Consider the following 902,992-nt stretch of genomic DNA (forward strand, 5'->3'; position numbering starts at 1 on the left):
GAGGGCTCCAGCGGCGATGCCGTCAACGGGGCCGAGTATCATCGCGAGCTCTATACCCTCACCGACCCGCATTACACCGGCCGGGTGACGGTGCCGGCCCTGTGGGACAAGCAGCAGGGACGCATCGTCAACAACGAGTCGGCCGACCTGATGCGCATCCTCGACGGGGCCTTCGATGACCTGACTGGCAACCGGCTGGACCTCTACCCGCCGGACCTGCGCGAGACCATCGATGCCGTCAACGCCGAGGTGTACGACCACGTCAACAACGGCGTCTACAAGACGGGCTTCGCCACCGACCAGGCCGTCTACGAGAAGCACGTCGAGGCGCTGTTCGCGTCCCTGGATCGCCTGGAGTCGCGGCTCGCCGAGTGGCGCTACCTGGCTGGCGAATGGCTCACCGAGGCCGACTTCCGCCTGTTCACCACCCTGGTGCGCTTCGATGCCGTCTATCACGGCCACTTCAAGTGCAACCTGCAGCGCATCGAGGACTACCCGAACCTCTCGAACTACCTGCGCGAGCTTTACCAGTGGCCGGGCATCAAGGAGACGGTGGACTTCGACCAAATCAAGCGCCACTACTACTACAGCCACGAGCACATCAACCCGACCCGCATCGTGCCGGCCGGCCCGCGCCTGAGCCTGGAGCGGCCCCACGATCGCGAGCGCCTGCCGGGCCAAGGGATCCGCGAGAAGGCATAAGCGACCCGTTCGGACCAGGTCCGCTCGTGAGGCGGGCCTGAGCGTTACGAGGGAGTGGCGCTGGGGACAGGACGAAACGGAGGTCTTTTTCCAGGGATGGAAAAAGTAGCGCCCAGGGAGGGGTTTACAGCGCCTCCGCGCGGCCTGTCGCCAGAACGCCGTTCCTCTGCCTTTTACCCCTACCTTTGCCGCGCCAGCCAGCGATCAAGGGCGTTGGCGAATTCCCGGCGGTCGGTGTCGGAGTAGCCAGAAGGGCCACCGGTGTGTTCGCCGCTGGCGCGCAGGGTCTCCATGCAGGTTCGGTATCAGTCGAATCTGCATCCTGGCGCGGATGCGGCATCGTCAGGCGTTCTTCGCCAGCCAGCGATCAAGGGCGTTGGCGAATTCCCGGCGGTCGGTGTCGGAGTAGCCAGAAGGGCCACCGGTGTGCTCGCCGCTGGCGCGCAGGGTCTCCATGAAGTCCCTCATCTGTACCCTGGCGCGGATGTTGTTGGCGTCCAGCGCCTCGCCGCGGGTGGTCATCACCCGTGCGCCGTGCTCGATGGCCTCCAGGGCCAATGGCAGGTCCGAGGTGATCAGCAGGTCGCCTTGGGTGAGGCGCTCCACGATCTCGTTGTCGGCGGCATCGAAGCCCTGGCTCACCGAGAGGCCCTTGACCCACTTCGAGGGCGGCAGGGGCACGGCATGGTTGGCCACGAACCAGGTCGGCGTGGCGGTGCGTTCGGCGGCACGGACGATGATCTCGCGCGCCGCCCGAGGGCAGGCGTCGGCATCGACCCAGAGGCTCGGCATGGAGGGCTCCTGAAGGGGAAGGGGAATAAGGCTGGCCAGATCCTCTAGACGATGGTAGCATGCGCGCTCCTCGCATGTGTTGACCCCACCATCATGACGACGCGACCTCCCCCCGACGGGCGAGGCAAGCGCCGAAACGCGAGGCCCAGCGACAAGTGCTGTGCCTTGAGCGTTCGATTTGTGTAGATGGAGCGCCGCCAAGATCTCCGCCACCCGGGCGAGATCGGCGCCAACGGTCGCCACAGTGGCTCATGCGACCATCGACTTCGATGGCATGGGCCGAATGCCAGGTGCGACCGGCGTCCCCGACTCCGATGTTCCGCTCTGTCCCGCAGCCTCAGGGCTGACTGGTTGGCAGGGTGCCTGATGCTTCACCGCGTCAGGGGCGCCACTGATGTTACTTGCCGGCGATGCCGGCCTACCAAGGTGTGATTCATGACCTCGACTTCTGTCGTCTCGCCGACCTTCGGCGATCTGGCCCTGCTGCCTGCCGTTCTTTCTGCCGTGGAATCCCAGGGCTACGAGACCCCGTCACCGATCCAGGCGCAGACCATTCCGGCGCTGCTGGAAGGCCGCGACATGCTGGGCCAGGCCCAGACCGGTACCGGCAAGACCGCTGCCTTCGCCCTGCCGCTGCTGTCCCGCCTCGACCTGGCTCGCCGTGAGCCTCAGGTGCTGGTGATGGCGCCGACCCGTGAGCTGGCCCAGCAGGTGGCCGTGTCCTTCAGCAAGTACGGACAGAACCTCAAGGGCCTGGAAGTCGCCACCCTGTGTGGTGGTCAGGAATACCGTGAGCAGCTCTCCGCCCTGCGTCGTGGCGCCCATGTGGTGGTCGGCACCCCCGGCCGTATCATCGATCACCTGGATCGCGGCAGCCTCAAGCTCGACGGTCTGAGCGCCCTGGTGCTCGACGAGGCCGACGAGATGCTGCGCATGGGCTTCATCGATGACGTCAAGCGCGTGGTTGCGGATACCCCCAAGAATGCCCAGCGGGTCTTCTTCTCCGCTACCCTGCCGGCCGAGATCGAGCGCATCGTCAATCGCTACCTGGTGGATCCGGTCAAGGTGGCCATCGAGTCCAAGACCGGCACCGCGGCCAGCATCGAGCAGCGCATGGTGCGGGTCGACGGCGGTGCCAAGCAGGAGGCGCTGGCGCGCATCCTCGAGGTCGAGCCCGTCGATGGCGCCATCGTCTTCGTGCGTACCCGCGCCGCCTGCACCACCCTGATGGAGCAGCTCTCCGCTCGCGGCATGAGCGTCGCCAGCCTGTCGGGTGACCTGGACCAGAGCCTGCGCGAGCGCACCATCCAGCGCCTCAAGCGCGGCAAGGTCGACGTGCTGATCGCCACCGACGTGGCCGCCCGCGGCCTCGACGTGCCGCGCATCACCCACATCATCAACTACGACCTGCCGCAGGACGGCGAGGCCTATACCCACCGCATCGGCCGTACCGGCCGTGCCGGGCGCACCGGTATCGCGATCACCTTCGTCGGCTTCCGCGAGGGCCGCAAGGTGGGCTGGCTCGAGCAGGCCACCGGTCAGAAGATGACCGAGATGGCCGTGCCCGACGAGGCGGCCATTCGTGGCCATCGCGACGAGATGTTCCACCAGCGCGTGGTCGCCGCCCTGACCGCCGGTGCCGACGAGCAGCGTGCCCTGGTCGAGCGGATGGTCGAGGAGGGGCATGACCCCGTCGAGCTGGCCTGTGCCTTCGCGCGCATGGCCCGGGCCGACGAGCCGCCCATCGGTCGCCTGCAGGCGCCCCGTGCCGAGCGCAACACGGCTGACAGCAAGCCGAAGCGTCGTGACAGCGCCCCGCGCGAGGGCATGACCCGCTACCGCGTCGCCGTGGGTCACCAGGATGGCGTCAAGCCGGGCCAGCTGGTCGGGGCCCTGGCCAACGAGGGCGGCATCGAGGGCAACCGGATCGGTCGCATCGACATCCGTACCGCCTTCTCGGTGGTCGAGCTGCCGAGCTCGCTGCCGGAGAGCATCCTGGCCAAGATGGCCCGGGCTCGCGTCGCCGGCCGCCCCCTGGAGATCAGCGAGGATCGCGGTGCTCCCGAGCGCGCGCCCCGTCGCCGCCAGGACAGTGACGCGCCGATTCGCCGTCGCACCAGCGCCTGAGTCAGCGCTTGCCGCCCCTCGGGCGGCACCCCCGCCTCATCGACAGGCCGGAGCCTTGCTCCGGCCTGTTGTTGTTGGCAACCCCGGCATCTTCACCCGCGAGGAGGACCCTCTGATGTGGAAGCGTCTGCCGTTCCGGCTGAGAGGCTACCTGATCACCATGGCCGGCGTGCTGCTGCTCTCGCCGGATGCGCTGCTGATCAAGGACACCACGGTGGACGTGGCCACCTTCATGTTCTGGCGCGGGCTGCTGCTTGGCCTGGTGCTGCTGCTGATTGCCGTTGCGCGCTACCGCGAGCGCCTGGGCCAGGCGGTACGCGCTTGCGGCCCGGCCGCGCTGTGGTGCCCGCTGGCCTTCGCCGCCAGTGCCTGGGCCTTCGTCGGTGCCACCCGTCTTACCTCGGCGGGCAACGTGCTGGTGATGATCAACCTTGCACCGCTGGTGGCAGGGCTGATCGGGATGCTGTTCTTCGGCCAGCGGCTGCGGCGTCAGACCTGGGTCGTCATTGCCGTGTGCGTCACCGGCGCCTGCCTGATGGCCGCCGGCGAGGTGGGGCAGGGGAGCCTGACGGGCCTGGCCGTGGCGCTGATCATTCCGATATGCATCGCGGTCAACACGACGGTGGCCAGTGCCCAGCGCGGCAGTCGTCAGCGTGGTGTCGACACCACGGTGATCCTGCCGCTGGGCTGTTTGGCGATGCTGCTGCCCGCCGCCCTGATGGGCGGTGTCCAGTTGCCGGGGAGCGAGGACATGCAGCGCCTGGCGCTGATGGGACTGCTTCTGCCGCTCGCCTACTTCCTGATCCAGACCGGCGCCCGCTACCTGCCCGGCGCCGAGGTCAGCCTGGTCATGTTGGTCGAGACCCTGGCGGGCACCCTGCTGGTGTGGTGGTGGGTCGGCGAGGTGCCGGCGCTGCTGGCCTTCCTCGGCGGCGGCCTGATCGTCGCCGCCATGCTGATCAGCAGTCTGCGCGACCTGAGTCGCCAGCGTCGCAAGGCCGCCGAGGGGGCGCCGGATGCCCGTCGCCTGCGCGATTCCGCTGCCGAGCAGAGTATCGAGCGCGGCGATCCCGCCCCGCCGGTGGCCGAGCGCCACTGACCCGCGCCCGACACCATCAGCGCCTGGCACCATGAACGACAGCGCCCCGCCTCGTTTCGAGGCGGGGCGCTGTCGCGTCCGGGAGGGGACTCTTGGCCGGAAGGCGTCGGTCAGGCGGGCGCGAGGCTCGCGGCGGCCAGCACGTGCTCGGCGAAACGGGCAAGCAGCTCACCGGCTCCGCGGGTATCGGACACCGCGGCGAGCAGCGCCTCGGGATCCTCGCCCTGCGCCTCGAGGGCATCCCGCTGGTGGGCGAGATAGGCCCGCATCACCGGGGCGCTGAACTCCGGGTGGAACTGCACGCTCCACTGCCGCGGGCCGTAGCGTAGGGCCTGGAAGGGGTCATGGTCGTTGTCGGCCAGCACCTCGGCGCCCGGCGGGGCTGCGAGGACCGACTGGGCATGGGTGAGCTGGGCAGGGAAGGGCGTCGCCAGGCGGCCGAGCAGGGGGTCCCCCCGGCCGGCCTCGGTGAGGCGCAGCCGGCGAGTGCCGACCTCGCGGCCCCTCGGGTGATAGCCGCTGTCGCCGCCGAAGGCCGTGGCCATCAGCTGGTGGCCGTAGCAGACCCCCAGCATGGCCACCTGGCGCTCCCGGGCCTCGACGAGCCAGGGCTTGAGCGCCTCGCTCCAGGGCTCGGCCTCGCTGACCATAGCGTGGGAGCCGGTGATCAGGATGCCGTCGTCGGCCGAAGGCATCGGCGGGACGCCCTCGGTGCGGGCATCGTGGACAGACACGCCGAGGCCTGGACTGGCCTCGGCCACCGGCGTGATGGCGGCCAGGAAGAGGTCCTCGAAGTCGCCGTGGTCGCGGACCACGTCGGCGAAGCTGTCTCCGGTCTTGACGATCAGCAGGCGGGGCATGGGGGCTCCAGGCGAGGGGTCAGGGAGCCGGCATTCTACTTACGTCGCAGCCGCTCGCCCAGTGCCGTCATGAACCGTGTCCCCGCCTCGAGCTCCGCGATGTCGATGTACTCGTCGGGCTGGTGGGCCTGGCCGATGCTGCCCGGGCCGCAGATCACCGTCGGCAGCCCCTCGCGCTGGAACTGGCCGGCCTCGGTGGCATAGGCCACGGCACCGGCGGGGCGCTCATCGAGCAGGTCGCGGCAGAGCGCCAATACCTCGGCGTTGTTGTCGTCGGCCAGCGCCGGCACCGTGGTGTTGAGCGCCTCGGTCACGATGCCGGCCTCCGGCGCGCGACGACGCATCTCGGCCTCGAGGGCGGCGGCGGTCTCGTTCACGCGCCCCAGCAGTTCCTCGAAGCGGTCGCCGGGCAGGTGGCGGATCTCCCACTCGAAGCTGCACTCCCGGGCCATGATGTTGATCGCCGTGCCGCCCTGGATCTTGCCCACGTGCAGGCTGGAATGGACGACGTTGAAGGCCTCGTCGATGCGCCCCTCGGCTTTGAGCTCGGCCATCACGTCCTCGATGCGGGTCACCAGGCGCGCGGCCACGTGAATGGCCGAGACCCCCTGGTTGACCTGGCTGGAGTGGGAGGCGCGCCCGGTCACGGTGGTGCGCAGGTTGGTGGCGCCCTTGTGGGCCACCACCGGGTGCATCATCGTCGGCTCGCCGACGATCACCGCGGCCGGCCGCGGATAGTCGGCCACCAGGGACTCGATCATGCGCGGGGCGCCGATGCAGCCCACCTCCTCGTCGTAGGAGAAGGCCAGCCAGATCGGCCGCGCCAGGTCCAGGTTCACCCAGCGCGGCACCTCGGCCAGCGCGCAGGCGAGAAAGCCCTTCATGTCGCAGGTGCCGCGGCCGTAGAGGCGGCCGTCGCCCTTGTCGACCAGGGTGAACGGGTCCGTCGACCACGGCTGGCCGTCTACCGGCACCACGTCGGTATGGCCCGAGAGCACCACGCCGCCCTCGACGGCCGGCCCGATGCGTGCCAGCAGGTTGGCCTTGCGGCCATCGTCGCTCTCGATCCGCCAGTGCTCCACGCCATGCTCGTCCAGATAGCCCTCCACGAAGGCGATCAGGTCCAGGTTCGAGTCACGGGAAACGGTGGGAAAGCCCACCAGGCGTTCCAGTAGCGTGGCGGCGGTCATGGCGCGCTCCTCACAGTGTCAGTGGCACAGAGCCTATCACGACCGCCGAATGGGTCGCAGCCGGCGACGGAGGCGCGCCATCGTTCATGCAGAGGCATGGGGCACACCGGCCAGCTCAGCGGATCATCATGAATCCGCCGGCGTTCAGGAACCCGCCAGGCGGTATCCCCTGGCGGTCAAGCGCTCGGCCAGGGCGGCGATATGCGCCGGGCTGACCTCGCAGCAGCCGCCCACGATGGTCGCGCCCTTCTCGACCCACCGACAGGCGTGATCGGCGTAGCCCTCGGGGCCGAGGTCCTGGCGCGTCTCCAGCGCTTCCACCGTGCCGCCGGGCGGCAGCGACGCCGCCGCCGTGAAGCCGTTGGCGTAGCCGCCGAACGGCACGCCGAGGTCGGCCAGGGACGCCATGGCGGTCGTGACCGCCTCGGGCACCGAGCAGTTGACCAGCACCGCCTCGGCGCCGGCCTCCACCACCGCCTGGGCGGCCTCGGCCAGTGGCTCGCCGGAGCGCAGGCGCGTGCCATCCTGGTCGTCTACCGAGAAGGCGACCCACACCGGCACGCCATGCTCCACCGCCGCACGGGTCGCGGCCAGCGCCTCGCGGGTCAGGGTCATGGTCTCGCAGAGGAAGAGATCGACGCCCTCGGCCTGGACCTGCACCAGGCGGCGATAGTCGCGCAGGCAGGTGGCGTCGTCCGGCACGACCTCAGGGTGATAGCTCGCGACCAAGGGGGGCAGGCAGCCCGCGATGCGCACTGCCTGGCCGCTCTCCTCGTGCGCCTGGCGGGCGGCGTTCAACGCGGCGGCGTGGAGCGGCGCGAACAGGTCGGGATCGCCGTCCCGCGCGAGCCGCTGCGGCGTCGCGCTGTAGTTGTTGGTGGTGATGATCCGGGCACCGGCGTCGATGAAGTCGCGGTGGATGGCGGTGACCAGATCCGGTTCGTCCAGCATCACCTGGGCGGACCACAGCGGAGTGGCGGGTCGCTCGCTGCGCCGCCTGAGCTCCTGCCCCATTCCCCCGTCCAGTAGCACTACCGGGTGTTCGTCAGCGCGCATCGGGTCACCATCCTTCGTTGAAATGCCTGTCGCCTCGCCAGTCGTGGCTCGGCATGTGGACCCTAGCCGTTCATGTCGATCCGCTCAAGGAGGCGCCGGGGCGCCGTCATGCCCTGCGTTGGTGCAGGCGGCGGCTGACTTGCGCCAGTGGCGAGCGCTCGCCGCGCAGCCAGGGGCCCAGCAGGCGCATGGAGAGGGGGATGAACACGAACACCATCACCGGCGTGAGCATCAGGGTGGTGACCAGCATCCGGGGCAGCAGCGGCAGGGCGCTGAGCGCCTCGCCGAACAGCGCCTGGAACAGCAGCGAGACCGGGAAGAAGGCCAGCCAGATGGCGATGGCCTGCTTCCAGCGCGGCGGCGCCTGGCCGGTGGCGTCCTGGAACCAGCCTTCCAGCCCGGTGGCGCGATGCTCCTGGGGCGCCTCGAAGAGCCCCTCGCCGCGGGCCAGCCAGGCCCGGCGCGAGGCGGAGTGCTCCCAGATCGCCAGGGTATCGGCGTCGCGGAAGCGGAAGATGATCTGGTATTCGTCGTCGCCGGGGGGCGGGGCCAGCACCCCGGAGCCCAGGTAGCCGGCGAAGTCGCTGGCGAGCTCGCGGCCCTCTTCCAGCCAGGCGGAGAAGTCGCGGTAACGGCCGCGGGCCACGCGGCGTGCCACCATCAGGGTGACGGGTTCGGATGACATCGTGGGTCTCCTCGTTCGTTCGGTGCCCGGGTAGGGCGCCGTGATCACTCGGGCCGGGTAGGCCCTCATGATGTAATAGGCAAGAAGTATACCAGACGGTCGCTTCTGTATGGTGGCATGGCCTGCATGTTCGGCCTTCAGGCAGCGTTTTACTCTGCCAAGATGGTGTCGCATGGCGAGCCTGGCGTGTGCTGCGTCTCGGGCGGGCGTGCCGAGGCACCCGCCAGCAAGGCTTGCGCGCCGTCGTCGGCGCCGATATGCGATCCGGGCGACGCTGCCCGGCGCGCCGCCAAAATTGCAATCCTGGTGCCGCAATGCATGATGGGGCCAAGCCCCTCCCTTATCCTTGTCAGGTCACGATCCGATGACATCAGCGCTTCAGCACCGCCATGGGCGACTCATCGAGCCGGATAGCCACGTGCAGGGCTTCCGCAAGGCGCGCGATGCGCGGCGCACCGAGCTGGCGGAAGACTACGTCGAGCTGATCTCGGACCTGATCGCCGATAGCGGCGAGGCCCGCCAGATCGATATCGCGCGTCGCCTCGGCGTCGCCCAGCCCACCGTGGCCAAGATGCTCAAGCGTCTCGACGAGGAGGGGCTGATCGTCAAGCGGCCCTACCGGGGGATCTCCATGACCGAGGCCGGGGAGCGCCTCGCCGCCGACAGTCGGCGGCGCCACCGCCTCGTCGAGGCCTGCCTGCGCAAGCTGGGGGTGAGCGCCGAGACCGCGCGCCTCGATGCCGAGGGCATCGAGCACCACGTCAGCGGCGAGACCCTGGCGGCCTTCGAGCGCTTTCTCGACGAGGGCTGAACGACCTCGACGCCGCGTCGGGCGGGACGCCGCCGCCGAGCCACACCGATCGACCCACGATGGGACGCCATCACCAGAGACCTTCGAGAACGCAGTATGCGCGGGAGCACTCCCGCGTTACCCTGTCGTATAGCAAAGGCTATACTTGATCGATTACCGCACTCTGGCCACGTTGATGGGGAAGGGCATATGACACGCTGGAAGAGCACACTTGGCCTGCTGGCGCCGCTGGCGCCGCTGGCGCCGCTGGCGCTGAGCGGCCAGACGATGGCGGCCGAGCCGCCGATGACCACCGTGACCACCATCGGCATGATCGCCGACGTGGCAAGCGAGGTGGGCGGCGAGTGCGCCGACGTCTCGGCGATCATGGGCCCCGGGGTCGATCCACATCTCTACCAGGCGAGCGCCCGGGACGTGGCGACCCTGCAGCAGGCCGAGCAGATCTTCTACTCCGGCTACTCCCTGGAGGGCCAGCTCGGCAACGTGCTGGAACGCTTTGCCGAGACCACGCCGACCGTGGCGGTGGCGCCGTCGTCCATCGATACGGCAAGCCTGATCACCGTGCAGGACGTCTACGGCATCGACCCGCACCTGTGGATGGACGTCTCGCTGTGGGCGCAGATCATTCCCACCCTGGCCGACGCCTTCGTCGAGGCGCGCCCCGCCTGCGAGGCTGACATCCGCGCCAACGCCGACGCCTATGCCACCCAGCTCGAGGCCCTGCACGGCTGGATCGAGGCGAGCATCGCGACGATTCCCGAGGCGCAGCGCATCCTGGTCACCGCCCACGACGCCTTCAACTACTACGGCCGCGCCTACGGCATCGAGGTCGCCGGCATCCAGGGCATCAGCACCGAGACCGAGACCGGCGTGGCGGACATCCGCCGCATGACCCAGGTGGTGATCGATCGCGAGGTGCCCGCCGTGTTCATCGAGAGCACCATCAACCCACGCACCGTGCAGGCGGTGATCGATGCCGCCCGCGAGCAGGGCCACGAGGTCGAGATCGGCGGCCAGCTCTACTCCGATGCCATGGGTGAGGCGGGCACCGCCGGCGGTACCTACATCGGCATGCTCCACGCCAACACCGGGCACATCGTCGAGGCGCTCGGCGGCGAACTGGCCCCGCTGCCCGCCCCCCTCGAGGGCTGGGCCGAGCGCTGGGAGATCCCCGCCGGCTGATCGCCCGGGCCGTGTCCCCGTACCGACGCCTCGCCACACCTACTGACCGCCACCCCTGGAACCGCCATCTCGCGGGAGAGCTCATGTCGACGACGCTTCACGAACCGGATCTGGCCCTGCACGTCGAGGACCTGACCGTCAGCTATCACAGCAAGCCGGTGCTGTGGGACATCGACTTCGACGTGCCGCCTGGGGTGATGGCGGCCATCGTCGGCCCCAACGGTGCCGGCAAGAGCACCCTGATCAAGAGCGTGCTGGGGCTGGTGCCCACGGTGGCGGGGCACGTCACCCTGCACGGCCGGCCGTACAAGGCGCAGCGCCGCCGGGTCGGCTACGTGCCGCAGCGCTCCAGCGTCGACTGGGACTTCCCCACCACCGCGCTGGACGTGGTCACCATGGGGCTCTACGGCCGGCTGGGCTGGCTGCGACGCCCCGGTCGGCGCGAGCGCGACGAGGCGATGGCGGCGCTGGAGCTGGTCGGCATGGCCGACTTCGCCCGCCGCCAGATCAGCCAGCTCTCCGGCGGCCAGCAGCAGCGGGTGTTCCTGGCCCGGGCGCTGGTGCAGAAGGCCGACGTCTACTTCCTCGACGAGCCCATGGCCGGAGTCGACGCCACCACCGAGCGCGCCATCGTCGACATCCTTCGCCGCCTGCGCGACGAGGGCAAGACGGTGATCGTGGTGCACCACGACCTGCAGACCGTGCGCAGCTACTTCGACTGGCTGCTGATCCTCAATGTGCGGGTCATCGCCCAGGGGCCGGTCGCCGAGGTCTACACCGCCGAGCATCTGCGCCAGGCCTACGGCGGGCAGATCGCCCTGCTCGACCAGGATACCTTCCTCTCCGAGGAGGCGGCCGCCGAGGCCGCGGAGCGGGCCGGATGAGCGTCGTCGAGCTGCTCTCCGACTACACCATCCAGAACGTCGTCGCCGGGGCGGCCCTGCTGGGGCTCGTCAGCGGGGTGCTGGGCAGTTTCGCGGTGCTGCGCCAGCAAAGCCTGCTCGGCGACACCATGTCCCACGCCGCACTGCCCGGGGTCTGCCTGGGCTTCATCATCGCCGGCACCCGGGATATCGGCAGCATCCTGCTCGGGGCGCTGGCCACCGGCGCGCTGGCCGCCCTGGTGATGCTGCTGCTGACGCGCATGAGCCGGCTCAAGACCGACGCCGGCCTCGGCATCACCCTGAGCGTCTTCTTCGCCATGGGCGTGGTGCTGCTGACCCATATCCAGGGCATGAACAACGCCTCCCAGGGCGGCCTCGATGCCTTCCTGTTCGGGCAGGCGGCGGCGACCCTGCGCTCCGACCTGTGGATCATGGGCGGCATCACCGCCGTGGCCCTGCTGCTGGTCGCGGCGCTGTGGAAGGAGTTCAAGCTGGTCTCCTTCGACCCCGAGTTCGCCACCTCCCTGGGCATGCCGGTGGCCTGGCTCGAGGTGCTGCTCACGGTGATGGTGGCGCTGGCCGTGGTGGTCGGGTTGCAGATGGTCGGGGTGGTGCTGATGGCGGCGATGATCATCGCACCGGCGGTGGCCGCCCGCCAGTGGAGCCGTCGCCTCGAGGACATGGTGCTGCTGGCCGCGCTGATCGGCGTGGCCGGCGGCATCTTCGGCGCGCTGTTAAGCGCGCTCTCCCGCGGGCTCGCCACCGGGCCGCTGATCATCCTGAGCGTCTCCAGCGTGGTGCTGGTGTCGATGACCGTGGCGCCGGAGCGCGGCTTCCTCTGGGAGGCGCTGCGCCGGGTTCGCGCGCGGCGCCGGCTACGCTACCAGCAGGTGCTGACCACCCTCTACCGTCTCGCCGTGCACCACGACGACCCGGTCTACCCCTCGGAGCAGGGCATGCTCGACACCTACCACGGCCTGCGCACCCGCGCCGTGCTGAGCCAGCTCGAGCGACGGGGCCTCGCCGAATGGCAGGCCTCGCCGCACGGTGAGCCGGGCCCGGCCCGGCGCTGGGTGCTGACCCCGGCGGGCATCGCCGAGGCCGAGCGGGTGCTGGATGCCCTCGGCCGGGAGGACGCCTGATGCTCACCGCCCTGCTCGACAACGTGGCCCTGCAGATCATGCTGGTGGGCGCCCTGGTGGGCATCGCCTCCACCCTGGTGGGCACCTTCCTGGTACTGCGCGGCACCAGCATGCTCTCCGACGCCATCGGCCACTCCATCGTCTTCGGCATCGTCATCGTCTGGCTGATCACCCACCAGCAGAGCGGCCCGGTCCAGATCCTCGGCGCCGCCCTGGCCGGCGTGCTCACGGTGTTTCTCACCGAGCTTCTGGTCAGCACCCGGCGGGTCAAGAAGGACGCCGCCATCGGCCTGGTCTTCCCGGTGCTGTTCTCGATCGGCGTGCTGCTGCTCAACCTCTATGCCCGGGACGTGCACATCGACACCCACACCGTGCTGCTCGGCGAGATCGGCTTCGTGTGGCTCGATACCGTGACCCTCGGCGACTACCGGGTGCCGCGCTCGCTGCTCTCCATGGGCGCCATGACGCTGCTCAACGCCGCCTTCGTGGTGCTGTTCTTCAAGGAGCTCAAGCTCGCCACCTTCGACGAGGCGCTGGCCAAGGCCCTCGGCCTGGCGCCGGGGCTGCTGTTCTACGCTCTGCTGCTGCTGACCAGCGGCACCGCCGTGGCGGCCTTCGACGCGGTGGGGGCGGTGCTCTTCGTCGCCTTCGTGATCGTGCCGCCCTCGACGGCCTACCTGCTCACCGACCGGCTGTGGCTGATGTTCCTCTACGGCATCGCCGTCTCCATCGCCTCCAGCGTCAGCGGCTACGCCCTGGCGGTGGCCTGGGACGTCTCGATCGGCGGCATGATGGCGGTGATGACCGGCGTCTTCCTGATGCTGGCCTTCCTCGCCGGGCCGCGCTACGGCGTGGTCGCCCAGCTGCTTCGCCGCCGCGGCCAGCGCCGCCACAACGAGATCCGCACCCTCGCCGTGCACCTCTACAACCACGAAGGCGGACCTGAGCAGGGCGAGGAGAACGTCATCCGCGCCTTGCGCGACCACCTGCGCTGGGACGCCGCCAAGGCCGTCGGGGTCGTGCAGCGCGGCAGCGACCAGCGGCTGATCGTGCGCGAGGGCGAGGCCCTGCGCCTCACCTCGCGGGGCCGCGAGATGGCCCGGGAGATCCTCGACCCCAGCGGCCGCCGATCCGCCTGACGCCTTTCTGCGGGGGCTGACCTCACCGGGAAGCCCGCCCTTTTGGGAGCGCCCCTCACTTACCCCTGCGACCTTTGCATGCCTGGCCCTAAGGCCGCGCTGGCGTCAGCCCATTTTCGCGGAACGTTTCATACTGAGGCGAGATAGCCGGCGGCGTGCGGTTCAACGGGGCCTTCGAGCGTGACGTCCAGCGCCGGCCATGTGGTTCCCCCTTGTTAACAACCTGAGGAGTTGGCGATGGAAACATTCGAAGGAAAAGGGTCCTGTCTCTGCGGCGCAGTGACATTCACCGCAAATAACGCCAGTGAGGGCATCGAGGCCTGCCATTGCGGGATGTGCAGGACATGGGGAGGCGGGCCGCTGATGGCCAGCCGCTGCGGGAGTGACGTCGCTTTCGACGGCGAGGAAAACATTTCGGTTTACGCATCTTCAGAATGGGCAGAGCGCGGTTTCTGTAACGTATGTGGTAGTCATCTGTTTTTCCGCCTGAAGGATACCCATACCCATTTCATTCCCGTGGGGCTCTTCGAGCATCAGGGGGCTTTCACCTTCAGGCAGCAATCCTGTGTCGATAGGAAGCCATCGTTCTATGCCTTCGCGAACAGGACAACAAACCTGACCGAGGCACAGCTGATGGGCAAGTGATGCCCCTCAGTAAAAACCAGATAGCAATCGCATGCGGTTGGTGAACTCGGTCGCTACCCTCCCAATTCTGCTGCGGGTGTGAGGCGTGACATCAGCGCCGACGTCATGGCCGGCGGCTCCCACGATCATCTCTTCGTGGAGGCAGAGAGCGAGCAGGCTCTGACGGTCCTGAAGGAGCGTCGAGTCCCGGTGTCTCGCCCCTTCGCGACTTTCGCATGGCTGGCCCTCAGGCCGCTTTGGTGTCAGGCTGACGGGTAACGAAATGTTGCAAAGCGTCAGCGATGGCCCGGCAACCGGGCCGACATGCAGGGATAAGCCCATGATCCTTAAGGAAAAGGACGCCTACCCAAGCGGCGACGGCCATGGCGGTGACGAGCGCGCCTTCTACGGCCACAAGCAGGAGCAGGACGTCGCCTTCCAGCTGCGCCGCGAGTTCGGCGAGCACAAGCAGATCCACGTCATCAACGACCTGCGCCTCGAACACCGCGGCGAGCGGGCGCAGATCGATCACCTGATCCTCCACCCCTACGGCTTCATCATCGTCGAATCCAAGAGCATCGTCGGCGAGGTCACGGTCAACGCTGCCGGCGAGTGGTCGCGCAGCTACCAGGGAAACTGGATGGGGATCCCGTCACCGATTCGCCAGGGGGAGTTACAGAAGCAGCTCTTGTATCATTTGATCAGAGATAACGTAGAGAAGATGCTTGGCAAGGTGCTGGGCATACAGACCAAGGTAGGAGGACGCGATTGGCAGGTGCTCTGTGCCGTCTCCAGCACCGCCATCCTGCATCGGGACAAGATGCCCAAGGATGTTGCCGATAGGGTGGTCAAGACGGAGTTTCTGGCAAAGAAGATTCGAGAGGTGGTGGGCAGTATCCTCACGGAGTATCTGAAGGCCAAGCCCAAGTTTTCGAAACAAGAGCTCTCCAATATCGCCAGCTTCCTGCTCGAGCATACTGCCCAGGTGAGCACCGCCTCGGCGAGCAGCGATAGCCAAACCGCCATACCAGAACCGGCCGCCCCCGTTGCCGAGCCTGCACCACACTACTCGGCTTCATCGGCGCCGGAAAACGTTTCCTTCCAGACCGAGCCTACCGTTCAGGCCCAGAATTTGGTGACCTGCAAGCAGTGTGGAGAGGCCCATCATCTCGCCGGCATGTACGGCCAGTACGGTTACTACGTGAAGTGCGGCCGTTGCAGCACCAACACCTCGATGAAGCAGCCATGTCCTGCTTGTGGCTGGAAGAGCGTGCGTGTGTCCAAGGATGGCCAGGAGTACACCGGCAGTTGTCGGAAATGCGCGCAGCAATTTCTGATTTTTCGGCAGGTATAGGGAATGGCGATGACATGACAGCTATCGACCCTTTTCAGACGTTCGGAATCCGCCTAGGATCTGTCGATCCGCTACACTGAGTGCCTGACCGAGGCAGTCAGGTGATGGCTGCCTGACTCGTAGAAATGAGTCTCCAGATTACCCGGGGCGCTTCATCTACCTGCAGCTACATGTCGGAGTCCGCAGTATGACCAAAGCGCCATCGCTTCGCACCGCAGGTGTGTTCAGTGTGCTCGCGCTCACGCTGCTGCTTCTGGGTTCGGCCGTCATCATCGCTTCATCAGGTGCGGCGGCACAGGACCCGCTAGAGACCTTCTCGGACCCAGCAACCTTCACCGCCTTCCTGCAGGCTGCCGACCCGGCATTGCGAACGGCGCTGTTCCTCGACGGATTGTTCGCACTCTCCTATGCCGGGGCAGTTGGTTTCGCCGTGATCGCTTTTCGTGATCGTTGCCCGCCTGCTGCGTGGGCTGGCGGGCTTGGGATCCTCGTCACCATGGTGCTGGATGTATCCGAGAACCTGCTGATGATGGGTTCGCTCGGACTCGCCGGCGCGGGGCAGGTAATCACCGGCGAGCGGATCTCGCTGCATGTTTTCGTTTCGGGAATGAAACTGCACCTGGCGGCCTTTTCGCTGGTTGCATTTACGTTCACGCTGCCCGATCGAGGGCTTATAACATGGCTGATGCGCTGGGGCGGCCGGACGATCATGCCCATCGCCGCGATCCTGTTCGTCACCGACGCTTTCGGCATGGGCGCGAACGCCTCGCTCGGCGTGTTCGTCGCGATGACCGGTGGGTTTGTGCTGCAGGCGATCCTGATGTGCCGAGAAGCCCAGGATCAGCCGCAGGTGGATTGAGAAGGACTGGCCTGGGCCTCTAGATCGACCACCGTCCGCTCGTGGCCGATAGCTGCCAGTTCGATGTAACAGGAATCGGCTTGCTGGAGATGTTTTAAACCTCGTCAACGAGCCGTTTGTCTCCTTACTGACTGACCAACTTCGCTCGGCTGGTGCCGTTCCCCAGTGGCTCCACCTGGATCTGCACCGGGATCCGCTCGTGCATCTCCTGCACGTGGGAGATCACGCCCACCCGGCGCCCCAGCGCCTGCAATCCGTCCAGCGCCTCCATGGCGAGCGCCAGGGATTGCGGGTCGAGGCTGCCGAAGCCCTCGTCGATGAACAGCGACTCGATGTTGAGCTCGCCGGAGGCCATGGAGGCGAGCCCCAGGGCGAGGGCCAGCGAGACCAGGAAGGTCTCGCCGCCGGAGAGCGAGTGTACCGAGCGGCGCTCGTCGCCCATGTCGACGTCCACCACCAGCAGGCCCAGGGGACTGCCGCCGCGCACCAACCGATAGCGGCGGGAGAGGCCACTCAGGTGCGCGTTGGCGTGCTCCAGCAGCTGCTCGAGGTTGTAGGCCTGGGCGATGCGTCGGAAGGCCTTGCCGTCGGCGGAGCCGATCAGCTCGTTGATCTGGCCCCAGCGGCGGAACTCGGCTTGGGCGGCCTCCAGCTCGGTCTGGCCGGCCTTGCGCCGCTCGCGGCGGCGATCGTCATCGCTCAGGGCGAAGGCGGCCTCGTCGCGAGCCCGCTGGGCCTCCTCCAGGCGCGGCGTCAGGTCGGCCTCGGCTTTTTCCAGCGCCTGCCGGCGGCGGCGCAGTTCCTCGGCCACGGCGTCACCAAGTAGCGCCTCGTCGTGCTCCTCTTCCCGACTCGCTTCCTCGGTCTCCTCGATCAGGCCCTGGTCGCGGCGATGGCGCAGCAGGGCGTCGCGCCGCTCGGTGAGGGTGGCGGCGGCGCGCTGGCGGGCCTGGTCGGCGGCCTCGATCTGCCGCTCCTCGTCGCGGGCCGCTTCTTCTGTCTGGGCGAGCAGCCGGGTGAGGGTGGCGTCGGTCAGCTCGGGGTGCGCCGCGCGCCAGTCGGCGAGCTCGTGGGCGAGGGTGTCGCGCTCCCGGCGCAGCCTCTCGAGCCGCTCGGCCTCGTGCTCGACCCGCTGGGCGAGGCGCTGTTGCTCCTGCTGGGCCGCGTGCCAGCGCGCCTGAGCGGCGTCGCGGGCCTGGCGGGCCTGCTCCTGGCGGGCGTCGAGGTGCTGCTGCCAGGCATCCGGCGAGGCGTGCTCGCCGAGCCGGGCGGCGAGCCCACGGGAAAGCCGCTCGCGCTCCTCCCGCAGCGGCGGCAGCCGCTCGTCCAGCTCGGCCAGCGCCGTGTCGGCGTGCTGCTTCTCGGCCTCAAGGCGCGCCAGGGCGACATGGCCCTCCTGCAGCGCCTGCTCCAGCGGGGCCAGCTCGGCCTCGGCCCGGGCCAGCTCGTCCAGCCGCTGCCGCGCCTGCCGGCGGCGGGTCTCGCTCGCTTCGCGCTGGGCCTCGAGCCAGGCGTCGCGCTCGTTTGCCTCGATGGCGGCGAGCTCTCGCTGCAGGGGATGCGCCTCCAGGGCCTCGCGGGCGGCGTCGCGCTGCCGCTCGGCTGCCTCGCGATCCTGCCTATGGCGGGCGAGGGCGGCCTCCACGGCGCGGTACTCGCCGAAAAGCTCGTCGCGTTGCCGCTGGGCCGTGTCGCGCGCCTCGCGGGCTGTGTCGAGCTGGCGGGCTTCCTCCGCCTCCTGGGCCTCGAGCTGGGCGGCCTCCGGCGTGGCCGGCGGGTGCTGCCGCCATGGGTGGTCGTGGCCGCCGCACACCGGGCAGGGCTCGCCCTCGACGAGGGCCTCGCGCAGCCTCGCCACGCTCTCGCTACGCACGGCGCGGCTGCGATCGATCAGCGCGCTGACGCTGTCGAGGTGGGCCTGGGCGCGGTCCAGGGCCTGGCGGGCGTTCTGGCCCTCGGTCAGCAAGCTGTTCTTGCGGGTCTCGTCGTCGCCGAGCCGGCGGGTGAGCTGGCTAAGGGCCTGCTCCGCGCGACCGAGCTCCTGCCAGCGGCTGGCGAGCTCGCCCAGCGCCAGGTGGCGATGGGCCGCCTGGTCGTGGATCTGCTGAGCGGCCTGGCGAGCGGCATCGAGGCGAGGGTGAGTGCCCACCAACCGCTCGAGGGTCGCCTGCCAGTCGTCGCGCTGTCGCTGTCGTGTCTGCTGGGCCTCGCTGGCCGTGCGGTGCTCCCGGGCCAGCCGCTCGGCCTCGGCCTGCTGCCTGGTGCGGGCCGCCTCCAGGTCGGCGAGCTGCTTCTCGTGGGTGGCGAGGCGCTGGGCCTCGTCTCTGGCCTCGCGCAGGGCGGGCTCGGCCTCGCGTCGCGCCGCGGAGGCCTCGGCCAGGGCGCTCTCGCGGGCCTCGGTGGCCTCGCGGGCCTGTGCCTGGTCGCGTTCGGCGTCGGTGAGCGCTTGCCTCGTCTCGACGTGGCTCGCCTCCAGGGTGGCGATCTCGTCGGGCAGGGCGGCGCGGCGGGCGAGGGCGTGGCGCTGAGACGCGATCAGCCGGCGCCACTCGCGGTCGGCGCGCGCTTCGGCAAGCGCCTGCCAGTCGGCCTCGGCGTCCTGCTGCCGGGCCAGGCCCTGGCGATAGGCCTCGTGCAGCCGGGCATCGTCGTCGTGCCAGCGGCGCCGGGCCTGGAGCGATGCCGCCTGGTTCTGCAGGTCAGTGAGCGCTCGCCGGGTGGCCTCGGCCGCCTGCTTCAGTTCGGCGCGGGCCTCGGGCTCGGCGGGCCGGCCGTCGGCGAGCCTGGCCTCCAGGGCCTCGACGGCCTTCCTGGCCCGGCTGGCGCGCTGGTAGGCGGCCATGGAGATCGACGAGTACTCGGCGGTGCCGGTGAGGCGCTCGAGCAGGTCGCTGCGCTCGTTGTCGTCGGCCTGGAGGAAGGCGGCGAACTCGCTCTGGGCGAGCAGCACGGCGCGGGTGAACTGGTCGAAGGTGAGCCCCAGGCGCTCCGGCAGCAGGCGGTCGAACTCGCGCTTCTGGGTGGTGAGCAGGCGGTCGTCGTCGAGGTCGCGCAGCGACTGCTCGGCCTTCTGCAGCTTGCCGTCGACCTTCTCCCGGGCGCGGCGCACCGCCCAGCGGGCGCGGTAGCGGCGCCCGTCGCGGCCCACGAAGTCCACCTCGGCGAAGCCGGCGGCGGTACCGCGGCGCAGCAGGGTGCGCGGGTCGCTGGTGGTCAGGGTGGAGTCCGGGGTGTCGTCGATCTGGCTGTCGCGGGCCGGCGCCTGGCGCAGCCGCGGCGTGCCGCCGTAGAGCGCCAGACACAGGGCGTCGAGCAGGGTGCTCTTGCCGGCCCCGGTGGGACCGGTGATGGCGAACAGGCCCGCATCCCGCAGCGGAGCGGTGGTGAAGTCGAGCTCGAGCGGGCCGGGCAGCGAGGCCAGGTTTTCCAGTCGCAGGGCGAGGATCCTCATGACGTCACCTCCTGGTCACCCGCCGCGCCGGCGTCGTCGCCCTCGGCGTCGAGGACGTCCTGGCAGAGCCGGTCGAAGTCGGCGAGCACGTCCGCCTCGGGCGGCTCGCCCCAGCGGTCGGCCCAGGTGCGCTCGAAGAGCTTGCGCGGGCCGAGGCTCTCCAGGTCGACCCGCGCCGGGCCTTCCTCGCCCTCGACCCGGGGCAGGCGACGCTCGAGGCGCAGCAGGCGCAGCGCCTTGCCCTCGAGGGCCACCTCCACCCGGGCGCGCAGGTCGGGGACCGGGGCCTCGAGCGCGACGCGTACCTCCAGCCAGGGCCAGCGGTCTCTTGGCAGCTCGAGATCGTCCTCCAGGGCCTCGAGCTCGGCCAGCACCTGCTCGAGCGGCGCGGGGCCGACGCGGTGCATGGCCACCGGGCGGGGCACGGGGATCGCCTCGGTGGCGGCCAGCGCCTCGCCCTCGAGCACTACCTCCACCACCTGGTGGGGATAGGTCACCTCGCTGAAGTCCAGGGGCAGGGGGCTGCCGCTGTAGCGGATGCGCTCCTCGCCGACCTGTTGCGCGCGGTGCAGGTGGCCGAGCGCCACGTAGGCGATGTCGTCGGGGAAGAGGGCGGCGGAGATCGACTCCTCGCCGCCGATCACGATGGGCCGCTCGCTGGCCTCGGAGACGGCGGCGCCGTGCAGGTGGGCGTGGCTCATCGCCACCAGCGCCTGGCCGGGCTCGCGGCGGGCGCGGGCGGCCTCGATCAGCCGGGTGTGCACGCGGTTGATGCCGGCGACGTAGTCGTTGGGCGCGCCGTCGGCGTCCTCGTCGGCGCGCACGCCGGCGCCGGTCACCTCGGCGGGGCGCAGGAAGGGCAGCGCCAGGCACCAGGCACGGGTCGCGCCCTCGGCGTCGGTGAGCGGCACCAGCAGCCGCTCGGCGTCGAGGTCGCCGTCGTCCTGCCAGTAGACCCGGCCCAGGGCGTGGGTGTTGAGCCTTCGCATCAGCGGGGCGGGCAGCTCGATGCGGTTGCCGCTGTCGTGGTTGCCGGCGATCAGCACGATCTGAAGGCCCGGCAGGCGCTGGTGGGCGTCGACGATGAAGTCGTAGAGCAGCGCCTGGGCGGCCAGCGACGGGTTGACCACGTCGAAGATGTCGCCGGCCACCAGCAGGGCGTCGGTACGACGCGCCACCAGGTTGTCGAGCAGCCAGGTAAGGAAGGCGCGATGCTCGACGTGGCGCTCCTGGCCGTGGAAGCTCTGGCCCAGGTGCCAGTCGGCGGTGTGGATCAGTCTCAAGGTCGGCTCCCCGGTGGTCCGTCACGCGGCAAAAGCCGTAGTCTAACCCGAGCGACGCCGACACTTCAGGGAGCCCCGATGCCCGATACCGCCTTGCACGACTGGAACCTCGCCCCGAAGGAGGCCATCGCCCTGCAGAAGCGCCTGGCCGGTCGCGTGGAGCGCGCCGACCGCCTGGACCCGGTGCGCCACCTCGCCGGTGTGGACATCGGCTTCGAGGAGGACGGGGCGATCACCCGGGCGGCGGTGGTGGTGCTGGCCTGGCCGCCGGTTGCGTCAGGCGAGTTCGAACCGGCAACCTTTGAGATAGTGGAGCAGGTGGTGCATCGCGAGCCGACCCGCATGCCCTACGTGCCGGGGCTGCTCTCGTTTCGCGAGGTGCCGGCGGCGCTCGGCGCCTTCGAGAAGCTCACCACCCGGCCGCAGCTCGCCATGGTCGACGGCCAGGGCATCGCCCATCCGCGACGGATCGGGGTCGCCAGCCACCTGGGGCTGTGGCTTGACCTGCCGACCATCGGCGTGGCCAAGACGCGGCTCTGCGGCCGCCACGAGGAGCCCGGCCCCGCGCGGGGCGACTGGACGCCGCTGGTGGACGGCCCGGACGACGAGACGATCGGCGCGGTGCTGCGCTCGCGCGCGAAGGTGAAGCCGATCTTCGTCTCGCCGGGGCATCGGGTGTCGCTTGCTACAGCGGTCGACTGGGTGATCCGCTGCCTCGGGCGCACCAAGCTGCCGGAGCCGACGCGGCTGGCCGATCGGCTCGCCTCGCGGCGTGATCCGAGGTGCTAAGCCTCGGAGTGTGAGGGCTATCGCAGAGAGTTCGACAACTCGGTAGCTCGGGGCTGACCTGGCGACAAGCCTACGAGGAGGCGCTGTAAACCCATCCATGGGCGCTACCGATGCCATCCCTGGCGTAGGACCTCCTCTTCGGCTTGCCCCCAGCGCCCCTTGATTCCGGTGACTGTGATAGCCCTGGCGTCTGTCACCGCGGCTTGCCAACCGCGGCCGGGCGGCGGACCATGGCGGCCCCTTTCCCTGGCTGGATGAGCGCCCATGACCACCTCTCGCCCCGATCCCCTCGCGGCTACCCGCGCCTGGGTGGAGACCTTCGTGGTCGCCCGCGACGTCTGCCCCTTCGCCGGGCGCGAGGTGGCTCGCGGCAGCATCCGCACCGTGGCGGTGCCGGCCCTTGACCGCGAGGCGGCGCTGCTGGCGCTGTTCGACGAGTGTCGCCACCTGGAGGCGACGCCCGAGGTGGAGACCACCCTGCTGGTGCTCACCGAGGGGCTCGAGGACTTCGACGACTACCTGGACCTGCTGGAGATCGCCGAGGCGCTGCTGGCCGAGCAGGGCTATGAAGGCACCTTCCAGCTGGCGAGCTTCCACCCGGACTACGTCTTCGCGGATGCCGAGCCGGATGATCCCGCCAACTTCACCAACCGTTCGCCCTTCCCGATGTGGCACCTGCTTCGCGAGGCGGGGCTGGAGCGGGCCCTGGCCCACCACCCGAACCCCGAGGGCATCCCCGAGCGCAACATCGCGGCGATGCGCGAACTGGGCCACGCCACCCTGGCCCGCGTGCTCGCGGCTCTGAGGGGCACCGACTAGCCGGTCGCCCGTCTCGGCGTGCCGTTTTTGCGCGATACGCGGGCCCTCGCCGGGCCCCACCTTGTGCCCGAAGGGCTCCGTCTCCATGGTGTATGGTGTAGGAGCAGTGGTTCACCCCTGACAACGAGAAGGAGTCGACATGAGCATCAAGAAATCCGGCAGTGCGGTCTGGCAGGGCGGTCTTCAGGACGGCAAGGGGACTGTGTCCACCCAGAGCGGCGTGCTCAAGGACATTCCCTACAGCTTCGCCAAGCGCTTCGAGGGCGAGGCCGGTTCCAACCCCGAGGAGCTGATCGGCGCCGCCCACGCGAGCTGCTACTCCATGGCCCTGTCGATGATCCTGGGCGAGGCCGGCCTCAAGGCCGACCGCATCGCCACGGAGGCGAAGGTCGTCCTGGAGCAGGTCGAGGGCGGTTTCGCCATCACCTCGGTCCACCTCGACACCGTGGCGGCGATCCCGGGCGCCGACGAGGCGGCCTTCCAGGATGCCGCCAACAAGGCCAAGGAGGGCTGTCCCGTCTCCAAGCTGTTTAACGCCGAGATCAGCCTCTCGGCCAAGCTGGAAGGCTGACGCCAGCGCCGGTGTGACCGGCCACATCGTCTGACCCGTGCGCCGGGGCCCCCTGGGGTCCCGGCGCCTTGCGTCGGGGGCTATGGCGGCGCCGTGGTGCCCCGCCGGGCGGCGTCCACCAGGGCGCGGATCAGGCGCTGCTGGGGGCGGTTGAAGATCAGCCACTCGGGGTGCCACTGCACGCCGATCAGGAAGTCGTGCTCGCGGGACTCGATGCCCTGCACCAGGCCGTCGCGATCCCGGGCGACGATCTCGATGCCCTTGCCCGTCTTCTGCACGGCCTGGTGGTGCAGGCTGTTGATGCGACACCAGGTGACCTCGAGGATCCGGTAGAGCTGGCTGTCGGCGACGATGTCCACGGTCTTGCGCGGCAGCACGGTGCGGCGGCGCTTGAGCCCCTCGTGGGTGGTGTAGATGTCCGGATCCAGGGTGCCGCCCAGGTAGACGTTGATCAGCTGGGCGCCCCGGCAGATCCCCAGCACCGGCTTGCCCAGCGGGATGAAGCACTCCAGCAGCTCCAGCTCCAGCTCGTCGCGCTGGGGATCCACGCGCACGTCCAGGCGCACCTCGTCATCGTAGAGGTGGGCCTGGATGTCGTCGCCGCCGCCGATGATCAGGCCATCCAGATGTTCGGGAAAGGGGCGCGAGGGCGACAGGCGCATCGGCCGGCCGCCATGGCGCCAGACGGCGAACCAGTCGAACCACCAGGCGATCCGGCTCTTGGTATCCGAGGTGGTAATGCCGATCAGCGGGCGCGTCTCCCGACTCATTGTCTGGACACCCAGCGGCGCAGGCGGATCAGCCACCGGCGGGGGGCCGACGGGCGGTGGCGGGCGAGGTACTGGGCGCCGCGCTCGGCCAGGGTCTCCGGGGTGCAGGCCAGTCGCTCGACCTCGAGCCAGCGGTTCCACTCCGTCACGGCCCCCCAGCCCGACTCGGAGAGCTGGGCATTGGGCAGGCGGTAGTGGAAGGTCGGTCGCGCCTTGACCAGGCGGTTGTGGAAGAGCTCGTGGGGAAAGTCCGGCCTCAGGTGGGCGAACAGGGGCAACATGTCCAGCTCCCGATTGCGGGTCGGGTTGTCCTCCAGGTAGTCGCCGATCAGCGTGTCGAGGTCCGGCGCATAGCCCGGATCCAGCACCTTGAGGGCGTAGGCCCGGGGGAAGGGGTTGGCGTGGGGCAGCACCTCCCGGGTGATGTCCACGTGGATCTGCTCGCGCAGCCAGGCGGCGTTGAGCAGGTAGGCGCGCAGGTAGGCCAGCAGGCTATCGACCTCGAGGCTCGGGGCCTCGGGGTTGAGGTGCAGGCCGAAGCCGTAGAGCAGGCTGGCCTCGGTCCCCTTGGCGCCGTGACGGCGCAGGGCCTCGAAGAGGGCGTCCAGGTCGTCCAGCTCGTCCCAGGGCACCGGGGGGCAGACGATCTCGGTGGGCACCAGGCCCGTGACCATGTCGCCGATCAGCTCGCGGGTGCGGGAGTGGAAGTCCCGGCGCATGCGCTCCCACTCGCTGTCCACGGCCTCCTCGGCATCCACCATGTCCTGGTCGGGATGGGCGTACTGGGTGTCCAGCTCGATGCCGAAGTCGCCCCAGCGAGTCCCGGTGACCTTGAGGCGGTGGGGGCTCAGGACCTTCACCTCGCCGCCGAACAGCTCCTGCACCAGCTCGGCCGTCCGCTGCGGCGGCAGGCCGGCGAACTCGATCTCGACCCCGACCCGACGCGTCTCGCCGTCGGCGTTGCGGGGTTCGGGTGGCGGTTGCGGCGTCATGTCGGCATCCTGTAGAGCATGGTGACGGCAGCCTAACATACTGCCTCGAGAATCACGGACGCGGCCCGCACCGTGTCGACAAGGGAGAGGGAACATTGCCTGTAGCGAACCGGACGTTCGTTGTCTTTCGCCGCCTGCTGGTCTGGCTGCTGCTGTCGGTGCTGCTGCTCCCGGCGGTCTCGTCGGCCCAGACCCTGCCGCTCTCCGGCCTGGCCCCCGGCGGCGAGAAGACGGCGACCCATGATCCCCAGGCCTTCCAGGCCTCCCTGGACGAGGTGATCGCCACCCTGGAGAACACCGACCAGCGCCAGGCGCTGATCGAGAGCCTGCGCCAGATCCAGCAGGCCAACGGTCCGGCCGCCGAGGAGGCCGGCCTGACCCGGCCCCAGGGGCTGCTCGGCGCCCTGGCGGAGACCATCACCCAGCTCGGCGAGCAGGCCGATTCCGGCCAATCGCCGGTGGATGAGTGGCGCCGCCAGCTGCGGCAGGGCTGGACCGACCTGGTCGACCTGGTGGTGCAGACCGGCAACGCCGAGCTGCTGCGCTTCGTCATCGAGTTCGCCGTGCTGCTGGCGATCTGGGCTGGCCTGCTGGTGATCCTGATCGCCCTGGGCCGACAGCTGGCCAAGCGCCGGGGCTGGCCCCTGGACCTGCCCCGCGAGCCCCGCGGCGGCCTGCTGGTGGTCCACTTCCTGCGCCGGATGCTGCCCTGGGCCCTGGCCTTCCTGATGGTGCTGGGCATCGCCCAGCTGGTGCCGCCGAGCGCCGGCCGCACCGCCACCCTGGTGATCGCCTATGTGGCGCTGTGCGGGCGCACCCTCTCGGTGGTGGTGGAGACGGTGATCTCGGTGTTCACCAGCGGCCACCGCTTCACGGCCGTGCAGATCCTGCAGCACCAGAGCCTGCGCGCCCTGTTCATCATCGGGGCCCTGATCGCCCTGGGGGATGCCTTCAACTCCTCCAGGCTCTCCGGCATCATCGGCGCCGACCTGGCCGGCCTCATGTCGATCCTGTCCAACATGCTCGCGGCGATGATCAGCGGGCGTTTCATCATCCGCTTCAAGCGCCCCATCAAGCACCTGATCCGCAACCGGCCCTATGCCCTGCGCCGCGAGCGAGGCAGCGCCTCCGAGGTGGTCCGGCTGGTCGGCGGGCTGTGGCACGTGCCGGCCCTGCTGCTGGTGGGCGGCTCCCTGTTGGCGATCTTCGTCACCGTGGGCGACGTGGGCACCGCCCTGGCCCGCTCGATCATCTCGGCCTCGCTGCTGGTGCTGACCCTGGTCGTGACCGGACTGATCCGTCGCCACGGGCAGCGCCGCTCCCAGCAGCGCCGGGTGAGCGACTACCGCAAGCGCCTGGAGCGCTTCGGCTATGCCCTGTCCCACGTGCTCGCCTGGATCGCCTTCGCCGAGCTCTCCCTGCAGGTGTGGGGCGCCTCGCTGATCGGTATCGGCCAGCAGGGGGTGGCCAGCGTGCGCATCGGGCAGGCCCTTCTGGCCATCGGCTTCACCGTGCTGCTGGCCTGGCTGATCTGGATCTTCGCCGACACGGCCATCCAGCGCGCGCTGACCAGCCCGGCCCGCGCCCGGGGGCGTCGCGTCAACCTGGCCCGGGCCCAGACGATCACGCCGATGATCCGCAACATCATCTTCGCCACCATCGTGATCATCGCGTCCATCGTCGGCCTGGCCAACATCGGGGTGAACGTCACGCCGCTGCTGGCCGGTGCCGGGGTGATCGGCCTGGCCATCGGCTTCGGCGCCCAGACCCTGGTGCAGGACCTGATCACCGGCATCTTCATCCTCATCGAGGACTCGCTGGCGGTGGACGACTTCGTCACGATCAACGGCCACATGGGCACCGTCGAGGGGCTGACCCTGCGCACCGTGCGCCTGCGCGACCTGGACGGCATCGTGCACATCATCACCTTCAGCCGCATCGACTCCATCCACAACATGTCGCGCCAGTTCGGTATCGCCCTGATGCGGATCCGCATCCCCTTCGACATGAAGATCGACGACGCCACCACGCTGATCCAGGAGACCGCCCAGCAGCTGCGCCACGACCCGATGATGCGCCACCACATCTGGTCGCCGCTGGAGATGCAGGGCATCGACAGCTTCCAGGACGGCTGCGCCATCCTGCGGATGCGCTTCCGTACCGCGCCGGAGATGCAGTGGGACGTGGCGCGGGCCTTCAACCTGCTGCTCAAGCAGCGCATGGAGGCCCAGTCCGTCGACCTCGGCGTGCCGCGGCTCAGCGTCTTCATGGAGGGGCAGGGCGGCGGTCGCCTGGACGGCACCGGCGAGGGGGCCGAGGCCCGGGATGCCAGCGGTCGTCGACCCGGCGAGGCGGGGGTCGCCGACCCGGAGGGGGACACCAACGCCCGGGGCGCCGCCCCGGACCCCGGGTAATCGGGCGTGGCGACTCACCAGGTCACGGTCGAACGCCGGGACAGCCTGCACCTCAAGATTTCCCGGGTGCTGCGGGAGGAGAGCTCCCACCGGCTGGATGTCTACCTCTTCGTGCCAGCCGAGTTCGGCCTCAACGCCCATGTGCTGTCGGAGGAGGCGTTCTACCACCGCGCCATCCACGTCAAGCGCACCTACTACAGCGACCGCCACCGCCTGCCGCTGGTGATGAGCCGCCTGGCGGGCAAGCGGCTCGATGCCGACCAGTACCGCCTGGGGTTGAGCCTCTACGCCTACCAGTACGTGGTGGCCCTGGAGCGCTCCACCCAGGCGCTGCTCGAGCAGGCGCGGCTGGCGCGCAAGACAGAGAAGCGCGGCGACGACAGGGCCGAGACGCCGGAGGAGCCCCCCGGGGAGGGCCGGCCGGAGGACGAGAAGGCGCCGGCCGTCGGGCTGCGCGACCAGCTCGAGGAGACCATCGACCTCTCCCGCGGCATCCTGCGCCGGTTGCGCCGACAGGAGCCCAGCGACGAGGGCCTGCACCGCTACTACGCCAACATCGACAACTACCTCTCCTGGTTCACCGAGCAGCGGCTGCTGGAGCTGATCGCCCACCTGCCCCGGGGCAACGACTACCGGCAGATCCGCACGCGACTGCTGGGGATCTGCCGCGAGGAGGACGAGCATCGCCGGAGCCGGGAGTACAACTCCGAGCGGGTCACCCGGGATCCCACCCGGATGTCCAACAAGATGCGCCTGCTGCGCCGGCTGATCGAGCATCCGGTGACCCTCAAGCAGCGCACCCAGGAGCTCGGCGGCGGCGAGGAGAAGGCCGTCAAGGGCCTGGCCACGGCGGTGGTGATGGTCTTCGTCTCGCTGGGCCTGCTGGAGGCCCGGGCGGTGCTGGGGGACATCACCGCGCTCTTCGTGCTGAGCCTCGCGGTGCTCTATGCCCTGCGCGAGGTGTTCAAGGACGACCTGCGCATTACCCTGTGGCGCTGGCTGCGCCGGGGACGCCCCAAGTGGCGGCGCCAGTATCTGGACGCCCACAGCAATGCCGTGCTGGGGCGACAGCTGGAGTGGTTCGACTACCAGCGCTATTCCGGCCTCGACGAGCAGATCCGCCGGGTGCGCAAGCGGCACATGGCCCAGCGCGAGGAGGTGGTGTTGCACTACCGCTCGAGCTCGCGGATGTCGCCCACCCGCTTCCTCAGCGGCTACGACCGCACCCGCGAGACCCTGACCCTGGACCTGTCACCGCTGGCGCGATTGATGGACAAGGGCAGCCACCATGTCTATCGGCTCGAGGAGAAGGGGCAGGTAGTGCGCGAGCCGGTGGAGAAGCGCCACCTGATCAACCTGGTGATCCGCGAGGTGGAGGGCGACGGGACGCCGCTGCTGCAGCGCTGGAAGATCGTCATGAGCCGCTCGAAGATCGTCGACGTGGAGCTGGTGCACGAGGAGCCGCCCGACTGAGCCGGGCCTCGTGCCCGGCTCAGTCGAGGGGAGGTCGAGGGAAGAGCGCGTCAGCCCTTCAGGCCCGGGTTGTCGGGGCCAAGGTTCTCGGGAACAAGGCTCTAGGGACCAAGGTTCTCGGGGCTGAGGTTCTCGGGGCCGAAGGAGTCCGGCAGCAGCGCTTCCATGTCGTAGTCGCGCAGCAGCCGGCCGTGGGCATCGACCACCCGGATGCGCGTCTCGGGGGTGGCGAACTCGCGGATGCGCTGTCGGCAGTCGCCGCAGGGCGTGCAGAGGTGCTCGCCCGGACCGATCACGTAGACCTCGCGCAGTTCCCGCTCGCCGGCGCTGGTCATGGCGGCGATGGCCGAGGCCTCGGCGCAGAGCCCCTTGTAGTGGGCCACCTCGACGTTGGCCCCGCCGTAGCGTGTCCCGCTCTCGCTGACCACCATCGCCCCGACCGGGTGGTGCGAGTAGGGGGCATAGGCGTTGTCGCGCACCGCGATCAGGGCGGCCACGATGGCGGGGTCGAGGGGCGGCTGGTCGGGGCGGCTCATCGCTGGGCCTCCCGGCTCTCGTCATCGCGCAGCACGCTGTCCAGGGCGATCTCCATCATCTCGTCGAAGGTGCTCTGCCGCTCGTCGCTGGAGAGGGAATCCCCCTTGAGGATGTGGTCCGACACCGTGCAGATGGTGGCGGCCCGGGCGCCGAACTCCGCCGCCACGCCATACAGGCCTGCTGCCTCCATCTCCACGCCGACGATGCCATAGCGCTTGAGCAGCTCGGCCGTCTCGGGGCGCGGGTCGTAGAACAGGTCCGCCGAGAAGAGGTTGCCCACCTTCACCGGTACGCTCAGCGCCGCGGCGGCGTCCACCGCATGCCGGGTCAGGGCGAAGTCGGCGGTGGCGGCGAAGTCCATGCCGGCGAACCGCGTCCGGTTGACCCCGGAGTCGGTGCAGGCGCCCATGCCGATCACCACGTCGCGCACCGCCACGTCGTCACGCACCGCGCCGCAGGAGCCGACGCGGATCAGCCGCTCGACCCCGTAGTCGGTGATCAGCTCCTTGGCATAGATGGACGCCGACGGGATGCCCATGCCGTGGCCCATCACCGAGATCGGCCGGCCCTTGTAGCGGCCGGTGTAGCCGGACATGCTGCGCACCGTGTTCACCTGGCGGACCTCCTCGAGGAAGGTCTCGGCGATGTAGGTGGCGCGCAGCGGGTCGCCGGGCATTAGCACGGTATCGGCGAAGTCGCCGCGCTCGGCATTGATATGGGGGGTGGCCATCAGGACTCTCCTGTGTCGGCGGGGCGAAGGAAGCTGTCGCCATCGTCCATGGGGGGCAGGCCGAGGTGGGCCGCCAGGCTCTGGCCGATGTCGGCGAAGGTGGCGCGCGCGCCCAGCGAGCCGGCAGAAAGCCCGGCGCCGAGCGCCAGCACCGGGATGTGCTCGCGGGTGTGGTCGGTGCCCGGCCAGGTGGGGTCGCAGCCGTGGTCGGCGGTGAGGATCAGCAGGTCGTCGTCGCGCAGCCTTTCGAGCAGCTCGGGCAGGCGGGCGTCGAAGTGCTCCAGGGCGGCCGCGTAGCCCGGCACGTCGCGGCGATGGCCATGGACCATGTCGAAGTCGACGAAGTTGGTCATGATCAGGCGGCGATCGCCGGCATCCATCATGGCCGCCAGGGTGGCGTCCATCAGGGCGTCATGGCCGCTCGCCTTGACTGTGCGGGAGATCCCGCAGTGGGCATAGATGTCGGCGATCTTGCCGATGGCCACCACCGTGCCGCCGTCGTCATGCAGCTTCTGCAGCACCGTGGGGGCGGGCGGCTCGACGCTGTAGTCGCGGCGGTTGGCGGTGCGGGCGAAGGTGCTTGCGTCCTCGCCGGTGAACGGGCGCGCGATCACCCGCCCGATGTTGTAGGGCTCGAGCAGCCTTCTCGCGATCTCGCAGAGGCGGTAGAGGCGCTCCAGGCCGAAGGCCTCCTCGTGGGCGGCGATCTGGAACACCGAATCCGCCGAGGTGTAGACGATGGGCTTGCCGCTCTCGACATGCGTTTCGCCGAGCCGGGCGATGATCTCGGTGCCCGAGGCGTGGCAGTTGCCGATCACACCGGGCAGCCCGGCCTCCTGCATCAGGGCGTCGAGGAGTTCGTCGGGGAAGCTGTGTTCCCGGTCCGGGAAATAGCCCCAGTCGAAGCGCACCGGCACGCCGGCGATCTCCCAGTGGCCGGACGGGGTGTCCTTCCCGGAGGAGAGCTCCCGGGCATGGCCGTAGGCGCCGACCACCTCGGCCGGCACCTCGACGCCCTCGGCCCAGTGGCCTGTGCTCTCGTGGTGGGCATGGAAGAGCCCCAGCCGGGCGAGGTTCGGCAGCGAAAGCGGCCCCTGGCGACCCAGGCCCGTGTCGGGGCCCGGCGGCACATCGGCCTCCCCGCGGGCGCAGGCGGCGGCGATGTGGCCCAGGGTATCGGCGCCGGCATCGCCGAAGCGCTCGGCGTCCGGGGTCGCGCCGATGCCGAAGGAGTCGAGGACCAGCACGATGGCGCGGCTCATGGGACCTCCCGACGGATCACGTCGTGAATCAGTGTAGGGGATGCGGCGGGCGCGTCGCCCACCCGGATGGCCGCGCGCAGCCGGCGCTCGGCCCAGTCGGCGTCGCCCTCGCTCGCGGCATGCACGAGTGCCAGGGGACGGTCGCCGTCGACGGTCTCGTCCAGCGAGGCGATACGCGAGAGCCCGACGGCGGGATCGATGGCCGTGCCCGGGGAAGAGCGTCCCCCGCCGAGGGCCACCACGGCCAGGCCCAGCTCGCGCGTGTCCATGGCCTGCACGCGCCCGGGGCGTTCGGCATGGACGGCGCGGACGACCGGGGCCTCCGCCAGGTGGTCGGCGGGCCGCTCGAGCAGGTCGGTCGGGCCGCCCAGCCCCGCCACCATGCGGGCGAAGCGCTCGGCGGCCGCCCCCGAGGCCAGCGTCTCGTCGAGCCGGGCCAGGGCGGCCTCGCGCGACCCGGCCAGACGGCCGGCCATGAGCAGCTCGGCGGCCAGGCCCCGGGTCACCTCGAGCAGCCGACCGTGGCGCTTCTCGCCGGTCAGCAGGCGGATCGCCTCGTGCACCTCTAGGGCGTTTCCGGCGCAGGGGGCCAGGGGCTGGCTCATGTCGGTGACGAGTGCCGTGGTCGGGGTGCCGGCGCGGCTAGCCACCTCGGCAATGACGGTGGCGAGCTCCCGGGAGGCCTCCTCGGTGGGCATGAAGGCCCCGCTGCCGGTCTTGACGTCCATCACCAGGGCGTCGAGACCGCAGGCGAGCTTCTTGCCGAGGATCGAGCTGACGATCAGCGGCAGCGACTCCACCGTGGCGGTGACGTCGCGCACCGCATAGAGGCGACGGTCGGCCGGGGCGAGGTCGGCGGTCTGGCCGATGATCGCCACGCCGACCTCGCGGACCAGGCGGCGGAAGGTGGCGGTATCGGGGGTCACCGAGTAGCCGGGGATCGCCTCCAGCTTGTCCAGGGTGCCGCCGGTGTGGCCGAGGCCCCGCCCGGAGACCATCGGCACATGGCCGCCGCAGGCGGCGATCCACGGGCCGAGCACCAGCGAGACGAGGTCGCCGACGCCGCCGGTGGAGTGCTTGTCGAGCACCGGCCCCGGGAGGTCGAGACCGGACCAGTCGAGCACCTCGCCGGAATCGCGGATGGCCTCGGTCAGCGCCACGGTCTCGTCGGCGTCCATGCCCTTGAGGAACACGGCCATGGCGAGCGCCCCCACCTGGGCATCGGACAGGCTGCCGTCAGCGATGCCGGCGACCAGCTCGCCGATCGCCTCGCGGCCGAGCGCCTGGCCGTCGCGCTTCGCCCGGATCAGCTCCTGGGGGAGGGCGGCGGCACGCATCAGTAGCCTCCGGCCTTGCCGGCGGCGCGGGTATCGACCTCCAGGGTCTGGAGCAGGTTGTCGAGCAGCCCCGAAGCGCCGAAGCGGAAGTGGTCCGGGGTGATCCAGGCCACGCCCATCAGGCGCTCGGCGAGCTGCAGGTAGGCCAGGGCGTCCTCGACGGTGCGCACGCCGCCGGCCGCCTTGAAGCCCGCGTCCCGGCCGCTGTCGCGGATCGCGATCAGCAGGATCTCGGCGGCTTCCAGGGTGGCGTTGACCGCCACCTTGCCGGTGGAGGTCTTGAGGAAGTCGGCGCCGCCCTCCAGGGCCAGCTCGCTGGCCCGGCGGATCAGGGCCGGGTCCTTCAGCTCGCCGGTCTCCAGGATGACCTTGAGAACGGCGTCCCCGGCGGCCTGCTTGCAGGCGGCGACCAGCTCGCGACCGGTCTCCTCGTCGCCGGCCATCAGGGCACGCCAGGGGAAGACCACGTCCACCTCGTCGGCGCCCGCGGCCGCGGCGCTGCGGGTCGCCCGGGCGGCGGCCATGACGTCGTCGCCGCCCTGGGGAAAGTTGGTGACCGTGGCCACCTTGACGATGCCCTCGAGGCCGTGGGCCTTCAGGGCGCGTCGCGCGGTGACGACGAAGTCCGGGTAGACGCAGACGGCCGCCGGGGTGCCGGCGGGGGTCTTCGCCCGCTGGCAGAGGGCCTCGATGGTGGCGTCGGTGTCGTCGTCGTTGAGGCTGGTGAGGTCCATCAGCGCCAGGGCCTGGCGTGCGGCCTGTTGCAGTTCGGTCATGGGGTGAACTCCGGTGAAAGCGTGTGGCGAGGCGGCCGACCTCCCGCCGGGCGGGAGGTCGGCGTCGGTGTCATGACGAGGCCAGGGCCAGGAAGAAGCCGGCGAGGGAGGCCGACATCAGGTTCGAGAGGGTGCCGGCCAGTACGGCCTTGAGGCCGAAGCGGGCGATCTCGTGGCGGCGGCTGGGCGCGATGCTGCCCAGGCCCCCGAGCAGGATGGCGATGGAGGAGAGGTTGGCGAAACCGCACAGGGCGAAGGAGAGGACCGCCATGGTGTGCGGCGTCATCATCTGGCCGGTGGCGGCCACCACCTGCTCGCCATCGAGGTAGGGCGCCAGGTTGATGTAGGCGACGAACTCGTTGACCACCAGCTTCTGGCCGATGAAGGAGCCGGCGAGGGTCGCCTCCTCCCAGGGCACGCCGAGCAGGAAGGCCAGCGGCGAGAAGAGCCAGCCGAGGATCATTTCCAGGCTCAGCGACTCCATGCCGATCCAGCCGCCGATGCCGCCGAGCATGCCGTTGATCAGGGCGATCAGGCCGATGAAGGCGAGCAGCATGGCGCCCACGTTGGCGGCGAGCTTGAGGCCCGCAGTGGCGCCGGCCGCGGCGGCATCCAGCACGTTGCTCGGGTGGTCCTCCTCCTCGTCGAGGCGTTCCTCTGCCTCCGCGACGCTGTCCTCGGGCTCCCGGGTCTCGGGCATGATCAGCTTGGCGAACAGCAGCCCGCCGGGCGCCGCCATGAAGGAGGCCGCCACCAGGTATTCCATGGGTATGCCCAGCGCGGCATAGCCGGCCAGTACGGAGCCCGCCACCGAGGCCAGGCCGCCGCACATCACCGCGAAGAGCTGCGACGGGGTCATACGGGCGATGAAGGGCCTCACCACCAGTGGCGCTTCGGTCTGGCCGACGAAGATGTTGGCGGTGGCGGAGAGCGACTCGGTGCGCGAGGTACCCAGCGCCTTCTGCAGGGCGCCGCCGAGCAGGCGGATCACCCACTGCATGATGCCCAGGTAGTAGAGCACGGCGATCAGCGACGAGAAGAAGATGATCACCGGCAGCACCTTGATGGCGAATACGAAGCCGACGGCCTCCGCGTCGGCCAGGCCGCCGAACAGGAAGTCGATGCCGTCGTTGGCGTAGAGGACCACCTGGCTGACGCCGTCGGAGATGGTCTGCAGCACCGCTTGGCCGACGGGCACGTAGAGCACGAAGGCGCCGATGCCGGCCTGGATGGCGAAGGCACCCAGCACGGTGCGAAGGCGGATCGCGCGGCGGTCATAGGAGAACAGGAGGGCAATGGCGATCAGCGTCACCATGCCGACCAGGCTCATGAAGAGGGTCATGGGGCACCTATCTGACGGGGCGGCCTGGAGGGGCAGGCATCCGGGTGAGTGTGGGGCGTTGGTGTGAAGTGAAAACTATCACATTCAGTGTTATTTTTTTAACATCTTTCGGTCACGCGATTTCAGGAGCACGGCAGGAGATGAACGAACGCAGCGCCCGGCGCCTGGCCCGGCTGAGTGATGTCCTGTCTCGCGGCGGGAGCCTGCGCCTGCATGATGCCGCGGAGCTGTGCGGCGTCTCGGAGATGACCATCCGCCGCGACCTGGCCGGCGCCGAGAGCGGGCTGCAGCTGATGGGGGGCCACCTGGTGCGCGGCGACGACCCCCGCTATGCGCCGGTCTACGATCTGGCCGCCCAGCAGGACCGCCATGCCGAGGCCAAGCGCCGGCTCTGCGAGGTGGCGGCCGGCCACATCGAGCCCGGCGACACCCTGTTCATCGACTGTGGCACGACCCTCATGCCTCTCGCCGTCGGGCTCCCCCGTCACCAGTCCCTCACCGTGGTGACCTATGCCCTCAACGTGGCCGATGCGGTGAGCGCCATCCCCGGGGTGCGCCTGATCCTGCTGGGCGGGCTCTACCACGGCTCGTCGCGCTCCTTCTCGGACGAGGAGGTGGGCGTGGCCGTCCGGCGCCTCGGCATCAACAAGGCCTTCCTGTCCGCCGCGGGCGTGGACCAACGCCACGGCCTGACCTGCTTCCACTTCCACGAGGTGGCGCCCAAGCAGGCGGCCATCGCCACCGCGGCCCGGCGCCTGCTGGTGGTGGACGCGAGCAAGCTGGGGGTCATCCGCCCGGTACGCTTCGCCGGGATCGAGGAGGTCGACGAGATCATCACCGACGGGGAAGGCGTGCCCGACAGGCCTCGTGCGGGCCATGGGCGTCCGGCGTGAGGAGGCGCTGAAACCTGTCCGATATCAAGGCAGGTCGCGGAAAGGGTTGCTAACTTGAAAGTCGTGAGACAGCGAACAACGACTGCCTAATCCTCTGGAGAGTACATCCCATGCAAGCCGCCGATGTCATGACCCCCAACGTGATCACCGTCACCCCCGACAGCGAAGTGAGCGAGATCGCCAGCCTGTTGCTGGAGCATGGCATCAGCGCCGTCCCGGTGGTGGATTCCGACGGCCATGTCCTCGGCATCGTCAGCGAGGGAGACCTGATGGCCCGGGTCGAGCCGGATGACGAGTCCGACCAGCGCGAGTCCTGGTGGCTGAAGCTCTTCAGCGGCGGCGACGCCGTGGACTACGTGAAGACCCACGGACGCAAGGCCGGCCAGATCATGACGGCCAATCCCCTCACCGTCGGCGAGGAGGAGCCCCTGCACAGCATCGCCTCGCTGCTCGAGAAGCGCCGCATCAAGCGGGTGCCGGTGGTGCGCGACGGCAAGTTGGTGGGTATCGTCAGCCGTTCCAACCTGCTGCGCGGCTTCTCGGTAGGCCGCCAGCCGGCCGGCGGAGAGGACGATCGGGCGATCCGCGATGCCATCATCAAGGAGGTGGACAAGAACACCGGGGTGCTGGTCGACCGCCTCAACGTCATCGTGGCCGACGGCAAGGTGCAGCTGTGGGGCCTGGTGGAAAGCAAGGAGCAGCGCTGGGCCGTTCAGGTCGCCGCCGAGAACATCGAGGGCGTCAAGGAGATCGAGAACAACCTGGGCTTCGTGCCCCGGGGCATGGGCAGCTTCTGAACCCCTCGGTCGCGGCGAGCGCGATACCAACGACAGCGGGGCGGCCATTCGGCCGCCCCGCTGTCGTTGTGACACCCGGCGCCACGGTCTCTACCGGGCGCTTTCCACCTTGGCGAGGGCCGACTCCAGGCTCTCCAGGGTGCGCTCCGGGTGATGCAGCTTGTCCAGGCCGAACAGGCCGATACGGAAGGCGCGGAAGTCCTCGCCCTCGTCGCACATCAGCGGCACGCCGGCCGCCACCTGCACCCCCGCCTGGAGGAACTTGCCGACGATGTCCGCGTCCTCGGTGTAGCAGACCACCACGCCCGGGGCCTCGAAGCCCGGCGCCGCGACACTCCGGTAGCCGTGCTCGGCGAGCATCTCGCGGACCCGGCGACCCACCTCGCGCTGTTCGTCACGCACCTTGTCGAAGCCGTACTGCTCGGTCTCGCGCATCACGTCGCGCAGCTGGCGCAGGCCGTCGGTGGGCAGGGTGGCATGGTAGGCGTGCCCCCCGGCCTCGTAGGCCTCCATGATCGACAGCCACTTCTTCAGGTCGCAGGCGAAGCTGGTGCTGGTGGTCTCCTCAATGATTTCCCGGGCCTGGCGAGAGAGCATCACCATGCCGCAGCAGGGACTGGCACTCCAGCCCTTCTGCGGGGCGCTGACCAGCACGTCGACCCCGATGTCCTGCATGTCGACCCAGAGGGTACCGGAGGCGATGCAGTCCAGCACGAAGAGCCCGCCCTCCTCGTGGATGGCGTCGGCGACCTTCTGCAGGTAGTCGTCCGGCAGCAGCATGCCCGAGGAGGTCTCCACGTGGGGCGCGAAGACGATATCGGGCTGCTGGGCACGGATCGCGTCGACCACGTCCTCGATGGGGGGCGGGGCGAAGGGCGAGGTCGGGTCATCCTCGTCGAGGCGACGCGCCTTGAGCACGTTGACCTCGGAGGGAATCTTGCCCATCTCCAGAATCTGGCTCCAGCGATAGCTGAACCAGCCGTTGCGGATCACCAGGCAGCGCCGCTCCTTGGCGAACTGGCGCGCCACGGCCTCCATGCCGAAGGTGCCGCTGCCCGGGACGATCACCGTCGAGTGGGCGTGGTAAACCTCCTTCAGCGTGGTGGACACGTCTCGCATCACGCCCTGGAAGCTCTTGGACATGTGGTTGAGTGCGCGGTCGGTGTAGACCACCGAGTACTCGAGCAGTCCATCGGGGTCGACATCGGGTAGCAGTCCGGCCATTGCGTTCTCCCTGTTATGGTGCGGGCCATTGCGTATGGACCAGAGCATATTCGCAATCCGGCGTTCAGGCCAGCCGACGCGGCGTCGCACCCGGCCCTGTCCCGCCGCGGTGATCCGGGCCCTGATCGTCTGGGCCTGTTGCGTTGGCTTGGCGTATTCCTGTGGCGGGTTCCTGTTTCCCTCCGGATGCCGCCCCGCGGGGCCTCGGGGGGGCATGGCGCCGGCGAGCGTTGAAAGTGATGCCGGAAGGGCACCCGGGGGGTCTTGACGCTCTTCGGATAGTCGCTAGTCTGAAATGCAGACATTTTTCATGAACGTCTGAAATTTTGATTAGGAGCCACGATGCCGGATCCCACCTCCACCCCCCAGGCCCCCCTGATCCGGTTCGAGTCCGTTCAGAAGACCTTCGATGGCGAGACCCTAGTGGTCAAGGATCTCCACCTGAGCATCAACCAGGGCGAATTCGTCACCCTGCTAGGGCCGTCCGGCTCGGGCAAGACCACCTGCCTGATGATGCTGGCCGGGTTCGAGAATCCCACCGGGGGCGACATCTTCCTCGGCGAGCAGCGGCTCAACAGCGTGCCGCCCCATAAGCGCAACTTCGGCATGGTCTTCCAGAACTATGCGCTCTTTCCCCACATGACCGTGGAAGAGAACATCCGCTACCCGCTCAAGACCCGGGGGATGCCGGCGGCCGAGGCCGACCGCAAGGTGGCCGGCATCCTCGACATGATACAGCTGACCCCGTTCGCCAAGCGGCGCCCCGGCCAGCTGTCGGGCGGCCAGCAGCAGCGCGTGGCGCTGGCCCGCTCACTGGTGTTCGAGCCTCGGCTGGTGCTCATGGACGAGCCGCTGGGGGCGCTGGACAAGCAGCTGCGCGAGCAGATGCAGCTGGAGATCAAGCACCTCCATGAGGACCTGGGCCTGACCGTGGTGTTCGTGACCCATGACCAGGGCGAGGCGCTGACGATGTCGGACCGGGTGGCGGTCTTCAACGACGGCGTCATCCAGCAGATCGATACGCCGAGCAACCTCTACGAGTACCCGGCCAACGCCTTCGTGGCCCAGTTCATCGGCGAGAACAATACCCTCATGGGGCGCATCGAATCGGCCCATGACCGCCAGTGCCGGGTCGCCTTCGGGGAGGGCATGACCACCGGGGCGCTGCTGGGACCGGGGCTCTCGGCGGGGGACGACACCCGCCTCTCCATCCGTCCCGAGCGCGTCAAGCTCGACGGGGCGGCCCGCGACCTGCCCAACCGGCTGCAGGCGAAGGTGCGCGAGTTCATCTACCTGGGTGACCACCTGCGGGTGCGCTGCGAGCTGGCCGGCAACGATGACTTCGTCGCCCGGGTCCCGGTCGATGACTTCTCCCATAGCATGCAGCCGGGCGATATGGTCGAGCTCGGCTGGCGGGACGAGGACGTTCGCGCGCTGAACGCCTCCTGATCCCGCCCCTGCACCATCGACCATCCGACGATCGACAACAATCAACGACAACGGGGCCCCAGGGGCCAGGAGATCATCATGAACAACAAGACCTTCCCGCTTTCCCGTCTCTCCCGCGGCGTGGCCACCGCCAGCCTGCTGACGGCCGGCCTTGCCGCGTCGGCCAGTGCCCAGGCGCTCACCGTCATCTCCTTCGGTGGCGCCTCCGGCGATGCCATGGAGGCCGCCTACTACGGGCCGTTCCAGGAGAGCACCGGCGTCGACCTGACCCCGGGGGACTACAACGGCGAGCTCGCCCGCATCCGTGCCATGGTCGAGACCGGCAACGTCAGCTGGGACCTGGTGGAGATGGAGTCGCCCGAGCTGGTCCGGGGCTGCTTCGAGGGACTCTTCGAGCCCATCGACTGGGAGCGCTTGGGCCTCAGGGACCAGCTGATCGACTCGGCGGTCACCGATTGTGGCGTCGGGACCTTCGTCTGGTCCACGGTGCTGGCCTACAACGCCGATGAGCTGGACGCGGCACCGAGCTCCTGGGAAGACTTCTGGAACGTCGAGGACTTCCCGGGCAAGCGGGGGCTGCGCCGCGGGGCCAAGTACACCCTGGAATTCGCGCTGATGGCCGACGGCGTGCCCGCGGGCGAGGTCTACGATGTGCTGGCCACGGACGAGGGGGTCGATCGTGCCTTCGCCAAGCTGGACGAGATCAAGGACGACATCCAGTGGTGGGAGGCGGGGGCCCAGCCGCCCCAGTGGCTCGTGGCGGGTGACGTGGTCATGACCTCCTCCTACAACGGCCGTATCGCCGCCGCCCAGGAGGAGGGCAACGACCTGGAGATTGTCTGGAACGGCAGCCTCTACGACCTCGACTACTGGGCCATCGTCTCGGGCAGCGACTACGTGGATGAGGCCTATGACTTCATCGAGTTCGCCAGCCAGCCCGAGAACCAGGCCGTCTACTCCAGCGAGATCCCCTACGGCCCGGTCCACCCCGATGCCATCGGTCAGCTGGAGGACGCACAGGCACGGCGCATGCCGACCCATGACGAGAACATGGCGGGTGCGCTTGCCATCGACACGGCGTTCTGGGTCAGCTACGGCGAGGAACTCGAGCAGCGCTTCAACGCCTGGGCGGCGCAGTAAGCCGCCGGCCGGGGGGCGGTCGCGCGATCGCCCCCCGGCGGCCATCTTCCGGGGCCGAGCGCTCGCCGGTTCCGTCGCATCCCGAGGGGGAAGCCCATGTCCAGTACCTCAGCCGATGGCGGCGCCGCCTCGCCGCCGGAGGCTAGCCTGAAGTCCCGGCTGCGCCGGGCCGAACGTCTACGCAAGGTCAAGGCCATCGGTCTGGTGGCGCCCCTTGCCCTCTTCCTGATCGTGGTCTTCGTGGTGCCCATCGGCAACATGCTGACCAGCAGCATCGACAACGGCAGCCTGCCAGAGGTCATGCCCGAGACCGCCGCGACCCTGAAGCAATGGGACGGGGAGGGGCTGCCCGACGAGGCGGCGTTCGCGAGCTTCGCTGAGGAGTTGCGCGGCTCCCGACGGGGGGGCGGCCTCGGCAGCGTCGGTCGGCGCCTCAACTACGAGGACCCGGAATACCGCGGGCTCCTGATGCGCACCATGATGGGGCTGCCGCAGGCCAGCGACGACTGGCAGCAGGCCCTGATCGAGATCGACCCGGCCTGGGGCGAGACCGAGACCTGGCGCGGCATCCAGAACGCGGCGCCGCCCTACACGGGGCGCTACCTGCTCGCCTCGCTGGACCTCGAGCGGGGCGCGGACGGCGATGTCCAGCGCGTCGACCAGCAGGATCGCCTCTACCAGGCGGTGTTCCAGCGCACCATGGTGATCGCCGGCGGGGTGACCCTGATCTGCCTGGCGCTCGGCTTCCCGCTGGCCTACCTGCTCGCCACCCTGCCGGCGAAGACCAGCAACCTGCTGATGATCCTGGTGCTCCTGCCGTTCTGGACCTCGCTGCTGGTGCGCACGGCCGCCTGGATCATCCTGCTGCAATCCAACGGCCTCGCCAACCAGTCGCTGATGGCGCTGGGGATCATCGAGTCGCCCCTGCAGCTGGTGTTCAATCGCATCGGCGTCTTCTTCGCCATGGTGCACATCCTGCTGCCCTTCATGGTGCTGCCCCTCTACAGCGTGATGAAGGGGATCTCGCCCAGCTATCAGCGCGCCGCGGTGTCGCTGGGGGCCCACCCCTTCGCGGCCTTCTGGCAGGTCTATGTCCCGCAGACCGTCTCCGGCGTGGCGGCGGGCACCATCCTCGTCTTCATCATGGCGCTGGGCTACTACATCACCCCGGCCCTGGTCGGCGGTCCGGCGGACCAGATGGTCAGCTACTACGTGGCCTACTACACCAACACCACCAACAACTGGGGCATGGCGGCCTCGCTGGGCAGTATCCTGCTGGTGGTGACCCTGTTGCTCTACCTGGTTTACCACCGCCTGGTGAACCGCAAGCAGATGATCAGGAGTTGATCCATGGCCTTGCCTCCCTATGCCTCGACGGTGGAAAGGATCTGGTTCTGGGCGTTCCGCGTGCTGTGCGGGCTCGTCCTGCTGTTCCTGATCATTCCGGTGCTGGTGATCGTGCCGTTGTCGTTCAGCAGCGGCTCCTTCCTGACCTACCCGTTGCCCGGGTTCTCGATGCGCTGGTACGAGGAGATCTTCAGCGCCGGCCCGTGGCTCGATGCCCTGAAGAACAGCCTCATCGTGGCGCCGCTGGCGACCCTGCTGGCGATGACCTTCGGCACCCTGGCGGCCGTGGGCCTCAACCGGGCCGACTTCCCCGGCAAGGGGCTGATCATCGCGCTGCTGATCTCGCCCATGGTGGTCCCGCTGGTCATCGTGGCGGTGGGCATGTACTTCTTCTTCGCCCGGGTGGGGTTGCTCAATTCCTACGCGGGCCTGGTACTGGCGCACACGGTGCTCGGCGTGCCCTTCGTGGTGATCACCGTGAACGCCACCCTCCAGGGCTTCGACTTCAACCAGATCCGCGCCGGCGCCAGCCTCGGGGCCAACCCGATGCGGGTGTTCTTCACCGTCGTGCTGCCGCAGATCCTGCCCGGCGTGGTGTCCGGGGGGCTCTTCGCCTTCGCGACCTCCTTCGACGAGGTGGTGGTGGCGCTGTTCATCGCGAGTCCCACCGAGCGCACCCTGCCCATCCAGATGTTCTCCGGTATCCGCGAGAACATCAGTCCGGCGATCGCCGCCATGGCGACCATCCTGATCCTGATCTCGACCCTGTTGCTGCTGACCATGGAAATGCTGCGTCGACGCAGCGAGCGCCTGAAGGGGGAGGGCTGACGACCGCGACCGACGCAAGAATGCAGCACCCGGCGCCCCGCTCGATGGCTCGAGCGGGGCGCCGTCGTCAGGGCGCTCGTTCCGCCTGGATGGCGGTCAGGGCGATGGTGTATACGATGTCGTCGACCAGCGCCCCCCGGGAGAGGTCGTTCACCGGCTTGTTGAGCCCCTGCAGCATGGGGCCGACGCTGACCACCCCGGCACTGCGCTGGACCGCCTTGTAGGTGGTGTTGCCGGTGTTGAGGTCGGGGAACACGAAGACCGTGGCCCGCCCCGCCACCGGCGAGTCGGGGGCCTTCTGGCGGCCCACGCTCTCGATGGCCGCGGCGTCGTACTGCAGTGGCCCGTCGATGCAGAGCCCGGGCTCGCGCTCCCGGGCGATGCGGGTGGCCTCGCGCACCTTCTCCACGTCGGCCCCGCTGCCGGACTCCCCGGTGGAGTAGCTGATCATCGCCACCCGGGGCTCGATGCCGAAGGCCGCGGCGGAGCGGGCGCTCTGGATGGCGATCTCGGCCAGGGCCTCGGCGTCCGGGTCGGGGATCACCGCGCAGTCGCCGTAGACCACCACCTGCTCGGGCAGCAGCATGAAGAAGATCGATGATACCTGCCGGTAGCCCGGCGCCGTCTTGATCAGCTGGAATGCGGGCCGAATGGTGTTGGCGGTGGTGTGGATCGCCCCCGACACCAGGCCGTCCACCTCGCCCTCGGCCAGCATCATGGTGCCGAGCACCACGCTGTCCTGGAGCTGGTCCGCGGCGGTCAGGGCGTTGAGCCGGTCCGGGCGGCGCTCGACCATCGGCGCCACGTAGTCCCGGCGGATGGTGGCCGGGTCGATGATCTCCAGCTCCTCGGGCAGCTCGATGCCGCGCTGGCGGGCCACCGCCTCGACCTCCTGGCGCCTGGCCAGCAGCACGCAGCGGGCGATGCCGCGCTGCTGGCAGATCACCGCGGCCTCCACGGTGCGCGGCTCGCTTCCCTCGGGCAGCACGATGCGCCGCCTGGCCTGCTGGGCCAGCCTGACCAGCCGGTGGCGGAAGGCGGCCGGGGAGAGCCGGCTCGGATAGCCACGGCTGAGGTTCTCCTTGAGCCATGCCAGGTCCAGGTGACCGGCCACGAAGCGGGTCACCTGCTCGGCCCGCTCCGGGTCGTCGACGGGGATGTCGTTGGCCATGCGGTCCAGCTGCTGGGCGGTGGCGTAGCTGTCGGTATCCACCGCCAGCACCGGCAGGCCGCTCGCCAGCGCCGGGCGGCAGAAATCGATCATCGCCTCGTCCGGCAGCTCGCCGTGCGTCAGCAGCACCCCCGCCAGTCGGACGCCGTTCATGGTCGCAAGGCCCGCGGCGAGCAGGATGTCGTCGCGATCCCCGGGGGTGACCAGCAGCCGGCCGGGGCGGAACATGTGCAGGGCATGGGAGGCGCTGCGGGCGCACAGGCTGGTGCCCAGCACCCGGCGACTGTCGGCCTCCCCCGGGTGCAGGAGACGCGCGTCCAGGGCCCGGGCGACGTCCAGCACCCGCGGCGCGGAGAGGGTGGGGTGCCAGGGCACGGCACCGATCAGGTGGAAGCGGTCGCCGTCCAGGGCCGGCAGGTGGCGGCGCAGGCTCTCGAGCCTCGGGTCCTCGCGCCGGGTCGTTAGCTCGGGTGCTGCCAGCGGCGTGGGGCCCTCATCGTCCGGCAGGGGGCGCAGGCGCATCAGGATGCAGCCGAGGGTGCGCGGGGAGTCGACCCCCTCGAAGGCCTGGGCCTGCATGTCCAGGCGCTCCGCCAGGTCGCGGGGGTCGCTCAGGTCTCCGTCGGCCACGAGGATGGTGCGCGCATTGAGCGCATGGGCCAGTGCCACGTTGAGCCGGGTCGCGTAGCTGCTGTGCGGGCTGGGCGCGAGCCCCTCGATCACCACCAGCTCCGGGACGTCACCGGCCTCCGGCAGGACGACCCGGGCATGTCGCTCTACCGCCTCCTCCATCAGCTCGTCGGTGCGCTCCTCGCGCAGCAGGTGCTCGAGCCGCGCCTGGGGCAGCGGCGCGGGCGGAGACAGACCCAGGGTGCTGGCGGCCAGGGCGCAGGAGCGGTCGGGCCCCTGGCCGTTGAGCTCGTCCTGGCGGAACGGCTTCAGGAAGCCGGCCTTGAGCCCCAGGGTGTCCAGTGCGCGGATCAGCCCCAGGCAGGCGGAGGTCAGACCCACGCCGCTGTCGGTGGGGACCAGCAGCAGGTTGCGGGCTTCGGGACGTCGGTCAGTCGGGCGTTCACTGGGGGTCATGGGCGGCCTCTTCTTGCAGCAGCTGGCGGGTTTCCTCGGCGATACGCCCCTCCTCGTCGGTGGGGATGACCCACAGCTCGGGCGCTCGGCCGCCCTCGTCGAGGTCGATGCGCCCCTCGCGGCCGCCCACGGTGCGGGCATTGGCCTCGGCGGCCAGGCGCAGGACGAAGTGGGGCAGCTGCTCGATCACCCGGGCGCGCACCTCGCTGTCATTCTCGCCGATGCCGCCGGTGAAGACGATGCCGTCCAGGCGAGGCAGGGCGCAGGAGAGGGCCGCCAGCGACTTGGCCAGGCGGTAGCAGAACACCTCGATGGCCAGCTCCGCGCCCGCGTGGTGTTCGGCGGCGGCCTGGTGCAGGCGGCGCATGTCGTTGGAGAGCCCGGACAGGCCCAGCAGGCCGCTCTCCTTGTTGAGCAGGGTGTCGATGCGCTCGATCGACCAGCCCAGCTGGCGCGCCAGGTGGGCGTGCAGGCCGGGATCCACGTCGCCGCTGCGGGTGCCCATCACCAGCCCCTCCAGGGGCGTCAGGCCCATGCTGGTGTCGACGCTCTCTCCCTGCCAGACCGCACAGGTGGAGCAGCCGTTGCCCAGGTGGGCGACGAGCCAGCCGCCATGGCGGCGCTCGCTCAGGGCGTCGACTCGCGCACTCACGTAGGCGTGGCTGCTGCCGTGGAAGCCGTAGCGGCGAATGCCGTGACGGCGATAGAGCGATTCCGGCAGGGCGTAGCGGTAGGCCCGGGGGGGCAGGGTCTGGTGGAAGGCGGTATCGAAGACCGCCACCTGGGGCAGGTCGGGAAAGAGCTCACGGGTGGCTGCCAGGCCCGCCAGGTTGGACGGGTTGTGCAGCGGCGCCAGGGCCACGGTAGCCTCGATGGCGCGCTTCACGGGGGCATCGATGCGGGTCGCCCGGGTGAAGCGCTCGCCGCCGTGGACGATTCGATGCCCCACCGCCACGGGATGCTGCCCCTCCAGGCGCTCCAGGATGGTCGCCATGGCCTCGGCATGGTCGGCGCCGTGCAGCGGCTGCGAGAAGTCGCGACCGCCGCTGTCCACGCCCTTGAGGCGCGCGTCCACGTCACCGAGGCGCTCGGCCAGGCCGGCGATGCGGGGCTGGTCGGGCGAGGCGGGCACCAGGGCATACTTGATCGACGAGGAGCCGCAGTTGATGACGAGTACCGGGTCGTTCATGGCGCCTCCTGTCGGTCGGCGTGCTCGGGGTGGGCGGCGAGATCGCGCTCGAGAGGCACGGGGTCGCCTGAGCATGCCGAATCTATCATGTTGCGCTGCGGGATTCAGTGCCCCGTCATCAGGGAGCACTCCACGAGGCGTCTATGGCGTCCCGCGACCAGGGAAGCGCGGGAATGTCTTGCACCTTGGTCGAAGCTGTACCAGAATGAAGTGGTGTAAGGAAACAGTGTTTTCTAATTGGAGGACCGTCATGAAGACCCTCACGATCTCTGCCGTATCCGCCGCCCTGCTGCTGGCCGGTGCCACCGCCCATGCCCAGGGCAGCATGATGAACTACGACCCGAGCCCCTACCTCGGCGCCGATGCCATGTTCTGGGAGCTTGATCCGGATCGCGGTCGCGGCAGTGCCGACAGCACCGGCCTGCGCCTGCGCGGTGGCGTGGCCTTCAACGACTACTTCGCCCTGGAGGGGCATCTCGGCACCGGCGGCTCCGACGATAACGTCGAGCTGGACTCCCTGGCCGGCGCCTACGCCAAGGGCATCCTGCCCATCGCGCCGACCTTCCGCCTCTACGGCCTGGCCGGCTTCACCGAGGTGGATGTCAAGGTCGACGAGGAGAGCGGCTTCTCCTACGGCGGCGGTGCCGAGTTCGACGTGGCCCCGAACCTCGCCGTGGGCGCTGACTACATGCGCTACCTGGACGAGTCGAACTATGACTTCGACGCCGCCAGCATCGGGATGACGTTCCGCTTCTGATCCCGCCGACGTCAACGACGTCACCAGGAAAGACGAGCGCCCCCGCCGGGAGACCGGCGGGGGCGCTTCTCGATGGGCCGGCCGCGGGCGATCAGACCTCCTTGTAGAGCTCGGCACCCTCCTGGCGGAACTTCTCTGCCTGTTCCTCCATGCCCTTCATCACCGCGTCCTGGTCGCCGTCGAGGCCCTTTTCCTTCGCGTAGTCGCGGACCTCCTGGCTGATCTTCATCGAGCAGAACTTCGGCCCGCACATGGAGCAGAAGTGGGCCACCTTGGCGGCGTCCTTGGGCAGGGTCTCGTCGTGGTACTCACGCGCCGTGTCCGGGTCCAGCCCCAGGTTGAACTGGTCCTCCCAGCGGAACTCGAAGCGCGCCTTGGAGAGCGCGTTGTCGCGGCGCTGGGCGGCCGGATGGCCCTTGGCGAGATCGGCGGCGTGCGCGGCGATCTTGTAGGTGATGATGCCGGTCTTGACGTCGTCCTTGTCGGGCAGGCCCAGGTGCTCCTTGGGGGTCACGTAGCAGAGCATGGCACAGCCGTACCAGCCGATCATCGCCGCGCCGATGCCGGAGGTGATGTGGTCGTAGCCGGGCGCGATGTCGGTGGTCAGCGGCCCGAGTGTGTAGAAGGGAGCCTCGTCGCACGCCTCGATCTGCTTGTCCATGTTCTCCTTGATCAGGTGCATGGGCACATGGCCCGGGCCCTCGATCATCACCTGGACGTCGTGCTGCCAGGCGATGCGGGTCAGCTCGCCCAGGGTCTCGAGCTCGGCGAACTGGGCCTCGTCGTTGGCGTCGGCCACCGAGCCCGGACGCAGGCCGTCGCCCAGCGAGAAGGCCACGTCGTACTGCTTGCAGATCTCGCAGATCTCCTCGAAGTGGGTGTAGAGGAAGCTCTCCCGGTGGTGGTAGAGGCACCACTTGGCCATGATCGACCCGCCTCGGGAGACGATGCCGGTGACGCGATGGGCGGTCAGCGGCACGTAGCGCAGCAGCACGCCGGCATGGATGGTGAAGTAGTCCACGCCCTGCTCGGCCTGTTCGATCAGGGTGTCGCGGAACACCTCCCAGGTGAGGTCCTCGGCCACGCCGTTCACCTTTTCCAAGGCCTGGTAGATGGGCACGGTGCCGATCGGCACCGGGGCGTTGCGGATGATCCACTCCCGCGTCTCATGGATGTTGGCCCCGGTGGAGAGGTCCATGATGGTGTCCGAGCCCCAGCGGATGCCCCAGGTCATCTTGTCGACCTCGTCCTCGATGGAGGAGGTGACCGCCGAATTGCCGAGGTTGCCGTTGATCTTCACCAGGAAGTTGCGGCCGATGATCATCGGCTCGGATTCCGGGTGGTTGATGTTGCAGGGGATGATGGCCCGACCCGCCGCGACCTCGTCGCGCACGAACTCGGGGGTGATCTCCTCGGGGAGCCTGGCCCCGAAGCCCTGGCCGGCGTGCTGGTGGCCGAGGATGCGCTCGACCTCCTCCATGCCGGAGTACTTTGCAGAAAGCGCCTGGCGGCGCTGGTTCTCGCGGATGGCGATGAACTCCATCTCCGGGGTGACGATGCCCTGGCGGGCATAGTGCAGCTGGGTGACGTTGCCGGCCTTGCCATCCTCCGAGGGTCGTGCGCGACGGGGCGTGCGGGTCAGGTCGAAGCGCAGGTTGGCGAGCATCGGGTCGTTGGCGCGGCGGCGGCCATACTCGGAGGTCGGGCCGTCGAGGAACTCGGTGTCGCCGCGCTCGTCTATCCAGCCCCGGCGCAGCTCGGACAGGCCGCGGCGCAGGTCGATCTCGGCGTCCGGGTCGGTGTAGGGGCCGGAGGTGTCGTAGACCAGCAGCGGCGGGTTGGCCTCATCCAGGCCGGAGGTGCGGGTCGGCGAGAGGGCGATCTCGCGGAAGGGCACCCGGATGTCGGGCCGCGAGCCCACGACGTAGATCTTGCGCGAGCCGGGCAGGGGCTGGATGGCGGCCTCGTCGACGCGAGCGGTCTCGGCGAGGAAGTGGGTGGTCTTGCTCATGGTGTTCTCCCTTGGGGGTCATGGTCATGTCAGGGAGGACACAGGCGGGAGGGACAGGGGCCGCCGGGCGTGGGGCGCCAGGGCGGCGTGTCGCTTGATCCCTACGCTGGTCCTAGCCAGTTCAGGTTCAACGGGATCCATGCTGGCAAGCGCATGGTCTCAGCCGTCATCAACGGCGCCCCGTCAAGCGTGGTGGTGCCCGCCGACAGCGGCGGGCGGTTCTTTCGTCTAGATACTGGTGCCGGGCCCTCATGGCTTGTCCGGGGACAGGCCTAGGAGGAGGCGTTTTGAATACATCCTCCATGGCCGGGAGGCAGTGGCATCAGTCGGCGCGATCCAGTCCCATCTGCCAGAAGTCGATCTCGAGCCGCGTGGCGTCGCGAAACACTGCGCAGAGCTCGTCGAGGCGGCGCGGCGTCACCTCCGCCAGGCGCGCATCCAGCCAGGCGCGCTCGTCGGCCATGGCCTGCTGGAACGCCTCGCTCTCGTACATGGCGATCCAGGCGTCATAGGGGTTGGCCTCGCCGCGCACGGTGGCACCTCGGCCATTGAGCCAGCCCGCGATCTCGCCGTAGCCGATCAGGCAGGGGGCGAGCGCCACGTGGAGGTCGAGCAGGTCGCCGCGCTGGCCGGTATCGAGCACGTAGCGGGTGTAGGCGAGCGTCGCGCGGGCCTCGGGCAGGCGAGCCAGGTCCGCCTCCGAGATGCCCCAGTCGCGGCAGTAGTCCAGGTGCAGCCCCAGCTCCACGTCGAGGATGGTCTTCAGGCCCGCGAAGGCGTGGCGCAGCTCGTCGAGGTCACGGCTCTTGTAGGCGGCCAGGGCATAGGCCCGGGCGAAGTGGATCAGGAAGAGGTAGTCCTGCTGCAGGTAGTGGCGAAAGGCGCCTTTCTCGAGGGTGGCGTCGCCCAGCCGGCGGACGAACTCGTGCTCGATGTAGGCGCGCCAGTCGTCCTGGCAGGCGGCGGTGAGGTCGCTGAAGCGGTAGCCCATGGTGTCTCCGGTCGGGGGGCGATCCGGAGTCGGGGCGAGGGGAAGCGGGTGGCCACGGAGCGACGGGAGGGCGCGGGCTCACCGCTTGATTCCTACGCCGGTACGAGCCGGATCAGGTTCCACGGGACCCGCACTCGGTGTCTCGAGCCTGTTTCGACAGTGTCTCGACACCCTGCGCGATCTCAGCCGGATTCACCGGCACCCCGTCAAGCGATGCGGCCAGTCTAGCAGGCTGGCCGTCCCTTGCCAGCCCGCCTGCGGTCGGGGCCGGTTACTGCCGGATGGCTTCCAGCTCGAGGACCAGCTCGACCTCGTCGCCGACCAGGCCGTTGTCGACCCCGTAGGTCATCCCCCAGTCGCTGCGCTGGATGGTGGTGCGTGCCGACAGCCCCAGGGTGTGCTGCTCGTGGCCGAAGGGATAGGCCGCGGCCTTGTTGAGCGTGACCTCCAGGGTCACCGGGCGGGTCTCGCCGAGCAGGGTCAGATCGCCCTTGAGGGTGCCCTCGCGGTCGCTGTGGGCCTCGAGGCCGGTGGCCTCGAAGACGATGGTGGGGTAGCGCCCCGCGTCGAGGAAGTCATCGCTGCGCAGGTGGTCGTCGCGATCGTCGTGATTGGTGAAGGCGCTGTCGGCCATGATCTCGACCCTGCCGGAGTGCAGCTGACGGGCCTGCTTGTCGTAGACGAATTCGCCGCGTCCTTCCAGGAACATGCCGAGCGTATCCGCGTAGCCGATGTGTTCTGTCAGGAAGCCGATGGAGAAGTGGTCGGGGTCGATCTCGTAGGTGCGTGGCTCGGCACTGGCCATCGGCGTCGAGAGGACGCCCAGCGCCAGCACCAGTCCGGTGGCGATCGGCAGGGGAAAGCGGGGTGTCGGGTGGCGAGGCGTGGACATGAGGGCATCCTCCGGGTGGGTAGGGGGCACGGGGCGTGGCCGTCACGCCGAGGCGTGGCGATGCAGCCAGCGGATATCGATGAAGAACGACCAGGTGAGGGCGGCCAGCGCGCTGCCCGCAAGCCAGCCCACCGCCGTGGTGCCGGTGACGGGCAGCAGGGCGATCATCAGGGCGGCCACCTGCCAGACGCAGACCGCCTTGCGGCGGCGACTCTCCGGCAGCGGTCTTGTCAGCCAGGTCAGCCGGAGCCCGGCAACAACGAAAGCGTAGCGCATGGCACCGATGGCCAGCACCCAGGGGCCTGCCTTGTCGAGCAGCAGCAGCGCCAGGCACAGCACGAGGATGAAGAAGGCATCGAGCTCCATGTCGAACCGCGCGCCGAAGTCGCTCTGGGTGGAGGTGCGCCGGGCGACCCAGCCATCCACGCCGTCCAGCAGCAGGGCCAGCAGGGCCAGGATGGCGAGGGGGACCGCGGCGCGGGCCAGCAGGTCCGGGTCGGCCAGGGTGCCGGCCAGCAGGGCGACGATCGCGCCCCGCCCCAGGGTGACGCGATTGGCCCAGCCCAGTTCACGCCAGTGCTCCGGCAGGTTCGTCAGGACCAGGCCGGTCATGGCGAGGTAGCAGACCATCGCCAGCAGCGGGACCGGCAGGCTTGCCTCCAGCCAGCTGGAGAGCAGGGCAGCCGGGATCACCAGGCCCAGGGCACCTGTTCCAAGGTCACGAGCGATCGAAATGAGCGTCTCCTCCCGGCATGATGCGGTCTTTAAACGACGATACTTCATTGTGCATAGCCGTGCTAGTGTATCATTATTGTAGAAGTTTAGGGCGTGTCGCCACGCGCGACCCAGGTCGGGTCCGGTGGCCAGCACGGCGCGCACCTTGGGGTCATGTCCCGTCTCGACCGCTGAATACTGCCAAAGGGATCTTGCCATGCCACATGAGATCGCTACCGCCTTCTGGACCCTGGCCCCCGGCCAGGGGGCCCTGCGACAGGAGCCGCTGGCCCGGCCCGGCCCCGGCGAGGTGGCCGTTCGCACCCTCTACAGCGGCATCAGCCGAGGCACCGAGGCGCTGGTCTTCGAGGGGCGGGTTCCGGAAAGCGAGTGGCAGCGCATGCGTGCCCCCTTCCAGGCGGGTGACTTCCCCGGGCCGGTCAAGTACGGCTACATCAGCGTGGGCGTCGTCGAGGCCGGTGAGCCATCGCTGCTCGGACGCGAGGTGTTCTGTCTCTATCCCCATCAGGATCGCTACGTGGTGCCGGCGGACGCCGTGACGCCGCTGCCGGAAGGCCTGCCGGCGGCGCGGGCCGTGCTCTCGGCCAACATGGAGACGGCCATCAATGCGGTCTGGGATGCCGCCCCCGGGGTGGGAGACCGGATCGCCGTGGTCGGCGCCGGCGTGGTCGGCGCCCTGGCGGCCTGGATGTGCGCCGCGATGCCGGGTACCCGGGTAGAGCTGGTGGATGTGATGCCGGGCCGTTCCGCCCTGGCCGAGGCCCTGGGGCTCGACTTCTCCCTCCCGGACTCGGCCCGGCGCGAGAATGACCTGGTGATCCATGCCAGCGGTCAGGCCGAGGGGCTGCGCCTGGCCCTTTCCCTGTCCGGTTCCCAGGCGAAGGTGGTGGAGATGAGCTGGTTCGGCAGCGCCGAGGTCGTGCTGCCGCTGGGCGAGGCCTTCCACTCGCGGCGCCTGACGCTGCAGGCGAGCCAGGTCGGGCACCTGCCCCCCGAGCGCGCGACCCGCTGGGATTATCGTCGTCGCCTGGCCCTGGCCCTGGACCTGTTGCGCGACCCCCGTCTCGACGCCCTGATCAGCGGTGAGAGCGACTTCAACGAGCTGCCGGCGCTGATGCCACGCCTGGCCGCCGGCGGGGGCGACGTGCTCTGCCATCGCCTGCGCTATCCGAACCCTTCCTGACGCGAGGAGCCTGCCTCATGTACCGCCTCAACGTTCGCGACCATTTCATGATCGCCCACAGCTTTCGCGGCGAGGTCTTCGGCCCCGCCCAGCGCCTGCATGGTGCCACCTACGTGGTCGACGTGACCTTCCAGCGCCGCGAGCTCGACGACAACGGCCTGGTCGTGGACATCGGCCTGGCCGGCGAGGCCCTCAAGCGCGTGCTGGCCGAATTCAACTTCCAGAATCTCGACGAGGTGGAGGAGTTCCAGGGGCGCAACACCACCACCGAGTTCATGGCGCGGGTGCTCTTCGAACGCCTCGCCACGGCCATCCAGCTCGGCCACCTCGGCGAGGCCGCCCTGGGGCTCGACTCCCTCTGCGTGACCCTGCATGAATCGCATGTCGCCTGGGCCAGCTACGAGGGCGCGCTTTGATGCCACAGGAGTCGAGGCCCGACCTGGTCCTGATCGTCGCTGGTGACCCCGACCAGAAGACCGGCGGGTATCTCTACGATGCCCGCATGGTGGCGGAACTGCGCCGGCAGGCGTGGCGGGTCGAGGTGGTGGGGCTCCAGGGGCGGTTCCCGCTGCCCGACCGTGAGGCTCGCTACAGCCTGGCGACGACCCTGGCGGGCCTGCCCGATGATGCCCTGGTGGTCATCGACGGCCTGGCCATGGGCGGATTGCCCGATGAGGTCGAGCGGCATGCCGAGCGTCTGCGGATCGTCGCCCTCGTCCATCACCCCCTGGCCGACGAGACCGGCCTCGACGTCGCCCGGCAGAGGTGGTTTCGCGAGAGCGAGGCCCGGGCGCTGGCGGCGGCTCGTCGGGTGATCGTCACCAGCCATCACACCGCCCGGGGCCTGTCGGACTTCGGCGTTTCCGACCATCGCATCCGGGTCGCCGAACCCGGCGTCGACAGGGCCCCCCTGGCCGACGCAGCCCTGGACTCCGAGGCCCCGGCGCATGCCTGCCGGCTGCTCTGCGTGGCGACCCTGACGCCGCGCAAGGGCCTCGGCCTGCTGGTCGAGGCGCTGGCCTCGCTCACCGACCGCGCCTGGACCTGCGAGGTCATCGGCAGCCACCGGCGTGACCCCGGGCATGCGGCCGCCCTGCTGGCCGAGGCGCAGCGTCTTGGCCTTTCCGACCGGCTGCGCTTCCTGGGAGAGCGCGATGACCGCGAGCTGGAGGCGGCCTACCGCCAGGCGGATCTCTTCGTGCTGCCCTCCTGGTACGAGGGCTACGGCATGGTGGTGACCGAGGCGCTGGCCCGTGGACTGCCGGTGATCACCACCACCGGCGGGGCGCTGGCCGACACCCTGCCCCCCGGGGCGGGTATCGCCGTGCCGCCCGGTGATGTCGGCGCCCTTCGAGAGGCGCTGTCCCGCTGGCTGGACGACCCCGACCTCAGGCGCCGGCTTCGCCGCGGCGCCCGTGAGGCCAGGAACGGGCTGGCCGATTGGCAAGAGGCGGGGCGGGGCTTCATGGCCGCCCTGGACGGCATTCCCGAGGCGCCGATCCGCGATGCGGCGCGTCCCGAGGCGAGGTGCTCGTCATGACGGCGTCCCACGACCACGACGTGTTCTCCGCTGAGTGGCTGTCGCTTCGCGAGGGCCTGGATGCCCGGTCGCGCAGCCATCGCCTGACCGGCCTGGCCGCCGATTGGCTGAGCGAGCGCGACGCCCCCCACGGCATCGTCGACCTGGGCAGCGGCAGCGGCAGCAACCTTCGCTTCCTGTCCGCTCGGCTGCCGGGCCCCCAGCGCTGGCGACTGGTCGATCACGATGCCGAGCTGCTGGCCCATGCCCGCCGGCGAGGCGCGCCACTGCGCGACGGGGCAGGGCGCGCGCTCGGCCTTGAGACCGCCTGCCGCAGCCTGTTCCCGGTCGATCGCGAGCTGCTGGCCGATGTCGACCTGGTGGTCGCCTCGGCCCTGTTCGACCTGATGCCGCGGTCCTGGGTGGCGTCGCTGGTGGGCGCCTGCGCGTCTCGCGGCCAGGCCCTGCTGCTCACCCTCAGCGTGGACGGCGACTGTGCCTTCCTCGACCGCCGGGGCGAGCGCGTCGAGGACGGTGAGGACATCGCCGTGCGCACCCTCTTCCAGGCCCACCAGCTCCGCGACAAGGGCCTCGGGCCCGCGCTGGGCGGCGAGGCCCCCGCGGTGCTGGCTAGCCTGCTGACGACCGCCGGCTTCCGGGTGGAGAGCGCCGCCACGCCCTGGCACCTGGCGCCGGGCGACACCTCGCAGTGCTCCCTGGCCGAGGCGCTGATCACGGGCTGGCACGACGCCGCCCTGGAGGAGGCGCCGACCCAGGCGACGCGCCTCGGTGACTGGCGAGACCGACGCCTGGGGGGCCTTCACGCCGGCGAGCTGGGCGTGACGGTGGGGCATCGTGACCTCTTCGCCTGGCCGGCGTCCTCGGCGGGTCCAGCGTGAACATGGGTGTCCGTCGAGCCCCTCGCCTGTGGCGGCCCTTGGCCAGCCTCCTCCTGCTCGGCGGCCTGTGGGTGTGGCTCGAGCCGGGGGAGGTGGTCGACGCGGTCGGTCCGTTGGCGCCGGGCTGGATGCTGCTGGCCCTGGCCCTGACGCTGCCGCAGGTGCTGCTCTCCGCCTGGCGCTGGCGGCTCACCTCGTCGCGTCTTGGCCTGCCCCTTGGCTGGGGGCGCGCCTTGCGGGAGTACTACCTGGCCCTGTTCCTCAACCAGGTGCTGCCCGGCGGGGTGGCGGGGGATGCCGCCAGGGCCTGGCGGCACTCCCGGGACAGCGGTCGGCGGGGCAGTGCCTGGCGGGCGGTGATCATCGAACGCGCCTCCGGCCAGCTGGCCCTGCTGCTGCTGACCCTGCTGGTCGTGGCGCTGTCACCGCTGTGGCAGGGCCTGCTGGGCGAGGCGCTGGCGAGCCTGTCATCACCGCTGGTGCTGGGCGTGGCATCGCTGCTGGTGCTGCTCGGCGTGCCCGTGACGCGACGTCTGCTGCGCCGGCCGCCGGTGGCACTGGCCGGGCTGGGGGGCGACCTGCGCCGCAGCCTGCTGGCCTCCTCGGTCTGGCCGCGGCAGCTCGCCGGCTCCCTGCTGGTGGTCCTGAGCTACGCGCTGGTGTTCGTCTGCGCGGCCCGGACGATCGGCGTCACCCTGCCCCTGGGCACCCTGCTGGCGCTGGTGCCGCCGGTCCTGATGGCGATGGTGATTCCGCTCTCCTTCGCCGGCTGGGGGCTGCGGGAAGGGGCGGCGGCGCTGGTCTGGGGGCTGGCCGGCCTGGCACCGGCCGAGGGGGTGGCGGTGTCGATGGCTTATGGGCTGCTGGTGCTGGTGGCCAGCCTGCCTGGTGCGCTGTGCCTGCCGGGCCCGTCGCGCCGCGCTGCCGCTGGGCCGTCCGGCGATGGGTCAGGGCCGGGTGAGGTCCAGGTCGAAGACGGTGTCGTCGCCGCAGCGGAATGATCGCGCGACGGGTCGACGCGCCTGATCCAGGGTGGCGATGGGCGTCATGGCCAGCCCCGGGCGACCGGAGCCGATCAGCAGGGGGGCCACCAGCAGGTGCAGGCGGTCGAGCACGCCGGCCTCCAGGAACCTCGACACCGTGATGCCGCCGCCCTCGACCAGCACGCGCTCGAGCCCCCGCGCGGCCAGCGCATCGAGCACGGCCGCGGGGTCGAAGCCGTCGGTGCCCACCGGCAGCCGCAGGCGGGTGACATGGTCGGACGCCGGCGGCGCGATATCGACCTGCTCGCCGACCAGGTGGAGGGTCGGCGCCTCGGCTTCGCTGAGCAGGCGCAGGCTCGCCGGCACCCGGCCCCGGGGGTCGAGGATCACGCGCACCGGCTGGCGTCCGCTCACGTGGCGCACCGTCAGCAGCGGGTCGTCCTCGCAGGCGGTGCCGGCGCCGACCACCACGGCGTCCACCAGCGCCCGCAGCCGATGCAGGTGCGTCCTGCTCTCGAGGCCATTGATGTAGTACGAGTGGCCGCTCTCGGTGGCGATGCGGCCATCCAGGCTCTGGCCCAGCTGGGCGAGGGCAAGGCGGCCGGCATGCCCCGCCAGCGGCGCCAGGTTGTCGAGCAGTGCCCGGGCGTCGTCGCTCACCGGCACGTCAGACGTCCATCCGTGGGCCGTCAGGCGAAGCGGGCCGTCCTCATGCCCCGCCGCGTCGCGGCCGGTCGGGCCCTGACGGCCCTGGCAGAGGACTCGGCAGAGGGCCTGCCAGGCCGTCTCCTGGTCCAGGGGCGCTGAAGGGGAGGGGGTCATGAGGGCTCCGGGTCAGGGGAAAGCATTCATCATGCGCAGTCCGACACGGCGGGACAAGGTCTGCAAGGAGGGCATCATGCATCAGGTTGAACGGGCCATCTTCGATCTTCGACGCGGCATGACGGTGGTCGTCATCGACGGCGACACTCGCGTGCTGGTCCAGGCCATCGAGGGAGCCGGCGAGGAGGCCGTGTCACGCCTGGCCGGGCTGGCGGGCGACACGCCCTCGCTGGTCCTGAGTCGCCACCGGCTGGCGGTGCTGGGCGAGCCGGACGCCCGTCGGCTGGCCCGCCTGCCCTTGGCGGAGGGCACCGATCGGCAGCGGCTGGTCGACCTGGCCTTCGGCCTGGCGCCGGAGGCGAGGATCGGTCGCGAGGCGCTGGCCCGCTGGCGTCGGGCCCTGGAGCCGGCGCAGGCGGCGGACCGGGCGGCGCTGGCGCTGATGCGCCGGTCGCTGCTGATCCCGGCGGCGCTGGTGGCCCGGGTCAGCGAGGCCGAGTGGTCCGCCGTGCAGGCCCGGCTGGACGACGGCACCTGGCTCGCGGTCCGGGCGGACGAGGCCGAGCAGTGCCTGGAGGGGGGCGTCGGCATGCTCAAGCGCGTCAGCGAGGCGCAGATTCCCCTGGAGGATGCCTTCGACTGTCGCTTCATCCTGTTTCGCGAACCCGACGGCCTGCGCGAGCACGTGGCGGTGGTGATCAACGAGCCCGGCCAGGGGGACGAGGCGGTGCCGCTGCGCCTGCATTCGGCCTGCCTGACCGGCGATCTCTTCGGCAGCCTGCGCTGCGACTGCGGTGAGCAGCTGCGCAATGCCGTGGCCGACATCCAGGCGCTGGGCGGCGGCGTGCTGCTCTACCTGGCCCAGGAGGGGCGCGGCATCGGGCTGGCCAACAAGCTGCGGGCCTATACGCTCCAGGACGGCGGCCTGGACACCCTGGATGCCGACCAGGTCCTGGGGTTCGGCGACGACGAGCGTCGCTATGGTGTCGCGGTGGACATGCTGGATGCCCTGGGCATCCGCCGCGTCCAGTTGCTCACCAACAATCCCGGCAAGATGGCGGCGCTAGCCGAGGGCGGTATCGAGGTGGTCGAGCGCCAGGCGCTCTTCGGCAGCCTCAACGATCACAACCGGCGCTACCTCAGCGCCAAGTCGGAACGCGCCGGCCACCTGCTCGATGCCGTGTTCACCGGCGACCGGGACTCGACCGGCTGACCGTGACGGGCACGCCCGGGGCGATACGGGGCGCGCTATCGCTCCCGGGTGTGCCCGGTGTCCAGGCTCTGGGTCTCGCGAAGGATGCGGGCGATGCGCTTGCCGTAGTGGGCCACCAGGCGGGCGCCGAGCTCCGCCGTGCCTAGTCGCGCATTGCCGACCACCCCGGCGGGATGCAGGTCCTCGGCCAGCCAGGCGAAGGCGGCCTCTCCCTCCGGGCCCAGCAGCCATCCCTTCTCTGCCATGGCCTCTCCCCGTGAGGGTGGGTGATCCAGGTGGTCGAGGCGCACCTTGTCCGGGGCCAGGTGACGCATCATGGCGGTCTCCAGCGCGCCTCCATGGAGCCCGTGGCGCAGTTCCTCGGCGGGCAGCCCGCCGGCGGGCAGCATGCCCGGCGGGGGCATCCGGGTGTAGTTGACCTTGACCACCATCATGCCGTGACGGCGGCGCAGGCGCAGGGCGGCCAGGTCCATCACCGCCTTGTTGCCGCCGTGGCTGTTGATCAGCACCAGACGCTTCAGGCCAGCGCGGGCCACGGCGTCGCCATGGGCCTCCAGGGTGGCAATGGCCAGCTCCGGCGGCAGGCTGAGGGTCCCTGGGAAGCTCAGGTGCTCGTCGCTGGCCCCCACCGCCATGGGCGGCAGGATCACCAGGGGGAAGCGCTCGGGCAGGTGGGTCAGTGCCTCCTCCAGCAGCCCCTCCCCGATATCGAGGTCGGTGGAGAGCGGCAGGTGGGCGCCATGCTGCTCGATGGCGCCCATCACCATCACCGCCACCGCACTGCGCTGCAGGAACGATAGCTCGTGACTGGTGAGGTCCAGCCAACGGGGACAGGGGGGGTGATCACTCATGGGGCGGTGCGCTCCGTGCCGTGTGGTTCATCACAATGATGGGCGTGGCGCTCGCCGGAGGCCAGGCCTTCTGCCCCATCGCCCAGCCAGTCACGCCTGACCGCCGGGGGCGCGGTGGATCTCGGGGAGGCCGGGGCGCCGGCTCCCGGGCCTGGCCCTTTCACCGGTGGCCAGGCGACGAACGACTGCAGCGGCATCTCCCCGGGCGATTGCGGCGGCGGGGGCGTCGGGTGGGCCCCAGGCGGGCTTGGCGGGGCCGTGGCCCATCGCCGCAGCACCGCGGTGGGCATCACCTCCGCCGGCACCCTCAGCAGGCCGGCGCGGGCGAGCCAGCGGCCGAGGGTCGGGCTGCTGGTCACCCTGACCAGCGGCGCCGCCAGCAGCAGGCCCCCCCAGACCGGGGAGAGCCACCAGAAGAACATCGGGGCAAGCAGGTAGGTCGACGCGGCCCATCCCGCGCCGATCAGGCTCGCGAGCCAGGTGTGGCGAAACGCTTCCCCCCAGGGCACCGATCGTCCCTCACGGTCCTGGGCGTCCCAGCGCACTTCGTGGCCACCGAGCACGCTCAGGATGAACCCGCTGTGCAGCAGCATCATGAGGGGCGCGATCAGGATGGCGAAGGCAATCTCCAGCAGGGTGCTCGCCAGCAGCCTGGCGTGACCTCCGAAGGCGCCGGGTCGCTGGATGAGGGCCAGCAGGAAACCCAGCACCTTCGGCAGCAGCAGGATCACGCCCGTGCTGAGCAGCAGGGGCATGATCAGGTCGGACGTGGCGATGGGCCAGTCGGGGAAGAGCTGGTAGCCGGAGCGGAAGAAGTCATGGCGCCCCTGGGCCCGGCCGATGGCATCCACGGTGCTGACCACCAGCATCAGCCCCCACAGCAGGGAGCTCAGGTAGGCCAGCGCCCCGGACAGGAAGTGGAGTCGGTTCATGGGGTGCAGGCCGCGGGCGGTCAGCAGCCGCAGGTGCTGCAGGTTGCCCTGGATCCAGCGCCGGTCGCGCTTGGCGAACGCGAGCAGGTGGCTCGGCACTTCCTCGTGGCTCTCGCCGAGACGGACCTCCAGATGGACCCGCCAGCCGGCCCGGCGCATCAGCGCCGCCTCGACGAAGTCGTGGCTGAGTATCTCGCCGCCCAGCGGCGGTGTGCCGGGAAGCATCGGCAGGCCGCAACAGGCCATGTAGGCGCGGGTGCGCAGGATGGCGTTGTGTCCCCAGAAGTTCGCGGCATCCCCCTGCCAGAAGCAGTGCCCGGTGGCGAGCAGGGGGCTGTGAAGCGCGGCCGCGAACTGTGTGAAGCGCCCGAACACGCTGGAGGCGCCCACCGGGATCGGCACCGTCTGGATCAGCCCGATCCCGGGATGGGCCTGCATCATGCCCACCAGCGACACCAGGGTCTCGCCCCCCATGAGGCTGTCCGCGTCCAGCACGACCAGGTAGTCATAGCGATGGCCCCAGCGGCGGCAGAAGTCGGCCAGGTTCCCGGCCTTGCGACCCCGGTTGTCCTCGCGACGACGATAGTGCACCGCCAGGTCAGGGGCCAGGCGCCGCTGCAGCCGGGCGATGGCGGCCTGCTCCCGGCGGGCGATCGCATCGTCCCGGGTATCGCTCAGCACGAAGACCTCGAAGCCCTGGGCGTGGGGGTGGTCGAGCAGCGACCGACAGGTGCTCTCCAGCCCCCCCGCGACGCGCTCGGGGTCTTCATTATGGATGGGCATCACCAGTGCCGTGCGGTGCTCGCCCGGATCGGTCGCCGTCGCCGGGGGATCGAGGCGGGCCAGGGTCAGCGGATCCCGGCGGGTCAGCTGCAGCAGGAAGCCGATGATGGCGGTCCAGAAGGCCACGGTGATCCAGCCGAAGATGATCACGAACAGGCCCAGCACGATGCCCTGCAGGGCCGTGATGCCGTCGACGTTCAGGATGTCGAACATGGCCCAGCCGCCCAGGGCGGTGGTGGCGAGCACCAGCAGGGCGACGAGCGCCTGGCGGGCGGCCAGCCACGGCACCCGGAGCGCCCCGTCAGCGGAGCTCATCGGGGTTCCAGACATAGTTCCAGGTTTCGCTCATGAGCCTGTCGCGCAGCGTCAGGGCGAGCCGCATGTCCGCGGGGGTCGCCCCCTCGGGCTGCAGCCGGAAGGAGGCGCGCCAGGTCTCGCCGTCGGGAAGGCGCTGCACCCGGACCTGGCGGGCCTCGCCGCTCGAGACCTCGAGCCTGGCCTCGACCGGATGGCTGGCGTCCAGGCTCGAGAGCTCACCGCCCCGGAAGTCGACCATGAACTGGCGAAGGCTGCGCGGCGGTGGGTCGCTCTGCCCCGGGACGGCCCCCCAGCCCTGCCGGGTGCGCACGGCGCTGGCCAGGGTCTGCTCGGGACGCCGCGCATCGAAGGTGGAGAGCCGGTAGCGATAGGTGCGCGACTCATTAGCCGCGAGAGGTTCCTCGGGGACCCAGTAGGCCACGATGTTGTCGTTGGTCTCCGTGTCGCTGGGGATCTCGACCAGCTCCACGCTGCCCGGCCCCCAGTCATGGAGCGGTGCGATCCAGTGGCTGGGGCGCCGCTCGTAGCGTGACTCCATGTCCAGGTAGTGGTCGAAGTCCCGGTCGCGCTGGGCCAGACCGAAGCCCGCCGGGTTCTCGTCCCGCTGGCGGGTGATGCGCAGCTCGCGCGGGTTGCTCAGGGGGCGCCAGATCCACTCCCCGGCATGGGTCTGCACCAGCAGGCCCTCCGAGTCGTGCACCTGGGGCCGGAAGTCGTCGGCATTGGAGGGGCTGACGTCGCCGTGCATGAACATGCTGGTCAGCGGGGCGATGCCCAGCTTCTGCACCTCGCGGCGGGCGAACAGCCGCGCCTCGACCTCCACCTCGACGTGCTCGCCGGGATGCACCCGGAAGTGGTAGGCCCCGGCGAGCGAGGGGCTGTCGAGCAGCGCGACGAGGTCGAGGCGGGTCGCCGTCGGCTCGGGCTTGAACAGCCAGAACTCCCGGAAGGCCGGGAACTCCTCGCCCCCGGCGGTGGCGGTATCGATGGCCAGGCCCCGAGCCGAGAGGCCATAGCCCTGGTCGCGTCCCACCAGGCGGAAGTAGCTGGCGCCCTGGAAGACCAGGAACTCGTCGTGGTAATCCTCGCGGTTGAGGGGGTAGTGCAGGCGAAAGCCCGCGTAGCCCGCGCCACTCAAATCCGCCTCTGCCAGGGAGGCGGCGGCGCCATCGTAGCGGAACCAGGATGACCGGAAGGGCACCGGGTGCCGCTCTCCGTCCTCGATCAGGTGCAGGCGGACCGGCCGCTCGAACAGGAACCCGGGGTGGAAGAGCTGCACCGAGAATAGCCCCTCGTCCCGCCATCGGGCCGCCTCCGGGCGAAAGCGGATGGAGCGGTAGACATCGTAGTCGATGTCCCGCAACGCCTCGCTCCGATGGCCGGCCGGCGCCTCGTAGGAGGACGCCGCGAGCCGGCGAGCGCGATCGGTGACATTCGCGAAGGTGTCGATGACAGTCTCGGGCAGGGTGGTGTCGGCCCACGTCGACGGGACCTTGCCCGCCACAAGCAGGCCCGCCACGAGCAGGCTGGTGGCCAGCCAGCGCAATGGGGTCATGGGATGATCCTCCTTGGCGGGCGTCTCCCGGTGAGGGGGCTAGGGGGCGGCGGCAGGTTGTCGGGATATTTCTCTACAAAGATTATACACTGAGGTCTTATTGGTCCATCTTGTCCGGATGATTGCTGCCATGCCGTTACGTTCCCGAGGCCGTTGGCTCCTGGGCCTGGCGTTGCTCAACGTCATGCTGCTGGCACCCGTGTGGCTGTTGTACGGCGACCCGACCTCCCGCTGGCTGGCCCTGGAGGCCTGCCTGCTGGCGGGGCTGCTGGCGCTGCTGCCATCCTCGGGACTCTATGCCGGGCTGCGCTGGCCGGTGGTGGCCCTGGTCATGGCCTTCCTGCTGGTCGGCCTGGGTGACCTGGCGACCCACCTGGCCTTCGGGCGCTCTCTGAACCTCTACCTCGACCTTCCCCTGCTGCCGTCCGTCTTCAACCTGCTCGAGGGTAACCTGGGGGCCCCGGTGGCCTGCCTGGTCGTGCTGGGCGCCGCGGCGCTGCTGGCCCTGGCGGCCTGGCTGCTGGCGAGGCTGGTCGGCAACCTGCAGGGTACCGCCCGCGGTGGCCCGGCCGTGGCCGGCGCCCTGGTGATGATGGTGGCAAGCGGTGCGCTGATCGCCGCCGAGCTCCAGCAGGTCCGGCCGCTACCCGGGGCCCGGACGCCGCTGGTGGACACCCTGCGGTTCCAGGGGCTGCAGCTGGTCGAGACGCGCCATGCCCATCGTGACTTCGCCGCGCGGATGGCCGCCGAGCCCGACCGTGTCACCACCATGCCGGGGCTGGCGGGACGCGACGTGCTGCTGGTCTTCGTGGAGTCCTATGGCATCTCGGCGCTGTTCGATGAGCGCTACGCCCGGGTGCTGGACCCGCGCCTCGACGACATGGCCGAGCGGTTTGACGCCGCCGGCCTGTCGGTGGCGTCCGGCATCCTCGACGCGCCGATCCGCGGCGGCCAGTCATGGCTGGCGCACGCCACGGCGCTGAGCGGCCTGCGGATCGACAATTCGCTCTGGTACCGGTTGATGCTGGACAGCGAGCGCACGACCCTGGTGGACGACTTTCGCGCCACGGGGCACCGCACCCTCGCGGTGATGCCGGCCATCACCATGGCCTGGCCGGAGGGTCGCGCCTACGACTTCGACGAGATCCACGCCGCCGCGGACATCGACTATGAAGGCCCGCCCCTCAACTGGGTGACCATGCCCGACCAGTACACCCTGCACCATTTCCAGACGCGGATCCGCCCGGAGGCCGGCGCGTCGCCGCTGTTCGCCCAGATCGCGCTGATCAGCAGCCATGCGCCCTGGACCCCGATCCTGCCGGTGCTCGATGACTGGGACACGGTCGGCGACGGCAGCGTCTTCGCGCGATGGGAGGACGCCGGCGAGCCTCCCGACGAGCTCTGGCAGGACCTGGAGCGCGTGCGCGATCACTACGCCAGGTCGCTCGACTATGCTCTGGGGGCCGGCGCCCGCTGGGCCGCGGACTTTGTGGACGCCGGGACCCTGGTCATCCTGCTGGGGGACCACCAGGCGGCCCCCCTGATCACCGGCGACAACGCCCGCGGCGGCGTGCCGGTGCATGTGATCAGCGGCGATGCCCGCCTGCTCGAGCCCTTCCTGGCGCGGGGCTTCGTCCCCGGCACCCATCCGCCCGGGCCCGAGCGCTATGCCGAGGGCGAGGTCGCCGGCCAGGAGGACCTGCGCGGCTGGCTGCATGAGGCATTCGGTGCCGACGGTGCGCTGGACGCGCCCACCACTTCCCTGACCGCGGACCGAAGGGTCCGGGAGGCAAGATGACACGACGCATTCCGAGGAGGGCGAGGGCCCTGTCCGTCGCCCTGCTGATCGGCCTTCTCGGCCTGACGGGGCCGTCCGGGGCCCAGGCCTGGGAACTGGATCGGGACGCCAGCCGTATCGAGCTGATCGCCACGGCCGAGGGCCGCGAGGCGGTGACCCGCGTCGAGGACTTCGACCTCGACCTGGCGGGCGAGCTCGACCGGCCCGCCGAGGCCGAGCTGGTGCTGACGATGGAGTCGGAGAGCATCACCGGCGGCAACGGTATCGTCGATGGCCTGCTGCACGGCCGTCACTGGTTCGACGTGGAGGCCTATCCCGAGATCGTCTTTCGCAGCACCGATATCCAGGCGCCGGCCCCGGGCGAGTGGCGCGTCGAGGGGGAGCTCTCGCTGCGGGGCGACACCTACCCGCTGACGGTGCCGGTGGGCTGGACTCGGCAGGGCGAGCGGGTCCGCGTGACCGGCCGCCTGGCCCTGGATCGCACCGACTTCGACATGGGCCGCGGCGCCTGGCGCTCCGACGGCACGGTGAAGCACGAGGTCCATGTCGACTTCGCCCTCGAGCTCCTGGCGCCGTCGCGTTCTTGATCTTTACGTTCCTGGCCTTCAAGGAGACTTGCCCGTGTTCACCCCCGTGATCCTGGCCGGCGGCAATGGCGTGCGGCTCTGGCCGCTGTCGCGCCGGCAGCGGCCCAAGCAGTTCCTCTCCCTGGACGGCGAGGGCAGCCTGCTGGCCAACACCCTGGCCCGGCTCGAGGGGCTCGGCACGGCCCCGCCCATCGTCATCTGCCAGGAGGAGCACCGGTTCCTCGCCGCCGAGCAGCTGCGTCAGGCGGGCGCCTCGGAGGCGAGGCTGCTGCTCGAGCCCGAGGGGCGCGGCACGGCCCCGGCCATCGCGCTGGCGGCCCTGCTGGCTCGCCGCGAGGGGCGCCGGGAGCCGCTGCTGGTGCTGCCGTCGGACCATCACCTGGCCGACGACCAGGCCTTCCGCTCGGCGCTGGAGAGTGCCGAACGGCTGGCCGGCGCGGGCCACCTGGTGGCCTTCGGCGTGGTGCCGACCCGTGCCGAGACCGGCTATGGTTATCTCCAGGCCGGCGAGGCGCTGGGCGAGGCGGGCTTTGCAGTGGCGCGCTTCGTGGAGAAGCCCGACCCGGCCACCGCCGAGCGCTTCCTGGCCGACGGCGACCATTTCTGGAACAGCGGCATGTTCGTGCTGCGCCCCGAGGACTACCTCGATTCCCTGGAGGCCCTGGCGCCGGCCATGCTGGCCGCCTGCCGGGGTGCCATGGACGGGGCCGTGGTCGACCTCGATTTCCTGCGGCCTGATGCGCGGGCCTTCCTGGAGAGTCCCGCCGACTCCATCGACGTGGCGGTGATGGAGCGCACCGACCGGGCGGCCATGGTGCCGCTGGCCGCCGGCTGGAGCGACATCGGCTCCTGGCAGGCGCTGTGGGAGACGCTGCCCCGGGATGCCGACGCCAATGTCCTGCGCGGCGACGTGGTCTGCGAGGAGAGCCGCGGGCTGATGGTGCACGCGGAGTCGCGGCTGGTGGCCGCCCTGGGGGTGCAGGACCTGGTGATCGTGGAGACCGACGATGCCGTGCTGGTGGCGGACCGCGCCCGCAGCCAGCAGCTGCGGGGCCTGGTCGAGCGACTGGAGGCCGGGGGCCGGGGAGAGACTCGCTTCACGACCACCGTGCATCGCCCCTGGGGCCACTACCGGACCGTGGACGCCGGGCCGCGATACCAGGTCAAGCGCATCACCGTGCGCCCCGGGGCGCGGCTCTCCCTGCAGCTCCACCACCACCGGGCCGAGCACTGGGTGGTGGTCCGCGGCACCGCCCGGGTCACCCTGGACGAGGAGGTCTTCCTGGTCGGCGAGAATGCCTCGACCTTCATCCCGGTGGGGCGCGTGCACTGCCTGGAGAACCCCGGCCTGATCCCGCTGGAACTCATCGAGGTGCAGTCCGGCTCCTACCTGAGCGAAGACGACATCGTGCGCCTGGACGACTGCTACGGGCGGGAGTAGGTCATCCCGCCCCGTGGGCGCTGGCGGGGAGGAAGCGCGTCATTCCGGCACGGCGTCCAGCAGGTCGACCCACTCCGTCCGGTCGGGCAGGGTCAGCTCGCTGGCGGGCCGACCGCTGGCATACCACTCGCGGACGTTGCGCAGCTGCCATCGACGGCGTTCGCCGTCCAGCTCGATGCCCAGCCGGAAGGGCCCGTAGCGGGCGAGGGCGCGGCCCGCCAGATGTGAGTCGCGCAGCGCGACGTTGGCCAGCAGCTCCAGGCGACTGCCGCCCTGCACGGCGAGGTCCTCCAGGCGCAGGGTCTCGTCGTCGAACATCACCCGCACCTGGCCGCGCACCTCGCCGAGCGTCAGCCTGTCGCGCAGCCAGCTCCGCTCCCGGGCCGAGTCGACGAACAGGTTGACCAGCAGGCCGCTGTCGCGCATGGCCAGGTCGAGCCGGGCGTCGAGGGCCAGCGGTGCCACCCAGCGCACCTCTCCCTCGGGGACCTCGAGGCGCGCCCACCAGCCGCGGGTCTGGTCGCCGGCGGCGTTCTCCAGGCGCACGTCGCTCATGCTCAGCTTGGAGCCTGCGACGTCGAAGCGCAGCGTCTCCAGGTCGCCATCGGAAAGGCGAGCCTCCAGCGCCAGCGTGCCCTCCAGGATCTGCTCATCGAAGGCGAGGCGGGCGTCGGAGGCGTTCAGCGCGAGGCTGCCCTCGGCCCCCAGGCCCTCGAGCCGCAGGTGGGTGGCCATCGTCGCCTGGCCCGACAGGAAGGCGATGCCGGCATCCCTGGGCAGGTATTCATTGAAGGCGGCGAGGTCCGGTATCGCCACATCGGGCATGTCGATGCGCGTGCTGAGTGCCTCCAGTCCCTCGCTCGGGTCCAGGTGCTGCGCCCGGCTGCGGATCTCCAGCAGGCGGCCGTCGATCAGCGAGTCGCTTCCCTCCTGGCGGCGCAGGCCGAAGCGGGGCAGGGAGAGGTGCAGCTGGGCGCCGGGGTTGGTGGTCTCCAGCACCAGCGAGCCGTCGCCGAAGGCCTCGTAGTGCAGGAAGCGCACGGCGAGCCTGTCGGAGTGCACGCGAAGCTGGCTGTCGGGCATCACCTCGGCGTTCGCCAGGCCGAGGTCGAGGGTCAGGCGTCCGCCCCCCTGGACGGCCAGGCCATGCTCGTCGGGCAGGAAGGCATTGAGGAAGCCGAGACGGTCGAGCTGGCCATCCAGCCGCAGGGTGCCGGCCAGAGGGCGGCGTGGCGCCTCCCGGCCGGGCCAGTCGAAGCCGCCCTCGAGGCTCGCCCTCGGCAGCACCAGCAGGGTGTGAAGCGGCTCCCCGCGACTCGACGAGGCGGTCAGTTCCAGCCGGCTGCCGGAGAGATCGACCCGCTGGCGGTCGGGAACGATCTCGCGCAGCTCGAGGGTCACGTCCAGTTCGCCCTGGAACTCCTCCTCCAGCAGGCGGCCCCTGATCGCGTCGCCTGCCAGGGTGATGCGCCCTCGGCCTCGGTCGTCCTCCAGCAGGATGCGCCCGCGGCTGTCGGCCCATCCGGCCTCCAGCCGCAGCGGCGCCGCCTCCGGCAGGTAGGCGTTGAGCACCGCCACATCGGGAATACGCGCGCCGTGCCACTCCACCGCCAGTGAGCGGGAGCGCGGGAGCGTCGGTCCTGCACTCGCCGTGCCGGTGAGGGACAGCTGCTCGGCCTGGAAGAGCCGACGGCCATCCGCGAGGCGGGTGAGGGCCACGTCGTCGAAGACGAGCTCGACGTCGGCCTGCGGATCGGGGCCGTCGGGACGCAGGGCGAGGTGCGCCCGACCATCGCCGCGGGCCTGGACACCGAGGAAGCGCGCACCCAGCGCCTCGGAACGCACCTCCAGCTGGCTGCCCTCCAGCGGCTGCCCGTCCCGGACGTGCAGGGTCCCGTCGAGCCGGCCGCCGCCTTCAAGGGCCAGTCCGACGCCGCCGAACCGTTCGGCGAGCAGGGGGGCGAGCAAGGGGGGGAGCATGCCGAGATGGGCCACCCGGCCATGCAGTTCCACGTCCGCCGACCAGGGGATGGCGCCGTCGGGCGGGGGGGCGTCATCCCGCGTTCGCCAGGCCAGCGGCGACTGGAACCGGGCCTTGGGCAGTTGCAGCTCGGTGGTGAGCGTCTGCTCCTCGCCCGGGGCGGCGGCGTCGAGGTCGAGTCGTGTGCCGGAGATGTCCACCAGGCCGCGTTCGATGTCGAGCTCGGCAATCGGCAGGTGCAGGCCGAGTCGTCCCCTCACCGGCTGTTCGCCGAGGCGCAGGGCCAGGGCCTCGCCGGAAAGGTCGAACCCCCCGCTCAGGCGCTCGCCGTCGTAGGCCAGCTCGCCCTCGAGCCCTGCCACGCCGCCCTCCAGGGTCAATGGCAGCTCGGCAGGGAGATAGTGGTCGAGGGTGGCAATGTCGCCCACCTCGGTGTTCCGCCAGTTCAGCCGAGCCCGGACATCACGCGCCTCGTGACGCTGGTCGGGGGGCGCTTCCAGGCGCAGGGCGGGCGCGGTGAGGTCGAGCTGGAAGCCGTCGCCGCGCAGCAGGGGCGCAGCCCCGGGGGAAGCGGCGACATCGGCCATCTCGATGCCGTCGAGCTCGACGGCGAGCCGGGCGCGCTCTGTCATCTCGGCCTCCACCGACCCGGCGCCATCGACATGGTAGCGCGTCCCCCCCTCCAGCCAGTGGCTCTCGTCGAGACGCACGCTCAGCCGTGGGGAGTCGAGGCGCAGGCTGCTGCCTGGTTGTACCTCGCCGTTCTCGATCACGACCTCGCCTTTCAGGTCGCCGTGGCCACCGATCTCCAGCCAGCCGAGCGAGGCGAGGTAGGGGTTGAAGACGGTATAGGCATCGCTGCGCCCGGCCAGGGCGACGGTGCCCGAGACGGCGCGTCCCGCCGCGCTGCCGGTGGCCTCGGCCAGCGCCAGCGGGGCGAGGGCCAGGTCGGCCTCCAGGGTGACGCCCTCCACCAGCCGCGTGTCGTCCTTCAGCACGGCGCCGTCGTCCAGCGTCAGCTGCACCGCCTTCGCGGCCAGCGTGCCGGCGCCCCAGTGGAGGCCGGCGAGATGCAGGCTGCCACTGCCCTGCAGGCGGTACGCATCCAGGCCGACGTGGCGGATGCCCTCGGCAGCGAGGCGGCGAAGCCGGACCTCGCGGCCGAGCAGCGGGGCCAGGGCGACGCCCAGCGTGGCGCTCTCCGCCTCCAGCGCGACGTGGTGCCCGGCGGCCGTGCCGGCAAGGCGCAGCCCGGACACCCGCAGGTGCCCGGGATAGGCCGTCCAGGCCCGCTCCCAGTCCAGCGTGACCTGCGGCGCGCGGTCGAGCTGGCGGCGTCCCCAGTCGCTGTTGAGCAGGGGGTTGGCGGTGACGAGGTAGAGGGGATAGAGGGCCGCCAGGAGGAGGGCGAGCCGGGCCAGCATCCTGAGCGGCATGGAGCGAATCATGGAAGGTGCGTGCGTGCCGGGTGCATGGGGCCACCTTCAAGTCGAGCGGCTAGGGCCGCGCTCAATAGAGCCGGAAGCGCCGGTAGTCGGGGTGCGCCTCGGCCTCCTGGGGGGTCTTGCGGTAGCGCTTGTACTCCCACTGGTACTGGGCCGGGTCCAGGGCGATGGCGGACTCCACGCTGGCGTTGACGCCGGTGGCCGAGGTGGCCTCGTCGGTCGCGTAGACCCGCTCGTCGGCGGCCAGGAAGTGGAGGGCGAAGCCCCGGCCGGGCAGGCGCAGGGCCACGCCGGTGACGACCCGGGCCTCGGTGCGGGCCACCAGCTTGGGGAGCAGGGTGGCGGTGTAGGCGAGCCGTCCGAAGAAGGGCGCGAAGACGCCGCTGCCCCAGTCCGGCTCCTGGTCGGGGAGGATGCCCACGGCCTCGGAGCGCTTGAGCGCCTTGAGCAGGGCGGCCACGCCGCGGGGATTGGTCGGCACCAGCGTCGCGCCGCGGCGTTCCCGGCCCTGGCGGATGATCGGGTCCAGCGGGGGAAGCTTGGGGGGCTCGTACATGGCGGTGAAGGGGAAGTGGCCGGAGAGCCAGAAGTTGAGCACCTCCCAGTTGCCGAAGTGCGGCGCCAGCACGATCACGCCGCGTCCCTCGGCCCGGGCGCCGTCGAGCAGCTCGCGGCCGTGCACCTCGACGATCGACGCCTCGACCCGCTCGGGGTCGCCCATCCAGGCGAAGCCCAGTTCCAGCATGGTGGCGGTGGAGTGCGTCAGGCTCTGCCGGGCCAGCTGGCGACGATCGGCGTCGCCTCGCGCGGGGTAGACCTCGGCCAGGTTGGTCCGGGTGACGAGGCGCTCACGTCGACTGAAGCGCTCCACCAGGGGGCCGACCAGTCGGGCCAGGCCCCACAGGGTGGCCAGGCGGCGGCCGGCGAGGCATCGCCACAGGGTGGCGATCGCCCGGGCCTGCACGGCACGCAAGCGGCGTTCAGCCTCGCTCACGGCTCAGACCCACCAGGTGGCCACGTTGTCCGGCGCGCGCTTCTCGTTCAGCGCCTTGAGCCCCTTCACGCAGCGGATCACCAGCCAGATCACGGCGGCCAGCCAGGTGAGGAAGCCGATGAGCACCAGGGTGAGCAGGCCGGACACGCCGAAGTAAAGCAGGGCCATCCAGAAGGTGCGGATCTGGAAGCGGTAGTGCTCGTCGAGCCAGGCCGGCCCGTTGCCGCGGTAGACGTAGGCGATCACCACCGCCACCAGCGAGGTCAGGCCGCCCGTGACCAGGCCCGCCAGATGCAGCACGTAGACCACGATGGGCAGGGTCGTGTCGGGGGCGTCCTGGGTGGCGACGATCCGGTCGTCATCTCGATGCGGGTTGTCGTTCATGGCTCGTCCCTGAAGGTCGGTTGGCTGGCGCCCATGATACCGCCCGAGGCCGACAATGCCACCGGGGCGTCAATGGGCCTGGGGCTTCACCGGGCGGCTGATCTCGATGAGGTTGCCGTCGGGGTCGCGCAGGTAGAGCGACTCGAGCTCGCCCACGGCGCCCTGGCGGAGCACCGGGCCGAGCTCCACCTCCACGTCCAGCGCCTCCAGGTGGCGCTGCACCTCGTCCAGCGGCAGCAGGCTGCGCACGCACAGGTCCAGGCTGCCGGGGGTGGGCGTGGCGGCCCGGGGAGTGACATCGGTGGCGGTCCAGTGCAGGCGCAGGGCCATGTCGGCCAGCATCAGGTCGACGCGCTCCCGGTCGCGGTAGCGGACCTCGAGCCCCAGGACGCGGGAGTAGAAGTCCACGGCGCGGGAAATGTCGGTCACGGTGATGACCAGGTGGTCCAGACCTGACAGCATGCAGATCTCCTCGGTAATGATGGCCTGGCAAGAGAATACGATGATGCTGTCCTGTCCGCTATGCACGTCGACCGACACCGCGCCCTTCCACCGCGACGCCCGGCGCGACTACCTCCGGTGCCGGGTCTGTGCGCTGGTCTTCGTGCCGCCGGCGCAGCGCCTCGACCCCGCGGCGGAGCGCGCGGTCTACGACCAGCACGAGAACTCCCCCGACGACCCCGGCTACCGACGCTTCCTGTCGCGGCTCTATGATCCGCTGCGCCGCCGCCTCGCCCCGGGTGCGCGCGGCCTCGACTTCGGGTCGGGCCCGGGGCCGACCCTCTCGGTGATGTTCGAGGAGGCGGGCCACCCGATGGCCATCTACGACCCCTGCTATGCGCCGGACGCCTCCGTGCTCGAGGACCGCTATGCCTTCATCACGGCCTCCGAGGTGGTGGAGCACCTCTTCGCCCCGGGCCGGGAGCTCGCCCGACTGGCCGCCCGCCTCGAGCCGGGCGGCTGGCTCGGGCTGATGACCAAGCGGGTGACCTCCGCCGAGGCCTTCGCCGGCTGGCACTACATCCTCGACCCCACCCACGTCTGCTTCTTCAGCGAGGCAAGCTTCGAATGGCTGGCCCGGCACCTGGACATGCGAGTCGAGTTTCCCGCGGCCGACGTGGCCCTGCTGCAGCGGCGCTAGACGGCCTCCCTGCGGGGCCCTCCCGCGGGGATTCCGGGCCTGCCGAGCGGGCGTCCCGCCGTGGCCAGGAGGGGTCGGGAAATCGATTGACTCCCGTCTCGCCGGGGGTATCATTCCCGCCAGGAATCGCTCTACGGCCCACCGCGCAGGCGTTCTCCGGCACCTTCTGCCACCCTTCCCGTTCCACCTGCTGCTGTGAGGCCCTTCATGTCGCGGCAACTTCTGGCCATGGCCCTCGCGCCCCTGCTGGGGCTCTTCATCCTGGGGATCGGCAACGGTTTCCTGGCCACCGTGATCACCCTGCGCCTGGATGCCGCCGGCGAGTCGCCGGTGGTGATCGGCTGGGTCTCCTCCGCCTACTTCATCGGTCTGGCGATGGGCGCCATGCTCAACGACCGGCTGCTGCTGCGCATCGGCCATATCCGCGCCTACGGCAGTTTCGCCTCGCTGGTGGCGGTCACCGTGCTGCTGCAGGGCCTGGTGGCCGAGCCCTGGGCCTGGTTCACCCTGCGCCTCATCGGCGGCTGGGCCACGGTGGGGGTCTATCTCGTGATAGAGAGCTGGCTGCTGGCCTCCGGCGATGCCCGGGTGCGCGGTCGCCTGCTGGCCCTCTACATGATCTCGCTCTATGCCGCCGGGGTGCTCGGCCAGCTGCTGCTGGGCGTCACCGAGGCCATGGGCGGGCAGTCCTCCTTCATGGTGATCGGCCTGCTGGCCTCGCTCTCGGTGCTGCCCATGGCGATGATCCCGCGGGTCTCGCCGCTGATCGAGAAGGCCGAGCCGCTCTCGCCGCTGCGCCTGGTCACCCTGACCCCCACCGGGGTGATGGGCAGCTTCGGCTCGGGGCTGATGGTGGCGGCGGTCTACTCCCTGCTGCCGCTCTACCTGCAGCGCACCGGCCTGCCGGTGGATCGGATCGGCCAGATGATGGCGGTGGTGGTGCTCGGCGCCATGCTGCTGCAGTACCCCGTGGGCCGCTGGTCGGATCGCCACGACCGCCAGCTGGTGCTGATCCTGATCGGGGCCTTCTGCACCCTGATCTCGGCGGCCGTCCTGTGGCTGCCGCTCCACCAGGGGGTCCTGGCCGGCCTGCTGTTCCTCCTCGGCGGCGGCGTCTTCTCGCTCTACCCGGTGGCGGTGGGCCATGCCGCCGACCGGGCGCCGGCCGGCGCCCTGGTGCGCATGAGCCAGGGTCTGCTGCTGATCAATGCCATCGGCTCGGCCATCAGTCCGCCGCTGATCTCCCCGGTGATGGGCCTGCTGGGCGATGCCGGCCTGTTCTGGGCCTTCGGCGCCGTCGGCGTCTTCCTGGTGGCCTTCTTCGGCTGGCGGCGCAGCGTGCGTCCGGCGCCGATACCGGTGGCGCCCTTCTCGGCCTCCACGCCGATGTCCTCGGCGGGCGCCGAGCTCGCCGTGACCGAGGAGTGGGTGCAGGGGGCCCTGGAGCACGAGCACGTGGAGGACCTCTCCGGCGCCTTCCCCGAGGTGGAGGTGGCCGAGCCGCTGGTCGGCCCGCCGCCGCAAGACCAGCCGCATATCGCCTACTACGACGAGGCGCCGGACGAGGAAGCGGCGACGGAGGAGGCGCCGCCGGCCGACGAGGCGGCCCTGACGGATGCCGCGCGGCCCTGACGGCCTCTCGATCATCGGCCCGTCCACCCCGAGCCCGCGACCCCGTCGCGGGCTCGGGGGTTTCCGGGATCGACCTTGGGATAATGGTTAACGAAAAGTAGGGAATCTACTATCGGCGCTATTATTTTTCCCCGAGGTGACCCATGACCCCCTACGCCGCCCCCGTCCGCGACTTCCGCTTCGTGCTGGAGGAACTGCTGGAGCACGGCTCCCTGGCCCTGCCCGGATTCGAGGAGGCCAGCCCCGAACTGGTCGAGGCGGTGCTGGAGGAGGCGGCGAAACTCGCGGGGGACGTCTGGGCCCCCCTCAACGCCAGCGGTGACCGCCAGGGCTGCACGCGCGGCCAGGACGGCTCGGTGAGCGTGCCCGATGGCTTCATCGAGGCCTATCGCGCCTACGCCGAGGGCGGCTGGAACGGCATCGGCGTCTCCGAGGCGCTGGGCGGCCAGGGCCTGCCCGAGGTGGTGGCGAGCGCGGTGCAGGAGATGCTCCACGGCGCCAACATGGCCCTCGGGCTATGCCCGATGCTCACGGCCGGGGCGATCGAGGCGCTGGCCCACCACGGCAGCGACGAGCAGAAGGCCACCTACCTGCCGAAGCTGGTCGAGGGGACCTGGACCGGCACCATGAACCTCACCGAGCCCCAGGCCGGCTCCGACCTCTCCAAGGTGCGCACCCGCGCCGTGCCCCAGGAGGACGGCAGCTATCGGCTCTTCGGCCAGAAGATCTACATCACCTGGGGCGAGCACGAGGCCGCCGAGAACATCCTCCACCTGGTGCTGGCGCGCAAGCCCGGTGCCCCCGAGGGCAACAAGGGGATCTCGCTGTTCCTGGTGCCGAAGTACCTGGTGATTGATGCCGACGGCTCGCTGGGCGAGCGCAACTACGTCACCTGCGCCTCCATCGAGCACAAGCTGGGCATCCACGGCTCGCCCACCTGCACCCTGAGCTTCGGCGAGAACGAGGGCGCCATCGGCTACCTGGTGGGCGAGGAGGGACGTGGCCTCAACCACATGTTCACCATGATGAACGAGGCACGCCACAAGGTGGGCGTGCAGGGCATCGGCGTGGCCGAGCGGGCCTGCCAGCAGGCCTTCGCCTATGCCCTGGACCGGGTGCAGGGCCGGCGGGGCGGCAGCGAGTGCACCATCAGCGACCACCTGGACGTGCGGCGCATGCTGCTCTCCATGCGCGCCCGCACCGATGCCCTGCGCGCGCTGGCCCTCTACTGCGCCGCCCAGCTCGACGTGGCCCGCCACGCCGAGGACGAGGGCGACCGCCGGGCCGCCCAGGCCAAGGTCGACGTGCTGATCCCGGTGGTCAAGGCCTTCTCCACCGACCAGGCCGTGGAGATCGCCTCGCTCGGCGTGCAGGTGCACGGCGGCATGGGCTTCATCGAGGAGACCGGCGCTGCCCAGCTGCTGCGTGACGCCCGCATCGCCCCCATCTACGAGGGCACCAACGGCATCCAGGCCCTGGACCTGGCCGGTCGCAAGCTGCAGCGCGACGGCGGGGCGGCCCTGGCGGGCCTGATCGACGAGGTGGAGAGCACCGCGCGGGCGCTGCGCGCGACCCCGGAATTGGCGGCCCTCGGGGAGGGGCTCGCCGCCGGCGCCGCCGACCTCACCGCGGCCCTGGCCAGCGTGCTGGAGCAGGGCAGCGACCCGGAGCGCGGCGCCGATGCCGTCCAGGCCTACGCCACGCCCTTCCTGACCCTGGCCGGCCACGTGCTCTGCGCCTGGCAGATGGGGCGCGCGGCGCTGGCGGCCACCGCCGCCCGGCAGGCCGGCAGCGGCGACCCCTTCTATGCTGCCAAGGTGCAGAGCGCCGATTTCGCCATCCGCCAGTGGCTGCCCGTGGGGCGGGCCCAGCGGGCGGTGATCGAGGCCGGCATGGCCAGCCTCGCCGGCTTCGAGCCCCGCTCTTCGTGAGCAGTGACCGGTGAGCAGTGACCAGTGAGCTTGCCCGTCGCCGGCCCTAGCGCCGGCGATTCCCTTCCAGGACATCCGTGGAGCCCATCATGACCCAGAGCATCTTCGAGCAGGGCCTGCCCCAGACGCCGGCCAACCATGTGGCCCTCTCGCCGCTGACCTTCATCGAGCGCAGCGCCTCCGTCTACCCGGACTACCCGGCGGTGGTGCACGGCGAGATCCGCCGCACCTGGTCCGAGACCTGGCAGCGCTGCCGGCGCCTCGCCTCGGCGCTGGCGGGCCGCGGCATCCAGCCCGGCCAGACCGTGGCGGCCATGCTGCCCAACGTGCCGGCCATGTTCGAGGCCCACTTCGGCGTGCCGCTGGCGGGCTGCGTGCTCAACACCCTGAACATCCGCCTGGACGCCGAGGCCATCGCCTACATGCTCGAGCACGGCGAGGCGAAGGCGGTGCTGGTCGACCCCGAGTTCGCGGAGGTGATCGAGGCTGCGGTGGAGAAGCTCGACCACAAGCCGCTGCTGATCGACGTGGACGATGTCCTCTTCGAGGGGGAGGCGCGACGCATCGGCGAGCTGGAGTACGAGGCCCTGCTGGCCGAGGGGGACCCGGCGTACCCCTACACGCTACCGGAGGACGAGTGGCAGGCGATCTCGCTGAACTACACCTCCGGGACCACCGGCAAGCCCAAGGGCGTGGTCTACCACCACCGCGGCGCCTACCTGAATGCGGTGAGCAACATCCTCGAGTGGGCCATGCCCCACCATCCCGTCTACCTGTGGACCCTGCCGATGTTCCACTGCAACGGCTGGTGCTTCCCCTGGACCATCGCCGCCCGGGCCGGCGTCAGCGTCTGCCTGCGCCGGGTCGATCCGAAGCGGATCACGGACCTGATCGCCGAGGAGGGGGTGACCCACTTCAGCGGCGCGCCCATCGTGCTCAACGGCCTGGTCAACCTGCCCGACGAGCAGAAGCGCGACTTCGACCATCCGGTGAAGGTCACCACCGCCGGCGCCGCGCCGCCCGCGTCGGTGATCGCCGGGGTCGAGCAGCTCGGCATCGAGGTGACCCATGTCTACGGCCTGACCGAGGTCTACGGCCCGGTGACCGTGTGCGCCTGGCGCGAGGCCTGGGACGAGCTGCCCCTGGAGCAGCGGGCCAGGATCAAGGCCCGCCAGGGCGTGCGCTACCACATGCTCGAGGCGCTCTGCGTGGCCGACCCGACCACCATGGAGCCGGTGCCCAAGGACGGCCAGACCATCGGCGAGATCCTGATGCGCGGCAACAACGTCATGAAGGGCTACCTCAAGAACGAGGCGGCCACCGAGCAGGCCCTGGAAGGCGGCTGGTACCATACCGGCGACCTGGCGGTCTGGCATCCCGACGGCTACCTGGAGATCAAGGACCGCTCCAAGGACATCATCATCTCCGGCGGCGAGAACATCTCCACCATCGAGGTGGAGGACGCCATCTATTCGCATCCGGCGGTGGAGGAGGCCGCGGTGGTGGCCAAGCCAGACGAGAAGTGGGGCGAGACGCCCTGCGCCTTCGTCAAGCTGAAGGTGGGCTACGGGGAGGTCTCCGAGCAGGAGATCATCGAGCATTGCCGCGAGCACCTGGCCCGCTTCAAGGTGCCCAAGACGGTGATCTTCACCGAGCTGCCCAAGACCTCCACCGGCAAGATCCAGAAATTCGTTCTGCGTGACGAGGCGCGCAAGCAGTAAGTCCTTCGACGCCGGGGAGACCCTTTGGGGTCAGACCCCGGCGGCGGGCAACCCTGCCAGAGAAATGCACGGTGATAGTCCTGGTGGCCTGGCCGGGGTTGACCCCAAAGGCCTGGTCCACCAGTGCATCACCCATAAGAAGAGACCAGGAGAGTGTAAATGAGCCAACAACCGATCGGCGTGGTCGGCGCCGGCACCATGGGCCAGGGCATCGCCCAGGTGCTGGTGACCAGCGGTTTCGACGTCAAGCTCTATGACGTGTCGGACGATCAGCTGGGCCGTGCCAGGGCAGCCATCGACAAGGGGCTCGCCAAGCTGGTGGCCAAGGACAAGATGGGCGAGGGCGACCGCGAGGCGGCCCTTTCGCGCCTGGACACCACCACCGCGCTGGACGCGCTTCGCGACTGCGAGGTGATCATCGAGGCCGCCCCCGAGCAGCCGGCGCTCAAGGAGAAGCTGTTCGGGGACCTGAGTCGCCTGACCCACGAGGCGATACTCGCCTCCAACACCTCCTCGCTGTCGCTGACGCGTCTGGCCGCCGTCTGCGAGCGCCCCGAGCGGGTGGTGGGCATGCACTTCTTCAACCCGGTGCCGGTGTTGAAGCTCGTCGAGGTGATCCGCGCCGAGCAGACCAGTGACGCCACCGTGGCGCGCATCGAGGCCCTGGCCGAGTCGCTCGGCAAGACCGCCGTGCCGGTGGGCGACTCCCCGGGCTTCGCGGTGAATCGCCTGTTGGTGCCGATGATCAACGAGGCGGCCTTCCTGGTGCAGGAGGGCGCGGCCACCCCCGAGGCCATCGACCAGGCCATGAAGCTGGGGGCCGCCCATCCCCTGGGGCCGCTGGCGCTCGCCGACCTGATCGGCCTGGACGTCTGCCTGGCGATCATGGAGGTGCTGCAGGAGGGCTTCGGCGATCCCAAGTACCGGCCCTGCCCGCTGCTCAAGCGCATGGTCGCCGCCGGCTACCTGGGAAGGAAGAGTGGGCGCGGGTTCCACGTCTACGAATGACGGGCGCGGGGCTTTCCCGGTGACAGGCTCCGGAACGCCAGGCCGTCGAGGAGGCGCTATGGATACTTCCCTGTACGCTACCTCGGCCATCCCTGGTCCTCGGAGCTCCTCTTCGAACTGTCCCCGGCGCCCCTTTCGTCACGGGTGACCAGCCCCGACAAAAGAGGGGATTGCCGCCCAACCAAGCGTTCGCTAGGGTTGGGCGGTCTTTATTGAATAACAACGCCAGGAGTTACCCCATGAGCGATACACTGATCGAGGTCGCCGACACTGCCGGCGTCGTGCGCCTGACCATCAGCCGCCCCAAGGCGCTGAATGCCCTGAACAGCGCCGTGCTGACCGAGCTGGACGGCGTGCTTTCCGACCTGGAGCAGCGCGACGACCTGCGCGCCGTGCTGATCACCGGGGCCGGCGAGAAGTCCTTCGTCGCCGGCGCCGACATCGCCGAGATGCGCGACAAGACTCCGGAGCAGGCCCGCGCCTTCGCCGGCCAGGCGCTGAAGACCATCAAGCGCCTCGAGACCCTGCCGGTCCCGGTGGTCGCCCTGGTCAACGGCTTCTGCCTCGGCGGCGGCTGCGAGCTGGCCCTGGCCTGCGACTGGGCGGTGGCGAGCGACAACGCCATCTTCGGCCAGCCCGAGGTGCTGCTCGGCGTGATTCCCGGCTTCGGCGGCACCCAGCGCCTGCCGCGACGCGTCGGTCCGGCCATGGCCATCGACCTGGTGACCACCGGGCGCAAGATCGATGCCCATGAGGCCCTGCGCATCGGCCTGGTCAACCGCGTGATGCCCCAGGCCGATCTCGAGGCCTACGTCGAGGAGCTCACCAAGCAGCTCCGCGGCAACGGCCCCGAGGCGGTGCGTGGCGCCAAGCAGGCGGTGCACGACGGCATGGACCAGGACCTGGACAGCGCCCTGGCGCTGGAGACCAGCCTGTTCGCGCTGTGCTTCGCCGGCGAGGAGCAGACCGAGGGCATGAGCGCCTTCGTCGAGAAGCGCAAGCCGAACTTCTGAACGCCCCGGCCGCCGTTCCCCTGCGGCGGTCATGCGGTGGCCGCAGGGTCTGCGTCTCACCGAGGGTCCTCACCTGGACCCTCGGACCTCGCGGGCAGCTTGGTGGGTGACGGGCTATGGTGATGGTTCGGGACCGCAGTTAAACCACGCCCGGGAGTCAATCGCCATGAGATCCTTGTTGCTGTCCGCCCTTCTACTTGCCACGCCGCTCTGGGCCCAGGCCGCCTGGCAACTGAGCGAAGATCAGTCCTCCGTCAACTACGTATCCACCAAGAACAACGCCGTCGGTGAGATCAACACCTTCGGCAAGGTGTCCGGCGCTATCGATGCGCAGGAGAGCCGAGTGGTCATCGACCTCTCGAGCGTCGATACCGGCATCGATATCCGCAACGAGCGCATGCAGAAGATGCTGTTCGAGACCGAGGCCTTCGGCGAGGCGGTGGTGACCGTTCCGCTGGGCGAGGAGGCCCTGTCGGACCTGGCGGTGGGCGAGCTTCGCCGCGACACCACCACCCTGAGCCTGACGCTTCACGGCGAGACTCTCGAGCTGCCGGCCGACATGCAGGTGGTGCGCCTCGACGAGTCGACCCTGTTGATCCACTCGGTGTCCCCCGTGATCGTCTCGGCCGGGGATTTCGGCCTGGGCGAGGGCGTCGAGGCCCTGCGCGAGGTGGCCGGGCTCTCTTCCATCAGCTCGGCGGTGCCGGTGACCTTCAGCCTCGTGTTCACGCAGTGAGCTCGCGTCGACAGGCATCGCCACCGAGTTTTTCTCCTTTCTGACCCTCGCGTCGACGACAGGAACAGGACGGCCGTGGCCCATGCGCCACGGCCGTCTTGCGCTCGGGATAGACTTATGGATAATCGCGTCCGCAAACGTTTGCGTCCTACGCTGAAGCTCATTATCGCGATAACTCGCCTGGATGTGCCATGAAACGCCAAGGCCTGCTCAATGCCCCCCTCGCCAAGCTCATCGCCGAACTTGGCCACACCGACACCCTCGTGATCGCCGATGCCGGGCTGCCGATCCCGCCGGGCGTGCCCCGCGTCGACCTGGCGCTGCGTCCCGGCCTGCCCGGCTTCCTCGAGGTGTTCGACGCCCTGTCCGACGAGCTCTGCGTGGAGGGGGCGACCCTGGCCAGCGAGATCCTCGAGGCGAGCCCCGAGCTGCACGGGCAGATCGAGGCGCGCCTCGCTGCCCTGGAGGCGCGGGACGGTGTCACGCTGGAGCGCACCCTGGTCGCCCATGAGGAGTTCAAGCGCCTGATCCCCTCGGCGCGGGCCGTGGTCCGCACCGGCGAGTGCACGCCCTTCGCCAACGTCGTGTTGCGCAGCGGGGTGCCGTTTTGAGCCCCGTGAAGCAGCCGATCGAGGCCGCGCAGCCGCGCATGGCGCTGCAGGGGATCGGCAAGTCGTTCGGCACGGTCACCGTGCTGGAGGACGTCGACCTGGATCTCCATGCCGGCCACGTGCTGGCGCTGGCCGGCGAGAACGGGGCCGGCAAGTCGACTCTGATGAAGGTGCTGAGCGGCGTCCACCAGGCCGACGCTGGGGTGATCCGCCTGCACGGCCGCGAGGTTCGCTTCGCCACCCCGCGCCAGGCCATGGACGCGGGCATCGCCATCATCCACCAGGAGCTCAACCTGGTGCCGACCCTGTCGGCGGGCGAGAACATCTTCCTGGGGCGCGAGCCCCTGACCGCCCTGGGGCGCATCGACTGGCGCCGCCTGTTCCGCGAGGCGGCCGCGCTGCTCGAGGAGCTGGAGCAGCCTATCGATCCGCGCACGCCGGTCTCGCGGCTGAGCATCGGCCAGCAGCAGATGGTGGAGATCGCCCGGGCGCTCTCCCTGGATGCCGAGATCATCGTCATGGACGAGCCCACGGACGCGCTGACGGACGTCGAGACCGCCGTGCTCGAGCGGGTGGTGAGCAGCCTGCGGGCCGCCGGCAAGTCGCTGGTGCTGATCACCCACCGGCTAGCCGAGATCTTTCGCATGTGCGACGACGTGGCCGTGCTGCGCGACGGCCGCCTGGTGCACCAGGGCCCCACGGCCGAGTCCAACGAGGACCGGCTGATCCAGCAGATGGTGGGGCGGGAGCTGGCCGACCGCTACCCCTACGAGGCCCCCCGGGCGGGCGAGGTGGTGCTCGAGGTCGAGAACCTCGTGGCGCCGGGGGTCCAGGACATCTCCTTCTCGGCACGAGCCGGCGAGGTGCTGGGCTTCGGCGGCCTGATGGGCGCCGGGCGCACCGAGATGTGCCGGGCCCTGTGCGGCGACGTGCCCCGTCAGGCCGGCCGGGTGAGGGTCCACGGCCGGGAGGTGCAGTTCACCTCGCCCCAGCAGAGCCTGAAGGCCGGCCTGGTCTATGTCCCCGAGGACCGCAAGCAGTCGGGCCTGGTACTCGACCACTCGGTGGCCGACAACATGTCCCTCACCGCGCTGCCGGCCTTCTGCGGCCCGCTCGGCATCATCCGCCATGCCCGCGAGCGGTCGGCCATCGCCCACTATATCGACGCCTTCCGCATCAAGCTGAGCGACCCCGACCAGCCCGCCCAGACCCTCTCCGGCGGCAACCAGCAGAAGGTCTCGCTGGCCAAGGCGCTGATGCCCGAGCCGGAGATCGTCATCCTCGACGAGCCCACCCGCGGCGTCGATGTCGGCGCCAAGCGCGAGATCTACCTGCTGATCAACCGGCTCAAGCGCGAGGGCAAGTGCGTCCTGCTGATCTCCTCCGAGATGCCGGAGCTGATCGGCCTGTCCGACCGCATCCTCGTGCTGGCCAACGGGCACGTCAGCGGCGAGTTCCAGCGTGACGACGCTACCCAGGAAAAGATCATGACCGCGGCGGCCCACGTCGCCACGCCGATGGAGACCTGACACCATGCCTGCTACCACCATGAACCGATCGGCGATGCGACTGCTGATCGACAACAAGGCCTTCCTGGCCCTCGTGCTCCTGGTCGCGGTCAGTGCCGCCATGAGCGACAACTTCCTGACCCCGGACAACCTGCTCAACGTCCTTCGGCAGACCAGCATCAACGCCATCATCGCCATGGGCGTGACCTTCGTGATCCTGACCGCCGGCATCGACCTGTCGGTGGGCGCCGTGCTGGCCCTGACCGGAGCCTTCGCCGCCTCGATGACCGCCTCGGGGCTGGCGCCCTGGCTCAGCGTGCCCGGTGCCCTCGTCGCCGGGGCGGCGCTGGGCATGGTGTCGGGGATGTTCGTGGCCTTCGGCCGGATCCAGGCGTTCGTGGTCACCCTGGTCGCCATGACCGTCGTCAGGGGCGCCGCCCTGGTCTACACCGATGGCCGGCCGATCTCGATCGGCGGCGGGGACGTCGCCGACACCTTCTGGCAGCTCGGCGGCGGCTACTGGATGGGGATCCCCATTCCCATCTACCTGATGTTCTTCGTGTTCGTGCTGTGCTGGAGCGTGCTGCACCACACCCGCTTCGGCCGTCACGTCTATGCCGTCGGGGGCAATGAGCAGGTCGCCCGGCTGTCGGGCATCAACGTCAACCGCATCAAGGTCAGCGTCTACGCCATCGCCGGGGCCTGCGCCGCCCTGGCCGGCGTGGTGCTGACGGCCCGCCTCGGCTCGGCCCAGCCCAATGCCGGCATGACCTACGAGCTGGACGCCATCGCCGCCGTGGTCATCGGCGGCACCAGCCTGATGGGCGGGCGAGGCCGCATCTTCGGGACCCTGGTGGGGGCGCTGGTCATCGGCGTGCTCAACAATGCCCTGAACATCCTCGGCGTCTCGTCCTATTTCCAGATGATCGCCAAGGGGGCGGTCATCCTGCTGGCGGTGCTGATCGACAGCCGCTCGCAGTCCTCGTCCTGAGCTCGCCCCGAGCCCGGACATCCACAACAAGACCTCAGGAGCCTTGCCACATGAAAAAGCTGATCCTGGCCACCGCCGTGGCTGCCGGAGTGGGCCTCGGAACGGCCCAGAGCGCCATGGCCGACCGTATCGCCCTGGTCATCTCGACGCTCAACAACCCCTTCTTCGTGACCCTCCAGGAAGGGGCCCAGTCCCAGGCGGAGGAGCTCGGCCACGAGCTGATCGTCCTCGATTCGGGCAACGACGCCGCGCGCGAGCTCTCCAACGTCGAGGATGCCTTGGCGCGTGACATCGACGTGCTGCTGATCAACCCCACCGACTCCGATGCCGTCGCCTCGAGCGTTCGCACCGCCAACGCCCAGGACGTGCCGGTCATCACCCTGGATCGCAGCGCCAACGGCGGCAGCGTGGTCTCCCACATCGCCTCCGACAACGTCGCGGGCGGCCAGCTGGCCGGCGAGTTCATCATCGAGCGGCTCGGCGGCGAGGGCCAGGTCGTGCAGCTCGAGGGCGTGCCCGGGGCCTCGGCCACGCGCAACCGCGGGGAAGGCTTCATGACCGCCATCGAGGCCGCCGACGGCATCGAGCTGGTGGCCACCCAGCCGGCCAACTTCAACCGCAGCGAGGGCCTCAACGTCATGGAGAACCTGCTGCAGGCCCACCAGGGCATCGACGCGGTGTTCGCCCAGAACGACGAGATGGCCCTCGGCGCCCAGCGCGCGCTGCAGGCGAGCGGCCTGGAGGATGTCGTCCTGGTCGGCTTCGACGGCACCGATGACGGCATCCAGGCCGTCAACGACGGCAAGATGGCCGCCACCATCGCCCAGCAGCCGGCGCGCATCGGCGAGCTCGGCGTGATCACCGCCGACCGCGTGATCAAGGGCGAGAGCGTGGACGAGAACGTCCCGGTTCCCCTCCAGCTGGTGACTCAGGAGTAATCCCCACAGGGCCATGATTCGCCTCAAGGACGTCGCCAGGCAATCGGGCGTCTCGGTCACCACCGTGTCGCACGTGGTCAACGGCACGCGGCGCGTTGCCCCCGATACCGAGGATCGGGTGCGGCGCGCCATCGCCGAGCTGGGCTACCGCCCCGACAGCATCGCCCGGGCCCTGAAGTCGAACCGCAGCCGCACGATCGGGATGATCGTGACGGCCGCCAACAACCCCTTCTTCGCCGAGGTCATCCGCGGTGTCGAGGACAACTGCTTCGCCCAGGGCTACAGCCTGATGCTGTGCAACACCGGCGATACGGACACCCGGCAGCTGACCTACCTGCAGGCCCTGCGCGACAAGCGCGTCGACGGCCTGATCGTGATGACCGCCCACAGCGGTCCCGACTTCCTTCAGGCGCTGGCCCGCCAGCCCCTGCCGACCGTGCTGATGGATGCCGCCCCGCCCGGCGGCGACGACATCGCCGTGGTCAACGACGATTCGTGCCTGGGCGCCCGCCTGGCCATCGACCACCTGCTGGAACGCGGGCTCGAGGACATCGCCCTGCTGACCGGGCCGGTGTCCCACCCCCGGTCGGCGGAGCGCCTGGCCGGCGCCCTGGCCGCGCTCGAGGCCGCCGGCCTCCGGCCGCCCGCGTCGCGCATCGTCGCCACCAACCTGCTCGCCGACGGCGGCTACGACGCCATGCGGCAGCTGCTCGAGCGGCGTCCCACCCCGCAGGCGATTTTCGCCTTCAACGACCTGGTCGCCATCGGCGCCATGCGCGCGGCCCGCGAACAGGGCCTCACGCTGCCCGATGACCTCTCCGTGGTGGGCTACGACGATATCGAGCTGGGCCGCTATCTCAGCCCGGCCCTGACCACCGTGCAGCAGCCCATCTACGAGATCGGCGCCATGGCGAGCGCCCAGCTCATCGAGCGCCTGGAGCATCGCCGGCCCCTGCAGCGGCTCCTGGAGCTTGCCCCCCGCCTGGTGGTGCGAGAGTCGGTGCGAGAGTCGGTGAGAGATCCGGTGCGCGCGTCCGTCAGGGGCGCTGCCGACTGAGGCCCCGCCGCCGCAGGCGCTCCACCAGCGCGTCCATCCGCGAGACATGGCTGCCGTGCCAGAACAGCTGGCCGCAGTCCTGGCACTCGAGGAACGCCTCCACGTAGCGCCGCGTCAGCGGCTCGAGGCGGTGGGCCACAGCCGCCTTCTCGACCCTCGCCAGCCGGCCGTTGCAGCGCGTACAGCGGGTGAAGGGGGCAAAGGCCGGGTAGAGGTCGAACTCGTCGCAGACCTCCTCGACCTGCCGCCAGGGATCCTCGTGTCGCACGAGGTGGGCGAGTTGGATGCGCTTTCGCTTCAGCAGGGGGCGGTCGCGGGTCAGCACCACGCGATCCTCCTGCTCGGCGATGGCGGCCAGCTCGGCATCGCCGATGTCGTTGCGGTAGCGGCAGTCGAAGCCGAGCAGGCGCAGGTAGCGGGCCAGCCGGCCCAGGTGGGCATCCAGCACGAAGCGCGGGCACGCCGGGGGAACAGGGCGCAGGTGACGCGCCTCCCGGGGGGCGATGGGCCAGGGGTAGACGTCGACTCGCTCGCCGCCGGCCAGGATGTGCTCGAAGCCCACCGAGAGGCCATCGACCAGGATGGCGTCGACTTCGGTGTGGGGCACGCCCAGCGACTCGATCACGTCCTTGATGGCGGCCCGTCGCGACACCTCATGGGCGAGCGCCCTGCCGCGCCGGGGCGGCGGCAGGAGGTCGTTCAACCGGTCATGGAAACGGATCTCGGCGGCGGCCATGGCGTCTCCTGACCGCGGGGCCTGTCCCTGCTCATTCTAGGCTACACGTCTGAGCTACACGTCCGGGCCACCTGCCGGCGGCTCAGCCGGATCATGCGGGTGGCGATGGCGGTGCCCGCCAGGGTGATCGCCATGCCGGCCAGGATCTGCAGGCTGAGCCGCTCGTCGAGCAGCAGGTGGCCCCACAGCAGGGCGCTGACCGGCACCAGGAAGGTGACGGTGGAGGTCGCCGTGGCGCCGGCGCTGGCGATCAGGCCGAAGTAGAGCAGGAAGGCCAGCGCGGTGCTGAGCACCGCCAGCGCCAGGCCGTTGCCCCAGGCCAGGCCGCTGATCGGCGCCTCGGGCCACAGCACCAGGCCCGGCACCAGCAGGATCAGCGCCGAGGCGGCAGTGCTGCCCGCGGCCAGCACCCGCACTGGCAGGTGCGAGAGGTGCCTCCTGGTGTAGTTGCCGGCCACGCCGTAGCAGAAGGTCGCCCCCAGCACGGCGAGGATGAACCAGCCGTCGCCGCCCAGCGCGAAGTCCAGCCGGTCGGCCGAGAGCACGTAGACCCCGAACAGCGCCATGGCCAGTCCCAGGTACTGCCGGCGCTGCACCGGGGTGGCGAAGAACAGCGCCCCGAGCAGCGCCGTGAAGATCGGCGTGGAGGCGTTGATCAGGGAGGTGAAGCCCGCCTCCAGGCGGGTGGTGGCCAGCGCCAGCAGCGAGAAGGGCAGCACATGGTTGATCAGTCCCAGCAGCAGCAGCCGGCCCGCGTGCTCCCGCACCAGGCGGAGGTAGCGCACGCTGAGCAGCAGCGGCACCAGCAGCAGGGCCCCGACGCCCATGCGCAGCAGGATCAGCGGCACGGGCCCGAACTCGGGCACTGCCACCCGCATGAAGATGAACGACATCCCCCACAGGGTGGAGAGCAGGATCAGGCGCAGGGTGTCGGCCGCTGACATTCGATATCCTTGAAGTGAAGGGCAATGGGCGCAAACAAGATCATGAAAACAGAAGGTTACGGTGATTGCAGGCAAAGAGGAAGTGGCCCTGGCCGAGGCCGCTCATCGACCGCCCGGGCGAGGGACCCGCGCCAGGAGTTCCTCGGTACACCGTGGGGCAGGCGTGACACCTGCGTCATCGCACCCCGTGTTCAGGACCCTGGCCGGGGCGTAACATGGCCCGCCTCATGGAACCGATTTTCGGAACATCCCCTCGCCGGGTCGATGCCGGGTGCGCACCAGGCGGTGCTCGCGCGATGACACCGCGCGGCCCGATGAGCCGGTACACCCCCTCTCGGCGACCGGAGCGGGAAGAGTGATCGACCTTATTCAACAATTTGATCCTGTCACCCAGGCGTTGATCGCCACACTCTTCACCTGGGGTGTCACTGCGGCAGGCGCGGCGCTGGTGTTTTTCACGAGTACCGTGAATCAAAGGTTCATGGATTCAATGCTTGGCTTTGCCGCGGGTGTGATGATTGCCGCCAGTTTCTGGTCGCTTCTCGCCCCCGGTATTCAAATGGCTGAACGGTTGGGGCAAATCCCCTGGCTGACCGCCGTCATAGGCTTCATGGGAGGCGGGATCTTCATGCGGGTGACGGACAGGTTCCTGCCACACCTTCATCCCGGGCTCAGCATGGATAAACGTGAAGGGGTAAAGACGAGATGGCAACGCAGCACCCTGCTGGTACTGGCCATTACCCTGCACAATATTCCTGAGGGTCTCGCCGTAGGTGTTGCCTTCGGAGCGGTGGCGGCGGATCTTCCCTCCGCCACGATCGGGGGGGCCATGGCGTTGGCCATCGGTATCGGGATTCAGAACTTCCCCGAAGGCACGGCGGTGGCCATGCCCTTGAGAAGAGAAGGCATGAGCAAGCGGAAAAGTTTCTTCATGGGGCAGGCGTCCGGCATCGTCGAGCCGATCGCTGGGGTTATCGGAGCCCTGTTTGTATTGAAGATGCAGGGTATCCTGCCCTATGCACTGTGTTTTGCCGCCGGCGCCATGATCTTCGTCGTGGTGGAAGAACTCATCCCGGAATCCCAGGGCAGATATGAGAATATCGATCTGGTAACCATGGCTACCATGGCCGGTTTCTCGGTCATGATGATACTGGATGTGTCCTTGGGATAATGTGTATTGCGGTGACGAACCCTTCAGCCAGCGGGTAGTCTTAAAGAGAGTGGAATCCAGCCGGCAAGGCTTTAGCCAACTCCCTTATATCTACAAGTATTCTTAGTCATCTGACTACTGCCCGGTTCAATGCGGACCGGGTCGATGGATGTTGTACCCCTTGCTGGTAAACTTGCCTCACGCGTGAGGCTTACGGAGAGACGATGGAAACAGAGCTGAGTGAATTCGAACAGGTGATGCGCCGCGAGATCGAGGACTTCATGGGCCCCGACAAGGGTGGCGCGACGCGCAGCCCCAAGCGCAGTTCTCCGAGGGCCGCCGCCCCCTCCGCCGCACCGGCCCCCAGGGCGGAGCGCAGCAAGGCCGCCGGCGCGCCGAAGGCCGGCCTTCGGGTCAGGCTGGCGGTTCGCACCAAGCCGCTGGAGATGGATTCCGTGTTCGAGCACGTTTCCTCCAGCATCTCGAAGGTCGAGGCCCAGCTCGAGGCCGAGAAGGCCGCCAGGGAAGCGGGCTACCCGATCATCGGCTACGTGATCGACACCGAGCGACTGTAAGGCCCCCCGCCAAGCGCAAGACGATCCGACCAACGCGGCATGGTGGATGCAGGCCCGTGTGCCGCTATCCTGTGGGCTCCCGCCTCCAACCCCTGCGAGGAACATGGCGATGACGGAGATCGTGAAGGAATCGACCCTGACCTGCCCGGCATGCGGCCATCGCAAGACCGAGACGATGCCCACCGATGCCTGCCAGTATTTCTACGAGTGCGAGCAGTGCCACCGCCTGCTGAAGCCCCAGCCGGGCGACTGCTGCGTCTTCTGCTCCTACGGCGACGTCCCCTGTCCGCCGATCCAGCAGGGGTCGGGCTGCTGCTGAGGTGGCCAGGTCCTGAGCGGAACGTCGCGTTGACGCGTGCACCCGCCGGCACTGTCCCCGGTGGCGGCGAGGCGGCATGATGCGGGAATCCACCCGCGCGAGGAGTGCCCCGTGAAGATCACCCAGCTTGCCATCTACCCCGTGAAGTCGCTGCGCGGCATTTCCCTCGACCGCGCCGAGGTGACCGAGCGTGGCCTGGCCCACGACCGCCAGTGGATGGTGGTCGACGACATCGGCCGTTTCGTCACCCAGCGCCAGCTACCCCGCATGGCGCGGATCGCCGTGCGCCTCAGCGACGAGTCACTGGTGCTGGAGCACCCCGAGGCCTCGCCGCTGCATGTCCCGCTCGGCCGCGAGGACCAGCCCCGGCTGCCGGTCCACGTCTGGGACGACCAGTGCCAGGCCCTGGACGAGGGCGCCGAGGCGGCCGAGTGGCTCGGCGCCGTGCTGGGAGACTTCAAGGGCAGCGGGCTGCGGCTGGTGCGCTTCGCCCCCGACCAGCGTCGCGGCGTCGAGACCCAGTTCCTGGCGCCCGGCGAGCAGGCCCACACGGCCTTCGCCGATGGCTACCCCTTCCTGGTGGTCTCCGAGGCCTCGCTCGCCGAGGTCAACCGGGTGCTTCAGGCCAAGGGGCTCGCCCCGGTGCCCATGACGCGCTTCCGGCCCAGCATCGTGGTGGACGCCGCCGAGCCCTTCGCCGAGAACGGCTGGGGCGAGCTGGTCCTCCAGGAGGGCGCGGTCCGGCTGGGCCTGCGCAAGCCCTGCCAGCGCTGCAAGATCACCACCGTCGACCAGGCGACCGGCCAGATCGCCGTGCCCGGCGAGCCGCTGGGCACCCTGGTGCAGATGAACACCCGCCTGGCCCCCGGCGGCTACTTCGGCCAGAACGCCATCCTTCTGGCGGGCGCGGGCAGGACGATCGCCGTCGGCGAGCCGGCGGCGTCTACCCCGCGCTGACCCGCCGGCGTTTACCCTGCGCTGACCCGCCGGGCCGCGGCACGTTTCCTGGATCGGGGTCGGACTATACTTCGGAAAAGGGCGGGGGAGCGGGGCGCTGCCCGACGCCGCCCGACGTGCCCCCTCACACTCGTACCGGCCCCGGCCCGTTCCTTACCGTGCTCCCGGGTGATCCTCTTCCCTCATGCGCCGTCGCTCCTGTCGTCGTCGTGCCGCAGGGGGCACCAGAGGATGGTCGACGGCAGAGGAGGTGCGTGATGAACGACGATCAGATGACTCAGGAGATCGAGGCGGCTCGTGCCTACGAGGCGCTCTTCGTGTCCTCGCTGTTCCGGCAGTGGCCCTCGCGGCTGCTCGACAAGGCGCGGGTCGCGAGCGGGGACCGTGTCCTCGACGTGGCCTGCGGCACGGGGGTGCTCGCCCGCGAGGCGTTGACCCGGGTCGCGCCCTCCGGCCTGGTGGTCGGCCTGGACGCGATGGCGGGCATGCTCGAGGTGGCGCGCGAGCTCGCGCCGGGGGTCGTCTGGCGCCAGGGCGACGCGCAGCGGCTGCCCTTCGAGGCAGAGGCGTTCGATGCGGTGCTGAGCCAGTTCGGCCTCATGTTCTTCCCGGACAAGCCGGCGGCGCTGCGCGAGATGCATCGCGTGTTGGTGCCGTCGGGGCGACTGGCGGTGGCCGTGTTCGACGGCCTGGACCGCAACGCCACCTTCGCTCGCGAAGTGGCCTTGCTGGAGCGGATCGCAGGGGAGGCCGCGGCCGAGGCGCTGCGGGCCCCCTTCGTCCTCGGCGACGCGGAAGCGTTGGCGCGCATGGCCCGCGAGGCGGGCATGGAAGCGGTCGAGGTGACTACCCTGACGGGGACGGCCGACTTCCCTGGCATCGGCGACCTGCTCGAGGCGGACCTGCGCGTCTGGCTGCCGTTCATGGGGGTGAGCCTCGATGAGGCCACCATCCAGGAAGTGCTCGCCCGGGCCCAGGAGGAACTGGCCGATGTCATCGACCCGCGCGGCCGCGCGGTGTTCGAGGTATCGGTTCACCTGCTGATCGGCCGCCGCGGCTGAGGGCCGGCGTCTGCACGACGCGTCCCCGCTGGAGACTCGAGGAACCGCACGACGGAGGTGACACATGCTGGGAGCCATCGCCGGCGACATCATCGGCTCGGTCCACGAGGGGGCGGGCACCAAGACCCGCGACTTTCCCCTGTTCACGCCCGAGAGCACCTTCACCGACGACACCGTGCTGAGCGTGGCGGTGGCGGAGGTGCTGCTCGAGGGCGGCGACTTCGCCGAGGCCTTCCACGACTACTACCACCGCTACCCGGAGGCCGGCTTCGGCGGGCATTTCCGCCAGTGGGCGATGAGCGACGACCGTCGCCCCTACCACAGCCTCGCCAACGGCTCGGCCATGCGGGTCAGCCCCGTGGGGTTCGCCGCCGCCTCCCTGGACGAGGCGCTGACGCTTGCCCGACGCAGCGCCGAGGTCACCCATGACCACCCCGAGGGCATCCGCGGTGCCCAGGCCGTGGCCGCCGTCATCTTCCTGGCTCGTCAGGGCGCCTCGCGGCTCGAGATCCTCACCGAGATCGAGGAGCTCTTCGATTACGACCTCTCGCCGTGCCTGGAAGACATCCGCCCCGGCTACCGCTTCGACGTGACCTGCCGGGGCTCGGTGCCCCAGGCCATCATCGCCTTCCTGGAGGCGGACGGCGTCGAGGAGGCCATCCGCAACGCCGTCTCGCTGGGCGGGGATGCCGACACCCTGGCCTGCATGGCGGGCGGCATGGCGGAAGCCTTCCATGGCGGCGTGCCGGCCCCGATCGCCGAGGAGACCCTGGCGAGGCTCGACCCCGACCTGCGGGCGGTCGTCGAGGCCTTCCGAGCGCGCCACCGCCTCGACTGAGCCCTTACCCGACCCCGATGCCGGTTGATTCGCACGGCCTGCTTCAAGCAGGCCACCTCCCCATGCCCGCTTCGGCTTTGCATCGAGGCCCTGCGAGCGGCTGAGGTCGGTCAATCTTTTGAACCAGAGCTCTACGATCTTTTTATTAGTCGCCGTTGATACAACCCGAAGCCATCTTTGCTAACGTAGAGTGATTCGATTTTCGCAGGGATGGCGACGGATATCCCGCAACGGCCAGGATGGCAGCCCCTTGTGCGCCTTCCTGGCGGTAGCGTGCCCCGGAATCTGGAGTGGCGGCCCAGGCTCGTCAGTTCACGGCCTATAAGGCGAAGGGCTGATTACGACCCAAAGCAGCCATTCCGGCAAAGGCAGCATGCTCGTTCATCCTTGTTATGCGGCATGCGCGGTGACTGGTGTTATGTAGCCGAGATGTTCTTAATATTTATGAATTTTAATGGGTTAGGAGGAGGGTGACGTGCAGTACAACATTGTTGAACTTGCATGCGCGTTCATCCGATATCAGACTGTACGCTCTAATACCTGTTAGAGCTAACAAGAGTCTCGCCTGATGCAATCAGTTATTAAGCACACAATTTATGTTTTTCTGGTTGTTTTTGCGCTTACGGCATTAGCTAGCTTGGGAGCACTGATTTACCTTTGGTATTCGGGAGCAAATGGATCTGGAGTAGCCGATCTTCCCTATCTCAAGTGGTTACTTGGGATAGTTATTGCTGAAGTTGTTGGGGTTGTGGTTCTGATTGCCAAGAAAGGGATTAAATATTTGCCTGAAGTAGAAGTGAACAAAACAGAGGTAGAAACCCTAGAGTTTATGAAGAGATTCATAGATTCAGGGAGTTCTGTGGCAATTGTTAGCAATCGCGTAGCTTGGCTTCGGAAGTCAGAACCCATAAAAGACGCTATTACACAAATGGCACGAAATGGAACCTCATTGGAGATCATCACTCCGAATGAAGTGTCCCTGGGTATTCGTGAACCATTAAGCGAAGCTGGCGTTGTTTTCTATATAACGGGCGAAGAGATACCTCCGGAAGCTCGCTTTACCCTCGTCGATGGGCATCGAAGCGGAGCGGAAAAGCTGGCCATTGCCCGTGGCGGTCATCCCGATCACGAAATTACTATCTTTGATAACAGCTCAGGCCCACAAATTATTGCAATGGCAAAAGACATCGTTCGGAAATCTAAGGCACTTTCTAATGCCTCGTAGATGGTGTGAGGCTGCTGAACTTAGGCGAAAACAGATCGAATCCAACATCGATCTAACTTTCGTGGAAGTCTTCAAACCGCTTTTTGTGGAGTGGGTTTGTGGCCTCAAACCAAATCGAGTCATCGAAATTGGAGCGGGTACCGGGCATTTGTCCAAGGCATTGTCGAATCAGTCGTTCTCGGTGACTGCGATAGAGCCGTCGCCGGGAATGCATAAAGTGGCTAGTGAGGTGTTGGCTGGGGAAAACGTAGAACTTTTGAACTGCTCGTCGTTTGACTTATCCTCTAGTCGGTCATATGACGTAGCTTTTTCACATTTGGTTGCACATGTAGTTGAGGATCTTTTCGGATACTTAGAGTCAGTTTTTGTCTGTCTCTCTAAAGGTGGGCATTTTGTTTTCTCGATTCCTCACCCCTGTTTCTATAACTCATATAAAAACCTCTTTGGCGGTGACTACAATTACATGACTCCGATGAGCAAAGAGATTTCGTTCTCAATTACAAAAGATCCAAATAACAAAGTATCTGGTGTTCCATATCACCACAGACCATTATCTACATATATCAACGGGATTTTGGAAGCAGGCTTCGCTATCGACAGTTTCCACGAAACCTACCCACAGTGGGAAGTTCAATTGAAATATGGAAAGCCTTGGGATAACCCTCGGTACTGTGCATTTTTCTGTAAAAAACTCTAACAAGGTGGTCAACGGGACGCCCACTATACTACGCTGCGCTTCGTTGTCGCCCATTACCACTGGCGTTAGCGGGGAAAAGATGAATACCCTCTATCACTACACAAGCCTTAGCGGCATCCTTGGGATACTGCGAAGCCGTAGTATCTGGGCGACGCATGCCTCGTATCTGAATGATTCGAGCGAGTTCTTCCACGGTCTTGATTTTGCGAAAAACTTGGCCGGTGGCATTTATATGGAGGACGACTACTTGGCGGCGTTTGGGTGGGCAGTACGCCATGGTTTGGAGGCGGTCTCCGCTGACGATATCTACATTGCATCTTTCAGTCAAAAGGCGGATCTCCTCAGTCAGTGGCGAGGCTATTGCCCAGCTGGCGCAGGGCTTTGTTTAGGGTTCGAGTTTGACCAACTTAAGGAGTTCTGCAGAGCCAGAGGGTACCGGTTGGAGCAGTGCATCTACGAGCACGGTCATCAGGTTCAACACGTTGAGAAGATCGTGACCCAATGCCTAGAGCGGTTTCCTAAGCCTGCCCTGTCCCGGAGCGAATATGAAAAGCTAGACTCCAAAGGTAAGGTAAATGCAGAAATCGACTATAGCCTTAGTACGTCTGAAGGACCAGACAAGCCGAAGGCTGATGCCGCGCTCGACTGGCTTTTCGCCGAGATCACTGAGCTTGCGCCACTCTTCAAGAATGAAGGATTTCATGAGGAGTCAGAGTGGCGCATTGTAGCAAAGGAGCCACGGGAGCCCGTGCAGTTTCGGGCAAGTCCGTCTTATCTGGCTCCGTACGTAGAACTCGGGGTGCTCTCCGGCGCTGGAGTGTCCGCGCTGCGTGAAGTTATAGTAGGTCCCAATCCCAATCAGCCTCGTTGTGAATCGTCAATCAGGATGCTATTGGATTCGTTAGGACTCGAAGACGTCGAGGTAAAAACGTCTCCTTTGCCATTTAATAGTTGGTGATGCCGCTAACAAGGCCAGGCACGGCGACGGCTTTTTCGTTGCGGCTTCGCCTCCACTATAGAGCCGCGCGTGCTGGCGGCGTTTAGAGGGCAAGACACATGCAGCTAATCCGCGCCACTGTCGATCTTCTTGAGATCACTGCCGTGTTCCTGCTCGCAGTCGAGGCCATAAAGATCCATAACCTCTCGTGGGTGCGAACTCGAGCTCTCAAGCCACTTCTCGCCTACATAAACCCAACTGTCGAGTTCGTCGAAGACTATCCACCAGGTGCAACCTTCGTCGAGCGACATGCTGGCAATCTGTTCTTTCTCGGAATCTACCTGTTTGGGTGGCCGGTACTTATTATCGGAGTCGGGGCCTTCGATGTTTCGCTGTCGTCGTTGGTCACACACACCGTTGCGGGCTGGCTCCTCAGCATTCTTGGAGTGGTCTTTGCACCACTGTTGGCAGGTGGGATCATATACACGGCACTTGTAAGCATTGTCGACCAGTGCATCCGTGGGCTTAGTTGGGTAGAAGCACATACGCATTCTGGCGTCGTCGGCCTACTTGGGTTTGTGCTCTACCTGATTCAGTTTGCAACTCGCCGTGCACTTGCCCTCTAACCAGCGCTTGCAGCCGACGGTCCTCGCGGCGTGCGCTCGTCCCGTGGCTGAAGCGCGACGTTAGGCACTGGGGAGTCATGGCCTGGTCGAATCGTAATGTCCGAGTCTAGTAGGACCTTGCTCACCAAAATCTCTATCCTGCTAATTCAGGCAATCGGACCACGGTAGGAGGCGCTAGTTGAATTCCTCAGGCAAGAAGGGCTATGTAAAGCCACCAGTAAATCCTCACCAAGAGCCTTACGTGGATGAGCTCAATAGCCTGTTTGAATCACTCCACGAACACGATGACCGAGGCCTGGTCCTGACCATAGCAGCTTTCGCCGAGGATACATTGGAGCTTCTATTACTTAACTACCTTCGTGAGCCAAAACAAGCTAAAGAGCTGGTCAACTGCTTCAATGCGCCACTCGGGACATTCTCCGCGAGAATCAAAGCCGCCTATGTGCTTGGTTTGGTACGAAAGGATGGCTATCAGACATTGGAAATACTTAGGAAGATTCGGAATAGGTTCGCCCATAATTGGGATGGCGTATCGCTCGATAGGCAGGATATCGAAAGTCTTATTAATCAGTTTTCACCCTCTCGATGGGAAGAGTACGGGGCGGGAGAAAGAGAGACTGGCAAGGCCTCAGGCCGGGGACGACTGATAGAAAAAGTCTCTGACGTTTTGATTGACCTGCGCATGCTCGCCAAAACTCTGAACAAGGACGGGATAAAGGCACCGCTGGTAATGGGAGAGATGAAGCCAGTTAGCGTAGAGTTCGTGGAGGTTGAGCAATTTCCAGATGAGTCATCGTAGGGCTCTTCATGGACGATTCATTCCAGCGTGGTCAGCAAACAAGCCGCCGCTGGGCATGCTTAACAAGTGCAGGTTGCCGGACAGGTACTACGCTGCGCTTCGCACCTGCTGCAAATGCAAGCGTTATATCAGCATGATCGCAACGTCTGCTTCTGTCCGGTTGCTGTCCTCCCCACGCCGACATCCACGTTCCTTCGATAAAGACATGTTGGCACGTTGCCCGACGATCAGGAGGCTAGCCGCCACCCCATCGCGTCGACGAACCCGCCACCCCAACAAAAGGGCCCGCGATAATCGCGGGCCCTTTTCGTTGGGGTGGCGTGGGCGTCCTATTCGGCGCCGGCCGCCGTCTGGAAGTTCGCCCAGGCGTGGTGATAGAGCACACCCGCGTAGCCGTTGCGCTGCATGACCTTGAGGATCTTCGCCGGATTGTTCTCTTCCAGGGCCTTGTGCAATTTCGCCCGCTGCTCGTCATCGAGGTCTTCGTACCAGTGGAAGGGTGCGCCCTGCGCGTTGCCGTCCTCGGCCCTGCGTAGCAGGTCGATCTCGATGCGCCCGCCATGGCGATACAGGATGTCGTACCCCTCCTGCAGCTCGTTAGACGGCACATCGCTGGGTCGCTCGAGGCCTTCCAGCACGTTGTAGTAGTAATAGCTCAGCGGTTGCATGTGGCTCCTCCTCCGGGGGGTTGGCCATGGATCCATCCCTGGCGTGCTCTCCTGGTTTCATCCTGCCTCAGCCATGGCGAGAAGCTCAATGGAAAAATGCACGGTGTCGGTGCGCCTGCGACCCCCGGTCGCGGTAGTGTGCCGACGGCCCGATGGCCCCCAGGCGCAGGAGCGCCATCGGGCGGGATCACTTCTCGAAGATATCCGGCCAGTGGGCGTCGGCGGCCTCGATGAAGCCGGGAATGTCGCGCTCCCAGCGCCACTGGATGAAGCGGCTGTAGTTCAGGTAGAGCTTGTCGTCGACGATCTTCCACGCCTCGGGCACCGTCGAGGCGGCCTCCCCACGGGCCGCGGCCCAGGCGCACCAGCCGCCATACTGCGGGGCATAGGCCTCGGGGTCGGCCGCGAAGCGGTCGCGATGCTCGGCCGAGGCGAACTGCCAGGTGGCATCACCCCACTCCAGCTGATAGTCGGGCGAGCCTTCCACCGGCCGGCCCTCGGTGAAGTAGGCCACCGGGTCCGTGCCGCCGATGGCAAGGCCCTCGCGCGTGAAGATGCGCCCGTCGGCCATGGCCCCCAGCGACCAGGCCAGCCCGGCCACCAGGACGGCGGCCCTCCACCAATTCATACGTTTCATGATCTGCCTCCTCTCGACCCTGCGGTCACAGGGCTCTGTCGGGCCATGGCCTCCGGCCTTACAGGCGCCATGGCCCGTCCGCGAGGGGCGCGAGAGGGTGCTTCCAGGAAATGGAATGCATTTCCAGATGTTGCCGTTCTGGGCTATCATAGGGGCCCGATTCCCTGTCCTGGAGCCTTTCCATGAGCTTTACCGTCTACCTCTCCGGCGAGATCCACACCGACTGGCGCGACGAGATCAAGCGCGGCGCCGAGGCCGCCGGACTCGACGTCGTCTTCACCGCCCCGGTCACCGATCACGACGCCAGCGATGCCGCCGGCGACCACCTGGGCGAGACCCCCAGCCAGTTCTGGCGCGACCACCAGTCGTCCAAGGTGAACGCCATCCGCACCAAGACCCTGATCGAGCAGAGCGATCTCGTGGTGGTGCGCTTCGGCGACCAGTACAAGCAGTGGAATGCCGCCTTCGATGCCGGCTACTGCGCCGCGCTGGGCAAGCCCTACGTCACCCTGCACGGCGAGTCGATCATCCACCCGCTGAAGGAGGTCGATGCGGCGGCCATGGCCTGGGCCACCACCACCGATCAGGTGGTCGAGATCCTGCGCTACGTCCTCAAGGCCTGAGGCCGGGACACCAGCGCCCGCGGTCGGCGGCAGGCTCCCTGGCCGACCGCGGGCGCTGTGCTAGCTTGAAGGGAACCGGCAGCCTCCCTGCCGCTCGCCCCGCGAGGTGATCCTTCATGCTGTTCATTACCAACCGTTTTCCCACCCAGAGCATCCGCACCCGGGTGGATCGCCCCTTCAACTTCGATCTCAAGAACAACGCGGCCAGCAACTCCGTCTACTACTGCGAGGAGGTCGGGGAGGGGCAGTACGAGGAGGTCGGCAGCAAGGCCTTCCTGCGGCGCCTCAAGGAGGCCAATGCCCGCCAGGTGCTGATCTACATCCACGGCTTCGCCAACATGCCCGATGACGTGCTCCGCGCGACCCGCGAGTTCCAGGCCCTCTGCGATGCCAGCGAGCCCGGCGAGGTGTTGGTGGTGCCGCTGATCTGGCCGTGCGACAACGACCTGGGCATCGTGAAGGACTACTGGGACGACCAGGAGTCGGCCGACCTGAGCGCCTTCTCCTTCGCCCGGGTGCTGCAGCGCTTCCTGGACTGGCGGGAGGGCGACCAGTACGAGGCGGCCCCCACCCCCTGCCTCAAGCGCATCAACGTGCTGGCCCACTCCATGGGCAACCGGGTGCTGAGGGAGACGCTGCGGCTGTGGCGCAAGTACTACCTGCCGGGCGGCGTGCCGCTGCTGTTTCGCAACACCTTCCTGATCGCCGCGGATATCGTCAACGAATCCCTGGAGGAGGGGCACTCCGGCGAGCCCATCACCCACGCCTCGCGCAACGTCACCGTCTACTTCGCCTCCGACGACCTGGCCCTGCGCGCCAGCAAGGCCTCGAACCTGCGCAATCGCATTGCTTCCCGTCGCCTCGGCCACTCCGGACCGGAGGACATGTCGAAGGTGGCGCGCAACGTCTTCGCCGTGGACTGCGACGACGTCAACACCCGCTACGACTTCCCCAAGGGGCACTCCTACTTCCGCTCGGGCGAGGTCTACGGCGAGCCCGGGGTGGTGTTCCTGCACCTGTTCGGCGCGCTGCGCAGCGGCCGCGTCTTCCCCGAGGACGAGACGCGTCGCATGACCATCCTGCGTGACTGAGCCCTGTTTTGAGACCTGTTTTGAGCCCGGGGCCTAGCCCCGGGTCGAGTCCCGGGGCGGGGTTCGGTTGCTGAGAGTTCTGCCGCTCAGAGCTTGGCCGCCTGCACGTGCATCCAGTCGAAGTTGCGCGTGCGGCCGAGGCTGACCCAGCCCTCTTCCTCCCAGATCTTCCACCAGGTGTCGTATTCCGGCTGGGCCAGACGGGCGCGGTCGCGCCCCCACTTGAGCCTGTTGTGAGAGGGATCCCAGTCGATGGCGATGCCCCAGGCATGGGTCGACCAGGAGGTGCCGCCCCGCTTGCGCCGCTTGTTGTAGCAGCCGCCGTAGCGGTGAAGCCCCATCTCCCTGAGCTGCTCGGGGCCGTAGTGATCGTTCACTCGCGTGAGGATGCGCGACAGGCTGTCGGCCACCATCTCGTGACAGCCGATCCCGCTCGGGTGGGTGCCGAGGTCCCAGGCGAGGCAGAGCTGCCAGGGGCAGGGGACCACCACCATCGGCGGCTTGCGGGTCGGTGAACCCAGCGCCTCCTTGAGCTCCGCTTCCCGGTACCAGCCGTTGGGATTGGCATCCAGCGGCTCCTGGTCGCGCCAGGGGGCGGGCGGCTTGCCGGTCTCCTGGATGGTGGCCAGTACCTCGGTGGCATGGTCGGTCTGGGGGCCCCACAGGCCGTCGATGGGGCCGACCTCGATCTTGCGCAGCCGGCAGGCGACCTGCAGGCAGGCGACGGCGCGCCGCTTGTCGCTCCAGGCGTCGGCCCCCGCCGGCAGCAGGTCGGCATGGGCCTTGAGGGTGGTCTTCATCGCGGCGAGGGTCTTCGGGCCGCGAAGGCCGTCGATCTTGCCCTGGTAGCTGCCGCTCTCCTTGAGGAACCGCTGAAGGGTCCGGACGTCTGTCCTGTTCATGTCGTCATACCCCCGACGCAGGCATCGTCGCTGCAGCCCCCGTGGCCGCGGCGTTCCCTTGCAGTCTAGAGGCTTGGCAGGACACCGCCAGGCACCCGGTGACGGTACACCTCCGGCGGACGAGGCGATCAGGGCGAGGGGCGATCAGGGGAGGGGCAATCAGGGATAGTAGCGATCAGGGATAGGACTGATCAGGAAGAGGAGGGCTCGTCCGGCAGGGGATCGACCAGCCCCAGCGCCACGCAGAGCCGCACCAGCTCGGCCAGGTTGGCGGCGCCCAGGGCCTTCATGGCGCGCAGGCGATAGACCTCCACCGTCTTGGCGCTGATGGCCAGGTGGGCGGCGATCTCGCGGCTGGTCATGCCCTCGGCCACGTGCACCAGGATCTGCTGTTCCTTCGGCCGCAGGCCCGCGTAGCGCTCGCGCAGCGCCTCGAGCCGCGCCTGGGACTGGCGACGCTGGCGGTGCCGGGCGAGGGCCTGCTGGACCGTGTCGATCAGCTGCTGGTGGTTGAAGGGCTTCTCGATGAAGTCGAAGGCGCCGGCCTTGAGCGCCTGCACGGCCATGGGCACATCGCCGTGGCCGGTCATGAAGATCACCGGCAGGTCAGGGTCGCACTCGAGCAGGCGCTGCTGCACCTGCAGGCCGGAGAGGCCGGGCATGCGCACGTCGAGCAGCACGGCGTCGAGGCGCGAGGGGGAGGCGGCGAGGAAGGCCTCGCCGTCGCCGAACGCGACGGTGGCCAGGCCCACCGAGTCCAGCAGCCAGGTCAGGGAGTCGCGCAGGGCCTGGTCGTCGTCGACCACGGCGATACATGGCTTGTCGGGCACGCGCCCCTCCGGAGGGAATTGACGATGGCTCTCACCGGGCCGGCGGCAGCGGCCCGGGCTCGGCGAGCAGTGTACCGGCAAAGGTGGCGCCGCCGGAACCGCCGGCCGGCGCCAGTACCAGGCGGCCGCCCATGGCCTCCATCAGCGAATGGCTGATGGCGAGCCCCATGCCGAGCCCCTCCGGGCGTCCGGAGTGGAAGGGGGCAAAGACCTGCGCGCGCTGTGCCTCCGGTACGCCGGGGCCCCGGTCGCTGACGGTGAAGCGGACCTCCCGAGGGCCCGTGCGCCGGGCGCGGATCAGCACCCGGTCGGCGCCGGGGTGATCGCGGCTCGCCTCCAGGGCGTTGAGCAGCAGGTTGACCAGCACCTGCTCCAGGGCCACCGGGTCGGCCTGCACCCGGGGCAGCGCCTCGGGCAGCTCGTGCTCGAGCGCCACCCCGGCCTGCTGGAACTGCCATTCGCACAGGCGGCAGGCGGCGTCCACCACCTCGAGCAGCGCCACCGGCCGCGGCCGGGTCTGGCCCTTGCGCACGAAGGTGCGGATATGGCGAAGCCGGTCGGCGAGGCGCTGGACCTGCTCGCTGATCCGCTCCAGCGGCAGGGCCAGGTCGCCGGCCGGGCGGGTCGGGTCGTCGGCCAGCTGCATCAGCGCGCCGCTGGCGTAGTTGGCGATGGCGCCCAGCGGCTGGTTGAGCTCGTGGGCGATGTTGGAGGCGAGCTCCCCGGTGGTCGCCAGGCGGTTGGCGTGGGCGATCTGCTCCTGGTGGCGGCGTTCCTGGGCCTCGGTGGCCTTGCGCAGGCCGATGTCGCGGTTGATCAGCGAGAGGTGGTCGGGCTCGGCGGCGGGGCCGTGGTGGGCCATCACCACGCTGAGCACCGGCACGGGCCCGCGGGGGCCCTGCATCGCCAGCTCGCCGCTCCAGGAGCCGTAGCGGGCCACGGCGGGCAGCACGATCTCGCGCAGCACGGCAAGGGACTCGCGGGTGTAGGCCTGCTCGAGGGAGAGGTGGTCGTCGTCCCGAGAGCCCTGGCGGGGGCGGGCCAGCAGTCGGCGGGCGGCCTCGTTGGAGGTGAAGATGCGCTCGTCGCCGTCGATGAACAGCACGTAGTCGGTGGTCGACTCCACCACCCGGGCCAGGCGTTCGCGGTTGGCCTCGGCGTGGATGCGCCGTCCCACGTCCCGGGAGACGCAGAGGATGTCGAGCAGCTCGCCGGTGGCGGGGTCTCGGCGGGTGCGGCTGGTGGTCTCGAACCAGACGTAGTGCCCGTCCCTGGCCCGGAAGCGGTAGGTCTGCTGGTAGAAGCCGTCGTGGTAGTAGACCCGCGGCGACTTGTTGAGCAGGTCATCGAGGTCCGCGGGATGGAAGAGCTCGTAGGCACAGACGCCGACCAGTTCCTCGGGCTCGTAGCCGAGCAGCGACCGGCATGCCGTCGAGGCGTAGAGGAAGGTGCCATCCCGGGCGTGGCGGGAGATCAGGTCGGTGGTGCTGTCGGCCAGCCACCGGTAGTGGCGCTTCTCCTCCTCCAGGGTCGCGTTGCGCTCGACGAGCGCGGCGTTGTCGGCCTCCAGCTCGGCATTTTTCGCTTCCAGCGCCAAGCAGCGCGCCCTGAGCCGCTCGTCCTCTGGTTTCCCGGCGTCGCCCGCCATCAGCGCGCCGGGTCCACGAGGCCTCCCAGCGAGGCATTGCGCCGGAACCAGCCGGCGATGCTGGCCCGCGGCAGGCGGGTGGGCAGCACCTCGTGGGGCACGCTGTCGGAGAGGAAGCAGGCGAAGGTGCCGGCCTGCGGTCGCACCCGCGCCACCTCACGCTCCGGGTCCTCGGCGTCGAAGATCACCATCTCGCCGCCGCCGTCGTCGGGCCAGTCGGGGTTCAGGTAGCCCACGGTGGAGACCACCCGGTTGGCGCGGCCGCGGAAGCTGTCGAGGTGGCGCCGGTAGAAGGCGCCGGGCGGGTAGTGGGCGAAGTGCGCCTCGTACTCGAAGAGGCCCAGGAAGAGCGCCTGGTTGAGCTCCTGCTGCAGCTCGCCCATGGCCTCGAGGTAGCGGCGCCTGGCCTGGCTCTCGCGGTCCAGCCAGCGAATGGCGTCGCCGCGGATGTCCCGGCGCAGGGCATGCTCCTGGCCACGGCCGATGCCGGCGGCGTCCAGGGCCTCCTGGTCGGCCATGGCGCCGAGCTCCTGGTACAGCTCGGCGCACAGCTCGGCGGGGATGAAGTCCTCGCCGACGTACCAGCCGTTCTCCACCAGGGCATCGACCAGCTCGGCCAGACGCTCGCGGGGCAGGGCGGTGGCGAAGGCGTCACTCTGCATCATGGACGGGTGACTCCGCGTTCGGGGAGGTAGAGCAGTTCCCCCGGCGGGCGCTTGAAGAGGCTGATCGGCATCTCGAACCCCTCGGCGAGAAGCTCCACCAGCATCATGGCCGAGAGCCCCCAGATCACGTGGCCGTCGGTGCTGTAGCTGGGCACGTAGTAGTCACGGCCGTCCACCCGGATCACGTCGGTATGGGTGCGCTGGTCCTCCAGGAAGTGTGACAGCGGCACCTCGAAGATGGCATCGAGCTCGCTGGGGTCGGGGGTCAGCGGCAGGTCGGGCGGGATAACGCCCACCCAGGGCGTGACCCGCAGGCCGTGCAGCGAGATCACGTCCGACAGCCGGCCGAGCAGCTCCACGCGCTCCGGGGGCAGGGCGATCTCCTCCCGGGACTCGCGCAGGGCCGTGGCCAGCAGGTCGGCGTCCTGGGGTTCGCGCTTGCCGCCGGGGAAGGCCACCTGGCCGCTGTGGGTGTTGAGGTGATCGGCGCGCCGGGTGAACAGCAGGGTCGGTTCGGGCCGGTCGACGATGGGCAGCAGCACCGCCGCCTCGGGCAGGCGCAGCCCGACCCGGCGCGGCCGGTGTGCTTGCAGGCGTTCGCGAAGGTTATCTAACATGGGGTTTCCATCGGGTTTGACTCCTTCTACTCGGCCGCCATTAGCGGCGTCAAGCCTTGACCGGGCGGCCGTCATGCCGCCCTCCGGCCTGCCAGGGAGCGCCATGAACTTCTGCAGCCACTGTGGCCATACCGTGCGCTTCGCGATCCCTTCCGGGGACGATCGCCCCCGCTACTGCTGCGACGAGTGCGGGACCATCCACTACCAGAATCCGCGCATCGTCGCCGGCACCCTGCCGGTGAGCGGCAGCCGGGTGCTGCTCTGTCGCCGGGCCATCTCCCCTCGCAAGGGGTACTGGACCCTGCCGGCGGGCTACATGGAGAACGCCGAGACCACCGTCGAGGCGGCGGCCCGGGAGACCCGCGAGGAGGCCTGCGCGGAGGTCGAGATCCACGGCCTCTACACCCTCATCAACCTGCCGCACATCAACCAGGTCTACATGATCTTCCGCGCCGACCTCGACGGCGGCTTCGACGCCGGCCCCGAGAGCCTGGAGGTGGCGCTGTTCGAGGAGCACGAGATTCCCTGGGGCGAACTCGCCTTCCCGACCATCGAGCGCACCCTGCGCCACTTCTACGACGATCGGCGGGAGGATGCCTTCCCCCTGCACGTCAGCGACATCACCCCCGAGGACCGCGAGCGCTACTTTGGCAGCGCCTGAACGAGGGGCAGCGCCTGACCCCCTCAATCCCGATCGATGGTGAAGGGCGACCAGGTCTGGCGCGTCGGCATCACCTCCATGCGGTTGATGTTGATGTGGGGGGGCAGCGTCGCCACGTGGAAGATCTGTTCGGCGATGTCCTCGGCCTGTAGCGGCGTGGTGCCGCGGTACAGCTCATCCGAGGCGCCCTGGTCGCCCTTGGTGCGCACCAGGGTGAACTCGGTCTCGGCCATCCCCGGCGAGATGTCGGTGACCCTCACGCCGGTGCCCTTCAGGTCGCAGCGCAGGTTGTAGCCGAACTGCTCGACGAACGCCTTGGTGGCGCCGTAGACGTGGCCGCCGGGATAGGGCCAGCTGCCGGCGACCGAGCCGATGTTGACGATGCTCGCCCCGCGGCCCGTCTCGATCAGCAGCGGCAGCATGGCATGGGTGACGTTGACCAGGCCGGTGACGTTGGTGTCGATCATGGTGTGCCAGTCGGCCAGCTCGACCTCCTGGGCGGGCTTGGGCGCCAGCGCCAGGCCGGCGTTGTTGACCAGGCAGGTGACCCCGCGGAAGGCTTCGGGCAGCTCGTCGACGGCGCGGGCCACCGCCTGGGCATCCCGCACGTCCAGGGTGAGGGCCAGCACCTCGACGCTGTCGCCGAGCTCCTTTTTCAGCGCCTCCAGCCGCTCGGTGCGGCGGCCGGTGAGGATCAGCGACCAGCCATCGGCGGCGAAGCGGCGGGCGGCGGCGCGACCGAAGCCCGAGGTCGCGCCGGTGATCATGGCGATGGGCATGGGGGGATTCCTCCTGAGCGGAAATGGCATGTCGGACCCCGCATCATAGGCCGAGCCGCGGCCCGTCTCCAGCCGTGCGGCGTTGTGCGCGGCGTGTCCCCGCCCGTTCCGGCGCTCACCAGGTCTCCAGCTTCCAGACGTCGTAGGCCGGCTCCTCGTAGGGGTGGGCCGCCTTTAGGGCCGCCACCGCCTCGCGGATCAGCCCATCCTCGCAGACCAGCTCCACCTTGAGCTCCTCGACCCGCGCCAGGTCGCCGACCCGGCCGATATGCGGGTCGGCGCCCGACAGCGGGCGGAATTGCCCGGTGCCCGGGGTCTGGAAACAGCACGCCTCGTAGTCGCCGATGCGTCCCGCCCCGGAGGCGAACACGGCCTCCTTGACGGCCTCGGCGTCCTCCACGGGCACGAAGAAGGCCAACTTGTACATGGGGTGTACTCCTCTGTTCCGGTGGTCCCGCCTGCCGTTGTGCCATATCGAGGCCCTCGCGTCAGCCATCCCCGCCACGGAGCGCCTCCCGACAGGGCGCATCTCCCGACAGGGCGCTACGGGCGGCCGCGTCGCGTGGAGGAAAATAATACTTGTCCAATATCTGTACACTGTCTAAGTTGTGTACAGGTTGAGGCGCAGAGCCTACCGACCCGTCAGTGAACTGACCCACCGGGCATGTGCCCGAGTAAGCCACCAAGAGGAATGCCTGACCATGAAGACCTTCACCAATCCCGTGACTCATTTCTTTGCCGCCGGTGCGGTAGCTCTGTTCGTCGCCGGCTGCGCCCAGGCCGATCACCATGGCATGAAGCAGAAGGACATCGTCGACACCGCCGTCGAGGCGGGGCAGTTCGAGACCCTGGTGGCTGCGGTGCAGGCGGCCGACCTGGTCGATACGCTGAAGAGCGAAGGGCCCTTCACCGTCTTCGCCCCCACCGACGAGGCCTTCGCCGCCCTGCCGGAAGGCACCGTCGAGGATCTCCTCAAGCCGGAGAACAAGGAGACCCTGCAGGCCGTGCTGACCTATCACGTCGTGCCCGGCAAGATCATGGCCGCCGATGCCATGGCGGCCGACAGCGCCACCACCGTGCAGGGCCAGGACATCACCATCACCACCATGGATGGTAGCGTCATGATCGACGACGCCACCGTGATCTCGGCCGACATCGGTGCCAGCAACGGCGTCATCCACGTGATCGACAGCGTGCTGATGCCCGAGTGATCCCGGGGGCTCTCGGCCCCAGCCTTGCCCCTATATCCCCTGAATGTCCCTTCTGGCCGCCCCCTCGGGCGGTCTTTTTTTGGTCCCATGAGTGGAGCGAGCGGCTTTGACAGCGCCGCGGGTTCTGGCGACCCTCGGGGGATCGTCAACGGGGGAGGGGGTGACATCCATGGAACGGTCTCTGCAGCGCCTGCTGGCCTCGGCCGGCCTCACGCCACGGGGGGAGCCTCGGCCCCTGGGCGGCGGCGACATCGCCGAGGTCCATCGCCTGGCGACCGACCAGGGGGCGGTGGTGATCAAGCGCGACGACCCCGAGCGGCTCTCTGGTGAGGCCGATGGCCTGAGGGCGCTGCGCGATGCCGGCACCCGGCTGGTCGTGCCCGAGGTGCTGGCCGAGGGCGATGGCTGGCTGGTGATGGAGGCGCTGGAGACGGGGGGCTCACGCCGGGACGAGGCGAGCCTGGGGGAGGGGCTGCGAGACCTTCACGCCTGCGTCGGCGACGCCCATGGCTGGCCGCGCGACAACGCCTGCGGCCACACCCCACAGCCCAATGCGCCGATGGCCGACGGTCGCGCCTTCCAGCGCGAGCGTCGCCTGCTGCCCCTCGCCGAGGCCTGCCAGGCGCGGGGGCGGATGGGCGGCGACCTGCGCCATCGCCTCGAGGCCGTCGCCCACGGGCTCGAGGCCTGGCTGCCGGACGCCCCGGCGAGCCTCGTCCATGGCGATCTGTGGTCGGGCAACGTGCTCTTCACGACCCGGGGGCCGGCGATCATCGACCCGGCGGTCTATCGCCACTATCCCGAGGTGGACCTGGCCATGCTGACGCTGTTCGGCTCGCCGGGTGAGGCGTTCTTCGAGGCCTACTGGAACGGAAACCGCCCCGGCGATTGGCCGAGGCGGGAAGTCCTGTTCCAGTTGTATCCGCTGCTGAATCACCTGCTGATGTTCGGCAGCGGCTACCGGGGCGCCGTGGAGCGCACGCTGGGAAGGCTCGAGGCGGAAGCCGGCTGACTCACCAGGCCTTGTAGGGCAGGAACTTGCCGTTGAGGGTCAGCAGGACGCGATCGCCCTTCGGGTCCTCGACCTTGTCCACCTCCATGGAGAAGTCGATGGCGCTCATGATGCCGTCGCCGAACTTCTCCTGGATCACGTCCTTGAGGGTCTCGCCGTAGACGCCCACCACCTCGTAGAGGCGGTAGATCAGCGGGTCCTGGGGGATGGCCTCGTCCCAGGCCTTGGTGGGGAAGGCCTCCAGGGCGGCGGCGACGTCCGGCTCGGCATCCAGCACCTGGCAGATCTTCTTGGCGGCGTCCGGGGTGGCGCTGTTCATGCCGTAGCAGGCCGACGCCACCCAGACCGGCGACATGCCGATGCTCTTTCCGATCTCTTCCCAGGTCAGTTGCTTGCGGGCCTTGGCGGCGAGCAGGGTGTGGCGCATCTCGAGCTTATCCATGATGGGTCTCCTTGGGAGTGAAGTTCACCAGTTTGGGGTTGGCAGGGTCGCCCTCGTCGGGCGTCGAGGAGTCGGCGTCCGCCCTGGCGGGGTTGATGGACTGGGGATAGGACAGCCCACGCCCGTCGATGTCGGCGGTACGCAGCGTGCTTGACCGATTCACCAGGAAGTCGATCAGGTAGTTGCGGATCTTGTAGTAGTTGGGGTGCTTGACGACCTCGGCGCGGCTGCGCGGCCGGGGCAGTTCGATCTCCACCGCCTCGGCGATGCGGGCCTCGGGCCCGTTGGTCATCAGCAGGATGCGGTCGGCCAGCAGGATGGCCTCGTCGACGTCATGGGTGATCATGAACACCGTCTGGCGGTCGCGGCCCCAGATCTTGATCAGCTCGTCCTGGATCACCCCGCGGGTCAGGGCGTCCAGCGCCCCGAAGGGCTCGTCGAGCAGCAGCAGCTTGGGCTTGGTGGCGAAGGTCCGCGCGATGCTGACGCGCTGGCGCATGCCGCCCGAGAGTTGCGAGGGCTTGCGGTCGATGACGTCGTCGAGGCCGACCATGCTCAGGTAGTCCCGGCTGTGCTCGTCCACCTGGGCATTGGTCCACTCCTTCCAGCGCGCGCGCACGCCGAACTTGACGTTCTCCAGGGCGGTGAGCCAGGGCAGCAGGCTGTAGTTCTGGAACACCACCCCGCGCTCGAGCCCGGGACCCGTGACCTCATGGCCCTCCATGATCAGTCCGCCATCGGTGAACTGGTCGAGGCCGGCCAGGGCATTGAGGATGGTCGACTTGCCGCACCCCGAGTGGCCGATGATGCACACGAACTCGCCCTTCTCGAGGTTGAAGTTGACGTTCTCGAAGACGGTCAGGTCTTCCTGGCCACGTTGGGGGAAGCGCTTGCTGGCCTGCTGGACTTGCACGAAATGTTGGCTCATGGGGTTACTCCTCATAGGTCACCAGGCGCGAGACCGAGGCCAGGCACATGTCGAGCAGCATGCCGACCACCCCGATCATCAGGATCGAGAAGATCACGCTCGTCAGGTCCAGGTTGTTCCACTCGTTCCAGACGTAGTAGCCGATGCCGGTGCCGCCCACGAGCATCTCGGCGGCGACGATGACCAGCCAGGCGATGCCGATCGAGATGCGCATGCCGGTGAGGATGGTCGGGGCCGCGGCGGGCAGGATGACCTGGAAGGCGGTCTTCAGCGGCGAGAGCTCATGGGTGCGGGCGACATTGACCCAGTCCTCACGCACCCCGGCCACGCCGAAGGCGGTATTGATCAGCATCGGCCAGATCGAGCAGATGAAGATCACGAAGATCGCCGATGCCTCGGAGTCGCGGATGATGAAGAGCGCCAGGGGCATCCAGGCCAGGGGCGAGATCGGTTTCAGCACCTGGATGAAGGGGTTCAGCGCCCGATACATCAGCGGCGACATGCCGATCAGGAACCCGACCGGGATGGCGACGGCGGCCGCCAGCAGGTAGCCGGCGAGCACCCGGTAGAGGGAGTACCCCAGCTGGATGCCAATGCCCTTGTCGTTGGGGCCGGCGTCGTAGAAGGGGTTGGACAGCTCCTCCCAGGCGCGCTCGATGACGTCCGAGGGCGGGGGCACCCGGGCGGTGTCCTCGACGCCGCCCATCAGCTTCTCGTACTCGGTCATCTCGGCGGTGTTGCCCGCGGTGGGGACCTGGTTGAGTCCCTCCCAGAGCCCCAGCCCGACGACCAGCAACACCAGGGCGACCAGCGCCGCCCTCATGTTGAGACTGATGTTCCACTCGGTGGTCGTGCGGTCCATGTCACCCCCTCCCGATGGCGAAGCTCTTCACGTAGGCTTCGGGCTGGGTGTAGTCGAAGGTCTTGCCCATGATCTCGTAGTTGCGGCTGGCCGCCTCGGGGGCGTCGTAGCCCAGCTCCTTCATGACCTTCCGGGCATCGCTTGCCAGGTAGACCTGCTCGGCGATCTGCTGGTAGTTGACGTCGCCCTCGATGTAGCCCCAGCGCTTCATCTGGGTGAGGATCCACACCGCCATCGAGTGCCAGGGGAAAGGGTCGAAGTCGATGCGGTCCGGCACCTGCTGGACCCCGCCCAGCCCGTCGGCGTAGGTGCCGGTCAACACCTGCTCGATCACCGTCACCGGCTGGTTCAGGTAGTTGGTCGGGGCGATCGCGGCGGCGATCTCCTTGCGGTTCTCCTGCTTCGACGAGTACTGGGTCGCGTCGATGATGGAGCGCAGCAGGGCCCCGTAGGTGTTGGGGTTCTCGGTGGCGAACGCCTGGCTGGTGGCGAAGGCGCAGCACGGGTGGCCCTCCCAGATCTCCTTGGTCAGCAGGTGGATGAAGCCGATGCGCTCGTAGACGGCGCGCTGGTTGAAGGGATCGGGCGACAGGAAGCCGTCGATGTTGCCGGCGCGCAGGTTGGCGACCATCTCGGGGGGCGGAATCACCCGGATCTGGATGTCCTGGTCGGGATCGAGGCCGTGCTCGGCGACGTAGTAGCGCAGCAGGAAGTTGTGCATCGAGTACTCGAACGGCACGCCGAAGATGAAGCCCTTCCACTGCTTGGGATCGCGCTTGTCCTTGTGGTCGTTGTGCAGCACGATCGCCTGGCCGTTGATGTTCTCGACGGCCGGCATGATGTAGGGCTCCGGGGTCGAGCCGGCGCCCATGGTCATGGCCAGGGGCATCGGGGTCAGCATGTGGGCCGCGTCGTACTCGCGGTTCAGCGACTTGTCGCGGGCCACGGCCCAGCCGGCGGTCTTGATCACCGAGACATCCAGGCCATAGCGCTCATAGAAGCCCATGGGGTGCGCCATGATGATCGGTGTCGCACAGGTGATCGGCACGAAGCCGACATTGAGCTTGGACTTCTCCAGGGGCCCCATGTCCTCCTTGACCGCCGCCTTGATGGCGTCCATGGGCAGGAAGCTCGCCAGCGCCGCGGCCGCGGTGCCGCCGCCGACCAGCTTCATGAACTGACGACGATGCATGTCGCTGTGGCCGAAGATGCCGCGCACCAGGGCGCTCTCCACGGCGCGATCGAGCATCGATTCGCTGTCCGGCAGGGCTTCCTGCTCGGTCTTCGCTTGGGCCGTGTGGGCATGGGCATGGGCATGGCCCTCGGCCGAGGCGGCGTCGTGGCCCGAGGTGGCCTTGCAGTCATGGCAGTCGCAGGCGCTGCCATGGATCAGGGATTGGCGATGGTCGAAGGGGTTACCCAGGCTGTTGTGATCTTTCATCTTGTTGTTCACCTCACGGGATCATGCGGGATGGGAGCGGATCCGCTCATCGGCGTTCTGATGACTGTCCAGCGTGTCCACTGGACCTGGCATATAGCTGCGAGCGCCGTGCCAAACTCCCTGAATCTCGAAAAAGGGTTTGTCCTTTAAAGGGTTGGCGGTGGTCGTGGGCCCCGCGCTGCACCGGGCGATGTTCACGAGATGTCGTAACTCCCGAAATATCGTGAGTGAATTGACGAAATCTCGGGTCGGGGATGAGGCCCTGTGGTACACAGGGGAATCCTCCTGCGAGTCGCCGCCATGCCCCTGTCCGATCAGGCCTTCCAGGTCGTTCCCTACGCCATGCTGATCGTCGATCCCTTCACGGACCGGGTCGTGAAGGTCAACCCGGCCGCCGAGGCGCTGATGGGGGGCGGCGCGGACGGGCTCAACGCCCGCCCGTTCAGCCACTGCCTGAGCGCCTCCCTCCCGCTCTGGGTGAGCTTCACCGATGAGGCCCTGTCGTCCCCGCCGGCCTGGTCGAATGACCTGGTGCTGCTCGACCTCGGCCGCCAGCCGCACAAGGTCGAGGTCTCCGCGGTGCCGCTGCCGGGGGGGCGCGAGCTGCTGCTGACCCTGATCGAGCACGACACGGTCGAGCGGCGACGCGCCCAGGCCGAGCTGGGCCGCCAGCATCGCAGCGGGAAGGTCGGCTGGCAGCGCATCGAGCAGGTCTTCGAGCGCATCGAACGCCAGAACCAGCTCATCCTGGGGGCGGCGGGGGAGGGCATCTACGGGCTCGACGCCAAGGGCCAGACCACCTTCGTCAACCCGGCCGCCGAGCGCATGCTCGGCTGGGGCAGTGCCGACATGGTGGGACACGACGCCCATCGGCTGTTCCATCACACGCGCACCGACGGCAGCGAATATCCGGTGCAGCAGTGCCCGATCCATGCCGCCTTCAGCGACGGCCAGGTCCATCGCGTGGACGACGAGGTGTTCTGGCACAAGAACGGCCAGCCGGTCCCGGTCGAGTACACCAGCACGCCGATCTTCGAGATGGGGCGACTGGTCGGCGCCGTGGTGCTGTTTCGCGACATCAGCGAGCGCAAGCTGAACGAGCAGCGGCTGCATGAGGCCCTTGAGGAGGTGCGTTCGCTGAAGCGTCGCCTGGAGCTCGAGAACCAGTACCTGCAGGAGGAGATCACCGCCGAGCTCAACCACAGCGAGATCGTCGGCGAGAGCCCGGCGGTGGCCCAGCTGATCCACCAGATCGCCCTGGTGGCGCCCACCGATGCCAACGTGCTGATCCACGGCGAGTCCGGCACCGGCAAGGAGCTGATCGCCCGCGCCATCCATGCCGACAGCGCCCGAAGCGATCGCCCGCTGATCCGGGTCAACTGCGCGGCGATTCCCCGGGATTTGTTCGAGAGCGAGTTCTTCGGTCACGTGAAGGGCGCCTTCACCGGGGCGACCAGCGATCGCCTGGGCCGCTTCGAGCTGGCCGACGGCGGTACCCTGTTCCTGGACGAGGTCGGAGAGATCCCCCTGGAGCTGCAGGGCAAGCTGCTGAGGGTGCTGCAGGACCAGGAGTTCGAGCGGGTTGGCGAGAACCGCACCCGCGAGGTCAATGTGCGCATGATCGCCGCGACCAACCGCGACCTGCAGGAGATGGTGGCCGCCGGCACCTTCCGCGAGGACCTCTTCTTCCGCCTCAACGTCTTTCCGATCGCCTCGGTGCCGCTGCGCCAGCGGATCGAGGACGTGCCTCTGCTGGCCCAGCACTTCCTGAAGCGCGCCTGCCAGAAGTTCAACAAGCCCGGCGAGCGCATCCCGCTGGCGCAGCTGGAGATCCTCAAGAGCTACGCCTGGCCCGGCAACATCCGCGAGCTGGAGAACGTCATCGAGCGCCAGGTCATCGTCTCCCAGGACCGCCGACTGGTCTTCGATGACCTGCTGTCGGCCTCCTCGACGCCCGCCTTGCCCGCCTCGCAGCCCGAGGCACCGGAATCGGGGCCCCTGTCCGAGCAGGAGCTGGCCCGCCGCCAGCGCGACAACGCCATCGCTGCCCTGATGCAGAGCGCCGGCAAGGTGTCCGGCGCCGGCGGGGCCGCGGAACTGCTGGGCATCAAGCCGACGACGCTGTTCTCGCGACTGCGCAGGTGGGGCGTCGAGCCCGCCGACTACAAGGCGAATGGCGAGGCGGGGTGACGCCCGGCGGGCCTGAACGAGGACGCCCCGGCCGACTGGCCGGGGCGTGGGATGCGCGCCGCGTGCATCGGGAGACGGCCGGGCGCTGCCGGCCGTCGTGGAAACCGTTCTGGAAACCCTGGTCTACCGACTCCCCTCGAGGCGTCGGCGAAGGTCCGGCGGCTGGGTGCCCATTCCGCGGGAGCTGGCGACAGGCTTGGGATAGCGCAGCCGCCGGCCGCCCTTGCGCGGATGCAGCTCGACCTGCTCGATGAACGACATGTCGTTCCAGTCCTGTCGGTCGAGCCCGCGTGCCTTCCGGTCGCGTCGGCGTGCCCGGCCGGCGAAGGGCTTGCCCCTTGCGTTGTCCTTCGGGACCATGACCTCGGCGCGCAGGGGACTCACGAGCACCACGGTCGTGGCGGTGATGAGGAGCAGGCCACCCGCCAGCCTGATGAATCGTCGTCGTTCCATGTCCGGCAGCAGCGGCTGGTCGTCCCGGTGGCTCATGGTGGTCGGGTCGATGGCGTGCTCTGTGCGGGCGTGATGGTCCATGTTGTGTTCCCCCTCTCGCTGGGTATGCGACGCCGCCCCGGGTGCAGGAAGCCCCGGCTACGGGTGGCGTGCTTCCAGAGGCGTGCCATGGCTATGCCAACCATCAGGCTTTCCGGGTAAAGCGATAGTGAAACAGGGGGCTGAAGCGTTCGCTCGGTCGTTCGTTTTTGCGCCGGAAGACCCGAAAATGCCCCGAGAATGCACGCTTTTTACGCCGTTTGTCGCCTCCTTGCGACATTGAGGTGCATCCGGCCCCCGCGGGAGCGCCGGACCCTCGCCCCGGACGGGGCTTGCTCAGGACGAGGGGCCGGCCACCCGTGCGAGTGTCCAGTCGACCACCTCGACGGCCAGCCGGTCGGCGGCGCGTCCGAAGGCCGCGACCACGGCCTCGAGGCCGTCGCCCCCGCTTTCCTCCACCGTCTCGAAGCGCCGGCTGGCCCGCACCTCGCGGCTGGCCTCGTCGAGCAGCTGGACCTCGAGGCGCACCACCACCTCGGGCACGCCCTCGCGGTAGCGGACGTGGAAGGCCCCCAGGTAGCTGGTCAGCGACGCGGCGCTCTGCGCCCGGCTGGTATCGTCCACCACGGCGGCCAGGCGGCCATCGAGGCGGAACGCCTCGATCAGGTGGTCGCGCAGCAGCCGAGGGGCATCGTCGCGCCAGCGTGCCCCGGCATAGGCCTGGAGCTCCCCGGGGGAGGGCATGACCAGCAGGCGCCGGCCGTCCAGCGGCGCGCCGGCACCGGGCGTGTCGACCCGCAGGGTCAGCGCGCGGGGAGCCTCGGTGGAGGCCGGCAGCGTCGGCACGGGCAGCGTGAAGAGCCGCACCGGCTCGCCCTCCGGGATCACGCTGCATCCGGTGAGCAGACCGGCCATCAGCGGGGCCAGCATCAGGGCCATCAGGCTTGGGCGGCATCGTGGCCGGACGCGTGCGGAGCGGCGGGGGAGGACGCCTGGTGAAAGACGGAGCTGGCTCATGGGCGGAACTCCTGGATCTCGTCGCGGCCCAGCAGGGCATCGGCCGGATTTTCCTCCAGGCGCCGGACCAGGCGATTGAGCGAGCGCAGCGCGGCGTGCAGTTCGCGCATGGCCGGGTCGAGCTCACCCACGCCCCGCAAGCCCCTCGCCAGGGAGTCCTCGTGGCGTGCGGTCAGGCGGTTCAGCCGGGCGGTGGTGGCCTCCAGGGATTGCATCGCTCGTTGCGCGCTTTCCAGGGTCTCGCGCCCCTCCTCGTCCATCAGCTCGTTGGCCTTCTCACCCAGGCGACTGAAGCTCTGCAGCGACGCCTCGACCTGGTCGCTGGTCCGCTCGAAACGCGCCATGGCCTCGCCGAGGACATCGCGCTGGTCGACCAGTGTCCGCGAGACGACCTCCAGGTTGCCCAGGGTGCGCGTCAGGCTCTCGGCGTTCTCCTCGGAGAGCAGCCGATTGGCATTGGTCAGCAACCGGTCCACCTCGGCGAAGAGCTCCTCGCTGTTGGAGAGCAGCGAGCTCAGCGGCGAGGGCTCGGCCTGGATCAGCGGAGGCTGGTCGCGGTCGCCCTCCAGGCGGGGGCTTTGCGGGCTGCCGCCAAGCAGTTGGATGTTCATGGTGCCGGTGATGTTGGCCAGCGCGAGGCTCGCGCGGGTGTCCTGCTTGACCGGTACGTCGCTGTAGACGCGGACCAGGGCCCTCACCTGGCGTGGGTCCCGGGGGTCGAGGCGCAGGGTGACCACATCACCGACCTCGATGCCGCTGTAGAGGACCGCATTGCCCTCGGACAATCCGCTGACGGCCCGGTTGAAGCCGATCTCGTACCAGGCATAGTCGCGGTCGACGCTGGACTTGCCGAGCCACAGGGCGAACAGCAGCGCGCTGCCCAGGGTGATCACCGTGAACAGCCCGATCAGCACATGGTGGGCGCGGGGTTCCATCGTCAGGGCTCCTCCACCGGGTGGGCCGCCTCATGGGCGGCACGGCCTCGGGGTCCATGGAAATAGTCGTGGATCCACTCATCGTCGGTGGCCGCGACGATGTCGAGGCGATCGGCGACCAGCACGCGGCCTTGCGACAGCACGGCCACCCGGTCGCAGGCGGTATAGAGGGTATCCAGGTCGTGGGTGACCAGGAAGACGCTCAGGCCCAGGGCGTCGCGCAGGGTCAGAATCAGGTGGTCGAAGGCCGCCGCGCCGATCGGGTCCAGGCCCGCCGTCGGCTCGTCCAGGAACAGCACCTCCGGGTCGAGCGCCAGGGCGCGGGCCAGCGCGGCTCGCTTGATCATGCCACCGGAGAGCTCGGCGGGATACTGGATCGCCGCCTCCCCGGGCAGGCCGGCCAGGGCCAGCTTGACCCGGGCCAGGGCCTCGGCATCGGGGCGGGAGAGTCCGATGTGCTCGATCAGCGGCAGGGCGACGTTCTCCTGCAGGGTCAGCGAGGTGAACAGTGCCCCGCGCTGGAAGAGCACCCCGAAGCGGCGCTCCACCCGGGAGCGCTCCCGGGCCGAGAGGCCCAGGAGGTCCTCCCCGAACACCTCGATCTGCCCGGCGCTGGGGCGCAGCAGGCCGACGATGCTGCGCAGCAGCACCGACTTGCCGGTGCCCGAGCCGCCGACCACGCCGAGGATCTCGCCCGGATAGAGGTCGAGGTCGAGGTCCTCGTGGACGCTGTTCTGGCCGAAGCGGTTGGCCAGCCCGCGGACCCGGATCAGGGGCGAGTCGCTCATCGGCAACTGTGCCACGCTCACCAGCCCATCTCCATGAAGAACAGCGCCGCCACCGCATCCAGCAGGATCACCACGAAGATCGACTGCACCACGCTCGAGGTGGTGTGCTCGCCCACCGACTGGGCGCTGCCGCTGACCTTGAAGCCCTCCAGGCAGCCGATCACCGCGACCAGGAAGGCGAACAGCGGCGCCTTGGAGAGGCCCACCAGGAAGTGCTCGAGCGGGATGTCGCGCTGCAGGATGGCCAGGAACTGGGTGAGCGAGATGTCCAGGGCCAGCAGGCAGACCAGGGCCCCGCCGAGGATGCCGCTGAGCATGCCGACGAAGGTGAGGATCGGCAGCGTCAGCATCATCGCCAGCACCCGCGGCAGCACCAGCAGCTCCACGGGGTCCAGGCCGAGGGTGCGGACGGCGTCGAGTTCCTCGTTGGCCTTCATGGCCCCGAGCTGGGCCGTGAAGGCGCTGGCGGTGCGACCGGCGAGCAGGATGGCGGCGAGCAGCACGCCGAACTCACGCAGGAAGGCGAAGGCGACCAGGTCGACCGTGTAGATGGTGGCGCCGAAGTCGCTCAGCACCGTGGCGCCGAGGAAGGCCACCACGGCACCCACCAGGAAGGTCAGCAGGGCGACGATGGGCAGGGCGTTGAGGCCCGTCTGATGCAGCTGGGCCACCACCGAGGTGAGGCGCCAGCGGCCCGGCCGCCAGGCGGTGACGGCGAGGGTGGCGAGCACCTGGCCGATGAAGCCGAGCAGCTGGCGCTGCTGCTGCCAGAGCCCCTCGACGAGCTGGCCGGTCCGCGCCAGGGTATCCCTCAGCGGCCGGGCGGGGCGCACCGGGGGCGGCCGGTTGTCGGCCATGGCCTGGCCCAGGGTGCGCAGCAGGGCACGGCGCGTCGCCGGCAGCTCAGGCGCCCAGTCGTCGATCGCGGCGAGCCGCTCGGCGCCGGTCAGCTCCATCAGCAGCACCGCGCCGGCGGTGTCCAGGGCGGCCAGCGGCGACAGGTCGATACCCCAGGCGGACGGCTCGCGGCCCCTGGCCAGGCGCTCGACCTGGCGCTTGAGGCTCGCGTGGTGCTCAAGCGTCCAGTCTCCCCGGATGGCCAGACGCTCGCCCTGCGGGTCGATCCGGCCGGGCTCGTTCACGGCCTTCGTCGCAGGCGCGGTCAAGGGTTCGTGCATGGCAGCGGGGCGTTGGGACGAGTCATGGTCTTCGATGGTATCAGGCCCTAGGATATTATATTAGCTTACCCTGTATTTTGCTCGGTCGCCGGCGCTCCTCCAAGTGACGACGGCGCGGCGAGCGGGTCCATGAGGCGTCGATCAACTACCATTATGGCCGCTCGCATGATTTTTACCGGCTGACAGGATCAACACGATGACCTCATCACCCTCCCTGGCCCGCGTCCTCCTGTGGCTGGGCCTGCTGGCGCTGCTTGGCGGGTGTTCCCTGCCGGATCTGGAAGGACGGCTCGAATCCTCGGCGCTGGATGAGGCGCAGAGTCGCGACACCTCGCTGGGCGAGGCCCTGGCGCCGGCGGTTGACGCCCACCCCGGCCTGAGCGGGATCTATCCGCTGGACAAGCCCGTCGACGCCTTCGCGGCGCGCATAGTGATGAGCCACGCCGCCGAGCGCACCTTGGACGTCCAATACTACATCTGGCATCCCGATACCACCGGGCTGCTACTCTTCGAGGCTCTGCTCGAGGCCGCGAATCGCGGCGTGCGGGTGCGCCTGCTGCTCGACGACAGCGGCACTGGGGGGATCGACGAGGAACTCGCCGCCCTCGCCAGCCACCCCAACATCCAGGTGCGGCTGTTCAACCCCTTCGTGGTGCGCGCGCCCAAGTGGATCGGCTTCCTGACCGACTTCTCCCGAGCCAACCGGCGGATGCACAACAAGTCCTTCACCGCCGACAATCAGGTCGCGGTAATCGGCGGGCGCAACATCGGCGACGAGTACTTTGGCGCCACGGGGGGGGTGACCTTCTCGGACCTGGACGTGCTGGCTGTCGGGGCGGTGGTCGACGACGTCTCGCGCGATTTCGATCGCTACTGGCAAAGCGGGTCCTCCTATCCCGCGCAGCGCATCCTCCCGGCCCTTGGACCGGAGGGACGGGTCCGGTTCACGCAGGCGGTGGCCGAGGCGATGCGCGATCCCGAGGCGGGTACCTATCTCAAGGCCGTGAGCCAGACGGAGCTCGTGCAGAGGCTGCTGGCCAACGACCTCGGCCTGACTTGGGCGCCAGTGCGCATGCTCAGCGACGACCCGGCCAAGGGGCTCGGCGAGGCGAGCGGGCAGGGACTGCTGAGCCATGACCTCACGCTGATCTTCGACGACGCCGAGCGTACCGTCGCCCTCGTCTCGCCCTACTTCGTGCCGGCTAAGGCCGGCACCCAGGCCTTCCGCGACCTGGAGCGCGACGGGGTCGAGGTCGAGGTGCTGACCAATGCCCTGGAGGCCACCGACGTGGCCGCCGTGCACGCCGGCTACGCCAAGCGGCGCAAGGCGCTGCTCGAGGCGGGGGTCGAACTCTGGGAGCTACGACGCAGCGCCCAGCACCAGGGGGACGACCTGAGTGCGGGGCCGTTCGGCAGCTCGGGCGCGAGCCTGCATGCCAAGACCTTCTCCGTGGACGGCGAGCGCGTCTTCGTGGGGTCGTTCAATTTCGACCCGCGCTCGGCCAACCTGAACACCGAGCTGGGGTTCATCATCGAAGATCCCTCGCTGGCCCAGCGCATCGATGCCGTCTTCGACAACGGGGTGCCGCAGAACGCCTACGAGGTGCGCCTGGACGCCGAGGGCGACCTCTATTGGCTCGAGCGTCGCGACGGCCAGGTGATTCGCCACGACGTGGAACCCAATTCGGGGCCGCTGCGGCGCTTCGTGGTCTCGCTGATCTCGCTGCTGCCCGTCGACTGGCTGCTCTAGCGGCGTGGGGGGCGGCGCCGCGAGGCTAGCGCCCCAGGCGCGCGAGTAGGCGCTGCCACCAGGGCGCGCCCGCCGCCTCGCCGCGAGGCGATGCGCTGGCGGCGGGCGAGACGGCCAGGAAGGCGGCGATGGGCGCGACCTGGTCGCGTCGGTCGAGCATCGGGGCGTGGCCGCAGCCCGGCACCTCGTGGCTGACGAGCCCGGGCTGCGCCTCGGCCATGCGGGTCACGCTCTCGGCCTTGAGCAGCGGCGAGTGCCGGCCGCGAACGACCATCAGCGGGCAGCGGATCGCGGCCCAGTCGGCCCAGGTGTCCCGGGGGGTGTCATGGACGAATTGCTCGCCGATGCGGGGATCGTAGTGGTAGGTCCAGCTGCCGTCGGGCAGGCGACGGGCACTGCCCAGGGCGAGGCGACGCCAGGCGTCGTCGCCCTCGATGCCGAAGCCGGTGTAGTGGCGCCTGAGCTCGGCCTCCAGGTCGCTGAAGCGGCTGAAGCGATGGGGCGCGCCGAAGTACTTGGCCAGGTCCGCCAGGCCCTCGGGGGCGAGTTCCGGGCCCACGTCGTTGAGCACCAGCCGCTCGATTCGCGCCGCGCTCTCCGGCTCGGCGGCCAGGAGCATGCCGATCAACCCGCCCATGGAGGTGCCCACCCAGGGGACTCGCTCGAGGCCGAAGTGGTCGAGCAGCGCCACTGCTACGCTCATGTAGTGCGCGTAGAGGTAGTCGTGGGCGGGGTAGAGCGACCAGCTCGACAAGCCGCGCCCCGGGGTGTCAGGGGCAAGCACCCGCCACTCGGGTCCCAGCTCGCGGGCGAAGTCGGCGAAGTCGCCGCCGTGGCGGGCCAGGCCATGCCAGGCGATGACGGTGCGCGGTGCCTCGGGGTGCCAGATCCGTACGGCGACCTCCAGCTCCCGTACCTTGACGAGTTCCAGAGCATCCATGGGCGTTCTCCCTCAGTGGGCTTTGCGGCAACGGGCCATGTGGTCAAGGGCCAGGTGGTCAAGGGCCATGCTGTAGCGGACGACGCCGCGATGGACCATGCTGCAAGGCAGCATAGCGGACTTTCCCGAACAGGGGCCAGGTTCCACCATGTCATGACAGGTTAGCGGTGGACTAAAGCAGTACACATGCGACAATGTATGTAAATTTATTCGTCCAGACACCGAGGATCTCCCGATGATGCGTCCCCGTCACCTTCGCTGCACCGGACTGCAGTTCGCCCGCTGCGCCCTGCTGCCGGCCCTGGTCGCGGCGGCCGCCGCCACGCCCGTGCAGGCGGCGGATCTGTTGACCATCGCCCGCGATGCCATCGAGAACAACGCCGAGCTGGCCGCGGCCCGCTCCCAGACCAGCAGCGTCGAGGCGGGACGGGACGTGCAGCAGGGTGACCTGCTGCCTCAGGTCGATGTCTCGGGCAACGTGACCCACAACCGCCAGTACGAGAGCCAGACGGGCGCGTTCCAGACCGGCGGGGACGACAGCTACAACGGCGCCAGCCTGAGCCTGGAGGCCACCCAGGCCCTCTTCGACGCCCGGAACTCGCGCGAGGTGGAGCAGGCCGAGCGCGAGGTCGACCAGCAGCTCTACCGGCTGGCCGCCACCGAGCAGCAGGTGCTGATCGATGTCTCCTCGGCCTATTTCGAGATCCTGCGTGCCTTCGAGGTGCTCGAGGCCCGTCGCGCCCAGGAGCGGGCCATCGGCCGCCAGCTGGAGCAGGCCCGGGAACAGTTCGAGGTGGGGCTGATCGCCATCACCGAGGTCGAGGAGGCCCAGGCGGCCTTCGACCAGGCGCGGGCCGAGGGCATCACGGCCCAGAGCAACCTGCAGGTCAGCTTCGAGGCCCTGGAGCGCCTGACCGGCCAGCGCTACGCCAGCATCGATTCGCTGGGCGACGAGATCCCCATCGCGCCGCCCACCCCGGCGGATCGCGACCACTGGGTGGAGCTCGCCATGGAGAACAATCCCCAGGTGCTGGCCAGCCAGGCCGGGGTCGAGGTCTCGCGCGGCAGCGTCGACATCGCCCGAGCCGGCCGCCTGCCCACGGTGAATGCCTTCGCCAACTACAACTATGCCGACGATGACCGCGACGCGATCCAGGGCCACACCTCCGCCAGCCAGGTGGGCGTCGGCGTGAACCTGCCGCTCTTCACCGGCGGGCGCACCTCGGCCAGCATCCGCCAGAACACCTACCTGCTGGAGGCCAGCCAGTATGACTTCGAGGCCCAGCGCCGCGACACCGTCCAGCAGGTCCGCTCCTTCTATACCCAGGTCAGCAACGACGTCTCCACGGTGGAGGCCCGCGCCCAGGCCATCGTGTCCAACCAGAGCGCGCTGGATGCCACCCGCGCCGGCTACGAGGTGGGCACCCGCAACATCGTCGACGTGCTCAACGCCGAGCAGAATCTCTACTCCGCCATCGCCGAGCACGCCAGCGCCCGCTACGACTACGTGATCAACCTGCTCACCCTGCGCCAGCAGTCCGGGGTTCTGGATGTCCCGGCGGTGGAGGAGATCAATGCGTGGCTGGATGGCAGCAGCGTCTCCTTCACCCTGCCCGAGGACGCCGCGTCTGCTGACGCGGCCATGGAGATCGGCGAGCCCCCGCGTCCCCGCTAGAATTTAGCGTCCTAACGTTTACATCCATACACGAGTGAATGTAAGATTCGCCGCTCCTCTGACGCGCCCAACGGAAAGTGACCCATGACAACCATCATCGAACGAGGCCGGGGCGGCCTGCTCGCCCTGGCCGCGGGGCTGTTGCTCGTCGCCTGCGGACAGCAAGACGCTCCCCAGCAGCAGTCGTCCGGCCAGGGGGAGGCGCCTCCCCAGCCCAAGCAGGTCATGGAGATGGCCCGCCAGGACCTGCCGCTGGACAAGTCCTACCCCGCCAAGCTGCGCAGCGACGACGAGGTCACCCTGGTGGCCCGGGTGACCGGCTTCCTCGAGGAGCGCCACTTCGAGCCGGGCGAGATGGTGGAGAAGGGCGAGAGCCTCTATTCCATCGAGCCGGACCTCTACGAGTCCGTGGTGGCCCAGCGCGAGGCCGACCTGGAGAGCGCCCGCGCCGAGCTCGCCCGTGCCCAGCGCGATGCCAACCGCTTCCAGCAGCTGCTCAGCCAGAACTCGGTCAGCCGGCAGCAGGTCGACCAGGCCCAGGCAGAGCTGAACGTGGCCCGGGCCGCAGTCTCCCAGGCCGAGGCGGCGCTGGCCAATGCCCGCATCGACCTCGGCTATGCCGACGTCACCGCGCCGGTGGCCGGCATGATCGGCCTCAGCGCGGTCAACCTGGGCAACCTGGTGCAGCCGGGGACGCAGCTGGCCACCATCACGCCCCTGGACCCGCTGGAGGTCCGCTTCCAGTTGCCCCAGCAGGATGCCTTCGCGCTGCGTCGCCAGCTGCGTGACCAGCCCATCGACGCGATCACCGCCTGGCTCGAGCTGCCGGGCGGCGTCGGAGGCGAGGATGGCCGCCTCGAGGGCCACCTGGAGTTCCTCGGCTCGCGGGTCGACGAGGCCACCAGCACCGTCCAGGCCACCGCGGCCTTCGAAAATCCCGAGGCCGCCGTGCTGCCCGGCCAGTTCGTGCGCGTGCACCTCGAGGGCATGAAGCGCTTCGACGTGATGGCGGTGCCCGAGATCGCCCTGACCCAGGGGCTGATGGGTCCCCAGGTCTTCGTGCTCGACGAGGACGACAAGGCCAGGGCGCGCACCGTGGAGCTCGGCGAGATCGCCGGCCCCTGGCAGATCCTGCGCGACGGGATCGAACGCGGCGACCGCGTCGTGGTGGGGGACCCCGCCGGCCTGCAGCCCGGCACGGCCATCGAGCCCAAACCCTTCGAGGGCATCGAGCAGGACGCCGGTGATGAGAAGAGCGACGCGCCCGCGGTCGAGGGAGACGCCGGGCCATGACCTTCTCCAACTTCTTCATCAAGCGGCCGATCTTCGCGACGGTGCTGGCCATCATCCTGACCCTGATCGGGCTGATGAGCCTGCGGGTGCTGCCCATCGAGCAGTACCCGAGCGTGGTGCCGCCCACGGTCTCGGTCAACGCCAGCTTCCCGGGGGCCGACGCCGAGACCGTGGCCCAGACCGTGGCCGCGCCACTGGCCGAGGCCATCAATGGCGTCGAGGACATGCTCTACATGAGCTCGACCAGCGCCGACAACGGCTCGATGCAGCTGAAGGTGGCCTTCGACATCGGCACCGATGGTGACATCAACACCATCAACGTCAACAACCGGGTGCAGGGGGCGCTTTCGCAGCTGCCCGAGGCGGTGCAGTCCCAGGGGGTGACGGTGGAGCTCAGCTCCAGCTCGATCCTGATGCTGGTCTCGCTGATCTCCCCCGACGGTGACTACGACCGCACCTACATGCAGAACTACGCCACCCTCAACATCCTGGACGCGCTGCGCCAGGTGTCCGGGGTGGGCGACGCCGAGGTGCTCGGCGGCGGCGAGTTCGCCATGCGGGTGTGGATGGACCCGGACCGGCTGGCCCAGTACGACCTGACGCCCAGCGAGGTGGCCCAGGCCATCCGCGCCCAGAACACCGAGGTGCCGGCGGGCAACCTGGCGGCCACGCCCCAGTCCGAGCCGCGGGCCTTCACCTACACCATCACCGCCGGCGGCCGGCTGTCGAGCACCGACGACTTCCGCGACATCTTCCTGCGCACCAACCCGGACGGCTCGGCCCTGCGCCTGGACGACGTGGCGCGCATCGAGCTGGGGGCCTCCTTCTACGGGATCGAGGCGCGGCTCAACGGCGGTACCATGACGCCGATCATCATCAACCAGCAGCCTGGCGCCAATGCCCTGGAGACCGCCGCCGCGGTCGAGGCCACCATGGATGAGCTCGCGGGGCGTTTTCCCCCGGGGCTGGAGTACGTGGTGCCCTATGACACCACCCAGTTCATCGATGCCTCCGTGGAGACGGTCTTCCACACCTTCATCGAGGCCTTCCTGATCGTCGGCGTCATCCTGTTCATCTTCCTGCAGAACTGGCGCTTCACGGTGATCGCCATGTCGGTGGTGCCGGTCTCGGTGCTGGCGACCTTCGCCGGCTTCTTCGCCTTCGGCTTCACCATCAACCTGCTGACGCTGTTCGCCCTGGTGCTCTCCATCGGCATCGTGGTGGACGACGCCATCCTGGTGGTGGAGAACGTCGAGCGGGTGCTCGGCGAGGACGAGGAGATCACGGTCCGCCAGGCGACGATCCAGGCCATGCGCGAGGTGGGCGGGCCGATCATCGCCACCTCGCTGATCATGGCGGCGGTGTTCGTGCCGGTGGCCTTCCTGGGCGGCTTCACCGGCCAGATCTACCAGCAGTTCGCGCTGACCATCGCCATCTCGGTGTCCTTCTCGGCGCTGATGGCATTGACCTTCACCCCGGCGCTCTCGGCGATCTTCATCAAGCTCAAGTGGCACCAGTCCACCACCGTCGTGGGCCGCGCGATGCGCACGCCCCTGCGCCTCTTCGACCGGCTGTTCGCCGGCATCACGGCCGCCTACATGTGGGGAGTCAGGCAGCTGGTGCGTTTCTGGGGGCTGGCGCTGTTGCTCACCGCCCTGGTGGGCGGCGGCTCCTGGTGGCTCTACCAGAACACCCCCGCGACCCTGGTCCCGGAGACCGACCAGGGCATCGTGCTCGCCGCCGTGCAGCTGCCGGATTCCGCCTCGCTGTCGCGCACCCGGGACTACATGGGCAAGCTGAGCGCGGCCATCGAGGAGGTGCCGGGGGTGCGCTACTCCTCGGCGGTGGCCGGCTACGACATCCTGTCGAGCTCCGTGAACACGGCCCGCGGGATCATCTTCGTCACCCTGGACCCCTGGGCGGAGCGCGAGATCACGGCCAGTGGCCTGGTCGGGCGCATCATGCAGCTCGGCGCCCGCATCGAGGGCGGCTCGGCCATGGCCTTCAACATGCCGCCCATCGTGGGGCTCTCCACCACCGGCGGCTTCACCGGCTACCTGCAGTCCTACGAGGGGGCCTCGCCCCAGGAGCTCTACCAGGCCTCGCTGAAGGTGATGCAGGCCGCCGGCGAGCACCCGGCCCTGAAGCGGGTGTTCACCACCTTCAACGTCAACGTGCCCTCCTTCCGGGCCGAGATCGACCAGCAGAAGGCGCTGAGCTACGGGGTCTCCCTGCAGGACCTGAACTCGACCCTGTCGAACACCTTCGGCAACGGCTTCGTCAACTTCTTCAGCTACCAGAACCGCAACTTCCAGGTCTACCTGCAGAACGAGGACGAGTTCCGCAAGACGCCCTCGGACGTGGACAACGTCTTCGTCCGCGCCGGCAACGGCGAGCGCATCCCGCTCTCCGAGTTCGTGACCCTCGAGCGCCAGGCCGCCCCGGCGGTGGTTACCCGCTTCGGCGTCTACACCGGCGCCCAGTTCCAGGGCGGCCCGGCCCCCGGCTACAGCTCCGGGCAGGCGATCGCCGCCATGGAGGAGATCGTCTCGGAGAAGCTCGGCGACGGCTGGGGCATGGGCTGGACCGGCACCGCCTACCAGGAGAGCCAGGCGGGCAGTGCGGCGACCCTGGCCATCGTCTTCGGCCTGCTGATGGTGTTCCTGATCCTGGCGGCCCAGTACGAGAGCTGGTCGCTGCCGTTGGCGGTACTGACCGCCACGCCCTTCGCCTTCCTGGGCGGGGTCGGCGGCATCTTCCTGCGCGGACTGGACACCAGCGTCTACGTGCAGATCGGCATGCTGGTGGTGGTGGGCCTGGCGGCCAAGAACGCCATCCTGATCGTCGAGTTCGCCGAGCTGCAGCGCCGCGAGATGGGCCGCTCGATCCGCGAGGCGGCGGTGACGGCGGCGGAGCTGCGCTTCCGGCCGATCGTCATGACGTCCCTGGCGTTCATCTTCGGGACCCTGCCGCTGGCGCTCGCCACCGGGGCGAGCGACACCAGCAGCCACCACATCGGCACCACGGTGGCGGTGGGCATGGCCTCGGTGGCGGTGCTCGGCAGCCTCTTCGTGCCGACCTTCTACGCCATGATCGCCTCGGTCACCGCCTGGCTTCGCCGCAAGGCCGGCATGGCGACCGGCGAGGAGGGCACGCCTGCGCTGGAGCAGGACGCGCGCTGAGTGAGCCGCGATCCGCGACGGCGGGCACCGCACCCTGGTGGGCGGTGCCCGCCGTCGTTTGGGGGGCGTGAACGGAGGGACGATGGCCTCGTCTATGCTGAGGGCAGGAAGCCCCGCTGAACCGCCCCCTGGCTGGAGACGCCCCATGAACGCCGCCATCGACCTCGCCACCCGCTTTCCGCTCGTCGTCTTCACGGTGCTGCTGGCGCTGCTGGCGGTCTACTGGCTGCTGGTGGCCCTGCGCCTGGCGCCCGTCGAGCTCTTCGAGCACGACAGCCTCAAGGATGATCACCTGGCCAGCGCCCTGGTGTCGCTGGGCTTCGCCGGGGTGCCGGCCTCGCTGGCGTTGACCCTGCTGGTGGTGCTGGCGGGCGCGCTGACCCTGGCACTCGAGCTGGCGGTGCTGCGCTGGCTGCCGCTGGGCTTCTTCCGCATCCCGCTGGGCGTGGGGGTGATCTGGGGGGCCTTCGCGCTGGCCTCGCCGCCGGCATCATGGCTCTGCCTGCGGCTGCTCCATCGGCTGCACCAACGCTCGCCCCATGCGCCTGAGCGCCTGCCGCGCTGCCTGCTCGGCGAGCGGGTGCGCGTCACGGCGACGGCCGAGGGCGACGAGCCCGTCGTCACGGCGGTGCTGGAGGACGACCCGACCCACGAGGTGCGCCTCGCCACCAAGTCCGGCGACGTGCCGCACCCGGGAGAGCATCGGGTCCTGGTGAAGTACCTGACGGTGGATGGCCGCTATCGCGCCGTGCCCGAGCGTGACTACCTGGATGCCCGCACGCGGCTGCGGCGGCTGCACCTGCTCCGTCGGCTTCAGCGGCGTGACGGCACGTCAGCCTGAGGCGTCGGCCTCCTGGCGAGCCAGCAGGGCCAGCTGGGCGTCGACCAGGCTCATGCCGTGCTCGTGCAGGGAGAAGGCCTCGGTATCGCGAAGCCAGTCGTGGAAGAGGCCGCTCAGCACCGACTGCAGCAGGCGGGTGGCGATTTCCGGGCCAATGTCGTCGCGCAGCAGGCCCTGCTCGCGGGCGTCGGTGATGTAGCCGAGCAGGGCGTCCAGGCATTCGCTGGCCATCTCGGTCTGCATGGCCTGTGGGTCGATGTCGCTGAAGAACTCGCAGCGGTGGAGGAGGATGGCGTGGACGCGGCGGTAGCGGGGCTGCTCCAGTCGCAAAAAGCCGAGCTGGCAGCCGAGCCGGATGGCCTCCAGCGGCGAGTCGTCGGGGCCGCTGGTCTCGTCGACCAGTTCCTGGAACGGCATGCGCACTCGGTCGAGCATGGCCCGGAAGAGGTCGGCCTTGTTGCGGAAGTGCCAGTAGACGGCGCCGCGGGTCAGGTCGGCATGGCGGGCAATCTGTTCCAGCGAGGTGCGGGCGACGCCCCTCTCGAAGAACACCTCCTCGGCGGCGTCGAGCAGGGCCTCGCGCGTGGCTTGGGCTTCGGCCTTGGTGCGTCTGGCCATGGCGGGGGGCTCCAGCATTCTCGGGATGGCGCCATTCTACCCGAGTGTCCCGGTTTTTACATTCATGCATGTATGGATATGTCATCGCCGGCCGCGCGGCCGGCGGGCTCGTCTTCCACGGGCCAGGGGCGTATAAGGAACCCACGGAAAAACATCGTATCGTGACGCAAGGAGCGCACCATGGCCCGTTCCCACTTCGAACTCGCCGGCACCCGCGTCGCGCCCGGCGGGCGCATCCAGATCGACGTGCCCGTGGCGCGCCTCTACACTCATGCGCCGCTCTATATTCCCCTGGAGGTGGTCCACGGCCGGCAGTCGGGCCCGGTGCTGCTGGTCTGCGGCGGCATCCACGGCGACGAGATCAACGGCGTAGAGATCGTGCGCCGCCTGCTGCGCTCCAAGCAGCTCCAGGGGCTGCGCGGGACCCTGATCGGGGTGCCCATCGTCAACGTCTTCGGCTTCGTGCAGCACAGCCGCTACCTGCCGGACCGGCGCGACCTCAACCGCTGCTTCCCGGGCAGCGAGTCGGGCTCCCTGGGGGGCCGTGTGGCGGCGCTGTTCCGCGAGCAGATCGTCGACCAGGCCAGCCACATCATCGACCTGCATACCGGGGCGATCCACCGCACCAACCTGCCGCAGATCCGCGCCCAGATCACGCCCGGCGGCGAGACCGAGCGCATGGCCAATGCCTTCGGGGCGCCGGTGATCCTCAACGCCGACCTGCGCGAGGGCAGCCTGCGCCACTATGCCCAGACCCACGGCATCCCGGTGCTCACCTACGAGGCGGGGGAGGCGCTGCGCTTCGACCAGTGGGCGATCACCCCGGGGGTGCGGGGCGTTCTTAGGGTGATGCGCCGGCTCGGCATGCTGACCGGCGAGCATCGCCGACGCCCGGCCCCGTCGGCGGAGATCGCCAACGGCTCGAGCTGGGCGCGGGCGCCCATCGACGGCATCCTCCGGCCCAAGGTGCGGCTCGGCGCCCGGGTGGCCAAGGGCGAGCTGCTGGGGCGGGTGGCGGACCCCTTCGGCAACGCCGAGGGGGAGGTGCGCGCCGTGGCCGACGGCATCGTCATCGGCATGAGCCGGCTGCCGCTGGCCAACGAGGGCGAGGCGCTCTTCCACATCGCCCGCTTCGATGCCATCGAGGAGGCCGAGAGCGCCATCGAGGACTTCCAGTCGAGCCTCGAGCCGCCGCCCGACTCGCTCTACTGACACGCGATCCTGTCGTGCAGGGCAGATACACCCAGGCAATACGACAACGGCGCCGATCGCTCGGCGCCGTTTCGCGTTCTGGAGGGTGTCGCGCGACGTGGAGCGCCGCCGGGCCTGCATGCCGAGGCTATGCCACGGCGGCGGGCTCGCGCTCGGCCACCAGGCCCAGGGCGTCGTCGAAGACCTGCAGGCCCGCACCCTCGCGGTGGGCGTTCTCGGAGAGGTGGCGGCGGAACTTGCGACCGCCCGGCTGGCCCTGGAAGAGGCCCAGCAGGTGGCGGGTGAGGTGGTTGAGCTTCGCGCCCTCGTCGAGGCGACGGGCGATATAGGGGCGCAGGGCGCGGGCCGCCGCGTGGCGGCTCTCGGCCGGGCCCGTCTCGCCGTAGAGCGCGGCGTCCACGCCGGCCAGCAGCCAGGGGTTCTGGTAGGCCTCGCGGCCGACCATCACGCTGTCGACGCGCTCGAGCTGCTCGCGGCACTCGTCCAGGGTCTTGATGCCGCCGTTGATGCCGACATGAAGCTCCGGGCGGCCCGCCTTGAGGCGATGCACCCGCGGGTAGTTGAGCGGCGGCACGTCGCGGTTCTCCTTGGGGGAGAGCCCCTCGAGCCACGCCTTGCGGGCGTGCACGATGAAGGTGTCGCAGCCGGCGTCGGCCACCGTGGCGATGAAGCGCTCCAGATCGGCGTCCTCGTCCTGGTCGTCGATGCCGATGCGGCACTTCACGGTGACCGGGATCGACACCGCCTCCCGCATGGCGCGCACGGCGGCGGCGACCTTTTCCGGATGGCCCATCAGGCAGGCGCCGATCAGGTTGTTCTGCACACGGTCGCTCGGGCAGCCGACGTTGAGGTTCACCTCGTCGTAGCCCCATTCCTCGGCGATGGCCGCGCACTCGGCGAGCTCAAAGGCGTCGCTGCCGCCGAGCTGAAGGGCGAGGGGGTGCTCGACCTCGTCATAGCCGAGGAAGCGCGAGCGCGGGCTGCCGTGCAGGATGGCGCCGGTGGTCACCATCTCCGTGTAGAGCAGCGCGCGGCGGGTCAGGGTCCGGGCGAACGCGCGGTAGTCGCGGGTCGTCCAGTCCATCATGGGGGCCACGGAAAATGTGCGGTCGAGCGGTTGCATCGGCATCACGGGGTGTCGGTCGGGAAGGCGCACATTCTACCAGCCCTGGTCACTTTCTGCCCAACTCACAAGCACGTCATACAAGCTCTTCCTCTGCCGTCAATCGGGCGGTGATGGCATGCCCCGTTCTTCGTGGATGCCTGCAGGTCTACAGTGATGGTGTGTACCTGCTTCTGGTGATCTATGTGCGGACGATTTGCGCTCTATAGCCCCACTCCCAAGGTCTCCGAGGCCCTGCGCCTGCCGCTGGAGGAGGCCGGGGAAATAGCGCCGCGCTACAACGTGGCGCCGGGCACCTGGATCACGGTGTTGCGTCATCCTGGCGATGACGCGCCGCTGGTGATGGACGAGGCGTGGTGGGGCTATCGGCCGCACTGGGCCAGGGAGAAAGCGCCGGAGCCGATCAATGCCACCGTCGAGAAGGTGGCCACCTCGAACTACTTCCGCGGGGCCTTCGCCCATCACCGCTGCCTGGTGCCGGCGGACGGCTGGTACGAGTGGCTGCCGGTGGACGGCAGGAAGCAGCCGCACTTCCTGTGTCGGGAGGATCGAGAACCGCTCTGGCTGGCGGGCATCTGGAGCGAGCGGCCGGACGGCAGGCCCGGCTGCGCCATCCTCACCGAGCCGGCCCGGGGCGTGGCGAGCGAGATCCACGACCGCATGCCGTTGGTGCTGGACGAGACGAGCCTGGAACCCTGGCTCGACCCGCACCTGACCGACCGCGAGACGATTCGCGGCGCGGTGCATCACCTGGCGGCGGGGCGGCTCACCCACTGGCCGGTGAGCACAAGGGTGAACCGCACCGGCAACGAGGGCGCCGACCTGATCGAGCCGGTGCCGTCATGAGACGACGGGGGCGATCTCTTCGGTGAGCGAGGAAAACCGGACACGCAGAAACACCAAGGCCCGCATCGGCGGGCCTTGGTGCTCATAGCCTTGCGGCTAGATAGGGTCTGTCTGATCGACGATCAGATGGCTTCGATGTTGGAAGCCTGCAGGCCTTTCTTGCCCTGAACCACGTCGAAAGAGACCTGCTGGCCGTCCTGGAGGGACTTGAAGCCATCAGCCTTGATTTCGGAGAAGTGGGCAAAGAGGTCATCGCCGCCGTCGGTCGGGGTGATGAAGCCAAAGCCTTTTGCGTCGTTGAACCACTTAACTGTGCCAGTAGCCATGTCATGACTCCTTTCTTTCATTGGCGCAATGCGCCGTATACGAAGTTACCGGGTGTAGCCCCGACTGCTAGTGGGTAAAACAAGGGGATATAACCAGACAACCGAAAGGATTCGACTACTACTGACAATATGCATCTTGCTAACCAACTGAGACACACGATGTCACGGATATGCGGTGGCGTCAACACTATTCTGGGTCGGCAACTCACCGCCGCCATTCACGACCGGCTCGGGAACCCATTCCAGGGCCGCTCGTCCATAGTGGTGGCAACCGACACGATCCATGACATAAGGAGCAATGCATGAGCCATGATCTCACCAGCCACCAGTGGGAACTGCTGGCCGGGGTGCTGCAGCACGGCGGGGTGCTGGCCGCGCCCTTCGGCCACCTCGGCGTGGACAGCCTGCTGGCGGGGGTGCTGTCGGACATCGATGCCCTGGAGGAACGGGGCCTGATCGCCGTGGAGCGCTCGGGCGATGGCGATGAGCCCGCGCGGCTCACCCTGACGGAGGCGGGCTATGCGGCCCTGGGCATGGCCTAGGGCGAGCTCCCGGGGCGGGCGACTCCGTCCCGGGCCCCGGAAAGGCCGCGCGGGTTGACCGCCATCACCATGCGGCGGGGGGCGGTGTGCTATGAAGGAAGGAGCAAGCACGGCCGTGCCGCCCCGGCAGGGCGGCCGGATCACCACGACAGGAGAAGTGCCATGGCGGATCGGAAGCAGGAACTGGAGGGGCTGCGCGACGAGCTGATCGAACGGTTCGATCGCTACAAGGCCCACAAGGAGCAGAGGAATGGTCCGCTGGACAAGGACGTGGAGGATCAGTCCATCGAGGTGGTGAACGACGAGGTCATCGAGGCCCTGCAGCAGGAAGCTGAGGACGAGCTTTGCCAGGTGATGCATGCGCTGAAGCGCATCGAGGCGGGGGAGGGTGACGACTGCGAGCGCTGTGGCGAGCCCATCGACGGCCGTCGCCTGGCGGCGTTGCCCTACACCACGGTCTGCCGCGACTGCGCGGACCTGTGAGGAACGGACCCGGGAGGACCGGGAGTGATAGTGTGGTCGCTCATCGACAGGGCGGGAGGCGTGCATGACGGCATGGGTTCGAGCGATCGGGGCGGGCATGGTGCTGGTGTGGCTGGCGGGCTGCGGCGGCAGCGAGGAGCCGACCAGCGACCCGACCCCGGTGGCCGAGATGGCGGCGGAGTCGCCCGAGCCGGCGACGGAGGCGGCGCCGGAGGTGCCGCCCTTCACGGAGCCGGTGACGATCGATGTCGCGTCGCGCCTGGGCCAGGACCGTCGCCTGACGGTGCAAGGCGAGACCAACCTGCCCCATGACACCCGGCTGCAGGTGCTGGTGGAGCGGGAGCTCAGCGGGGTGCGCTGGCGGGAGCGCGTGTCGGTGGCCCAGGGCGGCTTCGTGGCCGGCCCCTTCGGACCGGGCAGCGGCCTGCCCGATGGCGGCTATCGCGTCACGGTCGAGGTGCAGGAGGGCAGCGTCCAGCCGGCCTCGGTGCGTGCCCGGCTGGGCGAGGACAACGAGCAGCTGCAGGGGCCCCTGGTGGAGCAGTCACGGCATGGGCTGGGGCAGGTGGCCCGATTCACCAAGCGCTTCCTGGTGGGCAGCGAGACGCGCCACACCCAGGATCGCGTCGAGGTGATGGAGGTGGAGTAGCGGCTCAGAGCGGCTGGGCGCGCCAGTGGGCCACCAGCTTGCCCACCAGTCGGCAGCAGGGGGTGTAGGGAATGAGCTCGTCGCTGTCCTGGCGCTGGAACATCAGTTCCCCGGTGGGGCCCTGGGTGACCCGGCGGATGGCCAGGATGCCGTCATCCTCGATGAGGTAGAGGCCTGGCTGGCGGAAGATGTCGCTGGGCGCGATGGCCACCAGGTCGCCTTCCTTGAGGAAGTCGAAGTGCTCGCCCGGGGCCGGGGTCACCAGGTGGCAGTCGCCGTCCCAGCGCTGGCCGGGCACCAGCTCGATGGGCAGCTCGATGACCCGCTGCTTGCCGTCCTGCCAGGGCAGCGGCGGGTGGCGACGCAGGTACAGCGGCGAGGCGTGGGATCCCTCGTCCTCGAGCAGCCGCGACAGCGGGCAGTTGAGCGCCTGGGCCAGGGCGACCAGCCGCTCGTGGCCGATCTGCTTGATGGCGCCCGACTCCCAGTAGGAGATGGTGACGTCCGACACCCCGACCCTCCTTGCCAGGGCCGCCTTGTTGAGCTTGGCCTCCAGCCGAAGTTCCTTGATACGAGGGCCGAGTGTTTCCATTACGTCATCATCCTGCGGTCGAAATTGAGTGGAGTGATCTTCCGTGCTGGCTCGAGGCCGCGCAACATCAGGGGATCAACGATAATTCTGCCTTAATCTCGGCGCGTGTGAGGCGTATCGATATAACGCTTTTGACGCCTCACCACGCCACCTCCTCGCCGGCCCAGTCCAGGAAGATGCCGCTCCGCTCCGGGGTGCATTGCTCCAGCACGTCCAGCAGCCGCTCGGCCACGAAGGCCGGGGTGAACAGCTTGCCCTCGGGGATGCGCGCCTGGAAGGGTGCCGAGAGGGGCGTGTCCGTGGTGCCGGGGTGCAGGCAGGCGATGGCGGCCTGGCGGTTGAGGCGGCGAAGCTCCACGGCGGCGGTCTTCATCAGCATGTTGTGGGCGGCCTTGCTGGCCCGGTAGGCGTACCAGCCGCCCAGCCGGTTGTCGCCGATCGAGCCGACCCGGGCCGAGAGGCTGGCGAAGAGGGCCGGGTGGTGTCCCTTGAGGCTCGGCTGCAGCGCCTTGAGCAGCAGGGCCGGGGTGATGGCGTTGACGTGGTAGAGCCGGGCCATGGCCTCGGCGTCCAGGTCGTCGAGCTTCTTCTCCGGTTCGATGCCCAGGGCCTCGTCGTGGAGCATGCCGATGGCGTTGAAGACCAGGTGCACGGGCGTGCCGTCCAGGGCCCTGGCGAGCGCCTCGGCGCCGTCCGGCGTACCCAGGTCCAGGGCGAGGGACTCGATGCGGGGATCCGGGTGCGGGGGCGCGGAGCGGCTCACGGCGATCACCCGGCCGGGGCGGTCGCTTGCGAGCAGGGCCTCCACCACCGCGGTTCCGATGCCGCCGGAGGCGCCGGTGACCACGGCGGTGAAGTCGTCGGGGAGTCTCGGGAGCATGACGGTCCTTCTTCTCGGGAATTAAGGTGCAGCATGGACCGCGGGACAGGGGAATGATTCCCGGTCACGGCTGCCCGGCGCTGGCCAGGTGCGTATAATGCCGGCATTCGCCCGCCACCTCGGGGCGGCCCCATTCCATCGACAGGACCCAAGGACGACATGACCGTACGCACTCGTATCGCGCCGTCACCCACCGGCGACCCCCATGTGGGCACCGCCTATATCGCCCTGTTCAACCTCTGCTTCGCGCGCCAGCACGGCGGCCAGTTCATCCTGCGGATCGAGGACACCGACCGGGTGCGCTCGACGGCCGAGTCCGAGCAGATGATCCTCGACTCGCTGCGCTGGCTGGGGCTGGAGTGGGACGAGGGCCCCGACGTGGGCGGTCCCCATGGCCCCTACCGCCAGAGCGAGCGCGGCGACATCTACGGCGAGTATGCCCGGCAGCTGGTCGAGGCCGGCCATGCCTTCAGGTGCTACCGCACCAGCGAGGAGCTCGACGAGCTGCGCGAGGCGCGCAAGGCGGCCGGCATGCACCTGGCCCTGAAGCCCACCGACCTGGCCCTGCCCGACGAGGAGGTCGCCCGCCGCGAAAGGGAGGGCTGGCCCCATGTGGTGCGCATGAAGGTGCCCGCCACCGGGACCTGCGTGGTCGACGACATGCTGCGCGGCGTCATCGAGGTGGACTGGGCCCAGGTGGATGCCCAGGTGCTGCTCAAGTCGGACGGCATGCCCACCTATCACCTGGCCAACGTGGTCGATGACCACCTGATGGGCATCACCCACGTGCTGCGGGGCGAGGAGTGGATCAACTCGGCGCCCAAGCACCAGCTGCTCTACGACTACTTCGGGTGGGAGATGCCGGTGCTCTGCCACATGCCGCTGCTTCGCAATCCCGACAAGTCGAAGCTGTCCAAGCGCAAGAACCCGACCTCCATCAACTACTATCGGCGCATGGGCTTCCTGCCCCAGGCGGTGACCAACTACCTGGGTCGCATGGGCTGGTCGATGCCCGACGAGCGGGAGAAGTTCAGCCTCGACGAGATGATGGCGCACTTCGACGTCCAGCGAGTCTCGCTGGGCGGGCCGGTCTTCGACCTCGACAAGCTGACCTGGCTCAACGGCGTCTATATCCGCGAGGACCTCGACGACGCGGCCTTCCTCAAGGCGCTCATGGAGTGGGCCTTCAACGAGGAATACGTTGGCCAGATCCTCCCCCAGGTGCGCCCCCGGGTCGAGACGCTCTCCCAGGTGGCGCCCCTGGCCGGGCACTTCTTCTCGGGCCTGCCGGCCATCGAGGAAGCCAGCTTCGACGAGGTGAAGCTCTCCCGCGAGGATCTGCTGAAGCTGCTGCAGTTCCTGGTATGGCGCTTCGAGGTCGTGCCCGCCTGGCACAAGGATGCGCTGCTCGGCGAGGTCAAGGCGCTGGCGGGGCACTTCGAACTGAAGATGAAGGCCTTCCTGGCTCCCGTTTTCATCGCCATCACCGGCTCCTCGTCGAGCACCTCGGTGATGGACGCCATGGCGATCCTCGGCTCCGACATGACCCGGGCGCGCCTGCGCCACGCCATCGAGGTGCTGGGCGGGGTCTCCAAGAAACAGGCCAAGCGCTTCGAGAAGGAATTTCGCGAACTCGCGTGATTGCCTGTTGACGAAGATGGGGCTTATCAGTAACATACGCCCCGTCTTCAAGAGATTGGGGCCTTAGCTCAGCTGGGAGAGCGCAACACTGGCAGTGTTGAGGTCAGCGGTTCGATCCCGCTAGGCTCCACCAAATCGTCTCGATCGAAGATGCTGCGTCCCATTCGTCTAGTGGTCCAGGACACCGCCCTTTCACGGCGGTAACAGGGGTTCGAACCCCCTATGGGACGCCACCTCCTATTCTTCATATCCTAATGCTTTTTCCTGACCAGCCGGTTTATCCGCTTGCCTGGCCCGTTTTCGCGTCTTCCCCCTCCCGTTCCCCGAGGGCGACATTTTCTTGCCATATCGGCCTGAAATCCCCTTGACTTGTCCACGTTCCCTGCCTAGGGCTGGCGGCCTGTGCATAGTATCGGCACAAACCCCCGTGGTTGCTGGGTTTCTTATATATATCTTCCATTTCAAAGACTTACGATAGGTCAAAAAATGACCAATCTAAGAGCGTCCCCCTGTTCATGGCGATTCGGCGACCTTTTCGAGAGGTTTTGAACAGGGTTATCCACAGAATGTGTGGAAAACGGGCGACACCTTTCCAGAAGCTCATGTAGGTGATTAAGTCAACCTGATTAGATGAGATTTCTAGTGTTCTGGTATCAGGCCCGGTGAACGCGACGAGCGGCCCCTGAGGCCACCCTGTTGCCTGCGTCGGTAGGCTTCCCAGAAAGTAGGGCGTCATGGCCTGGCAGGGCGCTCAGTCGCCGCGATAGGGGGAGCCAGCGGGCAGGGGAGATGAGGGCAGAGAGAAAGGGTGAGATGGCAAGGAGAAGGATGTAGAGGCGAGGGAGGTAGAGGAGAGGGATGGAAGGCGATGGCGGGGAGAGCGACCCGGTCGGAGCGAGTCGGTGAGAGGGGCCAAGAGAGCGGGGCGAAGAGAGAGGACAGTAGAGGGGGTATAGACATAGAGAGGGCAGAGAGGGGATAGAGAAGGGGCGAAGAGGGGGTCGGAAGCGCCGTGTGGGCCGGCGAGGCAACGTCACCCTGTGCCCAACGCGAAAGGCCGCCCCTCGGGGCGGCCTTTCTGTCGCTGCGGTGGTGCCGCGGCGGGTCGACTCAGCTGGTGGGGTAGTCGCGCTGCGGGTGGCCGGTGTAGAGCTGGCGTGGGCGACCGATCTTGTAGCTGTCGCTGAGCATCTCGTTCCAGTGGGAGATCCAGCCGATGGTGCGGGACACAGCGAAGATCACGGTGAACATGTTCTTCGGGATGCCCATGGCCTTGAGGATGATGCCCGAGTAGAAGTCGACGTTCGGGTAGAGCTTGCGCTCGATGAAGTACTCGTCCTCCAGGGCGATCTGCTCCAGGCGCTTGGCGATCTTGAGCTGCGGGTCGTCGGCGAGGCCCAGCTCGGCCAGCACCTCGTCGCAGGTCTCCTTCATGACCTTGGCGCGCGGGTCGAAGTTGCGATAGACCCGGTGGCCGAAGCCCATCAGCTTGAAGGGGTCCTTCTTGTCCTTGGCCTTGTCGACGAAGCGCTGGATGTTCTCCTCGGAGTCATCGCCGATCTCGTCGAGCATGTTCAGCACGGCCTCGTTGGCGCCGCCGTGGGCCGGGCCCCAGAGGGCCGCGATGCCGGCGCTGATGCAGGCGAAGGGGTTTGCCCCGGTGGAGCCGGCCAGGCGCACGGTGGAGGTGGAGGCGTTCTGCTCGTGGTCGGCATGGAGCATGAAGATGCGGTCCATGGCCTTGGCGTAGACCGGATTGATCCGGTACTCCTCGCACGGGTTGCTGAACATCATGTAGAGGAAGTTCTCTGCATAGTTCAGGTCATTGCGCGGGTAGTTGAAGGGCTGGCCGATGTTGTACTTGTAGGACATCGCCGCGAGGGTCGGCATCTTGGCGATCAGGCGAATGGCGCTGATCTCGCGGTCTTCCTGCTTGGAGGTGTCCATGTGGTCGTGATAGAAGGCGGCCAGGCCGCCGACCACGCCGCACAGGATCGACATCGGGTGGGCGTCGCGGCGGAAGCCCTTGAAGAAGTTGATGATCTGGTCGTGGACCATGGTGTGGTTGGTCACGCGCCACTTGAAATCCTGGTACTGGGCATCGTCGGGCAGCTCGCCGAACAGCAGCAGGTAGCAGGTCTCGACGAAGTCGGAGTGCTTGGCCAGCTGGTCGATCGGATAGCCCCGGTGCAGCAGCACGCCCTTGCCGCCGTCGATGTAGGTGATCGCCGACTTGCAGGAGGAGGTGGCCATGAAGCCGGGGTCGTAGGTGAAGAGGCCTTGGGCACCGAGACCGCGAACGTCGATGACGTCCGGGCCCAGGGAGCCTGAGTAGACCGGCAGGTCAATCGGGTTGTCCAGGCCGTCTACCGTCAATGTCGCTTTCCTGTCAGCCATAACTGGCCTCCTCTCGGGTTCATGGGGGGGACGATAATGGGGGTTTTCGCTGCAGGTGCCGGCGAAAAAGGTCCGCCCACTATAGAAGCGTCCCCGAGATTGTCAATTCCACCAATGTGTCCTATCGTCTGTACATTAACAAGCTAAGTAGAAAGGTATTGTATAAAAAATGGTGCTTCGCACCATTGCCGTGCACGCTCGCTCGGGTCACGCTTTCGGATGGCGGACCAGTTGGCGCCAGCGCCGAGAAATCGGCCTTCCACCATGGTCGAGTAGGTCGGGTGTCCATTTGTCATGACAGGGTGATGACCCTATAATCTCAGCGCGCGACTGGCAGGAACCGGTGGTCGTGTCCAACTCGGCCACGATCGTGTCCCTTCCCGAAACCACCGCCCGCTCGGGCCTTGTCGGACGATGTAGAGCGGGCCAAGAGAGTGTGTAGAGCCGTGAATAGCAAACGACCCGTAAATCTGGATCTGTCCACGATACAGTTTCCCCTTCCCGCCCTGACGTCGATCGCTCACCGCATCACTGGCGTCATCCTCTTCATCGGCCTGATCTTCGCCTTCTGGGCGCTGGACACGTCGCTGTCCTCGCCGGTCGGCTTCGCCGCCGTGAGTGACGCCCTGGCCCACAACTTCCTGGCCAAGCTGATCGCCTGGGGACTGCTGTCCGCCCTGGCGTTCCACTTCGTGGCCGGCATCAAGCACCTGCTGATGGACATGGATATCGGCGTGACCCTCGAGGGTGGCGTCAAGAAGGCGCAGATCACCGTGGTGGTGAGCGCGGTCCTGATCATTCTGGCTGGAGTCTGGGTATGGTAACCAACATCACGAACTTCGGGCGCAGCGGCCTCTCCGACTGGCTGCTGCAGCGCGTCTCCGCCGTCATCCTGGCGCTCTACACTCTCTTCATCGTCGGTTTCCTGCTGTTCAACTCCGGCCTCGACTATGCGGCATGGAGCGGGCTGTTCGCCCAGACCTGGATGCGCATCTTCTCGCTGCTGGCCTTCATCTCGCTGGCCGCCCACGCCTGGGTCGGGCTGTGGACCGTGACCACCGACTATCTCAAGCCGACCGGTATTCGCATCGGTGTGCAGCTCATCATCATCCTGGCCATCTTCGTGTTCCTGGTCTGGGGCATCACCGTTCTTTGGGGAGCCTGATTCATGTCCAACATGCGTAGCCTGTCTTTCGACGCCATCATCATCGGTGGGGGCGGTGCCGGCCTGAGGGCCGCCCTGGAACTGGCCAAGTCCGGCAAGAAGACCGCCGTGCTGTCCAAGGTCTTCCCGACCCGTTCTCACACCGTGTCCGCCCAGGGCGGCATCACCTGTGCCATCGCCTCCGCCGACCCCAACGACGACTGGCGCTGGCACATGTACGACACCGTCAAGGGCGGCGACTACATCGCCGACCAGGACGCCTCCGAGTACATGTGCTCCGAGGGCCCCAAGGCGGTGTTCGAGCTCGAGCACATGGGCCTGCCGTTCTCCCGCTTCGACAACGGCCGCATCTACCAGCGCCCGTTCGGCGGCCAGTCCAAGGACTTCGGCAAGGGCGGCCAGGCGGCCCGTACCTGCGCCGCCGCAGATCGTACCGGCCACGCCCTGCTGCACACGCTCTATCAGAACAACCTGAAGAACAACACCACCTTCCTCAATGAGTGGTACGCCGTCGACCTGGTCAAGAACGCCAACGGCGACGTGGTGGGCTGCATCGCCATGGATATCGAGACCGGCGAAGTGGTACACGTGAAGTCCAAGGCCACCGTCATGGCCACCGGCGGGGCGGGGCGCATCTTCGCCTCCACCACCAATGCCCTGATCAACACCGGTGACGGCATCGGCATGGCGCTGCGCGCCGGCTTCCCGATGCAGGACATGGAGATGTGGCAGTTCCACCCCACCGGCATCTACGGCGCGGGTACCCTGGTGACCGAGGGCTGCCGCGGCGAGGGTGGCTACCTGATCAACAAGGACGGCGAGCGCTTCATGGAGCGTTACGCACCCAACGCCAAGGACCTGGCCGGCCGCGACGTGGTCGCGCGCTCCATGGTCATGGAGATCCTCGAGGGCCGCGGCTGCGGCGAGAAGGGCGACCACGTCTTCCTCAAGCTGGATCACCTGGGCGAGGACGTCCTCGGCAAGCGCCTGCCGGGCATCGTCGAGCTGTCCAAGACCTTCGCCCACGTCGATCCGGCCAAGGAGCCGATCCCGGTGGTGCCGACCTGCCACTACATGATGGGCGGGATCCCGACCAACGTGCACGGCCAGGCGATCATGCAGGACGCCGAGGGCAACGATCAGATCGTCAACGGCCTGTTCGCCTGCGGCGAGGCGGCCTGCGTGTCGGTCCACGGCGCCAACCGCCTGGGCGGCAACTCGCTGCTCGACCTGGTGGTCTTCGGCCGTGCGGCGGGCATGTTCATCGAGGGCGCGCTCAACGAGGGCATCGAGTACCTCGACGCCTCGGAGTCCGACGTCGAGTCGGCCATGAAGCGCATCAACCGCTGGAACGAGTCCGAGGGCGGCGAGACCGTGCCCGAACTCAAGCGCGAGCTCCAGGACATCATGCAGACCTCCTTCGGCGTGTTCCGCGAGGAGAAGAACATGGTCGAGGGCGTCAAGCGTCTGGAAGAGCTGCGCGGCCGTATCGACAATGCCTACCTGCCGGACAAGTCCAACACCTTCAACACCGCGCGTGTCGAGGCGCTGGAGCTGGACAACCTGATGGAAGTGGCCGAGGCCACCGCCATCGCGGCCCTCGAGCGCAAGGAGAGCCGTGGCGCGCATTCCCGCTACGACTACCCCGATCGCGACGACGTCAACTGGCTGAAGCACTCGCTCTACTTCCCGACCGAGAAGCGCCTGGGCCAGCGCGATGTGAACTTCGCACCCAAGACCGTCGACATGTTCGAGCCGAAAGTCCGCACCTACTAAGGGGGAGTCACGATGTCCAAGCTTCAGGTATCCCTGTACCGCTACAATCCGGAAACCGACTCCGCGCCCTTCATGCAGGAGTTCCAGGTCGACACCCAGGGTCGCGACCTGATGGTGCTCGACGTGCTGCACCTGGCCAAGGAGCAGGACAACGGCCTGGCCTATCGCCGCAGCTGCCGCGAGGGCGTGTGCGGTTCCGACGGCATGAACATGAACGGCAAGAACGGCCTGGCCTGCATCACCCCGCTCTCCGAGGTGGTCAAGGGCAACAAGCTGGTGCTGCGCCCGCTGCCCGGCCTGCCGGTCATCCGTGACCTGGTGGTCGACATGGGGCTGTTCTACAAGCAGTACGAGCGCATCCAGCCGTACCTGCAGAACGACGAGCCGGCCCCGGCCATCGAGCGCCTCCAGTCGCCGGAGGAGCGCGACAAGCTCGACGGCCTCTACGAGTGCATCCTGTGCGCCTGCTGCTCGACCTCCTGCCCGTCGTTCTGGTGGAACCCGGACAAGTTCGTCGGCCCGGCCGGCCTGCTGCAGGCCTACCGGTTCCTCGCGGACTCCCGCGACACCGCCACCCGTGATCGCCTGTCCGAACTGGAGGATCCGTTCTCCGTGTTCCGCTGCCGCGGCATCATGAACTGCGTCGCGGTCTGCCCCAAGGGGCTGAACCCGACGCGGGCGATCGGCAAGATCCGCGAGATGCTGCTGGCCGATGCCACTTAAATCGTGGCGGCCAGCTTGTTATCATGTGCTTCGCTCTCGGGCTGCGGCGAGCTGCCGCAGCCGAGTCCGGTGCGGAGCGTGATGTGAAGAGCCGGTGCCCTGTGCACCGGCTCTTGACCATGGAATTCTTGATGCTCTCCCTCCGGCAGGGCATCAGCGATGTCGATACGGTCGAGTCGTGTCGGCGCCGATACCACCCCATCAGTGCAGGGTGACCAAGAGATGCAAGAAGGCATAATGGAGTTGATGTGGCGCTCCTCCCACGTCAGTGGTGGCAATGCCCACTATGTGGAAGCGCTCTACGAACAGTACCTCGATGATCCCTCCGCCGTTCCCGACGAATGGCGCCAGTACTTCGACCAGCTACCGCGACCCGAGGGCGGTGCCTCCCACGATGTTCCCCTCTCACCGGTCCGCGACCAGTTCTACCAGCTGGGACAGCAGCGTCGTACCGCGCATGCCGCCGCCGACAGCGGAGAGGGCAAGAAGCAGGTCAAGGTACTCCAGCTGATCAACGCCTACCGCTTCCGCGGGCACCAGAAGGCCGACATCGATCCCCTCGGCCTGCGCAGTCCCACCCCGGTTCCCGACCTCGACCTCTCCTTCCACCAGCTCTCGAAGGCCGACCTGGACACCGAGTTCCAGACCGGCTCCTTCTTCATGGGCCAGGACAAGGCGAGCCTGAAGGAGATCGTCAGTGCGCTGGAGCAGACCTACTGTCGCTCCATCGGCTGCGAGGTCATGCATATCGTCGACACCGAGGAGAAACGCTGGCTGCAGCAGCGCTTCGAGTCGGTGCGCAGTGCGCCGAAGTTCAGCCCCGCCGTGCGCAAGCACGTGCTCGAGCGCCTCACGGCCGCCGAGGGCCTGGAGAGCTACCTGGCCTCCAAGTACCCGGGCACCAAGCGCTTCGGCCTCGAGGGTGGCGAGTGCTTCATCCCGATGATGGATGAGCTGATCCAGCGCGCCGGCAGCTATGGCACCAAGGAAGTGGTGATCGGCATGGCCCACCGCGGGCGCCTCAACATGCTGGTCAACATCCTCGGCAAGAACCCCTCCGAGCTGATCGACGAGTTCGACGGCAAGAAGGTCATCGAGCGGGGCTCCGGTGACGTGAAGTACCACCAGGGCTTCAGCTCCAACGTCATGTCGCCGGGCGGCGAGGTCCACCTGGCGCTGTCGTTCAACCCCTCCCACCTGGAGATCGTGGCCCCGGTGGTCGAGGGCTCGGTGCGCGCCCGTCAGGATCGCCGCAACGACCCGGTTGGTGACAAGGTGCTGCCGATCAACGTCCATGGCGACGCGGCCTTCGCCGGCCAGGGCGTGGTCATGGAGACCTTCCAGATGTCCCAGACCCGCGCCTATCGCACCGGCGGCACCCTGCACATCGTCATCAACAACCAGGTGGGCTTCACCACCTCGCACCCGGAAGACTCGCGCTCCACCGAGTACTGCACCGACATCGCCAAGATGGTCCAGGCGCCGATCTTCCACGTCAACGGCGATGACCCCGATGCCGTGCTGCATGCCACCCAGGTGGCGCTGGACTACCGCCAGCAGTTCAAGCGCGACGTGGTCATCGACCTGGTGTGCTACCGCCGCCGCGGCCACAACGAGGCGGACGAGCCTTCCGGCACCCAGCCGATGATGTACAACAAGATCAAGGACCATCCGTCCTCGCGGACCCGCTACGTCGAGCGCCTGGTCAAGGAGGGCCTGCTCTCCGACGACGACGCCAAGGCGATGATGGAGAAGTACCGGGACGACCTGCAGGCCGGCAACCACGTGGCCAACGCCCTGGTGCAGAAGCCCAACAAGTCGCTGTTCGTTGACTGGACCCCCTACCTGGGCCACGAGTGGACCGGCCATGCCGACACCCGGGTCGAGATGAAGCGCCTGCAGCGCCTCGCCGGCAAGATGTGCGAGATTCCCGACGGCATCACCGTGCAGCGCCAGGTGGCCAAGATCTACGAGGACCGCCGCAAGATGCAGGCCGGCGGCATGGCCATCAACTGGGGCTTCGCCGAGACCCTGGCCTACGCCACGCTGCTCGACCAGGGCCATCCGGTGCGCCTCACCGGCCAGGACGTGGGCCGCGGCACCTTCTCCCACCGCCACGCGGTGGTGCACAACCAGAAGGACGGCAACGCCTATGTGCCGCTGCAGCACATGGCCGACGGCCAGCCGCGCTTCACCATCCACGACTCCTTCCTCTCCGAGGAGGCGGTGCTGGCGTTCGAGTACGGCTATTCCACCACGGCGCCCAACGACCTGGTGATCTGGGAAGCCCAGTTCGGCGACTTCTTCAACGGCGCCCAGGTGGTGGTGGACCAGTTCATCTCCTCCGGCGAGACCAAGTGGGAGCGCCTCTGTGGCCTGACCATGCTGCTGCCCCACGGCTACGAGGGGCAGGGGCCCGAGCACTCCTCGGCGCGTCTGGAGCGCTTCCTGCAGATGTGTGCCGAGCACAACATGCAGGTCTGCGTGCCGACCACGCCGGCGCAGATCTTCCATCTGCTGCGGCGCCAGGTGATCCGCCCGCTGCGCAAGCCGCTGGTGGTCATGTCGCCCAAGAGCCTGCTGCGTCACAAGTCGGCGACCTCGAGGCTCGAGGAGCTGGCCGAAGGCAACTTCCAGATGGTCCTCCCCGACCAGGGCAAGCTCGAGGCGAAGAAGGTCGAGCGCATCGTGCTGTGTGCCGGCAAGGTCTACTACGACCTGGAGAACTGGCGCGAGGAGAACGCCCGCGACGATGTGGCCATCCTGCGCATCGAGCAGCTCTATCCCTTCCCCAAGGAGGAGCTCTTCGAGGCCATCAAGGACTACACCAACGTCGAGGACGTGGTGTGGTGCCAGGAGGAGCCGCTCAACCAGGGCGCCTGGTACTCGAGCCAGCACCACATGCGGGCCGTGGCCGACATGCTGCGCGATGGCCTGGGCGGCAAGCTCAAGTTCGCCGGACGCCCGGCATCGGCCGCCCCCGCGGCGGGCTACATGTCCGTGCACACCGAACAGCAGCGCCAGCTGGTGGAAGACGCCTTCAACCTGTGAGGCGTCCCACCGGGACGAGAGAGAACATACAAGGGATACGACATGGCTACCGATATCAAGGCACCCACCTTTCCGGAATCCGTTGCCGAGGGCAGCGTGGCGGCCTGGCACAAGAAGCCGGGTGACAGCGTCGAGCGTGACGAGCTGATCGTCGAGATCGAGACCGACAAGGTGGTGCTCGAGGTCGTGGCCCCCGAGGCGGGCACCCTCAGCGAGGTGCTGGCGGAAGAGGGCGACACCGTGGAGTCCGAGCAGCTCCTGGGCCGCATCGGCGCAGGCGAGGCCAAGGGCGGCGGCCAGAAGGCGGAGGCCAAGGCGGAGGAGCCGGCCAAGAAGCAGGCCGAGGCCAAGCCGGCCGCCGGCGGCAAGACCCATGAGGTCAAGGCCCCGACCTTCCCCGAGTCCATCCAGGAAGGCACCGTGGCCAGCTGGAACAAGCAGGTCGGCGAGGCCGTCAAGCGCGACGAGGTGCTGGCCGAGATCGAGACCGACAAGGTGGTCCTCGAGGTCGTCGCCCCGGCCGACGGTGCGCTCACCGAGATCAAGGCCGAGGAGGGCAGCCAGGTGACCTCCGAGCAGGTGCTGGCGACCTTCACCGAGGGCGCCGGCGGCGAGTCCGCCCCGGCGACCGGCGCCGACGAGAAGCCGGCGGCCTCCGCCGACGACGGCGCGAGCGACGAGAAGGTCGGCGACAAGATCCTCGCGCCGGCCGCCCGCAAGCTGGTCGCCGAGCATGACCTCGACGTCAGCAAGATCGAGGGCACCGGCAAGGGTGGCCGGGTCCTCAAGGAGGACGTGCAGCGGGCCGTGAAGGAGGGCAGCGCCAAGAAGGGGGCCAAGCCCGCCGGTGGCGCCCAGGCCGCCGCGGCGGCTCCGGCCGTGGAAGGCGAGCGTCCCGAGAAGCGCGTGCCGATGAGCCGCCTGCGCCAGACCATCGCCAAGCGCCTGGTCCAGGCCCAGCAGACCGCCGCCATGCTGACCACCTACAACGAGGTGGACATGGGCGCGGTGATGGACCTGCGCTCCCAGTACAAGGACTCCTTCCTCAAGGCGCACGACGTCAAGCTCGGCTTCATGGGCTTCTTCGTCAAGGCCGCCTCCGAGGCGCTCAAGCGCTTCCCGGACGTCAACGCCTCCATCGACGGCACCGACATCGTCTACCACGGCTACCAGGACATCGGCGTGGCGGTCTCCACCGACCGTGGCCTGGTGGTTCCGGTGCTGCGTGACACCGACAGCATGAAGATCGCCGACGTCGAGAAGGGCATCGTCGACTTCGGCAAGCGGGCCCGTGACGGCAAGCTCGGCATCGACGAGATGCAGGGCGGCACCTTCACCATCACCAACGGCGGCATCTTCGGTTCGCTGATGTCCACGCCGATCCTCAACCCGCCGCAGACCGCGATCCTGGGCATGCACAAGATCCAGGAGCGTCCCATGGCGGTGAACGGCAAGGTCGAGATCCGTCCGATGATGTACCTGGCGGTCTCCTACGACCACCGCATGATCGACGGCAAGGATGCGGTGCAGTTCCTGGTGACCATCAAGGAGCTGCTCGAGGATCCGTCGCGTCTGCTGCTGGACATCTGATCCGCGGGACCCACAACGTACGCCAGCGACAATCCAAAAAGGAGCCAACATGGCTGACAAGTTTGATGTGATCGTGATCGGTGCGGGCCCCGGCGGCTACGTCGCCGCCATTCGTGCTGCCCAGATGGGCCTGAAGACCGCCTGTGTCGAGAAGTGGATCGGCAAGGAAGGCAAGGTCGTGCACGGCGGCACCTGCCTCAACGTGGGCTGCATCCCGTCCAAGGCACTGCTCGAGGCCTCGCACAAGTTCGTCGAGGCCAAGCACGACTTCGATGACATGGGTATCCAGGCCGGCGACGTCACCATGGACGTCAAGAAGATGATGGCCCGCAAGGACAAGATCGTGAAGAACCTGACCGGCGGCATCTCCGGTCTGTTCAAGGCCAACGGCGTCACCGCCATCGAGGGCACTGGCAAGGTGACCTCCGCCAAGCAGGTCGAGGTCACCGACCACGACGGCAAGGCAACCACCTACGACGCCGACAGCATCGTCGTCGCCGCCGGTTCCGTGCCGGTGGAGATCCCGCCGACCCCGCTGAAGGACGACCTGGTGGTCGATTCCACCGGCGCCCTGGAATTCCAGGAGACGCCGAAGCGCCTGGGCGTGATCGGGGCCGGCGTCATCGGCCTGGAGCTCGGCAGCGTGTGGAACCGCCTGGGCTCCGAGGTGACCGTGCTCGAGGCCATGGAGGGCTTCCTGCCGATGGTCGACGGGGCCGTCGCCAAGGAGACCCAGAAGCTGCTCAAGAAGCAGGGCCTGGACATCAAGCTCAATGCGCGGGTCACCGGCTCCGAGGTCAAGGGCAAGGAAGTCGTCGTCAAGTACACCGATGCCGACGGCGAGCAGGAGATCACCTTCGACAAGCTGATCGTCTGCGTCGGTCGCAAGCCCTACACCAAGGGCGTGATCGCCGATGGTGTGGGCATCGACACCGACGAGCGTGGCTTCATCCATGTCGACGACCAGTGCCGCACCAGCGTGCCGGGCGTCTATGCCATCGGCGACTGCGTGCGCGGGCCGATGCTGGCGCACAAGGCCTCCGAGGAAGGCATCATGGTCGCGGACATCATCGCCGGCCATAAGGCCGAGATGAACTACGACGCCATCCCCAACGTCATTTACACCTTCCCGGAAGTGGCCTGGGTGGGCATGACCGAGCAGGACGCCAAGGCGGCCGGCATCGAGGTCAAGGTCGGCGCCTTCCCGTTCGCCGCCAGCGGCCGGGCCATGGCCAACAACGCGACCGAAGGCATGGCGCGCATCATCGCCGACGCCGAGACCGACCGGGTGCTGGGCATGCACATCGTTGGCCAGCATGCCGGCGAGATGATCGCCCAGGGCGTGATCGCGCTGGAGTTCGGCTCCAGCGCGGAGGACCTGGCCCTGACCTGCTACGCGCACCCGACCATGTCGGAAGCGGTGCACGAGGCGGCACTCGCCGTCGAGGGCCATGCCATCCACATGGCCAATCGCAAGAAGAAGAAGTAAGGACAACAAGCGCCACCGGCAGGTGGCGCATCGCTTCCGGCCAAGTATCGGAAGCGAACGGTGGTGACGCGAACCACGCCTCCCGAGGGCGGCGGGCCGTGTCATCGTTCGAGTCACATGCAACCAATGGCATGAATCGATGAACCTTCACGAGTATCAGAGCAAGCAGCTGTTTGCCGATTACGGGCTGCCGGTATCCAAGGGCTTCGCCGTCGACACCCCCGAGGAGGCCGCCGAGGCCTGCAAGAAGATCGGTGGCGACATGTGGGTCGTCAAGGCCCAGGTCCACGCGGGCGGCCGCGGCAAGGCCGGTGGCGTCAAGCTGATCAAGGACCCGGAGGAGGCCAAGACCTTCGCCGAGTCCTGGCTGGGCAAGAACCTGGTGACCTTCCAGACCGACGAGAAGGGTCAGCCGGTCACCAAGATCCTGGTCGAGACCTGCACCGACATCGCCAACGAGCTCTACCTGGGCGCCGTGGTCGACCGTGGCACCCGCCGCGTGGTCTTCATGGCCTCCACCGAGGGCGGCGTGGAGATCGAGAAGGTCGCGGAAGAGACCCCCGAGAAGATCCTCAAGGCCGAGATCGACCCGCTGGTCGGCGCCCAGCCGTACCAGGCGCGTGAGCTGGCCTTCGCCCTGGGCCTCACCGGCAACCAGGTGAAGCAGTTCACCAAGATCTTCCTGGGCCTGTCCAAGCTGTTCCACGACAAGGACCTGGCGCTGCTCGAGATCAACCCGCTGGTGGTGACCGACGAGGGCAACCTCCACTGCCTCGACGCCAAGATCGGCCTGGACGGCAACGCCCTCTATCGCCACCCGGACCTGCAGGCGATGCGCGACCCGTCCCAGGAGGACGAGCGCGAGGCCGAGGCGGCCGCCTGGGAACTGAACTACGTGGCCCTGGAAGGCAACATCGGCTGCATGGTCAACGGAGCGGGCCTGGCCATGGGCACCATGGACATCATCAAGCTTAACGGCGGCCAGCCGGCCAACTTCCTGGACGTGGGCGGCGGTGCCACCAAGGAACGCGTGGCCGAGGCCTTCAAGCTCATCCTCTCCGACGATTCCGTGAAGGCCGTGCTGGTCAACATCTTCGGCGGCATCGTGCGTTGCGACATGATCGCCGAGGGCATCATCGGTGCCGTCGAGCAGGTCGGCGTCAACGTGCCGGTGGTGGTGCGCCTGGAAGGTAACAACGCCGAGCTGGGGGCCGAGAAGCTGGCGTCCAGTGGTCTGAACATCATCGCTGCTACCAGCCTGACCGATGCGGCTCAGCAGGTCGTCAAGGCAGCGGAGGGCAAGTAATGAGCATCCTGATCGACAAGAACACCAAGGTCATCTGCCAGGGCTTCACCGGCGGACAGGGGACCTTCCATTCCGAGCAGGCGATCGCCTACGGCACCAAGATGGTCGGCGGCGTGACCCCGGGCAAGGGCGGCCAGGAGCACCTGGGCCTGCCGGTGTTCAACACCGTCAAGGAAGCCGTGGCTGCCACCGGCGCCGAGGCCAGCGTGATCTACGTGCCGGCCCCGTTCTGCAAGGATTCCATCCTGGAAGCCGCCAATGCCGGCATCAAGCTGATCGTCTGCATCACCGAGGGCATCCCGACGCTGGACATGCTCGACGTCAAGGTGAAGTGCGACGAGCTGGGCGTGCGCCTGATCGGCCCGAACTGCCCCGGCGTGATCACCCCGGGCGAGTGCAAGATCGGCATCATGCCGGGCCACATCCACAAGCCCGGCAAGGTCGGCATCGTGTCGCGCTCCGGCACCCTGACCTACGAAGCCGTCAAGCAGACCACCGATCACGGCTTCGGCCAGTCCACCTGCGTGGGCATCGGCGGTGACCCGATCCCGGGCTCCAACTTCATCGACATCCTCGAGCAGTTCGAGAAGGATCCGGTGACCGAGGCGATCGTGATGATCGGCGAGATCGGCGGTACCGCCGAGGAAGAGGCCGCCGCCTACATCAAGGCCAACGTCTCCAAGCCGGTGGTCTCCTACATCGCCGGCGTGACCGCCCCTCCGGGCAAGCGCATGGGCCACGCCGGTGCGATCATCGCCGGCGGCAAGGGCACCGCAGACGAGAAGTTCGCCGCCCTGGAGGCCGCGGGCGTCAAGACCGTGCGCTCCCTGGCCGAGATCGGCGATGCCCTGAAGGCCGCGACCGGCTGGTAAGAAAGCTGCGCTGTCTCAGGCATGACCTTCTTCAAGGGCACCTTCGGGTGCCCTTGTTGTTTGTGGCGTTCGATTTCCTGCTATCCCGCTCTCAACTTTCGTGTGGCGACCCGCCTGTCGGTGGGTCGTTTTTGATTGTCCGAGTCTTGACTATTGTCCCGGTTGGCCCATCATGACATCCATATGCCATCCATGTGGATGGCATATGGATGTCATGGGGATGGTGAATAACGTCAGGAGTGTTCCGCTCTTGGGACAACGAGGCATAACGCATGAGCTTACATGAACTGCGCCGCAAGACCGGCGAGTCCAGCGAGAAGGTCACCATCAATCTGGGCGTCGTCGACCTGGGGCAGATCGATCTGCTGGTCCAGGAAGGGTTCTATTCCAATCGCACCGATCTGATCCGCACGGCCATCCGTAACCAGTTGGCGACCCATGCCGAGGTGGTCAGGGATACCGTGACCCGCAAGGCCTTCGTGTTGGGGCTCGAGCATTACAGCCGCACGGATCTGGAAACCCTGAAGTCGGCGGGAGAGACGTTACAGATTCAGGTCCTGGGCCTGGCCAGCATTGCCGACGACGTATCACCGGAGCTTGCGCGCGCCACCATCGAGTCTGTGGTCGTGTTGGGCGCCCTGCATGCCAGCGCGGCGGTCAAGGCTGCCCTGGCGGATCGAATCCACTGAATCATTGAATAGGGCCATTGACCATGATCGACGCCACCATGACGCGACGAATGGAAGAAGCGACGCGGCTCACGCGCGCCGGCAAGTTAAAAGAGGCCATGGCCATCATCCAGGGCGCCGTGCCCGAGGCGAGGGGCGGGGAAACGCCGGACGAACCGGACCGTGGGGGCAATATCTTCGAGGGGACCTGCCAGATCATCGACGAGGATATGACGGTGTCGAGGCCAGCGTCCGCTGAGCCGGCAACTGATCGGACCAGTGAACCGTCAGCAGGAGCGGCGTCATCTTCCGCGTTTGGCCACTTTCGACAGACGACCACTGGGCCATTCCCGAGCGGCGATATCGGTCTGCCTGCTGCATGGCGCGACAAGTGGCGTCAGTTCCGTGAGCGCGCGGCACAGCCCGAGCAGGCGCGCGGAGCCACCGAGGTAGCGGGGCCTGGCATGTTCACCGTCGGGTGCTTTACCAATCATGTCGGCACGCGCGATTACAAGCTGTATCTCCCCAGCGGCTATCATGGGCAGGCACTACCGCTGGTGGTCATGCTGCATGGCTGCACGCAGGATCCCGATGACTTTGCTGCCGGGACCAACATGAACCGGCTGGCCGAAGACCAGCTGTGTTGCGTGCTCTATCCGGCCCAGCCGATGACCGCCAACAGTTCGAAGTGCTGGAACTGGTTCAGGGCCGAAGATCAACAGCGCGAGGGCGGTGAGCCAGCGATCATTGCCGGCATGACCCGCCAGGTAATCGACACGCACGGGCTCGATGCGAGGCGAGTCTATGTGGCCGGACTCTCGGCGGGTGCGGCCATGGCAACGACACTGGCGATGACCTATCCGGACCTCTTTGCGGCGGTGGGCGTCCATTCCGGGCTGCCCCACGGCGTGGCGCAGAGTCTCCCCGATGCTCTGGGGGCGATGCAGGGAGGCACGGGCCCCCTGGGTGGCAGCGTGGCGCGTGAATCCGGGTGGGCGTCGGAGGTGCCGGCTATCATCTTTCATGGTGACCGTGACACGACCGTGCACCCCGGCAATGCGGATCGCGTTGCCGCCCAGTATGCCGCGTCGCGTCATGCTGGTGAGACGGCAAGTCACAGTAAGGGCAACGCCAGGGTAACGGTGGAGCAGGGGCAGGTTGCCAACGGCCATGCCTATACGCGTACCACGCATCATGATGCGAAGGGCGAGCCGCGCCTGGAGCAGTGGCGAGTGCAGGGCGCGGGTCACGCCTGGTCGGGAGGGAGTGCGCATGGAAGCTATGCCGACCCCAAGGGCCCCGATGCCGCGAAGGAAATGCTTCGCTTCTTCTATCGCCATCGGCAGGACGAACGTGGCGGGAGCTGAGGCGCCACTCGGTGGGCGTTGAGAGTCCTCTGGCAAAGTCCGCTAGCATGGTTTAACGCTCGATGCACCAAGGAGACAGGGCAATGGCAAAGGTTCCCGCCGCCTACCAAGCCACCCGGGGCTCGATCCTCGACGTCGATCGAGACTTCTACGCGCGGCTGACCGACCCGGCCGCCCGCACCCGGGTCGAGGCGCTCACCGTGCCGATCCGGGAGGGCCTGGCCTGGCGGGTCCCGGCCGGCCACGTGCTGCGGCTGTCGACGCTGGAAGGCCCTCAGGTCGGCGACCTGAACCTGTGGAGCCTGCACAACCCCCGTGAGCGCTTCTGGGCCTCGCGTACCCGCCAGCTGCAGCGGGCCCATGTCTCGACCTTCGATCGCCTGTGGTCGACGCTACCCTACCTGCGGCCCATGGCGACGATCATCGACGATACCCTGGCCGGCTATGGCGTCGATGGCAGTGGCGTGGACGAGGAGGGCGGGCGTGTGCATGACCTCCTGGGCACCCGCTGCGACCCCTACGTCAACCGCCTGCTCACCGGCGAGGATTTCGACCACCACTGCCATTCCAACCTGGTGCGGGCGGTGGCGCCCTTCGGGCTCACCGAGTTCGATGTCCACGATGTCCTCAATGTCTTCCAGTGCACGGGCCTCAACGACGATGACCAGTATTTCATGAAGGCCTGCCCGGCCCGGGAGGGCGATCACCTGGAGCTGTTCGCCGAGATCGATCTGCTGTGTGCGCTCTCCTGCTGTCCCGGGGGCGATCTCTCGGTGGACCTGTGGGGTCCGAATGCCCGGGATCCCCTGGCGACCTGCCACCCCATCGGCGTGGAGGTGTACCGCCTCGATCCGTCGCGGCTCGAGGGCTGGCAGCCGCCGGGGTATGCGCCCTATCGGGGCGGGCATGGGCTGCACGGCCCCGCCATCGACTGGGCGGCGGAGAAGCGTCGGCGGTTCGGGGTGGAGTGAGGCCCCGAATGACAACGCCCCGGCACGGGGCCGGGGCGCGGAGGGGGCGGGCGTGAGCCAGCGGCCTCAGTCGGCGGGGCGACCCACCAGCGAGCGGGTCTCCTCGCGGGCCTCGGTCAGCACCACGCGGATGACGTCGCCGAGCTTGAAGCGTTCCTCATCCTCGATGTGGATACGCCCGTCCTTGTCGTCGATCGCCACCTTCTTGCGGTCGCTGTGCATCATCGGGGCGGGGATGAAGGCGGTGGCGCCGTTGGCGGTCAGGCGCACCCGCATGCCGCCGCGGTTGACGGCGATGATCTCGGCCTCGAAGGTCTCCTGGGCCTCGGCGGCCGGGCTCAGGTAGCGCACATAGAGCCAGTCCTTGACGTCGCGCTCGGCCATGCGGTTCAGCCGGCGGCGTTCGGTGAGCTGCTCGGTCAGCGCCTGGCTGGCCTCGGCCGGGGCCTGCTCGCCCTTGAGCACCCGCTTGATCAGGCGGTGGTTGACCATGTCGCCGTACTTGCGGATCGGCGAGGTCCAGGTGGCGTAGGCGGCGAGGCCCAGGCCGAAGTGCGGGCCGGGCTGGGCCGACATGCTGGTGAAGCCCTGGAAGCGGCGCAGGCGGGCGTCCAGCCAGGCGTCGTCGCGGCCCTCGAGCTCGCGCTTGAGCTCCGTGTAGCGCGACAGCTCGGTGAGCTGCTCGCGCTCCACCTGGATGTCCTGGTCGGCCAGGAACTCCTGGGCGGCCTCGGCCTTCTCGGGCTCGAAGGCGCGATGCACGTTGAAGATGCCGTGGCCGACGTGCTCGGCGAGCAGGTGCGCGCAGCAGGCGTTGGCCGCGATCATCGACTCCTCGATCATGCGGTTGGCGATGCGCCGATGCTCGGTGCGGATGTCCAGCACGTTGCCGGCGTCGTCCAGGTCGAAGACGAAGTCGGGACGGTCCTTGAAAACCAGGGCGTGGGCGGCGCGCCAGGCGCTGCGGGCCTCGGTCATGGCCTGAAGGGACTTGAGCTGCTCGGCGATCGCCTCGTCCGGCGTCCAGTCGCCCTGGCCCTCGCACCAGTCGGAGACCCGGTCGTAGGCGAGCTTGGCATGGGAGCGCGCGGTGGCGGCGAAGAATCGGTAGTCGCCCAGGCTGCCGTCGGCGCCGACCTCCAGGGTGCAGGCCAGCACCGGCCGGTCCTGGTCCTGCCACAGCGAACAGAGGTCGTCGGCCAGCTGCTCGGGCAGCATGGTGACGTTCTGGCCCGGCAGGTAGACGGTGAAGGCGCGGGTCCGTGCCTCCAGGTCCGCGGCATGGCCCTCCTCCACGTAGGCGGTGGGATCGGCGATGGCCACGGTCAGCGACCAGCCGCCGTCCTCGCGGGGGCGGATGCGCAGGGCATCGTCCATGTCGCGGGTCTTCTCGCCGTCGATGGTGAAGAAGGGCTCGGCGGTCAGGTCCTCGCGCTCGAGGCCCTCGTCGCGCAGCGGCCAGTCGTCGCCGGCATCCGGGCACTCCTGCTCGAGTGCATGGCGGGCCAGGGTCACGCGCCACGGCACGGCGGGGTCGTCGGTCTTGGCCACCAGCTCGTCGATCTGGGTGAAGAAGGCGCGGTCGTCGGGCTTGAGGGGGTGGCGCACCAGGCGGGCCACCACCCAGTCGCCGTCGGCGATGCTCGCCTCGTCGAGGCTGCGCTTGATGCGTGCCTTCAGCGCGTTGTTCATCGAGGGGTGGTCGGGGACCACCGCCAGGCGCCCGTCGCGCTTCTGCACGCGGGCGATGAAGCGCTCCATGCCGGTCTCGATCAGGGTGTCCGGCTCGACTGACTTCTTGTCACCCTCCTCATGGAGGATGGCCGAGACCCGATCACCATGCAGGACCTGCTTCATGGCGGGGGGCGGCACGAAATAGGAGTCTCCGTCGTCGGTCTCGAGGAAACCGAAGCCCCGGTCGGTGGCCTTGATCACACCCTCTACGCGAGGGGTGTTGTCACGCATCTGTTGCTTGAGCTGAGCAAGCGCCGAGTTGTTCTGCAGCATGGTCTCGATCGGTTGGCGAGTAGGGGGGCCACTATACGGATTCGCGACCCCTCCGCCAAACGCCGAAGGAAGCCCCGACGGGGAATCAGTCGCTTGCGTCGGCGCCGGGGGGGAAGACAGGGGCAGGGGGGTTCGGTAGCCTTGAGCTCTCTGACATGCGGATGGCTCCATGACCCCTCGACTGATCGTCTCCGACCTCGACGGCACCCTGCTCGGGGCCGACCATGACCTTCACCCGGCCACCGTCGAGACGCTGCGCGCCCTGGCGGGGCGGGGCCACCACCTGGCCTTCGCCTCGGGGCGCCACTTCCGGGACATGCAGCGCTTCCGGGAGCGGCTCGGGGTGCCGGTGCACGTGATCAGCACCAACGGGGCCTACCTCCACGACCCCGAGGACCGCCTGGTCGCCGCCCGCCACCTGGACGCCTCCCTGGCCCGGGAGCTGATCGCCCTGCCGCGCCATCCCGAGGTGCGCCTCAACCTCTACCATGACGACGAGTGGCTGATCGATGCGGAGGCCCCCGGGCTGCTGGCGCTGCACGCCCACACCGGCTTCGGCTACCGGGTCGCCGACCCCGCCGAGCGGCTTGGGGAGGGCGTCGGCAAGGTGCTCTACATCGGCGACCCGGGCGAGGTGAGGCGGCTGGAGGCGACGATCCGTGCCCGCCACGGCGATCGCCTGCACCTGACCTACTCGATGGACACCTCGCTGGAGATCATGGCCGGCGGGGTCAACAAGGGCACCGCGCTCGCCACGCTGCTCGACACCCTGGGGCTCGGCCGCGAGGACTGCCTGGCCTTCGGCGACAACCTCAACGACACCGAGATGCTGACCCTGGCCGGGGAGGCCCACGTGATGGCCAATGCCCACCCGGCGCTGGCCGACCGTGTGCCCGAGGCCGCGGGCATCGGCCATCACGACCGCCAGGGCGTGGCCGAGCGGCTGCGCGAGCGCTTCGACCTGAGGCCGCTGCCATGACCACCATACCTGCCACCCTGATCGTGGTCGACGACGACCCCGAGATCCGTGAGCTGCTGGCCGACTACCTCGGCCGCCACGGCATGCGAGCCCTGATGGCCGAGGACGCCGAGGCGCTGCGTCGGCTGCTGGCGGTCGAGACCCCGGACCTGCTGATCGTGGACCTGATGATGCCCGGCGACGACGGCTTCACCATCTGCCGGGACCTGCGTCGCCACAGCGACGTGCCGATCATCATGCTGACCGCCAGCGCCGACGAGACCGACCGCATCCTGGGCCTGGAACTGGGCGCCGACGACTACCTGGGCAAGCCCTTCAACCCCCGCGAGCTGCTGGCGAGGATCAAGGCCGTGCTGCGTCGCGCCCGGGGCCAGCAGGAGGCGACGGATCCCGCCCAGGCGCGGCTGGTGGCCTTCGGCGACTGGCGACTGGATCGCCTGACCCGCGAGCTGGTCGACGCCGAGGGGCAGCACATCCCGCTGTCCGGCGCGGACTTCCAGCTGCTGCAGGTGTTCCTCGAGCATCCCGAGCAGGTGCTGTCGCGGGACGCGCTCTTCGAGCTGACCCGCGGGCGACCGGCGCCGCCCCTGGATCGTTCCATCGACGTGCACGTGTGTCGCCTGCGACAGCGTCTCGGCGAGGATGCCCAGCACTCCCAGCTGATCCGCACGGTGCGCGGGGCGGGCTACGTGCTCACCGCCCGGGTCGAGGTCCTGCCGTGACCACCGACGGCCGGTGGCGACGGCTGCGACGCCGGCTGGCGCGCGGCCTGCCGGGCACCCTGCGCGGACGCTTCGTGCTGATCATGGTGGTCGGGGTGCTGGCCGCCCAGCTCGCCAGCTACGTGATCTGGACCTCCCAGGTGCGCGATAGCCGCCTGGCCCAGCTCGACGAGCTGTCGAGCAATGTCGCCTTCAGCGTGGCGTCCACCATGCGCTTCTTCCGCTCGCTCCCGAGGGAATACCGGCACATCGTCCTGGACCAGCTGCGCGAGATGGGCGGGTCCCGCTTCTTCGTCAGCGTCAACGAGAAGCGCCTCGACGTGGCCGACATCGGCGACGGGCCCGAGAAGGCCCTGGTGGTGGAGACCTTCCGCCGCATCCTCACCGAGCAGCTCGACATCGACGCGGTGAGGGTGGAGTTCTCCCGCCCCGAGACCCTGCGCGTCTTCAACAACGAGGTGCTGCTCAAGGACCTGCCGCCGCGCTGGGGGCAGCACAGCCTGCTGATGGAGCCCCTCTCGCCGCCGATCCTGGTCGTGCAGCTCGAGCTCGAGCCCGGGACCTGGCTCTACCTGGCCACCATCCTGCCGATCGCCGAGGTGTTCGAGGAGCGCGCCTGGCTCTCCGGGGAGCGCCTGCTGGCCGGGCTGATGGTGCTGCTCACCGTGCTGGGGCTCTCGCTGCTGGGCATCCGCAGCATGACGCGACCGCTGTCGCGGCTCTCCCGGGCCGCCCGCCAGCTCGGCGACGACCTCGATGCGCCGCCCCTGCGCGAGACCGGGCCCCGCGAGGTGGTGTCCACGGCCGTGGCCTTCAACCGCATGCAGCGACGTATCCGCGAACAGGTGGAGGAGCGCGAGCGGCTCTTCGCGGCGATCTCCCACGACCTGAAGACGCCGATCACCCGGATGCGCCTGCGCGCCGAGATGCTCGACGACCCCGGCCAGCGGGAGCGCTTCTGCGCCTCCCTCGACGAGCTGGATGCGCTGGTCAGGGGGGCGCTGGCCTCGGTCAAGGGGCTGGACCTCCAGGAGCAGGTCGTCATGGTCGAGCCCGACACCCTGCTGCACGACCTGGCGGCCGAGCTGCGGCTGCACGGCGGCGAGGTGGTCATCGAGGGGCGCGCGGCGCCCATCGCCGCCAAGCCGCTGGCCCTCAGGCGCTGCCTGGCCAACCTGCTGGAGAACGCGCTGTTCTACGGGCGACACGCCGAGGTGCGGCTCGAGGATGCCCCGGACCGACTGGTCATCACCCTCCGCGACCACGGCCCCGGCATTCCCGAGGGGCAGCGCGAGCGGGTCTTCTCGCCCTTCGTGCGCCTGGAGCCCTCGCGCAGTCGGCATACCGGCGGCAGCGGGCTGGGGCTCGGCATCGCCCGGCATATCGTGCGGGCCCACGGCGGCGACATCGGCCTCGCCGATGCGCCCGGCGGCGGGCTGTTGGTGACCCTGATCCTGCGTCGCCAGGCCAATGTTACCGACCTGCAATAAAGGGCGAACACTTTGCAGGACTCGGTAACGACCCTTCGCGCGACGACTGGCGTAGCGTGTCGGTATCCCGGTGCGCCGGGGACCATAACAATACGACACGAGGAAGCCACGTCATGCACGTATCCAAGCGACTCCCATCCCTCCGCAAGACCGCGCTCGCCCTGGCCACTGGCCTGGCGGCGTCCCTGACCCTCTCCAGCGCCCAGGCCGGCGATGTCGAGGTCCTGCACTGGTGGACCTCCGGCGGTGAGGCCCGGGCGGCCAACGTGCTCAAGGAGCTGATGGAGGCCGAGGGCCACAACTGGGAGGACTTCGCGGTGGCCGGCGGCGGCGGCGAGACCGCCATGACCGTGCTGAAGTCCCGCGCCATGTCCGGCAATCCGCCCTCCGCGGCCCAGATCAAGGGGCCCGAGATCCAGGAGTGGGGCGAGCTCGGCCTGCTGGGCAACCTCGACGGCGTGGCCGAGGCCCAGCAGTGGGAAACGCTGCTGCCCGAGACCGTGGCCGAGGTCATGCGGCATGACGGCCATTACGTGGCGGTGCCGGTCAACGTCCACCGCGTCAACTGGCTGTGGGCCAATCCCGAGGTGCTCGACGATGCCGGGGTCGAGATGCCCACCACCCTCGACGAGCTCTTCGCGGCCGCCGAGCCTCTGCGCGAGGCGGGCTACATCCCGCTGGCCCATGGCGGCCAGGCCTGGCAGGACGCCACCATCTTCGAGGACATCGTGCTGGCCACCGCCGGCACCGACTACTACCGTCGTGCCCTGGTCGACCTTGACCCCGAGGCCCTGGGCGGCGAGCCGATGATCGAGGCGCTCTCGACCTTCAAGCGCCTGCGCACGCTGATGGACGACGACATGTCCGGCCGCGACTGGAACATCGCCACCTCCATGGTCATCGAGGGCGACGCGGCCATGCAGCTGATGGGCGACTGGGCCAAGGGCGAGTTCACCGCCGCGGGCCTGACCGCCGGCGAGGACTACCTCTGTGCGCCGGCCCCCGGCACCCAGGACGCCTTCACCTTCAACATCGACAGCCTGGCGATGTTCCGGGTCAGCGACGAGGGCGAGCGCGAGGCCCAGGAGGACCTGGCGCGACTGGTGCTGGAGCCCACCTTCCAGAAGGCCTTCAATATGGCCAAGGGGTCGATCCCGGCGCGTCCTGACCTCGACATGAGCGAGTTCGACAGCTGCGCCCAGCAGTCGCTGGCCGACTTCCAGCGGACCGCCGACGAGGGCGGGCTGATGCCCAGCATGGCCCATGGCATGGCCGTGCGGGCCGCCGTCCAGGGCGCCATCTTCGACGTCGTCACCAACTACTTCAACGACACTGACATGGAGGCCGAGGAGGCCGCCCGGCGCATGGTCAACACGGCCCAGGCCGCCTACTAGGACCCGCCGCGGGCCCGGGGCGCCGCTGCGGCGGCGCCCGTGATCATCCACGAGGACTCCTCCCATGACACTCTCGACTTCCCTCCGGCAGGAGGGGCGGGCGGCGAGCCGGCGCTCGTCGTCCGGCCGCCTCCAGGACTGGCTGCCACGCCTGGTGCTGGCCCCCTCCGTCGCCATCTCGCTGTTCTTCGTCTACGGCTTCATGCTGTGGACCTTCGTCCTCTCGCTGACCAGCTCGCGCATGCTGCCGAGCTACGACTTCATCGGCTTCGCCCAGTACGGCCGGCTGATGGAGAACGAGCGCTGGTGGGTCGCCTCCACCAACCTGGTGATCTTCGGCGGCCTCTTCGTGGTGATCTGCCTGGTGCTGGGGGCCTTCCTGGCCATCCTGCTCGACCAGCGCATCCGCCGCGAGGGGACCCTGCGCACGATCTACCTCTACCCCATGGCGCTCTCCTTCATCGTCACCGGGGTGGTCTGGAAGTGGCTGCTCAACCCCGGACTCGGCCTCCAGGCCATGGTGCGCAGCTGGGGCTTCGAGTCCTTCACCTTCGACTGGCTGATCGACCCGGACATGGCGGTCTACACCCTGGTGATCGCCGCCGTCTGGCAGGCCTCCGGGTTCGTCATGGCGCTGTTCCTGGCGGGACTGCGCGGCATCGACGACAGCATCATCAAGGCCGCCCAGCTCGACGGGGGCAGCCTGCCGCGCATCTACTGGCGGGTGGTGATCCCCTGCCTGAGGCCGGTGATGTTCAGTGCGGTGATGATCCTCGCCCACATCGCCATCAAGAGCTTCGACCTGGTGGTGGCCCTGACCGGCGGTGGCCCCGGCTATGCCTCCGACCTGCCGGCCACCTTCATGTACACCCACGCCTTCACCCGGGCGCAGGTCGGCCTGGGCTCGGCGAGCGCCATGCTGATGCTGGGAGGCGTGCTGGCGATCCTGATTCCCTATCTCTACTCGGAGCTGAGGAGCCGCAAGCATGGATAACGTGATTCGACGCCGCACACCCGGCGCCCGGCTGGCGCGCCTGGCCCTCTATGCCGTGCTGCTGCTGGCCGCGCTCTTCTACCTGCTGCCGCTGGCGGTGATGCTGATCACCTCGGTGAAGCCCCTGGACGAAATCAGCGCCGGCAGCCTGCTGGCGCTGCCTCAGGCGCCGACCCTGGCTCCCTGGGCCAAGGCCTGGGGCGAGGCCTGCACCGGCATGCGCTGCGAGGGCGTGGGCGGCTACTTCTGGAACTCCTTCGCCATCGTGATCCCGGCGGTGGCGATCTCCACCGTGATCGGCGCGCTCAACGGCTATGCGCTGACCAAGTGGCGCTTCCGGGGCTCGGAGCTGCTGTTCGCGCTGATGCTGTTCGGCTGCTTCATTCCCTTCCAGGTGGTGCTGCTGCCCATGGCCCAGACGCTGGGCTGGCTGGGGCTCTCCAGCTCCCGGGCGGGGCTGATCCTGGTCCATGTGATCTTCGGCATCGCCTTCACCACCCTGTTCTTCCGCAACTTCTACGTCGCGGTCCCCACCGAACTGGTGTCGGCGGCCAAGCTGGATGGCGCGGGCTTCTTCCGCATCTTCTGGCGCATCCTGCTGCCGGTCTCGGCGCCGATCATCGTGGTCTCGGTGATCTGGCAGTTCACCCAGATCTGGAACGACTTCCTGTTCGGGGTGGCCTTCTCGGCCCATGACACCCAGCCGGTGACGGTGGCCCTGAACAACCTGGTCAACACCTCGACAGGGGTGCGCGAGTACAACGTCGACATGGCCGCCGCCATGATCGCGGCGCTGCCGACCCTGGTGGTCTACGTGCTGGCCGGCAAGTACTTCGTGCGCGGGCTCACCGCGGGGTCCGTCAAGGGGTGAGCCGGGCCGCCGCCCCGCCCGACGGTCGATGAACAACAAAGGTAAGCAGTCATGTCAGCTCTCGAGATTCACGAGGTCCGCAAGGACTTCGGCAACGAACGCGTCCTCAAGGACGTCAGCCTGGCCATCGAGTCCGGCGAATTCCTGATCCTGGTCGGCCCCTCGGGGTGCGGCAAGTCGACCCTGATGAACGCCATCGCCGGCCTGGAGCCGGTCACCGACGGCCGGATCCGCATCGCCGACCGGGACGTCACCTGGCTCACCCCGGCGGAACGCGACATCGCCATGGTCTTCCAGTCCTATGCGCTCTACCCGAGCATGACGGTGCGCCAGAACATCAGCTTCGGCCTGGAGATGCGCAAGGTACCCAGGGACGAACGCGAGGCGGCGGTTGAGCGGGTGGCCGACCTTTTGCAGATCACGGCCCTGCTCGACCGCAAGCCCTCCCAGCTCTCCGGGGGCCAGCGCCAGCGGGTGGCCATGGGCCGGGCCCTGGCCCGGGAGCCCGCGGTCTATCTCTTCGACGAGCCGCTCTCCAACCTGGACGCCAAGCTGCGCGTGGACATGCGCACCGAGATCAAGAAGCTCCACCAGCGCCTGGGCACCACCATTGTCTATGTCACCCACGACCAGATCGAGGCCATGACCCTGGCCGACCGCATCGCCGTGATGCGCGACGGCCACATCCTGCAGCTGGGCACGCCGGACGAGGTCTACAACGACCCCGTCGACATCTTCGTGGCCGGCTTCATGGGCTCCCCCTCGATGAACTTCGTCACCACCACCCTGGAGGGGCAGTCGGGCGACTATCGCCTGCGGATCGCCACCCCCGGCGAGGCAGACCTGGTGCTGCCCTGGCCGGCCTCTCGCGAGACGCCGGCCATGGCCGGGCAGGTGGGCCAGCCGGTGATCCTGGGGCTGCGACCCGAGCACTTCAGCGAGGAGGACCTGCGGTTGAGCGAACAGGCCGAGGGCACCCTGCTGGAGGCGCGGGTCAGTGTGGTCGAGCCCACCGGCGCCGACATCCTGCTGCGTCTTCCCCTGGGCGAGGGCGAGGTCACGGCGCGGGTCGGGCCGAAGTGCCAGGTGGCCGCCGGCGAGCGGCTCTCATTGCGCGTCGACATGGGGCGCGCCGTGCTCTTCCACCAGGAGAGCCAGCGGCGGCTCGCCTGACCCTGTCGTCGCGCCAGGGGGCCGGGCCGCGTTCAGTGCACGGTGATCACGGTGCAGTCGGCGGCGTGACTGACCTTGTGGGAGACGCTGCCGACCACCATCCCCTTGAGGTCGCCCAGGCCCCGGCTGCCCATCACGATGGCATCGACGCCGCGACGTTTCGCCTCGTCGAGGATCACGCGCGTCGGGTCGCCCTGGGCGACCATGGCCTCGACGTGTTCCACGCCCGCATCGCGGGCGGCCTCGGCGGCCCGGTCCCTGACCTGTCGCCCGGCGGACTCGAGCTCCGCCTGGGTGGCCGTCATCTCGACGGCGCCGATGCCCCAGACCAGCAGGGTGTCGTGGGCGAGTTGCTCGGGAATGTGCAGCAGGATCAGCGCGGACTGCGCCTGCCGGGCCAGCTGGCAGGCCACGTCCAGGGCCTTCTGGGCGTGTACGGAACCGTCGACGGGCACCAGGATGGAACGGAACATGACGAGACCCTCCATGCAATGACGGGAATGGCGACCTACCGAGGAGCCTAGTTTCCCTTGCGGGGGCCGTCATGATCCGGGTCAAGGATGTCGATGCTTCTCCTGTTTCTCCCTCTGCTCCCGCTCCTCGCGGGCCTCCAGGCGTCGCAGCTGTCGCCAGAGGTCACGGCGCAGGTCGGCCATGCGCGGCGCCTGATCGGCGCTGAAGGCGAGCGGCCGGGCCAGGCGCTGGGTGCGCAGCCCCAGGCGCGCCCCCAGTAGCCCGATGCCGAGCCCCTGGGCGGCCCGGGTCGAGAGCTTGCCGGCCAGGTCCATGGACAGCATCTCCATGCTCGCCTCCCCGGCGATCTCGCTGGCGCCGGCGAAGGCCATCTGGTAGAGCACGCTGCGCAGCAGCCGCAGGCGCGCCGCATAGCCCAGCTCCAGCCCGTAGAGCCGACACAGCCGGTCGACCATCGCCAGGTGGCGCCAGGCCACCAGGCCCATGTCCACCAGCGTCAGCGGGCTGACCGCCACCATCACCGCGGTCTCGCCGGACATCCGCGAGATCAGCCGGCTGGCCTCCCGATCCCGCGGGGCGAGCAGGTGGTGGTCGAGCAGGGCCCTAACGTCCTGCCCGTCATGGTGGGGCTCCCGGGCGGCCAGGAAGGCCTGCCAGTGGGGGTCGTCGTCATCCAGGGCGAGGTCGCGCCGGAGCTGAGCCGCCAGGGACCGCGCCTGGGCCGGGGTCGCCTCGGGCAGGGCGGCGAGGCGATCGCGCAGCCGCGCGTGGCGGGTCAGGCGTCGCAGGCGCCAGAGCTCGCGCAGCAGCGCCGAGCCGCCGAGGCCGAGTGCCATCAGCAACAGCAGGCTCCAGGCGCCGGCCAGCCAGTCGCCGCCGAGGCCGGCGGCGTACAGGGTGCGGCCGGCTTCCAGCGCGCCGAGGCCGAGGCTGCCGCCGAGCAGCGCGAGCAGCCCCCAGCGGCGCTTGCGGGGGCGCATCAGGTTCTCGCCCAGGGCCTGCTCCCCGCGGGCCGCCTCGGGGTCCGGGGCGGCCGGGGGCTGGCTCGGCAGTCCGGCATCGAAGTGTCGGCCCGGACGGGGATCCCCGGGGGCGGTGTCGACGTCGGGCCCGTCTTCGAGGGTGAAGTGCTCGCCCGGGCGCGGGTCCTGCTCGCGGTGAGGGGTCATGACAGCTTGTCTCCGATCAGCCAGTCCAGGGCGGCGTCCATGCGGATGTGCGGCAGGGGCGCGCCGGTATCCCGGGGCAGCGGACGGAAGGCGGTGAAGGCGAACCCCTGGCGGGACCAGAAGTCGGCCCGGGGCAGGCGGTCCGGTACCTCGCCGGGAAACAGCAGCAGTGACTCGCCGGCTAGGGTCGTGCCGCGCAGGGCCGGCGAGCGGCGCCCCTGCTGGTTCACCTCGCGGCTCTCGGTGGCGCGGATCGCCGCCAGCGACAGGGCCCGGACCGGCACGTCGGCGAAGCGCAGGTCCTTGAGCGGGTCGGCGAGCAGGGCCTCGAGCAGGGCGACCAGGCGGCCGTGCTGCTCGGGGGTGACGTGGTCGGCCTTGGTGGCGGCGATGGCCAGGCGGTCGATGCGCGGCGCGAAGAGCCGCGTCAGCAGGCTGCGCTTGCCGTACTGGAAGCTCTGCATCAGGCGGGACAGCGCCCGGGAGAGGTCCTCGAAGCGCTCCGGTCCCGCGTTGAGGGCGCCGAGCACGTCGACCAGCACGATCTGGCGATCGAAGCGACGGAAGTGCTCCCGGTAGAAGGGGCGGACGATGTGCTGCTGGTAGTGGCGAAAGCGTCGCGCCAGGGTGGCGTAGAGGCTCTCGGCCGGCAGGGCGGCGAGGGCGTCGCGGTCGGCCTCGGCGATGCCGGGCAGGGGGAAGAACTGCAGCACCGGGGCGCCCTCGAGCTCTCCGGGCAGCAGGAAGCGTCCCGGCTGCAGGTCGGCGAAGCCGGCCTCCCGGGCGGCCCGGAGCCCGGTCGCATAGCGCTCGGCGATCTCGGCCAGGCGCGCCTCGTCGACCTCCTCGGCGGGGTCGAGGTCCTTCACCATCGCCTGCCAGTCGGCAAACAGGGCGGCGCGCTCGCTGCCCCCGTCGTGGCGCTGGGTCTGGCTCCAGCTCAGGTAGTCGTGGTCCAGCAGCGGCAGGTCGAGCAGCCACTCGCCGGGATAGTCGAAGAGGTCCAGGGTCAGCTGACGGGTCTCGCCCCCGAGCAGGCCGCTGCGTGTGGGCCGGTAGCGGATCGCCAGGCGCAGCTCGCTGATGCCACGGGTCGGGTCGGGCCAGCGCGGCGGCTGGTCGTCCAGGGCCGCCATGGCCTGGTCGTAGGGGAAGCGCGGCACGCCCAGGTCCTGCTGCTGGACCCGGCGGGCCCCGAGCAGCCGTCCCTCCCGGGAGGCGGGCAGCAGGTCGAGGCGCGCCTCGAGGCCGGCATGGCGCAGCTGGTTGACCAGCGAGGTGAGAAAGGCCGTCTTGCCCGAGCGCGACAGGCCGGTCACCGCCAGGCGCAGCTGTCGGTCCCGGCCGCGCTCGAGCAGGTCGTGGAGGTCACGGGTCAGGGGAGGGCGCATGGGGCTTCCTGGCTGTCGGCGGTGGCCGCCCTAATGTGCGGGTCCCGCTCGCGCCTGACAAGGGATGGTGCGACGAAACGCCGCTGCCCCGCGCGGGGCGGGGCAGCGGCGGGCGGGAGGGCAGTCACCGTCAGCCGGCGAAGGCCGCGTAGATGGCGATCACCAGGATCACCAGCACGATGCCGGTGGGCACCGCGCCCCGCCAGGGCGTCAGGTCGACGGCGCCGCTGTCCTCCTGCACCCAGTCGGTGGCGCGCGGGCACAGCTTGCCGATGACCAGCATCACCGCCACCAGCAGGACGAAGACCGCGGCCACGAAGTGGAATTCGTGCATGAGGGTCGGCAGCCTGCTGAACGGCGGCACGAAGTAGCCGGCGAAGATCAGCAGGCAGCCGCCGATCAGCGCCACCTTGGCGGCCAGCGGCGGCACGCGCTTGGTCAGCAGGCCGACGACCACCACGGCGAGGATCGGGATGAAATAGATGGCGTTCATCTTCTGCAGGTAGCCGAACAGGCTGTCCTGGCCGGCCAGCAGCGGGGCGATGGTCATCGACACGACGGCCATGATCCAGCCGAACACCTTGCCGGAGTTGACCACCTGCTCCTCGCTGGCGTCCTGCTTGAACACCCCCTTGTAGATGCCGAGGCTGAAGATGGTGGTGGTGCTGTTCAGCGCCGAGTTGAAGGAGGACAGGATGGCGCCGACCATCACCGCGGCGAAGAAGCCGGTGAGGGAGGGCGGCAGCACGTCGAACACCAGGTGGCCGTAGGCCTCGTCGGCGGCCACGCCCTGATCGGCGTAGAGGTGATAGGCGATGATGCCGGGCAGCACCAGGTACAGCGGGCCCAGCAGCTTGAAGAAGCCGGTCAGCAGCACGCCCTTCTGGCCCTCGGCCAGGCTCCTGGCGGCGAAGGTGCGCTGGATGATCTGCTGGTTGGTGGTCCAGTAGAAGAGGTGCAGCAGCAGCACGCCGGTGAAGACGGTGGCGAAGGGCACCTGCTGCTCGGGACCGCCAATCGAGTCGAGCTTGTCCGGGTTGGTCGCCTTGAGGATCTCCCAGCCTTCGAACACGCCGCCGTCGGCGCTGACCGCCTGCAGGCCGAAGTAGACGATCACGAAGCCGCCGACCAGCAGGCCGATGCCGTTGAGGGTGTCGGAGACGGCGACGGTGCGCAGGCCGCCGAACAGGGCGTAGACCGAGCCGATCAGGCCGACTACCCACACCGTGAGCCACAGCAGGGCGGTATCCGAGCCGATGCCGGTGAGCCCTGAGAGGTCGAGCATCCCCTGCAGCCCCATGGCCCCGGAGTAGAGGATGATCGGCAGCAGGATCACCGCGTAGGCGATGAGGAAGATCACGTTGGTGATCAGCTGGGTGCCGGCATCGAAGCGGATCGACAGCAGCTGGGGCAGGGTGGCGATGCCGCTCTTCAGGAAGCGCGGCAGGAAGAACAGCGCCAGGGCCACCAGGGCGATGACCGCGATCACCTCCCAGGCCATGACGGAGAGGCCGTCGCTGAAGGCCGCCCCGTTGAGACCCACCATCTGCTCGGTGGAGAGGTTGGTCATCAGCAGCGAGCCGGCGATCAGCGGGAAGGTCAGGCTGCGACCGGCCAGGAAGTAGCCGTTGGAGGTCTCATGGTCATCGCGGCGGGTGAGGCGCCAGGTGATGAAGGCGACCAGTCCCGTGAAGAACACGAAGGACGCCAGTGTGAGGGCATGCATGTTGGAAACATCCTTGTTTGGTACGAATTCCATCGCCCATCGAGGCATTGATGGGTCAAGATGTCGGTAAACTTACGAGAATGGCGGACGAGTCTGGTCCGTTGACTTGCATCCGCCATTCGACCTTGGTCTTAATTTTCTCTCAACGGGGCGTGCATGTCGATGGTGCGGTCAGTTCGGTGGCAGGGCGCCCGCCGGCATCGGCTCCACCAGCCCGAACAGCTGCAGCAGCACGGGGGTCGCGGCGATCACGAATCCGAGCACCGCGAGGCTCCGCCCGAGCAGGCGCCGCTCGGGGCGCCGGGCCAGGGTGAGCCCCCCGATGCAGACCAGCAGGCCGAGGATGTTGAAGACGTAACCGAGCATCTGCATCAGTTCGAAGGTGGTCATGAGGTTCCCTTGTGGTGAGCGGGGTGGGAGACGGCTAACCTCTGATGGTACCAGCTCCGCCCCGGGGCAAAGAGGAGGACATCATGGAGGAACGCCGCCCGGAGGAGGTGATCGACTTCTGGTTCGGGGAGCTCAAGCCCGCCCAGTGGTTCCGCAAGGACCCGGCCCTGGATGCCGAGATCGGCAGGCGCTTCGATACGCTGCTGACGGCGGCCGGCCGGGGAGAGCTGTGGCAATGGCGGGCCTCGGCCCGGGGTCGTCTGGCCGAGGTGATCGTGCTCGACCAGTTTCCGCGCAACATACATCGCGGGTCGTCCCTGGCCTTCGCCTGGGATCCGCTGGCCCTGGTGCTCGCCCAGGAGGCCGTCGCCCAGCGCGCGGACCGCCTGCTGGACGTGCCCTGGCGGGCCTTCCTGTTCATGCCCTACATGCACAGCGAGTCGCTGGCGATCCACGACGAGGCGCTGCGCCTGTTCGCCCAGCCGGGCCTCGAGGAGAACCTGCGCCACGAGCACCGTCACCGGGACGTCCTGTCGCGCTTCGGACGCTACCCTCACCGCAACGCCCAGCTGGGCCGGGCCTCGACGCTCGAGGAGCGGGCCTTCCTCGACCAGCCTGGCTCCTCGTTCTAGGCGTGCCCTCCGGCACGTCGGGCTTTTCTCCCGCCCGCCGGCGAGGCACCATCGACCCTGTTCACCAAGGATAAAGGAGCGTACCCCATGGGAATCATTGCCTGGCTGATCATCGGTGGCCTGGCCGGCTGGATCGCCGGCCACATCATGCGCGGGGGCGGCTTCGGGCTGCTCGGCAACATCGGGGTCGGCGTGGTGGGCGCCGTGGTCGGCGGGGGGCTGTTCGGCCTGCTGGGCCTGCAGGCCGGGGGCTTCATCGGCTCGCTGGTCACCGCCGTCGTCGGCGCCGTGGTGCTGCTGTGGGTGATCGCCAAGGTCAGGAAGGCCTGACGCGCGGCATCCACCGGACGCGCCCTCGCCCCGGCGTTCCGCCGGGGCCTGACGACTCGCCGGGCGCCCCGCGCCCGGCCGCCTCAAGGGACCCGCATGTACGTACTGAAACGCCTCGGCGCGGTGCTGATCCGCGGCGTCGCCGACATGGGCTGGGGGGTGCTGGGCCTGCTGCTGCTCGCCTACCTGCTGCTCGCCTGGCTCGGCCTCGCGCTGACCGGCGAGACGGCCCTGGTCGACTCGCCGACCACCTTCCTCTACTACATGATCGTCACCACCTCCACCGTCGGCTACGGGGACGCCTCCCCCGTGACGCGGGGCGGTCAGCTGATGGTCGTGTTCTTCATCATTCCGGTGGGGATCGGGCTCTTCGCCACCCTGCTGGGCAAGGCCTCCGCCCTGGTGATCTCGCAGTTCACCCGGCGCCTCAACGGGGAGCAAGCGATCGTGCAGAAGGACCATATCGTCATCGTCGGCTTCAATGCCTACACCGAGTCCCTGGTGGGGCAGGTCCGCGAGGAGGCGCGGCCCGGCCAGGTGGTGGCGCTCTGCGTGGACGCCGACGCCCCGGCCCGCAACCCCTTCCTCGAGCAGGGGGTGGAATACTTCCGGGCCGCCGCCCTGTCGGACGAGTCGCTCTATGAGCGGGCCTCGGTGAAGGACGCCTCCCTGGTGGTGGTCGACGTCGAGGACGACAGCGAGACGAACCTCGTCTGCATGCACCTCTCCGCCCTGGTCGGCGAGCGCTGCCGGATCACCGCCTACGTGAAGAACCAGATGGTGGGGCGTCTGCTCGAGACCCATTGCCCCAAGGTCAACGTGATTCCCTCCCTGCACCAGAAGATGCTGGTCAAGGCCGCCCTGGACCCCGGCAGCGAGGAGGTCATGCGCCTGCTGGTCGGTGCCGACCAGGGGCAGACCCAGTACTCGACCCGCCTGGCGGGCTTGTCGGTGGCGCTTCCGGTGGCGCAGGTGGCGAGCCGGCTGCGCGCCGGGTGCCGGGCCTCGCTGATCGCGATCCGCCAGGCCGCGGAGCTCCATCCGGTGCTCAACCCCGACGACGACCTGCTGCTGGCGGCGGGGGACGAGGTCTTCTACATCGCCGAGCGCCGGATCCCCTCCGACGAGCTGGCCGGCCACCTGGCCGGCGAGGCCGCGGGCACGGCCTAGCGGCGTCCCGCCCGGGGCGTCACCCGGCCGGCGTGGGCAGGATGCGCCGGTAGCGATCCAGGCAGCGGTCCAGCCAGTCGCCGTTCAGCGAGACCTCGCGGGGCGAGGCGGGAAGCCTGACCTCGAGCAGGAAGAGACCGTGACGCTCGCTGCCGGCCTCGGCCAGGCGCCGGCCGAGCTGCCTGGCGAGGTCGGGCGGCAGGGCCTCGGCGCGCCGCCAGGTGAGCCGCAGGGCCTGCTGTTCGACCAGGTACTGGAAGCGCGCCGCGTCCTTGAGCACCGCCATGCCGCCCTCGGCCAGTCCCCGGGAGAGGCTCTCCAGCTTGCGGTAGCCCGGGGCCCCGGCGGCCCGGCAGGCGTGGGCGCCCTCCACGAAGCAGGCCTCCCGTTCGTCGGGGTCGTCCGGCCATCGGCCACCGCGACGCCGTTCCGGGCTGGCCACGAAGGGCAGCACCACCGAGACGGCCGGTGTGCCGTCGCCGAGCCTCGCCTCGCGGGCGCCGACCATCCCGTGGGTCAGCTGGCCCCTGAGCCAGCGGTAGTCGCAGGCCTGCTGGATCCTGGCCTGGGCATCGTTGACCGTGTGATGGGCCCCCTGCAGGGAGCGCAGCAGGGAGAGGGTGCGAAAGATCATGGCGCGGTCCCGGTGCGAAAGAGCGAAGGTGTCATGGCATGTCCGACCATAGCAGGCTCGACGGCTGAGGGCGTCAACGGCGGCAGTCCCCCAACGCAAACCGCCCGGCTGTCTCCAGCCGGGCGGTGTCGTTTGCTGCCGTGGTCGGAGTATCCCGTGTCAGGCGGTGGCGGCGCTCTTGCTGCCGACCAGCTCCTTGAGGGACTCCTCGACGATGGCCAGGCCTTCCTCGAGGATCTCGTCCTCGATGGTGACCGGCATCAGGAAGCGGATGGTGTTGCCGTACAGGCCGCAGGAGAGCAGGATCAGCCCCTTCTCGCGGGCCTTCTTGCACAGCGCGCCGGCCAGGTCGGCGTCCGGGGTGTGGTTGGCCTTGTCGGACACCAGGTCGATGGCCGCCATGGCGCCCATGTTGCGACCGTTGTCGACGCAGTCGAAGTCCTGCTGCCACTTTGCGAAGCGCTTGGCCAGCTTGTCACCGAGCGCCTGGCTCTTGCCGAGGATGTCCTCTTCCTCGAACACCTCGAGCACTGCCAGAGTCGCCGCGCAGGAGACCGGGCTGCCGGTGTAGGTGCCGCCCAGCGAGTTGGCGCCGGAGGCATCCATGACCTTGTCGGTGCCGACCACGGCGGAGATCGGCATGCCGTCGGCCATGCTCTTGGCCATGGTGATGATGTCCGGCTCGACGCCGCTGTGCTCGATGGCGAACAGCTTGCCGGTACGACCGAAGCCGGACTGCACCTCGTCGATGATCATCAGGATGCCGTGCTCGTCGCAGATCTCGCGGATCGCCTTGAGGAAGCTGGTCGACGCCGGGTAGAAGCCGCCCTCACCGAGCACCGGCTCCAGCACGATGGCGGCGGTGTCCTTGGGGTTGGCATCGGTCTTGAGGGTCATCTTCAGGCCGCGCAGGGCCTCGTCCTCGCTGACGCCGTGGTAGGGCACGGGGTAGGGAGCGCGGAAGACGTTGCCCGGCATGCTGCCGAAGTCGGTGGCGTAGGGCGCGACCTTGCCGTTCATGGCCATGGTCATGAAGGTACGGCCGTGGTAGCCGCCGTCGAAGCAGATGACGTTGTTCTTGCCGGTGGCCGCGCGGGCGACCTTGACCGCGTTCTCCAGGGCCTCGGCGCCGGAGTTGGCCAGCATCACCTTGGCATGGCCGCGGACCGGGGTGACCTGGCTGAGCTTCTCGGCGACCTTCACGTAGCCCTCATAGGGCATCACGGTCTGGCAGGTGTGCATGACCTTGTCGAGCTGGTCCTTGACCGCCTGGACCACCTTGGGGTGGCGATGGCCGATGTTGAGCACGCCGATGCCGCCGGCAAAGTCGACGATGCGGTTGCCGTCGGCGTCCCAGATCAGGGCGTTCTCGGCGCGGTCGGCGAACTGGGTGGCCGGGCTCGCGGCCCCATTGGCCACATAGCGCTGCTTGAGTTCGTTGAGCTGTGCGTTGTTCATGGATCCTGCCTCCTTGGTAAGACGTTGCGGGCGATCAGAGGCCGCCGACACAGACGTATTTTAGTTCAGTGTACTCGTCCAGGCCGTGGCGCGACCCCTCGCGTCCCAGGCCCGATTCCTTCACGCCACCGAAGGGCGCCAGCTCGGTGGAGAGGATGCCCTCGTTGACTGCCACCATGCCATACTCGAGCCCTTCCATGACATGCCAGATGCGGCGATAGTCGCGGGCATAGAAGTAGGCGGCGAGGCCGAATTCGGTGGCGTTGGCCATGGCGATGGCCTCTTCCTCGGTCTCGAAGCGGAACACCGGGGCCAGCGGGCCGAAGGTCTCCTCCCGGGCCACGCGCATCTCGTCGGTGACGTCGGCGACGATGGTGGGCTGGAAGAAGGTGCCGCCTAGGGCGTGCGGCTCGCCGCCGCAGACCAGGCGCCCGCCCTTCTCGAGGGCATCGGCGATGTGGGACTGCACCTTGTCGACGGCGGCGGCGTTGATCAGCGGGCCCTGTACCACGCCCTCGTCGAGGCCGTTGCCGACCTGGAGCTGGGCCACCCGGGCGGCGAGCTTCTCGAGGAAAGCGTCATAGACGCCGGCCTGGACCAGCAGGCGGTTGGTGCACACGCAGGTCTGGCCGGAGTTGCGGTACTTGGAGGCCACGGCGCCCTCGACGGCGGCATCCAGGTCGGCGTCGTCGAAGACGATGAAGGGCGCGTTGCCGCCCAGCTCCATGGAGGCCTTCTTGACCGTGCCGGCACACTGGGCGAGCAGCATCTTGCCGACCGGGGTGGAGCCGGTGAAGGAGATCTTGCGCACGCGAGGATCGGTGGTCAGGACGTCGCCGATCTCGGCCGGGCGGGAGGCGGTGACCACGTTGATAACGCCCGCGGGGAAGCCGACGTCCTCGGCGAGCTTCGCCAGGGCCAGGGCGGTGAGCGGCGTGGCCTCGGCCGGCTTGATCACCACCGGGCAGCCGGCGGCCAGCGCCGGGGCGCACTTGCGGGTGATCATGGCCAGCGGGAAGTTCCAGGGGGTGATGGCCGCCACCACCCCGATGGGCTCTCGGAACACCAGGATGCGCTTGTCCGTGCCGTGGCTCGGCAGGGTCTCGCCGGCCACGCGCTTGGCCTCCTCGGCGTAGTACTCCACGAAGGCGGCGCCATAGGCCACCTCGCCGCGGGACTCGGCCAGCGGCTTGCCCTGCTCGAGGGTCATCAGCCGCGCCAGGGCCTCCTGGTGGTCCATGATGCTGTCGAACCAGCGACGCAGCAGGGTCGCACGCTCCTTGGCGGTCTTGCCACGCCAGGCGGGCCAGGCCTCTGCGGCGGCGGAGACGGCCTCACGGGCATCCTCGCCGGTCAGGTCGGGGACCTCGGCCAGGCACTCGCCGGTGGCGGGGTTGGTCACGGCGAAGCGGCGCTCGCCATCGCGCCACTGGCCGGCCACATAGGCCTTGTCGATCAGCAGCTCGGGTTGCGTGGACATCGGGGTTCCTCGTGGCTTGATCATCTTGTTGGACGAGTGTGCATTATTTAAAACAAGTCGCCAAGCCTTCATCATCCTCGTTTTTCACGCTCTGCCCCCACTCGACCATCGGCGCTGGCATGGCTTTCCGTTACACTATGCCGCCGACTTGTCGCACGACGCGGCACTGCACGTTTCTGTTCCGGTCTTTGTCGAGGTGAGCCTTGGTCGATCCCCTTAATGCCTGGTGGGCCCAGCAGCTGGTGCTGTGTGACTGGGCCTTCGCCCCCGATCCCCTGACGGTGGACGCGGAGTCGGCCGTCGAGCGGTTGGCGGCTCTGGGAGTTGTCGACCGCGGCGAGCTGGGATGGTGCCTGCTGGAAACCCTGGGGACCGGCGTTCAGGTCGACCCGGCCAGGCTGCTGGCCGGCCTGGAGCTGGTGGCCCTGGGCGGGGGAGCAGGCTGGCTCGGCGAGACGCGGGCCCGCGACTGGGCCCAGCGGCTGGCGGAGGAGGTCAGTGCCCGGCACACCAGCCTCGACGCCTGGCTGGCGGCGCTGCTGCATGCCCGCAGCGCGGAGGGCTGGGTCCGCGGTGACGACGGCTTCTTCGATGCCTGCGAGGCGCTGGCGGCCCTCGAGCACGACGGCGACGGCGTGACCTGGGAAATGCTGCAGGAGTGGCTTGCGAGCCACCCTCGTGAGGCCGAGCTCTGGCCCACGGCCCCCGAGCACCAGGTGTGGCGGCTGCGCGCCGCCTTCTCGCCGGTCCTCGAGCTGCCGGCCGGCGCACGGGACTGGCAGGACCTCGAGGCCTGGCTGGTAGAGGCGTGGCAGATCCACCACCGCGATGACCTGGTGCGCAGCCTGCTGTGGCTGGCCGCCCAGGGCGACCGTCAGGGCTGGGACCTCGACGCCTCGCGGCTGCTCGAGGCCGATGACGCGACGCGCCAGCAGTGGCGGGAGGCCCTAGACGGCGGCGAGCGGAACTATGGCCGGGTGCTGCTGGGCTTCCTGGAGCGGGGCGAACCCCTGGAATGGGCGGCCTGGGACTGGCTGCGACTGGTCGACCTGGCCTGGGCCGGTGCCTGCCTGGGCTGGCTCGACGAGCAGGAGGCCCGCGACTTCGCGCACCACGGGGCGGATCTGCTGCTGCGTCGCTACAGCGACTGGGCGGCCCTGGCGCGCGCCTACCAGCGCGGCCGCAGCCTGTTCGAGGGGCGCAACCTCTTGCCGTCCCTGGAGGCTGACTGGTCGCTGCTGCTGCAGTCGCCGGTGAGTCCCTGGCGTCCGGCCCTGCAGGGGCTGATCGACGATGCGCTGATCGAGGAGTCGCGGGTCGCCATGCGGGCCTGGCGCCGGGATCCCCGCCACTGGGTGCTGGCGCTGGCGGCGGTGCGCGAGCCCGAGTTCGCGGCCCGCCAGGGACCGCCGCCGGAGCTGCCGGCGGTGCGGCGCGCGGAGGCACGCCGCTACCTCGTCGAGACCCTCGACCTGCATGCCGACGAGGGGGTCGAGGCCCTCTCCCGCTACTGGCTGCCGGCCCAGGCCCACCACCTCAACCAGCTGGCGGCGGATGCCGCCCACGGGGCCCTGCCGCCGGCCGAGACCCCCTTCGGCCATCCGGTCCCCGCGGAACTCGCCAGCCGCGACGTGCTCAAGCAGGCCAGTCGCCATGCCGCCACGATCCACATGGCCGAGAAGTTCGCCTTCCACCTGCAGATGGCCATGGACAGCGGCGACTTCGATGCCCGCCGCCTGGACGGGCTGGCGGAGGCCCTGCAGGGCTCGCTGTGCCGCTTCTATCCCGATGCGCGACGCCTGCTGCAGGCCTGGGCCCACTGGGAGAGCCTGCTGCCCGAGCCCGAACAGCCCCCGATGGTCGCCGAGATCCGCTGGCACCTGGAGGACCCCGGCAGCCTCTTCCAGTGGCTCGACTGGCGAGGCGGGGCCTGGCGCGAACCCGGCACGAGGCCGACGCTTGCCCACTTCACGGCCATGGCCCTGGTCGGCCCGCTCAACAGCCCGGCCTGGAGCCTGCCCCAGCCGGAGAGCGAGCGCGAATGCGCCGCCATCCGCGACTGGGTCGATGGCCACTATGCCCTGCACGGGGAGGCCGAGCTGGCCGAGTTCCTCGAGTACCTGATCGAGGCGGGCGACCGTCAGGAGTACCAGATCAACTACGCCCCCTACACCCTCAACCGGGGGCGCCTGGCCTCGGAGATCGCCACCCTGGAGAGCGGCGAGTGCAGCGAGGAGGAGGGCGCCCACCTGCTTCGCCTGAAGAGGGTCAGGGACGACGAGGACGGCTGCAACGACATCGACCTGGCGGCCTGGGACATCGCCCAGGCCGTGGACCTGGCCATTGCCGGCCGCCAGCTCGGCTGGCTGGGCGAGGCGGCCTTCCTGCGCCTGCTCGAGCGGGCCCATGCCCTGGCCAGCGAGCACTATGCGGGCTGGGAGGAGTACGCCCGCGGGCTGCATGCCGGGTTCTCCTTCTTCATGGGCGAGACGCCCGAGCGCGAGAGCTTCCTGGCCGGCTTCCGGCAGGCCCTGGTGGCCTGGCTCTCCGGGGCGCCTCCCCTGGCCGGCGCCTGGGCCAGCCTGGACTTTCCCGGGGCGCGGCCGCGTCACTGGGCGCCGCTGCACATCGATACCCTGCCGGGCGACCGGCGCACCCTCCACTAAGGTCTCGCCCTGTCGATCGCATTTGGTTTATAGTCGCCCCGAAAGAGGTCACGGCTCCCCCGCGGGGGGAGTCTCCGTCAGTCAGCGAGCAGCCGAGAGGGCGTTGTGGCAGTGATCCCGGAGCCGTTCCGGCAGCACGCCCACAGCGACACTCCGCAGGACCCGAGGACCCCATCGTGTCGATGGGGCGGGTGAGGCTCCGTGAACGAGGTCGTTGCAGGATGCTGGACACACGCGCGTGTCGTGTCGGAGTCATGGGGGCCGCCCTGGCGCTGCTGGCGGGCTGTGCCTCGCCGGGAGGCAGCGAGGAGGAGGAGGCCGTGGGAGCCTACTTCGCCCGGGACCTGCCCGGCATGCCCGCCGATCCCCTGATGTCGCCGGTGGACAACCCCATCCTCGAGGTCCGCGGCCTGCGTCATCCGCCCCCGCGGCTGATCCGTCGGGCCCTGCTGGCGCAGCACGAGCGCTGGGTCGGGACCCCCTACCGGCTGGGTGGCGCCTCCTCCCGTGGCATCGACTGCTCGGCCCTGGTCCAGACCATCTTCAGCGACACCTTCCGCTTCGACCTGCCGCGGACCACCGAGCAGCAGGTGCAGGAGGGCCTCGAGATCGAGCGTGACGCCCTGCGTCCCGGCGACCTGGTGTTCTTCCGTCCCCCCGGCGCTTACCGCCACGTGGGCATCTATGTCGGCGAGGGCCGCTTCCTGCACGCATCCACCTCCCGCGGCGTGATGATCTCCGATCTCGACAACCGCTACTGGCAGCGCTACTACTGGCAGGCCCGCCGCACCCTGGAGCCGGTGCTGCTGGCCCGGCGCCTCGCCACCACCGGTGAGGGCTGAGCGGGCGACATGATCGCCGCGCACACTCGCACCTGGTGGCGTGCCACCCTGGCCCTCTGCCTGGGCTCCTTCCTGGTCTTCATCAACCTCTACGCTCCCCAGCCGCTGCTGCCTGCGCTGCGCGAGAGCTTCGGCGTCTCGACGCTGGGCATCAGCCTGGTCATGTCGGTCTCCACCCTGGCCCTGGCCGCCTCGCTGCTGGTGTTCGGTCCGCTGTCGGATGCCATCGGCCGGGGCGCCATCATGCGCGTCTCCCTGCTGGTGTCCGGCCTGCTCTCCCTGGCGCTGGCGCTGGCACCGACCTTCGAGTCCCTGCTGGCGCTGAGGGCGCTGCAGGGGTTCGTGCTGGGCGGTTTGCCGGCGGTGGCCATCGCCTGGATGGGGGACGAGTTCGAACGACCGGCCCTGCTCTCGGCGGTGGGCCTCTACATCGGCGCCAATACCCTCGGCGGCATCAGCGGTCGCGTGGTCGGCGGTGCCGTGGCCGAGATCGGTGGGGCGTCGGCGAGCTTCCTCGCGGTGGGGGCCATGACGATGGCCGGGCTGGTGGTTTTCTGGAAGCTGCTGCCCCCGGCCCGCGCCTTCACCCCGCGACGCTTCGAGCTGCGGGGCGCCCTGGCCGACCTCCGGGCCCACCTCGCCACGCCGCCGCTGATCGGGGCCTATCTGCTCGGCGGGATCAACTTCATGATCTTCATCAACCAGTACAGCTACATCACCTTCCGCCTGGCGGAGGCGCCCTTCGGGCTGGGCACCCGGCTGCTGGGGCTGATCTTCCTGACCTACCTGGGCGGCACCCTGGGCTCGTCCCTCTCCGGGCGGCTGGCCGCCCGCTGGTCGCAGCCCGCCTGCATGATGCTGGGGATCCTGATCCTCATGGGCGGCACCGCGGTGACCCTGGCCGGATCGCTCGCCTGGATCATCGCCGGGCTGACGATCAATGCCTTCGGCTTCTTCCTGGCCCACTCCATGGCCTCGAGCTGGGTGGGGCGCCACGCCCGCCGGGCGCGGGGCAGCGCCTCGGCCCTCTACCTGGTGTTCTACTACAGCGGCGCCAGCCTGGGCGGCTTCTGGCTGGAGCCGTTCTGGCGCGCCGCCGGCTGGCACGGCGTGACGCTGGCGTCCTGGCTGATGCTGGGGGTGACGCTGGCGCTCGCCGCCTGGCTCTGGCGGGGCGAGCGCCGCCAGGCTCAGGGGGCCGAGCTGGCGCTGGCCTCCTCGCCCCAGACATCCTCGAGCCGGTCGACGCGGCCGCAGGACGACTTGTAGAAGCGGTAGCGCACCGGGTTCTCGGCGTAGTAGTTCTGGTGGTAGTCCTCGGCCGGATAGAAGGCATCGAAGTCGCTGATCTCGGTGGCGATCTCCCGATCGAAGCGGTCGGCCACGGCCTCTCGGCTGGCCTCGGCCTGCGCGCGCTGCTCGTCGTTCATGGGGAAGATGGCACTCCGGTAGGAGTCGCCCTGGTCGCAGAACTGGCGGTTCACGGCGAAGGGGTCGATGTTGCGCCAGAAGACGTACAGCAGGGTGCCGTAGTCGACCTGGTCGGGGTCGTAGTCGACCTTGACCACCTCGGCATGGCCGGTCCCGCCGGCCACCACCTGACGGTAGGTAGGATTTTCCGTATGGCCGCCGGAGAAGCCCGAGGTGGTGGCCAGCACGCCGTCGACCTTGTCGTAGGCCTCTTCCATGCACCAGAAGCAGCCGCCGGCGAACACCGCGCTGGCCGGCGCCTCGCTGGCCTGGGCGGGGCCGCCGAGGAGGAGGGCGGCCGGCAGGGCGAGCAGCGCGAGGTGGCGCAGGGAAGGGGAGGGCAGCAGGTTCATGGGTGGCTCCATCGATGAGGGGTGTTAGATTGGAGGCTATCGACCGCCAGGGGTTCCGTACAAACCCTGTTCAATAATATGTCCACTGTAAGGGGAGGCGCCCCGCCCCGACAGAGGGGCGTTCCTTCCTGTGGCAGATGCCATGTCCACTCCCTCGCTCACGACCAGGAGCTCCCCCTTGACCCGACGACGCCTGATACTCGCGGCCGCGATTGCCCTGCTGGTGGCGGCCTACTTCCTCAGCGGGGCCAACGAGGCCCTGACGCTGGCCAACCTCCAGGCCGAGCAGGACCGCTTCCAGGCCTGGCTGGCTGCAGACCCCCTGACCGTTGCCGGCGGCTTCTTCCTGATCTACGTGGCTATCACCGCGGTCTCGCTGCCGGGTGCCACCCTGCTGACGCTGCTGGGCGGGGCGCTGTTCGGCTTCGGCTGGGGACTGCTGCTCATCTCCTTCGCCAGCAGCCTGGGGGCGACGCTCGCCGCGCTGATCGCCCGCACCCTGGCGCGCGAGCCGCTGGAGCGGCGCTTCGCCGCCCAGCTGGAGCGCATCAACGCCGGCATCGAGCGGGAAGGCGCCTTCTACCTGTTCACCCTGAGGCTGATCCCGCTCTTCCCCTTCTTCGTCATCAACCTGGTGATGGGCCTGACCCGCATGCGGCTCACGACCTTCTACTGGGTCAGCCAGGTGGGCATGCTGGCCGGCACCGCGGTCTACGTGAATGCCGGCCGTGAGCTGGGCCAGCTGGAGTCGCTGGCCGGCATCCTCTCCCCGGGGCTGATCGGTTCCTTCGTGCTGATCGGGCTCTTTCCCTGGCTGGCGCGTGGCCTGGTGGCCGTCGGCAAGCGCCGGCAGCTGGCCCGTCGCTTCCAGCGTCCCCGGCGGTTCGACCAGGACATCGTGGTGATCGGGGGCGGTTCGGCGGGGCTGGTGGCGAGCTACATCGCCTCCGCCGTCAAGGCGCGGGTGGCGCTGGTCGAGCGCGACCGCATGGGCGGCGACTGCCTCAACACCGGCTGCGTTCCCTCCAAGGCCCTCATCCGTGCCGCGCGGATCGCCAGCGAGATCCGCGAGGCGCCGCGCTATGGCGTCAAGGCCGGCGAGCCCGAGGTGGATTTCGCCGCGGTGATGGGACACGTCCATCGCGCCATCCGCGAGGTGGCGCCCCACGACAGTCGCGAGCGCTACGAGGGCCTGGGCGTGGAGGTCGTCGCCGGGGATGCTTGCCTCGAGGATCCCTGGCGGGTCAGGGTCCGGGACGGCGAGGGCGAACGGGTGATCACGACCCGCCATGTGATCATCGCCAGCGGGGCACGTCCCCGGGTGCCGCCCCTGCCGGGCCTGGAGGGCATCGAGGTGCTCACCTCGGACAACCTCTGGCAGCTCGAGCGCCTGCCCGAGCGCCTGGTGGTGCTGGGCGGCGGCCCCATCGGCTGCGAGCTGGGACAGAGCTTCGCCCGGCTGGGCAGCCAGGTGTCGCTGGTGGAGATGGGGGAGCAGCTGCTGCCCCGGGAGGACCGCGATGTGGCCGGCGAGGTCGAGACCCGGCTGGACGAGGAGGGCGTGTCGGTGCGCCTCGCCACCCGCGCGCTGCGCGTGCTGCCCGACGATCGCGGCGGCCAGGTGCTGGAGGTCGAGCGGCGCGGCGATGACGGCGAGCCACGCCTCGAGCGCCTGCCCTTCAGCCACCTGCTGGTCGCGGTGGGGCGCCAGGCCAACGTCGAGGGGCTGGGCCTCGAGGCCCTGGGGGTCGAGACCCGGCCCGATGGCACCCTGGCGGTGGATGAGGCGCTGCAGAGCGTGCTGCCCAATGTCTGGGCCTGCGGTGACGTGGCCGGCCCCTACCAGCTGACCCACGCGAGCGCCCACCAGGCCTGGCATGCCACGGTGAACGCGCTGTTCGGCGAGCTCAGGCGGTTCCGCGTGAGCTACCGGGCCCTGCCGGCGGTCACCTTCACCGATCCCGAGGTGGCCCGGGTCGGCCTCAACGAGCGCGAGGCGGAGCGCCAGGAGGTGGCGGTCGAGGTCACGCACTACGCCCTGAGCGAGCTGGATCGCGCCATCGCCGAGGGCAGCACCCGCGGGTTCGTGAAGGTGTTGACCGTGCCCGGCCGTGACCGTCTCCTCGGGGCGACCATCGTGGGCCCCGGCGCGGGGGAGATGCTGGCCGAGTTCACCCTGGCGATGACCCACGGCATCGGGCTCAACAAGCTGCTGGGTACCATTCACCCTTATCCGACCCACAGCGAGGCGGTGAAGGCGACGGCGGGGGTATGGAAGAACGCCCACAAGCCGGAACGCCTGCTGGGCTGGCTGGCGCGCTACTTCGCCTGGCGGCGCGGCAGCAGCGAGGCCGTGAAGGAGGGCCGCTGATGCTCGATCGCTGGACGATGCCCATGACCCAGGCACCGCTGTCGATGCTGGCCCGGGGCCTCGCCGCGCAGCGGGTCCACCCCGACCAGGTGACGGTGGTGGCCTTCCTGGTCGGCCTGCTGGCGCTGCCGCTGCTGGCCCTGGAGTGGTACCTGCCGGCGCTGGTGGCGATCCTGCTCAATCGCCTGGGCGATGGGCTGGACGGGGCCCTGGCCCGGCTGTCCGGTCGCGGCAGCGATGCCGGCGGCTTTCTCGATATCGGCCTCGATTTCGTCTTCTACGGGGCGGTGGTGCTCGGCTTCGCCCTGGCCGACCCGGCCGCCAATGCCCTGGCGGCCGCCTTCCTGCTGTTCGCCTTCATCGGCACGGGCACCTCCTTCCTGGCCTTCGCCATCATGGCCACGCGCCACGGCCTGGAGCGGCCCCGCTTCCAGCAGAAGGCGTTCTACTACCTGCACGGCCTGACGGAGGGCACGGAGACCGTGATGGCCTTCGTGGTCTTCTGCCTGTTCCCCGACCATTTCCCGCTACTCGCGCTCCTCTTCGCTGGGGCCTGCCTGGTGACCACCGCCACCCGGCTGTGGGGCGGCCATCGGACCCTCAGGGCCTTCGAGGACGAGGCGTAGGCGGGGCGGCGGTTTCCCCCATACACGACAAAGGGGCAGCCAGTGGCTGCCCCTTTGCGTCCTGCCATGCCGGATTCGCCGTCAGGCGGTGGGCATGGTCTCGGCGATGCGATCAGTGCTCGTGACCGCCTTCACCGTGCACGTGGCCGTGCTCGACCTCTTCCTCGCTGGCCTCGCGAACCTCGGCGATCTCCACGTCGAAGTTCAGGGACTGGCCGGCGAGCGGATGGTTGCCGTCGACGGTGACGGTATCGCCGTCCACCTGGGTCACGGTGACCATCAGCGGGCCGCCCTGAGTCTGGGCCTGGAACTGCATGCCGGGCTCGACGTTGTCGACGCCCTGGAAGGCATCACGCGGCACTTCCTGGACCAGCTGGGCCTGGACCTCGCCATAGCCTTCCTCCGGGGCAACCTGCGCCTGGAGCTTGTCGCCTGCAGCGCGACCTTCCAGTTGCTTCTCGAGGCCCGGAATGATGTTGCCGGCGCCGTGGAGGTAGGTCAGCGGCTCGCGGCCTTCCGAGCTGTCCAGCACTTCACCTGCATCGTTGGTCAGGGTGTAGTGGAACGCGACAACGGAATTCTGCGCAATCTGCATTGATGAACCTTTCGGTGAGTGCATGTGGCCAGCTATGGTAACGCGGCAGTCAAGGGGCTGTCAGGGCCATGGAGGAAATTCAGGATGCCGGAGGCGAGCCTGAGCGGCATTCACGCCTGCCGATCCGGGGGGCGATCCCGTGGGAGCGGGACCTTCGGACTGTTGCGTGGCCTATCGGGCAGGGATACCCTTGAAGGCCACGAATTCACCCCTTCCTTCGTTCGACCCCTCCATGGAGAGTGCCATGACCCCGATCCTGATCTGGCTGATCGCCTTTGCCGTGCTCCTGTTCCTGTTCCTGAAGCGCTGGGATGCCTCCGTCAGTGGCGCCCTCGACAAGTTGCTGCCCGCTGTGCTGCGCAGTGAGGATGACCGCTGGATCTGGAGCCCGGCACTCGCGGTGCTGGTCGCCACCTTCATGGTGCAGCCGGTGGACCTGCTGTTCACGCTGATCATCATCGGTCTGCTGGCGCTGATCGGCACCAAGCTGGCCGGCTGGGCCATGAACAAGGTCGATATGCACTGAGGGGCCGACCAGGGCGGGCTGCCTCGACCCGCCCGTCTGCACCACGCTAAAGGCCCGCGGATCACTCCGCGGGCCTTTCTCATGCCGGGCTCGCCTCGGGCGGGCCGCCGTCGGCCTCGCCGGCCTCAGTAGGGTGCGACGCTGGCGCTTGCGCCGCTGCCGATGATGCGCACGCGCTGGCCGACCTGATAGGCCTGGTCCGCCTTCTGGACGATGACCACGTTCTGGCCGTTGTCCTGACGGATCTCGATCTCCCAGGCCGGGATCAGGTTGGCGGACTCCTCGATCCGGGAGCCGGCGACGCTGCCGGCGATCACCCCGGCCGCGGTGGCGAGGGTCTTCCCCGAGCCGCCGCCGACCTGGTTGCCCAGCAGGCCGCCGATCACCGCGCCGCCGCCGGTGCCGATGAGGCCCCCGGCCCGGCTGTCGGCCTGGATCTGCACCCGCCGCAGGGCGGTGATGGTGCCGAAGGTGACGGACTGGGCCGCCTTGGCCTGGTTGCCGGTATAGACGTTGCCGGAGTAGGGCGCGGTATTGGCGCAGCCGGCCAGCGTCAGGGCGCCGAGGGCGAGAACGGGAAGAAGGCGCTTCATGAAGGATCTCCTTGGTGTCCTTGATGAACACTCGGCCACGGGATGATGGCCCAGGGTTGGTGAACGGTGTTCGCTAATGAGTCTACTCACAGCCAACCGGCTTGGCCAGAGGTAGGCCGTCCTTGTCTCGAGTGTAGCGCCGAGCCGGTGCAAACAATATGAAAAAAGGGAGGCCAAGAAGGCCTCCCCGGGGTCCAGCGACCAGGCCAGCGGCCTCAGCCGAACTGGTTCATGGTGTTGTCCTTGCCGCCGGCCTTCAGCGCCGCCTCGCCGTGGAAGAACTCCTTGTGGTCGTCGCCGATGTTCGAGCCGGCCATGTCCTGGTGCTTGACGGTGGCGATGCCCTCGCGGATCTCCTTGCGCTGCACGCCCGCCACGTAGGCCAGCATGCCCTCGTCGCCGAAATAGCCCTTGGCCAGGTTGTCGGTGGACAGGGCCGCGGTGTGGTAGGTCGGCAGGGTGATCAGGTGGTGGAAGATGCCGGCCTCGCGGGCGCCGTCACGCTGGAAGTTGCGCGTCCACTCGTCGGCAAGCCTGCCGAGTTCGGTCTCGTCGTACCTGGCGTTCATCAGGTCGGCGCGGTCGTAGGCAGAGACGTCCTTGCCTTCCTTCTCCCAGGCGTCGAAGACCTGCTGGCGGAAGTTCAGGGTCCAGTTGAAGGACGGCGAGTTGTTGTAGACCAGCTTGGCGTCCGGGCAGACCTCGCGGATGCGATTGACCATGCCGGCGATCTGGCCGACGTGGGGCTTCTCGGTCTCGATCCACAGCAGGTCGGCGCCGTTCTGCAGGCTGGTGATGCAGTCCAGCACCACCCGGTCCTCGCCGGTGCCCGGCTTGAACTGGAAGAGGCCGGAGGCCAGGCGCTTGACCTTGACCAGCTTGCCGTTCTGCTTGATGACCACGTCGCCGTTGTTGATGTCGGAGGCGCTGTCGATCTCGTCGCCGTCCAGGTAGCTGTTGTACTGGTCGCCCAGGTCGCCGGGTTCGTTGGTCACGGCGATCTTCTGGGTCAGGCCGGCGCCCAGGGAGTCGGTGCGGGCGACGATCACGCCGTCCTCGACGCCGAGCTCCAGGAAGGCGTAGCGCACGGCGTTGATCTTGGCGATGAAGTCCTCGTGGGGCACGGTGACCTTGCCGTCCTGGTGGCCGCACTGCTTCTCGTCGGAGACCTGGTTCTCGAGCTGGATGCAGCAGGCACCCGCCTCGATCATCTTCTTGGCCAGCAGGTAGGTGGCCTCGGCGTTCCCGAATCCGGCATCGATGTCGGCGATGATCGGCACGACGTGGGTCTCGTGCGCGTCGATCTTCTCGATCAGCGCATTGGCCTTGGCCTGGTCGCCGGCCTTCTTCGCCTCCTCCAGGTCGCGGAACAGGTGGTTCAGCTCCCAGGCGTCCGCCTGGCGCAGGAAGGTGTAGAGCTCCTCGATCAGCGACGGCACGGTGGTTTTCTCGTGCATGGACTGGTCGGGCAGCGGACCGAACTCGGAGCGCAGCGCGGCGACCATCCAGCCGGAGAGGTAGAGGTAGGAGCGCTTGGTGGTGCCGAAGTGCTTCTTGATGGAGATCAGCTTCTGCTGCCCGATGAAGCCGTGCCAGCAGCCCAGCGACTGGGTGTACTGGGAGCTGTCGGCATCATAGGCCGCCATGTCCTCGCGCATGATCTTAGCGGTGTAGCGGGCGATGTCCAGGCCGGTCTGGAAACGGTTCTGCACCCGCATGCGGGCGGCGTGCTCCGGATTGACGTTGTCCCACTTGCCTTGCTGGGCCTCGCGCAGTTGAGCCAGCGCCTTGAGTTCTTCTTTGAATGTTGCCATGGGGCCATCCTTCGGGTCAGGAGTGGAATCTCGCGAGCGCGTGCCTCTCTCGGGCCGCGTCGTCGGCGTCGCCTGCTGCATCATTCGGCCAAGCCTGCTGATCTGGAAAAGCCTTATGCTGCACTTGCGAAGTATCATCAGGTTCAACCAGTTGTCCGGGGTTGTCTCTACGGCCTTGGTCGAACCTCGGAGAGGGGCAGGGCGGTCGGTCCTCGGCGCCTGTGCGACCGGTGACAAACGACCGTTTTTCCCTCTCCATGGCATCCACTATGGCCCGTGATGGCGGGATCCAACAATTGACACTTGGGCGCAGGGGGCGTTGTAACTCGACTACAAGAGGGCACCGGGACACGCTCCTCCTGTAGTCGAATGCCGGGAATGGGATCGGGGTCAGTCGCCCAGGGCGAGATGCATGCTGCGATGCGCAATTCCGGCATCGAGGAACTCGCCGCCGACGGCCTGGAAGCCCAGCCGCTCGTAGAAGACGAGGGCATGGGTCTGGGCGGCGAGCTCCACCCGGGGGTGGCCGTCGCGACGGGCGGCCTCGATGGCGGCACGCATCAGGGCCACGCCGATACCCCGGCCCCGGGCCTCGGCGAGGACCGCCACCCGGCCGATATGGGCGTCGGGCAGCAGTCTCGCGGTGCCCACCGGGGTACCGTCCTGCACGGCCAGGAAGTGACGACAGGCGTCGTCCCGCCCGTCCCACTCCTCCTCGACCGGGACGCGCTGCTCCTCGATGAAGACGACCCGGCGGATCTCGCTGGCCTCGTCGCCGAGCTCGTCCCAGCGGCCCTCGCGGATCTCCATCACGGCGACTCCTCGAAGTCGTCGGCCCAGGCGAGGCTGCCGGCATCGTGCAGGGCGGCGAGCAGGGAGGGAGCCTCCGGGAAGGCCAGCAGCGCTGCCTCCAGGGGGGCGTCGGAGGCCAGGGTGCGGGCCAGGGGCAGGGCGCACTCGACCCCGTCGCCGTCGGCGAACAGGGTCGCCCGCTCGTCGTCCAGGGCCCGCCAGGCGAAGCGCGAACCGGGGCTTCTCACCAGGGTCTCGCCATCCTGTAGTGCGGCAACAAGGTCGTCGGGCTCGGTCGGTCTCTCGGTGGGTACCAGCTGGTCGACATACTTCGGCTGGGTCATCACCCGCCCGAACCACTGGGCCAGCTGGGCCGGGTCGTCGAGGGTCTCGAGGATCAGCCGGCGCATGCGGGCCACGGCGGCATCGTCGAGCTCGGCGGGGTCCACGGGGGGCGCCATGCCGGCGTCGGCATAGCGGATCGAGGCCGGCAGCTGTTCGCCGAGGTAGTCGGCGTAGGAGGTGATGGCCTCGTCCGCCGAGGGCGCCCGGAAGCCCACCGAGAGGGTCAGGCAGTCATCGGACTGGCTGACGCCGTGGTGGGCCCAGGCGGGCGGCAGGTAGAGCATGTCGCCGGGCTCCAGGACCCAGTCGTCGCCGTCGTCGACCTCGAAGCGCTCGAGGATGCGCAGGTCGATGCCCTGGAGGATCGGCGCCTCGTCGGACACCTTGCCGCCCAGCTGCCAGCGGCGGGTGCCGCGGCCCTGGAGCAGGAAGACATCGTACTGGTCGACGTGGGGGCCGACGCTGCCCCCCGGCGGGGCATAGCTGACCATGACGTCGTCGAGGCGCCAGCGGGGCAGGAAGTCGAAGTGCTCGAGCAGCGCGGCGACCTCGGGCACGTAGTGGTCCACGGCCTGTACCAGCAGGGTCCAGTCGCGTTCCGGCAGGCGAGCGAAGGTGGCCTCGTCGAAGGGGCCATGGCTGACCTGCCAGGGGCGCTCATTCCCCTCAGCATCGCGGCCGTGCTCCTCCACCAGGCGTGCCTCGATGTTCTCCTCGCAGGCGAGGCCGGCGAGCTCATCGGGCTCGAGGGGGCACTGGAAGTCGGGGAAGGCGCCGCGGATCAGCAGCGGCCTGCGCTGCCAGTGGTCGCGAAGGAAGTCGGCGGCCGTCAGGCCGCCCAGCAGGGCGAGAGGCTCGTCTCGTGACATCGTGTCGACTCTTGCAGGGAAAACGACGACAGGCGCCGGTGGCGCCTGTCGGGATACTAGCATGTCGGTAGCGGGTCGGCCGGAACGCGGCTGTTCCGGTGACAGGCCCCGGGGTGCCGGACCATAGCGAGGGCGCTGTGAACCCTTCCCTGGGCGCTACCTTTGCTATCCATGGCAAAGGACCCTCTTCAGGCCTGCCACCGGCGCCGCTCACTCTGGACGCCGGCTTCTGGCTTACAGCCTGCGTGCCTGGGCCTCGGCGTTGCCGATGTAGGTGGCTGGGCTGAGCGCCTTGAGCTCCACCTTGACCTCCTCGGGCAGCTCGAGGGTATCGATGAAGGCCGCGAAGCCGGTCTGGTCGATGCGCTTGCCGCGGGTCAGCTCCTTGAGCTTCTCGTAGGGCTTCTCGATGCCGTAGCGGCGCATCACCGTCTGGATCGGCTCGGCGAGCACCTCCCAGCTGTTGTCGAGGTCCTCGGCCAGGCGCACCGGATTGGCCTCGAGCTTGGAGATGCCCTTGAGCGAGGCCTGGTAGGCGATCATGCCGTAGGCCAGCCCCACGCCCAGGTTGCGCAGCACCGTCGAGTCGGTGAGGTCACGCTGCCAGCGGGAGATCGGCAGCTTCTGGGCCAGGTGGCCGAGCACCGCGTTGGAAAGCCCCAGGTTGCCCTCGGAGTTCTCGAAGTCGATGGGGTTGACCTTGTGGGGCATGGTCGAGGAGCCGATCTCGCCGGCCACGGTGCGCTGCTTGAAGTAGCCCAGGGAGATGTAGCCCCAGACGTCCCGGTCGAAGTCGATCAGGATGGTGTTGAAGCGGCACACGGCATCGAACAGCTCGGCGATGTAGTCGTGGGGCTCGATCTGGGTGGTGTAGGGGTTGAAGGTCAGGCCCAGGCCCTCGACGAAGCTGCGGGCGTTGGCCTCCCAGTCCACCTCGGGGTAGGTCGCGAGGTGCGCGTTGTAGTTGCCCACCGCCCCGTTGATCTTGCCGAGGATCTCGACGGCCTCGATCTGCTTCAGCTGGCGGCGCAGGCGATAGGCGACGTTGGCCATCTCCTTGCCGAGGGTGGTGGGGGTCGCGGTCTGGCCATGGGTGCGCGAGAGCATCGGCTGGGCGGCGTGCTCCTCGGCCAGGCGGGCGATCTCGTCGGCGACCTGTTGCATCATCGGCAGCAGCGCCCTCAGCCCGTCGGTCAGCATCACGCCATGGGAGAGGTTGTTGATGTCCTCGCTGGTGCAGGCGAAGTGCACGAATTCGGTGACCGCATGCAGCTCCGGCTGATCGGCGATCTTCTCCTTGATGAAGTACTCCACCGCCTTGACGTCGTGGTTGGTGGTGCGCTCGATGGTCTTGATGCGCTCGGCGTCCGCCAGGGAGAAGTCGCGCAGCAGGCTCTCGAGGTGCGCCGTGGCCTCGGCGGAGAGCCTGGGCACCTCGGTGATCTGCGGGTGTTCGGCGAGGCGCTGCAGCCAGCGGATCTCGACGATGACCCGGGCGCGGATCAGGCCGAACTCGCTGAAATGCTCGCGCAGGGCGGCGGCCTTGGACTCGTAGCGGCCATCCACGGGGGAGAGGGCGGTGAGGGCGGAGAGGGGCAGGGAAGCGGCTTGCATGGGTCGGGTTCCGGTCAAGGGAGGTGAAAAGGGGTCAGCCCAGCTGGTCCAGGGACTTCTTCAGGGCGCCGCGCTGGAAGACCAGCTTCCAGCGCCGGCCCCCCTGCTGGTGCCAGAGCAGGGCGAAGCGGATGCCGGCGAGCAGGATGGCGCGGACACGCTCGGGCATCATGCGGCTCTGCAGCAGCGAGGGGTCGCCCTGGACGACGATGCGCGTCTTGAGCGTCGAGAGCGTCTCCTGGTAGGCCTCGCCGAGACTGGCGATGACGTTCTCGTGGGTCTCGCCGAAGTGCTCGGCCTGGCCCTGGATGCGGGTCAGGCGCGTCCCCAGGTCATCCATCATGGCGTCGTTGGTGCGCAGCTTGCTCATCAGCATCAGCAGCGAGAAGCCGTAGCGCAGCACCACCGGGTTGACCTGCTTGCGGCCGACGACGCCCTCGAGCACCTCGAGGCCCCGGCGCAGGTTGTTGGGATGACCGCCGTAGATCGCCTCGAAGCTCTCCGGACTGGTGTCCAGGGTGGCGCGGATCAGGGTCTCCCAGGCCCGCTGGTCGGTCTGTCCGGTGCGGGCGAGCTCGTCGACCAGGCTGGCGGCCTGGAAGACGCCGGCCAGGGCCAGGGCCTGGCGGGCCGACGGGGTATCCGGGGCGCGATGGATCGGGGTCGAGGCAGTCATTCGGCAGGCTCCGTGGCATTCCAGGTCTCGCGGATCACGCCGCCGCCGAGGCAGATCTCGCCGTCGTAGAGCACCAGCGACTGGCCCGGGGTCACGGCACGCTGGGGCTCATCGAAGCGCACCTCGACGCCGCCATCCTCACGCACGCGCATGGTGCAGGGCACGTCGGCCTGGCGGTAGCGGGTCTTGGCGGTGTAGCGACCCTCGGCGGCGGGCGCCTCGCCGGCCACCCAGTCCATGGCCTCGGTGGCCAGGCTGTCGGTATAGAGCAGCGGATGGTGCTTGCCCTGCACGGCCACGAGCACGTTGCGCTCGAGGTCCTTGGCGGCCACGTACCAGGGGGCGTCCGTGTGGTCGGCGAGCCCGCCGATGCCGAGCCCCTGGCGCTGGCCCAGGGTGTAGTACATCAGCCCCATGTGCTCGCCGATCACCTCGCCCTCGGGCGTCTCGATCACGCCAGGCTGGGCGGGCAGGTACTGCTTGAGGAAGTCGCTGAAGCGCCGCTCGCCGATGAAGCAGATCCCGGTCGAGTCCTTCTTGCGGGCGGTGACCAGGTCATGGCGTTCGGCGATGGCGCGTACCTCGGGCTTCTCGAGCTCGCCCACCGGGAAGAGGGTGCGCGCGATGGCGGCCTCCGGGACGGCATGCAGGAAGTAGCTCTGGTCCTTGTTGGCATCGAGCCCCTTGAGCAGGCGCGGGCGGCCGTCGCGGATGCCCTGGCGGACATAGTGGCCGGTGGCGATCTTCTCGGCGCCGAGCATCTCGGCATACTCGAGGAACACCTTGAACTTGATCTCGCGGTTGCAGAGGATATCCGGATTGGGCGTGCGGCCCGCCTGGTACTCGGCCAGGAAGTGCTCGAAGACGTTGTCCCAGTATTCGGCGGCGAAGTTGGCGGTATGCAGCCGGATGCCGAGCTTCCGGCAGACGGCCTCGGCGTCCGCCAGGTCCTCCTTGGCGGTGCAGTACTCCGTGCCGTCGTCCTCGTCCCAGTTCTTCATGAACAGGCCTTCGACCTCGTAGCCCTGCTCGAGCAGCAGCAGGGCGGATACGGAGGAGTCGACGCCGCCGGACATGCCGACGATCACCTTGCCTGTGGTGGCGGTCATGGGCGTTCTCGGATTGGGTGTGTCGCAAATGGGCGGGGATTATACCCGAAACCCGACCGAAGCTCTAAGCATGACGGGGGCGACCGACGCGAGGGTCGGTCATGGTGCGCGGCCCGCGGGAGGCTAGCGTTCGTGGATCACGTCCATGGGATAGAAGCGGCTCGCCAGGGCATCGCGGATTCGCCGCATCACCAGAGGGCTGCGCAGGCGGCGTTCACGCTCCAGCTCCTCGAGTTCCTCCAGGGTCAGCCAGTGCACCGCGTGGATGGCCGGATCCAGGTCGTTGCCCAGGTGGGCCAGCGCCATGCCGAAGAAGCCGTGGCTGTGGAAGGTCGAGCCGTCCGGGGTCCGGTAGACGTACATGCCGAGGTAGTCCGTGATGCCGATCTGCCAGGCGGTCTCCTCGCGCAGCTCCCGCAGCGCGGCCTCCTGGATGCGCTCCCCGGGTTCCAGGTGGCCGGCAGGCTGGTTGAAGAGGGTCTCGGGACCGCCGCGGTCCTCCTCCACCATGAGGAAACGGCCGGCGCGCTCCACCACGGTGGCCACGCTGATGTAGGGTTGCCAGCGGCTCATCGTCGGCCTCCTTTTCCTTGGTTCCGGCGACGCCCCGTCGCGGGCTTGCGCGGGGCATGCAGGGTCTCGCGGCGCCACTCGCCGGGGGCCAGGCCCTCCAGCGTCCAGGGGCCGATGGCCACGCGGACCAGCCTCAGGGTGGGGTGGCCGACATGGGCGGTCATGCGCCGTACCTGACGGTTGCGCCCCTCGGTAATGGTCAGCTCCAGCCAGGTGGTGACCGGATGGCGCCGAGGGTCCAGGGGCGGCTCGCGCTCCGCCAGGTCGCTCGACGCCAGCTGACGGACCTTCGCCGGGCGCGTCCTGCCGTCCTTGAGTTCCACCCCCTCGCGCAGAGCCTGCAGGGCGGCATCGCTCGGCTCTCCCTCCACCTGGACGCGGTACGTCTTGGGCTGCTTGTGACGGGGGTCGCTGATCCGGTGGATCAGCTCACCGTCGTCGCTGAGCAGCAGCAGACCCTCGGAGTCGAAGTCCAGCCGCCCGGCGGCATAGATCCCCGGCACCGGGATCACATCGGCCAGGGTGGCGCGGCGCTCCGACGCGTCGACACGACGGTCGGTGAACTGCGAGAGCATGCGATAGGGCTTGTGCAGCAGGTAAAGGTTCATCGTGTCCTTCCACTATACCGGGCGCCCGATGGCAATCAACGCCCGATGCCATAACGCAACGGCTCCCCTCCGCCAAGGGGCGGACGGGAGCCGGGAGGGCCGCCCGCAGCGGGCGGCAGGTCGCCTCGGGCGATACGTCAGTCCTGGGCGACCAGCGCCAGGGCGTCGTTCAGGGTCTTGCTGGGACGCATGACGGCACGCGCCAGCTCAGGGTCTGCATGGTAGTACCCCCCGATCTCCACCGGGTGCCCCTGCACACCGTTCAGCTCTTCGAGAATGGTCGCCTCGTTGGCCGTCAACGTCTCGGCCAGGCGCGTGAAGAGTTTCTTGAGCTCGGCATCCTCGTCCTGGGCGGCCAGGGCCTGGGCCCAGTAGAGGGCGAGGTAGAAGTGGCTGCCGCGGTTGTCCAGCTCCCCCGCCTTGCGGGAGGGCGACTTGTTGTGCTCGAGGAACTCACCGGTGGCCTTGTCCAGCGCCTCGGCCAGCAGGGTCGCGCGGGCGTTGCCGAACTGCTTGGCGAGATGCTCCAGGGAGGCCCCCATGGCGAGGAACTCGCCGAGGCTGTCCCAGCGCAAGTGGTTTTCCTCGAGGAGCTGCTGGACGTGCTTGGGCGCCGAACCGCCGGCCCCGGTCTCGAACATGCCGCCACCGGCCATCAGGGGCACGATGGAGAGCATCTTGGCGCTGGTGCCCAGCTCCAGGATCGGGAACAGGTCGGTGAGGTAGTCGCGCAGGATGTTGCCGGTCACCGAGATGGTGTCGAGGCCGCGGACCACGCGCTCGAGGGTGTAGCGCATGGCCCGGACCTGGGACATGATCTGGATGTCGAGCCCCTCGGTGTCATGCTCCTCGAGGTAGGCCCTGACCTTCTTGATCAGTTCATTCTCGTGCGGGCGGTAGGGGTCGAGCCAGAACACGGCCGGCATGCCGGAGTCGCGGCAGCGGTCCACCGCCAGCTTCACCCAGTCGCGGATCGGCGCATCCTTGACCTGGCACATCCGCCAGATATCGCCTTCCTCGACGGTCTGGGAGAGCAGCACCTCGCCGGTCTCCAGGTCGGTGATGTTGGCGACGCCGTCCTCCGGGGCCTCGAAGGTCTTGTCGTGGGAGCCATACTCCTCGGCCTTCTGGGCCATCAGGCCGACGTTGGGCACGGTGCCCATGGTGGCCGGGTCGAAGGCGCCATTCCATTTGCAGAAGTTGATCATCTCCTGGTAGATGCGCGCGAAGGTCGACTCCGGCATCACCGCCTTGACGTCCTTGAGGCGGCCGTCGGCGCCGTACATCTTGCCGCCGGCACGAATCATGGCGGGCATCGAGGCGTCCACGATCACATCGCTGGGCGAGTGGAAGTTGGTGATGCCGCGTGCCGAGTCCACCATGGCCAGTTCCGGCCGCTGGTCGTGGCACGCGTGCAGGTCGCGGATGACCTCCTCGCGCTGGGTCTCGGGCAGGGTGTCGATCTTCTCGTACAGGTTCGCCATGCCGTTGTTGACGTCGACGCCCAGCTCATCGAACAGCGCGCCGTGCTTCTCGAAGGCTTCCTTGTAGAAGATCTTCACGCAGTGGCCGAACACGATGGGGTGCGAGACCTTCATCATCGTCGCCTTGACGTGCAGGGAGAACATCACGCCGGTCTTGCGCGCATCCTCGATTTCCCGCTCGTAGAACTCGAGCAGCGCCTTCTTGCTCATGAACATGCTGTCGATGACCTCGCCTTCCTGCAGGGAGATCTCGGGCTTGAGCACGCGTGTCTGGCCGCTGTTGGTGATCAGCTCCATCTTCACCTTGCGGGGGCGATCCAGGGTCATCGACTTCTCGCCGTGGTAGAAGTCGCCGCCGTGCATGTGAGAGACGTGGCTCCGTGAGGCCTGGCTCCACTCTCCCATGTGATGCGGGTACTTGCGGGCGTAGGCCTTGACGGCCTTGGGCGCACGGCGGTCGGAGTTGCCTTCACGCAGCACCGGGTTGACGGCGCTCCCCTTGACCTTGTTGTAGCGCGCCTGGATGTCTTTCTCTTCGTCGCTCTTCGGCTCGTACGGGTAGTCCGGCAGGGGATAGCCCTGTCCCTGCAGCTCCTTGATGGCCTCATGAAGCTGCGGCATGGACGCGCTGATGTTGGGCAGCTTGATGATGTTGGCTTCCGGCGTCTTGGCCAGGGCGCCCAGTTCGGCCAGATGATCCTCGACACGCTGGTCTTCTGCCAGATAGTCGGGAAACAGCGAGAGAATCCGTGCCGCCAGGGAGATGTCGCGGGTTTCCACGTCGATACCGGCAGCGTCGGTGAAGGCGTCGATGATCGGTAGCAGCGAGTGGGTCGCCAGCGCAGGCGCTTCGTCGGTAAAGGTGTAGATAATCTTCGGCGTGTGGGGCATGGGGCGTGGATCTCCCTGGTCACTGCGGTGGCATGGAATTGGGGTGCCATGCGCGGGCGCCCCGGCGGAGGTGGACAAGCCTACCAAGATTGTCGACAAGTGTCCCGCGCAGCTTACTCCCGCCGGGGGTGAGTGGTACACTCCGGGCTCCACTCAATAGACCAAAAGGGGAGTTCGCCATGGGGTTCAACAAGATCGTCGTTCCTGAGAGTGGCCAGAAGATCACCGCCAACGCCGACAATACCCTTAACGTGCCGAACAATCCGATCATCCCGTACATCGAGGGTGACGGCATCGGCGTCGACGTGACGCCGGCGATGATGATCGCCATCGATGCCGCCGTGCAGAAGGCCTACAACGGCGAGCGCAAGATCCACTGGATGGAAGTCTACGCCGGCGAGAAGGCCACTCACGTCTACGATGCCGACACCTGGATGCCGGAAGAGACACTCGAGGCGGTCAAGGACTACGTGGTGTCCATCAAGGGCCCGCTGACCACGCCGGTGGGTGGTGGCATTCGTTCCCTGAACGTCGCCCTGCGCCAGAAGCTCGATCTCTACGTCTGCCAGCGCCCGGTGCGCTGGTTCGAGGGCGTGCCGAGCCCGGTCAAGAAGCCGGGTGACGTCGACATGGTGATCTTCCGCGAGAACTCCGAGGACATCTACGCCGGCATCGAGTGGAAGGCCGGCACCCCGGAGGCCGACAAGGTCATCAAGTTCCTGCGCGAGGAGATGGGTGTCCAGAACATCCGCTTCCCCGAGAACTGCGGCATCGGCGTCAAGCCGGTCTCCGTCGAGGGCACCAAGCGTCTGGTGCGCCAGGCCCTGCAGTACACCATCGACAACGACCGCGAGTCGCTGACCCTGGTGCACAAGGGCAACATCATGAAGTTCACCGAGGGGGCCTTCAAGGACTGGGGCTACGAGCTCGCCAAGGAGGAGTTCGGTGCCGAGCTGCTCGACGGCGGCCCCTGGATGACCATGAAGAACCCGAAGACCGGCAAGGAGATCGTCATCAAGGACGTCATCGCCGACGCGATGCTGCAGCAGATCCTGCTGCGTCCGGCCGAGTATGACGTCATCGCCACCCTGAACCTGAACGGCGACTACCTCTCCGACGCCCTGGCGGCGGAAGTGGGCGGCATCGGCATCGCGCCGGGCGCCAACATTTCCGACACGACCGCCATGTTCGAGGCCACCCACGGCACCGCGCCCAAGTACGCCGGCCAGGACAAGGTCAACCCGGGCTCGCTGATCCTCTCCGCCGAGATGATGCTGCGCCACATGGGCTGGGTCGAGGCCGCGGATCTCGTGCTCAAGGGCATGGAGAAGGCCATCTCCAAGGGCGAGGTCACCTATGACTTCCATCGCCAGATGGAGAATGCCAAGCTTCTGAAATGCTCCGAGTTCGGCCAGGCCGTCGCCGATAACATGTAAGTCGCGACGCTGGCCCCGGGGCCCCCGTCCGCCGCAGGGTGGATGGGGGCCCTTTGCGTTGAGGCACAGCGGTGCCGACAACTGACGGTGAACCCTGCCGGCGCGGCGGCGTCCAATCAAGGTTGAGATGATCGGCGGCGTGCGGCTTGTCGAGATGGATAGTGGCTCTTATGTTCTGTAGAGACAAAGTGGCGTGGCGATCGTGGCAGGCCTCCCCGACGGGAGGCATGACGCGTCCCCCCGGTCCCGAGGATGGCTCCGAGGGAGAGGACGGCGACCTGGCGGTGCAGAATGCCGACCCGGAAGTCGCGCGTCCCTCCATGTACAAGGTGGTGCTGCACAACGATGACTTCACTCCCATGGAGTTCGTCGTCGAGGTGTTGCAGACCTTCTTTCATATGGACAGCGAGACCGCGGTGCAGGTCATGCTGACCGTGCACACGCGTGGCAAGGCGACCTGCGGTGTCTTCACCCACGACATCGCGGAAACCAAAAGCCATCAGGTCAATCAATATGCAAGAGAGTGTCAGCATCCGCTGCTGTGCGACATCGAGGCGGCGGACTGAGCGGCATGGTCCAGAAGGGCGTGCGGTGGTTCAGCGTTGAAGGGAGACTTGCAACGGCGCCGTTTGTACCCGATGTTGATGATGCCGGACCATGAATGATCCGACGCGACGCCCTGAGCGGCGAGAAGGGGACTGCCATGCTGAGTAAAGAACTTGAACTGACCCTGAACACGGCATTCACCGTGGCCCGCTCCAAGCGCCACGAGTTCATGACCGTGGAGCACCTGCTGCTGGCACTGCTCGACAACGCCTCGGCGGCGGACGTGCTGCGTGCCTGCGGGGCCAACCTCGACAAGCTGCGGTCCGACCTGCAGGATTTCATCAACTCCACCACCCCGCTGATTCCCGAGGACCAGTCCGACCGGGAGACCCAACCGACCCTGGGCTTCCAGCGCGTGCTGCAGCGGGCGGTCTTCCACGTCCAGTCCTCGGGCAAGAGCGAAGTCACCGGGGCCAACGTGCTGGTGGCGATCTTCTCCGAACAGGAGAGCCAGGCGGTCTACTTCCTCAAGCAGCAGAACGTTGCTCGGGTCGATGCCGTCAACTACATCGCCCATGGCATCTCCAAGGTGGCAGGCCATGGCCAGAGCCAGTCCTCCCCCTCGCCCGAGGCCGAGGAGGCCGAGGAGGGCGGTACCGAGACGGGTTCCAATCCCCTGACCAGCTATGCCACCAACCTCAACGAGCAGGCGCGGCTGGGCAAGATCGATCCGCTGATCGGTCGCGAGCACGAGCTGGAGCGCGTGGTACAGATCCTGGCGCGCCGCCGCAAGAACAACCCCCTGCTGGTGGGCGAGGCCGGTGTCGGCAAGACCGCCATCGCCGAGGGGCTGGCCAAGCGCGTCGTCGAGGAGGACGTGCCCGAGGTGATCAGCGATGCCGTGGTCTACTCGCTGGACATGGGCGCGCTGCTGGCCGGCACCAAGTACCGGGGTGACTTCGAGAAGCGCCTGAAGAACCTGCTGGCCGAGCTGCGCAAGCAGCCCAACGCCATCCTGTTCATCGACGAGATCCATACGGTGATCGGCGCGGGTGCTGCCTCCGGCGGGGTCATGGATGCCTCCAACCTGCTCAAGCCGCTGCTCTCCTCGGGGAGCTGCGCTGCATCGGCTCCACCACCTTCCAGGAGTACCGCGGGATCTTCGAGAAGGACCGTGCCCTGGCCCGCCGCTTCCAGAAGGTCGACGTCCTGGCGCCTTCGGTGGAGGACACCACCCGGATCCTCAAGGGGCTGCGTTCGCGCTTCGAGGAACACCACCAGCTCAAGTACACCGATGCGGCGCTGGAGAGTGCGGCGCGGCTGTCGGATCGCTACATCAACGACCGTCACCTGCCGGACAAGGCCATCGACGTGATCGACGAGGCCGGGGCCCATCAGCGGCTGCTGCCGCCGGAGGTGCGCGTCGATACCATCGACGTGGACCAGGTCGAGGCCGTGGTGGCGTCCATCGCGCGGATTCCGCCGAAGAGCGTCTCCAGCTCCGACCGCAAGCTGCTGGCCAACATCGACCGCGACCTCAAGATGCTGGTGTTCGGCCAGGACGAGGCCATCGACAGCCTCGCCGCGGCGATCAAGCTGTCGCGGGCCGGCCTCAAGTCGCCGGACAAGCCGGTCGGCAGCTTCCTGTTCGCCGGTCCCACCGGGGTGGGCAAGACCGAGGTGGCCCGCCAGCTCTCCCACATCATGGGCATCGAGCTGGTGCGCTTCGACATGTCCGAGTACATGGAGCGCCACACCGTGTCGCGTCTGATCGGCGCGCCTCCCGGCTATGTCGGCTACGACCAGGGCGGGCTGCTCACCGAGGCAATCACTAAGCAGCCCCACTGCGTGCTGCTGCTCGACGAGATCGAGAAGGCCCATCCCGAGGTCTTCAACCTGCTGTTGCAGGTCATGGACCACGGTCGCCTGACCGACAACAACGGCCGCGAGGCGGACTTCCGCCACGTGATCCTGATCATGACCTCCAATGCCGGGGTCGAGCAGGCCACCCGGCGTTCCATCGGCTTCCAGAGCCAGGACCACTCCACCGATGCCATGGAGGTGATCCGCAAGACCTTCTCGCCGGAGTTCCGCAACCGCCTGGACGGCATCATCCAGTTCCATGCCCTGCCCACCTCGGTGGTGCGCAACGTGGTGGACAAGTTCCTGGTGGAGCTGCAGGCGCAGCTCGACGAGAAGCGGGTTCAGCTCGACGTGGACGATGCGGCGCGGGAATGGCTGGCCGAGAAGGGCTACGACCCCGACATGGGGGCACGCCCGATGGCCCGCCTGATCCAGGAGAAGCTCAAGAAGCCGCTGGCCGAGCTGATCCTGTTCGGCGAGCTCGCCGAGCACGGTGGCGTGGTGCACGTCAGCGTGGAAGCAGGCGAGCTGCATCTGGCCACGGAGTCGGAGCTGGCCGACGCGCCCTGACGGGACGCGGTCGACCGACGGCACACAGCGCCCTGTCTACGGACGGGGCGTTGTTCGTTCAGGCAGGACAGCGGGGGAGAGGGCGGTCGCGGATCGCGGCCGGCACTCGAACGACGGTCCGGGCCCTGATGGCCCGACCGACGCTCAGCGGGCGCGGTAGACGATGCGGCCCTTGGACAGGTCGTAGGGGGTCAGCTCGACCTTGACCTTGTCGCCGGTGAGGATGCGGATGTAGTGCTTGCGCATCTTGCCGGAGATGTGCGCGGTGACCACGTGGCCGTTCTCGAGCTCGACGCGGAACATGGTGTTGGGAAGGGTATCGACGACGACGCCTTCCATTTCGATATGGTCTTCACGTGCCATATAGGCGGTTCCTCGCGGATGATGACAGAAACAGGCGGCACGTAGTCACGGTCGGGCCGTCCGTGCCGACAGGATAGCGCGATATTGTGCCGCATGCCGCTCGTCAAGGCAAAGGAACCCTGGTGTCGCGTGTGGCTACCGGGACGGGATCATGCGCCGCCAGTGGCGACCGTCGAGCATTTCCAGCGGCTGGAAGGACTGCTTGTAGTTCATCTTGCGGCACTCGCGGATCCAGTAACCGAGATAGACGTGGGGCAGGCCCAGGTCGAGGGCGCGCTGGACCAGGCTGAGCACGGCCAGGGTGCCCAGCGAGCGGCGTTCCATCTCGGGGACGGGGTCGAAGAAGGTATAGATGGCCGAGAGGCCGTGCTCGAGCTGGTCGAAGGCCGAGACGGCCACCAGGCGGCCATCGAGGCGGAACTCCAGCAGGCGCGCATAGGCCTGGTCGAGGGTCAGGAAGGTGCGATACTGCTCGTGGCTTGGCGGATACATGTCGCCATCGGCGTGACGCGTCCGGACGTAGTGTGCGTAGAGGGCATAGTGCTCGGCATCGAAGAGGGCCGGGCGCACGTGCAGGGTGAGGTCGGCATTGCGGTTCATCAGCTTGCGCTGGGTGCGGTTCGGTGAGAATGCGTCCACCGGGATGCGCACCGAGATGCAGGCGTTGCAGGCGTCACAGTGTGGCCGATAGAGATGGCGGCCGCTGCGCCGGAAGCCGAGCAGTGCCAGGGCATCGTACACGCCCTGGCCCGGCGACTCCTGGGGATCGAGGAACAGGGTGGTCGCCTCATGGCCTTCCAGGTAGCTGCAGGCATGGGGCACGGTCAGGAAGAAGCGCAGGTCCCTGACGGGCTGCCGGGGGGCATTGCTGCTCAAGGCTGCCATCTCCTCTGAATCAGTAGCCCGGTCATGTGGTGGCGCCGATCATGGCGAAGGACCAGGTCGGAGACATGACGCCCGTGGTCGTCTCCCGGCGGTCATGTCCTGGCTCACCCAGCCACTGATCAAGATAGCCGATGAACTCGTTCCGGGCGATATCCCTGGCGCCCAGGCTGGCCAGGTGTGCGGTGTGCATCTGGCAGTCGATCAGCCGGCCATCGCCGGCGGCCATGGCCCTGGCGAGCTGGACCAGGGCGACCTTCGAGGCATCGGGTCGCCGCGAGAACATCGACTCGCCGAAGAACACCGGCCCCATGGCCACGCCATAGAGGCCGCCCACCAGCTGATCGGCCTGCCATACCTCCACCGAGTGCGCCGCGCCGAGCCGGTGCAGCCGCGTGTAGGCGGCGCGCATCTCGCGGGTGATCCAGGTGCCGGGCTGGCCGTCACGGGGAGCCGCGCAGGCCGCCATCACTGCCTCGAAGGCGCGGTCGGCGGTGATGGTGAACCCGGCGTTGCGCAGCCGCTTGGCGAGGCTTCGCCGCACGCGGATCTCGCCGGGAACCAGCACCATGCGGGGGTCCGGGGTCCACCACAGGATCGGCTGGTTACCGCTGAACCAGGGGAAGATGCCATGGCGGTAGGCGGCCAGCAACCAGTCCGGGGTCAGGGCGCCGCCTGCGGCCAGCAGGCCGTCGGGGTCGCGCAGGGCGGACTCGACGGGCGGGAAGCAGACGGGGTGATCGGGTAGCCAGGGCAGCATGGGGCCTCTTCCGTGGGGGCGGCTCGTCCAGTCTGCCCCGCCGCGGGATAGGGCTCAAGGCATGCCGGCCCCTGTGATGGTGAGCGCTTGCTCGGTATGATTGAAGGCCATTAGATCCACAAGACGCCATGTTGGCGCAAGGGAGGTGGCCGCTTGAGTGTCAATAAGAGGACCGCGTCGCGTCGGGTGACGGCGGCGAATGCCAGGGAAAAGGCGAAACGCGTCGGCCTGCGGCTGCAGGGGGCGACCCGCGAGGGCGTGGTGATCCTGCTGCTGGCCGCCTGTGTCTTCCTGCTGCTGGCACTCTACAGCTTTCGCGCCGAAGACCCCGGCTGGTCGAGCAGCGGTCCGGAAACCGAGGTCGCCAACTGGATGGGGCCCATCGGGGCCTGGCTCGCCGACGTGCTCTATTCGCTGTTCGGCGTGAGCGCCCTCTGGTGGCCCGGCATGCTGGGGTTCGCGGCCTGGTGGCTGATCCGTTCGCGCCAGGTGCGCTTCGAATGGGACCCCACCGCTCTGGCGGTTCGCTGCGGGGGCCTGGTGCTGCTGTTGCTGGGGACCACCACCTTGGGAGCGCTGCACTTCTACCGTCCCGACGGCCCCTTGCCCTACTCGACGGGCGGCATCCTCGGTGAGGGCCTGGTCGGTGCCCTCATGCCCCTGGTGGGGGCGGGCGGTACCGGCCTGCTGTCGGTGGCTGCCATGCTCTGTGGCTTCCCCCTGTTCACCGGCCTCTCCTGGCTGACGGTCATGGACGAATTGGGTCACCGCAGCCTGGCGGCATGGCGCTGGGTGGTCGACCGGTTCGGCCTGGTGCGTGAACGGCGCGCCGAGCGGCGCGACCTCGACCGGGAGGTGCCCGAGCCCCCGACCACCGAGCCGGTGCCAGAGGAGGCGGTCAGCGAGGCCGAGGAACGGCCAAGCTGGTGGCAGCGGCTGGGCGGCGGTCGGCGTCGCGAGGGCGACCGTGGCACGGCGGCCGAGCAGGCCTCGCGACGCGAGCCCGACTTCGGCAACGACGGGGAGACCGATATTCCCTGGGAAGTGCCCGCGCATACGCCGTCGGCCAAGCGTCCCGAGGCCGCCTACACGGCTCGTCTCGCGAGGGGCGCGGGAGAGCCGGGGGGAGGTGCCGGCAGGTCGTCTGCGGCCGCGGATAGCCCGGCCCCGTCGCGGCCCGAGGCGACGGTGGCCGACGCCCCGAGCCCCCGGGAGCCGCGGGTGTTCTCGTCCGCCGACCCGAAGCGGTCGGGCCCCGAGCCCGGCATGCCACGGGAGGAGGCTACCGGCCTCCGGCGCCAGGACGCCGATGCCTCCGGCGCACGACGCGTGCCGGAGACGGTGCCCGAGCCGGTGTTGCCCGATGACGATGAGGTGATCCCCGCCTGGCAGGGGCCTGCCCTGCGGGCCCGCCGTGACGATGATCCCCTCGGCAGCCCCCTCGAGGCGCCTGGCGACGACGCGAAACGTTCCGCCCAGGAAGACGCTCCGCCTCCTGCCCGCGCCTCCTCGGGTGCCTCGCCGCACTCGCCCGCCCGGGAGGACCGGCGACACGAGCCGCGACTGGCCGACTGGCAGGCCGCCGATCACGACGTGGACGACGCCTCCGAGCCGTTCCTGTCCCCCCAGGCCGCAAGCGAACAGGCGGACAGTCATGCCGCGGTGCCCGTCAGGCGAGACCCCGGCTTCTCTCCTCCCGAGCCCGAGGCAGACGAGCACGAGGCCGAGGCAGACGAGCACGAGGCCGGGGAGAACGCGCCCCGGGTGGCGAGCGCCGAACAGGCCCGCCAGGCCGAGGATGAGCCCGATGGACCGGCGCTCTGGACCGTGGAGCACCTCCAGAACCAGAGGCCGATGTTCGACCACCTGCCGGAGCCCGATGGTGAACTGCCGAGCATGCGGCTGCTGACGCCTCCCGAGCCCCAGCAGCGCAACTATTCCCAACAGCAGCTCGCCGAGATGGCCGAGCTCCTCGAGACGCGACTTCGTGAGTATGGGGTCAGGGCCGAGGTGGTCGAGACCTGGCCGGGGCCGGTGATCACGCGTTTCGAGATCAAGCCGGCGGCCGGCGTGAAGGTCTCGAAGATCAGCAACCTGGCCAAGGACCTGGCCCGGTCGCTGATGGTCAAGAGCGTGCGGGTGGTCGAGGTGATCCCCGGCCGGCCTACGGTGGGCATCGAGATCCCCAACCCGCACCGCGCCATGATCCGTCTGCGCGAGGTGATCGATTCCGACCGCTACCAGCACGAGGCGTCGGCGCTGACCCTGGCGCTGGGCCAGGACATCGGCGGTGGCCCGGTGGTCGCCAACCTGGGCAAGATGCCCCACCTGCTGGTAGCCGGCACCACCGGCTCGGGCAAGTCGGTGGGCGTCAACGCCATGCTGATCTCCATGCTGCTGAAGGCGACACCCGATGAGGTGCGCATGATCATGGTCGATCCCAAGATGCTGGAGCTGTCGGTCTATGACGGCATCCCGCACCTGCTCGCGCCGGTGGTCACCGACATGAAGGAGGCGGCCAACGCGCTGCGCTGGTGCGTGGCCGAGATGGAGCGTCGCTACAAGCTGATGGCCTCCATGGGCGTGCGCAACATCGCCGGCTTCAACAGCAAGCTCGACGAGGCCGAACGGGCCGGTGCCCAGGTGGCCGACCCGCTCTGGGAGCCCCAGCCGTGGGAGATGCACCAGTCCCCGCCGGTGCTCGAGAAGCTGCCCTACATCGTGGTGGTGATCGACGAGTTCGCCGACATGTTCATGATCGTCGGCAAGAAGGTCGAGGAGCTGATCGCGCGCCTGGCCCAGAAGGCCCGTGCGGCCGGCATCCACCTGATCCTGGCCACCCAGCGTCCCTCCGTGGACGTGGTGACTGGTCTGATCAAGGCCAACATACCCACCCGCATGGCGTTCCAGGTCTCCTCGAGGGTCGACTCGCGCACCATCCTCGATCAGGGCGGTGCCGAGAACCTGCTGGGCCACGGTGACATGCTCTACCTGCCGGCCGGCTCCGGCATGCCGACCCGCGTGCACGGCGCCTTCGTCGACGACGACGAGGTCCACCGGGTGGTCGAGGACTGGAAGCGTCGCGGCGAGCCGGAGTACATCGACGAGATCCTCTCCGGCGGCGTCTCCGCCGAGGCCCTCACCGGGCTGGAGGCCGAAGGTGGAGGAGGCGCCGACGATGCCGAGCAGGATGCGCTCTACGACGAGGCGGTGGCATTCGTCACCGAGAGTCGCCGCGCCTCCATCTCGGCCGTGCAGCGACGCTTCAAGATCGGCTACAACCGCGCGGCGCGACTGGTCGAGTCGATGGAGATGGCCGGGGTGGTCTCCACCATGGGCACCAACGGCGCCCGCGAGGTGCTGGCGCCGCCCCCGGTGGGCGACTGATCCACCGCAACCTTGCAGCAATGATGGAAGCCTCGGCGGGCATGCAACCCGCCGGAGTTCGCCCGGTCCGAGTGACAGGATGCCATGATGGACCCGTCCAGGGAGACAGAGACGATGACCATGAAGAAACAACTCGCTGCCTTTGCCATGACCCTCGCCGTGCCGATGTCGGCAATGGCCAGCGAGGGGGCCGAGCGCCTGGCGGCGATCCTCGAGCCGCTGCAGACCTATGTGGCGGACTTCGAGCAGCAGATCCTCGACGGGAGCGGCCAGCGCCTGCAGGAGGCACGCGGGCGGATGTGGTTGTCTCGCCCCGGGAAGTTCCGCTGGGAGGTGGATGCCCCCTACGAGCAGCTCGTGGTCTCCGGCGGCGAGGACGTCATCCTCTATGACCCGGACCTGGAGCAGGCCACGGTGCAGCCGCTCGATCAGCGCGTGACCCATACCCCGGCCCTGCTGCTCTCCGGCAGTGCCGACGAGCTGACCGACAGCTACGAGGTCACTCGTCAGCAGCAGGGGGCCAGCGAGACCTTCCTCCTGGTGCCTAAGGACCCCGATACCCTCTTCGAGGAGCTGAAGATGACCTTCCGCGGCGAGGCGCTGGACATGCTGCAGATGACCGACAGCACCGGGCAGCGCACCGCCATCGGCTTTGACAACGTGCGCATGAATGAGCCGCTGGACGACAGCCACTTCAGCTTCGACATCCCCGAGGGCACCGACGTGATCCGCGAGACGCAGTGACGCGCTAAGCACTGAGCTGGAAGTACCAACCTGCCTGGTGACTGGCGGCAGGTATTGCGGCAATGAATGAATACCCCCGTCGGATTTGAGGTTCGGCGGGGATTTTTCTTGGGGCTACGCTATCCAGCTTGGCAGCTTGGCAGCTTGGCAGCTTGGCAGCTTGGCCGCTTGGCGCACTCTCCTATTTCCCCCCGCCGTCCACCTCGGCATCCCGCTGGGCTCGCCAGGCCATGATCTGGGCGTAGCGCTTCTCCTGGCCGTAGGCGGTGGGTTGGTAGAAGCGGCGGTGAGGCACCTCGTCCGGCCAACAGTCGTGGGCGCTGCCGGCTGGGTAGCCGTCGGGCTCGTCATGGGCGTAGCGGTAGCCCTGTCCGTGGCCCAGGGACTCCATCAGCTTCGTCGGCGCATTGCGCAGGTAGGTCGGCACCTCGAGGCGCGGCTGCGCGGCTGCGAAGTCCTTGGCCCGTTTCCAGGCCCTGTCGATGGCGTTGCTCTTCGGCGCCACCGCCAGGTGAATGGCGGCATGGGCGATGGCGCGCTGGCCCTCGTAGTCGCCCAGGCGCAGGTAGGCGTCCCAGGCCGCCATGACCAGCGGCAGGGCACGCGGGTCGGCGTTGCCCACATCTTCCGAGGCGATGGCGGTGAGGCGGCGTATCACATCCAGCGGATCACCGCCGCCCTGCATGAATCGCGCGATGTAGAGGAGGGCGGCATCGGGGCGCGAGGAGCGGACCGACTTGTGGATCGCCGAGAGCAGGTCGTAGTAGTGGTCGCCTTGCTTGTCGAAGGCACTGGCCTGGTGGCCGATCACGTCCTCCAGCGCCTCCCGGGGCAGGCGTTCACCGTCGCCCTCGGCCACCACCGTGAATTCGCAGGCGGTCTCCAGCAGGCCCAGTGCCCGGCGGGCATCGCCGGCGGCGGCCCGGGCCAGCAGGGTCAGCACCTCGTCGTCCACCTGGATGCGTCGGGCGCCTAGGCCGCGCTCGTCGTCGGCCAGGGCCCGCTGCATGACCTCCACGAGTTCCGCCTCGGTCAGCGACTTGAGGACGTGGACGCGTGCCCGGGAGAGCAGCGCCGAGTTGACCTCGAAGGAGGGGTTCTCCGTGGTGGCGCCGATCAGCGTGAGCAGACCCGACTCCACATGGGGCAGCAGGGCGTCCTGCTGGCTCTTGTTGAGACGATGGATCTCGTCGAGGAACAGCAGGGTGGGACGCTCCCTGGCCTGCATGTCGCGGGCGCGATCGACCGCGGCGCGGATCTCCTTGACCCCCGCCATCACCGCCGAGAGGTGCTCCAGGTGAGCGCCGGAGACCTCGGCGAGGATCTCGGCCAGGGTGGTCTTGCCCGTGCCGGGCGGCCCCCAGAGGATCATTGAGCGCACCACGCCGCTCTCGGCCATGCGGGCCAGTGGCTTGCCGGGTCCCACCAGCGCCTGCTGGCCCACGTAGTCCTCGAGCCGTCGCGGGCGCATGCGGAAGGCCAGCGGGGCCGCATCGTCTGGCGCATGGCGCTGGAAGAGATCCATGTCTGACTCCTTGGCAGGTGGCTGCTAGAGTGGTTGTGTCGTCGCAGGCAATACGACCTTGGGTGACAGGCAAGATTCGCCGGTGAGGGCTAGCTTGAGTCAGGTTGCCCTTGCCAGGGGCAGTCCCTCTCGGTGAACCTGACGTGCCGAGGCGAATCCAATCTTGATAGCCTTCTGTCCCATATCACCATGCAGGAGACCGATGCCATGCCCATGCTCAAACAGTTGCGTCAGGATCATGCCAACATGGCGCGCATGTTGCACGTCCTGCAGCTCAAGCAGAAGACCCTGGCCGAAGGAGCGCGCCCCAACTTCCAGCTGGTCAGGGAGGTCGTGGACTACATCCTCGACTACCAGGAAGGCTTTACCCAGCCTCTCGAGAAGGTCTGCACCGAGCGCCTCAAGGAACTGGACCCGTCGAGCGTCGAGGTGACCGAGCGACTGGCAAAGGACTATCGTTCCCTGAAGGCCCGGCTCAAGCGGCTCTCCAACGACCTCGACATGATCCTCATGGACTCGGTCGTGCCCATGGACAAGTTCTCCGACGATCTCAATTCCTACCTGGAGAGCCACCGCGCCTACCTGACAGATGAACGTGAGCTGCTGTTCCCGCTGATCCGCGAGAACTTCAGCGACGAGGACTTCAAGGCGCTGCAAGATGCCCTGCCGGAAGGCGCCCAGGATCAAATCGCCCGCCTTCAGGAGGCCTACCCCGAGCTCTATCACGAGCTGCGGGACGCCCCCGTGCCGGAGACCTGATCCCGGCGCATTCTCGGGGCAACGGCATTTCGGCTCGGCCCCGACTCTGGGGTAGAATGGCCGCCTTCGTCCGCGGCCGACCCCCAGCCATGTTCCTGACGTTCGTTCCATCCCCGCCGTTGAACCGTCCCGCGCTCCCGGCCCCCCTGCAGGGGGAAGGCGCCTGATGGCGGGTCCGATCCTGGTCTTCGATTCCGGTGTGGGCGGGCTGTCGGTGGTGCAGGCCCTGCGTCGACGGCTGCCCGAGGCGGCCCTGTCCTATGCCTGCGACAATGCCATGCTGCCCTATGGTCGACGCGAGGATGCCTGGCTGGTGCAGCGGATCCAGGCCGTCTGCCAGGCCGCGGTCGCGGCCAGCAACTGCCGCGCGCTGGTGGTGGCCTGCAACACGGCCAGCACCCTGGCCCTCGATGCCCTGCGCGAGTGCCTGACCATTCCCGTGATCGGTACCGTGCCGGCCATCAAGCCCGCCGCGGCCGCGAGCAGGACGCGTCATATCGGTCTCCTGGCCACCAGCGCCACCGTGTCGCGCCCCTATACCCTGCAGCTGATCCATGACTTCGCGGCCGACTGTCGCGTCACCCGGGTGGCCGCCGATGACCTGGTGGGTGAGGCGGAGCGCCTGGTGACCGGAGAGTCCCCGGACCGCGAGGTGATCCGCCGCGCCCTGGCGCCCCTCTGGGCCGGCTCGACAGCGGATCTCCCCGACCTGGATACCGTCGTGCTGGGCTGCACCCATTTTCCGTTGTTGCGCCGCTGGCTCGCCGAGGCGGCCCCTCGCGAGGTGGCCTGGATCGATTCCGGCGAGGCCATCGCCCGTCGGGTGGCCCAGGTGGTGGCAGTGCCCGCCACCCGGCAGGGACCAGAACCGAGCTTCATCACGGCACCCGACGAGCGCCTAGGCAGGGGGCTTTCCGCCTTCGGCTTCGCCGCCCCGCGGCACCTGCAGCCGGCCTGAGCCGCCCGCGTACCGCGTTGCTCTTTTTTCCCTGTTCACTATTCACCTTCACCTCAATACCCACCTTCACCACAGGAGCCGCCGTGGCCATTCCCGTCGTCGACCCCGCCCGCTATGACCAGCAGCTCGAGGCCAAGCGCGAGCGTATCACCCGCGACTTCGAGCGCTTCGCGCCGCCCCCGCTGGAGGTCTTCCCCTCGCCGCCGAGCCACTACCGCCAGCGCTGCGAGTTCCGCCTGTGGCACGAGGGGGACGACCTCTTCTATGCCATGTTCGAGGTGGATCCCGAGGATCCGAAGAAGAAGACCGTGGTCCGGCTGGATGACTACCCGGTGGCCAGCCGACAGATCAACGACCTCATGCCACGCCTGCTCGAGGCGATCCGCGACAACGACCTGCTGCGCCGCCGCCTCTTCCAGGTCGAGTTCCTCACCACCCTCTCCGGCGAGGCCCTGGTGACGCTGATCTACCATCGCCGTCTCGATGAGGCCTGGGAAGCCGAGGCCCGTGCCCTGCAGCAGGCGCTGGGCATCATGATCATCGGCCGCGCCCGCAAGCAGCGCCTGGTGCTGGAGCGGGACCACGTCTGGGAGCGCCTGGCGGTGGACGGTGAGGCCCTGGTCTACCAGCAAGTGGAGAACAGCTTCACCCAGCCCAATGCCGAGATCTGCCGCTCGATGCTCTCCTGGGCGCGGGACGTCACCCGGGACAGCCAGGACGGCGACCTGGTTGAGCTCTACTGCGGCAACGGCAACTTCACAGTGGCGCTGGCCGGGAACTTCCGCCGGGTGCTGGCCACCGAGATCTCGCGCACCTCGGTGGCCAGTGCGCGGGTCAACCTGGAGGCCAACGGCATCGAGAATGCCGAGGTAGGGCGCATGTCCGCCGAGGAGTTCTCCCAGGCCCTGAGGGGAGAGAAGGGCGGCCGCCGCGTGGCCGAGATGGCCCTCGACGACTACGCCTTCTCCACGGTGCTGGTGGACCCGCCGCGGGCGGGGCTCGACGACGAGAGTTGTCATCAACTCAGCGACTATGCGCGCATCGTCTATATTTCATGCAACCCCGAGACCCTGGCCGGAAATCTCGAGACGCTGACCCGTACCCACGAGATCCGGCGTCTTGCGCTCTTCGACCAGTTTCCCTGGACCCACCACTGCGAATGTGGGGTCCTGCTGGTGCGACGTGCCTGATGCGACCTTGGATGAGACGGCGTGCCGGTTGTCAAGCGGGGATGCGCAACCGACATGCTCCATGAGCGAAAAGGCATGCAGTTGGGGGCGGCTCGGGAAGTGACGTAAGCTGGATGGCGATGCGGCCAGGAGGCCGCCACGTCAAGTTCTCCCGGCCGCTTCAGGCGGCCGCAGGCAGCCGAGGTGATGGATGCAACATGTCGCACACGAGGAGACCCGCCAGGATCTGCTCAAGCAACTCGATGAGCGGCTGAAAGGCCGTCTGGACGAGGACAAGGCCGCCGAGGTGTATGCCTTCGCCCGCCACTTCTATGCCACGATACCGCTCGACGACCTGGCCGATCGCCGTCTCGACGACATCTATGGCGCCACCCTCTCCGTGTGGCACTTCCTCCAGCAGTTCGATTCCGAAGACCCCAAGGTGCGGGTCTTCAATCCCGACTTCGAACAGCACGGCTGGCAGTCCACCCATACCTTCATCGCCGTGCTGCACGAGGACATGCCCTTTCTGGTCGACTCGGTGCGCATCGAGTTGAACCGTCGCGGCATGACCGTGCATGCCATCCACAACGCCGTGCTGGCCACGCAGCGCGATGACCAGCATCGCCTGCAGCGGGTCACCCCGACCCAGCAGGCCGATGCCCCGGAGAATCGCGAGTCGTTGATCGCCATCGAGGTGGATCGCCACTCCGACCCGGCGGTGCTGGAGGACATCGAGACCAGCCTGCAGGAAGTGCTGCGTGACGTGCGCACCGCGGTGGCCGACTTCGAGCCGATGCGCGACCAGGCCCGTGCGGCCCTGGCCGAGCTCAAGGCCTCCCGACCCGAGCAGGTCGGCGCCGAGGACCATGAGGAAGCCATGGCCTTCGTCGAGTGGCTGCTCCACGACAACTTCACCTTCCTCGGCTATGACGAATACGCCGTCCATGAGGACCAGGGGCGTCAGCGCCTGGACCGCGTCAAGCAGAGCGAGCTGGGGGTCTTCCGCCTCGACCAGCCCCGCTACCAGGAGCGCATCCGCACCGACCAGGGCGTCGAAGGCGACCGCTTCGTGCTGGTGCCCCAGCTGCTGTCGTTCGCCAAGAGCGCCCATCACGCCAGGATCCACCGTCCCACCTATCCCGACTACATCTCCATCGACCGCTACGACGATCAGGGACGGGTGGTCGGCGAGCGTCGCTTCCTGGGCCTGTTCACGGCGACGGTCTACAACGAGTCGCCGCGCAACGTGCCGATCCTGCGCCGCAAGCTCAAGACGGTGATGGCCAGTTCTGGCTTCAATCCCAAGGGCCACAACGGCAAGCACCTGCTGCACATCCTCGAGGTCTATCCCCGCGACGACCTGTTCCAGATCGACCCCGACGAGCTGACCCAGACGGCGCTGGGCATCCTCGACATGCGCGAGCGGCGTCGGGTGCGGCTGTTCATCCGCGAGGACCGCTCCGGCCGGTTCTACTCCTGCCTGGCCTTCGTGCCGCGCGATGTCTTCTCCACCGAGCTGCGCCTGCGCGTCCAGGACATGCTGTGCGAGGAGCTCGACGCCACCTTCGGCGACTTCAATACCTACCTCTCCGAGTCGGTGCTGGCGCGCATCCAGTTCATCCTGCGCTTCAAGGGCGACCGGCCGGTGGAGTATGACCTTCGCCGCCTGGAGGCCAAGCTGGCGACCTTGGCCCGCAACTGGCGCGATGACCTCCAGGGAGCGGCCATCGAGGGGTTCGGCGAGGAGCAGGCCAACCTGCTGATGGATCGCTTCCGCGATGCCTTCCCGGCCAGCTACCGGGACGACTTCTCGGCGCGCACCGCCGTCTACGACCTGCAGCACATCAGCGAGCTGGACGGCGGTGACCCGCTGGCCATCTCCCTCTACCGCCTGGTGGAGGAGGAGGGGAGCGGCGTCAACCTCAAGCTCTTCCACCGTGACCGCCCCATCCCGCTCTCCGACGTGCTGCCGATGATGGAGAACCTGGGGCTGCGCGTGATCGGCGAGCGTCCCTACGAGGTGCTGGCCCGTGATGGCAGCTACTGGATCCACGACTTCGACCTCGAGCACCACACCAGCACCGAGGTCAACCTCCAGGAGATGCGCGACACCTTCGTCGAGGCCTTCCAGCGCATCTGGGGCGGCAAGGCGGACAACGATGCCTTCAACCGCCTGATCATCGGCGCCAACCTGGACTGGCGCGAGGTGGCCATGCTCAGGGGGTATGCCCGCTACCTGAAACAGATCCGCTTCGGCGTCTCCCAGGACTACATGGCCGCCACCCTGGTCAACCATCCGGAGATCACCCGCGAGCTGGTGACGCTGTTCGAGCTGCGCTTCGATCCGAGCGAGCGACCGCCGGAGGGGGAGGCCGAGGCCTGCTCGGCGCGCATCCTGCAACTGCTCGACAATGTCGCCAGCCTCAACGATGACCAGCTGCTGCGCCGCTACATGGAGATGATCCAGGCGACCCAGCGCACCAACTACTACCAGAAGGGGCCCGATGGCCATCACAAGGACTACATGTCCTTCAAGATGGAGCCCTCCCGGATCACCGGCATTCCCAAGCCGCGGCCGGCCCATGAGATCTTCGTCTGCTCGCCGCAGGTCGAGGGCGTTCACCTGCGCGGTGGCAAGGTGGCGCGCGGCGGACTGCGCTGGTCCGACCGTTTCGAGGACTACCGCACCGAGGTCCTGGGGCTGGTCAAGGCCCAGCAGGTCAAGAACGCGGTGATCGTGCCGGTGGGCGCCAAGGGCGGCTTCGTCTGCAAGCGGCTGCCCGAGGGCGGCGACCGCGATGCCATCCAGCAGGAGGGCATCGCCTGCTACAAGACCTTCATCCGTGCCCTGCTCGACGTCACCGATAACCGGGTGGGCGGCGAGATCGTGCCCCCCCCGGACCTGGTGCGCCACGACGATGACGACGCCTACCTGGTGGTGGCCGCGGACAAGGGCACCGCGACCTTCTCCGACATCGCCAACGAGATCTCGGCCGAGTATGGCCACTGGCTGGGGGATGCCTTCGCCTCGGGCGGCGCCAACGGCTACGACCACAAGAAGATGGGCATCACCGCCAAGGGGGCCTGGGAGTCGGTCAAGCGCCATTTCCGCGGCCTGGGCCTGAACACCCAGGAGGACGAGTTCACGGTGGTCGGCATCGGCGACATGGCGGGCGATGTCTTCGGCAACGGCATGCTGCTCTCCGACAAGATTCGCCTGGTGGGGGCCTTCAACCACCTGCATATCTTCATCGACCCGACCCCGGACGTGGCGGCGAGCTTCGCCGAGCGCCAGCGCCTGTTCGACCTGCCGCGCTCCAGCTGGCAGGACTACAATGCCGAGCTGATCTCCGAGGGGGGCGGCATCTTCAGTCGTGCCGCCAAGACCATTCCCATCTCCCGTCAGATGAAGACGCTGTTCGGCATAAGGGAGGACAAGCTCTCGCCCAACGAGCTGATCCGCGCCATGCTCAAGTCGCACTTCGACCTGCTGTGGAACGGCGGTATCGGCACCTACGTGAAGTGCAGCGAGGAGACCGATGCCCAGGTGGGCGACAAGGCCAACGATGGCCTGCGCATCGATGGCCGCGAGCTGCAGTGCCGGGTCGTCGGCGAGGGCGGCAACCTGGGGCTCACCCAGCGCGGGCGCATGGAAGCGGCCGCCCGCGGCGTCCGGGTCAACACCGACTTCATCGACAATGCCGGCGGGGTCAACTGCTCCGACCATGAGGTCAATATCAAGATCCTCATCGACGAAGTGGTCAAGCGCGGCGACATGACCGAGAAGCAGCGCAACAAGCTGCTGGCCGACATGACCGGCGAGGTCTCGGACCTGGTGCTGCTCGACAACTACCGCCAGACCCAGGCGCTGGACCTCGCCGAGCGCCTGTCCCGGCAAGGCATCGGCCCCTTCCGGCGCTTCATCAGCGAGCTCGAGGCGGCCGGCCAGATCGACCGCGAACTTGAGTTCCTGCCCGATGACGAGCTGCTCCAGGAGCGGGCCGCCAACGAGCAGGGGATGCTGCTGCCGGAGCTCTCGGTGCTGATCTCCTACGCCAAGAGCGTGCTCAAGGGCGACCTGATCCACTCGGATGTCCCGGACGACCCGACCATCGTCAAGTTCGTCGAGCGGATCTTCCCGAAGGTGCTGGTCGAACGCTACAAGGACGAGATGTACGACCACCGGCTGAAGCGCGAGATCGTGGCCACCCAGGTGGCCAACGACCTGGTCGATCACATGGGGATCGTGTTCGTGCGCCGGCTGATCGATTCCACCGGAGCCGACCGATCCTCGATCGCCCGCGCGTACGTGGTGGCCCGCGACAGCTTCCAGCTGCCGCGCCTGTGGGAGCAGATCGAGGCGCTGGACAACAAGGTGCCGAGTGCCGTGCAGTACGACATGATGCTCGACCTGATGCGCATGCTGCGGCGTGCCACCCGCTGGTTCCTGCGCAACCGCACCGGCATGAGCACCCAGGAGGCCATCGACTTCTTCTCGCCGCGCCTGACGCAGCTGCAGGAGAACATCGGCAAGCGCCTGCGAGGCGAGGAGCAGGAGGCCTGGGCGGCCCGCCGTCAGTCGCTGGTGGAGGCGGGGGTGCCCGAGTCCCTGGCCTCTACCGTAGCGGCCGCCAACAGCCTCTATGCGGCCCTGGGCATCATCCAGGCGGCGCGCCAGACCAACGAGAAGCCCCAGCGCGTGGCCGAGATCTTCTACGAGATCGGCGATCGGCTCGAGCTGCCGTGGATGGCCCAGCGGATCACCGAGCTCAAGGTGCGCGACAGCTGGCAGGCCCAGGCCCGGGAGACCTTCCGTGACGACATCGATCGCCAGCAGCTGGCGCTGACCATCAGCGTGCTGGGCATGGATGAAGGCTCCAGGGATTCCACCGAGCGGGTCGAGCAGTGGCTCTCGCTGCACCAGGGCATGCACCGGCGCTGGTGTCGCCTGCTCGAGGAGGTGAGCAGCGGCGCCCACGGGGGCTTCCCCCTCTTCGCGGTGGCGGTGCGTGAACTGGTCGATCTGGCCGAGAGCAACCGCGGGGCCGCCTGACGGTTCCAGCCCCAGGGTTTCCGCCCCCGAAGAGACGAAACCCCGCCAGCGGCGGGGTTTCGTGCGTCAGGAGGTCCTGTCTCAGGCCCTTTTGTCAGGCCCTTTTTTCAGGCCCTTTTGTCAGGCCCTTTTTTCAGGCCCTTTTGTCAGGCCCTTTTGTCAGGCCCTGTTTTCAGGCCCGGTCATCAGGGCATGTCCTCCGGTCATGTCACAGCAGGAACACCGTCGCCAGGCCCAGGAAGGACATGAAGCCCACCACGTCGGTCACGGTGGTCAGGATCACCGAGCCCGACAGGGCGGGGTCGATGCCCGAACGCTTGAGCATCAACGGGATGACGATGCCGGCGACGCCCGCCGCCAGCATGTTGATCACCAGGGCGGCGGCGATGATGGCGCCGATGGCCACACTGCCGAACCACAGCACCGCGAGCACGGCCACCACCAGCGACCACAGCACGCCGTTGAGGGCGGCGATGCCGATCTCCTTGCGCAGCAGCCAGTGGCTGTTGGTGCGGCTGATCTGTCCCAGCGCCAGGCCACGGATCGCCAGGGTCAGGGTCTGGCTGCCGGCGATCCCCCCCATGCTGGCCACGATGGGCATCAGCACCGCCAGGGCGACGATCTTGTCCAGGGCATCCTCGAATCGCCCGATCACCCAGGCGGCCAGGAAGGCCGTCAGCAGGTTGATGCCGAGCCAGACGGCCCGGCGCTTGGCGCTGGGCATCACCGGTGCGAAGAGGTCCTCCTCCTCGTCCAGGCCCGCCATGTTCATCAGCGCCTGCTCGGAATTCTCGCGGATCACGTCGACGATGTCGTCGATGATGATGCGCCCGAGCAGCAGGCCGTCCTCGTCGACCACCGGGGCGGAGGACAGGTCGTGGGTCTGGAAGAGGGTGGCCACGTCGCGGGACTTCATGGTCACCTGGATGCTGTCCACCTCGCGGTCCATCAGGTCGGCCACGGCCATGTCGGGGTCGTTCGACACCAGCCGGGCCAGGGGGAGCACACCGGCGAAACGGCCGTCGCGGTCCACCACCATCAGCACGTGGGTATTGTCGGGCACGGCCTCCTTCCAGCGCAGGAAGCGCCGTACGGTCTCCAGGCTGACGTCGGCGCGCACGGCGATGGTGTCGGTGCGCATCAGTCGGCCGGCACTGTCCTCCTCGAAGGAGAGGGTCTCCTGCAGTCGCGAGCGCTGCAGCTCGTCCATGGAGCGCAGCATGTCCTCGGCGACCTGCTGGGGCAGGTCCTCGAAGATCTCCGCCAGGTCGGTGGTGTCGAGTCCGGTGGTGGCGGCGACGATCTCGGCATGGTCCATGTCGTCGATCAGGGTGCTGCGCACCTCGTCGTGCACGTGCAGCAGCACCTCGCCGTCGATCTCGCCCGGCACGCGCTCCCACAGCCGGATGCGCGCCGCCGGTGGCAGCGACTCCAGCAGCAGGGCCACTTCCGCCGGCTCCAGGTCGGAGAGGACATCGTCGACCTGCTCCAGTTGCTCCTTCTCCAGCGCCAGGTGAATCCGCGACAGGCGGTGCTCGAGTGTCTCGGTGGTATCGGTCATGGGCGCTTCCTGGCAAGGGTTCATCGTGGCGTGGCGTCCGCCTCGCCGTGTCCTGGGATGGGGCTCGTCGAAGGCCCCAGTAGAGCATAAATGGAGCGGATGATGGAGCCGTCGGCGAGCGGGTGCATCCCCTCAACCCGCCGACCTGGGCGCGTCGTCTCGCGACGAGGGGGCTGGTATACTCTCGCCCGCTTGCCGCCGTGCGACTTGCCATCGCCTCGGGGCCTCACCACCAGGAGCCGCCATGTACTCGCTTGCCCGTTCGCTGCTGTTCCGTCTCGACGCAGAGACCGCCCACGGCGTGGCGCTCTCCGGCCTGGACCTGGCCGGCCGCCTTGGGCTGGCGCCGCGGCTGGGTGGTGGCCGGGTCGAGGACCCGGTGGAGCTGATGGGGCTGCGCTTTCCCAATCGGGTCGGCCTGGCCGCCGGGCTCGACAAGAACGCCGATCATCTCGACGCCCTGGGGGCGCTGGGGTTCGGCTTCGTGGAGGTGGGCACCGTGACGCCCAGGCCCCAGGACGGCAATCCGAGGCCTCGGCTGTTCCGGCTGCCGGAGCAGGGCGCCATCATCAACCGGATGGGCTTCAACAACGCCGGGGTGGATCACCTCGTGGCGCGGGTCCGGGCGAGCCGTTACGACGGCGTGATCGGCATCAACATCGGCAAGAACCTCACCACCCCGGTGGAGCAGGCGGTGGACGACTACCTGACCTGCCTGGGCAAGGTGCACGCCCACGCGCACTACATCACGGTGAACATCTCCTCGCCCAACACGCCGGGGCTGCGCAACCTGCAGTTCGGCGAGCATCTCGATGCGCTGCTCGGGGCCCTGCGCGAGGAGGGGCGACGGCTCGATCGCCAGGCCGGTCGCCGCGTGCCCCTGGCGGTGAAGATCGCGCCGGACATGACCGCCGACGAGGTCGGGCTGGTGGCCCGCACCCTCGAGGCCAATGCCATCGACGCGGTGATCGCCACCAACACCACGGTCTCCCGGGAGGCGGTGGCAGGGCTCGAGCATGCCGACGAGCAGGGCGGGCTCTCCGGGCGACCGGTCTTCGAGCCCTCGAACAGGGTGGTCCGCGAGCTGCGCCGTCGCCTGCCCGACATGCCGATCATCGGCGTGGGCGGCATCGACAGCGGGGAGGCGGCGGTGGCCAAGGTGGCGGCCGGGGCCGACCTGGTGCAGCTCTATTCGGGCTTCATCTATCGCGGGCCCGGCCTGGTGGGAGAGTGCGCCCGGGCGCTGCGCGCCCATGCGGCCGATGCCTGATGGTCCGGCAGCAAAAAGCCCACGGCGGTGCCATGGGCTTGATAGGTTCGTCATCACCTCTGACGATGGGTTACCTGACCCGGTAGATGCGGGGTCACATCACCATGGGGTTCTTGTGAATGCCGGAGACACCCGTCATGCCGGACCATTGATCCCCACGACCTTCACGCCAACCGCTCATCCAGTACTCGCGTAGATTGATATCCTGACTGGGACACTCATCGCGGGAACGACCTGAGAGACCCGCCTTGTACCCATGAACATAGGCACGCTGGAAGCGATCACGTTTCTGTCGTTTCATTGGACTACCTCTTGATGAAGGTACCGATGTGAACCCGGTCTTGCGACCGGATTCGTGTTGCCCGGGCAACATCGGTCTTTGCGGCAACTCCTTGCGGCACAAAGACGAGAAACCCGCTGACAGGAACGCATGCGTCATTCAGTAGCTACTCAGACATTGATAGCCCAAGACGACGACGATTGTCGACTGATGAATTGTAACAAGGCGTTCACCTGACCGTGACGCCACCACCCCGGCCAGGCGCCGCGCCGACGGATATTCCATGACTGAACTGCAATCCCCTGACTCACGACACTTCCTGGCTACCTGCCCCAAGGGTATCGAGCTGCTGCTGGCCGACGAGCTGGCCGCCCATGGCGCCACGCCCGGCAAGACCACGGTGGCCGGGGTGTACTTCCGGGCCAGCCTCGAGACCGCCTACCGGGCCTGTCTCTGGTCGCGCCTGGCCAACCGGGTGGTGCTCTGCCTGGCCCAGCAGGAGGGTATCGAGACCCCCGAGGCGCTGCGCGCGGCCTCCGCGGCCATCGACTGGCGAGACCATCTCGCGCCCGGCGCGACCCTGGCCGTGGACTTCCACGGTCGCTCCGAGGCGATCCGCCACACCCGCTTCGGCGCCCAGACCGTCAAGGACGGGGTGGTGGACCGCCTCCACGCCGAGGGACGACCGCGGCCCGACATCGACACCCGACACCCGGACCTGCGCCTCTACGCCAACCTGCACCGTGGCCGGCTGACGCTGGGGGTGGACCTCTCCGGCGACAGCCTGCATCGCCGAGGCTACCGACGCGACGTCGGCCATGCCCCGCTCAAGGAGAACCTGGCCGCCGCCCTGCTGGTGCGCGCCGGCTGGCCGGCGCTGGCGAAGGAAGGAGCGCCGCTGGTCGACCCGCTGTGCGGTGCCGGCACCCTGCTGATCGAGGCCGCCCTGATGGCCGCCGACATTGCGCCGGGACTGGCCCGCGAGCGCTTCGGCTTCCATGGCTGGGCCGGCCACGACGAGCGCTGCTGGCGCGAGCTCAGGCGCGAGGCCGAGGCGCGAGCCAGCATCGGGCGAAAGCGCTGCCGCTCACGGCTGTTCGGCTTCGACGAGAGCCCTCCGGCGCTGGCGGCGGCGAAGGCCAACGCCATGCGCGCCGGGGTGCCGGCGCTGATCGAGCTGACGGGGGCCTCCCTCACCGGTCTCAGGCGCCCCGAAGGCTTGCCCGAGTCGCCCCGGGGACTGGTGATGACCAACCCTCCCTATGGCGAGCGTCTGGGGGAGCTGCCGGAGCTGGTGCAGCTCTATGGTCAGCTCGGGGACCGGGTCAGGGTGGCCTTCCCGGGCTGGCAACTGGCGGTCTTCACCGCCAACCCGGACCTCGGGCACCGCATCGGGCTGCGGGCCCACAAGCACTATTCGCTGAAGAACGGTCCCCTGGATGCCCGGTTGCTGCTGATGGCGATTCCCGAGGCGGGCGAGGCCCCGGCGAGCGGTGACGAAACCGCCGGAGAGGCGCCCCCCGCGCGCTCCGAGGGGGCGCAGATGTTCGCCAATCGCCTGGAGAAGAACCGCAAGCGGTTGAAGAAGTGGCTCAAGAAGAGCGGCGAGAGCTGCTACCGGCTCTACGATGCCGACATGCCCGAATACGCCCTGGCCATCGACCTCTACGGCGCCCGGGTGCATGTCCAGGAGTATGCGCCGCCCCGCTCCGTGGATGCCGCCCAGGCCCAGAAGCGGCTTCATGAGGCGCTGGGTGTGATTCCCGAGGTGCTCGGCGTCGACCCCAGGCACGTGGTGGTCAAGCGCCGTGAGCGACAGAGCGGCAAGGAGCAGTATCGCAAGCAGGCGGCCAGCGGCGAGCGTTTCGAGGTGCGCGAGGGGCGGGCCCGGCTGTGGGTCAACCTGCGCGACTACCTGGACACCGGCCTCTTCCTCGACCATCGACCGGTGCGTCGCATGCTCGGCGAGATGGCTGCCGGCAAGCGTTTCCTCAACCTCTTCTGCTACACCGGCGCCGCCACGGTGCAGGCGGCCCTGGGGTCACAGAAAGAGGGCACGGCGACGGCCGGCGGCGCCAGCGAGAGCGTGAGCGTCGATCTGTCCAATACCTACCTGGAGTGGGCGCGGGACAACTTCGCCCTCAACCGCCTCGACCCGAGCCGCCACCGGGTGGTGCGCGACGACTGCCTGCGCTGGCTGGAGACCGCCGGCGGCGAGTTCGACCTGATCTTCCTGGACCCGCCGACCTTCTCCAACTCGAAGAAGATGGCCGATACCCTGGATGTGCAGCGCGACCACGGTCGGCTGGTGCGCCTCACCATGGCGCGCCTGGCGCCGGGCGGGACCCTGGTATTCTCCAACAACCAGCGGCGCTTCAAGATGGATGCGGATCTGGCCGAGCAGTATGCGGTCGAGGATATCTCGTCGCGCACCTTCGACCCCGATTTCTCGAGGAACCCTGACCTGCACCATGTGTTCCTGATCCGCCATCGGGAGGGCGCATGACCCGACTGAGGCTCTACACCACCCTGGGCTGCCATCTCTGCGAGCAGCTCGAAGCGTTGCTGGTGACCCTCTGTGCCACCCCGTACCGGCTGGACAGGGTCGAGATCAGCGACGATGACGCCCTGGTCGAGCGCTACGGGGTGCGCATCCCGGTCCTGGTGGATGAAGCGGGCGTGGAACTGGACCGCGGCATGGAACCCGATCGCCTGGCCGCCTGGCTGGCGGAGCGGGGCTGGCTCGACGAGGCCGCCTGGCAGCGGCTGCAGCAGCAGCGGAGTAGTGAAACGCCGCCCGAGGCGGTGAAGGGGGCGACCCTGCGCGGGGGGCGGCGCTATCTGGGCTGACGGTCTTCGGCCGGCCCTCGGCCCCTAGAGCGAGTCCAGCAGCGACAGCTGGCTGACGGCGTCACGCCCCTCGGCGCTCTCGTCCTCCACCTCCAGCACCTTGCGGAAGCCGCGCGAGGACAGGATGGTGGTCTCGTCGGCCAGCCACATCATCGTCTGGGCATGGTCGTCGGCCAGGCGATGCTTCAGGCCGCCGAACTGGGTGCCGATCTGCCCCCAGGCGCGGCTGAAGATCCAGTCGCCGAACATGTCCTGATGGACATGCACCAGCACATAGTCATGGTCGGTTTCCCAGCGGACGATCACGGCAGCTCCCGAGGTGGAGGGCGGCGTCGGCGCCGCCCGGTGTGGCCTGTGGCGGTATTGTAAGGGCTTGGGCACACTGAACAAGTCACATCATCCCGGAAGTCAGGAGACCGCCATGAAAATCGTCGTCGATGCCAATGTCCCCGCCGCCGAGGCCTGCCTCGGGGAACTGGGCGAGGTGGTCCGCGTGCCGGGGCGAGAGATCGAGGCGGCCACGGTGCGCGATGCCGATGCCCTGGTGGTGCGCTCCATCACCCAAGTCGATGCGTCCCTGATCGCCGAGGCCAGGGCGATTGGCTCGCCCCTGCGCTTCGTCGGCACCTGCACCATCGGCACCGACCACGTGGACGAACAGGCCCTCGCCGACCACGGCATCGGTTTTTCCAGCGCTCCCGGCTGCAACGCCGAGGCGGTGGTCGACTACGTGCTGGCGAGCCTCTCGACCCTGGCCGAGCGCCAGGGGTGGCGACTCGCCGAGCGGCGGGTCGGCATCGTCGGCGTGGGCAATGTGGGCGGGCGGCTGCTGGGGCGACTCACCGCCATGAGCATCGACTGCCTGGCCTGCGACCCGCCCAGGGTTGAAGCAGAGAGCATCGAGGCGGAAGGCCCCGAGGGGCTGCCCGGCTTCCATGACCTGGACACCCTGATCGACGAGTGCGACGTGCTGTGCCTGCATACGCCGCTGGTGAGAGAGGGTCCCCATGCCACGCACCACCTGCTCGATGCCCAGCGCATCGCGGCCCTGGCGCCGGGCACGGTGCTGCTCAATGCCGGTCGCGGCGACTGCGTGGATGGCCGGGCCCTGCGCCAGCGCCTGGCGGGGCAGGGCGACCTCACGGCGGTGCTCGACGTCTGGGAGCACGAACCCGCCATCGACGCCGCCCTGGCGGATCTCGCCGAGATCGCCACGCCGCACGTCGCCGGTTACAGCCTGGACGGCAAGCTGCGGGGCACCCACCAGATCTATCGCGCCCTGGCCCACCATGTCGGCCTGCCGGCTCGCCTGACGATGGATGACCTGGCGCCGCCGCCTCCCGTGGCGCGTCTCGTCCTGGACAGTGGCCTCTCACCCGAGGAGGCGCTGCGCCTGTGCATGCGCGTCGTCCATGACACGCGACGCGACCATGACAGCCTGCATCGCGAGGCACGCCGCCAGGGCATGGCGAAGGGCTTCGACGACTGCCGGGCCCGCTATCCGCTGCGCCGGGAGTTCGCCACCCTCGAGATCGGGCTGCGCGAGGGGGCCCGGGAGTGGGCGGCCCTGCTGGCCGGCGCCGGGTTCCGGGTCGACATGGCCTGAGGGCCTCGGGGCCCTCAACGCAGCAGGCCCGCCGTATGGCGGGCCTGCTGATTTTCAGGACGATCGCTCCAGGGCGGTCGTTACAGGGCGTTCTTTTCAGGGCGATCGATGCCGGGCTTTCGATCCGGGACTCTCTTTTCGCAACCCTCCGAAGGCCGGGGTTACTGGCGGTAGGCCGCCTCCTTCAGCGCGCGGATGCGGTCATCCAGCGGGGGGTGGCTGGCGAAGAGCCGCTCCATCAGGGAGCGCGTCTGGCCCTTGGTGATGGCCATGGCGCGAAGGGTGTCCGGCATCTGGTCCGGCATCTCGGTCTCGGCCTTGAGGCGGGCCAGGGCGTTGATCATGGCGCCGCTGCCTGCGAGGTGCGCGCCGGCACTGTCCGCACGATACTCCCGGAAGCGCGAGAACCAGGCGACGATGGCCGAGGCGATCACCCCGAAGACGATCTCGGCGACGATCACCACCGCGAAGTAGCCCATGAAACCGAGCCCCCCCTCGCCGTCGCTGCGGCTCTTCAGGAAGCCATCCACCAGGTGAGCGACCACCCGGGCGAAGAACATCACGAAGGTATTGAGCACCCCCTGGATCAGCGCCAGGGTGACCATGTCGCCGTTGGCCACGTGGCCGATCTCGTGGGCCAGCACCGCGCGCACCTCCTCCGGGCGCATGCGGTTGAGCAGGCCGGCGGAGACCGCCACCAGGGCATCGTCCTTGTTCCAGCCGGTGGCAAAGGCGTTGGACTGCTGGGCCGGGAAGATGCCCACCTCGGGGGTCTTGATGCCGGCGTCGCGGGCCAGTTCCGCCACGGTATCGACCAGCCACTTCTCGGTGCTGTTGGACGGGGATTCGATGATCACGGTGCCGGTGCTGCGCTTGGCCATCCACTTGGAGATGAACAGCGAGACCATCGAGCCTGCCATGCCGAAGATGAAGCAGAAGATCAGCAGGGCATTGAAGTTCATGCCCTGCTCGGTCAGGTAGCCCTCCACCCCCAGCAGTCGCAGGGTGATGCTGGCCACCACGATCACCGCCAGGTTCGTGCCCAGGAACAGCAGGATTCTCATCATTGCCGGAACTCTCCAGTCGTCAGGAAGGGGCGCCGCAATGCGCGGCTTGGACAAGCAGTTGCTTAGATACGGGCTGGCCCGCCGGGTTTCAATCGGCGAGCCAACGCTCTCGCCGGGCTACTGGCGATAGCGCGACAGGAAGCGGGCGAAGCGGTCCAGGGCATCCTCGAGCTGGTCGGCCCAGGGCAGGGTGACGATGCGCACGTGGTCGGGGTCGGGCCAGTTGAAGGCGGTGCCCTGCACCAGCAGGATCTTCTCCTGCAGCAGCAGGTCGAGCACCAGCTGCTGGTCGTCGCGGATGTTGAAGACCTTGGGGTCGAGCCGCGGGAAGGCGTATAGCGCCCCCTTGGGTCGGGTGCAGCTCACGCCGGGAATGGCATTGAGCTTCTCGACGGTGATGTCGCGCTGTGCGAGCAGGCGTCCCCCGGGCAGGATGAGGTCGTTGATCGACTGGTAGCCCCCCAACGCTGTCTGGATGGCGTGCTGGGCCGGGACATTGGCGCACAGGCGCATCGAGGCCAGCATGGTCAGCCCCTGGATGAAGTCGGCGGCGCGCTGCTTGGCGATGTTCCCGGAGAGGATCATCCAGCCGGAACGGAAGCCGGCGCAGCGGTAGCTCTTGGAGAGCCCGTTCATGGTCACCACGAGCTGGTCCTCGCCGGCCAGCGCCCCGGTGGAGACGTGCTCGACGCCATCGTAGAGGATCTTGTCGTAGATCTCGTCGGAGAACACCACCAGGTCGTGCTCCCGGGCGATCTCCAGCAGCTCGCGCACCACCGCCGGCGGGTAGACGGCGCCGGTGGGGTTGTTGGGGTTGATGATCACGATGGCGCGGGTATGGGCGGTGACCTTGGCGCGGATGTCGCTCAGGTCCGGGGCCCAGTCGGCCTGCTCGTCGCACAGGTAGTGCACGGCGTGGCCGCCCGAGAGATTGGCCGCGGCGGTCCACAGTGGGTAGTCCGGCGCCGGGATCAGCACCTCGTCGCCGTCGTTGAGCAGGGCCTGCAGCGACATCGTGATCAGCTCCGACACGCCGTTGCCGATGTAGATGTCCTCGATGCCGACGCCGGGGATCTCCTTGCGCTGGCACTCCTGCATGATCGCCTTGCGCGCCGAGTAGAGCCCCTTGGAGTCGCAGTATCCCTGGGCGGTGGGCAGGTTGCGCATCACGTCCTGGAGGATCTCCTCCGGTGCCTCGAAGCCGAACGGCGCGGGATTGCCGATGTTGAGCTTGAGGATGCGCTGGCCTTCCTCCTCCAGCCGCTTGGCGTGCTCGAGCACCGGGCCGCGGATGTCGTAGCAGACGTTTTCGAGCTTGTGCGATTTCCTGATCGGGGAGGTGTCCATGGGCGCTGAATCCAGTAATGTCCGTGTGCCGCCTCTGCCGTGGCGGGCGTCGTCTCGTCGACGACGATTATGCGGGTTCGGCGTCGTCGCCACCATCCTCGGCCGGTGCCGGTTCGATCGGGATGTCCGCCGGGGTCTCCAGGGTGAGCCGGCCGAGCTTGCCGTCGCGCAGCTCATGGAGAAGCACCTCGGCGCCGCGGTGCAGGTCGACCTCGCCCCCGGGGCGCAGGCCGCCCCGCTTGCCGGCGATCTCGGCGAGGATGGCATGGCCGTCGAAGCCGGACAGGGCGAGCAGGTCGACCCGGGACGGACCATCGGCCTCGACCTGCTCGGCCTCGGGATGGGGCGTATAGGCCGGCAGCGCCTTGAGCTTGTAGCGCGCCTTGAGCGCCTCAGGGTAGCGCCGCGCCAGCTCGGCGGCGGCGACCACGGCCACGTCGACATAGTCGATGGCGGTGTCGCGGATGGCGCCGCTGGCGGCCAGGCGGTGGGCACTGGCCTGGTCCTCGATCTTCGGCCATAGCACCCCGGGGGTGTCGATCAGCGCCACGCGTCCCCCGATGCGCACCTTCTGCTGGCGCTTGGTCACCGCGGGCTCGTTGCCGGTCTTGGCGATCGTGCGCCCGGCCAGGCCATTGATCAGGGTCGACTTGCCCACGTTGGGAATGCCCATGACCATCACCCGGACGTCGCGATCGGCGCGCACCTGGCCGGCCAGCTCATGGCACAGCTTCGGGATACGCTTCAGCTCCCGCGCCTGGGTGGTCGTCACCGCCAGGGCCCGGGTATCGTCCTGGGCATCGAAGAAGGCCGTCCACTCCCGGGTCCGCTCGGGGTCGGCGAGGTCGGCCCGCGAGAGGATCTTGAGCACCGGCTTGTGGCGGGTCAGCTCGGCGAGCATGGGGTTGGCGCTGGAGTAGGGCAGCCGGGCATCGAGGACCTCGATCACCACGTCGATCTCCGGCAGCGCCTCGAGGATCTGGCGGCGCGCCTTGTTCATGTGTCCCGGAAACCAGCCGAGCATCGAGCCTCTCCTGCATGCGCATGAATGAAAACGGCCGCCCATCATAGCAGATGGGCAGCCGTGTCAGGGGAGGGCGTTGACGGGCCGAACAGCTACTCGCCGGCGTGGAAGTCGATCGCCACCGAGTTGATGCAGTAGCGAAGCCCGGTGGTCTCCGGCGGGCCGTCGGGGAAGACGTGGCCGAGGTGGGCATCGCAGCGCGCGCAGGTCACCTCGGTGCGCCGCATGCCGTGGCTGGTGTCGGTCTGCTCCGCGACGCACTGTGGCGTGAAGGGGCGATCGAAGCTCGGCCAGCCGCAGCCGGCCTCGTACTTGTGCTCGTTCTCGAACAGCGGGGCATTGCAGCAGACGCAATGATAGATGCCGTGCTCGTCACTCACGTGGTACTTCCCGCTGAAGGCGGGTTCCGTGCCTTTCTCGCGGGTGACCCGGTACTGCTCGGGCGTCAGCTTCTCTCTCCACTCGGCGTCGCTCTTCTGGATCTTGCTGCGCATGGCCTCTCTCCTCGTCGCGTCCTGGAGCCGGTTCGGACCCGGCGCCTGTCTCCCATTCTGACACCAAGCAGGGCGGGTATTTCCAGTGGTCAGGAGCGAAAGGTCACGCGATATCAACGACCGGCGAGACGCGCTTGACAGCTTTCGGGGCGGTGGGTAATATTCGCCGCACCTCGACGAGGCGAGACATTGCGTCCCATTCGTCTAGTGGTCCAGGACACCGCCCTTTCACGGCGGTAACAGGGGTTCGAACCCCCTATGGGACGCCACTCGACTCATCAGGTACCGGAGTGCGGGAATAGCTCAGTGGTAGAGCATCGCCTTGCCAAGGCGAGGGTCGCGAGTTCGAATCTCGTTTCCCGCTCCAGCTTCCTTGCGGGGGAGTTGGGTAGGAGCTAACGGTCAGCGAGGGTCGCGAGCTGGTTTGCCAGCCCAGTCGAATCTCGTTTCCCGCTCCAGGCTTGAGGGCTCATGCGTCCCATTCGTCTAGTGGTCCAGGACACCGCCCTTTCACGGCGGTAACAGGGGTTCGAACCCCCTATGGGACGCCACCTCCAGGCAACCGGTTGTCAGACAGTGCGAGAAGACCAGGCGGGAATAGCTCAGTGGTAGAGCATCGCCTTGCCAAGGCGAGGGTCGCGAGTTCGAATCTCGTTTCCCGCTCCATTCTTCCTTCGGGTAGAGTGGATACGAGTAGGGCCTGCGAGGGTCGCGAGCTGGAACGCCAGCCCGGTCGAATCTCGTTTCCCGCTCCATGCGTCCCATTCGTCTAGTGGCCTAGGACACCGCCCTTTCACGGCGGTAACAGGGGTTCGAACCCCCTATGGGACGCCACTTCTTCAGCACGCCCTCCAGATCAGCGGGAATAGCTCAGTGGTAGAGCATCGCCTTGCCAAGGCGAGGGTCGCGAGTTCGAATCTCGTTTCCCGCTCCAAATGATTTACGCATCTCCCCGGTCAGGCCAAGGCTCGTGTCACGAGCTGGTGCGCCAGCCCGGCTGACGGCAGCCCCGTCGATCTCGTTTCCCGCTCCAGCAGTTTCCAGTCTTATCTGTCCACCCGATCCTGTCCGGGCGGGCCAATCAGTATGCCCAGACCACGGCCATCAGCACGCCCCAGGCCAGCACGCCGGTGGCCATGATGGTGTAGGTCGCCGAGAGGGCCACCACGTCGTCTTCATCGCGACTGCACAGCCCCTGCAGGCCGTGGTAGATCAGGCTGCACGAGAGGCCCAGCGCCGCCAGCACCACCAGGGCGTTGAGCAGCAGGCTTGGGATGACCAGCACCAGGGAGGCCATCCACAGCGGCAACGGGGCCATGGCGGCCAGCAGGTAGGCGTCGTGGTAGTCGATCGACAGCTCCTCCTGGCCATTGACCACCGCATGGATCAGCCAGCCCATGACGAAGAACGTCAGCAGCTCGGCCAGGAAGAGGATGGTGGTGATGAAGCGCCAGGGGCGCTCGGCGAAGCCGGTGGCGAAGTCGTTCCCGTAATGGGTGCCGGCGTAGTAGAGCATCAGCGGCGGCAGCAGCGACATCGGCAGGACCACCAGCCAGGCGAGCGACGGGATCGGGAATTGGCGCTTCTGCAGCTCCTTCCAGCCGGTGGTGCCCGAGAAGGGCAGGCGCAAGAAGGTCATGGCATTCATCGTTCTCTCCTCGTCGAATCCGAACTTTTATATCATGTTATGATATTTATTAGTCTCCCCCTCATCGTGCGTCAAGGAGTCGCCATGTCCCGTTGTCCCGGTTCCAGCCCCGAGGCACTGAGCAAGCAGGATTTCGAACGACTCTCGCATTTCCGCTACCGGCTTCGCTGCTTCCTTCGCCAGAGCGAGGATCTCTGCCGCGAGCATGGCCTCACCCCGCTCCAGTACCAGCTGCTGCTGCACCTCAAGGGCTTCGCGGGACGCGAGTGGGCCACGGTGGGCGAGCTGGCCGAGCGGCTGCAGGCCAAGCACCACGGCACCGTGGCGCTGGTCGGGCGCTGCGAGGAGGCCAGGCTGGTGGAGCGCCGCCCCGGTCGACATGACAAGCGGCGCATGGAGGTCCACCTGCTGCCCAGGGGCGCGCTCCTGGCCGAGCGGATCGCCCTGCTGCACCAGCCCGAGCTGCGCCACCTGCAGGAGGAGTTCTCCCTGCCGGGCTGGGGTCATGAGCCTTGAAGTTTGCCGGGGTGCCCCCACCTCATGCGGTTCTTTCGAGCCTTCATTTCACGCATTCACCACTCTCTCTGACGGGATCGCACATGGCCGAACCGGCACTGTCCATCCGTGGCCTGACCAAGGTCTTCGGCAATGGCTTCCAGGCCCTCAAGGGCATCGACCTCGACGTCGCCCAGGGCGACTTCTACGCCCTGCTGGGGCCCAACGGCGCGGGGAAGTCGACCACTCTGGGCGTGGTCTGCTCGCTGGTGCAGAAGACCGCGGGCCGCGTCTCGATCTTCGGCATCGACATCGACACCGACTTCCCCCGGGCCAAGTACCACCTCGGTGTGGTGCCCCAGGAGTTCAACTTCAATCAGTTCGAGAAGGTCATCGACATCGTGCTGGCCCAGGCGGGCTACTACGGAATGTCGCGTCGCGAGGCGCTGCCGCGGGCCGAGCAGCTGCTGCGCGACCTCAGCCTGTGGGACAAGCGCAACGGCAGCGCCCGCATGCTCTCCGGCGGCATGAAGCGCCGGCTGATGATCGCCCGGGCCCTGATGCACCGGCCTAAGCTTCTGATCCTCGACGAGCCCACCGCCGGCGTGGACATCGAGCTGCGCCGCAGCATGTGGGAGTACATGCGTCGCATCAACCGCGAGGAGGGCACCACCATCATCCTCACCACCCACTATCTCGAGGAGGCCGAGAGCCTCTGTCGCAACGTGGGGATCATCAACCACGGCGAGATCATCCGTAACACCAGCGTGCGGGACCTGCTGGCCGAGCTGGATACCGAGACCTTCCTGCTGGACCTGGCGCATCCCGTTGACGCGGCGCCGGAGGTCGAGGGCTTCGAGGTCACTCGGGTGGACACCGCCCAGTTGGCCGTGGTGGTGCACCGCGGACAGCGGCTCAATGACGTCTTCGAGGCACTGAGCGAGCAGGGCATGCAGGTGACGTCAATGCGCAACCGTGCCAATCGGCTGGAGGAGATGTTCGTCTCCATGGTGGAGGAGGGCAACCGCTCGATCGAAGAGCCTCAGAAGTCACGCAGGGAGGTGCGCACATGAACCCGATGCAGATCGCCATCGCCCTCTGGACCCTGTTGCACAAGGAGGTCAAGCGGTTCACGCGGATCTGGCCACAGACCCTGCTGCCGCCGTCGATCACCATGACCATGTACTTCATCATCTTCGGCAACCTGATCGGCTCGCGGATCGGCGAGATGGATGGGTATACCTACATGGACTTCATCGTCCCGGGGCTGATCATGATGGCGGTGATCACCAACAGCTACTCCAACGTGGCATCAAGCTTCTTCTCCAACAAGTTCCAGCGTTCCATCGAGGAGATGATGGTCTCGCCGATGCCCAACTGGGTGATCCTGTCCGGCTTCATACTGGGGGGCATGGCCCGGGGCCTCGGCGTGGGCCTGATCGTGACCGGGGTGTCTCTCTTCTTCACGCGGATCGAGGTGGCCCATCCGCTGCTGACGGTCTTCGTGGTGGTGCTGACCGCGGCGCTGTTTGCCATCGGCGGCTTCATCAACGCCCTGCTGGGCAAGAAGTTCGACGACATCTCCATCGTGCCGACCTTCGTGCTGACGCCGCTGACCTACCTGGGCGGGGTCTTCTACTCGATCTCGCTGCTGCCGGACTTCTGGCAGGGCGTCTCGATGCTCAACCCCATCCTCTACATGGTCAACGTCTTCCGTTACGGCTTCCTCGGGGTCTCCGACATTCCGGTCGGCTGGGCACTGGCCGCGATACTTGCCTTCATCACCGTGCTCTACGGCGTCGCGCTGTGGATGCTGGAGAACGGCAAGGGCATCAGGAGCTGACATGACCCCGACGCGACCCGACACCCTCGAGCATGCCCCCCTGGGGCGTGACGCCGCCTACCCGGAGCAGTACGACGCCGGGCTGCTCTACGCCATCCCCCGGGCCGCCAACCGCGTCCCGCTGGGCATCGAGGAAGGCGCCTTGCCCTTCGTCGGCGAGGACGAGTGGCACGCCTTCGAGGTCTCCTGGCTCAATGCCCGCGGCAAGCCCATCGTCGCGGTGGCCCGCTTCCGGCTGCCGGCGGATTCACCTTTCCTGATCGAGTCGAAGTCCTGGAAGCTCTACCTCAACGGCTTCAACCAGACCCGCTTCGAGAGCCGTCAGGCGGTCATCGACACGCTGGAACGCGACCTGGCCGAGGCGGCCGGGTCGGCGGTCTCCGTCGAGCTGTTCGACGTCGATCACGAGGCCCTCTTGCCGCGCCGCCTGCCCGGTCAGGGCCTGGACGACCTGGACATCGAGGTCACGGACTACACCCCCAGTGCGGAGCACCTGACGGTGGGGGAGGAGGTCGTCGAGGAGACCCTGTATTCACACCTGCTCAAGTCCAACTGCCCCGTCACCGGCCAGCCCGACTGGGGCAGCGTAATGATCCGCTACCGCGGGCCGAGGCTCGACCGCGAGGGGCTGCTTCGCTACCTGATCGGGTACCGCCAGCACCAGGACTTCCACGAGCACTGCGTGGAGCAAATCTTCATGGACCTGATGGCCCGGGCCAGGCCGGAGCGGTTGCTGGTGCTGGCGCGCTACGTGCGTCGTGGAGGGCTGGACATCAGCCCCTGGCGCGCCACCCCCGGCGAGCGCCCGCCGTCCCCCCTGCGTTTGTCGAGACAGTGAGGCGAGACAGTGATCGGCGAGGCCGCCGCCCCGGCACGACAGTAGGGCGGTCAGCTGGTAGAGTTTCGAGAAATATTCTCGTCTGATCGTAGCCAAGGGAGGCACTCAATGGACGCGCTGACGCTGCTGCACGAACGCAGCTCCATGGGCAAGCTGATGGGCCCGCCGCCGAGTCCCGAACAGCTCGAGGCGATCTACCGGGCGGCCCTTCGCGCGCCGGACCACAAGGAGCTTCGCCCCTGGCGCTTCATCGAGTTCTCCGGCGAGGGCCTCTCGCGCCTCGGCGAGCTGTTCGCCGAGGCGGAGTTCCGAGAGGACCCCCACGCGGGCGACGCGGCCCTAGACGCGGCCCGCAAGAAGCCGCGGCGGGCCCCCATGATCATTGCGGTGATCGCCAGGGTCTCGCCCGACGTCCCCAAGGTGCCGAAGATCGAGCAGGTGATCTCGGCCGGCTGCGCCGCCCACGGCATCCTGCTCGCCGCCCACGCCCAGGGGCTCGGTGCCATGTGGCGCAGCGGCAAGTATGCCTTCGACCCCACGGTGCGCAAGGGCCTGGGGCTTGCCGAGGACGACGAGGTGGTGGCCTTCCTCTACCTGGGCACCCCGGGCGGGCGCCACAAGCCGCTGCCCGAGCACGACATCGAGGCCTTCGTGGAACGCTGGGACTGACCATGCGCCAGATCGGCATTCCCCACCCGCGCCTGCCACTGCCCTCCCCCGGGGGGAGGACGACCTGGCCGAGTTCCTCGCCTGGCTCGGCGATGCCATCCCCATGGTGGCCGCCCTCGGCATTCGCGAGATGCGCCGGGACGGCGATCGCCTCAGCTGGCAGCTGGCCCTCGCGCCCAGCCTCAACGACAAGGGCACCGGCTTCGGCGGCGCGCTCACCGCCCAGACCACGCTGCTGGGCTGGTGCTGGACCACCCTATGGCTGCGTCGTCACGGGATCGACCGGGACGTGGTGGTCGCCGAGGCCACCCAGCGCTTCCTGGCGCCGGTGACCGGCGACTACCGCCTGGTCTGCGAGCCCGAGGCAGAGACCGGCCCCGAGTCCCTGGCCGGTCGACTCGAGCAGCGTGGTAAGGGGCGCATCGCTCTCGTCCAGCGGCTCTGGTGCGGCGACACCCTCTGCCTGGAGGCGCGGGGCGACTATGCCGTGCTGCCCGCCGGCTGAGCGGGCGATCAAGGGAAAACGGCTTGCAATCGCGCACTTAAGTCGATAACATGTGCGCCGTTCTGGAGGAGAAGGCACGGCACAGTCCGAGCCTGTCGACTCGAGAACCACAATGCGGAGGGGTGTCCGAGTGGTCGAAGGAGCACGCCTGGAAAGTGTGTAGGTCGAAAGGCCTCGAGGGTTCGAATCCCTCCCCCTCCGCCACTTATTTAAGAAAACCAGCCTCTTACGGCTGGTTTTTTCGTTTACCCGCCTAAGTACCCGCCTATTACGAAACGCTGGGCCATGGCTGGATCTCATCCTAAAGTCTATATAAGCACGTTTGTAATTCTATACATGGACACAAAACACCATTAGGCCATATCATTCTTGCAATGTTTATTTGCTGAATGAGATGGAATGCTATGGGGTTGAATGATCGTGTAATAGCCCTTCGGGAAAAAAGGCTTAAGAAAAATGGCGTAGCTGTTCCAGATAAGCTTCAAGGGGTTACAAAAGAAAAAATAGAAGAGGTGCTGGTCAAGCTAGATTTAGGTGATAAGAAAGATATGGTTGATGCTGTATTTGCTCTTATCGATAATGAGACTGAAAATTTATATACAACGGCTCCTGAGGGGGCGAAATTTTGTGAAGGCGCCTCAACAGCTAGGGTCGCATGTCATATCGGAATACTGCAAAGAGGGCAAGGAAAGATTGACCGCGAAGGTCGCGATCACTGGATCAAGCCTTTAAGAGAGCTTGGAGCAATAGAAGCAATAACTCTTTATGAAGGTCAGTTCATTCCGGGACATCTCCCCAAAAACCCAAACTGTTGCTACCGTCTTGAAAGTGAGTTTGTATCAATCTTGAAGGCTCCTGATGGGCAATGGCAGAGGATGCTTTCAGAGTGGTTTAAGCGCGATGCCATCCGGGGGCGGCGTCAATTTCAAGCAGAAGCAGCTGAGCTTGCGAGAGAGTCAGTTGAAAATGGTCACTCTGATTTGATAGCGGCATCTAGAGACATATATTCAAAAAGATTCCTTCCTGGATATCATGTCATTTATATAGATGACGGGGATGGAGATAGAATCTCAGAAAAAGAACGAGAAACCCTCGGCGAAGCCGGCATTGATATTACTTTAGAGGATGCAATGCCCGATGTTCTTCTATGGAACCCAGATACAGATTGGTTGTGGGTAATCGAAGCCGTCACCAGTGACGGTGAAGTGGATAACCACAAAGTAAATCAAGTCCAGCGTCTTGCAAATCGTTGCGGTAAGGCTGGGGTTGGTTTCACTACTGCCTATCTAACGTGGAAAGAAGCAGCATCACGACAAGGTCCGCATGGAAACATTGCTGTTGGCACATATATTTGGATTCAGGCGGACCCAGCCAAACAGCTTTTGGTTGAGTCCTATCAATAGATCAGACTAACAGCGTCTCAACTATTTCATCAATTTCTTCCTGAGGGGGTAGTTCGTCACCGATGCGGCGGCCTACCTCATCAAGCCGTTCTACCGTTGGGTAGTGCAAGTTTCGGAGGTCGGTGGCGTTCACCTGAGTATGCCCGCTAAACTGCCGGAAATACTGGTCAACAGCGGTAGAGTTGAAGAATAACAGCAAGCCTTTCGCAAGGGCTCTGTCCAATCCCTTTCCGTCAATGTGAAAGTAGTTGAGGTGATTTTCAAAACCGACTTTTTCGGCGTCGACCCGCTCAGGATCATAGATGGTGGCTACCAGTCGGCGCTTCTCCTCCTTCGATGAGAAGCGCTTGGTGAGCACATAAATCCCCTTTGGCACCATCAGTTTGGCCGTATCGTCGTTGTCAGCTAATGCGTTCGCCTTCTTGCCGCCCAGCTTAGGCCATGAAACATAACCGTTATCAAAGTGACTCGGGTAAATCAGCGGAACCGTTCCGGGCTCTGGGTCCTTTCTCAGGTGCTCACGTGCCCTGAAATCGACAACGCGGCCGGTTGATACCTTGATTCCCAAATCGGCCAATGAATGAGGAAGTGCCCGAACCCGGATTGCTAGGGTGCCGTCTTCCTCAGATACCGCCAGCCGGATGTAACAGTGCTTGTCATTCGGAACCACTACCTCGTTAAACGGTATTTCGCGTGACGTCGGGTTCAAGTCAGCAGGGCTGTGACTTGATGAAATGGTTATTGTCTCTGCTTGCGGCTCCCCGCTCACCAGTCGATAGATGATATTTTCTTGAAGAACATCATCTTCCTTAAATGCGTGCTTACGGGAGTCGTAAACGTGAACATGACAGAGAGAAGCACGCTCAAACATTAGGCGTCGGAACGGCTCAAAATAGGTTCCATTGCAAAAGCTGCGTGGAGTAATCGCTACTAGCTGCCCTTGATCTTCAAGCTGAAGCAACGCTACGGCAACGAAAGCGGTGTAGAGATTGGTTGTTTCAATGCCCATCTCCCTGAGCGCCCGGCGGGTAGTCGAGTTGCTATTGATTTTCGCGTAGGGCGGATTGAGTATGGCGCAATTGTACTGATTCGGGGTGGCCTGCTCGGCCAGCAATGGCTCCGCAGCGTTAAGGATATAATCCTCGCTAATCACCCGGAAAGTGAAGGCAATCCCTGCCACGCGGCACTCGGATTCACAGTCACTTAAAGTAGCCTCTAGTTGCTCCCTCAGTACTGGGTCGACTTCGAATGCTGTCAGGTCGATACTTCGAACATAAGGGCGATTTTGGCAAACTTCATGAACAAAGGCAGCGCTTAAAGAACCGACTCCGGCCCCAGCATCTAACAATTGAATATCTTCGGGCAACGTGTCGAACATCTGTGACATAAACGTTGCTACCGGCGCGGGGGTCATGTACTGCCCTAGCTTGCTGCGACGTTCAGGGTCGAGGGTCGGCGATACGGTCTTTCTGCGGGTATCCGCTTGGCTCAAAGCTGTCAGGAGCTGGACTGGTTCTTGGGCTAAGGTCATGAGTTCTCTACAAGTAACTGTGCCACATACAAGTTTCAGGGTTTTTGTTGAGCTATTATCGCCTTTATGGTGCGGCCTCGGCTACCGAAAAGAGGTCCCCGGAGCCCTCCGGCCCGGCTGAGGATAGGGCGTGACGCCTCCGGGCTTTCGGCTTCGCGGGGACCAAGGCGCGCCATCACGGCGCGCTACTACCTCACGGCAGCACCACAAGTGCTCGGTTACTCCTCGCCCTCCGCTTCGGCGGCGGCCTGACGGCTGAGGGCGAGGGAAAGGTTCATCAGTGGATCGGCTTTGCCGCGCACGAACTCACGATCAGCGGCAACGGCGGTCTTGTAGGCCAGCCGGACGCCTTCGAGTTTCGCATTCACTCGGGCATGGACCTCGCCCAGCACGCGGGCGGCCAAGTCTGCGACCGGGAAGGGGCGGCGGTCCCGGGTCCGGCGGTCGATCACCGTAGCGACAGCGGCGGCCAACACCACATCCCCGGACATGACGGCCTGACGGGCGGCGGTTTCGAGTTCGACCGGCCCGGCCCCTTCGAGCTGCTGCTGGTACTGGGTCCGCTTCGGCTCGCCCAAGGCAACGCGCCCAAGCATCATCGCTGGCGTCACGCAGACGGCGGCGACGGCTTCGGCCTCATCGGAATAGGCTTTCAGAGCGCGCAGCAGCTCGGCACGCTCGCCTTCGGAGCTGGCAAGCAGCGAGCGGCGCATCTCTGCAATCTTGTTGGCGGCGTTCTTATTGGCGAAGGAAGCGGCGGCGGCCCGGTCCTCGGGGCTGGCGTCGGCAACCATCGCTTCGGCGTCGCGGGAATACTTGTCCCGTGCCTCGGCAAAGGTCGCTTGGAGCTTGTCGAGCTTGCGGTGGAAGGCGGTGGCGGCTTCGGTCGCGCGGTCGCTTAGACGTTGTACGTTGTCCTCGCTCAGGCTCACCCCGGACGGGACGTTGTCGAAGTCGATGCGCTTCTTGGCGGTGTTCGCTGTGGTAGGCATGGGGCTGTTCCTCAGACCAGTGTCGTCATGATCCCGGGAGGTCTGGCCCTGATGCTCTGTAGCGGGGCTGTTCCCGGCCTGTGGTGACGCGCGGTATCGCGTCACGTTACCGGGAAGAATAGCTGTCACGCTGTGGAGCGGTCTACCATAAATACTTGTATATCAATATCTTACCTTACTTTTTAGGGGTACATATCAGCGCGCCCGGCTCCGTCGGGTCTGGCTTACAGGAGGCGACCCAGCGCGGCTCAAAGGTGCGGCGGCGGTCGGTTCGCACCGCCTCCCGGGCGGGCCTTTCGGTGGCCTGCCGTAAGGCTGGCGAGAATGTGCCGATTTGCGCGCGCTTGATCGTATCCAGCGCAGAGTACCGGGGTGGCTCCTGGGCTGCGGCTACGGTGGCGAGAATTGGCAGAACCACCAAGGCGAGTATCCGGCGCATGGTCTATCCCTCCCGTCAGATGTAGATCACCCGGTTGCCAGTGTCGGGCAGCCGTGACGGCGCGCTGTTGAAGTCGCTGACCCGGACCGGCCCCTGCGACGCCCCGGCGATCAGGTATGAGGTGGCATCCAGTAGGTGGTCGTTGGCAGCGGTGTCCACGTCCTCCGGGTTCCTCGGGTCCCGGGGCAGCGCTGGGACAGTGGCCAGCCAGTATCGGCAGCGCGAGGCCACGAAGAACTCACCGTTGACCATCAGCGACTTGAGGTGCTCAAAGCGGGGCACCCGCGCGCCCTTCTTGGCAGGCGATACCCGGACCCCTGCGGCCCGGAACAGGTCGGCAATTGACGCCTCGGCGCGTCCCGCCGTCCGGGCTTCGGCGGCGGAGTCGATCAGGCCCCGGGCGCGCATCCGGCTGCGGGCGGCCATTGCGTGGAGCGCGGGCGCGATCTGCCCAGGTGTCCGGCCCGTCCCCCGGCTGATGTTGTTGGGGTCACACTCGAAGTGCTCGTCATAGATCACCCATGACCCGCGCGGCATCACCCGGTCATCGCTCAAGCGCACGTCATAGGCGAGGCGTCCGCCCAAGACAGAGGCGCAGGGCGCGGCACTCCCCCAGTCAATCGACACCTTCAGCGTTGAGAACATCTCCGGCGGGACCTCGTGATGATCGAACACGGCGCGATCCGGGAACCAGATGCCCCCGAAGTAATCGCCCACGATGGCCGACCAGTCGCCGTGACGGTGTGCCTTGTACAAGGCCGGGTCGGTATGGCGCAGCACCTCGAAGTTCTTGCGGTATGGCTCCGGCAGGTGCGGGTTATCGTCCACCGTCGAAGGAGCATAGACCCATTTCTGGTCCGCGAACTCGAAGGGGGCGAACGGGTCCCGGCCCGTGACATAGCGTTCAGCCAGTGCCGAGTGGTTGGCCCCGCCAGGGTTGCCCGCCAGAATCATCCGCAGGGGCACGCCCGGCGCACGCAGCGTCAGCGCCAGCGAGTCGATCACCGGCAACTCCGGCCCTTCGCCCGCTTCATCGACCACGATCAGCGAGAAGGACATGCCCTGGACGGTATCTTGTAGGGCGGCGCTCGACTCGCAGTGCGTGAGCTGGATGGTTGCGCCGTTAGGGACCCTGAAGATGTTGTCGTTGAGGTTGTAACTCACCCCGGAGCCGTAGGCCGACCGCAGCAGGCCGCGCAGCTCCTCGGCGAACTGGAGCAGCGACTTCAACCGGCGGCGCGTCACCAGGACCCGAGCGCGGTGGCGGTACTGGTTACAGTGCCTGAGGATGAGAAGCTGGAGGGCGAAGGACTTTCCGCCACCCCGGCCACCGCCCAGGAAGATGAAGTGATCTTCCGGGATGCTCAGCACCGTAGCTTGGAAGGGTGTCGGGCGGATGACGGTTTCACTGGTCGTGCTGGACATTGATGACCCTCCCATAATCCTCGGGGCTGAGGGCAGCATTTATCTGGATCAGGACACGCGGGGCGTCGTCTCCGTTGCCGTCGCCTTTGTTGATCTTGAAGACGCGATCCGCCAACCATTCGGCGGCACGCTCGGAGCCTTCGGCCAGCATCTTGTTCTTCATGAAGGCGACAATCTCACCGGCCCCATCTGCGCGGCCTTCTTCGAGGGCCAGAGCCAGCGGTGATAGCTCGCCTTCCTCGCTGTCTTCCTTGAGCTTCTTCCATTGGGCTGGGGATAGCCCAAGGGTCCGGCGGATCGTGTGTTCTCGCACGCCCTCGGTGGCGAGTTCACGAGCAATGTCGAGGGCTTCGGACGGCAGGACCGGGAGCGCGGCCTGCTCCTTCTTGGTCAGTGCTGTTCTACGTCGCTTGGCTTGCATTCCAAGTCCCTCTTGATCCGGTAGATGGCGGCCTTGCCGACGTTGGTGAGGGTTCGTACCCGATGCGGGCAAACCCCGGCCTGTAGCAGGGCGGCAACGCGATTTTCCTTGCTGGGCGATAGCCGGGGCGCACCGATCCGCTTGCCCTTGGCCTTCGCCTTCCGGTATCCCCGGCGGGAACGCTCGCTCATCATTGCTTTGTCGAAGTCGTTGAGTGCACCGAGCAGCGATAGGGCCAGCTGGCCTGCCGGGTTCGTGGTGTCGAGGGCAAGGTTGTCGATGTAGACGGCCACCCCCAGCGTCTCGAACTCCCGGAGGAGGCCGAACAGGTGCTTCAGCGAACGCCCAAGGCGGTCGAGGGAGACGGCTGCCACCATGTTGGTCTTACCGTCGAAGGCGAGTTGGGAAAGCCGGTCCAGCGCAGGACGCGCGGCGTCTGCCTGAAGGCTGCGGGTGTTGTCGTCGGCGAACTCGCCCACGATGGTATGGCCTTCGAAGGCGGCCCAAGCGCGTAGGCGGTCGAGCTGGTCACTCAGGGGCGGGTCGGCATCGGTGCTGACCCGGGCATACAGGGATACATTGGCCATGCTGGCGCTCCGCATATCGGTTGATATGCCGGTCTATTCTAGCGCCCGGAACACATACGAAGAAGCCTTTTAGGCGGGTAGAAAGGTGGGTAAGACTAGGGGATTGCCTATAATTCCAAAGGGGTATGGGCCAGCGGCGGAGCGGTACTCCGCCGAACTGCTGTAGCTTGTACAACCGGCCCGGTCGTGGTGGTCTGCCCAGCAGGGCGGCGGTGCGGGCGGCCCTCAGCCCAAGGGAGGCGGCAGCCGTCGGGCGTAACTGGGGTAACGCGACGTAACGCGGAATCAGCAGACCGCGTTACGTCGCGATCCCACGTCCCTACTGGCTTTCCCTTCTTTTAGTAACGCGGTAACGGGAGATATAGGGAAAAGACTACAGAGAGGAGGAGCCGTAACAGGACCCGCTAGCGCGCCCTGGGCGATATTCACGGGGGCTCTATATACGGGCCGGGTAACGGCGTTTCCCGCGTTACGCGTTACGTCCCCCTTGGAAATCATGCGGAAGCCCACGCCGCTCGTGGACTCTCAGCGTAACGCTGACCGCGTTACGTTCGGCCAGAAACGACAACGGCGAGGTTGCCCCCGCCGCCGTCTCTGGTCCAAAGCCCACGATTCTGCTCAGAACGGGCATCCGCCACCGCCTTCGGATACAGTCAGCCCGGGGGGCGGGCCTTCGCCATCCCAGACGTAGATACGGCACACTTCACCATCGAGGCGAACAGCACCCTTTTGTGGCTTCCAGCCCAGCGCGGTCATCGCCTCCTTGACCTTTCGGGGCATCGTTCCGTTGCGATCCTTTGCCGGTATCGCCAGCCAGTCATAGACCGCCGACGTTTTGATGATCCACTGGCCTTTCCATGTCTGGATACCTTCGCGGAGTCCTTCGAGGCTTTCGATGAATCCTTCATCAACCACCCGCCGCCGGTCTTGCGCGTTCTTCGCCAAGGCCGACGCCTCCGGCCCAAGCAGCAGGCTGTACGTTCCGGCGCGATACCGCGCCAGCGCCTCGGCAAACAGTTGGTTCCTCGCAGTGGCCAGCCCTTCGAGGTCTACCCGGGTCACTTCCACCGGCCAGAAGCGGCGGTTGCCCGCCGGGTCGAGCAGGAAGCGGTCCTCATTGGTCGTGCCGCCCAGGATGAACCGCCGGGGCATCGTCACTGGGCTGCGCGCATAGGCGGGGCGTCCGGTATCAACTTGGCGCGTGATGGTGGCGCGCAGAGTGTTCACGTCCCGCTTGGCGATCCCATCCAGCTCCGCGCATTCCAGAATCCAGACACCCGCCGTCACCTCCAATACCTCTCGGGTATCGCGGGCGTGGAGAAACGGGGCATCAGAGAAGAACTCATCACCGGCCAGAATCCGCAGCGCGGTCGACTTGCCGACGCCTTGCGCCCCCATGAGCACCAGCATCTGGTCGAACTTCGCCCCCGGCTCGAAGGCGCGCACGATGGCGGCCACGAGCCAAGCCGCCCCGGCCTCCCGGGTGTAGGCGTTTTCCTCCGTGCCGAGATACCGGGTCAGCCAGGTATCGAGGCGCGGTGTTCCATCCCACGGCGGCAGAGCTTGGATATGGTCGATCAGCGAGTCAAAGCGGTTCTCCGTACACAGCGAAAGAACCGCCTTGTTCACGTTCACATCGCCCGGATCGAAGCCGAACCGGCGGATGATCTCATCACGCAGGATGCGCTCGGCGTGGTCGGAGAAGTCCCCGCTGAACTCTTGTAGCTCGTGGGCACCAATCAGGTTCCGGTCGCGGAATTTGTCGTGCCGACATTCCACGGACATGAGCTGTAGCGCCGTCCTTGTATTCCAGTAGCTGGGTTGTGGCTCGCCCTCCTTGTTCACCCTGTCCCATGTCAGGACCCTGCCGCCTGGCAAGGTCCCGGCGGCCCCGTTACCCTTGGCCACTTCGGCATAGGCGCGATTGACTTGACGCTCAACGTACCGGAGCTTGTCACCCTTCTGCGCGTTGACATGCTCATAGAAAGCGCCGTTGTTCTTGTCGAGGAGCAACCCGGCAACCAACTCCCTGGGCGCGCCTACCCGGGCGAGGTGGCAGGTGACGGCAAACACCATGTCACTGCGGTCACCGTCGTATTTTGAGGCGTCGCCGGTCGTCACTAGCGCCAGCGCCCAGTCGTCAATGGTCTTTCTGTTCGCATCGGCCCACGCAGTCAACTCCGCCGTTCCTACGGTCAAGGGTATCGAGGTGTCAGCGATCCTCCACCCATCTGCTCCGTTAGCGGTAGGTATGGCAGACGGTGCAGGCTTCGCCGTGACCTTCAGCCGGTCGAAGTCGTCCAGTTGATAGCGCGTCCCTTCCCAGCTCAGGAGGCGGGCGACCGTCGGGACGCGGCCCTTGCTCGCCTTCTTCCGGTTCGGCAGGTTGACGGTCCCCGGAAGCCGCATCAGCCGGTCGCAGTTGTGGCAAGAGTCAGCGCGGAAGGCCAGCTCAAGGCCCCGGTTATAGGCTTCGCCATCTGCCCAAGGCTCCGGCGCGGCCTCGCTGGGCGTGTCGATGGGCAACGGGTCGGCCAGCAGCCAGAACGCTTGAAAGCCGCCACCGCTGTCGATCACCACCGACGGGGCCGGGATACCCTCGGGCAGGTTGTCGCTCAGCATTGCGGCGATCCGTTGGCGTTCCTCCTCGAAGTCCTCGCCAGCCGCCGGGTCAATGTCCACATGGAACGCGCGAAAGGCGGCCATGTCCGGCTTCTTGGGCTTCGAGGTGCGGCGGCCCCGAGTCGCGTTCACGTGGAAATATAGATTCTTGTGTCCCTGCCGGTCGTCGATCCACGCGGCGGCCTTCTCCTCCTCGCTGGGCTTGAAGGTGGCCGTTTCGGTCTTGCCGTCCGGCACTATGGCAGTGAGGCACCAGCTTGTATCAGGCGACCATCGGCGAAGGAAGTCGAGCGCAGCGGCGGTGTCGTGTTGAGTCGCGGTCATACGTCACCCCCTTCCAACAGAAACAGGGGGCAGCGGTAGCCGTCGGTGTTCTCATACTCGCCGTGTTCGTTCGGGGCGGGAGGTTCGGCAGTCCCGTCCATCACGTCGCAGCAGTGGCGGAGGGTCCGCATGTGCTGATAGAAGCGGGGCGGCTTGGGGCCGAGCTTCGCCTTGATTTGGGCGGCGTTATCGACCAGACGCCCCAGGTAGTCGAGGACGAAATCAACAAGATGCTGATTGCCTTCCTCGCTCGCGTCGGCACCTACCGGGTAGACCTTGGAGGCGTCGAGTTGAAGAATCAGAGCGACGTAGCGCGCCCGCTCGAACTCTGGCACCGCTTTCGGCGCTTGGTTGGTGTTTTTCATGGGGACGCCTCCTCAACGCTGGTTCGACTGCTGGGCGTCAACCCATGCGTCAATCTCGTTGAGGTCCCAGACTGTCACGCGCGGCCCGATCTTGCGGCTGCGAGGGAAGTCAGGGCGTTCAGCGGCCCAGCGCCAGACCGTAGCGATGCTCACTTCCAAATACTTGGCGACTTGGCGTGGCCGGGCTTGGCGGCGTTCTTGGCGACGGGCAAGCTCAGCTTTGGCAGCTGCTTGCAGCTCTTCGAGAGAAGGAGTCTTGGTTGCTTGTGTCATGGTAGCGGGTCCTGTTCATCGGCCCGCGCGCCCAAAAACAAAATAGGGAAGCGCGAGCCATTGGCTCGAACGCTTCCCCACATCACGTGAAGATTCAGGAACTCCGGCGAGGTGGTGCATCACGCAACCTGGAAAGGCCCCTCGCGTTCATTCCCTAGCTGGTGCTGGAAATGTTGTCCGGCTTGAGCTTCTCAAGCCTCGGATAATATCGTAGCGCCTTGCGGCATCGTCGTCTAGCCACAATTCTTTGTATATCAGTCGATTACTTTACTTTTTAGGGTCGCAGTACTCGGCCCATTCGGCCATAAGTCCCTGACGCTTCTCGAACAGGTCGCCCCGACGGTAGGCTGCCTCAGCCTTGTTCTTGATCGTGTGCGCCAGTGCCATTTCCACCACCTCGTTGGGGTACTCGGACACCTCTGCGGCCCAGTCTCGGAACGTCGAGCGGAAGCCATGCGGGGTGATGATCTTGTCTTGCTTTGGGTCCATGTAGCCTTTGCCCCCGGCCTTCACCTTGGCGTCATGCATCCGCTTGATTACTGCCTTCATCGCTTGGTCAGACATGACCCCACCGCGTGGGGCCGGGAATACCAGTTCAGTGCCCTTGAGCCGGGGGAGGTCCCGGAGGAGCTGGACAGCGGCATCGTTCAGCGGCACCCGATGCTCCTTGCCCGCTTTCATCCGTTCAGCGGGCACGGTCCATACCTTCTCCTCAAGGTCGATTTCTGCCCAGGTCGCCTCGCGGGCTTCACCAGATCGAGCGGCGGTCAGGATCACAAATTCCAGCGCACGGGCGGCGAGGGCTTCTCGCTTGCGGAGGTCGGCCATGAAGTCGGCGGCCTTCCCATAGGGGAGTGCTGGGTGGTTCTTCTTCGGTTTGACCTTGGTCGGCTTCGCCAACATCGTGTCGAGGTGGCCTTTCCAGCGGGCAGGGTTCTCTCCCTCGCGATACTTCCGAGCGGTCGCCCAGTCCAGAATGACCTCCATGCGTTGGCGTACTCGGGTCGCGGTTTCGGTCTTGGTGGTCCAGATTGGTTCGAGGACGGCCAGAATGTGCGGCGTGTCGATGTCGCTGAGGCGGACTTCTCCCAGCTTGGGGGAAGCGTATGTCTTGAGCGTGTTCTCCCACTGCTGGCGATGCTTCGCGTTCTTCCACTCGCTTTCTTTCGCCGCGATGTACTGGGTGGCGGCCTCCTCGAAGGTGATTGATCGGGCCTGCTCACCAGCCAGGGCGCTTCGCTGGGCCTTGCGGTGTTCAACCGGATCGATGCCTTGGGTAAGTTGGTCGCGTATCTCTCGGGCCTTCTCTCGGGCCAGCTTCAGCGTCACCGTCGGATACCCGCCCAAGCCGACCTCACGGCGCTTCTGTTTGCTTCCAGGTGGCCCTGGGACGGTGTATCGCAGCAGCCATGACTTGCCGCCCGCCGGGGTGACTTGGAGACTGAGGCCGGAGACGCCCCCGACCGGATAGCTCACGGGGAGGCGCTGGCCGGGCTTCGGCCCCAGTCGCTTCACCGCAAGGTCTGTGAGTTCCTTCGCTACTCGCGGCATGATATACCCGCCTTCTTACCCGCCTAAGATTCTACTATCTTAGACGATTCCGTAAGACGACGCTAGACGATAGATTCCACCAAGATATTGATGTTACTTGGCTTTACGCTACGTCTCGCGATGGAATAAGACGCTAACACCGGGGACTCCCCCTCCGCCACGAATATCGAGAAAGCCGCTGATCCGTCAGCGGCTTTTTGCTGTCTGTCCCTTTCTGTCCCTCTCACTTAGGCTCTATGTGTCACTGTTAGGTGATGGGGAAAATCACGGGGATGAGAAGTACGAGGCTCACGAATCTTAGATGTCCAAGGTTATTGATTCTGACGGGCCCGGGGGGGTAGGAGGACCACGTCGCCGAGATGGCCCTGGCTCACTCTATCAAAAATCACGTCGAGGCCGCTTATCGTCGTGGCGACCTGCTGGAAAAGTGCTTCAAGCTGATGCAGCAGTGGGCCGACTTTCTGGCTATCGCCCCAGCCCAGGTCGAGAACGTGGCCCCGATCCGTGATAACAAGGTGACCGCCGAGTAGCCTGCGCCGACGCCCACTTTGGCTGGCTAGGGCCGATCACCCTAAAGCATGGCCACTCCACCATGCCCGCCAGCCGCCAGCCGCCAGCCGCCAGCCGACTGCTGCTTTGCCGGCCATATCAGCGGCCCCGCAAGTGCCACGCATAGGCAGAAGATCAAGATGGGGTTGCCCTGGGCGCGACCCGCGAGGCCAGCCGTCTGCTGGCCAGCCTTCGAGCGGTGCGGGTCGAGCGCATGCTCGCCGACCCGGACATCTACCTGGTGGTGCTCGACGAGATCACTTTAATGCTGAAGTTCGGCTACCTGGACATCGCCAATGTTTGGGTATTCGCGGAATGACCAGGAAATCTAGCTGGGCCTAAGTTCGCTGGCGGTGCCGTTGTGGGATGCGCGCGGGCGCATGGTGGCGGCGCTGAACACCATCTTGGCGGCCCCCACGAAGCAGCGACCTCTCTGCTGACCGCATATCTGCTGCCCTTGCAAAAGGTGCAGGACGGGCTGTGACGGGTGCTGTAGCCCTATTTCAGGGCGATATAGGTCTCGGGGTCCAATGTGGCCGCCCGTACGGCAACGTGAGTTCCGCTGACCTCGGACAGAATTTGGCGTATCCGGTCACATACTGCGCGCAGTTTCTGCGGTGTTCTGTCGGATTTGGGCAGGATCATGATTTCGGCATTGATCAAAGGCTGGTCCGGTAGCCCCAGAACAGCCACTATCGCCAACTGGCAAGCCTCCATCGGGACTGCTAGTTCCCGACACAACATGTCACGTAGGTCGGGCAAGACGCCCGCCATCTGTCGGTGGTGCTCCGTTTGGATCGACTCATCAACATAGATTTTCAGGTTTGGCATAGGGCCTCCAAGGGGGGCGGGGCGCGACGGGAGGGACGCGCCCCGCGGCGGATCAGGCGGTTGTATCCCCCTCCGGGACCATTACGAAGTCAAAAGGGGAGCGCCAGATCGTGTCGCCGTCATTCACATGTTCGAACGGCGCGACCAGAGTTTCCTTGACCCCGAACACCGCGTCGTCGTTGATGTAGCCATCATCGCCCACGAAGGTATGCGTCACGATCCTCTGATAACCCGACGCGGTGACCAGATAATGCATATGGGCAGGGCGGTAGGGATGGCGCCCCAGCGCGGTCAGCATCTTGCCCACCGGACCGTCATCGGGAATGGGATAGCTGACAGGCTTGATCCCATAGAAGCGATAGGTCCCGTCTTTGCCGGTGATGAACCGCCCGCGGTTGTTCCACTGCGGCTGAATATCGGGCTGCTGCACGTCATAGAACCCATCTGCATTGTCGCTCCAGACATCGACGCAGGCCCCTTCGATCGGCTCACCATGCAGGTCGATAACGCGCCCCTCATAAAGGCAGCGTTCGCCCTTGCCATCCAAGCTGATATTGTCACCCATCTGACGGATCGGGGCATTCAGCACATGGAAAGGGCCATACACGGTGTTTTCGGTGGCCCCCGGCGGGCGGCGGTTGTTGATTGCATCCACCAGCATGGAAAAGCCCAGAACATCCGACAGCAGGATATATTCCTGCCGCACATCCGAGCAGATTTGCCCGGTCTTCGTCAGGAACTCCACGGCCAGGTCCCATTCTTCCTGGGTCAGCTCGATATCCTTGGCAAAGGAGTGCAAGTGGGTGATTAGGCTGGCCATCACCTGCTTCAGGCGAGGGTTGATGTCATCCCCCATCCGGGCTTGGACCGCCTCGACAGAACCCTCTTCGGTAAAATACTTCGTCATCTTGGTTCCTCCATAAGGATCGCGCGTTCATTGCGTGATCCGCAGCCCTGATGAGCGCTGCCTCAGGTGATTTTAGATGATGCGGTATTGATCTGCGCTTGTCTCATGAATTACGTGATGTGGAGATGACGTCCAGATTCTTCTCGGGGGGATCGGTCAGCCAGGCAGCCAAAGTGCCTGGACTCGGCCGACCGACAGGATCACTCCGATCGACGGCCCACAGCAGCCAGATGCTGTAATCGGCTGACCAGCCGAGGAAAAAGTCGTACGCGATACAGAGCTCGCGAATCTTCGGATTCAGCGGTAGCGCGCGGTGGATTGAAGTCCTCCCGCTCGCCGATCACCTCGCCGGTGGTCGAGATGACGATGCTGCGCTTCTCCGCGAAGCAGTAGTGGTAGCGCTTTATCTCGCCCCAGGTGACCGGCCGGCCGCCGCTTTCCCGAAGGTGGTCGCGGGCCTTCTGACCCGTCGTTAACGGCCAGCCCTAAAAGAGCCGTCATTGACGTTCCGTGTCACTCGTCGTCCTTGATGAATCGGTCCGGCAGGTTTTCGTCGCTGCCAGCCAGCCCGAAGGTAGCGCGCGGTGGATTGAAGTCCTCCCGCTCGCCGATCACCTCGCCGGTGGTCGAGATGACGATGCTGCGCTTCTCCGCGAAGCAGTAGTGGTAGCGCTTTATCTCGCCCCAGGTGACCAGCCGGCCGCCGCTTTCCCGAAGATGGTCGCGGGCCTTCTGGCAGGCGGCCGCCAGGCGCTCCTCCCAGGGCAGGCGCCAGAAGTCGATAGGAAACCTCAGCCGCCGGAAGTGCTCGGTGAAGGCCATGGCGAAGATCGGCGTGCCGGGGCCGCGCACATAGTCGGTATCGGCGAACAGCCAGTGGCGAAAGGCCGCGCGGTCCTCGGCCAGACGGTCGAGCACGGCGGCGATGGCGGGCCCGGCGTCGGCGTCGGGAATGCCCACGCAGCGACAGAGCGCCTCGAGAAAGCCGCGTTCGCCGTACAGGGCGTCGCGATGCGCTCGCTCCAGGCCCATGTAGGGGCCCTCACGAAGCCGCTGGTAGTGGGCCAGGGCATCGGTGTCCGCCGGGTCGTAGCCCAGATGGGCGAGCACGTCCTCCGGGCGGAGATGCTGGGTGCGCAGTCGCAGTTCCTGGATCAGGTCCATGGTCACGACCTCCTCGCCGGCGGATGGTGGGGGCGGCCTGCCTGTGACGCGCCACTTGGTGCGCGTTGGGCCTGGAGGATGGCGGCATTGCGCAGCTCCGGGCGCACGATGTCGTCCTGGGCGAGCAGGGCGGCCAGCCTGTGGCGGCGTACCGTGTCATCGGCCGTCGCGGCCGGGTCGTGAGAGGCGGTGGTGCGGTGGGTCATGATCGTCTCCATTTCCCCTGGGATGCTCTGGAAAGGGTGGTTCGGCAAGCGCCGACCCAGGGGAGGGGAGTCGCACGCCGCTTTAGCTGCATTTCTATTCCGCCCGCAAGTTGGTGCTTAAATCGGCGGAGGCCCGAGGGCCAGGCAACAAAAAACCCGCTTTGCACATGCTAAAGCGGGCCTCTGGCATCGCTTTAGCGGCATTTTTAGAGCGCCCGCAAGCTGGTGTTCAAATCGGCGCTGAGATGGACGTTAGCGGTGAGCTGATAGGGTGTCAACGGCGATGGCGGGCGATGTTCATGACCCGTTGATTTCATTGCTGATATCAACTTACTTCGTGATCGAGATATAATGAAAGTCCAGCCATCCGAGAGGATCGCCTCATGACCCGAACACGACTCACGCCAAAGAAGGCCCGGTTTGTCGATGAATATCTGATCGACCTCAACGCCAACCAAGCCGCCATCCGTGCCGGCTACAGCGAAAAGACGGCTCGGCAGGTAGGTGCCGAAAACCTGTCAAAACCTGACATAGCCGCCGCCATCGACGACCCCGTCCAGAAGCGCAGTGGGCGCACCTAGATTGACGCCACCTACGTCCTCCAGCGTTTGGTGGAGATCGACCAGATGGACGTCATCGACATTCTCAACGACGACGGCGGCCTCAAGCCTATTCGAGACTGGCCGAAGGTCTGGCGCACCACAATCAGCGGCCTGGACCTCTCAGAGTTGTGGGAAGGCCATGGCGATGAGCGGCAGCTGGTCGGCCTCCTCAAGAAGATCAAGTGGCCGGACAAGCCGAAGAACCTCGAGCTTCTCGGTAAACACGTCGCCGTCCAGGCCTGAAAGGAGCAGCGTGAACTGTCGGGCAGATTGACCACCACTCACGAAGAGGCCCTGTAGGCTCTCGATTGAAGGAAGGGCTGGCCTGGCTGCTACCTCAGAAAACTACAGTTCGAGCGAGACCTGAGAGGAAGCTGGCGTGACTGGCCGACCGTCTCAAGAGCCTGCTGCCAGGTAGGGAATAGTAGGGATGAGAACTGGGCTAGTTTCAGCGCCAATCGGTATCATCTGGGATCATCCGAGCCCCTTCCCGTTGGTAGGGTAGATTGTGGGTTATAAATTAAAGATGCTTATAACGTGTTGATTATTTAATAGGTGAGCGGACTCCTCCCCTCCGCAACGAATATCAAAAAATTTCACTGATTTCAAAGACTTTTTTATTTTATAAGTATATTCACCCCACACCTTGTGACTGGCTTCTACCGGCACCTCTGGGATGGGGTTCGCGTTGTTCATATAACTTCTTTAGGTTCACATTCGTGGAACTAAAGGTGTCTATGGGGCGATAAGGGGTTCATAGCAGCAATGCCAGAATCCAACTCATCGGCAAGCGCCCGGGCGGTGACCGCAGCGAGCGTCAGACCCAGGTGACCATGCCCCGTGTTGACCCAGATCCCCGGATGGCGGCGAAGCCCGCCGACATAGGGGACGCCGTCTGGGGTGGTTGATCGCGACCCGACCCAGGGTGTCCTGATCCCCGCCCCGAAGTGATGCCTGGCGATCCGGTCGAGCTGCTTGATTCGCTGCCGACTCGCTGGGGCATCTGGCCGTGCAAACTCCGACAGTCCGGCGATCCGGACGCCGTCCTGCATGGGCGTGGCGAAGACGCCGTGGTTGGCCAGCCCCACCGGCCGCACCATGTCGATCGGCTCGTCGACGATGGCATGGTAGCCGCGCTCGGAGGCGATGGGCAGGTCGATGCCGGCCCGCTTCAGCAGGTGCTTGGTGGAGGTGCCGGTCGCCAGCACCACATGATTGGCCGAGAGCTCGCCCCCCTTCAGCCCGACGGTGTGCCCTCCGTCGCGTGGCCGGATCGATTCGACGCTGGCCTGCTCGAACCTGCCGCCGATGGCAAGGTAGTAATCGAAGAGGTTCGTGCTGAGGACATAGGGATCGATGGCAAACCGGGCATCGGGATAGAAGACCCCGCCGCTGTGCTCGTTCCTGAGCCCACCGACCTTGTCCTTGACCTCGTCGCCGGTCAAGGTCGCGTAGGGAATGTCGAAGGCCCGCTTGTACTGCGCCTCGATGTCCAGAAACTCCTGGAACGATGCCTGCTTCTCGAAGGCGACGACGACCCCGGACGACTTAACCAGCGACTGGCCGCCCGAGGCATCGAGCACGGCTTTCCAGCAGCCCCAGGCATCCTTCATCAGCGAGCCCATCGAGTACCCGCTCGCCTCCCACTCCCGCTGCTTCGTGGCACGCAGGAAATACCGTCCGAACTTCGAGAGCTTTAGCGCATAGCTCGAACGGATGGACAGCGGGCTGTCCTTGTCGAGCACCATCGGCACGAGGTTCTTCCTCATGCTGGGGGTGATCAAGGGCATGACGGCATAATTGGCAATGACCCCGGCGTTGCCATACGACGTGCCGGCGCCCGGAACGCCATTATCCACCAGGCAGGTATCATAGCCTTTCTTCACAAGGGCGATCGCGGTGTTGAGGCCGACGACACCCGCTCCTACCACAATTACTGTGTAATCCATGACGCGGATATCCTTCATGAACGAACCGCGAAGGAGCCATGCTCCTCTGCGCCTCCTATTAATTTCAAGTTCTTGGCATCATCCGGATAGAAATTTAGGCATACAGTGACGATGTAGAATGCGTGAAGATGCACAGGGCGCTCACGCGATAGATGGCAGCTTGGTCTTCCGCTGAGAGGTGGCGATAGCAGTGAGTCATGGCAACACCGGACCTGATGGGGCAAGCGTGGAACTTGGTCATTGAGACCGCCCTTCCTTGCTTTCGCTATCAGGATCTTGTCCTGGCAGCTTTCGTAACTGCTCTCGCACATTCCATTAGAGGTGGTCCAAGCGTGCTTAACGCATCTTGGAGAGTCCATCGGCTGCTTGGCGTAGTGATATGCACAGCCGCTACGGGATCCCCAGCCGCATTCAGGACCGGTGCGGCAATGTTCAGATCGCCAAGGAAGAACTCGGCGTTATTCCACGCCACTCCGTATGTCCTGCACTCCTGGATTATGCCCACCAGTTCGTCGATGTCTGTGACGGTTTCCGGCGTGTGCTTGACGAGTTCGGTGCTCTCCAGGTAACTACGAACCCTTGCTTCCGGAAGAGCGGAGAGGTAGGCACGCCCTGACGCCGAGCAGTACATCGGCACGCTGCTACCGATGGGCATGTGGAGCGGGATGTATTGGCGGCTCGTGAAGCGCGCCACGTACACCATCTCATTGCCACTGGGCTCAGTGAGCGACACGGTTTCCAGGTAGCGGTTGCTCAGGTCTGACAGATAGGGGTTGGCACAGTCCACAAGCAAGTCGGCTTCAAGGTACTGTGAAGCTACCTTCATGATCTTGATGCCGATACGGTACTTTCGGGTGCCTGGAACCCGTTCCAGGTAGTCAAGTTGCTGCAGGGTGTAGGTAATGCGCTGCACCGACCCCATGCTCATGCCACTGAGCTCAGCCAGCTCCGAAAGACTCAACTGGCTATGGTACGCATCGAACAATTCGAGAAGGCTGAACGCCTTCTCTATGGATTGGTTGAACAGCGCCGAGCGCCCTGCATCCCGTTCTGACTTTGTCATCCTGAATATCTCCCTGCCTACCGTTCCAGCCAGTCCTTGAGCCGATAGTAATTCACGGCCGTCCCCACGTAGAGGCGCTGAAGCCCATGCAGCGGAATCGGCCGGATGGGCGTAATGGGGAAGGGTAGACTCCCTTCCAGCGAGGCGCTTCCCAACTCTTCACCGACCAGCTTGCCGAGATGCGTACCCATTCCCACACCCCGGCCGTTGTAACCCAGTGCCACTGTGAGTCCAGGTGCCGTTTGGTGCACATGAGGCAAGGCATCGCGCGTCAGGGCGACGCGACCGGCCCAGCGATACTCGATCTCGATCCCTTTCAAGGAGGGGTAAAGCTTGTGCATTGCCCGTTCCAAGTGGTGGAAATCCTGGTCCCCATTCGGATCGTGGAAAGGCCCACGCCCCCCCATCAAGAAACGTCCTGTACTGTCACGTCGGAAGTACAGCAACAGCTTGCGGGCATCTGAGGCCACCTCTCCTCCAGGCAATATGCCCTTTCCTTCCGCCTCTGTCAGGGGCCTGGTAGACAGTTGGAAACTGTTGGCAGCGATCACGCTCTTCTCGAGCCCCGGCTGCAATCCTCCTGTATAGCCGTTGGTGCACAACAGCACCTGTTCGGCTTCCACCGTTCCCCCGGTGGTCATCGTGACTCGCCACTTGCCAGCCTCCCGGCTCAATGCCTTCACCGCAGAGTGCTCAAAGAGACTTGCCCCAGCGGTTTCGGCAGCGTTGGCAAGCCCCCGAGCATAGGCTAACGGGTTCACGCTTCCTGCGCGCGGATCCAGCCAACCGCCGAGGTAGGCATCAGTACCCAGTCGACTCGCACACTCGGAGCGGTCGAGCCACGATACCTCGACCCCGCGGTTTTCCCACTGCTGGGCTCGGGTTCGAATCGACTGCAGACTGGCCTGGGTCGCTGCCGGCTGGATCCAGCCGTTACGCGTGGCCTCACAGGGAATGTCGTGACGATTGATCAAATCGAAGACAACGTCCGCATTGCGACCGCTGATATCGATCATCCGCTCCCCGCGCTCTTGACCATATCGAGCGATCAGTTCGTCAGGATCATATTTCAGGCCCGGTATCACTTGGCCACCATTGCGACCCGAGGCACCCCACCCAATCGCACATGCGTCTACGAGCATTGTGTCGATACCCCGCTCGGCAAGGGCCAGGGCAGCGGAAAGGCCAGTGAAGCCGCCGCCGACCACCATCACATCGGTGCGATGATGTCCCTTCAGAGCCGGGCGTAGCGGGGCCTCCGGCGCGGTATCAGCCCACAGCGTGGGCGGCATGGGTGTCATCTGTGTCATCGAGGTGCTTCCTACCGTTCAGTCGCTGTGTTTAGTGGTTGAGCACTCGTTTCAGGAAATCCTGGGTGCGCTCATGTTGCGGCGCGCTGAGCACTGTTTTGGCAACCCCTTCCTCGACGATCTCCCCTCCGTACAGGAAGCACACACGATCAGCGACCTCTTTGGCGAAACTCATCTCATGGGTGACCACGACCATGGTCATGCCTTCCTCGGCGAGATCGCGCATGACTTTCAACACGTCACCCACCAACTCCGGATCCAGTGCTGAGGTCGGTTCATCAAAAAGGATAGCGTCGGGGCGCATTGCCAAGGCGCGGGCTATGGCCACACGCTGCTGCTGGCCTCCCGAAAGTGACTGCGGATAGGCGTCCACCTTGTCCCCGAGGCCGACCTTCTCCAGCAACTCGATTGCATGCTGACGAGCTTGCTGGCGAGGCTCGTTCTTGACATAGACGGGACCCTCCATGACGTTCTCCACCACTGAGCGGTGGGGGAACAGATTGAAGCGCTGGAAAACCATCCCGACTCGGGTACGCAGCTCGTTGATGTCCTTCTGCTCACTGTCCACACGGCGATTGTTGATGGAGATTTCGCCATCGTCATAACTTTCCAACCCATTGACGCAGCGAAGCACGGTGGACTTGCCGGAACCTGATGGACCGATGAGGCAGACCACCTCGCCAGCCTTGACCTCCAGGCTAACGCCCTTGAGCACCTCTACGTTGCCGAAAGACTTGTGGATGTTGTCGATGGTGATCACTTGCTACCCCCCTTTCCTGATTTTCCGAAATAACGCTCCAGGCGGTTTACCCCGAAGATCAGCGGCAAGCTGAGGGCCAGGTACATCAGCGCCAACATGGTATAGACCGTTGTGTTCTGGAAGGTGGATGCGGCAATCAACTGTCCAGCTCGGGTCATTTCCGCCACTGTGATGGTGGATGCCAGGGACGAGTCCTTGAGGATCATGACCGACGTGTTGCCATAGGGCGGTAAGGTAATGCGGATCGCCTGGGGCAGGATGACCCGGCGCATGATCAGGCGGCTCTTCATCCCGATTGATTTGGCCGCCTCGATCTGACCGGGGTCAATTGCCTCGATACCGGCGCGGAAGTTTTCCGCTTGGTAGGCACTGTAGGCAATACCGAGACCAATGATGCTTGCCTGGAAGGCGCTGAGCTGAATGCCAAGCTCGGGTATCACGAAATAGATGTAGAACAGCTGCACGATAATCGGCAGGCCGCGGATCACATTGACGATTGTGCTCGCCGTTGTCGATAATGCGCGAACCGGTGATAGCTTCATCAGGGCCAGCAATAGTCCCAACACTGTACTGAGTATCAGCGCACCCACCGTGATCTGCACGGTGACCACTGCGCCTTTCAGCAGGATCGGGAAGAACGCTGCAATGTCAGAGAACTCCATAATGTGCCTTCTTGTAGCCATGCGCTCCCCTGGGCGGCTCCATAGAACCACCGCTCGGGTGAGCGTCAAATAAGGGGAAAGAGAAAGGCGCCGATCAGAGCCGACGCCGGGCCGTGGAGTTTACAGGCCCCACTTGTCGAAGATGGCCTGCAGGGTGCCGTCTTCCTTCATCTTGGCCAGAGATGTGTTGACCTGGTCCAACAGCTCGGTATTCTCCTGCGCGACAGCCAGGCCGATATACCCCACCATCTGCTGTTCATAGTCCTCGGCCAGCTTCAAATCAGGAAAGAGTCCTTCATTCAGCTGATAGCCCATGATGGGTTTATCGCCCACACCGGCCACGATCCGCCCAAGCGAAACATCGCGCATCATGTCGGCGAGGGTGTCGTAATTGCGGATCTCGGGAAAGAGGCCGGTTTCCTCAAGCTGGCGTACATAGGTTGTACCAACCTGGGCGCCAATCACTTCGCCTTCAAGATCTTTCAAGTTGGTGATCTCTCCTGAGTAATCGTTCTGGACGATCACGCTTTCACCGTAAGGGTAGACATCGTCGCTGAACGCAACGACTTCGGCGCGCTTTGGCGTCTTGAGCATGGCGGCCGAGATGATATCGATCTTTCCGGCCTTCAGGGATGGAATCAGAGCATTGAACGGAGATTCTTGGACGGTGACGTCATACCCCATGTCTTCACTGAGTGCATGGATGACATCGACCATGGCGCCGGTGATTTCATTGGTCTGCACATCCAGGAAGGTAAAGGGTATACCGCTGGGAGTGCCGCCGGCGCGGAGAGTTTCCTGGGCGTGGGCTGTGGTGAGTCCGCCGATCGTCAAGGTCACGCCCAATAATCCCGGAATCAACAGTTGCTTGACCCGTTTGACGGGATTGCTGAGGTGGGCTGTTGAGCCAGCAAGAGAAGCGGTAAGAGTCATGGGACACCTTTCTGCATATTAGATTGTTGTTGACAGGTTGTGCATGAAGCACCCATAGACCTTAGCCAAGGCTTATTCTATCGTCAAGTGATAGAAACTATCGCAATGCGATAGTTTTGTGGATGGGTTCGGACTGCTCTGAGCTCGACAACGCTGTTTTTTCTCACATTTTGTGGAGCTGCTTGCGGCGATTCAGCGAGCCGATGCTCTTCGAAAATTGCCGTGTGCTGCACGGGCAATCAGACTTGGTACCGACGAGGAGCATCGCCATCTGCATGGCTGCTATCTGGATACCGACGGCCCGCGAGAGCACTCTGCGAGCCTGCTGAAAAACAGTGCTTAGATAGAGGAGGTCGGTCGAATGGAAAAGGTCGCATTCCGACAGATGAAGGAGGGCACCCGGGAAGAGTACGTCTTTCTTGAGCGCCTGGATGACGAGTTCAATCAAGGCCTGGTGGACCGCATCCTGGTGGCGCTGCGCAATCTGGAGCAAAGCCTCAGCGGTTACCAGGTCACTCGGCTGGAGCATTCACTTCAGGCGGCCGCCCGCGCCGAAGCCGACGGCGCCGACGACGACATGATCGTGGCTGCACTGTTGCACGATCTCGGCGATGAGCTGGCGCCCTATAACCATTCCCAGCTGCCCGCGGCGATCATTCGCCCCTACGTGCGCGGCGAGGTCACCTGGGTGGTTCACCACCATGGCCTGTTCCAGCAGTTCTACTACGCCCATCACTTTGGGGGTGATCCGAATGAGCGTGACCGTTACCGGGATCACCCCTGGTTCCAGAGCTGCGTGGACTTTTGCGAGCGGTACGATCAAGCCGCCTTCGATCCCGATTATCCAACGCCGCCCCTCGAACACTTCGAGCCGGTGCTGCGCCGGGTGTTATCTCGCACGCCCTTCGACCCGGCGGTGATTGGAGAAGAGCATTCCCTCGAAGCTTGATGTGCCTTCAATGGCCTGACTCGGGTGCTCCAGCCTGACGTGTTGCCGACGAATGCTATGTCACGTCTGCCAGGGTTAGAGGCAGTGCGCTCCGCTCGTCAAACGCATGTGGCGCGGGCCTGGTCGGCAAGCCCTTCAAGCAAGGCGGCGATGGCGGGCCCGGCGCCGCCTGGGTCGTCGTCCCTCCCGGAAGAGGAGAGGGGCAGAGCCCCCGGCCGGGTAGGGTGCTAGGGCCTCAGCCCCAGAGGTCCAGAAGCCGATACCAGTTGGTCATCGCCACGATGCCGAGTCGCCGCATCGAATAGAACGGGATGGCCTTCTGCGTCGTGATGGGCAGCGGCAGGCCTTCCTGGTTGCCGTCGATGAGGTACTGGGCCAGCGGCTGGCCGATGGCGGTGCCCATGGCCACTCCGCGTCCCGAGTATCCCAGCATGCACATGAGGCCGGGCTGCGGCTCGTGCAGGTGGGGCAGGAAATCGGGCGTGACGGCGAAGCGGCCAAACCACCGAGACTCCCATTCCGTCCCCTTGAGCTGGGGAAAGATGCGATCCAGCTTGTGCTCCACATCGCGGAAGGATGCCGCCGAGTCGGGATCGGCATAAGAGCCCCGGCCCCCCAGCAGGAGGCGACCCTCGTCATCCATGCGCATGTAGGTCAGGACCCTGCGCGTGTCGGAGCAGCCCTGGCGTCCCGGGAAGATCGTGCGCTGGGCCTCGGCCGACAGCGGCTTCGTGGCCACGATGAAGCTGGTGAGGTCGACGATGGACTTCCGCAGGTCGGGGATCAGGTCATCGGAGTACCCGTTGGTGGCGACGACCACCTTGTCGGCCTTGAGGATCCCGGTGTCGGTGGTGACCTGCCAGCGGCCCTGGCGCTTGGAGATGTCCTTGGCCGGGGCGTTCTCGTAGACGTGCCCCCCCTTCTCGATAATGGTCCTCGCCAGCTCCCGCGCGAAGCTCAGGGGCTGGATGGTGCCCGCATTGGGATACAGGAAGGCGCTCTTGTAGTAGTCGCTGCCGATGCTTCGGGCCGCTTCGGCCTCGGAGAGTTCCTTCACGTCGATGCCGTGTTCACGCCACTGCTCGGCGCGCTTCAGGGCCGACTCGTGGGCACTGACGTTGTGGACCGCCTGCAGCCAGCCCTGATCATGAAGGTCGCAGTCGAGCTCATGCCGCTTGATGATGTCGATGGCCTTGTTGGAACTGCTCTTGGCAAACTCGAAGACCTTGCGCCCCTGGTGCTCGCCCAGTTTCTCGACCAGCTGGTCCGGGTCCCACTTCAGGCCGGGAATGATCTGGCCGCCGTTGCGGCCCGAGGCCCCCCAGCCAGGCTCGTGACTGTCGATGACGGCGACGCGGGAACCCTTTTCGGCCAGCGCCAGCGCCGTCGAGAGCCCGGTGAAGCCGGCCCCGACGATCACGACGTCATAGTCGGCCGTCCCCTCCAGGGTGCGGTATTCCGGTGCCGAAATCGCCGTTTTCGTCCAAAGAGAGTCCTGGAACCCAGCAAAGCCTGGCATGTGTCTTGTCCTCGTGGCCAGAAATGATGTCCCGACATGGTAGCTGGGCCATGGCATAATCATAATGAATATATATCAATTATTGATAACTAATGGTTATGCACGTAGGCTGAAGGCATCGGCTCAGGATATCCCCACTCATGACCATGAATATCAAGCACCTACGGCTATTCCACGAGATCATGACCACCGGCAAGATGTCTGTCGCTGCCGAGCGCATGAGCTTCAGCCAGCCGGCGGCCAGCAAGATGCTGGCGAGTCTCGAGGAGCAGCTCGACTACAAGCTGTTCTTTCGACAGCAAGGGCGCCTGCTCCCGACGCCGGAAGCGATGTTCCTGCATGCGGAAACGCTGAACGTGCTGCAGAGCCTGCGTCGGCTGGAGGAGAGCTTCGAGCGGGCGCGCCATGGGCAGACGGGCAAGCTCACCATCGGCACCATCTTCGGGCCGAGCTACGGGCTCCTGCCCGACGTCGTCAGCGACTACATCGACGAGCACCCCGGCCTGAACGTCAGCCTGCAGGTCATGAACTCGGGGGCGGTCTGCGAGTATGTGGCCTCGGGCCAGATGGAGGTGGGGCTGGCGGACCGGGTCAGTCCGTCGAATCGATACGAGGTCGAGGGCGTCGAGTTGCCGGTCTACTGCGCGATCCACAAGGATCACCCCATGGCTCACCACGATATCCTCTCGCCGCGCCTGCTGGCGGATGAGCCCTGGATCACCCTCGATCCGGAGTCTGGCCTGTATCACGCCCTCCAGGAGAGCTACCACGCGGAGGGCCTGACGTTCCTGCCGACCATCGAGGTCAACACCAGCCTGAATGCCCTGTCGTTCGTGCAGCGCGGGTGCGGGGTCGCCCTGATCGACGCGGTCAATCGCCATTACTACAAGCGCACCTTCATCCAGGGCGACGTGGTGTTCAGGCGGTTCTCGATACCCATGAGCGAACCGCTCAGCATCATCTGGTCGAACTTCAAGCCCCTCTCGAGGCCTGCCCGGATGTTGAGGAAACAGATTCTCGAGACCCTCGACCGGATCATCGCCGACCAGACCGTCTAGCGACTCCGCGCAGCGGTCGAGCCCATCGCCGCGGCCGCCGTTACGCCGGGCGCTCCGTCCTCGACACTGCCCCGCGACTGCGGGGAAGCCTGGGGTCTCGCGCCCTCTCCCCGGTGCTGCGGGGCCCTTGATGGCGGGCAAGCGCATAACCCCAAGTTAATGAGTGTTTGTATATATTCATTTGGTCTATGGGTAGGGGGTTGCTACCGTCATAGGACTTGCCTATCGAAGGTAACAAAGAACACTAATATGAAGCGCGGTTTTTCGAGCGTTCTTCATTAGTTGAAACTCAAGGATAGTGGTATGGCTGTCAATAACAATGAAGCAGGGCCAAAGCCCGAGCAGGGCGGCGCCGACCAGCGCATGGTCGTCATTGATCGCATCTCGCGACGCTTCAGCATCGATGGCGGCAAGACCGTCGTCACGGCGCTCGACGATGTCTCCAACTACATCGACCGAGGCGAGGTCGTCGTCATCATCGGCCCCAGTGGTTCGGGGAAGAGCACGCTCCTGCGCACCCTGAACGGGCTGGAAAGCATCGACGAGGGCCACATCCTCATCGACGGTGTGGACCTGGCCGACAAGAAGACCAACATGAACACCCTGCGCGCCGACGTCGGCATGGTCTTCCAGCACTTCAACCTCTTCGAGAACAAGACGTGCCTGGAAAACATCGTGTTGCCCCAGGTCGTCGTGCTCAAGAAGAACCGCGAGGAAGCGGAAAGGGTCGCCCGTGCCCTGCTCGAGCGGGTGGGTATTCCGGATCGCGAGAACAACTACCCGCGGCAGCTGTCCGGCGGGCAGCAGCAGCGCGTGGCTATCGCCAGGGCCCTGGCCATGAAGCCGAAGATGATGCTGTTCGACGAGGCCACCTCGGCCCTGGACCCGGAAACCGTCAACGGCGTCCTGAGCCTGATGAAGGAGCTGGCTTACGACGGCATGACCATGGCGGTCGTGACCCACGAAATGGGCTTCGCTCGCGAAGTCGCGGATCGGGTCATCTTCATGGACGGCGGTCGTGTCATCGAGGAGGGCTCTCCCGACCGGTTCTTCGACGCGCCGGAAAGCGATCGCGCGAAGAAGTTTCTCGAACAGATTCTCTGATTTGCCATGAAGGCAGATGAGGGGTGCCCGGAAGGCACCCCAAGCGAGCCCGTTGGCTCACATTGAAAACCAGGAAAACAACAACTCTGGAGGACTCTCCGATGTTAAACCTGAAACGCCTGATGACATCCGCCTTTGCCTGTGTCATGGCCACCTCGGCACCCATGATGGCCAGTGCCGATGAGAGCACCATGGAAAAGATCATCAACAGCGGCGAGATCAGCATCGCCGTGCAGACCCAGGGGCCCCCCATCAGCTTCATCGACAAAAACGGCGAGCGCACCGGTCTGGCCGTCGAGATGGCACGCACCTTCGCCGACGACATGGGGGTCGAGCTCGTCATCAAGGACTACGACTGGAAAGGCCTGATTCCGGCCCTGACCTCCGGCAAGGTGGATTTCATCGCCGCGGACATGACCCCGACGGCCAAGCGTCACATGCAGATGCTGTTCACCGAGCCGGCCTTCTATTCCGAGGTGGTGGTCTTCGCGAAGAAGGGCCTGGACCTCGACTCCTGGAAGGACCTCAACAGCGGCGACTACGCCATCGGCGCGGCTCAGGCCTCGTCCTATGCCGACCAGGCGCGTGAAAAGCTGCCGGAAGCCGAGCTGAAGGCCTACGCCGGGGCGACGCCTCAGGTGGTGCAGTCCGTGCTAGGCGATCGCGTACAGGCCGGCGTCTCCGACCGGGCCGCCCTGGCGACCTTCCTCAAGCAGAACGACGAGCTCGAGATCATCGGCACGCTCAACAAGGAGCCGCTGGGCTTCGCCGTGCGTCCGGACTCGATTCACCTGCTGCTGGCGCTCAACAACTTCCTGCGCCTGATCGAGCATGACGGTCGCCACCAGGAGCTGCTGGACTACTGGTGGAACAGCACCGACTGGGAAGCCGACCACAAGTAATTTCCTGCATCATCGACATGACTGACAGGCCTGCCTCGGCAGGCCTGCTTTGACTTTCACGCTTACCCCGTCGACTCCTGTGATAACAATGAATAGCTCATATGCTGTCCCAAGAGGCCAAACATGAACTGGCTTAATGGAATATATAACTTCCGCATTGTTTCCGATTATTTCGAGACATTCCTCAACGGCATCTTCAATACCGTATGGATCACGCTGGTGTGCCTTGGCTTGTCAGTGTTTTTCGGAATCTTTCTGGCACTCATGCGGATGTCGTCGATCAGCGTGATGTGGCGCACGGCAGCCGCCTACATCCAGTTCGTGCGGGCAACGCCCCTGCTGATCCAGATCTATCTCGTCTATTACGGCCTGCCGGGCCTGATCGGCAACTTCTTCGATGAGACGCAGACCGGCATCATCGCACTCACCCTTCACACGACGCCCTACATGGCCGAGATCATCCGTGCCGGCATCGTCTCCGTTCCGAAGACACAGACGGAAGGAGCCCAGGCGGTCGGGATGAACAGCGCCCAGGCGATGTACCACATCATCCTTCCCCAGGCCATTGCCAAGCTGATCTCGCCTCTGCTGGGACAGGCCGTGGTGCTGCTCAAGGACACGTCGCTTCTGAGCATCATCGCCGTCTTCGAGCTGATGGGGGCGGGCCTGATCATGTTCTCGGAAACCGTCTCGGCCACTGAAAGCTACGTCACCACGGCGATCTGTTACCTGCTCATCTACCTGATGATGCTGGTCGCCTCGGGCTTCATTCAACGCAAGCTGGGTGGCACGGCCACTTACGCCACCTAGCGGGGGATCTCTCATGGAATGGTTCGCACAGAAATGGCAGGTGGTGGACAGTCTGTCCCCCTTTCTCCTGCATGGGCTTTGGATGACGTTTCAGGTCTCCATGATCGCCATCATCCTGGGCAGCCTGCTCGGCGCCGTCCTGGGCATCATGAAGACCCTGGATTCCCGGGCGCTGCGTCTCGGCATCGATGCCTACATGCACTTCTTCCGGGGCACGCCCTACCTGGTGCAGCTCTACCTGATCTACTTCGTCCTGCCGTCGCTCGGCATTGCCTGGCTGCAGTTCGACAGCTATACCGCCGCCATCGTGTCGCTGACGCTCTACACCGCCAGCTACGTGACGGCCATAGTGGCATCGGCCATCGATGCCGTGCCGAGAGGCCAGGAAGAGGCCGCTCGCGCCTGCGGCATGACCAAGGCCCAGCGGCTTTACCACATCATTGTGCCCCAGGCCCTGCGGCTGACGGTGCCGCCCATGGCCAGCGTGTACGTCATCGTGATCAAGAGCACGGCCGTGCTCTCCGTCATCGGGCTGTCCGAGCTCACCCGCCAGGGCGAGACCTCCATCCTGCGGATGCCCCAGGACACCATGTTCATCTACGCGCTGATCGCGGGCCTGTACTTCGTGTACTGCTATCCGGTGCTGCGGTTCGCTCGCTGGGCCGAGCGTCGCGTGGGGTCCTCGGCGGCAGCCCAGGAGAATGCCTGATCGCTGTCAGGCCGGGCCGGCAGCGGCCTGAATTCATCATCGTGTCGAGGGCATTAGCACAGTGGAACCAGCAACCAGAGTGGCACCCGAAACCCAGCAGCGCGTGGCCGTGATCGGTGCCGGCATCGTCGGCGTGTGCAGCGCCCTGGAGCTGCAGAAGCGAGGCTATCGCGTCACGCTGGTGGAAGCGCGCGACCCGGCGGCGGGCGCCTCGGCCGGTAACTGCGGACTGATGGCCGTGGGCGCCGTGGTGCCCTTCGCCAAGCCCGGCACGTTCAAGAAGGTCCCGGGCTGGTTGCTGGACGCCAAGGGCCCGTTGAGCATTCGTCCGAGCTACCTGCCGACGCTGCTGCCCTGGATGACGCGCTTCCTCATGGCCGCCCGACCCTCGCGCGTCCGGGCCAGCAGCCTCGGGTTGGCGGCACTGACCGAGCGGGCCCTGGGGGCCTACGAGCCCTGGCTCGAGGCCGCCGGCATCCGCGATATCCTGAAGCCCCGGGAAACCCTGGTGGTGTATGAAACGGCAGCGGAGTTCCACCGGGATCGCGCCGATCTCGAGATGCGTCGCGAGCGCGGGTTCGGGCACGACTTCGTGCCGCATGACGAGCTGCGTGCCCTGGAGCCGGACCTGGCCGATGACTTTGCCTGCGCGGTGCGCCTGAAGGGGTGGGTCTACTTCGCGGATCCCGCGCGCCTGGTGAGGTCGCTGCATGGCCTCTTCCTGGAGCAGGGGGGGCGGTTCGTCGCCGGCAGGGTCACGGGGATCGACCACGACAACGGCGTCGCCACCTCCCTGCGGGTGGAGGGGCAGGAGGACATGGCCGCCGATCATGTCGTCATCGCCGCAGGTGCCTGGTCCAGGACGCTGGCCGCCGGGCTGGGCGACGCTGTGCCCCTCGAGGCGCTGGCGGGCTATTCCACCACCGTCGGCGACGCCGGCGTCCGGCTGCGGCACCCGATCACCTACTCCGCCGGCGGCTTCGTGGTCACGCCCATGGAGGGCGGCCTGCGCATCGGCGGCACCATCGAGATGGGGGGGCTGGATCACGCGCCCGACTTCCGGCGCGCCAGGACCATCGCCCAGCAGGCCAGGCGCCTCTTTCCCGGGATCGCATCCGTGGAAGGGAAGGAATGGATGGGGTATCGCCCGTTCATGCCGGACACCCTGCCGGTGATCGACCGGGCATCACGCTGCCGCAACGTGGTCTATGCCTTCGGGCACGGGCAGGTCGGCATCACCACGGGGGCCATCACCGGGCAACTTGTGGCCCAGCTGGTGGCTGGCGAGCCGACGTCCATCGACCTGCAACCCTACTCGGCACAGCGCTTCGCCTGACGGCGCCGCGCCGTCGCCCTCACATTCTATTATCGCGTTAACTATTAGCGGGGGTAGTCAGCTTTCGGGGTTGCTAGTAAACTGGTCTAATCATGCGAGGCGCCAATGCGACAAGGCGCCGAGCCGAGATCCGAACCCATCGACAAGGGAGTTGCCGCATGGCCTACGACACCCTGCTGACACCGACCCGCCTGGGCAGCCTGACGCTGCCCAACCGCATCCTGATGGCGCCGCTGACCCGGGTCCGCACGCCCGACAGCGTTCCGGGCAAGCTGCAGGAAGCCTACTACGGTCAGCGTACCGGTGCGGGTCTGATCATCAGCGAGGCGACCAACATCTCGCCCACCGCGAGGGGCTACGTGTATACCCCCGGCATCTGGACCGACGAACAGGAAGCCGGCTGGAAGGGCGTCGTGGACGCCGTGCACGCCAAGGGCGGACGCATGGCACTCCAGCTCTGGCACGTGGGGCGCGTCTCCCACGAGCTGGTGCAGCCCGACGGCCAGGCCCCGGTGGCGCCGAGCGCGCTGAAGGGGGAGGGCGCCAAGTGCTTCGTCGAGTTCGAGGACGGCACGGCCGGCCAGCACGAGACCAGTACCCCGCGGGCGCTGGAGACGCACGAGCTGCCCGGCATCGTCGACGACTACCGCCAGGCGGCCATTCGCGCCAGGCGGGCAGGCTTCGACATGGTCGAGGTTCACGCCGCCAACGCCTACCTGCTGAACCAGTTCCTGGCTACCGGCACCAACCGGCGCACCGACCAGTACGGCGGTTCGATCGAGAATCGTGCGCGCTTCCCGCTGGAGGTGGTCGATGCGGTCATCGAGGTAGTCGGCGCGGACCGTACCGGCATTCGCCTGACGCCGTTCATCGAGCTCTTCGGGTTGACCGATGACGAATCCGAGGAGATGACGTTCTACCTGCTCGAGCAGCTGTCCCAGCGCGGCCTCGCCTATGTGCACGTCAACGAGCCCGACTGGGCAGGCGGCGACATCACGTTCAGCGATGATTTCCGTCGCGCGATGCGTGAGCGTTTCACCGGCAGCCTGATCTTCTGCGGCCACTACGATGCGGCGCGTGCCGAGCGGATCATCGAAGAGGGCATCGCCGATGCGGTGGCGATCGGTCGCTCCTACATCGCCAACCCCGATCTGGTCGAGCGCTTCCGCGTGGGCGCCGCGCTCAACGAGCCGAATCCCGAGACCTTCTACGGCGGCGACGAGAGGGGCTACACCGACTATCCGTTCCTGGATAACGGCTTCGACCGTCTCGCTTGACCGCGCCAGCCCCCGTTCAGCCCGATGACCCCATCGGGCCTTCACTCCCCGCTGGCGGGAGGCGAGCCCTTTCTCCCGTCTTCCCGGAAGGGCGTCGTCCCGAGTACCGAGGTGTCAGGCGTCACCGGGCGTGCTTCGCGGCGTGGAAGCCGGCCCTCGGCAGGATCACGACTTGCGCGGGGGCACCACGACGACCGGCACGGGCGAGCGCTTGATCACGCCCTTGGTGATCTTGCCTGCATAGGTGGCCGAACGGCGCTTGTTGGCGGCGAGCACGATCATGTCGCTGCTGGTGCGCCGGGCGTAGTCGGTGATCACCTGGGCGGGGTAGCCCTCCAGGACGCTGCACGGCAGTTCCCGATAGCCATACGCCTCGCGCAGCTCGGGATGGCCCGCCCAGAAGGTCTCGATCTTTGAATCCAGGACCTCCTTGGCCTCCTTGAGGCGTTGATCCCTCAGGGTGTCGAGGATGTGACGGTCGGGGATATTGACCCGCAGCGTGTTCACGACGTCATCGGACAGGGACTTGACCGCGTGCAGGACGTCGACCTCGGCGCCGGTGGCCACGGCGAGGGTCACGGCCTGCTCGAGCACCGGGTCGCAGTCGATCTTCAACCCCACGCAGCACAGGATCCGACGAATGCCTTGACTCATGATGCCTCCTCCCGGGGCACGGTGTCGGTGCACCGCCCCGCAATATCAGTGATGGGTAACAAGCGTAAGCTTATCGTACTCGGCCTCGGCGAGTGAGATCATCATGAGGGCCGTTCCGGGTCATGCCATGGGCGACTTCCGTCTGGTCGTGACCTGCGATCAGGCCTGCTCCGTTCATCGCAATACCATCTCCGGTCCATTCGAGATCCGCATCAATCCTCCAGGGATCGATGCTGGGTGAGGGATATGACCGTATCATGCGAGCCTTTACCCTCTGCCGGGTGACCCCACTGCGGTCTGCACCGGCGAGCGGAGTCCTGTGGCCGGTGCCAGGTGGCTCTGCGCGGTCAATCGCGCGCCGGGCGATCGGTCATCCCCATCACCCGGAGGCGGGCAGGGCACTCGTCCACCAGACGAGACCAGGAGAGCAGCCACATGAAACCTCACAACCTCACCACCTCGGCCGCGGACTGGAGAGCCCGTCTCGCCCTGCGGCTCGGCAGCGTCCGCGCCATCGGCCGCGGGTTGCTGGTGTGCGTCACCATCGCCCTGGCCACCACCTTCATCGCCGACCATTACGGGGGGCCGACGCTGCTCTACGCCCTGCTGTTCGGCATGTCGCTGCACTTCCTGAGCGAGGAGGGGCGCTGCCGCGAGGGCGTCGAGTTCGCCGCCAGCACCGTGCTGCGGCTGGGGGTGGCACTGCTGGGGGCGCGGATGACCCTCACCCAGGTGGGCGACCTGGGGTTCGGGCCCGTGCTCACCGTAGTCGGTGCTGTGGCACTGGTCATCGCCATGGGGTCGGTACTGGCCCGGGCGCTGGGCCTGGATCGCGACCTCGGGCTCTTGACCGGCGGCGCCGTGGCCATCTGCGGGGCGTCGGCGGCCCTGGCTCTCTCGGCGGTGATGCCGCGTCACGACACTCACGAGCGCAACACCATCCTCACGGTGGTCGGGGTGACCACGCTCTCGACCATGGCGATGGTGACCTATCCGCTGATCGCCGGGGTCCTGGAACTCGCCAATGCCCAGGCGGGGATCTTCCTGGGCGGCACCATCCACGACGTGGCCCAGGTGGTGGGGGCCGGCTACATGATCTCGGAGGAGACCGGTGACATCTCCACGCTGGTCAAGCTGGTGCGCGTGGCCATGCTGGTGCCGGCGGTGATGGTCTTCATGTGGCTCTTCCGGGCCTCGCGCCAGGAGGAGGGCGCTGCGACCAAGGTGCCGATGCTGCCAAGCTTCCTGGTGGGCTTCGTGGTCCTGGTTCTGATCAACAGCCTGGGGCTCATTCCCGAGGCGGTGAACGAGGGGATGTCGACCCTATCCCGCTGGTGCCTGGTCACCGCCATCGCGGCGCTGGGCATCAAGACCTCGTTCCAGAAGCTGGCGGTGGTGGGGTGGAAGCCGGTGATCCTGATGGCCCTGGAGACCCTCGTCCTGCTGGTCGTGGTGCTCGGCGTGGTGCTGGTCGCCGGCCTGGGGACCTGATCGCCCGCCGCCCGACCAATCCCTGAGATGAAGAGGCCCGTCAGCGTCCGCTGGCGGGCCTCTTGCATCTCTGCCCGGGATCTGGAGGCGGGTGCCTCATCCGGCCTGCTTGATTTTATAGACAGTCGGTCTATATTGGTGGGCATGACACACGCGACCTCCAAGCCACGACGCGGCCGGCCCCCCAGGGTGCCGCGCGATGATCCCGATACCCGGGCGGCCCTGATCCGCAGCGGCACCGAGGTGCTGACCGAACAGGGCTTCGTGGTCTCCGGGATCGACGGCATCCTCAAGCGCGTCGGCGTGCCCAAGGGCTCGTTCTACTACTACTTCGAGAGCAAGGAGGCGTTCGGACGGGCCGTGATGGAGCACTACGGCGCCTACTTCGCGGAGAAGCTGGATCGCCACCTGGAAGATGCCACGCGCTCGCCGCTGGCGCGCATCGAGGCCTTCGTCGCCGATGCCACCCACGGCATGGCGCGCCACGACTTCCGCCGGGGCTGCCTGGTGGGCAACCTGGGGCAGGAGGCGAGCGGCCTGCCGGAGGGGTTCCGGGCGTGGCTCCGGGCGACCCTGGCTGACTGGCAGCGGCGCCTGGCCCGCTGCCTGCGCGAGGCCCAGGCGGCCGGCGAACTCGATCCGGGCGCTGACTGCGACAGGCTCGCCGAGGCCTTCTGGATCGGCTGGGAGGGGGCCGTGATGCGGGCCCGCCTCGAGCGTCGGGCGAGCCCCCTGGAGACCTTCATCATGACGTACATGGAGGGGCTGCCGCGACAGGCGGAGGCTTCTTCGTGACGTCTCATAGACGATCGGTCTGTAAACGACCGATGGATACATGCCAGTTCCATAATGAGGTGCACGATGTTCAAGGCCATTCTGATCGACAAGAACGACGAGGGACAGCAGGTCGGGGTCCAGACGCTGGACGAGTCGCGCCTGCCGGACGGCGATGTCACGGTGCGGGTCGACTGCAGCACCCTCAACTACAAGGATGCCCTGGCCATCACCGGCAAGGGGCCGGTGGTCCGCCAGTTCCCCATGGTGCCCGGGATCGACCTGGCGGGTACGGTCGAGAGCTCGACGGCCGAGGCCTACCAGCCCGGCGACGCCGTGCTGCTCAACGGCTGGGGCGTGGGCGAGAAGCACTGGGGCGGGCTGGCCGAGAAGGCTCGTCTGGACAGCCGCTGGCTGATTCCCCAGCCGTCGGCCTTCAGCGCCCGCCAGGCCATGGCCATCGGCACGGCCGGATATACTGCCATGCTTTCGGTGATGGCGCTGGAGAATCAGGGCGTCACCCCGGATCAGGGTGAGGTGCTGGTGACCGGGGCCAACGGCGGCGTCGGCAGCTACGCCATCGCGCTGCTCTCCCGGCTGGGTTACCGCGTCGTGGCCTCCACCGGCCGTCTCGAGGAGACGGACTACCTCAAGGGTCTCGGCGCCGAGTCGGTGATCGACCGGGCCGAGTTCTCCGAGCCGGGGCGCCCCCTGGCCAAGGAGCGCTGGGCGGGGGCCATCGACTCGGTGGGCAGCCACACCCTGGCCAACGTCCTGGCCTCGACCCGCTACGGCGGCACCGTGGCGGCCTGCGGGCTGGCCCAGGGCATGGACCTGCCGTCCAGCGTCGCCCCCTTCATCCTGAGGGGCGTGACCCTGGCGGGGATCGACAGCGTGATGCGGCCCTACGCGGATCGCGTCGAGGCCTGGCGTCGGCTCGGGGAGCTGCTCTCTCCGGAGCAGCTGGACGCCATCACCCGGACGATCTCACTGGAGGAGGCCGTCGACACGGCGGGTGAACTGCTGGCGGGCCGGGTCCGCGGCCGGGTCGTGGTGGACATGTCGCGCTGACGGCGGGGCAGGGACGACCTGCCTGGCCTCATCCTGCGAGGGGGCACGCCACTGGCGTGCCCCCTCGTCGTTTCCGGCTCCGCTATCCTGCGGGGGCCACTCCGGTCGCCCCATGCTCACGGCAGGGTCGAACAGGCAGGCTCGAACACCATCGCCGCCGTGTGACGGCCGGCCCCGGCTCAGGTCGCCTCGGGCAGGTGGCGTATCCACGCCAGGGCCCCGGCCCTCTCGCGGGCAGGGAAGACCCGGACCTCCAGGGGGTGGAAGAGACGGTTCTCGAGCTCGGCCAGCGGCCGGAGCCAGGGCCGGTCGGTGACCACCGCGATGCGGTGGTAGTGCGACAGCTCGCCGATCTGGGTCAGCCCATAGCCCAGGTCACGCAGCAGGGCGGTGAAGGTCATCCAGCGCATGTCGTCGATCTCGGCATAGAGGCTGACCCTGGGATGGGCCTGCTTGGCCTGCTCGATGGCATCGATGGCCTGCTGCAGGTCGTCGGCATCCACCCTGCCGCTGGCGCGCAGGGCCACCACATGGGGTTCCTCCGCGGGGATGAGTTCCAGCATGGTCGTCTCCTTCGATGGCGCCTCCTTTCAGCTTAGCGTTCCGGCGCTGTCATATCGGCTTCGCAGGACACCTCGGCCCACGGGGTGACCTGCCCTCGAGGGGGCGGGCTCGACGCCGCGATGGGGAGGCGAGGGCGATTAGGCTATGCTGGTGTCCGTAACGAAGGCCAGGCCGCCCATCCAACCCCAGGGAGAGTTCCCGCATGCCGTTCCGTCACCTTCTTGCCAGCCTGCTGCTGGCGATGCCGCTGGCCGCCGTCGCCGAGGCCCCCAACATCGTCCCGGGCCAGTGGGCGTTCACCAGCACCACCTCCGTGGGAGGGGACCTGCCGATCCCCGACCAGACCCAGAGCCACGAGGAGTGCATCGCCCAGGGCGATCTCGAGGACGAGGAGTTCAGCTTCATCGAGGAGGAGGAGGGCTGCGAACTGCTCGATCAGCAGGTCACGGTCGATGGCATGGACTACCGCATGGTGTGCCGGGCCGAGGGGGGGGAGGCCAGCATCATCGGCCGCATGGACTTCCTCGGCGAGCGGGTCGAGGGCAACGTCGACATCCTGGTCGACTCCTCCGCGGGCCAGCTCAGGATGACCACCGCCATCGACGGCCAGCGCATCGGCGACTGCTGAGTCGCTAGCCCAGCAGCAGTGCACCGTAGAGCAGCCCGCCCAGTACCACCAGGGCCGGGTGGACGCGGAAGCGCAGCAGGGCGAACGCCGCGGCGACGGCGATAAGCAGCGTGTGGCCCCACCCAGAGTCGGCCACTCCGGCCTGCAGGAAGCCCAGGGCCAGCCAGGCCATCATCATGGCGATGACGGGGCGAACCCACTGGCTCATCCGCCGGACGCGCGGCGATTCGCGATGGCGGTAGAGCAGGCCCAGGGCGCCCAGCATCAGCAGCAGGGAGGGCACCACGGTGGCCAGGACCGCGACCAGCGCCCCTCCCCAGCCGGCGACCTCGTAGCCGATGTAGCCTCCCATCTTGGTCGCGATGGGGCTCGGCAGCGCATTGCCCAGTGCCAGCGTCTCGGCGAAGGTCTGGGCACTCATCCAGCCATGGCGCCCGACCACCTCGGCCTCGATCAGCGGGATGATCGCCGGCCCCCCGCCGTAGCCGATGATGTTGGGAATGAAGAAGGCCAGGAACAGCTGCCAGTAGATCATCGACCGGCCTCCTGTTCCCGGCGGGCGACTGGCGTGACCAGGGCCGCCAGCAGCAGGGCGCCGATGACCAGCCCCGGGTGCACCCCGAGCCAGTAGATCAGTCCTCCGGCCACCCCGGCCATGCCCAGGCTGACCCAGACCCCGATGGCCAGCCGCGACTTGTTCCAGAAGTCCAGGGTCAGCTGCACCATCATCACCATCACCACCGGCACCACGCCCTGGCTCATGCCCTGGATCCAGCTCACGTCGCGGTAGCGGCTGAAGACGCCCAGCAGGGCGATCATGGCGACGATCATCGGCACGATCACCGCCAGCACGGCGATCGCGCAGCCGCTGACCCCGGCCACCCGGTAGCCGATGTAGCCGGGCATCTTGGTGGCGATGGGGCCGGGCAGGGTGTTGGCGATGGCCAGGACGTCGCCGAAGGCCTCCTCGTCCATCCAGCCATGGCGCTTGACGACCTCCTGCTGGATCAGCGGGATCATCGAGGGGCCGCCGCCGAAGCCGAGCAGGCCGATGCGCAGGAAGGCCCAGAAGAGCGGCCTGAGGGGAGGCGAGGGGGGCACTGACATCCGGGCACTCCTGGGGACATGTCGACACCGTCCCGTGTCGGGAGAGACAGGGGCATGAAAAATCGATTATCCTGGCCCAAGGTAAGGTTGCCCGGTCCCCGGGGTCAAGGCGGGTTCCGTCGGGCAGACCGCGCCTCCACGCGTCAAGGAGTTCTCGATGGCCAAGCCCGCCTCTCCGCTCACCCATGCCAGCCGTGTCTTCGAGCGGCTGCGTCAGGACATCGTCAACGGGCGTTTCAAGGCCGGCGAGAAGATCGCTATCAATACCCTCAAGGCGCGCTATGAGGTGGGGCTGAGCCCCCTGCGCGAGGCGCTGAACAAGCTGGCGGCCTATGGGCTCCTGATCCAGGAGAACCAGCGCGGCTTTCGGGTGCCCGGTCTCGACCGCGCCGAGCTGGACGACATCGCCGAGATGCGCCGCCGGCTCGAGTGCATGGCGCTGGAGCAGGCCATGCGCTATGGCGATGCCGAATGGGAGTCGGCCCTGCTGGCCGCGGCCCATCGGCTGCGCCGCGCCGACGGCGACTCGGTGGAGCAGTGGGAGGCGCTGCACCTCCACTTTCACCGGACCCTGGTGGCGCCTTGCGGCTCGCCCTGGCTGCTGCGCTTCATCGAGCAGCTGCATGACCAGTTCGACCGCTACCGGCGGCGTGCGCCGGACAATCCGTCCATCCGCGAGGTCCTCGATGCCCAGCACGACCAGCTCGTGGAACTCGCCCTGAAGCGCGAGACCCGGGCCGCCAGCCTGTGCCTCGAGAACCATGTCCTGCTCTCCTACCAGGTCGCCCTGGAAAGCTGTCGCGACTGATCACCGGCGGCTTCCTCCCTTGCGGTCTCGGTGCCATCCCGTTGCGGAGAAGGAGGGAAGCGCCACCCGGCGGACGTCTGGCGCGTTGGAAAAAAACCTGCAGGTCTGATAAAAATCGATTTTATGGCATGGCCGTTGCCGAGGCCCCGTCCTGGCTCCATCGCGACCTGACGGCCCTCGGCGACAGGCCGGAAGGGCCCACGGTGCGACGCCGTGCCCCGGTTCCTGCCCCCTTAATGACGACAAGGAACACCGATGATCCATACACGACGCAGCTATGGCGGCATGTGCACGGCGCCGCACCACCTCGCCGCGGAAGCCGGGCGGGACGTGCTGCGAGAGGGGGGCAATGCCGTCGAGGCGATGGTGGCCGCCGCGGCCACCATCGCCGTGGCCTATCCCCACATGAATGCCATCGGCGGTGATGGCTTCTGGCTGATTCACGAGCCGGGCAAGCCCCCGGTGGCCATCGATGCCTGCGGGCCGGCGGCCGGCCAGGCCACGCCTGCCTTCTATGCCGGTCACGACGCCATCCCGGAACGCGGTCCGCGTGCGGCCCTGACCATGGCCGGCACCGTGGACGGCTGGCGCGAGGCACTCGAGGTGGCGTCTTCCTGGGGAGAGCCCCTTCCGCTCGCGCGCCTGCTGGGCGATGCCATCCACTACGCCCGCGAGGGCGTGGCGGTATCGCGCAGCCAGCAGGCCCTGACGGCCCGCCATGCCCCGGCCCTCTCGAGCAGCCCGGGATTCGCCGAGGCCTTCCTGCAGGATGGCGAGGTGCCTCGCGAGGGGGAGCGGCTGCGCCAGCCGCGGCTCGCGGCCACCCTGGAACGTCTGGCCCGGGCGGGACTGGACGACTTCTACCGGGGCGAGCTCGCCGACAGCATGGCGGCCGACCTGGCCGCCCTGGGCAGTCCCCTGTGCCGTCAGGACTTCAGCGACTATCGCGCCCGGCGGGTCACGCCCCTGGAACTCGCCCTGAAGGACGCGACCCTCTACAACCTGCCGGCGCCCACCCAGGGGGTGGCCTCGCTGATGATCCTCGGGCTCTTCGAGCGGCTCGGGGTGACCGAGGGGGAGAGTGCCGCGCACCTGCATGGCCTGATCGAGGCCACCAAGCGGGCCTTCCTGCTGCGCGACCGGCATGTCACCGACCCGGAGCATCTGGACATCGACCTCCAGTCGCTGCTCGAGGAGTCGGCGCTGGCGCAGGAGGCCGGCGAGATCCGCATGGACAGGGCGCTGCCCTGGCCCCACGAGCCGGTGCCTGGGGACACCATCTGGATGGGGGCCGTCGATGACCAGGGACGCGGTGTCAGCTTCATCCAGAGCATCTTCTGGGAGTTCGGCAGTGGCGTGGTGCTCCCCGAGACGGGGGTGCTGTGGCAGAACCGCGGGATCAGCTTCTCCCTGGACGAGCGGCACCTGCGGGCGCTCGGGCCGGGGCGCAAGCCGTTCCACACCCTCAATCCGGCCCTGGCGCGCTTCCGGGACGGCCGCACCATGGTCTACGGCACCATGGGTGGCGAGGGGCAGCCCCAGACCCAGGCGGCGGTCTACTCGCGCTATGCGCTGTTCGGCGAGCCGCTGCAGCAGGCGGTCAGTGCCCCACGCTGGCTGCTTGGCCGCACCTGGGGGGAGTCGAGCACCAGCCTCAAGCTCGAGTCGCGCCTCGCCGGCCCGATGGCCGACGCCCTGCGCTCGGTGGGCCACGATGTCGAGGTGCTCGACGAGGCCTACAGCGACACCATGGGCCATGCCGGCGCCATCGTTCACCACCCCGATGGCCTGATCGAGGGCGCCCACGATCCCCGCAGCGACGGGGGCGCGGCCGGCTGCTGAATCGCCGGCGGGACGAGAGGGGTGCCGCCGGCCTCAGTGGCCGGCGGCCTCCTCGCCCATCTCGTGCGCCAGGCGGCGGGCGACGTCCCCGGGCGAGCCGGTCCGCCGGGCCAGCAGGTCGTAGGCCACCGGCACCACGAAGAGGGTGAAGAGGGTGGCCGCGGCCAGGCCGCAGAGGATGACGATGCCGATCACCAGGCGCGTCTCGGCGCCGGCGCCGCTGGAGAGGATCAGCGGCACGGCGCCTGCCATGGTAGTCACGGCGGTCATCACGATGGGGCGCAGCCGGGTCACCGAGGCCTCCACCAGGGCCTCCCGGAAGGCCATGCCCCGGTCGCGCAGCTGGTTGGCGAACTCCACGATCAGGATGCCGTTCTTCGCCGCGAGCCCCACCAGCATGACCAGTCCCACCTGGCTGTAGATGTTCAACGACTGCCCCGTGAGGTAGAGCCCCAGCAGGGCACCGCAGATCGCCAGGGGCACGGTGAGCATGATCACGAAGGGGTGGACGAAGCTCTCGAACTGGCCCGCCAGCACCAGGAAGACCACCAGGATGCCCAGGCCCAGCAGGAAGGCAGTGGCGCCGCTGGCCTCCTGGTAGTCCCGGGAGGCCCCCTTGACGTCGGTCTGGGCCTCCGGCGGCAGGATCTCGTCCACCGTGGCCTCCAGGTAGGCCAGCGCCTCGCCGAGGGGGTAGCCGTCCGCCAGGTCGGCCTCGATCGTGATGGCGCGCACGCGGTTGAAGCGGTTCAGGGTGCTGGGGCCGGCGAAGTCGCTCATCGTCACCAGGCTGCCCAGCGGGATCAGTTCGCCCGAGCGGTCGGAGCGCACCCGGATGCTCTCCAGGGAGCGGGGGCTCGGCCGGGCACCCGGCTCCCCCTCCAGGATGACGTCGTACTCCTGGCCGTCATCCACGTAGCGCGTCACGGACCGGCCGCCCAGCAGGGTCTCCAGGGTGCGGCCGATCTCGGTGACGGTCACGCCCAGGGCGGCGGCGCGGGTGTAGTCGATGTCCACGCGCAGCTGCGGCTGGTTCTCCTCGTAGTCGCTGGACAGTCCGGTCAGGCGAGGGTTGTCCTCGCGCAGGTGCTCAAGCAGGGTGTCCCGCCACTCGGCCAGCTGGTCGAAGGTCCCGCCGCCGAGCACGAACTGGACCGGCTTCTCGACCCGCGACCCGAAGCCCTGTCGCATCACCGGGAAGGCCCGGATGCCGGGCAGGTCGGCGAGGCGTCCGCGGATCTCGTCCATGATCGCCCAGGCCGACCGGCGCTCCCCCCAGTCGGCGAGGTTGACGATGACGAAGCCGCTGTTGAAGTTCTCGATGTTGCCCCAGCCGCGGGGGGCGCGCACCAGGATCCGCTCGATCTCGCCGCGCTCGGTGAGAGGCAGCAGGCGGGTCTCGATCTCGTTCATGTAGTCGAGCATGTAGTCGTAGGTGGCGCCGGGCGGGCCGTTGACCAGCACGAAGAAGTTGCCGCGATCCTCCTTGGGGGTGTACTCGTTGGGCAACTGCTCATTGAGCCACACCATGCCGCCGAGGATGCCGAGAAACAGCGCCAGCACCAGCAGGCGCAGCCCGAGCACCCGTACCAGCAGCCGGCGATAGCCCCGGCGGGCGTGCACGAGGCTCCATTGCACGGCGCGGGCCAGGCGGCCGTCATGCATGTCGGCCTTGAGGATCTTGGAGGCCATCATCGGCGTCAGGGTCAGCGCCAGCAGGCTGGAGATGACCACGGCGGCGGCCAGGGTGAGGGCGAACTCCGAGAAGAGCCGGCCGATGTCGCCCTGCAGAAGGCTCAGGGGAACGAACACCGCCACCAGAACCAGGGTGGTGGCGATCACCGCGAAGGCGATCTGCCGGGTCCCCCGGAAGGCCGCCACCAGCGGCGTCTCGCCGAGTTCCTGCATTCGCCGGTGGATGTTCTCCAGCACCACGATGGCATCGTCGACGATCAGGCCGATGGCCAGCACCAGCGCCAGCAGCGTCAGCAGGTTGATGCTGAAGCCCAGCACTGCCAGGGCCGCGAAGGCGCCGATCAGGGCGATGGGCACGGTCACGGCCGGGATGAAGGTGGTGCGCACGTTGCCCAGGAACAGGAAGATGGCCACCACCACCAGGGCCATGGCGATGAACAGCGTCTGCACCACCTGGCCGATGGCCCCTGAGACGAACACCGAGGAGTCGAAGTTCAGCGTCAGCGACATGCCCCCGGGCAGGGTGCCCTGCAGGCGCGCCATCTCGGCCTTGGCGCCCTCCGAGATCTCCAGCACGTTGGCGGTGGACTGCTTCATCAGTCCCAGCCCGACCATGGGCACCCCGTTGCCGCGAAAGATGGTGCGCTCCTCCACGGCGCCGATCTCCACCCGGGCGACGTCGCCCAGGCGGACCAGGTAGCCGTCGCCGCCCTCGTCCAGGGCCAGCCGACGGAAGTCGTCGGGCGTGGCGAAGCTGCGCGGCAGGCGCACGATGAACTGGCGGGCCTCCGAGACCAGGGCCCCGCCCGGCAGCTCGACGTTCTCGTCGCGCAGCACGTCCTCCACGTCGCCCACCGTGAGGCCGCGGGCGGCCAGGGCGTCGGCGTCGAGCCACACGCGCATGGCGTATTCGCGGCCGCCTCCCACCCGCACCTGGGCGACGCCGGGCAGCACCGAGAAGCGATCCACCAGGTAGCGGTCGGCGTAGTCGGTCAGCTCCGCCACGCTGTACCCCTCGCCGGTCAGCGAGAACCAGATCACCACCTCGGAGCTGGAATCGGCCTTCTGCACTTCCGGCGGGCTGGCCTCCTCGGGCAGGTTGTCCCGGGCTCCGGAGATGCGGTCGCGGATGTCGTTGGCGGCCGCATCGATGTCCATGTCGAGCCCGAACTCCACGTTGATGCTGGAGCGGCCGTCCTCGCTGGAGGAGGAGATCACCTCGATGCCCGCCACCCCGGCGATGCGGTCCTCCAGCACTTGGGTGATGCGGCTCTCCACCACGCTGGCCGAGGCGCCGGGATAGCGGGTGTCGATGGAGACCACCGGCGGGTCGATGGAGGGGTATTCCTGGAGGGGCAGTCGCTGCAGGGCCAGCAGGCCGAAGGCCACGATCAGGGCGGCCATCACCACGGCCAGCACCGGACGCTGGACGGATAGATCGGAGAGGCGCATCAGCCGTTGGCCTCCGCGTTGTCCCGTCCGCGCCGCAGCAGCTCCGGGACGGTGGTGTCGTCGTCGAGGATGCCGAGCAGGCGGGTCGGCTGGCCGTCGCGCACCCGCTCGGTGCCGTGGGCGACCACCAGGTCATCCACCGCCAGTCCCTCGAGGACCTCGACCTCGCCCTCGCGGCGGGCGCCGATGCGGATCTGGCGCTCCTCGACCCGATAGGCCTCCCCGTCGCTCTGGAGCACCAGCACGAACTGGCGCTGCCCTTTCGGGATCAGGGCGGCCTCCGGAATCACCACCGCCTCCCGAGGAGCGCGCTGCAGGGTCACCTGCATCAGCATGCCGGGGCGCAGCCGGAGCCCCGGGTTGTCCAGCTCGGCGCGCACCGTGATGCTGCGGCTGACCGGGTCGACCCGGGTGCCGATGCTCGCCACCTCCCCCCGGAAGGTCGTGTCCGGAAAGGCCGCGCTGGTCGCGGTCAGCGTCAGGCCCGGCGCCACCTGCCCCAGGGCCAGCTCGGGGAGGGTGAAGTCGAGGTTCATGACGTCGAGCCGGTCCAGGGTGGCAAGCTCGGTCCCCGGCGTCACCAGGGTGCCCACGCTGACGTTGCGGAAGCCCACGATGCCGTCGAAGGGCGCCTGGATGCGGTAGTCGGCCAGGCGGGCCTCCAGGGCCTGGATCTCCGCCTCCACCTGCCGCAGCCGGGCCCTGGCATCCTCCACTTCGGCCCGCGGCGCCAGGTTGCGGCTCTGCAGCTGGGCGAGACGGTTGACGGCGTTGCGGCGCTCGTCGCGCAGCGCCTGGGCGACCCGCAGGTCCGCCTGCTGCTCGTCGTCGGACAGGCGCACCAGCAGCTCGCCGGCCGACACCCGCTCGCCCCCCTCGAAGGTCAGTTCGGCGATGGTCTCCGTGACGGTGGCGGAGAGGGTCACGCTCTCGTCGGCGTGCAGGGTGCCCAAGGCCTCGAGGGGGTCGGACCAGTCGGCGAGGCTCGCCCGCGCGGCGATCACCGGGGTGGGTTGCTGGGCGGCCAGCAGCGGGGAGAGCACCAGCAGGGCCAGGCCGATCAGGAGGGACAGGCGAGTTCGCGATGGGGTCATGGTGTGCCGTCTTGTGGTGGAGCGATGAACGGGCGCCCGCTCGCTCGTGGGGGCGCTCCTTACAGCCTAATCGCCCGGGGTCGGCAGAGTGTGGCAACAATGCACAAGTGATAAGGCGTGCCCTTAATGTATAATTCTTGTACAGAAATGACCAGTGCGCGGGGCCGGCACCCTGGTCGGCGGCGCGGCGAGGGGCTGCTAGAATGCGCGGCCTGGATCGATTCCCAGCGGGAGAGCAAGGCCGTGACTTACGATGTGGTGGTGATCGGCGCCGGCGCCGCCGGGCTGATGTGTGCGCTGACCGCCGGCTATGCCGGGCGGCGGGTGCTGGTGGTGGACCATGCCAACAAGGCCGGCAAGAAGATCCTGATGTCCGGCGGGGGGCGCTGCAACTTCACCCACCTGGCCAGCGGGCCGGCGAACTTCACCTCCGACAACCCGGCCTTCTGCATCTCGGCGCTGAAGCGCTACCGGCCGGAGCACTTCGTCGAGCTGGTGGATCGCCACGGCGTCGAGTACGTGGAGAAGACGCCGGGCCAGCTGTTCTGCGCCGACTCCTCCAAGGAGATCCTGCGGGTGCTGCTGACCGAGTGCGACTGGGCCGGCGTGACGATCCGCCTGAAGACCTCCATCGAGCGTGTCGAGCGGGCGGGGGAGGGCATGCGGCTGTCCACCTCGGCGGGACGCATCGATGCCGGCGCCGTGGTGGTGGCGACCGGGGGCCTTTCCATTCCCACCATGGGCGCCACGGGGTTCGGCCATGATCTCGCCCGGCAGTTCGGCCTCGAGGTCACCGACACTCGGGCCGCCCTGGTGCCCTTCACCCTCACTTCGCAGTGGAAGGCCCGGGCCGAGGCCCTGGCTGGGGTCAGCGTCGAGGTGGCAGTCAGCTGCCGCGGGCGGCGCTACCGGGAACCGATGCTCTTCACCCATCGCGGCCTCTCCGGGCCGGCGATGCTGCAGATCTCCAGCGTCTGGCAACCCGGCGACACCCTCTCCATCGATCTGCTGCCCGGCACCGATGCCTTCGAGGCGCTGGCCGCGGCGCGCCGTGAGACGCCACGGCGTCGCCTCTCCACCTGGCTGGCCGAGCGACTGCCGAAGCGTCTCGCCCAGGCGCTGGTGGAGTGGCACGGCGACGACGGGGTGCTTGCCGAGTGCTCCAACGAGCGACTGGCGGCCTGGGCCGCGCGTCTCGACGACTGGCGGGTCAAGCCCGCCGGCACTGAGGGCTGGCGAACGGCCGAGGTGACGCTGGGCGGGGTGGACACACGGTCGATCTCGTCGAAGACCTTCGCGGTCAACGAGCTGCCTCAGCTGTGCTTCATCGGCGAGGTGCTGGACGTCACCGGCGAGCTGGGAGGACACAACTTCCAGTGGGCCTGGGCGTCGGGGGTGGCCTGCGGACACGCCGTCTAAGGGGCTTCATCCACCTTGGCGTCACCGGGCGCCATCCCCGTCCGCGTGGAAGCGGCTGTCCGATACCAGGACGACGAACAGGCGATCGCCGGTCGGTGTCCCGTCCCTGTGTTTGACATGTCCGAGGGTAGGACGGACAGTGAGGGGATGAGCTTTGGCCCCCACGACTCGCCCCCCCACGATGGCAGTGCCGCCGGCACTCCGCCAGTGCAGCAGCTCGACGTCGCCATCGAGCGCCTGGCCGCCGCCAACGGCGAGACGGGCGTGTCGCCGGTCTTCGAGGTCCTCGAACCGGCCCGTGCCTTGATGCTCGATGCCAGGGGGATGGAGGTCCTCTATTCGAGGGTGCCGGCGCTCGAGGCCGCCGGGTTCTTCCGCGGCAGCGACTGGGATTATCCCCAGACGCTCGTGCCGTCGCTGGCCGTCAAAACGGTGCGCCATGGCGATCCGGTCGCCACCCTGGTGGAGAGCCTGAGTCAGATTCGTCTGCTGGCGGTGGCCAACGGCGACTATCACCACCCCTCGATCTCCGCAGAGCATGCCCATCACTTCCTTGCTCAGGTGATGGCCATGAACCTCGACCTCGTGGTCAGCGATCTGCAGGAGGGCGACCGCCTGCGGCCCGACCGGCTCGGAGTCGCCGTCCAGAACCTCTATCACTACCTGTTGCGTTACCTGGGCTACGAGAACCTCCTGGAACATCTGGTCGCCGAGGTATGGCGGGTGCTGGCGCAACGCCCGGTGCAGGTCGACGGCGTGAAGCACATGGTGACCCAGATCGCCGCCTGCCTGCACACGCCTGGCGCGATGGTGGGCGAGGTCGGGGATGATGCCCTGCAGCTCATCAACGCCGTGTTCAGTCCCACAGAGGGCTGTCGCGAGGACCCCGGTTTCGACGCCTATGCCGAGCGGCTGGCGGTCATGGACGATGCGACGCTGCTGCAGGAGGCCATCGCCTTCGCCCAGGCCATGCACAGCACCGGCCTTGTCTCGCCCTACATGCCGGGCTTCATTCGCTATCTGCGCACCCGGTGGAACGCCCTGATCCCCACGGCGCTGGGCCTCAGCTACACCGGTGCAGACGCCTTTCACTGCTACCCGGCGCTGATTCACACCCTGATCGACGAGGCCCTGTTCGTCGAGACCAGCCAGGCGGTCTACGGCCTCGCCATGATGCTCGAGCGGGGCATCCTCTACTCGCCACCGGTGGCGCCGTCGCTGTGGCGGCAGGTGAGGCTGACCCTGTGCGAGGCGGCGGCCCAGAAGATCGTCGGTGTCTTCGGGACCCGTCGCGCTCCGGAGTGCTTCCTGCTTGCCGACGTCCTGAACGTCCTCGGTCATCCCCTTGGCGTGGGTCAGGGCAACTACCCCACCTGCCAGTCCACCCGCGCCCTGTCCATGTGGGCCTACAGTGCGCCTGCCGATCTGCTGCGGATCCTGGCCTGGGCGGCCCGCGATGACGAGATCGTGATGCGCTTCGAGGGCCACAACATTTCCTCGCGGGAACTCGGGGCCGGTCTGGCGAGCGAACCCCCCGTGGATGTGGACGCCGTCTCCCTGCTGACGGTCCCGCATCTCGATCGCATCTACTTCGAGATGGGACGCCGCAGTGCCGGGCGAGGAGAGGATCCGCACAAGTGGGTCAATGCCGAGTTCCATGGCGAGCAGGTCGGTCACGGATTCCGCATCGCGGTCGATGTCTTCACGGGAGGACTGAAGGATTTCGAGGGATTCATCCGGGACTTCTATGCGGCATATCACCCGTATTACAACGGCAATATTCCGGTCATCAATCCGCAGCCTGCGGGCATTGCCGTGACCGATAGCGCCACGCGATTTCTCGGCTGGCACGCGATCACGATCCAGCGACTTGCCCTCGATACGAACGGGATCATGCGTGTGTATTTCTTCAATCCTAACAACGACAGCGGGCAGAATTGGGGGCAGGACATCATCACCTCGACCCAGGGTCATGGCGAGCTCTATGGTGAGGCTTCGCTGCCCGTTGCCGAGTTCGTCTCGCGGCTCTATGTCTTTCACTATGACCCGCTGGAGAAGGGCGATCCCGCCGTCGTCCCGGTGGAGGAAGTGGGCCGCGTCATGCGTCTGGCCCAGGACAGCTGGGCAGCGGGACGCTAGTTCAACGATTCCGAGAAATGGTTTATTGGAATCAAACAGTTACAGGCCATCTGCCGCGGTTTCCTATTCGTTGGCAGAGCCGCTATACTTGATTGACACGGTCGGAAATGCTGAGGCTTGGAGCGTGGCATGGCCACGTCTTCCAGCCGGACCGCACATCCTGTCGGGTCGATCATTGTTCGTGAAATACCGTTTGTGAAACATCGCATGTGAAACAGAGTGCCTGGCGGCTCAGATCACCGAGTACGCTCCGATCCGAGTGCAGGTCTTCCGCACACCCCCCAAGGAGAATATCGAATGACGACGCCGGAATCAGTAACCGAATTACCCCCGGAGATTGCCGCCTGGACCGATCCTTCGATGGACTCGGTTCGCGGAACGGAAACACCCAAGGATCCCAACAAGGGCTACATCGCCCTGCTCGGCTGGAGCGTCAATGCCATCAAGGCGGCGCAGAAGTTCGACCGTCGCTACGTGGTCGTGGCGCCCGAATGGGCTGAGGATTTCTGCACGGCCAACAAGATTCCTTTCATTCCGTGGGACTTCATCCGTCTGAATGATCGATCCATGGAGATCGCCCAGAGACTCAAGGAGGAAGGCGTCGATGTCGCCATCCCCCTGTTCGAGGAAACCGTGGAATGGTCGGGCGCGATCAACTCCGTGCTGATGGACAACCCGCGCATGTACGGGCAATCCATCCTGTTCCGCGACAAGGCGCTGATGAAGCGTCGTGCCCAGCTGGGCGGCATTCGCGTGGGGATCTTCGAGGAGGCCCACGAGAAGGAAGACGTCGTTCGCTTCATGAAGCGCGTCAACCAGACGCTGCTCAAGCTCGATGGCGATCCCGATGACCCGATTCACGTCAAGGCCTTCGACAAGGCCGGCTGCCTCGGCCATCGCATGATCCGCACGATGGAAGAGATCGAGTACATCCCGGATGAAGAGTATCCGCTGTTGATGGAAAGCCACCTGGATGGCTGGGAGTTCGCTGTCGAGGCCTGGATCCACGATGGCAAGATCCAGTTCCTCAACATCTCCGAATACGTGACGCTGGGCTACTCGGTCTTCGTTCCCGCCACCAACGAGCTCGAGAGCTGGCGCAATGCCATCACCAAGCAGATCGAGAAGTTGATCAAGACGTTCGACATCCAGTTCGGTCTGATTCACCCCGAGTATTTCGTGACCGCGGACGGCGAGATGTACTTCGGCGAGGTGGCCTATCGCCCGCCGGGCTTCAAGGCCTTCGAGCTCATCGAGCGTGCCTACGGCTTCAGCGCCTACCAGGCCTCCATGCTGGTCTTCGATCCCAAGAGCACCAAGGAGGAGGTCGCCAACTTCTTCCCCCGCGAGGTGGTCGATGCGAAGGGCTATGCGGGCTGCTTCGGCGTGTATCCGCGTCGTCGCGTCGTCAGCAAGCTGGAGATGCCCAAGGAAACCGTCGAGCATCCCTACTTCGACTTCCATGAACTGGTCCCGCCAACCGAGGAGACGGTGCCGGATCGCTCGGCCTTCGGCACGCACTGGGGCCTGGTGTTCTTCTACGGTGATGACCCGATCAAGATGCGGGATCTGCTCAAGGCCCAGGAGGACCTGGACTTCTACGTCTAGTGAGACGATCCAGGCCGCCATGTCATGGGCGGCAAGGTGACGAAAGGCAGGGCTCGCGCCCTGCCTTTTTCGTGGGTGAATGCCTCAGCGGGCCGAGGCGTCACAGATAGCGGCCACCCGAGGCGACCACCACCGTTATCATCCCGATGATCAGGTTGATACCGATCAGTCGCCGGATCTGGGCCAGCTGCCGGCCGCCCTCGGGCCAGTCCTCGCCGGCCAGGGCGCGCCCCAGGCGCGGAAACGGCGCGAACCAGACGTGCAGGAAGATCGCCATCATGGCAAGCCCCGTCACCAGCATCAGGTGGACATGGGAGCCGGCGCCGCCCATGCCGCCGAACACCCCGAAGAGCATCCACAGCCCCGTCGCCAGCAGCACGGCCATGCTGGCCCATACCCAGGGGAAGAAGCGCTTGAAGACGTGGTACCAGAGCGTCAGCCGCTGGGGTGGTTCGAGCAGCTGCCCGGCGACCGGGCGCAGGATCATCCACGCGAAGAACATGCCGCCGACCCAGACGACGGCGGCCAGGAGATGCAGGCTGATGGCAAGGGACATGACATGACTCCTTCGGCGCCATGGCGCCGGGGGAAGGCCGCTGGGGCTTAGCAGCGGACGGGAGGGGATCGGGGGCCGGCGGCGTGACTCAGCGCAGCAGGTCTCGGGCCTTCTTGGCGACCAGGGCGCCGGTGGTCAGGCGGCGGGCCAGGCGAATCGCGCCTCCGGGGCGGCGCAGGCCGCGATAGAGGAGGACCCCGCCGACCATCAGCAGCGGGGTCTTGAAACGCACCACGGCCTGCCAGCCGTTGTCGATGACCTGTCCGGCCGTCTGCCAGCGGCGGGCCGCCACCAGCAGGTCGATGCGCTGCTGCTCGATCGCATGCTCGAGGGCGGCCTTGCGGGCCCGGCGTTCAGTGCGGTTCACGGGAGGTCTCCACCAGTTCGCGATCCGTGGCCAGATGGCGAAGGGTGCCGGCCAGCAGGGTGCGGCGTCGGGCCAGCTGCATCACCCTCAGGGCCAGCAGGACGCCACTGCCCAGCAGCACCAGGGCACTCACCCCGATGGCGGCCAGGCGGTGGGTCTCCCAGAAGGCGACGATCACCAGGGCGGTGAGCACGCCGATGCCCAGCAGCAGCAGGATGAGGCTCAGGCCGGCGAGCAGCAGCAGGCCGAACAGCCGGGCGCGCTCCTCCTCCAGTTCGAGCACGGCGAGGCGCAGGCGCGTCTCGCCGGTGGCCAGCAGGCTGCCGAGCAGGCGCTTGCCCGCACCGAACAGCCGTTGAGCCGGTCCCTGGCTCGACGCCATCAGCGACGACCGATCAGCATGCCGACCACCACCCCTACGGCGGCGCCGATGCCGATGCTGGTCCAGGGGTTGTCGTGGACATAGCGGTCGCAGGCGTCGGCCTGCTGGGTCACGTTGTCGCGCGCCTCGCCATAGAGGCGTTCTCCGCGTGCCTCGAGCCGCTCGCGGGTATCCTTCAGGCGCTTCTCGGCCCGATCACGCAATTCCTTGATATTGCTTCGGGAGTCATCGGCAGTGGCGTTGACCAGCTCCTCGATGGTCTGTGTGAGGTGCTGCAGGTCTTCCTTCAGCTGCTGGGTGGATTCACTGGTGCGGGAGTGTTGACTGGCCATCGTGTCTTCCTTGGACGGTGAGTGACAGGATCAGCATAGCAGCCGGTCGGAGTGCTATGCATCCGGCCCTGGCCTGAGTCCCCTCACGGCTCAAGGCTGCCGGCGGAGAACAGCGGGTTGAGGCTGAAGCCGAGGCTCAGGCGGTGGGTGCGCTTGTCGTAGTCGATCAGGCTCTCGCCATAGCCATGGTAGTACTGCACATGGCCGCGGATACTGCCGAACAGGGGCCAGGAGTAGTCCAGCTCGGTGCCCATGTTGCCGAGGTCGGGGTTGCCACGCATCATCAGGCTGAGCTCGTTGTCGCCGTTGATGCGCCGGGCCAGGGTGATGTCGCCATACCCCAGGTACTTGTGGATATCGGGGTTGTCGTCCTGTTCCTCGGATTCCGGGATGCGCCAGTGCGGCGCCAGCACCAGGGCCCAGTCGTCGTTGACGAAGGTGGACTGGAGAATCAGCCGGTTCCAGCTGCGTGACAGCGCCCCGGAGCGGCCATTGGACTGGTGATTGAACGCCAGGCGGTTGTTGATGTTGGTCCAGCCCAGCAGCGAGGTGTGGTTATCGAAGTCGATGAACACCTCGGGCTCGTAGTTGGTCTCGCGGAAGGGCGAGGAGGCATCCCCGTTATAGGCCTGCCACCAGCTGCGCTGGGTATAGCCGAAATGCAGGTCGCCGCCGAAGTCACCGAAGAGGTCCTCGACCAAGTTGAACTTGACGCTGAACTGGAACTTCATCTCCGCCCGGTCCAAATTGTTGCGGTCGCTGAGGTCGCTGAAGCCCTCATCGTTCGGATGGGTGTTGTAGGTCACCGGGAACCAGTAGTTGCGTCGATGGGTGGTGATCGCATAGGGATTCTTGGCCGAGGCGCGCTCGAGCTGGCGGCGCTCGTCCACCGCCTCCTCGAGTTCCTGTTCGGCGGCGTCCTCGGCGAGGGCCTCGGTTCGGGCGACCGCCTGGTCGGTCGTGGCCTCGCCTTCCTGCAACCGCTCGCGCAGCCGGCCCATTTCCTCCTGCAGTGCCGCGAGGCGCGCCTCGATGGCCTGACGCTCCTGCTCGCTCAGCGACTCATCGGCCAAGGCGGTGCCGGTCAGGCTCGCCATCAGCAGGGCGGCAGTGAACAGGGAAGATCGCGCAGACATCATGGCCAGGCACCTTGTGGAAGTTAACGGAGCGTTTCTATCACGCCTGACCGGCAAGTCAACTGTGCTGCCGAGGCGACAGGCAGCCATTGCCTTGCTGCCTTGACGGGTCGAGAATCGTGCGTGGCTCCATCATAACCGAGGCTGGCAATTGAATCCCTTCGATCATCACCTCCGTCGCCGATCTGCCCTGCGCAACCCACTGGTGTTGATCCTCCTGTGCCTGATGGTGGGGCTGGCCGTCGCCACGCCCTCGCTGGCCCAGGACGTCGCCGTGCAGCAGGACGAGGCCTCCCGGGCGCTACCCACCCGCGAGGCGATCGAGTCGCGCATCGCGGAGCGCCAGCCGCCCGAGGGAGAAACGCCCGCCGATGATGTCCAGCGCGACCTCGAGGCACTGCAAGCGGCCCTCGGTGGCCTGGAGCGACTCGCGGCGGTCCGGGAGCAGCTCGACAGCCTCGAGGCCCGGGTCCAGAAGGCCCCCAGGGAACTGCAGCGCGTCCAGCGGGAGCTGCGCGACATGGAGCAGGACGGCCAGCAGACGTCCCTCTCGGACCTGGAGGACCTGTCCGTCGAGGCGCTGGAGAAACGCCGCCAGAACACCGAGCAGGCCCTGTCGGACTTTCAGGACACCCTGGCCGAGGTGACGTCGCGGCTGCTCAATGCCCAGACCCTGCCGGAGCGGGCCCAGCAGGCGATCGGCGAGGCGATGCAGACGGTCGAGGAGCGGCGTCGCCAGCTGGAGGAACTGGCCGATGGCCAGGTGGCCGAGGACGATCCCACACGCTGGAAGCTGCGCATCGAACGGGAACTGGCCGAGCAGACCCTGAAGCTGCACCAGCGCCAGCTGGAGACCAACAGTCGACTGCGTGAACTGGATCAGGAGCACAAGGACCTGCTCGAGCGCCAGGTGGCCAGCGAGGAGGCACGACTGACCATGCTCCAGGGCATCATCGATCGTCGCCGTCGCGAGGAGTCGGAGCAGACCATCGCCGAGGCGGTCGGTGACGAGGGCAAGGGCGTCATCGGGCATCCCGTGGTGCGCCATGCCCGGGAGATCAACCGCACCATGAGCCTCGAGCTGCTGCGTGCCACCGACCGGGCCAATCGTCTGGTGCGGGAAGGCCTCGAGGTGAGGCGTCAGTTTGACCGGGTGCGCCAGCTCCAGCGCAACCTCAATGAACAGATCGACGCCATCCGGGGCAGCATGCTGCTGTCCCGGATCCTGCGCGAGCAACGCCTGACGCTGCCCCGTGTTGAAGTGCGGCGGGGCCTGCAGGACGAGATCGCCGACCTGCACCTCAAGCAGTTCGAGCTCGGCCGCCAGCGTGACCAGCTGCGCGAGGGCGAGAAGCTGGCGCGACAGCGGATCGAGGAGGCGGACGCCGAGGCGTCGCCGGGGCTGGTCGATTCCCTGCTGCGTCTCTACCAGGCCCGTCGCGAGCTGGTCGACCAGATGGAGAAGGCCTATGGCGAGATGCTCAGCGCGGCCATCGACCTGCAGCTGAACCAGCAGCAGCTGCTGGCCACCAGTCAGGAGCTGCGCGCCACCATCGACGAGCAGCTGTTCTGGATCGCCAATACCCGTCCCCTGGGGCTGGCCTGGCTGAGCAACCTGCCGCAGAACCTGGCCACGGAGTGGCGCGAGGGGGAGTGGCGTACTGTGCTGCCGGTGAACTGGCGTCTGCCTGATGCCCGGGCCCTGCTCGGCGTGCCGATCCTGCTGGTGGCGCTGGGGGTGGTCGCCCTTCGACGGCGCATCCGGGAGCGGCTGGCGCACCTGCACCAGGAAGTCGGTCGCCTCAGCCGTGACTCCCAGGGGCATACCCCCGAGGCGGTGGCGCTCAATGCCCTGCTGGCGCTGCCCGGTCCGCTGTGCCTTCTGGCCGGGGGGCTCGCCCTGGTGCTGGGCACGGAGGGTGTGGGGCAGGGGATCGGGCTGGCGCTGCTTCAGCTGGCCCTGGCCTGGGCCGTGCTCACCTGGGCGCGCAACCTGCTGTGGTCGGGCGGGGTCGCCACGCGGCACTTTCACTGGCCCGCCGGCTATGCGGCTGCCCTGCGCCGCTGGCTGCTGTGGCTGGGCGTGGCGCTGGTGCCGGTCCTGCTGATCGCCCCCCTGGCCCGCGATGCGGCCATCGAGCTCAACCAGCGACCGGTCGGGCTGACCCTGCTGCTGCTGGGCCTTTTGGCCATGAGCTTCGTGCTGGCCAAGCTGATCCTGGCCCATGTGCCCTTCTTCGGGGTCAAGATGTTCCGCCTGCTGCTGGGTCTCGTCATCGCGATGGTCCCGCTGGCGATGGCGGGGCTGATCGTCTACGGCTTCGAGTACACCGCCTTGAGCCTGGTGGGACGCTTCGTCATCTCGCTCTACCTGCTGGGCCTCTGGGTCCTGGTGGAGGCCACCGTGATTCGCGGCCTGGCCGTGGCCGCCAGGCGACTGGCCTATCGCCGCGCACTGGCGCGGCGACAGGCCCAGGCCCAGGAGGGAGTGGAGGGGCAGGAGGTCATCGAGGAGCCGCCGCTGGACATGGAGCAGGTCAACCAGCAGTCGCTGCGCCTCTCCAAGCTGATCCTGCTGATCGGCTTCATTCTGGTGCTCTACCTGGTGTGGGCGGACCTGCTCTCGGTCTTCAGCTACCTGGAGCAGGTCACCCTCGTCGCCCCCGAGGAGGGCCAGGCGGCGGAGTCGCTCACCAGCATGGTCTCGGTGGCCGACATCATCACCGCGCTGCTGGTGGTGGTGCTGACCCTGATGATGGCGCGCAACCTGCCGGGCCTGCTCGAGGTGATGGTGCTCTCGCGGCTGGAGCTCAAGCAGGGCAGCGCCTATGCCATCAGCTCGCTGCTCGCCTATGCCATCATCGGCGGGGGGGTGATGTCGGCGTTGGGGACCCTGGGCGTCTCCTGGAGCAAGCTGCAGTGGCTGGTGGCGGCCTTGAGCGTGGGGCTGGGCTTCGGCCTGCAGGAGATCTTCGCCAACTTCGTCTCGGGTCTGATCATCCTCTTCGAGCGGCCGGTGCGCATCGGCGACACCATCACCCTGGGAAACCTCACCGGGACGGTGAGCAAGATCCGCATTCGCGCCACCACGGTGACCGACTTCGACCGCAAGGAGATCATCATTCCCAACAAGACCTTCATCACCGACCAGCTGATCAACTGGTCGCTCTCCGACACGATCACCCGGGTGGTGCTCACCTACGGGGTCGCCTATGGCTCGGATCACCGGCTGGTGCACCGCCTGCTGCGTCAGGCGGCCGATGACAATGCCCGGGTCCTGGCCGACCCCGAGCCCCAGGTGTTCTTCATGAGCTACGGGGAGAGCACTCTGGACTTCGAGCTGCGGATCTTCGTCAACAGCCTGGGCGACCGGCTGTTCGCCACCGACGAGATCAACTGCCGGGTCGGCGAGCTGTTCGCCGAGCATGGCATCGACATCGCCTTCAACCAGCTCGACGTCTGGCTGCATCGTGCCGGCGGCGAGGCGAGCAAGGTGCAGAGCGTCTCGTCCGGGCAGCTCGGCGCCCCCGACCATCCCGGCCCGGGGGCGAAGGGCGATCCAGGGGATATCGATGCGGGCGGTGGCGATGGCGGCGACGCCGGTCGGTGATGTCGCGGGGGTGACAGGGGAGGGGCCTGGCGGTGGGAGGCCCCCTACCCTCGGCGCCTCACCTCAGTACTTCAGCTCAGCGCTTCACGGCGTGCAGCAGGAATTCCCGGTTGCCGTCGCCGCCGAGCAGCGGACTCGGCTGCCAGTGCAGGATCTCGAGGTCGAGCTCTCGGCAGGCGCCGCGGATGCGTGCCTCCACCTCGGCGAAGTGGCGGGCGTCGGTCACCAGGCCGCGCGCATTGACGCCTCCCGGGCCCACCTCGAACTGCGGCTTGACCAGGCTCGCCAGCGCCCCGCCCGTCGGCAGCAGGGCGGCCAGCTCGGGCAGGATCAGCGTCTGGGAGATGAAGGAGACGTCCATCACGGCCAGGTCCGGCCCCGCGGCCTGAAGGGCAGCGAAGGACGCCTGCAGGCGAGGCTCGGTCGCCATGCTGCGGGCGTTGAGCCCTTCCAGGCAGGTCACCCTGGGGTCTTCTCGCAGGCGGGCATCGAGCTGGTCGTGGCCCACCTCCACGCCGATCACATGGCGGGCGCCGAAGCGCAGGGCGCAGTCGGTAAAGCCGCCGGTGGACTGGCCCACGTCGAGCACCAGGCGTCCCGAGAGCGAGAGCCCCAGTGTCTCGATCAGCGCCTCCAGCTTTAGCCCGGCGCGGGAGGCGTAGCGCTCCTCGGGGTCGTCCTCCACCCTCAGGCCCGTCGTCTCCGCGAGCTTCTCGGCGGGTTTCCTCAGTGGCTCACCGCCCTCGGCCAGGCGCACCCGGCCATGCCGGATCAGCCGCTGGGCGCGGGTCCGGGAACGGGCCAGGCCCTGGGTGACGAGCAACTGGTCGAGACGTGGCATGACGGCTCCGGCGAGGCGTGGACGGAAGCGCCATTATGGCATACCGCGTCGATCGGTCGGGAAGGAGCATGGGCCTTGCCGGGGTGGCTCGGCCGGTGGCCACCATGGCAATCCGGCGGCCTGGAAGCAGGCCGCCGGGTTGCGCCGGACGTGACGCAGGGAAAGGGCGTGAAGAGAAGCGCCCGAGGGAAGGGGGCTACGCCCCTCGGCTGGCCTGCAGGTCGGCGGGGGAGATCCGGTCGCTGCCCCAGCTGCGGTGGATATAGCCCGTCACCCGGTCCAGCTCCTCCTGGGTGATCTTGGCCAGCTCTCCCGGTTCCAGCGGGTCGTAGTGATAGATGTAGAGCCGCGAGGCGAACTGCTCGAAGGGCAGCGAGGACTCGCCGAAACGCTCGCCGTGATCGGCCGTGCTCACCTTGATGCCGTCGCCCCAGTCCTGTCCGCTGTCATTGTTGGGGTTGAAGAAGTAGACCCGCATCTCGTCGTCGGGGTCGAGGGTGACCCGCAGGATGGTGATGGCGTGCCAGCCGATGAAGCGGGCGGCGCTGTCGGTGACGGCGATGCCCGCCGGCTGGGGATGGATCAGCGGCTGGTTGCCGTTGTAGTAGGGGTGGTAGCTGGCATAGAAGTGGCGCAGGAAGTCATCCAGATCCTTGAGTTTCCCCGTTTCCACGTCGACGTTGATGCGGAAGCCACGCCCGGACCACCAGCCATGGAACTCCGGGTTGACCCAGCGGTGCGGATCGCCTTCGCGACCGATGCAGCGCCGGCCCATCTCGGCATAGATGCGATCCAGGTGCGGCACCACGATCAGCGACACCGGGTCGAGGTCCATGGGCAGCGTCTGGGCCACGCCGGAGAGGCTGGCCATGGAGGAGAGCGGCATGCCCTCGAAATGGATGATGATATCGTCATCACGCGCCGCCCAGGTCACCATCTGCAGCAGGTAGTCCGGGTCGTTGTAGGCCCACATGGAGAGGGCCCGGGCCGACTGGCAGGTCGGGTTGTTGCCCTGGCCCACGCCCAGCGGCAGGCCCAGCATGCACAGCACGCCTTCCAGCAGCCGGGCGCGTGGCGAGACGGTCTCGCCGTAGGCCAGGTTGATGCGCGCCTGGGACCACTCCGACAGGGTCAGCTTCAGCTGTCGCCACATGGCCGGGGCCACGGGTGGCTGATAGAGAATGCCGCGCTCCAGCGTCAACGCCAGGCCATAGACCGCCTGGGCGGTGGCCGGATAGATGCCCCCGCGGATCAGCGCATGGGCCAGTTCCCGATAGCAGAGCAGGCAGTCACGACCGGTGGACGAGAGCCCCAGCGCTTCTGCCAGCAGGTGGTCACTGTGGTCCAGCAGGTGGCGCAGCAGCACGGGATGGTAGGCGGAGACCAGGCCGGTGTCGTGCATGGCCCGGGCGAAGCCGGTGGCCTCGCCCTGGAGGGCGGGGACATCCATGCTCGACAGGCGCTCGCGGTAGACCTCCAGGCCCGGGTCTTCCCGGCAGGCCCGTGTCGGGCCGAACAGCGAACTGACCAGGCGGTCGGCACCGTGGCCGCTGGCGCCCAGGTCGATGTCGGGATTGGCCTGGCAGACGGCGATCTGGGTGATCATCTGCTTGACCGGATCCACCTGGATGGGACGCTGCTCGAGGATACGCCAGATCTCCTCGATCAGCCGGTCGATGATGTGTTCGTAGCCGATACGTTCGGCCAGATGGCTGAACAGGTGGCGTGGCACCTGTGCCATCTCCCCCTGGGTCTCGCGCTCCGCCTCGGTGGGGGCGCCGAACAGCAGCCGCAGGTTGATGGCCATCGCCTGGGTCAGGTAATGGTGCGACTGTTCCATGGAGACATGCGGGTGCCGGTAGTCGCCCTTGGCCACGGCCAGCAGCCGCAGCTCGCTCAGGGCCTCGATGACGACGGTATTGGGGTCGGCACTCTTCAGCGCATGGGGCGTGAGGGAGGGCACGAGAAACTGCGGGGTTTCCCAGTCGGAGCCGCGGAAGACCCCGGCCTCCTCGAAGGCACGGGCGCGTTGCTCGATGGCCTCGCACCCGCCTTCGTGCAACATCACCTGCCGGGCGGTGATGAGCACATCGGGTAACTTGCCCGGCTTGGCGACGTCCCCTGCATCGTCGAGGCGCTTGACGGCATCGTCAAATTGCTTGAGAAGGCCGGTGAGCTCGTCGCTCGTTCTCGCCAGGTCGGTGCGTTGGCTCTTGGTCGTGTCACGTGAGGTCGTCACACGGACTCCTTGTCGTCGGGCTGTCATGCTCTCCATGACGCCTGTAATGAACATAGAAATCAAGCGTCCGCTTCCTGCATCTGCCCTTGTCGCCGGGAAGGGGCATTGGTATAGTGCCCACCGCTCGACATCGGCATGATCAGGTGTCGGGGTTCGGTAGTGTCCTCTGCGCATTACCGACTGCTGTGGTGGCCCCGTCGGTCCTCCCGCAACGCTAGACCGCAAATCCCGCCAGGCCCGGAAGGGAGCAACGGTAGTGGTGGACGCGTGTGCCGGGATGTGGCTGTCGGGGCCGCCTCCATTTCGGGCTTCCGCACCTCCTCGGTGATTCCTGACGTCGTCCGACTTTCGGCCTTGCCTTTCCCGTCTTGCCTCCCCCCTTGCCCGCTGTTTTCAGTGAACATGATCGTGCCGATCTCCGGGCTGAGCCTGTCGTCTTCCCGAGCCTGTCGTCTTCCCGAGGCGATCGTCCGCCAGGATATGACGAGCCGTGAAACCTATTCCGGTTCTGCCTATCGAAGCCCTGACGATGTCATCAGGAGCGGGTCATGAACGCCAGGAGCATTCTCGAGCAGGTCATGAAGCAGGCCGGAAGCGGCCGCCAGCAGAACGCAGTCGGCCTGGACGTCCAGGGACTGGTCGGCAGCCTTTCTTCCAGCCTAGGCGGTGGAGGCGCCAGCCAGGGGACGCGGGGGAGTGGGGTCGACGTGAAGAGTCTCCTGGGTGGCGGTGCCCTGGGGCTGCTGATCGGCTCGAAGCGCGGCCGCAAGATGGGTGGCAAGGCACTGAAGTACGGCGCCATCGCCGGTGTCGGCATCCTCGCCTGGAAGGCGTGGGAGAACTCTCGCGGGGGGGCGGGGAAGGACGAGGCCAGGGAGGGCCAGCCCATGGACCGTCTCGAGGGCGCGTCCCGGGAGCAGAGAAGCCTGGAACTGCTGCAGGCGGTGATCATGGCGGCCCGTGCCGATGGCCATATCGACGACCGGGAGCGAGCCCTCCTGACCGAGCAGATCGATGCCATGGGGGCCGATGCCGAGCTGCACGACTGGGTGGAACAGCAGCTCATCGCCCCGCTGGACGCCGAGGCCCTGGCGCGCCGGGCGGACTCGCCCCAGGCGGCCCGGGAGATGTACCTGGTCAGCGTGGCGGTGATCGACGAGCAAAATCCCATGGAGCGCGCCTGGCTCGACCAGCTGGGTGGCGCGCTGGGACTGGACGATGCCATGCGGCAGGAGCTCGAGCGCCAGGCCCTGGGGGCCTGAGTCGGGTCGACGGTAAGGCGATGGCCACCGACCTCGCGAGACACCGACCCGCATGAGGGAGATCGCCTTCCACGTCACGCGTCATGCGCGTGACGCTCACTCGAGTTGCGGGATCTGCCCGGGCGCCCGAAGGGGGCCGGCGTGAGGGGATCAACGCCGAGTCGCCGCTCCCGGGGGCGGGCGACTCCTCAGGCCTGTGTCCCCAGGTGCTTGCGCAGGAAGTGCTGGGTGCGCTCCTCGTCGGGATGGCTGAACAGGTGCTCGGGGGTGTTGGCCTCGACCACCACGCCGCCATCCATGAACATCGCCCAGTCGGATACGTCGCGCGCGAAGGCCATCTCGTGGGTGACGATCAGCATGGTCATGTGCTCCTCGGCCAGCCCCTTCATGACGCGGTTCACCTCCTCGACCAGTTCGGGGTCGAGCGCCGAGGTGGCCTCGTCGAAGAGCATCACCTTGGGCCGCATGGCCAGCGCCCTGGCGATGGCGACCCGCTGCTTCTGGCCCCCGGAGAGGGCGCTGGGGTAGACCTGCGCCTTGTCCGCCAGGCCCACGCGCTCGAGCAGCTCCATGCCCAGCTCCTTGGCCTCGCTGCTGTTCATGCCCTTGAGCTTTCGCGGTGCCAGGGTCACGTTTTCCAGCGTCGAGAGGTGGGGAAACAGATTGAAGTGCTGAAACACCATGCCCATGTTCTGGCGGATGTGGTTGATGTGCCGCTCGAAGGCCAGGCCCTTCAGGTCGGGACGATTGACCTGCACGCCGTCCAGCAGGATGGTGCCCTCGTCGATCACCTCCAGGTTGTTGACCGAGCGCAGCAGGGTGCTCTTGCCCGAGCCTGACGGGCCGATGATGGAGATGATCTTGCCGCGGTCGACCCGCAGGTCGATGCCCTTGAGCACCTCCAGGTCACCGAAGCGTTTCTTGACCCCCTTGAGCTCGACCATCGGGGTGTCGGTTGTCTGTGTCATGTGAGGTCCTCGTTAGCTGCGATAGGCCGCGCGACGCTCGATCCACGTCTGGCCGGCTTCCATCATCAGGTTGATCAGGTAGTAGATGACGGCGATGGTGATGTAGAACTCGAAGGGGCGGAAGGTCACGCTGATGGCGTACTGCGCGACATAGACCATCTCGCCGATGCCGATGGCCGACAGCACCGAGATATCCTTGACCATGATGATCATGTTGTTGCTCAGCTGGGGCAGGGCGCGGTTGAAGGCCTGGGGAAGCACCACGTAGAACAGCGTGGCCAGGTGGCCGAAACCCAGCGAGCGCGACGCCTCGTACTGCCCGCTCGACACCGACTTGATGGTGGCGATGAAGATATCGGCGTTGTAGGCCATGTAGTGAAAGCCCAGGCCCAGGACGCCCACCACGATCGCCGGGATGAGGATCCACTCGCCAATCCCGAAATACAGGAAATAGAGCTGCAGCAGCAGCGGCGTGGTCATGAACAGCCAGATGAAGAAGCGCAGCGGCCAGTTCACCGCCTTGCGGGTATATAGCGTGATGACTGCCACGATCTGGCCACCGATCACCGACATCACGGCGACGGCCAGGCCGATCAGCAGGGTGACGCCGACGCCCTGCAGCAGCGTGGGCAGGTACTCAATGACGGGACTGAAGTCGAATTCCATGGAGCTGTCCTGGTGGTTGTGGCCCGGTAAGGCACCCGGCAAGTGTTACTGGAAGGCGTGGCGTGTGGCCCGGCGATAGAGGAACTCCACGATGCCCATGACCGCATAGATGATCACGATGTACATCAGAGCGCTGAGCATGAAGACTTCCAGAGGCTTGTAGGTGGAGCCGATCAGCCGCTGGGCCTGATAGGTCAGTTCGACCACCGAGATGATCGATACCAGCGAGGAGTTCTTGACCAGAATGATGGCCAGCACCCCCACCGAGCGGATCATCAGGCCCGCGGCCTGGGGCAGGATGATGTACTGCAGGGTTTTCAGTCGCCCGAAGCCCAGCGAGCGCGATGCCTCGTTCTGGCCACTGTCCACCGACTCGATGGCGCCGCGAATGGCCTCGCTCATGTAGGCCCCGATATTGAAGGCACCGACCACCACGCCACAGGTGAAGGGGTCCAGGCGCAGGCCGATGGCGGGCCCGCCGTAGAAGACCAGCAGCAGCTGCACGAAATAGGGCGTGCCGCGCACCACGCTCACATAGGCGCGGGACAGCCAGCGAACGGGCGGGATTCGCGAGGTACGCAGTGTCACCAGCACCGAGGCGATGAAGAAGCCGAAGAACAGGGCGCGGGCGGAGATGTCCACGGTGACCCAGGCCGCCTGCACCAGCAGCGGCGTGATCTCGATCATCAGATTGATGTCCATGATCCCTTCTATTCTGTTGTCGTGTTGTCAGGAAGGGCGGGGACAGCAGGGCAAGCGCCCTGCTGTATCGATCCCCTTAGTTGAAATCCTTAGTTGAAATCGACCCCCGGGCCGATCCACTTGTCGACGATCTCCTGGTAGGTGCCATCCTCGCGGATCTCGGCCAGCGCCGTGTTGAGCGCCGCCTTCAGCTCCGGGGTGCCCTTCTGGACGGCGATGGCGGCCGGGAAGCGCGGCAGCTCGCCCACATCGACCTGCTTGATGGGGATATCGTCCTCGTTGAGGGCGACATAGACGGGAATGTCATCGGCGACCATGACGTCGATGCGACCGGTGGTGAGGGCATTGAGCATGTCGGGAAGCCCCTGGAAGGTCTGGTTGGTCCACCTTCCCTCGGCCTTCTCGGTGGCCCACTGGTTGCCGGTCTCGCCGAGGGTGGAACCCACCCGCTTGCCTTCGAAGTCCGCGATGCTTGAGACGTCATCGGTCTCGTCCCGCACCCAGATCGAGAGTCCAGAGCTGTAGTAGGGGTCGGTGAAGTCGACGGCCTTCTGGCGCTCCTCGGTGGCGCTCATGCTGCAGATGCAGGCGTCGAAGCGGCCGCCCGCCAGTGCGGCGACGATGCCGTTCCAGGGCGACGTCTGGATATTGGCCTCGACCCCCATCTTCTCCGACACGGCCTCGGCGATATCCACGTCGAAGCCGACCACGTTGCCGGACGTGTCGACGAAGCTGAAGGGCGGGTAGGCGCCGGAATTGACGACCTGGAAGACATCCTCCTTGATCTCGGGAAGGTCCCGGGCCTGGGCCGGCAAGCTGGCCAGGGATACGGCGCCGAGCAGCGCCAGGGCGCCGATGAGGGGACGATGAAACGGCCGATTGTGATATGTCATGTCAATGCCTGCTTGTTGTGAAGTTATTGAGTCATGGTCTTGCGGTGCTGCTGGTTCACGTTATCCACATTGCCTTTTCCTTGTACAGCGATTACCTCCTGACGGTGGTTCGTGGGAATGAGGCGACGCCGTGCCTGCTCCTGTCATGTGCGCTCGAGCAGCATGGCGATGCCCTGGCCGCCGCCGATGCAGGCGGCGGCACAGCCGTAACGCCCCTGTTGGTGCTGGAGGGTGCGCGCCAGGGTGCCGGCCAGGCGGATGCCGGTGGCGCCCAGCGGATGGCCCAGCGCCAGTGCCCCGCCGAAGGCGTTCACGCGCTCGGGATCGAGGCCCAGCGCCTCCATAGCGTAGAGTGGCACCACGCTGAACGCCTCGTTGATCTCCCAGGCATCGATATCCTTGACGCCGAGGCCCGCCTGTCTAAGGACTCGTTCAATGGCGGCCGCCGCCCCGGCGCCCATGCGCTCCGGCATCACGCCGCAGTCCACCACCTCGGCGACCCTGGCCAGGGGCGTGAGGCCATGTCGGGCCATGGCGGGCTCGGACATCACCAGTGCCGCGCCGGCCCCGGAGGTCAGCGGTGAGCTGTTGCCGGCGGTGACCTGGCCGCCCTCGACAAACGCCGGGTCGAGACCGGCCAGGCGTTCGAGGGTGGTGTCGGGGCGGATGTTGGCGTCACGTGCCACCACCTCGCCGGCGGGGTTGGTCAGGGACAGCCGCTCACCGTCGAACCAGCCGGCCTGCTCGGCCCGGGCGGCCCGCTGGTGGGAGCGCAGGGCGAAGGCATCCATGGCCTCCCTTGAGATGCCGCTCTCGCGGGCCAGCCGCTCGGCGGTTAGCCCCATGTTCATGGCCACGGTCAGGTCGATCCCGTCGTTGCCCTTGAGCGCCTCGGGGACCGTCAGCACGCCCTCCTGGAACAGGCTCGGGCCCATCGGCACCCGCGACATGTTCTCGAAGCCGCCGGCCAGGCCGGCCTGGATGGCACCGACCTGGATCTCCCGGACCGTGCCGCGCAGGGCCGCCAGGCTCGAGCCGCACTGCTGGTCGACCTGCCGCGAGGCGCAGCCGAGTCCCAGCCGGGAGAGCCACTGGGGATAGCGGCCGCCGAAGCTCCACTGCTCCTTGACCGGCAGCGCGCAGCCGACGCTCAGGTCCTCGACGACGTCCCCCTCGATCCCGCGACGGCTCAGCAGGGCGTCGATCACCCGGGCCAGCAGGACATCGCCGCGCTGGCCCGACCAGGCGTCGACCTCGGGCTTGCGGGGATGGGCGCGGGTGAAGGCGGTGCGGGCATAGTCGACCAGGTAGGCATCCTTCATGCGTCGTCCCCCCCGGTCTCGGCCAGGCGCGCCCAGCGATGAATGAAGAGGGCGTAGGTGGTCAGCACCCGGCGGATGGAGTCGATCTCGACGCACTCGTCGATCCCATGGATGCGCTGGGCGACCGGGCCGTAGCAGGTGCCGTTGATGCCGCCGGACACGTGGAAGGCGCGCAGGTCGGTGGTGCAGGTCGAGAGGTAGTGGGCCGGCGGCTCGCCGACCAGGTCCTCGTGGCAGCGCGACAGCAGGCGGATGCCGGGGGTCTCGAGATCCACCAGGAGGCCCTCGGAGCGGAAGCCGTGGAACTCGACCCGGGGCGCGGGCGAGGCGTCGTCCAGCGTCCGATGGTGCTCGGCGATCACCTGGCGAACGCGCGCCATGACCTCGTCGGGACGCATGCCCGGCGGGAAGCCGACCCGCCCCTCGAGGATGGCGTGGGCCGGCACGCTGGAGGCCCAGTTGCCGCCCTCGATCTTGCCGATGCTGAGGTTGAAGGGATGGTCCAGGGCCTCGTAGGGCGCGGGCCGGGGCAGGGCGTTGATCTCGGCTTCCAGCGCCTTGAACGCCGGCAGGTAGCCCTGCAGGGTCTCGATGGCGTTGCTGCCGGCGCGGGTGTCCAGCACGTGGGCCGGCACGCCGTCGAGGCGCATGCGGAACCACAGCACCCCGACCTGGCCGCTGTAGATCTGCGCGCCGAAGGGCTCGGGGATCAGCACGAAGTCGCCGCTGTAGCCCTGATGCAGGCAGGCCAGCGCGCCGTTGCCGGTGCACTCCTCCTCGATCACGGTCTGCAGGGTCAGCGGGAAGTCGAGCTCCACGCCGGCCTGGCGCACGGCCTGCACGGCCATCACCATGGCGGCGATGCCCGCCTTCATGTCCCCGGCGCCTCGGCCATACAGCCAGCCATCCTTCTCCCAGGGTTCCCAGGGGGGCCGTGACCACATGTCGGTGGGCTCGGCCGGCACCACATCCAGGTGGCCGTTGAGCACCAGGTGGGGCTTGTCGGCGGTCGGATTGAGCCGCGAGACCAGGTTGTAGCGACCCTCGGTGGACCAGGTGGTCGGTACCCGGTGAGGGTGGTCGGCGAAGCCCGGTGCATCGAGGGGCACACGCGCCGCCGGCAGGTCCAGGCGCTCGAGCCAGCGCTCCATGGTGGCCAGCGCCCCCTGCTCCTGGCCCAGCACGCTGTAGCCGCGGACCAGGTCCCGGGTCAGCTCCAGGGTGTCCCCCATCAGGGCCTCGCAGCACGCGAGGATGCGTTCTTCCGTGGCGTCGAGCATCAGAATCTCCCCAGACGTTGTTCGTCGATGATCAGCTCGGCCTCGGTGGCCTCGCGCAGCGCCGCCACCTTGAGCCCCTCGGCGATGTCCACCACCTCGAGGCCGGCGTCGGTCACCTGCATCACGGCCTTCTCGGTGATGATGAGCGAGACGCAGCGCGGCGCCGTGAGCGGCAGGCGGCACTGCCGGAGGATCTTGGGATTGCCGTGCTTGTCGTTGTGCGAGCACAGCACCACCAGGGTCCTGACCTTCTGGGCGAGCTCCATGGCGCCGCCGATGCCCGGAGAGAACTTGCCGGGGATCTTCCAGTTGGCGAGGTTGCCCTGCTGGTCGACCTCGAAGGCGCCCATGAAGGTGACGTCTACCCGGCTGCGACGGATCATCGCGAAGGAAAGCGCGCTGTCGAAGACGCTGGCGCCGGGGCGCGTGTCGATGTAGGCCCCGCCCGAGTCGATCATCTCGAGGTCCGGCTCGCTGCCGGCCTCGAGGGGCTGGCAGCCCAGCACGCCGTTCTCGGAGTGCACCAGCACCTCCATCTCCGGCGGCAGGTAGTGGAACAGCCGGGTGGGCAGGCCGATGCCGAGGTTGACGATCTGGCCGGGGACCACCTCACGGGCGGCCCGGGCGAGGATCCGTTCCTGGTCAGACGGCATGAGCGCGCCTCCCCTGTTCGCTGGTGGCCTCATCGACCCGCACGACCTGGCTGACGAAGGCGCAGGGCGTATGGATGCGCTCCGGCGCCAGGTAGCCGGGGGCCTCGACGCGGAACGCCTGGGCGATCACCCGGTCGGCGGCCATGGCCATCAGCGGGTTGAAGTTGATGGCGGTGCCGCGATAGACGAGGTTGCCGTAGGCATCGGCCAGGTCGGCATGGACCAGCGCCACGTCGGCGCGGATGGCGGGCTCGATCGCCCAGGTCCGGCCGTCGCATTCGATCTCGCGGCGCCCCTCGGCGATCTCGGTGCCGAGGCCGATATCGGTCAGGAAGCCGTAGTGGCCGGCGCCGGCGCAGCGAATCTTCTCCGCCAGCAGGCCCTGGGGGTGGATCTCCACGGCCAGGCGGCCCTGGTTCATCTCCTCGATGGCGATCCGGTTGAGGCCGATGTGCGAGGTGATCAGGCGGTCGACGCGACCGGCGCGGATCAGCCGGCCGATGCCGATGTCCGGCTCGTTGGCGTCGTTCTTGATCAGCGTCAGGTGCGTCTGGCCCTGGGCCAGCAGTTCATCGAGCAGGGCGAAGGGCGTGCCCGGCGAACCGAAGCCCCCGACCATGATCGAGGCCCCGTCGGGGATGCTGGCGATGGCCGCCTCGATCGTTGCGTGTTTCTGGTTGAGCAGTGTCATGGGGTCTCAGCCTGTGATGCCGTGGGCGGTGGAGGCGGCGAGTTCGGCGAGCAGCGGGGCCACGACCTCCCGGTCGAGCCGGTCGAGGGCGCGGGCGAGCCGTTCGAGCAGCAGCTCGGTCTCGCTCTCGCTGATGGTGAAGGGCGGGCTGACCAGGAAGTGGTCGCCGCTCAGGCCGTTCAGGCTGCGCCGGGGGTAGATCAGCAGCCCTTCCTCCTTGGCCAGCGCCGTCACCCTGGCGAAGAGGTTGGACGCCGCGGGGAAGGGCGTCTTCTCCACGGGGTCCATGACCAGCTCCACCCCCCACAGCAGGCCGAGGCCGCGCACGTCGCCGATCCAGGGGTGGCGCGACCGGAGCGTCTCGAGGCCCTTCTGGAGCTGGCGGCCCCGTACCTTGACGTTGTCCAGCAGATGCTCGCGGCGGATCGCCTCGACGGCGGCCAGGCCGGTCGCGCAGGCCAGCGGGTTGCCGGCATAGGTGTGTCCGTGCTGGAAGCCGCCGCTGGCCATCACCGTCTCGACGATGGCCTCGCGGGCCAGCAGAGCCCCCACCGGGTAGTAGCCGGCCCCCAGCCCCTTGGCGGTGGTCAGCAGGTCCGGGGTCACGCCCCACTGCTGGTAGGCGAACCAGGTGCCGGTCCGACCCACGCCGCACAGCACCTCGTCGAAGATCAGCAGGCAACCGACCTCGTCGCACAGCGCGCGCAGGCCCTCCAGGTAGGCCTGGTCGACCAGGCGTCCCCCGGTGCTCGCGCCGCCGACGGGCTCGACTACGATGGCGATGACGGTGTCGCCGCCGGCGTCATCGATCCGCGCCCGGGTCTCGTCGAGCACGCGGCGGATATGGGCGTCGCGATCGTCGTCCCGGTGGCGATAGAAGTCCGGACCGGGCACCTTGATGGAGCTTGGCGTGATGTCGGCGAAGGGGGCCTCCAGCGGCTGGTAGCCGGTGACGCCCAGCGCCCCCAGGGTGCTGCCATGGTAGGAGGGACGCAGCGACACGAAGTGGCGACGCTGGGATTCGCCCCGGGCCACGAAGTACTGGCGCGCCAGCTTGAGGGCCGACTCCACCGCCTCGGAGCCGCTGGAGACGAAGAAGACCTTCTCCAGGTCGCCCTCGGTCATCTCGACCAGCGCATGGGCCAGCGCCACGGCGGGCGCGTTCTCGAATTGGGTGCGGTAGGTGAAGGCGACGCGGTCGAGCTGGGCCAGCATGGCGTCGCGGATATCCTCGCGGCCATGGCCGAGGTTGCAGGAGATGGCGCCAGAGCAGCCGTCGAGGTACTCCTTGCCCTGGGTGTCCCACAGGAAGACGCCGTGGCCATGGCTGACCTCCGGCATCGGGGGGCCGGCCTGGTAGAACAGGGGAGAGGTCGTCATCGTGTCGATCCGTTGTCATTGTGTAAGTCGGATACCGCCAGTCTAGGTAGCCGCGACAAAATATTTCAATATATGATGTTTTTATCGAAGTCGATGAGTTTTAGTCATGGCTGACGTCACCATCCACTCGCTCAAGGCGCTGGCGATCTTCAAGACCCTGTTCGAGGCCGGGAGCGCCTCCCAGGCGGCCAGAACGCTGGGCATCACCCAGTCGGGCGTCAGCCGCTCGCTGTCCCAGCTGGAGCAGAACCTGGGGCTCGAGCTGTTCCTGCGCGAGAAGAACCGCCTGGTGGCCACACCCGAGGCGAGGGAGCTCTATGAGGAGATCCTGCGGCTGATGGGGAACATCGAGGAGCTGCGTCACAGCGTGCTGGCCCTGAAGGAGTTCGGCACCTCGCGGCTGAGGATCGCCGCCATTCCCGGCCTGGCCTTCGGTTTCGTGCCGCGCCTGATCGCCACGCTGCTGGAGGAGAACCGGGGGTTCAGCATCAGTTTCGACATGATGTCGAGCCACGATGTGCTCCGCGAGGTGGAGTCCGGTCATGCCGACATCGGCTTCGTGACCCTGCCGGTGAGTTCCCGGGTGCTGCGGGTCGAGGAGTGGCTGACCACCCACGCCCGCTGCCTGGTCCCCAGGGGGCACCCCCTGAGCGGCCTGGAGGAGTTGACCATCGCCGACCTCAAGAACCAGTACCTGGTGATCAGTAACCAGCCCAACGTGGGGGCCGACCCGCTGCTCAATCTCGCCACCGCCCACGGCATCCACATCGCCGGCAAGACCGAGGCCAATATCGGGGCCATCACCTCCCTGGTGGCCAACGGGGTAGGGATCAGCGTGATGAATCCGATCACCGCCACCGACCAGCTCTTCCGGCGGGAGGAGGTGGTGATACTGCCCTTCACCCCGGAGATCGACTTCAGCTTCGGCCTGGTCTATCGGGACGACTGGAAGCATGCCCGTGCGCTGGAGCTCATCCGCGCCTCCGGCCGGGATCTGTTGCGGTACTATCCGTCCTGACGGCGGTCGGCCACGCTCGCCGCATCGTCTCCTGTCCGGCCGCCAGGCCGATGGAGGCGCCGCCCATCCCCTATCTCCCATCCCCCATCCACGAGGACCCCTCAACGCAATGCTGACCTTTCACAGTGAACTGACCAAACGCCGCCGGGCGCTTACCGAGCTGGACGGCGGGCAGCTGGTGACACCCTACGAATGTCCCGAGCGGGTCGACCTGGTGCTTGCGCGCGTGCTCGAGAGCGGGCTCGGCGAGGTGCGCGAGCCGGTCGAGCACGGGCTCGCCCCGGTGCTGGCGATCCATGACCGGGGCTATGTCGAGTTCCTCGAGCGCTGCTGGGCGGACTGGGTCGCCGCGGGTCGGCAGGGCGAGGCGATCGCCTGGATCTGGCCCACCCGGACCATGCCGGGGCATGTCATCCCGCAGCACATCGACGGGCGGCTCGGCCACTATGCCCTGGGCGCCGACACCTCCATCTGCGAGGGCACCTTCGAGGCCGCCATGGCCAGCAAGGACATCGCCCTCTCGGCGGTGGACCATGTCCTGGCCACCGGTGAGCCGGCCTTCGGCCTGTGCCGACCGCCGGGCCATCACGCCGCCACCGACCAGTTCGGCGGCTACTGCTTCTTCAACAATGCGGCCATCGCCGCCCAGCGGGCCCTGGAGGCCGGCCGGTCGCGCGTGGCGGTACTGGACGTCGACTTCCACCACGGCAACGGCACCCAGGAGATCTTCTACGCCCGGGACGACGTGCTCTTCCTCTCGCTGCACGGTGATCCCCTCCACTGCTTCCCGCACTTCCTCGGGCATGCCGACGAGACCGGCGAAGGGGCGGGCGAGGGCTTTACCGTCAACTACCCCATGGCGCCGGGCACCGGCTATGCCGCCTGGGTGGAGGCCCTGGAGGCCGCCAAGGCGCGCATCCTCGAGGCCGGCTGCGAGCTTCTGGTGGTATCGCTCGGGGTCGACGCCTTTGAACACGACCCCATCAGTGCCTTCACGCTGTCCAGCGACGACTTCACCGACGTGGGCAGGCGGCTGGGACGGCTCGGCCTGCCCACCGTCTTCCTGCTCGAGGGCGGCTATGCGGTGGAGGAGATCGGCCTCAATGCGGTCAACGTGCTGAGCGGTTTCGAGCAGCCTTGAGTCGCGGGCGTTTACACTGAGATCAAGGCCATCATCACGAGGGCAACGACATGGCACGCATTCACGACGACAACTCCCGCTCCATCGGCAACACCCCGCTGGTGCGGCTCAACCGGGTCAACGAGGGGGCGACGATCTGGGCCAAGATCGAGGGGCGCAATCCCGCCTACTCGGTGAAGTGCCGTATCGGCGCGGCGATGATCTGGGATGCCGAGGCGCGGGGAGCGCTCAAGCCCGGCATGACGATCATCGAGCCCACCAGCGGCAACACCGGCATCGCGCTGGCCTTCGTGGCCGCGGCCCGGGGCTATCCGCTGGTGCTGACCATGCCGGCCTCCATGAGCCTCGAGCGTCGCAAGGTGCTCAAGGCCCTGGGGGCCGACCTGGTGCTCACCGACCCCGCCAAGGGCATGCCCGGTGCCATTGCTCGGGCCGAGGAGATCGCCGCCACCGACCCGGCCCGGTACTGGCTGCCCCAGCAGTTCCAGAACCCGGCCAATCCCGGCATCCACGAGACCACCACCGGTCCCGAGATCTGGGACGACACCGACGGCGCGGTCGATGTCTTCGTGGCCGGTGTCGGCACGGGCGGCACCCTCACCGGGGTCGCTCGCTACATCAAGCAGACCCGGGGCAAGGCGATCACCGCCGTGGCCGTGGAACCCGTCGACTCGCCGGTGATCACCCAGACCCTCCATGGGCAGGCACCCACGCCGGCCCCCCACAAGATCCAGGGCATCGGCGCCGGGTTCGTGCCGGCCAACCTGGACATGGCGCTGGTGGATCGCGTCGAGACCGTCGGCAACGACGACGCCATGGCCATGGCGCATCGGCTGATGCAGGAGGAGGGCATCCTCTGCGGGATCTCCTGCGGCGCCGCGGTGGTGGTCGCGGTGCGCCTCGGTCGCCTGCCCGAGTTCCGGGACCGGAACATCGTGGTCGTGCTGCCCGACAGCGCCGAGCGGTATCTCTCCTCGGCGCTCTTCGCGGGCCGCTTCGGCGAGCAGGAGAGCGTCCAGTGAGCCGCCAGGACCCCGCGGGCGACGATGTCAGCCCCCCGCCTCGTCGAGGTGTCGCTGCCTCTCCTCCAGGTCCTGGTTGATCCGCTGTGCCGCCTGCTCGGCGCGCTCGATGGTCCCCTGCGGCTGGGAGAGCGTCTCGCTCCTGTCCCCGGAGGTGACGGCCGAGTCCAGATAGGTCTTCATCACGTAGCCGAGAAGGATCAGGGCCAGGAGCAGGCCAATGAGTCGCATGTCGTTTCCTCCCGGAGGGCGTGGGTGGGTCAGCGGTGTGGGCATGCCCAGTATAGGCGCCTCCCGCCACGGCCAGGAGGTCGGGACGGTCGACACCCTTCCGGGCTCGTGCCCCCGCCGATGCCCCATCATAGGGCTTGGCGTTTCCCGGGACCCGGACCAAACTATTAGGGCCACCGCGTCAGAGCGGGCAACCGGGGACAGGCCATGCACGACTATCCAGGGGGGGCGAGGGGCGTCGGGCAGAACCGCTACTCGCGGAGGGGCCCGTGGGGGTGTGCGGTCGCTCCCGACGGCCGTGACCCGAGCGGGCCTCGTTAGATGAAGCGCTCGCAGCGGCGCATCGTCATGCTGGCGATGCTCGGCATCCTGGTGACCGGAGCGCTGGTGGGGGTCGCCACGGCCTGGCCGCTCTACCAGGCCCATCGCCAGGGCCTCGAGACCATCACCCTGGTGAGCGCCTCGGCCCAGGCGGACTCCCTGGAACACCTGCTGGCCCGCTATCGCGACGTGGCCCGACAGTTCACCAGCCGCACCCAGATTCGCCTCTATCTCGAGCGCTATGCCCGTCAGGCCGTGGAGCGCGACGCGCTGGTGGCCTTCACCACCCCGCGGCTGGTGGATGCCATGTTGCAGTCCTCGGATCTGGTGGGCCTGGTCCGACTGGGTCCGGGGGGCCACCCGCTGGTCACGATCGGTCGCACCCCCGAGCCATTGCCGGGCCCGACGCTTGCCGCGGCGGCCTCGACCGGCAGCACGCAGCTGGTGCAACAGGAGGAGGGGATGCTGCTGGAGGTGGCGGCCCCGATCCTGTCCCGGGACAGCCAGCGCATCGGAACCGACGTGCTCTATTTCAGCCCCCAGGCCATGGCCGGGGTGCTGGCCGATGCCAGTCGCTTCGGCGAGGGCGCGCGCCAATGGTTGCTGGGAACGCCCGACGCGACGCTGCTGGCGGTGGATTCGCAGGGGGTGGTGACCCTGGCCGAGGCGGGGGAGCGGCTGGCCGCCGGCCAGGGCGAGGTCCAGGCCGGTGGTCCGGCCGGGCTGACCCGCGAGGGCGGGTGGTGGGGGGACACGGTCATGGTGCATGCGCCGCTGGCCACCCCAGGGTGGGGACTGCTCGTGAAGATTCCCGCTCGCAGCTTCTACGGCATGGTCTTCCACGAGCTGCTCTGGCCGGTCGTCATGGTGCTGGTGCTCATGACGCTGGGGGCCTTCGCCACGGTGCGGACCATCAGTCCGCTGCTGTCGCGCATCACCGATCAGGCCGGGCGGCTGAGCCGGTCGGTCAACTTCGATCCGTTGACCGGCCTGCCCAACCGCAACTATCTCAACCAGCGGCTGGCCGTGGCCCTGGAAGTGGCCGAAGAGGCCGACGGGGAACTGGCGGTGCTGTTTCTCGACCTGGACCATTTCAAGGACATCAACGACAGCCTGGGCCATCCGCTGGGGGACCGCCTGCTGCAGGCGGTGGGCCAGCGACTGTTCCGGGTCGTGCGGGACATGGACGCCCTGGGGCGGCTGGGGGGTGACGAGTTCCTGCTGGTGATGGAGCACCTGCATGAGCCCGCCGATGCGGGCCGGGTGGCGCAGAAGCTGATCGATGCCCTTCTGCAGCCCTTCGATATCGACCAGCACGAGATCTTCATCGGCGCCTCCATCGGCATCAGCCTCTACCCCCGTGATGGGCGAAGCGCCGAGGAGCTGATCCAGCACGCCGATACCGCCATGTACGGCGCCAAGGCGCTCAAGCGCAATACCTGGAAGTTCTTCACGCCGGAACTGGGCGAGGCAAGTCGCGAACGCTTCGCCATGGACACCGGGCTGCGCCGGGCGCTGGACCGCAACGAACTGGTGCTGCACTACCAGCCCCAGGCCCGCGTGGAGGGCAACAGCGTGTTCGGCGCCGAGGCGCTGGTGCGGTGGACGACCCCGGAGGGCGAGGTGATCGGCCCGGGACGCTTCATCGCCCTGGCCGAGGAGGGCGGGTTGATCCACGCGATCGGCCGCTGGGTGTTGAGCGAGGCCTGCCACCAGGCGCGGCAGTGGGAGCTGCGCGGCCTTCCCCTGCGCGTCTCGGTCAACCTCTCGGGGCTGCAGGTGGTGCAGGGAGACATCGTCGGCGACGTGCGGGCCGCGCTCCACCAGAGCGGGCTGTCCCCCGCGCGGCTGGAACTGGAGATCACCGAGGGCTTCGTGATCGGCCATGCCGATGAGGGGCTGGAGCGGCTGCATGGCCTGCGCCGCCTGGGCGTCGAACTGGCCGTGGATGATTTCGGCACCGGCTACTCCTCGCTCTCCTACCTCAAGCGCCTGCCGGTGCAGTGCCTGAAGATCGACCAGTCCTTCATCGCCGATGTGCCCGGCGACCCCGACGACGAGACGATCGTCGCCGCCATCCTCTCGATCGCCGATCGCCTCGGGCTGGACGTGATCGCCGAGGGCGTGGAGAGCGCCGGCCAGCTCGACTTCCTCAGGTCCCTGGGCTGTCCCGCCTACCAGGGCGACTACCTGAGCCCGCCGCTTACGGCCGAACAGTTCGCGCTTCGCTGGGGCGGGGGAGGGTTGGCGCGGGAGGCCTGAACCGACGCCGCTTTCCGCCGGGCGCCCCGGTCGCTAGAATGAACGGCTCCAGTCGGGCATCGGGCCCGGTCATCGCAGGCGTCCCTCTGACCTCCCGGCATCCGTCTTCACCCAGCTGCTGTTTGCTTTACCGCAAGGATCCCGCGCTGCATGAGCTATCAGGTTCTGGCCCGCAAGTGGCGACCGCGTACCTTCCATGAACTGGTCGGCCAGGAGCATGTCCAGCGGGCGCTGGTCAATGCCCTGGACCAGGGCCGGCTGCACCACGCCTACCTGTTCACCGGCACCCGCGGGGTGGGCAAGACGACCCTGGCGCGCATCCTGGCCAAGTGCCTCAACTGCACGGCGAACGGTCGCGGCGACGAGGGTGTGACCTCGACGCCCTGTGGCGAGTGCGACAGCTGCCGGTCCATCGACGAGGGGCGCTTCGTCGACCTGATCGAGGTCGATGCCGCCTCGCGCACCAAGGTGGAGGACACCCGCGAGCTGCTCGACAACGTGCAGTACGCGCCGACCCAGGGTCGCTACAAGGTGTACCTGATCGACGAGGTGCACATGCTCTCCACCAGCAGCTTCAATGCGCTGCTCAAGACCCTGGAAGAGCCGCCGCCCCACGTGAAGTTCCTGCTGGCGACCACCGACCCGCAGAAGCTGCCCCCCACGGTGCTGTCGCGCTGCCTGCAGTTCACCCTCAAGCACATGCCGCCGGAGCGGATCGTCTCGCACCTGGCCATGGTGCTCGAGGCCGAGAGGGTGCCCTTCGAGGAGAGCGCCCTGTGGCTGCTCGGCAAGGCCGCCGAGGGCTCCATGCGCGATGCCATGAGCCTCACCGACCAGGCCATCGCCTTCGGCCAGGGCGAGGTTCGCCATGCCGACGTGGCGGCCATGCTCGGCACCCTGGACCACCGCCATGTGCTGGCGCTGGTCGAGGCGCTGGCCGAGGTGGATGCCGCCCGGCTGCTCGCCGAGGTGGCCGCCCTGGCCGAGCAGGGTCCCGACTTTGCCGCAGTGCTCGACGACATCACCGGCGTGCTGCACCGCCTGGCCATCGCCCAGATGGTGCCCGACGCCGTGGACAACGGCCACGGCGACCGGGAGGCCCTGCTGGCCCTGGCCGCGCGCTTCACCGCCGAGGACATACAGCTCTTCTACCAGATCGGCATCCAGGGCCGCGGTGACATGGAACATGCCCCGGACCTGCGCACCGCCCTGGAGATGACGCTGCTGCGCATGCTGGCGTTCCGCCCCCAGGGGGTGCCCCGGCCCGCCCAGACGCCGCTCCCTCTGCGCGGGCAGGGCGGTGCCGGCGAGACAGGGCCGGCAACGGGCCCGAAGGAAGCGTCGGGGCCGGCCGCCGAGGCGAGCCACGCCCCGGCGCCCGCGCCCGGGGCTGCCTCCGGCGAGGCCCCGGCCCGTCCCGCTCCTGTCGAGTCGGCGCCAGAGACAGGGCCAGAGCCAGAGCCGGCCGGGGAGGCCAGGCCGGCGCCGCCGCCGGACGACGAGCCGCCCCCCTGGGTGGAGCGGGAGGACGCGTCGGCTCAAGATGTGCCTCGCGAACCCGAGGCCGGCCAGGAGCTGCCGGAGGGGGCGCACGAGAACCCTTCCCCGGCGATGATGACCGAGCGCTCCGAAGCGGCGCATCCGGCCGACGCCACCCAGGAGGCCGAGCCTGCCGACGCGCCGCCGGTCGTCCTGGAGGGGCGCTTCGGCCACGACGACTGGCTGGCGCGCTTCGAGGGGCTGGGCCTGGGGGGACTGACTCGCAACCTGGCGGCCCACTGCGTGATCGAGGCCGACGACGGCGAACAGCTGACGATGCGTCTCGACCCCTCCCAGGAGGCGATGAACGCCGAGGTCCACGTGACCCGCATCCGCGAGGCGCTGGCGGCCATCGGCATCGAGCGACGCCTGGTGCTCGAGCCGGGGGAGCTCCCCCGGGAGGTCGAGACACCGAAGCAGCGGGCCGATCGCCTGGCCGCCCAGCGTCATGCCGAGGCGATTGAAGCCCTGAGCCGTGACCCCCATGTACAGAAGCTGAAGCAGGCCTTCGGTGCGCGCCTGATCGAATCCACGGTCAAGCCCGCCGATGCCGAGGCGCGTGGCTGAGCCGCCGCCCCCATACCGATCACACCAACCACGAGAGGACTTCGCCATGAACAAGGGTGGCATGGGCAATATCATGAAGCAGGCCCAGGAGATGCAGGAGAAGATGCAGAAGGCCCAGGAGGAGGTCGCCAAGGCCGAGGTCCAGGGTGAGGCGGGGGCCGGCATGGTCAAGGTGACCATGAATGGCCGCCATGACGTCAGCAAGGTCGATCTCGACCCGAGCCTCATGGAGGAGGACAAGGAGCTTCTCGAGGACCTGCTGGCCGCCGCCGTGAATGACGCGGTGCGCAAGGTCGAGGCAAGCTCCAAGGCCAAGATGGAGGAGGCCACGGCCGGCCTCAATCTGCCGCCTGGCTTCAAGATGCCCTTCTGATCGTGGCCGAGATGGACAGACCATGAGCTTTTCCCCGCTGGTCGAGAGACTGATGGAGTCGCTGCGGGTGCTGCCGGGCGTCGGGCCTAAGACAGCCCAGCGCATGGCCATGCACCTGCTCGAGCGCGACCGTGACGGCGGTCGGCGTCTGGTGGAGGCGCTGGACGTGTCGCTCGAGCGGGTCGGCTATTGCCAGCGATGCCGGACCCTGACCGAGGAGGAGGTGTGCGGTATCTGCCTGAGTGCGCGTCGCGACGACGCCGTGCTCTGCGTGGTGGAATCGCCCGCCGACCAGCTCGCCATCGAGGAGGCGGGCGGTTTCCGCGGTCGCTACTTCGTGCTGCATGGCCACCTCTCGCCGCTCGACGGCATTGGGCCCGAGGACATCGGGCTCGACCAGCTCGAGGCGCGGGTCGCCGAAGCGGGCGTGGAGGAGGTGGTCCTCGCCACCAATCCCACCGTGGAGGGCGAGGCGACCGCCCACTACATCGCCGCCCAGCTCTCCCCGCTGGGCGTGTCGCTCTCGCGGCTGGCCTATGGCGTGCCCATGGGCGGCGAGCTCGAGTACGTCGACGGTGGTACCCTGAGCCGCGCCTTCAATGGTCGCCTGCCCTTCCGGGGCGAGTGACCTTCCCCCCTGCTGTCGGAACCCTGAATGACCCTGAACCCCGAGATACGCTGGATCGATACCCCTGCCGCCCTGGACTCCGCCTGCGCCGAGGTGGCCGATGCCGATGTCATCGCCCTGGATACCGAGTTCTTTCGCGAGAACACCTTCCATCCGGTGCCGGCGCTGATCCAGTTCGCCGCGGGCGGCGCCCCGGCCTTCCTGGTGGATCCCCTGGAGGTGGCCTGCACCGAGGCCTTCCGGCGCCTGCTGGCCGAGGGGCCGCTGAAGCTGCTGCATGCCTCGAGCGAGGACCTGGAGGTCTTCGCCCACTGGGCCGGGGTCCCCGTGGCACCCCTGGTGGATACCCAGATCGCCCAGTCGCTGCTCGGCGAGGTGCCCTCGATGGGCTACCAGAAGTGCGTGGAGTTCTGGACCGGCGAGACCCTGCCCAAGGACGAGACCCGCTCCAACTGGCTGTTGCGCCCGCTCTCCGACTCCCAGAAGCGCTATGCGGCCCTGGATGTCGTCTACCTGCTGGACGTCTGGGAGCACCAGCGCGAGGCCCTCGATCGCCAGGGCCGGATGGCCTGGGTCGAGGCCGATTGCGCCGCGCTGGTGGCCCAGGCGGCGCGCAGCGAGACCGCCGATGGCCAATGGTACCTGCGCCATCGCCAGCTCTGGCGACTCTCCCCGCGTCAGGTGGAGGCCTATCGTCGCCTGACCCTCTGGCGGGAGGGGGAGGCCCGGCGCCGCGACGTGCCGAGGGGCTGGCTCGTCCACGACCGGCTGCTGTACGCCATTGCCGAGCAGCTGCCGGAAAACCGCTTCGAGCTGTCGCGTGTAGAGGGCCTGAAGCCGCCGCTGATCAAGCGCGAGGGCGACGAACTGCTGAGGCTGGTGCGCGAGGCCCTGCAGATCGACGAGAGCGCGCTGCCGCCGGCGCCGCTCTCGCCCATGACCCCGGAGTTCAAGCAGCGCCTCAAGGCCCTGAAGAAGGTGGTCAATGCCGACGCCGAGGCCCTCGGCGTGGCGCCCGAGGTACTGCTGAGACGGCGCGAGCTGGAGGCCCTGGTGAGTGCCGACCTGAGGGGCGAGCCGTTGCCCATGCCCGGCGGCTGGCGAGGGGATCGACTGGCGGCGGGCCTGACCGCGGTCCTCGAGGAGGTGTCACGATGAGCGACGACCGGATGCGCGGCAACAAGCTGCTGTGCGAGATCTTCAGGAGCTCGCGAAAGGAGGAGATGTACCTCTACGTGGACAAGCGACAGGGGCTCAGTGAAGTGCCCGAGGCGCTGCTGGGCCATTTCGGCCGGCCGATCTCGGCCATGACCCTGATCCTCACGCCGGAGAAGACGCTGGGACGGGCCAGGGCCCTGGACGTCATGGCCGCCATCCGCGAGAAGGGCTACTACCTGCAGATGCCTCCGGCCAAGGAGGACTATCTGCTCGATCTCTATCGCACCCCGACCACGGCACGTTACTAGTTCATCGCGCCCGAAGCCGCGCGAAACCCGCTGGGTCGCGCCCGAAGCCGCGCGAAACCCGCTGGGTCGCGCCCTAAGCCGCGCGAAACCCGCTGGGTCGCGCCCTAAGCCGCGCGAAACCCATTGGATCGCGCCCGAAGCTGCGCGAACCCTTCTGGATCGCGCCCCATGCCGCGCGACACCCGTTGGAACATGCACGACAACTCATCAACCCCCAGGGTGATCGCCCACGTGGCCCAGGAGAGAGCATGAGAGAACGATTCTGGGAGCGCTTCGACCTGGAGGAGCTCACCGACGAGGAGTGGGAGGCGCTCTGCGATGGCTGCGGCCAGTGTTGCCTGCTCAAGTTCCAGGACGAGGAGACCGGCGATCTCGCGGTACTCAACGTCGCCTGCGAACTGCTGGATATCCACAGCTGTCGCTGCAGCGACTATGCCCATCGGTTCGAGAAGGTGCCGGACTGCACGCAACTGACCCCCGAGCGCATCGACGACTTCCGCTGGCTGCCGAAGTCCTGCGCCTATCGTCGGGTGGCCGAGGGGCGCAAGCTGGCCGCCTGGCACCCGCTGATCGCCGGCGGACCCGAACGGATGCACCGCAAGGGCATCAGCGTGCGCAGCTTCGCCGTCTCCCAGCGCGAGGTGCCCGAGGACGAGCTCGAGGAGCACATCATCGCCATCCTGCCCATCGACGCCTGACCCGGCACCTGCGATGCTCTTCCATATGGAGCAGTTTTTTGTCGGCCGGGTCGGAGGAGGCAGCTGACCCTTCGTTACCCGCATCACGCGCTACACCCAGGGACCCGGCACAGGCCGGGTCCTTGTCGTCAGGGCATCAGCCCTCGCGCCCCTCGAGCCCCAGTGCCCAGAGGATGAAGGCGTCCTGTCGGGCGTTGTCGTGCCAGGCCTTGAAGCGTCCCGAGGCGCCGCCATGACCGGCGGACATGTCGGTTCTCAGCAGGATGGGACGATCGCGGAGGCTGTCCTGGCGGCCCAGCTCCGTGAGGCGCGCATAGAGCTTGGCCGGCTCCCAGTAGGGCACCCGGGTGTCGTGCCAGCTGCCCTGCAGGAAGACCGCCGGCCAGGGCTGGGCCGAGAGGTTGTCCAGCGGGGAGTAGTCGCGAATACGCCGATGCGCCTCGGGTTCGCGGGGGTCCCCCCATTCGGTGTACTCCGCCGTGGTCAGTGGCAGGTCGGGGTTCTCCATGGTGCGCAGCACGTCGACGAAGGGGACATCGAGTACCGCGGCGCAGAAGGCGTCGGGGGCCAGGTTGAGGCTGGCGCTGACCAGCAGTCCCCCGGCGCTCGCGCCATAGGCGGCAATATGCTCGCCATCGCTGAGGCCCTTCTCGACCAGGGCGTCACGGGCGGCGAGAAAGTCGTGGAAGCTGTTGGCCTTGTGCTCGAGCTTGCCGGCCAGGTACCAGGGTTCGCCGCGGTCGCCGCCGCCGCGGACATGGGCCACCGCGAAGGCCGCCCCGCGAGCCAGCAGCTCCAGGCGAGCCACCGAGAACCAGGGATCGATCACCTCGCCATAGGCGCCGTAGCCATAGAGCAGGGTGGGCAGGGGATGGCCGGAGAGGTTGGACCGCATCACCACGGAGACGGGCACGCGCTCGCCGTCGTGCGAGGTGGCCCAGAGCCGCTCGCAGGTCAGCTGCTCGGGTCTCAGGTCGCCATGGATCGGCTGCTGCTTGAGCACCCGGCGCTCGCCGCTGTCGAGGTCGTGCTCGAGCCAGGTGACCGGGAGGATGAAGGATTCCTCGCGCAGCCGCAGGCGCCGGGTGTCGAAATGGGGCGCGTCGCCCAGCGCCAGGCTGCAGGGCAGCTCCGGCAGCGGCAGGCGCTCGTCGCGGGTGATGGCGTGGCCGGCATCCAGTTCGAGCACCCGCAGGTGCACCTGGGCCTCGTGGTGGTCGCGCTCGGTGATCACCAGTCCCCAGTCGAAGGCGTCAACGCCCTCCAGGGTGTCGTCGTCCCGGTGGTCGAGCAGGGGCTGCCAGTGATCCGACGGGTCCCCCTCGCCCAGGCGCCGCTCGTCCAGCCGGTCCAGCCGGAAGTGGGTTGCCTCTCGGTTGTGCAGCACATAGAAGTGCCCGGGACGATGATCCAGCGCATACTCCACGCCGCTCTCCCGGGCGCGGAAGCAGCGGGGCGGCGTGGCCGGCGCCCGGGCGGGAATCAGGTGGCTCTCGCTGGTGTCCTTGGAGGCGCTCTCCAGGATCAGCCACTCCCGTGAGCGGGTCTTCCCCAGCCCCAGCCAGAACTCCGGATTCTCCTCGTGAAGGATCAGGGTCGGCTCGCCGGCCCTGCCGTGCGCCAGCGGCAGGCGCCAGACGCTCTCGGGACGCTGGGTGGCGTCGTAGCGGGTGAACAGCAGGGTGGCATTGTCCTCGGCCCAGCCGATCTCGGGGCCGATCTCCTCGAGCAGCACCGAGGGCTCGCCCTCGGGCAGCTGCTTGAGATAGAGCGTGTAGGTCTCGTCGCCGCGGGTATCCTCGGTCCAGGCCAGCCAGGCCTCGTCCGGGGAGAGGGCCATGTCCCCGAGCTCGAGGAAGTCGTGCTCGCCGGCCCTGGCCTCCAGGTCGAGGAAGGCCTCCGCGGCCTCGGGGTTCCCGTTGGGATGGCGCCACCAGACCGGGTAGTCGGCGTCCGCCGCCGTCTCGCTCCATACCGTGTAGTGGTCCAGCGGCGTCCGGAGCCCGTGCACGGCCAGCTCCCGGCGCGCCAGGTGGCCGTGATAGAGGCGCTCCACCAGGTCATCCAGGGGGGCGAACCAGCGGTCCGACTCACGGTTGGTGGCCTCCAGGAAGGCGGTGACGTCCGGCGTGTCGCGCTGCTCCAGCCAGTGCCAGGCCGGGTCGTCGACGCGGCGAAAGCGGGAGACGGGGTCATCGGAGGAGATCGCGGGGGCCTTGTCACGTGGCGGCTGTGCTTTCATGTCGCGGGATGTACCATACTCAGTGTGTTTTCAAGAACGTGCGTCGTCGACGCACCATTCGCGAGGTCGTGATGCTGATTTCGGATTCGATGCCCCTACTATGGCTGGTCTATGTCGTGTTGTCGCTGGTGGTGCTGCTGACCGGTTACCTGGGGCTGGGCTTCCTGCCCAGGCTGCCGCGGCTGGTGATCACCTGGGCGGTGGCCGGGGTGATGTGGACCCCGGCCCACTTCCGCCTGCCCCTGCTGGAGGAGGGGGAGTTCTACACCGGCTTCGCCCCGGCGGTGGTGGTGGCGGCCGTGGCCTTCCTCGAGCAGAACCGCGAGACCTTCCTGCCGGCGGCCCTGCTGGTCGCGGTGGGCGCCGGGCTCGGGGGCGTGCTGGGGCTGCTGCTGTGGTGGCGCGGACGCCATCGCCAGGCCCCCGGTGATGATGACTACGTGGACATGCATGATGAGGCGCCCGCGAGCCGCCGCGGCGGCAGTGGCGAGCGCCAGGAGCCGGTGATCGGCTAAGGAGCCCCGATGGGCGGGTATGGCACGGATGGCATAGGTTGGTGGCCCCGCCTGGTGGCCGTGGGCATGGCCCTGTGGCTCTGGGCCGGTCCGCTCGCGGCCCAGGTCAATGAGGAGCGACCGGACGTCCGGGTGGTGGTCGATGTGTCCGGCAGCATGCGGGAGAACGACCCCGACCGGCTGGCCGTGAGCGCCCTCGACATGCTGGTGGCGCTGCTGCCGAGTGGCGCCCGGGCCGGCGTCTGGACCTTCGGCGAGACGGTCGACAACCCCCTCCCCCTGGGCGAGGTGGATGCCGACTGGCGTCGGCAGGCCCTGGCCCTGCCGCCGGCGCTGCAGGCCTACCAGCAATACACCGACATCGAGGCGGCGCTGAACGAGGCGGCCAGGGCGGAGGCCGACGGCTGGCGCCACCTGGTGCTGCTTACCGACGGCATGATCGACCTGTCGCCGACCCGAGGCGCCAAGCCCGACATCGATGCCGCCTCCCGTCGCCGCCTGATGGACGAGCGCGCCGCCGAGTTCGCCGCACAGGGCGTGGCGGTCCATGCCATCGCCTTCTCCGAGGAGGCCGACCTGGCCCTGGTGGAGCGGCTGGCCCAGACCACGGGTGGCCTGGCGGCGCTGGCGGAGAGTCCCGAGAGCCTGCTGGGAGCCTTCCTGGACATCGTCGAGCGTATCTTCCCCGCCGATCAGGTCCCCCTGGACGAGGGGCGTTTCGTCATCGACGAGGGCGTGGAGACCTTCTCGGCACTGGTCTTCCATGGGCCCGACGACGCTCCCCTGACCCTGGTCGCCCCGGACGGCACCCGCTATCGGGCCGAGGACGCCCCCGCCGACATCCGCTGGCAAGTGGAGCCGCGCTTCGACCTGATCCGGGTGCCTGAGCCCCTGGCCGGCGAGTGGCGCCTGGAAGGCCTCGTGGGCGAGGAGAGCCGCGTCAACGTCGCCTCTTCACGGCACCTGCGCACCGCCGATCTGCCGACCACCCTCTACCTGGGCTTCGATGTCCCGGTGGAGGCCTGGGTGGAGCACGACGGTGAGCCCGCCGGTGGCGGCCTCGAGGATCTCTCCCTGTCGGTCTCGCTGCAGGATTCCCGGGGCAAGGTGCAGTCCCGGGTCACGCTCGAGCCCGATTCCGGCCGCTTCCGCGGCCGCCTGCCGGCGCCGGCGCTGACCGGCAACGCCCGCCTGGTGATCCGCGCCGAGGGGCAGGGGTTCCGTCGTCAGCGGGTCCAGGCCGTGAACGTGCTGCCGGCCATCGGGGCCGTCCACCGGCCGCAGGCCGGGTGGGTGGTGCTGGCGGCCGAGCATCCGCGGCTGAACCGCAACAACACCCGGATCCACGGCGAGCTGCAGGGCGAACGCCTGGAGGCGGATGCGGTGGGAGACGCGCGCTGGCACCTCGACCTGCCTGACCTCGATGAGTCGCTGAGCCTGCCCCTGCTGCTGGAGGCCACGATCGACCTCGACGGCGAGCGTCGGACGCTCTCCCTGCCGCGTCTGGTGCTCAATCCCGATGGCCGCCTCGGGATCGAGGTGGCCGACGTGGCCGGACCGACCCTCGCCACCGAGTCGTTCGACGAGGAGGGCGGCACCTCCCTGCCGCCGCCCGAGACCGCGGCCGAGCGCGCCGCCGACCGTTTCGTCGAGATGGTCAACCGAATGCCCGAGGCGGCCCGGGACCTCTGGCAGGCGGGCTGGCCTGGGCTGGAGCGCCTGTGGCAGGAGCATCGTCGCGATCCGCGCCTGTGGGCGGCGGTGGCGGCGCTGGTCCTGCTGCTGCTGGTTATCCGCCTGATCCGGCGCCGCCGTGCGCGGCGCCCCCTACGCCGGGAGGAACCCCATGTGTGAGCTACTGGGCATGAGTGCCAATGTGCCCACCGATATCTGCTTCAGCTTTACCGGCTTCCTGCACCGGGGGGGCGGGACCGGACCGCATCGCGATGGCTGGGGCATCGCCTTCTACGAGGAAGGCGGCTATCGGGATTTCCGTGACCCGCACCCCTCGGTACATTCACCCATCGCCCGGCTGATCTGCGACTACCCCATCAAGTCGAACATCGTCATCAGCCACATCCGCCAGGCGAACGTCGGCCAGGTGCGCCTGGCCAACACGCACCCCTTCGTGCGCGAGATGTGGGGCCGTCCCTGGTGCTATGCGCACAACGGCCAGCTGGCCGACTGGCAGGCCCTGCCGCACTCCTTCTACCGCCCGGTGGGCAGCACCGACAGCGAGCACGCCTTCTGCTGGCTGCTGGGCGAGCTGCGCGGCGCCTTTCCCGAGCCCCCGGCCGACGACGAGCAGCGCCATGCCCTCTGGGCGACCCTCCACGGGCTCTGCGAACGGCTGCGCGGCCTGGGGGTCTTCAACCTGCTGCTGGCCGACGGCGACTACCTCTACACCTTCTGTTCCACCAAGCTGGCGCACATCACCCGGCGTGCGCCCTTCGGTAGGGCGAGCCTGTCGGATGCCGAGCTGACGGTGAACTTCGCCGAACACACCACGGCCGACGACGTGGTCTCGGTGATCGCCACCGAACCGCTCACCGACAACGAGGAGTGGATTCGCATGGCGCCGGGCGAACTGCTGGTGTGGCAGGGCGGCGTGATCCAGGCCCGCTATAAAACGTAAGTTTCAATCGTTCGTTTTACAGTCGTGAAGTCGCTGGTATATGGTGAGCCCGGATAACAACAAGGCCGATGCCGATATTGGCCGCAGCATGGAGATTGCCCATGAGCGAGAACGCCACGCCCGCCATCCTGACCGGCCAGCCCCTCGAGCATCTCGACGACTACGCTTCGGTGATGGACGTCTTCCACGCCTCCGTGGCGCGCTTCGGCGACAAGCCGGCCTTCAGCTGCATGGGGCAGGTCCTGAGCTACACCGAGCTCGACCGCCTCTCCGGCCACTTCGCGGCCTGGCTGCAGCAGGAGACCGACCTCGAGCCCGGTGACCGCATCGCCATCCAGCTGCCCAACGTGCTGCAGTTCCCCGTGGCCGTGTTCGGCGCACTGCGGGCGGGCCTGGTGGTGGTCAATACCAACCCGCTCTACACCGAGCGCGAGATGACCCACCAGTTCCGGGACTCCGGGGTCCGGGCGATCGTGATCCTGGCCAACATGGCCGACAAGCTCGAGCGGATCCTCGCGCTTACCGACATCCAGCATGTGGTGGTCACCTCGCTCGGCGACCTGCACCCCTTCCCGAAGCGCCCGCTGATCAATGCCGTGGTGAAGCACGTCAAGAAGCTGGTGCCGGCCTTCTCGCTGCCCGGCGCCACCGCCTTCCGCAGGGCCCTCTCGGCCGGGGCCAGGCATCGGCACCGCGAGGTGAGCCGCGGCCCCGACGACATCGCCGCCCTCCAGTACACCGGCGGCACCACGGGGCTAGCCAAGGGAGCCATGCTGACCCACCGCAACCTGGTGGCCAACATGCTGCAGGCTCGCCAGGCCATCGGCCCGGCCCTGATGGAGGGGGCCGAGACCATCATCGCACCGCTGCCCGTCTACCATATCTACACCTTCACGGTGAACTGCCTGTTCATGATGGAGACCGGCAATCACTCGGTGCTGATCCCCAATCCCCGGGACCTGGACGGCTTCGTCAAGACCCTCAAGGGGGTGGACTTCACGGGCTTCATCGGGCTCAACACCCTGTTCAATGCCCTCTGCGATCGCGAGGACTTCCGCCGGCTCGACTTCTCGAGGCTCCACCTGACCATCTCCGGCGGCATGGCCCTGACCCGTGCCGCTGCCAAGCACTGGGAGGAGGTCACCGGCTGTCAGGTGGCCGAGGGCTACGGCCTGACCGAGACCTCGCCCATCGTCAGCTTCAACCCCGTGGATGCCATCCAGCTGGGCACCATCGGCAAGCCGGTGGCGGGGACCCAGGTGAAGGTGGTGGATGCCGATGGCCTGGATGCGCCCTACGGCGCCGCGGGTGAGCTCTGCGTGCGGGGCCCCCAGGTGATGAAGGGCTACTGGCAGCGTGAGGACGAGACCGCCCAGGCGATCGACGCGCAGGGCTGGTTCCGTACCGGCGACATCGCCGTGCTCCAGCCGGATGGCTACATCCGCGTCGTGGATCGCAAGAAGGACATGATCCTGGTCTCGGGCTTCAACGTGTATCCCAACGAGATCGAGGATGTCGTGGCCGCCCATCCGGGGGTGGTGGAGTCGGCGGCCGTGGGGGTGCCGGACGAGGCCACTGGCGAGGCCATCAAGCTGTTCGTGGTGTCCCGCGACGCGGAGCTCGACGCCGAGACCCTTCGCACCTGGTGCCGGAAGGAGCTCGCCGGCTACAAGGTGCCGAGGTTCATCGAGTTTCGCGACGAGCTGCCCAAGACCAACGTGGGCAAGGTCCTGCGCCGCCAGCTGCGTGACGATGGGCAGGAACGCCTTGGACAATGATCCCGGCAGCCCGCGCTGCCCAAGACGCTGACACGTTCAGCAAGGTCCTGCGCCGCCAGCTGAGTGACGACGGGCAGGAACGCCTTGGACAATGATCCCGGCAGCCCGCGCTGCCCAAGACGCTGACACGTTCAGCAAGGTCCTGCGCCGCCAGCTGCGTGACGATGGGCAGGAACGCCTTGGACAATGATCCCGGCAGCCCGCGCTGCCCAAGACGCTGACACGTTCAGCAAGGTCCTGCGCCGCCAGCTGCGTGACGATGGGCAGGAACGCCTTGGACAATGATCCCGGCAGCCCGCGCTGCCCAAGACGCTGACACGTTCAGCAAGGTCCTGCGCCGCCAGCTGCGTGACGACGGGCATGAACGCCTTGGGCAATGATCCCGGCAGCACGCGCTGCCCCCGCCGTGGCTGATGGCGACGATTAGGCGCGGTCACGGCCTCGGCGTTACAATGCAGGGCCCGCGTCGGGACTCCCGCGCGGGCCATCTTATGCCGACCGTGACCCGGAGCCGACCGTCGATACCGTGACCACCGAGACCCGCCAGGCCCCCGCCGCCCAGGCCGAGGATGCCGCCGAGCTTGATGCCCTGACCCGTGCCCTCGATGACGTCCTGCTGCGCGACGTCGCCCCCCTCGAGAAGCGACTGCGCGGCCTGCGCCGTCGGCTGAAGGAGGGCAAGCCCGTGGACCGGGGCCTCGCCGAGGTCCGCCACTCGCTCGAGCGCTCGCGACAGCTGGTGGAGCGACGCAGGTCTCGGCCGGTCACGCTCGAGTACCCGACGTCGCTGCCGGTGGCCGAGCGCCGCGAGGATATCCTCGCGGCCCTGAAGGAGCACCAGGTGGTGGTGGTCGCCGGCGAGACCGGCTCGGGCAAGACCACCCAGTTGCCCAAGCTCTGCCTGGAGCTGGGCCTCGGGCGTCGCGGCCTGATCGGCCACACCCAGCCGCGCCGCCTGGCGGCCCGGTCGGTGGCCACGCGCCTGGCCGAGGAGCTCGAGGCCCCGCTGGGCGACCAGGTCGGCTACCAGGTGCGCTTCACCGACCAGAGCAGCGACGACACCCTCGTCAAGCTGATGACCGACGGCATCCTGCTGGCCGAGACGCGCCGCGATCCGGACCTCCGGCGGTACGAGGCGATCATCATCGACGAGGCCCACGAGCGCAGCCTCAACATCGACTTCCTGCTCGGCTACCTCAAGCGTCTCACCGCGCGGCGGCCCGACCTCAAGGTGATCATCACCTCGGCGACCATCGACGTCGACCGCTTCGCGGCGCACTTCGGCCACCGGGATGCCCAGGGCCAGGATCGGCCGGCGCCGGTGGTGGAGGTCTCCGGCCGGACCTACCCGGTGGAGGTGCGTTACCGGCCCCTGGTGCGCCATGACGACGACGAGGAGGACCGCACCCTGCAGGAGGGCATCCTCCATGCCGTGGAGGAGATCGAGCAGGTCGAGCGCGAGAAGCGCTGGTTCCACGGGCCGCGCGACATCCTGGTGTTCCTGCCCGGCGAGCGGGAGATCCGCGAGACCGCCGACACCCTGCGCCGGGCCGATCTGCGCGGCACCGAGATCCTGCCACTCTATGCGCGGCTCTCCAACGCCGAGCAGAACCGGGTCTTCGCGCCCCACGCGGGGCGGCGCATCGTGCTCTCCACCAACGTCGCGGAGACCTCGCTGACCGTGCCGGGCATCCGCTACGTGATCGACCCGGGGCTGGTCCGCATCAGCCGCTACAGCTACAAGGCCAAGATCCAGCGCCTGCCGGTCGAGCCGGTCAGCCAGGCCAGCGCCGACCAGCGCAAGGGGCGCTGCGGTCGCGTGGCCGAAGGCGTCTGCATCCGTCTTTACGAGGAGGAGGACTTCCTCGCCCGGCCCGCATTCACCGACCCCGAGATCCGCCGCACCAACCTGGCCTCGGTGATCCTCTCGATGCTGTCGCTCAAGCTCGGTGACATCGAGGCCTTTCCCTTCGTCGACCCGCCGGATTCGCGCTTCATCACCGACGGCTTTCGGCTGCTCTTCGAGCTCGGCGCGGTCGACGCGGGCAACCGCCTGACCCCGCTGGGGCGCAAGCTGGCCCGGCTGCCCATCGACCCGCGCCTGGCCCGCATGGTGCTGGCCGGGGCCGAGCAGGGGGGGCTTCGCGAGGTGCTGATCGTGGTCGCCGGCCTGGCGGTCCAGGATCCCCGCGACCGCCCGGCCGACAAGCGCCAGGCCGCCGACCAGGCCCACCGCCGCTGGCACGACCCGGAGTCCGACTTCGTGGCCCTGCTCAACCTCTGGCACGGCTTCGAGGCCGCCCGGGAGGAGCTCTCCGGCAACCGGCTGCGCCGCTGGTGCAAGGATCACTACCTGAACTACCTGCGCCTGCGCGAGTGGCACGACACCTTCCGCCAGCTGCGCCAGCTGCTGCGCGACATGGACATCGAGGTTCCGCCGCCGGCCCCGAGCCCGATCCAGGGCCCGCACGAGGACGACAAGGCCCGTCGGCAGGCCCGCCGGGAGCACGCCGTGACCCTGCACAAGGCGCTGCTCACCGGGCTGCTCTCTAATCTCGGCCTGCTCACCGAGCAGCGCGAGTACCTGGGGGCGCGCAACCGCAAGTTCCTGGTCCATCCGGGCTCGGGGCTCGCCAAGAAGTCGCCCAAGTGGGTGATGGCGTTCGAGCTGGTGGAGACGACCAAGCTCTTCGCCCGCACCGTCGCCCGGATCGAGCCCCAGTGGATCGAGCCGGTGGCCGGCCACCTGGTGAAGCGCTCCCATGCCGAGCCCCACTGGGAGATGAAGCGCGCCCAGGTCGTGGCGACGGAGCAGGTCACCCTGTTCGGCCTGCCCATCGTCACGGGGCGCAAGGTCAACTTCGGCCCGATCGATCCGGTGCTGTCCCGGGAGCTGTTCATCCGGCGCGCGCTGGTCGAGGGCGAATTCAGGACCCGCGGCGACTTCTTCGCCCACAATCGCGCGCTGGTGGAGGAGGTCGAGGACCTCGAGGACCGTGCCCGCAAGCGGGACATCCTGGTCGACGAGGAGACCCTCTTCGCCTTCTACGACGAGCGGCTCCCCGCCGATATCGTCAACGGCAAGGGCTTCGAGGCCTGGCGCAGGAAGGCCGAGGTCGAGAACCCCGACATCCTCAAGTTCGACCGCTCGGCCCTGCTGGCTCGGGAGGCCGGCGAGGTCACCCAGGCCGACTATCCGGACGAGCTCACGCTGAACGGGGTGCGCTACCCGCTTGCCTACCACTTCGAGCCCGGCGCCCCCGATGACGGCGTGACGCTCACCGTGCCGGCTGCCATGCTGCCCCAGCTGCCCCTGGCCCGGCTGGAGTGGCTGGTGCCGGGCCTGCTGCGCGAGAAGTGCATCGCCCTGATGAAGTCGCTGCCCAAGGCGGTCCGGCGCCAGGTGGTGCCGATTCCCGACTGGGTGGACGCCGCCCTGGAGGCCATGACGCCGGACGACATCCCCCTCACCGAGGCGCTGGGGGAATTCCTGCGCCGCAAGGCCGGCGTCCGCCTCCATCCCGACGACTGGCGCACCGACTCCCTCGAGCCCCACCTGGTGATGAACCTGCGGGTGGTGGACCATCAGGGCGAGACCCTGGGCCAGGGCCGTGATGCCCGCGAACTGGAGCGCCGCTTCGAGGCGGCCGCGGGCGAGGGCGCCCGGGCCCTGGCCGTCCAGGCCAGCGACGAGGGCGAGCTCGAGGCCCTGCCCGAGACGCCGCTGCCCGAGTCCCGGGTCACCACCCAGGCCGGTATCCGGGTGGAGGCCTATCCCGCCCTGGTGCCGGACAGGGAGGCCTTCCGGGTCGAGCTGTTCGACCATCCCGACAAGGCCCGCGAGGCCCATCGCGCGGGCGTGGTGCAGGCCGCCATGGACCAGCTGCCCGAGCAGGCACGGGCCATCGAGCGGCTGAAGGGGCTGTCGACCTGCGCGCTGCTGTTCGCCAAGGTGGGCGGCAAGCGGGTGCTGGTCGAGGACGTGGTGGCGGCGGTCTTTCGCCAGGTGATGGCCACCGACCCGCTGCCGCGCTCCCGCGACGAGCTCCAGGCGAGGCTCGAGGCCACCCGCGACGATCTGCTGCCCCGGGCCGAGGCCCTGGTGGCGACCCTGGAGCAGGCGCTCAAGGGTCACCTGGCCGTGACCAAGGCGCTGAAGGGCAACCTGAACCTGGCGCTGGCGCTGGTGTACAGTGACCTCAAGGCCCAGATGCAGCGCCTCGTGCACCCCGGCTTCGTCAGCGAGGCCGGCGAGTGGCTCGAGGAGTATCCCCGCTACATGGAAGCGGCCCTGATTCGCCTGGAGAAGGCGCCGCGGGAGCGCATGCGCGACCAGATGCAGATGCAGGAGGTCCAGGACTTCGAGGCGCGCCTGGCGGCCCGTCGCGAGAGCGAACGGCGCGGCGGGGTGGAGGACCCGGCCCTGGTGGAATTCGGCTGGTGGATCGAGGAACTCAGGGTCTCCCTCTTCGCCCAGCAGCTGGGCACGAAGTTTCCGGTCTCCGCCAAACGCCTCGAGAAACGCTGGGCAGAACTCACAGGGAGGACGGCATGAGCCAGGTAGTGATCACCGGCACGGGGCTCTACACCCCGGAGCACACCATCGACAACGCGGCCCTGGTGGCCTCGTTCAATGCCTGGGTGGATGCCGAGAACGCGCGCCATGCCGAGGCCATCGCCGCCGGGGAGCGGGAGCCGCTTGCGCACTCCAGTACCGAGTTCATCGTCAAGGCCTCGGGCATCCACAGCCGCTATGTGCTGGATGCCGAGGGGATCCTCGACCCCGAGCGCATGCGTCCCCGGCTGCCGGAGCGCGTCAACGATGCGCCCTCCATCCAGTGCGAGATGGGGCTGGCCGCGGCGAATCAGGCGCTGGAGGCCGCGGGCGTCGCCGCCGAGCAGATCGAGCTGGTGATCGTGGCCTGTTCCAACCTGGAGCGGCCCTATCCGGCGGTGGCGGTGGAGCTCCAGGCGGCGCTGGGCGCGGGTGGCTATGCCTTCGACATGAACGTCGCCTGCAGCTCGGCGACCTTCGCCATCGAGACTGCCGCCAACGCCATCCGCGCGGGCAGCGTCCGGCGCGCGCTGGTGGTCGACCCGGAGATCTGCTCGGCGCACCTCAACTTCCGGGACCGCGACAGCCACTTCATCTTCGGGGATGCCTGCACCGCCATCGTGCTGGAGAGCGAGGAGGTGGCCGCCGCCGAAGAGCGCTTCGAGATCCTCGGCACGCGGCTCGTGACCCGTTTCTCCAACGCCATCCGCAACAATGCCGGCTTCCTCAACCGGGTCACCGACAGCGATCCCCAGGCCATCGACAAGCTCTTCGTCCAGGAGGGGCGGCGGGTCTTCAAGGAGGTCTGTCCGCTGGTGGCGGCGCTGATCACCGATCACCTGGCGAGCCTCGAGCTGATCGGCGCCGACCTCTCGCGGCTCTGGCTGCACCAGGCCAACCGTCACATGAATGACCTCATCGCCCGGCGCGTGCTGGGGCATGATCCGGACCCCGATCAGGCGCCGATCATCCTCGATCGCTACGCCAACACCAGCTCCGCGGGCTCGATCATTGCCTTTCACCTGCACCGGCACGACCTGGCGCCCGGCGCGCTGGGGGTGGTCTGTTCCTTCGGCGCGGGCTACAGTGCCGGCAGTGTGGTGGTGCGTCGCCAATGAGCGTCATGACAGTATCCGCAGGGAGGCGATCGTGCCGATGAAACGACGTATGACGAAGTGGGCGGGGCGTGGTGCCCTGCTGCTGTCGCTGGGGGTGATGGCGGGCTGTGCCAGCAGCGGCGAGATGCGGGAGCGTCATCCGGACGATCCCTGGGAGGGCTTCAACCGCAAGGTGTTCGCCTTCAACGACGTGGTCGACCGCTACGCGCTCAAGCCGGCCGCCCGGGGCTACCGTTTCATCACGCCGGATCCGGTGGAGAACGGCGTGGGCAACTTCTTCTCCAACCTCGGCGAGATCCGCACCGCCCTGAACAGCCTGCTGCAGGGCAAGGGCACCAACGCGAGCGTGGCCACCGGTCGCTTCCTGATCAACAGCACACTGGGCATCGGTGGCCTGTTCGACATCGCCACCCGGATGGAGATCACCGGTCGCGAGGAGGACTTCGGCCAGACGCTCGGCGCCTGGGGCGTGGGGGAGGGCGCCTACCTGGTGCTGCCCCTGCTCGGCCCGAGCACGGTGCGCGATACCGCGGGCCTGCCGGCGGACATGTATACCTACCCGACCACCTACATCGAGGAGGACAAGGTGCGTGTCAGCCTCACCGCCCTCCGGGTGATCGATGCCCGGGCGGGGCTGCTCGACCAGGAGGCGCTGATCAGCGGCGACCGTTACAGCTTCATCCGCGATACCTGGCTGCAGCAGCGTCGCTTCGAGGTCCAGGATGGCGAGATGGGCGCGGACCCCTTCGCCAGCGACGACTTCGAATTCGATGATGCGGACTTCGACGACGCCTTCGCCGAATGAGGCCCTGACAGCATGTCATCAGCCAAGCAACTGATCGGGGTGATCGATGTGCCGGGGCCCGAGCGTGACGCCCTGGCCCAGACCATCGCCCGTGACGGCCTGGCGGTGTATGCCGCCGATGGCGTGGAGGAGTTGCCGCCGGGAACGGCGCTGATCGTGGCCCATGCGCGCGCGGTGTCCCATGGCGACTGGGAGCGACTGGCCGCCTCGGTGCCGACCCTGGTGGTCAGCGACGAGCGCCAGGACGCCGAACTGCTGAGGGCTGTGGATGCGGGTCTGGTGGATTACATCATCGATCCGCTGCGCCACGGGCCGCTGCTGCGGCGCATGATCGGCAAGGCCATCGAGGTGCATCGGCTGGCCGCGGAGCGCGAGCGCGACCGGGAACGGCTGGCCCACCTCAACGAGAACCTCGAGGAACTCAACGAGAGCCTGGAAACCCATCTCGCGATGCTGCGCCTCGACCAGCAGGCCGGGGGGCAGATCCAGCGCAAGCTCCTGCCGCCGCGCCCGCAGAGCGTGGGCGGCGTGACCTTCGACTACTGGCTGGCCCCCTCGCTGTATCTTTCCGGGGACTTCCTCGACTTCCAGCGCTTCGATGAGCGCTACAGCCTCTTCTATTTCGCCGACGTCTCCGGCCACGGGGCGTCCTCGGCCTTCGTCACCGTGCTGCTGAAGTACCTCTCCAATCGCTGGCAGCAGGAGTGGGACGGCCGGCACCCCGAGCGCCTGGCGGCCCGCTGGCTGGCGGCGCTCAATCGCGAGCTGCTGGATGCCGGCATCGGCAAGCATGCGACCCTGTTCGTGGGGGTCATTGACCATCAGCGTCGTTATCTCCACTATTCCCTCGGCGCCCAGCTGCCCATGCCCCTCCTGGTGGCCGAGGGCGAGGTGCAGGCGCTGCCCGGCGAGGGCATGCCGGTCGGACTCTTCCCCGATGTCGACTACCCGAGCCTGGGCTGTCCGCTGCCGGCGGAGTTCGGGCTGTGGCTCTGTTCGGATGGCATACTGGAGTGCCTGCCGGGGGATACGCTGGATGGGCGGCTCAAGGAACTTGAGCGGCGGGTCCTGGCCAGCGAGACGCTGGAGGATCTACGTGGCAGCCTTGCGCTGGAGCACCTGGCGGATGATGATGAAGTCGTCGCCCAGAGCGCCCCGGGTCACGAGGAACTGCCAGACGACCTGACGATCATGAAGTTGAGCGGATTCGGCAATGATAAACCATGAAGGTCGCATCAAGGCGGCGTTCGACTCGGGGGTCTTCGTCCTCAAGCTGTGTGGCGACGTTCGCCTGACGCTCTGCGCCACCCTGGACCGCCAGGCCCGACAGCTCGCCGAGACGCCGGGGCTCGAGACGTTGATCATCGACCTGCGGGATACCACCAACGTGGATTCCACCGCGCTGGGGTTTCTCGCCAAGGTGGCCATGGCGGTGCAGGGGCGGGTCAGCGAGCGCCCGACCATCATCGCCGACAACCCCGATGTCCTGCGGATGCTGGACGTCATGGGGTTCTCGCGCATCTTCACCCTGGTGGAGGCACCGATCACCGAGGCCCGCGAGCTCTGCGACCTTCCCACGATCCCCACCGACGTGGAGGAGACCCGCCAGCGGGTGCTCGAGGCGCATCGCATCCTGATGCGCCTCAACGAGCATAATCGCGAGGAATTCCAGCCGCTGGTGGAGATGCTTGAGGCCCAGCAGGCCGCCTCCCACGGCTCCTAGGGTCCGCTTCCTGAACCTGCCCGGTCGGTCGCGGCCGTTCTTCCTCTCGCCGCCTGCGGCGAGGTCACCGGCCGCCACGGGCGGTCATCCCTTCCTGAGTTCTCCCAGCAGCGTCTCCAGCTTGCGCTGGTCGGCCATGAACTTGCGGATGCCCTCGGCCAGCTTCTCGGTGGCCATGGCGTCCTCGTTCATCGCCCAGCGGAACTCGGCCTCGTCCAGCGGTTCCGGCGCCCGGGTCTCGGCATCCAGCGGCTTGAGGCGACGCTCCAGCGGGCCGGTGGTGCCGGCCAGCTCCTCCAGCAACTGGGGGGAGATGGTCAGGCGGTCGCATCCCGCCAGGGCGATGATCTCCCCGGCATTGCGGAAGCTGGCGCCCATCACGATGGTCTCGTAGCCGTGGCCCTTGAAGTGTTCGTAGATGCGCCTGACCGACTGCACGCCCGGGTCGCGGTCGCCGGCGAAGTCGGCCTCGGGGTCCTGGGCCTTGTGCCAGTCGAGGATCCGCCCGACGAAGGGCGACACAAGGGTGACGCCGGCATCGGCACAGGCCTGGGCCTGGGCGAAGCTGAACAGCAGGGTGAGGTTGGTGTGGATGCCTTCGCGCTCCAGGATCCGGGCGGCGCGAATCCCTTCCCAGGTCGCCGCGACCTTGACCAGGATCCGCTCGGGGCCGACCCCATGGCGAGCGTAGCGCTCGACCAGCGAGCGGGCCCGGGCCAGGGTGGCGTCGGTGTCGAAGGAGAGGCGCGCGCTGACCTCGGTGGACACGTACCCCGGGACGAGTTCACTGATCTCGCTGCCGATCTCCACGGCCACGGTGTCGAGGGCATCGTCGATGTCGGTGGCATGGCGGGCGATCTCGGCCAGCCGTGCCCGGCGTGCCTCGTGCTGGGCCGCCTGCAGGATCAGCGACGGGTTGGTCGTGGCGTCGGTGGGCGAGAAGCGTCGGATCGCCTCGAGGTCGCCGGTATCGGCCACCACGGTGGTCATGGCCTTGAGTTGTGAAAGCAGGTCGTCTGCCATGGTGAGGGTCCCTCCGGTTGTCGTGGCGTTCACTTTAGCAAGGCAGGATGGGTGAATATAGGCGGTCGGGCCACTGGTCGGGTTTTCGGTTATCATTAGCCCTCTATCTTTTTCTTCACAGACTCCGTGGGGAGGCGCCTTGACCCTGAACTCGCGACGCGTGGCCCTGCTGGTCGCCGCCAACACGGCCCTGGCCCCCTTCGCCATCGATGCCTACCTGCCCGCCATGGCGGCGCTGGCGGACTCGGTCGGCGCCAGCATCCATCACACCGAGATGTCGCTCAGCGCCTTCCTGGCCGGTTTCGCCCTCGGCCAGCTGCTGTTCGGGCCGCTTTCCGACCGCGTGGGGCGCAAGCCGGTGCTGCTCGGCGGGCTGGTGGCCTTCATGGTGACGAGCCTGGCCATCACCACGGTGGACACGCTGCCCGAACTGTTGGCCTGGCGGTTCCTGCAGGCTCTCGGCGGCGGCGCCTGCGTGGTCAACTCCGCCGCCATCGTGCGCGACTGCTTCCAGGGTCGCGAGGCGGCCAAGGTCATGTCGACCATGGCGATGATCATGATGCTGGCGCCACTGGCGGCCCCGGCGGTGGGCAGCGGTCTGCTCTATCTCGCCGACTGGTGGCTGATCTTCGTCTTCCTGGCGGTCTACGCCGCCTTCCTGTTCTGGCTGATGGGGACCCAGCTGCCCGAGACAAGGGCCGCGGATCGTCCCTCGGCCTCCTTCGGCCAGGTCCTGTCGAACTACGCCAGCGTGCTGCGCCATCGCGAGGGCATGGGCTATATCTGTGCGGCCTCGATGTCCTTCGCCGGGCTGTTCGCCTTCATCACCGCCTCGCCCTTCCTCTACCTGGACCATTTCGGCCTGTCGCCGGCGCTCTATCCCGTCGTCTTCGGCGCCAACGTGGTCACCATGGCGGCGTCCAACCGTCTCAACATCCGCCTGCTGCGCCGTCGCAGTCCCCAGCAGAACCTGCGTCTGGGGCTGGGCATCCAGCTGGTGGCCACCTCGGGGCTCGTGCTGATGGTGGCAACCGGCCTGGCGTCACTCTGGACGTTGGTCCCGCTGGTCATGCTGTTCGCCGGCACCATCGGACTGGTGGCCCCCAACGCCATCTCCTCGCTGCTGGATCACTTCCACCACATGAGCGCCACCGCCGCGGCCCTGCAGGGCACCCTGCAGTTCTCCAGTGGGGCGCTCGCGGGGATGCTGGTGGGGGCCTTCGAGGTCGACAGCGCCTGGCCGATGGTGCTGACCATGCTGGTCGCCGCCACCCTCGGCAACATCGGCTTCCGAGTGCTGGCGGGCCGCGCAGGCGGAACCCCGCTGAACCGGTCAGGCGATGAGATGACGGAGGTTTCTCGCAACGTGTCATGAAGCTGTCACTTTCCTGGGGCATCGTGTGTGTCGCGAAGGTTGCTCACTGCCCCAATCAGGAGATCGCTCCATGAATCGCATCCTCAAGACCACCGTCATCGCTGCCGCCGTCATCGGCGTTACCGGTGTTGCCCAGGCTCGCGAGCAGGTCCGCATCGTCGGCTCCAGCACCGTCTATCCGTTCGCCAGCTACGTGGCCGAGGAGTTCGGTGCCACCACCGATTACCCGACGCCGGTCATCGAGTCCACCGGTTCCGGTGGTGGTCTGCGCCTGTTCTGCAACGGCGTGGGTGACGACACTGTGGACATCACCAACGCCTCGCGTCGCATGAAGCCCTCCGAGTTCGAGCGCTGTGCCGAGAATGGCGTCACCGACATCACCGAGGCCTTCATTGGCTACGACGGCATCGCCTTCGCCCAGTCCAGCACCAACGAGGCGATGGACGTCACCCGCGAGCAGATCTTTCTGGCGCTCGCCGCCCAGGTGCCGGTGGAGGGCGAACTGGTCGACAACCCCTACACCCAGTGGAGCGAGATCGACGACGCCCTGCCGGCGCGTGAGATCGCCGTCTACGGCCCACCCACCACCTCCGGCACCCGTGATGCCTTCGAGGAACTGGTGATGGAAGCCGCGTCCGAGGACATGGAGGCCTACGGCGGTGAGGGCTACACCGACATCCGCACCGACGGCGCCTTCATCGATGCCGGCGAGAACGACAACCTGATCGTCCAGCGCCTGGCCGAGAATACCGATGCCTTTGGCATCTTCGGCTACTCTTTTCTCGAGGAAAATGCCGACACCTTGATCGGGTCCAGCATCGACGGTGTCGCGCCGACGCCGGATGCCATCGGCAGCGGTGAGTACCCGGTATCGCGCTCGCTGTTCTTCTACGTGAAGAACCAGCACGCCGACGAGGTGCCGGCCATGGACGCCTACGCCAAGATGTTCATGAGCGAGATGATGATCGGTGACCTGGGCTACCTGAAGGGCATTGGCCTCATTCCGGCGCCGCAGGAGACGCGCGAGGAGGCGCGTCAGGTCGTGGAGAGCCACGAGACGATCGAGCTGGCCGACCTGAAATAACGCTGGCCCCTCTTGTCTCGCCCGGCCGGCAGCCAGACGCTGCCGGCCGGTTCACGTTTCGTCAGGCAAGGCCGTCCGCGGCCCGCCGGCGTATGCATTCATTCGAGAGATTCCTATGCAGACCAACCAGATAATCGCCATCTTCGGCGGCGCCCTGCTGCTGCTGGGTCTGATAGCCTTCTTCCTCGGGCGTGCCAAGGCGACCCGGGTGCGGGCCGGCGGCACGGCCATGTACGCCCAGCCCGACCAGTATGCCTGGTTCACCGTGCTGGCCACGGCAGGCCCCGCCCTGGTGGTGAGTGCCGTCGGCGGCTTCCTGATGCTGCTGCTCGGGGCCGAGATCCCCACCCCCTACCTGCTGGCCGGCAGCCTGGTCGTGGCCTGCCTTGGCCTGGCCATCGGCATGCTGATGGTGCGCCCCGACTTCCATGCCCGCCAGGCCATCGAGCGGGTGATCCGCTTCCTGCTGGCGGGGGCCGCGCTGATCTCCATCTTCACCACCCTGGGCATCCTGGTGTCGATCATCGGCGAGGCCCTGCGCTTCTTCCAGATGCAGAACTTCTGGGACTTCATCACCGGGACGACCTGGAATCCGGGCGCCAGCTTCCTCGAGGCCGCCGGGCGTGCGGACGAGGGGGGCAGCGCCGCCCAGTTCGGCTCGGTGCCGCTGTTCGCCGGTACCTTCATGATCACCGCGGTGGCGATGCTGGTGGCGATTCCCATCGGCCTGCTGGCGGCCATCTACATGGCCGAGTTCGCCCCCCAGCGCGTGCGCACCCTCGCCAAACCGGTGCTCGAGGTGCTGGCCGGCATTCCCACCGTGGTGTACGGTTTCTTCGCCGCCATCACCGTGGCGCCGATCATCGTCAGCGTGGCCGGCTTCTTCGGGCTCGATGCCTCCTTCAACAACGCCCTCGCCCCCGGCATCGTCATGGGCATCATGATCATCCCCTTCATCTCGTCGCTCTCCGACGACGTGATCACCTCGGTCCCCGACAGCATGCGCCAGGGCTCGCTGGCGCTGGGCATGACCAAGGGCGAGACGATCCGCGACGTGGTCATTCCCGCGGCACTGCCTGGGATCATCTCCGCCTCGCTGCTGGCGGTCTCCCGGGCGCTGGGCGAGACCATGATCGTGGTGATGGCCGCCGGCATGCGGCCCAATCTTACCGCCAACCCGCTGGAAGACATGACCACCGTGACGGTGCGCATCGTGGCCGCCCTGACCGGCGACCAGGAGTTCGCCAGCGCCGAGACCCTTTCCGCCTTCGCGCTGGGCCTGGTGCTCTTCGTGGTGACCCTGAGCCTGAACCTGGTCTCGGTGATCATGATTCGCCGTTTCCGCGAGAAGTACCGGGTCAACAACCTGTAACGCCGAGGACATGTTCCGATGAGTCAATCCTTCGACGACATCAGCGCCCAGCTGAAGCGCCGCCATCGCAAGTCGGCGCGCCTGAAGTGGATCTCCATGGGCGCCCTGGGGCTGGCCGGCCTGTTCCTGGTGCTGTTCTTCGCCGACATGCTGGTCAAGGGCATGCCGGCGTTCCAGCAGGCCCAGATCCAGGTCCAGGTGGACTATAGCGAGCAGGCCAGCCAGATCCCCCTGGCCGCCGTGAACGAGGAGGCCCGCCCGCTGGTCAGCCGCGGCTACCTGCGCCTGATCCCCGGGCGCATGGAAGACGATCCCGACCTGCTGGGCACCACGCGCATGGAGTGGGTGCTCGCCGACGGCCAGGTGGACCAGTACCTCAAGGGCCACCACAGCAAGCTCAAGGCCGGCGATCGGGCCGTGGTCGACCGGCTGGTGGAGGAGGGGCGTGCCGAGCTCCGCTTCAACACCACCTTCTTCACCAGCGGCGACTCCAAGATGCCCGAGCTCACCGGCATCGCGTCCGCCGCCATGGGCACGCTGCTGACCCTGCTGGTGACCCTGGCGGTGTCCTTCCCGATCGGCGTGATGACCGCCGTCTACCTGGAGGAGTTCGCCCCGGACAACCGCATCACCCAGGCCATCGAGATCAACATCAACAACCTGGCGGCGATCCCCTCGATCCTCTTCGGCCTGCTGGGCCTGGCGATCTTCATCAACTTCTTCGGCGTGCCGCGCTCCTCGCCGCTGGTCGGTGGCCTGACGCTGGCGCTGATGACCCTGCCGGTGATCATCATCGCCACCCGCACGGCGCTGCGCAGCGTGCCGGAGTCGATTCGCCACGCCGCCTTCGGGGTGGGCTGTTCGCGCTGGCAGGTGGTGCGCGACCACGTGTTGCCGCTGGCGCTGCCGGGGATCATGACCGGCTCGATCATCGGCCTGGCCCAGGCCATGGGCGAGACGGCCCCGCTGATCATCGTCGGCATGGTGGCCTTCATCCCGGACGTCACCACCTCCTTCACCGAGGCCGCTACCGTGCTGCCCGCGCAGATCTTCACCTGGGCAGGCGAGCCCGACCGGGCCTTCATCGAGAAGACCTCCGGGGGCATCCTCGTGCTGCTGGCCGTCCTGATCAGCCTGAATGCCACGGCGGTGGTGCTGCGCAAGAAATTCGAGCGCCGTTGGTAGCCACCGACACGACACAGGATATCCTCAGATGAACATGCAAGTTGCCGAGCGGAGTATTGCGCCCATGTCAGGTGATCAACGGTCACGTCACGAACCCGGTCAGCCGGTGACCCGCAACGAGGATGCCCACCACGAGCTGAGCATCCGCGTGCGCGACCTCAACCTCTGGTACGGCCAGAGCCAGGCGCTCAAGGGCATCGACATCGATGTCTTCCAGAAGAACGTCACGGCGCTGATCGGGCCGTCCGGCTGTGGCAAGTCGACCTTCCTGCGCTGCCTCAACCGCATGAACGACCTGATCCCCAATGTCCGTCTCGAGGGGCTGGTGGAGATGGACGGTCGCGACGTCAACGCCGCCAAGATGGACGAGGTGGCCCTGCGCCGCCGGGTGGGGATGGTCTTCCAGAAGCCCAACCCCTTCCCCAAGTCGATCTACGAGAACGTCTCCTACGCCCCGCGAATGCACGACCTGGTGAGCCGCAAGACGGACCAGGACGAGCTGGTGGAAAGGGCCCTGCGGGATGCCGGCCTCTGGGAAGAGGTCAAGGACAAGCTGCACCAGCCCGGCACCTCGCTCTCCGGTGGCCAGCAGCAGCGCCTGTGCATCGCCCGGGCCATCGCCGTGCAGCCCGACGTGATCCTGATGGATGAGCCGACCTCGGCCCTGGACCCGATCTCCACGGCGACCATCGAAGACCTGATGGACAAGCTCAAGCAGCAGTTCACCATCATCACCGTGACCCACAACATGCAGCAGGCGGCGCGAGTGGCCGATTACACCGCCTTCTTCCACCTGGGCGAGATCATCGAGTACAACGACACCAAGACGATGTTCTCCAACCCCCACACCAAGAAGACGGAAGACTACATCACCGGTCGCTACGGCTGAGGCGGAGGGCGAGGCCGCCCCGAGAGCAGAGCGATCGACGGGGACGCCAGCGGCGTCCCCGTTGCCGTGTCGGTCACGGGATTGACACGGGGGGCTTATATATATGGAATTCCATATGTTTAAGGCACCCCGACCCCTCGAGGAGACACCATGACAGTCCGTATCGGCATCAACGGCTTCGGTCGCATCGGCCGCCTCGCCCTGCGCAGCCTCTGGCCCCGGGTCGAGGCCGGGGAGGCCGAGGTCGTGCGCATCAATGACCCGGGCGGCGATGCCGCCACCTTCGCCCACCTGCTGGAGTTCGACTCGGTGCACGGCCACTGGTCGCCGGGACAGGGCATCCAGGCCGAGGAGGACGCCCTGGTGATCGACGGCCACCGCATCGCCTTCAGCGCCCACCGGGCGCTGGGCGACGGCGACTGGTCCGCCTGCCGGGTGACCCTCGAGTGCTCCGGCAGCATGAAGACGCGGGAAGCGCTTCAGGCCTACCTGGACCAGGGCGTCGAGAGGGTCGTGGTCAGTGCGCCGGTGAAGGAGGAGGGCGTGCTGAACGTGGTGATGGGCGTCAACGACAATCGCTTCGACCCGGCCGCGCACCGCATCGTCACCGCGGCGAGTTGCACCACCAACTGCCTGGCGCCGGTGGTCAAGGTGATCCACGAGACCTTCGGCATTCGCCACGGCTCGATGACCACGGTGCACGACATCACCAACACCCAGGTCATCCTCGATACCCCGAGCTCGCCGGACAGGCCCGACCTGCGCCGCTCCCGGGCCTGCGGCATGAGCCTGATCCCCACCACCACGGGTTCGGCCAGGGCGATCACGGCGATCTTCCCGGAGCTCGAGGGCAAGCTGAACGGCCATGCCATCCGCGTGCCCCTGGCCAACGCCTCGCTCACCGACATGGTCTTCGAGCTCGCGCGCGAGGTGACGGTGGAGGAGGTCAACGCCGCGCTCGAGGCGGCCGCCGAGGGAGAACTGGCCGGCATCCTCGGTTATGAAGCACGCCCGCTGGTCTCCATCGACTACCGCACCGACCCGCGCAGCGCGATCATCGACGCCCTCTCCACGCTGGTGGTGGGCGGCACCCAGCTCAAGCTCTACGCCTGGTACGACAACGAGTGGGGCTACGCCAACCGCACCGTCGAGCTGGCCCTGAAGGTGGGGAGTGAGCCGGTGGGCCGTGAGCGGGTGGGCCATGGGTGAGGTCGGCCCGCTGGCCGCGCGCCTCAAGGCGCTGCCCTTCGAGGTGCGCCAGTACCTGCTGATCACCGCCAACTACTGGGCCTTCACCCTCACCGACGGGGCCCTGCGCATGCTGGTGGTGCTCCACTTCCACCAGCTGGGCTACTCGCCGCTGGAGGTGGCGCTGCTGTTCCTCTTCTACGAGGCCTTCGGCGTGGTCACCAACCTGGTGGGCGGCTGGCTGGGCGCGCGCCTGGGGCTCAACCGCACCATGAACGCGGGGCTTGCCCTGCAGGTCGTGGCGCTGGCCATGCTGACGGTGCCCGCGGGCTCGCTGACGGTGCCCTGGGTGATGGCGGCCCAGGCGCTCTCGGGCATCGCCAAGGACCTCAACAAGATGAGCGCCAAGAGCGCGGTGAAGGTGCTGGTGCCGAAGGACAGCCCCGGTGCCGGCAGCGCGCTCTATCGCTGGGTAGCGCTCCTCACCGGTTCCAAGAATGCGCTCAAGGGCGCCGGTTTCTTCCTCGGCGGGTTGCTGCTGACCCTGGTCGGCTTCCGCGGCGCGGTGATCGGGATGGCGCTGATGCTCCTCGCGGTGCTGGCCCTCTCCCTGGTTCGCTTGACGGCCGACCTCGGCCGCCAGACACGCAAGCCCCGATTCTCGGAAGTGTTCTCCACGTCGCGGGCGGTCAACGTGCTCTCGGCGGCCAGGCTGTGCCTGTTCGCCTCCCGGGACGTCTGGTTCGTGGTGGCCCTGCCGGTGTTCCTCTATGACCAGCACGGCTGGAGCCACTGGACGGTGGGCGGCCTGCTGGCGCTCTGGGTGATCGGCTACGGTGGCGTCCAGAGCCAGGCGCCGCGCCTCACCGGCCGGGTCCGGGGCGAAACGCGGGGCGTCACGGTGGCCTGGGCCCTGGCCCTGTGTGGCCTGCCGGCGCTGCTGGCGCTGCTGCCCCTGGCCCAGGTCGGGTGGCTGGTGGCAGGGCTGCTGGCCTTCGGCGTGCTCTTCGCCATCAACTCCAGCTGGCACAGCTACCTGATCGTCCACTATGCGCGGGCCGACGGGGTCTCAATGGACGTCGGCTTCTACTACATGGCCAATGCCATGGGACGCCTCGCCGGGACCTTGCTCTCCGGCTGGCTCTACCAGAGCCAGGGGCTCGCCGCCTGCCTGTGGGTCTCGGCGGCCCTGGTGGCGGCGAGTGCCGCCCTCGCCCTGGCGCTGCCGCGGGAGGCACCTGCCCGCTGACGTCGCATGCGAGGGGACGCGTGGCGGTGTCTGGCCTCGTCCTTCGGTCATCTTCGACTAGGCTTGAGTCAATCGCCGATGTCCTGTCAGGAGTGACGCTGGGGTCATCCTGCCCGGATCGACAGGCCTCCCGCCGGAGTTCTTTCACGTGGAATTCAAGGATTACTACCAGGTTCTCGGGGTGGAGAAGACCGCGACGACCGAGGAGATCAAGAAGGCGTATCGCAAGCTGGCGCGCAAGTATCATCCCGACGTCAGCAAGGAGCCGGAAGCCGAGCTGCGCATGCAGGAAATCAACGAGGCCAAGGCGGTGCTTGCCGATCCCGAGAAGCGTCTCGCCTATGATCAGCTAGGCCAGCAGTATCGGTCGGGCCAGGATTTCCAGCCGCCACCGGACTGGGATGCAGGGTTCGAGTTCAGCGGGGGAGGCTTCGAGGAGGCCGACCTCGGCGAGTTCAGTGACTTCTTCGCCAACCTGTTCGGCCAGGGCGGCCGGGCAGGGCGAGGGAGCCGCGGCTATCAGATGCGTGGCGAGGATCGTCATGCCAAGGTCGTCATCGATCTCGAGGATGCCTACCACGGCGCTACCCGGGCGATCACCCTGCAGGTACCCCGGGTCGACGCCCAGGGGCGCGTGCTGTCCCGAGAGCACACCCTCAATGTGCGCATCCCCAAGGGGGTGAAGGCGGGCCAGCATATCCGTCTCTCCGGCCAGGGTGGCCCCGGCATGGGAGGGGGGCCGGCGGGAGACCTCTTTCTGGAGATCCACTTCACCCCGGATCCGCGCTATCGGGTCGAGGGACGTGACGTGCATCAACGCGTGCCTGTCACGCCCTGGGAGGCCGCCCTGGGCGCCAGCATCGAGACGCCGACGCCGTCGGGGATGGTGAAGGTGAAGGTGCCCGCCGGCTCACAGTCCGGGCGCCGTTTGCGCCTGAAGGGGCGGGGGATTCCGGGGCCCGAGCCGGGCGATCTCTACGTGGAGCTCGAGGTGGTGCTGCCCCCGCCGATACCGACAGGGCGAGGGAGCTCTATGAGACCATGGCGCGGGAGCTCGCTTTCGATCCGCGCCAGCGGAGGGGAGGCTAGGCCATGGCACAGCAGCGTATCGCCAGCGGCGAGCTGATCGACGAGGCGACCCTGACGCTCGAGGAACTGGCGCGCGCCTGTTCGGTCGAGGTCGAGTGGGTCGTCGAACGCATCGAGAGCGGCCTGCTGGCCGATGGTTCGCCCTATGTGGCGAGCTGGCGCTTCACCAGTCGCGACCTGACCCGGGCCCGGCGGCTGTATCAGCTGGAACGTGACTTCGAGGCAGCGCCCGAGCTCGCCGCCCTGGCGGCCGACCTGATCGAGGAGAACCAGCGTCTCAAGGAGCGGCTTCGGGCCGCCGGGCTGAGCGATGACTAGTCCCGCTCCCCGGTGGAGCGGGCTCGGCCTGCTGGCCGGCGCCGCGTGGCAGGGTGTCATGGGCATCTGATGCGGCCCCGGCTGCGCGTCGGTCCATCAAAGGCGCCGCATCGCCCAGAGCCCGAGGATCGGCCCCGGCAGCAGCCACCACAGGACCCAGCCCCCTTGGGCGGCCCACAGGCTCGTGGTGAGCGAGATCGCCGGGATGGTCAGGGCGAAGCCCACGGCGTTCATCACCGCCAGGGTGGAGCCGACCCGGGCGTGGGGGGCCGTGGCGGCGGCCAGCGCCGAGAACTGCGGCGAATCGGCGATCACCGTGAGCCCCCAGATGCCCAGCAGCACGAGCAGCAGGCCGGGCGGTGCCCCATACAGCAGCGGGTAGGCCAGACAGATCAGCCCCGAGGTGGCCAGGGCCCGCCGCGCGACCCACAGGCTGCCCAGCCGGCGACTCAGTTCGCCGCCCCCCACGCAGCCCAGGAACCCCAGGGCAATGACGCCGAACGACAGCCAGGGCACCAGGTCCATCGGGGCTCCCAGGCGCCCGAGTTCACGGGCCACCAGGAAGGGCGTCAGCATCCACAGGGCATAGAGCTCCCAGCAATGGCCGAAGTAGCCGCCGGCCACGGCCCGGAAGCGCGGCGCGCGCAGGCCCGCCAGCCCCTCCTGCAGCCGGGTGGGCCCGGCGGGCGGTGGCAGGTGGGGGCCGTCGCCGAGCAGGTGGATGATCCCCCCACCCGCCAGGGCGAGCAGCGAGGCCCCGAGCAGCGTCCACTCCCAGGGCAGGCCCAGGGTCGTGCCGCGCAGCAGGTGGGGCAGGGCCGTCCCCAGGGTGAGCATGCCGACCAGCCAGGCCAGTGCCGCGCCCTTGTGGGTCGGCGTCCAGCCGATCACCAGCTTCATGCCCAGGGGGTAGATGCCGGCCAGGCAGAGGCCGGTGGCAAACCGCAGGAGCAGGCTGGCGACCGGCGCGTCGGCCGCCAGCACGAAGCCCGCGTTGAGCAGGGCGCCGAGCAGGCAGGAGACGGCGAAGATGCGGCTGGCCCGGAAGCGGTCGGCCAGGCCGCTGGCGGCGATGCTCAGGGTGCCGAGAATGAAGCCGGCCTGGACGGTGAGCGTCAGCCGGCCGAGGTCGGCCTCGCTGAAGCCCAGGTCCCGGGACAGCGACAGCCCCACGCCGTTGACGGAGAACCACAGCGAGGTGCCGAAGAGCTGGGCCAGGACGATCGAGGCCAGGGCGTGGCGGTGCAGGAAGGTCGTCATCCTGCCATGGTCGCCGTCGCTCCGCGGCAAGGCAAGCGCCACCTTCCCTGTCGCCTTCTCCCTCGATGCGTTGTTTTTCTAAGTCCGGCGCTTCGATGCCCCGTTCTTCGATGACCCTCTTTTCGCCAACATGGTGCGCCGCGCTTCGAGCCCTGCCCCCCGTCGCGTAGAATCAGGCCGAAACCCGCAGGAGGAAGCCCCGATGTCGCTGGACCCGGTCCGTGTCTTCAAGTGCCTGGGCGACGAGACCCGCCTGATGCTGATGCTGCTCGTGCTTCGCGAGAAGGAGCTCTGCGTCTGCGAGATGACCCATGCCCTGCAGGTGTCGCAGCCCAAGGTATCGCGGCACCTGGCGCAGCTGCGCCAGTGCGGCCTGCTCACGGACCGGCGCGAGGGGCAGTGGGTCTACTATGATCTCGCCCCTGACCTGCCCGAGTGGGTGACAACGGCCCTCGAGGCCGCCGGGCAGGGCGCGGCGGCCCGCCTTGCCGAGTTGCAGGCGTGCCTCCATGCCATGGGGGGACGCCCGGAACGCCGTGTGGCCATGTGTTGACGACGGGGTGACAACGACAGGCGGGAGTGCCCTTGGGCACTCCCGCCGAGGGTTGGCCATTGCGCCCCTCGCTTCAGAGACGTGTCGGTGACATCAGGAGTATCGCCGGCGCTTGAAGGAGACATCGCGCAGGTAGGCGGGGTTCTCCCCGACCCGACGGATGCTGGCCCAGGTGCCCTTGTAGTAGGGAATGATGTTGCGGTCGGTCCACTCGGTGACGACGTCGCCCTGTATCCCGTTGGGGTAGCCAAACATCATGAACACCTGCCCCCTCTCCAGGTCCGGTTCCAGGTAGGCCATGGCCATGGTGGTGCCGACGTCATTGTAGACCTCCACAATATCGCCATTGGCGATCCCCAGGGTGTCGGCGTCCTCTGGGTTGATCTCGATCGGGGCCATCGGGAACCGACCCTTGCGGAAGGCCAGGTGCTGGTCGTGATAGGCCGTCTGCCAGATCTGGTTGGTCCGGCCGTTGTTGATCCAGAAATCGTGGCTGTCCTTCTGCTGCTGGACCATCTTCGGCAGGCCGTTCCAGGGCGACGCCTGGAAATGCGCCTTGCCGTCCTCGGTATCGAAGCGGTTGTCGGTGTACAGCATCTCGGTGCCGATGAGCTTTCCGTCACGGTATTCCTTGATCGGCAGCTGGACACCGTTGTTCCCCGCCTGGCGCAGGCGCTCATAGGTGGCCAGGTGACCGGTGGGACCTCCCTGGCTGTCGATCTTCTTCTCGTGCGCCATGCGGAAGCCGTCGTTGAAGGCGTCCTCCTCGGTGGACCAGTCGAACCCGGCGAACCGCTCCGCCATGGCGGGGTTGCCGGCGGCCTCGTAGCGCTGCCGGAGGGCGTTGGCCATCTCGGCGGCGATGAGGCAGTCGGGCTTGGCGAGGCCCGGAGGGTCCATGAAGCGCTCGGAGAGCCGGAGGCGGCGCTCGCCGTTCATCGAGGTGAGGTTCATCTCGCCGGGATGGGTGGCGGGAAGCACCAGGTGGGCGTACTGGGCAAAGGTGGTGCGGTAGAGGTCGATATCGACGATGAACAGTCCGCCCTGATGCTTGATGGCGTCGTAGACGATATCGATGAGCTCCTCGGTGGTGGAGCCACGGGCCTCGGCCATTGCCTGGTTGACGATATTGGCCCGGCGCTTGATCACCTGACGGTAGGTCTCGGCATTGACGGTAGTCTGGAAGGCATTGCAGGCCCAGACCGTCAGCATCATGCCATTGCCCTTGATGAGTTCCTGGTCGATGTAGGGGGCCGGGCGGCCACCGGGGTAGGGCGGGCGCGTGTAACCCTCCTGGTGGCCGCCCATCCGGACGACGCCGGTGCCTCGGCGGCCGACATTGTGGGTGGCGACGGCGAGATTGACGATGGACGACTGGATCCGATAGTTGTCGTTGCCCCAGATCACGCCCTTCTCGTAGGCATGCAGGGTGCGCGGTGCATGGCCGTCGGCCTTGGGCTTGTAGGCCCACTCGGCCGCCTTGACGATATCGGCGCGTTCCACGCCGGTGATTCGGCTGCACTCATCGAGGTCGAGGCGATTGGCCGCCAGCATGTCGTCGAAGCCGCTGGTGTTCGCCGCGATGAAGGCCGCATCGTGCCAGCCCTGGTCGACCACATAGCTCAGAAGTCCGTTGAACAGTGCCGTATCGGTCCCGGGCTGGATCGCCAGGTGAAGGACATTCTCCTTGCCGGCGATCGTCTCGCAGACGGCCACGGTCGGGGTGCGTCGCGGATCGACCAGGATGACCTTGCCGCGGGCGACGCTCTCGTCGGGAAACCATTCATGCTTCTTGCCGACATTGGCGCCACGCAGGTTCGGCTCCCAGTGGGCCAGAAACCAGTTGGACTGGGTCTCGTAGGAGTTGCCGCCGATCGAGAAGATGACATCTGCGACCTCGGCATCCTCGTAGCTGTTGTTCAACTCGCCGATCCCCATGTCCCGGGTGGCGTGGCATTCCGAGTTGTAGGCAGGGCGGTTGTGAATCCTGACCATCGGCGTCTGCAGACCGCTGAAGATCAGCTTGCCGGTGGCCCAGGTATTCTCGAAGCCGCCGCCGGCGCCGCCATGGTCGAACAGGTTGAAGAACAGCTGGTCCGGCCCGTCGTTGTCGAGGATCCGCTGGGTCAGCCCCGCGTACAGGGCCATGGACTGCTGCCAGTTGCTCTCCACCCAGTCGTCGCCGGTATAGCGCAGCGGATACTTGAGCCGCCTCTCGCCGACCGGGGTGCTTTCCGAATACATCACGCTGGCCATCTGTCCCCCTCGTGTCGAGGACAGGCCCTGGTTCACGTGGCATGCCTTGTCGGGAACGATCATGATGGTGTGTTCGCTGCCGTCATGATCCTTGATCCGGTTGACCATGGCCGGCGTCATGGTCACCTGCAGGGGGGACAGCTGCTGGGTGAAATCCAGCTTCAGGGCGTTCTGATCGGCTGCCCGTCCTCCCTCCCTGTTCGCCGGCCATTTGTAGACATGGTAGCCACAGCCCACGATGCAGAAGTGACAGGTCATGTTGGTTTTCTGTGCATCCACCGGGGGAAGGGGAATACGGTCCTTGAACTGGCTCATCGTTGTTCTCCCGCAGCTGGTATCACCATGATGTTCAGATGATGTTGGCCTGGCGGCCGTAGATCAGGCCATCGACCGACACGGCCAGGATGACGTCCTCGGCCTCGTCGTACTCGAGCACGATCCTTGGCAGGTTCTCCGTTGCCTGGCCGATGACCATCTGGCCGGCATTGTCGGGATCGAAGATGCTGTAGTGGCAGGGACACTTGAACGTCTCCGACGCCTGGTCGTAACTGACCGGGCACCCCATATGCGTGCATTGGGTGCTGAAGGCCACCACGTCCCGCTTTGGACCCACGCCTCCCTTGACTGCCCGTCCCTTGCGAATGACTACGCAGGGAGAGCGATCGTCCGGGTAGTGGAAACTCAGGGGCTGGTTGGGCTTCAGGTCGCCGAGCCTTGCGATGACGTCACGCGGGTAGGGAAGCGTGGTGTTGCCAGGGGCGGCGTTGTTCCCGTCCTGTTGGGCATGCGTGATGGGGGACAGCGAGAGCGTTCCCACCGCGGCACTGCTGCCCGTCAACTTCAGGAAGTTGCGTCGACTCAGGTGTGGCATCGTCTGGCACTCCAATGTTGTTGTCAGGAACCGGCGGGATCGTCTGTGTACATGTACAACGAACCATAGACCTGACGGATTGTTCTTATGCGGATATGCGCATGAGTCCGTCGGTAAGGCCTTCCGCACTACGGAGGGCGAGCAAGGCGAGAAGGGCAACGACGGGCCGGTTACGTCCAGAAGTATATGACGGCGCTCGGCAGGGAGACGTGCCGATGCCCGGCAAGTTGGTGAGAACTTGATGCAGGTTAATCTTTCGGTTCGAAGTGGCGTCGTATCGCCCTTAAGCTAGGGAAAGGCTCCGGCAGCAGCCACCCCAGCCCCTGGTGCCCTGAAGCCACCAGAGCATTGTGGCCAGCGAGATGACGGGGATGGTCAGGGCGAAGCCGACGGCGTTCATCACTGCGAGCGTTGAGCCGATGCGACCCAGAGGCTACCCAGGCGACAACTGAGGGTGCCACCACGCACGCAGCCGAGAAGTCCCGGGGCGATGACGATGAGAAGAAGAGGGCGGCGTTGACAGCAGGAATGGATCACTCGCCGAATTTCGGTGTCGAGGGAGCAACAGGCAAGTGGCAATGGCGCTTGCCTGGCTCCCGCTGGCCTGCCTGGTGGCGGATGTTAAGCGTCACCAGGTCAGGCAGGGCTCAGAGGGTTTCCAGCGCCAGGGCGATACCCTGGCCACCGCCGATGCACAGGGTCACGATGCCACGGCGTTGACCGTTGCGTTGCATGGCGTGCAGCAGGCGGGTGGTCAGCACCGCGCCGGTGGCTCCGATGGGATGGCCGTGGGCGATGGCGCCGCCCTCGACGTTGACGATGTCTTCAGGCAGACCCAACTCGCGCAGGCAGGCCAGGGCGATGGCGGCGAAGGCCTCGTTGATCTCGACCCGGTCGAGGTCGCCCACCGACCAGCCGGCCCGCTCGAGGGCCTGCTTCACCGCCGGCACCGGGCCGATGCCGAAGTAATCCGGCTCGACGCCGCCGACACCGAAGGAGACCAGGCGAGCCATGGGCGTGAGGCCCTGCCTTTCGGCCCAGTCACGCTCGGCGACTATCATCGCCGATGCGGCACTGTTGAGCCCCGGGGCATTGCCGGCGGTGATGGTGCCGTCCTTGCGGAAGGCCGGCTTGAGTCTGGCCAGGGACTCGGCGGTGGTGTCGCCGCGGTTGTGTTCGTCCCGAGCGAAGCTGATGGTGCCCTTGCGGGTGGTGAGCTCGACGGGGGCGATCTCGGCGTCGAAATCGCCCATCTCCTGCGCCTTCGAGAAGTTCAGCTGGGAGCGCAGGGCCCAGGCGTCCTGGTCGTCCCGGGAGATATGGTAGCGGCTGACCAGGTCCTCGGTATGCCAGCCGGCGTGCTTGTTGCTGAAGGGGTCGTGGAGGCCGTCCAGCAGCATGCTGTCGAACATGGTCACGTCACCCATGCGCGCCCCCCAGCGGCCCTGGGGCACTAGGTAGGGCGCGCGGTCCATGTTCTCCATGCCGCCGGCGATGGCGCAGTCGGCCATGCCGCTCCAGATCTCCATGGCGGCACTGGCCACGGCCTGAGCGCCGGAGCCGCAGACGCGGTTGACCGTCAGCGCAGGCACTTCCACGGGCAGCCCCCCGGCGATACCGGCCTGGCGAGCCGAGTTCATGCGGCAGCCGGCCTGGATCACATGCCCCATGGTCAGCGACTCTACCTTGTCGGCGGCCAGGCCGGATCGGGACAGGGTCTCCTGAATGACCCGCGCGCCCAGGTCCGTGGCAGGGGTGTCCTTGAGGCTACCGGCATAGGTGCCGATGGCGGTGCGGACCGGATGACAGATGACGACGTCGCGTGAAGGCATGAAGGAACTCCTGATGTTGCGGCTGGCGGCGACCACTTCGGCCGCGCCGAGACTCACTGTTCAAGGTGGTTTCAGCATAGCTCCTATATGGCGATTCTGACCGATGTCGATCCCCGATGCCGTCGATTTTTCGAAAGACCGATCCGATATCAGCAGCCATTCCCGACGGTGGTTTCCCCCCATCAGCATGGATCAGCCCCGTGCCTCGGCCGCCCCGGGGTGTGCTCGCGGGTGCTGTTGGTGATTCGCACCAGACCAGCATCACCGGCACCTCCACCAGAACGCCGACCACCGTGGCCAGGGCCGCGCCCGACTGGAGCCCGAACAGCGCCATGGCGGCGGCCACCGCCAGCTCGAAGAAATTACTGCAGCCGAGCCTGCCCTGCTGGGCGATGGTCACCCTGGAGGCGGCCGCGGAGGGGCGAGGTTTCCATCTCGAGTCGCTGAGTGCTCGCCTCTCGGCCATGGGCAATCGTCCCGAGCGTCGCGCCGCGCTCTGCTGAGCAAGGCGCGGTCGGAAGCTGTCAGGCCTCGAGCAGGCGCTGGATCTCCTCGGCGCTGGCCACCTTGCCCTCGAGGACCACCTCGCCGTCGACGCCCAGGGCAGGGGTGCGCATCACGCCCTTGTCGATGATGGCGTTCATGTCGGTGATCTTCTCGATCTCCACGTTGAGGCCCAGCGCCTCGGCGGCGGCCCGGGCGTTGTCGGTCAGCTGCTCGCACTTCCTGCAGCCCTTGCCGTAGATGCTCAGTTTCATGGACATGCTCCTCGCGTGTGTCGCTACGGCCAGAGCTGGCCGTAGAGATAGCCGGTGATCGTCGCCATCACCACCACCAGGCTGCAGTAGACCAGGGTCTTCTGGGTGCCCAGGATGGTGCGGATCACCAGCATGTTGGGCAGTGACAGGGCGGGCCCGCCCAGCAGCAGCGCCAGCGCGGGCCCCTTGCCCATGCCACTGCCCAGCAGGCCCTGGACGATGGGGACCTCGGTGAGGGTGGAGAAGTACATGAAGCCGCCCAGCAGCGAGGCCAGGAAGGTGGAGCGCAGGCCGTTGTCGCCCACGGCCATCACGACCCACTCCGAGGGGATCAGGCCCTGCTCGCCGGGGCGGCCCAGCAGGAGGCCGGCCACGAAGACGCCGACCAGCAGCAGGGGCAGGATCTGCTTGGTGAAGTCCCAGCTCTGCTCGGCCCACTCCCGGTCGTCCTCGCGCAGCAGGGCGATCAGCATGAGGCCCGTGATGCCTACCGCAAAGGCCAGTTCGGGGGCGCCGGGTGCGAGCAGCACCGCCAGCGCCACGGCGCCGCCCAGGGTCAGCAGCCAGCGTGCCGGCCAGCCCCAGCGGGCCCACAGCAGCCAACCGAACAGCAGCGAGAGCGCCCCGGTGATCGGCCATTTCCAGGCGTGGATGGCCATCCACGCCTGGCTGTCGGCGGCCGCCCAGTTGGCGAACACCAGGATGCCCACCATCAGCCCGAAGAAGGCCGCCACCTGTCCCAGTGGGCGACCGTCATCGTCATCGCCGAAGCCGCGGGCATGGCCCTGGCTTCGATTTTGCTCCTCGCGACGGTAGAGGAGATGCATGATCACCCCGATCACCACGGCGAAGACGATGGCACCGATGGCCCGAGCCAGGCCCAGCTCCAGGCCCAGTACCTTGGCAGTGACCACGATGGCCATGACGTTGATGGCAGGCCCCGAGTAGAGGAAGGCCACCGCCGGCCCCAGGCCGGCGCCGCGACGGTAGATACCGCCGAACAGCGGCAGCACGGTGCAGGAGCAGACCGCGAGCAGGGTGCCGGAGACGGACGCCATGCCGAACGCTACCGGCATGGGAGCGTCGGGTCCCAGGTAACGCATCACCGCGCCCTGGCTCAGATAGGCGGCCATGGCGCCGGCGATCACGAAGGCCGGCAGCAGGCAGAGGATCACATGTTCCTGGGCGTACCAGTGCGTCAGCCGGATGCCCTCCAGCACCGCGTTGTCGAACCGCGCGGATCCGGCGGGGAGGTAGTAGATCAGGAGGAAGATGCCGACCACGGCCCCGAGCCAGCGGATCTGGCCGGGATTCTCCCTGGCCAGGCCCAGCAGTCGGAGGGGAGCGGAGGGAGGAGACTGGGTATCCGGCATGGGGGAACTCACGCGAGGTGGGCGGCGGTGACGGCTTCACTCTATCCGCAATGCCGGGCGTCGGACAGGCGCCATCGCCGCGACCTTGACGGGCGTCAACTCCGCTCGCGACCCCCTGGATTCCCCGGGAATCGATCCTGGGTGGCATTGGCGATGCGCACCAGGGCCAGCATCACCGGCACCTCCACCAGCACGCCGACCACCGTGGCCAGAGCCGCGCCCGACTGCAGCCCGAACAGCGCGATGGCGGCGGCGACCGCCAGCTCGAAGAAATTGCTGGCGCCGATCATCGCCCCGGGGGCGGCCACGCAGTGCGGCACCCGCCAGGCCTTCGCCCAGCCGTAGGCGAGGAAGAAGATCAGGAAGGTCTGGAGGATCAGCGGGATGGCGATCAGCACGATGTGCAGCGGCGCCTCGAGGATCACCTCCCCCTGGAAGGCGAAGAGCAGCACCAGGGTGATGATCAGGCCGATGGGGGTGACGGGGCCGACCCGTTTCAGGAAGACTCGGTCATACCAGTCGGGCCATGACGGGCGATCAGGGTGCGCCGGGTCAGGTAACCGGCGGTCAGCGGGATCACGATGTAGAGGACCACCGACAAGGCCACGGTATCCCAGGGAACCTGGATGTTGGAGACCCCGAGCAGGAAGACCACGATCGGCGCGAAGGCGAACAGCATGATCAGGTCGTTGAGCGAGACCTGCACCAGCGTATAGGCGGCGTCGCCGCGGGTCAGGGTGCTCCAGACGAAGACCATGGCGGTGCAGGGCGCGGCGCCCAGCAGGATGGCGCCGGCCAGGTACTGGCTGGCCACCGCCTCGGGCAGCCAGGGACGGAACACCACCATCAGGAAGAACCAGGCGATGGCGAACATCGTGAAGGGCTTGATCAGCCAGTTCACCGTGGTGGTGATGATCAGTCCCTTCGGCTGACGGCGCACCCCGAGCACGGCGGTGAAGTCGATCTGGGCCATCATCGGGAAGATTATCGCCCAGATCAGCATCGCCACCGGGATCGACACCTGGGCCACTTCGACGCGGGAGAGGGTCTCGGGGATCAGCGGGGCGAACTGGCCCAGCAGCACCCCGGCGACGATGGCCAGCGCTACCCAGAGGGAGAGGAACCGCTCGAACAGGCCCATGCCCTCCGTCGTCTTCGGGGCGTCGGCAGCGGCAGGGTGCGTCATGACAGGACCTCACGGCAGGGCAGGGATGGTGAGACGATATACGAGGCCCCATATGTCTTCAATCGCCCCGCCGGCAGGACGGTCGGGAGCTGCTATGATCGGCCGCATGCCGCCCCCCTGAGTCATGGAGCCCGAAAGTCATGGAGCCCCGCCTGCGCGCCCAGGATCCCTTGCGTCTCGATCGGCTGAGCATCGGTGACCTCGACGCCGTCAGCCTGACCCTCGCCCCCGGCAAGATCCTCTGCCTCTCCGGGGCCAGCGGCTCGGGCAAGAGCCGGCTGCTGCGCGCCGTGGCCGACCTGGAGCCCCATGGCGGCGAGGCCTGGCTGGGCGAGACGGCCCAGTCGTCGCTCGCCGGACACGCCTGGCGCGCCCGGGTGATGCTGTTGCCGGCGGAGAGCCACTGGTGGGCCGATACAGTGGGCGAGCACCTGCCCGATGCCAGCCCGGCCGACCTCGAGGCCCTGGGATTCACCCCCGAGGTGCTCGGCTGGCAGGTCTCGCGGCTCTCCTCGGGCGAGAAGCAGCGGCTGGCCCTGGTGCGGGCGATCAGTCGGCAGCCCTCGGCGCTGCTGCTCGACGAGCCCACCGCCAACCTGGACGACGCCACCACCCAACGGGTGGAGGCCTGGCTCAGGGCACTTATCCGCGAGCGGGGCTGGCCGGTGATCTTGGTCGCCCACGACCCCGCGCAGATCGCCCGGGTGGCGGACCATCACTGGCGCATCGTCGGGCGTCGACTGGCCGAGGAGGCGGGCGCATGGGCGTGATCGACCTGGCCTGGTGGCAGCTGGCCCTGGCGGCCCTGATGGTGGTGGCGTTGGCCGGCTGCACGGTCGTCGCGCGGCTGGAGATGGGACGCAGCCTGCTCGTCGCCGCGGCGCGCACGGTGATCCAGCTCACCCTGGTCGGCATGGTGCTGGAGGCGCTCTTCTCGGCGGCCGGGCTCCACTGGGTGGCGCTGATGGCGCTCGGCATGCTGCTGATCGCCGGGCGCGAGGTGATGGCCCGCCAGAAGCGCCGGCTGCTCGGCGGCTGGGCCTTCGGCATCGGCACCATGGCGATGTTCCTCTCGTCCTTCACCGTCACCGTGCTGACGCTCACCGCCATTATCGGCCCAGACCCCTGGTACCGGCCCCAGTACGCCATCCCGCTGCTGGGCATGATGCTCGGCAATACCATGACCGGCGTCGCCCTGGCGCTGGACCGTCTCACCGACACGGCCTGGCGCCAGCGCGCGGTGATCGAGAACCGGCTGATGCTCGGCCAGCGCTGGCAGGAGGCCATCGGCGACATCCGGCGGGAGGCGATGCGCAGCGGCATGATGCCGATGATCAACGCCATGGCGGCCGCGGGGGTCGTCAGCCTGCCGGGCATGATGACCGGCCAGATACTCGCCGGCAGCCCGCCGGCCCTGGCGGTGAAGTACCAGATACTCGTGATGTTCACCATCACCCTGGGCACCGGCTTCGGCACCCTGGCGGCGGTGGCGGCGGGCAGCCGGCGCCTCTTCGATGGCCGCGAGCGGCTGCGCCTGGACCGCCTGGCGCCGCCTAAGGGATGAAGGTGTGACGAGGGGAGGTGGAAAGAGATAGCGCCGAGCGTCAGGCCGACGTCGGCGCGGTAAGGAAGGGCCGGATGGCGTCGATCAGCCGCTCCGGGCATTCCCGATGGGGCACGTGGCCGCAGTCGGGCAGGATCGTCGGCTCGGCGGGTCCCGGGGTGAGCGAGGCGATCCGACGCGGCTGTGCCAGGGAGCCGAACTCGTCGTGCTCGCCGTGGATGGCCAGCGTCGGGCAGCGCACCCCGGCGAGACTGGCATCCAGGGTCCAGTGCGCGAAGGGCGCGGAATGCCAGGTCTCGACCCAGGCCTCCAGCACCCAGCCGGCCTTGTGCCCGTGGTGCTTCTCCAGCCGTGCCATGCGGCCCGGTTCGGCAAAGCCACGCTCCGCCTCGCGGATGCCGGCCAGGGTGCGCGGCTCGGTGAAGGCCTGGGCCGCCACCGTGACCAGCGCCTCGCAGCCATCGGTATGGCAAGCGGCGATCTCGGCTGCCATGCAGCCCCCGACGCTGTGGCCGAGCATCACGAAGCGCTCGAGGGCCAGCTGCTCGCGCACGGCACCGAAGGACGCCGTCTCCTCCTCGATGAAGTCGGTGGGCTGCGGTCCGGGGTAGGGGGCGGATCGCCCATACCCCAGTCGGTCGTAGGCGATCACCTCGCGCCCGGTGGCCTCGGCCAGCCGGGCCGGGAAGTCACGCCAGAGCGCCACGCAGCCCAGCGAGTCATGCATCAGCACGATGGGGCTGCCCTTCCCTTCGGCGTCGCCCGGCCGGCAGCGCCGGGCGTGCAGGGCGCCCGACGGCGTATCGATCCGGACCTCACGCATGGCTGGCTCCCCGGCCCTGCCGCCGGCTCAATCGACCAGTTCCACGGCCACGGCGGTCGCCTCGCCGCCGCCGATGCACAGGCTCGCGATGCCGCGCCTGCCGCCCTTGGTGCGCAGGGCGTGGATCAGGGTCGCAATGATCCGCGAGCCGGTGGAGCCGATGGGATGGCCCTGGGCGCAGGCGCCGCCGAAGACGTTGACCTTGTCGTGGGGCAGGCCCAGGTCGTCCATGGCCATCAGGGTGACCACCGCGAAGGCCTCGTTGATCTCGAAGAGGTCGACGTCGTTCACGCCCCAGTCGAGCTTCTTCATCAGCTTCTCGATGGCGCCCACCGGGGCGATGGTGAACTCGCTGGGATGGCGCGAGTGGGTGCTGTGGCCGAGCATCCGGGCGATGGGCCGGGCGCCGAGCCGGTCGGCCGCCGCCTGGCTGGACAGGATCAGCGCCGAGGCGCCGTCGGAGATCGAGCTGGAGTTGGCCGCGGTGATGGTGCCGTCCTTGGCGAAGGCCGGACGCAGCGAGCGGATCTTGTCGAGCTTGGCCTGGAAGGGCTGCTCGTCATGGTCCACCACGCTCTCGCCCTGGCGGCTGGTGACGGTGACCGGCGCCATCTCGGCATCCAGGTGGCCGGCCCTGGTCGCTTCCATGGCCCGTTCCAGGGAGGCGATGGCGAAGTCGTCCAGGCGCTCTCGGCCGTAGTCGCGCTGGCTGGCGACCTCCTGGGCGAAGACGCCCATCAGCTTGCCGGTCTCGGCGTCCTCGAGGCCGTCCAGGAACATGTGATCCTTCAGTTCCCCGTGGCCCAGGCGGTAGCCGGTGCGGGCCCTGGTGAGTACGTGGGGCGCGTTGGACATGGACTCCATGCCCCCGGCCAGCATCACCTCGCCGGTGCCGGCGCGGATCAGGTCGTGGGCCAGCATGGTGGCCTTCATGCCCGAGCCGCACAGCTTGTTGATGGTGGTGGCGCCGATGGCATCGGGGATGCCGGCCTGGCGCATGGCCTGGCGGGCCGGTCCCTGCTTGACGCCGGCGGGCAGCACGCAGCCCATGATGCCCTCGTCGATGCAGTCGGCATCGATGCCGGCACGCTGGATGGCGGCGCGGATGGCCGTGGCGCCGAGCTCCGGCGCGGAGAGGCTGGAGAGACTGCCGAGCATGCCCCCCATGGGCGTGCGGGTGGCAGACAGGAAGACGATATCGGTGGACTGGCTCATGGCGTGTGCTCCCGAGGTGCGCCGGCGTTGGCCGGTCGTGGTGGAGGTTGTCGTTGTCGGGGTCCCGTCGCGCGTTGACCCGGCGTCGGGGCTGTGGTCTTCTCAGGGTCAACCAAGCAAGCGCTAGTGTAAATCTCGATGAATGTAATGAATGACTCCCCGCGCCGCAAGGAGTTGACCCGCCAGGCCGCCCAGTTGTTCGTCCAGGAAGGCTTCGACCGGACCACGGTGCGCATGCTGGCCCAGGAGATGGGCATCAAGTCCGGCAGTCTCTTCCATCACTTTCGTGACAAACAGGAGATCCTTGCGGCGGTGATCGAGGAGGGCACCCAGAACGCGCTGGTCATGGCGAAGGCCGCCCTCGAGGCGTGTGACCACACCGCCGAGGCGAGGTTGCAGGCCATGGCGCGCGCGCACCTGCAGACCCTGCTCACCGACCGCAACGCCCATGTCGTCGCCCTCTACGAATGGCGCCGCCTCGATCCCGGCGCGCGGGACCACCTGAGTCACCTGCGCGATGCCTACGAGTCGCTCTGGGAGCAGGTCATCGACGAGGCGCTGGAGGCGGGCCTGATCCACGGCGACCGCTTCCTGGTCTCCCGCTTCGTCATGGGGGCGCTGAACTGGACGGTGCGCTGGTACGACCCCGCCGGTCCCCGCTCCACGGACGACCTGGCCCACGAGCTGGTCGCCATGATCACCCACGGGGCGGCCTGATCGCCCCGCTCACGGCCCGTCACGCTCGACCATCGTCTAGTCCCCTCTTGTCCCTCAGGGGTTGCCCCCTTCCTCGTGAGCCACTAGCTTGTACCGAGCGCTTGCTAGGTTGACGCTTACGTCAACTGCATATAACCAGAAGGTGAGCGTGCACGCCAGCATCAGCGACCGCCGATTTCCATGGCCGCCACCGTTTGCCGATACCGTTTGCCGATACAACAAGCACAAACCGCGAGAGGGCAGTACATGAGCACCCTTCCCGACTATCAGACCTATCTCGAGTCCTTTTCCATCGATGACGTCATCGCGCGCCTCGATGACCACCGCGATGGCAAGGCCAATGCCTACGAGTCCTGCTGCGGACGCCATGTGCGTGCCGGCCGGGGAGACGTCCTGGCGCTGGTTCACGAGGACGCCAAGGGCGAGGTCAACACCCTGACCTACGCCGAGCTGGATGCCGAGAGCGCAAGGCTCGCCGGCTGGTTTGCCGAGCGCGGCCTGGGCGAGGGGGATCGCATCGCCTGCATGCTGCCGCGCACGCCGCAACTGCTGGTGGCGGTACTGGCCACCTGGCGCATCGGCGCGGTCTACCAGCCGCTGTTCACCGCCTTCGGTCCGGATGCCGTGGACTACCGCCTGGGTCGGGCGGATACCAAGCTCGTGATCACCGATCACGCCAACCGTTTCAAGTTCGACGGCCTTACCCAGTGCCCCCCGGTGCTCGCCGTGGGCGGCCCCGACGGCGAGCACGCCGACGACCTGGACTGGGAAGAGGCGATGGCCCATGCGCCGATCGAGGCCACGCCGCCGCGTCTGGCCCGCGAGGAGCCCTTCCTGCAGATGTTCACCTCCGGCACCGTGGGCAAGCCCAAGGGCGTGGCGGTGCCGCTGGCCGGCATGCCGGCCTTCGCGCTTTACATGGAGCTGGCCGTCGACCTGCGCGACACCGACCGCTTCTGGAACATGGCCGACCCGGGCTGGGCCTACGGCCTCTACTACGCCATCACCGGCCCGCTGCTGCTGGGCGTGACCACCCACTTCTGCGAGGCGGGGTTTAGCGCCGAGGGGGCGCTGGCCTTTATGAAGCGCCATCACATCACCAACTTCGCCGCGGCGCCCACCGCCTATCGCCTGATGAAGGCCTCGGGGCTGTTCGACGATGCCCACCAGACCCTCGAGCTGCGCGCGGCCAGCTCCGCTGGCGAGCCGCTCAACACCGAGGTGGTGACCTGGGTGGAGCGCTCGCTGGGCTGTCCGGTCATGGACCACTACGGCCAGACCGAGACCGGCATGACCTGCAACAACCACCATGCGCTGGACCACCCCAAGCATGTCGGCGCGATGGGGGTGCCGATGCCCGGCTACCGCCTGGCGATCCTCGATGCCGAGTACAACGAGCTCCCCCCGGGCGAGCCGGGCGTGCTGGCCGTGGACATCAAGAACTCGCCGGCGCACTTCTTCGCCGGCTATACCTGGCAGGAGAAGCACCCCTTCGCCGAGGGCTACTACCTGACCGGCGACGTGGTGATCCGCCACGAGGACGGCACCTTCCAGTTCGCCGGCCGCGACGATGACATCATCACCACCGCCGGCTACCGGGTGGGCCCCACCGACGTGGAGAACAGCGTGATGACCCATCCCGCGGTCGCCGAGTCCGCGGCCGTGGGCCAGCCCGACGAGATCCGCGGCGAGATCATCAAGTCCTACGTGGTGCTGCGCGACGGCTTTGATCCCAGCGACGCCCTGGCCGACGAGATCCGAAAGCTGGTGCGCGAGCGCCTCTCGACCCACGCCTTCCCGCGGGTGATCGAGTTCGTCGACGTGCTGCCCAAGACCCCGAGCGGCAAGATCCAGCGCTTCAAGCTGCGCGCGGATGCCGCCGACAAGGCGGACGCCGAACCGGCCAAATGATAGTGAGGAAACCTGCATGAACGTGAAGGACAACACCTTCCTGATCACCGGCGCCGCCTCCGGACTGGGGGCGGCCACCGCCGAACGCCTGGTCGCCGCCGGCGGCCGGGTGGTGCTCTGCGACTTGAGCGACGCGGTCGAGTCCCATGCCGAGACCCTGGGCGACGCCGCCCGCGCGGTGCGGGGCGACGTCACCTCCGGCGAGGACATTCAGGCGGCCGTCGATGCCGCGCTGGCCCTCGCCGAGGGGCGCGGCCTGGCCGGGGTGGTGCACTGCGCCGGCGTGGTGAGCGTGGGCAAGCTGGTCGACCGCGAGGGCAATCCCGCGGATCTCGACGCCTACAACCGCACCATCCAGATCAACCTGGTGGGCACCTTCAACGTGATGCGCCTGGCCGCGGCCGCCATGGCGAAGAACGCCGCCGGCGAGGACGGGGAGCGCGGCGTGATCATCAACACCGCCTCCATCGCCGCCTTCGATGGCCAGGTGGGGCAGTGCGCCTACAGCGCCTCCAAGGCCGGGGTGGCCGGCATGAGCCTGCCCGCGGCGCGGGAGCTCTCCCGCCACGGCATCCGCGTGATGGCCATCGCCCCCGGGGTCTTCGAGACGCCGATGATGAGCAAGATCCCCGACGAGGCCGCCCAGGCCCTGGCCGCCGCCGTGCCCTTCCCCAAGCGCCTCGGCCGGCCCGATGAGTTCGCCCGCCTGGCCGAGCAGATCGTCACCAATCCCATGCTCAACGGCGAGGTGATCCGCCTGGACGGCGGCATCCGCATGCAGTGAGCCGACCGACCCCTGGACAGCAGAACGGCGCCCGAAGGCGCCGTTTTTTATTGCCGGATCCCGTCCTCAGCCGAGGTACTTGATCATCACCCCGGCGGCCACCGCCGAGCCGATCACCCCGGCCACGTTGGGCCCCATGGCATGCATCAGCAGGAAGTTGTGGGGATTGGCCTCGAGCCCCACCTTGTTGGAGACTCGCGCCGCCATGGGCACCGCCGAGACCCCCGCGGACCCGATCAGCGGGTTGATCGGCATCTTGCTGACGGCGTTCATCAGCTTGGCCATCAGGATGCCGCAGGCCGTGCCGATGGCGAAGGCCACCATGCCCAGCGCCAGGATGCCCAGGGTCTCCACCGCCAGGAAGCGGTCGGCCATCAGCTTGGACCCCACCGACAGCCCCAGGAAGATCGTCACGGTGTTGATCAGGGCGTTCTGGGTGGTGTCGGAGAGGCGCTCCACCACGCCGCACTCGCGCAGCAGGTTGCCGAAGCAGAACATCCCCAGCAGCGGCGCCGCGTCGGGCAGGAACAGCACCACCAGGAGCAGCAGCGCCAGCGGGAAGACGATCTTCTCCAGCTTGGAGACCGGGCGCAGCTGGGTCATGGTGATCTCGCGCTCCCGCTTGCTGGTCAGCGCCTTCATGATCGGCGGCTGGATCAGCGGCACCAGCGCCATGTAGGAGTAGGAGGCCACGGCGATGGCCCCCAGCAGCTCCGGCGCCAGGATGCTCGAGACGTAGATCGAGGTGGGCCCGTCGGCGCCGCCGATGATGCCGATGGCGGCGGCCTGGTTGAGCGAGAAGTCCATCCAGCCCATCGCCGTCATGCCCACCGCCCCGAGCAGGGTGGCGAAGATGCCGAACTGCGCGGCCGCCCCCAGGAACAGGGTGCGCGGGTTGGCCAGCAGCGGGCCGAAGTCGGTCATCGCGCCCACGCCCATGAAGATCACCAGCGGGGCGATGCCCGAGGCGATGGCCACGCTGTAGAACTGGTAGAGCATGCCGTGGGAGTAGCCGCCGTCCATGGCCACGTCGTTGGCCGCGCGCACCAGGGCCGGCGAGATGTCGCCATGGAGCACCTCGCCCAGGCTGTGCCGCCAGGCCTCGAGGCCGGCGGCCGGGTCCAGGCTGAGCTGCAGGGCCGAGGCGATCTGCTCGAGCACGGCGGGCCGCGCCAGGTGGACCGCCTGCTCGGCGGCCGACAGCGCCAGCCCCGCCTCGGGGATGTTGGCGAGGATGCCGCCGAAGCCGATCGGCACCAGCAGCAGCGGCTCGAACTTCTTGTGGATGGCCAGGTAGAGCAGCAGCAGCCCCACCAGCACCATCACGGCCTGGCCGAGGCTCAGGTTATAGAGCCCCGAGCCGGTCCAGAGGGTCAATAACTTGTCCGTCATGGAAACCGTCCTCAGAGCTCGATCAGCACGTCGCCGACGGCGACGCTGTCGCCCTCGCTGACCTTGACGGCGGACACGGTGCCGGCGCTGCTGGCCCGCACCTCGGTCTCCATCTTCATGGCCTCGAGGATGGTCACCACGTCCCCGTCCTCGACCGCGTCACCGGGACGGACGTTGACCTTGAAGATGTTGCCGGCCAGCGGCGCGGTGATCGCCTCGCCCGAGGCGGCGGCCGGGGCCGCCGGCGCGGGAGGGGAGGCGCCCGCCGGCTCGCCACCGTCGCGGACCTCGACCACGTACTGCTTGCCGTTGAGCGTGATGGTATAGACGTCGGCGTCGCTCGACGGATGGGCGTTGTCACTCATGGGAATTCCTCCGGTGATCTCGTCGCGGTGTCGTGGTGGGACTGCCCGGGCGGCCGCGTCCGGGGTGGCTCAGTGGCGCTTGCGGAAGCGGTGCAGGGCGGCGGAAATGACCACCTTCAGCTCGTCCTCGTCGGCGGCCGACGCCGCCGTCCGTCGCGTCGGGTCAGGCGGCGCCGGCGGCTCGGGAAAGAAGCGACCGATGACCTTCGACATCAGGGTGGTGGTGACGACCAGCACGCTGAGAAAGACGAAGACGAAGCCCATGCCGAGGGCCATCAGGGACAGGCCCTCGCTGATCAGTGTCGACTCTGGCATGACATCTCTCCTGTGTGGGGGCCGGGAGGATGACCGGCACGGGGCCGGTCATCCCCCATCCGGGCTCACCCGCGGGATGCGGCGGGGGCCTGGAACGCCTGGAACTGTCGCAGGTAGTCGGCCTGGGCAAGGCTCAGGGCCACCGGCCGGAGCCGGACCTTCTGGCCGGGATGGCACTGGGCCAGGCGTGAGCAGGCCATCGGCGTCAGGGTGCCGAGGCGGGGATAGCCCCCGATGGTCTGGCGGTCGTTGAGCAGGGCGATCGGCTGGCCGTCGGGGGGCACCTGGACGGCCCCCAGGGCGATGCCCTCGGAGATCATGCTCTCGAGTCGGCAGTCGAGCCTCGGTCCCGTCAGCCGCACCCCCATACGGTCGGTGCGGGTGTCGACGGTCCAGTCGGTGTGGAAGGCACGAAAGGTGCTTTCGCCGGTGAAGTCCGCGATCTGCGCCCCGGGGACCAGCGCCAGGGTGGCGGGCTCACGGTAGTCGATCCGCTCCTCTGCCGGCACCTCGCGGGTGCCGCCGGTCGCCTGCGCCGCCCCCCTGGCGAAGGTCAGCCGATCGCCGGTGGCCAGCGGCTTGCCGTCGCCCTGATGGCCGCCGAGCCCCTCGCGGGTCACGCACGACAGGCTGCCCAGTACGGGCTCGGCGTGGAAGCCGCCGCCCACGGCGAGGTAGGCGCGGACCCCGGAGACCGGCATGCCGAAGGTGAGGGCCTTGCCCTTCGGCAGGGTGAAGGCCTGCCACGGCGCGAGGGGCTCGCCGTCGAGCGAGGCCGAGAGGTCGGCTCCACACAGCGCCAGTCGGGTGTCCTGCTCGGCGACCAGGGTGAGGCCGCCGAGGGTGACTTCCAGCACCGCGGCCTCCCAGGCATTGCCCAGCAGGTAGTTGGCCCAGGCGAAGGCGTGCAGGTCGGCCGGCCCGCCCTGGGTGACGCCCAGCCGGCGGACACCGAAGCGGCCGGGATCCTGGAGCGTGGCCAGCGGCCCCGCCTTCTCCACCCGCAGCGTGCCGAGGGTCCGTGTCGTCATGATCGCTCCTCCTGAACCGGTGCCACGGGGGTCGTGTCTCCGCCAAGGCGCTCGAACTCCTCGCGCCCGATGGCGACGAAGCGCACCCGGTCGCCCACCTGCAGGAAGCTCATGCGCTCCCTCGAGGGGTCGAACAGGGTCACCGGAGTGCGCCCGAGCAGGTTCCAGCCCCCCGGCGAGACCCGGGGATAGGCGGAGGTCTGGCGGCCGGCCAGCGCCACGCTGCCGGCCGGCACCCGCTTGCGGGGCGTGGCCAGCCGGGGCGTCTCGAGGCGCGGGTCGACGCTGCCCATGAAGCCGAAGCCCGGGGCGAAGCCGAGGGCGAAGACGCGGTACTCGTGGCCGCTGTGGATCTCGATCACCTGGTCGCGTGTCAGGCCCTTCTCCGCCTCCAGCCGCGCAAGCTCGGGCCCCACGCTCGCGTCGTACCAGACGGGAATCTCCTTGGTCTCGCCCGCCGAGGCGGCCTCGTCGGGAGCCAGGTCGGCGAGGATGTCGGTCAGCAGGGTGCGGGCCTGGGACGCCGTCAGCTGCTGCGGCCGGTACTGCACGAGCAGCGTGGTATAGGAGGGCACCAGATCCACCAGCGCCTCGCCGAACGCCTGCTCGCAGCGATCGCAGAGGGCCATCAGCCAGGGCATGTTGGCCTCGTCGATGCGGTCGAAGAGCCGGACCAGCCAGGCATCGACCCCGGCGTTTTCCAACCTGGGGTCTTTCATGCCCGGCGCTCCACGTCGTCGAGGGATTCGCGAATCGCGCGGATGGCGGCGATGGACTCCGGGTTGTCGCCATGCACGCAGAGGGTGTCGGCCGACAGGACCAGGTCGCTGCCGTCCGAGGCGGTCAGCGGCAGGCCGCTGGCGATGCGCCGTGCCTGATCGATGATCGTCTCGGCGTCGTGATGCACCGCACCGGGCTCCCGGCGGCTCACCAGCCGGCCCTCGGCGTCATAGGCGCGATCCGCGAAGGCCTCCCGCCAGAGCGTCACGCCATGCTCCTCGGCCAGTTCCTCGGCCATCGAGGTGTCCCGGGTCGCCATCACCATCAGCGGCAGGTCGGCGTCGAGCATCGCCAGGGCCCGCATCACCGCCGACAGCGTCTCGCGGTCGCGCATCATGTCGTTGTAGAGGGCGCCATGGGGCTTCACGTACCCCATTCGGGCCCCCTCCGCCCGGCACAGCGCCGCCAGGGCGCCGGCCTGATAGAGCAGCATGTTCTCGATCTCCTCGCTCGAGCAGGCCATGGAGCGACGGCCGAAGCCGACCAGGTCGGGGTAGGCCGGGTGGGCCCCGACGGTGACGCCGTGTGAGGCCGCGAGGCGCACCGTGGCGCGGATGGTATCCGGGTCCGAGGCATGGAAACCGCAGGCCACGTTGGCCAGGTCCACGACCTTCATGAGTTCGTGGTCGGTCCCCATCTTCCAGGGGCCGAAGCTCTCTCCCATGTCGGCGTTAAGCATCAATCTGGGCATGTGAAGACTCCACTGTCGTGAGGGTCGATCCGGACGCGGGCACGTCGCTCACTGGACCACCTCGAGTTCCTCGATATGATAGGCATGGCGCAGGGTCCGGCTCAGCACCGGATCATGCAGCGACATGCTGAAGTGCCGGCTGGGACGGATGCCGCCCCGGGTGGGCACGGTGCCGCAGAGCAGCACGTAGCCCGGCGCCAGTGCGCCGTTGGAGGCCAGGGGGCTCGGCAACTGCGCGAGCAGGGTCGGCACATCCAGCAGCTCCGCCAGGGTCCCGAGCTGGTAGGTGACGGCCTGGCCGTCCTCCTCGATCACGCTCGACAGCTCGATCTGGTCCCAGTGCCGCCGCACCTCGTCGAAGCGCCAGGCCTCCCGGGCGACCGGCTTGGCACACAGCTGCTTCGACTCGGCCACGCCCACCGCCTCGAGCTTCCGGTCGGTGTGGTCGGAGGCCACCGTGACCCACAGGGTACCCTCCTCGTCGCTCACCAGGCAGGCTTCCACCTCGCCCGAGCCATGGCCCCCGAGCATTTGCACGACATCGTGCTGGGTCAGCTGCTCGCGGCCGACGCGGTAGAACAGCGGGGTGGCCGAGGGCGGCTTTACCCCGAGTTCCGCGAGCTCCTCGATATGGTGGCGCACCCCGGCCTGGTCGCGGCCGGCCCAGCCGGCGATGGCCAGGTGCCGCGGGGTCAGGCTGAAGGTGCCGCCGTCGTGGGTGAAGGTCAGCATGAACGGGTCTCCGGAGACGGTCGGTGGATCATTGGCTCAGCGAGGCCGGAAGCCACAGGGCGATGGAGGGGAAGGCCACCAGCAGGGCCGCCATCACCAGCATGGCCGCGAGGTAGGGCAGGGTGCCGACGATCACGTCGGAGAACGCCTCACCCCGGCGCGAGGCCTGGACGATGTAGAGGTTGAGCCCCACCGGCGGGGTGATCAGTGCCAGCTCCACGAACAGGATCATCACGATGCCGAACCACACCTTGTCGAAGCCGGCGGCGACGATCAGGGGCGTGACGATGGGAATGGTGATGACCATCAGCGACAGGGTCTCGATGAAGAAGCCCAGCACGATGAACAGGGCAATCACCGCCATCAGCAGCGCGAAGGGCGACAGCTCATAGGCGTTCAGCAGGCCGGTCAGCTGCTGGACCATGCCGGACGAGGCCAGGGCGAAGTTGAGGAAGGAGGCCGCCAGGATGATGAAGAGGATCATCGAGCTGGTCTTGATGGTCCCGTCGAGGGCCGCCATCACCATCTTGCCGTTCAGCTGGCGGTTCTGCGCGGCCAGCCCCAGGGAGGCGATCACGCCGATCGCGGCGGCCTCGGTGGGGGTCGCCCAGCCCAGGTAGATCGAGCCGACGATCACCAGGAAGAGCACCAGCAGCGGCAGCAGGAACTTCAGGCTGTTGAGCCGCGTGTCCCAGGAGGCCACGCTGCTTGGCCCGCCCAGCGACGGCTTCCACAGGCACAGCAGCAGCGAGGCGATCATGAACAGCAGCGCCAGGCCCAGCCCCGGCACCAGCCCCGCCATGAACAGCTGGGGGATCGAGGTCTCGGTCAGGAAGCCGTAGACGATCAGGTTGATGGACGGCGGGATCAGGATGCCCAGCGTGCCGCCCGCCGCGATGCTGCCGCAGAACAGCCTGGGGTCGTAGCCCAGGCTCTTGCCCTGGGGGAGGGCCACCGTGGAGACCGTGGCGGCCGTGGCCACCGAGGATCCCGAGGTCGCCGAGAACAGCGCCGAGGTGGTGATGTTGGCGTGGAGCAGTCCCCCCGGGAGCCAGGACAGCCAGTGGTCCATGGCCCGGTAGGCCTTCTCGGCGATGCCCGCCCGCACGATGATCTCGCCCATCAGCACGAAGAGCGGGATGGCGATCAGCAGGAAGGAGTCGGCGGCGGACCAGAGGTTCTGGCCGAGCGCCTTGGTCAGGGGGAAGAACGAGAAGAACTGGTCGACCCCGAAGGCCAGCAGGAACAGGGTCACGGCGACCGGAATGCCGGCCAGCAGCAGGCTCAGGATACCGATGGAAAGGTAGGCAAGCATCAGTTGGCCTCCTGGGCGGTCTCGCCCTTGTCCGGACCGGCCAGGGCCTCGATGGTGGCGGCGTCACGAGCGAACAGGGCGGCCAGCACGCGCAGGCCGAGCACGCTGGTGGTGATCGCGAACCAGAGATAGCCGGCGAGCCAGAACGCCTGCGGAATCCACAGCGGGGTGGCCAGCGGGGTGTTGGCGGTGGAGTTGTTGGCGAGCGACTTCGCCAGCACCGGATAGGCGTTGATGGCGATGGTCCAGGCCACCAGGTTCAGGGCCAGCAGGGCGATGATGTCGAGCATCTGTCGCGAGCGCGGCGACAGCTGTCCATGGACCACATCGATACGGATATGGGCGCGTTCCAGCAGCGTGTGCGAGATGCCCCAGGCGGACAGCACCGCCAGCACATACCCGGAGTATTCATGCACGCCCGAGAGGGCATGGCCGACGAGCTGGCGCATCAGGATCTCGGCACCGATGAACAGCACCACCGCGAGCAGGGCGAGCCCCATCAGCCGGGCAGCGAGGCGTGAGACCCAACGCGTGGCGGTCACCACGGCGTCGAGGGCATGGATCGTAGTCGTCATGGGGAAGTACCTCGAAGGCGGTGCCGCCCCGCCGGGGCGGGGCGGCAGCGGGCTCAGGGAGCGTCAGCGGTCAGGCCGACCACCTGGCCGACGCTGTCGTTCCAGGCCTGGCGGGTTTCGGCATCGACGCGCGACGCCCAAGCCGGAAGCACCTGTTCCTCGAGGGCCTTGCGGGCTTGGGCCATGTCCTCGATGTCGGCCACCACCAGGGTCATGCCGGCGGGGTCACCCAGCGGGCACTCGCCCTGGCCGGTCAGGCAGGCGATGCCGCGGGCCGTCTCGGTTCGGGCGTTGGCCCAGACCGGCGCCACGAACTCGCTGTCGAGGCTGGACTGGACCAGCTCCTGGGTCGCGGCGTCCAGGCCGTTCCACTTGTCGAGATTGATGGCGGTGACCACGTAGTCCCAGCCGCCCATCGGCAGCGACAGCAGGTGACTGGAGACCTCGTGCCAGCCCGCGCTGTAGCCTGACAGCGAGCCGGTCACCGCGCAGTCGATGACGCCCCGCTCCAGGGAGCCCGGCACCTCGTTGAAGGCGATGTTCAGGCTCTGGGCGCCCAGCGCCTCGATGAACTCGCCGGTCGAGCGGCCGCTGGCGCGGACCTTCATGTCGGTGAGGTCCTCGATGCCCTCGATCGGCGTGTTGCAGAACAGCACCTGGGAGGGATAGGGCACGATGGCCAGCACATGGCTGTTGAAGCGCTCGTTCATGGTCGATTCGGCCAGCGGACGGAACGCCTCGGCGACCTGCTCGGCCTTCTCGACATCGACGGCCATCATCGGCAGGTCGAGGCCCTCGAGCTCAGGCGCATCGCCCACGGTGTAGTCGGCCACGGTCATGCCGACATCAAAGAGGCCATCGCCCAGGTAGCGATAGACGTCGCTGCCGGGGATGCCCATCTGGTCGTGGGTGGTGACCTGGGTAACGATCTCGCCATCACTCTTCGCGGGCAGCGTCTCGCTCCAGAAGGGCTTCTCGAACTGGCGATGCAGCTCGAGGCTGCTCCAGCTGCCGACCACGTTGAGCGATGTCTCGGCGTGCGACATGGCGCTCACGCCGAGCATGCCGAGGCCCAGCAGGGCGGGGATCATGCGGGAGGGAGTACGGGAGTGGTTCATCATCATCTTCCTCGTTGTTGGTCTTGTCGTTCTCGGTGGTACCTGCGCCTGATGGTCGGGTCAGACGCCCCCCGGGGTGGAAACCTGGTGGTGTACCCCTTCAGAGGATCAGCTGAACTTGAGCCGCTGGTTGGGCACATCGGTGATCAGCATGTGGCCGGGACTGTGGGTGATCACGAAGGGCAGCTTCGCCTGCTCGATGGCCAGCTGCGGGGTCACGCCGCAGGCCCAGAACACGGGCAGGTCGTCGTCGTGGATCACCGGTGGCTCGCCGAAGTCGGGCTTGGCCAGGTCGTCGATCCCTATCAGGGCGGGGTTGCCGATATGCAGCGGCGCGCCATGCACCTTGGGCATGTCGGTGGTGATCTGGATGGCGCGAATCGCCTGCTCGGCCGAGAAGGGACGCATCGAGACCACCAGCTCGCCCCGGAAGGGGCCACTGGGAGTCAGCGCCCGGTTGGTGCGATACATCGGCACATTGCGCCGGTGATGGATATGGCGCACGTCGAGGCCGTCGTTGAGCAGGGCCTCCTCGAAGGAGAAGGAGCAGCCGATGGAGAAGCTGACGAAGTCGTCCTGCCAGTACTCGGCGATGTCGGTGCATTCGCTCTCGAGTACGCCATGGCGATAGAGCCGGTAGCGGGGCAGGTCGTGGCGCAGGTCGATCCCCTCGCCCAGCGACCGGGGGGACGGGTCGCCCGGACGGGTGACGTCGAGCACCGGGCAGGGTCGCGGGTTCATCAGGCAGAAGCGGATGAAGTCATCGGCGTACTGGGCCGGGAGGATCACCAGGTTGGCCTGGGCAAAGCCCGGCGCCAGCCCGCTGGTGTGCTGGGTCCAGTCGCCGCGCCGGATCGCCTGGCGGATGTCCTGCGGTCCCGCCGAGGGAGAAAGCGAGAAAGCGGTCATGGCATCTCTCTTGTTGTCGTTATGGATAGGGATAACCATAGGAATCGCCGTATGATAAATCCAATCGATTATTACTATACTCAAAGATCGGAAAATCCTTTCATAAGGCCTGTGTCGCGGGTTTCCGGCGGGCTTCATGGGCCCTTTGGTCGCGCTGGGCGATCTCGATGGCGAGCTCCGTGATCCCTTCCGCCAGGGCGGTGTTGAGGTGACGAGGCCAGCAGGCGGTAAAGTTCAGGGCGGGCAGCTTGCAGGGCAGCTCGACCAGCGCGCCGCCGGCCAGCTCCTGGGCGACGATACGCGGAGGGAGGGCGCCGATGCCGATTCCGTCCAGGGTCATGCGCACGATGGTCCACAGCGAGCTCGAGCAATGCAGCTTGATGTCATCCAGCCCCTGCTGGTGCAGGATCGAACCCAGTTCGTGATAGGGGCGGGTATGCCGGGCGAAGGTGATCAGGGGCGTGGTGCCGATCCGGTGCAGCGAGAAGGCGTCGGGATCCAGCCCCAGGGCCGGACTGGCCACCAGTCCCATGGTGTAGTGGCACAGGAAGCGGGTGAGCACGTTCTCGGTGTTGACCGGCCCCATCAGGAAGGCCAGGTCGATGTCGTTCTGGCGCAGCTTCTCGGCGAGCCCCGGTGAGCTGTCGACCTCCAGCTCCAGGGTCATCTCGGGGAAGCGCGAGGCCAGTTCCGTCAGGAAGTCGGGCAGCCAGCTGTGGGCGACGGTCTCGACCACGCCGAGGCGCAGGATGCCGTGAAAGGGCGTCGCGACCTCCAGCATCGCCAGCGCCTCCTGTCGGGCTTCCAGCAGCGCCTCCGCATGGCGCAGGAAGGTGCGCCCCTTCGCCGTCGGCTTGATGGGGCGCTGCGACCGCTCCAGCAGCCGCTCGTCGATCAGCAACTCCAGCTTGTTGATCCGGTCCGAGATGGACGGCTGCGTCACGTGCAGGTGCTGGGCGGCCAGGCGGAAGGATCCCAGTCGCACGATCCAGACGAAGGCCTCGAGTTCCTTGAAGTCGAACATGCCGCGAGGGTTCCTGCGTATCGACGTGATCTCTCGAGTCTACGCGCCACTGCGTGGAATGTCCGTTGTGGCAGCATCCCCGGCATGGACGGTCATCCCGGCTGCCGGCCTTCCAGGAGGGGCGATGCTCGCTCCGGAAAATGAAACGAACGCTTGACTGCTGGCAGGAGGATGGATAATTTCAAACACATGTTTGAAAGTGGCCGTCGCCGCTTGCTGCGCTCGATTCCCGGCGCCCCCTTATCCAGGAGAGACGAGATGCCCGACTACCAGGCCCCCCTGCGCGACCTGCGCTTCGTGATGGACGAGATGCTCGACTATCCGGCCCATTACGCCCGCCTGCCGCGCGGCGAGGAGGCCTCGCCCGACGTGGTGGCCGCCATCCTGGAGGAGGGGGGACGCTTCGCCCGCGAGGTGCTGCTGCCGCTGAACCAGAGCGGGGATCGCGAGGGCTGCCTGCTGGAGGGTGGCGAGGTGAAGGCGCCCAGAGGCTTCAGGCAGGCCTATGCCCAGTACGTGGAGGGCGGCTGGCCGGGGCTCGCCGCAGATCCTGAACACGGTGGCCAGGGGCTGCCGCCCTCGCTTGGCATGGTGCTCAACGAGATGGTCTGCGCCACCAACCTGGCCTGGGGCATGTACCCCGGGCTCTCCCACGGCGCCGCCGACGCCCTGCGACACCACGGCTCCGATGAGCAGAAGGCGACCTACCTGACCCGGCTGGTCGAGGGGTCCTGGACCGGCACCATGTGCCTGACCGAGCCCCACTGCGGCACCGACCTGGGGCTGATCAAGACCCGGGCCGTACCCACCGAGGACGGCGCCTATGCGATCACCGGCACCAAGATCTTCATCTCCGCCGGCGAGCACGACCTCGCCGAGAACATCGTCCACCTGGTGCTGGCCAAGCTGCCGGACGCCCCGGAGGGGTCCCGGGGAATCTCGCTGTTCGTGGTTCCGAAATATCTCCCGAACGAGGCGGGCGAGCCCGGCGAGCGAAACGGTGTGGTATGCGGCTCGCTCGAGCACAAGATGGGCATCCACGGCAACGCCACCTGCGTGATGAACTTCGACGAGGCCCGCGGCTTCCTGGTGGGGGCGCCCCACAAGGGCCTGGCCTGCATGTTCACCATGATGAACGCCGCCCGCATCGGCGTGGGCATCCAGGGCCTCGGCCTCACCGAGGCGAGCTTCCAGAATGCCCTGGCCTACGCCCGCGACCGCCTGCAGATGCGCGCGCTCTCCGGTGCGAAGGCCCCCGAGAAGGCCGCCGACCCGATCATCGTCCACCCGGACGTGCGCCGCATGCTGCTGACCCAGAAGGCCTTCGCCGAGGGCGGCCGGATGCTGGTTCTCTACACCGCCCAGATGATCGACCTCGTCGAGCACGGCCAGGACCCCGAGGAGACGGCCCGCGCCGAGACACTGCTGGGCCTGCTGACCCCGGTCGTCAAGGCCTTTCTCACCGAGGTGGGCTTCGAGGCCACCAACGAGGGCGTCCAGGTGTTCGGCGGGCACGGCTTCATCCGGGAGTGGGGCATGGAGCAGCTGTTGCGCGACGCCCGCATCACCCGCCTCTACGAGGGCACCACCGGCATCCAGGCCCTCGACCTGCTCGGCCGCAAGGTGCTGATGAGCCAGGGCGAGAGCCTCAAGGTCTTCACCAGGGAGATCCACAAGTTCTGCCAGGCCGAGGAGGGCAACGCGGCGCTCGCCGAGTTCGTGCGCCCGCTCGCCAGGCTGAACCAGGAGTGGGGCGAGCTGACCATGAGCATCGGCATGAAGGCCATCAATGACCGCGAGGAAGTGGGGGCGGCCAGCGTCGACTACCTGATGTACGCGGGCTACGTGACGCTGGCCTATCTCTTCGCCCGGGCCGCGAGGCAGGCCAGGGCGGCGCTCGCCGAGGGCGGCGACGACGGTGCCTTCTATCGCGCCAAGCTCGACACCGCGCGCTTCTACTACCAGCGCCTGCTGCCGCGCACCCGCGCCCACAAGGCCGCCATCGAGGCCGGTGCCGAACCGCTGATGGCGATCAGTGCCGACGACTTCGGCCTGGGCTTCGAGATCTGATCCCCTCGGCATGACGGACCGGCGGGCACGCCCTCGCTCGGAAGCTGGCCTTCACCCTCCGACAGTTTGATCAGCGAACCCGGAGGGTGCAGGATGCAATGGCATTGCGTCGTGCCACACTGGCCCGTCGTGCCCACGGAGTCCCTGTCTCATGCGTGTCTTTGCCAACCCGGTCGGAGCCGGATCCATCTGGTTCGACAACCTGGCCACCGCCGACGGAACGCCCGTGGCCTATGACCCTCAGGCCAGGAACTTCCTGCCCATGCCGCCGTTCTGTGCCAACCGCGAGGTCATCGGCTGCAACTGGATCGCGCCCAGGCAGGGGGCCTTCTGCCGTTCCTGTGCCATGACCGAGCTGGCACCGGACCCCTCCATCCCCAATGCCATTCCCAACTGGACGCAGACCGAGGCCGCCAAGCGCTGGGTGCTCGACAACCTGGGCCGCTGGCACTGGTTCCGACCCGAGGACCCTGGCGCTCGCCCCGTGTTTCACATGCTGGCCGAGGGCCACACTCCGGTACCCATGGGGCACGTCGGGGGCGTGGTGACGATCAGCGTCGCCGAGGCAGACCCGGTCCTGAGCATCACCCGTCGAGAGGCCCTGGAAGAGCCCTACCGCACCATGATCGGCCACATGCGCCACGAGATCTCGCATATGCTCTGGTGGCGTCTCAGCCTGCGGGAGGATTTCCTGGCGGCCTTCCGGGAGATGTTCGGCGATGAGCGGGCGGATTATCCCGCCGCGCTCCAGCGCCATTACCATAACGGTCCGCCGCCCGGCTGGCGCATGAGCTTCCTGACCTCCTATGCCTCCGCGCACCCCCATGAGGACTGGGCCGAGACCGCGGCCCACCTGTTGCACCTGACCGATATCACCGACAGCTTCGTCGCGGCAGGCCTCTCCTCGCCGGAACTGCCGAGCGCCGGCTGGGACCCCTACGTGGAGACCGACGCCGAGCGTCTGATCCATGTCGCGGCCACGCTGGTGGCGGGGGTCAACCACGTCAACCGCGCCATGGGACTCTCTGATCTCTACCCCTTCGTGCTGTCGGACATCGCCCGCCGCAAGCTGGTCTTCGTGCATGACTGGCTGCGCCGAGGTGCCCAGGGACGTTGAGACGGTCCCTGACGCGGCGCATGACGCCGCAGTGCTGTGTCAGAGCCGACAGTCGATGCGGTTCGCCCGTACCCACCAGGCCGCCATCAAGGCCGGCGACGAGCCGCTGATGGTGATCAGCGCCGAGGACTTCGGCCCGGGCTTCGAGATCTGATGCGCTATTGAACCCCCAACGGCTTGTCTCTCGTTCGGCAGCGCGCCATGGCCAGCGGCGCGGGAATTTCCCGCGCCGCTGCGTTTTTCAGCATGTCCCATCTGGCGCGAGGTGCTGGCCGCTCAGCCGTCACGGGGCCAGAGGCTATTCGATGTTGTGTCAATACATCTTTGGCATAAATCTTGCAGCTTTTCCAGGAGTCTCATGGATGTTCGATCGTCGCGTATTGCCCAGTTTCGGCACACATCTTCGTATTCTCGGGCAAAACGTCGGGCATGGCGGATCGTAGGCTAAAGCTCTTGGCCCGATCCATTGATGAGCGCTTTTCGCACTAAAATGAACCATGAGGAAACAGAACAATGCACAAGATGACTCGAATTGCAGCGTCCGTCGGGGTGGCCGCTGGCCTCGCCGCAGGCTCGGTGGCCGCCGAGGCAGCAGAAAGCTGGCGTATGGCCACGCCCTGGAGCGGTGGCCCCTGGCTCGAACGCGATGCGGAAACCTTCGCGACCTACGTCAACCAACTGACCGGCGGCGATGTCGAGATCGAGGTCTTCCCTGGGGGAACCCTGGGTGGCGCGTTGCGCGTGACCAACACCGTGAAGTCCGGGGTGGCCGAGGTGAGTCACAACTACATCAACTATGACTACGGGACCGACCCTACCGCGGCGCTTCTGGCGGGACATTCCAGCGGCCTGACACCGGAAGAGTTCATGCTTTGGATGTATGAAGGCGGCGGCGTGGAACTCTACGAAGAGTTTCGCCGTGAAGTCTTCGATGTGGTGGCCTTCCCTTGCTCCATCTTGGGTACCGAGATCTTCCTGCATTCCAACAAGAAGGTAGAGACCCTGGAGGATTTCCAGGGCCTGCGTCTGCGGACCTCCGGCGCCTGGGCCGAAATTGCCTCTCGCCTCGGTGCCTCTACCGTGGTGATGGCCGGTGGTGAAATCTACAGTGCCCTGGAGAGGGGCGTGATTGATGCCGCCGAGTGGGGCAGCCCTGAGATGAACCGACCCACCGGTTTCCAGGAAGTGGCTCAGTACGTGGTTCTGCCCGGTGTGCACCAGTCCGGCGGCTTCCTTGAATGCCAGGTCAATCAGGAGGCCTGGGATGGTCTGAGCGAGGAGCAACAGGAACTCCTTCGCCTGGCAGGCAAGCTGAGCGTCTATGATTCCTGGCTGGCCAGTTCCTTCGCGGATCTGGATGCCTATCAGGAACTGATCGACGGTCCCAACGAGATGGTCCAGCTCGATCAGTCCTTCATCAATGCCATCTATGAAGAGACCGAGAAGTGGGAGAATCAATACGCCGCGGAGAACGAGTGGTTCGCTCGCGTACTGGAATCTCAGAGAAGCTTCAAGGAGTCAATGACCCGCTGGCCTGAGTATCGTCTGCCGATTGGCGGTACCAATAACTGAGTCATGTTCGGCAGGCATCAAGGGAAGAGAGGCCAGTCGGCCTCTCTTCTGCCGTCTGGACATGGCCATCGGGAATTCTTGACATGAGACTCATCAACTTCATCGAATCCTTGACACTCCGTGCCGGTTGGCTCGGTGCGGTGCTGATCTTTCCGCTGATCGGTGCCTTGGTCTACGAGGTCTTCAGTCGCTATGTGCTCGATCGTCCAACACTGTGGGCATTCGAGATCAGTTACATGGTGATGGGAGCGATTTTCATGCTGGGCATGGCCAATGCGCTACGCGTGGGCCAGCACGTCAGCGTCGACATTCTCAGCCTCCAGATGGGAGCACGAAGCAATGCTCTGATCCGGCTGGTGGGGTATGCACTCTTCCTGCCGGTGTTGGCGTGGCTGGTGTGGGAATTGTCGAAGTATGCCCTTGCCGCCTTTGAATCCCAGGAACGATCCGGCCGGTCGGCCTGGAATCCGGTGATATGGCCGGTCTTCACCGTGTGGTTCGCGGGTTTTCTGCTGCTGGCGTTGCAGGTCGTGGCGGAGCTTCTCAAGTCGCTGGCCACCCTCCAGGGCCGAGCACCCGAAGCGGAGGGTGAGTCATGAGTGATTATCTGGCTCTGCTGATGTTTCCGGCACTGCTGGCCTTCATCATTGCTGGCTTTCCCATTGCGTTCTCGATGATCGTCATCGCGACCATCTTCGGCATCATGCAGTTCGGGGATGCGGCGGCATACCAGTTGCTGACCAAGATCGAGGATACCGCCTCGAACTCCATCCTGGCGGCGGTGCCGCTGTTCATTTTCATGGGGGCCGTGCTGGAGCGCTCCGGTATCGCCGAGCGCCTCTTCGGTGCCATCCACCTCTGGACCACCAAGTTGCCCGGCGGGCTCGGTGTCGGCGCCATCATCATGGGGACCTTGTTCGCTGCTTCCAGCGGGGTGGTAGGGGCCACTGAGGCGGTGATCGGCATGCTGGCGGTGCCGGTGATGCTCAAGCACCATTACAGCAAGAGCCTGCTCTCCGGGACCATATGTGCCAGTGGTTCTCTGGGCACCGCCATCCCGCCCTCGATTACCGTGGTGGTGCTCGGGCCGGTAGCCGGAGTCTCGGTGGGCTCGCTGTTCAGTGGCCTGCTCATTCCTGGCTTCCTGATGGCGGCCATGTTCCTGATCTACATCATTGGTGTGGCTTATCTGAAGCCAGAGATGGCACCACAGGTGGAAGAAACGGATCAGGTGCCGCTGGGCGCCAGGTTACGTATCACGCTGGTGGCGCTTCTGCCCACCCTGGCGCTGATCTTCGTGGTGCTCGGGACGATCCTGATGGGCGTGGCCACGCCCACCGAGGCAGCGGCCTGTGGTGCCCTCGGGGCTATCCTGCTGTCGCTGGCGTACCGTAACTTGACGTTCAAGGTTCTCTGGCATGCGGCCATCAGGACCATGAACATATCGGCCATGATCCTGCTCATCGTGTTGGGCGGGAGCATGTTCGCCGGCGTGTTCTTCGCGGCGGGAGGCATGGCCACCGTGCAGTCGCTGCTGATGGATACTGGCCTCAATCCCTGGATGATCCTCGCAGTGATCCTGCTGATCACCTTCATTGCCGGTTTCGTGCTCGACTTGATCTCGGTGGTGCTGATCATCATTCCCGTCGCCATGCCAATCGTCAGGATGCTTGGGTTCGATGAGATCTGGTTCTGCGTGGCGTTCCTGGTGGTGTTGCAGACCAGCTATCTGACGCCTCCACTGGCACCTGCGATCTTCTACTTGCGAGCCATTACCCCGCCTGAAGTGACGCTCAGGCACATGTATGCCGGTGTGGTGCCCTTCATCGTGGCCCAGCTACTGGTGCTTGCCCTGGTGCTGACCTTTCCGGGTCTGGCGACATGGCTTCCGGACGCCATGAGCGGACCTTCCTGGAAATAAACCGACCGGATGTGTCGGCGGGCCTCGGCCCGCCGTTTTTTCAGAGCCGACAGTCGATGCGGTTCGCCCGCGCCTCGATCCTGGGCATCACGGTCTGGTCGATAAACGTCTGGCGATGGCCACCGTAGCCCTCCGGTGGCGGTGAAGGGGTCTCGCCCAGGTCGATGATCGTGGCATGGGCCCGACGCAGATACTCGCAGCTCTCCCCGGGTCTGTTCTGTCGCTCGAGCACCGTCGACAGGTTGTACGTGATATCGAGCGCCAGGGGACGAATCTCGGGGATAGAGAGGCTGATCCTGTCGGCTTCCCGCAGGGCTGCCTCTGCCTGGACCAGGTTGCTGGTCATCTCGTAGACCCGCCCGTACTCGTTCATGATCGCCGCCTCGAGGTGACGGTATTCCCGTCCCTGTGGATCAAGGCCTTCCAGGTTTCGTTGTGCCTGATGAAGACTGGGGAGGGCCCCCCGGGGGCGACCCTTCTCCAGCCAGGCGCGTGCGGAATGGACCAGTTCCCAGGGATCCGAGGTATCCGGCGGGGTGCCGTAGGGGCTGGCGGCACAGCCGCCGAGGATGAGCGTGGCAGCGCAGACCGGCAACGCACGTCGCATGTTCATGAGACCCCCGAAGGAAACAGGACCGGCGAGGGCCCCTTGCCCTTCACCTCCCGGCATTCTAGTGCAGCGCGGAGGGCCGTCGCCTTCTCGATCAGGGCATCATCTGGCGCTGGCCCGCTGCCGAAGGCATGATGGCGCCACGCTCGCCGCTGCGCGGCCGTTGCCGCGAGGCGTATGCCGGACCAGAATCCGCCCGAACGACCGGCGGCGGCAAGATGCCCCGCCGTCACACGAGAGAGACGCGTGCCAGGCACGCAAGGAGCCAGCCATGTCCCGCACGACTCGCCTGTACGACCTGCTTCAGGTGATGCGTCAACACGATGGCCGCATCAGCGGGCCCGACCTCGCCGAGGCGCTCGGCATCTCGCTGCGGTCGCTGTACCAGGATATCGCCGCGTTACGGGCGGTGGGTGTCGAGATCGCCAATGAGCCCGGGGTCGGGTATGTCCTCGCGCCCGGCGTACTGGTGCCCCCGCTGAACCTGACCGAGGCGCAGTTCGACGCGCTCGCCCTGGGCCTGGGCCGGGTCAGGGACGATGTCACCGCGCCGCTGTCGAGCTCCGCCGGCGAGGTGCTGGGACGCGTGTCCGAGGCGATGCCCCATGAGTTCGGGGAGGGACTCGCCAGGATCGGCCTGGAGGAAAAGCCCCCCGCGGATGTGCCGCCGGCGGACGTCGACACCCGCCCGCGGGAACTCGTCTTCTACACCAACCCGCTCTCCCGGGGCGGGATCGTGCACTGGATGCTCGAGGAGCTCGGCGTGCCCTATCGCACCGTCACCCTCGAGTACGGTCCCGCGATGAAGTCGCCCGACTACCTGGCCATCAATCCCATGGGCAAGGTGCCGGCGATTCGCCACGGGGACGAGGTCATCACCGAGGCCGCCGCGATCTGTGCCTACCTAGCCGATGCCTTTCCCGCGGCCGGGCTGGCGCCGCCGCCCGCCGCCAGGGCCGACTACTACCGCTGGCTGTTCTTCGCCGCCGGGCCCCTCGAGGGCGCACTCGGGCTCAACGCCCTGGGGGTCCACCCCACGCCCGAGCAGCAGGTACAGCTCGGTTCCGGCGACCTCTGGACGGTGCTCGACACCCTTTCCAGTGCGGTCGCCGGGCGTCGCAACATCGCCGGCGACACCTTCAGCGCGGCGGACATCGTCGTCGGCTCGCACCTCGGCTGGGGCATGCACTTCGGCACCATCCCCCGGCGCCCCGAGTTCGTGGCCTACTGCGAGGGCCTGAGGGACCGGCCGGCGCGTGCCCGCTGCGAGGCGTTCGTCGAGCAGGCGCTCTCGCCGCTGGCCTGATGGCAGGGCCCCTGATGCGACGGGGACTGTTCCGCCGCCATGGCCACCTGGCCGTGGCGGTCCTGGTGTTGCTGCTCTGGTCGCTGTCCGGCAGCGACTGGGCCGGCCTGCTCTTCCTGCCCGTCTGGGTGCTGGCCACCCAACTGATCGTGGCCGGCAGCCTGGAGGCCTCGCGGCTGCGGCGTCGTGCCTGGCTGGGCCAGTACCTGCGTGACGATTCCCCCTGGCACCGCTGGCTGAGTGGTGGCGCGCTGATGGTGGTGCGTCACCAGCTGGTCGGCGCGCTGCTGGCGCTGGTGCTGCTGGTGAAGCTGCGACTGCTGGCCCCGCTGGACTGGCCCCTGCTGCTGGCCGCGGTGCCGGCGCTGGTGTTGGCGCGAAGCCGCCTGCGGCGTCGCCTCTCCCGCCACGTCGTGGCCGAGCATCTGCCGGCCGTGACGCGGCGCCTGGTGGTGCTGCCGACCGCCGCGCTGCTGACCCTGGCGCTGGTCCTGGCGGCCCTCTGGCTGCCCCAGCCCTGGCTGGTCGGGCTCGGCTGGGAGGAGGCGCTCGCCCGCCACCTGCCGGGTGGCGAGGGGCATGCGCTGCTCGGCTTCTTCGAACGTCTCGCCGCCAGCGCCGAGGTCACCCAGTACTGGGCCATGCAGAATGCCGTGGAGCGCTTCCAGCTCGCCACGCCCGTGGCGCTGATGGGCTGGGTGCTCCTGCTGATGACTCAGGGCGCCGTGGCCTGGGCCTATGTCCGCCTGCTGGTGGGCGCCGAGGCGCTGCGTCGGGAAGGCGCGTCCGCCCACGTCGATGAGGGAGGGCGGCCATGAGCCAAGCCGGCCCCGCGTCCTCCGTTCCGTCGCACCGCACTGAACCGCGTCGCTCCTGGCGCGGCTGGGCGCTCTCGGCCCTGGTGGTCGTGGCGCTGATGCTGATGCTCGAGGCCGGCCATCGCTGGCTGGAGGCCCGCAGCCAGGCGCCGCTGTACCGGGTGATCGTGGCGGGCGAGACGCTGACCCTCGATGCCGCGCGCCATGCGGAGTTCTCCCAGGACCTCTCGACGCTCGCCGCCGAGGCACAGGCGACCGTGGTCGCGCGCCTGGACCCCTGGGTGAACGCGCGCCTCGACCGGGCCTTTGCGCCCCTGGAGGCGGCGGTGCCGGACTACCTGGACTGGTACTTCTCCGCCGCTGGCAGCTACACGCGACTCGGCGTGGCGCTCATGGGGGGGCTGGATCCCTGGCTGGACGAGCAGCGTCATCGGCGGCTGGTCGAGGCGAGCGGCATCGAGGCGGCCCTGGCCGAGCTCCAGTCCGACCACGCGATGCGCCTGGCCCACGAATCTCGGGTGCTGGTCGATGACATGGGCAAGACGCTCCTCGAGCGCTACGGCTCCCGGCAGGTGACCGGGACAGGGCAGGAGGCGCGTGAGCTCCCGGCCCTCGACCTGGATGGTGCGATGGACCAGGCCCTCCAGGCGGGGCTGGACACCGCGCGCTGGCGCACGGCCGCCCTCGGCGGCAGCAGCCTCGGCCTGCTGGCGGGGCGGACCCTGGCAAAACGGCTGGCCGTCTCGGCCGCCGGGCAGGGCAGCCGGATGGCCCTGCGCGCCCTGGCGGCGCGCCTGGGGGCCGCCGGGGCCCGCTCCCTCACCACCGGAGGGGCGGCGGCGGCGGCCGCAGCCCCCGCCGGCCCCGGTGCCTTGGCGGTGGGCACGGTGGCCACCGTCGCCAGCGTCGTCGGTAGCGAGTTCGCGATGTTGAAGGTGCAGGAGGCGCGTCACCGCCCGGTCATCGAGGCCCGGTTGCGCGGGGGCATCGACGAGGCCCGCCGGGCGATCTCGGCCTCCCTCGAGGACACCGCCTCGGCCGCCGCCGCCCGCCTGGCGGACGGGCTCGAGGCCCAGGCTACCCCGCCCGAGCAGGGCAAACCGGGACCGCATCCCTACCGCATCCTCGGCCGGCACGGCCCGTAGCGACGGGAGAGGGCCTAGATGGCGCGAGGTCAGGCCTCGTGCAGGCGCCGGTGCAGGGCCTGGATCCTCTCGGCGAACTCCGGCACCGGCCCCTCGACGACGGCGTTCGGCACTATCTCCTGGATCGGCAGGGCGCGGACGGGCGGCGGGGCCACCCCCATCTCCGAGAGCCAGCCGACCAGCTGCTCGGAGGAACTGGCGTAGACGATGCGCCCCAGCCCGACCCAGCCGTGGGCAGCGGCGCACATCGGGCAGTGCTCACCCGAGGTGTAGACGGTGGCCCGGGCCCGCGCCTCGGGCGTCAGGTTCTCCGCGGACCAGCGGGCCAGGAAGAACTCCGGGTGACGGGTGGCATCCCCGCCGGCCACGTGGTTGTGGTCCTCGAGCAACACCGTGCCATCGCCGCTCACCAGCACCGAGCCGAAGGGCTCGTCACCGGCCGCCAGGGCTTCCTCGGCCAGCTCCACGCAGCGCGTCAGGTGCTGCCGGTCTGTCTCGGTGATCATCGTCATTCCCTCCATCGCCTGTGGCTGTCGCTTCCCAGCATACGACCGCGCCGGAGGGCTTTCATGCACCCGACGGCATTTTCCCCTGGTCCGCGACGAGGTCGCAGCGGATGCCGGCAGGTCGTCTCGGACGTCGCGGAGGCTGTCACCGTCGATGGGGGCCGGCTTCGCATCAGGCTCAAGGACGGACCTCTCACCTGTGCTATGGTCCTATCACTACCGACCCTTGGGAGCCCATCGGTATGCCGGCATGAATCAGCATGACCTCATGGTACCCACCGAGATGATGGATCTCCTGCCCGACACGATCTGCATGGTCGATGCCCAGGGCCGCTATGTCTTCGTCAGCGCCGCCTGCGAACGCCTGCTCGGCTACACGCAGGCGGAGCTCGTCGGCAGCAACATGATCGATCTGGTGCACCCGGAGGACCGGGAGGAGACCCTGGCGGCGGCCAGCGAGATCATGGGCGGACAGTTCAAGATGCATTTCCAGAACCGCTACGTGCGCAAGGATGGCCGCATCGTGCATATCATGTGGTCGGCGCGCTGGTCGGAAGACAACTGCCTGCGCCTGGCGGTTGCCCGCGACATCACCGAACTCAAGCACGCCGAGCGCATGCAGGGCGCGATCTACCGGATCTCGGAGGCGGCCCACGATGCGGATCGCCTCGCCGACCTGTACCCGCATGTTCATCGCATCATCGGCGAGCTGCTGCCGGCCGAGAACTTCTTCGTCGTGTTGTCTGATCCGGCCCTGGAGCGCATCTCGTTCCCGTATTTCGTCGACGAGCGCGAGGGGGATCCCGGCGTCCAGAAGCTGGATGCCCGTCCACGCATTGCGGAGGTGATCCGCACCGGCAAGCCGCTGCTGGCGCCGGCATCCAGTGATCACCCGGACTGGCTGGGGGTGCCGCTGATGACCCGTAGCGGCGTCATGGGCGCCCTGGTGCTGAAGACCTATGCCGAGGGTGTCCATTACTCCGGCGAGGACAGAGAGCTGCTGCAGTTCGTGTCCACCCAGGTGGCCACGGCGATCGAGCGCAAGCAGGCGGAATCCCGCCTGCATCACATGGCGCATTACGATCCGCTCACGGACCTCCCCAACCGGACGCTGTTCAACGACCGCTTCGAGATGGCCTTGCTGAGGGCTCACCGCTTCGGGGAGCAACTGGCCCTGCTGGTCCTGGACCTCGATCTCTTCAAGCACATCAACGACACCCTGGGCCATGCCGTCGGTGATCAGGTGCTGCGCCAGGTGTCCCGCCGTCTCGAGCACTGCCTGCGCACGATGGACACCGTCGGGCGCATCGGGGGAGACGAGTTCACCGTGCTGCTGACCGATATCCAGGGATCTGACGACGTGGACCTCATCGTGGAGAAGATCCGTGCTGTCCTTGACCAGCCCCTTGACCTGGACGGTCGGCCCCTTGTCGTCTCGGCCAGTATCGGCAGTGCCCTCTATCCGGAGCACGGCGAGAACATCGATCAGCTGTTCAACCACGCCGACGCCGGCATGTACACCATGAAGCGTCGGGTCGCTTCCTGACCTGCACCTGTCCCCTCTCCATGTTCCACGCGCTCCTCAGATCGGCAGACATGTCGAGAGCGGCCGCGGCCACCTCGGTTCGTGTCATGCCGTTGTCGCGATGCGGATCCTGTCCAGCCGAGCTATCGTTATTTTCATGGTATCTGATTAGGTCTGGGCGTGGCCGAGGTGAGGTATCACCTTCTTGAACGCGTTTTCGTGCTCGTCCAACATCAGCGCAACCCGCCCAGTTACTGTCGATCGCCCCACCTGGGTGGATTCAACGTGGCTAGTTGCCTCGGAGTCAGGTGGCTTGGAGCTCGGTCGATAGGAGGAATGGTGAAGACCATGAGTGAGTCAGCCGATCCTGCATCCGCATCGACCTTCACGCTCAAGCCCCCGATGGCGCGGATCTCCGTGGGAATTCGTCGTATCGCCTTGGGGGTCGTGTTGGCGTTGGGGCATCTTCCCGCTATCGTCCTGGCCCAATCATCCTGCCCTGGCATTCACGTGAAGATTCTGGACATCAGAAACAGCACCGGCGCGGTAGCCTGCGCGCTTTTCGAAGCACCAACGGGCTTTCCTACCGAGTTCCTGCACTCCGCAACCAACATCATGATCATCAAGATCCGGGATACCCAGGCGCGTTGCGACTTTGAAGACATCCCGCCGGGAACCTATGCGCTCGCCGTCATTCATGACGAAAACATGGACGGGAAGCTTGGCACCAACTGGCTGGGGGCTCCCACGGAAGGCTACGGTTTTTCCAACGACGCAAAAGCCTTCATGAGTGCGCCCTCGTTCGATGCCGCCAGCTTTTCCTACAATGGGCAGACCCTGGATATGACCATCAGACTCAACTACTGATGACGCGTTGTGGGAAGGGACATCTTGCCTTTCCTCCGTCAAGGCCGCCGCCAAGCGACGGCCCCCATCGGGCCGTGCCCTCCCGAGTCGCGTGGAGGGAAGGCGAGGGAGTTAACGGTTCCCCGTTGGCAACGCTAAGCGGACGGAGCTAGGCTGGTGCCATTACACATGGCAACAGCTCGGCAACAGGGCTGCCCCAAGGATCAGAGAAGGTGGCCTGGCAGTGAGACTCACCGCGGTTTCATCGACTGTCCGGCATGCCTGCGAAAATGGCTGAACCCGTGGCATGAAGCAATGCTGTCTTTCCGGCCGATTTTGAACCACGGCGGACCTGCCGGCAGCAATAGCAGCTGGTTCGTCATCTGTGTCATGCAGTCGGCACGATGGGTGTTGTCATGGCGCTGAATCATGATGAATATCTGTCCAACTTTAGATGGTGGGAATGTGAGCAAGGAACGATAAATCACAATTGACCGCCGACGCGTTCACGTCAACCAGCGATCTGGTTAGAAAATGCCTGTTTGCGTGCTGTTTGGCGTGATCGTGCGTGGAAGCGTTGCTATCTGGAGAAACGTATCATGTTTCTGCATAAGAAAAGGGCAGGGGAGTACCAAACGAGAATTGGCCATGACGAGTCAATTTCAAACGTTCCCGTTCCTTCTGAGGTCAGGGCGTCAACAACGGCTGCAGGGGCGGTGGGAGCATTGGCGGTAGGCGCCTTGGCGATTGGCGCTGTTGCCTTCGGGGTACTTGCCATTGGTAGGCTCGCGATCGGCCGTGCACGAATTCGCCGACTAGAGATCGATGAATTGGTGGTGGGAAAGCTCTACGTCAGCGATACGCTAGAGTCACCAGGTAGGCCACTGGCTGAGAGTGATAAAGCCCCCTAACCCTTGGCTAGAGGTGGACCCGCCAAACAATGTGGCAGGTTCCTGGGAAAACCGATCCGAACCTCATTTCAACATGTCTTCAGAGGGGCAGGGGGCAATGGAAAACCAGGAAGCTTTCAACAAAGCGAAGAAAAAGGTAGAGGCCAAGATCGGATTCTATATTCATCTGGGCATTTACGTGGTGGTGAATATCATGCTGGTGGCTATCAATCTTCTCACATCAAGCCAATACTTCTGGTTCAAGTGGCCACTTATTGGATGGGGCATTGGCGTACTCCTTCATGGGCTGGGGGTCTTCGCTTTCCCTGGAGAGTCAGCTATCAAGGAAAGGATGATTAAAAGAGAGATGAAGAAAGCTGGCCGTAAGAAGCACTGATTTCACCAAACGCCAGGTTCAAGGGCTTGCACTGACAAGCATCTGAAGTTGACGTTGAACCCGGAGAAGTGACTCGCTCTGTCGAAGGCCATAGTGCCTCACACATCAACAGTCACCCAGCCTGGTTGACTCGCTATATCAACCCGGAGTCACTATCCGGCCCTGATCGAGTCAGGCCTGCATGATGCCGTCGGCCTCACCAGAACTCGTCCATCAGCAGCAGCAGGGTGACCACCACCGCGATCAGGACCAGGCCGTTGCGTACCCAGCCGACCCATCTGGCCAGGCGCGGAAGCCATGCCATTGCATCGGTCGGGGTCTCGACCGTTTCCCTGATCCCGTCCGTCGCCATCGGGTGCCCCGGCTGTCGCCGGGGCCTCAGCCAGCGGATGAGTTCCCGCCCGCTGTCGAGCACCGCGGGCAGGCGGGCCAGCAGCGCCGCCAAGGCCGTCAGCAGCATGGCCAGGTAGAACAGGACGCCGATGCCCATCATCAGGGCCTCGCCCGACCGCCAGCCCGAGCCCTCCCCGAGCCCCAGCATGCCGAACCAGACCATCGCGGCGACGGCGCCGACGGCGGCCAGGGCCTCCTTGAGGTGGGGCAGCAGCCCGAGCACCAGCAGGACGAGCCCCGTCACGGCGAGCCAGCCGCGCCGGGCGGCGTCGCTGAGCCACAGGCCGGCCCGTCGCAGGAGCGCACGGAGGGCGAACGGCAGCACCAGGATCGTGGCCAGGGCCAGGGCCAGCACCAGCAGGTCCCGGGGCTCGTCGACCTCCAGCCCCAGGATCAGCGGCAGGCTCACCGCGCCGACGAGCGCCAGGCCGAACCAGCTCCCGGAGGGCCAGGGGGTGCGGGTGCCATCCCGGCGATCGCGCAGGCCGTGACCCAGCGCCCCGAAGGCGAAGGCCACCACCAGGGTGCCGAGGTTGGCGCTGCTCCAGGCCAGGAGCACCCCGGCGACCTCCACGGCGGCGGCGATGGCCATCACGCCGAGGATCCCGCGACGCCGATACCGCCATCCGGCCAGCAGGGCCGCCAGGGGCAGGGCGAGATTGCTGCCGACGGGGGCGAGCGATTGGATCAGGTCGCCACGCTCTCCCGCCAGCGTGACGAGGGCGTGCCAGGCCGGATACCCGCCCCACAGCACCAGCAGCAGCGCGAGGGTGGCCAGGGGCCAGCGCGGGAGGGCCGTGCCGGACGTCCGCTCCTCGAGGAGGGTGTGGCCGTATCGCCCGGCCAGGAAACAGGCCGCGCCGGTCAGGAAGTCCGCGGGGCTGTCCAGCCGGTAGTGGAGCCGCCCGGGGAGGTCGAGCACCGTCCCGTCGAGCATGGCGAGGGCGATCCCCGCGGCGGTGGCGAGGCCCAGGGGGCCGAGCACCGGAGGGGCCGGGGCCTGGGCCCAGCCGAGCAGGAACAGCAGGAAGAAGAGCAGCGGGAGCAGGCTGACGATGACCATCACATCGAGCCCGCTGTCGAGCCTTTCCCGGGCCACCATCACGTGAAGCGGCAGCAGGACGAGGGCGGCGAGGAAGCCGAAGCCCGGCCTGAAGCCGCCGGAGAGGTCGGGCATCGGCCAGCGGGCCGCCAGCAGGGCGGCCAGGGCGATCGCGACGAGGTAGAGGCCCGGCTCTGCGGGAAAGCCGCCCGCGAGCATGAAGAGGCCGAAGGGGAGCAGCAGCCCGCCGACCACGACCATGCCGACTCCCCGCCAGCCGTGGCGGTCGCCGGCAAGGGCCGCCAGGGGCACGCAGGCGAGGGCGGCATGGAAGCTCAGGGTATCGGCCACGCGCAGCTGGAAGGAGAGCAGCAGGAAGGCCGGAAGCAGCCAGTAGGGGCTCGTCATCATCGCTCCTCCCGGGGCCCGGTCGGCACGTCCCCTGCACGTCTCCTCGGCATCGGCCAGCGTGGCAGGGCGAGCGGCCGGCCCGGGGGCCGGCCGTGTGGCCTCATGCCGTGTGGTAGCGGCAGGTCACCGACGGGTTGAACGGCTCGAGGTTGCCTTTGAGGTTTTCACGGAACCAGACGTGCTGGTCGTAGTGCGGCTGGAAGTGGTGGGCCTCCTCCTCGGGCGTGTCCGGGTCGTCGACCATGTAGTCCCAGCGGCGGCCGGCGAGGGTCGGCGGCTCGGTGTGGCCGGCGGCCTCCCAGGCCTGGCGGAACACCAGGTTCTCGATCCCGACCAGCATCAGCGAGCCGTCTTCCTGGGGCTCGTAGAGCAGGATGGCGGGGCTCATGAAGTCGGTGTGGGTGCCGGTGCCGTCGACCCGGGGCTCGGTGACCGTGATGCCGAGCAGGTCCGGGCGCAGGTAGTGGATGCCCATGGCGCCCAGCTCCGCGGGCAGGCCATGGGCCGCGGCACTCACGCACTCGCCGGAGGGATCCGGCACATACCCTTCCGCCAGGGCGACCTTCACGTCCTCGAAACGCTGCGTGGCGGCCCGCAGAGTCTCGATCATTGCCTCGGTGTCGTCGGCCATCAGGGAGCCGGTCGGCAGGCTCGCCGCCGCCAGCCCGGCGGCGATGACGCCGCCCCACAGGATGCCTTGCATCGCTTGTTCCTCCAGGTGAGGCGTGCCGGGCAGCCAACAGCCAGGCGGCACGCGGCGGGCCCCGCGAACGCCGCGGGAGGCCCAAGATGATGGGACCATCCCTTCAAGAATAGCGGGTGCGGGCCGCAAGGTCGGCAGATAATGGGGTCATGACGGGGCGCTGGCGGGGTCGTCCCCGAGACACGCCAGAGAGGCCTTGAGGGTCATGGCGAGCCTCCTGGGGCGGGTATTGGGGAAAGGCTCCTGCGCTGCCACACTGGGGGCTCGATCCATCGACCAGGAAGACCGCGATGAGCAACGGACTCTACCAACAGCTGACCTGCGACTGCCAGGCGGTCTGCCTGCTGGCTTGCGGTGCGCCGCTCGGCATCGCCACGAACGGCGCGGACGAGGCCGTCACCCTCTGGCCGCGCGAGGCCGTGCAGGTTGGCGAGGGCGTCGACGAGCTCGCTTCCCGCGCGGGGGACTCGGGCGGCGATGTCCAGTCCTGCCGTCGCTGCGGCGAGGTGATGCTGGTCGAGCATGACGAGGCGGGCGTGGTGGCGCTGTCCTGGACGCCGGAAGATGATGACGCCGCTACCCTCGAGGTGGCGGAATCGATCCGCACGCCCCTGGAGGCCCTGGGCTATCGGTTCTAGTCCTCGCCCGGCGCTGGTCCGCGCCCGATGGTGGTAGGGCCGGTGCGGGTCATTGCGGCGAGCCCTCAGGCCAGGGGCGGATAGCCCAGGGCCTGGCGCAGCCGCTCGGCGTTCGTCGCCACCCAGCGCGGGTCGATGGGCCCCCAGTCGCGGATCACGTAGGCGCCGATGTTGTGGCGCTCGCCCGGCAGGTGCTCGAACTCGCAGAGGATATCCAGTTCGGCCAGGGCGGTGAGGGTGTCCTGGGCGGTGCGCCGCGGCATGCCGGTGGCCTCCATGATGGCGGGCACGCTGGTGGTGCCGTTGGCCACCAGGTGGGCCACGTAGAGGCGGCGGTAGAAGCTGGTTCGGGTCTTGCTCAGGGTCATGCGGGGCATCCTTGACGCGTTACAGGCTGACGCGGTCGATATGGCGGCGGAAATACATCTCCAGGCTCAGGGTCAATGCCCAGCGTGGGTCGCGGTCGTCCTCCCGGCGGAAGTGCAGCGAGGGCGAGACATCCACGAAGGTGAAGCCCTTGTGGATGTCCCGACGGTAGCGTACCTGCAGGTAGCTGTCCTCGATGGCCGGGTGTGAGGCGCTTTCGCCCAGCGCCACCGCCGAGTAGCGCAGCACGCTGCGGCGGTTCAGGCGGCGGTTGAGCTCTACAGCCTGGCTGTACTCGAGGGTGTCCTCGGTCTCGCGCCACTGGACGTTGGTGAGGAAGCGTAGGTGACGGCTGTCATCGAGCGCCCGTCCCAGGTCCCAGCGGGTGCGCGCCGAGTAGCCATCGCCGTTGAACCAGGAGAGTCGGTTGTCGCTGTTCAGCTGCCAGGGCCCCTCGTCCAGGGTCCAGAGCCGCTGGCTGGTCAGGCGTACGTAGGGTTCCAGCGGCAGTCGCAGCTTGATCCCGGCCCCGACGCGGGTATTCCACTGGCGTCGCTTGTCGCGCTCACCGAGCCGGTTGAGGCCCACCAGCAGGTCGTCGAGGCTGCCGGTCTGGTCGTCGGTGAGGGCCGACTCCTGCTCGGCCAGGGTGCCGCGGGTCTCCTCGGGCTCGCTCTCGATGATCAGGCGCAGGCGATCCTCGGTGGTGGGCAGGTCGAGCCGGAAGCGGGCGCCCAGGTCCTGCTCGAACGGCTCGCCCTCGCGCCAGTCCATCTCGTCGCGGATGCGCAGGTAGGAATCGGTATTCACGGTCAGGGCATCGGTGGTGCCGAAGAAGCCGTCGATGCTGCGCGAGGTGCCCTCCACCCAGCGAGAGACGCGGGCATGGAAGGGGCCGAGCTTCTTGTCGGCCCATTCCGGCAGGTCGCTGTCCCCGAGCGGGGCGTCGCCTGGCGCGGCCTGGGCCTCGAGGCCCAGGGCGACGAGCGTCACCACTATCCCGATCCGTAATCCCCTCACCCGTACGCCCCCCCGCTTTTTACTGGAGTCTACCGGCTTCATGGCCCCCGGCACCATGCCGGCGACCAGGCGGACTCGGCGTCCGGTCGAGCGGCCGGCCCGTCGACGATGATCGAGGTCAAGGCAAGCCGGCAGATTGCTGCCATGCTGATAATTGGTCCGAGAGGACGCGGGGCCATGGCGTCCTGCTGCCCCGGGACGGCCAGGCAGGAGGTAAGCCCATGAGCTGGAACGTCTTCATCATCGGCTACGACGCCCTCAGTCGGCGCATGCTGCCGAACCTTCGGCATGCCGAGGAGTATGTCTTCCATCCGCTGCTCTCCCTCGACCAGGTGGTGCATGCCGAGGAGTATCCCTTCGACCGCCTGGTGGAGGAGGCCCTGACGGAACTACGGGGCTTTTCCGGCACGGTGGACGCCATCGTCGGCTACTGGGACTTTCCCACCAGCGGCCTGCAGCCGGTGCTGCGACGCGAGTGGGGACTGCCCGGCCCTACGCTGGAGGCCTTCCTCAAGTGCGAGCACAAGTACTGGAGCCGCCTGGAGCAGGCGCGCTCGGTGCCGGAATGCGTCCCGGCTTTCCAGGCGCTGGATCCCTTCGACGACCGGGCCGTCGATGCCGTCGAGATCGACTATCCGTTCTGGATCAAGCCGGTGAAGGCGCACTCCTCGCACCTGGGCTTCCGCGTCGAGAATGCCGATCAGCTGCGCGAGGTGCTGCCGATCATCCGGGCGGGCATCGGGCGCTTCGGCCGGCCCTTCGACGAGGTCACCGCCCATGCCGAGCTGCCCGACGAGGTGGCGGCGGTCACCGGCCATCACTGCATCGCCGAGGCCATCATCTCGTCCGGGCGCCAGTGCACCCTGGAGGGCTACGCGCAGCACGGGGAGCTCCACCTGGTGGGCATCGTCGACAGCCTGCGGGACGCGGCGCATCCCTCCGTGCTGCTGCGCTACCAGTATCCCTCCTCGCTGCCCGACGAGGTGCAGCAGCGGATGCTCGCCATCACCCGTCGCTTCATCGCCCACATCGGCTACGACGATGGGCCGTTCAACATCGAGTACTTCCTTGACGAGCAGACCGGCCAGATCTGGCTGCTGGAGATCAATGCCCGGATCTCGCGCTCCCATGCGGCGATCTTCCAGCTGGTCGACGGGGCGCCGCACTTCCAGGTGATGGTCGATGTGGCACTGGGCATCCCGCCGCGCATGCCCCACCGCGAGGGCCGCTATCCCGTGGCCGCCAAGCAGATGCTGCGGGTCTTCGACGACGGCCGGGTGCGGCGGGTGCCTACCGACGAGGAGATCCGCGAGGTCGAGGAAACGTTTCCGGGCACCCTGGTGCAGGTCAACGTGCGCGAGGGGATGCGACTGTCCGAGCTCAGGCACCAGGACTCCTTCTCCTGGGAGCTGGGGGTGCTGTTCGTCGGGGCGGAGGATCGTGAGGCGCTGGAGGCACGCATCGCGCAGTGCCGCCGGATGCTGCCGTTTGACATCGCGCCGCTGCCCGGCGAGGAAGAGGCCTGATCCGCACCGAGCCCAAGGAGGATGCCATGCGCGTCGTCACCGACTTTCCCCACCCCGTCGAGTGCCGTGACCCGGTGTGGATCCCCATGGCCGACGGCGTCCGGCTGTGCGCCCGCCTCTGGCTGCCGGAGGGCGCCGAGGAGCGCCCGGTGCCAGCCATCCTCGAGTACATCCCCTACCGGTTGCGCGACGGCTCCGCGCGACGCGACGCCCAGCACCATCACTACTTCGCCGGCCACGGCTATGCCTCGATCCGCGTCGACCTGCGGGGCAGCGGCGACTCCGGCGGGGTGCTCGAGGACGAATACCTCGAACAGGAGCTCCTCGACGGCGAGGCGATCCTGCGCTGGCTGGCGGCCCAGCCCTGGTGCGACGGCAGGGTCGGCATGATCGGCATCTCCTGGGGCGGCTTCAATGGCCTTCAGCTGGCGGCCCGCCGGCCCCCCGAACTCAAGGCGGTGGTCAGCGTCTGCTCCACCGACGACCGCTACGCCGACGACGTCCACTACATGGGCGGCTGCCTGCTGGGGGACAACCTCTCCTGGGCCTCCACCATGTTCGCCTACAACTCCCTGCCGCCGGACCCCACGGTGGTCGGCGACGACTGGCGCGCCATGTGGCACCAGCGCCTGGAGGGCAGCGGGCTGTGGCTCGCCACCTGGCTCGAGCACCAGCACCGCGACGACTACTGGCGGCACGGTTCCATCTGCGAGGACTTCTCGCGGGTGCAGGTGCCCATCCTTGCGGTCAGCGGCTGGTCGGATGGCTACTCCAACGCGGTCAAGCGGCTGGTGGCCGGCCTGCCCGACCTCTGCAAGGGGCTGATCGGTCCCTGGAGTCACAAGTACCCCCACCTGGGCGAACCCGGACCAGCCATCGGCTTCCTCCAGGAGTGCGTGCGCTGGTGGGACCAGTGGCTCAAGGGACGCGACACCGGCGTGACGGAGGAACCGGCGCTCAAGGTGTGGATGCAGGACAGCGTGCCGCCGACCACCAGCTACGGCTGCCGCCCGGGGCGCTGGGTCGCCGAGCCCTGCTGGCCGTCGCCCAACGTCGTGCAGGTCAAGCTACCGCTGTCGCCCGACCGGCTGCACCTCGACGGACGGCCCGTCGAGGAGGAGACCGAGCTGACCGTGCAGTCTCCGCTGACCTGCGGGCTCTTCGCCGGCAAGTGGTGCTCCTATTCCTCCGGCCCCGACCTGGCCCACGACCAGCGCCAGGAAGACGGCGGTGCCCTGACCTTCGACAGCCCCGCCCTGACGGCGCCGCTGGAGGTGATGGGGGCGGTGGTGGTGGAGCTGGAACTCTCCTCCGACAGTCCGGTGGCCATGGTGTGCGCCCGGCTCAGTGACGTGGCGCCGGACGACAAGGCCACCCGGGTCACCTATGGCCTGCTCAACCTGACCCACCGGGAGAGCCACGCCTCGCCGAGTCCCCTGGAGCCGGGGCGTCGCTACCGGGTCCGCCTGCAACTGAACGACGTGGCCCAGGTGTTTCCCCGAGGCCACCGGCTGCGGCTGTCGCTCTCCAGCTCCTACTGGCCCCTGGCCTGGGCGCCGCCGACGCCGGTGCGGCTGACGATCGTCGACCGCGGCAGCGCGCTGCACCTCCCGGTGCGTCCGCCCCGGGAGGAGGACAGCCGCCTGGCGCCCTTCGCCGAGGCGGAGGCGGCGCCCACCATCCCCTCGACGTCTCTCGCGCCCGGCCATCACAACTGGTACGTCCATCGCGACCTGGCCGAGGACCTCTCGACCCTGGAGGTGATCAAGGACAACGGCCGGATCCGGCTGGAGGATTCCGGGATCGAGGTGGCGACCCGGACAGTGGAGACCTATCGCTCCCGGAACGACGATGTCGATTCCTTGGAGGGCACGACCCGCTGGGAGCGGTCGCTGACGCGGGGGGACTGGGCGGTGCGCACGGTGACGTTCACGCGCCTCACCTCGGACGCCGAGACCTTCCGGCTTCACGCCACCCTGGACGCCTACGAGGGCGAGACGCGGGTCTACTGCCGCAGCTGGGACGTCAGCATGCCGCGACGGCTCGTCTGATCCTTCCGAGTCGACCCTTCAGCGCCCGAGGAACCACTCCTTCATGACGGCGGTGATGCGCCGCATCTCGGCCTCGGAGGTGATGTAGGCGGGCATGGTATAGAGCCAGCGCCCGATGGGGCGCAGCCAGATTCCCTGGTCGCGGGCCCAGTCGCCTACCCCGGCCAGCGACCGGGCCTCCCTGGCCTCGATCACCGCCGTGGCGCCCAGCACCCGGACGTCCGCAACCTCGGGATGGGCGGCCAGCGCCTCGTCCTCCAGCAGGGTCTCGCACAGCACCCTGTTCAGGTCGGCGATCCGGCCCAGGTAGTCCTCCTCCTCGAAGACCGCCAGGCCCTCCAGCGCCACCCGGCAGGCCAGCGGGTTGCCCATGAAGGTGGGGCCGTGCATGAAGGCATGCTCCGGCGTGTCACCCACGAAGGCGTCATGCACCCGGTCGGTGGCCAGCGTGGCGGCATGGCCCAGGTAGCCGCCGGTCAGCCCCTTGGAGAGGACCATGATGTCCGGGGTGACGTCGGCATGGTCGGCGGCGAACATCCGTCCGGTGCGCCCGAACCCCGTGGCCACCTCGTCGAAGACCAGCAACACGTCGAACTCGTCGCACAGCGCGCGGGCCCCCCTCAGGTAATGGGGCGAGGTCATGTTGAGTCCCCCGGCGGCCTGGAGCAGCGGCTCCATCAGCAGGGCGGCGATCTCGTGGTGGTGGCACTGAAGCACTTCGCGCAGGGCGGCCAGGTCGGCCTCCACCTCGTCCGGCTCGGCGTCGAAGGGCGCCGTGGGGGCCGGCGCGAAGTGGTGGCGGGGCAGGTAGCCCGCGAACAGCGAGTGCATGCCCTCCTCGGGGTCGCATACCGCCATGCAGCCCGCCGTGTCGCCGTGGTAGGCCTTCATCAGCGAGAGCAGGCGATGCTTGCCCGGACGCCCCTGCAGCTGGTGGTACTGCACGGCCATCTTCATGGCGACCTCCATGCCCACCGAGCCGCTGTCGGAGAAGAAGACGTGGTCGAGCCCCGCCGGGGTGATCCGGACCAGCGCCCGGGCGAGGCGGTCGGCGGGCTCGTGGCTGAGCCCGCCGAGCATCACGTGGCACAGCTCGCCGGCCTGCTCGCGGATCGCCGCCACCAGTCGCGGGTGGGCGTAGCCGTGGATCATGCACCACCAGGAGCAGGTGGCGTCGAGCAGCGTCTCGCCGCCCTCCAGGGTGAAGGTCGCCCCCTTGCCGCCGATCACCTTCGGCGCCGGTCGCTGGGTCTTGAGATGGGCATAGGGGTGCCAGACGGGGGACGTCATGGAAGCCTCCGGGGAGTCGGCAGGGAGTGAAACGGGACAGGGCACGAGACGGCGGGGCGCGCGAACGGCGGACACGCGAAGGCGCCGGGCTTGCCGGTGAGAAGACGGAGAAGTCGTTCGTGAAGCGTCGAACCGGGATGGTGCGGATGGGGAGACTTGAACTCCCACGCCCGAAGGCACCAGAACCTAAATCTGGCGTGTCTACCAATTCCACCACATCCGCACGGGCAGGCAGGCGACCACATTCTACGGACGCCCCGTCGCAAGTCAATCGGCATCGGGCAGCTCCAGGTGGTCGGCGGCGGCCTCGGCCAGGGCCGCGTGTCCCTCGGCCGCGAGCCTCGGCACCACCCCCAGGCAGGGCGCGGGCAGGGTGGCACGAAGCGTCGCCAGGTTGTCGCGGAAGAGCGCCGCGTCGCCGGCCGCATCGAAGGAGAGGCCGGGCTCCAGGAGGTTGCCCACCCAGCCGGCCAGCGGCAGGCCGTCGGCGCGGATCGCATCACAGGTCAGCCGGGCGTGGCTGATGGCGCCGAGCCGCAGCCCGACCACCAGGATCACCGGCAGCGAGAGGCGCACGGCGAGTCCCGAGAGGTCCTCGCGCTCGTTGAGCGGCACGCGCCAGCCGCCCGCGCCCTCGACCAGCGCCAGGTCGCGTTTCAGGGCGAGTGGCGGGCGCACCTGGTCGGCCAGCGCCTCGAGGGTCGGGATACGCCCGGCTCGCCGGGCGGCCAGATGGGGCGCGATGGCGGGCTCGAAGGCGAAGGGGTTGATGGTCTCGTAGGGCAGGGCCGGACGGGTCTGGGCCGCGAGTGCCAGGGCATCCGCGTTGCGCAGCCCCCGGGCGGACGGCTCGCAGCCGGAGGCCACGGGCTTGAGTCCCAGGGTGGACAGGCCCCGGCGGCGGGCCAGGGCGAGCAGGCCGCTGGTGACCAGGGTCTTGCCGGCATCCGTGTCGGTGCCGGTCAGGAAGAAGGCGGGCATGTCAGGTCCCAAGCTCCAGGGTCAGCAGGCGATAGGTGACGGGCAGCCCCTCGGGGTCGCGCAGCGCCTCGAAGCGGCGCCGGGCCCTGGCCAGGTCGGTGCGGGTCAGCCGGGCGCCGGGGCGGGCGACCTGGGCGCCCACCCCCTTGATCGAGGCCATCACCGCGGCCAGGTCTGGGTAGTGGAAGCGCACCGGGCGCTCCCGGCAGTCGACCCGGCGAAATCCCGCAGCGCGCGCCGACCGGCGGTGGTCGCCGGCGTCGCGGAAGGCCAGCAGGGCGGCGGGCCTGCCCGGGTAGGACCAGGCGAAGTTCACCTCGGCCAGGGTGCCGGGGCCCAGGGTGTTGATCAGGGCGCGACCGCCGGGGCGCAGGACGCGTCGCAGCTCGCAGAGCACGGCGTCGAGGTCCGGACACCACTGGATGGCCAGGTTGGAGACCACCAGGTCCTGGCTGGCCTCAAGCAGCGGCAGGGCGGCGGCATCGCCGCACAGCCAGCCGATCCGCTCGCCGTGCGACTGGCGGGCCACCCCGAGCATGCCCGGGGCCAGGTCGAGACCGGTGACCCGGCAGGCCGTGCCGTAGCGGTCGGCCAGCTGGGCGGCCATCTCTCCCGGGCCGCAACCCAGGTCCAGCACCGCCCCGGCCCGACCCGGGAGGCGGGCCAGCAGCGTCCGGGCCATGGCCCGCTGGGCGGTGGCCCGCTCGGCGTAGCAAGGAGCGGCGCGGGAGAAGGCGCGGGCCACGCGGGCCTGCCAGCCGTCGTCGTCGGCCAGGGCGTGTGTGCGGGTGGCGGTGTCGTCCGCTGGGACGGCGAGTGGCGAGGCCATCATGGCGATCCCTCCCCGGCGATCTCGACCAGGCAGGCCGCCAGGGCCTCGGGCTGGCTGACCATCGGGCAGTGGCCCGCGTCCGCGAGGCGGATGTCGGCCTCGTCGCGTGCCGACGTGGCCAGCAGGGGGTCGTGCTCCCCGGCGACGCGCCAGATCGGGCAGGGCGGGGCGGCCAGATGGTGGCGGTGGTCGAGGTGCGCCAGCTGGTGGAGTCCCGCGGCCAGGGTGGCCCGCGGGGCGCAGGGCCCCCGGCCGATCAGGCCGAGGAGCCGGTGATGGGCCGCCCGGGGGGAGGGCTCGCCACGCAGCTGCCAGCGCAGGAAGTGGCTTCGGGTGGCCTCGGGATCGCGACGGAAGGCGGTCTGGAAGGTCGCCAGCGCCTCCTCCGTGACGCCGTCGGGGTGGCAGAAGCGTGCCCCCATGCCGAGCAGCACCAGGCCGCGAGGGGTGGGCAGGTGGCCGAGCAGGGCCGTGGCGAGCAGCCCGCCCAGGGACCAGCCCACCCAGATGGCCTCTGGCGGCAGGTCGGCGGCCATGGCGTCGGCCAGGTCGGCGAGGCGCTCCGGGTCCGCCAGGGCGGGTCGCCCCCCGTGGCCGGGCCAGTCGGGGGTCGAGACCTCGAGTCGGGCGGGCCAGTAACCGGCCAGCGGCTCCCATAGGCGGGCATCGCAGCCCCAGCCGGAGAGCAGGACCACAGGGCTCATGGCGCCGCCTCCCGTCGCTGGCAGTCGGCCAGGCCCTCGAGCAGCGCCTCGAGGTCCTCGTCGTCATGGGCCGAGCTCAGGGTGATCCGCAGTCGCGCCTCGCCGCGGGGCACCGTGGGCTCGCGAATGGCGCCGACCGCGAGACCGCGCGCCCGCAGGCGGGCGGCCCAGTGCATCACGCGCTCGCTGCTCCCCAGCACCAGCGGCTGGATGGGCGTGGTGGAGGCCATGAGCGGCAGCCCCAGCAGGGCGGCCTCGCGGCGAAACCGCGCGATCCGGTCCGCCAGGCGTGTGCGTCGCTCGGGCTCGGCCTCGACCAGTGCCAGCGCCTCGAGGGTGGCGGCGGCGACCCCGGGCGGCTGGGCGGTGGTATAGACATAGGGGCGGGCGAACTGGATCAGGTGATCGACCAGCGCCTGGCTGCCGGCCACGAAGGCGCCGGCGGAGCCCAGCGCCTTGCCGAGGGTGCCCACCAGCACCGGAACCCGCTCGGGGCCATGGGCCCGGCCCACGCTGCCGTCTCCCCGCTCGCCCAGCACGCCGAGGCCATGGGCATCGTCGATCATCAGCCAGGCCTGGTGACGGGCGCAGGTGTCGGCGAGCCCCTCGATGTCCGCCACGTCACCGTCCATGCTGAACACGCCGTCGCTGACCACCAGCCGGCGCCCACCGGCCGGCGCGCGCTCGAGCAGCCGCTCGAGGTCGCCCAGGTCGCCATGGTGGAAACGCCGTGATCGGGCCCCCGAGAGACGCGCGCCATCCAGCAGCGAGGCGTGGTTGAGCCGGTCCTGAAAGAGGCGGGTCTCGCCGTCACAGAGGGCCTGCAGGGTGCCGAGGTTGGCCATGTAGCCGGTGGAGAAGAGCAGTGCCGCGGGGCGGCCCGTGAGCGCGGCGAGGCGCTGTTCCAGGGCCTCATGGACCTCGAGATGGCCACAGACCAGGTGCGAGGCCCTGGCGCCCGCGCCATATCGCCGGGCACCCTCGACCTGGGCCTCGATGAGTCGCGTATCCCGCGCCAGCCCCAGGTAGTCGTTGCCGGCGAAGTCCCGCCACGGGGCGTCGGCGCCAAGGGTGCGGCGCGTTCGCCAGCGGCCCGCGTCACGCTGCGTCGCGGCCCGCTCGGAGAGGTGCGTGGTCCAGGCCTCCGCCATGACGGGTCAGGCCCTGGTGGCGTCGTAGGCGAGCCGACTGGCCTCGGCCTCCAGCGCCGCCGCGCCCTGGCGCACGGCTCTTGCTTCAAGATCGGCCTGCTGACGGGCCTCGTCGGCGCAGGTCTCCCTTCTCTCGGTATGAAGCCCCAACCGGGTGAACAGCGTCCGGTCCTTTTCCACCTGGGGATTGCCGGTGGTCAGCAGGGTGTCGCCATAGAAGATCGAGTTGGCGCCGGCCAGGAAGGCCAGCGCCTGGGTGGCGTCATCCATCTGCTCCCTGCCGGCGGAGAGCCGCACGTGACTCTCCGGCATCAGGATGCGGGCCACGGCGATGGCCCGGATGAAGATGATGGGGTCCAGGTCCTCCACGTCCTCGAGCGGGGTGCCGGGCACCTTGACCAGCATGTTGATCGGCACCGATTCCGGGTGCGGCTCGAGCCTGACCAGCTGCTGGAGCAGGGCGGCGCGGTCGCGGGGGGCCTCGCCCATGCCGAGGATGCCCCCCGAGCAGACCTTCATGCCCGCCTGGCGGACGTTGCCCAGGGTCTCCAGCCGATCGGCATAGGTGCGCGTGGTGATGATCTCGCCGTAGTAGTCCGGCGAGGTGTCGAGGTTATGGTTGTAGTAGTCCAGGCCTGCCCCGGCCAGGCGACTCGCCTGGTCGGGGTCGACCATGCCCAGCGTCATGCAGGTCTCGAGTCCCAGCGCCTTGACCCGCCGGACCATCTCCAGCACCACCTCGAGGTCGCGCTCCCGGGGGCTCTTCCAGGCGGCGCCCATGCAGAAGCGGCTGGCGCCGGCCTCCCGGGCGGCGCGCGCCTGTTCCACCACCTGCTCGACCTCCAGCAGCTTCTCCTTGCCGAGCCCGGTGTTGTAGTGGCCCGACTGGGGACAGTACTTGCAGTCCTCCGGGCAGGCGCCGGTCTTGATGGAGAGCAGGGTGGAGACCTGCACGGCATTGGCATCGAAGTGAGCCCGATGGACCTGCTGGGCGCGAAACAGCAGGTCGTTGAAGGGCAGCGCGAAGAGCGCCTCGATCTCCGCCAGCGACCAGTCGTGGCGGACCTCGCCCGGCGTGGCTAGGGTCAGGGAGTCGGGGCGGGATTCGTCGGACGCGGGGATCATGGAGGGCTCGCTTATGGTCAACTTGTCTTTGGTATCCAGGTTGACGGATAGCCTACGGCCTGCGCGCCTCATGTCAACCTCGGCGAGAAAGGAAGTTGACGGGTGGCTGGGGCGGGCCCTGCCCGGTCGCTGCGCCTTCTGCCTGGCGCCCCTGCTCGACGGGTTCCCGTGGTGCGAGGCCTGCTTCGCGGGGTTGCCCTGGAACGTGCCGGCCTGTCCCGGCTGCGGGGAACCCCAGCCGGGGGCCGAGGCGGGCCGGCGCTGCGGCCGCTGCCTGCGTCGCCCCCCGGCGTTCGACCGGGCGAGGGTGCCGCTGCGCTACGCCGAGGAGGTGGCTGGCCTGGTGCAGCGATTCAAGTTCGATGCCTCGCCGCGGGCCGGAAAGCTGCTGCTCGACCTGCTGTCCACGGGGCTGCCGGCGGACGTCACGGCCTGGCCCGAGGCGCTGGTGCCGGTGCCGCTGCATCCGCGGCGCGCGCGGGAGCGGGGCTTCGACCAGGCCCTCTGGCTCGCCAGGCGCCTGGGGCGCCGGCTCGATCGTCCGCTGGTGCGGGCAACGCGCGCCCGGGACACGCCCAGCCAGCGCGGCCTGGATCGCGGCGAGCGCCGCGCCAACCTGCGCGCGGCTTTTTGCGTCCCGGGCGGGCTCCCCGGGCGCGTGGCGCTGGTGGACGACGTGATGACCACGGGCGCGACCCTGGGGGCGCTGGCCGTGGCCTGCCGCCGTGCCGGCGCCCGCGAGGTGGAAGCCTGGGCGGTGGCGCGCACGCCCCTCCACGACCGCTGACCCGGGCTCTGGTAAGGTGTTCCTTTTGATCCTGCGGGAGCCATCCATGGAGACCAGACCCCATCCCTTCGCCGACCTCTCGCCCGCCCGGGTGGTGGCGGCGGTGGAGTCGCTGGGCTTCTGGCTGCCCGGCGAGCCCTTCACCCTGAACAGCTACGAGAACCGGGTCTTCCTGGTGCACGACGAAGAGCGTCGCCGCTGGGTGGTGAAGTTCTATCGCCCCGAGCGCTGGACGGATGCCCAGATCCGTGAGGAGCACGACTTCCTGGCCGAGCTCGCCGAGGCCGAGGTGGCCGTGGCCGCGCCCTGGCGAGACGCCGCTGGCGAGAGCCTGCACCGGGCCGAGGGATTCCGCTTCACGCTCTTCCCCCACCTGCCCGGACAGGCGCCGGAGCTGGAGAACCCGACCCACCTGTTCGCCCTCGGCGAGTTGATCGGCGCGGTCCATGCCGTGGGCGAGCGGGGACGCTTCGTGCATCGTCGGGCCCTGGACCTGGACGGCATGGTGCTGGAGGCTCGCGACAAGGTGCTGGCCAGTCGCTGGCTGGATCGTCGCCAGCGCCAGGCCTACGAGCGCATCACCGCAACGCTGCACCGCCAGCTCGCCCCCCATGCCTGGTCCGCGGACCAGGCGATCCGCGTGCAGGGCGACTGTCATATCGGCAACATGCTCGGCCGGGACGAGCACTTCGCCCTGGTCGATTTCGATGACTGCCTGATGGCCCCGGCCATCCAGGACCTGTGGATGCTGTTCACCGCCCAGGAGCAGGGGGAGCGCCAGATGCAGCTCTCCGAGGTGACCGAGGGCTACGAGCAGCACCGCGACTTTGATCGCCGGGAGCTCGCCCTGGTGGAGCCGCTGCGGACCCTGCGCCTGCTGCGCCACAGCGCCTGGCTGGTGGATCGCTGGCAGGACCCGGCCTTTCCGCAGGCCTTTCCCTGGCTGGCCGATGCCGGCTACTGGGACGGCCACCTGCGCATGCTGGAGCAGCAGCGCCAGGTGCTGGAGGCAAGGCCTCGCTGGCTGGCCTGACCGGGGGGAGCTGGGGCGGGCTGAAACGCTGGACGCACCCCGAGGGGTGCGTCCAGGCGACGGGTAATGGGTCGCGGGCGGTCAGTCGCCGACGGGGTCCGGCGTCTCGGCGGGCGTCGGGGCGGCGGCGCCCTCTCCCTGGCGGCGCTGTGCGTTGATCTCGGCGGCCGGGTTGTCCTGCTGCTCGATCGCCAGGTCGCTGGCCAGGCGCAGCTGGAAGGTCTGCTGCGGGGTCAGGCGGCACTCGCCGTCCTGGCAGGCGGGGATGCCGAAGTCGCCGTCGGCACCATAGGCGGCGGCGGAGATCTCGCCGCTGTAGATCTCGCTCTCGCTGCCGTCGGTCTCGATGCAGGTCAAGGCCTTGGTGGTCAGGCGGATGCGGTCACCGTCGAGGCGGGCGTTGCCGACCACCACGCAGTATTCCGGCAGGGTATGGGAGGCATCGCCACCGGCCACCGGGTGGATCACCAGGTCGTCCTGTTCCGGCGCCTGAGCGGTCAGGGTCAGCACATCGATGACCTGGGCATCGACGGTCGCGTCGCTGGGCAGTTCAAGGGTGTCGCTCATGGCCAGGGTCGGCACCGCCAGGGCGGCGGCCATCAGCAGAGAGGCAGAGGTCTTGATCATGTCGGGCTCTCGAGGGTGTTTGGGCACAGCATGAAGCATGCCCCACTCTATCACAGGGCAGCCGACCCGGCAGCCACCAGGGGGAGGGGAGGCGCGACACGATGTCACTGCCCGGGCGGGACGCGACCTGCGTCGATTGGCGCCATGCGCTAGACTATGTTCTCTCGCGATTCTTATATTGTACAAGAAATAAAAATTGTATATCTTCTGTACATGATGTGATGGCCGGGCCATCCACCATCGACACGACGGACACCGACTCTGCCACGGGGCCTGACCATGACCGAAGAACTCGCCAATCATTACCGCGCGATCATCCACGACCTGGGCGAGGACCCGGATCGGGAGGGCCTGCGCGACACCCCCAAGCGGGCCGCCAAGGCGATGCAGTTTCTCAACCGCGGCTACACCCAGTCGCTGGAAGAGATCATCAACGGGGCGGTGTTCGAGTCCGAGACCGACGAGATGGTGCTGGTCAAGGACATCGAGCTTTATTCAATGTGCGAGCACCATCTGCTGCCGTTCATCGGCAAGTGCCACATCGCCTACCTGCCTAGCGGCAAGGTACTTGGGCTCTCCAAGTTCGCCCGCATCGTCGACATGTACGCCCGTCGCATGCAGATCCAGGAGAACCTGACCCGGCAGATCGCCGAGGCGGTCCAGCAGGTCACCGAGGCCCGGGGGGTGGCGGTGGTGATCGAGGCGCGCCACCTGTGCATGATGATGCGCGGGGTGGAGAAGCAGAACTCCAGCATGACCTCCTCGGTGATGCTCGGGGCCTTCCGCGAGAAGCCGAGCACCCGCCAGGAGTTCCTCACCCTCGTCAGTGGCCGCTGATCCCACGCAAGGAGCCCCGACATGCCGATCCATGCCCTGGACGACCAGCACTTCGACCACGACCTGGCCACCATCCGCATCAAGAACCTTCGCCTCAGGACCCACATCGGCATCAAGGACGACGAGATCCGCAATCGACAGGATGTGGTCATCAATGCGGTGATCCGCTACCGCGCCGACAAGGCCGTGGAGTTCAACCATATCGAGCAGGCGCTGAACTACCGGACCATCACCAAGGAGGTGATCGCCCTGGTCGAGGACCATCGCTTCCTGCTGCTCGAGCGCATGACCCGCGAGGTGCTGGACCTGATCATGGGGCACGAGCAGGTGCTCACGGCCCAGGTGGAGATCGACAAACCCCATGCGCTGCGCTTCTCCGACTCGGTCTCCATCACCCTCTCCGATTCCCGGGAAACCCGCCGTCCGCAGTGAATTGACCCGTATCATCGATTGAACGGCCCCGGTGCTTGGTGCACCGGGGCCTTTGCGCTTAGCATGGGGGCAAACCGACACGAGGCCGCGTCCGCGGCAGGAGATGATCATGCAAGCCCTCAAGGAAACGCAGCTCTATTGCCCCTTTGCCTACATCGACGGCAGCTGGGTCGCCGCCGACAGCGGGGAGCAGATCGACGTGCTCAATCCGGCCACCGGTGAGAGCATGGGCAACGTGCCGCGCCTCGGGCGAGCGGAGACCGAGCGGGCCATCGACGCCGCCGATGCCGCCCTGCCGGCCTGGAGGGCGCTCACCGCCCTGGAGCGTGCCGACATCCTGATGAAGTGGCACGACCTGATGATGGAGCACCAGGACGACCTGGCCATGATCATGACCTTCGAGCAGGGCAAGCCCCTCAAGGAGGCCGCCGGGGAGATCGCCTACGCGGCGAGCTTCCTGCGCTGGTTCGCCGAGGAGGCGCGGCGCATCTACGGCGACACCGTGCCGGCCGCCAAGGCCAACCAACGGATCGTGGTCACCAAGCAGCCCGTCGGCGTGGTGGGCGCCATCACGCCCTGGAACTTCCCCGCGGCGATGATCACCCGCAAGGCCGGCGCGGCACTCGCGGCCGGCTGCACCATCGTGGTCAAGCCGGCCAGCCAGACCCCGTTCTCCGCCACCGCCCTGGCCAAGCTGGCCGAGCGGGCCGGCGTGCCGCGCGGCGTGTTCAACGTGGTGCCTGGGCGCGCCTCCGAGATCGCCGCCGCCATGACCGAGTCGTCGCTGGTGCGCAAGATCACCTTCACCGGCTCCACCGAGGTCGGGCGACAGCTGATGGCCCAGGCCTCCCAGCACATCCAGAAGATCTCCCTGGAGCTCGGCGGCAACGCCCCCTTCATCGTCTTCGAGGATGCCGACCTGGACGCCGCGGTGGAGGGCGCCATGGCCGCCAAGTTCCGCAACGCTGGTCAGACCTGCGTCTGCACCAACCGCTTCCTGGTGCAGTCCAGCGTGGTCAACGCCTTCTGCGAGAAGCTGGCGGTGGCCATGAACAGCGAGCTCAAGGTGGGCAACGGCACCGAGGACGGCATCAACATCGGCCCGCTGATCGACGACAAGGCGGTGGCCAAGGTCAGCGAGCACGTCCACGACGCCGTGGACCAGGGAGCCGAGCTGCTGCTGGGCGGCCATCCGCACCCGCTGGGCGGCAACTTCTTCTCGCCCACCCTGATCAGCTTCGCCAACTCCCGCATGAAGGTGGCCAACGAGGAGACCTTCGGCCCGCTGGCGGCCGTATTCCCCTTCGATGACGAGCAGGAAGCCGTCCGTATGGCCAACGACACCGAGTTCGGCCTGGCGTCCTACTTCTACTCCCGTGACCTGGGGCGCGTCTGGCGGGTCGCCGACGCCCTGGACTACGGCATGGTGGGCATCAACACCGGCCTGATCTCCAACGCCGCCGCGCCCTTCGGTGGGGTCAAGGCCTCGGGGCTGGGTCGCGAGGGCGGCCACCAGGGCCTCGACGAGTTCCTCGAGACCAAGTACCTCTGCATCGACCTCGGCTGATAGCGACAAGGCTCAAGGCTCAAGGAGCAAGCGGCCCACTGACGGGCCGCGGTCCTCCCACGAAAAACCCCACTCGGCCATACGGCTGAGTGGGGTTTTTATCTTTGGCGGGCGGTAGGGCTGGCAAAGAAGAGCAAAGAGCGGAGCATTGGGCTCCTTGCTCCTTGCTCCTTTTAGCTCGCCGCAGGCGTCAGTGGCGGAAGTGGCGCATGCCGGTGAACACCATGGCGATGCCGGCCTCGTTGGCCGCGTCGATTACCTCCTGGTCACGCATGGAGCCGCCGGGCTGGATCACCGCGGCGATGCCGGCGGCGGCCGCGGCGTCGATGCCGTCGCGGAACGGGAAGAAGGCATCGGAGGCCATCACCGAGCCGGGCACCGAGAGGCCCTCGTCGGCGGCCTTGATCCCGGCGATCTTGGCCGAGTAGACCCGGCTCATCTGGCCGGCGCCCACGCCGATGGTCTGGCCATCCTTGGCGTAGACGATGGCGTTGGACTTGACGTACTTGGCCACCTTCCAGGCGAAGGCCAGGTCGCGCATCTCCTGCTCGGAAGGAACCCGCTCGGTGACCACGGTGAGCTCGTCGCGTCCGACCATGCCCAGGTCGCGGTCCTGAACCAGCAGGCCGCCGGTGACGCGCTTGAAGTCGTGTGCGTGCTCGCGCTCGCCGGGCCAGTGCGCGCCGACGTCGAGCAGGCGCACGTTCTTCTTCTCGGCGACGATGCTCGCCGCCTCCTCCTCGACCCCGGGGGCAATGATCACCTCGACGAACTGGCGGTCGACGATGGCCCGCGCGGTCTCGGCGTCCAGCGGCACGTTGAAGGCGATGATGCCGCCGAAGGCGCTGGTCGGGTCGGTGGCGAAGGCCTTGTCATAGGCCTCCATCGGCGTCGCGCCCACGGCCACGCCGCAGGGGTTGGCATGCTTTACGATCACGCAGGCGGTGTCGGTGAAGGTCTTGACGCACTCGAAGGCGGCGTCGGTGTCGGCGACGTTGTTGAAGGAGAGCGCCTTGCCGTTGAGCTGGGTGGCGGTGGCCACGCTGGCCTCGCTGGCGCCCGCCTCGACGTAGAAGGCGGCGTTCTGGTGTGGGTTCTCGCCGTAGCGCATGGCCTGCTTCTTCTCGAACTGCAGGTTGTAGGTGCGCGGGAAGCCGTCCTCGCCGCCGGGAACCCGCTGGCCGAGGTAGTCGGCGATGGCGGCATCGTAGCCGGCGGTATGCTCGAAGGCCTTCACCGCCAGGTCGAAGCGGGTGGCCTGCTGCATGCCGCCTTGGGCGACCTCCTCGAGGACCCGGCCGTAGTCGCCGGCGTCCACGACGATGGTGGTGTAGGCGTGGTTCTTGGCGCAGGCGCGCACCATGGTCGGGCCACCGATGTCGATGTTCTCGATGGCGTCCTCGAGGGTGCAGTCCGGCTTGGCCACGGTCTGGGCGAAGGGGTAGAGGTTGACCACCACCATGTCGATGGGGTCGATGCCGTGCTCCGCCATGACCGCGTCGTCCTGGCCGCGGCGTCCGAGGATGCCGCCGTGGATCGTCGGGTGCAGCGTCTTGACCCGGCCATCCATGATCTCCGGGAACCCGGTGTGCTCGGAGACTTCGGTGACGGCGATGCCGTTCTCCTTGAGCAGGCGGAAGGTGCCGCCGGTGGAGAGCAGCTCGACGCCCTGGTCGGTGAGGCCGCGGGCGAAGTCGACGATGCCGGTCTTGTCGGAGACGCTGATCAGGGCGCGGCGAACCGCGGTGGAGGAGGCTTGGGCCATGGGAGTCACTCTTCTGTCGATGGTCGTGCAGACACGGGTTGCGAAGGGGCGGGGGGAACGCGAGGGGAGCCGCGCAGGCTCCCCGTCAAGACCGTTCAGATCAGGCCGTGATGCTTGAGCTTCTTGCGCAGCGTGCCGCGGTTGAGTCCTAGCATCTCGGCGGCGCGGGTCTGGTTCCCCTGGGTATGGTCGAGCACCGAGGTCAGCAGCGGGGCCTCGACCTCGGCCATCACCATGGCGTAGAGGTCGGTGACGCTGGAGCCGTCGAGGTGGTCGAAGTAGCGGGCCAGCGAGGCCTCCACGGCCTCCCGCAGGGGCCGGTCGTCCCCGGAGGCGGGGCGTGCGCCGTCGGTCAATCCGGCGAGGTCGCTGGAGGTCCGGGTGTCGAACTCGGACTGGGCGGGATTATGGTCAAAGGATTGGCTGCTGGTCATGCGGCACAGGTTCCGTCCGGTGCCACGGCCCGGGCAACGCGACGGGGTGTCGCGGCGGGGTCGTGACGAAAGAGTTCATCAATGAAGCGGCGCTGGCACGGGCTGCTCTCCAGGCCATTGAAGGTGGCCCGCAGGGCACGCCGCCCGTCATCATCGAAACGGTCATCGCCGGCCAGGTACCAGCCGAGATGCTTGCGCGCGATGCGCACGCCCATGTGTTCACCGTAGAAGTCATGCAGGGCCTCGAGGTGGTCCCGCAGTACCGCGGCACGCTCCTCATCCCTCGGCGGGGCGAGGGGCTCGCCATGGCGAAGATAGTGGTCGATCTCGCGGAAGATCCAGGGGTTGCCCTGGGCGGCACGACCGACCATCACCGCGTCCGCCCCAGTATAGTCGAGGATTCGGCGCGCCTTGCCCGGAGAATCGATGTCGCCGTTGGCGAACACCGGAATGCCCACCTCGGCCTTGATGGCGGCGATGGTGTCGTACTCGGCGCTGCCGGCATAGCGCTGCTGGCGATGGCGGCCATGCACGGCGAGGGCCTGGATGCCGGCGTCCTCGGCGATGCGGGCCACCCGCACGCCGTTGTTGCTCTCGGCACACCAGCCGGTGCGGATCTTCAGGGTCACCGGCACGTCCACGGCGGCGACGACCGCCTGGACGATCTCGGCGACCAGCGCCTCGTCGCGCAGCAGGGCGGAGCCGGCCGCCTTGTTGCAGACCTTCTTGGCCGGGCAGCCCATGTTGATGTCGATGATCTCGGCGCCCATGGCGGCGTTCAGCCGGGCCGCCTCGGCGAGCATCTCGGCGTCACCGCCGGCGATCTGCACGCTGCGCGGACCCGGTTCTCCGCGGTGGTCCATGCGCAGCCGCGACTTGCGGGTGTGCCACAGGCTGGGATCCGAGGTGACCATCTCGCCCACGACGAGTCCCGCCCCCAGGCGGCGGCAGAGCGCCCGGAAGGGGCGGTCGGTGACCCCGGCCATGGGCGCCAGCACCACCCGGTTGGGCAGTTCGTGGCGGCCGATGCGGGGCAGGGGGCGAGAATCGGTCATGGTCGGGATCGATGGCGTCAGGGGTGGCATATCATACGCCCACGGGGGGCGTTGTTGAACCGCTACTCAAGGCGCATGTCGGTCGACGGGGCGCCTTCCGGTCAGCCGCACCCAGCCCTCGCGCACTGTCGGCTCGTCCATGACCAGTCCCCGGGCGCGGTAGGCCTCGAGCACCTCCTCGGCCTGGGTCTCGAGGATGCCCGAGAGGGCCAGGCGTCCGCCCGGCGCCACGCGGCCGGCGATCTCGTCGGCGAGTTCCACCAGCGGGCCGGCGAGGATGTTGGCCACCACCAGCGGATACTCGCCCGCCTCGAGCTGTTCGGGGTAGCAGAGCCGGAAGTCCGCCTCGGCCACGTCGTTGCGCTCGGCGTTGTCGCGGCTGGCCGTGAGCGCCTGGGGATCGATGTCGGTGCCCGTGGCACTCCCGGCGCCCAGCCGGAGCGCGGCGATCGCCAGGATGCCCGAGCCGCATCCCACGTCGAGCACCTCCAGGCCTGCGAGCTCGCCGGCCACCGCCAGGCCATCCAGCCATGAAAGGCACAGGGCCGTGGTGGGGTGGGTGCCGGTGCCGAAGGCGAGCCCGGGATCCAGGTGGAGGTTGACGGCGCCCGGTTCCGGCGGCTCATGCCAGCTCGGCACGATCCACAGCCGCTCGCCCATGCGCAGGGGGTGGAAGTCCGCCATCCACTCGCGCTCCCAGTCGCGGTCGGCCAGCAGCTCGACCTCCACCTCGGGGCAGGGCTCGTCGGGACACTCGGCGGCCCAGGCCTGGCGCACGCGGTCGAGCATCGCCTCGACACCCTCCAGGTCGTCGTAGAGGCCGGTCAGGACCGTCTCGTCCCACAGCGGGGTGGTGCCACGCTCCGGCTCGAAGACCGGATCGTCATAGGCGTCCTGGAGCGTGATGGCGGTGGCGCCTTCGGTCAGCAGCAGTTCCTCGAGGATCTCGGCCTGCTCGGGAGCGATGCGGGCCTTGAGTTGCATCCAGGGCATGGGCGGCCTCCGGTCGGTGGGAGAAGCAGGTGGACAACGCAAGCGGGGCGGCCCGTGGCCGCCCCGCTGGCAGGAGGAGAGGGGCTCAGAGGCCCAGCTTCTTCTCCAGGTAGTGGATGTTCACGCCACCCTGCTGGAAGTAGCCGTCGCGCACCAGGTCCTTGTGCAGGTCGGTGTTGGTCTTGATGCCTTCCACCAGCAGCTCGTCCAGGGCGTTGCGCATCCGGGTCAGCGCGGTCTCGCGGTCCACGCCCCAGGTGATCAGCTTGCCGATCAGCGAATCATAGTGGGGCGGCACGGTGTAGCCGGTGTAGACGTGGGAGTCCATGCGCACCCCGAGGCCACCGGGCGGGTGGTAGAGGCTGACCCGGCCGGGCGAGGGCATGAAGGTGCGGGCGTCCTCGGCGTTGATCCGACACTCGAAGCTGTGGCCCTTCAGCTCCACCTGCTCCTGGCTGACCGAGAGCGGCAGGCCGGAGGCGATGCGAAGCTGCTCGCGCACGATGTCCACGCCGGTGACCATCTCGGTGACCGGGTGCTCCACCTGGACCCGCGTGTTCATCTCGATGAAGAAGAACTCGCCGTCCTCGTAGAGGAACTCGAAGGTGCCGGCGCCGCGATAGCCGATGGTGATGCAGGCCTCGCGGCAGGCGTCGAGCACCTTGGCCCGGGCGGTCTCGTCGATGCCGGGGGCCGGCGCCTCCTCGATCACCTTCTGGTGGCGGCGCTGCAGGGAGCAGTCGCGGTCATAGAGGTGGATGGCGTTGCCCTGGCCGTCGGCCAGCACCTGGACCTCCACATGGCGCGGGTTCTCGAGGAACTTCTCCATGTAGACGGTGCCGTCGCCGAAGGAGGAGTGGGCCTCGGTCCGGGTGACGTTGACCGCCGAGAGCAGGTGCGCCTCGGTGTGCACGACGCGCATGCCGCGTCCGCCGCCGCCGGCCGCCGCCTTGATGATCACCGGGTAGCCGATGCGTCGGGCCACGGCGAGGATATCGCCCTCGTCCTCGCCCAGCGGTCCGTCGGAGCCGGGCACCGTGGGCACTCCGGCCTTCTTCATCGACTCGATGGCGCTGACCTTGTCGCCCATCAGGCGGATGGTCTCGGCGCGCGGGCCGATGAAGGTGAAGCCGGAGCGCTCCACCTGCTCGGCGAAGTTGGCGTTCTCGGAGAGGAAGCCGTAGCCCGGGTGGATGGCGCTGGAGTCGGTGACTTCCGCGGCGCTGATCAGCGCCGGTATGTTCAGGTAGGACTGCGCCGAGGAGGCCGGCCCGATGCACACGGCCTCATCGGCCAGGCGTACGTGCATCAGTTCGCGGTCGGCCGTGGAATGGACCGCCACCGTCTTGATGCCCAGTTCCTTGCAGGCGCGCAGGATGCGCAGGGCGATCTCGCCACGATTGGCGATCAGAACCTTGTCCAGCATGATGAATCCGCCAGTTGATGAGTGATGAAGACGGGTGAACGATCAGGCGATGACGACCATCGGCTGGTCGAACTCGACCGGCTCGCCGTCCTCGACCAGGATCGCCTCGATCACGCCATCGCGATCGGCCTCGATCTGGTTCATCATCTTCATCGCCTCGACGATGCAGATGGTCTCGCCCTTCTTGACGCTGGAGCCGACCTCGACGAAGGACTTGGAGCCCGGTGCCGGGGAACGGTAGAAGGTGCCGACCATCGGTGACTTGACGGTATGGCCCTGGTAGGTCGGCTCGGGGGCGGCGGCGGGCTCGGCGGAGGCCTGCGGCGCCGGCTGGGGCGCGGCCGCGTAGGGCTGGGGGGCGGGTTGTTGCCAGCTCGTGCCGTTGGGGTGGCGGCTGATGCGAACCGACTCTTCCCCTTCCTGGATCTCGATCTCGCTGATGTTGGACTCTTCGAGCAGCTCGATCAGCTTCTTGACCTTGCGGATATCCATGACGTTGTCTCGACCGGTGGGGTTGGGGTGGTGATCCGGGGTGCTGTCAACCCCGGCCAACTTGCAATAGATCGCAGCAAGATGGCGCGTCTTGTGGCTTCTATTGACCATGAAAAGGCAATGAGGCGGAAGTCTGACGAAAATCAGCAAGGATGTCCAGCCGCCGGGAACGCTGTTCGAGATCCATGGCCAGCGAGCCGCGGGCTCAGCCCTGCCGCGCCTTCAGCCAGTCAAGCACACCCTCGAGGTGACTGGCCAGCTGGGGGGCATCCACCTCGCCCTGGACGCGGGCGTCGCGGAGCTCCTTGCCCTGTTCGAAGAACAGCAGGCTGGGCGGGCCGAACAGCTGGAAGTGGTCGAGCACCTCCCGGCTGGCGGCGTCGCTGTCGGTGACGTCGACGTTGATGTGACGGAAGCGGGACAGGGGGCCTGCCACCTCGGGCGCCGGATAGACGTTGCGCTCCATGACCTTGCAGGAGATGCACCAGTCGGCGGTGACGTTGACGAAGGCCGGCTCATCGCTCTCGGCCAGGGTCGCCTTCAGCGCGTCGAGGTCTTCCACGGTGGTGACCGGCCGCGCCGGCGTCGCCTGCGCGGTGGAGGCGGCGCCGGGCGCCGGCGTGGCGGAGGCCAGGGGGTGCAGCGGATCATCCCCGCCGCGGGCGGCGCCGATCACCAGGGCGATGCCCCAGGCCAGCAGCATCAGCCCGCCGGCCTGGCGCACCCTCGGCCAGCCGGGCGCCTGGTTGACGGTCAGCGCCCCCAGGGCCAGGGCGCTGCCGATGGCCAGACCGGCCCACAGCAGCAGGGCGATGCTGCCCGGCAGCAGGCGCTCCACCAGCCAGATGGCGACCCCCAGCAGCAGGATCCCGAAGGCGGCCTTGACGCCGTTCATCCAGGCCCCGGAGCGGGGCAGCAGGGTGGTGCCGAAGGTGCCCACCAGCAGCAGCGGCACCCCCATGCCGAGGGCCAGGGCGAGCAGTGCCGCGCCGCCCATCACGGCGTCGCCGGTGGAGGAGATGAACACCAGGGCGCCGGCCAGCGGCGCCGAGACGCAGGGCGAGACCACCAGCACCGACAGTGCCCCGGCCAAGGCCAGGCCGGCGGGGCCGCTCTTCTGGGCGCGGGCCTGCCAGGCGTCGATGCGCCCCGCCAGGCTCGGCGAGAGCCGCAGGTTGAAGGCCCCGAACATGGCCAGCGCGAAGAGCGTGAAGAGCAGGGCGAAGGTGATCAGCACCGGCGCCGACTGCAGGCGGGCCTGCAGGTTTAGTCCGGCACCGAACAGCCCCATCAGGACCCCCACGACGGCATAGGTCAGCGCCATGCCGCCCACGTAGCTGGCCGACAGGGCGAAGGCCCGGGGGCGCGAGGGGTGCTGGCCGACGATGATCGAGGAGAGGATCGGCACCATGGGCAGCACGCAGGGCGTGAAGGTCAGCCCCAGGCCCGCGAGGAAGAAGAGCCCAAGGACCAGTGGCAGTCTCGCCTCGGCCATCAGGGCGCGGAAGCGGCCGTCCTCGCTGCGGGGGGCGCCTCCCGACACGCGGTCCGTGGGCGCCGGGGACGTGTCGGCGAGGCTGGCGCGGCCGGTGTCGTCGTCCGGGGCCCAGCCGGCGAAGCGGGCCGGCGCCTCGCCCTCCCGGGCCGTGAGTTCGACCCGCTCCGGCGGGTAGCAGAGGCCGGCATCGGCACAGCCCTGGAAGGTCAGGGTGAGGCTCAGCGGGCCCTGGTGGCCCGGGTCCAGGGCGGTCTCGAAGACCACGCTGTCGTAGAAGACGTTGACGTCGCCGAGGAACTCGTCGTGCTTGGCCTGTCCCGGGGGCAGGTCGGGCTCGCCCAGCGACAGGCCCTCCGTCGAGGTCTCGACGTCGAGCTGGTGGCGATAGAGATAGTAGCCGTCGGCGTTCTGGATGCCGACGTGGAGGGTCTCGCCATCGTGCCAGGCGCTGGGCTGGAAGGCCTCGCGTACCGGCAGGAACTGCGCCTCATCATCATCCTTAGAGAACCACTGGGCCTGGGCCCCCAGCGGCAGCAGAAGGGTGAGCAACAGGGCGAGTCGCAGGAGGATCGTCACGGCACTTCCTTGGTTGCGTGGGAGACTGTCGTGTGGCGCGGCTTTGACCTCCGGCGGCGGGGCCGGGTTCCGCCCCGACGGCGGCAAGGCCTTCAGCCTGCTAGGATATCGCAGTATGCAGCGGGCTGTTGATGGCAACCCGTCTGCGGGAGCTGCGCCATATTGTCGCGCCGCTGGAAGCTTTCATCATCAAGGAAACCCGATCATGGCGTTGACGCAAAAGGGTGCCGCCAGGCGCCGCAGGCGGACCGAGGAACTGGAGCGTCCGGATTATGGCTGGATCTGGAAGCCGCTGCTGACACTGCTGGTGCTCTATCTCGCGGTGTGCGTGGGGCTCGGCGTCTGGTGGAGCCGTACGCCCGCGGCCTTCGACGTGGAGCAGGCCGTGGCCGAGCAGCGCGGCGCGTCCTCGGGCAGCCCGGCGTCCCGGGGGGCGGTGACCACCGCCAGCCTGATGACCCTGGTCGAGACCCTGCTGGAAAAACCCGGGGGTTACCTGCGCAACGATGTCGCCCCGCCGGGGGTGTGGCTCGACAACATGCCTGCCTGGGAACTGGGCGTGCTCACCCAGGCCCGCCAGCTATCCCGGGTGCTGCCGGCCATGGAGCAGTCATCGGCGCCGGCGCTCGCGGAGGTGCAGCAGCGCCTGGCGGGCGACAGCCGCGACTGGCTCTATCCCTCCACCGAGAAGCGCCTGAACCAGGCCCTGGTGGCCCTCGATGGCTATCTTCAGGCGCTCGGGGAGGACGGCGAGGCCGCTTTCGGCGACCAGGGCCAGGGGCTTTCGACCTGGGTCGAGGCGGTCACCCGCTCGCTGGATGACCTGGGCCTTCGGCTCTCTGCCAGCATCGGCAGCCGCGAGGAGCTCCGCGACCTGGACATCGACGCCGAGGCCCTCCCGACTCGCACCGCCTGGTACCGGGTCGACGACGTCTTCTTCGAGGCGCGCGGCCAGGCCTGGGCCCTCATGCACCTGTTGCAGGCGGTTCAGCGCGACCAGGCCGATGTGCTGGCCTCGGCTGGGCTCACCGCGCGCTGGGAGCGCCTGGTGGTCGAGCTCGAGATGAGCGAGCGTCGGCTGTGGAGCCCGATGGTGCTCAACGGCTCGGGCTTCGGCATCTTCGCCAACCACTCGCTGGTGATGGCCAACTACATGGTGCGGGCCCGCGACCTGGCCGGGGCGCTGGCCGAGGGCCTGGCCGAGGTGTCCTCGCCGGCCCCCGACTCTGCCACCGAGGCGGCCGTTACGGCAGAGCAGGACGGCGGCGATGCGGCGGCCTCCGACGTCACCACCGAGTCGGCCGTTCAGGCAGAGCAGGACGTTGGTGAGGCGACGGTCCCCGATGCCGGCACCGAGGCGGCTGGTCAGACTGAACAGGACGGTAGCGAGGCACCGGCCCCCGATGCCAGCACCGAGGCGGCCGTTCAGCCAGAGCAGGATGGCGGCGACGCGGCATCACCCGCCGCGGCAGAACCCGCGGCCGAGGACGGCGGGGCACCGGAGGAGGCCCAGGCGCCGTCAGGCGGTGCCGAAGAGGCGTCGTCTGCCGATGCGTCGTCACAGGGTGCCGGGAACGAGGCGGCCGGTGCCGATGAGACGGCCGCGTTGCCGGCCGAGGAAGAAGGTGATGCAGCGGGCCAGCAAGAAGTGAGCGAGCAAGCGAGCGAGTCCTCCGAGGAGCCCCAGGCAGACGACGCGGCCACTCAGGCAGGCGAGGAGGGGGCGCCCGGCGATGCCGCCTCGGCCGAGGCGCCAAAGGGCTGAGGGTCGAGTCCCTATTCCCACGAGGGCGGGCCGCCCTCCGGCCCAACGACAACGGGCCGCCCAAAGGGCGGCCCGTTGTCGTTGGCGGGGAGGCAGCGTGTGCCGCTCCAGGCCGGTCGATCAGGCCTTGTCGTGGGCGGCCACGGCCTTCTCGATGGCCTTGCAGGCGGCCTCGGAGCCTTCCCAGGACTCCACCTTGACCCACTTGCCCTTCTCGAGATCCTTGTAGTTCTCGAAGAAGTGGGCGATCTGCTGGCGCAGCAGCTCGGGCAGGTCGGTCACCTCATGGACGTCGTCATAGAGGCTCGAGAGCTTGGGATGGGGCACGCAGACCAGCTTGGCGTCCTCGCCCGCCTCGTCGGTCATGTTGAGGATGCCCACCGGGCGAGCGCGGATCACGGCGCCGGGCTGGACCGGGTAGGGCGTCACGACCAGGGCATCCAGGGCATCGCCGTCGTCGGCCAGGGTGTGCGGGATGAAGCCGTAGTTGGCCGGGTAGAACATCGGGGTGGCCATGAAACGGTCGACCAGCAGGGCACCCATGTCCTTGTCGATCTCGTACTTGATCGGCGCATGGTTGGCCGGAATCTCGATCGCCACGTAGACATCGTTGGGGAGATCCTTGCCGGCGGGGATGTTGTCGAAGTTCATCGTCGCTTCCTTGGGTTGGCAATAATGAGGCTTGGCGAATCGGACAGGCGGTAAAATCCGCCGAATTATACGAAGCCATGGCGGGGATTACCAATGGGCCTTAGGTGGCATGCCGCCGCTCGGCACGACGGGCCAGGCGCGGTGGCAGGGTGTATCATGGGCCCCCGATGGAAGACGTCGGCCACGGGCCGGCGGATCGCGTCGCTTGCGAGGAGAACGTCTTGACCCCCCTGAACCTGTCGCTGAGTTTCGGCCAGGCCTTCGTGGCGCCCGACCGGCGTCGGCATCGCAGCTCGATGTCGGTGAGGCTGCCCGAGCCCCCGCTGCTCACGGCGAAGGGCGCCTGCGCCCTGATCAGTGACTCCACCCTGCGCAACAACCTGGCCAAGCAGGCCGGTGACCTGAGCGTCAAGGGCTTCCTGGCGGACTACTTCGCGACGCCCGACCACTGGGACGTCAAGACCTCGGCGACCCGGGTCCTGCGCGCCCTGAACGCCTGGTGCTTCAGCCAGAACCGGCAGATGTCGGACGGCAGCTACGTCTCTTCCCTGTCGGCCATGGTGTACCGGGGGCGGGAGGCGCACCTCTTCCACATGGGCGATACCCTGGTGTTCCGCCTGCGGGGTGCCGAGTTCGAGCAGCTGTCCCGGGATCACGTCACCGACCTGGGCGGCTATCGCTACCCCTCCCGGGCCATGGGCATGGACAGCGGCCTGGAGATCGATTATGCCTGCCTGCCGCTCAAGCAGGGGGACATCTTCCTCTTCACCACCCAGGCCCTGCAGGGCACCCTGATGCCCTCCGACTACGTGCGGCTGATCCGCGAGGACGCCAGCAACCTGGATGCCGCCTGCGAGCGACTGGCCGCCGCCGCGCGGGAGCGCGCCCAGGAGCGGGGCTACGGCAGCGACCAGTTCTGCTTCCAGCTGGTGCGCATCGACGGGCTGCCCGAGGCTGCCGAGGACAGCCCCGGTCGCGTCTACGGCGACCTGCCGATTCCCCCGGAGCTCTCGCCGGGAGAGCGCCTGGACGGCCTCGAGGTGCTGTCGGTGCTCTCGCGCACGGCGCAGTCGAGGGTCTACCACGTGCGCGACGTGCAGAGCGGGCGCGAGATGGTGATGAAGGCGCCGAGCCCCGAACTCTCCAGCCGCAACGCCTACCTGGAGCACTTCCTGCTGCAGCAGTGGGTGGTGGAGCGCGTCAAGTCCCCCTTCGTGGTGCGCATCATGGAATCCTCGCGGCCGCGGCGCTTCCTCTACTACCTGATGGACTACGTGCAGGGCGAGACCCTGACTGAGTGGGCCCAGCGTCATCCTCAGGCGAGCCTCGGCCAGCGCCTGGACATCGCCAACCAGCTGGGCAAGGCGGTGCAGGCGCTGCACCACCGCGACCTGCTGCACCAGCGCATCCATCCCGACAACGTGCTCATCGACCTGCATGGCCAGGTGGTGCTGGCCGACTTCAGCGCCTGCCACCTGCGCGACGTGGACGGCCACCGCCGCTCCAGGGCGCTGGTGCGTCAGCTGGGCCCGACCGAGCACAGTGCGCCGGAGTATGCACTCGGCGATCAGGTCGGCCGCCGCAGCGACCAGTACTCCCTGGCCTCGACCATCTACTGGCTGCTGACCGGTGAGCTGCCGTATGCCCTGGCGCCGAGCCGGCTGCGCAGCCATACCGACCTCGAGCAGCTGGCCTACCGGAGCGCCCGCACCCTCAACCCCGAGGTGTCCGTCGCGCTGGACGACGCCCTGAGGCGCGCCCTGGATCCCCAGCGGGCGCTGCGCTTCCGGCGCATGTCGGAGTTCCGACGTGCCCTGCGACCCCCGCGTGAGGGGAGGCAGGACGAGGAGGGCGCCGGCATGCGACGCTCGGGGGAGCGGGCGAGCTTCTGGCAGGGGATGGCGGGGATCCTGCTGCTGCTGCTGGTGCTGTCCTGGCTGCTGAGATAAGGCCCCTCGGACGCCTTCAAGCGACAAGCACCGAGCCGTCTGGTGACCGGCGCTAGGCCGCGAGATCGTGCCGAGAACGACAAGCCCCTGCCGGACGTCATGCCGTCGGGGGCTCGTTGGCATCGAGGCTAGCGCCGATCTTTCATCGCCGGCTGCCTGGCTGCCTAGATCTTGAACTCGGGCAGCTTGCGCTCGACCCTCGCCAGCTTGAGGTGCGCGACCTTCGGCAGGCCGTTCTCGAAGGGCGGGAAGTCCTCGCCCTGGATCAGCGGCGCGAGGTACTGGCGGCAGGCCTCGGTGATGCCAAAGCCGTCCTCGCGGATGAACTCCCGGGGCATGAACTTCTCCCGGTTGGCCACCTCGGCCAGCGGGGCGGCCTCGATGCGCCACTCGTAGGGAGTCTCGCTGACGCGCTTGATCGCCGGCATCATGGAGTTCTTGCCTTCGATGGCCAGCTCCACGGCCTTCTCGCCCACCGCGTAGGCCTGTTCGACGTCGGTCCTCGAGGCCAGGTGGCGGGCGGCCCGCTGCAGGTAGTCGGCCACGGCCCAGTGGTACTTGTAGCCCAGGTCCTGCTTGACCATGCCGGCCAGGGTCGGCGCCACGCCGCCCAGTTGGCGGTGGCCGAAGGCGTCGGTGTTGCCGGAGTCGGCGAGGAAGGTGCCATCCTCGTAGCGCGCCCCCTCGGACACCACGATCACGCAGTAGCCGTACTTCTTGACCGATTCCTCTACCCGGGCCATCACCCTGGCGCGGTCGAAGTGTACCTCGGGGAAGATCACCAGGTGGGGCGGCTCGCCCTCGCCCTGGCCGGCCAGCGCACCGGCGGCGGCGATCCAGCCGGCATGGCGGCCCATCACCTCGAGCACGAAGACCTTGGTGGAGGTGGCGCACATGGAGGCGATATCCAGCGAGGCCTCCAGGGTCGAGGTGGCGATGTACTTGGCCACGCTGCCGAAGCCCGGTGAGTTGTCGGTGATCGGCAGGTCGTTGTCCACGGTCTTGGGCACGTGGATGGCGGTCAGCGGGTAGCCGAGCTTCTCGGAGAGCTGCGAGACCTTCAGGCAGGTATCGGCGCTGTCGCCGCCACCGTTGTAGAAGAAGTAGCGGATGTCGTGGGCCTTGAAGACCTCGATCAGCCGCTCGTACTGGGCGCGGTGGGTCTCGATGTCCTTGAGCTTGTAGCGGCAGGAGCCGAAGGCCCCGCCGGGGGTGTGGCGCAGGGCGGCGATCGTTTCGTCCGACTCCTGGCTGACGTCGATCAGGTCCTCGGTGAGGGCGCCGATGATGCCGTTGTGGCCGGCATAGACCTTGCCGATCCGGTCCGGATTGCGGCGGCAGGCTTCGATCACGCCACAGGCGCTGGCGTTGATCACGGCGGTGACGCCGCCGGACTGGGCGTAGAAGGCGTTATGCTGGGCCATGGGGCTTACCTGTTCCTGGTGCGTCGGGAATTCCGAAAGCCCGTGAGTCTAGCCGAAAGCGGCGGGCACTGCATCCGCGCGGGGTCGGCGGCCAAGTCCCCTTGGAGCCCCGCGGCGACGGCGGTGGCTGGAGCGGCCCGAGCGCACCATGCTAGGCTCGCGCAGACCTCGCCGCGGCTGGCGGCGAAAAGATTCCCGGAGAGCGCATGCACCTTCATATCCTCGGTATCTGCGGTACCTTCATGGGCAGCCTGGCCCTGCTCGCCCGCGAGCGGGGCCTCACCGTCAGTGGCTCGGATGCCAATGTCTATCCGCCCATGAGCACCCAGCTCGAGGAGGCGGGCATCGTCCTGTGCGAGGGGTACTCGCCCGACAACCTCTCGCCGCGCCCCGACCGGGTGGTGATCGGCAACGCCCTGTCGCGCGGCAATCCCGAGGTCGAGGCGGTGCTCGACCTCGGGCTGCCCTACGTGTCCGGCCCCGAGTGGCTGGCCGAGCAGGTCCTGCCGGGTCGACGGGTGATCGCCGTGGCGGGCACCCACGGCAAGACCACCACGGCGAGCCTGCTGGCCTGGCTGCTGGAATCCGCCGGACAGGCCCCGGGCTTCCTGATCGGCGGCGTCCCCCGCAACTTCGGCGTCTCGGCGCGCCTCGGTGCCCCCGATGCCCCCTTCGTGGTGGAGGCCGACGAGTACGACACGGCCTTCTTCGACAAGCGCTCCAAGTTCGTCCACTACCGCCCACAGATCGCCATTCTGGGCAACCTGGAGTTCGACCACGCTGACATCTTTCCCGACCTGGCCGCCATCGAGCGCCAGTTCCACCACCTGGTGCGCACCGTCCCGGGGCGCGGTCGGCTGCTGGTGGCCGATGGCGAGCCGGCGCTCGAGCGGGTGCTCGAGATGGGGGCCTGGACGCCGGTGGAGCGCTTCGGCACCGCGGCGACGAGTCCCTGGCGGCTGGAGCTCGAGCGCGAGGACGCCTCGCGCTTCCGGGTCATCCACGAACAGGGCGAGGGGCCGGACGCGGTCAACGAGGACGCGGTGGTCGACTGGTCGCTGACCGGCGCCTACAACGCCCGCAATGCCCTGGCCGCCCTGGCCGCCGCGAACGCCTGCGGGGTCGACCTGGTGCGCGCCGCCGCCGCACTTTCCCGCTTCGCCACCCCGCGGCGGCGTCAGGAGCTGCGCGGGGAGGTGGCCGGCATCGAGGTGATCGATGACTTCGCCCACCATCCCACGGCGATCGCTGCCACCCTGGAGGGCCTGCGGGCCGCGACGCCTCGCGGCCGGCTGCTGGCGGTGATCGAGCCGCGCTCCAACACCATGCGGCTGGGCACCCTGCGCGATCGCCTGGCGGCCAGCGTCGCGGCCGCCGACGCCGCCTTCTGGTTCCAGCCGCCAGGGCTCGACTGGTCGCTGGCCCCGGTGCTCGAGGCAAGCCCGGTCCCGGCCCGGCTGCTCGAGGACCTCGACGCCCTGGTCGCCGCCCTGGTGGCCGAGGCACGGCCGCTGGACCGCATCGTGGTGATGTCCAACGGCGGCTTCGGCGGCATCCACGAGAAGCTGCTGGCCGCCCTGGAGGTCGCCCATGCCGATTGAGCACAGTGACGCGACCGACCTGCGCGAGCCCGTCACGGTGGCCCTGACCGGAGCCTCGGGCGCCCAGTACGGCCTGCGCTTGATCGAGGCGCTGGTGGCGGCCGAGCATCGCGTCTGGGTGATGATCTCCAAGGCCGCCCACCTCGTGATCGCCACCGAGACCGACGAGGAGCTGCCGGCGCGACCGGCCCGGCTGGCCGAGGTGCTGGCCGAGCGCACCGGGGCCGCGTCCGGCCAGATCCGCTGCTTCGGCCGCGAGGACTGGATGGCGCCGGTCGCCTCGGGCTCCGGGGCGCCCTCGTCCATGGTGATCTGTCCCTGCTCCACCGGCACCCTCTCGGCGGTGGCCACGGGGGCCAGCAACAATCTCATCGAGCGGGCCGCCGACGTCGCCCTCAAGGAGCGTCGCCGGCTGATCATGGTGCCTCGTGAGACGCCCTTCTCGGCGATCCACCTGGAGCACATGCTGGCGCTGACCCGCATGGGGGCGGTGATCCTGCCCGCCGCGCCGGGCTTCTACCACCAGCCGCAGCGGATCGAGGACCTCGTCGACTTCATCGTGGCGCGCATCCTCAACCAGCTGGGCATCGAGCACCGCATGATGCCCCGCTGGGGCGAGTCGTGATCAAGCTCTCGCTGCTGTCGGTCTTCGTGCCGACCTTCCTGCTGGTCTCGCTCACCCCCGGCATGTGCATGACCCTGGCCATGGTGCTGGGGATGACCCAGGGGGTGAGACGCACGCTGTGGATGATGGCCGGGGAGCTGGTGGGGGTGGGGCTGGTGGCCTTCGCCGCCGGCGCCGGCGTGGCGGCCCTGATGTTGCGACAGCCCGAGCTCTTCGCGGTGCTCAAGTGGCTGGGGGGTGCCTACCTGGGCTACCTGGGCGTGATGATGTGGCGCTCCCGAGGGCGCATGGCCATCCCCCGGACCCTGGAGGCGGGGCCGCCCGCGGCCCGGGGGCAGCTGGCCCTGCAGGGCCTGGTCACGGCGGTGGCCAATCCCAAGGGCTGGGCCTTCTTCGTGGCCCTGCTGCCGCCCTTCCTGGATGCCGGACGGCCGCTGGCACCCCAGCTCGCGGCGCTGATCGGGGTGATCCTGACCATCGAGTTCCTCTGCCTGCTGCTCTATGCCTCCGGCGGGCGCACCCTGCGTCGGCTGCTCGGCGAGAGTGACAACGTGCGCCTGCTCAACCGCGTCGCCGGCACGCTGATGGTCGGGGTGGGCCTCTGGCTGGCCCTGGGCTAGGCCGCGGGCCCCGCTAGACCGGCGGCAGCCAGGCGATGCGCGCGGCGACCAGCACCAGGGAGGCGGCGCCCAGCGCCTGCCAGGGGCAGGGGCGCAGCGAGGGGCGGGGATGGCGCTGCCAGGCCAGCTGGACCAGGGCACAGACCACCAGGCCGAGCAGGGCGCCGCCGACCAGGTCGCTGAGCCAGTGGACCCCGAGCACCAGGCGTGACAGCGCCATGGGCAGCACCACGGCGATGGCCGCCCAGTAGGCCAGGAAGCGCTTCCCGGGCGGCAGCTCGCGGCTGGCGAAGGCCGCGGCCAGGCCGAACAGCACCACCGCAGTCGAGGTATGGGCGCTGGGGTAGGAGAGGGAGTCGGCGAGATGGTCGGGGGTGACGGGGCGGGCGCGGCCGACCGCCGCCTTGCCCAGGGTGTTGAGCAGCGCGATGCCGAGAAGGCCCCCGGCGATATGGCCGAAGGCCGACCGCTGGCGCCGCCACAGCAGCCAGAGTGCCCAGGGTAGCACCAGGGCCAGCACGCCCGGGAGGTCGCCGGCCCTGGCCAGCAGGTCGCCGGCCACGGCCAGCCCGGGCAGGTCCAGCTGCTGCATCAGCGCCTCAAGGCGCGTGTCCATGGCCAGCGGGCCGTCATGGTGGATCACCACCAGTGACCAGGCCGACAGGGCCGTCAGGGAGAGGATCAGCAGCAGCCAGGAGGCCAGGGGCGGTTCCGCGTGATGGGACGGCGAGAGCAGCCGCCAGACTCGCCGGCCGAGGGGGCTGCGCCGCGACAGCCAGGCCAGCCCCCGGTAGGCCAGGCCGTCACGGGTCACCAGGTGGCGAACCCAGGAGAAGACCACCGCTAGGATCACCACCAGGACGCCGAGGCCGATCAGCCAGGGCTCCAGGCCCTCGGGTACGGCCAGCAGGCGCTGCCAGGTGCGGCCCAGCAGGTAGCCCGGCAGCACGTAGGCCGGCGCCCACAGGGCCGCCGAGACCAGGTTGGCCACGGTGAAGCGGCGGGGTGACATCCGCAGCATCCCGGCGATCAGGGGCACCACGGGCCTCACCGGCCCCACGAAGCGGCCCAGCAGGACCGAGAGCGGCCCGTGTCGCTGGAAGAAGCGTGCCCCCCGGGCCAGCCATTCCGGGTGTCTCGACAGCGGCCACAGCCCGGTGACCCGGTCCCGGTGGCGGTAGCCCAGCAGGAAGCTCAGGCCGTCACCGATCACGGCACCGATGAAGGCGGCCAGGATGGCCGGGACCACGGCCAGCTGCTGGTGGCCGGCCAGGGAGGCGGCGGCGGTGATCAGCACCACGCCGGGCACCAGCAGCCCCACCAGCGCGAGGGACTCCACCAGGGCGATGGCGGCAATGATCAGCAGCAGCAGCCCCGGGGAGGGCGCCAACTGGTAGAGGGTGTCGGCAAGGTTCAAGGGACGCTCCGCTGTCATGCCGTGAATCGACGAGCCTCGCGGTCAGTCGGCGGCCAGGGCCTGGCTGCCGCGCTGGAGGCGCTGTTCGAACCGCGGCCAGGACTCGCCCGGCCGCGGCTGGCACAGGCGCAGTCTCGCCTGCACCTGGCCGGTGTCCATCAGGGTGACCTGCCCCAGGGCCTGGTCGAGTCGCTGCTGCACCAGCAGGGCACCGCTCTGGCTGGTGTCCGGCATCACCAGCCAGAAGTCCGCCGGGCCCTCCCGGCCCAGGATGTCGTGGTCGCGGCTGCGGCTGGCCACCGCCTGGCAGAGGGCGTCCAGCAGGGCCTGTCGCGCGGTGTGGCCGAACTGCTCGTCGGCCATGTCCAGCTGGGGCAGGTGGATCAGCAGCACGGCCAGGGGCTGGCCGAGCAGCCCGGCACGCTCGACCTCGCTGGCCAGCCGCTCGTGCAGGGTTCCGCGCCCGGCGGCCGCGCACTCTGGGTCGCGGGGGTCGGTGGCCCTGAGCAGGGCGTGCTGGCGGACCTGCTCCCAGGGAATCAGGGCCGCCACGACCACCAGGCTCAGGTAGCCCAGCAGCAGCTGGCTGTCGAGTTCGCCCCGGCCGAGCAGCGCCAGCCAGACCGGCGTCAGCGAGAGGTTGAGCAGCATGGCCGGCGCCAGCGGCAGCAGCAGCAGGGTCAGCACGGGGGGCAGGCCCACCCAGAGTGACGGCAGGCCGGACTGCTGGGGCAGCTCGACGGCGATCAGCAGGTAGCCGCTGATCAGCGCCAGGTAGGCGGCCAGCCGCGAGTGATCCTCGCGCGACGCGCTCAGCAGGGTAGCCACCAGCATCAGCAGGGTCAGGGCGGCCGGCAGGGGGATGCGCTGGTATTCGCCCATCAGGTAGAGCCACAGGGCCATGCCCATCAGCAACAGGGCGCCGCCGGCGTACCACAGAGTGAAGAGCCGCGAGAGGCGGTATTGCCGATCAGGCATGGGACGGCCCCCCGGTCACCTGGAGGCCGGCAGGCTGGCGGGCCAGGGCCTGGCGTTCGTCGTCCAGGGAGGCCAGGCCGGTCAGGGGAATCGCCCGGGCCGGCCCGCGGGCCTCCAGGTAGTGCCACAGCAGCTCGCGACGCTCATCGGCCTCGCGACGGTTGCGGCTGGTCAGCAGCGCGGCCAGGGTGGTCGGGTCGAGCCGGTAGCAGGGCTCGAAGCTGTGGGTCATGCGGCACAGCCGCTGGGCCAGTGACCAGCAGCGATGCCGCGGTGCATGCAGGAGCAGCAGCTCGGCATGCACCCCTTCGCGCAGGCAGCGCCGGCGTTCGAGGGCAAGATCGCCCGGCAGTCGGGTGCCGGGCCACAGTGGGAGGCCGGGAACCAGACGGGCTCGCTCCAGGGCGCTCAGGCGCAGGGCGCGCAGGTCGAGCGCCCGGGAGAAGCCCAGCAGCATCAGGGCCGCCAGCATCAGGCCGGTCAGGGCCCACTGCTCGAGTCCCAGCAGCTCCCTCAGCGGCCACCAGGTGGCCAGGGCCAGCGGGAGCTGCAGCAGCTGGATCCAGCGGGGCTGGGGAAGCACCACCAGGATGGCCCAGGCCCACAGCCAGGTGACATGCCGGCCGGGCTCCACCCACAGCAGGGCCGCCAGCAGCAGGCTGGGCAGCAGCTGCCAGGGCACCAGGGCGGGGCGGCGATGGCTGAAGGCCATCAGCAGCGCGGTAGTGGCCAGCCAGGCCGCGGCCAGGCACATCAGCAGGGTGTCGGTCAGGATGGGCGACGTGGCGGCCAGCAGGGCCATCAGCACCGCGGCGATCAGCAGATTGCCGCGCAGCAGGCCGCTTTTGTACTTGGTCTGCATGGTGGCTTAGTATGATTCCCTTCCCGTCTTTCGGCACAGTATACGCCGGTGCAGCCCCTGTCGGGGGAGGCCGGCCCCAGGAGACACGCAACGGCATGACAGCTCAAGCCTCCCGCTCGGATCTCGATACCGCCACCCCTGACATCGCGGATGTCGACACCTACATGCAGCGCCTCGGTCTGGCGGCCCGTGAGGCGGCGACCCGCATGCGACGGGTCGACACGGCGGCCAAGAACGCCGCGCTTCTGGCCATGGCCGAGCATCTCGAGGACGCGCGCCAGGACGTGCTGGCGGCCAACGCCCGCGACCTGGCCCGGGGGCGCGAGAGCGGCCTGGACGCGGCCCTGCTCGACCGCCTGGCCCTCGATGACGCGCGTCTCGATGCCATGATCGAGGGGCTCTCCCAGGTGGCCGCCCTGCCGGATCCGGTCGGCGAGATCGACGGCCTGCGCTCGCGCCCCAGCGGCATCCAGGTCGGCCAGATGCGCGTCCCCCTCGGGGTCATCGGCATCATCTACGAGTCGCGCCCCAACGTCACCATGGAGGCGGCGAGCCTCTGCCTGAAATCGGGCAACGCGGCCATCCTGCGCGGGGGTTCCGAGGCCCGCGAGTCCAACGCCGCCATCGCCGCCTGCATCCGTGCCGGGCTCGCCCGTGCCGGCCTGCCCGAGGGCGCAGTGCAGGTGGTGGCCACCACCGACCGCGCCGCCGTGGGGCGCCTGATCAGCATGCCGGAATACGTCGACGTGATCATCCCGCGCGGCGGCAAGTCGCTGATCGAGCGCATCACCCGGGAGGCCCGGGTGCCGGTGATCAAGCACCTCGACGGCGTCTGCCACGTCTATGTCGACGCCAGTGCGGACCTCGACAAGGCCCTGGCCATCGCGGTGAATGCCAAGACACACCGCTATGGCACCTGCAACACCATGGAGACGCTGCTGATCGATGAGCCGGTGGCGCAGACCCTGCTGCCGAGGCTGGCCGGCGCCTATGCCGAGCACCACGTCGAGCTGCGTGGCTGCGCGCGCACCCGGGCGATCCTCGTCGACATCATCGAAGCCACCGAGGCGGACTGGCACGCGGAGTATCTTGCGCCGGTGCTGTCGATCCGCGTGGTGGACGGCATCGATGACGCCATGGCCCACATCGAGCGCTACGGCTCGCGCCACACCGACGCGATCGTCACCGAGTCCTACGGCCTGGCGCGACGCTTCCTGGCCGAGGTGGACTCCAGCTCGGTGATGGTCAACGCCTCCACCCGCTTCGCCGACGGTTTCGAGTACGGCCTGGGGGCGGAGATCGGCATCTCCACCGATCGGCTGCATGCCCGCGGCCCCGTGGGGCTCGAGGGGCTGACCACCCGCAAGTATGTGGTGCTCGGCGACGGCCAGGTGCGCCGGTGAGCGAGGCGGGCCTGCCCGTCAGCGCCGGCATCGATCCCTCGGACCCGCCCCGCCTGGCCATGCTGGGCGGGACCTTCGATCCGGTCCACCTGGGGCACCTGCGCAGTGCGGTGGAGCTCCACGAGGCGCTCTCGCTCGACCGCGTGCACATGGTGCCCGCGGCCATGCCCCCCCTGCGGGGGGAGCCCCGGATCTCGCCCGCCGAGCGCCTGACGCTGCTGCGCCTGGGCATCGGCGACACCCCGGGGCTGCTGGCCGACCCCCGGGAGCTCGAGCGCGAGGGACCCTCCTACAGTGCCGATACCCTGGCCTCGCTGCGAGAGCAATACGGTCGCGAGGCCAGGCTGGTGATGGCGCTGGGCCACGACGCCTTCCTGCGCCTGGCCGACTGGCACGAGCCCGAGCGCCTCTTCGCCCTGGCCCATGTGGTGGTGATCGACCGCCCGGACCACGAGTCGGCCCTGCCGCCGGCGCTGCGCGAGCTGCTGGCCGGTCGAGAGGTAGGGGGCGTCGAGACGCTGATGGCCCGCCCGGCCGGCGGGCTGCTGCGCCTGCGGCTGCCCTCGCGCATGGCCATCTCGGCCACCGAGGTGCGCCGCCGCCTGGCGGCCGGTCGCAGCGTGCGCTACCTGCTGCCCGAGGCGGTTGAGGCGCACATCCTGTCGCGGGGACTCTATCGGCATGGCTGAGTGCTGCCCAGCGGCGCGTCGAGCCGGTACAATGGGGGCAACGATTTCCCGCTGACGAAGGGCAGATACGAAGGGTTATGCATATCGACGCACTCAAGACTCTGGTGATCGACGCACTGGAGGACCTCAAGGCCCAGGACATCGCCGTCCTGGATGTCTCACGACTGACCAGCGTGACCGACCGGATGGTGGTGGCCACCGGCACCTCCACGCGCCATGTGGCGGCGCTGGCCGACAACGTGGTCCAGGCGGCCAAGGACCAGGGCATGGCGCCGCTGGGCGTCGAGGGCGAGAACGGTGCCGACTGGGTGCTGGTCGATCTCGGCAGCCTGGTGGTCCACGTGATGCTGCCCGAGACCCGCCAGCTCTATGACCTCGAGCGGCTCTGGGCCGACCTGCCAAGCGACGCCGAGTCGCGGGTCGAGCACAGCTCATGAGGGTCCGCCTGCTGGCGGTGGGCACGAAGATGCCCGACTGGGTGAGTCGCGGTGTCGAGGAGTATCGCAAGCGCCTGCCGCGCGACTTCACCCTGGAGGTGGAAGAGATCGCGCCTGGGCAGCGGGGCAAGAACGCCGACGTGACCCGGGCCATGGCCCTCGAAGGCGAGCGCATTCGTGCCCGCCTCAGGGGCAGCGAGCACCTCGTCGCCCTGGAGGTCGGCGGCAAGGCCTGGAGCACCGAGCAGCTGGCCCGCGAGGCCGATGCCTGGCGCCTCGAGGGGCGTGACGTGGTGCTGCTGGTGGGCGGTCCCGACGGCCTGGAGCCGTCCCTCTCGTCCAGCGCCGACCAGCGCTGGTCCCTCTCGCCGCTGACCCTGCCGCACCCGCTGGTGCGCATCCTGCTCGCCGAGCAGCTCTATCGGGCGTGGACCCTGCTGGTCGGCCACCCCTATCACCGCTGAAGACGGTATTCTCGATCACCGCGGAAGGCCCTGACATCGATCGCAGGAAGGCGCTTCCGCTTCATCATCCCGAGGTCATGTCCGAGCATGCGTCGCCGTCGCGATACCCTGAAGAACCCGGAACAGGAGCTGCGCCTGTTCCGGATGCGCTCGCTGCTGGCCGTGCTGGTGGTGGTCTCCCTGACGGGGCTGCTGGGCGGGCGGCTGTTCTACCTGCAGGTGGTGCAGCACGAGGTCTACAGCACCCGCTCCGAGAAGAACCGGGTGCGGGTCGAGCCGCTGCCGCCCACCCGCGGGCTGATCTATGACCGCAACGGGGTGCTGCTGGCCGAGAATCGTCCTACCTACAACCTGACCCTGGTGCGCGAGCGGGTGGATGACCTGGACGCCACCCTGGCGCTGCTGGTCGACCTGCTGGAGCTCCCCGGGGAGGAGGCCGAGGCCTTCCGGGTCCGCTCGCGACAGCGCCAGCGCCCCTTCCAGCCGGCGCTGCTGATGAGCGACCTCGACGAGTCGCAGATCGCCCGCCTGGCGGTCAACCGCCATCGCCTGCCCGGCGTGGAGGTCCAGGCTCAGCTGCTGCGCTACTACCCCGACGCCGAGACCATGGTGCATGCCCTGGGCTACGTGGGCCGGATAAATGCCGAGGAACTGGCGGGACTGGACGCGGGCAACTATGCCGGCACCCACTTCATCGGCAAGACCGGGGTGGAGCGCTTCTACGAGGACGTGCTGCACGGCCAGGCGGGGCTGCGGAAGGTGGAGACCAATGCCCGCGGACGGGTGCTGCGCGAGCTTGGTCACACCGACCCGGTGCCGGGACGCGACCTGACCCTGACCCTGGACAGCGAACTGCAGAAGCTCGCCGTGGAGCTGCTCGATGGGCGCCGCGGCTCCATCGTGGCCATCGCGCCCCCCACCGGCGAGATTCTCGCCATGGCCTCGGTGCCGGGCTTCGACAGCAACCAGTTCGTCACCGGCATCGACGTCGCCTCCTACCGGGCGCTGCAGGAGAACCTCGACCTGCCGCTCTACAACCGTGCCATCCGCGGCCACTACCCGCCTGGCTCGACGATCAAGCCGTTCATGGCCATCACCGGCCTCAAGGAGGGCGCGATCACGCCGAGCGAGGTGATCTACGACCCCGGCTACTTCCAGTTGCCCAACGACTCGCGGCGCTACCGCAACTGGCTGCGCTGGGGCCACGGCCGGGTCGATCTGGAGCGGGCCCTGGCCGTTTCCAACAACACCTATTTCTATTCCCTGGCCCATGAGCTGGGGATCGATCGCATCCACGAGAACCTGACCGCCTTCGGCTTCGGCCAGCGGGTCGCCCATGATGTCTATGGCCAGAGCGACGCACTGATGCCCTCCCGTGACTGGAAGCGCGGCCGTTTCAACCAGCCCTGGTATCCCGGCGAGACGCTCTCCGTGGGGATCGGCCAGGGCTACCTGCAGGTGACCCCGCTGCAGCTGGCGACGGCCACGGCGGTGCTGGCCAACCGTGGCCAGTGGGTGGAGCCTCGCCTGGCACGCCGCATCGGCGAGGAGGAGGTCCCCGTCGACCTGCCGGACACCCCCACGGACATCGAGCTCAGCAACGAGGGGTGGTGGGGCCATGTCTTCTCCGGCATGGAGAAGGTGGTGTCGGGGCGTGAGGGGACGGCGCGTCGGATCGGCAAGGACCTCCAGTACCGGATGGCCGGCAAGTCCGGCACCGCCCAGGTCTTTTCCCTGGGCCAGAACGAGAAGTACAACGCCGACGAACTCAAGGAACGGCTGCGCGACCATGCGCTGTTCATGGCCTTCGCGCCGGTGGAGGAGCCCGAGATCGCCGTGGCGGTGATCGTCGAGAACGCCGGCGGGGGCAGTTCCCATGCCGCGCACTTGGCCAAGGCGATGACCGATGCCTGGCTGCTCGAGGACGAGGCCCCGGACACCGAGGAAGTGCGCGAGGTGCTCGAGCGTGAGGATCAACGCGTGGCGGGGGAGTGACCGATGATCTGGAGTGAACTGACACGGGGCCTGCGTCGCTACCCCGTGAAACCCTCGTTGAGCGGCATCGCCCGCCGCCGCAGCGTCTGGGAGCGGGTCCATCTCGATCCCTGGCTGCTCGGCATGCTGCTGGTGCTGATGCTGGCGGGCCTGGTGGTGCTCTACAGCGCCAGCGGCCAGCGCATGACGGTGGTCACCGCCCAGGCCATCCGCTTCGGCGTGGCCCTGGTGGTGATGGCCGGGCTCGCCCAGCTGTCGCCGACGACCCTGCTGCGCTGGACGCCCCTGGTCTATCTGGCGGGGGTGGCCATGCTGGTGGCGGTGGAGCTGATCGGCGACATGGGCATGGGCGCCCAGCGCTGGCTGGTGATTCCCGGGGTGATCCGTTTCCAGCCCTCCGAGCTGATGAAGCTGGCCATGCCGATGATGGTGGCCGCCTGGCTGAGCCGCCAGGTCCTTCCTCCGCGCTGGCGTGACCTCGTCGTCTGTGCGGTGATCATCGGCCTGCCCGTGGCGCTGATCGCCCGGCAGCCCGATCTCGGCACCTCGCTGCTGGTGGCGACGGCGGGGGTGCTCGTGGTGGTGCTGGCCGGGCTCTCCTGGCGCTTCATCCTGTTCTGCGGTGCGCTGGCGGCGGCGGCGTTGCCGCTGCTGTGGATGAACCTCCACGACTACCAGCGCCAGCGCGTGCTGACCTTCCTCGACCCGGAGAGCGACCCGCTGGGTGCTGGCTGGAACATCATCCAGTCGACCACCGCCATCGGCAGCGGCGGCTTCTGGGGCAAGGGGTGGCTGCAGGGCACCCAGTCCCAGCTGGAGTTCCTGCCCGAACGCCATACCGACTTCATCGTGGCAGTGCTGGGCGAGGAGTTCGGGCTGGTGGGGATGCTGGCCTTCCTGCTGCTCTACCTGCTGATCGTCGGGCGGGGGCTGTGGCTCGCCGGGGCCGCCCAGGAGACCTTCGGTCGGCTGGTGGCGGGAAGCATCATCCTGACCTTCTTCATCTACGTCTTCGTCAACGTGGGCATGGTCAGCGGGATCCTGCCGGTGGTCGGCGTCCCGCTGCCTCTGGTCAGCTATGGCGGGACCTCCAGCGTGACCTTGATGGCGGGTTTCGGTATTCTCATGGCCGTGAATGCCCACCGCCGCCTGTTGCCGCGATAGGCAGCCGACACGACTCAGGGAGAGCTGCGATGACGGTGTCGTTACCACAGGGAAAACGCTGGATGGCCTGGTTCGGGGGGCTGCTGCTGGCATGCGGCACCTCCAGCCTGCCGGCGGCCGACTTCGATCCGCAGCGCCACGCCGAGGCGCGGCAGCTGGTGGAGGAGCTCGCCGGCCGGGGGATCGACCGCGACTGGCTCGAGGACGCCCTGGCCGAGGCCGAGTTCCGCCAGCCGGTGCTCGATGCCATGGCGGGGGCCGCCGAACGTCGCCTGACCTGGCACGAGTATCGGAACATCTTCCTCGACGCCCCGCGCATCGCCAACGGGGTGGCCTTCATCGAGGCCCACCGGGCGGCCTTCGAGCGTGCCCGGGCCGAGTTCGGCGTGCCGGCGGAGGTGATCGCCGCCATCCTCGGCGTCGAGACCCGCTACGGCGAGGTGACCGGTCGCCACCGTGTCCTGGACTCCCTGTCGACCCTGGCCTTCCATCACCCCAGCCGGGGCCGCTTCTTCCGGGGGGAACTGGCGGCCTTCCTGGAGATCGCCTTCCGGCAGGGACGGGCCCCCGGCAGCCTGATGGGCTCCTACGCCGGGGCCATGGGCTATCCGCAGTTCATCCCGACCAGCTATCGTGCCTTTGCGGTGGACTTCGACGATGACGGCCTGCGCGACCTGTGGGACAACCCGGTGGATGCCATCGGCAGCGTGGCCAACTACTTCGCCGAACATGGCTGGCGCCCGGAGGAACCCCTCTATCACGAGGCCGAGGGGCCTGCCGTGCCGCCCGACGGCATCGAGTTCAATCGCGCCGCGCGTCCGCCCGCGGTGCCGGCCGCGGAAGTCGCCGCGGCGGGTCTCGAGGTCCCGGATGTGCTGGACGACGACCATCGCCTGCTGCCGGTGGCGCTGGAGGAGGGGGAGGATCGGTGGCGCTACGTGCTCGGCGAGCACAACTTTTACGTGATCACCCGCTATAACCACAGCCACCTCTATGCCATGGCTGTGATCGAGCTGGCCGAGGCGATCGCCGAGGCGCGGGGCCGCGAGCCTGACTGGCTCGAGGCCACGGACACCACCCCGGAGGAGGCCTCATGACACGCACCCTGGTTGCCCTCGGCGTGCTGCTCCTGCTGGCCGGCTGTGCCGCCAGCGGTGGCGGCCCGCGGCCCTCCACCGGCGAGACGGCCGGGTCGACCCCGACGGCCACCGGCGGCGGGGAGCGATATGCGCTGGCCGGGGATGCCTATCCCGAGGATCCCCCGGACGTCGCCCGGGTGCCCGACGCGGTGCCGCAACGCGAACCACGCTCCCGGGGCGGCAACAAGTCCCCCTACGAGGTATGGGGCAAGCGTTACGAGGTCATGGCGGATGCCAGCGGGTACCGTCGTGACGGCCGGGCCTCCTGGTACGGCGAGAAGTTTCACGGCTATGCGACGTCCAACGGCGAGATCTACGACATGTACAAGATGAGCGCCGCCCATCGCTCCTTGCCGCTGCCGAGCTTCGTCCGGGTCACCAGTCTCGACAACGGTCGCTCGGCGATCGTCCGGGTCAATGATCGTGGCCCCTTCCACAGCGAGCGCGAGATCGATCTCTCCTATGCGGCGGCCGCCCGTCTGGGCATCCTGAAGCGAGGGACCGGCCGGGTGAGGGTGGAGGCCATCGACGTGGAGCGCTGGATCGCCGAGAACGGCAGCGCCGGGCGCCAGGCCGCCAGCGACGCGTCCGAGCGGGTCGAGGCGCCCGGCGTGACATCCTCCCCGGTGGCGGCGGAGGCCGCTCCGGGCGGCGTCTTCCTGCAGGTGGCCGCCCTGGGCTCCGCGGAAGGGGCACGGGCCCTGCAGTCCCGCCTCGAGGAGGAGATCGCCCGGCCCGTGCGCGTGGCCAGCGCCACGGGCCTTTACCGTGTCCAGGTCGGCCCGCTGGATCCGGCGGGCCAGGTGGAGCCGGTCCGCGAACAGTTGCGCCGGGCCGGCTTCGCCCAGGCCTTCATCGTCAACGATGCCGACTGAGTCGGCGTCCCCTTACCGAATCCCCGCTATGCACCCGATGAGAACCCTTGCCATGAGATCCACGTCTTTCCTCCGCCGCTGCCGGCTGCTGCCGTTCCTGCTGGCCAGCCTGCTGCTGGTCGCGTCACAGGCCTCGGCCCAGGTGATTCCCGCGCCGCAGACCATGATTCCGTCGCCGCCTCAGCTGGCCGCCAGCTCCTGGATCCTGATGGATGCCGACAGCGGCCGGGTCCTGGCCGAGCACAATGCCGACGAGCGGCTCTCGCCCGCCAGCCTGACCAAGCTGATGACGGCCTACCTCGTGGAGCGTGAGCTCGACCAGGGCAACATCACCTCCGCCGACCTGGTGCCGATCAGCGAGAAGGCCTGGCGGACGGGCGGCTCGAAGATGTTCATCGAGGTCGGCGAGCAGGTGCCGGTCAGCGAGCTGCTGCACGGCATCATCATCGTCTCCGGCAACGATGCCAGCGTGGCCATGGCCGAATACCTGGCCGGTGGCGAGCGCCCCTTCGCCGACCTGATGAACCAGCATGCGACCCGCCTGGGCATGCACAACACCAACTTCATCAACGCCACCGGGCTGCCCGACGACAACCACTACTCCTCGGCCCGTGACCTGGCGCTGCTCTCCCAGCACATCATCAACGACTATCCGGACCACTACCGGATCTATCGCCAGAAGGAGTTCACCTACGGCGGCATCGAGCAGCCCAACCGCAATCGCCTGCTGTGGCGCGACGCCAGCGTCGACGGCCTGAAGACTGGTTGGACCGAGGCCGCCGGCTACTGCCTGGTCGCGTCCGCCGAGCGTGACGACATGCGGCTCATCTCCGTGGTCATGGGCACCGATTCCGACGAGGCTCGCGCCCAGGAATCCCAGAAGCTGCTGAGCTTCGGCTTCCGCTACTACGAGACGCTGAAGCTCTACGACGCCGGCGCCGTGCTCAACACGCCTCGGGTCTGGGGCGGCGACAAGAACGAGCTGCGGGTCGGCGTCGACAGCAACGTCGTCATGACGGTGCCCCGGGCCCGCGACGGAGAGCTCACTGCCAAGCTCGACATCCAGAGTGACCTGACCGCGCCCATCGCGGCCGGCGACAGGGTGGGCACCATGGAGGTGCGCCAGGGGGACGAGGTGGTCGGCGAACGCCCGCTGGTCGCCCTGGAAGGCATCGAGGAGGGCGGCTTCTTCAAGCGGCTGATCGACCAGGTGCAGCGGTTCTTCACCAACCTGATCGGTGGCTGGTTCGACTGATCGGGCCCGGGCGTCCTCTTCCCTCGGACAGGGCCGCGGGAGTGAGGGCGCTCTCCGGGACGGCGCGTCTGAGGTGGCGCCCTCGGGGCTGCCAGGTTGGTCGCGGCCCTCGCCTTGAGTAGAATGGGGGCATACTCTCCAGCCGGACGCGCGCATGAACGACAATTCCCTGCGCGATCTTCGCAAGCCCGGTCCCCGGGCGGGCGGCAGGTCGCCGAAGATCACTTTCCCCTGCGACTATCCCATCAAGGTCGTCGGCGACGCCGCCGATGACTTTGCCGCCACGGTCTGCCAGATCGTCGTCCGTCACGACCCCGGCTTCGACGCCGTCGGCATCCAGGTGGTCCCGAGCCGCAACGGTCGCTTCCAGTCGGTCCGCCTGACGATCCGTGCCACGGGAGAGGTGCAGCTCAAGGCCCTCTTCGACGAGCTCAAGGCCACCGGCCGCGTGCACATGGTGGTGTGATGACGCTCGACAGCACGGCGCCGATCGAGTTGCATCGCCTGGGGCGCCGGTCCTACACCCCCGTCTGGCAGGCCATGCGGGACCTGACCGATGGCCGTGATGCCGGGACACCCGACCAGTTCTGGCTGGTGGAGCACGAACCGGTCTTCACCCAGGGGCAGGCCGGCAAGCCCGAGCACCTGCTGATGCCCGGCGACATCCCGGTGGTTGCCACTGACCGGGGTGGCCAGGTGACCTATCACGGGCCCGGCCAGGTGGTGCTCTACCCGCTGCTCGACGTGCGACGCGCCCGCCTGGGGGTTCGCGACCTGGTCAGCGCCCTGGAGCAGGCGGTGATCGCCCTGCTGGCCGTGCATGGAGTCGAGGCCCATGCCCGTCCCGATGCGCCCGGGGTCTACGTGGGAGAGGCCAAGATCGCCTCCCTGGGGCTCAGGATCCGCCGCGGTGCCAGCTTCCACGGGGTGGCCCTCAACATCGACGGCGACCTCTCGCCCTTCCAGCGGATCAACCCCTGCGGCTATGCCGGCCTGGCCATGACGCGCCTCGCCGACCTGGTCGACGACGCTCCCTCGGCGGAGGCGGCCGGCCTGGCGCTGGCCCGCTGCCTGGCCCGCGAGCTGGGCCGCGAACTCGCCGAGGGCGACCCGAGCCGGTCCGCCACCGCCTAGCCGGTTCGACGCTCGTCGTCCACGACCCCGGCCTCCCCCGCACAAGACGAGACGCCCCCACCGCGCAAGCGATGGGGGCGTCTTCTGTCGGGCGCTCCGCCGGCGTTCAGCCGACGTTGACGGCGTCGATGCGGTTCGGATCGGGCGCCTGGCCGGGCACCTCGGCGGGAGCCGCCAGGCCGAGGTTGTTCTTCTCGAAGACCCGATCGGCCCGGTAGCTGGAGCGCACCAGGGGGCCGGACGGCACCTCCATGAAGCCCTTTTCCAGGCCCAGCACGCGATAGCGCTCGAACTCCTCCGGGGTGACCCAGCGCTCCACGGGCAGGTGGTTGCGCGTGGGGCGCAGGTACTGCCCCAGGGTGACGATGTCCACGCCGATGGCGCGCAGGTCGTCGAAGGTCGCCAGTATCTCCTCCTCGGTCTCGCCGAGGCCCAGCATCAGGCTGGTCTTGGTGATGACCTCGGGGCGATGGCGCTTGGCGTGGGCCAGCACGTCCAGGGTCTTGCGGTAGCCGGCCCGCGGATCGCGCACCCGCCCGGTCAGCCGCTCCACGGTCTCGACGTTCTGGGCGAAGACCTCGAGGCCCGAGTCCACCACCCGTTCGATCGCCGAGGGCTCGGCGTCGAAATCCGGGGTCAGCGCCTCGACGACCACCTCGGGGGTGCGGGCCTTGATGGCCCGGATGCAGTCGGCATAGTGGGTGGCGCCGCCGTCGGGCAGGTCGTCGCGGTCCACGGAGGTCAGCACGATGTAGCGCAGCCCCATCAGCTCCACGGACCGGGCGGTGTTCTCCGGCTCCTCGGCGTCCAGCCAGCCCCTGGGGTTGCCGGTGTCCACGGCACAGAAGCGACAGGCGCGGGTGCAGACCGAGCCCATCAGCATGATGGTCGCGGTGCCGTTGCTCCAGCATTCCCCCTGGTTGGGGCAGTGGGATTCGGCGCAGACGGTGCTCAGCCGATGGGTGTCCACGTTCTTCTTGACCGCCTCGAAGCGTTCGCCTCCGGGGATCTGGGCGCGCAGCCACTTCGGCTTGCGGCCCGTGGCGCCGCCTTCCTCGACCTGCCGACGGACCTTCATGCCGTCCTTGATGGCTGCCGTGCCATGGTCGTTGCGGTATTTCTCGCCGCTGGAGACACGTTGGGAGGGGGTGTCGCTCATAGCTGTGAGCCTCTCTGCTCGCCGGCTGTCTTCACCGGGACGGCGCTGCAGCGGGTCCACCGGGCGCGCGTCGATCGGCGTTTCCAGGCAGCCTGGCACGTCGAATGATACGTGGTTCTCAAGCTGATAAAGTACCACAGGCACCACTCTCCTGGACACCTGGACCGCGACCCGACGCCCTTTGAGGCGGCCGTCAGTAGGCCGTCACCGGCAGGCAGTCGACGCCGTGGCTCGGCATCGGGCTGGGGGGCGCGGCGAAGTGCTCGTGGAGCTCGTCGAGGTGGTCGCGCACGAAGCGCAGGAACAACTCGGTGACCGGGGTGGGGAAGTGGTCCCTCGGGTGAACCGTGCACCAGGAATGACGCAGCGGGAAGCCCGGCAGGTCGAGGGGCGCCAGCAGGCCCGCCTCGATCTCCAGCCGGACGGCGAGGCGGGGCAGCACGGCGACCCCCAGCTGCGCCATCACACCCTGCTTGACCGCCTCGTTGGTGCCCAGCTCGATGGCGTGGGACAGGGTCACGTCCTGTTCGGCGGCCCGCTCCTCGAAGGCGCTGCGCACCCCGGAGCCAGGCTCGCGCATCAGCACGTAGTGGCGCGCGAAGTCCTCCAGGGTGGGCCGGTCGGCATCGAGCAGGGGATGGCCCGGCCAGACCACGGGAATCATCTCGTTATCGAGGATCGGCATGAACGTGAGCTCGTCATCCTCGGGGACGCGCGCCATGATCACCAGGTCGTCGCGCCGCTCGGCGAGCCGCACCAGTGCCTGGCTGCGGTTGCACACCCGCAGGCGCACCTGGACATAGGGATAGTGGGCGCGGAAGCGGGCCAGCAGGTGGGGCACCACATACTGGGCCGTGGACACCGCGGCGAGGTTGAGCTCGCCGCTGATGGTCCCGTCCATGTCGGAGAGTGTCATCTGCAGGCGCGAGACCTGCCCGAAGATCGCCCGGGTCGAGGCGGCCAGGGCATCGGCGGCGGGCAGCAGGTGCAGGGTGCGTCCGGCGTACTTGAACAACGGCTGGCCGATGGCCTGCTCGAGCTGGCGGATCTGGGCGCTCACGGCGGGCTGGGTCAGCCCCAGGGCCTCGGCCGCACGGGAATAGGAGTGCTGCTCATAGACGGCGCGAAAGACCTGCAGCTGGCGAAACGTCAGGCGGTTGAGCAGTTTGGGGGTGGTCATGGTCGATCGGTCCGCCGGCGGCACGCGTGTCGGTCCCTGAGGGTCTGACGACATGCTAGCACCGCTTGATTGTGGCCTTCCATCGCTACCCGCCGTGCCGGGGGCTCGCCATGTCGCGGCCCTCTGAGCGTCCGCTGTCGCGCCTGCTGGTCGCCGCCGGAGGGCTGGTGGGCCTGCGCCTGCAGCAGGCCTGCGACGAGCTCGGCATCCAGGCCTGCCTGGCCGAGGGGGAGCCCGAGGCCCTGGTGGCCCGGGCACGGGCCCTGGGGTGCGACGCCCTGCATCCGGGCAAGGCCGGCGCCGAGGACCAGGTGGCGCTCGACGAGGCCTGTGGTCGGGCCGGGCTGCGCCTGATCGCCCCCGGCACGGCCCTGCTGACGGCCATGGTCGATCGGGCGGCCGTGCGTCAGCGGATGCGCGCCTCGGGTCTGCCGCTCTCCTCCGGCGAGGAGGAGGGCCGCCAGGTGCGGGTCGCGGTGCTGGCCGACGCCCGGGGCCGCGTCGTGCACCTGGGCGTGCACCATGTCCCCTGGCCCGGACTGGCGCTGTCGCCGGTCCCCTGGCTGACGCCCGAACAGCGCTGCTACCTTGGGCGGCTGGCGGTGCAGGGGGTGTCCGGCCTGGGACTCGTCGGCCTGGTGGTGGTCAGCTTCCGGGTGGCCGGCAATCGCATCGGCGTCGAGGGCCTGTCGCCGGGCCTAGTCGGCACCGAGGCCCTCGACGAGGCGCTCATCGGCCTCGATCCCCTGGTCGAACAGCTCCGGCTTGCCGCGGGCGAGCCGCTCCGGCAGCGACAGGCGATGCTCGAGGCCAGAGGGCATGCCCTGCTGTGGCGATTCCCCCTGCCGAGGGAGGCCTGCTTCAGCGGCGGTCCGGGGCTTCGGCTGGACCGTCTCGCCGAGGATGGCGAGGCCGGCCTGCTGGCCTGGGGGCGTCGCCCCGAGGTGGCCTGGCGACGCGGGCGCCGGGCCCTGGTGGAGCTGCTCGGCGCGCGGGAGGCGGCGGCACGCCTGCCCTGAGCGCCGGCACAAGATCCTCGCAGCGCACGCTCTGATGCGCTATATTGCATTGCAGCAAAGCCCGTTTTCATGCATCGGTGCCTCGGGTATCCCGGCACCGAGCAACCCTGGAGCTGATAATGAATCCCCTGATACCGACTCCTGCAGCCAGCGTGCTGCCCTTCATGGATCCGTTCGGTTTCGGACGCGCGGCCTGTGACTACTGGCGAGACACCCTGGAACGCAGCGTGCTCTTCATGGACGTCATGCGCCAGCGGGGCAACCAGTATCTCGAGCACATCGAGAAGACCAAGCCCAATGTCCTCGGCTTCGATGCCGAGGTACTGGTGGATGGCCGGGACCTCCCGCGTCCGGTGAATTACGAGCTGCTGCGCATCCTGCCTCCCGAGGGGGTGGAGATCGACCTGCAGGCCCGTCCCTTCGTGGTGGTGGACCCGCGTGCCGGCCACGGCCCGGGCATCGGCGGGTTCAAGCCCGACAGCGAGATCGGCGTCGCCCTGCGCGCCGGGCACCCCTGCTACTTCATCGGCTTCCTGCCCTATCCGGTCCCGGGACAGACCGTCGAGGACGTGGTGGAGGCCGAGGTCGCCTTCCTGCGCCACGTCATCGAGCGTCATCCCGAGACCTCGGAGAAGCCCATGGTGGTCGGCAACTGCCAGGCCGGCTGGCAGATCATGATGGCCGCGGCCCTGGAGCCCGAGTTGTTCGGTCCGCTGCTGATCGCCGGCTCGCCGCTTTCCTACTGGGCCGGCGAGCGCGGCAAGGCGCCGATGCGTTATACCGGCGGCTTGACCGGCGGCAGCTGGATGACCTCGCTGTTCAGCGACCTGGGGGCCGGGCTGTTCGATGGCGCCTGGCTGGTGCAGAACTTCGAGCGCCTCAACCCGGCCAACACCTGGTGGAGCAAGCAGTATCGGCTCTACTCGCAGGTCGACACCGAGGCCGACCGCTACCTGGAGTTCGAGCGCTGGTGGGGCGGCCACGTGGTGCTCGGCGGTGACGAGATCCAGTACATCGTCGACAACCTCTTCGTCGGCAACCGCCTCTCCACCGCCCAGCTGGTGACCTCCGACGGGCGCCGCATCGACCTGCGCAACGTGCGCTCCCCGGTGGTGGTGTTCTGTTCGCGCGGTGACGACATCACGCCGCCGCCCCAGGCGCTGGGCTGGGTGCGCGACCTCTACGAGGGGGTCGAGGACGTCATCGCCAACGAACAGACCATCGTCTATTGCGTGCATGACACCACTGGCCACCTGGGCATCTTCGTGTCCGGCAGCGTCTCCCGCAAGGAGCATGCCGAGTTCACCGCCAACATGGACTACATCGACGTCTTGCCGCCTGGCCTCTACGAGACCACCGTCTCCAGCGCGGCCGAGCGGGAGGACGCCGAGCTGATCGAGCGCGACTACCTGCTGGAGTTCACGCCGCGCACCATCGAGGAGCTCGACCGCGATGTCCAGCATCGGCCGGAGGATGACACCCGCTTCGCCGCGGTGGCGCGGATCTCCGAGATCAACCTGGGGCTCTATCGGCAATTCGTGCAGCCCTGGATCCAGGCCATCGCCACGCCGGAGTCGGCGAAGTGGATGCGGCGCATGCACCCCAGCCGCATGGGCTATCGCCTGCTGTCCGACCGCAACCCGCTGATGACCGCCGTGCCGGTGCTCGCCGAGAAGGTGCGGGCCGACCGCCACCCGGTCCACGAGGACAACGTCTTCCGTGCCGTGGAGGGCATCATGTCCGATCAGGTCACGCGCGGCCTGAACGCCTGGCGCGACCTGCGTGACAGCAGCAGCGAGCGCTTCTTCCTGGACTTCTACGGCCAGCCGATGCTGCAGGCCATGGTCGGCCTGGGCGGGGATGCGCATGTGCACCGCCGCCGTCCGGGGGCCGAGCCGGAGCATCGCCGCTTCATCGAGCGTCGCCGGGCCGAGGTCCAGGCGCATATCGCCGAGGGCGGAAGCCATGAGGCGGTCATGCGGTCGGTGATCTACGTCCTCGGCGGGGCGCCGGCCACCGACGAGCGCAACTTCAAGCGGCTGCGCGCTTCGCGTGCCGAGCTCGAGCCGGGCATCCAGCTGGCCGACTTCAAGCACCTGATGCGCGAGCAGTTCTTCATCCTCAAGCAGGACCGCGAAGCGGCGCTGGAGAGCCTGCCGACCCTGCTGAAGGGGCAGAGCGCGGCTCAGATCGACGGCCACCTCGCGCACATCGAGCACGTGCTGGCGGCCAGCGGCGAGCTCAGCGAGCATGCGGCACAGCGCTTCGAACGCATCAAGGGGCTGTTCCGCCAGGCCATCCGGCGCGCGCCCCAGGAGGAGCAGGAGGCCCGTCGCGATGCCGAGGCCCGGGTCGCCAGCCTGGCCGAGGCCGGAGAGGTGGCCCGTCGCGAGGTGGAGAGCCTGATGGAGTCCCTGCCCGCCGCCGAGCCGGCGAACGCGTCGGTCTCCGAGCAGACTGCCGCCGATGACGTCCCCGCCAGCATGGATGCCGACGTCCCGACGGCCGAGGCGGTCACGGCGGCTCCGCAGGAGCCCGTCACCGAGGCACCGGAGGCGAGCCCGGCCCCCGAACCCGCGGCGGAGACCGCCGCAGCGTCGGAGCCGGCATCGGCCGAGCCCACGGCGGAGACCGGGGCTGCGCCGGCATCGGCAGAGCCCGCCAGCGAACCGGCCGCCGAGCCGCGGCCGGCCGAGAAAGCCCCCCAGGCCGCCAAGGCGCCGGAGGCAGCGGCGACACCGTCGACGCCGAGGCAGGCCAAGGCCGGCGGCAAGCGCAAGCCGTCAGGTTCCGGAACGCCGCGGCGTCGGACGCCGCGCAAGTCCGGCAAGAACTGACCAGAGCGGTCGTCAAGGCACGCCCCCGCCCATCCCGGCGGGGGCGTTGTCGTTGAAGGCGGCGGCGTTCTCGCCTTGTCGTTCGGGTGCCACGCGGTCTAGGTTCAAGGAGTCGCCCGCCGGGGCCGACTGGCGTGAAGCCGATCGCTGGGGTAGGGTAAGCGCATTTTTCACCCGCCGCAGAGGGCGGGCCGATACCGTCTGGCGCGAGCCGTCACGCTGGCGCCATCAGCACAGTGGAGCACTATGGGCAAGTCACTGGTCATCGTCGAGTCGCCGGCCAAGGCGAAGACGATCAACAAGTATCTCGGCAACGACTTCATCGTGAAGTCGAGCGTGGGGCACATCCGTGACCTGCCGACCAGCGGCTCGGGCAAGACGGCCTCGGATCCCAAGGAGCGTGCCCGGCAGGCGGCGGAGACCCGCAAGATGTCGCCGGAGGAGAAGGCGGAGCATCGCAAGCGCAAGGCCCACGACCAGCTGATCCGGCGCATGGGCATCGACCCCGAGCATGGCTGGAAGGCGCATTACGAGATCCTGCCGGGCAAGGAGAAGGTGGTGGCCGAGCTCAAGAAGCTCGCCGAGAAGGCCGATGCGGTCTATCTCGCCACCGACCTCGACCGCGAGGGGGAGGCCATCGCCTGGCACCTTCGCGAGACCATCGGCGGCGACGAGGAACGCTACCGGCGGGTGGTGTTCAACGAGATCACCAAGAACGCCATCCAGGAGGCCTTCCAGGCCCCCGGGCACCTGAACATCCCCCGGGTCGAGGCCCAGCAGGCGCGTCGCTTCCTCGACCGGGTGGTGGGCTTCATGCTCTCGCCGCTGCTGTGGGCCAAGATCGCCCGCGGCCTCTCCGCCGGCCGGGTGCAGTCGGTCGCCACCCGGTTGATCGTCGAGCGCGAACGCGAGATCCACGTCTTCATCCCCGAGGAGTTCTGGGACGTCCACGCCGACCTGCGTCCGGAGGGCGACGACCCGACCCCGGTGCGGTTCGAGCTCGTCCGCCAGGATGGCAAGGCCTTCAGGCCGACCTCCGAGGCCGAGACCCTGGAGCGCATCGCGGCACTGCGCGAGGCGACCCTCGCGATCACCGCGCGGGAGGACAAGCCCACCCGGTCCAAGCCCAACGCCCCCTTCATCACCTCGACGCTGCAGCAGGCGGCCAGTGGCCGGCTGGGGTTCTCGGTGAAGAAGACCATGACCCTGGCCCAGCGCCTCTACGAGGCCGGCTACATCACCTATATGCGGACCGACTCCACCAACCTCTCGAAGGACGCGGTGGAGAACGTGCGGGAGTTCATCGGCGAGGAGTTTGGTGCGCGCTACCTGCCCGAGGCGCCCAATCGCTACTCCAGCAAGGAGGGCGCCCAGGAGGCACACGAGGCGATTCGTCCCTCGGAGGTCGGTCGCCGGGCGACCGACCTCGCCGGCATGGAGCGCGACGCCGAGCGACTCTACGAGCTGATCTGGCGCCAGTTCGTGGCCTGCCAGATGACCCCCGCCGAGTACCTCTCCAGCACCCTGACCGTGGAGGCCGACGGCTTCGAGCTCAAGGCCAAGGGGCGCGTGCTCAAGTTCGACGGCTATACCCGAGTGATGAAGCCCATGGGGCGCAAGGACGAGGACCAGTCCCTTCCGGACCTCGCCGAGGGCACGCCCATGTCCCTCGAGCGCCTCGACCCCCAGCAGCACTTCACCAAGCCGCCCCCCCGCTACACCGAGGCGAGCCTGGTCAAGGAACTGGAGAAGCGTGGCATCGGCCGGCCCTCCACCTACGCCGCGATCATCTCCACCATCCAGGACCGCGGCTACGTCAAGCTGGAGAACCGCCGCTTCTATGCCGAGAAGCTCGGCGACATCGTCACGGAGCGGCTCAAGGAGTCCTTCCCCGACCTGATGGACTACTCCTTCACCGCGCGGATGGAGGACAGCCTGGACGAGGTGGCCGAGGGCGAGCGCAACTGGCAGGAACTGCTCGATGCCTTCTACGACGAGTTCCACAAGGAACTCTCCGTGGCCGAGAGCGAGGAGGGCATGCGGCCCAACCAGCCGGTGCCCACCGACATCGACTGCCCGACCTGCGGGCGCAAGATGCAGATCCGCACCGCCTCCACCGGCGTCTTCCTGGGCTGTTCCGGCTACAACCTGCCGCCCAAGGAGCGCTGCAAGACCACCATCGATCTGCTGCCCGGCGACGAGGCGGTCGCGGCCGATGCGGGAGAGGACGCCGAGACCGATGCGCTGCGCGCCAAGCACCGTTGCCCCAAGTGCGGCACCGCCATGGACAGCTACCTGATCGACGAGACGCGCAAGCTGCACATCTGCGGCAACAGCCCGGATTGCGACGGATACGAGATCGAGAAGGGCAAGTTCCGCATCAAGGGCTACGACGGGCCGACCATCGAGTGCGACAAGTGCGGCAGCGAGATGCAGCTCAAGACCGGCCGCTTCGGCAAGTATTTCGGCTGCACCAACAGCGAGTGCAAGAACACCCGCAAGCTGCTCAGAAGCGGCGAGGTGGCGCCGCCCAAGATGGACCCCATCCCCATGCCGGAACTCGAGTGCCAGAAGGTCGATGACCACTATGTGCTGCGCGACGGCGCCAGCGGCCTCTTCCTGGCGGCCAGCAAGTTCCCCAAGAACCGCGAGACCCGCCCGCCGCTGGTCAAGGAGCTCAAGGCGCACGCCGAGGAGTTGCCCGAGAAGTACCGCTATATCCTGACCGCGCCCAGCGAGGATCCGGATGGCCGACCGGCGCAGATCCGCTTCTCCCGCAAGGCGAAGGAGCAGTTCGTGATGACCGATGAGGACGGCAAGGCCACCGGCTGGAAGGCCACCTACGACAACGGCAACTGGCACGTCGAGGACAAGCGCAAGTGACCCCGCGATCCCGCACCAATCAGCTGCTCTACCAGGCTGAGCTGCTGCTCGGCCTGCCCGGCGGGGACGACGAGCATGCCGAGGCGCGTCGCATGGCGGCGGAAGAGGGGTGCCTGGCTCTGCTCGAGCTGACCCTGGAGTCGCTGCTGCGCGAGGTCACCGAGCACGCCCATCTGGAGCGCCACGACTGGCGTGAGCTGCTCGGCCCGCAAGGGGCCGGCATTGCCGAGCTGCAACGCCTGCGCGAACTGGCAGGCCGGCCCGACAGCTGGCTGTCGGGCTTGCTCGCGAGGCTCGAGGCGCTGCATGGCAGCGACGGCGTGGCCCGCCGTCGCCGCAGCAACCCGGGCGTCATCGCCGTGGGGGGGTCCCCGTCGCTGGCCGACGAGCTCAGCGAGTGCGTGCGCGAGGCCAAGCGCGAGATCGCCGCGCTGCGCGAGACCAGCGAGGAGTGGTAGCGGCGTCCCGGCAAGCCGACCGGGAGCGCGTCGCGCTCCTGGTCGACGTGCAGAACGTCTACTACACGACGCGCCAGGCCTTCGGTCGGCATTTCAACTACCACGCCTTCTGGGCCAGCTTCGCCGCCGGCCGGGAGGTGTGTGTGGCCAACGCCTATGCGATCGACCGCGGAGACCCCAAGCAGCGCCAGTTCCAGGACATCCTGCGAGGCATCGGCTTCGAGGTGAAGCTAAAGCCCTATATCCAGCGCAGTGACGGATCCGCCAAGGGCGACTGGGACGTGGGCATCGCCCTGGACGCCATGGAGGCCGCGCCCCTGGTCGACCGGGTGGTGCTGGTCTCCGGCGACGGTGACTTCGACCTGCTGGTGGAGCGGATGCGCGAGCGCCACGGCGTGACGGTGGAGGTGGTCGGCGTGGAGCGACTCACCGCCGACTCGCTGATCCGCGCGGCCAGCCATTTCGTGCCCATCGAAGGGGAGCTGTTGCTCTAGAGACTGATCAATGAAATTGACTTGAGCTAGGGGCGCCGGGGGCAGGTCGGAGAGGAGGTCGTACGCCATGGATGGCGTCGGTAGCGCCCAGGGATGGGTTTACAGCGCCTCCTCGTAGGCGTGCCGCCGGATAAGCCCCTAGCGATGCTGCTATCTGCGGTTACCTCATAGTTCAGGTTGCGCGGGTGTGGGCGGCGGCGATAACCGGTACAATCGCGCCCCTTTCACGCACTGACCTGGATCCCTCATTGATCTCCACCGCCAATATCACCATGCAGTTCGGCGCCAAGCCGCTGTTCGAGAATGTCTCCATCAAGTTCGGCAACGGTCACCGCTACGGCCTGATCGGTGCCAACGGCTGCGGCAAGTCCACCTTCATGAAGATTCTCGGCGGTGACCTGGAGCCGTCCTCCGGGCAGGTGATGGTCGAGTCGGGCGCCCGGCTCGGCAAGCTGCGCCAGGACCAGTTCGCCTTCGAGGACGAGCGGGTCATCGATACCGTGATCATGGGCAACCATGAGCTCTGGCAGGTCGCGGCCGAGCGCGAGCGCATCTACTCGCTGCCCGAGATGAGCGAGGAGGACGGCATGGCCGTGGCCGACCTGGAGGTGCGCTTCGCCGAGCTCGACGGCTATACCGCCGAGTCCCGCGCCGGCGAGCTGCTGCTGGGGCTGGGCATCCCGCTGCACCAGCACACGGGCCCCATGAGCGAGATCGCCCCGGGCTGGAAGCTGCGCGTGCTGCTGGCCCAGGCACTGTTCGCCGACCCCGACGTGCTGCTGCTTGACGAGCCCACCAACCACCTGGACATCAACACGATCCGCTGGCTGGAGGGCATGCTGACCGCCCGGGACAGCACCATGATCATCATTTCCCACGATCGCCACTTCCTGAACAGCGTCTGCACCCACATGGCAGACCTCGACTACGGCGAGATCACGCTGTTCCCCGGGAACTACGACGACTACATGACGGCCGCCACCGCGGCGCGCGAGCGCCAGCATGCCGACAACGCCAAGAAGAAGGCGCAGATCGCCGAGCTCCAGGCCTTCGTCAGCCGCTTCTCGGCCAATGCCTCCAAGGCCAAGCAGGCCACCTCCCGCGCGCGGCAGATCGACAAGATCAAGCTCGAGGACATCAAGCCCTCCAGCCGCGTCAGCCCCTTCATCCGATTCGAGCAGGGCAGGAAGATCCACCGCAACGCGGTCAACGTCGAGGCGGTCACCAAGGGATTCGATGCGGATGCGCCCCTCTTCGAGCGCCTGTCGATGACCGTGGAGGCCGGCGAGCGCATTGCCATCATCGGGCCCAACGGCATCGGCAAGACGACCCTGCTCAAGACCCTGGCGGGCGAGATCCACCCCGATGCCGGTGCGGTGCGCTGGACCGACAGTGCCGAGCTCGGCGTCTTCGACCAGGACCACGCCGACGACTTCGCCTTCGATGCGACCCTGTTCGAGTGGATGGCCCAGTGGACCACGGGCGGGGAGCAGGAGGTCCGCGGCGCCCTGGGCAGGATGCTCTTCTCCAGCGACGACATCGGCAAGTCGGTGAAGGTGATCTCCGGCGGCGAGCAGGGACGCATGCTGTTCGGCAAGCTGGCCCTGACGCGGCCCAACGTGCTGCTGATGGATGAGCCGACCAACCACCTGGACATGGAGTCCATCGAGGCGCTCAACCTGGCGCTGGCCAACTATCCCGGCACGCTGATCTTCGTCAGCCATGACCGCGAGTTCGTCTCGTCGCTGGCGACCCGCATCCTCGACATGAGCGGCACCGGGGTCACCGACTTCAGCGGCAGCTACGACGATTACCTGCGCAGCCAGGGCCTGTTCGGCTGAACGGGCTCCGTGACTGGCAGGGCCGCCCGATACAGCGTTGATTGATATGCATCAAGCGTGATGCCGGCGGCTTGGCTAGTCTGAAGGCAGTATCCCAAGGCATCGTCAGGAGGAGCCGCGCATGCGCTTTCATCAGGTCAAGGAACTGGTCGCCTGGGCGGCCGATTACCATCGGGGGCTTGCCGAACAGTACGACCAGCTGGCGTCCGGGGGCGTGAGCGATCGGGTTCGCATGGCGCTGGAGTACCTGGCGGAACACGAGCGCAAGATGCAGTCCGAGCTTTCCACCTATCTCGAGGAGGACGGCGGCCATCGCAAGGTCCTCGAGACCTGGTTCGATGACCCCGCGGACTTCCCCCATGCCCCGACGCTCGACCGCCTGGCCGAGAACCTGGCGTGCGACACCGTGCAGGATGCGCTGGCGACGGCCTTGACCACGCACCGGACGCTGCAGGACCTCTATGCACACCGCGTGGAGCGGGCTTCCGCGGAGGCGGAGCGGGAGTTCTTCGCCTCGCTTGCCAGCGGCCACGAGGGCGAGGTGCGCCGCATTGCCCGCGACATGCAGCGGCTCGAGGACTACTGAGGAGACGATCATGTCGGCACAGGGTCTCTCGAGGCGCGCGGGCGCGCCGCCCATCGTCGGGCGCCGTCGCTGATGGGAAGCGAACGCCAACCCTCGGGTATCCAGCTCCTGCCGCGCCTGCGGGCCCGGCGCGCCGATCCCGCGGACGTCGAGGATGATGCCCTGGCGGCCCACCTGCTGATCGAGGATGCCATCCGGGCGCGGGCCAGCGATATCCACCTCGACCCCTCCCGCGACCAGTGGCGGATCCGGCTGCGCATCGACGGCCGGGTCATCGACGTCCTGGACCTCGAGGTCGGCGAGGGGGTGCAGCTGGTCAACCAGTTCAAGGTGCTCGCCGGGCTCGATCCGATGCCCTCGCGGTTCGCCACCGAGGGGAGCTTCAGCTGGCCCCCCGGCGAAGAGGGCGCCGAGGAGACCTTCCTCCGGGTCACGGCGGTGAAGTGCGTCGCCGGCGAGAAGCTGGCCATTCGCTTCCTGGCTCCCCCCAGGACCTTCCAGGACACCCTCTCGCTGGGGGTCGGTGAGCAGGGCGCCCGGGGCATCCGCCACTGGATGGATGCCACCGGGGGGATGCTGCTGGTGGCCGGGCCGACCGGCGCCGGCAAGACCACCACGCTCTACACGCTGCTCAACCAGCTCCGACTCAGCGACAGCCATGTGGTGACCCTGGAAGATCCGGTGGAGTACGCCATTCCCGGGATCAACCAGATCCAGGTGGATGCCGAGAACGGTCTGGACTTCGCCACCGGCACCCGCTCGATGCTGCGCCTGGACCCGGACTATGTGTTGATCGGCGAGATCCGCGACCCCGGGTCCGCCGCCGCCGCGGTCAGTGTGGCCGGCAGCGGTCGCTCGCTGATGGGGACCCTGCACAGCCGCGATGCCGTGGGGGCTGTCTCCGCCTTGCGACAACTTGGGTTGGGGGATGCCGAGATCAGCGCCACCCTGGGCCTGGTGATCGCACAGCGTCTGGTCCGTCGGCTGTGCGAGCACTGCCGGGAGCAGCGGCCGACCGAGCGCCAGGACGTGGAATGGCTCGAGGCGGTGGGGCTGTCGGCGCCCGATGAGGCCTGGATGCCCGTGGGGTGCGCGCACTGTGACGGTCTGGGCTATCGGGAGCGCACGGGGGTGTTCGAGATCTGGCAGCCGACCCCGGAGGACCATGCCCTGCTGCTCCGGCACGCCGATGACGCCGTTATGCGACGCGGCCTGCTGGAGCGCGGCGAGACCCTGATGCTGGCCGATGGCCTGGAGAAGGCCGCTGCCGGCGTCACCACCCTGCGCGAGATCTTTCGCATGGGGGCGATCCTGCCCAGCTGAGCGCGTGAGGCCGGCCTGGACTCCCCGCTACTCCTGACAGCGCCGTCGCAATGCGGTATAACGGCGGCCGTATCGAAGTCTTTCCTTTCCTGCATGCCCCTGAGATGTCGCCGATGAATCACCTCTCCCGTCGCCGCTTCGGCCTGCTGGCGCTGAGTTCCCCCCTGCTGCTGCTGGGGACGCCCGCCTCCGCCAGCCTGATGGATAGCGTACTGTCCCGGGCCATCGTCCCTCGCAACGACCGCGAGCGCTGGGTGCTGGTCGAGGACAGCGAGGCCAGCCTCCGGGTCTACCAGGGCAACCGGCTCCTGGAGCGCTTCGAGCCGGTATCGCTGGGACGTGGCGGAGCCAAGGCCCAGCGTCAGCGTGGCGGCCGGGCCACGCCGCTGGGGGAGTTCCGGGTCAATCGCTTCAACCGCGAGAGCAAGTTCCACATCTTCATCGGGCTGGACTATCCCACCCCGACCCATGCGCGCATGGCCCTGGAATCCGGGGTCTACAGCCAGCAGGACTACGACGACTACTTTTCCTACTACCGTCGTCACGGCTATCCACCCCAGGATACGGTGCTCGGCGGCTTCATCGGTATCCATGGACTCGGCGAGGGGGATCCGGAGATCCACCGGCGGTTCAACTGGACGGACGGTTGCGTGGCGGTGACCGATCCGCAGGTCGAGCGCCTGTCGTCACTGATCGACATTGGCACACGCGTCGTGATCCGCTAGTCTTTACATGCGCAAGGGACGTTCTAAGCTATGGACAAGCGCCGTGATGTAATATAGAACAGCGTTTGACTCCTGTGCTTCGCAGCAGACTTTGCTGCATGAAGTCCTGCCTCTGCAGGAAGCCTGAATCACAGGCAACACCAACGCAGTACCAAGGAAGACCCAAGGAGAACACCATGACTCTGAAGACCACCCTGAAGCTGAGCGCCGCTGCTGCATCTCTGGCCATCCTGGCCGGCTGTGCATCCACCAGCGCCCTGGACGAAGTGCGCATGACCGCCGAGTCTGCCCAGGCTGACGCTGCCGAAGCACGCAGCATCGCCACCCAGGCGCAGAACACTGCCAACCAGGCACAGCGCGACGCCCAGGCGGCCCTGCAGATGTCCGAGCAGAACCGCGACGAGATGAACCGCATGTTCGAGAGTTCCATGCGCAAGTGATGCTTCTCCACCGCCCGTCAGGGCGGTAGCGGAACTATCAGACAGGGGCCCCGCCGTGATCGGCGGGGCCCCTGTCGTTCGTGGCCCTTCGCTCGTCGACCGTGCCGAGTCCGTGGGCCTTGCAGGGGGTAATGGCGTGCACGGCGCAGGGAGGGCGACTCAGCCGAGGAGGCGAGCGGAGGCGGAAACGGGAGCCGTGCGAGAGAGGCCGATGGCCGGCAGGGAGCCTCCTGCCGGCCAGGGGAGGGGGGTCAGCCTTCCTGGGTAGTGCCATCCTGCAGGCCGGGCTCTGCGGCGATCAGTTCCAGGCGGTCCCAGAGCGTCTCGGGGGCCGGTTCCGGAGTCGTGACCTCAAGGGGCACCGGCATGCCGCGCGGCACCTCCACGACCTCGCGCAGGCGGGCATAGTCCACCGGGTAGTCGAGGCCGCTGGTCGCCGTGTCGACCTGCGAGAGTGCCTCGGTGATGTGCTGGATGGTGGTGCCGTCTTCTTCGTCGAGGTAGGGGTAGGCCTGGACATGCAGGGTGCCGTCGGACCAGCCAAGCTTGATGGTCTCGTTGATCAGTTTGACCTTGGTACCCACCGACAGGCGCGGGAAGAGGTCCTCGATGTCCTCCGGCAGCATGCGGATGCAGCCATGGGTGACGCGCATGCCAACGCCCTCGGGCTTGTTGGTGCCGTGGATCAGGTAGCCGGGGATGCCCAGGCGCATCTTGAACTTGCCCAGCGGGTTGTCCGGCCCCGGGGGCACCACGCTTGGCAGCGACCGACCGTCGGCGGCGTGCTCCTTGATGATCGACTTGGGCGGATACCAGGCCGGGTCCTTCACCTTCTGGGTGATCCGGGTGCTGCCCAGCGGGGTCTTCCAGTCCATGCGGCCCACGGCGATGGGGTAGGTCTCGACGCGGGGCGTCTCGCCCTCCGCGGCGGGCGGGTAGTAGTAGAGGCGCATCTCGGCCACGTTGACCACCAGTCCTTCGCGGGGCCCCTCGGGGAGGATGAAGCGGCCTGGGATCACCACCTCGGTGCCCTCGTAGGGGGCCCAGATGCTGATGCCGGGGTTGGCGCGGATCATCTCCTCATAGCCGATACCGTGTTCATGGCCGATCTCGATCAGCGTATCGCCACTGTCGGAGTTGATGGTGTATATCTCCCCGACGATGTCTCCCTCCTCGGGGAGGGGATAGTGGCCTCGCGGCCAGTCGTCGGTGTTGGCCTGCAAGGGGCCTGCCAGGGCGGCGAGGAGGCCCAGCCCCGTGGCGAATCGGGCGGCGCGCCCGAGCGTGGGTAACAGTTTCATCGAGTCATTTTCTCGTGGTTGCCGGTCGTCAGGGGCTGCGATGGGCCCGTCCTGGGCGCCTTTGCCCTATAGTATCGCCCGTCTCGGCGGGCGTGTGCCAGATGGGGCGGGTGGATTAGCGTCGGCGCATCCACCCGAGGTCCCGGCGATCAGGCCGCCTCGGCCTTGCGGTTGAGGGTGTCGAGGAGCCGCTCCACCGCCTGGAAACGCGCCTCCTCCTTCTCCATGTCCGCCTCGAAGCGCAGGGTGTCGGCGCCGTCGAGGCGATAGCGGCCGGGCGCCTGCTGGATCAGCTCCACCAGCACCAGCGGGTCGACGCTGGTCTGGCTGCCGAAGATCACCCGGCCCTTCTCGGGGCCCGCCTCCAGGCGGGTGATGCCCAGGCGTTCGGCCCGCTGGCGCAGCTTGGTCTGGCGCAGCAGGGTCTTGACCGGCGCCGGCAGCAGGCCGAAGCGATCGATCAACTCCACCTGCAGCTCCTTGAGCTCGCCCTCATCGCCGGCGCTGGCGATGCGCTTGTACATGACCAGGCGCTGCTGGACGTCGTGTAGGTAGTGGTCCGGGATCAGCGCCGGCAGGTTGAGGCTCACCTCGACCCCCTGGTCCAGCGGGGCCTCGATGTTGGGGGTGCGTCCCTCACGGATCGCCTTCACCGCGCGGTCGAGCATCTGCATGTAGAGGCCATAGCCGACGGCTTCCATCTGCCCGCTCTGCTCCTCGCCAAGCAGCTCGCCCGCCCCGCGGATCTCCATGTCGTGGCTGGCCAGGGTGAAGCCGGCCCCCAGGTCCTCGGCGCCGGCGATGGCCTCCAGCCGCTTGACGGCATCCTTGCTCATCACCCTGGGGGGCGGGGCGAGCAGATAGGCATAGGCCTGGTGGTGGCTGCGACCGACGCGGCCGCGCAGCTGGTGGAGCTGGGCCAGGCCGAACTTGTCCGCGCGCTCGATGACGATGGTGTTGGCGCTGGGTACGTCGATGCCGGTCTCGATGATGGTGGAGCAGACCAGCACGTTGAAGCGCTTGTGGTAGAAGTCGGACATGACCCGCTCCAGGGAGCGCTCCGGCAGCTGGCCGTGGGCGACCCCGACCCGGGCCTCCGGGACCAGCTCGCGGACCTTCTCGGCGGCGGTCTCGATGGTCTTGACCTCGTTGTGCAGGAAATAGACCTGGCCGCCGCGGAGGATCTCGCGCAGGATCGCCTCCTTGATCACCGCCTCGTCCCGCTGCTGGACGAAGGTCTTCACCGACAGGCGCCTGGCCGGCGGGGTGGCGATGATGGAGAGGTCGCGGATGCCGCTCATGGCCATGTTCAGCGTCCGCGGGATCGGCGTCGCGGTCATGGTCAGGATGTCCACCTCGGCGCGCAGGCGCTTCAGGCGTTCCTTCTGGCCCACCCCGAAGCGGTGCTCCTCGTCGATGATCAGCAGGCCCATCCGGGGCAGCTTGGTGCTCTTCGAGAGCAGCTTGTGGGTGCCGATGACGATATCCGCCTGGCCCTCCTCGATGCGCTTCAGGGAGGCGGCCTGTCCCTTGCCGGCGGTGAAGCGCGAGATCAGCTCGATGTTCACCGCGGTGTCGGCGAAGCGGTCGCGGAAGTTCTCGTAGTGCTGGCGGGCCAGCAGGGTGGTGGGCACCAGCACCACCACCTGGCGGCCGGCATGGACCGCCAGGAAGGCGGCCCGCATGGCGACCTCGGTCTTGCCGAAGCCGACGTCGCCGCAGACCACCCGGTCCATGGGGCGAGGGGCGCACATGTCGCCGATCACGGCCTGGATGGCGGCGCGCTGGTCGGGGGTCTCCTCGAAGGGAAAGCTGGCGGCAAAGCGGGCATATTCCGCATCGGGCGGGGGGCAGGCGAAGCCTTCCCGGGCCTCGCGGAGGGCATAGATGTCGAGCAGTTCGGCGGCCGTGTCGCGGATCTTCTCGGCCGCGCGGCGGCGTGCCTTCTCCCACTGGTCGGAGCCCAGCCGATGCAGGGGGGCCAGCTCGTCGTCGGCCCCCGCATAGCGCGAGATCAGGTGGAGGCTGTCCACGGGCACATAGAGCCGCGCGCCCTCGGCGTATTCCAGGGTCACGAATTCGGCGGCCTGACCGCCGGCCTCGATCGTCTCGAGCCCCTTGTAGCGCCCGACGCCATGGGCCTGGTGGACGACCGGGGCACCGGGCCGCAGCTCCGAGAGGTGGCGGATCGCCAGTTCGCCGTCATCGGTGGCCTTCTCCCGACGGCGGCTCTGTCGGACCACCTCGCCGAAGAGCTCCGTCTCGCTGATCACCGCCAGGTCGGGGTCGGTCAGCCACAGCCCGGCATCGATTTCGCCCTCGGTGATGGCCAGGCGCATCTCGCTCTCGAGGAAGGCCGGGAAGTCCTCCACATGAGGTAGGTCGAGGCGCAGCGGCGCAAGGGTCTCCTCCAGGGCCTCGCGCCGGCCGCGCGACTCGGCCACGAAGAGCACCCGGGTCGCGGGGTGGTCGTCGAGGAAGGTCGAGAGGTCGGCGAGGGGCTCCTTGGCCCGGGCATTCACCGTCACCGTCGGCGGGGCCTGGCTGGCGGGTACCACGGCATGCCGGTGATCGGCATCACCGGTCAGGGCCACCCGCGGATGGCGCTTGATGTCGCCGAAGACCTCGGCCACCGGCACGAACGCGCGGTGCGGGGGCAGCAGGGGACGGGTGGGGTCGACCCCGAGGTTCTCGAAGCGACTCTCGATGGCCTCCCAGTGGTGCTCGGCGGCCTCGAACACCCCGGGCAGCATGGCCACCCGGGTTCCCTCGGCCAGGTGCTCGAACAGCGTCGCCGTCTGCTCGAAGAACAGCGGGAGGTACTGCTCGAGGCCCGGGGAGGGGATGCCCTTGAGGGCATCCACATAGAGCGGGCACTGGCGTGGGTCGACATCGAACAGCGTCTCGAACCCGTCACGGAAGCAGGCGATGGCGCTGCGCGACAGGGAGTACTCGTGGGCCGGCAGCAGCTCCACCCGCTCGACCCGGTCCTGGCTGCGCTGGGTCTCCGGGTCGAAGTGGCGCAGGGTGTCGATCTCGTCGTCGAACAGGTCGATACGCAGCGGCGATTCGGCGCCCATGGGGAACAGGTCGATCAGCGCGCCGCGCAGCGCATACTCGCCGGGTTCGAAGACCGTCTCCACGGACCGGTAGCCGGCGCGCGACAGGGCCGTCCGGAACCCCTCGCGATCCAGCGTCTGGCCGGTTTCCAGCGTCATCACGCGACCGGCGATGTAGTCCACCGGCGGCAGTCGCTGCATGAGGGTGTTGATGGCGGCCAGCACGATGCCGTGCTCGCCGTCCTGGAGGCGACGCAGGGTGCGAAGCCGCGCCGAGACGATGTCCTGGTGCGGCGAGAAGCTATCGTAGGGCAGGGTCTCCCAGTCGGGGAAGGGCATCACCGGCTGTCGGCCATAGAAGCCCAGGTCGCTCTCCAGCCGCTGGGCGGAGGCGGTATCGGGAGTGATCACCAGCAGCGGCGCGTCCTCGGCCAGGTGGGCCAGGGCCAGCGCGGTGGCGCTGCCCGCCGGGGTCTGCCAGTAGAGGATGTCGCGCAGCCCCTGGGGGCGAGGCGGGTCGAGCGGCGAGAAGTTCGGCATGCGATTCGGTTACCCAACCGTGTTCGTGAGCGGCATGTGACGGTAGGGGCATCATACCAGTCCCGGCGCAGCCCTGTAGTCAGGGGCGAATTCCTGTAATACCCCTACACCGGCTGCGACCATCCTGCGATTGCCCCGGGAGATGGCGCCCCGGATAATAGCTGCGAATCTTCCTCACTATTCTCACCAAGGAGAGGCCCTCGTGAGCCAGCAATCCCTCGATACCGTCTTCCAGGAATGGCACGACAACCAGGCGATCGCCGAGCAGATGATCCCGATGATCGGCAGCCTCTACCGCCACAACAACGTGGTGGTGACCCTGTACGGGCGGTCACTGTTCAACCGCAGCGTGATCCGCATCCTCAAGGATCACCGTTTCGTGCGCAAGGCCGAGGGAACCGAACTCTCCGTGCAGGACACCTTCCCGCTGGTCCAGGCCATGCTGGCGCTGAACCTGGGGCCGGCCCACGTCGACGTGGGCAAGCTCGGCGTGGCCTTCAAGCGGCGTGGCGGCGGCGACGCCCAGGCCTTCCTGCGCGAGGAGCTCAGCGAGATCGTCGATGCCCACGACCCCGATGCCGGCAACGGCCAATCCAAGGACGTGGTGCTCTATGGCTTCGGTCGCATCGGCCGCATCCTGGCGCGAGTGCTGGTCGAGAAGGCCGGTGGCGGCAACCTGCTGCGCCTGCGCGCCATCGTGGTGCGGGGCCGTGGCGACATCGCCAAGGACCTGGAGAAGCGCGCCAGCCTTCTGCGCCGCGACTCGGTCCATGGCCCGTTCAACGGCACCATCAGCGTCGACGTCGAGTCGCGGACGCTGATCGCCAACGGCAACGTCATCAAGGTGATCTACGCCGACTCGCCGTCCGAGATCGACTACACCGCCTATGGGATCGACAACGCCGTGGTGGTCGACAACACCGGCATCTGGCGCGACGAGGAGGGCCTGGGCCAGCACCTGGCGTGCAAGGGCGTGTCCAAGGCGCTGCTCACGGCGCCGGGCAAGGGCGACATCAAGAACATCGTCTTCGGCATCAACCACCTGGCCATCAGCGCCGAGGACCGCATCATCTCCGCGGCGTCGTGCACCACCAACGCCATCGTGCCGGTCCTCAAGCTGCTCAACGACGAGTTCGGCGTCGAGCATGGCCATGTGGAGACCGTCCACTCCTACACCAACGACCAGAACCTGATCGACAACTACCACAAGGGGGATCGTCGCGGTCGTAGCGCGCCGCTCAACATGGTGCTCACCGAGACCGGTGCCGCCAAGGCGGTCGCCAAGGCGCTGCCGGAGTTCGACGGCAAGCTGACCGGCAACGCCATCCGCGTGCCGACGCCCAACGTCTCCATGGCGATCCTCAACCTGCGCCTGGAGAAGGAGGCCGACGCCGGGGCGCTCAACGACTTCCTGCGGCGCATGTCGCTGGACTCCCCCTACCAGAAGCAGGTCGACTACGTCGATTCCCCCGAGGTGGTCTCCACCGACTTCGTCGGTAACCGTCATGCCGGTATCGTCGATGCCAAGGCCACCATCGCCAACGGCAAGAATGCCGTCCTCTATGTCTGGTACGACAACGAGTTCGGCTACAGTTGCCAGGTGGTCCGCATCCTCCAGCACGTCTCCAACGTGCATTTCCTCAAGCTGCCGCGCGCCCAGGCCTGATGCAGCCACTGGCCGCCCCTCCGGGGGCGGCCATCCCGCATTCCCCAGGACCCCACCGGCCGAGCAGGCCGGTGGGGTCCTGTTCTTGTGGCCGTCACGCAGGCGTGGCGATCGGCCACCTGAGGCGGGCGAGGGCGCTGCACTTTCACGTTGTTTCCACTGCCTGTTGCCGTATTGCCCCTTGCACCCGCCGGGGCGTGCGACCTAAGGGCAGGTGGTCATCCCCTACGCTTGTCTTTATAATACGATGGATTTTTCGGGGTGGTTCGAGCGTGCCTCGGGCCCGACTGGTAACGTACTGAAAACAGAAGAATTCGAATCCATTCGAACCCCTTTCTTCATCTATCCGATCCATCAACTGGGCGAGACTATGATCGAAGTCAAGAAAGGCCTGGATCTCCCCATCGCGGGGACACCGGCGGAGCGTATCGAGGATGCGCGGCCGGTGCGCCATGTGGCCGTCCTGGGCACCGACTACGTCGGCATGAAGCCGACCATGGAGGTACGTGAGGGGGACAGGGTCAAGCTGGGCCAGCTGCTCTTCACCGACAAGAAGATCGACGGTGTGCGCTTCACCGCGCCGGCCGCCGGCGAAATCCTGGCCATCAACCGCGGCGAGAAGCGCAAGCTGCTGTCGGTGGTGATCAAGGTCGACGAGACCGAGGAGGCGGTCGAGTTCACCGCCCACGGTCGCGACAAGCTGGAGGGGATCGAGCGCCAGGCCGTGGTCGATCAGCTGGTCGAGTCGGGTCTGTGGACGGCACTGCGCACCCGTCCCTTCTCTCGCACGCCGGCCATCGACGGCACGCCGACCGACATCTTCGTCACCGCCATCGATACCCATCCGCTGGCCGCCGACCCGGCGCTCATCATCAATGAGCAGCCCGAGGCCTTCGAGGATGGCCTGAAGGTGCTGGCGCGCCTGACCGAGGGCAATGTCTATCTCTGCACCGCCCCGGAGGCCCGCATCCCGGGCGCCGACGTCAAGGGCGTCCAGCAGGAGACCTTTGCCGGTCCGCACCCCGCCGGCCTCGTGGGGACCCACATCCACTACCTCTCGCCCGTGGCCCTGCACAAGCGTGTCTGGCACATCGGCTACCAGGACGTGATCGCCTTCGGCAAGCTGTTCGCCGAGGGCAAGCTGGATGTCAACCGTGTGATCGCCGTGGGTGGCCCGCGCGCCGAGAATCCGCGCCTGCTGCGCACCCGCCTCGGGGCCAGCACCGAGGAGCTGCTCGCCGGTGAAGTCATCGAGCCCGATGACACCCGGGTGATCTCCGGTTCGGTGTTCTCCGGCTTCGCCGCCGAGGGGAGCCTCTGTTACCTGGGCCGTTTCCACAACCAGATCAGCCTCCTCGAGGAAGGCAACAAGCGGATCTTCATGGGCTGGATGTCACCCGGCGCCAACCGGCACTCGGTGCTGGGCATCTATCTCTCGAAGATCAAGGGCCTGAGCAACTATGCGCCGACCACCTCGACCAACGGCTCCGAGCGCGCCATGGTGCCGGTGGGGGCCTACGAGAAAGTGATGCCGCTGGACATCCTGCCCACCCAGCTGCTGCGCACGCTGATCGTCGGCGACATCGAGACGGGAATGTCACTGGGTTGCCTGGAGCTGGACGAAGAGGACCTGGCGCTGTGCACCTACGTGTGCCCCGGCAAGTACGAGTACGGTCCCATCCTGCGTGACAACCTCACCATGATCGAGAAAGAGGTGTGATGATGGCTATCCGACAGACGCTCGACAATCTCGAGCCACACTTCCACAAGGGTGGCAAGTACGAGAAGTTCTATCCCCTCTATGAGGCGGTGGATACCATCTTCTACACGCCGCCCAGCGTGGCCAAGACCACGGCGCACGTGCGCGACGGGATCGACCTCAAGCGCATCATGATCACCGTCTGGCTGTGCACCTTCCCGGCGATGTTCTTCGGCATGTGGAACGCCGGCTGGCAGGCCAACCTGGCCATCGCCGACGGCTTCGGCGCCCCGACGGGCCTGCGCGAGGCCATCGTCACGACCCTGACCACCGGCCATGATCCGGGCAGCTTCTGGGCCAACCTGGTGCTCGGCGCGACCTACTTCCTGCCCATCTACCTGGTCACCTTCGTGGTGGGCGGCTTCTGGGAGGTGCTGTTCGCCATCAAGCGTGGCCACGAGGTCAACGAGGGCTTCTTCGTCACCTCCGTGCTCTTCGCCCTGATCCTTCCGGCGACCATCCCGCTGTGGCAGGTGGCGCTCGGCATCACCTTCGGCGTGGTGATCGGCAAGGAGATCTTCGGCGGTACCGGCAAGAACTTCCTCAACCCGGCGCTGACCGGCCGTGCCTTCCTCTACTTCGCCTACCCGGCCCAGATCTCCGGTGATTCGGTATGGGTCGCGGCCGATGGCTACACCGGGGCGACGGCCCTCTCCGTCGCCTTCCAGGACGGCATGACGGCGCTCTCAGACACCTTCAGCTGGTGGGACGCCTTCCTCGGCTTCATCCCCGGCTCGGTGGGTGAGGTCTCGACCCTGGCCATCTTCATCGGCGCCGCGGTGCTGCTGTGGACCCGGATCGCCTCCTGGCGCATCATGCTCGGCGTGTTCCTGGGCATGGTGGTCACCAGCACCCTGTTCAACCTGATCGGCTCCGACACCAACGCGATGTTCGCCATGCCCTGGTACTGGCACCTGGTGGTGGGCGGTTTCGCCTTCGGCATGGTCTTCATGGCCACCGACCCGGTCTCCGCCTCCATGACCAACCAGGGTCGCCTGATCTTCGGCGCCCTCATCGGTGTCATGACCGTGCTGATCCGTGTCGTGAATCCGGCGTTCCCCGAGGGCATCATGCTGGCGATCCTGTTCGCCAACCTGTTCGCCCCGCTGATCGATCACTTCTTTGTACAGGCCAACATCAAGCGCCGCCTGCAGCGCACCGGTGTGCCGGCCGAGGAGACTGCCTGATGGCACAGAGCAACAACTCCACCAAGAAGATCCTGACGGTGGCGTTCGCACTATGTATCGTGTGTTCGATCATCGTCTCGACCGCCGCCGTGGCCCTGCGTGCAAAGCAGCAGTTCAACCAGGAGCTCGACCGCAAGACCAACATCCTCAATGTGGCTCAGCTCTACGAGCCCGGCATGGACGTGAACGAGACCTTCGGGTCCGCGATCACGCCTCGCGTGGTGGACCTGCGCACGGGCGAGTATACCGACGAGTTCGACCCCTCCACCTATGACGGCTTCCAGGCGCGTCGTGATCCGGCGTCGTCACGTACCCTCTCCGGCGAGAAGGACATTGCCGGCCTTACGCGGCAGGAGAACTACAGCACCGTCTACCTGGTGGGCGATCCTGACGATCCTGAGCAGATCATCCTGCCGATTCGCGGCCAGGGCCTCTGGGGACTGATGCGCGGCTTCCTCTCCGTGGAAGGCAACGGCAACACCATTGTCGGTATCACCTACTACGAGCACAGCGAGACCCCCGGACTGGGTGCCGAGGTCAATAACCCGCGCTGGCAGGCACAGTGGGAAGGCAAGGAGATCTTCGACAAGAAGGGCGAGATCACTCCCGCTATCAGCCTGGTCAAGGGCGGCGCCAGCGGCGAGAACGAGGTGGATGCCCTCTCCGGTGCCACCCTGACCAGCAAGGGCGTGACCAACATGCTGCAGTTCTGGCTGAGCCCGGAAGGCTTCGGTGACTACCTGGCCCGGTTCCGTGCCGGGGTCGACCAGGACGAGGTCCAGAGCGCCGACGTCGAACTTGAAAGTCAAGGAGCCTGATCATGTCTGCTGGCAATGCAAAAAGCGTCCTTACGACGCCGATATTCAAGAACAACCCCATCGCCCTGCAGATCCTGGGGATCTGTTCGGCGCTGGCGGTGACCACCAGCATGAGCGTCTCGCTGGTCATGACGATGGCGGTGATCTTCGTGACGGCCTTCTCGAACCTGTTCGTGTCGCTGATCCGTCACCATATCCCGTCCGCCATCCGCATCATCGTCCAGATGACCATCATCGCCTCGCTGGTCATCGTGGTGGATCAGATCCTGAAGGCCTACGCCTACGAGATGTCCAAGCAGCTCTCGGTCTTTGTGGGGCTGATCATCACCAACTGCATCGTGATGGGGCGTGCCGAAGGCTTCGCCATGACCAATACCCCGGGAATGTCCTTCCTGGATGGCATCGGCAATGGCCTGGGCTACGGCTTCATCCTCATGACCGTTGGCTTCTTCCGTGAGTTGCTCGGTGCCGGCAGCGTGTTCGGCGTCACCGTGCTGCAGCCGGTGCAGGATGGCGGCTGGTACGTGCCGAACGGCCTGCTGCTGCTGCCGCCCTCGGCGTTCTTCATCATCGGCCTGATCATCTGGGTGCTGCGTTCCGTCAACCCGGAGCAGGTCGAGGAGAACGAATTCAAGATGAAGGCCAACACCCAGCCGAAGGAGGCCGTGTAACATGGAACATTATCTGAGCCTGTTCGTCGCCTCGGTCTTCGTCGAGAACATGGCCCTGGCGTTCTTCCTGGGCATGTGTACCTTCCTGGCGGTGTCCAAGAAGGTCTCCTCGGCCATCGGCCTGGGCATCGCCGTCATCGTGGTGCTGACCGTCACCGTGCCGGTGAACAATCTGGTCTACACCTTCCTGCTCAAGGAAGGGGCCCTGACCTGGACCGGCATCAGCGGTGCCGAGAACATCGACCTCTCCTTCCTCGGTCTGCTCTCCTACATCGGCGTCATCGCTGCCCTGGTGCAGATCATGGAGATGTTCCTCGACAAGTACGTGCCGGCGCTCTACAACGCGCTGGGCGTCTTCCTGCCGCTGATCACCGTGAACTGCGCGATCCTCGGCGGGGTGCTGTTCATGGTCGAGCGCAGCTACAACTTCGGTGAGTCCGTGGTCTACGGCCTGGGCGCGGGTACCGGCTGGGCGCTGGCCATCACGGCGCTGGCCGGGATCCGCGAGAAGCTCAAGTACAGCGACGTGCCCGCCTCGCTTCAGGGCCTGGGCATCACCTTCATCACGGTGGGCCTGATGTCACTGGGCTTCATGTCCTTCTCCGGCATCCAGCTCTGAGACGGCTCGTGTTCTTCCGGCGGCGTTCGCGCCGCCGGTGACCAGGCAACGCAAGCAATAGGAAACCGACATGGTTGATACAACAGTCATCTTGCTCGGTGTGGTCATGTTCACCGTGATCATCATCGGTCTCACGGCGGTGATCCTGGCCGCCCGTAGCAAGCTTGTCAGTACCGGGGATGTGACCATCGAGGTCAACGGTGACCCCGAGCACACCCTTACCACCCAGGCCGGGGGCAAGCTGCTCAATACTCTGGCGGCCAACGGCATCTTCCTCTCCTCCGCCTGCGGCGGCGGCGGCTCCTGCGCCCAGTGCAAGTGCCGGGTCGAGGAGGGCGGTGGCTCGATCCTTCCCACCGAGGAGTCCCACTTCACCCTGGGCGAGAGGAAGGAGGGCTGGCGTCTCTCCTGCCAGGTGCCCGTGAAGCAGGACATGAGGATCGAGGTCCCGGAGGAGGTCTTCGGCGTCAAGCAGTGGGAATGCGAGGTCATCGAGAACCCCAACGTCGCCACCTTCATCAAGGAGCTCAACCTCAAGCTGCCCGAGGGCGAGGAAGTGGGCTTCCGCGCCGGCGGCTATGTGCAGCTGGTGGCGCCGCCCTATGACATCAAGTTCTCCGACTTCGACATCGAGGAGGAGTACCGGGGCGACTGGGAGAAGTTCGGCCTGTTCGACATCTCCCACAAGAACGACGAGGAGATCATCCGGGCCTACTCCATGGCGAACTACCCGGAAGAGAAAGGCATCCTCAAGTTCAACATCCGGATCGCCACCCCGCCGCCCAATTCCAGCCACCCGCCGGGCCTGATGTCCACCTACGTCTTCGCGCTGAAGCCGGGTGACAAGGTCACCGTGATGGGGCCGTTCGGCGAGTTCTTCGCCAAGGACACCGATGCCGAGATGGTCTTCGTCGGCGGCGGTGCGGGCATGGCGCCGATGCGCAGCCACATCTTCGACCAGCTCAAGCGTCTCAAGTCCGACCGCAAGATCAGCTTCTGGTACGGCGCTCGCTCCTGGCGCGAGACCTTCTACAACGAGGAGTATGACCAGCTGGCCGAGGAGTTCCCGAACTTCGAGTGGCACCTGGCGCTCTCCGACCCGCAGCCGGAGGACAACTGGGAAGGGCCGACCGGCTTCATCCACAACGTCCTCTACGAGAACTACCTCAAGGACCACCCGGCCCCCGAGGACTGCGAGTACTACATGTGCGGGCCGCCCATGATGAACGCCTCCGTGATCAAGCTGCTCATCGATCTGGGCGTCGAGCCCGAGAACATCCTGCTGGATGATTTCGGCGGCTGATCGCGTTCTCTAGATGGCACCTCCGGGCCGGCCGACAGGCCGGCCCCTTTGCTTCGACCGCTGCTGCCCGACATGACGATCGATACGCGGTCGTCATCTCAGGCACCAGAAGTCCGACGTCATGGATCTTGAGCGAGATCACGCTGTCACAGGTGGCAGGATCCGAGTACCTTTCCGTCTCAAGGAGCTACGCAATGACCCTTTACCTGGTGGTATTTGCCTTCATGCTGCTGATCATGGCCGCAATGGCCATTGGCGTGATCATGGGTCGCAAGCCCATCGCCGGCAGCTGCGGTGGCCTCAACCAGCTCGGCCTCAAGGAGGGGTGCGAGGTCTGCGGCGGCAAGGACGAGGTCTGCGAGGAGGAGAATCGCAAGCGGGGCAGTGCCCGTCGCCGCAGCGACGAGAGCCGCGGCGCCGACCTGGGGTATGACGCGACCCGCCGCTGATCGGCCAGACAGGCCAGCCTCACGCGACAAGGATCGAGGGCGACGAGCTCTCGATCCTTTTTTCGTCTGGCGCTAGAGACGTGGCGGATCGCCCGGGAGGGCAGGAACAGGATGCCCTAGGCCTCGGGCGGGGACGTGTCCTTGAACTGTGCTGCATAGCAGGGCGGAGAGGCTGGTTCACGATCCGCCGCGTTTTCCTCAGATAACGCTTGAAGGATGGCGTCGCGCAGTAACGGCAGGTGAGAGCCCTCCAGATCCCGCGCCGCAGAGAGCAGCGTCAACCGCCCCTGCCGGGCATGGCGCATGAGGGGAAGCAGGCTCTCCGGTGCATCCCGCAGCTCTCCCCGGTAGCGTGCGGCGAAGACGTCCGCGCTGATCTCCGCCTGGTGATACTGCCGGCGCAGGGCCGGCGAGGGGGAGGCGTCCCGATACCACTCGGTCAGGGCCAGGCTCTCGCGGCGCTTGCCGCGTGGCCAGAGGCGATCGACCAGCACCCGGGCGCCATCCTCGGTGTCGACCGGCTGGTAGATCCGCTTGAGCACGATGTCATTGCCCATGTCACAGCTCATCGTCAGGCTCCCGTCGCCAGGTCATCGAGGGCCTGCCGGGCCCGCTCCTGCCAGGGACCGGGCAGGGCGGCGGCCCGCTCGAAGGCCTCGCGGGCCGCCTCGGCGTCCTCCCTGTCGCGAAGCAGCAACCCGAGGTTGAACCAGGCGGCGGCGAGGTCCGGGCCCTGCGTCACGGCGTCCTGGAAGGCGACCAAGGCCCCTTGGCGGTCGCCGGTCGCATGGCGCGCGTTGCCCAGGGCGAAGTGGCCCATGGCATGGTCCGGGTGCCGCGCCACCAGTGCCTCCCAAGCGGGCAGGGCGGCCTCTGCGCCCTGCACTCGCTCGAACTCGGCAATGGCATCGAGGTCGCGCCCGGCGCTTCCGCCGGCGGGCAGCTCGCCGGGCGGCAGTGCCACGAAGGCCCAGCGGTCGCTGCGGGCCCAGGTGGCATCGAAGCGCATGAAGGACTCGATGCGAGCCGGCTCCATGCCGCTATGCACGATCATCTCCTTCGCCTCGAGATCGAAGCCGATCGCCACGGCGTAATGCCAGACCGGCCAGGCCGGCAGCGAGAGGTTCTGCATCACCACCACCGGATGGTCGGCGTCGATCTCGGTGAGCAGGGCATCGAGCGAGCCCTCGATCCTGAAGGGGATGCGGCCATGGCGGCGCACCGTGGCCAGCATCTCGGGCTGTACGCTGCCCTCGCGGCCGGGAATGAAGACCTGGGGGATCAGGGTGTCGACGCTGACCGGCACGCCGGTAGCTTCGAGCACCATTGCCAGCGAGGCGGGGCCGCACTGGTAGTCTCGCTGGCCATGGAAGGGGATGTCCTCGAGCAGTACCCGGCTCGGCAATGCGCTGCGGGTCGTCTCGGCCAGCCGGGGAGTGGAGGCGCAGCCGGCCATCACCAGCATCAGCAGCACCAACGCGAGAACGCCCGCAAGGCGGGCGTTCAGGGGGGTAGCGTTCGCGTGATGCCCTTTACGGCATTCAGTCATGCCACGCTCCCATCAGCGGGTGAACGGGAAGACGTTGGTCAGGCCGAGGATATCGGTGACCAGCAGGATCACGAAGACGGCGAACAGGGCGCCGACCACGCTGGCACCGGCGGGGAGCTGTTCGAGCTGGTCGGCCATCTGGGCGGCTTCCGCATCGGACAGGGCGGCCACGCGGGCTTCCACCTCGGCGGGATCGACCCCCTGGGCCACGAGCTGCTCCTGGATATCGTCGCGGGCGAGGATCGCCTGGATCTTCTCGCGATCCCCCTGGGCGCGCTCGGCGTTCAGCATGTCCTGGGTGGTGATCAGGTCGCTGCCCGGGCTCACCGGGGCGGCGGCGACCGGCAGGCTGCCCAGCACCAGGGCAACGATCAGCAGCGGGCTGAGGTAACGGCAGATCTTCTTCATCATCTCGGTGTTCCTTCTTCTTGGGTTTGGCTTCCGGCTCCAGGCTCCGTCAGCACTGCGTCCATGCAGCCCGGCAGAGTGCGATGCACGCCCAGTATAGGACGGAATACCGATGAATTTCATGCCCCTGGCCCGTTTATCCGCGACGCACGTCAGGCCGTCCGGTAGGAGGAGGGCAACTCGGCGAGCAGGCCGCGCCCTCCCGCCAGCGTCAGCGCCAGGTCATGGAGGCCATCCCATAGCGGCACGCTGCTGCCGCCCTTGATGGCCAGGTCCAGGCGCTGGGCGAAGAGCAGCAGCTTGTGCAGCCGCTTCAGCGGCAGTCTTGCGATGGCCTGCTGATAGGCGGGGCGCCGCTTCTCGAAGATCGGTGGCTTCTGGGCCTTGCAGGCATGCTCCAGGCTCTGGCCCTGGTCCAGGTGCTGGTGGAGGGAGAGCAGGAGGCGCAGCTCCCGGGCCAGGGCCCAGAGCACGATGGGCGCCTCGACCCCCTCGCCGCGAAGGCCGGCCATGATGCGAGTGACGCGGGCGCGCTCACCCTTGAGGCAGGCGTCCATCAGCGTGAAGACGTCGTAGCGCGCGCTGTCCTCCACGCCGCCGGCGACCTCCCGGGGACCGACCCTGGCGCCGGCGGGGAGCAGCAGGGCGAGCTTCTGAAGCTCCTGGTCGGCGGCCAGCAGGTTGCCCTCGGTGCGCTCACCGAGCAGGCGGGCTGCATCGAGGTCCAGCGAGAGGCCGTGGCGGCCGGCCCGGTCGCGCAGCCAGTACCCCAGGCGCGAGGCATCCACCGGCCAGACCGGAACGAAGAGCCCGACCTTGTCCAGCGCCTTGAACCAGGCGCTCTTCTGCTCCCGGTAGTCGAGCTTGCCGGCGGAGAGCAGCAGGATGTCGTCGCCGTTCTGCAGGGTCTCGGCATACTCTCGCAGCGCCTTTCCCCCTTCCTGGCCGGGCTTGCTGTTGCCGAGACGCACCTCGATGAGCCGGCGCGTGGCGAACAGGGAAAGACTGGCCGCCGCCTCGGTCAGGCGTCCCCAGGCGAAGTTGGCCTCGACGTGCAGGACCTCGCGCTCCTCGATGCCCCCCTGGCGGGCCGCCCGGCGGACGGCGTCGCAGGCCTCCATGTGCTGTAGCGGCTCCTCGCCGGCGACGATGACCACAGGCGGGAGCTTCCGGGCCAGCGTATCCTCGAGCTTGGTGGCGAATATCTTCACGACAGTACCTTCACGAAAGCCCCTTCACGACGGTTCCAGCGCCTGCAGGCGGTCCAGCAGCTGGCGGGCAGCCTCATCCCGCAGCCGTTCGCGAGCGGCCTCGAGAAGGTCGTCCTGGGCCAGCAGCTCATCGTCATTGACCGTCAGGCGTTCACTGACCTCCAGTCGCTGCTGGTCGAGGAGGTAGGCCCCGTCGGCGCGACGCTGCACGGAGAAGGGCACCTCCAGGCTCAGCTCCAGCTCGCGGGGCCCGCTGTCGAGCCCCCCCACGCGCCGCTCCCGGAAATTCTCGCCCCCCAGGTTGAGCACCCCGGCCGCCCCCTCCTGTACCCGGGTGCCACCCCCCTCGAGTCGCCGGGTGACCAGGCGAGCCAGCTCGGTATCCGGCCCCTCAAGGGTCAGGGCATCGATGGCCAACAACGGCTGGTCGTAGCCTCGCAGGCGAAAGCCACAGCCGGCCAGCGCCAGGGAGGCGCCGGCGGCGAGGCCGATTCGCAGAAGGTGTCGGCGCTGCATGGGTCAGTCTCCCGTCTGGCGCGATGAAGGGGCGCGGCGGTCAGCCCACCACGATGTTGACGAGCTTGCCGGGCACGACGATCACCTTGCGGATGGTCTTGCCCTCGGTATGACGCTGGACGTTCTCGGCGGCGAGGGCCTGGGCCTCGATGGCGTCCTTGGCCGCGTCGGCGGGTGCCTCGATGCGGGCCCGCAGCTTGCCGTTGACCTGCACCACCAGCTCGATGCTGTCGCGCGCCAGGGCCGACTCGTCGACCCGTGGCCAGGCGGCATCGATCGCCGGCTCGTCATGGCCCAGCGCCTGCCACAGGGCGTGGCAGGCGTGGGGCGTGATCGGAGCGAGCAGCAGCACGCAGGCCTCCACCGCCTCGCGGGCCACGGCCAGGCCCAGCGGCGAGGTGTCCTCGAACCGCGAGAGGGCGTTGGTCAGCTCCATCACCGCGGCGATGGCGGTGTTGAAGGTCGTGCGGCGGCCAATGTCGTCGCCGGCCTTCTTGATCGTCTCGTGGGTCTTGCGCCGCAGTTCCCGCTGGGCCTCGGTGAGCGACGGGACATCGAGGGAACCGGGCGTGCCGGCCTCCAGGTGCTCGCTGACCAGGCGCCACAGGCGCTTGAGGAAGCGGCTGGCCCCCTCGACGCCGGAGTCGGACCACTCCAGGGACTGCTCCGGGGGCGCGGCGAACATCATGAACAGGCGCACGGTGTCGGCGCCGAAGCGGTCGATCATGGATTGCGGGTCGACGCCGTTGTTCTTGGACTTGGACATCTTCTCGATGCCGCCCATCTCCACCGGCTGGCCGTCCGCGACCAGCACGGCGCTGACCGGGCGGCCCTTGTCGTCTCGCTTGACCTCCACGTCGGCCGGGTTGAACCACTCCTTGCCGCCGTTCTCGGTAGGGCGGTAGAAGGTCTCGGCGATGACCATGCCCTGGGTGAGCAGCCGCTGGAAGGGCTCGTCGGTCTCCACCAGGCCGAAGTCGCGCATCAGCTTGTTGAAGAAGCGCGCATAGAGCAGGTGCAGGATGGCGTGCTCGATGCCGCCGATGTAGAGATCCACCGGCAGCCAGTAGTTGGCGCGCTCGTCGAGCATCGCCTCCATGTTGTCGGCGCAGCAGAAGCGGGCGTAGTACCAGGACGACTCCATGAAGGTGTCGAAGGTGTCGGTCTCGCGGGTCCAGCCATCGCCGAGGTCGGAGAATTCCGGCATGCGCTTGAGCGGCGAGCCGGTGGCGTCGACGGTGACCTCCATGGGCAGGGCGACCGGCAGCTCCTCGTCGGTGAGCGGCACCGTCTGCCCCTCGGGGCCGTACTTGACCGGGATCGGCGCCCCCCAGTAGCGCTGGCGGGCTACCCCCCAGTCGCGCAGGCGGAAGTTGGTCTTCACCTCGCCGCGGCCGAGCTCGCCGAGCCGCTTGGCGATGGCATCGAAGGCGGCCTCGAAGTCCAGGCCATCGAACTCGCCGGAGTGGATCAGGGTGCCGTACTCGTCATGGGCGCCCTCGGAGAGGTCCGGTGCCTGGCCGTTCGCATCGGCGATCACCGCCTCGATGGGCAGGCCGTACTTGGTCGCGAACTCCCAGTCGCGCTGGTCGTGGCCGGGCACCGCCATCACCGCGCCGGTGCCGTACTCCATGAGCACGAAGTTGGCCACATAGACGGGGACCTCGCGGCCAGTCAGGGGATGCACGGCCAGGTGGCCGGTCGGCATGCCCTTCTTCTCCATGGTGGCGAGCTCGGCCTCGGAGGTGCCGCCGTGGGCGCATTCCTCGACGAAGGCGGCAAGTTCGGTGTCCTGCTGGGCGGCCTGCTTCGCCAGCGGGTGGCCGGCGGCCACGGCGACGTAGGTCACGCCCATCAGGGTGTCGGGACGGGTGGTATAGACCGAGAGCGGCTCGGCGTCGGCGCCCCAGGCCTCCTTGATATCAGAGCCCTCAGCGGGTTTGAGATCGGAGCCATCAGCGGGCTTTATTTGAAAGCTCAGCTCCACGCCGCGCGACTTGCCGATCCAGTTGCGCTGCATGGTCTTGACCTGCTCGGGCCAGTCGATCTTGTCCAGGTCGGCCAGCAGCTCCTCGGCATAGTCGGTGATCTTGAGGAACCACAGCGGGATCTCCTTGCGCTCCACCAGGGCGCCGGAGCGCCAGCCGCGCCCCTCGATCACCTGCTCGTTGGCGAGCACGGTCTTGTCGACCGGGTCCCAGTTGACCGTGGACATCTTCTTGTAGACCAGGCCCTTCTCCACCAGCCGGGTGAAGAACCACTGCTCCCAGCGGTAGTAGTCGACATCGCAGGTGGCGAACTCGCGGCTCCAGTCGTAGGCGAAGCCCAGCGCCTTCAGCTGGCGGCGCATGTAGTCGATATTGTCGTAGGTCCACTTGCCCGGGGGTACCCGGTTCTGGATGGCGGCGTTCTCCGCCGGCATACCGAAGGCGTCCCAGCCCATGGGCTGCATGACGTTGCGACCCTGCATGCGCTGGTAGCGCGAGACCACGTCGCCGATGGTGTAGTTGCGCACATGCCCCATGTGTAGCTTGCCGCTGGGGTAGGGGAACATCGACAGGCAGTAGAACTTCTCGCGGCTGGCGTCTTCCACCGCCTTGAAGCACTGGTTCTCGTCCCAGAACTGCTGGGCGTCGCGTTCGGTCTCGTGGGGCTTGTACTGTGCGTCCATCGCTCTCTTCGGGTACCTTGCAAGTCGAGCGCGGCGCCTTGGCGCCGCGCATGTCAGCGGCCCTTGTCCGGCGTCAAGGTCGGGCGCCGGCGCGGCGCGAAACCATTGAATTACCGGCGGGATGTCGTCTAAATGGAATAACTGGCGAACCGCTAGGATACCCCAGCACGGCGGGCGGCGGCTACGGGCAGCGCCGCCGGCGCCGGACGCCCCCTGTCGCGACACGAGGAGAGCACCATGAGCGAGCAAAAGGATCCGCACCACGACCACCGCCTGCGCGAGGGCTATGAGCGAATGCTCGAGCGGCTGCAAGAGGGGGCCGACGAGCTGACCTGGGAGAACCTCCAGCAGGATCTCGATGATGCGGTGGAGTTCGAGGCCGAACTCGAGGAATTCACCAAGGACGAGCTCTCCCTGCTGCGCGCCTGGGTCGAGCGCGACCTCAAGGAGATGCGTCGCTACCTGGGCGCCGGTGGCGAGGGCGTGGCCGCCTGGCTGGGCATCGACCTCTCCATGCTGTCACGCAAGGTGGTCGACTCGCTGCTCTCCATTGCCGATCGCAGCGTGATCGAGCGGGAACAGCTCGAGGATGACCTGGAGGCGTCGCGCGCCGACTACGTCGCCGGCGAGATGGCCGCGCCCGGTCGCATGGCCTGCACTCACTGCGACGCCATCGTCGAGCTCGAGGGGGTCACCCGCATCGAACCCTGCCACCAGTGCGGCCATCGCTACTTCGTCCGCGCCCCCCAGTGATCCCGCCGGTGGCGGCGGTACCTGGCTGCCGCCGCCTTCCCTACCGCAGGTGCTCCATCGCCAGGATGGCGGCCAGGACCAGCCCGGTCATGGTCGCGGCATAGCCGAGATTCTGCCGCATCATCCGGGCGGCGCTGACCCCGTAGCGCCCCTGCAGCGAGAGGTTGATCCCCGACAGGGGCCCGACGCTGGTGCCCACCGCCCAGGAGGCGAGGGCCACGAAGGCGAACAGGGTCTGGCGCCCGGCGTCCAGGTCGAGCATCGAGGCCAGTACCGACACGCCGATGATGGGGTGCAGGCCCGCCGCGGCGCTGATGACGATGGCCAGGAAGCTGCCCATCGCCTCCAGGGGGCCGAAGCGGGCAAAGAGCGTCCAGTCGGTGTCGGTGGCGGCCCTGATGAAGGTCGAGAGGCCCATGGTCAGCAGTCCCGCACAGAGGAACAGCGAAATCTCCCCGCGCATCGCCGGCAGCCGGGTGATGGCGTGCTGGTGGACCCGCCGGCTCGTCCACTGCAGGCCACGTGGCAGGTTCGATGCCAGCGCCACCGCGGGCAGCAGGAAGGTGATGATGCTGACGATGGACAGCCCCGGCGTCAGGCCGTAGTGGAAGAGCATCACCAGGCCCGCCATGCTGACCGGCATCAGCAGGCTTCGCGGCGACAGCGAGAAGCCGGGGGTGTCGGACAGCTCGAATCGTCGCGACAGCTCGCCGACCGTCAGCATTCCCGAGGCCATGGCCAGCGGCAGTCCGTAGGCGAGGATGGTGGCGTAGCGCATCTCGGGCGCCAGGGTCATCACCACGCCCATGGAGGCGAAGAAGGGCGACCAGAGCGCGGCGCTGGAGAGCCCCCGGTTGAGGCCCAGCAGTTGGGGCATCGAGAGCGGGCCACGCCGCTCCAGGCGATCGCCCACCATGAAGACCGTTGAGAGGTTGAGGATCGACCCGAGCAGGTGGACGCCCAGCCAGGTGCCGAGCATGCCCCGTGCGCCGGTCAGCGCCTTGCCCGAGGGCCGCGACCGACCACGCAGGTTCCCGATCACGCCGATGAAACTCACCCCCACCAGCATGGCGACCACATAGGTATTGCCGTCGAGGATGCCCGGCCAATCGATGCTGGCGTCGTGCCAGGCCTGTGCCAGCACCAGCAGCGTCAGCCCGATCATGGCCAGCAGGCCGGCCTGGCGGCGGGTGCGTCGGGGAATGTCCCGCCACAGCAGGGCCGTCGCCAGCCACAGGCAGTAGCCCACCAGATGATCCGGCGGGGAGAGGTCGGTGAACGTCAGGACCTGCAGGATCAGGCCGGCAAGGATCAGGCCGCCCGCCAGGGCATGGCGGGGGACCATCGGCGGGGCGTTCGTCGCGGACACAGGCGGGGTTCCCGTCGCAAAAAACGAGCAGTCTACCCACGCCGGGCGGTGGCTGTCGCCCGTCCGGTCCTCAAGGCGTGCCTGGCAGGGGAGACGGGGCCACGGTCACCGCCAGGCCATGGCGGCCGGCTCCCGGGCGGCATCGAGCTGGGCGATCATGGCCCGGGCGGCATTGGACAGGGTACGGCTGCGATGGACGAGATAGCCCAGCGGGCGGTGGATCGGCGGGTGGTCCACCTCGAGCACGTGCAGGTCGCCCGCCACCAGCCGCTCGGGCAGCAGGCTCCAGCCGAGGCCAATGGCGGTCATCATCTTCAGGGTCTCCAGGTAGTTGGTGGAGAGCGCCACGGGCAGTTCGAGCCCGGCCGACGAGAAGCGTGACTCGATCAGGCCGCGGGTGAAGGTCAGGGGGCCGGGCAGCACCGCATCGAAGGCGCACAGTGCCTCCAGCGCCAGCCGCCCGTGGGCGGCGAGAGGATGGTCGTGGGCGCAGACGAAGCACAGGCGGTCGATCCACACCGGCACCACCTCGAGCTGCGGGTCCGGATGGGGGGCGAGGGTCACCACGGCCATCTCGAGCTCGCCGTCCAGCACCCCTTGGTAGGCCTGCTCGGAATCCAGGAAGTGCAGGTCGAGCCGCACGTCGGTGTGCTCCCGGGTATACGCCTTGAGCAGCGGCGGCAGCCGATGCAGTCCGATATGGTGGCTGGTGGCCAGCGTCAGGCTGCCCGCCACGCTGCCCTCGAGGTTACCCAGCGCCCGGCGGCTGTCATCCACCATCACCAGGATCTCCCGGGCCCGGGGCAGCAGCACCCGCCCGGCCTCGGTGAGGGTCACCCGGCGGCCGATGCGGTCGAACAGTCTGGCATCGGTCTGCCCCTCGAGCACGGCGATGCGCTTGCTGACCGCCGGCTGGGTGAGGTGCAGCTGCTCGGCGGCGCGGGAGAAGCTGCCGCTGTCCGCCACGGCCAGGAAGGCCTGCAGGCTCTGGGTATCCATGGTCGGGCTCCCGGGGGTGTTTGGAATTCCTGTTTGGAATCCAATCCATAAATAACATGAATTGATTTTATGGGCGATGGGCGGGAGACTGCTGGTATAGCACCGAACGCCACGATGTACCGTCGAGGCCTGATCTGTGGCGCCGGGGGCTGACCGGAAAGGAGGTCCGATGCCAGGGAGGGCATCGGTAGCGTACAGGGGCGTATTCACAGCGCCTCCTTGAAGGTCAGACGTCGGCAAAGCCACGTCGAGGTGCGATTCCGTGATCGGACATGACATGAAGGGCCCAAGGCCCGGGAGAATGAGATGGCAGGCCAGACACTCTACGACAAGCTGTGGTCGCAGCACCTGGTGAAGGAGCGCGATGACGGCACCGCGCTGATCTACATCGACCGTCAACTGCTCCACGAGGTGACCTCGCCCCAGGCCTTCGAGGGGCTGCGCCTGGCAGGGCGCAAGCCGTGGCGTCTCGATGCCAACCTGGCGACCCCGGACCACAACGTGCCGACCACCCTCAAGGAGCGGGCCGAGGGCAACGCCGGCATCAAGGACCCGGTGTCCCTGATCCAGGTGCAGACCCTCGACGACAACTGCGTCGAGTTCGGCATCGAGGAGTTCAAGATCAACGACCCGCGACAGGGCATCGTCCACGTGGTGGGCCCGGAGCAGGGCGCGACCCTGCCGGGCATGACCGTGGTCTGCGGCGACTCCCACACCGCCACCCACGGCGCCTTCGCCGCCCTGGCCCATGGCATCGGCACCTCCGAGGTGGAGCATGTGCTGGCCACCCAGTGCTTGCTGGCCCAGAAGATGAAGAACATGCAGGTGCGCGTCGAGGGCTCCCTCGGCACCGGCGTCACCGCCAAGGACATCGTGCTGGCGATCATCGGCCGCATCGGCACCGCGGGCGGCACCGGCTGTGCCATCGAGTTCGCCGGCAGCGCCATTCGCGACCTCTCCATGGAAGGGCGCATGACGGTGTGCAACATGGCCATCGAGGCCGGTGCCCGGGTCGGCCTGATCGCCGTGGACGACACCACCATCGACTACCTGCGCGATCGCCACTATGCCCCCTCTGGCGCCCAGTGGGACGCCGCCGTGGACGACTGGCGCCAGCTCGTCTCCGACGCCGATGCCGCCTTCGACAAGGTGGTGACGCTGGATGCCGCCGAGATCGAACCCCAGGTCTCCTGGGGCACCAGCCCGGAGATGGTCACCGGCATCTCCGGTGAGGTCCCCGATCCGGCCGAAGCCGCCGACGAGACCATGCAGCGCGGCTACACCCGGGCGCTCGAGTACATGGGGCTGGCGCCAAAGCAGAAGATCACCGACATCCGCCTCGACAAGGTGTTCATCGGCTCCTGCACCAACTCCCGCATCGAGGACCTGCGCGAGGCGGCCAAGGTCGCGCGCGGCAAGAAGGTGGCCGACTCCATCAAGCTTGCCATGATCGTGCCGGGCTCGGGCCTGGTGAAGCGTCAGGCCGAGGCCGAGGGACTCGACAAGGTGTTCCTCGAGGCCGGCTTCGAGTGGCGCGAGCCCGGCTGCTCCATGTGCCTGGCCATGAACGCCGACAAGCTCGGCGCCGGGGAGCACTGCGCCTCCACCTCGAATCGCAACTTCGAGGGGCGCCAGGGCTTCGGCGGACGCACCCACCTCGTCAGTCCGGCCATGGCCGCCGCGGCGGCGATCGCCGGCCACTTCGTCGACGTCCGCCAGATCGACGCCCCATCCGCAGCCGAGGAGGCCTGAGCCATGAAGAAGTTCGAACGCACCCAGGGCCTCGTCGCCCCGCTCGACCGGGCCAACGTCGACACCGACCTGATCATCCCGAAGCAGTTCCTGAAGTCGATCAAGCGCACCGGATTCGGGGTCAACCTCTTCGACGAGCTGCGCTACCTCGACGAGGGCGAGCCCGGCCAGGATGTCTCGAAGCGCCCGATCAACCCCGACTTCGTGCTCAATCAGCCCCGCTACCAGGGCGCGAGCGTGCTCCTGACGCGCCGCAACTTCGGCTGCGGCAGCTCCCGCGAGCATGCCCCCTGGGCGCTGGAGGACTTCGGCTTCCGGGTGGTGATCGCCCCGAGCTTTGCCGACATCTTCTACAATAACGCCTTCAAGAACGGCCTGCTGCTGGTGCCCCTGCCCGAGGAAACCGTCGATCGCCTGTTCGCCGAGGTCGAGGCCAACGAAGGTTACCGGCTCGACGTGGACCTGGAGAACCAGCGGGTGATCACGCCCTCCGGTGAGGTCATCGAATTCGAGGTGGATGCGTTCCGCAAGCAGTGCCTGCTGGAAGGGCTGGATGACATCGGCATCACCCTGAAGGACGAGGACGCCATCCGCGACTTCGAGGCGAAGCATCGCGTCGCGCGCCCCTGGCTGTTCCGCGACACTGCCCAGGCCTGATCCCTCCGAACGAGTCACGTAGCATGGCGACGACAGGGGCGCCGGGGGTAGGCCGCAGAGGAGGTCTTTTTCCAGGGATGGAAAAAGTGGCGCCCAGGGATGGGTTCACAGCGCCTCCGGAAGGCCGGCTCCGCTCGAAGGCCTGCCGCCGGAACAGCCCCGTTGCGCTAACAAGGATGAAGCAATGACACAGAAGATTCTGGTACTCCCGGGAGACGGCATCGGCCCCGAGATCACCGCCCAGGCCAGCCGCATCCTGGCCGCCTGCCAGGCCCGCGGCCTGGACGTTGATGTGGAGGAGGCCCTGCTGGGCGGCAGCGCCTATGACGCGCACGGCGAGCCCCTGCCGGCCGAGACCCTGGAGAAGGCCAAGGCGGCCCGCGCGATCCTGCTCGGCGCCGTGGGCGGCCCCAAGTGGGATAGGATCGAGGACTTGAGCAAGCGCCCGGAGAAGGGGCTGCTCGGGGTGCGCAAGCATCTTGGCCTCTTCGGCAACCTGCGCCCGGCCATCACCTACCCCCAACTGGCCTCCGCCTCCAGCCTCAAGCCCGAGCTGGTGGCCGGGCTCGACATCATGATCGTCCGCGAGCTCACCGGCGGCATCTACTTCGGCCAGCCCCGGGGCATCGAGGAGCGCGACGGCGAGCGCGTCGGCTTCAACACCTATGTCTATTCCGAGAGCGAGATCGAGCGCATCGGCCGTGTCGCCTTCGAGATGGCCCAGAAGCGCGACAAGCGGCTGTGCAGCGTGGACAAGGCCAACGTGCTGGAGGCCACCATCCTGTGGCGCGAGGTGATGGAGCGCCTGGCCCCGGAGTACCCGGACGTCGAGCTCTCTCACATGTACGTCGACAACGCCGCCATGCAGCTGGTGCGCGCGCCCAAGCAGTTCGACGTCGTGGTGACCGGCAACATGTTCGGCGACATCCTCTCCGATGCCGCCGCCATGCTCACCGGCTCCATCGGCATGCTGCCGTCCGCCTCACTCAACGAGAGCGGCCAGGGCATGTACGAGCCCTGCCACGGCAGTGCGCCGGACATCGCCGGCCAGGGCATCGCCAACCCGCTGGCGACCATTCTCTCGGTGGCCATGATGCTGCGCTACTCCCTGGACGAGCCGGCCCTGGCCGAGCGCATCGAGGCGGCCGTGGGCAAGGTGCTGGACGACGGCCTGCGCACGGCCGACATTGCCGCCGAGGGGACCCGCACCGTCTCGACCGCCGAGATGGGCGATGCCGTGCTGGAGGCCTTCGAGGCCCTCTAGTCGCGAGGGGTCGCAGCGCGCCAGCAACGACCACCACCGGCCCCGCCTGCCAGGCGGGGCCGGCTCATGTATAATGTTCCGCACATTCGATCTTGGAGGGCTTCACATGTTGAAAGTCGGTTTTGTCGGTTGGCGTGGCATGGTCGGTTCCGTGCTGATGCAGCGGATGCTCGATGACGGGGATTTCAAGGGCATCGAGCCGATCTTCTTCACCACCTCCCAGGTCGGCCAGGCAGGACCCGATGTCGGCGTCGACGTGCCTCCGCTCAAGGATGCCTTCGACCTCGAGGCCCTCAAGGCGCTGGACGTGGTCGTCACCTGCCAGGGCGGCGACTACACCGAGAAGGTCTACGCCGACCTCCGCCAGGGCGGCTGGAAGGGCTACTGGATCGATGCCGCCAGTACCCTGCGCATGGCCGACGATGCCACCATCGTCCTCGACCCGGTCAACCGCCACGTCATCGATGCCCAGCTGGCGAAGGGCGCCAGGACCTTCGTCGGCGGCAACTGCACCGTCAGCCTGATGCTGATGGGGCTGGGGGGCCTCTTCGAGGCCGACCTGATCGAGTGGATGACCTCCATGACCTACCAGGCCGCGTCCGGCTCCGGCGCCAAGCACATGCGCGAACTGCTCAACCAGATGGGCGGCCTGCGTGACAGCGTGGCCAGCGAGCTTGCTGATCCGGCCAGCGCCATTCTCGACATCGATCGCAAGGTCACGGCGGCCATGCGCAGCGGGGACTTTCCCACCGACAACTTCGGTGCGCCGCTGGCCGGCAGCCTGCTGCCCTGGATCGACAAGCCCATGGAGAACGGCCAGAGCAAGGAGGAGTGGAAGGGCTCCGTGGAGACCAACAAGATCCTCGGCCTCCAGGACAACCCGATCCCCATCGACGGGCTCTGCGTGCGCATCGGTGCCATGCGCTCCCACAGCCAGGCCTTCACCATCAAGCTGAAGAAGGACGTCCCGATCGACGAGATCGAGGATCGCCTGGCCCGGCACAACGAGTGGGTCAAGGTCATCGCCAACGACAAGGATGCCACCATCGACGGCCTGACCCCGGCGGCCGCCACCGGCACCCTGACTGTGCCCGTGGGACGCCTGCGCAAGCTGGCCATGGGCGGCGAGTATCTGTCCGCCTTCAGTGTCGGCGACCAGCTGCTCTGGGGGGCCGCCGAGCCGCTCAAGCGCATGCTGAAGATCCTGCGGGAGCAGTAAGGGCGCGCGGCGAGTGTCCGTCACGCCGTGAACCAGGGCGGGGCGTCTCCGAGGGGAGGCGCCCCGCCTTGCGTTGAGTATGGCGGCACTCGCGCACCCCATGATTGATGTCTTATGTTGAAAGTATGGCATCCGCTGATGTCGCGTAAGGGCGCGTCATTGGGCGGAATGTGTTAAACAGTCATCAAGGCTACTAATAAGATATGACCAGTCCGTCGCCCGGATCGAGGCGTCGGCAGGGAACGACGCAAGGGAACCCGATGAAACGCAAGCTGACACTCGCCATGCTGCTTTCGCTCTCCGCCGCCAGTCCGCTGGCGCTGGCCCTCGGCCTGGGGGAGGCCGAGGTCAACTCGACGCTCAGCGCGCCGCTGCGGGCCAGCATCCCCTTGACGGACAGCGCTGGCCTGCAGGCCGACCTGCTCGATGTCTCGGTGGCCGGTGACCGGGCCTTTGCGGCGGCCGGGCTTTCGCGCACGCCGCTCGCGGCCAGCGTGAAGATGGACGTGAACCGGCGGCAGGGGCGACTGGTGCTCGACCTCACCACCGAACGGCCCGTGCGCGAACCCTGGATTGACCTGCTGCTGCGCTTCGAGTGGCCCGGTGGTCAGCAGCTTCGCGAGGTGACGCTGCTGCTCGACCCGCCGGACTATGATCGGCTCCCGGCGCTCGTCGCGGGGTCCCCGACGACCTCACGGGAGCGCGTGGCCATCCCGCGCTCCTCGTCGACGACACCGGAGCCGTCGTCGCGTCCCGTGGCCCGCCCCTCGAGCTCAGGCGGGTCGGGCGACCCCGCCTGGGTGCGCAGCGGGGACACGCTTTGGGCCATCGCCGGTCGACTGCGGCCGGACAGCGGCATCAGCATGAACCAGATGATGATTGCCCTCGTCGAGGCCAACCCGGAGGTCTTTCCCTCCGGCAACATCAACGCCATGCGCGCCGGCTTCACCCTGGTGGTCCCGCCTCGCGAGGCCATCGCGGCGCGCTCCGAGGCCGAGGCCGGTGGTCTCGTCCAGGCGATGAATCAGGCCTGGGCCAATCGGGGCGGCGGCGCGCCGGCCCGGGTGGCGCTCGGGGGGGGCACCGCCGCCCCATCATCGACCGTGGCCAGCGCTGCGGCCCAGGAGGCCGCGCCGACGGGAAGTCCCGACGACGCATCGTCCGACCCGGCGACGGCCGAGCCTGCCCCCGATCGTGAGGGCGCCGGTGAGGCTGGGCCGAGGTTGACGCTGCTCAGTGATGCCGAGATCGCCGCCGCAGGCGGGTCATCGGCAGGGGACGGCTCGGAGGCGCCCGGGGCCGGGGGCGCGGGGCAGAACGCGCCGGGCGACACCCCGTCCCTGGCGCTGTCGCCCGGCGCCGCGGGGGAGGGCCCGGTCATCGATCCCGAGGTGCTGGCCCTGATCCAGGGCGGCGGCGAGCTCACCGAGGACGAGCGCCTGCTGCGCCTCGAGGCGCGCTGGCAGGAAAGCCGGGAGGTTCTGGAGGCGGTGCGCAGCGAGCGTGACGAGCTCCAGGGCGAGCTCGGTGACCTGCGCGAGGAACTGGAGGCCATGCGCGATCAGCTGGCGCGCCTGACCGCCGGCGGAAACGGGGTCGATGCCGCCGGCGCCGGCGGCGTGGTGGCGCCGGGAAGCGCGTCGCCCTCTGACCAGCAGGCGCCCTGGTGGGGTGCCTTCTACCAGGCCTCTACCAACCGCACCCTGATGCTGGGCGGTGCGGGCCTGGCGGCCCTGCTGGCGCTCTGGGCCCTGGTGCGGCGCCGTCGCCGCCGTGAGGAGACGCCGGCGCCGGTGTTCAACCAGGCCCAGCCGGTGGACCCGGCCGCCAGCGGTGTGGTCATGCCGGGGGCGACCGATGCGGCCGCCCCGGCCAAGGCGGTGCCGGCCGCCGGCCGAGACGAGGAGCAGAAGGCGCCGGTGCGCGCCTCCATGCCCGAGGCAGAGGCCATCAACGAGGCCGACATCTTCATCGCCTACGGGCGCTACGACCAGGCCCGCGAGCTGCTGGAGGCGAGCCTGGTTCGGGAGCCCGGTCGTGACGACCTCAGGCTCAAGCTGCTGCGGGTTCAGCTGGAGCAGGGGGATCAGGCCGCGGCGGCGCGTCAGGCCGAGCAGTTGCGCGCCGGGGGAGATCCGGACGTCCAGGCCGAGGTGGCGCTGCTGATGAAGCGCCACGTACCGAGCGCCGCGACGCCTGGACCCGAGCCGGCGGCCGAGGCCCCGGCTAAGCCACCTGCCGGGCGGGCCGTCTACCCCGTCGCTGATGAGCTGCCGCCCCGTCGGTTCGATCACCACGAGGGCGCCGCTGACACGGGCGACGATAAGGGCGACGAGGCCGTCGCCGCCGGGAGCAAGGAGACCGCCCCTCGGCCTCCGGCCGAGCGCCCGTCGGACTCTGCGACTCCCCAGGGCACTCCCACATCTCAGACCGCGCCCGACATGTCATCGGATGACCAGCCGGCCGACCCCATGGCCCGCTACCGTCCTCCTGAGCTGTCGTCTGCTCCCGAGCCGGCGGCCGAGGAGAAGGCCGACCCCCGCGAGCCGTCGGTGAACGATGCTCGGCTTGATCCGCTGGAGAGCTACCGTCCTCCCGAGCTGGACACCGCGTCCGAGTCGACAAGCGAGGAAGGGGGCGACCCCCTGGCGGCGTCCGAGCGGGATGCGGATACGCCTCAGGCGCCGCCCGAGGTGCCGGCCGATCAACCGCCGCAATCCCCGCTGGAGACGGTCCACGCCGACGACGGGCGCGACATCATCGACTATCGTCCGCCGACCCTGGAGGAGAGCCCCGCGCCCCGCGAGGAGACGCCCATGCAGCCCAGCGTGGACTTCACGCCGTCGGGTCTCGGCGATGCCGGCACGACACCCCCGGCGTCCGGCCCCAAGGCCGTGCGCGATCTGCCCGAGGACTGGGACGTCGAGGAGGTGGCCTTCCCGCCGCTGTCGCGGGATAATGCCCACTTTTCCGCGGTGGCTTCCTCCACGTCGACCATGGCCGAGGCGCGGCGCCTGCTCGATGCCGGCGAGCTCGGTCAGGCCCGGGCGCTCCTCGAGAGTCTCATCGACGAGTCCGACGACCCGGATGCCAAGCAGGAGGCCCGCGAATTGCTGGATCAACACCTGCAATGAGGCCGAATGACCCTTTTCAGATCTCTCGATGAACACCACCCCCTCACCGGCCGTCTGGCCATGGGGGTGGAGTACGACGGCAGCGGCTACTGCGGCTGGCAGCGCCTCAAGCATGCCCCCTCGGTGCAGGCCGCCCTGGAGGCCGCGCTCTCCAAGGTGTCGGCGGGCCAGCCGATCACCGTGCATGCCAGCGGGCGCACCGACTCCGGCGTCCATGCGACCCGACAGATCATCCACTTCGACCCGCCGGTCACCCGCTCCGAGAAGGCCTGGGTGTTCGGCGTCAACGCCAACCTGCCTCGGGATGTCGCGGTGCGCTGGGTCAAGCCGGTCCCCGACGCCTTCCACTCCCGCTTCAAGGCCCTGGCGCGGCGCTACCGCTACGTGATCCTCAACCAGCCGAGCCGGCCGGTGCTGGAACGGGCCAACGCCACCTGGTGCCGCGATCCCCTGGATGCCGATGCCATGCACCGGGCCGCCCAGGCCCTGGTGGGCGAACACGACTTCTCGAGCTTCCGGGCCGCCGGCTGCCAGTCGAAGACCCCCTGGCGCCACCTCCATTTCATCGAGGTGCATCGCCATGGCCCCCTGGTGGTCATCGATGTCCAGGGCAACGCCTTCCTGCACCACATGATCCGCAACATCGTCGGTGCCCTGGTGACCGTGGGGCGGGGTGAACAGGGGGACGGCTACCTGACCGAGCTCATGGCCCTGAAGGACCGTTCCCTGGCCGACGTGACCGCCCCGGCCTGTGGCCTGCACTTCGTCGACTCCCTCTACGACGAGGGCTGGGGGCTGCCCCGTGAGCCGCTGGGCCCCAACCTGCTCGCCTTCCTCGGCGAGTGGACCGGCGAGCGGGCCCTGCCCGACTGCCCGATGGTCGAGTTCCGCCGGGGACGGCCCGTGGCGGAGCGAGCCGGGGGACAGGCGTCGCCGACGTCGCAGGACACGACGGGGCGCACCCCCGAGGCCTGCGACCATGAATGAGCCGGTCCATGCCCGTACCCGTGTGAAGTTCTGCGGCCTCACCCGCGAGGAGGACGTCGACGCGGCCGTGGCGGGCGGCGCCGATGCCCTGGGCTTCGTGCTCTGGCCCGGCAGCAAGCGTGCCATCGACGCGGAGAGGCTGGCCGAGCTGAGCGCCCGGGTGCCTGCCTTCGTCACCCGGGTGGGGCTCTTCGTCGACCCCACGCCGGCGCTGGTGACACGCTGTGCCGAGCACCTGGACCTTCTGCAGTTCCACGGCGAAGAATCCCCCGAGACCTGCACGGCGGCCGTCCGGCCCTGGATCAAGGCCCTGCGCATGCGCGATGGCCTCGACCTTCCCGCCGCCGCCGAGAGCTATCGAGGCGCGCGGGCGCTGCTGCTGGATGCCTATCGGCCGGGCGTGCCGGGGGGCACCGGCGAGACCTTCGACTGGTCCCGAATCCCCGCAAGCCTGGCAAAACCTGTTATCCTCGCCGGAGGCCTGACGCCGGACAACGTGGCCGAGGCGATCGCGGCCGTGGCCCCGTTCGCGGTGGATGTCTCCGGCGGCATCGAGGCCGCTCCCGGCATCAAGGATGCCGCGCGCATGGCGGCCTTCCTGCGGGCCGTGCGCCAGGCCGACGACGCGCGCTCCGGCGCCTGAGCCGTTCGCTCCACCCTGTTTCCCCTACATCCTTTCTGGCGACCCTGTGAGGTGTCTTTCGTGAGCAAGTTCAGTGACCTGACCCGACTGCCGGATGCCCGCGGCCATTTCGGCGCCTACGGCGGCCGGTTCGTCTCGGAGACCCTGAGCTTCGCCCTGGATGAGCTGGAGAAGACCTACCTGAGTCTTCGTGATGACCCGGCCTTCCAGGCGGAATTCGACTACGACCTGGCCCATTTCGTGGGCCGCCCGTCACCGCTCTATCATGCCGAGCGATGGTCGAAGCAGCTCGGCGGGGCACAGATCTGGCTCAAGCGCGAGGACCTCAACCACACCGGCGCCCACAAGGTGAACAACACCATCGGCCAGGCGCTGCTCGCCAAGAAGAGCGGCAAGCCCCGCGTCATCGCCGAGACCGGCGCCGGCCAGCATGGCGTGGCCACGGCCACCGTGGCGGCCCGCCTGGGCCTGGAGTGCGAGGTCTACATGGGCGCCGCGGACGTGCAGCGCCAGAAGCTCAACGTCTACCGCATGCGCCTGCTGGGGGCCAACGTCATCCCGGTGGAGTCCGGCACCCGCACCCTCAAGGACGCCATGAACGAGGCGTTGCGCGACTGGGTGACCAACGTCGATGACACCTTCTACATCATCGGCACCGTGGCCGGGCCGCATCCCTACCCGATGCTGGTGCGCGACTTCAACGCGGTGGCCGGTCGCGAGGCCCGCCGCCAGTCCTTCGAGGAGTTCGGCCAGCTGCCCGATGCACTCATCGCCTGCGTGGGCGGCGGCTCCAACGCCATGGGCCTCTTCTACCCGTTCGTCGAGGATGACGACGTCGCCATGTACGGCGTCGAGGCCGGGGGCGACGGCGTCGAGACCGGGCGCCATGCCGCGCCCCTGGCCTCCGGCGCTCCCCGCGGCGTGCTGCACGGCAACCGCACCTACCTGATGTCCGACGAGGGCGGCCAGGTCTCCGACACCCACTCGGTGTCCGCCGGCCTGGACTATCCCGGCGTCGGTCCCGAGCATGCGCTGTGGAAGGACGTGGGGCGGGTCAACTACGTCGCCGCCAACGACACCGAGGTCCTCGAGGCCTTCCGCGAGCTGACCCGCGTCGAGGGCATCATGCCGGCCCTGGAGACTGCCCATGCCCTGGCCTATGCCAAGGTGCTGGCCCCTACCATGCGGCCCGACCAGAACATCGTGATCAACCTCTCCGGTCGGGGCGACAAGGACATCATGACGGTGGCAAAGATCGACGGGATCGAATTCTAGATGACGGCGCAGACCATGAATCGTATCGACCAACGCTTCGCCGCGCTCAAGGCCCAGGGCCGTCGCGCGCTGATTCCCTACATCACCGCCGGCGACCCGGCGCCCGAGCATACCGTGGGCTTCATGCACGCCCTGGTCTCGGCGGGGGCCGACGTTATCGAGCTGGGGGTGCCGTTCTCGGACCCCATGGCCGACGGCCCGGTGATCCAGAAGGCCTGCGAGCGCGCCCTCCGGCATCACGTGCGGCTCTCCCACCTGTTCGAGATGGTGCGCGAGTTCCGCCAGACCGACGGCGAGACCCCGGTGGTGCTGATGGGCTACCTCAACCCGGTGGAGCGCATCGGTCTCGAGGCCTTCGCCGACCAGGCCGCCGAGGCCGGCGTCGACGGCGTGCTGATCGTCGACATGCCGCCGGAGGAGGCCGACGAGGTTGGACCGTTGCTCAAGGCCCGCGGGCTGGCCTCGATCTTCCTGGTCGCCCCTACCACCTCCCGCGCCCGGGCCGCTACAATATGCGCCCACGGCGAGGGCTACATCTACTATGTTTCGCTGAAGGGCGTGACCGGCTCGGCCACCCTCAACGCCGAGGATGTGGCGGAGCACCTCGCGCCGCTGCGCGAGATGACCGACCTGCCGCTCTGCGTGGGTTTCGGCATCCGCGACGGGGCCTCCGCCGCCGAGGTGGGCAAGGTGGCCGATGGCGTGATCGTCGGCTCGGCGCTCGTCAACCGCATCGCCGAGAACGCTGAACATCCCGAGGCGATCCCCGCCGCCCTCGAGGCGGTCCTGGGGGAGATGCGCCAGGCGCTGGACGCCTGATCCCGTCGCCAACGAATCGACCCTGCTCCCGGGGCATCCGGGGGCATCAGCCTATACGGAAGTGTTTCTGACATGAGCTGGCTAGACAAGATCGTGCCCTCGGTGGGCCGCATCCAGCGCAAGGATCGTCGGGCGAGTGTCCCCGACGGCCTGTGGCGCAAGTGTCCCAAGTGCGAGGCGGTACTCTATCTCCCCGAGCTGGAGAAGCACCACAACGTCTGCCCCAAGTGCGACCATCACCTTCGCCTGACCGCGCGCAAGCGGCTCGACTGGTTCCTGGACCAGGAAGGGCGCGAGGAGATCACCGCCACCCTCGAGCCGCTGGATCGTCTCAAGTTCCGCGATTCCAAGAAGTACAAGGATCGCCTGGCGGCGGCCCAGAAGGAGACCGGCGAGAACGATGCGCTGATCGCCATGCGCGGCTCCCTCGAGGGGCTGCCCGTGGTGGTGGTGGCCTTCGAGTTCACCTTCATGGGCGGCTCCATGGGGGCCGTGGTGGGGGAGAAGTTCGTGCGGGCCGCCACCGTCGCCCTGGAGGAGGGCATTCCGCTGATCTGCTTCTCCGCCTCCGGCGGGGCTCGGATGCAGGAGGCGCTGTTCTCGCTGATGCAGATGGCCAAGACCTCGGCGGCTCTGGAGAGGCTCAAGCAGGCCGGCGTGCCCTACATCTCGGTGCTCACCGACCCGGTGTTCGGCGGCGTCTCGGCGTCGCTGGCGATGCTCGGTGACCTCAACGTGGCCGAGCCCAACGCGCTGATCGGCTTCGCGGGCCCGCGGGTCATCGAGCAGACGGTTCGCGAGAAGCTGCCGGAGGGCTTCCAGCGCAGCGAGTTCCTGCTCGAGCATGGCACCGTGGACATGATCGTCCGTCGCGGCGAGATGCGCTCGCGGCTCGGCGGCGTGCTGCGCAAGCTGACCCATTGGCCGGTGGTCGGCGAGGAGACCGTCGACGACCAGCCGGACCTGGTCCAGGCGGCCGAACAGGCCGAACAGGCCGAACAGACAGAGGCCCCGGCTACGACGCCCGACGAAGGCGTCCCGCCCGATACGGGAAGCGACGCCGCTCCGGACGGCGAGCGTTCCGATCCGGCGCGCTGACCGATCGGCATGACTGACCGAGCCCTTCCCGCATCGCTTCCGGCCTGGCTGGCCCGGCTGGAAGCGGCCCACCCGACCGGCATCGACCTCGGCCTCGAGCGCGTGGCCGAGGTCGCGCGTCGCATGGGGCTGCTCGAGGCGCCGCTGGCGCCTCGCGTCATCACGGTCGCCGGCACCAACGGCAAGGGATCGACGGTGGCCATGCTCGAGGCGCTGGCCCGCGCCCATGGCCTCTCCACCGCGGCCTACACCTCGCCGCACCTGCTGCGCTACAACGAGCGCCTTCGGCTGGACGGCCGTCCAGCCGATGACGCCACGCTGATCGCCGGCTTCGAGGCGGTGGAGGCGGCGCGCCTCGCGGGAGAGCCGATCAGCCTGACCTACTTCGAGGTGGGGACCCTTGGCGCACTGTGGGCCATCGGTCGTCAGCGGCCGGCGCTGGCGATCCTCGAGGTGGGGCTCGGCGGCCGCCTGGACGCCGTCAACGTCGTCGACCCGGACGTCGCGGTGATCACCACCGTGGCTCAGGACCATGCGGCCTTCCTGGGGACCGATCTCGAGGGCATCGGTCGCGAGAAGGCCGGCATCCTCAGGCCCCGCCGGCCCGCGGTGCTGGGCAGCACGACCCTCCCGTCCAGCGTCCGGGCCGTGGCCGAGCAGCAGGGCGCCCGGGTGGTGGCCTTGGGCGAGGCCTTCCGCCGCGAGGGGGAGGGTGACGCCTGGCGCTGGTCCGGCCAGGGGGGCGATGGCCGCCCGCTCGACCTCGAGGGACTGCCCGACCCGGGCCTGCCGCTGGACAATGCCGCCACCGCCCTGCAGGCCCTGGCCCTGGCCGAGGTGTCGCTGGAGCAGGGCGCCTGCCGCCGTGCCCTGTCGACGGTAGAGCTCCCCGGGCGCCTGCAGTGGCGGGGGCAGTGGTGCCTCGATGTTGGCCACAACCCCCATGCCGCCGCCTACGTGGCGGGACGACTCGCGGCACGTCCCTGCTCGGGACGCACCATCGGCCTGATCGGCATGCTCGGTGACAAGGACGCCGATGGCGTGATCGCCGCCCTGGCCCCTGTGGTAGACGCCTGGGTGCCGGTGAGCCTGGAGGGCGAACGGGCCCGCTCGGCGGAGGACCTGGCCGAGCGCCTGGCCCTCCAGGAGGCGGTGGTGTGGCACCGCGGGGACTCACCCGCCGAGGCGGCCGACTGGCTGTCGGCCCGACTCGCACCCGAGGACCGCATCCTGGTCTGCGGCTCCTTCTTCACCGTCGCCGCGGTGCTGGAGTGGCTGCTGGCCGCCGAGCAGGCAACGGGTCAGACTGCACAGGAAGCCACGCGCATCGAGGGAGCGAGATGAAATACGGAATGCGAGAACGTCTCAGTGGAGCGGTGATCCTGATCGCCCTGGCGGTGATCTTCATCCCCATGCTCTTCGACGAGCCGGCCCCGCGTGGCGAACGGCCCCAGCCGGTAATGACCATCGAGCGGCCGGTCGAGGTGGAGCGCCGGGACCTGCCGGATCCGACGCCGCCGGCAAGCCTCGGGCAGATCCAGTCGCCCGAGGCATCATCGTCTCGTCCGGCGTCCTCCGAGGAGGAGGGGGCGGACGCCGCGCCGGCCGTCGAGGCTACACCCGCATCGGCGGAGAGCGAACCCGCCTCCGCGCCGAGCGACGAGCCTGCCGCCGACCCCATCGCCGAACTGGCGCGCGCGGCCGACGAGCGGCTGGCCGGCCAGCAGGAAGGGTCGCGACCCGATCCGGTCGAGGCGGCCCCCGACGGCGAGTGGGCGGTGCAGGTGGGCAGCTTCGGCGAGCCCGCCAACGCCCAGCGACTGGAGGCGACTCTCGCCGAGCAGGGGCTGCCCGTCTACAGCCGAGACCGTGACAATGGCCTGACCACCGTCTACGTCGGCCCCTTCGCGACCTCCCGTGAGGGCGAGAGGGTGATGGGCGAGCTCAAGGCCCGGGACAACCTGCAGGGCCTGCTGGTGCGGGCGGACAAGTGACCATGGCGCTGACCTGGATCGACTGGATCTTCGTGGCGGTGCTGGTGGTGACCGGGCTTGCCGGGTTCCTGCGCGGGCTGGTTCGCGAGGCCCTCGGACTCGCCGCCTGGATCCTCGCCCTGCTGGCGGCCCGGCTGCTGGCGGACCCGGTGGCCGAACTGCTGTCGGGGGTGATCGACAACGCCGATGGCCGCCTGGTGCTGGCCTTCGTGCTGGTGATCTTCGCGGTGGTCCTGCTCTGCGGCATCGTCATCCGCCTGGTGCATGCCGCCGTGGAGTGGGTCGGGATGGGGTTCCTGAACCGGGTGACCGGTGCCGCCTTCGGCATGGCCAAGGGGGCGGCGATCCTGATTCTCGCGACCATCCTGCTGAGCCTGACGCCCCTGGTGCAGCTCCAGGCGTGGCAGGAGGCCTCGCTGCGACCGACCTTCGAGCAGCTTCGGGACTGGGCGGTGAGCCATCTCGAGGCCTGGGAGGGACGCCTGCCCGAGCCGGCGTCCCTGCGGGAGCTGTCGCTGCCGCTCCCGGAGCAGGCGTCGGACGACGAAGGCGAACCGGAACGCGCCGAGGGGGCGACGCCCCCCTGATCAACGAATCCGTGACGGGCGCCAAGGCCCTGTCCCGACTCATTACAGTTAGTTCCCGGCAAGAGAGGTAAGGTGGTATGTGCGGTATCGTGGGCCTGATGGCCAAGCAGGCGGTGAACCAGGGCATCTATGACGCCCTGACAGTACTCCAGCACCGCGGACAGGATGCCGCCGGCATGATGACCTGGCATGACGGACGATTCCTGTTGCGCAAGAGCAACGGCCTGGTGCGGGACGTCTTCCATACTCGCCACATGGCCCGCCTCAAGGGCAACCTGGGCATCGGCCACGTGCGCTATCCCACCGCCGGCTCCTCCAGCGAGGCGGAGTCCCAGCCGTTCTACGTCAACTCGCCCTACGGCATCACCCTGGCGCACAACGGCAACCTGACGAATTCCGACCAGCTCAAGCAGGAGCTGTTCTCCTCCGACCTGCGCCACATCAACACCAGCTCCGACTCCGAGGTGCTGCTCAACGTCTTCGCCCATGAACTCGGCAAGCAGGGCCTGCACCTGGAGCCCGGCGACATCTTCGACGCGGTACGTCGCGTCCATCGCCGCTGCCGGGGGGGCTATGCCGCGGTGGCCATCATCAACGGGGTCGGCCTGGTGGCGTTCCGCGATCCCCACGGAATCCGCCCGGTGGTGTTCGGCACCCGTGACGAGGGCGAGGGACAGGAGGTGATGATCGCCTCCGAGTCGGTGGCACTCGACGTGGGCGGCTTCGACCTGCACCGCGACCTGGCCCCTGGCGAGGCGATCTTCGTCGACATGACCGGCGCCATCCACACCCAGTCCTGTGCCGACACCCCCCGGCTCTCCTCCTGCATCTTCGAGCACGTCTACCTGGCGCGTCCCGATTCCATCCTCGACGGGGCCTACGTCTACGGCACCCGCATGCAGATGGGTCGCAAGCTCGGGGACCGTATCCAGAACGAGTGGCCCGAACACGACATCGACGTGGTGATCCCGATCCCGGATACCTCGCGCACCTCGGCCCTGGAGCTCGCCCAGCATCTCGGCGTGACCTACCGCGAAGGCTTCATGAAGAACCGCTATATCGGGCGGACCTTCATCATGCCGGGCCAGACCCAGCGCAAGAAGTCGGTGCGCCAGAAGCTCAACGCCATCGGCGTCGAGTTCAAGGACAAGAACGTGCTGCTGGTGGACGACTCCATCGTGCGCGGGACCACCTGCAAGCAGATCATCCAGATGGCCCGCGAGGCCGGTGCCCGCAAGGTCTACTTCGCCTCTGCCGCGCCACCCGTGCGCTATCCCAACGTCTACGGCATCGACATGCCGGCGGCCAACGAGCTGATCGCCCATGGGCGCAGCGAGGCCGAGGTGGGCGAGCTGATCGGTGCCGACCGGATCTTCTATCAGGACCTCGAGGACCTCAAGGCGGCCTGTCGCGAGGTGAATCCCGAACTTGAGAGCTTCGACTGCTCGGTGTTCGACGGCCAGTACGTGACCGGTGACATCGATGAGCGTTACCTGGCGGCCCTGGAGGCCTCGCGCAGCGACGATGCCAAGCAGCAGCGCAGCGCCGGCGACCACGCCCTGGTGGGCATGCACAATCAGGAAGACGACATCGACGACTGAAGGGGCCCGTCATGCAGCAGGATCAGACACCCGAGCCGGAGTGGGAGCTCGAGACCCTGGCCATCCGCGCCGGTCACCAGCGCACCCACGAGCAGGAACACAGCGAGCCGATCTTTCCGACGTCGAGCTTCGTCTACGGCAGCGCCGCCGAGGCGGCGGCCAAGTTCAGCGGTGAGGAGCCGGGCAACATCTACTCGCGCTTCACCAATCCCACTGTGCGCACCTTCGAGCAGCGCCTTGCCGCCATGGAGGGCGGTGAGCGCTGCGTGGCCACGAGCTCCGGCATGGCGGCGATCATGGCCACGGCCCTGGCCCTGCTCTCGTCCGGCGACGAGATCGTTGCGTCCCGCTCGCTGTTCGGCTCCACGGTCAGCCTGTTCGACAAGTACCTGGGCAAGTTCGGCATCACCACCCGCTACGTGGAACTGTCGAACCTCGAGGCCTGGGAGGAGGCCATCGGCCCGGCGACCAAGCTGCTGTTCGCCGAGACGCCCTCGAATCCGCTCTCCGAGGTGGTGGACATCGCGGCCCTGGCCAGGATCGCCCATCGCCATGGGGCACTGCTGGCCATCGACAACTGCTTCCTGACCCCGGCGCTGCAGAAGCCCCTGTCGCTGGGGGCCGACCTCGTGATCCACTCCGCCACCAAGTACCTGGACGGACAGGGCCGAGCGGTCGGCGGGGCCGTGGTGGGCCGCGACAGCGAGCTCGAGGAGGTGTTCGGGGTGGTGCGCACCTGCGGGCCCTGCCTGAGCCCCTTCAATGCCTGGATCTTCACCAAGGGCCTCGAGACCCTCAATCTGCGTATGCGCGCCCACTGCGAGAACGCCCGGCACCTCGCCGAGTGGTTGGAAGGCCATCCCACGGTGGCCCGGGTGCACTACAGCGGCCTGGCGAGTCATCCCCAGCATGACCTCGCCAGCCAGCAGCAGCAGGGCTTCGGGGCGGTGCTCGGCTTCGAACTGAAGGGGGGGCGCGAGGCGGCCTGGTCGGTGATCGACGCCACGCGCATGATCTCCATCACCGGCAACCTGGGCGACGTCAAGACCACCATCACCCATCCCGCCACCACCACCCACGGACGCCTGTCCGACGACCAGAAGGCCGCCGCCGGGATCAGCGAGGGCCTGATCCGCGTGGCGGTAGGACTCGAGGCCCTGGAGGACATCCGCGCCGACCTGGCCCGGGGGCTCGACGCCCTGGTCTGACGGGCGCCGTCGACTGGCCCCATCCGACACGCGCGCCTGCCCCTCGAGGCAGGCGCTTGTCCCTCGAGGCTTTTCTCCGCCCTTGAACTCCTGTCCCGCGCCTCCATCTCACAGGGTACGCATTTACTGATGCCCGAGGAGGGCCATGATGAAGATCCTGATGGTACTGACGTCCCATGACCGCATGGGGGATACCGGCCACCAGACCGGCTTCTGGCTCGAGGAGTTCGCCGCCCCCTACTATGTCTTCAAGGACGCCGGGGCCGAGGTCACCCTGGCCTCACCCAAGGGCGGCCAGCCGCCGGTGGATCCCAACTCCCAGGCCGAGGAGGCCCTCACCGAGGAGACCCGGCGCTTCGAGGCGGACGAGCAGGCCAAGGCGCAGCTCGCCGATACCCGCAAGCTCAGCGAGGTCGAGGTCGATGACTTCGATGCGATCTTCTATCCCGGCGGACACGGCCCGCTGTGGGATCTGACCGGCGATGCCGATTCCCGGCGCCTGATCGAGGCCTTCCTGGCCGCCGAGCGTCCGGTGGCCGCCGTCTGCCACGCGCCCACGGTGCTCCTCGAGGCCAGGACCCCCGAGGGCGAACCGTTGGTCAAGGGGCGCAAGGTCACCGGCTTCGCCAACAGCGAGGAGGAGGCGGTGGGCCTCACCGGGGTCGTGCCGCACCTGCTCGAGGATGCCCTCAAGGAGAAGGGCGGTCGCTACGAGCGCAGCAGCGATGATTTCGCGCCCTTCCAGGTGCGCGACGGCCTGCTGGTCACCGGCCAGAACCCGGCGTCCAGTGCGACCACGGCCCGGTTGCTGCTCGAGGTGCTGGCCGAGCGAGGCTGACTCCTCCGAGCCACAGCGCTCCGGGAAGTCCCATGCCGCCCGTCACGTCCGTCGTGGCGGGCGGCATGTGGTTTTGTCGAATGGTGTGTTCGGGTTTATTCGCGGATATCGATCGAACGGTGCCGTATGCTGATGCCTGTCCATGAGTTGCACGGAGGCCATGGAGGCCATGTGGAGGAACACGCGCCGTGGCTGGGGGCTGGCCAGTATCCTGCTGCACTGGGCCAGTGCCCTGGCCGTCATCGGGCTCTTCGCCCTGGGCTGGTGGATGACGGGGCTCGGGTACTATGACCCCTGGTACAACCTGGGTCCCTGGTGGCATCGCTCCGTCGGCATGCTGCTGCTGCTGGCGACCCTGATCCGCCTCGGGAGCCGACTCTTTCAGCCCACGCCGGAGGTCAGGGGGTCGCGCCTGGAGCGCCAGGCCGCGCATCTCGGTCACCTCGCGCTCTACGTGCTGCTGGTCGTGGCGCTGGTCAGCGGCTACCTGATCTCCACCGCCGATGGCCAGGGAATCCAGGTGTTCGACGCCTTCGAGGTGCCGGCACTGGTCAGCGACCTGCCGAACCAGGCCACCCTGGCCGGTCAGGTGCACTGGTACAGTGCCTTGGCGCTGATGGTGCTGTCGGCCGGCCATGCCCTGGCCGCCCTGAAACATCATTGGGTCGATAGCACGGATGTCCTGGTGCGCATGGTCGACCCGAATCACTCCCGTCGCCCCTGAGGCGATCCTTCCCCGCGACGATCCGCAAGGAGATACCATGATCAAGAAGACCGCCATCGCCACCGCCCTAGCCGCCGCCCTGGTGCCGCTGTCCCAGGTCCAGGCCGCCGACTACGCCATCGACACCGAGGGCCAGCACGCCTTCATCCAGTTCAAGATCAGCCACCTGGGCTTCTCCTACATCCTCGGCAGCTTCGAGGAGTTCTCGGGCAGCTTCCGTTACGATCCGGAGAACCTGGAGGCCTCGGCCGCCAACCTGGACGTCGATGTGACAAGCCTCACCAGTAACCATGCCGAGCGTGACAAGCACATCAAGAGCGACGACTTCCTGGCGGCAGGGGACTATCCGACCGCCACCTTCACGTCCACCGGCTTCGAGCCCACCGGGGACAACGAGGGCGTGCTGAGCGGCGAGCTGACGCTGCATGGCGAGACCAACACGATCGAGATGCCGGTCACCCTGCTGGGCGAGGGCGAGGATCCCTGGGGCAACTATCGGGCCGGTTTCGAGGGGACCACCACGCTGACTCTGGCCGACTATGGCATCGACATGAGCAAGTTCCCCGAGGTGATGCACGACCTCGAGCTCTACGTCACCTTCGAGGGCATCCGCCAGTAAGGCGTCCCCCGCAGGCACGATGACGCCCCCCCGGAGAGGCTCCGGGGGGCGTTTCGCTTCGGGGAGGATGGGGGTTCAGCGGGTCTCGTTGAGCACCGCATCGGGGAAGTGCCGACGCAGGATACGGTTCTGGAACTCATCCACGAATCGGCTGTTGATGATGACGATGAAGCGCTCGAAGGGGGCGGTCTCGTCGTCCTGGGCGAGGGCATCCACGCTGTGGTAGAGGCGGTCGTCGCGCAGGTGCAGGATATCCCCCGGGTCGAGGGTCATGTCGACGAGGGGCCGGGTGCCCGCCTTGTCGGCATAGAGGTGGTTCTCGGCGCCGGCGACGTTGTCCCGATTGACCACCATGACACTCAGCGCCTTGCAGCCATCGGCGTGGATCCCCTGGCCCTGCAGGGGGTCGACCATGCCCTCGCCGCGCACCCCGGTGATCTGCATGAGGATGGGTTCGTTCGGCTTCAGGTCCCAGAGCCGGGCCCAGGCGCGCACGAAGGCCTTCACATCCGGTCGGGCCATGAACTCCGGCGTGAGCGGCTCGTAGTAGCGCAGGCGGTCCGCCATGCTCTCGGCATCATTGAAGGCGCCTCCCTGGGCCATCGGACACGCTCCCATGTCGTGGACGTCGCCCCTTTCGTCCAGGGTCAGCCAGGACATGCGCTTCCAGCGGCGGTTGACATAGGGGTCCCGGGGCAGGTCGGCGGTGAACGCCTGCCAGGCCTCAAGGTCCACCCGGGAGCGCACCTCGGTCTGGGCCCAGTCCTGCTGCCGCAGGGCCTGGGTGACCTCCGGCGTCCAGTAGTCGGCGACCGGGTCGAGGGGCATGGTGGCGGGATCGAAGCCGTATTTGAGGGTATCGAGTTTCATGAGATCTTCTCCACTGTGGGGCGGGCGACATTGCCCGTGAGTTGCCGGAAATAACCAGGGCAACCCTCTGAAAGTGAGAAGATTTGCAACGAAATGTCAAAAAATGTACGAAACTACTGGTACGCCACCTGTCTTGCGGCTTCGTTGAAAAGGCTGATTGCAACGTCAGACAGACACGTCATCGCGTGTAGGAGATTACCTACAACGATGTGTAAGATAGTGATTCTCGTTGCTGCCACGGACCATACGGTTCCATGCTCTACGGTGGCATCGCCTTGCGATGATGAGGGGACGAATGAGCGGTCGCGACACCCGTTTCCGGCTATGGCTGGTACGTCGGTGGCAGCAGGTCAAGGCGGCATGGCCCGCCGCCCGGGGAAGAACTGCCCTGGGCGACGTGGAACTCGTGCGTCGCCAGTACCTGGAAAGCGAGCAGCGATTCCGTGCCCTGCTGGAGAGCCTGCCCAAGGTCGCGGTCCAGGGCTATGACCGCGGCCGCCGCGTGATCTACTGGAACGAGGCCAGCACCCGGCTCTATGGCTATGCGCGCGACGAGGCCCAGGGACAGCTGCTGGAGGAACTGATCATCCCGGAGCCGATGCGTGAGCCGGTGATCCAGGCGCATCGGGCCTGGGTGGAGCAGGGGATCGAGATCCCCGCCGATGAGCTGGAACTCCAGCACAAGAGCGGCGAGCCGGTGTCGGTGTTCTCGCACCACGTGATGCTCAACGAGCACACCGACGATCCCCTGATGTTCTGCGTCGACGTGGATCTCTCGGACCAGAAGCGGGCCCATCGTGAGCTGGATTTCGCCACGCGGTTCGACGCCTTGACCCACCTGCCCAATCGCCAGACCTTCGAGTCGCAGCTCGACGAGGCCATCGCCGACTGCCGGCGACAGGACAGCGGCCTGGTGCTGGTCTACCTGGATATCGACCGTTTCGTGGAGATCAACGACGCCCTCGGCTACGAGCAGGGCGACCGCCTGCTGGTCGAGCTGACCCGGCGCCTGCATCGGGCGATGCGCGGCTCCGACCTGATGTCGCGTCTCTCCAGCGACGAGTTCGTGATCGCCTTCCCGGGCTTCCGGCGTGAAGACGTCCTCCCCCAACTGCTGCAGAAGGTCCAGCAGGTCCTGCGGTCGCCGTTCCTGATGGACGGGACCCGGCGCCAGGTGACGGCCTGCCTGGGCGTCAGCCTCTACCCGGACAACGGTGATACCGCGCGGGAGCTCATCCGCAATGCCGACGTGGCCAAGAACCGGGCCAAGCTCGACGGCCGCGGCAGCGTGTGGTTCTTCGACCAGAAGCTCCACGACGAGCTGCTGCACCAGCATCGCCTCGTCGACCGCCTGGAACGGGCGCTGGACAGCGGAGAGCTCTCGTTGCACTACCAGCCCCAGGTCTCGGCGGTCAGCGGACGCATCGAGAACCTGGAGGCGCTGCTGCGCTGGCAGCCGGCGGAAGGCCCGCCCATCTCGCCGGCCGAGTTCATTCCCCTGGCCGAGCGCTCCGACCTGATCCACCGCCTCGGGGACTGGGTCATGGAGACCGCCTGCCGGCAGCGGGCACAGTGGCGAGACGCCGGCCTGGCGCTGGAGCGCATCGACATCAATTTCTCCGGCCGGCAGATGAGCCGGCCCGATGTCTTCCAGCGTTTCGAGGATTGCCTGGCGCGCCATGGCCTGGGCCCCCGACACGTGGGCCTCGAGCTCACCGAGAACGTGCTGATCGAGGCCGACGACAGGATCCTCGAGGGGCTGCGCCGGCTCCACCACCTGGGGTACCGCATCGCCATCGACGATTTCGGTACCGGCTACTCGTCGCTGAGCTACCTCAAGCACTTCCCGGTCACGGCGCTCAAGATCGACCGTGCCTTCGTGCGGGATGCCCCCGACCAGCCCGAGGATCGCGCCATCATGGAGGCCGCGATCTTCATCGGTCACCGGCTGGGGCTCGAGGTGGTGGCCGAAGGGGTCGAGAACCGCGAGCAGCTGACGCTGATCCGGGAGATGCGCTGCGACCTTGTCCAGGGGTTCTACTTCTTCCGACCCATGTCCGCCCCGGAAATGGAGCGCATCCTGGCCGGCCTCGTGACGGGGGAAGGGGGGCTCTCGGGCTGAGTCCGGCGCCGCCATGGCGTAGAATGCCAGGTCCCCGATCGACCCCGGAGTCCGTGTGAATTCCCCCGACGCATCCCGTTCCTCCCTCGGCCTCACCCTGTGGCGCCAGACCTGGCCCATGGCCATCGGCGTGCTGGCCCTGCTCGGCTTCCAGCTGGTCGACAGTGCCTTCATCGCCCGCCTGGGCACTGCGCCGCTGGCCGCCCAGTCCTTCACCTTCCCCCTGTCCTTCCTGGTCATCGGCATCCAGGTGGGCATGGGGATCGCCATCGCAGCCCTGATATCGCGCACCCTGGGGGCGAGGGAGACGGCGCGCGCGAGACGGCTGGGCAGCCTGGTGCTGCTGGTCGGGACCGCCACTATCGCGCTGCTGGTGTTGCTGCTGTGGGCCATCCAGACCCCGGTATTCGGCCTGCTGGGGGCCGACGGGGCGACCCGGACGTTGATCCGCCACTACTGGGGGCCCCAGCTGCTGGCGGCCTGGCTCGGGGCGGTGCTCTATTTCGGCTACAGCCTGTTCCGGGCCCACGGCGACACCTGGCTGCCGGGCAAGATGATGGTGATCACGAGCCTTCTGAACCTGGTGCTCGACCCGCTGCTGATCTTCGGCCTCGGTCCCTGGGAGGGGCTGGGCCTGCCGGGCGCCGCCTGGGCGACCTCGATCGCCTTCGCCACCGGCCTGCTGCTGGTGGGCCGGCGCCTGAGCGGCATGGACTGGCTGGCGGTCGAGGGGCTGGCCGGGGAGTTGAAGCGTTCCCTCGTGCCCTTCGCCGGCATCGCCGGTCCGGCCATGATCAGCCAGCTGATGCCGCCCCTGGCGGCCATGCTGGCCATCTCGGTGGTGGCCTCCCTGGGCGAGGCCCAGGTGGCGGCCTGGGGGCTTGCCAGTCGCCTGGAGACCCTGTCGTTGATGGTGGTGCTGGCCATGACGATGTCGCTGCCGCCCTGGCTGGGGCGCTGCTACGGGGCAGGGGACTGGGAGCAGATCCACCGGCTGATGCGGCTGGCGCTCAGGGTGGTGGTGGTCTGGCAGCTCTCGCTGGGGGTGCTGATGGCCCTGGCGTCGCCGTGGCTGGCCCTCGTGCTCTCAGGCAACCCCGAGGTCCGCGACGACCTGGCGACCCTGATCCGCTTCCTGCTGCCGAGCTACGCGGCGCTGGGCGTCTGCATGATCGTGGTGTCGGCCGGCAACGCCCTGGGCTGGCCGCTGCGTGCCATGCTGATGTCCGGCGCCCGGCTGTTCGTCTTCTATCTGCCGTGTCTCTGGGTGGGGGCCCGGCTGGGCGAGCTGACGGGCCTGGCCATGGGGGCGGCCATCGGCAACCTGCTGGCGGGCCTGGCGGCCTGGCAGGTGCTGCGTCGGATCCTGGCCAGCCCCCGCCGACAGCCGTCCAGCGCTTCCTAGAAATATCCTCTGGTATTGAAGGATATTTCGACAATAAGAAGTAAAATACCATCAAAAAACAATTTAAGAATGGTATATATCGGTAAATTTCAGATGATATTTCCATGAAAACCTCCCTATACTGCCGGCCTCGTTGATCCCACCACCCGGCAGAAGGGGAGTCCCATGAAGGTACTGATTCTCGGCAGCGGCGTCGTCGGCGTCACCAGCGCCTATTACCTGGCCCGCCAGGGCCATGAGGTCACGGTGGTGGATCGCCAGCCGTCACCGGCGATGGAAACCAGTTACGGCAATGCCGGCCAGGTCTCCTTCGGGTTCTCCTCTCCCTGGGCCGCGCCGGGCATTCCCCGAAAGGCCGTGAAGTGGATGTTCCAGGAGCACGCCCCCCTCAAGATCCAGCCCAAGATGGATCCGACCATGGCGCGCTTCATGATGCAGATGCTCGGCAACTGCAACCCCGAGCGCTACATGGTCAACAAGGAGCGCATGGTGCGTGTGGCCGAGCACAGCCGGGCCTGCATCAATGCCCTGCGCGACGAGACCGGCATCCGCTACGAGGACCGTCAGCGTGGCCTGCTGCAGCTGTTCCGCCACGAGAGCCAGGTCGAGGCGGTGGCCAAGGACATGAGGGTCCTGGAACAGTGTGGGGTGCGCCACCGGCTGCTTAACGCCGACGAGATCGCCGGCGTCGAGCCGGCGCTCGGTCGCGTGCCGGGCAAGTTCGTGGGCGGGCTGCACCTGCCCGACGACCAGACGGGCGACTGCTACCTGTTCACGAACCGGCTGGCGGACTACTGCCGTGAGCGGCTGGGGGTCGAGTTCCGCTTCAACGTCGAGATCCAGCGTCTCAAGCGCAGTGCCGACAGGATCGAGAGCGTGGTGACGAGCGAGGGGGAGCTCACCGCCGACGCGTACGTGGTCTGCCTGGGCAGCTACTCGCCGTTCCTGGTGAAGGACATGGGGGTCAGGCTGCCGATCTACCCGGTCAAGGGGTACAGCCTGACCGTGCCGGTCACCGACGACGGCGGGGCCCCGCAGTCCACGGTGATGGACGAGACCTTCAAGGTGGCGATCTCGCGCTTCGATGACCGCATCCGCGTGGGGGGGACCGCCGAGCTGGCCTCCTACGACCTGAGCCTGCTGGAGAAGCGCCGGGCGACCATCGGCATGGTGGTGCGCGACGTCTTCCCCGAGGGGGGCGATGTGGGCAGGGCCGAGTTCTGGACCGGCCTGCGTCCCATGACGCCGGACTCCACGCCGATCATCGGGGCCACCCGGGTCGACAACCTGTGGCTCAACACCGGCCACGGTACCCTGGGCTGGACGATGAGCTGCGGCAGCGGCCAGCTGCTGGCCGACCTGATGAGCGGCAGGGATCCCGTGATCGATCCCCGCGGCCTGGATGTCTCTCGCTACGCGGCCTGAGACAGAGGCTCGTAATGACAACGCCCGGGCCGATGGCCCGGGCGTTGTCGGTTCCAGGGGAGGCCGGATCAGTTGACCGCGGCGATCGCCTTGGCCAGGTAGGGCAGGTTCTTGTGGGAGAAGCCGGCCACGTTGGCGCGGCCGGAGCGCACCATGTAGATGCCGAACTCGTCACGCAGGCGGTCGACCTGCTCCGGCGTCAGGCCGGTGTAGGAGAACATGCCGCGCTGCTCCGCCACGCAGGCGTACTTCTGGTCCAGGCCATAGGGCTTCAGGGCCTCGACGAAGTCACGACGCAGCGTGTTGATGCGATCGCGCATCTCGGTAAGCTCCTCGCGCCAGGTGGCGGCCAGCTCCGCGGAGTGCAGGATCTCGCTGACGATGGCGCCGCCGTGGGCCGGCGGGTTGGAGTAGTTCTCCCGGGCGACGATGGCGATCTGGGAGCGGACGTTCTCCATCTGCTCCTCGTTCTTCGCCACCAGGATCAGGCAGCCGGTGCGCTCGCAGTAGATGCCGAAGTTCTTGGAGCAGGAGCTGGTGATGATCACCTCGTCGAGGTTCTCGGCCAGCAGGCGCACCCCGTAGGCATCCTCGTCGAGGCCCTCGCCGAAGCCCTGGTAGGCGAAGTCGATCAGCGGCAGCAGCTGGCGCTCGCGGAGCACCTCCAGCACCTGCTGCCACTGGTCGCGGGACAGGTCGAAGCCGGTGGGGTTGTGGCAGCAGGCGTGCAGCAGCACCACGTCGCCTTCCGGAATCTGCTTGAGGGCCCCCAGCATGCCGTCGAAGTCCAGGCGGTTCTCGGCATCGACGTAGGGATACTTGTGCAGCGTCAGGCCGGCGGCCGGGAAGATGCCCAGGTGGTTCGGCCAGGTCGGGTCGGAGACCCAGATGTCCTTGCCGGGCAGCTCCTTGGCGATGAAGTCCGCCGCCAGGCGCAGGGCACCGGTGCCGCCGGGTGACTGGGTGGCACTGGCGCGCCTGGCCTCCAGCACCGGCGAGCCCTCGCCCAGCACCATGGGCAGCACCACCTCGCCGTACGCCGGCGCGCCATGGGAGCCGATGTAGGTCTTGGTGGTCTCGTTCTTGAGCAGCAGGGCCTCGGCTTCCTTGACGGCGCGCATCACCGGGGTATTGCCCTGGTCGTCCTTGTAGACGCCCACGCCGAGATCGACCTTCTGAGGGTTGGTGTCCTTCTTGAAGGCCTCGATCAGACCGAGGATGGCGTCCCCGGGAACCCGCTCAATTTTCTCGAACATTTATGTCGCTACCTCGTCAGTTCTGGCGGCAAGAATGAAATCGTTCCTGTGCAGGCCCTTCATCTCGTGCGACCACCAGGTCACGGTGACCTTGCCCCACTCGGTCAGCAGGGCTGGATGATGACCGGCCCCCTCGGCGATCTCGCCGACGCGATTGGTGAAGTCGAGGGCCTGCCCGAAGTCGCGGAACGTGAAGGTCCGCTCTAGCTTCATGATGCCATCGCGCTCGACGATCCGCCACTCGGGGATCTCCGTCCGGTACCGCTCGATCTCGGTCTCTGTCACGTGGGGAGCGTCCCAGCGGCAGGCCTCGCAGGGCTGTTCGGAAAGCTGGCTCATGGTGCCTCCTGGTCGTCGGGAAGGTCGCCCGCGTCGCGGGCTCGCGGTATCGGCCGGTGGCCTATGCACGGCGCAGACACGGGGCGGGAGACGGCGAGAACTCACCCCTGACAGGGCGCGATGCGCCCTGTCAGGGGGTGTCCTGCCCAGAAAGGTCGTGCAGGGTGGTCGGGTCGTCAAGCCCCTCGTCGAGTGGCCGGGAGATGACGTGTCGCGGTCAGGCGGCCAGGCGCTCGGCGACCCGCTCGCGCACCTCGCCATAGGCGTACCCCTCCAGGGCGGCGAAGCCCGGTAGCCGGCGTGCCTTCAGGGGCGTGAAGAGCGGCGTGGTGATCCCGCACAGGAAACGCGTCACCAGGTCCGGCGTGGCGGGGTGGCCCTCGCCGGCCTCGGCGAGGCGTTGCAGGAGGGGGGCGCACAGGGCGTCGATATCCTGGGTCGACAGGGGGGCGGTCGGCGGGGAGGGCGGCAGGTGGGCCACCTGGCCACGACAGGCCGAGCAGTGTCCGCAGCGCTCGGGGGCACGGGCATCACCGAACCAGTCGGCCAGTCGCCGGCTGAGGCAGTCGTCGCTCTCGAAGAGCGCGAGCATGGCCTGCAGGCGCTCGATCTCGGCGCGCTCCTTGTCGCGGAAGTAGCTAAAGAGGTCATCGGTCAGCGCCGCGGGGTCGGGGTCGGGTGCGAGCACCTCGTAGACCTCGGTCATCTGCTTGCTCTCCAGGGTCATCCAGCCCTTCTCGACGAAGTACTCCAGGGCGGTGATGACGCGCGTGCGTCGGGTGTCGAGGCCGCGCTCTGCGCCCAGGGCGTCCAGGGCGGCGAAGTCCAGCGTGTACCAGGTGCGGGCACGGCTCGAGGCCTCGAGCACCGCCTGGACGAAGGCGCGGCGCTCGCCCTCGAAGCGTCCCACCAGCGTCTCGGGGTCGTCCGCCAGCCGGAACCGGTAGTCGGCGAAGTAGCTGTAGCGAGGCGCGATGATGCCGCGAAGCTCGAGCTGCACGAGCAGGGTCTTGAGCGGCAGGGGGCGGATGTTGCTGTGCCGGGACAGGGTGTTGAGCATCAGCTCCCACTCGCGCCCGGCGGCACGCAGCTCGTCGACCACCCGGCGGATGCCGTGCCGCTCCGGCGTATCGCCGTAGACGAAGTTCTCCAGCACCTCGAGATGGTCGCGGCCTGCCAGCATCAGGCAGCGTGAGGGCAGGCCGTCCCGGCCGGCACGCCCGATCTCCTGGCTGTAGTTCTCGATGGACTTCGGCAGGTCGAAGTGCACCACGTTGCGGATATCGGCCTTGTCGATGCCCATGCCGAAGGCGATGGTGGCCACGATGCAGGGGGTGCGGCCCGCCATGAAGTCTCGCTGGATCGCGTCGCGTCGTTCGCCGTCCAGCCCGGCGTGGTAGGCGACCGCCGGCAGGCCGGCGGTCGCCAGGTAGGCAGCCAGGCGCTCGGCCGTCTGCTGCAGGGTGACGTAGACGATGGTGGACTCCGGCGGGCCCTGCTCGAACCGCGGCCGCAGCCACTCGACCAGTCGGCGCGGGCGATCGGCGGCCCGTACCGGCGATACTGCCAGGTCGAGGTTGGCGCGATAGAAGCCGGTGCCGGTGACATCCTCACGAGCGATGTCGAAGCGGCTGCGCATGTCCTCGATGACCCTCGGCGTGGCCGTGGCGGTGAGCAGCAGGACCTGCGGAATGGCGAACTCTCGACGGTAGGCGGGCAGCTTGAGGTAGTCCGGCCGGAAGTTGTGCCCCCACTCGGAGAGGCAGTGGGCCTCGTCGACCACCATCAGCGAGATTGGCACGCGGCGGATGAAGGCGCGGAATCGCTCGTTCTTGAGGCGCTCCACGGAGACCATCAGGATGCGGATGTCGCCTCGCTTGACGCCTTCCATCACCGCGGACGCCTCCTCGCGGCTCTGTCCGGAATCGAGGCTGGCGGCGGCGATGCCGCGGCGTGCCAGGAAGGCCAGCTGATCCTGCATCAGGGCCAGCAGCGGGGAGATCACCAGGGTCAGGTGGGGCAGGTGCAGGGCCGGCAGCTGGTAGCAGAGCGACTTGCCGGAGCCGGTGGGGAAGATGGCCGCCGCCGAGCGGCCGCCCACGATGGCCTCGATGACCGGGCGCTGGCCCGGCCGGAAGTCGTCATAGCCGAAGACCTGTTTTAGCGTCTGCTGGATCATGGGGCACTCCCTGCCGCGTCGTCGGGGATTCACTGAGGATTCGTCCAGTATAACGCCCTCGGGCGCCTCGCGTCCGCCGACGGACGCTCCGGTCGACGATGCCACTATACTTCGGGTATCCCCGTCACACTGGCCGGGGCCGGGAGGGAGCATGGCCATGACCGAGCATGATCTCGAGATCCAGACGTCCGGTGTCGCCCTGGAGGGCAACCTGCTGATGCCCGAGGCCCCGGCGGGCATCGTGGTGTTCGCCCACGGCAGCGGCAGCAGCCGCTTCAGCCTCCGCAACCGCCGGGTGGCACGCCACCTGGCCGAACAGGGCCTGGCGACCCTGCTGTTCGACCTGTTGACGGCGGAAGAGAGCCTGATCGACGAGCGCACCCGGGCGCTGCGCTTCGACATCCCGCTGATCGGGTCGCGGATGAGCGGCGCGGTGGCCTGGGTCGCCGAGGCGCCCCAGACCCGGGGGCTCGGGATCGGCCTGTTCGGGGCCAGCACCGGGGCCGCGGCGGCCCTCATCGCGGCGGCCGAGCAACCGGCGCGGGTGCAGGCCGTGGTGTCGAGAGGCGGGCGACCCGACCTCGCCGGGGAGGCCCTGGCGCGGGTGAGGGCGCCGACCCTGCTGCTGGTCGGGGGCGATGACACCCAGGTCATCCAGCTCAACGAGCAGGCCATGGCGCGCATGTGCTGTCCTCGCGAGCTGCTCATCGTGCCCGGCGCCACCCACCTCTTCGAGGAGCCCGGCACCCTGGAACGGGTCGAGGCCCATGCCGCGCGGTGGTTTCTCGATCGCCTCGGACCCGCCGGCTAGTCGCTGGCCATCACCCGGTTGCGTCCGCCGTGCTTGGCGGCATAGAGGCTGTCGTCGGCCCGCTGGATGAGGATGTCGCGGGCATCCCCGATGCGATGTTCGGTGATGCCGATGCTGACGGTGACATGGCCAGGCCCGAAGCCGAAATCATGGGCTGAGATGCTCTGGCAGAGGCGTTCCGCCAGCTGCCGGCAGTGCCTCTCGGGCGTCAACGGCAGCAGCATCGCGAACTCCTCGCCGCCGAGCCGGGCCACGAGGTCCTCCTCGCGCAGGCTCTGCTGGCAAAGGCCGGCCAGGTCACGGAGCACCTGATCCCCCTGCAGGTGGCCCCAGGTGTCGTTGATGGCCTTGAAATGGTCGAGGTCGAGCATCATCAGCGACAGCGGCAGACCGTGTCGGTTGCTCAGCGAGATTTCCTCGTCGAGGCGCTTCATCAGCATTCGACGATTGGCCAGCCCGGTCAGGTCGTCGGTGTCCGAGAGCCGGCGCAGGCGCTCCTCCTCGGCCATCTGCTCACTGATGTCGATCATCAGGCCGACCCAGAGGGTGCCGCCGTCGACCCGGCGAGGCTGGGCGCGCAGGGCGATCCAGCACGTCTCGTCATCGGCCAGGCGCAGCCGGAAGGTGGTGGCGAGGGGGGTGGCCGAACGCGCCGAACGCTCGATGGCGGCCATCAGCCGCGGGTAGTCCGGCTCGGCCAGGCGCTCGAGGGCCGGCAGGGCATCGCGCGCCAGGTCGTGCCGATCGATGCCGGTCAGCCGAGTGCCGCTCCCGGCCAGGTAGGGAAAGTGCATGTGGCCGTCCGGTGCGCGATGCAACTGGAAGATCACGCCAGGCAACTGCTCGGTCAGATCGAGGATCCACCGTGATTGCGGCATTTCCCCGCCCGCCAGGACATCGTTGGAGGGCATGCGGGTGTCCTTGGTATCCCTGCTGCGTACAGGTCGTGTCATTTTCGTTATGGGTGTTGCCCGCGGGGTGGTGTCGGTCGCTCGACGCCGCCCGGCGGGCACAGTATGCAGCGTCGGCAGGGGCCTGCCTACCCACCCCGGGGCCGGCGATGGCCGGCGGGGGAGGCGATGCTACCCGGGGGCGGTGCCCGCTAGCGGTGGAGGGTGGGAAGGCGCTCGCGGTTCGCCATCGGCCGGGGGTCAGCGCGGTGCATCGTAGCGACCGGCACGCCCCTTGGAGAAGACCACCTGCCAGAGCTGGAGGTGGCGGGCGCGGAAGGCCCCGGCGCAGACGGAGAGGTAGTAGCGAAACATCCGGCGGGTTCGCTCGTTGTAGCGCGGGGCGAGCTCGTGCCAGTGGGCGTCGACGTTCGCCAGCCAGGCCATCAGCGTCCTGTCGTAGTCCGGGCCGAAGTTCTGCCAGTCCTCCATCAGCAGATGATCCTCGCTGGCGCGCGCGATGTGCATTGCCGAGGGCAGCACGCCGTTGGGGAAGATGTAGCGATGGATCCAGGGGTCCGCCGAGATCTCGGAGCGGTTGGCCCCGATGGTGTGCAGCATGAAGAGGCCATCCTCGGGCAGCAGGCGCTTCACCGTCTCGAAATAGGTGCCATAGTTGCGGTGCCCCACGTGCTCGAACATGCCGATGGAGACGATGCGGTCGTAGAGGCCGTCGAGATCACGGTAGTCCTGAAGCAGTATCTCCACCGGCAGGCCGGCGCAGCGCTCCCGGGCGAGTGCCGCCTGCTCCCTGGAAATGGTGATGCCGGTGACCTCGACGCCATGGTGGCGTGCCGCATGTTCGGCGAAGCTGCCCCAGCCGCAGCCGATGTCGAGGACCTTCATGCCCGGCTTCAGGTCCAGCTTGCGACAGGCCAGCTCGAGCTTGGCCCGTTGGGCACCGGCGAGGTCATCGGCCTCCTTCCAGTAGCCGCAGGAGTAGCACATGGTGTCATCGAGCATGCGCTCGAAGAGGTCGTTGCCCAGGTCGTAGTGGACCTCGCCAACCATGTAGGCCCGGGTCTTGCTCTGGAGGTTGAGGAAGCCCGCCTGGAGACGGTACATGAGCCGCTCCGACGGTGTGTGGGCATGTTGCCCCAGGCCATGCAGCAGCATGTGTGTGGCCATCTGGTCGATGCGTTCACACTCCCACCAGCCTTCCATGTAGGACTCGCCCAGCCCCAGGGAGCCCTGGCGCAGGATTCGCGAGAAGAAGTCGGGGTGCAGCACGCGGATATCCTGCGGCGCGTCACCGTTGAGCGTGACGCCTGAACCCGAGAGCAGTCGTTCGACGACCCGTCTCGCCCGGGTATCGGGCAGGGCGATCGGGCCGATACGGGGGTCACTGGTCATGAGTCCTCCTGGTCTCGTGTTGGCAGTCAGGCTGACGAGCGCTCTGCGCGCTCACGCCGCAGTGTCACTGTTGCATGACAGCATAGACCAGCTCACGTGACTCATGTCTTTTCAAGGCGTTCATGCCGTCCGGAGAGATGCCATCCATGATCGGTGTCAATCCCTCATGCGTCGTGCTCATGGGGCCGGAGGGCTCGGTGTTGCCCTACGGGGCGGTCTGCCTGCGGGCAGCCGATGATCGAGCGCGGCGGCGTGGTGGCACTTCGGGGCGGATGGCGTCCCTCCACGCCGCTACGTCATGTGTTCGGCAGGCAATGGCGATTCCCTGCAGCACGATCGACCATCAGCCTGCCAAAACACGACAAAATCCGTCACAATGAACGCCAGATGCCGATGCCTCGCGGTGTCGGAAGAACGTCCGTGACCCTGGTGTGATATGACGACGAACGCACAACCCCGTACCCAGTGGCTCGGCCGCTGGGGCTTCATCCTGGCGGCGACAGGCTCAGCCGTGGGCCTGGGCAACATCTGGAAATTTCCCTACATCACCGGGGAGTTCGGCGGCGGGGCCTTCGTGCTGGTCTACCTCGCATGCATCCTGGCCGTGGGGGTGCCGGTGATGATGACCGAGATCGCCCTGGGTCGTCGTGGCCGAGGCAGCCCCGTCGATGCCCTGCGCCGCGTGACCGCCGAATCGGGCCGTGGCGGGGCCTGGCCACTGCTCGGCTGGATGGCCATGCTGTGCGGCTTTCTGATCCTGTCCTTCTATGTGGTGGTGGCGGGCTGGTCCTTCTCCTACCTCTGGAAGATGCTCTCCGGGGGACTCGACGGTTCCAGCGTCGATGAGATGGCGGCGATCTTCGATGCCAACAACCAGAGCCCCCTGAACCTCGGGTTCTGGAGCACCCTGGTCACGGTGGCCACCATGGTGATCGTCGGCAAGGGCGTCCAGGCCGGCATCGAGAGGAGCGTCAGCTGGATGATGCCCGGCATGGTGCTGATGCTGCTGGTGCTGATCGGTTTCGGGATCTTCTCCGGCGGGTTCATGGAGGCGGTCCGCTTCCTGTTCTCCTTCGATGCCGGTCGCCTCTCCAGCGAGGGCATGCTGGCCGCGCTGGGCCACGCCTTCTTCACTCTGTCGCTGGCCTCCGGGGCCATCCTCACCTATGGGAGCTACCTGCCGGCGAAGACCTCCATCGCCCGTACGACCCTCTCCGTGGCACTGGCCGACACCGTGGTGGCACTGATGGCGGGGCTGGCGATCTTCCCGGTGATCTTCGCCAACGGCATGAGCCCGAGCAGCGGGCCGGGGCTCATCTTCATGAGCCTGCCGCTGGCCTTCCAGGCCATCCCCCTGGGGACCCTGTTCGGCGTCCTGTTCTTCGTGATGCTCTCCATGGCCGCGCTGACCTCGTCGATCTCCATGGTCGAGGCCACGGTCTCGTGGCTTTGCGACAACAAGGGCCTCTCGCGGCGTCGCGCCTCCTGGGGTACCGGCCTCGTGCTGTGGCTGGTCAGTACCCTGGCGATGCTCTCCTTCAACGTGGGCGCCGACTGGACCCTGGCCGGCAGGCACCTCTTCGGCTGGCTCGACTACCTGACCTCGCGCTGGATGATGCCGCTGGGCGGGCTGGGCATGGTGATGCTGGCCGGCTTCGTGCTGAAGCACGAGACCTTCCGGGAGGAGCTCGGCCTGTCGCCGGTGTGGCATGCGCTCTGGCTGTTCATGGTCCGCTACGTCAGCCCGCTGGGGATCCTGATGGTCTTCGTCGATGCCCTGGGCATCACCCGCGTGGAGTTCGGCCGGCACTGGCCCTGGCTGCTGGCGATCCTCGTGGCCGCCACCCTGGTCGGCGAGCTGGCCAGTCCACGGTTGCGGCGGATGCTCTGTCCCTGAGGGGAAGGCTTCCCGGAGCACCTGCGTCGCCCCCGTACCCCGGGGGCGACGCCATGTCGGGCCTTCGGGTGTCGCCCGTGTCGAGGGGAGGGTGGTAGCCGCGGCGACCCGTAATTACTATAATGCATAAGTTGCCGCAAAGTTCTGGAGATATTGGAATATGAAAACCGCTACCGCCCGCTGGGGTGATCGGCCCGAGGCCTCGCTGCGGCTGCCGGCGGTCTCGGCCTTTCCCCCGGGCTGCGTCAGCCTGGTCGGTGCCGGCCCGGGAGACCCCGAGCTGCTCACCCTCAAGGCACTGCGGCGCCTCCAGGCCGCCGAGGTGATACTCCACGACCGGCTGGTGAGCGACGAGATCCTGGCCCTGGCCGGGCCCGAGGCCAGTCGCTTCTATGTCGGCAAGGAGCGCTCGCGGCACAGCGTGCCCCAGGACGGCATCAACCAGGCCCTGGTCGACTGGGCCAGGGCGGGGCGGCGCGTGGTGCGGCTCAAGGGCGGCGACCCCTTCATCTTCGGTCGTGGCGGCGAGGAGCTCGAAACGCTGGTTGAGGCGGGCATCATGGTGGAGGTGGTGCCCGGCATCACCGCGGCCTCGGGCTGTGCGGCCTATGCCGGCATTCCGCTGACCCATCGCGATCATGCCCAGTCGGTGCGCTTCGTCACCGGCCACCTGCGCAACGGCAGCAGCGACCTGGACTGGCCGACGCTGGCCGGTGCCGGCCAGACCCTGGTGTTCTACATGGGCCTGGGCAGCCTGTCGCTGATCGGCGAGCAGCTGCAGCAGCATGGGCTGGCCCCCGAGACGCCCGTGGCGCTGATCGAGCAGGGCACCACGGCGCGCCAGCGGGTGCACGTCGGGACCCTCGCGAGGTTGCCGCCGACAGGCGAAGTGGTTACTATCCGACCGCCGACCCTGATCATCGTCGGCAGTGTCGTAAGATTGCATGACCGGCTGGCCTGGTTCGACCAGGAACTGGCCATCAGCTCGGGTTGGCTTCAGGGCAAGCACCCTACGCCCTCCGCCCCCGACCATGGCGCCTGATCGCTGGACCCGCGAGTCGGCGCAACACGGTAAGTCATGAGGTGACCGCATGGGGATTCGCTCCCGACATGTTCTGGCCTGCTGCCTGACCGGGCTGCTGCTGTCCGGCTGTGCCGGCGACGGACAGGCCCACGAGAAGACGGCAAAGACCCAGCAGGGCATCGCGTCCTACTACAGCGACCGCTTCCAGGGCCGCACCACGGCCAGTGGCGAGCCCTTCGACCAGCAGGCCCTCACGGCTGCCCATCCCACCCTGCCGTTCGGCACCAGGGTAGTGGTGACCCGGGAGGACAACGGTCGCGAGGTCGAGGTCCTGATCAATGACCGCGGTCCCTACGCCAAGGGGCGCATCATCGACCTGTCCAAGCGTGCCGCCAAGGAACTCGGCATGCTCAAGCGTGGCACCGTGCCGGTGGAGATCTCCTACGTCCGTTGAGCCGACCGCCGGCTGCCTCTCAGCGGCGCTCCTGTCGTGCGAACTCGCGCCGCCAGCGCGTCAGCAACGCCTCCCGTTTCAGGTCGTCCAGGGTCGCCAGCAGGCCGGGGCCCAGGCCGATCGGTCGCAGGGCATCGCCCCTTAGCCGTCGCAGCGACCCCGCCGTGCCCGGCCCCCGGAGCGCCGGGTGGATCGCGCCCAGGGTGGTGTCCCGCGCCAGCACCGTCTGTCCCCTCTCGCCGATCAGGTAGGTCAGGAAGCGTCGGGCCGCCTCGGGATGGGGCGCCAGGCGTGGCACCAGAGCCAGGCGCTGGGTGACCAGCGCATAGTCCTCCGGGACCACGATCTTGAGCTGCGGCTGGTCGGCCAGACGGTCCCGGGCATAGCTGCCCAGCAGGTTGTACCCCACCAGATAGCGCTCCTCGATCAATCCTTCCAGCATCTCCCCGGTGGTGCCCGCCAGGTCGGCCTCGGCGCCGCCCAGCGCCGCCACCAGCTCCCAGTAGCGCGGCGAGAGCCGCGACTCCTCGATGGCATAGGTGTAGCCCGCGCCACTGGTGGCCGGGTCATAGGTCACCACGCGGCCTCGCAGTGCCTCGCCGTGGCGCTCCAGCAGCCCCAGCAGGTCGGCGTGGCTTCTGACCTCGCCGAAGCGCTCGATGACCGTCTCGTTCACCACCATCACGATGGGCTCGAAGGTGAACGCGAAGAGCTCGCGGCGCCAGCGGGCCCAGGCCGGCCAGCGCTCTGCCTCCGGGGTCTCCAGCGTCTGGGCATGGCCGTCGTTGGCCAGGCGATACTGCCAGGGCATGGCCGAGGAGATCAGCACGTCGGCCTCCCCGGGCGCCTCGAGGAAGCGTTCGTGCAGGGCCAGGGTCGTCAGGTTGTGGTAGCGGATCGCGAGGTCGGGATGGTCGCGGTGAAAGGCGTCCAGCAGCGGGCGCACCTGGGGCAGGTCCAGGGCGCCATGGATCACCAGCGCCGCGTCCGGCCCGGCGCCGGGCGAGGCGGGGTAGCGCAGGGTCTCGTCGGCGAGGGCGGCGGGGCCCGCCAGCACGAGCAGCAGCAGGCCGCGCCGAAGGCAGCGGGAGAGGGCGGTCATGGGGCGTCTCCTGGAGGGTTCATCGGGGGGCCTCCGGTAAAGGACAGCGCAACGCGAAGCCCGCGGCCGTCGGGCCCCTCGGAGAGCGTGAGGCGTGCCCCGTGGGCGCGGGCGATGCCGTCGACGATGGCCAGGCCCAGGCCGGACCCCTCGAGGTCCTCGCGGTCGCGGTGGAAGGGGCGCAGCATCAGCCGCCGCCGCTCCGCGGGAATCCCCGGGCCGTCGTCCTCGACGGTGAGGCTCGGCGGTGCCTCGCCGACCCTCACCGTGACGTGGCTCGCCCCGTATCGGCAGGCATTGTCGATCAGGTTGCCGATCGCCTCGGCCAGCTGCCAGTCGAGGCCCCGGACCTCGACGTCCTCCGCGGCGGTTTCCACGCCCAGGTCGACTCCCGCACGGCGGCAGGCCGACCAGTGCTCGCGTACCGCCTCCCGGGCGATGGCGTTGAGCGCCAGCGGTTCGAGCGCGGGCCGGTATTCCGGGTTGGCCAGGCGGGTCAGCGACAGCAGCTGCATCGCCAGTCGGGCGGTGCGGGTGCTGGTGGCCTGCATGGCGACCAGGGCCTCCCGCCAGCGGGCCGGGTCGTCCTGGCGCAGGGCGAGCTCGGCCCGGGCCGACAGCCCCGCCAGCGGCGTGCGCAGCTGGTGCGAGGCGTCGCCGATGAAGCGTTCCTGGTTAGTGCGCACCCGGCGCATCCTGGCGAGCAGCTCGTTGACGGTGTCGCGCAGCTCGGCGAGCTCGCGGGGCAGGCGCAGCTCCAGGGGCGCGAGGGTGCGGGGGTCGCGGCGGCGGATCGCGCGGCGCAGTCGGGTCAGCGGGGCCAGGGCCGCACGGATCGCCAGCAGCAGCGCCACGATCGCCAGCGCCGCCATGGCCAGGATCATCGCCAGGTTGGCCCGCCACAGCTCGGCGGCCAGGGCATCGCGCCCTTCGCGACTGTGGGCGACGCGCACCTCGAAGGGTTCCCGGAGCTGCCAGTCCTCCAGTCGCGTGCGTCGCACTCCCTGGCGCAGCGACAGGCCCTGCCAGTCGATGTCGCGGTAGAGCAGGGTGTCGTCGTCCGACGCCTTCTCGCGCGCATCGCCCGGCAGCTCGGCATTGCCGGTGATCAGGCGGCCACGGCTGTCGACCAGGCTGTAGAAGACCCGCTCCTCGGCATCGGTGGCCAGCATGTCGAGGGCGGCCGGGGGCAGGTCGAGCCACAGGCGATCGTCCTGCCACTGGACCTGCTCGGCGATGGCCAGGGAGGCGGCCTCGAGCAGCCGGTCGAAGGCGCGGTCCGAGGTGCGCCGCGCCTCGATCCAGGCCTGCAGCAGGATCAGGCTGCCGAGTATCAGCAGGGGCAGCAGCAGCCAGGCCAGCAGGCGACGATAGAGGCTGTCGCCGCGCTTCACACGGCCTCCAGCAGGTAGCCGAGGCCGCGCACCGTGCGCAGGGCCGGGCCGGTACTGCCGAGCCGCTTGCGCAGCCGGTGGACATAGACCTCGATGGCGTTGTCCCCCATGGCGGCTCCCTGGAACGCCTCCTCGGCGAGGCGGGCCTTGTCCACTGGCTCGCCGGCATGCTGCATCAGGCAGGCGAGCAGGCGCTGCTCTCTCGGGGGGAGGGCGAGCGGCTCCCCCTCGAGCGTGAAGCGCTGGTGCCGGGTGTCCAGCACCAGGGATCCGACCGTCAGCTCCGTCGTCGGGGTGCGGCGCCGAAGCAGGGCGCGCACCCGGGCCTCGAGCTCGTCGAGGGCGAAGGGCTTGGCCAGGTAGTCGTCGGCGCCCAGGTCAAGCCCGCGCACCCGGTCCTCCACGGCGCCGCGGGCGGTGAGGATCAGCACGGGCGTGTCGCGATCGTGGCGACGCAGTGCCTGCAGCACCTCGAGTCCGCCGCAGCCCGGCAGGTTGAGGTCGAGCAGCACCATCGCGACGCCGTGCCCCGGGTCCGAGAGCCGCGCGCGTGCCGTCTCGCCGTCGTCGAGGTGGCGGACCTCGTGGCCCTCCAGGCGCAGGGCGTCGGCCAGGGTCTCGGCCAGCAGGGCATCGTCCTCCACCAGCAGCAGCGTCATGGGCTCGTCTCCCTGGCGTCACCTCCCGGACCGGCCGCCAGCGAGGCCAGGGCATCCACCAGGGCCGCCCTGGCCCGTCTCCTGTCCAGGCGTCCGGCGGGTCCCGACAGGGCCAGCCACATCGGTGGCTCGAGGGCGTCACCGGGCAGCGCCTCGCATACCATGGTCCCGCCGGGCAGCGCCGGCCGGGGGTCGCGGGCATCCGTCACCGCCCAGCGGTCGCCCGGCTGCAGGTCATGGCGCAGCGAGGCCTCCGGCAGCGTGACCAGGCGACACTCCGCCACCCCGTCCTCCACCTCGAACAGGGTGGCGGTCTCGCCGCACTCGGCCGCGAGGCGTGCCAGCAGGGGCTGGATCCGGGTCGCCAGGTGCCGGCCGGGGAGATGCCGGCGGGCCAGGCGCACGGGGGCGTGGCCGAGATGCCAGCGGCCGTGCTCGTCGCGCTGGACGTAGTCGAAGCGGGCCAGCGACCCCAGCAGGCGCAGCAGGGTGCTCTTGTAGTAGCCGGTGACCTGGGCCAGCTCGGCCAGGGTGAAGTGCTCCTGCGGGGAGTCGAAGGCCTCCAGCACCGTCAGTGCGCGCTCCACGGCCTCGACGCGGTCCTGTGCCATCGCGGATCCAGCCTCCGTTCGGTCTGTCGTCCAGGGGGCTTCGCGCCCCCATGCCATCGTCATGCGACGGCGTTGAACTTTGGTCGCAATCGGGCGCCCGGGCGTTGACGACCCCCGACGCCGCGCCTAACTTTCCATCCTGAGGAACGGCATTCTGCCTTACAGAATTGTAAGGAAGGATGACAGGTTCCGCAAGCGAACAATCACACAGGCCTCACAGACGCCTGATCTCAGGAGGAACGCCCGCCATGATTCTCAAGCGACCCATCCAGCTGGTAGCCATCACCGTGCTCGCCACCACCGCCGCATCCGCCTTCGCCTTCGAGCCCGAGGGCAAGGTGGAGTGCCTGGCACCCGCCGATCCGGGCGGCGGCTGGGACTTCACCTGCCGTAGCGTAGGCCAGGTCCTTCAGGACCTCGAGCTGGTGCCCGGCAACGTCCAGACCATCAACATGGCCGGTGCCGGTGGTGGCGTGGCCTATGCGCACACCGTCAGCAAGCGGGCCGGCGACGACCAGCTGCTGGTGGCGGCCTCCACGGCCACCACCACGCGCCTGGCCCAGGGGCAGTTCCCGGGCATGGACGCCGGGATGGTCAACTGGATCGGCGCCCTGGGCGCGGACTATGGCGTCATCGCCGTGTCCGACGACTCCGAGATCGATGATCTCCCCGAGATGATGGAGGCCCTCAAGGAGGACCCGCGCAGCATCAAGTTCGCCGGCGGCAGTGCCAAGGGCGGTTGGGACCATCTCAAGGTGCTGATCGCCGCCCAGGCGGCGGGCGTCGAGAACCTGCCGCGCATCGCCTACCTCTCCTACAACAACGGCGGCGAGGCCATGACCCAGGTGGTGGGGGGGCACGTCGATGCCTTCACCGGCGACATCTCCGAGGCCCAGGGCTTCATGGAATCTGGTGACCTGCGCGTGCTGGCCGTGCTCTCCGAGGAGCGCCTGCCGGGGAAGTTCAACGACATCCCCACCGCGATGGAGCAGGGCATCGATGCCATCGGCCCCAACTGGCGCGGCTTCTACATGCCCGCCGACATCTCCGATGACGCCAAGCAGTACTGGGTGGATGCCATGGACACCATCTACGCGAGCCAGGAGTGGCAGGACGTCATGACCAACAATGGCCTGATGCCCTTCCACATGAGCGCCGGCGAGTTCGAGACCTTCGTCACCGACCAGATCGATGACATCGAACAGCTTTCCAGGGACATCGGGCTGATCCAGTAATGACCTTCAACGACCGCATCTTCGGAGTGCTGATGATCGTCCTGGCCGTCGCGTACGGCTGGGGCGCCACGCAACTCCCCGAACCCTTCGGCGGCAGTGAGGCCGTCGGTCCCGAGACCTTCCCGCTGCTGCTCTCCGTGGTGCTGGCCCTCTCCAGCCTCTACCTGATCGTCAGGCCCGACCCCGACAACGCCTGGCCCTGGAGCCGGACCGGCATCGAGCTGGTCATCGCCGTGGTGGTGCTGGTGCTCTACGCCATGCTGCTTCAGCCGCTCGGCTTCATCATCAGCACCGCCCTGGCCGTCGGCACCCTGTGCTGGCGCATGGGCGCGCGACCGCCGCGCGCCTACCTCGTCGGGGCGGTCTCCGGCCTGGTGGTGTACCTGGTGTTCAACTTCGCCCTGGACCTCGCGCTGCCGCTGGGCCTGCTCTCGTTCCTGGAGGTGAGCTGATGGAGACCCTCGGCTATCTGATCGACGGCTTCGGCGTCGCCCTGGCGCCGCACAACCTGATGTTCGCCCTCATGGGCGCCTTCCTGGGCACCCTGATCGGTGCGCTGCCGGGCCTGGGGCCGGCCAACGGGGTGGCGATCCTGATCCCGCTGGCGTTCACCCTGGGGCTCGCCCCCGAGACCGCCCTGATCATGCTCACCGCGGTCTATGCCGGCGCCATGTACGGCGGGCGCATCTCGTCGATCCTGCTCAACATTCCCGGCGACGAACCCGCCATGATGACCTGCCTCGATGGCTACCCCATGGCCCAGCAGGGCAAGGCGGCGGAGGCCCTGGCGATCTCCGCGGTGGCCTCGTTCATCGGCAGCCTGGTGGCCACCATCGGCCTGATCCTGCTGGCGCCGCTGCTGGCCGACTTCGCCCTGACCTTCGGCCCTGCGGAGTATTTCGCGCTCTTCCTGCTGGCCTTCGCCACCCTCGGCGGGATCACCGGCAAGAACCCGATGAAGACGGTGGTGGCCGCGGCCATCGGCCTGATGATCGCCACCGTGGGCATCGACAACACCGGCGTGCAGCGCTTCACCTTCGGCGTGCTGGAGCTCTACGAGGGGGTGGACTTCATCATCGCCATCGTCGGGCTCTTCGCCATCTCGGAGCTCTTGTTCTTCATCGAGGAGCGCGCCGGCGGCGGCAAGGAGAAGATGGTCGTCAACAAGCTCAAGCTCTCCTGGGCCGATATTCGCGCCATCCTGCCCTCGAGCCTGCGCGGCGGAGTGCTGGGCTTCATTGCCGGGGTCCTGCCCGGGGCCGGCGCGTCGCTGGGCAGCTTCATCGGCTACACCCTCGAGAAGAAGGTCGTGGGCAAGAAGGGCTACTTCGGCCAGGGCGACCCGCGCGGGGTGGCCGGGCCCGAGGCCGGCAACAACGGCGCGTCCAGCGGTGCGCTGGTGCCCATGCTGACCCTCGGCGTGCCGGGCAGCGGGACCACCGCCGTGCTGCTGGCACTGCTGATCTCGCTCAACATCACGCCTGGGCCGCTGATGTTCACCCAGCACGCCGACGTCGTCTGGGGAGTGATCGCGGCGCTGCTGATCGGTAACTTCCTGCTGCTGGTGCTCAACATTCCGCTGGTCGGCATCTTCGTGAAGCTGCTCTCGGTACCACCGATGTACCTGTTGCCGGTCGTCACCATGATCGCCTTCGTGGGGATCTACTCGATCAGCAACACCACCTTCGACCTCTACTTCATGGTGGCCTTCGGCGTGGGGGGATATGTGCTGCGCAAGCTGGAGATCCCGCTGGTGCCGGTCATCCTCGGCCTGCTGCTGGGGCCGGAGATGGAGAAGAACCTGCGCCATGCCATGGACATCTCCGACGGCGACTGGACCATCCTGTGGGACAGCGGGCTGGCCATCGGCCTGTGGGTGTTCGCCGGCCTGGGCCTGATCCTGCCCTACCTCATCGGTCCGATCCTGCGTCGTCGAATGACGGTGGCGACCGGCACGGGCAACCCGGAAGGCGACTAGCCCTCCCGTGTCCTCCCGGCCCCGCGGGGGCGTCGGCCTGGCCGGCGCCCCCGTCTTCTGTCTGGCCGTCTCGCCCCATTGCGGTGCGTTGCACCATGGGGCCGGTCGATCATGGCGCGCCGCGACGGGGCGCCTGCACCAGAAGATGGCCTGGGGGCGGCATCGCCCCCCGTTTCGCCCGCGCCCAACCGACTGATTGATTGTCGAAAAAACGGCATCTCGGCGACATGGCACATCCCTTGCGCGTTCATGCCAGAGGCATTCTCGCGATGTCCTCCTGCGCTGGACTCATCATCAACAAGAACATCGATCGCAAGGAGATCCCATGATCCCGTCATCCACTTACCGTTCCCCCCGCTGGCTGGCCGCGTCCCTCCTGAGCCTGGGGGTGGCCGCTCCCGCCATGGCCCAGGAGGATCCGATCAAGGTCGGCATCCTGCACTCCCTCTCCGGCACCATGGCCATCAGCGAGACGGTGCTCAAGGACACCGTCGAGATGCTCATCGAGCAGCAGAACGCGAATGGCGGCCTGCTCGGTCGCCAGCTGGAAGCCGTCGTGGTGGACCCGGCCTCCGACTGGCCGCTGTTCGCCGAGAAGGCCCGCGAGCTGCTGGCCCAGGAGGAGGTCGACGTGATCTTCGGCAACTGGACCTCGGTATCGCGCAAGTCCGTGCTGCCGGTGGTCGAGGAGCTCAATGGCCTGCTCTTCTATCCGGTGCAGTACGAGGGCGAGGAGTCCTCCGAGAACGTCTTCTACACCGGGGCGGCGCCCAACCAGCAGGCGATCCCCGCCGTCAACTACCTGATGAACGAGGTGGGCGTCGAGCGCTGGGTGCTGGCCGGGACCGACTATGTCTACCCGCGCACCACCAACAAGATCCTCGAGGCCTACCTCAAGGGTCACGGCGTGGGCGATGCGGACATCATGATCAACTACACGCCCTTCGGTCATTCCGACTGGCAGAACATCGTCTCCGAGATCAAGGCGTTCGGCAGCGAGGGCAAGAAGACCGCGGTGGTCTCCACCATCAACGGCGACGCCAACGTGCCCTTCTATCGGGAACTGGGCAACCAGGGCATCGACGCCGCCGACATCCCGGTGGTGGCCTTCTCGGTGGGCGAGCAGGAGCTCACGGGCATCGACACCGCGCCGCTGGTCGGGCACCTCGCCGCCTGGAACTACTTCATGAGCGTCGACACCGATACCAACTATGACTTCATCGACGCCTGGATCGAGTACACCGGCGACGACATGGCGGTGACCAACGACCCCATGGAAGCCCACTACATCGGTTTCAACATGTGGGCCGAGGCGGTGCGCAAGGCCGGTACCACCGAGGTCGACGAGGTCAAGGACGCCATCATCGGCGTCAGCGTCCCCAACCTCACCGGTGGCTATGCCGCGATGATGCCCAACCACCACATCACCAAGCCGGTGCTGATCGGCGAGATCCAGGACAACGGCCAGTTCTCCATCGTCTGGGAGACCCCCTCCACCGTGGCCGGCGATGCCTGGTCCGACTACCTGGAAGGTTCCAAGGACCTGATCAGCGACTGGCGCGCACCCCTGTCCTGCGGCAACTACAACGTCGTGAAGGGCAGCTGCGGTGGCGGCGAGGCCCAGTAAGAGGTCGTCCTACCATCACCAGGGCTTCCTCGCGGAATCCCGCTGACAGACCCACCGGGCCCACGTCGGCCCGGTGGTATCGGCACGCCACTCGACGATCATTCACAGGACACGTCCATGAAGATCCCCCCATGTCTCAGGCGGCTGCTGGCCCTTTGCCTGCTGGCCTGCCTGCCGCTGACCGCCCAGGCCCAGGAGGACGACGGCCAGTCCCTGCTCGCGTCCCTCGATGCGGCCTCCTACGCCCAGATGGGCGGGGCCATCGAGGCCATCGTCGACAGCGGCGACCCGCGCAGCCGCGACTGGCTGGAGGCCCTGCTCGGCGGCAAGCTGCAGCGCCACAAGGAGAGCGGGCGCTTCGTCGTGGTGCTCGAGAACCGGGGCCGCAACTGGCCGGTGGTCGATGCCCTGACCGGAGAGGACCTCGGCGAGATGTCGCGCCGCGAGCTCGACCGCATCGGCATCAACAATTCACTGCGCGGCCAGTTGCAGAGTGTCCTGGCCGTGCTCGACCTGCGGGTGGATGACGTGGGGGCCCGCCGCGAGGCGGCCCGCGACCTGCTGGGGCAGGTCGACGAGGCCATGGTGGCGCCCCTGCAGGACCTGCTCGAGGCCGAAGGGGATGCCGAGGTCGCCCGCCTGCTCGCCCAGGGGCTGGCGATCCATCGCCTCGAGCAGGGCCAGGTGGCGGCGGTCGATGTCCTGGCCGGCAGCCTCAACGGCGAGGTCCGCTCGGCCCTGAGCTCGGCGGCGCGAAGCGACGATCCCGCGCTCGCCGAGGCTGCCGAGGCCGCGCTCGCCGGCATCGACCAGAAGCTCAGGCTCAACCGCGGCCTGGAGACCCTCTACTTCGGCCTGTCGCTGGGCTCGGTGCTGGTGCTGGCGGCCATTGGCCTGGCCATCACCTTCGGCGTGATGGGGGTCATCAACATGGCCCACGGCGAGCTGATGATGCTAGGCGCCTATACCACCTGGGCGATGCAGCAGCTGCTGCCCGGCCAGCCCGGCCTGGCGCTGCTGCTGGCGATTCCCGCCGGATTCCTGGTGGCGGCGCTGGCCGGCATCGCCATCGAGCGCGGGGTCATCCAGTTCCTCAAGGGCCGACCGCTGGAGACCCTGCTGGCCACCTTCGGCGTCAGCCTGATCCTCCAGCAGCTGGTGCGCACCGTCATCTCGCCGCTCAACCGCACCGTGGTCACCCCGGAGTGGATGAGCGGCTCGCTGATGATCAACGAGGGCCTGTCGCTGACCTTGAACCGCCTCTACGTGCTGGGCTTCGCGATGCTGGTCTTCGCCGGCCTGATGCTGGTGATGCGGCGCACCCGGCTGGGCCTGGAGGTGCGGGCGGTGACCCAGAACCGTGCCATGGCCCGCGCCATGGGCATCCGGGCGACCCGGGTGGACATCATGACCTTCGCCCTGGGGTCGGGGGTGGCGGGGCTCGCCGGCGTGGCGCTCTCCCAGTTGACCAACGTCGGGCCCAACCTCGGCCAGAACTACATCATCGACTCCTTCATGGTGGTGGTGTTCGGCGGGGTGGGGAACCTCTGGGGCACCCTGGTGGCCGGGCTGTCGCTGGGCGTGATCAACCAGGTCCTCGAGCCCTGGGCCGGTGCCGTGCTGGCCAAGATCCTGGTGCTCGTCTTCATCATCCTGTTCATCCAGAAGCGCCCCCGCGGACTCTTTCCGCAGAAGGGCCGGGCGGCGGAGGGCTGATTTGCCATGTGGCTCACAAGACCGTTCCGTGAACGTGCGACGCAGCTCTTCCTGGGCGTCCTGCTCGCCGCCCTGGCCGCGGTGACGCTGCTCAACCTGGCCCTGCCGGCGGAGCATCCTCTGCATGTCTCGACCTACACCGTGACGCTGCTCGGCAAGTACCTGAGCTATGCGCTGCTGGCCGTGGCCGTGGACCTGGTGTGGGGCTACCTGGGGATCCTGAGCCTGGGGCACGGGGCCTTTTTCGCCCTGGGTGGCTACGCCATGGGCATGTACCTGATGCGCCAGATCGGCGATCGCGGGGTCTATGGCGACCCGCTGCTGCCGGACTTCATGGTGTTCCTCGACTGGGACGCACTGCCCTGGTACTGGCTGGGCTTCGACATGCCCTGGTTCGCCTTCCTGATGGTGCTGCTGGCGCCGGGGCTGCTGGCCCTGGTGTTCGGCTTCCTGGCCTTCCGGTCGCGGGTCACCGGGGTCTACCTGTCGATCATCACCCAGGCCCTGACCTTCGCCCTGATGCTGGCCTTCTTCCGCAACGAGATGGGCTTCGGCGGCAACAACGGCCTGACGGACTTCAAGGAACTGCTGGGCTTCGACCTGCGCAGCGACGCCACCCGGCTGGGCCTGTTCCTGGCCACCGGGGTGGCCCTGGCCGTGGGCTACGTGCTGTGCCGGGCCATCGTCGTCAGCAAGCTCGGCCGGGTCTGCGTGGCCACCCGGGATGCCGAGGCGCGCACCCGCTTTCTCGGCTACCGGGTCGAGCGCTTCCAGCTGTTCGTCTTCGTGGTCTCGGCCATGCTGGCCGGCGTCGCCGGGGCGCTCTACGTGCCCCAGGTGGGCATCATCAACCCCAGCGAGTTCTCGCCGATCTTCTCCATCGAGATCGTGCTCTGGGTGGCGCTGGGCGGGCGAGCGACCCTCTACGGCGCGGTCATCGGCGCGATACTCGTCAACTATGCCAAGACGGTGTTCACCGGGGTGATGCCGGATGCCTGGCTGTTCGCCCTGGGCGGCATGTTCGTGCTGGTCACGGTGCTGCTGCCTCGAGGCATCGCCGGCCTGCTGGCCTACCGCCTGCGTCGCCGTGCCCCGTCATCCCCCGAATCCCCTGCGCCCAGGGAGGTGTCCGCATGAGTTTCCTGAATTCCCTGGCCGACCGTGACCGGGTCTTCGACTTCCTGGTGCCGGCGGCCTCGCCGGTGGACGTCCGCCACGGCCCGATCCTCTACCTGGAGGGCGTCAGCGTCAGCTTCGACGGCTTCAAGGCGATCAACGACCTCAACCTGACCATCGACGACGGCGAGCTGCGCTGCATCATCGGCCCCAACGGGGCCGGCAAGACCACCATGATGGACATCATCACCGGCAAGACCCGCCCCGATTGCGGCTCGGTCTGGTTCGGCAGCCGTCACAACCTGCTGGCCAAGAGCGAGCCGGAGATCGCCAGCCTCGGCATCGGGCGCAAGTTCCAGAAGCCCACGGTGTTCGAGGCCCTGACGGTGTTCGAGAACCTCGAGCTCGCCATGGCGGCCGACAAGCGTATCCTGCCCACGCTCACCGCGCGCCTGACCGGCGAGATCCGCGATCGCATCGAGGAGGTGCTCGCGACCATCGGGCTCACCGAGCTTCGCCATCGCCCGGCGGGCATCCTCTCCCACGGCCAGAAGCAGTGGCTGGAGATCGGCATGCTGCTGATGCAGCGTCCCCGCCTGCTGCTGGTCGACGAGCCGGTGGCCGGCATGACCGAGCAGGAGATGGAGCGCACCGCGGAGCTGCTCACGGGCCTCGCCGGCAAGGGCAAGCAGTCCGTGGTGGTGGTCGAGCACGACATGGGCTTCGTGCGCTCCATCGCCCGCACGGTGACGGTGCTGCACCAGGGCAGCGTGCTGGCCGAGGGCAGCATGGACCGGGTCTCCCGCGACCCGAAGGTCGTCGAGGTCTACCTCGGCGCCGACCCCGACGAGGAGGCCGCCTGATGCTGACCGTCGCGTCGCTCAACCAGTACTACGGCGAGAGCCACACCCTCTGGGACCTGGACCTCGAGGTGCCCACCGGCCAGTGCACCTGCGTGATGGGGCGCAACGGGGTGGGCAAGACCACCCTGATGAAGGCGATCATGGGCGAGGTGGCGGTGGCCTCCGGCAGCATCCTCTATGACGACGAGGTCGAGCTGACCCGCCGGCGCGTGGAGGAGCGCTCCCGGCTGGGCATCGGCTATGTGCCCCAGGGGCGCCAGATCTTCCCGCTGCTTACCGTGGAGGAGAACCTGCGTACCGGCCTGGCCGCCCGCCAGGACGGCCTGACCCGGATTCCCTCGCGGGTCTATGAGCTCTTCCCCGTGCTCGAGGAGATGAAGCATCGCCGCGGCGGCGACCTCTCGGGGGGACAGCAGCAGCAGTTGGCCATCGGGCGGGCCCTGGTGCTCGAGCCGAGGCTGCTGATCCTCGACGAGCCGGGGGAGGGCATCCAGCCCAACATCGTGGCCCAGATCGGCGAGGTGATTCGCCGGCTGATCCGCGAGGATGGCCTCAGCGTGCTGCTGGTGGAACAGAAGCTGCCCTTCGCCCGCAAGTATGCCGATCGCTTCGTGATCATGGATCGAGGCCGCCCCAGGGCCCGCGGCGAGATCGGCGAGCTCTCCGATGCCCTGATCCGCGAGCACCTGACGGTCTAGCTGGACCCTGCCGCCATGGCTGGGCCATGGCTCGGGCATGCACCAGAAGGGACCGCCTGCCCGCCGGGATTCCCTGTCACGGTGCGTTTATGCTCCTGTCCTGCACCTTCCCGGTGCTTCGGCGCGCCGGGCCTCTGCCGTCCAGAGTGATTCAACCTTCTGAAAATAATGAATTAAATCCGCAATTCACCGTTCTGGTACACCCCTTGCCACTGACAGGGCAGTGACCACTTTCCTGACAGGGCGGACTGCCATGACGGCCTTCCCGACACTCTCGCCAGCGCCGGCCTCGGGGCACCGCTTCGATGCCGACCGCCACTGGGCGGCCTCCCTGGACCTGGCCTTCGAGCGCCGCGACGGCGCGACTCGCATGACCCGCGCCCGCCACCACGGGCCACTGCGGGTACAGCGGCCGTTCCATCCCGAGGGCCGCGAGGGCGCCTGCCACGTCTACCTGCTGCATCCGCCCGGTGGCCTGGTCAGCGGGGACGCCCTGACCATCACCGCCCGGGTCGAGGCGGGCGCCCACGCCCTGCTGACGACCCCGGCCGCCAACAAGCTCTACCGGGCCGACAGCCATGGCGTCGCCTGGCAGCAGGCCACGCACCTCGAGGTCGCCGAGGAGGGCGTGCTCGAGTGGCTGCCCCAGGAGACCCTGGCCTTCGACGGCTCCCGGGGCGAGCAGCGCACCACCATCGCCCTGTCGGCGACGTCCCGCTGCCTGGGGTGGGAGGTGATGGCCCTGGGCCGACCGGCCAGTGCGCTGCCCTTTGTCAGCGGACGCATCGAGCAGCGTTTCCACCTGACCCGCGACGGCCGCCCCCTGTGGCTCGAGCGCCAACCCCTGGACCCCCGCCATCCGCGCTTTGCCGGCCGCTGGGGGCAGGGGGGGGCCACTGTGCAGGCCACGCTCTGGGCGGTGGGCCTCGAGGACGAGCCGGGCGCGGTGGAGGCGCTGCGCGAGGGCCTGCCCTCGAGCCCGTCATGGGCGGTGACGGTGCGCCACGGGGTACTGCTGCTGCGCTACCTGGGCGTGGAGCGCAACGAGGCCTGGCGGCTTTGTCACCGGGCCTGGGAGATCCTGCGGCCGCGACTGCTCGGCCAGCCCGCCCATGTCCCCCGCATCTGGTTGACCTGACCCCCTCTCTTGATGGAGATGCCCCATGGAACTGACCCCCAGAGACAAGGACAAGCTGCTGCTCTTCTCGGCCGCCCAGCTGGCCGAGCGGCGGCGCGATCGCGGCCTCAAGCTCAACTATCCCGAGGCCGTGGCGCTGATCAGCTTCGAGATCCTGGAGGGCGCCCGCGACGGGCGCAGCGTCGCGGACCTCATGAGCTACGGTCGCGAGATCCTGACCCGGGACGACGTGATGGAAGGGGTGGCCGAGATGGTCGACGAGGTCCAGGTCGAGGCCACCTTCCCGGACGGGACCAAGCTGGTCACCGTGCATACGCCCATCGTGTGAGGAGCACGCCATGATTCCAGGCCAGTACCAGCTGCAGGACGGCGAGATCGAGCTCTGTGTGGGGCGCGATCGGATCACCGTCGAGGTGGCCAACACCGGTGACCGGCCGATCCAGGTCGGTTCCCACTATCACTTCGCCGAGGCCAACCCGGCCCTGACCTTCGATCGCGACGCCGCGCGGGGCTACCGCCTGGACGTGGCCGCCGGCACGGCGATCCGCTTCGAACCCGGCCAGGTGCGCGAGGTGACGCTGATCCCCTTCGTCGGGGAGCGCCGCATCTTCGGCTTCCGTGGCGACGTCATGGGCAACCTCGATGCATCGGATCAGGGAGAATCGTCATGAAGATCAGCCGTCAGGCCTATGCCGACATGTACGGTCCCACGCTGGGGGACCGGGTGCGCCTCGGTGACACCGACCTGTGGATCGAGGTGGAACAGGATGCCGCCCACTACGGCGACGAGGTGAAGTTCGGCGGCGGCAAGGTGATCCGCGACGGCATGGGGCAGAGCCAGCGTCACGACGACACGGTCATGGACACCGTGATCACCAACGCGCTGATCCTCGACTGGTGGGGCATCGTCAAGGCCGACGTGGGCCTCAAGGCGGGTCGCATCGCCGCCATCGGCAAGGCCGGCAACCCGGATACCCAGCCGGACGTCACGATCGTCATCGGCCCCGGCACCGAGGTGATCGCGGGGGAGGGCAAGATCCTCACGGCCGGTGGCCTCGATGCCCACATCCACTTCATCTGCCCGCAGCTGGTGGAGGAGGCGCTGATGAGCGGCATCACCACCATGCTGGGCGGTGGCACGGGGCCTGCCACCGGCTCCAACGCCACCACCTGCACCCCCGGGGAGTGGCATATCGGCAAGATGCTCCAGGCGGTGGACGACCTGCCCATGAACATCGGCCTGCTCGGCAAGGGCAACGCCAGCCTGCCCGAGGCGCTGGAGGCCCAGCTCGAGGCCGGCGCCATGGGCCTCAAGCTCCACGAGGACTGGGGGACCACGCCGGCCGCCATCGACAACTGCCTGAGCGTCGCCGACCGCTACGACGTCCAGGTGGCGATCCACACCGACACCCTGAACGAGTCGGGCTTCGTCGAGGACACCCTGGCCGCCTTCAAGGAACGCGGCATCCACACCTACCATACCGAGGGGGCCGGGGGCGGCCATGCGCCGGACATCCTCACCGCCTGCTCGAAGCCTTACGTGCTGCCGTCCTCGACCAACCCGACGCGCCCTTATACCGTCAACACCATCGACGAGCACCTCGACATGCTGATGGTGTGCCACCACCTCGACCCCAACATCCCCGAGGACGTGGCCTTCGCCGATTCGCGCATCCGCCGCGAGACCATCGCCGCCGAGGACATCCTCCAGGACCTGGGGGTGATCTCGATGATCGCCTCGGACTCCCAGGCCATGGGGCGGGTCGGCGAGGTAGTCTGCCGGACCTGGCAGACCGCCCACAAGATGAAGCAGCAGCGCGGCCTGCTGCCGGAGGACGAGGCGCGCGGGGCCGACAACGTCCGCGCCCGACGCTACATCGCCAAGTACACTATCAATCCCGCCATCACCCACGGAATCGCGCATGAGGTGGGCTCTATCGAGGTGGGCAAGCTGGCCGACCTGGTGCTCTGGAAGCCGGCCTTCTTCGGCACCAAGCCGGCGCTGATCCTCAAGGGGGGCATGATCGCCGCGGCACCCATGGGCGATCCCAACGCCTCGATCCCCACGCCCCAGCCGGTCCACTACCGTCCCATGTTCGGTGCCTTCGGCCGGGCGGCGAGCCAGACCCGCCTGACCTTCGTCAGCCAGGCGGCCCTGGCGGCCGGGGTCGGCGAGCGGCTGGGCCTGCGCAGTCCGCTCAGCGCCTGCCGGGACGTGCGAGGCGTGCGCAAGTCCGACATGAAGCTCAACGACGCCTGCCCGGCGCTGTCGGTGGACCCGCAGACCTACGAGGTGCGCTGTGACGGCGAGCTGCTGACCTGCGAGCCTGCCACCGAACTGCCGCTCGCCCAGCGCTATCACCTGTTCTGAGCCACGGACAAGGACCAGAGACGATGCCAATGCTGAGATTGATCGAACGCCTGGGCCCCATCGAGGCGAGCCTGGCGAGTGACACCCTGACGCTGCCCTATGAGCAGCGCGTCCTCGGCCGGCTCAAGGCAGAGAGCGATGCCGGTCGCCCCCTTGGCCTGTTCCTCGACCGTGGCCCGGTGCTGCGCGACGGCGAGGGAGTGCGCGCCGAGGGGGGCGAGGTGGTCCGCATCCGGGCCGCGGTGGAGCCGGTGGTCACCGCCCGCACCGGGGCGGGCCTGCCCCTGGCGAGGCTCGCCTATCACCTGGGCAACCGTCACGTTCAGCTGGCGCTGGGGGAGGACGGGCAGGGCGGCTTCGTGCGCTTCCCGCCGGACCACGTCCTCGAGTCCCTGGCCGAGCGGCTGGGGGCGCGCCTCGAGCACCACCAGGCGCCCTTCGATCCCGAGCCGGGGGCCTATTCACACACTCAGTCCCATGACCACGCCCGCGCCGGGCATGATCATGAGCACCACCACCACGGTCACACCCATGATCATGCCCACTGAGGGGCCGGCGACGGCGGCCCGGGGCGATGACCTGGCGCTGCTGGGCCTGCTGCAGCTGGTCAGCCCGGCCCTGCCCATCGGCGCCTTCGCCTTCTCCCAGGGGCTCGAGAGCGCCTTCGAGTTGGGCTGGGTATCCGACGAGGCGAGCCTCGGCGAGTGGCTCGAGGGGGTGCTGGAGGACGGCCTGACCCGCTGCGAGCTGCCGGTGCTGGCGCGCCTGGCCCGGGCCTGGCAGGAGTCGGACGGCGAGGCCATCGCCCGCTGGGACGCCTGGCTCGCGGCCAGTCGCGAGACCGCAGAGCTCGCCGCCGAGGACCGCCGCCTGGGCGCGGCCCTGGTGCGCCTGCTGGGGAGTTTGTCGCTGCTGCCCGGCGGCTCCACCAGTACCACCGGCGAGGCCCCGGCGCTGCCTGCCGACGCCGGCTATGTGACGGTCTTCGCCTGGACGGCCCATGCCCGCGGCGTGTCGACGCGCCAGGCGCTGCTGGGCTTCGCCTGGGCCTGGCTGGAGAACCAGCTCGCCGTGGCCTGCAAGGCCCTGCCGCTGGGGCATACCGCCGCCCAGCGCCTGGTGGAGCGACTGCGCCCGGCGCTGGTGGGCGCGGTGGATGAGGCCCTGGCGCTCGAGGACGAGGCCCTGGGGCCGGCGCTGCCGGGCCTGGCACTCGCCAGCGCCCTGCACGAGACCCAGTACTCACGACTGTTCAGAAGCTGACTATTCAGAAGATAACTATTCATAAGCTCGCTGTTCAGAAGCCAGCTGTTCAGAAACCAGCTGTTCAGAAACCAGCTGTTCAGAAGCAAGGAGAGGATCCATGACCCATTGCCTGCGTATCGGCGTCGGCGGCCCGGTGGGCTCCGGCAAGACGGCCCTGCTCAAGCAGCTCTGCCGCGCCCTGCGTGACCACTACGACATCGCCGTGGTCACCAACGACATCTACACCCGCGAGGATGCCGACTTCCTGCTCAAGCACGAGGCCCTGCCGGCGGACCGGATCCTCGGCGTGGAGACCGGCGGCTGCCCGCACACGGCCATCCGCGAGGATGCCTCCATGAACCTCGCCGCCATCGATGACCTCCAGGCGCGCCATCCGGGCCTGGAGCTGGTGCTGGTGGAGTCCGGTGGCGACAACCTCTCGGCGACCTTCAGCCCGGAGCTCTCCGACCTGACCCTCTACGTGATCGATGTCTCCGCCGGCGACAAGATCCCGCGCAAGGGAGGGCCGGGCATCACCAAGTCGGACCTGCTGATCATCAACAAGATCGACATCGCCGAACAGGTCCACGCCTCCCTGGAGGTCATGGAGCGCGACTCGCGGAAGATGCGCGGGGAACGTCCCTTCGTCTTCGCCAACCTCTATGATGGCATCGGACTGGAGGAGATCATCGCCTTCATCCTCGACCGCGGCATGCTGCCGGAGCGCCGCCCCGCGCTCATGACAGATCCCGGCCGCGATGCCGCCACCGCCTGATGCGGGCAAGCCCCGTCCCCTGCTAGCCTGACCCCGTTCCGCCACTTCCAGGAGATCCCCCATGACCCGTCGCACTTTCCGGATGTTCCCCACCCTCGGCGCCAGCCTGCTGCTCCCGTCCATCCTGCTCTCGCCCCCTCTGGCCCTGGCTCACTCGGGTCACGGCGCCCCCTCGGTGCATGCCCATGCCGGCAGCCCCTCGGTGCTGGCGGTGCTGGCGATCGCTGCCCTGGGGCTCGCCGCGCTGGTCCCCCTGGCGCGCCTCGTCTGGCGTCGCCGTCTTCGCCGTCAGGGCTGAGCCGCCAGAACTGAATCGCCAGGGCTGAGCCGTCTGATCTCGGCATGACGTGCGCCCGGCCCCGGCCGGGCGTACTGCTTTCCCGCCGGCCTCTCGCTATGCTGGCGGGAACGTCGCCTGGTTCGGCGGCAGGGATCGCGAGGGTGCCATGGTGGGCAGGCAGCGCCTGGGAACAGGCAGAGGGAAGGGGAGGCGTCGGATGTGGTCCTGGTTCGTGACGGTGCTGCTGGTGGCCTGGCTGGCCATGGGCGCCTGGCAGCGCTACAAGCCGCTGCCCGACGGGATCGGCCGGGCCTTTCCCGAACGTCCCGCCGAGGGCCTGCGCTTCCTCGCCGACGAGACCTGGTACGCCCCCTCGGGGGAGCGACATGCCAGGCGCCGCATCTTCGACGAGGTCATGGCGCTGATCGGCCAGGCAGAGCGCCTGGTGGTGCTTGACATGTTCCTGTTCAACGACTTCGCGGGCAGCGCCGATGCCCGGGACTTCCGGCCACTGTCGGCGGAGCTCACCGAGGCCCTGGTCGATCGCCGGGCTCGGCATCCCACCCTCGAGGCCGTGGTGATCACCGACCCGCTCAACACCCTCTATGGCGGGCTCGAGCTCGAGCACCTCGAGCGGCTGCGCGGGGCCGGGGTCCGGGTGGTGGTCACGGACCTGACGCGACTGCGGGCCTCCAACCCGCTCTGGTCCGGGGCCTGGCACCTGGGGCCGCGCTGGCTCGGCAACCAAAGCGAGGGCGGCTGGCTGCCCAACGCCCTGGGCACCGGCCGGGTGCCGCTGCGCAGTTACCTGGCCCTGCTCAACTTCAACGCCAACCATCGCAAGACCCTGGTCGTCGACCGGGGGAAGGGCTGGACCGGGCTGGTCACCTCGGCCAACCCCCATGACGCCAGCAGCCTGCACGGCAACGTGGCGCTGCGCTTCGAGGGTGCGGCGGCGCTGGACCTGCTGGCCTCGGAGCGCCCGGTGGCCGGCTGGTCGGGCGTGGGCCTGCCGGGCCCCGAGGCCCCGGACGGCGCCGGAGCGCCGGTCGAGGGCGCGAGGCTGCAGGTGCTCACCGAGGGCGCCATCCGCGATGCCCTGCTCGCGGCCATCCGCGCCAGCGGCCCGGGGGACCGCCTGGATGTCGCCGTCTTCTACCTGTCGCATCGGGCGCTGATCGAGGCGCTGGTGGACGCCCACCGTCGGGGGGCGGTGCTGCGCGTGCTCCTCGACCCCAATCGCGATGCCTTCGGGCTGGAGAAGAACGGCATTCCCAACCGGCCTGTCGCCCGCGAGCTCCACGCCGCCGGCGTGCCGGTGCGTTGGTGTGCCACCGACGGCGAGCAGTGCCACAGCAAGCTGCTGCTGCGCCTGCCCGCCGCGGCCGATGGCGAGGCCGAGATGATCCTGGGTTCGGCCAACTTCACCCGACGCAACCTGGACGACCTGAACCTGGAGACCAGCGTGCGCCTGGTGGGACCCGCCGAGACCCAGGCCCTACGCGACGCCTCGGCCTTCTTCGCGCGTCGCTGGCACTCGACCCCACAGCGGATCACCAGCGAGCCCTTTGCCGCCCACGACGACACCTCGACCTGGCAGCGCTGGCGCTATCGGATCATGGAGGCCACCGGGCTCTCCACGTTCTGATCGCTGAGGTCTATCAACATTCTTGGCGCGGATGGCTCTCGACATTCAGACCGCTGAGGGCTCTCGACATTCTGACCGCCGAGGGCTCTCCCCGTCCTGAGGGCGGAGGAAGCGCCTCCTATTAGCCCAGGCCGCGGCGAGGGTCAGTCCACGTGGGTCACGGCCTGGCGACGCGGGTCGACGTACCAGGCGAGGCCAAGGCGGGCGTTGCGCTCCAGCTCGGCGATCACCTGGGCCCCGAGCAGCAGGATGATGGCGCCCACCTCCAGGCTCAGCAGCACCACGACCAGGGTGGCCAGGGAGCCGTACACCGCATTCACCAGGGAGATGTTGGCGAAATAGAACACCAGCAGGAGGCGCACCCCCTCCCACAGCAGGGCGGCGACGAAGCCCCCCACCACGGCACGACGCAGGGCGATCTTGACCACGGGGAGGAACTTGTAGATGGCGCTGAAGAGCAGGAAGACGCCGAGGAAGCTGGTCAGGTTGAGCATCGGACCGGAGAGCCCGGCCAGGGGGAGGTTTCGCTCGAACAGGGCCAGCCACACTGCATTCACCGAACTGACCACGCTGACCAGCAGGGTCAGGGCCAGCAGGCCGGCCCCCAGCACCAGCATGAAGGCATAGGGCAGCGCCACCGAGACCCAGACGCTGCGCCCCGGCTGGTGGATGTCGGGCGCATGGAAGATGATCGCCAGGGCGTCCTCGAGCATGCGGAAGGCGAAGGAGCTGAACAGCAGCAGCACGGGAAAGCCCAGGATGCCGATGACGTCCCGGGAGTCGAGCAGGGTGCGCACGGCGTCGAGCAGGATCTCGGCGTGGGCGGGGGCCAGGTGGCGTACCTGGATGGACAGCACCTCGAGCAGGTGCTGTTCGTCCACCACCCCGGCCAGCAGCACGACCATCAGGGCGAACAGCGGCACGATGGAGAGCAGGATGTTGTAGCCCACCCCGCCGGCCAGCAGGATGCCGCGGTTGCGCAGGAAGGCGCACAGCACCCGCCACAGGAAGTGCAGCGTCAGCGGCAGCAGGGTGAGGATCGGGTGTCGGGACGTTTCGCGGGGTGACGTCATCGGGCCTGCCGTGCCAGTGTGCCTGCGTCATCATAGGCGTATCCTGCGTGCGTCGGTCAAACGCCCGGCGACGAAATCCTCCCCGCCGTTGGTCACTTGCAGACAAGGAGCATGCCATGGACCCCGACACACAACCCGCCCAGGAGACGCGACGCGGCCAGCTCGAGCGACGCTTCGAGGCCTTCCTGTGGAACTCCCGCCTGATGGTGCTGATGGCCGTGGTGCCGGCCCTGCTGGGCGCCTTCGTGCTCTTCATCATCGCCAGCTTCGACATGCTCGCGGTGCTGGGCGACGCCTGGCGCTACTACACCGCCGGTGGGCCGGACATTCACAAGAGCGTGGTCACCGACATCATCGTGGCCGTGGACATCTACCTGATCGCCCTGGTGCTGATGATCTTCGGGCTGGGCGTCTACAAGCTCTTCGTCTCCCGCCTCGAGCCCGTCGAGGGGCGTGACCCGAATCACCCCTTCAACGTCCACTCCCTGGACCAGCTCAAGGACAAGATCGCGAGGGTGGTGATACTCGCCGTGATCATCGAGTTCTTTCGTGCCGTGGTGGGGATCAGCTTCGATACGCCGCTGGATGCCATCTACCTCGCGCTGTCGGTGCTGGCCCTCGCGCTGGCGCTGTACCTGATGGCGCTGGCCCACAAGAAGGAGTGACGCCGGCAGGAGCGAGAAGCCCCCGAGGGCGGGACCATGCCCGACGCGCTCGTCGCAGACCGCTGTCGTGGCCGGTCGCATGGCAAGTCGCCGGCGGCCCGCGCATAATGCGCGCTTTCGGCATCCCCCGTGATGCGATCTTCCCCCGCGACAGCGAGACACCATGGCCAAATTCGAAGTGATCGGCACGGCGAGCATCCCCGGGCAGGGCACCGAGCTGCGGCTCCTGCAGCGCAACGACGAGTTCTCCATCCGCATCGCCGGCGCCCCGGGGGAGCTGATGAACACGCGCCTGCACGGCTCCGAGGATGCCCTGGGGGAGCTGGCGTGCCGCCACCTCGCGAGGCGCCCCGGCGCGCGGGTGCTGGTCGGTGGCCTGGGCATGGGCTTCACCCTGGCGGCGGCGCTGGCGGCCCTCGGCGAGACGGCCGAGGTGGTGGTCGCCGAACTGGTGCCGGGCGTGGTGGAGTGGAATCGCGGCCCGCTCGGGGCGGCCGCCGGCCATCCGCTGGATGATCCGCGGGCCCGCGTCGTTATGGGGGATGTGGGCGAGGTCCTGCGCGGCGAGCCCGGGGGCTTCGATGCCATCATGCTCGACGTGGACAACGGCCCCGAAGGGCTGACGCGCCGGGAGAACGACTGGCTCTATTCGCCCAGGGGGCTCGCGGCCGCCCAGGAGGCGCTGCGTCCCGACGGGGTGCTGGCGGTCTGGTCGGCGGGCCAGGACCCGGCCTTCACCGAGCGGCTGCGACGTCTCGGCCTGCTGGTCGAGGAGGTCACGGTGCGGGCCCACCGCCCCGGCAAGGGCGCGAAGCACCGCATCTGGCTGGCCCGCTGATCGACCCATGCCCTATGTCCCATGCCCCGGGCGCCAGGCCCGGATCCACTTTCCACCATGAGGCAGACAGCATGCTGGAACTCTCTCGCCAGGTCACCATTCCCGATCACGAGATCGAGATGCAGGCGGTGCGCGCCCAGGGGGCCGGCGGCCAGAACGTCAACAAGGTTGCCACGGCCATCCACCTGCGCTTCGACATCCGGGCCTCGAGCCTGCCCGAGGGCTTCAAGGAGAAGCTGCTGGCGCTGGGCGATCAACGCATCACCCGTGACGGGGTGGTGATCATCAAGGCGCAGGGCCACCGCACCCAGGAGCGCAACCGTGCCGAGGCCCTCGCGCGGCTCAAGGCGCTGATCAAGAGCGTGATGTACGCGCCGAAGAAGCGCATCGCCACCCGGCCCAGCAAGGGCGCGAAGCGGCGCCGGCTGGACAGCAAGAAGAAGCGCGGCCGTCACAAGGCCCTGCGCGGCAAGGTCGAGCCGTGACGTTGAATGCGTCGTCGCCGGTCGGGTGGCGGTCGTTTCCGGGGGGTGTATGCTGGAAGGCGTGACCATGATGGTCGGCCGTTCCTGGCCGGCGACAGACACCCAACCACGCAGGGGGATCCGCCGATGGCAGATTCGTCGATGAGTGAGCTTTTCAAGGACAACCGCGTCAAGGGCCTTTCGGCCGTGGCGGTGGTCGCGATCATCTGGGCGCTGATGGCCCAGTCGAGCGTCAGTTCCAGCAACGAGGCCCTGGAGTCGGTTCGCCAGGAGCTCGAGAACGTGCAGTCCGAGAATGCGACACTCTCCAGTCGCGTCGAGGAACTGCAGAGCACGGCCGGCAACATCGATGACCTCGAGGCGCGTCGCGCCGAGCTGGGCGAGGAGCAGCAGGCTGCCGCGGCGGAGCTGGAGGGAGTCCGGTCCGACATCGCGGCGGCGCGCACCGAGCTGGAGGTGGCCCAGGCGTCCGTGACCTCCACGCAGTCCGACCTGGAGGCGCTCCAGGCCGAGCTCGCCTCCGCCAAGGAGGAGCTCGCCGCCACCGAGGAGGCCCGCGACCAGGCCCTCCAGGCCCGCGACGAGGCCCAGGCCTCTCGCCAGGAGGCCGAGCAGGAGCGTCAGGCCGCCGAGGAGGCCCGCCAGCAAGCCGAACAGGCTCGCCAGCAGGCCGAGCAGAAGCGCAGCGAGGCGGTGGCCGCCCGTGACGAGGCCGCGGCCCAGCTCGAGGGGCTCCAGCAGGAGATCACGGCCGCCGAGGAGACGCTGGCCGGCCTGAACGAGGAGATCGCGGCACAGCAGGAGCAGCGCGATGCCCTGCAGCAGGAGATCGATGCGCTCGAGGCGAGCCGCAGCGAGGCCCAGGAGGCCCTCGAGGCGACCCAGTCTGAGCTCCAGGAGGCCCGCTCGGCCGTCGACCAGGCCCGCGAGACCATCAAGGATCTCGAGGTGGCCATCAAGGTTGGTCGCGATGAGGTGGCCGCGATCGAATCCAAGGTCGAGGCGCGCCAGTCGCAGCTCGATCGGCTGGAAGGGCAGCTCGAGACCTGGCGCAACGAGCTCGCCACGCTGGAGCAGAGCGTGCAGTCAGGCGACAGCGGCGATGCCGAGGCCCAGGCGGAGGCTCAGGCCAAGCCCGAGCCGGCGGCCGAGTCCGAGCCGGAGGCAGAGGCCGAGTCCGAGCCGGAGGCAGAGGCCAAACCCCAGCCGGAGGCCGAGACCGAGTCCGCCGAGGACGCCAATACCGACTGAGCCCTCCCGGGAGGCATCCCATCCCGTCCCACGGCGAGCCACTGGCTCGCCGTTCTCGTTGTCGGGCCCTGAGGCATCGGCATCCACGGGCAGGCATTGCATGGCAGGGCGACCCCACGGGTATACTGACCGTTCATGCCGCTCGCGTGGCAACCCCAACTGCAGAAGGAGCGATTCGTGATCGAAGGGGTCAAGCATATCGTCGCCGTGGCATCCGGCAAGGGCGGGGTGGGCAAGTCCACCGTCACCGTCAATCTGGCGCTGGCCATGGCCGCCGAGGGCTATCGTGTCGGCATCCTGGATGCCGACATCTACGGACCCAGCCAGGCGCAGATGCTCGGGGTGGGCGAGGGCGTGCGTCCCCAGTCCGCCGGCGAGAACCGCTTCCGGCCGCTCGAGGCTCACGGCATCCAGGCCATGTCGATGGCCTTCCTCGCCGATATCCGGGAGCCCATGGTGTGGCGCGGCCCGATGGTGGCCGGTGCCTTCCAGCAGATGCTCACCCAGACGGCCTGGGGGGACCTGGACTACCTGTTCATCGACATGCCGCCGGGGACCGGGGACATCCAGCTGACCCTGGCCCAGAAGGTGCCGGTGGACGGCGCGGTGATCGTCACCACCCCCCAGGACATCGCGCTGCTCGACGCCCGCAAGGGCATCGAGATGTTCCGCAAGGTCAACGTGCCGGTGCTCGGCGTGGTGGAGAACATGAGCCTGCACGTCTGCTCCCAGTGCGGCCACAGTGAGCCGATCTTCGGCGAGGGCGGCGGTGAGCGCATCGCCGACGAGTACGAGACCCGCGTGCTCGGCCGTCTGCCCCTGACCATGGCGATCCGCGAGCAGGTGGACGGCGGTCGGCCCACCGTGGTGGCCGAGCCGCAGGGCGAGGTGACCACCACCTTTCGCGAGATGGCCCGCCAGGTGGCCGAGCAGATCCGGGAGCAGCAGCCCGACGGGCCGGAGATCTCCTTCGACGACTGATGGGCCACCCGCCGCGAGGATGTCGCCGGGCGAACTCGCGGTATCGTGACCTTCCCCGCCGGGGCCGCTATGATGTGGCCCCGGTTTTCCTTCGTTGTTATTCCTACACAAAGCTTCAGGACGTGTCGATGAGCATCAAATCCGACAAGTGGATCCGCCGCATGGCCGAGCGGGAAGGCATGATAGAGCCCTTCGAGCCCGACCAGGTGCGCTACGTGAACGAGCGGCGGGTGATCTCCTACGGGACGTCCAGCTACGGCTACGACGTGCGCTGTGCCGATGAGTTCAAGGTCTTCACCAACATCCACTCCGCGGTGGTGGACCCCAAGAGCTTCGACGAAAAGAGCTTCGTCGACATCAAGGGCGATGCCTGCGTGATCCCGCCCAACTCCTTCGCCCTGGCGCGCACCGTGGAGTACTTCCGCATCCCGCGCAGCGTCCTGACCATCTGCCTGGGCAAGTCCACCTATGCCCGCTGCGGGATCATCGTCAACGTGACGCCGCTCGAGCCCGAGTGGGAAGGGCACGTGACCCTGGAGTTCTCCAATACCACCAACCTCCCTGCCCGCATCTATGCCAACGAGGGCGTGGCGCAGATGCTGTTCCTGGAGTCCGACGAGGTCTGCGAGACCTCCTACAAGGACCGCGGGGGCAAGTACATGGGGCAGCGCGGCGTGACCCTGCCGCGGACCTGAGAAGGCGAGTGCCGGCCTGCCTGGCCGTGACCACCAGGGCATGACACGACAACGCCGGGGCGAACCCCGGCGTTGTCGATTTCAGCATGAGGCAGGAAGAGGAGGATCAGGCCTCGTCGACGTCCTCATCGAGCTCCTCGGCGGCATCCTGGTGGGAGAGCCGCATGCCGGTCGGCGGCAGGGCAAGGCCGTCCATGGTGGCCTGGTCGCCCTTGAGCTGCAGGCGCCCCTCCAGGAACCAGCGCACGGCGATCGGGTAGATCAGGTGCTCCCGCGCCTGCACCTTCGCCTGAAGGCTCTCCTCCGTCTCGTCCTCGGCCACGGCCACCTCTGCCTGCAGGGCCACCGGGCCGCCGTCCAGTTCTTCGGTGACGAAGTGGACGCTGCAGCCGTGCTCGGTCACGCCGTCGGCCAGGGCGCGGGCATGGGTGTGCAGCCCGGTGTAGGCGGGCAGCAGCGAGGGATGGATGTTGAGCATCCGGCCCAGGAAGCGGTTGACGAAGCGCGGGGTGAGGATGCGCATGAAGCCGGCCAGCACGATCAGGTCGGGCTCGTGGCGCTCGATCACCTTGATCAGCGCGCCGTCGTAGGCCTCGCGGCTGTCGTACTCGCGATGGGGCAGGGCCACGGCATCGATGCCGGCGTCTCGGGCGCGCTTCAGGCCATAGGCGTCCGGCTGGTTGGAGATCACCGCGACGATCTCACCGCCCAGGGCGTCATGCGTTTGGGCATCGATCAGCGCCTGGAGGTTGCTGCCGCTGCCGGAGATCAGTACCACCACCCGCCGGGCCTGGCTGGGCTCGGGGGTGAAGGCGTTCAGCGTATCGCTCTGGTAGTCGGTCCCGCTCATGCCTTGAGGTTCTCCAGCTGGACCGGCTCGTCGGCGTCGCCCCGGGCGGTGATCACCCCGATGCGGTGCGCCGTCTCCCCCTGGGCCTGCAGGTGGGCGCGGGCCTGGTCGGCCTTCTCGGCCGGCACCACGATGACCATGCCGATGCCGCAGTTGAGCACCCGGTGCATCTCGTGCTCGTCGACGTTGCCCTGCTCCTTCAGCCAGTCGAAGACGGCCGGGCGGGTCCAGCTCGCGACGTCGATGCGCGCGGCCAGGGTCTCTGGCAGCACCCGGGGGATGTTCTCGGTGAGGCCGCCGCCGGTGATGTGCGACAGCGCATGCACCGGAATGTCGGTCTCCCTGATCAGCGACAGCAGCGGCTTGACGTAGATCCTGGTGGGCGCGAGCAGTGCATCGCCCAGCGCCCGGCCGTCGATGGCGGTGTCCAGGGGCGCCTCGCTGACCTCGAGGATCTTGCGGATCAGCGAGTAGCCGTTGGAGTGGGGGCCGGAGGAGGCCAGGCCCAGCAGTACGTCGCCCTCGCCGACCTTCTTGCCGTCGAGGATCTCGGACTTCTCGACCACCCCGACGCAGAAGCCGGCGAGGTCGTAGTCGCTGCCCTCGTACATGCCGGGCATCTCGGCAGTCTCGCCGCCCACCAGGGCGCAGCCAGCCTGCTCGCAGCCCTCGCCGATGCCGGTCACCACGTCGGCGGCGATATCCACGTCCAGCTTGCCCGTGGCATAGTAGTCGAGGAACAGCAGGGGCTCCGCGCCGGCCACGACCAGGTCGTTGACGCACATGGCCACCAGGTCGATGCCGATGGTGTCATGGCGACCGATGTCCATGGCCAGGCGCAGCTTGGTGCCGACGCCGTCGGTCCCGGTGACCAGCACCGGTTCCCGGTAGCCGGTGGGCAGCTCGCACAGGGCGCCGAAACCGCCCAGGCCGCCCATCACCTCGGGACGGCTGGTGCGTTGGGCGACGCCCTTGATGCGGTCGACCAGGGCATTGCCGGCGTCGATGTCGACGCCGGCGTCCTTGTAGCTGAGCGAGGCCCCGGACGGGCGATTGGTGGAATCGGTCATGACGCTTCCTGTATGAGAATGGCGGTCGCGATGGCTGTCGCCTGGCGACGCGCGACGGTCAGGTTCGGGGGACGAATTGTAGCATCACGGCGCGCGGCTGGCAGCCTGCCGGCCGCGTCGACACAGGGAGGAGGCGATGCGCAGACAGTGGTGGGTGGTGACGGCCGTGGCGGCGGTGGGGCTATGGTTCCTGATCAGTATCGAACCGGTGCTGATGCCGTTCTTCGTCAGCATGATCCTGGCCTACCTGGGCGATCCCCTGGCCGACCGGCTGGAGGCCCAGGGGCTCTCCCGGCGGCTGGCGGTCTCGCTGGTGTTCCTGCTGCTGACTCTGGTCATCGTGCTCACCCTGCTGGTGGTGGTGCCCATCCTCGGTCGGCAGCTGGGCCAGCTGATCGAGTCGCTGCCGACGGTGCTCACCTGGGTGCAGCAGACGGTGGTGCCGCGCATCCAGTCGTTGACCGGGCTGGACCTCTCCACCGACATCGACCAGATGCGCAAGGCCTTCGTCGACAACTGGAAGGAGACGGGCACCTTCGCCGCCAGCCTGCTGGCCCAGGTGTCGCGCTCCGGCCTGGCGGTGGCGGCCTGGGTCGCCAACCTGGCGCTGATCCCGGTGGTCACCTTCTACTTGCTGCTCGACTGGGACATCCTGGTCGCCAAGGTGCGCGGCTCGCTGCCGCGGAACTGGGAGCCTGCCGCGGTGCGACTGGCCGGTGAGTGCGACGAGGTGCTCTCCGCCTTCCTGCGCGGCCAGCTGATCGTCATGCTCTGCCTGGGGGTGATCTATGCGGTGGGGCTGACCCTGCTCGGCGTGCGGTTCGGCCTGCTCATCGGCATGCTCGCGGGCCTGGCCAGCATCGTGCCCTATCTCGGGGTGATCGTGGGCATTTCCGTGGCCGGCGTGGTGGCCTTCTTCCAGTTCGGCGACTGGCTGATCCTGCTTGGCGTCGCGACCGTCTTCGGATTCGGCCAGCTGGTCGAGAGCGTGGTACTGCAGCCCAAGCTCCTGGGCGACAAGATCGGCCTGCACCCGGTGGCCGTGATCTTCGCGGTGCTGGCGGGGGGGCAGCTGTTCGGCTTCACCGGCGTGCTGCTGGCGCTGCCCGTGGCCGCCATGGTGATGGTGGTGTTGCGTTATCTCCACGAGCACTATAAAAACAGCACGCTGTATGACGCCGGACGCCAACGCACCCACGACGAGGAGTCGCCATGAGTCGAGCACCCGCGCAGTTGCCGCTGGGCGTGGGCCTGCGCGACGACGCCACCTTCGCCAACTTCCATCCCGGGCCCAACGCGACCCTGGTCGACCGGCTCGTGCACCAGCTCGACGACGACGGCGAGCCCTTCCTCTATGTGTGGGGCGCGTCCGGCACCGGCCGCAGCCACCTGCTGCAGGCCGCCTGCCATGCGGCCTCCGACCGCGATGGCCGGGCGCTCTACCTGCCCCTGGCGGAGCTCGGCCACTTTCCGCCGCTGATGCTCGAGGAGGTCGAACGCCTGGACCTGGTGGCGATCGATGACCTCGACCGGGTCGTCGGGCGCAAGCGCTGGGAGGAGGCGCTGTTCCATGCCTACAACCGCCTGCGCGACGCCGGCAAGCGCCTGGTGATCGCCGCCGAGGCGCCGCCGCGGCAGCTGCCGGTGAAGCTGCCGGACCTGGCCTCGCGCCTCACCTGGGGCATGACCTTCCACCTGCAGGGGCTCGACGATGGCGGGCGCCTGGCCGCGTTGCAGCTGCGGGCCCGGGGGCGCGGCATGCAGCTGCCCGACGAGGTGGCCCGCTATATCCTCCATCGCGGGCCGCGACGCCTGGATGCGCTCTTCGCGACCCTGGAGACCCTGGATCGCGCCTCGCTGTCCGCCCAGCGCAAGCTGACCATTCCCTTCGTCAAGCAGGCGCTGGGCTGGTAGGCCCATCCCCTGCGATCAACGACTGAGCTCGATGCGGCGGGACTGGCCCCTGCCCAGGCTGACCTGGCGCAGGATCACCCGCGTCTCGCCGCTGGCGGGGTCCCGCGCGCTGCTCGAGACATAGAACTCGCCGGCCGGCAGGCCATCGAGGCGGAAGTCGCCGTTGGCATCGGTGCGGGTGGTGTGGGTGTATGCCCGTGCCCGGGGATCAGCGTGTTCCACGGCGCGGCCCGCGAGGGCCTGTTCCGCCGCCTCTGCGGAGTAGGTGGTCACCGGTGCCGCCGAAACGGGGCGGTTCGCCACCGGGCGCCCCCCCAGGGTCAGTCGACCGCTGATCGTGGCGTTGCCGCGCTTCTCCAGGGCGGCATACTCCTCGGCGGGGAAGGCCACCCGGCGGGCGACGCGCCCGGTGGTGGAGGGGCGCTGGGCCGCGTCGGGAGCCGGCATGCCACGCTCGATCACCTCGACGCGCTCGCTCTGCCCGGCCGGATAGCGCGGCTCGATGATCTGGCACCCGGCCAGTGAGAGCCCCAGCAGGGCGAGAAGGGTCCAGCGTGTCATGATCACTCTCCCGGAAGGATGGATGAGGGCTCGTGACCGGGGAGCATAACGCAAAAGGGCCGCCGATCATCGATCGGCGGCCCCTCACTGACCAGGAGGCTGGTCAACCCGGCGTCGGCAGGGCCGACGCGGTCAGGCTTACTTGGCGGCCTTGGTGGCCTCGGTCGCCTGCTTGACGTTCTCTTCGGTCAGCTTCTGGCTCTGCTGGACGAAGTCCTGCTGCAGGGACACGACCTTCTCGGCGTCGCCCTTCAGGCGCTCGGTCAGGTCCTTGGCGACCTTCTGCTGGCCTTCCATGTAGCTCTTCAGGCCTTCGGCATCCTTGACGTTCATCAGGCTGCGCAGCTGGGCCAGGCCGGTGTCGGTGTAGGCCTTGCCGGCGTCGAGCTGGGCGTTGACCAGCTTCTCGGTGTAGTCCACGGACAGGGCAGCGTAGGCGCGGGCCGGGCCGAAGAACATGGATTCGAACTGTTCGGTGAACTGCTTGGTGTCGAAGTTTTGCATCGTGATTCCCTCCCAGGGATTTCGGATCATTTCGAAGGCCGTGGCGGGTTGCCGATGCCTTCTCCGTCTCTGTTGCAATGCACAATAGCAGAGAGGTTTGTGCAGTGCAACATGCAGGAAGAAGAAAGTTGCATCGCCGCTGTCGGCCCGGGGTGAGAATCCCGGCCGAGACACCGGCGGCCTTGCACCGTATCGACTTCGCCACCATGTTGAAGGGAGCACAGGGAACCCGACAGAGGAGGAGCCGGACATGAGTGACCATCGCATCGAGCGGGACAGCATGGGCGAACTGGAGGTGCCGAGGGAGGCCCTCTATGGCGCCCAGACCCAGCGGGCCGTCAACAATTTCCCGGTTTCCGGCCAGCCCATGCCGACGCCCTTCATCCATGCCATTGCGCGCATCAAGCTGGCGGCGGCCCGGGTCAACCGCGAGCTGGGCCTGCTGGATGACGACCGTTCCCGGGAGATCGTCGCCGCCGCCGAGGCGGTGCTCGCCGGGCACCTCGACGACCAGTTCCCGGTGGACGTCTTCCAGACCGGCTCCGGCACCTCGAGCAACATGAACGTCAACGAGGTGATCGCCCGGCGCGCCAGCCGCGACGGCGTGGACGTCGGGGCCAACGACCACGTCAACATGGGGCAGTCGAGCAACGACGTCATCCCGACCGCGATCCACCTCTCGGCGGCACTGGCGGTGACCGGCGAGCTGCGCCCGGCCCTGGAGCACCTGCGCGCGACCATCGACAGCCGGGCCGCCGAGCTCGACGACGTGGTCAAGACCGGCCGCACCCACCTGATGGATGCCATGCCGCTGCGCATGAGCCAGGAGCTGGGGGGCTGGTCGAGCCAGGTGGGACAGGCCATCGAGCGGCTCGACAGTGCCCTGGTCAGGCTCTGCCGCCTCGCCCAGGGCGGCACGGCGGTGGGCACCGGTATCAACGCCCATCCGGAATTCGCCGCCCGCATGGCCCGCGACTTGAGCGAGCAGACGGGGCTGTCGTTCTCGCCCAACGACAGCTTCTTCGCGAGCCTCGCCTCCCAGGACGCCGCGGTGGAGCTGTCGGGGCAGCTCAAGGGACTGGCCTGCGTGATCATGAAGATCGCCAACGACCTGCGCTGGATGAACTCCGGCCCGCTGGCCGGCCTCGGCGAGATCGAGCTCGAGGCCCTGCAGCCCGGCAGCTCGATCATGCCGGGCAAGGTCAACCCGGTGATTCCCGAGTCCGCCGCCCAGGCGGCCGCCCAGGTGATCGGGCTGGACACTGCGGTGACGGTGGCCGGCCAGAGCGGCAACTTCCAGCTCAACGTCATGCTGCCGCTGGTGGCCAGCAACCTGCTCACGTCGATCACCCTGATGACCAATACCAGCCGGCTGCTTGCCGATCGGGCCATCGCCACCTTCAAGGTGCGTCACGACCACCTCGAGGGTCCCCTGGCGCGCAACCCCATCCTGGTCACCGCGCTGAACTCGGTGATCGGCTACGACGCGGCGGCGGCCATCGCCAAGCAGGCCTACCAGGCGGGGCGGCCGATCATCGAGGTGGCCGAGGAGCAGACCGACCTCTCCCGCGGGGAGCTCGAGCGCCTGCTCGACCCCGATGCCCTGACGCGAGGCGGCGTGCCGGAGTAGGGCGCACGCCGCGCCAGGTGCGGGCGCACTGCCTGTCGATACTTCCCTTGAAAGCAGCACACCCCCGGACCTCGCGGTCGCGGGGGTGTGTCGAGGGTGGACCGGCCGCCACCGGCCCGGGTCATCGAGACGGCTAGAGCACCTTGCGGCGCAGCAGGCCGGTCACGGCCTCGCCGACCAGCACCAGCGCGATGATGGCGATCAGGATGGTCGCCACGGTAGGCCAGGCGAAGGTGTCGATGGAGCCCTGCAGGATCACCCCGATGCCGCCGGCGCCCACCAGCCCCAGCACCGTGGACTCGCGGATGTTGATGTCCCAGCGCAGGATGACGATGGCGAAGAACGCCGGCATCACCTGGGGCACCACGGCGTAGGCGATCACCTTGGCCTTGGAGGCCCCGGTGGCCTCCATGGCCTCCACCGGGCGACGGTCGATCTCCTCGATGGCCTCGCCCATCAGCTTGCCGATGAAGCCCACCGAGCGGAACATGATGGCCAGTATCCCCGCCAGCACGCCGGGGCCGAAGATCGCCACGAACAGCAGCGCCCAGATGATGGTGTTCACCGAGCGGCTGGAGACCAGGATGAAGCGCCCCAGCCACAGGCAGGCGCGGTTGGGCGTGGTGTTCTGGGCGGCGATGTAGGAGACCGGCAGCGCGATGAAGATGGTCAGCATCGTCGCCAGGGTGGCGATGTGCACCGTCTCGATCATCGCATCGACGATCTCGCCGAGCCGGGTCGGGTCCGGCGGCCACATGCGCGCGCCGAGGCTCGAGATCTGGTTGGGCGCGTCCCACACCCAGGGCCAGAAGATGTCGATGTCGCTGACGGCCCAGACCACCACCATCAGGGTCAGCAGCATCACGCCGAAGCGGATCAGCTGCTGTTTGGGGTTGTGCCGTCGCCAGACGCGATCGGCCAAGAGGTCGGCGTCGTCTACCATATCTTCTTCCTTACCCAGCCGCTGACGCCTTCACTGGCCAGGATCACCGCGATGATCACCAGCAGGATGGCGAAGGCGAAGTCATAGTCGTAGCGCCCGAAGGCGTTCATCAGGGTGCTGCCGATGCCGCCGGCGCCGACGATGCCGACCACCGCGGAGGCTCGCAGGTTGCTGTCGAGCTGATACATGGAGAGCCCCACCTGGCGGGGCAGGATCTGCGGGAAGACGGCGTAGAAGAGCGTCGCCAGGTAGCCGGCCCCGGTGGAGCGCATGGCCTCCACCTGGCCCCAGTCGATCTCCTCGATCTCCTCGGCGAGCAGCTTGCCGACGAAGCCGATGGAGTAGAGGGTCAGCGTCAGGATGCCCGCCAGGGGACCGAAGCCCACCGCGGCGACGAACAGGATGGCGACGATCACCGGGTGGAAGCTGCGCGAGACGATGATCACCGCGCGGCCCAGCAGGTAGATCGGCAGCGGCGCGACGTTGCGGGCCGCCATCACCGCGAAGGGCACCGACAGCAGCACGCCGAGCAGGGTCGCCAGGATGGCGATCTGCAGGCTCTCGGTGAAGCCGGTGAGCAGCAGGTCGAAGCGCGACAGGGTCGGCGGGAAGCCGCCGCCGAAGATGCGTGCCGCCCGCGGTAGCCCCTCGCTGATGCGCTCCCAGTTGAAGGGCAGGCTGCCGAAGGCCCACACCAGATAGGCCGCCAGCACCACCAGCAGGCCGTAGCGCAGCAGCGGGTTGGCGATGAAGGGGGGCTTGCGCCAGGTGCGCGGGGCGGCGCGCTCCTCGTGGTCAGGGCTGGCCATCGCTTACCTCCTCGGCCGCTGGGGCCGGCTCGTCCTCCGGCGCCTCGATGCCGCCGTAGATGGCGTCCAGGGCCTCCTTGTCGAAGTCCGAGGGGGCGCCATCGAAGATCATGGTGCCGTGGCGCAGCCCGACGATGCGGTCGGTATAGGTCCTCGCCTGGGCGACGTTGTGGATGTTGATCAGCACCGGCAGCGACAGCTCACTGGCCAGGCTCTGCAGCAGCACCATGATCTGCTCGGAGGTGCGCGGGTCCAGGGAGGCCGTGGGCTCGTCGGCGAGCAGCACCTCGGGCTCCTGCATCAGCGCCCGCACCACGCCGACGCGCTGGCGCTCGCCGCCGGAGAGCTCGTCGGCGCGCTTGTTGGCGTAGTGGGCGATGCCCACGCGCTCCATCAGCACGAAGGCGCGCTCGATGTCCGAGGCCGGATAGCGGCGGGTGATGGCCTGGAACAGGTTGACGTAGCCGAGCCGTCCGGCCAGCACGTTCTCCATCACGGTGAGGCGGTCGATCAGGTTGAAGCCCTGGAAGACCATGCCGATCTTTCGCCGGGCGCGGCGCAGCTCGGCATGACGCAGGGTGACCAGTTCGGTGCCGTTGAGCTTGATCGAGCCCGAGGTGGGTTCCACCAGCCGGTTGATGCAGCGCAGCATGGTGCTCTTGCCGGCGCCGGAGGCGCCGACGATGGCGACGACGCTGTTGCCTTCCACCGTCAGGTCGAGCCCCTTGAGCACCGGCTCGTCGCGACCGTAGCGCTTGATCAGGTTGGATATCTCTAGCATCGGGGGTCCCGTCGTGAAAAGGTCGCCCAGACGACGGCGCCGGCCTTCCGGGAAGGCCGGCGCCGCTGTCTCGCGAGGGTTACTGGAGGTTGTCGGGAGTGTACTCGACCCCGTTGGCATTCTGGATGGTGCGGATGACCTTCCAGTTGTCCTTGTAGTTGATGGGAACGAACTTCTCGACCCCCTCGAACTCCTCGCCCAGCTCGGTGCCCTCGAACTCGAAGCTGAAGAAGGCCTCCTCGATCTTGTCGACCAGGTCCGGATGCAGGTTGTAGGCGTAGTTGTAGGAGGTCGTCGGGAAGCTGTCGGACTCGTAGATGATCTTCACGTCCTCCGGGTCATAGAGGCCGCGGGCGGCCATGCGCTCGACCACCTCCGAGGCCACCGGGGCGGCGTCGTAGTCCTGGGCCACCACGCCGAGCATCGACTGGTCGTGGCTGCCGGAGTAGACCACCTCGTAGTCCTCGCCGGGGACGATGCCCATCTCCGGGAAGAGGGCGCGCGGGGCCTGGTTGCCGGAGTTGGAGGTCGGCGAGGTGTGGGCGACCCGCTTGCCCTTGAGGTCCTCCATCTCGTCGATGCCGGAATCGACGTGGGTGTAGAGCTGGAGGGTATAGCCGAAGCGTCCGTCGTCCGAGCCCATCAGCGCGAAGGGGACCGCGCCGGCCAGGTTGACGGCGAAGGGCGTCGGGCCGGTGGAGAAGCCGGCGATGTGCAGGCGGCCGCTGCGCATGGCCTCGACCTGGGCCGAGTTGGACTGGACGGCGAAGAAGCGCACGTCGCGGCCGGTGACCTCCTCGAGGTGATCGATGAAGGGTTGCCAGATATCGGAGTAGATGGCCGGATCCTCGACCGGGGTGTAGGCGAAGATCAGGGTGTCGGGGTTGAGCCATTCGCTCTCATCGGTCGGACGGTCGGCGACCATGTCGCCGTTCTCGTCGCAGTAGATGGCAGCCAGGGCGCCGCGTTCGCAGTCCTCCTGGGCCAGCGCCGGGCTGGCCGCCAGCATGGCCAGTGGCAGCAGCGAGGAAAGGGCGAAGGGGGCGAGCGGGAACCTGGATGAGCGGGCGGTAGGGTGGATCATGGCGTGCCTCATGATTATTGTTGTGGAGTATCCGTTGTGGTGCATTTTCGGATATCGACATGGCGTGTGGTCGATGATTGATTCCGAAGAACTCCTCTCCAATCTAGAGTTTGTGACAAAACCATGTCAAACACTTTCCCCCCCGACTCCGGCCGCTGGCGCAACCGCTATCTGCTGATGCGTCACGGGCACAGCCAGGCCAACCAGCAGGGGCGCATCATCAGCACGCCGGAGCTTGGCCTGGCGGGCTTCGGTCTCTCGCCCACGGGCCGGTCCCAGCTCGATGCGCTGCTCGCGGACTGGGGCTGGGCGCGGCCGGATTTGATCCTGCACTCGGACTTCTGTCGCACCACCGAGACCGCCCAGTGCGTCGCCGATCACTTCGGCCTGTCGCTCACTGCCGAGCCGCGCCTGCGGGAGCGCCACTTCGGCGCCTTCGAGGGGGAGCGGGACGATCGCTATGCGGAGGTCTGGGCCCGGGACGCCCGGGACCCGGCCCATCGCCATGGCGGCGTCGAGGCCGTGGTCGAGGTGGCGACGCGGATGCGCGAGGTGATCGACGCGCTCGAGCGGCGCCATGGGGGCGAGACGATCCTGCTGGTCAGCCACGGCGACCCGCTGCAGATCCTGCTGACCGCCCTGGAGGGGCGCGAGCTCTCACGGCACCGGGAACGGGAGCCTCTGGCCCCGGCCAGCATCACCGTCCTGTGACGGCCCGGGTCAGGCCGGGTGGTGCGGCTGCGGCCCGGCCGATGCCCGGCCGGGCGCCTTCGAGGCGTCCGGGCCCGGTCGGGCCTCGCGCGATGCCTGGAGGTAGTCGGCCAGCTGGCCCTGCTGGCCGGCGGTGAGCCGCAGGGCCAGCTTGGTGCGCCGCCACAGGATGTCCTCGGCGCTGCGCGCCCACTCCTGCTCGACCAGGTAGTCGACCTCGGCGGCGGTCAGCCCGGCCCCGAAGGCCTGGCCCAGCGAGGCCTGGGAGTCCCTGCCGTCGAGGAACTCCCGGCACAGCGCGCCGTAGGTGCGGGCGAAGCGACGGGCCTGCTGGGTGTCCAGGAAGGGATACTCCTCGAGCAGCCGGGCCTCGAAGGCGGCCTGGTCGCCGATCTCGCCGCCCGGCAGGGGCGTCTCGGCGGTCCAGGGCGGGCGCATGTCGGGAAGGTGGGGGGAGAGCGCGTCCAGGGCCGCCTCGGCCAGCTTGCGGTAGGTGGTGATCTTGCCGCCGAAGACCGACAGCAGCGGCGCGCCGCGGGTGTCGAGGTCCAGCGTGTAGTCGCGGGTCATGGCGGAGGGATCCGTCGACTCGTCGTCACACAGCGGCCGCACCCCGGAGAAGGTGCGGATCACGGCCTCGCGGGAGAGCTGGGTACGGAAGTGGGCATTGACCACCGAGAGCAGGTAGTCGATCTCCTCCTGTGATGCCTCGATACGTGAGGGATCTCCTTCGAAGCGCCGGTCGGTGGTGCCGACCAGGCTGAACTCCTCCTCGTAGGGCAGCACGAAGACGATGCGCCCGTCGGTGTTCTGGAGGATATAGGCCCTGTCGTCGTGGTTCAGGCGCGGCACGATCAGGTGGCTGCCCTGGATCAGGCGCACGCCGTAGCGGGAGTGGCGATGGGCCTGACCGCGGACGACGCCTTCGACCCAGGGGCCGGCGGCATTGACCAGCGTCCGGCAGCGGCGCGTCATGAGCCGGCCGTCGTCGAGATCCTCCAGGGTGAGCTCCCAGACGCCGTCGCGCTCCTGGGCATCGGTGCAGCGGGAGCGGACCAGAATCTCTGCCCCGTGATCCCGAGCCTGCACGGCGTTGAGCACCACCAGACGGGCGTCATCCACCCAGCAGTCCGAGTATTCGAACCCGCGCGTGATGCCGGGGGCGAGCCCCTGCCGGGCGTCCAGCCGAATGCCCCGGGAGCCCGGCAGCTTCCGGCGCTTGCCCAGGTGGTCGTAGAGGAACAGCCCGGCCCGCAGCATCCAGGCCGGCCGCAGGTGGGGCTGGTGGGGCAGGATGAAGCGCAGCGGCCAGATGATGTGAGGCGCCTTGGCCAACAGCACCTCCCGCTCGCGCAGGGCCTCCCGCACCAGCCGGAACTCGTGGTGCTCCAGGTAGCGCAGCCCGCCGTGGATCAGCTTGCTGCTGGCCGAGGAGGTGGCGCCGGCGAGGTCTCCCTGCTCGCAGAGCCCGACCGACAGCCCCCGCCCGGCGGCATCGTTGGCAATGCCGGCGCCGTTGATGCCGCCGCCGATCACGAAGAGGTCGAGGACCTCGTCTGGCTTGTTGCTCATGGAGTCTCCCGTCCGGCATGGCGTCGGACATTCGGTGATGTTTGAAACCGAAAATAGATGAAAGCAAAGCGAACATCAAGGCGCGAAAAACGATCACGCCGGGAGCAGGGCGGCGGCAGGGTGAGCCGGGAAGGGGCCGGGAGGGGTGGGGTAGGGCCCGGCGGTCGTCAGGCCACGTGCAAGGCCACGTCGTGCTGCTTCAGCAGGCGCATGATCGCCTCGGGCGGCTCGCGGTCGGTGAACAGGGCGTCGAGCTGGGCCAGGTTGCCCTGACGTACCACCGGGTTGCGGCGGAACTTGGAGTGGTCGGTCGCCAGGAAGACCTGCCGGGAGTTGCGAAGGATGGCCTGGGCCACCCGCACCTCCTGATAGTCGAACTCCAGCAGGGAGCCGTCCTCGTCGATGCCGCTGATGCCGATGATGCCGTAGTCGACCTTGAACTGGTTGATGAAGTCGATGGTGGCCTCGCCGATGATGCCGCCGTCCCGCGAGCGGACCTGGCCGCCGGCGATGATCACGTTGAAGTCCTCCTTGTGCTGGAGGATCGCCGCCACGTTGAGGTTGTTGGTGATCACCTCGAGGCCCTGGTGCTCGAGCAGCGCCTCGGCGATCACCTCGTTGCTGGTCCCGATGTTGATGAACAGCGACGAATGGTCAGGCACGTGGCGGGCGAGCAGGGTGGCGATGCGCTGCTTGGCCTCCAGGTTCAGGGTCTTGCGGGTCGAGTAGGCAGTGTTGACGGTGCTCGACTCCAGCCCGGCGCCGCCATGCACGCGGCGGATGCGACCCTCGTTGGAGAGGGTGTTGAGGTCGCGGCGAATGGTCTGGGGGGTGACCGTGAAGTGTTCGGTGAGCTGCTCGATGCTGGCATAGCCCTGGCGGCGGACCAGCTCGATGATGGCATCCTGGCGTTGCTGCTGGTTCATGAGGTCTCCTTGGCTGCCCCGATTCTATGTCATCGTGGCCATGGATGCAGGCGCCGGGCCGTTACCCGACTGCGGCGAAAGTCGCACCTCGTGTGGCGCGGCGGCATTTGAGCGGGGCGGCTGGCTGGAGTAGTCTGGATGATCATAAACGAACATTAGCGTTAAAAAGCGAAATTGGCACGCCACGACAACCACAACAGGATGCTTGCTATGGCTTCTTACATTCTGGCCATCGATCAGGGCACCACCAGCTCCCGCGCGATCCTCTTCGACCGCGAGGGGCATAGCGTCGCCTCGGCTCAGCGAGAGTTCCCCCAGCATTTCCCCCATGACGGCTGGATCGAGCATGACCCGGAGGACATCTGGGACACGGTGCTCGCCACCTGTCGCGAGGTGATCGAGAAGACCGGCACCGGGCTGGAGGAGATCGCGGGCGTCGGGATCACCAACCAGCGCGAGACCACGGTGCTGTGGGATCGCGACACCGGCGAGGCCCTGCATAGCGCCATCGTCTGGCAGGACCGCCGTACCGACGAGGCGTGCCGGCGGCTGCGCGAGGCGGGTCACCTCGAGAACGTCCAGGCCCGCACCGGCCTGCTGATCGACCCCTACTTCTCGGCGACCAAGCTCGCCTGGTTGCTCGATGAGGTGCCCGGGGCCCGGGAGCGCGCCGAGCGCGGGGAACTGGCCTTCGGTACCGTGGACAGTTTCCTGATCTGGCGGCTCACCGGAGGGCGGGTGCATGCCACCGACGCCACCAACGCCTCGCGGACCGCGCTCTTCAACATCCATGACCAGCGATGGGACGAGGAACTGCTCGCGCTCTTCGATATCCCGGCGAGCCTGCTCCCCGAGGTCAAGGACTCCAGCGACGACTTCGGCCGCGTCGATGCCCGGTGGCTGGGCGGCGAGCTGGCCATCGCCGGGGTCGCCGGCGACCAGCAGGCGGCGCTGGTGGGGCAGGCCTGCTTCTCGCCCGGCATGGGCAAGAGCACCTACGGCACCGGCTGCTTCATGATCGTCAACACCGGGGAGGCGGCTGAGACGTCCCGCAACCGGCTGCTGACCACGGTGGCGTATCGGCTGAACGGCACCCCGACCTATGCGATGGAGGGCAGCATCTTCGTCGCGGGGGCCACGGTGCAGTGGCTGCGCGACGGCCTCAAGCTGTTCGCCGATGCCGCCGAGACCGAGGCGCTGGCCTGCCAGACGCGCACCGGGCACAGCGTCTACCTGGTGCCCGCCTTCACCGGCCTGGGGGCGCCCCACTGGGACCCCAAGGCGCGCGGTGCCATCTTCGGCCTGACTCGCGATACCGGCATCGCCGAGATCGTGGCCGCCGGCCTGCAGGCGGTCTGCTACCAGACCCGCGACCTGCAGGTCTGCATGGACGACGACATGGCGGCGTCGCCGGGCATCCTCCGGGTCGATGGCGGCATGGTGGCCAACAACTGGGTGATGCAGTTCCTGGCCGACATGCTCGGCGTCCAGGTGGACCGTCCCACCGTGCTGGAGACGACGGCGCTGGGCGCCGCCTACCTGGCGGGCCTGCGGCTCGGCTGGTACCGGGACCTCGATGAGATCGCCGAGATGTGGCGCTGCGAGCGCCGCTTCGCGCCGCAGATGGAGGAGGCCGAGCGCGAACGCCTCTACGCGGGCTGGCAGGAAGCCGTCGAGCGCGTCCGCACCCAGTAGCCGAGCGATCCGTGAGGAGGGCCAACTCGCTGATTCGGCGGAGAAGTCAGGCAGGATTCGGGCTTGCATTTCCCGGGCGGATGCGTAGAATACGCATCCGTTGCCACGGCGAAGTCATGCCGAACATCGCAGCAGGACCATAGCTCAGTTGGTTAGAGCGCCACGTTGACATCGTGGAGGTCGGCGGTTCAAATCCGCCTGGTCCTACCAGCACTGCCCGAGGCGACAGCTTCAGGACCATAGCTCAGTTGGTTAGAGCGCCACGTTGACATCGTGGAGGTCGGCGGTTCAAATCCGCCTGGTCCTACCAGATCAGAGAGCGCCCCGCAGCCATCGGCTGCGGGGCGTTTTTCGTTGCGGCGCACTTCATGTCGGGGCGTCATGTCGGAACGTCATGTCGAGTCGGGCGTCATGCCAGCTCGGTGCGCTCCATGAACACGGCGACCAGCCCCTCGATGCCGAGGCGGTCGGCCTCGCTGAAGCGTCCCGTGGTCGGGCTGTCCAGGTCCAGCACGCCCCACAAACGATCTTCCACCACGATCGGCACCACCAGCTCGGCGCGGGAGTCGGCGTCGCAGGCGATGTGGTCGGCAACGGCATGCACGTCGTCCACGCGCTGGGTCTCGCGGGTGCGGGCCGCGGCGCCGCAGACGCCCTTGTCGAACGGGATGGGATGGCAGGCCGGCTTGCCCTGGAAGGGTCCCAGGCAGAGCAGCTCCGGCTGGCGCTGCAGGTAGAAGCCGGCCCAGTTGAGCTCGGGCAGCTCCTGCATCAGGAAGGCGCAGGTCTGGGCGCTGTTGGTCAGCCAGTCGCGGGTGTCGAGCAGCGCGCCCAGCTGGCGGGCGAGCAGGGGGTAGTCCGGTGTCATGTCGGCTCCTTCAACGAAAGGGAGCCGGCACACCGGCCGGCCCCCAGGTCATCAATCTCTAGACAGCTGGATAGAGAAATTCACTTACTTCCAGCCGGGCACCGCCTGCGGGCCGAACAGCTCGTCCGCCTTGGCCTCGACCTCCTCGGTCTGGTAGGCGCTGACCAGCTGCTGGATGGCCTCGCGTTCCTCGTCGCCGCCGCGCACCACGATCAGGTTGACGTAGGGGGACTCCGGGCCCTCCTTGATCAGGGCGTCGTCCAGGCTCAGCCCGGCCGGCTGGGCGAAGGTGTTGTTGATGAAGGCCATGTCCACGTCGGGCAGCACGCGGGGCAGCTGGGCGGCCTCGATCTCGCGGAAGTCGAAGTCGTGCGGGTTCCCGGTGACGTCCAGCGGGGTGGCCTCCAGGTAGGTCGGGTCATCCAGGGTGATCAGCCCCTCATTGTGCATCAGGATCAGGGCGCGACCCTCGTTGGACGGGTCGTTGGGCAGGGCGATGGTGGCCCCTTCCGGCAGCGCCTCGATGCTGTCGTACTTGTCGGAGTAGGCGCCGATCGGGTAGACGAAGGTGTAGCCGGCGATGGCGAAGTCGTAGCCGCGGTCCTCGACCATGGAGCGCATGTAGGGCTCGTGCTGGTAGGCGTTGGCGTCGAGGCTGCCGTCGGCCAGGGCGGCGTTGGGCGTCACGTAGTCGGTGAACTCGATGATCTCGACCTCGAGCCCATACTCGCGCTGGGCGATCTCGGCGGCCACCTTCATCACGTCGGTCTCGGGGCCGGCCACGGTGCCGACCTTGATGGCGTGCTCGTCGGCCAGGACGGCGCCGGCGGAGAGGGCCAGGGCAGGCAGAATCAGTGCGGAGGCGGCCAGGGTGCCGATCAGGGTCTTGCGCATGTCTTTGTGCTCCTCGTTCAAGGGGTGTCGGTCACGATATTAATGGAATAAACAGAATATTTATAATGCATTCTGGTTATCGACTAGAAAGCGTCACTTGTGGTCGCTCTTGCGGACGAGATAATCGCCCAGGCTCTGGAAGCCCTGGACCATCACCACCAGGATCACCACGGTGATCAGCATGATGGTCGGGTTGAAGCGGTTGTAGCCGTAGCGGATGCCCAGGTCGCCGAGCCCGCCGCCGCCCACGGCGCCGGCCATGGCCGAGTAGCTGACCAGGGTGACGGCCGTCACCGTCAGCGCGGTGAAGATGCCGCCCCGTGCCTCGGGCACCAGCACCTTGGTGATGATCTGCCAGGGCGTGGCCCCCATGGACTGGGCGGCCTCGACGAGCCCCGGCGGGATCTCGTTGAGCGCGCCTTCCACCAGGCGCGCCACGAAGGGAATGGCGGCGATGGTCAGGGGGACCGCGGCGGCGTTGGTGCCGATGGACGAGCCCACCAGCATCCGCGTGAGGGGGATGATGGCCACCATGAGGATGATGAAGGGGATGGAGCGGCCGATGTTGGTGATCGCGCCCAGCACCCGATTGACCACGGGCTCGGCGAGGATCTGCCGCGGCCGGGTGACGTAGAGCAGCACCCCCAGGGGAATGCCGACGAGCGCCGAGATCACCCCCGACACGGCCACCATGTAGAGGGTGTCGAGGGTGGCCTCGAGAATCAGTTCAATCATCGCGCTGGACATGGCCGAGCACCTCCACCTGCAGGTCGTGGGATTCGAGATAGTCGAGGGCCTCGCGGGTCTTCTCCGCCGGCCCCATCAGTTCGGCGATCATCAGGCCCAGGGTGCGATCCTGGATCGACTCCACCTTGGCCTGGAGGATGCTGACGTCGACGCCGCACTCCCGGGCCAGGCGCGAGACCAGCGGCGTCGAGACGGCATCGCCGGAGAAGGCCAGGCGCACCACCGGGTGGCTGTGCGGCCCCGGGGTCTCCTCGAGGCGCTCGATCAGGGCCCGCGGCGGCTCGAGCTCGAGGAACGCATTGAGGAAGTCGCGGCCCAGGCGGGTGCGGGGGGCGGTGAAGAAGTCGCCGACGTCGGCCTCCTCGACCAGCTCGCCGTCGGAGATCAGGCTGACCCGATGGCAGATCGACTTGACCACCTCCATCTCGTGGGTGATCAGCAGAATGGTCAGGCCAAGCTGTTGGTTGATGTCGCGCAGCAGTTCCAGGATCGATCCGGTGGTATGCGGGTCCAGGGCCGAGGTCGCCTCGTCGCAGAGCAGCACCTTGGGGCGGCTGGCCAGCGCCCGGGCGATGGCCACGCGCTGCTTCTGGCCGCCGGAGAGCTGAGCCGGATACTGGTCCGCCTTGTCGGCCAGGCCGACCAGGTCCAGCAGCGGCAGGACCCGTTCGCGGATCGCGGCGCGCTTCATGCCCATCAGCTCCAGCGGCAGTGACACGTTGGCGAAGACGGTGCGCGAGGTCAGCAGGTTGAAGTGCTGGAAGATCATGCCGATGCGGTGGCGGGCCTGGTTGAGCGCCGCCCCGGAGAGGGCGGTGAGCTCCTGGCCGTCCACGGTCACGGTGCCCGTGGTCGGGCGTTCCAGCAGGTTGACGCAGCGGATCAGCGTGGACTTGCCGGCCCCGGAGAGGCCGATCACGCCGTGGATCTCGCCCCTGGGAACATGCAGGTCGGCATGCCGGAGGGCCGTCACGGCGCCATCGCCGCGCCCCCTGGGGTAATAGGTCTTGGAAACGTCGTGTAGTCGAATCATCGCAGCCGCCGGTGGGGCGCCGGCCGGGCGGGCGTGGCAGCGGGACGGGCACGAAAAAAAGGCCACCCTGGCGGGTGGCCATCAACGCTGGACACACCCTTTTAGCTGCACTTCACGCCATGGGCTGCCTCGGGAGGTGGTCCATGACGCCGGCGCCCGCAATCCGGGTACAAATCGGCGCCTTCAAAATGTAGCGCGACATCTTAGGCATCGAACGGTCGTATGTCAAGACGCCCGGGCCATGCCACCATCTGGAATGCCTCGTCATGGTGATTCTTCCTGCCACCTCGCCGGTGGGTGGTGATCCTTGTGCCGACGGCAGGGGCAAGGCGCGTCGCCATGGACGTCGTTGCCCCGGTTTCCTAGACTGGCCGCTTCCGCGGCCCGCCTGAGGCCGACTCGCACGAGGAGCATCCATGTTCACAGGCATCGTACAGGGCACCGCCGAGGTGGTGGCCATCCAGGAGGCCGAGGCCTTCCGCACCCATGTGCTGGCCCTGCCGGCCGAGCTGCGCGAGGGGCTTTCGCTGGGTGCCTCGGTGGCCCACAACGGCGTCTGCCTGACGGTGACCGCCATCGAGGGCGAACGGGTCAGCTTCGACCTGATGCGCGAGACCCTGCGCGTGACCAATCTCGGTGCGCTGAGGGAGGGGGACCGCGTCAACATCGAACGGGCGGCGCGCTTCGGCGACGAGATCGGCGGCCATGCGATGTCCGGCCACATCATGGCCATGGCAGAGCTGGTGGAGCTCGACGAGGCACCCAACAATCGCCGCCTGTGGTTCGAGCTGCCGCCTGCGCTGGGGCGCTTCCTGTTCGACAAGGGCTACATCGGCGTCGACGGCATCAGCCTGACCATCGGCGAGACCCGGACGGCCACCGCCGCCCACGGGCCGCGCTTCTGCGTCGACCTGATTCCCGAGACGCTGGCCCGGACGATCCTGGTGGATCGCGCCCCCGGGGACCTCGTCAATATCGAGATCGACCCCCAGACCCAGGCCATCGTCGAGACGGTGGAGCGGGTGCTGGAATCGCGCGGGATGTGACGCCCCGATGCGGAGTGGACCACGCCGGCGGGTCAGCGTTGGTCGGTCGGGTGGCGAATGGCCCGCAAGTTGCTTAACTAGGTGGAACCCTGCTGCCGATGGGTCCCGACATCTCGCCACACGCCGAGGCTTTGGGTACCATAGGCGGCTTTTCTCGCCACCATCCCGTGGCCCGGGTGCCATTCAGCCCGGGCATCGACGTCACCGCGCGCAGGAAGGACTCCCATGCTGAAACGCCTGATCCACAACCACTTCAAGCTCGACGAGCACCGTACCGACGTGAAGACCGAGGTCATTGCCGGGATCACCACCTTCCTGACCATGGCCTACATCATCTTCGTCAATCCCAGCATCCTCTCCGAGACGGGCATGGATGCCGGGGCGGTGTTCGTCGCCACCTGCCTGGCCGCGGCGGTGGGCTGCCTGATCATGGGCCTCTGGGCCAACTATCCCATCGCCCAGGCGCCCGGCATGGGCCTCAACGCCTTCTTCACCTACGGCGTGGTGCTCGGAATGGGCTACACCTGGGAGGCGGCGCTCGGCGCGGTCTTCTTCTCCGGCTTCATCTTCTTACTGCTCAGCATCTTCAGGATCCGCGAGTGGATCATCAACTCGATCCCGCTGTCGCTGCGCCTGGGGATCGCCGCGGGCATCGGCCTGTTCCTGGCGATGATCGCCCTCAAGAACGCCGGCATCGTGGTGGCGAACCCGGCCACCTTCGTGTCGCTGGGCGACCTCTCCAAGCCCTCGGCCCTCTATGCGCTGCTGGGCTTCTTCGTGATCACGGCGCTGGCCTACCTCCGGGTCACCGGGGCGGTGATGATCGGCATCCTCGGCGTCACCCTGCTGGCGATCATCCTCGGCCACAACGAGTTCGGCGGACTGATGTCCATGCCGCCCTCCATCGCGCCGACCTTCATGGCCCTGGACCTGGCGGGCGCCATGGACGTGGCGATGCTGAGCGTCATCTTCGCCTTCCTGTTCGTCGACCTGTTCGACACCTCCGGGACCCTGGTGGGCGTGGCCCACAAGGGCGGGCTGCTGGACGAGAACGGCAAGCTGCCGCGCATCGGTCGCGCCATGATGGCCGACAGCGGGGCCTCCATGGCCGGCGCAGTGCTGGGCACCTCCACGACCACCAGCTACATCGAGTCCACGGCCGGCATCGTCTCCGGCGGGCGCACCGGCCTCACCGCCGTGGTGGTGGCGGTGCTGTTTTTGATCAGCCTGTTCTTCGCGCCGCTGGCGGGCTCCATCCCGGCCTACGCCACCGCCGGGGCACTGCTCTACGTGGCGGTGCTGATGGCCGGCAGCCTGGCCCACGCCAACTGGGACGACCCGACCGATGCCGCCCCGGTGCTGATCGCGGCCCTGGCGATGCCCCTGACCTTCTCCATCGCGGAGGGGATCGCGCTGGGCTTCATCAGCTATGCCGCCATCAAGACCCTCTCCGGACGGTTCCAGGACCTGAACCCGGCGGTGATCGTGCTGGCGCTGCTGTTCGCCACCAAGTTCCTGTTCCTCACCTGATTCAGGCTGACTGCATTCACTCACCGAGATTCGACCCGATGAGCATCTACGGCGACTACATCAAATCCGTGATCCGCACCGTCCCCGACTGGCCGCAGCCGGGGGTCAACTTCCGCGACATCACGCCGCTGCTGCAGAACAGCGCGGCCTTCCGCAAGCTGGTCGACAGCTTCGTGCACCGCTATCAGGAGATGGACCTCGACGCCATCGCCGCCATCGACGCGCGGGGCTTCATCATCGGCGCGCCGCTCGCCTACGAGCTGGGCTGCAGCTTCGTGCCGGTGCGCAAGAAGGGCAAGCTGCCGTTCCGCACCATCAGCGAGACCTACACCCTGGAGTACGGCGAGGCCGAGGTGGAGCTGCATTCCGATGCGTTCCAGAAGGGCGACCGGATCCTGATCGTCGATGACCTGGTCGCCACCGGCGGCACCATGCTCGCGGCGGCCAAGCTGATCACCCGCAGCGGTGGGCAGGTGGTGGAGACCGCCACCATCGTCGACCTGCCGGACCTCGGGGGATCGCAGCGTATCCGGGAGGCGGGGTACAACGTCTTCGCGGTCTGCTCCTTCACCGAGGACGAGTGATCGCCATGAGCACCCATCGCTATCACCAGCACTTCATCGTTTCCTGGGACCAGCTGCATCGCGACGTGCGCGAGCTCTGCCACCGGCTGGTCGAGCGCGACTTCAAGGGCATCGTCGCCATCACCCGAGGGGGGCTGATTCCCGCCGCGCTGATCGCCCGGGAGCTCAATGTCCGGGTCATCGACACCGTCTGCATCAAGAGCTACGAGCACATGGACCAGGGCGGCCTGGAGGTGATGAAGGGGGTCGACCACGACGGCGAGGGCTGGCTGCTGGTCGACGACCTGGTCGATACCGGCCGCACCGCCAAGGCGGTGCGCGAGATGCTGCCCAAGGCCCACTTCGTCACCGTCTACGCCAAGCCCGAGGGCAAGCCGCTGGTGGACCAGTACCTCACCGAGGTGGCCCAGGACTGCTGGATCCAGTTCCCCTGGGACATGGGCGTGGCCTACGTCGAGCCGCTGGCCGACCAGGCCAAGCGCTGAGTCCGTGAGGCCCGTCGTGAGGAGAGCCCCGTGACGACCTGTCCGCTTCCCGGCAGCTGGCAGCAGTGGCTGGGTGACGAGTTCTCGCTGCCCTACATGCAGTCGCTGCGCGATTTCCTGGCCGCCGAGAAGGCGGCCAGGAAGGTGATCTATCCGCATTCGACCGACTGGTTCCGCGCCTTCGAGCTGACCCCGCTGGACCGGGTCAAGGTGGTGATCCTGGGCCAGGATCCCTACCACGGGCCGAACCAGGCCCATGGCCTGTGCTTCTCGGTGCGCCCCGGCGTGCGCGTGCCGCCGTCGCTCGTCAACATCTACAAGGAACTGGCCAGCGACGTGGGCTTTACGCCCGTGTATCACGGCAACCTGGAGGCCTGGGCGCGCCAGGGCGTGCTGCTGCTCAACACCTCGCTGACGGTGGAGCAGGGCCAGGCCGGCTCCCACCGTGGCAAGGGCTGGGAGACCTTCACCGACCGGGCCATCGCCACGGTGAGCGAGCACGCCGACCCCTCGGTCTTCCTGCTGTGGGGCGGCCCGGCGCGCAAGAAGCGGGCGCTGGTCGATACCTCCCGCCACCTGGTGCTGGAGTCGCCGCATCCCTCGCCGCTGTCTGCCCACCGCGGTTTCTTCGGCAACCACCACTTCTCCCGGGCCAACGCCTTCCTGGTGGAGCAGGGGCGAGAGCCCATCGATTGGCAGCTTCCCGAGACGCCCGAGGGCGATCCTTCCTGACCCCAGCGAGGGGCGCCAGGGGCAGGCCGGAGAGGAGGTCCTGCGCCATGGGTGAGGAAGACTCTTCCGAACGGGCTGGCCATGGATGGCCAGCACCGGTCCTGCAAGCGGAGCGGGACGCGAGAGCGAAGCAGGGCGCAGGTAGCGTACAGGGAAGTATTCACAGCGCCTCCTCGATGGTCCGACACTTCGGGGCCTGTCGCTGGATCAGCTTCGAGCGGTATTGCTGTGTCTTATCGCTGGATCGCGAGTTGCTCGCACAGCTTAACCTCGTCGCCGGATGCGTTTAGAATGGCGCGCAATTTGTCGCCGTCGTCCATCAGACGATCGTCGCCATCCGTCCACCGTCGTCGAAGAGGTCATCCCCCATGAGCGTCCACGCCATCCAGCATCCCCTGGTCCAGCACAAGCTCGGCCTGATGCGCGAGGCCGGCATCAGCACCAAGAGCTTCCGCGAACTGGCCGGCGAGCTGGCCAAGCTGCTCACCTACGAGGCGACCAGCGACCTCGAGCTCGAGACCCAGGAGATCGATGGCTGGAGCGGCCAGCCGATCCCGGTGCAGCTGCTCAAGGGCAAGAAGGTCACCATCGTGCCGATCCTGCGCGCCGGGCTGGGGATGCTCGACGGCGTCACCGACCTGATCCCCAGCGCGCGGGTCAGTGTGGTCGGCCTCTACCGCGACGAGGAGACCCTCGAGCCTGTGCCGTACTTCGCCAAGTTCGCCAAGGACCTGGACGAGCGCATGGCCATCGTCATCGACCCGATGCTGGCCACCGGCGGTACCATGGTGGCGACGCTGGACATGCTGCGCGAGCGCGGCTGCAAGCATATGAAGGTGATCGTGCTGGTGGCGGCGCCCGAGGGCATCAAGCGCGTCCAGGAGGCCTATCCGGACATCGAGATCTACACCGCGGGCATCGACGACCACCTCGACCAGAACGGCTACATCGTCCCCGGCCTGGGCGACGCCGGCGACAAGATCTTCGGCACCCGCTGAACTCCCTCCCGTCCTGGCTTTCCGCACCCGCAGGGCCTGGCCCTGCGGGTGCCTTGCGTTTCGGGGAAGTCTCCCCGCGCCGCTTCCTGCCTCCCGGGCCGCGTCCCCGCCATGCCGCGTGATGTTCGTTTGCGATCACAAAACAACATCATGTCCCACGGGCGCCGCCGCGACGTGCCTTGCGTCGCGTCTAAGACAAAAGTTCAACGATCGATAAAAACATTCTATATCAATTGGTTGATGTGTGGGGTTGGCCAATCGAAGGCAGAGCGTTGGTATTTTCGCTTGTCGACATTTGTGTTTGAAAGCGAATCACGACTACGTTGTAGCGAGCAGTCTCCGTACTCGCCGCATAACAACGACACCACGAGATTCGTATGTCCCTTATCCTAGAAAACATCGACCATGTGGTCGGTGGCGCCACTCACATCGCGGACGTGGACCTGGAGCTCGAGCCCGGCTCCTTCAACGTCCTGCTGGGACGGACCCTTTCGGGCAAGACCACGCTGATGCGCTTGATGGCAGGCCTGGATGCCCCCACCCGGGGCCGCATCCTGATGAACGGTGAAGACGTCACCGGTCGGTCCGTGCGCAAGCGCAACGTCTCCATGGTCTACCAGCAGTTCATCAACTATCCGGCCCTCTCCGTCTACGACAACATCGCCTCGCCGCTGAAACTGGCCAAGGTCTCGCGTGCCGAGATCGACCGGCGGGTTCGGGATGTCGCCGAGATGTTGCACATCGAACATCTGCTTGACCGTCTGCCGCTGGAGCTCTCCGGCGGCCAGCAGCAGCGCACCGCCATGGGGCGTGCGCTGGTCAAGGACGCCGATGTCGTGCTCTTCGACGAGCCGCTGGTGAACCTGGATTACAAGCTCCGGGAGGAGTTTCGTGACGAGCTTCGTAGCGTCTTCAGCGAGCGCAACTGCATCGCCGTCTACGCGACCACCGAGCCCGGCGAGGCACTGGCGCTCGGCGGTAACACCGCCGTGCTCCATGAGGGTCGCCTGCTGCAGTACGGTCGCACCGAGGATGTCTATCACCGCCCGCGGGACATCCTCGCCGCCGAGATGTTCTCCGAGCCGCCGATCAACATCATGCGCGGCATCATCTCCGGCGCCGAGGTTACCTTCGACGAGCGCGTGCATTTTCCCATCAACGACGACCTGCGAACCCTGGCTCCGGGGGAGTACCGCTTCGGCGTGCGCGCCTCGCACATATCGATCACCCCTCGAGCGAAGGACGACATCGAGGTGAAGATGACCGTCGACCTGGCGGAGATCAGTGGCTCCGAGACCTTCCTCCACGTGCACAACGACCTCTTTCACATGACGGTGCACCTGGAAGGGGTCCACGAGTTCGACGTCGATGCCCCCGTGACCCTCTATTTCCCGACCCACAAGGTGTACGCCTTCGACCGGCACGGCGCCGTGGTGCATATCCCGACCCACCTGGGGGGCGTGTGACATGGCAGAGATCACCCTGAATTCGCTGGCCCACACCTACTTGCCCAACCCGGCCTCGCCGGAGGACTACGCGATCCGCGAGATGAATCACGTCTGGCACCAGGGCGGGGCCTACGCGCTGCTCGGCCCCTCGGGCTGCGGCAAGTCGACCCTGCTCAACATCATTTCCGGCCTGCTGGAGCCCTCCAGCGGCGACGTGCTCTTCGACGGCGAACGCGTCAACGCCCTGCCGCCCGAGGCGCGCAACATCGCCCAGGTTTTCCAGTTCCCCGTCATCTACGACACCATGACGGTCTACGACAACCTGGCCTTTCCGCTGCGCAACGTGAAGACCCCCGAGGCCAAGGTCCACGAGCGCGTGATGGAGGTCGCCGAGGTGCTGGAGCTCACGCCCCAGCTGAAGCGCAAGGCCAAGAACCTCACCGCCGACGAGAAGCAGAAGGTCTCCATGGGCCGGGGGCTGGTCAGGGAGGATGTCTCGGCCATCCTCTTCGACGAGCCGCTCACCGTCATCGACCCGCAGCTGAAGTGGAAGCTGCGTCGCAAGCTCAAGGAGATCCATCAGCGCTTCGAGATCACCATGGTCTACGTGACCCATGACCAGCTCGAGGCCTCCACCTTCGCCGACAAGATCGCCGTGATGTATGAGGGCCAGGTGGTCCAGTTCGGCACCCCCCGGGAGCTCTTCGAGGCACCCAACCACACCTTCGTGGGCTACTTCATCGGCAGCCCCGGCATGAACTTCCTGGAGGTTGCGACCCGCGACGGCCGAGTGATGGCCGGCGAGACCGTGCTCGAGGTCGGAAAGGGCGTTCACGACGCCGTGGCCGGAGCGCGTTCCGCCAACATCAAGCTCGGCATCCGCCCCGAGTTCATCGAGGTGCATCCCGAGCCCGTCGACGGCGCCATGGAGGCCAGGGTCGAGCATGCCCAGGACCTCGGCACCTATTCGATCGTCTACCTGACCCTCGGCGGGATCTCACTCAAGGCGCGCATCGAGGAGGACCAGCCGACGCCGACCGGCCGCGCCTGGTTGCGCTTCCCCGACGACCGACTGGGCCTTTACGTCGACGAGTACCGCGTGGAGTTCGACCATGAATAAAGTCTACAACAACAGGGCGTGGTGGCTGATCCTGCCCATGCTGCTGCTGGTGGCCTTCTCCGCGGTCATCCCGCTGATGACCGTGGTGAACTACTCGGTGCAGGACGTCTTCGATGCCAACACCCGCTTCTTCACGGGGACCGAGTGGTTCAAGGAGATGCTCAACGACCCGGCCCTGCAGGCGGCCGTGCTGCGCCAGTTCGCCTTCTCGCTGACCGTGCTGGCCATCGAGGTGCCGCTGGGCATCGGCATCGCGCTGATCATGCCCAAGAAAGGCTGGCAGGCCTCCGCGGTGCTGATCCTGGTCACCATGCCGCTGCTGATCCCCTGGAACGTGGTGGGCAGCATCTGGCAGATCTTCACCCGGGGCGACATCGGCCTGATGGGCTGGAGCCTGCGCGAGCTGGGCTATGGCTACAACATCACGGCGAGCCCGGTGGATGCCTGGGCGACCATCGTCCTGATGGACGTCTGGCACTGGACGCCCCTGATCGCGCTGCTCTGCTACAGCGGCCTGCGCTCGATTCCCGACGCCTACTACCAGGCCGCGCGCATCGATCGGGCCTCCAAGTGGGCGGTGTTCCGCTACATCCAGCTGCCCAAGCTCACCAACGTGCTGGTGATCGGCGTGCTGCTGCGCTTCATGCACTCCTTCATGATCTACGCCGAGCCCTTCGTGCTGACCGGGGGCGGCCCCGGCAGCTCCACGACCTTCCTGAGCCAGTCTCTGACGACCATGGCCATCGGTCAGCAGGACCTGGGGCCCTCGGCCGCGTTCTCGCTGATCTACTTCCTGATCATCCTGCTGGTCACCTGGGTCTTCTACACCGCGATCATGAACATGCAGAAAGACGACAACCACAAGGAGGCCTGAGATGAGTGACTCGTTGCCCACGACCCCCGATGCCGTGCGCCAGCGTGCCGCGGCCGCCGATAACCGTCGTCGCCGCCAGGCGCGCCCGGCCTCCCGTCAGTGGCGCCGTCGTGGCCTGATGACGGCCTACATCGTCTTCGTGCTGCTGCCGATCTACTGGCTGCTCAACATGTCCTTCCAGTCCAATACCGAGATCCTCGGCGGACTGACCCTGTGGCCCGAGAACTTCACCCTCGAGCACTACGCCAAGATCTTCACCGAGCCCAGCTGGTACATGGGGTACGTGAACTCCATCACCTACGTGCTGATGAACATGCTGATCAGCATCGCGGTGGCGCTGCCGGCAGCCTATGCCTTCAGTCGCTACCAGTTCATCGGCGACAAGCACCTGTTCTTCTGGCTGCTGACCAACCTGATGGCGCCGCCGGCGGTTTTCCTGCTGCCTTACTTCCAGCTCTATTACACGGTGGGACTCTTCGATACCCACATCGCCGTGGCCCTGGCCCACTGCCTGTTCAACATCCCGCTGGCCGTGTGGATCCTCGAGGGCTTCATGAGCGGCGTGCCCAAGGAGATCGACGAGACCGCCTTCATCGACGGCTACAGCTTCCCGAAGTTCTTCGTGAAGATCTTCATTCCCATGATCAGCTCGGGGATCGGCGTGACCCTGTTCTTCCTGTTCATGTTCTCCTGGGTCGAGCTGCTGCTGGCAAGCACCCTGACCTCCACCGGGGCCCAACCCATCGCCTCGGTGATGACCCAGACCAAGGGGGCCTCCGGCATCGACTGGGGGACGCTGGCGGCCGCCGGCACCCTGACCATCCTGCCGGGCATCGTGGTGGTCTACTTCGTTCGCAATCACATCGCCAAGGGCTTCGCCCTGGGCCGGACCTGAGGAGGGCACGTCATGGAATGGATGGTCTGGACCACGCCCACCACGGTCTTCTTCGCGGTCATCGCCGCCATGCTGGTCGGCATGACGGCCTGGGAGGTCGCCTCGCCGACGATCGAGCGCAAGGGCTTCCTGCCCATCGCGACCACTCGCGGCGACCGGCTCTTCATCGGGCTGCTTTCCGCCGCCTACATCCATCTGCTGGTCGTGGGCTTCACCCCGCTCAGCATCTGGCTGGCCCTGGGCGCATCGGTGATCTGGCTACTGATCCTGATGCGCTGGGGCTGACTGCAAGGCCATGGAAACCCGCCATGGAAACCACGCCATGTAACACAGGCTTCATGGACGAACGACAACAACCGAAGAGGTCAACATGACAGCGACAACAATGCGACTCTCTCTGGTGGCGGCCGGCATCATGCTGGCCAGCACCTCCCTGCACGCCGACAACCACGATGCACGGGCGATCGCCGAGCGGCTGGTCGACGAGCACTTCCAGGACTCGACCTTGACCCGCGAGCAGCAGATCGAGGAGCTGATGTGGTTCGCCCAGGCGGCCGAGCCCTTCCGCGGCATGGAGATCAATACCGTGGCGGAGGGCCTGACCACGCACATCTACGAGCGTGACGTCCTGGCCGAGGCCTTCAGCGAGCTGACCGGCATCGAGGTGACCCACAACATCATCGGCGAGGGTGATGTGGTCAACAACATGCAGACCCAGATGCAGTCGGGACGCAACATCTACGACGGCTACGTCAACGACTCCGATGCCATCGGTACCCACATCCGCTATGGCACCACCGTGAACATCTCCAAGGCCATGGAGAACGAGTGGGCCGACTACACCCTGCCGACCCTGGACCTGGACGACTTCATCGGGCTGCAGTACGGCACCGGGCCCGACGGCAGCCTCTACCAGCTGCCCGACCAGCAGTTCGCCAACCTCTACTGGTTCCGCTACGACTGGTTCCAGCGCGAGGACCTCCAGGACCAGTTCCGCGAGATATACGGCTACGACCTGGGCGTGCCGACCAACTGGACCGCCTACGAGGACATCGCCGAGTTCTTCACCGAGCACGTCGGCGAGATCGACGGCACCAAAGTCTACGGCCACATGGACTACGGGCGTCGCGACCCGTCGCTGGGCTGGCGCTTCCACGACTCCTGGCTCTCCATGGCCGGCATGGGCAGCCCCGGCGTGCCGTTCGGCAACCCGGTCGATGACTGGGGCATCCGCGTCAACGAGCAGAGCGAGCCGGTGGGCGCGAGTGTCAGCCGCGGCGGGGCCACCAACTCCCCGGCCTCGGTCTTCGCCGTGACCAAGATGGTCGACTGGCTCGAGAAGTACGCCCCGCCCGAGGCCAGCGGCATGACCTTCGGCGAGGCGGGACCGGTGCCGGCCCAGGGCCAGATCGCCCAGCAGATGTTCTGGTACACCGCCTTCACCGCCGACATGACCGATCCCGCCCTGCCGGTGACCGACGAGGAGGGCAATCCCAAGTGGCGCATGGCGCCGTCGCCCACCGGCCCCTACTGGGATGAGGGCTCGAAGGTCGGCTACCAGGACGTGGGCTCCTGGACCTTCTTCGACTCCACCCCCGAGGATCGTCGCACCGCGGCCTGGCTGTTCGCCCAGTTCACCACCGCCAAGACGGTGTCCCTGGAGAAGCTGATGGCGGGCCTCACGCCGATCCGTGAGTCCGACATCTTCTCCGAGCAGATGACCGAGATGGCGCCCAAGCTGGGCGGCCTGGTGGAGTTCTACCGCAGCCCCAACGAGTCCAACTGGACGCCGTCCTCCACCAACGTGCCGGACTATCCGCGCATGGCCCCGCTGTGGTGGCAGAACCTGGCGCCGGCGGTCAGCGGCGATATCACCCCCAAGGAGGGTCTCGACAACCTGGCCGCGGACCTCGACAGCATCATGGCGCGCCTGGCCCGAGCCAAGGTCTTCGCGACCTATTCCCCCAACCTGAACGAGGAGCGGGACCCCGAGTACTGGCTCTCCCAGCCCGGTTCGCCCAAGGCCAAGCTGGACAACGAGATGCCGCAGGGTACCACCGTTCCTTACGACCAGATGATGGAGGAGTGGATGGCCGCTGGTTCGCGCGAATGATGAACGGGCGGGTCGCCTGACCCGCCCCTCGTTGCGCCGGGTCCGCCCGGCGCCGTTTCAGGACGTGTGACCGGTTGCCTGAACGGGACCCAGGGCCCCGCTCGGTACGCACCGAGCGGGGCCCTTTTCTTCGCGATCGTCCCTCGGAACCGTCCTTCGAAACAGTGCTTTGAAAAAAGGCCCAGACATGCAACTCAGACAGAACAACATTCGCAAGCTCCCCGAGCAGGTCTTCGACGCGCTGGTCATCGGGGGGGGCATCAATGGCGCCTCGGCCGCCGCCGCGTTGAGCGGCAAGGGGGCCAGCGTGGCGCTCATCGACCGCGGTGATTTCGCCGGCAGCACCAGCATGCACTCGTCCAACCTGGTGTGGGGGGGGATCAAGTACATGGAGAGTGGCGACTTCGCGCTGGTGCGCAAGCTCTGCAAGAGCCGCAACCACCTGATCAGGAGCTATCCCTCCACGGTGCAGGAGATCCGCTTCCTGACCACCATCAACAAGGGCTTCCGCCACCATCCCCTCTACCCCTGGGCCGGCACCTGGCTCTACTGGCTGATGGGCAGCGCCTTCACGCGGAGGCCGAACTTCCTTCGCCCCGGCGGCATCAAGGCCCGGGAGCCGATCATCGAGACCGACAATGCCCGGGGCGGCTTCGAATATTCCGATGCCTACCTCCACGACAACGATGCCCGTTTCGTCTTCAACTTCGTGCGCGGGGCCCTGGACTTCGGCACCGTGGCGGCCAACTACGTCGAGTCGCTGGGGGCCCGCCGCGAGGGCGAGCATTGGGTCACCCAGGTGCGCGACCGCATGGATGGCCGTACCTTCGAGATTCGCTCGAAGGTGCTGATCAATGCCGCCGGCCCCTGGGTCGACCAGCACAACAGCCTCTCGGGGCAGCAGACCGACCACCATCATGTGTTCTCCAAGGGCATCCACCTGATCGTGCCGCGGTTGACCGACAGCAAGCGGGTGCTGGCCTTCTTCGCCGACGACGGCCGCCTGTTCTTCGTGATTCCCATGGGGCCGCGGACCTGCATCGGCACCACCGACACCCGGGTCGAGAAGCCCGAGGTGGGGGCCACCGAGGACGATATCCGTTTCGTGCTCGACAACATCAACACCCGCCTCGCCCTCAAGACACCGCTCGGCAAGGAGGACATCATCGCGACCCGTTGCGGCGTGCGTCCGCTGGCGGTGAAGCCCAGCGGCGGGGACGATAGGGACTTCCTCAACCTGTCGCGCAAGCACGCCATCGATATCGACAGCGACATGCATCACCTGAGCATCTTCGGGGGGAAGCTGACCGACTGCCTCAACGTCGGCGAGGAGGTCGTGGAGGAGGTGCGGCGCCTCGGCGTCGAGATCCCCTATCCGGATTTCCGCTGGTACGGCGAGCCGGATGCCTCGGTCCGCGAGGCCTTCATGCACCAGGCGCGGCTGATGGGTCTGGATGCCCTGACCAGCCCCGAGGCCTCGGAGCCGCTGAGTACCCGACTGTGGCGTCGCTACGGGGCCCAGGCGCTCGAGATGCTGGAGGACATCCGCCAGGACCCCCGCCAGGGCGAGGTGCTCATCGAGCACACCGAATACCTGCGTTGCGAGCTCAAGCTGGCGCGGCGCCGCGAGATGGTGACCCGGCTCGAGGATTTCCTGAGGCGCCGCTCGAAGATCTCGCTGGTGGTCCCGGAGCAGACCATCCGCGATTCCCCGGGGCTTCGCGAGGCCTGCGACATCCTCTTCGGCGACCAGGCCGAGGCGCGCCTGGCGGAGTACCTGGCGACCGCGTCGCCCGAGTCCGCCGGTCTCAGGTCCGGGGGCTAGCCAGAGAGGGCAGGGGCCTGGCGTCAGCGTCCACGCGGCGTTCGGTCGACGAGGGTTGAAACAGGGTCGGAGGTCCTCGGCCCTCCGGGGCCCCGGCGAGAGGTCAGGCTGGTAGAATGCGCGCGACCCGATTTCCCCCCTGACACCAGGAGTTCCTGTCATGACCGACAACACGGCGGCCTCGGCCATGCCGACCGACACCCTCCCGCGCACCCTGCTGACCGGGGCGCAGATGCTCTTCGTCGCCTTCGGCGCCCTGGTGCTGGTGCCGCTGCTCACCGGGCTCGATCCCAACGTGGCGCTGTTCACCGCGGGCCTCGGCACCCTGATCTTCCATGGCGTCACCCGGGTCAGCGTGCCGGTCTTCCTGGCCTCGTCGTTCGCCTTCATCGCGCCGATCCAGGGGTCGGTGGCCAACTTCGGCATTCCCGCCACCCTGGGCGGGCTGATGGTCGCGGGCCTGGTCTACGTGGTGATCTCCCAGTTCGTGCGCCTCAAGGGCACCGCCTGGCTGCATCGCCTGCTGCCGCCGGTGGTGGTGGGGCCGGTGATCATGGTGATCGGCCTGGCGCTGGCCCCGGTGGCGGTGGACATGGCCACCGGCGAGACCAGCGAGAACATCGGCTACGGCTCGGCGATCTTCCTCTCCATGGCAAGCCTGTTGGTCACCCTGGTGCTGGCGGTGTTCGGCCGCGGCCTGATCCGCCTGATCCCGATCATGGGGGGGATCGCCGCCGGCTATGCGCTGGCGCTGGTGATGGGCGTGGTGGACTTCTCCCCGGTTCGGGAGGCGGCCTGGCTGGCGCTGCCGTCCTTCACCGCGCCCAGCTTCAACTTGGCGGCGATCCTCTTCATGATCCCGGTGGCCATCGCTCCGGCGGTGGAGCATATCGGCGACATGGTTGCCATCGGCTCGGTGACTCGCAAGAACTACCTGGAGAAGCCCGGCCTGCATCGGACCCTGCTGGGCGACGGCCTGGCGACCTCCGCCGCGGCGATCTTCGGCGGACCGCCCAACACGACCTACTCCGAGGTGACCGGGGCCGTGACCCTGACCCGTGCCTTCAACCCCTGGATCATGGTGGTGGCGGCCTGCACCGCCATCGTCCTGGCCTTCGTCGGCAAGCTCGGCGCGCTGCTGCAGACCATCCCGGGGCCGGTGATGGGCGGCATCATGACGCTGCTGTTCGGTTCCATCGCCGTGGTGGGCATGAACACCCTGGTGCGGGCCGGCAAGCCGCTCACCGCGTCCCGCAACCTGGTGGTGGTGTCGCTGGTGCTGGTCTTCGGCATCGGCGGCATGCAGTTCGGCAACGGCCAGTTCACCCTGCAGGGCGTCAGCCTCGCCGCCCTGGTCGGCATCGTGCTGAACTGGGTGCTGCCCCGCGCCGAGGAGGAGTAAGGGCGGCCGGGCCGACGGGCCCGGCGTCAGGCGTGATGCAGTTCCTGCCCCGCATCGGAGAAGGTCGGCGGGGTGTTGGCACTGACGATCACGCAGTCCTCGGTGCCGATGTTGCGGAAGCGGTGGGGCAGCCGGGAGTCGAAGTAGTAGGCGTCGCCGGCGCCCAGCACGCCCACCTCGCCGTCCACGGTGATCTCGATCTGCCCCGAGATCACCACCCCGCCTTCCTCGCCGTCGTGCTCCAGCATCTCCTCGCCGCTGTCGGCGCCGGGGGGATAGCGCTCGTGGATCACCGACATCCGGCGGTCGGGGCGGCGGGCGGCCACCAGCCGCCAGGAGAGGTTGCCGTCGCCGATCTCGGTGAGTTCGCCCGCGCGATAGAAGGGTTGCGGCTGGCTCGGTTCCTCGCCGGCGAAGAAGGTGCTGATGGAGACCGGCAGGGCGTCCAGTATCTTCTTCAGTGAGCTCACTGACGGGCTGACGTTGTTCTGCTCCACCAGCGACACGGTGCTGTTGGTGACCCCGGCCCGCTTGGCCAGTTCGCGCTGTGACAGTCCGCGCGCCAGACGCAGTTGCTTGAGTCGGGCGCCTACATCGAATGGCGCTTCCATGTCTCGGTCCATGTCTCGGTCCTTCCTTCGGCATTCGCCGCGATCGTGGAATATTTTCAACATAGTGTACCTCCTTGTGGGCATGGGGATAAGCCGGTGCTTGACCCTCATCAGGGTCGCGGTCGCGCGGGGCCGCCCGGCATGGCACCCGCCGACGCCCTGAGGCATCATGGGCCTGACACGCTGCATGCTCAGGAGAGTCCATGATCACCCGAGAGGACCTCACCGGCCTGATCCTGGCGGGCGGTCAGGGGCGCCGGATGGGCGGTCGCGACAAGGGCCTCGAGCCCTTCGCCGGCCGTACGCTGGTGGCCCATGTCCGCGACCGCCTGGCGGGACGGGTCGCCGAGGTGCTGATCAACGCCAACCGCAACCCCGAGGCCTACACGCCCCTGGCCGATCGCGTGATCCCCGATGCCGAGGGCGGCTACCAGGGCCCGCTGATGGGGATCTACAGCGGCCTGCGGGCCGCGACCACGCCCTGGCTGCTGGTGGTGCCCTGCGACAGCCCGGCGCTGCCTCACGATCTCGTCGAGCGAATGGTGGAGCGCCTGGCGGACGGTGATGGCGAGAGTGAGGGTGAGTGCGACATCGCCGTGGCCTTCGATGGGGAGCGACTGCACCCGGTGGTGGCGCTGATCCGCACGGCCCTGGCCGATGACCTGGCCGAGGCCCTGGCCTGCGGCGAGCGCAAGATCGACCGCTGGTACGCCCGCCATGCCTGGTGCCGGGTGGACGTCAGCGACTGCCCCGATGCCTTCGCCAACCTCAACACCGACGACGAGAAGCAGCGCCTGGAGCGCGCCCTCGACGGGGCGCCGTCGGCCACGAGAGTGAGCCCATGAGCGAGTGCGTGCCCGACAGCCTGCGCTTCGACGACGAGCTTCCCCTGCTGGGCATCGCCGCCTGGAGCGGTACCGGCAAGACCACGCTGCTGGAGCGGCTGTTGCCGAGGCTTGGCGAACGCGGTCTTCGAGTGGCGGTCATCAAGCATGCCCATCACGGCTTCGATGTCGATCAGCCCGGCAAGGACAGCCATCGCCTGCGCCAGGCCGGTGCCTCCCCCATGGTCGTCGCCTCCCGGGCGAGGGTGGCGCTGATGATGGAGACCCCGGGGCGTGACGAGGCCGACCTGGCAGAGCTCATCGACATGGTCCGCCCCCAATACCCCGACCTCGTCCTGGTGGAGGGCTTCAAGGCCTGGCCGTTGCCCAAGCTGGAGCTCTATCGGCCCGAGGTGGGCAAGTCCCTGCGGGCCGCCGAGGACCCCTGGGTACGGGCCGTGGCGAGCGACGTCGCCCTCGCCTTGCCCGAGGGCGTCGAGTCGCTCGACCTCAACGACCTGGCGGCGCTGACCGACTGGATCGCCGCATGGCCCGCCCGCTGGCCCGTCTACCAGGCGCCGCGCGAGGAGGCCACGGCATGACGCTCTCCTGTTTCGACCTCGGCGAGCGGATGTTGCCGGTGGCGGAGGCCCGCGAGCGCCTCGCCACACTGGTCGAGGCGGCGCTGCCCGCCGAGCGGGTGCCGCTGGCCGAGCTCCACGGGCGCGTGCTGGCCGAAGATGCCATCTCGCCCATCGACGTGCCGCAGAATACCAACGCCGCCATGGACGGGATCGCCCTGGCCTGGCCGGCGGACGGACAGTGGCCCCGCGCCTGGCGCCAGGTGGGCGAGGTGCTGGCGGGCCGGCGGCATGACGAGGCGCTGGCGGCCGGCGAGTGCATTCGCATCACGACCGGGGCGCCGCTGCCGCCGGGGGCCGACACCGTGATCATGCGCGAGCAGCTCATGGATGAGGGCGAGTGGGTGGTGATCGACCGGCCCGAGCGCGTCAGGCGGGGGCAGCACGTGCGCCGGGCCGGAGAGGACATTCCCCGGGGCCACCGGGCGCTCGCCGCCGGCACGCGCCTGGGCGCTGCCGAGCTGGGGCTGCTGGCCTCCCTGGGCCTGCCCGCGGCCCGGGTGCATCGTCGCCCGCGCGTGGCGGTGTTCTCCACCGGCGACGAGGTCATCGCCCCCGGCCAGCCGCTGCCACCGGCCGGCATCCATGACGCCAACCGGCATACCCTGGCGGGCCTGCTGGCCGAGCAGGGCGCCGAGCTGTTGGACCTGGGCATCCTGCCCGACGACCGCGACGCCATCGTCTCCGCGCTGCGTGATGCCGCCGACCGGGCCGACATGGTCATCACCAGCGGCGGGGTCTCGGTGGGCCACGCCGACTTCACCCGGGCGGCGCTGGAGACGGTCGGCCGCCTGGCGTTCTGGCGCATCGCCATTCGTCCCGGGCGGCCCATGGCCTGCGGCCTGCTGGGGGAGCGCGGGGTGCCCTTCCTGGGGCTGCCCGGCAATCCCGTGGCGGTGATGGTCACCTTCCTGCAGTTCGTGGCGCCGCTGCTGGCGCGGCTGCAGGGCAGGGCGGAGAGCGTCCCCGAGCGACTCACCGCCGTCGCCGACGAGGCCCTTAAGAGCCGCCTCGGCCGTACCGACTACCTGCGCGGCGTCTTCCGCGCCGCCCCCGACGGCCGCCTGCACGTGCAGAGCACCGGCGCCCAGGGCTCCGGCATCCTCTCCTCGATGGTGGCGGCCAACTGCCTGATCGAGCTCACCGACGACCGGGAGGGGGCGGCCCCCGGCGAGGTGGTGAGCATCCAACCCCTGTATCGTTTGCCATGAGACGCTGACCCCATGTCCTCGACCGACCAGTCCTTGACCAACCAGTCCCTGACCCATCTCAATGCCCGCGGCGAGGCCCACATGGTCGACGTGGCCGACAAGCCGGAGAGCCGTAGGGAGGCCTCCGCTTCCGGCCTCATCCGCATGCAGCCCGCGACCCTGGCGCTGCTCGCCGAAGGCGGCCTGCCCAAGGGGGATGTCCTGGCCACGGCGCGCCTCGCCGGCATCCAGGCCGCCAAGCGCACCCACGAACTGATTCCCCTCTGCCATGCCCTGGCGCTGTCGAAGGTCGCCGTCGACTTCGATCTCGACGAGGCCGACAGCTGCGTCCATGTCACCGCCACCTGCCGCCTCAACGGCCGGACCGGCGTGGAGATGGAGGCCCTGACCGCCGTCTCCGTGGCTTGCCTGACCCTCTACGACATGTGCAAGGCCGTGGACAAGGACATGGAGATCGGCGCCATCCACCTGGAGGCCAAGACCGGCGGGAAGTCCGGCGATTACCGGCGCGCCGAGTCCCCGGCGGCGAGCGCGACGGCCGCGCCCGTCATCGAGCCCGCCGCGTCGCCCATCGTCACCGGCGAGGGTGAGGCCGGCGAGGTCTCGGTGGGCGCGCGCTGCGACCTCGACGATCCCTGCATCCGGGTCAAGTGCCTGGCCGAGCTGCGCGAGCGCCTCGGGGTCGGAGATGTCTCGGTCCCCTTCGGCAGGCTGCCGAGCGCCGACGTGGCGGGGCTGAAGACTGCGCTGAAGGCGCTGGACCCGCGATTCGAGGGCCTCGACCAGGGCCGCGTGCTGTGCGCCGTCAATCAGGTGATGGCCGGGGAGTCCACGCCGCTGACCGAGAACGACGAGGTCGCCTTCTTTCCCCCGGTCACCGGAGGCTGAACGATGATACGCGTGCAGGAAGACGCCTTCGACGTCGGCGATGAGCAGCGCGCGCTCCTGGCGGGACGCAGCGACATCGGGGCGGTGGTGAGCTTCACGGGGCTGGTGCGCGACTTCAACGAGCGCCCCGAGGTGGAGGCGCTGACGCTTGAGCATTATCCGGGAATGACCGAGGCCGCCCTCGAGGAGATCCTCCGGGAGGCGGAGGGACGCTGGCCGCTCCAGGGCGTGACCGTGATCCACCGGATTGGACGTCTCGCCCCTTCGGATCCTATCGTGTTGGTGGTGGTGGCCAGTGCCCACCGACGCGCCGCCTTCGAGGCCTGCGACTTCATCATGGACTACCTCAAGACCCGAGCGCCCTTCTGGAAGAAGGAGCATACCGCCAGCGGGGACTACTGGGTGTCGGAACGCGACGGTGATCATCATGACGCCCGTCGCTGGGAGATCTCTTCATGACCGATGAGCTGATCGACGATTTCGGAAGACGGGTGCGCTATGTGCGCATCTCGGTCACCGATCGCTGCGATTTTCGCTGTGTGTACTGCATGAGCGAGGAGATGACCTTCCTCCCACGGGCCCAGGTGCTGACCCTCGAGGAGCTGGCGATGGTGGCTCGGGCCTTCACCGAGATGGGCGTGGAGAAGATCCGCCTGACCGGAGGAGAGCCCCTGGTTCGCCGCGACATCGATCGCCTGGTCGACGACATCGGCGCGCTGCCAGGCCTCAGGGATTTCGCGATGACCACCAACGGCGCGAGCCTGCCGAAGTTCGCCGAGCGCCTGCGCGATGGGGGCCTTCAGCGGCTCAATATCAGCCTCGATTCCCTGGATCCCGAGCGCTTCCGTCGCCTGACGCGTACCGGCGACCTGAACAAGGTCATCGACGGCATTCGGGCCGCCCGGGACGCCGGTTTCGAGCGCATCAAGCTCAATGCGGTGATCCTCAAGGGGCGCAACGACGACGAGGTGGTCGACCTCGTGGACTTCGCCCGGGCCGAGGGGGTCGACATCAGCTTCATCGAGGAAATGCCGCTGGGCGACGTCTCCGACCACTCCAGGGCCGAGACCTTCTGTTCCAGCGACGAGGTCCAGGAGCGCATACAGGCCCACCACGAGCTGATTCCCACCACCGAATCGACGCTCGGGCCATCGCGCTACTTCATGATGCCCGACAGCGAGACCCGCGTCGGTTTCATCTCGCCCCACAGCCACAACTTCTGCGACACCTGCAACCGGGTTCGCGTCACCGTGGAGGGGCGTCTGCTGCTGTGCCTCGGCAACGAGCACTCCGTGGATCTGCGCGCCGTCCTGCGCCGCCACCCTGGCGACATCGAGGCATTGAAGGAGGCCATCGTCGCGGCCATGCCCCTCAAGCCCGAGCGTCATCACTTCACCACCGACGGGGACGTCCAGGTGGTGCGCTTCATGAACATGACCGGCGGCTGAGCCAACGGGCTGGAAAGTTTGGCGATGCCGGCAGGGCTTTTCGGGCGACACTCAGGTGTCGCCCGAGTCGTTTATCGCCCCCGTTAAGGTGTCCGGTTGTATCGAATCCTGCTCATGGGCCAGGTAGCGGCCGGGATCATTCTCTCGATTTACGTGGACGATATTCCCGCAACTTTTCTTGCCAATGTCGCGCAAGTGCATATACTTTTGACGTGTCATTACATCCCGCAACCTTCCAACATTCGGCATGGAGACGGCCAATGTCCAGCGAATCCCTGGAGCGCATCGCCCGCAACAAGAACGTGGCTCGCGCCGCGGCACGCCAGCTCAGCATGGAGCAGCTGCATAAGCTGGCCGAGGTCATCGGTGAGGTCATCGAGCAGAAGAAGGACGAAGAAGTTCAGCGCCAGGAAGAAGAAGCCGAGAAGGCCAGAAAGCTGGCCGAGATCCGCGAACAGATCAACGAAGCCGGCCTGTCGCTGGAAGACCTCGTGACCGAACAGCCCCAGCGCAAGCGCGGGCGTCCGCCGAAGAATGCCAGCAAGGCCTGAGGCGTTTCATGCCGCGCCTCTTCATGAAGGCGCGGTGATGGTTTTGTGAAAGCGATTGATTCGATGATCTTGTGGGAGCCGTCGGTTCGACGCCTCGACTTGAACGGCGATTCGGTGCCCTCCGCCTTTCGCGGTGCAAGCAAGCACCGCTCCCACCTGAACTCCACCATCCCCTGGCGTTACTTGCCCAGTAGCTCCGCTTCCACCGCGAGGATCTGCAGGTGCACGTCCGGCACCCGATGCAGGTGATCGGCCAGCCAGCCGAGTAGCCTGGGCTGCAGGGCCAGGCGCAGTTCCGCCAGTGAATCCACCTCGATCTCCGCCAGGCAGTCGTCCAGCCAGTCGGCGAAGGCGGTCTCGTCCATGGGGCTCGCCTGGCTGGCGTCGAGCATCAGTCGCCCGATGCGCGTCCAGCCCGAGTCGGTGGCGGCCACCGAGAGGGCGAGATACAGGCTGCCATGGCGTGAGCGATGGACGTCCTCGCCGCCGAGGCCCGGCAGGGCGGCGACCGCATCCTGGCTGACGATGTGCGGCTGCTGGGGGTGGCGCGCCTGAAGGCTCAGGCCGTCGGCGTCCAGGCGAATCAGGTCGCCGTTGGTCGGGATCACCGGCGCCTGGATGCCCAGGGATTCCGCCAGCGTCCGGTGGGCCTGCTGGTGGCGGGGCTCGCCATGGACCGGCAGCAGATAGCGGGGCCTTACCCAGCCGTAGAAGGTGCGCAGCTCGTCCTGGGCGGGATGGCCCGAGGCATGCAGTTCGGGATGGTTGTCGTCATCGAAGAGGCTCACGCCGAAGTGCTTCAGTCCGCCCTTCAGGCGCTCGATCAACCGCTCGTTGCCGGGGATCGCCTTGGCCGAGAAGATCACCGTGTCGCCGGCCATCAGCTCGAAATGAGGATGACGCCCCCGGGACAGGCGTGACAGCGCCGCCCTGGGCTCGCCCTGGCTGCCGGTGGCGATCACCAGCACCTCCTCCGGCGGCAGGTAGCCGAGATCGGCGACCGGCACCAGCGGGGGCAGGTCATCCATGTAGCCGAGCTGACGAGCCACGCCCACCATGCGCTCCATGGAGCGTCCCATCAGGCTGACCCGACGACCGCACCGCTGGGCGGCACGGCCGATGGCCAGCACCCGTGCCAGGTTGCTGGCAAAACAGCTGACCACGACGCGTCCCTCGCAGCGGGCGATGGTCTTGGCCAGCGCCTCGGCGACCTCGCCCTCGCTGCGCGAGTGGCCCGGCAGCGGCGCATTCGTGGAGTCGCCCACCACCAGGTCCACGGGGGCGATGGCGCGGAAGGTGGCGGCGGAGATCGCCGGGCCGATCAGCGGTTCGGGGTCGAGCTTCCAGTCGCCCGTGTGCAGCACCCGGTGATCCCCCGCGGCGATCAGCAGCGCGCAGCTCTCGGGAATCGAGTGGGTCAGCGGCAGGAAGCGCAGGGTGAAGGGGCCGGTCTCCAGCGCCTCACCGGGTTCGATCACCTGGATGGCGTCGGTGGCGAGACCTCGCTCGGCGAACTTGGCTCGCAGCAGGCCCGCGGCCAGCGGCGTGGCATGGATCGGGCAGCCCCAGCGGGGCCACAGCCAGGCGGCGGCGCCGATATGATCCTCGTGGCCGTGGGTGATGATCAGGGCCCGGGGGCGGATCGAGAGCGTCTCCAGGGTGGAGAGGTCCGGCACCTGGAGCGGATTGTCGGGGAGGTCCTGGCGGATCATCATCCCGCAGTCCACGGCGATCCAGTCGTCCCCGTGCACCTTTTCCCCTAAGCCCCGCTCTCCGAAACCATAGAGGCTGAGGTTCATGCCGATCTCGCCGCAGCCGCCAAGCGGCAGGAAATGCAGGGGAGGGCGGCGGCGAGGGCGGATCTGGACGCGTGGCTGTGGCATTGAGGGGAGCGCGTGCCTGGAAAAGTGTACGAACACTATACGGGAAGCCCGCCGGGCCTCACAACGCGGCCTTCGGGGCGTTCTTTTCAGATCGGTGGTTTGCGTCGAGCCCCGGCTCTCGGTCACCAACGGGCGTCAGGACTGTGTCCAGCGCTATCACTTCAGGCCAATGGCACGTAAGGGGCCATGGCTCAAAGCTGTCGCCGCCAACGGCTTTCGATTGTCTCCAGCTCGGCTGGCCCATAGAGGGCCTGGGCGTGCCTACTGTAGTGGGCCCACAGCTGGTCCCCCATATCGTAGTGCCACCACTCGCTCGGCAAGTTGGTGAAACCCTGCTCGCGCATGGCGTCGAAGAGGCGGCGTCGGTTGTCGCGGGCCTGGCGCTGTCGGGCGTCCGGACGAGAAATTTCTTCCAGCGCGGCGGTGTGTGAAACCGGCACGGCCTCGTCGAACAGGGTGCCCATGTCCATTGGCAGCCCATCTGCATCGCTCAGGGTTACATCCACGGCACCGCCCGTGAGGTGGGGGCTCGGTGAGCTCGCTTCGCGACTGGGCACGGAGACGAATTCCCGCGTCCGTTCCAGCAGTGCCTCGTCGCCGAGTTCGGGATGGTGGGAATGGATGGCCTCCTGCAGCGTATCGAAAAGATACTGCTGTACCCGCCAGGGTCGCCAGCCGTCCAGGACCACCAGCCCGTACTCCGCGGGCAGGGTGCGTGCCACCTTCAGCAGCCGCCGATAGACCCCTTCGCGGACATAGCATTCGTTGACCGCCCCGGGAATGTCCTGCTTGGCATAGACCGGGAAGATCCTGATCGGTGACGGTGCCAGGCTCAAGGGAACCAATGGCTCATCACTTCCCGTGATGGGGATGCGGCTCACCACCGACCAGTCGGGGTCGGGGTGGCGGTCGATGGGTGATGACGGGGAGCGGTTCACGACGGTCTCCATGGGGTCAGCCAAGCTGGGTCGGTAGCCAGAGGGTCAGGGAGGGAAAGAGGATCAGCAGGATCAGCACCAGGATCGCCGTCACGACGAACGGCCAGATGGTGCGAAACAGTGACGTGATCTCGAGCCGGCTCACCGCGGCCGCCACGAACACACAGGCGCCCATGGGCGGGGTGATCAGGGCAATGGTGATGTTGAGGGTGATGATGATGCCCAGGTGCACCGGATCGATACCCGCCATCATGGCCACGGGAGAGAAGATCGGGGTCAGCAGCATCAGGGCCGAGACCTCCTCCATGAACATGCCGGTGACGAAGGTGATCAGGCTCAACAGCAGCAGGATCACCACCGGCTGCTCGATGTAGGGGGCCAGCAGGGCCACGAACTCGTTGGGTACCTGGGCATAGGAGAGCAGCCAGCTGATGGTGGCCGAGGCGGCCATGATCAGGAAGATCGCCGAGGTCAGGCGCGTGGTGTCGACCATGGCCTTCCAGAAGTCGGCGATGCGCAGATTGCCCTGCGCCAGGCCGCACAGCGCCACGTAGAGCGCCGTCAGGGCCCCGGATTCGGTGGGGGTGACAAAGCCCATGACGATCCCCGAGACGATGATGAACGGGGCCACCAGCGCCGGCAGTGCGCCCAGGGCCGTGACGGCCAGCTCCCGGCGCGAGGGCAGTCCGCCACGCTTTTCCAGTCCCTTGTGCCAGGCATACCAGGCGTTCATGCCCATGAACGCCAGGCCCAGCAGCAGGCCCGGGATCACCCCGGCGAGGAACAGGTCTCCGACCGAGGTGTTGGTCAGCGAGGCGTAGAGGATCATGAAGATGCTGGGCGGAATGATCGGCCCGATCAGCGAGCTGCCGGCCGTCAGGCCCGCGGCAAAGGCGGTGGAGTAGCCCTCCTTGCGCATGGGCGGCACGAGCAGCGAGCCCAGGGCCGAGGTGTCGGCGACCGCGGAGCCGTTCACACCGGCGAAGAAGATGCTGGAGACCACGTTGACATGGCCCATGCCGCCGCGCAGGTGGCCCACCAGCAGCTTGGCGAAGGCCATGAGTCGGTCCGTCAGCCGGGTCACGTTCATCAGGTTGCCGGCCAGGATGAACAGCGGGATGGCCATCAGCGAGAAGGCGTTGATGCCGCCGAAGAACTGCTGAGGCATCATACGCGGGATCATGGCGGGGTCCACGAACATGAATCCCACCACCGCCGTGGCGAGCAGCGAGATGAACAGTGGCAAGCCCAGCAGGACGTGCACCAGGAAGACGGCCAGCATGGTCAAGGTCATGCGGGGTCCTCCGTGAGCGTCTTGAGGGGGGCCGGACCATGCCAAAGGGCATGCCAGGCCAGCAGCGCGAAGCCGATCGGCACCGACAGCATGGGAATGGTCCTGCTGATTCCCAGCCCCTGGCTGGTGAACATCGAGACGGACATCGCATAGCGATAACTGAAGATGGCGGCGCCAACGGCAATGATAAGTGTGAGGAGCCACTGGTAGAGGTTGAGAAGGCGGCAGAGTTGGCCGGGAAGGAGCCGCTCGATCAGCGCGACACGCATGTGACCGCCCTCCACCCAGACGGCACCGGCACCGAGCAGCACGCTGCCGATGATCAGGAAGCGGGCCAGCTCGTCTGTCCAGATGGGCGCCCCGCCGGCCAGATAGCGCATGAACACGCCGAAGAGGATCACCGCCAGGTCGACGAGGAGCAGGCTGCTGGCAATCGTCAGGGACACGGACCGGCTGATGGCCAGCACGCGAGAATGAAAAAACGACATAGTGGGTGCTTTCTGTGATGGGGCAGGGGGAGGGCCCCTGCCCGAACTGCAGGACGTCTCAGTGACGGCGTGGCTTACTCGGCCAGGTGGGTCATCCCGGCATCCTTGAGCGCCATGTCGATGAAGGACGGATCAATGTCCTGCTCGCCGAGCCATTCCAGATAGGCCGGCTGGCCCTGCTCGCGGAACGCTGCCAGCTCTTCCTCGGAGGGCCGGATCACCTCCATGCCCTGTTCCTCGAGATAGGCGATGCGCTCGTCGACCCGGGTCTCGTTGTGCTCGCGGGCCATCTGGTTGGCCTCCTCGACGGCCCCCATGAAGGCCTCGCGCATTGCGTCGTCCCAACCGTCGATCATGGCACCGTTGCCGACCAGGAACTGGTCCGAGTACTGGATGTTGGCCAGCGTCAGGTAGTCCTGCACCTCGTAGAGGCTGCCCATGATGATGTACATCGGCGGGTTCATCTGGCCATCAGCGACGCCTGTCTTCAGTGACATGTAGACCTCGGTCCAGGGGATCGGCGTGCCGGATGCCCCGAAGGCCTCGTACAGTGCCACCTGGCTGGGGTCCATCGCGCGAAAGCGCAGGCCCTCGAAGTCGCTGGGGGAGGAGATGGGCTTCTCGTCGTTGGTGAAGGCAAGGAAGCCGCCTTCCTCGACCACGGCCAGCAGCTCCACGCCGGTGCGCTCCCGCAGGGCATCCTCGACGGCCTGCCAGTAGTGGCCTTCATCGAAGAAGGTACGCGCCGATTCGAAATCATCGAAGAGGAAGGGGATGGCGCTCACGAACACCTCCGGCACCAGAGGTGACATGCCGGCGAAGGAGGCGATGTTCAGGCTGGGGGTGTTCATCGTCTGTTCCATCCGCTCCTGCTCCTCCCCCAGCATGCTGTTGGGATAGAGCTTGAGCTCGATCTCGCCTTCGGTCTTCTCCTCGACCAGCTCCTTGAGGTTGGTGGCGAAGACGTGCACGGCATTCTTGTCGGGATCCGGCGCGCCGTTGTAGCTCAGGTTCACGGTGGTGGCGGCTTGCGCCTGGCTGGCCAGGGCACCCGCGGCCAGCACGGCGGCAGCGAGGGAGGAAACGGCAAAGGATCGAGTGGGGTTCATGCTTGGACTCCGGTGGTTGTTGTTGGCGGAACTTCCGACCCGCTGGCCGGTGTATCAGCAGACTAGGCGTTGATACGTTGACTAATCAAACCCGCTAGCGTTGCATTTATATCAACACCCGGGATTCATCAGACGCGGGGCGTCGGCATTGAAGAAGCGCATCCCGCGGCACAGGTGTTCCAGACAGGCCTTCGAGGCCACCGTGAGTTCGCGGCCAGTGAGGCTGACGATCTGGGCGCGGGCATCGCGGAGCACGGGGTAGGCCATGGGGAGCACGGTGATGTCCCCCTGCTGGATCTCCTCGGCCACGGTCAGCTCGGGCATGAAGGTCACTCCGATGCCCGAACGCACGAAATTCTTCAGCACGGCCACCGAGTTGGTGTGCAGGCGGGCCTGCAGGAAGATGCGCTCCTGGTGGGCCACGGCATCGACCATCTGGCGCATGCCGAAGGGGTTGTCCATCAGGCCGATCGGCCATCGCACCAGGTCCTGCAGGGAGACCGGCCGTTGGAAACGGGCCAGCTCGTGGTCGGTGGGCACGATCAGGTCCAATGGCTGGCGCGTCTCGACATGGCAGGTCAGCATCGGGTCGACGGGGGGCGCATAGAGCAGCGCGAGCTCGACCTCGCGATCCTTGACCAGGGCCATGGCCTCATTGACCCCGGCCATCACCACCTCCAGCTCGATCCCCGGGTAGGTGGTCATGAAGGATTGCAGGGGGGCTGAGATCAGGTCGGCGATGAAGCCCTCGCCCACCGCGATCCGAACCTGGCCGTTGACCAGCCCCTGCAGCGCCGACAGCCGGGAGATCACGGCGTCCTCCGCTGCCTGCTGGGCATGGTAATGGTCGACGAGCAGGCGTCCCGCCTCGGTCACCTTGATGCCCCCGGCATGGCGTTCCAGCAACCGGGTGTCGAGATGCTCCTCGAGACAGCGGATCTGTCGGCTGATGGCCGAAACGTCGATGCCGAGGTAGGTGGCCGCCTTGCGCAGTGAGCCGCGACGAATCACTTCGCTCAGGTAGGAGAGGGCGCGGGTGTTGAGCATCGGCCGAAGTGCCTTGTGTCGGTTGTTGATGGGACGCTGTCACCATACCTCGACAGGCGCGGCATCGCAGGGTCATCTCGAGCCTCAGGGAAGAAACCACCATCCTGGTGAGCGGCTTGGACATGGCACCGCGCGTGCCCGACGCCCCTGTCTTGGCTACACTGTGGCCCCCAGTCACCGCAGCAACCCGGGATCTTCCGATGTCACACTACTACCGCCTGGTGGTTTCCTGTCCCGACCGCCTGGGCATCGTCGCCAGGGTCTCCAACTTCATCGCCGGGCACGGCGGCTCCATCACCGAGGCGAGCCAGCACTCCGACCTGGAGGGCGGGCGCTTCTTCATGCGCTACGAGATCCTCGCCGACTCGGTGGGCATGCCGCCGAAGGCCCTGCGCGAGGCCTTCGCGCCCATCGCCGACGAGTTCGACATGGACTGGGCGCTCACCGACACCCGCCAGCGGCGTCGGGTGGTGCTGATGGTGTCGCGGGAGACCCACTGCCTGGTGGACCTGCTGTACCGTTGGACGGCCGGCGAGCTAGACGGTGACATCGCCGGCGTGATCTCCAACCACGAGGACATGCGCGGCCTTGTGGAGTGGCACGGCATTCCCTATCACCATGTGCCGGTGAATCCCGACGACAAGGCCACCGCCTTCGCCGAGGTGCAGCGGCTGGTGGACGAGGCGCGTGCCGACTGCGTGGTGCTGGCGCGCTACATGCAGATCATGCCGCCCGAGCTCTGCCGGCGCTTCCAGGGGCGGATGATCAACATCCACCACAGCTTCCTGCCCTCCTTCGCCGGGGCAAGGCCCTATCACCAGGCCCACCAGCGCGGGGTGAAGCTGATCGGTGCCACCTGCCACTACGTCACCGAGGAGCTCGATGCCGGGCCGATCATCGAGCAGGACATCCACCGGGTCAGCCACTGCCATACCCCCGACGACCTGGTGCGCTTCGGCCGCGACGTGGAGAAGGCCGTGCTGGCCCGCGGCCTGCGCTGGCACCTGGAGGATCGCGTGCTCATCCACGGCAACAAGACCGTGGTCTTCGCCTGATCGGCTGGGTGAATAGGGAGTCGACATGACGATTGCCGAACCGGTGCTCGCGCCCTGGCTGCTCTGGCTCTGCGGCCTCGTCGCTCTGGTCGTCGTCGGCCTGGCGCTGAGCAAGCGTCCCTGGCTGGCGCTGCTAGACGACCATCCCCTGCAGCATCGCTGGCTGGCCGCCACCGTCATGGTGATGCTGCTCTGGCAGCTGCGCGCCCAGGCCGTGGACTGGCTGACCCTGCACCTGATGTTCACCGCGCTGCTGACGCTGATCTTCAAGGCGCCGCTGGCGCTGCTCTCGATCACCGCCATCAACGTCGCCATGGTGCTGCTGGGGCGTGTCGACTGGTCACTGCTGGGGGTGAACATGCTGGTCACCGGGGTGGTGCCGGCGCTGGTGATGGGCATCGTCTGGCGGCTGGTCGACCGTCGCCTGCCCGACAACCTGATGGTCTTCCTGTTCGTCTGCGGCTTCTTCGGCTCGGCGCTCGCCACCCTGGCCGCCGGCCTGGCCGCGGTGGGGCTGATGGCCCTGGGCGCCTCCGACGCCGAGGCCCTGCGCCAGGCCCTGGAGTACGCCCGCTTCCTGCCGCTGCTGATGCCGAGCGAGGCCTTCATCACCGGCATGCTGATGAGCATCCTGCTGGTCTACCATCCTGGCTGGGTCGCCACCTTCAACGACCATCGCTATATCGACACGAAATAGCCGGGCCCGGTGGCTCAGGCAGACCTGGCCAAATCGATCCGCGGAATGGCTACGAGGTAGGGAGATTCGATGCCTCGATGTGCCGAATCAGCGGCGATACCCCAGAGAGAGTCGGTGCCGGGTCTTGTCATTCTGACCGGCCAACCGCTGCACGGATGATCTCATCGGTGGCCTCGCGTGACGTGATGGGCTTTCGATCGAGGGATATCCCCGGGAAAAAGTCGTTGCCTCCCTCGCGACTGGCGCGGGCCATCCGTTTGAGCTCGAGGATGTAGGGGTAACATTCGCGGAGACTGCGTCCATGGATACACCCCAGCAGGTGATAGCTTTCATGGACCGCCACGTCGGATGGCCGCTGAAGCAATTGATTGAACGTGACCGATTTTCCCACCACGTATCCTCTGGTGTGGGTATTGGTTTCGACGGCACCGAGTATTTCAGGGGCAAACCACGAGATGAGGAAGTCTCCGACGTGGCGTCCCACCACCGCCATCAGTCGATCGCACGGTGCTTCAAGGGGCCGAAGCGCGACCTCTTCGATGATGCCATTCATCAGGAACGCCGGTCGCTTCCATGGCCTCACCCAGGGGATCTCCACTTCCAGGTCGAAGATGGACAGTTCGTCGCTCATCTTCTCGAACAGTGTCCTGGCGCTTTGCTCGGTGATCCCCTCGTCGACGAGTAAACATACCCTTAGTGTTTCCACTGGCCCGAAGTCCAGGGAGTGCAGGGCATCGGTATCATGTTTCCCTGCCGTCACGCACGCCGAGATGAACATGGCCAGCAGGATGGGGAGGAGTCTTGCCATCTTGATGCGTTGCATGCCAATCCCTCACCAGCCCGATGGATAGCGTGATGGCGAGCGCGTTGCATCGATCTTCCGAGCATCCACCCCTGCCCTGCCGCTCTTTCAATAAAGCTGGTTACGCAAGGTTACACAAGTACGGCACTCGCGAGGACTACAGCGGCAGGGTCAGCTGCTGGCGCGCATCTTCCGGAAGCAGGCGCACGCCGACGCCGAGCAGGCGCACGGGACGCCGAGCCCGGGCCCAGGCTTGCTCCAGCAGTCGCGTGTAGCTCTCGGGGGCGGGGGAGAGGCCACGGCTCTCCAGGGTGGTGAGGCTGAAGTCGTCGAAGCGCACCTTGACGAAGAGCCCGGCCAGCGGCGGGCGGCCATGGCGCTCGAGGCGGTCCTCCAGCTTGGCGCAGAGGGGTGCGAGGGCGGTGGCGGCGCTTTCCAGGTCGGGCAGGTCGCGGTCGAAGGTGGTCTCCACGCTGACCGACTTGCGCTCCCGCTCGATGCGCACCGGGCGGTCATCGATCCCCCGGGCGAGCTCATGAAGCCGGCGCCCGAACTTGCCGAATTCATCCAGCAGACGGTCGATGGGAAGCTCTCGCAGGTCGGCACAGGTGGCGATGCCCAGGGCGTCGAGCCTGGCGCCGGTGGCCGGCCCCACGCCGTGAAGCTTCTTCACCGGCAGGTCTCGCACGAAGGCGTCGACCCGCTCCGGGGGTATCACCGTCAGGCCGTCGGGCTTCTCCCAGTCGCTGGCGATCTTGGCCAGGAACTTGGATGGGGCTGCCCCCACCGAGACGGTGATGCCGGTGCGCCGATGGCACTCCTCCTTGATCCAGCGGGCCATCCAGGTCGCGCTGCCGCGAAAGCCCTCGACCTCGGTGACGTCCAGGAAGGCCTCGTCCAGCGACAGCGGCTCCACCAGCGGGGTGAGCTCATGGAAGACCGCCTGGATCTGCCGCGAGACCTCGCGATACTTCTCGAAGTAACCGGGCAGCAGGGTCAGGTGAGGGCAGAGGCGCAGCGCACGGGCGGTGGGCATCGCCGAATGGATGCCGAAGGCCCGGGCGGGGTAGTTGCAGGTGGCGATGACGCCCCGGCGTTCCCGCGAGCCGCCGATGGCGATCGGGATGTCGCGCAGGCTGGGGTCGTCTCGCATCTCCACGGCGGCGAAGAAGCAGTCGCAGTCGGCATGGAGGATCTTGCGAAGTTGGCTCATGTGATCAAGATGGCACGTTCTGAAGCGAGGCGAGCGAAGGCCAGACAAGGCAAAAATCAGCGAAAAAGCGGAGTTTACAAGTCAGTAAATGAGCATTTTGAGCTGATTTTTAACACAGTATGGCCGAGCGCAGCCCGTTTCAGGGTCAACCGAGTGCCTGGCCGTTACCACCACGGATAACACCCACGCCGATGCCCTCGATCTCCAGCGGATCATGGCGCAGGTCCACCTCGATGGGGGCGAAGTCGGGGTTCTCGGCCTCCAGGGTGACCACATGGCCCTGGCGGTGGAAGCGCTTGACGGTGACCTCGTCTTCCAGGCGGGCCACCACGATCTGGCCGTCGCGGATCCGCTCGGTGCGATGCACCGCCAGGAGATCTCCCTCGAGGATGCCCACGTCCTTCATGGAGAGCCCCCGCACCCGCAGCAGGTAGTCGGCGCGCGGAGTGAAGTACTCCGGGGGCAGCGGGCAGTAGCGGTCGATATGCTCGGCGGCGAGGATCGGGCTGCCGGCGGCCACCTCGCCGATGATGGGCAGGCCCTGGGGCGTCTCTTCCTGCGATTCCTCGCCTACCGCTTCTGATTCCTGTGCGGGCAGGCGAATGCCCCGGGAGGTGCCGCGGATGACCTTGATGGCTCCCTTGCGCTCCAGGGCACGCAGGTGCTCCTCGGCGGCATTGGCCGACTTGAACCCCAGCGCCCGGGAGATCTCCGCGCGGGTCGGCGGGTAGCCCAGCTCGTTCATGGTCTTGACGATGAAATCGAGCACGTTCTGCTGACGGGCGGTAAGGGAGCGGCTCATGGGACCTCCGGGGTCGTTGACCGGTGGGTGACGACTCCTTCGTCACGCGTCTGGTCAAGTATACAGCATGTCTTTCCATCCAGTAAAAGTGTCTCCATGGTCAGGGAAGAAAACGTCGTTTAAAACACGACGCATACGGCAGCATTGAGAGAACCCCATACGTGTCATACACTCGGTGGCATTCAAACAATTGTTTCCAATGATGGGGAGCCCCATGGCCCAGCAGCCCGACACCGTCACGCGCATCCTCGACACCGCCGAGGTGCTGTTCGCCGAGCGGGGCTTCGCCGAGACCTCGCTGCGCAACATCACCAGCAAGGCCAAGGTCAACCTGGCCGCGGTGAACTACCATTTCGGTTCCAAGAAGTCGCTGATCCAGGCGGTGTTCGCACGCTATCTTGACCCCTTCACCGTGCGCTTCCATGCGGCGCTGGACGAGCTGGAGGCGCGCCATGAAGGCGAGGTGATTCCGCTGGAGGAACTGCTCGAGACCATGGCGCGCTGCGTGCTCGAGGTGCCGGCGGAGCGCAACAGCCTCAAGGTCTTCATGCGTCTGTTGGGGCTTGCCTACAGCCAGGCTCAGGGCCACCTGCGGCGCTATATCCAGGACGAGTACGGCAGCGTCTTCAGCCGCTTCACCGAGCTGGTGCGGTTGGCGACCCCAGACCTGCCCGATGCCGAGCGCTTCTGGCGGCTGCACTTCATGCTGGGCACGGTGATCTTCACGCTCTCTGGCCTGGATGCCCTGCGTGATATCGCCGAGAAGGACTACGGCGAGCGCGTCGGTGTGCGCGACCTGGTGCGTCGCCTGCGTCCCGTCGTGGTGGCGGGAATGAACGCCCCGTTGCCCGAGGGCATGGCGGCACAGCGCGAAACGACCGAACACGAGACAGTCTGATGCGTACTCCCTTGCTCACCGAACTGCCGCCGGAGGCAGGGCTGTGGCTGGAGATCGATATCGCCGCCCAGCGGCTGACCGTCTGGCAGGGGCGCGAGGTCGAGTGGCAGTGCGAGGTATCCACCGCCGCGAACGGCAGCGGGGAAGAGGAGGGTAGCGGCGCCACGCCGCGGGGCTGGCATTATTTGCGTGCCGCCATCGGGGCGGGCAATCCGCCCGGCACCGTCTATCGCGGCCGACGGCCCACCGGCGAGGTCTACAGCGAGGCCCTGGCCGCGGAGCATCCGGGGCGCGACTGGATCCTGACGCGCATCCTCTGGCTCGGCGGGCTGGAGCCGGGCCGCAATCGCGGCGGCCGGTTTGATTCCCAGCGGCGCTACATCTACCTGCACGGCACTCCGCCGAGCGAGCCCATGGGAGTGCCCCGTTCCCATGGCTGCATCCGCGTGCGGGACTTTGACCTGCTGGCGCTGTTCGAGCTTGCCAACCCGGGCACGCCGGTGTGGCTGCATGACTAAGGTTCAGCCGATCACGTTACCCAACTGGAAGATCGGCAGGTACATTGAGATCACCAGGCCGCCGACCAGCACGCCGAGAATGACGATGATGAAGGGCTCGAGCAGCGAGGTGAGGGTATCGACCTTGTTGTCGACCTCCTCCTCGTAGTAGTCCGCCACCCGGTTGAGCATGGCGTCCAGCGACCCGGCTTCCTCGCCGATGCCCACCATCTGCACCGCCAGGGCCGGGAACTGTTCGGTGAGACGCATGGCGAAGTTGAGCTGCTGGCCGGTGGCCACGTCCTCGCGGATCTGGGCGATGGCGCGCTCGTAGACCATGTTGCCCGCCGCGCCCTCGGCGGTCTCCAGGGCCTCCACCAGCGGAACGCCGGCACCGAAGGTGGTGGCAAGAGTGCGCGAATAGCGCGCCACGGCGGACTTGTCGAGGATGTCGCCGATCACCGGGATGCGAAGCGAGAGCGCGTGCATACGATAGCGGAAGGCCTCGGACTTCTTCATGCCGGCGCGCAGGAAGAAGATGAAGCCCGCGACGCCGAGCAACCCCCACCACCAGTACTGCTGGGCGAACTCCGACATCGTGACGGTCATGCGGGTCATGGCGGGCAACTCGGCACCAAAGCCCCGGAAGAGGCTCTCGAACTGCGGTACGACCTTGATCAGCAGCAGCGCGGTGACGGCGAAGGCGACCACGAGGACCGCGGCGGGGTACCAGAGCGCCTTCTTCACCCGGCTCTTGAGCGACTCTACCTTCTCCTTGTAGGTGGCGATCCGCTCGAGCATGCTGTCCAGCGAGCCCGACTGCTCGCCGGCCTCCACCAGGTTGGCGAAGAGGCGGTCGAAGTGCTGGGGATGGCGCCTGAGCGCCTCCGAGAAGCTGGCACCGGCCGCCACGTCGTTCATCAGCTCCTGCACCATCGCGCTCATCGCCGGCTTCTTGAGGCTCTCCGCCACCACCTGGAAGGCCTGCAGCACCGGCACGCCGGCGCGGATCATGGTGGCCATCTGGCGGGCGAAGAGCATGATGTCCCGCGGCTTGATCTTGCCCATTCCGCCGCCAAATCCGCTCTTGCGGCGGATCTGCCTGACCATGATGTTCTGGCCGGCCAGGAGCTTCTCCACCTCGGCCCTTTGGGGCGCGATGATCTCGCCACTCACCTTGCGCCCCTGGGGCCCCTTGCCGGTCCAGCGCCAGCGGTAGAGCTTGGTCTTCTGTGCCTTGCGCATGGTCTTCGTTGCCACGTTCATGTCCCTGTCCCTGCGTTGTGTTAGCGCTAATCCTTCGTCACCCGGTTGACCTCGGCCAGGCTGGTCAGCCCCTGCATCACCTTCAGAAGCCCGCTGCGGCGCAGGTCCGGATGGCCTTCCTTTCGGGCCTGGGCATCGAAGTCCCGGGAGTTGCCCTGGGTCATGATCAGGTGGCTCATGTCGTCACTGATCGGCACCACCTCGTAGATGCCCACCCGGCCCTTGAACCCCTGGGTGCAGTGCTTGCACCCGACGGGCTCGTAGATGGTGGAACCGGCCACCTCCTCCTCGGTGAAGCCCTGCTGCAGCAGCACCTCGCGGGGGATGTCGGCCGGCTGCTTGCAGTGCTTGCACAGCCGCCGCGCCAGGCGCTGGGCGATGATCAGGCTCACGGAGCTGGCGATGTTGAAGGGCGCCACGCCCATGTTGGCCAGGCGGGTGAGGGTTTCCGCCGCCGAGTTGGTGTGCACGGTGCTGAGCACCAGGTGGCCGGTCTGGGAGGCCTTGACGGCGATCTCGGCGGTCTCCAGGTCGCGTATCTCGCCCACCATCACCACATCAGGATCCTGGCGCAGGAAGGCACGCAGGGCGCTGGCGAAGGTCAGGCCGATCTTGGGCAGCACGTTCACCTGGTTGACCCCCGGGACCTTGATCTCCACCGGGTCCTCGGCGGTGCAGATGTTGCGCTCCACCTGGTTGAGGATGTTGATGCCGGTATAGAGAGACACGGTCTTGCCGCTGCCGGTGGGGCCGGTGACCAGGATCATGCCCTGGGGGTCGTCGAGCACCGCCTCGTACATCGCCCGCTGCTCGGGGGTGAAGCCCAGTTGCTCGATGCCCAACTGGGCGGAGCTGGGGTCGAGGATACGCAGCACCACCTTCTCGCCGTAGACCGTGGGCAGGGAGTTGACCCGGAAGTCGATGGAGCGGGTACTGGAGAGCTTGAGCTTGATGGCGCCGTCCTGGGGCAGGCGACGCTCCGAGATATCCAGCCGCGACATCACCTTCAGGCGCGCCGAGATGCGCGAGCGCATGGCGAAGGGGGGGTGCGCGACGTCGTGGAGGATGCCGTCGATGCGAAAGCGTACCCGGTAGCTGGTCTCGTAGGGCTCGAAGTGGATGTCCGAGGCGCCCCGGTTGATGGCATCCAGCAGGATCTTGTTGACGAACTTGACGATGGGGGCGTCGTCGCCGGCGGCCGCCACCGCGGCCTGCTCGTCGGTGGCATCGACCACGCCCTCGTCATAGGCCAGCTGACCCACGGCGTCGTCCACGCCTTCGAGATCATCGAGCATGCTCTTCTCGCTGTTGGCGAGGTAGCTCTCCAGGACCGGGCCGAGCTGGTCCACCGGGGCCAGGACACCCTCCAGCGTCAGGCCGGTGGCAAACTGCAACTCATCCAGCAGGGCCAGCGTGGAGGGATAGGGCACCGCGACGGTGAGGCGATGCCCGTGACGCACCAGCGGCAGTACCCCCAGCCGACGAAGGATCTTGTCCGGGTAGTCCTTGGCCGCTGGCAGGCTCTCCAGGCGCAGGGCGTCCAGGTCGATGATCGGCAGGCCATACTCCCAGGCCGCGGTCAGCGTGGCCTTGCGAGCGGGCACCATGCCGGTGTCGATAAGGTGCTCGAGCAGGGAGAGTTCGACCTCTCGCGCCTCGAGTTCGGCCCGTGCCGCCGCCGCCTCACCCAGCAGGCCGTCATTCACCAGCCGACGGGCCAGGCCGCGTAGCCCGCTGCGGTGGGTGGCGCCATGCAGCGCCGAGGGAGCGGGCTCCGGCGCTGCCGGCGGCATCTCGGGGGAAGGGGGGCGATAGTCGTTCATGGCGCCTCATGTGTCGCAGCAAGGTGCAGCTGTAGCGGGAGAGTGTCGTCTGCGCTTGATTCTAGCCCCTCTGGCCTACTCCCGCCCAGCGCTGCGCCACGCTCCTTCAACCTTTTCCTCGCACTTTGACTCATCCATCAGTATGAAAATTCTCGTGGTCGCTCACCTTTCGGCTACAATGCCCCTTGCAGGGTTGCAGAGCGTAACTTAATGTAACCCATATCGGGCGGTGTGACGTCCGACTAACCCGGCGGTTGAGATGACTCATCCTGACCGCCAACCGTAAACCCGCACGGGCGACGAGAAGAAGGCACAGGCCATACGCGCCACGGCGGACAGGAGCAAGGGGCAGGGCCATGAAGAGACAAGGCATGCAGAAGTACGTGAAGACCGGGCAGGGCGGTTTTACCCTGATCGAACTGCTGATCGTGGTGGCGATCATCGGGATTCTGGCGGCGATTGCGATTCCGCAGTATCAGAAATATGTGGTTAGGTCGGAGGTGTCCTCAGCTCTATCCACGATCCGTGGTGGTCAGACCACTTATGATGCTAATGTATATTCTGGTGAAGCTTACGACTCTCCAACAGCAATTGGTCTTGCTGCTAGTAATACCCTTGGTACCGTAAGTGTGCCAGCCGATGTTACTGGTAGTGTGAGTGGTGCGATAGGCTTTGAATTTAGCACAAGCTCTGCTGTTAAGTCACAAAGCCTTGGCAACTATATTGTTCTGACCCGTGATGCCTCCAGTGGAGAGTGGGCCTGTGCCTCTGACATTGATGCAGAGTATACGCCTAATTATTGTGACTGAGAGATGTGGTTTGATTTATATTTTTTTGGCCGGCATTGCCGGCCTTTTTCATGTGTTGAGATGGCCTTCTTCGATTTTTCGCTATAGTTTTCGAGTGAATATTTTACCTTCCCCCCCCCCCCCCCCCCCCCCCCCCCCCCCCCCCCCCCCCCCCCCCCCCCCCCCCCCCCCCCCCCCCCGCACACACACCCTCTCTCTGTTCTATGTAACCTCTGAATAGATTGTAAATGTTCATTGGATAATTATCTGTCGGATACTAGTATTGATGAAACAGCGCATAATCGCTGACTTTTTACCTGGCAATAGTTTTACACTTAAAAACTTTGTCGATTTTTTCAGTCAGGACAGAATCAAGAGAAAAGTCTTTGATTCGCTCAGCTGTCAGCAGCGACAAGTTCGATTAAATCGAGATGCTTTATAGAATAAAGTGCCATTAAAGTACGATGTATATCTCATCGTCATGCATTTAATGCGAAAAATTTCACATTCGGAACCTAATTGTAGGGCCCCGTGTGATTGACCACTCGCTTGGTAAATAACTCAGGACGTTTAGTCTGCCATTCCTTCATCACCTCGATTGGTGATTGATGGTGCAGCGCCTTATGCGGGACGTGGTGATTGTACAGCCACGTGTAGCGTTTCACCGTCTGCTACAGGTTATCTACTGAGGTATGCGCCGAGTCGCCAGCACGTTGCTGATACGTCCGTTGAAGCGCTCCGCCATGCCGTTGGTCTGCGGCCTTTCCGGCTGGATTAAGGGGTGTTCGATGCCATTGGTCTGGCACTTTTAGTCGAAGGGGTAGCGGCCGATGGGAGTGCGCTCACCCGCCCGCGTGAAGCGATCGGTGAAAGACTTGCCGTTGTCGGCTAGTACCGCCTGGATCTTGAATGGGGCCTTCTCCTCCACCCGCTTCATGAACGGCCTGGCATCCTTGGCGGACGGGCTGCGCCTGACCTCCATATAGACCCAGCGTGTGGCAGGGTCGACGGCGACGTACAGGTGGCGTTTCTGCTGCTCGCCGGGCATCTGGGACAGATGCTTGATGTCGATGTGAACGTAGCCCGGCTCGTAGTCCCTGAATGGTTTGTGCCGGGGTCTGATCACCTCCTGCATCGTGCCAAGCCATTTCCGCGAGTCTTGGCATTTCACGTCGTTAAAGCATGAGTTGTAGGCAATTACGTGATAGCAGAGGATTCAAGAACTTGTGGGTAACGATCAGCAGCTCATCGAGGCCGAGGCGCAGGAAAGTACATGCAGTGATCAGCACCTCCTTCTGTTCTGTCGTCAGAGTGGCCAGCAGGTTGTGCCGCCTGTGGGTCGGTTATAGACATCATTACGGTACTGCCAATAACGAGTCATCGAATCGCCGACCCCATACTGTCGGGCCATCTCACTATCGCTGATAATGGCGGGTGCACTGGAACTCGGCACGAATCTTTGGTGAGGTGGTTGCTTAGTTATCCAACTTGAGGCCCATGCTCTTGCTCTCAGATTAATTTCTATAGAAACTCTCCGGCTGCCATCAGAGTATGAATAACATAGCTCATTTTGTTGCCATGAGCTCTATAGTAGGAGTATTTCCTTGACCAGTTCAAGGTGTGTTTACCACATCCTGTGAAGATGATGAACTTTCTGAAACTGGGTCTTTTCTTGCCTCAATCATGACTTTCTCAATACCTGGGAATAGGTATGTCGCTTTTTTATAAAGCTCTGTATTAGTTTCTTCATGGTTCCTGTGAAGCCTCATCAAGTTTATGTATAGTTCTGGTGAAGGCTTGGTTCTTTCGGCTCTAGTGGCCCATCGTTGATAGTCCTCAACTACTCTTCTCATGCCTAGCGCCGTTCCAGCATCAAGTTGTTGTGACATGACTAAGAACTCAAGATCATATGGGAGTCCCATAGGATTTATTATTTTTGACAAGGCGCCGCTATCTCGTCCTGATGCGTATGTTTTTATTTTCCATAATGCTTGAAGATGTGTGGACATGAATAGTATTAGTACAGGAATTGCAAGCCATGTGCCTGTCTTGATGATGAAGGTATAGCGATTCCTTCTTTCTTCTGTCTTCCAAGTATAGCTAGCTGACATGCCAAGTAGAAGAATGAAGACGAGCCAGTGATTGATCGAAAGGTAAAACGGGTACTCGAGCATGGAGTGGATGCTCAAGGGAAGCAGGAGAGAAATGAGTAGCAATCTTTTACGTTTTGGGCTACGAGTCCATAACCTCCAAAAAAGCCAAATAGCAAAGATAAGGATTGCAATTATTGGAAGCAATCCTCCCTCGATACCCCAATAAAAAAACTCGTTATGCGGATGACTATACTGTTCTTCAAGTGGGGGGCGACTTTCTTCTTCGCTACGCCAGTTGGCATAACTGTAGAGGAAATCATGTTGGAAGCGACCATAACCCCAGCCGGTAATAGGCTTCTCGGCAATCATGCGCAGGCTGTGCTCATAGACTTGGGGGCGGTAACCCTGCGAAGAAATCGAGTCGGCACTTCGTCCTCCCTCGCCTTGCGTCATAGTTACAATCAAGGCTAGGAGGCAGCCTGCAGCCAAAGTGCCTGCCCAGGCTTTGAAGCGGGAATGGTCAAGATTCCTCAGGTGTATGAGTACCATGGGGATTGTGACCAATGCCGCCAGCCAACCCATGCGGGAAGCAATCACTAGGATTAAAGCAGGCATGAAGAGTGGGGCCAGCAGGATAACGACCCGCCAGAGCCTGCTGTCGCGTGCCTCGCCGAAGAGCCAGGCCGAGATCACTAGCCCTGTGACCAGGAAGCTGGCCATTACGTTGACCTGCTGGAAAATACCGTAGGGGCGACCGATCTCGGGGTTATAGCCTAGCCAGTTGCCGGGCTCGAGCAGGTAGAACTGCACATACCCCAGAACGGTTTCCATCAGGGCGCCAAGCATGATGGCCATCCCCAGCCACCACCAGTCACGGTGGGTCAGTTGGAGTTGGGCCAACCCCAGCAGCAGGATGGCTCCGGCGGTGACCGTCAGCATCCGCGGCAGGGCGATCAGCGAGGCCTCGTTCCAGCTCCAAAGGAAGGGTAACCAGAGTGCCAGCAGCAGCAATCCGAGCCCGATGTGGAACTTGCTGTATCGAATCACGCCGCGGGTGGCGGGCCACATGGCCAGTGCCATCATCAGGCCGAATCCCATCCAGACGGTGGCATTGAAGGGCAGTCGGAGACCTGAGCCTCCCACATTTGGAATAAGAATGTGCAGCAACACTGTAAAGGTAAAGAACGCCGTGCCGATGAACCACTTGATCAGACGGCGATTGGGGGCGGTGTCGGTGGTCATGGCTGTCCCTGCGGCCCGGTGGGCTTAGAATTCTCATGTCCGATTCGTATCGGAATGTAACGCTGCTAGTGTCGCGGGGCGGGCAATCGATGTAAAGCGCCGCTGAGCCGATTGGGGGTGAATCTCGAAGGGTCGAGAACAGGCTATGCTTCACTGCCGGTTTACGGCTTGCCCTCGGTCCTATCCATAGGCTGAACGGTTTTTCCTTTATGCTCGAGTCCATATGCTTGGCTGAGTACTGGGTCAAAGTGCTTTCACACGGAGACTGCCCATGGGGATCTACCTCGACACCATCGAACAACTGATCGCCGGCGTGGAGGCTGCCGGGCTCGAGGTGATGGTGATCTATCATCGAGACTTCGATATACAGCAGAAGAATGACAACAGCCCGCTGACTGAGGCGGACATGGCCGCTCACCACGCCCTGCTGGCGCTGCTCGAGCATGAAACGCCGGGCGTCCCCGTGCTCTCCGAGGAGTCCGGCGAGATCCCCTTCGCCACCCGCCGGTGCTGGTCGCGCTACTGGCTGGTCGATCCGCTGGACGGTACCCGGGAGTTCATCGCCGGCAACGGCGAGTTCACCCTCAACCTGGCGCTGGTCGAGGAGGGCGTGCCGGTGTTCGGCATCGTGCATGCCCCGGCGCTGCCCGGGGGCGCGGTGACCTGGTGGGGCCAGGTGGGGCAGGGTGCCTTTCGGCGCGAGGGCGATGGCGCAGGAAAAGGCGAAGGCAAGCACGAGCAGCCGATCCGGGTGCGGGTTCTGCCCGATCCTGACCGTGAGCCCTGGCAGGTTGTGGGTAGCCGTCGCAACGGCAGGGCGGCCTTCGATGTCTTCTGTCAGGCGCTGCCGGCCCACACCACGCAGACGATCGGCAGCTCGCTGAAGTTCTGCCTGATCGCAGAGGGCCAGGCCGATCTCTACCCGCGCCTGGCACCCACCAGCGAGTGGGACACCGCCGCCGCCCAGGCCATCGTTACCGCCGCCGGCGGCCAGGTGCTGGAGGCCGAGACGCTCCAGCCGCTGCGCTGCAATCGGAAGGAGAGCCTTCTCAATCCCGACTTTATTGCCTGCGGGCAGCGGGATGCGCGCTGGGAGGTAGCGTTGGCCAAGGCCCTGGAGGCCGACCCCGACAGCCGCTGAGAGGGCTGTCCCGGGGCGGCTCCCTGAAGCCGTTTCCTCCCCGAAGGCAACCTTGCCTACACTGAGGCCATCGGATAGCGGGTATTGTATAGCAGGCAGGGAGGCCACCCGGATGCAACCCCCACGAATTGTTCACCATGGCGCCGCCGAGGGCGTGACGGGAAGCTGCCATCGCCTGCAGGTGAGCGACGACCGCGCGTTGCTGGTGGACTGCGGGCTCTTCCAGGGCCAGGACGCCGACCACCTCGACAGTCTCGCGCAGCATGAAGTTCGCTTCCCGGTGGAGGACGTGCTGGCGCTGGTGGTCACCCATGTGCACATCGACCATATCGGCCGGCTGCCCTACCTGCTCGCCGCGGGCTACCGGGGGCCGATCCTCTGCTCGGTGCCCTCCGCACGGCTGATGCCCCTGGTGATCGAGGATGCCCTGAAGATCGGCTTCACCCGCGACCGGGCACTGATCGAGCGTTTCCTGGCCGAGGTGGAGGAGCGGCTGGTGCCGCTGGACTACCGGCAGTGGCATACCGTGATCGACGACGCGCGCCACCGGATCCGACTCAAGCTGCAGCGTGCCGGGCATATCTTCGGTTCGGCCTACGTGGAGGTCGACGTGCGCGACCACGCCACGGGCGAGGCCCACCGCACGGTCTTCTCCGGCGACCTGGGCGCACCTTACGCGCCATTGCTGCCGGCGCCGAGATCGCCGTATCGTGCCGATACCCTGGTGATCGAGAGCACCTATGGCGACCGCCTCCACGAGGACCGCACTGAACGGCGAGGCCGGCTCAAGGGCGCCATCGACCGGGCCCTCGAGAACGCCGGCTGCGTGGTGATCCCCGCCTTCAGCATCGGCCGCACCCAGGAGCTGCTCTACGAGCTCGAGGGGCTGATCCACGATTCCAGCGACCCGCGCTGGCGTGAGCTAGAGATCATCGTCGACTCGCCGCTGGCCGCGCGCTTCACGGAAGTCTATCGAGAGATGAGGCCCTGGTGGGATGCCGAGGCTCACCGGCGGCTGCGCGGCGGCCGCCATCCGCTGAGCTTCGAGAATCTTTATACCGTTAGCTCTCATGAGGAGCACGAGCAGACGGTGGACTACCTGGCCCGCACCCACCGGCCCGCGGTGGTGATCGCCGCCAGCGGCATGGTCACCGGCGGGCGGGTGGTCAACTACCTCAAGCGTATGCTGGGTGACCCTCGCCACGCGGTGGTGTTCATCGGCTACCAGGGCGCCGGCACCCCGGGCCGCGACATCCAGCGCTTCGGGCCGCGCGGCGGCTGGGTGCTGCTCGACGATGAGCGCCTCGACATTCGCGCTCACATCGAGACCGTCAGCGGCTACTCCGCACACGCCGATCAGAAGAACCTGCTCGACTTCATCCGCCGCATGCGCCACCCGCCGCGGCACATCCGCCTGGTACACGGCGACCACGACGCCCAGCTTGCCCTCAAGGCGAGGATCGAGGAGTGGGCGAGGGAGGCGGGCCGGAAGGTCCAGGTCACCCTGGGGGCCGATTACCAGGTGGGCTGAGGAGAGGGAGACGGTTCGACGTCGAGGCCCAGGCGAGCCTGCCGGTCGCAGCGGTCGCAGGTGACCCTGGCCAGGTCGTGGTCGAGGGCTTCGATGGTGAACTCCTGCCAGTCGTTGGCCCGGGCGATCTCGATGGTGCCGCAGGCGCAGGACAGGATGCGCCGGCCCTGCGGGTCGAGGTCGAGCGTGATGGGTCGCATGGGAAATCCCTCCCCGGATTGTCCCGATGGTACGTCAGGGCGACGCTCCAACCCGTGCGAGAACACGGCGATGGGGCGTAAGCGATAACGTCGGTTTGACTCACGCGGGCCTAGTCCCAGCTGTTGTCGTAGTCCTCCCAGTAGCGGCCGAGGTCGCGTTCCTCGGTGAGGTCGTAGAGCTGATAGCGACGATTGAGGCGGGCGCCGCCGTCGCGGGTGAGGGGCTGCCAGGCGATGCTGGCGCGGCTGCGGCTGGAGCGCACGAAGAAGGCGTCCATGGGGATGGAGAGGTAGAGCGCCTTGTCGAAGCTGCCTTCGCCGAATTTGTCGCCGGCATCGGTGAAGGTGGCCCAGGCGCCCACGCGCACGCCGTTGTCGAATTCCCGGGAAAGGTCCAGGGTGGTGCCGATATCGCCGGCGAGGTAGCGCCCCACGCTCAGCTTGGCCAGCACGTCCTCGATGCCGGTCTCCAGGTAGGCGCTGAGGTGGCCCGTCCAGACGTCATAGTCGCGCAGGCCGAACTGCTGGTCGAACTCGCGCTGGCGCACCCAGTTGAGGTCCGCGCCCAGGGCCAGCGGGCTGTTGAAGGGGCGGAAGAGCAGCTCGCCCCCCGCGCCGGCATACATCATCTCCAGCAGGCCGCCGTAGCCCATGGCGTACCAGTCGTCGCCGAGCTGGGCGGTGCGGGTGTACTGCAGGTTGCCGATGCCCACGTCGGCCTCGGCCAGGTAATCGCCGATGTAGGTACGCACCCGCGGCAGGTCGGAATTGGCGATGTAGTCGTAGTCGTCGAGGTTGTCGGCCAGCGTGGCGGTCAGGCTGCCGGAGAACCAGCCATTCGGGTCGGTCGCGTATTCCGCGGACGCATGGGCCGAGAGGCGATAGAGGTAGCCGTCCGGGCCACCGAAGTTCTGCTCGATGGCGGGGCCGACCTGCCAGCTGAAGCGTTGCGGATCGGCCTGGTAGAGCAGCTCTCCGCCGGGCTCGTCCAGGCTGGCGTGGGCATAGAGGCCGTAACGGTGATCGTGCTGCCGCTCGCTGGAAGCCGCCGCCGCGGTGAAGGCCGCACGGTCATGGACGTCCTCGCGCAGGTCCATGCCGCGGCTCTGCCAGCGGTAGCGGAAGGTCTCCACGGAATCGTCGGCATTGGCCTCGAGGATCCGTCCGGCCCGTGCCTCGCTCTTCGCCAGGTTGCGGAAGGTGGTGGGCTCGCCGGTCACCGTCAGGTCGTCACCCTGCTGGCGGATCTCGCGTACGCGGATGCCGGCGTTGGCCTGCAGGCGGCTCGCCACTGCGGGCCAGTTCTGTTCCGGCGCGGCATCCAGCGGGCGGGGAGGCGGGTCGCGCTTCACCTGGGCGAGCCCCGCCAGGTTGGTGGAGAAGCTCACCCCGGCCATGGCGGTGTTGCCTCGCTGCCAGCCGGTGCGCAGCTCGATGTTGTCGGTGAGCCGGAAGCGGGCCCCCAGGTTGATGCGCGAGTCCTGGACCTGGTCGTTGTCCAGGGGCTCGTTGGCGTAGTCATTGCCCTCGACTTCCAACTGCAGCACCAGGGGCTCCCAGGGGGTCTGGTACTCCACGCCGCCGAAGATCGCCATGGGGCCTCGGAACAGCTGGCTCAGAGCGAATTCGCCGCCCTGGTCGCCGCCGGCATCCTCCGGGCGGTTGTCGAAGCGATGGTCCAGCCAGCCCAGCGGGGAGTCCACGTCCGCCGCGTTGCCTAGGTAGCCCCAGCCGAGTCCCAGGGTAAAGTCCAGGTCGTACCAGCGCTTGCTGGCCACCAGGTATTCGGCGCCGAACTGAGTTGTGCCGCCCCCGTCCCTCAACCCGACGGCTAGTTCCGGCCAATAGCGGCTCTCTTCCCGCAGGCGCAGCTTGGCGTCGATGCCCTTGTCGAGGTAGTCACGATCCCCCGCGATGCTGGGTCCGAACAGGCGGTTCTCCACCGAGACATAGCGAAAGCCCGCCTCCAGCCAGTCGGTGGGCTGCACGAATACCGAGTAGCGGCGATAGGGCGCGGTGCGGCTCCAGTTGACCGAGAAGTGACCGAGCTCACCCATGCGGGCAGTCGGGGTCTGCATCAGGCCGACGCCACCGAAGTCGCTCTGGCCACGGCCCAGGCGCACTGAATCGCCATCTGCCAGGGCGGGGACTGCAGCTACAAGGCTCAAGCTACAAGCTACAAGCTACAAGCTTCGGCAGCTTGCAGCTTGCGGCTTGCGGCTTGCGCCTTAAATGTTTGAATTCCTTGCTAATCATTCCCCGGCCTCGTGCCTCTGCATCCCCTCGGCTCCTTTCGCCTTCCAGAGCATGCAGTCATCGCCGGGCAGGCGGGTGGCGAGCCAGGCGGCAAGCTTGCGGTTGATCAGGTCGCCTTCGCGGGTGCCGCCGAGGCCTCGCTCGGGCAGCTGGACGACGATGCGGGCGCCGGGGGCCAGGGGGGCGTTCTGGTGGTTCCAGGCGGCGATACCCCTTTCGTGCCGTTCACCCTGGGGCGTGATTACCACAGCGGTGTCGATGCCTCGGGTGGCGCCGGCGGGCAGGGCGGCCAGGGCCGTATCCAGCCTCATCCCGGGCTGCCACGCCAGGCGCTCGACCCCGTTCCGCGTCCAGGCCTCGATCCAGGCCGGCGGCGCACAGGTGCCCAGCAGGGTGATATTGGCCATCGCGGGATTGCGGCGCAGATCACTGGCGAGGGCTGGCAGGCCCAGCGCTTCCGGTGAGCGGGCGGGCAGGGCGTCGTGCTCTGCCAGCGCCAGCGCCAGCGCCTGCGCCCAGGCCGCCAGGCCGCGGGCGCTCTGGCGGTCGCCACGGGCCGTTACCACCGCCGCCAGCCCCTCCAGTTCGGCGACCAGGCGTGCCTGACGAGCGTCAAGATCGGCGGCATCGTTGGCGCGCAGCGCATAGCTGTAGGCCCAGTCGAAGGGCGGCTGGTCACGGGCCTGGTTCTCTTCCTGCCAGGCCAGCCAGGCCTCCACCAGGGTGGGCGGCGCCGTGGCGGGCTGGGCCTCAGCCACAAGGGGAAGCATGGCCAGCAGGGCGGCCAGTAACGTGGTTCTGTGCATGGGAAAGGGTGCCTTGCGAACTACCACCAGTGACGAGCGACCTGCCACTGCATTGTTGGGGCGCCGGGCCAGGGCGTCTCACGCACCGCCCAGAGGTGGCGGCTGACCGGATCACGCCAGAAAATGGATCTGGTCGTCTCGCCATTGGCCCAGGCCAGGGTCGCCTCGCAGCGTTCCAGAGACCGGCTGCCTAGGGGGAGATCGACCGTATCGGTAGCGTTACAGCGCATCTCGGCGCGCGCCTCACCTTGCCGTAACTGCGCCTCACGATCACGCCAGTGGCGCACCAGCGAATAGGAGTAGGGGGTATCCTGGCGCCAGGGCCGGCTGGATCCATACTGGGTCTGACCATGCCGGGCCGCGCTGTAGCGGGTGCCGAGCAGGTCCTCCGGCAGGCCGGCAGTGGCATGCAGGCCACCATCGTGCAACTCGAGCACACCACCGCTTCGCGAGGGCCAGTAGCTGATGCTTCCCGCCTGGGCGCCCATCACCAGCAGCCCCTGCACGTCGCCCAGTCGCGCCGAGAGCGTGGCATGGGGGATCGAGGCGGCCCGTTCATCGACGCGATCGTTTGCCGGCATGAGCGCCTGGAATGACGCCCCCAACGGGGTGGCGCCCGAGCTGGCGCAGCCGGCCAGGAGCAGCGGCAGCAGGCACGACAAGACCGCCCGAAGGCGGCCTTGAGTCATGCCTGTGGCGTACCGTCGTTGCATGATCAGTTGGTACCGGTGGTTCCCGTGGTGCCGGAGCCGCCGCCGTCATCACCGCCACCGACGGCGCTGACCCCGACCCCCACGGCCACGGCACCGGCGACGGCCAGGCCGGTCAGCGCCGCGGTGGAAAGCCCGGTGGCGGCGGCCAGGCCGGCCAGGCCGCCGGAGGTGGCGGCACCGCCAGCAGCAACGCCGGTTGCCGACGCCGCGCCCGCCCCGGCGCCCGCACTGGCTCCAGCGCCTGCGCCCGCACCGGATCCGGCACCCGCGGCGGCGCCGGTTTCCGACTGGGCCATGGCCAGCGGAGATGCCAGCATCCCGGCAATGGCGATCAAAGCAGCAACTTTCTTGAACATCCTGTTTCTCCCTTGCGTTGCGTACGGCAGCTAATACGATTGGCTGCCCACCCTAATGCTTCGGCAGAGTCCATGTTAGGCCCTGAGGATGAGGATGTCTTGGTGGTAAATCGAAAAAACCATTATCTGCCAAGGGCGTACGAGGCTGCCGACGGTGCTTGTAAGAGATATCGTACAAAGAGTCTTTATCACCTCGATACGGTAGAAATACCCGACTGACATATGTAAAGTTCTGGCCCTTTCAAGATCGTTTTTTCAATACCGACAGGCACTTGCATGTTGTTGCATGTTGTCAAACAGCGACAGGCCTCGGGGATGCGCCATGACACCTCGGGGCGGTAGCGTGTTCGAACGCCCGAGTTTCCCCATTGAACAGGCATCTCCCTATGCACCATTCAAAGCCCATCAAGCTGCTGCTGGCACTGAGTGGTGCCATCCTGTTGTCCGGTTGCGCCTTCGCACCGGGCAGCCATTTCTCATCCCGCACCGAAAGCGCCCCCGTCGATGATCTCGTCGATATCGAGCCGATCACCCTGGGCCTGATCAATGCCCAGCGCCCGGCGGCAGGCGCCGATCGACTCGAGACCCTCAGCGAGGAGCAGCGAGCCGCGATCGAGGGCTACGACTATCGTATCGGCAAGGGCGACATCCTTAGCATCATCGTCTACGACCATCCCGAGCTGACGATCCCCTCCGGCAGCGAGCGCAGCGCCGAGGAGGCCGGCAATACCGTCCATCAGGACGGCACCATCTGCTATCCCTTCATCGGGCGCCTCGAGGTGGCCGGGCGAACCGTCAAGGAGGTCCGCGACGAACTTGCGCGGCGCCTCGAGCCCTATATCGCCGCGCCTCAGGTAGAGGTGAAGGTCGCCGCCTTCAACTCGCAGGAGGTGCAGGTCACCGGCGAGGTCAATGAACCTTCTCGTCTGCCGGTCACCAATGTGCCGATGACCGTGATGGATGCCATCAGCCTGACTGGCGGGCTCGGGCCGCAGGCCAACTGGCATGACGTGATCCTTCTGCGCTACGGAGAGAGGCGCGTCCTGTCGCTCTATGACATGCTCAACGAGGGCGAACTCAGCCAGGACCTGCTGCTGCGCGACGGCGACGTCCTGCATGTGCCGGACCTCGGCAGCCAGAAAATCTTCGTGATGGGCGAGGTAGGTGAGCCCCAGGTCCTTCCGATGGGCCGCTCGCCCATGAGCCTCACCGAGGCGCTCACTCGCTCCGGCAGCTTCAACGAAGCCCAGGCCGACGCCAGCGGTATCTTCGTGTTTCGCCGCCACCAGAAGCGCAGTGACAAGCTGGTGACCGTCTATCAGCTGGACGCTCGCAACGCCGCCGCCATGGTGCTGGGCACCGAGTTCCGGCTCGAGCCCACCGATGTCGTCTACGTCATCACCACACCGCTGGGCCGCTGGAACCGCGTGATCGGCCAGCTGCTGCCGACGGTGACCGCGGTTTATCAGGTGACCCGCGCGGCGAATGATGCTAACGACCTGCGGAATGACTTCTGATGTTCCAGCACATTCTGGTGGTCTGCACCGGCAACATCTGCCGCAGCCCGGTGGCCGCCGCCATGCTGGCCAGGAACTTGCCCGACAGGCGGGTCGAATCCGCCGGGTTGGGCGCCCTGGTCGGCCACGGCGTCGAGCCCACCGCCCGCGAACTCGCCGAGGCCGACGGCCTGGACCTGTCCGACCACCATGCCCGCCAGCTGACCGGCAAGATGCTGACCGAGGCCGACCTGGTCCTGGTGATGAGCGAAGGCCAGCGCCACGCCGTCGCCGACCTCGCCCCCGAGGCACTTGGCAAGACCATGCTGCTCGGCAAATGGCTTGATGATGGCCGAGGACGCGAGATCCCGGATCCTTACCGAAAGAGCCGCCAGGCGTTCGAGCATGTGCATGAGCTGTTGAAGGAAGCCACAGCAGCCTGGGCGAAGAAGCTGTCGTAGCTACAAGTGGCAAGCTACAAGCTGCAAGGAACCCCAAAGGGCGAACTGCGAGGGGCGAGGGGCGAGGGGCGAGGAATCGCGATGAGGTAGCGTCATGCAATTCGAGGATCTCCAGGTCTGGAAGCGGTCCGCTCGGCTATGTGCCGATGTCTACATCCAGCTCAAGAGCTGCCGCGACTTCGGCTTCAAGGACCAGATAACGCGTTCTGCCTTGTCAATTGCCAGCAATATCGCCGAAGGCTATGAGCGAGAGAGCGAAAAGGATCGAGTCAGGTTCTTGAGTTATTCGAAGGGCTCGTGTGGCGAACTGAGAACGCAAATCTATATCGGCATCGAGATCGGCTACATAAGCAAGCCACTGGGTCATAAGTGGGCTCAGGAAACCCTTGAAATCTCCAAGATGCTGCACGGCCTGATGGCCTCCTTCCGTCGCTAGTCACGCCCGCAACATATTCTTCACTATTCATCAACATATTGGACGCTGGGTTTCCTTGCAGCTTGCTCCTTGTAGCTTGTAGCTGAACCACACGGCCCGGAGAACTCACCCCAGATGTCAGACTCGCATATCCCTGGAACGAAACCACCTGCAGTGGCAGATGATGAAATCGACCTCGGCCGCCTCTTCGGCCTGCTGATCGACCACAAGTGGTGGATCATCGGCATCACCACGCTGTTTGCCGTGATCGGGGTGGCCTATGCCCTGCTGGCTACGCCGGACTACCGGGCGGATGCGCTGGTGCAGGTGGAAGAGAAGGCCGGGATGAGCAACCCGCTGGAAGACGTGCGGGCCATGCTGGGCGAGGAGCCGAGCACCGATGCACAGCTGGGCATCCTGCGCTCGCGGATGGTGCTCGGCCGCGCCGTGGACCATGAGCGGCTCGACCTGGTGGTCGAGCCGACCCGCTTACCGGTCGTCGGCGACCTGCTGGTTCGCCTGGGCGTCGAGCGGCCAGACTTCGCCGAGAGCAGCGTCTGGGCCGGTGAGACGCTCAACATCGGGCAGTTCCAGGTCGACTCGCCGCTGACCGGCAGGGCCTTCACGCTGACGGCTGGGGAAGGGGGATATTACAGCCTCTCCCTGGAAGGGCAGTCCATTGGGGAAGGCGAAGTCGGCAAGGACAGTACCTTCCTGGATGGCCAGGTCACCTTGCGGGTGGCCGAGATCATGGCGGCGCCGGGCGCCGAATTCACCCTGATCAAGCGCTCTCGCCTGGCCGCCATCAATGACCTGCGCTCACGGTTCAGCGTCAGCCAGCAGGGCAGCGACAGCGGCCTGCTGGACCTGGACCTGACCGATGCGAAGCCCGAGCGCGCCGCACGGGTGCTGGATGCCATCAGTGAGATCTACCTGACCCAGAACATCCAGCGCCAGAGCGCCGAGGCCGAGCAGAGCCTGGACTTCCTGGTGGGCCAGGAACCTGAGATCCGCGAACAGCTACGTGAGGCCGAGAATGCCCTTAATGCCTACCGCACCGAGCGGGATAGCGTGGACCTCTCCCTGGAGACCCAGTCGATCCTTAAGCGACTGGTCGACCTCGAGGCGCAGCTCAACGAACTGGAGTTCACCGAGGCGGAGATCTCCCGGCGCTTTTCCCCGGAGCATCCGACCTACTCGGCCCTGCTGGACAAGAAGCAGCAGCTGGTCCAGGAGCGAGAGCGGCTGAACGAGCGCATCGAGAACCTGCCGGAGACCCAGCAGCAGGTGCTGCGCCGCACCCGTGACGTGGAGCTCAACCAGGAGATCTACCTGCAGTTGCGCAACAAGATCCAGGAGATGAAGATTGCCAAGGCCAGCACCGTGGGCAATGTGCGTATCCTTGACGAGGCCGTGGTGCAGCCCAACCCGGTGGAGCCCAAGAAGCCGCTGATCGTGGTGCTGGCGACCCTGATGGGCGGCATGCTCTCGGTGGGCATCGTGCTCGTGCGCGGCCTGCTGCGCCACGGGGTGGAGTCACCCGAACAGGTCGAGGAGGCCGGCCTTCCTGTCTATGCCAGCGTGCCGCTCTCCGACGAGCAGCATAAGCTGGTCAAGCGGGTGAAACACCGCCGTGAGCGCCATGGCCATGACGTGGTGAGCGGCATCCTGGCCGAGAGGGCGCCGGCCGATACCTCCATCGAGGCGCTACGCGGCCTTCGCACCAGCCTGCACTTCGCCATGCTGGAGGCCGGCGACAATCGTCTGATGATCACCGGGCCGAGCCCCGGGATCGGCAAGAGCTTCGTGTCAGCCAACCTGGCGGCCGTCTGCGCCCAGGGCGGCCAGAGGGTGCTGATGGTGGACGCCGACATGCGCAAGGGGCATCTCCACCATGCCTTCCAGGGCGGCAGCGAGTGCGGGCTCTCGGATCTGCTTTCCGGCAAGGCGAAATGGGCAGCAGTGGTGCGCGACAGCGGCATCGAGAACCTGAGCTACGTGGCGCGCGGCACGGCACCGCCCAACCCCGCCGAGCTGCTGATGAATGCAGACTTCACGGCCTTCCTCGAACAGGCCAGCCGAGAGTTCGACCTGGTGATCGTCGACACCCCGCCGGTGCTGGCCGTGACCGATGCCGCCCTGGTCGGCAAGCATTGCGGCACGAGCCTCATGGTTGTCCGCTTCCAGCTGAACCCGGCCAAGGAGCTGCAGATCGCCGCCCGCCGCCTCGAGACCGCCGGTGTCACGGTCAAGGGGGCCATCCTCAATGCCGTGGAGCGCAAGGCTGCGACCCGCTACGGCTATGGGTACTACAATTATGCCTACCGGTAGCGACGGGCATCTTCTGTGCCTGCGGGCACGCTACACAAGCTGATCTGCGACCTGCCCCACGAATAATGCCGTAACTACGCCGTCTTCCCGTGGAGACAGGTCTCCTTGCCAGTCACGTCCTCACCGCCCTGCTGGCCAACGGCACGGTAGAGTCGGCACCCGCGCTGACGTACAATCCCTTCTCCGTGAACAAGACGTTGCCGACCCCATGGGGCCTGGCAAGACAAGGACTGAAGGGTTCGAGGACATGCCCGGAGCGACCTCCGGGCGGTAGCGTGCCCGTGACCTGGCAGAAGGTAATTCCAAGATAATGAACAACTCTCCGGACGGGCAGACATCCCGAGTGGCAAACGATGATGAAATCTCCCTGGTGGACCTTGCCAAGATCCTGATCAAGCGCTGGAAGCTGATGACGGTGACCTTTCTTATCATCGTGCTGGGGGCCCTAGCCTACGCGCTGATGATGGAACGTACCTACGAATTTGTCTCCCTCTATCAGGTCGCCGAGCAGGCAACTACTGATAACAAGGAAATCGGTGCCCTTGAGCCTCCTGCCACGGTAGTAGCCAAGACCAGCAATCTCTATCTCGGTTCCGTGACCCGCCAGATCCTGGCTGACGAAGGTATGGCATCGCTCCCGTTCGAGACCTCTGTCAGCAACCCGGAGGACACCCTGCTGGTGAGGCTAGCGTCGCAAGCCGCCGAGGCCAACGCGGCCATGGTTAAGTCCCTGCATGCCCAGGTGCTGGAACGTATCGAGACCGACCAGCAAGCCCTTCTCGAGCGCCGTCGCGAGGCCATGCAGCGCCAACTCGTAAGTGCCGAGCGCTCCCTGGAACTCGCCAATGAGTCCACCAGCCCTTCTGCCGCGGAACTCGTGGCCAGCTACTCCCAACGCGTGGCAGATATCCAGGATCGTCTAGCACAACTGCAGGAAGGTCAGGTGGTACAGACTGCCACGCAGAGCCTCTCGCCGATGGGGACCAGCCGTAGCCTGGTGATGGCGCTGGCGATTGTGCTTGGTGGCATGTCGGCTGTGATTATGGCATTTCTTTCACAGTTTGCCGTGGCTGTGCGGGAGAGTTTACAGGAAGAGTAGTTGAAACTAATGTAGGGGTATTCCTCATTGGATGTGGAAGGCGAAGCCATGAGCGTTCTGATATTAACCTCCGCCTTTCGCTAGCTTTATATTAAATTAAAAATTAACATTAATGCGCGTTGCTAGTAAAAGTAAACTTGATAATGTTTTCCCAACCACTCCATACTCCGAGCATCCATGGTTTACCTTGTGGATTTTTCTTTGACCCTTGTAGCTGATATCTTATGAAATTTCTCATCACCGGCGGCGCGGGCTTTATTGGATCGGCCGTGATTCGCTATATCATCCAGAACACCGCCGACCGCGTGGTCAATGTCGATAATTTAACCTACGCCGGCAACCTAGAATCCTTGACCGAAGTCAGCGACAGCCCGCGCTACGCTTTCGAGCAGGTGGATATATGCGATAATGAGTCCCTCGAGCGAGTGTTCCAGCAACATCGGCCTGACGCGGTGATGCACCTGGCCGCCGAGAGCCACGTCGACCGCTCCATCGACGGCCCGGCGACGTTTATCGAGACCAATATCGTCGGCACCTACACGCTGCTAGAAGTCGCCCGCGCCTATTGGAATGGCTTGGATGCTGAGCGCCGCGACGCCTTCCGCTTCCATCACATCTCCACCGATGAGGTATACGGCGATCTGGAGGGACCTGTGGGGCTGTTTACCGAGCAGACCTCCTATGCACCCAGCTCGCCGTATTCGGCCAGCAAGGCCAGCTCGGACCACTTGGTACGCGCCTGGCAGCGCACCTATGGCCTGCCCACGCTGATCACCAACTGCTCCAACAACTATGGCCCCTATCACTTCCCCGAGAAACTGATCCCGCTGGTGATCCTCAACGCCCTGGAAGGCAAGGCGCTGCCGGTCTACGGTAAGGGCGAGCAGGTCCGCGATTGGCTCTATGTGGAAGACCACGCCCGTGCGCTCTACCAGGTGGTGACTGAAGGCAGAGTAGGGGAGACCTACAACATCGGCGGCCACAACGAGAAGCAGAATATCGAGGTGGTACACACCATCTGTTCACTTCTCGATGAACTTGCTCCTTCACACCTCACCCCTCACGCCTCACTCATCACGCACGTTACCGACCGCCCCGGACACGACCTTCGCTATGCCATCGATGCCGACAAGATCGAGTGCGAACTCGGCTGGCGCCCGGAAGAGACCTTCGAATCCGGCATCCGCAAGACGGTGCACTGGTACCTAGATAACCTCGAATGGTGCCGCCGCGTTCAGGACGGCAGCTATCGTCGCGAGAGGCTGGGAACGGGGAGTGCGTTATGAAGCTCCTCTTGCTCGGTAAGAACGGCCAGGTCGGCTGGGAGCTGCAGCGTGCCCTGGCACCGCTTGGCAAAGTCGTGGCCTTCGACCGCCATGGACACAACGGGCTCATCGGTGACCTGGCCGATCTTGAAGGACTTCGTCGTACCGTGCGTGAGCTGAGGCCGGATGTGATCGTCAACGCCGCAGCCTACACTGCGGTGGACCGTGCCGAGGAAGAACATCAGCTGGCCTCGTTGATCAATGCCGATGCCCCCGGTGTGCTGGGAGAGGAAACCAAGGCGCTGGGCGCGCTGTTGGTGCACTACTCGACTGACTACGTGTTCGACGGCAGCGGCGATGCCCCCTGGCAGGAAACCGATACTCCTCGGCCGGTGAACCATTATGGCGCCACCAAGCTCGCCGGTGAACGTCGTATCCAGGCCAGTGGTTGCCGTCATCTGATTTTCCGCACCAGTTGGGTCTATGCCGCCCGGGGCGGTAACTTCTTGGCCACCATGGCCCGCTTGATGCGGGAACGCGACGCCCTTCAGGTCATCGATGATCAGGTGGGCGCCCCCACCGGCGCTGAACTGATTGCCGACGTGACAGCCCACGCCATTGTCCCGGCGCTGGGCGACAGCATAAAGGAAGGCCTATACCACCTGGCACCCGCCGGCGAGACCAGTTGGCACGGCTACGCCACCTTTAGCGCCGAATGTCTGCGGGCGCATGGTATCGAGATAAAGGCTACACAGGATTGCATTGCGCCGATCCCCACCAGCGAATGGCCTACACCGGCGGCCCGCCCTCTCAACTCTCGGCTCGATACCACCAAGCTCGAGAGTGCCTTCGACCTGACGATGCCTTCCTGGCAGCAGGGAGTTGTTCGCGTACTTCTTGAAACAGAGAGTTAAGCACGGAACCGGTTTTCGTGGGAACGCACGGTTTGACGCCTCGACTTGTATCGCGATCCATCGCGAAGCGATGGGCGCAAGCTGAACCAAGAAAGGAATTACCATGGCACGCAAAGGCATCATCCTCGCCGGTGGCTCCGGCACACGCCTCTATCCCATCACCAAGGGTATCTCCAAGCAGCTGCTGCCCATCTATGACAAGCCGATGGTCTACTACCCCCTCTCGGTGCTGATGCTGGCGGGCATTCAGGAGATCCTGATCATTACCACGCCGGAAGATCAGCAAGGCTTCCAGCGTTTGTTGGGTGACGGCAGCCAGTTCGGCATCTCGCTGAGCTACGCCGTGCAGCCAAGCCCCGATGGCTTGGCTCAAGCCTTTATCATAGGCGAGGAATTCATCGGCGACGATCCGGTGTGCCTTGTACTAGGCGATAACATCTACCATGGCCCGGGCCTATCCAAGCTGCTGCAAGCAGCCAATGCCCGCGGGAGCGGCGCCACGGTGTTTGGCTACCAGGTCCCTGACCCAGAGCGCTTCGGCGTGGTAGAGTTCGACGCGAATAAGCGCGCTATCTCCATCGAGGAGAAGCCCGAGAAGCCCAAATCACGCTATGCGGTGACCGGCCTCTACTTCTACGACAACGACGTGGTGGAGATCGCCAAGGCAGTGAAACCCTCGCACCGCGGCGAGCTGGAGATCACCAGCGTCAATCAAGCCTACCTGGAACGCGGCGATCTCAACGTGGAGCTGCTCGGTCGGGGCTACGCCTGGCTGGATACCGGCACCTTCGATTCGCTGCACGAGGCCTCGGGCTTTATCGAGACACTTGAGAAGCGCCAGGGGCTCAAGGTGGCCTGTCTGGAAGAGGTTGCCTACCGCATGGGCTACATCGGCCGTGACCAACTGCTCGCCCAGGCCGACGAGCTGCAGAAGAATAGTTACGGGGCCTACCTCAAACAACTTGCTGACTACGAGCACTAATATGGAAGTACTTTCCACCCGCATTCCCGATGTCAAGTTGATCAAGCACCGCGTTTTCGGCGACGAGCGCGGCTTCTTCATGGAGACGTGGAACGCCCGAACGTTTGCCGAGGCCGGCGTCGACGCTACCTTCGTGCAGGACAACCACAGCCGCTCGCTACAGCACACCCTGCGTGGGCTTCATTACCAGATCCAGCAGCCCCAAGGCAAGTTGGTACGTGTGACTCGCGGAGAAGTGTTCGACGTGGCGGTGGACCTGCGCAAAGGTTCGACCACCTTCGGCCAGTGGGTGGGCGAGGTGCTTTCCGAAGACAACCAGCATCAGCTTTGGGTGCCGCCTGGATTCGCCCACGGTTTCTACGTGATGAGTGACTCGGCGGACTTCCAGTACAAGTGCACCGACTACTACGCACCGCAGCACGAACGCTGCATTCACTGGGCAGACCGGGCGCTGGGAATCGACTGGCCGATTCCGGATGGCATTGACCCTAACATTTCTCCAAAAGATTCTACGGGTCGTGGGATATATGACTCAGAAGTTTATACTGAGAAGTCAGTTCTAAAACCTATTATTGATTTTTAATGATAACTCGTCTTAAAGAACTCTGCGCTCTCCTCACCCCCGAACAGCGTCGCCGCTTGCTGCGCCTGCAAGTTCTTGTGGTATTGATGGCCTTTGCCGAGGTGGCCGGTGTGGTCGCAATCGGCCCCTTCATGGCCCTGGTGGGCGATATAAGCCGACTGCAAGGAGAGGGTGCCTTGGCCCAGCTTTACCAAGCTACCCCTTTTTCCGATCCGGCCGATTTCCTTTTCTGGCTGGGACTCGCCGTGCTCGTTGCACTCGCCGGAGCTGCCGCCGTTTCGATGTTCACTACCTGGCGCCTAGCGCTCTATGCCAATCAGGTCGGTGCCGATCTCAGTGTCCGACTCTACAAGCACTACATGCAGCAGCCTTGGCTGTTCCACGCCAGTGGTACTAGCAGCCAGTTGACTAATCAGATCGCCCAAGAATGTAATCGTATCACCGATGCCGTGATTCAACCGCTTATGATGATGAGCGCTAAGGCGGTATTGGTGCTGGTCATGGCCCTGGCGATCTTTCTTTTCAATCCCTACGTGGCTCTGGCGGGTTTGGCTATCTTTGCTGGCGCTTATCTCGTTCTTTATCGTACCGTGCGTCGGAATCTAGCCCGAAACGGCCAGGCGATAACCCGTTCGAACCGTGAACGCTTCAAGCTGATGAACGAGGGCTTCGGCGGCATCAAGGACACGCTGCTGCTGGGCCGCCAGACCGAGTTCAACCAGCGCTTTGAAGCCAGCAGCCGTATCTTCGGCCGTGCCAAGGGCACCACCCAGGCTCTTTCCCAGGCACCGCGCTATGCCATGGAATTGATCGCCTTCGGCGCGGTGATCTTCCTGGTGCTTTACCTTCTGGCCGCCCACCAGGGCAACTTGGGCACCATCCTGCCGGTGCTTTCCATTTATGCCCTGGCGGGGTTCAAGCTGCTGCCCGCTTTTCAGCAGATCTATACCAGTGTGGCTCAGCTGCGCGGCAACCTGGCTGCTTTTGACAGCTTGGAGGAGGACCTTAAAGCCAGTCAGCACGCTACCACGGGCACGCCTGCTGAGAAGGCTGGCCATCTCGTTCCTCGTCACGTGATACGCTTGGACAAAGTCATCTTCCACTATCCGAGTAAGGAAGAAGCGGCGCTGAACGGTCTGAGTCTGACTCTGCCGGTCAATCAGGTGATCGGTCTAGTGGGCGCCTCGGGATCTGGAAAGTCCACCGCCATTGACCTGCTGCTGGGGCTGATCGAGCCCGAGCATGGCACTCTGAGCGTGGATGGCCAACTCCTGGGGCCGGAGAATAAGCGTGCCTGGCAGAATAGTCTGGGCTTCGTTCCCCAGAGCATCTTCCTGGCAGATGCGAGTATCCGCGAGAATATCGCTTTTGGCCTTCCACCGGAACGTATTGACGAAGCCCGGGTAGAAAAGGCTGCCCGTCTCGCCCATCTGGATGAACTCTTGGAGCGCCTTCCCGAGGGCCTGGATACGCCAGTGGGCGAACGCGGAGTTCAACTCTCGGGCGGCCAGCGACAGCGTATCGGTATCGCCCGGGCGCTCTACGGCGACGCTGATGTACTGGTACTGGATGAAGCTACTAGTGCGCTAGATGGCATCACCGAGAAGCAGGTGATGGACGCCATACACGACTTCTCCGGCAAGAAAACCATCATCATGATCGCTCACCGTCTGGCTACGGTGAAGCAGTGCGACTGTATCTATTTGATGGCGAATGGCCAAGTAGTCGATAAAGGTAGTTACGATGAGTTGGTTTTTCGCAATGAAGTGTTCCGGCTCATGGCAGAACATGCATGAAGCGGTAGAACGAGGCGCCACAAAATGAAATTTCTGGATTGTACCCTTCGCGACGGTGGTTACTACAACGCTTGGGATTTCTCCACAGAACTGATTCACCAATACATTGATGCCATGCAGGCCGCCGGTGTGAATGTGGTAGAGCTAGGCTTTCGCACCCTCAAGAATCAGGGTTTTCAGGGGCCTTGTGCATTCACCACTGATGATTTTATCCGCAGCCTTAAGGTTCCACCTGGCCTGACTATCGGCGTGATGGTCAACGGAAACGAGTTGGTAGGTGATTTACCACAGCAGGAGGCGCTTGAACGCTTGTTCCCAAATTCTGCCGCCGCTTCACCTGTCGATCTGGTGCGTATTGCCTGCCATGTTCACGAGTTCGAAAAGGCCTTGCCGGCAGTAGACTGGTTGAAGGAGCGTGGCTATCTGGTCGGTTTTAACCTAATGCAGGTGGCGGATCGCACCGAAGTGGAAGTTAGAACTCTTGCCCGCCAGGCAAAGGCCTACCCGATGGATGTGCTCTACTTTGCAGACAGCATGGGTAGCATGAATCCGGATCAAGTGGCACAGATCATCCAGTGGTTCCGCACCGAGTGGGAAGGTGCCATGGGCATCCACACCCACGACAATCTTGGCTTGGCGCTCGTCAACACTCTGCGCGCGCTGGACGAAGGCGTGAACTGGGTGGACTCCACGGTAACTGGCATGGGGCGTGGTCCGGGTAACGCTTTCACTGAGGAACTGGCCATCGAGATCGCCGAGCGCCGCGGTAAGCCGGCCAATCTGGTGCCGTTGATGGCATTGCTGGATCAGCACTTCAAACCCATGCAGTCGCACTACGGTTGGGGCACCAACCCTTACTACTACCTGGCGGGCAAGTACGGCATTCACCCCACTTACATTCAGGAGATGCTCAGCGACTCGCGCTACGACGAGGAAGATGTGTTGGCGGTGATCGAGCATCTGCGCGTGGAAGGCGGCAAGAAGTTTAGCCTAAATACCTTAGATGCCGCCCGTCACTTCTATCGTGGAGAGCCCAAGGGACAATGGTACCCGAAGGAGCAGTTTTTGGGGCGGGAGGTATTGCTGCTGGGCACTGGCCCCGGGGTGGCGCGCCATCGCGATGCGCTGGAGCGCTATATCCGCACCAATCAACCGCTGGTCCTGGCACTCAATACTCAGACGGCCATTGAGGCCGAACTGATCAATCTGCGTGTTGCCTGCCACCCGGTGCGCCTTTTGGCTGACTGTGACACCCACGTCAGGCTACCCCAGCCGCTGATAACCCCAGTCTCCATGCTGCCCGACGACGTGCAAGTCTCTTTGGCCGAGAAGGAAGTGCTCGACTTCGGTCTCAACGTCCAGGCCGAGACCTTCGGCTTCGCCGAGACCTACTGCATCGCGCCCACCTCTCTGGTGGTGGCCTATGCGCTGGCTGTTGCCACCAGCGGACAAGCCGAGCGTGTGTTGATGGCCGGCTTCGACGGCTACGGTGCCGACGACCCGAGAAGCCAGGAGATGCAGCAGCTGTTCGAGCATTACCAGGCGGCCGAAGGGGCGCTGCCGATCACCGCTATCACACCGACGCGTTACGGGCTGCATACCGAATCCATCTACGCTCTCTGACTCGCCAATACTTGAAGGATCCTCTATATGCGAAGTGTCGTCATGATTCCGGCCCGCTACGGTTCCAGTCGCTACCCGGGCAAGCCGTTGGTGCCGCTGCTGGGTAAACCGATGATCCTGTGGGTCGCTGAGCTCTCAGCCCGTGCCGTGGCCAAAGAGAATGTGTATGTCGCCACTGAAGACCGCCGCATCGCCGAGGTGGTGGAGAAGGCCGGTTTCCAGGCGGTAATGACTACTGACGACGCCATGACCGGCACCGACCGGCTTGCCCAGTCCGCTGAACACGTCGATGCAGATCTATACATCAATGTCCAGGGCGATGAGCCGCTAGCCGACCCGGCCGATATACTCAAGGTGCGCGACGCCAAGTTAGATCACATGAATGAAGTGATTAACGCCTTCAGCTGGGTATCGGACCTGGAAGATCCGCACAGCGTCAATATTCCCAAGGTGATCACCACCGAGCGTGAAGAGCTGGTTTACATGTCGCGCCTCGCTCTGCCTGGCTTCAAGTCCGAACAGTGTGCGCCTAAGCGCTACAAGAAGCAGGTATGCATCTACGCCTTCACCCGCGAGGAGCTGACGGCCTTCCGTAACTTCGGGCGAAAGAGCAAACTGGAGTATAGCGAGGACATCGAGATTCTGCGCTTCATGGAGTTGGGCAAGACGATTCGCATGGTGGAAACCAAACCTGGCAGTCTGGCAGTGGATGTGCCTGAGGATGTCGCCAAGGTGGAAGCCGCTTTGCGCAAGATCGGGAAGGTGCTGGCATGAGGCGCCTGGTGACCGGTTACACTACGCTCGTGTTCGACTGCGACGGCGTCGTGCTTGACTCCAATCAAGTCAAGACCGAGGCCTTCTATCAGTCAACCTTACCCTATGGTGATGTCGCAGCTCAGGCGATGGTAAAATACCATGTCGACAACGGTGGAGTTTCGCGTTATAAGAAGTTTTCTCACTTTCTGGAACGAATTGCTCTGGAACACGCCCGTGGCCAGCAAGGCCCTGACTTGGGTGAGCTATTGCAGGCCTATGCTGACCATGTGCGCGAGGGGTTGCTGAGTTGTGAGGTAGCACCTGGTCTAGAAGCGCTTCGCCAGCAAACACCTGACGCCCGTTGGCTAATTGTCTCTGGTGGCGATCAGGCCGAACTGCGAGATGTGTTTGCACAGCGCGATATTGCCCAATGGTTCGATGGCGGTATCTTCGGCAGTCCGGATACTAAGGAAGAGATTCTTGAGCGTGAAATTGCCTCAGGAAATATCCGGAAGCCTGCATTGTTTTTGGGAGATAGTAAGTATGATTACGAATCTTCACGTCGCGCAAAGCTAGACTTCCTCTTCATGACATGTTGGTCAGATTTCTTAGAATATCAAGCATGGGTAACAAAACACAGTATACCCTGTGTTGGAAAAATGTCAGATCTTTTATTTAAATTATGATAAATATAGTTATGGTTAGGTTAAAGTCTGCTATAGGTTTTTTGCAATGCCTTATTAGGAGGGGGGCGTCAAGTAGAAAGGATCTACAAACAATATTCCGCGATAAAAATGTTGTCATAGTGGCTTCAGGGCCTTCTCTAGATAAGACAGATTTAAAAAAAATAAAAAATTCATTAGTCGTGTTTGTCAATCATTCTGTCGAGATTAAAGATAGTTTCGATGAGAGCAATTTTTTTATTTGGTTTAGTGCTGATAATGAAAGAGTCCTTGAATGTGAAAAAAGCTCTAAAAAAGTAAGTTTGAGGCTGATTACAATATATAAATATATCGGTGCAGGTTTGGTCTTAAATACTTTGAGCGATAAGGATGTCTTCTTAATCCCAAAGCCAGACTGGAAGGCGCTGTTTACTCGATTTATATTCAACGTCAAGATTTTTGAAGACGGGGAAGAGGCTTTATTGACTGATCCTTTAGAGACGAATTTTATTACCTTGTATCCGCGCACTGGAGTTTTGACCCTGATTTCCATTAGCGCTGGTCTTGGCTGCAGGTCAATAGATATACTTGGGTTTGACGCAACAAGAAAATCTTTGAGCTATGCTTCTGGGCTTAGCCCACAAAAGAAAATAGAGGGTTTTGAAACCAAAACGATTGATAAGGTTTTGCGTCATTTAAGAGAAAAAGTTGAAGCCAAGGGTGTTAGAATTTTAAATTGTTCGCCCCTCACAGAGCTGACGGCTGTTGAGGTTTCCAAAAAATATTCCCATGATGAATAAATATTAGGCGAGTTTTTTAGTTTTAGAATCTTCTTGTTAAATGAAAGGTATAAGTTTAGCATGTCCATAATTATTTCTTTGACATCCACATTGGCTAGGTTGCCTTTGTTGAGATTTACATTATTATCTATCTTTGATCAAGATTCTTCTGCAGATCGAATTGTGCTTTGCTTATCAAGTGATCCTTATCTAATTGATGAGGGTGTAAGAGAGTTGCCCCATTGGTTAAGCGCAATGGCTGCGCAGGGAATGGTAGAAATAATGTGGGTAGAGAATACAGGCCCATATAGAAAGTTAATTCCTGTGTTTAGGTCGGCGTCATCTCATGATTGGATCATAACTTGTGATGATGATGTTATATATGATAAAGGTTGGCTTTCTTCGCTTGTGAAAACGGGTAAAGACCACCCTGATGCCATTGTATGTGGCCGGGCACGTCGCTCGGTTGAAAATTTTTTTGGGCGTAGACAAAGTTATCTAAATTGGCCACTCGTGCCTATGGGAACCAGCGGAACTGAACTTTTGCCGATTGGGGTTGCTGGGGTCTTGTATCGAAAGCCTCTCATGGATCATCGCATCATGCTCAGTGATGACTATAAAAAGCTAGCTCCCAAGCAGGATGATTTATGGTTCAATTTGGCAAGGCAGTTGTCAGGTAGGGAAGTTGTTGTTTCGCTCGAAGCGGATAATTATGTTTATCCGATAGAAGCTCCAGGAGCTCTATCAAAAACTAACGTAGGAACAAATCTTTGTGGGTGGGATAGATTTTTTCTAGCTTTATGTGGCCGACTATTGTTAAAATTCAAGGCATATATGGGTGTATCGTTATGTGATAATGATCTTGTTATTAAAAAGCTGGAGCATTATAAGCGCTCCATGATGACTTCTTGACTTATATAAAAGATCTTTCGAAATTCCATATGAATTTAGTCTAGTGAAGCAGACGACTCATAGGTTTTCCAGTTAAGTATATGTTGGCGAAGTCGTTGATATCATCCAGCCGTGCCTTCTTCAGTCTTCACATCAAACGCCGCACCACTTGGCCCTCATGCCGCTTAAAATTGGTCAGCGTTTTCGTTATCGGCTTGAGCTATATCTTATCCTTGACTGCTTGCCATATTTTTTTATATTTCGTGTAGCGCCACAAGGCTATACTTTTTGTAGAAGCCTGTTGGTTCCACTGTAGCCTCTCCTTGATTACCCTAGGTATCGGAGTTTTCTACACTATCTCTTAACATAGTTGACACCTCTGGATTCATAGAATAACTGCAGTACTTTGGACAGCACGCAGAGGCAAGAAGGCCAGCACCAAGCCGCCTGGAAGTGGACGAAGCGCTTACCCCGCATGATCGCCGCCGTTGTCGATCGGCTGCGTGAGGAGTGGAGTCCGCAGCAATTCAGCGGTTTTATGGCGCCTTTGGCCGGCGTAGGCGTCAGTCATCAGTGGATCTACTCCTTGATCTGGGATGACAAGGTACAGGGTGGAAGTATATGGCGGCATCTGCGTCAGCCCAAACGGCGCAGTAAGCACCGGGCCCAGGCCAAGAGTGCAGGGCTTGGCAAGATTCCCAACCGAGTGGGTAACGAGCATCGTCCAGCTGAGGTCGATGATCGGCTCTTTCTCGGTCACTGGGAGTGCGACACCGTGATTCAGCGGCACAAGCAATAAGGGCTGGTCACGCTGGCAGAACTTCGCAGTGGCTACCTGCTGGCAGCACGGTTGCCCAGGTTCTCAGCAGACCTGACGCAAGCGGCCATGATCCGCCTGCTAAAGCCTCGTCGGAGTGCTGTCTAAACCATCACACTGAACAATGGCTCGGAGTTCGCCGGTCATGAAGCCGTGGCCAAGGCGGTGACCGCAGCGACGTACTTTTGTGACCTCTACTGCTCCGGCCAGCGTGGGAGCAACGACAACACCAATGGCCAGGTACGGTAGTACTTCCCCAAAGGAGCGGAGTTCCGGCAAGTCACTTATGCCGAGCTGCGCAAGGTGGTCAAGAAGCTGAATGACCGCCATTGAAAGCGCCCGGGTTATTGGACGCCGGCAAAGGTAAACCTGAGAGAGTAATCAGGTGCAATTAACACCGCAGGTGCTGCGCTTATTGCTTGAATTCAAGCCCAGATCCAGTCTTTAATAAACCCTTTAGCTCGGCTTTTAATCCGGAACCCTCCATTTAATCAATCAATTCTACACGTTTGGAAAATGAAAAAAGCGCTTTATATAACTTGTTATAATATCACAGACCCCACGGATGGGATATCCAAAAAAATACAGCAACAATTAGTTGCCCTGCACGAAATTGGCTACGAAGTGAATGCTGCTTATTCAGAAAAGGGATGCTTACGATTAGTGTATAATTGTGGTCAGTCCTTTTCTTCAGGAAATCTTTCGGAAATAAAATCATCGAAACCTTTATTTTTTTTAAGACTCGCAGCCTTTTTAAAGAATGAAGCCACAAATTATGACGTTTTTTACATAAGGAATCCTCATGGTAATTTGTATTCCCTTTTCTTTTCTTACTTTCTCTATGCAGCTAGCCACCTCTCTAAAAAAGTTATCCTTGAAATTCCAAGTTATCCGTACGATGATGAAGTTCAAGGGTTGCTGTCAAAGCTTTCTTTGATTATTCATAAAATACAGCGGCCTTTTTTCAAGCTTTACATTTCGAAAATTTTTTATACGGGAATGCTTGTAGATCAAATATGGGGAGTTCCATCATCAAGAATTTATAATTCTTGCGATCCGAGTGATGTGCCACTGGCTAACTTTAACCATTCTCCATGTCCAAAAGCTATAAGACTGATTGCAGTTGCCAATTTAGCACCTTGGCATGGTTATGATAGAGTGCTGTATGGTTTGCATTATTATATTAACTCTTCAAGTCATGAATGCAATGTTTTTTTTCATATAGTCGGTGATAATGAGCCAGAGTTTTCCAGGTTAAAAAAAATCACGGAAAATCTTGGCTTGGATCATTATGTAAAATTCCATGGAAGAATGATCTCTTCTCAAATTGATAATTTGTTTGTTGGTTGTTCAGTTGGAGTCGACTCTTTAGGCAGGCATAGAAGTGGCAATTCATATAATGACTCAATTAAGTCTAAAGAATATGCTTTTAGAGGTGTTCCATTTATAAAAAGCCATCGCGATGACTCTTTCAATAACGTAGGGTTTGTTTACAATGCCCCTCAAGATGATTCATGGTTAATGATTGAAGAAATTGTCGACTGGGTTTCCTGTTCTGATTTTGACACTTATGCGATTAGAGATTTTGCTATGAATAATTTTCAGTGGAAAAAACAATTGGAAAAGTTTATTTAACTGTCTTTTTAAGTATTCTGAACCATTTCGTGGTATTCAAAGGTGCCTTTATAATTCACAACCTACATGATTTCTGTTCCTCTGCATTTCATACCATGAAATAAGCATATTATGCGTCTTTACATTTCTGGAACCTTTGGATTACCGTAACATGCTAGTAATCTCTGTATTGTTTTCCCCAATTGAAAGAAGGCTCGATTATCGGTGGAGAAATAATCATAGCTTGTAGTGGCGTCCCATTTTTCGAGCCTTAATATTATTTTTTAATCCAAATGAGACAAAATGATTTGTGAATTTGATGCTTCATGGCGCATGGCTGTTCCTCTATAATTCTATTATCTAAGCGCACTTTTTTATAGTAGGCAATAAATGAAGTTGACTAATGTAGTTCCTCTCTCCTTTTTTTTGTTATGCTCGGTTTTTGTTTTTTTTCTTTCGATTTATATAGTTCCGCATGTTGTCTCAGGCGATCAACAATCTTACATTGGTTTATACAATAGTGTAGAGGGGGTGTCATATTCTGATGGATATGAGCTTTATCGGCTTTACACTGGCGCGTTCGAGCCATTTTATTTTTCCATTATTTGGTTTTTTTCGAATATTGGGGCTGATAAAGTTCTTTTAGTATCTTTCGTGAACTCAGCGCTTTGTTTCTTATTCCTCAGGCTGTCGCAGAAAATCGGCTTGAATGTGGTTATTTCTATTGTTATTGTTTTTTCGTGTTATTATTTTGTTGCTCTCTATACTGAGATTGAAAGGCTTAAGTTCTCTTTTGTTTTTTTATTTATGTCTTTGTTTTTTTTAGAGAGGCGGGTTTATTTTATTGCACTGTCTGTCCTTGCTGTTCTTACTCAATTTCAAGCTTTCATTTTTTACTTCTGCCTTTTCATGCCGTGGTTTTTTTACCAAGTAAGGCTGATAATAATTAATTTTAAAATATCTTATTGGTTTTTGGTTTTTCTGTCGCTCGCTTTAGTTGTGGCCCTTAATTTTAAAGATCCAATTATCTTCAAGTTTAACTATTATTTTTCCGCAGACTCTCTTGTTGAACATGCCTTATACGATTTTCCGAAGATATTTGTTTTTTTTGGATTATCATATGCTTATGGCAGATTTGATAAAAGTGCCATTGTAACGTTTTTCCCTCTTGCTGCTATTTCTTTTTTTATTGGTGCTGACAGGTTGAGCCTCATAGCCTTCTTTCTTTTGTTGTATTATGCTTCTCGAACAAGATCAGGTTGGAATATGGGGTTGTTAATGCCAGTAATATTCCTTTCGCTGAAAGGTTTTGATGCATACTTAAATATTTTCGAGATGGGGCGTGTTTATGCGGGATGATCATTTTGTAAGTGTTTGCTTGGCATCCTATAATGGGGAAAAGTTTATAATTGATCAGATCGCTTCAATTTTAAACTCTCTTGAGTATGCAGGGGTTGATGATTTTGAGTTGATAGTTTCTGATGATGGTTCATCTGATAGAACAGTTGAGATGGTTAAGTCTTTTGATGAACCTAATGTACGGTTGATAAAGGGTCCTGGAAAAGGATTAGTCATGAACTTTGAACATTTATTAAGTGTTGCTTGTGGTGTTTTTGTTTTTCTCTCAGATCAAGATGATATTTGGGAGGAAAAAAAAGTGGCTACGAGTATCGCTGCATTAGAACATGCAGACTTGGTTGTATCTGATGCAAAAGTTGTTGATGAGAATTTAAATACAATAAGTGAATCTTTCTTTGAGCACCGGTTGTCTGGCCCTGGAGTGATTAAGAATTTATATAAAAATTCATTTCTGGGGTGCTGTATGTGCTTTAAAAGGAAGGCTATGCTAGAGTATGGCTGTTTGCCGTTCCCTCGGGGGTTGCCAATGCATGACTGGTGGGTTGGTATGAAGTTTAATTGGCTTGGGAAAGTTGAATTTATAAATGATAGGTTGGTTTTGTATAGAAGGCACGGTAACAATGCATCGCCAACTGCTGAACGTTCAGCTAGCTCTATAAAAGAGAAGGTCTTGTGGAGAGCTGTTCTTGCATACAATGTTTTTTTATCTTGAGACTTCCTGTCGTTGTCAATTTTTAAGTCTGACATTGTTCCATGTTTAATTATTAGTCTTGGTGAGGGTGGTGATGAAGAAGGCGCTTATAACGGGTGTGACCGGGCAGGACGGCTCCTATCTCGCTGAATTCCTTCTCGGTAAAGGTTACGAAGTGCACGGTATCAAACGGCGTGCATCTCTGTTCAATACCCAACGGGTTGATCACATTTACCAGGATCCGCACGTAAAGGATCAAAATTTTGTGCTTCACTATGGTGATCTCTCGGACTCATCAAATCTGACTCGTATCATTCAGCAGGTGCAGCCGGATGAGGTCTATAATCTGGCGGCGCAGTCCCATGTGGCAGTCAGCTTTGAGTCACCGGAGTATACCGCCGATGTGGACGCGATAGGCACGCTGCGGATTCTCGAAGCAATTCGCTTGTTGGGCCTAGACAAGAAGATCAAATTTTATCAAGCTTCCACTTCTGAGTTGTTTGGTGAAGTTCAGGAGTCGCCGCAGCGAGAAACTACTCCCTTTTACCCCCGCTCCCCCTATGCAGTAGCCAAGCTCTACGCCTACTGGATCACCGTGAATTATCGCGAGTCCTACGGGATGTATGCCTGTAATGGCATCCTGTTCAATCACGAATCACCGCGTCGTGGCGAAACCTTCGTGACCCGCAAGATCACTCGTGGCTTGGCCAATATTGCCCAGGGTCTCGAGGAGTGTCTGTACCTAGGCAATATGGATGCGCTGCGTGACTGGGGACATGCCAAGGACTACGTGCGCATGCAATGGATGATGCTGCAGCAGGACGAGGCGGAGGACTTCGTGATCGCTACTGGCAAGCAGATCTCGGTACGAGACTTTATTCGCCTTAGTGCCGAGGAATTAGGCATTACCCTGCGCTTCGAGGGGCGAGGCGTAGATGAAGCGGCCATTGTCGACCGTATCGAAGGTGACAAGGTCCCGGCGCTCAAGCTGGGCGATGTGATCGTGAGGGTCGATCCGCGCTATTTCCGTCCGGCCGAGGTCGAGACGCTGCTCGGCGATCCCGCCAAGGCCAAGGCCAAGCTGGGTTGGGAGCCGGAGATCACCGTGCAGGAGATGTGCGCCGAGATGGTCGCCGAGGACCTCAAGGTGGCCAAGCGTCACGCGCTGCTCAAGGAGCACGGCTACGAGATTCCGGTCACGGTGGAGGGTTGAACATGGCACGTGACCTTGACCAGACCATCTTTGTCGCCGGTCACCGGGGCATGGTGGGGTCGGCCATCGTGCGCCGGCTAAAGGTGCTGGGCTATCGCCACATCCTGACGGCTGGCCGTGATGACGTGGATCTTACCGATCAGGCTCAGGTACAGGCCTACTTCGAGCGCCACGCCATCGATCAGGTCTATCTGGCGGCGGCCAAGGTGGGCGGCATCCAGGCCAACAATAGCTATCCGGCCGAGTTCATCTATCAAAACCTGATGATCGAGGCGAATCTCATCCATGCCGCCCATCAGGCCGGCGTGAACAAGCTGTTGTTCCTGGGTTCTTCGTGCATCTACCCCAAGCATGCCGAGCAGCCGATGCGTGAGGAGGCACTTCTCACCGGCACCTTGGAGCCTACCAACGAGCCCTATGCCATCGCCAAGATCGCCGGCATCAAGCTCTGCGAGAGCTACAACCGCCAGTATGGATGCGACTATCGCAGCGTGATGCCGACCAATCTTTATGGACCCAATGACAACTTTCATCCTGAGAACTCCCATGTGATCCCAGCACTGCTGCGCCGCTTCCATGAAGCCAAGCACCGCGGCGATCGCGAGGTGGTGGTATGGGGCAGCGGCACGCCGATGCGCGAGTTTCTGCACGTCGATGATATGGCCGCGGCCAGCGTGCATGTAATGGAACTGGATGACGAGACCTACGAAGCCAATACCTCACCGATGCTCTCGCATATCAACGTGGGCACCGGGGTGGACTGCACCATCCGCGAACTGGCCGAGACGGTAAAGCGGGTCAGTGGCTTCGAAGGCGCGCTGACTTTTGATGCCAGCAAGCCTGATGGCACGCCGCGCAAGCTGATGGACGTCTCACGGCTCAAGGCGTTAGGTTGGCAGGCCAGCGTCACTCTGGAAGATGGGCTGCAGGATGCCTACCACTGGTTCCTCGACAACCAGGACCGCTTCCGCCGTTGATGCCCATGTGTGAGACTCAATCGCCCAGTCAGGGCTGGCTAGCCGATGACGCTTTTCGCCAGGTGATTGCGCATGCCCCGCTGGTCTCGTTGGACTTCGTGGTGACCAATACTCAAGGCGAGTGGCTGCTGGGCCAGCGTTTGAATCGCCCGGCCCAGGGAAGCTGGTTCGTGCCCGGTGGGCGAGTGCGCAAGGGCGAGACGCTCGAAGCTGCCGCGCTTCGCCTGACCATGAGCGAGCTAGGGCAAGCCGTCGAGCTTGCCTGCATGCGCTTTCTGGACGTGTACCAGCACTTCTACGCCGACAGCATGTTCGACCCCGGCCTCTCGACCCATTATGTTGTGCTGGCCTATCAGGTAACCTTGGCGCCGTCTCTCCAAGCTCTGCCGCGTCAGCAGCACGGCGGTTATCACTGGTACTCGCCGGACGCCGTCGCTCATGACGAGAGGGTGCACGCCAATACGCGTGCCTATCTGCCTGCCGTTTCGGCACTCACTTAGAACTAAGATTCGCGAATACGGAGATTCCCCATGATCACGCCCGTCATCATGGCCGGGGGAAGTGGGTCGCGGCTATGGCCGTTGTCGCGCCAGTTGCGCCCCAAGCAGTTCCTGCCGCTGACCGGCGAGGACAGCATGCTGCAGGAGACGCTCAAGCGCCTGGCTCCCGTCGATCATCGGCCTCCACTGCTGATCTGCAACGAGGAGCATCGCTTCCTGGTGGCCGAGCAGGTGCGTCAGCAGGGCATCACAGACGCGCGCATCCTGCTCGAGCCGGAAGGGCGCAACACCGCCCCGGCCATCGCCCTGGCGGCCCTGCACTCGGTTGAAGAGGATCCCGAGGCGCTGCTGTTGGTGCTGGCCGCCGACCATCTGATTCGTGATGTGGCGCAGTTCCACGAGAGCGTGGATCATGCCCGCGTGCTTGCCGAGCACGGCCAGTTGGTCACCTTCGGCGTGGTGCCGACCCACGCCGAGACCGGCTATGGCTATATCCAGCGCGGCGAGAGCAAAGGCGACGTTGGCTTTCGCGTCAAGCGCTTCGTCGAGAAGCCCGACCGCATCACCGCAGAAGGCTACCTGGCAACCGGTGACTACTACTGGAACAGCGGGATGTTTCTGTTCTCGGCCCAGCGTTACCTGGAAGAACTCGAGCACTTCCAGCCGGCCATGGTGGCAGCCTGTCGCGCGGCGCTGGCCGGGGCCAGTCAGGATCTCGATTTTACGAGGCTTGACGCCGAGGCCTTCAAGGCCTGCCCGGCCGACTCCGTCGACTATGCGGTGATGGAGCGCACCGAGCATGCTAGCGTGGTACCGCTGGACGCCGGCTGGAGCGATATCGGCTCCTGGTCGGCGCTGTGGGAGGTCAGTGAGCGCGACGCGCAGGGCAATGCTTGCCAGGGCGACGTGATGCTCCACGATAGCCACAACCTGCTGGTGCATTCCGATCATCGCCTCGTGGCCACGGTGGGGGTAGAGGACCTGGTGATTGTGGAAACCAAGGACGCGGTGCTGGTGGCTCGTAAAGACCGAGTGCAGGAGGTAAAGCAGATCGTTTCGCGTCTTCAGGCTGAAAAGCGCAGTGAGCAAGAGAGCCACCGCGAGGTCTACCGCCCCTGGGGAGTCTACGACAGCATCGATCACGGAGAGCGTTATCAGGTCAAGTGCATCACCGTTAAGCCTGGTGCCAAGCTCTCGGTGCAATTGCATCACCACCGCGCCGAGCACTGGGTGGTGGTCTCCGGCACCGCCAAAGTTACCATTGGTGATAATACCCGACTCGTCAGCGAGAATGAGTCGACCTATATTCCTATCGGCCAAATCCATTCTCTGGAAAACCCCGGTAAGATCCCTCTGGAACTGATCGAGGTGCAGTCGGGTTCCTATCTGGGCGAGGACGATATCGTGCGCTTCAATGACCGCTACGGACGTTGCTGATGAGTGAACCGTTGACGATTTCCGTGATCACCGCTTGCTTCAACAGTCAGGCGACCATCGGCGAGGCCATCGCCACGCTTAAGCAACAGCGGTGGCCCAACATCGAGCATGTGGTGATCGATGGCGACTCGAGGGATGACACCGTAGCTGTCGCTCGGCATACGTTGGCAGAGGGTGATGTGCTGGTCTCTGAGCCGGATCGGGGCATCTACGACGCACTCAACAAGGGCATCAACCGAGCTAGCGGCGAGGTGGTGGGGTTCTTGCACTCAGATGATCTCTACGCCCATGACGAGGTGTTGGCCAAGGTTGCCGCCTGTTTCGAGGATTCTTCAGTGGGAGCGGTCTATGGCGACCTGCAATATGTGAATGCGGCCGATACCTTGCAGGTGGTTCGCCACTGGACGTCCGGTACCTTCAGCCATGGCAAGCTCAAGCGCGGCTGGATGCCGCCGCACCCGACCTTCTTCATGCGGCGTGAGCTCTACCGGGAGCTGGGCGGCTTCGACCTGGGCTACAAAATCTCAGGCGATTATGATGCACTGCTGCGTTATCTCGCCAGCGAAAAGGTCAAGGTCGCCTACCTGCCCGAGGTACTAGTGAGAATGCGCGTTGGCGGTGCCAGCAACGGCAGCTTGAAGCAGATCCTTCGCAAGTCGCGCGAAGACTTCACCGCTATGCGCAACAACGGCATCAACCCCTTGGTAGCACTGCCCTGCAAGAACCTATCGAAGCTGCCCCAGTTCCTGGCATGGGGTAAAAGCAAGGCTAAGGAAATCGAATGAATATTTTGGTAATCGGTGTCACCGGTTACATCAGCCCGCACACCTTGGTTGAACGATTGCAGCCAGATTATTATATTGTCGTGCTGGACAACTTGGTCAACGGCTCCCGCGATATGCTGCGCCGGGTGGTAGTGATCACCGGCAAGACGGAGGATTTAATTCAGGGTGAAGTGCTCAATCGGCTCTTCGCCGAGCACGATGTGGAGGCGGTTAGCCACTTCGATGACTTCAAGGCCCTGCTCGCGATGCCGTTGGTGGTTTTTGGCCGTATCTTACTTTCACTAAAGGCAAAAAGGACGCAGGCCTTATGTTTTATGCTGCTGGAGGCGGAGAGTTGATAAAGGCATGGATGTGACATACCCATATGAACGGCGCCACTCACGGTGGTATGAGGCCTTCTTCCTGGGGCTTCCGTTTCAGCTTATCATTGGGGTATCGCTGGTCGTAGGCCTTCCTTCAGTTGAACGCTGGGGCTGGGAATTCTGGCAATACTTGCCTGCGGTGCGTAGCAACACGATTGTGGCGTGCGGCTTTGCTTTTGTGTTCGTGCTTCTCACACTTAGACGCCTAAACCGTTTCCCTGGGGCTCAGGTATCGGCGTATATCGTACCTGCTGTATCCGTAGCTTATCTGATTGTGGTTGCAATCCTCTTCTTTACCCGGGAGGATTATACCCGCCAAGTCTTCTTCGGTAGCTACCTGATGAGTTTGGCCTGGTTCTATATGGCATTCTTCCTGGGACGACGCTATCGAAAGATGAAGCTTGCCGTTGTGCCGGTGGGGCGTATAGACAACTTGATGTCAGATGGTGGCATCGACCTGCGTTTCCTGGAGCAGCCTGACTTGGCCGGCGTGCGCTACGACGGCGTCGTGGCCGATCTGCGATCGGACGATCTTTCCCCGGAGTGGGAGAAATTTCTGGCTCGCTGTACCCTGAACCATATTCCCGTATATCACGTTCGCCAGATTCAGGAGTCTATCAGCGGCCGTGTGGAGGTCGAGCACCTGACCGAGAATGAATACGGTAGCCTGTTGCCATCTTTCTTTTACCAGGGACTCAAACGTTGCGTCGATCTTGTGGCGGCACTTCTACTATTGCCGCTATTGGCTCCAGTGATGGTGGCCGTCGCCGTGGCTATCCGGTTGGATAGTCCGGGGCCTGCGTTGTTCATCCAGCACCGAATGGGCTTCCGGGGCGTGCCGTTTCGCGTCTACAAGTTTCGTAGCATGTATATCGACCAGAAGGGGAGTGGCTTCACGGAAGTCGACGACGATCCGCGTATCACCCGGGTAGGGCGTTTCATACGTAAGTGTCGCCTCGACGAGCTGCCCCAGCTGTTCAACGTGATCAAGGGTGAGATGAGCTTCATCGGCCCACGTCCGGAATCCATGGAGCTTTCAAAATGGTACGAGCGTGACGTGCCCTTCTTCAGTTATCGCCACGTGGTGCGGCCAGGGATCTCCGGGTGGGCTCAAGTGGAGCAGGGCTATGCCGCCGAGGTGGACGGAATGACCACCAAGCTACAATACGACTTTTACTACATCAAGCACTTCTCGCTGTGGTTGGACGTGCTGATCGCCTTCAAGACCCTGAAGACCATTGTCACCGGGGACGGGGCCAGGTAGTGTAAGTGCGTCCATGCAGAAACGACAGCGCCGCGGATTCTCCGCGGCGCTGTCGTTTCTGCATCTTGAAATTCTGTTAAGATGTGCGCTTTGCGTCGATTCGTCTAGGTAAATTGATGGCTTTTTTTTCGCGTGAACTTGCCCTGTCGATCAATTTGTGGGCCTTGACGTTCGTGCTTGCTTTTCTAATTGCCACACCCGTGCCCATTCAGGCGGTGGTGGCGTCGATCATGTTGTACGCCATCGCCTACCTGGTTGCGCATCGGCGAACCTTCGCGATGAGCCGCCTTGATTGGGCAGTGTTAGTTCTGCTGAGCTTGTATGCGCTGTCCCGCATGCCATTGTTCGTGCTCGACGGTTACGCGTTTCGCTACCTTAGCCCCGGGCTGCACATGGCAGGATTGATTCCGGTGTATTTGATGCTGCGTCATCTTTTATCGCCGATCGATGAGCGCCAATTTCGGTGCTTCATGGAGTGGGGTGTCGTCATCGGTTGCGTTGGAGCCTTGTGCATCGCGGTGGTACAAACCCAAGTTCAAGGTGCTCACCGCGCTGACGGTTTCTTGTTCAGCATCAACTTCGGTTATCTCAGCTGTGCCATGACGTTTCTGGCCCTTTCGCTGCTTCGCGGTGGCCTCTATCCTGGCTGGTTGCTGCTGGCGGCGCTGGCAGGGGCAGTAGCCTGTATGCTGACGCTTACGCGAGGGGCTATCCTGGCTATTCCACCGCTGATTCTGCTTATATTGGCACTGAATGCCGACCGGCTGGGGAAAGTGAGGATCCTCGGGTTTGTGATTGCGGTGGCCGCTTTGGCGCTGCTCAGCTATGTTACCATGCCTTCTGTAGAGCGCCGGGTTACACACTCAATTTCGGAGTTTACTCATATTGCCGAAGGCAATGTCGAGGCGGCAGTGTCTAGCGGTGGACGACTGCAGCTATGGACGGCGGCAACCCATGCATTCATGGCTCGTCCATTAGTTGGATTGACCTACGATGAGCGCGAGAGATTGAATGCCGAGTTAGTGGAAGAGGGGGTGGTCACCTCATGGGTACTGGGTGTCTCTCGTGGCCACGCGCATAGTCAGTATTTCGAGATGGCGGCAAGTGGTGGTCTGCTCGGGCTGATGGGATTATTCGGCTATCTCGTGATGCCTGGGCTTTATCACTGGCGGAATTACAGAGCGGATCGCGATAATATATGGTCTCAAGTGGCCTTGGTGTTCACAGCAGGGTTTATACTTTATTCACTCACCGAGGCAGCTATTCACAAGGAAATGATGGCAACTTTTTACGCTTACATGCAGGTGGTGCTGTTGAGTCTGGCTCTTTGTCACAGGAAAGATGAGAAAACATTATGAATGTTCTTCATGTTGTACTCACCAGCCGCTTCATCAAGCTGGTCGCTAATTTTCTTAAGCTGGCCAGCTATCCCTTTCACTGGCTCTTTCCACGAAAGCGTTTTACCATCCCTGCGCATGCGGGCCCTTGGTGGAAGAGGCCTGACAATACTGAGGATATTCCTCGAATCATTTGGCAGACGAACTTTACAGACCGCGTAACATTGCCTGTCTATCTCAATTACCTGTTCAACCGCCTGATGGCGCCCGGCTTCGAATACCGTTTCATGGTCACCCAAGCGCGTGGCGACTTTATCAAGACCCATTATCCTGAAGAAACCTTTCAGAACTACAATCGGTTACAGATTGGCGCCGCTCAGGCCGATGTCTGGCGAGTGCTGGTGCTGCTGAAGCACGGCGGGGTCTATCTGGATATCGATGCCCATCTGGTATGGCCATTGGCATGGATTCTCAGGCGAACGAAAAAAGAGCTTTACGTAACCACCCGCAAGGGGCAATTGAGTAACTACTTCATTGCCAGCCAACCTGAGAGCTCACATTTGCAGAAAGTAGCAGATCGTATTAATTTAAACATCAATGAGCGACGCTTCTCTGGCGTGTTCCAGTTGACCGGCCCAGGTGTCTTCAACGAGGTGCTAGATCCGGCGGAAGTAAACACCATTTCTTACCGTCATGCCTGCAATCAGGGCAACTTTACCAACCGTCACTTTCAGTATATCGACAAGAAGGAAGGAAAATGGCATGAGCAACAGCGCAGGGAAAAGCTGATTCGCGAGGACTGATTTTTTGTCAATAGAGAACTGTCAAGTATTGCTGTAGATCTCCAGGCCTTATGCTGATATTGCCGATGACGCCTTACTGTAATTTATATGCTGAGGTTACTAGGCCGCGAAACGGTAACGGTGGTCCAATTGGAAGGCTCTAGCGTCCACTTAGCCTTTTCGGTCGATCGCTGTTTTCTCAGTCGTTCAGCTCGCACCATCTATAAAACTTTTGCATATTTTCTTGGTCCGGCGCAACACAGGGAATACCATGAAGCTTCTGATCACCGGCATGGCCGGTTTCATCGGCCACGCTGTGGCCCGGCGGCTGGCCGGCCAGGGTCACGAGATCGTCGGTATCGACAATCTCAATGACTACTACGATGTCTCGCTCAAGCAGGCGCGACTCGACGACCTCGCCGGCTGCGAGGACGTGCAGTTCGTGAGGCTCGACCTGGCCGACCGGGAGGGCATGTCGGCATTGTTCGTCGAGCACCACTTCGATCGGGTCATCCATCTGGCGGCCCAGGCCGGGGTGCGCTATTCGCTGGAGAATCCCCACGTGTATGCCGACAGCAACCTGGTGGGGCACCTGAACGTGCTCGAGGGCTGTCGCCACGGCCAGGTGGAGCACCTGGTCTATGCCTCCTCGAGCTCGGTGTATGGCATGAACGAGCATGTGCCCTTCGCCACGTCGGACGCCGTGGACCATCCCATCAGCCTCTATGCCGCCACCAAGAAGGCCAACGAGCTGATGTCGCACACCTATTCCCACCTCTATCGGTTGCCGACCACCGGGCTTCGGTTCTTCACGGTCTACGGTCCCTGGAGCCGGCCGGACATGGCGATGTTCAAGTTCACCCGTGCCGTGCTGGCCGGTGAACCGATCTCAGTCTACAACCACGGGGACATGGAGCGGGACTTCACCTACATCGACGACATCGTCGAGGGGATCGTGCGCGTGCTCGACATCATCCCGCAGCCCGACCCGCAGTGGCGAGCCAGCGAGTCGGGCCCGGACAGCTCCAGCGCGCCCTATGCCCTCTACAATATCGGCCATGGCAGTCCGGTACCGTTGATGGACTTCATCCGCGCGGTGGAAACTGCCACCGGTCGCGAGGCGATCTGCGACTTCCAGCCGATGCAGCCTGGCGATGTGCCGCGCACCTGGGCGGACACCGAGGCGCTCTTCCGGGCGACGGGGTATCGGCCGAGGGTCGGCGTGGAGGAGGGCGTGAGGAAGTTCGTGGAGTGGTACCGGGCGTATTACGCCATCTAAGCGTGCAAGACGTGGGTCGTTAATAGAACAGATGAACTGAACAGTTGAACGGAATAGATCGGGAGACAGGGAATGAAGATCACCATTTTCGGGACGGGGTACGTGGGGCTCGTGACCGGGACCTGCCTGGCCGATGTGGGCCATGATGTGCTGTGCGTTGACGTCGACGCGGACAAGATCGCCCGGCTGGAGGCGGGCGAGATCCCGATCTTTGAGCCGGGGCTCGAGCCCATGGTGAAGGCCAACATGGAGGCGGGACGGCTGCGCTTCACCACCGACCCGGAAGCGGCGGTCGCCTTCGGGACCCTGCAGTTCATCGCCGTGGGCACGCCGCCCGACGAGGACGGTAGCGCCGACCTGAAGTACGTGCTGGCGGTGGCCGAGACCATCGGCCGCCACATGAGCGAGTACAAGGTGATTGTCGACAAGTCCACGGTGCCGGTCGGTACGGCCGACCGGGTGCGCGACACGGTGGCGAACACCCTCGAGGACCGGGGCGCGGCGCTGGACTTCGATGTCTGCTCCAACCCGGAATTCCTCAAGGAAGGCGCGGCCATCGAGGACTTCACCCACGGCGCGCGGATCATCGTCGGCACCGAGTCAGAGCGGGTGATGGCGCTGATGCGCGAGTGCTATGCCCCCTACATCCGCCAGCAGGAAAAGCTGATGTTCCTGGACGTGCGGGCCGCCGAACTCACCAAGTACGCGGCCAACGCCATGCTGGCCACCAAGATCAGCTTCATGAACGAGATCGCCAATCTGGCCGAGCGGCTGGGCGCCGACGTGGAGCAGGTGCGTCGTGGCATCGGCAGCGACCCCCGCATCGGCTACCAGTTCATCTATCCCGGTTGCGGCTATGGCGGGTCCTGCTTTCCCAAGGACGTGCAGGCCCTGGCGCGGACCGCGGCCGACGTGGACTACCGGGCGGAACTGCTCACCGCCGTCGAGTCGGTGAACCAGCGCCAGAAGCGGACGCTCTTCGCCAAGCTGGCCCAGGCCTTCGACGGCGACCTGGCCGGCAAGACCATCGCGCTGTGGGGCCTTGCCTTCAAGCCCAACACGGATGACATGCGTGATGCGCCGAGCCGCACCCTGATGGAGGCGCTGTGGGACGCCGGCGCCCGGGTCCAGGCCTATGACCCGGAGGCGATGAAGGAGTGCCGCCGGCTCTACGGCGAGCGTGACGACCTGGTGCTGGTGGGCGATCGCATCCAGGCGGTGAAGGGGGCGGATGCCCTGGTGATCTGCACCGAGTGGAAGGAGTTTCGCACCCTGGACTTCGCCTGGCTGAAGCAGCAGCTGGCCATGCCGGTGGTCGTCGACGGTCGCAACCTCTTCGAGCCCGAGGCCGTCAAGGCCGCCGGACTGCTCTACTTCGCCGTGGGACGGGGCGACTCGCTGAAGTAGCAGGCCGGCGATGGCGCGGGGAGCACCCGGCATGCCACGTTCAGGGAACCCCTGTGGTCGCGTCAGCAGTGTTGGGGTCGCCATGCTGACCGCCCTGCCACTGGTCGTCCCGGGGGGATACTGGGCGGGGCTGGTCTGCCTGGCGGCGGGGGGGCTGCTGGGCCTGGGGCGTCGACGATGCCATCTCGCACGGCTCACCATGCCAGATCGACTGCTGGCCGCCGCGCTGCTTCTGCTGGGCCTGGCCCAGCTGATCTCCTGCCTCATCGCCCCTCAGGGCACTCGTGGCCTGCCGCTGGTGCTGGCGGCCTGGCTGGCCGTCCCGGCACTGTTGCAGTTGCGCAGCTTTCCTCCATCGCCGGCCTGGTGGTGGGGCGGCATGGCGTCAGGGGGGCTCCTGACGGGGGCCTCGGCGCTGTGGCAGGCGCTGGTGCAGGGGCGCGTTCGCCCCGACGGTGTAGGGCTCGACCCCATCCTCTACGGCAATCTCAGCCTGCTGACCGGCCTGCTCTGTCTGGCCGGCCTGAGCTGGGCCCTGCACCGGCATGACGGGAGGTGGTTCTGGCTGCTGGTGCTGGGCGCCCTTGGCGGGCTGGTGGCCTCGGGGTTCGCCGGTGCCCGAGGTGGGTGGCTCGCTTTGCCATTGGTGGCATGGGTATTCCTGAGAGGCTGGCGCCAAGGGCAGGGTCACCTCCTGCGGCCATGGGTCCGGAAATTGCTGCTGGTGCTCTTGCTTACCCTGCCGCTGGCGCTCTACCTGGTGCCGGAGACGCGGGTCAAGGTTCGCTTCGACGAGGCGGTGGCGGAGCTCCAGGCCTATGTGGCCCATCCCGAGACGCCGAGTTCGGTGAGTACCCGGATCGCCCTTTGGCAGGGTGCCTGGCAACTGATTCCCGAGTCGCCCGTACTAGGTCATGGTGAGGCAGGCTTTCACGAGGGCATGGCCAGGCTGGTGGCGAGGCCGGATTCCCCCTTCGGTAGCCACCTCCTGGGATTCTGGCATCCGCACCAGGAGCTGCTGGATGCCTGGGTCAGGCGGGGGTTCCTGGGCCTATGCGCCCTGCTGGCGCTGTATCTGCTCCCCTGGTGGCATTTCCGTGGCGGGCGTCGGGAAGATCCCTCCGGAAATGCCGCGCTGGCCCTGGCCGGCGTGCTGGTGCCGGTGGCCTACCTGGGGTTCGGGCTAACCTACGGCTTCTTTGCCTATCCGGCCGGCGTCCTGATGTTCCTGGGGTGGGTGATGGTGCCCTGGGTGCTGGTGGACGCGCCGTGGCGTCGGCCCGCTGCCTTCCCGGGGAACGCATCCGGCCTATGACTCGATGGCGAGTCATCCGGCGACCCTGCCTCCCAGCTCCCAGCTCCCAGCTCCTGCTTCCTGACCTGCCAGGCGTCCCGTTCTTACGTCGAGACAGTGTCTGCCGATACTCTCTCATGGCCATGGGTATCTCACCGGTTTCCCCTGACTCCACCGCCCTCCGGCTTACCGCCATCCCCCTGTGGGTATGAGACCTGCCTGATGCAAGGTCACCCTAGCGACTGAAACAATGATGATGCGCTGGTCACGCTTTCCTACCTGATCCCTCTCCATCCTTTCCCGCCTTTCCTGAATCGTACTTATCACCCCTTGTGGGGCAGGAAAACCCCAATGTGGCTGATCTGTAACTCTGTAAGCTTACGTTATCTGTCTGGTGATTCTTGTTATCGACATGTATCCCGTCACCTGCTGTTCAGGGCGTCGGGTGTCGACAGGCAACAGGCAAGCTGCAGTGCGTATGGCAGCAAGGGGCTTCGGGGTGATGCCAGACGACATCCTCGGGGCGGTAGCGTGGCCTGATGAATGAACGGGGGATGTCGTGATGATCATGCACGCCGAACACGTGGAAGAAGAAGAGACCACCACCCGTGCAGGGCACGGGTACCCGTGGGGCACCTGGGTCGGGATGATGGCATTGCTTTCGGCCCTGCTGATTCTCGGGGGCTGTGCCATGGCGCCTGGCGGCCATATCGACGAGGACAAGATCGGCGAGTCGCTGGACGAACGGGTCGCCCTCGAGCCGATCACGCCACAGCTGGTGGCGGCGATGGCGCCGGTTCAGGAGTCGCTCTCGCGTCCGGTCTCGAAGGCGCTGCGTAGCGCGCTCGAGTCCTACGAGTATCGGCTAGGGCCGGGCGATGTGCTGAGCATCATTGTCTACGATCATCCCGAGCTGACCATTCCCGCCGGCGCCGAGCGCGCGGCGTCGGAGACCGGCAACCGCATCCGGCCAGACGGCACCATGTTCTACCCCTATGTGGGCCGCGTGCGGGTCGCCGGAATGACCCTGGAAGAGGTGCGCCGTGTGATCACGCGGCGACTCTCTGACGTGATCACCGACCCTCAGGTGGAGGTAGGCGTGGCGGCCTTCCGTTCCCAGAAGGTCTATGTCAGCGGGGCGGTCGCGTCCCCAGGTACCCTGCCGATCACCATCGTGCCGATGACCATCCTGGATGCCATCAGCCAGGTGGGAGGGGCCAACCCCAATGCCGACTGGCATAACATCCTGCTGGTGCGTGAAGGCCGTGAGCGGCGCCTGTCGCTCTATGGCCTGCTGCGCCAGGGCGACCTGAGCCAGAACCAGCTGCTCCGCGATGGCGACATGCTGCACGTGCCGACCTCGGAGAACCAGAACGTCGTGGTGCTGGGCCAGGTCCGGCGCCCGGGCGCGATCGCCCTGGGCAACGAGCGCATCACCCTCACCGATGCACTGGCCCGGGCCGGCGGCGTCAACGAGCTGCGTGCCGAGCCTTCCGGCATCTTCGTGGTGCGGGGCCATGCGCCCGACAGCGAGAAGCTGGCCACCGTCTACCAACTGGATATCAGCGATGCGACCCGGCTGATGCTGGGGACACGCTTCCCGCTGCAGCCCCAGGATGTGGTCTACGTGACCTCCGCCCCGCTGGCCCGCTGGAACAGCGTGATCAGCCTGCTCCTCCCGACCCTTACCTTCCCTGGCGACATCGCAAGCTCGGCCGACAGCGTCGGTCAGTTGTAGCCCCAGCAAGAGGCCACCGTCATGTCCGTATTTCCGAGTCACCCGGGGGCGCCACAGCCCCCTCAGGAGAACCCTGACATCAGCCTGGGCAAGCTGGTCTCTGCCATGCTTGACCACAAATGGATGATCCTGCTGACGGCTCTGATTTTCCTGCTTGGCGGCTACTTCTACGCCAGCTCTCAGCCCCGGATCTACCAGGCCGATGCCTTGATCCAGATCGAGAACCGCGGGGCAGGCCTCGGGGTGCTGGACAGCCTGGCCGTGGGCAATCAGATGGGCAACCCGACGTCCGCCGAGATGGAGATCCTGCAGTCGCGGCTGGTGATGGGAAATACCGTCGACCGCCTCGACCTGGCGATCGAGGTCGAGCCGAGACGGCTGCCTTGGGTAGGAGACTTTCTGGTCAACCATGGCATGAGCCACGAGTGGATCGCCCGACTCACTCCCGGTGCATTGCTGGAATGGCTGCCGGGTATCGATGCTCGGTTGGCGGATCAGTATGTCTGGGACGGTGAGACCCTGGAGGTCAGCCGTTTCGAGGTGCCGCCCGGCATGGTCGGCCGGGAGCACCTGCTGAGGGTCACAGGGCCGCGGAGCGTGGAGCTGTGGCAGGGCGGCCGACGAATCCTGGCCGGAGACATCGGCGATACCCTGCAGGATGACAGCGGCTACCGGATGTTCATCGGGCGCCTGGAGGCACACCCCGGAGCCGAATTCGGGGTCCAGCGGGTCTCCCGGCTCAATGCCATCGGCAAGCTGCAGCAGCGCTTCACCATCGTGCCCCGTGGCAATGCCTCGGGGGTCTTCCAGCTGACCCTGAACGGCCCTGACCACGAGCGCATCGACCTTATCCTGGAGACCATTACCGGTGTCTTCCTGACCCAGAACGTTCAGCGCCAGTCCGAGGAGGCGGAGAAGCAGCTCGCCTTCCTGGATGCCCAGATCCCCCAGGTGAACCAGCAGCTCACCGCTGCCGAGAATCGCCTGAACACCTATCGCGCCGAGCGTGATTCCGTGGACCTCAACTTCGAGACCCGCAACCTGCTCAACAGCCTGGTCGCGGTGGAGAACCAGCTGACCGAGCTGGCCCTGGCTGAGTCGGACCTGGCGGAGCGGTTCCGCCCCACCCATCCCAACTATCAGGCGTTGCTGCGCCAGCGTGCCCAGCTGATGCAGGAGAAGGAGCGGCACGAGGCGCAGGTGAGCCTGCTGCCGGAGACCCAGCAGGAGGTGCTGCGGATGACGCGCGACACCGAGGTGAACCAGCAGATCTACGTGCAGTTGCTCAACCAGCGTCAGGAGATGCGACTGCTCAAGGCCGGTACGGTGGGCAATGTCCGTATCCTCGACGAGGCGGTCCTGCTCAGGGGCACCATCGCCCCGCGGGTGCCTCTGGTCTCCGTCGCCAGTGCACTGTTCGGCGCCCTGCTGGCGATGGTGGTCGTCGTGTTAAAGCTGGTGCTGAGCCGTGCGGTGGAGTCGCCCGACCAGTTGGAGGAGCTGGGGCTTCCGGTCTACGCGGTAGTGCCGGCCTCCGACGAGCAGACGCGCCTGGCGCGACGCATCCGCTCTCGCCATGCCAAGCAGGGCCAGAACATCTTCCGCGGCCTGCTTGCCGATCGGGACCCCAACGAGGTGGCCGTCGAGTCGCTGCGTGCCCTGCGCACCAGCCTCTACTTTGCCATGCTGGAGTCCGGCAACAACCGGCTCATGATCGCCGGGGCCAGCCCGGAGGTGGGCAAGAGCTTCGTCGCGGCCAACCTGGCGGCGGTATGCGCCCAGGCGGGGCAGCGGGTATTGCTGGTTGATGCGGACATGCGCCGTGGCCACCTCCACCACGCCTTCCACGACAGGGGCGACAACGGCCTGTCCGACCTGCTGGCCCAGCGCATCGAGATCGATGAAGCGATCCGTCCCACCTCGATCGAGGGTCTGGACTACATCGCCCGGGGCAGCGTGCCACCCAACCCCTCGGAGCTGCTCATGCAGCAGGGCTTCCATGACTTCCTGGATGAGATGAGCCGGCGGTACGAGTTGGTGGTGCTGGACACCCCGCCGGTACTGGCCGTCACCGATGCTGCGATAGCGGGCAAGCTGGCGGGGACCAGCCTGCTGGTGGTGCGTTATGGCCGCAACACCCTGAAGGAGGTGCGAGCCGCCAAGCGCCGTCTGGAGCATGGCGGGGTGAGTCTCAAGGGCACCATCCTCAATGGCATCGAGAAGACCGCCACGGGCCGTTACGGCTATGGCGACAGCTACCTCTATGCGTATCGTTGAGGGGGAGGGCGCCGCATGAATCAGCTGGGAGGCGTATTCCTGTGCCTGGGACTGTCACTGTCATCCTTCTACCTGTTTCCCAGCGGCCTGCCCCAGCCGGCCGACATCATCCTGCTGCCCTTCATCGCCATCATGCTGCTGATGTCGCTGAGGGACGACCAGGGGCTGATGCACCACCCCTTCGTGCTGGCCTGGCTGGCCATGGTCACCTGGATCACCCTGGTCAGCCTGGGCTGGACCGTGGTTGACCAGGACGCGGGCTACCTGCGCTTCCCACTGTTCTTCCTCTTCAACTTCCTCGCCGGAGCCGGACTACTGCGTTTCCTGACCGCCGTACCCGAGGGATTGCGGTGGGTCCGCCTGGCGGTGATGGTTGCGCTGCTGGTGGCCTTCGGCGGCGTGATGCTGGACCTCGGCCTGGGCCGGATAAGAGCCACCGGGACCTTCAACAATCCCAATCAGCTGGCTTTCTTCTCCCTATGTGCGCTGGTGATTCTGCTGGCCAGCCATGGCTTTCGGCTGCCGCTTCGTACGATGCCCGTGGCAGCCGTGGTGGCCGCTATAGGCAATATCCTGGCGGCCTCGTCTCTGGCGGCCATGGGCGGGCTCTGCCTGGTGTTGCTGAGTTGGGCACTGGCCAATGTCGGTCAGCTGCGCCATCTGTTGAGGCTGGTGCTGCTGATGCCCCTGCTGCTCGTGCTGCTGGTGGGCTTCGACGCCTGGACCGGGGGACGGATAGAGCACAATCTCACCCAGCGCTTCGAGCGTGCACCCGGCAAGGTGGAGGGGGTGTACGAGGATCGTAAGTACCAGCGTATGGTCGAGTTCCCGGCCTATAACCTGCTGGGGGCCGGGGAGGGCAACACGGATCGCTTCCGCCCCTACCACGGCAACGAGATCCACTCGTCGTTCGGCACCATGCTGTTTTCCTACGGGGTGCCCGGGCTGGCGCTGTTTCTGTCCACCCTTGTGACCGTGGTGTGGCGCGCACCACCACATGTCTGGCTGGCGCTATCCGGACCACTGCTCTATTCGGTGACCCATAACGGCCTTCGCACGACCCTTTTCTGGCTGATGCTGGTGGTCCTGTGGCACAGCCATCGTCTGTGGCGCGAACGTGAGGCGTTGGCCCGTCCGGCTCCCAAGGCAACCCTGAGATTCCCCTGGTCGATGGAGACCTGAATCATGGACATGAAGGTCATCGATCAGTCCGGCGGGAGAGCCGTGGACGCCATGCGCCCCCCGGGGACACGGGTGGACGTGCTGATCGTGGCGGGTAACGCCCGTTCGCTGATCGCCAACCGCGGCGACCTGATCCGCGAGATGCAGGCACGGGGACATGCCGTGGCGGCCGCGGTGCCGCGGGCCGACTACCTCCCCGAGGTGGAGCTGTTAGGGATTCCGGTCATCCCGCTGGACATGGCCCGGGCGTCGCTGGCGCCCTGGCAGGACCTGCGCACCCTGGCTGCGCTGTGGCTAGTGATGCGTCGGCTGCGTCCTCGGGTGGTGCTCGGCTATACGGTCAAGCCGGTGGTCTACGGCAGCCTGGCCGCCCGTCTCGCCGGGGTTCCGCGGGCCTATTCGCTGATCACTGGCCTGGGCCTGGCATTTGGGGAGGCCCGGACGCGACGAGCACGCCTGCTGCGTAGCCTGGTCTCTTTACTCTATCGGGTGGGGCTTGCCGGAAACCGCACGGTGTTCTTCCAGAATCCCGACGACCAGGAAGAGTTTCTGGCGCGCCGAATCCTGACCGCTCGCTCGTGCAGCGTTCGCGTCAATGGCTCGGGCGTGAATCTCACGGAGTATCCTCCCTGCCCGATTCCCGAGGGGCCAATGCTGTTCCTTTACGTCGGCAGGCTGCTGCTCGACAAGGGCGTTGACCAGTTCGTGGCCGCCGCCGAGCAACTCAAGCCTGCCTTCCCCGACGCACGTTTCGTGGTGGTCGGTCCCCATGATCCCAAGCTCCCCCATGCCTGCCCGGCAGAGGAAGTGGCGGGCTGGAACGAGCGTGGCCACGTGGAGTTCATCGGCGGGGTGCGCGATGTGCGTCCCTGGCTCGCGAAATGCCATGTCTTCGTCTTTCCCTCCACCTACCGGGAAGGCATCCCGCGCTGTGTGCTCGAGGCCATGGCCACCGGTCGCGCGATCGTCACCACCGATGCGCCGGGCTGTCGCGAGACGGTGCTCCCTGGCGACAACGGGATCCTGGTCCCGCCACGCGATGTCCAGTCGCTGACAAGGACGATGCGCAGGTTCCTGGAGACACCGGAACTGGCAGAGCGAATGGGACGTGCCTCGCGACGCCTGGCGGTCGAGCGCTTCGATGTTCGCCTGGTCAACCGGGTGATGCTGGAGGCCATGGGACTATGAAACAGCCATTCGCCAAGCGTGCACTGGATCTCATCGCCAGCCTGACCGCGCTGGTGCTGCTGGCCCCCCTCCTGGGCATCCTTGCACTGTGGGTTCGCCTGGACAGTCCGGGGCCGGCGCTGTTTCGTCAGACGCGACTGGGTCGGTCGGGGAGGGCCTTCGAGCTCTACAAGTTCCGCAGCATGGTGGTCCGCGAGTCCGTGGATCAGTATCGCGAGGCGGTGGTGGAGGAGGGGCGGGATCCCCGCATCACCCGGGCGGGACGATGGCTGAGGGCCTCCAGCCTCGACGAGCTTCCCCAGCTGTGGAACGTGCTGAGAGGCGACATGAGCCTGGTGGGGCCGCGTCCCCTGCTGCCGGAGCAGGAGGAGGCCGTGCCGGCGCGGATGCGCCGCCGGTTCATGGTGGTGCCTGGACTGACGGGGCTTGCCCAGGTGCGGGGTCGACGAGGGCTGGACTGGCCGGAGCAGCTGGCCGCGGACTGCGACTACGTCGACCGGCGCAGCCTGGTGATGGACCTGGCGATCCTGCTGGCCACGGTGCGGGTGGTGTTTGCGGCGCAGGGGGTCTATGGAGGGGCGGGCAGCAACTGGCGGGCCTATTTGCCTGATCACCAGGCCTGCCTCCCGGATACACAAACACGCCAGGACGCAGAGGTGAGGGAGTCATGAGGTCACTCAAGCTGATGATGATTACCGCCTGTCCCGAGGTGGCCTTGCTGGCCGAACAGAGCGGAGTGGCACGTATCTTCATGGACCAGGAGGTGCTGGGCAAGGCGGTGCGCCAGGGCCACCTGGACACCCACAAGGCATGTCACAGCCTGGTGCAGATCGCGGCGGTGGCAAATCGGCTCCGGCACGCCGAGCTGATGGTGAGGATCAACCCCTTCAATCCCGACACCCCTGGCGAGGTCTCGGCGGCCATTGACCATGGTGCCCAGCGGCTCATGCTGCCCATGTTCACCTCCTCCTGCGAGGTCCAGCGCTTTCAGTGGCTGGTCGCCGGTCGTGTGCCGGTGACCTACCTGGCCGAGACGCCGGCGGCACTGATCCGTCTGGGGCACTGGCTGCCGCTGCTCAGGCCGGGACACGACGAGGTGCACATCGGCCTTAACGACTTGTCGCTGGGGCTCGGTTTGGGCTTCCTGTTCGAACCCCTGGCGGGCGGAATGATCGATGCCGAGGCCAGGATGCTGGATGAAGCGGGTATCAGCTGGGGGTTCGGCGGGGTCGGGTGCATGTCGGGGAACGTGCTGCCCGCGGACTGGATTCTCGGCGAACATGTTCGCCTGGGCTCCCACTGGGTCATCCTGAGCCGTGCCTTCCACGGCGGGGCCGAGTCCCTGGAGGAACTGCAGCGCAAGGTGGACCTGCCGGTGGAGATCCAAGCCCTGCGCATCGCCGAGTCGCGCTGGCGCCGGGCCCATGAAGCGCATCTTCAGGCCAATCACCGGCGTCTGTCGGAGAGGGTCTTTGAGATGGCCGAACCGCTGCTGGCGCCCATGCAGCAAGTCCCGCTGGAGCTGTGACGATGCCCCGGGAGACGCTGCTGTTCCTCCAGCACGAAGACGTGCTTGCACGGCAGCGCGAGGCCCTGCTCTCGCAGCTTGCCGAGGGGCTGCCGGAAGCACGGGTGCTGCTGGCCTCAAGTCCCGTGCAGGTTCCCGACAGGTTAAGGGTCGATGCGGTGATCACCCCGACCCTGCCTTGGCTGCCTGAGGCCCTGTCGCGACTGGAGCACTATGACTGGATCCACTTCTTGTCCTCGGGGGTCGAGGCAATCTGGGCGATGCCCTTTGACAAGCACCGGGTGCTGATGACCCGAAGCGCAGGGGTGCATGCACCGGCCATGAGCGAATTTGCCCTGGGCGCCATGCTCTATTTCGCCAAGCGCTTCGGCAGCTGGACCCGGCAATCCGCGTCCCCCCACTGGCGACGTGAGTGGCTGGGCGAGCTGACCGGTGCGCGCCTGACCATCCTCGGCATGGGGCGGGTCGGTAGCCTGCTGGCCGAGCGCGCCCGACTCTTCGGCATGCAGGTCAACGGCCTGCGTCGTCATGCCGACAATATCTCCGAGGGGATGACGCCCCTGACCCTGTCGCGGCTCCCCGAGGTACTGGCCGACACCGACTATCTGGTGGTCTGCCTGCCGCTGACCGACGAGACTCGCGGCCTGGTAGACGAGCGCTTGCTTGAATCGCTGCGGCCGGGCGCCGTGCTGGTCGACATTTCACGGGGAGGGGTGGTGTGCGAGTCGGCCGTGATCAAGTCCCTGGAGGCCGGGCGACTCAGCGGTGCCGCCCTGGATGTTTTCGAGCGGGAGCCCCTGCCGAAGAGCTCACGCCTGTGGGGTCGCGAGGACGTGCTGCTGACTCCGCATGTCTCCGGGACCACTCCCTTCTATCTGGAACGCGCCGTGGCGCTGTTTCTCGACAATCACAGAGCGCTGGTCGCAGGCCAGGCACCGCTCACGCCAGTGGATGTCGAGGCGGGCTACTGAGGAACGATTCATGCGATGGCTAATGGCGTTGGTGATGCTGCCCCGTCGGGCAAAGCGTTGGCTACTGAGAATGGCGGATGGGCTGCTGGTAGCTGGCTGCCTGCTGCTCGCCATGATGCTGCTCGGCGAGCGGGAGGTGCTGCTGGGGACGACAGGCGCCATCCTGGTGGGTGTTACGGCATTGACCACCGTACTGATTCTCGAGGTCATGGGGGTCTACCGCATCGTGTTGCGATTCATGAACCAGTACATGGCGCTGACCCTGGCCATGGGGCTGCTGCTCTCGATGATCAACCTGCTGGTGCTGAACCTGCTGCTTGGTCAGCCGCTTTCCCTCAATGTCCTGCCCCTCTTTGCCCTGCTGGTATTGCTCTCCGTGGAGGGGTTACGTCTGATCCTTCGTGAACTGTACCAGTGGAGTCGCACACCCCAGCGACAGCCGGTGGTGATCTACGGTGCTGGGGCGGCGGGGTGTGAGCTGGCAAGAGCCCTCCAGCACGGTGGCCGCTACCGTCCCCGGGCCTTCGTCGATGACTGGAGGGGGCTGCAGGGCTCGCTGGTGGAAGGGTTGCCGGTCCATCATCCGGACGAGCTGGAATCGCTGATACAGCGTCTGGGCCTAGAGCTTGTGCTGCTGGCGATTCCCAGCGCGCCACGCTGCCGGCGACGGGTGATCCTCGAGCAGCTTGCCCGGTTGTCGATCCCGGTGCAGACCATTCCCGGCTCACAGGACCTGGTGTCCGGACGTGCCAGTGTCAACGACACCTGCAACGTGGAGGTGGAGGACCTGCTGGGGAGGGAGCCGGTGTCGGTGTTTGCGGAACTGACGGGCGCGGACATACGCGACAAGGTGGTCATGGTGACGGGAGCTGGAGGCTCCATCGGTGGCGAACTGTGTCGCCAGATCCTTCGGCAGGGCCCCTCGTTGCTGGTGCTGGTCGATAACAGCGAATACGCCCTTTACGTCATCGATCAGGAGTTGCAGGACCTGGTGCGGTCCAGTGCCAGCCAGGCCCGCGTGAAGGCGCAGCTGGTATCGATCCAGCGTGGAGATCGGATGCGCGAGGTCATGGCCAGCTTTGGCGTGCAGACGCTCTACCATGCGGCCGCCTACAAGCATGTGCCCCTGGTGGAGGCCAACCTGGTGGAGGGGATCCGCAACAATGTCTTCGGGACCCTGGGACTTGCGCTGGCCGCGGTGGAGGAGAACGTCGAGACCTTCGTGATGGTCTCCACCGACAAGGCCGTTCGGCCCACCAACGTGATGGGCGCCACCAAGCGGCTGACCGAGCTGATCTGCCAGGCCCTGGCGGCCCGAAAGCCATCCTCGACGCGCTTCTGCATGGTGCGTTTCGGCAATGTGCTGGGATCGAGCGGTTCCGTGGTGCCGCTGTTCCGACGCCAGATCGAGCGCGGCGGGCCTGTCGAGGTCACGCACCCCGATATCACGCGCTACTTCATGACCATTCCCGAGGCGGCCCAGTTGGTGCTCCAGGCCGGTGCGATGGCCAGCGGAGGCGAGGTCTTCGTGCTCGACATGGGCGAGCCGGTTCGCATTGCCGACCTGGCAGCCAACATGATCCGGCTCTCGGGGCTAGAGGTGAAGGACGACACCCACCCGGAGGGTGACATCGAGATCGTCTACACCGGCCTGAGGCCGGGTGAGAAGCTCTTCGAGGAGCTGCTGATCGGTGACGACGTGCTGGCCACCGGACACCCGCGCATCATGACCTCACATGAGGTGGCCTGGGAGTGGTCTGCCCTGGAAGGCTTCCTGGAGGAGCTGTACGAGGCTATGCAGCATTCCCGCCACCTGCGCATCCTGCAGCTCCTGCTCGAGGCTCCTCTGGACTACCGGCCAGATGGCCACGTGGTGGATCCGGCCTGGCAGGCTCGGCATGGCCGGATCTACGGCACGCTGGCATCGGCGGGAGCCGACTCGACTCAGGCGACGGTGGCGCGTCTCGGGCTCCAGGCCTCCAAGTCGATATGATCGACGCTTACAAAGGGATGATGACATGTTAAGGGACCTGCGCGAACTCTACTCGCTGCTCACCCGCCAGCAGCGCCGACGCCTGATGATCCTACAGGTACTAGTAGTCCTCATGGCCTTCGCCGAACTGGCCAGTGTCGTCGCCATCGGCCCCTTCATGGCGGTGGTCGGTGACATGGGCCGGCTGGAGGGCGATGGGCTGCTGGCCATGGCCTTCGAGCGCAGCGGCATGGAGAGTCCCACGGCCTTTCTCACCTTGCTGGGCGGTCTGGTGCTCGCCGTCCTGCTGGTCTCGGCCCTCATCTCTACCTACACCACCTGGCGGCTGTCGCTCTACAGTGCCCAGGTAGGGGCAGAACTTGCGAGTCGACTATACAGCTACTATTTGCACCAGCCATGGCTTTTTCATGCCGGCGTGAATACCAGTCGGTTGATGAACAAGGTGGCCAGAGAAGTTCAGCGCACGACCACCAAGATCATAAACCCTTTGATGCAACTGAATGCAAGGATGATGACTGTCTTCGTGCTTGTCATGGCGATCCTTTCCTATAACCCTATGGTGGCTATCACGGGGGTGTTGATTTTCGGAAGCTCATATCTATTGCTATACAAGACAGTGAGACGTTTTCTGGTCTCGAATGGGAGGAGAGTATCACGGGCTCAGGCGAGACAGTTCAGATTGATGAACGAGGGCTTTGGAGGGATCAAGGACCTGCTGCTGTTGCATCGTCAGGAGAACTTTACCTCTCGGTTCGACAAGGCCAGTAATAGCTTGGCTCGCGGCCAGGGAATCACCCAGGGGCTAAGCGATGCACCCCGATATGCGATCGAGCTCGTGGCCTTTGCCGCTGTAATCCTGCTGGTACTTCACTTGCTGAATCATTACCAGGGTAATCTGGGAGCCATCCTTCCAGCCTTGTCGATTTATGCACTAGCAGGGTTCAAACTGTTGCCGGCATTCCAGAAAATCTATTCCTCCGTGTCGCGGATACGTGGCAATCTGTCAGCCTATGAAAGTATCCGTGGGGATCTGTTGGCTAGTCGTGACGGTTTTCCCAGCATGGAGGTGAGTAAAGGGGATGTAGTGCCCTTGATACCTCAGCACACAATCGCTCTGAATAATGTGTTTTTCGATTATCCTGGAAAGAAAGAGTCGGCTTTGAACGGCTTATCACTGGTTATTCCAGCCAACAAGATAGTAGGACTGGTTGGAGCTTCAGGAAGCGGAAAAAGTACGACGGTAGATCTTCTGCTGGGGCTGATACAACCGCAACAGGGTGAAGTCATTATTGATAATATTCCACTGAAGAGCGACACCCTGAGAAACTGGCAGGCAAGTGTTGGCTTCGTTCCCCAGCAGATATTTCTTTCCGATGCCACCATACTCGAAAATGTCGGTTTCGGCTTGTCAAGGGAACAGATTGATGAAAGTAGGGTAATGGAGGCACTTCGGCTGGCACAACTTGATGAATTGGTTGAGAAGATGCCCGAGGGGGTCGAGACTAGTATCGGTGAGCGCGGGGTGCGGCTCTCGGGAGGCCAGCGCCAGCGGATCGGCATAGCGCGCGCGCTCTATCAGCAGGCACGCGTACTGGTCTTCGACGAGGCCACCAGCGCCCTGGACGGCATCACCGAACAGCGTGTCATGAATGATATCCACCGTCTGGCGGGGCAGCGCACTATCGTGCTGATCGCCCATCGCCTCACCACCGTGAAGGACTGCGACGTCATCTACATGCTCGATGCCGGCAAGGTGACCGATGCCGGGACCTACAAGGAGCTGGTGAGTCGCAACACCACTTTCCGGATGATGGCCAACCTGTAGGCAAGCGGCGTCTCAAGTGGCGCTGGAGATCGCCAGCAGCGCCACGTGACGCTTGCCGAACATCGGGAGACTTGCATGCTGAAACGATGCCTCAAAAGTGTGATCGGGATATCAGGCTATGAGCTCAGACGGATCGACGTGCCCGCCATCCAGGACCACAGGAGTGTTGAAGCACCGTGCTCTCCGCTGGAGGCCCTGTATTCAAGCACATCCGACCGGTTTGTCGTGGATGTGCCGGTCGACATGATCGTCCCGACGCGAATGATGCTGGCCTGGATAGCGGTGTTGAAGGCGTACGAGGCGCATGGCGAGGCACAGGCCAGGGCCTTGCTCCACGGTTACTTCACTTACCTGCAGCCAGTCAATGTTGCCCAGTACCTCAAGCTGCCGGCTCGCAAGGAATGGCACCATGGTCATCCGCTGTCCTATGTGTATCCATGGGAGGACATGCTGCCTCGGGAGAAGATGGACTTCCGGATTCACCTGATGCGCCATGAAGCCGGAAGGAATGGGCTTCAATGGCAAGCGTCAGACGGATGGAAAGGGTTCGGACCGGTCTCGAAGCGCTTGATCGACATGGAGCTCGGGCGGCTCACGAGGATCTACGACTCCATCAAGCAGCATGGACTCGATGACCGCCATGGCCATGTGCTTGGCACACTCTTCTGTGCCGGTAACTTCCAGATGGTCCAGCCAAGGCGAGGGTGGCACCGGGTGGCCGTTTGCATGATGGTCGGGCTGACATCGATCCCCATCATGTTCGACAGACGGCACGTGGTAGTCAGGCTCGAGGATGCCGAGTTCTGGCCGAACGTCAGGCGCGGACTGTTCTCGCTGGATGAGGCCGTCAAGATATTCGATGAGCGATTCGGTACCCACCTCAGGAGGGGCGTCGAGAAGCGAAGCTCGGCTCTTGTCCAGCGCGGCGACAACCTGGACGTGGCTCCTGCCGACCTGTGAAGAAGAGAGCGTGGCGATGAATATTCCGTTCGATAACGACGTCCTTGTTCGACAGCCTATTGACTACCAGCTTCAGGACGGCCCCGCGGCGGCCAGTGACGAAACCTGTTTCCGGATGATTCCCAGGGTCAGGAACGAGTACGCTTGCTTCGCCATCTGGGAGGGGGGAAGGCGCCGGGAGGACGATATCGTCGCCGAACTCGGCAAGCGGTTCACCATCGTGGCCGACTTCATCATTCACTGGAGCGACAGGCACTACCGACGCAATATCCAGCGTCTCTACCTGCGGCCAGGAGAGACGGGAGGGGTGGGTTATGACAGGAAGGTCGGTAAGCCACCCTTCAGGTTTGTCATCGTGGAGGATGCGGTGCCGTCTTACACCTGGTGGAAAAGCGTCTCGGGAAATATTGAACCGTCCAATCGAAATGTAGTGCGTGAAAAATACCGGTTCCGCTCATGGTTCGATGAGCCCTACCAGGTGCATTCAAGTAACAACATCGGAGAGTTCTATTTCCAGTCCGTCTTGCTGCTGGGAAGGCCGCTGCTTCAGCAGGCGCTCTGCCGCAGGTCGCCTGAGACGGTGGAACTTCACCGGGATCTGGAGGGTGCCGATGGCTGGAAGGACTGGAAATCGCTCTTTGCCATTCTGAATGTCTGCACCGACTATCTTGTCCTGAGGAATTACGAGAATCTTCCCCGCCAGGCCGAAGCAGGGGATGTCGACTTTCTGTGTGACAACTTGCAGTTGCTGGCGTCGGCGGCGAACGTTCGACAGAACATCAATCGCACCTACAAGGGGCACGTCGAGGTAGGCGGCGAAAGGATACCGGTCGATATCCGGTTTGTCGGGGATGGCTATTACAGCGCTGCATGGGAGAAGGACGTGATCAGGCGAAAAGTCTTTCTCGACGGCATGTACGTTCCCCGGCCCGATGACTACTTCTTCACGCTCTTGTATCACTGCAAGGTGCATAAGCGATCAGTCGACAGGAAATATGTTGCGTTACTGGGTCAAATGGCGAAGCGTATGGGGTTTGACTGGTACGATAGCGTAGACCTGAGCGACGACGACGCGGTGGGAGGCGTGCTAAAGGGATATATGCTGTCGAACAACTATTACTATGAGCGTCCTATTGATCGCGGTGTCCACGAGAACAAGGGCGTGATAAAGACCATTTCCAAGATGCCCTACAACAACAGGACGGGTTCGCCGTTGATCAGGTCCATCAAGAAAAGAATAAAGCCTTATCTTCCTCTTCGGCGTTCATGATAACCCTATTTTCGGAAGTGAAAAATACTGTTAGCGCAATATTGCGTTGAGTGAAAAAGGATAGCCAAGATGGCGATATTCTCTGGCGTCGTCGTTGCCGGACGAGGTATGGCGGGGGGGCATGTCTCCAGACACATGGAGGAGCTGTCGGTCATCACCCGCCAGGCTCTCTTCCCCGGATCGCTGAACGTGGTGTTGGACAAGCCGCTTAACCTGGATTCGAGGTGCGCGGCCACATTCGACCATGGCAATCGTTTCGTCTGGGAGGCCAGCATTGGGCGGCGCCGGGTGTGGCTCTACCGCTGGAAGGGCATGCCATTCACGATCGTGGAAATCCTGGCTGACTGCCGATTGAGGGATGTAATGGAGTTGGTAAACGGCAGCCGAGTCGATATCGCGATCAGCAACGATGTGGTGGCCCCTCTAGGCTTTCGTCACCGCCTGTCCTCTTTCCTCCTCTGGGGGCTGGGTCGAAAATACCTGTACTACTCGCATCGCTATCCCTCCGGCAGGAAAGTCATGTTCCTTAGGAAACGAATGGGTGACGGGCAGAGTTGAAGGGCTTTACCGTCCGTGACGCCTGAGGCTAGCGAGCCGCGATGGATACCTTATAACGCGTGCGTTAGCTCAATATGTCATCTGAGAAAGCCCGACAAATGCGCGCACATACTCCGCGAGTCTTGCCATGAATAGCACCACGGTCAGTGTAATCATCCCAGCGTATAACGTGTCCCCCTATGTTCAGGAGGCACTGCACTCCCTTTCTCGTCAGGACGTGCTTCCGGATGAAGTGATCATCATCGACGACGGCAGCCTCGATGATACCCTGGCCGTTATTCAGGCGTTTCCGCACCCTTATCCCGTCAGGATCCTGTCGACAGGAAACCAGGGACAGGGAGCCGCACGAAACCTGGGGATCTCCCTGTCCAGCGGCGACTATATCTATTTTTTCGATGCGGATGACATGCTGTCAACGGGGTTTGTCGGAGCGATGAAGGGCATCGTCGAGGAGAACGCCTTCCCCGATATCGTCTTCTTCTCCGGGGAGATCTTCTGTGATGAGGCGGCCGAAGGCCTCTTCAGCATGGACTACCGCAGGGGTTTCAACGGCACCTATCACTCCCCGCTGGAGCTGCTTCGTGCCTTTGGTGAAGCGGGGAGGATCTCGTGCAGTCCTTGCCTGTATCTCTCGAGGCGCTCCCTTTGGGTGGATACCCCGCTAGCGTTCATCGAGCACTACCACGAGGACGAGCATATCCTGTACCCCTTGATCCTCTCTGCCGGGTCTTACCATGTCACGGACGACCTTTATTTCTTCCGTCGAGTGCGACATGGCTCCACGGTGACGCAGGCAAAGAGTGTCCGACATATCCTAGGATACCGCGACACCATTCGCTCACTGCTGCAACTGCATCGTGACCTTCCGGATCCCGAGATAAAAAGGTTCATCAGGTACCGGGCGGTTCACTTCATGAAGAAGTATGTCTTTCATGCCACCAGGAACGGTATCGCCATGGATGCACGATTCCTGAGCTCGACCCTCCTGGGGTTTCGCAGTGCCGAGCTCTTTGCCTATGTGATCTATCGCGGTGGCGGTGCCCTGTCACGCAACGTGATCAGAAGAGTCCTGGGCGAGCAGGCCGGCGTCGAGGCCTCTGGGTGATGGCCGCCAGGCACGACAGACGGGGTGAACATGACGCCCATCCCTGGCCGTCTTCTCTTCTCTTCGCGCGCGGGAGAGGGTGTCGATGCCCTCGAGGTAGTGCGCTGGGCGGAAATGTTCGACACCCGTTGCGCCTTGGCCCCCTGTCCTTTCTATCCGAGTCAGGAGACACGGTAATGCCGGTGTTTTCCGTTGTCATGCCCGTCTACAACAAGGTGGCGACCCTGTCGTCCTCCCTGACGTGTCTCTACCGTCAGACGTGCCGTCATTTCGAGATCATCGCCGTCGATGACGGCTCCACCGATGGCTCACTCGAGATCTTGAAGGAGGCCGAGATCCGGGGGCGGCTGCGGCTACTACAGCGCGACGAACCGGGCCCCGGTGGCTATGCCGCTCGCAACCTTGGCGCCGAGCATTCCCGGGGCGAGTGGCTGGTATTCTTCGATGCCGATGACCTGGTGCTGTTCGATCACCTGTCGCGGTTTGCCAATGCCATCCAAGCCCATCCCGGCCTGGATCTCTTCGTGAATGGCTATCAGAAGATCGAGAGGGATCAGCGACTGCCCCGCGTGGGGCTGCGGGCCGAAGGCGTCATGTCGCGACGAGCTGCCCTGAGCGCATTCGCGCGGTGTGACTTCATACACATGAATGGTGCCTGCATGCGTCGTGATCGCTTCCTGGGACTGGGTGGCTTTCCTATTGGTCGCTATCGGCGGGGAGGAGACGTCTACTTCTGGCTGAAGACGCTGTGCGAACTCGATGCCATCCATTATGATCCCGCGGTGACCAGCCTATGGCAACTGCAGCACAGCGGCGTCACTCGGGACCTGGGCAATCTGCGTGATGGCCATCCCGTGGCAGATCTGCTGGCAGAGTACTCCGAGCGTCTTTGCTGGAGCGAGCGACGTCAGTTGCATGCCGCGATCAATCGCAAGGTGCTTTCCTGGGCGGTGGAGAAGAAGCGTCATGGCCAGTCCGTGAAGTCGGATCTCGGCGCCCTGCGTTGGGACGGTATGCGGGCCCGAACCCTTTACCACCTGCTCTCGCTGATACTGCCTGACACGTTCTTTACCCACATGCATTCCCCTTCGCGGCGAGTGGCCTCGGGAGCGGGAAAGGAGGAACGATGATGAGTCGGCCCGTGATTACCTATGGCACCTTCGACATGTTTCATATCGGTCACCTGAACCTGCTGCGCCGCATCGCCAGCCTGGGCGACCGGCTGATCGTGGCCGTGTCCACGGATGAGTTCAACGCCGGAAAGGGGAAGCGTACCTTGATCCCCTTCGAGCAGCGTGCAGAGATCGTGCGGTCGATCCGCTTCGTCGACGAGGTCATTCCCGAGACGAATTGGGAACAGAAAATCGACGACGTGAAGCGATATGCGGTGAGCACTTTCGCCATCGGGGACGACTGGAAGGGGCACTTCGACTTTCTCACCCCGCACTGCAAGGTGGTCTACCTTCCGCGCACGGAGGGGGTATCGACGACCGAGCTCAAGCGCTCGCTGAACCGGTTCAGCAGCGTGTCCCGCGAGGATGTCCTTCATGCCTTCGATGTCCTGGAACAGCTACGCAAGGACTTCGGGTGAGCGTCATGTCGGCACGTCATCTACCGTTCGAGGAGTCGCTCTATGTCTGGTCGTGAGCATGCCAGGCGGCCCGGGAACAACCCTGGTCCGAGGAATACTTACCTGATAGTGGCAGGCGAAACGCGTCATCAGCCCCTCCATGCACTGGGCGAGAGTTTTGAGCATTTTTTCTCCCTTCGCGATATCCGCATCTGGCACAGCCTCGACGACTGTGACGTCGTACCGGTGCCCGGAGCGGATGCGGATATTGTCGCACTGGGACATCTCTACAACCCGTTCAGCGGCCATGTCGGCAGAGACGCCCTGCAGGTATTGGCGACGTGCTGGTGCCAGGGTCTCGACGCCTTCTTCGCAGCCGCAAGTGAGCTCAGCGGACGTTTCGTTCTTCTGGTGAGTGAGGCGGGGAAGGGGCTTCGCGTGGTGCCGGATGCCTGCGCGTCGCTGCCGGTCGCCTACGCCCTGGATGACAGGCGGCTGGTGCTGAGTTCGCATGCCTACTTCATCGGGACCATGCTGTCCCTGCCCGACGACCCCACAGTGAAACGTCTCCTCGCGTCAAGGTTCTACCATCTCGGCATCCGGCACTGTCCCGCTGACCTGACGGAAGTCGATGGCGTCAGGCTGCTGACCCCCAACGTGAGCCTTCGTCACAACACCGATACCCTGAAACTTCACCGTTTCTATCCAACAAGCCAGAGGGTAGAGCGTCCCGTTGAGGAGGTTGTCGAGGCCGTGGCATCTGCCCTGTGTGCTTCCATTGACTGCCTGACCCGATACGAGCGGCCCGTGACCTGCGCGCTGAGTGGTGGCGTCGACAGCCGAGTCAGTCTCGCTGCCACGGTGCAGCACAGGGATGCGATCCGGTTCTTCACGTTCTCGGGCGACCACAAGAGAAACCGTGATGCGACCTGCACGCGAGCCCTCGCTCGCCGATTATCCCTCACCTTTGAGGACATCGAAATCCTACGCCCCACCCCCGAGGATGCTTTTCGGCATTGCTACCTTCAGCTTCAGGGAAGGACCCGAGCGCCCAACGCCGGGACCGTGCTCTTCAGGAAACAGCATTTCGGCACCTTTAAGGGATTCGAGATACGTTCCTGCATTTCCGAGATCGCCAGGAGCTTCATGAGAAGGAAGTTCCACATTCGCCGCCTTCCCATGACCCCCCATGCCATGGTGCCGCTCTACAAGCGGGTGCCCTTCATGCTGTCCTGGCATCGCCTGATCGCCCGAGCATTTGATGACTGGTCTCGCCGTACCGAGTTCGATCGGGTCGAGCGGTGCGGATTTGACTGGCTGGACTTCTATTACTGGGAGGTGCGTGTCGGAACCTGGCAGTCACAGGTCCTGCAGGATTCGGATTACTACTGCAGCCCCACGGTCATCTTCAACAACAGGACACTGCTCAATATGATGCTGTCCGTGCCGGAACCGTATCGAGCGAGTGACGAGCTTCAGCGAATGATCATCAGCCGGCTGGATCCAGCCGTCATGCAACTGCCCATGGTCAAGAATTTTGGAAGAAAGGCGGCGATACGTGAGTTCCTCGAATCCTCCTACCTGAGGGCCTACATGCCGATCTTCGGCTGACGTCGCCTTGTCGTCGCGGTCTTTGCTGGTGGGGCCATCCCAGCGCCCCCTGACGTTTCGACTCACGCCGAGAGGTGCCTTCGTGAGATCCTATCTGTTGCGTCTGATGCATCAACTCGCCTGGTTACCACTGTGCCTTCCGGCGCTGCTCTGGCCGCGTGACACTCGGCTGTGGGTCTTCGGCGCCTGGCATGGTAGGCAGTACGCCGATAATGCGTGCCATCTCTACCGTCATGTGCGAGACCATGAGCCTGCACTGCGCGCGGTATGGCTGTCGCATGATGCCGGCGTGGTACGCCAGGCACGCCAGGAAGGTGGTGAGGCGGCCATGGCATACTCGCTCCAGGGTATCCTGCTTTCGCTGCGTGCCGGGCGGGTTCTCGTCACCCATTCGGCCGAGGATGTCAATTCCCACGCCTCATTAGGTGCAGAACTCGTCAACCTGACCCATGGGACCCCTCTCAAGTGCATGGGACGTGATGCACGTTCCCAACGGATTGGGCGGTTGACGGCTTTCTTTGATCGTCACCTCAAGCGGCTCCTCCCTGGCAAGCGACCGGCGAGTTGCGTACTGGTCGCTTCCGCGGTGGGGCGGGAACGCATGACCTCGGCCTATGGACTGGATCCGTCACGGGTGATCGCCTTGGGGTATCCCCGCTGGGATGCCTTTCATACCGATGCCAGGGCGCTGCTTTTACGTCATGGTATCGAGGCACGATCCCATGCGGGTATCTTGCTGTATGCACCGACCGTCCGGATGCAGGGACAGGGCACGCTAGACTTGGCACAGGAGGGGGGGTTGGCGGCATTGCAGGTCTGGCTCGAGCGGGAGCGACTGCTCCTCCTGGTACGTGGTCATGTCTCCCTGTGCATGAGGGGCCTCGATGAGCTGACGCAGGGCTCATCTTGTATCCGGGAGGTTCCGGTGGCTAGCTTCCCGGATGTGAATGCCTTGCTGCCGGCCGTCGATGTGCTGATCACCGACTACTCGAGTGTGATGTATGACTATGCCTGCCTGGAGCGACCGATCGTACTTATGGCACCGGACCTCGAGACCTACCTGAATCAGGATGTGGGCATCTACGGGAATTACGTCGACGACGCGCCTGGCCCTGTGATCACCCACTGGTCACAGTTGCCGGCGGCCTGGGCGGAGCTCCAAGCCGGCCTCCACGCCGGAAGGCTGAAGGCTTTTGTCGATCGGCATGCGGCGCTTTATGACAGCGAGGTATGCAGCCGAATCGTTGCATGCCTTGACGAACGGGATGCCCAGCCGTCATCCGAAGCGATCTGAGATTTATGCTTGATCGTGCGCGATGCCGTGTTGCGCTCTCGAAATGGCTGTCCCATTCCTACCATCAGATCGATACCGGTGTGTGGAAGCTCGCCGGGTCGTGTTACGTACAGGCCTGACAGCGAGTGTGTCAGGCGTCATCGTGTCTCCCGGGGAAGCGTTCATGCTGCTGTCGATATACCGAAGATGGGCGGAAAAGCAACGTATGGGGTTGGCCCCACCCATGACGCCTTCCGGCATTTATGACTATCTGAAGATTTACCGCCTCCGGGTGCGCGGCTGCAAGAGAGTGTTGGTGAATGGGAAATCCTATGACGCCACCTTGTTGTTTCGCAACAAGCTGTACTTGAATTCACTCCTTTCGTATTCCGGCATGCCGGTATGTGAAGACCTGGGGCTTATCGAAGCGGGCAAGGTACGTCAATTGGACGGGAAGGCGGTGGAGTTCGCCGATCGTCTTCTGGCCGGAGGGGGAGGCCTCTTCGTCAAACCCGTCATGGGTACCGGCGGAAGACGATGTGCGCTGATCCGCAGCTCGGACGACCCTAGGGTGTCCTCATACCTGTCCTCTACCGGTCCCTATCTGCTCCAGAGGCCCCTGGAGCAGCATGAGGCGATGAGCGCCCTGTATCCCGGGGCGATCAATACGGTCAGGGTCGTCACGGTGTTGCAAGGACGGGGTGACCCGATACCCTACTGTGCCGTCCTGCGCATCGGCTGTGACGGTTCCATGGTCGACAACTGGTCGTCAGGCGGATTGGTGGCCAACCTCGATGTCGAATCCGGCCGGGTGATATCGCCGGGCTTCAGGAAGAAGCCCTTTGATCTCGTCGAGTATCATCCGGATACTGGACAAAGAATCGAGGGGTTCGAGGTGCCTCGCCTTCAACAGATGTTGGACTTTGCGACCCGTGCTCACCGCCTGTTTCCTTTCGCCCCCTCGCTCGGATGGGACCTTGCCTGTGAGGCCTCGGGCGTGGTGATCCTCGAGGTGAATCATGACTGGGGAGCTAATGTCCATCGGATCTTCGACAGGGCCTTCGACCGACACTTCCTGTCTGCTGTTGGGAGAGCGTGAAATCAAATGGTCTCTTTGCGCTGTGGACGGACAGGCGGGCGCCCGTGACAATGGTGACGACTGCCACATCGTGATCCCCCAACGCTTTCACCGGAGTCCGGCATGATCGATTCCATACAGCGCTTCTTCAACGACATGATGGCGGCGGGCGATCGTCCCGATGAGCCGGCGATCTCGCTGGAGCTGGCCACGGCGGCCCTGCTCGTCGAGGTGGTGCTGGCGGATTACCACCTCGACGACAGCGAACTGGCCCTGCTGCGAGAACTGCTGCAGCGGCGTTTCGACCTGAAGGACACCGCCCTGGAAGAGCTGATCCGCCTGGCGCGGGAGGAGGCCGAGACGGCGGTGGACCACTATCGGTTCGTCAGCCTGGTGAAGGAGCACTTCGACTACGACCAGCGCTGCGAACTGGTGCGCATGATGTGGTCGCTGTCGCTGGCCGACGGCGAGAAGCATCATCTCGAGGAGCACCGCATCCGGCGCCTGGCCGAGCTGCTTCACGTCAGCCACGGCGATTTCATCCGCGCCAAGCTGGCGGAGGAGGCGCCAGGCGAGTGACGGCGTGACGCGCCATCGCGAGCCACCTTCCCCGGTGGGCTGGTATGATCGAGAACGGGTCCGCGGTGTCGGGCCCGTTCATCGTTCATGCCAGGATCATTCATGGCAACAGGAGGGGCAGGATGGCACGCGAGATCATCGTTCTGGGGGCCGGTATCGTGGGGGTGTCCGTGGCCTGGCACCTGGCCCGGCGCGGGCATTCGGTGACGCTGGTCGACCGGCGTGAGCCCGGCCGCGAGACCTCCTTCGGCAATGCCGGCATCATCCAGCGCGAGGCGGTGCGGCCCTATCCCTTCCCGCGCGATTTCGCCACCCTGCTACGCGTGCTCCCCAACCGCCAGGTAGACATCCGCTATCGTCCCGGCGGCATGCTGCAGGCCGCCGGTCCGCTGCTGCGCTACTGGCACAACTCCGCCTCGCCACGCTACCGGCAGATCGTGCCGGAGTATGCCTCCCTGATCGCGCTGTCGCTGGAGTCCCACGCGCCGATGATCGAGGCCGCCGGGGCCGAGGGCCTGGTGCGCAAGGAGGGCTGGCTCGAGGTCTATCATTCGGTCGCCGAACTGGAAGCCCGAGCCGAGAGCGCGCGAGCCGACGATGAATGCTTCGGCGTGCGCCACCGTGTCATGGACGGCGGCGAACTGGCGTCTCTGGAGCCGGGCCTGGCCCAGGGGATGGCCGGAGGCATCCACTGGCAGGACCCCTGGACGGTGGCCGACCCCGGCGGCCTGGTGCAGGCCTACGCCAGGAGCCTCGAGGCGGAAGGGGGACGGGTGCATCAGGCCGAGGTGACGGGCGTGGCCCGCCAGGGCAGTGGCTGGCGTGTCTCCACCGCCGACGGGGCCCTCGAGGCGGAGCAGCTGGTGATGGCGATGGGGCCCTGGTCTCGCCACTGGCTCCATGAGCTGGACATCGAGATCCCGCTCTTCGTCAAGCGGGGCTACCACATGCACTACGGGACGTCGGGGGCGGCCCGGCTCAACCACTGGGTGATGGATGCCGAGGTCGGCTACCTGCTGGCGCCCATGCAGGCCGGCATCCGGCTGACCACCGGGGCGGAGCTGGAGCGTCTCGAGGCGCCGCCCCACCTGGCGCAGCTGGCCGCGGCCGAGCGCGCGGCGCGTCGTCTCTTCCCACTGGGCGAGCGTCTCGAGGCCGAGCCCTGGAAGGGGGCGCGTCCCTGCACGTCGGACATGAAGCCGGTGATCGGCCCGGCGCCGGGCCAGGCGGGGCTCTGGTTGGCCCTCGGGCACGGCCACCAGGGCTTCACCCTGGGGCCGGCCACCGGTCGCCTGCTCGGCCAGATGATGGATGGCGAGACGCCCGATATCGACATGGCGCCGTTTCGGGTGGATCGCTTCTGAATCGCCGGGGGCCGTCGTCCCCCCAGGTTTAGGGTGACGGGGCGACGTCTCCTACTTGCGTGCCTTGCGCTTCTGCTGGACGAGGTGACACAGCAGCTTGACGAGGAGGGTGACGACGAACACCAGCCAGCCGGCCGTGGCCAGCGCATTGAACAGCAGCATCTTCTGCTCGCCGTTCATCGGCGTGATGAGGTGGTCGATCCCGATGGCCAGCAGGAAGGCCAGGGTCAGGGGCAGGGCGAGGATGTGCATCCACATCTCGGTGCGCCGCTTGCGCACATGGTAGCGGCCCAGCAGCACGCGGATGGGGCGGTGCACGAAGCTGATCAGGATCAGGCTCCCCACCATCAGCAGGGCGGCCAGGGAAGGCTCGATGCTGCCGAGGTGGGCGGAGACACTGACCGACCAGTAGAGCACCAGCCACATGAAACCGGCCAGGATCGCGACGATGTCGGCGTAGTGTCTTACCTTGGGCATGCTGTCCTCATCAATGGGGCGGCCTGGGAAGGCTGGCGCCATGATACGGCATTCAGCGTCCCTTGAAGAGACGTCGGACCCAGTACCAGCGATTGATCAGCAGGGCCGCGAAGATCAGCGAGCAGCCCACCAGCTGCAGCAGCGTCATGGTCTCGCCGAACCACCAGCTGGCCATCAGGGCCGCCCAGACCGCCTCGAGCATCAGGATCACCGCGGCATGGCTGGGGGTGGTCAGGCCCTGGGCGTGCACCTGCAGGAAGAAGCGCAGGGTGCTGGCGAAGAAGACGCTGGCGGCGAACCAGCCGAGGGTGGAGGCCGATAACCGCGTCGGCCAGGGCTCGAGGACCAGCGAGGCGAGCGTCAGCCCCAGGCCCACCACGACCAGCTGGATGGCGGTGAGCGGCAGGGCGGCCACCCGCTGCACCACCCGCGAGTTGGCATTGATCAACAGCGAGAAGCCTACCGCCGCCCCGACCATCAGCCACTGGCCGGGCTCGATCCTAAAGCCCGCATTCAGCGACAGCAGCGCGAAGCCGGCCAGCGCCACCGGCAGGGCGAGCCAGGTGGTGCGAGGCGGTCGGTCGCCGAACAGCAGGCGCGCCACCACCGGCACCAGCAGGATCCCCAGGCTGTTGATGAAGGCGCTCTCGCCGAGATGGCGGGAATGCTGCAGTCCCAGCACCCACAGCGACACCGCGGCGCTGAAGATCAGGCCCACACCCGCCGCGCGTCGCCAGTCGACGGGCGACAGGCGTCGCAGGCTGGCCTGCGCGAAGAGGGCCAGGATGGCTCCGGCCATCAGGAAGCGCGTGCCGATGAACAGCAGCGGCGGCATCTCCGCCAGGGCTTCCTTGGAGAAGATCCAGCCGCCGGCGGCCAGCAGGGTGACCAGCAGCAGCAGGAGGTCGGCGCGCAGGGGCGAGCGTGCGGGGGAGGCGGTCGGCATCGGGCTCCGGGAGCTGGGGGGAATCGGCCGCCAATGTTAGCAGACAAAGGGCCTGCCGTGGCCTCGGGAATCCCGGGGCGTTGCGATACAATGTCCGCACAGACGCTCACGCTACAGACTTTCGAAACAGGACCTGCCGTGAACTCGATTACCCTGACCCGACCGGACGACTGGCACCTCCACCTGCGCGATGGCGAGGCCCTCTCGTCCGTGGTGGCCGCCAGCGCTCGCCAGATGGGCCGCGCGATCATCATGCCCAACCTCAAGCCGCCGGTGACGACCACCGCTCAGGCGCTGGCCTACCGCGAGCGGATCCTGGCGGCCCTGCCCGCCGGGGCGAGCTTCGAGCCGCTGATGACCCTCTACCTGACCGACAACACCCCGGCGGAAGAGATCGAACGCGCCCAGGCCAGTGGCCTGGTCCAGGCGGTGAAGCTCTATCCCGCCGGGGCGACCACCAACTCCGCCTCCGGCGTGACGGACCTCGCCCACTGCGACGAGGCCATCGCCGCCATGGCGCGACTCGGTATCCCGCTGCTGGTCCATGGCGAGGTGACCGACGCCGACATCGACATCTTCGATCGCGAGGCGGTCTTCATCGAGCGCGTGATGAAGCCCCTGCTGGCGCGTCACCCGGACCTGAAGGTGGTCTTCGAGCACATCACCACCGCCGAGGCGGCGGCCTTCGTCGCCGCGGCACCGGCCAACGTGGCCGCCACCATCACCGTCCATCACCTGCTGTTCAACCGCAACCACATGCTCGTCGGCGGCATTCGCCCGCACTACTACTGCCTGCCGATCCTCAAGCGCGAACGTCATCGCCAGGCGCTGGTGGAGGCCGCCATCTCCGGAAGCCCCAAGTTCTTCCTGGGGACCGACAGCGCTCCCCACGCCCGGGGCGACAAGGAGAGCGCCTGCGGCTGCGCCGGCGCCTACAGCGCACCGGCGGCCCTGGAGCTCTATGCCACCGCCTTCGAGCAGGCCAGCGCTCTTGAGCACCTGGAGGGGTTCGCCAGTCACCACGGGCCGGACTTCTATGGCATGGCGCGCAACGCCGAGACCGTCACCCTGATGCGCGAGCCTTGGCAGGTGCCTGAGTCGCTGCCCTATGCCGAGGGGCAGACCATCGTGCCGCTCGCCGCCGGCGAGACGCTGGGCTGGAAGCTCGTCGATTGAGACCGATTCCCGGTGACGATATCACCACACGCGGCCGCCCCCCGGGGCGGCCGCTGTCGTTCCAGCCGTCGCTGAAGACATGGTTCGAGTCGTCATTGGTGGCAGGGAAGATGGAGGCAGGGTCGTCGGTGACAGGGGCTCAGTCGTCGAGCAGCTGCCGATCCAGGAAGGCGATGCCGGCCTCGATGGCGCCGTCACGCATCAGGAAGCTGGTGAAGTGGCCGCGGTAGTGCTGCAGGTAGAGCTCGCTCTCCACGCCCTGGGCGACGAGCGCCGCATGGAAGTCCGTGGCATGGTCCACCGGCACCAGGCCGTCCCAGCGGCCATGGAAGAGGAAATGGGGCGGGGCGTCGGCGTCGATCTGGTAGATCGGCGAGGCCCGCCGGTAGGCCTGGGGCCTCTCCGTCCGGGTGCCGCCGATGAACTCGACCACCAGGCGGCCGTCATCGAACTTCAGGAGGTCACTGGGCAGCCCGCCGGCCAGCACGGCGGCAAGGCCCCCCTCGTCCGACAGGGCCAGCAGGCTGACCAGGTGGGCGCCGCTGGAGTAGCCGACGCCGACGATGCGCTCGGTATCGATGTGCCAGGCGTCGGCCTGCTCGTGGATCCAGGCCATGGCCTGCCGGAGATCATCGAGCTGGGCGGGGAAGCGGTACTCGGGGCGAAGCGGTAGGCGACGTTGACCGTCACGTAGCCGTGCCGGGCGAGGCGTTCGGCGATATCCGTCATGTCGTCGGGGCTGCGCCGCTGCCAGCCGCCGCCATGCACCAGCAGGGCGGCGGGGCGACGCAAGTCGGACGGGGTGTCCGGGAGCAGCACGCGGGCCTCGAGGGCCTCCGGCCAGTCGGGCGGCGTGTAGGGGCGCGGGGAGAGGCGCCGAAAGTCGAGCTCGGGGGGCGGCGTCGATCGGGCGATGGCGGGGGCGTCGGCGGTGGTCAGGTGCGTGGCGCAGCCCGTGACCAGAAGCGGCAGGCCCAGCAGCGGCAGGCAGAGGAGGAGCCCCCGCCACCCGCCTGCCGTCCGCGGTGCCATGGCTCAGCCCTCCAGGCGCTCGGCCTGGCGGCAGTGGTGGCCCAGGCGGTCGACCATGGCCGTGACCATGCGGGACGAGTGATCGGCGGCCTTTTCCAGGAACTCCCCGAAGGAGAGGTGGTTGTCGCCGCCGCCGGCGATGTCGGAGAGCGCGCGGATCACCACGAAGGGGCAACCGTAGAGATGGCAGGTCTGGGCGATGGCCGCGGCCTCCATCTCGGCGGCGAGCATGGTGGGAAAGCGGGTGCGGGTGGTGGCGACCAGCTCCGGGCAGGCCATGAAGACGTCGCCGGTGGCGATCAGCCCCTCCACGACGTTGACCTCGCCCAGCGCCTCGACGCTCTCCCTTGCCACCCTGACCAGGCGCTCATCGGGCAGGTAGGCGGCGGGCATGTTCGGCACCTGGCCGTGCTCGTAGCCGAAGACCACGGCGTCCACGTCGTGATGGCGCACCTCGCTGGAGACCACCACGTCGCCGATCTCGAGCCCCTCGCCGAAGCCGCCGGCGGAGCCGGTGTTGATGATGGCCTCGGGATGGTAGACGTCCAGCAGCAGGGTGGTGCCGATGGCGGCATTCACCTTGCCGATGCCGGACTGCAGTATCACCACCTCGATGCCGTGCAGCCTGCCGAGGTGGAAGGTGCAGCCGACATGGTGGCGGGTGCGGCGATCCTCCAGCTGCGAGGCGAGCTGCTCGACCTCCTGGGCCATGGCGCCGATGATGCCGATGCGCTTCATGCGAAGATTTCCGCCCACTCGTCGCGCTTGGCCAGGAAGCCGCGGGCGATCCGCTTGGCGCCCTCCAGGCTGTGGCTGGCGGCCCAGCCGCACTGCATTTCGTTGCAGGCGGGCACCTGGTCGGCCTCCAGCACGTCCTTGAGGGTGCCCTCGACCAGGTCGAGCACGCCGTCGTAGTCGTCGAAGTTGAGCATGGCGATGTAGAAGCCGGTCTGGCAGCCCATCGGGCTGATGTCGACGACCCGGTCGGAGTGGTTGCGGGACATCTCGGCCATCAGGTGCTCCAGGGAGTGCAGGCCGGGCATGTCCATGTGGTCCTGGTTGGGCTGGCAGATCCGCATGTCGTACTTGTGGATGGTGTCGCCGTGCTCGCCGGTCTTGACGTCGGCAAGCCGGATGTAGGGGGCCTTCACCTTGGTATGGTCGAGGTTGAAGCTCTCGACGTTCATCTTCTTGTCGGTCATCGGGACGACCTCACGATCTGGAAATGGGACGGGAAAAATGGAGCGGGCGATGATAGCGGAATTCGACGTTAGGCGCACGAGAGCGCCGGGAGTTCCCGGCTGGGCCCTTCACGAAACCCGCACGAGCCCTCAGGCCTCCGTCTCCGCCTCGGCGTCGTGCATGTCGGCGGCCTGGAGGGTGTTCTCCAGCAGGGTGGCCACGGTCATGGGGCCGACCCCGCCCGGGACCGGCGTGATCCAGCTGGCGCGCTCGGCGGCGGGGGCGAAGTCGATGTCGCCGATCAGCCGGCCGTCCTCCTGGCGGTTGATGCCCACGTCGATGACGATGGCGCCGGGCTTGATCCACTCGCCCTTGACCAGGCCCGGGTTGCCGACCGCGACCACCAGCAGGTCGGCGCGCCGGACGTGTTCCTCGAGGTTCCGGGTGAAGCGGTGGCAGACCGTGGTGGTGCAGCCGGCGAGCATCAGTTCCAGCGCCATGGGGCGGCCGACGATGTTGGAGGCGCCGACCACGGTGGCATCCAGGCCGCGGACCTTGAGCCCGCTCAGCTGCAGCAGCGTCATCACGCCCTTGGGCGTGCAGGGGCGCAGCAGCGGCAGGCGCTGCGCCAGGCGGCCGAGGTTGTAGGGGTGGAAGCCGTCGACGTCCTTGTGGGGCAGGATGCGTTCCAGGATCGGGCGCGCGTCGAGGTGCTCGGGCAGCGGCAGCTGCACCAGGATGCCGTCGATGCGCGGGTCCTCGTTGAGCTGGTCGACCAGGGACTCGAGCTCCGCCTGGCTGGTGTCCGCCGGGAGCTGGTACTTGAACGAGCGGATGCCGGCCTCCTCGCAGGCGCGGTGCTTGTTGCGCACATAGACGGCGGAGGCGGCATCCTCGCCCACGAGGACCACGGCAAGCCCGGGAATGCGCCCTCCGGCCTCGCGGCGCGCCTGGACCTGGCGGGCGACCTGCTGGCGGACGCGGGCGGCAATGGACTTGCCATCGATCAGTTGGGCGGTCATCGAGCTTCCCTCTGGTTTACGGTGAATGGTTTGCGGTGAATGGTTTGCGGTGGATGTGGGTTGCTGGTGGGCACTGTGTCCGGGGCGGCGATTTTCGCATGATGGGGTCCGCAGGCAAAGCGCCGTCCGGCAGTGGCGAGGTTCTCGCTTGACCGGCGGGTAAAGTTACGTAGAATACGCAGCGCTTGACGAGGCCCCTGCGGCAGCGTCAGGGCCGTGCAAGAGCCGGCGGGGTGTAGCGCAGTCTGGTAGCGCGCCTGCTTTGGGAGCAGGATGTCGGGGGTTCGAATCCCTCCACCCCGACCACAACCTCTTGATTGGGAAGTTTTATTTTTCCAGTGAGGGTTGCGGTCAGGCGCCCGGGTACGTAGAATGCGCCCATAGCTCAACCGGATAGAGCAACGGCCTTCTAAGCCGTAGGTTGCAGGTTCGAGTCCTGCTGGGCGCGCCATGCCAGGCATGGAGTGGTCGGTAGCGGTTCGAGGTATTCGTCAGAGCTTTTGTAGTCGCTTTCCGCAAGGGCCTTTCATAAGAGCTTCTTGCAGGAGCACCCAGCAAGACCCGTGTCGACGTGGTGGATGTAGCTCAGTGGTAGAGCCCCGGATTGTGGCTCCGGTGGTCGTGGGTTCGATCCCCATCATCCACCCCATCTCGACATGACGCCCAGGCAGTGGTGGATGTAGCTCAGTGGTAGAGCCCCGGATTGTGGCTCCGGTGGTCGTGGGTTCGATCCCCATCATCCACCCCATTGCCTCCCTCGGCGTGATCCCGTCATTCCAGCAGCATGTACCTTCGCCTCCTTGCCTCGTGTCGTGACGCCCTCGTCCCGCACGGTTTTCCCGATCCTGCTTGCCGCCGTGCTCATCGTGACAGTCATCGCGAGAGTTACCGCGAAAGTTTTCGCGCCAGACATGTCGGAAAAATCTCCGCCATGCCCTTGTAATGCGCCGTCAGGCCCCCATCTGATCAGGCACGGCGCTTGCCAGTACCGGGCGGGATTCTTAGAATCAGCCCTTTGAACATTTCACGCTTTCAGAACGCCCCAGTCGGTAGAGGACATTTCATGCAAGTTTCCGTCGATACGACCTCCCAGATCGAACGCCGCATCAAGGTTCAGGTGCCGGCCGCCGAGGTCGACGAGGCCGTTGCGGCCCGTCTCAAGGATGCCGCCAAGAACGTGCGCCTGGACGGCTTCCGCAAGGGCAAGGTGCCGATGTCGGTGATCCGTCAGCGGTACGGTAACGACGTGCGCAACGAAGTGGTGGGCGAGGTGATGCGCGAGCGCTACGTGCGCGCCATCTCCGAGCACGAGCTCAACCCGGCGGGCTATCCGCAGATCGAGGCCACCACCAACGAGGCGGGCAAGGACCTGGAGTTCACCGCCACCCTCGAGATCTACCCCGAGATCGAGCTGTCGTCCATCGAGGGTGCCGAAGTCGAGCGCCCGGTGGTCGAGGTGACCGAGGCCGACGTCGACGAGATGATCGACACCCTGCGCAAGCAGAATGCCGGCTGGGAAGAGGTCGAGCGTGCCGCCGAGGACGGCGACCAGGTGAAGATCGACTTCCAGGGCTTCCTGGGCGACGAGCCCTTCGAGGGCGGCAGCGCCGAAGGCCATGAGCTGGTGATCGGCTCCGGCAGCTTCATCCCCGGCTTCGAGGAGCAGCTCATCGGCGCCAAGGCCGGCGAGGACAAGGAGCTCAAGGTCACCTTCCCCGAGGACTACCAGGCCGAGCAGCTGGCCGGCCAGGAAGCGACCTTCAAGGTCAAGGTCCACGCGGTGAAGGGCCAGGCCCTGCCCGAGGTCGATGCCGACTTCATCGCCAAGTTCGGCGTCGAGGACGGCGATCTGGACACCTTCCGCGCCGAGGTCAAGCAGAACATGACCCGCGAGGCGAGCCAGGCCGTCGACAACCGCGTCAAGCAGCAGGTGCTCGAGGCGCTCAAGAAGGCCAACGACATCCCGGTGCCCCAGGCGCTGGTCCAGCAGGAGACCGAGGGCCTCAAGCGCCAGGCGGCCCAGCAGTTCGGCCTCGGCGAGGACTTCGACGTCTCCCAGCTGCCCGACGAGCTCTTCAGCGAGCAGGCCAAGAGCCGCGTCCAGGTCGGCCTGCTGCTGGCCGAGGTGATCAAGAGCCACGAGCTCGAGGCCACCGACGATGAGATCAAGGCCAAGGTCGAGGAACTGGCCCAGCAGTACCAGGATCCGGAGCAGGTCGTCGCCCACTACATGGGTAATGACCAGCTGAAGACCCAGGTCCAGTCGGCCGTCCTCGAGGAGAAGGCCGTCGATGCCCTTCTCGAGCAGGCCAACGTCAAGGACGTCGAGATGGGCTACCAGGAGGCCCTCGCCGCGGCCCAGCAGCAGGGCGAAGAGGCCGAGGAAGACGAAGAGGCCACCGCCGAGGCCCAGGGTGAAGAGCCCAAGGGCGAAGAGAAGGCCTGATCCGCGTTCCGGATCGCCTGTCCGGCCACCCGGCCGGGCAGGCCGCCCATCCTCCGCATCCATACATCGGATCCAAGGACATCACCAGATGAGCAACCCGTTCGATATCCAATCCGCCGGCGGCCTGGTGCCCATGGTGGTCGAGCAGAGCGCGCGCGGCGAGCGGGCCTATGACATCTACTCCCGCCTGCTCAAGGAGCGCGTGATCTTCCTGATCGGGCCGGTGGAAGATTACATGGCCAACCTGCTGGTGGCGCAGCTGCTGTTCCTGGAGTCCGAGAACCCGGACAAGGACATCCACCTGTACATCAATTCCCCGGGCGGTGGCGTGACGGCCGGCATGTCGATCTACGACACCATGCAGTTCATCAAGCCCGACGTCTCCACCGTGTGCATCGGCCAGGCGGCGAGCATGGGCGCGCTGCTGCTGGCCGGCGGTGCCGCGGGCAAGCGCTACTGCCTGCCCAACTCGCGGATGATGATCCACCAGCCGCTGGGCGGCTACCAGGGTCAGGCCTCGGACATCGAGATCCATACCCGCGAGATCCTCGGCATCCGCGACAAGCTCAACCAGATCCTGGCGCACCATACCGGCCAGGAGATCGAGACCATCGCCAAGGATACCGATCGCGACAACTTCATGAACGGTCCGCAGGCCGCCGAATACGGCCTGATCGATGCGGTGCTGGAACAGCGGCCGACATCCTGATAGCGTGAAATTCACCCGAGTGACCTTCATGCACTGAGACGTTTCCCGGCGGCCGCGGCCGCCGTGGTGAACCCGACGCTCCGTGAGCCATACTGAACGGGGCGTCATCGAGAAAGAGGTACGCGAATGGCCGACGGCAAAGGCAAGGACGAAGGCGGCAAGCTGCTCTACTGCTCGTTCTGCGGCAAGAACCAGAATGAGGTGCGCAAGCTGATTGCCGGCCCGTCCGTCTATATCTGCGATGAGTGTGTCGACCTGTGCAACGACATCATTCGCGAGGAGGTGCTCGATGCCGATGCCGAGACCGATGAGGAGCGCCTGCCCGCTCCCCGCGAGATTCGTCACACCCTCGATGACTATGTGATCGGCCAGGACCGCGCCAAGATGGTGCTGTCGGTGGCGGTCTACAACCACTACAAGCGCCTGCGCTTCGGCAGCAAGGACGACGATGTCGAGCTCGGCAAGTCGAACATCCTGCTGATCGGTCCCACCGGCAGCGGCAAGACGCTGCTGGCCGAGACCCTGGCGCGGCTGCTCAACGTGCCCTTCACCATCGCCGATGCCACGACCCTCACCGAGGCGGGCTATGTCGGCGAGGATGTCGAGAACATCATCCAGAAGTTGCTGCAGAAGTGCGACTACGACGTGGACAAGGCCCAGCGCGGCATCGTCTACATCGACGAGATCGACAAGATCTCGCGCAAGTCGGACAACCCGTCCATCACCCGGGACGTCTCGGGCGAGGGCGTGCAGCAGGCGCTGCTCAAGCTGATCGAGGGCACCACCGCCTCGGTGCCGCCCCAGGGCGGGCGCAAGCATCCCCAGCAGGAGTTCCTGCAGGTGGACACCGGCAACATCCTGTTCATCGTCGGCGGCGCCTTCGCGGGGCTCGACAAGGTGATCCGCGACCGTGCCGAGAAGGGCGGGATCGGCTTCAACGCCGTGGTCAAGAGCAAGGACGAGTCCAAGGGCATCGGTGACCTGCTGCTCGACGTCGAGCCCGAGGACCTGGTCAAGTTCGGCCTGATCCCCGAGTTCGTCGGTCGTCTGCCGGTGATCGCGACCCTCACCGAGCTCACCGAGGATGCCCTGATCCAGATCCTCACCGAGCCGAAGAACTCGCTGATCAAGCAGTACGCCCGGCTGTTCGAGATGGAGGGCGTGGAGCTCGACTTCCGCGAGGACGCCCTGCGCGCGGTGGCCGGCAAGGCCATGGCCCGCAAGACCGGCGCCCGCGGCCTGCGCTCGATCCTCGAGTCGGTCCTGCTCGACACCATGTACGAGATTCCCTCCCTCGAGGGAGTGTCCAAGGTGGTGATCGATGCCTCGGTGATCGCCGGCGAGAGCGAGCCGCTGCTGATCTATTCCCAGCAGGAAGCCCCGCGGGTCGACGGCACCGACGGTTGACACACGCCGGGCGCGATACGCTCTGACGAGGGAGCGGCTTCATCCCCGAGGTGCCCGTCCGGCACCCCGGGGGTGGGTCGCTCCTCTTTCGTGTGCAACGGGGTCGAGCGTGACGCCCGCCACCGCCTTGCAATCCCGCCGGTGCGCCCCCACTCCCTGAGTATCCATCCGATTTCGTGTGAGGAACGTCTGCGATGCAGCAGAACGCCGAACAGACCCTGAGTCTGCCCCTTTTGCCGCTGCGGGACGTGGTCGTCTACCCGCAGATGGTCATTCCGCTGTTCGTCGGCCGCGAGAAGTCGATCCAGGCGCTGGAAGCCGCCATGGAGGCCGACAAGCGCGTCCTGCTGGTGGCCCAGCGCGAGGCCAGCAAGGACGATCCCGACAGCGAGGACATGTTCGCCATCGGCACCGTCGCCGAGATCATGCAACTGCTCAAGCTGCCCGACGGCACCGTCAAGGTGCTGATCGAGGGCGAGTCACGGGCCGACATCCGCGAGATCGTCGCCGTCGATGATGGCTTCAGCCGCGCCGAGGTGAGCCTGCGCGAGAGCGAGCCCCTGACCGAGCGCGAGCAGGAGTCGCTGGTGCGCGTGCTGCTCAACCAGTTCGAGCAGTACGTGAAGATGTCGAAGAAGGTGCCCAACGAGGTGCTCAACTCGCTCTCCGGCATCGAGGACCCCAGCCGCCTGGTGGACACCATCTGCGCCCACCTGTCGCTGAAGATCGACGACAAGCAGCAACTGCTGGAGATGGACCGGGTGCGCGATCGCATCGAGCACCTGATGGCGCTGATCGAGTCCGAGATCGACCTCCTGCAGGTGGAGAAGCGCATCCGCTCGCGGGTCAAGGACCAGATGGAGAAGTCCCAGCGCGAGTACTACCTCAACGAGCAGATGAAGGCCATCCAGAAGGAGATGGGCGAGCTCGAGAACGTGCCCAACGAGGCCGAGAAGTACGAGCAGGCCATCGAGGAGTCCGGCATGCCCAAGGAGGCGCGCGACAAGGCGCTCCAGGAACTGGGCAAGCTCAAGATGATGTCGCCCAACTCCGCCGAGGCCACGGTGGTGCGCTCCTACCTCGACTGGCTGGTGGCGGTGCCGTGGAAGAAGCGCACCCGCATCAAGCATGACCTGGTGCATGCCCAGAAGGTCCTCGACGAGGATCACTACGGCCTCGAGGAGGTCAAGGCGCGCATCCTCGAGTACCTCGCGGTGCACAAGCGGGTCAAGAAGCTCAAGGGGCCGGTGCTCTGCCTGGTGGGGCCGCCCGGGGTGGGCAAGACCTCCCTGGGGCAGTCCATCGCCCGCGCCACCAACCGCAAGTACGTGCGTCTCGCCCTCGGCGGGGTGCGCGACGAGTCCGAGATCCGCGGTCATCGGCGCACCTACATCGGCTCGCTGCCGGGCAAGATGATCCAGCGCATGGCCAAGGCCGGGGTCAAGAACCCGCTCTTCCTGCTCGACGAGGTCGACAAGATCGGCATGGACCACCGCGGCGATCCCTCCTCGGCGCTGCTCGAGGTGCTGGACCCGGAGCAGAACGACACCTTCAGCGACCACTACCTGGAGCTGGACTACGATCTCTCCGAGACCCTGTTCATCTGCACGGCCAACTCGATGAACATCCCGGGTCCGCTGCTCGACCGCATGGAGGTGATCCGGCTGCCGGGCTACACCGAGGATGAGAAGCTGGCCATCGCCAAGCGCTACCTGGTGCCCAAGCAGCTGAAGGCCAACGGCTTCAAGGACGACGAGCTGTCCTTCTCCGACGATGCGCTGCTCGAGCTGATTCGCTACTACAGCCGTGAGGCCGGGGTGCGCGAGCTCGAGCGCCAGATCGCCAAGGTGTGCCGCAAGGTGCTCCGCGAGAGGCTCGAGAAGGAGAGCAAGGAGGGGGCCCAGGCCCCGCTGCAGCTCTGTGCCGCGGACATCGAGCCCTATGCCGGCGTGCGCCGCTACAGCTACGGCCTGGCCGACCAGCAGGACCAGGTGGGGCGCGTGACCGGCCTGGCCTGGACCTCGGTGGGGGGCGAGCTGCTCAACATCGAGTCGGTGATCACCCCCGGGAAGGGGCGCCTGGACAAGACCGGTTCCCTGGGTGACGTCATGAAGGAGTCGGTGAGCGCCGCCCAGACCGTGGTGCGCGCCCGGGCCCTGTCGCTCGGCATCGATCCCGAGCGCTTCGAGAAGGAGGACCTGCACATCCACGTGCCCGAGGGCGCCACGCCCAAGGATGGTCCCAGCGCCGGCATCGCCATGGTGACGGCCATGGTGTCGGCCTACACGGGTCGCCCGGTGCGCTGCGACGTGGCCATGACCGGCGAGGTCAACCTGCGCGGCGAGGTGATGCCCATCGGCGGGCTAAAGGAGAAATTGCTGGCCGCCAGGCGCGGTGGTATAAAGATCGTGCTCATACCGGAGGAGAACCGCCGTGACCTCAAGGAGGTCCCGGACAATATCAAGGAAGCCCTCGATATTCGACCGGTGGGCTGGATAGATGAAGTCCTGGAGGTGGCTCTGGCCGAGAAGCCCGAGTCGAAAAAGGAAGACACCCACGCGGAAGATTCCCCCTCCAAGGCGTCAATGATCAGTACGCACTAACGATAATATTTCTCGCCATGCCGGAGTCAAAACCCCGGTATGGCGGGGTTTGGCAAGGAAGGTTGCTTGACAGGTCTTTCACCGCATTGCTATAAACTATCGCCATGCTGTGATCGCGTCAGCCAGCTGAAAGTCTCGCCGATTAGAGCCAATTTACGAAATAGTCAAGGGGTGAAGTGTGAACAAATCCGAGCTGATCGAAGCCATTGCCGCGTCTGCCGACATTCCCAAGGCAGCGGCTTCCCGCGCACTGGATGCCATGGTCGACACCGTGTCCGACAGCCTCAAGAAGGGTGACAGCGTCTCCCTGGTGGGTTTTGGTACCTTCACCGTCAAGGAGCGTGCCGCTCGCACTGGCCGTAACCCGCAGACCGGCCAGCCGATCGAGATCAGCGCTGCCAAGGTGCCGAGCTTCAAGGCCGGCAAGGCGCTCAAGGACTCCGTCAACTGAGGCAACGGCGCCTGCCGACCCACTGACGGTTGTTTCCCTAACAGGCGCATCGCCCCGGCGGTGCGCCTGTTCTTGTTTCGGCCATCAACACCATCCCTGGCATCGCGAGACGCCCGGGGATGCGTATAATGTGCGCGACCCGACTCACTTCATCCGCAGAGGCCTGCATGCTGCAAAGTATACGTGACCGCTCCAGGAGCTGGGGCGCCAAGATCATCATCGGCGCCGTGGTCGTGACCATGGCGCTGTTCGGCGTGGAATCGCTGGTCGGGCTGCTGGGCAACAGTGGCGACGAGGTCGCCGAGGTCAACGGCGAGCCGATCACCCGCCAGCAGCTCGAGCTCGAGGTCCAGCGGGCCATCCGCAGCGGCCAGGTGCCACCGGACCAGGAGCGCGCCCTGCGCGCCGAGATGCTCGACATGCTGATCACCGAGCGCCTGCTGACCCAGTACGCCGAGGAGGGCGGCCTCTACGTCTCCGAGCAGCAGCTCGACCAGCTGATCGTCACCCTGCCGGAATTCCAGGACCAGGAAGGGCGCTTCGACCGTGACCTGTTCCGCAATCGCCTGGCCAGCGCCGGCTTCACGCCGCTGTCGTTCCGCCAGCAGCTCAGCGTCGACCTGAAGCGCCAGCAGGTCCAGCAGGGCCTGGCCGTCAGCGGCTTCACCCTGGAGGAGGAGCGCGAGCGCCTCGCCGCCCTGCAGCGCCAGACCCGCAGCTTCCGCTACCATGCCCTGGTGGCGGACGACCTGGCGTCAGCGCCCGAGGTCGTTCAGCAGGACCTCGAGGCCTATTATGCCGACCACGAGGCCGATTACCGTCGCCCCGAGCAGGTGAAGCTGAACTACGTGGTGCTCGACCGCGAGCAGATGGCCGATGAGGCCGAGGTGAGCGAGGACGCGCTGCGCGAGGCCTGGCAGGCCGGGGCGGCCGAGGCCGATCGGCGCGTGTCGCACATCATGGTGACCTATGGCGACAGTCAAGGGGGGGACGAGCGCAGCCGCGAGGAGGCCCGGGCAGGCCTCGAGCAGGTCCAGGCGCGCCTCGCCGAGGGCGAGGATTTCGCCGCGCTCGCGGCCGAGGTCTCCGACGACGGCTCCACCAGCGACGCCGGAGGCGACCTGGGCGTCATCTCCCGCGGCTTCTTCGGCGAGGACTTTGAGAACGCCGCCTTCTCCCTCGGCGAGGGCGAGGTCTCCGACATCGTCGAGACCGACAACGGCCTGCACTTGATCAAGGTGACCGAGCTCGACCGTCCCTCCTTCGAGGAGAGCCGTGACCAGCTGCGTCGCGAGCTGGCGCTCGAGCAGGTCGACGACGCCTTCAACGAGCGCGCCCAGCGACTGATTGACGACAGCTTTGCCGCCGACGACCTGCAGAGCGTGGCCGACGACCTGGGCCTGACCCTCCAACAGAGCGACTGGGTCGGCCGCAACGTCAGCGATGGCGTGCTCTCCGAGCCCGGCGTGATGGATCAGGCCTTCAGCGGCGACGTGCTGGAAGAGGGCTACAACAGCGAGGTGATCGAGCTCGACGAGGACCGCCGCCTGGTGCTGCGCGTGGCCGAGCATCGCGAGCCCACCACGCTGCCGCTGGCGGAAGTGCGCGACGAGGTCGAGGCCGCCGTGCGCCAGGCGAAGACGCGCGAGGCGCTGGTCGAGCTGGCGGCACGGCGGGTCGAGAGCCTGCGCGCTGGCGAGCCCCTGGAGATCGACTGGCAGCAGGCCAAGTCGGTCAGCCGCCAGGGCGGCAGCTCCCTGCCGGAGGCGCTGGTCCAGGCGGCCTTCCGCCTGCCGCATCCCGAGGGCGACGTGCCGGTCTACGGGCATGCCGTGGACGGCGAGCGCGTGGTGCTGATCGCCCTGGAGCAGGTCCAGGACGGCGTGCCGAACGCGCAGGTGGAATCCTTCGTCGCCAACATGGCCGAGCGGTTGCGGGCCCAGGCGGCCATCCAGGGACTTCTGGACACCCTGCGTGACGAGGCCGCGATCGACCGGCTCTGACCGCGCCCGTTACCGCGTTCCACGCGCCAGACGCCCCCTGCCGGTGAAGACCGGCAGGGGGCGTCTTCTTGTCTGGACCACTGCTTGTCTGGACCATGGCTGCGGCTCGGACGGCGTCGCATGATATCGTGTGATCCCCTCTACAGGCCCGCCTGGAGTCCGCCATGCCCGAGCCCCTCTCCGCCATTCCCGTTCATGTGGTTACCGGCTTCCTCGGCAGCGGCAAGAGCTCGCTGATCCGTCGCCTGATCGAGCAGAAGCCCGCCGACGAGCGCTGGGCCGTGGTGATCAACGAGTTCGGTCGGGTCGGGATCGACCAGGCGATGTTCGACGCGCGCGACGACCTGATGGTGAAGGGATTGCCCGGGGGCTGCCTCTGCTGTCAGCTGGCCGTGGTGCTGCAGGCCTCGCTGGTGACCCTGCTGCATCGCCATCGACCGGACCGGCTGTTCATCGAGCCCTCGGGCCTCGGCCATCCGGCCGGGCTGATCGAGGTGCTGCGCGGCGAGGGCCTCGCCGAGGCGCTGGCGGTGCAGGAGGTGATCGCGCTACTCGACCCGCGGCGGCTGGAGGATTCCCGGGCCATGGCCCACGAGACCTTCCGCGACCAGCTGGTCATGGCCGACGGGGTGGCCCTGACCATGACCGACCTGGCCACGCCCGGCCAGGTCCAGGCGGCAAGGGAGTGGCTCGGCAGCTTCTGGCCCCCGAAACGCTGGATCCGCGAGGCGCCCCATGGGGACCTGCCGCTCTCGCTGCTGCGGGAGGGTCGTGCCCACGCCGAGGGCGCCGAGGAGGTCACCTCGCCGGCGCATCGGGCCGCCCGGGAGGGCGCGCCAGGCCGGGAGGGCCTCCCTTCGCCGGGGGGCGAGCCCGCGCCCGGCAGGCCGCGGCGGGAGGAGGGCGCCTCGCTGGGGTATGCGACCCTGGGCTGGCGCTGGCACCCGGCCGATCGCTTCGACCTGGATCGCCTCACGGCGCTGCTGGGAGGGCTGCCTGGGGAGGTGCGGGTGAAGGGCGTGCTGCACTCGGCCGACGGCTGGTCACTCTACAACCGGGCCCAGGGCGCGATCAGCCTATCCGCCACGGCCTGGCGGCGGGACTCGCGACTGGAGCTGATCGCCCCCGCCGGCCGCCTGCCGGACGCCAAGGCGCTGGAGGCGACCCTGGAGGCCTGTCGCCTGGCGCACTAGCCGGTCACGATCGGATGGCGCCTTGGGCCTTCGGGGTCAGAGGGGAAACGCGCGTAGTTCGGGGGCTCCCGTCGCCTCGACGACGATCTCCCAGCCCTGGTCGGGCTGCCAGTCGCCCAGGACCAGGCGCCTGGCCGGGGCGCCCTCGATCTCGAGGTCATGGACCGCCGGGCGGTGGGTGTGGCCGTGGATCAGGGTCGTGACATTATGTTCCTGCAGCGCCTTGACCACCTCCTCGGGCGTGACGTCCATGATGTCCTCGGCCTTGTTGGAGTTGGCCTCCCCGGACTGCTCGCGCAGTTGCCTGGCCAGGTCGATCCGCTCGGTGATCGGCATGCTGAGGATCTGCGCCTGCCACTGCGGGTCCCGGGCCTGTCGGCGGAAGGCCATGTAGGCCTCGTCCCGGGTGCACAGGCTGTCGCCATGCATCAGCAGCACCGGCCTGTCGCCCAGGGTCACCACGCTGGGGTCCGGCAGCAGCCGGGCTCCGGCGGCCTCGGCGAAGCGCTCCCCCAGCAGGAAGTCGCGGTTGCCGTGCATCAGGTGGATGGCGGTACCTGCCTCGGCGAGGGTCCTCAGGGCGGCGGCGACGCGAGCCGCCAGGGCGGCATGGCCCGTGGGGTCCCGGTCGACCAGGTCAAGCAGGTCGTCGCCGATCCACGCCTCGAAGAAGTCCCCGAGGATGTAGAGGTCGTCACAGCCCCGGGCGCGGGTGTCGAGCCACGCAAGGAAGCCCTCGGTGATCGCCGGGGCGCCGGGGTGCAGGTGCAGGTCGGATATCAGCAGGGTGGTCATGTTCGGCCCCGTTGGAGGAGGAAACACGTCAGCGGGTGAACGCACCCGCGGGTGAAACGCATCACGCCCGCCGGGTCCTGGTGACTCCCGGCGGGCGTGCGATCGTACTTGGCGAGGATCAGGCCCCGTCCTCGTCCTTCACGTAGGCCTTCTGGATGACCACGTCCTCGGCGGGCACGTCGGCGTGCATGCCGCGACGGGTGGTGGGGACCTCCTTGATCTTCTCGACCACCTCCATGCCGTCGACCACCTCGCCGAACACGCAGTAGCCCCAGCCCTGGAGGTTCTTGCCGCTGTGGTTGAGGAAGTCGTTGTCGGCGACGTTGATGAAGAACTGGGCGGTGGCCGAGTGCGGGTCCTGGGTGCGCGCCATGGCCAGGGTGCCCCGGGTGTTCGCCAGGCCGTTGTCGGCCTCGTTCTCGATCGGCTCGCGGGTCGGCTTCTGGTTGAAGTCGCTGTCGAAGCCGCCCCCCTGGACCATGAACCCCGGGATCACCCGGTGGAAGAGGGTGCCGTCGTAGAAGCCATCGCGCACGTACTGCTCGAAGTTGGCGGCGGTCTTCGGGGCCTTGTCGTGGTTCAGGGCGATGGTGATATCGCCGAAGTTGGTCTGCAGTACGATCATCGATCCATTCCTTTGCGCTGTGAGGAGGGCAATGGGGGATGCGCCTTGGCGCTGCCCATGGGCGTGGCGCTATAATAGCCGTTTTGCCTCGATGCGCGAAGGCGAGGGCGTGTCCTCCACGCCGACTCGTGTCGCGCACCGAGCCAGGCCCGCGATTCAACCAGAGGTTGCCCCACCGACATGACCACCGACACCACCAGCGCGCCGAACTTCATCCGCAACCAGATCCGCGAGGAGATCGAGGCCGGGCGGACCGGGAAGATCGTGACCCGCTTCCCGCCGGAGCCCAACGGCTTCCTGCACATCGGCCACGCCAAGTCGATCTGTCTGAACTTCGGGCTTGCCGAGCACTTCGGTGGCGACTGTCATCTGCGCTTCGACGACACCAACCCGGCCAAGGAGGAGCAGGCCTACATCGACGCCATCAAGGCCGACGTGAGCTGGCTGGGCTTCGAGTGGGCCGGCCCCGTGCGCTTCGCCTCGGACTATTTCGACCAGCTCTACGCCTGGGCGCAGCACCTGGTGCGCGAGGGCAAGGCCTATGTCGACGACCTCTCGCCGGACGAGATCCGCGAGTACCGGGGCACCCTGACCGAGCCGGGCACGCCGAGCCCCTACCGCGAGCGCGGCGTGGACGAGAACCTCGACCTGCTCGATCGCATGCGCGTCGGCGAGTTCGCCGAGGGCGAGAAGGTACTGCGGGCGAAGATCGACATGGCCTCGCCCAACATCAACCTGCGCGACCCGATCCTCTATCGCATCCGCCACGCCAGCCACCACCAGACCGGCGACAAGTGGAAGATCTACCCCTCCTACGATTTCACCCACGGGCAGTCGGATGCCCTGGAGGGGGTGACCCACTCCATCTGCACCCTGGAGTTCGAGGACCATCGCCCGCTCTACGAGTGGTTCCTGGACAACTTGCCGGTGCCGGTGACGCCTCGCCAGATCGAGTTCGCCCGGCTCAACCTGAACTACACCCTGACCTCCAAGCGCAAGCTCAAGCTGCTGGTGGACAACGGCATCGTCGACGGCTGGGACGACCCGCGCCTGCCGACCATCTCCGGGATGCGCCGGCGCGGCTACACGCCGGCCTCGATCCGCAAGTTCTGCGACATGATCGGCGTGACCCGGGCCGACGGCGGCCTGGTGGACATCGCCATGCTCTATCACGCCATCCGCTCGGACCTCGAGGACAACGCCCCGCGCGCCATGGCCGTGCTCAAGCCCCTCAAGGTGGTGCTGACCAACGTGCCCGAGGATCACGAGGAGGTCTACGAGGTGGCCGGCCACCCGGCCCGCGAGGACATGGCGGTGCGCCGCGTGCCCTTCACCCGGGAGCTCTACATCGATGCCGACGACTTCATGGAGGAGCCGCCCAAGAAGTTCTTCCGGCTGGCGCCGGGTAAGGAGGTGCGACTTCGCAACAGCTACGTGATCCGCTGCGACGAGGTGATCAAGGGCGCCGACGGCGAGATCACGGAGCTGCGCTGCTCCGTGGACTTCGACACCCTCGGCAGGAATCCGGAAGGCCGCAAGGTGAAGGGCGTGATCCACTGGGTCAGCGCCGTGCACGGCGTGCCCATGGAGGTGCGCCTTTACGACAACCTCTTCCAGGTCGAGCAGCCCGACAGGGACAAGGACGCCGACTTCCTCGACCACCTCAATCCCGAGTCGCTGGTGACCGTGCAGGCCATCGGCGAGCCGAGCCTGGCCGAGGCCACCCCCGAGAGCCGCTTCCAGTTCGAGCGGGTGGGCTACTTCTGCGCCGACCGCCACGCCTGTGTCGACGGGGCCCTGGTGTTCAACCGCACGGTGGGGCTCAAGGACACCTGGGCCAAGGTCAAGAAGCAGGAAGCCCAGAAGGCAGCGCAAGACGGCAAGAAGGGGTGAACATGAGCGCCGAGATGCAGATCTACAACACGCTGACGCGCCGCAAGGAGCCCTTCACGCCACTGGAGGACGGCAGGGTGCGCATGTACGTCTGCGGCATGACCGTCTACGACTACTGCCACCTGGGTCATGCCCGGGTGATGGTGGCCTTCGATGTCATCACCCGCTACCTGCGCGCGCGGGGCTTCGAGGTGACCTACGTGCGCAACGTCACCGACATCGACGACAAGATCCTCAAGCGGGCCGACGAGAACGGCGAGAGCATCGCCTCGCTCACCGAGCGCATGATCGAGGCCATGCACGAGGACGAGGCGCGCCTGGGCGTGCTGCCGCCGGACCAGGAGCCCCGTGCCACGCGGCATATCGGCGAGATCATCGCCATGATCGAGACGCTGATCGACCGGGGCTTCGCCTACGCGGCGGACAACGGCGACGTCTACTACCGGGTGCGCCGCTTCGAGCGCTACGGGGCGCTGAGCAACCGGGATCCGGACGAGATGCGCTCCGGGGCCCGCATCGAGGTGGACGAGCACAAGGAGGACCCGCTGGACTTCGTGCTCTGGAAGGCCGCCAAGCCCGGCGAGGCGAGCTGGTCCTCCCCCTGGGGCGAGGGGCGGCCCGGCTGGCACATCGAGTGCTCGGCCATGTCCACCTGCTGCCTGGGCGATACCTTCGACATCCACGGCGGCGGGCCGGACCTGATGTTCCCCCACCACGAGAACGAGATCGCCCAGAGCGAGGCCGCGACCGGCCACCGCTACGTCAATACCTGGATGCACGCCGGGGCGGTGCGCGTGAACCAGGAGAAGATGTCCAAGTCGCTGGGCAACTTCTTCACCATCCGCGACGTGCTCGAGCACCATGATCCGGAGGTGGTGCGCTACCTGCTGGTGGCCAGCCACTACCGCAGCCCGATCAACTACGCGCCCGAGTCGCTGGCCGACGCCCGCAAGTCGCTGGAGCGTTTCTACCATGCTCTCGAAGGGGTTGCGCTGGACGGCATGGCGCCCGACGACATCGATCCTGGCCGGCTGGGCGGCCCTCATTCGGCGCGCTTCACCGCCGCGATGGACGACGACTTCAACACCCCGGAGGCCCTCTCGGTGCTCTTCGACCTGGCCCGGGAACTCAACCGGGCCCGGAAGGAGGCGCCCGACCAGGCACCGGCGCTGGCCGCCGAGCTCAAGCGGCTCGGTGGCGTGCTGGGGCTGCTGCAGCAGGAGCCCGCGGCCTTCCTCAAGGGCGGGGCCGAGGCGCTGCCGATCGGCGAGGCCGAGATCGAGGGGAAGATCGTCGAGCGTGCCGAGGCCAAGAAGGCCAGGGACTTCGCCCGGGCCGACGCCATCCGGGACGAGCTCGCCGCCCTGGGGATCATCCTCAAGGACGCCCGGGAGGGCACCACCTGGGTCTTCGAGAAGCCCGGCGACTGACGCCGGACACATCCCCGGCCGCCGTGTCGCGCGCCCGCTTCCTGCCAGGCAGGGAGCGGGCGCGCCTCGTTGGGGACCGGGGATCGCGGATCGGAAGGATCAGGGAAGCGGCGAGGGCGGCAGGGGGATCTGGTGCGGCCAGTCGTCGGGGACCAGGAAGAGGCGCCGTTCGCCGGCCTCGGGGTGGTAAAGCGCGAGCTGGACCGGAGAGGCGGTGACCCGGAAGTGGGCCGCCAGTCGCCTGTCAAGCGTCGACAGGCGCTCCAGCGTCTCGGGGTGGGGCAGGGCGAGCCAGTGGGGCTTGTGCAGCCAGGCGCCACATGTGCCCTCAGGCAGGTCCGCCTGGAAGGCTCGCCAGTCTCGCCTGAACAGCCACTGTCCCCGGAGGGAGCGGACCGTCGCTTCCCGGGGCGAGGGCAGGTCGGTGTGCCAGGGAAAGAAGAGCACGCCGGGCATGGCCATGCGCACCGCGATGTCGGTCGCCTGAGCCGACAGGCCGGCTGGCCAGTGGCGGGACATCAGTCGGTGCAGGGCCTCCCGCGCCTCCGCCGTCTCGGCCAGCCTCAGCTGGTGATGGAACAGGCGCTCCCGCTTGGCGGAGAGGCTGTCGGCACCCCCGGGGCCGATCCAGCGGGCCTGGCTGTCCGGCATCCCCGGCCCCTCGGCCAGTCCCAGGTAGTACTTGATCGCCACCTCCAGGTGCACCGGGCGCGGGTCGTCCAGCCGGCAGTAGAGCAGGTCCAGCTCGCCCAGCGTGCGCTTGCCCTGGTGGATGCGCAGGTTGTGGGCCAGCAGTCGGGTGGCGGGCGCCTCGTCGAGCAGGAACTGCCAGAGCCGCTCATGGTAGAGCCCCATGCGTCCGCGCAGGGTGGGCGCGAGATGGGCCTCGAGGTACCCCGGCGAGCGCTCCCGTTCCCCCAGCCAGGCGACCAGCCGGTCGTCGTCGTCCAGGCCGAGCTCCCGGCGGGAAGGGCGCGTCGCCCCGGGCATCTCGATGAGGTCGGGGGCCAGCAGGATCCACGCCAGGTCGCGGACCAGCGGGTGGCGGTAGTGATCGAGGAGTCTGCGTGCGGGCTGGGGCATGGCGATGTTCCGGCGTTGACGATCCTGTCTGACAGTGAAACTGTACAGGCCTTATACTCAGCATACCTTCACAAGGAACCGGGTGAACATGATGATCCGTACGCTGACTTCCAGCCCTCTGTCTCGCTGCGCGGCGCTGGCCGCCGGTACCCTTCTCGCCCTCTCCACGGTCCAGGCCCAGGAGCCGGTGGTGGTCTCCTCCAAGATCGATACCGAAGGCTCGGTGCTGGGCCAGCTCATCGTGCAGCGCCTCGAGGCCGGCGGCATCGCGACCGAGGATCGCCTTCAGCTGGGCGGTACCAGCATCGTGCGCGAGGCGCTGCTGGCCGGCGAGATCGACCTCTACCCCGAGTACACCGGCAACGGCGCGTTCTTCTTCGACATGACCGACAGTCCGGTCTGGAACGATGCCGACAAGGCCTACGAGGCCGTGCGGGAGCGTGATCGTGAGCAGAATGGCCTGGTCTGGCTGACGCCGGCCGAGGCCAACAACACCTGGGCGATCAGCGTGCGCGGCGAGCTCGCTCGCGAGCACGGCCTCGAGAGCCTCGAGGACCTGGCGAGCTACCTCGACGACGGCGGCGAGTTCAAGCTGGCGGCGAGCGCCGAGTTCGTGGAGTCCCCCCAGGCGCTGCCGGCCTTCCAGTCGGCCTACGGGTTCACCCTCTCCGAGGATGAGCTGCTGGTCCTCTCCGGGGGCAACACGGCGGCGACCATGCGCGCCGCCGCCCAGCAGACCAGCGGGGTCAACGCGGCCATGACCTACGGCACCGACGGCGGCCTGCAGGCCCTGGACCTGGTGGTCATGGACGACACCCTGGGCGTCCAGCCGGTCTATCAGCCGGCCCCGGTGGTCCGCGAGGCGGTCCTGGACGAGCATCCCGAGATCGCGACGCTGCTCGAGCCGGTGTTCCAGGCCCTGGACAAGGAGACCCTCCAGCGCCTGAACGGCGACGTGGCGGTGAACGGTCGCGATCCGGCCGCCGTGGCGGCCGAGTTCCTCGATACCCTGGACGACTGAGGCGACCTTGCCCGCCGATGACCCTCGTCACAACGCCGTCCTGCTGAGCCTGTCGCTGGTCGGCCTGCTGGTCTGGCTGGGTTTCGATGCGGTGAGTGTGGCGCCCAACCGCATCGTCCCGGGCACGGCCCATGGCGTGGCCGATGTGCTGGGCTGGGCGGGCGCCCTGGCGTCGGGCCTGCCGCTGCTGGCGCTGGCGGCGCTGGCCTGGCGGCCGACGCCAGGGAGGTTGCGCCTTGCACTCGGGCTGGTGGTGCTGGTGCTCACCGGCTTGCCGCTCTGGCTCTCCCTGGCGGCGCACCGCCTGGTCGACCCGGGGGCGACCGGGGCGCGCCTCGGCCTCGGGGCCGGGATCTGGTGGCTGCTGTTCCTGTTGCTGATGATGCTGGTGGAGCTGCGCAGCCGGCTGGCGGTCTCGCGGCTGGCCGGCTGGGCGCTGCTGGTCCCGCCCCTGGCCGTGCTCGGATTCTGCCTGTCGCGCTGGCTGGCGCCCCTGGCGCTGTGGCAGGAGTACCGAGGCCGCCAGGACCAGTTCCTGGGGGCCATCCTCGAGCACCTGCTGCTGGTGGGCGTGGCGGTGGGCGTGAGCCTTGTGATCGGGGTGGCCGCGGCCCTGGCCATGCGCCGCTGGCCCGCCGCCCGGCAGGTCGGGTTCGGTGTACTCAACTTCCTGCAGACCATTCCCAGTATCGCGCTCTTCGGCCTGCTGCTGGCCCCGCTTGCCTGGCTGTCCGCCCACGTCGACTGGCTGTCGGCGCTGGGCGTCAGCGGGATCGGCTGGGCGCCGGCCCTGCTGGCGCTGGTGGGCTACAGCCTGCTGCCCATGGTGCGCAACACCTTCGTCGCCCTGGAGGTGGTGGATACCGGCGTGATCGACGCCGCCCGGGGCATGGGCATGAGCCGGGGCCAGGTGTTCCGTCAGGTCCGCTTGCCGCTGGCGCTGCCGGTGATCCTCGAGGGCATCCGCATCACCACGGTGCAGGCCATTGGCCTCACCGCCGTGGCGGCACTGATCGGCGCCGGCGGCCTCGGCACCTTCATCTTCCAGGGACTCGGGCAGGCCGCCATGGACCTGGTGCTGCTCGGGGCCCTGCCGATCCTGCTCATGGCGCTCGCGGCCGACGCGCTGCTCGCCGCGCTGACCGAGCGACTGCGCCCCGGAGGCACCGAATGATCGATCTGATCCATGTCACGCGGCGGTTCGGCGAGACCGTGGCGGTGGATGACATCTCGCTCAACGTGGCGCGCGGGTCGCTCTGCGTGCTGGTGGGCACCTCGGGCTGTGGAAAGTCCACCACCCTGCGCATGATCAACCGGCTGATCGAGCACAGCGAGGGCGAGATCCATATCGACGGCCAGCAGATCCGCGATTTCCGCGAGGAGACCCTGCGTCGTCGGATGGGGTACGCCATCCAGAGCACCGGGCTCTTTCCCCACTGGACCGTGGCCCGCAACATCGGCCTGGTGCCGCGCCTTCTCAAGTGGCCGGCCGAGCGTGTCCAGGCGCGGGTCGAGGAGCTGATGGGCCTGCTGGGACTCTCCATGGAGGAGTTCGCCGGCAAGTATCCGCGGCAGCTCTCCGGCGGCCAGGCCCAGCGCGTCGGCGTGGCCCGGGCGCTGGCGGCGGACCCCGATATCCTGCTGATGGACGAGCCCTTCGGCGCCCTGGATCCCCTGACTCGGGAGACCCTCCAGGAGGAGCTGCGGGCGCTGCAGTCGCGGCTGCACAAGACCATCGTCTTCGTCACCCACGACATGGACGAGGCCCTGAGGCTGGCCGACCACCTGGTGGTGATGCATCAGGGGCGCATCGTCCAGCAGGGCGCGCCCCTGGAGCTCTTGCGCGAGCCGGCCGACGCCTTCGTCGAGTCGCTGCTGGGCGGCGAGGACCGGGGGCTCAAGGAGGCGGCGCTGCTGCCGGTCAGTCAGCGGATGCTGCCACTGGGGCCGCGGCTGCTGGCGCGAGAGCGGATCGGCCAGCACGCCAGCCTGCGCGAGGCGCTGTCGATGATGCTGTGGCGTCATGCCGAGCGGCTCACCGTCGTGGACGACGCCGACCTGCCAGTGGGCGAGCTTTCCCTGCGTCGCCTGGTGGGAGCGCGCAGCGATGACTGAGTGGCGCCGCTGGGTCGCGCCGCTGGGCTGGCTCGCGCTGCTGCTGGCGGCGTGTCTGGGCATGGCGCAGCTGGAAGGGGCCTTCCGCTGGATCGAACCCGACAGCCGCCAGGTGATCTATGACCGGGCCGCCTTCCTGACCCTGCTCGGGCGGCACCTCACCGTGGTGGGCGTGGCCGCCGTGCTCGCCATCCTGGTGGGAGTCGGGGCCGCCGTCGCCGTCACCCGCGAGCGGGGGCGCGACTTCCTGCCGCTGGTCAGCCAGCTGGCCTCCATGGGACAGACCTTCCCGCCGGTGGCGGTGCTGGCGCTGGCCGTGCCGGTGCTGGGTTTCGGGACCCTGCCGATCATCGTGGCGCTGCTGCTCTACGGGCTGCTGCCCATCGTGCGCAATACCCTGGCGGGCATCCTCGGCATCGATCCCGCCGTGCGCGAGGCGGCCCGCGGCATGGGCATGAGCGGCGCCCAGATCCTGCGCCAGGTGGACCTGCCCCTGGCCGCCCCGGTGATCCTCGCGGGGATCCGCACCTCGGTGACCATCAACATCGCCACGGCGGCCATCGGCGCCACCGTGGGGGCGAGCAACCTCGGCGATCCCATCATCTCCGGCATCGTCAACGGCAATACGGCCTATGTCGTCCAGGGCGCCCTGCTGATCGGGCTGCTGGCAATCAGCGTGGACAGCCTCTTCGCGCGTCTGACGCCGACGTCGGCACGCTGATGACCGATCGGCTTTCGGGGCTACCCAATGTCGTCAGTTTACGTTAACGTCAATCCTGTTGCGTTGACCGCGGCCGGGGTGACCCTCTGGCGGAGCGGCCTATTAAGGACAACACTGCCCTCAAAAGGGGCACAGGATCACGACGATGACAACAACACCGGATATCCACGCGCCGACGTTCCTGGCCGGCGACGAGTTCAGCATTCCCACCTTCCGCCTGCTGAAGCAGGACGGCAGCCTCCATGAGGGCGCCACGGCGCCGGAGCTCGAGCAGGACAAGGCCCTGGCCATCTATCGCGCCATGGTCGCCACCCGCGTGCTCGACGAGCGCATGCTGGCCGCCCAGCGTCAGGGCCGTCTCTCCTTCTACATGCAGTGTACCGGCGAGGAGGCCGCGGTGGTCGGCGCCACAGCGGCCCTCGACGACGCCGACATGATCATGGCCCAGTACCGCGAGCAGGGGGCCCTGGTCTATCGCGGCTTCACCTTCGACGAGTTCATGAACCAGCTGTTCGGCAACGAGCTGGACTACGGCAAGGGGCGCCAGATGCCGATCCACTATGGGTCGCGCAAGCTCCACTACATGACCATCTCCTCGCCGCTGGCGACCCAGATCCCCCAGGCCACCGGCTATGCCTATGGCCAGAAGCTCGCCGGCGACGGCCTGTGCACCACCGTCTTCTTCGGCGAGGGGGCCGCCTCGGAGGGCGACTTCCACGCCGCCCTGAACATGGCCGCGGTGCACGAGGTGCCGGTCATCTTCTTCTGTCGCAACAACGGCTACGCCATCTCGACCCCCTCCATCGAGCAGTTCGCCGCCGACGGCGTGGCCCCCCGGGCCTTCGGCTACCGCATGCACGTGATCCGGGTCGACGGCAACGACATCCTGGCGGTCTACTCGGCCACCCGGGAGGCGCGGCGCATCGCCGTGGAGCACAACCAGCCGGTGCTGATCGAGGCCATGAGCTACCGCCTGGCCGCCCACTCCTCCTCGGACGACCCCTCCGGCTATCGCTCGAAGAAGGAGGAGGAGGCCTGGCGCGACAAGGATCCCATCCTGCGCATGCAGCGCTGGCTCATCGACCTGGGCTGGTGGAGCGAGGAGGAGGAGAAGGCCCTCCAGGAGAGCCTGCGCCGGGAGGTGCTGGAGACCATGAAGCGGGCCGAGAAGCGTCCGCCGCCGCCCCTGGACAGCCTGGTGACCGATGTCTACGCCGATGTGACCCCCGAGCTGCAGCGTCAGCTCGACTCCCTGAAACGCCACATTCGCCAGTACCCGGAGGCCTACCCGAAGGGAGCGAGCTCCCTGGACCCGGACGTGCGTGCCGGGGACGACGTCGCGGCCAAGGGAGAGGACTGAGATGCCGACCATGAACATGCTGCAGGCCATCAACAACGCCCTGGACATCGCCATGGGCGAGGACGACAAGGTGCTCTGCTTCGGTGAGGACGTGGGCAGCTTCGGCGGCGTCTTCCGGGCCACCAGCCACCTCCAGGAGAAGTATGGCCGGGCCCGCTGCTTCAACACGCCGCTGGTGGAGCAGGGGATCATCGGCTTCGCCAACGGCCTGGCCGCCCAGGGCTCGGTGCCGGTGGCGGAGATCCAGTTCGCCGACTACATCTTTCCGGCCTTCGACCAGATCGTCAACGAGACCGCCAAGTACCGCTACCGGTCCGGCGACCTCTTCAACGTCGGCGGGCTGACCATCCGCACGCCCTATGGCGGCGGCATCGCCGGCGGCCACTACCACTCCCAGTCGCCGGAGGCCTACTTCGCGCATACGCCCGGCCTGAAGATCGTGGTGCCCCGCGACCCCTACCAGGCCAAGGGCCTGCTGCTGGCGTCCATCCGCGACCCCGACCCGGTGATCTTCTTCGAGCCCAAGCGCCTCTATCGGGCCGCCGTCGGCGAGGTGCCGGAGGAGGACTACCAGCTGCCCATCGGCGAGGCCGAGGTGACCAAGGAGGGCACCGACGTGACCCTGGTGGGCTGGGGAGCCCAGATGGAGGTGATCGACCGCGCCGTGGAGCTGGCCGAGAAGGACGGCATCTCCTGCGAGGTGATCGACCTGCGCACCCTGCTGCCCTGGGACCAGGACAGCGTGGCCGAGTCGGTGTTCAAGACCGGCCGGCTGGTCATCACCCACGAGGCACCGCGCACCGGGGGCTTCGCCGGCGAGATCGCCGCGGCCATCCAGGAACGCTGCTTCCTGTACCTGGAATCGCCCATCGCCCGGGTGACCGGCCTGGATACGCCCTTCCCGCTGACGTTGGAGAAGGAGTACCTGCCGGATCACCTGAAGATCGTCGAGGCCATCCGCGCCAGCGTGAATTTCTGACGCCCCGGGGTCAGGACAGGAGAGACAAGATGACAGAGTTCAAGCTGCCCGATATCGGCGAAGGTATCGTGGAGTGCGAGGTGGTGGAATGGCGTATCGCGGAGGGCGACGCCATCGAGGAGGACCAGCCGGTGGTCGAGGTGATGACCGACAAGGCGCTGGTCGAGATCACCGCCCCCGAGGCGGGCCGGGTGACGAGGCTCTTCGTGCCGAAGGGCGAGATCGCCCGGGTCCATGCCCCGCTGTTTGCCTACGAGGCCGAGGACGATGCGGCGAGCGTGACGGCCCCGGACGCGGCGACGTCGCCGGAACCGGCGCCCGCATCCGACAGCGGCGGCGATGCCTCCCCACGCCGGGCGCCGGCCGGCGGCGCCGGCGTCAAGGACTTCATCCTGCCCGACATCGGCGAGGGCATCGTCGAGTGCGAGGTGGTGGAGTGGCGCATCGCCGAGGGTGACGAGATCGAGGAGGACCAGCCGGTCGTGGACGTGATGACCGACAAGGCGCTGGTCGAGATCACCGCCCCGGAGGCCGGCCGCGTCACGACCCTCCACGTGGCCAAGGGCAAGATCGCCCGGGTCCATGCCCCGCTCTTCGCCTATGCGCCGGAGGGCGCCGGGCACGAGCACGAGCCGGGCGAGCCCGCCGCCGCCTCGGCCGAGCCGACCGCGCGTCCGACGTCGGCCGCGGCGCCCGAGTCGACCGCCCCCGCGCGCGAGACGCCCCGCGAGTCGAGCGGGCAGGGCCCCCACGGGAGGATTCCGGCGAGTCCGGCCGTGCGTCGCCTGCTGCGCGAGCACGGGCTGCGCCTCGAGCAGGTGCCGGGTTCCGGCAAGCAGGGCCGGGTGCTGAAGGAGGACATCCAGGCCTTCCTGGCCCGCGGCGAGGCGGCCGGTGCAGAAGCGTCACCTGCCGAGCCTTCCCCCGCCGAGCAGACCCAGTCGCCCTCGCGGTCGAGCGCCCAGGGCGAGGTGCGGGTGGAGCCGATGCGCGGCATCCGGGCGGCCATGGCCCGCAAGATGGTGGCCTCGGCCTCCACGATCCCGCACTTCCAGTATGGCGAGGAGCTCGACGTCACCGAGCTGCTGGCGCTGCGCGAGCGCCTGAAGCCCGAGGCCCAGGCCTTTGAGGCGCGCCTGACGCTGATGCCCTTCTTCATGAAGGCCATGGCGCTGGCGATCCGCGACTTCCCGGTCCTCAACAGCCGGCTCAACGAGGCGGGGGACGAGATCCACTATCTGCCGTCGTGCAACATCGGCATGGCCGTGGATGGCAAGGCCGGCCTGATGGTGCCCAACGTCAAGGGCGTCGAGCGGCTGAGCCTGCTGGAGATCGCCGTCGAGATCCAGCGCCTGACCCATGATGCCCGGGAGGGGCGGGTGGCCGCTGCGGACCTGCAGGGCGGCACCATCAGCATCTCCAACATCGGGGCGCTGGGCGGCACCTACGCCGCGCCGATCATCAATGCCCCGGAGGTTGCCATTGTCGCCATCGGCAAGACCCAGTGGCTGCCGCGCTTCGATGACCAGGATCAGGTGGTGAAGCGGGCGATCATGACCGTCACCTGGGCGGGCGATCACCGCCTCATCGACGGCGGCACCATCGCCCGCTTCTGCAATGCCTGGAAGGGCTATCTTGAGGCGCCGGAGACGATGCTCCTTCACCTTGGATAAGCCATGAGCGCGCCCCCATGACCCAGGCGTCCCTGCAGCAGTTCTACATCCCGGAAGAGCAGTCGATCTACCTGCTCAGCCACGACGACGCCCGCAAGCTGAAGGCCTGGGTGTCGCTGTGTCAGGCCCAGTTGGAGCAGCTGGGCTACCGGAACATCGAGCTGATCGGCAAGGGCGCCTATGGGTTCGTGTTTGCCGGGTTCACCGGCCTCGGCGAGGAGTACGTCTTCAAGTTCACCCGCGTCAACCTGCCCCAACACCTGCAGGACCGCCTCGAGGAGGAGGCCTTCATGCTGGAGCAGGTCGACCATCCACGGGTGCCGAAGCTCATCGTCTTCCAGCGGGTCCGCAGCCAGTCGATCCTGGTGATGCAGCGGGCGCCGGGCTTCAACCTGGAGGAGGTGTCGCTCCACGAGGGGCGCCTGTCGCCGCGCCTGGTGGTGCGCATCGCCGATCAGCTGGCCGACATCCTGCGTACCCTGCGCCGGGAGAGCGGGCCGGCCGGCAAGCCGGTGGTGCATGGCGATATCAAGCCCTCCAACCTGGTCTTCGATGAAGCCCATGAGACCATCGCCCTGATCGACTGGGGCTCCTCGGTGTTCGCCCAGCTCGATGCCAACCAGCAGTTCGTGGCGACCAGCGTCATGGAGCTGATGTCGGACAACCTCCAGCAGACCAATGCCCGCCTGGGCGACGTCTACTTCATCGGCGAGGATCAGCTCAACGGTGCCCTGTCCTCGCCGCGCTTCGACGAGCAGGGGGCGGCCGCCACCCTCTATGCGCTGGCCTCGGCCCAGTCCTGCCGCTTCGGCCACCGGGCCATCCCCGCCACCTCCCTGGGACTGCCCATGGAATTCTCGAGGATGCTCGACGGCATGCTCGACCCCGACCCGCGTATCCGCCTGCGGGCCGGCGATCACTTCATACGCGAGATGCCGAGGCTCGGTCGCCTGGTGATGCTCGACCTGCCCACCCCCGAGGAGGCGCCGCTGGTGCCGGTCTGGAGCCGGCCGGTCGGGCGGGAGATCGACACCGTCGTCTACAGCTCGCGGAAGGCCTTCCTGCGTGAGGAGGACGGTCGCGAGACCCTCAACGACGTCAACGACGTCCAGCTCGATCGCTACTACAAGAACTTCATGCAGAACATGGGCGAAACCGAGAAGGCCTTCCTGGCCTCGGTCAGCCGGCTGGGCAAGTATCCGGTCGTCGGCGGGCTGGCGGTGCGCTGGGAGGCCGAGGGGGTGTACATCGACACCTCGCTCAACCTCCACGACCCCGGTCGCCGGGAGGCCTTCATCGCCGCGGTCAACAACATGGTGACCCTGGCCCGGGCGATCCATCGCCGAGGCATCTTCAAGAGCTGCCTGTTCAATGCCCGCGACACCCTCCACCTGGATCGGGAGAGCGTCGAGCGGCCCTTCGAGGTCACCCCCGGCATGCGGCTGCACTACGAGGTCAGCGCGGTGCCTGAGTTGGAGGACCGCTCGCGTCTGCACAGCTACTTCGAGGATGGCCCGGACCCCGAGGAGTTCCTGGTGCTGCCGGAGGCGATCATCACCTCCCTGGAGGCCCTCAACGAGATCCACCACACCGGCATGATCATCTTCGAGGCGTTGCCCGAGCACCTGAAGATCCACAGCCACTACCGGCTGCTGGACCCTTCCCGGGAAGCGGAGTTTCGCCGCCGGCTCGTGGACATCCTGGACGCGGTGGGGCTCATCGAGGGGCTCGGGGTCTCGGGCTTCATGAAGATGCCCTACAAGGACACCCGCTTCTTCGCCCATATCGAACGCCAGCCCGAGCGCTTCTACCCCCGTGACCCGCGGGCGGCGCTGCGCAATGGCTAGCGCCGTGGCGTGGGCCAGGGACCAAGGGCAGGGCAGGGCATCCGGACCTGTCGTGCCCGGGCCCGATGCGATAGCCTGTGGCAATCCCCCGACCCGATGGGCCCACGCCGAGGCTATCGCCATGAACCTCCCTGCCATGTCAGCCGATGCTGCTCGCCGTCAGCCCCTCGGGCGCCCCGGCCGTCGTGTGGCCACCCCCTCGGTCTCGCCGCGTCCATGCTGAGCGTCCTGCTGGCCAAGCTGATCGCCACCGCGCTGGTGGTTGTCGGGGTGTCGATCTCGGTGGGCAAGCTGGGTCCGCGCCTGGGCGGCATCCTGGCCGGCACGCCCATCGTGCTGGGCCCCGGCTACTTCTTCATGCTGCAGGAACGGCCTGCCGACTTCATCGAGGTGGCGGCACTCTCCACCCTGCATGCGCTGGTGGCCACGCTGCTGTTCAGCCTCTGCTTCGTGGCCACCGCCCAGCGCATGGGGGCGTTGGCCAGCCTGGGGCTGGCCACGCTGTGCTGGATTCCCGCGGCGCTGCTGTTCACGCTGCTGCCGGGCGGTGTCTGGCTGGCGCTGCTGCTCTATGCCGGCGTGCTGCTGGTGGCGGAGGTCGCCAAGCGGGCCCTCAGGCTGAACCAGCCCGTGATCACGGCGACCTCGGGATGGCTCGACCTGGTGCTGCGAGGCCTGCTGGCGGGTGTGCTGGTGAGCGTCGCGACTACCCTGGCCGCCCGCTCCGGCCCGCTGCTCTCGGGGATGCTGGTGGGCTTTCCGGTCGGTCTGTTCACCATCGGCTGGACCCTGCATCAGCGCTACGGACACGACGTGGCACGTGCCACCGTGGGGGCCGCCCAGCAGGGCATGCTGAGCCTGGTGGCCTTTGCCCTCGTCACCGCGCTCCTGGCGAGCGTCACGCCGCCAATGGTCACCTTCCTGCTGTCGCTCGCGGCCTCGATTGGCGTGAGTGCAATGCTATTCCTGCACAGTCAGCGGCGAGTGCGCAGGACCCTGGCGAGGTGCGCGCACGCCGAGCCTACCCTGCGCGAGCCATAGCCCCTGCACGGGGGCCAGCTCGCGGCCGTCTGCCCGGCAAGCGCGAGGCCGGGACAGGGTCCGTTGCCCTCTTGCCACCGGCTCACGCCACGCCGCTCGAACGCCCCTCGTGCCAATGACCGTAATGCCAGTGACCCTCGTGCCAATGACCCTAGCGCCAACCCTCAACAGGAGGCAGACCCCATGTCCGACCGTCCCGACGCGGGCAGCCACGATGCCGCGACGCGCTCCCCCCAGCAGGAGACCCTCGTCGACTCCCGTTCCGGCGGAGAGAATGCTCGCCGCATCCTGCGCCGCGACCCCAACCCCCACCTGTTCCGTCCGGTGCAGTTCCGATCGGTCAAGGCGCGCAATCGCATCATGCTGTCGCCAATGTGCCAGTACTCCGGCCATGACGGGCTCTCCAATGACTGGCACTTCGTGCACCTGGGGGCGCGAGCCACCGGCGGCGCCGGCTGGGTATTCACCGAGGCGGTACACGTCGAGCCTAGGGGCAGGATCACGCCCCACTGTCTGGGATTGTGGAACAATGAGCAGCGTGACCGGCTCGCGCGCATCGCGGCGTTCGTCGAGCAGCAGGGTGCGGTGCCGGGCATCCAGCTCGGGCATGCGGGCCGCAAGGCCTCCGTGGGGCGCCCCTGGGAGGGCTCGCACCCCCTGCGTCCGGAGCAGGGGGGCTGGGATGACCTGGTCTCGGCGTCCGCGCTGCCCTATGCCAGGGGCTGGCAGGTGCCCGCCGCCATGACCCCGTCCCAGATCGATGCCTCGCTGGAGAGTCTCAAGGCGAGCACCCGGCGGGCCCGGGAAGCTGGGTTCAAGGCCCTGGAACTGCATGGTGCCCATGGCTACCTGATTCACCAGTTCCTGTCGCCCCTGAGCAACCGGCGTGAGGATGCCTATGGCGGCTCGTTCGAACACCGCATTCGCTTCCTGCTCGAATCGATCGGGGTGGTGCGGGAGGAGTGGCCCGACGAGCTGCCGCTGTTTCTGCGGCTCTCCTGCACCGACTGGGTGGAGGGCGGCTGGACACTCGACGATAGCGTGCACCTCGCGGCGCGGCTGCGCCAGCAGGGACAGGTCGATCTGATCGACTGCTCCTCCGGTGGTAACGACCCACGCCAGCAGATACCGATCCACCCCGGGTACCAGATCCCGCTCGCCCAGAGGGTGCGTCAGGAGTCCGGCATGGCCACCGGCGCGGTGGGCCTGATCCACAGCCCGGACCTCGCCGAGGCGGTGATTGCCAATGGCCAGGCCGACCTGGTGGTGCTGGGGCGTGCGCTGCTGGCCGATCCGGCGTGGCCGCTGCGCGCCGCCGCCATGCTCAAGGCAGAGAATGTCGCATGGCCGCCACAGTATGAACGGTCGAACATCTTCTGAGCGTTACAGTGAGGCGGCGGAGCGTGCGGCCTGGTCGTAGAGCCCTGACATGGCCCGCAGCATGCCGGCCAGCCGGCTCATCTCCTCGTGCTCGATACCCATGGAGGCCAGCGAGTCGACCAGGCAGGCCTCGCGGATCTCGGCATAGCGCCCGCAGCATTCGCGGCCGAGCTCGGTGGTGCGAAAGAAGGTCTCCTTGCCTTGCTTCTCGCCCATCACCAGCTTGAGCCGTGCCAGCTTCTTCAGCGCATAGGTCACCGTATGGGTGTCCTCCACGTTGAGCACCAGGCAGATGTCGGCCTGGCGCTTGGCCCGTTCCCGGTGGTTGACGCTGTGCAGGACCAGCACATCGAGGCTGCCGAGCTCCGGATAGCCGCTGGCCGTGATGCAGCGCACCATCCAGCGCTCGAAGGCATGGCTGGCGATGATCAGCCCGAACTCGAACTCCGAGAGCTCATGGCCGCTGCGGGACAGGTGCTCGGACGAGACGATGGGCCCGCGGGGTGTCCGTACGTGGGTCACGGGGTGCTCCTTGCTCGATCAATTGCCCATGGCCTGGGGCAGGTAGGTGACGATCTGTGGAAAGAGGGTGATCAGGACGACACCCAGCAGCATCAGGCCGAAGAAGGGCAGCGCGGCCCTGGCGATATGCAGGATGTTTCGCCCGGTCATGCCCTGCAGCACGAAGAGATTGAAGCCTACCGGCGGGGTGATCTGCGACATCTCCACCACGATCACCAGAAAGATGCCGAACCAGATCAGGTCGATGCCGGCGGCCTCCACCATCGGCAGCATGATCGAGGTGGTCAGCACCACCACCGAGATGCCGTCCAGGAAGCAGCCCAGCAGGATGAAGAAGACCGTCAGCACGGCCAGCAGCATGAAGGGCGACAGGCCCAGGGTGCCGATCCAGGCGGCGAGTTCCCGCGGCAGTCCGGTGAAGCCCATGGCGGCGGTGAGGAAGGAGGCGCCGGCGAGGATGAAGGCGATCATGGTCGAGGTCCTGACCGCACCCATGAGCGCCTCCATGAAGATGCCGCGGCTCATGGCGCCCTGCAGTTTCGCCAGCAGCAGCGAGAGCACCACCCCCACGGCGGCGGCCTCGGTGGGAGAGGCTATGCCGGCATAGATGGAGCCGATAACCCCGACGATCAGTCCCACTAGCGGAAGCAGACGTCGGGACGCCCGCAGCTTTCCCGTGAAGCTGATCGGAGCATCGGCCGGCGGCACCTTGTCGGGATAGCGCCAGGACCACAGCATCAGATAGCCGATGAACAGGGTGATCAGCAACACGCCCGGCAGTACGCCGGCCATGAACAGCCGCGCGATGGACTGTTCGGTGGCCACCGCATAGACGATCAGGATGATCGAGGGGGGAATCAGCAGGCCCAGCGTGGCGGAGCCCGCCAGGGTGCCGATTACCAGCGTCTCGTCATAACCGCGTCGGGTCAGTTCGGGGATCGACATCTTGCCCATGGTGGCGCAGGTGGCCGCGGAGGAGCCGGAAACGGCGGCGAACAGGCCGCAGCCCACCACGTTGGTGTGCAGCAGCCGCCCCGGAATGCGCTGCATCCAGGGGGAGAGGCCGCTGAACATGTCCTCGGCGAGTCGCGAGCGGAACAGGATCTCGCCCATCCAGATGAACATCGGCAGGGCCGTCAGCTCCCAGCTGTGGCTGGCGCTCCAGATATCCGAGGCCATCACATCGCCGGTCGGGACGGAGCTGAACTGGCTGATGGCGATCCAGGCCAGTCCCATCAGCGAAAAGGCCACCCAGACGCCGCTGCCGAGCAGCAGCAGCAGGGCGACCAGCAATACGGTCATCATCACGAGCATGGGACATCTCCGTGCTTATTCGTGGTCGCCATCGTCGACCTGGAAGGTCGCGGGCCGTGTCAGGGCAGTGGCGAGGGTGGAGGCCCAGGCCTCGAGCAGCGCCAGGCAGAACAGGCCGGTCCCGGCCAGCATGGCGCTCTGGGGGATCCAGAGCGGGATCGGCACGAGCCCGTAGGAGGTCTCGTTGAAGGCGATCGTGTCGGCGAGCAGGCGATATTCGTAGAAGGCCAGATAACAGCAGAGCAGGAGGGCCAGGCTCAGGCACCACACCTCGATGAAGACCCGAACCCTGGCAGGCAGATGGCCGATCAGCAGGGTCACGCGAATGTGGCCGCCATGGACGAAGGTGTAGGCCAGCCCCAGGAAGCTGGCGCCCACCAGCAGGAAGCCTGAGATCTCGGCCAGGCCCGGGATGGTCAATCCGAGGCTGTTGATGCCCAACTGTTCGGCGGCCATGTCGGCCAGCCGACCGAGGATCTGGGCGGTGATCAGGGTGCAGATCAAGACCAGGCACAGGGCCGCACCATAGGCCCCGAGGTCATAGAGCGGGCGGAGTCGGAATCGCATGGGAGGTACCTAAGCGAGGGAGGGGGAGAGCGCCGGCGGGGCCGGCGCGTCTCGCTCGGGGAGTGGGGCGACGTCTTACTGGGCGTTGCGGTATTTCTCGAGAATCTCCTGGCCCTGCTCGCCGGCGCGACCGGCCCACTCCTCGGTCATCGTGCTGCCGATCTTCTCCAGTGCCTCGGCCAGTTCCGGGGTGGGCTCGCTGACCACGATGCCGTTCTCCTCGAGGGTCGCCAGAGCGTCCTGGGTCTCCTGGCGGCTGATGTCCCAACCGCGCTGCTCGGCTGCCTTGGCCGACTCCAGCACCGCCTGCTGGGACGTTTCATCCAGGCGCGAGAAGGCCTTCTCGCTGACGATCACCATGTTCTTGGGCAGCCACAGCTGGGCGTGGTTGAAGTGGCTCAGGAAGTCCCAGGCCTTGCTGTTGGCGCCTGTGGTCGGGGAGGTGACCATGGCATCGACGCGTCCGGTGCTGAAGGCGGTCGGGATGTCCGGGTTGTTGACCTGTGTCGGCACAGCGTTGGCGAGGCTCGCCAGGCGCTCGCTGGAGCTGTTGTAGACGCGCATCTTCGAATTGCGCAGGTCCTCGATGCTGGTGACTTCCTGCTGGGTGTAGATGCCCTGAGGCGGCCAGGGAACGGCGAACAGCAGGCGCAGTCCCTGCTTCTCGAGCTCCTCGCCGATGATCTCCCGGGAGGCCTCCCACAGGGTCCAGGCATCCTCGTAGTTGGCGGCCAGGTAGGGTACCGAATCGACCTCGAAGATCGCGTTCTCGTTGGCCAGTCGCGACATGATCAGCTCGCCGATGGGCACGATGCCGCGGCGGACCGAGTTCTTGATCTCGGCGTGGCCGATTAGCGACCCGTTGGAGTGCACGGTGATGTCCAGCTCGCCGTCGGTGGCCTCGCGCACGTCATCGGCGAATTCGCGGATGTTGACGGTATGGAAGGTCCGGTCGCCGTAGGGTGTCGGCATGTCCCACTCGGTGGCGGCCTGGGCGCTGCTGCCGAGGGTGGCTAGGCTGATACCGATGGCCAGGGCCGATGTCAGGGGGAGAAGGGCGGGAAGACGGGCAGTCATGGGGGATTCCTCACGTTTCGGTGTCTTGTTATCGGTCGGTTCGAGACGGCAGCGCGTCGCGCCGTGGTCCGGGCAACGAACCGCAGTGGATGATTCTAGCGGGTACCGAGGGGAGGGTCAGGCATCAGACTAATGTATAGTCAACGATGTATTATCGGTAAAACGTTGACATTTTATCTTCACAAACTGAGTTCTGGAGAACCGCAACATGAAGACGCTGCTGCTCAATGCCGACATGGGCGAGAGTTTCGGTCCCTGGGTCATGGGACTGGACCATGAGGTGATGCCCCATGTGGATCTGGCCAACGTAGCCTGCGGCTTCCATGCCTCCGATCCCGACGTGATCCGCATGACCGTGAGGCTGGCCAGCCGCCATGGCGTCACCGTGGGGGCGCATCCCGCCTATCCGGACATGGTGGGGTTCGGGCGTCGTTCGATGGCCTGTTCGGCCGATGAGGTCGAGAACCTGGTGCTCTACCAGGTCGGGGCCCTGGCCGGTATCTGTCGCGCCGAGGGCCTGGAGATCGGCTACGTCAAGCCGCATGGGGCGCTCTACCACGACATGATGCGGGAACCGGAGGTGCTCGACGCGGTGATGCGCGCCCTGGTCGCCTATGACGCCCGGTTGCCGCTGATGGTGATGGCCACCCGGGACCCCTCCGCGACCCGGGCACTGGCCGAGCGGCACGGCATCACCCTGTGGTTCGAGGCGTTTGCCGATCGGGCCTACGACGCCGAGGGCCGGCTGGTGTCGCGGCGCGAACTGGGAGCGGTGCACCACGACACCGAGGTGATCGTTGACCAGGCGCGGCGCATCGCCCGCGGCGAGCCGCTGACCGCCAGCGACGGCAGCGACCTGGTGCTGGCCGCCGACACCCTCTGCGTGCACGGCGACAATCCCGAGTCGATCGCCGCCGTCAAGGCGATTCGTGAGGCACTTAACGATCTCGCCAGCGCCTCGTGAGGGAAGGAGGGCTTCACCCTCAGGCGCCCAGGCCGCTCTCGCGCAGCAGCTGGTCGATGCTGCGCTCGGCCCGGGGCGCGGCATCCTCGAGCAGCAGCTGCTGCTCGAGGTCGGCCAGGCCGTCCTGCACCATGCGCTCGATCAGCTCGGCCTTGGTGATACCGGTGTGGTGGCTGGCCCGCTCGAGGCGCGCCTCGATGTCTCGGGAAAAACGCAGCAGGTGGGGCATGGCGGTGTCTCCTTGGGCGTGGGTCGGCGTCCAGTGTCATGACGCCGCATGACACCATCATGACGGCTCGGGCGGGCGAGGGGAATGCCTGACGCCGCTGGTCAGGCCAGTCCGCGCCGCTTCATGACCTCGGTGATGATCGGCACCGGCGTCATCAGGTGCTCGCGCATCATCCGGGAGGCCCGGGGCGTATCCCGTGACAGGATGACCTCGACCAGGGCGGCATGCTCCTGGCGCTTGCGCTCCAGGGCCTCGGCGGCGAAGACCGTCTCGCGCAGCCACAGGTGGCGATAGCGCTCCACCTGATCGAAGAGGCTCTCGCGGACCTTCAGCAGGTGGGGTGAGTTGCAGCCGGCGACGATGGCGGTATGGAAGGCCTTGTGGCGGGCGTCCCACACCTCGAGCAGCTCCTCCGGGCTGTTGACCTCGGTCACCTTGGCCAGCGTATGGGCCTTGGCCAGGATGTCGGCCTCCCAGTCGTCGCCGCCGCGCTGGATGGCCAGCTCCAGCATGAGTCCCTCGAGCTGGGCCCGGGCGTCGTAGAGGTCGGCGAGCTCCGACAGCGACATGGGGGCCACCCGGTAGCCCCGCTGGCTGATGGCCACCACCAGGCTCTCGGCCACCAGCTGCGAGAGGGCCTCGCGCAGGGGGCCGATGCCCAGTCCGTAGCGCTCCTTCAGGCCGCTCATCAGCAGCTTCTCGCCGGGCGTGAAGGCGCCGCGGATGATGTCGCGTTTCAGCCAGTGGTAGGCACTGACGCCGAGGTTCTGTTTCGAGATGGTGTCCATGGCCCGCTGGTGTCGTGGATGTCACCGACATCATAACCAATGATCGCCACTATGGTGAATCGTGGCGGCCGGGCGCAAAACATGGAAACACGCCCGGATCATGGATATTCTGCCGGAGATGGGCCCGACGTCACGAGGTGTGCCTTGCACGACTTCATCATCATCGGCGGAGGCATCCTCGGCATGTCCACCGCCATGCAGCTGATCGAGGCCTTCCCCGACCGTCGCATCCTGCTCCTGGAGAAGGAAGCGGGGCCGGCGCGCCACCAGAGCGGTCGCAACAGCGGCGTCATCCACGGCGGGGTCTACTACCCACCCGGCAGTCTCAAGGCGCGCTTCTGCCTCGAGGGGAATCGTGCTACCCGCGCGTTCTGCGAGGCCCACGGCATCGAGACCCGGATCTGCGGCAAGCTGCTGGTGGCCACCAGCGACCGCGAACTCGGGCGCATGAAGGGTCTGTGGGAGCGCACCGCCGCCAACGGCCTGCCGCGCGAGTGGCTCTCCGCCGAGGCGCTTGTCGAGAGGGAGCCGGCCATCACCGGGCTGGGCGCGATCCTCGTGCCGTCCAGCGGCATCGTGGACTATGCCCGGGTCACCCGGGCCATGGCCGAGGCGTTCGAGCAGCGCGGCGGGCAGATCCGCTACGATCAGGAGGTCACCGGCCTCGACGAGCGACACGGGGAAGTGGTGGTGCGTACCCGCGAGGACGAGTTCTCCAGTCGCTACCTGGTGTCCTGCGCGGGGCTGATGGCCGACCGGGTGGTCCAGATGCTGGGCCGGGACCCGGGCTTCACCATCTGCCCCTTCCGCGGCGAGTACTATCGCCTCCCCGAGGCCCATGACCGGATCGTCAGCCACCTGATCTACCCCATACCCGACCCCGCCACGCCCTTCCTGGGGGTGCACCTCACGCCGATGATCGATGGCGGCGTCACGCTCGGCCCCAATGCCGTGCTGGCGCTGGCCCGCGAGGGCTATCGCAAGACGGATGTCTCGCTGCCCGACATGGCGAGGCTCCTCGCCTACCCGGGCGTGCTGCGGATGCTGGCGCACCATGTGCGGCCGGGTCTCGCGGAGCTGTTCAATTCGTTCTCCCGCCGGCGTTACCTGGCGCTGGTGCGCCGCTACTGTCCCGACCTGACCCTCGATGACCTCACCCCCTGGCCGTCGGGGGTGCGCGCCCAGGCGGTGTCCCGCGACGGCCGGCTGATCGACGACTTCCTGTTCGTCAACACGCGCCGCACGGTCAACGTCTGCAACGCGCCGTCCCCGGCCGCCACCTCGGCCCTGCCCATCGGGCGGCACATCGTCGCCAAGGTGAAGGAGCAGGTGGAGGTCGGCTGACCCGCCATCGCGTCGACCTGACGGCCAGGGAGGCAGATCCTCCGGGGCCGCGCGGCAGGACAGTTGGCCACGGTCGATGTCACGTCAGGCCGACGTGTCGCGGGGCTTCTTGAGCTCCTTCCAGGCCGCGTAGGTGCTGAGAAAGACCCGGCCGGTGAGGTCGTCCAGGAAATCGCTGTGCTTGAGCCGGTCCATCACCGGCCCCTTGACCTCGGCGAGGTGCAGCGTGACCGAGGAGTCCTGGAGCCGGGCGTTGATGGCGTCGAGACTCTCCAGGGCCGAGGCGTCGATGAGGTTGACCGCCGAGCAGATCAGCACCACGTGCTCGACCTCGGGGCGGTTCGCCACCAGGGCGTAGAGGGTATCCTCGAGATAGCGGGCATTGGCGAAGTAGAGGCTCTCGTCGACGCGCAGCATGGCCACGTGGCTCACGGTCTCCGTCTCGTGGCGCTCCACGCTGCGAAAGTGCTCGGTGCCCTCGATGCGCCCCACCAGCACGCTGTGCGGGCGGCTGGTGCGGTAGAGGAAGAGCGCGATGGAGAGAAGCACCCCCGAGATGATGCCGGCCTCCACCCCCTCCACCAGGGTCAGCACGATGGTCACCGCCATGGCGGAGAAGTCGCTGCGCGAGTAGCGCCAGGTCTGGCGCAGCAGGGGGATGTCCACCAGCGTCAGGATGGAGACGGTGATGGTGGCGGCCAGGGTGGCGATGGGCAGGTGCTCGAGCAGCGGGGTCATTGCCAGCGTGACCGCCCCGATGCCCAGCGCCGCGAAGAGGCCCGCCATGGGCGTGCGCGCCCCGGACTCGAAGTTGATCACCGTCCGCGAGAGGCCCCCGGTGACCGGCATGCCGCCGGAGAAGGCGGCGACGACGTTGGCCCCTCCCAGCCCCACCAGCTCCTGGTTGGGCGAGATCCGTTCACGCCGCTTGGCGGCCAGCATCTGGGCCATGGAGATCGATTCGACGAAGCCGACCACGCTGATCAGCAGGGCCGGGACCAGCAGCGCGCGCCACAGCGGCAGCTCCAGGGAGGGCAGGGTCAGCGGCGGGAGCCCGCCCGGGATGTCCCCGACCACGGCCACGCCGCGTCCGGCCAGCTGCAGCTGCCAGCTGAGCAGCGTCGTCACGATCACCGCGATCACCGGTCCCGTCCGGGTCAGCAGCGAGGCGAGTCCCCTCGGCATGCCCATCGCCAGGAAGGCGCGCTCGCCGACCTGGCGCATGCCGACCAGGAAGGCCAGGCAGAAGAGGCCGATCACCAGGGTCGGCCAGTGCACCTGGTCCAGGTGGGCGGCGAGGCTCGTCACGAGTTCCAGGGCGGTGAAGCCGCTGGACGCGATGCCGAGCAGGTGGGCCGCCTGGCTGGCGGCGATCAGCACCGCCGAGGCGGAGAGGAAGCCGGCGATTACCGGGTGGCTCAGGAAGTTGGCGAAGAAGCCCAGCCGCAGCAGGCCCATGACGGTGAGCATCAGCCCCGAGAGCAGCGACAGCACGAGGGCGGCCTGGACGTACTCCGGCGACCCGGGGGTGGCCACGCCGGAGAGCGCCGCGCCGGTCATCAGGGCGATGATCGCGACCGGCCCCACGGCCAGGGTGCGGCTGGTGCCGAGCAGGGTATAGGCCAGCAGGGGCAGGATGCTGGCATACAGCCCCACTACCGCCGGCAGCCCCGCGAGCAGGGCATAGGCCAGCGACTGGGGGATCACCATCACGGTGACGATCACCCCGGCCAGCAGGTCGGCGCCGGCCAGCCGGCGGGTGTAGTGGGGCAGCCAGGTGAGGATCGGGAGGTAGCGCTTGAGCATCCTTACTCGCCATGTCGGTGGCAGGGGCGACGGGAGGGGGCCGCGGGCATGGATACCAGACTAAACGATATTGGTCTCGACGTTCAGGCTTGGTTAGCATCGAGTGAGTCAGCGCAGACCCATCACCACGCAGAAGGACACGCCATGAAGCCCGAGACCCTCGCCCTGCACCACGGTTACGCCCCCGACGACCAGCATGCCGTGGCCGTGCCGATCCACCAGACCACCTCGTTCTCCTTCGACAGCGCGCAGCACGCCGCGGACCTCTTCGACCTCAAGGTCGAGGGCAACATCTACTCGCGGATCATGAACCCCACCTGTGCGGTGCTCGAGCAGCGCCTCGCGGCCCTCGAGGGCGGCATCGCGGGCCTGGCCGTGGCCTCGGGCATGGCGGCCATCACCTATGCCATCCAGACCATCGCCGAGGCCGGTGACAACATCGTCTCGATCAGCGAGCTCTATGGCGGCACCTACAACCTCTTCGCCCACACCCTGCCGCGCCAGGGGATCGAGGTGCGATTCGCCGACAAGGACGACATCGCCGGCCTCGAGTCGTTGATCGACGCGCGCACCAAGGCGGTCTTCTGCGAGAGCGTGGGCAATCCCTCCGGCAGCGTGGTGGACATGGTCGCCCTGGCCGAGGCGGCGCATCGCCACGGCGTGCCGGTGATCGTCGACAACACCGTGCCCACGCCCTTCCTGTGGCGCCCCATCGAGCACGGTGCCGACATCGTCATCCACTCCGCCACCAAGTACATCGGCGGCCATGGCACCACCGTGGGGGGCGTGATCGTCGACTCCGGCAAGTTCCCCTGGGCCGAGAATGCGACGCGCTTTCCGCTGCTCAACGAACCCGACGTCTCCTACCACGGCGTCTGCTACACCCGGGACCTTGGCGAGGCCGCCTTCATCGGCCGGGCGCGGGTGGTGCCGCTGCGCAACATGGGCGCGGCGCTGTCCGCCCAGGCCGCCTGGAACCTGCTGCAGGGGCTCGAGACCCTCTCGCTGCGCATCGAGCGCATCTGCGACAACGCCCGCAAGGTCGCGGAGTACCTGGAAGGCCATGAGGCGGTGACCTGGGTGCAGTATGCCGGGCTCCCGAGCCACAAGGACCATGGCCTGGCGCAGCGCTACATGGGGGGCCATGCCTCGGGAATCCTCAGCTTCGGCATCCAGGGAGGCCTCGAGGCCGGGGCGCGCTTCTATGACGCCCTGGGGATGATCCTGCGCCTGGTCAACATCGGCGATGCGAAGACCTGCTCGTCGATCCCCGCGGCCACCACCCATCGCCAGCTCAACGAGCAGGAACTCAAGGCGGCCGGCGTCACGCCGGACATGGTGCGCCTCTCCATCGGCATCGAGCATATCGACGACATCATCGCCGACCTGGACCAGGCCCTGGCTGCCAGCCAGGCCTGAAACGGCGCAGGTGTCCCTGGCCTCGGTTGTCGTGTCAGGTCACGGCAGTCGGGGCCAGGGGCCAGACCGGGTCGGCCGCCGAGGCTCAGGCGCCGAGCAGGTCCTTCACGGGCGTCGACGGGCCGAGGGAGTCGATCAGCTCGTCCACCTCATTGATCAGCCACTTCCTGTCCTGCTGATACATGATCTCGCCGCCATCCGAGACCATGAGGCCTTCCCCCATCAACAGCTCACGTACCTCGCTGAGGGTGGCGCGCTCGGGGTCCATGAAGTCGTGTACCAACGCCGCAAGCTCCGGCGTTGCCGTGGGTCGATCCTGTCGTGGCTGTTCGCTCATCGGGCTGCCTCCGGGTGAAGGGGACGGTGCTCCTTTCACGATAGTCCAGCTCCCGCCGGAAGCGATAGGACGAGTGGAGTGGATCATCGGGTGCGCAACCGCTGAAGGACGCGCCCGTCGAGTCGGCGCTTACAGGCCAGCGCCAGGCGCCCGCCCCACCAGCGCCGGCCCCGGATGGCCAGGCCCTTGCTTCCCAGGTCGAGGATGGTGACGGCCAGCTGCTGGGGGACATAGCGCCTCGGGGTGCCGCCGGACAGGCGGGCGGCGAGGTTGTCGATCAGCACCGTGGCCTGCTGGAGATCATGGAGGATCAGTCTCGGCAGCACCTGGTTCATCAGGGCCGCACAGTCCCCCACGGCGAAGATGTCGGGATTCCCCGGGCTCTGGAGGGTCTCCTCGACGGCCAGGCCGCGCCCGGGGATCAGCGGCAGCCCCAGGTGTTCCACCACCGCCGGGGGGGCCAGCCCCGCGGCATGCACCACGTGGTCGGCCGCGAGTAACTGCAGGCTGTCCTCGCCCCAGGCATTGCTGGCGGTGGTGAAGGTCACGCCGTCCCTGGCATGGCCGGCGACGTCCATGCCGAAGCGGACCCCGATGTCCTGTCGCGAGAGATGGCGCATCAGCCAGCGAATGGCGCCCGCCGGGGCCCCCTCCAGCAACTGTTCGCCGCGGGTCACCAGCAGGATCTCGGCACGGGCATGGCAGCGCCTGGCCAGCTCGCGAAGCTGGCAGGCGATCTCCACGCCGCTGGGACCGCCGCCCACCACGACCAGTCGAGGCTCGAGCCCCCGGGAGAACGCCTTTTCCAGGCTATGACGCAGCGCCAGAAGCTGCGGGAACGGCTTGACCGCCCAGACCCGGGGCCCCGGCGTGGCCGGTGCCGGCATCCGCACGGCGGACCCCAGGTTCAGGGAGAGCAGCGAGAAGTCGAGCTCACGCCCATCCTCCAGCCGCGCCACCCTGGCCTCGGGATCGAGGCTCGCCAGGCGCCCGCGGATCGGCGTCACGTCGTGACGGAGCGCCAAAGGGGCCGGATCCAGGCGATCCTCGGCGGCGGAGAGTCGGCCCCCCAGCATGCCGCCGGCCAGCCCCGGGTACCAGAAGCCGCCGGGGTCGACCAGCGTGACCTCGGCTCCCCCGAACCGATGGCGATGTCGGATGAGGTGCAGATGGGCATTGCCGGCGCCGACCAGTAACAGGTGGGGGCGTCGTGCGTGGGAGGGAGTGGGAGTCATGCCGGGATAGTATCGGAAAGCCGTGGGACGGGCGATACGGGCGACGCGCTTGACAGGCCTCTGCCGCCGGGACGGGTCAACGTGACGACGCCTGTGCGCTCGCTGCCCGGGCCGCGGAGTGTCGGGCGTGGGCGTGCCAGGCCGACCAGGAGTAGAGGGCCAGGCCGATCCAGATCAGCACGAAGGTGGCCAGCTTTGCCGGGGCCAGGGGCTCATGGAAGACCAGCAGGGCGATGACGAACTGGATGGTGGGATTGAGGTACATCAGAAAGCCCAGGGTGGCCAGGCGCAGGCGACGAGCGGCGCCGGCGAAGGCCAGCAGGGGGAGGGCGGTGATCACCCCGCTCGCGATCAGCAGGAAGGGGGTGTTCCCCTCCTGGAGGAAATGGGAGAGGTCGGCCTGGGCCAGCCAGCCCAGGGCCATGAGGCTCAGGGGCAGCAGCAGCAGGGTCTCGACGAACAGCCCCGAGAGGCCGTCCAGCGGCACCTGTTTGCGCAAGAGGCCGTAGGTGCCGAAGGAGAAGGCCAGTGCCAGGCTGATCCAGGGCAGCTCGCCCAGCATCACCAGCTGGATGGCGATGGCCATCACGGCCAGTGCCACGGCCACTCCCTGCAGGCGTGCCATGCGCTCGTGCAGCACCAGAAAGCCCAGTGCCACGTTGACCAGCGGAGTCATGAAGTAGCCGAGACTCGCCTGCAGGACGTGCCTCGTCTCCACCGAGTAGATGAAGAGTCCCCAGTTCAGGGCGATCAGCAGGGCGCAGCCCAGCACCCGGCCCAGGCGCCTCGGCTCGGCCAGGCCGCGGCGGATGGGGGACCAGCGGCCGAGCAGGGTGACCAGCACGGCCAGGAAGGCGCAGGACCAGATCACCCGGTGGATCAGCACCTCGAGGGCCGGCACGCCCTGGAAGAGGGCGAAGAACAGTGGGAAGCAGCCCCACATCACATAGGCGATGAGGCCATAGGCCACGCCCTGGCCGGTTTCCTGCAGGGGGACGGAATCGGGGGAGCGGGACATGGGGGCCTCGTGTCGGAAAGCCCCGAGATTAGCAGGCTATCGGCGCCGCGACCATGGGCGGGGCGGCTGACGCGAAGGCGGCTCTGGGGTAGGCTGGAGTCCTGCCACTTCCCCTGGACGGAGCCCCCCATGAGCGAATTGCGAACCACCCTGGTGCAGTGCGACCTGCGCTGGGAAGACCCCGACGCCAACTGTCGGATGCTCGAGGAGACCTTGGGTGATCTCGGCGCCGACGACACGGACCTGATCGTGCTTCCGGAGATGTTCGCCACCGGTTTCACCATGAACTCCCGCGAGATGGCCGAACCCATGGCCGAGAGCCGGACCGTGGCCTGGCTGCGGGAGCAGGCGGCCCGGCGCGGCTGCGTGGTCACCGGCAGCGTGGCCGTGATGGACAACGGCGACTACTTCAACCGCCTGATCTGGGCGCGGCCGGACGGCAGCCTGGTGCACTACGACAAGCGCCACCTGTTCCGCATGGCCGGCGAGCACGAGCGCTACGGCATGGGCCACGAGCGGGTGATCGTCGAGCTCAAGGGGTTCCGGATCCTGCTCAGCGTCTGCTACGACCTGCGCTTTCCCGTCTGGCTCCGCCAGAAGCCGGGTCCCGACGAGCATTTCGAATATGATGCCCTGCTGTGCGTGGCCAACTGGCCGGCGCCGCGTCGCCATCCCTGGCGCGTGCTGCTGCAGGCCCGGGCCATCGAGAACCTCTGCCCGGTGATCGGCGTCAACCGGGTCGGCGAGGATGCCAAGGGGCTGGCCTATGCCGGCGACTCGATGCTCGTAGATGCCAAGGGAGAGGCGCTGATCGACGAGCCCCGCGACCGTCCCTTCCTGAAGACCGGCACCCTGTCGCTCGAGGAGCTGCAGGAATTCCGGGAGAAGTTTCCGGCCTGGCGCGACGCCGACCACTTCGGCCTCGCCGACGGGGTGGGCTACTGATGCGTCTGGACCGTTTCCTCTGCGAGACCACCGACCTGACCCGCAGCCTGGCCAAGAAGGCGCTGCACCGCGAGGAGGTGCAGGTGGACGGCGAGGTCGTCAAGAACCCCGCCACCCAGGTCGACGAGGGCCGTCGGGTCAGCTGGAACGGCGAGCGCCTGGCGCTGGTCGGCCTGCGCTACGTGATGCTCCACAAGCCCGCCGGTGTCGAGTGCAGCGCCCGTCGCGGCCTCTATCCGCTGGTCCGCGAGCTGATCGACCTGCCCCATGTGGAGCGGCTGCAGACGGTGGGGCGGCTGGACGTCGACACCACCGGCCTGGTGCTGCTCACCGACGATGGCCAGTGGTCCCACCGGGTCACCTCGCCGAAGCGGCGATGGGGCAAGGTCTATCGCGTCACCCTCGCCGAGCCGCTGGAGGGCGAGGCATTGGCCGAGGCCGTTAGCCGCTTCGCCGAGGGGCTGCTGCTGGAGGGCGAGGAGAAGCCGACACGTCCCGCCGAGCTCGAGATGCGCTCGCCCCGGGTGGCCACCCTGACCCTCCACGAGGGCAAGTACCATCAGGTCAAGCGGATGTTCGCGGCGATCGGCCACCACGTCGAGGCGCTGCACCGCGAATCGATCGGTCCCCTGACCCTCGGCGAGCTGGCGCCCGGCGAGTGGCGGGAACTCTCCGAGGCCGAGGTGGCCCTGTTCTGAATCGAGGGCTGAGGCGCCATCAGGCGTAGGTCTCGATCCTCGCCCGCCCGCGGTGCTTGGCCGAATAGAGCGCCTTGTCGGCGAGTCCGATCAGCGTCAGGGGCTCGCCGGCGTGTTCGGGATAGGAGGCGATGCCGCAGGAGATCGACAGGGTGTCGAGCTCCCGGTGGTGGTAACGAAAGCGCGTCCGGCTGAGGATCTCCATCAGCTCGGCGATGCGCACCTCGGCGATGGCCGCCGTCACGCCGGGCATGACGATCATGAATTCCTCCCCCCCCATGCGACAGACCGTGTCGGTGTCGCGGAAGTGGTGGATCAGCAGTCGTCCCATGCCGATCAGTACCGTATCCCCCGCCTCGTGACCCTCGCGGTCGTTGAACTGCTTGAAGTGGTCGATGTCGATCATCGCCAGGGTCAGGGGCGTGGCGTGTCGCCGCGCCATGGCGGCCTCGTGCTCGAGCAACTCGTCGAAGTAGCGGCGATTGTGCAGGCCGGTCAGAGAGTCCTCGTAGGAGAAGGCCTGGAGTTTCATGACCATCTCCTCGAGTTCCCGGGTGCGCTGGGCGACCTGCCTCTCGAGGGAATGATTCAGGCGCCGCAGCTCATGGTGGGTGCGGCTGTAGTGCCAGAGCGAGATCGCCACGATCGCCACCGCGAAGCCCAGGGCGCCGACGTGGACGGGCACCCGATGCCAGGCGAGCAGCCCGTGGGCCACGGCCATGTCGACCAGCAGCATCAGGGCGAAGAGCCCGTAGCTGAGGACGATCAGCTTCTGCTCGCCGTTGAGCTCCCCGAGGTGCACGACGATGGCCATGAACATCAGCACCAGGCTCACCACCAGCAGCGCATCGAAGGGAGGGAAGGTGCTGGAGAGGTCGATGACGCCGCCCAGCGCCAGCCCGAGGGCCGCCACCAGGTAGCCGAGGTGGAGCTGCCAGAGGCGACGCAACAGCGTCGGGCGCCGGCCGGCGAACCAGTGCTCCAGCATCAGGCCCATGGCCACCGGCACGGTGTAGTAGCCCGCGGCGGCGAGATAGTCCCACAGCAGGGGCCGCTCGATCAGCAGCTGGCTGGCCTGGGTCTCGGCCAGCAGCATGGTGCCCGACGCCAGGGCAAAGAGCCCGATGCCGAGGAAGCTGCGCCGGTCGGCCTGAACCAGGGTGAAGATGAAGGCGAGCAGGGCGAGCAGCAGCAGGAAGGCGCTGACGACCAGTTCCCCGGCGGAGCGCTCCAGGATATAGGTCAGCAGGTCGGGGCGGTCCATGAGCTTGACCTCCCCCCACAGGCCGATGTCGGTGTAGTCCGAGAAGACACGGAAATAGAGGGTCCTGCCCGCGAAGGCCTCGGGCAGGCTGATCATGTGCCAGGGCCAGCCCTCGAAGCGTCCCTCGCCCTGCGCATCGAAGTGGCCATACTGGTAGATCCGCTCGTCACCGAGCCAGACCTGGGTGATCAGGTCGACGCTGTAGATGTACAGCACCGGGTCCCGCCACTCGCCCTCCGGGAGGGTGATGCGAAACCAGGCGTGCTTGTGGCCATCGCGGCCGGGCGGGTTCGAGGGGAAGGCGATGGGGTGCCACGCGGCCTCGTCCCCGGGCTCGCTGACCCAGGCCGGCGTGCCGTCGGCCTGGAAGGGAGAGTCGCCCCAGCGGTACTCCCAGCCCTCATCGAGATCCAGCGGCGTCGTGTCGGCCGCGGCGGGGGCGACATGGAGGACGACCAGCAGCAGGATCCCGAGGAGTGGGGTGAGGAGTGTACGCATGGGATCTCGCCGGCCCGGTGACAAGCCCTCAGTGTAACCCAGCGTAATCTTTTGTGCCGACAGGTTGTTCAACGCCCCGCGCCGAGGACACGTGGCGTCTGCCGGCATCACCCTCGTATTTTATACCGTTATCTAACATAGGCCAGGACAGGGGCGCAGCGCCGGTATCGGCGATGACTTGGTCATCAGGATGGGGCGGCCTTACGGGCCCGCGTAAGGGGCATGCCGGCCCGAGACGGCGGCCGTCCGCGAGGGCGAGGATCAGTCCGCCGGCGCGAGGCCGGCGGCCGCCACCAGGGCCCGGGTATAGTCGCTGGTGGGGTGCTCGAGCACCTGCCGGCAGTCGCCCTGTTCCATCACCTCGCCGTCCTTGAGTACCAGGATGCGATGCGCCATGGCGCGCACCACCGCCAGGTCGTGGCTGATGAACAGGTAGCTCAGCCGACGCCGGGCCTGGAGGTCGCGCAGCAGCTCGACGAGCTGCTTCTGCACGCTGCGGTCCAGCGCCGAGGTGGGCTCGTCGAGCACCACCAGGCGCGGCTCGAGGATGATCGCGCGCGCCACGGCGATGCGCTGGCGCTGGCCGCCGGAGAACTCGTGGGGATAGCGGGAGGCACACGCCTCGGGCAGGCCGACCTCGCGCAGGGTGTCACGCACCCGGCGCTCGACCTCCGCCAGGGGGAGCTCCGGCTGGTGGAAGCGCAGCCCCTCGCTGACGATATCGAAGACCGGCAGGCGGGGGGAGAGCGAGCCGTAGGGGTCCTGGAAGACCACCTGCAGGCTTCGCCGCTGACGGCGTAGGTCGTTGCCGGTCAGGCGGTCGAGTCGCGCCCCGTCGAAGTCGATCTCGCCGCGGCCCTGGCCCAGGCGCAGCAGCGCCAGGGCCAGGGTGGTCTTGCCGGAGCCGGACTCGCCGACGATGCCCAGGGTCTCGCCGAGTGCCACCGTCAGGTCCAGCGGCTTGACGGCCTCGAAGGGGGGCGGTCGCCGCGAGAAAAGGCGCTTCGGACGCTGGAAGCTGACCCCGACGCCACGGGCCTGGAGCAGCGGCGCCCGGTTCTCGACGGCCGCCGGCCGCCCGCTCGGCTCTGCATCCATCAGCAGCCGGGTGTAGGGGCTTCGCGGGCGGGTGAAGACCTCGTCCACCGCGCCGGTCTCCTGCACCTGGCCATGGTGCATCACGCAGATCCGGTCGGCGTGGCGACGCACCAGGTTGAGGTCGTGGGTGATGAAGAGCATGCCCATGCCGTGGGCGTCGCGCAGTTCGGCCAGCAGGGCAAGGATCTCCTGCTGCACGGTCACGTCCAGCGCGGTGGTGGGCTCGTCGGCGATCAGCAGTTCCGGCTCGTTGGCGATGGCCATGGCGATCATCACGCGCTGGCGCTGGCCGCCGGAGATCTGGTGCGGCCAGGCGTCCAGCAGCTCCTCGGCGCGAGGCAGCCTGACTTGCTCCAGCAGCTCCCGGGTCCGATGGCGGGCGGCCTTGCCGGTGAGCCCCTGGTGAAGGCGCAGGGTCTCGGCGATCTGCTTGCCGATCGGGTGCAGCGGGTTCAGCGAGGTCATGGGCTCCTGGAAGACGAAGCCTACCCGGCTGCCCCGCAGGCCTCGCCAGCCCCTCTCCGAGAGGCCGGCGAGGTCGGTGTCGCCCAGCCGGCGACGGCCCTCGATCCGGGCGTTGGGGGGCAGCAGGCTCATGGCGCCGAGCGCCGAGACCGACTTGCCGGAACCGGACTCGCCCACCAGGGCCAGGGTCTCGCCGCGATTCACCGTGATCGACAGCCGGTCGACCACGGTGACGTCGTCGAAGGCGATGGTCAGGTCGTCGAGTCGCAGCAGGGGCTCAGGCATCGCGGGGTGTCCTCGGGGTGGCGGCATGCTGGATGTGGCGGGGGTCGAAGGCGTCGCGCAGCCCCTCGCCGATGAACACAAGCAGCGAGAGCATCACGGAGAGGGTCACGAAGGCGGTGATGCCGAGCCAGGGCGCCTGCAGGTTGTTCTTGCCCTGGGCGACCAGCTCGCCGAGAGAAGGGGAGCCCGGTGGCAGGCCGAAGCCCAGGAAGTCCAGGGCGGTCAGGGTGGTGATCGCCCCGGTGAACAGGAAGGGGATGAAGGTGAGGGTCGCGACCATGGCGTTGGGCAGCACGTGGCGCCACATGATCAGGCGCGAGGGCAGGCCCATGGCGCGGGCGGCGCGCACGTACTCGAGGTTGCGGGCGCGCAGGAACTCGGCGCGCACCACGTCGACCAGGCCCAGCCAGGAGAACAGCAGCATGATGCCCAGCAGCCACCAGAGGTTGGGTTCCACGAGGCTCGCCAGGATGATCAGCAGGAACAGCATCGGCAGCCCCGACCAGATCTCGGTGAAGCGCTGGCCGATGAGGTCCACCTTGCCGCCGAAGTAGCCCTGCAGGCTGCCGGCCAGCACCCCGAGCACCAGTGACCCCGCCGTCAGCACCAGGGCGAAGATCACCGAGAGCCGGAAGCCGTAGATGACTCGCGCCATCACGTCGCGGCCCTGGTCGTCGGTGCCCAGCCAGTGGCGGGCGGTCGGCGGCGAGGGGGCAGGATGGTCCAGCGCCATGTCCAGGGTCTCGTAGGAGAAGGGGATCGGGGGCCAGAGCATCCAGCCGTTGGCGGCTATCTCGTCGCGGATGAAGGGGTCGCGATAGTCGGCAGGACTCGGCAGGAAGCCGCCGAACTCGGTGTCGGGGTAGTCCACCAGCACCGGCACGTACCACTGCCCCTGGTACTGCATGACGATCGGCCGGTCGTTGGCGATCAGCTCGGCGACCAGGCTGATCAGGAACAGGAAGGCGAACAGGAACAGCGAGAGCCGTGCCCGGCGGTTGTCACGGAACACCGCCAGGCGGCGCCTTGTGATCGGCGAGAGGCGAGAGTGGCGGGGGGCGTTCATGGCTCAGGACTCCCGTGTCTCGAAGTCGATGCGCGGGTCGACCCACACATAGGTCAGGTCCGAGACCAGCTTCAGGATCAGGCCGATCAGGGTGTAGAGGTAGAGGGTGCCGAAGATCACCGGGTAGTCGCGCTGCATCACCGCCTCGAACCCCAGCAGGCCCAGGCCGTTGAGGGAGAAGATCACCTCGATGAGCAGCGAGCCGGTGAAGAAGATCCCCACCAGCGCGGCAGGCAGGCCCGCGATGATGATCAGCATGGCGTTGCGGAACACGTGGCCGTAGAGCACGCGCCGGTCGCTCGCGCCCTTGGCGCGGGCGGTCAGCACATACTGCTTGTGCACCTCGTCGAGGAAGCTGTTCTTGGTCAGCATGGTCAGGGTCGCGAAGCTGCCGATCGCCGAGGCGGCCACCGGCAGGGTGATGTGCCAGAGGTAGTCCTTGACCTTGCCCCAGGCGGAGAGCTCATCGAAGTCCGCCGAGGTGAGGCCACGCAGCGGGAACACGTCCCAGTAGCTGCCGCCGGCGAAGAGCACGATGAGCAGGATCGCGAACAGGAAGCCGGGGATGGCGTAGCCGACGATCACCAGGCCCGAGCTCCAGACGTCGAACCTGGAGCCGTGTCGCAGGGCCTTGCGTATCCCCAGCGGGATCGAGACCAGGTAGACCACCAGGGTGGTCCAGAGGCCCAGCGAGATCGACACGGGCAGCCGCTCCAGCATCAGGGTCGTAACCTTCTCGTCGCGGAAGAAGCTCTCGCCGAAGTCGAAGGTGGCGTAGTCGGCGATCATGCCGAGGAAGCGCTCGTGGGGCGGCTGGTCAAAGCCGAACTGCTTCTCGAGCTTCTCGATGAAGGCCGGGGGAATGCCGCGGGCCCCGCGGGACTCGCCGCTCGCCGCGACGTCACCGCCCCCGCCCTCCATGCGGGTGCTGGCCTCGCTGGAGAGCCCCTGGAAGCGGGCTAGTACCTGGTCGATGGGGCCGCCCGGGGCGGCCTGGACGATGATGAAGTTGAGCAGCATGATCCCGAGCAGGGTGGGGATCATGAGCAGCAGGCGGCGCAGAACGTAGGCGGCCACGGCGTGTCCTTACTAGATGATCAGGGCCTTCAATCCGGGTGACAGTGCCCTCAGCGATTGCGCTGGCGGGTCTCGATCTCGTCGTCACGCGCGGGGTCCACCCACCAGGCGTGCAGGTCGAGATTGTACTCGGGGAAGGGCTCTTGCCAGCCGAACTTGTCCCACAGGGCGATCCGCGTATGCCCCAGGTGCCACTGGGGAATCACGTAGAAGCCCCAGCGCAGCACCCGGTCCAGTGCACGGGCCGCCGTGTCCAGCGCCTCCCGGGAGTCGGCGGCGATCAGGTCCTCGACCAGGTCGTCGATCACCGGCTCGCTGAGCCCGATCAGGTTGCGGCTCTGTGGGACATCGGCGTACTCGCTGGTCCAGAAGTCGCGCTGCTCGTTGCCGGGGTTCGCCGACTGGGGGAAGCTGCCGACGATCATGTCGAAGTCGAAGCTGCGCAGCCGGTTGAGGTACTGGTTGACGTCGACGATGCGGATGTCGCCCTGGACGCCGATCTTCGCCAGGTTCTGCAGCAGCGGCTGCACGACCCGCTCGAACTGGGTGTCGAAGAGCAGCACCTCCAGGCGCAGGGGCGCCCCGTTGTCGAGATGGGTCATCACGCCGTCGCGCACCCCGTATCCCGCCGCCTTGAGCAGCTCCAGCGCCCTGGCCAGCCGCGGGCGCAGCTCGTCGGGATGCTCGATCGGCAGGGGGGAGGCGAAGACCTCCTCGGGCAGGGACTGCCGATAGGGCTCGAGCAGCGCGAGTTCGGCCTCGCTGGGCATCCCTTCGGCGGCCATCTCGGAGTTGGCGAAGTAGCTCCGCGTGCGCTCATAGGCGCCGTAGAAGAGGTTGCGGTTGAGCCACTCGAAGTCGAACGCCAGGTTCAGGGCCTCGCGGACCCGCACGTCCTGGAACTTCTCGCGGCGCAGGTTCATCACGTAGGCCTGCATGCCGGCGGGCTGGCCGTCCGGGACCTCGAGGCGACGGACGAAGCCCGCGTCGAGGGCCGGGAAATCGTAGGCGGTGGCCCAGTTGCGGGCGCTGCTCTCGATGCGCATGTCGAGGTTGCCGGCCTTGAAGGCCTCCAGGGCGACGGTCTGGTCGCGGTAGTAGTCGTAGACCAGCCGCTCGATGTTGTGCCGGCCGCGGTTCACCGGGAGATCCTTGCCCCAGTAGTCCGCCACGCGCTCGTAGGCGATGCGCCTTCCCGGGTCCACCGTGGCGATGCGGTAGGGGCCGGAGCCGAGCAGGGCGTCGCGGGTGGTCGCCTCGAAGTCCCGGCCCTCCCAGTAGTGGGCCGGCAGGATCGGCAGCTGGCCGAGGATCAGCGGCAGCTCCCGGGACTCGCTGTCGGCCAGGTCGACGTGCACGGTGTCCTCGTCCACGGCCCGGATGTCCACCACGTCGGCATAGTAGGCGGCGTAGAACGGCTGGCCCTGTTCGGTCAGGGTCTCGAAGCTGAAGATCACGTCCTCGGCGGTGACCGGCTCCCCGTCATGGAAGCGCGCCTCCGGGTTGAGGTCGAACTCGATCCACTGGCGGTCGGGGTCCAGGCGCACGCCCTCGGCGAGCAGCCCGTACATCGAGAAGGGCTCGTCGGGGTTCTGGGTCAGCAGGGTGTCGTAGATCTCGGTCAGCCCGGTGGCCGGGGTGCCGCGGATGATGAAGGGATTCGTCGAGTCGAAGCTGCCGATGGCCGAGCGGACCAGGCTTCCCCCCACTGGGGCATCGGGGTCGGCATGGGGCAGGTGCGTGAAGTCCGCGGGCAGGGCCGGGTCGCCGTAGAGCGCCAGGCCATGCACGGTAGGCACGTCGGCGGGGTCGGCCGCCAGGGCCGGTCCCCCGAGCAGTGCGCCCAGCAGCAGGCCCAGGCCAGGGGCAGCATGTCGCATCGATCAGCATCCTTGTAGCAGGGCGGGGCCGCGGCCCCGGACATCAACTACCGGAAAGTGTCAGCTGTTGCCCCGGTTGTAAAGTGTCGGGCTGCTCGATGCCGTTCCAGCGGGCCAGGTCGGACATGGCCACGGAATGGCGCGAGGCGATCGCCGACAGGCTGTCGCCCCGGCGCACCACGTAGACCTCGTCGTCGCCGGCGCTCTGGCGCCCGGGGGTGTCGCTGCGCAGGCGAGCCACCATGCGGGAGGCGCTCTCGGCCGGCACCAGCAGGCGCTTGACGTGACGGGGATCGGCACGGTTGCCGAGCAGGCCGGGGTTGAGGTCCTCGAGGGCCGCCCGCGAGACGCCCGCCAGGCGGGCCGCCTCGCCGAGATCCAGCGGCCGGGTCACCGGGACCTCGGCGACGGCCGGCCGGGCCTTGATCTCCGGCAGCGCGACGTCGTAGCGCTGCGGGTCGGCGATGATCGCCGAGATCGCGATCAGCTTGGGGACGTAGGCCATGGTCTCCCGCGGCAGGTGGAGGTCCCAGTAGGTGCCGGCCTCGCCCCGGGCGAAGGCGGCGCTGCGCGCCCGGTTCACGTTGCCGGCGCCGGCGTTGTAGGCCGCCAGGGAGAGCTCGATGTCCCCCTCGTACCACTGCTCGGCCTGCATCTCGATGTAGTCCAGGGCGGCATGGGTGGAGCGGGCCACGTCCAGGCGCCCGTCGTAGCCGCCGCCGCGGCGCAACCCGAGGGCGTTGCCGGTGCCGGGCATGAACTGCCAGAGGCCGGAGGCCCCGCGATGGCTGCGGGCCGTGGGATCGAAGGAGCTCTCGATGAAGGGGATCAGGGCGATCTCGCCGGGCAGCCCCCGTTCCTTCACGCGCTCGGTGATCCAGGCGAGCCAGGGCCGGGCGCGCTCGGTGATCTCGACGATGTTGTGCGGGCTCTGGCGATAGTGGTCGATCCAGTGCTGGACACGAGGATGGTCCGCATCCTCTTGCCACTGGAAGGCCTCGGTGAGGCGCGACCAGGCATCCTGGGGCTCCAGGGCCAGGGCATCCCAGAAGTGCAGGTTCGTGGGCAACGCGGCGTGGCGGGCCGTCTGGCTGGCCGAATCTTCCTTGAAGGCGCCCTGGGGGTTCGTGGCGGCCTGGCTGCTGCCGGCGGCCATCAGCGAACCCGTCAGGGCGAGACAGCTGGTGAAGCCCAGGATCCGTCGACGTGTGGTGTAGTAGGTCATCGAGAGGTGATCTCCAGGTCATTCCGCGGCCTGCCGGAACGGTCAGGCCGTGTGTCGTCTGTCATCGATGTGTTCAGAAGTCATCCTTCCACGCGCGAAGCGTGGTGAAGGTGGCCAGGCTGCTGTCGGTGTCGCCATGGGCGGCAGCGGCCTGGCGCACGCCAGCCGAATCGCAGCGCAGGAACGGGTTGATCCGGCGCTCGCGGCCCAGGGTGCTGGGTAGGGTGGGGCGGTCGAGCTCGCGGGCCCGCCGGCACTCCTCCTCGGCCTTCACGACATCGCCGTTGTCGGGGTCGGCGGCGCGGGCGAAGGCCAGGTTGGCCATGGTGTATTCATGGGCGGCGAACACCAGGGTCTCCTCCGGCAGGGCCTCGAGACGAGACAGCGAGGCGTGCATCTGTTCCGGGCTGCCCTCGAAGAGTCGGCCGCAGCCGCCACTGAAGAGCACGTCTCCACAGAACAGCAGCGGCGGGATCCCCGCCGTGAAGAAGCCGATGTGATCCAGGGTGTGGCCGGGCAGGTTGAACACCTCGAACAGCCGGCCCATCACCCGCACCTCGTCTCCGTCAGAAACCCGCTCGTCGATCCCCTCGATGTCGGGGTTGTCCGGGCCGATCACGCGGGGGGAATAGCGCTTGTTCAGTTCCCGCAGGCCGCCGGTGTGATCGTGGTGATGATGGGTGATCAGCACGCAGCCCAGCGAGAGCCCCTCGCGCTCCAGCCACTCGATCACCGGCGTTGCATCGCCGGGATCGACCACGCAGACTTCCTGGCTCGTATCCTGGCGCAGCAGCCAGATATAGTTGTCGCTAAAGGCGGGGATCGGTGTCACGCTCAACATTGCTCAGGGTCCTTGACGGAGGCGATTACGGACGCTGCCGCGATTCGTGGCGATTTGCTTGCAAAACCCGGCACTGTGGAGGGAAACGGACGCTATGTCAAATTCGCGGGATCTCCATGGACTGGCCCGGCTGGTCCGGGACGGCCGCCGCTACTGGTCCTCCCCGGCGGGCCAGGCCCTCTGGCGGGCCGAGCGCGCCTGCCTGGGCCCGGTCTGCGAACGCCTCTTCGGCGGACACAGCCTGGAGCTCGCCATGGCGCCCATGTTGAGCGAGATCTGTCCGATCCGCCATGCCCTGGGCTGGTCGCCGACCCGCGAGATGGCCGCCCATGAGTCGACCCTGGTGTGCCCGCCGGATGCCCTGCCGCTGCCCGACGACTGCCTGAGCCTGGTGGTGGTCCACCACCTGCTGGAGGTGGTGCCCGACCCCCATCACATGCTGCAGGAGGCGGCCCGCGTCACCGCCGACGACGGGCGCCTGATCATCTTCGGCTGGTACCCGCTGAGCGCCGGTGGGCTGTCCCGCGCCTGGCCGGGCCGGCGACGCCTCATGCCCTGGCGGGGGCACTGGCGCACCCCCGGGCGCCTGGGGGACTGGCTGGCGTTTGTCGACTTCGAGATCGACCGGGTAGACTACTGCGGTTTCCACCTGCCCGGCAGCCTGCCGCGCAACACCATGCTCGAGACCCTCGGCCGGCGCCACAACCTGCCGCTCGGCGACAGCTACATGATCCATGCCCGACGCCGGACCCAGCTGGCCCAGCCGCAGCGCCCGCGACTCGACCTGGCGAGCCCCCTGGTCGGGCCGACGCTGGGCAGCGCCACCCGGGTCGGGTCGCTTCGCGAAGAGGAGTCGCCACGGTGACGGACACACGCCAGGCCGTGACGATCTATACCGATGGGGCCTGCCGTGGCAATCCCGGCCCCGGGGGATGGGGCGTGCTGCTGGTCAGTGGCCGACACGAGAAGGCCCTCAAGGGCTTCGAGGCGGTGACCACCAACAATCGCATGGAGCTGATGGCGGCGATCATGGCGCTGCGCGAGCTCAAGCGACCCTGCCGGGTGGCGCTGTGGACCGACTCCGAGTACCTGCGCAAGGGGATCACCGAGTGGATCCATAACTGGATCAAGCGCGACTGGAAGACCGCCTCGCGCCAGCCGGTGAGAAACGCCGAGCTGTGGCGCGAGCTCCTCGAGGAGACACACCGCCACGAGATCGCGTGGCACTGGGTCAAGGGCCATAGCGGGCACCCCGGCAACGAGCGTGCCGACGCCCTGGCCAACGAGGCCATCGACGAGCACCGGGCCCGCGCCTGAGGCCTGACCCCTTTCCCTACGAGATTTTCCCTGCGAGCCGACGAGAGACCCCATGCGTCAGATCATCCTGGATACCGAGACCACCGGCATCGACCCCCGTGACGGCCATCGCCTGATCGAGATCGGGGCGGTGGAGATGGTCAACCGCCGCCTCACCGGCAACACCTACCACCAGTACATCAATCCCGAGCGGGACATCGAGGCCGAGGCCATCGGCGTGCACGGCATCACCAACGAGCGGGTCGCCGACGAGCCGGTGTTCGCCGAGGTCGCCGACGCCTTCTGGGCCTTCATCGAGGGCGCCGAGCTGGTGATCCACAACGCGCCCTTCGACGTGGGCTTCATGGATCACGAGTTCGGCCTGCTCAATGCCCGGCGCGGCGAGCCGCGACTCGGTCCGGTCGCCGAGCACTGCCGGATCCTCGACACCCTGAAGTTGGCTCGCGACATGCACCCCGGCCAGCGCAACAGCCTGGACGCGCTGTGCAAGCGCTATGACATCGAGAACGGCCACCGGGTCCTGCACGGCGCCCTGCTTGACGCCGAGATCCTCGCCGACGTCTACCTGGCGATGACCGGCGGGCAGACCGCGCTGTCCCTGGATGCCTCGGCGGCGTCGGAGGGGCAGTCCGGCGATCAGCAGGGGCTGTCCATCCGGCGCCTGTCCCTCGACCCCGGGAGGCTGCGGGTGGTGCGTCCCGACCCGGCGGAGCTCGCGGCCCACCAGGCCAAGCTGGACCGCATTCGCGAGGCCGCCGGCGAGTGTCGCTGGGATGCCCATGCCGGAGTGCCCGGCGCCGGGGACGGTGCCTGATGCTGCGTCGGGAACTGCCCAGCCAGGAGGCGGCCGGGCGGGTGATCCGCCTGGCCCGGGGGCGCATCGCGCCCGGCAGCGACGACGGGCCCCTGCAGGCCTTCCAGCCCTGGCACGACGGCCTGCAGCCGCTGTGCTGGTGGCAGGAGGAACCGGTGGCGCTGTCGCTGGAGGAGCAGCCGGGCGATGACTGGCCGGACGCCCGCCAGTGGCTGGCTCGCCTGCCGGAGTCCTGGTTCGCGCTGGTGGCCACGGCGCTGCAGGTGGCGGCATGGCTCGACAACCATCGCTTCTGCGGCCGCTGCGGGGCCCCGGCCGAGCGTCTGGACGCCGAGTTCGCCATGCAGTGCGGGCAGTGCGGCCATCGCAACTACCCGCGCATCTCGCCCTGCATCATCACCCTGGTGACCCATGGCGAGTCGCTGCTGCTGGCGCGCAGCCCGCGCTTTCCCCCGGGTCGCTACTCGACCCTCGCCGGCTTCATCGAGCCCGGCGAGGCGGCCGAGGAGGCGGTGCGTCGCGAGGTCTTCGAGGAGGTGGGACTCAGCGTGGGGCGGGTCAGCTACTTCAGGAGCCAGCCCTGGCCCTTTCCCCACTCGCTGATGCTGGGCTTCTTCGCCGAGGCCGCCAGCCGGCGCATCCGCATCGACGGGGTCGAGATCGCCGATGCCGCCTGGTTCAATCCGCGACGCCTGCCCCAGCTGCCGCCGCTCTATTCCATCTCGCGGGCGCTGATCGAGACCCACCTCAATGAGGTCGGGGGGCGCGGCTAGCCTCGGGTGACCGGGTCAGCTCCCGGGGAAGAGGCTGCTCAGTTTCGTCGCCAGCATGACGTTGCCGGTGGCCTTCAGCTTGCCCGTCATGAAGGCGTTCATGCCGTTGATCTCGCCGCTCATCACGCCCCTGAGGGTCTCGCTGCTCATGCTCAGGCTGACCGAGGGGTCGTCGTGCTCCCCCTCGTGGACCTCCAGGTTGCCGTCGTCCACCACCAGGTAGTGATCGCCGGCATCGCTGAAGTGGAACTGGAAGACTTCGCGCATGCCGCTGGCGGCGTCGGCGTCGAAGCGGCGCTTGAGCTTGTCGAGGGTGGCGTCGGACATCGGGAATCCTCGTGGGTGGGGTGCAGTCGGCAAGCCTATTTGAAACAACTGTTTGAATCAAGCGGCCTTGTGCCGGGGTGATGGCGCCGGGCAGGATGGCAGCAGGTCCAGTCGATGAGGAGAGGACGGTGAACGAGTGGCTGACGGATTTCGGCATGTTCCTGGCGCAGCTGTTGACCCTGGTGCTGGTGGTCGGCGTGGCGGTGGCGGTGATCGTGAAGCTCAAGGGCGAGACGGGGGAGCGCTCCCGGCTGCGTCTCGAGGAGCTCAACCAGACCCGTCGCCAGCGCCGCCGGCGGATGGAACTGGCGGCCAGTCATCCGGGCGCCCGCAAGGGCCTGATCAAGGCCTTCCGCCGGGATGACAAGGCGCGTGACCGCGACGGCCGCAAGGGCAAGGGCGAGTCGCGACCGACGGTCTGGGTGCTCGACTTCCACGGTGACCTCAAGGCCAGTGCCACCGGCCGGCTGGCCGAGGAGGTCTCGGCGGTGCTCGAGGTGGCCGGCGAGAACGACGAGGTGGTGCTGCGACTGGAGTCGGCCGGCGGCCTGGTGCACGGCTACGGACTGGCGGCCGCCGAGCTGGATCGCCTGCGCCAGGCGGGGCTCACCACCACGGTCTGCGTGGACAAGGTGGCGGCCAGCGGCGGGTACCTGATGGCCTGCAGCGCCGATCACCTGCGCGCCGCGCCCTTCGCGGTGATCGGTTCCATCGGGGTCGTCGCCCAGCTGCCCAACCTCCATCGCCTGCTCAAGCGTCACGACATCGACGTGGAACTGCTGACGGCAGGGCGCTACAAGCGCACCCTCACCGTCTTCGGCGAGAACACGGAGGAGGGGCGCGACAAGTTCATCGAGGATCTCGAGACCACCCATCAGCTGTTCAAGCGCCATGTGGCCGAGCGGCGCCCGGACCTGGACATCGAGTCGGTGGCCACCGGCGAGATCTGGTACGGCAGCGATGCCCTGGAGCGGGGCCTCGTCGATGCGCTGGGGACCAGCGAGGCCTATCTGGCACAGCGCATGCCAGAGGCCCGGGTGATCAGCCTGAAGCTGGAGCAGAAGCAGAAGCTCGGGGATCGCCTCGGCGTGGCGGTGTCACGAGGCGTGGAGCGAAGCGTCGAGCGCGGTCTGGAGATGCTCGACGCCGGCCGCTGGCAGAAACGCTGACGGCGGTCACGGCCGGCCGCCGAGCTCGAGGCGGCCGAGTGCCTCGATGAGCGTCCTGGCGCGCTCTCCCTGCAGCGAGTAGTAGATGGTCTGGGATTCGCGTCGGGTGGTGACGAGATTCTCTCGGCGCAGGATCGCGAGGTGCTGCGAGAGCGCCGACTGGCTGAGCACGAGTCGCTGGTTGAGCTCGGTCACCGACAGCTCGGTGCCGTCCAGCAGGCAGAGAATCCGCAACCGATTGTCATTGGCCATCGCCTTGAGCAGCGCGCTGGCCTCGTCGATGACCGCCTCTCCGCCCTCAAGGAGACGTGCTGCCGCCCCTCTGGTCGTGCCCATGATCTGTCCCCCGCCTGGCAGGTCCCGGCACACGGCCGGCCGCCTGCGCGCTTGAATGCATCCCCGTGACCCCCGCCTCAGCGGGGGGCGTCGGCCTGCTCGTCGACCTTCTGATTCAGCTTATTCGCAATAATAGCCCAGCCTGGAGGCCGTCGCCGGATCAACGGCGACCCTCGGCCGCCACGATCGGCAGGGGAAGGCGTGTGTTGTTGACAATGACGGGGTGGTCTCTCGTCCTTTTGTCGAAGATTAGCCGATGGTATGAGGTTTGGCGGAAGATATTGCTCTAGAGTGTCAACAATCAACACCCCTATTCCCGATTGCTGACAGGATGCAGATGAGCATGTACCAAGACGAGTTCCGGCGCTCCATCGATCAACCCGAGGCCTTCTGGGCCGATCAGGCCAAGCGCATTCCCTGGTTCACCCCACCCTCCACCATCCTCGAGTACGACGAGGCGGGCCATGCCCGCTGGTACGTGGATGGCGAGCTCAACATCTGCCATGCGGCCCTGGACCATCATGTCGAGCAGGGGCGCGGCGGCCAGCCGGCCATCTACTGGGATTCGCCGGTCACCGGCGGCAAGCGGACCCTCACCTTCGCCGAGATGCGCGACCAGGTGGCCCGCTTCGCCGGTGCCCTGAAGGACCTGGGGGTGGAGAAGGGCGATCGGGTGGTGATCTACATGCCCATGGTGCCCGAGGCGCTGGTCGCCATGTACGCCTGCGCCCGCCTCGGCGCCATCCACTCGGTGGTGTTCGGCGGATTCGCGCCCCACGAGCTGGCGGTGCGCATCGAGGACGCCGAGCCGAAGGTCGTGGTGGCCGCCTCCTGCGGCGTCGAGGGTGACCGGGTCATCCCCTACAAGCCGATCATCGACGCGGCCATCGAGCAGAGCAGCTACAAGCCCGAGGCCTGCGTGGTCCTGCAGCGCGAGCAGCACGCCGCCGAGCTGGGCGCGATCGACCATGACTGGACCGCCCTGGTCGAGAAGGCCGCACCCGCCGACTGCGTGCCGGTCAAGGGCAGCGACCCGCTCTACATCCTCTATACCTCCGGGACCACCGGTAAGCCCAAGGGCGTGGTGCGCGACACCGGCGGCTATGCCGTGGCGCTGGCCTACTCCATGGAGACCATCTACGACGTGGCTCCCGGCGACGTCTTCTTCTCCGCCTCCGACGTGGGCTGGGTGGTTGGCCACTCCTACATCGTCTATGCGCCGCTGCTGCGCGGCTGCACCACCGTGGTCTACGAGGGCAAGCCGGTGAAGACCCCGGATGCAGGGGCCTTCTGGCGGCTGATCAGCGAGTATCGGGTCAAGAGCTTCTTCACCGCCCCCACCGCCTTCCGCGCCATGAAGAAGGAGGATCCGGACGCCACGCTGATGGGCCAGTACGACATCTCCTGCCTCAAGGCCCTGTTCCTGGCCGGCGAGCGGCTCGACCCGCCGACCTTCCACTGGCTCGACGACCTGATGCAGGTGCCGGTGATCGATCACTGGTGGCAGACCGAGACCGGCTGGCCCATCGCCGCCAACATGCACGGCCTGGAGCCGATGCCCACCAAGGCCGGCAGCGCGACGGTGCCGGTCCCCGGCTTCGACGTGCAGATCCTCGACCGTCAGGGCGAGCCGTCGGGCCCCATGGAGCAGGGCAGCGTGGTGATCAAGCAGCCCCTGCCGCCCGGCTGCCTGGCCGGGGTCTGGCGCGACCCGCGTCGCTTCCACAGCGCCTACATGGCGGCCTTCCCCGGCTACTACCTCACCGGTGACGGTGGCTACTTCGATGAGGACGGCTACCTCTTCATCATGGGGCGCACCGATGACGTCATCAACATCGCCGGTCATCGCCTCTCCACCGGCGAGATGGAGGAGGTCGTGGGGGCCCATCCAGCCGTGGCCGAATGCGCGGTGATCGGTATCCACGATGCCCTCAAGGGGCAGCTGCCGGTGGGCCTGGTGATTCCCAAGGACGGCTTCGAGGGCGACGAGGTGGCGCTGGAGAACGAGCTCATCGCCCTGGTGCGCGAGAAGATCGGCCCCATCGCCTGCTTCAAGCAGGTCCTGGTGGTCGATCGCCTGCCGAAGACTCGCTCCGGGAAGATCCTGCGCAAGCTGCTGCGCAACATCGCGGACGGTCAGGAGTTCGGCGTGCCCTCGACCATCGACGACCCGGCGAGCCTGCAGGACGTCCACGAGGCGATGATGGAGCGCCAGGTCGGCGCCGCCCACGAGGCCCGCCAGGTCTGACACGCCTCGTGATACCGCCTCTCGACGCCGCCCCTCGTGGGCGGCGTTGTCATGTGGGCTCGTTGCCATGTGGGAAGGGCGCGTCCATGGCCAGTGCGCCGGGCAGGTCGTATAATGCTCGGCCCTACTCGCCCCGGGCGAGTGCCGTTCCACGAGGGTTCCCTCACCCCTCCGCAAAAAAGGATGCCGTGATGTTCGTGCTGTCCGACGCCCAGACCCGCCGCTGCCTGGCGCTGCTGGTCACCTTCCATATCCTGGTCATCGCCGCCAGCAACTACCTGGTGCAGCTGCCGTTCACCCTGCTGGGCTTCCATACCACCTGGGGCGCGTTCAGCTTTCCCTTCATCTTCCTGGCCACCGACCTCACGGTCCGCCTGTTCGGCAAGGAGACGGCCCGGGCCATCATCCTGCGCGTGATGCTGCCCGCGCTGGTGATCTCCTATGTCGTCTCCGTGGTCTTCCCGCGCGGAGGCTTCGCCGGCCTCGAGGCGCTGGGCGAGTGGAACCTGTTCGTCGCCCGCATCGCTCTGGCGAGCTTCATGGCCTACGTGCTGGGCCAGCTGCTGGATGTCCAGGTCTTCGATCGGCTGCGTGCCCTCAGGGCCTGGTGGGTGGCGCCGGCGGTCTCCACGGTGCTCGGCAACCTCGCCGATACCTTCGCCTTCTTCTCCATCGCCTTCCATCGCAGCCCGGACCCCTTCATGGCCACCCACTGGCCGGAGATCGCCTGGGTCGACTACGTGATCAAGCTCGGCATCAGCCTGGCGTTCTTCCTGCCGCTCTACGGCGTGCTGTTGGCCTGGCTCAGCCGTCGCCTGGTGGCGGTGACGGGCAGCGATGACCTCATGCCCCACGAGGCGCGCGCGTCTTCCTGAATCCCCTGCAGCCTAGGAGGCTTCCATGCCCATCGATCTCAATTTCACCGATACCGGCGGCGACGGCACGCCGCTGGTGGTTGTCCACGGCCTGCTGGGCAGTGCCGACAACTGGCGCTCCCATGCCAAGCAGTGGCAGCGTCGGCGCCGTGTTATCGCCGTCGACCTGCGCAACCACGGGCGCTCACCGCATGTGGCGGGGATGGGGTACGAGCCCATGGCCGAGGACCTGCTGGCCCTGCTGGATAGGCTCGACGTCTCTCGGGCCCACCTGCTGGGGCACTCCATGGGCGGCAAGGTGGTGATCAGCCTGGCCAGGCTCGCCCCCGCGCGGGTGGCCTCGCTGATCGTCGCCGACATCGCCCCGGTGGCCTACGGCCACGATCACGACAGCGTCTTCGCGGCCCTGCGCCGTGTCGAGGCGGGCGAGCCGACCAACCGTCGCGAGGCCGATGCGCTGCTCGCCGAGCATGTCGAGGAGTCCGCGGTTCGCCTGTTCCTGGCCACCAACCTCGAGCGCGATGACTCTGGCATCCTGAGGCTGCGCATCGGCCTCGACGAGATCCAGGGCGACTACGAGACCATCATGGGGGAGCCGGCGGGAGAGGGCGCCTTTGATGGGCCGACCCTGGTGCTGCGCGGCGCGCAGTCGCGCTACGTGACCGACGAGATGCTGCCGGCACTCCGCGAGGTGCTGCCCCAGGCGGAGATCCAGACGCTGGAGGCCGGCCACTGGCTGCATGCCGAGCAGCCCGCGGCCTTCCAGGCGGCGGTCAACGGCTTCCTGGAGGCCGTGGAGGGCTAGCGGAGCGGCCAGCGGGCCTTCTAGCGGGATGGTGCCCCGGGGTCGATGGCCAGGCGGGACACCGGATGGCGTTCCTCGATCAGGCCGGCCTCGAACAGGTAGTGCTCGAAGCGGCGGTAGCGGCCCTGGTCCAGGGCCGCGGGGCTCAGGCTCAGGCGTGAGCGGACCTGTCCCCAGGCCTCGCGATTGACCGGGGTGTCGATGCCCGGCTCCGCGGTCGCGATCAGGCTCCACGCCTCGTCGGGGTGGTTGGCGATCCACACCGTGGCTTCCTCCAGGGCCGACACCAGGCGGCGGATGGCGTCGCGCTGCGGCCCCAGGTGATCGCGATTGGCCAGCAGCACCAGGCCGTCGTGCAGCGGGATGCCCAGTTCCTCGGTGCGCAGCACCCGTGTCGCCAGGCCCTCGTCGGCCAGCTCGCGGGGCAGCAGGTGGCGGATCGCGCCGATCACGCCATCCACCCGCTCCTCGCGAAGTGACTCGCCGAGCCGGAAGTGCAATTCCTCGGTCTCGATCTCGTCGTCGCGAATGCTGGCGTCGTGCAGCAGGGCCGCCAGCAGCACGTCCCGGCTATCGGCGTCGGCATGGCCGATGCGCGTGCCGGCCAGGTCGCCTGGCGCCGTGATGTCGCTCTCCTCCGGCACCACCAGGGCGCTCAGCGGCATGGCCACCAGGGTGGCGACACGGACCACGGGCAGGCCGCGATCCACCTCGAGATGCAGCAGGGGCTGGCGCGCCAGGGCCAGGTCGATCCGCGACGCGGCCAGCAGCTTGACGGGAACATCCGGATCGGCGGGCGTCGAGAGGGTCACCTCCAGTCCGCGGCTGGCGAACAGGCCGCGCTCCTGGGCCACGTAGAACGCGGCATGTCGGGGGCTGGGATACCAGTCCAGCATCACCTTGAGGGTCGTGACCGGGGGCGGCTCGATGGGCTCGGCCGGGCGCAGGGCAATGGCCGGCACGCTGGGACGCGAGGGCGTGTCGACCGTGGGACCGCTCGGGGCCGCCCGGTAGCGCTGGCGGATCGCCTCCCGGGCCGCCTCCTCGGCCAGGGCATCGAGGTCCAGCACCATCACCTCGGTGCCGAGCGGCGGGAAGCCCTCCTGAGCGACGGGGTCCGGGGGTGAGGCCTCATCCGCGGCCAGCCCGTTCGACAGCAGGCAGGTCGTCGCCAGCAGGGCGATCCAGCGGTGTGGCCGACGACGAACGGGGGGGATCATAGAATCAGGACTCCTGCCATGAGCGGTATCCGGCCTTCCAGTGGTGCCGCGCAAGCTTAACCGCTGCCGGTCCGTCACGGCCAGTCGCCGCCGCCAACGGAAATCGCCGTCACCGGCGTGGCATGCGATACTGGCCGCTCTCGCAGCCAGGGCAGGACGCCATGGATTCGATCAACAGCCTCTTCCTGCTCAGCGGCTTCCTGCTGGCCCTGAGCATCCTCGCCAGCCGGCTCTCCTCGATGGCCGGGGTGCCCCTGCTGCTGATCTTCCTGGGCCTGGGCATGCTGGCCGGGGAGGAGGGGCTGCTCGGCATCCAGTTCGACGACTATTCGCTGGCCTTCCTGATCGGCCACCTGGCGCTGGCCATGATCCTGCTCGACGGCGGCCTGCGCACCCGCCTCAAGACCTTCCGCGTCGGCTTCCGGCCGGCGCTCTCCCTTGCCACCCTGGGGGTCTTCATCACCAGCGGCCTGGTGGGCCTGTTCGCGATGTGGGTCTTCGACCTGGGTCTGGTGCAGGGGCTGCTGGTCGGCGCCATCGTGGGCTCCACCGATGCCGCCGCGGTGTTCTCCATGCTCAGCGGGCGGGGCGTCAACCTCAACGAGCGGGTCGGGGCGACCCTGGAGATCGAGTCGGGCACCAACGATCCCATGGCGATCTTCCTGACCCTGATGCTGGTGGAGGTGCTGGTCGGTGACATCGGCGGGGTGGCCGAGACCCTGCTGTTCCTCGTGCAGCAGTTCGGCCTGGGGATCGTCATCGGGGTGGGCGTCGGCTGGCTGAGTGCCCGGCTGCTGAGCTGGGTGGACCTGGCGCCGGGCCTCTATTCGCTGCTGGCCCTGGGCCTGGGCTTCTGCGTCTTCGGCCTGACCAGTGCACTGGGCGGCAGCGGCTTCCTGGCGATCTACCTGGCCGGCCTGATGATCGGCAACCGCCCCGGCCGCCACCTCGCCTTCATCCTGCCGGTGCATGACGGCCTGGCGTGGCTCTCCCAGATCGGCCTCTTCCTGGTGCTGGGCCTGCTGGTCACGCCCAGCGAGATGCTGGACTATGCGCTGCCGGCGCTGCTGGTGGCCCTGGCGCTGATCTTCGTCGCCCGGCCGCTGGCGGTGCTGGTCGCCGTCAAGCCCTTCTTCAAGTTCCGCTGGCGGGAGATCGGCTTCATCGCCTGGGTGGGCCTGCGCGGGGCGGTTCCCATCGTGCTGGCGATCTTCCCGGTGATCGGCGGGGTGGAGAACGCCTCGCTCTACTTCAACGTCGCCTTCGCGGTGGTGCTGTTGTCCCTGCTGATCCAGGGCGGCTCGCTGCCGTGGATGGCGCGCCGCATGAGGGTCGAGCTGCCCCCCAGCGTCACCCCGAACCACCGCGGGCCGCTGGGCATCCTGCCGGAGAACGACTACGAGATGTTCGTCTACGAGGTGGAGAACGCCGACCTCGAGGACGTGCCGATCCGGCTGCTGCGCTTTCCCTCCGGGGCCCTGATCTCGGCGCTCTTCCGCGAGCATGCCATGCTGCATCCCAAGGGCAGCACCCGGCTGCGGCTGGGTGACGTGATCTGCGTGATCGGCCGCACCGACGACCTGCCGGCGCTGAACCGGCTGTTCAACGGGGAAGCCAAGCTCAGGCGCGAGCGCGCCTTCTTCGGGACCTTCACCTTCGACGGGGAGGCGCGCATGCGCGACGTCGCCGACGCCTACGGCCTTACCCTGAGCCCCGGCGAGGAGGACATGACGCTGGCCGAGTTCGTCTCGCTGCGGGTCGGCGGGCACCCGGTGGTGGGCGACGACGTGGATTGGCACGGCATCCACTGGGTGGTCAGCGCGATGGACGGCAATCGCGTCACCCGGGTGGGGCTGCGGCTCTACTGAGGCGATGCAGCCCTGTCCGGGGGCCGGGGCTCACGCCGGCCGGGTGGCCGCCTTGAGCACCTCAAGCGCCACCTCGACGGCCTGGTCGCCGTCGGCGATCCACACCATGCCGTCCTGGAGGGTGGCGTTCAGGGTCATGTTCTTCGCTGCCAGTCCGGCCAGTGACTGCACCGTCGCCGGGGCGACATCGACCACAGTGAGGTTGTCGAGGGCGGCGAGCCTGCCGGCCAGCGCGTCCCACCAGATCCTGGCGCCATGCCCGCTGTAGAGATAGAGGATGACGTGTCGTGCCCGGCCGCAGGCGCGCCGGAGGCTCTTCTCGTCGGGTTGCCCGAGCTGGATCCACAGGTCGATGGCGCCGGTGAGGTCCTTGATCCAGAGGTCGGGCTCGTCCTCGGTGCTGACGCCGCGTCCGAAGGCCAGGGCGTCGTCGGCGTTCAGCGCGAAGGCCAGCAGTCGCACCATCATGCGCTCGTCGGTTTCCGACGGGTGTTGCGCCACGGTGAGGGCGTGCTCCGCGTAGTAGTGTCGGTCCATGTCGGCGACCTGTAGCTGGACCCTGTGAATCGTTGACTTCAGTGCCATCGGCGAGCCTGCGTGTAGGGGGGGGAGTGGGCGCTGCCTCGGCAAGGATGGCCGCGGAGGTGGAACCCTTGGGCCCGGATCGGGCGTCTCCTGTGCCGATCGGAGAGGGGCGCTTCGGGGGGGAGGGTCTCATGTTTTCCGCCCGCGCCAAAGCTCGCTCAGCCCAGGCAGCCGCCGATGCTCGGCAGTGACAGCAGGACCTCTTGGACCGTCGTCTGCTGGATGGGCAAACGAAAAAGGCGCCCGAAGGCGCCTTGATCGTGAAGCAGGTGGCGGAGGGACAGGGATTCGAACCCTGGGAAGGCTCTCACCTTCGCCGGTTTTCAAGACCGGTGCATTCAACCGCTCTGCCATCCCTCCGGCTTACGGATGGGCATATTACCAGTTTTCGCCGGCCGGTCAAGAGCCCCTAGGGATCAAGATGTTAGCCCTCGTCCCGCGGTGTGAGGCACAATGGGGCATCGCGACTGCAGGAGAGACTCATGCCCGACATCCCGGTAGGCGCCGGCGTTCGCCCGATCCCCGCGGTTTCGGCAGCGGTGGTCAAGGGTGACCGTATCCTTATGGTGAGGCGGCGCAATCCGCCCAATGCGGGCAAGATGGCCTTGCCCGGCGGCAAGGTGGAGGCGGGGGAGAGCCTCCAGCAGGCCGCGGCGAGGGAGCTGCTGGAGGAGACCGGGGTGCTGGCCGCGCCGAGGCGTGTCCTGACCGCCATCGACGTGTTCGATCACGACGACGATGGTGCGCTGGCGATGCACTTCGTCATCGTGGTGCTTCAGCTGGAGTGGCAGGGGGGCGTGGAGGCGGCCGCCGACGATGCCACCGAGCTTCGCTGGATGGACCTGGAGGCCCTGGAGCAGGAGGACGGCGAGGTCTGCGACTCCGCGGCCCGGGTGGCGCGGCGCGTGCTGGAGGAGGCGATGTCCGCAGAAAGCGCGTTGAAGCCAGACTAGCCAGTCGCTTGCGTCGGGAACATTCTGTGGGCATCCTAGGTCTAGAGCTAGGTCAACCACACAGGGAGCTACCGATCAATGGCTTATCAAGAGACGCAGACGACGACACGGCAGCAGACTCAGGCCGTCGGTACCAGCAAGGTCCTGCGTAACACCTATGGCCTGCTGGCGATGACTCTGCTGTTTTCCGCCGTCACGGCGGGGGCCGCGGTGGCCATGGGTATCGAGCGCATGAACATCCTGGTGTTCTTCATCGGTGCCTACGGCTTGATGTTCCTGGTGCACAAGACCGCCAACTCGGCCATGGGGCTGCTCGCCACCTTCGCCTTCACCGGGTTCATGGGGTTCACCCTCGGGCCGATCCTGAGTGCCTACCTGACCCTGCCCAACGGTGCCCAGTTGATCATGACTGCCCTGGGCATGACCGGCATGACCTTCGTCGGCCTGTCGGCGGTCGCGCTGATCACCCGCAAGGACTTCAGCTTCCTGGCCAACTTCCTGATGGCCGGTGCCATCGTGCTGATCCTGGCCATGGTGGCGGGCATCTTCCTGCAGATTCCCGCGCTGTCGCTGATGGTGTCCGCCGGCTTCGTGCTGTTCTCCTCCGCGGCCATCCTCTACCAGACCAGCGAGATCGTTCACCGGAGCGGCGAGACCAACTACATCCTCGCCACCATCACCCTCTACGTGTCGATCTACAACCTGTTCATCAGCCTGCTGTCCATACTGGGCATCATGAGCCAGGACTGACCCCAACGCTGTTGCAGGAACTCCTGGCCCCGCCTTCCGGCGGGGCCAGGCTGTTTCAGGAGGACCTTCATGCGCTATGCCATCCTGCTGATGGGCGCTCCCTACAGCCAGCAGGCGAGCCACTCGGCCCTGCGCTTCGCCCACGCCCTGGTGGCACGCGGTCACCGGCTCGAGGCGATATTCTTCTATCATGATGGGGTCCAGAACGCCGCCCGCCTGGCGGCCCCCCCCCAGGACGAACCGCATCTGGTGGATGCCTGGGCCGACCTTTCCCGTGAGCACGGGGTGGCGCTGCAGGTCTGCATTGCCGCGGCCCTGCGCCGAGGGCTGCTCGACGAGCGGGAGGCGGCCAGGCACGGCAAGGAGGGCAGCAGCCTGGAGGCACCCTTCGAGCTGACAGGCCTGGGCCAGCTGATCGACCTGGGATCGCGCTGCGACCGCCTGGTGACCTTTGGCCCCTGAACCACCGGCACGCGACGGAGCGACGATGCACGACCACGACGAGAACAGTCCCCGCGACCTGCTGGTCATCCTCCGCCATGGCCCCCATGGCAGCAGCTGGCTGAGGGAAGGGCTGGACGCCGCCCTGGTGGCCGCGGCCTTCGGGCAGAGTGTCTCCCTGCTGTTCATGGGGGAAGGCGCTGCCGCGCTGGTGCCGGGGCAGCAGCCGGGTCCGCTGGGGCAGAAGGGGACCGCCGCGACGCTGGAGATGCTGGAGATGTATGATATCGAGACCCTGCTGGTGGAGGAGCAGGCGCTCTCGCCCCTGGGCCTCGCGGCCGACGACCTGATGCTCGAGGTCGAGGTCGTCTCGACAGGGGCCCTGTCCGGCGTGCTGTCCGCTCACCGCCTGGTGTTGACCTTCTAGCCCGAGCCGCAAGGAGAGCGTGGATGCTGTTGCATGTGGTGAACCGTTCCCCGGCGACCAGCCGGGTCTATCAGCAGGCCCTGTCCGGCATGGCACCGGAGGACCGCCTGCTGCTGATCGAGGACGGTGTCCAGGGGGCGCTGCCCCAACTGGTGCGCTATTACGAGGGCCTGGAGGGTCGCCTGTACGCGCTCAAGGAAGACCTGGAGGCGCGCGGGCTGCTGGGCCGCTGCGCGGAGAGCGTGCAGGTGATCGACGTGGACGGGTTCGTGACCCTGACCGAGGAAGCCGAGCGGACGGTGAGCTGGTACTGATGGCCTCGACAGAAATATACCGTTATCTACTGGTGGATTCACACGAATATGCCCTGGATCCGGAAGGCTATCTCGTCGACATGACGGAGTGGTCGCCCGAGGTGGCCGAGGCCCTGGCCCGCGAGGAGGGCATCACGCTCACCGAGGAGCACTGGGAGATCCTCGGCGTGCTGCGCGACTTCTACCTCCGCTACGAGATGGCGCCCGCCATGCGCCCCCTGGTCAAGGCGGTGGGAAAGGCCCTGGGCGGCGACAAGGGGCGTTCGATCCACCTGATGCGACTCTTCCCCGGCAGCCCGGCCAAGGTGGCGGCCCGCCTGGCGGGATTGCCCAAGCCGACCCACTGTCTGTGACCAATCCACCGTGAACTTCCTCGCCCATGGCTGGCTCGCCCGCGGCGGCGGCGACGGCTTCCTCTACGGCAACCTGATCGCCGACGGCGTCAAGGGCGTCGACCTGTCGGCCTGGTCGCCTGAGGCGGCGGCCGGCATCCGCCACCACCGCCGGGTGGACGCCTTCGTCGACGGCCATCCGGTGGTCGCCGAGGTCCTGGCTCGTGCGCCCTGGCCGCAGCGGCGCTTCGCCGGTATCGCCCTGGACCTGGTCTGGGACCACTTCGCGGCCCGGCAGCTGGCCCACGACGACCGGGGGTGGCTGGTCGAGCGCTGCTATCGGGTCCTGCGGGCCGCTCCCGCGCCGGGCCGGCTGGCCGGCATGGTGCCCGCGCTGGTAGAGCAGGACTGGCTCAACGGCTATGCCGATTTCGGCTTCACCTGTCGTGCCATCGAGGGCATCGGCCGCCGCCTCTCCGGCCCGAACCGCCTCGGAGAGCTGGTGCCCTGGCTTCAGGAGGACTACGACCGCCTCGCACGAGACTTCGACCGGCTATGGCCGGCCGTCAATGACGCGCTGGGCGTGCCCCTCTGACGCCCCCTCAGGGGTCGTTCAATCGACCCTCAACCAAAGGCAGTCGATGCGATCGCCCGGCTCGACACGGGTCTCGGCGGGGATCACCGCCAGGGCATCGGCGCTGATGCAGGAGGACAGCACGCCCGAGTTCTGGTCCCGGAAGGCCCGGGCCTCGATGCCGTCCTCGCCGAACGTCAGGGCGACGCGCATGTAGTGGCGGCGGGGGCCGGTATGGGTCGCGAAGGTGGCGCGGGCCGACAGGCACGGCAGGCTCGCCAGGGCAGGGCAGCCCTGGAAGGCGCCCAGCAGCGGGCGCAGGAACAGCCAGGCTCCGACGAAGCAGGAGACGGGATTGCCGGGCAGGCCCACGAAGCGGACGCCTTGCCCCTCGCGGCCCGGGAGGCGGCCCAGGGCCAGCGGCTTGCCGGGGCGGATCGCCAGGCGCCACAGGTCCAGCTGACCCAGTGATTCGAGCGCCGCCTTGACGTGGTCCTCCTCGCCGACGCTCACGCCCCCGGTACTGATCACCAGGTCGGCCTCCAGTGCGGCCGACGCCAGGGTGTCCCGGGTCCCCGCGGCGTCGTCCGGCACCGAGTCGACCCGCACCAGCTCCGCGCCGAACCGCTCCAGCAGGCGCCGGAGCATCGCCCGGTTGGAGTTGTAGATCTGGCCGCTGGCCAGGGGCTGGCCCGGATCGATGATTTCGTCGCCGGTGGAGAGCAGGGCCACCCGTGGCCGACGGCGCACCGGCACCTCGGTGATGCCCTGGCCGGCCAGGTGGCCCAGGGCCGCGGCCTCCAGGCGCTCCCCGGCGGGCAGCAGGATATCGCCCGCCGTGACGTCGCGGCCGCGTCGGCGGACGTTGTCGCCCGCCGGCACCTCCGCCGGCATGAGTGCCCCATCGTCCTCGAGCGTCACGCGTTCCTGCATCACCACGCAATCGGCGCCCGGCGGCAGTTCCCCGCCCGTGAAGATGCGTGCACAGGTCCCGGGAGCCAGCGGCGTCGCCGGTGACCCGGCGGCGATGCGCTGGGAGACGGGCAGTCGACGGCCCGCGTCGCGGTGGTGGAGGGCATAGCCGTCCATGGCGCTGTTGTCGAAGGCGGGGACATCGATCCGCGCCTCGATGGCCTCGGCGAGCACGCGTCCCGCCGCCGCCGCGCAGGGGACGGTCTCGGCGGGCGTGCAGCCGACGTCCTCGAGCAGCGCGGCGAGGGCCGCCTCGACGGGTTTCAGCTCACTCATGCTGCCCCCGCTCGGGAATGACTAGGTTCGCCCGAACGTATGACAGGCTACAGGGCTTGTGGTCCTGGCTGGCCATGTCATCCATGTTGCCCCCGTTCGGGAATGACGAGGTTGGCGAAGTTACAGGGCTTGTGACGGCTGTCGAGCTGCTCCGCCAGGATGCCGTCCCAACCGGTCCGACAGGCACCGGTGGAGCCGGGCAGGCAGAACACCACGGTGGCGTTGGCCAGCCCGCCCAGGCAGCGGCTCTGCACGGTGGAGCTGCCGATCTCCTGCCAGGAGAGGTGGCGGAACAGCTCGCCGAAGCCCTCGATCTCCTTGTCGAGAAGCACCGATATCGCCTCCGGCGTGGAATCCCGTCCGGTGAAGCCGGTGCCGCCGGTGGTCAGGATCACCTGGACCTCGTCGTCGGCGATCCAGCCGGCCACCACGGCGCGGATGCGATAGACGTCATCGGGCACGATGCGCTTCTCGTGCAGACGATGGCCGGCGGCGGTCAGGCGCTCGACCAGGGCCTGACCGCTGCGATCGGTCTGTTCGTTACGCGTGTCGGAGATGGTCAACACCGCCACCGAGAGGGGAATCATTGACTCGCTCATCCGTCCTGGCGCTCCTTCTTGGCGGCCTGGCGTGCCTCGAAGGCCGCGAGCTGCTCGGGGGTCGCCTCCTGCTGGTACTTCGCCTTCCACTCCGGGTAGGGCATGCCGTAGACATGCTCCCGGGCGCTGTCGTAGTCGAAGTCGACTCCCCGCTCGTCCGCGGCGGCCACCAGCCACTTGGAGAGGCAGTTGCGGCAGAAGTCAGCCAGGATCATCAGGTCGATGTTCTGGACCTCCTTGTGCTCGTCAAGGTGGCGCAGCAGGCGGCGAAACGCGGCCGCCTCGAGTTCGGTGCGTGTGGCGTCGTCGAGATGTTGCATCGGGGCTCTCCGTTGACTGTCCTGTCGGTCGGGTCAGCTTAACAAAAAGACACCGCCCGTAGGCGGTGTCGACGGGTCCGTTTCTGCCCATGGTCACCCGGAACGGGGGGCCGGCTCGTCGCCCTGAGAAGCCTGCTGGCCGGCGGCCAGTTGCTCCTCGGGAATCGCCTGGTCCTTGACCTCCTCGTACCAGAGGTTGTGATGCTCCTTGGCCCAGGTCTCGTCCACATAGCCGGTGGTCATGCCCTCCAGCGACCCCTCGGTGCCGATGGTGCCGATATAGATGTGGCCCAGGGCCACGGCGGTCAGCCCCAGGGCACCCACGGCGTGGATGATGCTGGCCCACTGCATGGTGTCGCGTGCCTGCCCGTAGTTGGGGAAGTCCAGCACGAACCCGCTCACGATCACGGCGAGGCCGGCGGTGGCCAGCAGCCAGTACCAGACCTTCTCGCCACCGTTGGCGAACCCCGCGTCGGGATGCCCCTTGCCGACCAGGCCACCGCCCTTGGCGAACCACTGCAGGTCGTGCGCCTTCGGCATGTTCTGGCTGAGCAGGCGCAGCAGCAGGACCACCAGGAGGATGCCGAACAGCGGACCCAGGTAGTTGTGGATCAGCTTGGTCCCCGACATCATCGATGCCCAGAGGCCGTCGCCGAACAGCGGACGGAACACCGACTTGCCATAGGAGAGGTTGAGGCCGGTGAGGGCCAGCAGGATGAACAGGGTCGCCACCGTCCAGTGCAGCGACCTGACCACCAGCGACCAGCGCAGCAGCTTGCGGCCGGTACGGGGCTCGTCGAGCTTCTTCCGCCCCACCACCAGGTAGAACAGCGCGATCACCGCGATCATCCCCAGCACGGCGATCAGGCCAAACGGGGAGACCCAGCGATCGCGGATCTGGCGCCAGGTCTCGCCGCTCTCGTTGACCAGGTTGTAGGTGCTGTCGGCTCGCGAGTCCCGGTAGTTGGGCCCCGTCTCGCCTCCCTTCACCTGTCGCCAGAGGTCGGCATCGACCGCCGGGACGGCAAAGGCGGCCTCCCTGCTGGGGTCGGCCTGCTGCGCCAGCGCCGTCTGGGCCAGCACCAGGCTCGCCAGCAGGACCAGCAGCATCAGCAGCAGCCGACAGGGGCCTGCACGCATCGTCGATATGCTCATGGCATCGCCTCCTTACCCCTGCTGGGTGGCGTCATAGGCCAGGGAGTCGGCGTCGGCCCTGGGGTTACCCGACCAGGCGCCGTCCTTGTGCCCGCGCTGGACGACACGCTGCCGGAAGATGTCGGCCACCTCCTGGGCATCCCCGGCCAGCAGCGCCTTGGTCGAGCACATCTCGGCACACAGCGGCAGCTTGCCCTCGGCGATGCGGTTGGCGCCGTATTTCTGGTACTCCTCCTCCCTGGTTTCCGCCGGCCCGCCGGCGCAGAAGGTGCACTTGTCCATCTTGCCGCGCTCGCCGAAGGCGTTCTGCTTCGGGAACTGAGGCGCACCGAAGGGGCAGGCATAGAGGCAGTAGCCGCAGCCGATACACAGGTCCTTGTCGTGCAGCACGATGCCGTCATCGCGCTGGTAGAGGGTCTCGGTGGGGCAGACGGCGATGCAGGGCGCATCGTCGCAGTGCATGCAGGCCACCGAGATGGAGACCTCGCTGGGTTCGCCATCGTTGAGCGTTACCACGCGGCGGCGCTGGACACCCCATTCCACCTCGTTGGCGTTCTTGCAGGCTGTGACGCAGCCGTTGCACTCGATGCAGCGCTCCGCGTCGCACATGAACTTCATCGTGGCCATGTTGTTCTCCTCAGCTTGCCTTCTCGATGCGACACAGGGTGCACTTGGTTTCCTGCATCTGGGTCACCGAGTCATAGCCGTAGGTGGTGGCGGTGTTGGCCGCCTCGCCGAGCACATACGGAGCCGTACCTTCCGGGTAACGGTCATGCAGGCTCTCGCCCTGGAACATGCCGCCGAAGTGGAAGGGCATGAACACCACCTCGGGGGCCACCCGCGGGGTGACCAGGGCCTTGACCTTGACACGGCCGCCCTCGGCGCCCTCGACCCACACCATGTCGCCCTCGGTGATGGCCAGGTCGTTCGCCAGTGCCGGATTGATCTCGACGAACATCTCCTGCTGCAGCTCGGCCAGCCAGGACATGGAGCGTGTCTCCTCGCCGCCGCCCTCATACTCCACCAGGCGTCCAGAGGTGAGGATGATCGGGTACTCCCCGGTGACGTCCTTCTCCTGGATGGTCTTGTAGAGGGTAGGCAGGCGGTAGTGGGAGGCCACGTCATCCCAGGTCGGGTACTCCTTCACCAGGTCACGCCGGCTGGTGTAGAGCGGTTCGCGGTGCTTGGGGATGGGGTCCGGGAAGGTCCAGACGTTGCAGCGCGCCTTGGCATTGCCGAAGGGGGCGCACTCGTGGGCGATCGCCACGCGCTGGATGCCGCCGGAGAGGTCGGTCTTCCAGTTCTTGCCTTCCGCCTCGGCCTTCTCCGCGTCGGTCAGGTCGTCCCACCAGCCGAGGTCCTTGAGCATGGCGTCGGTGAACTCGGGGTAGCCGTCCTCGAGCTCGGAGCCTGCGCTGAACGAACCGTCGGCCAGCAGGTTCTCGCCGTCGCGCTCGATGCCGAAGCGCGCGCGGAAGGTCAGGCCGCCCTCGGAGACCTTCTTGCTGGTGTCGTAGAGGATCGGCGTGCCGGGGTGGCCCATCTCGGCGGTACCCCAGCAGGGCCAGGGCAGGCCGTAGTAGTCGCCGTCGGCGGGCCCGCCCTCGGCCTTGAGGTCACGGAAGCTGAAGGTGTGCCAGTTCTGCTGGTGCTCCTTCAGGCGCTCGGGACTCTGGCCCGTGTACCCCACGGTCCACATGCCGGCGTTGAACTCCCGGGTGAGGTCCTCGATCAGCGGCTCGGTGCCGTTGACCTGGACGTTCTTGAACAGCTGGTCAGCGAAGCCGAGCTTGCGCGACAGCAGGTACATGATCTCGTGGTCGGGCTTGGACTCGAACAGCGGGTCGATCACCTTGTCGCGCCACTGGATGGAGCGGTTGGTGGCGGTGACGCTGCCGTAAGTCTCGAACTGGGTGGCCGCCGGCAGCAGGTAGACGCCGTCCTGGCGATCGTGCATGACGCCCGCCACGGTGGGGTAGGGGTCCACGATGACCATCATCTCGAGCTGCTGCATGGCCTTCTGCATCTCGGGACCGCGCGTCTGGGAGTTGACCGCATGGCCCCAGTAGAACATCGCCTTGAGGCGCGTCCGCTGGGAGATGTCCTCCTCCTGCTCGAGGACGCCGTCGATCCAGCGGGACACCGTGATGCCGCTGGAATACATCGGCTTCCCGTCGACGTAGTCGCCCTGGTCGAAGCGCCCCTTGAGCCACTCGTAGTCGAGGTCCCAGACGCGCGCCCAGTGCTTCCAGGCGCCTTCCGACAGCCCGTAGTAGCCCGGCAGGGAGTGGGACATCAGGCCCAGGTCGGTGGCCCCCTGGACGTTGTCGTGGCCGCGGAAGATGTTCGCGCCACCGCCGGAGGTGCCGATGTTGCCCAGCGCCAACTCGAGGATGCAGTAGGCCCGGGTGTTGTTGTTGCCGGTGGTGTGCTGGGTGCCACCCATGCACCACACCACGCAGCCCGGACGGTTCTCGGCCAGGCGCCGCGCGGTGTCGCGCATCGCGTCTTCCGGCACGCCGGTGATGTTCTCCACCACGTCGGGCGAGTAGGCGGCGACCTCGGCACGCACCTGGTCCATGGCATAGACCCGCTCCTCGATGTACTGGCTGTCCTCCCAGCCGTTCTCGAAGATGTGCCACAGCAGGCCCCAGATGAAGGCCACGTCGGACCCGGGACGGATCCTCACGTAGCTGTCGGCCTTGGCGGCGGTGCGGGTGAAGCGGGGGTCGACGACGATGATCTGCGCCTGGCTGCGCTCCTTGGCCAGCAGGATGTGCTGCATGGCCACCGGGTGCGCCTCGCTGGGGTTCGACCCGATGAACATGATCGACTTGCTGTTCTGGATGTCGTTGAGCGAGTTGGTCATCGCCCCGTAACCCCAGGTGTTGGCCACCCCGGCCACGGTGGTGGAGTGGCAGATTCGCGCCTGGTGGTCGGTGTTGTTGGTGCCGGCCAGGGCGGCGAACTTGCGCATCAGGTAGGCCTGCTCGTTGTTGAACTTGGCCGAGCCGAGCCAGTAGATGCTGTCGGGACCGTGCTGTTCGGTCAGCGACAGTACCTTGTCACCGATCTCCTCGATGGCGTCCTCCCAGCTCAGGCGTTGCCACTGCCCCCCGACCAGCTTCATGGGGTACTTGAGGCGACGGCTGGAGTGGCCATGCTGGCGAAGGGAGGCCCCCTTGGCGCAGTGGGCGCCGCGATTGATGGGGTGGTCGAAGGCCGGTTCCTGCTTGGTCCACACGCCTTCCTGGACCTCGGCATAGACGCCGCAGCCCACCGAGCAGTGGGAACAGACGGTGCGTTTTGTTTCCACCGGGGCATCGGACCAGGCGGTCTTCTCGGCGGCCTCGGCGCGTTGCATCATGGGCGCGCCCATGAAGCCGGCGGCGGCCAGGCCGCCGGTGGTAGCCCCGCTGCGCTTGAGGAACTGGCGGCGGGAAATGCCCAGCCCGCCGGGCCTCGGAGTGTCGGATTTAGGTGTCAGGCGCATGGCATCGCTCTCCTGGCTCGGGGCCGTCAGTCACGCAGGGTGGCGTAGAAGGCACGGATGTGGGGCGTTTCCCGGTACTCGCGAGAGGGCTCGGCCTCCCGGGCCTCGGGCTTGGCCTCGGCCTGGGCCAGGGTGACATGGCCGACCGCGGCTGCCGCCCCGGCCGCGGCGGTCCCGACGCCAAGGGTCTTGAGGAAGCGCCGGCGTTCCGGGTTGCGTGTGTTGGGCATGGGGATATCTCCTCGTCTCATGCTGTGTCTGGCCCGTGCTGGGCATTGTTGTTGTGGTGGTGCCATCCGACTGCCCCGGGAGGCGTCAGGGTTCGACGATCCGAACCGGGTCCTGCTGTGCCTCCGCCTCCAGGCGGCGGTATTCCTGTTCCATGAAGGCCTGGCCGAGTCGGCCCAGGCGGGCATGAAAGGGGGTCTCGACCCGGCCGAGGTCTGCCAGGCAGTCCGTGGCCCAGGGAGCGAGGTGTGTCATGAAGAAGCGCGCCTCCTCCGGCGAACGGCCCTCGATCAGCATCGCCATCACTTCTCCCAGGGCGGCGAGGTGATCCTCGGGGTCCCGGCTGTGCTCGGCGCGCCGGAAGCCCAGGGCCTTGAGGTCGCGGCGCAGGGCCACCAGGGCCGCGTCCATCAGTTCGCCGTTGCGGTACCAGGAGGCATAGGGCGTGATATCACCCTGAACCACCCCGACCAGGTGCTGGAAATGGGCCCTCTCCAGGTCCTCTACCGAGGCCTCGCCCGCCGCGTCGACCAGCGAGGCCCAGCGCTCGGCGAGCAGGGTGCCGTCCTGCTCGACCTCGAGCCCGGCCAGCCAGTCCAGCAGCGAGGCGTCGGGGGGCTCGCGCAGCAGCCTGGCCAGCAGCCGGTAGACATCGGCCCGCAGCGAATCGCTCTCGTTCAACTCGTTCATGGCGGTCATACCTTCAGCTGCGATTCGGGGTCGCGGGCCATGTCCTGCCAGACGTCCCTGACGCGGCAGTCCTCGCACATCTCCAGACGGGCGATCGCATTGCCGGCGAAATAGGGGTGGTCGGCCAGCTTGGCCTTGATGGCCCTGACGGTGCTCACGGTGGCGAAGGGCTTGCCGCACTGGGTGCACGCGAAGGCTTCCTCTTCGTGGCGGACCTGCCGCTCGTGGCGCGTCGCGTCGGCCAGGAAGCCGGGCACCAGGGTGATCGCCTCCTCCGGGCAGGCCTCGGCGCACAGGCCGCACTGCACGCAGTCGGCCTCGCGGAAGCTCAGCAGGGGCGTGTCCTCACCGGCGGCCAGGGCCGGCGTGGGGCAGTTGGAGACGCAGGCCATGCAGAGGGTGCAGGCATCGCGATTCACCGCGATGTCGCCGTAGGCGGCGCCGGCCGGCATGCGGTGGCGACGACCGTCGGGTTCTCCCAGCCCCGCCAGATGCGCCAGCACCACGTTGAGGCGGTCGCGCTTGCCATCGCCCTCGAGCACCGGGGGCGCGCTCGCCAGGGATGGCTCGAGGGGCAGGGCATCGCGGGCCGCCTCGTCACCCGACGACAGACGCCCGATGCGCTCCGGTGAGTGGCCGAGGGCCTGGAGCAGGGCCCGGGCCTGGGCGAGCTGGTCATCGATGAAGGCCGACAGGCGGTCGGGCATGCCGGCGCGGCACTGGATGCGCACCTCGGCGGCCCCGGCGGCCAGGGCGGTCAGCCACTGATCATGCCCCGCGGCGCCCAGCTCCTCGAGCGGGACATCGAGGACGTGGCCGGCCGCCTCGCCTTCGGCGTTCAGGTCGTCCGCCTCGGCGAAGCGGACCACCGGCGCCGTGCCGCCGGCGTCGCGGTAGGCCGCCAGCCAGGCCACCAGGGTGTCCTGCTGGCGGGCGGTCTCCGGCAGGCGGAACTGGATGGCGCCCGTGGGGCAAGCGCTGCTGCAGCTGCCCACGCCGTGGCAGCGAAAGGGGTCGATCTCGATCCATGACTCGATGCGGCCCTGGTGGCTCGCGACGGCATCGGCCGGGCAGACCTCCAGGCAGCGGGTACAGCCGGTGTTGCCGCTGCCGGCGTGGGCGCAGATGTCATGGTCGATCTGGAAGTATCTCGGCTTGTCGAATTCGCCCACCAGGGCGGCCAGCGCCTCGATGCGCTCGTCGCGATCCGCGGCGTGCCAGGACAGGGCGACATAGCCGGGCGGGGGAAGCTCCAGCGCGAGGGTGGGGGTGGCGCCGAGGTCGAGGATCAGGTCGAAGTGAGCGCGTTCTCCGAGGGCCCGGGCCAGGTCCAGCGACCCCTCGTCGTCCGGCAGGCTGACCGAGAAGCGACCCAGATAGCCCTCGATGGAGAGCGATCGTGCCTGGGCGCGCGACAGCGCCTGGCAGGCGAGCCCGGCGGTGTCGGACAGCAGGGCCTGGCTTTCCTTGTCGTCGCCGCCCTGGTCGCCGTCCAGCGGGTCGGTGATGAGCAGGGCCGGCGGGGCAAGGCCCCGGTCCTGCAGGACCCGGGCGGCCAGGCGTGCATCGTGCTCGTTGCCCAGGATCAGGGCATGGCCGTCGCTCTGGTAGGTCACACGGGCCGGGCTCAAGTTGACCGGCCATGAGACGCGTCGGCGCGCGGCCTCCCTGGCCTGCCGGTTGCGGTCGTCATCCACCGACGTGACATCGATTCGCTGGCTCATTCAGTCTCGCGTTCAGGTTGCATGCGTTGGGACATTTGTTCAGGTGCTAATCGATAAGTTTTGGTCGAATCCGCGGCGCGCGCAAACGCTGCCTTGGTCTAATACATAGAGCTAATATATCGCCATGATAGGCCGGTCCAATGGGCGGGACCGTCACATCGGCCCCGCGCCGCGATGGTCAGCCCGGGCGTTCCGTGGACCGCGTCCCGGCTGCCTCGGCGGTGTCGGTGTCCGAGGTCCGTTCGGGCGCGTCCGGGGCCAGCTCGCCGGCGTCGTGCTCCCGGGCGGCCACGGCGTCCGACGGCGCCTCTTCCGTCCTCTCGTCGTCGTCCTCGACCTGACGGCGGGTCCATTGGCGCAGTCGCTCGGCCACTTCATTGGCCAGGGGCTTCAGCCTTTCCCGGTAGTCGTCGTCGTAGTCGTCGAGCCCATCGCGTATCCCGTAGTGGTTCGCCGCGAAGAGCCGACGCAGGGCCCGCTTGCGCAGCCCGGCACTGACGCCGGAGGCCATGTAGGCCTTGATGTCGCTGCCGGGGGGCAGGGTGTCGGGGTCGGGAAGGGTATGGTCGAGGCTGCCGGGTTCCGGTGGGCTCGACGCCGCGTCGTCGATGTGGCGAGCGTCGAGTTCCGTGGGCTCCCGCTCGGCCTCGGCGTGCCGGGAGGTCTCCGGGGAGGGCGGCGCCTCGAGCGACTCGCCCCGCTTGAGGCGCGACCAGCGATCCAGTCGGCTCATGCCTGGAGCTCCCGGGCGCGCCCGGCACCCTTGCGCTTCTTCTTGCGGCCCTCATCCGGGGCCTCGCCATGCTGGGCGAGATAGGCCTCGAGCCAGGCCTGTATCGCGAGCGGCATGCCGACCTCCAGCACCCGATGCTCGCCATCGAGCCAGCCGGCGGCGACCTCCTGGCTGGCGGTGATGGCATCGGGACGCGGGGTCGCGCCGGCCTCGCCGGCCCGGATGAAGAGTCGCGGGGTACGGCTCGTCAGGTTGAACCGGTAGGCCGCGCGCTCGGTCATGTAGAGTTGAAGGTCCAGTGTCCAGGGGCCCGCCTCTCCGGGGGCGAGGTCCACGACGCGCCAGCGGGTCGTGGGGAAGCCCTTGATGACGAGCGGTTCGCCTGCGACCTCGAAGCTGAGGGGGCGATGGCTGCTGATCGACGCCATGGGTGAGTCTCTCCGGATTTGTCTCTTCCCCAGTAAAGACACCGCCGATGGACAATGCCATCATCGACCGTCAACGATCTGTCCAGGAGCCGTGGATGCATGACATCAGCCTGAGTCGGGCGCGCCTGCCTGCCACCCTCGAGATCGAGGTGCTCGACGAGTTCGGTGAGGCCAGGCGACAGGCGATCGCCGCGGAACGCGCCCTGACCGTCTACCTGAACAAGCGCGAGATCGTCACCCTGATGACCCTCGGCGCCGACCCGGAGGCGCTGGTGGTGGGGTACCTGCGCAACCAGGGGCTGCTGGGCGAGGCCCGGGACCTGCTGGCGGTCCACGTGGACTGGGAGGTCGAGGCGGCCGCGGTGGTGACCCGTCGCCTGCCGGAGGATCTGGAAGAGCGCCTGGGCCAGCGGACCGTGACCACCGGCTGCGGCCAGGGCACGGTCTTCGGCCGGCTGCTGGACTCGACCGCCCTCAACCCGCTGCCGGCCACGGTGATGCGCCAGTCGGTGCTCTACCGGCTGCTGGACAACCTGGGGGCGTACAACGAGACCTACCGCAGCGCCGGTGCCGTGCATGGCTGCGCGCTGTGCCGCCAGGAGACGGTGCTGGACTTCGTCGAGGACGTGGGGCGGCACAATGCCGTGGATACCCTGGCGGGGCGCCAGTGGCTTGCCGAGGCGGACAGCCATGATGCCGACATTTTCTATACCACCGGGCGACTCACCTCGGAGATGGTGCTCAAGGTGGCCCAGATGGGCATCGGCGTGCTGGTGTCACGTTCGGGCGTGACACAGAAGGGGGTGGAGCTGGCCGAGCGCTTCGGCGTCCTGCTGATCGCCCGGGCCAAGGGGCGACACTTCCAGGCCATCCATGGCGACGGTCGGCTCGAGCTCGATGCCGTGCCGGCGCGCCGCCCGGGAGACCGGGCCCGGGCGTGAGGCACGGTAGGTGACCCTGGGGACCTGACTCAGGCCGTGCCGTCGCCCCGGGTGCAGACCGACAGCACGGTGGCGTCGTCCTCGCTGACGGACACCAGGGCGTGGCCCATGGCGCTGTCGAAGTAGATGCTGTCGCCGCTGGCCAGGGTCAGCGGCTCGTAGTACTCGGTGTAGAGCCGGATGGCGCCGTCGAGCACCATCAGGAACTCCTCGCCATCGTGGCGCACCCATTCGCTGAACTCCTCGAAGTCGCGGGCCCGCACGATGGTTTTGAAGGGGATCATGCGCTTCTGGGCGAGTTCGCAGCTGAGCAGCTCATGCTCGTAGGTCGGCGTCGGGTGGCGCTCGCCGTCGCCGCGGCGGGTGAGGTCGCGGCGTCCCATGGTGCGGGTCTTGACCCTGGGCGGCGAGAGCAGCTGGGGCAGGTCGATGTCCAGGCCGTTGATCAGCTTCTGCACCGCCGTGAAGGTCGGCGAGATCTGGTCGTTCTCGATCTTGGAGAGGGTGGAGCGGGCGAGGCCGGTGCGCTGGCTGACGTCCTCCAGGGTCCACTGGTTGGCCAGGCGGATCTCCTTCAGGCGTTCTCCCAGGCGCAGGGGTTCGACGAAGGGCTTGCGGCCGGAAGCGATGCGCAGGGCGGCGCCCTGATCGGTGGTGGCGGACATGCACTGTTCACTATCGGAAACGAGATTTCCCGAAGCGTACCACACTTGCCCTAGGCGACGCCGCTCCTGTCGCCTCCCCAGGCACCCCGTCGCCGTCCGCGATCGCCGCCATGTTTCCGGCTGGCGGGAAACATGGCGCCTCAGTCGCCGTACGGCAGTCCGAGCAGGGCCTTGAGGTGTGCCTCCGCGCTGCGCCCCAGGGAATTCAGGTCGTAGCCCCCCTCCAGCACCGATACCAGCCGCCCGTCGGCGTAGAGTTCCGCGATCTCCAGCGCCATGTGGGTGATCCAGTGGTAGTCCTCGTCCTCCAGGCAGAGCTCGGCCATGGGGTCCTCACGGTGGGCGTCGAAGCCCGCCGAGACCAGCACGATCTCGGGCTTGAAGGCGTGCAGGGCGGGCAGCCAGTCGTCCTCGATGGCCTGGCGGAAGGCGGCGCTGTCGGTGCCGACGTGCAGGGGGGTATTGACCACGTTGTTCCATTCGCTGCGCAGGTAGCGCCAGGGATAGAAGGGAAACTGGAAGCTGGTGCAGACCAGCACCTCGGGGTCGTCCTTGAAGATGTCGATGGTGCCGTTGCACTGGTGCACGTCGAAGTCGAGGATGGCGACCCGGCGCGCCCCGTATGCCGCCTTGGCGTGGGCGGCGCCCACGGCGACGTTGTTGTAGAAGCAGAAGCCCATGGCGTCGGTGGCCTCGGCATGGTGACCGGGCGGGCGAACGGCGCAGAAGACATTGTCCGCCTGGCGACGGAACACCTGGTCGACGCCCCGCACCACCGCCCCGGCCGCCACCTTCGCCGCCCTGAGGCTATCGGGGTTCATCATGGTGTCGCTGTCCAGGGTGACCAGGCCGTGTTCCGGCACGCACTTGTCCAGGGCGCGAAGGTGGCGCAGCGGGTGCACCCTGGCCAGCTGCTCCTCGGTCGCTGCCTTGGCCTCCGACTGCATGGTCATCTGCAGGATGCCGGCGCGCATCAGCCTGGCGCGGATGGCGTCCAGGCGCAGGGGGCTCTCGGGGTGTTCGGGGCCCATGTGATGCAACTGGCAGTCGGGGTGCGTAATGTAGGCGGTAATCATGCGCTGGCTCCGGGTAGGCTGAAGTCACCTTAATCGTGATGCCCGCCCGCGGGACAGTGTCCATAAGTCGAACTCAATATGGGGTGTGACCCCATCAGGGAGGACCTGGCTTGAGCACCCGCTTTCTGCGCCACTTCTTCGAGCCCGGCACCATCGCCGTGATCGGGGCCTCCGAGAAGCCCTACTCCATGGGCGGCCTGGTGATCCGCAACCTCCGCGAGGGCGGCTTCCGGGGCAGCGTCTGGGCGGTCAACCCCAAGGGCTACGACACGGTGTTCGAGGCTCCCTGCGTCACCCGGGTCAAGCACCTGCCCGAGGTGCCGGACCTCGCGGTGATCTGCTCGCCGGTGGAGACGGTGCCCGGGCTGATCGAGCGGCTCGGCCGCTTCGGCGTCAGGGCGGCGCTGGTGCTGTCCGGCGGGGCGCACCTCGACGACGATCGCGGCGACAGGGGCTCGATCCGCAGCCGCATGCTCAGCGCGGCCCGGGCCTCGGGCATCCGCGTGCTCGGTCCCGAGTGCATGGGCCTGATCGTGCCCGGACGCCAGCTCAACGTCTCCTACGCCAGCCAGCCGGTGAAGGCCGGTCGCGTGGCCTACCTGGGCCAGTCAGGGATGCTCGGCAACGCCATGATCGACTGGGCCGCCGGGCGGGGGATCGGCTTCTCCCACCTGCTCACGGTGGGGGACAGCGTCGACGTGCTGCTGCCCGACCTGATGGACTACATCAACCAGTTCTCGCCGACCCAGGCGATCCTCCTGCACCTCGAGCGCATCATGGATGCCCAGCACTTCATGACCGCGCTGCGCGACGCCTCGCGCAACCGCCTGGTGCTGGCCATCAAGAGCGGGCGCACCACCGAGTCCGACATCTCCGGCCTGCCACCGACCCCCGGCGTGGCCAATCGCGACCAGATCTTCGACGCGGCCTTCGCCCGGGCCGGCGTGGTGCGGGTCGACGACTCGGACGAGCTCTTCGATGCCCTGGAGACGCTGTCGCGCATGAAGCCCCTGAAGGGCGACCGGCTGGCCATCGTCTCCAACGGCCTGGGGCCGGCGATGCTGGCCATCGACAAGCTGATCAGCGCCGGCGGCCGGCTGGCCAGCTTCGGCGAGGAGACCCGAGAGGCCCTGTTCCGCGACGACTTCGACATGAGCAAGCCCGGCGAGAACCCGGTGGACCTGGGCGGCAATGCCACCCCGGAACGGCTCGTGGAGGCCCTGGAGATCGTGGCGGCCGACCGCAACGTCGATGCCGTGCTGGTGGTCCATGCCCCGACGCGACTGGCGCCGTCCAAGGCCACCGCCCAGGCGATCATCGCCGCCCGCAAGCGGTTCCGGCGCAACCTCCTGACCAGCTGGATGGGGCTCGAGGAGGCCCTGTCGGCGCGCAACGAGAGCAACCTGGCGGGCATTCCCACCTACACCTCGCCGGAGAAGGCGGTGAAGGCCTTCATGCACATGGTGAACTACCAGCGCGTGCAGGCGCTGCTCCAGGAGACCCCGCCAAGCCTGCCCTTTACCACCACCGCGGACATCCGCCGGCGATGCCGGTCGCTGATCGAGGAGGCGAAGGAAGCGGGGCGCGAGACCCTGTCGCACTCCGAGACGGCCCAGGTGCTCGAGGCCTACGGGATCCCGGCGGCGCCCAGCCGCTATCCGACGACGCCCGAGGAGGCGGCCGAGGCCGCGGCGGACTTCGACGGCCCCATGGCGCTCAAGGTGGTGCACGAGGGCAACTGCCGTCCCTTCCGCTACCGGCAGCACCCTCACAAGATCTCCGCCGGCCTGCTGCAGGACTTGGCGAGCCCGGAGCAGGTCGCCGAGGCCGTGGTTCGCCTGGGCGACAAGGTGAAGGAGAAGTTCCCGGACTTCGCGGTTCGCGAGTACTGCCTGCAGGCCATGCAGCGGGGCAAGCACTCCATGCAGCTGTGCGCCGGCATCACACGGGACCCGGTGTTCGGCCCGGTGATCGTCTTCGGCATCGGCGGCTACAAGGTCAACATCCTGGCCGACCGCCAGGTGACGCTGCCGCCCCTCAACATGAGCCTGGCCGCGGACGTGGTGGGGCGCACCCATGCCGCCCGGCTGATCCGCGAGCACTCCAGCCACCCCGAGCGCGACCTGGAGCGACTCTGCGAGCTGCTGGTGAAGCTCTCCCAGATGGCCAGCGACCTCTCCCAGCTACGCGGGCTGGAGCTCAACCCGCTGGTGCTGAATCGCGATGGCCTGCTGGCCGTGGACTTCGCCATGGACCTCGGCGCCCCGGCGCGCTTCGCGATCATGCCCTATCCCGAGGAGTTGCGGGAGTGGGTGACGCTCAAGAACGGCTGGGAGGTCGAGGTGCGGCCGATCCGCGCCGAGGATGCGCCGCTGATCACCAGCTTCCACGAGCAGCTCTCCGAGGAGAGCATCCGCTACCGCTACTTCCACAACAAGGCCGACCTCACCCAGCGGGACCTGTCGATCCTCTCGCACATCAACTACGACCGGCAGATGGCCTTCATCGCCGAGCATCGCGGCGAGAACGGCGCCAAGGAGATGCTCGGCGTGGTGCGGGTCTGGAACGATCCCGACAACATCCGCACCGAGTTCTCGGTCATCATCCGGGACGACCTCCAGGGGCTGGGCATCGGCAGCCTGCTCATGGAGAAGATGATCCGCTACTGCCGCAGCGTCGGCACCCTGGAGATGATCGGCAAGGTCATGGTCGACAACCACCCGATGCGCGCCCTGATGAAGCATCTTGGCTTCCGCCTGCACTACAACCTGGAGGAGCAGGTGGTGGATGCCGTGCTGCGGCTCAACGAGCCGGAGAGCGAGTGGCAGCGGCATCGCCTGGAGAGCCAGCCGGACTGAACGCCCCCCAGACGACGACGGCCCTCGCTGGTGGCGAGGGCCGTCATTGCCCGAGGAGGAGGGCGGCGTCAGGGCGCCAGGCGGAAGCGGTACCAGCCGCCGTCGCGACGCTCGTAGCGGATGCGGTCGTGGAGCCGGCTCGGCTGGCCCTGCCAGAACTCGATCATGTCGGGGATCACGCGATAGCCGCCCCAGTGGATCGGCCGGGGGATGTCCTGCCCCTCGTAGGCATGCTGGAAGCGCTGCTCCCGCTCCGCGAGCCAGGTGCGGTCCGGGATCACCACGCTCTGGGTGGCGACCCAGGCGCCCAACTGGCTGCCCCGGGGGCGGCTCGCGAAGTAGCTGTCCGATTCGCCCGGGCTGACCTGCTCCACGCGTCCCTCGACGCGGACCTGCCGGGAGAGCCCGGGCCACCAGAAGACCAGGGCGGCATGGGGCACGTTGGCCAGCTCGCTGCCCTTGTGGCTGTGGTAGTTGGTGAAGAACATCATGCCCCTGTCGTCGATGCCCTTGAGCAGCACGATCCGGGCATGGGGCCGCCCCTGGCTGTCGGCGGTGGCCAGGGTCATGGCGTTGCCGTCGTCCCCCTCGGTCTCCAGCGCCAGCGCCAGCCACTCGTCGAACAGTGACAAGGGGTCGTCGGGCGTGGCCGACTCGTCCAGCTGGCCGCCCTCGTAGTCGCGCCGAATGTCGGCAATGTTGCGTGTCATGACTCTCTCCTTGGCATTTGTGCCATGGTCGCCGCTCGCCGTGTCGAGCTCAATACCCCTTGAGGCCGGGACGGCGGATATTTTCCCCTAAGCTTATGGCGTCACGCCCAGCTGCACCATCGCCATGTAGGCGCCGGTGCCGCCGACGATGGAGAGCAGGGCATGGCGTCGCCACAGGTGCAGCCCCACGACCACCAGCGAGGCGATCACCACCGGCCAGCCGTCGGGGGCGACATTCAGCCGGCCGTCTGCCAGGGGTCGGAAATCGCGCAGCGCGTAGATGACCAGGATCATCATGACCGCCGGCGGCAGGTAGCGGCCCAGGTGGAGGATCAGCGGATGTTCCGCCTGGCGCGCCAGGGCCACGAAGGGCAGCACCCGGGTGGCGAAGGTCGCCACGGCGCAGACGGCGATGTAGACGAGCAGCTCGACGGTGGTCATGCGGGATCGTCCTCCGGGGGATCCTGGCGGCGGCGATAGTCGGCCAGCAGCACCAGGCTCGCCGCCCCGATGGCGCCCAGCAGCAGGTGACGGTCCGGCAGCAGCAGGACGGCGCCCAGGCCGGTGACCAGGGCGATCGCGAAGGGCAGCCACTGGCGCAGCCGCCGGACCTGCTCCAGCGTCAGCACGATGAACAGGGCCGTCAGGGCGAACTCGATGCCGCGGCTGTCGAACGCCAGGGTGGTGCCGATGAGCACGCCCGCCACGGTGCCCAGGACCCACCAGAGCTGGTCGAGCAGGCTGATGCGAAAGGCCTGGGCGTGGTCCAGGCCGCGTTCCCCGCTGTGGGTGGTCAGCAGCGAGTAGGTCTCGTCGGTGAGGGCGAAGACGAGGTAGGGCTTGCGCCAGCCGGCGCCCTGGAAGCGCTTGAGCAGGGAGAGGGCGTAGAAGAGGTGACGGGAGTTCAGCATCAGGGTGGCCACGGCCACCTCCACCAGGCCGGCCCCGGCGGCGAGCAGCGCCACGGCCAGGAACTGCCCGGCCCCGGCATAGATCACCAGCGACATCAGCACGGCGCCCCAGGCGGGGATGCCCACCTCGATGGCCAGGATGCCGAAGGCCGCCCCCAGCGGCAGGTAGCCGAACATCACCGGCAGGGTCGTGACGCCGGCTTCATGCCAGGCGTGGCGCGTGGGCAATGTGGACCTCCTTGTCGTCATCGTGGACACGGACAGGTGTCCTCGTCCTGGCTAGTCGGCCCGCAGCTGGCGGCTGCGGAAGCGGGCGTAGCCCATGCAGCCGGTGAACAGCGCCAGGGAGACCAGCGCCTCTGTGCTGCCGCGCAGGCCCTGGCCGGGCAGGGTGGCCACCATCACGCCCTGGGTGAAGTAGAGCAGGCTGACGAAGGCCAGCCAGGCGTGGCCCCGCGGGCGACGCACGAGGATCGACGGCAGGAAGAGCACCAGCGGCAGCACGAAGGCCACCAGCGGCACCAGGGGGTTGCCGTCGGTGCTGACGATCGCGCCGCGGTAGACCATCATCGCCACCAGCAGGCCGTAGCTGGCCAGCACCAGCCGCCGCGACGCATCGGTCAGGTGATCGAGTCCCTTGCGGGCTTCCAGTCCCTCCAGCCACTGTCTCATTTGGCCTCCCGGCGCGAGGCCGCAAGGGCCAGGGCGAGTCGCGCGAGACGCTTGCCCTGGGCGAACGCCAGCCGGCGCTCGTGCTCGTCCAGCGGCCGGTCGCTGCGCTTGCCGGCCAGGTGAGTGGCGCCATAGGGCGTGCCGCCGGCGGTAGTCTCCATCAGTTCGATCTCGCTGTAGGGCAGGCCGGCATACACCATGCCGTGGTGCAGCAGCGGCAGCAGCATCGACACCAGGGTAGTCTCCTGGCCGCCGTGGAGGCTCGACGTGGAGGTGAAGGCGGTGGCCGGCTTGTCGATCAGGGCGCCGCCCAGCCACAGCTCGCTGGTGCCGTCGATGAAGTACTTGAGGGGGGCGGCCATGTTTCCGAAGCGGGTCGGGCTGCCGATGGCCAGGCCGGCGCAGTGGCGCAGGTCGTCGAGGGTGGCGTAGACCGCGCCCTCGTCAGGGATCTCGGGGTCGACCGCCTCGCAGGTGGTCGAGACCGGCGGCACCGTGCGCAGGCGCGCCTCGATGCCCGGGCACGCCTCCACGCCGGCGGCGAGGCGCTCGGCCATGGCGCGGGTGGCGCCATGGCGGGAATAGAAGAGGATCAGCACATAGGGGCGGTTGTCGGTCATGGGGGTTCCTGGGTGACCTGGGGAATCGGGCGGGCGAGGGTCAGTCGAGCAGCGCCCGGATCGCCTCGGGGGGGCGGCCGATGATGGCGCGACGGCCATCGTCGGCAATGGGGCGCTGCAGGATCCTCGGGTGGGCGAGGAGGGCCTCGACGACCTGACGGGGGTCGTCGGCATCGGCCCCGCGCTGCTTCCACTCGGTCTCGTTTCGGCGCACCAGGGTGGGTAGGTCGCCTTCGAGGCGCTGGATCAGTGCCTCGAGCTCGGCGGCGTCGAGGGGCTCGTCCAGGTAGCGGCGCACACGCACCTTGGCGCCGGCCTCCTCGAGCAGGGCCAGGGCCTCGCGTGACTTGGAGCAGCGGGGATTGTGGTAGAGGGTGATGCCGGCCATGGAGACTCCCTGGTTCCTGATGGGTGGCGCCATTGTAGAAGGGGGCTCCACCGGGCCACAACCGCTTCACTGCTCCGCCTCCGTGGCATCCGCGGCCGGGAGTCGCCGGTAGACCCAGGCCGTGCGACCGTCGCGCAGCTCCACGCGCACCCGTTCGTAGCGGATCCCCAGGCGCTCGTAGCGATCGAGGCGGGACAGCTCGCGGGCGTCGACCCTCAGCAGCAGTCCCTCCACGCGCCCGGCAGGCGCCGGCGCGAGGTCGAGGCCGGTGCGCCGGAAGCCCTCCAGTACCGCCCGTTGGGGATCGCCGGCGCGACCGTAGACCAGCCAGCGGACCGGGGCATGGGTCAGGGTGCCGTAGACGAAGACCCGATGGGGGCCTTCCTGGATCGGTGCCAGGTGGGCGGGGCGGTCATAGGTCCAGGGGCTGAGCATGGTCAGCCACAGCCAGCCGGCCAGGGCGAGCGGCGAGGCGATGGCCAGGGTGGCCAGCGGCGTGCGCAGTCGCAAGGCGCCTCCTTCTGATGGGCGGAATGATGGGCAGAGGACCATCCTGCCATGATCGTGGCGACGGCTTAAGCCGCCGGGGAGGCTCTGCTACGATGGAGCCTCCCCTTGACGTCCTGGAGGTCCCCCATGAGCCAGCCAAATCGCCACGAAGAGGATTTCCGGGCACTGATGGGGGACGTGCGCCCCCTGCGACAAGCCGGCAACCGGGCCGACCCCGGCGGCGCCCGACGCGCGCCCAGCGAGGCCCAGCTGGCCCGACGGGAGAGTGCGGCGGCCGAGACGCCGGGAGGCGACATCCTCTCCAACGACTTCGTCGACCTGGTTCCACCCTTCGATCCGCTCTCCTACCACCGGGACGGCATCCAGACGGCCGTGGTGGATCGCCTGCGCCACGGGGGCTACCCGGTCCAGGCCAGCCTCCACCTGCTGCGGCGGCCGCTGGAGGAGTGCCGCCGGCTGCTGCCCCCCTTCATCCGCGAGGCCTACGCCCACGACCTGCGTTCGGTGTTGGTGATCCACGGCCGGGGACGCGAGATCGACAGCCCGCCGAACGTGCTGCGCTCCTGCCTCGCGAAGTGGCTGATGGCCTTCGACGAGGTCCAGGCCTTCGTCTCGGCGGGCCAGGCAGATGGTGGCCTGGGCGCCACCTGGGTGATGCTGCGCAAGAGTGAGCGGGCGAGATCCAACAACCGGGAGCGCCAGCAGAAGCGCCGTGGCTGATCGCCGTCCCGCTTCCAAACGATGACAGACGACACCGCCGGCCCGAGGGCCGGCGGTGTATGTAAGGGCGGAGAGGCACCTGCGTCAGGCCCTTGTGTCAGGCCAGGGCGGGCTCCCGGGTGCGGCCCGCCAGTTCCCTCAGGCGACGACGGAACAGCGGTTCCGGATCGTCGGTCCCCGGCTGGTAGCCGCGGCTGAAGGTCGTCAGGGCGTTCAGGGCGTCCTCGACGTTCTGGTCCTCGCGCAGCGAGAAGGCATCGACACCGCAGCGCGACAGGTAGAACAGCTGGTCGACCAGCACGTCGCCGAGGGCGCGGATCTGGCCCCGGTAGCCATAGCGCTCGCGCAGCAGCCGCGCGATGCTGTAGCCGCGGCCGTCGGTGAACTTCGGGAAGTCGATGCCCACCAGCGGCGCCTGCTGGAGCTCGGCGGCGAGCTCCGGCGTGAGCTCGGTGTCGCTGGGCAGCCAGGGCGCCAGGTCGGTGCGGCGTCCGGCATCCCGCCAGACATCCAGGCGGACCAGGGCCGGGCCCTCGGCCGGGGCGGTGTCCCCGTCATGGCGAGTCCAGTCGGCCTCTGCCGGGCGGCGGTCGACGATCAGCGGGCGGGTGACGGTCTGCTCAGGCATAGACACGCTCCTTGAAGGGTTTGAGGCCGATGCGGCGATAGGTGTCGAGGAAGGTCTCGTCGGGCTGGCGGTTGCCGACGTAGACCTGCAGCAGCTTGTCGATCACGCTCGGGACGTCCTCGCGGAAGAAGGAGGGGCCGAGGATCTTGCCGAGCGAGGTGCCGTTGCCCTGGCTGCCGCCCAGCGAGATCTGGTAGTACTCCTCGCCCTTCTTGTCGACGCCGAGGATGCCGATGTTGCCGACGTGGTGGTGGCCGCAGGCGTTCATGCAGCCGGAGATGTTGAGCTCCAGGGGGCCCAGGTCGTAGAGGAAGTCGAGGTCCTCGAAGCGCTCCTGGATGGCGTGGGCGACCGGGATCGACTTGGCGTTGGCCAGGCCGCAGTAGTCGCCGCCGGGGCAGCAGATCAGGTCGGCCAGGGTGCCCACAGTGGGGTTGGCCATGCCGAGGGCCTCCAGCCGCTGCCAGAGTGCCTCGATCCGGTCCACCGGCACGTCGGTGAGCACCAGGTTCTGCTCGTGGGTGACCCGCAGCTCGCCGTGGCCGAACTCGTCCGCCAGGTCCGCCACCGCGGCCATCTGCTCCGAGGTGACATCGCCCGGCGAGTGCTCGCGGCGCTTCAGCGAGAGGGTCACCGCCTTGTAGCCGGGCACCTTGTGACCGGTGACGTTGTTGGTGACGAAGCGGGCGAAGGCCCGGTTTTCCCCGCGCAGCCGCTCGAAGGCCTCGATGGCGTCGTTCGCGACCTCGCGGCGCGGCGGCTCGACGAAGTGGCCGGCCACGGCCGCCAGGGCCTCGTCGTTCAGGGTCTGGGGGCCATCCTTGAGGTGGGCCCACTCCTCCTCGACGCGGCGGCGGAACTCGTCGACGCCCAGCGCCTTGACCAGGATCTTGATGCGGGCCTTGAACTTGTTGTCGCGGCGGCCGAACTGGTTGTAGACCCGCACCAGCGCTTCCAGGTAGGTCAGCAGGTGCTGCCAGGGCAGGTCCTCGCGCACCACCTCGCCGATCATCGGCGTGCGACCGAGGCCCCCGCCGGCCAGCACCTTGACGCGCACCTCGCCGTGGCGGTCGCGCCACAGGCGCAGGCCGACGTCGTGGACCTGGATGGCGGCTCGATCCTCCGCGGCCCCGGTCACGGCGATCTTGAACTTGCGCGGCAGGAAGGCGAACTCGGGGTGGAAGGTCGACCACTGGCGGATCAGCTCGCACCAGGGACGGGGATCGACCTCCTCGTCGGCGGCCACGCCCGAGAACTGGTCGGTGGTGGTGTTGCGGATGTCGTTGCCGCTGGTCTGGATGGCATGCATCTGCACGCTGGCAAGGTCGGCCAGGATGTCCGGCACGTCCTCGAGCTTCGGCCAGTTCAGCTGGAGGTTGGTGCGGGTGGTGAAGTGGCCGTAGCCGCGGTCGTAGCGGGCGGCGATCTCGCCCAGCTTGCGCAGCTGGTAGGACGCCAGCATGCCGTAGGGAATGGCGATGCGCAGCATGGGGGCGTAGCGCTGGATATAGAGGCCGTTCTGCAGGCGCAGCGGCAGGAACTCCTCTTCGCCGAGCTGACCGGCGAGATAGCGGCGCATCTGGTCGCGAAACTGGGCGACGCGTTCATCGACCAGGGTCTGGTCGTGGGAGTCGTAACGGTACATGCAGCGCGTTCCTGGATCGAGAGAATCATGGACGTTGTGCGCCACGATACCCGCTCGTAGTTATTCTAGAAAAGAATAAATATTCATAGTTTATATGCAAAATGGAATGACGAGCCGCGATGCGCCGGGCTCAGAGGGCCAGGGACTGCCAGTGTCGCCGCTGCCAGATCAGCACGAACCAGGCCGAGTTGAGGCAGCGGTAGCCCAACTGGACCCACCAGATGCCGAGCAGCCCCTGATCGAGCCCCACGCCCACCCACCAGGCCAGCGGCAGGAACACCAGCCATTGCAGGGTGAGGGTGGTGGTCATCACGGTGCGGTTCGCCCCGGCCCCCAGCAGGGCCTGGGCGAACACCAGGGCGGCGGCGTCGAGCACGATCATCACCGCGGTGAGCTGCAGCGGCAGCCGGCCCAGGTCGACCAGGGCGGGGTCGTGCAGGAAGAGGCGCAGCACCGCCTCGGGGAACAGCAGCATCGGCAGGGCCAGGACGCCCAGGCAGCACCAGGCCAGCCGCACCACGTCCCAGCCCCAGCGGTGGGCCTCCCCGTGGGCCTGTCGCCCCAGGGCCTGGCCGACCAGGCTCATCGCCGCCATGCCGAGTCCCACGCCGGGCAGGATCAGCAGCAGCGAGAGGTTCACCAGCACGTGGCCCACCGCGACGCTGGCGGTGTCGATGCGGCCCAGGATCAAGAACAGTACGGCATAGCCGGCCGCGAACCACAGCTGCTGAAAGGAGTGGGGTGTGGCCAGGCGCAGGGTGGTCAGCAGGGCGTGGCGCCGGGGGCGCTCGGCCAGGAAGCCACTGCCGGTGGCGTGGCGCAGGCTGAGCCCGGCCCAGATGGCGAGGCCGGCGAAGAGCGAGAGGCTGGTGCCGGCCCCGGCACCGGCCGCGCCCATGGCCGGCAGCCCGGCCAGCCCGAAGATCAGGCCGAGGCTCGCGACCACGTTGATGGCATGCATCACCAGGATGATGCGCAGGTAGAGGCCGGTCTGCTGGATGCCGTTCCAGTAGCCGCGGAAGCAGAAGATCATTGCCACCGGGATCAGCGACAGCACCCGCCAGCGGAAGTACTCCACCGCCACGGCCCCGACCGCCGGATCCTGGGTGATCAGCGCCAGGAGGCGCGGTGCCTGCCACAGGCACAGCAGGGTCAGCGGGCCGGCCACGGCCAGCGCGATCGCCAGCCCCGCATTGAGCGGCAGGGCGCGCCGGCCCCAGGCCTGCTCGCCGTGGCGCCTCGCCGTCTGGGCCTGCACGCCCGACGATAGGCCGAAGACCACCGCGGTGGTCAGGAACATCGCGTAGCCGCCGATGCCCACGCCGGCCAGGGGCACCTGGCCGAGCGAGCCCACCAGGGCCGCGTCGATCAGGTTGAGCAGGCTCTGGGTGAGCATGCCCGCGATGATCGGCAGGGAGAGGCGCAGGATCGTCTGGCGTCGGCTGGGCTCGGGCAGCATCCGTCTTCCGGAAAGGGAGGGAATCACATGGCCCGCCGGAGCGGGCCGACGGGGTCAGGCGGGGTCAGGCGGGGTCGTAGGAGAGCACAGGCGAGAGCCAGCGCTCGAGCTCCTCGACGCTCATGCCCTTGCGGCGGGCCAGCGCCTCGACCTGGTCACGGGTGATCTTGCCGGTGGAGAAGTACTTCGACCGGGGGTGGGAGAAGTACCAGCCGGCGACCGCGGCGGCGGGCCACATGGCGAAGTTCTCGGTGAGCTCGAGGCCGGCGTTCTTGGTGGCCTCGAGCAGGCGGAACAGGGTCGCCTTCTCGGTGTGGTCGGGGCAGGCCGGATAGCCGGGCGCTGGCCGGATGCCCTGGTACTTCTCGGCGATCAGGGCGTCGTTGTCCAGGGCCTCGTCGGGCACATAGCCCCAGAACTCCTTGCGCACCCGCTCGTGCAGGCGCTCGGCGAAGGCCTCGGCCAGGCGGTCGGTGAGCGACTGGACCAGGATGGCGTTGTAGTCGTCACCGGCGGCCTTGTACCGCTCGGCCAGCGCCTCGACGCCGTGGCCGGTGGTGACGGCGAAGCCGCCGATCCAGTCCGGCTTGCCGCTCTCCTTCGGGGCGATGAAGTCGGCCAGGCTCTGGCAGACGCCCTCCCGGTTCTTGGTGGTCTGTTGGCGGATGTGGTGCAGCCGCTCGATCACCTCGCGGCGCGACTCGTCGGCGTACACCTCGATGACGTCGTCGTCGACGCTGTTGGCCGGCCACAGGCCGATCACTCCGCGCGCATGGATCCGCTTCTCGTCAATCAGCTTGCGCAGCATCGCCTGGGCATCGGCGAAGAGGTGGCGCGCGGCCTCGCCGACGGTGTCGTCCTCGAGGATCCTCGGGTACTTGCCGGCCAGTTGCCAGCTCATGAAGAAGGGCGTCCAGTCGATGCGCTCGACCAGCTCCTCGATGTCGTAGTCGTCGAAGACCTCCAGGCCTGTGATGGCTGGCCTCGGCGGGGTATAGCCCTCCCAGTCCATGGCCGGCTTGCGCTGCCGCGCCTCCTCGTAGCTGAGGTCGGCGGCCTTGGGGCGGCGCCTGGCGTTGCGCTCGCGCACCGTCTCGTACTCGGCGCGGATCTCGTCGACGTAGGCCGGTTTCAGGGCCGGCGAGAGCAGCTTGCCGGCCACGCCCACGGCGCGGGAGGCATCCGAGACGTAGATCACCGGCTGGTCGTAGCCCGGCTCGATCTTCACCGCCGTGTGGGCCTTGGAGGTGGTGGCGCCGCCGATCAGCAGGGGCAGGGTGAAGCCCTGGCGCTGCATCTCCTTGGCCACGTGGACCATCTCGTCAAGCGACGGGGTGATCAGGCCGGAGAGGCCGATGATGTCGGCGTTCTCGTCCCTGGCCGTCTGCAGGATCCGCTCGGCCGGCACCATCACGCCGAGGTCGATGACCTCGTAGTTGTTGCACTGCAGGACGACGCCGACGATGTTCTTGCCGATGTCGTGCACGTCGCCCTTGACCGTGGCCATGACGATCTTGCCCTTGGCCTTCGTCTCGGCGCTCTTCTCGGCCTCGATGTGGGGGATCAGGTAGGCCACCGCCTGTTTCATGACCCGGGCCGACTTGACCACCTGGGGCAGGAACATCTTGCCGGCCCCGAAGAGGTCGCCGACCACGTTCATGCCGTCCATCAGCGGCCCCTCGATCACCTCGATGGGGCGCTCGGCACGCTGTCGAGCCTGCTCGGTGTCCTCCTCGATGTAGGCGGTGATGCCCTTGACCAGGGAGTGCGCGATGCGCTTCTCGACCTCCCAGCCACGCCACTCGAGATCCTCCTTCTTCGCCGGGCCGCTGCCGTCGCCCTTGTACTTGTCGGCGAGCTCCAGCAGGCGCTCGGTGGAGTCGCTGCGGCGGTTGAGGACGACGTCTTCCACGGCCTCGCGGAGCTCCGCCGGCAGGTCGTCGTAGACGGCCAGCTGGCCGGCGTTGACGATGCCCATGGTCAGCCCCGCGCGGATGGCGTGGTAGAGGAACACCGAGTGGATCGCCTCGCGAACCGGGTTGTTGCCGCGGAACGAGAAGGAGACGTTGGAGACGCCGCCCGACACCATGGCATGGGGGAGGTGCTCGCGAATCCACTGCGTCGCCTGGATGAAGTCCACGGCGTAGTTGTCGTGTTCCTCGATGCCCGTGGCGATGGCAAAGATGTTGGGATCGAAGATGATGTCTTCCGGCGGGAAGTCCAGCTCGTCCACGAGGATCCGGTAGGCCCGCTGGCAGATCTCGGTCTTGCGGGCGAAGGTGTCCGCCTGGCCGGCCTCGTCGAAGGCCATCACCACCACCGCGGCGCCGAAGCGCCGGCAGGCCGAGGCCTGCTCGCGGAAGGCGTCCTCGCCCTCCTTCATGGAGATGGAGTTGACCACCGCCTTGCCCTGCACGCACTTAAGGCCCGCCTCGATGATCTCCCACTTGGAGGAGTCGATCATGATCGGCACCCGCGCGATGTCGGGCTCGCCGGCGATCAGGTTGAGGAAGCGCACCATCGCCTCCTCGGACTCGAGCATCCCCTCGTCCATGTTGATGTCGATGACCTGGGCGCCGTTTTCCACCTGCTCCAGGGCCACCTCCAGCGCCGTGGTGTAGTCCTCCTCCTTGATCAGCCGCTTGAAGCGCGCGGAGCCGGTGACGTTGGTCCGCTCGCCCACGTTGACGAACAGCGAGTCGGCCTCGATGTTGAAGGGCTCGAGCCCGGAGAGGCGACAGGCCCGCGAGCGCTCCGGCACCCGGCGCGGGGGCAGGTCCCGGATGGCGGCATGGATCGCCGCAATGTGCTCCGGGGTAGAGCCGCAGCAGCCGCCGATGATGTTGACCAGGCCGCTCTCGGCGAACTCGGCGACGATATTCGCCATCTCGTCCGGCGTCTGGTCGTACTCGCCGAACTCGTTGGGCAGGCCGGCGTTGGGGTGGGCCGAGACGAAGGTGTCGGCCTTGGTCGAGAGCTCCTCGATGTAGGGGCGAAGCTCCTCGGCGCCCAGCGCGCAGTTCAGCCCGATGGAGAGCGGCCGGGCGTGGCGCACCGAGTTCCAGAAGGCCTCGGTGGTCTGTCCCGACAGGGTGCGCCCCGAGGCGTCGGTGATGGTGCCGGAGATCATCACCGGCCACCGCTCTCCGCGTGCCTCGAAGAGCTCCTCGAGGGCGAAGATCGCGGCCTTGGCATTCAGGGTATCGAAGATGGTCTCGATCAGGATCAGGTCGGCCCCGCCCTCGATCAGCGCCTCGGCGGCCTCGAGGTAGTTCTCGCGCAGGGCGTCGAAGGTGACGTTGCGCTTGGCCGGGTCGTTGACGTCGGGCGAGAGCGAGGCGGTGCGGGAGGTCGGCCCCAGCACGCCGGCCACGAAGCGCGGCACGCCGGTCTCCTCGGCCACGGCATCGCAGACCGCCCTGGCCAGGCGCGCCGATTCGCGATTGAGCTCTGGCACCAGCGCCTCCATGCCGTAGTCGGACTGGGAGAGGCGGGTGCTGTTGAAGGTGTTGGTCTCGACGATGTCGGCGCCGGCCTCCAGGTACTGGCGGTGGATGCGGGTCACCAGGTCCGGGCAGGTCAGGGCCAGCAGGTCGTTGTTCCCCTTGAGGTCGCTCGGCCAGTCGACGAAGCGCTCGCCGCGGAACTCCTCCTCGGACAGCCCGGCATTCTGCAGCATGGTACCCATGCCGCCGTCGAGCATCAGGATGCGACGCGAGAGGCTGTCATGGAGCGAGGCGGTCAGGGCAGTGGGAGCGGCGGCCATGGGTCGGGTCAATCTCCAGCGAAGAGGCGTCAGGGGTCCGGCCGGCAGCGCGGCGCCTGGGGCGTCTTGTGTCGTGCATGCGCTGCGGGCAACGGGCGGCCTGCCGGGGGTCGGCACGTCGGCAGGTCGCCGGGGAAGGCGAACATCTTAGCAAAAGCCGCCGCGCCGCGGCAGGGGGCAGGATAAAACCCAGCAATTCAGTCGGGATTGTGTCGGCCGCGCGGGTCGCTTACCATTGGGCCATCACACTTTCCGTACCCGTCGCCTCGGCCCGCCGACGCGACGCGTCACGATAGCGAGAGCACCATGAGCGACAGCATCCAGATCACCGACAGCGCCCAGGACTACCTCGCCGAGCTGCTCGAGAAGCAGAACGTCGAGGGTATCGCGGTTCGCATCTTCATCACCCAGCCCGGCACCCCCTATGCCGAGACCTGCCTGGCCTACTGCCGTCCCGGCGAGGAAGAGCCCAGCGACGAGCTGCTGGAGCTGGAGAAGATCCGCGTCTACCTGGACAAGAACAGCCTGCCCTTCCTCGAGGAGGCCGTGGTCGACTTCAACGCCGACCGCATGGGCGGCCAGCTGACCATCAAGGCACCCAACGCCAAGATGCCCAAGGTGAATGCGGACAGCCCGCTCGAGGATCGCGTCAACTACATCCTCTACAGCGAGATCAACCCGGGCCTGGCCTCCCACGGCGGCGAGATCAAGCTGGTCGAGCTGACCGAGGACCAGGTGGCGGTGCTGGCCTTCGGCGGTGGCTGCCAGGGCTGCGCCGCGGTGGACCTGACCCTCAAGGATGGCGTCGAGAAGACCCTGATGGAGCGCATCCCGGAACTCGCCGGCATCCGTGACGTCACCGACCACTCGGACACTACCAACGCCTACTATCGCTGAGGCGTGATGACTCACGGGGAGGCCATGGCCTCCCCGCGACATCCTTACTCGATCTCCTCCCTCGAAGGCCCCGCATCCGCGGGGCCTTCGTCGTCTCCGGCGGCCTGTGCGTCCTCCCGGCCCGGCACCGGCGCCTGCCAGAGGCAGCGGTGGAGCTGGGCCTCCAGGTCGCGTAGCCGGCGCGCCTGCTCCTCCAGCAGCTGCTTCTGCTCATCGACGCGTGCCTGCAGCAGGGCCTGTTCATGCGCCAGCATGCGGCTGCGCTCCTCCGCCTGGTGGCGTGCCCACTCGGTCTCCCGGTGGCGCTTCTCCTCCTCGGCCAGGGCGCCCCGCGCCTCCTGGACCAGCTGCTGTGCCCGCTCGAGGCGCGTCTCCAGCTGCTGCTGTCGCTGGGCATGGCCCTTGTCGGCGGCCTGGCGTTCCTGGCGCGCCTCGTCGAGCAGGCCCATCAGCCGGGCCTCGCTGGTCTCATGGCGCTTCTCCTCGCGAGCGAGGCGCTCCTGATGGCGTGACGCCTGCTCGGCGAGTGCCTGCTGCTGCTCGCGGGCCTGGCGCTCGTGCTCCTCCTGGAGGCTCGCTAGCTGCGCCTCGAACCGCGACTGGCGGCTCGCCAGCTTCGCCTCGCGTTCGGCGAGGGCGTCGCGCTCGGCTTCCCGGCGGGCCAGCTCGCCGCTCTGTTCCTGCAGGCGCTGCTCGGTGCGAGCCAGGTGGGCGGACAGCGCCGACTCGCGTTGTTCGGCGTCCTCGGCCCGGCGTGAGGCCTCCCCGGCCTCCTCGCGGGCCTCCTCCACCCGGCCATCGGCCTCCTGGCGATAGTGGGCGAGTGCCTCGTGGGCCGAGCCCTGGGCCTTCTCCCACAGCGCCTCGGCCAGTTCCTGCAGCCCCTCCGGCATCCCGCGAGGAGGAGGCTGGTCGCGATTCTCCTCGCGCCGCGTCCGCCACTCCCGCAGGTGGTCGCTGATGGTGGTGAAGCTGCCGGTGCCGAGCACCTCGCGCACCTTGTGCACGCTCGGGGCCTCTCCCTTCTCGAGCAGGGCATCGACGGCCCGCTGTACATCCTCGTAACGCACGCCGCTGCGCGCCATGGTCGTCCCCTCATGGTGATCCGCTGGGCTGTCTGCCGGCCTGGCGACAGGTCATGGGCGCCAGTCTACCCCGGATATCCTGAATAGAGAAGATTATTACGTACTACGTAATGCGTAATAATATTTATCTTTAGCGATAAATAATCAAGATTACGCGGCTTATCTTGAATTTCTTGGGCCGGCAGGCGGATACTGTGCCGCAGGGACCGGCAGGGCAAGTGCCCCGGACAGGGGCCTCGGGGTAAAGGCCTCGGGGTAAAGGGCTAGGGGTAAAGGCCTGGGGGAAACAGAGCCCGGGAAAAACCAACAGGGAGGCAGGACATGGGGCGCGACGAGAGCCCGCAGGAACCGGTCGACACGCAACGCCAGGTGCATGAAGGGGCACCTCCGGGCGAGCTGACCCCACCACCGGAGTCAGGCGAGGCACTGACGCTGCCGGCGGGCGTGCATATCGCGGCCGGCAGCGACGGCGAGGCCGTGGCGCGATGGCTCGCCGAGTATCGCGCGAGCCCACAGACGCAGCGCGCCTATCGACGCGAGGTACAGCGGCTGCTGATGTGGCTGGCCGGCCAGGGCAGGGGGCTTGGCGACCTGCGCCGGGAGGACCTGGATGCCTTCGAGGCCTTCCTGGCCGACCCGCGCCCCGTGGCGCGCTGGATCGGCCCGGTCCGCCCACGCACCGACCCTCGCTGGCGTCCCTTCCGGGGGCCACTGTCCCCCTCGAGCCGCCGGCAGAGCCTGGTCATCCTGCAGGGCATGTACGCCTGGCTTGTCGAGGCGGGCTGGGTCTCCCACAACCCGTTCCGGCTGATGCGCGACAAGCGGCGTCGCCTGGACAATCGGCAGGGCGGCATCGAGCGCTACCTCGAGAGACCCGTGTGGGCGTGGTTCTGGGCCTGGCTCAACCGGCCGGTGGCGGCGGACGCCTCCTCGCGCCGGGTCTTCGAGCAGTCGCGTCGGCGGCTGGTCTTCGGCTTCGCCTACCTGCTGGCCCCGCGCATCGGCGAGATGAGTGCGGCGTGCATGAACGACTTCGTGCGCCGCGAGGGGCGCTGGTGGTGGCATGTCGTGGGCAAGGGCGACAAGGCGGCGCGCATCCCGGTGCCGCCGGACATGCTGGCCCTGCTGGAGGCCTGGCGGGCGCAGCTGGGGCTGTCGCGCCTTCCTTCACCCGATGAGGAGGGCCCGCTGCTGCGGGCCCTGGACGGCACCCGGGGGCTCGGCGACAACCGGCTCTACCGGCTGATCCGCGAGGCCTTCGGCGAGGCGGCGGACGTGCTCGAGGCCGAGGAGGGCGAGGCGGCCCGCGACGCCGTGTTGCGCCTGCGCCGGGCCACGCCCCACTGGTTGCGCCATACGGCCCTGACCCACCAGGCCCAGGCCGGCGTGGAGCTGCGCTACCTGGCGGGGACTGCACGACACTCGCGCCTGGACACCACGGCGCGCTACCTGCACGCCGAGGACGAGGAGTGGCATCGCCAGCAGGCCCGCCATGGCCTGGGGGATTTCACGGCCGGGCATGACGTCGACCGGGGGTGATCCGGACGGGGAGGATCGAGATAGGGGACCCGAGCCGTTATAATGGCCCCATTGCCTTGAGGAGAGACCATGAGTTCCGAGACCACCGCCGAACAGGCCCAGCAGGAGCTTCTCGACGAGTTCGAGATGTTCGACAACTGGATGGATCGCTACCAGTACATCATCGACATGGGCAAGCAGCTGCCGGCCTTTCCGGATGAGTGGAAGGTCGACGAGCTGAAGATCCAGGGCTGCCAGTCCAACGTCTGGATGCGCCACCGCCGAGAGGGCGAGACCCTGCACTTCGATGCGGTCTCCGACGCCGCCATCGTCTCCGGGCTGATTGCCGTGCTGATGCGCATCTACAACGATCGCCGGCCCGAGGACATCCGCGCCACCAGCCCGCACTTCCTCAAGGATCTGGGCCTCGACAAGCACCTCTCGCCGACCCGCAGCAACGGCCTCAATGCCATGCTGGAGCGGATCTACCGGGTGGCCGAGCAGGAAGCGGTCGCCTGATCAGGGAGCGTCCTGCTGCCGGTCGTCGGACCGGCAGCGGAAGTGCTCGTCCAGCTCCGGGTCCTCCCGACACAGCGCCTCGCTGGGCCCGCCCGGCACCGGATCGATACCCCCCTCGCAGCCCGGGTGGCAGCGGGCGATGCGGCGAAGCGCCATCAGTCCGCCCTTGAAGGGGCCGTGCACCCGCAGCGCCTCCACCGCATAGGCGGAACAGCTCGGCCAGTAGCGGCAGCGCGGCCCCAGCAGGGGGCTCAGCGTGACCTGGTAGGTCTTCACCAGGCCGATCATCGCGATGCCGAGCGCGCGCGTGAGGAGTGCCGTCAGGCGTCGCCACCAGGCCGCCGGGGCGGTCATGGGTCGGCCCTTTTCATCTCAGCCCTTGCCATAGAGCGTATCGGGATCGATCAGCGGATCGCTGCTGATGCGCGCCCGATCGCCCTCCAGCGCCACGTAGAAGCAGCTGCGCCGCCCGCTGTGGCAGGCAGGCCCCGTCTGATCCACCTGCAGCAGCAGGGTGTCGCCGTCGCAGTCCAGGGCAGCGGCCATGAGCCGCTGCTGCTGACCGGAGCTCTCCCCCTTGCGCCACAGCTTTCCCCGCGAGCGCGACCAGTAGCAGACGCGGCCGGTCCGCAGGGTCTCCTCCAGGGCATCGCGGTTCATCCACGCCATCATCAGCACCTCGCCGCTGTCATGCTGCTGGGCGATGGCGGGGATCAGGCCGTCGGCATTGAAGCCGACGGCCGCCAGGATCTCGGCCAGGGGCACGTGGCTGTCGCGGGGGGCCCGCTCGAGGGCCTTGAAGGATTGGCTCATGGGGTCTCCACGGTGGCGGCTGGGGGCCGGTCGAGGGCCTGGCGGCAGGCGTCGCACTGGCCCAGCAGCTCGATGGTCTGGCGCTGGACCTCGAAGCCCAGCTCACCGGCGCGTCGCGCCAGGTGGTCGTTGATCTCGTTCAGGTGCAGCTCCTCGACCCGGCCGCAGTGGCGGCAGATCAGCAGCTGGAAGCCGTGGGCATGCTCGGGGCAGGGGCAGGCCACGTAGGCATTGAGCGACTCGATGCGGTGCACCAGCCCCTGGTCGATGAGGAACTCGAGGGCACGATAGACGGTGGGCGGGCGCGCCGCCTCATGCTCGGCCGCCAGGCGGTCGAGAAGCTCGTAGGCCTTCAGGCCGCCGCGGGTCGTGGCGATGAGTTCCAGCACCCGGCGGCGGATCGGCGTGAAGCGCGCCCCGCGCTGCTGGCACTGACGCTCGGCCTGTCGGATCATGTCGCGGGGGTCGGTCATGGCACCCGGAGCGGTGGCTGGGGAGAAGCGCATAGTCTACGCGGCGGGCCGGCGAGGGACCAGCCACGGCCCCTCAGGCCGGCTCGCGCAGCTCGCTCGAGCGGGCGAAGTGGCGCCGCGAGAAGGCGACTCTCTCCTCGGCGGGCACGCCGTCGGGCTGGCGTTCGATCAGGTCGAGCCGCGGGCGAAGGCCCTCGCCGTTGGCCATCTGGATCGCCAGGCCCGGGCGGGCGTTGAGCTCGAGGAGCATGGGGCCACGATCGCGATCGAGCACCATGTCGGTCCCCAGGTAGCCCAGGCCCGTCATCTCGTAGCAGCCGGCGGCCAGCAGCATCAGGGTCTCCCAGTCGGAAATGCGCAGGCTGGCGAGCTCGTGGCCGGTGTCGGGATGGTCGTGGCGGGTGCGGTCGTACTGCACGCCCCGGATCGCCGTGCCGCTGGCGATGTCGATGCCCACCCCCACGGCCCCCTGATGCAGGTTGGCCTTGCCGTCCGAGGCCGCCGTGGAGAGGCGCATCATCGCCATCACCGGATAGCCCTTGAAGACGATGACCCGGATGTCCGGGACGCCCTCGTAGGTGTACTCGGCGAAGGAGCCGTCGAAGTTGATCAGCGCCTCGACCAGCGCCACGTCGGGGGAGCCACCCAGCGAGTAGAGCCCCGAGAGGATATTGGAGACATGGCGCTCCACGTCCTCGAGGCTCAGCCGGGCGCCGCTGGGCTTGATGTAGCGGTCGCCCTCGACCCGCTCGATGACCAGGATGCCCTTGCCGCCGCTGCCCTTGGCCGGCTTGATCACGAAGCCGTGATGGCCAGCCAGCATGCCGCGGATGTGCTTGACGCCGAACTGGGTGGTCACGGTACCGATCAGGTCCGGCGTGGTGATGCCGTAGTCCTGGGCCAGCAGCTTGGTCTTGAGCTTGTCGTCCACCAGCGGATAGAGCCGGCGGTTGTTGTAGCGGCCGATGTAACGGATGTTGCGCCGGTTCATGCCGATGATGCCCTTGGCGTGCAGGCGCGCGGGGGTCGTCCACATGGCCTCAGTCCTCCGTGACCGGCTTGAAGCGGCGCAGCTCGAGCAGGCGGTAGCCCGTGTAGTTGCCGAGCAGCAGGATCAGGCCCATCAGGATCAGCTGGACGCCGAGGAAGTTGAAGGTGATGTGGCGGATCCAGGGGTTGTTCATGGCCAGGTAGGCCAGCACCGCCGTCATCAGGCTCCCGCCGCCCTGGATCAGCACCTGCTTGGGGCCTTCCTCCTCCCAGAGGATCGACATGCGCTCGATGGTCCAGGACAGGATGATCATCGGGAAGAAGGTGATCGTCAGGCCGGCGTTGAGGCCGAAGCGATAGGCGAGGACCGAGAAGACCGAGATGATGGCGATGACCGTGATGATCACCGCCGTCACTCGCGCCACCAGCAACAGGTTCAGGTAGGACAGGTAGTTGCGGATCACCAGTCCCACGGCGACCACCAGCAGGAAACCGACCAGGCCGGTGACCAGGGTGGTCTGGATGAAGGCCAGCGCGATCAGCACGGGCATGAAGGTCCCCGAGGTCTTGATGCCCACCAGCACCCGCAGCAGCACTACCACCAGTGCCCCGATGGGGATCAGCAGGATGGTCTGGAACAGCGCCTGGTCCTCGAGGGGCAGGCTGTGGATCGAGAAGTTGAGCAGGGTGTCGTCGGCCAGCTGGCTGCGCACGGCGGCCGCGGCCGGCTGGTTGCGGGAGATCATCGAGAAGTTGACCCGGGAGTTGCTGCCGCCCTCCACCTCGAGCACCGCCTGACCGGCCGACTCCCAGAGCAGCAGGTTGTCCGGGCGTCCCCGCTCGCCGGTGCGCGGATTGAAGAGCACCCACTCCTGGTCCTCGAAGACCTGGATCCAGGTCATCAGGTTCTGGCGGCGACGGCCACTCTCCAGCACCAGGCCGCTGACCTCCCGGGCCGGCACGTCCGCCTGGTTGAGCAGGCGCACCAGCAGCGGCGCGCGATCGAACTGGGTCAGGAGGAGCCGGGCATTCTCCCCCTGGCGCTCATCGGTGAAGTCCTGGATCAGCTCGCGGGCGAAGGTGAAATGATCGGCGCTGCGCGACCAGGCGCGCTCGATCACCTGGCTGGCCGCGGTGTCGTAGGGCGACTCCCAGACGTTGTCGCGCTGCAGGGGAGGGGGCTCGATACTGGTCTTGCGCGCATCGGGGGCGACCAGAACCTGGACGCTGTAGTAGAGCTGCTGGTCACCGGTGGCCTCTCGCGTGGACCACTCGGCGCGCCGCCCCCCCTGCTGCTCGAGGAAGGCCAGGCCATAGCCGGGCGAGGCGGTGTGCTCGGTGAGGATGCGGTAGCCCTGCTGGCTCGAGGGCAACGCCATGTTGACCTTGGCCGGGCCACCGTCGGCGACGAAGTTGACCTGGGCCTCGATGTCCCAGACCTGGCGCTGTTCGCCGGGTGTCCAGGGCACCTCGAACTGCACGTGGCGGTGGATGCTCAGGGCAACACCGGACACCAGCAGCAGGGCGACGATCAGGTAGAAGGGCAGTCGTGACATGGGTCTTCCTTGGAGGTGGAACAGGCGGCGTTCATCGGACCGGGCCGACGGCGTCAGCCGTCGGCTTCCCCGGCCGCATCGATGGCCTCGTCGGCGCCGGCGTCCGTTGCCGGCTTTCCGCCAGGAAATTCGGGGCGTTCATGGAGGTACTGCTCGGCCACGTCGACAATGGCGATGTCCAGGAGGAAGCGTCGCCCGAGCAGGACCGGATGGTCCAGGTGCGTCCGGTCGCTCAGGGTGAACTGCACCCGGTCGCGCAGGGTTCCCAGGGTCATCATCAGGCTGATCACCGGGCGGGATTCCTCGCCGGACGCCTGGATGATGCGCACCCGACGCTCCACCGGCGCCTCGATCCATCGGTCACGGACGCTGTCGACAACGGCGTCGTCGTCGTTGAGCCCCAGCTTGAAGCGAATCCAGTCCTCGCCGTCTCGTTCGAACGGGGTGATCTCGGTGGCCGATAGCGAGGAGGTCTCGGCGCCCGTGTCGATCCGCGCCTTCAGGTAGGTGCCCACATCGGGCAGGCCGATCCATTCGGAGCGCCCCAGCAGCGTCTTGTTGCCGATATCCGCATCGATGGCGCACTCCCGCGCCACCCGCTCGGGCTCGTCTCCGGCACGCGCCACGTCGGAGCGCAGTCCACGCAGCAGGCTGCCGACCTCGCGGAGGTCGGCATCCACCCGATCGAGGCGCTGTTGCTGCTGGGTGAACCGTGCCTGCTGTCCACCGCACTGGCCTTCGACCGCGGCTTCCAGCCGCGTGAAGCGCTCATCCAGCTGAGCCCTGGTGGCAAGCGTGTCGTGGACGTCTTCCTCGGGCTGGGGCAGCCAGGCGCATCCCGCCAGCAGCGAGAGTCCCAGCATGGCCACCAGGCATGAATAACGTTTGCCCATCTCTATTCGCACCTTTCACCGGCCGTTGGTATCCGACCCTGGCCACCGCCGGGGTCGTCAGGTTTCCTTTACCTTCCTGGCGAAGGAAACCGCGATGATAAGGAGTGACGCCGACCCTGTCCACGCGAGCACCGGCCGGGTCCGGTGTCTTGACGCTCAGGATGACGCCCTCGCCGCCGCGCCGGCGTCCCTGGCCGCGTTGTGATCCCGTGCCAGCAGCAGGTAGAACGCCGGCAGCACGAACAGGGTGAACAGGGTGCCGATGCCGAGCCCCGAGGCGATGGTCAGGCCGATGTCGAACCGGCTGACCGCGCCCGCGCCGGTGGCCACGAGCAGCGGGACCATCGCCACGATCAGCGCCACCGAGGTCATCAGGATCGGCCGCAGGCGGATCGCCGACGCCTCGATGACCGCATCACGCTTGCCGAGTCCCTTGTCATGCTGCAGGTGGTTGGCAAACTCGACGATCAGGATGCCGTTCTTCGCCACCACCCCGATCAGGGTGATCAGGCCTACCTGAGTATAGATGTTCAGGCTCGAGACCCCGAGGGTAATGAACGTCATGGCGCCGGCGACCGACATCGGCACCGAGACCAGGATGATCAGCGGATCACGCCAGCTCTCGAACTGGGCCGCCAGCACCAGGTAGATGACGATCAGCGACAGGAAGAAGGTCAGCACCAGCGCGCTGCCCTGGGTCATCAGCTGTCGCGACTGCCCCTTGTAGTCGACCGAGTAGGCCGGCGGCAGGGTCTCGGCGGCCGTCCGGTTGAGCCACCCCAGGGCATCGCCCAGGGCCACGCCGGGGCGCGGCACCCCCTCGAGGATCAGCGAGTTCAGCTGCTGGAACTGCGTGCGCGAGGAGGGCTCCACGCTGTCCTCGAAGCGCACCAGGTTGCTCAGCGGCACCTGCTGACCGTTATCCGCCCGGAGGTAATAGTCGTCGATCATCGACGCCTCGAGCCGGAAGGCCTGCTCGACCTGGGGAATGACCTTGTAGCTGCGCCCGTCCATGCTGAAGCGGTTGGTGAACCCCTCACCGACCAGGGTCGACAGCGCCTGGCCGACATCGGCCATGGTCAGGCCCAGGTCGGCCACCCGGTTGCGGTCGACCAGGATACGGGTGGTCGGTCGATCGAAATCGATCGACTTGCGCAGGAAGGCGAAGTTGCCGCTGCCCATGGCCTGGCCGAGCAAGTCGTCGGCGACGGCGTTGAGCTCCTCGTAGCTGTTGCCGGTGGTGAGCACGAACTGCACTGGCAGGCCGCCGCTCGAGCCGGGCAGGGAAGGGCGAGGGAAGGCCGCGGTCTGCAGGCCCGTGACCCGGGACAGGGCGCCCTGCAGCGCCGGCATCACCTCCATCTGCGAGATATCCCGTTCGCTCCAGGGGGCCATCTTGAACCCCCCGAACACGGTATCGGCACTGGTGCCGCCGAGGATCATGAAGGACTCCTCGTAGCCCTCGATCCCCTCCATGCCGGCCTGGATGTCGCCGGCGTAGCGCTCCAGGTACTCCAGCGTGCCGGTCTTCGGCGCGGTGCCCTGGAAGAAGATGATCCCCTGATCTTCCGTGGGGGCCAGCTCGTTCTGGCTGGTGATGAACATGAAGTAGATCGAGGCCAGCACCACCGTGGCGAACACCACCGGCACCGAGACGGTTTCCAGGCTGCGGGAGAGCAGACCGCGATAGCCGCGGGACAGACCGTTGAAGCTGGCCTCGACCCCGCGCTCGAAGCGTGACGATGACCCATGGGGCTTGAGCACCTTGCCGGAGAGCATCGGCGAGAGCGTCAGGGCGACGATGCCCGAGACGACCACCGCGCCTGCCAGGGTGAAGGCAAACTCCGTGAACAGCGAACCCACCAGCCCCCCCATGAAGCCGATGGGCGCATAGACCGCCACCAGCGTGGTGGTCATGGCGATGATCGGCACCGCCATTTCCCGGGCGCCGTTGATGGCGGCCTCGAATCGTGACTCTCCGGCCTCGATGTGGCGGTGCACGTTCTCGACCACGATGATGGCATCGTCCACCACCAGGCCGATGGCCAGCACCATGGACAGCAGGGTCAGCAGGTTGAGCGAGAAGCCCAGCATCAGCATCACGAAGGCCGCCCCGATCAGGGACAGCGGCACCGCGACGGCCGGGACCAGGGCGGCACGGACCGACCCCAGCGACAGGAAGATCACCACCAGCACGATGAGGACGGCCTCGAGCAGGGTCTTGATCACCTCGTTGATGGAGTCCTCGATGAACTCCGACGCGTCGTAGGGGAGAACCACCTCGAGCCCGGCCGGCAGCTGGCGACGGATCTCCGGCATCGCCTCGCGGACGGCCCTGGCGACGTCGAGCGGGTTGGCGCCGGGGGCCTGCTCGATGGCCATGAAGGTAGCGGGCGTCCCGCTGTACCAGGCGGTACTGTCGTAGTTCTCGGCGCCCAGTTCGGTGCGCGCCACATCTCTCAGACGGACCAGGTCGCCGCCGTCGTTGCGCACCACCAGGTCCTCGAACTGGGCGGGATCGGTGATGTCGGTGTCGGTGGTCAGGTTGATGGCCACGAACTCGCTGCGGGTCTTGCCGACGCCGGCCTGGTAGTTGTTGTCCTGCAGGACCTCGACGATCTGGCCGGGATCGACGTTGAGGGCCGCCATGCGCCGCGGGTCGAGCCAGACGCGCATGGCCATGCTCTGGCCGAAGCTGCGCGCCTTGGCCACCCCGGGCAGCGCCTGGAGCTTCGGCTGTACCACGCGCGTGAGGTAGTCGGTGATGCGGGGCACCGACATGCGCTCGGAGTAGAACGCCAGGTACATCAGCGCCGTGCTGTCGCCGGTCGACGACTCGATGACCGGACTCTCGGCCGCCGCCGGCAGCACGCTCCGCTGGCTGGCCACCTTGGCCTGCACCTCGGCCAGGGCGGCGTTGGCGTCGTAGTTCAACTCCATGTTGACCTCGATGGTCGAGGCCCCCTGGATGCTGGTCGACTCGATGAAGTCGATGCCGTCGGCCTCGGCGATGGCCTGCTGCAGCGGCGTGGTCACGAAGCCCTGCACCAGCTGGGAGCTGGCCCCGGGGTAGGACGTCGTCACCGTGATCACGGTGCTCTCGAGCTCCGGGTACTGGCGGACTTCCAGGTCCATGGCGGCCCGCAGGCCCGCGAGGAGGATCAGCAGGCTGACCACGGTGGCCAGCACCGGGCGCCGGATGAAGATATCGGTGAATGTCATCAGCCTTCGGCCTCCCCGCCGCCTGCGCCGCCATCCGTCACATCGACAGACTGGCCGTCGCGCAGGCGCAGCAGGCCGGTGGCCACGACCCGGTCGCCGGCCGCGAGCCCCTCGGTGATCTCGATGACATCGCCGCGTGCGCTGCCCGTCGTGACCTGCTGACGGGAGACGATGGTCTGGCCCTGATCGTTCTCGGCGACGCGGAACACGAAGTCACCATAGGTGTTGAACGAGAGCGCCGTGCGGGGGAGGGTGAGGACCTCACGACTCTCCGGCGAGAGGGTGCTGACCTCGGCGAACATGCCGGGACGCAGGGCCCCGTCGGCATTGTCGAGTTGTGCCCGGACATCGAGCGTACGGGTCGATTCGTTGACGGAGGGCGCCACCGCCAGTATCTCGCCCCGGAAGACCCGCTGGGGATACGCCGCCACCGTCAGCTCCATGGCGCGCCCGGCGTTAACCTGATTCAGCGCCCGTTCCGGCACGCTGTAGTCGACATGGATGGGGTCGAGCATGTTCAGGTCGACGATCGGCGTGCCCACGGCGATGTACTCGCCCAGATCCACCTGGCGCAGTCCCGCCACGCCGTCGAAGGGTGCCCGGATGGTCTTCTTGTTGATCTGTGCGCGCTGCTGTTCGGTGTCGGCGCGGGCGGCCTGGTAGTTGGCGCGCGCCTCGTCGAACTGCGATTGGGAGACCGCGTTGCGGGGCAGCAGGTTGGCATAACGCTTGAAGGTCTCGTTGGCCAGCTGCGCCTGTGCCTCCAGGGCGACCAGGGCGGCCTGATCGACGCTGTCCTCGAGCCGAATCAGGATGTCGCCTTCGCTGACGGTCTGGCCGGACTCGAAGGCCACCTCGCTGACGACACCGGCCACCTCGTTGGCCACCTCGACGCCGTTGATGGCGCGCAGTGATCCCACCGAGCTCAACGCCGAGCGCCATGACTGCGAGGTGATGGTGACCGCCTCGATGGGCGTCGGTGGCGGGGGCGTGGCATTCCTCTCCGCCATGTCCTGCATCTTCAGGTACTTCCACCCGAAGATGCCGCCCAGGGCCAACGCCAGTACGATGATGACAATGACGAGACGTATCGTGGTTTTCATGGCCGGTTCCCGTGAAGCGTCGACAAGACCCATGCGCTCGGTGCCCGTCGAGGCGGCGCAGGAAAGATAAGGGTAGTGGAATGCCATGATGTAAGGGTGGCGGCCAAATGGCCAGCCATCGCGACAAGAGGGAGACGCGTGAAGGATTCGTCATGTATCATTTAACATAATATACATTATGCGTAGTCATGGATCGGTCAGATTTGACGCCGGTCAAGGAGTCGCCCGGATGCCCGTCTGGGGCTTCTGATCTTTGTTTATCATGCTTGGGAATGAGCTATTGTGATCTCGGTTCATCCGGGCGCATGGCGACCGCCCATCGATGGTTCCATGAGAATACGCAAGGGGATCTTCATGCAGACAAGGAATCGGCCCGCGGGATTCGTCCTGCTGCCGCTGGTGCTGGCGGTATCTGCCGCCAGCAACGCCCAGGCCCAGGCGACCGCGGGTAACGGCAACTGGACGCACAACGTCGGCGTGACGGTGGGCAACGAGTACGACGACAACATCTTCGCCGAGCGCGAGAATCGCCAGGATGACACCATCACCGTGGTCTCGCCCTTCGCCGAACTCGTCGGCAAGGGGGAACGCCATCAGGTGCGCCTCTACGGCAACGCCGAGCGCGGCAAGTATCACGCGTTCGAGAGCGAGAACTACACCGACTGGCGCGTGGGCACCGAGGGCCGGTTCGCCTACAGCGACGCCGGCAGCGTCTTCGGCGGGCTCAACACCGGACACGGCCACGAGTCCCGCACTTCGCCGGATGCCGTCAACGGCAAGGAACCCACGGTCTACGACCGCATCGGCGCCTTTGCCGGCGTCAACCACAGCTTCGGCCGGGTCACCAGCCGCGTCGGCGGCACCTGGGAGTCGCTGGATTTCGATGACGTGGAGGCCGATGGCGGTTTCAGCATCGAGCAGGACGACCGGGACCGCGACCTCACCACCTTCGGTGCACGCATCGGCTATCGGGTCTCCGAGACCCTGGAGCCGTTCGTCCAGGCGGCCGCCGACGTGCGGGACTATGACCTGTCGCCGGAAAGCGACAGCCTCGACCGCGACTCCCAGGGCGCCAACGCGGCCGTGGGCCTGATCGCCCGCCCCACCCCATCGCTCAAGGCCGAGGTGCTGGTCGGCTGGATGGAACAGGACTACGACGGGAATGCCCTGGAGGACGTCGGCACCCACGACCTGGGCGCCGACCTCACCTGGCAGCCCGCCGGATCGGCCACCCGGGTGAGCGCACGGCTCGACCGCACCATCGAGGAGACCACCGTGGAGGACGCCTCGTCCAGCGTGCGCACCGTGCTGGGCGGCGGCATGACGACCGCGCTGCGTCCCGACCTGACCCTCGACCTCAATGCCAGCTACGGCGATTACGATTACCAGGGGGTGGAGCGCAACGACAACCTGCTGGGCCTCGGGCTCGGCCTGCGGCACTACCTCAACCCTCACCTCTTCGTGGGCATGAAGTACGACTTCCTGCAGCGCGACTCCAGCGAGCCCGGCGAGGACTTCGACAACAACCGCCTGATGGTCAACATCGGCACCCAGCTGGCCCGCGGCTACGAGGACGAGGCCCTGCTGGCCGCCGCCCGGGACAGCGACGCCCTCGACGGCCTCTATGTCGGGGTGCAGGGGGGAAGCGGCGAGGTCGGCACCGCCCAGTCCGGGCCGCGCGCCACCGGCCAGGGCGGCAACCTGCGGGCCGATTTCCGCGATGCCGACACCACGCTCGGCCTCTTCGCCGGCTACGCCCTGGCCCTGGACGACTGGCGGCTCGGGCTGGAGCTGGAGGCCGACCGGGCCGACGCCGAATGGACGCACGCCCGCCGGGGCGGTGGCCGGGTGTTCTCGGTGGAGAAGCACCATGACTTGGGCCTCGGGCTTCGGGTGGGCCGCCTGGTGGCCGGCGGCAACGAGGTCTACGGCCGCGTCGGGCTGGTCCGCGGGCGCTTCGAGAGCCGCTTCGCCGAGGGCGGAGAAGCCGACGATCGCACCGAGTGGCTCGACGGTCGCCGCCTGGGCGGTGGCCTGGAGGCGCCCCTGGCCAGGACCCTGGGGCTGCGCATGGACTACAGCTTCACCGACTACGAGGACATCGACATCGGCATCGGCGAGACCGATGACTTCGCCACCGAGGAGTCGCTGATGCGCCTCGGCCTGGCGTGGCACCCCTGGCGCCAGGCCAGCGAGCGGGCCGCCGTCTCGCCGGAGGCCTATCGCGGCTTCTACGCCGGCCTCCAGGGGGGCTACGGCAGCCTCGCGACCGACCTCACGGGCCCGCGCACCGCACCCACCGAGCTGGATGCCCAGTTCGGCGACTCCGGCGCCCTCGCCGGCCTCCACGCCGGCTACGGCCTGACCCTCCAGCGGTTCTACCTGGCGGCGGAGCTCGAAGCGGAGGCCAGCGACATCACCTGGAACCACGAGCGCACGCCCAATGGCCGCAACTACTCGGTGGATCGCGAGTCCAGCCTGGGGGTGGCCCTGAGGGCCGGCTACATCATCGACAGCGGCGCCCTGCTCTACCTGCGCGGCGGCTCTGCCTGGACGGATTTCGAAACCCGCTATGCCCGGGGCAACCAGCAGGTCGACCTCGACGAGACGGAACAGGGATGGCGCGTCGGGGGCGGCATCGAGGTGCCGATCCAGGAGCAGCTGCGCCTGCGCATGGACTACACCCACACCCGCTACGACGAGGTGGAGGTGGACTACGGGTCCGGCGTGGATCGCCTCGACAACGAGGAGAACGTGACGCGCCTGGGTGTCACCTACCAGTTCTGAGTGCCCCGACGCACCGTTATTCCCACGGCGGGCGCCGTGGGAGAATGAAATGTCTAATCGCTATATGGAATATTGATACAAGTCAATGGAATTTCGCAGGTGCCAGGACTATCCTTAGAAGCGACTGGCATTGACCGTCAGCGCTGCACGCACAGCAGCACATCATCAGCTACACCCTTAGGGGGTTGAACATGAGCACATCACGCAACACATTCGGCGTCACCCGGCTGGCCACCCTGACCGCAGCGGCCGTGATTCCGCTGATGGGCGCCGCCGCGATCGAGACGGCCGTATTCCCCGATGCCGGCTTCTTCATGCAGAGTGCCCAGGCCCAGCAGGGCCAGGGCAAGGGCGGCAACCATGACAACCTCCTCAACGTCGGTCGCGGCAAGGGCCAGGGCCAGATGGGCGGCGGCCAGGGTCGTGGCCAGATGGGCGGCTCGGCGGAGTCCGACGTCTTCCGCGACGATGACGGCGGGCGGCCCGAGGGCAAGGGCCAGGGCGGCGAAGACCGCGGCGGCAAGCCCGACAACGCCGGTGGCGGCGGTGGTCCCACCAGCGGCAAGGGCGGCGACTATGGCGATATCGTGATCATCCTCCGCGATGATGCCGGTAATCCCATCCTCGACGGGAACGGCAACATCCAGCCCTGCCTGGATGCGGCTTGCGAAACCTACACCCAGCTGGTGGAGGTCGAGGAAGGCGATTACGAGATGCCGGAGGGCGTCATCCCGGTGGAGTTCGGCCGCCTCAACGTGGCCCGCTCGCCGGAAAGCGTCACCGACCACTCCCTGGCGGAGCTGCTCTCCAAGCTCGATGGCCAGACCATCACGGCCGAGACCCTCGCCGACATGACCGATGACGCCGGGCGCCTGCTGGTCACCAATGACGACGGCACCATCTCCACCATCGATTCGCCGCTGGAGAACTTCGCCCTCTACATCGCGCTGATCGAGGCCGCCGGCAGCGACCCGGATGCCGACAGCTACACGCTGTCGATCACCACCAGCCCGATGGGAGACGACCCCGAGGAGACCTTCACCATGACGGTGGACGCCGACGTGGTGATGACACTGGCCGCCTCCGCCTTCTCGGCGGCCTCCGACAAGTACGGTGACGTCACCATCGACGAGATGATGAACATCACCGGCTTCGTCGATCTCGACACCGAGCTCTCCACGCTGGTCGACGCCGACAGCTACTCCTACGATCGTGATTCGCTCTACGGCGGCATCACCGTATGGGTCCTCAAGGAGGAAGTCATCGACGGCACCACGTATTACCTGCCGACCGAGGTCAACCTCCTCGACGAGGTGGTCTTCAATGAGGTGCCGACCATCGACGACGACGCGAACGGCATCGATGTCTTCACCCAGCAGACCGATGACGCCGTGCAGGTTCTGGAGTACATCCACGACTTCGCCATCGAGCCGCCGGCGACTCCGTGACGCTCACTCTGCCATGCAATTGAACTCAAGCGCGGCCCCCTGCTGGGCCGCGCTTTTTCGAGACCGGAGGCATCCCATGAAAGCGAACCACTCCCCTGCCCTGCGGCGGCTCCTGCTGGTTGGCCTCATCCCGCTGGCCATGTTGGCCGGGGCTGCTCAAGGCGCGGGATTCACCGACATGCCCCGTGACCAGTTGCTGCTGGCCGAGCACACCGACCACACCGACTCTCATGCCGAGGGCGATGATCACGGCAGCAAGGGCAAGCACGGCGGCGGCCAGGGCCAGCGCAAGCGCCTCGGCAAGGGCGCCGGCACCGGCGAGGCCCGCGGCGGCCACTCCTCGGAGTCGGACATCTTCCGCGACGAGGGCTTCGACAAGGGCCCGCCGGCCGGCAAGGGCGGCGGCCATGAGTCCGGCGAAGATCACGAGGAGGGCGAGGACCACGAGGAAGGCGGCGGCCCACCCGAGGGACGTGGCGAGCACGAGGATGGCGAGGAGCACGACCACGAGGCGTGAGATGCCCCGCAATAGACCGGCACCGCCCGGAAGGCCTCGGCCCTCCGGGCGGCGTCGTGTCATGGCGCCCCTTTTCGGTGACGCCATTTGCCGGTGATGCCTCTTTCCACCAATGCCAAGCGCGGCCATGGCGCCGGCGTCGGCGATCGGCTAGCCTATGTTGTACACAAACATGGTATTGGAAAGATCATGTACAAGATATGGCGCCATCGGCTCTCCCTGATCCTGCTGGCCGTGCTGCTCGCCGGCTGCAGCAGCGTCGACATCGAACGCTATGCGGGCAGCACGCCAACCCTGGACATCGGCGAGTACTTCGAGGGCCGGACCCGAGCCTGGGGCATGGTGCAGGACTACAGCGGCGAGGTGCAGCGCCGCTTCACGGTGGTGATCGACGGCACCCTCGAGGGCGATACCCTGACCCTGGACGAGCGCTTCACCTACCAGGACGGCGAGACGGACCGTCGGGTCTGGACCTTCGAGCGCCAGGACGACACCACTTGGCTTGGCCGTGCCAACGACGTCGAGGGGCCCGTCGAGGCCCGCCAGGTCGGCCATGCCTTCACGATGCGCTACCGGCTGCCCGTCGAGGTCTCGGGCCGCGAGATCACCTTCACCCTGGACGACTGGATGTACCTGCAGCCTGACGGGCGGCTGATCAACCGCACCGCCATGAGCAAGTTCGGCGTGACGCTGGCCGAGATCACCATCGTCTTCGACCGGTCTCCCTGACACAAGCGCCCCCGGCTCGAGGAGCCGGGGGCGCTCAGGATCCCGTCGTCGGGTCGTCGGGTCGTCGATTCGATCGACCTGCCGAGGGATTATCGCGTGATCACTCGGATGGCGCGTAGGAGCCGTCCTCGCGATGGACTTCCTTGCCGGTCAGGCCCGGGGTGAAGACGCAGGCCAGGTGCATGGTCTTGCTGGCACGCAGCAGGTGCTCGTCGTGCTGGTCGAGAATGTAGATGTCGCCCGGCTTGATCGGCCAGATCTTGCCGTCGGCCAGGGTCTCAACCTCGCCTTCCCCTTCCATGCAGAACACCGCCTCGAAGTGATGCTTGTAGTGGATATGGGTCTCGGTGCCCTCATAGATCCGGGTGATGTGGAAGGAGCAGTTGCCACCATCGTCGGCCAGCGACAAACGGGTGCTGTCCCAGTTGCCGTTCTCGGCTTTGACCAGGCGGTCGGTCTTGCGGGCTTCCTCGAGATTGCGAACGATCATGAATGCTCTCCAGTGATATCAATGACGAACCGGCCGAGCCCTCGGCCGGTCAGTAACCGGGTCGCCCTTCCTTGATGTCGGGCAACACTGTCAGCGTATCAGCTCAGCGCCTCGCGTGCGCTGGTCTCGAGGATATCGAGGCCGCGGGCCAGCTCTTCGTCGGTGATGGTCAGGGGGCAGAGGCACTTCACCACTTCCCCGTCCTGGCCGCTGGTCTCGATGACCAGACCGTTCTCGAAGGCCTTGTGGGTGATCTTGTCGGCAATATCACCGCTGCCCACGTCGATGCCGCGCATCAGGCCGCGGCCGCGCTCGGAGGCCTCGATGCCCAGCTCGCGGAGCATGCCGGCGATCTTCTGGAAGCGCTTGGCGACCACCTCGCCCTTGCGCGTCACCTCCTGCTCGAAGGCATCGTCGCTCCAGTAAGTGCGCAGCGCCGCGGCGGCCGTGGTGAAGGCCAGCGCGAAGCCGCGGAAGGTGCCGTTGTACTGACCCGGCTTCCAGACGTCGAGCTCGGGACGCATCAGCACCTGGGAGAACGGCAGGCCCAGGCCGGAAAGCGACTTGGAGTTGGTGACGATGTCCGGGGTGATGCCGGCGTGTTCGAAGCTGAAGAACTTGCCGGTACGGCCACAGCCGGCCTGGATGTCGTCGGCGATCAGCAGGATGTCGTGGTCGCGGCAGATCCGCTCGAGACGCTTGAGCCACTCGAGGCCGGCCACGTTGATGCCGCCCTCGCCCTGCACGGTCTCGACGATCACCGCGGCCGGGATGTCCAGGCCGCCGGACTTGTCGCCGAGCAGCTTCTCGAAGTAGTCCAGGGTATCGGCACTGTCGCCCATGTAGCCGTCGAAGGGCAGGAAGCTGCCGCCCACCGTCGGCACCCCGCCGGTGGCCTCACGGAACTTGCGGTTGCCGGTGGTGGCCAGGGCCCCCATGGTCACGCCGTGGAAGCCGTTGGTGAAGGTGACGATGTTGTGGCGGCCCTTGGCGTTGCGGGCCAGGCGAATGGCCGCCTCGACGGCGTTGGTGCCGGTCGGCCCGGGGAACTGGACCTTGTAGTCGAGGCCGCGGGGCTTGAGGACGACCTCCTCGAGGGCCTCGAGGTAGTCGCGCTTGGCGGCGGTCCAGAAGTCCAGGCCGTGGATGATATTGTCCTCGGCCAGGTACTCGAGCAGGGCCTGCTTGATCTGCGGGTTGTTGTGGCCGTAGTTCAGGGTGCCGGCGCCGGCCAGGAAGTCGATGTACTCGCGACCGTCCTCGTCGGTCAGGCGCGCATTCTGGGCCTTGGTGAAGACCACGGGAAAGGAGCGTGAATAGGTCCGAACCTCGGACTCCATGCGTTCGAGAATCTGGGTCTGCATGAGCGACCTCCTGTTTGGTAATGGGAAGGGGATCAGTACGCGGTGACGCGGCTGAAGAGGCGCATGGGCCTGGGCCGCCCCGGAGGCGGCAGGTCCCATGAAGCAAGCGGGTGATCAGATGCGATCGGTCTGGAAGGGGCCGATGCGCACGAGGTTTTCCGGGTCGTGCTCGCCACCGAGCTGGTCGGTGGAGAAGTACTCACGGCTGTTGAGCGGCGCCTGCCAGCGATCGGCGAGCCGTCGGAACAGGCCCCAGGAGGCCTGGTTGTCGGGGGTGATGGTGGTCTCGAGATGGTGGACCTCGGCCATCTCCGGTCGGGTCATCACGGCTTCCACCAGGCGGCGGGCCAGGCCGGTGCCCCGCGCCTTCTCGCCCACCGCCACCTGCCAGAGGAAGTAGGTGTCGGGGGCGTTGCTCTTCACGTAGCCGGAGACGAAGCCGACCACTTCGCCCTCCTCGTTGGTGGCCAGGGCGCAGCTGTCGCGGAACTGGGTCGCCAGCAGCAGGTAGGCGTAGGCGGAGTTGACGTCGAGCGGCGGGCAGGACTTGACCAGCTCGTAGATGCCCCAGCCGTCATCGGGATTGGGCTTGCGGATGAACAGCGGCGACGCCTCATGACCGACCACGGCATCGGCCACGGTCGGGCGAGCCAGGTCGGCGGAGGGCGTGAAGGGTTCGGTGGTAGCGTTCATGTCTGTGGTTCGCTGTAGCGAATTTGGTAAGGATTATAACAGCGGCTTATCGGCAATACAAAGCCATGATTATCCTGCCGTCACCGATCCATAATGGAAAATTATGCTGTGGAGGCCGGAAACGCCAGCAGTGCCGCTTATCTCGAGGATAGACCACAACGGGAACGCCGGAACGACCGGCGAGGCGGGAAACGCAACGGGCCACCCCGAGGGGTGGCCCGCGATGACGTCAGGGCGCTGGCCGACCCTCAGCGCCGGGTCGGCACCCGCATGGTGACGAACTCCTCGGCGCCGGTGGGATGGATGCCCACGGTCGTGTCGAAGTCGGCCTTGGTGAGTCCCGCGCGGACGGCCACGGCGATCCCCTGGATCACCTCGCCGGCCTCCTCGCCCACCATGTGGGCCCCCACTACCACGTCGCTCGCATCATCGACGATCAGCTTCATCAGGCAGCGCTCGCTGCTGCCGGAGAGGGTGTGCTTCATGGGCCGGAAGTCCGCCGTGTAGACCCGGATCTCGCCGCAGGCCTCGCGGGCCTGCTCCTCGGAGAGCCCCACGGTGCCGATGTTGGGATGGCAGAACACCGCCGTGGGGATGTTGCGGTAGTCCAGCGGTGCCGGCTCGGCCTCCTCGAAGTGGTGCCTGACCAGCTGCATGGCCTCGGCCAGGGCCACCGGGGTCAGCTCGAGGCCGCCGGTCACGTCGCCGATGGCGAGGATCGAGGGCACCGAGGTCTCGAAGCGCTCGTTCACTGCCAGGTGGCCACTCTCGGTGCGGGCCACGCCCAGCTCATCGAGTCCCAGCCCGTCCAGGTGGGGGCGACGACCGGTCGCGGTCAGCACGGCATCCACCTCGAGTCGCTCGCCGTTGGTCAGGGTCACCAGCAGGCCGCCCGCGACCTTCTCGACCGATTCGATGTTGGCGTCGAAGTGCAGGTTGACGCCCTTCTTGGCCATCTCGTCCCGGGTGAACTCGCGCACCTCCTGGTCGAAGCCGCGCAGGAAGAGCCCGCCCCGGTAGACCAGGTGGGACTCGCTGCCCAGGCCATTGAAGATGCTGGCGAACTCCACGGCGATGTAGCCACCGCCCAGCACCAGGAAGCGCTCGGGGAAGGTGTCGAGATCGAAGACCTGGTTGGAGTGGACCACCAGGTCGTTGCCGGGGAAGTCTGGCGTCCAGGGCCAGCCGCCCACGGCGACCAGGATCTTCTTGGCGCTCAGGGTCTCGCCGCCCACCTCCACGTGATGGGCATCCACCACCCGGGCCCGCCCGTTGATCAGGCGCACGTCCGCGCTGTCCAGCAGCCGCCCGTAGATGTCGTTGAGTCGCTTGATCTCGCCGATCTTGTTGTCGCGCAGGGTCGTCCAGTCGAAGCGCGGGGCCTCGGGCAGCTGCCAGCCGAAGCCGCCGGCATCCTCGAAGGCCTCGTGGAAGTGCGCCGCCTGGGAGTAGAGCTTCTTCGGCACGCAGCCGACGTTGACGCAGGTGCCCCCCAGGTAGCGGTCCTCGGCGATGGCGACCCGGGCGCCGGTGGCGGCCGCGGTGCGGGCGGCACGGACGCCGCCGGAACCCGCCCCGATCACGAACAGGTCATAGTCGAAGTCTGACACGGAAGTCTCCTGTCGAAGGGTCGGGCCATGCGTGGCCCGCAGTGAATCTCGGCGGGCATCATACCAGCCGGCGGGACGCCTCGGGAGAGTGGTTGACCCACTCCACCGGCGGGGTTACAAGAAGGCACCGAATATCCTGCCCTGCCTTCCGGAGCCTGCCATGCAACACGAGATCGAGACCCTCCTGGCCAACAACCGCGCCTGGGCGGAGAGGATGTGCCTCGATGATCCGGACTACTTTGCCCGACTGGCCAGCCAGCAGAGCCCGGAATACCTGTGGGTGGGCTGCTCCGACTCCCGGGTGCCGGCCAACCAGATCATCAACCTGCCGCCCGGCGAGGTGTTCGTTCACCGCAACGTGGCCAACCTGCTCCACCACAACGACATGAACGCCCTCTCGGTGGTCCAGTTCGCCGTGGACGTGCTCAAGGTGCGTCACATCATGGTGGTCGGCCACTACGGGTGCGGCGGTGTCCGGGCCGCCGTCATGGGTGGGGAGTGCGGCATGGTCGACTACTGGCTGCATTCGGTGCGCGAGCTCTACAGCCGCCACCGCGGCGAGCTGGAGTCGCTCCCCCTCGACGAGCAGGTGGACCGCATGTGCGAGCTCAACGTCAAGGCCCAGGTCGACAACCTGTGCCGCACCAAGATCATCCAGCGCGCCTGGCAGCGGGGCCAGCCGCTCTCGGTGCATGGCTGGGTCTACGGCCTGAGCGACGGCATCGTCTCCGACCTCGAGTGCAGCGTCCACGGTCTCGACCAGGTGGCCACCCTCTACCGCATCGATCGTGTCGTGCCCGCCGGGGACTGATCCGGCAGGCGTCCGGCGGGGCTCATTCGCCGGGCGCATGGCGCCTGTCGAAATTTCGATTGGGCAGCGGCGGCCGGGCTCTCTATGTTGTTAACTGGCCTGCAACGGTCATCACACCAACAACAAGTCACCCGGCATGGAACGACACATGACTCTCAAGAAGACCCTGCTGGCGAGCGTGATCGGCGCCGCCATGACCACCGCCCTGCTGCCCGCCGCGGCCAGCGCCGAGACCAGTCTGCGCATGGCCTACGACGCCGACCCCGTCTCGCTGGACATCCACGAGCAGCTCTCCGGCGGCATCCTCCAGCTCTCCCACATGACCTTCGACCCGCTGGTGCGCTGGAACAAGGACCTGACCTTCGAGCCGCGCCTGGCCACCGCCTGGGAGCAGGTCGACGACACCACCATGCGCATGACGCTGCGTGATGACGTGACCTTCCACAGCGGCAACAGCTTCACCGCCGAGGACGTGGTCTGGACCGTCGAGCGCCTCAAGCGCAGCCCGGACTTCAAGGCGATCTTCGAGCCCATCGCGAGCGTCACCGCCATCGACGACACGACCGTGGAGTTCAAGACCAGCAAGCCCTACCCGCTGCTGCTGAACCTCGCGACCTACGTGTTCCCGATGGACAGCGCCTTCTACAGCGGCACGGACGAGGATGGCGACCCGAAGGACGAGATCGTCAAGAACGGCAACTCCTACGCCTCGACCCATCTCTCCGGCACCGGCCCCTATGTCGTCACCGAACGCCAGCAGGGCGTGCGGATTGGCTTCGAGCGCTTCGACGACTACTGGGACGAGGACTCCCCGGGCAACGTCGACAACATCGTCATGACCCCGATCAGCGAGAATGCCACCCGCGTGGCGGCCCTGCTCTCCGGCGACGTCGACTTCATCGCCCCGGTGCCGCCCAACGACCTGGACCGGGTGCGCGAGGACGAGAACGTCCAGCTGGTGACCATGTCGGGCACCCGCATCATCCTGTTCCACATGAACCAGGAGCGCGTCGAGGCCTTCCAGGACCCGCGGGTCCGCCAGGCCTTCGCCTATGCCATCAACCAGGAAGGTATCGCCGACCGCCTCATGAAGGGCTTCGCCACCCCGGCGGCCCAGTTCTCCCCGGCCGGCTACGCGGGCCATGTCGACAGCCTCGAGCCGCGCTATGACCTGGAGAAGGCCAAGCAGCTGATGGCCGATGCCGGCTACGAGGACGGCTTCGAGATCACCATGATGGCGCCCAACAACCGCTACGTGAACGATGCCAAGATCGCCCAGGCGGTCGCCGCCATGCTGGCGCGCATCAACGTGACGGTGGACCTCAAGACGCTGCCCAAGGCCCAGTACTGGGGCGAGTATGACGACCGCGTCGCCGACATGATGATGATCGGCTGGCACGCCGATACCGAGGACAGCGCGAACTTCCACGAGTACCTCACCGCCTGTCCGGACGCCGACACCGGGGCCGGCCAGTACAACGCCGGCAACTACTGCAACCCGGAGCTCGACAAGCTGGTGGCCGAGGCCAACCTCGAGGTCGACCTGGCCAAGCGCGCCGAGATGCTCCAGCAGGTCGAGCAGGCGCTCTACGACGATGCCGCCTTCGTGCCGCTGCACTGGCAGGACCTGGCCTGGGCCTCGGCCTCCAACGTCGACATCGAGCCGGTCCTGAACGTGATGAACTTCCCCTACCTCGGGGACCTGGTCATCAACGAAGAGTAACCCCGCCTCGCGCCGGCCCCGCGTGGGCCGGCGACTCCAAACCACGACCCCTGTGACGCGCTCGCCAGGCGAGTGCGTCACCGCGTGTTGCACACGGGACGCCAGCCATGATCGCCTTCCTGATCAAGCGCCTCTACCATGCCCTGCTGGTGATGTTCATCATCAGCATCATCGCCTTCGCCATCCAGGACAACCTGGGCGACCCCATCCAGCAGATGGTCGGCCAGTCGGTGCCGGAGAGCGAACGCGAGGCCCTGCGCGAGGAACTGGGTCTCAACGACCCCTTCCTGGTCCAGTACCTGCGCTTCGCGGGCAATGCCGTACAGTTCGACTTCGGCTATTCCTACACCTTCAACCAGCCGACCACCGAGGTCATCATGCGCCACCTGCCGGCGACCCTCGAGCTGGTGGCGGCCAGTACCTTCCTGATCATCGCACTGTCGATACCGATCGGCGTGTACAGCGCCATCCGGCCGCGTGCCTGGCTGTCGCGCTTCTTCATGGGGGTGTCGATCATCGGCATCTCGATACCGGTGTTCCTCACCGCCATCGTGCTGATCCAGCTGTTCGCCATCGGCGTGAGCTGGTCGCCCTTCCCCGCCGACACCGGCTGGGGAGCCTGGCTCAACGGGGTGCTCTCCACCGAGGGCGGCATGCCGGCCTACGGCCGCGGTGACCCGGTCAATGTCTTCGGCACCTGGGACACCAACTTCGCCTCGCTGACCGGGCTGACCTACCTGGTGCTGCCGGCGGTCTCGCTGGCCTCCATCATGCTGCCGCTGTTCATCCGGCTGATCCGCGCCGAGATGCTCGAGGTGCTGCAGTCCGAGTACGTGAAGTTCGCCCGGGCCAAGGGTATCTCCCTGCGCCGGATCTACTTCATCCATGCGCTGAAGAACACCATGCTGCCGGTGATCACCGTGGGCGGCGTGCAGATCGGCACCCTGGTGGCCTACACCATCCTCACCGAGACGGTCTTCCAGTGGCCGGGCATGGGCCTGATGTTCCTCAATGCCATCCAGCGCTCCGACGTGCCGCTGATCGTTACCTACCTGATGATCGTGGGGCTGATCTTCGTGATCACCAACACCCTGGTCGACCTCATCTACGGCCTCGTCAACCCCACCGTCAAGCTGACAGGGAAACCCGCATGACCACCACGAACTCTTCCATGGCAAGCGTCCCCGTGGCGAGCCGCTGGTCGCGTTTCCGCGGCTCCTACCTGTTCTACAGCTTCAAGCGCGACCCGATAGCCCAGATCAGCCTGCTGGTGTTCATCGCCCTGGTCGGGGTCGCGGTGCTGGCCCCATGGCTGGCGCCCATGGACCCCTATGACCTCGCGCAGATCGACATCCTGGCCTCGGAGCTGCCGCCCTTCTGGGTCGACGGCAGCGACCCGGCCTACCTGATGGGCACCGATGCCCAGGGTCGCGACCTGCTCTCCACCATCCTCTACGGCGCCCGGGTGTCGCTGGTCATCGGTTTCGGCGCCGTGGCCCTGCAGGCCCTGCTGGGGGTCAGCTTCGGGCTGCTGGCCGGCTACCTCGGCGGGCGCGTCGACGCCTTCCTGATGCGGCTGGCCGACATCCAGCTGTCGTTCTCCACCCTGATGGTGGCCATCGTGGTCGGGGCCGTGGTGAAGGCGGCCTTCGGCGGCGCCACCTACAGTGACTACGCGGTGCCGCTGCTGGTGCTGATCATCGGCCTGGCCGAATGGCCCCAGTACGCCCGCACGGTGCGCGCCTCGGTGCTGGCCGAGCGCAGCAAGGAGTACGTGGATGCCGCGCGGGTGATGGGCTTCACGAGCCGGCGCATCATGTTCCGCCACATCCTGCCCAACACCCTGTCGCCGATCTTCGTCATCTCCACGGTACAGGTGGCCAACGCCATCATCTCCGAGGCCGCGCTGTCCTTCCTGGGACTCGGCATGCCGGAAACGCACCCGTCGCTGGGCTCGCTCATCAAGTCGGGCTTCGACTACATCCAGTCGGGCTCCTGGTGGATCACCCTGATCCCCGGGGCCGTGCTGGTCGTTCTCGTGCTGGTCATCAACCTGCTCGGCGACTGGCTGCGCGACGTCCTCAACCCGCGACTCTACAAGGGCTGATTCCCATGGCACTCCTCGACGTAACCAACCTCGACGTGCGCTTCGCCTTGCGCCGCGGTGACGTGCAGGCCCTGCGTGATGTCTGCTTCAGCCTGGAGCGTGGCGAACGCCTCGGGATCGTGGGCGAGTCCGGCGCCGGCAAGTCGGTGGCGGCCTTCAGCCTGCTCAACCTGATCGCCAAGCCCGGCTACATCGCCGGCGGCAGCATCCGCTTCGACGGCCAGGAACTCACCGACATGAGCGACCGGGCCCTGCGCCATGTCCGCGGGCACCGCATGTCGATGATCTTCCAGGATCCGATGATGACCCTGAACCCGGTGCTGACCATCGGGGAGCAGATGGTCGAATGCCTCAAGGCCCACCGGCGCATCTCCACCAAGGAGGCCCGGGCGATCGCCCTGCGCAAGCTCGAGCAGGTGCAGATCCCCTCCCCCTCGGCGCGCCTGGACCAGTACCCCCACGAGCTCTCAGGGGGCATGCGCCAACGGGTGATCATCGCCATCGCGCTGCTGCTCGACCCCGACATCATCATCGCCGACGAGCCGACCACGGCGCTGGACGTGACCATCCAGGCCGAGATCATGGCGCTGCTGCTCGAACTCTGCGAGAAGCACAACGTCGGCCTGATCCTGATCACCCACGACCTGGGCGTGGTCAGCCAGGTCACCCAGCGCATGCTGGTGATGTATGCCGGCCGGGTGATCGAGCAGGGCCCGACCCGGGAGATCATCAACGACCCGCAGCACCCCTACACCCAGGGGCTGATCAACGCCCTGCCGCAGATGGCGACGCCGGGCAGCCGCCTCAACCAGATCCCCGGCAGCATGCCGTCCCTGGACAACCTGCCGAGCGGCTGCGCCTTCCATCCGCGCTGCGGCTTCATGACGCGCGCCGATGGCTCGACCCGCCACGCCTGCACCGACGAGGTGCCCGAGTTCGTGACCTCCGGCAACTGCCGGGTCGCCTGCCACATGGTCGCCGAGATGCTCGACCGCGAGCGCATTCCGACCGAGGAGATTCGCTGATGAGTTCGACAGCCCAAGCCATCGCCCCCGAGGCGGCGTCGCCGCTGCTGGAGATTCGCGGCGTGGAGAAGCGCTTCTCGCTCTCCGGCGACTTCCTCGAGCAGCTCAAGTTCAAGGGCGGCAAGCTGGTCCGTGAACAGAAACACGTGCATGCCATCAACGGCGTCGACCTGGACATCCAGCGCGGCGAGGCGCTTTGCGTGGTCGGCGAGTCCGGCTGCGGCAAGTCCACCGTGGCGCGCACCGTGATGGGCCTGCTCCATCCCAGCGCCGGCGAGATCCACTACGACGGCAAGCGCATCGACGACCTCTCCCACAAGGAGCTGATGCCCTACCGTCGCCGCATGCAGATGATCTTCCAGAACCCCTATGCGTCGCTGAACCCGCGCATGACCATCCAGCAGACCCTGGAGGAGCCGATCCGCCTGCACCACCCGGACTGGTCGCCCCAGCGGGTCAAGGAGCAGGTCGCCGAGGTGATGACCTCGGTGGGCATCGCCGCCGACTGGGGCGCACGCTATGGCCACGAGTTCTCCGGCGGCCAGCGTCAGCGCATCGCCATCGCCCGGGCGCTGGCGGTGGACCCGGAGTTCATCGTCGCCGACGAGCCGATCTCGGCGCTGGACGTGTCGATCCAGGCCCAGGTGCTCAACCTGATGATGGAGGCGCAGCAGCAGCGCAACCTGACCTACCTGTTCATCACCCACGATCTGGCGGTGGTGGAGCATTTCGGCACCCGGGTGGCGGTGATGTACCTGGGCCGGGTCTGCGAGGTGGCGCCGACGGCGACGCTCTTCGCCCGGCCGCGTCACCCCTACACCCAGGCCCTGATGTCGGCGATCCCGCGCCTGGAGGACGACCGGCCACAGCACATCCGCCTGCAGGGCGAGGTGCCCACGCCGGTCAACCTGCCGTCGGGCTGCGTCTTCCATGGTCGCTGCCCCCACGCCAACGAGCGTTGCCGCAAGGAGATCCCGGCGCTGATCGCCAGCGACGACGGCAGCCAGGTGGCCTGCCATGCCGTGGAGGAAGGCCGGATCGACTGACGCCCACGCGGGTGTGGCACAATGACGGGCCTGAACCCCGGACCCAGGCTCGAGGAAAGACATGGAACTGCGCTGGCTGGAAGACTTCATCGCCCTGGCCCGGACCCAGCACTTCTCGCGCGCGGCGGAGGAGCAGAACGTCACCCAGCCGACCTTCTCGCGACGCATCAAGCTGCTCGAGGAGGAGATGGGCGCGACCCTGGTCAACCGCCAGACCCTGCCGCTGACGTTGACGCCGTCCGGGGAGGAGTTCCTCGGGCTCTGCCAGGAGGTGACGCGACGGGTCGAGGCGACCCGTCAGCGCCTGACCCACCTGGCGGAGGAGGAGGCCGGACAGCTGCGCCTGGCGGCCCCCCAGAGCCTGCTGGCGCACTTCCTGCCCGAGTGGCTGGCCGGCTGGGCCGCCCCGCCGCCGCTGACGCCCTACCTGCGGGCCACCGGCTGGCTGGCCAGCGACTTCTTCGAGGGCCTGTCCCGGGACGAGTGCGACCTGGTGCTCACCTACTGGCCCCGGGCCGAGGATCCACTGATGCCGGAGACCCAGGGCCTCGAGCATCGCCGCCTCGGGTCCGAGCGGATGGTGCCCGTCTCGCTGCCCGAGCCGGACGGCCGGCCCCGCTTCGCCCTGGAGATAGGCGCTCGCTTCACCCTGCCGCTGATCGCCTACCACTCCCGAGGGATGATGCACATGGCCCTGCGCCATCACCTGCAGGGGCTTCGCGGCGCCCCGGCGTTCCGGGTGCTTCACGAGAGCATCCAGAGCGGCAACATCCGTGAGCTGGTCGGCCTGGGCTACGGCCTCGGCTGGCTGCCCGAACGCTCCGTGCGCGACGCCCTGGACGCGGGCACCCTGGTGCGCGCCGGCGACGCCCGCTGGGAGGTGCCCCTGGAGATTCGCCTCTATCGACGCCGAGGCAACGGCCAGGCCGCCGTCGAGGCCTTCTGGGAGGCCCTGGCGAAGCGACCGCCGCTCCTCGACACGCCCCCTGACCCATCACCGGAACCCCACCCATGACCGACTCTCTCGACTCCCTGCAGCATCGCCACCTCGAGGCCCTCGAGGCGGCCTATGCCCAGGTGCTCGAGCGCCTGGGCCTCGACGGCGTGCTGCTCTACAGCGGTGCCCCGCGCCATCATTTTGCCGACGACCAGGAGGCGAGCTTCGCCGCCTTCGGCCACTTCATGCACTGGACCGGCCAGGCCGACCTCGCCCGCAGCTGGCTGCTGGTCCAGCCCGGGCAGCGCCCCCGGCTCAGGGTCCATGCCCCCGACGACTTCTGGCACCTGCCCGCCCGACTGCCCGATGAGGCCTGGGTCGAGCGCTTCGCCATCGAGATGGCCAGCGACGACGCCCCGCCCGCCCTGCCGTCCGGTCGCTTCGCGGTGCTCGGCGACGTGTCCGAGGCGCTCGCCGACGGCCTCGGGGCAGAGCGCAACCCCGAGGCGCTGATGCGCGCCCTGGACGAGGGCCGGATCCGCAAGAGCGACTACGAGGTCGCCTGCCTGCGCGAAGCCAACCGTCACGCCATGGCCGGCCACCGTGCCGCGCGGGAGGCCTTCCTCGGCGGCGGCGCCGAGCTCGACATCCAGCATGCCTACCTCGGGGCCTCCCGACAGCGGGAGACCGCCTTGCCCTATGCGAACATCGTGGGGCTCAACGCCCACGGCGGCGTGCTGCACTATCAGCACTACCAGACCGACGCCCCCAAGGTGCGTCTCAGCCTGCTGCTCGACGGCGGGCATCGGCATCGCGGCTATTGCGCGGACATCACCCGCAGTTGGGCGGGCCCGGACGCCGATCCCGCCTTCGCCCCGCTGATCGACGGGGTCACGGCCCTGCAGCGCAGGCTGATCGATCGGCTGGCCCCCGGTGTCGACTATGTCGCCCTGCATCAGGGCATGCACGAGGCGCTGGGGGAGCTGCTGGCCGAGCAGGGCCTGGTGCACTGCAGCCCCGAGGCCGCCGTGTCCCTGGGCATCACCCGGGCCTTCTGCCCCCATGGCCTGGGCCACTCGCTGGGGCTGCAGGTCCACGACGTGGCCGGCCGGATGGACGGCTCGGGCCGGGCGCTGCCACCGCCCGAGGCGCATCCGGCCCTGCGCCTGACCCGCGAGCTGGAGGCGGGCATGGTGGTCACCATGGAGCCCGGGCTCTACGTGATCCCGATGCTGCTCGCCCCGCTCAGGGAGGGGGCCGCGGGCCGCGACATCGACTGGGCGAGGGTTGAGCGCCTGGCCGACCATGGCGGTATCCGCATCGAGGACAACGTGGCCGTCACGGCGGACGGCCACGACAACCTCACGCCTGAGGCGTGAGATCCCCCATGGTCGATTCCTGGCACGCCGCCGACTTCCGGCCCCCGGCGGGGCTCGCCAACCGTCACGTGCAGACCCTCCTGCCGCGGGTCCTGCCGCTTCCCGTAGCCAGGACGCGGCAGGAGATCCTCGAGCTTCCCGACGGCGACTTCGTCGAGCTGGCCTGGTCGCAGCCGGAGCCCTCCAGCGCCGACGCCCCGATCCTGGTGCTCTTCCACGGGCTCGAGGGCTCGATCGAGTCGCCCTACGCCCGTGAACTGCTCAACGTCGCCGCCGGGCTCGGCTGGCGCGCCGTGCTCATGCATTTCCGCGGCTGCGGCGAGCATCCGAACCGCTTGCCGCGTGCCTATCACAGCGGGGATACCGCGGACGCCTGCTGGCTGATCGGCCAGCTGTCGCACCGCTACCCCGAGGCCATGAAGGTCGCCGCCGGGGTCTCCCTGGGGGGCAACATGCTGGCCAAACTGGTGGCGGAACGGGGCGGCCAGGACCTCGACCTGGCCGGTGCCATCGTCATCAGCGCCCCGCTGGACCTCGCCGCCTGTGCCGACACCCTGAGCCAGGGGTTCGCCCGGGTCTACGAGCGCCACCTGCTCGGCTCGCTCAAGCGCAAGATGGCCCCGCGACTGGCGCGCGACGAGTTGCCCCTGGCGATCGGACCGGAGGGGCTAGCCGCCCTCGACAGCCTGCGCGCCTACGACGATGCGGTGACGGCGCCGCTGCACGGCTTCGACGGCGCCGAGGACTACTACCGGCGGGCCTCCGCCGGCCCGCTGCTCGCCGAGGTGGCGCTGCCCACGCTGGTGCTGCACGCCGACGACGACCCCTTCATGCCGCCGGCGCTCTTCGAACGGTTTCCGACGCCGTCGGCCGCGGTGCGGGTGGAGCTCGCCCGCCGCGGGGGCCATGTCGGGTTCGTGGAGTGGCGCGGCGGGCGTCCGTCCTCGTGGCTCGCCCGCCGGGTGGCCTGCCAGCTCGAGGCGTGGGCCGCCCCGGACGGGCTCGTGCGCTGGCCAGGCGGTCAAACGATCAGCCGATCGGACAGCTGACGCCGGTCCCCTTCAGGCCGCAGTAGCCGCCGGGGTGCTTCTCCAGGTACTGCTGGTGGTACTCCTCGGCGTAGTAGAAGGCTTCCAGCGGCTCGATCTCGGTGGTGACGGGTCCCTTCCCGCTGCGTGACAGCGCCTCGCCGTAGGCCTCGCGGCTGCGCTCGGCCGCTTCCCGCTGGGCGTCGGTGGTGGTCAGGATGATCGAGCGGTACTGGGTGCCGATGTCGTTGCCCTGCCGGTTGCCCTGGGTCGGGTCGTGGGCCTCCCAGAAGACCCGCAGCAGGGTCTCCAGGTCCGTGACCCCGGGGTCGAAGACCACCCGCACCACCTCGGCATGGCCGGTCCGCCCGCTACAGGTCTCCTCGTAGGTGGGGTTAGGCGTCACGCCCCCCGCATAGCCCACGGCGGTGACCTGCACCCCGGGCAGCTGCCAGAACAGCCGTTCGGCGCCCCAGAAGCAGCCCAGGCCCAGCACGATCTCCTGCATGCCCTCGGGCCAGGGGGGGTGCATGGCGTGGCCGTTGACCAGGTGGGTTCCGCTGATCGGCAGCGGGGTGTCGCGCCCCTCGGGCGCATGGACGGGATTCAGTGGCATGGGGTTCGCTCCTTGGCTGTCTCGTCGAAAGCGGTCTTGAAACGCTGTCCGGCCTGCCGCTGTCGACAGCGGCAGGCCGGAGAGGTTCGATGCAGGGTCTGACGGGGAGCCCGGCCGCCGATCATGGCGACGGCGGGCGGCCCGGCAGGCTGAAGGTGTAGACCAGGTCCACCGCCTGGGAGGCCCCCGACACGGCCTCCAGGTAGAGGCTGCGCCACAGCTTGTAGCGCAGGGTCAGCTCGGCGATGGGCGAGAAGACCCCCACCCCATAGCCGATGCTCAGCCGGTCGGTGAGGTTGCCGCTGACCACCACCTGGCTCTCCTCGCCGGCCCCGGCGGTGTCGAGGGTCAGATCCTGGATGCCGAAGGCCTCGCCGATGGACCCCACGGCGCCGCCGGTCTTGCCCAGGGTCAGGCCGATCAGCGCCGAGGTCAGGGCGCCGTCGGCGCCGCCGGAGCTGTCCGGGGCGCGGCCGCGCAGCAGGTAGGAGAGCGCGCTGGCCTCGTCCATGGCCGGCTCCGAGAAGATCTCCAGGGTCGGCGCCGACGCCACCCCGGTCACCCGCAGGCCGGCGATCACGTCGTCCTGGGTGGCGGCGGGGTTGCGGATCGCCTCGAAGTCGAGCAGCGGCAGCCCCGGCGGACCGCTGAAGAAGATGATCCCCTCGCGGATGACCAGGTCCTGGCCGAAGGCGCGGAAGCGGCCGTCGACCAGGCTGACGTCTCCGAACAGCTGCACCGGGCCGTTCTGCTGGCGGACCTCGAGGTTGCCCACCAAGCCGGACTCCAGGCCGTAGGCCTCCAGCTGCATGTCCGGTCCCAGGACCAGGGTGATCTGGATGTCGGTGGCCATGCCGGCCTTGGCCATGGCCGCGGCGGTGGTTTCGCCGGGTTGACGCTGGGCCTGCTCCTCGGCGGCACGGCGATCCTGCTCCTCGGTGATGATCACCTCGTCGGGGCTCGGGGCCTGGGCGGACTCGGGCACCTCGCCCACCGCTAGCCTGGCCCAGGGCACCTCGACCGTGCCGCGAACCCGTAGCGCCTCGGGGTTGGCACGGATGCTCAGGTCCGGGGCCAGGCGCAGGCGTCCGAAGCTCGGCAGCGCGGCCAGCAGGGGGTCGTCGACGGCCTGCAGGTCGATGGCCGCCTGCCAGCCCCCACCGGCCGGCCAGCGAGCAGTGCCGCCGATGTCGAGGCGCCCCTCCTCGGCGGCCAGGAAGCCGTCGAGCTCGGCCCGGTCGCCGGCCAGGTCGACGACCAGCTCCCCGTCCCGGACATCGAGTGGCAGGTCCAGGCCACCGGCCTGGAGACCGGCCAGGGCGAGTCGCCCGTCCAGCCTCGGGGCCTCCCGGTTGCCGGTGATGCGGATATCGCCGTCCAGTCCGCCCTTGAGGGTCTCCAGGCCGGCGACCAAGGGGCGGTAGGGGGCGAGGCGCAGGTCATCGACGCGCAGTCGGCCGTCCAGGGTGCCCTGGCCCAGGGGGTCGACGATGCCCAGTGCCAGGCGCAGCTCGCCGGATTCCGCCAGGCCCAGCACCAGGTCGAGGTCCGCCCTGGCCTCGCTGGCCTGAAGCTCCAGTCCCAGGGTGGTGCCGGGCACCGTCCAGGGCTGGCCGTAGGCGTCCTCGCCGGTCACCTCGGCACGGCTGTCGAGGTTGGCGGCGAGCTGCCAGCGCGCGCCCCCCTGCGACCAGCTCGCGTCCAGGTTGCCGGCGCTCTCTCCGCCGATGCGCCACCCGGGGGGCATCACGGTATCGACCAGGTCCATGGGCAGGTCACGGATCTCGAGGGAGGCGAGCCCGGCCTCGGCCGAGGCCTCCAGCGGCTCGACGAGGCAGACCTCCCCGCCCTGGCGCCGCGTGAGACAGAAGGGCGACACCCGGGCCGAGCTGCCCGGCAGGTCGGCCTCGAAGGCGAGGGGCTCGGCCAGGCGAATGTCGCCGAACTCGCTGTCGAGCTCCAGCGGCGTCAGGGTCCCCCGGTAGCGCTCCCGGGCGGCGTCCAGGCCACCCTCCAGGGTCAGGGCCAGGCGCGAGACCGGCAGGCCCGCTCCCCCGTCCATGGCCAGGTTCAGCCGGTGCGCCGTCTGTCGGCCCTCGAGGTCCAGCGTCAGCTGCGCGATCGCCTGTCCGCCGGCCGCGATATCGGAGGCGTCGAGGGCCAGGGAAAGCTCGGGGTCCTGAAGGCCCGCGACGCGCGCCTGCAGCTCCAGGCGAGACAGCCGGTTCTCGGCGAAGGCCAGGTCACGCCCCGACAGGTCGAGATCGAGGCGGGGCGCCTCGAGGCTGCCCTGGGCGACGAAGGCGCCCGTCAGGGTGCCGCCGAGGTCGGGATAGAGACTCTGCAGGGCCGGCAGGTCGAGCTCCCCCTGCAGGTCCAGGGACTGCTGGCTGACCGACCCGGCGGCGCTCACGCGATTGCGGCCCTGGCGGAAGTCGAGGGTCTCGATGTCCCAGCGCATCTCGCTGTCGCCGGCCAGCACCGCCTCGAGGGAGAGCGGCCGGTCGTCCAGCACGCCCTGGATATCCAGGGACGGGACCTCGACTCGCCAGCCGCGATCGTCTTGGGTGAAGGCCACCTCGGCGCCGCCGCCCAGGCGCCCCTGGAGGCCCTCGACGAAGTTGCCCGGGTCGATCCCGTCCAGCGAGAGCGTGGCCTCGGCGGCCAGGCCCTCGGCCCAGTCGACCCGGCCTCGGCTGACGGCAACGCCGCCCTGCTGGTGGACCGTGAGCGACGACCACTCGAAGTGCGCCAGGCTGCCGGTGCCTTTGAGGGAGAGGTCGGTGCGGGGCAGTGTCGGCCCCTCGGCGGAAAGGGCCAGTTCCGCCTGATAGTCGACCAGGCTGCCGGCCAGGTGCAGCGAGAGGTCCTCCACCCGCCAGGGGGCGGGCGATGGCGCGGCCGGCGCCGCGTCGCCCTGCTGGGCGTCACCGGACTGGGGCGGCGTGGCCTCCTCGGCACCGGGCAGGGGCCACTGCAGGGCCTTGCTCTCGAGCGTGGCCTCGAAGGGCAGGGTCGGGTCCAGGGCGTCGAGGCTGGCCGAGAGCCGGACCTCGACCGGTCCCTGGGTGGTCAGGTCCACCTCGAGGTCGGAGAGGCTTCCGGCCAGGCCCAGCTCGATGCGCTCGCCCTCGAGGGCCGGCATCCGCTCCGGGAGGTAGAGGTCCGCGGCCAGGCGCGCCTCGAGGGGATAGTCGTCGCGGAGGGTCACCCGGGCCGTCAGCTCGGCATCGGCTTCGCGGCTCGCGACCGACAGGGTATCCAGCGTGATCTCGTCGCCCCGCGCGCTCAGGCGCAGCAGCAGCCGCTCCACGCCATACTCCATGGCCCCGCCCACGGCAAAGTCCTCGATGAGCAGTTCCGGCACCTCCACCGCCAGGGGCAGGGTCACCTCGGGCAGCACGCGCCTCGGCTGCCCGTCCAGCGGCAGGCTGGCGACGCCCTCCAGGTCGGCCGCGGCCTTGGCGGGCAGCGGCGAGCGCACGGCCGTGGCCGCGTCGATGGCCTCGGCGGTGAGCCGCGGCCCCTCGTGCTCGGCCTCGCTCAGGGCCAGGCGGGTGCCCGCCGAGAGCGGCAGGGTCAGGCGCGTGCCGGCCAGCCGGGTGGGCAACAGGGTCAGGGTGCTCTGCTCGGCCACGACCCCGGTGGTGAAGGAGTCCCAGGCGAGCCGCGTGCCGTCGGCGAGCTGCAGGTTCACGTCGACCAGTGACAGCTCGCGCAGTTCTATCGGGAACGGCAGGAGGATCTCCTCGAGCGGGGCACCCGTGGCCTCCTCGTCCTGGCCGGCCGGGGCCGTCTCGCCCAGGCGGATATCGGCCCCTTCCACGGCGAGGCGGTCGAGGCACAGCCGACCCTTGAGCACGCACTCCTCGGACCAGGCCAGCTCCAGCCGCGACAGGGCGATCCGGGCCGGCCCCGCGTCGAGGCGCAGGTCGTGGAGGACCAGGCGGTCCAGGGGGGCGCCCTCGTAGGCACCCAGCTCATAGAAACCGCGCTTGGCGCCCTGCTCGAGCAGCACCCCCGTGCCCCAGGGTGACAGCGCCAGGCCCAGCAGCAGCAGCACCAGGCCCATCAGCCAGAGGGGCAGGACGATCAACAGGCGGGCCAGGGCCCAGGTGAAGGCGCGCAGTCTCAAGGGGTGGGCTCTCAGAATTCCGGTCCGATGGAGAAGTGGATGCGAAAGGCATCCTCGATGTCGAAGGGGTGGGCGATGTCCAGGCGGATGGGGCCGACCGGGGAGATCCAGCGCACTCCCAGGCCCGCGCCCGTTTTCAGGTCGCTCGGGCCCCAGTCGGTGAAGGCATCCCCGGTGTCGATGAAGGTCGCGCCCCACCACTTGCCGGTGATGCGCCGTTGGGCCTCGAGGCTGGCGGTCAACAGCTGCTCGCCGCCGACCAGGTTCCCCTCGTCATCCTCGGGGGAGAGGCTCTCGTAGGCGTAGCCGCGCACGCTGCGATCGCCGCCGGTGAAGAAGCGCAGCGACGGCGGGATGTCCGCGAAGTCGTCGGTGGTGATGCTGCCGAGCCCGACGCGACCGACGAAACGGTTGTCGTCGCCCAGCTTGCGGATCCATTCGCTGTCGCCGGTGATGCGCAGGAACTCGGCCGCCGAGCCCCAGGCCTCGCTGGAGTACTCCAGCGACAGTCGCTGGCGATCCCCCCAGCTGGGAAAGGTGGGGCTGCGCTTGCGTGTCCGCGTCCAGCTGATGCCGGGATAGAGGAGCAGCACCTGGTTGGAGACGCCGGCCTGGGTGAAGTCCTCGTAGGTGCCCCGCACGTAGAGGGACTGCTCCCAGCCGTTGTCGAACGTCCAGCGCCGGGCCGCCTCCACGGTGCTCTCGAGGGTGCGGGTGTCCTCGCTGTCCTTGTTGCGCAGCCCGTACTGGAAGCGGTAGCTGTCGCGCAGCGGATTCGCCAGGGGCATGGTGTAGAGGCCGGTGAACCGCTGCTCCGGTCCCGAGAGGTAGAGGTCGTGATTGAGGCCGTGACCGTAGCGATTGATCCAGGGCTGGTGCCAGGCGAGGTGCACCCGAGGCCCCACGTCGGTGGCGAAACCCACGCCGGCCTCGAACTGGTGCCGGTCCGCGGGCGTCACCACGACGTCGATGGGCACCTCGGGCGCGGCGGGACGCTGCAGGCTCGAGGCCGCCACCAGCGCCTCCGCCCCGATGCGCGGCGCCGGGGAGGCCGGTGCCCTGCCCTTCAGGTCGAGGGCCTGCCACCAGCCCGGCTCGGCCGCCGGCAGGGCGAGTCGGGCCAGGTCGCGATCGAGACGCGGGCGCACGTTCACCGAGGCGAACCACTCGGTCTGGCCCAGGCGCTGGTTGAAACGGGCCACTTCGCTGGCGAGATACGGCTCGCCGCTGGCGAAGGTCGCCAGGCTCTCGAGGCGAGAGGTCTCGATGTGATGGCCCTGAAAGGTGATGTCACCGAAGCGGAAGCGCGGACCACTGTCCAGCGCCAGGTAGAGCCGGGCGCTCTGGGCATAGGGCCTCACCTCCATGCGCCGGTCGGTGAAGTTCCAGTCGAAGTAGCCGCGCTCCAGGGCCAGGTTGGAAAGCGTGCTGCGCAGGCTGTCGAAGGGCGCATGGCGCAGGCGATCCCCTTCCGAGAGGGGGAAGGCGTCGAGGGCCTCGGTGAAGGGGGCATCCTTGGCGGCATCCCCGGTCATGGAGAGCTCGAGCAGCTCGATCCGCACCGGCTCGCCGGGTTCGATGGAGAGGGTCACCTCGGCGGGCGTCTCGGGGTCGTCGAACTGGGTGCTGATGCGAGGCGAGTAGTAGCCGTAGACCCGCAGCGCCTCGCTGCTGCGCCGCAGGACCTCGCTCTTCAGGCGCTCTGGGCTGTACTGCCGGGCCTCGAGCCCGTCGAGGTAGAGACGCACGTTCTCGGCAAGGTCGCCCTCCACCCCCTCGATGGTCGCCTCGAGGGCGTGGGCGCCGGGCGCAAGGCCGAGACAGACCGCCGCCACCCCCAGGCGGGACAACACGCGATTATCCATGGACACCGTTCCCTGTCTGGCGGCATGTCACTGGCGCAGGGCCTCGAGCTGGGCGCTCAGGGCAAGCTGTGCCTGGCGCAGCTCGCGCAGACCGGACGAGATCTCCTGAATCCGGCTGCCCAGCGTCTCCATCTGTTGGCGGGCATCATCGCGTGATCCTGACATGGCTTCAACTTCCTCGCCGAGCGCCGCCAGTTCCCCCTCCAGGGTCTCCAGGCGGGACTGCTGCGCCTCGTGGAGGTCGGCCAGGCGTCCCTCGAGCTCTGCCAGTGCCGAGGCCAGGGCCCGGCGACGCTCAGCATCCGCCTGGCGGGTCTCCTCGAGGGTGGCCAGCCGCTCGCGCAGGGCGGCACGCCCCTCCTCGCCCGCCCGTTCCAGGGCGTCCAGGGAGCTGCGGGTAGCGGCCAGGGTGGCGTCCCGGGTCTCGGCCTCGTCGTCCAGCGAGTCGAGCCGGCCCTCCTGGGTCTCGAGGGCCTGCTCCAGAGGCGCCACCCCCTGCGCCTGCTGGTCCTCGAAGGCGGCCAGGCGCTGGTCGATGACGGCATCGACCTCGGCTTCCAGGTTGGCCAGCTCGTCCAGGCGGGTCTGCAGCGTGGTGAGGACCTCGCCCCTGCCCTGCTCGACATCGAAGCGGGCATGCACGTTGGAGAGCTCGCCGCTGACCCGGGCCAGCTGGGCCTGGAGTCGGACACGTTCCTGCCAGCCGGCCCAGGCCAGGGCCGCGCAGGCGGCGATGAGCAGGATCACCAGCAGCCACAGCGGCCAGACGCGGGGCGGAGGGGGCTGACGATAGCGCGGTGCCGACAGGCTGGCATCCGGGTCCGGCACGATCGGTCGGGGGTGCCGGCGGTCATCCGGGTGCTCTGCCATGACGAACTCCTTCTCTTGGGGTGGTTGGCCGGGGTCGCCGGTCCGGGGGCACGCAATTGGCGCCCTTGGGGCCGGGTGCTATGATGCCGCGACAGCACCGACACATCATCCTGATAGTGTAAGGTTTTTTGTCATCGGAACGCACGGCCCCCGGTCAACGCCGGCCGGGAGCCTTGAACCCCGGCGTCCCGATGCCGCACCATGAGGTGCTGTTTCGACACCGCTGACGACTAGGAGAGACTCGATGGCATTTGAATTGCCCGCACTGCCGTACGACAAGAACGCCCTGGAACCGCATATCTCGGCCGAGACCCTCGACTACCACTACGGCAAGCACCACCAGACCTACGTCAACAAGCTCAATGAGCTGACCGACGGTACTGCCGATGCCGACAAGTCCCTGGAAGAGATCATCAAGTCCTCCTCAGGCGGCCTGTTCAACCAGGCGGCCCAGGTGTGGAACCACACCTTCTACTGGCACTGCCTCTCTCCCAACGGTGGCGGCGAGCCCACCGGTGCCTTGGCCGATGCCATCAACGCCAAGTTCGGCTCCTTCGAGAAGTTCAAGGAGACCTTCAACGCCCAGGCGGCAGGCAACTTCGGTTCCGGCTGGACCTGGCTGATCAAGACCGATGACGGCGGCGTCGATATCGTCAACACCAGCAATGCCGACACCCCCATCGCCCATGGCCAGACCCCGCTGCTGACCATCGACGTGTGGGAGCATGCCTACTACATCGACTACCGCAACGCGCGTCCGAAGTACCTCGAGAACGTCTGGAGCGTCCTCAACTGGGACTTCGTCGCCCAGAACTTCGCGTAAGCTGTCGTACGGCCGAGCTGCCCCATCGGGGCGCGCCGGGTAGAAGCCCCCTCGCCCCTGGCGAGGGGGCTTCTTTTTGGGGCCTCCCCGCCGTGTCGGGCAGGCCTCGAGGCAGACAACGGGAGAAGTCATGACCGAGATGATGCACGCCGTGGTGACCACCGGCACCGGTGACTACGACAGGCTCGACTTTCGAGAGGTTCCGGTGCCGACGCCCGGCCGGGGCGAGGTCTTGATCAAGGTGCTGGCCGCCGGCGTCAACAACACCGAGATCAACACGCGGCTGGGCTGGTATTCCTCCGCCGTCACGGACTCCACCGCAGGCACGGCCGACCACGATACCGATGACACCCGCGAGGATGGCGGGTGGAACGGGCAGTCCCCATTTCCCTTCATCCAGGGCACCGACTGCTGTGGCGTCGTGGTCCAGGCGGGCCCCGGTGCCGACCAGAGCCTCCTTGAGAGGCGCGTGCTGGTGCGCCCCTGCATCCGCACGCACGGGTTCGACCACTGGGATAACTACTGGATGGGCTCCGATATCGACGGTGCCTTCGCCCAGTATGTGAAGGTGCGGGCAAGCGAGGTGTTCGCGGTCGACAGCGACTGGACGGATGCGGAGCTCGGCACCCTGCCCTGTGCCTATGGCACGGCGGAGAACATGCTGATCCGGGCCGGGCTGTACCGGGACGAGACCGTGCTGGTCACCGGGGCCTCGGGTGGGGTGGGCTCGGCGACCGTCCAGCTGGCCAGGCGTCGTGGGGCCCGGGTGATCGCCGTGGCCGACGCCACCAAGCATGACCGACTCGGGGAGCTCGGCGCCGAGCGTCTGTTCGACCGCCATGACGACCTGCTGGCCGAACTCGGCCCGGAATCCGTCGACCTGGTGGTGGACAACGTGGCGGGCGAGCATTTCCCCGTCATGATGCGCCTGCTCAGGCGGGGCGCGCGCCTGGTGAGCTCCGGCGCCATCGCGGGTCCGGTGGTGTCGCTGGACCTGCGCGAGCTCTACCTCAAGGATGTCCGCCTGATCGGTACCACGGCCTGGGAGGAGCAGGTCTTCCCGAACCTCGTGCATTACGTCGAGCACCACGAGATCCGCCCGCTGCTGGCCGGGACCTTTGCCCTCAGGGACATCGTGGCCGCCCAGCAGGCCTTCCTGACGAAACGACATGTCGGCAAGTTCGTGCTGCTGCCCTGGCAGGCGTGACGTTGCGCGACGCACCAAGCAGAAAGGCCCCGCCAATGGCGGGGCCTTCGCGTTTCGCCGGCACCGATCACGGCGCCGGCTGGGGCCTCAGGGGTCGGCCCGTCGGCCGATCCCCCGGTAGTGCATGCCGCAGGCGGCGACGTGGGCCGGGTCATAGATGTTGCGACCGTCGAGCAGCAGCTTCTCGGCGAGCAGGTCGGTCAGCCGCGGCCAGTCGGGGTTCCAGTAGGCCTTCCACTCGGTGACCAGCATCAGGGCATCGGCGCCCTCGCAGGCCATCAGGGGATCCTCCCGGAACACCTCCAGCAGCGGATGCTCACCGACCTCGGCGAGCACGGCGGGGATCGCCGCGGGATCATGCAGGCGCACCTTCACGCCCTGGGCCCAGAGGGCGCGCAGCAGCGTCAGCACCGGCGCCTGGTCGATACGGGCCGTGCCGGGCTTGAAGGCCGCGCCCCAGATCGCCACGGTGCGGCCGCCCAGGCGTCCATGGAAATGGGCCCACAGCTTGCGGAACAGCGTCTCCTTCTTGTGCTCGTTGATGTCGAGCACCTGGTCGAGCAGGGCCGAGTGGCGCCCGCTCGCCGACTGGACGTCGGCCAGCCGCATCAGGTCGCGGGAGAAGTTGGGGCCACCGAAGCCGCAGCCGGGGTAGAGGTACTCGTAGCCGATGCGGGAATCGGCGCCCATGCCCTGGCGCACGTGCTCCACGTCCACGCCCAGGCTGTCGGCGAGTCCGGCGATGTCGTTCATGTAGCTGATGCGGGTCGCCAGCATCCCGTTGATGGCGAGCTTGGTGAGCTCCGCGGCCCGCCGCGGCATCCGCTGGAACACCTCGCGACGCCGGTTGAAGGCGCGCAGCAGCTCTCGCACCTGGTGCTCCGCCCCGTCGTCGTCGCAGCCGAGCAGCCAGCGCGAGGGCCGGGTGAAGGTCTCCCAGGCGCGCCCCTCCTCGAGCAGGTCGGCCAGGGCCACCGCCCGGCAGCCGCCCAGGCGGGTCTCCAAGAGCTCGGTCTCGCCCACCGGGAAGGTGGAGTTGTTGACCAGCACCGCGCCGGGACAGAGGCCGGCCATCAGGTGCTCCACGCACTCGGCGGCGTCCTGGCGCTGGTCGGGGGAGACCGCGAGCCACATCACGTCGAAGGGCTCGTCGCCAAGCTCGACCTCGCCCGGAGTCATCAACCTCAGGCTGCCATGGGCCAGGCCCTCCTCGAGCCGGCGCATCAGCTCCGGCTCGCTGGTCAGCCAGCCGCTTCGGGAGAGCGACGGCCAGTCCGCCGAGGCGTGGGGCAGCCAGGCCACTCGATGCCCCACCCAGGAGAGCGCCGCGGCCGCCGTGGCGGCGGCAAGCTCGCTACCGTGGATCAGTACCCGCATGAGGTCACTCCTCTAGGCATAGCGCTTGAGCAGGTCGCTGAAGCCCTGGCCATAGCGGGGATGCCGACGACCATAGGCGAGAATGGCCTCCAGGTAACCCAGCTGGTGGCCGCAGTCGTAGGTCTTGCCGCGCATGCGGAAGGCGTCCACGCCCTCCTCGCGACGCAGGGTCTCGATGGCGTCGGTGAGCTGGATCTCGTTGCCGGCCCCCGGGGGCGTCTCGGCGAGCAGCGGGAAGATGCGACCCGGCAGGATATAGCGACCGATCACCGCAAGGTCGGAGGGCGCCTCGTCCACGGACGGCTTCTCGACCACTCCGGCGATCGGCCGCGACTCGCCGGGCCCCGGGATCTCGCCACCGGTATCGACGATGCCGTACTTGTGGACCAGCTCGTGAGGCACCTCCTCGACCATCAGCTGGCTGTGGTGGGTGGCCTCGTAGGAGGCGATCATGCCGGCCAGGTCGTTGGACTCGAGGCCCTCGTCGTCCACCAGCACGTCCGGCAGCAGCACGGCGAAGGCCTCGTCGTCGCCCACCACCGGGCGGGCACAGAGCACGGCGTGGCCGAGGCCCAGCGGTTCGGGCTGGCGCACGCTGATGATGTTGACGTCGGCAGGCACGATGGAGCGCAGCTCCTCGAGCAGGTCGGTCTTGCCCTTGGCCTCGAGGCTCGCCTCGAGCTCGAAGTGCTTGTCGAAGTGGTTCTCGATGGCGCCCTTGGTGCCATGGGTCACCAGCACGATGTCACGGATCCCGGCCGCCACGGCCTCCTGGACGACATACTGGATCACCGGACGATCGACGATGGTGATCATCTCCTTGGGAATGGCCTTGGAGGCCGGCAGACAGCGCGTGCCGAACCCGGCAACGGGAAGAACAGCCTTGTTGATCATGGTGCGGTCCCTGTCACGGTGTAAGGTGGGCCCGCCGGAAAGCGTGGGAATGCCCTCCGGCGAGCGGGTACAATGCCCCATGATACCGAACCCAGGCCGGCCTGACAGCGTGTCGGGTAGGCGACACCATGGAGAGAGCCGATGACTGCAAGCCACCCGGAAGCGGGCAACGTCGACCGGGCGGAGATCGCCAAGTTCGAGGCCCTGGCCGGCCGCTGGTGGGATCCGCTGGGCGAGTTCAAGCCGCTCCACGACATCAATCCCCTGCGCCTGGACTTCATCGATGCCCGGGCGGGACTGGCGGGCCGGCGCGTGCTGGACGTGGGCTGCGGCGGCGGCATCCTCGCCGAGGCCATGGCCCACCGGGGCGCCGAGGTCACCGGCATCGACCTGGGCGAGGCCCCGCTGGCCGTGGCCCGCCTTCACGCCCGGGAGCAGGGCGTGAGCGTCGACTATCGCTGCATCAGCGTCGAGGAGATGGCCGACGAATACCCCGGCGAGTTCGACGTGGTCACCTGCCTGGAGATGCTCGAGCATGTGCCCGACCCCGCCTCGGTGGTGCGCGCCTGCATGGCCCTGGTGAAGCCCGGCGGCCAGGTGTTCTTCTCCACCCTGAACCGCAATCCCAAGGCCTATGCCCTGGCGGTGCTCGGCGCCGAGTACCTGCTGCGCATGCTGCCCCGCGGCACCCATGACTACCGCCGCTTCATCCGGCCCTCGGAACTGGCGGCCTGGTGCCGCGAGGCGGGCCTCGAGGTGCGCGAACAGAGCGGCCTGGTGTACCACCCGCTGACCCGCCGATATTCCCTCTCGTCGAGCGATGTCTCGGTCAATTACCTGATGCACTGTCGCCGGGAGACGACGTGATGGCGCGACCCCGTCCCGTGGCCCTGCTCTTCGACCTGGATGGCACCCTGGTGGACACCGCGCCGGACCTGGCCCGGGCCACCAATGCCCTGCGCGACCACCACGGCCTGCCCGCCCTGCCCTATCCGCTGATCCGTGGCCAGGTCTCCAACGGTGGCAGCGCCCTGGTGACCCTGGCGCTGGGCCTCGAGAAGGAGGCCGAGGGGCACGATGAGGCCCGCCGTTTCCTGCTCGAGGCCTACGGCCAGGCGGTGGCCGAGGAGAGCCGTGTCTTCCCGCCGCTGGATCGGCTGCTGGACGAGTGGGCGGCGAGCGAACGCCGCTGGGGCATCGTCACCAACAAGCCCAGGGCCTATGCCGAGCCCCTGGTCAGGGCCCTCGGGCTACGTCCCGGCGCCCTGCTCTGCGCCGATGACCTGCCGGTCAAGAAGCCCGATCCCGAGCCCCTGCACGAGGCAGCGCGTCGCCTCGGGGCGACGCCGATCGACTGCTGGTACATCGGGGATCACCTGCGCGACATGCAGGCGGCCCGGGCGGCCGGCATGGCCGCCGTGGCGGTGGGCTATGGCTATATCGAGAAGGGCGACGACTACCGCCGCTGGCCGGCCGATCTATGGTTCGATACCGCCGAGGCCCTGGTGGAGGCCTTGCGGGAGGGCTAGACGGTCGCGGCAGGAAACTGAGGGAGTATCGTGAGGCCCCGGGCGGACGCGCCCGGGGCGTGATGCGGCGCGTTCAGCCCTGCTTCGGCGGCTGGGCGTCGAACGGCTCGCCGTTGTGGCCCTGGCTGTCGGGCCCCATCAGCCACAGGTAGGTGGGCATGATCTCCTCGGGGGTGCGCAGCGCCAGGGGATCCTCGCCGGGATAGGCGGCCTTCCTCATGGCGGTGCGCGTCGCGCCGGGATTCAGGCTGTTGACGCGCAGGGTGCCCAGGTGCTCGACCTCGTCGGCCAGCACCTGGACGAAGCCCTCGGTGGCGAACTTGGACACCGCATAGGCGCCCCAGTAGGCCCGTCCACGACGCCCCACGCTGGACGAGGTGAACACCACCGAGGCATCCGGCGACGCCTTCAGCAGCGGCAGCAGCGCCTGGGTCATCCAGATCGGTCCGTTGATGTTGACCTGCATCACCTGCTCCCAGAGCTCGGGATTGTACTGCTCGAAGGGGGTGATGCGGCCCAGCATGCCGGCGTTGTGCAACAGGCCGTCGAGGCGGCCGAACTCCTTGTCCAGGGTCTCGGCCATGTCATGGTAGTCCTTGAGCGTGGCCCCCTCGACGTTCAGCGGGAAGATCGCCGGCTGGGGTCCCCCGGCGGCCTCGATCTCGTCGTAGACCTTCTCCAGCTTGGCGATGGTTCGCCCGAGCAGGATCACGGTGGCGCCATGGCCGGCGAAGGCCAGGGCCGCGGCCCGGCCGATGCCGTCGCCGGCACCGGTGACCAGGATGATGCGGCCGTGGAGCAGGTCGGCCGCCGGCTGGTAGTCGATCTTGCAGGTCATCTCGGTTCCTCGATCCGTCAGTTGCCCGCCTGGCGCAGGAAGTCATCGGCAAGCCCCGCGGCACTGCTGTCGGGATGCTCCTCGCGCACCCGCTCGAGAAGGGCCCGGCTCTCCTCCGGCCGCCCGCGGCGCGCCTCGAGCAGGCCCAGCTTGTACAGCGCATCGGGCACCTTGCTGCTCTCCGGGAAGTCCTCGAGGACCCTCTGGAAGGCCGCCTCGGCCTCCTCCAGGTTCGACTCGGCCGAATGCAGCTCGCCCAGCCAGTAATAGGCGTTGGCGGTCAGGCGGCTGTCGGGATGCTCGGCGACGAAGCCCTCGAAGGCGGCGATGGCCTCGCCGAACTCCCGGGCCTGGACATGGGCGAAGGCGGCCTGGTAGGCCTGCTGGGTACCGGCATCGTCCCCGCTGGGAGAAGGGGCCTCGGCCACCTGGCGGGCACTCTCCTCGTCCACGGGCGGGGCGGCCTGGTCGACGCCGCTGCCTGCCGCCATCAGGCGGTCCTCGATGTCCAGGTACTGCTGGCGGGTCTGGCGGCGCAGCTGCTCGAGCTGATGGCGCAGCTCCTCCACCTGCCCGCGCAGCTGGCGGATCTCCTCCTGGTGCTCCTGGACCTGGTTGAAGATCACCAGGCTGCCGCCGGCCTCCTCGCGGGTCGCCGTCTGGCTGTAGAAGCCGCTTCCCCGGCTGCTCTCGGTCAGGTCCTCGATCACCGGCTGCTGCGCCAGGACGGGCGCCGCTACGGTCAGCGGGAGCACCAGGGCTCCCGCACCGCACAGTCTCTTCAGACCGTGTCTCATGGCTATCTCCCTCGGCGTGTCGGCCCGGCTCAGTATGCGAAGACGACGCGACGGTTCTGGGCGTAGGCCTGCTCGTTGGCGCCGCGCGCCGCGGGCCGCTCCTCGCCGTAGCTCACCACCTCGACCTGGGAGGGAGACACCCCCTGCACGTTGAGGTAGCGCTCGACGGCGCCGGCGCGCCGCTCGCCCAGCGCCAGGTTGTACTCGCGGGTGCCGCGCTCGTCGGTATGACCCTGCAGCATCACCGAGGCATTGGGGTTGGCGCGCAGGAAGCGGGCATGGGCGGTCAGCACCGGCTCGAACTCGCTGCGGATGGCGTCGCTGTCGTACTCGAAGTAGATGGTCCGGGTCTCCGGAATGCGACCCTCGGCATCGGCCATCTGGCCGGCACGGTCGCCGCTGACGCCGCGACCATCGGCGCTGCCGGTGGAGACGCCGCCGCGATCGCTGCCCGAGAGGCCGCCATCCATGGCGCCGTCCTGGCCGCCTCCCGTGCTGGAACAGCCGGCCACGACGGCCAGGGAGAGGGCGATGGCCAGGGTTCTGGCATAGGGCTTGAGCTGCATCATGAAACTCCTGTTGGGGGACATCAGTTCAGAAACGGTGACCACGCGGGTTCGCGGACATCACCCTGTGCCGCCGGCAGCCGGAAGGAGGCGCGCCCGTCGGCGGAGACCCCGCCCAGCACGCCGTTGCCTCCCTGCTGGGTGGCGAAGATTACCATGGTGCCGTTGGGCGCGACACTGGGGGATTCGTCCTGCCTCGAGTCGGTCAGGGCCACCAGGCGACCGCTCTCGAGGTCCTGTCGTGCCACCTGGTAGCCGTTGTTGCCGCGGTGGATCAGGAAGATCGCCTCGCCGTCCGGCGCGAAGCGGGCCCGGGCGTTGTAGTTGCCGGTGAAGGTGATGCGCTGCTCCTCACCGCTGCCGAGGTCACGGCGGTAGATCTGGGGCCCGCCGCTGCGATCCGAGGTGAACACCAGGCTGCGGCCATCCGGTGACCAGTCGGGTTCGGTCTCGATGCTGGAACCGGTGGTGATCCGCTCGAGATCGCGCGAGCCGATGTCCATCACGTAGATGTCGGGCTGGCCATCCTTGGAGAGCGACATCGCCAGGCGACGGCCGTCCGGGGACCAGGCCGGAGCGCTGTTCAGCCCCTCGAAGGAGGTGGCCCGCACCCGCCGGCCGGACGCGATCTCCTGAACGTAGATGGCCGGGCGCCCGGTCTCGAAGGAGACATAGGCCAGCTTGCCGGCATCCGGCGACCAGGACGGCGACATGATCGGTTCGTCGGACGAGAGGATCTGCTGGCTGTTGCGACCGTCGGCGTCGGCCACGTGGAGCGCATACTGGGTATTGTCGCCCACGCCCGTGGAGGTCACGTAGGCGATGCGGGTCGAGAAGGCGCCGCGGATGTCGGTGATCTCCTCGAAGATCTGGTCGCTCATGTAGTGGGCGGCGTCGCGAAGCCCCTGTCGCCCGGCGGTCACGGTCTCGCCGATCAGGCGACTCCCGCCGCTGACGTCCATCAGCTCGTAGCGGATCCGGTAGTCCTCGCCCTCTCGGCTGACCCGTCCCACCACGAGGTAGCGGACGTCCAGGGCGCGCCAGTCGCCGAAGCGCACCTCCTCGCCGGAGGCGGGGCGCGCGAACATGTCGCGCCGCGCCAGGGGCTCGAAGTAGCCACTGCGCTCGAGGTCATCGGAGACGATCTGCGCGATGTCCTGGGGCAGCGCCTCGCCGTCGGCCAGGGGGACCACGGCAATGGGGGTGGCGCGGTCGCTGCCGCGGGTGATCTCGATGGTCAGGTCGGCGGCCTGGGCCAGGCTGGTGAACAGCATCAGCATGGCGGCCAGCCAGGTGGTCTTCAGGACGTTCATCAGCGGATATCCCCCGGTCTGAATCGCAGATTGAATTGACGGTAGTCGCGTTGCGCCGCTGCGGGCAACTGGCGAAGCTCGGCGAAGGGCGCGGCGGCCTCCACGGCCTGGATCGCGGAGCGGTCGAAGGCCCGGTCGCCACTGCTCTGACCGATGGACGCCGCGAACAGCTCCCCCGAGGGTCCCAGCCGCACCGTGACCTCGGCCGCGGCGCCCGCCGGGGCATTGGGCGGAATCACCCAGGCCTGCTCCACCGCGCGGCGCACCAGGTTGATGAAGCTGTTGGCGGCCTCGGTGGCCTGGCGGGCGTTGGCGACGTTGTCGCTCTCCCCCTCGATGGCGCGATCCAGCCCCTGGCTCGCCGCCTCGGCAGCACGGCGTGCGGCCTCCTCGGCCTGGCGCTTGCGTTCGGCTTCCGCCTCGGCCTGGCGCTTGCGTTCGGCCTCCGCCTCGGCCTGGCGCTTGCGTTCGGCTTCCGCCTCGGCCTGGCGCTGGCGATCGGCTTCCGCCTCGGCCTGGCGCTGGCGATCGGCTTCCGCCTCGGCCTGGCGCTGACGTTCGGCTTCCGCCTCGGCCTGGCGCTGACGTTCGGCTTCCGCCTCGGCCTGGCGCTGACGTTCGGCTTCCGCCTCGGCCTGGCGCTGACGTTCGGCTTCCGCCTCGGCCTGGCGCTGACGTTCGGCTTCCGCCTCGGCCTGCTGGCGTTCGGCTTCGGCCTGACGGCGACGCTCGGCCTGGGCCTCGCGCTCCCGGGCCTGCTGCTCGGCCTCGGCGGCACGGCGAGCGGCCTCCTCCTCGGCTTCCCGGCGGGCCGCCTCGCGGGCCTCGGCCTCGGCCTGGCGCTGCCGTTCGGCTTCCGCCTCGGCCTGGCGGGCGGTTTCCTCGGCGTCTGCCTGGCGAGTCGCCTCCTCCTCGGCGCGCGCCGCGGCCTCCTCCTCGGCCTGTCGGGCCGCCGCCCGGGCCCGCGCCTCCTCGGCACGCTGGGCCTGATCGGTGGTGGTCTCGGTGCTCACCAGGGTCGCCTGGACGATGTTCGTGCTCGGCGGTTCGACCTTGTCCTCGGGGAAGCGCAGCACGCTGAGCACCAGGATCGCCAGGTGCAGGCCGATGGCGAGCAGCAGCGGCAGGCCATAGCCCACGCGTCGGTCATGTCTGGCCATGGGCGCTCCTCAACGGTCCCCGGGGGGCGGTTCCGAGATCAGCCCGACATTGCTCACCCCGGCCGTCTGCAGCGTGCTCATCAGGGTCACGACCTGGCCATAGGGGACGTTGCGATCTCCGCGCACCATCACCTGGGTGCCCGGCTGGCGGTCGAGCAGGATGATCACCCGCTCGCTGACCTCGTCCAGGCTGACCGGCGACTCGTCCCCGCCCAGGGAGATGAAGTACTGACCGTCCCGGTCCACCGAGACGACGATGGGGTCGCGGTCCTCGGTCTCCTCGATGGGTTCGGAGGTGACCTGCGGCAGGTCGACCTGCACGCCCTGGGTGAGCATGGGCGCAGTGATCATGAAGATCACCAGCAGCACCAGCATGACGTCGATGAACGGCACGACGTTGATTTCGCCCATCGGCTTGCGGCGCCCGGCACGATTGAAGGGTCCCAGCATGTCGGCCTCTCCCTCAGTCGGCGCCGGCGTCGGCCCGGCCCTGCAGGTTGCGGTGCAGGATGGAGTGGAACTCCTCGGCGAAATCCTCGTACTTGCCCAGCAGCCGGCCCGATTCGGCGGACAGCCGGTTGTAGAAGATCACCGCGGGAATGGCCGCGAAAAGGCCCATGGCGGTGGCGATCAAGGCCTCGGCGATCCAGGGCGCCACGGTGGCCAGGGTGGCCTGCTGGGCCATGGAGAGCGACTGGAAGGAGCCCATGATGCCCCAGACGGTGCCGAACAGCCCGATATAGGGGCTGGCCGAGGCGACAGTGGCCAGGAACACCAGGTGCAGGGTGAGGCGATCCTCTTCCCGGGACCAGGCCACGCGCATGCTGCGCTGGACGCCCTCGAGGATGGCCTGGGGGCTGCGGGTCTTGGCCATCAGGCGGTTGAATTCGCGGAAGCCGGCACGGAAGACATGCTCGGCGCCCTGGGTCTCCTGCTCGGCCGGCGTCTCGCGATAGAGCTCGTTGAGGTCGACGCCGGACCAGAATCGCTCCTCGAAGCGGCGGTGGGCCTTGCGGGCGCGACGCATCACGAAGGTGCGCTGGAAGATCACCACCCAGGACAGCAGGGAGCCGATCATCAGGATCAGCATCACCGCCTGCACCACGCCGCTGGCGTTCATGATCAGGTGGGGTATGGACAGGGAGTCGTTCACGGGCATCCTCGTCGGTCTTGGTCAGTCGTGACTGGGGAAAAGTGCGCTACTGGGGCGCCCGCTCGTGGGGCGCCAGGTCGAAGTGTTCCCAGGCCTGGCGGGTCACCACCCGGCCCCGGGCGGTGCGCATCATCAGACCCTGCTGGATCAGGTAGGGTTCGATGACGTCCTCGATGGTGTCGCGCTCCTCGCCGATGGCGGCCGCCAGGGAGTCGATGCCCACCGGGCCACCGTCGAACTTCTCGATCATCGCCAGCAGCAGGCGACGGTCCATGTGGTCGAGACCGTGATGGTCGACGTGCAGCATGTTCAGCGCCAGGTCGGCGATCTCGGCGTCGACCCGGCCCTCGGCACGCACCTGGGCGAAGTCGCGCACCCGGCGCAGTAGCCGGTTGGCGATGCGCGGGGTGCCCCGGGAGCGGCGGGCCACTTCCCGGGCGCCCTCGTGGTCGCTGTCGACCCCCAGCAGGCGCGCCGAGCGGGCGACGATCTCGGTCAGCTCGTCGATGCTGTAGAACTCCAGGCGCTGCACGATGCCGAAGCGGTCGCGCAGCGGCGAGGTCAGAAGGCCCGCCCGGGTGGTCGCCCCCACCAGGGTGAAGGGCGGCAGGTCGAGCTTGATCGAGCGCGCCGCCGGTCCCTCCCCGATGACGATGTCGAGCTGGAAGTCCTCCATGGCGGGATAGAGGATCTCCTCCACCACCGGCGAGAGCCGGTGGATCTCGTCGATGAAGAGCACGTCGCCAGGCTGCAGGTTGGTGAGCATGGCGGCCAGGTCCCCCGCCCGCTCCAGCACCGGCCCGGAGGTCGACTTGAGCCCCACGTCCATCTCCGCGGCGATGATGTTGGCGAGCGTCGTCTTGCCGAGCCCCGGCGGGCCGAAGACCAGAGTGTGGTCCAGGCTCTCCTCGCGGCCGCGGGCCGCGCTGATGAAGATGTCGAGCTGCTCGCGCACGCGGGGCTGACCGATGTAGTCGGTCAACCTCTTGGGGCGAATGGCATGATCGACACTGCCTTCCCCCTCGCGGGCGTCGGCGGCGATCAGGCGATCAGACTCGAGCATGGCGGCCACCCGGCGTCAGGTTGAAGGGTTGCGGCGACATCGGCTCATCCCGCCAGGCGGCGACTCAGCGCCGCCTTGATCAAGGCCTCGGTGGACTCGGCGTCCTCGAGGCCGACCAGCATGCGCGACGCCTCGGCGGGCTTGTAGCCGAGGCTGACCAGGGCCGCCTCCGCGTCGGCGACGGGATCAGCCGGGCCGGTCGACACGGTCCCGGTCGCGCCCTCCCCGCCGATGGGCAGCTCGCCCGGCTGCTCCCAGTGGGGGAAGCGATCGCGCATCTCGATGATCAGCCGCTCGGCGGTCTTCTTCCCCACGCCGGGCAGCCGGGTCAGCGCCTTGACGTCGTCGTCCATCACGCAGCGCACGAAGGCGTCCTCATCCATGCCGGAGAGGATGCCGAGGGCCAGCTTCGGACCGATGCCGTTGACCTTGATCAGGGCGCGGAACAGGGCACGCTCCTGCTCGCGGGCGAAGCCGTAGAGCAGGTGGGCATCGTCGCGGATGGTCAGGTGGGTATAGAGCGATACCGGCTCGCCGGTGCCGGGCATGGCCACCAGGGTGGTCATGGAGGCCTCCAGTTCATAGCCGACGCCGGCCACGTCCACCACCAGCCAGGGTGGCTGTTTCTCGAGCAGGGTGCCTCGCAGGCGTCCTATCATGGAAATTCGCTGTCCCTTGGGTTGGAGTCCTTCGCGGCCAGAGGGGCCGTCACCGAGCCACTATACTGTTCGTCCGGGCGGCTTGCCAGCCCGCGAGAACAGCGTTCGACAATCCCTGGGCGTCGCGACATGGCGACAGCCTCAGGGACGAAAATCCCGCCAGCCACTCCCCTTCCGGCGGCTCGCGTGGCCCCCGTAGCTGCCCTGGCTGAGCAGCCCCAGGCGGGCGTGGGCATGGGTGAGCGCGATGGCCAGGGCATCGGCGGCGTCGGCCTGGGGCGTGGCCGAGAGCCCCAGGATGGCCGTCACCATGTGCTGCACCTGGGCCTTGTCGGCGCTCCCCCCGCCGGTGACCGCCTGCTTGATCTGCCGCGGGCCGTACTCGCTGACCGGCAGGCCGTGGTTGGCGGCGCAGACGATCGCCGACCCGCGGGCCTGGCCGAGCTTGAGGGCGGAGTCGGCATTCTTCGACATGAACACCTGCTCGATGGCGAACTCGCCGGGCGCATGCACGGCGATCAGCTCGCTGACCCCGGCATAGACCTGGGCCAGGCGCTGGGCCAGGTCGTCGGCCTGGATGCGGATGCAGCCGCTGGCCACGTAGCGCGGCGTGGGGGTGCTGACGTCCAGCACCCCGTAGCCGGTGATCCGCGACCCGGGATCGATGCCCAGGATCAGCATCCGGACGGCTCAGTCGAGCTGGTCGAGGACATCGTCGTCGAACTCCGCGTTGGTGTAGACGTTCTGGACATCATCCAGGTCCTCGAGCATGTCGATCAAATTGACCACCTTGCGGGCCAGTTCCACCTCGGCGACGGGCGTGTAGCTGTCCGGGTACAGGCCGACGTCGCTGACCTCCGGCTCGATGCCCGCCGCCAACAGGGCATCCTTGACCCGGCCGAAGGATTCCGGCGTGGTGATGACCTCCAGGCCGCCCCCCTCGAGGGCCTGGATGTCCTCGGGCTCGGCCGCCAGCGTCGCCTCCATGGCGGCCTCCTCGGTCACGTCCTCGGGGAGCTGCAGTCGCCCCTGCTTGTGAAACATGAAGGCCACCGAGCCGCTGGTCCCCAGGTTGCCCCCATGCTTGTTGAAGGCGTGTCGCACCTCGGAGACAGTCCGGTTGCGGTTGTCGGTCATGCACTCCACGAGCATGGCCACGCCTTCCGGCCCGTAGCCCTCGTAGACGATCTCCTCCATCTCGTCGGCCTCGGCATGGCCGGCACCGCGATCGACCGCCCGCTGGATGGTGTCCTTGGTCATGTTGCTGCCCAGTGCCTTGTCGATGGCGGCGCGCAGGCGCGGGTTGTCGGCGGGATCGCCCCCGCCCTGGCGCGCCGCCACCGTGAGCTCGCGGATCAGCTTGCTGAAGATCTTGCCACGCTTGGCATCCTGGGCCGCCTTGCGGTGCTTGATGTTGGCCCATTTGCTGTGTCCAGCCATTCACCTCTCCTTGCCGTGGACATGACACCGGCGCCCTGGGGCGCCGGTGAGATGGTGCGGGGTCGGGATGCGAGGCCTACTCGCCGGCGGTTTCCGCCTTGGCCTTCTGGCGCAGGCGGATGTTGAGCTCCTTGAGCTGCTCGCTGCTCACCTCGCCCGGCGCCTCGGTCAGCAGGCAGGCCGCGCTCTGGGTCTTCGGGAAGGCGATCACCTCGCGGATGGTCTTGGCCCCGCTCATCAGCATCACCAGGCGGTCGAGGCCAAAGGCCAGGCCACCATGGGGCGGCGCGCCGTACTGCAGGGCGTCGAGCAGGAAGCCGAACTTCTCGCGGGCCTCCTGCTGATCGATGCCCAGCACCTCGAGCACGGTCTGCTGCATGGCATGATCGTGGATACGGATCGAGCCGCCGCCGAGCTCGGTGCCGTTGAGCACCATGTCATAGGCCCGCGAGAGGGCACCGGCCGGGTGGGACTTGAGGGTCTCGACGTCGCAGGACGGGGCGGTGAAGGGGTGGTGCAGCGCCTGCAGGCGGGCGTTGCCGTCCTCCTCGAACATCGGGAAGTCGACCACCCACAGCGGCGACCATTCGGCGGTGTAGAGGTCCAGGTCCTCGCCGAGGCGCACGCGCAGGGCCCCGAGGGCCTCGTTGACGATGCGGGCCTTGTCCGCGCCGAAGAAGATGATGTCGCCGTCCTCGGCGCCGACGCGGTCGAGCAGCTCCTCGACCACGCCTTCCATGAACTTGACGATGGGCGACTGCAGGCCCTCGAGGCCCTTCGCCCGCTCGTTGACCTTGATCCAGGCCAGGCCGCGGGCGCCGTAGATGCCGACGAACTTGGTGTACTCGTCGATCTCCTTGCGCGAGAGCGACGCCCCGCCGGTGACCTTCAGCGCGGCCACGCGACCGTCGTCGGCGTTGGCAGGCCCCGAGAACACCTTGAAGTCGACGTCCTTCATCAGGTCGTCGACGTCGGTGAGCTCCAGCGGGATGCGCAGGTCCGGCTTGTCGGAACCGAAGCGGCTCATGGCCTCGGCATAGGGCATGCGCGGGAAGGCCGGCAGCTCGACGTCCAGCACCTCCTGGAAGAGCTGGCGGATCATCGCCTCGGTGATCCCCATGATGTCCTCCTCCTCGACGAAGGAGGCTTCGATATCGATCTGGGTGAACTCCGGCTGGCGGTCGGCGCGCAGGTCCTCGTCGCGGAAGCACTTGGCGATCTGGTAGTAGCGATCGAAGCCGGACACCATCAGCAGCTGCTTGAAGAGCTGAGGGGACTGCGGCAGGGCGAAGAAGCTGCCCGGGTGGGTGCGGCTCGGCACCAGGTAGTCCCGGGCGCCCTCGGGGGTGGCCCGGGTCAGGATCGGGGTCTCGATGTCGAGGAAGCCCTGTTCCTCGAGGAAGGCGCGCACATTGTGGGAGATGCGCGAGCGCAGGCGCAGCTTGTCGATCATCTCCGGGCGACGCAGGTCGATGTAGCGATGCTTGAGGCGCACCTCCTCGCCCACCTTGCCATGCTCGTCGAGCTGGAACGGGGGCGTGGCGGCGGTGTTGAGGACCTCGACCTCCTTGGCCAGCACCTCGATCATGCCGGTGGGCATGTTGGGGTTCTGGGTGCCCTCGGGGCGCAGCCGGATCCGGCCCTGGATGCGCAGCACATACTCGCTGCGGGCGCGGTCGGCATTGGCGAAGGCCTCGGCGGTATCGGGGTCCACCACGACCTGGGCGATGCCATCGCGATCGCGCATGTCGAGGAAGATGACGCCCCCGTGGTCACGCCGGCGATGTACCCAGCCGCACAGGGTGACCGTCTGGTCCACCAGGGTCTCGTTGAGCTGGCCGCAATAATGGCTGCGCATGTCGTATCCTGTTCCGTTGCATGAAATGGTGAAAGAGGCGGCGCGGGCGGCTCAGGCGACCGCCCCGTCCTTGCCGGGGGTCGCGGCGGGCTTGCTGCTGTCGGCCTTGCCGCCCTCGCTGCTGGCGGGCTTGCCCCCCTCGCCGCCGCCGGCCAGGTTCTTCTTGCTGCCGGTCTTGAAGTCGGTCTCGTACCAGCCGCCGCCGGCCAGGCGGAAGCCCGCCGCGGACACCAGGCGGTTGAGCTCGGCCGCCTGGCAGGCCGGGCAGTCCGTCAGCGGCTCGGCGCTGATCTTCTGAAGCTTCTCCAGGCGGTGGCCGCAGGCCTTGCACTCGTATTCGTAGATGGGCATGGTTTGATCACTCCCGATGGTCTGACATCACCCATGGATCAAGCGCGGCCAGGGCATCCGCCGCGTCACGCTTCCGTTATGCGATATAGGGCCGGCCCGCGGATTATCCAAGCCTGCCTTGAAAGCCGGCTATTATAGCCTGTCGCGCCGTGCCAGGCCCAGCCCCGGCACGGCCTGTCATCCGTCGCGCCTGCATCGACAAGGAAAATCCAATGAAAGCCGTCATTCTCGACGCCGCCAGCCTGGGGCCAGACATCGATCTGACCGCGATCCGCCAGCACCTCGACGCCCTGGACGTGCATGACCAGAGCACCCGCGAGCAGGCCGCCGAGCGGCTTGCCGGCGCCGAGGTCGCCATCGTCAACAAGGTGGTGCTCGACGCCGACACCCTGAAGGCCCTCCCCGGGTTGAAGCTGATCTGCGTGCTGGCCACCGGCACCAACAACATCGACATGGCCGCCGCCGAGCGCCTGGGCATCGAGGTGCGCAACGTCACCGCCTACGGCACCGCCAGCGTGGCCCAGCACACCCTGATGCTGATGCTCGCCCTGGCCACCCGCCTGCCCCGCTACCAGCATGACGTGGCCGAGGGTCGCTGGGCCGAGAGCCCCTTCTTCTGCCTGATGGACCACACCACCCTGCAGCTCGAGGGCAAGCGCCTGGTGATCGTCGGCCAGGGGGAGCTGGGCTCGAAGGTGGCCCGCCTCGCCCAGGCCTTCGGCATGCATGTCGACTTCGCGGCCCGCCCGGGCAACGAGGCACACGACAGCCGGCCGGGCCTGCGCGAGCTCGCCCCCGAGGCGGACGTGATCAGCCTGCACTGCCCGCTCACCGAGGCCACCCGCCACCTGGTCGACGCCGCCCTGCTGGCCACCCTCAAGCCCGGCGCCCTGCTGATCAACTGTGCCCGGGGCGGGATCATCGACGAACAGGCGGCCCTGGCGGCGCTGCGCGAGGGACGCCTCGGGGGGCTCGGGGTCGACGTCCTGCCCAGCGAGCCGCCTCGTGACGGACACCCGCTGCTCGATGCCCTGGAGGAGCCGCTCAACCTGATCGTCACGCCCCACAACGCCTGGATCACGCCCGAGGCACGCCAGCGCATCGTGAGCCTGACCGCCGACAACCTGAGCCACTGGCAAGCCGACTGATACCGGGAAGACGACATGCTGCACAATTTCGGGTCCATCAACCTCGATCACTTCTATCGCGTGAGCCACCTGGTGCGCCCCGGCGAGACCCTGGCCAGCCGCGACTATCGCGTCGGGCTCGGCGGCAAGGGCGCCAACCAGTCGCTGGCCATGGCCCGCGCCGGGGGCCGGGTCAGCCACTGGGGTCGCCTCCACCACCAGGACGCCTGGGCCAGGGAGCTGCTCGGCCAGGCCGGGGTGGAGGTCGCCGGCGTCACGCTGGTGGACGCCCCGAGCGGGCACGCGATCATCCAGGTGGACGACCACGGCGAGAACGCCATCATCCTCTTCCCCGGGGCCAATCACGGCTTCGACGAGGCGGACCTGGAGGCACGGCTGGCCGCGACGCGCCCCGGCGACTGGCTGCTGGCCCAGAACGAGACCAACGCCCTGCCCCAGGTGCTGGAGCAGGCCGCGGAGCGGGGGCTTCACGTCGCCTTCAACCCGGCACCCATGGGCGCCGAGGTCATGAGCCTGCCCCTGGAGCGCTGCGCGCTGCTCTTCGTCAACCGCGGCGAGGCCGCCTGGCTCGCCGGCGTCGACGAGGCGGCCGCCCCCGAGGCGCTGCTGGAGGGCCTGGCCCGACGCCTGCCGGAGACCGATACCGTGCTGACCCTGGGCGGCGAGGGCGCCTGGTTCCAGGGCGGCGGGCAGCGCCACTTCCAGCCGGCCCTGTCGGTGACCCCGCGCGACACCACCGCCGCCGGCGACACCTTCATCGGCTACTACCTGGCGGCGCTCCAGGAGGGGCAAGGCGTCACCGACTGCCTGACCCTCGCCGCCACGGCCGCCGCCCTGGGCGTTCAGGTCGAGGGTGCCGCCGAGAGCATTCCCCCCCGCGACGAGGTCGAGCGCGCCCTGCGCGACGGTCCCGTCACCCGCTGACCCGTCCGCCCCCGATGCCGCTGATGCATTTGTATTCAAGGAAAGGAGCCACACCGTGTCGCATCCGATCATCTTCGATACCGACCCGGGCGTCGACGACGCCCAGGCCATCGCCATCGCCCTGCGCCATCCCGAGATCGACCTGCTGGGCCTGACCACCACCTACGGCAACGTCGACGTGGAGACGGCCACCCACAATGCCCTGCTGCTGTCAGAGCTGGCCGGACGGGAGATCCCCGTCGCCCAGGGGGCCGCGGGGCCGATGGTCAAGGACCGCCATCCGCCGCCCGCCCACATCCATGGCGCCAACGGCCTGGGGGACATCGCGCTGCCGCCGGTCAAGGGCAAGGCCGAGGCGGTCAGCGCCCCGCAGTTCATCGTCGACACGGTGAATGCACGCCCCGGCGAGGTCACCCTGGTCGCCGTCGGCCCGGTGGGGAACCTGGCCGCGGCCCTGCAGCTGGATCCGGGCATCATCGACCGGGTCAAGCGCGTGGTGATCATGGGTGGCTCGATCCGCGAGGGCGGCAACGTCACCCCGGTGGCCGAGGCCAACATGTTCAATGATCCGGACGCCGCGGCCCGGGTGCTGACCGCCGGCTGGCCGCTGACCCTGGTCGGCCTGGACGTCACCCACCGATGCGTGCTCACCGATGCGCACATGACCCGCATCGAGGCCGGCCAGGGGGAGCTCGGCAAGGTGCTGGCGGGGAGCTTCGCCTTCTACCGGGACTTCTACCGCGAATTCCTCGGCATCGACGGCTGCTGCCCCCATGACAGCTGTGCCCTGGCCTGGCTGCTGCGCCCGGAACTCTTCACCACGGCCCGCGGCCACCTGACCGTGGCGACCGCCGGCGATGCCGAGGGCCAGACCATCTTCGCCCCCGAGGGTCGCGGCTTCATCGAGTCGCGCTGGTCGCGCACCCCGCTGGTGGAGGTCTGCCTGGGCGTCGACGGGGACGCCGTCAGCGAGTGGATCGCCGACACCCTGGCCTGATCCCTCCGGCCTCCCCGCACGGGGCAGGCAGTGAGCCGACGCCGGCCTTCCGGCGTCGGTTTCTGGTACATATCGCCCCGGCGGGCTAGGCGGTGCGGAAACCGTCCGGGACGTGGGTCTCGATCACCTCGAACTCCACGTGGGTGACCCGAGCCCCGTCCGGCCCCTTCCAGAGCCACTCGGCGAGCCGCTTGACCGCCTCGCGCTCGCCGCACATCAGCACCTCCACCCGGCCGTCCGGCAGGTTAATCGCATGGCCGGTGATCCCGGCCTTGAGGGCCTGCTCCTGGGCCGCCCGGCGGTACCAGACGCCCTGCACCTTGCCGGTCACCAGCGCCTTCGCGCAGCACGTGTCCATGGCCATCTCCTGATCATCGCGAACGGTGTCGCCCTCCTTTCTACCAGCACGGTCGCCCTGGCGACCAGTCCCTCGCCACTTCCCGTCAGGAGGCCGATGCCCTAATCTTGTCGGTATCCCCGGACGCTTCACGGCCACAAGCCGGCCGCGGCCGAGGATCGCCCTACCCGGGCAGACTCCAACACAAGAATCATCCTCACGAGGGACTACGCCATGCCGGTCTTCGACCACCCCGAGTTCGACCATCACCAGCAGATCGTCTTCGGCAGCGACGAGGCGAGCGGGCTGCGCGCCATCATCGCCCTGCACGACACCACCCGCGGCCCGGCCCTGGGCGGCCTGCGCATCTACCCCTACGCGAGCGACGCCGAGGCCTTGACCGACGTGCTTCGCCTCTCCCGCGGCATGTCCTACAAGTCGGCCCTGGCCGACCTGCCCCTGGGCGGCGGCAAGGCGGTGATCATCGCCGATCCCCGCCGCGACAAGACCCCCGAACTGCTGCGCGCCATGGGCCGCCTGGTGGACTCCCTGGGCGGGGCCTACATCACCGCCGAGGACTCGGGCACCAGCGAGGCGGACATGCGCCACATCGCCGAGGCGACCGACCACGTGGGCGGCCTCCCCCGCCACGGGCAGGCCTCCGGCGACCCCTCGCCCTTCACGGCCTGGGGCGTGTTCTGCGCCCTGAAGAGCGCCGTGCGACACCGCCTCGGGCGGGACGACCTCGCGGGCCTGCGCGTGGCCATCCAGGGCGTCGGACACGTCGGCGCCCACCTGGCGAAACACCTCCACGAGGCCGGGGCCCGCCTGGTGCTGACCGACGTCGACAGCGCCGCGCTGTCCCGTCTCGCCGAGGAAGTCGGCGCCGAGACCGTCGCACCCGAGGCGATCGCCGATGCCGAGGTCGACGTCTTCGCGCCCTGTGCGCTGGGCGCCGCCCTCTCGGCGGACGTGGTCGAGCGCCTGAGGGCCAGGGTGGTCTGTGGCGCCGCCAACAACCAGCTCGCCACCCCGGAGATGGCCGAGCGCCTGATGGCCCGCGGCATCCTCTACACCCCGGACTACGTGGCCAACGCCGGCGGGGTGATCGAGATCGCCTGGCAGCGCCGGGACGACTATGCCCGGGACGATGTCATGGCGCATATCGAGGGCATCGGCGCCACCCTGGACGAGATCTTCGCGCGGGCCGAGCGCACGGGGCAGAGCCCCGCCACCGTGGCCGACGACCTGGCACGGGAGCGTTTCCGTCCCGCCGGCTGATCCCGCAGTGACTACGATGCAGAAGGCCGGCGATTGCCGGCCTTCCTCGTGTTCGCGGGCAGGAGGCGGTTCAGGTCTCGACGAGCTCGTGGTGCTCGAACAGCTCGTGGCGCACCAGCACCGCGGAGTTGCGGGGCAGCACGGTCCGCCCACGGGCCAGCAGGTGGCACTTGGTGAAGGCGGCTCCGAACAGCAGGATCAGCGAGCTGTAGTAGACCCACAGCAGGATCATCACCACCGAACCGGCCGCGCCGTAGGTGGAGGCCGTGGCCGTGTAGGCCAGGTAGATGGCGATGCCCCAGCGACCGATGGCGAACAGCACGGCGGTGACCACGGCGCCGACCATCACGTCCTTCCAGCCCAGCACCACGTCCGGCAGCACCTTGAAGATGGTGGCGAAGAGCGCGGCGATCACCGCCAGCGACACCAGGAACTCGGCCACTCGGGTCAGCATCCCGACGAAGGGCACGATGTCGTTCCCCACCTGCAGCAGGGCGCGAACCGCCACACCGAGCACCAGCGACACCAGCATGATGAAGCCGATGGCCAGCACTACGGTGAGCGACAGCAGGCGGTTCTTGATGAACTTCAGCGCGCTGTTGCTGCTGGGACGCGCCGTGACCCCCCATAGGGTGTTCAGCGAGAACTGCATCTGGGCGAAGACGGTGGTCGCACCGACCAGCAGCGCCCCGACCCCCAGCATCGTCGGCAGCATGCCGGATTCCTGGATGCGCGACTGGGCGACCGCCTGCTCGATGGCGGCAGCGGCGTCGTGCCCCATGGTGTCCTGGAGCTGGGCGACGATCTGGCCCTGGGCGGCCTCCTCCCCGAGCACCATGCCGATCACCGTGACCGCGATGATCATCGTGGGGGCCAGCGAGAAGAGGGTGTAGAAGGCCAGCGAGCCGGCATAACTGAAGGCGTTGCGCTCCAGCCAGAGTCGAATGGCGGCGTGTACCACCCCCCACCAGAACAGCACCGACTGCCGGATCATCGTCATGTTGTGCTTGATCACCCTGTCCCCCACGTCCCAGCCGTTTTTTGTTCAGCATACCCGAATGGACGCCGTGCCGCCGAGGCCGGCCACGATTGCAGCGGCCAACGGGCCTGACCATAATGGCCTCCCTGCCCGTCCCACCGCCCGCCAGGAGCCTCCATGACCGCACGACCGGACGACGACAGCCCTGCCGACTTCGACTGTCTGGTGTTCATCGGCCGCTTCCAGCCCCCCCACCTGGGCCACCTGGCGGTGATCCGCGAGGCCCTGCGGCACGCCCGCCAGGTCATCGTGCTGGTCGGCTCGGCCTGGCAGGCGCGCTCCCTGCGCAACCCCTGGCGCTACGAGGAGCGCCTGCGCATGCTGCGCAGCGCCTTCGAAGAGGAGGAGAATGACCGGCTGAAGGTCGTGCCGCTGCTCGACGCCCTCTATAACAACGACGTCTGGGTGCGCGACGTGCAGCGCAAGGTACGCGACATCGCCAGCCCCGAGCATGCGCGGCTGCCGCGCATCGGGCTGATCGGCGCCAGTCGCGGCCAGTCCAGCTACTACCTCTCGCTGTTCCCCCAGTGGGAATCGGTGAGCGTGCCGCTGGTGGAGGGCATCTCGGCCCACCGGATCCGTGAGCGGTTGTTCCGCTCGGCCGCCTCGGCCGAGGACTACCTGAGCACCCACGCGATCCATGACCTGCCCCCCGGCGTGGTGGCGAGGATCCGGACCTTCCTGGATGAGCCCCCCTACGGACAGCTGGTGGAGGAGCAGCGCCTGCTCGATCAGTACCGTCAGGCCTGGTCCCAGGCGCCCTACCCGCCCATCTTCGTCACGGTCAACGCCGTGGTGGTGCAGTCGGGCCACGTGCTGCTGGTGAGGCGGACCGCTGCGCCGGGCAAGGGCCTCTATGCGCTGCCGGGGGGCTTCATCAGCCCCCATGAGCGCCTGATGGATGCCTGCCTGAGGGAGCTGCGGGAACGGGTACGCCTCAAGGTGCCGGAGGCGGTGCTCAAGGGGTCGCTGAGGGGCCAGCGCCTCTTCGACGAGCCCCATCGCAGCTGGCGGGGACGGACGCTGGCTGAGGCCTTCTACTTCGCCCTGCGACCGGACCAGCAGCTTCCCCAGCTCAAGCCGGTCAAGGGCGGGGACCACGCGCGCTGGGTCCCCCTGGCCGACCTCGATCCCGAGAGCCTGTTCGAGGATCACTTCTTCATCATCCAGGACTTCCTGGGGCTGCCGGCGGACTTCGGCGGCCGCTAGCGGGCCCGCCCCGACGGGGCGGGAGAGCGGAGGGTATCGTCAGGCCTGGAGACTGGGGATTGCCGTCAGGCCTGGAGAAAGTCCCGGGGCAACTTCATCATCTGCCGCCACAGCTTCTCGACGCCCGGCTTGTGCACCAGCGAGCAGCGGTAGAGGCGGATCTCCAGGGGCACGTCCCACTTCTCGGCGCCGGCCCTCACCAGACGGCCGTCCTTGAGCTCCTGGCGGATGCAGAAGTCGGGGATCCAGGCCATGCCCATTCCCTGCATCACCATGCCCTTGAGCCCCTCGGCCATGGCCGTCTCGTAGACGGTGCGCAGGCGCATGCGCACCGGGTCGTTCTTGAGCAGCATCCGCACGCTGCGCCCCAGGAAGGCCCCCTGGGTATAGGCGAGATAGGGGATCGACTCCCGGCCCTCGAGGGTGAAGCGCGGCCGGCCCTGCTCGTCGGGCAGGCAGACGGGCAGCATGTTCACCTGGCCGATGGAGAAGGAGGGGAAGACCTCGGCATCGAGCTGCATGCTGGCATAGGGGTCGTAGTAGGCCAGCATCAGGTCGCAGTTGCCCTCGCGCAGCACATGGATCGCATCCCCCACGTTCATGGCCACCAGCCGGGTGGGCAGCTCGCCCAGGCCCTGCTGCAGCCGGGAGATCCACTGCGGATAGAAGCTCAGGGCCAGGGAGTGGGCGGCGACAATGTCCAGCGCCTCGTTGGCCATGGCCAGCCCCCGCAGGTGGCCGAGGCTCTCGTTGAGCTGCTCGACGATGTTGCGGGCGGTGACCAGGAAGAGCTGCCCTTCCGGGGTCAGGTCCACGGGCGTGGTGGAGCGATCGACCAGGGTCACGCCGACGGCCTGTTCCAGGGAGCGGATGCGGCGGCTGAAGGCCGGCTGGGTGACATGCCGCTGGCGCGCCGAGGCAGAGAAGCTGCGCGTGCTGGCCAGGGCCACGAAGTCTTCCAGCCACTTGGTCTCGAGGTTCACCGCCACTCCCCAGGATGTCTGCATGCCCGCCCCCGATGGGGAGCCTTCGAAGCACGCTAATGTACCCCAGCGGGCTCCGGGACCCAAGCCGGATCACTGGATCGGCGAGAGCAGGTAGGCCGCGCGGGAGAGCAGCTTGCGCCATAGCGGACGCCGGGTGAACTCCTCCAGGGTCACGCGGCGGCAGTCGCTGAAATCCTGCTCGAGCATGGCGCTCACCTCTCCCGCGAACTGCCGGTCGGGCACCACGGCGGTGATCTCGAAGTTGAGGCGGAAGGAGCGGTTGTCGAGGTTCACCGTGCCGACGCTGGCGGCGACATCGTCGATCAGCATCACCTTCTGGTGCAGGAAGCCCGGCTGGTAGCGATAGACCCGGACCCCGGCGCGCAGCATGTCGGGCAGGAAGGAGAAGGCCGAGAGGAAGACCAGCAGGTGGTCGGGGCGCTCCGGCATCATGATCCTCACGTCCACCCCGCGCATGGCGGCCAGGCGCAGGGCATCCTGGACGCCCTGGTCGGGCACGAAGTAGGGGCTGGTCAGCCAGAGCCGCTCATGGGCGCTGTGGATGATGTGCTGCACCAGCAGGCTCGCCGTCTCCTGGCGATCGGCCGGCCCCGACGGCACGATCACCACGTTCTGGCTGTGGCTGGGGGACGGCACGGGCGTCCAGGTCAGCGAGATCATCTCGCCGGTGGCCCAGTGCCAGTCCTCCCAGAAGGCCTCCTGAAGGCCCAGTACGCTGGGGCCGCTGAGCTTGAGGTGGGTATCCCGCCAGTGGCCGTGGCGCGGGTTGTGGCCCAGGTACTCGGTCCCGACGTTGAAGCCCCCGACCCAGCCCTCGCGCCCGTCCACCACCAGCACCTTGCGGTGGTTGCGGAAGTTGAGCTGGAAACGATGCTTCAGGCCCCGGGAGGAACGGAAGGCGCTCACCTCCACCCCGGCCCCGCGCAGGTCGCGCAGGTAGCGCTCGGGCAGGCTGTGGGAGCCGATCTCGTCATACAGGAAGCAGACCCGCACCCCCTTCTCGGCGGCCCGCTGCAGGCGGTGCTTGAGCTCGAGGCCCAGGGCGTCGTCGCGCACGATGAAGAACTGGACGAGGATGTAATCCTCTGCGGCCTCGATGCCGGCGAAGAGGCTGTCGAAGGTCGCCTCTCCATCGATGAGCAGCTCCACCCGGTTGCCCCGGGTCAGGGGCATCATGGCGAGCTGCTCCACCGCGCGAATGTCGGCGTCATTGCTGGCCGACAGATAGGGCACGAAGCGGTCGCGATAGCGGTGCAGCTGGCGGCGCAGCACGCTGTCGCGTTCGCCGCGGGCCAGCACGTAGCCGTAGAAGCGCGGCCGGCCGAAGATCCAGAAGGCCGGCACCGCCAGGTAGGGCATGGTCAGCAGCGAGATGATCCAGGCGATGGCGCCCTGGGAGGTGCGGCTTGACATCAGGGCCAGCACGGCCGAGAGGATGCCCAGCAGGTGGATCAGGAAGATCGCCAGGCCGATCAGCCAGGAGGTCATGGTCGCATCCCCGTTCCGTGGGACGACGGCGAGGCCGTCCGTAAAAACAATGCCCTAACGCACCCGTCCAGCATACCCCCAAAACGGCGACGGCCCCACCACAGGGCGGGGCCGTCGCGGCGTTCCGGGCGAGGGATCAGGCGCGCTCGGCGATGATCTCCTTCCACTTGGCGGGCCCGGTCTGGTGCACCGAGGTGCCCTGGCTGTCGACCGCCACGGTCACCGGCATGTCCTCCACCTCGAACTCGTAGATGGCCTCCATGCCCAGATCCTCGAAGCCGACCACGCGGGCCTTCTTGATCGCCTGGGCGACCAGGTAGGCGGAGCCCCCCACGGCCATCAGGTAGACCGCCTGGTTGTCGCGGATCGCCTCGATGGCCGCCTCGCCCCGCTCGGCCTTGCCGACCATGCCCAAGAGGCCGGTCTCCTCCAGCATGGTGCGGGTGAACTTGTCCATGCGTGTGGCGGTGGTCGGGCCGGCCGGACCGACCACCTCGTCGCGCACCGGGTCCACCGGGCCCACGTAATAGATGAAGCGGCCCTTCATGTCCACCGGCAGCGGCTCGCCCTTGGCGATCATGTCGACCATGCGCTTGTGGGCGGCGTCACGGCCGGTGAGCAGCTTGCCGTTGAGCAGCAGGGTGTCGCCGGGCTGCCAGGTCTTGACCTCCTCGGGAGTCACGTGGTCGAGGTCGACGCGCTTGACGTTGTCGCCCGCCTCGCGGGTGATCTCCGGCCAGTCCTCGAGCTTCGGCGCGGGCAGCGCCGCGGGGCCGCTGCCGTCCAGGGTGAAGTGGGCATGGCGGGTGGCGGCACAGTTGGGGATGATCGCCACCGGCTTGTTGGCGGCATGGGTCGGATAGTCCTTGACCTTGATGTCCAGCACCGTGGTCAGACCGCCCAGCCCCTGGGCGCCAATGCCGCTCTGGTTGACCTTGTCGAACAGCTCCAGGCGCAGCTCCTCGGCCCGGGTGGAGGCGCCGCGCGCCTGCAGGTCCTGGATGTCGATGGGATCGAGCAGCGCTTCCTTGGCGAGTTCCATGGCCTTCTCGGCGGTGCCGCCGATGCCGATGCCCAGCATGCCGGGCGGGCACCAGCCGGCGCCCATCTTGGGCAGCTGCTCCATGACCCAGTCGACCACGTTGTCCGACGGGTTGAGCATGGCAAACTTGGACTTGGCCTCGCTGCCGCCGCCCTTGGCCGCTACGTGCACCTCGACGGTGTCGCCGGGCACCAGCTTGTGATGGATGACCGCCGGGGTGTTGTCCTTGGTGTTCGCCCGCTTGCCGTCCGGGTCGGCCAGCACCGAGGCGCGCAGCACGTTGTCCGGCAGCTGGTAGGCACGGCGAACGCCCTCGTTGACCATGTCGTCGAGGCTCATGTCGGCCTCGAAGCGCACGTTCATGCCGACATGGACGAAGACCGTGACGATGCCGGTGTCCTGGCAGATCGGGCGCTTGCCGAAGGCGCACATCCGGGAGTTGATCAGGATCTGGGCGATGGCGTCCTTGGCCGCCGGGTTCTCTTCCCGCTCGTAGGCCGCCGCCATGGCGTCGATGAAGTCCTTCGGGTGGTAATAGGAGATGTACTGCAGGGCATCGGCGACGCTCTGGATCAGGTCGTCCTGGCGAATCACGGTCATGGGCAAGGAACTCCTTGGCGTTGTCGGCATGCCCACCTCGGGGCGCGTTCCGGCGCGGGTGGGCTCGAACGGCCGGCATTATACCCCAGCTCCTTGGCCTCCCGGCAGTGGCTACCACGAAAGCCGAAGCCGCTATGGGTATTTGCCAATGATAGATAACGGTATAAAAATGATGCTCATCATCGGGCGGGCTGACAGCGGGGACAGAGATAGAGCCGCCGGGAGGCCAGCGTGACCCGCTCGATGCTTGTGCCGCAGGCGTGGCACGGCAGGCCGTCGCGTTCGAACACGGCGAAGCGCCAGTGGCGTCGCCTGGCGCCCCGGGCCCGGTCGGTGGCGGCCCAATCGTCGCGGTTGGTCACCCCCGCCTGGTCGTAGGCCTGGCGGGTCACCGCCAAAACACAGACCGCCAGTCGACCCAGGGCGCCCTCCTCCAGGTCCGCCGGCCGGGACGCGTGGTGCAGGCCAGCGAAGAACAGGATCTCGCTGCGCAGGTAGTTGCCGGTGCCGGCGAACAGCGACTGGTCGAGCAGCAGTCCGCCCAGGCCGCGACGCCGGAAGCGCGGCTCGAGCAGCCTGTCCCGGGCGTACGCCTCCGTCACGCCGTGGGTCAGCAGGTCGGGGCCGAGCCGGGACAGGAAGGGGTGATCCTTAAGGGTCGCCTCGTCCCACAGCGAGACGTCCGAGGCGCTGTAGAGGCTGGCCGCCCTGCCCTCCGCCACCAGGCGGACCCGCAGCGACCGGCCGGTGTCCGGCTCGCGCTCGGCGTCATGCAGCTTCCAGACGCCGTAGAGCTGGTTGTGGGAATAGAGCACGCGACCATCATCGAAGCGGGTCAGCAGCGCCTTGCCCCAGCTGTCCACGGCCGTGACCTCGCGCCCGATCAGTGAGGCGGCCTGCCCCGCCAGGTCGGGAAAGGCGAACCAGGCGTGGTCGAGGCGCCGGCCGGCGAGCTGGCGATGCACGCGGTCGGCGGCGCGCCGGATCTCCGGGCCTTCCGGCATGGCAGGCGCCCGTCAGGCGGAGCCCAGGAGCAGCTGGCGCTCCTTGAGCTCGTGCAGCCGGTCGCGCATGCGGGCCGCGTCCTCGAACTCCAGGTTCTGCGCCGCCTCGTGCATGGCATCCTCGACCCGGGAGACCTCCTTGAGCAGTTCCTGGGGCGACAGCTCGGCGGGATCGTAGACGGCCTCGCGCTCGGCCACCTTGCGCTCGCCGCGGCGCCCCTTGCCCTTCTTGCCGGGGGCCTGGGCGGCCTCCATGATGTCGGCCACCGAGCGCGTCACCGTGGTCGGCGTGATGCCGTGGGCCTCGTTGTGGGCGACCTGCTTGGCGCGACGCCGCTCTGTCTCGTCCATGGCCCGGCGCATGGAGTCGGTCACCCGGTCGCCGTAGAGGATCGCCTTGCCGTGGGCGTTGCGCGCGGCGCGCCCCATGGTCTGGATCAGCGAGCGCTCGTTGCGCAGGAAGCCCTCCTTGTCGGCATCGAGGATCGCCACCAGCGAGACCTCGGGGATGTCGAGCCCCTCGCGCAGCAGGTTGATCCCCACCAGGACGTCGAACTTGCCGAGACGCAGGTCGCGGATGATCTCCACCCGCTCCACGGTGTCGATGTCGGAATGCAGGTAGCGCACCCGCACGCCGTGCTCGTCCAGGTACTCGGTGAGGTCCTCGGCCATGCGCTTGGTCAGGGTGGTGACCAGCACGCGCTCCCCCACCTCGCTGCGCAGGTGGATCTCCGACAGCAGGTCGTCCACCTGGGTGGAGGCCGGGCGCACCTCGATCTCCGGGTCCAGCAGGCCGGTCGGGCGCACCACCTGCTCGACCACCTGCCCGGCATGCTCGGCCTCGTAGGGGCCGGGCGTGGCGGAGACGAAGACCGTCTGGGGAGAGATCCGCTCCCACTCGTCGAACTTCATCGGACGGTTGTCCAGCGCCGAGGGCAGGCGGAACCCGTACTCCACCAGGGTCTCCTTGCGGGAGCGGTCGCCCTTGTACATGCCGCCCACCTGGGGAACGCTGACGTGGGACTCGTCGATGAACAGCAGGGCGTCACTGGGCAGGTAGTCGAAGAAGGTGGGCGGCGGCTCGCCGGGCTGGCGCCCGGAGAGGTAGCGCGAGTAGTTCTCGATGCCGTTGCAGTAGCCCAGCTCCAGCATCATCTCGATGTCGTAGAGGGTGCGCTGCTCCAGGCGTTGGGCCTCGACCAGCTTGTCCTGCCGGCGCAGCTGGTCGAGCCGTTCCACCAGTTCGGCCTTGATCTCGTCGATGGCGCCGAGGATGGTCTCCCGCGGCGTCACGTAGTGCGACTTGGGGTAGATCGTCATGCGCGGCACCTTGCCCCGCACCTCGCCGGTGAGCGGATCGAACAGGCTGATGGTATCGATCTCGTCGTCGAAGAGCTCGACGCGCACCGCCTCGTCCTCGGCATCGGCCGGGAAGATGTCGATCACGTCACCGCGCACCCGGTAGGTGCCGCGCTTGAAGTCCATGTCGTTGCGCGTGTACTGCAGTTCCGCCAGGCGGCGCAGGAACTTGCGCTGGTCGATCAGCTCGCCGCGGGTGAAGTGCAGGCGCATCTTCAGGTACTGGTCGGGGTCGCCCAGGCCGTAGATCGCCGACACCGACACCACGATGATGGCGTCGCGACGCTCCAGCAGCGCCTTGGTGGCCGAGAGGCGCATCTGCTCGATGTGGTCGTTGATGGAGGCATCCTTCTCGATGAAGGTGTCCGACGACGGCACGTAGGCCTCGGGCTGGTAGTAGTCGTAGTAGGAGACGAAGTACTCGACGGCGTTGTCGGGGAAGAACGACTTGAACTCGCCGTAGAGCTGCGCCGCCAGGGTCTTGTTGGGCGCCATGACGATGGTCGGACGCTGCAGGTGCTCGACCACGTTGGCCATGGTGAAGGTCTTGCCGGAGCCGGTCACGCCCAGCAGCGTCTGGTGGGCCAGCCCCGATTCGAGCCCGCTGATCAGGCCCTGGATGGCCGTGGGCTGGTCACCGGCGGGCCGGAACTTGGACTGCAGACGAAAGGGCTTGCTCATGGCGGCTCCGATGACGAACCGGGCGCCGTCGGGGCGCCCGGGAGTGAAACGACGCCGGGCGCGGGATTCAGGCGTCGGCGCTGTTGTTGACGCTGAGGTCGGCGGTACGGGTGGTCACCTCCACGGTGGAGGTGGTCATCAGGCGATGGATCGGGCACTTGTGGCTGATTTCCTCCAGCCGGACCCGCTGCTCGGGATCGTCGATGCCGTGGAAGGTCATCACCACCTCCAGCCGGTAGGTCCCGTGGCGCTCCTGGCTGTCGTCGCGGTTTACCGTGACGCTCACCCCCTCCAGCGGCCATTTCTTGCGCCGGGCGTACATCATGGAGGTGATCGCCTTGCAGGCGCCCAGGGACAGGTCGAAGTAGTCATGGGGGTCCGGGGCGCTGCCCTCGCCGCCGTAGGCTTCGGGCACGTCCACGAACAGATCCTCGAACCCGTCCAGTTCGACCCGCTGGCGGTAGATATGGTTGCGCTCGCTGACGACTTCAATGGTCTTCTTCATCACTTCACCTCGATACCCAGCTTGAGAGCATCCACCGCCTTGATCAGCGCCTCGCGGCGGGCCTTGCCCTCGACCTCCGCGCCGTGGCGGCCGACCTCGACACTGTCGACCCCGTCGAGCATCATCAGGGCGGTGGTGATGCGGTTGACCTGGTCGGCGTTTTCGACTCCCTCGAAGCTCAGTGACTGATGGGCCATGGGCGCCTCCTGACATGGCGTGGATGGACGGTCTGACTGTGGAAACAGGCCCCGAGTCTAGCACGCCACCCGGGCGCCGGGCAGCGCTTGCAATGCCGCCCCATCGCCCGCATCTAGACGGCAGGATCATGCACGACACCGAACCACGAGGAGCCCCGCAGATGATGGACTGGATCGCTGCCACCGGCGGCCGGCAGGAGGCCGGTCACCGGGTGATGTTCGAGACGCCCGATGCGCCACGGGTCGCCCTGGACACCACGGTGATGACGCCGCTCGCCCACCTCGGGGTGCTGGACGTCGAGGGGCCCGATGCCGAGCGCTTCCTGCAGGGCCAGACCAGCGCCCAGGTGTCGCTGGCCGACGGCGCCTTCGCGCCGCTGACCTGCTTCTGCACCCCCAAGGGCCGCGTGCTGGCGAACGCGGAGCTGATGCGCGTCGCCCCGGCCCACTACCGCCTGGTGATGCATGCGAGCCTGGTGCCCTCCCTGGCCGAGCACCTGAAGAAGTTCGCCGCCTTCTACAAGGCCGAGCTGAAGGTGCGCGATGACCTGGCCCTGCTCGGGCTGATCGGCCGCGAGGCCGCGGCCCTGGCCGAGGTGCGCTTCGATGCGCCGCCGCTCCGGCCCTGGCACCAGGCCGGCGACGAGCAGATACAGCTGCTGGCCCACCCGGGGCCGCGCCCGCGCCTGCTGATCTGCCTGCCGAGCGACCGGGTCGAGGGGGACTGGCAGTGGCTCAGGGAGCACGCCACGCCGGTGGACAACGCCGTCTGGCGGCTGCACGACATCCAGGCGGGGCTCGCCTGGCTCGATGCCGATCAGCGCGATACCTACCTGCCGCAGATGATCAACTGGGAGGCACTCGGCGGCATCAGCTTCAAGAAGGGCTGCTACACCGGCCAGGAGGTGGTCGCCCGCGCCCACTTCCGCGGCCAGGTGAAGAAGCGCCTGGTGCGCGCCCAGCTCGACGGCGGCCTGCTGCCGGAACCCGGCAGCGCCATCGAGGACGCCGACGACAAGCGGCTCGGCGAGGTGCTCTGCGCCGAGCTCGATGCCTACGGCGAGGCCGAGGTGCTGGCGGTGATGAGCACCAGGGAGCCCGCCCTGCCCCTGCGCTGCGCCGGCCAGAAGCTCAAGCTGCTGAAGCTGCCCTACCCGGTGGAACGGCTGGACCCGGAAGCGCTGGCGGTCAAGTAGTAGGGAGCCCGAACAGCCGACGCGCGGTGGCGGTGCTGGCCGCCGCCACCTGCCGTGCCGACTGGCCGCGAAGCTCGGCCACCGCGCGGCATACCTCGGCGACCCGGGCCGGCTCGTTGCGCTCCCCCTGGTGGCCGGCCAGCGGCATGTCGGGGCTGTCGGTCTCCAACACGTAGCCATCCTTCGGCAGGGAGGCCACGGCCCGATGCACGCGCCTGGCCCGGTCGAAGGTGACCGCCCCGCCGAGCCCCAGCGTGAAGCCGAGATCGAGGAAGACGCGCGCCTGCTCGGGAGAGCCGGCGAAGGCGTGGATCAGCCCGCCGGCCGGCAGGTCGAGCTGTCGCAGTCGCTTGGCCACCTGGTCGTTGGCCCGCACGCAGTGGATCACCACGGGAAGCGAGCGCGCCTTTGCCAGGCGCAGCTGGGCGTCGAAGAGCGTCCACTGGGCGTCGAGGGTCTCGTCGAAGCGGGCATCGATGCCGCACTCTCCCACCGCCACCACCTCCGGATGGCGATCGAGCGCCGCGTCCAGCGCCTCGAGGTCATCCTCCCGGTGCTCCGTCATGAAATAGGGATGCAGCCCCAGGCAGACGGCGACGTCGTCGCGCGCCCCCAGCGCCAGCACGCGCCCCCAGCGCTGCCGGGTCGTCCCCGGCACCACGAAACGCGTGACGCCCACGGCCCTGGCCCGCTCGATTACCGCCTCGCGGTCGGCATCGAAGTCGGGGAAGTCCAGGTGGCAGTGGGCGTCAATGAGCATAGGGGCAAGCTATAAGGAGCAAGGAGCAAGGAGCAAGGAGCAAGGAGCAAGGACAAGATACCTTTACTGCATTGCTGAATGTGAGGGGCGCCGGGGACAGGCCGAAGAGGAGGTCATTTGCCATGGAAGGCAAATGTAGCGCCCAGGGAGGGGTTCACAGCGCCTCCTCGATGGTCCGGCACCCCGGGGCCTGGCCCCGGTTCAGCCCCGACCGGGACTGCACTGGCACTAGCGCAATCAGTGCTCCCGCGTCGGCTGGAAGCGGATCTCCGGCCAGCGCTCCTGGGTCATCTGCAGGTTCACGCGCGTGGGGGCGATGTAGGTCAGGTAGCCGCCCCCGTCGATGGCCAGGTTGGTGCTGGCCTTGCGCTTGAACTCCTCGAGCTTCTTGGCATCGTCGCAGTAGACCCAGCGCGCGGTGTTGACGTTCACGCCCTCGTAGACGGCCTCGACCTTGTACTCCTCCTTCAGGCGGTGGGCGACCACGTCGAACTGCAGGGTGCCCACGGCGCCGAGGATCAGGTCGTTGTTGTCCATCGGCATGAAGACCTGGGTCGCGCCCTCCTCGGAGAGCTGCTGGAGGCCCTTCTGCAGCGCCTTCATCTTCAGCGGGTCCTTGAGGCGCACGCGCTTGAAGAGCTCCGGGGCGAAGTGCGGGATGCCGGTGAAGCGCATGTCCTCGCCCTGGGTGAAGGTATCGCCGATCTGGATGGTGCCGTGGTTGTGCAGGCCGATGATGTCGCCCGGCCAGGCCTCCTCCACGTGGGAGCGATCAGAGGCCATGAAGGTCAGGGCGTCGGCGATCTTCACGTCCTTGCCGATGCGCACGTGACGCATCTTCATGTTCTTCTCGTACTTGCCAGAGCAGACCCGCAGGAAGGCGATCCGGTCGCGGTGGTTCGGGTCCATGTTTGCCTGGATCTTGAAGACGAAGCCGGTGAAGCGGCCGTCGTCCGCCTCCACCATGCGGGTATCGGTCTCCCGCGGCTGGGGCGGCGGCGCATACTCCACGAAGCCGTCGAGCATCTCGCGCACCCCGAAGTTGCCCATGGCGGTACCGAAGTAGACCGGCGTCAGCTCGCCGCGCAGGTAGGCCTCGTGGTCGAAGGGGTGGGAGGCTCCGCGCACCAGCTCGACCTCCATGCGCAGCTCCTCGGCCTGGTCCTCGCCCAGCACCTCGTCCACCTCGGGGTTGTCGAGCCCCTCGATGCGACGGTCCTCGGGGATGCGGTTGCCCTGCCCCTGGGTGTAGAGGTGGATGGTGTCGTTGTAGAGGTGGTAGACGCCCCGGAAGTGGCGTCCCATGCCGATCGGCCAGGTCATGGGGGCACACTGGATGTTGAGCACCTCCTCGACCTCGTCCATCACCTCCACAGGGTCGCGGATGTCGCGGTCCATCTTGTTGACGAAGGTGAGGATGGGCGTGGTGCGCAGGCGACAGACCTCCATCAACTTGATGGTCCGCGCCTCGACGCCCTTCGCGCCGTCGATCACCATCAGCGCCGAGTCCACCGCGGTCAGGGTCCGGTAGGTGTCCTCGGAGAAGTCCTCGTGGCCCGGGGTGTCGAGCAGGTTGACGATGCGCCCCCCGTAGGGGAACTGCATCACCGAGGTGGTCACCGAGATGCCCCGCTCCTGCTCCATCTTCATCCAGTCGGAGGTGGCGTGACGGTCGTCACGCTTGCTCTTGACCGAGCCGGCCAGCTGGATGGCGTTGCCGAACAGCAGCATCTTCTCGGTGATGGTGGTCTTGCCGGCGTCGGGGTGCGAGATGATCGCGAAGGTTCTGCGCAGCCCGACTTCACGGGCCAGGGTGGGGTTTGACATCAATGCGGTGCCTGATCGGGACGCGAATGGGAATGCGAAAGGCCGACATGATACCGCGACAGGCCGGTGGCCTGCATCCTGAAGCGCCGAGAGGCCCGTCGGCTCCCTTCGCGGGCGAGGGCTAGCGGGTGCTGCGTTCGATGATGCGAAGGGTCTTCTCGTCGATGCCCAGGGCACCCCACGGGTCGTCGACGCCCGCCTCCTCGAGCCAGCGCAGCTGCAGCCGATAGGCCTGCCCCTCCAGGCGTCCCCGGTCGCGGGCGTCGATGTGCTCCCGGTTGTGGACCTGGAAATGGTGCACCAGCTCGTGGAGCAGGTAGCTGCGCCCGACGGGCGACCCGAGGTCGAAGTCGAGATCCAGGTAGATGTTGCCCTCCGCTGGGTCATAGGCTCCCCTCACCCGGACGTCCAGTCTGTCGGGGAAGGCCGGGAAGCAGCGGTGCTGAAGGGCGGCCTGGCTCTCGAAGCGGATCCCCGGCAGATCGGGTTCTTCGTACGCGGTGCGCGCCCCGAGCCAGGCACTCTGCTCCCGGACGATCCGCGCCAGCGCCGCGGCCATGTCGTCGCCGGAAGATGACGAGACGACCGGGGCCACGGGAAGCGCCAGCAGCAGGGCCAGCAGCCAGATCGCCAACGGGCGACACCGGGGCGACGGCGGCGAGAACCTGCCCGGGGACAGGACGGTGGCGGCGAGGAAAGGCGACATCTTGCACCTCTCGGCTTCCAGGGAGGGAGGGGGCCGGTGACGGTGCCTGGTGCGCCGTCACCAGGGCGGTACCTCGCCAGTCTAGCTGCCGGGCGCCGGCAGCGCTCCCGGTGGCCATGCGTGCGCATCTGGCCAGGGAGCGACAGGCACGTCATCCTGTCCCTCTGCCCCACCCACCATGCGAGGACACGCCATGTCACTGAGGGTCGATTTCCGGGAGGCCGAGGAGGCCGGCCGCTGGCATGCCGTCAACGATGGCGTCATGGGCGGCGTCTCCCAGGGAGGGCTGCACGTCGAGGAGGGCCTCGGGGTCTTTGCCGGGCGCCTCTCCCTCGACCACGGTGGGGGCTTCGCCTCGGTGCGCCGGGAGCGCGGCGACCCGGCCCTGGACGAGGCCCACGGGATGCGCCTGCGGGTCCGCGGCGACGGACGCACCTACCAGCTGCGACTGCGCGCCGACCGGCTCCCCGAGGGCGCGGCCTACCGCGCCCGCTTCGCCACCTCGGGCGACTGGCAGACCCTCGACCTGCCCTGGAGCGACTTCGAGGCGGTCTACCGGGGCCGGCGGCTGGACGACGCTCCCCCGCTCGCGCCGGAGGAGATTCGCCAGCTGGGCTTTCTGATCGCCGACCGCCGGGAGGGGGACTTCCGGCTGGAGATCGCCACCCTGGAGGCGCTGGCATGACGCCACAGGAGCGGTCACGGCCCCCCATGATGCTGGTCTACGACGGCCAGTGCCCGATGTGCCGGCAGTTCGTGCGTCTGCAGCGGCTGCGTCGAGACGTCGGCGAGGTGGAGCTGGTCGATGCCCGGCAGGAGAGCGCCGCCCGCCGCGAACTGAGCGAGCGGGGGATCGACCTGGACGAGGGCTTCGCCCTGCGGATCGGCGAGCAGTGGATGCACGGCAGCGAGGCCCTGCATCGCCTGGCCCTGATGAGCACCGGCAGCGGCCTCTTCAACCGGCTGATGGCCCGGCTCTTCGCCTCCCCGAGCCGTACCGCCCGGCTCTACCCCTGGCTGCGGGCCGGCCGGGCGGTGCTGCTGCGCCTGCTGCGGCGCGGGCCCATCGACAATCTCCGGCGCTGATCACCGCTGGCGTCTAGCCGAGCAGGTGATCGAGGCGCCTCACCCGAGCTCTGTCCCGATGGACTGTACCGGGACTTCTACCAGGGCAGTGGCTCGCCGTTGCTGTGCCAGAAGCCGCCGCTGGTCTCCAGCGTCAGCGCCTCGATGCGCGCGGCGATGCCCTGGGCGGCCTCGTCCGGGGTGATCAGCCCCCCGAAGTTGACCATGCGGGTCTGCACGTAGCCCGGATGGAGCTGGGCCACGGCGATGCCCCGGGGCGCCAGGTCCATCGCCAGCGACTTGCCGAAGGCGTTGAGCGCCGCCTTGGACGCCCGATAGCCGTAGCGGCCGCCGGAGTCGTTGTCGGCGATCGAGCCCATGCGGCTGGTGATGTTGGCGATCTTGGCGCCCTCTCCCAGGCACGGCAGCAGTGCCTCGGTCACCCGCAGCGGGGCGTAGGCGTTGATCTCCATCTGCGCACGGATGGCGTCGAAGTCGAGCGCGCCCAGCGACTCGTCGTGGAGCATCCCGGCGTTGTTGATCAGCAGGTCCAGCGACTCCCCCGCCAGCGCCTCGGCGAGTCGCGCGACGTCCGCCTCGCGGGTGACGTTGATGCCGTCGATGACCCGGGTGGCCACCTCGGAAAGTTCGTCGGAGCCGCGGCGGCAGACGCCGATCACCTGCCAGCCCGCCTGTTGATAATGGCGCGCCAGCGCCAGCCCGACGCCGCGATTGGCGCCCGTGATCAGTACGGTGGAAGCCATGTCATCTCCTTTCGATAGCATCTCCTTCGAAGACATCTCCTTCGAAGAAAGAGGGAACCGGCCCGCGAGGTGCGGCCCAAAAAAGCGCCGGCCAGGATCAGTCCCAGTCGGGGGCGAAGCCGGGGTCGGCGATGCGCTCGCCGCGCTCCAGGCCGGCGATGGCCTCGAGCTCGTCCTCGCTCAGGGTGAGGTCCAGGGCGGCGAGGTTGCCGGCCAGGTGATCGCGCTTGGTGGAGGACGGGATGGTCACCACGCCGCGGGCCCGGGTCCAGGCCAGGGCCACCTGGGCCGGCGTGGCCTCGTGGGCCTCGGCGATGCGCTTGAGCGTCGCATCCTCCATCACCTTGCCCACGGCCAGCGGCATGTAGCCGGTCACCGTCAGACCGCGAGACTGGCAGTGCGCCACCACGTCGCGGTTCTGCAGGAAGGGATGGACCTCGACCTGGTTGGTGAGCAGCGCCTCCGGGCCGAGGATCTCCAGGGCCTGGTCGACCTGGGCGATGGTGAAGTTGGAGACCCCGATATGGCGCGCCTGGCCCGCCTGCTGCACCTCGCGCAGGGCGTTCAGGTAATCGGCCATGGGCACGGCGTCGTCCGGCGACGGCCAGTGGATCAGCAGCAGGTCGACGTAATCGGTGCCGAGCCTGTCCAGGCTCTCGCGCACGCTGGCCTTGAGCGAGGCGGGCTCTAGCCGGTCGTGCCATACCTTGGTGGTCAGGAAGAGCGACTCGCGCGGCACGTCGCTCTCGGCGATGGCGGCCCCCACGTCCTGCTCGTTCTCGTACATCTGGGCGGTGTCGATATGCCGATAGCCCAGGTCCAGGGCGTCGTGGATCACCTGCTTGAGGGTGTCGCCCTTCAGGCGGAAGGTGCCCAGGCCAGGGTTGGGCAGCGAGGTCGTGCTCATGGAATCTCCCTCTTCGTCGCGTGCGGTATCCGTGTCTGTCCAGTCTAGGTGCGGGGGGACGCGCCGATTTCAAGGGCCCCTTCTCTGCGACTGGACGAGCTGGGGGGCTGGCGGCGGGCTTTCCTCGCCTTTAACACGGCCTTCAACACGGCCTTCAACACGGCCTTCACCACGCGGCCTTCGCCCGCGCCGTTCCGGGGCCCTACCGCCGGGAGACGCGCACCTCGTGGATGAGGCTACCCCGTTGACGGGACCGTGATTGACCCGAGGCACCCCCGCCCGCCGGGGCCTGGCCTACACTGGAGGCCATCGTCATGGCATCCGGCCGCGTTCGCCCCCCCGCGGACCCGGCCCCCGCAGGAGAAATCGGCATGGAACCCAATCATCGCTTCAACGTGGTCTACGTGTTGATCGCCATGATGCTCTTCCTGACATTCCAGAACGTCTATCACAACTGGCGGACCACCGATCCCATCCCCTACTCGGAATTCACCCGGCTGCTGGAGGAGGGCCGGATCGCCGAGGTGGAGGTCTCCGACGACCGGCTCACCGGGACCTTTGCCTCGCCCCAGGCCGACGGGCGCACCGCCTTCACCACGAACCGCGTCGACCCCGACCTGGCTGAGCGTCTGTCGCAGCACGACATCACCTTCGACGGCCGCGCCAAGAACCCCTTCCTGACCGTGCTGCTGTCGTGGTTCATCCCGCTGGTCCTGCTGTTCGTCATCTGGTCCTTCCTGATCCGCCGCATGACCGGAGGCGGCGGTGTCGGCGGCATGATGTCGATCGGTAAGTCCAAGGCCAAGGTCTACGTCGAGACGTCCACCAAGGTGACCTTCGAGGATGTCGCCGGGGTGGACGAGGCCAAGAACGAGCTCCAGGAGGTCGTGGCCTTCCTGCGCGACCCCGAGCGCTACGGCCGTCTCGGCGCCCATATCCCCAAGGGCATTCTTCTGGTCGGTCCGCCCGGTACCGGCAAGACCCTGCTGGCCCGGGCCGTGGCGGGCGAGGCCGGCGTGCCCTTCTTCTCCATCTCCGGCTCGGAGTTCGTCGAGATGTTCGTCGGGGTAGGCGCCGCCCGGGTCAGAGACCTCTTCGAACAGGCCTCCAAGGCCAAGCCCTGCATCATCTTCATCGACGAGCTGGATGCGCTGGGACGGGCGCGCGTACCGGGCGCCATGGGGGGGCAGGACGAGAAGGAGCAGACGCTCAACCAGCTGCTCTCCGAGCTCGACGGCTTCGACCCCTCCACGGGCATCGTGCTGCTGGCCGCCACCAACCGGCCGGAGATCCTCGACCCCGCCCTGCTGCGCGCCGGCCGCTTCGACCGCCAGGTGCTTGTGGACCGCCCCGAGCGCAAGGGACGGATGCAGATTCTGCAAGTACACATCAACAAGATCCGCGCCCTGGCCCCCGACGTTGACCTCGACCACATCGCCTCGCTGACCCCGGGCTTCACCGGCGCCGACCTCGCCAACCTCGTCAACGAGGCGGCCCTGCTCGCCACCCGCCGCGACAGCGAGACAGTCGGGATGGAGGACTTCACCAACGCCATCGAGCGCATCGTCGCCGGCCTCGAGAAGAAGAGCCGGCTGCTCAATGCCCACGAGCGCGCGGTGGTCGCCCACCACGAGATGGGCCATGCCCTGGTGGCCGCCTCCCTGCCGGGCATGGACCCGGTGCACAAGGTGTCGATCATCCCCCGCGGGGTCGGCGCCCTGGGCTATACCATCCAGCGGCCCACCGAGGACCGCTTCCTGCAGACGACCAGCGACCTGAAATACCGCATGGCCGTGCTGATGGGCGGGCGCGCCGCCGAGCAGCTGATCTTCGAGGAGATCTCCACCGGCGCCGCCGACGACCTGGCCAAGGTCACCGAGATCGCCCGGGACATGGCGACCCGCTTCGGGATGGCCAGCGAGGCCGACCAGGTGGTCTACGAGAAGGACCGCCAGGCCTTCCTGGGCGAGACCTACACCACCACCCATCCCCACGACTACTCCGAGGACACCGCCCGGGAGATCGACCTCTCGGTGCGCCAGCTGGTCGATGAGGCCTACGCCCTGGCCCGGCAGACCCTGACCGAACGGCGCCAGGACCTCGAGACCGGCGCCGCCCTGCTGCTCGAGCGCGAGACACTCACCGCCGACGAGTACCCGCCGATGCAGCCGTCGCATCCCGCCGAGCGCGACGCCGCCACCGGCACGTGATGCCCCTGCTCCGGCAACAGGGGAGGTCTCGAGATGTTCTCGAGGCTTCCTTAAGGCTGTCATAAGAAACCCTCCCGATACTGCGCCCCCGACCGCCAGGGCCTTTTCCCCCGATGCCGGCCGGCGTCGCCACTCGACGATGCCACACCCCCGATGGGCCTCCGGCAGCACCGGCGAGGGCCCTGGCCTGTGGCCACCGGAAGGCCCCAGGCCTATTGCGATCACATTATTCGCATCCTAACATTCTCGCGCTTTCCACCCTGCCCACTCTCCTCCCCGGGAACCCACACTCACCATGCTGACGCTCACACGACCACAGCACAGGCCCAGGCACAGCGCCCGGATGCCTGGTCTTCTCATGCTTGCCCTGTTGACCCTGCTGGCCAGCCCCCTGGCCCAGGCCTCCGCCGGGCCTCTGGCGCTCACCAATTCCCTCTACGGCTTCACCGCCGTGACGCTGTTCATCCTCGCCTACGCCCTGGTGATGGCCGAGGAACAGCTGCACATGCGCAAGTCGAAGCCGGTGCTGGTCGCCGCGGGCCTGATCTGGACGCTGATCGGCTGGGTCTACGTGCAGGCGGGCCTGCCCAACGAGGCCGAGGAGGCCTTCCGGGACACCCTGCTGGAATACAGCGAACTGCTGCTCTTCCTGCTGGTGGCGATGACCTACATCAACGCCATGGAGGAGCGCCGAGTCTTCGATGCACTGCGTTCCTGGATGGTGCGCAAGGGCTTCAGCTATCGCTCGCTGTTCTGGATCACCGGTATCCTGGCATTCTGCATCTCGGCCATCGCCAACAACCTGACCACGGCGATGCTGATGTGCGCCGTGGTGCTAAAGGTCGCCGAGGGCGACAAGCGCTTCATCGGCCTGTGCTGCATCAACATCGTCATCGCCTCCAATGCCGGGGGCACCTTCAGCCCCTTCGGCGACATCACCACCCTGATGGTCTGGCAGGCCGGCATGGTGGAGTTCAACCAGTTCCTCGACCTGCTGGTGCCCGCCCTGGTCAACTACCTGCTGCCGGCGCTGATCATGAGCGCCTTCATCAAGAACCGTCATCCCGATTCGCTGAAGGAGGACGTGTGGCTCAAGCGCGGGGCCCGACGCATCATCTTCCTGTTCCTGTTCACCGTGGCCAACGCCGTGGCCTGCCACACCCTACTGAACCTGCCGCCGGTACTCGGCATGATGACGGGCCTCGGCCTGCTGCAGTTCTTCGGCTACTTCCTGCGCCGCACCCTGCCCCGCTCGCTCGAGCGCAAGCGCACCCGCTACACCCAGCGCGGCGACTGGAAGAAGCTCGAGCAGCTCGGCAGCGTGGTGCCCTTCGACGTCTTCACCCGGATCGCCCGCTCCGAGTGGGACACCCTGCTGTTCTTCTACGGGGTGGTGATGTGCGTCGGAGGCCTGGGCTTCATGGGCTACCTCAGCCTGCTCTCCCACACCCTCTATGGGGGCTGGGACCCGGTCTGGGCCAATGTCGTGCTGGGCGTGATCTCGGCGGTAGTCGACAACATCCCGGTGATGTTCGCCGTGCTCTCGATGGAGCCGGACATGTCGATCGGCAACTGGCTGCTGATCACCCTGACCGCCGGCGTCGGCGGCAGCCTGCTCTCGGTCGGCTCCGCCGCAGGGGTGGCGCTGATGGGCCAGGCGCGGGGCAACTACACCTTCGCCACCCACCTGCGCTGGGCCCCGGTCATCGCCCTGGGGTACGCGGCCAGCATCACCGTGCACCTCTGGTTGAACGCAGACAGCTTCCGGGTCCTCGGGTGAGCCGCCGACGCACGCCTTAAGTTACTGGTAAGGAACGCATGAAACGGTGACATCAGGAGGGGCCGGCCACGACGGCGCCTCCTGACAACCACGACAAGGAGTTCCCCCATGACAGCCCTATCCCCCTCCCCGGTTCAGCCTGTCGCGCAGCACTCTCGCCCGACCATCGCCACGCCCGAGACGCTGATCCTGGACGCCGACAGCCCGGCCATGATGGTGCTCACCGACTTCGCCCGCATCTCCCCGCAGACCGTCGACGGCGACCGGCCGGTCGACGAGGCCCCGCAGCGGATGGTCAGTGGCGGCGTCCGCCTGCTGCTGGTGGTGGACGACGAGGGACGCTGCAGCGGCGTGCTGCCCGCCCGCGAGGTGATCGGTGGCCGCCGGATCACGCTGGCCATGCAGCAGCACAACATCGCCCGTGAGGACGTCACCGCCGGCATGATCCAGACGCCGCTGGACAAGACCCCGACCCTGACCCTGGAGGCCCTGGCCTCGATGAGCATCGGCGACCTGGTCAGGGCGCTGAAGAGCTTCGGTGAGCAGCACCTGCTGGTGACCGAGCCGACCTCGCGCCAGGGAGAGCGCATCCGCGGGGTGATCTCGGCCGCCGACATCGCCCGCGTGCTCGGCCATCGTCCGGGCGGGCTGCCCGAGGCGAGAAGCTTCGCCGACATCTGCAAGGTGGTGCTCGGCCACGAGCTGTGAGGCCGGGCGTGGTTCACACCCCGAAGGGATAGGTGTCGGGGATGGCCTCGCGCTGCCAGCTCGCGCCCGGCGCCAGCGGCTCGACGGCCGTGGTCTCGTCCAGGTGGTAGAGGGCATCGAACTGGTCGGACAGGCAGGCCTGGAAGTAGTGGCTGCCCCGCTCCGTCTCCGGGCGGTAGATCACCCCGATCGCCCGCTCCAGCCGGTGCGCCTTCAGGGGCTCCGCCCGGCCCGACAGGAGCGGCAGGTAGAAGCGGTCGAGCCCGCTCTGGTGGAAGAGGCGCTCGACGCTGCCCTCGAGTGAAGGGCGTACCCAGCGGTGCTCGGCCGGCCCGTCCCAGTCCCGGGCGGCGGTGACATGGCCGGTGTGCGTGGTGAAGCCCACCAGCAGCACCCGCTCGGCACCGAAGCGCTGGCGCGCCAGCTGGCCGACGTTGTGCTGCCCCTGGCCCCAGCCCATCTCGGTGGCCCGGGCGTCGCCCAGGTGGGAGTTGTGGGCCCACACCACCACCCTGCCCGCACCTCCCTGGCGGCGCAGGTGGTCGTGCAGCTCGGCGAGGGTCTCGGTCATGTGGTCGTCGCGCAGGTTCCAGGTATCCACCCGGGTGCCGAACATGGCGCGGTAGTAGGCCTCGGCATTGACCACCACCCGGGCGTTCTGCTCGGCGAAGAACTGCGCGTCCACCGCCCGGCGCCCGTCCGCCGCCAGGTAGGCTGAGGCCTTCTCCATCAACCGGACCTGCAGCCCCACGGACGCCCGTTCGCAGGAGGGGCTCAGGCCGAAGGCCACGTTGCGGCCATAGTGGAAGGGGTCGCCGCGATGGTCGAGACAGGCGTAGCCCCGGCGGGCGACCTCGGCCTGCTCGGGGTCGACGCCCTCCAGGTACTCGATCACCGCCTCCGCCGAGCGGTGCAGGCTGTAGAGGTCCATGCCGTGGAAACCCGCCTTCTTCGCCAGGGGCTGGCGGGCGTTGTACTGGCGCAGCCAGCCGATGAAGTCGCGCACCTCATGGTTGCACCACATCCAGTGGGGAAAGCGCTGGAAGTCCTCGAAGGCCTCGGCGAGGGAGTCCTCGCCGCCGCCTCGCACGTAGCGATCCAGGCGCAGGGCATCGGGCCAGTCGGCCTCCACCAGCACCGCCTCGAAGCCCTGCTCCTCTATCAGCCGCCGGGTGATCGCGGCGCGCAGGCGATAGAACTCGGCCGTGCCGTGGGAGGCCTCGCCGAGCAGCACGAAGGGCCGGTCGCCGACCTGCGCCAGCAGCGCATCATGGTCGCTCGTGCGGCCGTCCAGCCGGGTGGCCAGATCCCGCACACAGGCAAGGGGGGTAGTCATGACGGGCACCTCCGGAAAACGCGTCGAGGCCTACTCGGGAAGTCTAGACCGGCTTTCCGCTGGCAGGGGCCGTGGCACGATCGCCAGGCGATCTCGCCCGATGTGAGCCAACGCGCGCGGCAGAGTACGGCACGGTCCCTACGGCCTGCCGGGGACTCGGCTATGCTGGGGGTTCTTTCATTGGGCGAGGACGCACCATGCGCATTACCCACCTGGTGGCCTACACCGGCGAGCTTCACTACGACGGCACGGCCTACGCCTTCGCCGGAGGGCGCTCCTACCAGCGGTTCACCAGCACCGTGGTGGTGCTCACCACCGATGAGGGCCTGACCGGCGTCGGCGAGGTGTGCCCCTGCGGCCCGAGCTACATGCCCGCCTTCGCCGGGGGCCTGCCCGCCTGCCTGGAGGAACTCGCACCCCACCTCATCGGCGAGGACCCCCGCCATGTCACACGCCTGGCCGGGATCATGGACCGGGCGCTCAATGGACACGCCTATGCCAAGGCCGCCATCGACCTGGCCTGCTGGGACCTGCTGGGCAAGGCGGCGAGCCTGCCCGTGCACGTGCTGCTGGGCGGACGGCTCATGGAGACGATGCCGCTGCATCGCATCGTCCCGCTGGCAGAGCCCGAGGCGATGGCGAATTCCCTTGCCGCCTACCGCGAGGCGGGCTTCCGCCACTTCCAGGTCAAGCTGGGCCATGAGGTGGAGGACGACATCGCGATGATGCGGGTGCTGGCCGAGGGCCGGCCGCCGGGCGAGGTCTGGGTGGGCGACATCAACGGCGCCTGGCGCCGCGACCAGGCGGCGCGCTTCTCCCGGGCGCTGTCGGATCTGGACCTGATCCTGGAGCAGCCCTGCGCGAGCTATGAGGAGTGCCTGTCGTTTCGCCGGCGCTCGCACCACCCCGTCAAGCTCGACGAGAGCCTGACCAGCCTCGCGGACGTGCAGCGGGCGCTGCGCGACGATGCCATGGACGCCATGGCGCTGAAGGTCAGCAAGTTCGGCGGCCTGACGCCCTCCCGGGTCATCCGCGACCTCTGCGTCGCGGCGGGCATCCCGATGACCATCGAGGACGCCTGGGGCAGCGGTATCGCCACCGCCGCCTATGCCCAGCTGGCGGCCAGCACCCCCGCGCCCTGCCTGCTCAACACCACCGACCTGCACCGCTACAACACCACCCAGCTCGCCCACGGCGCCCCGGCGGTCAGCCGCGGCACCATGACGGTGAGCGACCGCCCGGGGCTCGGCGTCGAGCCGGACTTCAGCCAGCTCACGGGCCCCATCATGGAACACGGCTGACCCCGGGCCGGCGTCAGGCGTCGGGGCCAGCCTCGGCGATGTCCTCCCATGGCCGTGCGAGGCCACACGATCGATGGCCCCTCAGCCGCTTCCGGGCGCCGTGGCCTCCTGCCCCGTGTGCCCGAAGCGCTCGCGAAGCCGCTCGAGGTAGCTCAGCAGCACCGGGATCACGGCCAGCACGAGCAGGGTCGAGAAGGCGAGACCGAAGGCGATGGAGACGGCCATGGGGATCAGGAACTGGGCCTGCAGCGAGGTCTCGAAGAGCAGCGGCAGCAGCCCGCCGATGGTGGTCAGCGAGGTAAGCAGCACGGCCCGCACCCGCTGCACCACCGCCTCGTTGAGGGCCGTGTCGATGGCCAGCCCTTTCTGGCGCTGGTGGCGGTAGAAGGCCACCAGGATGATGGCGTTGTTGACCACGATGCCGGAGAGGCCGAAGAGCCCGAACAGCGAGAGCATGGTCAGGTTGAGCCCCAGCGCCCAGTGCCCCAGCAGGGCCCCGACCAGCGCCAGCGGGATGATCGCCATGACGATCAGCGGCAGGCTCCAGGAGGCGAAGACCCAGGCCAGCACCACGTACATCAGGCCCAGGCCGATGATCAGCCCGGTGCGCATGTCGGCGAAGGTCTCGCGCTGGTCGGCGGCGCGTCCCTCGAAGCTGTAGCGCAGCCGGTGGGTACTGGCCAGCGTCGGCAGCACCTCCTCGGAGAGGGCGTCGAGCACCCGCTCGGCGTTGGTGACCTCGCTGTCGAGCTCGGCGGTGACCTCCACCGCCAGGCGGCCATCGGCATGGCGCAGCGCCTCGAAGCCCTGGCGATGGTCGAGGGCCATGACCTGGTCCATCGGCACGAAGCGCCCGTCGGGGACGCGCACCGTGAGCCGCGAGAGGGTCGCGAGCCGCTCGCGCTGCTCCCGGGGCAGCAGCACCCGCACCTCGATCTCGTCGTCCCCGTCCTGGTAGATCTGCACCAGTCGGCCGTCGAAGGCCGCCCGGAGCTGCCGGCCCAGGTCGAGGGTGGTCAGCCCCAGGGCCTCGCCGTGGGCATTGACCCGATAGATGAGCTGTTCGCGCCCCCAGGGCATGTCGTCCTCGGTGTCGAGCACGCCGGGCAGCTCGCGCAGCGAACGGGAGAGCGATTCCGCGGCGGCCTTGAGGTCGCCGGCCGACTCGCCGGTCAGGCGGATGTTGACGTCCTTGCCGGGGGGCCCCGAGGCCCGCTCGTTGATGGTCAGGTTCTCCAGGCCCGCGGGCTCGGCCATCCGCGAACGCCAGGCGCGGATGAACTCGGCGTTGCGCACGTCACGGTCGTCGGAGGCGGTGAGCTCCACCATCATCGAGCCGACGTTGTCGCCGCTTCGCCCCTGCTGGCCGCTGGAGATGGTCGCCCCGTGGCGGGTCACGGCGTGCTGCACCAGGTCGCCGCCCAGCGCCTCCTCGGTCTCGTCCAGGGCGTGCTGCATCCGCGTGAGCAGCGCGTCGACGCGGCCGCGGTCGGTGCCGGCCACGAAGCTGGCGTTGGCGTAGAGGATGTTGGGTTCCGGCGTGGGGAAGAAGTTGAACTCCAGGCGACCGCCGGCCAGCAGGCCCAGGGTGAAGAGCACCACCGCCATCGCCGAGGCCAGGGTGGCCCCGCGATGGCGCAGGGTCAGCGCCGAGAAGCACCGAAAGGGCCCTTCGCGGAAGCGATCGAACGCCGACTCGAAGCGCTCGCGGGGCCGCGACAGCAGGTGGCGACGCGGCGCCTTGCCCGGCACGAAGGCGTTGCGCAGGTGGGCCGGCAGCACCACGAAGCACTCCAGCAACGAGGCAACCAGCACGCAGATCATGATCACCGGGATGTCGCCGAGGATGTTGCCGATCACCCCGCCCACCAGCAGCAGCGGCATGAAGGCGGCCACCGTGGTCAGCGACGAGGCGACCACGGGCCAGAGCATGCGCCGGGCGGCCCCCTCGGAGGCGTGGCGGGCGGGCTCGCCCATGCGGAAGTGGGCGTCGGCGTCCTCGCCCACCACGATGGCATCGTCGACGATTACCCCGAGCGCCATGATCAGGGCGAAAAGCGAGATCATGTTGATCGACCCGCCGATCCCCCAGAACACCGCCATGGCCGCCAGGAAGGCGGTGGGAATGCCGACGGCGACCCACAGCGCCACCCGCGCGGGCAGGAAGAAGTAGAGCAGCAGCAGCACCAGCGCGAGGCCGCCCAGGCCGTTGCTGATCAACAGCCAGATGCGCTCGGCGATCAGCTGCCAGGTCTCGTCGTGGACCTCGAGCTCCACCGAGGGCGGCATCTGCGGCCGGGTCTCGTCGAGCCAGCGGTTGAGCACGTCGGCGGCAGCCAGGGAGTTGCCGTCCTCGCTTCGCTGCAGCATCAGCTCCACCGCCGGGTGGCCGTCGCGGCTCAGGGTCACCGACCCCTCGCGCGCCTCCTGACGGATGGTGGCGATGTCGCCCAGGCGCAGCTGCACCCGCTCGCCGCTGAGTACCGGCAGGTCGGCGAAGGCCATGGGGTCGCGGCGCTGCTCCACGGCGCGCAGCTCGCGGGTGCTGTCCTGCTGGCCGAGCAGACCCGCCGGCAGGTCCCGCGACATCGCCTCGATCCGCTCGGCGATCTCGCCGAGGCTCAGCTGCAGCCCCTGCAGGCGCTCCGCCGGGACCTCGATGCTTATCTGCTGCTCGGGCAGGCCGTTGATCTCCACCCGGTCGATGCCCGCCTGCAAGAGCTGGTCCTCGTAGCGGTTGGCCAGGTGGCGCAGCTCCTCCGGGGTGACCTCGCCATGCACCAGCAGCCGGGCCACCGGCTCGTAGCGGGCCGCCCGGGCCACCCGGGGCGCCTCGGCGTCCGCCGGCAGGTTGGTGAACTGGTCGACCTGCTGGCGGACATCGTCCAGGGCCAGGATGGGGTCGCTGCCCTCGGTGAACTCCAGGGTGATGCTGGAGACGCCCTGGGCCGAGGTGGAGGTCATCCGCTTCAGGCCGTCGATGCTGCGCAGTCGCTGCTCGAGGGGGATGGTGATGCCCTGCTCGATGTCCTCCGCCGAGGCGCCGCTCCACACCGTGCGCACGCTGACCACGTCCAGGGCGAAGGAGGGGAAGAACTGGATGTTCATGCGCGACAGGCCCAGCGCCCCGCCGAGCAGCATCACCAGCATGATGAGGTTGGCGGCGACCCGGTGGTGGACGAAGAAGCCGATCAGGCCACGCCGGCGACTCATGGGCGCTCCTCGCCATCGCCACCGTCCGCCGCGCCGCTGTCGCCCTCGACCAGCAGGCCCTGCATGGCATTGGGCAGGTGGGTGACGATGACCCGTTCTCCGTCGGCCAGCGCCTCCCCGGTGACCAGCGCCCAGCGCTGGCCGTCGTCGCGCATCACGTCGCCATGGCGGGTCACCACCAGGCGCTGCATCCGGTCGGCCTCGTCCATCACGTAGAGGGCGTCGTTGCCATAGAGGGCGCTGTAGGGCACCGCCAGGCTGTCCGCGATGGCCGGGCGCGCCAGCGACACGGCGAGCAGGCTGCCGGGACGCAGCCCTTCGCCGCCCGCCTCGAGGCGGAAGATACCCTCGGTGCCGGCCGGGTCGCCCTCGCCGGCCAGCCCCTCCAGCACCAGGCGGGCCCCGTCGTCGCCGGTGGCCACGAGTCGCTCCCCGCGGGACAGGGCCTCGAGCAACTCGGCCTGGTGACGCTGCGGGATGCGCGCGCGCAGCTCCAGGCCCTTCGCGGGATAGACGCTGAGCAGTTCGCTGCGGGCGGCGACCTGATCGCCCGGGGCCACCCGGATGCGCGTGACGATGCCATCGAAGGGCGCGTCGACCCGGCTGCGCTCGGCATCGCGGCGGGCCTCGTCCAGCGCGGCCCGGGCACGCGCCAGGCCGGCCTGGAGCGACCTGAGACGGGCGGGATGCTCGGCGATCGCCCGCTCCCGGGCCGACACCGTCACGCGGGCGCGGGCCAGCTCGTTGCGCGCCGCGTCCAGGTCGGACTGGGAGGCCAGCTTGCGCGCCAGCAGAGAGCGGGTGCGCTCCAGCTGACGACGGGCGTTGTCGACGAGCTCGCGTTCGCGCTCCACGGCCTCCTGATCGCTCTCGTGGCGCACCCGCTCGTTCTCCACCTGCGCCCCGCGATCCGCCACCTCGGCCTCGGCCTGTGCCAGGGCCGGGCGCACGTCGGCATCGTCCAGGGCCACCAGCCGCTCGCCGCGCGCGACCCGCTGCCCCTCGCGGACCGGCCGCTCGGCGATCCGGCCGGCCAGGGGCGCGGTGACGGTCAGCATCTCGGGGGCGGTGATCTCACCATAGAGCGGCAGGGCGGGCGCCAGGGGCCGCAGTGTCGCCGAGAGGGTCTCGACGCGCCAGCGGCGCTCCTCGTGGGTCACGTTCGCTGTCTCGGGGCGGGTGGCGCGAAGCCACAGGAAGGCCGCCACGCCGAGGGCCAGGATCAGCAGGGGAAGCAGACGTCTGAGCATCGGGCTGGGTTCCACCGGGCATATCAACAAGCCACAATATACAACCATCGGCCGGCGATTGTCGGCGGGGCGGCGCCCCGGCGACACTCTACCGCACTCGGGCCGTCATCCCGCCCCTGCCCGGGATCGGGTATCATCGGCCACAACTCGCCTCGCGGAGTCGCCATGCAAGCCGCCCTTCCCCTGCCGCTCTCCACCCCCAACCGCAACCTGGTCCGGCTGACCATCGTGCGCGGCATCACCTGGACCGGCTTCCTGGCCGCCATCATCATCGGCATCGAGCTGCTGGGCTTCTCCCTGCATGTGCACGCGGTGATCGGGGTGATCGTCGTCATGGGGGGGATCAACATCGCCACCTGGTGGCGGCTGGGTCGGCCCCGGGCGGTCACGCACCAGGAGTACCTCGCCCACCTGATGATCGACGTGACGGGGCTGACGCTGCTCTTCTACTTCACCGGCGGGGCCCACAACCCCTTCATCAACTACTACCTGGTGCCGGTGACCATCGCCGCCGCCACCCTGCCCTGGCGACATGCCTGGCTGATCGCCGCCGCCTCCATGGCCGCCTACACCTTCCTGCTGATGGCCTACCAGCCACTGCCCCAGCTCGCCCAGGGAACCGGCGAGACCTCCCTCGGCCTCCACGTGCTGGGCATGTGGATGAACTTCGGGCTCTCCGCCGGGCTCGTGACCTTCTTCATCTACAAGATGGCCCATGCGCTCCGGCGCCGGGACCAGGCGTTGTCTCGCACCCGCGAGGCGGCCCTGCGCAACGAGCAGGTGCTGGCAGTGGCCACCCAGGCCGCGGGCACCGCCCACGAGCTGGGCACGCCGCTCTCCACCATGGCGGTGCTGCTCGCCGAGATGCGCGAGGAGGCCCGGAACGACCCGGCGCTGAGCAAGGACCTGGAGCTGCTGCGCCAGCAGGTCGACACCTGCAAGTCGCGGCTGCGCCACCTGGTGGAGAGCGCCGACCGGCGCCGCATGGCCGAACCCGAGGTGCGGGACGCCCAGTCGTGGCTCGCCGGGGTGGTGCAGCGCTGGCTGGTGCTGCGTCCCGACGTGAGCCACCGCCTGGAGGTCGCCGACCGACGCGACCCGCCCTGGCTCGCGGTGGACGCCACCCTCGACCAGGCGCTGACCAACCTGCTCAACAACGCCGCCGATGCCAACCCGGACGACATCACCATCCAGCTGGAATGGAACGGCGAGGAGGTGATCATCGACATCCGCGACCACGGCCCCGGCGTGGCGATGTCCATCGCCGACCAGCTGGGCGAGACCTTCGTCTCCACCAAGAGCAAGGGGCTCGGTATCGGCCTGTTCCTGACCCACGCCACCATCAACCGATTAGGTGGCGGCGTCAGCCTGTACAATCATCCCGACGGCGGCACCCTGACCGAGGTGACCCTGCCGCGCAGCCCGCCGGCGACCTGACGGCGGCGGGATTCCCTGACCCGCGAGGACGACATGCAAGAGACCGCCGAACGCCTGCTGATCGTCGACGACGACGAGATGTTCTGCCACGTGCTCGACCGGGCGCTGACGCGCCGCGGCTTCGAGGTGCTGGTGGCCCATGACGCCGCCCAGGCCCTCTCCCTGGCGCGCCGCCATCAGCCCCAGCTGGCCACCCTGGACCTCAAGCTCGAGAACGAGTCGGGCCTCAAGCTGCTGCCCGAGCTGCTGGAGCTGGTGCCGTCGTGCCGGGTGGTGGTTCTGACTGGCTACTCGAGCATCGCCACCGCGGTGGAGGCGATCAAGCTGGGCGCGGTGAACTACCTCTGCAAGCCCGCCGATGCCGACGAGGTGCTCGCCGCCCTGTCACGGGAGGAAGGCGACCCGGAGACCGAGGTGGCCGAGCACCCGCCGTCGATCAACCGCGTCACCTGGGAGCATATCCAGAAGGTGCTTCAGGAGCACGACGGTAACATCTCCGCCACGGCCCGGGCGCTGGGCATGCACCGGCGCACTCTCCAGCGCAAGCTGCAGAAGCGCCCGGTGAGGAGATAAGGAGCAAGGAGCAAGGACGTTGCCATTTAGCTACCAGCAACCCAGTGGGGTTGCTTGTCACTTTCTCCTTGCCACTTGTAGCTGGCCGAAGGCCCCTACTGGGCGGTCCAGCCCAGGTCCATGTTCCAGCTGGCGCCGGTGACGGCCCCAGCGTGGTCGGAGGCCAGGTAGCCGACCAGCTCGGCGACCTCGGCGGGCTCGATCAGCCGCTTGATGGCAGCATTCTTGAGCATGATCTTCTCGATCACCTCCTGTTCCGCCATGCCGTGCATCTTCGCCTGGTCCGCGATCTGGCCGTCGACCAGCGGCGTCTTCACGTAGGCCGGGCAGATGGCGTTGGCGGTGATGCCCTGCTCGCCCCCCTCAAGCGCCGCGGTCTTGGTCAGGCCGATCATGCCGTGCTTGGCGCTGATGTAGGCGGCCTTGCCCGGCGAGGCCACCTGGGCGTGCACCGAGGCGATGTTGACAATGCGCCCCCAGCCATTCTCGCGCATGCTCGGCCAGGCCGCCTGGGTCAGCAGGAAGGGCGCGGTGAGCATCAGGTCGATGATCTGGCGCCACTTCTCCTCGGGGAACGTCTCGATGGGCGAGACGTGCTGGATGCCCGCGTTGTTGACCAGGATGTCCACGTGACCGAAGCGCTTGACCGCCTCGGCCACCGCCGCCTTGCAGGCCTCGCCATCGGTCAGGTCGGCCTGGAAGAAGACCGCGCCGGCCTTCTCGGCGACCTCCTTGCCGGCCGGGTTGAAGTCCACGGCCAGCACCTGATGGCCCAGCTCGCAGAAATGGCGGACCACGGCCTCGCCGATGCCGCTGCTGGTCCCGGTGACCAGGGCGACGCGGGGGGTGGAAGCATTGGCGGTCATGCGTGACTCCTCTTGTAGAATTATTCGGCCTCCCGCGGGCGGCGTGCCCCGAAGGCAGGACCCGGCATGTCGATGGCGGTGTCCCTGTCCGCCCCCAGCATAAGGGCAATGACGCAGCGCGTCATCCACTCAGGGCATCGGCGCGGCGGGGGTCATGACCCGCTCCATCAGCCGCTGGGCGAGGCGGCTGGCCGCCTGGAGGGAGTCGACGTCGGAGAGGTCGTCCAGCAGCTCGCACCGCCACCAGCCGTCCGACCCGTCGAGGGGTTCCCGGGCGAAGGGGTAGCGGCCGGCGGGTAACGCCAGGGTCAGTGACGACGCCTCCCCGGTCGCGACGGCCTCGTCGTCGATCACCAGCGCCAGCGAAAGCGAGACCGGCGTGACCAGGGCCCCGAGCAGCCCGCGGCGGCCGTCCGCCAGGGTATGGGGCTGGAAGCAGAGCGCATCCACACCCAGCCGGGGATTGTAATGGGGCTGGCCCTTGGCGGCCTTCAGGTAGTGGCGAGTCCAGGCCTCGGCCAGGCGACTCAGCCGCGCGTACTGGTCGGCACTCAATGCCTGCATGGTGTCCTCCGGGTCGGCGGGGCGGCCAGTATAGCCGCCGCCCCTTGCCCCTCGCATTCCGTCCCGCGTAGCGGACAGTCGGCAGGGGCAGGGGGAGCTGCTAGCATGAAGGGCCGTTCGCCCCCTGCCGAGGAGCCGCCATGACCCCCGCCCAGCGCCTGGAGATCGCCGTCGATATCGCCCGCGAGGCCGGCCAGATGATCATCGCCGCCCGCGAGGGTCAGGCCTTCGGTCATCGCTACAAGCACGGCCACGAGCTGGTCACCGATACCGACGTCGAGGTGGACACGCGGATCAGCGAGCGCCTGGACGAGCACTTCGCCGACGAGGCCCGCCTCAGCGAGGAGCTGACCCCGGACCGCGAGGCGCTGTCGACCCCCCAGGCGCTCTGGGTGGTGGACCCCATCGACGGCACGGTCAACTTCGCCCACGGCCTGCGCCATGTGGCGGTCTCCATCGGCTGGGCCAGCGAGGGCATGACCCGCCTCGGGGTGGTGCATGCCCCCTTCCTCGGGGAGACCTTCACCGCCCTGGAGGGCCAGGGCGCCTGGTGCAACGGCGAGCCGATACGCGCCAGCCGCACCGGCAGCCTGATGCACTGCCTGGTGGGCACCGGCTTCCCCTACCGCCGCGACAGCCGTCCGCCGCTGATGCGTCGCCTCACCGCGGTGCTCGCCCGCTGCCAGGACGTGCGGCGCAACGGCTCGGCGGCCCTGGACCTGTGCGACGTGGCCTGCGGCCGGCTGGACGCCTACTACGAGAGCGTCTCGCCCTGGGACTGCGCAGCGGGCTGGCTGATCGCCCGCGAGGCCGGCGCCCGCACCGGGCATCTCTACCCGGTCCCGTCGGGGATCCCGGAGGACCTCTACGGCGAGAACCTGCTGGTGACCGCCCCGGAGGTCCACGTCGAGCTCGGCGACCTGCTGCGCCGGGCCGATGCCGGCGAGATCGATATCTGAGGGCCCGCCGGGTACAGCGATAGCGGCCCTCCATCGCCGCGCAAGGGGGCGGCTATTGGCGAAAGGGCGCGCGCTCCGTCACAATGCGGCCTGTTTCTTGACCTCTTAACATTGCCACGCACCACGCCGTGCCAGGAGTCGCTTCATGTTCGTCGTCATCTTCGGTCGTCCCGCCTGCCCCTTCTGCGACCGCGCCAAGGCGCTGGCCGCGAGGCTCGAGAGCGCCGGCGCCATCGAGGGTCACCGCTACGTCGACATCCATGCGGAGGGCATCACCAAGGCCGACCTGGAGAAGACCATCGGCCAGCCGGTGCACACCGTGCCGCAGATCTTCGTCGACCAGACCCACGTCGGCGGCTTCACCGAATTCGACCGCTATGTCCGCGACAACGCCCTGATGTCGGCCACCGTCTGAGCCGACGCCGCCAGCGGTGACGAGGACGCCGCCATCCCCTCGGGGTGGCGGCGTCCTCGCGTTCAGCGGTGCTACCCTTGGAGCAGTTTCCCCTGCCCGGAGTCCCGCCATGGACCGCCCCCTCGTCGAGCCGGATCCCGACCGTCACTGGCACCGGACCGGCGCCGAGCATCGCCGCCTGATCGAGGCCACCCGCCCCCTGTCGCCGCTGCGCACCGCGGTGGTCCACCCCTGCGATACGCCGTCACTGGCCGGCGCCCTGGCGGCCTGGCGGGAGGGGGTCATCGAACCGCTGCTGGTCGGCCCGCGCGCGCGCATCGAGGCGACCGCCGAGGCCCTGGGCGAGGCCATCGACGGGCTGACGCTGGTCGACACGCCCCACAGCCACGCCTCCGCCGAGCAGGCCGTGCGCCTCGCCGCCGAGGGCAAGGCCGAGGCGCTGATGAAGGGCGCCCTGCACACCGACGAACTGATGAGCGCGGCCGTCGCGCGCCAGGCGGGACTGCGCACCGAGCGCTGGATGAGCCACGTCTACGCCCTGGACGTGCCGAGCTATCCGCGCCCGCTGATGATCTCCGATGCGGCCCTGCACATCACCCCGGACCTGGCCACCAAGGCCGACATCATCCAGAACGCCATCGACCTGGCCCGGGCCATCGGCATCGAGCGCCCGCGGGTGGCGGTGCTCTCGGCGGTGGAGACGGTGCGCGCCACCCTCCCCTCGACCATCGAGGCCGCGGCCCTGTGCAAGATGGCCGAGCGCGGCCAGATCGAGGGCGGCGTGCTCGACGGTCCCCTGGCGATCGACAACGCCGTCTCCCTCACCGCGGCCCACCAGAAGGGGCTCGGCTCCCCGGTGGCGGGCCAGGCCGACATCCTCATCGCCCCGGATCTCGAGGCCGCCAACATGATCGCCAAGCTGCTGATCCACCTCGCCGGGGCTCAGGCCGCGGGCCTGGTGGTCGGCGCCCGGGTGCCGATCATGCTGACCAGCCGGGCGGACGATGTGGAGACTCGCCTGGCCTCGGCCGCCCTCGCCCAGCTGCTGGTGCGGCGCCAGGCCGCCGGAGGCGAGGGGTGAGCCGTGTTCTGGTGCTCAATGCCGGCTCGGCGACCCTGAAGTTCGGGCTCTACGAGCAGGACGCCTGCCGGCTGCGGGGCCTGGTGGATCGCATCGGCGACGCCCCGGCGCTGCGCCTTCACAGCGGCGAGGTCGACACCGCCGGCTTCGCCCCGGCGGAGGTCGGCCACGCCGGGGTGGCCGAGGCGCTGCTCGACTGGCTGGACGACTGCATCGGCCTCGACGACCTGGCCGGAGTGGGCCACCGGGTGGTCCACGGGGGAACGGAACTGGCCGAGCCGGTGCGGCTGGATGCCGATCGGCTCACGTACCTGACGGGCCTCGAGCCCCTGGCGCCGCTGCACCAGCCCCACGCCCTGGCAATCGTCCGCGACCTGCTCGCCCGCCATCCGGAGCTGCCCCAAGTGGCCTGCTTCGATACCGCCTTCCACCGGACCCAGCCGCGCCTCCGGCAGCTCTTCGCCCTGCCCCGGCGACTCGCCGACGAGGGGGTGCTGCGCTACGGCTTCCACGGCCTCTCCTATGCCCATGTGGCCCGCCGCCTGGCCGAGGTGGTCGGTCCGGCCAGCGCCCAGGGCCGCGTGGTGGTGGCCCACCTGGGGCAGGGATGCAGCCTGTGCGCCCTGGAGGCGGGACGCAGCGTCGCCACCTCCATGGGCTTCACGGCCCTCGATGGCATGATGATGGGCAGTCGCTGCGGCCGCCTCGACCCCGGCGTGGTGCTCTACCTGCTGAGGGAGCGCGGCATGAGCGTCGACGAGGTGGAACGGCTGCTCTACCACGACAGCGGCCTGCTCGGCGTCTCGGGCCTCTCCGCCGACATGCGCGACCTGCTGGGCAGTCACGACGCTCACGCCGCCGAGGCGGTGGCGCTGTTCATCGACCGCCTGATCGGCGAGATCGGCACCCTGGTGGCGCTGCTCGGCGGCCTCGACGCCCTGGTCTTCACCGGCGGCATCGGCGAGCATGCCGCCGAGATCCGCCAGCGGACCCTGCACCGCCTGGGCTGGCTCGGCATCACCCTGGATGCACCGGCCAACGCCCGCCATGACCTGCGCATCGACCGGGGCCATTCGTCGGTGCCAAGGGGCCCGGCCGTGGCCGTCATCCCCACCGATGAGGAGGGTGAGATGGCCCTCGGCACCCGCGCCTGCCTGGCCCGTGAGGGAGCGTCTTTCCCGCGTTGAATGCCCCCCCGGCCTCGCTGCCTATACTGGCGCTGCAAGCACGGACAGGGCATTCGAGGGAGGGACAGGGCACGATGCAACCGGAAGAGTTCGTCCAGCAGCTGTGGCTGGACTATATCCACCATCACCCGGAGGTCGGGGGGCTGCGGCTGTGGCCCGTGGAGGCGCCGGCGGAATATCTGGCGATCCTCACCCTGAATCACGGCCCCTGGGCCATGGAGGCGCTGACCCCGACGCTGGTGCATTTCGGCTATCGCCCCCAGCACCGCTATGCCATGGCCGACCGCGGCCTGCTCGCCACCCTGTTCAGCGCCCCGGGCGACGGCGCCTGGATCCTGCTCGCCGAGCTGCAGCTCGGCACCCTGTCGCGCCAGCCCCGGGAACGCCTCAAGACGCTGGTCGCCGATGCCGATCCGCGCGAGGCCCGCAGCCAGGCCCTGCTCTGCCATGGCCGCTGCTGGTCGATGCCCGACTGGGCCACCTACCAGACCCTGCACCAGGCCCACCCGCTGGCCGGCTGGCTCTCGGTGATGGGGCCGCGCGTGCACCACGCCGGCTTCGACTGCCAGCGGCTGGGAATCGACATCAAGGTCCTCGACGAGCGGCTCCAGCAGGCCGGCCTCACCGGCAGCCGGGACCGTCATCACGGCCTCTTCCCCGTCTCGCCGCTGCTCAACTACCGCTTCTATGCCACCAGCTCGCGGCGCCTGGCCTTCGCCGAGGGCGACGAGCATCGGATCGGCCTCGGCGGCCTGGCGCTGGTGCAGAAACAGGTCACGGCCAACCAGGAACGTGCCGCCGAACTGCTGTTGCCCCTCCACACCCGCTGCGAGATCTCCTGACCCTGTCATCCACAGATTCTGTGGATAACGCTGTGAATCCCCCCGGGGAACGTCACCCCGACCGTGATGCCAGGGGCCTGTCGCCGCCATGGTCAGTTTTTCGACAGTCCGTTCACCGTTCCCCAGACGACAGCGGCCCGGGCGCTGGGCCCGGGCCGCTGTCGTCACGATGCGTCGCGCGGATCACTCGTCGAAGGTCATCTCAGGGACATGGTCGGGCACGACCAGCGTGCCCGCGGTCAGCGACTTGATCTCCTCGACGGAGACCCCCGGCGCGCGCTCCTTGAGGTGGAAGGCGCCGTCCTTGATCTCCAGGTAGGCCAGGTCGGTCAGCACCCGGTTGATGCAGCCGGCGCCGGTCAGCGGCAGGTTGCACGATTCCAGCAGCTTGGACTCGCCGTGCTTGGAGGCGTGGGTCATGGTGCAGATGATGTTCTCGGCGCCGGCCACCAGGTCCATGGCACCGCCCATGCCCTTGATCAGCTTACCGGGGATCATCCAGGACGCGATGTTGCCGTTCTGGTCGACCTCGAAGGCCCCCAGCACGGTCAGGTCCACGTGGCCGCCGCGGATCATGGCGAAGGACTCGGCGGACGAGAAGATCGCCGCGCCGGGACGCGCCGTAACCGTTTCCTTGCCGGCATTGATCATGTCCGGATCGACCTCGTCCTCGGTGGGATAGAGGCCCATGCCCAGCAGGCCGTTCTCGGATTGCAGCATCACGTCGATGCCGTCGGGGATATAGTTGGCCACCAGGGTCGGAATGCCGATGCCCAGGTTGACGTAGAAACCGTCTTCGAGTTCGCGCGCCACGCGCTGTGCCATCTGTTCGCGAGTGAGTGCCATCTTGTTGCCTCTTGTGGTCGGTGGAGAAGCGGTTGCAGGAAGCGCCGGCGGAGTCGCCGGTCGTCACGTGCAGAAGGGCGTTCAGCCCTTGCGCACGGTGCGCTTCTCGATGCGCTTCTCGAAGGTGCCCTGGATGATGCGGTCGACGTAGATCCCCGGCGTGTGGATCTGGTCCGGCTTGAGCTCGCCCGGCTCGACGATCTCCTCGACCTCGACCACGGTGATCTTGCCCGCGGTGGCGGCCATCGGGTTGAAGTTCTGGGCGGTGTCGTGAAAACAGACGTTGCCATAGCGATCGGCCTTCCAGCCCTTGACGATGGCGAAGTCGCCGACCACCGACTCCTCGAGGATGTAGTGGCGCCCGTTGAACTCGCGCACCTCCTTGCCCTCGCCGATCGGCGTACCGTAGCCGGTGGCGGTATAGAAGGCGGGGATGCCGGCGCCGCCGGCGCGCATCTTCTCGGCCAGGGTCCCCTGGGGGGTCAGCACGACCTCGATCTCGTCGTTGAGCATCTGCTTCTCGAAGAGAGCGTTCTCGCCGACGTAGGAGGCATGGATCCGGCTGATCTGCTTGTCTTCCAGCAGCAGGCCCAGGCCGAAGCCGTCGACGCCGCAGTTGTTGGACCACACCGTCAGGTCCTTCACGCCGCGACGCTTGATCTCGGCGATCAGGTTCTCGGGGATGCCGCAGAGGCCGAAACCGCCGGCGATCACGGTCATGCCGTCCGCGATGCCGTCCATTGCCTCTTCGTAGGAATACACACGCTTGTCGAATCCGGCCATAGTGGCGCCTCGTGTTGTTGTGGGGTGAGTCGTCGAGTGATTTAACAGAATGTCAGGCAAGTGTTGCTCCTGCCAATATATTTGTTAAGTTTGTTTTATTTATTGATTAATATGTTCCGGCAATAAATTTGACCTTGGTAGCATGCCATGACCGTCAAGCAACTGCGCGCCTTCCTCGCCGTGGCCCGCACCCTGAGCTTCACCCAGGCCTGCGAGCACATGCACCTCTCCCAGCCGGCCCTGAGCCTCGCGATCAAGGGCCTCGAGGAAAGCCTGGGCGGACGCCTGCTGATCCGCAGCACCCGCAGCGTGCGCCTGACACCGGAGGGAGAGTCGCTGGTCCCCCTGGCGAAGCGCCTGATCGCCGAGTGGGACAACACCGAGGAGCTGCTGCGCCAGCGCTTCACCCTGCAGCTCGGCCGCCTGGCGGTAGCCACCATGCCCTCCTTCGCCAGCAACCTGCTGCCACCGGCGCTGCGGGTCTTTCGCCAGCGCCACCCCCGGGTCAACGTCACGGTCCACGACGTGATCAACGAGCAGGTCATCGAGATGGTGCGCGCCCGCCAGGTCGAACTGGGACTGGTGTTCGAGCCCGAGGCCACCGGCAGCCTCTCCTTCACGCCGCTGTTCCGCGACCGCTTCGTCGCCGTGGTGCCGGCCGACTCGCGGCTGGCCGAGCGCACGAGCCTCGGCTGGCCGACACTGATGACCCGCGACTTCATCGCGCTGCAGCGCCCCTCCATGGTGCGCCGGCTGCTCGAGCAGGCGCTGGAGGGCCGCGGGGTCACCCTGCCCGCGGCCTTCGAGTGCCACCAGCTGGCCACGGTGGGGCGCATGGTCGCCAGCGGCCTGGGGGTCAGCGCCGTGCCCTCGCTGTGCATCGACCAGATGCAGGAGCTCGGCGCGGTGTGCCTGCCGCTGGAGGATCCGGTCATCGAGCGCGATGTCGGGGTGCTGACCTGGAACAGCCACGAACTCTCGGTGGCCGCCCTGGCGCTGCAGGAGGTGCTGGCCGAGACCATCAGCACCCCTGCCCTGGCCCCGCCTCGTTGATCCCGCCCGCTGGGCAGCCAGCGGCCGATCCATTAGCATGAAGCAATCGTTAACGCCGCCAAGGAGACAGGCATGTCGACCCTCCGGGGGCTCGTCAGCCTCCTGCTGCTGAGCCTGACCACCCTGGCCTGGGGCATCCCCCTGATCCTGCTCACCCTGGTCAAGCTGGTGACCCCGGGGCGCCAGTGGCGCCGTCGCGTCCTGATGGCCCTCAACGCCGTGGCGCTCAACTGGGTGGGCAGCAACCTCTGGTGGATGCGCCGCTGGCTGCGCCCGCCGCTGGAGATCCGCCTGCCCGACGGGCTATCCCGCGACCAGTGGTGGCTGGTGCTCTCCAACCACCGCAGCTGGACGGACATCTTCCTGCTGTTCTTCGCCTTCCACCGGCGCATCCCCATGCCGCACTTCTTCGTCAAGCGCCAGCTGATCTGGATCCCCATCGTCGGGCTGGCCTTCTGGGCCATGGAGTTCCCGATGCTGCGCCGCCTGACCCGCGAGCAGCGCGAGCGCCACCCCCAGCTGGCCCGACGCGACCAGGAGGCCACCGAGCGCATGTGTCGCCACGCCCGGGAACGGCCCATCGCCATCTACAACTTCGTGGAGGGCACCCGCTTCACCCCCGCCAAGCATGCGGCCCAGGGCGCGCCCTACCGGCACCTGCTGAGGCCCCGCGCCGGGGGCATCGCCCAGGTGCTGGGCCTGCTGGGCGACCGTCTCGGCGGCATCCTGGACGTCACCCTGCACTACGAGAATCCCGCGCCGAGCTTCTGGGGCTTCCTCTGCGGCCGTGAGGGCCGGGTCGTGCTGGAGGCGCAGCGGCTGGAGGTGCCCGCCTGGATGCTCGAGGGGGGCTATCACGATGACACGGACTACAAGGAACGCTTCCAGTCATGGCTGAACGCCCTGTGGCAGGACAAGGATCGCCGTCTCGACGCCCTGCGCTGACCCGGCTGCTGATCGCCCTGGCGGTGCTGCTGCTGGCCGGTTGCGCCGGGCGAGGCGTGGATGGCGGCCGGATCGCCGGCGAGTGGATCACCATCCAGCGCGGTGACACCCTGGGCGAGATCGCCCGCCGCGCCGACGTGCCCCTCGTCCGCCTGCAGCGCTTCAATCCCGGCGTCGATGCCAGGCGCCTGGCGGTAGGCCAGCGCCTGCTGGTGCCCGGGCGCGACGAACGGGCCCCCTCCGGCGGCCCCTACCGCTATCGCGTGCGACCCGGCGACACCTACAGTGCCATTGCCCGTCGCTTCGGGGGGCGCGCCGACCGGATCCAGGCGGCCAATCCCGGCATCGTCCCCACCGACCTGAAGGTCGGCCAGCTGATCCAGGTGCCGCTGGGCGGCCGCCAGGCCAGCGTCGCTCGCAAGGCCAGCGGTGGCAGCTCGCGCGCGGCCGCCCGCCCGGCGCGCAGGACCCTGCCGGACCCCGGTGACCTGCCCACCTCGGCGCGGAACTGGCCCTGGCCGCTGGACGACTACCGCGTGGCCCGCCCCTTCGGCACCGACGGGCGCGGCACCCTGCAGCCCATGCTGCTCGCGACCCGCCCGGGAAACCGTGCCCGGGCCGTGGCCGACGGGGAGGTGCGCTTCGCCGACAGCATGCGACAGCTCGGCCAGGTGGTGATCGTGCACCATGCCGACAACCTGCAGAGCGTCTATGCCCTCTGCCGGAAGCCGCTGGTGGCCAGCGGCGACCGGGTCAAACGCGGCACCCCGGTCTGCGAGGTGGGACGCCAGGAGGACGGGCCGCGCCTGCTCTTCGACATGCGCCACGGCGGCAAGCCCATCGACCCCGCCCGGGTGCTGCGCTGACGGAGACGGCGCCGAGGGGGTGTCGCTGGCCGGTGCCACGTCGGGATGGCATCCTGTCGGCATGTCCACCATGACCGAACGCGCGACCGTCGCCCTGCTCGACTCGCCGCCCCTGACCCTGTTCACCGGCCTGCTCGGCGAGCCCGCCGCCAGCGAGGCGCTGTCGCGGCTCGACCGAGAGCTCGCCTGGCAGCGCCCGACCCTTCGCCTCTACGGCCGCGAGCACCCGATTCCTCGCCACCAGGTCTGGATGGGCAGCCCCGAGGCCCGCTACCGCTATTCGGGACGGGACTTCCTCCCCGAGGGCTGGCACCCCGACGTCGCCGCCCTGCGCGATGCCGTGGTTGAGCGTCTGGCCGCCGCCGGTATCCCGTCACGCTTCAACAGCGTGCTGCTCAACCGCTATGCCGACGGCGAGGAGCGCATGGGCTGGCACAGCGACGACGAGCCCGAGCTCGGCGACGACCCGCTGATCGCGGCGGTGAGCCTCGGCGCCGAGCGGCCGCTGCGCTTTCGCTGGAAGGCCCGGGAGGCCGAGGCCTTCAATGCCTGGCTGCCCCACGACAGCCTGCTGCTGATGGGCCCCGGCGTGCAGCGCCGACTGCAGCATGCCCTCCTGCCGCGTCGTCTTCCGGGTCTGCGCATCAGCCTGACCTTCCGCTGGGTGGGTCCGGCGACCGGCGGAACCTGCCCCTCCTCACCATGAAAAACGGCCACCCCGTCTCGGGATGGCCGTCTGCGGCACTGCATGAAAGATAACGGTATAAAATAGCCGCCAATGAGGCCGCTCAGCCCCTCATCCGCGATGGTAGCCGGGCGTGACGAAGGGGGTCTTGGTCACCGTCATCGGCAGCCGCTTGCCGCGCACCTCGGCGTAGACGGTAGTGCCGATCTCGGCGGCCTCGATGGCCACGTAGCCCATGGCCACCGGCTGACCGACGCTGGGACCGAAGCCCCCCGAGGTCACGTGACCCAGGCTGCGGCCCTCGGCATCGAACAGCTCGGCGCCCTCGCGCACCGGGGCGCGGCCCTCACCGAGCAGCCCCACGCGCTTGCGGCGATGATCCTTCTCGGCCACCTGGTGCAGGATCAGGTCGGCGCCGGGGAAGCCCCCTGCCCGCTCGCCGCCGTGGCGCCGCGGCTTGCCGATGGCCCAGATCAGCCCCGCCTCCACCGGCGTGGTCTCGGTGTCGATGTCGTGGCCGTAGAGGCAGAGCCCCGCCTCGAGGCGCAGCGAGTCGCGGGCGCCCAGGCCGATCGCCTCGACCTCTTCCTCGGCCAGCAGGCGACGCGCCAGGGCTTCGGTATCCTCGGCGGCCACCGATATCTCGAAGCCGTCCTCGCCGGTGTAGCCGCTGCGGCTGGCCCAGACCTCGATGCCGTCGATGGTGAAGTGGCCGTGCTGCATGAAGACCATCTCGCAGGCCTCGGGGCACAGGCGCTGCATCACGCTGGCGGCCTGGGGGCCCTGCAGCGCCAGCAGCCCGCGGTCGACCACCTCCACCTCATGATCGGCCAGGCCGCGACGCAGGTGGGCGATGTCCTGTTCCCGGCAGGCGGCATTGACCACCAGGTAGAGGTGGTCGCCGGCGTTGACCACCATCAGGTCGTCGAGGATGCCGCCCTCCTCCGAGGTGAACAGCGCATAGCGCTGCATGCCCTCGGCGAGGCCGACGATATCGGCCGGCACCAGGGTCTCCAGCGCCTCGGCCGGGTTCGGGCCGCGCACCAGGATCTGCCCCATGTGGGAGACATCGAAGAGCCCGCAGGCCTGACGGGTATGCTCGTGCTCGCGTTTCACCCCCAGCGGGTACTGCACCGGCATGTCATAGCCGGCGAAGGGCACCATCTTCGCCCCCAGTTCCACGTGGAGGGCATGCAGGGGGGTATGCTTGAGTTCACTCATGTCGTCATCACTCTAGGCTCGGGGGCCAACGCAAGAGAGGTGCCCCCTCGGGACACCTCTCCGGCCGGACTCACCCCTCAGGATTTGTCGTGGTCCAGTTCCTCGCCCGGCAGGATCTCCTTGCCGTCGAAGTAGTCACGGGACAGCTTGAAGACCACCGGCGACAGCAGCGCCAGGGCGATCAGGTTGGGAATGGCCATCATGGCGTTGAAGGTGTCAGCCATCAGCCAGATGAAGCCCAGCTGCGCCATGGCCCCGAGCGGGATCGCCAGTACGAACAGCACCCGGTAGAGCATGATCGAGCGGGTGCCGAACAGGAACTGGAAGCATTTCTCGCCGTAGAAGGACCAGCCGAGGATGGTGGTGAAGGCGAACACCGCCAGCGCCAGCGACACGATCTGGTTGCCCATGCCGGGCAGGGCCGCATCGAAGGAGAGCGCGGTCAGCGACGCCCCGGCCTCCCCCGTCTCCCAGACACCGGCGGTCAGGATGACCAGGGCGGTGATGGAGCAGACGATGATGGTATCGATGAAGGTCCCGAGCATGGCGATCAGGCCCTGGCGAACCGGGTTCTTGGTCTGGGCCGCAGCGTGGGCGATGGGCGCGCTGCCCAGGCCCGCCTCGTTGGAGAAGATGCCGCGCGCCACACCAAAGCGGATGGCCGCCATCACCGCCGCGCCGGCGAAACCGCCCACGGCCGCATGGGGGTTGAAGGCGTAGGTGAAGATCATGCCGAACGCTGCACCGATCTGGCCGGCGTTGATGACCAGCACGACCAGGCCCGCGAGCACATAGAGGATACCCATCACCGGCACCAGCTTGCCCGCCACCTTGGCGATCCGCTTGATGCCGCCGAGGATCACCGCACCGGCCAGCACCATGATGACCACGCCGGTGATCCAGTGCGGCAGCCCGAAGGTGGAGTCCAGGGCGTCCGCCACCGAGTTGGACTGCACGGTGTTGCCGATGCCGAAGGCCGCCACGGCACCGAAGAAGGCGAAGGCGCCGCCCAGCCACAGCCACTTCTTGCCGAGGCCGTTCTTGATGTAGAACATCGGGCCGCCGACGTGGTAGCCGGTGCTGTCGGTCTCGCGGTAGCGCACCGCGAGCACCGCCTCGGCGAACTTGGTGGCCATGCCCACGAGGGCCGTGATCCACATCCAGAAGACCGCCCCCGGGCCACCCAGGGCAATGGCCGTGGCCACACCGGCGATGTTGCCGGTGCCGATGGTGGCGGACAGCGCCGTCATCAGGGCATTGAAGGGCGAGATCTCGCCGTCGTCATGCTTTTCCGGCTTCGCACCGGGTGCCGGCTTCTTGTCGCGGCCGGCCCACATCAGCTTGAAGCCGGTGCCGAGCTTGCGGATCGGCATCAACTTCAGGCCGAGCTGCAGGTAGAGACCTACCCCCAGCAGCAGGATGAGCATCAACGGTCCCCACACCACGCCGTTGATGGCACCGAATATACTGTTCAAGGTTTCCACGAGAATCTCCCTATATTCACGCTTGTTGTTGTGCCCTGCCATGTGTTCCCGGGTTCGTCTCTCCCCTGAAAGACGAATGGCATGGCAAGACCGGTCTTCGACGTAAGATCGACAGGACGAACGCCTTCACGATAGCGGATCCTGCCGCTGATGCACCAGCCCGGCGATCCGGGGGAGACGCGTCGGAAGCGCCTCGGCCTGTGGCGCCCCCTGCGGCCGTGCCAAGGTTTCCGATCGGAAACGCGGCAAGCCTACTGTCGGCGTCGCCGGGAGGCAAGAGCCGGCAGTCGCAGCGCCCTCCGCCCCCCGCGCCCGCTTCCCCCCTGGCCGGACTGGCCCGCCAGGCCGCGCGGCAGGGAGGCCTCAGGCGGTGATCGACGGGACATCAGGCCTGGCAGCGGGCCCGCCACTGGACGAACGAGGCTGCGCCGACCACCCTGTGAACGGGCCAAGGGGCGGTCGCCGCCCTCCCGGCCCGCCGGGAGGACTCGCCAAATGCCGCCAATGGCGTTAGCATTCGCGGATCCGAAAACCTTTTTCGTATAGGAAATCACGATGAGCTCTATCCCCGCCAACCTGCGCTATGCCGAAAGCCACGAGTGGGTCCTCGACAACGGCGACGGCAGCGTGACCATCGGCATCACCGACCATGCCCAGGAAGCGCTGGGCGACGTGGTCTTCGTCGAGCTCCCCGAGGTCGGCAGCACCCTCTCCGTCGGCGACGAGTTCGGCGTCATCGAGTCGGTCAAGGCCGCCTCCGACCTCTACGCGCCGGTTGCCGGCGAGATCCTCGAGGTCAACGAGGCCCTGGAGGATGCCCCGGAGACCGTCAACGAGTCGCCCTACGAGGACGGCTGGATCATGAAGGTCCGCCTCGACGACGAGGCCGCGCTGGAAAAACTCCTGGACGCCGACGCTTACAAGGCGGTGGCCGCCGCCGAGGACTGATCCTCCCCCGGCGCCCTCGTCCTGCCGGCGCCCGAGCCGGCAGGACGAGCGTTTAGCGCCACCTCCGAGCCCCGTCCTGACGGGGCCGGCACTTCACTGACTTTCCGGGGCCCCGCCCCGCCACGCACACAGGGTGTTCCATGGCTTTCGACAACCGCCGACTGGCCGATCTGGCCGCTCACGATGCCTTCCTCCAGCGCCACAACGGACCGACCGCGTCCGACGTAGCGGGCATGCTCGCCGCACTGGACATGGAGAGCCTCCCCTCGCTGATGGAGGCCACCGTGCCCGCCGGCATTCGCCTGGGCCGTGAGCTGGACCTGGACCCGCCGAAGGGGGAAGCCGAGGCCCTGGACTACCTGAAGCGCCTGGCGCGCCAGAACCGCGTGGCCCGCAGCTATATCGGCCAGGGCTACTACGATACCCATCTGCCGACGGTCATCCAGCGCAACGTCCTGGAGAACCCGGGCTGGTACACCGCCTATACGCCCTACCAGCCGGAGATTTCCCAGGGCCGCCTGGAGGGCCTGCTCAACTTCCAGCAGATGGTGATGGACCTCACCGGCATGGAGCTCGCCAACGCCTCCCTGCTCGACGAGGCCACCGCCGCCGCCGAGGCCATGGCGCTGTGCAAGCGGGCCAACAAGAAGGCCAAGAGCGATACCTTCTTCGTCGCCGAGGACGTCTTCCCCCAGACCCTGGACGTGGTGCGCACCCGCGCGGCCTGGTTCGGCTTCGATCTGGTGGTGGCGCCGGCCGAGGAGCTCGCCGAGCACGAGGTCTTCGGTGCCCTGCTGCAGTACCCTGGCAACAGTGGCCAGGTCCGCGACCTGGCCCCGCTGATCGACGCCGCACGCGAGCGCGGCGTGATGACCTGCGTGGTCGCCGACATCATGGGCCTGGTGCTGCTCAAGGAGCCGGGCGTACTGGGCGCCGACATGGTGGTGGGCAACAGCCAGCGCTTCGGCGTGCCGATGGGCTTCGGCGGCCCCCACGCCGCCTTCTTCGCCACCACCGACAAGCTCAAGCGCTCGATCCCGGGCCGCATCATCGGGGTCTCGAAGGACAGCCGCGGCAACACCGCCCTGCGCATGGCGATGCAGACCCGGGAGCAGCACATCCGCCGCGAGAAGGCCACCTCCAACATCTGCACCGCCCAGGCGCTGCTGGCCAACATCGCCGGCTTCTACGCCGTCTACCATGGCGCGGAGGGGCTGCGCACCATCGCCTCGCGCATCCATCGCCTGACGACGATCCTGGCGACGGGGCTGCAGGAGAAGGGCGTGAAACTTGCTCATGACAGCTGGTTCGACACCCTGCGGCTGGCCGGCGTGGACGCCGGCAAGATCCACGGCCGCGCCATGACCCACGACCTGAACCTGCGCTACTTCGAAGGCGGCGACGTGGGCCTTAGCCTGGACGAGACCACCACCGCCCACGACCTGGACGTGCTGTTCGACGTGCTGCTGGGCGAGGAGCACGGCCTCGGCGTGCGCGAGCTCGACGACCGGGTGCTGGCCGAGGGGCTCACCGGCATCCCGGAAAGCTGTGCCCGGGAATCCGACTTCCTGACGCACCCCACCTTCAAGCGCTACCGCAGCGAGACCGAGATGCTGCGCTACCTCAAGCGCCTGGAGAACAAGGACCTGTCGCTTGCCCATGCGATGATCCCGCTGGGCTCCTGCACCATGAAGCTCAACGCCACCAGCGAGATGATCCCCATCACCTGGCCGGAATTCGCGCGCATCCACCCCTTCGCTCCCCGCGACCAGGTGGCTGGCTACCGGCAGATGATCGACGAGCTGGCCGCCTTCCTGGTGGAGGTGACGGGCTATGACCATATCTCCATGCAGCCCAACTCCGGCGCCCAGGGCGAGTACGCCGGGCTGGTGGCCATCCGTCGCTACCAGGCGTCCCAGGGCGAGGGACACCGCGACGTCTGCCTGATCCCGAGCTCCGCCCACGGCACCAACCCGGCCTCCGCCGCCATGGCGCGGATGAAGGTGGTGGTCGTGGAGTGCGACGGCGACGGCAACATCGACATCGAGGACCTGCGCGCCAAGGCCGAGAAGCACCGCGACGCCCTCTCGGCGGTCATGATCACCTACCCCTCCACCCACGGGGTCTTCGAGACCAACGTGAGCGAGGTGTGCGAGATCGTGCATGACCACGGCGGGCAGGTGTACATCGACGGCGCCAACATGAACGCCCAGGTGGGCCTGACCCGCCCCGGCGATTTCGGCGGCGACGTCAGCCACCTCAACCTGCACAAGACCTTCTGCATCCCCCACGGGGGCGGCGGCCCGGGCATGGGCCCGATCGGCGTCAAGGCGCACCTCGCACCCTTCGTCTCCAACCACGTGGTGACGCCGATCGAGGGCGTCGAGGCCGGCTGCGGCGCGGTCTCGGCGGCGCCCTTCGGCTCGGCCTCGATCCTGCCGATCTCCTGGGCCTACATCAAGATGATGGGCGCGCGGGGGCTGCGCGAGGCCACCGAACTGGCCATCCTCAATGCCAACTACATCGCCCGACGACTCGAGGAGCACTACCCGGTGCTCTACAAGGGCGAGAACGGCACGGTGGCCCACGAGTGCATCATCGACATCCGCCCGCTGAAGGCCGAGTCCGGCATCAGCGAGGAGGACATCGCCAAGCGCCTGATGGACTATGGCTTCCACGCGCCGACCATGTCCTTCCCGGTGCCGGGCACCCTAATGATCGAGCCCACCGAGTCGGAGTCACGCTACGAGCTCGACCGCTTCTGCGACGCCATGATCGCGATCCGCGAGGAGATCACGACGGTGCAGCGCGGCGACTGGCCGGCGGACGACAATCCCCTGGTCAATGCCCCGCACACCATGGCCGACCTGATGGACGAGGGCTGGGAGCGCCCCTACTCCCGTGCGCTCGGCGCCTTCCCCTCCGAGGCAACCCGGGCCGCCAAGTACTGGCCGGCGGTCAACCGGGTCGACAACGTCTTCGGCGACCGGCAGCTGATCTGCTCCTGCCCGAGCATCGACGAGTATCGTGATTGAAGGACGTGACTGACCCTGAGTGACGGGCGCCGCCGGCGCGGCGCCCTCCCCCTCGGCCATGGAGCAGGGCCCCGCCTCGGCGGGGCCCTGCTCGTTCCGCTCCCGATCGGCTTCGGCCCTCCGTCAGCGGCTCATCACCCCTCCATCACCTCGCCGTGGCCGAAGCGCTCGTGACGGCGCTGCTCGCGGTAGCCCTCGAGCAGCCGGACGTAGCGACGCGGCATCTCGGCGCCGGCGCGCGTCACCAGGTACAGGAACTCGTGGGCCGGCTGCGTCAGCGAGAGCTCCTTGACCTGGCGCTGCCAGGGCGAGGTCTCCAGCACCACCCGCGAGACCACGGCGAAGCCGAGCCCCCGGGCCACTGCATCCAGCACCATGCTCACCTCGTTGGTGAAGCCCTGGCGCGGGAAGTGGCTCATGGAGCGGAAGTCGGGGAAGTTGGCGCGCAACAGCGCCCCGGCATGGTCGTCGCCGCCCGAATAGCCGATGACCCCGATCCCCATCAGGTCGGCCAGCCCGCTGCCGGCGAAGTCCGCCGGCACCACCAGGCAGAGCGGCTCCTGATGCCAGGGCTCGCAGTGCAGTTCGGGGTGACGCACGGGCTCGGTGACGATTCCCAGGTCATGGCGACCGGCCAGCACGTCGGCGACGATCTCGCTGTTGAAGGCGAAGCTGTAGCTGACCGTGAGGCCCGGCTGCATCTGCTGCTGCCCGAGGATGAAGGGATAGAGCATCAGGCCGACGCTGCCCGGCGAGGCGAGGCGACACTCGCCGCTGTCCAGGCTGTCGTTGTCCAGGGAGTGGCGGAACTGTTCGTGCTCGGCGAACAGCTTGAGCGCGTAGTCGTAGGCGCGACGCCCGGCCTCGGTGAGCACGAACCGCCGCCCCTGGCGATCCAGCAGCGACTTGCCGAGGTACTGCTCGAGCTTGCGGACATGCTGGCTGACGCCGGGCTGGGTCATCTCGAGGCGCCGGGCGGTACGCGTGAAGCTGCCGGTCTCGACCAGCGTGATGAAGGTGCGGAAATAGCGGGCGTTGAACATGGGGCGTCACGTCGAGGGCAGTGGCCGGGCAACGCCGATTCTATCAGCTGGGCGCCGGGCCCGCAGCGATGCCCGCCCGCCGGCCGCCGTGGTAGCATCCCCAGACGACCAATCCGGCCATGACGACAGGGAACGCCACGGATGCCCGACACCATCTCCACCACCATCTCGCCGGAAGGCAGCCTCGAGATCCTCTCCCAGCAGGAGGTCGAGCGCCTGCACGACACCTCCCGGAGCGGACTGCACGACCTGCTGCGCAACTGCTCGCTGGCGGTACTGAACTGCGGCAATCCCACCGATGACGGCCTGGCCCTGCTGGAGACCTACCATGACTTCGACATCGAGGTGCTCCAGCAGGATCGCGGCGTGCGCCTGCGGATTACCAACGCCCCCGCCGAGGCCTTCGTCGACGGCAGGATGATCCGCGGCATCCGCGAGCACCTCTCCGCGGTGCTGCGCGACATCGTCTACGTCTACAACGAGATCCAGACCCGCCACCGCTTCGACCTGCAGACCGCCGAGGGGACCACCAACGCGGTCTTCCACATCCTGCGCAAGGCCGGCACCCTCAAGCCCGGCCGGGACCCGAGCCTGGTGGTGTGCTGGGGAGGCCATTCGATCTCCCGCGAGGAGTACGACTACACCAAGTCCGTAGGTTATCACCTGGGCCTGCGGGAGCTGGACATCTGCACCGGCTGCGGGCCGGGCGCCATGAAGGGCCCGATGAAGGGCGCCAACGTGGCCCACGCCAAGCAGCGTCGTCGGGAGGGACGCTACCTGGGGGTCTCCGAGCCCGGCATCATTGCCGCCGAGGCCCCCAACCCCATCGTCAACGAGCTGGTGGTGATGCCCGACATCGAGAAGCGCCTGGAGGCCTTCGTGCGCCTGGGCCATGGCATCATCGTCTTCCCCGGCGGCGTGGGCACCGCCGAGGAGATCCTCTACCTGATGGGGATCCTGCTGCACCCGGACAACGCCGACATGGAACTGCCGGTGATCTTCACCGGCCCGGCGGATTCCGCCGACTACTTCAAGCGCATCGACGAGTTCCTGGTCTACACGCTGGGCGAGAAGGTGCGCCGCCACTACCGGATCATCGTCGACGACTCCGTCGAGGTGGCCCGCACCATGCGCAAGAACATCGACACGGTGACCGAGTATCGCCGCAGCCGCCAGGACGCCTTCTACTACAACTGGCGCCTCACCGTGGCCCGGGACTTCCAGGAGCCCTTCGAGCCCACCCACGAGGCCATGGCGAGCCTCGCCCTCCATCGGGAGCAGCCGGTGCACGAGCTGGCCGCCAACCTGCGACGGGCGTTCTCCGGCATCGTCGCCGGCAACGTCAAGGAAAAGGGCCTGCGGGCCATCGAGGCCCACGGCCCCTTCCGCCTGCATGCGGAGTCCGAGCTGATGGCGCGCCTGGACGAGCTGCTGACCTCCTTCGTCGCCCAGGGGCGCATGAAGCTCGCCGGGCAATACGTGCCCTGCTACACCCTGGGATAGCGCACGACGAGCGCCGGGACCTCCCGGCGCCGCCGTATCCTCCGCCAACAATGCCCGTCCATACTGCCCGCCCATACAAAAAGCCCCCGCCGGATCGATGATCCGGCGGGGGCTCGAGGCTAGGCCGAGACTGAGACTCTCCGGCGCCGCGCCGTCAGGGGGCGGCGGGCCGCCACCACAGCCAGACCGCATGCAGCAGCAGGCCCAGGGTGGCGCCGTGGGACGCCAGCAGCTCCCAGCCGAAGAAGTCGCTGGTCAGGGCATGCCAGGCCGTCATGATGACCACGCCGACCACCAGGCAGAGGGCCAGTCGACGCAACAGCCCGGGAAGGCGGGCGCGGGCCTCGCGCGCCAGCAGCTGCCACTGCAGCAGGGTCACGACCGCGACCACGGCGATCGCCATCAGCATCAGCGACAGGCGCGTCTCGAGACCGGCGACGAGGTAGCGTGGCAGGGTCGCCAGCATCATCACGCCGAGCCCCAGCAGCAGGCTCAGGCGTTCCGCGGTCGGCGTCGCCCCCACCTCAGGCCACCTTCAGCTGCTGGGCATCGATCCAGGCCTCGACCCAGGGAAGGGCCTCATCGTCGGCCATGAAGGTCTCCATGGCATCCACCTCGAGCCGCTCGCCGAGGCGCCGCGCGCCCTGCCCCTCGAGCAGGGCGTCGAGGTGGCGCCCGCCACCGCAGAAGGTCTCGCCGTAGGAGCTGTCGCCCAGGGCGATCAGGCCGTAGCGGAGCTCGGGCAGGCCGGGGCTCTGCTCCTCGAGGTCCCGGACGAAGGGCACGATGTTGCCAGGCAGGTCCCCGCTGCCGGTGGTGGAGACACAGAACAGGGCCAGATCGGTGGGTGAGCCGACCAGGTCGTCGAGGGTGGGCTGATCGAAGATGGCCACCTCGTAGCCGGCGTCCTCGAAGAGCGGCTTGACCTGTTCGGCGACGTCCAGGGCACCGCCATACATGGTGCCTACGAAGATCTTGAGCATGGGCATGTCATGGAATTACCTGAGAATTTCGCTCAGATATTAACACGGGGGTGCGGCATGGGGCCACGTTGTGATGGCTGCCGAGCCGGTAGAGTCCGAGTATAATGGTCAGGATTTCACGTTCCTGCAGGGAGACATCATGCGGCACACCTTCGAGACCTGGATCACGCCGATCATGATCGGCGGACTGATCATCTTCATGTGCTTCATCATCTGGGACCTGGCGAAGAAGTCCCGTGCCGGTCGCTTCGGCACCATCATGCTGTTCGTGGTGCTGGGCGCCGGGATGCTGGGCTACGTGCTGAAGGTGGTGATCACCTGGGCACTGGAGAACGGCAACGCGGTCTGAGCCGCGACACCGGGGAATCAACGAAAGGACGCCACTCCCGGGAGTGGCGTCCTTATCTTCCGAACGGCAGGTCTCACTGCACCTCGCCGTCGTACCCCTCGACCTGGCTCTTGAGCTTCTGCCCGGGCCGGAAGGTGACCACGCGACGCGCGGAGATGGGAATCTCCTCGCCGGTCTTGGGATTGCGACCGGGGCGTTCGCGCTTGTCGCGCAGGTCGAAGTTGCCGAAACCCGACAGCTTGACCTGCTCGTTCTCGCGGAGACAGCCTCGAATCTCCTCGAAGAAGGTCTCCACCATGGACTTGGCCTCGCGCTTGGAGAGGCCAAGCTCGGCGTGCAGATGTTCGGCCAGTTCCGCCTTGGTCAACGCACCCATGTTGTCTTCCTCGTGGCGCTGGTCCTGCCGCTCGCCGTGTCGCTGCGCGCTCACGCGCGCAGCTCCGCACCCAGATGCTGCCGTGACTCGGCGACGATGGCATCAACCAACTGATTGATTTCCTCGTCATTAAGCGTGCGCGATGGATGCTGCCAGGTCAAGCCCAAGGCCACGCTCTTGTGGCCTTCCGACACCCCCTTGCCCTGGTAGACGTCGAACAGGTGCGAATCCACCAGCCACTCGCCGGCCTGGGCGCGGATGGTGTCGAGCAGGGACTGCACCGGCAGCTCCTCGCGGACCAGGAAGGCCAGGTCGCGACGCACCTCGGGATGGCGCGACAGCGGCGTGAAGGCCGGCACCCTGCCCTGGGTGAGCGCATCGAGACGCACCTCGAAGAGCAGAGCATCGACCCTGAGGCCAAGACTCGCCCGAACCGCCGGGTGGAGGGTACCGATCCAGCCGGCCTCCTCGCCTCGGTGCAGCACGCGCGCGCACTGTCCGGGGTGCAGGGCCGGATGTTCCCCCGGCTCGAAGCGCCAGGCGTCGGGCTCCCCCAGGGCCAGCAGGCTCTCGAGATCGCCCTTGAGGTCGAAGAAGTCGACCGGGGACTTGTCGCCGGCCCAGCCCTCGGGCTCGCGGGGACCGCAGACCAGCGCCCCGAGCATCGGGATCTGGTGCAGGTGATCGAGCTCGCCCCGGAACACCAGGCCGGTCTCGAACAGCCGCACGCGGCTCTGCTGACGGTTCAGGTTATGGGTCAGCGCCCGCACCAGGCCCGGGAAGAGGCTGGCCCGCATTACCGACAGGTCGCTGGAGATGGGATTGGCCAGCGCCGGCGAGACGGCCTCGGGATGCAGCGCCTGCTGCAGCTCCGGGGCGACGAAGCTGTAGGTCACGGCCTCCTGGTAGCCGCGGGCGACCATCTGGCGCCGCAGCCGCGCCAGCGGCGTGTGGGCCTCGTGGGCGGGCCGCAGGGCCAGGCGCAGCTGGGGGCGGCGCACCGGCAGGCGATTGTAGCCGTGGATGCGCGCCACCTCCTCGATGAGGTCCTCCTCGATGGCGATGTCGAAACGCCAGCTCGGCACCGTGACCGCCCAGCCCTCGCCGGTGGCCTCGACGCCGAGCCCCAGGCGCTCGAGGATCTCGGCGACCTCGTCCGCGGGCAGCGACTTGCCGAGCGCCTGCTCGAGGCGGGCCGCCCTCAGGGTCGTCTCGCGGGCTCCGGGCAGGTGCGCCTCACTGGCCACTTCGACCAGCGGCCCGGGCTCGCCGCCGGTGATCTCCAGCAGCAGCGCGGTGGCCCGCTCGGCGGCCTCGCGGGCGAGCGCCGGGTCGACGCCCCGCTCGAAGCGGTGGGAGGCATCGGTGTGCAGCCCGTAGCGGCGGCCCTGGCCGGCCACGGCCAGCGGCGAGAAGAACGCCGACTCGAGGAAGATGTCTCGGGTCTCGGCGCCCACGCCCGAGTGCTCGCCGCCCATGATGCCGGCGATGGCCAGCGGGCCGCGCTCGTCGGCGATCACCAGGGTGTCGCCATCCAGGGTGATCTCCTGGCCGTCGAGCAGCACCAGGCGCTCGCCCTCGCGGGCCAGGCGCACGATCACGCTGTCGTGCAGGTTGGCTCGGTCGAAGGCGTGCAGCGGCTGACCGAGCTCGAGCATCACGTAGTTGGTGACGTCCACCACCGGGTCGATGGCGCGAATGCCGCTGCGCCGCAGCCGCTCGACCATCCACAGCGGGGTCTCGGCGGTGACGTCGACGCCCTTGATCAGGCGGCCGAGGTAGCGCGGGCACCGCTCGGCGTCCTCGACGCGGACCGGGAAGGTTTCGTCATGGACGGGCGCCACCGCGGCAATCGTCGGCCCCTCGACCGGCAGGCGATTGAGGACCCCGACCTCGCGGGCGAGGCCCTTGAGGCTCAGGCAGTCCCCGCGGTTGGGCGTGAGGTCGACCTCGATGGTGTGGTCATCCAGCTTCATGAAGTCTCGGAAGCCCTCGCCCACCGGCGCCGTGGCCGGCAGCACGAGGATGCCGGCGGAGGTCTCCTCCGCAAGGCCGAGCTCCGAGGCGGAGCAGATCATGCCACGGGACTCCACGCCACGCAGCTTGGCCTTCTTGATCGTGAAGTCGCCTGGCAGGACGGCCCCGACCCGGGCGAAGGGCACCTTCTGCCCCTGGGCCACGTTGGGGGCGCCACAGACCACCTGCACCCGCTCGCCGCTGCCATCGTCGACCTGGCAGACGTTGAGCTTGTCGGCGTCGGGGTGCGGCGTCAGTTCCACCACCTCGGCGACCACCACGTCAGTGAAGCTCGCGGCCACGGGCTCCACGGCATCGACCTCGAGGCCGGCCATGGTGATCTGGTCCGCGAGCGCCTGGGTGGAGAGAGCCGGCGAGACCCAGTCACGCAGCCACTGTTCGGAAAATTTCATGACAACTCCTGTGTTCTGCTTATCCGGTGGGCGATCAGGCGAACTGGCGCAGGAAGCGCAGGTCGTTGTCGAAGAACAGCCGCAGGTCGTTGACGCCGTAGCGCAGCATGGCCAGGCGCTCGGCGCCCATGCCGAAGGCGAAGCCGGTGAAGCGCTCGGTATCGATGCCGGAGTGGCGGAACACCTCGGGGTGCACCATGCCGCAGCCCATCACCTCCAGCCAGCCGCTGTGCGAGCAGACCCGGCATCCCTCGCCGCTGCACATCACGCACTCGATGTCGACCTCGGCCGAGGGCTCGGTGAAGGGGAAGTAGGAGGGGCGGAAGCGCACCGAGAGGTCGTCGCGCTCGAAGAAGGCGTGCAGGAAATCCTGGATGGTGCCCTTGAGGTCGGCGAAGCTGACATCCTCGTCGACCAGCAGCCCCTCGACCTGGTGGAACATCGGGGTGTGCGTCAGGTCGGAGTCGCTGCGGTAGACGCGGCCGGGACAGACGATGCGGATCGGCGGCTCCGAGGACTTCATGGTCCGCACCTGCACCGGCGAGGTGTGGGTGCGCAGCAGCCGGGTGGCATCGAAGTAGAAGGTGTCGGCCATGCCCCGCGCCGGGTGATGGGCGGGAATGTTGAGGGCCTCGAAGTTGTGGTAGTCGTCCTCGATCTCGGGGCCGACCGCCACGTCGTAGCCGATGCGCGTGAACAGCCCCTCGATGCGCTCCAGGGTCAGGGTGACCGGGTGCAGGCCGCCGGTGGGCTGGCCGCGCCCCGGCAGGGTCACGTCCAGGCGCTCGGCGGCCAGGCGAGCCTCGAGGGCCGCCTTCTCCAGCGCCTGGCGGCGCCCGTCCAGTTCCTGGCCCAGCGCCTGCTTGGCCTCGTTGATCCGCTCGCCGGCGGCCGGGCGCTCCTCCGCGGGCAGCTTGCCGAGCCCCTTGAGCAGGGCGGTGATCTCGCCCTTCTTGCCGAGATAACGGACGCGCAGCTCGTCCAGCGCGGCCAGGCTGTCGGCGGCGTGGATGGCGTCGCGGGCCTCGGCAACCAGAGTGGGAAGGTGGTCCATCCGTTGAGCTCCGAAGTCTTTCAAAGACGTCTGTCAAAAAAACAGGGGAAGAGCGGCTGCTCTTCCCCTGCGACGATCATGGTCCGGTGACGCGACACGTCGCGCTCACCGGCCAGGGTCGACTCCCTTACTGGGCAGCCTTGGCCTTCTCGACGATGGCGGCAAAGGCAGCCTTCTCGTGAACGGCCAGATCGGCCAGCACCTTGCGGTCGATCTCGATACCGGCCTTCTTCAGGCCACCGACGAAGCGACTGTAGGACAGACCGTGCTGACGGGCACCGGCGTTGATGCGCTGGATCCACAGGGCGCGGAACTGGCGCTTGCGCTGGCGACGGTCACGATAGGCATACTGACCGGCCTTGATGACGGCCTGCTTGGCCACGCGAAAGACGCGTGAACGGGCACCGTAGTAGCCCTTGGCCTGCTTGAGAATCTTCTTGTGACGACGACGTGCGACGACACCACGCTTGACACGAGTCATGGCTATCTCCTGACGTTAGAGGGGTTCACCCGGGGAATTACAGGGTCGGCAGCATCCGCTGGACCAGCTGCTTGTCGGCATCGTGGATCTGCTTCATCCCACGAAGCTGACGCTTCCGCTTGGTGGACTTCTTGGTCAGGATGTGGCTACGAAACGACTGCTTGTGCTTGAAGCCGTTGGCCGTCTTCTTGAAGCGCTTGGCAGCGCCGCTGTTGCTCTTGATTTTCGGCATGAGGTTAACTCCGCTCGAGGTTTCTTCAGAAAATTCGGGGCCATCGGAAGGCCAGGAAGCCTTCCGACCGTTGAACGGGCCGTCGAATCACTTCTTCTTGGGGGCAATGATCATGATCATCTGACGCCCTTCCATCTTCGGGAAGGACTCCACGGTCCCGATCTCCTCGAGATCGGCGGCGATCCGTTCCATCAGCTTGCGACCGATGTCCTGGTGCGCCATTTCACGACCGCGAAAGCGCAGGGTGACCTTGCCCTTGTCGCCACCTTCGAGGAAGCGCACCAGGTTCTTCATCTTGACCTGGTAGTCGCCCTCGTCGGTGCCAGGCCGGAACTTGACTTCCTTGACCTGGATCTGCTTCGTCTTCTTCTTCTGAGCAGACTTCTGCTTCTTCTGCTCGAAGACGAACTTGCCGTAATCCATGATCTTGCAGACGATGGGATCGGCGTTGGAAATCTGCACGAGGTCCATACCGGCGGCTTCGGCTCGCTCCAGCGCGTCGCTGGTGGGCACAACGCCCAGCTGCTCGCCGTCACTGTCGATCAGGCGGACCTGATCCTCGGTAATACGCTCGTTCATCGGGGGGCGTTTATCCTGAACGCGCCCTCTGGGGTTGCTTCTCTTGATGGTTCCGTCTCCACTATCGCTTGGAAGATGTCGCTATTGCCGTTCGGTCTGAATCCGCTCGATGAAGGCATCTACCGTCATCGTCCCGAGATTCTCGCCGCTGCGGGTGCGCAGGGCCACCGAGTCGGACTCGACTTCCTTATCTCCCACCACCAGGAGATAGGGGACCTTCTGCAACGTATGCTCCCGGATTTTAAAGCCGATCTTCTCGTTCCTCAAGTCCGACTTGACGCGAAGACCGACTTTCTGCAGCCGCTGGACCAGCGACGCGGCATAATCGCGCTGGGCATCGGTGATGGTCATGACCACCGCCTGCTGCGGCGCCAGCCACAGCGGCATGGCCCCGGCATAGTGCTCGATCAGGATGCCCAGGAAGCGCTCGAAGGAACCCAGGATCGCCCGGTGCAGCATCACCGGCGTCTTGCGGGTGCCGTCCTCGTCGACGAACTGGGCGCCCAGGCGACCCGGCAGGTTGAAGTCGAGCTGCAGGGTACCACACTGCCACACCCGGTTGAGGCAATCGCGCAGGGAGAACTCGATCTTGGGCCCGTAGAAGGCGCCCTCGCCCGGCTGGAGCTCCCAGCCGAGGCCCGTGGCATCCAGCGCCGCCTCGAGACCCGCCTCGGCGCGGTCCCACAGTTCCGGCTCGCCCATGAAGCCCTCGGGGCGGGTGGAGAGCTTGAGCTCCACGTCCTCGAACCCGAGCTCCTTGTAGACCTGCAGCGTGAGGGCAATGAAGGCCTCGGCCTCCGACTGGATCTGACCCTCGGTGCAGAAGATGTGGGCATCGTCCTGGGTGAAGCCGCGCACCCGCATCAGGCCGTGCAGCGAGCCGGAGGGCTCGTTGCGATGGCAGCTACCGAACTCGGCCAGGCGCAGCGGCAGGTCACGGTAGCTCTTCAGGCCCTGGTTGAACACCTGCACGTGGCAGGGGCAGTTCATCGGCTTGACCGCGTACTCGCGCTTCTCCGACTCGGTGGTGAACATCAGGTCGCTGTAGTGCCCCCAGTGCCCGGACGCCTTCCACAGCGAGAGGTCGACCACCTGGGGGGTCTTGATCTCCTGGTAGCCATGCTCGATCTGCACCCGACGCATGTACTGCTCCAGCGCCTGGTAGATCGTCCAGCCGTTGGGATGCCAGAAGACCATGCCCGGCGCCTCTTCCTGGAGGTGGAAGAGGTCCATCTTCCTGGCCAGCTTGCGGTGGTCGCGTTTCTCGGCCTCCTCGAGGCGCTTGAGGTAGGCCTTGAGCTGCTTCTTGTCGCCCCAGGCCGTGCCGTAGATGCGGGTCAGCATGGGATTCTCGGCATTGCCGCGCCAATAGGCCCCGGCCAGCTTGGTCAGCTTGAACGCCTTGAGGTGCCGGGTGTTGGGCACATGGGGCCCCCGGCACATGTCCAGGTACTCCTCGTGATGGTAGAGACGAATGGTCTCCCCCTCGGGAATCCCTCGGACGATCTCCTGCTTGTAGGGCTCGTCGCGATGCAGGAACTGGAGCATGGCGTGGTCGCGATCTACGTACTCGCGGACCACGTCGTACTCGTGGTCGATCAGGGCCTTCATGCGCGCCTCGATGGCCTCGAGGTCCTCCGGCGTCACCGAGCGGCCGAAGTCGACATCGTAGTAGAAGCCGTCCTCGATCACCGGGCCGATGGCCATCTTCGCCTCGGGATAGAGCTGCTTGACGGCATGGCCGATCAGGTGGGCGCAGGAGTGGCGGATGACCTCCAGGCCTTCCGGGTCACGGGCGGTGAGGATCGCCACCTCGGCGTCATGGTCGATGACGTCGGCGGCATCCACCTGGACGCCGTCGATCTTGCCGGCCACACAGGCCTTGGCGAGGCCGGGGCCGATGTTCTCGGCCAGCTGCATCACGGTGAGGGGTTCGTCGAAGATTTTCTGACTGCCGTCGGGCAGGGTCACGATGGGCATGAAGGCTTCCTTGTGCGCAGTGGTGATCCATACCAGGGATCACGTGTCGCCAGACGAATGGTCGTGGTCTGAAAGCCGCCTAGCCTAGCAGAAGCGCCCCCTGTGGCGCCACGGGTGACATGACGGCGCGGGCGACGGGGCAGGAAACGGCCCGCAACGAGAGAAGGCGCCCGAAGGCGCCTTCTCTTGCTTCCGTCACGCCCCGGGCAGCGCCGGGGCGGTGGTCCGGGTCAGGGCAGGATCACTCCCACTCACCCAGCTCCACGCGACGGTTCTGGGCACGGCCGGCATCGGTCTCGTTGCTGGCCATCGGCTGGGACTCGCCGTAGCCGATGGTGCGCATGCGATCGGCCGAGACGCCCTGACTGGCCAGGTAGGCGGCGACGGAATCCGCGCGCTCCTGGGACAGCTGCTGGTTGTAGGCATCGCTACCCACGGCGTCGGTGTGACCCTCGATGCGCACGCGGACGTTCTTGTTGGCGAGCAGCTTCTCGGCCACGCCATCGAGAATGTTCTCGGCACCCATGGTCAGGGTCGCGGAGTCGAACTCGAAGTTGACGTCGCGCAGCACCAGGTCTTCCTCGCAGCCCAGGGCGTTGACTTCGGCACCGGCCGGAGTACCCGGACACTGGTCCTGGTAGTCCGGCACGCCGTCACCGTCGCTGTCCAGCGGGCAACCCACGGCATCCACGGCCACACCGGCCGGAGTCCCCGGGCACTGGTCATCGGCATCGTTGACGCCATCACCGTCGGTGTCGCGCGGTGCCGGCGCCGGCGCCGGCGAGGTATCGGCACACAGCATGGCACCGATGGTCGCGCCGGCGGTGGAACCGATGGCGGCACCCTGGTCCTCGTCGGATTCGCCGCTCGTGGCATAGCCGATGCCGCCGCCGATCAGGCCCCCGGCCAGGCCGCAGACAAAGGGATGCTGGTACCAGGAATCGCCCGAGGCGCTGGCACCGGCGCTTGATTGGGAAGCGGAACTGGCACAGCCGGACAGGCCGACCACCAGAGCAGAACCGAGCAACAAGCCAGTCGTTGATTTCTTCATGTAAGACTCCTTCCTTTCTTCTTAACAACTTCCTGCGATGTCAGATCGATGCTGCCATCGTCAAGGGGTTCCGAGGAATGACACGAGGGAAACGGCCCCCGAACCGTTTCCTGCACCTTCCAAGTAAGCACTTTAGTGCCGTCCAGGCCAGTCCGTCCACGTTGACTGCAGCATCCATTCGCATATCAGCCATCTACGTGGCACGACAAGCTTGCAGCAGAGCCGGGAAGGTTGCAATCGAAGCCTGCCGGGTCGGGCGTTCTTCTACGCACCCGCCGCTCAGTGGAGGCTGTCCGGCCAGCCCCGGCGAAACTCGATCACCGCCGCCGCGGCCTTCAGCACCGGCTCGCGCATCTCCTCCTCGACCGCCAGGCGTTCGCGGTCCTCGCGGAAGCGCTCCTTGGGGCTCAGGGCCTTGCGAGCGGTGTGGGTATGCAGGTGTCGAGTGCGGCGATGGACCTCGTCGAAAGCCTGGAAGTCGGGACGCTCGGTCAGGCTCTGGTCGAGGATCTCCAGCAGCACCTTGCAGCGCCATGAGCCCTCGGTGATGTCGACCTGCTCCTGCGCCAGCGCCGAGGCCACCATCTCGAGATTCTCCAGACAGTTGTCGTGGGCGCGCCGCAGCTCGTCCTGCTGGAAGGCCTTGCGACGCTGCACTTCCTTCCAGAGCGTGAAGGCGTAGGCCCCGAGACCGGCGATGATGGCCAGTCCCAGACCGAGAAGAATCAGAGCCAGGGTATGCGTCATGGGCATGTCCAGTTGGGTTCATGTCAGGCCGCATTCTACACGCCGCCTGGCCGCAGCCGAAATGACCGCCTTGACGCTTGCCGCGGGGCGATGGCAATAAGGTCTTGCCACTTCCTCGGCGCAAGGCCTGCCCCGATCCCTTTCCATTCATCGAGCAAGGAGCGACGATGCCCGCCACCGACGATACCCACGCCACCCCCTCGGCGCCTGCCCTCTCCGCACGCATCGGCCTGTGGCTGGGCCCGCTCTGGGTGCTGATGATCCTGGTGCTTCCGGTGCCTGCCGGGATGTCCGATCCGGCCTGGGCCTGTGTCGGCCTGGCGCTGCTGATGGCCACCTGGTGGTCCACCGAGGCGATCCCGATCCCCGCCACCTCCCTGCTGCCGCTGGCCCTGGTGCCGGCGCTGGGCGTCGGTGACATGAAGGAGACCGCGGCCAGCTATGCCAATCCGATCATCTATCTCTTCCTAGGCGGCTTCCTGCTGGGCATCGCCATGCAGCGCTGGGAACTGCACCGGCGAATCGCTCTGCACGTCCTGCGCCTGGTCGGCCACGAGCCTCGCCGCCAGATCGGCGGCTTCATGCTGGCCACCGGCTTCCTCAGCATGTGGGTCTCCAACACCGCCACCGCGATCATGATGCTGCCCATCGGCATGTCGGTGGTCAGCCTGCTGGACGACGGCGACCCGGAGGAGCTGAGCCGCTACGCCACGGCCCTGCTGCTGGCCATCGCCTACTCCGCCAGCATCGGCGGCGTGGCGACCCTGATCGGCACCCCGCCCAATGCCCTGCTGGCCGGCTACCTGGCCGAGGACCGCGGAATCGACCTCGGCTTCGCCCAGTGGATGGTCATCGGCCTGCCGATCAGCATCGCCATGATGGCCAGCGCCTGGTGGTGGCTGACCCGTCGCGGCTTCAACCTGCAAGCCGGCGAGGACAGCGCCGGCATGGTCCGGGGCGAACTGGCGAAGCTGGGCCGGATCAGCGCCCCCGAGCGCCGCGTGGGCGTGATCTTCCTGCTGGCGGCGCTGACCTGGATGCTGCGCCCGCTGCTCAACGACGCCGGGGTCGACTGGCTCTCCGACACGGGCATCGCCATCATCGCCGGCATCGCCCTGTTCCTGGTGCCCGCCGGCCACCATGACGGGACCCGCCTGATGGACTGGGAGTCCGCCAGGGAGCTCCCCTGGGGCATCCTGCTGCTGTTCGGGGGCGGCCTGGCGCTGGCCGGCTCCATCAGCCGCTCGGGCCTGGCGGAATGGATCGCCCAGCAGCTCGGCATGTTCGGCGCCTTTCCGCTGCTCGCCATGGTCGGCGTGGTGGTGCTGGTGATCATCTTCCTCACCGAGGTGACCTCCAATACCGCCACCGCCGCGGCCTTCCTGCCGCTGCTCGGCGCCCTGGCGCTGTCGCTGGACATCTCTCCCCTGCTGATCACGGTCCCCGCAGCCATCGCCGCCAGCTGCGCCTTCATGATGCCGGTGGCCACGCCCCCGAATGCCATCGTGTTTGCCACCGGCCGCATGCGGATCCAGTCGATGATCCACGCCGGCTTCGTGCTCAACCTGGTCAGCACGGTGGTGGTGACCCTGATGGCCTACTTCCTGATCCTGACCTTCTGGTGAAGGGGCCGAGGCCCACGCGAAACGCCAGGAGCCCGGCCGGATGGCCGGGCTCCTGTCATTCGGGACTCGGAGGGGGAAACCCCGGCGGCGTCAGGCGGCGAGCATCCAGGCGGCGGCATAGTGGTCCAGCAGCAGAATGCCGAAGACACCCAGGATATAGCGGATGGAGAACCAGAAGGCCGCCAGAGGCGCCTTCGGATCGTTGCCCCGCCAGACCCGCCAGTTCCAGACCATGAAGCGCAGGTTGAGGGCCATCACGCCGACGAGGTAGAGCGCCCCGCTCATGCCGATGGTGAAGGGCAGCAACGTCACCGCCACCGTCAGCCAGCCGTAGAGCCATACCTGGAGTCGCGTGAAGGCCTCACCGTGGGTGACCGGGAGCATCGGCACGCCGGCCCGGGCATACTCGTCCCGCTTGTGGATCGCCAGCGCCCAGAAGTGGGGTGGCGTCCAGGCGAAGATGATTAGCATCAGCAGCAGCGGCTCGGGCCCGAGCTGCCCGGTCACCGCGGTCCAGCCGAGCAGCGGCGGCGCCGCCCCCGCCACCCCGCCGATGACGATGTTCTGTGGCGTGGCATGCTTGAGGAAGGCGGTATAGATCAGCGCATAGCCGATCAGCGAGCCGAGGGTCAGCCAGGCCGTCAGCAGGTTGACCTGCCAGGCCAGCAGACCGATGCCACAGACCGAGAGCAGCATCGCCCAGCCCAGCGCCAGCGCCGTGGGCATGCGCTGGGTCGCCAGTGGCCGGCGTGACGTGCGCAGCATCATGGCGTCCAGGCGACGGTCGACCACATGGTTGAAGGCCGCGGCCCCGCTGGCCGCCAGGCCGATGCCGACCAGCCCGAAGACCACGGCCTCCGCGCCCGGGAGGGGAGCCGCCAGCAGCATGCCGACCAGGGTGCAGACCAGCATCACCGCCACGACCCGGGGCTTGCACAGCGTGTAGAGGTCACGCCAGCCCCAGCTGGCGAGGTGGCCGACCGCCGCACGCTCCATCATCACGTCAGACATGCGCCAACTCCTCGTTCGTTGCGGATACACCCATCGAGACGACGCCCGCCGACACCGTCGACCAGCGCCAGTGCCACAGGGCCAGGGTCATGGCCACCACCAGCGCCACCGCCCCGGCGGTATGCAGCAGGGCCAGCCACAGGGGCAGCCATGCCAGCACATTGGCGACGCCCAGCACCAGCTGCGTGCCGTAGGCTCCGACCAGCAGCAGCAGCCAGGGACGCATCCCGGCCGTTCCCCGGTAACGCATGGCCAGCAGGATCAGACTGATGCCCAGCGCCATGGCCCCCAGCCGATGACCGACCTGGATGGCGCTGCGGGCCTCGGCGTGCAACTGGCCATGCAGGTAATTGGGCCCCACCGTCTGGGTCAGATGGAAGCCCTCGCTCCAGTCCATGGTCGGCCACCACTGGCCGTTGCAGGTGGGAAAGCCCTGACAGGCGATCCCGGCATAGTTGCTCGAGGTCCAGCCGCCCAGCGCCAGCTGGGCGACCAGCAGCAGCAGGGCCAAGCCCCACAGCGGCGTCAGGTGTCTTCGGGTCACCTCGAGGCTTTCCCCGGGCCTGAACCGACGCAGGCGAAGATGCAGCCACAGGAAGAGCACCATCACGCTGAGCCCGCCCAGCAGGTGCAGGGTGACCACCTGGGGCCACAGCTTGAGCGTCACGGTGAAGGCCCCGAAGGCGCCCTGCACCAGGATCACGGCGAGCAGCGCCAGGCTGGTGCGCCACGGATAGCCCGCCGCGCGACGCCAGCGCGCGCCCAGCACGACCAGGCCGATGACCAGCAGGCCCAGGGTGGAGGCCAGATAGCGATGCACCATCTCCATCCAGGCCTTGGCGGACTCCAGGGGCACCTCCGGGGAGTGGGCCAGGGCACGCTCGGCATCCGGCACCACCAGGGCGCCATAGCAGCCGGGCCAGTCGGGGCAGCCGAGGCCGGCATCCACCAGCCGGGTCCAGGCCCCCACCAGCACCACCAGGGCGGTGAAGACCACCCCGACGAAGCTCAGCCTCACCAGCCAGCGCTGGCGGCTGTCCTGCCCTGCTGTCAACGCGCTACTGACCATCAGTGCCGCCTCCCACCACGCTCGAGGCCTGGTCGTAGCGCGCCATGGGAGGCTCGGGATTCAGGCGTAGCAGGCGTCGCAGGTCGTCCAGGACGTCGGACGCCGCCACCTCCGGGGCGTAGCCCAGCACCGGGCGCCCCTCGGGATCCAGGATCCAGAGCCGATGGGGAGAGCGCCACTCGGGAGAGGCCGTCCACTGTGACAGGGCAGCGCCGGGCAGCGGCTCACCGCCGCCCCCGATCCGCAGGCGACTGACCCGGTCGGCCTCGCGCCCCAGCGCGCGATGCAGGCGCCACCAGCGATCGGCACGCTCGGCACAGCGCTCGGGACAGTCGAACGCCAGCAGCCAGTCGCCCTCCCCGTCCTTCTCCACGGCCGTCAGCGGCCACTGCGACAGGATCGGCAGCGAGGGTTGCAGCTCGCCATGGGCGGTGCGGCCCTCGGGAATGCCGATGCGCCACTCCACCATGCCCCAGGCCACGGCGACGGGCAGGGCGAAGATCGCGAAGAAGGCCAGCAGTTTCAGGCGTTGGCGTCCGGCGTGGGTCATCGAGGACTCTCCTTGCTCGGGATGGACATCGGATCGGGGCCGCGTGCCTGACGACGCGCGCCCACCAGCATGATCACCAGGGCGGCGAGGGCCAGCCCCCACCACTGCAGGGCATAGCCCAGGTGGCGTTCCGGTGGCACCACGCTGGGCTGCCACCAGGACTCGAGATGGCCCGGCCCCTCCTCGAGGTGCAGCCAGCCGGCATGGGCGAAGCCCGCCCCCCAGGCCGAGAGGTCGATGCGCTGCAGGCGATTGCCCACGTGGTTAGGACCGAACAGCGGGGTGGCGTCGCCCGACGCCTGCCAGCGCCCCTCTAGCGTCACAACGCCCCCGGGCGTCTCGATCGAGGGGGCGTCGCGGGTCGGACCGGTCGCCAGGAAGCCGCGCTGGACCAGCCAACGCCGACCCTGGAGATCACGGAAGGGGGTGAGGGGCGCCACCCCGAGGCGCCCCTCATGGGTCCGGTTGTCGAGAAACAACGTCTCGGCGGCCAGGTACTCTCCTCGCAGGACCAGGCGGGCTCCGGGCGGCGGGGTCTCGGCAGGCGCCTCCAACCGGGGAGCGGCGGCCAGGCGAGCCAGGTAATCCCGCTTGTCGGCGGCACGTTCCCACTGCCATAGTCCCAGAGCGAGGCCGAGCGCCACCAGGCAGGACCAGAACCCCCACCATCCGACCCGTCGCGCCAAGGCAGGACGGCGATGACTGACCGCTTCCGACGCTTTCATGGAGCCGTGAATGTTACTCAAGATATTGATTGCCCTTGTCTTCCTCGCCATGGTGATCAGCCTGGCCGCCGGCGCGAGCTTCCTGATCAAGGACGGCGGACGCTCCCGTCGTGTCCTGGTCTCGCTCAAGCTGCGCGTGGGCCTGGCCGCGCTGTTGCTGGCCCTGCTGTTCTTCGGCTTCTACGTCGGCGACCTCGGTGGCTGACCCCCACCGGAAGCCCCTGACTCAGCAGGCCTGCCTTCAGAAGACATAGACGAACGTGAACAGGCCGATCCACACCACATCGACGAAGTGCCAGTACCAGGCCCCCGCCTCGAAGGCGAAGTGATCGTCGGCCGTGAAGTGGCCCTGACGCACGCGCCACAGCATCACCGCCAGGATGATGGTCCCGATGATCACGTGAAGCCCGTGGAAGCCGGTGAGCAGGAAGAAGGTGGCCCCGTAGATGCCGGCCTGCAGGGTGATCCCGTAATGGGAATAGGCCTCGTAGTACTCGAACCCCTGGATGGTGATGAAGAAGAGGCCGAGCAGCACCGTGACGGTGAGCCAGAAGCGGGCGCTGTCCCGGAAGCCCTCCTTGATGCCCTCGTGGGCGATGGTCAGCGTGATGCTGGAGCTCACGAGGATCAGGGTGTTGACCAGCGGCAGGTGCCAGGGGCTGAAGGTCTGGTGGGGGCCCTCGATGGCGGTATCCGGCGGGTTCATCAGCGGCCAGGAGGCGGTGAAGTCTGGCCACAGCAGTGCCGCGACCCCCTTGGCGCCCTCCCCGTCCAGCCACGGCAGAGCGAAGGTGCGCACGTAGTAGAGCGCACCGAAGAAGGCGGCGAAGAACATCACCTCCGAGAAGATGAACCAGCCCATCCCCCAGCGGAAGGAGCGATCCATCTGGGCGTCATAGAGGCCGCTTCGCGACTCCCGGATGACATCGCGAAACCACAGCGTCATCACCGAGAGGATGGCCAGCAGGCCGAGCACCATCACCGGCATGCCCGCCAGGCCGTGCACCAGCAGGGTGCCTGCGCCGACCATCATCGCGCCCAGCGAGAGCGACCCAAGGATCGGCCACTTGCTGGACTCGGGTACATAGTAGCTGCCACCACTCATGCGCTGTCTCCTTCTGTGATCGGCCCATGGGGCGAAACCTCTGCCTGCGCCGGCTGAACGGGATAGAGGGTGTAGACCAGGGTCACCGTCTTGATGTCGGGCGGCAGGTCTCGGGTCAGCTGGAACACCAGGGGCGCCTTCAGCCCCTCACCGGCCGCCAGCTGCTGCTCCTGGAAACAGAAGCAGCTCAACTTGCGCAGATGCAGCGACGCCTCCGACGGCGAGACGCTGGGCACCGCGCGGGCGCGCGTCAACTCGTCGCCATTGTTGCGGAAGGTGAAGAACACCTCCTCGCGCTGCCCGGGGTGCAGCCGTATCTGGCGGGTATCCACCTCGAGGTGCCAGGGCAGCCCCTGGCTGCCGCGGGTGATGAACTGCATCGTGACCATTCTCGACGCATCGACCTCCTGGTCGACAAGCGACTGGGCCCGCGCGCTGGTCTTGCCGTTGAGGCCGGTCAGGTCGCAGAAGACGTCATAGAGCGGCACCAGGGCGAAGGCGAAGGCAAACATACCGGCGAGCACCACCAAGGTGCGGGTCACGGTCCGCCGCACCCCCTCCTGGCGTGTGGCGTGCTGGTCACGACTGCTCATGCCTGCCTCCTGTGCCCTGACGGGCTCGCTCAGTGGCGCTGGGGATGAAACTCCGGGGGCGTCTCGAAGGTGTGCAGCGGCGCCGGGCTGGGCACGCTCCACTCGAGGTCTTCGGCACCCTCCCAGGCCTGGGCGGGGGCCTTCTCGCCGCCACGCACGCACTTGATGATCACCAGCACGAAGAGCAGCTGGGAGGCACCGAACAGGAAGCCGCCGATGCTCGAGGCCATGTTGAAGTCGGCAAACTGCAGCGCATAGTCGGGGATACGTCGCGGCATGCCGGCCAGGCCCGAGAAGTGCATCGGGAAGAAGGTCAGGTTCACGCCGATGACCGACAGCCAGAAGTGCCACTGGGACAGGCGCACCGAGGGGTAGTGGCCGGTCCACTTGGGCAGCCAGTAGTAGGCGCCGGCGAGAATCGCGAAGAGCGCGCCGGGAACCAGCACGTAGTGGAAGTGCGCCACCACGAAATAGGTGTCGTGGTACTGGAAGTCGGCGGGCGCGATGGCCAGCATCAGCCCGGAGAAACCGCCGACGGTGAACTGCACCACGAAGGCCAGGGCGAACAGCATGGGCGGCTCGAAGCTGATCGAGCCGCGGAACATCGTGGCCACCCAGTTGAACACCTTCACCCCGGTCGGCACGGCGATCAGCATCGTGGTGTACATGAAGAACAGCTCGGCCACCAGCGGCAGGCCCACGATGAACATGTGGTGCGCCCAGACCATGAAGGAGAGGATCGCGATGGCCGCCGTGGCATAGACCATGGAGGCGTAACCGAACAGGCGCTTGCGGGAGAAGGTGGGAATGATCGCCGACACGATGCCGAAGGCCGGCAGGATCATGATATACACCTCGGGATGGCCGAAGAACCAGAACAGGTGCTGGAAGAGGACCGGGTCACCGCCGCCGGCGGCATTGAAGAAGCTGGTGCCGAAGTTGATGTCCATCAGCATCATGGTGATCACGCCGGCCAGCACGGGCATCACCGCGATCAGCAGGAAGGCGGTGATCAGCCAGGTCCAGACGAACAGCGTCATGTCCATCAGGCGCATCCCCGGGGCCCGCAGGTTGAGGATGGTGGCAATGATGTTGATGGCGCCCAGGATCGAGCTGATCCCGGCGAGGTGCAGCGAGAAGATGAAGAAGCTGGTGGACGGCGGCGCATAGGTCGTGGAGAGCGGCGCATAGAAGGTCCAGCCGAAGTTGGGACCTCCCCCCGGCATCAGCAGGGTCGAGAGCAGCAGCAGGAAGGCCACCGGCAGCAACCAGAAGCTGAAGTTGTTGAGACGCGGCAACGCCATGTCGGGCGCACCGACCTGCAGCGGCACCATCCAGTTGGCCAGGCCAACGAAGGCCGGCATGATGGCGCCGAACACCATGATCAGGCCGTGCATGGTGGTCATCTGGTTGAAGAACTCGGGCTGCACCAGCTGGAGGCCGGGCTGGAACAGTTCGGCACGCACCACCAGGGCAAAGATCCCGCCGATAAAGAACATGGTCAGCGAGAAGAGCAGGTAGAGGGTCCCGATCTCCTTGTGGTTGGTGGTCAGCAGCCAGCGCATCAGCCAGCGTGGCCGGGCATGCCCGGCACCGGCCATGCCACCGGCGGTGGCCGTGCTGTGCTGCGGGGTCGGCTTGGGAGGCAGGTGGGAAGCCATCGGAAATCTCCCTGTTGGCAATCACGTAAGAGAAGCGGAAGGGCCGGTCATTCGCCCTGGCCGGCGATAAGCGCGGCGATTTCCGACGGTTGTACGCTGTCGCCGGTCTCGTTGCCCCAGGCGTTGCGCTCGTAGGTGATCACCGCGGCGATCTCCACCGGGCTTAAGGTGTTCCGGAACGCCGGCATGGCGGCCCCAGAGACCCCGTTGATCACGGTGTCGATGTGTCCCTCCCGGTCATCCATCAGTGCCTGGTTGCCCGCCAGGGCGGGGAAGGCCGGGGGATTGCCGCTGCCATCCGGCTGGTGGCAAGCCGAGCACACCGCGCCATAGGCCTTCTCGCCGCGCGCCATCAACTCGTCCATGCCCCACTCCCGGTCGGCGCTCATGGCCTCCTGCTGGGCCGCTTCCTTGCGCCCGGCCATCCACTCGTCGAACTGCTCCTGCTCGACGGCCTCGACCACCACCGGCATGAAGCCATGGTTCCTGCCACAGAGCTCGGCACACTGGCCGCGGTAGATGCCGGGCTCGTCGATGCGCACCCAGTTCTCGTTGACGAAGCCGGGGATGGCATCCTGCTTGACGGCGAGATCCGGCACCCACCAGGAGTGGATGACGTCGTCCGACGTCAGCAGCAGGCGCACCTTCTGACCTACCGGCAGCACCAGGGGCTCGTCCACCTCGAGGAGGTAGTTCTCGCCCTTCTCGCTGGTTCCGCTGATCTGCTCGCGCGGCGTGCCGAGGTTGGACGTGAAGGCAACATCCTCGCCCAGGTACTCGTAGTGCCAGCGCCATTGCTGACCGGTGACCATGATGTCGAGGTCGGCTTCCGAGGCGTCGTACATGGTCTTGAGGGTGGCGGTGGCGGGCACGGCCATGGCCACCAGGATCAGCAAAGGGATCGCCGTCCAGATGACCTCGACGCTCGTGTGCTCGTGGAAGGTGGCGGCCTTGGCACCGCGCGAATGGCGGTAGCGGAAGAGCGAATAGAACATCGCGCCGAAGACGATGACCCCGATGATCACGCAGATCCAGAAGATGATCATGTGCAGGGAGTAGATATCGCGGCTGACCGCCGTGACGCCCTCCGGCATGTTCCAGCCATTGGCCAGCGCAATCGGGGTAAGGGCTGCGGAGGCCAGCCCTCCCGCCAACACGAGCAGCATGCGCATCGGCGCCTCCTATGATAATTGTTGTATTAGCTAGCGCTTGCAGGAGTATAGAAGAGTGCGGCAGTTCGTCACGTCCCCCTGCGAGGCCCGGTAAACGCGGCCGTCAACGCTGACGAGGTTCATCGCGCAGCCATCACCGCCACGAAGGCCACCAACAGCACGAACACCACCCCCATGATGATCCCCGCCACGATGAAGGTGCCGGGGCGCTCGGACTCGAAATCCTCACGCCGCCGTTCGTCCTTCTGCACACCCAGGAAGGCTGCCAGCACCGACTTGATCGCTTGCCACATCGCTCCCCTCCTCGTCTTCGCCATTATGATGTACTCACCCTAGTCCAGGCGCTGACGGAGGCCCGTGAACTTTTTCACGAGGCAGATCAAGAAAGTCCCAGAAAGCGCTTCGCTGCAACGCACAATTCCACTGGTCATCTTCTATACTCAAGATGTTCGCCGACGCTGATGCCCAGCCACCCTGAAGACTGGAGGAGACCGATCATGAGCAAGACCAAAGATACCGCCACCAACCCTGCCCTGGCCGCCGCCGAACCCATGATGGAGTGGTGGCAGAAGCAGTGGAGCCAGGGCGCCACGCCCATGGCACGCATGCAGTTGGCATGGATGCAGAGCATGGCCGAGGCCATGCAGTTCGAGGCGGAGCTTCTCAAGACGCTCGCCGAGAACGGCCAGAAGATCGCCCAGTCCTTCGATGGTGGTGCCCCCCAGACACCGGCCGAGATGCAGGAGCACTACCAGTCCCTGATGTCAGATCTCACCGATGCCCACATGGAACGGATGAAGAGGGCTGCAGAGCTCTCCCACGAGTTCCGCCGTCGCATCTGGGAAGAGATCTGAGCCGACCCCGACAGGCCGGGAGCGGTTCGTGCCAGCATGACGGGAAAGACGAGACCGGGAAGGCAGCCTCCTGCCTTCCCGGTCGTTCGTCTATAGCGAGATCACTCGAAGGAGATCGCTCGATCGTGCCGTCCGCCAGACCGCCTTCTGGGCCACTCAGCCGATGCCGAGCATGCCTGTGATCAACGGCAGCACGAAGGCCGTGACCAGGCCCGACAGCCCCATGGCCAGGCCCGAGAAGGCGCCGGCCACGGCGCCGATGCGCGCGAAGGCATGAGCCGTGCCGAAACCGTGGGCCGCCATCCCCAGGGTGAAACCCTGCACCGCCGGATCCTTGATGCGAAGCAGCCGGAAGATCCAGGGCCCCAGGGCGCAGCCGATGGAGCCGGTCAGCAGCACCAGGCCGGCGGCGAGCGAGGGAATGCCGCCGATCTGCTCGGCGATCCCCATGGCGATCGGCGAGGTCACCGACCGCGGCGCCAGCGACAGCAGTGTCTTGGTGTCCGCGCCGAGGAGCGTCGCCAAGGCCAGGGTTGAGGAGACGGCGGTGAAGACCCCCACTCCGCAGGCCATCAACAATGGCCACAGCAGGCGGCGCACACGCTCGCGATGGTCGTACAGCGGGATCGCCAGAGCTACCGTGGCAGGTCCCAGCAGGAAGTGGATGAACTGGGCCCCCTCGAAATAGGTGGCATAGTCCATGTCCACCAGCAGCAGCAGGGAAATCAGCAGCGCGATGGACAGCGTGACCGGGTGGAGCAGCGGCGTGCCGCCCACGGCGGCGTTGATCCTCACCGCCAGAGCGAAGACCAGCAGGGTCACCAGCAGGGAGAGCAGAGGGTTCCCCGAGAGGTAGACCCACAACTGGTCGAAGGACGCGACATTCATCGATCATCCCCCTCCTGACCGCTACCCAGGCTGAAGCGGCGCTGCAGCCGCTCGAGTATCCAGGCGGTCATCCCGAGGGTGACGGCCGTGGAGACCAGCAGGGTCACCACGATCGGCCAGAAATCGGCCCCGATCAGCTCGAAATGCACCATCAGGCCCACGCCGGCAGGCACGAACAGCAACGTCAGGTAATGCAGCAGCCCCTCCCCTGCCAGGCGCAGGCTCGACGGCACCTGGCCACGGATCATCAGCGCGACCAGCAGGATCACCATGCCGATCACCGGCCCCGGTATTGGCAGCGTCAGTCCCTTCGCCACCAGTTCCCCAGCGAATTGGCACACCAGCAGCATGCTCATTCCTATGATCAACGGCATCGTGTCTTCCTCCATACGGGTCCCGAGGAGCCCATCCTCGTGCTGATAGTGTGACAGAACCTGCATGATCCGGGGCCTGGCGAGCCTGCCGGCCAAGCAATTGAAAAGAAAGCGCAAAAGGGACTTTTCATTTGCCGCAGGACGCGCTAGTATACGCCTCGTTCTCGGGGGTCGGAATCAACGGCCAACTAGCCCGATAACGCCGTCGGAGCGTGGCGCAGCTTGGTAGCGCGTTGCAATGGGGTTGCAAAGGTCGCAGGTTCGAATCCTGTCGCTCCGACCAGAAAACACTGTAAAAACCGCCGCTTGGGTACGCCACACAGCGGCGGTTTTTCTTTGACTACTGTCCCAGGTGACAAATAGGTGACTCATGTCGGGAGCAAAGCGTTGCCGAATCAGCTGAAGACCCGACCCGGGGGTAAGGCAATCCAGCCTTGTTAGCCAAAGAAGTAATGTGGTTTGGGCACTCTCACACGCTCCAGCAGGGCACCACACAGCTCATAGTAGTTTCGTCACCAAATTCTTCTTTCCACGCCCTCAGCGTCTGCTGATTTCCGCCACGAGTCTCGACAACCTCTCCAGTGCTTGGATTGTTATAGCTCTTAAGCTTTCGCTTGCGGCGCTGAGCGGGCTGTTGGGGAGCTGATGCCGCGCGCTTCGGATCCAAATGTCCAGCACATTCACTGCGCTCTTGTCGATCTCATACATCAACGCCTCGAGATTATCATTAAACTAATTTAATATCTTAAAGCACGGATCCGATATTATTTTTTACTAGTTTTTCGGCCACCTTTTTCAGTTGCTACTCTTGCTGGGCTTAATTTGTCAGAAAGCTTGAAACAGATTAGCTCTTCACCATTTTAATTCACACCGCTATGACAATTAGCAAAAATAAACATCAACGTGTTTTTTTTAGGCATCATACCGGTGGCAAAGAAGAGATGGAGTTAAAAACGTAGTTATAAAACTACCATATACTCTACCGCTAAGTGCGGCGGCAATCTTATCCAAACACAACGAGGGTACCTAAAGAGGCTGAATCTCAGCAACTTAGCGCCTTTTGTCGAATTGCCAGATCCGGCTCCTCTGCTACTCTTACCCTCAGTGGACTTAACGTAACCAAGGAGTGGACTGTGGGGTCGGCAAACAACCTTTTCAGCGAATTCGAGAGAGAACTGCTCACAAGCGAAAATCAGCTCGGTGCGTCAATGCTTCTCATCTTAGCCTGGCTAGCGTCAGCCGATGGCCATATTGATGCGCAGGAGCGTGAGCAGTTCCAAGAGATCGTCAGCTCCTCCAAGACCAAAATCAGCACAGAATATGTCATCAAGGTTGCTTCCAGCGGCGACACCATCGCCTTGCAACTCGCGTGTGAGATTCTTGCGGAAGAGATGAAGGGGGAACGGGCCATCCTGTTGATCCAGTTAGCTATTGGAATGGCCATGGCGGATGGCAACATATCTCCTGAGGAAGTGCACATCATTCGCTTCCTTTCCGACCTGGTGAATGTATCTTCCAAGGCGCTCGATGCTCTTTTTATAGAGCTGACAGGACATAGTTGTCCCGACATTCTCGATCTGAGCCGGAAAGACGCATGGTCTCAAAAGAAGAAAAAGTCCCAAGAGGATAGTTCTCGCCAGTCGGGCCATCAAGAGGAGCAATCCTATCACTCACGGGGAGGGAGTGAGTCCGGCGCATACGCCAGAGATTTTTCATTCAAGGAAGCGAACGCCTTGGGTATTCTAGGGCTAGAACCGGGTGCCACCAAACAGGATATCAAAAGAAGTTATCGACGCATGGCACAGATCCATCATCCCGACCGCTATATTTCCCTTGGCGATGAGGCTGTTACTGCGGCAACATCGCACTTCCAAAAGATCAATGATGCTTATGAGTATTTGATGCGTTATGCGTAATTTTTATAAGAGACTCAACATCAAGCGAACGCTGACAGACGGGCAGGCACTCGGTGCCGCGCGAGAGTGTCCCAACAAAGCGCTTCGGGACGACGCGGATTTTGTGTTCTCCTCGAAAACTCGCAAAGCTGCGTATGACAACCTCAATGACACCCTAGTGACGATTGGACGCTTACGTCCTTCTCTTGGCTTGAGTCATACCGACAAATGGTCGGGTGAAATTGCAGCCGAGTATACGGACCCGTCCTATCAGGATAAGCCTCTTTTGCCGGATTTGATGAACCGTCTTGATAGGGCTAGCAAGAAGAAGGCTGCAAGAGAAAAGGAAGAGGCACAAAAAAAGGGGTGGATTTGGTGGCCTATTATCATCTTTGGTCTATTTGGTTACTTTATCTATGTCGATAGCCAAAGCTCGTCATCTTCAAGTTACCAGCCCAAAGATACATTTGCGCAGAAACACCAAGCGCATAGCTTTCCTTACAATGGTAAGGTGGTGAACCTGACTAGGCGTGACGCGGTGGCACCATTCCAAATCAAGACACAAGCCGGGCAAGATTATGTGATAAAACTGAAAACTCTTTCAGAGAGGGATGCGGTTATTGTCTATGTTCATGGGGGACGAACGGTCAATGTTGATGTTCCTATGGGACGCTATAAGCTCTATTACGCTTCAGGCGATACCTGGTATGGCAATACCCACCTCTTCGGTCCTGATACGGCATATTCCAAGTCAGATAGCCAATTCAACTTCCAATTACAAGGAAACCAGTACATGGGGTATACCGTCTCTCTCTACAGAGTGTCCAATGGCAACATGAACACTAGAAGTATTCCAAGAGAAAGTTTCTAATGACGAGAAAGGCGTCATATCATGGCGCCTTTCTAATGCCAGCATCCTTATCTGACAGGACACGAGTACATATCTCTCTAGGGATCCACTTGAGTACAGGGCTAAGCTTGATGCCAAGCAACGTGACATCTTCAGGAGCCCTATCCTGATAGACCTTGACTTGCCGGATCTCTTGATAAGCTTTGGCTGTTAATATATGTATTAAGAAATGACTATCAGTCTCATTCTGACCGGCATAATAAGCAAAACCAATAAAAAATTTACAAGAAGAGAACTAATTATATTTTTCCTTTTTCATCTTATATATATTCTGCTTAGTCATCAGCAAGAGAAAACCGGCGCCAATATCGATAAATGCCCATATCTCTTTTGGAAGATATATTTTCACGAAGGGGTTAAAAAGAAGCGCAAGCAGACCAAAAATCCACGGAAGGTATTGTTTTTTTCGTCCGTAGGTTTCAAATGCAGCCCAGGCAAACACAATCGTTGCTACTAGTCGGAGAAGAGTATAATAGCCATATGGCATAGGCGCTGCACCAAAGATAAGCATTGCAGCTGCGATGTAGATCACGGCTAATGGCATTGGTTAAGACCTGTTCGAAAAATTTTCAAGAACACCAGCACCCATTGCTATGACGGCGATAACCAGGAATGGTCCAAAGAAAAGCCCCCCAGCCTCGAGCCACGACCAATGCCAGGCTGTCACAGCACCAAACATACCGATGACAGTACCTATAAGTGGCATATAAGCAATGAACAAAGCCAATGGAGCAGCAATTATCCAGTGAAGACCGACCCAATCCTCCAGTCCCGCCATGACGGCAGCTAGCTGAAAAAGGCCAAGAACCAAGTATGCGATGAACACAATAGATTGCATTTCTTTCTCCTTTGCTGAGGCCCGACACACCAACCTCACATGACTCCGGCAAATGGCGAGTGATTGTGCCCAGTTCATTCTTCCGGGACCCTACTTCCAGGCAAGATCGGTTAGCGGATGAGGCCTAGGAAGCCGTCAGCTAGGCACAATGACTCACCACAAGGGCCTCGCAGCTACCTACTCGGCACAATCACTCACCGTTAGAGCCCTGGGGTCGCTTATTTGCCAATTTTCTTATGATCTGAAGCCTTGCTAGAAAAACCTTTCTTCACTAACGCCCAAAAACCACCAAAAAACAACACTATAGGCACAATAAAAAACTTCTTCATGAATGCGAGTATTGCTAAGCCGATAGCCGCCAATGTTGTTTTTCCAGCTTTAGACTTCCCGCCAGCCGTAGCAGCTACCAAAGTTGCAATACCGAAAGCAGCTACTTTATCTCCTGTTGAATAGTCCGCATAGCGGAAACCTTGATCAAAATCGTGCTCATCCAAAATTGTTTCTAGAAAGCCATCCGAATTAAGGTACTGTTCTTTGGTACCTACCCAAGTTACTTTTTCAAAACCTTTTTTACCCAAGTTAAGGGCTACTGCATTCACTACATTTCCACTACCTTCTTCGGCTAAAATTGCCCAATAAGCTGCATAATTTTTCTCATCTAGCACTGGTTTTACAAGCCAATCCGTCACATGTAATTTTGGTAGACCATTCTCAATCCTCTCTTCGTTAGCTTTTTCCGTGTTCTTTCTTATTCCTTCCAAAAGATCATCGGGGTCAATCTCACTCCAATCATCAATACTAACATACCCAGAGTCTTGGTAAGCAAAGGTTACCTGTGTGAGATTATCATAGTTTATGATTGTTGCCTCTATATTCGGGTGCTCAACACCCTGACTTAAATACATGAAGCGTCGGGCTCCATCCCCCCTTAGAAGCGCTAAACCTTGAGGAAGGTAAACTGAGCTATTCGATTTTGACAAATGGTAATCGGCAGGCTCTGTCTCCCATGGCAAGTTCGCCACTTCATTTTCGATTGCCGCCTGACTGAGCGGGTAATTTTCTTGTTTCGCATGACTCAGTGTCGAAAATGAAAATGTTAATACAACTAAAATAATTCCGAATTTATGCATGTGTATCTCCCTGCTTAAAAATTTATTGTAGTAAGCGCTTTTTATATTCTCGCCAGCAAAGGCTAAATTTTTCATTCAGCCCGCTGCAAATCGCAATCTAACTTCAAACCAACTTTATCGCTTTCTACTTGGGCTCCAAACGGTACAGAACCTCAATTTATCAAATTTCAGCCTGTCAATACCCCAGAACAAATTATGATGACTGCCGTGCAGGTTACCTAAGGTCGCACCCTTGAGTAGGCAGGTGATCTCTACCTAGGAAAGAGGGCTTATGTGTATACCCGTGGCTTGTACAGTAATTCCGCTTCGTATGTAGACGTAAAGACTTGTCGCCAGCATGATGCGAACGAGGAGGGTCTTGTGCTGAAGGGTGGTACCAAGTTGATGGTTTGCGTTGAACCATAGAAGCTTCCTTGCATCACTTTCGTTCAACTCAGCCTAGAAGAATCAGACCTAGATGTCACTCATACAGGCTCATGAGTCTCTCCACCATTCGTCGTGCATTCTGCTAGGTCAGTCCAACATCCTAGATATGCCAAGCTACCAACGCCCAGACCAGCAATTGCTCACACGTAGGTTATTTCGCACATAGACGTAAGTGATCGCCTACGGCGCTATAAAGCCCTCTTTGCCAAACTGACCAAAGGGACAAGCTGCCCTATGAAAAACAACAAGGGAGCCATTCATGTCATCTGCATCACTCAACCCCCATGGCCAGCCAGTAACCCGCCGCCTAGTACTGGCACGCAACGCTGATCGCGATGCGAGCGAACTGATCGGTCTAGCTCGTGGTGTGATGGCCGATGGCGCCATCAATCAGAGCGAGGCAGAGTACCTGCTGCGCTGGTTGGAAGAGCGACCGGAATCTCTACAAGTCTGGCCCCTCAGCGTTCTGTTCGAACGGCTTCGTGATGCTCTGGAAGATGGCCACCTGGATGCAGATGAAGAGGCCGACCTGCTAGGACTCCTACTCGACTACACCGGTGGAGGAACCTTAGCTAGAGGTGAGAACACCAGCGCCAGTCGTCAGTCCTCTACCCTCCCCCTCTGCCATCCAGCACCGGTGATCGAATTTGATGATTGTCATTTCGTGCTCACGGGCAAGTTCATTACCGGCACCCGTGCCGAGTGCGAAGCTGAGATCATCGAGCGAGGTGGCCACACGCAGAGCAACCCCACCCGCAAGACATGTTTCGTGGTGATCGGCAACCTGGGCAGTACCGACTGGGCTCAATCCAGCTATGGTCGAAAAATCCAGAAAGCCGTGGAGCTTCGCGCGGACGGCAACGACATCGCCATCATCAGCGAGAAACACTGGGCCAGCTATTTGGGCGCCTGACCCGATCACGTTGCTGCTGCAATTCCCTACTCCCACCCTCAGTGCATGTAGGTTTTGAAACCATAACCTGCCCGCAATGGCTTTGGGCCTCGCTTGCGCGGTTAGTCACTCGGTTCATCCCCGCTTCCGAGGGGAACACTCTTCCCCGTTGGCCTTGACGGTGGTGTAGAGCGGTTCATCCCCGCTCCCGCGGGGAACACCAGGCGATCCTCGAGGTCACCGGCCCCGTGACCGGTTCATCCCCGCTCGCGCGGGGAATACTTGAGGTCATTCCAGTACGGCAGCTCGGCGGTCGGTTCATCCCCGCTCGTGCGGGAAACACTTGTCGGGCACCGGGCGCTTGCCGTTCAGCCACGGTTCATCCCCGCTCACGCGGGGAACACTCATCACTCCGTGGGGCTCTCATCACTACAGACAGTTCATCCCCGCTCGCGCGGGTTGACCTTTCCCCCATAAACCGGTCCACTCGCAATGTGAGAAACCGCCACTTACGGACCATGCCGCGTGGCGGTTTTCATGTGCGGATGATCTGGGTTCCAATCTGGTGGTCAGTCTGCGGCGCCTTCTTTCTCCATGAAGGGCAGTGACTGGCCACCATCCGATTCACAGCGCCAGATCGATGTCTCGGTGTAGGAGGCGGAGTGCTGGAGCAGAGCTTCGCGACTAGCTGATCAAGCAAGGTCAAACAGGAGAATCTCTGACGCTTCAATGCCGACCACCTCGATGGGTTCGCCCGGCTCGAAGGCGGCGGCATCTCCAGCCGACAGCCGCTGGCCGTTGACCGTGGCCTCACCCCGCGCCATCTGCAACCAGGCATAGCGAACCGCCGGCGTCTCCGCCTGTTCACCGGCATCGAATAGCCCTGCATAGAGGTTGACGTCCTGGTTGACACTCACGGAACCGTCTCGCCCCTCCTGGGAAACGACCAGCCGCCATCGTCCCTGTTTCTCCCGCTCAGGGAAGTTCTTCTGCTCATAACCGGGGGCGATGTCGAGCTTCTGCGGCTCTATCCAGATCTGCAAGAAGTGAAGCTCCTCGCTGGACGAGTTATTGAACTCGCTGTGCACCACACCCGTGCCGGCCGATATTCGCTGTACCTCGCCAGGTCGCATGATCGCCCCGTTGCCCATGCTGTCCTTGTGGGCTATTGAGCCCTCCAGTACATAGGAAATGATCTCCATATTCCGATGTGGGTGGGCACCAAAGCCGGTACCGCCTTGGACACGGTCTTCGTTGATGACACGAAGTTTTCTGAACCCCATGTAATC

827 protein-coding genes, 18 tRNA genes, 1 other RNA gene, 9 pseudogenes and 3 riboswitches (2 of these 858 cut by a window edge) are annotated in these 902,992 nt (G+C 67.3%); of the genes and pseudogenes, 477 read left to right on the top strand and 378 right to left on the bottom strand.

What is annotated here, in order from left to right; all coding sequences use genetic code 11:
• On the top strand, positions 1-702 hold the 3' portion of the coding sequence (locus BOX17_RS12030) for a glutathione S-transferase family protein (RefSeq protein WP_071944862.1). 303 nt of this gene lie to the left of the window's left edge; only the last 702 of its 1,005 coding nucleotides appear in the window; its start codon lies beyond the left edge, outside the window; the stop codon is at positions 700-702.
• A 179-nt stretch (positions 703-881) separates the two neighbouring features.
• Here BOX17_RS12030 and BOX17_RS12035 read toward each other — a convergent pair whose 3' ends face one another.
• Positions 882-995 (bottom strand): DUF188 domain-containing protein, encoded by a 114-nt coding sequence (locus BOX17_RS12035; RefSeq protein WP_083582151.1) that lies wholly within the window; start codon positions 993-995, stop codon positions 882-884.
• 49 nt (positions 996-1,044) lie between these two features.
• Positions 1,045-1,494, bottom strand: a complete 450-nt coding sequence (locus BOX17_RS12040) for a YaiI/YqxD family protein (RefSeq protein WP_071944864.1) — start codon at positions 1,492-1,494, stop codon at positions 1,045-1,047.
• A gap of 435 nt (positions 1,495-1,929) precedes the next feature.
• Between BOX17_RS12040 and BOX17_RS12045 the strand changes: the two genes are divergently transcribed.
• Positions 1,930-3,621 carry a DEAD/DEAH box helicase gene (locus BOX17_RS12045; protein WP_071944866.1) on the top strand — a complete coding sequence of 564 codons (1,692 nt, stop codon included), beginning with the start codon at positions 1,930-1,932 and terminating at the stop codon, positions 3,619-3,621.
• 115 nt (positions 3,622-3,736) lie between these two features.
• Positions 3,737-4,720: a DMT family transporter gene (locus BOX17_RS12050; RefSeq protein ID WP_071944868.1), complete on the top strand. Its 984-nt coding sequence runs from the start codon at positions 3,737-3,739 to the stop codon at positions 4,718-4,720.
• Between the two features lie 110 nt (positions 4,721-4,830).
• Here the strand turns inward: BOX17_RS12050 and BOX17_RS12055 are convergent, their stop codons facing one another.
• From BOX17_RS12055 to BOX17_RS12070, 4 genes are all read right to left on the bottom strand, one after another.
• Entirely contained in the window at positions 4,831-5,580 is a 750-nt protein-coding gene (locus BOX17_RS12055) for a glutamine amidotransferase (protein ID WP_071944870.1), read from the bottom strand.
• A 35-nt stretch (positions 5,581-5,615) separates the two neighbouring features.
• Positions 5,616-6,770, bottom strand: a complete 1,155-nt coding sequence (gene argE / locus BOX17_RS12060) for an acetylornithine deacetylase (protein ID WP_071944872.1) — start codon at positions 6,768-6,770, stop codon at positions 5,616-5,618.
• 144 nt (positions 6,771-6,914) lie between these two features.
• Positions 6,915-7,826 (bottom strand): homocysteine S-methyltransferase family protein, encoded by a 912-nt coding sequence (locus BOX17_RS12065; protein WP_071944874.1) that lies wholly within the window; start codon positions 7,824-7,826, stop codon positions 6,915-6,917.
• A 106-nt stretch (positions 7,827-7,932) separates the two neighbouring features.
• Entirely contained in the window at positions 7,933-8,511 is a 579-nt protein-coding gene (locus tag BOX17_RS12070) for an antibiotic biosynthesis monooxygenase (protein ID WP_208858066.1), read from the bottom strand.
• A 364-nt stretch (positions 8,512-8,875) separates the two neighbouring features.
• On the opposite strand from BOX17_RS12070, the gene mntR reads away from it, so the two are divergent.
• From mntR to BOX17_RS12115, 8 genes are all read left to right on the top strand, one after another.
• Positions 8,876-9,322, top strand: coding sequence for a manganese-binding transcriptional regulator MntR (gene mntR, locus BOX17_RS12075; protein WP_071944876.1), 447 nt, complete (start codon positions 8,876-8,878; stop codon positions 9,320-9,322).
• Positions 9,323-9,511: 189 nt separating this feature from the next.
• Positions 9,512-10,504 carry a metal ABC transporter solute-binding protein, Zn/Mn family gene (locus tag BOX17_RS12080; RefSeq protein ID WP_071944878.1) on the top strand — a complete coding sequence of 331 codons (993 nt, stop codon included), beginning with the start codon at positions 9,512-9,514 and terminating at the stop codon, positions 10,502-10,504.
• An 83-nt stretch (positions 10,505-10,587) separates the two neighbouring features.
• On the top strand, positions 10,588-11,388 hold the full coding sequence (locus tag BOX17_RS12085; protein WP_071944880.1) for a metal ABC transporter ATP-binding protein: 801 nt from the start codon (positions 10,588-10,590) through the stop codon (positions 11,386-11,388).
• Positions 11,385-12,530, top strand: coding sequence for a metal ABC transporter permease (locus BOX17_RS12090; RefSeq protein WP_071944882.1), 1,146 nt, complete (start codon positions 11,385-11,387; stop codon positions 12,528-12,530). The genes BOX17_RS12085 and BOX17_RS12090 overlap by 4 nt, the downstream gene beginning before the upstream one ends.
• Entirely contained in the window at positions 12,530-13,669 is a 1,140-nt protein-coding gene (locus BOX17_RS12095; RefSeq protein WP_071944884.1) for a metal ABC transporter permease, read from the top strand. The genes BOX17_RS12090 and BOX17_RS12095 overlap by 1 nt, the downstream gene beginning before the upstream one ends.
• A gap of 237 nt (positions 13,670-13,906) precedes the next feature.
• Complete coding sequence (locus tag BOX17_RS12100; RefSeq protein WP_071944886.1) at positions 13,907-14,314, top strand: GFA family protein; 408 nt, start codon at positions 13,907-13,909, stop codon at positions 14,312-14,314.
• 319 nt (positions 14,315-14,633) lie between these two features.
• Entirely contained in the window at positions 14,634-15,647 is a 1,014-nt protein-coding gene (locus BOX17_RS12110) for a nuclease-related domain-containing protein (RefSeq protein WP_071944890.1), read from the top strand.
• Positions 15,648-15,834: 187 nt separating this feature from the next.
• Complete coding sequence (locus BOX17_RS12115; protein ID WP_125925565.1) at positions 15,835-16,506, top strand: hypothetical protein; 672 nt, start codon at positions 15,835-15,837, stop codon at positions 16,504-16,506.
• Positions 16,507-16,630: 124 nt separating this feature from the next.
• On the opposite strand, the gene BOX17_RS12120 is transcribed toward BOX17_RS12115, so the two are convergent.
• Positions 16,631-19,957 (bottom strand): AAA family ATPase, encoded by a 3,327-nt coding sequence (locus BOX17_RS12120; RefSeq protein ID WP_071944894.1) that lies wholly within the window; start codon positions 19,955-19,957, stop codon positions 16,631-16,633.
• Positions 19,954-21,240, bottom strand: coding sequence for an exonuclease SbcCD subunit D (locus BOX17_RS12125; RefSeq protein ID WP_071944896.1), 1,287 nt, complete (start codon positions 21,238-21,240; stop codon positions 19,954-19,956). The genes BOX17_RS12120 and BOX17_RS12125 overlap by 4 nt, the downstream gene beginning before the upstream one ends.
• Before the next feature lie 78 nt (positions 21,241-21,318).
• Between BOX17_RS12125 and nfi the strand changes: the two genes are divergently transcribed.
• The 3 genes from nfi (at position 21,319) to BOX17_RS12140 (ending at position 23,419) form a co-directional block, all read left to right on the top strand.
• Entirely contained in the window at positions 21,319-22,029 is a 711-nt protein-coding gene (gene nfi, locus BOX17_RS12130) for a deoxyribonuclease V (RefSeq protein WP_071944898.1), read from the top strand.
• A 264-nt stretch (positions 22,030-22,293) separates the two neighbouring features.
• Positions 22,294-22,848, top strand: a complete 555-nt coding sequence (locus BOX17_RS12135) for a DUF1415 domain-containing protein (protein WP_071944900.1) — start codon at positions 22,294-22,296, stop codon at positions 22,846-22,848.
• Between the two features lie 139 nt (positions 22,849-22,987).
• Positions 22,988-23,419 carry an OsmC family protein gene (locus tag BOX17_RS12140; RefSeq protein WP_071944902.1) on the top strand — a complete coding sequence of 144 codons (432 nt, stop codon included), beginning with the start codon at positions 22,988-22,990 and terminating at the stop codon, positions 23,417-23,419.
• A gap of 80 nt (positions 23,420-23,499) precedes the next feature.
• Here the strand turns inward: BOX17_RS12140 and BOX17_RS12145 are convergent, their stop codons facing one another.
• Both BOX17_RS12145 and BOX17_RS12150 read right to left on the bottom strand, forming a co-directional pair.
• A complete protein-coding gene (locus BOX17_RS12145) occupies positions 23,500-24,189 on the bottom strand; it encodes a gamma-glutamyl-gamma-aminobutyrate hydrolase family protein (RefSeq protein ID WP_071944904.1) in 690 nt (229 codons plus the stop codon).
• Positions 24,186-25,181, bottom strand: a complete 996-nt coding sequence (locus tag BOX17_RS12150) for an amidoligase family protein (protein ID WP_071944906.1) — start codon at positions 25,179-25,181, stop codon at positions 24,186-24,188. The genes BOX17_RS12145 and BOX17_RS12150 overlap by 4 nt, the downstream gene beginning before the upstream one ends.
• A 95-nt stretch (positions 25,182-25,276) precedes the next feature.
• Here BOX17_RS12150 and BOX17_RS12155 point away from each other — a divergent pair, with 95 nt between their 5' ends.
• On the top strand, positions 25,277-27,595 hold the full coding sequence (locus BOX17_RS12155; RefSeq protein ID WP_071944908.1) for a mechanosensitive ion channel family protein: 2,319 nt from the start codon (positions 25,277-25,279) through the stop codon (positions 27,593-27,595).
• Between the two features lie 6 nt (positions 27,596-27,601).
• On the top strand, positions 27,602-29,068 hold the full coding sequence (locus BOX17_RS12160) for a hypothetical protein (protein ID WP_071944910.1): 1,467 nt from the start codon (positions 27,602-27,604) through the stop codon (positions 29,066-29,068).
• Positions 29,069-29,169: 101 nt separating this feature from the next.
• Here BOX17_RS12160 and cdd read toward each other — a convergent pair whose 3' ends face one another.
• The 6 genes from cdd to BOX17_RS12190 form a co-directional block, all read right to left on the bottom strand.
• A complete protein-coding gene (gene cdd / locus BOX17_RS12165; protein ID WP_071944912.1) occupies positions 29,170-29,604 on the bottom strand; it encodes a cytidine deaminase in 435 nt (144 codons plus the stop codon).
• A complete protein-coding gene (gene deoD, locus BOX17_RS12170; protein WP_071944914.1) occupies positions 29,601-30,335 on the bottom strand; it encodes a purine-nucleoside phosphorylase in 735 nt (244 codons plus the stop codon). The genes cdd and deoD overlap by 4 nt, the downstream gene beginning before the upstream one ends.
• Positions 30,335-31,597: a phosphopentomutase gene (locus BOX17_RS12175; protein ID WP_071944916.1), complete on the bottom strand. Its 1,263-nt coding sequence runs from the start codon at positions 31,595-31,597 to the stop codon at positions 30,335-30,337. Before BOX17_RS12175 ends, deoD begins: the two co-directional genes overlap by 1 nt.
• Positions 31,594-32,934 (bottom strand): thymidine phosphorylase, encoded by a 1,341-nt coding sequence (deoA, locus tag BOX17_RS12180; protein ID WP_071944918.1) that lies wholly within the window; start codon positions 32,932-32,934, stop codon positions 31,594-31,596. Before deoA ends, BOX17_RS12175 begins: the two co-directional genes overlap by 4 nt.
• On the bottom strand, positions 32,934-33,710 hold the full coding sequence (gene deoC / locus BOX17_RS12185) for a deoxyribose-phosphate aldolase (RefSeq protein ID WP_071944920.1): 777 nt from the start codon (positions 33,708-33,710) through the stop codon (positions 32,934-32,936). The genes deoA and deoC overlap by 1 nt, the downstream gene beginning before the upstream one ends.
• A 70-nt stretch (positions 33,711-33,780) precedes the next feature.
• Positions 33,781-35,052, bottom strand: a complete 1,272-nt coding sequence (locus BOX17_RS12190) for a NupC/NupG family nucleoside CNT transporter (RefSeq protein WP_071944922.1) — start codon at positions 35,050-35,052, stop codon at positions 33,781-33,783.
• Between the two features lie 140 nt (positions 35,053-35,192).
• Between BOX17_RS12190 and BOX17_RS12195 the strand changes: the two genes are divergently transcribed.
• Both BOX17_RS12195 and BOX17_RS12200 read left to right on the top strand, forming a co-directional pair.
• On the top strand, positions 35,193-35,945 hold the full coding sequence (locus tag BOX17_RS12195) for a DeoR/GlpR family DNA-binding transcription regulator (protein WP_071944924.1): 753 nt from the start codon (positions 35,193-35,195) through the stop codon (positions 35,943-35,945).
• Positions 35,946-36,055: 110 nt separating this feature from the next.
• Positions 36,056-36,742, top strand: a complete 687-nt coding sequence (locus BOX17_RS12200; protein ID WP_071944926.1) for a CBS domain-containing protein — start codon at positions 36,056-36,058, stop codon at positions 36,740-36,742.
• Between the two features lie 90 nt (positions 36,743-36,832).
• Here BOX17_RS12200 and BOX17_RS12205 read toward each other — a convergent pair whose 3' ends face one another.
• Positions 36,833-37,966, bottom strand: coding sequence for an aminotransferase class V-fold PLP-dependent enzyme (locus BOX17_RS12205; RefSeq protein ID WP_071944928.1), 1,134 nt, complete (start codon positions 37,964-37,966; stop codon positions 36,833-36,835).
• A gap of 342 nt (positions 37,967-38,308) precedes the next feature.
• Here BOX17_RS12205 and BOX17_RS12210 point away from each other — a divergent pair, with 342 nt between their 5' ends.
• The 4 genes from BOX17_RS12210 to BOX17_RS12225 all read left to right on the top strand — a co-directional run bounded on the left by BOX17_RS12210 (position 38,309) and on the right by BOX17_RS12225 (position 42,730).
• Complete coding sequence (locus BOX17_RS12210) at positions 38,309-39,415, top strand: ABC transporter ATP-binding protein (protein ID WP_071944930.1); 1,107 nt, start codon at positions 38,309-38,311, stop codon at positions 39,413-39,415.
• 78 nt (positions 39,416-39,493) lie between these two features.
• Positions 39,494-40,555, top strand: a complete 1,062-nt coding sequence (locus BOX17_RS12215) for an ABC transporter substrate-binding protein (RefSeq protein WP_071944932.1) — start codon at positions 39,494-39,496, stop codon at positions 40,553-40,555.
• 96 nt (positions 40,556-40,651) lie between these two features.
• Positions 40,652-41,902, top strand: a complete 1,251-nt coding sequence (locus BOX17_RS12220; protein WP_071944934.1) for an ABC transporter permease — start codon at positions 40,652-40,654, stop codon at positions 41,900-41,902.
• 3 nt (positions 41,903-41,905) lie between these two features.
• The gene (locus tag BOX17_RS12225; RefSeq protein ID WP_071944936.1) at positions 41,906-42,730 is read left to right on the top strand and encodes an ABC transporter permease; all 825 of its coding nucleotides are present in this window, start codon (positions 41,906-41,908) and stop codon (positions 42,728-42,730) included.
• 67 nt (positions 42,731-42,797) lie between these two features.
• Here BOX17_RS12225 and pta read toward each other — a convergent pair whose 3' ends face one another.
• Together pta and BOX17_RS12235 are read right to left on the bottom strand one after the other, a co-directional pair.
• Positions 42,798-44,987 carry a phosphate acetyltransferase gene (pta, locus tag BOX17_RS12230; RefSeq protein WP_071944938.1) on the bottom strand — a complete coding sequence of 730 codons (2,190 nt, stop codon included), beginning with the start codon at positions 44,985-44,987 and terminating at the stop codon, positions 42,798-42,800.
• A complete protein-coding gene (locus BOX17_RS12235) occupies positions 44,974-46,176 on the bottom strand; it encodes an acetate/propionate family kinase (protein ID WP_071944941.1) in 1,203 nt (400 codons plus the stop codon). Before BOX17_RS12235 ends, pta begins: the two co-directional genes overlap by 14 nt.
• Positions 46,177-46,426: 250 nt before the next feature.
• On the opposite strand from BOX17_RS12235, the gene BOX17_RS12240 reads away from it, so the two are divergent.
• Positions 46,427-46,933 (top strand): porin family protein, encoded by a 507-nt coding sequence (locus BOX17_RS12240; RefSeq protein ID WP_071944943.1) that lies wholly within the window; start codon positions 46,427-46,429, stop codon positions 46,931-46,933.
• Positions 46,934-47,024: 91 nt separating this feature from the next.
• Here BOX17_RS12240 and thiC read toward each other — a convergent pair whose 3' ends face one another.
• The 4 genes from thiC to BOX17_RS12260 form a co-directional block, all read right to left on the bottom strand.
• Positions 47,025-48,944 (bottom strand): phosphomethylpyrimidine synthase ThiC, encoded by a 1,920-nt coding sequence (gene thiC, locus BOX17_RS12245; protein WP_071944945.1) that lies wholly within the window; start codon positions 48,942-48,944, stop codon positions 47,025-47,027.
• 81 nt (positions 48,945-49,025) lie between these two features.
• Positions 49,026-49,137: riboswitch (TPP riboswitch) on the bottom strand.
• Between the two features lie 129 nt (positions 49,138-49,266).
• Positions 49,267-49,935, bottom strand: coding sequence for a thiaminase II (tenA, locus tag BOX17_RS12250; protein WP_071944947.1), 669 nt, complete (start codon positions 49,933-49,935; stop codon positions 49,267-49,269).
• 72 nt (positions 49,936-50,007) lie between these two features.
• Positions 50,008-50,151, bottom strand: a riboswitch (TPP riboswitch).
• A 55-nt stretch (positions 50,152-50,206) separates the two neighbouring features.
• A complete protein-coding gene (locus BOX17_RS12255) occupies positions 50,207-50,827 on the bottom strand; it encodes a YceI family protein (RefSeq protein ID WP_071944949.1) in 621 nt (206 codons plus the stop codon).
• Between the two features lie 42 nt (positions 50,828-50,869).
• Positions 50,870-51,520 carry a CDP-alcohol phosphatidyltransferase family protein gene (locus tag BOX17_RS12260; RefSeq protein ID WP_244272136.1) on the bottom strand — a complete coding sequence of 217 codons (651 nt, stop codon included), beginning with the start codon at positions 51,518-51,520 and terminating at the stop codon, positions 50,870-50,872.
• 238 nt (positions 51,521-51,758) lie between these two features.
• On the opposite strand from BOX17_RS12260, the gene BOX17_RS12265 reads away from it, so the two are divergent.
• Genes BOX17_RS12265 through BOX17_RS12285 form a run of 5 tightly spaced genes read left to right on the top strand, consistent with a single transcriptional unit; the run spans position 51,759 to position 56,164 of the window.
• On the top strand, positions 51,759-52,745 hold the full coding sequence (locus tag BOX17_RS12265; protein WP_071944951.1) for a zinc-dependent alcohol dehydrogenase: 987 nt from the start codon (positions 51,759-51,761) through the stop codon (positions 52,743-52,745).
• Between the two features lie 17 nt (positions 52,746-52,762).
• On the top strand, positions 52,763-53,161 hold the full coding sequence (locus tag BOX17_RS12270; protein WP_071944953.1) for a 6-pyruvoyl trahydropterin synthase family protein: 399 nt from the start codon (positions 52,763-52,765) through the stop codon (positions 53,159-53,161).
• A complete protein-coding gene (locus tag BOX17_RS12275) occupies positions 53,161-54,285 on the top strand; it encodes a glycosyltransferase family 4 protein (RefSeq protein WP_071944955.1) in 1,125 nt (374 codons plus the stop codon). Before BOX17_RS12270 ends, BOX17_RS12275 begins: the two co-directional genes overlap by 1 nt.
• Positions 54,282-55,163: a class I SAM-dependent methyltransferase gene (locus BOX17_RS12280; protein ID WP_071944957.1), complete on the top strand. Its 882-nt coding sequence runs from the start codon at positions 54,282-54,284 to the stop codon at positions 55,161-55,163. Before BOX17_RS12275 ends, BOX17_RS12280 begins: the two co-directional genes overlap by 4 nt.
• 38 nt (positions 55,164-55,201) lie before the next feature.
• Positions 55,202-56,164 carry a lysylphosphatidylglycerol synthase transmembrane domain-containing protein gene (locus tag BOX17_RS12285; RefSeq protein WP_071944959.1) on the top strand — a complete coding sequence of 321 codons (963 nt, stop codon included), beginning with the start codon at positions 55,202-55,204 and terminating at the stop codon, positions 56,162-56,164.
• Here the strand turns inward: BOX17_RS12285 and BOX17_RS12290 are convergent.
• On the bottom strand, positions 56,111-56,968 hold the full coding sequence (locus BOX17_RS12290; protein ID WP_083582154.1) for a RibD family protein: 858 nt from the start codon (positions 56,966-56,968) through the stop codon (positions 56,111-56,113). The genes BOX17_RS12285 and BOX17_RS12290 overlap by 54 nt on opposite strands.
• 76 nt (positions 56,969-57,044) lie before the next feature.
• Between BOX17_RS12290 and BOX17_RS12295 the strand changes: the two genes are divergently transcribed.
• Positions 57,045-58,181 (top strand): GTP cyclohydrolase II, encoded by a 1,137-nt coding sequence (locus BOX17_RS12295; protein ID WP_071946854.1) that lies wholly within the window; start codon positions 57,045-57,047, stop codon positions 58,179-58,181.
• Positions 58,182-58,216: 35 nt separating this feature from the next.
• Here BOX17_RS12295 and BOX17_RS12300 read toward each other — a convergent pair whose 3' ends face one another.
• Genes BOX17_RS12300 through BOX17_RS12310 form a run of 3 tightly spaced genes read right to left on the bottom strand, consistent with a single transcriptional unit; the run spans position 58,217 to position 62,620 of the window.
• Positions 58,217-59,032, bottom strand: coding sequence for a creatininase family protein (locus BOX17_RS12300; RefSeq protein ID WP_071944961.1), 816 nt, complete (start codon positions 59,030-59,032; stop codon positions 58,217-58,219).
• Positions 59,029-61,062: a glucans biosynthesis glucosyltransferase MdoH gene (gene mdoH, locus BOX17_RS12305; protein WP_071944963.1), complete on the bottom strand. Its 2,034-nt coding sequence runs from the start codon at positions 61,060-61,062 to the stop codon at positions 59,029-59,031. Before mdoH ends, BOX17_RS12300 begins: the two co-directional genes overlap by 4 nt.
• Positions 61,049-62,620 carry an OpgD/OpgG family glucan biosynthesis protein gene (locus tag BOX17_RS12310; protein WP_071944965.1) on the bottom strand — a complete coding sequence of 524 codons (1,572 nt, stop codon included), beginning with the start codon at positions 62,618-62,620 and terminating at the stop codon, positions 61,049-61,051. Before BOX17_RS12310 ends, mdoH begins: the two co-directional genes overlap by 14 nt.
• A 130-nt stretch (positions 62,621-62,750) precedes the next feature.
• Between BOX17_RS12310 and BOX17_RS12315 the strand changes: the two genes are divergently transcribed.
• The 3 genes from BOX17_RS12315 to BOX17_RS12325 are packed head-to-tail and all read left to right on the top strand — an operon-like array spanning position 62,751 to position 66,446.
• Positions 62,751-64,418 (top strand): alkaline phosphatase family protein, encoded by a 1,668-nt coding sequence (locus BOX17_RS12315; RefSeq protein ID WP_071944967.1) that lies wholly within the window; start codon positions 62,751-62,753, stop codon positions 64,416-64,418.
• Complete coding sequence (locus BOX17_RS12320; RefSeq protein ID WP_071944969.1) at positions 64,415-65,005, top strand: YceI family protein; 591 nt, start codon at positions 64,415-64,417, stop codon at positions 65,003-65,005. The genes BOX17_RS12315 and BOX17_RS12320 overlap by 4 nt, the downstream gene beginning before the upstream one ends.
• Before the next feature lie 34 nt (positions 65,006-65,039).
• A complete protein-coding gene (locus BOX17_RS12325) occupies positions 65,040-66,446 on the top strand; it encodes a mannose-1-phosphate guanylyltransferase/mannose-6-phosphate isomerase (protein ID WP_244272137.1) in 1,407 nt (468 codons plus the stop codon).
• Positions 66,447-66,485: 39 nt separating this feature from the next.
• On the opposite strand, the gene BOX17_RS12330 is transcribed toward BOX17_RS12325, so the two are convergent.
• The 4 genes from BOX17_RS12330 to BOX17_RS12345 all read right to left on the bottom strand — a co-directional run bounded on the left by BOX17_RS12330 (position 66,486) and on the right by BOX17_RS12345 (position 71,712).
• Positions 66,486-69,863 (bottom strand): hypothetical protein, encoded by a 3,378-nt coding sequence (locus BOX17_RS12330; protein WP_071944973.1) that lies wholly within the window; start codon positions 69,861-69,863, stop codon positions 66,486-66,488.
• A gap of 73 nt (positions 69,864-69,936) precedes the next feature.
• Positions 69,937-70,866 carry a lysophospholipid acyltransferase family protein gene (locus BOX17_RS12335; RefSeq protein WP_071944977.1) on the bottom strand — a complete coding sequence of 310 codons (930 nt, stop codon included), beginning with the start codon at positions 70,864-70,866 and terminating at the stop codon, positions 69,937-69,939.
• 3 nt (positions 70,867-70,869) lie between these two features.
• A complete protein-coding gene (locus BOX17_RS12340; protein WP_071944979.1) occupies positions 70,870-71,250 on the bottom strand; it encodes a DUF4870 family protein in 381 nt (126 codons plus the stop codon).
• A 69-nt stretch (positions 71,251-71,319) separates the two neighbouring features.
• Entirely contained in the window at positions 71,320-71,712 is a 393-nt protein-coding gene (locus BOX17_RS12345; protein WP_071944981.1) for a VOC family protein, read from the bottom strand.
• Positions 71,713-71,752: 40 nt separating this feature from the next.
• Here BOX17_RS12345 and BOX17_RS12350 point away from each other — a divergent pair, with 40 nt between their 5' ends.
• The 12 genes from BOX17_RS12350 (at position 71,753) to BOX17_RS12405 (ending at position 85,537) form a co-directional block, all read left to right on the top strand.
• Positions 71,753-72,391, top strand: a complete 639-nt coding sequence (locus BOX17_RS12350) for a class I SAM-dependent methyltransferase (protein ID WP_071944984.1) — start codon at positions 71,753-71,755, stop codon at positions 72,389-72,391.
• A gap of 207 nt (positions 72,392-72,598) precedes the next feature.
• The gene (locus BOX17_RS12355) at positions 72,599-74,023 is read left to right on the top strand and encodes an MFS transporter (RefSeq protein WP_071944986.1); all 1,425 of its coding nucleotides are present in this window, start codon (positions 72,599-72,601) and stop codon (positions 74,021-74,023) included.
• A gap of 143 nt (positions 74,024-74,166) precedes the next feature.
• Positions 74,167-75,954 carry an acyl-CoA dehydrogenase gene (locus BOX17_RS12360; protein ID WP_071944988.1) on the top strand — a complete coding sequence of 596 codons (1,788 nt, stop codon included), beginning with the start codon at positions 74,167-74,169 and terminating at the stop codon, positions 75,952-75,954.
• An 89-nt stretch (positions 75,955-76,043) separates the two neighbouring features.
• The gene (locus BOX17_RS12365) at positions 76,044-77,675 is read left to right on the top strand and encodes an acyl-CoA synthetase (protein ID WP_071944990.1); all 1,632 of its coding nucleotides are present in this window, start codon (positions 76,044-76,046) and stop codon (positions 77,673-77,675) included.
• Between the two features lie 159 nt (positions 77,676-77,834).
• Positions 77,835-78,683: a 3-hydroxybutyryl-CoA dehydrogenase gene (locus BOX17_RS12370; RefSeq protein ID WP_071944992.1), complete on the top strand. Its 849-nt coding sequence runs from the start codon at positions 77,835-77,837 to the stop codon at positions 78,681-78,683.
• 239 nt (positions 78,684-78,922) lie between these two features.
• Entirely contained in the window at positions 78,923-79,696 is a 774-nt protein-coding gene (locus tag BOX17_RS12375; RefSeq protein ID WP_071944994.1) for an enoyl-CoA hydratase-related protein, read from the top strand.
• 166 nt (positions 79,697-79,862) lie between these two features.
• Positions 79,863-80,432, top strand: coding sequence for a YceI family protein (locus BOX17_RS12380; RefSeq protein WP_071944996.1), 570 nt, complete (start codon positions 79,863-79,865; stop codon positions 80,430-80,432).
• 191 nt (positions 80,433-80,623) lie between these two features.
• Positions 80,624-81,043 (top strand): D-ribose pyranase, encoded by a 420-nt coding sequence (gene rbsD / locus BOX17_RS12385; RefSeq protein WP_071944998.1) that lies wholly within the window; start codon positions 80,624-80,626, stop codon positions 81,041-81,043.
• Between the two features lie 5 nt (positions 81,044-81,048).
• Complete coding sequence (locus tag BOX17_RS12390; RefSeq protein WP_244272138.1) at positions 81,049-82,572, top strand: sugar ABC transporter ATP-binding protein; 1,524 nt, start codon at positions 81,049-81,051, stop codon at positions 82,570-82,572.
• Between the two features lie 4 nt (positions 82,573-82,576).
• A complete protein-coding gene (rbsC, locus tag BOX17_RS12395; protein WP_071945000.1) occupies positions 82,577-83,542 on the top strand; it encodes a ribose ABC transporter permease in 966 nt (321 codons plus the stop codon).
• A 50-nt stretch (positions 83,543-83,592) separates the two neighbouring features.
• Positions 83,593-84,480: a ribose ABC transporter substrate-binding protein RbsB gene (gene rbsB / locus BOX17_RS12400; RefSeq protein WP_071945002.1), complete on the top strand. Its 888-nt coding sequence runs from the start codon at positions 83,593-83,595 to the stop codon at positions 84,478-84,480.
• A 13-nt stretch (positions 84,481-84,493) separates the two neighbouring features.
• Positions 84,494-85,537: a LacI family DNA-binding transcriptional regulator gene (locus tag BOX17_RS12405; RefSeq protein ID WP_071945004.1), complete on the top strand. Its 1,044-nt coding sequence runs from the start codon at positions 84,494-84,496 to the stop codon at positions 85,535-85,537.
• Here the strand turns inward: BOX17_RS12405 and BOX17_RS12410 are convergent.
• Complete coding sequence (locus BOX17_RS12410) at positions 85,518-86,273, bottom strand: Mut7-C RNAse domain-containing protein (RefSeq protein ID WP_071945006.1); 756 nt, start codon at positions 86,271-86,273, stop codon at positions 85,518-85,520. The genes BOX17_RS12405 and BOX17_RS12410 overlap by 20 nt on opposite strands.
• Before the next feature lie 41 nt (positions 86,274-86,314).
• Positions 86,315-87,217, bottom strand: a complete 903-nt coding sequence (locus BOX17_RS12415; protein WP_071945008.1) for a DMT family transporter — start codon at positions 87,215-87,217, stop codon at positions 86,315-86,317.
• A gap of 355 nt (positions 87,218-87,572) precedes the next feature.
• On the opposite strand from BOX17_RS12415, the gene BOX17_RS12420 reads away from it, so the two are divergent.
• From BOX17_RS12420 to BOX17_RS16845, 11 genes are all read left to right on the top strand, one after another.
• Positions 87,573-88,388, top strand: coding sequence for a ZIP family metal transporter (locus tag BOX17_RS12420; protein ID WP_071945010.1), 816 nt, complete (start codon positions 87,573-87,575; stop codon positions 88,386-88,388).
• 203 nt (positions 88,389-88,591) lie between these two features.
• Positions 88,592-88,942 (top strand): hypothetical protein, encoded by a 351-nt coding sequence (locus tag BOX17_RS12425; RefSeq protein ID WP_071945012.1) that lies wholly within the window; start codon positions 88,592-88,594, stop codon positions 88,940-88,942.
• 109 nt (positions 88,943-89,051) lie between these two features.
• Positions 89,052-89,261, top strand: a complete 210-nt coding sequence (locus BOX17_RS12430) for a GDCCVxC domain-containing (seleno)protein (RefSeq protein WP_071945014.1) — start codon at positions 89,052-89,054, stop codon at positions 89,259-89,261.
• Positions 89,262-89,372: 111 nt separating this feature from the next.
• Positions 89,373-90,218, top strand: a complete 846-nt coding sequence (locus BOX17_RS12435; RefSeq protein WP_071945016.1) for an MOSC domain-containing protein — start codon at positions 89,373-89,375, stop codon at positions 90,216-90,218.
• 257 nt (positions 90,219-90,475) lie between these two features.
• Positions 90,476-91,279, top strand: coding sequence for a methyltransferase domain-containing protein (locus BOX17_RS12440; RefSeq protein ID WP_071945018.1), 804 nt, complete (start codon positions 90,476-90,478; stop codon positions 91,277-91,279).
• Between the two features lie 64 nt (positions 91,280-91,343).
• Entirely contained in the window at positions 91,344-92,117 is a 774-nt protein-coding gene (locus BOX17_RS12445; RefSeq protein WP_071945020.1) for an ADP-ribosylglycohydrolase family protein, read from the top strand.
• Positions 92,118-92,685: 568 nt separating this feature from the next.
• Positions 92,686-93,342, top strand: coding sequence for a hypothetical protein (locus BOX17_RS12450; protein WP_071945022.1), 657 nt, complete (start codon positions 92,686-92,688; stop codon positions 93,340-93,342).
• Between the two features lie 61 nt (positions 93,343-93,403).
• Positions 93,404-94,039: a class I SAM-dependent methyltransferase gene (locus BOX17_RS12455; protein WP_244272139.1), complete on the top strand. Its 636-nt coding sequence runs from the start codon at positions 93,404-93,406 to the stop codon at positions 94,037-94,039.
• A 79-nt stretch (positions 94,040-94,118) separates the two neighbouring features.
• Positions 94,119-94,997, top strand: coding sequence for a DUF2971 domain-containing protein (locus BOX17_RS12460; RefSeq protein WP_071945026.1), 879 nt, complete (start codon positions 94,119-94,121; stop codon positions 94,995-94,997).
• Between the two features lie 98 nt (positions 94,998-95,095).
• On the top strand, positions 95,096-95,602 hold the full coding sequence (locus BOX17_RS16840; RefSeq protein WP_125925567.1) for a hypothetical protein: 507 nt from the start codon (positions 95,096-95,098) through the stop codon (positions 95,600-95,602).
• A gap of 241 nt (positions 95,603-95,843) precedes the next feature.
• The gene (locus tag BOX17_RS16845) at positions 95,844-96,401 is read left to right on the top strand and encodes a hypothetical protein (RefSeq protein ID WP_125925569.1); all 558 of its coding nucleotides are present in this window, start codon (positions 95,844-95,846) and stop codon (positions 96,399-96,401) included.
• Between the two features lie 329 nt (positions 96,402-96,730).
• On the opposite strand, the gene BOX17_RS12470 is transcribed toward BOX17_RS16845, so the two are convergent.
• Positions 96,731-97,069, bottom strand: a complete 339-nt coding sequence (locus tag BOX17_RS12470; RefSeq protein WP_071945030.1) for a hypothetical protein — start codon at positions 97,067-97,069, stop codon at positions 96,731-96,733.
• A gap of 187 nt (positions 97,070-97,256) precedes the next feature.
• Entirely contained in the window at positions 97,257-97,706 is a 450-nt protein-coding gene (locus tag BOX17_RS12475; RefSeq protein WP_071945032.1) for a YHS domain-containing (seleno)protein, read from the bottom strand.
• A gap of 182 nt (positions 97,707-97,888) precedes the next feature.
• Here BOX17_RS12475 and BOX17_RS12480 point away from each other — a divergent pair, with 182 nt between their 5' ends.
• Entirely contained in the window at positions 97,889-98,329 is a 441-nt protein-coding gene (locus tag BOX17_RS12480; protein ID WP_071945034.1) for a YtoQ family protein, read from the top strand.
• A gap of 116 nt (positions 98,330-98,445) precedes the next feature.
• Positions 98,446-99,420: an alpha/beta hydrolase gene (locus tag BOX17_RS12485; protein ID WP_071945036.1), complete on the top strand. Its 975-nt coding sequence runs from the start codon at positions 98,446-98,448 to the stop codon at positions 99,418-99,420.
• A gap of 86 nt (positions 99,421-99,506) precedes the next feature.
• On the opposite strand, the gene BOX17_RS12490 is transcribed toward BOX17_RS12485, so the two are convergent.
• The 5 genes from BOX17_RS12490 to BOX17_RS12510 form a co-directional block, all read right to left on the bottom strand.
• On the bottom strand, positions 99,507-100,322 hold the full coding sequence (locus BOX17_RS12490) for a M15 family metallopeptidase (protein WP_071945038.1): 816 nt from the start codon (positions 100,320-100,322) through the stop codon (positions 99,507-99,509).
• Positions 100,323-100,513: 191 nt separating this feature from the next.
• The gene (locus tag BOX17_RS12495) at positions 100,514-101,152 is read right to left on the bottom strand and encodes a response regulator transcription factor (RefSeq protein ID WP_071945040.1); all 639 of its coding nucleotides are present in this window, start codon (positions 101,150-101,152) and stop codon (positions 100,514-100,516) included.
• 31 nt (positions 101,153-101,183) lie between these two features.
• Positions 101,184-102,800, bottom strand: a complete 1,617-nt coding sequence (locus tag BOX17_RS12500; RefSeq protein ID WP_071945042.1) for a PAS domain-containing sensor histidine kinase — start codon at positions 102,798-102,800, stop codon at positions 101,184-101,186.
• Positions 102,800-103,465 (bottom strand): 2OG-Fe(II) oxygenase, encoded by a 666-nt coding sequence (locus BOX17_RS12505; RefSeq protein ID WP_071945044.1) that lies wholly within the window; start codon positions 103,463-103,465, stop codon positions 102,800-102,802. Before BOX17_RS12505 ends, BOX17_RS12500 begins: the two co-directional genes overlap by 1 nt.
• Entirely contained in the window at positions 103,462-104,082 is a 621-nt protein-coding gene (locus BOX17_RS12510; RefSeq protein ID WP_086830740.1) for a CoA pyrophosphatase, read from the bottom strand. Before BOX17_RS12510 ends, BOX17_RS12505 begins: the two co-directional genes overlap by 4 nt.
• A 103-nt stretch (positions 104,083-104,185) precedes the next feature.
• On the opposite strand from BOX17_RS12510, the gene BOX17_RS12515 reads away from it, so the two are divergent.
• Complete coding sequence (locus BOX17_RS12515; protein WP_071945048.1) at positions 104,186-104,743, top strand: NUDIX hydrolase; 558 nt, start codon at positions 104,186-104,188, stop codon at positions 104,741-104,743.
• Between the two features lie 23 nt (positions 104,744-104,766).
• Here the strand turns inward: BOX17_RS12515 and BOX17_RS12520 are convergent, their stop codons facing one another.
• A complete protein-coding gene (locus tag BOX17_RS12520) occupies positions 104,767-105,522 on the bottom strand; it encodes an SDR family NAD(P)-dependent oxidoreductase (RefSeq protein ID WP_071945050.1) in 756 nt (251 codons plus the stop codon).
• 115 nt (positions 105,523-105,637) lie between these two features.
• A complete protein-coding gene (locus tag BOX17_RS12525) occupies positions 105,638-105,949 on the bottom strand; it encodes a YqfO family protein (protein ID WP_071945052.1) in 312 nt (103 codons plus the stop codon).
• Between the two features lie 274 nt (positions 105,950-106,223).
• On the opposite strand from BOX17_RS12525, the gene BOX17_RS12530 reads away from it, so the two are divergent.
• Both BOX17_RS12530 and BOX17_RS12535 read left to right on the top strand, forming a co-directional pair.
• The gene (locus tag BOX17_RS12530) at positions 106,224-106,733 is read left to right on the top strand and encodes a fasciclin domain-containing protein (RefSeq protein ID WP_071945054.1); all 510 of its coding nucleotides are present in this window, start codon (positions 106,224-106,226) and stop codon (positions 106,731-106,733) included.
• A gap of 169 nt (positions 106,734-106,902) precedes the next feature.
• A complete protein-coding gene (locus BOX17_RS12535; RefSeq protein ID WP_071945056.1) occupies positions 106,903-107,745 on the top strand; it encodes a fructosamine kinase family protein in 843 nt (280 codons plus the stop codon).
• A gap of 1 nt (position 107,746) precedes the next feature.
• Here the strand turns inward: BOX17_RS12535 and cynS are convergent, their stop codons facing one another.
• From cynS to BOX17_RS12555, 4 genes are read right to left on the bottom strand one after another with little or no spacing between them, the layout of a single operon-like run.
• Positions 107,747-108,187 (bottom strand): cyanase, encoded by a 441-nt coding sequence (cynS, locus tag BOX17_RS12540; protein WP_071945058.1) that lies wholly within the window; start codon positions 108,185-108,187, stop codon positions 107,747-107,749.
• On the bottom strand, positions 108,180-109,115 hold the full coding sequence (locus BOX17_RS12545) for an ABC transporter ATP-binding protein (RefSeq protein ID WP_071945060.1): 936 nt from the start codon (positions 109,113-109,115) through the stop codon (positions 108,180-108,182). The genes cynS and BOX17_RS12545 overlap by 8 nt, the downstream gene beginning before the upstream one ends.
• Positions 109,116-109,119: 4 nt before the next feature.
• Complete coding sequence (gene ntrB, locus BOX17_RS12550; RefSeq protein ID WP_071945062.1) at positions 109,120-109,977, bottom strand: nitrate ABC transporter permease; 858 nt, start codon at positions 109,975-109,977, stop codon at positions 109,120-109,122.
• A gap of 1 nt (position 109,978) precedes the next feature.
• A complete protein-coding gene (locus BOX17_RS12555; protein ID WP_071946860.1) occupies positions 109,979-111,418 on the bottom strand; it encodes a CmpA/NrtA family ABC transporter substrate-binding protein in 1,440 nt (479 codons plus the stop codon).
• Positions 111,419-111,718: 300 nt separating this feature from the next.
• Here BOX17_RS12555 and BOX17_RS12560 point away from each other — a divergent pair, with 300 nt between their 5' ends.
• Positions 111,719-113,608, top strand: coding sequence for a sigma 54-interacting transcriptional regulator (locus BOX17_RS12560; RefSeq protein ID WP_071945064.1), 1,890 nt, complete (start codon positions 111,719-111,721; stop codon positions 113,606-113,608).
• A gap of 123 nt (positions 113,609-113,731) precedes the next feature.
• Here the strand turns inward: BOX17_RS12560 and BOX17_RS12565 are convergent, their stop codons facing one another.
• The 5 genes from BOX17_RS12565 to BOX17_RS12585 all read right to left on the bottom strand — a co-directional run bounded on the left by BOX17_RS12565 (position 113,732) and on the right by BOX17_RS12585 (position 117,982).
• Entirely contained in the window at positions 113,732-114,142 is a 411-nt protein-coding gene (locus BOX17_RS12565; protein WP_071945066.1) for a hypothetical protein, read from the bottom strand.
• Positions 114,143-114,436: 294 nt separating this feature from the next.
• Complete coding sequence (locus BOX17_RS12570; RefSeq protein ID WP_071945068.1) at positions 114,437-115,039, bottom strand: ABC-type transport auxiliary lipoprotein family protein; 603 nt, start codon at positions 115,037-115,039, stop codon at positions 114,437-114,439.
• A gap of 74 nt (positions 115,040-115,113) precedes the next feature.
• Positions 115,114-116,052: an MlaD family protein gene (locus tag BOX17_RS12575; RefSeq protein WP_071945070.1), complete on the bottom strand. Its 939-nt coding sequence runs from the start codon at positions 116,050-116,052 to the stop codon at positions 115,114-115,116.
• 2 nt (positions 116,053-116,054) lie between these two features.
• The gene (locus BOX17_RS12580; protein ID WP_071945072.1) at positions 116,055-116,840 is read right to left on the bottom strand and encodes an ABC transporter ATP-binding protein; all 786 of its coding nucleotides are present in this window, start codon (positions 116,838-116,840) and stop codon (positions 116,055-116,057) included.
• Between the two features lie 17 nt (positions 116,841-116,857).
• A complete protein-coding gene (locus BOX17_RS12585; RefSeq protein WP_244272140.1) occupies positions 116,858-117,982 on the bottom strand; it encodes an ABC transporter permease in 1,125 nt (374 codons plus the stop codon).
• Between the two features lie 232 nt (positions 117,983-118,214).
• Between BOX17_RS12585 and BOX17_RS12590 the strand changes: the two genes are divergently transcribed.
• Complete coding sequence (locus BOX17_RS12590; protein WP_071945076.1) at positions 118,215-119,768, top strand: phospholipase D family protein; 1,554 nt, start codon at positions 118,215-118,217, stop codon at positions 119,766-119,768.
• Between the two features lie 25 nt (positions 119,769-119,793).
• On the opposite strand, the gene BOX17_RS12595 is transcribed toward BOX17_RS12590, so the two are convergent.
• Positions 119,794-120,708 carry an alpha/beta fold hydrolase gene (locus tag BOX17_RS12595; protein ID WP_071945078.1) on the bottom strand — a complete coding sequence of 305 codons (915 nt, stop codon included), beginning with the start codon at positions 120,706-120,708 and terminating at the stop codon, positions 119,794-119,796.
• 235 nt (positions 120,709-120,943) lie between these two features.
• Here BOX17_RS12595 and BOX17_RS12600 point away from each other — a divergent pair, with 235 nt between their 5' ends.
• The 4 genes from BOX17_RS12600 to BOX17_RS12615 all read left to right on the top strand — a co-directional run bounded on the left by BOX17_RS12600 (position 120,944) and on the right by BOX17_RS12615 (position 127,699).
• Positions 120,944-122,383: a TolC family outer membrane protein gene (locus BOX17_RS12600; RefSeq protein WP_244272141.1), complete on the top strand. Its 1,440-nt coding sequence runs from the start codon at positions 120,944-120,946 to the stop codon at positions 122,381-122,383.
• A gap of 84 nt (positions 122,384-122,467) precedes the next feature.
• Positions 122,468-123,676, top strand: coding sequence for an efflux RND transporter periplasmic adaptor subunit (locus BOX17_RS12605; protein WP_071945080.1), 1,209 nt, complete (start codon positions 122,468-122,470; stop codon positions 123,674-123,676).
• Positions 123,673-126,858, top strand: coding sequence for an efflux RND transporter permease subunit (locus BOX17_RS12610; RefSeq protein ID WP_071945083.1), 3,186 nt, complete (start codon positions 123,673-123,675; stop codon positions 126,856-126,858). The genes BOX17_RS12605 and BOX17_RS12610 overlap by 4 nt, the downstream gene beginning before the upstream one ends.
• Positions 126,859-127,003: 145 nt before the next feature.
• Complete coding sequence (locus BOX17_RS12615; protein WP_071945085.1) at positions 127,004-127,699, top strand: hypothetical protein; 696 nt, start codon at positions 127,004-127,006, stop codon at positions 127,697-127,699.
• Here BOX17_RS12615 and BOX17_RS12620 read toward each other — a convergent pair.
• Complete coding sequence (locus BOX17_RS12620) at positions 127,691-128,317, bottom strand: TetR family transcriptional regulator (RefSeq protein ID WP_071945087.1); 627 nt, start codon at positions 128,315-128,317, stop codon at positions 127,691-127,693. The genes BOX17_RS12615 and BOX17_RS12620 overlap by 9 nt on opposite strands.
• 180 nt (positions 128,318-128,497) lie before the next feature.
• On the opposite strand from BOX17_RS12620, the gene BOX17_RS12625 reads away from it, so the two are divergent.
• Entirely contained in the window at positions 128,498-129,529 is a 1,032-nt protein-coding gene (locus BOX17_RS12625) for a succinylglutamate desuccinylase/aspartoacylase family protein (RefSeq protein ID WP_071945089.1), read from the top strand.
• A 127-nt stretch (positions 129,530-129,656) separates the two neighbouring features.
• Here the strand turns inward: BOX17_RS12625 and dusA are convergent, their stop codons facing one another.
• Positions 129,657-130,652 (bottom strand): tRNA dihydrouridine(20/20a) synthase DusA, encoded by a 996-nt coding sequence (dusA, locus tag BOX17_RS12630; RefSeq protein WP_071946864.1) that lies wholly within the window; start codon positions 130,650-130,652, stop codon positions 129,657-129,659.
• Between the two features lie 183 nt (positions 130,653-130,835).
• On the opposite strand from dusA, the gene BOX17_RS12635 reads away from it, so the two are divergent.
• Positions 130,836-131,498, top strand: coding sequence for an SOS response-associated peptidase (locus tag BOX17_RS12635; RefSeq protein WP_071945091.1), 663 nt, complete (start codon positions 130,836-130,838; stop codon positions 131,496-131,498).
• 122 nt (positions 131,499-131,620) lie between these two features.
• Here BOX17_RS12635 and BOX17_RS12640 read toward each other — a convergent pair whose 3' ends face one another.
• Positions 131,621-131,824 carry a cold-shock protein gene (locus BOX17_RS12640; protein ID WP_071945093.1) on the bottom strand — a complete coding sequence of 68 codons (204 nt, stop codon included), beginning with the start codon at positions 131,822-131,824 and terminating at the stop codon, positions 131,621-131,623.
• 302 nt (positions 131,825-132,126) lie between these two features.
• Here BOX17_RS12640 and BOX17_RS12645 point away from each other — a divergent pair, with 302 nt between their 5' ends.
• From BOX17_RS12645 to BOX17_RS12655, 3 genes are all read left to right on the top strand, one after another.
• On the top strand, positions 132,127-132,366 hold the full coding sequence (locus BOX17_RS12645) for a hypothetical protein (RefSeq protein ID WP_071945095.1): 240 nt from the start codon (positions 132,127-132,129) through the stop codon (positions 132,364-132,366).
• 162 nt (positions 132,367-132,528) lie between these two features.
• Positions 132,529-132,849: a TraR/DksA family transcriptional regulator gene (locus BOX17_RS12650; RefSeq protein ID WP_071945097.1), complete on the top strand. Its 321-nt coding sequence runs from the start codon at positions 132,529-132,531 to the stop codon at positions 132,847-132,849.
• Between the two features lie 64 nt (positions 132,850-132,913).
• Positions 132,914-133,498: a hypothetical protein gene (locus BOX17_RS12655; RefSeq protein WP_071945099.1), complete on the top strand. Its 585-nt coding sequence runs from the start codon at positions 132,914-132,916 to the stop codon at positions 133,496-133,498.
• Positions 133,499-133,502: 4 nt separating this feature from the next.
• Here the strand turns inward: BOX17_RS12655 and BOX17_RS12660 are convergent, their stop codons facing one another.
• Together BOX17_RS12660 and BOX17_RS12665 are read right to left on the bottom strand one after the other, a co-directional pair.
• Positions 133,503-134,090 (bottom strand): helix-turn-helix domain-containing protein, encoded by a 588-nt coding sequence (locus BOX17_RS12660; RefSeq protein WP_071945101.1) that lies wholly within the window; start codon positions 134,088-134,090, stop codon positions 133,503-133,505.
• A 139-nt stretch (positions 134,091-134,229) separates the two neighbouring features.
• Positions 134,230-134,970, bottom strand: coding sequence for an SDR family NAD(P)-dependent oxidoreductase (locus tag BOX17_RS12665; protein ID WP_071945103.1), 741 nt, complete (start codon positions 134,968-134,970; stop codon positions 134,230-134,232).
• Between the two features lie 159 nt (positions 134,971-135,129).
• Here BOX17_RS12665 and gltX point away from each other — a divergent pair, with 159 nt between their 5' ends.
• The 3 genes from gltX to BOX17_RS12680 all read left to right on the top strand — a co-directional run bounded on the left by gltX (position 135,130) and on the right by BOX17_RS12680 (position 136,844).
• Positions 135,130-136,611, top strand: coding sequence for a glutamate--tRNA ligase (gene gltX / locus BOX17_RS12670; protein WP_071945105.1), 1,482 nt, complete (start codon positions 135,130-135,132; stop codon positions 136,609-136,611).
• A gap of 57 nt (positions 136,612-136,668) precedes the next feature.
• A tRNA-Ala gene (locus BOX17_RS12675) sits at positions 136,669-136,744 on the top strand.
• Between the two features lie 24 nt (positions 136,745-136,768).
• Positions 136,769-136,844 (top strand) — tRNA-Glu (locus BOX17_RS12680).
• Between the two features lie 877 nt (positions 136,845-137,721).
• Here BOX17_RS12680 and gltA read toward each other — a convergent pair.
• A complete protein-coding gene (gene gltA / locus BOX17_RS12685) occupies positions 137,722-139,008 on the bottom strand; it encodes a citrate synthase (RefSeq protein ID WP_071945107.1) in 1,287 nt (428 codons plus the stop codon).
• Between the two features lie 446 nt (positions 139,009-139,454).
• On the opposite strand from gltA, the gene sdhC reads away from it, so the two are divergent.
• The 12 genes from sdhC to BOX17_RS12745 all read left to right on the top strand — a co-directional run bounded on the left by sdhC (position 139,455) and on the right by BOX17_RS12745 (position 153,986).
• On the top strand, positions 139,455-139,832 hold the full coding sequence (sdhC, locus tag BOX17_RS12690; RefSeq protein WP_071945109.1) for a succinate dehydrogenase, cytochrome b556 subunit: 378 nt from the start codon (positions 139,455-139,457) through the stop codon (positions 139,830-139,832).
• Positions 139,826-140,173: a succinate dehydrogenase, hydrophobic membrane anchor protein gene (gene sdhD, locus BOX17_RS12695; RefSeq protein WP_071945112.1), complete on the top strand. Its 348-nt coding sequence runs from the start codon at positions 139,826-139,828 to the stop codon at positions 140,171-140,173. The genes sdhC and sdhD overlap by 7 nt, the downstream gene beginning before the upstream one ends.
• Positions 140,174-140,176: 3 nt before the next feature.
• Positions 140,177-141,949: a succinate dehydrogenase flavoprotein subunit gene (sdhA, locus tag BOX17_RS12700; RefSeq protein ID WP_071945113.1), complete on the top strand. Its 1,773-nt coding sequence runs from the start codon at positions 140,177-140,179 to the stop codon at positions 141,947-141,949.
• A gap of 12 nt (positions 141,950-141,961) precedes the next feature.
• On the top strand, positions 141,962-142,672 hold the full coding sequence (locus BOX17_RS12705) for a succinate dehydrogenase iron-sulfur subunit (RefSeq protein WP_071945115.1): 711 nt from the start codon (positions 141,962-141,964) through the stop codon (positions 142,670-142,672).
• Between the two features lie 222 nt (positions 142,673-142,894).
• Positions 142,895-145,723, top strand: coding sequence for a 2-oxoglutarate dehydrogenase E1 component (locus BOX17_RS12710; RefSeq protein ID WP_071945117.1), 2,829 nt, complete (start codon positions 142,895-142,897; stop codon positions 145,721-145,723).
• Between the two features lie 42 nt (positions 145,724-145,765).
• A complete protein-coding gene (gene odhB, locus BOX17_RS12715) occupies positions 145,766-147,313 on the top strand; it encodes a 2-oxoglutarate dehydrogenase complex dihydrolipoyllysine-residue succinyltransferase (RefSeq protein ID WP_071945119.1) in 1,548 nt (515 codons plus the stop codon).
• A gap of 49 nt (positions 147,314-147,362) precedes the next feature.
• Entirely contained in the window at positions 147,363-148,802 is a 1,440-nt protein-coding gene (gene lpdA / locus BOX17_RS12720) for a dihydrolipoyl dehydrogenase (RefSeq protein ID WP_071945121.1), read from the top strand.
• Between the two features lie 139 nt (positions 148,803-148,941).
• Positions 148,942-150,108, top strand: a complete 1,167-nt coding sequence (gene sucC, locus BOX17_RS12725) for an ADP-forming succinate--CoA ligase subunit beta (protein ID WP_071945123.1) — start codon at positions 148,942-148,944, stop codon at positions 150,106-150,108.
• Positions 150,108-150,980 carry a succinate--CoA ligase subunit alpha gene (gene sucD / locus BOX17_RS12730; RefSeq protein WP_071945125.1) on the top strand — a complete coding sequence of 291 codons (873 nt, stop codon included), beginning with the start codon at positions 150,108-150,110 and terminating at the stop codon, positions 150,978-150,980. The genes sucC and sucD overlap by 1 nt, the downstream gene beginning before the upstream one ends.
• A gap of 272 nt (positions 150,981-151,252) precedes the next feature.
• Positions 151,253-151,669, top strand: coding sequence for a CopG family transcriptional regulator (locus tag BOX17_RS12735; RefSeq protein ID WP_071945127.1), 417 nt, complete (start codon positions 151,253-151,255; stop codon positions 151,667-151,669).
• Between the two features lie 23 nt (positions 151,670-151,692).
• On the top strand, positions 151,693-153,015 hold the full coding sequence (locus BOX17_RS12740; RefSeq protein WP_071946866.1) for an extracellular catalytic domain type 1 short-chain-length polyhydroxyalkanoate depolymerase: 1,323 nt from the start codon (positions 151,693-151,695) through the stop codon (positions 153,013-153,015).
• 83 nt (positions 153,016-153,098) lie between these two features.
• Positions 153,099-153,986 carry an urea carboxylase-associated family protein gene (locus tag BOX17_RS12745; RefSeq protein ID WP_071945129.1) on the top strand — a complete coding sequence of 296 codons (888 nt, stop codon included), beginning with the start codon at positions 153,099-153,101 and terminating at the stop codon, positions 153,984-153,986.
• Between the two features lie 66 nt (positions 153,987-154,052).
• On the opposite strand, the gene BOX17_RS12750 is transcribed toward BOX17_RS12745, so the two are convergent.
• Positions 154,053-155,993: an exoribonuclease II gene (locus BOX17_RS12750; protein ID WP_071945131.1), complete on the bottom strand. Its 1,941-nt coding sequence runs from the start codon at positions 155,991-155,993 to the stop codon at positions 154,053-154,055.
• Positions 155,994-156,162: 169 nt separating this feature from the next.
• Between BOX17_RS12750 and BOX17_RS12755 the strand changes: the two genes are divergently transcribed.
• The 7 genes from BOX17_RS12755 to BOX17_RS12785 all read left to right on the top strand — a co-directional run bounded on the left by BOX17_RS12755 (position 156,163) and on the right by BOX17_RS12785 (position 163,616).
• A complete protein-coding gene (locus BOX17_RS12755) occupies positions 156,163-156,972 on the top strand; it encodes a Cof-type HAD-IIB family hydrolase (RefSeq protein WP_071945133.1) in 810 nt (269 codons plus the stop codon).
• Positions 156,969-157,694 (top strand): response regulator, encoded by a 726-nt coding sequence (locus tag BOX17_RS12760; RefSeq protein ID WP_071945135.1) that lies wholly within the window; start codon positions 156,969-156,971, stop codon positions 157,692-157,694. Before BOX17_RS12755 ends, BOX17_RS12760 begins: the two co-directional genes overlap by 4 nt.
• Before the next feature lie 83 nt (positions 157,695-157,777).
• On the top strand, positions 157,778-159,184 hold the full coding sequence (locus BOX17_RS12765) for an ATP-binding protein (protein WP_083582228.1): 1,407 nt from the start codon (positions 157,778-157,780) through the stop codon (positions 159,182-159,184).
• A gap of 113 nt (positions 159,185-159,297) precedes the next feature.
• The gene (locus BOX17_RS12770; RefSeq protein WP_071945139.1) at positions 159,298-160,578 is read left to right on the top strand and encodes an ABC transporter substrate-binding protein; all 1,281 of its coding nucleotides are present in this window, start codon (positions 159,298-159,300) and stop codon (positions 160,576-160,578) included.
• Positions 160,579-160,642: 64 nt separating this feature from the next.
• Complete coding sequence (locus tag BOX17_RS12775) at positions 160,643-161,572, top strand: carbohydrate ABC transporter permease (RefSeq protein WP_071945141.1); 930 nt, start codon at positions 160,643-160,645, stop codon at positions 161,570-161,572.
• The gene (locus BOX17_RS12780; protein WP_071945143.1) at positions 161,565-162,443 is read left to right on the top strand and encodes a carbohydrate ABC transporter permease; all 879 of its coding nucleotides are present in this window, start codon (positions 161,565-161,567) and stop codon (positions 162,441-162,443) included. The genes BOX17_RS12775 and BOX17_RS12780 overlap by 8 nt, the downstream gene beginning before the upstream one ends.
• Before the next feature lie 51 nt (positions 162,444-162,494).
• Positions 162,495-163,616 (top strand): ABC transporter ATP-binding protein, encoded by a 1,122-nt coding sequence (locus BOX17_RS12785; protein ID WP_071945145.1) that lies wholly within the window; start codon positions 162,495-162,497, stop codon positions 163,614-163,616.
• Between the two features lie 32 nt (positions 163,617-163,648).
• Here the strand turns inward: BOX17_RS12785 and BOX17_RS12790 are convergent, their stop codons facing one another.
• The 5 genes from BOX17_RS12790 to BOX17_RS12810 all read right to left on the bottom strand — a co-directional run bounded on the left by BOX17_RS12790 (position 163,649) and on the right by BOX17_RS12810 (position 168,766).
• Positions 163,649-164,089 (bottom strand): universal stress protein, encoded by a 441-nt coding sequence (locus tag BOX17_RS12790; RefSeq protein ID WP_071945147.1) that lies wholly within the window; start codon positions 164,087-164,089, stop codon positions 163,649-163,651.
• Positions 164,090-164,170: 81 nt separating this feature from the next.
• On the bottom strand, positions 164,171-165,259 hold the full coding sequence (locus BOX17_RS12795; protein WP_071945149.1) for a TIGR01620 family protein: 1,089 nt from the start codon (positions 165,257-165,259) through the stop codon (positions 164,171-164,173).
• On the bottom strand, positions 165,256-166,650 hold the full coding sequence (locus BOX17_RS12800) for a YcjX family GTP-binding protein (RefSeq protein ID WP_071945151.1): 1,395 nt from the start codon (positions 166,648-166,650) through the stop codon (positions 165,256-165,258). Before BOX17_RS12800 ends, BOX17_RS12795 begins: the two co-directional genes overlap by 4 nt.
• Positions 166,651-166,780: 130 nt before the next feature.
• Positions 166,781-168,376, bottom strand: a complete 1,596-nt coding sequence (locus BOX17_RS12805; RefSeq protein WP_071945153.1) for a solute:sodium symporter family transporter — start codon at positions 168,374-168,376, stop codon at positions 166,781-166,783.
• Between the two features lie 171 nt (positions 168,377-168,547).
• A complete protein-coding gene (locus BOX17_RS12810; RefSeq protein WP_071945156.1) occupies positions 168,548-168,766 on the bottom strand; it encodes a hypothetical protein in 219 nt (72 codons plus the stop codon).
• An 83-nt stretch (positions 168,767-168,849) separates the two neighbouring features.
• Here BOX17_RS12810 and BOX17_RS12815 point away from each other — a divergent pair, with 83 nt between their 5' ends.
• From BOX17_RS12815 to BOX17_RS12825, 3 genes are all read left to right on the top strand, one after another.
• Positions 168,850-169,398 (top strand): DUF924 family protein, encoded by a 549-nt coding sequence (locus BOX17_RS12815; RefSeq protein ID WP_071945158.1) that lies wholly within the window; start codon positions 168,850-168,852, stop codon positions 169,396-169,398.
• An 87-nt stretch (positions 169,399-169,485) separates the two neighbouring features.
• Entirely contained in the window at positions 169,486-169,728 is a 243-nt protein-coding gene (locus BOX17_RS12820; RefSeq protein ID WP_071945160.1) for a GlsB/YeaQ/YmgE family stress response membrane protein, read from the top strand.
• 96 nt (positions 169,729-169,824) lie between these two features.
• A complete protein-coding gene (locus tag BOX17_RS12825; protein WP_071945162.1) occupies positions 169,825-170,898 on the top strand; it encodes an ion channel in 1,074 nt (357 codons plus the stop codon).
• 19 nt (positions 170,899-170,917) lie between these two features.
• On the opposite strand, the gene BOX17_RS12830 is transcribed toward BOX17_RS12825, so the two are convergent.
• The 3 genes from BOX17_RS12830 to BOX17_RS12840 form a co-directional block, all read right to left on the bottom strand.
• Positions 170,918-171,532, bottom strand: a complete 615-nt coding sequence (locus BOX17_RS12830; protein ID WP_071945164.1) for a hypothetical protein — start codon at positions 171,530-171,532, stop codon at positions 170,918-170,920.
• A 159-nt stretch (positions 171,533-171,691) separates the two neighbouring features.
• The gene (gene gabT / locus BOX17_RS12835) at positions 171,692-172,990 is read right to left on the bottom strand and encodes a 4-aminobutyrate--2-oxoglutarate transaminase (protein ID WP_071945166.1); all 1,299 of its coding nucleotides are present in this window, start codon (positions 172,988-172,990) and stop codon (positions 171,692-171,694) included.
• A 34-nt stretch (positions 172,991-173,024) separates the two neighbouring features.
• On the bottom strand, positions 173,025-174,470 hold the full coding sequence (locus tag BOX17_RS12840) for an NAD-dependent succinate-semialdehyde dehydrogenase (protein WP_071945168.1): 1,446 nt from the start codon (positions 174,468-174,470) through the stop codon (positions 173,025-173,027).
• A 203-nt stretch (positions 174,471-174,673) separates the two neighbouring features.
• Here BOX17_RS12840 and BOX17_RS12845 point away from each other — a divergent pair, with 203 nt between their 5' ends.
• The 3 genes from BOX17_RS12845 to BOX17_RS12855 all read left to right on the top strand — a co-directional run bounded on the left by BOX17_RS12845 (position 174,674) and on the right by BOX17_RS12855 (position 179,247).
• Positions 174,674-177,136, top strand: coding sequence for a DUF1266 domain-containing protein (locus BOX17_RS12845; RefSeq protein ID WP_071945170.1), 2,463 nt, complete (start codon positions 174,674-174,676; stop codon positions 177,134-177,136).
• Positions 177,137-177,357: 221 nt separating this feature from the next.
• A complete protein-coding gene (locus tag BOX17_RS12850; RefSeq protein ID WP_071945172.1) occupies positions 177,358-177,978 on the top strand; it encodes an NlpC/P60 family protein in 621 nt (206 codons plus the stop codon).
• 9 nt (positions 177,979-177,987) lie between these two features.
• Positions 177,988-179,247 (top strand): MFS transporter, encoded by a 1,260-nt coding sequence (locus BOX17_RS12855; RefSeq protein WP_071945174.1) that lies wholly within the window; start codon positions 177,988-177,990, stop codon positions 179,245-179,247.
• On the opposite strand, the gene msrA (BOX17_RS12860) is transcribed toward BOX17_RS12855, so the two are convergent.
• Entirely contained in the window at positions 179,169-179,801 is a 633-nt protein-coding gene (gene msrA / locus BOX17_RS12860; protein ID WP_071945176.1) for a peptide-methionine (S)-S-oxide reductase MsrA, read from the bottom strand. The genes BOX17_RS12855 and msrA (BOX17_RS12860) overlap by 79 nt on opposite strands.
• A 178-nt stretch (positions 179,802-179,979) precedes the next feature.
• Here msrA (BOX17_RS12860) and BOX17_RS12865 point away from each other — a divergent pair, with 178 nt between their 5' ends.
• Both BOX17_RS12865 and BOX17_RS12870 read left to right on the top strand, forming a co-directional pair.
• The gene (locus tag BOX17_RS12865) at positions 179,980-182,172 is read left to right on the top strand and encodes an FAD-dependent oxidoreductase (RefSeq protein WP_071945178.1); all 2,193 of its coding nucleotides are present in this window, start codon (positions 179,980-179,982) and stop codon (positions 182,170-182,172) included.
• Positions 182,172-182,798 (top strand): CDP-alcohol phosphatidyltransferase family protein, encoded by a 627-nt coding sequence (locus BOX17_RS12870; RefSeq protein WP_071945180.1) that lies wholly within the window; start codon positions 182,172-182,174, stop codon positions 182,796-182,798. The genes BOX17_RS12865 and BOX17_RS12870 overlap by 1 nt, the downstream gene beginning before the upstream one ends.
• A gap of 112 nt (positions 182,799-182,910) precedes the next feature.
• On the opposite strand, the gene BOX17_RS12875 is transcribed toward BOX17_RS12870, so the two are convergent.
• The gene (locus tag BOX17_RS12875) at positions 182,911-183,393 is read right to left on the bottom strand and encodes an FKBP-type peptidyl-prolyl cis-trans isomerase (protein WP_071945181.1); all 483 of its coding nucleotides are present in this window, start codon (positions 183,391-183,393) and stop codon (positions 182,911-182,913) included.
• A gap of 244 nt (positions 183,394-183,637) precedes the next feature.
• On the opposite strand from BOX17_RS12875, the gene BOX17_RS12880 reads away from it, so the two are divergent.
• Positions 183,638-183,919 (top strand): hypothetical protein, encoded by a 282-nt coding sequence (locus BOX17_RS12880; protein WP_071945182.1) that lies wholly within the window; start codon positions 183,638-183,640, stop codon positions 183,917-183,919.
• 125 nt (positions 183,920-184,044) lie between these two features.
• On the opposite strand, the gene BOX17_RS12885 is transcribed toward BOX17_RS12880, so the two are convergent.
• From BOX17_RS12885 to BOX17_RS12930, 10 genes are all read right to left on the bottom strand, one after another.
• A complete protein-coding gene (locus BOX17_RS12885; RefSeq protein ID WP_071945183.1) occupies positions 184,045-184,512 on the bottom strand; it encodes an outer membrane lipoprotein in 468 nt (155 codons plus the stop codon).
• A gap of 215 nt (positions 184,513-184,727) precedes the next feature.
• Complete coding sequence (locus tag BOX17_RS12890; RefSeq protein WP_071945184.1) at positions 184,728-186,326, bottom strand: isocitrate lyase; 1,599 nt, start codon at positions 186,324-186,326, stop codon at positions 184,728-184,730.
• A gap of 390 nt (positions 186,327-186,716) precedes the next feature.
• Positions 186,717-187,136 (bottom strand): GNAT family N-acetyltransferase, encoded by a 420-nt coding sequence (locus BOX17_RS12895; protein ID WP_071945185.1) that lies wholly within the window; start codon positions 187,134-187,136, stop codon positions 186,717-186,719.
• Positions 187,136-188,332 (bottom strand): cupin domain-containing protein, encoded by a 1,197-nt coding sequence (locus BOX17_RS12900; RefSeq protein ID WP_071945187.1) that lies wholly within the window; start codon positions 188,330-188,332, stop codon positions 187,136-187,138. The genes BOX17_RS12895 and BOX17_RS12900 overlap by 1 nt, the downstream gene beginning before the upstream one ends.
• Before the next feature lie 234 nt (positions 188,333-188,566).
• Positions 188,567-189,931: an adenylosuccinate lyase gene (purB, locus tag BOX17_RS12905; RefSeq protein ID WP_071946868.1), complete on the bottom strand. Its 1,365-nt coding sequence runs from the start codon at positions 189,929-189,931 to the stop codon at positions 188,567-188,569.
• A gap of 49 nt (positions 189,932-189,980) precedes the next feature.
• Positions 189,981-190,622, bottom strand: coding sequence for a high frequency lysogenization protein HflD (gene hflD / locus BOX17_RS12910; protein WP_071945189.1), 642 nt, complete (start codon positions 190,620-190,622; stop codon positions 189,981-189,983).
• Positions 190,619-191,731: a tRNA 2-thiouridine(34) synthase MnmA gene (gene mnmA / locus BOX17_RS12915; protein WP_071945191.1), complete on the bottom strand. Its 1,113-nt coding sequence runs from the start codon at positions 191,729-191,731 to the stop codon at positions 190,619-190,621. Before mnmA ends, hflD begins: the two co-directional genes overlap by 4 nt.
• 123 nt (positions 191,732-191,854) lie before the next feature.
• Positions 191,855-192,304 (bottom strand): NUDIX domain-containing protein, encoded by a 450-nt coding sequence (locus tag BOX17_RS12920; RefSeq protein WP_071945193.1) that lies wholly within the window; start codon positions 192,302-192,304, stop codon positions 191,855-191,857.
• A complete protein-coding gene (locus tag BOX17_RS12925; RefSeq protein WP_071945195.1) occupies positions 192,301-192,912 on the bottom strand; it encodes a pseudouridine synthase in 612 nt (203 codons plus the stop codon). The genes BOX17_RS12920 and BOX17_RS12925 overlap by 4 nt, the downstream gene beginning before the upstream one ends.
• A gap of 137 nt (positions 192,913-193,049) precedes the next feature.
• On the bottom strand, positions 193,050-195,287 hold the full coding sequence (locus BOX17_RS12930) for an NADP-dependent isocitrate dehydrogenase (protein WP_071945197.1): 2,238 nt from the start codon (positions 195,285-195,287) through the stop codon (positions 193,050-193,052).
• A 179-nt stretch (positions 195,288-195,466) separates the two neighbouring features.
• On the opposite strand from BOX17_RS12930, the gene icd reads away from it, so the two are divergent.
• The 3 genes and pseudogenes from icd (at position 195,467) to clpA (ending at position 199,702) form a co-directional block, all read left to right on the top strand.
• On the top strand, positions 195,467-196,723 hold the full coding sequence (icd, locus tag BOX17_RS12935; RefSeq protein WP_071945199.1) for an NADP-dependent isocitrate dehydrogenase: 1,257 nt from the start codon (positions 195,467-195,469) through the stop codon (positions 196,721-196,723).
• A 227-nt stretch (positions 196,724-196,950) separates the two neighbouring features.
• Positions 196,951-197,289 carry an ATP-dependent Clp protease adapter ClpS gene (gene clpS, locus BOX17_RS12940; protein WP_071945201.1) on the top strand — a complete coding sequence of 113 codons (339 nt, stop codon included), beginning with the start codon at positions 196,951-196,953 and terminating at the stop codon, positions 197,287-197,289.
• A 137-nt stretch (positions 197,290-197,426) separates the two neighbouring features.
• Positions 197,427-199,702 (top strand): annotated as a pseudogene (gene clpA, locus BOX17_RS12945) (ATP-dependent Clp protease ATP-binding subunit ClpA).
• 144 nt (positions 199,703-199,846) lie between these two features.
• Here the strand turns inward: clpA and infA are convergent.
• The 3 genes from infA to aat all read right to left on the bottom strand — a co-directional run bounded on the left by infA (position 199,847) and on the right by aat (position 201,707).
• Positions 199,847-200,065 carry a translation initiation factor IF-1 gene (gene infA / locus BOX17_RS12950; protein ID WP_040185975.1) on the bottom strand — a complete coding sequence of 73 codons (219 nt, stop codon included), beginning with the start codon at positions 200,063-200,065 and terminating at the stop codon, positions 199,847-199,849.
• A gap of 135 nt (positions 200,066-200,200) precedes the next feature.
• Entirely contained in the window at positions 200,201-200,941 is a 741-nt protein-coding gene (locus tag BOX17_RS12955) for an arginyltransferase (protein ID WP_071945203.1), read from the bottom strand.
• A 31-nt stretch (positions 200,942-200,972) separates the two neighbouring features.
• Positions 200,973-201,707, bottom strand: coding sequence for a leucyl/phenylalanyl-tRNA--protein transferase (gene aat, locus BOX17_RS12960; protein ID WP_071945205.1), 735 nt, complete (start codon positions 201,705-201,707; stop codon positions 200,973-200,975).
• 153 nt (positions 201,708-201,860) lie between these two features.
• Between aat and BOX17_RS12965 the strand changes: the two genes are divergently transcribed.
• Together BOX17_RS12965 and lolA are read left to right on the top strand one after the other, a co-directional pair.
• Positions 201,861-205,094, top strand: a complete 3,234-nt coding sequence (locus tag BOX17_RS12965; protein ID WP_071945207.1) for a DNA translocase FtsK — start codon at positions 201,861-201,863, stop codon at positions 205,092-205,094.
• Positions 205,095-205,208: 114 nt separating this feature from the next.
• Positions 205,209-205,838 (top strand): outer membrane lipoprotein periplasmic chaperone LolA, encoded by a 630-nt coding sequence (gene lolA, locus BOX17_RS12970; protein ID WP_071945209.1) that lies wholly within the window; start codon positions 205,209-205,211, stop codon positions 205,836-205,838.
• A 181-nt stretch (positions 205,839-206,019) separates the two neighbouring features.
• Here lolA and BOX17_RS12975 read toward each other — a convergent pair whose 3' ends face one another.
• Positions 206,020-207,363, bottom strand: a complete 1,344-nt coding sequence (locus tag BOX17_RS12975) for a replication-associated recombination protein A (RefSeq protein WP_071945211.1) — start codon at positions 207,361-207,363, stop codon at positions 206,020-206,022.
• Positions 207,364-207,576: 213 nt separating this feature from the next.
• Between BOX17_RS12975 and BOX17_RS12980 the strand changes: the two genes are divergently transcribed.
• The 4 genes from BOX17_RS12980 to BOX17_RS12995 all read left to right on the top strand — a co-directional run bounded on the left by BOX17_RS12980 (position 207,577) and on the right by BOX17_RS12995 (position 215,305).
• Positions 207,577-208,122 (top strand): hemerythrin domain-containing protein, encoded by a 546-nt coding sequence (locus BOX17_RS12980; RefSeq protein WP_071946870.1) that lies wholly within the window; start codon positions 207,577-207,579, stop codon positions 208,120-208,122.
• A 166-nt stretch (positions 208,123-208,288) separates the two neighbouring features.
• A complete protein-coding gene (gene murI, locus BOX17_RS12985; protein ID WP_071945213.1) occupies positions 208,289-209,080 on the top strand; it encodes a glutamate racemase in 792 nt (263 codons plus the stop codon).
• Positions 209,081-209,163: 83 nt separating this feature from the next.
• Positions 209,164-210,270, top strand: a complete 1,107-nt coding sequence (gene trmA / locus BOX17_RS12990; RefSeq protein ID WP_071945215.1) for a tRNA (uridine(54)-C5)-methyltransferase TrmA — start codon at positions 209,164-209,166, stop codon at positions 210,268-210,270.
• A gap of 190 nt (positions 210,271-210,460) precedes the next feature.
• Positions 210,461-215,305: an NAD-glutamate dehydrogenase gene (locus BOX17_RS12995; protein WP_071945217.1), complete on the top strand. Its 4,845-nt coding sequence runs from the start codon at positions 210,461-210,463 to the stop codon at positions 215,303-215,305.
• Between the two features lie 208 nt (positions 215,306-215,513).
• On the opposite strand, the gene mgtE is transcribed toward BOX17_RS12995, so the two are convergent.
• Positions 215,514-216,866 (bottom strand): magnesium transporter, encoded by a 1,353-nt coding sequence (mgtE, locus tag BOX17_RS13000; RefSeq protein WP_071945219.1) that lies wholly within the window; start codon positions 216,864-216,866, stop codon positions 215,514-215,516.
• Positions 216,867-217,110: 244 nt separating this feature from the next.
• Between mgtE and BOX17_RS13005 the strand changes: the two genes are divergently transcribed.
• On the top strand, positions 217,111-218,136 hold the full coding sequence (locus BOX17_RS13005; RefSeq protein ID WP_071945221.1) for a quinone-dependent dihydroorotate dehydrogenase: 1,026 nt from the start codon (positions 217,111-217,113) through the stop codon (positions 218,134-218,136).
• Positions 218,137-218,230: 94 nt separating this feature from the next.
• Here BOX17_RS13005 and rmf read toward each other — a convergent pair whose 3' ends face one another.
• Positions 218,231-218,437 carry a ribosome modulation factor gene (gene rmf / locus BOX17_RS13010; RefSeq protein WP_071945223.1) on the bottom strand — a complete coding sequence of 69 codons (207 nt, stop codon included), beginning with the start codon at positions 218,435-218,437 and terminating at the stop codon, positions 218,231-218,233.
• Between the two features lie 262 nt (positions 218,438-218,699).
• Here rmf and rlmKL point away from each other — a divergent pair, with 262 nt between their 5' ends.
• Entirely contained in the window at positions 218,700-220,922 is a 2,223-nt protein-coding gene (gene rlmKL / locus BOX17_RS13015; RefSeq protein WP_071945227.1) for a bifunctional 23S rRNA (guanine(2069)-N(7))-methyltransferase RlmK/23S rRNA (guanine(2445)-N(2))-methyltransferase RlmL, read from the top strand.
• On the top strand, positions 220,919-221,266 hold the full coding sequence (locus BOX17_RS13020; RefSeq protein ID WP_071945229.1) for a glutaredoxin family protein: 348 nt from the start codon (positions 220,919-220,921) through the stop codon (positions 221,264-221,266). The genes rlmKL and BOX17_RS13020 overlap by 4 nt, the downstream gene beginning before the upstream one ends.
• A 24-nt stretch (positions 221,267-221,290) precedes the next feature.
• Here BOX17_RS13020 and BOX17_RS13025 read toward each other — a convergent pair whose 3' ends face one another.
• On the bottom strand, positions 221,291-221,572 hold the full coding sequence (locus BOX17_RS13025) for a hypothetical protein (protein ID WP_071945231.1): 282 nt from the start codon (positions 221,570-221,572) through the stop codon (positions 221,291-221,293).
• 115 nt (positions 221,573-221,687) lie between these two features.
• Between BOX17_RS13025 and pdxB the strand changes: the two genes are divergently transcribed.
• Positions 221,688-222,872 (top strand): 4-phosphoerythronate dehydrogenase PdxB, encoded by a 1,185-nt coding sequence (pdxB, locus tag BOX17_RS13030; RefSeq protein WP_071945233.1) that lies wholly within the window; start codon positions 221,688-221,690, stop codon positions 222,870-222,872.
• Between the two features lie 161 nt (positions 222,873-223,033).
• Here pdxB and htpX read toward each other — a convergent pair whose 3' ends face one another.
• The 4 genes from htpX to msrB all read right to left on the bottom strand — a co-directional run bounded on the left by htpX (position 223,034) and on the right by msrB (position 226,804).
• Entirely contained in the window at positions 223,034-223,939 is a 906-nt protein-coding gene (gene htpX, locus BOX17_RS13035) for a protease HtpX (protein ID WP_071945235.1), read from the bottom strand.
• A gap of 117 nt (positions 223,940-224,056) precedes the next feature.
• On the bottom strand, positions 224,057-225,286 hold the full coding sequence (locus BOX17_RS13040) for a pyridoxal phosphate-dependent aminotransferase (protein WP_071945237.1): 1,230 nt from the start codon (positions 225,284-225,286) through the stop codon (positions 224,057-224,059).
• Between the two features lie 67 nt (positions 225,287-225,353).
• Entirely contained in the window at positions 225,354-226,310 is a 957-nt protein-coding gene (ylqF, locus tag BOX17_RS13045; RefSeq protein WP_071945239.1) for a ribosome biogenesis GTPase YlqF, read from the bottom strand.
• Positions 226,311-226,402: 92 nt separating this feature from the next.
• On the bottom strand, positions 226,403-226,804 hold the full coding sequence (msrB, locus tag BOX17_RS13050; protein ID WP_071945241.1) for a peptide-methionine (R)-S-oxide reductase MsrB: 402 nt from the start codon (positions 226,802-226,804) through the stop codon (positions 226,403-226,405).
• A gap of 193 nt (positions 226,805-226,997) precedes the next feature.
• Between msrB and BOX17_RS13055 the strand changes: the two genes are divergently transcribed.
• The 6 genes from BOX17_RS13055 (at position 226,998) to BOX17_RS13080 (ending at position 227,738) form a co-directional block, all read left to right on the top strand.
• Positions 226,998-227,073: transfer RNA gene (locus BOX17_RS13055), tRNA-Glu, on the top strand.
• 23 nt (positions 227,074-227,096) lie between these two features.
• A tRNA-Gly gene (locus BOX17_RS13060) sits at positions 227,097-227,171 on the top strand.
• 108 nt (positions 227,172-227,279) lie between these two features.
• A tRNA-Glu gene (locus tag BOX17_RS13065) sits at positions 227,280-227,355 on the top strand.
• A gap of 40 nt (positions 227,356-227,395) precedes the next feature.
• Positions 227,396-227,470: transfer RNA gene (locus BOX17_RS13070), tRNA-Gly, on the top strand.
• Positions 227,471-227,562: 92 nt separating this feature from the next.
• A tRNA-Glu gene (locus tag BOX17_RS13075) sits at positions 227,563-227,638 on the top strand.
• Between the two features lie 25 nt (positions 227,639-227,663).
• A tRNA-Gly gene (locus BOX17_RS13080) sits at positions 227,664-227,738 on the top strand.
• 147 nt (positions 227,739-227,885) lie between these two features.
• Here BOX17_RS13080 and BOX17_RS13085 read toward each other — a convergent pair.
• Entirely contained in the window at positions 227,886-228,452 is a 567-nt protein-coding gene (locus BOX17_RS13085) for a YIP1 family protein (RefSeq protein ID WP_071945243.1), read from the bottom strand.
• A gap of 84 nt (positions 228,453-228,536) precedes the next feature.
• On the opposite strand from BOX17_RS13085, the gene BOX17_RS13090 reads away from it, so the two are divergent.
• From BOX17_RS13090 to BOX17_RS13125, 8 genes and pseudogenes are all read left to right on the top strand, one after another.
• Positions 228,537-228,968: a MarR family winged helix-turn-helix transcriptional regulator gene (locus tag BOX17_RS13090; protein ID WP_071945245.1), complete on the top strand. Its 432-nt coding sequence runs from the start codon at positions 228,537-228,539 to the stop codon at positions 228,966-228,968.
• An 83-nt stretch (positions 228,969-229,051) separates the two neighbouring features.
• Entirely contained in the window at positions 229,052-230,020 is a 969-nt protein-coding gene (locus BOX17_RS13095) for an ABC transporter ATP-binding protein (RefSeq protein WP_071945247.1), read from the top strand.
• Positions 230,017-230,790 carry an ABC transporter permease gene (locus tag BOX17_RS13100; RefSeq protein WP_071945249.1) on the top strand — a complete coding sequence of 258 codons (774 nt, stop codon included), beginning with the start codon at positions 230,017-230,019 and terminating at the stop codon, positions 230,788-230,790. Before BOX17_RS13095 ends, BOX17_RS13100 begins: the two co-directional genes overlap by 4 nt.
• A 1-nt stretch (position 230,791) precedes the next feature.
• A complete protein-coding gene (gene queF / locus BOX17_RS13105) occupies positions 230,792-231,628 on the top strand; it encodes an NADPH-dependent 7-cyano-7-deazaguanine reductase QueF (RefSeq protein WP_071945251.1) in 837 nt (278 codons plus the stop codon).
• A 108-nt stretch (positions 231,629-231,736) separates the two neighbouring features.
• Entirely contained in the window at positions 231,737-232,297 is a 561-nt protein-coding gene (locus BOX17_RS13110; protein ID WP_071945253.1) for a nitroreductase family protein, read from the top strand.
• A gap of 2 nt (positions 232,298-232,299) precedes the next feature.
• Positions 232,300-232,802: pseudogene (locus BOX17_RS13115) on the top strand (YiiD C-terminal domain-containing protein).
• A 116-nt stretch (positions 232,803-232,918) separates the two neighbouring features.
• Positions 232,919-233,006: transfer RNA gene (locus BOX17_RS13120), tRNA-Ser, on the top strand.
• A 200-nt stretch (positions 233,007-233,206) separates the two neighbouring features.
• Complete coding sequence (locus BOX17_RS13125; RefSeq protein ID WP_071945255.1) at positions 233,207-234,205, top strand: BsuBI/PstI family type II restriction endonuclease; 999 nt, start codon at positions 233,207-233,209, stop codon at positions 234,203-234,205.
• Between the two features lies 1 nt (position 234,206).
• On the opposite strand, the gene BOX17_RS13130 is transcribed toward BOX17_RS13125, so the two are convergent.
• The 9 genes from BOX17_RS13130 to BOX17_RS13170 form a co-directional block, all read right to left on the bottom strand.
• Entirely contained in the window at positions 234,207-235,736 is a 1,530-nt protein-coding gene (locus tag BOX17_RS13130; protein ID WP_071945257.1) for an Eco57I restriction-modification methylase domain-containing protein, read from the bottom strand.
• Between the two features lie 218 nt (positions 235,737-235,954).
• Positions 235,955-236,728 (bottom strand): hypothetical protein, encoded by a 774-nt coding sequence (locus BOX17_RS13135; protein WP_071945259.1) that lies wholly within the window; start codon positions 236,726-236,728, stop codon positions 235,955-235,957.
• A 454-nt stretch (positions 236,729-237,182) separates the two neighbouring features.
• Complete coding sequence (locus BOX17_RS13140) at positions 237,183-238,592, bottom strand: PBSX family phage terminase large subunit (protein ID WP_071945261.1); 1,410 nt, start codon at positions 238,590-238,592, stop codon at positions 237,183-237,185.
• Positions 238,573-239,013, bottom strand: coding sequence for a hypothetical protein (locus BOX17_RS13145; RefSeq protein ID WP_071945263.1), 441 nt, complete (start codon positions 239,011-239,013; stop codon positions 238,573-238,575). The genes BOX17_RS13140 and BOX17_RS13145 overlap by 20 nt, the downstream gene beginning before the upstream one ends.
• Complete coding sequence (locus tag BOX17_RS13150; RefSeq protein ID WP_071945265.1) at positions 238,983-239,600, bottom strand: recombinase family protein; 618 nt, start codon at positions 239,598-239,600, stop codon at positions 238,983-238,985. The genes BOX17_RS13145 and BOX17_RS13150 overlap by 31 nt, the downstream gene beginning before the upstream one ends.
• A 618-nt stretch (positions 239,601-240,218) precedes the next feature.
• Positions 240,219-242,546 (bottom strand): VapE domain-containing protein, encoded by a 2,328-nt coding sequence (locus BOX17_RS13155; protein WP_071945267.1) that lies wholly within the window; start codon positions 242,544-242,546, stop codon positions 240,219-240,221.
• Entirely contained in the window at positions 242,543-242,911 is a 369-nt protein-coding gene (locus tag BOX17_RS13160) for a hypothetical protein (RefSeq protein WP_071945269.1), read from the bottom strand. The genes BOX17_RS13155 and BOX17_RS13160 overlap by 4 nt, the downstream gene beginning before the upstream one ends.
• 12 nt (positions 242,912-242,923) lie before the next feature.
• The gene (locus BOX17_RS13165; RefSeq protein ID WP_083582162.1) at positions 242,924-243,184 is read right to left on the bottom strand and encodes a helix-turn-helix transcriptional regulator; all 261 of its coding nucleotides are present in this window, start codon (positions 243,182-243,184) and stop codon (positions 242,924-242,926) included.
• A gap of 267 nt (positions 243,185-243,451) precedes the next feature.
• The gene (locus BOX17_RS13170) at positions 243,452-244,735 is read right to left on the bottom strand and encodes a tyrosine-type recombinase/integrase (RefSeq protein ID WP_071945271.1); all 1,284 of its coding nucleotides are present in this window, start codon (positions 244,733-244,735) and stop codon (positions 243,452-243,454) included.
• 359 nt (positions 244,736-245,094) lie between these two features.
• Between BOX17_RS13170 and BOX17_RS13175 the strand changes: the two genes are divergently transcribed.
• Both BOX17_RS13175 and BOX17_RS16850 read left to right on the top strand, forming a co-directional pair.
• On the top strand, positions 245,095-245,265 hold the full coding sequence (locus tag BOX17_RS13175) for a hypothetical protein (RefSeq protein ID WP_208858067.1): 171 nt from the start codon (positions 245,095-245,097) through the stop codon (positions 245,263-245,265).
• A 227-nt stretch (positions 245,266-245,492) separates the two neighbouring features.
• Positions 245,493-245,585: pseudogene (locus tag BOX17_RS16850) on the top strand (cob(I)yrinic acid a,c-diamide adenosyltransferase); the annotation flags it as partial.
• A gap of 197 nt (positions 245,586-245,782) precedes the next feature.
• Here BOX17_RS16850 and BOX17_RS13180 read toward each other — a convergent pair.
• The 4 genes from BOX17_RS13180 to BOX17_RS13195 form a co-directional block, all read right to left on the bottom strand.
• Positions 245,783-246,115, bottom strand: a complete 333-nt coding sequence (locus BOX17_RS13180; RefSeq protein WP_083582163.1) for a hypothetical protein — start codon at positions 246,113-246,115, stop codon at positions 245,783-245,785.
• A gap of 52 nt (positions 246,116-246,167) precedes the next feature.
• Positions 246,168-247,022 (bottom strand): dioxygenase family protein, encoded by an 855-nt coding sequence (locus BOX17_RS13185; protein ID WP_071945273.1) that lies wholly within the window; start codon positions 247,020-247,022, stop codon positions 246,168-246,170.
• A gap of 513 nt (positions 247,023-247,535) precedes the next feature.
• Complete coding sequence (locus tag BOX17_RS13190; RefSeq protein WP_071945275.1) at positions 247,536-248,186, bottom strand: hypothetical protein; 651 nt, start codon at positions 248,184-248,186, stop codon at positions 247,536-247,538.
• Positions 248,187-248,188: 2 nt separating this feature from the next.
• The gene (locus tag BOX17_RS13195) at positions 248,189-248,392 is read right to left on the bottom strand and encodes a hypothetical protein (RefSeq protein ID WP_071945277.1); all 204 of its coding nucleotides are present in this window, start codon (positions 248,390-248,392) and stop codon (positions 248,189-248,191) included.
• A gap of 171 nt (positions 248,393-248,563) precedes the next feature.
• Positions 248,564-248,643, bottom strand: a riboswitch (SAM riboswitch).
• A 132-nt stretch (positions 248,644-248,775) separates the two neighbouring features.
• Between BOX17_RS13195 and BOX17_RS17255 the strand changes: the two are divergent.
• Positions 248,776-249,237: pseudogene (locus BOX17_RS17255) on the top strand (terminase small subunit).
• Between the two features lie 482 nt (positions 249,238-249,719).
• Here BOX17_RS17255 and BOX17_RS13210 read toward each other — a convergent pair.
• The 6 genes from BOX17_RS13210 to BOX17_RS13235 form a co-directional block, all read right to left on the bottom strand.
• The gene (locus BOX17_RS13210) at positions 249,720-250,961 is read right to left on the bottom strand and encodes an NAD(P)/FAD-dependent oxidoreductase (protein ID WP_071945283.1); all 1,242 of its coding nucleotides are present in this window, start codon (positions 250,959-250,961) and stop codon (positions 249,720-249,722) included.
• Positions 250,962-251,211: 250 nt separating this feature from the next.
• Positions 251,212-252,006 carry an IclR family transcriptional regulator gene (locus BOX17_RS13215; RefSeq protein ID WP_071945285.1) on the bottom strand — a complete coding sequence of 265 codons (795 nt, stop codon included), beginning with the start codon at positions 252,004-252,006 and terminating at the stop codon, positions 251,212-251,214.
• Positions 252,007-252,023: 17 nt separating this feature from the next.
• Entirely contained in the window at positions 252,024-253,316 is a 1,293-nt protein-coding gene (locus BOX17_RS13220; RefSeq protein WP_071945287.1) for an NAD(P)/FAD-dependent oxidoreductase, read from the bottom strand.
• Positions 253,317-253,347: 31 nt separating this feature from the next.
• Complete coding sequence (locus tag BOX17_RS13225; protein ID WP_071945289.1) at positions 253,348-254,076, bottom strand: amino acid ABC transporter ATP-binding protein; 729 nt, start codon at positions 254,074-254,076, stop codon at positions 253,348-253,350.
• Positions 254,073-254,738: an amino acid ABC transporter permease gene (locus tag BOX17_RS13230; protein ID WP_071945291.1), complete on the bottom strand. Its 666-nt coding sequence runs from the start codon at positions 254,736-254,738 to the stop codon at positions 254,073-254,075. The genes BOX17_RS13225 and BOX17_RS13230 overlap by 4 nt, the downstream gene beginning before the upstream one ends.
• 120 nt (positions 254,739-254,858) lie before the next feature.
• Complete coding sequence (locus tag BOX17_RS13235) at positions 254,859-255,671, bottom strand: ABC transporter substrate-binding protein (RefSeq protein WP_071945293.1); 813 nt, start codon at positions 255,669-255,671, stop codon at positions 254,859-254,861.
• A 361-nt stretch (positions 255,672-256,032) separates the two neighbouring features.
• Between BOX17_RS13235 and BOX17_RS13240 the strand changes: the two genes are divergently transcribed.
• Positions 256,033-256,620 carry an HD domain-containing protein gene (locus BOX17_RS13240; RefSeq protein ID WP_071945295.1) on the top strand — a complete coding sequence of 196 codons (588 nt, stop codon included), beginning with the start codon at positions 256,033-256,035 and terminating at the stop codon, positions 256,618-256,620.
• A gap of 235 nt (positions 256,621-256,855) precedes the next feature.
• On the opposite strand, the gene BOX17_RS13245 is transcribed toward BOX17_RS13240, so the two are convergent.
• Complete coding sequence (locus BOX17_RS13245) at positions 256,856-258,139, bottom strand: NAD(P)/FAD-dependent oxidoreductase (protein WP_071945297.1); 1,284 nt, start codon at positions 258,137-258,139, stop codon at positions 256,856-256,858.
• A gap of 140 nt (positions 258,140-258,279) precedes the next feature.
• Here BOX17_RS13245 and BOX17_RS13250 point away from each other — a divergent pair, with 140 nt between their 5' ends.
• The 7 genes from BOX17_RS13250 (at position 258,280) to BOX17_RS13280 (ending at position 265,335) form a co-directional block, all read left to right on the top strand.
• Positions 258,280-259,197, top strand: a complete 918-nt coding sequence (locus BOX17_RS13250) for a LysR family transcriptional regulator (RefSeq protein WP_244272142.1) — start codon at positions 258,280-258,282, stop codon at positions 259,195-259,197.
• A 363-nt stretch (positions 259,198-259,560) separates the two neighbouring features.
• On the top strand, positions 259,561-260,301 hold the full coding sequence (locus BOX17_RS13255; protein WP_164508657.1) for an amino acid ABC transporter ATP-binding protein: 741 nt from the start codon (positions 259,561-259,563) through the stop codon (positions 260,299-260,301).
• A 101-nt stretch (positions 260,302-260,402) separates the two neighbouring features.
• The gene (locus tag BOX17_RS13260) at positions 260,403-261,203 is read left to right on the top strand and encodes an ABC transporter substrate-binding protein (RefSeq protein WP_071945299.1); all 801 of its coding nucleotides are present in this window, start codon (positions 260,403-260,405) and stop codon (positions 261,201-261,203) included.
• 123 nt (positions 261,204-261,326) lie between these two features.
• Positions 261,327-262,013 (top strand): amino acid ABC transporter permease, encoded by a 687-nt coding sequence (locus BOX17_RS13265; protein WP_071945301.1) that lies wholly within the window; start codon positions 261,327-261,329, stop codon positions 262,011-262,013.
• 82 nt (positions 262,014-262,095) lie between these two features.
• Positions 262,096-262,722 (top strand): amino acid ABC transporter permease, encoded by a 627-nt coding sequence (locus BOX17_RS13270; protein WP_244272143.1) that lies wholly within the window; start codon positions 262,096-262,098, stop codon positions 262,720-262,722.
• 79 nt (positions 262,723-262,801) lie between these two features.
• Positions 262,802-264,058, top strand: coding sequence for an NAD(P)/FAD-dependent oxidoreductase (locus BOX17_RS13275; RefSeq protein WP_164508642.1), 1,257 nt, complete (start codon positions 262,802-262,804; stop codon positions 264,056-264,058).
• A 158-nt stretch (positions 264,059-264,216) separates the two neighbouring features.
• Positions 264,217-265,335: an alkene reductase gene (locus tag BOX17_RS13280; protein WP_071945307.1), complete on the top strand. Its 1,119-nt coding sequence runs from the start codon at positions 264,217-264,219 to the stop codon at positions 265,333-265,335.
• 165 nt (positions 265,336-265,500) lie between these two features.
• Here BOX17_RS13280 and BOX17_RS13285 read toward each other — a convergent pair whose 3' ends face one another.
• Positions 265,501-265,989, bottom strand: coding sequence for a universal stress protein (locus tag BOX17_RS13285; protein WP_071945309.1), 489 nt, complete (start codon positions 265,987-265,989; stop codon positions 265,501-265,503).
• Between the two features lie 435 nt (positions 265,990-266,424).
• Here BOX17_RS13285 and BOX17_RS13290 point away from each other — a divergent pair, with 435 nt between their 5' ends.
• From BOX17_RS13290 to acuI, 3 genes are all read left to right on the top strand, one after another.
• A complete protein-coding gene (locus tag BOX17_RS13290; RefSeq protein ID WP_083582167.1) occupies positions 266,425-267,480 on the top strand; it encodes a YeiH family protein in 1,056 nt (351 codons plus the stop codon).
• Between the two features lie 144 nt (positions 267,481-267,624).
• Positions 267,625-268,275 carry an acrylate utilization transcriptional regulator AcuR gene (gene acuR, locus BOX17_RS13295; protein WP_071945311.1) on the top strand — a complete coding sequence of 217 codons (651 nt, stop codon included), beginning with the start codon at positions 267,625-267,627 and terminating at the stop codon, positions 268,273-268,275.
• 66 nt (positions 268,276-268,341) lie between these two features.
• A complete protein-coding gene (acuI, locus tag BOX17_RS13300; RefSeq protein ID WP_071945313.1) occupies positions 268,342-269,325 on the top strand; it encodes an acrylyl-CoA reductase (NADPH) in 984 nt (327 codons plus the stop codon).
• 179 nt (positions 269,326-269,504) lie between these two features.
• On the opposite strand, the gene BOX17_RS13305 is transcribed toward acuI, so the two are convergent.
• Complete coding sequence (locus BOX17_RS13305) at positions 269,505-269,888, bottom strand: SpoIIAA family protein (RefSeq protein WP_071945315.1); 384 nt, start codon at positions 269,886-269,888, stop codon at positions 269,505-269,507.
• A 203-nt stretch (positions 269,889-270,091) separates the two neighbouring features.
• Here BOX17_RS13305 and BOX17_RS13310 point away from each other — a divergent pair, with 203 nt between their 5' ends.
• Positions 270,092-270,517, top strand: coding sequence for a DUF3617 domain-containing protein (locus tag BOX17_RS13310; RefSeq protein ID WP_071945317.1), 426 nt, complete (start codon positions 270,092-270,094; stop codon positions 270,515-270,517).
• Positions 270,518-270,521: 4 nt separating this feature from the next.
• On the opposite strand, the gene BOX17_RS13315 is transcribed toward BOX17_RS13310, so the two are convergent.
• Together BOX17_RS13315 and BOX17_RS13320 are read right to left on the bottom strand one after the other, a co-directional pair.
• Positions 270,522-271,052, bottom strand: a complete 531-nt coding sequence (locus tag BOX17_RS13315) for a chromate transporter (protein WP_071945319.1) — start codon at positions 271,050-271,052, stop codon at positions 270,522-270,524.
• The gene (locus tag BOX17_RS13320) at positions 271,049-271,624 is read right to left on the bottom strand and encodes a chromate transporter (RefSeq protein ID WP_071945321.1); all 576 of its coding nucleotides are present in this window, start codon (positions 271,622-271,624) and stop codon (positions 271,049-271,051) included. The genes BOX17_RS13315 and BOX17_RS13320 overlap by 4 nt, the downstream gene beginning before the upstream one ends.
• Before the next feature lie 157 nt (positions 271,625-271,781).
• On the opposite strand from BOX17_RS13320, the gene BOX17_RS13325 reads away from it, so the two are divergent.
• A complete protein-coding gene (locus BOX17_RS13325) occupies positions 271,782-272,432 on the top strand; it encodes a GntR family transcriptional regulator (RefSeq protein WP_071945323.1) in 651 nt (216 codons plus the stop codon).
• 255 nt (positions 272,433-272,687) lie between these two features.
• Positions 272,688-274,274, top strand: coding sequence for a gamma-glutamyltransferase family protein (locus tag BOX17_RS13330; RefSeq protein ID WP_071945325.1), 1,587 nt, complete (start codon positions 272,688-272,690; stop codon positions 274,272-274,274).
• Between the two features lie 33 nt (positions 274,275-274,307).
• On the opposite strand, the gene BOX17_RS13335 is transcribed toward BOX17_RS13330, so the two are convergent.
• Together BOX17_RS13335 and BOX17_RS13340 are read right to left on the bottom strand one after the other, a co-directional pair.
• Entirely contained in the window at positions 274,308-277,421 is a 3,114-nt protein-coding gene (locus tag BOX17_RS13335; protein ID WP_071945327.1) for an efflux RND transporter permease subunit, read from the bottom strand.
• Positions 277,421-278,515, bottom strand: a complete 1,095-nt coding sequence (locus BOX17_RS13340) for an efflux RND transporter periplasmic adaptor subunit (protein WP_071945329.1) — start codon at positions 278,513-278,515, stop codon at positions 277,421-277,423. Before BOX17_RS13340 ends, BOX17_RS13335 begins: the two co-directional genes overlap by 1 nt.
• Positions 278,516-278,758: 243 nt before the next feature.
• Here BOX17_RS13340 and BOX17_RS13345 point away from each other — a divergent pair, with 243 nt between their 5' ends.
• The 3 genes from BOX17_RS13345 (at position 278,759) to BOX17_RS13355 (ending at position 283,681) form a co-directional block, all read left to right on the top strand.
• Complete coding sequence (locus tag BOX17_RS13345; protein ID WP_071945331.1) at positions 278,759-279,934, top strand: BaiN/RdsA family NAD(P)/FAD-dependent oxidoreductase; 1,176 nt, start codon at positions 278,759-278,761, stop codon at positions 279,932-279,934.
• Positions 279,935-280,081: 147 nt separating this feature from the next.
• Positions 280,082-282,073 (top strand): hypothetical protein, encoded by a 1,992-nt coding sequence (locus BOX17_RS13350; RefSeq protein ID WP_071945333.1) that lies wholly within the window; start codon positions 280,082-280,084, stop codon positions 282,071-282,073.
• A 360-nt stretch (positions 282,074-282,433) separates the two neighbouring features.
• Positions 282,434-283,681 (top strand): ATP-grasp domain-containing protein, encoded by a 1,248-nt coding sequence (locus BOX17_RS13355; protein ID WP_071945335.1) that lies wholly within the window; start codon positions 282,434-282,436, stop codon positions 283,679-283,681.
• A 100-nt stretch (positions 283,682-283,781) separates the two neighbouring features.
• On the opposite strand, the gene BOX17_RS13360 is transcribed toward BOX17_RS13355, so the two are convergent.
• From BOX17_RS13360 to BOX17_RS13380, 5 genes are all read right to left on the bottom strand, one after another.
• Positions 283,782-284,237, bottom strand: a complete 456-nt coding sequence (locus BOX17_RS13360; protein WP_071945337.1) for a CopD family protein — start codon at positions 284,235-284,237, stop codon at positions 283,782-283,784.
• Positions 284,238-284,325: 88 nt separating this feature from the next.
• Positions 284,326-284,604, bottom strand: a complete 279-nt coding sequence (locus BOX17_RS13365; protein ID WP_071945339.1) for a YqjK-like family protein — start codon at positions 284,602-284,604, stop codon at positions 284,326-284,328.
• On the bottom strand, positions 284,591-284,986 hold the full coding sequence (locus tag BOX17_RS13370) for a phage holin family protein (RefSeq protein ID WP_071945341.1): 396 nt from the start codon (positions 284,984-284,986) through the stop codon (positions 284,591-284,593). Before BOX17_RS13370 ends, BOX17_RS13365 begins: the two co-directional genes overlap by 14 nt.
• Entirely contained in the window at positions 284,986-285,318 is a 333-nt protein-coding gene (locus BOX17_RS13375; protein ID WP_071945343.1) for an ElaB/YgaM/YqjD family protein, read from the bottom strand. Before BOX17_RS13375 ends, BOX17_RS13370 begins: the two co-directional genes overlap by 1 nt.
• 83 nt (positions 285,319-285,401) lie before the next feature.
• On the bottom strand, positions 285,402-286,457 hold the full coding sequence (locus BOX17_RS13380) for a phospholipase A (protein ID WP_425268698.1): 1,056 nt from the start codon (positions 286,455-286,457) through the stop codon (positions 285,402-285,404).
• A gap of 223 nt (positions 286,458-286,680) precedes the next feature.
• Here BOX17_RS13380 and mscK point away from each other — a divergent pair, with 223 nt between their 5' ends.
• Positions 286,681-290,064: a mechanosensitive channel MscK gene (mscK, locus tag BOX17_RS13385; protein WP_083582230.1), complete on the top strand. Its 3,384-nt coding sequence runs from the start codon at positions 286,681-286,683 to the stop codon at positions 290,062-290,064.
• A 76-nt stretch (positions 290,065-290,140) separates the two neighbouring features.
• Here the strand turns inward: mscK and BOX17_RS13390 are convergent, their stop codons facing one another.
• Positions 290,141-290,905: a TlyA family RNA methyltransferase gene (locus tag BOX17_RS13390; RefSeq protein ID WP_071945347.1), complete on the bottom strand. Its 765-nt coding sequence runs from the start codon at positions 290,903-290,905 to the stop codon at positions 290,141-290,143.
• Between the two features lie 196 nt (positions 290,906-291,101).
• Positions 291,102-293,102, bottom strand: coding sequence for a hypothetical protein (locus tag BOX17_RS13395; RefSeq protein ID WP_071946884.1), 2,001 nt, complete (start codon positions 293,100-293,102; stop codon positions 291,102-291,104).
• A gap of 237 nt (positions 293,103-293,339) precedes the next feature.
• Between BOX17_RS13395 and ffs the strand changes: the two genes are divergently transcribed.
• Positions 293,340-293,436, top strand: an RNA gene (gene ffs, locus BOX17_RS13400) — signal recognition particle sRNA small type.
• Positions 293,437-293,692: 256 nt separating this feature from the next.
• The gene (locus BOX17_RS13405; protein WP_071945350.1) at positions 293,693-294,406 is read left to right on the top strand and encodes a tellurite resistance TerB family protein; all 714 of its coding nucleotides are present in this window, start codon (positions 293,693-293,695) and stop codon (positions 294,404-294,406) included.
• 188 nt (positions 294,407-294,594) lie between these two features.
• On the opposite strand, the gene BOX17_RS13410 is transcribed toward BOX17_RS13405, so the two are convergent.
• The 9 genes from BOX17_RS13410 to BOX17_RS13450 form a co-directional block, all read right to left on the bottom strand.
• On the bottom strand, positions 294,595-295,374 hold the full coding sequence (locus BOX17_RS13410; RefSeq protein ID WP_341853284.1) for an amino acid ABC transporter ATP-binding protein: 780 nt from the start codon (positions 295,372-295,374) through the stop codon (positions 294,595-294,597).
• A 12-nt stretch (positions 295,375-295,386) separates the two neighbouring features.
• Positions 295,387-296,040, bottom strand: coding sequence for an amino acid ABC transporter permease (locus tag BOX17_RS13415; RefSeq protein WP_071945352.1), 654 nt, complete (start codon positions 296,038-296,040; stop codon positions 295,387-295,389).
• Positions 296,041-296,085: 45 nt separating this feature from the next.
• Entirely contained in the window at positions 296,086-296,742 is a 657-nt protein-coding gene (locus tag BOX17_RS13420) for an amino acid ABC transporter permease (protein ID WP_071945354.1), read from the bottom strand.
• Positions 296,743-296,831: 89 nt separating this feature from the next.
• A complete protein-coding gene (locus BOX17_RS13425; protein WP_071945356.1) occupies positions 296,832-297,635 on the bottom strand; it encodes a transporter substrate-binding domain-containing protein in 804 nt (267 codons plus the stop codon).
• A 143-nt stretch (positions 297,636-297,778) separates the two neighbouring features.
• Positions 297,779-298,957: an acetyl-CoA C-acyltransferase gene (locus BOX17_RS13430; RefSeq protein ID WP_071945358.1), complete on the bottom strand. Its 1,179-nt coding sequence runs from the start codon at positions 298,955-298,957 to the stop codon at positions 297,779-297,781.
• Complete coding sequence (locus tag BOX17_RS13435) at positions 298,954-300,237, bottom strand: ArgE/DapE family deacylase (protein ID WP_071945360.1); 1,284 nt, start codon at positions 300,235-300,237, stop codon at positions 298,954-298,956. Before BOX17_RS13435 ends, BOX17_RS13430 begins: the two co-directional genes overlap by 4 nt.
• Positions 300,237-300,890: a 3-oxoacid CoA-transferase subunit B gene (locus BOX17_RS13440; RefSeq protein WP_071945362.1), complete on the bottom strand. Its 654-nt coding sequence runs from the start codon at positions 300,888-300,890 to the stop codon at positions 300,237-300,239. Before BOX17_RS13440 ends, BOX17_RS13435 begins: the two co-directional genes overlap by 1 nt.
• On the bottom strand, positions 300,880-301,581 hold the full coding sequence (locus BOX17_RS13445) for a CoA transferase subunit A (RefSeq protein WP_071945364.1): 702 nt from the start codon (positions 301,579-301,581) through the stop codon (positions 300,880-300,882). Before BOX17_RS13445 ends, BOX17_RS13440 begins: the two co-directional genes overlap by 11 nt.
• A 6-nt stretch (positions 301,582-301,587) precedes the next feature.
• Positions 301,588-302,961: an aminotransferase family protein gene (locus tag BOX17_RS13450; protein WP_071945366.1), complete on the bottom strand. Its 1,374-nt coding sequence runs from the start codon at positions 302,959-302,961 to the stop codon at positions 301,588-301,590.
• Between the two features lie 106 nt (positions 302,962-303,067).
• On the opposite strand from BOX17_RS13450, the gene BOX17_RS13455 reads away from it, so the two are divergent.
• The 3 genes from BOX17_RS13455 (at position 303,068) to cysK (ending at position 306,142) form a co-directional block, all read left to right on the top strand.
• Positions 303,068-303,979, top strand: a complete 912-nt coding sequence (locus BOX17_RS13455; protein WP_071945368.1) for a LysR family transcriptional regulator — start codon at positions 303,068-303,070, stop codon at positions 303,977-303,979.
• A gap of 109 nt (positions 303,980-304,088) precedes the next feature.
• Positions 304,089-305,120 (top strand): histone deacetylase family protein, encoded by a 1,032-nt coding sequence (locus tag BOX17_RS13460; protein WP_071945370.1) that lies wholly within the window; start codon positions 304,089-304,091, stop codon positions 305,118-305,120.
• A gap of 50 nt (positions 305,121-305,170) precedes the next feature.
• Entirely contained in the window at positions 305,171-306,142 is a 972-nt protein-coding gene (gene cysK, locus BOX17_RS13465; RefSeq protein WP_071945372.1) for a cysteine synthase A, read from the top strand.
• Positions 306,143-306,169: 27 nt separating this feature from the next.
• Here cysK and BOX17_RS13470 read toward each other — a convergent pair whose 3' ends face one another.
• Positions 306,170-306,373 (bottom strand): hypothetical protein, encoded by a 204-nt coding sequence (locus BOX17_RS13470; protein WP_071945373.1) that lies wholly within the window; start codon positions 306,371-306,373, stop codon positions 306,170-306,172.
• Positions 306,374-306,694: 321 nt separating this feature from the next.
• Between BOX17_RS13470 and BOX17_RS13475 the strand changes: the two genes are divergently transcribed.
• The 7 genes from BOX17_RS13475 to BOX17_RS13505 all read left to right on the top strand — a co-directional run bounded on the left by BOX17_RS13475 (position 306,695) and on the right by BOX17_RS13505 (position 314,227).
• A complete protein-coding gene (locus tag BOX17_RS13475) occupies positions 306,695-308,956 on the top strand; it encodes a putative bifunctional diguanylate cyclase/phosphodiesterase (protein ID WP_071945375.1) in 2,262 nt (753 codons plus the stop codon).
• A 150-nt stretch (positions 308,957-309,106) separates the two neighbouring features.
• On the top strand, positions 309,107-311,062 hold the full coding sequence (gene dnaX / locus BOX17_RS13480) for a DNA polymerase III subunit gamma/tau (protein ID WP_071945377.1): 1,956 nt from the start codon (positions 309,107-309,109) through the stop codon (positions 311,060-311,062).
• A 46-nt stretch (positions 311,063-311,108) separates the two neighbouring features.
• Complete coding sequence (locus BOX17_RS13485) at positions 311,109-311,435, top strand: YbaB/EbfC family nucleoid-associated protein (RefSeq protein WP_071945379.1); 327 nt, start codon at positions 311,109-311,111, stop codon at positions 311,433-311,435.
• A gap of 22 nt (positions 311,436-311,457) precedes the next feature.
• A complete protein-coding gene (recR, locus tag BOX17_RS13490) occupies positions 311,458-312,063 on the top strand; it encodes a recombination mediator RecR (RefSeq protein WP_071945381.1) in 606 nt (201 codons plus the stop codon).
• A 27-nt stretch (positions 312,064-312,090) separates the two neighbouring features.
• On the top strand, positions 312,091-313,221 hold the full coding sequence (gene rnd / locus BOX17_RS13495) for a ribonuclease D (RefSeq protein ID WP_071945383.1): 1,131 nt from the start codon (positions 312,091-312,093) through the stop codon (positions 313,219-313,221).
• A complete protein-coding gene (locus BOX17_RS13500) occupies positions 313,218-313,529 on the top strand; it encodes a YcgL domain-containing protein (protein ID WP_071945385.1) in 312 nt (103 codons plus the stop codon). Before rnd ends, BOX17_RS13500 begins: the two co-directional genes overlap by 4 nt.
• Before the next feature lie 248 nt (positions 313,530-313,777).
• A complete protein-coding gene (locus BOX17_RS13505; RefSeq protein WP_071945387.1) occupies positions 313,778-314,227 on the top strand; it encodes a YcgN family cysteine cluster protein in 450 nt (149 codons plus the stop codon).
• A 136-nt stretch (positions 314,228-314,363) separates the two neighbouring features.
• On the opposite strand, the gene BOX17_RS13510 is transcribed toward BOX17_RS13505, so the two are convergent.
• Positions 314,364-316,469, bottom strand: coding sequence for a S9 family peptidase (locus BOX17_RS13510; RefSeq protein ID WP_071945389.1), 2,106 nt, complete (start codon positions 316,467-316,469; stop codon positions 314,364-314,366).
• 71 nt (positions 316,470-316,540) lie between these two features.
• On the opposite strand from BOX17_RS13510, the gene BOX17_RS13515 reads away from it, so the two are divergent.
• The 9 genes from BOX17_RS13515 (at position 316,541) to BOX17_RS13555 (ending at position 329,598) form a co-directional block, all read left to right on the top strand.
• Positions 316,541-316,984, top strand: coding sequence for a hypothetical protein (locus BOX17_RS13515; protein WP_071945391.1), 444 nt, complete (start codon positions 316,541-316,543; stop codon positions 316,982-316,984).
• 66 nt (positions 316,985-317,050) lie between these two features.
• Positions 317,051-318,838 (top strand): vWA domain-containing protein, encoded by a 1,788-nt coding sequence (locus tag BOX17_RS13520; RefSeq protein WP_071946887.1) that lies wholly within the window; start codon positions 317,051-317,053, stop codon positions 318,836-318,838.
• The gene (locus tag BOX17_RS13525; RefSeq protein ID WP_071945393.1) at positions 318,831-319,619 is read left to right on the top strand and encodes a class II glutamine amidotransferase; all 789 of its coding nucleotides are present in this window, start codon (positions 318,831-318,833) and stop codon (positions 319,617-319,619) included. The genes BOX17_RS13520 and BOX17_RS13525 overlap by 8 nt, the downstream gene beginning before the upstream one ends.
• 101 nt (positions 319,620-319,720) lie before the next feature.
• A complete protein-coding gene (locus BOX17_RS13530; protein ID WP_071945395.1) occupies positions 319,721-321,397 on the top strand; it encodes an AMP-binding protein in 1,677 nt (558 codons plus the stop codon).
• Positions 321,398-321,923: 526 nt separating this feature from the next.
• Positions 321,924-325,952: an ATP-dependent RNA helicase HrpA gene (hrpA, locus tag BOX17_RS13535; protein WP_071945397.1), complete on the top strand. Its 4,029-nt coding sequence runs from the start codon at positions 321,924-321,926 to the stop codon at positions 325,950-325,952.
• Positions 325,949-327,070, top strand: coding sequence for a beta-ketoacyl-ACP synthase III (locus tag BOX17_RS13540; RefSeq protein ID WP_071945398.1), 1,122 nt, complete (start codon positions 325,949-325,951; stop codon positions 327,068-327,070). The genes hrpA and BOX17_RS13540 overlap by 4 nt, the downstream gene beginning before the upstream one ends.
• 49 nt (positions 327,071-327,119) lie before the next feature.
• Positions 327,120-327,875, top strand: a complete 756-nt coding sequence (locus BOX17_RS13545; protein WP_244272146.1) for an MlaA family lipoprotein — start codon at positions 327,120-327,122, stop codon at positions 327,873-327,875.
• 12 nt (positions 327,876-327,887) lie between these two features.
• Entirely contained in the window at positions 327,888-329,102 is a 1,215-nt protein-coding gene (locus BOX17_RS13550; RefSeq protein ID WP_071945402.1) for a PP2C family protein-serine/threonine phosphatase, read from the top strand.
• Positions 329,089-329,598 carry an STAS domain-containing protein gene (locus BOX17_RS13555; RefSeq protein ID WP_071945404.1) on the top strand — a complete coding sequence of 170 codons (510 nt, stop codon included), beginning with the start codon at positions 329,089-329,091 and terminating at the stop codon, positions 329,596-329,598. The genes BOX17_RS13550 and BOX17_RS13555 overlap by 14 nt, the downstream gene beginning before the upstream one ends.
• An 84-nt stretch (positions 329,599-329,682) precedes the next feature.
• On the opposite strand, the gene tal is transcribed toward BOX17_RS13555, so the two are convergent.
• Positions 329,683-330,621 carry a transaldolase gene (tal, locus tag BOX17_RS13560; protein ID WP_071945406.1) on the bottom strand — a complete coding sequence of 313 codons (939 nt, stop codon included), beginning with the start codon at positions 330,619-330,621 and terminating at the stop codon, positions 329,683-329,685.
• 139 nt (positions 330,622-330,760) lie between these two features.
• On the opposite strand from tal, the gene BOX17_RS13565 reads away from it, so the two are divergent.
• From BOX17_RS13565 to BOX17_RS13605, 9 genes are all read left to right on the top strand, one after another.
• On the top strand, positions 330,761-331,996 hold the full coding sequence (locus tag BOX17_RS13565) for a Bcr/CflA family multidrug efflux MFS transporter (RefSeq protein ID WP_071945408.1): 1,236 nt from the start codon (positions 330,761-330,763) through the stop codon (positions 331,994-331,996).
• A gap of 70 nt (positions 331,997-332,066) precedes the next feature.
• Positions 332,067-333,080 (top strand): PstS family phosphate ABC transporter substrate-binding protein, encoded by a 1,014-nt coding sequence (locus BOX17_RS13570; protein WP_071945410.1) that lies wholly within the window; start codon positions 332,067-332,069, stop codon positions 333,078-333,080.
• A 115-nt stretch (positions 333,081-333,195) separates the two neighbouring features.
• Positions 333,196-334,452, top strand: a complete 1,257-nt coding sequence (pstC, locus tag BOX17_RS13575; protein WP_071945412.1) for a phosphate ABC transporter permease subunit PstC — start codon at positions 333,196-333,198, stop codon at positions 334,450-334,452.
• Between the two features lie 18 nt (positions 334,453-334,470).
• The gene (gene pstA / locus BOX17_RS13580; RefSeq protein ID WP_071945415.1) at positions 334,471-335,637 is read left to right on the top strand and encodes a phosphate ABC transporter permease PstA; all 1,167 of its coding nucleotides are present in this window, start codon (positions 334,471-334,473) and stop codon (positions 335,635-335,637) included.
• A gap of 64 nt (positions 335,638-335,701) precedes the next feature.
• Positions 335,702-336,526, top strand: a complete 825-nt coding sequence (gene pstB, locus BOX17_RS13585) for a phosphate ABC transporter ATP-binding protein PstB (protein ID WP_083582171.1) — start codon at positions 335,702-335,704, stop codon at positions 336,524-336,526.
• A 150-nt stretch (positions 336,527-336,676) separates the two neighbouring features.
• The gene (locus BOX17_RS13590; RefSeq protein ID WP_071945419.1) at positions 336,677-337,735 is read left to right on the top strand and encodes an ArsJ-associated glyceraldehyde-3-phosphate dehydrogenase; all 1,059 of its coding nucleotides are present in this window, start codon (positions 336,677-336,679) and stop codon (positions 337,733-337,735) included.
• Positions 337,728-338,963 (top strand): organoarsenical effux MFS transporter ArsJ, encoded by a 1,236-nt coding sequence (gene arsJ, locus BOX17_RS13595; protein ID WP_071945421.1) that lies wholly within the window; start codon positions 337,728-337,730, stop codon positions 338,961-338,963. Before BOX17_RS13590 ends, arsJ begins: the two co-directional genes overlap by 8 nt.
• 148 nt (positions 338,964-339,111) lie before the next feature.
• Positions 339,112-340,089: a DnaJ C-terminal domain-containing protein gene (locus tag BOX17_RS13600; protein ID WP_244272148.1), complete on the top strand. Its 978-nt coding sequence runs from the start codon at positions 339,112-339,114 to the stop codon at positions 340,087-340,089.
• Positions 340,056-340,370 carry a chaperone modulator CbpM gene (locus tag BOX17_RS13605; RefSeq protein ID WP_071945423.1) on the top strand — a complete coding sequence of 105 codons (315 nt, stop codon included), beginning with the start codon at positions 340,056-340,058 and terminating at the stop codon, positions 340,368-340,370. Before BOX17_RS13600 ends, BOX17_RS13605 begins: the two co-directional genes overlap by 34 nt.
• Positions 340,371-340,466: 96 nt before the next feature.
• Here the strand turns inward: BOX17_RS13605 and BOX17_RS13610 are convergent, their stop codons facing one another.
• Positions 340,467-341,630 carry an MFS transporter gene (locus BOX17_RS13610; protein WP_071945426.1) on the bottom strand — a complete coding sequence of 388 codons (1,164 nt, stop codon included), beginning with the start codon at positions 341,628-341,630 and terminating at the stop codon, positions 340,467-340,469.
• A 202-nt stretch (positions 341,631-341,832) separates the two neighbouring features.
• On the opposite strand from BOX17_RS13610, the gene BOX17_RS13615 reads away from it, so the two are divergent.
• A complete protein-coding gene (locus BOX17_RS13615; RefSeq protein WP_071945428.1) occupies positions 341,833-342,183 on the top strand; it encodes a metalloregulator ArsR/SmtB family transcription factor in 351 nt (116 codons plus the stop codon).
• A 93-nt stretch (positions 342,184-342,276) separates the two neighbouring features.
• Here the strand turns inward: BOX17_RS13615 and BOX17_RS13620 are convergent, their stop codons facing one another.
• The 7 genes and pseudogenes from BOX17_RS13620 to arsB all read right to left on the bottom strand — a co-directional run bounded on the left by BOX17_RS13620 (position 342,277) and on the right by arsB (position 350,414).
• Positions 342,277-344,754, bottom strand: coding sequence for an arsenate reductase (azurin) large subunit (locus BOX17_RS13620; RefSeq protein ID WP_071945430.1), 2,478 nt, complete (start codon positions 344,752-344,754; stop codon positions 342,277-342,279).
• 34 nt (positions 344,755-344,788) lie between these two features.
• Positions 344,789-345,310, bottom strand: coding sequence for an arsenate reductase (azurin) small subunit (locus tag BOX17_RS13625; protein WP_071945432.1), 522 nt, complete (start codon positions 345,308-345,310; stop codon positions 344,789-344,791).
• Positions 345,311-345,957: 647 nt separating this feature from the next.
• The gene (locus tag BOX17_RS13630; protein WP_071945434.1) at positions 345,958-347,142 is read right to left on the bottom strand and encodes a thiolase family protein; all 1,185 of its coding nucleotides are present in this window, start codon (positions 347,140-347,142) and stop codon (positions 345,958-345,960) included.
• A 182-nt stretch (positions 347,143-347,324) separates the two neighbouring features.
• A pseudogene (locus tag BOX17_RS17245) lies at positions 347,325-347,518 on the bottom strand (arsenical-resistance protein); the annotation flags it as partial.
• Positions 347,519-347,666: 148 nt separating this feature from the next.
• Positions 347,667-347,900: a thioredoxin family protein gene (locus BOX17_RS13640; RefSeq protein ID WP_071945436.1), complete on the bottom strand. Its 234-nt coding sequence runs from the start codon at positions 347,898-347,900 to the stop codon at positions 347,667-347,669.
• A gap of 23 nt (positions 347,901-347,923) precedes the next feature.
• Positions 347,924-349,273: a permease gene (locus BOX17_RS13645; protein WP_071945438.1), complete on the bottom strand. Its 1,350-nt coding sequence runs from the start codon at positions 349,271-349,273 to the stop codon at positions 347,924-347,926.
• Between the two features lie 95 nt (positions 349,274-349,368).
• Positions 349,369-350,414: pseudogene (gene arsB / locus BOX17_RS13650) on the bottom strand (ACR3 family arsenite efflux transporter).
• Positions 350,415-350,599: 185 nt separating this feature from the next.
• On the opposite strand from arsB, the gene BOX17_RS13655 reads away from it, so the two are divergent.
• On the top strand, positions 350,600-351,229 hold the full coding sequence (locus BOX17_RS13655) for an ABC transporter ATP-binding protein (protein WP_071945440.1): 630 nt from the start codon (positions 350,600-350,602) through the stop codon (positions 351,227-351,229).
• Positions 351,220-352,023, top strand: a complete 804-nt coding sequence (locus tag BOX17_RS13660) for an ABC transporter permease (RefSeq protein WP_071945442.1) — start codon at positions 351,220-351,222, stop codon at positions 352,021-352,023. The genes BOX17_RS13655 and BOX17_RS13660 overlap by 10 nt, the downstream gene beginning before the upstream one ends.
• Positions 352,024-352,063: 40 nt before the next feature.
• Here the strand turns inward: BOX17_RS13660 and BOX17_RS13665 are convergent, their stop codons facing one another.
• Positions 352,064-352,846 carry an alpha/beta fold hydrolase gene (locus BOX17_RS13665; RefSeq protein WP_071945444.1) on the bottom strand — a complete coding sequence of 261 codons (783 nt, stop codon included), beginning with the start codon at positions 352,844-352,846 and terminating at the stop codon, positions 352,064-352,066.
• Positions 352,847-352,873: 27 nt separating this feature from the next.
• The gene (locus tag BOX17_RS13670) at positions 352,874-354,061 is read right to left on the bottom strand and encodes an acetyl-CoA C-acyltransferase (protein WP_071945445.1); all 1,188 of its coding nucleotides are present in this window, start codon (positions 354,059-354,061) and stop codon (positions 352,874-352,876) included.
• Between the two features lie 147 nt (positions 354,062-354,208).
• Here BOX17_RS13670 and BOX17_RS13675 point away from each other — a divergent pair, with 147 nt between their 5' ends.
• From BOX17_RS13675 to BOX17_RS13685, 3 genes are all read left to right on the top strand, one after another.
• Positions 354,209-354,778: a TetR/AcrR family transcriptional regulator gene (locus BOX17_RS13675; protein WP_071945447.1), complete on the top strand. Its 570-nt coding sequence runs from the start codon at positions 354,209-354,211 to the stop codon at positions 354,776-354,778.
• A 246-nt stretch (positions 354,779-355,024) separates the two neighbouring features.
• The gene (locus BOX17_RS13680) at positions 355,025-356,689 is read left to right on the top strand and encodes an AMP-binding protein (protein ID WP_071945449.1); all 1,665 of its coding nucleotides are present in this window, start codon (positions 355,025-355,027) and stop codon (positions 356,687-356,689) included.
• Between the two features lie 16 nt (positions 356,690-356,705).
• Positions 356,706-357,473: an SDR family NAD(P)-dependent oxidoreductase gene (locus BOX17_RS13685; protein WP_071945451.1), complete on the top strand. Its 768-nt coding sequence runs from the start codon at positions 356,706-356,708 to the stop codon at positions 357,471-357,473.
• A gap of 66 nt (positions 357,474-357,539) precedes the next feature.
• On the opposite strand, the gene BOX17_RS13690 is transcribed toward BOX17_RS13685, so the two are convergent.
• From BOX17_RS13690 to BOX17_RS13745, 12 genes and pseudogenes are all read right to left on the bottom strand, one after another.
• Positions 357,540-358,865, bottom strand: coding sequence for a sodium ion-translocating decarboxylase subunit beta (locus BOX17_RS13690; protein ID WP_071944299.1), 1,326 nt, complete (start codon positions 358,863-358,865; stop codon positions 357,540-357,542).
• Positions 358,866-358,876: 11 nt separating this feature from the next.
• Positions 358,877-359,209: pseudogene (locus BOX17_RS13695) on the bottom strand (biotin/lipoyl-containing protein); the annotation flags it as partial.
• Positions 359,210-359,299: 90 nt separating this feature from the next.
• Positions 359,300-359,545, bottom strand: coding sequence for an OadG family protein (locus BOX17_RS13700; protein ID WP_071945453.1), 246 nt, complete (start codon positions 359,543-359,545; stop codon positions 359,300-359,302).
• 65 nt (positions 359,546-359,610) lie between these two features.
• The gene (locus BOX17_RS13705) at positions 359,611-360,576 is read right to left on the bottom strand and encodes a 5-oxoprolinase subunit C family protein (protein WP_071945455.1); all 966 of its coding nucleotides are present in this window, start codon (positions 360,574-360,576) and stop codon (positions 359,611-359,613) included.
• Complete coding sequence (gene pxpB / locus BOX17_RS13710; RefSeq protein ID WP_071945457.1) at positions 360,573-361,295, bottom strand: 5-oxoprolinase subunit PxpB; 723 nt, start codon at positions 361,293-361,295, stop codon at positions 360,573-360,575. The genes BOX17_RS13705 and pxpB overlap by 4 nt, the downstream gene beginning before the upstream one ends.
• On the bottom strand, positions 361,292-362,047 hold the full coding sequence (locus BOX17_RS13715) for a 5-oxoprolinase subunit PxpA (RefSeq protein ID WP_071945458.1): 756 nt from the start codon (positions 362,045-362,047) through the stop codon (positions 361,292-361,294). The genes pxpB and BOX17_RS13715 overlap by 4 nt, the downstream gene beginning before the upstream one ends.
• A 48-nt stretch (positions 362,048-362,095) precedes the next feature.
• A complete protein-coding gene (locus tag BOX17_RS13720; RefSeq protein WP_071945460.1) occupies positions 362,096-362,779 on the bottom strand; it encodes a DUF2848 domain-containing protein in 684 nt (227 codons plus the stop codon).
• A 28-nt stretch (positions 362,780-362,807) separates the two neighbouring features.
• Complete coding sequence (locus BOX17_RS13725) at positions 362,808-364,094, bottom strand: TRAP transporter large permease (protein WP_071945462.1); 1,287 nt, start codon at positions 364,092-364,094, stop codon at positions 362,808-362,810.
• On the bottom strand, positions 364,094-364,669 hold the full coding sequence (locus BOX17_RS13730; RefSeq protein WP_071945464.1) for a TRAP transporter small permease subunit: 576 nt from the start codon (positions 364,667-364,669) through the stop codon (positions 364,094-364,096). The genes BOX17_RS13725 and BOX17_RS13730 overlap by 1 nt, the downstream gene beginning before the upstream one ends.
• A gap of 53 nt (positions 364,670-364,722) precedes the next feature.
• Entirely contained in the window at positions 364,723-365,787 is a 1,065-nt protein-coding gene (locus tag BOX17_RS13735) for a TRAP transporter substrate-binding protein (RefSeq protein WP_071946889.1), read from the bottom strand.
• Between the two features lie 108 nt (positions 365,788-365,895).
• Complete coding sequence (locus BOX17_RS13740) at positions 365,896-366,696, bottom strand: putative hydro-lyase (RefSeq protein WP_071945465.1); 801 nt, start codon at positions 366,694-366,696, stop codon at positions 365,896-365,898.
• 100 nt (positions 366,697-366,796) lie between these two features.
• Positions 366,797-367,720, bottom strand: coding sequence for a LysR family transcriptional regulator (locus tag BOX17_RS13745; protein ID WP_071945467.1), 924 nt, complete (start codon positions 367,718-367,720; stop codon positions 366,797-366,799).
• A 258-nt stretch (positions 367,721-367,978) separates the two neighbouring features.
• Here BOX17_RS13745 and BOX17_RS13750 point away from each other — a divergent pair, with 258 nt between their 5' ends.
• The 5 genes from BOX17_RS13750 (at position 367,979) to BOX17_RS13770 (ending at position 374,400) form a co-directional block, all read left to right on the top strand.
• On the top strand, positions 367,979-369,790 hold the full coding sequence (locus tag BOX17_RS13750) for an acyl-CoA dehydrogenase C-terminal domain-containing protein (RefSeq protein ID WP_071945469.1): 1,812 nt from the start codon (positions 367,979-367,981) through the stop codon (positions 369,788-369,790).
• Positions 369,791-369,941: 151 nt separating this feature from the next.
• Positions 369,942-370,907 carry a zinc-binding metallopeptidase family protein gene (locus BOX17_RS13755; protein WP_071945471.1) on the top strand — a complete coding sequence of 322 codons (966 nt, stop codon included), beginning with the start codon at positions 369,942-369,944 and terminating at the stop codon, positions 370,905-370,907.
• Positions 370,908-371,420: 513 nt separating this feature from the next.
• On the top strand, positions 371,421-372,479 hold the full coding sequence (locus BOX17_RS13760) for a type 2 periplasmic-binding domain-containing protein (RefSeq protein WP_071945473.1): 1,059 nt from the start codon (positions 371,421-371,423) through the stop codon (positions 372,477-372,479).
• Positions 372,480-372,562: 83 nt separating this feature from the next.
• On the top strand, positions 372,563-373,078 hold the full coding sequence (locus tag BOX17_RS13765) for a TRAP transporter small permease subunit (RefSeq protein WP_071945475.1): 516 nt from the start codon (positions 372,563-372,565) through the stop codon (positions 373,076-373,078).
• On the top strand, positions 373,075-374,400 hold the full coding sequence (locus BOX17_RS13770; protein ID WP_071945477.1) for a TRAP transporter large permease: 1,326 nt from the start codon (positions 373,075-373,077) through the stop codon (positions 374,398-374,400). The genes BOX17_RS13765 and BOX17_RS13770 overlap by 4 nt, the downstream gene beginning before the upstream one ends.
• 40 nt (positions 374,401-374,440) lie before the next feature.
• On the opposite strand, the gene BOX17_RS16855 is transcribed toward BOX17_RS13770, so the two are convergent.
• Complete coding sequence (locus tag BOX17_RS16855; RefSeq protein ID WP_125925572.1) at positions 374,441-375,013, bottom strand: tetratricopeptide repeat protein; 573 nt, start codon at positions 375,011-375,013, stop codon at positions 374,441-374,443.
• Positions 375,014-375,281: 268 nt separating this feature from the next.
• Here BOX17_RS16855 and BOX17_RS13780 point away from each other — a divergent pair, with 268 nt between their 5' ends.
• Genes BOX17_RS13780 through BOX17_RS13790 form a run of 3 tightly spaced genes read left to right on the top strand, consistent with a single transcriptional unit; the run spans position 375,282 to position 378,279 of the window.
• Positions 375,282-376,316, top strand: coding sequence for an HTH domain-containing protein (locus BOX17_RS13780; protein WP_071945481.1), 1,035 nt, complete (start codon positions 375,282-375,284; stop codon positions 376,314-376,316).
• A gap of 14 nt (positions 376,317-376,330) precedes the next feature.
• Positions 376,331-377,134 carry a hypothetical protein gene (locus BOX17_RS13785; protein ID WP_125925574.1) on the top strand — a complete coding sequence of 268 codons (804 nt, stop codon included), beginning with the start codon at positions 376,331-376,333 and terminating at the stop codon, positions 377,132-377,134.
• Complete coding sequence (locus BOX17_RS13790) at positions 377,131-378,279, top strand: hypothetical protein (RefSeq protein ID WP_071945486.1); 1,149 nt, start codon at positions 377,131-377,133, stop codon at positions 378,277-378,279. Before BOX17_RS13785 ends, BOX17_RS13790 begins: the two co-directional genes overlap by 4 nt.
• Positions 378,280-378,308: 29 nt before the next feature.
• Here the strand turns inward: BOX17_RS13790 and BOX17_RS13795 are convergent, their stop codons facing one another.
• Entirely contained in the window at positions 378,309-378,785 is a 477-nt protein-coding gene (locus tag BOX17_RS13795) for a nucleoside deaminase (protein ID WP_071945488.1), read from the bottom strand.
• 250 nt (positions 378,786-379,035) lie between these two features.
• Between BOX17_RS13795 and BOX17_RS13800 the strand changes: the two genes are divergently transcribed.
• The 3 genes from BOX17_RS13800 to BOX17_RS13815 all read left to right on the top strand — a co-directional run bounded on the left by BOX17_RS13800 (position 379,036) and on the right by BOX17_RS13815 (position 382,443).
• Complete coding sequence (locus tag BOX17_RS13800; RefSeq protein WP_071945490.1) at positions 379,036-380,331, top strand: sensor domain-containing protein; 1,296 nt, start codon at positions 379,036-379,038, stop codon at positions 380,329-380,331.
• A 315-nt stretch (positions 380,332-380,646) separates the two neighbouring features.
• Positions 380,647-381,177, top strand: coding sequence for a DUF2141 domain-containing protein (locus BOX17_RS13805; RefSeq protein ID WP_071945492.1), 531 nt, complete (start codon positions 380,647-380,649; stop codon positions 381,175-381,177).
• A gap of 987 nt (positions 381,178-382,164) precedes the next feature.
• Positions 382,165-382,443, top strand: a complete 279-nt coding sequence (locus BOX17_RS13815) for a 2TM domain-containing protein (protein WP_071945494.1) — start codon at positions 382,165-382,167, stop codon at positions 382,441-382,443.
• Between the two features lie 196 nt (positions 382,444-382,639).
• Here the strand turns inward: BOX17_RS13815 and BOX17_RS13820 are convergent, their stop codons facing one another.
• Positions 382,640-384,289: a hypothetical protein gene (locus tag BOX17_RS13820; RefSeq protein WP_125925575.1), complete on the bottom strand. Its 1,650-nt coding sequence runs from the start codon at positions 384,287-384,289 to the stop codon at positions 382,640-382,642.
• Between the two features lie 100 nt (positions 384,290-384,389).
• Positions 384,390-384,992, bottom strand: coding sequence for a hypothetical protein (locus BOX17_RS13825; RefSeq protein WP_071945498.1), 603 nt, complete (start codon positions 384,990-384,992; stop codon positions 384,390-384,392).
• Positions 384,993-385,282: 290 nt separating this feature from the next.
• Here BOX17_RS13825 and BOX17_RS13830 point away from each other — a divergent pair, with 290 nt between their 5' ends.
• Complete coding sequence (locus BOX17_RS13830; RefSeq protein ID WP_071945499.1) at positions 385,283-385,630, top strand: hypothetical protein; 348 nt, start codon at positions 385,283-385,285, stop codon at positions 385,628-385,630.
• A 65-nt stretch (positions 385,631-385,695) separates the two neighbouring features.
• Here BOX17_RS13830 and BOX17_RS13835 read toward each other — a convergent pair whose 3' ends face one another.
• Positions 385,696-385,998 (bottom strand): winged helix-turn-helix domain-containing protein, encoded by a 303-nt coding sequence (locus tag BOX17_RS13835; protein ID WP_071945500.1) that lies wholly within the window; start codon positions 385,996-385,998, stop codon positions 385,696-385,698.
• A 19-nt stretch (positions 385,999-386,017) separates the two neighbouring features.
• A complete protein-coding gene (locus tag BOX17_RS13840; protein ID WP_341853285.1) occupies positions 386,018-386,992 on the bottom strand; it encodes a hypothetical protein in 975 nt (324 codons plus the stop codon).
• Between the two features lie 245 nt (positions 386,993-387,237).
• On the opposite strand from BOX17_RS13840, the gene BOX17_RS13845 reads away from it, so the two are divergent.
• Complete coding sequence (locus BOX17_RS13845; protein ID WP_071945501.1) at positions 387,238-388,542, top strand: ATP-grasp domain-containing protein; 1,305 nt, start codon at positions 387,238-387,240, stop codon at positions 388,540-388,542.
• A 26-nt stretch (positions 388,543-388,568) separates the two neighbouring features.
• Positions 388,569-390,593 carry a CocE/NonD family hydrolase gene (locus tag BOX17_RS13850; protein WP_071945502.1) on the top strand — a complete coding sequence of 675 codons (2,025 nt, stop codon included), beginning with the start codon at positions 388,569-388,571 and terminating at the stop codon, positions 390,591-390,593.
• Between the two features lie 18 nt (positions 390,594-390,611).
• On the opposite strand, the gene bioA is transcribed toward BOX17_RS13850, so the two are convergent.
• The 7 genes from bioA to bioB form a co-directional block, all read right to left on the bottom strand.
• Positions 390,612-391,883, bottom strand: coding sequence for an adenosylmethionine--8-amino-7-oxononanoate transaminase (bioA, locus tag BOX17_RS13855; RefSeq protein WP_071945503.1), 1,272 nt, complete (start codon positions 391,881-391,883; stop codon positions 390,612-390,614).
• A gap of 138 nt (positions 391,884-392,021) precedes the next feature.
• Positions 392,022-392,106: transfer RNA gene (locus BOX17_RS13860), tRNA-Leu, on the bottom strand.
• Positions 392,107-392,150: 44 nt separating this feature from the next.
• Positions 392,151-392,864, bottom strand: a complete 714-nt coding sequence (gene bioD / locus BOX17_RS13865) for a dethiobiotin synthase (RefSeq protein ID WP_071945504.1) — start codon at positions 392,862-392,864, stop codon at positions 392,151-392,153.
• 1 nt (position 392,865) lies between these two features.
• On the bottom strand, positions 392,866-393,693 hold the full coding sequence (locus BOX17_RS13870; protein ID WP_071945506.1) for a methyltransferase domain-containing protein: 828 nt from the start codon (positions 393,691-393,693) through the stop codon (positions 392,866-392,868).
• Positions 393,693-394,400, bottom strand: coding sequence for an alpha/beta fold hydrolase (locus BOX17_RS13875; protein ID WP_071945508.1), 708 nt, complete (start codon positions 394,398-394,400; stop codon positions 393,693-393,695). Before BOX17_RS13875 ends, BOX17_RS13870 begins: the two co-directional genes overlap by 1 nt.
• Positions 394,397-395,551 carry an 8-amino-7-oxononanoate synthase gene (bioF, locus tag BOX17_RS13880; protein WP_071945510.1) on the bottom strand — a complete coding sequence of 385 codons (1,155 nt, stop codon included), beginning with the start codon at positions 395,549-395,551 and terminating at the stop codon, positions 394,397-394,399. The genes BOX17_RS13875 and bioF overlap by 4 nt, the downstream gene beginning before the upstream one ends.
• 6 nt (positions 395,552-395,557) lie before the next feature.
• Positions 395,558-396,676: a biotin synthase BioB gene (gene bioB / locus BOX17_RS13885; RefSeq protein ID WP_071945512.1), complete on the bottom strand. Its 1,119-nt coding sequence runs from the start codon at positions 396,674-396,676 to the stop codon at positions 395,558-395,560.
• Positions 396,677-396,746: 70 nt separating this feature from the next.
• On the opposite strand from bioB, the gene BOX17_RS13890 reads away from it, so the two are divergent.
• Complete coding sequence (locus BOX17_RS13890; RefSeq protein WP_071945515.1) at positions 396,747-397,463, top strand: ComF family protein; 717 nt, start codon at positions 396,747-396,749, stop codon at positions 397,461-397,463.
• A 46-nt stretch (positions 397,464-397,509) separates the two neighbouring features.
• Positions 397,510-398,496: a serine/threonine protein kinase gene (locus BOX17_RS13895; RefSeq protein WP_071945517.1), complete on the top strand. Its 987-nt coding sequence runs from the start codon at positions 397,510-397,512 to the stop codon at positions 398,494-398,496.
• 81 nt (positions 398,497-398,577) lie between these two features.
• Here the strand turns inward: BOX17_RS13895 and BOX17_RS13900 are convergent, their stop codons facing one another.
• On the bottom strand, positions 398,578-399,123 hold the full coding sequence (locus BOX17_RS13900) for a TraB/TrbI/VirB10 family type IV secretion system protein (RefSeq protein ID WP_071945519.1): 546 nt from the start codon (positions 399,121-399,123) through the stop codon (positions 398,578-398,580).
• Positions 399,124-399,402: 279 nt separating this feature from the next.
• Here BOX17_RS13900 and folE point away from each other — a divergent pair, with 279 nt between their 5' ends.
• From folE to BOX17_RS13915, 3 genes are all read left to right on the top strand, one after another.
• Positions 399,403-399,960 (top strand): GTP cyclohydrolase I FolE, encoded by a 558-nt coding sequence (gene folE, locus BOX17_RS13905; protein WP_071945521.1) that lies wholly within the window; start codon positions 399,403-399,405, stop codon positions 399,958-399,960.
• Between the two features lie 21 nt (positions 399,961-399,981).
• A complete protein-coding gene (gene folX, locus BOX17_RS13910; protein WP_071945524.1) occupies positions 399,982-400,392 on the top strand; it encodes a dihydroneopterin triphosphate 2'-epimerase in 411 nt (136 codons plus the stop codon).
• Between the two features lie 109 nt (positions 400,393-400,501).
• Positions 400,502-401,959 carry an NAD-dependent succinate-semialdehyde dehydrogenase gene (locus BOX17_RS13915; protein WP_071946895.1) on the top strand — a complete coding sequence of 486 codons (1,458 nt, stop codon included), beginning with the start codon at positions 400,502-400,504 and terminating at the stop codon, positions 401,957-401,959.
• A 190-nt stretch (positions 401,960-402,149) separates the two neighbouring features.
• Here BOX17_RS13915 and purH read toward each other — a convergent pair whose 3' ends face one another.
• The 7 genes from purH to dsbD all read right to left on the bottom strand — a co-directional run bounded on the left by purH (position 402,150) and on the right by dsbD (position 410,198).
• Positions 402,150-403,724: a bifunctional phosphoribosylaminoimidazolecarboxamide formyltransferase/IMP cyclohydrolase gene (gene purH / locus BOX17_RS13920; protein WP_071945526.1), complete on the bottom strand. Its 1,575-nt coding sequence runs from the start codon at positions 403,722-403,724 to the stop codon at positions 402,150-402,152.
• 95 nt (positions 403,725-403,819) lie between these two features.
• Positions 403,820-404,158 (bottom strand): DNA-binding transcriptional regulator Fis, encoded by a 339-nt coding sequence (fis, locus tag BOX17_RS13925; RefSeq protein ID WP_083582174.1) that lies wholly within the window; start codon positions 404,156-404,158, stop codon positions 403,820-403,822.
• Complete coding sequence (gene dusB, locus BOX17_RS13930) at positions 404,155-405,213, bottom strand: tRNA dihydrouridine synthase DusB (protein WP_083582175.1); 1,059 nt, start codon at positions 405,211-405,213, stop codon at positions 404,155-404,157. The genes fis and dusB overlap by 4 nt, the downstream gene beginning before the upstream one ends.
• 66 nt (positions 405,214-405,279) lie before the next feature.
• Positions 405,280-406,206 (bottom strand): 50S ribosomal protein L11 methyltransferase, encoded by a 927-nt coding sequence (gene prmA, locus BOX17_RS13935; RefSeq protein ID WP_071945528.1) that lies wholly within the window; start codon positions 406,204-406,206, stop codon positions 405,280-405,282.
• 85 nt (positions 406,207-406,291) lie between these two features.
• Positions 406,292-407,632 carry an acetyl-CoA carboxylase biotin carboxylase subunit gene (accC, locus tag BOX17_RS13940; RefSeq protein WP_071945530.1) on the bottom strand — a complete coding sequence of 447 codons (1,341 nt, stop codon included), beginning with the start codon at positions 407,630-407,632 and terminating at the stop codon, positions 406,292-406,294.
• 42 nt (positions 407,633-407,674) lie between these two features.
• The gene (accB, locus tag BOX17_RS13945) at positions 407,675-408,124 is read right to left on the bottom strand and encodes an acetyl-CoA carboxylase biotin carboxyl carrier protein (RefSeq protein WP_071945532.1); all 450 of its coding nucleotides are present in this window, start codon (positions 408,122-408,124) and stop codon (positions 407,675-407,677) included.
• 205 nt (positions 408,125-408,329) lie between these two features.
• The gene (gene dsbD / locus BOX17_RS13950; protein WP_071945534.1) at positions 408,330-410,198 is read right to left on the bottom strand and encodes a protein-disulfide reductase DsbD; all 1,869 of its coding nucleotides are present in this window, start codon (positions 410,196-410,198) and stop codon (positions 408,330-408,332) included.
• Between the two features lie 205 nt (positions 410,199-410,403).
• Here dsbD and BOX17_RS13955 point away from each other — a divergent pair, with 205 nt between their 5' ends.
• A complete protein-coding gene (locus BOX17_RS13955) occupies positions 410,404-411,963 on the top strand; it encodes a DUF2333 family protein (RefSeq protein ID WP_071945536.1) in 1,560 nt (519 codons plus the stop codon).
• 120 nt (positions 411,964-412,083) lie between these two features.
• On the opposite strand, the gene ppa is transcribed toward BOX17_RS13955, so the two are convergent.
• A complete protein-coding gene (gene ppa, locus BOX17_RS13960) occupies positions 412,084-412,614 on the bottom strand; it encodes an inorganic diphosphatase (protein WP_071945538.1) in 531 nt (176 codons plus the stop codon).
• A 296-nt stretch (positions 412,615-412,910) separates the two neighbouring features.
• Here ppa and BOX17_RS13965 point away from each other — a divergent pair, with 296 nt between their 5' ends.
• Entirely contained in the window at positions 412,911-414,563 is a 1,653-nt protein-coding gene (locus tag BOX17_RS13965; RefSeq protein WP_244272320.1) for a bifunctional protein-serine/threonine kinase/phosphatase, read from the top strand.
• 164 nt (positions 414,564-414,727) lie between these two features.
• Here BOX17_RS13965 and BOX17_RS13970 read toward each other — a convergent pair whose 3' ends face one another.
• A complete protein-coding gene (locus BOX17_RS13970; protein WP_071945542.1) occupies positions 414,728-415,987 on the bottom strand; it encodes a 6-phosphofructokinase in 1,260 nt (419 codons plus the stop codon).
• A gap of 206 nt (positions 415,988-416,193) precedes the next feature.
• Here BOX17_RS13970 and mpl point away from each other — a divergent pair, with 206 nt between their 5' ends.
• Genes mpl through BOX17_RS13985 form a run of 3 tightly spaced genes read left to right on the top strand, consistent with a single transcriptional unit; the run spans position 416,194 to position 418,833 of the window.
• Positions 416,194-417,588 carry a UDP-N-acetylmuramate:L-alanyl-gamma-D-glutamyl-meso-diaminopimelate ligase gene (gene mpl / locus BOX17_RS13975; RefSeq protein ID WP_071945544.1) on the top strand — a complete coding sequence of 465 codons (1,395 nt, stop codon included), beginning with the start codon at positions 416,194-416,196 and terminating at the stop codon, positions 417,586-417,588.
• On the top strand, positions 417,578-418,213 hold the full coding sequence (locus BOX17_RS13980; protein WP_071945546.1) for a flavin prenyltransferase UbiX: 636 nt from the start codon (positions 417,578-417,580) through the stop codon (positions 418,211-418,213). The genes mpl and BOX17_RS13980 overlap by 11 nt, the downstream gene beginning before the upstream one ends.
• On the top strand, positions 418,210-418,833 hold the full coding sequence (locus tag BOX17_RS13985) for a LysE family translocator (RefSeq protein WP_071945548.1): 624 nt from the start codon (positions 418,210-418,212) through the stop codon (positions 418,831-418,833). The genes BOX17_RS13980 and BOX17_RS13985 overlap by 4 nt, the downstream gene beginning before the upstream one ends.
• Before the next feature lie 13 nt (positions 418,834-418,846).
• Here the strand turns inward: BOX17_RS13985 and BOX17_RS13990 are convergent, their stop codons facing one another.
• The 3 genes from BOX17_RS13990 to BOX17_RS14000 are packed head-to-tail and all read right to left on the bottom strand — an operon-like array spanning position 418,847 to position 422,090.
• Positions 418,847-420,250 carry a bifunctional DedA family/phosphatase PAP2 family protein gene (locus BOX17_RS13990; protein ID WP_071945550.1) on the bottom strand — a complete coding sequence of 468 codons (1,404 nt, stop codon included), beginning with the start codon at positions 420,248-420,250 and terminating at the stop codon, positions 418,847-418,849.
• A 42-nt stretch (positions 420,251-420,292) separates the two neighbouring features.
• Entirely contained in the window at positions 420,293-421,228 is a 936-nt protein-coding gene (locus BOX17_RS13995) for a GGDEF domain-containing protein (RefSeq protein ID WP_071945552.1), read from the bottom strand.
• Positions 421,221-422,090 (bottom strand): hypothetical protein, encoded by an 870-nt coding sequence (locus tag BOX17_RS14000; RefSeq protein ID WP_071945554.1) that lies wholly within the window; start codon positions 422,088-422,090, stop codon positions 421,221-421,223. The genes BOX17_RS13995 and BOX17_RS14000 overlap by 8 nt, the downstream gene beginning before the upstream one ends.
• A 95-nt stretch (positions 422,091-422,185) precedes the next feature.
• On the opposite strand from BOX17_RS14000, the gene BOX17_RS14005 reads away from it, so the two are divergent.
• The 11 genes from BOX17_RS14005 (at position 422,186) to lipB (ending at position 432,645) form a co-directional block, all read left to right on the top strand.
• Positions 422,186-423,493, top strand: a complete 1,308-nt coding sequence (locus BOX17_RS14005) for a glutamate-5-semialdehyde dehydrogenase (protein ID WP_071945556.1) — start codon at positions 422,186-422,188, stop codon at positions 423,491-423,493.
• A 59-nt stretch (positions 423,494-423,552) separates the two neighbouring features.
• Complete coding sequence (gene nadD / locus BOX17_RS14010) at positions 423,553-424,182, top strand: nicotinate-nucleotide adenylyltransferase (RefSeq protein WP_071946899.1); 630 nt, start codon at positions 423,553-423,555, stop codon at positions 424,180-424,182.
• Between the two features lie 77 nt (positions 424,183-424,259).
• Positions 424,260-424,619: a ribosome silencing factor gene (rsfS, locus tag BOX17_RS14015; RefSeq protein WP_071945558.1), complete on the top strand. Its 360-nt coding sequence runs from the start codon at positions 424,260-424,262 to the stop codon at positions 424,617-424,619.
• Positions 424,616-425,083 (top strand): 23S rRNA (pseudouridine(1915)-N(3))-methyltransferase RlmH, encoded by a 468-nt coding sequence (gene rlmH, locus BOX17_RS14020; protein ID WP_071945560.1) that lies wholly within the window; start codon positions 424,616-424,618, stop codon positions 425,081-425,083. The genes rsfS and rlmH overlap by 4 nt, the downstream gene beginning before the upstream one ends.
• A gap of 87 nt (positions 425,084-425,170) precedes the next feature.
• Positions 425,171-427,078, top strand: coding sequence for a penicillin-binding protein 2 (gene mrdA, locus BOX17_RS14025; RefSeq protein WP_071945562.1), 1,908 nt, complete (start codon positions 425,171-425,173; stop codon positions 427,076-427,078).
• 3 nt (positions 427,079-427,081) lie between these two features.
• Complete coding sequence (rodA, locus tag BOX17_RS14030) at positions 427,082-428,242, top strand: rod shape-determining protein RodA (RefSeq protein WP_071945564.1); 1,161 nt, start codon at positions 427,082-427,084, stop codon at positions 428,240-428,242.
• A 29-nt stretch (positions 428,243-428,271) separates the two neighbouring features.
• On the top strand, positions 428,272-429,339 hold the full coding sequence (gene mltB, locus BOX17_RS14035; protein WP_071945566.1) for a lytic murein transglycosylase B: 1,068 nt from the start codon (positions 428,272-428,274) through the stop codon (positions 429,337-429,339).
• On the top strand, positions 429,336-430,256 hold the full coding sequence (locus BOX17_RS14040) for a septal ring lytic transglycosylase RlpA family protein (protein WP_071945568.1): 921 nt from the start codon (positions 429,336-429,338) through the stop codon (positions 430,254-430,256). The genes mltB and BOX17_RS14040 overlap by 4 nt, the downstream gene beginning before the upstream one ends.
• Before the next feature lie 52 nt (positions 430,257-430,308).
• Positions 430,309-431,511, top strand: a complete 1,203-nt coding sequence (locus BOX17_RS14045; RefSeq protein ID WP_071945570.1) for a D-alanyl-D-alanine carboxypeptidase family protein — start codon at positions 430,309-430,311, stop codon at positions 431,509-431,511.
• Positions 431,512-431,665: 154 nt separating this feature from the next.
• Positions 431,666-431,977, top strand: coding sequence for a YbeD family protein (locus tag BOX17_RS14050; RefSeq protein ID WP_071945572.1), 312 nt, complete (start codon positions 431,666-431,668; stop codon positions 431,975-431,977).
• Complete coding sequence (gene lipB / locus BOX17_RS14055; RefSeq protein ID WP_071945574.1) at positions 431,977-432,645, top strand: lipoyl(octanoyl) transferase LipB; 669 nt, start codon at positions 431,977-431,979, stop codon at positions 432,643-432,645. Before BOX17_RS14050 ends, lipB begins: the two co-directional genes overlap by 1 nt.
• A 106-nt stretch (positions 432,646-432,751) precedes the next feature.
• On the opposite strand, the gene lipA is transcribed toward lipB, so the two are convergent.
• Positions 432,752-433,804: a lipoyl synthase gene (gene lipA, locus BOX17_RS14060; RefSeq protein WP_071945576.1), complete on the bottom strand. Its 1,053-nt coding sequence runs from the start codon at positions 433,802-433,804 to the stop codon at positions 432,752-432,754.
• A gap of 193 nt (positions 433,805-433,997) precedes the next feature.
• Entirely contained in the window at positions 433,998-434,984 is a 987-nt protein-coding gene (locus BOX17_RS14065) for a LysR family transcriptional regulator (RefSeq protein WP_071945578.1), read from the bottom strand.
• Positions 434,985-435,094: 110 nt separating this feature from the next.
• On the opposite strand from BOX17_RS14065, the gene BOX17_RS14070 reads away from it, so the two are divergent.
• The 10 genes from BOX17_RS14070 to BOX17_RS14115 all read left to right on the top strand — a co-directional run bounded on the left by BOX17_RS14070 (position 435,095) and on the right by BOX17_RS14115 (position 447,590).
• Positions 435,095-436,003 carry an acetyl-CoA carboxylase biotin carboxylase subunit family protein gene (locus tag BOX17_RS14070; RefSeq protein WP_071945580.1) on the top strand — a complete coding sequence of 303 codons (909 nt, stop codon included), beginning with the start codon at positions 435,095-435,097 and terminating at the stop codon, positions 436,001-436,003.
• A 119-nt stretch (positions 436,004-436,122) separates the two neighbouring features.
• Positions 436,123-438,840: a DUF3141 domain-containing protein gene (locus BOX17_RS14075; protein ID WP_083582177.1), complete on the top strand. Its 2,718-nt coding sequence runs from the start codon at positions 436,123-436,125 to the stop codon at positions 438,838-438,840.
• Positions 438,841-439,086: 246 nt separating this feature from the next.
• Positions 439,087-441,723, top strand: coding sequence for a type I DNA topoisomerase (gene topA, locus BOX17_RS14080; RefSeq protein WP_071945582.1), 2,637 nt, complete (start codon positions 439,087-439,089; stop codon positions 441,721-441,723).
• Positions 441,720-442,181: a DUF6586 family protein gene (locus tag BOX17_RS14085; protein ID WP_071945584.1), complete on the top strand. Its 462-nt coding sequence runs from the start codon at positions 441,720-441,722 to the stop codon at positions 442,179-442,181. Before topA ends, BOX17_RS14085 begins: the two co-directional genes overlap by 4 nt.
• On the top strand, positions 442,175-442,675 hold the full coding sequence (locus BOX17_RS14090) for a LabA-like NYN domain-containing protein (RefSeq protein WP_071945586.1): 501 nt from the start codon (positions 442,175-442,177) through the stop codon (positions 442,673-442,675). The genes BOX17_RS14085 and BOX17_RS14090 overlap by 7 nt, the downstream gene beginning before the upstream one ends.
• A gap of 248 nt (positions 442,676-442,923) precedes the next feature.
• Positions 442,924-444,516, top strand: a complete 1,593-nt coding sequence (locus BOX17_RS14095) for an ABC-F family ATPase (protein WP_071945588.1) — start codon at positions 442,924-442,926, stop codon at positions 444,514-444,516.
• 121 nt (positions 444,517-444,637) lie between these two features.
• Positions 444,638-445,102 carry a hypothetical protein gene (locus tag BOX17_RS14100; RefSeq protein WP_071945591.1) on the top strand — a complete coding sequence of 155 codons (465 nt, stop codon included), beginning with the start codon at positions 444,638-444,640 and terminating at the stop codon, positions 445,100-445,102.
• A 72-nt stretch (positions 445,103-445,174) separates the two neighbouring features.
• Complete coding sequence (locus tag BOX17_RS14105; RefSeq protein WP_071945593.1) at positions 445,175-446,425, top strand: GspE/PulE family protein; 1,251 nt, start codon at positions 445,175-445,177, stop codon at positions 446,423-446,425.
• Between the two features lie 113 nt (positions 446,426-446,538).
• Positions 446,539-447,150, top strand: coding sequence for a L,D-transpeptidase family protein (locus BOX17_RS14110; RefSeq protein WP_071945595.1), 612 nt, complete (start codon positions 446,539-446,541; stop codon positions 447,148-447,150).
• Positions 447,151-447,326: 176 nt separating this feature from the next.
• Positions 447,327-447,590 (top strand): Lpp/OprI family alanine-zipper lipoprotein, encoded by a 264-nt coding sequence (locus tag BOX17_RS14115; RefSeq protein WP_071945597.1) that lies wholly within the window; start codon positions 447,327-447,329, stop codon positions 447,588-447,590.
• Positions 447,591-447,841: 251 nt separating this feature from the next.
• Here the strand turns inward: BOX17_RS14115 and BOX17_RS14120 are convergent, their stop codons facing one another.
• Positions 447,842-448,891, bottom strand: coding sequence for a L,D-transpeptidase family protein (locus tag BOX17_RS14120; RefSeq protein WP_071945599.1), 1,050 nt, complete (start codon positions 448,889-448,891; stop codon positions 447,842-447,844).
• A 149-nt stretch (positions 448,892-449,040) separates the two neighbouring features.
• A complete protein-coding gene (gene mfd / locus BOX17_RS14125; RefSeq protein ID WP_071945601.1) occupies positions 449,041-452,490 on the bottom strand; it encodes a transcription-repair coupling factor in 3,450 nt (1,149 codons plus the stop codon).
• 202 nt (positions 452,491-452,692) lie between these two features.
• Between mfd and BOX17_RS14130 the strand changes: the two genes are divergently transcribed.
• From BOX17_RS14130 to nqrM, 8 genes are all read left to right on the top strand, one after another.
• The gene (locus BOX17_RS14130; RefSeq protein ID WP_071945602.1) at positions 452,693-454,156 is read left to right on the top strand and encodes a glyceraldehyde-3-phosphate dehydrogenase; all 1,464 of its coding nucleotides are present in this window, start codon (positions 452,693-452,695) and stop codon (positions 454,154-454,156) included.
• 370 nt (positions 454,157-454,526) lie between these two features.
• The gene (locus tag BOX17_RS14135) at positions 454,527-455,876 is read left to right on the top strand and encodes a Na(+)-translocating NADH-quinone reductase subunit A (RefSeq protein ID WP_071945604.1); all 1,350 of its coding nucleotides are present in this window, start codon (positions 454,527-454,529) and stop codon (positions 455,874-455,876) included.
• Positions 455,876-457,102 carry an NADH:ubiquinone reductase (Na(+)-transporting) subunit B gene (locus BOX17_RS14140; protein WP_071945606.1) on the top strand — a complete coding sequence of 409 codons (1,227 nt, stop codon included), beginning with the start codon at positions 455,876-455,878 and terminating at the stop codon, positions 457,100-457,102. The genes BOX17_RS14135 and BOX17_RS14140 overlap by 1 nt, the downstream gene beginning before the upstream one ends.
• Complete coding sequence (locus tag BOX17_RS14145; protein WP_071945608.1) at positions 457,102-457,920, top strand: Na(+)-translocating NADH-quinone reductase subunit C; 819 nt, start codon at positions 457,102-457,104, stop codon at positions 457,918-457,920. The genes BOX17_RS14140 and BOX17_RS14145 overlap by 1 nt, the downstream gene beginning before the upstream one ends.
• A gap of 2 nt (positions 457,921-457,922) precedes the next feature.
• Positions 457,923-458,591, top strand: a complete 669-nt coding sequence (locus BOX17_RS14150; RefSeq protein WP_071945610.1) for an NADH:ubiquinone reductase (Na(+)-transporting) subunit D — start codon at positions 457,923-457,925, stop codon at positions 458,589-458,591.
• A gap of 1 nt (position 458,592) precedes the next feature.
• On the top strand, positions 458,593-459,210 hold the full coding sequence (nqrE, locus tag BOX17_RS14155) for an NADH:ubiquinone reductase (Na(+)-transporting) subunit E (protein WP_071945613.1): 618 nt from the start codon (positions 458,593-458,595) through the stop codon (positions 459,208-459,210).
• 70 nt (positions 459,211-459,280) lie between these two features.
• A complete protein-coding gene (gene nqrF, locus BOX17_RS14160; RefSeq protein WP_071945615.1) occupies positions 459,281-460,513 on the top strand; it encodes an NADH:ubiquinone reductase (Na(+)-transporting) subunit F in 1,233 nt (410 codons plus the stop codon).
• A 194-nt stretch (positions 460,514-460,707) separates the two neighbouring features.
• Positions 460,708-460,962, top strand: a complete 255-nt coding sequence (gene nqrM, locus BOX17_RS14165; RefSeq protein WP_071945617.1) for a (Na+)-NQR maturation NqrM — start codon at positions 460,708-460,710, stop codon at positions 460,960-460,962.
• Positions 460,963-461,078: 116 nt separating this feature from the next.
• On the opposite strand, the gene BOX17_RS14170 is transcribed toward nqrM, so the two are convergent.
• The 6 genes from BOX17_RS14170 to leuS form a co-directional block, all read right to left on the bottom strand.
• Entirely contained in the window at positions 461,079-461,519 is a 441-nt protein-coding gene (locus BOX17_RS14170; RefSeq protein WP_071946901.1) for a DUF488 domain-containing protein, read from the bottom strand.
• Between the two features lie 14 nt (positions 461,520-461,533).
• Complete coding sequence (locus tag BOX17_RS14175; RefSeq protein WP_071945619.1) at positions 461,534-462,511, bottom strand: PA2778 family cysteine peptidase; 978 nt, start codon at positions 462,509-462,511, stop codon at positions 461,534-461,536.
• 12 nt (positions 462,512-462,523) lie between these two features.
• Positions 462,524-462,919, bottom strand: coding sequence for a PA2779 family protein (locus tag BOX17_RS14180; protein WP_071946903.1), 396 nt, complete (start codon positions 462,917-462,919; stop codon positions 462,524-462,526).
• Positions 462,920-463,071: 152 nt separating this feature from the next.
• The gene (gene holA / locus BOX17_RS14185) at positions 463,072-464,130 is read right to left on the bottom strand and encodes a DNA polymerase III subunit delta (RefSeq protein WP_071945621.1); all 1,059 of its coding nucleotides are present in this window, start codon (positions 464,128-464,130) and stop codon (positions 463,072-463,074) included.
• Positions 464,131-464,154: 24 nt separating this feature from the next.
• Positions 464,155-464,646 carry an LPS-assembly lipoprotein LptE gene (locus BOX17_RS14190; RefSeq protein ID WP_071945622.1) on the bottom strand — a complete coding sequence of 164 codons (492 nt, stop codon included), beginning with the start codon at positions 464,644-464,646 and terminating at the stop codon, positions 464,155-464,157.
• 40 nt (positions 464,647-464,686) lie between these two features.
• Entirely contained in the window at positions 464,687-467,317 is a 2,631-nt protein-coding gene (gene leuS / locus BOX17_RS14195) for a leucine--tRNA ligase (RefSeq protein ID WP_071945624.1), read from the bottom strand.
• A 237-nt stretch (positions 467,318-467,554) separates the two neighbouring features.
• Between leuS and BOX17_RS14200 the strand changes: the two genes are divergently transcribed.
• A complete protein-coding gene (locus BOX17_RS14200) occupies positions 467,555-468,070 on the top strand; it encodes a zinc ribbon-containing protein (RefSeq protein WP_071945626.1) in 516 nt (171 codons plus the stop codon).
• A gap of 40 nt (positions 468,071-468,110) precedes the next feature.
• On the opposite strand, the gene BOX17_RS14205 is transcribed toward BOX17_RS14200, so the two are convergent.
• Entirely contained in the window at positions 468,111-469,415 is a 1,305-nt protein-coding gene (locus tag BOX17_RS14205) for a hypothetical protein (protein WP_071945628.1), read from the bottom strand.
• 129 nt (positions 469,416-469,544) lie between these two features.
• Positions 469,545-470,438, bottom strand: coding sequence for a LysR family transcriptional regulator (locus BOX17_RS14210; protein WP_071945630.1), 894 nt, complete (start codon positions 470,436-470,438; stop codon positions 469,545-469,547).
• A 306-nt stretch (positions 470,439-470,744) separates the two neighbouring features.
• Between BOX17_RS14210 and leuC the strand changes: the two genes are divergently transcribed.
• From leuC to BOX17_RS14300, 18 genes are all read left to right on the top strand, one after another.
• The gene (leuC, locus tag BOX17_RS14215) at positions 470,745-472,190 is read left to right on the top strand and encodes a 3-isopropylmalate dehydratase large subunit (RefSeq protein WP_071945631.1); all 1,446 of its coding nucleotides are present in this window, start codon (positions 470,745-470,747) and stop codon (positions 472,188-472,190) included.
• A 3-nt stretch (positions 472,191-472,193) separates the two neighbouring features.
• Positions 472,194-472,847 (top strand): 3-isopropylmalate dehydratase small subunit, encoded by a 654-nt coding sequence (leuD, locus tag BOX17_RS14220; protein ID WP_071945633.1) that lies wholly within the window; start codon positions 472,194-472,196, stop codon positions 472,845-472,847.
• A gap of 184 nt (positions 472,848-473,031) precedes the next feature.
• The gene (gene leuB / locus BOX17_RS14225) at positions 473,032-474,111 is read left to right on the top strand and encodes a 3-isopropylmalate dehydrogenase (RefSeq protein ID WP_071945635.1); all 1,080 of its coding nucleotides are present in this window, start codon (positions 473,032-473,034) and stop codon (positions 474,109-474,111) included.
• Positions 474,112-474,217: 106 nt separating this feature from the next.
• The gene (gene asd, locus BOX17_RS14230; protein WP_071945637.1) at positions 474,218-475,330 is read left to right on the top strand and encodes an aspartate-semialdehyde dehydrogenase; all 1,113 of its coding nucleotides are present in this window, start codon (positions 474,218-474,220) and stop codon (positions 475,328-475,330) included.
• 260 nt (positions 475,331-475,590) lie between these two features.
• On the top strand, positions 475,591-478,464 hold the full coding sequence (locus BOX17_RS14235; RefSeq protein ID WP_071945639.1) for a FimV/HubP family polar landmark protein: 2,874 nt from the start codon (positions 475,591-475,593) through the stop codon (positions 478,462-478,464).
• Positions 478,465-478,470: 6 nt separating this feature from the next.
• The gene (truA, locus tag BOX17_RS14240) at positions 478,471-479,451 is read left to right on the top strand and encodes a tRNA pseudouridine(38-40) synthase TruA (RefSeq protein ID WP_071945641.1); all 981 of its coding nucleotides are present in this window, start codon (positions 478,471-478,473) and stop codon (positions 479,449-479,451) included.
• The gene (locus BOX17_RS14245) at positions 479,444-480,094 is read left to right on the top strand and encodes a phosphoribosylanthranilate isomerase (RefSeq protein WP_071945643.1); all 651 of its coding nucleotides are present in this window, start codon (positions 479,444-479,446) and stop codon (positions 480,092-480,094) included. The genes truA and BOX17_RS14245 overlap by 8 nt, the downstream gene beginning before the upstream one ends.
• Positions 480,095-480,154: 60 nt before the next feature.
• Complete coding sequence (trpB, locus tag BOX17_RS14250; protein ID WP_125925577.1) at positions 480,155-481,369, top strand: tryptophan synthase subunit beta; 1,215 nt, start codon at positions 480,155-480,157, stop codon at positions 481,367-481,369.
• 15 nt (positions 481,370-481,384) lie between these two features.
• Positions 481,385-482,188: a tryptophan synthase subunit alpha gene (gene trpA / locus BOX17_RS14255; protein ID WP_071946905.1), complete on the top strand. Its 804-nt coding sequence runs from the start codon at positions 481,385-481,387 to the stop codon at positions 482,186-482,188.
• A gap of 72 nt (positions 482,189-482,260) precedes the next feature.
• Entirely contained in the window at positions 482,261-483,286 is a 1,026-nt protein-coding gene (gene accD, locus BOX17_RS14260; RefSeq protein WP_071945647.1) for an acetyl-CoA carboxylase, carboxyltransferase subunit beta, read from the top strand.
• 9 nt (positions 483,287-483,295) lie between these two features.
• A complete protein-coding gene (folC, locus tag BOX17_RS14265; RefSeq protein WP_071945649.1) occupies positions 483,296-484,630 on the top strand; it encodes a bifunctional tetrahydrofolate synthase/dihydrofolate synthase in 1,335 nt (444 codons plus the stop codon).
• A gap of 8 nt (positions 484,631-484,638) precedes the next feature.
• Positions 484,639-485,280, top strand: coding sequence for an SPOR domain-containing protein (locus tag BOX17_RS14270; protein ID WP_244272152.1), 642 nt, complete (start codon positions 484,639-484,641; stop codon positions 485,278-485,280).
• A gap of 2 nt (positions 485,281-485,282) precedes the next feature.
• Positions 485,283-485,867 carry a CvpA family protein gene (locus BOX17_RS14275; RefSeq protein WP_071945653.1) on the top strand — a complete coding sequence of 195 codons (585 nt, stop codon included), beginning with the start codon at positions 485,283-485,285 and terminating at the stop codon, positions 485,865-485,867.
• 77 nt (positions 485,868-485,944) lie between these two features.
• Positions 485,945-487,468, top strand: coding sequence for an amidophosphoribosyltransferase (gene purF, locus BOX17_RS14280; protein WP_071945655.1), 1,524 nt, complete (start codon positions 485,945-485,947; stop codon positions 487,466-487,468).
• A gap of 11 nt (positions 487,469-487,479) precedes the next feature.
• On the top strand, positions 487,480-488,676 hold the full coding sequence (locus BOX17_RS14285; protein WP_071945657.1) for an O-succinylhomoserine sulfhydrylase: 1,197 nt from the start codon (positions 487,480-487,482) through the stop codon (positions 488,674-488,676).
• Between the two features lie 148 nt (positions 488,677-488,824).
• Complete coding sequence (locus tag BOX17_RS14290) at positions 488,825-489,514, top strand: type 1 glutamine amidotransferase domain-containing protein (protein WP_071946907.1); 690 nt, start codon at positions 488,825-488,827, stop codon at positions 489,512-489,514.
• 169 nt (positions 489,515-489,683) lie between these two features.
• Positions 489,684-490,238 (top strand): cytochrome b, encoded by a 555-nt coding sequence (locus tag BOX17_RS14295; protein ID WP_071946909.1) that lies wholly within the window; start codon positions 489,684-489,686, stop codon positions 490,236-490,238.
• A gap of 37 nt (positions 490,239-490,275) precedes the next feature.
• Positions 490,276-490,857 carry a YceI family protein gene (locus BOX17_RS14300; RefSeq protein ID WP_071945659.1) on the top strand — a complete coding sequence of 194 codons (582 nt, stop codon included), beginning with the start codon at positions 490,276-490,278 and terminating at the stop codon, positions 490,855-490,857.
• A 75-nt stretch (positions 490,858-490,932) separates the two neighbouring features.
• Here BOX17_RS14300 and BOX17_RS14305 read toward each other — a convergent pair whose 3' ends face one another.
• A complete protein-coding gene (locus tag BOX17_RS14305) occupies positions 490,933-491,727 on the bottom strand; it encodes a 2OG-Fe dioxygenase family protein (RefSeq protein WP_071945661.1) in 795 nt (264 codons plus the stop codon).
• Between the two features lie 295 nt (positions 491,728-492,022).
• On the opposite strand from BOX17_RS14305, the gene BOX17_RS14310 reads away from it, so the two are divergent.
• The 3 genes from BOX17_RS14310 to BOX17_RS14320 all read left to right on the top strand — a co-directional run bounded on the left by BOX17_RS14310 (position 492,023) and on the right by BOX17_RS14320 (position 496,679).
• A complete protein-coding gene (locus BOX17_RS14310; protein ID WP_083582179.1) occupies positions 492,023-493,849 on the top strand; it encodes a putative bifunctional diguanylate cyclase/phosphodiesterase in 1,827 nt (608 codons plus the stop codon).
• A 118-nt stretch (positions 493,850-493,967) separates the two neighbouring features.
• Positions 493,968-495,254, top strand: a complete 1,287-nt coding sequence (locus BOX17_RS14315; RefSeq protein ID WP_071946913.1) for an MATE family efflux transporter — start codon at positions 493,968-493,970, stop codon at positions 495,252-495,254.
• 165 nt (positions 495,255-495,419) lie between these two features.
• Complete coding sequence (locus tag BOX17_RS14320; RefSeq protein ID WP_071945663.1) at positions 495,420-496,679, top strand: D-amino acid dehydrogenase; 1,260 nt, start codon at positions 495,420-495,422, stop codon at positions 496,677-496,679.
• A gap of 68 nt (positions 496,680-496,747) precedes the next feature.
• On the opposite strand, the gene BOX17_RS14325 is transcribed toward BOX17_RS14320, so the two are convergent.
• The 3 genes from BOX17_RS14325 to BOX17_RS14335 form a co-directional block, all read right to left on the bottom strand.
• Positions 496,748-497,935: an amino acid aminotransferase gene (locus BOX17_RS14325; protein WP_071945665.1), complete on the bottom strand. Its 1,188-nt coding sequence runs from the start codon at positions 497,933-497,935 to the stop codon at positions 496,748-496,750.
• Positions 497,936-498,274 (bottom strand): 4a-hydroxytetrahydrobiopterin dehydratase, encoded by a 339-nt coding sequence (locus BOX17_RS14330; protein WP_071945667.1) that lies wholly within the window; start codon positions 498,272-498,274, stop codon positions 497,936-497,938. It lies immediately after the preceding gene.
• A gap of 217 nt (positions 498,275-498,491) precedes the next feature.
• The gene (locus BOX17_RS14335; protein WP_071945669.1) at positions 498,492-500,453 is read right to left on the bottom strand and encodes a RecQ family ATP-dependent DNA helicase; all 1,962 of its coding nucleotides are present in this window, start codon (positions 500,451-500,453) and stop codon (positions 498,492-498,494) included.
• 157 nt (positions 500,454-500,610) lie between these two features.
• Here BOX17_RS14335 and BOX17_RS14340 point away from each other — a divergent pair, with 157 nt between their 5' ends.
• Positions 500,611-501,264, top strand: coding sequence for a dienelactone hydrolase family protein (locus BOX17_RS14340; RefSeq protein ID WP_086830833.1), 654 nt, complete (start codon positions 500,611-500,613; stop codon positions 501,262-501,264).
• Here BOX17_RS14340 and BOX17_RS14345 read toward each other — a convergent pair.
• Positions 501,261-502,175 (bottom strand): GGDEF domain-containing protein, encoded by a 915-nt coding sequence (locus tag BOX17_RS14345; RefSeq protein WP_071945673.1) that lies wholly within the window; start codon positions 502,173-502,175, stop codon positions 501,261-501,263. The two genes, BOX17_RS14340 and BOX17_RS14345, sit on opposite strands and share 4 nt — an antisense overlap.
• A 240-nt stretch (positions 502,176-502,415) precedes the next feature.
• Positions 502,416-503,567, bottom strand: coding sequence for a cyclopropane fatty acyl phospholipid synthase (gene cfa, locus BOX17_RS14350; protein ID WP_071945675.1), 1,152 nt, complete (start codon positions 503,565-503,567; stop codon positions 502,416-502,418).
• A 436-nt stretch (positions 503,568-504,003) separates the two neighbouring features.
• Here cfa and BOX17_RS14355 point away from each other — a divergent pair, with 436 nt between their 5' ends.
• The 3 genes from BOX17_RS14355 (at position 504,004) to BOX17_RS14365 (ending at position 506,942) form a co-directional block, all read left to right on the top strand.
• Positions 504,004-505,464, top strand: coding sequence for a sodium-dependent transporter (locus BOX17_RS14355; protein WP_071945677.1), 1,461 nt, complete (start codon positions 504,004-504,006; stop codon positions 505,462-505,464).
• Between the two features lie 160 nt (positions 505,465-505,624).
• Positions 505,625-506,506 carry a uroporphyrinogen-III C-methyltransferase gene (gene cobA / locus BOX17_RS14360; protein WP_083582180.1) on the top strand — a complete coding sequence of 294 codons (882 nt, stop codon included), beginning with the start codon at positions 505,625-505,627 and terminating at the stop codon, positions 506,504-506,506.
• 49 nt (positions 506,507-506,555) lie between these two features.
• Positions 506,556-506,942 carry a septal ring lytic transglycosylase RlpA family protein gene (locus BOX17_RS14365; protein ID WP_071945679.1) on the top strand — a complete coding sequence of 129 codons (387 nt, stop codon included), beginning with the start codon at positions 506,556-506,558 and terminating at the stop codon, positions 506,940-506,942.
• A 19-nt stretch (positions 506,943-506,961) separates the two neighbouring features.
• Here BOX17_RS14365 and BOX17_RS14370 read toward each other — a convergent pair whose 3' ends face one another.
• Genes BOX17_RS14370 through BOX17_RS14385 form a run of 4 tightly spaced genes read right to left on the bottom strand, consistent with a single transcriptional unit; the run spans position 506,962 to position 510,708 of the window.
• Positions 506,962-508,044, bottom strand: coding sequence for an ABC transporter substrate-binding protein (locus BOX17_RS14370; RefSeq protein ID WP_071945681.1), 1,083 nt, complete (start codon positions 508,042-508,044; stop codon positions 506,962-506,964).
• Positions 508,041-509,438, bottom strand: a complete 1,398-nt coding sequence (locus BOX17_RS14375; RefSeq protein WP_071945683.1) for a sensor histidine kinase — start codon at positions 509,436-509,438, stop codon at positions 508,041-508,043. Before BOX17_RS14375 ends, BOX17_RS14370 begins: the two co-directional genes overlap by 4 nt.
• Positions 509,435-510,097 carry a response regulator transcription factor gene (locus BOX17_RS14380; RefSeq protein ID WP_071945685.1) on the bottom strand — a complete coding sequence of 221 codons (663 nt, stop codon included), beginning with the start codon at positions 510,095-510,097 and terminating at the stop codon, positions 509,435-509,437. The genes BOX17_RS14375 and BOX17_RS14380 overlap by 4 nt, the downstream gene beginning before the upstream one ends.
• Positions 510,094-510,708, bottom strand: coding sequence for a helix-turn-helix domain-containing protein (locus BOX17_RS14385; RefSeq protein ID WP_071945687.1), 615 nt, complete (start codon positions 510,706-510,708; stop codon positions 510,094-510,096). Before BOX17_RS14385 ends, BOX17_RS14380 begins: the two co-directional genes overlap by 4 nt.
• A gap of 248 nt (positions 510,709-510,956) precedes the next feature.
• Between BOX17_RS14385 and BOX17_RS14390 the strand changes: the two genes are divergently transcribed.
• The 17 genes from BOX17_RS14390 to BOX17_RS14470 all read left to right on the top strand — a co-directional run bounded on the left by BOX17_RS14390 (position 510,957) and on the right by BOX17_RS14470 (position 527,398).
• Positions 510,957-511,943, top strand: a complete 987-nt coding sequence (locus BOX17_RS14390; protein ID WP_071945689.1) for a Bug family tripartite tricarboxylate transporter substrate binding protein — start codon at positions 510,957-510,959, stop codon at positions 511,941-511,943.
• Positions 511,943-512,395, top strand: a complete 453-nt coding sequence (locus tag BOX17_RS14395) for a tripartite tricarboxylate transporter TctB family protein (RefSeq protein ID WP_071945691.1) — start codon at positions 511,943-511,945, stop codon at positions 512,393-512,395. The genes BOX17_RS14390 and BOX17_RS14395 overlap by 1 nt, the downstream gene beginning before the upstream one ends.
• The gene (locus tag BOX17_RS14400) at positions 512,395-513,921 is read left to right on the top strand and encodes a tripartite tricarboxylate transporter permease (protein ID WP_071945693.1); all 1,527 of its coding nucleotides are present in this window, start codon (positions 512,395-512,397) and stop codon (positions 513,919-513,921) included. The genes BOX17_RS14395 and BOX17_RS14400 overlap by 1 nt, the downstream gene beginning before the upstream one ends.
• A gap of 325 nt (positions 513,922-514,246) precedes the next feature.
• Positions 514,247-515,548: an urea ABC transporter substrate-binding protein gene (gene urtA / locus BOX17_RS14405; protein ID WP_071945695.1), complete on the top strand. Its 1,302-nt coding sequence runs from the start codon at positions 514,247-514,249 to the stop codon at positions 515,546-515,548.
• A gap of 117 nt (positions 515,549-515,665) precedes the next feature.
• Positions 515,666-517,264, top strand: a complete 1,599-nt coding sequence (gene urtB / locus BOX17_RS14410; RefSeq protein ID WP_071945697.1) for an urea ABC transporter permease subunit UrtB — start codon at positions 515,666-515,668, stop codon at positions 517,262-517,264.
• Positions 517,265-517,270: 6 nt separating this feature from the next.
• On the top strand, positions 517,271-518,401 hold the full coding sequence (gene urtC / locus BOX17_RS14415; protein WP_071945699.1) for an urea ABC transporter permease subunit UrtC: 1,131 nt from the start codon (positions 517,271-517,273) through the stop codon (positions 518,399-518,401).
• On the top strand, positions 518,398-519,243 hold the full coding sequence (gene urtD, locus BOX17_RS14420; RefSeq protein WP_071945701.1) for an urea ABC transporter ATP-binding protein UrtD: 846 nt from the start codon (positions 518,398-518,400) through the stop codon (positions 519,241-519,243). Before urtC ends, urtD begins: the two co-directional genes overlap by 4 nt.
• Positions 519,243-519,941 (top strand): urea ABC transporter ATP-binding subunit UrtE, encoded by a 699-nt coding sequence (gene urtE, locus BOX17_RS14425; RefSeq protein ID WP_071945703.1) that lies wholly within the window; start codon positions 519,243-519,245, stop codon positions 519,939-519,941. Before urtD ends, urtE begins: the two co-directional genes overlap by 1 nt.
• A gap of 253 nt (positions 519,942-520,194) precedes the next feature.
• On the top strand, positions 520,195-521,079 hold the full coding sequence (locus BOX17_RS14430; RefSeq protein WP_071945705.1) for an urease accessory protein UreD: 885 nt from the start codon (positions 520,195-520,197) through the stop codon (positions 521,077-521,079).
• A gap of 25 nt (positions 521,080-521,104) precedes the next feature.
• Entirely contained in the window at positions 521,105-521,407 is a 303-nt protein-coding gene (locus BOX17_RS14435) for an urease subunit gamma (protein ID WP_071945707.1), read from the top strand.
• 10 nt (positions 521,408-521,417) lie between these two features.
• Positions 521,418-521,750, top strand: coding sequence for an urease subunit beta (locus BOX17_RS14440; RefSeq protein WP_071945709.1), 333 nt, complete (start codon positions 521,418-521,420; stop codon positions 521,748-521,750).
• Positions 521,747-523,450, top strand: coding sequence for an urease subunit alpha (gene ureC, locus BOX17_RS14445; RefSeq protein ID WP_071945711.1), 1,704 nt, complete (start codon positions 521,747-521,749; stop codon positions 523,448-523,450). Before BOX17_RS14440 ends, ureC begins: the two co-directional genes overlap by 4 nt.
• 29 nt (positions 523,451-523,479) lie before the next feature.
• The gene (ureE, locus tag BOX17_RS14450; protein ID WP_071945713.1) at positions 523,480-523,998 is read left to right on the top strand and encodes an urease accessory protein UreE; all 519 of its coding nucleotides are present in this window, start codon (positions 523,480-523,482) and stop codon (positions 523,996-523,998) included.
• The gene (locus BOX17_RS14455) at positions 523,988-524,713 is read left to right on the top strand and encodes an urease accessory protein UreF (protein ID WP_071946917.1); all 726 of its coding nucleotides are present in this window, start codon (positions 523,988-523,990) and stop codon (positions 524,711-524,713) included. The genes ureE and BOX17_RS14455 overlap by 11 nt, the downstream gene beginning before the upstream one ends.
• A gap of 100 nt (positions 524,714-524,813) precedes the next feature.
• On the top strand, positions 524,814-525,470 hold the full coding sequence (gene ureG, locus BOX17_RS14460; RefSeq protein WP_071945716.1) for an urease accessory protein UreG: 657 nt from the start codon (positions 524,814-524,816) through the stop codon (positions 525,468-525,470).
• A gap of 61 nt (positions 525,471-525,531) precedes the next feature.
• Complete coding sequence (locus BOX17_RS14465) at positions 525,532-525,768, top strand: hypothetical protein (RefSeq protein WP_071945718.1); 237 nt, start codon at positions 525,532-525,534, stop codon at positions 525,766-525,768.
• A 199-nt stretch (positions 525,769-525,967) separates the two neighbouring features.
• A complete protein-coding gene (locus tag BOX17_RS14470) occupies positions 525,968-527,398 on the top strand; it encodes a phospholipase D-like domain-containing protein (protein WP_071945720.1) in 1,431 nt (476 codons plus the stop codon).
• A 143-nt stretch (positions 527,399-527,541) separates the two neighbouring features.
• Here BOX17_RS14470 and BOX17_RS14475 read toward each other — a convergent pair whose 3' ends face one another.
• Positions 527,542-528,471, bottom strand: coding sequence for a YihY/virulence factor BrkB family protein (locus BOX17_RS14475; RefSeq protein ID WP_071945722.1), 930 nt, complete (start codon positions 528,469-528,471; stop codon positions 527,542-527,544).
• 116 nt (positions 528,472-528,587) lie between these two features.
• Between BOX17_RS14475 and BOX17_RS14480 the strand changes: the two genes are divergently transcribed.
• The 6 genes from BOX17_RS14480 to dcd all read left to right on the top strand — a co-directional run bounded on the left by BOX17_RS14480 (position 528,588) and on the right by dcd (position 533,386).
• Positions 528,588-529,136: a YqhA family protein gene (locus tag BOX17_RS14480; protein ID WP_071945724.1), complete on the top strand. Its 549-nt coding sequence runs from the start codon at positions 528,588-528,590 to the stop codon at positions 529,134-529,136.
• 163 nt (positions 529,137-529,299) lie between these two features.
• Positions 529,300-529,974, top strand: coding sequence for a spermine/spermidine synthase domain-containing protein (locus tag BOX17_RS14485; RefSeq protein ID WP_071945726.1), 675 nt, complete (start codon positions 529,300-529,302; stop codon positions 529,972-529,974).
• Positions 529,975-530,045: 71 nt separating this feature from the next.
• Complete coding sequence (gene arfB / locus BOX17_RS14490) at positions 530,046-530,459, top strand: alternative ribosome rescue aminoacyl-tRNA hydrolase ArfB (protein ID WP_071945728.1); 414 nt, start codon at positions 530,046-530,048, stop codon at positions 530,457-530,459.
• Positions 530,460-530,600: 141 nt separating this feature from the next.
• Positions 530,601-531,710 carry a coiled-coil domain-containing protein gene (locus BOX17_RS16995; RefSeq protein ID WP_164508643.1) on the top strand — a complete coding sequence of 370 codons (1,110 nt, stop codon included), beginning with the start codon at positions 530,601-530,603 and terminating at the stop codon, positions 531,708-531,710.
• A gap of 180 nt (positions 531,711-531,890) precedes the next feature.
• Positions 531,891-532,691: an iron-sulfur cluster carrier protein ApbC gene (apbC, locus tag BOX17_RS14500; protein WP_167603743.1), complete on the top strand. Its 801-nt coding sequence runs from the start codon at positions 531,891-531,893 to the stop codon at positions 532,689-532,691.
• 128 nt (positions 532,692-532,819) lie between these two features.
• Positions 532,820-533,386 carry a dCTP deaminase gene (dcd, locus tag BOX17_RS14505; protein ID WP_071945732.1) on the top strand — a complete coding sequence of 189 codons (567 nt, stop codon included), beginning with the start codon at positions 532,820-532,822 and terminating at the stop codon, positions 533,384-533,386.
• A 106-nt stretch (positions 533,387-533,492) separates the two neighbouring features.
• Here dcd and purN read toward each other — a convergent pair whose 3' ends face one another.
• A complete protein-coding gene (gene purN / locus BOX17_RS14510) occupies positions 533,493-534,236 on the bottom strand; it encodes a phosphoribosylglycinamide formyltransferase (protein ID WP_071945734.1) in 744 nt (247 codons plus the stop codon).
• A complete protein-coding gene (purM, locus tag BOX17_RS14515) occupies positions 534,233-535,306 on the bottom strand; it encodes a phosphoribosylformylglycinamidine cyclo-ligase (RefSeq protein WP_071945736.1) in 1,074 nt (357 codons plus the stop codon). The genes purN and purM overlap by 4 nt, the downstream gene beginning before the upstream one ends.
• A 136-nt stretch (positions 535,307-535,442) precedes the next feature.
• On the opposite strand from purM, the gene BOX17_RS14520 reads away from it, so the two are divergent.
• Both BOX17_RS14520 and hda read left to right on the top strand, forming a co-directional pair.
• A complete protein-coding gene (locus BOX17_RS14520; protein ID WP_071945738.1) occupies positions 535,443-536,522 on the top strand; it encodes an AI-2E family transporter in 1,080 nt (359 codons plus the stop codon).
• Positions 536,519-537,220: a DnaA regulatory inactivator Hda gene (gene hda, locus BOX17_RS14525; protein WP_071945740.1), complete on the top strand. Its 702-nt coding sequence runs from the start codon at positions 536,519-536,521 to the stop codon at positions 537,218-537,220. Before BOX17_RS14520 ends, hda begins: the two co-directional genes overlap by 4 nt.
• Before the next feature lie 15 nt (positions 537,221-537,235).
• Here hda and BOX17_RS14530 read toward each other — a convergent pair whose 3' ends face one another.
• Entirely contained in the window at positions 537,236-537,781 is a 546-nt protein-coding gene (locus BOX17_RS14530; RefSeq protein WP_071945742.1) for a carboxypeptidase-like regulatory domain-containing protein, read from the bottom strand.
• A 138-nt stretch (positions 537,782-537,919) separates the two neighbouring features.
• Entirely contained in the window at positions 537,920-538,285 is a 366-nt protein-coding gene (locus BOX17_RS14535) for a phasin family protein (protein ID WP_071945744.1), read from the bottom strand.
• Positions 538,286-538,535: 250 nt separating this feature from the next.
• Between BOX17_RS14535 and BOX17_RS14540 the strand changes: the two genes are divergently transcribed.
• Positions 538,536-539,915 (top strand): class II fumarate hydratase, encoded by a 1,380-nt coding sequence (locus tag BOX17_RS14540; protein ID WP_071945746.1) that lies wholly within the window; start codon positions 538,536-538,538, stop codon positions 539,913-539,915.
• Between the two features lie 133 nt (positions 539,916-540,048).
• Here BOX17_RS14540 and phnE (BOX17_RS14545) read toward each other — a convergent pair whose 3' ends face one another.
• The 4 genes from phnE (BOX17_RS14545) to phnD form a co-directional block, all read right to left on the bottom strand.
• Positions 540,049-540,858 carry a phosphonate ABC transporter, permease protein PhnE gene (phnE, locus tag BOX17_RS14545; RefSeq protein WP_071945748.1) on the bottom strand — a complete coding sequence of 270 codons (810 nt, stop codon included), beginning with the start codon at positions 540,856-540,858 and terminating at the stop codon, positions 540,049-540,051.
• Entirely contained in the window at positions 540,852-541,667 is an 816-nt protein-coding gene (gene phnE, locus BOX17_RS14550; RefSeq protein ID WP_071945750.1) for a phosphonate ABC transporter, permease protein PhnE, read from the bottom strand. Before phnE (BOX17_RS14550) ends, phnE (BOX17_RS14545) begins: the two co-directional genes overlap by 7 nt.
• Positions 541,654-542,448 (bottom strand): phosphonate ABC transporter ATP-binding protein, encoded by a 795-nt coding sequence (gene phnC, locus BOX17_RS14555; protein ID WP_071945752.1) that lies wholly within the window; start codon positions 542,446-542,448, stop codon positions 541,654-541,656. The genes phnE (BOX17_RS14550) and phnC overlap by 14 nt, the downstream gene beginning before the upstream one ends.
• 79 nt (positions 542,449-542,527) lie before the next feature.
• Complete coding sequence (gene phnD, locus BOX17_RS14560; RefSeq protein ID WP_071945754.1) at positions 542,528-543,532, bottom strand: phosphate/phosphite/phosphonate ABC transporter substrate-binding protein; 1,005 nt, start codon at positions 543,530-543,532, stop codon at positions 542,528-542,530.
• A gap of 123 nt (positions 543,533-543,655) precedes the next feature.
• Between phnD and BOX17_RS14565 the strand changes: the two genes are divergently transcribed.
• On the top strand, positions 543,656-544,243 hold the full coding sequence (locus tag BOX17_RS14565) for a histidine phosphatase family protein (protein WP_071945756.1): 588 nt from the start codon (positions 543,656-543,658) through the stop codon (positions 544,241-544,243).
• Between the two features lie 9 nt (positions 544,244-544,252).
• Here the strand turns inward: BOX17_RS14565 and glpD are convergent, their stop codons facing one another.
• Together glpD and BOX17_RS14575 are read right to left on the bottom strand one after the other, a co-directional pair.
• Entirely contained in the window at positions 544,253-545,815 is a 1,563-nt protein-coding gene (gene glpD, locus BOX17_RS14570; RefSeq protein ID WP_071945757.1) for a glycerol-3-phosphate dehydrogenase, read from the bottom strand.
• 167 nt (positions 545,816-545,982) lie between these two features.
• On the bottom strand, positions 545,983-546,741 hold the full coding sequence (locus tag BOX17_RS14575; protein ID WP_071945759.1) for a DeoR/GlpR family transcriptional regulator: 759 nt from the start codon (positions 546,739-546,741) through the stop codon (positions 545,983-545,985).
• 210 nt (positions 546,742-546,951) lie between these two features.
• On the opposite strand from BOX17_RS14575, the gene glpK reads away from it, so the two are divergent.
• The 3 genes from glpK to BOX17_RS14590 all read left to right on the top strand — a co-directional run bounded on the left by glpK (position 546,952) and on the right by BOX17_RS14590 (position 548,746).
• On the top strand, positions 546,952-548,436 hold the full coding sequence (glpK, locus tag BOX17_RS14580; protein WP_071945761.1) for a glycerol kinase GlpK: 1,485 nt from the start codon (positions 546,952-546,954) through the stop codon (positions 548,434-548,436).
• Between the two features lie 133 nt (positions 548,437-548,569).
• Positions 548,570-548,646: transfer RNA gene (locus BOX17_RS14585), tRNA-Val, on the top strand.
• A gap of 23 nt (positions 548,647-548,669) precedes the next feature.
• A tRNA-Val gene (locus BOX17_RS14590) sits at positions 548,670-548,746 on the top strand.
• Between the two features lie 99 nt (positions 548,747-548,845).
• Here BOX17_RS14590 and BOX17_RS14595 read toward each other — a convergent pair.
• The 4 genes from BOX17_RS14595 to BOX17_RS14610 all read right to left on the bottom strand — a co-directional run bounded on the left by BOX17_RS14595 (position 548,846) and on the right by BOX17_RS14610 (position 551,978).
• Positions 548,846-549,304, bottom strand: coding sequence for a GAF domain-containing protein (locus tag BOX17_RS14595; RefSeq protein WP_071945763.1), 459 nt, complete (start codon positions 549,302-549,304; stop codon positions 548,846-548,848).
• Between the two features lie 84 nt (positions 549,305-549,388).
• On the bottom strand, positions 549,389-550,198 hold the full coding sequence (locus BOX17_RS14600; RefSeq protein WP_071945765.1) for a MetQ/NlpA family ABC transporter substrate-binding protein: 810 nt from the start codon (positions 550,196-550,198) through the stop codon (positions 549,389-549,391).
• Positions 550,199-550,291: 93 nt separating this feature from the next.
• A complete protein-coding gene (locus tag BOX17_RS14605) occupies positions 550,292-550,945 on the bottom strand; it encodes a methionine ABC transporter permease (protein ID WP_071945767.1) in 654 nt (217 codons plus the stop codon).
• On the bottom strand, positions 550,926-551,978 hold the full coding sequence (locus tag BOX17_RS14610; protein WP_071945769.1) for a methionine ABC transporter ATP-binding protein: 1,053 nt from the start codon (positions 551,976-551,978) through the stop codon (positions 550,926-550,928). Before BOX17_RS14610 ends, BOX17_RS14605 begins: the two co-directional genes overlap by 20 nt.
• Positions 551,979-552,394: 416 nt before the next feature.
• Between BOX17_RS14610 and BOX17_RS14615 the strand changes: the two genes are divergently transcribed.
• From BOX17_RS14615 to BOX17_RS14680, 14 genes are all read left to right on the top strand, one after another.
• Positions 552,395-553,024, top strand: a complete 630-nt coding sequence (locus BOX17_RS14615; protein ID WP_071945771.1) for a riboflavin synthase subunit alpha — start codon at positions 552,395-552,397, stop codon at positions 553,022-553,024.
• Between the two features lie 225 nt (positions 553,025-553,249).
• On the top strand, positions 553,250-554,554 hold the full coding sequence (locus tag BOX17_RS14620; protein ID WP_071945773.1) for an NCS2 family permease: 1,305 nt from the start codon (positions 553,250-553,252) through the stop codon (positions 554,552-554,554).
• A 38-nt stretch (positions 554,555-554,592) separates the two neighbouring features.
• Positions 554,593-555,138 carry an adenine phosphoribosyltransferase gene (locus BOX17_RS14625; protein WP_071945775.1) on the top strand — a complete coding sequence of 182 codons (546 nt, stop codon included), beginning with the start codon at positions 554,593-554,595 and terminating at the stop codon, positions 555,136-555,138.
• A gap of 5 nt (positions 555,139-555,143) precedes the next feature.
• Complete coding sequence (gene gpt / locus BOX17_RS14630; protein WP_071945777.1) at positions 555,144-555,623, top strand: xanthine phosphoribosyltransferase; 480 nt, start codon at positions 555,144-555,146, stop codon at positions 555,621-555,623.
• Between the two features lie 30 nt (positions 555,624-555,653).
• Positions 555,654-556,355 (top strand): uracil-DNA glycosylase, encoded by a 702-nt coding sequence (gene ung / locus BOX17_RS14635; protein ID WP_071945779.1) that lies wholly within the window; start codon positions 555,654-555,656, stop codon positions 556,353-556,355.
• Between the two features lie 368 nt (positions 556,356-556,723).
• The gene (gene upp, locus BOX17_RS14640) at positions 556,724-557,353 is read left to right on the top strand and encodes a uracil phosphoribosyltransferase (protein WP_071945781.1); all 630 of its coding nucleotides are present in this window, start codon (positions 556,724-556,726) and stop codon (positions 557,351-557,353) included.
• A gap of 377 nt (positions 557,354-557,730) precedes the next feature.
• Entirely contained in the window at positions 557,731-558,819 is a 1,089-nt protein-coding gene (locus BOX17_RS14645; protein WP_071945783.1) for an ABC transporter ATP-binding protein, read from the top strand.
• A 1-nt stretch (position 558,820) separates the two neighbouring features.
• Positions 558,821-559,921 carry an ABC transporter ATP-binding protein gene (locus tag BOX17_RS14650; protein ID WP_071945785.1) on the top strand — a complete coding sequence of 367 codons (1,101 nt, stop codon included), beginning with the start codon at positions 558,821-558,823 and terminating at the stop codon, positions 559,919-559,921.
• On the top strand, positions 559,914-560,795 hold the full coding sequence (locus BOX17_RS14655) for a carbohydrate ABC transporter permease (protein ID WP_071945787.1): 882 nt from the start codon (positions 559,914-559,916) through the stop codon (positions 560,793-560,795). Before BOX17_RS14650 ends, BOX17_RS14655 begins: the two co-directional genes overlap by 8 nt.
• A 1-nt stretch (position 560,796) precedes the next feature.
• Positions 560,797-561,690: a carbohydrate ABC transporter permease gene (locus tag BOX17_RS14660; protein ID WP_125925581.1), complete on the top strand. Its 894-nt coding sequence runs from the start codon at positions 560,797-560,799 to the stop codon at positions 561,688-561,690.
• A 12-nt stretch (positions 561,691-561,702) separates the two neighbouring features.
• On the top strand, positions 561,703-561,975 hold the full coding sequence (locus BOX17_RS14665) for a DUF2160 domain-containing protein (protein WP_071945789.1): 273 nt from the start codon (positions 561,703-561,705) through the stop codon (positions 561,973-561,975).
• An 85-nt stretch (positions 561,976-562,060) separates the two neighbouring features.
• Complete coding sequence (locus tag BOX17_RS14670) at positions 562,061-563,803, top strand: ABC transporter substrate-binding protein (protein WP_071945791.1); 1,743 nt, start codon at positions 562,061-562,063, stop codon at positions 563,801-563,803.
• Between the two features lie 187 nt (positions 563,804-563,990).
• Entirely contained in the window at positions 563,991-565,628 is a 1,638-nt protein-coding gene (locus tag BOX17_RS14675) for a glycerol-3-phosphate dehydrogenase/oxidase (RefSeq protein WP_071945793.1), read from the top strand.
• 160 nt (positions 565,629-565,788) lie between these two features.
• Entirely contained in the window at positions 565,789-567,030 is a 1,242-nt protein-coding gene (locus BOX17_RS14680; protein WP_071945795.1) for a uracil-xanthine permease family protein, read from the top strand.
• 26 nt (positions 567,031-567,056) lie between these two features.
• Here the strand turns inward: BOX17_RS14680 and BOX17_RS14685 are convergent, their stop codons facing one another.
• Complete coding sequence (locus tag BOX17_RS14685) at positions 567,057-567,641, bottom strand: cupin domain-containing protein (RefSeq protein WP_071946921.1); 585 nt, start codon at positions 567,639-567,641, stop codon at positions 567,057-567,059.
• A 203-nt stretch (positions 567,642-567,844) separates the two neighbouring features.
• Here BOX17_RS14685 and mobA point away from each other — a divergent pair, with 203 nt between their 5' ends.
• The 7 genes from mobA to BOX17_RS14720 all read left to right on the top strand — a co-directional run bounded on the left by mobA (position 567,845) and on the right by BOX17_RS14720 (position 573,204).
• Complete coding sequence (mobA, locus tag BOX17_RS14690) at positions 567,845-568,486, top strand: molybdenum cofactor guanylyltransferase MobA (RefSeq protein WP_071945798.1); 642 nt, start codon at positions 567,845-567,847, stop codon at positions 568,484-568,486.
• The gene (mobB, locus tag BOX17_RS14695) at positions 568,483-569,067 is read left to right on the top strand and encodes a molybdopterin-guanine dinucleotide biosynthesis protein B (protein WP_071945800.1); all 585 of its coding nucleotides are present in this window, start codon (positions 568,483-568,485) and stop codon (positions 569,065-569,067) included. The genes mobA and mobB overlap by 4 nt, the downstream gene beginning before the upstream one ends.
• A complete protein-coding gene (moeA, locus tag BOX17_RS14700) occupies positions 569,064-570,317 on the top strand; it encodes a molybdopterin molybdotransferase MoeA (protein ID WP_071945802.1) in 1,254 nt (417 codons plus the stop codon). The genes mobB and moeA overlap by 4 nt, the downstream gene beginning before the upstream one ends.
• Positions 570,318-570,329: 12 nt before the next feature.
• A complete protein-coding gene (gene moaC / locus BOX17_RS14705) occupies positions 570,330-571,205 on the top strand; it encodes a cyclic pyranopterin monophosphate synthase MoaC (RefSeq protein WP_071945805.1) in 876 nt (291 codons plus the stop codon).
• 3 nt (positions 571,206-571,208) lie between these two features.
• Positions 571,209-571,664 carry a molybdopterin synthase catalytic subunit MoaE gene (gene moaE / locus BOX17_RS14710; RefSeq protein WP_071945807.1) on the top strand — a complete coding sequence of 152 codons (456 nt, stop codon included), beginning with the start codon at positions 571,209-571,211 and terminating at the stop codon, positions 571,662-571,664.
• The gene (moaA, locus tag BOX17_RS14715) at positions 571,661-572,653 is read left to right on the top strand and encodes a GTP 3',8-cyclase MoaA (protein WP_071945809.1); all 993 of its coding nucleotides are present in this window, start codon (positions 571,661-571,663) and stop codon (positions 572,651-572,653) included. Before moaE ends, moaA begins: the two co-directional genes overlap by 4 nt.
• A gap of 260 nt (positions 572,654-572,913) precedes the next feature.
• The gene (locus BOX17_RS14720) at positions 572,914-573,204 is read left to right on the top strand and encodes an H-NS family histone-like protein (RefSeq protein ID WP_071945811.1); all 291 of its coding nucleotides are present in this window, start codon (positions 572,914-572,916) and stop codon (positions 573,202-573,204) included.
• 179 nt (positions 573,205-573,383) lie between these two features.
• On the opposite strand, the gene BOX17_RS14725 is transcribed toward BOX17_RS14720, so the two are convergent.
• The 6 genes from BOX17_RS14725 to BOX17_RS14750 all read right to left on the bottom strand — a co-directional run bounded on the left by BOX17_RS14725 (position 573,384) and on the right by BOX17_RS14750 (position 579,963).
• Positions 573,384-575,003 (bottom strand): ribonuclease J, encoded by a 1,620-nt coding sequence (locus tag BOX17_RS14725; RefSeq protein WP_071945813.1) that lies wholly within the window; start codon positions 575,001-575,003, stop codon positions 573,384-573,386.
• 275 nt (positions 575,004-575,278) lie between these two features.
• Positions 575,279-576,025 carry a M15 family metallopeptidase gene (locus BOX17_RS14730; protein ID WP_341853286.1) on the bottom strand — a complete coding sequence of 249 codons (747 nt, stop codon included), beginning with the start codon at positions 576,023-576,025 and terminating at the stop codon, positions 575,279-575,281.
• Positions 576,026-576,041: 16 nt separating this feature from the next.
• Positions 576,042-577,319, bottom strand: coding sequence for a TRAP transporter large permease (locus BOX17_RS14735; RefSeq protein ID WP_071945815.1), 1,278 nt, complete (start codon positions 577,317-577,319; stop codon positions 576,042-576,044).
• Positions 577,316-577,786, bottom strand: coding sequence for a TRAP transporter small permease (locus BOX17_RS14740; protein ID WP_244272154.1), 471 nt, complete (start codon positions 577,784-577,786; stop codon positions 577,316-577,318). Before BOX17_RS14740 ends, BOX17_RS14735 begins: the two co-directional genes overlap by 4 nt.
• A gap of 95 nt (positions 577,787-577,881) precedes the next feature.
• Positions 577,882-578,916, bottom strand: coding sequence for a TRAP transporter substrate-binding protein DctP (dctP, locus tag BOX17_RS14745; protein ID WP_071945819.1), 1,035 nt, complete (start codon positions 578,914-578,916; stop codon positions 577,882-577,884).
• A 111-nt stretch (positions 578,917-579,027) separates the two neighbouring features.
• On the bottom strand, positions 579,028-579,963 hold the full coding sequence (locus BOX17_RS14750) for a LysR family transcriptional regulator (RefSeq protein WP_071945821.1): 936 nt from the start codon (positions 579,961-579,963) through the stop codon (positions 579,028-579,030).
• Between the two features lie 200 nt (positions 579,964-580,163).
• Between BOX17_RS14750 and purU the strand changes: the two genes are divergently transcribed.
• Positions 580,164-581,018 (top strand): formyltetrahydrofolate deformylase, encoded by an 855-nt coding sequence (gene purU / locus BOX17_RS14755; RefSeq protein WP_071945823.1) that lies wholly within the window; start codon positions 580,164-580,166, stop codon positions 581,016-581,018.
• A 25-nt stretch (positions 581,019-581,043) separates the two neighbouring features.
• A complete protein-coding gene (locus BOX17_RS14760; RefSeq protein WP_071945825.1) occupies positions 581,044-581,715 on the top strand; it encodes an energy-coupling factor ABC transporter permease in 672 nt (223 codons plus the stop codon).
• Positions 581,716-581,842: 127 nt separating this feature from the next.
• Here the strand turns inward: BOX17_RS14760 and BOX17_RS14765 are convergent, their stop codons facing one another.
• From BOX17_RS14765 to lexA, 3 genes are all read right to left on the bottom strand, one after another.
• The gene (locus tag BOX17_RS14765) at positions 581,843-582,538 is read right to left on the bottom strand and encodes a hypothetical protein (protein WP_071945827.1); all 696 of its coding nucleotides are present in this window, start codon (positions 582,536-582,538) and stop codon (positions 581,843-581,845) included.
• A 136-nt stretch (positions 582,539-582,674) separates the two neighbouring features.
• On the bottom strand, positions 582,675-583,730 hold the full coding sequence (dinB, locus tag BOX17_RS14770; RefSeq protein ID WP_071945829.1) for a DNA polymerase IV: 1,056 nt from the start codon (positions 583,728-583,730) through the stop codon (positions 582,675-582,677).
• Positions 583,731-583,875: 145 nt separating this feature from the next.
• On the bottom strand, positions 583,876-584,532 hold the full coding sequence (gene lexA, locus BOX17_RS14775; RefSeq protein WP_071945831.1) for a transcriptional repressor LexA: 657 nt from the start codon (positions 584,530-584,532) through the stop codon (positions 583,876-583,878).
• 214 nt (positions 584,533-584,746) lie between these two features.
• Between lexA and BOX17_RS14780 the strand changes: the two genes are divergently transcribed.
• Together BOX17_RS14780 and BOX17_RS14785 are read left to right on the top strand one after the other, a co-directional pair.
• A complete protein-coding gene (locus tag BOX17_RS14780; protein WP_071945833.1) occupies positions 584,747-585,430 on the top strand; it encodes a TetR/AcrR family transcriptional regulator in 684 nt (227 codons plus the stop codon).
• The gene (locus BOX17_RS14785) at positions 585,430-585,948 is read left to right on the top strand and encodes a L,D-transpeptidase (protein ID WP_071945835.1); all 519 of its coding nucleotides are present in this window, start codon (positions 585,430-585,432) and stop codon (positions 585,946-585,948) included. Before BOX17_RS14780 ends, BOX17_RS14785 begins: the two co-directional genes overlap by 1 nt.
• Positions 585,949-585,951: 3 nt before the next feature.
• On the opposite strand, the gene BOX17_RS14790 is transcribed toward BOX17_RS14785, so the two are convergent.
• Positions 585,952-587,187 carry a type II secretion system F family protein gene (locus BOX17_RS14790; protein ID WP_425268712.1) on the bottom strand — a complete coding sequence of 412 codons (1,236 nt, stop codon included), beginning with the start codon at positions 587,185-587,187 and terminating at the stop codon, positions 585,952-585,954.
• Positions 587,188-587,219: 32 nt separating this feature from the next.
• Entirely contained in the window at positions 587,220-589,016 is a 1,797-nt protein-coding gene (gene pilB / locus BOX17_RS14795) for a type IV-A pilus assembly ATPase PilB (RefSeq protein ID WP_071945837.1), read from the bottom strand.
• Between the two features lie 371 nt (positions 589,017-589,387).
• Here pilB and BOX17_RS14800 point away from each other — a divergent pair, with 371 nt between their 5' ends.
• Positions 589,388-589,825, top strand: coding sequence for a pilin (locus tag BOX17_RS14800; protein WP_071946927.1), 438 nt, complete (start codon positions 589,388-589,390; stop codon positions 589,823-589,825).
• Between the two features lie 494 nt (positions 589,826-590,319).
• Here BOX17_RS14800 and BOX17_RS14805 read toward each other — a convergent pair.
• A pseudogene (locus tag BOX17_RS14805) lies at positions 590,320-591,261 on the bottom strand (integrase core domain-containing protein).
• 156 nt (positions 591,262-591,417) lie between these two features.
• Positions 591,418-593,139 carry a PglL family O-oligosaccharyltransferase gene (locus tag BOX17_RS14810; RefSeq protein ID WP_071945839.1) on the bottom strand — a complete coding sequence of 574 codons (1,722 nt, stop codon included), beginning with the start codon at positions 593,137-593,139 and terminating at the stop codon, positions 591,418-591,420.
• A 271-nt stretch (positions 593,140-593,410) separates the two neighbouring features.
• Here BOX17_RS14810 and cysQ point away from each other — a divergent pair, with 271 nt between their 5' ends.
• Positions 593,411-594,280: a 3'(2'),5'-bisphosphate nucleotidase CysQ gene (cysQ, locus tag BOX17_RS14815; RefSeq protein WP_071945841.1), complete on the top strand. Its 870-nt coding sequence runs from the start codon at positions 593,411-593,413 to the stop codon at positions 594,278-594,280.
• A gap of 112 nt (positions 594,281-594,392) precedes the next feature.
• Positions 594,393-595,811: an MBL fold metallo-hydrolase RNA specificity domain-containing protein gene (locus tag BOX17_RS14820; protein ID WP_071945843.1), complete on the top strand. Its 1,419-nt coding sequence runs from the start codon at positions 594,393-594,395 to the stop codon at positions 595,809-595,811.
• On the opposite strand, the gene BOX17_RS14825 is transcribed toward BOX17_RS14820, so the two are convergent.
• From BOX17_RS14825 to BOX17_RS17000, 5 genes are all read right to left on the bottom strand, one after another.
• The gene (locus BOX17_RS14825) at positions 595,796-596,011 is read right to left on the bottom strand and encodes a hypothetical protein (RefSeq protein ID WP_071945845.1); all 216 of its coding nucleotides are present in this window, start codon (positions 596,009-596,011) and stop codon (positions 595,796-595,798) included. The two genes, BOX17_RS14820 and BOX17_RS14825, sit on opposite strands and share 16 nt — an antisense overlap.
• A 110-nt stretch (positions 596,012-596,121) precedes the next feature.
• A complete protein-coding gene (locus BOX17_RS14830; protein WP_244272156.1) occupies positions 596,122-598,089 on the bottom strand; it encodes a YjbH domain-containing protein in 1,968 nt (655 codons plus the stop codon).
• 174 nt (positions 598,090-598,263) lie between these two features.
• A complete protein-coding gene (locus tag BOX17_RS14835) occupies positions 598,264-599,073 on the bottom strand; it encodes a capsule biosynthesis GfcC family protein (RefSeq protein ID WP_071945849.1) in 810 nt (269 codons plus the stop codon).
• A 20-nt stretch (positions 599,074-599,093) separates the two neighbouring features.
• Positions 599,094-599,654 (bottom strand): YjbF family lipoprotein, encoded by a 561-nt coding sequence (locus tag BOX17_RS14840; RefSeq protein ID WP_164508644.1) that lies wholly within the window; start codon positions 599,652-599,654, stop codon positions 599,094-599,096.
• A 134-nt stretch (positions 599,655-599,788) separates the two neighbouring features.
• Complete coding sequence (locus BOX17_RS17000; protein ID WP_071945851.1) at positions 599,789-600,142, bottom strand: hypothetical protein; 354 nt, start codon at positions 600,140-600,142, stop codon at positions 599,789-599,791.
• Positions 600,143-600,528: 386 nt separating this feature from the next.
• Here BOX17_RS17000 and BOX17_RS14850 point away from each other — a divergent pair, with 386 nt between their 5' ends.
• The 51 genes and pseudogenes from BOX17_RS14850 to BOX17_RS15080 all read left to right on the top strand — a co-directional run bounded on the left by BOX17_RS14850 (position 600,529) and on the right by BOX17_RS15080 (position 657,383).
• Entirely contained in the window at positions 600,529-601,659 is a 1,131-nt protein-coding gene (locus BOX17_RS14850) for a polysaccharide export protein (protein WP_071945853.1), read from the top strand.
• Positions 601,659-602,099: a low molecular weight protein-tyrosine-phosphatase gene (locus tag BOX17_RS14855; protein WP_071945855.1), complete on the top strand. Its 441-nt coding sequence runs from the start codon at positions 601,659-601,661 to the stop codon at positions 602,097-602,099. Before BOX17_RS14850 ends, BOX17_RS14855 begins: the two co-directional genes overlap by 1 nt.
• 94 nt (positions 602,100-602,193) lie before the next feature.
• Positions 602,194-602,535 carry a four helix bundle protein gene (locus tag BOX17_RS14860; protein WP_071945857.1) on the top strand — a complete coding sequence of 114 codons (342 nt, stop codon included), beginning with the start codon at positions 602,194-602,196 and terminating at the stop codon, positions 602,533-602,535.
• 153 nt (positions 602,536-602,688) lie between these two features.
• On the top strand, positions 602,689-604,845 hold the full coding sequence (locus BOX17_RS14865; RefSeq protein ID WP_341853287.1) for a polysaccharide biosynthesis tyrosine autokinase: 2,157 nt from the start codon (positions 602,689-602,691) through the stop codon (positions 604,843-604,845).
• 310 nt (positions 604,846-605,155) lie between these two features.
• Entirely contained in the window at positions 605,156-605,944 is a 789-nt protein-coding gene (locus BOX17_RS14870) for a Wzz/FepE/Etk N-terminal domain-containing protein (RefSeq protein ID WP_071945861.1), read from the top strand.
• A gap of 224 nt (positions 605,945-606,168) precedes the next feature.
• On the top strand, positions 606,169-607,230 hold the full coding sequence (gene rfbB, locus BOX17_RS14875) for a dTDP-glucose 4,6-dehydratase (protein ID WP_071945863.1): 1,062 nt from the start codon (positions 606,169-606,171) through the stop codon (positions 607,228-607,230).
• Positions 607,227-608,123 carry a dTDP-4-dehydrorhamnose reductase gene (gene rfbD / locus BOX17_RS14880; protein ID WP_071945865.1) on the top strand — a complete coding sequence of 299 codons (897 nt, stop codon included), beginning with the start codon at positions 607,227-607,229 and terminating at the stop codon, positions 608,121-608,123. The genes rfbB and rfbD overlap by 4 nt, the downstream gene beginning before the upstream one ends.
• 103 nt (positions 608,124-608,226) lie before the next feature.
• Positions 608,227-609,105: a glucose-1-phosphate thymidylyltransferase RfbA gene (gene rfbA, locus BOX17_RS14885; RefSeq protein WP_071945867.1), complete on the top strand. Its 879-nt coding sequence runs from the start codon at positions 608,227-608,229 to the stop codon at positions 609,103-609,105.
• 1 nt (position 609,106) lies between these two features.
• Positions 609,107-609,688: a dTDP-4-dehydrorhamnose 3,5-epimerase gene (gene rfbC, locus BOX17_RS14890; protein ID WP_071945869.1), complete on the top strand. Its 582-nt coding sequence runs from the start codon at positions 609,107-609,109 to the stop codon at positions 609,686-609,688.
• Entirely contained in the window at positions 609,688-611,484 is a 1,797-nt protein-coding gene (locus tag BOX17_RS14895; protein ID WP_071945872.1) for an ABC transporter ATP-binding protein, read from the top strand. Before rfbC ends, BOX17_RS14895 begins: the two co-directional genes overlap by 1 nt.
• Before the next feature lie 24 nt (positions 611,485-611,508).
• Complete coding sequence (locus tag BOX17_RS14900; protein WP_071945874.1) at positions 611,509-613,107, top strand: aldolase catalytic domain-containing protein; 1,599 nt, start codon at positions 611,509-611,511, stop codon at positions 613,105-613,107.
• A 27-nt stretch (positions 613,108-613,134) separates the two neighbouring features.
• Complete coding sequence (locus BOX17_RS14905; protein WP_071945876.1) at positions 613,135-613,881, top strand: 3-deoxy-manno-octulosonate cytidylyltransferase; 747 nt, start codon at positions 613,135-613,137, stop codon at positions 613,879-613,881.
• 8 nt (positions 613,882-613,889) lie between these two features.
• Positions 613,890-614,549: an HAD family hydrolase gene (locus BOX17_RS14910; RefSeq protein WP_244272158.1), complete on the top strand. Its 660-nt coding sequence runs from the start codon at positions 613,890-613,892 to the stop codon at positions 614,547-614,549.
• A 119-nt stretch (positions 614,550-614,668) separates the two neighbouring features.
• Entirely contained in the window at positions 614,669-615,325 is a 657-nt protein-coding gene (locus BOX17_RS16865; protein WP_125925585.1) for a hypothetical protein, read from the top strand.
• Positions 615,326-615,385: 60 nt separating this feature from the next.
• Positions 615,386-616,216 carry a glycosyltransferase gene (locus tag BOX17_RS14915; protein ID WP_071945880.1) on the top strand — a complete coding sequence of 277 codons (831 nt, stop codon included), beginning with the start codon at positions 615,386-615,388 and terminating at the stop codon, positions 616,214-616,216.
• Between the two features lie 421 nt (positions 616,217-616,637).
• Positions 616,638-617,393: pseudogene (locus tag BOX17_RS17290) on the top strand (IS30 family transposase); the annotation flags it as partial.
• 135 nt (positions 617,394-617,528) lie between these two features.
• Complete coding sequence (locus BOX17_RS16870; protein ID WP_125925587.1) at positions 617,529-618,647, top strand: glycosyltransferase family protein; 1,119 nt, start codon at positions 617,529-617,531, stop codon at positions 618,645-618,647.
• 369 nt (positions 618,648-619,016) lie between these two features.
• Positions 619,017-619,985, top strand: coding sequence for a hypothetical protein (locus BOX17_RS16875; RefSeq protein ID WP_125925589.1), 969 nt, complete (start codon positions 619,017-619,019; stop codon positions 619,983-619,985).
• Positions 619,975-620,697: a glycosyltransferase gene (locus BOX17_RS14920; protein WP_071946931.1), complete on the top strand. Its 723-nt coding sequence runs from the start codon at positions 619,975-619,977 to the stop codon at positions 620,695-620,697. The genes BOX17_RS16875 and BOX17_RS14920 overlap by 11 nt, the downstream gene beginning before the upstream one ends.
• A gap of 73 nt (positions 620,698-620,770) precedes the next feature.
• Positions 620,771-621,889, top strand: coding sequence for a GDP-mannose 4,6-dehydratase (gene gmd, locus BOX17_RS14925; protein WP_071945882.1), 1,119 nt, complete (start codon positions 620,771-620,773; stop codon positions 621,887-621,889).
• 2 nt (positions 621,890-621,891) lie between these two features.
• Entirely contained in the window at positions 621,892-622,866 is a 975-nt protein-coding gene (fcl, locus tag BOX17_RS14930) for a GDP-L-fucose synthase (RefSeq protein ID WP_071945884.1), read from the top strand.
• A gap of 5 nt (positions 622,867-622,871) precedes the next feature.
• On the top strand, positions 622,872-623,366 hold the full coding sequence (locus tag BOX17_RS14935; RefSeq protein ID WP_071946933.1) for a GDP-mannose mannosyl hydrolase: 495 nt from the start codon (positions 622,872-622,874) through the stop codon (positions 623,364-623,366).
• A gap of 30 nt (positions 623,367-623,396) precedes the next feature.
• The gene (locus BOX17_RS14940; RefSeq protein ID WP_071945886.1) at positions 623,397-624,803 is read left to right on the top strand and encodes a mannose-1-phosphate guanylyltransferase/mannose-6-phosphate isomerase; all 1,407 of its coding nucleotides are present in this window, start codon (positions 623,397-623,399) and stop codon (positions 624,801-624,803) included.
• Entirely contained in the window at positions 624,803-625,588 is a 786-nt protein-coding gene (locus tag BOX17_RS14945) for a glycosyltransferase family 2 protein (protein ID WP_208858069.1), read from the top strand. The genes BOX17_RS14940 and BOX17_RS14945 overlap by 1 nt, the downstream gene beginning before the upstream one ends.
• A complete protein-coding gene (locus BOX17_RS14950) occupies positions 625,585-625,926 on the top strand; it encodes an NAD-dependent epimerase/dehydratase family protein (protein ID WP_071945888.1) in 342 nt (113 codons plus the stop codon). The genes BOX17_RS14945 and BOX17_RS14950 overlap by 4 nt, the downstream gene beginning before the upstream one ends.
• A gap of 7 nt (positions 625,927-625,933) precedes the next feature.
• Positions 625,934-627,214: an exopolysaccharide biosynthesis polyprenyl glycosylphosphotransferase gene (locus tag BOX17_RS14955; protein ID WP_071945890.1), complete on the top strand. Its 1,281-nt coding sequence runs from the start codon at positions 625,934-625,936 to the stop codon at positions 627,212-627,214.
• Between the two features lie 116 nt (positions 627,215-627,330).
• Positions 627,331-628,572, top strand: coding sequence for an O-antigen ligase family protein (locus BOX17_RS14960; RefSeq protein ID WP_071945892.1), 1,242 nt, complete (start codon positions 627,331-627,333; stop codon positions 628,570-628,572).
• On the top strand, positions 628,569-629,354 hold the full coding sequence (locus BOX17_RS14965; protein WP_071945894.1) for a glycosyltransferase family 32 protein: 786 nt from the start codon (positions 628,569-628,571) through the stop codon (positions 629,352-629,354). The genes BOX17_RS14960 and BOX17_RS14965 overlap by 4 nt, the downstream gene beginning before the upstream one ends.
• A gap of 250 nt (positions 629,355-629,604) precedes the next feature.
• Entirely contained in the window at positions 629,605-630,612 is a 1,008-nt protein-coding gene (locus BOX17_RS14970) for an NAD-dependent epimerase (protein ID WP_071945896.1), read from the top strand.
• 72 nt (positions 630,613-630,684) lie between these two features.
• The gene (locus BOX17_RS14975) at positions 630,685-632,019 is read left to right on the top strand and encodes a UDP-glucose dehydrogenase family protein (protein ID WP_071945898.1); all 1,335 of its coding nucleotides are present in this window, start codon (positions 630,685-630,687) and stop codon (positions 632,017-632,019) included.
• A gap of 82 nt (positions 632,020-632,101) precedes the next feature.
• Entirely contained in the window at positions 632,102-633,334 is a 1,233-nt protein-coding gene (locus tag BOX17_RS14980; protein ID WP_071945900.1) for an O-antigen ligase family protein, read from the top strand.
• A gap of 625 nt (positions 633,335-633,959) precedes the next feature.
• Positions 633,960-635,051, top strand: a complete 1,092-nt coding sequence (locus tag BOX17_RS14985; protein ID WP_071946937.1) for a polysaccharide export protein — start codon at positions 633,960-633,962, stop codon at positions 635,049-635,051.
• Positions 635,052-635,156: 105 nt separating this feature from the next.
• Complete coding sequence (locus BOX17_RS14990; RefSeq protein WP_208858070.1) at positions 635,157-637,328, top strand: polysaccharide biosynthesis tyrosine autokinase; 2,172 nt, start codon at positions 635,157-635,159, stop codon at positions 637,326-637,328.
• 15 nt (positions 637,329-637,343) lie between these two features.
• Positions 637,344-638,510 (top strand): hypothetical protein, encoded by a 1,167-nt coding sequence (locus BOX17_RS14995; RefSeq protein WP_071945904.1) that lies wholly within the window; start codon positions 637,344-637,346, stop codon positions 638,508-638,510.
• A 3-nt stretch (positions 638,511-638,513) separates the two neighbouring features.
• On the top strand, positions 638,514-639,698 hold the full coding sequence (locus BOX17_RS15000; RefSeq protein ID WP_083582185.1) for a glycosyltransferase family 4 protein: 1,185 nt from the start codon (positions 638,514-638,516) through the stop codon (positions 639,696-639,698).
• Complete coding sequence (locus tag BOX17_RS15005; RefSeq protein WP_071945906.1) at positions 639,695-640,369, top strand: sugar transferase; 675 nt, start codon at positions 639,695-639,697, stop codon at positions 640,367-640,369. Before BOX17_RS15000 ends, BOX17_RS15005 begins: the two co-directional genes overlap by 4 nt.
• Positions 640,366-641,226, top strand: coding sequence for a hypothetical protein (locus BOX17_RS15010; RefSeq protein WP_071945908.1), 861 nt, complete (start codon positions 640,366-640,368; stop codon positions 641,224-641,226). Before BOX17_RS15005 ends, BOX17_RS15010 begins: the two co-directional genes overlap by 4 nt.
• Before the next feature lie 2 nt (positions 641,227-641,228).
• Complete coding sequence (locus tag BOX17_RS15015; RefSeq protein ID WP_071945910.1) at positions 641,229-642,197, top strand: D-2-hydroxyacid dehydrogenase; 969 nt, start codon at positions 641,229-641,231, stop codon at positions 642,195-642,197.
• 70 nt (positions 642,198-642,267) lie between these two features.
• Complete coding sequence (locus BOX17_RS15020; protein ID WP_164508646.1) at positions 642,268-644,190, top strand: polysaccharide biosynthesis protein; 1,923 nt, start codon at positions 642,268-642,270, stop codon at positions 644,188-644,190.
• 25 nt (positions 644,191-644,215) lie between these two features.
• A complete protein-coding gene (locus tag BOX17_RS15025) occupies positions 644,216-646,015 on the top strand; it encodes an ABC transporter ATP-binding protein (protein WP_071945914.1) in 1,800 nt (599 codons plus the stop codon).
• A 75-nt stretch (positions 646,016-646,090) separates the two neighbouring features.
• Positions 646,091-646,975: a hypothetical protein gene (locus tag BOX17_RS15030; protein ID WP_071945916.1), complete on the top strand. Its 885-nt coding sequence runs from the start codon at positions 646,091-646,093 to the stop codon at positions 646,973-646,975.
• Positions 646,976-646,991: 16 nt separating this feature from the next.
• Positions 646,992-648,245: a hypothetical protein gene (locus BOX17_RS15035; RefSeq protein ID WP_071945918.1), complete on the top strand. Its 1,254-nt coding sequence runs from the start codon at positions 646,992-646,994 to the stop codon at positions 648,243-648,245.
• 69 nt (positions 648,246-648,314) lie between these two features.
• Positions 648,315-648,803, top strand: a complete 489-nt coding sequence (locus BOX17_RS17010; RefSeq protein ID WP_071945920.1) for a hypothetical protein — start codon at positions 648,315-648,317, stop codon at positions 648,801-648,803.
• 127 nt (positions 648,804-648,930) lie between these two features.
• Positions 648,931-649,908 (top strand): glycosyltransferase family 2 protein, encoded by a 978-nt coding sequence (locus tag BOX17_RS15045; protein WP_071945922.1) that lies wholly within the window; start codon positions 648,931-648,933, stop codon positions 649,906-649,908.
• A gap of 176 nt (positions 649,909-650,084) precedes the next feature.
• Positions 650,085-651,038, top strand: coding sequence for a glycosyltransferase family 2 protein (locus tag BOX17_RS15050; RefSeq protein WP_071945924.1), 954 nt, complete (start codon positions 650,085-650,087; stop codon positions 651,036-651,038).
• Positions 651,038-651,499 (top strand): glycerol-3-phosphate cytidylyltransferase, encoded by a 462-nt coding sequence (gene tagD / locus BOX17_RS15055; RefSeq protein ID WP_071946941.1) that lies wholly within the window; start codon positions 651,038-651,040, stop codon positions 651,497-651,499. The genes BOX17_RS15050 and tagD overlap by 1 nt, the downstream gene beginning before the upstream one ends.
• A gap of 108 nt (positions 651,500-651,607) precedes the next feature.
• Complete coding sequence (locus tag BOX17_RS15060; RefSeq protein WP_071945926.1) at positions 651,608-653,089, top strand: asparagine synthase-related protein; 1,482 nt, start codon at positions 651,608-651,610, stop codon at positions 653,087-653,089.
• A gap of 82 nt (positions 653,090-653,171) precedes the next feature.
• On the top strand, positions 653,172-654,383 hold the full coding sequence (locus BOX17_RS15065; protein WP_125925595.1) for a CDP-glycerol glycerophosphotransferase family protein: 1,212 nt from the start codon (positions 653,172-653,174) through the stop codon (positions 654,381-654,383).
• Between the two features lie 163 nt (positions 654,384-654,546).
• Positions 654,547-655,461 carry a sugar-transfer associated ATP-grasp domain-containing protein gene (locus BOX17_RS15070; RefSeq protein ID WP_164508647.1) on the top strand — a complete coding sequence of 305 codons (915 nt, stop codon included), beginning with the start codon at positions 654,547-654,549 and terminating at the stop codon, positions 655,459-655,461.
• 102 nt (positions 655,462-655,563) lie between these two features.
• Positions 655,564-656,019 carry a tellurite resistance TerB family protein gene (locus BOX17_RS15075; protein ID WP_071945932.1) on the top strand — a complete coding sequence of 152 codons (456 nt, stop codon included), beginning with the start codon at positions 655,564-655,566 and terminating at the stop codon, positions 656,017-656,019.
• A gap of 122 nt (positions 656,020-656,141) precedes the next feature.
• Positions 656,142-657,383: an NAD(P)/FAD-dependent oxidoreductase gene (locus tag BOX17_RS15080; RefSeq protein ID WP_071945934.1), complete on the top strand. Its 1,242-nt coding sequence runs from the start codon at positions 656,142-656,144 to the stop codon at positions 657,381-657,383.
• A 51-nt stretch (positions 657,384-657,434) separates the two neighbouring features.
• Here the strand turns inward: BOX17_RS15080 and BOX17_RS15085 are convergent, their stop codons facing one another.
• Both BOX17_RS15085 and BOX17_RS15090 read right to left on the bottom strand, forming a co-directional pair.
• Entirely contained in the window at positions 657,435-657,860 is a 426-nt protein-coding gene (locus BOX17_RS15085) for a hypothetical protein (protein ID WP_071945936.1), read from the bottom strand.
• Between the two features lie 52 nt (positions 657,861-657,912).
• Entirely contained in the window at positions 657,913-658,806 is an 894-nt protein-coding gene (locus BOX17_RS15090) for a DMT family transporter (RefSeq protein WP_071945938.1), read from the bottom strand.
• Between the two features lie 138 nt (positions 658,807-658,944).
• Between BOX17_RS15090 and pyrC the strand changes: the two genes are divergently transcribed.
• On the top strand, positions 658,945-659,982 hold the full coding sequence (pyrC, locus tag BOX17_RS15095) for a dihydroorotase (protein ID WP_071945941.1): 1,038 nt from the start codon (positions 658,945-658,947) through the stop codon (positions 659,980-659,982).
• Between the two features lie 139 nt (positions 659,983-660,121).
• Here pyrC and BOX17_RS17260 read toward each other — a convergent pair whose 3' ends face one another.
• From BOX17_RS17260 to folD, 4 genes are all read right to left on the bottom strand, one after another.
• Positions 660,122-660,598 carry a prolyl oligopeptidase family serine peptidase gene (locus BOX17_RS17260; protein WP_341853288.1) on the bottom strand — a complete coding sequence of 159 codons (477 nt, stop codon included), beginning with the start codon at positions 660,596-660,598 and terminating at the stop codon, positions 660,122-660,124.
• A 419-nt stretch (positions 660,599-661,017) separates the two neighbouring features.
• Complete coding sequence (gene mtnN / locus BOX17_RS15105; protein ID WP_071945942.1) at positions 661,018-661,752, bottom strand: 5'-methylthioadenosine/S-adenosylhomocysteine nucleosidase; 735 nt, start codon at positions 661,750-661,752, stop codon at positions 661,018-661,020.
• A complete protein-coding gene (locus BOX17_RS15110) occupies positions 661,749-662,216 on the bottom strand; it encodes an S-ribosylhomocysteine lyase (protein WP_071945944.1) in 468 nt (155 codons plus the stop codon). Before BOX17_RS15110 ends, mtnN begins: the two co-directional genes overlap by 4 nt.
• A 129-nt stretch (positions 662,217-662,345) precedes the next feature.
• Entirely contained in the window at positions 662,346-663,218 is an 873-nt protein-coding gene (gene folD, locus BOX17_RS15115) for a bifunctional methylenetetrahydrofolate dehydrogenase/methenyltetrahydrofolate cyclohydrolase FolD (RefSeq protein ID WP_071945946.1), read from the bottom strand.
• Positions 663,219-663,447: 229 nt separating this feature from the next.
• Here folD and BOX17_RS15120 point away from each other — a divergent pair.
• The 11 genes from BOX17_RS15120 (at position 663,448) to BOX17_RS15170 (ending at position 674,030) form a co-directional block, all read left to right on the top strand.
• Positions 663,448-663,524: transfer RNA gene (locus tag BOX17_RS15120), tRNA-Pro, on the top strand.
• 68 nt (positions 663,525-663,592) lie between these two features.
• Positions 663,593-663,669, top strand: a tRNA-Arg gene (locus tag BOX17_RS15125).
• A gap of 123 nt (positions 663,670-663,792) precedes the next feature.
• A tRNA-His gene (locus BOX17_RS15130) sits at positions 663,793-663,867 on the top strand.
• Between the two features lie 24 nt (positions 663,868-663,891).
• Positions 663,892-663,966, top strand: a tRNA-His gene (locus tag BOX17_RS15135).
• A 315-nt stretch (positions 663,967-664,281) separates the two neighbouring features.
• Positions 664,282-665,664 carry a trigger factor gene (tig, locus tag BOX17_RS15140; RefSeq protein ID WP_071945948.1) on the top strand — a complete coding sequence of 461 codons (1,383 nt, stop codon included), beginning with the start codon at positions 664,282-664,284 and terminating at the stop codon, positions 665,662-665,664.
• An 88-nt stretch (positions 665,665-665,752) separates the two neighbouring features.
• Entirely contained in the window at positions 665,753-666,373 is a 621-nt protein-coding gene (gene clpP / locus BOX17_RS15145) for an ATP-dependent Clp endopeptidase proteolytic subunit ClpP (RefSeq protein WP_071945950.1), read from the top strand.
• 126 nt (positions 666,374-666,499) lie between these two features.
• Positions 666,500-667,780 (top strand): ATP-dependent Clp protease ATP-binding subunit ClpX, encoded by a 1,281-nt coding sequence (gene clpX / locus BOX17_RS15150; protein WP_071945952.1) that lies wholly within the window; start codon positions 666,500-666,502, stop codon positions 667,778-667,780.
• A gap of 194 nt (positions 667,781-667,974) precedes the next feature.
• Positions 667,975-670,383 (top strand): endopeptidase La, encoded by a 2,409-nt coding sequence (lon, locus tag BOX17_RS15155; protein WP_071945954.1) that lies wholly within the window; start codon positions 667,975-667,977, stop codon positions 670,381-670,383.
• Between the two features lie 178 nt (positions 670,384-670,561).
• Positions 670,562-670,834 (top strand): HU family DNA-binding protein, encoded by a 273-nt coding sequence (locus tag BOX17_RS15160; protein WP_071945956.1) that lies wholly within the window; start codon positions 670,562-670,564, stop codon positions 670,832-670,834.
• A gap of 167 nt (positions 670,835-671,001) precedes the next feature.
• Entirely contained in the window at positions 671,002-672,837 is a 1,836-nt protein-coding gene (locus BOX17_RS15165; protein ID WP_071945958.1) for a SurA N-terminal domain-containing protein, read from the top strand.
• Positions 672,838-673,001: 164 nt separating this feature from the next.
• Positions 673,002-674,030, top strand: coding sequence for a CobW family GTP-binding protein (locus BOX17_RS15170; RefSeq protein ID WP_071945960.1), 1,029 nt, complete (start codon positions 673,002-673,004; stop codon positions 674,028-674,030).
• A gap of 36 nt (positions 674,031-674,066) precedes the next feature.
• Here the strand turns inward: BOX17_RS15170 and BOX17_RS15175 are convergent, their stop codons facing one another.
• Both BOX17_RS15175 and BOX17_RS15180 read right to left on the bottom strand, forming a co-directional pair.
• Positions 674,067-674,825 (bottom strand): UDP-2,3-diacylglucosamine diphosphatase, encoded by a 759-nt coding sequence (locus tag BOX17_RS15175; protein ID WP_071945962.1) that lies wholly within the window; start codon positions 674,823-674,825, stop codon positions 674,067-674,069.
• Between the two features lie 118 nt (positions 674,826-674,943).
• Positions 674,944-675,450: a peptidylprolyl isomerase gene (locus BOX17_RS15180; RefSeq protein WP_071945964.1), complete on the bottom strand. Its 507-nt coding sequence runs from the start codon at positions 675,448-675,450 to the stop codon at positions 674,944-674,946.
• 180 nt (positions 675,451-675,630) lie between these two features.
• Here BOX17_RS15180 and BOX17_RS15185 point away from each other — a divergent pair, with 180 nt between their 5' ends.
• Entirely contained in the window at positions 675,631-677,343 is a 1,713-nt protein-coding gene (locus BOX17_RS15185; RefSeq protein WP_071945966.1) for a glutamine--tRNA ligase/YqeY domain fusion protein, read from the top strand.
• A gap of 14 nt (positions 677,344-677,357) precedes the next feature.
• Positions 677,358-678,773, top strand: coding sequence for a cysteine--tRNA ligase (gene cysS / locus BOX17_RS15190; protein WP_208858135.1), 1,416 nt, complete (start codon positions 677,358-677,360; stop codon positions 678,771-678,773).
• 99 nt (positions 678,774-678,872) lie between these two features.
• Here the strand turns inward: cysS and BOX17_RS15195 are convergent, their stop codons facing one another.
• A complete protein-coding gene (locus BOX17_RS15195) occupies positions 678,873-679,856 on the bottom strand; it encodes a DUF1853 family protein (protein WP_071945970.1) in 984 nt (327 codons plus the stop codon).
• Positions 679,857-679,944: 88 nt separating this feature from the next.
• On the opposite strand from BOX17_RS15195, the gene osmF reads away from it, so the two are divergent.
• The 10 genes from osmF to BOX17_RS15245 all read left to right on the top strand — a co-directional run bounded on the left by osmF (position 679,945) and on the right by BOX17_RS15245 (position 691,993).
• Positions 679,945-680,877, top strand: coding sequence for a glycine betaine ABC transporter substrate-binding protein OsmF (gene osmF / locus BOX17_RS15200; protein WP_071945972.1), 933 nt, complete (start codon positions 679,945-679,947; stop codon positions 680,875-680,877).
• A 7-nt stretch (positions 680,878-680,884) separates the two neighbouring features.
• The gene (locus tag BOX17_RS15205) at positions 680,885-682,051 is read left to right on the top strand and encodes an ABC transporter permease (protein WP_083582189.1); all 1,167 of its coding nucleotides are present in this window, start codon (positions 680,885-680,887) and stop codon (positions 682,049-682,051) included.
• A complete protein-coding gene (locus BOX17_RS15210) occupies positions 682,048-682,992 on the top strand; it encodes an ABC transporter ATP-binding protein (RefSeq protein ID WP_071945976.1) in 945 nt (314 codons plus the stop codon). Before BOX17_RS15205 ends, BOX17_RS15210 begins: the two co-directional genes overlap by 4 nt.
• Positions 682,985-683,713, top strand: coding sequence for an ABC transporter permease (locus BOX17_RS15215; protein WP_071945978.1), 729 nt, complete (start codon positions 682,985-682,987; stop codon positions 683,711-683,713). Before BOX17_RS15210 ends, BOX17_RS15215 begins: the two co-directional genes overlap by 8 nt.
• 145 nt (positions 683,714-683,858) lie before the next feature.
• Complete coding sequence (locus BOX17_RS15220; RefSeq protein ID WP_071945980.1) at positions 683,859-685,073, top strand: thiamine pyrophosphate-dependent dehydrogenase E1 component subunit alpha; 1,215 nt, start codon at positions 683,859-683,861, stop codon at positions 685,071-685,073.
• 1 nt (position 685,074) lies between these two features.
• Positions 685,075-686,052, top strand: a complete 978-nt coding sequence (locus BOX17_RS15225; RefSeq protein ID WP_071945983.1) for an alpha-ketoacid dehydrogenase subunit beta — start codon at positions 685,075-685,077, stop codon at positions 686,050-686,052.
• 29 nt (positions 686,053-686,081) lie between these two features.
• Positions 686,082-687,725: a dihydrolipoyllysine-residue acetyltransferase gene (locus BOX17_RS15230; protein ID WP_071945986.1), complete on the top strand. Its 1,644-nt coding sequence runs from the start codon at positions 686,082-686,084 to the stop codon at positions 687,723-687,725.
• A gap of 17 nt (positions 687,726-687,742) precedes the next feature.
• Entirely contained in the window at positions 687,743-689,572 is a 1,830-nt protein-coding gene (locus BOX17_RS15235) for a protein kinase domain-containing protein (RefSeq protein ID WP_071945989.1), read from the top strand.
• A gap of 216 nt (positions 689,573-689,788) precedes the next feature.
• Complete coding sequence (locus BOX17_RS15240) at positions 689,789-690,613, top strand: hypothetical protein (RefSeq protein WP_071945992.1); 825 nt, start codon at positions 689,789-689,791, stop codon at positions 690,611-690,613.
• A gap of 183 nt (positions 690,614-690,796) precedes the next feature.
• A complete protein-coding gene (locus BOX17_RS15245; protein WP_083582190.1) occupies positions 690,797-691,993 on the top strand; it encodes an NADH:flavin oxidoreductase/NADH oxidase in 1,197 nt (398 codons plus the stop codon).
• A gap of 3 nt (positions 691,994-691,996) precedes the next feature.
• Here the strand turns inward: BOX17_RS15245 and BOX17_RS15250 are convergent, their stop codons facing one another.
• The 4 genes from BOX17_RS15250 to BOX17_RS15265 form a co-directional block, all read right to left on the bottom strand.
• Complete coding sequence (locus tag BOX17_RS15250) at positions 691,997-692,515, bottom strand: winged helix DNA-binding protein (RefSeq protein ID WP_071945995.1); 519 nt, start codon at positions 692,513-692,515, stop codon at positions 691,997-691,999.
• A gap of 18 nt (positions 692,516-692,533) precedes the next feature.
• Positions 692,534-693,829 carry a TRAP transporter large permease gene (locus BOX17_RS15255; RefSeq protein WP_071945998.1) on the bottom strand — a complete coding sequence of 432 codons (1,296 nt, stop codon included), beginning with the start codon at positions 693,827-693,829 and terminating at the stop codon, positions 692,534-692,536.
• 15 nt (positions 693,830-693,844) lie between these two features.
• Entirely contained in the window at positions 693,845-694,396 is a 552-nt protein-coding gene (locus BOX17_RS15260; protein WP_071946001.1) for a TRAP transporter small permease, read from the bottom strand.
• A gap of 75 nt (positions 694,397-694,471) precedes the next feature.
• Positions 694,472-695,473, bottom strand: coding sequence for a TRAP transporter substrate-binding protein (locus BOX17_RS15265; RefSeq protein WP_071946004.1), 1,002 nt, complete (start codon positions 695,471-695,473; stop codon positions 694,472-694,474).
• A gap of 208 nt (positions 695,474-695,681) precedes the next feature.
• Here BOX17_RS15265 and BOX17_RS15270 point away from each other — a divergent pair, with 208 nt between their 5' ends.
• Positions 695,682-696,437 carry a 5-oxoprolinase subunit PxpA gene (locus BOX17_RS15270; protein WP_071946007.1) on the top strand — a complete coding sequence of 252 codons (756 nt, stop codon included), beginning with the start codon at positions 695,682-695,684 and terminating at the stop codon, positions 696,435-696,437.
• A 19-nt stretch (positions 696,438-696,456) separates the two neighbouring features.
• Here BOX17_RS15270 and BOX17_RS15275 read toward each other — a convergent pair whose 3' ends face one another.
• Positions 696,457-696,666 (bottom strand): hypothetical protein, encoded by a 210-nt coding sequence (locus BOX17_RS15275; protein ID WP_071946010.1) that lies wholly within the window; start codon positions 696,664-696,666, stop codon positions 696,457-696,459.
• Positions 696,667-696,767: 101 nt separating this feature from the next.
• A complete protein-coding gene (csiR, locus tag BOX17_RS15280) occupies positions 696,768-697,454 on the bottom strand; it encodes a DNA-binding transcriptional regulator CsiR (protein WP_071946013.1) in 687 nt (228 codons plus the stop codon).
• Between the two features lie 144 nt (positions 697,455-697,598).
• Here csiR and lhgO point away from each other — a divergent pair, with 144 nt between their 5' ends.
• On the top strand, positions 697,599-698,798 hold the full coding sequence (gene lhgO, locus BOX17_RS15285; RefSeq protein ID WP_071946016.1) for an L-2-hydroxyglutarate oxidase: 1,200 nt from the start codon (positions 697,599-697,601) through the stop codon (positions 698,796-698,798).
• An 84-nt stretch (positions 698,799-698,882) separates the two neighbouring features.
• Here the strand turns inward: lhgO and BOX17_RS15290 are convergent, their stop codons facing one another.
• On the bottom strand, positions 698,883-700,604 hold the full coding sequence (locus tag BOX17_RS15290) for a SulP family inorganic anion transporter (protein WP_071946019.1): 1,722 nt from the start codon (positions 700,602-700,604) through the stop codon (positions 698,883-698,885).
• A gap of 144 nt (positions 700,605-700,748) precedes the next feature.
• Between BOX17_RS15290 and BOX17_RS15295 the strand changes: the two genes are divergently transcribed.
• A complete protein-coding gene (locus BOX17_RS15295; protein WP_071946021.1) occupies positions 700,749-702,023 on the top strand; it encodes an O-acetylhomoserine aminocarboxypropyltransferase/cysteine synthase family protein in 1,275 nt (424 codons plus the stop codon).
• An 85-nt stretch (positions 702,024-702,108) separates the two neighbouring features.
• Here BOX17_RS15295 and BOX17_RS15300 read toward each other — a convergent pair whose 3' ends face one another.
• The 3 genes from BOX17_RS15300 to rarD form a co-directional block, all read right to left on the bottom strand.
• Entirely contained in the window at positions 702,109-702,360 is a 252-nt protein-coding gene (locus tag BOX17_RS15300) for a hypothetical protein (RefSeq protein WP_071946024.1), read from the bottom strand.
• 83 nt (positions 702,361-702,443) lie between these two features.
• Positions 702,444-703,595 (bottom strand): NAD(P)/FAD-dependent oxidoreductase, encoded by a 1,152-nt coding sequence (locus BOX17_RS15305; RefSeq protein WP_071946027.1) that lies wholly within the window; start codon positions 703,593-703,595, stop codon positions 702,444-702,446.
• A gap of 76 nt (positions 703,596-703,671) precedes the next feature.
• Positions 703,672-704,613 carry an EamA family transporter RarD gene (gene rarD, locus BOX17_RS15310; RefSeq protein WP_071946030.1) on the bottom strand — a complete coding sequence of 314 codons (942 nt, stop codon included), beginning with the start codon at positions 704,611-704,613 and terminating at the stop codon, positions 703,672-703,674.
• 129 nt (positions 704,614-704,742) lie between these two features.
• On the opposite strand from rarD, the gene BOX17_RS15315 reads away from it, so the two are divergent.
• Complete coding sequence (locus BOX17_RS15315) at positions 704,743-705,558, top strand: amidohydrolase (protein WP_071946033.1); 816 nt, start codon at positions 704,743-704,745, stop codon at positions 705,556-705,558.
• Positions 705,558-706,256: a pseudouridine synthase gene (locus tag BOX17_RS15320; protein WP_071946035.1), complete on the top strand. Its 699-nt coding sequence runs from the start codon at positions 705,558-705,560 to the stop codon at positions 706,254-706,256. The genes BOX17_RS15315 and BOX17_RS15320 overlap by 1 nt, the downstream gene beginning before the upstream one ends.
• A gap of 19 nt (positions 706,257-706,275) precedes the next feature.
• On the opposite strand, the gene BOX17_RS15325 is transcribed toward BOX17_RS15320, so the two are convergent.
• The 7 genes from BOX17_RS15325 to gloB form a co-directional block, all read right to left on the bottom strand.
• On the bottom strand, positions 706,276-708,018 hold the full coding sequence (locus BOX17_RS15325) for a diguanylate cyclase (RefSeq protein WP_071946038.1): 1,743 nt from the start codon (positions 708,016-708,018) through the stop codon (positions 706,276-706,278).
• A gap of 261 nt (positions 708,019-708,279) precedes the next feature.
• Positions 708,280-709,866 carry an ABC transporter ATP-binding protein gene (locus BOX17_RS15330; RefSeq protein ID WP_071946040.1) on the bottom strand — a complete coding sequence of 529 codons (1,587 nt, stop codon included), beginning with the start codon at positions 709,864-709,866 and terminating at the stop codon, positions 708,280-708,282.
• A complete protein-coding gene (locus BOX17_RS15335; RefSeq protein WP_071946042.1) occupies positions 709,859-710,932 on the bottom strand; it encodes an ABC transporter permease in 1,074 nt (357 codons plus the stop codon). The genes BOX17_RS15330 and BOX17_RS15335 overlap by 8 nt, the downstream gene beginning before the upstream one ends.
• Before the next feature lie 3 nt (positions 710,933-710,935).
• Complete coding sequence (locus BOX17_RS15340) at positions 710,936-712,009, bottom strand: microcin C ABC transporter permease YejB (RefSeq protein WP_071946045.1); 1,074 nt, start codon at positions 712,007-712,009, stop codon at positions 710,936-710,938.
• A gap of 50 nt (positions 712,010-712,059) precedes the next feature.
• Complete coding sequence (locus tag BOX17_RS15345) at positions 712,060-713,889, bottom strand: extracellular solute-binding protein (protein WP_071946048.1); 1,830 nt, start codon at positions 713,887-713,889, stop codon at positions 712,060-712,062.
• 43 nt (positions 713,890-713,932) lie between these two features.
• Positions 713,933-715,114: a transglycosylase SLT domain-containing protein gene (locus tag BOX17_RS15350; RefSeq protein WP_071946051.1), complete on the bottom strand. Its 1,182-nt coding sequence runs from the start codon at positions 715,112-715,114 to the stop codon at positions 713,933-713,935.
• A 73-nt stretch (positions 715,115-715,187) separates the two neighbouring features.
• Complete coding sequence (gene gloB / locus BOX17_RS15355; RefSeq protein ID WP_071946053.1) at positions 715,188-715,955, bottom strand: hydroxyacylglutathione hydrolase; 768 nt, start codon at positions 715,953-715,955, stop codon at positions 715,188-715,190.
• Between the two features lie 94 nt (positions 715,956-716,049).
• Between gloB and BOX17_RS15360 the strand changes: the two genes are divergently transcribed.
• The 4 genes from BOX17_RS15360 to nudC are packed head-to-tail and all read left to right on the top strand — an operon-like array spanning position 716,050 to position 718,859.
• Entirely contained in the window at positions 716,050-716,820 is a 771-nt protein-coding gene (locus BOX17_RS15360; RefSeq protein ID WP_071946056.1) for a methyltransferase domain-containing protein, read from the top strand.
• Positions 716,817-717,272, top strand: coding sequence for a ribonuclease HI (gene rnhA / locus BOX17_RS15365; RefSeq protein ID WP_071946058.1), 456 nt, complete (start codon positions 716,817-716,819; stop codon positions 717,270-717,272). Before BOX17_RS15360 ends, rnhA begins: the two co-directional genes overlap by 4 nt.
• A 52-nt stretch (positions 717,273-717,324) precedes the next feature.
• Positions 717,325-718,086, top strand: a complete 762-nt coding sequence (gene dnaQ, locus BOX17_RS15370; protein WP_071946060.1) for a DNA polymerase III subunit epsilon — start codon at positions 717,325-717,327, stop codon at positions 718,084-718,086.
• On the top strand, positions 718,086-718,859 hold the full coding sequence (gene nudC, locus BOX17_RS15375; protein ID WP_071946063.1) for an NAD(+) diphosphatase: 774 nt from the start codon (positions 718,086-718,088) through the stop codon (positions 718,857-718,859). Before dnaQ ends, nudC begins: the two co-directional genes overlap by 1 nt.
• Positions 718,860-718,874: 15 nt before the next feature.
• On the opposite strand, the gene BOX17_RS15380 is transcribed toward nudC, so the two are convergent.
• Positions 718,875-719,186 carry an SCP2 sterol-binding domain-containing protein gene (locus tag BOX17_RS15380; RefSeq protein ID WP_071946065.1) on the bottom strand — a complete coding sequence of 104 codons (312 nt, stop codon included), beginning with the start codon at positions 719,184-719,186 and terminating at the stop codon, positions 718,875-718,877.
• A 128-nt stretch (positions 719,187-719,314) separates the two neighbouring features.
• On the opposite strand from BOX17_RS15380, the gene sohB reads away from it, so the two are divergent.
• Positions 719,315-720,355: a protease SohB gene (gene sohB / locus BOX17_RS15385; protein ID WP_071946068.1), complete on the top strand. Its 1,041-nt coding sequence runs from the start codon at positions 719,315-719,317 to the stop codon at positions 720,353-720,355.
• Between the two features lie 6 nt (positions 720,356-720,361).
• Here sohB and BOX17_RS15390 read toward each other — a convergent pair whose 3' ends face one another.
• Positions 720,362-720,691: an ArsR/SmtB family transcription factor gene (locus tag BOX17_RS15390; RefSeq protein ID WP_071946071.1), complete on the bottom strand. Its 330-nt coding sequence runs from the start codon at positions 720,689-720,691 to the stop codon at positions 720,362-720,364.
• Positions 720,692-721,028: 337 nt separating this feature from the next.
• Here BOX17_RS15390 and BOX17_RS15395 point away from each other — a divergent pair, with 337 nt between their 5' ends.
• The 3 genes from BOX17_RS15395 (at position 721,029) to BOX17_RS15405 (ending at position 724,619) form a co-directional block, all read left to right on the top strand.
• Complete coding sequence (locus BOX17_RS15395) at positions 721,029-722,939, top strand: propionyl-CoA synthetase (RefSeq protein WP_071946074.1); 1,911 nt, start codon at positions 721,029-721,031, stop codon at positions 722,937-722,939.
• Positions 722,940-723,130: 191 nt separating this feature from the next.
• Complete coding sequence (locus BOX17_RS15400) at positions 723,131-723,814, top strand: 7-cyano-7-deazaguanine/7-aminomethyl-7-deazaguanine transporter (RefSeq protein WP_071946077.1); 684 nt, start codon at positions 723,131-723,133, stop codon at positions 723,812-723,814.
• A gap of 25 nt (positions 723,815-723,839) precedes the next feature.
• A complete protein-coding gene (locus tag BOX17_RS15405) occupies positions 723,840-724,619 on the top strand; it encodes an alpha/beta fold hydrolase (protein WP_071946080.1) in 780 nt (259 codons plus the stop codon).
• Between the two features lie 20 nt (positions 724,620-724,639).
• On the opposite strand, the gene BOX17_RS15410 is transcribed toward BOX17_RS15405, so the two are convergent.
• Entirely contained in the window at positions 724,640-725,839 is a 1,200-nt protein-coding gene (locus BOX17_RS15410) for an ABC transporter substrate-binding protein (RefSeq protein ID WP_071946083.1), read from the bottom strand.
• Between the two features lie 161 nt (positions 725,840-726,000).
• On the opposite strand from BOX17_RS15410, the gene BOX17_RS15415 reads away from it, so the two are divergent.
• Positions 726,001-727,707, top strand: coding sequence for a potassium/proton antiporter (locus tag BOX17_RS15415; protein WP_071946085.1), 1,707 nt, complete (start codon positions 726,001-726,003; stop codon positions 727,705-727,707).
• 30 nt (positions 727,708-727,737) lie between these two features.
• Here the strand turns inward: BOX17_RS15415 and BOX17_RS15420 are convergent, their stop codons facing one another.
• Positions 727,738-728,244, bottom strand: coding sequence for a YaeQ family protein (locus BOX17_RS15420; RefSeq protein WP_341853289.1), 507 nt, complete (start codon positions 728,242-728,244; stop codon positions 727,738-727,740).
• 318 nt (positions 728,245-728,562) lie between these two features.
• Positions 728,563-728,652: transfer RNA gene (locus tag BOX17_RS15425), tRNA-Ser, on the bottom strand.
• Between the two features lie 122 nt (positions 728,653-728,774).
• On the opposite strand from BOX17_RS15425, the gene BOX17_RS15430 reads away from it, so the two are divergent.
• The 7 genes from BOX17_RS15430 (at position 728,775) to BOX17_RS15460 (ending at position 732,104) form a co-directional block, all read left to right on the top strand.
• Positions 728,775-729,245: an NUDIX hydrolase gene (locus tag BOX17_RS15430; protein WP_071946091.1), complete on the top strand. Its 471-nt coding sequence runs from the start codon at positions 728,775-728,777 to the stop codon at positions 729,243-729,245.
• A gap of 78 nt (positions 729,246-729,323) precedes the next feature.
• A complete protein-coding gene (locus BOX17_RS15435) occupies positions 729,324-729,995 on the top strand; it encodes a Bax inhibitor-1/YccA family protein (RefSeq protein ID WP_071946094.1) in 672 nt (223 codons plus the stop codon).
• A 69-nt stretch (positions 729,996-730,064) separates the two neighbouring features.
• Positions 730,065-730,457 carry a sulfurtransferase complex subunit TusD gene (tusD, locus tag BOX17_RS15440; protein ID WP_071946097.1) on the top strand — a complete coding sequence of 131 codons (393 nt, stop codon included), beginning with the start codon at positions 730,065-730,067 and terminating at the stop codon, positions 730,455-730,457.
• A 25-nt stretch (positions 730,458-730,482) separates the two neighbouring features.
• Positions 730,483-730,863 carry a sulfurtransferase complex subunit TusC gene (tusC, locus tag BOX17_RS15445; protein ID WP_071946100.1) on the top strand — a complete coding sequence of 127 codons (381 nt, stop codon included), beginning with the start codon at positions 730,483-730,485 and terminating at the stop codon, positions 730,861-730,863.
• 23 nt (positions 730,864-730,886) lie between these two features.
• Entirely contained in the window at positions 730,887-731,177 is a 291-nt protein-coding gene (tusB, locus tag BOX17_RS15450; RefSeq protein ID WP_083582191.1) for a sulfurtransferase complex subunit TusB, read from the top strand.
• Positions 731,177-731,530, top strand: coding sequence for a TusE/DsrC/DsvC family sulfur relay protein (locus tag BOX17_RS15455; protein ID WP_071946103.1), 354 nt, complete (start codon positions 731,177-731,179; stop codon positions 731,528-731,530). Before tusB ends, BOX17_RS15455 begins: the two co-directional genes overlap by 1 nt.
• Before the next feature lie 10 nt (positions 731,531-731,540).
• Complete coding sequence (locus tag BOX17_RS15460; RefSeq protein ID WP_071946106.1) at positions 731,541-732,104, top strand: acyl carrier protein phosphodiesterase; 564 nt, start codon at positions 731,541-731,543, stop codon at positions 732,102-732,104.
• An 18-nt stretch (positions 732,105-732,122) separates the two neighbouring features.
• Here BOX17_RS15460 and BOX17_RS15465 read toward each other — a convergent pair whose 3' ends face one another.
• The 11 genes from BOX17_RS15465 to BOX17_RS15515 form a co-directional block, all read right to left on the bottom strand.
• Positions 732,123-733,331: a molybdopterin molybdotransferase MoeA gene (locus BOX17_RS15465; protein WP_071946110.1), complete on the bottom strand. Its 1,209-nt coding sequence runs from the start codon at positions 733,329-733,331 to the stop codon at positions 732,123-732,125.
• Between the two features lie 77 nt (positions 733,332-733,408).
• Entirely contained in the window at positions 733,409-733,930 is a 522-nt protein-coding gene (gene moaB / locus BOX17_RS15470; RefSeq protein ID WP_071946112.1) for a molybdenum cofactor biosynthesis protein B, read from the bottom strand.
• Complete coding sequence (locus BOX17_RS15475; RefSeq protein WP_071946115.1) at positions 733,927-734,250, bottom strand: DUF1244 domain-containing protein; 324 nt, start codon at positions 734,248-734,250, stop codon at positions 733,927-733,929. The genes moaB and BOX17_RS15475 overlap by 4 nt, the downstream gene beginning before the upstream one ends.
• A 93-nt stretch (positions 734,251-734,343) precedes the next feature.
• Positions 734,344-735,405, bottom strand: a complete 1,062-nt coding sequence (locus tag BOX17_RS15480) for a formate dehydrogenase subunit gamma (RefSeq protein ID WP_071946117.1) — start codon at positions 735,403-735,405, stop codon at positions 734,344-734,346.
• Positions 735,406-735,417: 12 nt separating this feature from the next.
• Positions 735,418-736,032: a formate dehydrogenase FDH3 subunit beta gene (fdh3B, locus tag BOX17_RS15485; protein ID WP_071946120.1), complete on the bottom strand. Its 615-nt coding sequence runs from the start codon at positions 736,030-736,032 to the stop codon at positions 735,418-735,420.
• Positions 736,033-736,042: 10 nt separating this feature from the next.
• A complete protein-coding gene (locus tag BOX17_RS15490; RefSeq protein WP_071946123.1) occupies positions 736,043-738,898 on the bottom strand; it encodes a molybdopterin-dependent oxidoreductase in 2,856 nt (951 codons plus the stop codon).
• Between the two features lie 26 nt (positions 738,899-738,924).
• Positions 738,925-739,128 (bottom strand): twin-arginine translocation signal domain-containing protein, encoded by a 204-nt coding sequence (locus BOX17_RS15495; RefSeq protein ID WP_071946126.1) that lies wholly within the window; start codon positions 739,126-739,128, stop codon positions 738,925-738,927.
• Positions 739,129-739,213: 85 nt separating this feature from the next.
• Positions 739,214-739,816: a TorD/DmsD family molecular chaperone gene (locus BOX17_RS15500; RefSeq protein WP_244272162.1), complete on the bottom strand. Its 603-nt coding sequence runs from the start codon at positions 739,814-739,816 to the stop codon at positions 739,214-739,216.
• Between the two features lie 5 nt (positions 739,817-739,821).
• Positions 739,822-741,540: a 4Fe-4S dicluster domain-containing protein gene (locus tag BOX17_RS15505; protein WP_071946132.1), complete on the bottom strand. Its 1,719-nt coding sequence runs from the start codon at positions 741,538-741,540 to the stop codon at positions 739,822-739,824.
• Between the two features lie 178 nt (positions 741,541-741,718).
• Positions 741,719-742,273, bottom strand: a complete 555-nt coding sequence (locus BOX17_RS15510) for a DUF3306 domain-containing protein (protein ID WP_071946135.1) — start codon at positions 742,271-742,273, stop codon at positions 741,719-741,721.
• Positions 742,270-742,701: a DUF3305 domain-containing protein gene (locus BOX17_RS15515; protein WP_071946137.1), complete on the bottom strand. Its 432-nt coding sequence runs from the start codon at positions 742,699-742,701 to the stop codon at positions 742,270-742,272. Before BOX17_RS15515 ends, BOX17_RS15510 begins: the two co-directional genes overlap by 4 nt.
• Positions 742,702-742,796: 95 nt before the next feature.
• On the opposite strand from BOX17_RS15515, the gene BOX17_RS15520 reads away from it, so the two are divergent.
• Positions 742,797-743,642, top strand: a complete 846-nt coding sequence (locus tag BOX17_RS15520) for a formate dehydrogenase accessory sulfurtransferase FdhD (RefSeq protein ID WP_071946140.1) — start codon at positions 742,797-742,799, stop codon at positions 743,640-743,642.
• 29 nt (positions 743,643-743,671) lie between these two features.
• Here BOX17_RS15520 and BOX17_RS15525 read toward each other — a convergent pair whose 3' ends face one another.
• Entirely contained in the window at positions 743,672-744,307 is a 636-nt protein-coding gene (locus BOX17_RS15525) for a helix-turn-helix domain-containing protein (RefSeq protein WP_071946143.1), read from the bottom strand.
• A 140-nt stretch (positions 744,308-744,447) separates the two neighbouring features.
• Complete coding sequence (locus BOX17_RS15530) at positions 744,448-745,383, bottom strand: histone deacetylase family protein (RefSeq protein WP_071946146.1); 936 nt, start codon at positions 745,381-745,383, stop codon at positions 744,448-744,450.
• Positions 745,384-745,493: 110 nt separating this feature from the next.
• Between BOX17_RS15530 and BOX17_RS15535 the strand changes: the two genes are divergently transcribed.
• Positions 745,494-748,241 (top strand): bifunctional acetate--CoA ligase family protein/GNAT family N-acetyltransferase, encoded by a 2,748-nt coding sequence (locus tag BOX17_RS15535; protein ID WP_071946149.1) that lies wholly within the window; start codon positions 745,494-745,496, stop codon positions 748,239-748,241.
• Positions 748,242-748,309: 68 nt separating this feature from the next.
• On the opposite strand, the gene pdxH is transcribed toward BOX17_RS15535, so the two are convergent.
• The 7 genes from pdxH to BOX17_RS15570 form a co-directional block, all read right to left on the bottom strand.
• On the bottom strand, positions 748,310-748,951 hold the full coding sequence (gene pdxH, locus BOX17_RS15540) for a pyridoxamine 5'-phosphate oxidase (RefSeq protein WP_071946152.1): 642 nt from the start codon (positions 748,949-748,951) through the stop codon (positions 748,310-748,312).
• A 93-nt stretch (positions 748,952-749,044) separates the two neighbouring features.
• A complete protein-coding gene (locus BOX17_RS15545) occupies positions 749,045-749,392 on the bottom strand; it encodes a branched-chain amino acid transporter permease (protein WP_071946154.1) in 348 nt (115 codons plus the stop codon).
• Positions 749,389-750,090, bottom strand: coding sequence for an AzlC family ABC transporter permease (locus BOX17_RS15550; protein WP_244272164.1), 702 nt, complete (start codon positions 750,088-750,090; stop codon positions 749,389-749,391). Before BOX17_RS15550 ends, BOX17_RS15545 begins: the two co-directional genes overlap by 4 nt.
• A gap of 51 nt (positions 750,091-750,141) precedes the next feature.
• A complete protein-coding gene (locus BOX17_RS15555; protein WP_071946159.1) occupies positions 750,142-750,534 on the bottom strand; it encodes a DUF2069 domain-containing protein in 393 nt (130 codons plus the stop codon).
• Positions 750,531-751,154: an NAD(P)H:quinone oxidoreductase gene (gene wrbA, locus BOX17_RS15560; protein WP_071946163.1), complete on the bottom strand. Its 624-nt coding sequence runs from the start codon at positions 751,152-751,154 to the stop codon at positions 750,531-750,533. The genes BOX17_RS15555 and wrbA overlap by 4 nt, the downstream gene beginning before the upstream one ends.
• 40 nt (positions 751,155-751,194) lie before the next feature.
• Positions 751,195-751,542 (bottom strand): arsenate reductase family protein, encoded by a 348-nt coding sequence (locus BOX17_RS15565; RefSeq protein ID WP_071946166.1) that lies wholly within the window; start codon positions 751,540-751,542, stop codon positions 751,195-751,197.
• A gap of 66 nt (positions 751,543-751,608) precedes the next feature.
• On the bottom strand, positions 751,609-752,052 hold the full coding sequence (locus tag BOX17_RS15570; RefSeq protein ID WP_071946169.1) for a gamma-glutamylcyclotransferase family protein: 444 nt from the start codon (positions 752,050-752,052) through the stop codon (positions 751,609-751,611).
• 126 nt (positions 752,053-752,178) lie between these two features.
• On the opposite strand from BOX17_RS15570, the gene smrA reads away from it, so the two are divergent.
• Positions 752,179-752,772: a DNA endonuclease SmrA gene (gene smrA / locus BOX17_RS15575; protein ID WP_071946171.1), complete on the top strand. Its 594-nt coding sequence runs from the start codon at positions 752,179-752,181 to the stop codon at positions 752,770-752,772.
• Between the two features lie 97 nt (positions 752,773-752,869).
• Here the strand turns inward: smrA and BOX17_RS15580 are convergent, their stop codons facing one another.
• From BOX17_RS15580 to metH, 4 genes are all read right to left on the bottom strand, one after another.
• Positions 752,870-753,400, bottom strand: a complete 531-nt coding sequence (locus BOX17_RS15580; RefSeq protein ID WP_071946174.1) for a DUF934 domain-containing protein — start codon at positions 753,398-753,400, stop codon at positions 752,870-752,872.
• Positions 753,393-755,045 (bottom strand): nitrite/sulfite reductase, encoded by a 1,653-nt coding sequence (locus tag BOX17_RS15585; RefSeq protein ID WP_071946177.1) that lies wholly within the window; start codon positions 755,043-755,045, stop codon positions 753,393-753,395. The genes BOX17_RS15580 and BOX17_RS15585 overlap by 8 nt, the downstream gene beginning before the upstream one ends.
• A 130-nt stretch (positions 755,046-755,175) precedes the next feature.
• Positions 755,176-756,504, bottom strand: coding sequence for an MATE family efflux transporter (locus BOX17_RS15590; protein WP_071946180.1), 1,329 nt, complete (start codon positions 756,502-756,504; stop codon positions 755,176-755,178).
• 64 nt (positions 756,505-756,568) lie between these two features.
• Positions 756,569-760,270 (bottom strand): methionine synthase, encoded by a 3,702-nt coding sequence (gene metH, locus BOX17_RS15595; protein WP_071946182.1) that lies wholly within the window; start codon positions 760,268-760,270, stop codon positions 756,569-756,571.
• A gap of 306 nt (positions 760,271-760,576) precedes the next feature.
• On the opposite strand from metH, the gene nfuA reads away from it, so the two are divergent.
• Entirely contained in the window at positions 760,577-761,167 is a 591-nt protein-coding gene (nfuA, locus tag BOX17_RS15600; RefSeq protein WP_071946185.1) for a Fe-S biogenesis protein NfuA, read from the top strand.
• A gap of 44 nt (positions 761,168-761,211) precedes the next feature.
• Here the strand turns inward: nfuA and BOX17_RS15605 are convergent, their stop codons facing one another.
• The gene (locus BOX17_RS15605) at positions 761,212-762,252 is read right to left on the bottom strand and encodes a DNA-binding protein (RefSeq protein WP_071946188.1); all 1,041 of its coding nucleotides are present in this window, start codon (positions 762,250-762,252) and stop codon (positions 761,212-761,214) included.
• Positions 762,253-762,573: 321 nt separating this feature from the next.
• Between BOX17_RS15605 and BOX17_RS15610 the strand changes: the two genes are divergently transcribed.
• Together BOX17_RS15610 and BOX17_RS15615 are read left to right on the top strand one after the other, a co-directional pair.
• Entirely contained in the window at positions 762,574-763,791 is a 1,218-nt protein-coding gene (locus BOX17_RS15610; RefSeq protein ID WP_083582193.1) for a tyrosine-type recombinase/integrase, read from the top strand.
• 69 nt (positions 763,792-763,860) lie between these two features.
• Positions 763,861-764,289: a SufE family protein gene (locus tag BOX17_RS15615; protein ID WP_071946192.1), complete on the top strand. Its 429-nt coding sequence runs from the start codon at positions 763,861-763,863 to the stop codon at positions 764,287-764,289.
• Here BOX17_RS15615 and yidD read toward each other — a convergent pair whose 3' ends face one another.
• The 8 genes from yidD to BOX17_RS15655 form a co-directional block, all read right to left on the bottom strand.
• The gene (gene yidD, locus BOX17_RS15620) at positions 764,290-764,643 is read right to left on the bottom strand and encodes a membrane protein insertion efficiency factor YidD (RefSeq protein ID WP_071946194.1); all 354 of its coding nucleotides are present in this window, start codon (positions 764,641-764,643) and stop codon (positions 764,290-764,292) included.
• Between the two features lie 18 nt (positions 764,644-764,661).
• Positions 764,662-765,102 carry a phosphoribosyl-AMP cyclohydrolase gene (hisI, locus tag BOX17_RS15625; protein ID WP_071946196.1) on the bottom strand — a complete coding sequence of 147 codons (441 nt, stop codon included), beginning with the start codon at positions 765,100-765,102 and terminating at the stop codon, positions 764,662-764,664.
• Entirely contained in the window at positions 765,099-765,575 is a 477-nt protein-coding gene (locus BOX17_RS15630) for a Fur family transcriptional regulator (protein WP_071946198.1), read from the bottom strand. Before BOX17_RS15630 ends, hisI begins: the two co-directional genes overlap by 4 nt.
• A 73-nt stretch (positions 765,576-765,648) precedes the next feature.
• Positions 765,649-766,611, bottom strand: coding sequence for an alpha-L-glutamate ligase-like protein (locus BOX17_RS15635; RefSeq protein WP_071946200.1), 963 nt, complete (start codon positions 766,609-766,611; stop codon positions 765,649-765,651).
• Between the two features lie 4 nt (positions 766,612-766,615).
• Positions 766,616-768,121 (bottom strand): inactive transglutaminase family protein, encoded by a 1,506-nt coding sequence (locus BOX17_RS15640; protein WP_071946202.1) that lies wholly within the window; start codon positions 768,119-768,121, stop codon positions 766,616-766,618.
• 53 nt (positions 768,122-768,174) lie between these two features.
• Positions 768,175-769,014, bottom strand: a complete 840-nt coding sequence (locus BOX17_RS15645; protein ID WP_071946204.1) for an ATP-dependent zinc protease family protein — start codon at positions 769,012-769,014, stop codon at positions 768,175-768,177.
• 156 nt (positions 769,015-769,170) lie between these two features.
• Positions 769,171-772,236: an efflux RND transporter permease subunit gene (locus BOX17_RS15650; protein WP_071946206.1), complete on the bottom strand. Its 3,066-nt coding sequence runs from the start codon at positions 772,234-772,236 to the stop codon at positions 769,171-769,173.
• A complete protein-coding gene (locus BOX17_RS15655; RefSeq protein ID WP_071946208.1) occupies positions 772,236-773,339 on the bottom strand; it encodes an efflux RND transporter periplasmic adaptor subunit in 1,104 nt (367 codons plus the stop codon). Before BOX17_RS15655 ends, BOX17_RS15650 begins: the two co-directional genes overlap by 1 nt.
• A 354-nt stretch (positions 773,340-773,693) precedes the next feature.
• Between BOX17_RS15655 and BOX17_RS15660 the strand changes: the two genes are divergently transcribed.
• The 4 genes from BOX17_RS15660 to BOX17_RS15675 all read left to right on the top strand — a co-directional run bounded on the left by BOX17_RS15660 (position 773,694) and on the right by BOX17_RS15675 (position 778,820).
• Positions 773,694-776,126 carry an outer membrane beta-barrel protein gene (locus tag BOX17_RS15660; protein ID WP_071946210.1) on the top strand — a complete coding sequence of 811 codons (2,433 nt, stop codon included), beginning with the start codon at positions 773,694-773,696 and terminating at the stop codon, positions 776,124-776,126.
• A 191-nt stretch (positions 776,127-776,317) separates the two neighbouring features.
• Positions 776,318-777,574 (top strand): hypothetical protein, encoded by a 1,257-nt coding sequence (locus BOX17_RS15665; protein ID WP_071946212.1) that lies wholly within the window; start codon positions 776,318-776,320, stop codon positions 777,572-777,574.
• Between the two features lie 76 nt (positions 777,575-777,650).
• Positions 777,651-778,091 carry a hypothetical protein gene (locus BOX17_RS15670; protein ID WP_071946214.1) on the top strand — a complete coding sequence of 147 codons (441 nt, stop codon included), beginning with the start codon at positions 777,651-777,653 and terminating at the stop codon, positions 778,089-778,091.
• 189 nt (positions 778,092-778,280) lie between these two features.
• The gene (locus BOX17_RS15675; RefSeq protein WP_071946216.1) at positions 778,281-778,820 is read left to right on the top strand and encodes a DUF3833 domain-containing protein; all 540 of its coding nucleotides are present in this window, start codon (positions 778,281-778,283) and stop codon (positions 778,818-778,820) included.
• 100 nt (positions 778,821-778,920) lie between these two features.
• On the opposite strand, the gene BOX17_RS15680 is transcribed toward BOX17_RS15675, so the two are convergent.
• The 4 genes from BOX17_RS15680 to gorA form a co-directional block, all read right to left on the bottom strand.
• Entirely contained in the window at positions 778,921-779,310 is a 390-nt protein-coding gene (locus BOX17_RS15680; RefSeq protein WP_071946218.1) for an ectoine synthase, read from the bottom strand.
• A 98-nt stretch (positions 779,311-779,408) separates the two neighbouring features.
• Positions 779,409-780,674, bottom strand: a complete 1,266-nt coding sequence (gene ectB / locus BOX17_RS15685) for a diaminobutyrate--2-oxoglutarate transaminase (protein ID WP_071946220.1) — start codon at positions 780,672-780,674, stop codon at positions 779,409-779,411.
• 114 nt (positions 780,675-780,788) lie between these two features.
• Positions 780,789-781,367, bottom strand: coding sequence for a diaminobutyrate acetyltransferase (ectA, locus tag BOX17_RS15690; RefSeq protein WP_071946222.1), 579 nt, complete (start codon positions 781,365-781,367; stop codon positions 780,789-780,791).
• Positions 781,368-781,615: 248 nt separating this feature from the next.
• Positions 781,616-782,977 (bottom strand): glutathione-disulfide reductase, encoded by a 1,362-nt coding sequence (gene gorA, locus BOX17_RS15695; protein WP_071946224.1) that lies wholly within the window; start codon positions 782,975-782,977, stop codon positions 781,616-781,618.
• 160 nt (positions 782,978-783,137) lie between these two features.
• Here gorA and can point away from each other — a divergent pair, with 160 nt between their 5' ends.
• From can to BOX17_RS15740, 9 genes are all read left to right on the top strand, one after another.
• Entirely contained in the window at positions 783,138-783,788 is a 651-nt protein-coding gene (gene can, locus BOX17_RS15700; protein ID WP_071946226.1) for a carbonate dehydratase, read from the top strand.
• A 148-nt stretch (positions 783,789-783,936) separates the two neighbouring features.
• Positions 783,937-785,511, top strand: a complete 1,575-nt coding sequence (locus BOX17_RS15705; protein ID WP_071946228.1) for an ABC transporter substrate-binding protein — start codon at positions 783,937-783,939, stop codon at positions 785,509-785,511.
• 107 nt (positions 785,512-785,618) lie between these two features.
• Positions 785,619-786,665 carry an ABC transporter permease gene (locus tag BOX17_RS15710; RefSeq protein WP_071946230.1) on the top strand — a complete coding sequence of 349 codons (1,047 nt, stop codon included), beginning with the start codon at positions 785,619-785,621 and terminating at the stop codon, positions 786,663-786,665.
• On the top strand, positions 786,662-787,618 hold the full coding sequence (locus BOX17_RS15715; protein WP_071946232.1) for an ABC transporter permease: 957 nt from the start codon (positions 786,662-786,664) through the stop codon (positions 787,616-787,618). Before BOX17_RS15710 ends, BOX17_RS15715 begins: the two co-directional genes overlap by 4 nt.
• A gap of 5 nt (positions 787,619-787,623) precedes the next feature.
• Entirely contained in the window at positions 787,624-788,643 is a 1,020-nt protein-coding gene (locus BOX17_RS15720; RefSeq protein ID WP_071946234.1) for an ABC transporter ATP-binding protein, read from the top strand.
• Complete coding sequence (locus tag BOX17_RS15725; protein ID WP_071946236.1) at positions 788,643-789,689, top strand: ABC transporter ATP-binding protein; 1,047 nt, start codon at positions 788,643-788,645, stop codon at positions 789,687-789,689. Before BOX17_RS15720 ends, BOX17_RS15725 begins: the two co-directional genes overlap by 1 nt.
• Before the next feature lie 61 nt (positions 789,690-789,750).
• On the top strand, positions 789,751-790,704 hold the full coding sequence (locus BOX17_RS15730) for a LysR family transcriptional regulator (protein ID WP_071946238.1): 954 nt from the start codon (positions 789,751-789,753) through the stop codon (positions 790,702-790,704).
• Entirely contained in the window at positions 790,701-792,005 is a 1,305-nt protein-coding gene (pepQ, locus tag BOX17_RS15735; RefSeq protein WP_071946240.1) for a Xaa-Pro dipeptidase, read from the top strand. The genes BOX17_RS15730 and pepQ overlap by 4 nt, the downstream gene beginning before the upstream one ends.
• An 8-nt stretch (positions 792,006-792,013) precedes the next feature.
• Positions 792,014-793,054 carry a hydrolase gene (locus BOX17_RS15740; RefSeq protein WP_071946241.1) on the top strand — a complete coding sequence of 347 codons (1,041 nt, stop codon included), beginning with the start codon at positions 792,014-792,016 and terminating at the stop codon, positions 793,052-793,054.
• Here the strand turns inward: BOX17_RS15740 and msrA (BOX17_RS15745) are convergent.
• The 4 genes from msrA (BOX17_RS15745) to BOX17_RS15760 form a co-directional block, all read right to left on the bottom strand.
• Positions 793,035-793,649: a peptide-methionine (S)-S-oxide reductase MsrA gene (gene msrA / locus BOX17_RS15745; RefSeq protein WP_071946242.1), complete on the bottom strand. Its 615-nt coding sequence runs from the start codon at positions 793,647-793,649 to the stop codon at positions 793,035-793,037. The two genes, BOX17_RS15740 and msrA (BOX17_RS15745), sit on opposite strands and share 20 nt — an antisense overlap.
• A 121-nt stretch (positions 793,650-793,770) precedes the next feature.
• Complete coding sequence (gene tamB / locus BOX17_RS15750) at positions 793,771-797,784, bottom strand: autotransporter assembly complex protein TamB (protein ID WP_341853290.1); 4,014 nt, start codon at positions 797,782-797,784, stop codon at positions 793,771-793,773.
• Between the two features lie 11 nt (positions 797,785-797,795).
• Positions 797,796-799,649 (bottom strand): autotransporter assembly complex protein TamA, encoded by a 1,854-nt coding sequence (tamA, locus tag BOX17_RS15755; protein ID WP_071946244.1) that lies wholly within the window; start codon positions 799,647-799,649, stop codon positions 797,796-797,798.
• 27 nt (positions 799,650-799,676) lie between these two features.
• Positions 799,677-800,519 carry a hypothetical protein gene (locus tag BOX17_RS15760; protein WP_071946246.1) on the bottom strand — a complete coding sequence of 281 codons (843 nt, stop codon included), beginning with the start codon at positions 800,517-800,519 and terminating at the stop codon, positions 799,677-799,679.
• 244 nt (positions 800,520-800,763) lie between these two features.
• Here BOX17_RS15760 and BOX17_RS15765 point away from each other — a divergent pair, with 244 nt between their 5' ends.
• Together BOX17_RS15765 and BOX17_RS15770 are read left to right on the top strand one after the other, a co-directional pair.
• Positions 800,764-801,342 (top strand): superoxide dismutase, encoded by a 579-nt coding sequence (locus tag BOX17_RS15765; protein WP_071946248.1) that lies wholly within the window; start codon positions 800,764-800,766, stop codon positions 801,340-801,342.
• Positions 801,343-801,472: 130 nt separating this feature from the next.
• A complete protein-coding gene (locus BOX17_RS15770) occupies positions 801,473-802,549 on the top strand; it encodes an alcohol dehydrogenase family protein (protein WP_071946250.1) in 1,077 nt (358 codons plus the stop codon).
• Positions 802,550-802,636: 87 nt separating this feature from the next.
• Here BOX17_RS15770 and BOX17_RS15775 read toward each other — a convergent pair whose 3' ends face one another.
• Both BOX17_RS15775 and galU read right to left on the bottom strand, forming a co-directional pair.
• Entirely contained in the window at positions 802,637-803,926 is a 1,290-nt protein-coding gene (locus BOX17_RS15775; RefSeq protein WP_071946252.1) for a UDP binding domain-containing protein, read from the bottom strand.
• Between the two features lie 12 nt (positions 803,927-803,938).
• Positions 803,939-804,820, bottom strand: a complete 882-nt coding sequence (gene galU, locus BOX17_RS15780) for a UTP--glucose-1-phosphate uridylyltransferase GalU (RefSeq protein WP_071946254.1) — start codon at positions 804,818-804,820, stop codon at positions 803,939-803,941.
• 141 nt (positions 804,821-804,961) lie between these two features.
• Between galU and ubiG the strand changes: the two genes are divergently transcribed.
• On the top strand, positions 804,962-805,687 hold the full coding sequence (ubiG, locus tag BOX17_RS15785; protein WP_071946257.1) for a bifunctional 2-polyprenyl-6-hydroxyphenol methylase/3-demethylubiquinol 3-O-methyltransferase UbiG: 726 nt from the start codon (positions 804,962-804,964) through the stop codon (positions 805,685-805,687).
• Positions 805,687-806,349 (top strand): HAD-IA family hydrolase, encoded by a 663-nt coding sequence (locus BOX17_RS15790; RefSeq protein ID WP_071946259.1) that lies wholly within the window; start codon positions 805,687-805,689, stop codon positions 806,347-806,349. The genes ubiG and BOX17_RS15790 overlap by 1 nt, the downstream gene beginning before the upstream one ends.
• Before the next feature lie 73 nt (positions 806,350-806,422).
• On the opposite strand, the gene BOX17_RS15795 is transcribed toward BOX17_RS15790, so the two are convergent.
• From BOX17_RS15795 to BOX17_RS15855, 13 genes are all read right to left on the bottom strand, one after another.
• Entirely contained in the window at positions 806,423-807,187 is a 765-nt protein-coding gene (locus BOX17_RS15795) for a YciK family oxidoreductase (protein WP_071946261.1), read from the bottom strand.
• 17 nt (positions 807,188-807,204) lie between these two features.
• The gene (gene ybgF / locus BOX17_RS15800; RefSeq protein WP_071946263.1) at positions 807,205-807,984 is read right to left on the bottom strand and encodes a tol-pal system protein YbgF; all 780 of its coding nucleotides are present in this window, start codon (positions 807,982-807,984) and stop codon (positions 807,205-807,207) included.
• A gap of 29 nt (positions 807,985-808,013) precedes the next feature.
• Entirely contained in the window at positions 808,014-808,550 is a 537-nt protein-coding gene (pal, locus tag BOX17_RS15805) for a peptidoglycan-associated lipoprotein Pal (protein ID WP_071946265.1), read from the bottom strand.
• 23 nt (positions 808,551-808,573) lie between these two features.
• A complete protein-coding gene (gene tolB / locus BOX17_RS15810) occupies positions 808,574-809,863 on the bottom strand; it encodes a Tol-Pal system beta propeller repeat protein TolB (protein WP_071946267.1) in 1,290 nt (429 codons plus the stop codon).
• Complete coding sequence (gene tolA, locus BOX17_RS15815) at positions 809,863-811,023, bottom strand: cell envelope integrity protein TolA (RefSeq protein WP_071946269.1); 1,161 nt, start codon at positions 811,021-811,023, stop codon at positions 809,863-809,865. Before tolA ends, tolB begins: the two co-directional genes overlap by 1 nt.
• A 9-nt stretch (positions 811,024-811,032) precedes the next feature.
• Positions 811,033-811,473 (bottom strand): protein TolR, encoded by a 441-nt coding sequence (tolR, locus tag BOX17_RS15820; RefSeq protein ID WP_071946270.1) that lies wholly within the window; start codon positions 811,471-811,473, stop codon positions 811,033-811,035.
• Positions 811,474-811,486: 13 nt separating this feature from the next.
• Positions 811,487-812,176: a protein TolQ gene (gene tolQ / locus BOX17_RS15825; RefSeq protein ID WP_071946951.1), complete on the bottom strand. Its 690-nt coding sequence runs from the start codon at positions 812,174-812,176 to the stop codon at positions 811,487-811,489.
• Between the two features lie 46 nt (positions 812,177-812,222).
• Positions 812,223-813,239: a Holliday junction branch migration DNA helicase RuvB gene (ruvB, locus tag BOX17_RS15830; RefSeq protein WP_071946271.1), complete on the bottom strand. Its 1,017-nt coding sequence runs from the start codon at positions 813,237-813,239 to the stop codon at positions 812,223-812,225.
• 44 nt (positions 813,240-813,283) lie between these two features.
• Entirely contained in the window at positions 813,284-813,898 is a 615-nt protein-coding gene (gene ruvA, locus BOX17_RS15835) for a Holliday junction branch migration protein RuvA (protein ID WP_071946272.1), read from the bottom strand.
• A gap of 141 nt (positions 813,899-814,039) precedes the next feature.
• On the bottom strand, positions 814,040-814,579 hold the full coding sequence (gene ruvC / locus BOX17_RS15840) for a crossover junction endodeoxyribonuclease RuvC (protein ID WP_071946273.1): 540 nt from the start codon (positions 814,577-814,579) through the stop codon (positions 814,040-814,042).
• A gap of 9 nt (positions 814,580-814,588) precedes the next feature.
• The gene (locus BOX17_RS15845; RefSeq protein ID WP_071946274.1) at positions 814,589-815,338 is read right to left on the bottom strand and encodes a YebC/PmpR family DNA-binding transcriptional regulator; all 750 of its coding nucleotides are present in this window, start codon (positions 815,336-815,338) and stop codon (positions 814,589-814,591) included.
• A 76-nt stretch (positions 815,339-815,414) separates the two neighbouring features.
• The gene (gene aspS / locus BOX17_RS15850) at positions 815,415-817,196 is read right to left on the bottom strand and encodes an aspartate--tRNA ligase (protein WP_071946275.1); all 1,782 of its coding nucleotides are present in this window, start codon (positions 817,194-817,196) and stop codon (positions 815,415-815,417) included.
• Between the two features lie 51 nt (positions 817,197-817,247).
• The gene (locus BOX17_RS15855; RefSeq protein WP_071946277.1) at positions 817,248-817,547 is read right to left on the bottom strand and encodes an FmdB family zinc ribbon protein; all 300 of its coding nucleotides are present in this window, start codon (positions 817,545-817,547) and stop codon (positions 817,248-817,250) included.
• A 212-nt stretch (positions 817,548-817,759) separates the two neighbouring features.
• Between BOX17_RS15855 and BOX17_RS15860 the strand changes: the two genes are divergently transcribed.
• Genes BOX17_RS15860 through BOX17_RS15870 form a run of 3 tightly spaced genes read left to right on the top strand, consistent with a single transcriptional unit; the run spans position 817,760 to position 820,616 of the window.
• Positions 817,760-818,695, top strand: coding sequence for a D-2-hydroxyacid dehydrogenase (locus BOX17_RS15860; RefSeq protein WP_071946278.1), 936 nt, complete (start codon positions 817,760-817,762; stop codon positions 818,693-818,695).
• Positions 818,696-818,710: 15 nt separating this feature from the next.
• The gene (locus BOX17_RS15865) at positions 818,711-819,619 is read left to right on the top strand and encodes a ribokinase (RefSeq protein ID WP_071946279.1); all 909 of its coding nucleotides are present in this window, start codon (positions 818,711-818,713) and stop codon (positions 819,617-819,619) included.
• A 55-nt stretch (positions 819,620-819,674) separates the two neighbouring features.
• A complete protein-coding gene (locus tag BOX17_RS15870; protein ID WP_071946280.1) occupies positions 819,675-820,616 on the top strand; it encodes a nucleoside hydrolase in 942 nt (313 codons plus the stop codon).
• 85 nt (positions 820,617-820,701) lie between these two features.
• On the opposite strand, the gene BOX17_RS15875 is transcribed toward BOX17_RS15870, so the two are convergent.
• Entirely contained in the window at positions 820,702-820,974 is a 273-nt protein-coding gene (locus BOX17_RS15875; protein WP_071946281.1) for an acylphosphatase, read from the bottom strand.
• A 213-nt stretch (positions 820,975-821,187) separates the two neighbouring features.
• Between BOX17_RS15875 and BOX17_RS15880 the strand changes: the two genes are divergently transcribed.
• Complete coding sequence (locus tag BOX17_RS15880) at positions 821,188-822,234, top strand: Glu/Leu/Phe/Val family dehydrogenase (RefSeq protein WP_071946282.1); 1,047 nt, start codon at positions 821,188-821,190, stop codon at positions 822,232-822,234.
• 70 nt (positions 822,235-822,304) lie between these two features.
• Here the strand turns inward: BOX17_RS15880 and BOX17_RS15885 are convergent, their stop codons facing one another.
• A complete protein-coding gene (locus tag BOX17_RS15885) occupies positions 822,305-823,228 on the bottom strand; it encodes a YihY/virulence factor BrkB family protein (RefSeq protein WP_071946953.1) in 924 nt (307 codons plus the stop codon).
• Positions 823,229-823,390: 162 nt separating this feature from the next.
• On the opposite strand from BOX17_RS15885, the gene BOX17_RS15890 reads away from it, so the two are divergent.
• Complete coding sequence (locus BOX17_RS15890; protein ID WP_071946283.1) at positions 823,391-824,482, top strand: bifunctional nicotinamide-nucleotide adenylyltransferase/Nudix hydroxylase; 1,092 nt, start codon at positions 823,391-823,393, stop codon at positions 824,480-824,482.
• A 65-nt stretch (positions 824,483-824,547) separates the two neighbouring features.
• Here the strand turns inward: BOX17_RS15890 and BOX17_RS15895 are convergent, their stop codons facing one another.
• From BOX17_RS15895 to BOX17_RS15925, 7 genes are all read right to left on the bottom strand, one after another.
• The gene (locus BOX17_RS15895) at positions 824,548-825,465 is read right to left on the bottom strand and encodes a LysR substrate-binding domain-containing protein (protein ID WP_071946284.1); all 918 of its coding nucleotides are present in this window, start codon (positions 825,463-825,465) and stop codon (positions 824,548-824,550) included.
• Positions 825,466-825,558: 93 nt separating this feature from the next.
• On the bottom strand, positions 825,559-826,977 hold the full coding sequence (gene cls / locus BOX17_RS15900; protein WP_071946285.1) for a cardiolipin synthase: 1,419 nt from the start codon (positions 826,975-826,977) through the stop codon (positions 825,559-825,561).
• Between the two features lie 136 nt (positions 826,978-827,113).
• A complete protein-coding gene (locus BOX17_RS15905) occupies positions 827,114-828,619 on the bottom strand; it encodes a fumarate hydratase (RefSeq protein WP_071946286.1) in 1,506 nt (501 codons plus the stop codon).
• A 179-nt stretch (positions 828,620-828,798) separates the two neighbouring features.
• Complete coding sequence (gene nei, locus BOX17_RS15910) at positions 828,799-829,623, bottom strand: endonuclease VIII (protein ID WP_071946287.1); 825 nt, start codon at positions 829,621-829,623, stop codon at positions 828,799-828,801.
• Positions 829,624-829,635: 12 nt separating this feature from the next.
• Positions 829,636-831,663 (bottom strand): excinuclease ABC subunit UvrB, encoded by a 2,028-nt coding sequence (uvrB, locus tag BOX17_RS15915; protein WP_071946288.1) that lies wholly within the window; start codon positions 831,661-831,663, stop codon positions 829,636-829,638.
• 67 nt (positions 831,664-831,730) lie between these two features.
• Positions 831,731-832,168: an OsmC family protein gene (locus BOX17_RS15920; RefSeq protein WP_071946289.1), complete on the bottom strand. Its 438-nt coding sequence runs from the start codon at positions 832,166-832,168 to the stop codon at positions 831,731-831,733.
• On the bottom strand, positions 832,168-832,365 hold the full coding sequence (locus tag BOX17_RS15925; RefSeq protein ID WP_071946290.1) for a hypothetical protein: 198 nt from the start codon (positions 832,363-832,365) through the stop codon (positions 832,168-832,170). Before BOX17_RS15925 ends, BOX17_RS15920 begins: the two co-directional genes overlap by 1 nt.
• 161 nt (positions 832,366-832,526) lie before the next feature.
• On the opposite strand from BOX17_RS15925, the gene ygfZ reads away from it, so the two are divergent.
• The gene (gene ygfZ / locus BOX17_RS15930) at positions 832,527-833,561 is read left to right on the top strand and encodes a CAF17-like 4Fe-4S cluster assembly/insertion protein YgfZ (protein WP_083582195.1); all 1,035 of its coding nucleotides are present in this window, start codon (positions 832,527-832,529) and stop codon (positions 833,559-833,561) included.
• On the opposite strand, the gene BOX17_RS15935 is transcribed toward ygfZ, so the two are convergent.
• From BOX17_RS15935 to BOX17_RS15945, 3 genes are all read right to left on the bottom strand, one after another.
• Positions 833,554-834,321 carry a TatD family hydrolase gene (locus BOX17_RS15935; protein WP_071946291.1) on the bottom strand — a complete coding sequence of 256 codons (768 nt, stop codon included), beginning with the start codon at positions 834,319-834,321 and terminating at the stop codon, positions 833,554-833,556. The two genes, ygfZ and BOX17_RS15935, sit on opposite strands and share 8 nt — an antisense overlap.
• Positions 834,322-834,558: 237 nt before the next feature.
• A complete protein-coding gene (locus BOX17_RS15940) occupies positions 834,559-836,148 on the bottom strand; it encodes a peptide chain release factor 3 (protein ID WP_071946292.1) in 1,590 nt (529 codons plus the stop codon).
• A 121-nt stretch (positions 836,149-836,269) separates the two neighbouring features.
• Positions 836,270-836,782, bottom strand: coding sequence for a DUF6647 family protein (locus BOX17_RS15945; protein ID WP_071946293.1), 513 nt, complete (start codon positions 836,780-836,782; stop codon positions 836,270-836,272).
• Between the two features lie 265 nt (positions 836,783-837,047).
• On the opposite strand from BOX17_RS15945, the gene BOX17_RS15950 reads away from it, so the two are divergent.
• Positions 837,048-837,539, top strand: a complete 492-nt coding sequence (locus BOX17_RS15950; protein ID WP_083582196.1) for a CIA30 family protein — start codon at positions 837,048-837,050, stop codon at positions 837,537-837,539.
• Entirely contained in the window at positions 837,536-837,940 is a 405-nt protein-coding gene (locus BOX17_RS15955) for a DCC1-like thiol-disulfide oxidoreductase family protein (protein ID WP_083582197.1), read from the top strand. The genes BOX17_RS15950 and BOX17_RS15955 overlap by 4 nt, the downstream gene beginning before the upstream one ends.
• A gap of 77 nt (positions 837,941-838,017) precedes the next feature.
• Here BOX17_RS15955 and BOX17_RS15960 read toward each other — a convergent pair whose 3' ends face one another.
• Positions 838,018-838,683: an SDR family oxidoreductase gene (locus BOX17_RS15960; RefSeq protein ID WP_071946297.1), complete on the bottom strand. Its 666-nt coding sequence runs from the start codon at positions 838,681-838,683 to the stop codon at positions 838,018-838,020.
• A gap of 97 nt (positions 838,684-838,780) precedes the next feature.
• On the bottom strand, positions 838,781-839,590 hold the full coding sequence (gene dkgB, locus BOX17_RS15965; RefSeq protein WP_071946299.1) for a 2,5-didehydrogluconate reductase DkgB: 810 nt from the start codon (positions 839,588-839,590) through the stop codon (positions 838,781-838,783).
• 371 nt (positions 839,591-839,961) lie between these two features.
• Here dkgB and ftsH point away from each other — a divergent pair, with 371 nt between their 5' ends.
• The 3 genes from ftsH to BOX17_RS15980 all read left to right on the top strand — a co-directional run bounded on the left by ftsH (position 839,962) and on the right by BOX17_RS15980 (position 844,288).
• On the top strand, positions 839,962-841,800 hold the full coding sequence (ftsH, locus tag BOX17_RS15970; protein ID WP_071946301.1) for an ATP-dependent zinc metalloprotease FtsH: 1,839 nt from the start codon (positions 839,962-839,964) through the stop codon (positions 841,798-841,800).
• Positions 841,801-842,095: 295 nt separating this feature from the next.
• Positions 842,096-843,580 carry a sodium:proton antiporter NhaD gene (gene nhaD, locus BOX17_RS15975; protein WP_071946303.1) on the top strand — a complete coding sequence of 495 codons (1,485 nt, stop codon included), beginning with the start codon at positions 842,096-842,098 and terminating at the stop codon, positions 843,578-843,580.
• 108 nt (positions 843,581-843,688) lie between these two features.
• Positions 843,689-844,288, top strand: coding sequence for a CBS domain-containing protein (locus BOX17_RS15980; RefSeq protein WP_071946305.1), 600 nt, complete (start codon positions 843,689-843,691; stop codon positions 844,286-844,288).
• Positions 844,289-844,301: 13 nt separating this feature from the next.
• Here BOX17_RS15980 and BOX17_RS15985 read toward each other — a convergent pair whose 3' ends face one another.
• Positions 844,302-845,624: an erythromycin esterase family protein gene (locus tag BOX17_RS15985; RefSeq protein WP_071946307.1), complete on the bottom strand. Its 1,323-nt coding sequence runs from the start codon at positions 845,622-845,624 to the stop codon at positions 844,302-844,304.
• 197 nt (positions 845,625-845,821) lie between these two features.
• Here BOX17_RS15985 and BOX17_RS15990 point away from each other — a divergent pair, with 197 nt between their 5' ends.
• A complete protein-coding gene (locus tag BOX17_RS15990; RefSeq protein WP_071946309.1) occupies positions 845,822-846,925 on the top strand; it encodes a mandelate racemase/muconate lactonizing enzyme family protein in 1,104 nt (367 codons plus the stop codon).
• An 81-nt stretch (positions 846,926-847,006) separates the two neighbouring features.
• On the opposite strand, the gene BOX17_RS15995 is transcribed toward BOX17_RS15990, so the two are convergent.
• Together BOX17_RS15995 and BOX17_RS16000 are read right to left on the bottom strand one after the other, a co-directional pair.
• Complete coding sequence (locus BOX17_RS15995; RefSeq protein WP_071946311.1) at positions 847,007-850,138, bottom strand: efflux RND transporter permease subunit; 3,132 nt, start codon at positions 850,136-850,138, stop codon at positions 847,007-847,009.
• Positions 850,135-851,388, bottom strand: a complete 1,254-nt coding sequence (locus tag BOX17_RS16000) for an efflux RND transporter periplasmic adaptor subunit (protein WP_071946313.1) — start codon at positions 851,386-851,388, stop codon at positions 850,135-850,137. The genes BOX17_RS15995 and BOX17_RS16000 overlap by 4 nt, the downstream gene beginning before the upstream one ends.
• A 165-nt stretch (positions 851,389-851,553) precedes the next feature.
• On the opposite strand from BOX17_RS16000, the gene BOX17_RS16005 reads away from it, so the two are divergent.
• Both BOX17_RS16005 and BOX17_RS16010 read left to right on the top strand, forming a co-directional pair.
• The gene (locus BOX17_RS16005; protein ID WP_071946315.1) at positions 851,554-852,825 is read left to right on the top strand and encodes an ATP-binding protein; all 1,272 of its coding nucleotides are present in this window, start codon (positions 851,554-851,556) and stop codon (positions 852,823-852,825) included.
• A gap of 33 nt (positions 852,826-852,858) precedes the next feature.
• Entirely contained in the window at positions 852,859-853,398 is a 540-nt protein-coding gene (locus BOX17_RS16010; protein ID WP_071946317.1) for a response regulator transcription factor, read from the top strand.
• A 95-nt stretch (positions 853,399-853,493) separates the two neighbouring features.
• Here the strand turns inward: BOX17_RS16010 and BOX17_RS16015 are convergent, their stop codons facing one another.
• Together BOX17_RS16015 and hybE are read right to left on the bottom strand one after the other, a co-directional pair.
• Positions 853,494-854,264: a 3-hydroxybutyrate dehydrogenase gene (locus tag BOX17_RS16015; RefSeq protein ID WP_071946319.1), complete on the bottom strand. Its 771-nt coding sequence runs from the start codon at positions 854,262-854,264 to the stop codon at positions 853,494-853,496.
• 129 nt (positions 854,265-854,393) lie between these two features.
• On the bottom strand, positions 854,394-854,828 hold the full coding sequence (gene hybE / locus BOX17_RS16020; RefSeq protein ID WP_071946321.1) for a [NiFe]-hydrogenase assembly chaperone HybE: 435 nt from the start codon (positions 854,826-854,828) through the stop codon (positions 854,394-854,396).
• A gap of 140 nt (positions 854,829-854,968) precedes the next feature.
• Here hybE and BOX17_RS16025 point away from each other — a divergent pair, with 140 nt between their 5' ends.
• The 5 genes from BOX17_RS16025 to BOX17_RS16045 all read left to right on the top strand — a co-directional run bounded on the left by BOX17_RS16025 (position 854,969) and on the right by BOX17_RS16045 (position 859,312).
• Entirely contained in the window at positions 854,969-855,787 is an 819-nt protein-coding gene (locus BOX17_RS16025) for an inositol monophosphatase family protein (RefSeq protein WP_071946323.1), read from the top strand.
• Between the two features lie 145 nt (positions 855,788-855,932).
• Entirely contained in the window at positions 855,933-856,202 is a 270-nt protein-coding gene (locus BOX17_RS16030) for a GrxA family glutaredoxin (protein ID WP_071946325.1), read from the top strand.
• Positions 856,203-856,311: 109 nt separating this feature from the next.
• The gene (locus BOX17_RS16035; protein ID WP_071946327.1) at positions 856,312-857,283 is read left to right on the top strand and encodes a bifunctional enoyl-CoA hydratase/phosphate acetyltransferase; all 972 of its coding nucleotides are present in this window, start codon (positions 856,312-856,314) and stop codon (positions 857,281-857,283) included.
• Positions 857,280-858,470 (top strand): acetate/propionate family kinase, encoded by a 1,191-nt coding sequence (locus BOX17_RS16040; RefSeq protein WP_071946329.1) that lies wholly within the window; start codon positions 857,280-857,282, stop codon positions 858,468-858,470. Before BOX17_RS16035 ends, BOX17_RS16040 begins: the two co-directional genes overlap by 4 nt.
• Before the next feature lie 74 nt (positions 858,471-858,544).
• On the top strand, positions 858,545-859,312 hold the full coding sequence (locus BOX17_RS16045; RefSeq protein ID WP_071946330.1) for a VOC family protein: 768 nt from the start codon (positions 858,545-858,547) through the stop codon (positions 859,310-859,312).
• A gap of 183 nt (positions 859,313-859,495) precedes the next feature.
• Here the strand turns inward: BOX17_RS16045 and BOX17_RS16050 are convergent, their stop codons facing one another.
• Together BOX17_RS16050 and BOX17_RS16055 are read right to left on the bottom strand one after the other, a co-directional pair.
• The gene (locus tag BOX17_RS16050; protein ID WP_071946332.1) at positions 859,496-860,158 is read right to left on the bottom strand and encodes a CoA transferase subunit B; all 663 of its coding nucleotides are present in this window, start codon (positions 860,156-860,158) and stop codon (positions 859,496-859,498) included.
• A gap of 81 nt (positions 860,159-860,239) precedes the next feature.
• On the bottom strand, positions 860,240-860,941 hold the full coding sequence (locus tag BOX17_RS16055; RefSeq protein WP_071946333.1) for a CoA transferase subunit A: 702 nt from the start codon (positions 860,939-860,941) through the stop codon (positions 860,240-860,242).
• Positions 860,942-861,088: 147 nt separating this feature from the next.
• On the opposite strand from BOX17_RS16055, the gene BOX17_RS16060 reads away from it, so the two are divergent.
• The 4 genes from BOX17_RS16060 to BOX17_RS16075 all read left to right on the top strand — a co-directional run bounded on the left by BOX17_RS16060 (position 861,089) and on the right by BOX17_RS16075 (position 864,511).
• The gene (locus BOX17_RS16060) at positions 861,089-861,994 is read left to right on the top strand and encodes a LysR family transcriptional regulator (protein ID WP_071946335.1); all 906 of its coding nucleotides are present in this window, start codon (positions 861,089-861,091) and stop codon (positions 861,992-861,994) included.
• A 72-nt stretch (positions 861,995-862,066) separates the two neighbouring features.
• Positions 862,067-862,939, top strand: coding sequence for an acetyltransferase (locus BOX17_RS16065; RefSeq protein WP_071946337.1), 873 nt, complete (start codon positions 862,067-862,069; stop codon positions 862,937-862,939).
• Positions 862,885-863,805, top strand: coding sequence for a M23 family metallopeptidase (locus BOX17_RS16070; protein ID WP_083582238.1), 921 nt, complete (start codon positions 862,885-862,887; stop codon positions 863,803-863,805). Before BOX17_RS16065 ends, BOX17_RS16070 begins: the two co-directional genes overlap by 55 nt.
• A gap of 70 nt (positions 863,806-863,875) precedes the next feature.
• A complete protein-coding gene (locus BOX17_RS16075; RefSeq protein WP_083582239.1) occupies positions 863,876-864,511 on the top strand; it encodes an alpha-ketoglutarate-dependent dioxygenase AlkB family protein in 636 nt (211 codons plus the stop codon).
• Positions 864,512-864,601: 90 nt separating this feature from the next.
• Here BOX17_RS16075 and gcvT read toward each other — a convergent pair whose 3' ends face one another.
• Positions 864,602-865,672, bottom strand: a complete 1,071-nt coding sequence (gcvT, locus tag BOX17_RS16080) for a glycine cleavage system aminomethyltransferase GcvT (RefSeq protein WP_425268713.1) — start codon at positions 865,670-865,672, stop codon at positions 864,602-864,604.
• Here gcvT and BOX17_RS17295 point away from each other — a divergent pair.
• On the top strand, positions 865,653-865,727 hold the full coding sequence (locus BOX17_RS17295; protein WP_425268714.1) for a DUF3649 domain-containing protein: 75 nt from the start codon (positions 865,653-865,655) through the stop codon (positions 865,725-865,727). The two genes, gcvT and BOX17_RS17295, sit on opposite strands and share 20 nt — an antisense overlap.
• A 61-nt stretch (positions 865,728-865,788) precedes the next feature.
• On the opposite strand, the gene BOX17_RS16085 is transcribed toward BOX17_RS17295, so the two are convergent.
• Positions 865,789-867,195 carry an alanine/glycine:cation symporter family protein gene (locus BOX17_RS16085; RefSeq protein ID WP_071946343.1) on the bottom strand — a complete coding sequence of 469 codons (1,407 nt, stop codon included), beginning with the start codon at positions 867,193-867,195 and terminating at the stop codon, positions 865,789-865,791.
• A gap of 555 nt (positions 867,196-867,750) precedes the next feature.
• On the opposite strand from BOX17_RS16085, the gene gcvH reads away from it, so the two are divergent.
• The gene (gene gcvH, locus BOX17_RS16090; RefSeq protein ID WP_071946345.1) at positions 867,751-868,143 is read left to right on the top strand and encodes a glycine cleavage system protein GcvH; all 393 of its coding nucleotides are present in this window, start codon (positions 867,751-867,753) and stop codon (positions 868,141-868,143) included.
• A 140-nt stretch (positions 868,144-868,283) separates the two neighbouring features.
• Entirely contained in the window at positions 868,284-871,178 is a 2,895-nt protein-coding gene (gcvP, locus tag BOX17_RS16095) for an aminomethyl-transferring glycine dehydrogenase (RefSeq protein ID WP_071946347.1), read from the top strand.
• 134 nt (positions 871,179-871,312) lie between these two features.
• On the opposite strand, the gene BOX17_RS16100 is transcribed toward gcvP, so the two are convergent.
• Positions 871,313-872,221 (bottom strand): LysR family transcriptional regulator, encoded by a 909-nt coding sequence (locus BOX17_RS16100; protein ID WP_071946349.1) that lies wholly within the window; start codon positions 872,219-872,221, stop codon positions 871,313-871,315.
• A 141-nt stretch (positions 872,222-872,362) separates the two neighbouring features.
• On the opposite strand from BOX17_RS16100, the gene ppnN reads away from it, so the two are divergent.
• The gene (gene ppnN / locus BOX17_RS16105) at positions 872,363-873,724 is read left to right on the top strand and encodes a nucleotide 5'-monophosphate nucleosidase PpnN (RefSeq protein ID WP_071946351.1); all 1,362 of its coding nucleotides are present in this window, start codon (positions 872,363-872,365) and stop codon (positions 873,722-873,724) included.
• A gap of 154 nt (positions 873,725-873,878) precedes the next feature.
• Here the strand turns inward: ppnN and BOX17_RS16110 are convergent, their stop codons facing one another.
• The gene (locus BOX17_RS16110; protein ID WP_083582199.1) at positions 873,879-874,247 is read right to left on the bottom strand and encodes a hypothetical protein; all 369 of its coding nucleotides are present in this window, start codon (positions 874,245-874,247) and stop codon (positions 873,879-873,881) included.
• A gap of 1 nt (position 874,248) precedes the next feature.
• The gene (locus tag BOX17_RS16115) at positions 874,249-874,713 is read right to left on the bottom strand and encodes a flavodoxin (RefSeq protein WP_071946353.1); all 465 of its coding nucleotides are present in this window, start codon (positions 874,711-874,713) and stop codon (positions 874,249-874,251) included.
• Positions 874,714-874,846: 133 nt separating this feature from the next.
• Between BOX17_RS16115 and BOX17_RS16120 the strand changes: the two genes are divergently transcribed.
• Positions 874,847-875,056, top strand: a complete 210-nt coding sequence (locus BOX17_RS16120) for a DUF2788 domain-containing protein (RefSeq protein WP_071946355.1) — start codon at positions 874,847-874,849, stop codon at positions 875,054-875,056.
• A 73-nt stretch (positions 875,057-875,129) separates the two neighbouring features.
• Here the strand turns inward: BOX17_RS16120 and ihfA are convergent, their stop codons facing one another.
• From ihfA to BOX17_RS16165, 9 genes are all read right to left on the bottom strand, one after another.
• Entirely contained in the window at positions 875,130-875,486 is a 357-nt protein-coding gene (ihfA, locus tag BOX17_RS16125) for an integration host factor subunit alpha (protein ID WP_164508648.1), read from the bottom strand.
• On the bottom strand, positions 875,483-877,861 hold the full coding sequence (pheT, locus tag BOX17_RS16130; protein WP_071946357.1) for a phenylalanine--tRNA ligase subunit beta: 2,379 nt from the start codon (positions 877,859-877,861) through the stop codon (positions 875,483-875,485). The genes ihfA and pheT overlap by 4 nt, the downstream gene beginning before the upstream one ends.
• Positions 877,862-877,895: 34 nt before the next feature.
• Entirely contained in the window at positions 877,896-878,915 is a 1,020-nt protein-coding gene (pheS, locus tag BOX17_RS16135; RefSeq protein ID WP_071946359.1) for a phenylalanine--tRNA ligase subunit alpha, read from the bottom strand.
• Between the two features lie 127 nt (positions 878,916-879,042).
• Entirely contained in the window at positions 879,043-879,396 is a 354-nt protein-coding gene (rplT, locus tag BOX17_RS16140) for a 50S ribosomal protein L20 (protein ID WP_021817421.1), read from the bottom strand.
• A 37-nt stretch (positions 879,397-879,433) separates the two neighbouring features.
• Entirely contained in the window at positions 879,434-879,628 is a 195-nt protein-coding gene (rpmI, locus tag BOX17_RS16145) for a 50S ribosomal protein L35 (RefSeq protein WP_071946361.1), read from the bottom strand.
• Between the two features lie 87 nt (positions 879,629-879,715).
• Positions 879,716-880,207, bottom strand: a complete 492-nt coding sequence (infC, locus tag BOX17_RS16150; RefSeq protein ID WP_125925597.1) for a translation initiation factor IF-3 — start codon at positions 880,205-880,207, stop codon at positions 879,716-879,718.
• Positions 880,208-880,288: 81 nt separating this feature from the next.
• Entirely contained in the window at positions 880,289-882,187 is a 1,899-nt protein-coding gene (thrS, locus tag BOX17_RS16155; RefSeq protein ID WP_071946364.1) for a threonine--tRNA ligase, read from the bottom strand.
• 241 nt (positions 882,188-882,428) lie between these two features.
• Positions 882,429-883,238: an OmpA family protein gene (locus BOX17_RS16160; RefSeq protein WP_071946366.1), complete on the bottom strand. Its 810-nt coding sequence runs from the start codon at positions 883,236-883,238 to the stop codon at positions 882,429-882,431.
• A 279-nt stretch (positions 883,239-883,517) separates the two neighbouring features.
• Complete coding sequence (locus BOX17_RS16165) at positions 883,518-883,985, bottom strand: DUF2489 domain-containing protein (RefSeq protein ID WP_071946963.1); 468 nt, start codon at positions 883,983-883,985, stop codon at positions 883,518-883,520.
• Positions 883,986-884,152: 167 nt separating this feature from the next.
• On the opposite strand from BOX17_RS16165, the gene BOX17_RS16170 reads away from it, so the two are divergent.
• A complete protein-coding gene (locus tag BOX17_RS16170) occupies positions 884,153-885,610 on the top strand; it encodes an SLC13 family permease (protein WP_071946368.1) in 1,458 nt (485 codons plus the stop codon).
• A 90-nt stretch (positions 885,611-885,700) separates the two neighbouring features.
• On the opposite strand, the gene cyoE is transcribed toward BOX17_RS16170, so the two are convergent.
• From cyoE to BOX17_RS16190, 4 genes are read right to left on the bottom strand one after another with little or no spacing between them, the layout of a single operon-like run.
• Positions 885,701-886,621: a heme o synthase gene (cyoE, locus tag BOX17_RS16175; RefSeq protein WP_071946370.1), complete on the bottom strand. Its 921-nt coding sequence runs from the start codon at positions 886,619-886,621 to the stop codon at positions 885,701-885,703.
• Complete coding sequence (locus BOX17_RS16180) at positions 886,614-887,690, bottom strand: COX15/CtaA family protein (RefSeq protein WP_071946372.1); 1,077 nt, start codon at positions 887,688-887,690, stop codon at positions 886,614-886,616. The genes cyoE and BOX17_RS16180 overlap by 8 nt, the downstream gene beginning before the upstream one ends.
• Positions 887,680-888,240 (bottom strand): hypothetical protein, encoded by a 561-nt coding sequence (locus tag BOX17_RS16185; protein ID WP_071946374.1) that lies wholly within the window; start codon positions 888,238-888,240, stop codon positions 887,680-887,682. The genes BOX17_RS16180 and BOX17_RS16185 overlap by 11 nt, the downstream gene beginning before the upstream one ends.
• The gene (locus tag BOX17_RS16190; RefSeq protein ID WP_071946376.1) at positions 888,237-888,965 is read right to left on the bottom strand and encodes an SURF1 family protein; all 729 of its coding nucleotides are present in this window, start codon (positions 888,963-888,965) and stop codon (positions 888,237-888,239) included. The genes BOX17_RS16185 and BOX17_RS16190 overlap by 4 nt, the downstream gene beginning before the upstream one ends.
• A gap of 10 nt (positions 888,966-888,975) precedes the next feature.
• Between BOX17_RS16190 and BOX17_RS16195 the strand changes: the two genes are divergently transcribed.
• Positions 888,976-889,170: a DUF2909 family protein gene (locus BOX17_RS16195; protein ID WP_071946378.1), complete on the top strand. Its 195-nt coding sequence runs from the start codon at positions 888,976-888,978 to the stop codon at positions 889,168-889,170.
• A gap of 36 nt (positions 889,171-889,206) precedes the next feature.
• Here the strand turns inward: BOX17_RS16195 and BOX17_RS16200 are convergent, their stop codons facing one another.
• From BOX17_RS16200 to BOX17_RS16220, 5 genes are all read right to left on the bottom strand, one after another.
• Positions 889,207-890,070 carry a cytochrome c oxidase subunit 3 gene (locus tag BOX17_RS16200; RefSeq protein ID WP_071946380.1) on the bottom strand — a complete coding sequence of 288 codons (864 nt, stop codon included), beginning with the start codon at positions 890,068-890,070 and terminating at the stop codon, positions 889,207-889,209.
• The gene (locus tag BOX17_RS16205) at positions 890,067-890,663 is read right to left on the bottom strand and encodes a cytochrome c oxidase assembly protein (protein ID WP_071946382.1); all 597 of its coding nucleotides are present in this window, start codon (positions 890,661-890,663) and stop codon (positions 890,067-890,069) included. The genes BOX17_RS16200 and BOX17_RS16205 overlap by 4 nt, the downstream gene beginning before the upstream one ends.
• A 29-nt stretch (positions 890,664-890,692) precedes the next feature.
• Positions 890,693-892,324: a cytochrome c oxidase subunit I gene (ctaD, locus tag BOX17_RS16210; RefSeq protein WP_071946384.1), complete on the bottom strand. Its 1,632-nt coding sequence runs from the start codon at positions 892,322-892,324 to the stop codon at positions 890,693-890,695.
• A 47-nt stretch (positions 892,325-892,371) separates the two neighbouring features.
• Complete coding sequence (coxB, locus tag BOX17_RS16215) at positions 892,372-893,496, bottom strand: cytochrome c oxidase subunit II (RefSeq protein ID WP_071946386.1); 1,125 nt, start codon at positions 893,494-893,496, stop codon at positions 892,372-892,374.
• A gap of 119 nt (positions 893,497-893,615) precedes the next feature.
• Positions 893,616-893,789: a DUF2970 domain-containing protein gene (locus tag BOX17_RS16220; protein ID WP_071946388.1), complete on the bottom strand. Its 174-nt coding sequence runs from the start codon at positions 893,787-893,789 to the stop codon at positions 893,616-893,618.
• Positions 893,790-893,993: 204 nt separating this feature from the next.
• Here BOX17_RS16220 and BOX17_RS16225 point away from each other — a divergent pair, with 204 nt between their 5' ends.
• A complete protein-coding gene (locus tag BOX17_RS16225) occupies positions 893,994-894,350 on the top strand; it encodes a hypothetical protein (protein WP_071946390.1) in 357 nt (118 codons plus the stop codon).
• A 156-nt stretch (positions 894,351-894,506) separates the two neighbouring features.
• On the opposite strand, the gene BOX17_RS16230 is transcribed toward BOX17_RS16225, so the two are convergent.
• Complete coding sequence (locus BOX17_RS16230) at positions 894,507-895,238, bottom strand: LrgB family protein (RefSeq protein ID WP_071946392.1); 732 nt, start codon at positions 895,236-895,238, stop codon at positions 894,507-894,509.
• The gene (locus tag BOX17_RS16235) at positions 895,235-895,612 is read right to left on the bottom strand and encodes a CidA/LrgA family protein (protein ID WP_071946965.1); all 378 of its coding nucleotides are present in this window, start codon (positions 895,610-895,612) and stop codon (positions 895,235-895,237) included. Before BOX17_RS16235 ends, BOX17_RS16230 begins: the two co-directional genes overlap by 4 nt.
• Positions 895,613-895,818: 206 nt before the next feature.
• On the opposite strand from BOX17_RS16235, the gene BOX17_RS16240 reads away from it, so the two are divergent.
• Positions 895,819-895,895, top strand: a tRNA-Pro gene (locus BOX17_RS16240).
• Positions 895,896-896,081: 186 nt separating this feature from the next.
• On the opposite strand, the gene BOX17_RS17300 is transcribed toward BOX17_RS16240, so the two are convergent.
• Positions 896,082-896,279, bottom strand: a complete 198-nt coding sequence (locus BOX17_RS17300) for a hypothetical protein (RefSeq protein ID WP_425268700.1) — start codon at positions 896,277-896,279, stop codon at positions 896,082-896,084.
• A gap of 466 nt (positions 896,280-896,745) precedes the next feature.
• On the opposite strand from BOX17_RS17300, the gene BOX17_RS16250 reads away from it, so the two are divergent.
• Both BOX17_RS16250 and BOX17_RS16885 read left to right on the top strand, forming a co-directional pair.
• Complete coding sequence (locus tag BOX17_RS16250; RefSeq protein WP_071946394.1) at positions 896,746-897,528, top strand: DnaJ domain-containing protein; 783 nt, start codon at positions 896,746-896,748, stop codon at positions 897,526-897,528.
• Positions 897,521-898,378: a hypothetical protein gene (locus tag BOX17_RS16885; RefSeq protein WP_125925600.1), complete on the top strand. Its 858-nt coding sequence runs from the start codon at positions 897,521-897,523 to the stop codon at positions 898,376-898,378. The genes BOX17_RS16250 and BOX17_RS16885 overlap by 8 nt, the downstream gene beginning before the upstream one ends.
• A gap of 274 nt (positions 898,379-898,652) precedes the next feature.
• Here the strand turns inward: BOX17_RS16885 and BOX17_RS16890 are convergent, their stop codons facing one another.
• The 3 genes from BOX17_RS16890 to BOX17_RS16265 form a co-directional block, all read right to left on the bottom strand.
• Entirely contained in the window at positions 898,653-898,961 is a 309-nt protein-coding gene (locus BOX17_RS16890) for a DUF6804 family protein (protein ID WP_071946396.1), read from the bottom strand.
• A 3-nt stretch (positions 898,962-898,964) separates the two neighbouring features.
• Complete coding sequence (locus tag BOX17_RS16260; protein WP_071946398.1) at positions 898,965-899,255, bottom strand: hypothetical protein; 291 nt, start codon at positions 899,253-899,255, stop codon at positions 898,965-898,967.
• 218 nt (positions 899,256-899,473) lie between these two features.
• Entirely contained in the window at positions 899,474-900,385 is a 912-nt protein-coding gene (locus BOX17_RS16265; RefSeq protein WP_208858071.1) for a DUF2167 domain-containing protein, read from the bottom strand.
• A gap of 685 nt (positions 900,386-901,070) precedes the next feature.
• Between BOX17_RS16265 and BOX17_RS16895 the strand changes: the two genes are divergently transcribed.
• Complete coding sequence (locus BOX17_RS16895; RefSeq protein WP_071946402.1) at positions 901,071-901,724, top strand: BRCT domain-containing protein; 654 nt, start codon at positions 901,071-901,073, stop codon at positions 901,722-901,724.
• Between the two features lie 671 nt (positions 901,725-902,395).
• Here the strand turns inward: BOX17_RS16895 and BOX17_RS16275 are convergent.
• Positions 902,396-902,992, bottom strand: partial view of a pirin family protein gene (locus tag BOX17_RS16275; protein WP_071946404.1) — the 3' portion only. 93 nt of this gene lie beyond the right edge of the window; 597 of the gene's 690 nt are visible here — the last part of the coding sequence; the start codon falls outside the window, past its right edge; its stop codon occupies positions 902,396-902,398.

Source organism: Halomonas aestuarii (assembly GCF_001886615.1).
Classification (GTDB): Bacteria; Pseudomonadota; Gammaproteobacteria; order Pseudomonadales; family Halomonadaceae; genus Halomonas; species Halomonas aestuarii.

Excerpts from the sequence above, each read along its gene's own strand:
- BOX17_RS12035 (WP_083582151.1), bottom strand. The coding sequence starts at position 995 with ATGGAGACCCTGCGCGCCAGCGGCGAACACACCGGTGGCCCTTCTGGC.
- BOX17_RS12040 (WP_071944864.1), bottom strand. The coding sequence starts at position 1,494 with ATGCCGAGCCTCTGGGTCGATGCCGACGCCTGCCCTCGGGCGGCGCGC.
- BOX17_RS12045 (WP_071944866.1), top strand. The coding sequence starts at position 1,930 with ATGACCTCGACTTCTGTCGTCTCGCCGACCTTCGGCGATCTGGCCCTG.
- BOX17_RS12050 (WP_071944868.1), top strand. The coding sequence starts at position 3,737 with ATGTGGAAGCGTCTGCCGTTCCGGCTGAGAGGCTACCTGATCACCATG.
- BOX17_RS12055 (WP_071944870.1), bottom strand. The coding sequence starts at position 5,580 with ATGCCCCGCCTGCTGATCGTCAAGACCGGAGACAGCTTCGCCGACGTG.
- argE (WP_071944872.1), bottom strand. The coding sequence starts at position 6,770 with ATGACCGCCGCCACGCTACTGGAACGCCTGGTGGGCTTTCCCACCGTT.
- BOX17_RS12065 (WP_071944874.1), bottom strand. The coding sequence starts at position 7,826 with ATGCGCGCTGACGAACACCCGGTAGTGCTACTGGACGGGGGAATGGGG.
- BOX17_RS12070 (WP_208858066.1), bottom strand. The coding sequence starts at position 8,511 with ATGTCATCCGAACCCGTCACCCTGATGGTGGCACGCCGCGTGGCCCGC.
- mntR (WP_071944876.1), top strand. The coding sequence starts at position 8,876 with ATGACATCAGCGCTTCAGCACCGCCATGGGCGACTCATCGAGCCGGAT.
- BOX17_RS12080 (WP_071944878.1), top strand. The coding sequence starts at position 9,512 with ATGACACGCTGGAAGAGCACACTTGGCCTGCTGGCGCCGCTGGCGCCG.
- BOX17_RS12085 (WP_071944880.1), top strand. The coding sequence starts at position 10,588 with ATGTCGACGACGCTTCACGAACCGGATCTGGCCCTGCACGTCGAGGAC.
- BOX17_RS12090 (WP_071944882.1), top strand. The coding sequence starts at position 11,385 with ATGAGCGTCGTCGAGCTGCTCTCCGACTACACCATCCAGAACGTCGTC.
- BOX17_RS12095 (WP_071944884.1), top strand. The coding sequence starts at position 12,530 with ATGCTCACCGCCCTGCTCGACAACGTGGCCCTGCAGATCATGCTGGTG.
- BOX17_RS12100 (WP_071944886.1), top strand. The coding sequence starts at position 13,907 with ATGGAAACATTCGAAGGAAAAGGGTCCTGTCTCTGCGGCGCAGTGACA.
- BOX17_RS12110 (WP_071944890.1), top strand. The coding sequence starts at position 14,634 with ATGATCCTTAAGGAAAAGGACGCCTACCCAAGCGGCGACGGCCATGGC.
- BOX17_RS12115 (WP_125925565.1), top strand. The coding sequence starts at position 15,835 with ATGACCAAAGCGCCATCGCTTCGCACCGCAGGTGTGTTCAGTGTGCTC.
- BOX17_RS12120 (WP_071944894.1), bottom strand. The coding sequence starts at position 19,957 with ATGAGGATCCTCGCCCTGCGACTGGAAAACCTGGCCTCGCTGCCCGGC.
- nfi (WP_071944898.1), top strand. The coding sequence starts at position 21,319 with ATGCCCGATACCGCCTTGCACGACTGGAACCTCGCCCCGAAGGAGGCC.
- BOX17_RS12135 (WP_071944900.1), top strand. The coding sequence starts at position 22,294 with ATGACCACCTCTCGCCCCGATCCCCTCGCGGCTACCCGCGCCTGGGTG.
- BOX17_RS12140 (WP_071944902.1), top strand. The coding sequence starts at position 22,988 with ATGAGCATCAAGAAATCCGGCAGTGCGGTCTGGCAGGGCGGTCTTCAG.
- BOX17_RS12145 (WP_071944904.1), bottom strand. The coding sequence starts at position 24,189 with ATGAGTCGGGAGACGCGCCCGCTGATCGGCATTACCACCTCGGATACC.
- BOX17_RS12150 (WP_071944906.1), bottom strand. The coding sequence starts at position 25,181 with ATGACGCCGCAACCGCCACCCGAACCCCGCAACGCCGACGGCGAGACG.
- cdd (WP_071944912.1), bottom strand. The coding sequence starts at position 29,604 with ATGAGCCGCCCCGACCAGCCGCCCCTCGACCCCGCCATCGTGGCCGCC.
- deoD (WP_071944914.1), bottom strand. The coding sequence starts at position 30,335 with ATGGCCACCCCCCATATCAATGCCGAGCGCGGCGACTTCGCCGATACC.
- BOX17_RS12175 (WP_071944916.1), bottom strand. The coding sequence starts at position 31,597 with ATGAGCCGCGCCATCGTGCTGGTCCTCGACTCCTTCGGCATCGGCGCG.
- deoA (WP_071944918.1), bottom strand. The coding sequence starts at position 32,934 with ATGCGTGCCGCCGCCCTCCCCCAGGAGCTGATCCGGGCGAAGCGCGAC.
- deoC (WP_071944920.1), bottom strand. The coding sequence starts at position 33,710 with ATGACCGAACTGCAACAGGCCGCACGCCAGGCCCTGGCGCTGATGGAC.
- BOX17_RS12190 (WP_071944922.1), bottom strand. The coding sequence starts at position 35,052 with ATGACCCTCTTCATGAGCCTGGTCGGCATGGTGACGCTGATCGCCATT.
- BOX17_RS12195 (WP_071944924.1), top strand. The coding sequence starts at position 35,193 with ATGAACGAACGCAGCGCCCGGCGCCTGGCCCGGCTGAGTGATGTCCTG.
- BOX17_RS12200 (WP_071944926.1), top strand. The coding sequence starts at position 36,056 with ATGCAAGCCGCCGATGTCATGACCCCCAACGTGATCACCGTCACCCCC.
- BOX17_RS12205 (WP_071944928.1), bottom strand. The coding sequence starts at position 37,966 with ATGGCCGGACTGCTACCCGATGTCGACCCCGATGGACTGCTCGAGTAC.
- BOX17_RS12210 (WP_071944930.1), top strand. The coding sequence starts at position 38,309 with ATGCCGGATCCCACCTCCACCCCCCAGGCCCCCCTGATCCGGTTCGAG.
- BOX17_RS12215 (WP_071944932.1), top strand. The coding sequence starts at position 39,494 with ATGAACAACAAGACCTTCCCGCTTTCCCGTCTCTCCCGCGGCGTGGCC.
- BOX17_RS12220 (WP_071944934.1), top strand. The coding sequence starts at position 40,652 with ATGTCCAGTACCTCAGCCGATGGCGGCGCCGCCTCGCCGCCGGAGGCT.
- BOX17_RS12225 (WP_071944936.1), top strand. The coding sequence starts at position 41,906 with ATGGCCTTGCCTCCCTATGCCTCGACGGTGGAAAGGATCTGGTTCTGG.
- pta (WP_071944938.1), bottom strand. The coding sequence starts at position 44,987 with ATGACCCCCAGTGAACGCCCGACTGACCGACGTCCCGAAGCCCGCAAC.
- BOX17_RS12235 (WP_071944941.1), bottom strand. The coding sequence starts at position 46,176 with ATGAACGACCCGGTACTCGTCATCAACTGCGGCTCCTCGTCGATCAAG.
- BOX17_RS12240 (WP_071944943.1), top strand. The coding sequence starts at position 46,427 with ATGAAGACCCTCACGATCTCTGCCGTATCCGCCGCCCTGCTGCTGGCC.
- thiC (WP_071944945.1), bottom strand. The coding sequence starts at position 48,944 with ATGAGCAAGACCACCCACTTCCTCGCCGAGACCGCTCGCGTCGACGAG.
- tenA (WP_071944947.1), bottom strand. The coding sequence starts at position 49,935 with ATGGGCTACCGCTTCAGCGACCTCACCGCCGCCTGCCAGGACGACTGG.
- BOX17_RS12255 (WP_071944949.1), bottom strand. The coding sequence starts at position 50,827 with ATGTCCACGCCTCGCCACCCGACACCCCGCTTTCCCCTGCCGATCGCC.
- BOX17_RS12265 (WP_071944951.1), top strand. The coding sequence starts at position 51,759 with ATGCCACATGAGATCGCTACCGCCTTCTGGACCCTGGCCCCCGGCCAG.
- BOX17_RS12270 (WP_071944953.1), top strand. The coding sequence starts at position 52,763 with ATGTACCGCCTCAACGTTCGCGACCATTTCATGATCGCCCACAGCTTT.
- BOX17_RS12275 (WP_071944955.1), top strand. The coding sequence starts at position 53,161 with ATGCCACAGGAGTCGAGGCCCGACCTGGTCCTGATCGTCGCTGGTGAC.
- BOX17_RS12280 (WP_071944957.1), top strand. The coding sequence starts at position 54,282 with ATGACGGCGTCCCACGACCACGACGTGTTCTCCGCTGAGTGGCTGTCG.
- BOX17_RS12290 (WP_083582154.1), bottom strand. The coding sequence starts at position 56,968 with ATGACCCCCTCCCCTTCAGCGCCCCTGGACCAGGAGACGGCCTGGCAG.
- BOX17_RS12295 (WP_071946854.1), top strand. The coding sequence starts at position 57,045 with ATGCATCAGGTTGAACGGGCCATCTTCGATCTTCGACGCGGCATGACG.
- BOX17_RS12300 (WP_071944961.1), bottom strand. The coding sequence starts at position 59,032 with ATGAGTGATCACCCCCCCTGTCCCCGTTGGCTGGACCTCACCAGTCAC.
- mdoH (WP_071944963.1), bottom strand. The coding sequence starts at position 61,062 with ATGAGCTCCGCTGACGGGGCGCTCCGGGTGCCGTGGCTGGCCGCCCGC.
- BOX17_RS12310 (WP_071944965.1), bottom strand. The coding sequence starts at position 62,620 with ATGACCCCATTGCGCTGGCTGGCCACCAGCCTGCTCGTGGCGGGCCTG.
- BOX17_RS12315 (WP_071944967.1), top strand. The coding sequence starts at position 62,751 with ATGCCGTTACGTTCCCGAGGCCGTTGGCTCCTGGGCCTGGCGTTGCTC.
- BOX17_RS12320 (WP_071944969.1), top strand. The coding sequence starts at position 64,415 with ATGACACGACGCATTCCGAGGAGGGCGAGGGCCCTGTCCGTCGCCCTG.
- BOX17_RS12330 (WP_071944973.1), bottom strand. The coding sequence starts at position 69,863 with ATGCCGCTCAGGATGCTGGCCCGGCTCGCCCTCCTCCTGGCGGCCCTC.
- BOX17_RS12340 (WP_071944979.1), bottom strand. The coding sequence starts at position 71,250 with ATGAACGACAACCCGCATCGAGATGACGACCGGATCGTCGCCACCCAG.
- BOX17_RS12345 (WP_071944981.1), bottom strand. The coding sequence starts at position 71,712 with ATGCTGTCAGGTCTGGACCACCTGGTCATCACCGTGACCGACATTTCC.
- BOX17_RS12350 (WP_071944984.1), top strand. The coding sequence starts at position 71,753 with ATGATGCTGTCCTGTCCGCTATGCACGTCGACCGACACCGCGCCCTTC.
- BOX17_RS12355 (WP_071944986.1), top strand. The coding sequence starts at position 72,599 with ATGTCGCGGCAACTTCTGGCCATGGCCCTCGCGCCCCTGCTGGGGCTC.
- BOX17_RS12360 (WP_071944988.1), top strand. The coding sequence starts at position 74,167 with ATGACCCCCTACGCCGCCCCCGTCCGCGACTTCCGCTTCGTGCTGGAG.
- BOX17_RS12365 (WP_071944990.1), top strand. The coding sequence starts at position 76,044 with ATGACCCAGAGCATCTTCGAGCAGGGCCTGCCCCAGACGCCGGCCAAC.
- BOX17_RS12370 (WP_071944992.1), top strand. The coding sequence starts at position 77,835 with ATGAGCCAACAACCGATCGGCGTGGTCGGCGCCGGCACCATGGGCCAG.
- BOX17_RS12375 (WP_071944994.1), top strand. The coding sequence starts at position 78,923 with ATGAGCGATACACTGATCGAGGTCGCCGACACTGCCGGCGTCGTGCGC.
- BOX17_RS12380 (WP_071944996.1), top strand. The coding sequence starts at position 79,863 with ATGAGATCCTTGTTGCTGTCCGCCCTTCTACTTGCCACGCCGCTCTGG.
- rbsD (WP_071944998.1), top strand. The coding sequence starts at position 80,624 with ATGAAACGCCAAGGCCTGCTCAATGCCCCCCTCGCCAAGCTCATCGCC.
- rbsC (WP_071945000.1), top strand. The coding sequence starts at position 82,577 with ATGCCTGCTACCACCATGAACCGATCGGCGATGCGACTGCTGATCGAC.
- rbsB (WP_071945002.1), top strand. The coding sequence starts at position 83,593 with ATGAAAAAGCTGATCCTGGCCACCGCCGTGGCTGCCGGAGTGGGCCTC.
- BOX17_RS12405 (WP_071945004.1), top strand. The coding sequence starts at position 84,494 with ATGATTCGCCTCAAGGACGTCGCCAGGCAATCGGGCGTCTCGGTCACC.
- BOX17_RS12410 (WP_071945006.1), bottom strand. The coding sequence starts at position 86,273 with ATGGCCGCCGCCGAGATCCGTTTCCATGACCGGTTGAACGACCTCCTG.
- BOX17_RS12415 (WP_071945008.1), bottom strand. The coding sequence starts at position 87,217 with ATGTCAGCGGCCGACACCCTGCGCCTGATCCTGCTCTCCACCCTGTGG.
- BOX17_RS12425 (WP_071945012.1), top strand. The coding sequence starts at position 88,592 with ATGGAAACAGAGCTGAGTGAATTCGAACAGGTGATGCGCCGCGAGATC.
- BOX17_RS12430 (WP_071945014.1), top strand. The coding sequence starts at position 89,052 with ATGACGGAGATCGTGAAGGAATCGACCCTGACCTGCCCGGCATGCGGC.
- BOX17_RS12440 (WP_071945018.1), top strand. The coding sequence starts at position 90,476 with ATGAACGACGATCAGATGACTCAGGAGATCGAGGCGGCTCGTGCCTAC.
- BOX17_RS12445 (WP_071945020.1), top strand. The coding sequence starts at position 91,344 with ATGCTGGGAGCCATCGCCGGCGACATCATCGGCTCGGTCCACGAGGGG.
- BOX17_RS12450 (WP_071945022.1), top strand. The coding sequence starts at position 92,686 with ATGCAATCAGTTATTAAGCACACAATTTATGTTTTTCTGGTTGTTTTT.
- BOX17_RS12460 (WP_071945026.1), top strand. The coding sequence starts at position 94,119 with ATGAATACCCTCTATCACTACACAAGCCTTAGCGGCATCCTTGGGATA.
- BOX17_RS16840 (WP_125925567.1), top strand. The coding sequence starts at position 95,096 with ATGCAGCTAATCCGCGCCACTGTCGATCTTCTTGAGATCACTGCCGTG.
- BOX17_RS12470 (WP_071945030.1), bottom strand. The coding sequence starts at position 97,069 with ATGCAACCGCTGAGCTATTACTACTACAACGTGCTGGAAGGCCTCGAG.
- BOX17_RS12475 (WP_071945032.1), bottom strand. The coding sequence starts at position 97,706 with ATGAAACGTATGAATTGGTGGAGGGCCGCCGTCCTGGTGGCCGGGCTG.
- BOX17_RS12480 (WP_071945034.1), top strand. The coding sequence starts at position 97,889 with ATGAGCTTTACCGTCTACCTCTCCGGCGAGATCCACACCGACTGGCGC.
- BOX17_RS12485 (WP_071945036.1), top strand. The coding sequence starts at position 98,446 with ATGCTGTTCATTACCAACCGTTTTCCCACCCAGAGCATCCGCACCCGG.
- BOX17_RS12490 (WP_071945038.1), bottom strand. The coding sequence starts at position 100,322 with ATGAACAGGACAGACGTCCGGACCCTTCAGCGGTTCCTCAAGGAGAGC.
- BOX17_RS12500 (WP_071945042.1), bottom strand. The coding sequence starts at position 102,800 with ATGGCGGGCGACGCCGGGAAACCAGAGGACGAGCGGCTCAGGGCGCGC.
- BOX17_RS12505 (WP_071945044.1), bottom strand. The coding sequence starts at position 103,465 with ATGATGCAGAGTGACGCCTTCGCCACCGCCCTGCCCCGCGAGCGTCTG.
- BOX17_RS12510 (WP_086830740.1), bottom strand. The coding sequence starts at position 104,082 with ATGTTAGATAACCTTCGCGAACGCCTGCAAGCACACCGGCCGCGCCGG.
- BOX17_RS12515 (WP_071945048.1), top strand. The coding sequence starts at position 104,186 with ATGAACTTCTGCAGCCACTGTGGCCATACCGTGCGCTTCGCGATCCCT.
- BOX17_RS12520 (WP_071945050.1), bottom strand. The coding sequence starts at position 105,522 with ATGCCCATCGCCATGATCACCGGCGCGACCTCGGGCTTCGGTCGCGCC.
- BOX17_RS12525 (WP_071945052.1), bottom strand. The coding sequence starts at position 105,949 with ATGTACAAGTTGGCCTTCTTCGTGCCCGTGGAGGACGCCGAGGCCGTC.
- BOX17_RS12530 (WP_071945054.1), top strand. The coding sequence starts at position 106,224 with ATGAAGACCTTCACCAATCCCGTGACTCATTTCTTTGCCGCCGGTGCG.
- BOX17_RS12535 (WP_071945056.1), top strand. The coding sequence starts at position 106,903 with ATGGAACGGTCTCTGCAGCGCCTGCTGGCCTCGGCCGGCCTCACGCCA.
- cynS (WP_071945058.1), bottom strand. The coding sequence starts at position 108,187 with ATGGATAAGCTCGAGATGCGCCACACCCTGCTCGCCGCCAAGGCCCGC.
- BOX17_RS12545 (WP_071945060.1), bottom strand. The coding sequence starts at position 109,115 with ATGAGCCAACATTTCGTGCAAGTCCAGCAGGCCAGCAAGCGCTTCCCC.
- ntrB (WP_071945062.1), bottom strand. The coding sequence starts at position 109,977 with ATGGACCGCACGACCACCGAGTGGAACATCAGTCTCAACATGAGGGCG.
- BOX17_RS12555 (WP_071946860.1), bottom strand. The coding sequence starts at position 111,418 with ATGAAAGATCACAACAGCCTGGGTAACCCCTTCGACCATCGCCAATCC.
- BOX17_RS12560 (WP_071945064.1), top strand. The coding sequence starts at position 111,719 with ATGCCCCTGTCCGATCAGGCCTTCCAGGTCGTTCCCTACGCCATGCTG.
- BOX17_RS12565 (WP_071945066.1), bottom strand. The coding sequence starts at position 114,142 with ATGGACCATCACGCCCGCACAGAGCACGCCATCGACCCGACCACCATG.
- BOX17_RS12570 (WP_071945068.1), bottom strand. The coding sequence starts at position 115,039 with ATGGCCCTGATGCTGGCCCCGCTGATGGCCGGTCTGCTCACCGGATGC.
- BOX17_RS12575 (WP_071945070.1), bottom strand. The coding sequence starts at position 116,052 with ATGGAACCCCGCGCCCACCATGTGCTGATCGGGCTGTTCACGGTGATC.
- BOX17_RS12580 (WP_071945072.1), bottom strand. The coding sequence starts at position 116,840 with ATGAGCGACTCGCCCCTGATCCGGGTCCGCGGGCTGGCCAACCGCTTC.
- BOX17_RS12590 (WP_071945076.1), top strand. The coding sequence starts at position 118,215 with ATGACCTCATCACCCTCCCTGGCCCGCGTCCTCCTGTGGCTGGGCCTG.
- BOX17_RS12595 (WP_071945078.1), bottom strand. The coding sequence starts at position 120,708 with ATGGATGCTCTGGAACTCGTCAAGGTACGGGAGCTGGAGGTCGCCGTA.
- BOX17_RS12600 (WP_244272141.1), top strand. The coding sequence starts at position 120,944 with ATGATGCGTCCCCGTCACCTTCGCTGCACCGGACTGCAGTTCGCCCGC.
- BOX17_RS12605 (WP_071945080.1), top strand. The coding sequence starts at position 122,468 with ATGACAACCATCATCGAACGAGGCCGGGGCGGCCTGCTCGCCCTGGCC.
- BOX17_RS12610 (WP_071945083.1), top strand. The coding sequence starts at position 123,673 with ATGACCTTCTCCAACTTCTTCATCAAGCGGCCGATCTTCGCGACGGTG.
- BOX17_RS12615 (WP_071945085.1), top strand. The coding sequence starts at position 127,004 with ATGAACGCCGCCATCGACCTCGCCACCCGCTTTCCGCTCGTCGTCTTC.
- BOX17_RS12620 (WP_071945087.1), bottom strand. The coding sequence starts at position 128,317 with ATGGCCAGACGCACCAAGGCCGAAGCCCAAGCCACGCGCGAGGCCCTG.
- BOX17_RS12625 (WP_071945089.1), top strand. The coding sequence starts at position 128,498 with ATGGCCCGTTCCCACTTCGAACTCGCCGGCACCCGCGTCGCGCCCGGC.
- dusA (WP_071946864.1), bottom strand. The coding sequence starts at position 130,652 with ATGCAACCGCTCGACCGCACATTTTCCGTGGCCCCCATGATGGACTGG.
- BOX17_RS12635 (WP_071945091.1), top strand. The coding sequence starts at position 130,836 with ATGTGCGGACGATTTGCGCTCTATAGCCCCACTCCCAAGGTCTCCGAG.
- BOX17_RS12640 (WP_071945093.1), bottom strand. The coding sequence starts at position 131,824 with ATGGCTACTGGCACAGTTAAGTGGTTCAACGACGCAAAAGGCTTTGGC.
- BOX17_RS12645 (WP_071945095.1), top strand. The coding sequence starts at position 132,127 with ATGAGCCATGATCTCACCAGCCACCAGTGGGAACTGCTGGCCGGGGTG.
- BOX17_RS12650 (WP_071945097.1), top strand. The coding sequence starts at position 132,529 with ATGGCGGATCGGAAGCAGGAACTGGAGGGGCTGCGCGACGAGCTGATC.
- BOX17_RS12655 (WP_071945099.1), top strand. The coding sequence starts at position 132,914 with ATGACGGCATGGGTTCGAGCGATCGGGGCGGGCATGGTGCTGGTGTGG.
- BOX17_RS12660 (WP_071945101.1), bottom strand. The coding sequence starts at position 134,090 with ATGGAAACACTCGGCCCTCGTATCAAGGAACTTCGGCTGGAGGCCAAG.
- BOX17_RS12665 (WP_071945103.1), bottom strand. The coding sequence starts at position 134,970 with ATGCTCCCGAGACTCCCCGACGACTTCACCGCCGTGGTCACCGGCGCC.
- gltX (WP_071945105.1), top strand. The coding sequence starts at position 135,130 with ATGACCGTACGCACTCGTATCGCGCCGTCACCCACCGGCGACCCCCAT.
- gltA (WP_071945107.1), bottom strand. The coding sequence starts at position 139,008 with ATGGCTGACAGGAAAGCGACATTGACGGTAGACGGCCTGGACAACCCG.
- sdhD (WP_071945112.1), top strand. The coding sequence starts at position 139,826 with ATGGTAACCAACATCACGAACTTCGGGCGCAGCGGCCTCTCCGACTGG.
- sdhA (WP_071945113.1), top strand. The coding sequence starts at position 140,177 with ATGTCCAACATGCGTAGCCTGTCTTTCGACGCCATCATCATCGGTGGG.
- BOX17_RS12705 (WP_071945115.1), top strand. The coding sequence starts at position 141,962 with ATGTCCAAGCTTCAGGTATCCCTGTACCGCTACAATCCGGAAACCGAC.
- BOX17_RS12710 (WP_071945117.1), top strand. The coding sequence starts at position 142,895 with ATGCAAGAAGGCATAATGGAGTTGATGTGGCGCTCCTCCCACGTCAGT.
- odhB (WP_071945119.1), top strand. The coding sequence starts at position 145,766 with ATGGCTACCGATATCAAGGCACCCACCTTTCCGGAATCCGTTGCCGAG.
- lpdA (WP_071945121.1), top strand. The coding sequence starts at position 147,363 with ATGGCTGACAAGTTTGATGTGATCGTGATCGGTGCGGGCCCCGGCGGC.
- sucC (WP_071945123.1), top strand. The coding sequence starts at position 148,942 with ATGAACCTTCACGAGTATCAGAGCAAGCAGCTGTTTGCCGATTACGGG.
- sucD (WP_071945125.1), top strand. The coding sequence starts at position 150,108 with ATGAGCATCCTGATCGACAAGAACACCAAGGTCATCTGCCAGGGCTTC.
- BOX17_RS12735 (WP_071945127.1), top strand. The coding sequence starts at position 151,253 with ATGAGCTTACATGAACTGCGCCGCAAGACCGGCGAGTCCAGCGAGAAG.
- BOX17_RS12740 (WP_071946866.1), top strand. The coding sequence starts at position 151,693 with ATGATCGACGCCACCATGACGCGACGAATGGAAGAAGCGACGCGGCTC.
- BOX17_RS12745 (WP_071945129.1), top strand. The coding sequence starts at position 153,099 with ATGGCAAAGGTTCCCGCCGCCTACCAAGCCACCCGGGGCTCGATCCTC.
- BOX17_RS12750 (WP_071945131.1), bottom strand. The coding sequence starts at position 155,993 with ATGCTGCAGAACAACTCGGCGCTTGCTCAGCTCAAGCAACAGATGCGT.
- BOX17_RS12755 (WP_071945133.1), top strand. The coding sequence starts at position 156,163 with ATGACCCCTCGACTGATCGTCTCCGACCTCGACGGCACCCTGCTCGGG.
- BOX17_RS12760 (WP_071945135.1), top strand. The coding sequence starts at position 156,969 with ATGACCACCATACCTGCCACCCTGATCGTGGTCGACGACGACCCCGAG.
- BOX17_RS12765 (WP_083582228.1), top strand. The coding sequence starts at position 157,778 with ATGGTGGTCGGGGTGCTGGCCGCCCAGCTCGCCAGCTACGTGATCTGG.
- BOX17_RS12770 (WP_071945139.1), top strand. The coding sequence starts at position 159,298 with ATGCACGTATCCAAGCGACTCCCATCCCTCCGCAAGACCGCGCTCGCC.
- BOX17_RS12775 (WP_071945141.1), top strand. The coding sequence starts at position 160,643 with ATGACACTCTCGACTTCCCTCCGGCAGGAGGGGCGGGCGGCGAGCCGG.
- BOX17_RS12780 (WP_071945143.1), top strand. The coding sequence starts at position 161,565 with ATGGATAACGTGATTCGACGCCGCACACCCGGCGCCCGGCTGGCGCGC.
- BOX17_RS12785 (WP_071945145.1), top strand. The coding sequence starts at position 162,495 with ATGTCAGCTCTCGAGATTCACGAGGTCCGCAAGGACTTCGGCAACGAA.
- BOX17_RS12790 (WP_071945147.1), bottom strand. The coding sequence starts at position 164,089 with ATGTTCCGTTCCATCCTGGTGCCCGTCGACGGTTCCGTACACGCCCAG.
- BOX17_RS12795 (WP_071945149.1), bottom strand. The coding sequence starts at position 165,259 with ATGACCCCTCACCGCGAGCAGGACCCGCGCCCGGGCGAGCACTTCACC.
- BOX17_RS12800 (WP_071945151.1), bottom strand. The coding sequence starts at position 166,650 with ATGCGCCCTCCCCTGACCCGTGACCTCCACGACCTGCTCGAGCGCGGC.
- BOX17_RS12805 (WP_071945153.1), bottom strand. The coding sequence starts at position 168,376 with ATGCATGCCCTCACACTGGCGTCCTTCGTGTTCTTCACGGGACTGGTC.
- BOX17_RS12810 (WP_071945156.1), bottom strand. The coding sequence starts at position 168,766 with ATGACCACCTTCGAACTGATGCAGATGCTCGGTTACGTCTTCAACATC.
- BOX17_RS12815 (WP_071945158.1), top strand. The coding sequence starts at position 168,850 with ATGGAGGAACGCCGCCCGGAGGAGGTGATCGACTTCTGGTTCGGGGAG.
- BOX17_RS12820 (WP_071945160.1), top strand. The coding sequence starts at position 169,486 with ATGGGAATCATTGCCTGGCTGATCATCGGTGGCCTGGCCGGCTGGATC.
- BOX17_RS12825 (WP_071945162.1), top strand. The coding sequence starts at position 169,825 with ATGTACGTACTGAAACGCCTCGGCGCGGTGCTGATCCGCGGCGTCGCC.
- BOX17_RS12830 (WP_071945164.1), bottom strand. The coding sequence starts at position 171,532 with ATGATCTTTCGCACCCTCTCCCTGCTGCGCTCCCTGCAGGGGGCCCAT.
- gabT (WP_071945166.1), bottom strand. The coding sequence starts at position 172,990 with ATGAACAACGCACAGCTCAACGAACTCAAGCAGCGCTATGTGGCCAAT.
- BOX17_RS12840 (WP_071945168.1), bottom strand. The coding sequence starts at position 174,470 with ATGTCCACGCAACCCGAGCTGCTGATCGACAAGGCCTATGTGGCCGGC.
- BOX17_RS12850 (WP_071945172.1), top strand. The coding sequence starts at position 177,358 with ATGCTGGACACACGCGCGTGTCGTGTCGGAGTCATGGGGGCCGCCCTG.
- BOX17_RS12855 (WP_071945174.1), top strand. The coding sequence starts at position 177,988 with ATGATCGCCGCGCACACTCGCACCTGGTGGCGTGCCACCCTGGCCCTC.
- msrA (WP_071945176.1), bottom strand. The coding sequence starts at position 179,801 with ATGAACCTGCTGCCCTCCCCTTCCCTGCGCCACCTCGCGCTGCTCGCC.
- BOX17_RS12870 (WP_071945180.1), top strand. The coding sequence starts at position 182,172 with ATGCTCGATCGCTGGACGATGCCCATGACCCAGGCACCGCTGTCGATG.
- BOX17_RS12875 (WP_071945181.1), bottom strand. The coding sequence starts at position 183,393 with ATGCAGATTGCGCAGAATTCCGTTGTCGCGTTCCACTACACCCTGACC.
- BOX17_RS12880 (WP_071945182.1), top strand. The coding sequence starts at position 183,638 with ATGACCCCGATCCTGATCTGGCTGATCGCCTTTGCCGTGCTCCTGTTC.
- BOX17_RS12885 (WP_071945183.1), bottom strand. The coding sequence starts at position 184,512 with ATGAAGCGCCTTCTTCCCGTTCTCGCCCTCGGCGCCCTGACGCTGGCC.
- BOX17_RS12890 (WP_071945184.1), bottom strand. The coding sequence starts at position 186,326 with ATGGCAACATTCAAAGAAGAACTCAAGGCGCTGGCTCAACTGCGCGAG.
- BOX17_RS12895 (WP_071945185.1), bottom strand. The coding sequence starts at position 187,136 with ATGGAGATCCGCGAGGGCCGCTGGGACGAGCTCGGCGACGAGGCCAGC.
- BOX17_RS12900 (WP_071945187.1), bottom strand. The coding sequence starts at position 188,332 with ATGTCACGAGACGAGCCTCTCGCCCTGCTGGGCGGCCTGACGGCCGCC.
- hflD (WP_071945189.1), bottom strand. The coding sequence starts at position 190,622 with ATGACTGCCTCGACCCCGATCCATCGCGCCCCGGATACCCCGTCGGCC.
- mnmA (WP_071945191.1), bottom strand. The coding sequence starts at position 191,731 with ATGACCGCCACCACAGGCAAGGTGATCGTCGGCATGTCCGGCGGCGTC.
- BOX17_RS12920 (WP_071945193.1), bottom strand. The coding sequence starts at position 192,304 with ATGAGCCGCTGGCAACCCTACATCAGCGTGGCCACCGTGGTGGAGCGC.
- BOX17_RS12925 (WP_071945195.1), bottom strand. The coding sequence starts at position 192,912 with ATGAACCTTTACCTGCTGCACAAGCCCTATCGCATGCTCTCGCAGTTC.
- BOX17_RS12930 (WP_071945197.1), bottom strand. The coding sequence starts at position 195,287 with ATGCCCCACACGCCGAAGATTATCTACACCTTTACCGACGAAGCGCCT.
- icd (WP_071945199.1), top strand. The coding sequence starts at position 195,467 with ATGGGGTTCAACAAGATCGTCGTTCCTGAGAGTGGCCAGAAGATCACC.
- clpS (WP_071945201.1), top strand. The coding sequence starts at position 196,951 with ATGACGCGTCCCCCCGGTCCCGAGGATGGCTCCGAGGGAGAGGACGGC.
- infA (WP_040185975.1), bottom strand. The coding sequence starts at position 200,065 with ATGGCACGTGAAGACCATATCGAAATGGAAGGCGTCGTCGTCGATACC.
- aat (WP_071945205.1), bottom strand. The coding sequence starts at position 201,707 with ATGCTGCCCTGGCTACCCGATCACCCCGTCTGCTTCCCGCCCGTCGAG.
- lolA (WP_071945209.1), top strand. The coding sequence starts at position 205,209 with ATGACCATGAAGAAACAACTCGCTGCCTTTGCCATGACCCTCGCCGTG.
- BOX17_RS12975 (WP_071945211.1), bottom strand. The coding sequence starts at position 207,363 with ATGGATCTCTTCCAGCGCCATGCGCCAGACGATGCGGCCCCGCTGGCC.
- BOX17_RS12980 (WP_071946870.1), top strand. The coding sequence starts at position 207,577 with ATGCTCAAACAGTTGCGTCAGGATCATGCCAACATGGCGCGCATGTTG.
- murI (WP_071945213.1), top strand. The coding sequence starts at position 208,289 with ATGGCGGGTCCGATCCTGGTCTTCGATTCCGGTGTGGGCGGGCTGTCG.
- BOX17_RS12995 (WP_071945217.1), top strand. The coding sequence starts at position 210,461 with ATGCAACATGTCGCACACGAGGAGACCCGCCAGGATCTGCTCAAGCAA.
- mgtE (WP_071945219.1), bottom strand. The coding sequence starts at position 216,866 with ATGACCGATACCACCGAGACACTCGAGCACCGCCTGTCGCGGATTCAC.
- BOX17_RS13005 (WP_071945221.1), top strand. The coding sequence starts at position 217,111 with ATGTACTCGCTTGCCCGTTCGCTGCTGTTCCGTCTCGACGCAGAGACC.
- rmf (WP_071945223.1), bottom strand. The coding sequence starts at position 218,437 with ATGAAACGACAGAAACGTGATCGCTTCCAGCGTGCCTATGTTCATGGG.
- rlmKL (WP_071945227.1), top strand. The coding sequence starts at position 218,700 with ATGACTGAACTGCAATCCCCTGACTCACGACACTTCCTGGCTACCTGC.
- BOX17_RS13020 (WP_071945229.1), top strand. The coding sequence starts at position 220,919 with ATGACCCGACTGAGGCTCTACACCACCCTGGGCTGCCATCTCTGCGAG.
- pdxB (WP_071945233.1), top strand. The coding sequence starts at position 221,688 with ATGAAAATCGTCGTCGATGCCAATGTCCCCGCCGCCGAGGCCTGCCTC.
- htpX (WP_071945235.1), bottom strand. The coding sequence starts at position 223,939 with ATGATGAGAATCCTGCTGTTCCTGGGCACGAACCTGGCGGTGATCGTG.
- BOX17_RS13040 (WP_071945237.1), bottom strand. The coding sequence starts at position 225,286 with ATGGACACCTCCCCGATCAGGAAATCGCACAAGCTCGAAAACGTCTGC.
- ylqF (WP_071945239.1), bottom strand. The coding sequence starts at position 226,310 with ATGCTCGGCTGGTTTCCGGGACACATGAACAAGGCGCGCCGCCAGATC.
- msrB (WP_071945241.1), bottom strand. The coding sequence starts at position 226,804 with ATGCGCAGCAAGATCCAGAAGAGCGACGCCGAGTGGAGAGAGAAGCTG.
- BOX17_RS13085 (WP_071945243.1), bottom strand. The coding sequence starts at position 228,452 with ATGAATGCCATGACCTTCTTGCGCCTGCCCTTCTCGGGCACCACCGGC.
- BOX17_RS13090 (WP_071945245.1), top strand. The coding sequence starts at position 228,537 with ATGTCCCGTTGTCCCGGTTCCAGCCCCGAGGCACTGAGCAAGCAGGAT.
- BOX17_RS13095 (WP_071945247.1), top strand. The coding sequence starts at position 229,052 with ATGGCCGAACCGGCACTGTCCATCCGTGGCCTGACCAAGGTCTTCGGC.
- BOX17_RS13100 (WP_071945249.1), top strand. The coding sequence starts at position 230,017 with ATGAACCCGATGCAGATCGCCATCGCCCTCTGGACCCTGTTGCACAAG.
- queF (WP_071945251.1), top strand. The coding sequence starts at position 230,792 with ATGACCCCGACGCGACCCGACACCCTCGAGCATGCCCCCCTGGGGCGT.
- BOX17_RS13110 (WP_071945253.1), top strand. The coding sequence starts at position 231,737 with ATGGACGCGCTGACGCTGCTGCACGAACGCAGCTCCATGGGCAAGCTG.
- BOX17_RS13125 (WP_071945255.1), top strand. The coding sequence starts at position 233,207 with ATGGGGTTGAATGATCGTGTAATAGCCCTTCGGGAAAAAAGGCTTAAG.
- BOX17_RS13130 (WP_071945257.1), bottom strand. The coding sequence starts at position 235,736 with ATGACCTTAGCCCAAGAACCAGTCCAGCTCCTGACAGCTTTGAGCCAA.
- BOX17_RS13135 (WP_071945259.1), bottom strand. The coding sequence starts at position 236,728 with ATGCCTACCACAGCGAACACCGCCAAGAAGCGCATCGACTTCGACAAC.
- BOX17_RS13140 (WP_071945261.1), bottom strand. The coding sequence starts at position 238,592 with ATGTCCAGCACGACCAGTGAAACCGTCATCCGCCCGACACCCTTCCAA.
- BOX17_RS13145 (WP_071945263.1), bottom strand. The coding sequence starts at position 239,013 with ATGCAAGCCAAGCGACGTAGAACAGCACTGACCAAGAAGGAGCAGGCC.
- BOX17_RS13150 (WP_071945265.1), bottom strand. The coding sequence starts at position 239,600 with ATGGCCAATGTATCCCTGTATGCCCGGGTCAGCACCGATGCCGACCCG.
- BOX17_RS13155 (WP_071945267.1), bottom strand. The coding sequence starts at position 242,546 with ATGACCGCGACTCAACACGACACCGCCGCTGCGCTCGACTTCCTTCGC.
- BOX17_RS13160 (WP_071945269.1), bottom strand. The coding sequence starts at position 242,911 with ATGAAAAACACCAACCAAGCGCCGAAAGCGGTGCCAGAGTTCGAGCGG.
- BOX17_RS13165 (WP_083582162.1), bottom strand. The coding sequence starts at position 243,184 with ATGACACAAGCAACCAAGACTCCTTCTCTCGAAGAGCTGCAAGCAGCT.
- BOX17_RS13170 (WP_071945271.1), bottom strand. The coding sequence starts at position 244,735 with ATGCCGCGAGTAGCGAAGGAACTCACAGACCTTGCGGTGAAGCGACTG.
- BOX17_RS13175 (WP_208858067.1), top strand. The coding sequence starts at position 245,095 with ATGGCCCTGGCTCACTCTATCAAAAATCACGTCGAGGCCGCTTATCGT.
- BOX17_RS13180 (WP_083582163.1), bottom strand. The coding sequence starts at position 246,115 with ATGCCAAACCTGAAAATCTATGTTGATGAGTCGATCCAAACGGAGCAC.
- BOX17_RS13185 (WP_071945273.1), bottom strand. The coding sequence starts at position 247,022 with ATGACGAAGTATTTTACCGAAGAGGGTTCTGTCGAGGCGGTCCAAGCC.
- BOX17_RS13190 (WP_071945275.1), bottom strand. The coding sequence starts at position 248,186 with ATGGACCTGATCCAGGAACTGCGACTGCGCACCCAGCATCTCCGCCCG.
- BOX17_RS13195 (WP_071945277.1), bottom strand. The coding sequence starts at position 248,392 with ATGACCCACCGCACCACCGCCTCTCACGACCCGGCCGCGACGGCCGAT.
- BOX17_RS13210 (WP_071945283.1), bottom strand. The coding sequence starts at position 250,961 with ATGAAGGATATCCGCGTCATGGATTACACAGTAATTGTGGTAGGAGCG.
- BOX17_RS13215 (WP_071945285.1), bottom strand. The coding sequence starts at position 252,006 with ATGACAAAGTCAGAACGGGATGCAGGGCGCTCGGCGCTGTTCAACCAA.
- BOX17_RS13220 (WP_071945287.1), bottom strand. The coding sequence starts at position 253,316 with ATGACACAGATGACACCCATGCCGCCCACGCTGTGGGCTGATACCGCG.
- BOX17_RS13230 (WP_071945291.1), bottom strand. The coding sequence starts at position 254,738 with ATGGAGTTCTCTGACATTGCAGCGTTCTTCCCGATCCTGCTGAAAGGC.
- BOX17_RS13235 (WP_071945293.1), bottom strand. The coding sequence starts at position 255,671 with ATGACTCTTACCGCTTCTCTTGCTGGCTCAACAGCCCACCTCAGCAAT.
- BOX17_RS13240 (WP_071945295.1), top strand. The coding sequence starts at position 256,033 with ATGGAAAAGGTCGCATTCCGACAGATGAAGGAGGGCACCCGGGAAGAG.
- BOX17_RS13245 (WP_071945297.1), bottom strand. The coding sequence starts at position 258,139 with ATGCCAGGCTTTGCTGGGTTCCAGGACTCTCTTTGGACGAAAACGGCG.
- BOX17_RS13250 (WP_244272142.1), top strand. The coding sequence starts at position 258,280 with ATGACCATGAATATCAAGCACCTACGGCTATTCCACGAGATCATGACC.
- BOX17_RS13255 (WP_164508657.1), top strand. The coding sequence starts at position 259,561 with ATGGTCGTCATTGATCGCATCTCGCGACGCTTCAGCATCGATGGCGGC.
- BOX17_RS13260 (WP_071945299.1), top strand. The coding sequence starts at position 260,403 with ATGTTAAACCTGAAACGCCTGATGACATCCGCCTTTGCCTGTGTCATG.
- BOX17_RS13265 (WP_071945301.1), top strand. The coding sequence starts at position 261,327 with ATGAACTGGCTTAATGGAATATATAACTTCCGCATTGTTTCCGATTAT.
- BOX17_RS13270 (WP_244272143.1), top strand. The coding sequence starts at position 262,096 with ATGACGTTTCAGGTCTCCATGATCGCCATCATCCTGGGCAGCCTGCTC.
- BOX17_RS13280 (WP_071945307.1), top strand. The coding sequence starts at position 264,217 with ATGGCCTACGACACCCTGCTGACACCGACCCGCCTGGGCAGCCTGACG.
- BOX17_RS13285 (WP_071945309.1), bottom strand. The coding sequence starts at position 265,989 with ATGAGTCAAGGCATTCGTCGGATCCTGTGCTGCGTGGGGTTGAAGATC.
- BOX17_RS13290 (WP_083582167.1), top strand. The coding sequence starts at position 266,425 with ATGAAACCTCACAACCTCACCACCTCGGCCGCGGACTGGAGAGCCCGT.
- acuR (WP_071945311.1), top strand. The coding sequence starts at position 267,625 with ATGACACACGCGACCTCCAAGCCACGACGCGGCCGGCCCCCCAGGGTG.
- acuI (WP_071945313.1), top strand. The coding sequence starts at position 268,342 with ATGTTCAAGGCCATTCTGATCGACAAGAACGACGAGGGACAGCAGGTC.
- BOX17_RS13305 (WP_071945315.1), bottom strand. The coding sequence starts at position 269,888 with ATGCTGGAACTCATCCCCGCGGAGGAACCCCATGTGGTGGCCCTGCGC.
- BOX17_RS13310 (WP_071945317.1), top strand. The coding sequence starts at position 270,092 with ATGCCGTTCCGTCACCTTCTTGCCAGCCTGCTGCTGGCGATGCCGCTG.
- BOX17_RS13315 (WP_071945319.1), bottom strand. The coding sequence starts at position 271,052 with ATGATCTACTGGCAGCTGTTCCTGGCCTTCTTCATTCCCAACATCATC.
- BOX17_RS13320 (WP_071945321.1), bottom strand. The coding sequence starts at position 271,624 with ATGTCAGTGCCCCCCTCGCCTCCCCTCAGGCCGCTCTTCTGGGCCTTC.
- BOX17_RS13325 (WP_071945323.1), top strand. The coding sequence starts at position 271,782 with ATGGCCAAGCCCGCCTCTCCGCTCACCCATGCCAGCCGTGTCTTCGAG.
- BOX17_RS13330 (WP_071945325.1), top strand. The coding sequence starts at position 272,688 with ATGATCCATACACGACGCAGCTATGGCGGCATGTGCACGGCGCCGCAC.
- BOX17_RS13335 (WP_071945327.1), bottom strand. The coding sequence starts at position 277,421 with ATGCGCCTCTCCGATCTATCCGTCCAGCGTCCGGTGCTGGCCGTGGTG.
- BOX17_RS13340 (WP_071945329.1), bottom strand. The coding sequence starts at position 278,515 with ATGACCCCATCGCGAACTCGCCTGTCCCTCCTGATCGGCCTGGCCCTG.
- BOX17_RS13350 (WP_071945333.1), top strand. The coding sequence starts at position 280,082 with ATGAGCTTTGGCCCCCACGACTCGCCCCCCCACGATGGCAGTGCCGCC.
- BOX17_RS13355 (WP_071945335.1), top strand. The coding sequence starts at position 282,434 with ATGGACTCGGTTCGCGGAACGGAAACACCCAAGGATCCCAACAAGGGC.
- BOX17_RS13360 (WP_071945337.1), bottom strand. The coding sequence starts at position 284,237 with ATGTCCCTTGCCATCAGCCTGCATCTCCTGGCCGCCGTCGTCTGGGTC.
- BOX17_RS13370 (WP_071945341.1), bottom strand. The coding sequence starts at position 284,986 with ATGGCGTCGAGCCAGGGACCGGCTCAACGGCTGTTCGGTGCGGGCAAG.
- BOX17_RS13375 (WP_071945343.1), bottom strand. The coding sequence starts at position 285,318 with ATGGCCAGTCAACACTCCCGCACCAGTGAATCCACCCAGCAGCTGAAG.
- BOX17_RS13380 (WP_425268698.1), bottom strand. The coding sequence starts at position 286,457 with ATGATGTCTGCGCGATCTTCCCTGTTCACTGCCGCCCTGCTGATGGCG.
- mscK (WP_083582230.1), top strand. The coding sequence starts at position 286,681 with ATGGTGGGGCTGGCCGTCGCCACGCCCTCGCTGGCCCAGGACGTCGCC.
- BOX17_RS13390 (WP_071945347.1), bottom strand. The coding sequence starts at position 290,905 with ATGCCACGTCTCGACCAGTTGCTCGTCACCCAGGGCCTGGCCCGTTCC.
- BOX17_RS13405 (WP_071945350.1), top strand. The coding sequence starts at position 293,693 with ATGAACGCCAGGAGCATTCTCGAGCAGGTCATGAAGCAGGCCGGAAGC.
- BOX17_RS13410 (WP_341853284.1), bottom strand. The coding sequence starts at position 295,374 with ATGACACAGACAACCGACACCCCGATGGTCGAGCTCAAGGGGGTCAAG.
- BOX17_RS13415 (WP_071945352.1), bottom strand. The coding sequence starts at position 296,040 with ATGGAATTCGACTTCAGTCCCGTCATTGAGTACCTGCCCACGCTGCTG.
- BOX17_RS13420 (WP_071945354.1), bottom strand. The coding sequence starts at position 296,742 with ATGGACATCAATCTGATGATCGAGATCACGCCGCTGCTGGTGCAGGCG.
- BOX17_RS13425 (WP_071945356.1), bottom strand. The coding sequence starts at position 297,635 with ATGACATATCACAATCGGCCGTTTCATCGTCCCCTCATCGGCGCCCTG.
- BOX17_RS13430 (WP_071945358.1), bottom strand. The coding sequence starts at position 298,957 with ATGAAGGATGCCTACCTGGTCGACTATGCCCGCACCGCCTTCACCCGC.
- BOX17_RS13435 (WP_071945360.1), bottom strand. The coding sequence starts at position 300,237 with ATGCTCGACGCCACGGAAGAACGCATCCTCGCGTGCTGCGAGGCCCTG.
- BOX17_RS13440 (WP_071945362.1), bottom strand. The coding sequence starts at position 300,890 with ATGCCGTCTGACCAGGAACGGATCCTCGCCCGGGCCGCCCGTGAGGTG.
- BOX17_RS13445 (WP_071945364.1), bottom strand. The coding sequence starts at position 301,581 with ATGACACTGCTCAACCAGAAACACGCAACGATCGAGGCGGCCATCGCC.
- BOX17_RS13450 (WP_071945366.1), bottom strand. The coding sequence starts at position 302,961 with ATGACGACCTCTCCCCTGTTCTACCAGGCCGGCCCCCCGATGCCGGAG.
- BOX17_RS13455 (WP_071945368.1), top strand. The coding sequence starts at position 303,068 with ATGGCTGACGTCACCATCCACTCGCTCAAGGCGCTGGCGATCTTCAAG.
- BOX17_RS13460 (WP_071945370.1), top strand. The coding sequence starts at position 304,089 with ATGCTGACCTTTCACAGTGAACTGACCAAACGCCGCCGGGCGCTTACC.
- cysK (WP_071945372.1), top strand. The coding sequence starts at position 305,171 with ATGGCACGCATTCACGACGACAACTCCCGCTCCATCGGCAACACCCCG.
- BOX17_RS13470 (WP_071945373.1), bottom strand. The coding sequence starts at position 306,373 with ATGCGACTCATTGGCCTGCTCCTGGCCCTGATCCTTCTCGGCTACGTG.
- BOX17_RS13475 (WP_071945375.1), top strand. The coding sequence starts at position 306,695 with ATGAAGCGCTCGCAGCGGCGCATCGTCATGCTGGCGATGCTCGGCATC.
- dnaX (WP_071945377.1), top strand. The coding sequence starts at position 309,107 with ATGAGCTATCAGGTTCTGGCCCGCAAGTGGCGACCGCGTACCTTCCAT.
- BOX17_RS13485 (WP_071945379.1), top strand. The coding sequence starts at position 311,109 with ATGAACAAGGGTGGCATGGGCAATATCATGAAGCAGGCCCAGGAGATG.
- recR (WP_071945381.1), top strand. The coding sequence starts at position 311,458 with ATGAGCTTTTCCCCGCTGGTCGAGAGACTGATGGAGTCGCTGCGGGTG.
- rnd (WP_071945383.1), top strand. The coding sequence starts at position 312,091 with ATGACCCTGAACCCCGAGATACGCTGGATCGATACCCCTGCCGCCCTG.
- BOX17_RS13500 (WP_071945385.1), top strand. The coding sequence starts at position 313,218 with ATGAGCGACGACCGGATGCGCGGCAACAAGCTGCTGTGCGAGATCTTC.
- BOX17_RS13505 (WP_071945387.1), top strand. The coding sequence starts at position 313,778 with ATGAGAGAACGATTCTGGGAGCGCTTCGACCTGGAGGAGCTCACCGAC.
- BOX17_RS13510 (WP_071945389.1), bottom strand. The coding sequence starts at position 316,469 with ATGAAAGCACAGCCGCCACGTGACAAGGCCCCCGCGATCTCCTCCGAT.
- BOX17_RS13515 (WP_071945391.1), top strand. The coding sequence starts at position 316,541 with ATGCTGATTTCGGATTCGATGCCCCTACTATGGCTGGTCTATGTCGTG.
- BOX17_RS13520 (WP_071946887.1), top strand. The coding sequence starts at position 317,051 with ATGGCCCTGTGGCTCTGGGCCGGTCCGCTCGCGGCCCAGGTCAATGAG.
- BOX17_RS13525 (WP_071945393.1), top strand. The coding sequence starts at position 318,831 with ATGTGTGAGCTACTGGGCATGAGTGCCAATGTGCCCACCGATATCTGC.
- BOX17_RS13530 (WP_071945395.1), top strand. The coding sequence starts at position 319,721 with ATGAGCGAGAACGCCACGCCCGCCATCCTGACCGGCCAGCCCCTCGAG.
- BOX17_RS13540 (WP_071945398.1), top strand. The coding sequence starts at position 325,949 with ATGAGCCAGGTAGTGATCACCGGCACGGGGCTCTACACCCCGGAGCAC.
- BOX17_RS13545 (WP_244272146.1), top strand. The coding sequence starts at position 327,120 with ATGACGAAGTGGGCGGGGCGTGGTGCCCTGCTGCTGTCGCTGGGGGTG.
- BOX17_RS13550 (WP_071945402.1), top strand. The coding sequence starts at position 327,888 with ATGTCATCAGCCAAGCAACTGATCGGGGTGATCGATGTGCCGGGGCCC.
- BOX17_RS13555 (WP_071945404.1), top strand. The coding sequence starts at position 329,089 with ATGATAAACCATGAAGGTCGCATCAAGGCGGCGTTCGACTCGGGGGTC.
- tal (WP_071945406.1), bottom strand. The coding sequence starts at position 330,621 with ATGGCAGACGACCTGCTTTCACAACTCAAGGCCATGACCACCGTGGTG.
- BOX17_RS13570 (WP_071945410.1), top strand. The coding sequence starts at position 332,067 with ATGAATCGCATCCTCAAGACCACCGTCATCGCTGCCGCCGTCATCGGC.
- pstC (WP_071945412.1), top strand. The coding sequence starts at position 333,196 with ATGCAGACCAACCAGATAATCGCCATCTTCGGCGGCGCCCTGCTGCTG.
- pstA (WP_071945415.1), top strand. The coding sequence starts at position 334,471 with ATGAGTCAATCCTTCGACGACATCAGCGCCCAGCTGAAGCGCCGCCAT.
- pstB (WP_083582171.1), top strand. The coding sequence starts at position 335,702 with ATGTCAGGTGATCAACGGTCACGTCACGAACCCGGTCAGCCGGTGACC.
- BOX17_RS13590 (WP_071945419.1), top strand. The coding sequence starts at position 336,677 with ATGACAGTCCGTATCGGCATCAACGGCTTCGGTCGCATCGGCCGCCTC.
- arsJ (WP_071945421.1), top strand. The coding sequence starts at position 337,728 with ATGGGTGAGGTCGGCCCGCTGGCCGCGCGCCTCAAGGCGCTGCCCTTC.
- BOX17_RS13605 (WP_071945423.1), top strand. The coding sequence starts at position 340,056 with ATGGCACAGCAGCGTATCGCCAGCGGCGAGCTGATCGACGAGGCGACC.
- BOX17_RS13610 (WP_071945426.1), bottom strand. The coding sequence starts at position 341,630 with ATGACGACCTTCCTGCACCGCCACGCCCTGGCCTCGATCGTCCTGGCC.
- BOX17_RS13615 (WP_071945428.1), top strand. The coding sequence starts at position 341,833 with ATGTCGCTGGACCCGGTCCGTGTCTTCAAGTGCCTGGGCGACGAGACC.
- BOX17_RS13620 (WP_071945430.1), bottom strand. The coding sequence starts at position 344,754 with ATGAGCCAGTTCAAGGACCGTATTCCCCTTCCCCCGGTGGATGCACAG.
- BOX17_RS13625 (WP_071945432.1), bottom strand. The coding sequence starts at position 345,310 with ATGCCACACCTGAGTCGACGCAACTTCCTGAAGTTGACGGGCAGCAGT.
- BOX17_RS13630 (WP_071945434.1), bottom strand. The coding sequence starts at position 347,142 with ATGCCTTCACGCGACGTCGTCATCTGTCATCCGGTCCGCACCGCCATC.
- BOX17_RS13640 (WP_071945436.1), bottom strand. The coding sequence starts at position 347,900 with ATGAAACTGAGCATCTACGGCAAGGGCTGCAGGAAGTGCGAGCAGCTG.
- BOX17_RS13645 (WP_071945438.1), bottom strand. The coding sequence starts at position 349,273 with ATGCCGGATACCCAGTCTCCTCCCTCCGCTCCCCTCCGACTGCTGGGC.
- BOX17_RS13655 (WP_071945440.1), top strand. The coding sequence starts at position 350,600 with ATGGAGCCCCGCCTGCGCGCCCAGGATCCCTTGCGTCTCGATCGGCTG.
- BOX17_RS13660 (WP_071945442.1), top strand. The coding sequence starts at position 351,220 with ATGGGCGTGATCGACCTGGCCTGGTGGCAGCTGGCCCTGGCGGCCCTG.
- BOX17_RS13665 (WP_071945444.1), bottom strand. The coding sequence starts at position 352,846 with ATGCGTGAGGTCCGGATCGATACGCCGTCGGGCGCCCTGCACGCCCGG.
- BOX17_RS13670 (WP_071945445.1), bottom strand. The coding sequence starts at position 354,061 with ATGAGCCAGTCCACCGATATCGTCTTCCTGTCTGCCACCCGCACGCCC.
- BOX17_RS13675 (WP_071945447.1), top strand. The coding sequence starts at position 354,209 with ATGAATGACTCCCCGCGCCGCAAGGAGTTGACCCGCCAGGCCGCCCAG.
- BOX17_RS13680 (WP_071945449.1), top strand. The coding sequence starts at position 355,025 with ATGAGCACCCTTCCCGACTATCAGACCTATCTCGAGTCCTTTTCCATC.
- BOX17_RS13685 (WP_071945451.1), top strand. The coding sequence starts at position 356,706 with ATGAACGTGAAGGACAACACCTTCCTGATCACCGGCGCCGCCTCCGGA.
- BOX17_RS13690 (WP_071944299.1), bottom strand. The coding sequence starts at position 358,865 with ATGACGGACAAGTTATTGACCCTCTGGACCGGCTCGGGGCTCTATAAC.
- BOX17_RS13700 (WP_071945453.1), bottom strand. The coding sequence starts at position 359,545 with ATGCCAGAGTCGACACTGATCAGCGAGGGCCTGTCCCTGATGGCCCTC.
- BOX17_RS13705 (WP_071945455.1), bottom strand. The coding sequence starts at position 360,576 with ATGACGACACGGACCCTCGGCACGCTGCGGGTGGAGAAGGCGGGGCCG.
- pxpB (WP_071945457.1), bottom strand. The coding sequence starts at position 361,295 with ATGAAAGACCCCAGGTTGGAAAACGCCGGGGTCGATGCCTGGCTGGTC.
- BOX17_RS13715 (WP_071945458.1), bottom strand. The coding sequence starts at position 362,047 with ATGCCCAGATTGATGCTTAACGCCGACATGGGAGAGAGCTTCGGCCCC.
- BOX17_RS13720 (WP_071945460.1), bottom strand. The coding sequence starts at position 362,779 with ATGCTGACCTTCACCCACGACGGCGGCACCTTCAGCCTGACCCCGCGG.
- BOX17_RS13725 (WP_071945462.1), bottom strand. The coding sequence starts at position 364,094 with ATGCTTGCCTACCTTTCCATCGGTATCCTGAGCCTGCTGCTGGCCGGC.
- BOX17_RS13730 (WP_071945464.1), bottom strand. The coding sequence starts at position 364,669 with ATGACGACTACGATCCATGCCCTCGACGCCGTGGTGACCGCCACGCGT.
- BOX17_RS13735 (WP_071946889.1), bottom strand. The coding sequence starts at position 365,787 with ATGAACCACTCCCGTACTCCCTCCCGCATGATCCCCGCCCTGCTGGGC.
- BOX17_RS13740 (WP_071945465.1), bottom strand. The coding sequence starts at position 366,696 with ATGACCGCTTTCTCGCTTTCTCCCTCGGCGGGACCGCAGGACATCCGC.
- BOX17_RS13745 (WP_071945467.1), bottom strand. The coding sequence starts at position 367,720 with ATGTTCGACTTCAAGGAACTCGAGGCCTTCGTCTGGATCGTGCGACTG.
- BOX17_RS13750 (WP_071945469.1), top strand. The coding sequence starts at position 367,979 with ATGCCCGACTACCAGGCCCCCCTGCGCGACCTGCGCTTCGTGATGGAC.
- BOX17_RS13755 (WP_071945471.1), top strand. The coding sequence starts at position 369,942 with ATGCGTGTCTTTGCCAACCCGGTCGGAGCCGGATCCATCTGGTTCGAC.
- BOX17_RS13760 (WP_071945473.1), top strand. The coding sequence starts at position 371,421 with ATGCACAAGATGACTCGAATTGCAGCGTCCGTCGGGGTGGCCGCTGGC.
- BOX17_RS13765 (WP_071945475.1), top strand. The coding sequence starts at position 372,563 with ATGAGACTCATCAACTTCATCGAATCCTTGACACTCCGTGCCGGTTGG.
- BOX17_RS13770 (WP_071945477.1), top strand. The coding sequence starts at position 373,075 with ATGAGTGATTATCTGGCTCTGCTGATGTTTCCGGCACTGCTGGCCTTC.
- BOX17_RS16855 (WP_125925572.1), bottom strand. The coding sequence starts at position 375,013 with ATGAACATGCGACGTGCGTTGCCGGTCTGCGCTGCCACGCTCATCCTC.
- BOX17_RS13780 (WP_071945481.1), top strand. The coding sequence starts at position 375,282 with ATGTCCCGCACGACTCGCCTGTACGACCTGCTTCAGGTGATGCGTCAA.
- BOX17_RS13785 (WP_125925574.1), top strand. The coding sequence starts at position 376,331 with ATGCGACGGGGACTGTTCCGCCGCCATGGCCACCTGGCCGTGGCGGTC.
- BOX17_RS13790 (WP_071945486.1), top strand. The coding sequence starts at position 377,131 with ATGAGCCAAGCCGGCCCCGCGTCCTCCGTTCCGTCGCACCGCACTGAA.
- BOX17_RS13795 (WP_071945488.1), bottom strand. The coding sequence starts at position 378,785 with ATGATCACCGAGACAGACCGGCAGCACCTGACGCGCTGCGTGGAGCTG.
- BOX17_RS13800 (WP_071945490.1), top strand. The coding sequence starts at position 379,036 with ATGAATCAGCATGACCTCATGGTACCCACCGAGATGATGGATCTCCTG.
- BOX17_RS13805 (WP_071945492.1), top strand. The coding sequence starts at position 380,647 with ATGGTGAAGACCATGAGTGAGTCAGCCGATCCTGCATCCGCATCGACC.
- BOX17_RS13815 (WP_071945494.1), top strand. The coding sequence starts at position 382,165 with ATGGAAAACCAGGAAGCTTTCAACAAAGCGAAGAAAAAGGTAGAGGCC.
- BOX17_RS13820 (WP_125925575.1), bottom strand. The coding sequence starts at position 384,289 with ATGATGACGAGCCCCTACTGGCTGCTTCCGGCCTTCCTGCTGCTCTCC.
- BOX17_RS13825 (WP_071945498.1), bottom strand. The coding sequence starts at position 384,992 with ATGCAAGGCATCCTGTGGGGCGGCGTCATCGCCGCCGGGCTGGCGGCG.
- BOX17_RS13830 (WP_071945499.1), top strand. The coding sequence starts at position 385,283 with ATGAGCAACGGACTCTACCAACAGCTGACCTGCGACTGCCAGGCGGTC.
- BOX17_RS13835 (WP_071945500.1), bottom strand. The coding sequence starts at position 385,998 with ATGACCCTGAGCAAGACCCGAACCAGCTTCTACCGCCGCCTCTACGTG.
- BOX17_RS13845 (WP_071945501.1), top strand. The coding sequence starts at position 387,238 with ATGAGCTGGAACGTCTTCATCATCGGCTACGACGCCCTCAGTCGGCGC.
- BOX17_RS13850 (WP_071945502.1), top strand. The coding sequence starts at position 388,569 with ATGCGCGTCGTCACCGACTTTCCCCACCCCGTCGAGTGCCGTGACCCG.
- bioA (WP_071945503.1), bottom strand. The coding sequence starts at position 391,883 with ATGACGTCCCCCGTCTGGCACCCCTATGCCCATCTCAAGACCCAGCGA.
- bioD (WP_071945504.1), bottom strand. The coding sequence starts at position 392,864 with ATGCCCGCCTTCTTCCTGACCGGCACCGACACGGATGCCGGCAAGACC.
- BOX17_RS13870 (WP_071945506.1), bottom strand. The coding sequence starts at position 393,693 with ATGGCCTCGCCACTCGCCGTCCCAGCGGACGACACCGCCACCCGCACA.
- BOX17_RS13875 (WP_071945508.1), bottom strand. The coding sequence starts at position 394,400 with ATGAGCCCTGTGGTCCTGCTCTCCGGCTGGGGCTGCGATGCCCGCCTA.
- bioF (WP_071945510.1), bottom strand. The coding sequence starts at position 395,551 with ATGGCGGAGGCCTGGACCACGCACCTCTCCGAGCGGGCCGCGACGCAG.
- bioB (WP_071945512.1), bottom strand. The coding sequence starts at position 396,676 with ATGATCCCCGCGTCCGACGAATCCCGCCCCGACTCCCTGACCCTAGCC.
- BOX17_RS13890 (WP_071945515.1), top strand. The coding sequence starts at position 396,747 with ATGTCAACCTCGGCGAGAAAGGAAGTTGACGGGTGGCTGGGGCGGGCC.
- BOX17_RS13895 (WP_071945517.1), top strand. The coding sequence starts at position 397,510 with ATGGAGACCAGACCCCATCCCTTCGCCGACCTCTCGCCCGCCCGGGTG.
- BOX17_RS13900 (WP_071945519.1), bottom strand. The coding sequence starts at position 399,123 with ATGATCAAGACCTCTGCCTCTCTGCTGATGGCCGCCGCCCTGGCGGTG.
- folE (WP_071945521.1), top strand. The coding sequence starts at position 399,403 with ATGACCGAAGAACTCGCCAATCATTACCGCGCGATCATCCACGACCTG.
- folX (WP_071945524.1), top strand. The coding sequence starts at position 399,982 with ATGCCGATCCATGCCCTGGACGACCAGCACTTCGACCACGACCTGGCC.
- BOX17_RS13915 (WP_071946895.1), top strand. The coding sequence starts at position 400,502 with ATGCAAGCCCTCAAGGAAACGCAGCTCTATTGCCCCTTTGCCTACATC.
- purH (WP_071945526.1), bottom strand. The coding sequence starts at position 403,724 with ATGGCCCAAGCCTCCTCCACCGCGGTTCGCCGCGCCCTGATCAGCGTC.
- fis (WP_083582174.1), bottom strand. The coding sequence starts at position 404,158 with ATGACCAGCAGCCAATCCTTTGACCATAATCCCGCCCAGTCCGAGTTC.
- dusB (WP_083582175.1), bottom strand. The coding sequence starts at position 405,213 with ATGACCGATTCTCGCCCCCTGCCCCGCATCGGCCGCCACGAACTGCCC.
- prmA (WP_071945528.1), bottom strand. The coding sequence starts at position 406,206 with ATGCCCTGGATGCAACTCAAGGCCCGCATCGCTCCCGAGCAGGCCGAG.
- accC (WP_071945530.1), bottom strand. The coding sequence starts at position 407,632 with ATGCTGGACAAGGTTCTGATCGCCAATCGTGGCGAGATCGCCCTGCGC.
- accB (WP_071945532.1), bottom strand. The coding sequence starts at position 408,124 with ATGGATATCCGCAAGGTCAAGAAGCTGATCGAGCTGCTCGAAGAGTCC.
- BOX17_RS13955 (WP_071945536.1), top strand. The coding sequence starts at position 410,404 with ATGGCGTTGACGCAAAAGGGTGCCGCCAGGCGCCGCAGGCGGACCGAG.
- ppa (WP_071945538.1), bottom strand. The coding sequence starts at position 412,614 with ATGAACTTCGACAACATCCCCGCCGGCAAGGATCTCCCCAACGATGTC.
- BOX17_RS13965 (WP_244272320.1), top strand. The coding sequence starts at position 412,911 with ATGTCGGTGAGGCTGCCCGAGCCCCCGCTGCTCACGGCGAAGGGCGCC.
- BOX17_RS13970 (WP_071945542.1), bottom strand. The coding sequence starts at position 415,987 with ATGGCCCAGCATAACGCCTTCTACGCCCAGTCCGGCGGCGTCACCGCC.
- mpl (WP_071945544.1), top strand. The coding sequence starts at position 416,194 with ATGCACCTTCATATCCTCGGTATCTGCGGTACCTTCATGGGCAGCCTG.
- BOX17_RS13980 (WP_071945546.1), top strand. The coding sequence starts at position 417,578 with ATGCCGATTGAGCACAGTGACGCGACCGACCTGCGCGAGCCCGTCACG.
- BOX17_RS13995 (WP_071945552.1), bottom strand. The coding sequence starts at position 421,228 with ATGCCTGATCGGCAATACCGCCTCTCGCGGCTCTTCACTCTGTGGTAC.
- BOX17_RS14000 (WP_071945554.1), bottom strand. The coding sequence starts at position 422,090 with ATGCAGACCAAGTACAAAAGCGGCCTGCTGCGCGGCAATCTGCTGATC.
- BOX17_RS14005 (WP_071945556.1), top strand. The coding sequence starts at position 422,186 with ATGACAGCTCAAGCCTCCCGCTCGGATCTCGATACCGCCACCCCTGAC.
- nadD (WP_071946899.1), top strand. The coding sequence starts at position 423,553 with ATGCTGGGCGGGACCTTCGATCCGGTCCACCTGGGGCACCTGCGCAGT.
- rsfS (WP_071945558.1), top strand. The coding sequence starts at position 424,260 with ATGCATATCGACGCACTCAAGACTCTGGTGATCGACGCACTGGAGGAC.
- rlmH (WP_071945560.1), top strand. The coding sequence starts at position 424,616 with ATGAGGGTCCGCCTGCTGGCGGTGGGCACGAAGATGCCCGACTGGGTG.
- mrdA (WP_071945562.1), top strand. The coding sequence starts at position 425,171 with ATGCGTCGCCGTCGCGATACCCTGAAGAACCCGGAACAGGAGCTGCGC.
- rodA (WP_071945564.1), top strand. The coding sequence starts at position 427,082 with ATGATCTGGAGTGAACTGACACGGGGCCTGCGTCGCTACCCCGTGAAA.
- mltB (WP_071945566.1), top strand. The coding sequence starts at position 428,272 with ATGACGGTGTCGTTACCACAGGGAAAACGCTGGATGGCCTGGTTCGGG.
- BOX17_RS14040 (WP_071945568.1), top strand. The coding sequence starts at position 429,336 with ATGACACGCACCCTGGTTGCCCTCGGCGTGCTGCTCCTGCTGGCCGGC.
- BOX17_RS14045 (WP_071945570.1), top strand. The coding sequence starts at position 430,309 with ATGAGATCCACGTCTTTCCTCCGCCGCTGCCGGCTGCTGCCGTTCCTG.
- BOX17_RS14050 (WP_071945572.1), top strand. The coding sequence starts at position 431,666 with ATGAACGACAATTCCCTGCGCGATCTTCGCAAGCCCGGTCCCCGGGCG.
- lipB (WP_071945574.1), top strand. The coding sequence starts at position 431,977 with ATGACGCTCGACAGCACGGCGCCGATCGAGTTGCATCGCCTGGGGCGC.
- lipA (WP_071945576.1), bottom strand. The coding sequence starts at position 433,804 with ATGAGCGACACCCCCTCCCAACGTGTCTCCAGCGGCGAGAAATACCGC.
- BOX17_RS14065 (WP_071945578.1), bottom strand. The coding sequence starts at position 434,984 with ATGACCACCCCCAAACTGCTCAACCGCCTGACGTTTCGCCAGCTGCAG.
- BOX17_RS14070 (WP_071945580.1), top strand. The coding sequence starts at position 435,095 with ATGTCGCGGCCCTCTGAGCGTCCGCTGTCGCGCCTGCTGGTCGCCGCC.
- BOX17_RS14075 (WP_083582177.1), top strand. The coding sequence starts at position 436,123 with ATGAATCCCCTGATACCGACTCCTGCAGCCAGCGTGCTGCCCTTCATG.
- topA (WP_071945582.1), top strand. The coding sequence starts at position 439,087 with ATGGGCAAGTCACTGGTCATCGTCGAGTCGCCGGCCAAGGCGAAGACG.
- BOX17_RS14100 (WP_071945591.1), top strand. The coding sequence starts at position 444,638 with ATGCGCTTTCATCAGGTCAAGGAACTGGTCGCCTGGGCGGCCGATTAC.
- BOX17_RS14105 (WP_071945593.1), top strand. The coding sequence starts at position 445,175 with ATGGGAAGCGAACGCCAACCCTCGGGTATCCAGCTCCTGCCGCGCCTG.
- BOX17_RS14110 (WP_071945595.1), top strand. The coding sequence starts at position 446,539 with ATGAATCACCTCTCCCGTCGCCGCTTCGGCCTGCTGGCGCTGAGTTCC.
- BOX17_RS14115 (WP_071945597.1), top strand. The coding sequence starts at position 447,327 with ATGACTCTGAAGACCACCCTGAAGCTGAGCGCCGCTGCTGCATCTCTG.
- BOX17_RS14120 (WP_071945599.1), bottom strand. The coding sequence starts at position 448,891 with ATGAAACTGTTACCCACGCTCGGGCGCGCCGCCCGATTCGCCACGGGG.
- mfd (WP_071945601.1), bottom strand. The coding sequence starts at position 452,490 with ATGCCGAACTTCTCGCCGCTCGACCCGCCTCGCCCCCAGGGGCTGCGC.
- BOX17_RS14135 (WP_071945604.1), top strand. The coding sequence starts at position 454,527 with ATGATCGAAGTCAAGAAAGGCCTGGATCTCCCCATCGCGGGGACACCG.
- BOX17_RS14140 (WP_071945606.1), top strand. The coding sequence starts at position 455,876 with ATGATGGCTATCCGACAGACGCTCGACAATCTCGAGCCACACTTCCAC.
- BOX17_RS14145 (WP_071945608.1), top strand. The coding sequence starts at position 457,102 with ATGGCACAGAGCAACAACTCCACCAAGAAGATCCTGACGGTGGCGTTC.
- BOX17_RS14150 (WP_071945610.1), top strand. The coding sequence starts at position 457,923 with ATGTCTGCTGGCAATGCAAAAAGCGTCCTTACGACGCCGATATTCAAG.
- nqrE (WP_071945613.1), top strand. The coding sequence starts at position 458,593 with ATGGAACATTATCTGAGCCTGTTCGTCGCCTCGGTCTTCGTCGAGAAC.
- nqrF (WP_071945615.1), top strand. The coding sequence starts at position 459,281 with ATGGTTGATACAACAGTCATCTTGCTCGGTGTGGTCATGTTCACCGTG.
- nqrM (WP_071945617.1), top strand. The coding sequence starts at position 460,708 with ATGACCCTTTACCTGGTGGTATTTGCCTTCATGCTGCTGATCATGGCC.
- BOX17_RS14170 (WP_071946901.1), bottom strand. The coding sequence starts at position 461,519 with ATGGGCAATGACATCGTGCTCAAGCGGATCTACCAGCCGGTCGACACC.
- BOX17_RS14175 (WP_071945619.1), bottom strand. The coding sequence starts at position 462,511 with ATGACTGAATGCCGTAAAGGGCATCACGCGAACGCTACCCCCCTGAAC.
- BOX17_RS14180 (WP_071946903.1), bottom strand. The coding sequence starts at position 462,919 with ATGAAGAAGATCTGCCGTTACCTCAGCCCGCTGCTGATCGTTGCCCTG.
- BOX17_RS14190 (WP_071945622.1), bottom strand. The coding sequence starts at position 464,646 with ATGCAGCGCCGACACCTTCTGCGAATCGGCCTCGCCGCCGGCGCCTCC.
- leuS (WP_071945624.1), bottom strand. The coding sequence starts at position 467,317 with ATGGACGCACAGTACAAGCCCCACGAGACCGAACGCGACGCCCAGCAG.
- BOX17_RS14200 (WP_071945626.1), top strand. The coding sequence starts at position 467,555 with ATGAGCGAGCAAAAGGATCCGCACCACGACCACCGCCTGCGCGAGGGC.
- BOX17_RS14205 (WP_071945628.1), bottom strand. The coding sequence starts at position 469,415 with ATGGTCCCCCGCCATGCCCTGGCGGGCGGCCTGATCCTTGCCGGCCTG.
- BOX17_RS14210 (WP_071945630.1), bottom strand. The coding sequence starts at position 470,438 with ATGGATACCCAGAGCCTGCAGGCCTTCCTGGCCGTGGCGGACAGCGGC.
- leuC (WP_071945631.1), top strand. The coding sequence starts at position 470,745 with ATGGCAGGCCAGACACTCTACGACAAGCTGTGGTCGCAGCACCTGGTG.
- leuD (WP_071945633.1), top strand. The coding sequence starts at position 472,194 with ATGAAGAAGTTCGAACGCACCCAGGGCCTCGTCGCCCCGCTCGACCGG.
- leuB (WP_071945635.1), top strand. The coding sequence starts at position 473,032 with ATGACACAGAAGATTCTGGTACTCCCGGGAGACGGCATCGGCCCCGAG.
- asd (WP_071945637.1), top strand. The coding sequence starts at position 474,218 with ATGTTGAAAGTCGGTTTTGTCGGTTGGCGTGGCATGGTCGGTTCCGTG.
- BOX17_RS14235 (WP_071945639.1), top strand. The coding sequence starts at position 475,591 with ATGAAACGCAAGCTGACACTCGCCATGCTGCTTTCGCTCTCCGCCGCC.
- truA (WP_071945641.1), top strand. The coding sequence starts at position 478,471 with ATGACCCTTTTCAGATCTCTCGATGAACACCACCCCCTCACCGGCCGT.
- BOX17_RS14245 (WP_071945643.1), top strand. The coding sequence starts at position 479,444 with ATGAATGAGCCGGTCCATGCCCGTACCCGTGTGAAGTTCTGCGGCCTC.
- trpA (WP_071946905.1), top strand. The coding sequence starts at position 481,385 with ATGAATCGTATCGACCAACGCTTCGCCGCGCTCAAGGCCCAGGGCCGT.
- accD (WP_071945647.1), top strand. The coding sequence starts at position 482,261 with ATGAGCTGGCTAGACAAGATCGTGCCCTCGGTGGGCCGCATCCAGCGC.
- folC (WP_071945649.1), top strand. The coding sequence starts at position 483,296 with ATGACTGACCGAGCCCTTCCCGCATCGCTTCCGGCCTGGCTGGCCCGG.
- BOX17_RS14270 (WP_244272152.1), top strand. The coding sequence starts at position 484,639 with ATGCGAGAACGTCTCAGTGGAGCGGTGATCCTGATCGCCCTGGCGGTG.
- BOX17_RS14275 (WP_071945653.1), top strand. The coding sequence starts at position 485,283 with ATGGCGCTGACCTGGATCGACTGGATCTTCGTGGCGGTGCTGGTGGTG.
- purF (WP_071945655.1), top strand. The coding sequence starts at position 485,945 with ATGTGCGGTATCGTGGGCCTGATGGCCAAGCAGGCGGTGAACCAGGGC.
- BOX17_RS14285 (WP_071945657.1), top strand. The coding sequence starts at position 487,480 with ATGCAGCAGGATCAGACACCCGAGCCGGAGTGGGAGCTCGAGACCCTG.
- BOX17_RS14290 (WP_071946907.1), top strand. The coding sequence starts at position 488,825 with ATGAAGATCCTGATGGTACTGACGTCCCATGACCGCATGGGGGATACC.
- BOX17_RS14295 (WP_071946909.1), top strand. The coding sequence starts at position 489,684 with ATGTGGAGGAACACGCGCCGTGGCTGGGGGCTGGCCAGTATCCTGCTG.
- BOX17_RS14300 (WP_071945659.1), top strand. The coding sequence starts at position 490,276 with ATGATCAAGAAGACCGCCATCGCCACCGCCCTAGCCGCCGCCCTGGTG.
- BOX17_RS14305 (WP_071945661.1), bottom strand. The coding sequence starts at position 491,727 with ATGAAACTCGATACCCTCAAATACGGCTTCGATCCCGCCACCATGCCC.
- BOX17_RS14310 (WP_083582179.1), top strand. The coding sequence starts at position 492,023 with ATGAGCGGTCGCGACACCCGTTTCCGGCTATGGCTGGTACGTCGGTGG.
- BOX17_RS14315 (WP_071946913.1), top strand. The coding sequence starts at position 493,968 with ATGGCCATCGGCGTGCTGGCCCTGCTCGGCTTCCAGCTGGTCGACAGT.
- BOX17_RS14320 (WP_071945663.1), top strand. The coding sequence starts at position 495,420 with ATGAAGGTACTGATTCTCGGCAGCGGCGTCGTCGGCGTCACCAGCGCC.
- BOX17_RS14325 (WP_071945665.1), bottom strand. The coding sequence starts at position 497,935 with ATGTTCGAGAAAATTGAGCGGGTTCCCGGGGACGCCATCCTCGGTCTG.
- BOX17_RS14330 (WP_071945667.1), bottom strand. The coding sequence starts at position 498,274 with ATGAGCCAGCTTTCCGAACAGCCCTGCGAGGCCTGCCGCTGGGACGCT.
- BOX17_RS14335 (WP_071945669.1), bottom strand. The coding sequence starts at position 500,453 with ATGATCCAGCAGACGCTAAAACAGGTCTTCGGCTATGACGACTTCCGG.
- BOX17_RS14340 (WP_086830833.1), top strand. The coding sequence starts at position 500,611 with ATGACCGAGCATGATCTCGAGATCCAGACGTCCGGTGTCGCCCTGGAG.
- BOX17_RS14345 (WP_071945673.1), bottom strand. The coding sequence starts at position 502,175 with ATGCCCTCCAACGATGTCCTGGCGGGCGGGGAAATGCCGCAATCACGG.
- cfa (WP_071945675.1), bottom strand. The coding sequence starts at position 503,567 with ATGACCAGTGACCCCCGTATCGGCCCGATCGCCCTGCCCGATACCCGG.
- BOX17_RS14355 (WP_071945677.1), top strand. The coding sequence starts at position 504,004 with ATGACGACGAACGCACAACCCCGTACCCAGTGGCTCGGCCGCTGGGGC.
- cobA (WP_083582180.1), top strand. The coding sequence starts at position 505,625 with ATGAAAACCGCTACCGCCCGCTGGGGTGATCGGCCCGAGGCCTCGCTG.
- BOX17_RS14365 (WP_071945679.1), top strand. The coding sequence starts at position 506,556 with ATGGGGATTCGCTCCCGACATGTTCTGGCCTGCTGCCTGACCGGGCTG.
- BOX17_RS14370 (WP_071945681.1), bottom strand. The coding sequence starts at position 508,044 with ATGACCGCCCTCTCCCGCTGCCTTCGGCGCGGCCTGCTGCTGCTCGTG.
- BOX17_RS14380 (WP_071945685.1), bottom strand. The coding sequence starts at position 510,097 with ATGACGCTGCTGCTGGTGGAGGACGATGCCCTGCTGGCCGAGACCCTG.
- BOX17_RS14385 (WP_071945687.1), bottom strand. The coding sequence starts at position 510,708 with ATGGCACAGGACCGCGTCGAGGCCGTGGAGCGCGCACTGACGGTGCTG.
- BOX17_RS14390 (WP_071945689.1), top strand. The coding sequence starts at position 510,957 with ATGATTCTCAAGCGACCCATCCAGCTGGTAGCCATCACCGTGCTCGCC.
- BOX17_RS14395 (WP_071945691.1), top strand. The coding sequence starts at position 511,943 with ATGACCTTCAACGACCGCATCTTCGGAGTGCTGATGATCGTCCTGGCC.
- BOX17_RS14400 (WP_071945693.1), top strand. The coding sequence starts at position 512,395 with ATGGAGACCCTCGGCTATCTGATCGACGGCTTCGGCGTCGCCCTGGCG.
- urtA (WP_071945695.1), top strand. The coding sequence starts at position 514,247 with ATGATCCCGTCATCCACTTACCGTTCCCCCCGCTGGCTGGCCGCGTCC.
- urtB (WP_071945697.1), top strand. The coding sequence starts at position 515,666 with ATGAAGATCCCCCCATGTCTCAGGCGGCTGCTGGCCCTTTGCCTGCTG.
- urtC (WP_071945699.1), top strand. The coding sequence starts at position 517,271 with ATGTGGCTCACAAGACCGTTCCGTGAACGTGCGACGCAGCTCTTCCTG.
- urtD (WP_071945701.1), top strand. The coding sequence starts at position 518,398 with ATGAGTTTCCTGAATTCCCTGGCCGACCGTGACCGGGTCTTCGACTTC.
- urtE (WP_071945703.1), top strand. The coding sequence starts at position 519,243 with ATGCTGACCGTCGCGTCGCTCAACCAGTACTACGGCGAGAGCCACACC.
- BOX17_RS14430 (WP_071945705.1), top strand. The coding sequence starts at position 520,195 with ATGACGGCCTTCCCGACACTCTCGCCAGCGCCGGCCTCGGGGCACCGC.
- BOX17_RS14435 (WP_071945707.1), top strand. The coding sequence starts at position 521,105 with ATGGAACTGACCCCCAGAGACAAGGACAAGCTGCTGCTCTTCTCGGCC.
- BOX17_RS14440 (WP_071945709.1), top strand. The coding sequence starts at position 521,418 with ATGATTCCAGGCCAGTACCAGCTGCAGGACGGCGAGATCGAGCTCTGT.
- ureC (WP_071945711.1), top strand. The coding sequence starts at position 521,747 with ATGAAGATCAGCCGTCAGGCCTATGCCGACATGTACGGTCCCACGCTG.
- ureE (WP_071945713.1), top strand. The coding sequence starts at position 523,480 with ATGCTGAGATTGATCGAACGCCTGGGCCCCATCGAGGCGAGCCTGGCG.
- BOX17_RS14455 (WP_071946917.1), top strand. The coding sequence starts at position 523,988 with ATGCCCACTGAGGGGCCGGCGACGGCGGCCCGGGGCGATGACCTGGCG.
- ureG (WP_071945716.1), top strand. The coding sequence starts at position 524,814 with ATGACCCATTGCCTGCGTATCGGCGTCGGCGGCCCGGTGGGCTCCGGC.
- BOX17_RS14465 (WP_071945718.1), top strand. The coding sequence starts at position 525,532 with ATGACCCGTCGCACTTTCCGGATGTTCCCCACCCTCGGCGCCAGCCTG.
- BOX17_RS14470 (WP_071945720.1), top strand. The coding sequence starts at position 525,968 with ATGTGGTCCTGGTTCGTGACGGTGCTGCTGGTGGCCTGGCTGGCCATG.
- BOX17_RS14475 (WP_071945722.1), bottom strand. The coding sequence starts at position 528,471 with ATGACGTCACCCCGCGAAACGTCCCGACACCCGATCCTCACCCTGCTG.
- BOX17_RS14480 (WP_071945724.1), top strand. The coding sequence starts at position 528,588 with ATGGACCCCGACACACAACCCGCCCAGGAGACGCGACGCGGCCAGCTC.
- BOX17_RS14485 (WP_071945726.1), top strand. The coding sequence starts at position 529,300 with ATGGCCAAATTCGAAGTGATCGGCACGGCGAGCATCCCCGGGCAGGGC.
- arfB (WP_071945728.1), top strand. The coding sequence starts at position 530,046 with ATGCTGGAACTCTCTCGCCAGGTCACCATTCCCGATCACGAGATCGAG.
- BOX17_RS16995 (WP_164508643.1), top strand. The coding sequence starts at position 530,601 with ATGAGTGAGCTTTTCAAGGACAACCGCGTCAAGGGCCTTTCGGCCGTG.
- dcd (WP_071945732.1), top strand. The coding sequence starts at position 532,820 with ATGAGCATCAAATCCGACAAGTGGATCCGCCGCATGGCCGAGCGGGAA.
- purN (WP_071945734.1), bottom strand. The coding sequence starts at position 534,236 with ATGAGCGGGACCGACTACCAGAGCGATACGCTGAACGCCTTCACCCCC.
- purM (WP_071945736.1), bottom strand. The coding sequence starts at position 535,306 with ATGACCGATTCCACCAATCGCCCGTCCGGGGCCTCGCTCAGCTACAAG.
- BOX17_RS14520 (WP_071945738.1), top strand. The coding sequence starts at position 535,443 with ATGCGCAGACAGTGGTGGGTGGTGACGGCCGTGGCGGCGGTGGGGCTA.
- hda (WP_071945740.1), top strand. The coding sequence starts at position 536,519 with ATGAGTCGAGCACCCGCGCAGTTGCCGCTGGGCGTGGGCCTGCGCGAC.
- BOX17_RS14530 (WP_071945742.1), bottom strand. The coding sequence starts at position 537,781 with ATGACACGCTGGACCCTTCTCGCCCTGCTGGGGCTCTCACTGGCCGGG.
- BOX17_RS14535 (WP_071945744.1), bottom strand. The coding sequence starts at position 538,285 with ATGCAAAACTTCGACACCAAGCAGTTCACCGAACAGTTCGAATCCATG.
- BOX17_RS14540 (WP_071945746.1), top strand. The coding sequence starts at position 538,536 with ATGAGTGACCATCGCATCGAGCGGGACAGCATGGGCGAACTGGAGGTG.
- phnE (WP_071945748.1), bottom strand. The coding sequence starts at position 540,858 with ATGGTAGACGACGCCGACCTCTTGGCCGATCGCGTCTGGCGACGGCAC.
- phnE (WP_071945750.1), bottom strand. The coding sequence starts at position 541,667 with ATGGCCAGCCCTGACCACGAGGAGCGCGCCGCCCCGCGCACCTGGCGC.
- phnC (WP_071945752.1), bottom strand. The coding sequence starts at position 542,448 with ATGCTAGAGATATCCAACCTGATCAAGCGCTACGGTCGCGACGAGCCG.
- phnD (WP_071945754.1), bottom strand. The coding sequence starts at position 543,532 with ATGATCCACCCTACCGCCCGCTCATCCAGGTTCCCGCTCGCCCCCTTC.
- BOX17_RS14565 (WP_071945756.1), top strand. The coding sequence starts at position 543,656 with ATGTCAAACACTTTCCCCCCCGACTCCGGCCGCTGGCGCAACCGCTAT.
- glpD (WP_071945757.1), bottom strand. The coding sequence starts at position 545,815 with ATGAGCAACAAGCCAGACGAGGTCCTCGACCTCTTCGTGATCGGCGGC.
- BOX17_RS14575 (WP_071945759.1), bottom strand. The coding sequence starts at position 546,741 with ATGAACCAGCAGCAACGCCAGGATGCCATCATCGAGCTGGTCCGCCGC.
- glpK (WP_071945761.1), top strand. The coding sequence starts at position 546,952 with ATGGCTTCTTACATTCTGGCCATCGATCAGGGCACCACCAGCTCCCGC.
- BOX17_RS14595 (WP_071945763.1), bottom strand. The coding sequence starts at position 549,304 with ATGACACCGGACTACCCCCTGCTCGCCCGCCAGCTGGGCGCGCTGCTC.
- BOX17_RS14600 (WP_071945765.1), bottom strand. The coding sequence starts at position 550,198 with ATGCGCAAGACCCTGATCGGCACCCTGGCCGCCTCCGCACTGATTCTG.
- BOX17_RS14605 (WP_071945767.1), bottom strand. The coding sequence starts at position 550,945 with ATGTCCAGCGCGATGATTGAACTGATTCTCGAGGCCACCCTCGACACC.
- BOX17_RS14610 (WP_071945769.1), bottom strand. The coding sequence starts at position 551,978 with ATGATTCGACTACACGACGTTTCCAAGACCTATTACCCCAGGGGGCGC.
- BOX17_RS14615 (WP_071945771.1), top strand. The coding sequence starts at position 552,395 with ATGTTCACAGGCATCGTACAGGGCACCGCCGAGGTGGTGGCCATCCAG.
- BOX17_RS14620 (WP_071945773.1), top strand. The coding sequence starts at position 553,250 with ATGCTGAAACGCCTGATCCACAACCACTTCAAGCTCGACGAGCACCGT.
- BOX17_RS14625 (WP_071945775.1), top strand. The coding sequence starts at position 554,593 with ATGAGCATCTACGGCGACTACATCAAATCCGTGATCCGCACCGTCCCC.
- gpt (WP_071945777.1), top strand. The coding sequence starts at position 555,144 with ATGAGCACCCATCGCTATCACCAGCACTTCATCGTTTCCTGGGACCAG.
- upp (WP_071945781.1), top strand. The coding sequence starts at position 556,724 with ATGAGCGTCCACGCCATCCAGCATCCCCTGGTCCAGCACAAGCTCGGC.
- BOX17_RS14645 (WP_071945783.1), top strand. The coding sequence starts at position 557,731 with ATGTCCCTTATCCTAGAAAACATCGACCATGTGGTCGGTGGCGCCACT.
- BOX17_RS14650 (WP_071945785.1), top strand. The coding sequence starts at position 558,821 with ATGGCAGAGATCACCCTGAATTCGCTGGCCCACACCTACTTGCCCAAC.
- BOX17_RS14655 (WP_071945787.1), top strand. The coding sequence starts at position 559,914 with ATGAATAAAGTCTACAACAACAGGGCGTGGTGGCTGATCCTGCCCATG.
- BOX17_RS14660 (WP_125925581.1), top strand. The coding sequence starts at position 560,797 with ATGAGTGACTCGTTGCCCACGACCCCCGATGCCGTGCGCCAGCGTGCC.
- BOX17_RS14665 (WP_071945789.1), top strand. The coding sequence starts at position 561,703 with ATGGAATGGATGGTCTGGACCACGCCCACCACGGTCTTCTTCGCGGTC.
- BOX17_RS14670 (WP_071945791.1), top strand. The coding sequence starts at position 562,061 with ATGACAGCGACAACAATGCGACTCTCTCTGGTGGCGGCCGGCATCATG.
- BOX17_RS14675 (WP_071945793.1), top strand. The coding sequence starts at position 563,991 with ATGCAACTCAGACAGAACAACATTCGCAAGCTCCCCGAGCAGGTCTTC.
- BOX17_RS14680 (WP_071945795.1), top strand. The coding sequence starts at position 565,789 with ATGACCGACAACACGGCGGCCTCGGCCATGCCGACCGACACCCTCCCG.
- BOX17_RS14685 (WP_071946921.1), bottom strand. The coding sequence starts at position 567,641 with ATGGAAGCGCCATTCGATGTAGGCGCCCGACTCAAGCAACTGCGTCTG.
- mobA (WP_071945798.1), top strand. The coding sequence starts at position 567,845 with ATGATCACCCGAGAGGACCTCACCGGCCTGATCCTGGCGGGCGGTCAG.
- mobB (WP_071945800.1), top strand. The coding sequence starts at position 568,483 with ATGAGCGAGTGCGTGCCCGACAGCCTGCGCTTCGACGACGAGCTTCCC.
- moeA (WP_071945802.1), top strand. The coding sequence starts at position 569,064 with ATGACGCTCTCCTGTTTCGACCTCGGCGAGCGGATGTTGCCGGTGGCG.
- moaC (WP_071945805.1), top strand. The coding sequence starts at position 570,330 with ATGTCCTCGACCGACCAGTCCTTGACCAACCAGTCCCTGACCCATCTC.
- moaE (WP_071945807.1), top strand. The coding sequence starts at position 571,209 with ATGATACGCGTGCAGGAAGACGCCTTCGACGTCGGCGATGAGCAGCGC.
- moaA (WP_071945809.1), top strand. The coding sequence starts at position 571,661 with ATGACCGATGAGCTGATCGACGATTTCGGAAGACGGGTGCGCTATGTG.
- BOX17_RS14720 (WP_071945811.1), top strand. The coding sequence starts at position 572,914 with ATGTCCAGCGAATCCCTGGAGCGCATCGCCCGCAACAAGAACGTGGCT.
- BOX17_RS14725 (WP_071945813.1), bottom strand. The coding sequence starts at position 575,003 with ATGAACCTCAGCCTCTATGGTTTCGGAGAGCGGGGCTTAGGGGAAAAG.
- BOX17_RS14735 (WP_071945815.1), bottom strand. The coding sequence starts at position 577,319 with ATGACCTTGACCATGCTGGCCGTCTTCCTGGTGCACGTCCTGCTGGGC.
- dctP (WP_071945819.1), bottom strand. The coding sequence starts at position 578,916 with ATGAACCCCACTCGATCCTTTGCCGTTTCCTCCCTCGCTGCCGCCGTG.
- BOX17_RS14750 (WP_071945821.1), bottom strand. The coding sequence starts at position 579,963 with ATGCTCAACACCCGCGCCCTCTCCTACCTGAGCGAAGTGATTCGTCGC.
- purU (WP_071945823.1), top strand. The coding sequence starts at position 580,164 with ATGTCACACTACTACCGCCTGGTGGTTTCCTGTCCCGACCGCCTGGGC.
- BOX17_RS14760 (WP_071945825.1), top strand. The coding sequence starts at position 581,044 with ATGACGATTGCCGAACCGGTGCTCGCGCCCTGGCTGCTCTGGCTCTGC.
- BOX17_RS14765 (WP_071945827.1), bottom strand. The coding sequence starts at position 582,538 with ATGCAACGCATCAAGATGGCAAGACTCCTCCCCATCCTGCTGGCCATG.
- dinB (WP_071945829.1), bottom strand. The coding sequence starts at position 583,730 with ATGAGCCAACTTCGCAAGATCCTCCATGCCGACTGCGACTGCTTCTTC.
- lexA (WP_071945831.1), bottom strand. The coding sequence starts at position 584,532 with ATGAGCCGCTCCCTTACCGCCCGTCAGCAGAACGTGCTCGATTTCATC.
- BOX17_RS14780 (WP_071945833.1), top strand. The coding sequence starts at position 584,747 with ATGGCCCAGCAGCCCGACACCGTCACGCGCATCCTCGACACCGCCGAG.
- BOX17_RS14785 (WP_071945835.1), top strand. The coding sequence starts at position 585,430 with ATGCGTACTCCCTTGCTCACCGAACTGCCGCCGGAGGCAGGGCTGTGG.
- pilB (WP_071945837.1), bottom strand. The coding sequence starts at position 589,016 with ATGAACGACTATCGCCCCCCTTCCCCCGAGATGCCGCCGGCAGCGCCG.
- BOX17_RS14800 (WP_071946927.1), top strand. The coding sequence starts at position 589,388 with ATGCAGAAGTACGTGAAGACCGGGCAGGGCGGTTTTACCCTGATCGAA.
- BOX17_RS14810 (WP_071945839.1), bottom strand. The coding sequence starts at position 593,139 with ATGACCACCGACACCGCCCCCAATCGCCGTCTGATCAAGTGGTTCATC.
- cysQ (WP_071945841.1), top strand. The coding sequence starts at position 593,411 with ATGGGGATCTACCTCGACACCATCGAACAACTGATCGCCGGCGTGGAG.
- BOX17_RS14820 (WP_071945843.1), top strand. The coding sequence starts at position 594,393 with ATGCAACCCCCACGAATTGTTCACCATGGCGCCGCCGAGGGCGTGACG.
- BOX17_RS14825 (WP_071945845.1), bottom strand. The coding sequence starts at position 596,011 with ATGCGACCCATCACGCTCGACCTCGACCCGCAGGGCCGGCGCATCCTG.
- BOX17_RS14830 (WP_244272156.1), bottom strand. The coding sequence starts at position 598,089 with ATGCAGACCCCGACTGCCCGCATGGGTGAGCTCGGTCACTTCTCGGTC.
- BOX17_RS14835 (WP_071945849.1), bottom strand. The coding sequence starts at position 599,073 with ATGCACAGAACCACGTTACTGGCCGCCCTGCTGGCCATGCTTCCCCTT.
- BOX17_RS14840 (WP_164508644.1), bottom strand. The coding sequence starts at position 599,654 with ATGCCGGCAAACGATCGCGTCGATGAACGGGCCGCCTCGATCCCCCAT.
- BOX17_RS17000 (WP_071945851.1), bottom strand. The coding sequence starts at position 600,142 with ATGTTCAAGAAAGTTGCTGCTTTGATCGCCATTGCCGGGATGCTGGCA.
- BOX17_RS14850 (WP_071945853.1), top strand. The coding sequence starts at position 600,529 with ATGCACCATTCAAAGCCCATCAAGCTGCTGCTGGCACTGAGTGGTGCC.
- BOX17_RS14855 (WP_071945855.1), top strand. The coding sequence starts at position 601,659 with ATGTTCCAGCACATTCTGGTGGTCTGCACCGGCAACATCTGCCGCAGC.
- BOX17_RS14860 (WP_071945857.1), top strand. The coding sequence starts at position 602,194 with ATGCAATTCGAGGATCTCCAGGTCTGGAAGCGGTCCGCTCGGCTATGT.
- BOX17_RS14870 (WP_071945861.1), top strand. The coding sequence starts at position 605,156 with ATGAACAACTCTCCGGACGGGCAGACATCCCGAGTGGCAAACGATGAT.
- rfbB (WP_071945863.1), top strand. The coding sequence starts at position 606,169 with ATGAAATTTCTCATCACCGGCGGCGCGGGCTTTATTGGATCGGCCGTG.
- rfbD (WP_071945865.1), top strand. The coding sequence starts at position 607,227 with ATGAAGCTCCTCTTGCTCGGTAAGAACGGCCAGGTCGGCTGGGAGCTG.
- rfbA (WP_071945867.1), top strand. The coding sequence starts at position 608,227 with ATGGCACGCAAAGGCATCATCCTCGCCGGTGGCTCCGGCACACGCCTC.
- rfbC (WP_071945869.1), top strand. The coding sequence starts at position 609,107 with ATGGAAGTACTTTCCACCCGCATTCCCGATGTCAAGTTGATCAAGCAC.
- BOX17_RS14895 (WP_071945872.1), top strand. The coding sequence starts at position 609,688 with ATGATAACTCGTCTTAAAGAACTCTGCGCTCTCCTCACCCCCGAACAG.
- BOX17_RS14900 (WP_071945874.1), top strand. The coding sequence starts at position 611,509 with ATGAAATTTCTGGATTGTACCCTTCGCGACGGTGGTTACTACAACGCT.
- BOX17_RS14905 (WP_071945876.1), top strand. The coding sequence starts at position 613,135 with ATGCGAAGTGTCGTCATGATTCCGGCCCGCTACGGTTCCAGTCGCTAC.
- BOX17_RS14915 (WP_071945880.1), top strand. The coding sequence starts at position 615,386 with ATGTCCATAATTATTTCTTTGACATCCACATTGGCTAGGTTGCCTTTG.
- BOX17_RS16870 (WP_125925587.1), top strand. The coding sequence starts at position 617,529 with ATGAAAAAAGCGCTTTATATAACTTGTTATAATATCACAGACCCCACG.
- BOX17_RS16875 (WP_125925589.1), top strand. The coding sequence starts at position 619,017 with ATGAAGTTGACTAATGTAGTTCCTCTCTCCTTTTTTTTGTTATGCTCG.
- BOX17_RS14920 (WP_071946931.1), top strand. The coding sequence starts at position 619,975 with ATGCGGGATGATCATTTTGTAAGTGTTTGCTTGGCATCCTATAATGGG.
- gmd (WP_071945882.1), top strand. The coding sequence starts at position 620,771 with ATGAAGAAGGCGCTTATAACGGGTGTGACCGGGCAGGACGGCTCCTAT.
- fcl (WP_071945884.1), top strand. The coding sequence starts at position 621,892 with ATGGCACGTGACCTTGACCAGACCATCTTTGTCGCCGGTCACCGGGGC.
- BOX17_RS14935 (WP_071946933.1), top strand. The coding sequence starts at position 622,872 with ATGTGTGAGACTCAATCGCCCAGTCAGGGCTGGCTAGCCGATGACGCT.
- BOX17_RS14940 (WP_071945886.1), top strand. The coding sequence starts at position 623,397 with ATGATCACGCCCGTCATCATGGCCGGGGGAAGTGGGTCGCGGCTATGG.
- BOX17_RS14945 (WP_208858069.1), top strand. The coding sequence starts at position 624,803 with ATGAGTGAACCGTTGACGATTTCCGTGATCACCGCTTGCTTCAACAGT.
- BOX17_RS14950 (WP_071945888.1), top strand. The coding sequence starts at position 625,585 with ATGAATATTTTGGTAATCGGTGTCACCGGTTACATCAGCCCGCACACC.
- BOX17_RS14955 (WP_071945890.1), top strand. The coding sequence starts at position 625,934 with ATGGATGTGACATACCCATATGAACGGCGCCACTCACGGTGGTATGAG.
- BOX17_RS14960 (WP_071945892.1), top strand. The coding sequence starts at position 627,331 with ATGGCTTTTTTTTCGCGTGAACTTGCCCTGTCGATCAATTTGTGGGCC.
- BOX17_RS14965 (WP_071945894.1), top strand. The coding sequence starts at position 628,569 with ATGAATGTTCTTCATGTTGTACTCACCAGCCGCTTCATCAAGCTGGTC.
- BOX17_RS14970 (WP_071945896.1), top strand. The coding sequence starts at position 629,605 with ATGAAGCTTCTGATCACCGGCATGGCCGGTTTCATCGGCCACGCTGTG.
- BOX17_RS14975 (WP_071945898.1), top strand. The coding sequence starts at position 630,685 with ATGAAGATCACCATTTTCGGGACGGGGTACGTGGGGCTCGTGACCGGG.
- BOX17_RS14980 (WP_071945900.1), top strand. The coding sequence starts at position 632,102 with ATGCTGACCGCCCTGCCACTGGTCGTCCCGGGGGGATACTGGGCGGGG.
- BOX17_RS14985 (WP_071946937.1), top strand. The coding sequence starts at position 633,960 with ATGATGGCATTGCTTTCGGCCCTGCTGATTCTCGGGGGCTGTGCCATG.
- BOX17_RS14990 (WP_208858070.1), top strand. The coding sequence starts at position 635,157 with ATGCTTGACCACAAATGGATGATCCTGCTGACGGCTCTGATTTTCCTG.
- BOX17_RS14995 (WP_071945904.1), top strand. The coding sequence starts at position 637,344 with ATGAATCAGCTGGGAGGCGTATTCCTGTGCCTGGGACTGTCACTGTCA.
- BOX17_RS15000 (WP_083582185.1), top strand. The coding sequence starts at position 638,514 with ATGGACATGAAGGTCATCGATCAGTCCGGCGGGAGAGCCGTGGACGCC.
- BOX17_RS15005 (WP_071945906.1), top strand. The coding sequence starts at position 639,695 with ATGAAACAGCCATTCGCCAAGCGTGCACTGGATCTCATCGCCAGCCTG.
- BOX17_RS15010 (WP_071945908.1), top strand. The coding sequence starts at position 640,366 with ATGAGGTCACTCAAGCTGATGATGATTACCGCCTGTCCCGAGGTGGCC.
- BOX17_RS15015 (WP_071945910.1), top strand. The coding sequence starts at position 641,229 with ATGCCCCGGGAGACGCTGCTGTTCCTCCAGCACGAAGACGTGCTTGCA.
- BOX17_RS15020 (WP_164508646.1), top strand. The coding sequence starts at position 642,268 with ATGGCGGATGGGCTGCTGGTAGCTGGCTGCCTGCTGCTCGCCATGATG.
- BOX17_RS15025 (WP_071945914.1), top strand. The coding sequence starts at position 644,216 with ATGTTAAGGGACCTGCGCGAACTCTACTCGCTGCTCACCCGCCAGCAG.
- BOX17_RS15030 (WP_071945916.1), top strand. The coding sequence starts at position 646,091 with ATGCTGAAACGATGCCTCAAAAGTGTGATCGGGATATCAGGCTATGAG.
- BOX17_RS15035 (WP_071945918.1), top strand. The coding sequence starts at position 646,992 with ATGAATATTCCGTTCGATAACGACGTCCTTGTTCGACAGCCTATTGAC.
- BOX17_RS17010 (WP_071945920.1), top strand. The coding sequence starts at position 648,315 with ATGGCGATATTCTCTGGCGTCGTCGTTGCCGGACGAGGTATGGCGGGG.
- BOX17_RS15045 (WP_071945922.1), top strand. The coding sequence starts at position 648,931 with ATGAATAGCACCACGGTCAGTGTAATCATCCCAGCGTATAACGTGTCC.
- BOX17_RS15050 (WP_071945924.1), top strand. The coding sequence starts at position 650,085 with ATGCCGGTGTTTTCCGTTGTCATGCCCGTCTACAACAAGGTGGCGACC.
- tagD (WP_071946941.1), top strand. The coding sequence starts at position 651,038 with ATGAGTCGGCCCGTGATTACCTATGGCACCTTCGACATGTTTCATATC.
- BOX17_RS15070 (WP_164508647.1), top strand. The coding sequence starts at position 654,547 with ATGCTGCTGTCGATATACCGAAGATGGGCGGAAAAGCAACGTATGGGG.
- BOX17_RS15075 (WP_071945932.1), top strand. The coding sequence starts at position 655,564 with ATGATCGATTCCATACAGCGCTTCTTCAACGACATGATGGCGGCGGGC.
- BOX17_RS15080 (WP_071945934.1), top strand. The coding sequence starts at position 656,142 with ATGGCACGCGAGATCATCGTTCTGGGGGCCGGTATCGTGGGGGTGTCC.
- BOX17_RS15085 (WP_071945936.1), bottom strand. The coding sequence starts at position 657,860 with ATGCCCAAGGTAAGACACTACGCCGACATCGTCGCGATCCTGGCCGGT.
- BOX17_RS15090 (WP_071945938.1), bottom strand. The coding sequence starts at position 658,806 with ATGCCGACCGCCTCCCCCGCACGCTCGCCCCTGCGCGCCGACCTCCTG.
- BOX17_RS17260 (WP_341853288.1), bottom strand. The coding sequence starts at position 660,598 with ATGGCCTGGATCCACGAGCAGGCCGACGCCTGGCACATCGATACCGAG.
- mtnN (WP_071945942.1), bottom strand. The coding sequence starts at position 661,752 with ATGAAGCGCATCGGCATCATCGGCGCCATGGCCCAGGAGGTCGAGCAG.
- BOX17_RS15110 (WP_071945944.1), bottom strand. The coding sequence starts at position 662,216 with ATGACCGACAAGAAGATGAACGTCGAGAGCTTCAACCTCGACCATACC.
- folD (WP_071945946.1), bottom strand. The coding sequence starts at position 663,218 with ATGACCGCCCAACTGATCGATGGCAAGTCCATTGCCGCCCGCGTCCGC.
- tig (WP_071945948.1), top strand. The coding sequence starts at position 664,282 with ATGCAAGTTTCCGTCGATACGACCTCCCAGATCGAACGCCGCATCAAG.
- clpP (WP_071945950.1), top strand. The coding sequence starts at position 665,753 with ATGAGCAACCCGTTCGATATCCAATCCGCCGGCGGCCTGGTGCCCATG.
- clpX (WP_071945952.1), top strand. The coding sequence starts at position 666,500 with ATGGCCGACGGCAAAGGCAAGGACGAAGGCGGCAAGCTGCTCTACTGC.
- lon (WP_071945954.1), top strand. The coding sequence starts at position 667,975 with ATGCAGCAGAACGCCGAACAGACCCTGAGTCTGCCCCTTTTGCCGCTG.
- BOX17_RS15165 (WP_071945958.1), top strand. The coding sequence starts at position 671,002 with ATGCTGCAAAGTATACGTGACCGCTCCAGGAGCTGGGGCGCCAAGATC.
- BOX17_RS15170 (WP_071945960.1), top strand. The coding sequence starts at position 673,002 with ATGCCCGAGCCCCTCTCCGCCATTCCCGTTCATGTGGTTACCGGCTTC.
- BOX17_RS15175 (WP_071945962.1), bottom strand. The coding sequence starts at position 674,825 with ATGACCACCCTGCTGATATCCGACCTGCACCTGCACCCCGGCGCCCCG.
- BOX17_RS15180 (WP_071945964.1), bottom strand. The coding sequence starts at position 675,450 with ATGATCGTACTGCAGACCAACTTCGGCGATATCACCATCGCCCTGAAC.
- BOX17_RS15185 (WP_071945966.1), top strand. The coding sequence starts at position 675,631 with ATGACCACCGACACCACCAGCGCGCCGAACTTCATCCGCAACCAGATC.
- cysS (WP_208858135.1), top strand. The coding sequence starts at position 677,358 with ATGCAGATCTACAACACGCTGACGCGCCGCAAGGAGCCCTTCACGCCA.
- BOX17_RS15195 (WP_071945970.1), bottom strand. The coding sequence starts at position 679,856 with ATGCCCCAGCCCGCACGCAGACTCCTCGATCACTACCGCCACCCGCTG.
- osmF (WP_071945972.1), top strand. The coding sequence starts at position 679,945 with ATGATGATCCGTACGCTGACTTCCAGCCCTCTGTCTCGCTGCGCGGCG.
- BOX17_RS15210 (WP_071945976.1), top strand. The coding sequence starts at position 682,048 with ATGATCGATCTGATCCATGTCACGCGGCGGTTCGGCGAGACCGTGGCG.
- BOX17_RS15215 (WP_071945978.1), top strand. The coding sequence starts at position 682,985 with ATGACTGAGTGGCGCCGCTGGGTCGCGCCGCTGGGCTGGCTCGCGCTG.
- BOX17_RS15220 (WP_071945980.1), top strand. The coding sequence starts at position 683,859 with ATGACAACAACACCGGATATCCACGCGCCGACGTTCCTGGCCGGCGAC.
- BOX17_RS15225 (WP_071945983.1), top strand. The coding sequence starts at position 685,075 with ATGCCGACCATGAACATGCTGCAGGCCATCAACAACGCCCTGGACATC.
- BOX17_RS15230 (WP_071945986.1), top strand. The coding sequence starts at position 686,082 with ATGACAGAGTTCAAGCTGCCCGATATCGGCGAAGGTATCGTGGAGTGC.
- BOX17_RS15235 (WP_071945989.1), top strand. The coding sequence starts at position 687,743 with ATGACCCAGGCGTCCCTGCAGCAGTTCTACATCCCGGAAGAGCAGTCG.
- BOX17_RS15240 (WP_071945992.1), top strand. The coding sequence starts at position 689,789 with ATGCTGAGCGTCCTGCTGGCCAAGCTGATCGCCACCGCGCTGGTGGTT.
- BOX17_RS15245 (WP_083582190.1), top strand. The coding sequence starts at position 690,797 with ATGTCCGACCGTCCCGACGCGGGCAGCCACGATGCCGCGACGCGCTCC.
- BOX17_RS15255 (WP_071945998.1), bottom strand. The coding sequence starts at position 693,829 with ATGCTCGTGATGATGACCGTATTGCTGGTCGCCCTGCTGCTGCTGCTC.
- BOX17_RS15260 (WP_071946001.1), bottom strand. The coding sequence starts at position 694,396 with ATGCGATTCCGACTCCGCCCGCTCTATGACCTCGGGGCCTATGGTGCG.
- BOX17_RS15265 (WP_071946004.1), bottom strand. The coding sequence starts at position 695,473 with ATGACTGCCCGTCTTCCCGCCCTTCTCCCCCTGACATCGGCCCTGGCC.
- BOX17_RS15270 (WP_071946007.1), top strand. The coding sequence starts at position 695,682 with ATGAAGACGCTGCTGCTCAATGCCGACATGGGCGAGAGTTTCGGTCCC.
- BOX17_RS15275 (WP_071946010.1), bottom strand. The coding sequence starts at position 696,666 with ATGCCCCACCTGCTGCGTTTTTCCCGAGACATCGAGGCGCGCCTCGAG.
- csiR (WP_071946013.1), bottom strand. The coding sequence starts at position 697,454 with ATGGACACCATCTCGAAACAGAACCTCGGCGTCAGTGCCTACCACTGG.
- BOX17_RS15290 (WP_071946019.1), bottom strand. The coding sequence starts at position 700,604 with ATGCTCAAGCGCTACCTCCCGATCCTCACCTGGCTGCCCCACTACACC.
- BOX17_RS15295 (WP_071946021.1), top strand. The coding sequence starts at position 700,749 with ATGAAGCCCGAGACCCTCGCCCTGCACCACGGTTACGCCCCCGACGAC.
- BOX17_RS15300 (WP_071946024.1), bottom strand. The coding sequence starts at position 702,360 with ATGAGCGAACAGCCACGACAGGATCGACCCACGGCAACGCCGGAGCTT.
- BOX17_RS15305 (WP_071946027.1), bottom strand. The coding sequence starts at position 703,595 with ATGACTCCCACTCCCTCCCACGCACGACGCCCCCACCTGTTACTGGTC.
- rarD (WP_071946030.1), bottom strand. The coding sequence starts at position 704,613 with ATGTCCCGCTCCCCCGATTCCGTCCCCCTGCAGGAAACCGGCCAGGGC.
- BOX17_RS15315 (WP_071946033.1), top strand. The coding sequence starts at position 704,743 with ATGAGCGAATTGCGAACCACCCTGGTGCAGTGCGACCTGCGCTGGGAA.
- BOX17_RS15320 (WP_071946035.1), top strand. The coding sequence starts at position 705,558 with ATGCGTCTGGACCGTTTCCTCTGCGAGACCACCGACCTGACCCGCAGC.
- BOX17_RS15325 (WP_071946038.1), bottom strand. The coding sequence starts at position 708,018 with ATGCGTACACTCCTCACCCCACTCCTCGGGATCCTGCTGCTGGTCGTC.
- BOX17_RS15330 (WP_071946040.1), bottom strand. The coding sequence starts at position 709,866 with ATGCCTGAGCCCCTGCTGCGACTCGACGACCTGACCATCGCCTTCGAC.
- BOX17_RS15335 (WP_071946042.1), bottom strand. The coding sequence starts at position 710,932 with ATGAACGCCCCCCGCCACTCTCGCCTCTCGCCGATCACAAGGCGCCGC.
- BOX17_RS15345 (WP_071946048.1), bottom strand. The coding sequence starts at position 713,889 with ATGCGACATGCTGCCCCTGGCCTGGGCCTGCTGCTGGGCGCACTGCTC.
- BOX17_RS15350 (WP_071946051.1), bottom strand. The coding sequence starts at position 715,114 with ATGACCTACTACACCACACGTCGACGGATCCTGGGCTTCACCAGCTGT.
- gloB (WP_071946053.1), bottom strand. The coding sequence starts at position 715,955 with ATGTTGAGCGTGACACCGATCCCCGCCTTTAGCGACAACTATATCTGG.
- BOX17_RS15360 (WP_071946056.1), top strand. The coding sequence starts at position 716,050 with ATGTCAAATTCGCGGGATCTCCATGGACTGGCCCGGCTGGTCCGGGAC.
- dnaQ (WP_071946060.1), top strand. The coding sequence starts at position 717,325 with ATGCGTCAGATCATCCTGGATACCGAGACCACCGGCATCGACCCCCGT.
- nudC (WP_071946063.1), top strand. The coding sequence starts at position 718,086 with ATGCTGCGTCGGGAACTGCCCAGCCAGGAGGCGGCCGGGCGGGTGATC.
- BOX17_RS15380 (WP_071946065.1), bottom strand. The coding sequence starts at position 719,186 with ATGTCCGACGCCACCCTCGACAAGCTCAAGCGCCGCTTCGACGCCGAC.
- BOX17_RS15390 (WP_071946071.1), bottom strand. The coding sequence starts at position 720,691 with ATGGGCACGACCAGAGGGGCGGCAGCACGTCTCCTTGAGGGCGGAGAG.
- BOX17_RS15395 (WP_071946074.1), top strand. The coding sequence starts at position 721,029 with ATGAGCATGTACCAAGACGAGTTCCGGCGCTCCATCGATCAACCCGAG.
- BOX17_RS15400 (WP_071946077.1), top strand. The coding sequence starts at position 723,131 with ATGTTCGTGCTGTCCGACGCCCAGACCCGCCGCTGCCTGGCGCTGCTG.
- BOX17_RS15405 (WP_071946080.1), top strand. The coding sequence starts at position 723,840 with ATGCCCATCGATCTCAATTTCACCGATACCGGCGGCGACGGCACGCCG.
- BOX17_RS15410 (WP_071946083.1), bottom strand. The coding sequence starts at position 725,839 with ATGATCCCCCCCGTTCGTCGTCGGCCACACCGCTGGATCGCCCTGCTG.
- BOX17_RS15415 (WP_071946085.1), top strand. The coding sequence starts at position 726,001 with ATGGATTCGATCAACAGCCTCTTCCTGCTCAGCGGCTTCCTGCTGGCC.
- BOX17_RS15420 (WP_341853289.1), bottom strand. The coding sequence starts at position 728,244 with ATGGACCGACACTACTACGCGGAGCACGCCCTCACCGTGGCGCAACAC.
- BOX17_RS15430 (WP_071946091.1), top strand. The coding sequence starts at position 728,775 with ATGCCCGACATCCCGGTAGGCGCCGGCGTTCGCCCGATCCCCGCGGTT.
- BOX17_RS15435 (WP_071946094.1), top strand. The coding sequence starts at position 729,324 with ATGGCTTATCAAGAGACGCAGACGACGACACGGCAGCAGACTCAGGCC.
- tusD (WP_071946097.1), top strand. The coding sequence starts at position 730,065 with ATGCGCTATGCCATCCTGCTGATGGGCGCTCCCTACAGCCAGCAGGCG.
- tusC (WP_071946100.1), top strand. The coding sequence starts at position 730,483 with ATGCACGACCACGACGAGAACAGTCCCCGCGACCTGCTGGTCATCCTC.
- tusB (WP_083582191.1), top strand. The coding sequence starts at position 730,887 with ATGCTGTTGCATGTGGTGAACCGTTCCCCGGCGACCAGCCGGGTCTAT.
- BOX17_RS15455 (WP_071946103.1), top strand. The coding sequence starts at position 731,177 with ATGGCCTCGACAGAAATATACCGTTATCTACTGGTGGATTCACACGAA.
- BOX17_RS15465 (WP_071946110.1), bottom strand. The coding sequence starts at position 733,331 with ATGAGTGAGCTGAAACCCGTCGAGGCGGCCCTCGCCGCGCTGCTCGAG.
- moaB (WP_071946112.1), bottom strand. The coding sequence starts at position 733,930 with ATGAGCGAGTCAATGATTCCCCTCTCGGTGGCGGTGTTGACCATCTCC.
- BOX17_RS15475 (WP_071946115.1), bottom strand. The coding sequence starts at position 734,250 with ATGCAACATCTCGACGACGCCACACGCACCGAACTCGAGGCGGCCGCG.
- BOX17_RS15480 (WP_071946117.1), bottom strand. The coding sequence starts at position 735,405 with ATGAGCATATCGACGATGCGTGCAGGCCCCTGTCGGCTGCTGCTGATG.
- fdh3B (WP_071946120.1), bottom strand. The coding sequence starts at position 736,032 with ATGGCCACGATGAAGTTCATGTGCGACGCGGAGCGCTGCATCGAGTGC.
- BOX17_RS15490 (WP_071946123.1), bottom strand. The coding sequence starts at position 738,898 with ATGCGCCTGACACCTAAATCCGACACTCCGAGGCCCGGCGGGCTGGGC.
- BOX17_RS15495 (WP_071946126.1), bottom strand. The coding sequence starts at position 739,128 with ATGCCCAACACACGCAACCCGGAACGCCGGCGCTTCCTCAAGACCCTT.
- BOX17_RS15500 (WP_244272162.1), bottom strand. The coding sequence starts at position 739,816 with ATGAACGAGTTGAACGAGAGCGATTCGCTGCGGGCCGATGTCTACCGG.
- BOX17_RS15505 (WP_071946132.1), bottom strand. The coding sequence starts at position 741,540 with ATGAGCCAGCGAATCGATGTCACGTCGGTGGATGACGACCGCAACCGG.
- BOX17_RS15510 (WP_071946135.1), bottom strand. The coding sequence starts at position 742,273 with ATGAGCCGACTGGATCGCTGGTCGCGCCTCAAGCGGGGCGAGTCGCTC.
- BOX17_RS15515 (WP_071946137.1), bottom strand. The coding sequence starts at position 742,701 with ATGGCGTCGATCAGCAGCCATCGCCCCCTCAGCTTCGAGGTCGCAGGC.
- BOX17_RS15520 (WP_071946140.1), top strand. The coding sequence starts at position 742,797 with ATGCATGACATCAGCCTGAGTCGGGCGCGCCTGCCTGCCACCCTCGAG.
- BOX17_RS15525 (WP_071946143.1), bottom strand. The coding sequence starts at position 744,307 with ATGTCCGCCACCACCGATCAGGGCGCCGCCCTGCGCATCGCTTCCGGC.
- BOX17_RS15530 (WP_071946146.1), bottom strand. The coding sequence starts at position 745,383 with ATGATTACCGCCTACATTACGCACCCCGACTGCCAGTTGCATCACATG.
- pdxH (WP_071946152.1), bottom strand. The coding sequence starts at position 748,951 with ATGACACGCAACATTGCCGACATTCGGCGCGACTACGAGGGCGGCCAG.
- BOX17_RS15545 (WP_071946154.1), bottom strand. The coding sequence starts at position 749,392 with ATGACCACCGTCGAGCTGCTCGTCTACATCGCCGTCTGCGCCGTGGCG.
- BOX17_RS15555 (WP_071946159.1), bottom strand. The coding sequence starts at position 750,534 with ATGAGACAGTGGCTGGAGGGACTGGAAGCCCGCAAGGGACTCGATCAC.
- wrbA (WP_071946163.1), bottom strand. The coding sequence starts at position 751,154 with ATGACCGACAACCGCCCCTATGTGCTGATCCTCTTCTATTCCCGCCAT.
- BOX17_RS15565 (WP_071946166.1), bottom strand. The coding sequence starts at position 751,542 with ATGGCCGGCATCACCCTCTACCACAATCCCCGCTGCTCCAAGTCACGC.
- smrA (WP_071946171.1), top strand. The coding sequence starts at position 752,179 with ATGAGCCAGCCAAATCGCCACGAAGAGGATTTCCGGGCACTGATGGGG.
- BOX17_RS15580 (WP_071946174.1), bottom strand. The coding sequence starts at position 753,400 with ATGCCTGAGCAGACCGTCACCCGCCCGCTGATCGTCGACCGCCGCCCG.
- BOX17_RS15585 (WP_071946177.1), bottom strand. The coding sequence starts at position 755,045 with ATGTACCGTTACGACTCCCACGACCAGACCCTGGTCGATGAACGCGTC.
- BOX17_RS15590 (WP_071946180.1), bottom strand. The coding sequence starts at position 756,504 with ATGCTGCCCGAGCCCAGCCGACGCCAGACGATCCTGCGCCTCTCCCTG.
- metH (WP_071946182.1), bottom strand. The coding sequence starts at position 760,270 with ATGGCCGCCGCTCCCACTGCCCTGACCGCCTCGCTCCATGACAGCCTC.
- nfuA (WP_071946185.1), top strand. The coding sequence starts at position 760,577 with ATGAGCGACAGCATCCAGATCACCGACAGCGCCCAGGACTACCTCGCC.
- BOX17_RS15605 (WP_071946188.1), bottom strand. The coding sequence starts at position 762,252 with ATGGCGCGCAGCGGCGTGCGTTACGAGGATGTACAGCGGGCCGTCGAT.
- BOX17_RS15610 (WP_083582193.1), top strand. The coding sequence starts at position 762,574 with ATGGGGCGCGACGAGAGCCCGCAGGAACCGGTCGACACGCAACGCCAG.
- BOX17_RS15615 (WP_071946192.1), top strand. The coding sequence starts at position 763,861 with ATGAGTTCCGAGACCACCGCCGAACAGGCCCAGCAGGAGCTTCTCGAC.
- yidD (WP_071946194.1), bottom strand. The coding sequence starts at position 764,643 with ATGACCGCCCCGGCGGCCTGGTGGCGACGCCTGACGGCACTCCTCACG.
- hisI (WP_071946196.1), bottom strand. The coding sequence starts at position 765,102 with ATGAGCCAATCCTTCAAGGCCCTCGAGCGGGCCCCCCGCGACAGCCAC.
- BOX17_RS15630 (WP_071946198.1), bottom strand. The coding sequence starts at position 765,575 with ATGACCGACCCCCGCGACATGATCCGACAGGCCGAGCGTCAGTGCCAG.
- BOX17_RS15635 (WP_071946200.1), bottom strand. The coding sequence starts at position 766,611 with ATGTGGACGACCCCCGCGCGCCTGCACGCCAAGGGCATCATCGGCATG.
- BOX17_RS15640 (WP_071946202.1), bottom strand. The coding sequence starts at position 768,121 with ATGTCACGACTGCCCTTCTACCTGATCGTCGCCCTGCTGCTGGTGTCC.
- BOX17_RS15645 (WP_071946204.1), bottom strand. The coding sequence starts at position 769,014 with ATGGGCAAACGTTATTCATGCCTGGTGGCCATGCTGGGACTCTCGCTG.
- BOX17_RS15650 (WP_071946206.1), bottom strand. The coding sequence starts at position 772,236 with ATGACATTCACCGATATCTTCATCCGGCGCCCGGTGCTGGCCACCGTG.
- BOX17_RS15655 (WP_071946208.1), bottom strand. The coding sequence starts at position 773,339 with ATGAAAACCACGATACGTCTCGTCATTGTCATCATCGTACTGGCGTTG.
- BOX17_RS15660 (WP_071946210.1), top strand. The coding sequence starts at position 773,694 with ATGCAGACAAGGAATCGGCCCGCGGGATTCGTCCTGCTGCCGCTGGTG.
- BOX17_RS15665 (WP_071946212.1), top strand. The coding sequence starts at position 776,318 with ATGAGCACATCACGCAACACATTCGGCGTCACCCGGCTGGCCACCCTG.
- BOX17_RS15670 (WP_071946214.1), top strand. The coding sequence starts at position 777,651 with ATGAAAGCGAACCACTCCCCTGCCCTGCGGCGGCTCCTGCTGGTTGGC.
- BOX17_RS15675 (WP_071946216.1), top strand. The coding sequence starts at position 778,281 with ATGTACAAGATATGGCGCCATCGGCTCTCCCTGATCCTGCTGGCCGTG.
- BOX17_RS15680 (WP_071946218.1), bottom strand. The coding sequence starts at position 779,310 with ATGATCGTTCGCAATCTCGAGGAAGCCCGCAAGACCGACCGCCTGGTC.
- ectB (WP_071946220.1), bottom strand. The coding sequence starts at position 780,674 with ATGCAGACCCAGATTCTCGAACGCATGGAGTCCGAGGTTCGGACCTAT.
- ectA (WP_071946222.1), bottom strand. The coding sequence starts at position 781,367 with ATGAACGCTACCACCGAACCCTTCACGCCCTCCGCCGACCTGGCTCGC.
- can (WP_071946226.1), top strand. The coding sequence starts at position 783,138 with ATGCAACACGAGATCGAGACCCTCCTGGCCAACAACCGCGCCTGGGCG.
- BOX17_RS15705 (WP_071946228.1), top strand. The coding sequence starts at position 783,937 with ATGACTCTCAAGAAGACCCTGCTGGCGAGCGTGATCGGCGCCGCCATG.
- BOX17_RS15710 (WP_071946230.1), top strand. The coding sequence starts at position 785,619 with ATGATCGCCTTCCTGATCAAGCGCCTCTACCATGCCCTGCTGGTGATG.
- BOX17_RS15715 (WP_071946232.1), top strand. The coding sequence starts at position 786,662 with ATGACCACCACGAACTCTTCCATGGCAAGCGTCCCCGTGGCGAGCCGC.
- BOX17_RS15720 (WP_071946234.1), top strand. The coding sequence starts at position 787,624 with ATGGCACTCCTCGACGTAACCAACCTCGACGTGCGCTTCGCCTTGCGC.
- BOX17_RS15725 (WP_071946236.1), top strand. The coding sequence starts at position 788,643 with ATGAGTTCGACAGCCCAAGCCATCGCCCCCGAGGCGGCGTCGCCGCTG.
- BOX17_RS15730 (WP_071946238.1), top strand. The coding sequence starts at position 789,751 with ATGGAACTGCGCTGGCTGGAAGACTTCATCGCCCTGGCCCGGACCCAG.
- pepQ (WP_071946240.1), top strand. The coding sequence starts at position 790,701 with ATGACCGACTCTCTCGACTCCCTGCAGCATCGCCACCTCGAGGCCCTC.
- BOX17_RS15740 (WP_071946241.1), top strand. The coding sequence starts at position 792,014 with ATGGTCGATTCCTGGCACGCCGCCGACTTCCGGCCCCCGGCGGGGCTC.
- msrA (WP_071946242.1), bottom strand. The coding sequence starts at position 793,649 with ATGCCACTGAATCCCGTCCATGCGCCCGAGGGGCGCGACACCCCGCTG.
- tamA (WP_071946244.1), bottom strand. The coding sequence starts at position 799,649 with ATGGATAATCGCGTGTTGTCCCGCCTGGGGGTGGCGGCGGTCTGTCTC.
- BOX17_RS15760 (WP_071946246.1), bottom strand. The coding sequence starts at position 800,519 with ATGGCAGAGCACCCGGATGACCGCCGGCACCCCCGACCGATCGTGCCG.
- BOX17_RS15765 (WP_071946248.1), top strand. The coding sequence starts at position 800,764 with ATGGCATTTGAATTGCCCGCACTGCCGTACGACAAGAACGCCCTGGAA.
- BOX17_RS15770 (WP_071946250.1), top strand. The coding sequence starts at position 801,473 with ATGACCGAGATGATGCACGCCGTGGTGACCACCGGCACCGGTGACTAC.
- BOX17_RS15775 (WP_071946252.1), bottom strand. The coding sequence starts at position 803,926 with ATGCGGGTACTGATCCACGGTAGCGAGCTTGCCGCCGCCACGGCGGCC.
- galU (WP_071946254.1), bottom strand. The coding sequence starts at position 804,820 with ATGATCAACAAGGCTGTTCTTCCCGTTGCCGGGTTCGGCACGCGCTGT.
- ubiG (WP_071946257.1), top strand. The coding sequence starts at position 804,962 with ATGACTGCAAGCCACCCGGAAGCGGGCAACGTCGACCGGGCGGAGATC.
- BOX17_RS15790 (WP_071946259.1), top strand. The coding sequence starts at position 805,687 with ATGGCGCGACCCCGTCCCGTGGCCCTGCTCTTCGACCTGGATGGCACC.
- BOX17_RS15795 (WP_071946261.1), bottom strand. The coding sequence starts at position 807,187 with ATGACCTGCAAGATCGACTACCAGCCGGCGGCCGACCTGCTCCACGGC.
- ybgF (WP_071946263.1), bottom strand. The coding sequence starts at position 807,984 with ATGAGACACGGTCTGAAGAGACTGTGCGGTGCGGGAGCCCTGGTGCTC.
- pal (WP_071946265.1), bottom strand. The coding sequence starts at position 808,550 with ATGCAGCTCAAGCCCTATGCCAGAACCCTGGCCATCGCCCTCTCCCTG.
- tolB (WP_071946267.1), bottom strand. The coding sequence starts at position 809,863 with ATGAACGTCCTGAAGACCACCTGGCTGGCCGCCATGCTGATGCTGTTC.
- tolA (WP_071946269.1), bottom strand. The coding sequence starts at position 811,023 with ATGGCCAGACATGACCGACGCGTGGGCTATGGCCTGCCGCTGCTGCTC.
- tolR (WP_071946270.1), bottom strand. The coding sequence starts at position 811,473 with ATGCTGGGACCCTTCAATCGTGCCGGGCGCCGCAAGCCGATGGGCGAA.
- ruvB (WP_071946271.1), bottom strand. The coding sequence starts at position 813,239 with ATGCTCGAGTCTGATCGCCTGATCGCCGCCGACGCCCGCGAGGGGGAA.
- ruvA (WP_071946272.1), bottom strand. The coding sequence starts at position 813,898 with ATGATAGGACGCCTGCGAGGCACCCTGCTCGAGAAACAGCCACCCTGG.
- ruvC (WP_071946273.1), bottom strand. The coding sequence starts at position 814,579 with ATGCTGATCCTGGGCATCGATCCCGGGTCGCGGATCACCGGCTACGGG.
- BOX17_RS15845 (WP_071946274.1), bottom strand. The coding sequence starts at position 815,338 with ATGGCTGGACACAGCAAATGGGCCAACATCAAGCACCGCAAGGCGGCC.
- aspS (WP_071946275.1), bottom strand. The coding sequence starts at position 817,196 with ATGCGCAGCCATTATTGCGGCCAGCTCAACGAGACCCTGGTGGACCAG.
- BOX17_RS15855 (WP_071946277.1), bottom strand. The coding sequence starts at position 817,547 with ATGCCCATCTACGAATACGAGTGCAAGGCCTGCGGCCACCGCCTGGAG.
- BOX17_RS15860 (WP_071946278.1), top strand. The coding sequence starts at position 817,760 with ATGAAAGCCGTCATTCTCGACGCCGCCAGCCTGGGGCCAGACATCGAT.
- BOX17_RS15865 (WP_071946279.1), top strand. The coding sequence starts at position 818,711 with ATGCTGCACAATTTCGGGTCCATCAACCTCGATCACTTCTATCGCGTG.
- BOX17_RS15875 (WP_071946281.1), bottom strand. The coding sequence starts at position 820,974 with ATGGACACGTGCTGCGCGAAGGCGCTGGTGACCGGCAAGGTGCAGGGC.
- BOX17_RS15880 (WP_071946282.1), top strand. The coding sequence starts at position 821,188 with ATGCCGGTCTTCGACCACCCCGAGTTCGACCATCACCAGCAGATCGTC.
- BOX17_RS15885 (WP_071946953.1), bottom strand. The coding sequence starts at position 823,228 with ATGATCCGGCAGTCGGTGCTGTTCTGGTGGGGGGTGGTACACGCCGCC.
- BOX17_RS15890 (WP_071946283.1), top strand. The coding sequence starts at position 823,391 with ATGACCGCACGACCGGACGACGACAGCCCTGCCGACTTCGACTGTCTG.
- cls (WP_071946285.1), bottom strand. The coding sequence starts at position 826,977 with ATGACCTCCTGGCTGATCGGCCTGGCGATCTTCCTGATCCACCTGCTG.
- BOX17_RS15905 (WP_071946286.1), bottom strand. The coding sequence starts at position 828,619 with ATGACCGTGATTCGCCAGGACGACCTGATCCAGAGCGTCGCCGATGCC.
- nei (WP_071946287.1), bottom strand. The coding sequence starts at position 829,623 with ATGCCGGAAGGCCCGGAGATCCGGCGCGCCGCCGACCGCGTGCATCGC.
- uvrB (WP_071946288.1), bottom strand. The coding sequence starts at position 831,663 with ATGAGCAAGCCCTTTCGTCTGCAGTCCAAGTTCCGGCCCGCCGGTGAC.
- BOX17_RS15920 (WP_071946289.1), bottom strand. The coding sequence starts at position 832,168 with ATGAAGAAGACCATTGAAGTCGTCAGCGAGCGCAACCATATCTACCGC.
- BOX17_RS15925 (WP_071946290.1), bottom strand. The coding sequence starts at position 832,365 with ATGGCCCATCAGTCACTGAGCTTCGAGGGAGTCGAAAACGCCGACCAG.
- ygfZ (WP_083582195.1), top strand. The coding sequence starts at position 832,527 with ATGATGGACTGGATCGCTGCCACCGGCGGCCGGCAGGAGGCCGGTCAC.
- BOX17_RS15935 (WP_071946291.1), bottom strand. The coding sequence starts at position 834,321 with ATGCTCATTGACGCCCACTGCCACCTGGACTTCCCCGACTTCGATGCC.
- BOX17_RS15940 (WP_071946292.1), bottom strand. The coding sequence starts at position 836,148 with ATGTCAAACCCCACCCTGGCCCGTGAAGTCGGGCTGCGCAGAACCTTC.
- BOX17_RS15950 (WP_083582196.1), top strand. The coding sequence starts at position 837,048 with ATGTCACTGAGGGTCGATTTCCGGGAGGCCGAGGAGGCCGGCCGCTGG.
- BOX17_RS15955 (WP_083582197.1), top strand. The coding sequence starts at position 837,536 with ATGACGCCACAGGAGCGGTCACGGCCCCCCATGATGCTGGTCTACGAC.
- BOX17_RS15960 (WP_071946297.1), bottom strand. The coding sequence starts at position 838,683 with ATGGCTTCCACCGTACTGATCACGGGCGCCAATCGCGGCGTCGGGCTG.
- dkgB (WP_071946299.1), bottom strand. The coding sequence starts at position 839,590 with ATGAGCACGACCTCGCTGCCCAACCCTGGCCTGGGCACCTTCCGCCTG.
- ftsH (WP_071946301.1), top strand. The coding sequence starts at position 839,962 with ATGGAACCCAATCATCGCTTCAACGTGGTCTACGTGTTGATCGCCATG.
- nhaD (WP_071946303.1), top strand. The coding sequence starts at position 842,096 with ATGCTGACGCTCACACGACCACAGCACAGGCCCAGGCACAGCGCCCGG.
- BOX17_RS15980 (WP_071946305.1), top strand. The coding sequence starts at position 843,689 with ATGACAGCCCTATCCCCCTCCCCGGTTCAGCCTGTCGCGCAGCACTCT.
- BOX17_RS15985 (WP_071946307.1), bottom strand. The coding sequence starts at position 845,624 with ATGACTACCCCCCTTGCCTGTGTGCGGGATCTGGCCACCCGGCTGGAC.
- BOX17_RS15990 (WP_071946309.1), top strand. The coding sequence starts at position 845,822 with ATGCGCATTACCCACCTGGTGGCCTACACCGGCGAGCTTCACTACGAC.
- BOX17_RS15995 (WP_071946311.1), bottom strand. The coding sequence starts at position 850,138 with ATGAGTCGCCGGCGTGGCCTGATCGGCTTCTTCGTCCACCACCGGGTC.
- BOX17_RS16000 (WP_071946313.1), bottom strand. The coding sequence starts at position 851,388 with ATGCTCAGACGTCTGCTTCCCCTGCTGATCCTGGCCCTCGGCGTGGCG.
- BOX17_RS16005 (WP_071946315.1), top strand. The coding sequence starts at position 851,554 with ATGCAAGCCGCCCTTCCCCTGCCGCTCTCCACCCCCAACCGCAACCTG.
- BOX17_RS16010 (WP_071946317.1), top strand. The coding sequence starts at position 852,859 with ATGCAAGAGACCGCCGAACGCCTGCTGATCGTCGACGACGACGAGATG.
- BOX17_RS16015 (WP_071946319.1), bottom strand. The coding sequence starts at position 854,264 with ATGACCGCCAATGCTTCCACCCCCCGCGTCGCCCTGGTCACCGGGACC.
- hybE (WP_071946321.1), bottom strand. The coding sequence starts at position 854,828 with ATGCAGGCATTGAGTGCCGACCAGTACGCGCGGCTGAGTCGCCTGGCC.
- BOX17_RS16025 (WP_071946323.1), top strand. The coding sequence starts at position 854,969 with ATGACCCCCGCCCAGCGCCTGGAGATCGCCGTCGATATCGCCCGCGAG.
- BOX17_RS16030 (WP_071946325.1), top strand. The coding sequence starts at position 855,933 with ATGTTCGTCGTCATCTTCGGTCGTCCCGCCTGCCCCTTCTGCGACCGC.
- BOX17_RS16035 (WP_071946327.1), top strand. The coding sequence starts at position 856,312 with ATGGACCGCCCCCTCGTCGAGCCGGATCCCGACCGTCACTGGCACCGG.
- BOX17_RS16045 (WP_071946330.1), top strand. The coding sequence starts at position 858,545 with ATGCAACCGGAAGAGTTCGTCCAGCAGCTGTGGCTGGACTATATCCAC.
- BOX17_RS16050 (WP_071946332.1), bottom strand. The coding sequence starts at position 860,158 with ATGGCACTCACTCGCGAACAGATGGCACAGCGCGTGGCGCGCGAACTC.
- BOX17_RS16055 (WP_071946333.1), bottom strand. The coding sequence starts at position 860,941 with ATGGCCGGATTCGACAAGCGTGTGTATTCCTACGAAGAGGCAATGGAC.
- BOX17_RS16060 (WP_071946335.1), top strand. The coding sequence starts at position 861,089 with ATGACCGTCAAGCAACTGCGCGCCTTCCTCGCCGTGGCCCGCACCCTG.
- BOX17_RS16065 (WP_071946337.1), top strand. The coding sequence starts at position 862,067 with ATGTCGACCCTCCGGGGGCTCGTCAGCCTCCTGCTGCTGAGCCTGACC.
- BOX17_RS16070 (WP_083582238.1), top strand. The coding sequence starts at position 862,885 with ATGGCTGAACGCCCTGTGGCAGGACAAGGATCGCCGTCTCGACGCCCT.
- BOX17_RS16075 (WP_083582239.1), top strand. The coding sequence starts at position 863,876 with ATGACCGAACGCGCGACCGTCGCCCTGCTCGACTCGCCGCCCCTGACC.
- gcvH (WP_071946345.1), top strand. The coding sequence starts at position 867,751 with ATGAGCTCTATCCCCGCCAACCTGCGCTATGCCGAAAGCCACGAGTGG.
- gcvP (WP_071946347.1), top strand. The coding sequence starts at position 868,284 with ATGGCTTTCGACAACCGCCGACTGGCCGATCTGGCCGCTCACGATGCC.
- BOX17_RS16100 (WP_071946349.1), bottom strand. The coding sequence starts at position 872,221 with ATGTTCAACGCCCGCTATTTCCGCACCTTCATCACGCTGGTCGAGACC.
- ppnN (WP_071946351.1), top strand. The coding sequence starts at position 872,363 with ATGCCCGACACCATCTCCACCACCATCTCGCCGGAAGGCAGCCTCGAG.
- BOX17_RS16115 (WP_071946353.1), bottom strand. The coding sequence starts at position 874,713 with ATGCCCATGCTCAAGATCTTCGTAGGCACCATGTATGGCGGTGCCCTG.
- BOX17_RS16120 (WP_071946355.1), top strand. The coding sequence starts at position 874,847 with ATGCGGCACACCTTCGAGACCTGGATCACGCCGATCATGATCGGCGGA.
- pheT (WP_071946357.1), bottom strand. The coding sequence starts at position 877,861 with ATGAAATTTTCCGAACAGTGGCTGCGTGACTGGGTCTCGCCGGCTCTC.
- pheS (WP_071946359.1), bottom strand. The coding sequence starts at position 878,915 with ATGGACCACCTTCCCACTCTGGTTGCCGAGGCCCGCGACGCCATCCAC.
- rplT (WP_021817421.1), bottom strand. The coding sequence starts at position 879,396 with ATGACTCGTGTCAAGCGTGGTGTCGTCGCACGTCGTCGTCACAAGAAG.
- rpmI (WP_071946361.1), bottom strand. The coding sequence starts at position 879,628 with ATGCCGAAAATCAAGAGCAACAGCGGCGCTGCCAAGCGCTTCAAGAAG.
- infC (WP_125925597.1), bottom strand. The coding sequence starts at position 880,207 with ATGAACGAGCGTATTACCGAGGATCAGGTCCGCCTGATCGACAGTGAC.
- thrS (WP_071946364.1), bottom strand. The coding sequence starts at position 882,187 with ATGCCCATCGTGACCCTGCCCGACGGCAGTCAGAAAATCTTCGACGAA.
- BOX17_RS16160 (WP_071946366.1), bottom strand. The coding sequence starts at position 883,238 with ATGAAGAAATCAACGACTGGCTTGTTGCTCGGTTCTGCTCTGGTGGTC.
- BOX17_RS16165 (WP_071946963.1), bottom strand. The coding sequence starts at position 883,985 with ATGACGCATACCCTGGCTCTGATTCTTCTCGGTCTGGGACTGGCCATC.
- BOX17_RS16170 (WP_071946368.1), top strand. The coding sequence starts at position 884,153 with ATGCCCGCCACCGACGATACCCACGCCACCCCCTCGGCGCCTGCCCTC.
- cyoE (WP_071946370.1), bottom strand. The coding sequence starts at position 886,621 with ATGTCTGACGTGATGATGGAGCGTGCGGCGGTCGGCCACCTCGCCAGC.
- BOX17_RS16180 (WP_071946372.1), bottom strand. The coding sequence starts at position 887,690 with ATGGTCAGTAGCGCGTTGACAGCAGGGCAGGACAGCCGCCAGCGCTGG.
- BOX17_RS16185 (WP_071946374.1), bottom strand. The coding sequence starts at position 888,240 with ATGACCCACGCCGGACGCCAACGCCTGAAACTGCTGGCCTTCTTCGCG.
- BOX17_RS16190 (WP_071946376.1), bottom strand. The coding sequence starts at position 888,965 with ATGAAAGCGTCGGAAGCGGTCAGTCATCGCCGTCCTGCCTTGGCGCGA.
- BOX17_RS16195 (WP_071946378.1), top strand. The coding sequence starts at position 888,976 with ATGTTACTCAAGATATTGATTGCCCTTGTCTTCCTCGCCATGGTGATC.
- BOX17_RS16200 (WP_071946380.1), bottom strand. The coding sequence starts at position 890,070 with ATGAGTGGTGGCAGCTACTATGTACCCGAGTCCAGCAAGTGGCCGATC.
- BOX17_RS16205 (WP_071946382.1), bottom strand. The coding sequence starts at position 890,663 with ATGAGCAGTCGTGACCAGCACGCCACACGCCAGGAGGGGGTGCGGCGG.
- ctaD (WP_071946384.1), bottom strand. The coding sequence starts at position 892,324 with ATGGCTTCCCACCTGCCTCCCAAGCCGACCCCGCAGCACAGCACGGCC.
- coxB (WP_071946386.1), bottom strand. The coding sequence starts at position 893,496 with ATGCGCATGCTGCTCGTGTTGGCGGGAGGGCTGGCCTCCGCAGCCCTT.
- BOX17_RS16220 (WP_071946388.1), bottom strand. The coding sequence starts at position 893,789 with ATGTGGCAAGCGATCAAGTCGGTGCTGGCAGCCTTCCTGGGTGTGCAG.
- BOX17_RS16225 (WP_071946390.1), top strand. The coding sequence starts at position 893,994 with ATGAGCAAGACCAAAGATACCGCCACCAACCCTGCCCTGGCCGCCGCC.
- BOX17_RS16230 (WP_071946392.1), bottom strand. The coding sequence starts at position 895,238 with ATGAATGTCGCGTCCTTCGACCAGTTGTGGGTCTACCTCTCGGGGAAC.
- BOX17_RS16235 (WP_071946965.1), bottom strand. The coding sequence starts at position 895,612 with ATGCCGTTGATCATAGGAATGAGCATGCTGCTGGTGTGCCAATTCGCT.
- BOX17_RS16885 (WP_125925600.1), top strand. The coding sequence starts at position 897,521 with ATGCGTAATTTTTATAAGAGACTCAACATCAAGCGAACGCTGACAGAC.
- BOX17_RS16890 (WP_071946396.1), bottom strand. The coding sequence starts at position 898,961 with ATGCCATTAGCCGTGATCTACATCGCAGCTGCAATGCTTATCTTTGGT.
- BOX17_RS16260 (WP_071946398.1), bottom strand. The coding sequence starts at position 899,255 with ATGCAATCTATTGTGTTCATCGCATACTTGGTTCTTGGCCTTTTTCAG.
- BOX17_RS16265 (WP_208858071.1), bottom strand. The coding sequence starts at position 900,385 with ATGCATAAATTCGGAATTATTTTAGTTGTATTAACATTTTCATTTTCG.
- BOX17_RS16895 (WP_071946402.1), top strand. The coding sequence starts at position 901,071 with ATGTCATCTGCATCACTCAACCCCCATGGCCAGCCAGTAACCCGCCGC.